We start from the raw sequence: 665,175 nt of genomic DNA on the forward strand, positions 1-665,175 counted from the left end.
CCCAAGCGCCGCGCCGCCAAGAAGTCCGGCCCCGTCGCCTCCGGCGACACCCTCGCCTCCCCCATGCAGGGCACCATCGTCAAGATCGCCGTCGAGGAAGGCCAGGAAGTCAAGGAAGGCGACCTCGTCGTCGTCCTCGAAGCCATGAAGATGGAACAACCCCTCAACGCCCACAAGTCCGGCACCATCACCGGCCTCAACGCCACCGTCGGCGCCTCCCTCACCTCCGGCGCCCCCATCTGCGACATCAAGGACTGACCCCCGCCCCGACGGGACAACCCGAAGCGCCCGGCAGACCGCACCACACGGCCCGCCGGGCGCTTCGGCGTAGTGTCTCGTCCGGCGCTACGGCCGGGTCAGGCGCACCGGCACCTGCTGGTGGCCGTTGCTGATCAGGGAGGGCACCGGGCGCAGTTCCTCGGCCGGGACCGCCAGGGTCAGGTCGGGGAAGCGGGCGAAGAGCTGCTTGAGGGCCTCGGCGACCTCGAGGCGGGCCAGCGGGGCGCCGAGGCAGAAGTGGACGCCGTGCCCGAAGGCCAGGTGGTCCTTGAGGCTGCGGGTGATGTCGAAGTCGTCGGCGCTGTCGCCATGCCAGTCGGGGTGGCGGTTGGCGGCGCCGTAGGAGGCGAGGATGGCCTCGCCGCGCGTGATGACGCCGCCGCCGGGCAGTTCGACGTCGGTGACGGCGTAGCGCAGCGGCAGGTGCTTGACGGCGGGCGAGTGCCGCAGGGTCTCCTCCACGACGTCGTCCCAGCCGGCCTTGCCGTCGCGGACGAGGTCGAGCTGGGCGGGGTGGGTGAGCAGGGCGACGACGGCCTGGTCGATGACGTTGACGGTGGTCTCGTAGCCGGCGCTGATCATCAGCAGCAGGGTGTCGCGCAGTTCCTCGGTGGTCAGGCCGCTGCCGTCCGACTCCTCGTCCCGGGCCGTGATGAGCAGGGAGGTCATGTCGTCGCCGGGGGCGGCGGTCTTGGTGGCGATCAGCTCGTCGAGGACGCCGTAGAGCCGGACGGTGTTGGTCTGGGACTCCTCCTGGGTGAGCGTGGTGTCGAAGACGCCGTCCACGAGCTTGCGGAAGTCGGCCCGCTGGTCCTCGGGCACACCCATCAGATGGCCTATGACGGAGATGGGCAGCGGGTAGGCCAGGTGCTCGCGCAGGTCGACGACCTCCCCGGCGGGCCGGGCGGCGAGGGCGTCGACCAGCTCGGTGACCATGGTCTCGACCGCCGGGCGCAGTTCGGCGATGCGCCGGGCGCTGAAGGCGGGGGCGACCATGCGCCGCAGCCTGCGGTGGTCGGCGCCGTAGGCCGTGAACATGTTCTTCACCGCGACCCACAGCGCGAGCGGCCAGGTCGCGACCCGCTGCTCGAACTCGGGCCAGTGGGCGCGGGCGTCCTTGGAGACGTCGGGGCTGGTCAGCAGCTGCTTGAGCAGTGCGGGGTCGGTGACGGCCCAGGCCTGGACGCCGAGGACGTCCACGCGGGCGGCCGGGCCGTGTGCGCGCAGGGTGCGGTGCTCCTCGTGCGCGGCGGCACCGGTCGGGTCGAGGACGAGCGGGGACTGCTGGGACATGGCCGGTCTCCTTCGGGTGACAACGGTCGACGGGAAGAGCGGGACGCCGGGCGTCAGACGACGGCGGGGAAGCGGACGGGCAGCGCCTCCAGGGCGCGGTGGAAGGGGCCGGGCCGCCAGGTCAGTTCGGACTCGGGGCAGGCCAGGTCGATCTCCGGCAGCGCGTCCAGCAGGCAGCTGATGGCGGTCTCGGCGATGAGGTAGGCGTGGGTCCGGGCCGGGCAGGTGTGCGGGCCGATGCTCCAGGACAGGTGGGCCCGGTTGCCGGCGAGCTGCGCGGCGCTGAGGCCGGCGGTGACGGCCGGGTCGTTGTTGCAGGCCGCCATGGAGATGACGACGGGCTGGTGGGCGGGCAGCAGCACACCCTCGACGTCGATCGGGTACGGCGGGTAGCTGATGCAGTAGTTGGCCATGGGCGGGTCGGTGTACAGGACGGTGTCGAGGGCGTCCCGCACCGGCTGGCCGGCGTGCAGGCCCGCGGAGAACTGCTCGTCGGTGAGGATCCTGAGCACCGTGTTGCTGATCAGGTTGGTCAGCGGTTCGATGCCGGCGCCGTACAGGGTGACCAGCTGGTGGGCCATCTCGACGTCGTCCAGGCGGGCGGAGTGCGCGATCAGCCGGGAGGTGACGTCGTCGCCGGGCTGCCGGCGGCGCAGCGCGACGAGGTCGCCGACGGCCCGGCCGAGGATCTCGTTGCCGCGGGCGGCGGTCTCGGCCTCCGCCTCGAAGATCTTGGCCATGCCGTCGGCGATGCGCCGGCCGATCTCGTCCGGGCAGCCGAGCAGCGCGCTCAGGACGCGGAAGGCGATGGGCCAGGAGTACTGGGTGAGCAGGTCGGCGTGGCCGAGGGCGCGGAACTCGCCGAGGGCCGCGGTGGCGACCTGCTCCACCAGGGCGCGCAGGGCGTGCTGGTCGACCGCCTGCAGGCTCGCGGTGTTGGCCGCCCGGTAGCGGGTGTGCTCGGCGCCGGAGGAGCGCAGCGCGTTGGGGCGCCACTCCATCATGGGCCGCACCGGGCAGGTCTCGGGGATCGCCTCCTGCCAGATCCGCGGGTCGGCGGGGAAGTGCAGCGGGTCGTTGAGGATGCGCCGGGCCTGGTGGAAGCCGATGACCAGGGTCGCCGGGACTCCGGGGGCGAGGTCGACGGGGACCAGCGGCCCGAAGTCGCGGCGCATGCGCTCGTAGGCGGCGTGGGGGTCGTCGGCGAACTCCGCGTCGTACAGCGCGATCCGCGTCGCGGCGTCCGCGGTGCGGGGAGGGAGGGTGGTCATGAACGCGGCTCCACGGAAGGGGCGAGGGCCTGACGGGTACTCATAAACGGGGCTCCACGAGAGAGGTGAGCGCCTGACGGGCGGTCAGGTACTCGACGAGCGTGATGAGCGCGTACACGCAGGACCGGCGGTCCCGCGCGTCGCACTCGGTGAGCGGCGTGTCGTCGTCCAGGGCGAGCGCCTGGCGCAGTTCGTGCAGGGGGTAACGCGGCGCGTCCGGGAAGACGTTGATGACGACGGCGTACGGGGTGCCCTGGTCCTCCAGCAGGCCGAGGACCTCGTGGCAGCCGTCGAGGTCGCGGGTGTCGGCGAGGACCACCGCGCCCAGCGCGCCCTCGGTCAGTCCGTCCCACAGCGGCCGGAAGCGGGTCTGGCCGGGGGTGCCGAAGAGGTAGAGCACCAGGCGGTCGCCGAGCAGGTGGATGCGGCCGAAGTCCATGGCGACGGTCGTGGCCGTCTTGTGCGGCTTGCCGCGCAGATCGTCCACGCCGACGCTGGCCTCGGTGATGGGCTCCTCCATGCGCAGCGGCGCCACCTCCGAGACGCTGCCGACGAAGGTGGTCTTGCCGACGCCGAACGCCCCGGCGACGACGATCTTCGCCGACCGGGTGACGCCGGGCGCCAGATAGCTGGGGGCGGGCTGGTCAGACCAGTTCGCGGAGTCCACGCAGCACCTCCTGTAGCAGGTCGAGTCCGGGCCGGTCCTCCTCGGCGGCCGCCGGGGCGGCGAGATGGCCGCTGTCCATGAGCGCGGAGACCAGGATCCGGACGGTGGACGGGGGCAGGTCCAGCGCGGCGGCGACGTCCGCCACGGCCAGTCCGCCGCGCCCGCCGGCGAACAGCCGCATCACCCGGCGGGCGTCCGGCCCCAGCCCGTCGGTGGAGCCGGACGCGCCGACGAGGACCGTCTCCAGGCGGACGTCCCGGCTGGGGCGGTTGCGTCCGCCGGTGCGGACGTAGGGTCTGATCATGTCCGGGTCGTGCCGCGGACCGGTCACGTCGCGGTGCCGCCTTCCGCGGCCGGGCGCCGGCTGGCGACGTCCATCTCATGGCCGAGCCGGGTGGCGAGGCGGACCATGTGGTGGGTGATCAGGCCGACGTCCGCCTCCGGGCCGGTGGTGACGACGGAGAGCATGGTGTTCTTCGCGGCCGCCGTCGTCAGCCCGATGCGGCCCTGCGACTCGATCAGCAGCTGGCACATGCCCTTGCCGCCCACGTGCTCGTCCCACGCCTTGCCGGCGGCACGCAGCGACGCGGTCACGGCCGCGAGCTTCTCGGCGTCCTCCTGCCCGATGGTCTGCGTACGGGCCTGCAGCAGGCCGTCGCCGCTCATCAGCACGGCGTACTCGACGCCCTCGACGGTGCCGAGTTCCTGGTCGAGCAGCCATCCCAGGCTGTTGCTGTGGGTGTCGCGCATGGTCAGTGTCCTTCGCTGGATCCGTGGTCTTCCGGCATCTGGCGGCCGCGGCGGGTGCCCGCCGCCCAGGCGGCCGCGACACCGGGGCGGCCCGGTACGACCGCCTCCTCGGCCGGCCGCGCCGACGCGGTCCGGGCCCGGGGCGGGCGTTGACGGACCGTCAGGCCGCTGGCGGTGGTGCGGACGGGTGCCGGTTCGGCGGCTTCTCCCGGGGCGGGGCCGTCCGTGTTCCCGGTGACGGCGGCGGTGGCGGGCACGGCAGGCTCGGGCTCTGCGGGTGCGGGCACGGCGGTTGCCTCCGTGGGGGCGAGCGCGGTGGTGGCTTCCCTCGGGGCGGGCGCGGTGGCGGGCTCGGGGCGGGCGGCCGGCTCGGGGGCCGGGGCGCGTTCGGCCGCGGCCGGCCGGGGCGCGGGCGCGGCCGGCGTGGTCAGCAGGCTCTTCGGCAGCACCAGGACGGCCCGGGTGCCCTGGTAGATGTTCGGCGCGGTCAGCTCGACCCGGAAGCCGTAGTTCTCCGCGAGCAGCGAGGCGACCCGCAGGCCGGTCTGCGGATGGGCGCCGAGCCGGGTGATGTCGTCGCGGTGTTTGCCGGACATGATGTCGCTGGCCCACAGCAGCCGTTCGTCGTCCATCCGCAGCCCGGCGTCGTCCACGATCAGGAAGCAGGCGTGGTGGCCCTGTTCCACGGACACGTGCACGCGCGCGGTGGGCGGGGAGTACCGCAGGGCGTTGTCCAGCAGCAGCGCGAGGGTGTGCACGACGGCCTCGACCGCCCGGCTCTCCACGGCGACGGTGTCCAGCTCGTGGTGCTCGATGCGCTGGTAGCCCTCGATCCGGCCCATCGCCGCGCGGATCACGTCGGTCAGGGTGGTGCGCGGCCACCGCCGGGAGAGCTTGTCGCCCGCGAGGACGGCGTACCCCTGGGCGGTGAGGAGCATCTGCTGCGCGATGTGGTCGATGTGCACGAGGGTGGCGTACGCCTCGTCGTCCTGGTGGGAGCGCACGCCCTGGCTGATCTCACGGCTGAGCCGGGCCGCCTTCGCCACCACGTTGGAGGCGAAGCTGCGCACGGCGGCGCGGGTCGCCTCCCGGGCCTCGCGGTGCGCCTTCTCCACTTCCTGGTCGGCCGCGGACCGGATGCGCGCGGCGTGCTCGTCCGCCGACGCCTGGGCGCTGTCCCGCACCCGCGTCACGGTGGCGGTCACCTGGCCGGTGAGGTCGCGCAGCCGGGCGGCGAGCGGCGTGTGCGCCAGCGGGTGCGGTACGGCGAGGTCGTCGGCGGAGCGGGAGCCGGCGGCCAACCCGGGTATCTCGGAGGTCAGTTGTCCCAGGGCGTATTCGACGGCGCGCAGCTGCTCGGTGAGTTGCTCCGCCTGGCCTCGCAGCCGGGCGGCCTGGTCGCGTTCGCGGCGGTACGCGCGGTGGAAGTGCCAGGTGCTCCCTGTGGCCGCCAGGGCGACCGTGGTGCCGGCGGCCAGTAACAGGTCGGTCATCGGGTCCTCTCCAAGGTGTCCGGCCGGGGGTCCGGACGGCACGGTGCGGTGCGACCGGGCGCGGGGGTGCCACCGGTTGCCGGGACGGCCCTCGCCGGGGTCGCCGCGAGGGCAGGGATCCGGGCCGCGGGGACGGCGCGGATCCGCATCGCGGTGACGGCATCGGTCCGGGATGCCGTGACGGCATCGGTGCGGAACGCCGTGACGGCGCCGGTCCGGGATGCCGCCGACGCGCCGGTGCGGGGCGCCGTGTCGGCGCCGTCGCGTGGGACGCGGGCCGGACGGGCCGCGTGCCGAGCGGCTTCCGGCTCAGCGCCCACGCGGGCGTACCGCGCCGGGCGGGACGCGGCGTAGGTCCGACCGGCGGCGACCGCGGTGTGGCCGAGGTCGACGGGCCTGCCGGCTAAGTCGGGAAGCACGGCGGGCACAGTGTCCTTTCGGTACGCGGTCATGTCGTTCTGCGTCACAGCGGTGACGCACGGTGGCCGTCTCCGGTCCGCCCGGAGTTTATCGGCAAACCCGCAGTGTGTTCGACGGTTCGGCCCCGAACCCTGTGAAAGATCGATGACAACCCGGCGCGGTCGTCCTGCTGCGTGGCCGTTCCTGCTCCTATGTCCCGAAGGGCCCTGTTGGGAGCGGTAGTTGGGCAAAGGCCGGGCACGGACGCCGCCCCCTTCCCACGGTCCCGGAGCCGGTTGCGGGGCGCACGCGGCGGTCCGGTCCGCCCCGCTCCGCGCACGGCCCGGTTCTGGTGTAATCGTCGCTTGAAGATCCCCGGGGGGCCGGGGGATGCGACGGGGGGCGGTTGTGGAAGAGCTGGGGGCGGCGGACCCACGCCGGGTGGGGCGCTACCGGATCCTCGCGCGTCTGGGCGCGGGCGGGATGGGCCGGGTGTACCTGGGCCGCTCCACCAGCGGCCGGATGGTCGCGGTGAAGGTGGTGCGCGCCGAACTGGCCGAGGACCCCGAGTTCCGGCGCCGGTTCGCCCGGGAGGTGGAGGCGGCCCGGCGGGTGACGGGGTTCTTCACGGCGGCCGTCGTCGACGCCGACCCCGAGGGCTCCCCCGCCTGGCTCGCCACCGCGTATGTGCCGGGCATTCCGCTGGACGAGGCGGTACGCGCCCACGGGGCGTGGCCCCGGCGCTCCCTGCTCGTCCTGGGAGCCGGGCTGGCCGAGGCCCTGGAGGCCATCCACGGCACGGGGCTGATCCACCGGGACCTCAAGCCGTCGAACGTCCTGCTCGCCGGCGACGGCCCCCGCGTCATCGACTTCGGCATCTCGCTCGCCACGGAGGCCAGCGCCCTGACCCAGACGGGCATGGTGATCGGCACTCCGGGGTTCATGTCGCCGGAGCAGGTCACGGGGCGCACGATCGGCACGGCGAGCGACGTGTTCGCCCTCGGCGCGGTGCTGGCGTACGCGGGCACCGGGGCGGCCCCGTTCGGCACCGGCTCACCGCACTCGGTGAACTTCCGCGCCGTGTACGAGCAGCCCGACCTGCGCGGGCTGCCGGCGGGCACGGAGTTCGTCGGCCGTCTGCTGGAGAAGGACCCCGAGCGGCGGCCGACGGTGCAGCAACTCCTGGCCGACTTCGCGCACTTGCTCGCGGAGGCCGACGGGCACGGCCCCGGGGACCGGCTGCCGCTGGAGACCGACTGGCTGCCCGCGGCGGTGGCGCGGGCCCTCACCGAGCGGAACACGACGGCTCCGCCGCTCCGGCCGCCGGTGACCGCCCCGCCCACCCCCGACCCCCGGGTCTCCCTGGCCAAACGGCCCGAGCCGCCGGTAGCCTCCCCCGCCGCGACGGGTGAGGGGGAACCCGCGCCGGGCACGCCTACACCCCAGGAGGCATCGACACCGGGCACGCCCCCGCCCGGGGAGCAGCCCACGCCGGGCACTCCCCCACCCACGCCGGGCGAAGAGCCCACGCCGGGCACGCCCACACCTCGCCAGGAGCCGACGCCGGCCACCCCCGCACCACGCGAGGAGCCGACGCCGGCCACCCCCGCGCCCGGCGAGGCGCCCGCGCCGGCTCCCCCATCCCACGAGCCGTTCCTGCTGTCCACCTCGGCGTCCGCCCCCGTCACCGCCCCACGGCCCGGCCGGTCCCGGCGCCGCCGTGTCCTGGCCCTCGCGCTGGCGGCGGCGCTCGTCACCGGCGGCAGCGTCACCGCCCTGCTCGCCCAGCGGGGCGGCGACCGGCCCGTGACGCCGGGGGGCACCCCCCGCGCCTCCGCCGCCGCGTCGGGCTTCGACGCCGCGGTCGCGCATGTCGTCGACGCCTCCGACCGCAAGGGCGGCACCCTGCGCCTCGTCAGCAGCGCGGACGCCGACTCCTGGGACCCGGCCCGCTCGTACTTCGGCTGGGTGTGGAACATGGAGCGCCTCTACACCCGGACGCTGCTCACCTACGACGTGAAGCCGGGCAAGCCCGGTCTCACCCTCGTCCCGGGCCTGGCGGCGGCGGCGCCGCGGGTGTCCGCGGACGGACGGACGTACACGGTCACCCTGCGGTCCGGGGTGACGTTCGAGGACGGCACACCGATCACCGCCCAGGACGTCAAGTACGCCATCGAGCGCGTCTTCGCCCGTGAGGTGATCGACGGCGGCCCGAGCTATCTGATCGAGACGCTGGACCAGGGGCAGGGCTACCCCGGGCCGTACCGGAGCGGGGCGTCGGACCGGACCGGGCTGCGGTCGGTCGAGACGCCGGACGACCGGACGCTCGTCTTCCGGCTGGCCGAGCCGGACGCGCGCTTCCCCCATCTGCTGGCCATGGGCGCCACCGCCCCCGTGCCGCGCAAGCGGGACAACGGAGCCGGGTACGCGGGGCGGCCCGTCTCCTCCGGCCCGTACCGGTTCCAGTCGTACACGCCCGGGAAGTCGCTGGTCCTCGTGCGCAACGAGCACTGGGACCGGGCCACCGACCCGCTGCGCAAGGCGCTGCCGGACCGCATCGAACTCACCGTCACCAGCGCCGACGACGTGGCGGCGCGCCTGCTCGACGGCCGCGCCGACCTCGACGTGCAGCAGGCCGGGCTGACGCAGGCCGCCGAGGCCCGGGTACTGCGGGACCCGGCGCTGAAAGCCCACGCCGACGCCCCGTTCACCGGGTACCTGCGCACCGTCGCGCTGGTGTCGAGGACGGCGCCGCTGGACAACGCGCACTGCCGCAGGGCCGTGTTCTACGCGGCGGACACCACCGCGCTGCGGGCAGCGCGCGGCGGTCCGACGACCGGCTCCCTGCACGGCAACCTGCTGCCGCCGACGCTCCCCGGCTCCGACGGCTACGACCCGTTCGCGCTGACCCGCGGACGGTCCCAGCCCGACAAGGCGCGCGAGGAACTGCGCGCCTGCGGCAGACCGCGGGGGTTCGGCACCAAGCTGGTCGTTCGGGACGCCAGGCCCCAGGACGTGCGGACGGCCGTGGCGCTGCAGCAGTCCCTCAAGGCGGTCGGGATCACCGTGGCCGTCGACCGGCTGGAGCTCGACGAGTACTTCTCCGTCATCGGCTCGCCGGCCGAGATCGCGAAGAAGGGCTACGGGATGATGCTGCTCGCCTGGGGCGCCGACTTCCCCGACGGCTCCGGCTTCCTGCCGCCGCTGACCGACGGACGCCTGATCACGCCCGCCGGCAACGTCAACTACGCCGGGGTGAACGACCCCGCGGTCAACGCGCTCCTCGACCAGGCCGCGGCTCAGACCGACCCGGTGCGGGCGGCCGAGCTGTACCGCCGTGTCGACCACCGGGTCACCGACGGCGCGTACTACCTGCCGGTCGTCGCCGACAAGGCCCTGAACTACCGCGGCCCGCGGCTGACGAACGTGTACGTCCACCAGGCGTACGGCATGGTCGACTTCCAGGCCCTGGGTGTCGCCGACGGCAAGTGATCCGGGGGCGAGAGGGCTCGCGCGGGCGCCCCCTCAGGCCGGCGCGGCGCGCGCAGGCGCCCCCTCAGGCCGACGCGGCGCCAACCCGGGCGCCCCCTCACGCCGGCCGGACGCCCGCGCGGAACTTGGGGATGCGGACGGTGACCTTCATGCCCGCCCCGACGCCGGTCTCGATGACGAGGCCGTAGGCGTCGCCGTACACCTGGCGCAGCCTGGTGTCCACGTTGCCCAGCCCGATGCCGGTGGAGGGGCCGCCGGATCCCTTGAGGATGCGGCGCAGCCGTTCCGGTTCCATCCCGACGCCGTTGTCCTCGACGATCACGCGGGCCTCGGGGCCGTCGTCCTCGGCGAGGATGGTGATCGTGCTGCGTTCCACGCTGTCCTCCAGCCCGTGTTTGAGGGCGTTCTCCACCAGGGGTTGCAGACACAGGAACGGCAGGGTCACGGACAGCACCTCGGGCGCGATGCGCAGGTTGACCCGGAGGCGGTCGCCGAAGCGGGCCCGGGCCAGTTCCAGATACTGCTCGATGCAGCGCAGCTCGTCCGCGAGGGTGGTGAACTCGCCGTGCTTGCGGAAGCTGTAGCGGGTGAAGTCCGCGAACTCCAGAAGCAGTTCGCGGGCCCGGTCGGGGTCGGTGCGGACGAACGAGGCGATGCTGGCGAGGGAGTTGTAGATGAAGTGGGGCGATATCTGCGCCCGCAGCGCGCGGATCTCCGCCTCGATGACGTCGGAGCGGCTGCGTTCCAGGTCGACCAGTTCCAGCTGTACGGAGACCCAGCGGGCGACCTCGTCGGCGGCCCGGGCGAGGACGGCGGACTCCTGCGGCCCGAACGCCCCCAGGGCCCCCGTCGGGCGGCCGTCCACGGTGAGCGGGGTGACGACACCCCAGCGCACCGGGCAGCCGGGCTGGTCGCAGGGGACCCGGACGGACTGGGTGCCGCCCTTGCCGAGCACGTCGGGGAGCAGCCTCTCCACCATGTCCCGGTGGTGGGCGCCGGGCCCCTCCCAGGCGAGCACCGCCTCCTCGTCGGTCAGCGTCATGGACGCCTCGCCCAGCAGGGGCCGCAGCCGTCGCGCCGCCTTGCGGGCGGTGTCCGGGGTGAGTCCTGCGCGCAGCGGGGGCGCGGCGAGGGACGCGGTGTGCAGGGTCTGGAACGTGGCGCGCTCCACGGGGGTGCCGGGTCCGGGCGGCTGCCCCTGCCCCCGTCGTGCGGCCAGATATCCGGCGCCCGCGCCCAGCGCGAACAGAACCGCGCCGCCGGCGGTGGTGAGCGCGGTGACGACAGTGCTCATGAGCGGACTCCTTGCCGGGGGCGACGGGACGGGCGGTAGGGGGAGGCGCGGCCGGGCGGGTTCACGGCGACGAGGGGCGTGGGCCGCCGGTCTCGGGGAGGTGCAGCCGGGCCATGACGGCGGCGGTGCTGCGCGGGACGCGGTGCCGGGTGGCGAGCGAGACGACGATCATGGTGGCGAAGCCCAGCGGTACCGACCACGCCGCCGGCCAGGCGCACAACACCTGCGGCCATCCGGACAGCGGGGGGCCCGCCATCGCCGCGACGACCGCGGCCAGCGCGGAGCCGCCGCCGACCAGCAGTCCGGCGGCCGCCCCGGGCGGGGTCAGGCCGTGCCACCAGATGCCCAGCACCAGCAGCGGGCAGAACGACGAGGCGGAGACCGCGAAGGCCAGGCCGACGGCCCCGGCGGCCGGCAGGTCCGGGAGGGCGAACAGGGCGGCGACCGGGACGGCGATCCCGAGGAGGGTCGCGAGGCGGAAGTGCCGGACGCCGAGCGTGGGCAGGACGTCCTGGGCGAGCACCCCGGCGACGGACAGGGTGAGCCCGGAGGTGGTGGACAGGAACGCGGCGAACGCCCCGCCGGCGACCAGTGCGCCGAGCAGGTCGCCGGCCGTGCCGCCGATCAGGCGCTGCGGCAGCAGCAGCACCGCCGCGTCGGTGTCCCCGGACAGCGTCAGGTCGGGGGCGTACAGCCGCCCCAGCGCGCCGTAGACGGGCATCAGCAGGTAGAAGGCGCCGAGCGCCGCCAGGACGACGACGGTGGTGCGGCGGGCGGCGCGCCCGTCGGGGTTGGTGTAGAAGCGGACGACGACGTGCGGCAGGCCCATGGTGCCGAGGAACGTGGCGACGATCAGGCCGTACGTCGCGTACAGGCTGTGCTCCTCGCGGCTCTGCGACACCGGTCGCGCCCAGCTGGAGGGCACGGGGCCGCTCTGGTCGCCGGTCGCGACGCGAGGGACGTCCGTGCCGGCCGGGAAGCTCAGCGAGGTGCCGGCGGCGAGATGGTGGGTGCCCTCGGTGAGCAGCAGGTCGGCCCGGTCGTGGGAGGTGCCGTCGACCGTGCCGCGCGCGGTGACGCGGACGGGGCGGTCGATCGCGATGTCCCGTGCCGTGTCGACGCTGACGAGGGTGGGCCGGTGGAAGGTGGCCGGGCCCTCCCAGGAGGGCTGCGGCGCCTGGTCGCCGCGCCAGGCCGCGAGCAGGAAGACCACCGGGACGAGCAGCGCGGTCAGTTTCAGCCAGTACTGGAAGGCCTGCACGAAGGTGATGCTGCGCATGCCCCCGGCCGCCACCGCGGTCGTCACCACCGCGGCGACCAGGAGCCCGCCGGACCACTGGGGGGCGCCGGTGAGCAGCCGCAGGGTGAGTCCGGCGCCCCGCAGTTGGGGCAGCAGGTAGAGCCAGCCGATGCCGACGACGAACACGGAGGCGATGCGCCGCACGGTCCGGGACTCCGTGCGCGCCTCGGCGAAGTCGGGCAGCGTGTAGGCGCCCGACCGGCGCAGCGGGGCCGCCACGAAGATGAGCAGGACCAGGAACCCGGCCGTGTAGCCGATGGGGAACCACAGCATGTCGACGCCCTGCGCGAGCACGAGCCCGGCGACGCCGAGGAAGGAGGCGGCCGACAGGTACTCCCCGCTGATGGCGTAGGCGTTCAGCCGGGGCGGAACGCTGCGGGAGGCGACGTAGAAGTCGGAGGTGGTGCGGGAGATGCGCAGCCCGAGCGCGCCGACCAGCAGGGTCGTCGCCACGACCGCCGACACCGCGGCTATTGAGTAGGTCCGGTCCACCCGGTCGCCCCCTGCGCGTCGTGCGGGCGGGCCCGTGCCGTCCGGCGGGGAGTCCGGCACCGGGGCTCCGCTTGTCGGGACCGCCGCGTCCGCGGTGATCACGTGTGGCGGTGAGTGTACGCAGCGGGGGTGCGGGCGGCCAGGTGCCGTACGCGGGTGAGCGGCGCGGCGGCACGGGGTGGGCCGGGGTGGTACGCGCCGTGCCCTGACGGTCGGGGTGGTGCGCGCCGTGCCCGGACGGTCCCGGTGGCGGAGGGCGGGGCCGTCAGCGTCCGCGCCGCAGGCCCCGATTGGCCTGCTGGACGAGCAGGTCGCGCAGTTCGCGGGCGTTGCGCCGGCTGACGGCGAGGATCTGGTCGCCGACGCGCACGGTGAGGCTGCCGCCGTCGACGCGCAGTTCCTCGATGCTCGACAGCCGCACCAGGTGGCGCCGGTGGATGCGGACGAAGCCGCGTGAGCGCCAGCTCTCCTCCAGCGTGGCCAGGGAGTTGCGGATCAGATGGCCCTCGCCCTGACGGGTGTGCACCCGGGCGTAGTCGCCGTGGGCCTCGACATGGGTGATGTCGTCGATGTCGACGAAGCGGGTCACGCCGCCCAGTTCCACGGGGAGGTGGGAGACCCCCGGGTCGGGGAGCCCGCCGGTGTGCGCCGGGACGCCGGAGTGCGCCGCGCCCGGTGCGGTGTGCGGGCCGTGGCCGGTGGCGAGGGCTTCGCTCACCCGCCGGACCGCCTCGGAGAACCGCTCCTTGCGGATCGGTTTGAGCAGGTAGTCCACGGCCTTCAGGTCGAACGCCTGGACGGCGTGGTCCTCGTGGGCGGTGACGAACACGACCAGCGGCGGGGACGCGAACCCGGCCAGCAGTTGCGCCATGTCCAGGCCGGTGAGGCCGGGCATGTGGATGTCGAGGAAGACGACGTCGATGCCGTCCCGGCCGGTCTGCCCCTCCCCCACGGCCCGGCCGAGGATGCGCAGCGCCTCCGTGGCGCCCCGCGCTCCCTCGGCGCGGCCGACGCGGGCGTCGCCGCGCAGCAGGTACAGCAGTTCCTCCAGGGCCGGTGCCTCGTCGTCGACCGCGAGGGCCCGCAGCCCCGCCCCGTGCGGCACGGCGGCCGCGGCTGCGTCACCCATCCAGCCCGGCCCCGTCGCGCGACTGCGTGGCGCCCGCGTACGCGTCCTCGTGGCGTTCCGCGCGGCGCACGTACCAGCGGCCGATGCCCAGCAGCACCGGGTACGGCGCCACCCCCAGCGCCAGCCACACGACGAGCGGGACGTGGCCGCGCGCGTCGGGCGACGCGATCTGGCGCAGGAGAACGGGGAGCAGTCCGAGCAGGACCGTGAGCAGCCCCGAGGCGGCCAGGGCGAGCCGGGCCTGCCGGCGCACGAGGGCCCGGACCGGTGCGGTGCCGTCGGGTGCGGCGGTGTCGCTGCCGGCGGCGGCTCCGGGGCCGGGCCTGAGGCTCGGGCCGCGCAGGGACGCGCGGGCGGCCGGCTGCCCGGTGACCACCTCCCGGCGAGGGACGGAGTCCGCACCCATCTCCCACCCCCGGGATCGTGTCGCTCGCGCCGCCGCGCCGAGTCTACGCAGCTCCAGGGCGCCCGGACCAGACACCGGTGGGGCAGTCGCCACGGTGCTCAGGGACGGCCGGTGCCGTCTTCCGCCGGCCGCGCGAGGTCCCGGTGGGCGATCTCCAGCTCGACGAAGGACTCCTCGGCCTTGCGGAAGGCGATCTCCAGCGCGGCCGCGGCGCGCGGGCCCGCGTAGGCCGCCGCCCACAGCCGCAGGTCGTACAGCACGTCCGCCCAGCGGCCGGCGGCGCTGCGGGCGCGTCCCACGGTGGCGGCGAGTTCACGCGCGGTCCTCGGGGAGGTGCACGGCAGCGCGCGCAGTTCGGCCAGCAACTCCTGGACGTCGGCCATGCGGTCCCCCTCCGGGCCACCCGGGGAAGGAGCCCTGGCACCGCACGATAGGACGGCGCCGGCGCCTGCCGCCGTACCCGGGCCCGGCGAATCTGCGAACGGTGCACGTCGTCGCCGGACGGTCGCCCCGGCCGGACGAGCGGCGGACCGGCCGCTCTCCCCCACAGTCCGCCGCTGCCTCCCCCGGGGAGCCGGTGCCTCGGCGGCCGAGGCGCCGGCCCCTCACGCGGTCAGGCGCGGCAGCGGAGCATCTCCAGCGGCGGGTTGGCGAGCAGGTCCTGCCAGAAGTCCTCGCCGAACTCCTCGACGCCGGCGTCGGAGATGTGCAACGGCACCCACTCCAGGTCGTGGAACCCGGCGGCCCGCAGGCACTTCTCGTAGACCTCGCGACGCGGGGCGTTGGTGACGATGGTGATCGGCTCCGGGTCGAGGAGTGCGGTGATCCGCTCGCGCGGGCCCGTCTCGACCTCCTCGCCGGTCGGCTCGCAGCGGAAGCCGTACCGCTCCAGATGCGGGTTGTCGAAGCCGTAGTCCGGCTTCTGGGCGAGCACGAAGAACTGCCCGCCCTCCACGAGGCTGCGGTGGATGTTCCGGCACATCCGCTCCATCGTCGGGATGTCCTCGGCGTAGTTGAGGCACTGCACGCCCAGCGCGATGTCGTAACGCCGCTCCGGCGTTCGCAGTTCGGCCACGTCCCCGATCTCGTAGCGCACGCCGAGCGGTTCACGCTCCTCGCTCCGGCGCGCGGCGGCGATCATCTCGGCGGAGATGTCGACGCCGAGCACGTCGCCGGCGCCGCGCCGCTTGAACTCCCGGCTGTAGAAGCCGGTCCCGCACGCCAGGTCGAGGATCGACCTGCCGCGTACGTCCCCCACCAGGCCCAGGAAGCTCGGCACCTCCCCGTAGCGCATCAGCGGCAGGGACTTGAACCCCTCGAAGGCCTCGCCGATCTCGTCGTACTGCTGCACGCTCATGTGCCGCCCCCTTCGGTGCGTCAGGACTGTCCGCGCCCGCACCGGTCCTCGCGACACGCGAGGGTGCCGGGTCGCGGGCACGGCAGGAAGTCTGCGCCGGCGCCGAGCGGCAGCCGTACTGGCGGATGGCACGAAGAAGGGGACCGGCGGACCTCGTATCAGCCAACACACCGGCGTGGCAAGGGCAGTTCGCGGGGACGCTTCACCCGGCGTGCGCTCGGGCGGGTCAGCGCGCCGTGGGGCAGGGCGCGGCCGGGCCGCCGGGACGGCCGTCCGAGGGCAGGTCCTGGCCGCACCGCGCGCCGCCGGCGCACACGGCGGCCCGGGGGCCGAGCGGGACGCCGTTCGCGCGCAGGACGGCACGCAGGTCCAGGATCAGCGGGAAGATCTCGTGGTTGCGGTCCTCGCCCTGTTCGTCCCAGGCCCGCTGCTCCGCCTCGACGGCCATGCGGTCCTCGGCGAACACGCGCTCGGTGAAGCGCCTGATGAACGGCCAGGCGAGCCCCAGCGCCCCGGGGATCCGGGGCCGGGCGATCATCAGCAGCCCGTAGGCGTGGCAGGTGCGCTGCTCGGCGTCCTCGGGCACGTAGGCGGCCCACAGGCGGAACGCGGGCTGCCGGGCGTCCTGCGGCACCAGGTCGAGCGTCTGGTACGGGTAGGCGGTGCGGATCGTCATGACGTCGCTGGAGTCGCTGCCGCCGATCCCCTCGCCGGCCAGCAGGTTCGCGCCGCGGTTGCGCTTGCCGCCGGCGTGGGTGAACAGATACCGGGCCTCCACCGAGTCCGCCGTGGTGCGGCGGTCCAGCAGCTCGGGGCGGAGCCGGCCGACGACGCCCCGGTGCAGGAACTGGTGGTTCATGTCGAGCAGGTTCTCGTGCAGGAAGGAGTAGTGGCAGCGCACGGTCCTGGAGAACGTCATGGTCCGGTACGCCGGCGAGTGGAAGGCCGGCAGATGGGGCAGCGGGGTGGCCGCCGCCTTCGCGGGGTCCCCGGGGAAGACGAAGACCAGGCCGTACGCCTCGCGCACGGGGTAGCCGCGCACGCCGCGGGGCGGCCGTCCGTCGCCCTTGGCCAGGTAGGGGATCTGCGAGATGCGGCCGTCGCCGCGGTAGGCCCACGCGTGGTAGCAGCAGCGCAGGGTGTCGCCCTCCACCACGCCCATGCTCAGCGGCACCTGCCGGTGGGCGCAGCGGTCCTCCACGGCGTGCACGGCGCCGCTCGCACCGCGGTAGACCGCGATCCGTTGACCTGCGAACGTCGTGGCGCGCACCCGGCCCGTGCGGACACGGCGGGACAGCGCGACCGGGTACCAGAAGTCCGGGTGCAGGCCCACGCGCCGCAGGTCGACGTCGCCGGAGGGTTCACGGTGTGCTGCGGGCGCCGTGCTCGTGGCCTCACCGGGGTCGATCTCGGTCATGCCTCTCCCTCGTCCGAAGAACGCGGACACGCGGTCACCGCCCATCCTGGGCTCCGCGCGCCCCGCGTGCCGTGCTCGCATGGCCGAAGGGGTGAGCCCCGCCGCGCGCCGGGCCTCTCCTCACCCGTCCCTCTCAGGCGGTGCGGGTTCCGTACACGCGGTGTCGTTCGGCGTCCGCCCACTTGACCTCCAGGCCGAGGCCGGGCCGGGAGGTGTCGGGAGGCAGGGCGCCTCCGTCGGGCCTGAGCGTGCCGTCGAACAGCAAGTGCTCCACGCGTACGTGGTCGTGGAAGTACTCCAGGTGCCGCAGCCGCCGCACCGCGCAGAACGCGTGTGCCGAGACGGCCGGCGCGCAGTGCGCCGACAGGTCCAGGTGGTGGGCCGCCGCCAGACCGGCCGCCTCCAGTACGCCGGTGATGCCGCCGCAGCGGGTGACGTCGGCCTGCAGGCAGTCCACGGCCGGGCCCTCGACGAGGTTGACGAAGTCCTGCGTGGTGTAGGCGTATTCGCCCGCGGCGATCTCCAACCGGGCGGGGCCGTGGGCGACGAGCGCGCGCAGGCCCTCCAGGTCGGCGGAGCTGACGGGTTCCTCGAACCACCGCACGTCCCACTCCTCGTGGAAGCGGTGGGCCCAGTACCGGGCCTGTTTGCGGCCGAGGGCCCCGTTGGCGTCGGTGAAGATCTCCGTCTCGTCGCCGACGGCCTTGCGGACGGCCGTCAGGCGCTGCGGATCGCGGTCGGGGTCGCGGGAGGTCTTCAGCTTGACCCGCGGGATGCCCTGCTCCACCCAGCCGGACAGCTGGTCGGTGAGGCGGTCCAGGGAGTAGTTGGTGAACCCGCCGCTGCCGTACACGGGCACCCGGTCGTGGTGGGCCGGGAGGAGGTGCACGAGCGGGAGGTCCAGCAGCCGCGCCTTGAGGTCCCACAGGGCCACGTCCACCGCGGAGACGGCCATGGCGCCGACACCGGGGCGGCCCGCGTTGCGGATCTGGTGCTGCATGCGCTGCCACAGTGCCGGCGGTGAGGTGACCTTCTGCCCGGCGAGCAGCGGCGCGAGCTGGGACTCGGTGAAGGCGGCGACCGACACGTCCCCGTAGGTGTAGCCGAGCCCGCTGCGGCCCCCGGCGTGCACCCGGACCAGGACCATGGTGGTGGAGTGCCAGTCGAGGGTGCCGTCCTGCTCGGTGCCGTCGGGCCCGTCGGTGGGGACCTCGAAGGCGTGCACGTCGACCGCGTCGATGCGGCAGTCCTCCAGGGCGGTGCCAGTGACGCCGGTCATCAAGGCCGTCCCGGCAGGTGCTCGACCGCCTCGGCCGGTTTCCGGCGGGCGCCCGGCGCCACCGGGCGGCCGCCGGCCGGCGTCCCGTCCCGGGCGGCGCCGATCTTCTTCGGGTCGTCGCAGTACAGAGCCATGGAGATCTCCCGGAACTGGCGGTGCGGAACCGGTGGACGCGACATGGGTAGCCAGGCCGGGCAGCAGGTAAACGGTGCCGCCCGCGGGGCCGGCTCACCCGGTCCGGGGCTCCTCCCGGTCCGGGGCGGTTCCTGCCGGTCCGGGGCTCCTCCCGGTCCGGGGCTCCTTCCGGTCCGGGGCTCCTTCCGGTCCGGGGCTCCTCCCGGCGGGGCGGTTCCTGCCGGTCCGGGGCGGTTCCTGCCGGTCGGGGCGTCCTCCCCCGGCAGCGCGGTTCCCATCGGCAGGGGCCTCCCCTCTGCAGGGCCGTTCCCGCCGGTCCGGGCTCGCCCCGGCAGGGCCGTTCCCGCTGGTCCGAGGCTCGCCCCGGCAGGGTGGATCCTCCCGGCCGACGCTCATCCCGCCCGCTCGGGCCGGCGCGCGACCGGGCGAAGCGAGGACGGCGACGGCCGGCGGAGGCCACGATGGTCTCCATGAGGCCGGTGGCGCAGACCTGCCGGGGCCCGGGCGGCGGGCCCCGGCGTCCCGTCGTCACGCCTGGCCCGGACGGAGGCCGCCCGGCGGCCCCGCGTTTGGCCGGGCGACCGCGCGGTTACCTGCTCCCGCGCACGGCCCGCCCGGGCGCGGCCCCGTCGTCCACGCCGGATATCAGGGGCCGCCGGGTGGTACCCGGACAGGTATCCGGCGATGCGGCCGGGCCCGGCAACGCGGGAGACGCCATGGAGACGCTGAGCCGTCTCGACGGGTTCCAGCGGCGGCACCACTGGGTGGGCATGCCGCTGGCGGTGGTGTACAAGTTCGCCGACGACCAGGGGCTGTACCTGGCCGCCCTGATCGCCTACTACGGGTTCCTGTCCCTCTTCCCCCTGCTGCTGCTCCTGGTGTCCGCGCTCGGGGCACTGCTGCAGAACGACCCGGAACTGCAGCAGCAGGTCCTGAACTCGGCCGTGCGCAAGTTCCCCGTGCTGGGCGACCAGCTGAAGGAGAACATCCACTCGCTGCACGGCAACTCGGTGGCCGTGGCCGCCGGCGTGGCGGGCAGTCTCTACGGCGGCCTGGGCGTGGCCCAGGCGGTCCAGCACGCGCTCAACAAGATCTGGGCCGTGCCCCGCCACGCCCGCCCCAACCCCCTGCTCGCGCGGGTGCGCGGTCTGATGTTCATCGGCCTGCTGGCCGCCGGGCTGATTCTGACCAGCGCGCTGCTGACGACGGCCTCCTCGGAGGAGGTGTTCGGGCTGCGGCTCGGCAGCGGCCTGCGGCTGGCCGCCGCGCTCGCCGTCATCGCGCTGAACGCCGCCCTGCTGGTGCTCACCGTGCGGATCCTCACCCGCGCCCAGGTCCGCACCCGGCCGTTGTGGGGGCCCGCGCTCGGCGGTGCGCTCGCGTGGCAGGGACTGCAGTGGGGCGGCACCTACTATGTGCGGCACTACCTGAGCGGCGCCGGGGCGACGTACGGCATGTTCGCGATCGTGCTGGGACTGCTGGCCTGGCTGTACCTCGCGGCGCTGGTGTTCGTGCTGACGGTGGAGATCGCCTCGGTGCACGGCAGACGGCTGTGGCCGCGCAGCCTGCTCACCCCGTTCACCGACAACGTCCGCCTCAGCCACGCCGACCGCCGGGCCTACCGGTCGTACGCGATGGCCGAGAGCTTCAAGGGCTTCCAGAAGGTCACCGTCGCGTTCCACGGCCGGCCCTTCCCGGCCCGGAACGCCGACGAGGAGGACGCCCCCGCCCACGGCGCGGGCCCGCCGGACGACGGCCCGCGCGACGCCGCCGGATGACGGACCCGGCCGGCCCGACCGCCACCCGGCCCCTACCGCCCTTGGAGCGCACCCATGTGGATGATGTGGAAACGCCGCAAGCACCTCCGCGGGGCGGCGACGCCCGTGCCGCTGGAGCTGTGCGACCGGTGCGGCACGGCCTTCCCGGAGGCGGACGCGGTGACCGGCTACGTCGCGGACTCCTCCTGCGCGCAGCCGCTGCGCCCCTGGTTCGACGGGATGCGGCGGATCACCGCGTGCTGTGCGGCGCACTACGAGTCGGTGCGGGACGAGTACCGGCTGCGCCCCTTCGTCGAGGAGGAGCTGTGGGCGGCGAAGATCGAGCGCGTGCTCCGGGACGGCGCGCCGGTGTGCACACTGGAGGAACTCGGCCGCCGCACCGGCCTGGACGAGCCGGACATCCACCGCGCCGTGGCCTGGCACAACGACCGCCTGCGGCGCATGCGCGAGGAAGACGCCGGCGAGGGGACGAGCGACGGCACCGGGTGATCACGACGAGGGCGGGCGACCCCCAGCAGCGCAGACATCTCGTCGAGCGTGAACCCCAGCTGCCTCCCCCGGTCCGATCGCCACCGTCCGCCCTCCCTCACGGCAGATCCGCGCCGTACCGCTCGCCGTGCGGTACGCCCCCCGCGCGGTACGCCCCGTACCGCCCGCCGCGCCCGTGCCGTCACCGCGTCGGCGCAGCGACCGGGCGCGGCCGTCGCGCGGATCGCCTACCTGCCGCGCGGCAGCCCCGGCCCGGCCGACCTGGGCCTGCACCCGCTGCGGGGTGACGGGTCATGCCGTCGTGCGGAGCCACACCGCCGTGTCCTGGGGCAGCCTGCCGTCCCCGGTGAGCGGGCCGCTGGTCAGCAGGACACGGGCGTGGGGCGGAAGCCCGACCGGGGCCGCGGACAGGTTGACCATGCAGAGCAGTCCGGCCGGGCGGGCGAAGGCCAGGACGCCGTCCGGTGCGGGGAGCCAGGTCAGCGGGCCGTCGCCGAAGCCGTCCTCGGCGCGGCGCAGCGCCAGGGCCTCCCGGTAGAGGGTGAGCATCGACGCCGGGTCCCCGCTCTGCCGGTCGACGGCGTACGCGGCCCAGCCCTCCGGCTGCGGCAGCCAGGGCTCGCCGTGCGAGCCGAAGCCGGCGTGGGGCGCGTCGGCCTCCCAGGGCAGCGGGACGCGGCAGCCGTCGCGGCCGGGATCGGTGCCCCCGGAGCGGAAGTGCATGGGGTCCTGGATGCGGTCGAGGGGCACGTCGGCCTCGGGCAGGCCCAGCTCCTCGCCCTGGTAGAGGTAGACGGAGCCGGGCAGGGCCAGGGTCAGCAGGGCGGCGGCGCGGGCGCGGCGGGTGCCGAGGACGAGGTCGGTGGGGGTGCCGAAGGCCTTGGTGGCGAAGTCGAAGGCGGTGTCCGCGCGGCCGTAGCGGGTGACGGTGCGGGTCACGTCGTGGTTGCACAGCACCCAGGTGGCGGGCGCGCCGACCGGGGCGTGCTCGGCGAGGGTGTCGTCGATCGCGCGGCGCAGCCGGTCCGCGTCCCAGGGGCAGGTGAGGAAGGTGAAGTTGAAGGCGGTGTGCAGTTCGTCGGGGCGCAGGTAGCGGGCGAAGCGTTCGGCGTCCGGGAGCCAGACCTCGCCGACGAACACGGCGCCGTACTCGTCGGCGACGGCCCGCCAGGAGCGGTAGATGTCGTGCAGCCCGTCCTGGTCGATGTAGGGGTGCGGGTCGACGCCCTCGGTGAAGTCGGCGAGCGCCGGGTCCTTCACGAGCAGGGCGGCGGAGTCGATGCGCACGCCCGCGACCCCGCGCTCGAACCAGAAGCGCAGGATGTCCTCGTGCTCGCGGCGGACGGCCGGGTGGGCCCAGTTGAGGTCGGGCTGCTCGGGGGTGAACAGGTGCAGGTACCACTCGCCGTCGGCCACCCGGGTCCAGGTGGGGCCGGCGAACTGGGAGGGCCAGTCGTTGGGCGGGAGTTCGCCGTCCTCGCCGCGGCCGGGCCGGAAGTGGAACAGTTCCCGCTCGGGGCTGCCGGGCCCGGCCTCCAGGGCGGCCCGGAACCAGGGGTGCTGGTCGGAGACGTGGTTGGGGACGATGTCGACGATCACCCGGATGCCCATTTCGGCGGCCTGGGCGATGAGTTTCTCGGCCTCCTCCAGGGTGCCGAAGGCGGGGTCGATGGCGCGGTAGTCGGCGACGTCGTATCCGCCGTCCACCATCGGGGAGGCGTACCAGGGCGTGAACCAGACGGCGTCGACGCCGAGGTCGGCGAGGTGGGACAGTCGGGCCCGGGCGCCGGCGAGGTCCCCGGTGCCGTCACCGTCGCCGTCGGCGAAACTGCGCGGGTAGATCTGGTAGATGACGGCGTCTCGCCACCAGTCGTCGGTGCGGGGCGAGTGAGGGGCTGCCACGTGAAACGGTCCTTTCGGGCAGGGGGTGGTGCTTCGCCGCCGGCCCGGAGGCTGCGGGGCGTCGGACGGGCCGGCGGCGAAGGTCGGGGAGGCGTGCGCGGTGGGCCGGTGGCGGGTGTCAGCCCTTGAGGCCGCCGGCGGTCAGTCCGCTCATGATGTTGCGCTGGAAGACCAGGAAGAGCAGCAGCGTGGGGACCGAGGCGATGGTGAGCGCCGCGATGAGGACGTTCACGGGGACGCCGTTGGACAGCGAGTAGATCCCGACGTTGAGGGTCTGCTTGGCGGGGTCGGGCAGCGTGAGCATCGGCCAGAGGAAGTCCTTCCAGATGCCGACGATCGCGAAGATCGACACCACGCCGAGGACGGGCCGGGAGATCGGCAGCACGATCGACCACAGCACGCGCGTCGGCGAGGCGCCGTCCATGGCCGCGGCGTCGAGGAGTTCCTTGGGGATGGAGTCGAAGAACCGCTTGAGCAGGAAGATGTTGAACGCGTTGGTGACGGAGGGCAGCCAGATCGCCCACGGGGTGTTCAGCAGGTTGCGCTGCACCACCGGAACGTCGAGGACGGTCAGGTACTGGGGGACGACGAGCACGGTCGCCGGGATCATCAGCGTGGCGAGCATCATGCCGAGGATCGCCTTGCCGAACACCGGCCGGAGCTTGGACAGCGAGTAGGCGGCCGCGACGTCCAGGACGAGCTGGAAGGCCAGGGCGCCGAAGGCGTAGTAGAGCGTGTTGAGCAGCAGGGTGGAGAGGTCCATGACCTCCCAGGCGTGGGAGTAGTTGTCCGGGGTGAAGGACTTCGGCACCCAGGTCGGGGGCGTCTGGATCACCTCCTGGCTGTCCTTGAAGCCGCTGGAGATCATCCAGTACAGCGGGCCCAGGAAGACGAGGGTGAACCCGGTGACGACGACGGCGAAGACCGTCCAGTAGACGATTTTCCCGCGGCGACGGGCGAGTTGTGCCGGTGAGATGAGTGTGCGTGTGGACATGCCGGTCTCCCCCGGGTCACTCGTCGTCGGCGCGGCTGAGCCTGGCGTACGCTCCCGAGAACCCGGCGAGCAGGACGAGCAGGAGCAGGCCGAGCGCCGCCGCGGCGCCGTAGTTGTTGAAGTTGAAGGCGTACTGGTAGATGAGGTAGACGACCGTGGTGGTCGAGCCCTCGGGGCCGGCGCCGCCGGTGAGCAGGAACGGCTCGACGAAGACCTGCATGGTGGCGATGATCTGCATGAGCAGCATCAGCGACAGGATCAGCCGGGTCTGCGGGATGGTGACGTGCCAGATCTTGCGCAGCAGGCCGGCGCCGTCGAGTTCGGCCGCCTCGTACAGCTCGCCGGGGATGCCCTGGAGGGCGGCGAGGTAGATGAGCGCGGCGCCGCCCATGTTCATCCAGGTCGCGGCGATCACGACGGACAGCATGGACAGGTCGGCGTCCTGCAGCCACTGCTGCTCGGGCAGGTGCAGGAACCGCAGCATCTCGTTGAGCAGGCCGTATCCGGGGTCGTAGAGGTACTTGAAGAGGAGCACCGAGGCGACCGGGGGCAGCATCACCGGGAGGTACACCAGGAGCCGGAGGTAGGCCTGGCCGTGGTGGAACTCGTTGATGACGATCGCGACGACGAAGGGGACCGCGAAGCCGAGCAGCAGCGCCAGCACCGTGAACAGGGCGGTGTTGCGCCATGCCTGCCAGAACGCCGGATCGTGGAAGACGGTGGTGAGGTTGTCCAGGCCCACCCAGCTGGTGTGGCCCGACTCGGTCTTCTGGAAGGCGAGGACGAACTCCCGGACCATCGGGTACCAGGAGAAGACCGCGAAGCACAGCACGGCGCCGACGAGGAAGCCGTGCGCGGTCAGGTTGCGGCGCAGGCTCTTGGTGAACCGGTCGCGGCGGGACGGGGGGCCCGCCGGGCGGGGCGGGGCGTGGCGGCGGGCGGGACGCGCCTTGCTCGGGGTCAGGCTGGGGGCCGACATCGTCGCTCCTCGGTGCGTGCTGGTCTGGCGTGACGGTCCCGGAGGGGACCGGGGGAAGGCCGCCGGTGGCGTGGCCCGGTGGGGGGGGCGGCGCGCCGGGCGGGGGCGGGTGCGGGGCCCTCCCCCGCCGGGGCGGTCACTGGGTGGCCAGGACCTGGTTGACCTGGGCCTCGGCCGTGGACAGCAGCTTGTCGACGTCGGCGTCCTTGTTCGTGAGGATGCCGGACATCACGTTGTCGAGGACCTTGTAGATCTCCTGGGCCTTCGGCGGCTCGGCCTTGCCGGGCACCGGGTTGTCCATGAAGGCCTTGAAGTTGGCGACCGGCATGGTGGCGTTGGCGGCCCGGGCGGCGTCGTCCTTCTTCTTCGACTCGCCCAGCCAGAAGTTGGGCTGCGGTACGCCGACGGGGAGCTGGTCGGCCTTGGTGCGGGCCCAGTCGAACTGGCCCTTGCCGACGGTGAGGTTCTTGAAGTTCAGCCAGGCGATCGCGGCCTTGATCTTGTCGGCGGAGATGCCCTTCTTGATCATGTAGTTGTTGCCTCCGGCGAGCGTGTTCTTGCCGCCGGGGATCGGGCCCATGCCGAAGTTCTCGTACGTGGCGCCGAGTTGCTGGACCATGTAGGCGATGTCGTCGGGTGCGGCGAGGAACATGCCGAGCTTGTCGGTGGCGATCTGCTTCTGCAGGTCGCCCCACTTCAGCAGCTGCGTCTTGCCCATGGAGTCGTCCTCCCAGCGCATGGCGTGGAGGGTGCGGGCGACCTGCTTGCCGATGTCGTTGTTGAACGCGGCCTTCTTGCCGCTGGTGTCCACGATGTCGCCGCCGAGGCTGTAGATCTCGGCCGTGAAGTGCCAGCCGCCGGTGTTGGCCGCGCTGTAGTCGCCGTAGCCGGCGATGCCGTTGCCGAGCGCGGCGATCTTCTTGGCGGCGGCACGGACCTCGTCCCAGGTGCGCGGCGGGCTGTCGGGGTCGAGGCCGGCCTGCCGGAACAGCTTGCGGTTGATGAGCAGGCCCATGGTGTAGTTGCTGGTGGGCAGGCCGTAGAGCTTGCCGTCGTGCTTGAGGGAGCCGAGGACGTTCGGGTCGATGTCCTTCAGCGCGGGGACGGTCTTGTCGTTGACGTAGGCGGTGATGTCCTCGGCGCCGTCGTTGTCGAGCACCTGCGGCAGGTCGGTGAAGTAGGTGTAGAACACGTCCGGCTGCGACTTGGCCTTGAGCATCGCGGTGAACCGCGGCGGCTCCAGGCACTGTCCGGGGGTGGAGCGGCCCTCGATCGTGACGTTCGGGTAGATCTTGTGGAACGCGGCGACGTCCTCCTTCCACTCCTTCAGCTCGGCCGCCTTGGCCGCCGGGGGCATGCAGTCGATGGTGATCGTCACCTTGGTCTTCGGGTCCAGCGGCGCGGCCGGGTCGGAGGACCCGCTGCCGGGGTTGCCGCTGCCGTTGTCGCTGCTGCTCGTGCCGCAGGCGGCGAGAGCGGTGAGCGTGAGGGCGGAGACGAGGACGACCGCGCCGGTGCGGCGGGTACGGCGGAGCGGGGCTGTTCTCATGAGTGGTCCCCTTCGGGCAGGAACGGTGAGGTGGCCCCGTCGCCGATGCGTGGTGGGGCGTGGTGGGGCGTCGCACACTCAATCACCGTCGACAAGTGCGCGCAATATCTCGCGCAGATTTCGTAAATCCTCGACAGAAGTGGGAAGACAGGCTTCCGCCGGGAGTCCTCTCACGGCAGCACGCGGACAGGCCGGTGCAAGCCCGCAGCGAGCTCGCACCGGCCCTCTCCGTTCTGCCGCGGCGCCTCGCGGGCGCCGGCCGTCACGGGTTGACGTTGATCTTGAAGGTGGAGGTGGTGTTGCGTATGTCGACGGCGTTGCCGCTCATCCGCAGGCCGTTGAAGGTCACTTCGCCGACCGCCGGGCCCTGGTTCGGCTCGGGCATCTCGTTGGCCCACAGGCCGAAGCCCGACTTGGCGTCGAAGGCGTCACCGCTCTTGCGCGCGCCCGTGATCGAGATGTCGGTGAAGACGGTGTCCTTGATGGGATTGACCGGTTGGCCGTTCAGGTACTGCGTCTGGAACATGATCCCGCTGTAGGTGGGATCGACGATGTCGACGTGGTTCACCCTGATCCCCTGGAAGACCTTCGAGGCGGAGAACAACCAGATGCCCGGGAAGGTCTGCTGGCCCCAGAAGTGGCCGCCGGCCCGCACGACGGAGATGTTCTCGAAGGTCGTCGGATCGGTCCCGAAGCCGTTCATCGGATACCCGAAGTCCAGCGAGGAGATGGTGATCCCGGAGTAGGTCAGCGTGTCCGCGATATGGATGTTGCGGAAGGTGTTGTTGTAGCCGCCGTACACGGCCACGCCCGCGGCACGCCAGGTCAGGGTGGTGGTGAGGTTCTCGTAGACGTTGTTCTTCTCGTCCGCGCCGCCCGCGTCGATCGCCGAGAACAGCGCGAAGCTGTCGTCCCCGGTGGCGCGCGCGTCGTTGTTGGTGACCAGGTTGTCGGTGGAGCCGTTCGTCATGTTGACGCCGTCGGCGAACAGGTCCCGGATGCGGGAGTTCCTGATGGTCATCCGGTCGGTGTTGGCGCCCCAGTACAGGCACACCATGTGCTCGTTCCAGATGTCGTCGATGACGATGTCGGAGACATTGGAGAAGTCGAACACCTTGCCCGGTCCGTCGATGCGCGAGGTGTAGTTGCCGAAGTAGGCGAACCCCTTGAACACCGACCCCTTCGCCGAGGCTTCCGCGCGGAAGCCGATGTCCGTGTTCTCCTGCGAGGCCGGCGCGTGGAACCGGGTGAACCATGGGCCGGCTCCGACCACTTGCACGGCCTTGCCGTACACCTGGAACTTGCTCGACGTCTCGTAGTCGCCGGGCGGCAGGTAGACGCCGACGAGCTTGCCCGTGGTGTCCATGCGGACCTTGTCGAGCGCGTCCTGCACCGCCTGGTGCGTGAAGCCGGTGGGCACCACGTACGCGGCCGGGTCCGGGTTGGCGACCGGGGTGGCCTGCTCCAGGTTCACGAAGTCGATCGCGTACGTCGACGTGTTCGCGGCGTCCTTCTGCAGCCGGATCTTGCTCCCCTTGGGCACGGTCTCCCCGAGGAGCAGGTGCGCCTCGTCGTAGATGTGCCGCGGGGCGCCGGCGCTCGGCGAGTTGCCGGGCGAGGCCTCCGCGCCGTACAGCCAGGCGTACTTGGAGGTCAGCGGGAGGGCCTTCTTGAAGACGCCGTCGACGTAGACGTCGATCGTCGAGTCGATGCCGCCGCCGCCCGGCGCGTCCGGGATGGAGAAGCGGGTCACCAGCGTGTTGGTCGCCGCGCGGGTGGTGAACTCGACGTACTCGCCGGTCGCGTCGAGGCTGACGGCCTTGCGCCCGGAGGCCTCGCCGGCGATGTCCCCGATGGTCCGGTTGGGGCCCACGACGGTGGCTCCGCCGCCGACCGTGCCGTCCTCCGCCTCGTACATGTCGTACGGCATGTGGGCGCCGCGTCCGACGAACAGCGGCCGGCTGGAGGTGTTGTTCCGCCGCTTGACCGGCAGTTCCTCGGCGTCGTCGGCGATCACCGTCTTGACGGTGTACGAGCCGTTGGCCGCGGTCCACGGACCGAGCTGCACGTCGGCCGAGGCCCCGGCGGCCAGCGTGCCGGTGTAGGCGCCGCTGAGCGTCTTGACCGCGGTGCCCTGCGCGTCGGTCAGCGTCAGGGTGACGCCGTGGCTGCCCGCGGCGCTCGCCTTGTTGCCCTGGTTCTTCAGGGCCACCTTGAAGGTGACGGTGTCGCCGGCCGCCGGGCTGGACGGCGAGGTGGTGACGGAGGACGCGACGAGGTCGGCGCTCTCGACCGGCTTGACCACCAGCGGGCTGGGGCTCGTGTAGGTGTTGTTGGACTCGTTCTGCTCGATCACCGCGCCCGGCTCGTCGGCCACGGCGCTGAGCTGGTAGGTGCCGGCCTCGCGCTGCCCGAGGGAGGCGGTGACAGTGGTCTGCGCGCCGGCCGCCAGCGGGCCGGCCTGCGCGGTGGCGACCTTGGTGCCGCCCAGCCGTAGGGCCACGGTGCTCGCGGGGGCGTCGACCGGTCCGCTGTTGCGCACGGTGGCGGAGACGGTGATCGGGTCGGACTCCACCGGCGCGGCCGGTGAGACGGTCAGCCCGGTGATCTCCAGGTCCGGGTTGGGGGCCGGGACACCGATCACCTGGAACTCGGCGAGCTGTCCGGCGGCGGCGCCGGAGTTGGCGGTGAACTTCAGCTGGACGTCGGCCACGCGCGCCGAGACGGGCACGGTGACGGTGTTGCCGCCGGCCGGGTCGAAGGTGTAGCTCCTGGCCGCGACCAGCGAGGTGAAGCCCGTGGCGCTCTGCTCACGCCCGAGGACCTCGATGGTCTGCGTGCGCTTGGACCAGGCGGGGTCCGGGTTGAGCTTGAGCACGAGGTGGTCGAGGTCGGCGTTGGCGCCGAGCTTGACGGTGAGGGTGTTCGGGTAGCTGCCGCCCGCACCCTCCCAGTACGTGCCGACGTTGTTGTCGTTGGCGTTCTCCGCGACGTAGGTGTACACCACGGACGAGGCGCTGATCGGCTTGCCGACGGCCAGGTCGGAGCCGCTCCCGCCGCTGCCGTTGCGGGTGACGCCGTTGCTCGGCGGCGACTGGTTGCCGGCCGCGTCCCTGGCCCGAACCATGTAGGTCACCGTGCTGGTGGCGGGCTGCGTGTCGGTGTACGTGGTGACGTCACCGGCGACGGTGGCCCGCAGGGTGTTGTTGGCGTAGATCTCGTACGTCGCGACGCCCACGTTGTCCGAGGAGGCGGTCCAGGTCAGCTTGATCTTGCCGTCGCCGGGCTCGGTGTAGGCGAGGCTGCCGGGCGCGGTCGGGGCCTGGGTGTCGCCGGTGTCCCCCTTGCGGGTGACGGTGTTGCTGTCGGCGGACTGGTTGCCGGCCGCGTCCCGCGCGCGCACGAAGTAGGTCACGGTCTCGCTCGCCGGCCGGGTGTCGGTGAAGGTGGTGACATCACCGGCGACGCTGCTCAGGAGCGAGCCGCCCGCGTAGATGTCGTATCCCGTCACCCCCACGTTGTCGGTGGCGGCGTTCCAGGTCAGCCGGATCTGCCCGGTGGCGGGCTCGGTCAGGGCGAGGTTCGCCGGGGCGCTGGGGGCCTGGGTGTCGCCGCCGGTGGGGCCGTAGATCTCCAGCTCGGAGACCTGGGCGGCGCTCTGGACGGTGTTGGCCGTGACCAGGACGCGCACGTAGCGGGTGGTGGTGGCGTCGAAGGAGATCGTGGCCGTGTTGCCGCTCGCGGGGTCGAAGGCGTAGGCGCGCGAGGCGGTGAGGTCGGTGAAGTCGCTGCCGTCGGTGCTGCCCTGGATCTTCAGCGTCTGGCTGCGGGCCTCCCAGCCGGCGGGCAGCCGCAGCACGACGCGGTCGACGCGGACGGAGGAGCCGAGGTCGGCCTGGAGCCACTGCGGGAAGGCGTTGCCGGCGCTCTCCCAGTAGGTGGCCCGGTTGCCGTCGCCTGCGTTGCCCGCGACGTACGCCTGAGTGGTGCTGCTGGCCGTCAGGGGGCGGCCCGCGGCGAGGTTGGCCGACGACCCGGTGGCGGCGTGCACCTCCAGCTCCGACAACTGTGCCGCCTGCCAGCCGGTGTTGGCGGTGACGGCTATCCGGACGAACCGGGTCTGGGTGGCCGGGAAGGAGACCGTCACGGTGTTCGCGGAGGCCGGGCTGAAGGTGTAGGTGGCGCTGGTCTTCAGGGTGCTGAAGCTGGTGCCGTCGGCGCTGCCCTGCACGGCGAGGGTCTGGTTGCGGCTCTCCCAGGTCGCGGGCAGCTTCAGGACGACCTCGTCGACGCGCTCGGTGGAGCCGAGATCGGTCTGCACCCACTGCGGGAAGTCCGCACCGGCGCTCTCCCAGTACGTGCCCTGGTCGCCGTCGGTGATGTTCGGCGCCCCGTACCCGCTGTGGGTGCTGCTCGCCGACGCGGTGTCCCCCAGGGCGATGTTCGGCCCTCCGGCGGCCCGGGCGGCCAGTACCGGCCCGCCCAGTGCCAGGAGGCTGGTCACGATCACGGTGCTCAGGCCCCGTGATCTCCATCTGCGGATAGTCATCGGTCCTCGATCTCTCCCCGTTGCCGTTGTTCGGTTTTTGCGCTTGCGGCTCAGAGAGTTGCAGAGGATCGTCCGAACGTCTACGGCTGCGACGGCACTTGTTGCTCCGCTTCCGTGAGGGGCCGTCAGGCGGCACCAGGGCATGCCGGTACGGCGACCCGCCGGAGGCGGACCGCGACACCGGCGCCGCGGACCTCGGCGGGGAGTCGGCGAGAGGCGCGGAAGACGCCGACGGCGGAAACGACGCCGGCGCCGGCATCCGGGGGGGGTCCCTGGATGCCGGCGCCGGCGGAGAAGGGGCGGAGAGTCAGCTCGCGGGGGCCTGGGCGGTGGAGCCGCGCACCACCAGTTCCGGCTCGAACAGCAGCTCACCGGGGTGGGCCTGGGTGCCCTGGATCTGGGCGCACAGCAGCTCGACCACGGCCCGGCCCATCGCCTCGATGGGCTGCCGGACGGTCGACAGCGGCGGCTCGGTGCAGCTCATGAAGGCGGAGTCGTCGAACCCGACGACGGAGACGTCCCGCGGAACGGACAAGCCGCGGCGGCGCACCGCCCTGATCGCACCGAGCGCCAGCGGGTCGCTCGCGCAGACGATCCCGGTGACGCCACGCTCCAGCAGGCGCGCGGCCGCGGCCTGCCCGCCCTCCAGCGAGAAGATCGACCGCACCACGAACTCGTCCGGCAGCGCGCCCCCGGCCGCCTGCGCCACGGCCCGGGCGGCCTGCAGCTTGCGGCCCGAGGGCACATGGTCACCGGGGCCGAGGACAAGGCCGATCCGCTCGTGGCCCAGCGAGACCAGATGGCGCCAGGCCTGCTCCACGGCGACGGCGTCGTCGCAGGAGACGCAGGGGAAGTCCAGGCCCTCGATGGAGGCGTTGATCAGCACCACCGGGATGTTGCGCTCGGCCAGCTGGCGGTAGTGCTCGTGCGGCGCGTCGGCCTGCGCGAACAGCCCCCCGGCGAACACCACCCCGGACACCTGCTGCTGGAGCAGGAGCTCCACGTAGTCGGCCTCGGAGACGCCGCCCTGCGTCTGGGTGCACAGCACCGGCGTGAGCCCCTGCTGCGCCAGGGCGCCGCCGATCACCTCGGCGAACGCCGGGAAGATGGGGTTCTGCAGTTCGGGGAGCACCAGTCCGACCAGCCGCGCGCGCTCGCCCCGCAGCTGGGTCGGCCGCTCGTAGCCGAGGACGTCCAGCGCCGTCAGCACGGCCTGCCGGGTCGCCTCGGAGACCCCGGGCTTGCCATTGAGGACACGGCTGACCGTGGCCTCGCTGACCCCCACCTTCTTAGCCACCTGAGCAAGTCGTCGCGTCATACACGCAAGACTAGCGCAAGAAACGCAAGCCGATTACGCGATCACCCCGGTCGACCGCGGCAGCACTGCGCAAGCCTGTTGCATGCCGGGAGACGCAGCCGGCCGGTATACCGGACGTGCGCGATGTGTTGACAGCCCGGGGGCGCTTCCTAATCATCAGACCCTGTCCGCAAACACGACCAACGTTCGCAATTTCGAACACACGCAAGATCCGCCCCACCTCCGGACGAGCGAGCCAATCCGCCCGGCCTCACCCAGAGTTCACGTATGGCATGTTCATGACCAGATCGGCTCGCCCCCACCCCTCACCTCCAGGAGACCCCTCATGTCCGTGACATCTGCCCGGTTAGCGCGGGTCAGGCCGCTTCTCGTGCTGGCCGCCGTGCTGGCCATGGCCACCGCCCTGCTCGGTGGCCGGGCCTCGGCCGGCGGCAGCGCGGCGGCCGCCGGCTCGCTGCCCTGTGACCTGTACGCCGCCGGCGGCACCCCCTGCGTGGCCGCGCACAGCACCACCCGCGCCCTCTACTCCGCCTACAACGGCCGCCTCTACCAGGTGAAACGCGCCTCGGACGGGTCCACCCGGGACATCGGCTCACTCGGCGCGGGCGGGTACGCCGACGCCGCCGCGCAGGACTCCTTCTGCGCGGGGACGAGCTGCCTCATCACCGTGATCTACGACCAGTCCGGCCGCGGCAACCACCTCACCCAGGCCCCGCCCGGAGGCTTCTCGGGCCCGGCCGCCGGGGGGTACGACAACCTCGCCGAGGCATCCGCCGCACCCGTCACCGTGGGCGGCCACAAGGCGTACGGCGTCTTCATCGCCCCGGGCACCGGCTACCGCAACAACCACACCAGCGGCATCGCGACCGGGGACCAGCCGGAGGGCATGTACGCCCTGCTGGACGGCACCCACTACAACGGCGGGTGCTGCTTCGACTACGGCAACGCCGAGACCAACAGCCGCGACAACGGCAACGGCACGATGGAGGCCATCTACTTCGGCAACATCAAGGTCTGGGGCTACGGCACCGGCAACGGCCCCTGGGTCATGGCCGACCTCGAGAACGGCCTGTTCTCCGGGGTCAACCCGGGTTACAACGCGAACGACCCGAGCGTCGGCCACCGGTTCCTCACCGCGGTCGTCAAGGGCGGGCCGAACCACTGGGCGATCCGGGCCGGCAACGGCCAGTCCGGCGGGCTGTCCACCTACTACGACGGGCCGCGCCCCAACGCCCCGGGCTACAACCCGATGAAGAAGGAAGGGGCCATCATCCTCGGCATCGGCGGCGACAACAGCAACGGCTCGGCCGGCACGTTCTACGAGGGCGTCATGACGTCGGGCTACCCGACGGCGGCCACCGAGAACGCCGTCCAGGCGAACATCACCGCGGCCGGGTACGCCCCGTCGACCCTGGCGGGCGGCCCCACCGTGGGGTCCCGGATCTCGCTGCGGGCCACGACCCCCTGCTGCGGCAACGACTACCTGCGGCACAACAGCGCCGACAGCAACGCCGTCATCGCGGCGGTCTCCTCGTCCAGTTCCGCCGCCGACAAGGCCGCCGCCACCTGGATCGTGCGCCCGGGCCTGGGCGACGCCTCGTGCGTCTCCTTCGAGTCGGCCGACAAGCCGGGCCAGTACCTGCGGCACTACGACTTCCGCCTGCGCGTCGAGAGCATCGACAGCAGCGCCCTGTCCCGCCTCGACGCCACGTTCTGCCCGCAGGCGAGCCACAACGGCCAGGGCGTCTCGCTGCGCTCGGCCAACTACCCCGCCGACTTCGTGCGTCACTACAGCTACGGCGCCTACATCGCGAGCCAGGGCGGCTCCCACGACTGGGACAACGCCACCGCCTGGGCCGACGACACGAGTTGGGTCGTGGCCTCCCCCTGGGCCTGAGGCCCGTCCGCACCACCGCTCCGGTGCCCGTCCACGCCACCCGCACCGCGACGGTCCCGCACCACCCGCACTGCGACCGTCCCGCACCACGGGACCACGGCCGTGCCGCCCGATCCCCGGCGGCACGGCCGCTTTTCGGGCAAATGGCGTCTAACACCCCCGCCGCACCCCGCAGTTGTCCAAGAAATCCCCCGGAATTGTCCGTGATCGGTAACGGAGGGATCCGAGGGCCGCCGGCCGCCGTCCTGTCAGATGGCGGCACAGCGGCCAGGAACCGGTGAGGAACTGCAGGAAAGTGGGGGCGGACATGGCACGTCACGGCGGCGGACGCGGCTGGTACGGCAAGGTGGTCGGCGCGGCGCTCGGGGTGACCGTACTGGCCGCCGGCGCCGCGGTGTGGACCGCGCAGGCCGGCACCGTGAGCGCCACCCCGCCCCGCCCGTCCGCGTCCGCCGCTGCGGGCGGCGACCCGGCACCGGTGGCCGTGACCATCGCGCACGCCTCGGACAAGGGCCCGCGCGGCGTCAACATCACCATCGACGACGGTCCCGACCCCCGGTGGACCCCCGAGGTGCTCGCCGTGCTGGAGGAGTACGGGGTGAAGGCCACGTTCTGCATGGTGGGGACCCAGGCGCAGGCCTACCCGGATCTCGTGAAGAAGGTGGTCGCGGCCGGGCACCGGCTGTGCGACCACACGGTGTCGCACGACACCACCATGGACACCAAGTCCCAGACCTACCAGTCGCAGCAGATCCTCGACGCTGCCCGCATGATCACCGAGGCCTCGGGTGGCGTGAAGCCGATGTACTACCGCGCGCCCGGCGGCGCCTTCACCCCCTACAGCCGCACCCTGGCCGCCTCCCGGGGCATGCGCCCGCTGGGCTGGAACGTGGACTCCAAGGACTTCGAGCGGCCCGGCACGAACGCGATCGTCGCCACCGTGGAGCGGGAGCTGCCCAACGGCCCGACGCTGCTGTTCCACGACGCGGGCGGCGACCGCTCCCAGACGGTCGCGGCGCTGCGCCGCATCCTCCCCCACCTCAAGGAGCAGGGCTACTCCTTCGGCTTCCCCGTGCGCTGAGCCCGTGCGCGTGACTCCCTACGACCGGTCGTCGGAGGCGCTCACGATCCCGTAGGTGGCCAGCCCGTACATCAGGTGCGGCACCACGTCCGAGGCCCAGTCCGCGGCCGACCAGGTCCTCGGATCGCTCACGTCCAGCCGCGCCATCGAGAGGTCGGTCGCCGCCATGGCCAAAGCGCCGGTGACCGCGCCCCCGAGCCACCACGGCAGCCTCATGCCGGCGCTGTGCATCAGGGACACGACGACCCCGATGCCGCAGCCGACGGCGATGCCGGACAGCGCGCCGAGCCCGGAGACCCGGTTGTCGCGGGTCTCCCCCGAGCCGGGGACCGGGTGTCCCGTGTCCTGGGCGATCTTGTCCACGGCCTGGGCGGGAACCGGGCTCGACGGCCGGCCCCGCAGCGCCATGTCGGCGTAGGTCACCGCGTTCAGTACGGTTGTCCCGGCGGCGCCTGCCGCGCCGCCCCGCACCATGCTCCTCATCATGCCGTGCCGGGTTCCCCCCGGACCGGCGCCGAATCGGAACCGCACCGTCCGGACGTCACGGGTCCGGTGCTTCCCGGCGCAGCAGGAGCAGGGCGATGTCGTCGGTGCGCTGCCCGCCGGGGCCGGCCGCCGCGAGCAGGTCGTCCACGAGCACGTCCGGGTCGCTGCCGTCGAGGCGGGCGAGTTGCCCCGCGAGGTGGGCGATGGCGTCGTCGAGGTCCCGGCCCGGTTCCTCGATCAGGCCGTCGGTGTAGAACGCGAGCATCGCGCCCGGGGGCAGCGGGACCGCGGTGACGGGGAACTCGGCGTCCGGATCGATCCCGAGGAGGGGCCCGGGGGTGATGTCGACGGGCCGCGCGACACCGTCGGGACCGCGCAGCACAGGGGGAGGGTGGCCGGCGCTGGCCAGGGTCACCTGTCCGCGGCCGGTGTCGACGTGGGCGTAGAGGCAGCTGGTGAACAGGTCCGGACCGAGGTCGGTCAGGAGCCGGTTGGTGCGGGAGAGCACCTGGTCCGGGGCCGCGCCGAGGGCCACATGGGCGTGCACCGCGGTGCGGACCTGCCCCATGAGGGCGGCCGCCGAGACGTTGTGCCCCTGTACGTCGCCGATGACGGCGGCGGCGCCGGAGGTGCCGAGCGGGATCAGGTCGTAGAAGTCGCCGCCGATGTCCATGCCCCGGGTCGCGGGCAGATAGCGGGCCGCGACGCGCAGGCCGGTGAGGGCGGGCAGGGTGCGCGGCAGGAGCGCCTGCTGGAGGCCGTGGGCGAGGTCGTGCTTGGTGTCGTAGAGGCGGGCGCGGTCGAGGGCCTGGGCGATCAGCCCGGCGAGCGACGTGAGTACGGCCCGTTCCGCCGCCGGGAAGTCCCGCGGGGTGTCGTAGGACAGGACGCAGATCCCGACCGGCCGGCCGGAGACGATCAGCGGCAGGAAGGCCCACGCCTGTTTGCCGCTCACCACGGGGGCGTCGGGATACAGGCGCCGCATCTCGTCCGGGTCGGAGAAGAACGCCGGGATGCCGCTGCCGAGGGCGCGCCCGGCCGGGGTGAAGGCCGTGTCGAGGGGCAGGTGGTCGAGGTGCGCGACGGTCTCGGCCGGGTAGCCGCGGTGGCCGGTGATGCGCAGCCGGCCCCCCTCGGCCATGGACAGCACCAGGCCCTGCGCGCCGAAGGCCGGCATGATCTGGTCGGCGACCAGGTCGATGACGTCCTGGACCCCGACCACCTCGGTCAGGGCGGCCGCCAGGTGGACGAGCTGGTAGAGGTGACCGGCGCGGGCCGGTGCGGCGGTGCGCGCGGACGGGTGGCGCGCCGGCACGGACGGGGCCTCGACGCCGGTGCGCACGATGCGCACGCTCATGCCGCTGGCATCGGGGTAGAGGTGGAAGTCCAGCCACTGGTCGGGCGGGCGGCAGGCCGAGAAGACGACGGGCTCACGGCTGATCACGGCGGCGCGGTAGCGGTCCTCGTAGGTGGGTTCGTCGAGCCAGCGCAGGGACTGCCAGGGCAGGGTGCCGAGGAGGTGACCGGCGTCGCGGCCCAGCAGGTCGCAGGCGCCCGAACTGACGTAGGTGAACCGGCCCTCCAGGTCGAGGGCGCAGCTTCCGCCGGGCAGGCGTTCCGCGAAGTCCGCCGCGGCCATCTCCGGTCCCAGGGACGGCCGACCGGCGCCGATCGCGACCACGCGAGGCGCCTCGTCGCCGTCCTGGCTCCCGCCGTGCTCCGGGGCCTCCTCCAGCAGCCGGGCCAGGCGCCGGCAGCTGGACTCGATGTTGCCGCGCTCCCGGGCGGTCATGTACGGCGGACGGGAGGCGGGCCAGATCAGCAGCAGCGCGCCGCGCGGCCGCACCCCGGTCACGGGCGCGGCGACCAGGGCGAGCGGATAGGGCAGGGCCATGGCGGTGCGCGGGTAGGCGTGGGCCATCTGCTCCTGGCTGCTCAGCCACACCAGGCGTTCCTCGCGCACGGCGTCGGCCACCGGTGCCGGAGCGGTCAGCGGCACCCGCGACCACGGGGTGGCGAAGTCGGCCGGCGCCCCGCACAGCAGCCGCAGCCGCAGCAGCCGCCCGCTGCGGTGCAGCACGAACAGAGCGCCGATGGACGCGCCGGTCCGGCGCACCGTCTCGGCGAACGCGAGGTCCACGGGGTCGTCGGCGGCGGAGGGATCACGCGCGCGGGTCACGATTCACCTCCCGGGCGACGGAACGGCCCGCCCGCCCGGACGGTGACCCGCTCTCCCGCGCGGGCCGCACACACCGGGAGACATCCTTACCGCCCATACCAGGACGGTACGCCACCGCCCATACCAGGACGTTACGCCGCCGGGCACCGCTCGGCGCGCGATCCATGCCGCGGCCGTCTCCCGCGGCGGCGATGCCGTCGTTTCTCTCGCTGCCGGGCGGCGCGGTCGACGGTGGCCGGCCGTGGACTGACGTACACCCCCCTGGGTACTCGGCTCGCGCACAGCCCGCCAGCGGAGGAGTCGGAAGCCGTGTCGCTCTCTCATTCACTCGACCACGGAGTGCTCGTCATCACGGTGCACCACGATCCCGGCAGCGCCGGACGTGCCGAGCTCCTGTCCCTGTTCGAGGGCCTTGTCCACGCCCACAAGCCGGCGCCCGTGGTGGTCGTCCTCGAGGAGCCCGCCGTGGACGGCGTCGCGGTCGGCGTCCTGCTCCGCGTCCACCGCATATGCCGGGACCTGGGCGTGCTGATGTCCGTGGCGAGCTGCAGCGCCCCCACCCGGCGGGTGCTCCAGGCCCAGGCCGACACGACGGGCGCGCACCTGGTCATTCACGCCCGCACCGACACCGCTGTCGCCGCCGCGTTCGCCGCGGCCGCGTGACCTTGTCGGGCCTGCGCGGCGCCCGACCGTTCACGTGCCGGCAGACCTCCCCCACCGACCCGTTCGCGCTCGTCCTTCGGACATGCGGAAGGCCTGGCCCGGTGCTGCAATGGGCTGGGCGCGGCCCCGGCGACCGGGAGGACGCCCCTCGCGCCGAGCAGTCCAGCGGAGGAGGAGCCTGATGACGGACCGCCGTGACGCCCCGCCCAAGGCCCCGGCGCCCGCGACGCCGCCCCGCATGTCCACGGCCTCCTTCCACACCCTCTACCGCGATCTGCGCGACGGGGCGCGCCACGGCACGGGCCGCCGCCCCGGAGCCCTGTCCTGGCTGACCCCCGAGCGGGTGGTGGCCGCCGCCGGGGAGGTGCGCACCGGCCGTACCGTCTCGCTCGCGGCCCCGATCGAGACGGAGCGGGTGCCCGACGACCCGGAGCCCGCCGTCCACCGGATGATCGCGCCGACGGCCGAGGAGGACACGTCCCACGGCCTGCACTTCGCCCGCGACCGGTTCGCGATGAACGTGCACGGCGACGCCGACAGCCACCTCGACGCGCTCTGTCACGTCATGTACGACGGGGAGCTGTACGGCGGTGTCCCGGCGAGCACCGTGACACCCGAGGGGGCCGGCGCGCTCACGCTGGACCTGGTGGCGGACGGGATCGTCGGACGCGGTGTGCTGCTGGACGTCCCGCGGCTGCGCGGGGTGCCGTGGCTGGAGCCCGGCACGCAGGTGACCGCCGAGGACCTGGAGGCCGCCGAGGAGGCGCAGGGCGTCACCGTGGGACCGGGCGACCTGCTGTTCGTGCGGGTGGGGCACCGTCTGCGGCGGCGGAGCGTCGGTGCCTGGGACGCGGCCCGGCTGCGGGCGGGCCTGCATCCGGAGGCCATGCGCTTCCCGGCACGGCGGCGCGTGGCCGTGCTCGGTTCGGACGGCAACAGCGACGCGGCGCCCGGCGCGGTGCCCGACGTCGGGTTTCCCGTGCACGTCCTGGCCGTACAGGCGCTGGGCATGCACCTGCTGGACTATCTGGACTTCGAGGAACTGGCCTCCCTGTGCGCGGACCTGGGCCGCTGGCACTTCCTGTGCGTGATCGCACCGCTGCGGCTCGCGGCGGCCACCGGCTCACCGGTCAACCCGATCGCCGTCCTGTGAGCGACCCGGCGACCAGTGCTGCGGATGCCGCCGCACCCGTCGGCGGCTAGGTTCGAAACGGGGCCACAGGTCTGCCGGACTTCCCGGGCACCGGAGGGCCGCACGGTCTGCCGGACTTCCCGGGCGCCGGAGGGCCGCACCGACCAGGACGGGGGTCGTCATGGGCGACGCTCCTCACTACGACGTGATCATCATCGGCACCGGGGCCGGAGGCGGAACGCTCGCGCACCGGCTCGCCCCTTCCGGCAAACGGGTCCTGATCCTGGAACGCGGTGACTACCTGCCCCGCGAGCGCGACAACTGGGACTCCACGGCCGTCTTCGTCAGGGCCAAGTACCGGGCCCCGGAGTACTGGCTGGACCGGCACGGCAACGCGTTCCCGCCCGAGGTCAACTACTACGTCGGCGGCAACACCAAGTTCTACGGGGCGGCGCTGTTCCGGCTGCGGACCCAGGACTTCGGGGAGCTGCGTCACCACGGCGGCGTCTCCCCCGCCTGGCCGCTGCGCTACGAGGACATGGAGCCCTACTACACCCAGGCGGAGCACCTCTACCGGGTGCACGGCCGGCACGGCGAGGATCCCTTCGAAGGGCCGTGGAGCGAGCAGTACGCCCATCCGCCGGTCGAACACGAGCCGCGCATCCAGCAGTTGAGCGGCGACCTGGAGAAGCAGGGCCTGCACCCGTTCCACCTGCCCATCGGTGTCGACCTGCTGCAGGACGCGAACGGCCGGGCCACCCATTTCAGCGCCTGCATCCGCTGCAACCGGGTCGACGGCTTCCCCTGCCTGGTCCGCGCGAAGTCCGACGCCCAAGTGGTCTGCGTGGAACCGGCCCTGGAGCACCCGAACGTCGAGATGATCACCAAGGCGCGGGTGACGCGGCTAGACACCGACCCGGCCGGGCGCAGCGTCACCGGGGTCGTCGCCGTCCTGGCGGACGAGCAACAGGCCCGCTTCTCGGCGGACATCGTGGTCGTGGCCTGCGGCGCGGTCAACTCGGCGGCGCTGCTGCTGGCGTCGGCGAACGACCGGCACCCGGGCGGGCTGGCGAACAGCTCGGGCGTGGTGGGCCGCCACTACATGCGTCACAACAACCTCGCGCTGATGGCGATCTCGAAGGAGCCCAACGACACCGAGTTCCAGAAGACGCTCGCCCTGCACGACTGGTACCTGGGCGCGGACGACTGGGACTACCCCCTCGGCGGGATCCAGATGCTCGGCAAGTCGGACGCCGAGCAGATCCACGGGGAGGCGCCGCGCTGGGCCGGTGCCGTGACGCCCGACATGCCCTTCGAGGTGCTGGCCCACCATGCCGTCGACTTCTGGCTGTGCGGGGAGGACCTGCCGCACCCCGGCAACCGGGTCACACTCGACGGTGACGGCCGGATCCACCTCACGCTCGACGAGGACAACAACACCGCCGGGCTCAAGCGCCTGCGGCACAAGCTCCAGCACATGCTCGGCCACCTCGGCATGCACGAGCACCACCTGCTGCCGCACAGCATCTACCTGCACAAGGGCATGCCGATCGGGGCCACCGCGCACCAGGCGGGCACCGTGCGGTTCGGCACCGATCCGGCGTCCTCCGCCCTCGACGTCCACTGCAAGGCGCACGACCTGGACAATCTGTACGTCGTCGACACGAGCTTCTTCCCGAGCATCGGGGCGGTCAACCCGTCCCTGACGGCCATGGCGAACGCCCTGCGGGTGGGCGACCACCTCGTGGAACGGCTGGCGTGACGGCGGGCGGGGCGGTGCCCATTCCGGGGGGCTAACCTCCTCCCCCGGTCGGCGCAACGAACGCCCCGCACGGCACGCGGCGGCACGGGCGCGGTGATTGTCTGAAGCCCGGCTCCCGGGCGGGACTCCCCGGGCGGCCCGGCCGCGCAGCAGAGGAGACAGTCATCGTGGCTTCGATCGAGGGCACCCTCCGGCAGGGGATCCCCGCCCACCTTCTCAAGGGCCAGAAGGCACTGGTCACCGGAGCGAACTCCGGGATCGGCCTGGCGACGGCGGTGGCCATGGGCCGGGCCGGGGCCGACGTGGTCGTCAACTACGTGGTGGGCAAGGAGGAGGCCGAGAAGGTCGTCGAGCAGATCCGGGCCTTCGGGGTGCGGGCGGAGGCGTACCAGGCGGACGTCTCCGACGAGGACCAGGTCGTCGCGATGACGAACCGGATGGTGGAGGAATTCGGCACGATCGACATCCTGGTCGCCAACGCCGGCATGCAGCGCGACGCCTCGTTCACCGAGATGACGCTGGCCCAGTGGCAGAAGGTCCTCGACGTGAACCTCACCGGGCAGTTCCTGTGCGCGCGGGAGGCGACCAAGGAGTTCCTGCGGCGCGGTGTCGTTCCCGAGGTGTCGCGCGCGGCCGGGAAGATCATCTGCATGAGCTCCGTGCACCAGCTCATCCCCTGGGCCGGGCACGTCAACTACGCCGCCTCCAAGGGCGGGGTGCAGATGATGATGGAGACCCTCGCGCAGGAACTCGCGCCGAAGAAGATCCGGGTCAACGCCATCGCGCCGGGCGCCATCAAGACGCCCATCAACCGCAGCGCCTGGGAGACGCCCGAGGCGCAGAACGACCTGCTGCGGCTGATCCCCTACGGCCGGGTCGGCGAGCCCGACGACATCGCGGCCGCGGCCGTGGGCCTCGCCTCCGACCTCATGGACTACGTGGTGGGCGCGACGCTGTACGTGGACGGCGGGATGACCCTCTTCCCCGGCTTCGCCACCGGCGGCTGAACCGACGCGCGACGGCTCCCGAACGGAAACACATGCACACCACCCTGCACGTGCTGGCCGAAGGGCCCGCGCAAGTGCTTCCGGCCAGGTCGCTGATGGCGTTCACCCTGGCCTCCCACATCATCCTCGTCCCGCTCGGTGTGGCCCTTCCGCTGATCACGCTGATCGTGCACGGCTACGGACTGCGCCGCGGGGACGGGACGGCCCTGCTGCTCGCGCGCCGGTGGTCGGCGGTCATGGCGGTGCAGTTCGCGATCGGGGTGGTCACCGGCACCGTGCTGTCTTTCGAGTTCGGCCTGCTGTGGCCGGGCATGATGGGCCGCTGGGGCGACGTGTTCGGCATCGGGTTCGGCGTCGAGGCCTGGGCGTTCTTCCTGGAGGCCGTCCTCATCGCCGTCTATCTGTACGGCTGGCGCAGGCTCCCGGCCCGGACGCACTTCCTGCTCGGCCTGCCCCTGCCCGCCGCCGCCCTGCTCGGCGCCTTCGGCATCCTCGCGGCCAACTCCTGGATGAACACCCCGCGCGGCTTCACCCTCGACGCCGCCGGCAACCCCGTCGACGTGAACATCCGGAAGGCCGTCTTCACGCCCATGTTCGGCCCGCAGTACTGGCACTTCGTCGTCGCGATGCTCGTGACGGCCGGGTACGTGGTGGCCGGGGTCTACGCCGTCGGCCGGCTGCGCGGCCGCCGCGACCACTACCACCGGCTCGGCTTCACCGTCCCGTTCACCGTGGCCGCGGTGATGACTCCGGTGCAGTTCGTCCTGGGCGACTCCATCGCGCGGCAGGTCTTCCACAAGCAGCCGGTGAAGTTCGCCGCGATGGAGATCGTCTGGGACACCGACACCCATGTACCGGAGTACCTGTTCGGCCGGCTCCACCCGGGCGGCGGCATCTCCGGCGGCATCAGGATCCCGCAGCTGGACTCGATCCTCGCCGGTTTCCGGCCGGACACCAAGGTGACGGGGCTGACCTCCGTCCCCGCCGACGCCCGGCCCACTCCGGCCCAGGCGACCCTCACCCACTGGGCCTTCGACATCATGGTCGGCATCGGCTCCCTGCTCGTGCTGCTCGCCCTGTGGTACGGGCTGGTCTGGCTGCGCCGGCGCCGGCTGCCCGCCTCGCGGTGGTTCTACCGGTGCGCCGCCGTGGCGGGCGTCGCGTCCGTCGTCGCCGTCGAGTGCGGCTGGATCACCACCGAGGTGGGCCGCCAGCCGTGGATCGTCTACCAGAACATGCGGGTCGCCGACGCGGTCACCGCGGCGCGCTCCACCACCTTGTGGACCATGTTCGGCCTGGTCGTCGCGGTCTACGTGGTGGTCTTCGCGTCCTTCCTCGTGATCCTGCTGAAGATGCGCGCCCGCTGGCGGCTCGCCGACCGGCAGGACGCCCGGGCCGCCGCGGGCGGGGCGGGGGCGGAGACGCCCGAGTCGGGCACCCCGTACGGGCCGCGCCCCGCGGTGCCGTCCGGTGCGGCGCCGCGGTCCGAGGCCGCAGGGCCGTCCTCGTCCCCGAAGGACCGTCCGTGATCGCCGACGTCATCGCCGTCGTGCTGCTGCTCGCCGTCACCGCGTACGTCTGCGCCGGCGGCACCGACTACGGAGCCGGGTTCTGGGACCTGCTCGCGGGCGGAGCACGCCGCGGCCGGCGGCCCCGGTGGCTGATCGACCATGCGATGGCTCCCGTGTGGGAGGTCAACAACGTGTGGCTGATCTTCGTGCTGGTCATCCTGTGGACGGGCTTCCCCGTGCTCTTCGAGCGGCTGTTCCTCGCGATGTGGCTGCCCCTGGCGCTGGCCGCCGTGGGCATCGTGCTGCGCGGCGCCGGGTTCGCGCTGCGCAAGCCCGCCCAGCGGCTGGCGGGACGGCGGCTGTACGGGGCGATGTTCGCCGTGTCCTCCCTGCTGACGCCGTTCTTCCTCGGTGTCGCGGCGGGCGGGGTGGCGTCGGGCCGGGTGACGGCGAACGCGAGCCCGTCGGTGGACGCCTGGGCGCATCCCTTCCCGGTGCTGTTCGGTCTGCTCGCCGTGGCGGCCACCGCCCTGCTCGGCGCGGTGTTCCTCGCCGCGGACGCCCGCCGCTTCGACGCGCGCGACCTGGACGCCTACTTCCGTCGGCGGGCGCTGGCAGCCCTGGGCGCCGTCGCCGTGCTCGCCGTGGTCACGCTGGTCGTGGCCCACGACGACGCGGCCCACGTCTGGCACGGGCTGACGCACGGGGTGGGGCTGTTCTTCGCGGTCGTGGCGGCCGTGAGCGCGCTCGTCACCGCCTGGCTGGTGCTGCGTCCCTCCGGGGCGTGGTCGCGGGTCTCCGTGGTCGCCGTGGTGGCGTCGGCGGTCATCGCCTGGGGCATGGCGCAGCGCCCGTACCTCGTGCCGACCTCCCTGACCGTGGCCGACGGGGCGGGCGCGGACACCACGCTGCGCTGGCTCGGCCTGGTCACCCTCGTCGCCCTCGTCGTGGTGCTGCCCGCGGTCGCCCTGCTCTACTGGCTCGACACGCACGGCGAGCTGGAGAGCCTCACCGACGCCGATCTGCGGGCAGGCACCGGTGACGAGGGCTGAGCCCCGCACCCCGCGGCCCTGCCCCGCACGGCGAGGAGGGAGGGCGCGGTGAGCGAGGACCAGATCCTGCTGGGTCTCGCCCTGACCGTGGCGCTCGCCGTGGGCTCGCAGATCCTCGCCGGCCGGCTGCGGATCCCCGCGCTGATCGTGCTCCTGCCGGCCGGGTTCACCGCGGGAGCGCTCACCGACGTCGTCCACCCCGACCGGCTGATCGGCGAGGACTTCTCCGCCCTGGTCTCGCTGTCGGTGGCGCTCATCCTCTACGACGCCGGGCTGGGCCTGGACCTGCGCCACCTGAAGGGCGCCACCCGCAAGGCCGTCATCCGGCTCCTGCTGTTCCAGGTGGCGCTGACCTGGGGCGCCGTCCTGGCGATGACCCCGTCGCTGTTCGGCGTGCCGGCGGCCGTGGCCACCATGCTCGGCGTGATCCTCGTGGTGTCGGGGCCCACGGTGGTCGGTCCGCTGCTGGAACACGTCCGGCCGTCGGACGGGGTGCGGCGCGTCCTCGTGTGGGAGGGCTCCCTGATCGACGCCGTCGGCGGCATCCTCGGCGCCGTCGTCTTCCACTCCCTCCTCTCCGGCGGCCTGCAGCCGGGGCACTTCCGGCTCGGCTCGTTCCTGGGCGGCATCGCCGTCGGGCTGCTCGGCGGAGTGGTGGGCGCCGCCCTGCTGTGGCTCACCCTGAGGCAGCTCCGCCTCGGCGAGACCCTGGGCACGCTCGCCCAGCTGGCCGTGGTGGTGCTGGTGGCGGCCTGCTGCGACGCGGTGTACGACGACACCGGGCTCATCGCCGCCATCGTCACCGGGCTGATCGCCGCGAACGTCCCGGCCTTCGACATGCCCGCGCGGCGGCCGTTCTTCGAAACGCTCGTCCGGCTGATCATCGGCCTGCTCTTCGTCTCCATCTCGGCCACGGTGACGCCGAAGAGCCTCGTTCCGGTGCTGCTGCCCTCCCTGGCGCTGATCGCGGCGCTGGTCCTGGTGGTGCGGCCCCTCGTCGCCCTGCTGTCCACGCTCCGGACGGATCTCCGGCGGGGCGAGCGGGCCTTCGTCGGCTGGATGGCGCCGCGCGGCATCGTGGCCGCCTCCACCGCCACCACCTTCGCCGGGACGCTCACCGCGAAGGGCCTGGACGACGCCGACATCATCCTGCCGGTCACCTTCCTGGTGATCGTCGGAACGGTCCTGGTCTACGGACTGACCGCGCGGCCCATGGCCGGCCGGCTGGGCGTCGTACGCTCCGCACGGGCCCGGCCGCTGCTGCTAGGCGGGCAGCCCTGGGTCGTCGACCTCGCCCGGGCCCTGCGCACCGCCGGTGTCGACGTGCTGATGTGGGCGGGATCCGCGCCCGAGCGGGCCCGGATCGAGGCGGCGGGGATCGAGCCGGAGGCCGGGGAGCTGATGGCGGTGGCGGCCGATCCGCAGGCCCGGCTGGAAGGCATCACCTCGGTCTACCTGCTCACGGACGACGACGACTTCAACGCCCTCGTCTCGATCGTGCTGCGCGACAGCGTCGACGGCCCGGTGTACCGGGTCGGCCCACCGCCCGGCACCGGGGGGACGGTCGCCCCGTACACCTCGGGAGAGACCCTGTTCGGGCCCGGCCTCGTCCGGCACACCGTGGCCGCCCGCCATCGCGACGGCGCACGCTTCCAGGTCCAGCCCGCGTCCGCCCCGCCCCCGCCGGACCACGACACCGTCTTCGTCGTACGGCGGGACGGGCGGCTGCAGCCGGCCACCGAGGGCGGCCCGGTCACGGCGGCCGAGGGCGACACCCTGGTGCTGCTGGGCCCCGCGCCGGCCCCGTCTGCCGAGCCGGCCCGGTCCCGGCGCGAGCGGGACCCGCGCTAGGAGGCGTTGAGGGCGGCGTCCAGGGTGATGGCCGCGTCGATGAGGGCGAGGTGGGTGAACGCCTGGGGGAAGTTGCCCAGTTGACGGCCCGTCGGGTCGATCTCCTCGGAGTACAGGCCGAGGTGGTTGGCGTACCCCATCATCTTCTCGAACACCAGCCGTGCCTTGTCGGTGCGTCCCGCGCGTGCCAGGGCGTCGACGTACATGAAGGTGCACAGCGAGAACGTGCCCTCCGAGCCGCGCAGTCCGTCGGGGGACGCCTCCGGGTTGTAGCGGTAGACCAGGCTGTCACTGACCAGGTCCTCCTCCATGGCGTCGAGGGTCGACGTCCACAGGGGGTCCTCGGGGGTGATGAACCCGACCGTCGCCATGCGCAGCAGGGAGGAGTCGAGGACGTCGCTGCCGTAGTGCTGGACGAAGGCCTGGCGTCCCTCGTTCCAGCCCTTGGTCATGACCTGCTCGTAGATGTCGTCCCGCGCCTGGCGCCAGCGTTCCACGCCGGCCGGACGCCCGTTGGATTCGGCCAGGCGCAGGGCGCGGTCGAAGGCCACCCAGGACATCACCCGGCCGTAGGTGAAGTCCTTGCGGCCGCCGCGCGTCTCCCACAGGCCCTCCCCCGCCTGGTCCCAGTGGTCGACCAGCCAGTCCAGGTTGGTCAGCAGCGCGTTCCATCCGTGGTGCCCGACCTGCAGACCGTGCCGGTGCGCGAAGTGGACGCTGTCCAGCGCCTCGCCGTAGATGTCCATCTGCAGCTGGGTGGCGGCGCCGTTGCCGATGCGCACCGGGGCGGAGCCGGCGTAGCCCTCCCAGTGGTCGAGCGCCAGTTCCTGAAGGTCGCTGGAGCCGTCCACCGCGTACATGATGTTCAGCGGTCCGGTGACGCCGTCGCGTCCGGCGCGCTCCTTGACCCGGGCGACCAGCCACTGGATGAACGCCGCGGCCTCTTCGGTGAAGCCCAGCCCGAGCAGGGCGTACACCGAGAAGGAGGCGTCCCGGATCCAGGTGAAGCGGTAGTCCCAGTTCCGCTCGCCGCCGAGCTGCTCGGGCAGCGCGGTCGTCGGCGCGGCGACCACGGCACCGGTCGGCGCGAACGTCATCAGCTTCAGGGTGATCGCGGAGCGTTCCACGGTCTCGCGCCAGCGTCCGGTGTAACGCGACTGGCGGAGCCAGGAACGCCAGAACATCACCGTCTCGTGGAAGAGTTCGCGGTACTCCGCCACCCGCATCACCCGGGGCCGTCCCTCGGTGCCCCACTCCAGCACCAGCCCGCGCTCCTGACCCGCCTCCAGGGTCAGGGTGAGGTGCAGGGTGTCGTACCGGTCGACGAGAAGGTCGACCAGCCGCTCGTCCTCCGGTTCGCGGACGGGGTGGACGGTGAGCGCGGGGCCGCCGTCCTGCGCGAACACCGCACCGTGTTCGCTCAGGTGCAGCCGGTGGTCCTTGCGCCCGTAGTCGAACCGGGGCTCCACCTCGATGTCGAAGGTCATCCTGCCGCGCACGCAGTGCACCATGCGGACCAGCCGGTGCTTCGACGTGGCGGACGTGCCCGTCACCGGCATGAAGTCGATCACCTCGCCGGCGCCCGCCTCGGTCATGAACCGGGTGACCAGGATCGCCGTGTCGGGAAGGTACAGCTGCTTCGTCGCGTACGTGCCGTGCGCGGGCCGGATGGTGCAGTGCCCGCCCTTGTCCTTGTCCAGCAGCGCGCCGAACACGCTGGGCGAGTCGAACCTCGGGGCGCAGAACCAGTCGACGCTGCCGTCCGTGGTGACCAGCGCGGCGGTCTGGAGGTCACCGATGAGGCCGTGGTTCTCGATCAAAGGGTAGTCGTCCATCGGGCCGCCCTCTCGGTGTCCGCTTCACCCGAACAGCCCCCCTGTCCACAGGTTAGGCCGCGGGCCGGAGATCGGCGCGCGGGCTCCGGTCCGGCTCACCGGTCTCTTCCGTGCGGGCCGGGGCCGCCTGTGCGGGCCGACAGGACCGTCACGCGTCCGGCTCCCCCAGTGCCCGCAGCACCGCCGAGACGACCTGCTCCGGGCTGCCGGACGCGTCGACGGTGACGCCCGGCTCGTCGGGCTGCAACGGTTCGAGGGTGTCGTACTGCGACCCGAGCAGGCGCGGGGGCATGAAGTGTCCCGTCCGGGCGGCGATCCGCCGGGCCGCCGCCCGAGGGTCGAGAGCGAGGTGGACGAACCGTACGTCGGCGCCCGTCGCCCGCAACTCGTCCCGGTACGCGCGCCGCAGCGCGGAGCAGGTGACCACACCGCCGCGGCCCCGCGCCGCGGCCTGCCGGACCCATGCGGCGAGCGCCGCCAGCCAGGGCTCGCGATCGGCGTCGTCCAGCGGCCGGCCGGACGCCGTCTTCGCCCGGCTCGCGGCGGAGTGCAGGTCGTCGCCCTCCAGGAACGGCACGCCGAGCCGCTCCGCCAGCGAGGCGCCGACGGTGGACTTCCGGGACGCCGACACGCCCATGACGACCACGACCGGTGCTCCGTGGTTCTTTCCCGGCAAGGGCCCTCCCGGACGGCGCGGCGACAGCGGTCGCAGTCCACTGTCACCCGATGCGGGGTCAGCTGCCGCGCGGGATGCTCCCCCCGGAGCGGCGAGGAAGCCGCCGTCGCCCCAACAGCCCACCCGGGGGGCGCAGGCCGGGGCGGACGGCGGGGCCGATCGGCCCTACCCGCGTCCGCCACCGACCGGGACGATGGAACGCATGGTCCCGGACGACGGCTTCTGCGCACTCGACCGGCAGGAGTGTCTGCGCCTGCTGGCGAAGGCACCCGTCGGCCGCGTGGTGTACACCAGGCAGGCGCTGCCGGCGGTCCTTCCCGTCAACTTCACCCTCGACACGGACACTTCCGTCGTCCTGTGCACCTCGGCGGCCTCGGACCTCGTACGCGCCATCGACGGCGTGGTGGTGGCGTTCGAGGCCGACGAGTTCGACGCGGCGGCCCGCTCGGGCTGGAGCGTCGTCGTGACGGGACGAGCGGAAGTGGTCTGCGACCCACGGGAGGCGGACCGCCTCGGCGAAACCGGCCCCCGCCCCTGGAAGCCGCCGCTCGATCCGGTCTTCGTCCGGATCGAACCGGAAATGATCACGGGCCGGGAACTGCGGCCCACGCTCCGGGCGGCTTCCGTCAGCGGCGCTCGCCTCGGGACCGGTCCTGGGCCTGGGTGGCGATGACGGCGGCCTGGACGCGGCGTTCCACGCCGAGCTTGGCCAGCAGCCGGGAGATGTGGTTCTTCACCGTCTTCTCCGCGAGATGGAGCCGCTGCCCGATCTGCCGGTTGGTCAGTCCCTCGCCGATCAGCGCCAGGATCTCCCGCTCCCGGTCGGTGAGCCCCGGCAGGGCGTCCGGCCGCTGATCCTGCCCGGCGCCGCCCCGCAGCCTGGTCATCAGCCGGTTCGTCGCGCTCGGGTCCAGGAGCGACTGGCCGCGCGCCACGGTCCGTACCGCGGACACCAGGTCCGAGCCCTGGATCTGCTTGAGCACATATCCGGACGCGCCCGCCATGATCGAGTCGAGCAGGGCCTCCTCGTCGTCGAACGAGGTCAGCATCAGACAGGAGAGGCCGGGCATGCCCGAGCGCAGTTCCCTGCACACGGTGACCCCGTCCCCGTCGGGCAGCCGTACGTCGAGCACGGCCACGTCGGGGCGCACCGCCGGCACCCTGACCAGGGCCTGCTCGGCGGTGGCGGCCTCACCGACCACGGTGATGTCCGGCTCGTCGTCCAGCAGGTCGCGCACACCTCGCCGTACGACCTCGTGGTCGTCGAGGAGGAAGACCCGGACGGGGCCGGGAGTACCCGCCTGCTCGCGGTCCGTCATCAGTGCTCCTTGGTCTGCGTCGCGTGACTCCCTGGGATCGTCCCCGACGACGGGGACCGGGGCCAGGGCCGGTGGTCCCTGTTCCGCCGCTCACCGCCCGTTCCGGCCAGGAGGAGAGATGCCTCTGACGACGGTATGTCCGGCCTCATCGGCCTCCCCCCGGCCTGCGGCGGGGGTCACAGGTCCCGGGTGGGGGCCGGGTGGCCCCTGGTCCGGCCGGTGGCGGGGGCCCAGCGTGGGAACCGACCGGACGATCCGAGGCCCGCGGGCGCGAGGATCACCGGCACCACTCCTGCCGAAGGGACTGGTTCTCATGGCGACCGCAGCAGTGCACCCGCCCTACCCGGCCCGGCTGACCGCCCGCCTGGACACGCCGCTGTCCCGCTGGCTGTGGCTGGTGAAATGGCTTCTGGCCGTGCCCCACTACGTGGTCCTCGCCTTCCTCTGGATCGGGTTCCTGGTCACGAGCGTCGCGGCCTTCTTCGCGATCCTCTTCACGGGCCGCTATCCCCGGCCGCTGTTCACCTACAACACCGGTGTCCTGCGGTGGAGTTGGCGTGTCGCCTACTACACGTACGGCGCTCTGGGCACGGACCGGTACCCGCCCTTCACGCTCGCGGAGGTCCCCGACTACCCGACGCACTGGGAACTGGCCTACCCCGAGCGGCTGTCACGCGGCCTCGTCCTCGTCAAGTGGTGGCTGCTGATCCTGCCGCACTACCTCGTGGTGGCCCTGCTCCTCGGTGGACTGCGGGCACCGTGGGCCGACTTCGGGCTCATCGGGCTGCTGACGCTGATCGGCGCGGTGGTCCTGGCGTTCACCGGCGGCTATCCCCGCAGTCTGTTCGACCTCGTGATCGGCCTCAACCGGTGGGTGCTGCGGGTCGCCGCGTACGCCGCCCTGCTCACCGACGTCTATCCGCCGTTCCGGCTGGACCAGGGGGGTGAGGAACCGGAGGCGACGGCGTAGTGGGCGCGGGGCTGCTCAGCGCGATCCGGACGGTGGCCCGTGCGCCGGAGAGGGCCCTGCGGCCGGAGGTGAGCCTTCCGCCGGAGGTGAGCCTTACGCCGGTGGTGCCCCGGCTGAGCCTTCGGCTGGAGGTGCCCCGGCGGCCGCGAGCCATGCGGCCCGCCGCCGGGGCGAGGCGCGCGACAGCCAGGCGTCCTCGACGAGCTCTTTGAGCTCCTGGTAGGTGAGTTCGCCGATCCGGCTCGCCCGGAGCAGTACCGACGGGTGCCCGTCGAAGTGCGACGTCGTGAAGAACGGCGAGCCCGGATCCTGGACCAGCGCCGCCTTGTCGGCCTCGGACGGCACCCAGAACATGATGACGTCCGGGTAGCGCTCACCGGTCACGGGATCGACCGCGTCCGGCCGCGGAGTGCGAAAGAACACGAAGGACTTGCGGCCGACCTGATAGACCGGGTTCCCGCCGACTCCGTGCTCGACCGTGACATGCGGCATCGCCGACGCCAGCTCATGCACGTCCTCGACCCGAGCCCGCCTCGCCCTCATACAAGGGGAGGCTAAACGGCCGCCCGGCCCCTCGCCACCGGCAACCGGCGACGCGTCACCGGCGGGGGCGTGGGCGCCGGAGAGGCCCCCTCGGCCGCCAAGGCATCCTGTGGACGAGGACGCCGCACCCCGACCGGGGCTGACAGCCGCGGTCCTCAGAGACCGTCCGGACAAGTCCTCACCGAGGTGCTGGTGATCCTGGACAGGGCCAGCCGGCGTCGCTCTCGGTCGATCGTGGTGACGACAACCGTGATCTCGTCTCCGACCCGGACAGGATCCGAGGGCGTTTGCAGGGGCGTCCCGCGGAGCTCTGCGAGGTGGATCAGACCCTCGATTCCATCGGCTACCTGAACGAAAGCACCGATCGGGAGCACACGGGTGACTCGTCCGGGCAGTTCTTGTCCAACGGCGACGCCGTCGGCGAATGTCTCGAAGGGGTCCGGCTGCGTCGCCCGCAAGGACAGTCTGGCCTCGAGGTTCCACGTGTCGAACTGGAGGAACACGCACGAGACCCGCTGTCCGACGTGCACCACGTCGGAGGCTGCTTCGATGCGCCGCCAGGACAGTTCGGGCACCGAGATGAACCCGACACCGGGGAAGACCGGGTGATCGGGGCCGTCGTCCAGCGCTACGAACACACCGAACCGTTCGATCGCTGTGACGGTGCCGGAGAGGAGCTCTCCGCACGGCAGTGATTCCAGAAACGTCCAGAGCTCCGGGTTCTCGGACCGTCCGCCCATCATGCTGCCAGCGTTTCACAAGGTGCTGCGTCGGCCGAGGGGTGTGGTCACCCGGCGAGTACGCTCGCGCCAGCCCCTCGGCGGGCGCGGTAGCGTCCTTGGTGTGCGTGATGGTCCTGACGTGTCGGTGATGCTGCGAGACGGGGTGCAGACTCGGTCCCAGGCCTGGGACTTCGTGCGCTGGTTCGCCGATGCGTGGGCGGGGTGTCCTTTGCGGGCGGAGGACGGCTGTGGCGAGGACGAGTTGTCGGCCGCCGAGGCCGATCTGGGCTTCGAGCTTCCGGCTGCGTTGCGTGAGGGTTTCGCGCTCCTCGGCCGGCGGGACGACCTGACCCGGCAGCAGGATCCCCTCGTCCCGCCCGCGGGACTTCATGTCGACGACGCGCTGGACGGCATCCTGGTGTTCCGGCGCGAGAACCAGGACTGTGCGGCCTGGGGGATTCCCCTGGACGCGATCGAGCAGGAGGATCCGCCGGTGGTCGTGGAGTCGCGGGAGGGATGGATCCCCTTCCTCGATCGGACGTCCCAGGCCTGGGTGGAGCTCGTGCTGAGCGAATCACTCTTCGCTGCCGACAGTCTCTACGACGCCTGCGAGCTCCCCGACGCGTCGCTGCCGGGCCTCCACGCTCGCTACACGCGGGTCGGCCTGCCCGACCATCCCCTCTGGGCCGGCGCCGACGACTCTCCGTTGCGCTGGTACGCCGCTCCCGGACGGCTGGTGCGGCGGGACGGCGTCGCGGACCAGTCGTGGATCCACGCGCGGGGCCGTACGCCTGCCGATCTCGACGCCATCCGCGCGGAGCTTCCCGGGCCGTGGGTCTGCTGAGTGCGGCGGAGTAGCGTGGGGAGGAGAAGGTCACGCCGCGTCGGCCGTCGGCGGTCGGCGGCAGGTGGGCGTCGCGCGCGGTGTTCCGTCGGACGTGGGAGTCCGGCGCCCCGGTGACACGACGCCTTGCCGACCAGTAGCACCGCGATTCCGCGAAGGACACCCGGTGGACGACAACAGTGCGGGCCGGCAACCGCACCAGGACTCCGACCTCACCCAGTGGCTGCTGCAGACGGACACCGTGGAGGACTTCCTGCAGCAACTCGCGGACGCCGCCGTACGTCTCTCCCCCGCCGGTGGCGCCGGGGTCACCCTGCAGCGGGAGGGCCGGCCCCTGACCGTCGTCAGCTCCGGGGAAGGCGCCACCGAACTGGACGAGAAGCAGTACGGCCAGGACGACGGGCCCTGTCTGCAGTCCTTGCGCTCCGGGCAGGAGATCCTCGTCCGGGACATGCTCCAGGAGACCAGGTGGGGCCCCTACCCGGCGTACGCCGCCGCCTGCGGGACCCGCTCCTCCCTCTCGCTGCCGATCGCCTACCGCACCCTCAGTGCGGGTGCCCTCAACCTCTACGCCGCCCCGCCGCACGCCTTCGACGACGTGGACCACACCGCACTGCGCTCGCTCGCGGCGCAGGCCACCGGTGCGATCGCGCTGGCGCAGCGGATCAGCGACGCCCAGGAGTTCGCCGAGCAGCTGCGGACCGCGATGAGATCCCGCGCGGTCATCGACCAGGCCATCGGGGTGATCATGGGCCGGCGGCGCTGCACCGCCGAGGAAGCCTTCGCCGTTCTGCGCAGCGCCTCCCAGCAGCGCAACATCAAGCTGCGCGACCTGTGCACCGAGCTGATCACCGATCTCACCGGCCGGCCCCCCGCCTGCTCCGACCTGCCTCCGCGCCCATGAGCCGGCCGCTCACCCGGCCCGCACGTCCCCGGCCGGGCACCTGGTCCGATCCGTGTGCATGCCTGTCACTATGGTGGGCATCCGCAGCGACGGGAGGGATCGGTGAGAGCGCCACACACTCTGGCGACACTCGACGAGATCGGGATGGGTGACCACGTCTGCCAGCTGCTGGGACCGTCCGACGATGTCGTGGACCGGAGCCGGGCCTTCGTCGCGGACGGGGAGCTCTTCGGTGACAAGGTGGTGATCGTCGGATCGGCTCTCGCCTCGCGCGGCGAGTTCGCCCCGGTGACGCTCGATCCTGCGCGCACGGAGGGCTCGCTGCTCGCCGCGGTCCGTCGCGAGGCGGCGAGCGCCGGACGCGAGGGTTTCCGCTCGCTCAGGGTGCTCCACCACGTGACGCCCGGCGCCGGTGCGGGACGGCCGGAGCAGCTGCTGCGCAGCGAACTCGACCTGGAGGAGTTCGCGTCCGACAGCGGGGCTCTGGTCGTATGTGCCTACAGCAGTGCCGATTGGGACGCTCCCACGCTGGAACAGATCAGGTGCGTGCATCCCCACCACCTGGGCAGCCGTCCGGCATCACCGGCGTTCCAGGTGTACCGGACGGGAAAGGACGGCTGGTCCGTGGACGGGGTCATCGACAGCGAAGGCGCCCCGGCGTTCGGGGCCGTCCTGCGCACCCTGCTGGCGCAGTCGGCGACCGTGCGCCTGCTCTGCCAGGGCCTGGAGTTCCTGGACGCGGCGGGCATGAGCGCGCTGGCCGACGCGGCCCGGGGGATGCCGGACCGCAAGGTCGTCCTGGAGGGGACCAACGAGACCGTACGGCTGGCCTGGGACCTGTCCGGCTTCGCCACGCCCGCGGTGCCGGTGGTGATGACGCCATGACCACTCCCTCGCGCCCGGCAACCGCGTCGCCGGACTCCCCGCCCGGGTACCGGCACGAGCTGTATCCGTACTCGGGCCCGGACGAGTTCGTCGAGGGCACCCTGGGGTTCATCCAGGACGCGCTCGCCGGTGACGAATCCGTCGTCGTGGCCGTCCCGGAGCGCAAGGCGTCCCTGCTGCGTGCCGAGCTCCCTGAGCAGGAGGCCGTCCGCTTCGTCGACACCACACCGGTGGCGCGCCATCCGGGCCGGCTCATCGGAGCCTGGCGGGGGTGGATCAAGGAGCAGACCTCTCGGGGACGTCCGGTGCGGGGCATCGGCGAGTCGCCCTGGGACGAGGAGCTGAGCCGTCCCGAGCTGGAGGAGCTGCGCTACCACGAGTGGCTGCTGAACAAGGCGTTCGCCGACGGTCCCGCCTGGTGGCTGCTGTGCCCCTACGACGTGGACGGCCAGGCGGCCGCGGTGAAGGAGATGGCCCGCTGTCACCCGCAGATCCGCACCGCCGGGCGCACCGGACCGTCCGAGGACTACGACCCGCAGGCCCCGTTCGCCTTCGCTCCACTGACCCACCCCTGCGATCCGTACGACGAATTCGTCTACACCCGGGGTGATCTGTCCGCGGTGCGGGAGAAGATCGCGGCCTGCGCCGAGCGGCACGGCCTGAGCGCCCGCCGGCTGCGCGAGCTGCACCTGGCCGCGACCGAGGTGGCCGCCAACAGCATCCGGCACGGCGGTGGGCAAGGCGTGCTGCGCACGTGGAGCGAGGACGAGCGGCTGGTGTGCGAGTTCCGGGACGCGGGCTACATCGCCGACCCCCTGCTGGGACGTTCCCGGCCCGACGACGTCCAGATCGGCGGCCGGGGCCTGTGGCTCGTGCACCAGCTGTGCGACCTCGTCGAGATCCGCTCCACTCCCGAGACGGGGACGACGATCCGCATCCACACCCGCCTGCGCGGCTGATCCGGATCGCTTCACCTCCGCCCGCGGGCTGACCCGGATCGCTTCACCCCCCACCCGCGGGCTGACCCGGATCCGCTCTCACACCACCTACCGAGTTGGCCCGGTCCCCCTCGGCACTCACCCGCCGACGGCACTCACCCGCCGACGGCGCCGGCCCCGGCGCCCGGGCTGTCAGGCGTTGGACCCGCCGTTGGTGTGGCGCTGCCCCGTCCGGTTGCCGCGCCAGTCCAGCACCATCGTGGTCGCATCGTCGAGCAGCGACCCTCCGAAAGCCTCGTGGACCGCTGCCGTCAGGGCCCGGACCACTTCGCGCGGGTGCTCGCCCGCGGTGTCCCGGACGAGGGCGGGCAGGTCGACCGCGGCGGCGGCCCGGTCGCGCATGCCGTCGGTGAGCAGGACCAGCCGGTCGCCCGGCTCCAGACGCAGCCGCTGCACCTGGTACCTGACCGGGGCCGGCACACCGAACGGCATGTTCACCCTGAGGGTGAGCTCCTCCACGCGCCCGGCGCGCAGCAGCAGGGGCCAGGGGTGGCCGGCTTTGACCAGCTCGCAGGCGCCGGTGTCCAGCTGGACGCGCAGCAGCTGGCCCGTGGTCATGCCGCGGCCGTGACGTTTGATCGCCTCGTGCGCGGCGTTGGCCTGGTTGAGGATGCCGCGCCCTGCCCGGCGGGCGCGGCGCAGGGCGTTCACGGTCAGCGTGGCCAGCAGCGCGGAGGCCGTGTCGTGGCCCATCGCATCGGTGATCGACAGGTGGAGGACGTCCTGGTCGAGGGCGTAGTCGTACGTGTCGCCGCCTATGTCGTCGGCCGGGAGGAGACCACCCGCCAAGGTGAACTGGGCGGCCTCGCAGCAGGGTGCCGAGGGGAGCAGCTGGTGCTGGATCTCCGCGGCGAGACCCATCGTGGTGGTACGCCGTCCCCAGTGGTACAGATCGGTGAAGCGGCGGTCGGTGACCACGATGTACGCCAGCGCGTGCGCGGCCTGCGCCACCCCGTCCCGTACGGCGTCGTCCGCCCGGGGGACCAGCACGTCCAGGACGCCGATGCAGTCACCGCGATTGGTCACCGGGGCCACGATCCTGCAGCCGCCCTCGGCGTCCGGTTCCTCGTCGAGGCGCTGGGAGCGCAGGACACGGTCGTAGACGCTGCCCGCGAGGACCCGCCGTTCCGTCCGTCCGCGGGCCTGGTCGGCCATGCCGGCCCGGGGCAGCCGTACGGCTTCCCGCCCGAGCATGTCGACGAGCCAGAGCGACACCTCGATTGCCGAGAACCGCTTCTCCAGGTTCCTGGCGACGACGTCCACCGACTCCACGGGCGCCGCATCCTCTGCGGCACCCAGCACCTCGTCCAGCCCCAAGCCCTCGTCTCGCAGCACGGGCACCTCCCAGTCCACCAGACCGGCTTCCCCGTGCGGCCGTCCTGAATGCGCACGCTCGGGCTCGTCTCCCCGGTGATACGGGTTCGTCCGCCCGGGTACCCAGTCGCCCCGCGGGCGGTGCCGCCCGCGCGGGAACCGAGCAGCCAGGGAGTGGATCATGGGGCCGACCGAGCCGACGCCGGGGCAGGAGCCGGCCGGACGCCTGCGGGAGGTCGCCGCCGACGTGTTCGGCTGGGACACCCTGCTGCCGGAGCAGCTCACCGCCATGGAGTGGGTGGTGGCGGGCGAGGACACCCTCGTGGTCATGCCGACCGGGTCCGGCAAGTCCGCCGTGTACCAGGTGCCCGCCCTGCTGCTGGCCGGGCCGGTCGTCGTGGTGTCTCCGCTGCTGGCGCTCCAGCGCGACCAGATGGCGGGCCTGCCGGACGGCGACCGCGCTCCCCGCGCCGTGGCGATCAACTCCGACCTCGGCCCGGGCGAGACCCGTCAGGCGTGGGAGGCGGTGCGCCGGGGCGAGGCACGCTTCGTGTTCGTGTCACCGGAGCAGCTGGCCAAGGACGAGGTGCTGGACGAGCTGGCCGAGGCGGGTCCCGCCCTGTTCGTGGTGGACGAGGCCCAGTGCGTGTCCTCCTGGGGCCACGACTTCCGGCCCGACTACCTCCGCCTGGAGCAGGCCGTACGCCGCGTCGGCGGGCCCCCGGTGCTCGCGCTCACCGCGACCGCCGCGCCCCCGGTGCGCAAGGAGATCACGGAGCGGCTGGGCATGCGCCGGCCACGGCTGATGGTGACGGGCTTCGACCGGCCCGAGATCCGCCTGGAGGCCCGGCGCTTCCTCGACGAGGACGAGCGCCGCCGGGCCGTCGTCGAACGGGCGGCCGCCGAGCCCAAGCCGGGCATCGTCTACGCCGGTACCCGCAAGGACGCCGAGCACTACGCCGGGGAACTGGCCGCCCTGGGACTGGCCGCCGAGACGTACCACGCGGGCCTGCGCGCCGCCGAGCGCGCCCGGATCCACGACGCGTTCCTCTCCGGTGCGGCGGACGTCGTCGTGGCGACCTCGGCGTTCGGCATGGGCATCGACAAGGAGGACGTACGGTTCGTGCTGCACGCCTCGCTGCCGGGGTCGCTGGACGCCTACTACCAGGAGATCGGCCGGGCCGGCCGGGACGGACGCCCGGCCCTCGCCGTGCTGCACTACCGGTCGCAGGACACGGGGATGCAGACCTGGTTCGCGGGCCGCACCCCGGGCCGCGAGGCCCTGTCCGAGGTGGCCGACGCCGTCCACGAGCACCGCGGCGACCCGGCCGGCCTGCAGGAGCTGCGCCGGGCGACGGGCCTGTCCGGGAAGCGGGTCACCGCGGCCGTGAACCTCCTGGAGGAGGCGGAGGCCGTCGCCACGGGGGCGGACGGCGAGGTGCGTCCCACCCCGGGCGTTGCGCCGGGCCCGGCGGCCGAGCGGGCCGAGGAGGCCGCGCAGGCGCACCGCCGCACCGACCGGTCGCGGGTGGAGATGGCGCGGGCCTACGCCGAGACGACGGGCTGCCGGCGGCACTTCCTGCTCGCCTACTTCGGGCAGGACTACGAGGGGCCGTGCGGGAACTGCGACACCTGCGACGCGAAGGACACCGACAGCGATCCGGACGAGTCGCGTGCTCATCCCGCGGCGACGTCCTTCCCGACGGGGACCGAGGTGCGGCACCGGCAGTGGGGCGACGGCACGGTCCTCAGCACGGACCAGGACCGCATCACCGTGCTGTTCGACCAGGCCGGATACCGCACGTTGTCCCTGAAGGCGGTGGCCGGCCACGACGACCTGCTGACGGTGGTGCGCAGACCGGGCGAGGACACCGCCAGCGACTGATCGTCGCCGAAACCCGGCGGTCGTCGTCCTGTCCGTACGGGAGATCCGCGCCCGGCGCGGCGCAGTCCGGGCGAGGCTGCGCACCGACTGAACGCCCGAGCGGGTCGGCCGACTTGGACCGCCTGCCCGGGCGTTCGGTCGTCCGGAGCCAGCGAGTGACGTGGCGTCAGCCAGCGATCTCGATCTTGCCGTTGGACTGCGCCGTCTTCTCCCCCGGCGTGGCGGAGGAGCGGTCGGTGAAGTTCTTCAGCAGCTGGGCCAGGTCCACCCCCGTGGTGGAGCCGAGGAGTTCCATGCCCTGGGCCACGTTGTCGGCGACCGTGCGCGACAGCCGTCCGGCGCCGTCGGTGGAGATCACCGTCATCTTGTCCACCGCGCTCAGCGGCTCGGCCGCCTTGGCGACGACCTGGGGAAGAACCTCGACGAGCATCTGGAGCACGGCCGCGTCGCCGTACTGCCCGAAGGCGTCGGCCTTCTTCCGCATCGCCTCGGCCTCGGCCGCGCCCTTGGCGCCGATCGCGGCCGCCTCCGCCTCACCCTCCAGCCGGACCGCCTCCGCGATCGCCGCGCGCCGCGACCGCTCCGCCTCACCCTGCTTCATGCCCTCGATGGCCTGCGCCTCGGCGAGCGCGCTGCGCCGCTGCTTCTCGCCCTCACCGGTGAGCCGGGCCCGCTCGGCCTCGGCCTGCGCGGCGGCGATGGCGGCCAGGCGCTCGGCCTCGGCCTGCTTGACGCGCGCCACCCGCTTGGCCTCGGCCTCCTGCTCGGCCGCGTAGCGCTGGGCGTCGGCCGGCTTGCGGACCTGCGTGTCGAGCTGACGGTCGGTCAGCGCGGCTTGGCGTTCGGCGACCTTCTCCTGCTCGGCGAGGATCTCCTGCTGCCGGGCGGCTTCGGCGAGCGGGCCGGAGGCGTTGGCGCGGGCCGCGGCCTGGTCGGTCTCCGCCTTGATCTCCGCCTGCCGCAGGTACAGCGTGCGCTGCGCGACGGCGATCTCCTCCTCGGCCTTCAGCCGGGCCTGTTCGGCCGCCCGCCGGGCCTCGGCCTCGGCGATGTCGGCCTCCTGCTTGGCCCGGGCCGCCTCCGGCCGGCCGAGGTCCTCCAGGTAGGAGCCCTCGGTGGTGATGTCCTGGATCTGGAAGGCGTCCAGCACCAGGCCCTGCCCCGACAGGCTCGCCTCGGCCTCCTCCGCCACCTGCCCCGCGAACGCGGCCCGGTCGCGGATGACGTCCTCCACCGACATCCGGCCGACGATGGCCCGCAGCGCGCCGGACAGCACCTCCTGGGTGAAGCCGACGATGCCGTCCTGCTGCATCAGGAACCGCTGCGCGGCCGCGCGGATGGCGTCCTCGGTGCCCCCGACCTTCACGATGGCCACGCCGTCCAGGTTGGCCTTCACTCCCCGCAGGGTCACCGCGCCGCGTACCGCGACGGGGATGTGCCGGGACGACAGGTCCAGGGTGAACTTCTGCTGCACGAACGGCACAACGAAGACCCCGCCGCCCACCACGACCTTCTGGCCGCTGTTGTCGGTGAAGACGCGGCCGGTCTCCGGATCGGTGGCCTTCTTGCCGCGCCGCCCGGTGACGATGAACGCCTCACTGGGCCCGGCCACTTTGTACCGGGTGACCACCACCAGGGCGATCAGGACGAGGAGTACGACGACTCCCACGACGGCGATGACCACAGGACTCATGAGTCCCCCCTTCAGCCCTCCCACGGGACGGCGATGTCGGTGCTCGAACAGGACGGTGACGAGCGGGGCCCGTCAGGCGTCGACCGGACGGACCGTCACGGCCGTGTGCGACAGGGTCCGGTCGATCCAGACCTCGGTGCCGCGGGCGACCGGGACGGGGCTCTTCGCGGCGAACTTCACCGGCTGACCGGCCAAGTGGACGATCACCTCGCCGAAACCACCGGCCGGGATCGCGGTCACCACCGCACCGGAGGAGCCGATCAGTTCGTCTCCGCGCGGGGCCGCTCCGGAGCGGTCGCTCATCAGCGCACGGCTGAAGCGGTACGCCAGCCAGCCGGTGACCGCGCCGGCCGGCACACCGACGGCTACCGCGCCGAGCGCGCCCGTACCGGTGGTGCCCATCACGATCGCGCCGGAGAAGCCGAGCATCGACACGAAGCCGGCGATCACGGGAAGCGACAGCCATCCGTCGAGCAGACCGTCCAGCACGCCCGTGCCCTCGAAGAGCCCTTCCAGGACACCGTCCAGGACGAGGGAGAGGGCGAGGAGGGCGGCCCCCGTCATGCCGAGACCCAGAAACCAGGCCATCCGCACACACCGCCTCTCCTCTTCTTCCCCCGTGGATTCCCCCGTGGCACCCCCGTGGATTCCCCCGTGCCGGCTCCCCGCCGGTGCCCGCATCGTCACACGGACGATCCGCCGCGCACATTGCCTGCTCCCGGCAATCTTTACGCGTCTTTGATGCCGCCCTCCGGGCAGCGGGAACGCAAGAGGCCGATCGCGTGCGTCCGTTCCGTGGGCGTCGAGTCAGCCGTGACCGTGACCTGGAGCGATGACCCGCCATGGGACCGGCAAGGCGCGGCAGCGGCGCCCGGGCCATGGACCGGACGCCGCTGCCGCTCGCCTTCGGGCCGCTCTGCTCCCTCATCCTTCGTCGAAGAGCAGGTCCTCGACCGGGTGGGTGAGGCGGACGGTGTGGCCGTTGGTGACCGTGACGACGTGGTGCAGGCCGACGAGTCGCTCACCGGTGGACAGGACCGTCAGCATGTCCCCCTTGCCGGCGAGGTAGGCGGGGAAGCAGGGGATCGCCATGCCCAGCTTGAAGTAGTCCGTCAGCCGCCGGAACAGCTTGGGCAGGATCACGGCGTTGTCGGTGATGGTGGACAGGTCGGTGAGCTTGAAGCCCGAGGTGGTGACGTCCTTGGGCCACAGTCCCTGACCGGCGTTCCGGGCGCTCTGCGCGACGGCGGTGAGTTCCTGGCGCAGGTCCGCGAAGAGGCTTGTGTAGAACGTCGGATAGACGAGGCCCAGCGAGGCCAGGTGATGGTTGGCCGTCTGCCGCAGCAGGGCCACGTCGACGGTCACGGCCGTGCCGCTGGCGGCGGGCGGGGTGCCGCGGCCGGCGAGCGCCACGGCGCGGTTGTTGATGTCGCCGCCCCCGGTGAGGATGTAGCCGGGCACCGTCTCGGGGGTGCAGGAGGTGACCTTCTCGTTCGGTTCGCGCGCCACGCTGTTGAAGCCGATCCAGGTGAGGAGTTCCGTGGCGGCCGCGTGGGCGAACTGCAGGGGCTGGTGCTGCCCGGCGTAGTGCGTCTCCAGCGCGTCGATTCCCTCGAGGCGCAGGCTGGCGTCACCGGTGCCGGACGCGATGACCGGATGCTTGCCGCCGACGAGGCTCCAGTCGTGGGGGTTGTCGGCGATGAAGTGGACGGTGTCTCCGTCGGGCTGAGTGCCTATCAGGCGGTACTTGCCCTGGATGAGCAGCATGGGCATGACGGCTCCTGTGGGGACGGGTGGGGAGCAGACAGGGAGCAGCGTCGTCCGTACGGAGGGACGTGCATCGCACGCACGGGCAAGGTGCTCATACACCCCAAACTAGCGACCGTCCCGGCCACTTGCCCGTCGGACGCCCGGCGGCCGCAGGTCCAGATCTCCCGTGGGGAGGCGCGGGCCCGAACCGGTGCCCGGCGGTGCGACGGGGCGGCCGCGCAGGCCCCGCCCTCTCGCGTCGACACCGACCCCGACCTGTGGTTTTATCGAAGAAGACGGTGTATGCCGGACTCCGCAGCGCAGTCCGCCGCCGTACACACACCCGGTGTCCTGTGGAGGGGAACGGACCGGGCCCAGCGATGCGCTCGCCCCGTGACGGGCCGAGGGCGGGCCGGACGGTCCGAACGGACAGCGGTCCTGATCGGCGCGAGTCGTGGGACCGATGACCACTGCCGGTTCCGTCGTGAGGAGCTGTCGTGCCGCACGCGGATGTGACCCCATGAGTGAGACGGTCGGCGATCCAGCCACAGAGTTGCGACAAGGTTGCACGGTGAACGGCGCGGCAACGAGTGCCGCGGCCGGCGGGATCGTCGGTTCCCCGCTCGCAGCCGTCAGCCGGTCGCGAGGGCGGCCGATGCCTCGATGAGGGCCCGTTGGCCCGGGGCGGACCTCTGGGTCCGGGCCTGTTCCACGAAACGACCCAGCTCCGCGGAGGCGGTGGCCGAGTCGATGCGCCTGATCACGGGCAGCGTTGCCGCCACGAGCTGACAGGCGTCGTCGAGGCGGCCGACACCGGCCAGGGCTGTCGCGTGCCGAACCGCGAAGCGGGCCTGCGAGTTGCTGTCCCCGGGGACGGCCGGCCGGCGCCGGCGCTCGGCTTCGAAGAGATCGGCGGCCTGTTCGAAGTCACGGAGGCTGAGCAGGCAGGACGCCTCGATGAGCCCAGGGTTGCCGTTCTCGGTACGCGGGCCCCAGTGCGGAGTCCGGTCGTCGACGGCCTCGGCGGCGTGACATCTGAACCGCTCCAGTGCCTCCCAGCAGGCGATCGCGTCGCCACGGTGCGCATACCCCTGGGCCGCGCGTCGCGCGGCGTGCGCGCGGATCACCGGGTTGGCCGCCGGGTGTCCGGCCGCCTGGTCGGCACATCCGATCGCCGCATCGGTGTCACCGCGGTGCTGGGCGATGAACGCCTTGCGGACCAGCGCATAGGCGGCCACCGTCTCGTCTCCTCCCTGTGCACCCCAGCGGACAGCGAGATGCGTCCAGCGCAACGCCTCGGCGGGGTTTCCCGCCTCCTGCGCCATCCACCCGGCGTACTCGGCGAACTTCGAGGCCAGCAGCCAGATCTCGGCACGCTGCTCCCCCACGGCGAGCTGAGCGGCGTCCGTCAGGGTCCGCGTGGCCGACTTCATCGAGGCGGTGACGAACCTGGGTCCGGTGGATCTGCCGATGTCCTTCAGCTCCCGCAGGACCCGCTCGTATCCGGCGACGACAGGGCCGGCATCGACCAGGCTCTCGGCCCGGGTGCCGCGGCGGCCGGCCTCGGCCCGTTCGACGAGTGCTCCGCCGGTGCCGAAGGCCGCGTCGCATGCCGCCGCCACAGCGGGCGTCGGGTTGCGCACCCCGCTCTCCAGATTGCAGATCTGCCCTTCGGAGACATTCGCTCGCCGGGAGAGCTCGCGCACGGTCCACCCCCGACGTGCGCGGAGTGTGGCCAGGACGACGCCGAAGTCCCCCGGCGGCAGACGTGTGCCGGTCCGTCCCCCTGCGGCGGCCGTCACTGCCGCGCTGTCCACCGGGTCCATACCAGCCAGCGTACGGAGCCTTGCGGCAGTTATTCAATCCGCTGTGAAAACCCGCCGTGCGTGTACTCCGCCCCTAGGGTGAGCACGATGCCTGACGTCAACGCCTGCCGGAGAGGGGGCACTTGTGCCGCGCGTCTTCCTCAGCTTTCGCAAACCGGACTCCCGGTGGATGCGGGACCGCGTCTACCGCGCGCTGTCCGACCGCCTGGGTGCCGCAGAGATCTTCAAGTCGGGCCAGTCGATACCGCCCGGGGCGGATTTCGCCGGGATCCTGCGCCGGCAGGCCGCCGAGTGCGAGCTCATGTGCGTACTGATCGGGCCGGGGTGGCTCGACGCGAGAGGCGAAGACGGGGTGCGGCTCCTGGACCGGCCTCACGACTGGGTCCGCGTGGAGATCGCGACGGCTCTGCGGGCGGGGAACCGCGTCGTCCCGGTCCTTCTGGGTGACACGACGATGCTGCCCGACGCCGCCGCACTGCCGGCCGAGATCGCGGAACTGGCGCGCCTGCAGTTCCTGCGCGTGCCGGAGACCCATCTGCCGGACGGGCTGCGGCACCTGGGGGACGCGGTGACCGCTCTGCTGTCCGACACCGGTACCGGCCCCGCCGAAGTGCCCGGGCAGGGCACGGAGCCGGCCACCGCCCCGGAGCCGTCGATCACCATGACGGCCCATGTGTCCGGCGGGGGAAGCGCCTACCAGGCGGCCCGTGACCAGACGATCAGACTGGCGTGAGGAGCGGGCGATGGATCACTCCGAAGCGGACGGTGTTCGGCGGATCGGGCCTTATGCGCTGCTCGGACGACAGAGCACGGTCGGCGGAGGCGACGTCTTCGCCGCCCGCACGGACGAGGGGCGCCTCGTCACGGTGACGATCGTGAGACCGGAGCTCGCCTCGACCCCCGGGTTCCGGGATCGGTTACGAGCCGCCGTCGAGGCGGCACGGCCGCTGTCCGATGCCTTCCTCCTCCCGGTGGTCGATGCCGACGCCGACGCACCGGTTCCCTGGCTGGCGACCGCGTTCGCCGCGGGACTGCCGCTGCGGCAGGCGGTCGACCGCCACGGTCCGCTGTCCGAGCCGGCTCTGCGGGTGCTCGCCGACGGCCTCGGCCGGGCGCTGGCCGCACTCCACGCGGCCGGGACGGTCCACGGCGAGGTGAACCCCGACTCGGTGCTGCTGACCATGGACGGGCCCCGCATCTCCGCTCTGGGAATCGTGGGAGCCACCCGCAGCCCCGCACCCGCACCGACGGACGACGTGTTCGGCCTCGGGGCGACCGTGCTGTTCGCGGCTTCCGGAGACGAGCCGGACACCGACGCCCTCCCGGTGTCGCTGCGCGAGGTGATCGGCGGCTGCCTGTACCCGGAACCGCCGGACCGCCCCACCGCGGAGCAACTCGTCGACTACCTCAGGCGCCAGAACCTGCCGTCCCTTCAGGGTAGTTGGCTGCCTCCGGCGGTCAGCGCCGACCTGGCCGCCGCGACCGCGGCCCTCGGCTCGGTCTCCGCCGGGGGCGGCGGCCGTGGCCCGTTCCCTGCGCCGCCGACGAGCGCTGCCGGCTCGGGTATGAGCCGCCGCAAGCTGCTCATCGGTCTCGCCGGGGGCGCGGCCGTGCTCGGCGGGGGCGCGGCAGCCCTCGCCTTCTCCGGCGACTCGTCGCCGACGCCCGAGGGCCGGGCCGGCGGGCCCCGACCCACCACGCGGCCCGGCTCTCCGTCGGCCGGGCGTCCCACGCCGTCCTCTTCCGTGTCGCCGTCCTCGACGGACGGCCCGGAACCGATCGTGCTGGCGGGACCCGACGCCACCAAGGCGTGGTCGGGCGCCGGCAAGCACGCCCCCACCTGCCTGGAAGCCTCCGACAAGGTGGTCATGGTGGTCACGGGCAGCGCCACGTCCTTCCTGGACGCCGCGACCGGGAAAACCGTCTTCCCCCAGCTGAACACGACGAACGACTTCGGCACGAGCATGGACAAGTACCCGACGGCGTACGCGGACGGAGTGTTCTACCTGCTCTGCGACACACCACGTCAGTCAGGTCTGCTGGCGGCGTTCGACGCCGCGAGCGGGAAGGTGAAGTGGGCGACCAGGATGGCCGAGGTGGATCCCGGCGGCGACGCTCGCTCGGGCTATTACCTGAGCCACTACGTGGCAGTCGCGGGGAACACCGTGTACGTGTGCGGGACGTTGCTTCAGCTCTCCAAGCCGTTCTCGGCCAAGTCTCCGACCACCGGCTACATCCGTGCGTTCGATGCGGCGACCGGCAAGGGACTGTGGGGGGTCAAGGGCACGGACATCAACAACGTGCTGGTGCCGCCCATCGGTTCCCACCTGCTGGCCACCTCGGCCGTCCCGGGCAGCGAACCCGGACGCGTCCAGATGATCGACGCCGGCCGGAAGGGCGCCCGCGGCTGGAAGGTGTCCATCCCGGACGCCGGGTTCTACTTCAACCCCGGCTGGCCGCTGACGTGCTACGCCGCCGGGCTGTTCCTGTTCGCGGGGGGCAAGGGCGACACGCTGTTCGCCGTCGACGCGGCCACGGGCACCGAGAAGTGGCATCAGCTGTTCGAATCGAAGAGCGGGGACCAGGTCAAGATCGGTACCCCCTTCGCGGCCCTGGACGGGACGACCGTCTACGTGCCGGTCGGCGCCGACCTGGTCGCCCTGGCCGCGGCCGACGGCACACCCCGATGGGTCGCGACGCTCGACGGGGCCGACGACATGGGCGGTTCCAACATGTTCAACGCCGCCTCGAGGATTTCCGGCAGGAGCGCCCGGTGTTCGGCCGACACCGTCTTCGCCACCGACACCGCCAAGACCCTGTGGGCCATCGACGCGGCCACCGGCCGGGCCCGATGGAGATACAGCGATCCCGGGCAGCCGGACGGGGGGTTCCGCTGGACGGTGGGCGGCGACCGCGTGTTCGTCGCCTCCCATCTGACGCTGACCGCGATCGCGGCCCACACGCGGTAAGGGACAAGGAGCGGACATGGAGACGAGTGTGGAACTCGCCGGCCTGGCATCGGCGGCCGCGGCGCGCCTGATCGACCTGCTGGCGACGGACGGCTGGGCCGCGGTCAAGTCCTCGGTCCTGTCGCTGTGGCGGTCCGCGCACCCGGAGCGCGTCGAGGAGGAACTCACGGACGCACGCGGCGAGTTGCTTCAGGCCCGGCAGGCCGGCGACCGCCAGGAGCTCCAGGGGCTGCTGGTCACGGAATGGCAGGCCCGCCTTCTCCGGCTGATGGCGACACGGCCGGACGCAGTCGACGAGCTGCGCGCCCTGTTCGGCACCGAACCACGCGGCGCCGCAGCCACGGAGCAGCAGATCTCGGGCTCGATGACGCTGGAGGCACACGTCCGCGGCGGCGACGCGTTCCAGGCCGGCCGGGACATGACCGTCACCAGAGGCGGACAGGCGTGACCGAACGCAGCACCGACGTCCCGCCCCCTGACGGGCCGCCCCCGTGGCAGCCGAAACGGCTGGAGGCGAGCGCGAGTGGCGGGGGCAGCGTCTTCCAGGCCGGCCGTGACCTCCATGTCCGCGTCGGGGACGAAGGGCGCAGAACCGTGCCCGGGCCGGGCGCCGACCAGGTGCTGTGCCCGTACCCGGGCTTGGCTCCGTTCGGCGCTCAGTACAAGCAGTGGTTCCACGGCCGTGAGCGCATGGTTCACCTCGTGTGCGAGCGGATCGACGACCGGATGCGTGAGGGCGGCCCGCTGGTGCTGATCGGCCCGTCGGGTGCCGGGAAGTCGTCGCTGCTGGCGGCCGGGGTGCTGCCGGCCCTGGACGAGGGCCGGCTTCCGGTGGCCGGGTCGAGCACCTGGCCGCGGCTGCTGCTGACCCCGACGGCAACCCCGGCTCTGGCGCTGGCGGCCGCCGGACTCGACACCGAGACCGCCCGGCGCAGGGCACCGGCCTGGCGGGCCGATCCCGCACGGTGCCTCGCCGAACTGCGCGAAGCCACCGGAGCCGGCGCCCCGGCGCCCGTCGGGGGGTCACCCGCCGCGGGACTGGTCGTCGTGGTCGACCAGTTCGAAGAGGTCTTCACGGCCTGCGGCGACGAGGCCGAACGGCAGTGGTTCATCGACGTGCTCGACCGCCTGGCCCGCCCCACGGGCGGTGCGGTCGTCGTGCTGGGAGTCCGCGCGGACTTCTATGCCGCGTGCACGGCCCATCCACCGCTGCGGGCGGCGCTGCAGGCCGGACCGGTCCTGCTGGAGCCGATGACGGAGGACGAGCTCAAGGACGCGATCCGCCGCCCGGCCGGCAGCGTGGGCCTCGACGTCGAAGACGGCCTGGTCGAGGTGCTGCTGGCGGACCTGGGCGCGGTCGCGGGACCGGCCGGTGCGCGCACCACGGGCCGGCTGCCGCTGCTCGCCCACGCGCTGCGGGCCACCTGGCAGCAGCGCCACGGCCACACGCTCACCGTGGACGGATACCGCGTCACCGGCGGCATCCAGGGCGCCATCGCCACCACGGCGAACAGGCTCTACGACACCCTGCCGCCGCCCTGCCAGGAGGCCGCACGGTGGGTGTTCCTGCGGCTGGTCATCGTGGGCCGGGACGCCGACGACAGCCGCCGGCGCGTCCGGTACGAGGAACTGCTGCGTCACGCGCCGGACAGAGAGGCGGCGGTCAGGGTCCTCGACGACTTCACCCGTGGCCGGCTGCTGACCCGGGACCAGGACGCGGTGGTGATGACGCACGAGGTGCTCATCCGCGCCTGGCCCCGGCTGCGGGACTGGATCGAGCACGACCGCAGCGGGAATCTCGTACGACAGGATCTGGAGGAGGCGGCCGCACTCTGGGAACAGGCCGGCCGGGAGCCGGCCGCGCTGTACCGCGGCAACCGGCTGGAGACCGCGCTCGCCTGGGCCGAAACACACGGGCCGGAACTCAGCGGGGCGGCCGGGGCATTTCTCGCGGCCGCCCGCCAACACCAGCGGCGCGGGCAACGGCTCCGGCGCGCCGCGGTGGCCACCATCACCGTCCTGGCGGTGGTCGCCTCGCTGGCCGCGGTCTTCGCCTTCCGGCAGGAGTCCCACGCCCGGGACGCCGCCGCCCAGGCCCTGCGCGCCCGCGACGACGCCGTCACCGCCGCTGTCACCTCCGAGGCCGTGCAGCTGGCGCCGACCGATCCCTCGCTGTCCGCTCAACTCACGCTGACCGCCTATCGCATGGCCCCGACCCGGGATGCGGCGTCCCGGCTCGTCTCGACGGAGAACACACCGCTGGACACCCGGCTTCCCGGTCCGCGGGGCTCGGTGTACACCGTGGCCTACAGTCCCGACGGGCACATGCTGGCGGCCGGGAACGTCTACCAGAACCTCGTCCGGCTGTGGGACGTCTCCGATCCCGGCCGGCCGCTGGCGCTCGGCCGACCCGTGCCCGTGGACCGTTCCGTCAACTCGATCCTGTCGCTGGCGTTCAGCCCGGACGGCCGGGTGCTGGCCGTCGGCGGCCACACCAGTCACAACGGCGACGCCGGTTCCGGCGGATTCGTCGACCTGTGGAGCCTGACCAGCCCCAGTCACCCCGTCCTGCTCGGGCGGCTGAAGAGTCCCGCCATTCAGGGCTGGGACGCCTTGGCCTCCGTCGAGTCCCTGGCGTTCAGCCCCGACGGCCGTACCCTGGCCGCAGCCTGGCACGCCGGCCTCGTCAGCCTGTGGGACGTCACCCGCCCCGACGACGTCGCCCCCTCGGGAGCGCCCCTGAACCTCGACTGCCCGGACGTCTTCTCCGGTCGCATCGCGTTCAGTCCCACCGGGCGCACCCTGGCCGCAGCATGCGAGGACGACGCCGGCACCCTCAGCTTGTGGAACACCACCGACGCGGCCCACCCCCACCGCATCCGTTCCCTCAAGGCCGGACAGAGGGTCGTCTCTCTCGCGTTCGCTCCCGACGGCCGCACCCTGGCCGTCGGAGCCAAACGGGGCACGGTCCACCTGTGGAAGGTCGCGGACCCCGGCCACCCCGCGCCCCTGGGCAAACCGCTGACGGGTCCCGCCCAGGCCGTCATGTCGGTGGCGTTCAGCCCGGACGGACACACGCTTGCGGCCGGCAGCGCCGACCACACCGTCTATCTGTGGAACGTCACCCACCCCGGGGTCATCGTCCCGCTGGGCCGGCCGCTGACCGGTCCCGGCGACTCGGTGACCGCCGTGGTGTTCAGCCCGGACAGCCGCACCCTTGCCGCCGGGAACGCCGACGGCAACGTCGATCTGTGGAGTCTGCCGCCGACCCGCATCATCGGCGCCGGCGGCAACGTGGCATCCGTGGCGTTCAGCCCCGACGGCCGCACCCTGGCCGCCGGAAACCAGAACAACACCGTCTCCCTGTGGAACACCGCCGACCCGAACCACCCTGCTCCCAGCGGTGACCCGCTCACCGGCCCCGCGCACCCGGTGAACTCCGTGGCGTTCAGCCCGGACGGGCGGACCCTGGCCGCGGGCGACGGCGGCGGCACCGTCACGTTGTGGAACACCGCCGACCCCGGCCGTCCCGTCCGTTTCCGGGAGACCCTCACCGGGGCGAACGGGAGCATCTTCGCGCTGGCGTTCAGCCCCGACGGTCGCACCCTGGCCGCGGCCGGCGACGAGCCGTTCCGTGGCAGCATCGCCCTGTGGGACGTCAGCGACCCCGCCCACCCCGTCGCGCAACCCGGCATCTCCAACGACCGCACGCATTCCGTCCTGTCCCTGGCGTTCAGCCCCGACGGCACGATGCTGGCCGCCGGCGGCGACGACAGCGAACCCGAGGTCGGCCTGTGGAGCACGACGGACCCAGGGGTCCGCATCGGGCAGCCGATCCCCCAGCCGAACGCCACCCAGGTGGCCTTCAGCCCGGACGGCCACACGCTCGCCACAGGAAACAGCAGCGGCACCGTCACCCTGTGGAATGCCACCGACCCCCACCACCTCACCCGCAGGGGCAGCCCCCTCACCGTCCCAGGCGGCAGTCTGGGGTCGGTGGCGTTCAGCCCGGACGGACACACCCTCGCAGCGGCCGGACACACCGACAACGGCACCATCAGCCTGTGGAACGTCACCGATCCCGATCACCCCACCGCCATCGGCCTGCCGCTGACGGTGGAGACCGGATTCGTCGACGTTCTGGCGTTCAGCCCGGACGGCCATACTCTGGCCGCCACCACCGACGACGGCGTGGCCACGCTGTGGGACCTGAACGTGCAGTCCGCCATCAGCCGTGTCTGCGCCGCGAGTTCCGGCGCCCTGAGCCCGCAGCAATGGAGTCGTTACGTTTTCCGACTTCCGTACGACCCGCCCTGCGCCACCTAGAAGAGGCCGGCGTCCGGCCAGGCCCTGCCTCGCGCACTCCTGTCGGAGTCTCGCGGCCGGACACCACGTCCCGCTCCAGCCGCGGTGCCGAAGTGTCGCGCCTGTCCGCGGCCGCCGATAGATCCCGCATCGCATGTGAGGCAGCAGTCACCTGCGACGGAACCAAGTCAGTCGATGCCTTCGACGATGCGGAAGTCGCGCTCGACGCCGTCGGAGAGGGTGGCCGGCGCCTCCTGGTAGGCGGCACTCGCGCGCGCCGAGACGGCCTGCTCGAAGCTGTCGAACTCGATCAGGACGGTGCGCTCGGCGATCCCGGCGTCATGCGCCACGACCCGACCGCCGCGAACGAGGACCCGACCGCCCGCCCGGCAGTCGTTGAGGCAGTGGCCAGGCAGCGGAATTCCGATCGCCGCGTCGCCCTCACGAACGCGATCGGATCGCGGAAGGCAACGCGCAACGGTGAGTTGCCTCCCCGCGACCCAGCGATCAGCCTTTCCCTGGTCAGCGCACCCTTCCCCGGGGTTTCAGTGGCGTCGCCGGCAGCTCCGGGGCTGGCAGCGGGTCCCCGTCGTAGCCCTTGACCTCGCCGAACCGGGTGCCGTCCGTCCAGTCGCGACGGGCCTGCTCGATCTCCTCCTGGGTGCGGCCGATCCAGTTCCAGAACATGATCAGTTCTTCTTCGAACGGCTCGCCGCCCAGCAGCATCACGGACGCGTCGGACTCGGCGCGCAGGGGCAGTTCGGTGCGGCCGCAGCCCAGGTAGAGCATCGAGCCGGGCAGGAGCGGCACGCCGTCCACGTGGGTCTCGCCCGACATGGAGAGCACCGCGTACTCGAAGTCCGGTTCCAGCGGCAGGCGGACGTCCGCGCCGCGGGCGAGGGCGAGGTCGGCGCCGACGATCGGGGTGTACGCCGTGCCCGGCGACCTCGCGCCGTCCAGGTCGCCGAGGATCAGCGTGGCCGCCACGCCCGGTGCCGTCACGACCGGCAGGTCGGCGTGGTACTCGAACCGCGGCTCGGTGTGGCGGTGCGCGTCGGGCAGCGCCACCCACAGCTGCGCGCCGTGCAGGAAGCGGGCGTGGGACCGCGGGCTCTCCTCCGAGTGGCTGATCGCCCGGCCCGAGGTCATCAGGCCCAGCTGCTTGGGGCGGATCAGCTGGAGGCTGCCCGTCGAGTCGCGGTGCAGGACCTCCCCCTCGTGCAGCCAGCTCACCGTCTGCAGGCCCATGTGCGGGTGCGGCGGCACCTGCATGCCGGGCTCGTCGGCGATGTCGTCGGGGCCGTAGTGGTCGACGAAGCACCAGGCACCGACCATGCGTCGGCCGAGGTTCGGCAGCAGCCGGCGGACCTCTGTGGACTCGCCCAGCGGGACGCGGCGCGGGCTGAGGAGTTCACGGACCGGCTCCGCCACGACGAAGCCGCGGCCGCCGCACACGGCGGGTACCGCCTGGCGATCGAGATTGCTCATACGGAACAAACTAGTCCTGCCGACCGAGTCCCGTCAGTCCGTCGACCGGGCTGTCCGGAACCCGTTCGGGGCGGTTCCGCCCGCCCTCCCGATCCGTCTCCTGGTCCGTCTCCCGATCCGTCTCCCGGTCCGTCTCCCGGTCCTTCCCCCGGTCCGTCGTCGACCCGGCTCGCCGCACCCTCCGGCGCCCGTCCGGCGTCGGTTCGGCGTCGTTTGGGGCGGGCGATCCGAAAATAGTAGCCATGGATATAGTAGCCATGTACTGTATCTGCCATGCGCAGCAGCAACGGATCACCCGAGCCCACGCCCGGCTACCTGGTGTGGCGGCTGTCCACGAAGTGGCGCGTCGCCGTCGATCGCGCGGTCGCCCCGCTCGGACTCACCCACGCCCAGTACTCCCTCGTCGCGTCACTGCACGGCATGCAGCGCACCGGCGAGCGCCCCAGTCAGCGGCGGCTCGCCGACCACACGGGGCTGGAGCCGCTGTACGTGTCCAAGCTGGCCCGCTCCCTCGAAGCCGCGGGACTGCTGGAGCGCACCCGGGATCCGCGCGACCCGCGCGCGGTGCAGCTGGCGCTCACCGACCAGGGGCGGGTGACGACCCGGCGGGCCATCGACGTCGTCCAGCGACTGCTCGACCAGCTGCTGGAGCCGCTCGGCGGCCTCGAAAGCCCGCGCACCTGGCAGTTCACCGGCGAGCTGACGGCCCTGCTCGACGCCCCGCTCGACCCGTCCGGCCTGTACGACGACACCACCGAGGAGCAGTCATGACCACCACCGCACCGCTCGCCGACAGTCGTGCCATCGGTCTCGCCCACTACGCGGCCCGCGCGGTCCTGGAGCAGGTGATGGCCCGCCACGGGCTGGACTTCCTCCAGACCACCGTCCTGCGCCCGCTCGCCACGGCCGACGAGCCGCCCTCCCGTGCACAGCTTGTCCAGGTCGTCGTCGACGCCGTCAAGGTCTCCGCCACACAGGTGGAGCGGACCGTCGAGGAGCTGGCCGGCCGCGGGCTCCTCGCCGTCGACGACTCCGGAGCGGTCCGTCTCACCGAGGCGGGGCGGCAGGTGTACGCCGCCGGGGCCGCCGAGACCGCGCAGGCCTCCGCACGGATCTGGGCCGGCATCCCCGAGGCCGACCTGGCCGCGGCCGGCCGGGTCCTCGCCCTGGTCGCCGAACGCGCGAACGCCGAGCTGGCCGCCGCCGGACACCGCCCCCGGCAGGCGGACCCCGACCAGGCGGATCCCGACCAGGCACACCCCGACCAGAAGAGGTAGTGGAATATTCAACCAACCTGCCCGGTTGTCGCGCCCGAAGGAGGTCGCCGTGCAGACGACGTTCGACGCGACGCACGAGTCGCAGACGCAGAAGCCGCAGACGCAGGAGGCGCTGATCCAGCAGGCGCAGACGCAGGAGGCGGAGTACTACACCCACGGGACGCCCGCGGAGCGCTGGGAGCGCGCCCGGATGTTCTTCGGTGCCAAGGACTACGCCGCCGCGGCGCGGGTGCTGGCCCCGCTCGTCGAGGAGGTGCCGGAGCAGACCGGACCGCGGCTGCTGCTGGCTCGCGCCTACTACCACTCCGCTCAACTGCGCCGCGCCGAGAGCGAGTTGCGCGTCATCGTGGAGCGGGACCCGGTGGAGCACTACGCCCGGCTGATGCTGGGCCGCACGCTCGAACGGCAGGGTCGCGGCGAGGAGGCCGAGACGCATCTGCGGATCGCCTCCGCCCTCGCCGGCGAGTTCCCGCAGGACGCGGAGGACCCGCAGGACTGAGCACACCGCCATGGCACGGAGGGAGCCCCCGGCCCCTCCGTGCCATGGCATGCTGGCGTGATGGCCCTTCCCGCTGACCAGGCGCCGCAGGCGCCCCTCACCGAACGCGTCGAGGCACTGCTCGCCCCCGGCGGCCCCTTGCCCATCGTCGCCGCCGGCGACCCCGTACTGCGCCGCGGAACCGAGCGCTATGAGGGGCAACTCGGCTCCGGACTGCTGGCCCGCTTCGTCGAGGCGCTGCGCGTCACCATGCGCGCGGCACCCGGCGTCGGGCTGGCCGCGCCGCAGGTCGGGGTTCCGCTGCGGATCGCGGTCATCGAGGATCCGGCGCCGGTGACGGAGGAGGTCCGGCTGGCCCGGGGGCGCGTGCCGCAGCCGTTCCGGGTGCTGGTCAACCCGTCGTACGAGCCCGTCGGCGCCGAACGCGCCGCGTTCTACGAGGGGTGCCTCAGCGTGCCCGGCTGGCAGGCCGTGGTGGCGCGGCACGCCCGCGTCCGGCTCACCGGCGAGGACGAGCACGGCCGGGCCGTCGACGAGGTGTTCGCCGGCTGGCCGGCGCGGATCGTCCAGCACGAGACGGACCACCTGGACGGCACGCTGTACCTGGACCGCGCCGAGCCGCGCTCCCTCGCGTCGTACGAGGCCATGGCCCGGCGCTGGACCCAGCCGACGCCCGAGGCCGCCGCGCGGGAACTCGGCTTCGAGCTGCCCCGCTGAGCCCCACCGCCGGTCGCCCGGTGGCCATCGCCGGTACCCGACGCCGGCCTCCGAGGCGGAAATCCGGAGGCGGCCCGCCCGCCGCCTCCGTTAGCCTGACCTCATGTCGACGCCCCGCACTTCCTAGCTGAGGACCCGCTTCCACGCCACCCGTGTGTCCTCTTGCTTGTTCGGAGCGTCTTCTCGTGATCACCCTTCGTGATGTCGACGTGCGCGTCGGCGCGCGTCTGCTGCTGTCCGGCATCTCCTTCCACGTCTCCCCCGGCGACCGCATCGGCCTGGTCGGCCGCAACGGCGCCGGAAAGACCACCCTGCTCGGCACCCTGGCCGGGGTGCGGCGCCCGGCCGCCGGGACCGTGACCCGTACCGGAGCGGTCGGGTACCTCCCGCAGGACTCCCGCGCCGCCGACCCGGCCACCACCGTGACCGACCGGATCCTGTCCGCCCGTGGCCTCGACGAGGCCGTACGCCGGCTGCGGCGCGCGGAGGCCGCCATGGCCGGCGGCGAGGAGCGGGCGATGCACGCCTACGTCCGCGCCGAGGCCGACTTCCAGGCCCGCGGCGGATACGCGGCCGAGGCGGAGGCGGCGAAGATCGCCGCCGGTCTCGGGCTGCCCGGACGACTCCTCGACCGGCCGCTCGGCGCGCTGTCGGGCGGGCAGCGGCGCCGGGTGGAGCTGGCGCGGATCCTGTTCGCCGAGCACGGCACCCTGCTGCTGGACGAGCCGACCAACCACCTCGACGCGGACTCGATCGGCTGGCTGCGCGGCTTCCTCGCCTCCCACCAGGGCGGACTGGTGCTGATCAGCCACGACGAGTCCCTGCTCGCCGCCACCGTCAACCGGGTCTTCCACCTCGACCCGCGGCGCGCCACGATCGACGTCCACAACACCGGCTGGCACACCTACCTCGCCCAGCGGGACGCCGACGAGCGGCGCCGCACGCGCGAGCGGGCGAACGCCGAGCGCAAGGCGGCCGCGTTGCACGCGCAGGCGGACAAGATGCGGGCGCGGGTGGCGACGGCGACCTCCGCGCGGAACATGGCGCGCCGCGCCGACCGTATGCTCGCCGGTCTGGAACCGGAGCGCCGGACCGAGCGGACCGCGCGGATCCGGCTGCCCGAGCCGGCCCCGTGCGGCCGGATCCCGCTCGGCGCGATCAGCCTCACCAAGGCATACGGCGACCAGCGGGTGCTGTCGGGCGTGGACCTGGCCGTCGACCGGGGCAGCCGGCTCGTCGTGCTCGGGCCCAACGGGGCCGGAAAGACGACCCTGTTGCGGATCCTCGCCGGGCAGGACGCGCCCGACAGCGGGCGGATCGTACCCGGGCACGGGCTCCGGCTCGGCTACTTCGCTCAGGAACACGACCTGCTGGACGGATCGTTGACCGTGCGGCAGCAACTCGCCTCGGCGGCACTGGAGCTGACGGACGGTGAGGTGCGGCACGTGCTGGGCGCGTTCCTGTTCGCCGGGGACGACGCCGACAAGCCGGTCGGCGTCCTCTCCGGCGGGGAGAAGACCCGGCTGGCGCTGGCCGGGCTCGTCCACTCCGGCGCCAACGTGCTGCTGCTCGACGAGCCCACCAACAACCTCGACCCCGCCTCCCGGGCCGAGGTGCTGTCCGCGGTCGGCACCTACCCGGGGGCGATCGTCATGGTCACCCACGACCCGGGCGCGATCGAGGCGCTGCGCCCGGACCGGGTGCTGCTGCTGCCGGACGCGGACGAGGACCTGTGGAGCGAGGAGTACCTGGAGCTGGTGTCCCTGGAGTAGCCGGCCCGGCCACCTCCGCCGCGGACCCGCCGTACACCAGCCCGCCGCGGACCGGCCGTACGCCAGCCCGCTGCGGACCGGCCGTACACCAGCCCGCCGCGGGCCGGCGGTACAGCAGTCCGCGGCGGGCCGGCAGTGCACGGCTGCGGTCCCCTCCCGCCCCCGGTCAGCCGCGGTACGCCTCCAGCAGGCGCAGCCACACCTCGCTGAGCGTCGGGTAGGACGGCACCGCGTGCCACAGCCGGCCGATGGGCACCTGCCCGGCGACGGCGACCGTCGCCGAGTGGATGAGCTCGCCGACGCCGGGGCCGACGAAGGTCACCCCGCGCAGGATCTCGTGCTCCAGGTCGACGACCATGCGGGCGCGGCCCTTGTAGCCGTCGGCGTACAGGCCGGCGCCGGCGACCGAGGACATCTCCACGTCGACGGCGCGCACCCGGTGGCCGGCCTGCTCGGCCTCGGCGAGGGACAGGCCGACGGCGGCGGCCTCCGGGTCGGTGAACACGACCTGCGGTACGGCGTGGTGGTCGGCGGTGGCCGCGTGCGCGCCCCAGGGCTCGTCCCCGGCGGAGTCGTCGCCGGCGGCGCGGGCGGCGATCGCGGCGCCCGCGATCCTGGCCTGGTACTTGCCCTGGTGGGTGAGCAGGGCGCGGTGGTTGACGTCGCCGACCGCGTACAGCCAGTCGGTGCCGGTGACCCGGAGGCTGTCGTCGACCTCCAGCCAGCCGCCGGGTTCCAGGCCGACGGTCTCCAGACCGATGTCGTCGGTGCGCGGGGCACGGCCGGTGGCGAAGAGGATCTCGTCGGCCTCGATGCGCTCGCCGGAGCCGGTGACGGCCACGACGGTGCCGTTCCGCCGGCTGACGGACTCGACCGAGGTGCCGGTGCGCACGTCCGCTCCGGCCTCGGTGAGGGCCTCGGCGACGAGTTCGCCGGCGAACGGCTCCATGCGGTTGAGCAGGCCCTTGCCCCGGACCAGGAGGGTGACACGGGAGCCGAGGCCCTGCCAGGCGGTGGCCATCTCGGTGGCGACCACTCCCCCGCCGACGACGATCAGCCGGCCCGGCACCTCCTTGGCGCTGGTGGCCTCGCGGCTGGTCCAGGGCCGCACCTCGGCGAGTCCGGGCAGGTCGGGCAGCTGGGCGCGGGTACCGGTGGACACGGCGACCGCGTGCCGGGCGGTCAGCGTGCGCCGGGTGCCGTCGGGCGCGGTCACCTCGACCGTGCGGGGGCCGGCGAGCCGGCCGTGGCCGCGGTACAGGTCGGCGCCGATGCCCTCCAGCCAGCGGACCTGGCCGTCGTCGTGCCAGTCGGAGGTCTCGTAGGTGCGGTGGGCGAGCACCTCGGCCGCGTCCAGCGGGGCCTGCGCCGCGCGCCGCAGGCCGGGCGTGCGGCGGGCGTCGGCGCGGGCGATGACCGGGCGCAGCAGGGCCTTGCTGGGCATGCACGCCCAGTAGGAGCATTCGCCGCCGACGAGTTCGCTCTCCACGACCGCGGTGGTGAGGCCGGCCGCGCGGGTGCGGTCGGCGACGTTCTCCCCCACGGGTCCGGCACCGAGCACCACGACGTCGTACGCGATCGTTTCCGTTTCCGTCATGGGGTCAGTCTGGTGGGTGGCGGGCGCGCGGGCCACAGGTGTGGGCCGGTGTCGTGCCGGCGTGCACCCAGGTGACACAGGTGTGCGCGCGGGCCACAGGGGTACGTGCGCGGAATACGTACCCGGTCGGCCGTGTTGTGCCGACGCACGCCCCCCGACCCAGGAATGAGGGAAGCACGCCATGAGCAGCACCGTGGAGCTCACCAAGGAGAACTTCGACCAGATGGTCACGGACAACGACTTCGTCCTGATCGACTTCTGGGCGTCCTGGTGCGGGCCGTGCCGTCAGTTCGCGCCGGTGTACGAGAAGGCCGCGGAGGAGAACCCGGACCTGGTCTTCGGGAAGGTCGACACGGAGGCGCAGCCGGAGCTGGCCGCCGCCTTCCAGATCCAGTCGATCCCGACGCTGATGATCGTGCGCGACCAGGTCGCGATCTTCGCCCAGCCGGGCGCGCTGCCCGAGGCCGCGCTCGCGGATGTCATCGGGCAGGCCCGCAAGCTGGACATGGACGAGGTGCGCAAGTCGATCGCCGCGCAGCAGGGGAACGGCCAGGCCGAGTAGGACCCAGCCACCGCGATCGGGTACGTCGGCACGCCGTCACCGCGCGTCGTCACCGGGACCGTCAGGTCATCGGTGGGGCGGGGTGGCGGCGTGCGGCTTTTCACGGCGCAGCCGGTGTTCAGGGATGAGCCGAATCCGCGGCGCGTCCGGCGTTCACGACTCGGCCGAATCCGCGGCGCGTCCGGCGGTCACGGCTCAGCTGGATTCGCGGTGGACCACCGAGGCGCCGAGGACCTGGTGGATCTGGGGGGCGGCGCCCGGCTCGCGGACCGCGCGGTCGACGAGTTCGGCGAGGTCGCGGCCGGAGGGCAGCTCGATGTGGACCGTGCTCAGGCGCGGCCGCAGCAGCCGGCCCAGCATCAGGTCGTCGGCGCCGACGACGGCCGTGTCCTCGGGCACGCGCACGCCCTCGTCCTGCAGGGCGCGCATCAGCAGCATCGCGTACTCGTCGTTGTAGGCGAACACGGCGTCCAGGCCGAGGGCGCCCCAGCGCGCGGCGAGCCGGGCGGCGGGCTCCTCCTCGTAGGCGAGGGGCAGCGGGGTGACCGTGGCGTCGGTGCCCCGCAGGGCGCGCTGCACGCCCTCCAGGCGGGGGCGGGAGAAGGGCTCCAGGCCCGTCTCCTCGGGGACGACGACGCCGATGCGGCGCCGGCCGCGCGCGTACAGGTGGGTCGCGGCGGCGTGGCCGACGCCCTCGTGGTCGAGCAGCAGGGCGTGGGCGCCCTCGACGGTCTCGGAGCCGAGGGTGAGGACGGCGCGGGCGCCGGCCCGCTTGAGCACGGCGACGTCGTCGGGGCCGAGTCCGGTGCCGGGGACCAGGACGGCGACGGGGCGCAGTTCGGCCCAGGCGCGGGCGGCCTCGTCGCCCTGGACGCCGAGGGTGCCGTACTGGACGACCGTGTAGTCCAGCCGGCCGAGCGCCCACTGCAGCTCGTTGAGGAAGCGGCTGTAGAGCGGGCCGACGGGGACGGCCGGGGCGGGCATCAGGACCATGCGGCTGTGCCCGGCGCGCAGGCTGCGGGCGCCCGCGTGGGGGACGTAGCCGAGTTCCCTCGCGGCCTCGTGCACGCGGCGGCGGGTGGCGTCGCTGATCCGCACCGAGCTGGTGTTGTTCAGGACGTAGGAGACGGTCGCGCGCGAGACGCCGGCCAGCCGGGCCACATCGGCGCTCGTGGGGGCGGAGCGCGGTGCGGGCGACGCGGGCGGGGGCGTGTTCGGTATCTGCACCATGACGGTACGCATCTTGGCAGAAGCGGGCGGGGACCTCCCGGCCGGGGGAACCTGGTTCACGCTTGCACGAAACCGGCCGGAAGGCACCTCGCGCCGACCTGGGCTTCCTCCGCGCGGGCCCGGCTCGGCGCCGGGCGGTGGTCCGCAACCAGGCGGTCGCCCGGCGCCTGGCGGTGGGCGGCAGTCAGGCGATCGCTCGGCGCCGGGCGGTGGGCGGCGGCCCGGCGCTCGCTCGGCGTCGCGGCGGCCGGGAGGCGGCGCTCAGGGAGTGGGCGTCCCGCCGCCGGTCACGCGGTCGACCAGGTCCACCCAGCTCGCCTCCAGGCGTTCGACGGGCATCCGGCACTGGCGGGTCAGGTGGTGCACCAGGGCGGGGCTGAGCTGGCCCATCAGGGCGTGGGCGAGCAGCTCGGCGTCGGCTCCGGGGACCGCCTGGCGCAGCAGCAGGGCGACGTGGCTGTGCAGCACGCGACGCGGCGGGGCGAGATAGCGGCGGTCGGGGCCGGGTTCGGCGGCCAGTTCCAGCTCCAGCTCGTCGACGGTCCGGCGCAGCAGGGCGCAGCCGAAGGCGCGCAGCCGCTCCGCGGGCGGGGCGCCGGGGCCCAGCGGGGGCGGACCGCTGAGGAAGGCGGCCTGGAACTTGCGCTCGGAGTGGTCCAGGAGCGCGGTGAGCAGTCCGGTGCGGTCGCCGAAGCGGCGGAAGACGGTGCCCTTGCCCACGCAGGCCGCGGCCGCCACGGCCTCCATGGTCACGCCGGCCACGCCGTGCTCGGCGATCAGCCGGGCGGCGGCGTCGAGCAGTTTGGCGCGGTTGCGGGCGGCGTCGGCGCGCAGGCACGGCTCGTCGTCGACGGCTCCGACGGTGAGCAGCTCGGGTTCGCCGGCGATCTCCTGGTGCGGCGGGACGGGCGGGAGGGGCGCGGACATGAAGTCAGCGTAAAGCATCGGGAATGAAACTGGACCGAGGTCCGCTTAGGGTGATAGAAAATTAAACGGACCTCGGTCCGGATTCGTAACAGCCGTGTTTCAGCACCCCCTGGAGTTCCCATGTCCGTTCGCATCCTCGCTCTGGTCGGCAGCCTGCGCGCCGGTTCCCACAACCGTCAGCTCGCCGAGGCCGCCGTCAAGCTGGCACCGGAGGGCGCCGAGGTCGTGGTCTTCGAGGGCCTGGCCGACATCCCCTTCTACAACGAGGACATCGACGTCGAGGGCAGCGTCCCGGCCGCGGCCGCCGAGCTGCGTGCGGCCGCCCAGGCCGCCGACGCCTTCCTGCTGTTCTCGCCGGAGTACAACGGCACCATTCCGGCCGTCCTGAAGAACGCCATCGACTGGCTGTCGCGCCCGTTCGGCGCCGGCGCCTTCGGCGGCAAGCCGGTCGCCGTCATCGGCACCGCCTTCGGCCAGTACGGCGGCGTGTGGGCGCAGGACGACACCCGCAAGGCCGTCGGCATCGCCGGCGGCAAGGTGATCGAGGACATCAAGCTGTCCATCCCCGGCTCGGTGACCCGCTTCGCCGAGACCCACCCGGTGGACGACGCCGAGGTCGCCGCGCAGCTGACCGAGGTCGTCGCCCGTCTGCACGGCCACGCGGACGAGGCGGTCGCCGCCTGATCCGGCCCTCCCCGCACCACGGCGAAGGGGTGGCAGCCCATGGGCTGCCACCCCTTCGCCGTGCCGTGCGTCAGGCGGGCGGCGCGGGCCAGGCCGCCATCGCCAGCTCCGCGATGTGTTCCAGCGTGCGGCGGTCCGCGCCGTCGCAGGCCTGCTGGTTCATCCCCTGGATGACGGCGGCGCAGTAGGACGCGAGCCCGTCGGCGTCCACCTCCGGCGCAAGCAGCCCCGCGTCGATGTCCGCCCGGACGCGGGCGGCGATGGCCGCTTTGGTCTCCTCGCGCATCGCCCGCAGCCCCTCTTTCACCTCGGCCGACCCGGGCGCGCAGTTGGCGGCCCCCGTGATGATCAGACAGCCCGGCGGATGGCTCGGGTCGGTGTAGTCGGCGGCCAGACGGCGCAGCATGGCGGCCACGGCGGTGCGGGCGTCCGGCCCCTGGAGCGGGCCGAACCCGTACTCCCGCCGGTAGAGCGCCACGGCCTCGTCGAACAGCCGGCGCTTGTCGCCGAAGGCGGCGTACAGGCTGGGCGGGTTGATCCCCATGGCCTCGGTGAGCGTGGCGATCGAGGTCGTCTCGTAGCCGTGGGTCCAGAACTCCCTGAGGGCGGCGGCCAGGGCCCGGTCGCGGTCGAAGGCGCGCCGGCTGCGCCGGGCGGCGGTCGGGCGGGGGCTGTCTGCGCGGCTCATGGCGGTCAGTCTAACCAGAGCTGTAGCGAACACTAAAGATCACTGCTACGGTCCTGCCCGACGCCTGCTTTAGCGATCGCTACAGCTGTGCGCCGCCCACGATCGCTACAGCTGTGCGCCGCCCACGACCGATCAGCCCACGGGAGGACCCGCCATGCCCACATCCGTCACACCCGCCTACGCCCGCACCGTGCACGGCCGGGGCCCGGGCCGCCCGGGACTGCTGCTGGCGCACGGCGCGAGCGGCAGCGTCCAGGCCAACTACGGGCCGATCATGGAGGGGCTGGCGGCGGACCGTACCGTCGTCGGCGTGGACTACCCGGGTACCGGCGCCACCCCCCGGGCCCAGGAGCCGCTCAGCCTGGACGAGCTCGCCGACCAGCTGGTCGCGGCGGCCGACGCGGAGGGGCTCGGCACCTTCGCCGTCAGCGGGTACTCCCTCGGCGGCCCGGTCGCGATACGGCTCGCGGTCCGCCACCCCGAGCGGGTCGAGGCTCTCGCCCTCACCGCCTCCTTCGCGCACGCCGACCGCCGCACGGAACTCGCCGCGTCCCTCTGGCAGCGGCTCCACGACAGCGGGCAGCACGACCTGCTGGCCGCCTACATGACGCTGATGACGCTGAGCGAGCCCGCCCTGAACGCCCTCACGCCCGGCCAACTGCGGGAGAGCATCGAGGGGTTGGCCGCCGGGCTGCCGGTCGGCACCGGTGACCACGTCGCCCTGGTGCGCACCATCGACGTACGCGCCGACCTGGCCCGCATCACCGTGCCCACGCTGGTGGTGGTCACCACCGGCGATCCGCTCGTCCACCCGGCCCTGCAGCGCCGGCTCGCCGACGCGCTGCCGCACGCACGGGTGGCCGAACTGCCCACCGGTCACCTGCCGTTCGTGGAGCGACCCGCCGAGTGGCTGCGGCTGCTCACCGGCTTCCTGGCGGAGACCCGCACGCGCGACCGCGCCTGATCACCACGGGACCGCCGCCGGCGGGACGTGAGCCGTCCTTCCGGCGGCCGGAAAACACCCCCTTCACACCGGTCGGCGGATGTACACCCCTCGACCATGTGATCCCTCCCATTGATCCACTTCTTCCTTCATTTCTTGGGAAAGTCTTGGCCCGCCGCGGGGAACTCACACCCCCTCCCCGACCATCGCCAAGGGCGGACCGAAGGGGGCAATGCACGCAAGGGGAACAGGACTTGGGGGCAATCAGCACGTCGGCCGGGCGCGCACTTTCCCTCCCCTTGAACGTTTGTTGAGCGTTCCTGGAATGTTCATGGCAACCAGACAGTCACCCCGTGATCACCTCTGTGAAAATCAGCCCGTTTCTGTTGGCTCCGTACAACGGAGTGCCAGAGAGGAAGCTGATGAAGCGTCACAGATCCAGGAGCTCGGGCAGCCCTGGAGGGAACAGGCTCCGCACGGCCCGGCTGCGCCGCACCGCCCTCGGCGTGGTCACCCTGCTCGCGCTGGAGACGGCCCTGGTGTCGCAGGACACCGGCCTCGCCTTCGCCGGCGGCACCCCGGCCCGCACCGCGTCGTCGGGCACGCCCCGCGCGCAGGGCCCGGCCGAGGCGCAGGACGCGGCCTCGGCGGTGCTCATGGCCCGCCTGCAGCACCGCAGGATCGAGGTGCTGTCCGCGCGCACGGCGGACTCCTCGACGTACGCGCTGCCGAACGGGCAGATGCAGACCGAGGCGTACGCCGGGCCGGTCCGCGTGAAGCAGGGAACGGTGTGGAAGAACATCGACACCGCCCTGTCCGACACCGGCGCCGACCTCACGCCCGCCGCCGCGGCCGCCGCGATCGCGGTCTCCGACGGCGGGGACCAGCACCTCGCCTCGGTGCGCAAGGGCAAGGCGTCCTTCGGGCTCGGCTGGCACAGCAAGCTGCCGGCGCCGGCCGTCCACCACAACACCGCCACCTACGACCTCGGCGGCGGGCAGACGCTGTCCGTGACGGCCCTCGCCCAGGGCTTCTCGGAGAACATACGGCTCACGCAGCGGCCGGCGGGCGACGCGGTGTCGTACCGCATCCCGCTGGACCTGGCCGGGCTGAAGCTGTCGCAGGCCGCCTCCGGGCACCTGCTGCTCAAGGACGCGGCGGGCGCGCTGGTCGCCGAGGCACCGGCGCCGATGATGTGGGACGCCTCCCTGGACCGGGCGTCGGGCGAGTCCGCGCACCGCCGGCAGGTCGCCACGCGCGTGGAGACCGCCGCCGACGGCAGGCAGACCCTCGTGCTGACCCCGGACCGGGACTTCCTCGCGAAGGCCACGTACCCGGTCACGGTGGACCCGACCACGACCCTGGCCGTCACCACCGACACCTGGGTGCAGAACCCGGACTACCCCGACTCCCAGGTCTCCTCCGAGGAGCTGAAGTCGGGCACCTACGACGGGGGCAGCGACACCGCCCGCGCGTACCTGAAGTTCGACGTCTCCAAGCTCGCCGGCAAGCACATCACGGCGGCGACGATGTCGCTGTACAACTACTACTCGGCGACCTGCTCCACCTCCGGCGCCGCCACCCAGGCCAAGCGGATCACCTCCACCTGGTCCTCCTCGTCGATCACCTGGGGCGCCCAGCCCTCCACCACGACGACGGACATGGCGACCAACACCGGCCACTGGGGCTACTCCTCGTCCTGCCCGGCCGCCTGGTCGAACTGGAACCTGCAGTCGATGGTCCAGTCGTGGGCCAACGGCAGCACCAACTACGGCATCCAGCTGCGCAGCGCGGACGAGACGGACTCCACCAGCTGGCGCCGCTTCCGCTCGGCGAACTACTCCACCGCCGGGTACGCGCCGAAGCTGTCGGTGACCTACAACTCCTACGCCACCACCTCCTCGGCGGCGATCTCCCCGAACTTTCCCAACCCCTACAACGGCAAGACGTACGTCACCTCGCTGACGCCGACCCTGTCCGCGAAGGTGACGGACGCCGACGGCGGCAACGCCCAGGCGCAGTTCGAGATCACCGCGGACCCGGCGTACGCGGACACCACGTACTCCTACACCGCGCTGGGCAAGACGGTCGCCTCGGGCTCCGCCTCCACGCTGACCGTCCCCTCGGCGAACGCCTTCCCGGCCGGCAAGCACCTGCGCTTCCGGGTGCGCGGCTACGACGGCACGGACTACGGCGCGTGGTCGGGCTACACCACCTTCGTGCTGAACACCGCGCTGCCGGCCGCGCCGGCCATCTCCTGCACGCCGTACAGCGAGAACACCTGGACCGCGACCAGCGACAGCGGTGCCACCTGCACGCTGGACACCTCCTCCACGGACGGCATGGGCTACTACTGGGGTCTGGACGACTCCTCGGTGCCGGGCCGCGTCTACGACACCACCGACGGCACCGGCGGCGACCCGCTCACCGTCACCATCAAGCCGGGTGAGGACTGGCACAAGCTGTACGCCAAGACCGTCGACTCCGGCGGCAACGTCTCCACCTCCGCCACCGCCTACGCCTTCGGCGTCGGCAACGGGGCCGGTCTGCTCACCCCGGGCGACGGCGACAGCGCCGCCCGCCGGGTCTCCCTGACCGCCACCGGCAAGACCACCTACACCGGCGTCACCTACCAGTACCGCCGCGGTGAGACCGACTCCTGGCACGACGTGCCGGTCGCCGACGTGACCCGCTCGGCGGACGGCTCATCCGTCCCCGCCTGGCCGCTCGCCGTGTCGGGCGGCTCCCCCGCGGCGCTCACCTGGAACGTCACCACGTCCCTGACGCAGGACGGCCCGGTCGACGTGCGCGCCGCCTTCACCGACGGCACGACCACGGCGTACTCCCAGCCGCACACGGTCACCGTCGACCGCAACGCGGGCACCGCGCCGAGCCAGGAGGTCGGCCCGGGGTCGGTGAACGCGCTGACCGGTGACTACACGCTCTCGGCCACGGACGCCTCCGGTTTCGACCTGACGGTGACCCGCACCGCCTCCTCGCGCCGCCCGGCCGCGGGTGCCGACGCGGAGGGCCAGGTGGCCATCTTCGGCCCGCAGTGGACCTCCGGCACCACCGCCGAGATCACCGACTCCGACTGGGCGTACGTCCGCAAGACCTCGGCGACCTCCCTCGCGCTGGTCGACGTGGACGGCGACGAGACCGGCTTCACCGCGACCTCCTCCGGCGGCTGGAAGCCCGAGCCGGGCTCGGAGGACCTGACCCTGACCGGATCGCTGACCGGCTCGTTCACGCTGAAGGACGACGAGGGCAGCACGACCACCTTCGCCAAGGTGGACCCGGCGGCCACGACCTGGCAGGTGTCCAGCACCTACCTGCCCACCGACAACTCCACCACCAAGGTGGTCTCGGAGAAGGTCACCGCCGGCACCTCCACCCTGGCCCGCCCGAAGTACGTGATCGCCCCGACCTCGGCCGTCTCCGCCGCCACGTGCGAGACGACGCCGTCGGCGAAGGGCTGCCGGATGCTGGAGTTCGTCTACGCGGCCTCCACCACCGCCACCTCGACGGCGCTCGGCGACTTCACCGGCCAGGTGAAGCAGATCAGGCAATGGGCCACCGACCCGGGTGCCGCCACGGCGACCGCCACGGTCGTCGCCCAGTACGCCTACGACAGCTCCGGCCGTCTGCGCGAGGAGTGGGACCCGCGGATCAGCCCCGCGCTGAAGACCGCCTACACCTACGACTCCGCCGGACGCGTCGCCACCCTGACCCCGCCCGGCGAGCTGGCCTGGACGTTCACCTACGGCAAGGCCGGCAACGCCGCCACGGCCGGTGACGGCATGCTGCTCGCCGCCTCCCGCCCGAACCTCACCGCGGGCACCAAGAACACCCCCGACGGCACCAACGCCACCACCAGCGTGGTCTACGACGTCCCGCTGACCGGCGCCGGCGCGCCGTACGCGATGGGGACGTCGGACGTCGCCGCCTGGGGCCAGACCGATGTGCCGACGGACGCCACGGCCGTCTTCCCGGCCGACGCGGTGCCGCTGTCGCACAGCGGCGCGGCGCTGACCGCCGCGGACTACAAGCGGGCCACCGTCACCTACACCGACAACTCCGGCCGCGAGGTCGACACCGCCACGCCCGGTGGGCACATCACCACCACCGAGTACGACCGGTTCGGCAACACCGTGCGGGAACTGACCGCCGCCAACCGCGAACTGGCGCTGGCCACCGGCGGCAGCGGCCAGGCGGAGCAGGTCGCGCTCAGCATCGACCAGCTCACCCCCGCCGACCGCGCCGAACTGCTGTCGACGCGCTCGGTGTACTCCGCCGACGGCCTGCGCCAGACCGACGAGTACGGGCCGCTGCACCAGGTGACCCTGACCTCCACGCTGAAGGCGCCCGCCGGCGGCACCGACCTGCCGGCCGGCACCCAGGTCGCCGCGCGGCAGCACACCGTCAACACCTACGACGAGGGCCGTCCCACCGACGGCACCGCCACCGTCGCCAACCAGGTCACCACCACCAGCGTGGGTGCCTACGTCGACGGGTACGCCGCCGACGCGGACGTGCGCACCACCCGCACCGAGTACGACTGGGTCAAGGGCCTGCCCACCGCGACGATCACCGACCCGGCGGGGCTCGCGCTGAAGAGGACGACCTCCTACGACGCGCAGGGCCGGGTCACCCGGACCACCCTGCCGAAGTCGAACGGCTCGGACGCGGGCACCACCGTCACCACCTACTGGTCCGCCACCGGCACCGGCGCCTGCGCCGGCCGCCCGGAATGGGCCGACCTGGTGTGCTCCACCGGCCCGGCCGGCACCGTCACCGGCGGCGGCTCCAACCCGGCCGACCTGCCCACCAGGACGGTCGAGTACGACCGCTGGGGCAACACCGCCAAGACCACGGAGACCGCGGGCGCGGTCAGCCGCACCACCACCGTCTCCTTCGACGCGGCCGGCCGGCCGATCAAGACGTCCGTGACGGGCGGCGTGGGCACGGCGGTGCCGGACACCACGACCACGTACACCCCGGACAGCGGTGACGTCGCCACGGTCACCTCCAACGGGCAGACCATCACCCACACCTACGACACCCTCGGACGGGAGATCTCCTACGACGACGGCGCCGGCAACACCGCCACCACCAGCTACGACGCGCTGGGCCGGCCGGTGAGGACGACCGACTCCGCCCCGTCGACCACCACCTACGCCTACGACACCGCCAAGGACCCGCGCGGTCTGGAGACCTCCCGCACCGACTCGGTCGCGGGCACGTTCTCCGCGACCTACGACGCGGACGGCGACCTGGCCACCCAGTCCCTGCCCGGCGGTTACACCCTGACCGTCGGCCAGGACGAGACCGGCGCGACCGTCTCGCGGACGTACACCAGGGACAGCGACGGCACCACCGTCGCCGCCGACACGACCGACGAGAGCGTCCACGGGCAGGTCGTGGCCGACGCGGACACCGCCGGACTCAGCCGCAGCCGTGCCTACGGCTACGACGCGGCCGGCCGGCTCACCCGGGCCGACGACACCGACCCGGACGGCGTCTGCACCCGCCGCGACTACACCTTCGACGGCAACACCAACCGCACCGCGCTCGCCGTCGCCCGCGCGGACGTCGGCGCCGCCTGCACCTCCACCGGCGCCACCACGACGTCGTACTCCTACGACAGCGCGGACCGTCTGGTGACCGCGGGCACCGTCTACGACGCCTTCGGCCGCACCACCACGCAGGCCTCCGGCGCCACGATCGGTTATTGGGCCAACGACCTCGTGCGGCAGCAGACCTCCGGCACCAGCCGGCAGACCTGGAACCTGGACGCGGCCGGCCGCCTCGGCTCCTGGACCACCGAGACCCAGGGCAGCGACGGCACCTGGACCCAGACCGGGTCCAAGACCAACCACTACGGCGCCGACGGCGACAGCCCGGACTGGATCCAGGAGACCCCCTCGGTGCTCTCCCGCAACGTCCAGGGCATCGGCGGCGACCTCGGCGCCGTCACCAGCGCCACCGGTGACACCGTGCTGGAACTGACGGACGTGCACGGCGATGTGACGGTCCAGCTGCCGCTGGACACCACGCAGGCCCCCACCACGTTCGCCTACGACGAGTACGGCAACGCCGAGGGCGACGCCACCGCGGCCCGCTACGGCTGGCTCGGCGGCAAGCAGCGCTCCAGCGAGACGGTCACCGGCGCCACGCTCATGGGCGTGCGCCTCTACGACCCGGCCACCGGACGCTTCCTGAGCACCGACCCGGTCCCCGGCGGCAACGCCAACGCCTACGAGTACTGCAACGGTGACCCGCTCAACCGCTACGACCTCGACGGCCGGTGGGGCTGGTTCAAGCGGCTGAAGCGCAAGTTCAACCGCTGGTCCGCCAACGCGCTCGGGTACGGCATGTCCCGGCTCGGCAGCCGGTTCTTCGGCTACCACTGCTCGTACCGGTACGGCCTGCGGGTCTGCCGGGGCGGCGCCGGGTTCCACGCGCGCGGCGGCACCACGATCGGCAACACCTACTTCACCTCGAACAACCGGGCCTACATCTCGCGCAACCGGATCCGGCACGAGAAGATCCATGTCCGGCAGTGGCGCCGCTACGGTCTGGGCTTCATCATCCGGTACTACCGGGCGGGCCGGAATCCCTGCCACAACCGGTACGAGCGTCAGGCCAACCTGAGGTGGGGTGGTTACCGTTGCTGATCCGCCGTGCGGCCCTCCGTCCGGTCCTGGCCGGGGCGATCGCCCTGCTCGGGGCCGGGTGCGGGCTGGTGCCCTCGGATCCGGCGGACCCGCCGGCGTTCGGTGCCCGGGCCGAAGGGGGGACGATCGTCGTCCGGATTCCCCTGTGCGCCTCGGACCACGTGCGCCGGGTCGACGTGACGGACTTCGAGGACAAGCGGGAGAGGCCACGCACCGTGTGGTGGGCCTCCGGACCGGTGACGCCGGCGGCCCGGCAAGGGGTCGTCCGGCTGTGGTCCGGCGAGGGCTTCGCGCAGCACGCCGGTCCGCCGGCGAGCGTCCCCGAGATCCTGGACATCGGCTACACGGACCCCTCGGGGGACGGGCTCGGTGACGTCCTCGATCTGCCCGCGATCAGGAAGGCGTCGTTGAGGGCCGGAGAGTTCTGGACCCGCGACGGCGTCAAGACCGCGGAGCAGATCGACGCCCAGCTCGGCTGCCACGGCGGCAGGTGACACAGGCGGCGACAGCCCTGCCGCACACGGACAGCCCCCTCGGCGAACGCGCCGAGGGGGCTGTCCCCTTGCCGGGCCGCACTCGGGTTGCCTGTGGGGCCGGAAGCGGCCGGTGGGGCTCGCGAGGTCGCCCGAGGATCCGTGCAGGAGCCTCACGAGGGCTTCACACAGCCTTTCGAAAGGCTCGTTAGCGTGACTGGCCGTCCGTATCACCGTCAGGAAGACGCAGATGGATTACTGCTCCTCGTGCCGTCGCCACCTCAACGGCGCCCTGGTGTGCCCCGGGTGCGGTGCCTACGCGCCGGACATCGACCCGGCCCTCGGCGCCGACTCCCTCGGCCCCGCGCCGTCCGCAGGGCGGGTGTCCCTGCCCGGACCGCCGGCCTCAGGCCCGGTGGGCACCGCCGCGGCCTGGGAGACGGCGGCCGCGGCCTTCCCCGACGACGACGCCTCCCCGGGTGCGCCGGGCACCGTCGAGCAGGACGCGGACGTCGCCTTCGACGGCGGTACCGCGCCGACGGGCCGGGCCGCGCGGCGCCGGCAGCGGGCGCGCTGGCAGAAGAACCGGCGCCGGGCGGCGGTGGCGACCGCGGTCGCGCTGGTCGGCGGCGGCCTGACGGTGACCGCCCTGGACCGCGGCTCCGGCAGCCGGGCGCAGGCCGCCACCACCCCCGACGAGCGGAGCATGGGCGTCGCCGAGGAACCGGCGCAGGGGTACGCGCCGCCCGCCGGCCCCGGGCCGCGCGGTTCTGCCGCCCCCTCCGCGCCGGGCCGTACGGCGGGATCCGCGCCCTCGGCGGGGCACACGGACGCCGCCTCGGCACCGAGCGCGGCACCGGCGACCCGCGTCCGGCCGCAGAGCGCGGTCCCGGCGCAGCCGGTGGCCCACGCCGCTCCCCAGCCGCACGCCGTCGTGCCGCGGCAGCCGTCCGGCGTCCAGGACACCGTCCCCGCCGGCGGCACGTCGACGCCGCCTGCCACGCAGCCCACGGCGCCGTCCGGCTCCGGCGGCGGCACCGCCCCGACCGCGCCCGCCCCCGCGCCCACGGCGACCTCGCCGTCGAGCACGACGCCGTCGCAGGACCAGCTGTGCCTGCTCGTGGTGTGCCTCGGCTGACGGGCGGCCGTCCATGACGCGCCCTCACGAGGTGCGCCTGCACCGCATGGGCCGCTGGTGGGCGCTCGACGTCCCCGGCCATGGCCTGCACAGCCAGTGCCGCACGCTGGACGAGGCGGAGGACCTGGCCCGCGCCCTGCTCGCCGAGGCCCTCGGCACCCGGCCGGACCAGGTCGCGGTGCGTCTGGTGGTCCCGGAGCTGGCGCCCGAGCTGGACGCGGTCGCGGGAGCGCGCCGGCGCCGGGAGGCCGCGGTGGCCGCGGAGCGCGAGGCGGTCGCGACGGCCGTGCGGATCCTGGTCGACACGCTGGGGGTCGGTCCGGGCGACGTGGGGCGGCTGCTGGGGCTGAGCCCCGACGAGGTCGCCCGCCTCACCCCCCGCCGCACGTCCCGTGCGGCCGCGGCCCACCTCACGCGCGTCCCGCCGCCCGGCATACCACGCCCGCGCGCCACCGCGCCGCACCACCCGTAAGGCGTTCCGCACGGAATCCCGGTCGCCGCGGCAGCAGGCCGGCTGCCCCTCAGCCGCAGACGGACCCGCGCGGTGGCGGGCCCGGTCTCCTCGCCGGATCCGTGCGGCGAGGCCGGTGACCCGTTCCGTTCCGTGCCGTGCCCTGCAGTTCCCTGCCGTGCCGTTCCGTGCCGCGGGTGGGCGTGCGGCTACTTCCCGTAGGCCTGTCGCCAACGCGCCCGGTGGCGGGTGTCGCCCTGGCCGCGGCCGTTCAGCGCGCCGAGCGCCGGCAGGGGGGTGCCCTGGTGCCACAGGCCGAGGAGGTCGCGGTGGACGGCGAGGATCCCGTTGTGGCGGGCGAAGTCCTCGGCGGGACGGCTGAACCGGGTGGTCGTGACGAACACGGCGACGTCGGCGCCGAAATGCACCTTCGCGCCGAGCAGATCGCGCAGTTCACGGCTGGCCACGGTGCGGCTCGGGGCGTAGCGCTTGCACTGGACGACCATCGTCCGCCCGTCGGGGAGCCGCCCGACCACGTCGGCGCCGCCGTCGTAGGCGCCGCCGACGCGCCGCACCCGCGTGCATCCGTCGCGCCGGCACAGAGCGGCGACCAGCTCCTCGAACTCGCCCCCGGTCAGCGCGTCGACGGCGGCGAGGCCGCGCCGGCCCGCCTCGACCGCCTCCTCCCACCGCCACCGCCGGTCGAGCCGGCGCACGCCGCGGTCGGTGCGCCACAGCCACCAGCCGGCCGCCGCGAGTGCCGCGACCAGGGCGGCACCGAGGGCGTACGGCCACCCGGCGGACGCGCCCACCAGCACCAGGGCGGCCAGGCCGCCGCCGTACGCCGCCGTCCCGCGCCCGCGGGCGGACCCGCCGCGTCCACGCCCTGCCGCCACGCCGCCTCCCCTGCCGTCGTACCGGCAGTGTGGGTGGGGCGGCGCGGCGGCGGTGAGGCGCGCGTCGGCCAACTGTGGGCGCTCAGACGGCCGTTCGGTGCACGATGTGGCCGCCGGTCACGGTCAGCGGCACGGGCGCGTCGGCGACCTCGTCGGCCGGGGCGTCGACCGGGTCGACGCCGAGCGCGGTGAGGTCGGCGCGCAGGCCGACGGCGATCCGCCCGGCGACGGCCTGCTCACCGGCGGCGAGGGCCGCGTGGGTGGTGCAGCCCTCCAGGGCCTGCAGGCCCGTCAGCCCGGCGCGGTCGGAGGCGGCACCGCGCGGTGCGCGGGCGGTGGCGAGGACCGCGCGGGCGTCGTAGTGGGCGATGGGCCAGTCGGAGCCGAGGGCGAGGACCGCGCCGGCGTCCCGCAGATCGCGCAGCCGCCAGGCGCGCCCGGCGCGGTCCCGGCCCAGCCGGGTGGACCACTCGTCGGTGCGATCGGGGCGGGTGTAGGCGGTGTGCGGGGGCTGCATGGAGGCGATCACGCCGAGCGCGGTGAAGCGGCCGACGATGTCGTCGGGCACGGACTCGATGTGCTCGATCCGGTGCGCGAACCGGGCGTCCTCCCCCAGGGTCTCGACGGTGTCCAGGACGTGCCGGACGGCCGCGTCGCCGATGGCGTGGGTGGCGGTGCGCACCCCGGCGCGGTGCAGGAAGCGGACGGCGTCGCTGTAGGCCTCGGGGTCGGGCCAGAACGCCTCGGTGCCCTGGCCGTGGCAGTCGGGGTGCTCCAGCCAGGCGGTACCGCCCTCGACGGTGCCGTCCATGAAGAACTTCACGCCCCCGACCCGCCAGTGCCGTCCGCCGCGCTGCTGGAGTGCGACCAGTTCCTCCAGGGCGGCGCGGTCGGCGCCCGGCATGCACCAGGGCGCGAAGCGCAGCCGTACCGGCAGGACGGTCTCCGCCGCGACGGCGTCCAGCAGATCGGTGTCCCCGCCGTCCATGACGTGGGCGCCGGTGAGGCCGGTGGCGGCCATGCCGGTCAGCAACTCGACCAGCCGCGCCCGCCGTTCGGCGTACGGCAGCCGGGGCGCGACCTCGTGGACGAGGTCCATGGCGGCGTGCTCGACGAGGTGCCCGGTGAGCCGGCCGTCGGCGTCGGTGGCGATGGTGGAGCGCTGGGCGAAGGCGCGCGGGCCGGTGATGCCGGCGGCCTTCAGGGCCGTGCCGGAGGCGAGGGCGGAGTGGCCGTCGTACAGGCGCAGGAAGGCCGGGGCACCGTCCAGGACGTCCTCGATGAGGGCGCGGTCGACGGGGCGGCCGCCGAAGACGTTGTGGTCCAGGCCCCAGCCGAGGACCCAGCCGTCGGTGCGGGGCGCCGTGGCGAGCGCGGCGCGCAGGCCTTCGAGGTCGCGGACGTGGGAGAGGTCGGTGCCGCTGGTCATCTCCAGGCCCCACACCGGGTGGCTGTGGCCGTCCACCAGGCCCGGCACCAGCGAGGCGCCGTGCAGGTCCACGACCTCCGTGCCGGTCCCGCACCAGTCGCGTACGTCGCTGTCGTCGCCGACGGCGGCGATGACTCCGTCGCGTACGGCGACCGCACGGGCCTCGGGGCGGTCCGGGTCGAGGGTGCGGACGCGGGCGCCGGTGAGGACGAGGTCGGCGGTGGGCATGGATCTCCTTGCGCTCGAACGGGCCGGGACGGGACGGGTGGTCCCGGCGGGAGGGTGGTCGGGGTCAGTCGCGGACGAGGGCGGCCGGTGCGGGGCCGGCGTCCACGGGATCGCCGCCGGGTTCGGCCGCGAAGCCGGCGTACACCTCGGGGCGGTGTCGGCGCAGCCAGCCGGCGAGCGCGAGGCCGAGCAGGAACACGGCCGGGACGACGGCGGCGAGGACGGTGTTCACGGTCGCGGAGGCGCCGGTGAACAGGTCGAGGTGGGTGATCACCAGGGCGATGGCGGTGGCCAGGAGCACCACGGCGGCCACGGGCGCGACCACGGTGCGCAGGACGCCCTCGCTGTGGCGGACGCGCCGGAAGTAGCAGGGGATGGCGAGCGCCGCCAGCAGTTGCAGCGCCAGCAGGCCGAGCATGCCGGGGGTGTTGACCCACAGCAGCAGCTGTCCGTACGGGTCGGCGCCGGCCGCGGCGAAGGCGACGACGACGAGCGCGCCGAGCACGGTCTGGGCGATCCCGGCGACGTAGGGCGAGCCGTGGCGGGAGTGGACGCGGGCCAGCGCCTTGGGCAGGACGCCCTCCTCGGCGAGGGCGAGGCCGTAGCGGTTGATGGCGTTGTGGAAGGAGAGCAGGGACGCGAGGACGCTGGTGACGATCAGGACATGCATGACGTCGGACGCCCAGCCGCCGACGTAGGTGGTGATGGCGGAGAAGAACAGCCCGGCGGGGTCCTTGCCGGCCGCCTCGACGACGTGGCTGTCGCCGAAGGCCTGGATCGCGATCCACACGACGAAGGCGTAGAAGAGGCCGAGGAAGCCGACGGCGATGTACGTGGCGCGGGGCACCGTGCGGTCGGGGTCGCGGGCCTCGCGGCGGTAGATGACGGTCGACTCGAAGCCGGTGAACGCGGCGAAGGCGAACGCGAGGACGGCGGCGGTGCCGGGCACGAACACGTTGCCGGGGGCGAAGGAGGCCGCGGACAGGCCGTGCGCGCCGCCCTTGAGCAGCACTCCGGCGGCGAGGAGGACGAGGATGCCGGTCTCGGCGACCAGCAGCACGCCGAGCACCTTGGCGCCGAAGTCGATGGAGCGGTAGCCGCCGTAGCCGATGAGCAGCAGGCCGGCGAGGGACACGGGCAGCCAGGGCACGTGGGTGCCGGACAGCGCCTGCACGGTGTCGCGGGTGGCGGTGCCGAGGAGGCCGTAGACGCCGATCTCCATGCCGTTGTAGCCGATCAGGGCGAGCAGGGCGGCTCCCACGCCGACGCGGCGGCCGAGGCCGCGGGTGATGTAGGCGTAGAAGGCGCCGCCGCCGTGCACATGGCGGCTCAGGGTGGTGAAGCCGATCGCGAAGACGGCGAGGGTGACCCCGGCGATCAGATAGCCGACCGGGGCGCCGATGCCGCCGAGCAGGATCGCGAGCGGGGCGACACCGGCCATGACGGTCAGCGGGGCGGCGGCGGAGACGACGAAGAACGCGATGTCGGCGGTGCCGAGCGAGCCGCTTCTCAGCGACGCGGCGGGCGGGGGCGAGGCGGGGGTGTCGGGCACGGCGGAGCCATTCTGAGCTGCGGGCAGGGGGCAGGGCACGGGCGTACGGGGTCTCCGGCGCCGTAAACCGAAAGGCTTTCGGTTTGCGCAATGTAACCTCCTCTTCAGACAGCTGGGAAGACCCCGAGGAGAACGAGAAGACATGGGACGGCCGCGCACACCCCTGCTGGACCGGGAGCGCATCACCAGCACCGCGCTGGAACTCGTGGACGAGCAGGGGGAGTTCAGCGTTCCGCAGATCGCGCGACGGCTCGGGGTGCAGACCGGCTCCGTCTACCACCACGTGGACGGCCGCGACGGCATCGTGGAGCTGCTGCGTGAGCGGGTGGCGCGGTCCATCGACATCACCACGCTCGACGCGCGCCCCTGGGACGCGGCGCTGGCGGGGTGGGCCCGCGCCTACCGGGCCGCGTTCGCGGCGCACCCGAAGGCCATCCCGCTGCTGATGACGAACCCCGTGCGGGCCCCGCGGGTGCTCCAGCAGTACGAACGGGCCGTCACCCTGCTGCAGTCCGCGGGCTTTCCCACCGCCGAGGTCATGCCGGTGCTCGTCGCGCTGGAGAACGTGGTGCTGGGCTCCGCGCTCGACCTGGCCGCCCCCGAGGCCATGTGGGAGATCGCCGACGCCTCGGCCACCCCACGGCTGGCCGAGGCGCTGGACGCGGCCGGCCCGCACCGGGCCGACCGCGCCTTCGATCTCGCGTTGGAGGCGTTCCTGGCCCACGCCCGGCGCAGGCTGGAGGAATGCCGGGAGGAGTGACAGGGGGACGTGTCAGCGGCAGACGTTGCGGTGCTGGACGTCCAGGACGAAGCGCTGCGGGAAGTGGTGAACGGCGGTGCGGTAGTGCGGCTTGCTGTGGAAGGCGGCGCCGAAGGAGACCACGCCTTCGAAGTCACCGGTCAGGGCGAGCCCCCGCAACTGCGGCAGACGGAGGGTGACCAGGCGCGGCCCCTGGTACACCGAGCGGCCGGCCGGGGTGTGCGCCGCGGCCGGGGAGAGCCTGATGGACAGGAAGTGGTGTCCCGGAAGCGGAACCTTCTTTCCCGAGGCGTCGTAGCGGAGTTGGCCGACCGGGGTCACGGTGATGCGGGGCGTCTTGCCCCGGATGTCGATGACGATCCGGTCGTAGGTGCAGTGACCGGCCCAGCGGGCGTTGGTGACCAGCGCGGTGGCCGGCACCGTGGACTGCGGGGCGGCGGAGGCGGATGCGGAGGCCGTGGCGCCGGCCACGGACAGAGTGAGAAGCGTGGCCGCCACGGCGGCCGTACGGCGTGGATGGTTCATGACGCCCCCCGGTGTCTTCCTGAGAGGGGACCGATGTGTCACTAGGAGGGACATTCCGGCCAAGCCGACGGTTGCACGCTTTGGTGCCCGTTCAGGCTGCGGTTCGGTTACGTCTTGCTCACACCTTGGTGGCCGGGCCGTAAGCACTCCATGATGAGCGCATGACGTTGGCCCTGCGAGCCATGGACCGGCTGGCGAACTGGGCGGATCTCTCCGAGGCCGCCCCCAGTTGCGGCACCGGCCGCGCACTGCGTTCCCCCCAGGCCGAGATCGCCCACTTCCACACCGACCGCGACGTCGACCTGCACCTGACCACCTGGGCCATACGGCGCTTCGAGCAGGACCTCGGCAGCGCGACCGCGGTCCGGCTGGTGCCGGGGGCGCAGTGGGTGACGGTGCGCCTGGAGGTCGACACGGACATCGACCTGCTGATGACCCTGGTCAGCCTGGCCCTGCGGGCGCACCAGCGCGGTCCCGTGCCCCGTGACGCGGCGCCCGCCCGCTGCACGGCGGGTCCCGGCGCCCCGGTGCGGCACGGCGGCGGCATTCCGGTCCAGCCGGGCGCCGCCGACCGGGGCGGGCTGCGGGGCCGCACGCGGTCCCATCACCCCTGATCCCGGCCCCCGCCCCGCACGGCACGCCGCCCAGCACGGCGCGCCGCCCAGCACGGCACGCCGCCCCGATCGCGGCCGGACGCCCCTCCCCGGCGCCGACCTGCGGCGACTCTGCGTGACGTCACCCGACTGGCCGCGAGAAGGGGCCGGGGCAGCGCCCCCGTGCTCGGATGGAATGGTCCCTCCCCATTCCGAACCGAGGTAGCTGAGATGCACGAGATGTGGTGCGGCGCAGACACCCGGGGTGAACCGGTGTGGCACGTCCTGACGACCGACAAGACCTCCACGCTGTGCGGAATGGCGAGACGGGAGGAGAAACCCCGCGGCTCCGAGGAGACCGACAAGCACTGTTTCCCCTGCATGAAGACCTTCCAGGAGGCCGTGCAGGCGACCATGTGAGCGCACGGCACCGGGGCGAGTGCCGGGCCCGGCGGCCCGGCCTGCCGTTGCGGGCGGGCCTGCCGTTGCGGGCGGGCCTGCCGTTGCCGGCTGGCCCGGTGGCACGGTCCTGAGCCGGCGGCACCGTCCTGAGTCGTGCCGGCGGGCGTCGCACGGGACCACCTGACAGAGCAAACGGGCGATGCGGTTAGCATATGAGCGCCACCTAGCTCGAAAGTTGGACCCGTGACTGTCAACGACGACTCGTTCACCAACTGGAACCACCGCGAGGAGATCGCGGAGTCGATGATCCCGATCATCGGGAAGCTGCACCGGGAGCGGGACGTGACGGTCCTGCTGCACAGCCGTTCCCTGGTGAACAAGTCGGTGGTCAGCATCCTCAAGACCCACCGATTCGCCCGTCAGATCGCCGGTGAGGAACTCTCGGTCACCGAGACGATGCCCTTCCTGCAGGCGCTCACCACCCTGGACCTCGGCCCGTCCCAGATCGACATCGGCATGCTCGCCGCGACGTACAAGAGCGACGACCGCGGCCTGAGCATCGAGCAGTTCACCGCCGAGGCCGTCGCCGGCGCCACCGGCGCGAACAAGATCGAGCGCCGCGAGGGACGCGACGTCGTCCTCTACGGCTTCGGCCGCATCGGCCGCCTCGTCGCCCGCCTGCTGATCGAGAAGGCCGGTTCCGGCAACGGCCTGCGGCTGCGCGCGATCGTGGTGCGCGGCGGAGGCGCCCAGGACATCGTCAAGCGCGCCTCGCTGCTGCGCCGCGACTCCATCCACGGCCAGTTCCAGGGCACCATCACCGTGGACGAGGAGAACAGCACGATCCTCGCCAACGGCAACGAGATCAAGGTGATCTACGCCAACGACCCGAGCGAGGTCGACTACACGGCGTACGGCATCAAGAACGCGATCCTCATCGACAACACCGGCAAGTGGCGGGACCGCGAGGGCCTCTCGCAGCACCTGCGTCCGGGCATCGACAAGGTCGTGCTGACCGCCCCGGGCAAGGGCGACGTCCCGAACATCGTGCACGGCGTCAACCACGACACGATCAAGCCCGACGAGCAGATCCTGTCCTGCGCCTCGTGCACGACCAACGCGATCGTGCCGCCGCTGAAGGCGATGGACGACGAGTACGGCGTGCTGCGCGGCCACGTGGAGACCGTCCACTCGTTCACCAACGACCAGAACCTGCTGGACAACTACCACAAGTCCGAGCGCCGCGGCCGCTCCGCGCCGCTGAACATGGTCATCACCGAGACCGGTGCCGCCTCCGCCGTCGCCAAGGCCCTGCCGGACCTCAAGGCGCGGATCACGGGCAGCTCGATCCGCGTGCCCGTGCCGGACGTCTCCATCGCGATCCTCAACCTGCAGCTGGCCCGCGAGACCAGCCGCGAGGAGGTCCTGGAGTACCTGCGGGACGTGTCGCTGACCTCTCCGCTGCGCCGCCAGATCGACTTCATCAGCGCGCCCGACGCGGTCTCCAGCGACTTCATCGGCTCGCGCCACGCGTCGATCGTGGACGCCGGTGCCACCAAGGTCGAGGGCGACAACGCGATCCTGTACCTGTGGTACGACAACGAGTTCGGCTACTCGTGCCAGGTCATCCGGGTCGTCCAGCACGTCTCGGGCGTCGAGTACCCGACGTACCCCGCGCCGGCGGTCTGATCCTCACGACGGCGACCAGGCCGGTGTCCCCTCGCGGGGCGCCGGCCTGCGGCGTACCCGGGGTCAGTCGCCGCCTGGCTCCCGGCGGGCCTGGGGGCGCAGGCTGCCGACGGTCCTCAGCAGGCGGTCGGCGGGCTCGCGCAGGGCGGGGTGGGCGAGCACGGTGTTGCGCAGGCCCCGCACCGGGCGGCGCACCAGCCGGTGAGCGGCGCCCACCGGGTGCGCCCGGGTGGCGAAGCCCTCGGCGACCAGCAGGTCACGGGTCTTGAGCCAGTCCTTGTACTCCTTCTCGCCGCGCCCCCAGTCCACCAGCCGCACCCCCTCGTGCCGGGCCGCCTCGGTCAGCCGCAGATGCATCAGCAGGCCCGGCGAGTAGCGGTGGCAGTCGGGGTCGTAGGCGGTGAACCAGGCGGCGAGCACCGTGCGCGAGCGCGGTCCGAAGTGCACGGCCACCGGCCGCTCCCCGGCGTACAGGACGGACATCACACCGGTGAAGTAGGCCTCGCGGACCTGGAACAGGTACTCCACCAGGTCGACGATCCACGGGCGGGCGAACCGGTCCATCCGGCCGGTGCGGCGGTACTGGGCGGACTTCCAGCGCATGAGCGTGCGCAGCACCCGCGGATCGCGGTCGTCGAAGACGAACCGGACCTCCCCCACGTCACGCCCCAGCCGCCGCTCCTTCTTCAGGGTCGTCTTGGCGTGTCCGGGGTAGGTGGCGCGCAGCCACTCGGACCAGCTGTCGTCGCCGGGCTCCAGGTCGATCACCGGGGAGGCGAAGGTGCCGGTGATCGCGTGCTCGAACGGCTTCTGCTCCGCGACCAGATGGTCGAACTCGAAGCTGGCGAGCCCGCAGGCCCGCAGCAGCTCCTGGCTGTCCCAGCCGACCCCGGGCCGGTGCACCAGGGCCTGGCAGTCGGACAGGCCGAGCCCGATCGCCCGGCCGACGCCGAGGGCGCCGCGCTCGTGGGGGAAGAAGCCGACGGGCTCGCCGTCCTCGTGCAGGACGGCCACCCGGGCCCCGCCCCGGTACTTGCCGACGCCGATCGCGAACTCCGGTGACAGGAACGGGTTGGCGTACTCGGGCGACTCGTCCATCGCCCGGTGCCAGGCCCGTCCGAGGGACTGGGTCAGCTCGCCCGTTCTCAGGACCGTGATCTCCGCCGCGCCCCGGCCGGCCTTGGGCGCGGTCCGCCCGGACCGCACCGCAGGCGCGTCCGTGGTCCCGGTCCTGCTCTCCGCGGCGTTGCTGACGGATCGCATGCGATCGCTCCCCCATCCCCCCATGACGCGGACGGCCGAGAAGCAGACTTCTCGACCTTGACCAAACGTCGCGGGAGTATGCGCCCGTTGTCAACCCTTTGCGCCGTATGGGAACAGAAACGTGGTTCCCGCCAGGGGAGATGACGGGCCGTCAGCGCCAGTGGACGCGGACGAGCCACGGGAGAGCGACGGAGGTCGGCTCAGCCCTGCGACTGGACGATGTCGATCATCCAGGGCACGCCGAACCGGTCGGTGCACATGCCGAAGACGTCGCCCCACGCCTGCTTGTCCAGCGGGACCGTCACCGACGCGTCCGCGGACAGCTTCTCCCAGTAGCCGCGCAGCTCGGCCTCGTCGTCGCCGCTGACGCTCACGGAGATGGTGTCGCCCGCGGCGCGCTGCATCTCGGGCGGATTGTCGGCGGCCATGAGCGTGAAGCCGGCGGACGTCTCCAGCATGCCGTGCATGATCTTGTCGGCCTGCGCGGCGTCCGGGTGCCCGAAGTCACCGTAGGTGTTCAGCGTGAGCGTGCCGCCGAAGACCTGCTGGTAGAACTCCAGCGCCTGCCGGGCGTCGCCGGAGAAGCCGAGATAGGGGTTGAGACGCGAGGCCATGGAAACCTCCCCGAACGGGGCGAGTGGTCGGATACCGGCAGACTAGCGCCGGGCACCGACAACGGCCCGCCGGAGCGAGCCGGTCAGGGCCGGGCGAGCAGCGTCAGCCCGTCCGGCGCCGTGATCCGGAACTCCTCGTCCAGCACCCGGCGGACCTCGGCCTCGTCGGCGAGCTCGCGCTCGGTGACGGTGCCGTCCGCGTGGGTCGTGGTCAGCAGGCGGTCGTCGAGGGCGAGATGGCCGTCACCGGTCAGGCGCTGCACATAGGCCCGCCGGCTGAACGGTGAGCGCGGGTGGGTCGCGATGTACCAGTTGATGACCTCGAAGTCGGGGTGCTCGAAGGGCTCGGTGGTGAACGCGTACTGCGCCTCCCAGCCGCCGCCCGCGCCGCCGGGAGCCTCGCCCTTGTCCGGCCGGTGCACCTCGAGCACCCACAGGGGCAGCGGCCCGCGGTGCGGGACCTTGACCAGGCGGTGGCGCCGCCCGCCGTCGTGGAACTCCACGCCGGCCGTGAGCGGCACCGCCTCCAGCAGGGCGCCGATCGCCCCGAACCCGACGTCGGCGAGGTAGGGCTGCGGATCGTCCGGGACCTCGACGAGCAGGGCCATGTGCGTGCGGGGGCGGCTCTCCGGCCGGTCGGCGCCCACCACGACACGGGCGGCCAGGCGGGTCACCCGGAAGCCGAGGGCCTCCAGCGCGTGGGCGAAGAGCGTGTTGTGCTCGTAGCAGTAGCCGCCGCGCCGGCTGTGCAGCATCTTCGCCGTCAGGTCGGGGAGGGCGAGGGAGGGGGCGGTGCCGCCGAGGGCGTCCAGGTTCTCGAACGGGATGCCCCGCATATGGGCCAGGTGCACGCCGCGCAGCGTCGCGGCGTCCGGCCGGCGCTCTCCCCGCCAGGCGATGCGGTCGAGGTAGGTGTCGAGATCGAACTCGTTGTCGGACATGCCCCCACCCTAAAGATCGCTCCCCGCGCCCGTCGGCGGTCTGTGGTCCGGGCCCCGGCCGGGACTTTGGTCCTAGTCCGGGTGTTCCGGGCGTCCGGGCCCTGCCGGACGGTGCTCCCGGCGCCCCCGGCCCGCCTGCGGCCCAGGTCCCCGCTCACCGACCCCGCCGCACGCACCGCCCGGCCCGTCCGGCACACTCGGAGACCGAGATGCGTGTACGCACCACGGGGCACCGTCGGGCGCGACGCGGCTCGACGACCGACGTACGACCCCTCGGAGACCTCGCATGAACGCAGTACCGGCCGCGATCGCGGGCGCCGCGGTCTTCACCTGGCTGGGCATGGTGCTGGCCATCTCGTTCCTGGAGGCGCCGCTGAAGTTCCGCGCGCCGGGCGTGACGGTGGCGCTGGGTCTGGGCATCGGCCGTCTGGTCTTCCGCGCGCTGAACACCGTCGAGGCCGTCCTGGCCGTGGCCGTCGCGGTGGCCGTCGCCGCGGGGTCGCCCGGCGCGTCGGTCACCACGCTGACCGCGGTCGCCGTGCTGCTGCTGGTGGTGCAGCTCGCGGCGGTCCGTCCGGTGCTCAACCGGCGCAGCGACGGCGTCCTCGCCGGTGAGGAGGCGCCTCGCTCCCGCGCCCACTTCGTCTACATCGCCCTCGAACTGCTGAAGGTGATCGCCCTCATCGCCCTGGGCGTGACGGCCCTGGCCACGGCCGTCTGAGACCGGCCGGCCCGCACGGCGTCCAGGGGGCCGACGGGGACGAGGGTCACGCGCCGCGCGCGGCGTCCAGGCGGCCGACCCGGGACAGGTTCTCCCGGTCCTCGGGGTCGTCGCCGGGCTGGGCGGCGAACCAGGCGTCGAGGATCTCCTTGAGCAGCGGCTCGGAGGTCAGGCGCAGGCTGAGGGCGAGCACATTGGCGTCGTTCCAGCGGCGGGCGCCGTCGGCCGTGTAGGCGTCGGTGCACAGGGCGGCCCGCACGCCGGGCACCTTGTTCGCGGCGATCGAGGCGCCGGTGCCGGTCCAGCAGCACACGACCGCCTGCTCGGCGCGCCCCTCGGCGACCTCGCGCGCGGCGGCCTCCGAGCAGGCCGCCCACTGCGGGTCGTCACCGGGCCGCAGCGCCCCGTACGCCACCACCTCGTGGCCGCGCCGCCCCAGCTCGGCGACCAGGGCGCGGGCCACGGGTTCGTCCATGTCCGAGGAGACCGAGATCCGCATACCGCGGAGCCTACAGCGGCGGGGACGCGGCCCGCAGCGGCGCGGTCCGGCCGTCCGCCGGAGCCGGCGCGGGCGCCCGCGTCCCGGCCGGACCGGGGGGCGCTGCAACCTTCTGCAACCCTTGTTGGCCTCCTCGGCGGAGATCACATTGGCCACACCGCAGTCACCTGCGCGTAGCACGGCCCTCACACAGCGGCAATGAACCCTTCCCCCCGCCGTACCCGCGACTCCGTTCGAGGAGACCCGTATGACCGACACACTGCCCGCCCGCCCGGCGCCCGATCTGGACGAGAAGGCGCTGCTGCGGGCCTACCGCACGATGCGGACGATCCGCGTGTTCGAAGAGCGCCTGCACGAGGAGTTCGCCACCGGCGACATCCCCGGGTTCGTCCACCTGTACGCGGGCGAGGAGGCCTCCGCGACCGGGGTGTGCATGAACCTCGACGACGACCGCGACTCCATCTCCAGCACGCACCGCGGCCACGGCCACTGCATCGCCAAGAACGTCGACGTCAAGGAGATGATGGCCGAGATCTACGGCCGCACCACCGGCTCCTGTCACGGCAAGGGCGGCTCGATGCACATCGCCGACCTGAGCAAGGGCATGCTCGGCGCGAACGGCATCGTCGGCGGCGGCCCGCCGCTGATCTGCGGCACCGCCCTCGCGGCCAAGCTGCGCGGCGACGGCGGCGTGGGCGTGGCCTTCTTCGGCGACGGCGGCAGCAACCAGGGCACCACGCTGGAATCGCTGAACCTGGCGACGGTGTGGAACCTGCCGGCCGTGTTCGTCGCCGAGAACAACGGCTACGCCGAGGCCACGTCCAGTGCGTGGTCGGTCGGCGGCGGGTCCATCGCCGCCCGTGCGGCCGCGTTCGGCATGCCGGGCACGGTCGTCGACGGCTTCGACTTCTTCGCCGTGTACGACGCGGCCCGCGAGGCCGTCGAGCGCGCCCGGACCGGTGGCGGCCCGACCCTGATCGAGGTCCGGCTCACCCGCTACTACGGCCACTTCGAGGGCGACCAGCAGACGTACCGGTCGACCGAGGTCGCCGAGGCGCGGGAGAGGCTCGACTGCCTCAAGCGGTTCCGCTCCCGGGTGACGGCCGAGGGACTGCTCGCGGACGACCAGCTCGACCAGGTCGACGCCGAGGTGGCCCGCCTGATCGACGAGTCCGTCGCGGAGGCCAAGGCGGCCCCCCTGCCGACCGAGGCCGACCTGCGGACCGACGTCTACATCTCCTACTGACCGACCTGACGGACTTAAGGACACACCGTGGCACGCACGATCAGTTACCGCGAGGCCCTCAACGAGGCGCTGGCCCAGGAGATGGAGCGCGACGAGTCGGTCATCGTCCTCGGCGAGGACAACGCCGGCGGCGCGGGCGCCCCCGGCGAGCCCGACGCCTGGGGCGGCGTCCTCGGCGTCACCAAGGGGCTGTACGGCAAGTTCCCCGGCCGGGTGCTGGACACCCCGATCTCGGAGTCGGCGTTCATCGGCGCGGCGGTGGGCGCCGCCACCCGTGGGCTGCGGCCGGTGGCCGAGCTGATGTTCATCGACTTCATGGGCGTCTGCTTCGACCAGATCTTCAACCAGGCGGCGAAGTTCCGGTACATGTTCGGCGGCAAGGCCGTCACCCCGGTCGTCATCCGCGCGATGTACGGCGCCGGACTGCGGGCGGCGGCCCAGCACTCGCAGGCGCTGTACCCGCTGTTCACCAACATCCCCGGCCTCAAGGTCGTCGTCCCCTCCTCGCCGTACGAGGCGAAGGGGCTGCTGATCCAGTCGATCCGGGACGACGACCCGGTGATCTTCTGCGAGCACAAGGCGATGTACGACACCGTCGGCGAGGTGCCCGAGGAGAGCTACACCATCCCCTTCGGCGAGGCCAACGTGGTGCGCGACGGCGACGACGTGACGATCGTGGCGCTCGGCCGGATGGTCTCCGTCGCCGTCGAGGCCGCCGAGGAGCTGGCCCGGGCCGGCATCCAGTGCGAGGTGATCGACCCGCGCACGACCAGCCCGCTGGACGCCGACACGATCATCGAGAGCGTGGAGAACACCGGGCGGCTGATCGTCGTGGACGAGTCGACCCCGCGGTGCAGCATGGCCACGGACATCTCCGCGCTGATCGCCAAGGAGGCGTTCGGTTCCCTGCGCGCCCCGATCGAGACGGTCACCGCTCCGCACACGCCGGTGCCCTTCAGCCCCGTACTGGAGGACCTGTACGTGCCGGACGCGCAACGGGTCGTCAACGCGGTCAAGTCGGTGACGGACTGGGAGCGTTGATCATGGCGGACGAGCGCATCGGCATCGTCACGATGCCCAAGTGGGGCCTGTCGATGAAGACCGGCAAGATCATGGAGTGGGTCGTCGCCGTGGGCGACGAGGTCGAGGAGGGCGACGACCTCGCCGAGATCGACACCGACAAGATCGCCGGCACCCTGGAGTCCACGCACGCGGGCGTGGTGCGCCATCTGGTCGTCGAGGCCGGCGCGGACGCCCCCGTGGGCTGTCCCATCGCGGTCGTGGCACCGGCGGAGGTGCCGCAGGACGAGATCGACGAGGTCGTGCGGGCCGCCGAGGAGCAGCTGGCGCGCGGTCCCGTGGACGAGGACGACGGGCCGCGGCAGCGGACGGTCGAGGTGGACGGCCGGTCGATCGCGTACACCACGCTCGGCGACGGCGAGGACGTGGTCGTCCTGGTGCACGGCTACGGCGGCGACAAGAACTCCTGGCTGTTCGTGCAGGAACCGCTGTCCCAGGGCCGTACCGTGCACGCCCTGGACCTGCCCGGCCACGGCGACTCGGCCAAGGACGTCGGCGACGGCGCCCTGACCACGCTCGCCGGTACCGTGCTCGGCTTCCTCGACGCGCTCGGCGTCGAACAGGCGCATCTGGTCGGGCACTCGATGGGCGGGGCCGTGGTCACCGCCGCGGCGGCCGCCGCACCGGACCGGGTGCGGTCGCTGACGCTGGTCTCGCCGGCCGGGTTCGGGCCGGAGATCGACGCCGGCTATCTGCGCGGCTTCGCGAGCGCCGGGTCGCGCCGCGAGCTGAAACCGCATCTGCTGAAGCTGTTCGCCGACGAGGGCCAGGTCACCCGCCAACTCGTCGACGACCTGCTGAAGTACAAGCGCCTGGACGGTGTGGACCGCGCCCTGCACACCCTGCTCGGCACACTGCTGGACGGCGACGGGCCGGCGATCGACGCCCATCCCCTGCTGGCCAAGGCGAACGTGCCCACGGTGGTGGTGTGGGGCCGCGCCGACCAGGTGCTCCCCGTGTCCAACGCCGCCTCGTTCGAGGAGAGCGTGCGCGTCCATGTCGCCGACGGGGCCGGTCACATGGCCCACATGGAGGCGCCCGCGGCCGTCATCGCCGCCGTGGAGGAGGCCACGCGCGGCGCGTGACGCCGCCCCGGGCCGCCCGCCGCGCCGACGCGGTACCCGCGCCGGGCGCGGCGGGCGGCCCACCCCCACCATCCGACATCCACCGGCAAGGACGACATCATGCGCGCAGCTGTGTACCGGGGACGCGAGCACGTCACCCTCGACGACGTACCCGAACCGGAGTGCCCACCCGGACACGTCAAGATCCGGGTCGCGCACAACGGCATCTGCGGGACGGACCTGCACGAGTACTACGCCGGGCCGATCTTCTTCCCCACCGAGCCCCACCCGCTGACCGGGATGCGCCTGCCGCTGGTCATGGGCCACGAGTTCTCCGGGACGGTGGCCGAGACCGGTGACGGCGTCCGCTCGGTGGCCGTGGGCGACCGGGTCGCCGTGGAGCCCATCTACCGGTGCGGCAGCTGCCCGCCGTGTCAGGAGGGCCGGTACAACGTGTGCCGGGACATCGGCTTCCACGGGCTGATGGCGCACGGCGGCATGGCCGAGTACACCGTCGTCCCCGAGCGGATGCTGCACCGGCTGCCCGAGGAGGTGAGCCCGGAACTCGGCGCCCTGGTCGAGCCGATGGCCGTCGCCTCGCACGCCGCACGGCTGGGCGGAGCCGAACCCGGTGAGCACGCCGTGGTGTTCGGGGCGGGACCGATCGGCATCGGGCTGTGGTTCGCGCTGCGCGGCGAGGGCATCGAGGACATCACGGTGGTGGAGCCGTCCGCCGAGCGGCGTGCCGCGCTCCTCGCCCTCGGCGCGAGTGACGTGATCGATCCGCGGGAGACGGACCCGGTCCGGCACGTGCGGGAGCGGACGAAGAACCGCGGCGCGGCGGCCGCCTTCGACGCGGCGGGCGTGGAGGCCAGTGTGGACGCGGCGCTGGGCTGCGTGGGAGCGCACCGGCCGGTGGTCTCGGTGGCCGTGTACGAACGCCCGCTGAGCACCGACCTGCTCAAGCTGGTGCTGTCCGAGAGCCGCATCCAGGGCTCGCTGTGCTACACCTCCGACGACTACCGCCGCGTGATCGGCCTGATGGCCGAGGGCCACTACGTCACCGACGGATGGGTGGAGCACATCCCGCTGGAACAGCTGCACGAGGAGGGCTTCGCCGCGCTGCGCGCCGGCGCGAAGATGAAGGTCCTCGTGGACCTGTGACCCGGCGGCCCGCGGTGCGGTCGGGTGGACGGCGACGAAGGGTTTACGGCACTGTGCGGCTGACGCACCATTGAGGTGCCCGGCGGCCGGATTCGCCGCAGATGTCGGTCAAGGACGACTGGAGAGGAGCGTGCGCCCTGTGCACCTGGACCCAGCGGTCCCGCCCGGGGGCACCGACCCCCGCCAGTACGCCCGGCTGCTCGCCCGGGCGCACGAGGCGGTGCTGAGCGGCGAGGCACCGCCGGCGTCGCCCCGCCCGGTGATCCAGGAGTCCTGGCAGCGCATGCTGGCCACCGGCGTCGACCCCGACCGCGGCGCGGACACCGGCCCGCTGAGTGTCGAGGAGGTCGAGCACCAGCGCCGCACCTGCGGACTGAGCGAGGTGCTGGACACCCTGCGCGGCAGCCTGCTGTCGATCGCCGACGCCTCCTGGCACATCCTGGTGATCGCCGACCCCGAGGGGCGCGTGCTCTGGCGGGGCGGCAGCCGCGCGGTGCTCACCCGGGCGCAGTCCCTGGGCTTCGTCGAAGGGGCGTCGTGGTCGGAGAGCGCGGTCGGCACCAACGCGATCGGCACCGCGCTGGTGGCCCGGCGCCCGGTGCAGGTCCACTCGGCGGAGCACTTCGTGCGCACCCACCACGCCTGGACCTGCGCGGCCGCCCCGATCCGCAGCCCCCGTGACGGCCGGCTGCTCGGCGTCATCGACGTCAGCGGCCCCGCCTCCACCTTCCATCCGAGCACCCTGGCCCTGGTCGACGCGGTCGGCCGGCTGGCCGAGGCCGAGCTGCGCACCGCGCACCTCGGCGATCTGGAACGCCTGCGGGCCGTCGCCGCTCCGGTGCTGGCCCGCATCCCGGACCGGGCGGTGGTCGCCGACCGGCACGGCTGGGTGGCCGCCGTGTCCGGGCTGGCCCCCGTCGACCGGGTCACCCTCCCGGTCACCGTGCAGGACGGCCAGGTCTGGCTGCCCACACTGGGGCGGTGCGCCGTCGAACCGCTGCCCGGCGGCTGGCTGCTGCGCGTGATGGAGGAGGAGAGCGCGGCGCCGACCCGGATCGTCCTCGACGTACGGCAGCCGCGGCAGGCGTCCCTCACCGTGGAGGGCCCGAGCGGCACCTGGACGCACGAGCTCAGCCCGCGCCACGCCGAAGTGCTGCTCGTCCTCGCCGAGCATCCCGCGGGCCGTACGGCGGCGCAGCTGGCGGACGACCTCTTCGGCGACCCCGGCCGCACGGTCACGGTGCGGGCCGAGGTGTCCCGGCTGCGGCGGCAGCTCGCCGGGCTGCTCCAGCACCGGCCCTACCGGTTCGCCGACGGGGCGCGGATCGAGGTCGTCCGCCCGGACGACCCCAGCCGGCTCCTCCCGCACTCCACCGCCCCGGCGGTGTGCCGCCTGCGCCGCACGGCGGAGGCCGGGCGGGCGGCGGCGCGGGACGGGAAGGCGGGCGAGCGGGCGGAACCGCGGCCCCCGAAGCCGGGTGAGCGGGAGCCTGCGGGCGCGCCCGCCGAGCCTGGTGGGGCGCCTGCCGAGGCGACGGCTGCGCCCACCGCACTCGCCGACGCCGACGCCGACGCTCTGGCGGGCGCCGGCCGGTAACACCCTGCCGGCCTCCTGGCCCGGCCTTCCGCGGACTCGCCTCCCTCCCTGGATTCGCCCTGCCCATCCGCGGACTCGCTCCCTCCGTGGACTCGCCCTGCCCATCCGCGGACTCGCCTCCCTCCGTGGGTTCACCCTGCCCTTCTCCGGACTCGTCCGACCTTCTGCGGACTGGCCCGGCCCCCCTGCGGGCTCGCCCGACCCCTCCCCGGACTCCTCGGCGGCCCCCTCCCCCGGGCCGGCGGGCGCAACCTCCTGCAACGGTTGGCCCGCCACGCGGCGGCCGGGACAGTGACGGTGTCCGCGGCCGTTCGGGGCCGCTGCCGGGGCCGGACCGCCGGCCCGAGGGGAGCGTGGAGAGATGACCGTCGCGCCGGACGGGCGCAGGCTGTTGCGCGTCGAGGCCCGCAACAGCCGCTCGCCGATCGAGGCCAAACCCCCGTGGATCCGCACCCGGGTGCGGACGGGCCCGGAGTACCACCGCCTGCTGAACCTGGTCGAGCGCGAGGGCCTGCACACGGTGTGCCAGGAGGCGGCCTGCCCCAACATCTTCGAGTGCTGGGAGGACCGCGAGGCCACCTTCCTGATCGGCGGCGACCGGTGCACCCGGCGCTGCGACTTCTGCCAGATCGACACGGGCCGGCCGGCCCCGCTCGACCGGGACGAACCCCGCCGGGTCGCCGCGTCGGTGGTCGCCATGGGCCTGCGGTACGCCACCGTCACCGGCGTGGCCCGCGACGACCTGCCCGACGGCGGGTCCTGGCTCTACGCCGAGACGGTCCGCGCGATCCACACGGAGAGCCCGGGGACGGCGGTGGAGCTGCTGATCCCGGACTTCGGCGGCCACCCGGACCGGCTCGCCGAGGTCTTCGCGGCGCGCCCGGAGGTGCTCGCGCACAACGTGGAGACGGTGCCCCGGGTCTTCCGGCGGGTGCGGCCCGGCTTCCGCTACGAGTGCTCGCTGGACGTGCTCGCCCGGGCGCGGGCGGCCGGGCTGGTGACGAAGTCGAACCTCATCCTGGGCATGGGCGAGGAGCCGGAGGAGGTCGCCCCGGCCCTGCGGGACCTGTACGACGCCGGGTGCGAGCTGGTCACCGTCACGCAGTATCTGCGGCCCTCGCCCCGGCACCTGCCGGTGCGGCGGTGGGTCCGCCCGGAGGAGTTCGCACGGCACCGGGAGGCGGCCGAGGCGATCGGCTTCGCCGGTGTCCTGTCCGGACCGCTGGTCCGCTCCTCCTACCGCGCCGGACGCCTCTACGCCCAGGCGATCGCGTCCCGCACCCCGTACATCGAGACGACCGAGAACCCCGACAGGAGTACCCGTGAACCACGCTGACCTCGTGATCCTCGGCGGCGGATCGGGCGGCTACGCCTGTGCCTTCCGCGCCGCCCAGCTCGGGCTGTCCGTGACCCTCGTGGAGAAGGACAAGCTCGGCGGGACCTGCCTGCACCGGGGCTGCATCCCGACCAAGGCGCTGCTGCACGCCGCGGAGGTCGCCGACACCGCGCGCGACGGCGACCGGTTCGGGGTGAAGTCGTCGGTGGAGGGCATCGACCTCACCGCCGTGCACGCCTACAAGGACGGTGTGGTGGACCGGCTGTACCGGGGCCTGCGGGGCCTCGCCGAGGAGCGCGGCGTCACCGTGGTGGAGGCGGCCGGCACCCTCGTCGCGCCCGGCACGGTGGAGGCCGGCGGGCAACGCCACCGGGGCCGGCACGTGGTGCTCGCCACCGGGTCGTACGCGAGGAGCCTGCCCGGGCTGGAGGTGGGCGGGCCGGTCGTCACCAGCGACCAGGCGCTGGAGCTGGACACGGTGCCGGAGCGGGCCGTGGTGCTGGGCGGCGGGGTGATCGGCGTGGAGTTCGCCAGCGTGTGGCGCTCCTTCGGCGCGGAGGTCACCGTCGTGGAGGCGCTGCCGCGGCTGGTGCCGGGCGAGGACGCGTTCGCCTCGAAGGCGCTGGCCCGGGCCTTCCGCCGGCGCGGCATCAAGGTCCGGACGGGCGCCCGGTTCGAGCGGGTGGTGCGCGACGGCGACGCGGTGGCGGTCGTCCTGGACTCCGGGGAGCGCCTGGAGGCCGACGTCCTGCTGGTCGCGGTGGGGCGCGGCCCCCACTCGGCCGGGCACGGCTACGAGCAGGCGGGAGTGGCCCTCGACGACGGGTACGTGGTCACCGACGAGCGGCTGCGGACGAGCCTGCCGGGGGTGTACGCGGTGGGCGACCTGGTGCGCGGTCCGCAGCTGGCGCACCGGGGGTTCCAGCACGGCATCTTCGTGGCCGAGGACATCGCCGGGCTGAATCCGGCCCCGGTGCGCGACGCCGATCTGCCTCGGGTGACGTACTGCACCCCGGAGATCGCGTCGGTCGGCCTCACCGAGGAGGCGGCGGCGCAGGCGTACGGCGGTGCGGAGACCGTGACGTACGACCTGGCCGGCAACGGCAGGTCGCAGATCCTGGGGACCGCCGGCGGCATCAAACTGGTCAGGGCTCCGGGCGGGCCGGTCGTCGGCGTGACGATGGTCGGTGAGCGTGTCGGTGAGCTCGTCGGCGAGGCCCAGGTCATCTGCGGCACGCGGGCGGACGTCGACGATCTGGCGCGGCTGGTGCACGCGCACCCGACGCAGAACGAGGCGCTCGGCGAGGCCCTGCTGGCGATGGCCGGCAAGCCGCTGCACGCGCACGGCTAGGACCGCTGCGAGCATCCCGCCGGCCCCGCAGCGATCGGCGGACGACCCTGCCGGTCGGCGGTCGGCTCCTCGCGGTCGCCGACGGTCCTGGCGCTCGGCGGGCCGACCCTCACGCTCGGCGGGCGGCTCATCGCGCTCGGCGCACCTGCCGGCAATCGGCGGACGGCCCTCGCGATCGGCGGACCTGCCCAGCGCTCGCCGGGCGTGCCCTCGCGCTCGCCGGGCGCGCTCGGAGACACGCCGGCGGGGAAACACACGCGAGAGGCATCACGCACCGCCGGGCCCGCCCGGGGACACCGCGAGGGCGACGGCTCAGGAGCCGCCCGGGAGGTCGCCCTGGGCGACCTCGATGTCCTGGTGGACGCCGAGCACGCCGGTCGCCGCGGTGGTGCAGGACAGCAGCGCGCAGGCGGCGACCAGGGCGGCGAGCCAGGAGACGGCGCGCCGGGGCCGTGCGGCCGGGGACAGGAGGGCGGCCACGCGCTGGGGCACCGGCCCGGTGGTGGCGGCGGGGGTCATCGCGGGCCGGGCCGTGTCCGCCTCGTGCGCGGCGAGGGCGGCGCGGGCGATGGCGCGCGCGGTGAGCCGGCGGTCGCCCACGGCGGTGGCGGCGGCCTCGTCGGCGGCGCGCTCGGCGGCCAGCCGGACGGCGTCGCGGACCGGCCGCAGGGCCGGGTGGCAGTGGGCGGCGAGCTCGGCGGCGGCCAGGAAGTAGTGGTGGCCGCCGGCGTTGTGGGCCCGCTCGTGCGCGAAGAGCGCCTCGCGTTCGCGCGCGTCGAGGCTGCGCAGCATGGCGGTCGTGACGACGATGCGCGGCGGCCGGCCGGGCAGCGCGTAGGCGTCGGGGCGCGGGGAGTCGACGACGCACAGATCGCCCGCCGGGGGCCGGCGCCCGGCCCGGGAGCGGGCGGTGCGCAGACCGGCGGCCTGCCGCAGGACCGAGCGGCCGAGGGCGAGGACGGCGAGCGTGAGCAGGCCGGCGGCCAGGGCGGCGAGCGGCAGGACCAGCCGCGCCGAGGGCGTGCGCAGCGGGTGCACGAGCTCGCCCAGCGCGGCGAAGGCGGGGATCTTGAGCAGCCCGGTCAGCGTGAGCGTGCCGAGCGCCGCGACGGTGCCGGCGGCGAGCAGCAGCGCCGAGACGGTGAGGGTCCACAGCGCGGCGACGGGCGCGCAGCGGTCTAGGATCCGGCGGGCCGGCGGGAGCGCCGCCCAGGGCAGGAGCAGGGGGATCAGCAGCAGGGCGATCCTCATGGGCTGTCCTCCAGCAGCCGGCGCAGGACCTGCTCGTCGTCCGGGCTGAGCTGGGCGACGAAGCGGGCCAGGACGGTCTCCCGGTCGCTGCCGCGGTCGAGCTCGCTGTGCATGCGCAGGGCGGTCAGGCCGTGCGTGTCCTGCACGGGGCGGTAGGCGTAGGCGCGGCCGTGCCGTTCCCGTTCCAGGGTGCCCTTCTCGTACAGGCGGGTCAGGATCGTCGTCACGGTGGTCCGGGCCAGGCCGGAGGCCAGTTCGGCCTGGACCTGGGCGGGCGTCAGCGGCGTGCCGGCGGCCCACAGGGCGGCCATCACGGCGGCCTCCAGCTCGCCGGCCGGCCGGCGTTCGTCCTTCTCGGCGCTCATGGGAACGATCCTCACCCCGCGATCGTCTACAGTGATGTAGACCGTCTACTTCATTGTAGACGGTCGGGTGCCCACGCATCCGGCCCCCCACGGAGAGGACCTTGCCGATGACCACACCCCTGGCTCTATCGTCGCAGCTCGCGGTGAATCCGCTGAATGCGCAGTCGCTGCTGGCGGCGTTCGGTGTGCTGGGCGTCGGCGTGGTGATGTTCGCCGAGACCGGCCTGCTGATCGGTTTCTTCCTGCCGGGCGACTCGCTGCTGTTCACGGCGGGCCTGCTGTGCACGGGGACAGGGGAGCACGGCGTGCGCCTGTCCCTGGGGCCGCTGCTGGCCGCCGCGGCGCTGGGCGCGCTGGCCGGTGCGCAGTGCGGCTATCTGATCGGCCGCCGGGCGGGCGGCGCCCTGCTGGCCCGCACCCGCTCGGCCCGCCTGCGGGAGGGTGCCGTGCGAGCCGAGGAGCTGCTCGCGCGCTACGGGCACGCGAAGGCCATCGTGCTGGCGAGATTCGTGCCGGTGGTGCGGACCGTGCTCAATCCGCTCGCGGGGGCGCTCGGCGTGCCGGCCCGGGTGTTCACCGTGTGGCAGGTGGCGGGTGGCCTGGTGTGGAGCATGGGCCTGACCCTGGCGGGATACGCGCTGGGCTCCTCCGTGCCGAACGTGGACCGCTATCTGCTGCCGCTGGTCGCCCTGATCGTGGCGGTGTCGCTGATCCCGCTGGCCTCGGAGCTGTACCGCGGCCACCGGCGGGCCAAGGCCAAGGAGGTCCGCGGATGACGGCCGCGTTCTCCGGAGCGTCGATCGACGGCTCCGCGTACCGGGACGTGGTGGACCTGGCGCACCGTTCGCCGGGCTGGCTGGACACCACGGTGGCGGTGTGGTCGGCGTACGGGCTGGCGCTGTTCGCCCTGCTGATGCTGGTGGGCTGGTGGCGGGCGCGCCGGGTGGGGGCCGCGGCGGCGGTGACGGCGCTCGCGGTGCCGGTGGTCGTGGTCGTGGCGTACGGCGTGAACGACGTGCTGAAGGCGCTCGTCCACGAGGACCGGCCCTGCCGCGGACTGCCGGTGCCGACCCTGGAGGCGTGTCCGGCGCACGGCGACTGGTCGTTCCCGAGCAACCACGCGGCGATCGCGGCGGCGGCCGCGGTGGCGCTGCTGTTCGTCTCCCGCCGGCTGGGCGCGCTGGCCTGCGCGGCGGCGGTCGCGATGGCGGCCTCCCGGGTCTGGGTCGGCGTGCACTACCCGCACGACGTGGTGACCGGCGTCGTCGTGGGCGCCCTCGTCGCGCTCGTCTGCATGGTGGTGCTGCGCGGCCGGTCGGTGGCGCTGGCGGGACGGCTGACGGCGGCCGCCGCCCTGCGCCCGCTGCTCTCCGCGTCATGAACCGCAGGGACGTCGCCGATCTCGCGGGCAGCGTCGGCGTCGGCGCGTGGGCGGCGTTCACGGTCCTGGCGCTGGTGGTCACCGGCCGGGCCGGCGCCCCGCTGTGGCTGGACCACGACTTTCTCCTACGGTCCCTCGGGCACCGCCCGGCCGTCGCCGTGGCGCTGGCCCGGGGTGTGACCGCCACGGGGACCGGAGTCGTCCCGTACCTGCTCGCCGCGCTGGCCGGCGCGATCGCGGGGCGCGGGGCGCGGCACCGGCTGATCGCCGCCGCCGGCTGCCTGGCCTGCCTCGGCCTGGGGCAGCTCCTGCGGTACGGCGTGATGGAGGCGATCCACCGGGCCCGCCCGCCGCAGGACGTCTGGACGGCGCACGCGAGCGGCTGGGCGTTCCCGTCCGGGCACACCACCACGTCCGCGGTGACCGCCGGTCTGCTGGTCCTCGCGCTGACCGTGCGCGCGCCGCGCGGCGGGACGGCGCTGCGGGTCGCGGTGTGCTGCTGGGCGCTGCTCGTCGGGGTGACGCGGGTCTACCTCGGCGTGCACTGGTTCACGGACGTCGTCGGGGGCTGGCTGTTCGCCGCCGGCTGGCTGGGCCTGTGCCTGTGCGTGGCCGCCCGCCTGCTGCCGGGGGCCTGCCTGACCACGGGGTCCGCACCCGCCCGGCGCCCGGCGCCCGAGGGCGCCCCCGGCGGCGCGCGCGATCGCTGACGGCCGCACGCCGGATGCGAAGGCCCGCGCCTCAGGCACCCCCCGCGGCCGTGGTCGCGGCACCTTTCGGTGCCGGCACCGGCCCCCGGGCGAGACCGGCCGGCCACGATCGGAGGAGGGCCCCCTGAGTGCCACCCCCCGCGTCTTGAGCGCCTCCGCAGCCGTTCTCTTCTTCGACGTGCTCTACGTCCACGACGGCGGGGTCCTCGGCGAGCGGATGCACGACGAGCAGGCCGCCCTCCTCGGGAGCGACGCCTCCGGACCACGATCGTGCACAGCTCTGACCCGTCCCGGCGACCCGCGAGCCCGGCGCGAAGGCGTCGCCCCGGACCGTTCCACGTGACCTTTCCCGGCCGCAAGGTCGATACTGCCGGTATCAGGGTGTGCCCCGAGCCGCGAACGACAACGACAGGCGCCTGACACCACGTCAGCGCCCTCAGCACCCGTCAGCACCACGTCCGTGCCCGTACCGCCGAGGAGCCCGACCGGAACCGCCGGCGACCGACGAGATCGACAACTGGCCGTACCCGCCCTGACCTGGAAAAATATCGGTCAGGGACCCACCTGCTAGCCTCACCGGGAGGTACCCATGAGGATGCTGATCAACGTACCCGACACCGTCGTCACGGACGCGCTGCGCGGGATCGCGGCCGCCCATCCCGAGCTGACCGTCGACGTCGAGAACCGGGTCGTCGTACGGCGGGACGCCCCGGTGGCCGGAAAGGTCGGGCTGGTGTCCGGCGGCGGCTCCGGGCACGAGCCGCTGCACGGCGGGTTCGTCGGCCCCGGCATGCTGTCGGCGGCCTGTCCCGGAGAGGTGTTCACCTCCCCCGTGCCCGACCAGATGCTGCGCGCGGCCGCGGCCGTGGACAGCGGCGCGGGCGTGCTGTTCATCGTGAAGAACTACACCGGCGACGTCCTCAACTTCGACATGGCGGCCGAGATGGCCGAGGACGAGGGCATCCAGGTCGCCAAGGTGCTGGTCAACGACGACGTCGCGGTCACCGACAGTCTCTACACGGCGGGGCGCCGCGGCACCGGGGCGACCCTGTTCGTGGAGAAGATCGCCGGTGCCGCCGCCGACGAGGGCCAGCCGCTGGAGCGGGTCGAGGCGATCGCTCGGCAGGTCAACGAGAACGCGCGCAGCTTCGGCGTGGCGCTCAGCGCGTGCACCACCCCGGCCAAGGGCAGCCCCACCTTCGATCTGCCCTCCGGTGAGCTGGAGTTGGGCATCGGCATCCACGGCGAGCCGGGCCGGGAGCGGCGTCCGATGATGACCTCCGGGGAGATCGCGGACTTCGCGGTCCACGCCATCCTGGAGGACATGAGCCCGAGCAACCCCGTCCTGGTCCTGGTCAACGGCATGGGCGCGACACCGCTGCTGGAGCTGTACGGCTTCAACGCGGAGGTGCAGCGCGTGCTCGCCGAGCGGGGCGTCGCCGTCGCGCGCACCCTGGTCGGCAACTACGTGACCTCGCTGGACATGGCGGGCGCCTCGGTGACCCTGTGCCAGGTCGACGAGGAGCTGCTGCGCCTGTGGGACGCGCCGGTGAGCACGCCGGGGCTGCGCTGGGGCATGTGACCCGGTGTCCCTCAGGTGAGCGACATCCCTACCACGCAAGGAGATCACGTGCTCGACGCCGACTTCTTCCGCCGGTGGCTCACGACGGCCGCCGCGTCCGTGGACCGTGAGGCCGAACACCTCACGGCGCTCGACTCGGCCATCGGGGACGCCGACCACGGCACCAACATGCAGCGCGGCATGACCGCCGTGACCGCCGCGCTGGCGGAGGAGGCACCCGACACGCCCGGCGGGGTGCTGATGCTCGCGGCGAAGCAGCTGATCTCGAAGGTCGGCGGCGCGTCGGGGCCGCTGTACGGCACGCTGCTGCGCCGTACGGGCAAGACGCTCGGCGACGCCGCCGAGGTGAGCGAGGCGGAGCTCGCGCAGGCGCTGCGCGCGGGGGTGGACGCGGTCATGGCGCTGGGCGGTGCCGCGCCCGGCGACAAGACCATGATCGACGCGCTGGTCCCGGCGGTCGACGCGCTCGGCGACGGCTTCGCCGCGGCGCGTACGGCCGCCGCGCAGGGCGCGGAGGCCACCACGCCGCTGCAGGCCCGCAAGGGCCGGGCCAGTTACCTCGGCGAACGCAGCATCGGACACCAGGACCCGGGGGCGACCTCGTCGGCCCTGCTGATCGCGGCCCTCGCGGAGGCACACGGTGAGTGACGACAAGCTGGTCGGGATCGTGCTGGTGTCGCACAGCGCCGAGGTGGCCGAGTCGGTGGCCAAGCTGGCGAAGGCGCTCTCCGGCGGCGGCGCCGCGGTGCCCGTCGCTCCGGCGGGCGGCACCGAGGGCGGCGGGCTGGGCACCAGCGCCGAACTGATCTCCGCGGCGGCCGCCTCGGTGGACCGCGGCGCGGGGGTCGCCCTCCTCACCGATCTGGGCAGCGCCGTGCTGACGGTGAAGGCGCTGCTGGCGGAGGGTGACGAGCTGCCCGACGGGGCCCGCCTGGTGGACGCCCCGTTCGTCGAGGGCGCCGTGGCCGCGGTCGTCACGGCGGCGACCGGCGCCGACCTGGACGCGGTGGAGGCGGCGGCCAAGGAGGCGTACGACTACCGGAAGGTGTGAGCCCGCCGCGGCCCGGGACCGCCCTCGGCGAGGGCCGGTCCCGGGCCGCTGTCATGAGCCCGTGGGGCGCCTCCCTGCCACTGAGGGCGCCGTCCCGCGCGCTCAGCGGTCCGGCCGGCCGTCCCGGACGAACTGCCGTGCCAGCCGCTCGCCGACGGCCTCCACCGCCGCACGGTCCGCGAGCGGCTTGACCTCGGAGTCCCTGAAGACGATGTAGGTCACCCCGGAGGGCGTGCCGCCGCCGTGCGGGTCGGCCTCGATGCCCAGCGCCCGCGCGGTGGCGTAGGACGCCTCGCCGATGAGGTCGCTCGGCCCGATGTCGCCGACGACGGCGTACCGCACCCGGCCGGCGTGGACCACGGCGGCGACCGAACCGCCGCGCACCCCGGCCGCGCGGTGGTCCCAGCGGTCGCTCGGCGCGGGCACCACGATGTACGGCAGGTCCTCGGCGCTCGGGGAGCGGCCGTCGGCCTCGGTGAAGGCGGTGGTCTCGGTGAACAGCGGGTCGGTGGCGTCGTTGCACCGCGCGGTGGGCCGCCCGTCGCAGTCGACGTCCAGGTCGGCCGTCCACAGGACGGCGTCGCGGGTGCCGCACACGGGGACGGTGGGGGGCGCGTCCTCGTCGGTGCGGTAGCGGCCGCGCGAGACGGGAGTGCAGGAGCGGGCCCGGGCGAGCAGGTCGGCCGCGCGCACGGCGCCCGGCGACCGGACGGCGGCGACGGGCGGGGGGCCCGCGGCGGGCCGGGGCGCGGTGGCGGACGGCATCGTCGGGGCGAGCAGGACGAGCCCGGCCGCGGCCAGCGTCATGGGCGGGACACGCACGATCGGCAGACCCTTGCGTCGGGGACGGTGACGGTCACTCAGCCAATCTGGAGCGGGGTGCCGCGCTCCGGCCACCGGAGAGAGCCGTACGGTGCACTGTGCCTGACGGGCCGCCAGGGGCCGGGAGGCCGAGCGCGTTTCGGCCCCGGCCTCCCGGCCGCCCGCGTCCGGCGCGGGAACAGCGACGACAGCGGTCCGCGCCCTCGGCGCGAACTCCCCAGCCCTCCGGGAGAGTTCGGCCGCTTGGAGCCTCAGCATACGTAACGCCGCCGCATGCGCACCAACGCCCGCCCCCTTGCCGCCGCCGCCCCCAGGGCCCCATATTGGTCCGGACCTTTGCCGTCGTTTCCACGTCCCGGGGAGGCATGTCGTGCGACGCGTCGTGCTGTGCGCGCTGGTCCTGCCGCTGGTCGCCTCCTGCGTGTGGGCGGGCGCGGACGACGCCGAGAGCGGGGCGCTGCCCGGCGCGCCGACCGCGGTCACGGCGGTCGCGGGCAGCGCGACCAGCGTCCATGTGATGTGGAACGCCGTGCGGGCCGCCGAGGGAGTCCGCCGCTACGAGGTGTACCGCGACCGCGGCAAGGTGGCGGAGGTGCCGGCCGGCGACCACATGGTCGACGTCGTGCGGCTGCGGCCGGGCACGCGGTACGTGTTCTCGGTGCGCGCCCGGGACCGGGCCGGCCGGCTCGGGCCGCCCAGCCGCGAGGTCGCGGCGACGACCCCGGCCGCCACGGCGGCGGACCGCTCGGCCCCCGGCCGGCCGGGCGGGCTGACCGGCCGCGCCGCGGGGAGCACCGCCGTCCAGCTGTCCTGGACCGCCTCCCGCGACGACCGGAAGGTGGTGTCGTACGACGTCTACCAGGGCGGGGTGAAGATCCACAGCGTGGGCGGGGCGCAGACGGCGACGGTGGTCACCGGGCTGCGGCCGGGCACCCGGTACTCCTTCACCGTCCGGGCCCGGGACGCGGCCGACAACCTCTCCCCCGCCGCCGGACCCCTCGCCCTCACCACGGCCGCCGGCACCGGCGCCGGGCGCGACACGGCGCCCGGCGACTTCCGCGCCACCAGCCACGCGTCGGGCGGGGCGTACTACCTGGACCTGTCCTGGGTCGCGCCGCGCACGGACGGCACGGTCACCGAGTACGGGATCGAGCTGGACGGCCGGCCGGCCACCTCCCTGGTGTGGGGCGCGAACGCGCCGCGCGACCGGGCGAGCTACAGCTTCTACGCGGGCACCGAGCGCGGCGTACGGCACCGGGTGCGCCTGCGGGCGCGGCTGCCCGACGGCACCTGGGGCGGCTGGTCGGCGGAGCGCACGGTGGTGACCGGCGCCGGGCGGTGACCGGTGGCGGGTGGTGACCGGTGGCGGGTGGTGACCGGTGGCGGGGCGGCGGCGTCCGCACTCCGCTCCGTGCCGGACGGCCGGCGAGCCGGCCGCGCCCCGGCGCCGGTGTGCGAGCGGGCGTGCGCCATCGGGGGGAATCCGTCACCTGCCCGGGGGAGGTCCGCATGCGCGCGCGGACGGGTGCGCGTTGGCTGCCCCTCAAGGGGGCACGGGCGTTCCCGATCCTCGGCGGCGCAAGGGATGTACCGCCAACCGTGCCGCCGGAGGACTCCCCATGCACACCTCTCACCTCATCAGACGCCATGGCCTGACCGTGGCGGCGGCCGCCGCCGTGCCGCTCGCCCTCACCGCCGCGGACCCCGCGGCCGCCCGTGGCTCGGGCATCTCCGTGAGCACCACCGGATCCACCGTGTCGGTGGTGACCAGCGCCTGCACCCAGATCAACGGCAGCTGGGGCACGGCGGCGCTGCTCAGCGGGAGCCAGGCGAACTTCGCCCAGGGCCGTCAGGTGGCGCTGTCGGGGACCGGCGTCAGCCAGTCCGCCGCCTGGTCGAACGTCTCCCCCGGCACCTACACGGTCGTCGTGATGTGCGCGAACAACACCACCGCCGGCACCCAGTCGGTGATCGTCGCGCGGCCGGCCCCGCCGACCATCTCCAGCACCTCCTCGCCCTCCCCCTCCCGCGGGGTGATGGGCGGCCTGGGCGGCGCCGCCCGCGACTACGGCCCGGTGACGATGGGCGTGGGCGCGGCCCTGGTGGGCGGTGGGGTCATCGGCGCGGCGTGGTTCCTGCGCCGCCGGGCGAAGCCCCACCGTCTGTGACACCGGGCGAAGCCTGACCGTCTGTGACACCCGGCGGAGCCTGACCGTCTGTGACACCCGGAGAAGCCTGACCGCCTGTGTCACCGGGCGAAGCCTCACTGTCCGTACCGTCAGGCGGAGTTGCAGCGTCCGCACCGTCCGGGTCGCCGGGCGGTGCCGTGCCGTCCGCGCCCGTTTCGCCGGCCTCGCCGATCGCTGCGAACTCGGCCAGGGCGTGGGTGAGCCACTGCGTCCAGAACGTCTCGAGATCGATCCCGGCGCGCAGCACGAGGTGCCGCAGCCGGTCCTGGACCCCGTCCCGGCCGGGCGGGAAGTCGCGCTGCTCGATCTGCAGATACTCGGCCAACTGCCGCTGGTGCAGCTCCAGATGGCGCCGCAGGTCCTCCTCCAGGCCGGCCGTGCCGACCACGGCGGCGGCGCGCAGCCGCAGCAGCATGGTGTCGCGCATCGGCCGCGGGTCCTGCGCCGCGGCCGTCCAGCGCCCCAGCTCGGCCCGGCCCGCGGGCAGGACCTCGTAGGCCTTCTTCTGCCCGCGGGCCGGCACCTCGCTCGGCAGCGCGCGGATGTACCCCTCCGCCTCCAGGCGTCCCAGCTCCCGGTAGATCTGCTGGTGCGTCGCGGACCAGAAGTAACCGATCGACCTGTCGAAGCGGCGGGTCAGCTCCAGCCCGGAGGACGGCTTCTCCAGCAGGGCGGTCAGGATCGCGTGCGGCAGGGACATGGGGTCATCCTAGGGAGGCGTCGCGCGCCTACAGGGCGGCGGCGAGTTCCGTGCCCTGCTTGATGGCGCGCTTGGCGTCCAGTTCGGCGGCCACGTCGGCGCCGCCGATCAGGTGCGCCGATCGGCCCGCCGCCACCAGCGCGTCGTACAGCTCCCGGCGGGGCTCCTGGCCGGTGCACAGCACGACGGTGTCGACCTCCAGGACCGTGCTCTCGCCGTCGACGGTCAGATGCAGCCCGGCGTCGTCGATCCGGTCGTAGGAGACGCCCGGGACCATGGTGACGCCGCGGTGCTTGAGCTCGGTGCGGTGGATCCAGCCGGTGGTCTTGCCGAGGCCGGCGCCGACCTTGCTGGTCTTGCGCTGGAGCAGGTGGACCTGGCGGGGCGGGGCCGGCCGCTCGGGCGCGGCGAGGCCGCCGGGTGCCCGGTAGTCGAGGTCGACGCCCCAGTGGCGGAAGTAGGTGGCGGGGTCCTCGCTCGCCTTGTCGCCGCTGTCGGTGAGGTACTCGGCGACGTCGAAGCCGATGCCGCCCGCGCCGAGGATCGCGACCCGGTCGCCGACGGCCGCGCCGCCCTGGAGCACGTCGAGGTAGCCGACGACGCGCGGGTGGTCCACGCCCGGGATGTCCGGGGTGCGCGGGGTGACGCCGGTGGCGACGACGACCTCGTCGAAGTCCGCGAGGTCGTCGGCGGTCACCCAGGTGCCGAGGCGTACGTCCACGCCGTGGGCGTCGAGCTGGTGGCGGAAGTAGCGCAGGGTCTCGTCGAACTCCTGCTTGCCGGGCACCTTGCGGGCCACGTTGAGCTGGCCGCCGACCTCGTCCGCTGCGTCGAAGAGGGTGACGGTGTGGCCGCGTTCGGCGGCGGAGACCGCGCAGGCGAGACCGGCGGGGCCGGCGCCGACGACGGCGACGCGCTTGGCCAGCCGGGTCGGGGAGAGCACCAGCTCGGTCTCGTGGCAGGCGCGCGGGTTGACCAGGCAGGAGGTGATCTGCCCGCTGAAGGTGTGGTCGAGGCAGGCCTGGTTGCAGCCGATGCAGGTGTTGATGGCCTCGGCGCGGTCCTCGGCGGCCTTCTTCACGAACTCCGGGTCGGCGAGCATCGGCCGGGCCATGGAGACCATGTCGGCGACGCCGTCGGCGAGCAACTGCTCGGCGAGTTCGGGGGTGTTGATGCGGTTGGTGGTGATGAGCGGGATCGACACCTCGCCCATGAGCTTCTTGGTGACGAAGGTGTAGGCGCCGCGCGGCACGGAGGTGGCGATGGTGGGGATGCGGGCCTCGTGCCAGCCGATGCCGGTGTTGATGATCGTGGCGCCGGCCGCCTCGACGGCCTGGGCGAGGGTGATCACCTCGTCGAGGGTGGAGCCGCCGGGGACGAGGTCGAGCATGGAGAGCCGGTAGATGACGATGAAGTCCTCGCCGACGGCCTCGCGCACCCGGCGCACGATCTCGACGGGGAAGCGCATCCGGTTCTCGTAGGAGCCGCCCCAGCGGTCGGTGCGGTGGTTGGTCTGGGCGGCGATGAACTCGTTGATGAGGTAGCCCTCGGAGCCCATGATCTCCACGCCGTCGTAGCCGGCCTGCTGTGCCAGGCGCGCGGTGCGGGCGTAGTCGTCGATGGTGCGCTCGATGTCGGCGTCGGTCAGCTCGCGCGGCGGGAACGGGCTGATCGGGGCCTGGACGGGGCTCGGGGCCACCAGGTCGCGGTGGTAGGCGTACCGGCCGAAGTGCAGGATCTGCAGGGCGATCTTCCCGCCCTCGCCGTGCACGGCCTCGGTGACCTGGCGGTGCTGCTCGGCCTCGGCGTCGGTGGTGAGCTTGGCGCCGCCCTCGTAGGGCCGTCCCTCGTCGTTCGGGGCGATGCCGCCGGTGACGATGAGGCCCACCCCGCCGCGGGCGCGCTCGGCGTAGAAGGCCGCCATGCGCTCGAAGCCCCGCTCGGCCTCCTCCAGGCCGACGTGCATCGAGCCCATCAGGACGCGGTTGGGCAGGGTGGTGAAGCCCAGGTCGAGCGGGCTCAGCAGGTGGGGAAAACGGCTCATCGGGCCCTCCGTGCGGTGTCGATGAGCACCGTTGTAGAGGACCCACGAGCCTTTATGCAACTAGTTGCACAACAGGGTGGCCGGTATCACCCGCCGGTCGTCGCCGGCCGGCCGCATCCCGGCTCGGTCACCTGCTCTCCAGCCGCACGTGCAGCTCCCGCTCCTGGTCACCCGAGGCATGGCTGAGGTCGTGGACGGTGAACATGTCGTCGAGCGTCTTGCGGAAGCGGTCGATGGCCCAGTAGCCGCCCTGGACGTCCGCCGTGACCGGACCGTGCAGCCGGGCCGGACGCGTGGCCTCACGGCAGTCCGCGACGTCGAAGGTGCCGAGCCACACCATGGGCCGGACCTCCGAGAACTGCTCGGGGACGTCCTCGGAGCAGCGGTCGGAGTCGAAGCACTGGCACAGCGTGTCGAAGACGATCCGTGCGTCCTCCTTGCTGCAGTCGCTGATCTCCAGGGATACCGAGTGCGGGTGCGGTTGCTCGTTGTCCATGTGCTGGTGCATGTGATCGCTCCTTGTCGTCACCACGCTGCGGCCATGCGGGTTCCCCGCGATCCCGCACCCCCACACCCAAGAAAAGCACCGGCCGCCGGTGCGGGCCACCGACGGCCGGGCGGGGAGAGGGGCGGGCTCAGCCGCGGGTGAGGCGGTACGTCTTGCTGTCGGTCAGCACGCAGAAGCCCGGCGAGACGACGATGACGCGCAGGGTGCCGGTACGGCGGTCGTAGTCGACGCCCTCGGCCTCGAACGAGCCGGAGCAGGCGCTGCGCAGCGGCACCTGCCGCAGGGCGCTCACCCGGCCGGAGACGTCCGCGCCGCCGTCCGGCGCGGCGGACAGGTCGATCTGCAGCAGCGGCTTGGTGATGCCGAAGAGCGTGCCGTCGGGGTCGTCGGAGGCGCACAGCAGCCGGGTGGCGGTGGCGAAGTCGCAGCCCTGGACGTCGCGGACGGCGTGGTCGAGGTGCACGGTGGCGGCCTGCGGCAGGTTCGCCGAGGGCGAGGTGGCCGGATTGACGCCCGGGGTCGGGAAGACGAGCAGGCGGGTCATCGTGCCCCACTCCCCCGACAGCATCCACTGGCCGTCCGGGCTGATCGCCACCCAGGAGTTGTTCAGGGCCTCGCCCGGGCTCAGCGCGTGGACGTACTCCGACCAGCCGCCGCCGGGCGCCTGCACCCGGAACATCTTCGCGCCGCCCGAGTCCCGCTGGTACGGCTCGACGTAGTGGCCGTCGTAGGAGGCGTCCGGGTCGCCGACGTGGTTCCAGCCGCGCATCGACACACCGACGGGGATGGTGCCGATGCCGGTGTAGCGGTTGGGACTGCCGGCCGGGACCTCCACGGAGGCCAGGCCCTGGCTCTCGGTGAGCGGGTCGGCGCGGTCGGAGTCGACCTCGTTCCAGGTGTCGGCGGCCGTGGCGTGCGGGGCGCCGCACAGGACGAGGGCCAGGGCGGCCAGGCCGGTCAGAGCGGTGCGGCAACGGTGCCGGACGGTGCGTTCGGGCATGGGCCGACTCCTCGGTCACGGGGGTGGTCGCGCACAGTCTGGCGGCGCAGGATGGTCATGTACAGACCAACCGCGTGAACGGAGGCCGTCCGGTCCGCGACGCTCCGCTCGCGCGCGGACACCCACGGGCACGCGGGGCACCGTTTTCCCCGCCCGACGGATCCGGCCGTGCTGAGGGATGGTGGAGGTGGGTGCGAAAGGCGTAGGAGAAAGGGTTGTGCGCGGTACAACAAGGGGAGTCGGCACGGGGGAACGCGTGCCGCACGTTCGGGCGGAGGCGGTACCTGGGATGACGTCAGCCAGATCTCCCGTGACCGACGGCGATCAGCCGCCGGGCGGGCCGGTGCGTCCGAGCGGGCTGCTCGACGTCCTCAACGTCGCCTCCGTGGTCCTGGACGCACAGGGGCGCGTGGTGCTGTGGAGCCCGCAGGCCGAGGAGCTGTTCGGGTACTCCGCGCAGGAGGCGCTCGGCCGGTACGCGGCCCACATCATGGTCCACGAGCAGCACCTGGACCTCGTGGTGAAACTGTTCGCGGACGTCATGGAGACCGGGCGCGGCTGGGCCGGCGCCTTCCCCATCCGGCGCAAGGACGGCACCACCCGTCTGGTGGAGTTCCGCAACATGCGTCTGCTGGACGACCAGGGCGAGGTGTACGCGCTGGGGCTGTGCACCGACCGGTCGACCGTGCGCCGCCTGGAACGGGACGTGGCGCTGTCCACCCGCATGATCACCCAGTCGCCGATCGGCCTCGCCGTGCTGGACGCCGACCTGCGCTTCGTCTCCGTCAACCCGGCCCTGGAGCGGATCAACGGCGTGCCCGCCGAGGAGCACCTGGGGCGCCGGGTGCGCGAGGTGCTGCCGGACCTGGACGCGGACGCGCTGGAGGCGGCGGCCCGGCAGGTGCTGGCGACGGGTCTGCCGCTGGTCGACCAGGCCACCGTGGGCCGCACCCCGGCCGACCCGGCGGAGGAGCACGCCTGGACCGTCTCCCTGTACCGGCTGGAGGACACCGTCGGCAACGTGCTCGGCGTCGCCGCCTCCATCGTCGACATCACCGACCAGTACCAGGCGAGCGTGGAGGCGGAGGCCGCACGCCGGCGGCTGGCCCTGATCGCCGACGCCTCCGCCCGGATCGGCACCACGCTCGAACTGGACCGCACCGCGCACGAACTGGCCGACGTGGCCGTGCCCGAACTCGCCGACGTCGCCGCGGTCGACCTGCTGGACGCCGTCGTGGAGGGCCGGCGCAGCAGCCTGGGCCCCGCCGAGGCGGCCGTCATCCGCGCCCTGGCCGTCCAGGCGCAGGACTCGCCGCAGGCCCTCGCGGCCGCCGACCCGCCCGGGCAGATCGCCCGGTACGCCCCCGACCGGCTGGTCACCGAGTGCGTGCGCACCGCGCAGCCGGTCATGGTGCCGCACGTGCGGCCCGAGGACCTGCCGCGCATCGCCCGCTCCGCGGAGGCCGCCGAGCTGCTGGCCGCGGACGGCGTGCACTCCTATCTCGCCGTGCCGCTGATCGCGCGCGGCGAGGTGCTGGGCGCGCTCGACCTCAAGCGCACCCGCAATCCCCTCCCCTTCGGCCGCGACGACCTGCTGCTGGCCCGGGAGCTGGCGGCCCGCGCCGCCGTGCAGATCGACAACGCCCGCTGGTACCAGAACGCCCGCAACACCGCGCTCACCCTCCAGCGCAGCCTGCTGCCCAGCCATCCGCGGCTCACCGGCGGCCTGGAGGTCGCCTCCCGCTACCAGCCGGCGGGCGCCACGACCGAGGTGGGCGGCGACTGGTTCGACGTCATCCCGCTGGAGGACGGCAAGACGGCGCTGGTGGTGGGCGACGTCATGGGCAGCGGCATCAACGCGGCCGCCACCATGGGCCGGCTGCGCACCGCGACGAACACCCTGGCCTCCCTCGACCTCGACCCGGCGCGGCTGCTGGAGCACCTCGACAAGATCACCTCCGGCCTGGACCAGTCCATCGCGACCTGTGTGTACGCCGTGCACGATCCGCGGCTCGGCCAGTGCCGGATCGCCAACGCCGGGCATCTGCCGCCGGCCCGGGTGCGCACCGGGCACCCGCCGGAGCTTCTGGACCTGCCGACCGGCGCGCCGCTCGGCGTGGGCGGGGTCGCCTTCTCCACGACGACGGTCGAGCTGCGCCCGGGCGACCAGCTGGTGTTCTACACCGACGGCCTGGTGGAGACGCGCCGGCACTCCCTCGACGAGCGCCTCGACATGCTGCTGACCCTGCTGGACGGCCCCGAACGGCCCCTGGAGGAGGTCTGCGACCTGCTGCTGCGCACCCTGCACCACCCCGACAACCACGACGACGTGGCCCTGCTGATCGCGCGGGCCCGCCGGGAGGAGTGAGCCGCCGCCGGGAACACACAGGAAACCGTTGTACGGTCTTTGACCGGCCCTTCGGACCATCACCAGCGAGGGGCGCCGCAACCGTGACGGCACCGAGGAGAGTGAGCCTGATGCACGATCCGGACCAGGACCACACGAGGGAGCCCGGGAGCGCGCGGGAGCCGGGGCACCGGTGGTCGGCGCGCGGACGCACGGTGATCGCGGCCACCGCCGTCGCGGTCCTCGCCCTGGGCGGGACGGTCGCCTATGCGGCCACCTCCGGCGACTCGCCGTCCCCCGGCACCTCGCCCTCGTCGTCGCCGTCACCGGGCGGACCCGACGGGCACCACGACCGGGGCGGCCCCGGCTTCGGCCACGGGTTCGGCTTCGGGGCGGCGGTGCACGGCGAGGCCACGGTGAAGGACCCCGACACCGGCCGGTGGGTGGTACGGGTCTGGCAGCGCGGCACCGTGCAGCAGGTGTCCGGCGACCAGGTCACCGTCAAGAGCGAGGACGGCACGTCGTGGACGTGGACCGTCGGCTCGGACGCCACCGTGCGGGGCGGCACGCCGAAGAAGGGCGACACGGTCCTGCTCGTCGGGACCCGCGCCGCCGACGGCACGCGCACGGCCGTCCGCGCCCTCACCGGCGACTTCGGCGACCGCGGCCACTGGCGCGACGGCTTCCCCGGCCACCGGTGGAGCGACGAGCGGTCCCCGCACCCGTCCGGCACGCAGAGCCCCTCCGGCGCGACCTGACACCGACGGGACCCGGACGGCGACCGGAAGGACGCCCGTGAGCCCGTCGGGCGGCCCGCGGGTCCGCGCCGGTCACCCGTGAGCCCGTCGCGCGGCCCGCGGGTCCACGCCGGTCACCCGTGAGCCCGTCGCGCGGCCTGCGGGTCCGCGCCGGTCGCCCCTCAGCCCGTCAGGCGGCTCGCGGGTCCGCGCGGTCACCCGTGAGCCCGTCGTCGCCCGCCGCGCGTCCCGCGCTCAGTCCGCCGGCCGGGTGCCGGTCACCACGTGCGCGTAGCCCTCGTCCCCCACCGCCACGTCGGCCACGAGGCCCGCGCGGGTGAACGCCTCGACGGCCGCGGGGGCCTGACGCCGGCTCGTCTCCACCAGCAGGCAGCCGCCGGGCGCCAGCCACCGGGGCGCGCCGGCCGCCACGCGGCGCAGGACGTCCAGGCCGTCGCTGCCGCCGTCCAGCGCGGTCAGCGGCTCGTGGTCACGGGCCTCCGCGGGCAGCAGAGGGACCTCGCCGGTGGGGACGTACGGCACGTTGGCGGCGAGGATGTCCACGCGGCCGCGCACGGAGTCCGGCAGCGCCGCGAACAGGTCGCCTGCGTGGACGTGCCCGCCGTACGCGGCGACATTGCGGCGGGCGCAGCGCACCGCCGCCGGGTCGATGTCGGCGGCGTGCAGTTCGGGGCCGTCCAGCGCGGCGGCCAGGGCGGCGCCGACCGCGCCGGAGCCGCAGCACAGGTCCACCACGACCGAGGCGTGCGGAACCCGGGCGAGGGCCTGGTCGACGAGGAACTCGGTGCGCCGGCGCGGGACGAAGACACCCGGTTCGACGGTGATCCGCAGTCCGTGGAACTCGGCCCAGCCGAGGACGAGTTCGAGCGGGAGCCCGGCAACCCGGCGCTCCACCATGGCGGCGGCCTCGCCGTCGTCGCGGGCGGTGTCCAGGATCAGCCGCGCCTCGTCCTCGGCGAAGACGCAGCCGGCCGCGCGCAGCCGGGCGGCCAGGGAAGGAAGGGAGACGGAGGAGGGTGTGGGCATGGAAGCCGAGGGCCTTTCGGTCGCCGAAGGGCGCTCCCTGAGGTCACCCGGCCCCGGCGGTCCGCGCGCGGCGAGGGGAGAGCACCCGGTCTGTCCTTGCGGTGATGGGTCCCACCTCCCTCGGTTCGGCGCGGCTGGGGGCGGTCCGCAGCCGGACCGCCACCCTACCCCAGCGCGCGCCGGCGGTGATCAGACCCCGACGGTCTCCTCGGCCTCCTCCTCGGCGGCCAGTTCCCGCGGGTCCGGGGCGGGAACCGGTGCGGGCGCCGGCGCCTTGGCCCGCTCGTACAGCGCCGCGACACCGGTGAGCACGAGGCCGGCCACCAGCCAGGCCGCGAGCGTCCACAGGGTCCGGCCGAGGCCGTCGTCGCCGAAGTACAGCAGGCTGCGGGTGCCCTCGACGAAGCCGGCGCCGTTCCAGAAGGCGTGCAGGGCGCCGAAGAAGCCGTTCTGCAGCTCGGGCCGGAACAGCCCGCCGGAGCTGGTGAAGTTGAGCATCACGAACAGCACCATCATCGCCAGCGTGGTCCACCGCTTGAGGAAGGTGTGCAGCCCGACACCGATGAGCAGGATGCCCGCGGAGTACAGCCACGCCAGGCCGAACACGCCGGCGAGGTCGTGGTGGGCGAGGTGGAAGACCGGCCCGGCGAGCAGGGTGCCGATGCCGCCGACGACGGCGGAGACGCCGAGCGCGAGCAGGGCGCGCACCCGCATCGGCAGCGCGCCGCCCGCGGCTCCGATGGCGGCGACGGACGCGTAGGAGCCGATGGACACGGCGATCAGCAGGAAGAACAGGCCCTGGCCGGTGGGGTCGTCGGAGACGGGCCGGGCCACGTCGGTGACCTTCAGCGGAACGCCGTGACGCTCGGCGACGGGGGTGAAGACCTTCTCGACGGCGGTGGCGCCCATGTCGGAGGCGGCGGTGGCGACGACCAGTTCGGGGCTCTTCGCGCCGGGCACGTAGGCGCCGGTGATGTCGCGGTGCTTCAGCAGGTCGACGGCGGCGTCGCGGGTGGCGACCGTGCGGACGTCGAGCTTGTCGCCGGCGGCGTCCTTGACCGACTGGGCGAGCACCTTGGCCTCGGGTCCGGAGCCGACGACGGCGACGGGCAGGTGGTTCGGCTCCGGGGTGACGAACGCGCCCATGTACGCGAGCCCCATGCCCAGGCACATCAGCAGCGGGGTGATCAGGTGCGTGAGCACATGGCGCACGGCCGGCGACCTCATCGCTCACTCCTCCAATGGTTGGCTTATACAACTCTCATTACAAGTTGTACTATACAACCAGAACCCCGGAGGAGGGCAAGTGAACGCCGCAGACGCCGTCGAGACCATCCAGCGCGAGATGACGATCTTCGCCCGCCGTGCCCGCGCGTCGGCCGGGCGCATGCACCCGGAGCTGTCGCTGGTCTCCTACACGCTGCTCGGGCACCTGGAGGAGAGCGGCGGCTGCCGCGCCACCGACCTGGCGGCCCACTACGCCCTGGACAAGTCCACGGTCAGCCGCCAGGTCGCGGCGCTGGAGCGCGCCGGCCTCATCGAGCGGCGGCTGGACCCGGAGGACCACCGGGTCCAGGTGCTGCACCTCACCGAGGCCGGCCGGCGCATCCTCGCCCAGGTCACCGAGAGCCGCCGCGCCGCCTTCCGCGAGCGCCTCGCGGACTGGCCCGAGGCGGACCTGGCCCGCTTCGCCGACTACCTCGTGCGCTACAACGCCTGGGCCCCGCCCGAGGACGAGGAGGGCTGACCGGCGCCGACGGCCCTCCCCGACGCCCCGGGCCACCGGCCCCCGCGCCTCCCGCGCCTCCCGCGCCTCCCGGGCCGCCGGAGCCCGAGCGCGGGTGCCGCCCGCGCCCAGGCGTCGCGAGCCCGGCGTGCTCGCCGAGACGCCCTAGCCCACCGGCACGGCCAGGTCGTCCGGCACCCGCGCCTCCAGGAACGCCGTGCGGCGGCGCAGCCGGAAGCCCAGCGCCTCGTAGAGCCGGATGGCGTTCGTGTTCTGCGCCCCGGTGTGCAGGAACGGGGTCTCCCCGCGCTCCCGGATGCCGTGCGCGACCGCCCGGATCAGCCGGCCGGCCAGGCCCTGGCCGCGGAAGGCCGGGTCGGTGCAGACGGCGCTGATCTCCGTCCAGCCCGGCGGGTGCAGCCGCTCCCCCGCCATGGCGACGAGCGCGCCGCCGCGGCGGATGCCCAGATAGGTGCCGAGCTCGATGGTGCGGGGCAGGAAGGGGCCGGGCCGGGTGCGGGCGACCAGGTCCAGCATCTCGGGCACGTCGGCCGGGGTGAGCCGTACCGCCTCCGGGTCCGGGGCCGCGTCCAGCCCGTCGTCCACGAGCTGCACGCCCTCCACGTGGAAGCTGATCTCCCAGTCGTCCGGCACCGGGCCGGTGTAGCCGGCCAGCGGCACCCCGGCGCCGGGACCGGCGAGGGCGGCGACGTCCGCCCAGTCCCGCGCGTCCGGCTCGTCGGGCAGGGCGAGCCAGGGCGACACGTCGAGGGGGTAGCGCAGCACCCGGCCGCGCCGCTCGGCGAAGTGGGCGTGCGGGCCGGTCAGCGAGGCGAGGGCGGGGTTGTCGAGGACGTGCGCAGCGCTCATGCGGCGACCTCGATCACGATCTTGCCGCGGGCGTGGCCCTCCTCGACGGCGCGCAGCGCGTCCCCGGCCTTCTCCAGTGGGAAGGTCCGGGTGACCAGCGGGTCCAGGTCGCCGCGCGCCACCAGGCCCGCGACCTGCTCCAGTACGGCGTTGTCGTAGGCCCGGGCCACCCGGGCGCCGCCCAGCCGCTCGGCCTCCCCGGGCGGTGCGGCGGCCGTGACCAGCGCCGCACCGCCGGTGCGCAGGCTCGCCGCCTCCGTCAGCACCTCGCCGCCGACGAGGTCGTAGATCCCGTCGATGCCGTCCGGGGTCAGGGCCCGTGCCCGGTCGGTCCAGCCCGGGCCGGAGGGGACGTGGACGGCGCCGAGCGACTCGACGAGGTCCTTCTTGCCCTCGCTCGCCACCCCGGCCACCCGGAGCCCGAAGGCGCGGGCGATCTGCACCGCCGCCACTCCTACCCCGCCGCCCGCGCCGGTGACCAGCACGGTCGCGCCGGGCGGCAGGGCGAGCTGCCGCAGCCCGTCGTAGGCGGTCGCCGCGGCGACGGGCAGGGTGGCCGCCTGGGCGAACGACACGGCGGCGGGCTTGCGCGCGATCAGGTCCACGGACAGCAGCGCGTACTGCGACCAGCCGCCGAGGACGGGCCGGCCGAAGACCTCGTCGCCGGCCGCGAAGCCCTCGACGCCCTCCCCGGTCTCCTCGACGACCCCGGCGACCTCGTTGCCGAAGTATGCGGGGAAGTCGCGTTCGGCCTCGCCGGGCCGGCGGTAGCCGCCGCGCAGCTTCCAGTCCACGGGGTTGACCCCGGCCGCCCGCACCGCCACGAGCACCTGGCCGGGCCCGGGGCGGGGCCGGTCCACGTCGATCAGCGCCTCGGTCTCCGGGCCGCCGTACCGGGTGAAGACGTACGCCTTGGGCATGGGCTCCTCACTCTCCTTCGCCGTTCACCGGCGGCAAGCGCGTCAGGCGGGGCGCTATTCCCCGGGCCGCGGGATGTTCATACGGCCGCAACGATCGGCCGGCGGGGAGGGGACGAGGCATCCACCACAACCCCTTACGGTTGAATCATGAACGTCACCCGAGGCTTCACCGGACGCCCCCGCGTCCAGGACCCGGGCCTGCCGCCGGGTCAGTACGACGCGGGCGACGACTGGCCCGTGCTGTCCGCCGAGGTCACCCCGGACATCGCGCCGGAGCAGTGGACCTTCCGGATCGACGGGCTCGTCGAGCGGCCCCGCACCTGGGACTGGGCTCAGGCGCGGGAGCTGCCCGCGTCCGCGTACGAGGGCGCCATCCACTGCGTCACCGGCTGGTCCCGGTTCGGGACGCGGTTCTCGGGCGTGTCCCTGGACGAATTCCTGGACGCGGTGGGCCCGCACGCCTCCGCCACGCACGCCGTCGCCTGGTCCCACACCGGGTACACCACGAACCTGCCGCTCGCGGACCTCACCGGTGGCCGGGCCTGGATCGCCTTCGCCCACGACGACCGCCCGCTGCCCGCCGAGCACGGCGGCCCGGCGCGGCTGCTGGTGCCCCACCTGTACTTCTGGAAGAGCGCCAAGTGGATCGCGGGGCTGACCCTGCTCGACCACGACGAGCCGGGCTTCTGGGAGAAGAACGGCTACCACGCGCGCGGCAACCCCTGGCAGGAGCAGCGGTACTCCGGTGACTGAGACGTTCACTCCCCCGACCCGCTTCGCGGTGCCCGGCCGGATCGCCGTGAACGAGCAGGCGGCCACCGTGTGGCAGACCGCGACCCTCACCGAGATCCGCCGCGAGACCGCCCGCGCCTCGACGTTCCGGCTGGCGGTGCCCGGCTGGCCGGGGCATCTGCCCGGCCAGCACCTGCAGCTGCGGCTGACCGCGCCCGACGGCTACGTCGCCCAGCGGCACTACTCGATCGCGTCCGCGCCGGACGACGGCGGCCACATCGAGCTGACCCTGGACCACGTCGAGGGCGGCGAGGTGTCGGGCTGGTTCCACACCGTGGCCCGGCCCGGCGACACCGTCGAGGTGCGCGGCCCGGTCAGCGGCTTCTTCGCCTGGCCCGGCGACCGGCCCGCGCTGCTGCTCGGGGCCGGCTCCGGCGTCGTCCCGCTGATGTCGATGGTGCGGCACCACCGGGCGCGCGGGCTGACGCACCCGATGCGGCTGCTGGTGTCCGCGCGCGGCCCCGAGGACCTGATCTACGCCGGTGAGTACGGCCCCGAGACCACGCCGGTGTTCACCCGGCGGGCGCCCGCGGGCGTCCCGGTGGGGCGGTTGCACGCCGGGCACGTGGCACCGCTGGTCGCGAAGGCGCCGCCGGGCGGCTGGGAGGCGTACGTGTGCGGCTCGAACGGCTTCGCCGAGCACGCCTCGCGGCTGCTGGTGGCGGCGGGCCAGCCGGTGGACCGCATCCGCATCGAGCGCTTCGGCTGATCCGGGGCGCGGGCGGGACGCTCGCCGCCGTCCCAGCGCTCGCCGGGCGCGGCGGTCGCCGCTGCTCAGAGGCGTCCGGGACTTCCCGTTTGCGCGGATCCGGTGAAGGATGTCTGCTGGACGGGGTACGAACACCATGTGGGCACTCGCACGCGTGACGGCGAGGAGGTCGACATGCGAACCCGGGTGCGTGGCTGGCGCTGGCGGCGCAATCCGCTGCGGCGCCGCTCGGACGTGGTGGAGGCCTGGACGACGTTGCTCGTCGCGGTGCTCCTCCTCCTCGGCGCGCCCCTCGCCGGTGTACTGACCGGCTGGTGGGCGCACGCCGAGTCGCGCGCGATCGCGGCCGAGCAGCGCGCGGACCGGCACGAGGTCCGGGCCCGGGTCGTCGGCCGCACCCCCGACACCCCGGCGAGCGTGGAGGGTGGCACCCGGCGCACCTCGCCCGTGACGGTGCGCTGGACGGATCAGCACGGGACGCACACGGCGGTGGCCCGGGTCCCGGCGGGTACGCACACCGGCGACACGGTCGACGTGTGGTTCGACGCCCACGGGCACAGCGTCACCGCACCGCCGACGGAGTCCGCGATCTGGCAGCACACCCTGTCCATGGGGGTCGCCGCGACCGGCGGCACGGTCGCCGTGGTGCTGCTCGTGCACGGCGTGGTGCGCCGGGTGGCGCTGCGCCACCGCCTCGACGAGTGGGACCGGGACTGGGCGCTGACCGAGCCGCAGTGGACGCGGCGGCGGCCGGCGTGAGGGGCCGCCGGCGCGGCGGCGGACCCCGGGGACAGGGCGACGACCCTCTTACGGATCACCCCTAGAAAGCGCTGTCATCGCCCCGTACGGTGTGCTCGTCCCGTAAGCCCACCCACCGAGGCGGTCCCGTATGGCCCTGCTCGACCTGTCCCTCGACGAACTGCGCGCGTACCGCAGCACGTCCGCGGAGCCCGAGGACTTCGACGCGTTCTGGTCCAAGACCCTCCAGGAGGCCCGCGAGCACGACCTCGACGCCCGCTTCGAGGCCGTCGACACGGGCCTGGCCACCGTCGAGGTCCACGACGTGACCTTCGCCGGGTACGGCGGCCACCCCGTCAAGGGCTGGCTGGTGCTGCCCGCGGGAGCGGACGGGCCGCTGCCGCTGGTCGTGGAGTTCATCGGCTACGGCGGCGGGCGCGGACTGCCGCACGAGCACCTGCTGTGGGCGTCCACCGGCCGGGCGCACTTCGTGATGGACACCCGCGGCCAGGGCAGCGCCTGGGGCGGCGGTGGCGGCACCGCGGACCCGGTGGGCGGCGCCCCGGCCTACCCCGGGTTCATGACCCGCGGCCTCGACGCGCCGGAGAACTACTACTACCGCCGGGTGTTCACCGACGCCGTACGGGCGGTGGAGGCGGCCCGCTCGCACCCGCTGACGGACGCCGCGCGCACCGTGGCGCTGGGCGCCAGCCAGGGCGGCGGCATCGCGATCGCGGTGGGCGGTCTGGTGCCCGACCTGGCGGCGGTCGCGCCGGACGTGCCCTTCCTGTGCGACTTCCCGCGCGCCACGACGCTGACGGACCGCCACCCCTACCGGGAGATCGGCCTGTACCTCAAGACGCACCGGGGCCGCACCGAGGAGGCGCTGCGCACCCTTGCGTACTTCGACGGCGTCCACTTCGCCGCCCGCGGCCGGGCGCCCGCCCTGTTCTCGGCGGCACTCGAGGACCAGACCTGCCCGCCGTCGACGGTGTTCGCCGCCTTCCACGCCTGGGCGCACGACGACAAGGCCATCGAGGTCTACGAGTTCAACGACCACGAGGGCGGCGGCCCGTACCAGGAGGCGGCCCGGATGCGCTGGCTGCGCTCCCGCGTCTGACCCCTTCCGTCCGGTCCGACCAGTCGGTACGTTCGGTGGGCCCCGGACCGCGGCAGCGCCCGGGGCTTTCCGGCGGATCCGACCACGGAGGGCCCATGTCCCACGACGAGCCACAGGTGCACGGCCACTGCGACCCGCGCTTCACGGCGGTGCGCGAGGCGTTCGAGGAGAACTTCCGGCAGCGCGGCGAACTCGGCGCCGCGGTGGCCGTCACGGTCGGCGGTGTGACGGTGGTGGACCTGTGGGGCGGCTGGGCAGACGCGGCGCGCACCCGGCCCTGGGAGCGCGACACCGTGGTGAACGTGTGGTCCACGACGAAGGGCCCGGTCGCGCTGGCCGCCCACCTCCTCGCCGACCGGGGCCTGCTGGACCTGGACGCGCCCGTGGCCCGCTACTGGCCCGAGTTCGCCGCGGCCGGCAAGGAGGGGGTGCTGGTGCGGCATCTGCTGTCGCACCGGGCGGGGCTCGCGGGGCTGCGCGAGCCGCACTCCTTCGAGGAGCTGTGCGACTGGGAGCTGACGACCCGCCGGCTCGCCGCGACCGAGCCGTGGTGGGAGCCCGGAACGCGCTCCGGGTACCACGCGCTGACGTACGGCTTCCTGGTCGGCGAGGTCGTGCGCCGGGTGACGGGGATGCTGCCGGGGGCCTTCCTGCGCAAGGAGGTCACCGGTCCGCTGGGGATCGACTTCACGATCGGCCTGCCCGAGGGGGAGGCGCACCGGGCCGCCGAGCTGGTCCACGCGCCGGCCCGGCCGGACAGCGAACAGGGCGCCGTCTTCGCACAGTTGGCGCCCGCCGCGCTGGCCGCGCTGACCAACCCGCCGGTGGGGGCGGCACAGGCGAACACGGCCCGCTGGCGGGCCGCCGAGATACCGGCGGCCAACGGTCACGGCACGGCGCGCGCGGTCGCCGCGCTGTACGGGATCCTCGCCGGGAGGGGCGCGTACGGCGACGCGCGCGTGCTGTCCGCCGAGGCGGCCGAGCGGGTGCGCGAGGGCCAGGGCGCCTGCCGCGACCTGGTGCTGGGCGCGGGCTTCGCGCACGAGACGGAAGTGGGGCTCGGGCTCTGGCTCAGCGGACCCAACGGCTCCTACGGGCCGAATCCGAAGGCTTTCGGACACGACGGCTTCGGCGGCTCCTGCGGTCTGGCCGACCCGGAGGCAGGGGTCTCCCTGGGCTATGTCATGAACCGCATGGGCCCGCACATCGCCGACGATCCGCGCAAGACGGCCCTGGCCGACGCCCTGTACGGCGCGCTGTGAGACGGGGTGCGGGTGGTCTCGTTTCGGCCGAACCGCCGGCCGAGACTTCCCTGGTGGTGTAGACCAATGCTAGTTGTGGTGGCGCACCGAACCCGAACGGACACGGCACGTCACCAACAGGAGGGCGCGGCATGGCCCGCACCACCCCGCTCGACCACCCGCACCCCGCCCACTGCGAGGAACCGCTCTACTGGCGCGTCGCGACACGCCTGCTCGCCGAACTGACCGACGGGAGCGTGCCGCCCGGTGAACGGCTGCCCAGCGAGCGGCATCTGGCCGCGCACTACGGCGTCAGCCGGGAGACCGTGCGGCAGGCCCTGGAGGTGCTGCGCCACCGCGGGCTGGTCGCCACCGACCGGCGCGGCAGCCATGCGACCCTGCCCGGCCCGGCACCGCACCCGACCGGTTCGCCGTTCTTCCCGGTCGGCGCCCGCGGTGCGGACCGGGGCGGTCTGCACCGGGCCACGGTGGCCTGGCAGCCGCCCCCGCCGCACCACGCCGAGGCGCTCGGGCTGGCCCCGCACCGGCCGACGCTGGTGCACCGCTACGTCTCCACGGCCGCGGACGGACGGGGCCGGCGGACGGCCCTGACGTCGTTCTCGGCGGTGGCGCTGAGCGAGGTCGAGGAACTCGCCCGCTACCGCGACCGCGCCGACGGCACCGCCTCGGCGGAGCTGCGCCGGGTCTACGACTGGATGCGCCGGGCCGGGCTGACGCTGCACCACCGCGACACCATCGCCCGCGTCGACGACGGCCCGTCGGTGCGGGTGACGCGCCGCGTCCAGGACCAGTACGCGCGGCTTCTGGAGATCACGGACCTGGTGGTGGACGCCCAGCAGGAGGCGCTGGTCTACGAATTCACGCTGCCGGCGGCGGGCTGACCGCGGACGACGAGGGCGGCCGGGGCCCGGGGTGCGGGTCCCGGCCGCCTCGTGTTCGCCGCCCCCGGACCGGGGCGCGGGGCCCCGGCCGCTCGCGGCGCCGCGTCAGCGGACCGGGGTGAGGGTCAGCGTCTGCTCGGCGGCGGTGCGGGCCGCGCCGACCGGGCTGCCGGTGGTGTCCGTCCAGGCCCGCACCGGGGTGGTCTCCGCGTGCCGGCCGCGATCGGCGGAGAGGCCGATCACCAGGCCGCTGTAGCGGTTGACGAGCCGGACGGTTCCGGTGGGGCTGCCGTCGGCGGTGCGGCCCGGGACGACGAACCACTGCTGACCGACGGCAGGGCCCTTCGCCCCGGCCCGGGTCACGACCGGCTCGGCGCCCCAGGCGCGGCCGGACGGGGACGCGGAGTCGACGCCGAGGAGCCGGCCGGTGGCGGCGTTGGCGATCCGGTAGGAGCCGTCGCCGTCGGCCGTGAACGTCCAGGCCTCCCGGGGGGAGCCCGTCGGCGCGGCCGACGACGTGGTCGTGGCCCCGTGCGCGGACTGGGCGAGGACGCGCCCGTCCCCGCTCGCGATGCGGTACGTGGCGCCGCTGCGCACCGGCGCGGCCGGGGCGGCGGCGTTGATGGTGACGTCGACGTACTCGCCGGACGAGCCGCCGGAGCAGCCGAAGGAGCAGTAGGAGCGGAAGGTCTTGCCGACGATCTGGCTGCTGGTGCGGTTGGCGGGGTCGAGGAACCAGCGGTACCAGGAGGCGTTGGAGTGGCTGCCGGTGTCGCCGATCAGGCGCCACTTCTGGGAGGCGAGGTCGTCGGTGGCGTAGAACTGCTGGGGTGCCTTGCCGCTCTGGTCGACCGCCTGCGGCTCGCCGATGTAGAGGCCGAGGTAGGCGTTGTAGGTGATGTCCATGACGAACAGCGGGGACGTGGGCGGCATCTTCCCGGCCGCGACCTGCTGGTTCGCCGTGCCCGGGGTGGCCGGGTCGTACTCCTCGCCGGGCGGGGTGTAGCCGGTGGGGTGGGTCGCGTCGACGGGGACCATGTTGCTCTCGCGGCCGCCGACGCCGGGCTGCGACCAGGTGCCGTCGTACCACTTGCGCCAGCTGCCGGGCGCCATCTTCCCGCCGATCGGGGCGCGGGCCACGTGCGCGTGGAAGGTGCGCCAGCTGCCGCCCTTGTCGACGATGCGGGAGCCGTAGAAGACGTAGAAGTAGCCGGAGGCGGCGTCGACGTACAGCCGCGGGTCGCCGTCGCCGTAGTGATAGGTCTGCTGCGGGAAGGCGGTCGTGTCCCCGCGCTTGGTGCTGTACGGCGAGGTGATGACGTGGTCCTTGATGGTCCACGTGCGGCCCTGGTCGGTGGAGACCGCGTAGTCGATGGCGTCGTAGTGCAGTCCGTCACCGAAGGGCTGCGGGGTGAACTCGTTGTGCACCAGGCCGTACCAGTCGCCGGTGTCCGGGTCGACCCACACGCCGGCCAGGTCGCAGTAGTTCTTCTGCGCGTAGTGCGACCCGGCGGGGGCGTAGGTGGCCTCCTTGCCGGTCGGGCTGTTGTTGCAGCGCGCGGTGGTGTCGTTGTTGCGGTCGGTCGGGTCGGCGGGGTTCACCGCGTCGCTGAGCGCGGCCGAGCGGGTGGCGCTGTCGAAGTCCTTGCCGGTGTAGAAGTCCCAGGCGCGGGGGTCGTCGGCGCCGTAGAGGGCGTGCGCCTGCTGGTAGTGGAACGTGCCGTCCTTGTCGAGGTAGGGCGCGGCCGGGGTGTCGTCGGGGTTCGACCACGGCCCGGGCGCGCCGACGGTCACGGTGTAGTCGGCGGCGGCCGCCGGGGGGCTCGCCGCCAGGCCGCCGCCGCACAGGGCGAGGACGGCGGCGACGACGGCTGCGGCTCGTCTGCCGGGGGGAGTGGGCACTGACTCCTCCTTGGTATCGCTAACAAGCTGGGAATGGCTGTAGCGGGCCGAAGCATGGCACAGCTTGTTAGCGATGCCAACAGTGCGCGCACGGCAGGAGGGACGGCGGAGCGAGCGGGTCAGGCGGGGCGGCGGGCCATTACCATCCGCGCCCGGGGGCTGCCGTCGCCGCGGTGCCCGAAGGCGGGCAGCGGGTGCAACTCGACGGCGAACCCGGCCCGTTCCAGCTCGCGCCGCACGTCGGCGAGGCGGAAGGCGCGGTAGTACATCACGAACGGCGGGCGCCACAGCGCGTTGCGCACCCGCATGACGGCGTCGAAGCCGAGCAGCATCCAGTACGCCGGCTCGGCGGGCCGGGGCGGGGCCGCGACGGGGAAGGCGAAGTGGCCGCCGGGGCGCAGTGCGGAGTGCACCTGGGCGAAGAGGCCGGGCAGTTCGCGGGGCAGGAAGTGGCCGAACGCCCCGAAACTCACCACCAGGTCGAAGGCGCTCGTGAACGGCAGGGCCCGGGCGTCGGCGCGCACCCAGGACACCCGCGGCCCGCCGGGCGGGGTGCGCCGGCGGGCGATGTCGAGCATCCCGGCGCTGAAGTCGACGCCGGTGACGCGCCGCCGGCACAGCCGGGCGAGCACGCCGGTCCCGGCGCCGGTGCCGCAGCACAGGTCGAGGCCGTCGTCGTAGGGCCCGAGCGGGGCGAGCGCCTCGGCGACGGCGTCGAGCACGGCGTCGGACGTACGGAAGGGCGTGTGGTCGAACTTCGGCGCGAGCAGGTCGTAGCCGCGTTCGACGGAGGACAGCGCCTGGACGGCGAGTTCGCGCAGGGTGGGGCCTTCGGGACTGAACACCGATTCAGCCTAGGGCCTGCCTCGGGGGTCAGACAGGCTTCAGGGGAACGCGGCGTTCCAGGACGGCGAGTGCGCGGTCGCACCAGCGCAGGTTCTCCTCCTCGAAGGAGATTCCGGCCATGAGGGTCAGATACGGGCCGACCCGGTCGGCTTCGCGCAGGTACTGCTCCTCGTCGCGGCCGGCCAGCAGCCGCTCGCGCACCCGGCGGTAGCGGTCGAGCTTGCCGCGCGCCCAGGACCGGCGCTCCTCGATCAGGGCGCGGGTCGCTGCCGGGTCGGTGCCGTCCATGGCCTGGATCTTGATCAGCAGCTCGTCGCGGATGGCGGTGGGCCGGCGCGGCGGCTCCACGGCGAAGGCGCGCAGCTGCGCACGGCCTTCCTCGGTGAGGGCGTACATCCGCTTGTTGGGGCGGCGCTCCTGCTGCACCAGCCGGGCCTCGATCAGCCCGTCGCCGGCGAGGCGCTCCAGCTCCCGGTACAGCTGCTGCGGGGTGGCGGGCCAGAAGTTGGCCAGGGAGACGTCGAACACCTTGGACAGCTCGTATCCCGAGGCCTCGCCCTCCAGCAGGGCGGCCAGCACCGCGTACTTCAACGACATGTGGACACGCTAACAGCAGGTGACTATTCTCATCCGCACCTATTCAAATAATTGACTATGAGGTGATCCGGATGCGCGCGTTCCGTGAGGCGGTCGAGGCGGGCGATCTCGACGCCGTCGAGGCACTGCTGGCCGACGACGTCGTCTTCACGTCCCCCGTGGTCTTCAAGCCGTATCCCGGCAAGGCCATCACGGCGGCGATCCTGCGCGGCGTCGCGGAGGTCTTCGAGGACTTCCGGTACGTGCGCGCGCTCGACGGCGCGGACGGGCGCGACCACGCGCTGGTGTTCGCCGCCCGGGTGGGCGACCGCGAGCTGACCGGCTGCGACTTCATCCACGTCGATGACGACGGGCTCATCGACGAGCTGACGGTCATGGTCCGCCCGCTCTCCGGCGCGCAGGCACTGGCCGAGGCGATGGGCGCGCGGTTCGACAAGATCGCCGCCGAGGCGCAGGCACGGTCCGTCTGACCTCGCAGAACACCCTTCCGGGAACACTCCGGGGCGTCACCGCGTTGGACGTGGTGGCGCCCTTTGCCGTTCCCCCGCGGACGCTCGGTGCTACAGTGCGGACAGCACGTGTGTGCGCCCCGTCGAGGGCGCCGGTGCGCGTCTTCTGTTCTCTCGCTCTTGTGTTCCACGCCTCCCGTCGGCGGCTTCTTCCCGCCGAGGCGTGACCTTCCCGCCGCCCTCGGTGCGCGCTCTCGTCGCACCCCTCTTCTCGCGGCCTCTCCCCTTCCTCGCACGTTCCCGCAGGCGTCCACGAAAGGACCGACCTCCCATGACCACCACACTCGAACGCCCGGTGGCGCAACAGCCGCCCTCCGACCAGCTCCTGACCGGTGTCCTGGACATCGACGGCAGTGGGAAAGGGCACCTGCGCGCCGCCCACGGGCTGCTGCCCTCCCCCGCCGACCCGCCGGTCCCGGCCGCGCTGATCCGCCGTCACCAGCTGCGCAAGGGCGACCTCGTCGAGGGCGTGCGCGGCGACCGCGCGGGCCTCACCGGGATCCGGCACGTCAACGGCCGTACGCCCGAGGAGGCGCGTGGCCGGCGCCGGTTCGGCGACCTGACCCCGCTGCATCCGCGCGAACGGCTGTCCCTCGAACACCCCGCGTCCGCGGCGGCCGGGCGGATCCTCGACCTGTTCGCGCCCGTCGGCAAGGGCCAGCGCGGGCTGATCGTCGCCCCGCCCAAGACCGGCAAGACCGTGCTGCTGCAGCAGATCGCGGCCGCGATCGCCGGCAACCACCCCGAGTGCCGCCTGATGGTGCTGCTGCTCGACGAGCGGCCCGAGGAAGTCACCGACATGCGCCGTTCGGTGCGCGGCGAGGTGTACGCCTCGACCTTCGACCGGTCGCCCGCCCAGCACATCGCGCTCGCCGAGCTGGTGATCGAGCGGGCCAAACGGCGGGTGGAGGACGGCGAGGACGTCGTCCTCCTGCTCGACTCGCTGACCCGGCTGTGCCGGGCGCACAACCACGCCGCCTCCGCGGGCGGCCGCACCCTCAGCGGCGGTGTGGACGCGGCCGCGCTGCAGGGCCCCAAGCGGTTCTTCGGCGCCGCACGGTCGGCCGAGGAGGGCGGCTCGCTCACGATCCTGGCCACCGCCCTCGTCGAGACCGGCTCCCGCGCCGACGACCTGTTCTTCGAGGAGCTCAAGAGCACCGGCAACATGGAGCTGCGGCTGGACCGGGAACCGGCCTCCCGCCGCCTCTTCCCGGCCGTCGATCTGGCCGCCTCGGGCACCCGGCGCGAGGAACTCCTGCTGCCGGCGGCCGAGCTGACGGCCGTTCGGGGACTGCGCCGGGCCCTGGCGGCACAGAACGGGCCGGCCGCCCTGGACACGCTGCTCCAGCGGCTGCGCGAGACACCCGGCAACGCGGCGTTCCTGCGCCGCGTCCAGCCGACCCTGCCGCGGGGCTGAGCGGCGAGCGCCCTGGGCGGCGACGGGGGGGCGCCGCACCCGTGGGCATGCGGCATCCGAGTGCACGCGTGACCCGTTCGGCCCGGACAGCGGGGGGAATGCCCCGAGCATTCCTAGGTTGATCGTATGACCATCGGATTTCCTTCCCGGGTCGCGCTGTCGACCTGTGCGCTCACGGTGGCGGGCGTCCTCGCCCTCTCCCCCACCGCGGCGGTCGCCGCGGGCGGGGCGGAGCCCACGCCCGGCGGACAGCGGGCGCTCCAGCCGCAGCCGTCCCTGCTCTACGGATCCGGCACCCAGGTACGGCTGCGCGGCGGCGCCCCGCGACTGCCGGAGGTCTCCGCGCTGTCGTGGGTCGTGGCCGACGCCGGCACGGGCGAGGTGCTCGCCGCACACGAGGCGCACCGCAAACTGCCGCCGGCCAGCACCCTGAAGGCGCTGTTCGCGCTGACGGTGCTGCCCGCCCTGCCCGCAGGCCTGGAACACCGGGTCAGCGAGGAGGAGCTCGCCGGCATCGGCCCGGGCAGCAGCAGGGTCGGCGTCGCCGAGGACCACACGTACACCGTCGCGGACCTGTGGCGCGGCGTCTTCCTCAACTCCGGGAACGACGCCGTGCACGTGCTGGCCTCGCTCAACGGGGGCTGGGCCGCCACCGCCGCCCAGATGCAGGCCAAGGCGCGTACCCTCGGCGCCCTCGACACGCACGTGCTCTCCCCCGACGGCTACGACACGCCCGGCCAGGTCTCCTCCGCGTACGACCTCGCCGTGTTCGGGCGGGAAGGGCTGCGCAACCCCGACTTCGCCGCCTACTGCGGCACCGCCGAGGCGAGCTTCCCGGGCGGCGGCGGGTGGTCGTACGGCATCCGCAACACCAACCGGCTGCTCACCGGCGCCGACGGGGTGGCGGCCTACCCGGGGCTGATCGGCATCAAGAACGGCTACACCAGCGAGGCCGGCAACACCCTGGTCGCCGCCGCACGGCGGGGCACCCGCACGCTCGTCGTGACGGTGATGAACCCGCAGACGGGCGGCGGACTCGCCGTCTATGAGGAGGCGCGTGCGCTGCTCGACTGGGGGTTCGACGCCGCCGGGCGGGTCGACCCCGTCGGCTCGCTGGACGCGCTGCGCGCCACCCCGCCGCCGCACGGGCCGCACGCCTCCCCCGTCGCCGCCGCCGTGGCGCCGCCCGCGCAGGACTCCGACGCCGCATGGGGGCGTACGGCGACCATCGCCTCGGCGTCCGTGGCCGGCGCCGGCGCGGTCGCCCTGGCGTTGCGGCTCAAGAAGCGCTCCCCGGTACGGGGGTGACGCACCGGCAGCCGCAGCAGCAGCCCCAGAGTGATCCACGTATAGGCGTTGGATCCGGCGAACGCCGCCACCCCGGAGGCGTCGTGGGCCCACAGCCACACCACGCTGGTGCACAGCACGGCGTACAGGCCGCCCGCCACGCGCGCGTGCCCGGCACGCAGCAGGAGGGCGAAGGAGGGCAGCAGCCACACCAGGTGATGCACCCAGGTGACCGGGCTGACCAGACAGGCGGCGAGCCCGGTCAGCGCGAACGCGGCCTGCCAGTCGCCCACGGCGGCCGCCCGGCGCGCCCGCCACGCCCACACCGCCAGCACGACGAGGACCGCGGCGGCCCACAGCGCGTGGTCCGGCGCGCCGAGCCGGGCGAGCACGCCCTGGAGGGACTGATTGGAGACATAGTCGAGACGGCCCACACGGGTCGTGTCCCACATCGCCTCGGTCCAGTAGAACCGCGACGGGCCCGGGGCCACGACCGCCGCCAGGGCCGTCGCGCCGAGGGCGACCGCCGTCGCCACCGCCGCTGCCCTCCAGCGCCGGGCGAGCAGCAGCAGAACGATGAACAGCGCCGGCGTGAGCTTGATCGCCGCGGCCAGTCCGATGCCGGCCCCGGCGATCCGGGCCCGGCCCCGGCCCGACGCGAGCAGGCAGGCGTCGGTGAGAACGAGGGCCAGCAGGACCAGGTTCACCTGGCCGAAGCTCACGGTGTCGCGCAGCGGTTCGAACAGGGCGAGCCCGCACAGGATCAGTCCCCAGCCGTACCAGCCGGGCCGCCGCCACGCCCGGCCCGCCAGCACCCGCAGCACCACCGCCAGCGCCACCGCGTCCAGCAGCAGCGTCCCGGCGACGGCGGCGGTGCGGCCCAGCAGGGCCAGGGGCAGCAGGGCGACGGCCGCGAACGGCGGATAGGTGAAGCCGTACGCCGTGCCCGGCACCCGGTAGTCGTAGACCTGCCCGTCGTGGTGGACCCAGGTGTGCACGGTGCCGTAGTAGACCCGCAGGTCGAACCAGTCGCGCAGCAGCGGCACCGTGGCCGTGAACACGGTCACGGCGGCGGCCAGCACGAGGAGGAGCAGCAGCCGGCCGCGGTCGGTGGCCGGGGCGCGGGGCAGCAGACGGCGGGCGAGGGCGGCGTGCGGGGCGGCCGGGAGCCGGGCGCCGGTGCGGTCGCTGTCCGGGGCGGCCGGGAGCGGGTCGCGGGTGCGGTCGGTGGGCGAGGCCGCCGGCAGCGGGGCGCGGGCGGGGTCGGTGGGCGGCGTGCTCATGCGGTGCGCTCCAGTGCCGGGGCACGCACCACCTGGTGGGCCTGGAACAGGACGACCAGGGCCAGCGCCCCGCCGGAGACCGCCAGGACCAGCTGACCGGTGTCGGCCGGTCCCCCGCCGGGCAGGACGGCGAGCGCGAGCACCGCCGCGACGGCCGCCATCCGGTGCCGGACCGGGGCGCTGGGCGCGGCGGCCGCGATGAGGAAGAGGCCCCACAGGGCGTACCAGGGGCGGATCGCCGGCCCGAACGCGGCCACCACCGCCAGGCTCAGGCCCAGGGCGTACACCGGCCGGGGCCGCAGCCGCCACCATATGGCGGCGACGGCGGCGGCGGTGACGGCGAGTCCGAGCGCGTGCCAGGCGGGGACCGCGAGTGGGGCGAGGTCGCTGCCGAGCCGGTCCAGCAGCGCGCCGGTGGCCCGGCCCAGCAGGCTCGTCGGGGCCCAGTTGTGCGCGGAGACCGGGGTGTCCAGGGCGCCGATCCATCCGTAACCGGTACCCGCGACGGCGGTCGCCGCGGCCGTGGTGGCGGCGGCCGCGGCCAGTGTCGACAGGGCCGACGGGAGCGGGCGGCGGCCCGCGCGCACCTGGAGCACCACCACCGCGGCGAGGCCGAGCAGCGCGGGCGCCTTCACCAGCGCGGCGAGCGTGACCAGGGCGGCGCCGAGGACGGGGCGGCGGTTCACGGCCGCCACCAGGCCGAGGCCGAGCAGGCCGAGCATCAGCGCGTCGTTGTGGGCGCCGGCCACCAGGTGCAGCAGGACGAGCGGGTTGAGCGCGCCCAGCCAGAGCGCGGCCGCCGGGTCGGCACCGCTCGCGCGGGCCAGACGGGGCAGCACGGCCGCCATCAGGGCGACACCGAGCAGCGCGAGCAGCCGCATGCCGAGCAGTCCGGCGGGCAGTTCACCCCGGGTCAGGCCGGACAGCGCCGACGCCGCCGCCAGGAAGACCGGGCCGTAGGGCGCGCCGGTGTGCCGCCACAGCGGGGCCACCTCGTCGGCGAGCGGGCCGCCGAGCAGCGCCGGGCCGTGGGCGTACACGTCGAGGTGGGCGTCGACCATGGCGCCCTGCGCGAGGTAGCTGTAGACGTCGCGGCTGAACAGGGGCGGCGCGAGCAGCAGCGGGGCCGCCCAGACGGCGAGCACCAGCAGCAGTGCCCGCGGCGACGGCGGGCGCGGGCCGCGCACCAGACGCCCGAGCAGCACCCAGGCGGCGATCAGCAGGACGACACCGAAGTACACGCCGACCAGCCCGAGCGCGGCCCGTGCCGAGGCCGGGGCCGGCAGGTCCGGCATCGGCAGGGCACCCGCCGACTCCCCGCCCAGGGCGAGGACGCAGGTACCGGCCAGGCCGAGCACCTGGCAGCGACGCAGATCGACGGAGAAAGCCATGGCCAGCACCGGGCCAGCCTGCCGAGGCCGGGTGGCCGGAAGACGACGGTCAGGCCTCGGGGCGGGGGCTTGGGAGTGGACGACGTGTGAGCGCCCTCGCGGGAGCACCTGGTCGGCGTGGGCGCGTCTCGGACGCCTGGACGGCGTGGGCGCGGCTTAGGCGTCTGGTCGGCCTGGGCGCGTCTCGGACGCCGGGTCGGCGTGTGTGCGTCTTGGGCGCCCGGTCGGCGCGTGCGGGTCTTGGGCGCCCGGTCGGCGCGGGCGCGTCTTGGACGCCCGGTCGGCGCGGGCGCGCCTCAGAACACCGACAGGCCTGTCAGCGTGGTGAAGCGGTCCAGTGCCGCCACGCCCGCGACCGAGTTGCCGCGTTCGTCCAGGCCCGGGCTCCACACGCACAGCGTGCAACGGCCCGGTACGACGGCGATGATGCCGCCGCCGACGCCGCTCTTGCCGGGCAGGCCCACGCGGTAGGCGAAGTCGCCGGCCGCGTCGTACGTGCCGCAGGTCAGCATGATGGCGTTGACCTGCTTGGCCTGGCTGCGGGTGAGCAGACGCGAGCCGTCCGCGCGGATGCCGTGCCGGGCCAGGAACCCCGTCGCCAGCGCCAGGTCGGCGCAGGACGCGCTGATCGAGCACTGGCGGAAGTACTGGTCGAGGAGCTCGGGCACCGGGTTGTCAATGTTCCCGTAGGACGCCATGAAGTGCGCGAGGGCCGCGTTGCGGTCGCCGTGCGCCGACTCCGAGGCCGCGACCTCCTCGTCGAAGGCCATTTCCGGGTTGCCGCTCTCGGTCCGCAGGAAGTCCAGCAGCTCGCCCGCCGCGTCGCCGGTGCGAGTGTGGAGGCGGTCGGTCACGACGAGGGCGCCCGCGTTGATGAACGGGTTGCGCGGGATGCCGTCCTCGTACTCCAGCTGCACCAGGGAGTTGAACGGGTTGCCGGACGGCTCGCGGCCCACGTGCTCCCACAGTTCGTCGCCCTCGCGGGCGAGGTCCAGCGCGAGGGTGAAGACCTTGGTGATGGACTGCGTGGAGAACGGCTCACGCCAGTCCCCCACGCCGTACACCGTGCCGTCCGGCTCCGCCACGGCCATGCCGAAGCGGCGCGGGTCGCGGGCCGCGAGCGCCGGGATGTAGTCGGCGGGACGGCCGCGGCCGGGCGTGCGCTCGATCTCCTCGGCGATCTGCTCCAGGACCTGGGCGAAGGTCTTCGACGATGACATGATCACCATTCTGCCTGCGGGTGGGGTGGGGGGCTGGGGGGCTCAGGGGGCTGGCGGGTCTCGGGGTGGCGGGTCTGGGGGGGGGCTGGTCTGGGCGGTGGCGGGCCGGTCTGGGGGGTGGCGCAGGGCGCTGCGGTGCGGTGCGTTGCCTTGCCTCCGGGGTCGCTTCTCAGGCCACCGGGGCCGCGCTGCCCGCCACCACCTCCGGGCGGAGCAGGGCGGCCAGGCGGTCCGCCGGCAGCAGGCCCTTCTCCAGGACCAGTTCGGCCACGCCGCGTCCGGTGACCAGCGCCTCCTTGGCGATGTCCGTCGCCGCCGTGTACCCGATGTGCGGGTTGAGGGCCGTGACCAGGCCGATGGAGTTCTCCACCGTCGCGCGCAGGCGCTCGGTGTTGGCCGTGATGCCGGCGACACAGCGGTCGGCGAGCGTGACGCAGGCGCGCTCGAGGTGCGTGATCGACTCCGAGAGCGAGTGCAGGATGATCGGCTCGAACGCGTTCAGCTGGAGCTGGCCGGCCTCCGCGGCCATCGTGATGGCGACGTCGTTGCCGATCACCTCGAAGGCGACCTGGTTCACGACCTCGGGGATCACCGGGTTGACCTTGCCGGGCATGATCGACGAACCGGCCTGCACCGGGGGGAGGTTGATCTCGCCGAGGCCGGCGCGCGGGCCGGAGGAGAGCAGGCGGAGGTCGTTGCAGCTCTTGGAGAGCTTGACGGCGATGCGCTTCAGTACGCCGGACATCTGGACGAAGGCGCCGCAGTCCTGCGTGGCCTCGACCAGGTTGGCGGCGGTGACGAGGGGCAGACCGGTGATGTCGGCGAGGTGGCGGCGGACGGCCTCGGCGTAGCCGGCGGGGGCGTTGAGACCGGTGCCGATGGCCGTGGCGCCGAGGTTGATCTCATGGATCAGCTCGACGGCCTCGGCGAGACGGCTGCGGTCCTCCTCGATCATCACCGCGTACGCCGAGAACTCCTGACCGAGCGTCATCGGGACCGCGTCCTGCAGCTGCGTACGGCCCATCTTGAGGACGTCGCGGAACTCGACGGCCTTGCGGGCGAAGGCGTCCTGCAGGACGGACATCGCCTTGAGCAGGCCGCGCACGGCGAAGACCGTCGCGATCTTGACGGCGGTCGGGTAGACGTCGTTGGTGGACTGGCCGAGGTTGACGTCCTCGTTGGGGTGCAGGTGGGTGTACTCGCCCTTGGCGTGGCCGAGCAGCTCCAGGGCGCGGTTGGCGACGACCTCGTTGGCGTTCATGTTGGTGGAGGTGCCGGCGCCGCCCTGGATGACGTCCACGACGAACTGGTCGTGCAGCCGGCCGGCGCGGATCTCCTGGCAGGCGGCGACGATCGCGGCGGCCTTGGCGGGGGCGAGGAGACCGAGCTCCTCGTTGGCCTTCGCGGCGGCCTCCTTGACGGCGGCGAGAGCGTCGACGAGGTGGGGGTAGGCGGAGATGGGGGTGCCGGTGATGGGGAAGTTCTCGGTGGCGCGGAGGGTGTGGACGCCCCAGTAGGCGTCGGCGGGGATGTCGCGATCACCGAGAAGGTCGTGCTCGCGGCGGGTGGGGGTGGTCATGGGGGCCTTCCTGTTGTCCGGATGTGGTGAGTGCGGGGTGTCGTTCGTGTACGGGTCGTACGAAGGGGTGCGGTTTCGTCGCCGGGTGCGGGTCCGTCGTGGCTGGTCGCGCAGTTCCCCGCGCCCCTGAATGCCTGCGGCGGCCCGCGCGGGTCCGGTGGGGGCTGGTGTAGCGCGTCCGGTGGGTGGGTGAGTCGGGGCCGTGGTGGGGGGTGTCCGTCCTCGGTACGGCCCTACGTCTCTCAAGAAGCTGACGAAAGGCAATGCCGTCCGCTGCGGGCGGACACCCCCCACCACGTCCCCTTCTCGCCGTCGGCGGCTGTCCGCCGCCGTAGCTGCGGGCAGTCGTGCCGCTAGGGGCGGCACGGGTGGGCGCAGCGGCACCCCGCACCGCCGGGCAGCGCACCCCACGGCGGTCACCGATGGCGCCGGGCACAGCGCCGCAGGGCACCGTGCCCCACGGCGTTGGCCGCACCGCCGGGCGCAGCGCGCCGCCGGGCACAGCGCACGCGTTACGCCGGGGCGACGGGGTCCAGTGCTCGGACCGGGGTGATCTGGCCGACCGGTTCGCCGCCGCCCAGCAGGGCCTCGCCCGCGAAGGCCGTGAGGAGCGACGGGTCCACCCCCGCCCGCGCCAGCGCCGCCGCCGCGACCGGGACGCGCGCCCGGTTCGCCCCGTCGGCGATCTTGACCGCGATCGCCCGGCCGTCAGGCAGCGCCGCGACCTGGACGCCCTCGAAGCCGTCCTTGGCGAGCAGCCCCGGCACGGCCCGCATCAGCGCGGCCACGTCACGCCCCGCGCCGGAGGCCATCTCCGCGTGATCGCGCATCGCGTCGGCCACGCGGGCCTCGGGCGTCCCGGGCGCCGCCGTCGTGATGCGGGCGGCGGCGCGGGCGAGGCCGTGCAGCGAGAGGGAGAACAGCGGGGCGCCGCAGCCGTCGACGGACACCCGGGCGATCTTCTGCCCCGTGAGGTCCTCGACGATCTCGGCGATCGCCTTCTGCAGCGGGTGCCCGGGGTCGAGGTAGTCCTCCAGCGACCAGCCGTTGAGCTTGCAGGTGTAGAGCATCGCCGCGTGCTTGCCGGAGCAGTTCTGGGCGAGACGGCTCGGGCCGCGGTCCGCGCGGATCCAGGCGTCGCGCAGCGCCGGGTCGTACGGGAGGTCGGGGACGTTGCGCAGGTCGTCCTCGGTGAGGCCGGCCAGGTCCAGGATGCGGCGGGTGCCCTCCAGGTGGACCTCGTCGCCGGAGTGGCTGGCCGCCGCGAGGGAGAGCAGGTCGCCCTCCAGCGGCAGGCCGGCGCGGACCATGGCCACCGCCTGCAGCGGCTTGACCGCCGAGCGGGGGTAGAAGGCGGCCTCGATGTCGCCGAGCTGGAAGTCGACGGTGCCGTCGGCGCCGAGGACGACGACGGAGCCGTAGTGGATGCCCTCGATCACTCCACCGCGGATGAGGTGGGCGACCGGGGCGTGGAGGGGTTCGCGGATCTGGGGTGCGTCCGCGAGGGAACTGCTGTACATCTCTTCCTGGTTCGGTGGTGAGGAGCGGTGGCCGGCCGCGAGGGTCACGCGCCGGCCCGGTTCGTGCGGCCGCGGACGGCGTACCAGCCCGCGACGAGGGCGCCGGCGATCAGCGGCAGGCACAGCACGGTGGTGCGTCCGGCGCCGCCGTCGGCGTACATCAGGACCAGGACGGAGGCGAGGAACGCCAGCGTCACGAGTTCGGTCCAGGGGGAGCCCGGGAGGCGGTAGCCGGGCCGGGTCAGGTCGCCGCGCTGCGTCTTCTGCCAGAAGCGCAGGTGACAGATCATGATCATGCCCCAGGTGGCGAGGATGCCGATGGCCGCGAAGTTCAGCACGATCTCGAAGGCGTCCTTGGGGACGACGAAGTTCAGGCCCACGCCGAGGACGCAGATGCCGCTGGTGAGCAGGATGCCGCCGTAGGGGACCTGGGTGCGGCTCATCCGCGCGGTGAACTTCGGGGCGGAGCCGCTGACCGCCATGGAGCGCAGGATGCGGCCCGTGGAGTACAGGCCCGAGTTGAGGGACGACATCGCGGCGGTGAGCACGACGAGGTTCATCACGCCGCCGGCCGCGGGGACGCCGATGTTCGACAGGACGGTGACGAAGGGGCTCTCGCCGGCGGTGTACTTGTTCCAGGGCAGGAGCATGGAGAGCAGGACGACCGAGCCCACGTAGAACAGGCCGACGCGCCACATGATCGAGTTGATCGCCTTCGGCATGATCTTCTCGGGGTTCTCGGTCTCGCCCGCGGCGACGCCGACCAGCTCGACGGAGGCGTAGGCGAAGACGACGCCCTGGATGATCAGCAGCATCGGCAGCAGACCGTTGGGGAAGACGCCGCCGTGGTCGGTGATCAGGGACGGTCCGGGGGTCGCCCCGTCGACCGGATGGCGGGTCACCAGGAGGAAGATGGCGATGCACATGAACGTGACCAGCGCGGCCACCTTGATGATCGCGAACCAGAACTCCAGCTCACCGAAGAACTTGACGGAGATCAGGTTGACGGTCAGCACGATCGCCAGGGCTGTCAAGGCGATCACCCATTGGGGGATGTCGGAGAACATGCCCCAGTAGTGGGTGTACGTGGCCACCGCCGTGATGTCGGCGATGCCCGTGGTCGCCCAGTTGAGGAAGTACATCCAGCCCGCGGTGTACGCGCCCTTCTCGCCCAGGAACTCGCGGGCGTAGGAGACGAACGCGCCGGAGGACGGGCGGTGCAGGACGAGTTCGCCGAGGGCGCGCACGACGAGGAAGGCGAAGATCCCGCAGACCGCGTAGGCGATGAACAGGGAGGGGCCGGCGTCGGCCAGGCGGCCGCCCGCGCCGAGGAACAGGCCGGTGCCTATGGCTCCGCCGATGGCGATCATGTTGACGTGCCGGGACTTCAGTGACTTGCTGTAGCCGGCGTCTCCGGCGTCGATGTGACGGGTCGAGGGGCGCGTCTCGTCTTTGAGGTGCTGTTCGCTCACGCCTCGGGTCCGCCTTCCGTGGGTTGGGCCGTGCGCGTGGCGCGCACGATGTCGGTGAGGGTGGTCTCGACGCGGTCGAGGTGGTGGGCCATCGCTTCCACCGCGTCGTGCTCGGAACCGTCGATCAGCGCCTCGACGATCGCCCGGTGCTCGCGGTTGGACTGCTCGCGCCGGCCGCCCAGCTCGTTGAGGAACGCCGACTGACGCGCCAGCGCGTCGCGGATCTCCTCGATGACCCGGCGGAAGACCGGGTTCTGGGCGGCCTCCGCCACGGCGAGGTGGAAGAGGGTGTCCATCGCGACCCACGCGGTGGTGTCCGTCTCCCGCTCCATGCGGTCCAGCAGATGGGCCAGGTGGTCCAGGTTCTCCGGGGTGCGGCGCGCGGCCGCGTACCCGGCGACCGGGATCTCGATGTGCCGGCGCACCTCCAGCAGGTCGCTGGCCGCGTAGTCGCCGAAGGTGGGGTCCTCGACGGCGCTGGCGACGACGAAGGTGCCCTTGCCGGTCCGGGAGACGGTCAGGCCCATGGTCTGCAGGGCGCGCAGCGCCTCGCGCAGGACGGGCCGGGAGACCTCCAGGGTGCGGCACAGCTCCGCTTCGCTGGGGAGCTTGTCGCCGATGGCGTACTCGCCGCGCTCGATGGCGGCGCGCAGGTGGCCGAGTACGGCCTCCATGGCGCTGATGCGCCGGGGAGGCTGTCCGGCTGTCCGGCTGTCTGACAGGTTCACGGGAGTGATACTCCGGGTGACGGAAGGGCGCTGTCAAGGGCGGCGAAAGAAAAGATTCAGGGGGCGGGACGCCTGAAAATCGGCATCCCGCCCCCTGAGACGTGGCGCTCAGCTGTCGAGGACGCCCGTGGTGAGCAGACCCAGCAGCAGGACGCCGACGACGATCCGGTAGATCACGAAGGCGTTGAAGGAGTGCTTGGCGACGAACTTCAGCAGCCAGGCGATGGAGGCGTAGGCCACCACGAAGGACACGATCGTGCCGACCGCCAGCGGGGCCGCGCCGACGCCCGTGCCCAGGGCGTCCTTCAGCTCGTACAGGCCGGCGCCCGTCAGGGCGGGGATGCCCAGGAAGAACGACAGCCGGGTGGCCGCCACCCGGTCCAGGTCGAGCATGAGGGCGGTGGACATGGTGGCGCCGGAGCGGGAGAAGCCGGGGAAGAGCAGCGCGAGAATCTGGGAGCTGCCGACCAGCATCGCGTCCTTGAAGGACGTGTCGTCCTCGCCGCGCTTGTGGCGGCCCATCTGGTCGGCCGCCCACATCACACCGCTGCCGACGATCAGCGACCCGGCGACCACCCACAGGGAGGCGAGCGGGCCCTCGATGAGCGGCTTGGCGGCCAGGCCCACGACGACGATGGGGACGGTCGCGGCGATCACCCACCAGGCGAACTTGTAGTCGTGGTGGTACCGCTCCTCCTTGTTGACCAGACCGCGGCCCCAGGCGGAGACGATCCGCACGATGTCCTTGAAGAAGTACACCAGCACGGCGGCGATGGCGCCGACCTGGATGACAGCGGAGAACCCGACGACGGCGTCGTCGTCGACGGGGATTCCCATCAGCCCCTCGGTGATCTTGAGATGTCCGGTGGAGGAGACGGGGAGGAACTCGGTCACTCCCTCGACGGCTCCGAGGACGACGGCCTGGCCGACGCTGATGACGCTCATGGGTTCCCGTTCTTGGAGGGGGAAGGGGGTACAGGGGGGCGGGACAGTCTTACTACACGCGCGCTAAGCCTCGCGCCTACGACCACACGCCCCGGCCGAGCGCGACCCCCGCGAAGGCCGCGCCCAGACCCGCGGCCACACTTCCCACCACGTTGCACACCGCGTACATGCGGGCACCGGTCTCGGTCAGCCGCAGCGTCTCGTACGAGAAGGTCGAGTACGTCGTCAGCGCCCCGCACAGGCCCGTGCCCAGCAGCAGCCTCAGCCGGGAGTCCCCGGCGCCCGCGACCGCCGCCCCGGTCAGCAGGCCGAGGATCACACAGCCCACGACGTTGACGACGAAAGTGCCCCACGGGAAGACCGAGTCGTGCCGGGACTGCACCGCACGGTCGGTGAGATAGCGCAGGGGTGCGCCCACCATGCCCCCGCACACGACGAGCAGCCAGTTCACAACGACTTCTTACCCTTCCTGTCCGATTCGCCGGATTCGGCGTCGCGTCCGACGTACCGGATGACCTCGCAGTCGTCGAGGATCACCAGCCCCTCGCCGACCAGCTCGTCCAGCTGCGGCAGGAAGGCGCGGACCCGCTCCTCCGTGTCGACGATCACGATCGCCACCGGCAGGTCCTCGCTCAGCGACAGCAGGCGCGAGGTGTGGATGAGGGAGGAGGCGCCGAAGCCCTCGATACCGCGGAAGACGCTGGCGCCGGCGAGGCCGGCCGCGTGGGCGCGGTGCACGATCTCGGCGTACAGCGGCTTGTGGTGCCAGGTGTCCATCTCGCCGATGAACACGGTCAGCCGCAGGGCTCGCCCGGTCAGCCTGGTCATCGCTGCCTCCGGCTCAGGACGCGGCGGGTGGCCGTGGCGGCGAGCCACACCGCGAGGAGCGCCGCGAGCGGGGTCACGCCGAGGTGGATCAGCGCGGTGCGCGCGTGGTGGCCGTCGAACAGCTGCTGCGTGTCGACGGCGTAGGTGGAGAAGGTGGTGAAGCCGCCGAGCACACCGGTGCCGAAGAACGGCCGCACCAGCTTGTGCGCGGCCAGGGCCTCGGTGATGAGCACCATGAACACGCCCATCACCAGGCATCCGGTGATGTTGATCCACAGTGTCGTCCACGGGAATCCGGCGTCCCGCGTCGGCCACTCCAGGCCGGCGGCGTAGCGGGCCGCGGCGCCGCAGCCGCCGCCGAGCGCGACCACCGCGACGACGGGCAGCTGACCGCGCCACGTGGACCGGCGGCGCGGCGCGGCCGGGACACGGAGGCTCTGGGTTTCCGGGGCTGTCATGTCGTACGTCTCCTGCTCACCGTGAAGGCGATCACGGCCGGGACCAGCCTAGCGCCGGGCCCGGCCGGGTCACCGCGCGGCGGGCGGGGCGCAGACCGCGACACCCGGCTCCCAGAGGCTGCCGAGGACCAGGTGCCCGGGCGTCGCGCAGACGCTGGTGACCATGCGGAAGCGGGAGCGGCGGCGGGCGAGGTGGTGGACGATCCTTCCGTCGTCGTCGACGGCCACGACCGCGGCGCTGCCGGTGGGACGGAAGGGCACGTGCCGCGCCGCACGGCCCGCGGCCCGGCGTACGGCGGGGGCGGCCCGTTCCAGCACGTCCAGCGCGGGAACGCGCGGGCCGGCCAGGGCGACCCAGACGGGGCCGGCGGGGCCGGAGCGCCACAGGTTGTCGGGCATGCCGGGCAACACCTCGGTGAAGGGCTCGCGGCGTCCGGCCTTCGGCCCGGTGAGCCAGTAGCGGGTGAGGCGGCACGCGCGCGTCTCGGCCAGCACCAGGAAGCCGGCGTCGGCGCTCAGGGCGAGCCCGTTGGCGAAGCGCAGGCCCTCCAGCAGGACCTCGAAAGCCCTGCCGCCGGGGGCGAGGCGCAGCAGCCGGCCGGTGCGGGTGTCCTCGACGAGGTCGGCGAGCCAGTGGTCCAGCGGGTGGCGACGGCTGGAGACGGTGACGTACACGCTGCCGTCGGGTGCGGCGACGGCGTTGCTCGCGAAGCGCAGCCGCTCCCCCGCCACCTCGTCGGCGAGCACGCGGACGGTGCCGGTGCCCAGGTCGGCCCGCAGCAGACCGCGCTCGGCGTCGCAGACCAGCAGGTCGCCGTCGGGGAGGAGCTCCAGGCCCAGCGGGCGTCCGCCGGTCTCGGCGAGCGTCTCGACGCGCGGTGCGCCGGGGCCGGTCAGCGTGTCGAGGCGCAGGATGCGGCCGTCGGCCACGCCGGTGAGGATCCTGCCCTGCGGGTCGGCGATCACGTCCTCCGGACCGTGGCCGGGCAGGCGGACGTAACGGAGCGGAACGAGCGGGGTGGGTGTCGCCATGGGGGCCGGGTCACCAGCCTTTCTCGAACATGCGGGCCACCTCGGCGATACGGATCTCGTCGCGCCGGTAGTAGGTGTGCGCGCCGGCCCGGCGGACCCTCAGCACGCCGACGCGGGCCAGCAGGGCGAGGTCGGCCCGCACCAGGCGCGGGGGCAGACCGAGTCCGGCGGCGACGGCGTCGGCGGTGACGCCGTGCGGGGCGGTGAGGGGGTCCGGGGCGGGGGTGGGGGCGGGCGGGTGCTTCAGCCACCGCAGGATGTCCAGACGCCTCTCGCTGACGGGAGCCCTCAGCATCGTGTCCCCCTCGGGTGCCTGACCGGGCGGCGGCCTTCGGGCCGTGTCCTCCCACTGTGCCCGGCGGGGCCCGTCGCGTACCGCACTTCGCGCGCGTTGGCCGGGATACGTAGGCCAACGGACCGGCGGAGAACGGGCGTTGAGTTCGGCGGGGCGGCGCGGGGTGCGGGTGAGGCCCGGCCGCCGCACTCGCGGGCCGGGCCTCACCGGACGCTCAGCGCCGGTTCATCGGTGGCTGAACCAGGACATCGACGCCAGTGCCCTGTCGTCGTAGCCGAACAGGGCCTGGTTCTCCCAGCCGTTGCCGGAAGAGGCGTCCGCGGGGTCCCAGCCGTTGCCGGTCACCGCGGTCCAGGTCGCCTCCCAGTAGAAGACGCCGAGACCGCGGCCGTTCGGGACGGCCTCCACGATGTTCGCGACCGTGTTCATCCACGCCGTCTGCCCGGCCACGCTCGCCGGGTAGCCGCTCACCAGCTCGCCGGTGGTGTCGATCTGGTTGGTGAGCGCGTCGTCGCTGTCCAGCCGGAAGGGATAGGCCGTCTCGGCGACGAAGACGGGCTTGCCGTAGCGGGAGGCGGCGTCGTCCAGGGTGGTCTGGAAGTCGGAGAGCGGGCCGTGCCAGTAGCCGTAGTACGACAGGCCGATCGCGTCGAACCTCACGCCGTTGGCCACGGCGTTGTCGAACCACCAGCGGGTGCCGGACAGGTCGCCGCCCTTGGCGAGGTGCAGGGCGACGAGGGTGGACGGGTTGACCGCCTTGACGGCGTTGTATCCGCTGTTGAGCAGTCCGGCCAGCTGGGTCCAGTTGTCCGTGGACCCCTCGCTCCACAGCATGCCGCCATTGATCTCATTGCCCACCTGGACCATGTCGGCGGTGGTGCCCTGGGCCTTCAAGGCGTTCAGGACGTCGTACGTGTGCTGGTACACGTCCGTCTTGAGTTGACTGTAGGAGTGGCCCGCCCAGGCGGCCGGCTTCGTCTGGGCGCCCGGGTCGGCCCAGGTGTCGGAGTAGTGGAAGTCGACCAGCAGTTTCATGCCGGCGGCCTTGACCCGCTTGGCCATGGCGAGCACGCGGGTCTTGTTGTTGTAGCCGTCGGCGGGGTTCACCCAGACCTTCAGCCGGGCGTAGTTCATCCCGGCGTTCCTCAGGATGGTGACCGCGTCGCCGGTGGTGCCGGAGGCCGTCCTGTAGACGCCGCCGGACGCCTCGCTCTTGGCCAGGGAGGAGATGTCGGCGCCCTTGACGGACAGTCCGCTCGTCCCCGGGGTGAAGCTGAGGTCGTCCACGTTGATCCAGTTGCCGGCGTTCGCGTCACTGTTGACGCTGATCGTGCACTGGTTGCCGGTGACCTTGACCGGCGTGACGATCCTGATCCAGCCGCTCGCGGAGACCGGCAGGTCGGTGCGCTGTTCGGCGCCGCCGCAGTTCTTCAGCGCGAGGTAGGCGGCCTTCTGCCCGCCGCTGGAGCGGACCCAGGCGGTGAGCGTGTAGGAGCCGTCGGCCAGGCCCGACAGGTACTGGTAGGTCTCCACCTTGTAGGCGCCGGCGGACCAGTGGCTGAGCCGGTAGCCGCCGCTGTGCCCGCCGGCCTCGGTGTAGCTCGCGCCGGTGTCGCCGTACTCGGACCACCCGCTGGGGGTCGCCGTGCCGGCGCCGTCGGTCTCGAAGCCGCCGTTGGTGAGGGTGGCGGCCGCCTGCGCGCTCTGGGCGGGCAGGGCGGTGAGGGCGAGGGCCGCCACGAGCGGCGGCAGCACGGCCCTGATGGTGCGTCCGGGATGGAACATCGTCGTCCGTCGTCCCTTCGACGTGAGGGGTGGGAGCCTCCGCGCCCGGCGATGCACCCGGCGAGGGGCGCCCGGGGTGGAGGAAACCCCTCCGCCCGCGGCTCACGGCTCGCACGGGCGGAGGGGAGCCGGCTCAGCCGTCGAGTCGTACGACCCGGACGGCTCCCGCGGGCACGGCCAGCCGGCCCGCGGCGCGCTCACCGGTGAGCAGCTCGGTGCCGGCGGTCTCCAGCGGCACCTTGGCCTCGGCGGCGGTGTGGTTGATCGCGAACAGGTAGCTGCCCCGGTCGCCGGTGCGGCGCACGACCTCGACATCGCGCGGCAGGTCGGCGCGCGGGGCGATGCGGGCGTCGTCGGTGGCCCAGCCGAGCAGTGCGTCCAGCCCCTCGTGCCCGAGGCGGGTGGAGACGTACCAGGCGGTGCCCTCGCCGAGGCGGTGGCGGGTGATGGCGGGGTGGCCGGCGGTCAGTCCTTCGGCGTAGCTCCACACGGTCTCGGCGCCGCGCGGCACGACGAACTCCGTCCACACGTCACCGCTCAGCTCGGAGCCGTCGGGGCCGGTGATCCGCACCCGCTCGTCGCGCAGCAGCGGGGAGAACTCCTCGACCGTCAGGCCGAGGGTGTCGCGCAGCGCGCCGGGGTGGGGGCCCGCGTGGACGGCGTCGTGCTCGTCGACGATGCCGGAGAAGTACGACACGACGAGGGTGCCGCCGCGCTCGACGTACTGTCCGAGGTTGCGCCCGGCCGTCTCGGTCATCAGGTAGAGGGCGGGGACGACGACCAGGGGGTAGCGCGACAGGTCGGCTTCTGGGTGGGCGAAGTCGACGGTGAGGTGGCGGTCGTAGAGCACCTCGTAGAAGGCGTCGGCGCGTTCGCGGGCGTCGTGGTCCTCGCTGGGGCGCCAGTCGAGGGTCTGCGCCCACCAGGACTGCCAGTCCCACAGCATGGCCACGTCGGCCTGTGTGCGGGTGCCGAAAATCTCGCTCAACGCCTCGAGGGAGCCGCCGAGTTCGACGACCTCGCGCCACACGCGTGTGTCGGTGCCGCCGTGCGGGACCATCGCGGAGTGGAACTTCTCGGCGCCGCGCCGGGACTGCCGCCACTGGAAGAACATCGCGCCCTCGGAGCCGCGCGCGACGTGGCCGAGGGAGTTGCGGGCCATCTGCCCGGGTGCCTTGGCGGGGTTGCGGGGCTGCCAGTTGACGCCGGAGGTGGAGTGCTCCAGCAGCAGCCAGGGGGCGCCGCCGGCGACGGAGCGGGTGAGGTCGGCGGCCATGGCGAGGTTGACGTGGGTGCGGCGGCCGTCGGTGATGAGGTAGTGGTCGTTGGTGACGAGGTCGACCTCGCGGCCCCAGGCCCAGTAGTCGACGGAGTCGCACTGGCTGAGCGCGGTCATGAAGTTGGTGGTGACCGGGACGCCGGGTGAGAGCCGGTGCAGGATGTCCCGCTCGGCGCGGAAGTTCTCGCGCATGGTGGCATCGGCGAAGCGGCGGTAGTCCAGGGCCTGGGCGGGGTTGCCGACGGTCGCGGCCAGGCGCGGGGGGTTGATCTCGTCGAGGCTGCCGTAGCGCTGGCCCCAGAAGGCGGTGCCCCAGGCGTCGTTGACGGCGTCGACGGTGCCGTAGGTGTCGCGCAGCCAGCGGCGGAAGTGGGCGGCGCAGGAGTCGCAGTAGCAGGCGGAGACGGGGACGCCGTACTCGTTGTGCACGTGCCACATCGCGAGCGCCGGGTGGTCGCCGTAGCGCTCGGCGAGCCGGGTGGTGATGTGCGCGGCGGCCGCCCGGTAGTCGGGGTTGCTGTGGCAGATCGCGCCGCGGGAGCCGAACTCCAGGCGCACGCCCTCGGCGGTGACCGGGAGGGCCTCGGGGTGGGCCCGGTAGAACCAGGCGGGCGGCACCACGGTGGGGGTGCCGAGATCGACGCGGACGCCGTTGTCGTGCAGCAGGTCGACGATCCGGTCGAGCCAGCCGAAGTCGTACTCCCCCGGCGCCGGCTCCAGCAGGGCCCAGGAGAAGATCCCGACGCTGACCATCGTCACGCCGGCCTCGCGCATCAGCCGGACGTCCTCCTGCCAGACGGCTTCCGGCCACTGCTCGGGGTTGTAGTCCCCGCCGAAGGCGAGCCTGGTGAGGCCCCTGGGGGTCGTGTCCGGCATGGATCTCTCCCGTTGGTGTCGATCATTTGGGAACGTGCACACACAGCGACGGCGGTGCGAGCCCAACATAACCGCACAGCAACAACCATTGACAAGTGTCCGGGATGTTTCTCTACTGTGAACGCTCACAGAAGCATGGCAGGTCTCCGCAGCGAGCGTGAGACCCAGGTCAGGGGAGAGATCCATGCCGTACACGAAGCGCCGCCGCCTCGTGACTTCCGCCGTCGCCGTCGCGCTCGGCGCCACCGCACTCGCCGCCTGCGGCTCGTCCGACGACCAGGGCGACGCACAGTCCGGCCCCGTCTCGCTGACGTACTGGACCTGGGCGCCCGGTATGGACAAGGTGGTGGACCTGTGGAACAAGGGCCCGGGCAAGAAGGACCGGATCACCGTCACGGTGAAGAAGCAGGCGTCCGGCGACACGCTGGTCACCAAGATCCTCACCGCGCACAAGGCGGGCAAGGGCCCGGACCTGGTGCAGGCGGAGTACCAGGCGCTGCCGACGCTGGTCAGCAATGACGCGCTGGCCGACATCGCGAAGAACGTGGGCGACGTCAAGCGGAAGTTCGCCGACGGCGTCTGGCAGCAGACCACCCTGGGCACCGACGTCGTCTACGCGATACCGCAGGACATCGGGCCGATGATGTTCTACTACCGCGCGGACCTCTTCCAGCAGTACGGCCTGTCCGTGCCGGCCACCTGGGACGAGTTCGCCCAGACCGCCCGCGCGCTGAAGAAGAAGGCCCCGGACAAGGCCCTGACCACCTTCTCCGCCAACGACTCCGGTCTGTTCGCGGGCCTGGCCCAGCAGGCCGGCGCGCGGTGGTGGACGACCTCCGGCGACCAGTGGAAGGTCGGCATCGACGACGCGGCGACGCAGAAGGTCGCGAAGTTCTGGGGCGACCTGGTCAAGGAGGGCTCCATCGACAACCAGCCGATGTACACCCCCGCCTGGAACAAGGCGCTCGACACCGGCAAGCAGATCGCGTGGGTCAGCGCCGTGTGGGCGCCGGGTACCCTGACCACGGCCGCGCCGGACACCAAGGGCAAGTGGGCCATGGCCCCGCTCCCCCAGTGGTCCAAGAGCGAGAACCGCACCGGCAGCTGGGGCGGCTCCTCGACGGCGGTCACCACCGACTCCCGGCACAAGGACGCCGCCGCCAAGTTCGCCGCCTGGCTGAACACCGACGCCGAGGCGCTCAACGCGCTCGCCAAGGAGAGCGGCATCTACCCGGCGTCCACGTCCGCGCAGCTCAGCGGCGCCTTCCAGAACCCGCCGGAGTTCTTCGCGAACCAGGCCGACTTCTACACCAAGGCCGCCGACATCGCCGAGACCACCGCGCCCTCCGCGTGGGGCCCGAACGTGAACGTCGCCTACACGTCCTTCAAGGACGCCTTCGGGGCCGCCGCCAAGAACAAGTCGGACTTCGGCGCGGCGCTGCGGAAGATGCAGGCCGACACCGTGGCCGACATGAAGAAGCAGGGCTTCGAGGTCGCTCCGTGACCACCGCCGCACGCCGCAGGCCGTACGGGGCCAGGTCGGCCCCGTACGCCTTCCTCCTCCCCGCGACGATCCTGTTCGTCCTGTTCTTCGCGCTGCCCATCGGCTACGCGGTCTGGCTCAGCTTCCGCAAGGTGCATGTCTCCGGCCTCGGCCTCGGGGCCCACGCCCGCAGCGAGGTCTGGGCCGGCCTGGAGAACTACACCGACGCGCTCACCGACAGCGAACTGCTGCACGGCGCGCTGCGCGTGGCCGGCTACGGCTGCATCGTCGTCCCGGTCATGCTGGGGCTCGCCCTGCTGCTCGCGTTGATGCTCGACACCGACAAGGTCCGCCTGGCCCCGTTCACCCGGCTCGCGATCTTCCTGCCGTACGCCATCCCCGGCGTCGTGGCGGCGCTGCTGTGGGGCTTTCTGTACCTGCCGGACGTCAGCCCCTTCTACTACGTGCTCGAGAGGCTGGGTCTGCCGCAGCCGGATCTGCTGGACGGCGGCCCGCTCTACCTCGCCCTGTCCAACATCGCGGTCTGGGGCGGCACCGGTTTCAACATGATCGTCATCTACACCTCGCTGCAGGCCATCCCGGCGGAGGTGTACGAGGCGGCGAAGCTGGACGGCGCGACCCCGCTGCAGATCGCGCTGCGGATCAAGATCCCGATGGTGGCGCCCTCGCTGGTGCTGACCTTCTTCTTCTCGATCATCGCGACGCTGCAGGTGTTCAGCGAGCCGACCACGCTGAAACCGCTCACCAACTCCGTTTCCACGACGTGGAGTCCGCTGATGAAGGTCTACCGGGACGCCTTCGGCTCCGGTGACATCTACGCGGCCGCCGCCGAAGCCGTCCTCATCGCCGTCGTCACACTGGTGCTGTCGTTCGGCTTCCTGCGCACCGCGAACCGCCGCAACAGGCAGGAGGCAACCCGATGAGTTCCGTGGCCCTCCGCAAGGCCGCCCCGGCCGCCGGTACGACACCGGGCACCGCCCAGGGGCCTCCCCCTGGCTCCGGCGAGGGGACCCCCATGCGCCGCCGGATCGCCCTGGTCCCGACGGTGACACTGCTGCTGGGCGCGCTGTACTGCCTGCTGCCGGTGGCGTGGGTGGTGATCGCGGCGACCAAGTCCGGCAAGGAGCTGTTCTCCACGTTCACCTTCCTGCCGGGCAGCGGTTTCGCCGGCAACCTGCACGACCTGAACGCCTACCGCGACGGCGTCTACTGGGAGTGGATGGGCAACTCCGCGCTCTACGCGGGGCTCGGGGCCCTGCTGTCGACGGCGGTGTCCGCGGTCAGCGGCTACGCGCTGGCGACGTACCGCTTCCGCGGACGCGAGGCGGTGTTCAACATCCTGCTCGCGGGGGTGCTGATGCCCCCGGTGATCCTCGCCGTGCCGCAGTACCTGCTGCTGGCGAAGGCGGACCTGACGGACTCCTATCTGTCGGTGCTGCTGCCGCAGATCCTCTCGCCCTACGGCGTGTACCTGTCGCGGATCTACGCGGCCGCCGCGGTGCCGGCGGACGTGGTGGAGGCGGGGCGGATGGACGGGGCGAGCGAGTGGCGGATCTTCACCCGGATCGCGCTGCCCATGATGGTCCCCGGCCTGGTGACGGTGTTCCTGTTCCAGTTCGTCGCCGTGTGGAACAACTTCCTGCTGCCGTTCATCATGCTCAGCGACGACGAGAAGTTCCCGATCACGCTCGGCCTCTACACGCTGCTGGAGCAGGGCTCCAACCAGCCCGCGCTGTACACGCTCGTGATCACGGGCGCGTTCCTCGCCGTGCTGCCGCTGGTCGTCCTGTTCCTGGTCGTCCAGCGGTTCTGGAGCCTGGACCTGCTCTCCGGGGCCGTAAAGTCATGACCATGAGTACATCGGGGGGCCGGCGCAGGCCGCCGACGATCCACGACGTGGCGCGCGAGGCGGGGGTATCGCGCGGCACCGTCTCGCGCGTGCTCAACGGCGGGCACTACGTCAGCCCCGCCGCCCAGGAGGCCGTCAACGCGGCCATCCGCAAGACCGGTTACGTCGTCAACCGGCACGCGCGCTCGCTGATCACCGGGCGCTCGGACTCGGTGGGCTTCCTGCTCACCGAGCCGCAGGAGCGGTTCTTCGAGGACCCCAACTTCAACGTCCTGCTGCGCGGCTGCACCCAGGCACTGGCCGCGCACGACGTCCCGCTGCTGTTGATGCTCGCGGGGAACGAGGACGAACGGCGGCGGATCACCCGCTACATCACCGCCGGGCACGTCGACGGAGTGCTGCTGGTCTCCAGCCACTCCGGCGACCCCGTCGCCCAGGAACTGCGCGAGGCGGGCGTGCCGCTGGTGGCGTGCGGCAAGCCGATCGGCCTGGGTTCGAAGGTGAGTTACGTGGCCGCCGACGACCGGGACGGCGCCCGGGACATGGTGCGCCATCTGCTCTCCCTCGGGCGGCGCCGGATCGGCACGGTCACCGGCCCGCTGGACACCCCCGGCGGTGTCGAACGCCTCGCCGGCTACAAGGAGGTGCTCGCCGAGGCGGGCCTCCCGGTCGACGAGCGGCTGATCGTCTCCGGCGACTACAGCCGGGCCAGCGGCGAGGTGGCCGCCGAGCGGCTGCTGGAGCGGGCGCCCGACGTGGACGCCGTGTTCGTCGCGTCGGACCTGATGGCGCAGGGGGTGCTGACCACGCTGCACCGGTCCGGGCGCCGGGTGCCGGAGGACGTGGCGGTGGGCGGTTTCGACGACTCCCCCGCCGCGCTCTCCGCCAGCCCCGAGCTGACGACCATACGGCAGCCGTGGGACCGCATCAGCGCCGAGATGGTCCGCGTCCTGCTCGCCCAGATCGGCGGCGAGGACCCGGCGGCGGTCATCCTGCCGACGGAGCTGGTCAAGCGGGCCTCCACCTGAGCGGCTGAGCCGGTGGAGTGACACGGGTCAGGATCGAAGAAGCCACGACCGGCGCGCGCGTCCTAGCGTGGGGACACCGACGAAAACCCGTCGGACCCGCACCTTCGAGGAGTGAGTGCCATGACCGCCGGCGTGCAGACGATCATCTACCCCGTCAAGGACCGGGAGCGGGCCACGGCCCTGTTCACGGCTCTGCTCGGCGTCGAGCCGTTCGTGAACGAGCCCTACTACGTCGGTTTCAAGGCCGAGGGCCAGGACGTCGGGCTCGACCCGAACGGGCACGCCCAGGGCCTGACCGGCCCGGTGCCGTTCTGGCACGTCACCGACCTGAGGGAGCGCCTCGCCGCGCTGGTGGAGGCGGGTGCCGAGGTGGTCCAGGACGTGCGGGACGTCGGCAACGGCCGTCTCGTCGCCTCCGTGAAGGACGCCGACGGCAACATGGTCGGCCTGCTGCAGGATCCGGTGGCCTGACCACGGACCGGCCTCGGGGGGCGGGTCGCCGAGAGGGCCGAGGGGGATCCTGGGGGCGCCTCGCCGGCGGGTGTCGGCCGCCGGCGAGGCGCTTGCACCCGCACTAGTTGCATGCTCAACGATTGGCCGGATCGGTGCTACCGTGCGGGTATGTCAGCGAAGACGGCCGGCGTCCGGCTCGAGGAGCGGTGGCGGGACATCCTGTCCGTGCACGCCCGCACGATGTGCGAGATCGACCGGGCCCTGCACCCCTACGGCCTGGGCGCCAGCGACTTCGAGGTGCTCGACATCCTGGCGACCGCCTCGCCCCGGCCCGGCGATCAGTGCCGCGTGCAGAACCTGGTCGGGCAGGTGCATCTCAGCCAGAGCGCGCTGTCCCGCCTCATCGGCCGCCTGGAGAAGGACGGCCTGGTGGAGCGCTCGGTGTGCGCCGAGGACCGGCGCGGTGTGTGGGTCGCCCTGACCGAGGAAGGCCGCCGCCTGCACGCGGAGGTCCGCCCGCTCCAGCGCGAGGTGCTGGAGCGGATGCTCGGCTCCCGGCCGGTGTGACCCGGCCCGGTTCCCGGGTGGGACGGCGGCTGCGGTTCTCCTCCTACGGTCGGGCCAGGAGGGTGCGGACGCCCTCCGAGGTGAGGGTCAGCGGATGCGAGGATGCCGCATCGATGGTGAGCGACAGGTCGTCCGCCGGCCACTGCGCGGCCAGCGCGCCCAGCGGGACCAGGCGGTAGCGCGAGATGTAGGGCAGCAGGTCCGCCATCGCCGGCTCGGACGTGAAGACGGGAACCACCGGGGTGCCGCCCGGCTGTTCCAGCACCGGCAGAGCCACCGCGGAGGGGTCTGCGGCGTCGTCGTCGCCCACGTCGTCCGGCACCGGCACCAGCACATCGCTGTGCGCCAGCGTGTCCAGCGCCGCCGTGTCCTCGGTGTTGCGAGCGAGCGCGTCCAGCGCGCGCTGGGCGGGCGTGGCGGTGTTGTCGTTCGCGGGTGTGTCCATGGTGTCTTCCCTGGTCGCGGCGGTCGGATGGCCGGACCGGGCGAGGGGGGCCCGGCGCGGTCTGGCCTCGCGTACCCGACGCGGACCGGATCATTCCCCTTGCCGCCGACTTGCCGGCGGGCCCGCGCACGTCACCCGGAAGGCGCGCCGAGCAGGTCCGCGACGGTGGTGACCCGGATCAGGGGCCGGTACAGATCCAGCACGTGCAGCGCCTTGGCGTGCGCGTCGTCGTCCACGCCCGCGCACGCGTCCGCGACGACCACCACCTCGACCCCCGCGTCGGCGGCGGCGAGCGCCGTGGACAGCACGCAGCAGTCGGTGCTCACGCCGGCCAGCACCAGCCGCCCGTCCTGGCCGACGAGCGCGGCGAGCTGCGGGGTCCACTTGCCGAAGGTGGGCGCGTCGACGACGTGCCGGGCCACGGCGGCGAACTCGTCCGTCAGCCGCCACAGCGGAGCGTCCGGCGGCTGCCGCGCGAACGGCCACCGCGCGTAGTACGCCCGCCAGGCGCCCTCCGGTTCGGGCGGCGCCAGGAAGCGGGTGAAGGCGACCCGGTCGCCGAAGGCCGGCAGCAGCCGCCGTACCCCCGCCGCGGCCTCGTCGAAGCGCGGCGTCGCCCACGGGCTGCCGGGATCGGCGAACACCCGCTGCATGTCGACGACGGCGAGCAGACCGGCGGCCCCGGACGTCCGGCGGCCACCGCGAGCCTCGCCGCCTGCGCCTCCTCGGTCGGCACCGTGGTCCTCGCCGCCTCCGCCCCCACGGTGAGCAGCCCGGTCCTCGCCGCCTCCGCCCCCACGGTGAGCACCCCGGTCCTCGCCGCCTCCGCCCTCACGGTGAGCACCCCGGTCCTCGCTCATACCGCGCTCACCTCGGCCCGCGACGGTTCCGCCTCCTGGGCGCGCACCCTGCCCCGGGCGGTGGCCAGCGTGCCGAGGAAGCCCAGCGCGAGGGCCGCGAGGACGCCGAGGTTGGCGTACGCCCACGGGCCGGAGCGGCCGCCGAGACCGAGCGGGCCGAGCAGATAGCCCTGCCAGTCGAGCAGGCGGGCGCTGGTGTTGGTGACCAGGCCCCAGCCGAGCGCGGTCGCGGCGAGGGTCAGCAGCAGCGGCCCGGGCGGTACGTCGCCGTAGCGGCCGTCGGGCCGGTACAGGTCCTGCTCGTCGTAGTCGCGGCGGCGCAGCAGCAGGTCACCGAGGACGATGCCGCACCAGGCGGCGATGGGGACACCGAGGGTGGTGAGGAAGCCCGTGAACGGCCCGAGGAAGTCGTCGGCGAAGAACACGATGTACACCGAGCCCGCGATCATCAGGACCCCGTCGACGAGCGCGGCGAGCGGGCGCGGGACGCGCAGGCCGGCCGCCAGCAGGGCGAGGCCGGAGGAGTAGATGTCGAGCACGGCCCCGCCGACCAGGCCGAGGACCGCCACGACGGCGAACGGCACCAGGAACCAGGTGGGCAGCAGCGTGGTCAGCGCGCCGATCGGGTCGGCGGCGACGGCCTCGCCCAGACCGGCCGAGGAGCCGGCCAGCAGCAGCCCGAAGACCAGCAGGAGCAGCGGGGCGAGCGAGGCGCCGAAGGTGGTCCAGCCGATCACGGCGCGGCCCGAGGAGCGGCGGGGCAGGTAGCGGGAGTAGTCGGCGGCGGCGTTGACCCAGCCGAGGCCGAAGCCGGTCATCATGAACACCAGCGCGCCGATGAACTCCTGCGCGGACCCGGCCGGCAGGGCGCTGACCGTGCCCCAGTGGACGTGGTCGGCGACCAGGCCGACGTAGACGACCGTGAGTACCCCGGTGACCACGGTGATCACGGTGTGCAGCCGCATGATCAGGTCGAAGCCGAGGACGCCCCCGGCCACGGTCAGCGCCCCGACCAGCACCAGCGCGGCGACCTTGGTACCGGTGCCGCCGCCCCAGCCGAGGCGGCCGAAGACGGTGGCGGTGGCCATGCTCGCCAGGGCGACCAGGACGGTCTCCCAGCCGACGGTGAGCAGCCAGGAGACGACGGACGGCAGCCGGTTGCCGCGCACCCCGTAGGCGGCCCGGCCGAGCACCATCGTCGGCGCGGATCCGCGCTTGCCGGCCACCGCGACGAACCCGCACAGCAGGAACGAGAAGACGATCCCGGCGGCTCCGGCGGCGAGCGCCTGCCAGAACGAGATCCGGAACCCGAGTGCGAAGGCGCCGTAGCTGAGGCCGAGCACCGACACGTTGGCGCCGAACCAGGGCCAGAACAGTCCGCGCGGGACGCCCTTGCGCTCGCCGTCGGCGATCACGTCCAGGCCGTGCGTCTCCACCCGCAGGGGCCGGTCCCCCGCGGGCCGGGGTATGTCGTGGGGCTCCGTCATCGTGACCTGCCTGTCCGAAGGTGTGAGTACCGCCGCACGGGTGGTTACCCGGCACACGAACCCCCTCAACCTCGAAAAGAGGCAGTCATGAAGCCCGCGAGCGAAGGCGACGAGAAGCAGCGTGCGGCCGCCGCCCGGCAGGAGCCGCGCGATCCCGTGCGGAAGGGATCGGCGCAGGCGTCCCCGGGGCGCGGCCTCCCGGAGTACGGCGAGCGGCACGAGCGGGTCTTCCAGGCCCTCACCGCGGCCCAGGAGCACCACGGCGGTGACGCCGTCCACCTGGAGGAGATCTCCCGCGCGGCCGGGATCCCGGAGGAGGAGACCCGGGAGCTCCTGCACGAGCTGACGCAGGTCCACCGGCTCACCACGGAGCTGGCCGGATCGGACCGGCCGGACCTGGGGCCGAGATACGAGACCGCGCCGCGGCTTTGACCTTCCGCCTTGCCTCACCCCCTCTCGGGACAACGCGCGACCGCCGGTCGCCCGTCAGCTCGTCGTCCGTCAGTCCGTCAGTCCGTCAGTCCGTCAATCCGTCAATCCGTCACCAGCGCCAGCATGAAGCCGTCGTAGCCCTTCTCCCCCACGGTCTGCAGGGTCGTGGCGGTCAGCCGGGGGTGGGCGGCGATGAGCTCGGTGAAGCGGCGTACGCCCTGGACGCGCGGGTCGGAGCTGTCCGCTTCGGTGACGGCGCCCTCCCGTACGACGTTGTCGGCGACGATGACGCTGCCGGGGCGGGTCAGCTTCAGGGCCCACTCCAGATAGGCGGGGTTGGAGGGCTTGTCGGCGTCGAGGAAGACGAGGTCGAAGGGGCCGGCGCCCTCCTGAACGAGCCGGGGCAGGGTGTCGAGGGCCTTGCCGAGGCGGATGTCGACGAGGTGGCCGAGGCCGGCGCGCGCCACGTTCGCGGCGGCGACGGCGGCGCACTGCTCGTCCACCTCCAGGGTCACCACGCGCCCGTCGCCGGGGAGGGCGCGGGCCAGCCAGATCGTGCTGTAACCGGCGAGGGTGCCGATCTCCAGCACGGTGCGGGCGCCGCGGATGCGGGCGAGAAGGTTCAGCAACTTGCCCTGGTTCGGGGCGACATGGATGGCGGGCAGCCGTTCGGCGTCCGCGTCGGCCACGGCCGCGCGCAGGGCGTCGTCCTCCTCGACGAGCAACTCGTTGAAGTAGGCGTCGACGACGGTCCACGTCTCCTGCGGCACGGCGGGCTCCTTGCGAGTCGAACCAGTGAGTTTCCAAAGGGAACTTACTACACCGCGGTCCGGGGACGACCGTGATCGCCGCACGCGCAAAAAGGCCGGGCCGGCCCCGAGGGCCGGCCCGGCGGGAGCGGGAGCGGTCAGACCAGGTCGAACCGGTCGAGGTTCATGACCTTGTCCCAGGCCGCGACGAAGTCCTTGACGAACTTCTCCTTCGCGTCGTCGCTCGCGTAGACCTCGGCCAGCGCGCGCAGTTCGGAGTTCGAGCCGAAGACGAGGTCGGCGCGGCTGCCGGCCCACTTCAGCTCGCCCGTGGCGGCGTCCCGGCCCTCGAACGTGGTCTGGTCCTCGCTGGTGGACTTCCACGTCGTGCCCAGGTCGAGCAGGTTGACGAAGAAGTCGTTCGTCAGGGCACCCGGGGTCTTGGTGAAGACGCCGAGCTGCGACTGCTGGTGGTTGGCGCCCAGCACGCGCAGGCCGCCGACGAGGACCGTCATCTCGGGGGCGCTCAGGGTGAGCAGGTTGGCGCGGTCGAGCAGCAGGTACTCGGCCGGCAGGCGGTTGCCCTTGCCGAGGTAGTTGCGGAAGCCGTCCGCGACCGGCTCCAGCGCCTCGAAGGACTCGGCGTCGGTCTGCTCCTGCGTCGCGTCGACGCGGCCCGGCGTGAAGGGCACCTCGATGTCGAAGCCGGCGTCCTTGGCGGCCTTCTCCACGGCGGCGCAGCCACCGAGGACGATCAGGTCGGCCAGGGAGACCTTGCGGGCGGACCCGGCGTTGAAGTCCTGCTGGACGCCCTCGAGGGTGCGCAGCACGAGCGCGAGCTGGTCGGGCTCGTTGACCTCCCAGCCGCGCTGCGGCTCCAGGCGGATGCGGGCGCCGTTGGCTCCGCCGCGCTTGTCGCTGCCGCGGAACGTCGAGGCCGACGCCCACGCGGTGGTGACCAGCTGCGCCACGGTCAGACCCGAGTCGAGCAGCTTGCCCTTGAGGACCGCGATGTCGGCGGCGCCGATCGGCTCACCGTCGGCCTCCGGCAGCGGGTCCTGCCACAGCAGGGTCTCCGCCGGGACCTCCGGGCCGAGGTACAGGGACTTCGGGCCCATGTCACGGTGCGTCAGCTTGTACCAGGCGCGGGCGAAGGCGTCGGCGAACTCGTCCGGGTTCTCGTAGAACCGGCGGGAGATCGGCCCGTAGATCGGGTCGAGCTTCAGCGCCAGGTCGGTGGTGAGCATCGTCGGGCGGTGCTTCTTCGACGGGTCGTGCGCGTCCGGGACGATCTCCGGGGCGTCCTTGGCCACCCACTGCTTCGCGCCGGCCGGGGACTCGGTCAGCTCGTACTCGAACTCGAAGAGGTTCTTGAAGAAGCCGTTGCTCCACTGGGTCGGGGTGGTGGTCCAGGTGACCTCCAGGCCCGAGGTGATGGTGTCCGCGCCCTTGCCGGTGCGGTAGGTGGACTTCCAGCCCAGGCCCTGCTCCTCCAGGGAGGCGGCCTCGGGGTCGTTGCCGATGTGGTCGGCCGGGCCGGCGCCGTGCGTCTTGCCGAAGGTGTGGCCGCCGGCGATCAGCGCGACGGTCTCCTCGTCGTTCATCGCCATGCGGCGGAACGTCTCACGGATGTCGCGGGCCGCGGCGAGCGGGTCCGGGTTGCCGTTGGGGCCCTCGGGGTTGACGTAGATCAGGCCCATCTGGACCGCGCCCAGCGGGTTCTCCAGCTCGCGGTCGCCGCTGTAGCGCTCGTCGCCGAGCCAGGTGGTCTCGGGACCCCAGTAGACGTCCTCCTCCGGCTCCCAGACGTCCTCGCGGCCGCCGCCGAAGCCGAAGGTCTTAAAGCCCATGGACTCCAGCGCCACGTTGCCGGCGAGGATCATCAGGTCGGCCCAGGACAGGTTCTTGCCGTACTTCTTCTTGACCGGCCACAGCAGACGGCGGGCCTTGTCCAGGTTGGCGTTGTCCGGCCAGCTGTTGAGCGGGGCGAACCGCTGCTGGCCGGCACCGGCGCCGCCGCGGCCGTCGCTGATGCGGTAGGTGCCGGCGCTGTGCCAGGCCATGCGGATGATCAGCGGGCCGTAGTGGCCGAAGTCGGCGGGCCACCAGTCCTGCGAGGTGGTGAGCACCTCGGCGATGTCGCGCTTCACCGCGGGCAGGTCGAGGCTCTGGAACGCCTCGGCGTAGTCGAAGTCCTCGCCCATCGGGTTCGCCACGGGCGGGTTCTTGGCGAGGATCTTCAGGTTGAGCCGCTCAGGCCACCACTGGCGGTTGCCGCCGCCCTGCGTGGGGTGCGGCGCGCGTCCGTGCGCGACCGGGCAGCCACCCGCGCCCTCCGTCTTGGGGTCGGTGACGATTGCGTCAGGGTTCTCGGACATGGGGATCCTTCCGAACTAAGCGGATCATCGTGCGAACTGCTTGCGGATCAGGGTGCTGACGTACCTGCGGTGGAGCAGTCGGGGCACAGGCCCCAGTAGATGACCTCGGCCTCGTCGATGACGAAACCGTGGTCGTCGGATGCGGTCAGGCAGGGGGCCTCGCCCACTTCGCAGTCCACGTCGGCGACGGTCCCGCAGGACCGGCACACGACGTGGTGGTGGTTGTCCCCCACCCGCCCCTCGAACCGGGCCGGGCTGCCGGCCGGTTCGATACGCCGTATGAGCCCGGCCGCGGTGAGCGCGTGCAAGGCCTCGTAGACGGCCTGGACGGAGATGTGGCCGACACGGGCCCGCACGCCGCCGGCGATGGCCTCGACATCGAGGTGGTCGCCCTCGCGGACGGTCTCCAGCAGGGCCACGCGGGCGGCCGTGACCCGCAGGCCGGCGCCGCGCAACTCCTCGGCAGCGGATGCGCTCATGGCGAGCAACCTACTCCGTCAGACACGAGAGGTACAGAAAAACGAACGATTCAATTTAGTGACCTGGGGAAGAACGGCCGGCGAAGTCGCGTCACGCACCGTACCGGAGTCATGGCAGACCGTACCGGGTGGCGACCCTCCCTCCACACCTTCGATCCGGCCGCGTCCCGGGGTCGCGAGCGGGACCCACGCGGGCGGGCTGCCGGGGATGCGCGAAAATAGTTGCCTGAAGTAACCAGCATTCGCGCGAAGGGGATCGCAGTGCCGCACATCACCATCGACTACTCCTCGCAGCTGGACGGTGCCTTCGACCGGGAGACCCTCGTGAAGGAGCTGCACACGACCGTGGTCACGGACTCCGGCTCGACGGGCGTCTGCAAGACCTTCCTGCGCCCGGCCGAGGCCTACGTCGGGGACGGGCGGGCGCCCTTCGTCCATGTCGACGTGGGCCTGCTGCCCGGCCGCTCCGAGGCGCTCAAGGCCCGCCTGGCCGAGACGGTCCTGACGATCCTGCGCGGCCATCTGCCGCCGGAGAGCGGGCAGGACGTGGTGTGTTCCGTCGAGGTGCGGGACCTGGCCGCGTCCTACCGCCTGACGCCCGGTGCCCGCGCGACCGGGGACCCGCACACCGGGGTCGCGCGTCCGGCCCCTACGCTCGGGGCATGGTGAGTGAGTTCAGCGACGCGTTCCTCCTGGAGGCCGAACGGCACGCCGCGTGGGGCGCGGCCCAGCTCGAGGCCCTGACCGCCTTCCTCCCCGAGGCCCCGTGGACCGCCGACCTGCCGGCGTGCCGCTACCGGCAGGGGGACGTCGAGCTGCGGGTGGCCGTCCTCGGCACCTACGACACGGACGAGCAGTCCTGGATGTGGGGCTGGGCCAACCCGGGTCTGCGCGGCACCGAGGTGGTCGCGCTCGCCGACGCGGTCGCGCGGTACGGACACGCCCACGGCATCCCCGAACTCACCGAGCCGGTCCTGGAGTTGTCGGGCTTCTCCGACCCGCGCCGCGCTGCGGAGACGCTGGCCTTCGCCGGCATGGGCGTGGCCGAGGCCCCCGGGTACATCGGGGTCGCGGCGGGGCCGGCGACGCGGGTGTACTTCCTGCCCGACGACCCGCGGGTCCCGCGCGCCGGCTTGGACCCGGTGACGCTGCCGCGCACCCTGCTCACCGGGGCCGGCCTGATCGGCCGTTCGGCCCGGCACGTGGTCGGGGGCTACTTCGACCACCACGGTGTGCCGCAGCGCGCGGAGGACGACCGGATCGTCGCGGGCCTGCCCGGCGGCAGCGCGGTCGAGGTCCGCTTCGACGCCGTGGGCCGGATCGGCGGCGTGGAGGTGAAGGTCCTGCCGTAGGCGGTGCCGGACGGTTCGAGGCCGTGCGCCGCCGGGCCGGCGGGCGGGCGCCCCGGGGTGCGCGGCGTCAGGGGCGGGCGCGGCCGCCCGGGTCTGGGGCCGTGATGCGGGCGATGGCCTCGACGGTCAGCGCGCGTGCGTGCGGTTCCACGGCCAGCGCCCGGTGCAGTGTGAGCCCCTCGATGAGGGCGTCCAACTGGCGGGCCGTGTCCGGGTCGAAGTGCTTCTCCAGGTGCCCGCGGCTGCGCTCCATCCACGCGTGGGTGAGGACGCGGTAGGCCGGGTCGCGGGCGGCCAGCGTGTACAGCTCCTGGGCGAGCACGAGATCGCGCCGGCTGCCCTCGGACAGGGCGTGCACCAGGTCGGCCACGGCCCGGCGGGCCTGCTCCCGGTCCGCCGCGGCCCCCAGGTGCGCGTCGAACAGCCCGGCCATGCGGTCGGTGAACCGGCCGAAGGCCTCGTGCAGCAACTGCTCGATGCCGTCGAAGTGGTAGGTCATCGACCCGAGCGGCACGCCCGCGCGGGTGGCGATCCTGCGGTGCGAGACCCGGGCGATGCCCTCGTCGGCGATGACGTCCAGCGTGGCGTCGAGAATGCGGGCGCGGCGCTGCGGGTCGGTGTGTCCGGTGGCCATCGGGGCGTGCTCACAGATTCCGGACCGGCCGGGCCGGGTTCCCGACCGCGACGACGTTCGCGGGGACGTCCTTGGTGACGACGGCACCGGCTCCGATGACGGAGTTGTCCCCGATGGTGACGCCGGGCAGGACGATGACGCCGCCGCCGAGCCACACGTTGTCGCCGATGGTGATGGGCCGGGCCGCCTCCAGCTTGTCGCGGCGGGGCTGCGGCTCCAACGGGTGGGTGGGCGTGAGCAGTTGCACGTGGGGGCCGATCTGGCAGTCCTCGCCGATGGTGACGGCGGCGACGTCCAGGGCGGTGAGGTGGTAGTTGACGAAGGTGCGCGCGCCGATCGTGATGTTGCTGCCGTAGTCGACGTACAGGGGCGGGCGCACGTGGGCCTCGTCGCCGAGGGAGCCGAGGAGTTCGGCGAGCAGCGGGCGGGCCGCGTCGGCGTCCTCGGCGTAGGCGGCCTGGTAGCGGGCGGCCAGGCGCACGGCCCGCTGCTGCCGACGGGCGATCTCGGGGTCGTCGGCGATGTAGAGGTCGCCCGCGAGCATGCGCTCCAGGTGCGTGCGCGGATCGTCCGCGAAGTAGTCCGGCGTCATGCGTACGAGCGTACTCTCCAGAGCGTACGATCGTACGCTCCCTTCCCCGCACGCCCGATGAACCGCCTGGCATTTCCGAACGTATGGGACATAGAGGGCGATACCCAAGGGGATGAGCACGATGGCGATCTCGACACACACCACCCGTACGGCGGCCGGCACCGCGGCGGCGGCCTTCGCGGCCGCACTGGTCCTCGCGGCCTGCTCCAGCGGGGGCGGCGGCGGTCACGCGAAGAGCTCGGGCAGCGCCGCCGCGGCGCCGGCGACCGGTACGGGGACACGGGTGACCGTCACCGAGACCGAGTACGGGCTGAAGCTGTCCCGGTCGTCCTTCGCGCCCGGCACCTACACCTTCGTCGCGGACAACGCCGGCCACATCACGCACGCCGTGTCCATCGACGGCCCCGGCGTCGCGGACGCCCGGACCAAGAACGTCCAGAGCGGGCAGACGGCGCCGCTGACGGTGACCCTGAAGAAGGGCACCTACGACGTGTACTGCCCGATCCCCGGACACAAGCAGCTCGGCATGGACCAGCACATCACGGTCGGCTGAGCCGGGCACGGCCGGCCGCCACCAGCCGGGGCGTCCGCCCCGAGAAGGGGGGCGCCGGAGGCCGCCGCTGCCGGGCGGCCTCCGGCAGCGCGGCGCCCCCTCCGCCGGGCACGGAGGGGGCGCCGTCGCGACTCACACGTCGGCGCGCACCGGCGCCGGCGTCTCGGGGACGACGTCGGCGAGGTCCCGGCTGCGGGTCTCCTTCGCGCAGAGCACCGCGACGACCGTGAGCAGGGCGGCGGCGATCACGTACAGCGCGATCGGCGTGGAGCTGTCGTAGTCGGACAGCAGCGCGGTGGCGATCAGGGGCGCCGGGGCGCCGGCGGCGACCGAGGAGAACTGGGCGCCGATCGAGGCGCCGGAGTAGCGCACCCGGGTCGCGAACATCTCGGCGAAGAACGCGGCCTGCGGGGCGTACATGGCGCCGTGCAGGATCAGGCCGACGGTGACGGCCAGCAGCAGGCTGCCGAAGCTCTTGGAGTCGATCAGCGAGAAGAACGGGAACATCCACAGCCCGACGCCCACCGCGCCGATGAGGTAGACCGGTCGCCGGCCGATCCGGTCGGAGAGGGCGCCCCAGGCCGGGATGACCGCGAAGTGCACCGCCGAGCCGATCAGCACCGCGTTGAGCGCGGTCTGCTTGCTCAGTCCCGCCGAGGTGGTGGCATAGACGAGGATGAAGGCGGTGATGACGTAGTAGCTGATGTTCTCCGCCATCCGGGCGCCCATGGCGACCAGGATGTCCCGCCAGTGGTTGCGCAGCACCGCCAGCAGCGGCATCTTCTCGACGGCTCCCGTAGCCGCCTTGCGCTGCTCGGCGGCGGCCAGCGCGGCCTTGAAGACCGGGGACTCGTCGACCGACAGCCGGACCCACAGGCCGACCAGCACCAGCAGACCCGACAGCAGGAACGGGATGCGCCATCCCCAGGTGCCGAAGGCGTCGTCCGACAGGGTGGCGGTCAGCAGCGACAGCACACCGGTCGCCAGCAACTGCCCGGCGGGCGCCCCGGTCTGCGGCCAGGAGGCCCAGAACCCGCGCCGCCGCGCGTCCCCGTGCTCCGACACGAGCAGGACGGCGCCGCCCCACTCACCGCCGAGCGCGAATCCCTGGACCAGCCGCAGGACGGTCAGCAGCACGGGCGCCGCGGTCCCGATGGTGGCGTGGGTGGGCAGCAGCCCGATCGCGAAGGTGGCTCCGCCCATCAGCAGCAGGCTGAGCACGAGCAGCTTCTTGCGGCCCAGCCGGTCGCCGTAGTGGCCGAAGACCAGCGCGCCCAGCGGCCGGGCCGCGAACCCCACGGCGTAGGTCAGGAAGGACAGCAGCGTGCCGACGAGCGGGTCGGAGTCGGGGAAGAACAGCTTGTTGAACACCAGGGCCGCGGCCGACGCGTAGAGGAAGAAGTCGTACCACTCGATGGTGGTGCCGATGAGGCTGGCGGCGACGATGCGCGGGAGGGTCGCGGGGGGCGGGGATGCGGTCGTTCCGGAGGCCATGTGCGCCACTTCCTCGTGTGCGGTGGGGACGGGTACGTGCTGGCACACCGTAGAAACGCCCAGGTCAGGCGGACATGTGGCGGGGCACCATAGTTCGGCGCCGCCCTATGTGCGAAACGCGCCGTCCCACCCGTCCGCACAGCCCGGCCCCACCAGTCGCGCGGGGGCACGGAGTTGCCCGCGTGGGGCGCGGGCCCGAGGAGCGGCTCAGTCGTGAGTGGGGGCCGTCGTGGTCTGCTCGCCGGCGGACAGGCGATGCAGGCGCAGGGCCAGTTGGATCTCCAGGGCGCGGGCCGGGCTCTGCCAGTCGTCGCCGAGGAGGCGGGCCACCCGGTCCAGGCGCTGCGCGACCGTGTTGACGTGGACGTGGAGGGCGTCCTTGGTGCGCGCGGGGCTCATGCCGGAGGCGAAGTACGCCTCCAGGGTGTGCAGCAGGTCCGTGCCGCGGCGGGTGTCGTAGTCGACGACCCGGCCTATGGTGCGCTCGACGAAGCCGGCGATGTCCCGGTCGCCGGCCAGCAGCAGCCCGAGGAAGCCGAAGTCCTCGGCGGCGGCGCCGTCCCCCGACCGCCCCAGCAGGCGCAGCGCGTCGAGGCAGCGGCGGCCCTCGGCGTAGGCGGCGGCCACGGCCTCGGGGTGGGCGGCCAGGTCGGCCACGGGTCCGGAGGCGCCCACGGTGACCGCCTCGTGGACGGCGGTGCCCAGATGGCGGGCGGCGGAGCGGGCCAGCGCGGTCGCCGTCCCGCCGCGGGGCAGCGGCAGCAGCAGGACCGTGCCGCCGTCGCGTGCGGCGGCCAGGCCGTGCCGGGTCGCGGCCAGGTGGGAGGCGGCGGCCCACAGCCTGCGGCGGGCCTCGGCCTCCCGGTCGGCGTCGGCCGCGGGCGTGTCGAGGCGGGCGGCCAGCACCACATGGGTGGCGTCCAGGTCGGCGCGCAGGCGGGCGGCACGCTCGCGCAGCAGGCGCGGGTCGCGGTCGCGGACGTCGAGCAGGTCGTCCAGCAGCTCGCCCCGCACCCGCTGTTCGGCCTCGGCGGCGGAGCGTCTGGCGAGCAGCAGGAGGGAGGTCACCATCGCGGCGCGTTCCAGGGTGCGCTGGTCGACCGGGTCGAGAGCGGGGTGGCCGCGCAGCACGAGCGCGCCGAGCAGTTCGCCGCCCGCGGCCACCGCGGCGATCCAGTCGTCGCCGTGTCGTACGGCGTGTCCCTCGGCGCGCGAGGCCTCCAGCGCGGACGCGGGCGCCGCGTCGGCCTCGGCGAACTCCACGGTCCCGGAGAGCACTTGGGAGACGGCCGCGGCCACGTCGTGGACGCCGCCGCCGCGCAGGACCAGTTCGGCGAGCCGGTCGTGCACGTCCGAGGCGCGTTCGATGACCGCGCTGCGGTCCTGGATGATCTCGTTGGCCCGCTCCAGGTCGGCGAGGGCCGAACGGGTCTCGGTGAGCAGGTTGGCGGTGTCGATCGCGGCCGCGGCGAGCGCGGCGAACGAGCCGAGCAGGGCGATCTGCTCGCGTTCGAAGACGCGCGCGCGGCGGTCGGCCGCGAACAGCACGCCGATGACGTGCGGGCCGAGCATGAGCGGCACGCCGAGGATGGCGACCAGCCCCTCGTCGCGCACGCCGGTGTCGATGGTCGTGGTGTGCTGGAAGCGGCCGTCCTTGAAATAGTCGTCGGTGACGTAGGGGCGGGCGGTCTGCGCGACCAGGCCGCCCAGGCCCTCGCCCATGCCCAGGCGCAGCTGCTGGAAGCGGGCCGCGACCGAGCCCTCGGTGACCCGCATGTAGGTGTCGCCGCGCTCGGGGTCGTTGAGACTGAGGTAGGCGACATCGGTGCCCAGCAGGGAGCGGGCGCGCTGCACGATCGCCTGCAGGACCGCGTCGAGGTCCCTGAGGCCCGCGAGGTCGTGGGCGGTCTCGAAGAGCGCGGACAGCTCCGCCTCGCGGCGGCGCCGGCCGTCCAGCTCGGCGCGGACCCGCAGGGCGAGCAGCTTGGCGTGCTCCAGCGCGGCGATCCGCTCGGCCGGCCATCCCTCGGCGCGGGCCCGCAGCACCGGCTGCTCGAACGCGTCGGCGGCGGCGCCCCGGGCCAGCAGGTCGAGGAAGGGCGCCTCGACGTCGGGCACCTCGACGTCGGCGGGCTGCGCGTGGGGGCGTTGGGGCGCGGGGCTGTGACCTGCGGTGCTGTGGCCGTCGGGGCCGTGACCTGCGGGGGCATCGTCGGCGGGGCCGTGACCTGCGGGGCCATCACCGTCGGAGCCGTGGCCGTCGGGGCCGTGACCGTCGGGGCGTCCCACGGCGTCGGCGCGTGCTTCGGCAGCAGAGGTCTCCTCGCCCGCGTGTCCCCCGGCGGGCCGCAGGCGCTCGCCCGCGCGGCGGGGGCCCTCGCCCGCCTGCCCGCCTGCGGGGCGGGACGCGGGGGCGGAGAGCTCCCCGGTGGGGCCGGGTGCGGCGGCCTCCCGTGCCGGGCTCCGGTTCGACTGCACGTGATCGCGGGACATGGTCACAGGATTACCCATCACCGGGGCGTCGCGTCAGGCCTGTGGACAACCCGGCACCGGGCCGCTCAGTGCGCGGTCCACCCGCCGTCGAGGACGAGGGAGGTGCCGGTGACGAAGGAGGCGTGCGGCCCGCACAGGTAGGCCACGGCCTCGGCGACCTCCTCCGGCTCGATCAGCCGCTTGAGAGCGCTGTCCTGCAGCATCACCTCGCTCAGCACGCGCTCCTCGGGAATCCCGTGCGCGGCGGCCTGGTCGGCGAGCTGCCGCTCGACCAGCGGGGTGCGCACATAGCCGGGGTTGACGCAGTTGGAGGTGACACCGTGGGCGGCGCCTTCCAGCGCGGCGGTCTTGGACAGCCCCTCCAGGCCGTGCTTGGCGGCCACGTACGCGGACTTGTAGGCGGAGGCCCGCAGTCCGTGCACGGAGGAGATGTTGACGATGCGGCCCCACCCCTGGCCGTACATGTGCGGCAGGGCGCCCCGGATCAGCCGGAAGGGCGCCTCCAGCATCACGGTGAGGACCGTGTGGAAGACCTCGGGCGGGAACTCCTCGATCGGGCGGACGAGCTGGATCCCGGCGTTGTTGACCAGGATGTCGGTGCTGGCGGCCACGTGTTCGGCGGCGTCCAGGTCGGTGAGGTCGAGGACGTGGGACTCCACGGTGCCGGGCAGGGACGCGGCCGGCTCGGCGAGTGCCGTGAGGCCGGCCGCGTCCCGGTCGACCGCCCGTACCTTGGCCCCGGCGGCGGCCAGCCGCAGCACACAGGCGCGGCCGATGCCACCGGCGGCACCGGTGACGAGGGCGGTGCGACCGCCGAGGTCGAGCGAGGGGGCGTGGGGACCCGGGAGCGGGCGGGGCGCGGTCATGGCACGACCCTAGGCGGCGACCTCACCCGACCCCATGTGGTCGGCGCACATACTTCACAGCGGGTTGCTGGTGTCGAACCATGTGGGTGACGGGGACAGGGCCTGCTTGATCCGGAAGAGCGCGAAGTCCTGCAGATCCGGCAGCGCGTCCACGTCGAACCAGCCGACCTCCAGCGACTCGTCGTCGTTGACGCGGGCCTCGCCGCCGACGGCCCGGCAGCGGAAGGTGATGTCCATGAACTGGCAGGTGTCGCCGTTGGGGTAGGTGAACGGGTCGAGTGCCTGGACGAGCACGACCCGTTCGGCGACGCAGCGCACGGCGGTCTCCTCGTACACCTCCCGCACCGCGCAGGCCGCCGGCTGCTCCCCCGGGTCCGGGATGCCCCCGATCACCGACCACGTGCGCGTGTCGGCGCGCCGCCCGAGCAGCACTCTGCCGACGTCGTCGAACGGGATGGCGGTCACCCCGGGCAGCCACAGCAACTGGTGTCCGGCGGAGGCCCTCAGGGTGCGGATGAAGTCGGGAGTAGCCATGGACCGACCCTAGCGGGCCGGTCCCTCAGACCCCGGCGGCCTCGGTCGACGCACCGCGGGCGGACGGCGGCACGTCACCGGCGCGCCGGCCGCGCACACCCGCGCCGATCGCCCAGCCGAGGCCGCCTGCGGCGATCAGCACCAGCGCGATCTCCGGGAGGACGCCCAGGTCAGTCGCGGGGGTCGTCGAGGACCGCAGCGGCACCTTCTGCACCAGCGAGTCGGCCACGAACATGCCCGTCCGCTGGGTGATCCGGCCGTCCGGCATGATGATCGCGCTGACCCCGCTGGTCACCGGGACGGTGACGGTGCGGCTGTGCTCGACGGCCCGCACCCGGGACATCGCGAGCTGCTGGTAGGTCATCTCGCTGCGGTCGAAGGTGGCGTTGTTGCTGGGCACGGAGATCATCTGCGCGCCGTGCGTGACGGTGTCGCGCACCGCCCAGTCGAAGGCGGCCTCGTAGCAGGTGGCCAGGCCGACCTTGGTGCCGGCCATGGTGAAGACGCCCGGCTTGGTGCCGGGGCTGAAGTCCTGCCGGGCCATCTCGGTCCAGTCGCTGTTGATCGCGCCGACGAGCGAGCGCAGCGGCAGGAACTCGCCGAACGGCTGGGTGCGGCGCTTGTCGTACGTCTGGGTGGGGCCCTTGGCCGGGTCCCAGAGGATCTGCTCGTTGTACAGCTTGCCGTCCCGCTCGACGACGCTGCCGACGGAGATGGGCACGCCGATGGACTTGGCGGCCTGGTCGATGACGTACGCGGCGTCCGCGTAGGCGAAGGGGTCGAGGTCGGAGGAGTTCTCCGGCCACAGCACGAAGTCGGGCCTGGGCTTCCTGCCCGCCTTGACCTCGGCGGCCAGCCGCTCGGTCTCGCGCGCGTGGTAGTCGAGGACGGCCCGGCGCTGGGCGTTGAAGTCCAGGCCCAGGCGCGGCACGTTGCCCTGGACGACCGCCACGGTCGCGGTGCCGTCCTCCGCGCCGTCGTGGACCAGGGTGCGCGCGGCGAGCGCGCCGGCCACGGGGACGGCCATGCTCAGCAGGGCCGCCGAGGCGGCGCCGCGCCGCAGCACGCGCGTGCGGCGCCCTTCCAGGGCGAGCCGCACCGTCTCGTAGAGGCCGAAGCCGCACAGCACGACCGCGAAGCCGAGGACCGGCGTGCCGCCCACCGCCGCCAGCGGCAGGAACACGCCGTCCGCCTGGCCGAAGGCGATCTTGCCCCAGGGGAAGCCGCCGAAGGGGACACGCGCGCGTGCCGCCTCACCGGCGATCCACACCGCCGCCGCCCACACGGGCCACACGGGCAGCCGGGAGACCGCGGCGATGCCCGCGCCGACCAGCGCGATGAACAGGGCCTCCACCGCGCTCAGCGCGAGCCAGGGCAGGGAGCCGACCTCGACACCCGTCCACACGAGCAGCGGCAGCAGGAAGCCGAGGCCGAAGAGGTAGCCGAGGCCGAGCCCCGCCTTCCAGCCGCGCCCGCGCAGCACCCAGCCGAGACCCGCGAAGGCCGGAAGGGCCAGCCACCACAGGGTGCGGGGCGGGAAGCTGACGTAGAGGAGCACTCCGCTGAGCACGGCCACGACGGCGGGGACGAGGCGTTTCAGGCGTGCGCCGCGTGCGGGGGACGCGCTGGAGGGTTCCAGCTGGTCCGCCGGGCCCACGGATGTTGCGGTGACGGTCACTCCGGGAGTGTACGGCGGGTGACCTCGGCGTCGACAGCGCCGACGGCCCGGACCGCAACCGGCGACGGCACCGGCCAGAACCGGCGACGGTCCGGTCCGGGCGGTCGCGGGCCCCAAAACCGGTCGGCCCGGGTCCCGCGACCGCCCGGACCGCACTCCGCGACCGCCGCCCGGACCGGAGCCTGAGTTGCGCCCCTTTCGCGCCCCCAGCGGCGCGCTCTTCGCGCCCCGGCGGCGCTCTTCGCGAGGGTCCGCGCGTGGTCCGCGCCCGGTCCGTGCCCGGCCGGCGCCCAGCGGGGCCGCAGCGGACGTCTCTCACCGCCGGACGGGCGGCTCGCCCGAGGTGCCCTCCCCTGTCACGTCGTGCCCGCGTATCTCCGCACAAGTCATCCACAAACCGCCCATCAGCGGTTACCGTGTGCCCGAGTCCCGGCGACGCGGCCGGGCGCGGGTCGGGGGCGACCGGGTGCAGGGGGACGGGTGGGGTCCACGGCGAGAACGTCCTCCGGGGACGGTCCGGAACCGGACGACGACAGACGAAACGTTTCCGACGCGGCCGGCATGCTGCTGCTCGGCGCGTGTTCCGCGTGGTCGCTGATCACGGCGGGCGTACACGACGGGCGGCCCGAGGGCGTCCTGCTCGCGGTGCTGGCCGTGGCGGCGGGCTGTGCCGCCGGGCGCATCTGCGGCGCGCTGCTGCCGGTCGCGGCGCCCGGTGCCGCGGCGGTGGCCGGGCTGGGTCTGGTGGCGACCACGCCGGGGCTGGCCGCGAGCCCTCAGATCAGCGCCCCTCTCGGGCACGCGGGCGCCACCTCGGCGGTGCTGACGCTGTCCGCGGGCGCCGCGTGCTGCGCCGCATGGGCGGCCGGAACACCGCGTGTGCGGCTCGCGCTGCGGCTGCTGGCGGCCGCGGCGGCGCTGACCGCGGCGGCGGTCGGATCCGTCACCGGGGTGATCGCCTGCACGGCGGTGCTGCTGTCCTCGCTGGCCGCGGGCCGGATGCGGCACCGCGGCCTCGGCGTCGCCGGACTCGCGGTCGCCGCCGCCGGGGTGACCGGGGCGGTGTGGGCGGTGGCCTCCCACGCCCTGCCGGAAGGGCTCACGACCGCCCTGGAGGGCCCGCTCACCCCGCACCGGGTGCTGCTGTGGCGCGACGCCCTGGGGCTGGCCCGGCACGACGCGGCGCTCGGGGTCGGCCCCGGCCGCTTCGGTGACCTGAGCGCGGTGGCCGTCGGTGCGCTCCCCCCGGACGGCAAACCGCATTCGGCGCCGTTGCAGCTGGTGGCCGAGCAGGGGGTGGTCGGGGTCGCCCTGCTGGCGGCGGTGTTCGGCTGGGTGCTCTTCGCGCTGTGGCGCTCACCGCGCTCCACGCCGGTCGCCCTCACGGCGGGCGCGACCCTGACGGCGCTGGCGGCGATCGCCTCGGTCGGCAACGCGCTCAGCTTCACGGCGGTGTCCGTGGGTGCGGGCCTGCTGGCCGGCGTGGCGACGGCCCGCCCGCTCACCGACGGGGGTGCGGCCGCCGCGCCGGCAGTACGGACGCGGGGAGACCGTGACCGTCTCGTCGGGTGAGCCGGCCGTTTCTCGATGAACCCGGCGAAGCGTCAGCGCACGGCGCCCGGTGCGTTCGGGCGCAGCCGGTCGCGGATCTGGCGGACGGCCGTCTCGGCGTTGTCGACCGTGATCGTGAAGGTGTGCCCGTCCCACAGCCGCAGCACCACGCCCTCGCCCCGGCGCACGACCACGGCCGTGCCCTTCTCGGGGCGCCAGCGGTAGCCCCAGCCGCCCCAGTGACGCGGGGTGACGTGCGGGGCGAGGTCGGCGCCCGCGATGTGCTCCAGGGGGATGCGGCGACGCGGCAGGCCGATGTGGCCGCAGCGCACCTCCAGGCAGTCCCGGTCGAGCTTGAGGTCGACGTGCACGAACGCGAGCGTGCCGAAGACGACGAGCAGGCCCGCGGCGATGCAGCCGACGACGGCCATGACCAGCGCGGTGACGCCGCTGGTCCATGCGGAGTTCACGGCCAGCTCGATACCGAGGGCCACACAGGCGACGCCGACCAGGGCCAGCAGCCACTGGACGCGGTTGGTGGCGCGTCCGTGCCAGACCACGGACTGCGGGGCGTCGTCGGCGCGGAGGCGGTCGTCCCTCATGTCTTTGAGGGTACTCATGTTTCGCAGAGCGGGTAGCGGGTCGCACACAGTGACTGCTCCGGCGGAGTACACACGCCGGGCGGCGGCCGTCCGCGGCCGAGTGGGGCGCCCACCGGCGGCCGTCTCCGCACGCGTGTGGCGGCCACGGGCGGCCGTCTCCGCACGTCGAGCGCGGCGGCCATCGGCAGCCTTCTCTGATCAGCTTCTCGATCGAGGGTGGCGGCCATCGGCGGCCGTACCAAGGAGTGTGGTGGCCGTCGCCTCCCGTCGCGGTGCTACGTCGCCGGGCTGACCTCCGGCAGCAGCCTGCCCTCCTGGTAGGCGAGCGCGGCCTGCGGCAGCATGCCCTCGCGGCCGCTGAGCAGCACCGTGAGGGTCCCGACGGCGGGCGCGTCGGGCGCCGGCTGCTCGCCCATGCGGCGCAGCGCCTGTGCGGCCACCGCCTCGGCCGACCCGCGCAGCGTCGGTTCGGGCGCACCGGGCTTGCTGACGGCGGCCCGGATGCGGTCCTCGACGAGCTCGTAGTGGGTGCAGCCCATGACCACGGTGGTGACCTCGTCCGGGGTCAGGGCGGCGGCCGCGGCGATCGCGGCGTCGATGGCGTTCTCGTCGGCGTGCTCGACGGCCTCGGCGAGTCCCCAGCACGGCACCTCGGTGACCGGGACGCCGTCGGCGAACTCGCGGATGAGCCCGCGCTGGTAGGCGCTGCCCGTGGTGGCGGGGGTCGCCCAGATGGCGACGCGGCCGCCGGCGGCCGCCGCGGGCTTGATCGCGGGGACGGTGCCGATGACCGGGATCGCCGGCTCCAGGCGGGCGCGCAGCGCGGGCAGGGCGTGCACGGTCGCCGTGTTGCAGCCGACGATGAGCGCGTCGGGCCGGTGGGCGGCGGCCGCCTCGGCGACGGCCAGGGCCCGCTCGGTGAGGTCCTGCGGGGTGCGCGGCCCCCAGGGCATGCCGTCCGGGTCGAGGGAGAGGACGAGATCGGCGTCGGGGCGCAGGCGCCGCACCGCGGCGGTGGCCGCCAGCAGCCCGATTCCGGAGTCCATGAGCGCGATCTTCACCCGGCCACGATAGACGATGGCCTCCGCCGGGCCGCCGTCGTGGGGCACACTGCGCAGGTGAGCGCCTTCGTGTGGATCGCCGCCGTGTCCCTCGCCGCCTGGCTGTGGCTGCTGCTCGTGCAGGGCATGTTCTGGCGCACGGACGTGCGGCTGCCGCCGCGCCGGGAACCGCGCGCGTGGCCGTCCGTCGGTGTCGTCGTACCGGCCCGTGACGAGGCGGCCGTGCTGCCGGACAGCCTGCCGTCGCTGCTCGCCCAGGACTATCCCGGGCGGGCGGAGATCTTCCTGGTGGACGACGGCAGCTCGGACGGAACCGGGGCGCTGGCGCGGGAACTGGCCGCGCGACACGGCGGTCTGCCGCTGACCGTGGACTCGCCGGGCGAGCCGCCCGCAGGCTGGACCGGCAAGCTGTGGGCGGTCCGGCACGGCATCGCGCTGGCACGCGCGCGTGAGCCCGAGTACCTGCTGCTGACCGACGCCGACATCGCGCACGCGCCGGACAGCCTGCGCCGGCTCGTCGCCGCGGCGGCGACCGGGGGCTTCGACATGGTGTCGCAGATGGCGCGGCTGCGGGTGGAGAGCCTGTGGGAGCGGCTGGTGGTGCCGGCGTTCGTCTACTTCTTCGCGCAGCTGTATCCGTTCCGGTGGATCGGCCGCCGGGGCGGGCGGACGGCGGCCGCGGCGGGCGGCTGTGTGCTGCTGCGCGCCGACACCGCGGTGCGGGCCCGGATCCCGGACGCGATCCGGCACGCCGTCATCGACGACGTGGCGCTCGCGCGGACGGTGAAGCGGGGCGGCGGGCACATCTGGCTGGGGCTCGCCGAGTCCGTGGACAGCGTGCGGCCCTATCCGCGGCTGTACGACCTGTGGCGGATGGTCTCGCGCAGCGCCTACGCGCAGCTGCGGCACAACCCCGCGTTGCTGCTGGGGACGGTCGCGGGTCTGGCGCTGGTGTACCTGGTGCCGCCCGTGGCGCTGGTCGCCGGGGCGGCCGCCGGCAGCGCTCCGCTCGCCCTGCTGGGTGGGGGCGCGTGGCTGGTGATGACGGGCACGTACGTGCCGATGCTCCGCTACTACCGGCAGCCGCTGTGGCTCGCGCCCCTGCTGCCCTTCACCGCCCTGCTCTACCTGCTGATGACCGTCGACTCGGCGGTGCAGCACTACCGGGGGCGGGGCGCGGCCTGGAAGGGCCGCACCTACGCACGCCCGGACGCCGTGACCGAGGAGGGCTGACGCCTGGGGGCCGCGGCCCTACTTGCGGCCCGGGGTCCAGTTCATGCCCCAGCCGTACGCGCGGTCGACGGTGCGCTGCGGGCTGACGCCCCGTTCGGGCACCAGGTAGCGGGCCTCGCGCTGGACGACGAGGTCGCCGCCGGTGTTGGTGATCAGGGCGAGGGCGCACACCGGTGAGGGGACGGTGCACTCGTCGAGAGAGAACTCGATCGGCGCGCCGTGCTGCGGCTGCAGGGTCACCGTGGCGTGCAGGTCGGCGAAGGACCGGGCGCCCTCGTAGATGGTGACGAAGACGAGGATGCGCCTGAGGTCGCGGATGTGGTCGAGGTTGACGGTGAGGTTCTCACCGGTCTCCACGGCGCCGGTGCGGTCGTCGCCGTCGAGGTGGATGTACGGCGGCTGGTTCAGGGCGCCGAAGGCGTTGCCGAGTGCCTGGACGACGCCCTTGCGGCCGTCGGCGAGTTCGTACAGCGCGCACAGGTCGAGGTCGAGGTCGTTGTGCAGGGCGACGGCCCGGCCGCGCTTGCTGCCCCAGCCCGAGAACTGTTTGCGCACCTGCCAGTTGAGGTTGACGCGCAGACCGCCGGAGGTGCCGCCCTGCTTGGCGAGGGAGACGGTCGGGGCGGCCTTCGTCAGCGTCACCTTGGTCAGCCGCACGGGCTGCGCCGGCGTGGCGGCCGGCGGAGCGGGCGGGGGCGGCGGGGTGCCGTGGCCCTGCGTCGGGGTGCCGTACGGCGACGCGGGCGGCGGGGTGCCGTACGGCGGCGCGGGCGTGCCGTAGGACGGCGCCGGGTTTCCCTGGGGCGGCGGGGTGCCGTACGGCGGCGCGGGCGGGGCGGCGGGCGCCGGCATCGTGACCGGGGGCGGCGTCGGCCGGCCGTCCCAGGGTGCCGCCGGCGGGGCGGGCTGCCCGGCGGGCGCGGCGTGCTGCGGTTCGTCGACGGTGATGCCGAAGTCCGTGGCCAGGCCCTCCAGTCCGCTGCTGTAGCCCTGCCCGACGGCACGGAACTTCCAGGCGCCCTGCCGGCGGTACAACTCGCCGAGCACGAAGGCCGTCTCGACGCTCGCTCCGGTGCTCTCGAAGCGGGCGACCACACCGCCCTGCGCGGCGTCGCGCACCTCGATGTACAGGCCGGGCACCTGCCCGAAGGTGCCGCCGTCGGCGGAGGCCGCGAGGACGATCCGCTCGATCGCGCCCTCCACGCGCGGGAGGTCCACCCACAGGGTGTCGGTCACCCGGTCGCCGGTCTGCCGCTTGCCCTCGTGCCGGACGGCGCCGGAGGCGTGGGCGGGCTGGTTGTAGAAGACGAAGTCGCCGTCGGAGCGCACCTTGGCGCCCGCCAGGAGCAGCGCGGAGGCGTCCGCGTCGGGCACGCCGGGGCCGGGCCGCCAGCCCAGCTCGACGCGCAGCGCCGTGCTCGGCACCGGCGTGTTCGATCCCTTGGTCATGGACATGTCCGCCCCCATCGCAAGTCGTCGCTCCGAGCCGCTCACCGTCGGCCACGGTCCGTCACATGATCGCCGGTACCGGTCTCCGCCGACGCTCTTTCAGGGTCCCATCCGGGGCCGCCCGGCACAGCCCGTCAACCGCCGGTAACCCGCTGGGAACTCGCGCTTTACAGGATCATCGCCGTCCGCGCCGCCCCTTTTTCCCAGGTTCGCTCGGATTGGGGATCCACGGTCACTCAGGGCACGCAAAACAACCCTCTTATCGGTCTCCCCAACCAGCACATCGTGGGCTTAACTTATGTGCCATGACCTCCCCCCGCTCCACTTATGGTGGCGGCTACTACTCCGCCTCTTTCCCGGACACCCCGATCTACGACTCGCTCGTCGCCGAGCGGGGCACTCCGCAGATCGCCCCGATCCGGGTCCCCGCCGCCTACGACGTGCCGAGCAGCAGCCAGCTGCCGGCACTGCCGTCGGCCCTGCCCGCCCTTCCGGCGGCACCGTCCCAGCCCGCCTACGGCTACCCGCACACGCCGCAGCCGGCCCCGCTGCAGCAGGCCCCCACGGCCTACATCCCGCAGCAGGCCACCGCACCGCGCGGCTACCCCGGCCCGCAGCCTCAGCAGCCCCGCCCGGCCGCGCCCGGCATGGGTTACGAGGCGATGCGTCCCGCCGCCGCCCCGCGGCCGGCCCCCGCGCCGTACCAGGACCCGTACAACAACCAGCAGTACCGCGGTTACTGATCCGCCAGGGGGATGTCCGGGCCGGCTGGCAGGATGTCCCCATGGGGAATGCGGAACTGCAGTCGATACACGTCCATCCGGTCAAGGCGTTCCGGAGCCTGTCGCTCCGGGAGGCCGTCGTGGAGCCCTGGGGGCTGGCCGGAGACCGGCGCTGGGTGCTGATCGACGACGGGGGAAAGGTCGTCACCCAGCGCGAGCAGCCGCGCCTCGCCCTGGCCGCCGCCGAGCCGTTGCCCGGCGGCGGCCTCCGGCTGTCCGCGCCCGGGCGGGAGCCGCTGACGGTCGCGGTCCCGAAGCCGGCCACCTCGACGGCCGGGGTCGCGACGGCGACGGCGGACATCTTCGGCGACAAGGTGGAGGCGGTCCTCGCCGACGCCGCCGCCCACGCCTGGTGCAGCGCCTACCTCGGCACCGGGGTGCGCCTGGTGCACATGGACGACCCGGCCTCCCGCCGCCCGGTCGATCCGGACTTCGCAGAGCCCGGCGAGACCGTCTCCTTCGCCGACGGATTCCCGCTGCTGCTCACCACCACCGCGTCCCTCGACGCTCTCAACTCCCTTCTGGCGGAGGGGGATCACGCTCACGAGGGCCCGCTGCCGATGAACCGCTTCCGGCCGAACGTGGTCGTGGCGGGCACCGAGCCGTGGGCCGAGGACGGCTGGTCCCGCATCGCCATCGGCGACGTGTCCTTCCGGGTGGCCAAGCCGTGCGGGCGGTGCGTGGTGACCACCACCGACCAGGACAGCGCCGTGCGCGGCAAGGAGCCCCTGCGCACGCTCGCCCGGCACCGCCGCATCGACGGTCAGCTCGTCTTCGGCCAGAACCTGATCCCCCTCTCCCCCGGCACGATCCGGGTGGGCGATCCGGTCCGCGTGCTCGCCCCCTGAGCCGGGGCGGTCCGTCGGCCCCTGAGCCCGGTACCGTGCGCGCGCACGCCCGGTACCGTGCGCGCACACCCTCCGTGCGTCGGGCCCGGGCCGCCCCTGAACCGAGCCGCGCTCGTGTCCGCACCGCGCGCCGCTCGCCTCCGCCTCGAACGGTCGTGTGACCGGGAACCCTCGCGCGACTCCCGCTCGTTGAGCGTCTGAGAGATTCATGAGAACCGCCGGTCGGAGGTGATTTCCCTCTCTCTTCCACCGGCTCGTGGGGTGGACGGCTCCGGCGGGAGTTATCACGGAGCGGAAGGGGGTGCGGGAGGATGGTGCGAGCGATCCTCGGGCTGTGGCGCTGGCGGCGCAATCCGCTGCGCCGCGGCACCGATCTGGCGGAGTCCTGGGTGGCGCTGGCGGCCCTGCTGCTCATCCTGTGCGTCGCGCCGCTGGCCGGCACCCTCGTCGGCCGGGCCGCCGACGGCGCCCTGCAGCGCTCGGCGCGCGAGCAGCAGCGCACGCGCTACGAGGTGGCGGCCACCGTGGTCCGCGAGGTCGAGCGCTCCCCGCTGGACCCGGGCCCCGAGGTCCCCACCGGGCGCGACACGCGCAGCCGGGTCCTCGCCGACTGGCGGGGCCCGGACGGCAGCGCGCACCACGCCCCGGTCCTGACGACGCTGAAGTCCCCGCACCACGGCGACCACTTCACGATATGGACGGACCCGCACGGCGAACTGGCGGCCCGTCCGCTGGACTCCACCACCGCCACCACGCACGCCGTCCTCGCCGGCACCGGCGCGGCCCTCGCCGTGGGCGGTCTGATCGAGGCGGGCAGACGGCTGATCGTCTGGCGCATGGTCCGGCGCCGCTACGCCCGCCTGGACCAGGCATGGTTGCGGGCGGGCCCGGACTGGGGCCGCACCGGCACCGGCAGCTGACCGCGTTGCGCCTCCGGTCAACTCCGCGGCCCCGCGCACGCTACGGTGGACCGGCCGAGCTCTTCGGCAACATCCCGCGCGTGAGGGAGCCGCAGGGGCGCGCCCCGACGGCGAACGAGCCACAGTACGACGAGGTGGGGGCACAGCAACGCCATGGCACAGGGCACGGTCCAGGTGACGCACACCGGCACGTCGCGGTGGCGGCGCCGCACGGGTGAGTACGCATCGCTCGCCGCCGCCCTGGAGGCCGCGACCGAGGGTGACGTCCTCACCATCGCCCCCGGCACCTACCGGGAGAACCTCGTCGTGCAGCGGGCGGTGACGCTGCGCGGCCCCGAGGGCTCGCCGGGCAGCGTGCGCATCGCGCCCGTGGACGGCGTGCCGCTGACGGTGCGTGCCTCCGCCGTGGTGCAGGACCTGCACGTGGAGGGACAGGACGCGGCGGCACCCGCCCTGCTGGTGGAGGAGGGCACGCCGGAGCTCAAGGACATCCGGATCGTGACCCGTTCGGCGGCCGGTGTCGAGATCCGCGGCGCCGCGCGGCCCACCGTGCGGCGGGTGACCGTGGACAATCCGGCCGGGATCGGCATCGCGGTGGTCGACGGCGGCGGCGGTGTGTTCGAGGACTGCGAGGTCGTCGCGGCCGGGCAGGCCGGCGTCGCGGTGCGCGGCGGAGCCCATCCGCGCCTGGAGCGCTGCCGGGTGCACCACGCCTCGGGCACCGGGCTGTCCGCCACCGGCGAGGGCTCCGCGCTGGAGGCGGTGGGCTGCGAGGTGTACGAGGTGCGCGGCAGCGGCGTGCAGATCACCGGCCGCGCCACCGCACATCTGACCGACTGCGATGTGCACCGCACCACCGCGGACGGGGTCACGCTCGACACCGACGCGGTGGTCACGCTGGCGGACTGCCGGCTGCACGACCTCCCGGAGAACGCGGTCGACCTGCGCTCGCGTTCGGTGCTCACGCTCACGCGCACCTCGGTGCGGCAGTTCGGCCGCAACGGCCTGTCGGTGTGGGACCCGGGCACGCGCGTGGACGCCCATCAGTGCGAGATCTTCGACAGCACCGGCGACTACCCGGCGGTGTGGGTCAGCGACGGCGCGACCGCCGTGCTGGACTCCTGCCGGGTGCACGACGTGCCGGACGCGCTGTTCGTCCTGGACCGCGGCTCGCGCGTGGACGTGGTCGACAGCGACCTGTCGCAGGTGCGCAACACGGCGGTGTCGGTGAGCGACGGCGCCACCGCGCAGCTCGACGACTGCCGCATCCGGGACGCGGCGACGGGTGCCTGGTTCCGCGACCACGGCAGCGGCGGCACGCTCAACTCCTGCACCCTGGCCGGCACCCAGACCGGGGTGATCGTCACCAAGGGCGCGGACCCCACCATCGAGCGGTGCACCGTCGACTCCCCCTCCGAGGCCGGGTTCTACGTCTCGGCGGGCGGCCGCGGCAGCTTCCTGGGCTGCCGGGTGTCGGGCAGCGCCGGCTACGGCTTCCATGTGATCGACGGCTGCCGCACGACGCTGCGCAAGTGCCGCACGGAGCGCTGTGCGCGCGGTGGGTACGAGTTCGCCGACGGCGGCCCGGACGCCGGTTCGGGGAGCGGGCCGCTGGTCGAGGACTGCACCAGCGACGAGAGCGCGAGCCTGCGGGTACCGGCCGTGCCGGAGCCCGCGGTGCAGACGGCCGGTGGCACCACGGGACTGCTCGGCGCGCTCCCCGAGCAGCGCGTCACCGTGCCCGCGCCGGCCGCCGAGGAGCCCGCGCAGGCGGTGCGCACCAGCAAGGACGTGCTGGGCGAACTGGACGCGCTGGTCGGCCTGGAGAGCGTCAAGCGGGAGGTGCGGGCGCTCACCGACATGATCGAGGTGGGGCGGCGCCGGCAGCGGGCCGGGCTGAAGGCCGCGTCCGTCAAGCGCCACCTGGTCTTCACCGGCTCCCCCGGCACCGGCAAGACGACGGTCGCCCGCCTGTACGGCGAGATCCTCGCCTCGCTCGGGGTGCTGGACAAGGGGCATCTGGTCGAGGTGTCCCGTGTGGACCTGGTCGGCGAGCACATCGGCTCGACGGCGATCCGCACCCAGGAGGCGTTCGAACGGGCGCGTGGCGGTGTGCTGTTCATCGACGAGGCCTACGCCCTGTCCCCCGAGGACGCCGGGCGGGACTTCGGCAAGGAGGCCATCGACACGCTGGTGAAGCTGATGGAGGACCACCGGGACGCGGTGGTGGTGATCGTCGCCGGCTACACGGCGGAGATGGAGCGGTTCCTGTCCGTCAACCCGGGCGTGGCGTCCCGGTTCTCACGGACGATCACCTTCGGCGACTACGGCCCGCAGGAGCTGCTGCGGATCGTGGAGCAGCAGGCGGAGGAGCACGAGTACCGGCTCGCGCCGGGCACGGCCGAGGCGCTGCTGAAGTACTTCACGGCGATCCCCAAGGGTCCCGCCTTCGGCAACGGGCGCACGGCGCGGCAGACGTTCGAGGCGATGGTGGAGCGGCACGCCGGCCGGGTGGCCCAGCTGGCGGAGCCGGACACCGACGACCTGTCCCTGCTCTACCCGGAGGACCTGCCGGACCTGCCGTGACGCGGAACCGGCGTCAGGGGCTGCCGGGCGCCCGTTCGCCGTCCTGGGGCCGCTGTGGCGGGACGCCGGGCGCGTCGGCCGCCTCGGGATGCCCCGCGCCGTCCGGCACGGCCGGCTCCGACGGCCGCAGCCGGGCCAGCAGCTCGCGGCGGGCCTCGGCGAAGGCGGGATCGGCCTGGTAGTCGGAGTGGCCGAGGATGGGTGCGGGCAGTGGGTGCAGGGCCGTACGGCCGTAGGACAGCGGGTCCTTCAGCGGGGCCCGGTCGACCTCGGGGCCGCTGTCGCCGGTCAGCCGCATCGGGCCGCCGATGGGATCGGTGAGCCGGTACAGGTTGCGCCAGCGGTCGACGTCCTCGTGCAGCGAGGCGAGCGCGGCCGGCCCGAAGTGGGCGGGGAACCAGCGGCCGTAGAGGCGCTCCAGCGGGGAGCCGTAGGTCAGCAGCGCCACCCGCCGGCGGGCGGACGGCGGCAGCTGCCAGGCGGCGGCCGCCGCGAGGACGCTGCCCTGGGAGTGCCCGGAGATGACCAGCCGGCCGCCGGTGGCGCGGGTCCACGTGGCCATCCGCCAGGTCAGGTCCGGTACCGCGCGCTCGGCGTAGCAGGGCGGCGCGAAGGGGTGGGCGGCGCGCGGCCAGAAGGTGCCGACGTCCCACAGGATGCCGATGGTGCGCCGTGCGGAGGGGTCCTTGTAGGCGCGCCGGCCCCAGGTGACGAAGAGCAGGAAGCCGAGCCCTATCAGCCAGGAGCCGAGCGCCTGCGCGGTCTCGGCGGCGCCCTGCACGAAGGGGTGCGCGTGCCGTGCGGCGCCCACCGGTGTCCGGCCGCTGCCGAGCGCGCCCACGAGGGCGGCGGCGCCGAGCAGCAGGGTGGTGACGGAGGTGATCGCGACGATGCGGGGCCCCCGGTCGGTGAGCGAGGCCAGGGCGCGCACGGTGGCGATACGGCGGGTGAGGACCGTGTCGCCGGCCGCGCCGGGGTAGTCGCGCGCGACGGCGGGCATCTCCGCGCGGCGCAGCCGCCAGGCACGGTGGGCGAGCCAGGCGCAGACCGCGAGCACCACGACGAGCATCGGCGGGATGACGGACGCCTGCCAGGTGAGCAGCACGGGCGGCCCGGGCAGGGAGGCGCGGGTGCCGTCCAGCCAGTCGGCGACGCGCTGCGACACGCCGCCGGACATCACGCCGCCCAGCGCGCAGGCGAGCATCGCGACGGCGGGTCCGCCGAGGCCGCGCATCGCGGCGCGCCGGTCGGGCCGGGTGCGGTGCAGCAGGCGGGCGACCACGGCGAGGACGACGACGAGCAGTCCCTGGACGAGGGTGATGCCGCCGAACGTCACGTTCCCGGGCAGCCGGCCGGACGACTGCCAGCCGGGCCGTTCCCAGCCCGCGTACACCGCGGCGGCGAGCAGCACCAGCAGCGCGGCGAGCGGCAGCCACCGCACGAGACGGGCGTCGAGGGTCCGGTCCGGGCGGCGCTCGCTGCGGCCGCGGCGGCACACCACCCACACCACGGTGGCCGCGCCGGCCGCGACGGCGCCTTCCAGCAGCCGGCCGAGCAGGTCGAGGACGGCGGGTCCGCCGGGCCGGTGGTCGAAGCGGGCCCCGGCGCCGGCCAGGGCGGCGGCCACGGTGAGCAGTCCGGCGGCGGTGTGCGCGGCGCGCAGCCGGGCGACCAGGCGGCGCCCGTACCAGAAGCCGGGGCGGCTCAGCGCGGTGCGGCCGGTGGCCTCGTCGGGTTCGACGGGCCGGTCCAGCGGCTCGGTGGACTCGTAGGCGGTCCAGGTGCGCAGGGAGAGGTACCAGAGCAGTCCGGTCAGCGCGGCGGGGACGAGCGCGGCGAGCGCGAGACGGCGTCCGGGGCGGCTCCACCAGCCGCCGGCCGACGCGGTGGGCGACAGGAACCCGAGCCACGAGTGGCGCTGCGCGCAGGCGGGGGTGCCGGCGCACTGCCAGGCCGTGAGGTCCAGCGCCACCTCGCAGGCGGCGGCGACCAGAAGCACCGTCAGGGTCAGTCCGGTCAGGCGCACCAGCAGGCCGTACAGGCGCACGGTGCGGCGCCGGCCGTGCGCGGTGGGCCGCATCCAGTGGGCGAGGTTGACGACCATGAACGGCAGGAGCAGCAGCCACAGGGCGCGGGTGCCGTTGCCGGAGGTGAGGTTGCACCACACGTACGCCTCGGGCACCGGCTTGCCCTGGTGGTCGCCGGGGCGCCGTTCGGCGTCCACGTCGTCGGCGCGCCGGAAGATGGCGGCCGTGTCGTCGCCGGTGATCCGCTCGGTGCGCGGATCGCCCAGCATGTGTTCCGGTGTGGCGCCCCCGACTCCGTGGACGAGGAGTTCCAGGGCGGTTGTCTGCGCGCGTTCCACTGTCCGCATGTCCCCCGCGGTGCCGCCGTGCGTGCCGGTGCCGGATCCAGCATCTCCGGTCCGGGGCGGGCCGTACACCCACCGTCACGGAATCTCCCCGACCGGCCTCCTCGGACGGGCCGCCCCGGCCCCGGTGGTGGACCGGTCCGCCGCCCGCGCATGGCATGTGCGCGACGTGCGGGTGGGTGGCGCGCCGCGCGGGGCGACGTGCGAGGATGGGACGTCCGCACACCCGGGCGGGGAGAAGCTCCTCGTCGCGGCGGGTGCGCCGGGCGTGTCGGAGTGAGCGCGGCTTGAGGCGAAAGGACCGGAGCGTCACGTGAGTGAGAATCAGAACCTCCTCGCGGAGCAGCGGCGCGCCCTGATCGTGGACGAGGTCCGCCGCCGCGGCGGGGTCCGGGTCAACGAGCTGACGCGCAAGCTCGGCGTGTCGGACATGACGGTCCGCCGCGACCTGGACGCGCTGGCCCGGCAGGGCGTGCTGGAGAAGGTGCACGGCGGCGCGGTCCCGGTGGTCGAGGCGAGCACCCACGAGCCGGGCTTCGAGGCCAAGTCGGGTCTGGAGCTGACGGCGAAGGAGGACATCGCGCGGGCGGCGGCCGAGCTGGTCGCGCCGGGCAGCGCGATCGCCCTGTCGGGGGGTACGACGACCTACGCGCTGGCGCACCGGCTGCTGGACGTGCCGGACCTGACCGTGGTGACCAACTCGGTGCGGGTGGCGGACGTCTTCCACGCGGCGCAGCGCACCTCGGGCCCGCGTCAGGGCGCGGCCACCGTGGTGCTGACCGGCGGGGTGCGCACCCCGTCCGACTCGCTCGTGGGACCGGTGGCCGACCAGGCCATCGCGGCGCTCCACTTCGACGTGCTGTTCCTCGGGGTGCACGGGATATCGATGGAGGCCGGGCTGTCCACGCCGAACCTGGCGGAGGCGGAGACCAACCGGCGGCTGGTGCAGTCGGCGCGGCGGGTCGTCGTGGTCGCCGACCACACCAAGTGGGGCACGGTGGGCCTGAGTTCGTTCGCGAAGCTGGAGCAGGTCGACACCTGGGTGACCGACGCGGGGCTGCCGCGGGAGGCGCGCGCGGAGATCGCGGAGCAGCTGCGCCTCGTGGTCGCGGGCGAGCCCGAGCAGGGTACGGACACCTGACGGTGCGCCGGCTGGCGTGACGGCCCCGGCTCCGGTCGCCACCAAGGCGGCATGGTGACGGTGCCGCCGCGCCGGCGACCGGCGTGGCAGGGACGCCGGCCGCTGAGCACGTGGCTCAGCCCGGCCACACCCCCGTGGCCAGCAGGGACTCGATCGCGGTGCTGTACGGGGCGATGTCCAGGCCCTGTTCGGCGAGCCAGGCGTCGGAGTAGTACTTGTCGAGGTAGCGGTCACCGGGGTCGCACAGCAGGGTGACGACGCTGCCGTGGCGGCCCTCGGCGACCATCTCGGCGACGATCTTCAGGGCGCTCCACAGGCCGGTGCCGGTCGAGCCGCCCGCCTTGCGGCCGATGGCGTCCTCCAGGGCGCGCACGGCGGCGACGGAGGCCGCGTCGGGGACCTTCATCATGCGGTCGACGGCGCCCGGCACGAAGCTCGGCTCCATGCGAGGACGGCCGATGCCCTCGATCCGGGAGCCGCAGTCGCAGGTGACGTCCGGATCGCCGGTCGTCCAGCCCTCGAAGAAACAGGAGTTCTCCGGGTCGGCGACGCAGATCCGGGTGTCGTACTGCATGTAGTGCACATAGCGCGCGAGGGTCGCCGACGTGCCGCCCGTGCCGGCGGTCGCCACGATCCACGCCGGTTCCGGGAACCGCTCCAGCCGCAGCTGGCGGAAGATGGACTCGGCGATGTTGTTGTTGCCGCGCCAGTCCGTGGCCCGCTCGGCGTAGGTGAACTGGTCCATGTAGTGGCCGCCGGTCTCGGCCGCGAGGCGGGCGGACTCCTCGTACATGGTGCGCGGGTCGTCCACGAAGTGGCAGCGGCCGCCGTGGAATTCGATCAGGCGGATCTTCTCGGCGCTGGTCGTGCGCGGCATGACGGCGACGAACGGCACACCGATCAGCTTGGCGAAGTACGCCTCCGACACGGCGGTCGAGCCACTGGAGGCCTCGATCACGGGGCGGTCCGGGCGGATCCAGCCGTTGCACAGGCCGTAGAGGAACAGGGACCGGGCGAGGCGGTGCTTGAGGCTTCCGGTGGGGTGGGTCGACTCGTCCTTGAGGTAGAGATCGATGCCCCAGTGCTCGGGCAGCGGGAAGCGCAGCAAGTGGGTGTCGGCCGAGCGGTTGTTGTCGGCCTGCACCTTGCGGACGGCTTCTTTCAGCCAGTCGCGGTAGGCGGAATCGCTGCGGTCGACGTCCAGGGTCGCGCCGGCCGGGGTGTGCTGAAGGGTGCTCACGACAGTGCTCCTCACACTTCGCGCCGACGGCGCGTCGCGCGGCCGACACTCCGATGATAAGCACCCCTCGCACCACTTCCCACCTGCATAAACGCCTCTTTGGGCGACTCAAAGGCGCCCTGGGGCACGCGCGTGCGAAGGGGCTTCGGGAGCGGCCCCGCGAACGCCCCGTGACGTGGGGGGCGCATTCGGCCAGTGCGCCGGGACGTGCCGCCGCACCCTGGTGCTCGGCGCACCGCGCGGGCAGACTGCCGGACGGGACGAGGCCCACGGTCTCGGGCAGCACGGGACGGGAGTCCCGTGTGCCCGGCGGGGTGTACCCGGAACACCACACGCAAGGGGGCAGGTCGGCATGGCGGAGCCGGAGTTCACGGCCACGGACGTGCGGATCGACGGGGGAAACGGGGGACGGCACTCGGGGGACGGGACGCGTCACCGCGCGGCACCGGGCGGCATCCGCCGCCGGGCGACACCGGTCGGCACCCTCGACCCGGCGGTCGGCACCCTCGGCCCCGTGACGCCGGAGGACACCCTCGTCCCCGTGACGCCGGATGGCACTCTCGTCCCGCTGACACCGGAGAGCACTCTTGTCCCGGTGACGCCGGACGGCACCCGGTGGCGCGTGACACGCCCGGGCGCCCCCAACCGTGCGACGCCCGAGGGCATCCGCCGCGCCCCGACGTCGGCCGGCCGCCGCCCGGCGCGCCACCCCGGGCCACGCGTGGCTCCGCGGCGTGCCGACCCGGGCGGGTGACCACGCAGCGCGAGCGGGCGGTCGCCGCGAGTTGCGGGACCGCATCCCCTGAGTCACGCTGGTGTCACGTCACTTAGGGTTTACCGGCGACAACGCTGCGAACCAGCCCGCCGGCCACGACAGCAGGCGGCAGTGTCACGCAGGCGTCCTGCTGAAGATCCGTACTCCGTGTTCTTCCGGACCTCTACGTCGGGGAGTCGCAGCCGTGATCAGTTACCCGAGCAGGCACTGCACGGTGGAGCTCCAAGCCCTGCCGTCGCGGATCGGCCAAGTCCGCAGAATCGTATCTGCGCAGTTGCGCTACTGGCATCTGGATCCCCTCATAGACCGGGCGACGCTCGGTGTGACGGAGTTGCTGACCAACGTCCACCAGCACGCCGAGCCCGACAAGACATGCACCGTGGAGATGGAGCTGCTGCTCGACCGGCTCGTCGTCTCCGTCCGCGACCGCGACCCGCGCCTCCCGGTGCTGGACACCTGCTGTCCCCCGGACGCGGACGCCACCTGCGGGCGCGGCCTGGCCATGGTGGCCGCCGTCAGCGACAGCTGGGGAGCGCGCCCCGAGGGCGAGGACGGCAAGGTCGTGTGGTTCACCCTGCCCACCCCCACCCCCACCCCCGCCGCGGACCGCACGCGGCCGGCCCGCGCGCCGCACCGTACGACGGCGGACCGGCGCCGGTTCGTCGAGGTCGCCGTCGAGCCGGTGAGCCCGGTGAGCCCTGCCCCGGTGTCCGAGCCGGTGGGTCCCCTCGCCGAGCCGGTCGGCCCGGTGCCCGAACCGGTGAGCCCCCTCGCCGAGCCGGTCGGCCCGGTGCCCGAACCGGTGAGCCCCCTCGCCGAGCCCGTCGGCCCGGTGGCCGAACCGGTCGGCCCGGTGACCGAACCTGTCGGCCGCGTCGGCGAGCCCGTGACCGCGCTCGCGGAGCCCGTGAGCCCGGTGGCGGATCCCCTGGTCCCGGTGGCGGATCCCGTGGCTCCGATGGCCGAGGAGCCCGCTCCGGCGCACGCGCACGCTCCCGCCCGGTCCGCCGTTGTCGGCTGACCGGGCGGTGAGGGGCGCGGCGCCGGGCGGGCCGAGGCCGGCGCGGCGCCGCCGTGTCACTCGGTGGCGATGGCCCGCAGCACGTCCAGGCGGGCCGCGCGCCGGGCCGGCCTGAGTCCCGCGAGGGCCCCGGCCGCGAGGCCGACCAGGGCGACCACCGCGAGCCGGGCGGGCGGCAGCGCGAAGGCGAACGCGCTGTCCGACGCGCCGTCGGACGCCTGCACCAGCACCCAGCCGAGGAAGGCGCCGAGGCCGAGCCCGCCGGCCGTGCCGAACGCGGCGACCAGGACCGACTCCCAGCGGACCATGGCCCGCAGCTGGGCGCGGGTCTGTCCGACGGCCCGCAGCAGCCCCAGTTCACGGGTGCGCTCGTGGATCGCCAGAGTCAGCGTGTTGGCGATGCCCAGCAGGGCGATCAGCACGGCGAGCGCGAGCAGGGCGTAGACCAGCGTGAGCATCATGTCGATCCCTCCCGCGGAGGACTGCGCGTAGGCGTCGCGGGTCTGCACCTGCGGGTCGCCGTAGTGCGCGGCGACCTGCTGCACGGCGGCCTTGCCCGCGTCGGTGCTCACGCCGTCCTTGAAGGTGACGGCGACGAGGCTGTCGGAGTCCTGGGTGCGGTGCGGTGCCCAGGCCGCGCGGGTGATGACGTAGTCGCCGGCGAGTTCGGACCGGCCGTAGACCGCGCGCACGGTGAAGGGCTGTGTCCGGCCGTCGGTGAAGGTGAGTTCGGCGGTGTCCCCGGGCTTCAGGTGCTGCCGGTCGGCCTCCGCGCGGGTGACGGCGATGCCGTCGCTCCCGAGGTGGCCGAGGTCGCCGCGCACGGTGCCGAGGTCGAAGGTGCGGGCGAGGGCGACCGGGTCGGTGACGGTGAGCGCCCGTCCCTCGCCGTCGACGCGGGCCACTCCCCTGCCGAGCCCGACGGCCGTGTCCACCTCGGGCAGCCGGGCGATCGCCGGTGCCAGCCTCGGGCTGAGCCCGCTGCCGCCCGCCCCGAACGAGGGCGTGCTGACGGCGACGTCGCCGGCGAAGGAGCGGGAGACGGTCTGGTCCATGGTCGCCTTCAGCGAGGCGCCGAAGACGGTGAACAGGGACACCACCGCCACACCGATCATCAGCGCCCCGGCGGTGGCCGCGGTCCGCTTCGGGCTGCGCAGCGCGTTGCGCCGTGCGAGCGCGCCGGTCACCCCGCGCAGCCGGTCCAGGGGGCTGCCGAGCAGCCGTACGGCGGTGCCGGCGGCGACCGGTCCGAGGACGACGAACGCGGCCAGGGCCAGCACGGCACCGGCGCCCGCGAGCCAGACCGACGGGGAGAGCAGGACGCCGGTGAGCGTCGCGGCGGCGGCGAGGGCGAGCAGGACCGCGCCGGCGACCGCACGCGACCGGGAGCCGCCCGAGGTGTCGACGGCCGTCTCGCGCAGCGCGGCCAGCGGCGCGGTGCGCCCGGCGCGTACGGCGGGCAGCAGCGCGGAGCCCAGGCAGACCAGTACGCCGACGGCGAGCGGCAGCGCCATCGACAGGGCACCGATCACCAGGCCGCCGTCCGGGAAGGGGAACCCGATGGCCGGGAAGAGCGCCTGCAGCCCGGCGGCGATGCCGATGCCGCCCGCGAGGCCGGCGAGGGAGGCGGTCACCGCGACGGCGCTCGCCTCGGCGAGCGTGCCCGCGGTCACCTGGCGGCGGGAGGCGCCGAGCGCCCGCAGCAGGGCGTTCTCGCGGGTGCGCTGGGCAACGACGATGGCGAAGGTGTTGTGGATGGAGAAGGTCGCCACCAGCAGGGCGACACCGGAGAACACCAGCAGGAAGGTGGTGAACAGGGTCAGGAACTGACTGGAGATCATGTCCGTGTTCTCCTGCGCCGACTCCTGCCCGGTGATGGCCTCGACGCCGTGCGGCAGCACGGGGGCGAGCCGCTCGACCAGGTCCCGCCGGCTCACCCCGTCCGCGGCGCGCACCTGGATGCTCGCGGCCTGTCCGGGCCGGGCGGTGAGGTACTTCTCGGCGTCCGCCTGCGTCATTCCGGTGAAGGTCACCTGGGCCATGCCGTCCGCGCCGCCGAAGGTCGCCAGGCCCACGATCCGCACCGGCACCGGGTCGGGGGTGCGCAGCACGGTGGTGTCGCCGAGGTTCAGGCCGCCCTTCTTCGCGGCGCCCCGGTTGACGACGACCTCGCCGGACTTCCGCGGGGCGTGGCCCTCGGCGAGCCGGTAGGGGTTGAGCCGCGGGTCGGTGATCCAGTTGCCGGCCAAGGTGGGCGGGCCCTGGCCGCCGACGGGCTTGCCGTCGCTGCCGACGAGCTGGCCGGCGCCCTGGATGTCCGGTACGGCCGCGGCGACGCCGGGCACGCCCTCGATGGTGTGCGCCAGAGCGGCGGGGACGGGCTGCCGTACGCCCTGGCTCTCGCCGGGTGTGGTGATGGCGTCGGCGCTGCGGACGACGGCGTCGGTGCCCGCGGTCGCGCTGCCGAACATGGAGTCGAAGCTCGCGCGCAGGGTGTCGCCCATGACGAGGGTGCCGGCGAGGAACGCGACGCCGAGGAAGACGGCGAGGAACGTGCCGGCGAAGCGGCGCGTGTGGGCGCGCAGGGAGGACACACCGATCCGGACGGTGGCGTTCATGAGGGCACCTCGAACGCTTTCATGCGGTCCAGGACGCGGTCGGCGGTCGGCTCCTGCATCCGGTCGACGAGGCGGCCGTCGGCGAGGAAGACGACCTCGTCGGCGTGGGCGGCGGCCACCGGGTCGTGGGTGACCATGACGACCGTGCGGTTCATGGTGCGCACGGCCCGGCCGAGCAGGCCGAGCACCTCGCCGCCGGAGCGGGAGTCGAGGTTGCCGGTGGGCTCGTCGGCGAAGACCACGTCGGGCCGGCCGGCGAACGCCCGCGCCACGGCGACGCGTTGCTGCTGCCCGCCGGACAACTCGGCGGGCCGGTGGTGGAGCCGGTCGCGCAGCCCCACGACGTCGATCAGCGCGTCGATCCACTCCGGGTCGCCGCGGGTGCCGGCGAGGTCGAGCGGCAGGGTGATGTTCTCGGCGACGGTGAGCGTCGGCACCAGGTTGAACGCCTGGAAGACGAACCCGACCCGGTCGCGGCGCAGCAGGGTCAGCCGCCGGTCGTCGAGGCCGGCGAGGTCGGTGTCGCCGATGTGGGCGGAGCCGGACGTGAGGGTGTCGAGTCCGGCCGCGCAGTGCATGAGGGTGGACTTGCCGGAGCCGGAGGGTCCCATGATCGCGGTGAAGCGGCCGGCCGGGAAGGCCACGCTCACCCCGTCCAGGGCCCTGACGGCGGTGTCGCCGCTGCCGTACACCTTGACGGCGTCGACGACGCGGGCGGCCGTCCGTACGGCGGTGGTGGTGGTCGTCATGCCACACCGCCCTTGCGGCCGAACTGCTCGTCGAGGACGGACAGCCGGCGCCAGTATTCGTCCTCGTCGATCTCGCCGGCGGCGAAGCGGCGGCCGAGCAGGGTCAGCGGCGAGTTGTCGTCCGCGGGGGCGGGCGGGCGCCAGGGGCCGCGCCGGCCGCCGCGCCAGGCGGTGCGGCGCAGCAGCGCGATGCCGCCGCCGATGACCAGGGCCCAGATCAGGGGGAAGAGCAGGATCCACGGGCCGGGCCCGCCGTCGCCGAAGTGCGCCAGGGTCGTCATGGTCGGTCATCTCCTCGCGGATGCGTTCTTGCGGTGTGCTTCCGAGCGTCTCCCCGACCCCCCTGCCGGGTCGTCGTACGGCCAGCGGCAGTGCGCGTACCTCCGCGGGAGTACGCGGCGGGCGCCCGCGGGGGGCGGTGTCACCGTGGGGACGACGTGCGGGTCCTCCCCTCTTGGTTTCTGTAACTACTGGTATGTACAGTGAGCGCCATGAGCACGTCGGAGCGACTGATCGAGTCCACCCGCGAACTGCTGTGGGAACGCGGTTACGTGGGCACCAGCCCGAAGGCGATCCTGGAGCGCGCGGGTGCCGGCCAGGGCAGCATGTACCACCACTTCAAGGGCAAGCCGGACCTGGCGCTGGCCGCCATCCGGCGCACGGCCGAGGAGATGCGGGCTGCCGCCGGGGAGGTGTTCGACGGCCCCGGCACGCCCTACGAGCGCATCGCCGCGTATCTGACGCGGGAACGCGACGTGCTGCGCGGCTGCCCCGTCGGGCGGCTGACCATGGACCCGGACGTCGTCGCCAGTGCCGAGCTGCGGGCGCCCGTCGACGAGACGATCGCCTGGGTGAAGGACCGGCTCGCCGCGCTGGTCGAGGAGGGCAAGGCGCAGGGGCAGTTCGCGGCCGGCCTCGACAGCGCGGAGATCGCCGCGACGATCGTCGCCACCGTGCAGGGCGGTTACGTCCTGGCCCGCGCCTCGGGCTCCCCCGCCGCGTTCGACGCCGCCGTCCGGGGGCTGCTCGCCCTGGTCGCACCGCACAGCTGAGGAAGGACCCCGCATGCACGCCATGCAGTACTCCGTGACGCTCCCCGCCGACTACGACATGGACGTGATCCGCGCGCGGGTGGCGCGCGTCAGCCCGGTGCTGGAGGACTGGGAGGGGCTCGGGCTCAAGGCCTATCTGATCCGGGAACGCGGCGTGCACGGCTCGCCGGTCAACGCGTACGCGCCGTTCTACCTGTGGCACGCCCTGGGTGGCATGAACCGCTTCCTGTGGGGCGGCCCGTTCCAGGGGCTCAGCGACGACTTCGGCCGGCCGGCCGTCCACCAGTGGACGGGACTGGCCTACGAGGAGGGCGCCGCCGCCGGCTCCCCCGCCGCCGTCGCCGTCATCCGGAGGCGGTCCGTCCCGGACGGTGTGGTGATCGCGGACTTCATGGCGGACGCGGCGGCCGAGGCGGCCCGGCTCGCGGGCGAGGACGGCGCGGTGCTCGCGGCGGCCGTCGTGGACTCGCGCCGCTGGGAGGTCGTCCACTTCTCGCTGTGGGAGCAGGAGGAACCCAAGGCCGAGGGCGAGGTGTTCCAGGTGCTCCACCTGTCCGCACCGGGGCTGGACCGGCTGCCGCGGGGCCGGCAGTGGTGAGCCGCGTCCGCACGGTGCTCGGCGACGTCGAGCCGGAGCGGCTGGGCGTGTGCGACGCGCACGACCACCTGTTCTTCGCCAGCCCCCGGCTGCCCGGCGAGGAGTTGTCGAGCGTGGCGGCGGCGCGGGCGGAACTCGCCGCGTTCCGGGAGCAGGGCGGCGGGTGCGTGGTGCAGTGGACGCCGTACGGGCTGGGCCGGCGGGCCGCCGATCTGCCGGCGCTGTCCCGGCAGAGCGGCGTGCACGTCGTCGCGGCGACGGGACTGCACCAGGACGTGCACTACGACGAGACCGTACTGAAGGGGCTGCGCGGCCGGCTCGCCGAGGTGTTCGCCGCCGAACTCACCGACGGCATCGGCACGTCGGGGGTGCGCGCGGGGCTGATCAAGGTGGCGGGCGGCTTCCACGCGCTCAACGGGCACGCCCGCTGGACGATGACCGCGGCTGCCGAGGCGCACCGGGCGACGGGCGCGCCGATCGCCGTGCACCTGGAGCTGGGCACGGGCGCACCGGACGTCCTCGACCTGCTCTGCGGGGACTTGGGGGTGCCGCCGGAGCGGGTGATCCTCGGTCACCTGAACCGCTTCCCGGACCCGGTGGCGCACCGGCAGGCCGCCGAGGCCGGCTGCTGGCTCGCCTTCGACGGCCCCTCGCGGGCGCACCACGCCACGGACTGGCGCATGCCGGAGGCCGTGCGCGCCCTCGCCGAGGCCGGGTTCGGCGACCGGCTGCTGCTCGGCGGGGACACCACGACCGCCGCCGCCCGGTCGGTGAACGGCGGCCCCGGGATGCCGTATCTGCTGCGCCGGGTGCGGCCGCGGCTCGCCGCCGCGCTCGGCGAGGACCTGGTGACGGCGATCCTCACCCGCAATCCCGCGCGCGCCTTCGCCGTCGACTGGCGGTGAGCGGCCGACCCGCCGGGCCCGCCGTGGCCCGATCCTGTCGGGTTCCGGCCCGGCCGGGCGGCGCGCGGCGGACGGCCGGCACCGCACCATGGCCGGAACACCCCGGCCGAGGGGCCGTGCGACGGCTCCGGGGCCCCGTACCCGAGGAGCGAGACGGCGATGGCCCTTGAGATGCGTGAGCGGTGCGAGCGCTGCACGACGGCGGAGGTGCCGCCCGAGGCACCCGCCCGGATCTGCTCGTACGAGTGCACGTTCTGCGTCGCGTGCGCCGAGGAGATGGGCGGGGTGTGCCCGAACTGCGGCGGCGAGCTGGTGCCCCGGCCGCGCCGCCGCTGAGGGCGGTTCAGCCCGGCTGGTCGCTGTCCTTCAGCGCGCCCCAGCCGTGCCAGCGCTCCACCTCGATCAGCGCGCTGACCCGGCCCCGCTCCCGGCGCGGGTAAGGCCCACCCGTGTAGTGGGTGGCGAGGCGGTCGATGTCGGCCAGGTCCTTGTCCTCGCGCAGGTCGGCGACCCGGCCGATCAGCGTGACGTGGGTGTACCAGTCGTCCGAGGACAGGACGGTCAGGGTGACGCGCGGGTCGCGGCGCAGGTGCTTGAGGCGGACGCGGCCCTCGTCGAGGTTGACCAGGACCCGGCCGTCGTCCTCCCACAGGTACCAGGTGGGGGTGGACACGGGCGCGCCGTCGGCGCGCAGGGTGGCCATCACACAGGGGTTGGGGCGGCGCAGCAGCTCCACGGCCTCGGGCGGCAGGGGCGGCTTGGACATGCGGATCCTCCTGGAAGTGGTGTGCGGGCTGGGAGTGCCTGGGTCCGGCCGGTGCTCAGGACGCCGGCTCCTCGGGGAAGCTGGCGAAGTACGCGGCCACCATGTCCTCGTCGGCGTGGCCCTGGGCGGCGGCGCGGGCCATGCGCTCCGCGCTCGCGGCGGCCACGTCGAGGCGTACGCCGTGCCGCTCGCCGGCCGCCACGATCAGCCGGGCGTCCTTCTCCGCCGTCGCCACCGCGAACTGCGGCGGCGTCAGCTTGCCGTCGAGCACCAGCGACGCCTTGGCGTGCAGGTAGCCCATGTCGAGCGGGCCGCCGGCGATGAGGTCGAAGAAGCCGGCGGGGTCGACGTCCAGGGCCTTGGCCAGGGCCAGTGACTCCCCGGTCGCCGCAGTCGCCGCGATCACCCAACTGTTGGCGACCAGCTTCAGCCGGGTGGCGCTCGCGGCGCCGCCGTCCTCACCGGTCCACACCGTGCGCGCCCCGACGGCGTCGAACACGGGCGTGACCCGCTCACGGCCCTCGGCGGGGCCGGCGGCCAGGACGGTCAGCTGCCCGGCCTCGGCGGGCTGCCGGGTGCCGAGCACGGGGGCGTCGTAGAAGAGCAGGCCGTGTTCCCGGGCGAAGGCCGCCATCTCGGGGACGGAGTCCAGGCCGGCCGTGGTGGACTGCATCCAGACGGCGCCCGAGCGCAGCGCGGGCGCGGCCTGCCGCATCACGTCCAGGGCGGCGGCGCCGTCGTACAGCATGGTCAGCACGACGTCGGCGTCGCGCACCGCCTCGGCCGGCCCGTCGGCGACGTGGACGCCGTCGGCGGCCAGGGGCTCGGCCTTGGCGCGGGTGCGGTTCCAGGCGCGGACGGTGTGGCCGGCGCGGGCGAGGTTGCGGGCCATCGCGGCGCCCATGATGCCGGTGCCGAGGACGCTGACGGTGAGCTTGTCGGTCATGAGACGGATGTTCCTGTCGTGGAGTGCGGTGCGGACCTCAGGCTCCAGCCTTCCCTACGACACGCCGGGCAAGCACGCCGCCCACGCCCCCGCCACCCCGCGTACGAGTGACGGCCGACCGGTCCCCGCCGAAGGGGGCGACGTGGCCGGCCGTGTCGTCGGCGAAACACTCGTGTTGACCGTTCGTTCCAGAATCCGATAGCGTCCCCGTCATGGCCAGGACCAAGGAATTCGATCCGGACGCCGCCCTGCTGTCGGCCCTCGACCTCTTCTGGCGCAAGGGCTACGAGGCGACGTCGATGGCGGACCTGGTCGACCACCTCGGGATCGGGCGCGCCAGCCTCTACGCCACCTTCGGGAACAAGCACGAGCTGTACCTCAAAGCCCTGGACCGCTACGGCGAGATGCACGACCCGTCCCTCGCCCTGGAGTTGTCCCAGCCGGGGCCGGCCCTGCCGGCCGTCCGGGCGGTGGTGCGCCGCTTCGCCGCCGAGTCGGCCGACGCCTCCCGGCGCGAGCGGGGATGTTTCGTCACCAACACGGCGGCCGAGCTGGCCCCGCACGACGAGGCCGCCGCCCGCCGCGTGGAGCGCAGCTGGGGGCACGTGGAGACGCTGCTGCACTCTGCCCTGCTGCGGGCCCGGGCCCAGGGCGAGCTGCCCGACGGCCGCGATCCGCGCGCGCTCGCCCGCATGCTGCTCGTCCTGATGCAGGGCTTCCGCGCGGTCGGCAAGGCCTCGACGGAGCCCGGCCGGGTGCTGGACGCGGCGGAAGCGGCGCTGGCCCTGCTGGACTAGCCCCGGAGGCGGACCGCACCCACCACCGCGTCGAGCGGAGTCACCGCACGCACCCCTTCCACGGCGACACCTTTCATCGCCTTCATATTCGACCGAATGGTCCGGAAAGAAAGGGGCGCCGCTGACCGCGCCCGCGGTCCCGTTCCCCGCCTGTCCCGGCCCGGTCCCGCACGCCCGTTTCTTTCGCCGCCCTGCTGTCGCCCGTCCTGCTTTCGCCCGTCCTGACACTTCCTCGAAGGGAATCCCATGTCCGGCAACCGTTTCACCGGCCGCTCCGCTCTCGTCACCGGCGCCGGCACCGGCATCGGCCGGGCCGCCGCGCTCGCCCTCGCCGCCGAGGGCGCCCGGGTCGTCGTGGCCGGCCGCTCCCGGGCGCCGCTCGAGGAGACGGTGGCGCTGGTCGAGCGCGCCGGCGGCACGGCCGTCGCCGAGGTCGCCGACGTCAGCCGGGCCGCCGACGTGCGGGAGCTGGTGCACGCCGTCGTCGAGCGGTTCGGCGCTCTCGACGTGGCCGTGAACAACGCGGGCGTCTTCCGCGGCGGACCGCTCGCCGACCTGGCCGTGGACGACTGGCAGACGCTGCTCGACATCAACGTCACGGGTGTCTTCCTCGCCCTGCAGGCCGAGATCCGGCAGATGCGGACGCAGCCCGGCGGCGGCGCGATCGTCAACGTGGCCTCCAATCTGGGCCGCCACACGCAGGTGCCGAACGCCGTCGCGTACGCCGCGAGCAAGGCGGCCGTCGCCTCCCTCACCCGGGGCGCCGCCCTGGAGTACATCGCGGACGGTGTACGGATCAACGCCGTCAGCCCCGGCGCCTCGGACACCTCGATGTCGCTGCGGCCCGGCGAGACGGAGGCCGATCGTGCCGTACGGATGAAGGACCAGTCGCCGCTCGGCCGGGTCTCGTCCACGCAGGAGGTCGCCGCGGCGGTCCTGTACCTGGCGTCCGACGAGGCCGCGTCCCTGGTCGGCACGGACCTGGTGATCGACGGGGGCGCCGCGCTGTAGCGGCTCGCGCCGGCCGCCGTGACGGCCTGCGGTACGCCCTGGCCGCGTCAGCCGGATGTCAGCGCGGTCAGGGGGTCGTCCAGGACCGGCTGCCAGGCCAGTTCGGCCGCGCCGACCAGGCTGTTGTGGTCCAGGGAGCAGGCGAGGATGGGGACGCCGCCGCTGCGGCCCCACAGGCTGCGGTCGGCGACGACGGCGCGCAGTCGCTCGGGGTCGGCGTCGAGCAGCGTGCGGTGCAGGCCGCCGAGGATGATCCGGTCGGGGTTCAGGATGTTCACCAGGCCCGCCAGGCCCAGGCCCAGCCGGTCGATGAGCGCCTCGACGGCACGGCGGACGGCCGGGTCGTCGTACTCGCGCCGGATCAGGTCGTTGGCCTGCTGGAGCAGCGACACCTCGGGGCCGGGGTCGCGGCCGGCGGCGGTGAGCAGGGCGAGCGGGTCGGCTTCGACGTCGAGACAGCCGCGGCTGCCGCAGTGGCAGGGGCGGCCGCCCTCGGGGTTGACGGTGAGGTGGCCGACCTCCAGGGCGAGGCCCGAACTGCCCGTGTGCAGGCGCCCGTCGAGCACCAGCGCGCCGCCCACGCCGCGGTGCCCGGTGGCCACGCACAGCAGGTCGCGCGAGCCGCGGCCGGCGCCGTGCCGGTGCTCGGCGAGCGCGGCGAGGTTCACGTCGTTGGCGGCGAACGCCGGCCCGGCGATGCCCGCCTCGCGCACGCACTCGGCGAAGATCTCCCGCACCGCCGCGCCCACCGGCCAGGCCAGGTGCAGCGGGTTGAGGGCGAGGCCCTCCGGCTCGGCGACGGCGGACGGCACGGCGAGTCCGGCGCCCACGCAGCGCCGCCCGGTCTCCGCCAGCAGCCGTGCCCCGGCCTCGACGACGGAACCGAGCACCTTCGCCGGGTCGGCGTCGACGGTCTCGCAGCCGGGCGCGGTCGCCACGATCCGCCCGCCGAGACCGACCAGGGCGGCGCGGAAGCCGTCGGCGTGGACCTGCGCGGCGAGCGCCACCGGCCCGTCCTCGGCGAGGTGCAGCCGGTGCGAGGGCCTGCCCTGGGAGCCGGCGGGGGCGCTCGGCCGGGCGTCCACCCGGATCAGCCCCAGCGCCTCCAGCTCCGCGGCCACGGCGCCGGCGGTGGCGCGGGTGACGCCGAGTTCGGCGGTGAGCACGGCTCGGGTCGGGGCCCGCCCCGTGTGCACGAGCTCCAACGCGGGTCCGAGCGCACCGCGCCCCCGGTCCAGCCGCGTCCTCGAGGTGGTCCCTTCCCCCGCCGGCCGGGGGTCCGCCTTGCCGCTCATGAGGGCGAGTCTGTCATGATCCGCTGCTCACGTGGTGTCCGCCCGCAGGCCGCTGACCCGCAGGGTGACGTTCAGCCGCCCGGTCAGCCCGAGCCCCGGCGGCGCGGTGCCCGGCAGCACGCGCGGCACCCCGTGGTAGGCGAACCGGGACGGCCCGCCGAAGACGAACAGGTCGCCGCTGCGCAACTCGACGTCGGTGTACGGCCGGGTGCGCGTCGCGGTGTTGCCGAAGCGGAACACGCAGGTGTCCCCGAGACTGAGCGAGACCACCGGGGCGTCGGTCTTCTCGTCGCCGTCGCGGTGCATGCCCATGCGCGCGTCGGCGTCGTAGAAGTTGATCAGCGCGATGTCGTACGGCGCCGGGGCGACCGCCTGCGGGCCGAGCGCGTCGGTGACCGCCTGCCGCGCCAGTTCGCCGAGCCAGTCCGGGAACGGTTTGACGGGGGCGCCGTCGCCGTCGACGACGGTGCGGGCGTAGGCGTACGGGTACCAGTGCCAGCCCAGGCACACCTGGCGGGCGGTCATCGTGCCGCCGCCGGGAGTGCGCACCGTGCGCAGTCCGGCCGGGGGGCGCGCCCAGGTGCGGCAGGCGTCGAGCAGGGTGCGCTGCCGGGCGGCGTCCAGCCAGTCCGGCACGTGGACCGCGCCGGGCGCGACGGCGGCGCGCTCGCGCGTGAACAGCTCGGCGTCCATGGTCCCATCCTGCCCCACCGGGCCTGAGCTGCGGTTCCGCTAGCCTGGACGCACCATGGACGACCGTATGACGACGCCGTTCGGCGCGTTCGCGCTGACCCGATTCCCCGAGGACCCGCGCGACCGGCTGCGCGCCTGGGACGCCTCCGACGCGTATCTGCTGCGGCATCTGGCCGAGGAGCGGATCGACCTGTCCGGCACGGTCGTGGTCGTCGGCGACCGCTGGGGGGCGCTGGTCACGGCGCTCGCCGCGCACGCGCCGGTCCAGATCACCGACTCCCATCTGGGGCAGGAGGCGACCCGGGCCAACCTCGCCCGCAACGGGGTCGCGCCGGGCACGGTGTCCCTGCTGACCACGCAGGACGCGCCGCCCGAGCGGATCGACGTGCTGCTGGTGCGGGTGCCGAAGAGCCTGGCGCTGCTGGAGGACCAGCTGCTGCGGCTGGCGCCCGCGCTGCACGAGGGCAGCGTGGTGGTCGGCGCGGGCATGGTGAAGGAGATCCACACCTCGACGCTGACCCTGTTCGAGCGGATCCTCGGGCCGACCCGCACCTCGCTGGCGCAGCAGAAGGCGCGGCTGATCTTCTGTACGCCGGAGCCCGGGCGCGAGCGGCCGGCCAACCCGTGGCCGTACACCTACACGCTGCCGGACGGCATCGGGCCGGCGTCCGGACGGCCGGTGGTGAACCACGCGGGGGTGTTCTGCGCGGACCGGCTGGACATCGGTACGCGGTTCTTCCTGCGGCATCTGCCGGCGACGCGCGGGGCGCAGCGCGTCGTCGACCTGGGGTGCGGCAACGGTGTCGTCGGCACGTCGGTGGCGCTGGCCAATCCGGAGGCCGAGGTGCTGTTCGTGGACGAGTCGTTCCAGGCGGTGGCCTCGGCGGAGGCGACGTACAAGGCGAACGGGGTGCCCGGGCACGGGGAGTTCCGGGTCGGGGACGGGCTGGCGGGGGTGGCCTCCGGCAGCGTGGACGTCGTGCTGAACAATCCGCCGTTCCATGCGCACCAGGCGACCACGGACGCCGTGGCCTGGCGGATGTTCACGGGGGCCCGGCGGGTGCTGCGGCCGGGTGGGGAGCTGTGGGTGATCGGCAATCGGCACCTGGGGTATCACGTGAAGCTGCGGCGGCTGTTCGGGAGCTGTGAGGTGGTGGGCAGCGATCCGAAGTTCGTGGTGCTGCGGGCGGTGAAGCGGTAGCGGGTCCGGGTCCTGGCGGGAGCAGGGCACCGCAGGCGGGCGAGGGCGCGGGGGACGGCGCGGCGTCCGCAGGCGGGCGAGGGACGCGGGCAACGGCGCGGCGTCCGCAGGCGGGCGAGGGACGCGGGCAACGGCGTGAGCGCCACGCCGCACCCGCACCGGCCGCAGCAGGCGTGAGCACCCCTCGCCGCGCCCCTCGCCCGTCCCCTTCCCGCCGTCGGCGGGGGCGGGTCGTTCAGCTCAGGACGCCGATGAGCCGCTCCACCTCCCGGATCATCGCCTCGCGCCCCACGCTGAGGTACTTGCGGGAGTCGACCGCCTCGGGGTGTTCGGCCAGGAAGGCGCGGATCGCGCCGGTCATGGCCACGTTGAGGGCGGTGCCGACGTTGACCTTGGTGATGCCGCCCGCGACGGCCGTGCGCAGTTCGTCGTCGGGCACTCCGGACGAGCCGTGCAGCACGAGGGGGATGTCGAGGGCCTGCGCGAGGCGTTTGAGCAGGTCGTGGTCGAGAGCGGCGGTGCGGGTGGTCATGGCGTGCACGCTGCCGATGGCGACGGCGAGCGCGTCGACGCCGGAGTCGGCGACGAAGCCGTGCGCCTCCGTCGGGTCGGTGCGGGCGCCGGGGGCGTGCGCGTCCAGGGGGCGGCGGCCGTTCTTGCCGCCGACCTGTCCCAACTCCGCCTCGATCCACAGCCCTTGGGCGTGGGCCCAGTCGGCGGCCGCGCGGGTCGCCGCGAGGTTCTCGGCGTAGGGGAGCGCGGAGGCGTCGTACATCACCGAGCTGAAGCCCGCCGCCGGTGCCTGCCGCAGCAGGGCGTCGCTCTGGACGTGGTCCAGGTGCAGGGCGACGGGGACGGCGGCGTCCTCGGCGGCGGCGACGGCGGCCCGGGCGAGGGGCAGGAGACGGCCGTAGCGGAACCTCACGGCGTTCTCGCTGACCTGGAGGATCACGGGGGCGCCGGCCTGTTCGGCGCCGGCGATGACCGCCTCGACGTGCTCCAGCGTGATGATGTTGAAGGCGGCGACGGCTGAGCGGTCGGCGGCGGCGCGGGTGACGAGCTCGCCGGTGGTCGTGAGGGGCACGGACTGTCCTTTCCGGAGGGTCGCGCGGGCTCAGGGGGCGAGGATCACCGAGCGGGTCAGGTGGCGGGGCTGGTCGGGGTTCAGGCCGCGGGCCGCGGCGACGGCGACGGCGAGGCGCTGGGCGCGGACCAGTTCGGCGAGGGGGTCCAGGCCGCCGTCCACCCACAGTCCGCCGGTGGCGCGCACCTGGTCGGCGAGTCCTTCGGGTGCCTCGCCGAACATCCAGGTGGCGGTGCCCTCGGTGGTGATGCTGATCGGGCCGTGCCGGTACTCCATCGCCGGGTAGGCCTCGGTCCAGGACAGGGACGCCTCGCGCATCTTCAGCCCGGCCTCGTTGGCCAGGCCGACCGTCCAGCCGCGGCCGAGGAAGGTGAACTGGCGGCAGCCGACGAGCTCGTGGGGCAGTTCGGCGGCGAGCGCGGTGCGGGCGTCGGCGACGACGGCGTCGGTGTGCAGGCCGAGGTGGGCGCGCAGCAGGGTGAGCGCGGTGGTGGCGAAGCGGGTCTGCACGACGGAGCGCTCGTCGGCGTAGGGCAGGACGACGACGTCGTCGGCGGCCTTCATGACGGGGGTGTCGGGGTCGGCGGTCACGGCGGTGGTGCGGGTGGTGCCGCGCAGGCCGGCGAGGAGGTCGAGCACCTCGGTGGTGGTGCCGGAGCGGGTGAGGGCGACCACGCGGTCGTAGCGGCGGCCGTGGGGGAACTCCGACGCGGCGAAGGCGTCGGTCTCGCCCTGGCCCGCGCTCTCGCGCAGCCCGGCGACGGCCTGGGCCATGAAGTAGGAGGTGCCGCAGCCGACGACCGCGACCCGCTCCCCCGGTGCGGGCAGGGCCGCCGTGTGCGCGGCGGCCTCCTCGGCGGCGCGGGTCCAGCACTCCGGCTGGCTGTTCAGTTCGTCCTCGACATGGGTCATGGTGACCACCCCTCCCGGCGTCTGTTTGTTTATGCAAGATATAGCGAGCTTTCGAGCAACTTCAAGCATTTGACGTCAGAGGGGGTGCGCTAGGGTCACCGGTGAGCCGACACGGAGGAAGACGGAGGTGCGGATGTCGCGCGACGCCCGCTGGAAGGCCCTGCTGGAACTGCTCGTCGAGCGCGGCCGGCTGGACGTCGAGGAGGCCGCCGCCGAGCTGCAGGTGTCGGCCGCGACGATCCGCCGCGACTTCGACCAGCTGGCCGAGCAGCAGATGCTGGTGCGCACCCGGGGCGGCGCGGTGGTGCACGGCGTGTCGTACGAACTGCCGCTGCGCTACAAGACGGCCCGCCGCGCCTCGGAGAAACAGCGCATCGCCACCGCGGTGGCCGAGCTGATCGCGCCCGGCGAGGCCGTCGGGCTGACCGGCGGCACCACCACCACCGAGGTGGCCCGCGCGCTCGCCGTGCGCCCCGACCTGGCCTCCGGCTCCCCCGCGCTCACCGTCGTCACCAACGCGCTCAACATCGCCAACGAGCTGGCGGTGCGGCCCCAGTTCAAGATCGTGGTGACGGGCGGGGTGGCGCGGGCCCAGTCGTACGAGCTCATCGGGCCGCTCGCGGACGGGGTGCTCGGCCAGATCACCCTGGACGTCGCCGTGCTCGGCGTGGTCTCCTTCGACGCCGCGCACGGGGCCGCCGCCCACGACGAGGCGGAGGCCGCGATCAACCGGCTGCTGTGCGAGCGCGCCGAACGCGTGGTCGTCGCCGCCGACTCCAGCAAGCTGGGCCGCCGCGCCTTCGCCCGTATCTGCGCCGCCGAGGCGGTGAACACGCTGGTGACGGACTCGGCGGCGGACCCGGAGCAGGTGCGGCGGCTGGAGGAGGCCGGCATCGAGGTCGTCACGGTGTGACACCGCGGCGGCCCGGCGCCCGTCGGCCCGGGCCGCCCCCCCGCCGCTCCTCGGGGCGCCGCCCCGGCCCGTCGCCCCTAAGCTGGAAGCCGCCCCGCGGGCGGGGCCAGGGAGGCTGTGATGGCCGAGGCAGCGGACGACGGCGTGCGACCGGGCCGCGGATACCTGCCGGTCGCCGACCACGGGCTGATCGGCGATCTGCGCAGCGTCGCCCTCGTCGGGACGGACGGCACCATCGACTGGTACTGCTGCCCCTCCTTCGACGCGCCGAGCGTCTTCGCCGCGATCCTGGACGCCGAACGCGGCGGCTGCTTCGAGCTGGCGGCGACCGGCGCGGCGCGCACCAAGCAGTTCTACTTCCCCGACACCAACGTCCTGATCACCCGCTTCTTCACCGAGGACGGCGTCGGCGAGGTGCAGGACTTCATGCCGGTGGGCACCGGGCGGGTGGAGACCGCGCGGCACCGGCTGATCCGGCGGGTGCTGTGCGTGCGCGGCACCGTGCCGTTCCGCGCCCGGGTGGCCCCGCGCTTCGACTACGGCGCCCGCCCGCACACCCTGCGGCTGACCGGCGACACCGCCCTGTTCGCCTCCGACGGGCTCTCCCTCGCCCTGACCTCGACCGCCCCGCTGGCGGCGGACGGCGAGGACGTGCGCAGCGAGTTCAAGCTGGCCGAGGGCGAGTCGGCGGTGTTCGCGCTGGACGAGGTCGGCGGTGAGGTGGCGCCGCGCCGGTGCGCGAGCCGGGAGGCCGAGGAGCAGTTCGCGGCGACGGTGGCGTACTGGCGCCGCTGGCTGTCCTCCTCCCGCTACCGCGGGCGCTGGCGCGAGATGGTGCACCGCTCGGCGCTCACCCTGAAGCTGCTCACCTACGCGCCGACCGGGGCGATCGTGGCCGCGCCGACCACCAGCCTGCCCGAGCGGCTCGGCGGCGAGCGCAACTGGGACTACCGCTATGTGTGGGTGCGCGACGCCGCGTTCTGCGTGTACGCGCTGCTGCGGCTCGGCTTCAGCGAGGAGGCCGAGGCGTTCATGGACTTCGTCACCCGGCACATCAGCCCCGGCGACCGCAAGAGCGCCGGACCGTTGCAGATCATGTACGGCATCGACGGCCGCACCGACCTCCCCGAGCGCGAACTCACCCATCTGGAGGGTCACTTCGGCTCGGCCCCGGTCCGGGTCGGCAACGCCGCGGCCGACCAGCTCCAGCTCGACATCTACGGGGCGCTGATCGACTCGATCTACCTCTACGACAAGTGGGCCAAGCCGATCTCCAGCGACCAGTGGGACGACGTGTGCGCGCTGGTCGACTGGGTGTGCGCGCACTGGGACCAGCCCGACGAGGGGATCTGGGAGACGCGCGGCGGCCGCCGCAGCTTCCTGTACTCGCGGCTGATGTGCTGGGTGGCGATCGAGCGGGCCATCCGCATGGCGCACCGGCGCGGGCTGCCCGCCGACCTCAACCACTGGCGCGCGTCCCGGGACACCATCTACCGCCGGATCATGGACCGCGGCTGGTCCGCGGCGCGCGGGGCGTTCGTGCAGCACGAGGACGGTGACGTGCTGGACGCGGCGGTGCTGATGATGCCGCTGAGCAAGTTCATCGCGCCGACCGACCCCAAGTGGCTGTCCACGCTGGACGCCCTCACCCGGGACCTGGTCTCCGACTCCCTGGTCTACCGCTACGACCCGCAGGCCAGCCCGGACGGGCTGCGCGGCGAGGAGGGCACCTTCTCGATCTGCTCCTTCTGGTACGTCGAGGCGCTGGTGCACGCCGGCCGGCTGGACGAGGCCCGCCTCGCCTTCGAGAAGATGCTGACCTACGCCAACCACCTGGGCCTGTACGCCGAGGAGATCGGCCAGACCGGTGAGCAGCAGGGCAACTTCCCGCAGGCGTTCACGCACCTCGCGCTGATCAGCGCGGCGTTCAACCTGGACCGGGCCCTCGGCTGACGGCCTGGACCGGGAACCCGGCCAACGGAAGGGAGCTGCGCACATGACGGACGGGACCGCGTCGATGCCGGCGGACCACTGGGAGCCGGTGTGGCAGTCGGGCCGCCGCTACCGCACGATCGACGACCACGAGGTGCGGACGCTGCGCCGGCAGGCCGGCCTCGGGGCGGGACGGCCGGCCCTGGACATCGGCTGCGGCCCGGGCGAGCTGGCGGCCCGGGTGCACCGGCTCGGCTACCGGGTCACGGCCGTCGACTGCGCACCCACCGCGGTCGCGGCGGCCCGCCGGCGCCACCCCGAACTGGACGTGCGCGAGCTGGACTTCACCACCCACGACCTGACCGGTCTGCCGGATCCGGCGTACGCGCTGATCACCTGCCGTCTGGTCTTCCGCTGGATCCCCGACAAGCCGGCCTTCCTCGCCCGGGTCCGCGCCCTCCTCGCGCCGGGCGGCGTCTTCTGGGTCGGCACCTCGATCAACGACCCGTCCCGGGGCGCGCCGCATCCGTGGGAGCTCACCCCCGCCGACGCCGAACTCCTCACCGCCGACTGGTCCCGCGTCGACACCGAGGACCTGAACGGCTATCAGTGCCTGGCCCTGCGGCCCTGACCCACCTGTCTCGCCGCCACCATCCCCGCAGTGTCCCGGGTGGAGTCCCCCGGCCTCACCGGGCGGCGCGGCATGTCCGCCCCGCGCGCCGGGTAGGGTGCGACGCACACGGGGGCATCGCCCTCCGCCCGTCCGGCACGCGACAGGAAGGAACGCCATGAGCGCCCACCCGAGCACCGACGGCGGACTGCCGCCCTCCTTCATCGCCGCCGAGACCTCGTCCTTCGTGGACTTCCTCGCCGCGCAGGCACCCGACCTGCTGCCCGGCAGACGCGAACTGCCGGTGGCGCGGGACGGCTTCGAGGCCCCGCACGGCACGACGATCGTCGCCGCCACCTACGCCGACGGCGTGCTCGTCGCGGGCGACCGCCGGGTGACGATGGGCAACGTCATCGCGCACCGCGAGTACGAGAAGGTCTTCCCGGCGGACGAGCACTCGGCGGTCGCCTTCGCCGGCACGGCGGGCCTGGCGGTGGAGCTGGTCCGGCTGTTCCAGCTGGAGCTGGAGCACTACGAGAAGATCGAGGGCACGCCGCTCTCCCTGGTCGGCAAGGCGAACCGGCTGACCACGATGGTGCGCGGCAACCTCGGGATGGCCATGCAGGGCCTGGCCGTGGTTCCGATCTTCGCGGGCTACGACCTGGACCGCGGCGTGGGCCGCATCTTCGGCTACGACGTCACCGGCGGGCGTACCGAGGAGCGGGGCTTCACCGCGACCGGCTCCGGCTCGGTGTACGCGCGGGGCGCGCTGAAGAAGCTGTACCGGGAGGGCATGGCGGAGACGGACATCGTCACGGCGGCCGTGCAGGCGCTGTACGACGCCGCCGACGACGACTCCGCGACCGGCGGCCCGGACCTGACCCGGCGGCTGTTCCCGCTGGTCGCGCTGGTCACCGAGGACGGCTACCGGCGGCTGCCGGAGGCGGAGGTCGCCGCGATCGCCCGGGAGGTCGTCGAGCGCCGCGGGCAGAGCCCGAACGGGCCGCAGGCACCGCTTCTGTGATCGCCTTCGGACCGGAACCGGCCCGGGGCGGGCGCACGTTCGCCCCGGTCGGTCCGTGTGCCGGGCCGACGAGCGGGGCACCCGGGGTGCATGGCCGGGGAGACGGGTGACGACGGGCTGACGCGCGGGCAGGGGGCGTGCGGTCACCGCAGGGTGGCGCACCTCGCCGACGTGCGGATCGAGGCGTGGGGTGCGAGCCGGGAGGACTGCCTGGCGCAGGCGGTCCTCGGGATGGTGGAGTGCTTCGCGGACGTGTCGCGGGTGCGGCCCACGGCGGTGGAGCGGCTGCGGGTGGCCGGCACGGGTGACGACGACCTGCTGGCGGCGCTGCTGGAGGAGGTCGCGTACCGGATGGAGGTGTACGGCCGGGTGCCGGTGGACGTGGAGGCGGACGCGGAGGACGACGAGCTGGACGTACGCCTCGCCCTGGCCGAACTCGCGGACGTGGCGACCCCCGGGGCACTCCCGCCGGAGGTGTCCTGGCACCGGCTGCACCTCGCGCCGGGGCCGTACGGGTGGTCGTGCTCGGTGACCCTCGACACCTGAGCGCCCCGCCGGGTTCCGGGGGTTTCAGGGGGCGGCGCGCCAGCCGGTCCAGGCGGCCACGGTGACCACGACGACCGGCCCGTGCGGCGGACGGGCCGCGTACTGGGCGTACTTGTCCCGCAGGAGGGCGATGCCGGCCGCGTGTTCCTCGCGCACCGCCGGGTCGCCCGCGCCGGGCGGCAGGACGCGGGCGGTGCCGTCGGCGCGCACCCACCACAGGCGGTCCCAGTCCTCGTCGTAGACGTCGGCGAGCAGGCTGACCGCCGGGTGGGCGGCGATGTTGCGCAGCCGTTTGAGCCGCAGCGTGTCCTTGGGCTTGTGGTCGACGGCCGTGACGACCCGGTCGCCGTCGGCGGCGAACACGACGGGCACCAGGTGCGGCCGGCCGCCGGTGTCCACGGTGGCGAGCCGGGCGACGCGGGCGCCGGCGAACCGCCGCCGGGCCTCCTCCTCGTCGAGCGCCGGCACCTCACGTCTCCTCGGGCGGCGCCGCCGTGGGCAGCACGGCGACCGGGCACTCGGCGTGGTGCAGCACCGCGTGCACCACGCTGCCCAGGCGCAGCGCGAACCGTCCGGCGGGCGCCTGCCGGGCGACGACGACCAGGCCGGCCCGCGCGGAGGCGTCCACGAGGGCGGCCGCCGGGGCGCCGATGACCAGCTCGGTGTCGATCTGGACCTGCGGATACTCGGCGATCGGCCGGGCCGCGTGCTCCAGCAGGCGGGCGTGGACGCGTTCCTCGTCGTCCACCTGGCCGGTGTCGGGCACCGTCCGGCCGACCCGGCCGTGCGGCACCCAGGCGTGCAGGATCCGCACGCCCACCCCGCGCAGCCGGGCCTCGGCGAGCGCGAACCGTACGGCGTCCGCGTCCCGTTCGTCGCGGACGCCGACGACGACGCCGTGCGCGGCCTTCTCGGTGTGGCCGCGCGCCACGACGACGGGCCGGTCCGCGTGCGCGGCGGTGCGCAGGCTCACCGAGCCCAGCAGCAGCCCGGAGAAGCCGCCGCGGCCGCGGGTGCCGACGACGACCAGGCCGGCGTCCCGGGCGGCGTCGATGAGCGCCTCGGCGGGCTGTTCGTGGGCGAGTGCGGTCTCCAGGGGCACGCCGGGATGCGCGGCGGCGATCCGGGCCACGGCGTCGTCGAGGACGGAGGCGGCCGCGTCCAGGACGCGCGCGTCGGCGCCGTCGCCCGCCGGGCTGCCCGGGCCGACGGCGTGCAGCAGGCGCAGCCCGGTGCCGCGCAGACGTGCCTCGGTGGCGGCCCAGTCGGCGGCGAGCCAGGCCTCGGAGGTGTCGTCCACCCCGACGAGCACCGTGCGGGGCGGCGGGGCGGCGGTCATGCCCGTCCCTCCCGCAGCGCGTCGAGCACGTCGTCGTCGCTGAGCTGCTCGAAGTCCTCGTACCACAGGCCGACGGCACGGAAGTCGGCCGGCCGGTGCAGGCACACCACCTCGTCGGCCTCGCGGGAGAGCAGGTCGGCGGACTCGGGGGCGGCCACGGGCACGGCCAGGACGACCCGCTCGGGGCGCTGCCGGCGGGCCCAGCGCACGGCGGCCCGCGCGGTGGCGCCGGTGGCGAGCCCGTCGTCGACGAGGATCACGGTGTGCCCGGCCAGGTCGAGGGCGGGGCGGCCGCGCCGGTAGAGGCGTTCGCGGCGGCGCAGTTCGGCGCGTTCGCGTTCCACGGTGGCGGCCAGGTCGTCGTGGCTGAGGCCCATCCGCCGCAGCGCCCACTCGTCGAACAGCGGAGGGTCGTCGCCGGCGAGCGCCCCCACGCCGAGTTCCTCCTGGAAGGGCGCGCCGATCTTGCGGGCGACGAGCACGTCGAGCGGGGCGTCCAGCGCGCGGGCCACCTCGCGGGCCACGGGGACGCCGCCGCGGGGCAGGGCGAGGACGAGGGGGTGGGGCAGGGCGCCTTTGTCCTGCCGGACACGCAGCTGCTCGGCCAGTTCCCGGCCGGCCTGGGTGCGGTCACGAAACTCCATGCGCTCTGCGTCTCCCTTCCCGCCTTCGCCGGGCTGCGGCGTGCGGCCGGGACGGCGGCCGGGTACCCGGCGCCCGGTGTGCGCACACGCCGGGTCAGCGTCGTGGCCGGCCCTGCCGCAGGAACCGCCGCAGCCGGGCCGGTGGCCAGGTGTTGATGACGTCCTCCTCGGTGAGCCAGCCGCGCTGGGCCGTGCCGATGCCGTAGCGCATGTTGGCCAGGTGCAGGGTGGAGTGGGCGTCGCTGTTCACGGCGAACTTCACGCCGTGCCGCTTGGCCCGGGCGATGTCCTCGTCGCGCAGGTCGAGCCGGTCGGGGTGGGCGTTGATCTCCAGCGCGGTGCCGGTGCGGGCGCAGGCGGCGAAGACCGCGTCGAGGTCGGCGTCGACGCCGGGACGCTTGCCGATGAGACGGGTGGTGGGGTGGCCGATGATGTCGACGTACGGGTTCTCGCAGGCCCGCACGAGCCGCCGCGTCATGGTGGCGCGGTCCTGGGTGAAGTGCGAGTGCACGGAGGCCACGCACAGGTCGAATCCGGCCAGGAAGTCCGCGGGCCAGTCCACCTCGCCGTCGGGTCCGATGTTCAGCTCGGCGCCGTGCAGCAGCCGCATGCCGCGGCCCGCGCCGAACGCCCCGTCGAGTTCCCGGACCCGTTCGCGCTGGGCGAGCATCCGCTCGTCCGTCATGCGCTGCATCGCCATGTCGGGGCCGTGGTCGGTGATCGCGTAGTAGGCGTAGCCGCGGGCGGCGGCCGCGGCCACCATCTCCTCCAGCGGGGCGAGCCCGTCGGTGAGGTCGGTGTGGGTGTGCAGGTCGCCCCGCAGGTCGGCCTCGGTGACCAGGTCGGGCAGTTCGCCGCGCAGCCCGGCCTCGATCTCGCCGCGGTCCTCGCGCAGGGTCGGCGGGATCCAGGGCAGGCCGAGCCGGGCGTAGACGTCCTCCTCGGTCTCCGAGACGATCTTCTCTCCGCTCTCGGCGTCGAACAGCCCGTACTCGGACAGCTTGAGCTTGTGGTGCACGGCCCGTTCGCGGGTGCGGATGTTGTGCGCCTTGGAGCCGGTGAAGTACTGCAGGGCCGCGCCCCAGGAGTCGGGCGGCACCACCCGCAGGTCGACGGCGAGCCCCCGGGTGGTGCGGACGGAGGTCTTGGTGGTGCCCCGGGCGACGACCTCGGCGACGTAGGGCAGCTCGGTGAACGCCTTCATCAGCGGGCCGGAGTCCTCGGCGGCGGCGAGCACGTCGAGGTCGCCGACGGTCTCCTTGACCCGGCGCAGCGAGCCGGCGTAGCCGCAGCGGCGGCAGCCGGTCGTCCCGGAGAGGGCGGCCACGACGTCGTCGGCGAGGTCGAGGGCGACGTCGAGCAGGACGCGGTCGCCGGCGGACCGCAGCAGTTCGATGCCGTGCAGGATGTTCTGCTCGGTCTTCGGGCCGAAGCCCTTCAGATCGCGCAGGCGTTCACCGTGGATCGCGTCGGTGAGCTCCTCGACGGAGGAGATGCCCAGTTCCTCGTAGAGCACCAGGGCCTTCTTCGGGCCGAGGGTGGGGATCGCGGTCAGCCGCCGCACGCCGGCCGGGATGCGGGCGCGCAGTTCCTCCACGGCGGAGACGGAACCGGTGCGGAAGTACTCGGTGATCTTCTCGGCGATGGACCGGCCGACGTTGGGGATCTCCTGGAGCCCCTTGCCGTCCAGGCCCGCCACGTCGGCGTGGTGGCCGCCGATCGCGCGGGCAGCCTTCTCGTAGACACGTGCCCGGAACGCGTCTCCCCCGGTGATCGAGATCAGGTCCGCGTACTCCTGGAACAGCGCGGCGACCTCGTCGTTGGAACGAGCCACCCCTCCAGGGTAGGTGCGGTACGCGTCGTCGGCAGGGGGTACCCGCGAGGGTGCACCCCCTCCTTCCGGGAGATGACTCGCATGCTGCTGCTCGGACTTCTCCTGCTCGCGGCCACGGTCGCGTTCACCGTGCTGGCGATCGCCGGGAACATGGACGGCGGACCGCAGTACTCCGTGTCCGTGCTCGGGCACCACATCGCCACGATGAACGGGCTGGCGCTGTTCAGCTCGGGCCTGGCGCTGGCGCTGATCGCCTGTCTGGCGCTGGCGATGATGCGCGGCGGCGCGCTCCACCACCGGCACCGGGCGGCCCGCGTACGCGACCGGGACGAGACGACGTCGCTGGACGAGATGATGCGCCGGCCGCACCGGCCCGCGTGAGCGCCCCGCGGCTCCCCGTCATCCCTGCGTCCGCTCGCCTGATCGTCCCGCGGCTCCCCTCATCCCTGCACCGGCCCGCCTGAGCGCCCCGCGCCGCGCTGCTCTCCCTGATACCGGCGCGGGGCTCAGCGGGACGGCAGGCGCTGTTCCGTCCAGATGATCTTTCCCTCCGCCGTGTGGCGGGTGCCCCAGCGGTCGGTGAGCCGGGCGACGAGGAACAGGCCCCGGCCGCCCTCGTCCTCGTTGCGGGCGCGGCGCAGCCGCGGTGAGGTGGCGGCGCCGTCGGAGACCTCGCAGATCAGCGCGCGGTCGCGGAGCAGCCGCAGCCGGACGGGACCGGCGGCGTGCCGGATCGCGTTGGTGACGAGTTCGCTGACCACGAGTTCGGTGGTGAACGCGAGGTCGTCCAGGCCCCAGGCGGCGAGCCGGCCGGTGGCCGCGGTGCGGGCCCGGGAGACGACGGCGGGATCGGCGGGCAGGTCCCATTCGGCGACCTGGTCGGGGCCGAGGACCCGGGTGCGGGCGACGAGGAGGGCCACGTCGTCGCTGGGCCTGCTGGGCAGCATCGCGTCCAGCACCGCCTCGCAGATCTCCTCCGGCGCCCTGCCGGGACGTGCCAGGACGCGGCGCAGTCGCTCCAGGCCGGCGTCGATGTCGCGGTTGCGGTCCTCGATCAGTCCGTCGGTGTACAGCACGAGGCTGCTGCCCTCGGCCAGCTCCAGCTCGGTGGTCTCGAACGGCATGCCCCCGAGCCCGAGGGGCGGCCCGGAGGGCAGGTCGACGAACTCGACCGTGCCGTCGGGACCGGCCACCGCGGGCAGGGGGTGCCCGGCGCGGGTGAGGGTGCAGCGCCGGGACACCGGATCGTAGACGGCGAACAGGCAGGTGGCGCCGACGATCCCGGAGTCGGGGGCGTTCTCGGCGGCCCAGCCCTCGCCGTGGTCGAGCCGGACGACGAGGTCGTCGAGGTGGGTGAGCAGGTCCTCGGGCGACAGGTCGAGGGCGCAGAAGTTGTGCACGGCGGTGCGCAGCCGGCCCATGGTGGCGGCGGCGTGCAGACCGTGCCCGACGACGTCGCCGACGACGAGGGCGACGCGTGCGCCGGAGAGCGGGATGACGTCGAACCAGTCGCCGCCGACGCCGGCCTGCGCGGGCAGATAGCGGTAGGCGGCCTCGACGGCGCTCTGGTCGGGGCGGCCGCGCGGCAGCAGGCTGCGCTGCAGGGTGAGCGCGGTGGTGTGCTCGCGGGTGAAGCGGCGGGCGTTGTCGACGCAGATCGCGGCCCGGGCGGCCAGCTCCTGGGCGAGGGAGAGGTCGTCGTCCTCGAACGGCTCCGGCCGCTCGCACCGGTGGAAGGCGACCACGCCGAGGGTCGCGCCACGGGCCCGCAGCGGCACCGTGATCAGCGAGTGCCCGCCCGGCTCCGGCCCCCGGCCGGCGAGGACGGGTTCCAGCACGCCCTGCCGGTCCTCCAGGCAGCGCGCCTGCGGAGAGCCCTGCGCGTACCGGACGGTGGCGCCGACCCCGTGCGGCAGCGGTTTGTCGCCGACGGCGTGCACGGCCACCCGGCGCAGCTCGGTGTCCGCGTCGAACGGCTCCGGCTCGTCGCCGCGCAGCACGGCGTCGGGCAGGTCGACGACGGTGACGTCGGCGAAGCCGGGGACGGTGACCTCGGCCAGTTCGCGGGCGGTGCGGGTGACGTCGAGGGTGCTGCCGATCCGGTTGCCGGCCTCGTGCAGCAGCTCCAGCCGGCGGCGGGCGAGCACGGCCAGCCGCCCGACGCCGGGCTCGCCGACGAGCAGTGGCCAGATGTGGGCGTGCGCGTCGGCGGCGCCCCGGGCCTCGGCCACGACGGCGGCGGCCCGCTCGGCACCCTGCGCGGCGTTGACGGCGCGGAGTTCGGAGGGGGTGGCGGAGGTGCGGGGGGCCGCCGCCGCGGGCGCGGCCGCCTCGGAGACGTCGGCCGCCCGAGATTCCTTCGTGGTCCCGGCCGCCCGTGCCTCGTTCCCCGTCCCGGCCGCCCGTGCCTCGTCCCCCGTTCCCGCCGGCTGTCCCTCGGTCACCGTCGCCCCTGCCGGGCGCTCCCCGTCAGGCGGCCGGGGGCCTGCGCCCGCACCCGGCAGGGGTGGCCGTACCGCCCCGTCGGGCGCGGTGGTCGGCGGTACGGCGGTGGTCGGTGGGGCCGCAGGCGCCGGTGCGGCGGTCGCAGGCGGGGCGGTCGTCGGCGGTACGGCGCTAGGCGGGCGTACGGCGTCCGGCTCGGGGGCGGCGGCGAGGGGCCGCAGCCGGGGTCCGCCGTGGACCCGGGCCTCGACGACCGCGCCGGTCTCCCCCGCCGCCCCGGTGACCTCGCGGCGCAGCAGCGTGGCGATCCGGCCGCCGGACAGCAGCACCTGGTCGAGGGTGCGGTGCGGGTCGGCGATCAGTTCCTCGGCCTTCTCCCGCAGCAGGGCCATGTCGCCCGCGCCGAGGCCGGCACCGTCGGCGGACCCCGGCGGTCCAGACGGTCCCGGCGGTCCTGGCGCGTGCGGGCCGTCGCCGTCGAGGCCGGGGCGCCCGGCGCTCCGGTAGGCGGCGAGCAGGGCCCGCTCCCGCGCGGTGGCCAGCTCCAGCAGCCGTGCCTCGATGGCCCGCACGGCCTCCCTGACCAGCCGCAGCATCGCGGGGTCGCCGTCGCCGCGCAGGCAGGTGAGGTCGAGGACGGCCTCGACGCGCCCGCTGAGGGGGTCGCGCACGGGCGCCCCCGCGCAGGCGAACGGCTGGAGGCAGTCGGCGAAGTGCTCGCGCCCTGCGACGTAGAACGGGCCGCGCCCGGCGAGCGCCGTCCCGACGCCGTTGGTGCCCGCGGCCGGCTCGGAGGCGTCGAAGCCCGGCGCGAACCGCACCTCGTCGAGCCGGTCGCGCAGCCGCCGGTCGCCGCCGAGCCGCTGGACGATGCGGCCGTGCGCGTCGCACAGCACGACGGTGGTGTCCGCCTCGGCGAGCGAGGCGACGAGGTGGCGCAGCACCGGATCGGCCGCGAGCAGGAACCGTTCGTCCAGGCTCAGGTCCGGGGTGTAGGAGATGAGCAGCTGGTGCGGTTCGAGCCCGGCCGACCGGCAGCGCTTCCACGACTCCAGCACCGGGCCGCGCACGTGCGCGTCCACCCGCGCCCCGGCCAGGAACCGTTCGTGCGCGTGGAAGAGTCCGCCGATGTCGTCCCAGGCGACGGCCAAGGGAGATCACTTCCCTCGCCCGGATGCGACCCCGCCGCGCACCGCCGTTCGGCCGCGACTGGGGGCGACTCCTCCGGGCAGGACAACCCTAGGCTCTGTGTGACCGGCACCACAATGCCGGTGCCGGGTGCCCTGCGGCGGGCCGGCCGCCCCGCGTCCGGGGCCGGCCGGCGCTCGGCTACCAGGCAACGGGCAGCCGCTCCGGAATGCGCTTCATGAACCCCGTCCGCCACACCAGTTGCGCCGCCGGCACGGCGAGCGCCAGCCGCGGCAGCCGCGCGGTGAGCACCTCCAGGGCGATCTGGGCGTGCCGGCGGCCGAGCGCGGTGGCGGGGCAGTAGTGGGAGCCGCCGCCGAAGGAGAGATGGTCGGCGGCGTTGGCACGCCCGACGTCGAAGACGTGCGGGTCGGGGAAGCGTTCGGGATCGAAGTTGGCGCCTTCGACGAGCACCAGCACCAGTTCGCCCGCGCGGACCCGCACGTCGCCGACGACGACGTCCTCCAGGGCGATGCGCGGCAGCGCGTCCCCGATGGAGAGGTTGACCCGCAGCAGCTCCTCGACGGCCGCGCCGGTCAGTTCGGGCCGCTCGCGCAGCAGGGTCCACAGCTCGGGGTGGGTGAGCAGATGGACCAGTGCCATGGCGAGGAAGCCGGAGGTGGAGACGACTCCGGCGCCGAACAGGGTGACGCCGACGGTGGCGAGCAGTTCGTCGGTCAGGTGCGCGTGGTCCGGGTCGTCCCGCAGGGCCGCCAGCTCCGCCATCAGCCCGCCGGTCGCCGGGTCGTCGAGCAGGCGGGTCATCCGGGCGATGTCCCGGTCCCAGTTGATCTTCGCGCCGGTGACCGGGCACGGGGAGTTCATGAACGCGATGTCGAGGCTGCGCAGGAACGCGGGGGCCTCGGTCTGCGGGACGCCGAGGATGCGGCAGTGCATCCCGGCGGAGTACGGCTCGCAGAACGCGCCGCGCAGGTCGGCGGTCGGCCCCTCGGCCTCCAGGGCGTCGACCAGGCGATGGGCCTCGCGGCGCATCCACTCCTCCAGCCCGGGCGCCTTGGGGTTGAGCGCCTTCATCACCGCGCGGCGCAGTCCGGCGCCGGTGATGTTGCCCATGTTGTTCACGACCTCGGGCGGGATCGTCAGGGCGTACTGCCGGGGCGCGCCGGGGGCGGAGGTGTCCTTCAGGGAGAACCGGCCGTCGGTGAGGACCTGCCGGCACAGCCGGTAGGACGACACCAGCCAGGCCTCGTCGCCGGCGATGGTGCGCACCCGGGTCACCGGGGTCGTCTCGCGCAGCGCGGCGACCTCCTCGGGGATGCGGGTGCCGTCCCAGGAGAAGGGGAAGTCGAGCAGATGCGGGGTCTGGACGCTGGTGGTCACGCGGCGGCTCCTTCGGCGGTGCGGGTTCCGGCCGGGTCGGCGGCGGCCGGGGTGACGACGGCGTGGCCCTGGTTGCGGGAGGCGCGCAGTCCGGCGCCGCGCGCGTAGAGCAGTTCGGCCATGGGCAGCAGCTGGTGGTAGCAGTTCAGCGAGGACGGCACGCCGAGGATCGCCGGGGTGTCGAGGAAGAGCGGGGCCTCCGCGCAGACGTACCGCAGGCACACGGCGCGCTGCCGTTCGTCCGCCGTCTCGCCGCGGGCGGTGAGGAAGCGGCTGACGAGCGCGTCGCACACGGCGAGGAAGTCGTCGTCGGTGCCGAGGCGGTGGACGAGCTGCCGGTGCAGGTCGCGGTAGGCGTCGTTGGCCCGGAACGCCGACATGGGCTGCCAGCGCAGCCGTATGCCGTCCGGGTCGGCCGCCGTCACCGCGTCCCGCACCTTGGCGCGCACGCCCCGCAGGTTCTTCACCGCCTTGCGGCGGGCGTCCTCGGGGGTGTAGCCGCAGGCTTCGTACATCTCGGCGACGTGGAGGTCGGTGTAGACGAAGTCGACGCGTTCGAACCGGGCCAGTCCCCAGCGGGCGAGGTCGTGCAGCCGCCCGGCGGAGAAGTAGCTGTTGCCGGGGGACACACCGATGACGGCGTGGGCGCCCTCGTCGTGGATGACCCGGCAGTGCGGGGTGTAGGGCTGGACCTGGAAGACGTCGGCCATCAGCACGGGTGCTGTGGTCAAGGAGTGATCCTCCGCCGCGTGCGAGTCCCAGCAGGGCCCTGTGCCCCGGGTGTGGCGACGCGGCGCCCACACACTATGCGCGGTGGGACGGACACGGTATGTCACCGGCGAGTTTGGCCGAAAGTTTTCGTAGCAACACCTCAACCCCTGAAGCAGAGCGGCGTATTCGAGCCATCCGGGGCGGAGGTCGGCATCGGCGGCAGGCGCGGAAGGCTCCCGGATCCCCTGGCAGTTCACCCACTGTTCACCTGCGAAGGCGCCCGCAAGATGCACGCGCCCCCGGGTGGGCCTCCGGCGGGTCACAGCGCCGTGCCGACGGCGGGAAACACGCGCCGGGACCGTCCGGTCCGGGCCGCTACGACCCCGCGGACGTGTCCGGCAGCGTCGTCCCGGGCAGCGGATGCGGGACGGGGCTCGTCACCACGGCAGGCGCTCCAGGTGGGCGGCGACCCGCTCGCGGTCCCAGGCGCCGTCGGCGACGACCACCCGGTAGCGGTAGCCGAAGGACTCCCCCGCAGGGAGCGTGAACTCCTCGAAGAACGCCCAGGAGAACGCGACGGTCGGGATGGGCCGTGCGCGCACGAACCAGTGGGAGGCGTGGATCGCGGAAGCGAGGTCGAGGTTCTCCGGGGCGTGGGCGAAGACCAGCGTGGAGTGCGCGTCGACCTCGTCGTGCTCGGCGGTGAACGCCAGCCAGGCTCCCTGACCGCCCATCACCCGCTCCGCGCCCTCCGCGTCGGCGGTGAAGACGCGGCCGTCGGTGAAGTCGCGCGGGCCGCGCCACTGCAGGCCGGTGTAGCCGGCCATCTCGCGGCCCGCGGTGGTCGGCGATCCGAAGACCAGCGGCTCGCCGCGCACGTTGGTGAGCCGGATCGACCAGTCCAGCGCCCAGGCGCCGGCCGTCTCGTCGACGGCGTGCACCGTGAGGCCGCGCTCCTCGCGCGCCCAGGGCCGCCCGCCGTGCGCGAGCCAGGTCAGTTCCTCGGTGAACGCCAGGCGTTCCCCGTCGGCCGTGAGGGAGGTGAAGCCGTCGTGCCGCATGGAGCCGACCCGGTCGGGCAGGGCGAGATAGCCCTCGCCCGGGACGTAGGAGTTGCCGCCCCAGAAGTTCTGCCCGGACAGATGACTGGCCGTCATCTGCAGCCCCTTGTGCCAGCGGTGGTCATGGGGCCGGTAGCCCGTCACGGTGTGCCCGGCCAGGGTGCGCAGCGGGTGGGTGTACGGCTTGGGCGACTCGAAGGCCTCGGGGTCGGGCCGGTAGACGTACCGCAGGATCTCGACGCCGCTCGCGGCCTCGACCGCGATGTGCTCGCCGTGGACGTGGTGGACGCGGATGCTCACGCGCCCTCCCCGGGGGCCCAGTCGGGGTGGTCGCCGTGCATGGCCGTGTAGTACGGGTCGCCGGGGCCGATCTCGCCGGCCCGTACCGGCGTCCCGGTGAAGGCCGCCTTGTACAGGGCGGCCGCGAACTCCAGGGTGGCCCGCGCCTCGGGTCCGCTGCCGGGTGGCCGCACGCCCCGGTCCCAGGCGTCGAGGAGGGCCGAGAGCTGGGCGGTGTGCGAGCTGGGCACGTCGGCGGCGGGGGCGCGCCAGGCGGCGGCGCGCTCGGGGCCGGCATGCGGGGCCGGGGTGTAGGTCCAGTCGTCGTTGCCGTGCCCGTACAGGTGGGTCAGCTCCACCGTGGCGTCCGCGCAGTCGATGCGGATGCGGCTCACCTCGTCGGGCGAGAGGACGCTGTTGACGACGGTGGCGAGCGCGCCGGAGCGGAAGCGGACCAGGGCGGTGGAGACGTCCTCGCTCTCGGTGTCGTGCACCAGCCGGGCGGCCATCGCGCGCACCTCCTGCCACGGCCCGAGCAGGTGCAGCAGCAGGTCGTACTGGTGGATGCCGTGGCCCATGGTGGGGCCGCCACCCTCGCTCGCCCAGCGGCCGCGCCAGGGCACCGCGTAGTAGGCGGCGTCCCGGTACCAGGTCGTCTGGCAGTGCGCGACCAGGGGCGCGCCCAGCTCGCCGCGCGCGATCAGCTCGCGGGCGTGCTGCGCGCCGGAGCCGTAGCGGTGCTGGAAGACGACCGAGGCGTACGCGCCGGACGCCTGCTCGGCGGCGGCGATGTCGTCGTACTCCGCGAGGGACAGGCACAGCGGCTTCTCGCACAGCACCCAGGCGCCCGCCTTGAGCGCGGCGACCGTCTGCTCCCGGTGCAGCGCCGGCGGTGTCCCGATGAGCACCAGGTCGGGGCGTACGGCGTCCAGCATGGCGCCGGCCGAGGTGAATCCGGCGACCTGCTCGCCGGCGAGCTCCCGGAAGGCGTCCAGCCGGCCCTGGTCCACGTCGACGGCGGCGACCAGTTCCACGCGGTCGGCGTGGGCCCGCAGCGCGGGCAGGTGGCCGCCGCCGACGATGGCGCCGGTGCCGATGACGGCGACGCGGCGGCGGGCGGGGGGCAGGGGCATGCGACGCTCCTCGGGGTCGACGGCGGGCCGGGGCGAGGGCAGGCACGCTCGGGCAGCCGGGAGGATCCTCGAAGGCCCCCTCGACCTCTCCCTAGAAAGCGCTTACCGTCACCCGGAGGACGACCCTAGGCGCCCAGGTTTTCCGGGACAAGCCCCGGACCGGAGATTCCCTTCCTCGACGGCTCCCCGCCGTACCGTGGAGGCATGGGCGGCGGCACCGTGACGCTGTTCCTGTGCGGCGATGTGATGCTCGGGCGCGGCGTCGACCAGATCCTTCCGCACCCCGGCGACCCGGCGCTGCGCGAGGAGTACGTCGACGACGCGCGCGTCTACGTCCGGCTGGCGGAGGCGGCCCGCGGCCCGGTGCCCGCGCCGGTCCTGCCGTCCTGGCCGTGGGGCGAGGCCCTGGCGTGGCTGGAGGCCGAGGCGCCGGACGTGCGGATCGTCAACCTGGAGACCTCCGTGACCCGTTGTGGCGCCTTCGCGCCCGACAAGGCGGTGCACTACCGGATGCACCCGGCGAACCTGCCCGCGCTGCTGATGATCCGCGCCGACGTGTGCGTGCTGGCCAACAACCACGTCCTGGACTTCGGCCGCACCGGCCTCGCGGAGACCCTCGCCGCGCTCGCCGCGGCGGGCCTGCGCACGGCGGGCGCCGGGCCGGACGCCCGGGTGGCGCGGGCTCCCGCGGTGGTGCCGGCCGGCGGCGGCCGGGTGCTGGTGTTCGCGATCGGGACGCGGTGCAGCGGCATCCCGGCGGACTGGGCGGCGGGCGCGGACCGCTCCGGGGTGGCGTATCTGCCCGCCCTGACGCCGGACGCGGCGGACGCCCTGCTGGCACGGGTGTCGCGCGTCAGACGCCCCGGCGATCTCACGGTGGTGTCGGTGCACTGGGGATCCAACTGGGGCTACCGGGTGCCCGCCGCGCAGGTCCGCTTCGCGCACGCCCTGATCGACGGCGGCGTCGACGTGGTGCACGGCCACTCCTCGCACCACCCCCGCCCCATCGAGGTCTACCGGGGACGGCTGATCCTGCACGGCTGCGGCGACTTCGTCGACGACTACGAGGGCATCGCCGGCCACGAGCGGTACCGCGACGACCTGCGCCTGGCCTACCTGGCCACCGTCGAGCGGGCCACGGGCCGGCTGACCGGGCTGCGCGCGCTGCCGCTGCGCTCCCGCCGCATGCGTCTGGAACGGGCACCGCGACCGGACCGGGAGTGGCTGCGGGAGGTGCTGGACGGCATCAGCGAGGGGGTGCGGATCGGAGTGGCGGACGACGGGGTGCTGGTGGGGTCCGTGGAGGGTCGAGGGTGAGGGGATCGCGAGCGTCCCGGCACCGCCGCCCCGTGGACCGGCTCAGTCCTCCGCGACCAGCTCCACCGGGGTCGCGATCACGTCCACGAGGGCGTCGCCGCGCAGGGCGGTCAGGGCGAGCGGGCGGCCGATGGCGTCCTCCAGCATCCGGCGCTGGAGGGCCTGGGCGCTGCCCACCGGTTCGCCGTCGGCGGTGAGCAGCAGGTCGCCGGTGCGCAGCCCGGCGCGGGCGGCCGGGGAGGCCGGGACGACCTCGGCGACCCGCAGTCCGGTGCGCCGCCCGGTGCGGTCCCGCAGCCGCGGCGGCAGCGGGGCGGGCGTACCGGCGATGCCCAGGTAGGCGCGGCGCACGCGGCCGGCGGACAGCAGGGCGGTGATGATCTGCCGGCTGGTGGCGTTGACCGGGATGGCGAGGCCCAGGCCGACGTCCGCGATGGCGGTGTTGATGCCGACGACCGCCCCGTCGGCGGTGGCGAGTGCCCCGCCCGAGCTGCCGGGATGGAGGGTGGCGTCGGTCTGGACGACGTCGTCCACGACCCGGGTCGCGGCGCCCTCGCTGGTCGGCAGGGACCGGCCGAGCCCACTGACCACCCCGGCGGTGACGCTGCCGGCCAGCCCGAGCGGGTTGCCGACGGCCACCACCAGCTGCCCGACCCGCAGGGAGTCGGCCTCGCCGAGCCGGACCGGCGGCGGGGTCGGCCCGTCGGCGCGGACGACCGCGAGGTCCGAGAGGGGGTCGGCGCCGATGACGTGGAACGGCACGGTGGTGCCGTCGGCGAAGGAGGCCGTGCCGGCGTCGGAACGGCCCACGACATGCGCGTTGGTCAGCAGGAACCCGTCGTCGGTGAACACCACGGCGGACCCCGTGCCCCGTACGAACCGCCCCCGGCTCCACCGGTGCGCGACGGTCACCGCCGCCACTTTGGGCGTCAGCTCGGCGGCCACCGAGGTGACGATCCGCGAATACGCGTCGAGCGCGAACCGCTCCTCGCCGGAGCGGTCGGGCTCGGAGAGAGTCTCGGCCACGGCGCGCCCCCTTCCGCCGGTCCAGAAGGCGCCGATTACATCCTTACACCTTTGCGCGGGCGCGCGGGAGAGGTGTGCACGGCCCCGCGCTGTCCCCCGTCGCGCGGCGCACGGTCGCGCGGCGCACGGAGCTGGTGCGCCCTGCGGGGCTCGTGCGCCGCGCGGGGCGGGGCCGGCGGGTGGCTACAGGCCCCGTTCCAGCCGTTCCGCCACCAGCTTCACGAAGCGGGCGGGGTCCTTGGGCTGGCCGCCCTCGGCGAGGACCGCCAGGGTGTGCAGCAGTTCGGTGGTCTCGGTGAGGGCGGTGCGGTCCCCGGAGTCCTGCTGGAAGGCCCGGTTCAGGCCCTGCACCAGGGGGTGGCCGGGGTTGAGTTCCAGGATGCGCTTGGTGCGCGGGACCTCCTGGCCCATCGCGCGGTACATGTTCTCCAGCGCGGGGGTCAGGTCGTCGGCGTCGGAGACCACACAGGCCGGGGAGACGGTGAGCCGGGAGGACAGGCGGACGTCCTTGATGTCCTCGGCGAGCTGCTCCTTCATCCAGCCGAGCAGAGCGGCGTAGCTCTCGGCCTGCTTCTCCTTCTCGCCGTCGGCCTGCTGCTCGTCCTTCCCGTCGAGGTCGATCTCGCCCTTGGCGACCGAGCGCAGCCGCTTGCCCTCGAAGGCGCCCACCGTGTCGGCCCAGACCTCGTCGACGGGGTCGGTGAGCAGCAGCACCTCGATGCCCTTGGCGCGGAAGGCCTCCATGTGCGGGGAGTTCTCCACGGCCTGCCGGGACTCGCCGGTGACGTACCAGATGTCCTCCTGGCCGTCCTTCATCCGCTCCACGTACGCCTTGAGGGTCGTCGGTTCCTCGGCGCTGTGGGTGGAGGCGAAGGAGGCGACGGCGAGGAGGGTGTCGCGGTTCTCGGCGTCGGTGACCAGGCCCTCCTTGAGGACCGCGCCGAACTCCCGCCAGAAGGTGGTGTAGCGCTCGGGGTTCTTCTCGCGCATCTCCTTGACGGTGGCGAGGACCTTCTTCGTCAGGCGGTTGCGCATCGCGCGGATGTGGCGGTCCTGCTGCAGGATCTCCCGGGAGACGTTGAGGGAGAGGTCCTGCGCGTCGACGACGCCCTTGACGAACCGCAGGTAGGGCGGCAGCAGCTCCTCGCAGTCGTCCATGATGAACACGCGCTTGACGTACAGTTGCAGGCCGCGCCGGAAGTTCTGGGTGAACAGGTCGTGCGGGGCGTGGGAGGGCAGGAACAGCAGGGCCTGGTACTCGAAGGTGCCCTCGGCCTGGAGGCGGATCGTCTCCAGCGGGTCGCGCCAGTCGTGGCTGATGTGCTTGTACAGCTCGTGGTACTCGTCGTCGGACACCTCGTCGCGCGAGCGCGCCCACAGCGCCTTCATCGAGTTCAGCGTCTCGGGCTCGGGCGCCTCGCCGCTCTCGCCCTGGGGCTGCACCAGCTTCACCGGCCAGGTGATGAAGTCCGAGTACCGCTTGACGATCTCCCGGATCTTCCACTCGGACGTGTAGTCGTGCAGTTGGTTCTCGGGGTCCGCGGGCTTGAGGTGGAGGGTGACGGCGGTGCCCTGCGGGGCGTCGTCGACCCGCTCCAGGGTGTACGTCCCCTCGCCGCGGGAGGACCAGCGGGTGCCCTGGCTCTCGCCGGCCCGCCGGGTCACCAGGGTCATCTCGTCGGCCACCATGAAGCCGGAGTAGAAGCCGACGCCGAACTGGCCGATGAGGCCCTCCGCGCCGCCCTCGGCCTCGGCCTCCTTCAGCTCCTTGAGGAACTGGGCCGTGCCCGAGTTCGCGATCGTGCCGATGAGCCGCCCGACCTCGTCGTAGGACATGCCGATGCCGTTGTCCCGCACGGTGAGGGTACGGGCGTCCTTGTCGGCCTCGATCTCGATGTGCGGGTCGGACACGTCCGCGTCGAGCGTGTCGTCCCGCAGCTTGGCCAGGCGCAGCTTGTCCAGCGCGTCGGAGGCGTTGGAGACGAGCTCCCGCAGGAAGACGTCCTTGTTCGAGTAGACCGAGTGGATCATCAGCTGGAGCAGCTGACGGGCCTCGACTTGGAACTCAAACGTTTCGGTCGCCATGGTTCGCGCATACCTCACAGATGGCTTTGCCTTACGGTCACCTTCGGTGGCCCTGACTGGTGCCTGTCACTTTAAAACACCTGGTCAGGCCGGAACGGGTGACTTTCGGACGCACGCGGGCGAACCCCGCGGTCGCGCCTCGGCCCGGCGCCGCTGGTCCTCGCCGCCATCAGCAGGAACGGGCCGGCCGCCATCGGCCGGCCCGTCGGAGGGGGTCAGGAACGGGCGGGCTCGGCCACGTCGAGGCCGCGGGCGGCGACGATGCGGGCGCTGCCGTCGACCAGCCGGTAGCACAGGCCGACCACGGCGGCCTTGCCCGACTCGACGCGCTCGGCGAGGTCGCGGGACCGCTCCAGCAGCAGGTCGACGGTGCGCTTTATGTGCTCGTCGAGCGCCGCCTCCACGCTGGTGTCGCCGGCCGCGCGGGCGGCGAACACGCTGGGCGTGACCCGCTCGACGACGTCGCGCACGAAGCCGCCCGGCGTCTGACCGTTCTCCAGGGCGTTGCAGGCGGCGGTGACGGCACCGCAGGAGTCGTGGCCGAGGACGACGACCAGCGGGGCGTCGAGGACGCTCACGCCGAACTCGATGGAGCCGAGCACCTCGGAGCCCACCACATGGCCCGCCGTGCGCACCACGAACAGGTCACCGAGACCACGGTCGAAGATGATCTCGGCGGCCAGCCGGGAGTCCGAGCAGCCGAAGAGGACGGCGAACGGCTTCTGGGAGGGGGCGGTCTCGGCGCGGCGGGCGGCGTCCTGGTTCGGGTGCTGGGGGGTACCGGAGACGAATCGCTGGTTGCCGTCGAGGAGCAGATCGAAGGCCTCGCGGGCGGTGAGGGTCGGCGCATCAGTCATGGCCACAGATTACTGGGTGCGGTCGGGCGGTGCCGGAGTCAGGCCAGGTGGCCGAAGACGACGAGGTTCTGGGTGTAGTCGCGGGCCGATCGGTCGTAGCTGCCGGCGCAGGTGATCAGGCGCACCTGGGACTGCGGGGTGTCGGCGTAGACGCGGTCGCTCGGGAAGTCGTCCTTGTCGTACGTCTCCGCGCTGTCCACGACGAAGGCGGCGCGGCGCCCGTCGGCGCGGTCCACGTAGATCAGGTCGCCCTTGCGCAGTTCGTACAGACGGGCGAAGACGGCCGCGGAGGTCTTGGTGTCGACGTGCCCGGCGATCACCGAGGTGCCCGCCTCACCGGGCGAGGGGCCCTTGGCGTACCACCCGACGAGGTTGGTGTCGTCCGGCGGGGGCGGCTGGAGCCGTCCGCTCGCGTCGATGGCGAGGTCGGTGAAGGGGGCGTCGACCGCGATCGCGGGGATGAGCAGGCGGGTCGGCCGGGAGCGGGGCAGATGACGCCCCGAGTCGGCGGGGGCTGCCGTGGGCGGGGCGGCGACGGCGGGCGCGGCGTGCGGCCGGGGCCCGGCGCCGGGTGCGGAGGTGCCCTGGTTGCCGGCGAGGGCGACCACGGCGACGAGCGCCACGGCGGCCCAGAAGAGGGTCGCGAGGGTACGCGGTCCGCGTCGGGGCTGCTGCTCGTCCGTGTCGGGGGAGGTCGGGGGGTTTGCTGCCATCGGAACACCACCTCATTCGGGCACGGCAGCGGCGAGAACCGGGGGATGGAGCGGCGGGGCCGCCGCCGGCTGGATGCGCGTGCGGCGGCCCGTGGGGCTATGTCGGCTATGTCGTCGGGCATGGTCAGGCCACGCTTCCGGAGACCTTCTTGCGCCGCAGCGCGTACAGGCCGGCACCGGCCACGGCGACGGCGGCCAGCCCGCCGGCGGTGACGCCCGGGTTGGCGAGCGCGCCGCCACCGGTGTGCATGCCGCCGCGCGGCTTGTCGTGCTCACCGCTCCAGCCGCCGCTGTCCTGGCCGCCGCCCCAGCTGTCGTTGCCGGGGGTCTTGCCGCCCCAGTCGGAGCCGCCGTTGTCCTTCTTGTACGTCTCCGGGTCCTGCTTGGGGTCCTTGGGGGTGCCCCAGTCGTCGTTGGAGAGCAGGGTCAGCGCTCCGCCACCCGTGTGCATTCCGCCGTGCGGCTTGCCGTGGCTGCTGTCCTTGTCGTGCTCCTTGCCGTAGGAATTGTCGTGCTCCTTGCTGTAGGAGGAGGAGTCCTCGTGGTCCCAGCCACCGGAGCCCTCGGCGTAGGCCGGTGCGGCGATGGCGAGGGCCGCGGTGGCCGTCGCGGTGGCGAGCAGGATGCGGGCAGAACGCATTCGACAGTCCTTCCGTCGCGGCCGGGCAGCCGACGCCTTGTCAGCTGGAGAGACCCGGCCCTGGCGTGATCCACCGTCAGTCACAACCGGCCCGGGCACCATTCAGGGCGCTCACACGGGTTACGACCCCACCCCGGACGGCGGCATCCGGCCCTCCGCGCGCCGGCCGGCGGCCTGGTCCCGGGCGTCTGGACAGGGCGGGGGCGCGAGCGGGTCGGGTGTCAAGGCGGCTGCCGGGCAGGCGGCGGCGCGGCCGGTGCAGTGCGTCCGGCCGGGACCCCGGGTGTGCGCCCTGGTACGGGCCCCTTCGCCGCGCCTACAGTGTGACGCCCCTGGTCACCGGCTCCCGCCCCGGTCGCCGCCCGCATCCGCCCGCCGGGCGGGAGCGGCGTGACGCGCCAGGTGCCGGCGATCGCCCTTGTGAACGGCACACCACCCCGTAGCTCGCCCCGGGCCGCGCCGCCGTGCGCGCACGGCCCGCGCGCGTCGTATGCCGCAGGAGGCCGCTGTGTCCCGACCCCGTGTCGCTCTGATCGCCGACCCCACCTCGCCCGAGGGCTGCCGGGAGTACCTGGCCGGCGCCGTCGAGCTGCTCACCGGTGCTCCCCCGCTGCGCCTGGACTCCCGGCACTTCGCCACCGGCGGCGCCGGGCGGGCCGTGCCGGAGGGCGGGCGGTTACGGCTGCTGGTGCCGGACGAGGGCGTGGACGTGGTGCCGGACGTGGTCGTGCTGTACGAGATCCCGCCCGAGCGCAGGCGTGAACTCGCGCCGTTCCAGCGGCTGTTGGCACGCCACGGGGTGGCGCCTCTGGTGGGCACTCCGGAGGCCTGGCGGACGGCGACGGAGAAGGACCGCACGATCGCGCGGTTCGCGCGGGACGGGGTGGCCCACATGGAGACCGTGGTGCTGTCCCGGCCGGGCCGGCAGGAGGCCGCGGCGGCCTTCGACAAGCTGGGGCGGGACGTGTGGGCGCGGCCGGTGATCGGCACGGGCGGCAACGACACGTTCCACATCACCGGGCCGCGGCAGCTGGAGCGGGCGGCCGCGTTCTACGCCGAGCGGGGCACGGACTGGCTGCTGTCGCGGGACGCGGGGAACTTCACGGCGGACGGGCGGCGCCACCAGTTCCGGGTGTTCGTGCTGCACGGCCGGATCGTGCACGCGCGCGAGCATCTGCAGCCGGCACTGGACACCCCGTGCAACACCTGCCAGGGCGCCACTCCGGTGCCGATCGCGCCGGCGGACCTGCCGCCCCGGCTGGCTCAGCTGGCCGTGGCGGCGACCGCCTCGGTGGGGCTGCCGTTCGCGGGCGTGGACCTGGCGGTGGAGCACGGCGGGGTCGTCTTCGAGGTGAACGTGCAGCCCGCGTTCGTCGACGGGGAGCTGCCGACGGTGGCGGTGCCCTACGTCCGGGCGCATCTGGAGGCCGTGCCGGGGGCGGACGCCGGTGGCCGGGCCGCGGCCCGCGCGGTGTCGGAGGCCTGAGCCCCTGAGGCACCAGGCACCAGGCACCAGGCACCAGGCACCAGGCACCAGGCACCAGGCACCAGAGGGATCATCCGATCGGCCTTCCGCGGGCGACTGGCCGCGGACAGCGGGGCCAGTAGGCTGCTGATGAGCGCTGTCCGTGCGGGAGCCGACGGAAGAGCACCCTGTGAACAGAAGTCTGCGCGTGCTGTGGCAGGGAGTGGGATGGGTCAAGGACCACCACCTCCTGCGGCGCGGCAGGGAGCTGGAGCTGATGCACCGGGCCATGGGGTTCGCCACCCTGGCCCTGGTCACCCTGGCTCCCCTGCTCATCGTGGTGGCCGCCGCGGATCCGCTGCAGCGCGGCGGATTCTCGGCGTGGCTGGCCGACGGCATGGGACTGCACGGCCGGTCCGCGAAGATCATCACCGACATCACCACGCCGCCCAACAACGTGGTGAACTCCACGAGCGTCCTGGGCGGTCTGGCGCTGGCCGTGTTCGGGGTGTCCTTCGCGGGCAGCGTGCAGAACGGCTACGAGCGGATCTGGAACCTGCCGCCGGGGCCCTGGCACAAGATCTGGCGGCAGGCGGCCTGGCTGTTCGCGCTGACCGTGTACCTGTACCAGGAGGTGCAGACCCGTGAGGCGCTGAGCGGGCCGGAGCGGATCGCCCTGTCGACGGCGACGGGGATCCTGTTCTTCTGGTGGGGCCAGTACTTCCTGCTCGGCGGGCAGGTGCGCTGGCTGCACCTGCTGCCGGGCTCGCTGGCCACGATGATGGGCCTGGTGGGCCTGAGAGGCTTCTCCTACCTCGTCTTCACACCGCTCATCGTCGACAACGCGGTCAGCTACGGCACGGTCGGCATCGTCCTCGTCGTCGAGTCCTGGCTGATCGGGGTGGGGTTCGTGGTCTACGGCGGCTCGATGTTCGGCCATTGGCTCTACGAACACCATCTGTGGGGCCGCGATGCCGGGAAGCCCCCCGAGGAGCCACGCACCCGCCCCCCACGCGAACAACCCCCCGGCGCCGACCCGGGCCCACCCCGCCGCCGCTGACGGGGGGCGGGGTGGGCCGAAGACTTGCCCCCACCAGGGTCAGGCGGGGAGGAGGGCGTCGATCTGGGCGACGGCCTGCTGGAGGCCCTCCTCCATGCCCATCGTCATCAGCTGGTCCATCTGCTCGCGCGAGTCGAACGCGGAGCGCATCTCCATGCGCGTGCCGCCCTCGTGCGCGGTCAGCCGCACCCGCACCGACATGGTGGGCATGCTGTCGGCCGGCTTGCCGTCCTCGTCGGCGAAGCCGTCGGTGAACTCCAGCAGCTCCGGCGGGGTGACGGTGGTGACGCGCCACCAGCCGCGGTACTTCTCGCCCTCGGGTCCGGTCATGAAGTACCGGACCTCACCGCCCGGGGTCAGGTCGTGCTCCTCGACGGTCGCCGGGTAGCTCGGCGGACCCCACCAGCGCTCCAGCCGGCGCGGGTCGGCCCACAGCTGCCAGACCTGCTCGACCGGCGCGCCGAAGTCGGCGACCAGGGTGAGGGTGAGGTGGTCGAGGTCCTTGTCGACGCTGGTGACGCTCATTGCCGCTGTCCTTCCGTGTCCTGTGCCGCGGTGGCGGAGTCCTGGGCGAGCAGCCGGGACATGCGGTCCACGCGCCCGCGCCAGGCCGACTCCAGTTCGTCGAGCACCTGCCGTGCCCGGCCGACCGCGTCGGGATCCGTGTGCACGAGCTGCTCCCGTCCGCTGCGCTGCTTGGTGACCAGGCCGGCCCGCTGCAGCACCGCGACGTGTTTCTGTACGGCGGCGAAGCTCATGGGATAGGCGTCGGCCAGCCGCGACACGGACACCCCGCCGGTGAGGCAGCGCCGGAGTATGTCGCGCCGGGTGGCGTCGGCCAGCGCGTGGAACAGGCGGTCCACCGCTTCGTCGCCCACTTCATCTACAACCATTTGGTTGTACGTTAGCGCGGTGCGGCCCCGGCGGCAAGCCGGCGGGCGCGTGCCGTGGCGTTCCGGCAGCCCGCACCGCCCCCTCCTCGATAGAGTCGGTGCATGTCACACCCTGACAAGCTGCTCGTCGCGATCGCCTCGCACGTGGAGTCCGGGCACAGCAACCAGATGTCGCTGACCGTCGTCGTGGACGGAGCCGTGATCACCGGGCGGCTCGCCCCCGAGGCGGCCTGGCGCGAGCGCGTCGCCGAAGTGCTGCGGGACTCCGCGCGGCTCGGCAGGTTCGCCGGGATCTTCACCGCGCAGCCGCAGGAGGAGGACGACCCCGGCGACCGGCACCGGCCGCCCACCCATCTCCACTTCCACCTGGCGCGGATCATCCAGGGCACCACCGGCATCCCGGAGAGCGGCGGCATGTACCGCGTCGCCATCGAGGACGTCACCGCCTGGACCATCGGGGACGTCCGCTACTCGGACGCCTGACGCGGGCCTTACGAAGCCGTGACGTGCCGGGACGGCGAGCGCCGGACCGCCCGCGGCGGGCCTAGCCTGCGGCCATGCGTGTACTGGTCACCGGCGGTGCCGGGTTCATCGGGTCCCATGTCGTCGAGGCGCTGAGCGCGCGCGGGCACGACCCCGTGGTCTTCGACGTGCGCACGGACCCCGGGGCGGACGTGCGCGACCCGGCGGCGGTCGGGCGGGCGCTGGCCGGCGTCGACGCCGTGTGCCACCAGGCCGCCATGGTCGGCCTCGGCACCGGCTTCGCGGACGCCCCGGAGTACGTCTCGCGCAACGATCACGGCACCGCCGTACTGCTCGCGGCCATGGCCGGGGCCGGAGTGCGGCACCTGGTGCTCGCCGGGTCGATGGTGGTGTACGGGGAGGGGCGGTACGGCTGTGCCGCGCACGGCGTGGTGCGTCCGGGGCCGCGGGCCGTCGCCGACCTGGCGGAGGGGCGGTTCGAGCCGCGCTGCCCGCGCTGCGGCGGGGATCTGGAGCCCGGGCTCGTCGCGGAGGACGCCCCGGCCGACCCCCGCAACGTGTACGCGGCGACGAAGCTCGCCCAGGAGCATCTCGCGGCCGCCTGGGCGCGCTCCACCGGCGGTACGGCCGTGTCGCTGCGCTACCACAACGTGTACGGCCCGCGGATGCCGCGCGACACCCCCTACGCCGGGGTGGCGTCGTTCTTCCGTTCCGCCCTGGGGCGGGGCGAGGCGCCCCGGGTGTTCGAGGACGGGCGGCAGCGGCGCGACTTCGTGCATGTGCGGGACGTGGCCGCGGCCAACGTGGCGGCGCTGGAGGCCCCTTCCGCCCCGGGGGCGCTGACGGCCTACAACACCGGCAGCGGCGAGCCGCGCACCGTGGGCGACCTGGCCCGCGCGCTCGCGGCGGCCTCCGGCGGGCCCGCCCCCGTCGTGACCGGCGAGTACCGGCTCGGCGACGTCCGGCACATCACGGCGGACTCCGCCCGGCTGCGCGCGGACCTCGGCTGGCGGCCGCGGGTGACCTTCGAGGACGGGATGCGGGAGTTCGCGGCCGGGGCCTGAACGGCCGGGCGCCCGGCGCGCCGTCAGGCACCGGCCGTCGCGGGCGGGGGGCGGCGGCCGGTCAGCGGATGTGCCCGGGACGTCACGCCTCGGCCGTCGGCAGGGTCACCTCGAAGCGGCAGCCGCCCCCGACGTTGCGCACGGCGGCCCGGCCCTGGTGGGCCTCCACGATGCCGCGGACGATGGCCAGTCCGAGGCCCGCGCCGGCCGGCGGGGTCCGCGCGTCGGAGCCGCGCCACCCGGTGTCGAACACGCGGGGCAGGTCCTCCTCGGGGATGCCGCCGCAGCCGTCGGTCACCGACAGCACCACGCCGTCCGGGGCGCGTTCGGCGGCGACCGCGACCGTGCCGTCCGCCGGGGTCCGCCGGATCGCGTTGATCAGCAGGTTGCCCAGCACCCGGCTCATCTCCTTGCCGTCGACCTCCACGGGCAGCGGCTCGACCCGGTCGCCGACCAGCCGCACGCCGTGCTCGCGCGCCAGCGGGCCGGCCCCCGCGAGGGCGTCGCCGACCAGGTCGTACACCGACATCCGGGAACGGCTCAGGGCGAGGGTGCCGGCGTGGATGCGGGACAGTTCGAACAGGTCGCCCACCATGTCGTTGAGGCGTTCCACCTCCGTGCGCATCTGCCGCAGGTAACGGCCGGGGTCGGCGGCCACCCCGTCCTCCAGCGCCTCGGCCATGGCGCGCAGACCGGCCAGCGGGGTACGCAGGTCGTGCGAGATCCACGCGACGAGCTCGCGGCGGGAGGACTCCAGGGCGCGTTCGCGCTCCCGGGACTCGGCGAGCCGGGCGCTGGTGGCCGCGAGTTCCCGGCTGAGCTGGTCCAGTTCGGCGGTCGTCGGGCCGGCGGGCGCCGCGAAGGAACCGCCGTCGCCGAAGGAGCGGGCGGCCAGGGCGAGTTCCCGGCTGCGGGCCACCACCCAGCGGCCCAGCAGCAGCGCGGTGGCCAGGGAGACGACCGCGGCCATCGCCACGACGGTGGTGACGACGCTCAGGTCGTGCGCGGACAGGAACATCGCCTCCGCCACCGCGAGGGTGCCGGCGAGCATCGCGCCCACCGCCACCGCCGCGACCACGGCGAGCGAGGCGGTCAGCGAGCGGCGGCGGATGAGCCGCAGGACGCCCGCTCCGGCCAGGCCGGTGGCGGCGGCGCCGCAGAAGGCGTATAGGGCGATGAGCAGCGTGTCGGACACCTCAGCGCTCCTCGCCCCCGGCGGGGTCGAACCGGTAGCCGACCCCCCACACGGTCTGGATCAGGCGCGGCCGGGCCGGGTCGTCCTCGACCTTGGCGCGCAGCCGGCGCACATGGACGGTGACCGTGGACAGGTCGCCGAAGTCCCAGCCCCACACCTCGCGCATGAGGTCCTCGCGGCTGAAGGCGTGCCCGGGGTGGCGCAGGAAGAAGGCGAGCAGGTCGAACTCCCGCAGGGTCAGGGCGAGTTCGGCGCCGTCGCGGGTGGCGCGGCGGGCGGCCGGGTCGAGCGCGAGTCCGGCCGCGGTGACCGGGCCGGGCGGCGGTCCGGGCCGGGTGCGGCGCAGCACCGACCGCACGCGCAGGACCAGTTCGCGGGGGCTGAACGGCTTGGTGACGTAGTCGTCGGCGCCGACCTCCAGGCCGAGGACGCGGTCGTCCTCGTCGCCGCGGGCGGTGAGCATGATCACCGGCACGGGTCCGCGCTCGCGCAGCCGGCGGCACACCTCCAGGCCGTCCATGCCGGGCAGCATCAGGTCGAGGACCACCAGGTCGGGGCGGTTGCGCTCGGCCTGGTCGAGCGCGCCGGGCCCGTCCGCGGCGCGGTCCACGGCACAGCCGGCGCGGACCAGGTAGCCGGCGACGACCTCGGCGACGGTGGGGTCGTCGTCGACGACCAGGACCCGCGCCGAGGATGCCGTCCGGTCGTCGCCGGCGAGCTGCGGGGAGGGGTGCGGCTGCTGCATGGGACCAGCCTCGCACCGGGTGGGTGCCGGTGCCGCACCGGTGGCGGACCAGCGCTGCGATGTCCGTGTTTCGTAAGGAGGCGCGGCCCGGAATGCCGGTTTTGCGTCCGTAGGGTGAGTGCCGTGACGACCTCTTCCGCCCCTTGCGGCGTCGATGTGATCCTGCCCTGCCTGGACGAGGCGGAGGCGCTTCCCTGGGTCCTGGCCCGCGTACCCCGCGGCTGGCGGGCCCTCGTCGTGGACAACGGCTCCCGCGACGGCTCCGCGGAGCTGGCCCGCGAGCTCGGCGCGACCGTCGTGCACGAGCCCCGGCGCGGGTTCGGGGCCGCCTGCCACGCGGGACTGCTCGCGGCACGCGCGGACATCGTCTGCTTCTGCGACTGCGACGGCTCCCTCGACCCGGCGCTGCTGGAGCCGTTCGTACGGGAGATCCGCTCGGGCGCGGCCGATCTGGTCCTCGGCCGGCGCCGGCCCCAGGGCCGCGGCAGCTGGCCGGTGCACGCCCGCGCCGGGAACCTCGCCCTGTCCCGTCTCGTGCGCCGCCGCACCGGGGTGCGCCTGCGCGACCTCGGCCCGCTGCGCGCCGCCCGCCGTGAGCCGCTGCTCGCCCTGGGGCTGACCGACCGGCGCAGCGGCTACCCGCTGCAGATGGTCGTGCGGGCCGCCGACGCCGGCTGGCGCATCACCGAGCACGACGTGCCGTATCTGCCGCGCACCGGCGCCTCCAAGGTGACCGGCACCTGGCGCGGCACCTGGCAGGCGGTACGGGACATGAGCCGCACCCTGGCCGAGCCGGCGACGGACGGGGGGCGGCAGCGGTGACCTCCTACGACGCGAGCGGCGACCGGGACCGCTCGGAGGCCGGGGCCGGCGGGGACGACCCCTCGGGGGCCGGGGCCGGCGGGGACGACCGCCTGCGGACGACGGGCCGGGACGGGGACCGCTCGGACAGGGCGGGCGGCAGGGGTGGTCCGGCGCGGGCGGAGGCGGTGCCGGTGGGCACGCTGGTCGTCATCGCCAAGGAGCCCCTGCCGGGCCGCGTGAAGACGCGGCTGACCCCGCCGTTCACGCCCCGGCAGGCCGCCGCGCTCGCCGAGGCCGCCCTCGCCGACACCCTGGCCGCCGTGGCGGCGACGCCCGCCGCCCGGCGCCTCCTCGTCCTCGACGGCACTCCCGGGCCGTGGCTGCCGGCCGGGTTCGACGTCGTACCGCAGTGCGCCGGCGGGCTGGACCGGCGGCTCGCCGACGCCTTCGCCGGGTGCGACGGCCCGGCCCTGCTGATCGGCATGGACACCCCGCAGGTGACACCGGAGCTGCTCGCCGTGGACTTCGCCGGCTGCGACGCGTGGTTCGGGCCCGCCGAGGACGGCGGCTTCTGGGCCCTGGGCCTGGCGGCGCCCGACCCCCGGCTGGTGCGCGGCGTGCCGATGTCGACGCACGTGACCGGTGCCGTGCAGCGGGAGCGGCTGCGCGCCGCGGGGTTGCGGGTGCGTGAACTGCCCCGGCTGCGCGACGTGGACACCGCCGACGACGCGGCGGCCGTCGCCCGCGAGGCGCCGCACGGCCGTTTCGCCGCCCGGCTGGTCCGCCTCACGGCGGGTTCCGGCCGGTGAGCGGGCACGCGGCGCCGCCCCCTCGCGCCGGGCGGCGGGCTCCGGAGGCGGCAGGCATCCGGCACGGCGGCGCCTGGGCCGGGGACGAGCCCTACGCCGGTGCGCTGCGCGCCGGGCGCGGACCGCTGTTCCTGCGGCGGGCCGACGGCCGGCTGCTGCCGCTGGAGGTGGAGCGGTGGTGCGCGAACGCCGACGCGGTGGACCTGGACGTGCTGGACCGGTGCGAGGGTGCCGTCCTCGACGTCGGCTGCGGGCCGGGACGGCTGGTCGCCGCGCTCGCCGCGCGCGGACGGCCGGTGCTCGGCCTCGACGTCAGCGAGGCGGCCGTCGCCCACACCCTGCGCCGGCTCCCCTCCGCGCCCCGGCCCGCGAACGCCGGCGCACCCGGCCCGGATCCGGACGGCACTCCCCCGCCCGGCGGGGCGGCCCGGGCCGGCCGAGCCGACGGCCGGCCCTCCCCGCCGGGAACGGCGATCCCGGCCCTCGCCCGGACGCCGTCCGCGTCACCCCGCCCGCCGGCAGCCGTTCCGCACCCGGCGCGACGCGCCACGGGGACGGACCCCGGCGCCGCGCACCGGCCGGGTGACGGCCGAGCGGCGCGTGCGGCGCACGCGGTGTGCCGTTCCGTCTTCTCGCCGCTGCCCGACGAGGGCCGCTGGGGCACGGCGCTGCTGCTGGACGGCAACATCGGCATCGGCGGTGATCCCGGTGCCCTGCTCGCCCGGCTGGCCCGCGTGCTCGTGCCGGGCGGACTGGTGCTCGCCGAGACCGCGCCGGTGGACGTCGACGAGCGGCTCACCGTCCGGCTCACCGACGCCGGGGGCGGGACCGGGCGCCCCTTCCCCTGGGCGCGGCTGGGCACTCCGGCCCTGGTGCGACGCGCGGTGTTCGCGGGCTGGCGGGCGGACGCTCAGTGGTCGGCGGGCGGCCGGTGCTTCGTCGCCCTGCGCGCCCGCCACACCAGCACCACCGCGGAACCGCCGAAGAGGGCGGCGCTGATCAGCAGCCAGCGGGTCGCGAAGCCGTCCGCCGGCAGCCCGGCCGCCAGCCGGTAACGGCCCGCCACCTGGCCGCTGATCAGCGGGAACCACACGAGCAGCAGCAGTCCGGACAGCGCGGCCGGAACCCGCAGGTACCCCGCCCACGCCCGGTTGCCGGCCGCCCCGCACGCCCGCACCAGGGCACGGTCCGCGGCGGCGTACAGCGGCAGCAGCACCAGGTCGTGCAGAAGTGCCGCGCCGGCGAACCAGAGGACGACGCCGAGCCGGTCGCCCGCCAGCAGCCGCACCCCGGCGTAGGCGGCGAGGGCGAAGGAGCAGGCGAGGAGCAGCAGTTGGAGGGGGCTGCCGAGGGCGGCACGGCGGCGCCGCGCAAAACCGGGGCGGTGCGGCATCACAGGTCTCCGAACGTCATACGGGCCACCCACTTGGTGTTCAGCACGCCCGGCGCGGCCGGGACGACGACCCGGGCCGGATGGCCGTGGTCCGGGGTGAGCGGCTCGCCGTTGACGGACAGGGCGAGCAGCGAGCGGCCGTCGGCGACCTGGGCGGCGCTCAGCGCGGCCCGGCGGAAGGCGCCGTGCCGCTGGAGCGACTCCACCAGCACGTCGGCCGCCTCGTCGTACCCGACGAGCGCGGCGAGGTCGCACAGCCGTACGCCGCGCCACCACTGGTCCGAGGTCGACCAGCCCTCGACGCACGCGATCGGCAGCGCGGCGCTGTGCTGCGGCAGCCGCAGCAGGTCGCCGCGGGTGAGGCGGACGGTGCCGGTGCGGCCGGTGACGGTCAGCCGCCACACCTCCTCGTCCGTCTCGGCGGCGTCGATCCCGGCGTAGGCGGCCGTCTTGTTGATCTGGAAGCCGCCCGGGCCGCCGCCCGGTTCCTCGAAGCCGTGCGGGGCGAGCAGCGCGGTGCGCCGCAGCGGCCCGTCGAAGCTGCGCCCGGCGCTCGTCGCGAACAGCAGCAGCGAACCGCCGCCGACCAGCCACAGCGCCCCGCGCCGAGACACGCTCGGCGGATCGGGGCGGGGTGCGACCAGATCCGCGCCGACGGCCGGGGGCGAGGCACCGACCGCCGGGGGCGCGGCGGGGTCGCGCCGCCGCCGCACGGTCCGCACGGCCGCCGGCACCCGCAGCGCGGCGTGCACGGCGAACGCGGCGAAGAACACCCAGGCGCCGTAGAAGTGCAGCGGGTAGAAGGAGCCGGGGAAGACGTAGTCGAGCTGGACGTTGAGGACGCCGGTGGTGAACTCGAACAGCGCTCCCCCGACCAGCAGCAGCAGCGAGATCCGCTCCAGGGCGTGCGTGAGCGACCGGGCCGGCGGCAGCGCGAACAGCTTGGGCACCACCGACCACAGCTTGGCCAGCAGCACCGGGATCAGGGTGATCCCGAGCGTGACGTGCACCCCCTGGGTGAGCCGGTACAGCCAGACCGGGCTGGTCGGCCAGGAGAACAGGTAGAAGCCCAGGATTCCCTTGCCGGGCGTCTCGTCGTTCACCGGGGACAGCCCCGGGTTGTAGGCGGCGTAGGACACCAGACCGGTCACGAACAGCACGGTGACGCCGATGAGCAGCACCAGGCCGAGGACGGAGGTGAACCACGGTCCGCGCAGCGGGCTGCGCCAGAAGCCGGGCGAGGTGGGGAGCCGTTGGTCGCGCATGAGCCGACGGTAGGGCGCGAAGGGCACGGTGGCGGGGTCGCGACCCATGACGAAACGCTGACGTCGCGCCGTCGAGGCAGCGGCCGGGCCCCGGGGCGCCCTAGCGTGCCGGTGTGAACCGTGCCCCCCTGCGTGACCTCCGCCCTCCCCGCGGCCGCGGCCCCCGTGGCCCCCGCCGTCGCGCCCTGCCGGGAGACCTGTACGCCGTCGCGGCCGCCGCCCTGCTCGTGGCGGCGGCGGTGCTCGTCGGCCGCCGTATCCAGGACAGCCGGCACGTCCTGTTCGTCGACTGGCCGCCGCTGGTCGGGACCTGGGGCCCGCACACCGGCCCCGGCACGCCCGCCGCGCTCGCGGTGGCCGCCCTCCTCGTGGGGTACGGCCCGGTCGTGGCCGCCCGCCTGCCGTGGCGGGTCCTGCTCGCGGCCGTGTGGGGTGCGGCGCTGGCCTGGATCTGGTCGCTGGCCCTCGTCGACGGCTGGGACCGGGGCGTCGTCGGCCGGCTCACCACCCGGCACGAGTACCTGCGGGTCGTCGGCCGCTTCCACGACATCCCGGCCGCCCTGCGGGACTTCACCCACCACATCCTGCTGCACGCGCCGGACAACTGGCCCGCCCATGTGGCCGGGCATCCGCCGGGCGCGACCCTGACCTTCGTGCTGCTGGACCGGGCCGGGCTGCACGGTGGTGGCTGGGCGGGGGCCTGGTGCATCACGACCGGCGCCACGGCGGGTGTGGCCGTGCTGGTCGCCGTACGGCTGCTGGCCGGGGAACGGCTCGCGCGGCGGGCGGCGCCGTTCGTGGTCCTCGCCCCGGCGGCGGTGTGGTTCGGCACGTCCCCGGACGCCTACTTCGCCGCGGTCGCCGCCTGGTCGGTGGCGCTGCTGGCGCTGACGGTGACCGGGCGGCCGGGCCCGCGGTCGGGGGCGGCGGCGCTCGGGGCGGGACTGCTGTTCGGACTGACCTGCTACCTGTCGTACGGCCTCACGCTGATCGCCCTGATCGGGGCGGCCGTGGTCCTGCTCGCCCGGCCGCCGGCCCGCGAGCTGCTGCGCGCACTGCCCTGGGCGCTCGCCGGTCTCGCCGTGATGCCGCTGCTGTTCGGCCTCGCCGGGTTCGACTGGTGGGAGGCGTACCGGCTGCTGGTCCGGCGCTATTACCAGGGTGCCGGGGGCGTCCGCCCGTACGGCTACTGGGTGTGGGCGAACCTGGCCTGCACCGTGCTGGTGGTGGGAGCGGCGACCGTGGCGGGGCTGCGGCGGGTGGGCGCCGTACTGCTCCATGCCCGCGGGGGCCGCGGGACGGGCGCGGCGGGCGGGCGGCCGGCGGGGCCCGCATCCGCGCTCGGCGGCCGGTCGGCGAAGTGGCGGCTGGGGGTGCTCGTGGGCGCGGCGTTCCTTGCGCTGCTCGTCGCCGATCTGTCCGGCATGAGCAAGGCGGAGACGGAGCGGATCTGGCTGCCGTTCGCGGTGTGGCTGCTGCCGGCGGGTGCGCTGCTGAACCGGCCCCGGGCCTGGCTCGCCGCCCAGGCGGTGCTGGCCCTGCTGCTCAACCACCTGCTGTGGACGGGGTGGTGAGGACCGGGTCGGGGTGCTGGCGGGCAGCGGCTGCCACGCCCGGCCGGGCGGCAACGCAGGTTGACGGATGTGTCACCTGGACGGGTGATCATCCGGCGTGAGCGGTGTGCTGCGGGGACGTGCGCGCCATCGCGCGATGATCATCGTGCCGTGACGCATCACTCCTCCCGACTCCCCCGCCGCGGCCTTCTGTTCACCGCCGCGCTCGGTGTGCTGAGCCTGCTGCCCCTACCGCCCGCGCACGCCGCCGCGTCCGCGCCGCGGCCCACCACGCCGTCCGAACGGAGCACCGACGCCTATCTGAACGTCGTCCGCGACGACCCGCGGCTGCTGCGCCGCTTCGCCGAGGCCATGCCCAAGGGCGGTGACCTGCACAACCACCTCTCCGGTGCGGTGAGCACCGAGTACCTCATCGAGCTCGCCGCCGAGGACGGGCTGTGCGTCGACACGGCGACGATGACGGCCGTGACCCCGCCGTGCGGGCCCGGCACCCGGCCCGCCGCCGACGCGCGCACCGACCGCGCGTTCCACGACGCGCTGGTGCGGGAGTGGTCCATGCAGGACTTCCCGCCGGACGGCAACGGGCACGACCACTTCTTCGACACCTTCGGCAAGTTCGGCGAGGTGACCTGGCGGCATCGCGGCAAGCTGCTCTCCGCGGTCGCCGACGACGTCGTGCGCAACAACCAGTTCTATCTGGAGACCATGGTCTCGCCGGCCTCCGAGAGCGCGAAGAAGCTCGCCGGCCAGGTGGGCTGGGACGGCGATCTGGCGCGACTGCACGGCAAGTTGACCGCGGACGGCAAACTGGACGCGCTGGTCGCCGAGGCCCGCAAGGAGGCCGACGACGGCGACGCCGAGTTCCGGGCCGCGTCGCGGTGCGGGACGCGGCAGGCGCGGCCGGGGTGCGGGCTGCAGGTGCGGTGGATCTCCCAGGTGTCGCGGGGCAGTTCGCCGGAGCGGGTGTTCACGCAGATGGCGCTCGGGATGCGGCTGGCCGAGCGGGACCCGCGGTTCGTCGCGGTCAACCTCGTGCAGCCGGAGGACTGGGACAGCTCGCTGCGCGACTACAGCCTGCAGATGCGGATGGTGCGGTACCTGCGGACGGTCTACCCGAAGGCCCATGTCACGCTGCACGCGGGCGAGTTGTGGCCGGGGCTGGTGAAGCCCGCCGACCTGAAGTTCCACATCGCCGAAGCGGTCGACATCGCCGGGGCGGAGCGCGTCGGGCACGGCGTGGACCTCGTGCACGAGGACGGCTGGCAGCGGACCGCGCGCACGATGGCCGACCGGGAGGTCGCCGTCGAGGTGCCGTTCAGCAGCAACGCGCAGATCCTCGGGGTGCGGGGCGCCGACCATCCGTTCACGACGTACCGCGCGTACGGCGTGCCGGTGGTGCTGGCGACCGACGATCCCGGGGTGAGCCGGATCGACATCAGCCACGAGTACGCGTACGCGGCACGGACGTACGGGCTGTCGTACCCCGAGCTGAAGGATCTCGCGCGGGCGTCGCTGGAGTACGCGTTCCTGCCGGGGCAGAGCCTGTGGCGGGGCAACCCGACGCGGGAGGGGTACGCGGTCGTCGCGGCCTGCCGCGGCGAGGAGCCGGGGCGTGCGCCTCGGGGTGCGGCGTGTCTCCGGCTGCTGGCGGGGAGCCCCAAGGCTGCGGTGGAGTGGCGGCAGGAGGGGGCGTTTCTTCACTTCGAGCGGACGGTGGGGATGGTGCGGTAAGGGGGAGGGGGTGGGGCCGTCGTTTGGTGGGTGCGGCGAGATGCCTGCGGCGGCCCCTGCCTGTCCGGTGGGGGCCGGTGCAGCGCCTGCGGTGCGTCGGGGCCGGGGCGGGGGGGTGTCCCCCCGGTCAGGCGCGGGTCGTGCTGGCTCGGACGATCAGTTGGGGTTCCACCAGCGCCGGTTCGGGCACCGCGTGGGGGTCTTCGATGTGGCGCAGGAGGTGGGCCACGGCCAGGGCGCCCATCTGGGTGAAGGGCTGGGCGACCGTGGTGAGCGAGGGGGAGCAGTACTCGGCGAGCTCGATGTCGTCCACGCCGACGACCGAGATGTCCTCGGGGACGCGGCGGCCCAGTTCGTGCAGGGCCCGGATCACGCCGAACGCCATCTCGTCGCTGGCGACGAAGACCGCCGTGGCGTCGGGGATGCGGCCGAGGATGAGGCCGTTGCGGTAGCCGGAGGCCGGTGACCAGTCGCCCTCCAGCGGGGGCGGGACCGGGCGGCCGGCCTCCTCCAGGGTGGTGCGCCAGCCGTCGCGGCGGGCCGCGGCCTCCAGCCACTCCTCGGGGCCCGCGATGTGCCAGACCGTCTCGTGGCCGAGGTCCAGCAGGTGGCGGGTGGCCAGACGGGCGGCGAGGGTCTGGTCGACGGCGACCACCTCCGTGGCGGCGGTGCGCGAGCCGTCGATGGTGATGGTGGGGACGCTGCCGGTGAGCTGTTCGATGCGCGGGCTGGTGTGGGCCAGCGGGACGGACAGGATCACGCCCTCGACGTCCTGTTCGGCGAGGCGGGACAGGGCGCTCTCGATGGCGGAGGTGTCGAGGGAGGCCGTCGTCGCCGTGCTGACGGTGTATCCGGCCTCGCGGGCCGCGTTCTCGATGCCGGAGGTGACGGCGGCGCGGGAGTAGAAGGTCGTCTGCAGGGTCACCACGCCGATCGTGCGGCTGCGGCCGGAGGACAGCGCGCGGGCCGCGCTGTTGCGGCGGTAGCCGAGCTGTTCCACGGCGGCCAGCACCTTGGCGCGGGTCTTCTCCTGCACGTTCGGATGGTCCGACAGCACCCGCGACACGGTCTGCGCCGAGACCCCCGCGAGCCGGGCCACGTCCGTCATCGCGGGCGGCCGCTCCCCGTCGGCACTGCGCATCGCTCACGCCCCTTCCCCAGGTCAGAACCCCTTGATGGTATCGCCCACACGCTGGGCGCTTTCGCTGCTCCTGCAGAGCGTTGGCATCGATAACATTTTCTGCCATAGTTGCCGCCGTCGGCGCGCTGCCCGGAGGTGGGCGTCGCCCCTTCGCACGGCTTCGCGGAGCCCTTTCTCCGCCCGATCGACGCCTACAGGAGACGCCATGAAGTGGTCGGTTGCCCGTCTTGCCGGGGCGGGGCTCGCCCTTGCCCTGGCCGCCACCGGATGCTCCGGGGCCGGTTCGGGCGCGGAGTCCTCCACGGGAAGATATCGATAACATATTGGCCGAGGCACTGGAGGCGGCCCGGAGGGACGGGCCGTCGGCTGCCCGCGATGGTGCTGGGCGACGACCGCCTCCAGCCGGTCACCGTCGGCCTGGTCGGCTGGAACGCCAGCCATGTCGCGGTGCCGCCGCCGCTGGTCGTCGTCGGATCGCTGGTGTCCGTCGTCCCGCTGCTGATCGCCTTCCTCGCCCTGCAGCGCTTCTGGCGCGCGGGCATGACCGCCGGAGCCCTCAAGTGACCCTCTCCCCCACCGCCGTCCAGGCGGCGCCCCTGCTGACGTACGCCGACGGCACCCTGCTGAGGGACGGACGCCCGCACCGCGTCCTGTCCGGCTCGCTGCACTACTTCCGGGTCCACCCCGGGCAGTGGGCCGACCGGCTCGACCGGCTCGCCGCGCTCGGGCTGAACACCGTGGACACCTATGTGCCGTGGAACTTCCACGAGCGCACCCCCGGTGAGGTCCGCTTCGACGGCTGGCGGGACGTGGCCCGTTTCCTGCGGCTGGCGCAGGAGCGGGGGCTCGACGCGATCGTGCGGCCGGGGCCGTACATCTGTGCCGAGTGGGACAACGGCGGGCTGCCGGCCTGGCTGACCGGCCTGCCCGGCATGCGGCCGCGCACCTCGCACCCGGCGTTCCTGGAGGCGGTGGCCCGCTGGTTCGACGCGGTCGTGCCCCGCATCGCGCAGTTGCAGGCCGGGTGTGGCGGGCCGGTCGTCGCGGTGCAGATCGAGAACGAGTACGGCAGTTACGGCGACGACCGGGACTATGTGCGCTGGGTGCGCGACGCGCTCGTCGAACGGGGTGTCACCGAGCTGCTCTACACGGCCGACGGGCCGACGCCGCTGATGCAGGACGGCGGCAGTGTGCCGGGGCACCTCGCGGCCGCCACGTTCGGTTCGCGTCCCGAGCAGGCGGCGGCGCTGCTGCGGTCGCGCCGCCCGGGCGAGCCGTTCCTGTGCGCCGAGTTCTGGAACGGCTGGTTCGACCACTGGGGCGAGAAGCACCACGTCCGCTCGGCCCGCAGCGCCGCCGAGGACGTCGGCGGCATCCTCGACGAGGGCGGCTCGCTCAGTCTGTACATGGCGCACGGCGGCACCAACTTCGGCCTGTGGGCGGGCGCCAACCACGACGGGGAGCGGCTGCAGCCGACCGTCACCAGCTACGACTCGGACGCGCCGATCGCCGAACACGGCTCACTCACCGAGAAGTTCTTCGCGCTGCGCGAGCGCCTGGCCGCCGTGCGCGGCACCGAACTGCCCCCGGTGCCCGCCGACCCGCCCGTGCTGGCGCCGCGGACCCTGCCCGTCACCCGGGGCGCCGCACTGCTGGACGCGCTGCGCGCGGCGGGCACGGCGGTGCGCGCCCCCGCGCCGCTCGCTTTCGAGGAGCTCGGGCAGTCGTCCGGCCTGGTGCTGTACGAGGCGGAGCCGCTGCTGCCGGAGGGCGGCCACGTGGTGACGGTGACCGGACTGCACGACCGGGCCCAGGTGTTCGTCGACGGCGTCCCCGTGGCCGTACTGGAGACGGAGACCGCGTCGTTCACCGTGCGCGGGACCGGGGCCCCGGTCCGGCTCGCGCTGCTGGTGGAGAACCAGGGGCGGATCAACTACGGGCCGCTGCTCGGCCAGGGCAAGGGCATCCTCGGCGGGGTGCGGGTGGAGCGCCGGCTGGTGCACGGCTGGACCATGTACCGCCTGCCCCTGGACGAGTGGTCGCCCCGGGACCTGGCGGCCGCCGCGGCGGCGGCACCGGCCGGCGGGCGGGCCGGCTTCGCCACCGCGCGGCTCACCGTCGACGAGCCCGCCGACGCCTTCCTCGCCCTCCCCGGCTTCGGCAAGGGCTTCGCATGGGTCAACGGCACCCTGCTCGGGCGGTACTGGCACATCGGCCCGCAGACCACGCTGTACGTCCCGCGGCCGCTGCTGCGCGCGGGCGAGAACTCCGTGACGGTCCTGGAGCTCGAACACCTCGGGGAGCACCTGGCCCTGGAAGCCGGTCCGCGCCTGGGGCCGCCCGAGGAGTACGTCGAGACCTTCGACTGACCGGCCCTCCCGTCCCCGCCCCCGGAGGATCCCATGCCCCTGGCAGCCGCCGGTGCCCTGCTCACCGACGCCACCGCCCGGCGGCGCGCCGTCGCCGCGTTCCCCGTGCTCACCCTGGACCAGGCGCAGGCCGTGGTGGAGGGCGCGGAGACCGTCCGCTCCCCGGTCATCGTGCAGCTCGGCCCGGAGGCGGTGCGCCACCACGCCGGCCGGCTGCTGCCGCTGGCCCGTGCGGTCGCCGAACTCGCCGAACTCGCCACCGTGCCGGTCGCGCTGCACCTGGACCGGGTGCGCAGCACCGCGCTCCTCGCCCAGGCCGCGCACGCCCGCTTCAGCTCGGTGCTCTACGACGCGGGGCGGCTGCCGTGGGCGCGGAACGTGGCCACCACGCGCGAGGTCGTCCGGTGGGCGCACGAGCAGGGGCTGTGGGCGGAGGGCGAGTGGACGGGCCCGGCCGACCCGGACACCGTCCGCGGCTACGCCCGCGCCACCGGCGTGGACTCCCTCGTCCTCACCGACCCCACCGCCCCGGCCCGGCTCGGGGCCGTCCTCGATGTCCCCCTGGTGGTGCGGGCCGCTCTGCCCCGGGCGGCGGCCGGCGCCGCCAAGGTCGTCCTCGGTCCGGCCCTCGACGCGGCCCTGACCCGGGCGCTGTCCGACCGGCTCGCCCGGGACCCCCACCCGGAACCCGGCGGCTACCTGGCCGCCGCGCACCGCGCCATGGCGGCCACCGCCGCCCGGCTCATCGGCACGCTCGACGCTTCCCCTCCCCCTCCCCACCCGAGCAAGGAGCACCCGTGTCCCCTTCCCGACGAAGAGCGGTCGGCACGGCCGTCGCCGCGGCCCTCGCCCTGACCTGTGCCCTGACGACGGACGCCGCTGAAGCGGCGGACACCCCGTACACGGTGACGGTCGGCGCGAAGGGCGCCTGGACGCACCCCGACGACACCCCGGCCGCGGCCTACCTCGACAAGGACGGCACGTTCTACTTCCAGCAGGCGCACGCCCTCTACGGCGCGAGCGACAGCCGGCAGTGGACCTTCTTCACCGGCACGAACCTCGACACCGCGACCCGGTCGAGCACGCTCAGCGACGCGGTGAACCCGGCCGACGCCAATGACCGCAACAACGACACCACCGCGCGCTGCAACAACAGCCCGACCGGCAAGGAGGCCACTTACGCGCCCACCGGCTCCTCCTACGCGCAGAAGAACTACTGCGACCTGGCCGGCGTGTGGGTCGACCCGGACACCGGCGACTGGTACGGGCTCGTGCACAACGAGTTCACCCCCGAGCCGTTCGGGGACACCGTCCACTACGACGCGATCGACTACGCGGTCTCCACCGACCAGGGCCGCACGTGGACCATCAAGGACCACGTCATCACCTCGCCGTACAGCACCAAGCGCGGGGACACGACCGCCTTCCCGCAGCAGACGTACGACTACGGCGACGGCGACCCGCGGCTGTACGTCGACGCGGCCTCCGGCTACTTCTACGTCTTCTACGGCTCGCGGATCGTGCAGAAGGGCGGCGGCTGGCAGGCGTTCCACGGGCACGTGGCCCGCGCGCCGATCGGCGGGAAGATGGCGCCCGGCAGCTGGCGCAAGTGGTACGACGGCACCTGGTCGCAGCCCGGCGTCGGCGGCCGCGAGAGCAACATGGTCCCCGTCGACGCGACCCACCCCACCGGCTACACGCCCGTCGCCGGGGAGTACGACCCGGCGAACAGCGGCACGGTGAGCGAGCAGGTGGCGGCCGGGAAGATACCGCCGACCTCCCCGCTGTTCGTCATGGACATCACCTACGACGCCTACCTCGGCCTGTACATCGGCGAGCCGCAGGCGGTCGACCAGAGCGGCAAGGCACCCCAGCAGTTCTACGCCACCGATGATCTCGCCTCCCAGAAGTGGCGGCTGATCGGCGACACCGGCAGCCACACCAACGCCTCCTGGTACCGCTGGTTCCTCGACCCCGCCAACCGCACGAGCAGCCAGATCGTCGGCAGGACCTTCCGCTCCTACTGCTCCTTCGGCTGCTCCGGCGGCTCGTCCGGCGAGTACGTCGACGTCACCATCGGCACGCCGTCGCCGGCCGCGCCGGTCGACCCGGCCACGGTGTACCGCATCGCGAGCGGTGGCGGCCGGGTGCTCGCCCAGGTGTCCGGCGGCTCCGCCACCACCTCCGTCGCCGCCGCGACGGGCTCCGACCGGGAGGCGTGGACCTTCACGCCGAACGGGGACGGCTCCTACCGGATCGCCAACGCGGCCACGGGCGGGCTGCTGGGCGTGGACTCCTCCACTCCGGCCCGGCGTGCCTGGGGGACGGCGCCGACCGTCATCGCGGCCGGTGCGGGCGGCCCCACGGTCGGGCAGCAGTGGTTCGTCGTGCCGGGCCGCGGCGCCGACGGCTCGGCCACCGGGGCCTACCGGCTGGTGAACCGCTACAGCGGCCTGGTGATCGGCCTCTCCGCCGTCTCCGGCCGGCTCGCCGAGACCACTCCGGTGCGCTCCTGGACGGACGCCGGGGCCAGCGCGGTCGGCGGCGGGCGCGGTGCGACGGAGCAGACGCTGACGCTGACCCCGGTGGGAGCGGTGCCCTCGCTCGACGGCACCCACACGCTCGTCACGGGCGGCAAGGCGCTCGACGACCCCGGTCACAGCACCACCGCCGGCACGCAGCTCATCACGTACGTCGCGAACGGCGGCGCCAACCAGAACTGGACGTTCACCCGGCAGGCCGACGGCACCTATCAGCTGGTCAACGGCGAGTCCGGGCTGTGCGCCGACGTGGAGGGCGGCTCGACCGCCGCGGGCGCCAGGGTGATCCAGTGGCCGTGCACGGGCGGCGCCAACCAGCACTGGACGGTGCGGCGCCTGGCGTCCGGCGCGTACACCGTGGCGTCGCTGCACAGCGGGCTGCTGCTGACCACGGCGTCGACCGCCGACGGCGCGGCGGTCACCCAGCAGCCGGACAGCGGCTCGGCGCTGCAGCAGTGGACGATCGGCTGACGGACCGCTCGCCGGTCACCGGCCCGGGACCGGTCGGCCGACCGGTCCCGGGCCGACCGGGCGCCCAGCCCCTCAGTCCTCGGCCCACAGGCCCCAGCGCCCGCGCCTCACGCTCAGCGCTCAGGGCGCGATCGGCAGCCGGCGCTTGTGCTCGGTGAGCCGGTACCGGTGAACGATGGCGGCGAAGGCGGTCTCGTCCACCGGCTTGCCCTCCAGGAAGTCGTCGATGTCGTCGTAGGTGACACCGAGGGCGTCCTCGTCGGGCTTGCCCGGGTCCAGGGTCTCCAGGTCGGCGGTCGGGGTCTTCCACACCAGCTCGGCGGGCGCCCCGAGGGCCTCGGCGACCGCCCGGACGCGGCGCTTGGTCAGGCCGGTCAGGGGAACCACGTCGGCGGCGCCGTCGCCGTACTTGGTGAAGAAGCCGGAGACCGCCTCGGCGGCGTGGTCGGTGCCGACGACCAGGCCGTCGTGCGCGCCCGCCACCGCGTACTGGACGATCATGCGCTGCCGGGCCTTGATGTTGCCGTGCACGAAGTCCTGGTGGTGGGCGTCGCGGAAGACGGTTCCGGCGGCGACCACGGCCTCCAGCGCGGCATCGCTAGCGGGCCGCACGTCCACGGTGAGCACCCGGTCGGGGCGGATGAACTCCAGTGCCCGCTGCGCGTCCTGCTCGTCGGCCTGGACGCCGTAGGGCAGCCGCATCGCGAAGAACGTCGCCTCGTGTCCGGCCGCGCGCACCCGCTCGACCGCGAGCTGGCAGAGCCGGCCCGCGGTGGAGGAGTCGACGCCGCCGCTGATGCCCAGCACCAGGGCGCGCAGACCCGTGGAGGTCAGCCGGTCGGCGAGGAACGCCACCCGGCGCTCGATCTCCCGCTCCGCGTCGAAGGTGTCGCTCACCTCCAGTTCGCGGGCGATCTCCTGCTGGACGGCCGTGGACGCCGGGTCGGTCACGTTCTGCTCCTTCGTCGCGTTTCGTTCAGGTGTACCAGACGGGCGCGGCGGCGAGCGGCGGGGTACCGGTGCGGCCCGGGCGAGCCGGTCAGACGGTGGGGGCGGGCGGCGTCCAGCGGCGGCCGCGGGGCACGGTGCCGGAGACGCCGTAGTCCTTCCGGAGCTGTTCGGGGATGGCGTAGTGCATGACGCGCCCACGGGTCAGGGACGACAGCTCGAAGACGGTCGTGAGGTGCCCGAGGCGGTCCAGGGCCCACGCGCCCAGCGGCGAGCGGTCCTCGATGCTCTCCAGGACGCCGAGCAGCCGGGGCACGGCGTGCACGGCCGTGCCCCATCCCGTGCGGGGCACGTCCAGCCAGTCGGCGCAGGTGTCGCCGATCAGGTAGCGGATGAGGGCGGAGACGATCGGGTCGAAGAAGGTGCCCGGCACCACCTCCTCGTACAGGTCGATGAGCTGCCGCGTCAGGTGCGCGCCCTCCGGGGACGGGCCCATGTGCCGGACCATGTACAGGTCGAGGAAGCGCCGCGCCTCCTGAAGCGTCTTCGGTACGGCGTCCTGGTCGACGCCGAGCATGGCGCCGACGACCCGCCAGGCGTAGTAGTAGGCCTCGGCGCCCTCCGTCGACATGTGGATGCCGAGGCGGTGCAGGGAGTCCAGCACCAGCAGGGAGAAGAACATCTGCCCGCCGATCATGTCCTCCTGGCAGATGGGCGTCCCCAGCGCCCCGGTGTCCCAGCGGTCCTCGCGTCGCAGGTGGTGGCGGATGGAGGCGTGCAGGAGCCGCACCTTCTGCGCAGCGGGGATGAACCGGCTGCCGGCCTCGAAGGCGTCGGGCTGCATCAGGTACACGGTGAACTGGCCGGTCTCCGCCATGCGCTTGGACGGGTAGTTCAGCCCGTGGGTGGCCGACAGCAGCCTCGCCACGTGCGGGACGACGTAGCAGGCGGGCATGGAGGCGAAGGACAGCGCCGTGGAGATGTGCACGTTGTTGTCGAGGAAGAACAGCCGGGCCCGTTCCATCTCCGCCCAGTCCACCCAGGCGGGCGGGGCGCTCGTGGCCTCGAGGTACTCGCGCGCGACGTCGGGCAGCCCGTCCGGCAGCGGGGCGCCCGCCTGGGAGACGTACCGCATGAGGGCGTTGAAGGTGCCGACCTCACCGCGTTCGAAGAGGGTGGCGACGGTGGCGTCGGCGAGCTCGTCGCCGGCCTGACGCAGCGCGGCCATCGAGGTGTCGGTGGGGGTCATGGCGGAAGGGCTCCTTCGTCGTCGGCGGGGCGGGGCTCGGGTGGGTGGGAGTGGGGCCGGCCCTCGGGGAGGCGACACGGGGTGGGGGCGGAGGCCGGCCATGGGGAGGCGGCACGGGTGGGGCGGGCGTCCCGCCGCCGCCGGGCCGTGGTCAGGACGCGCGTGCCGCCGCCGCGTGGGCCAGCGCGGTGAGCGCGGTCGCGGCGTGCGGCGGCGGGTCCAGTGCGCGCAGGGCGTCGAGGGCCTCCTCCACGCGGGCGGTGATCATGGCCTCGACGCGGTCGGGCGCCTTGAGCCGCCGCATCAGCGCGCGCACCGCGCGCAGCCCCTCGCCGTCGGGGTCGCGCCGGCCGAGCAGGGCGCGCAGCTCGGCGCGTTCGTCCGCGTCCGCGGCCCGCCAGGTCTCCGCGAGCAGGGCGGTGGGCCGGTGCCCGCGCAGGTCGTCGGCGTTGGCCTTGCCGGTGCGCTCCGGGTCGCCGAACAGCCCGAGCAGGTCGTCGCGCAGCTGGAACGCCTCGCCGAGCGGGAGCCCGTACGCGCAATAGCCCTCGCGCAGCCGCTCCCCGGCCCCGGCCAGGGCGCCGCCGATGAGCAGGGGCTGCTCGACGGTGTACTTGGCCGTCTTGTACCGGACGACCTTCAGCGATCCGGCGGTGTCCGGCTCGGTTCCGGTGCGCAGGATCTCCAGGCACTCGCCCGCGATCAGCTCCCGGGCCAGGACGGACCACAGCGGCCGGGCGCGGGCGAGGTAGGCGGCGGGCAGGCCGCTGGTGGCGAAGAGCTGCCCGGCCAGGGACATCAGCAGATCGCCCACGAGCATGGCCAGCGAGCGGGCGGCGGCCGGCGCGCCCGGGCGGCGGCCGACGGCGCCGCGCAGGGCGAGGTGGGCGGTGGGCCGACCGTGCCGCAGCGGACTGTCGTCGATCAGGTCGTCGTGCACGACGGCGGCGGCGTGCACCAGCTCCAGCGCGGCGGCGGCCCGCAGCAGGGCGTCGCTGTCGGGCTGGCCGGCCGCGCGCCAGCCCCAGTAGCAGAAGGCGGCCCGCAGCCGCTTGCCGTCCGCGACGGCGGCCTCCAGCTGATCGGCCACGGGCGCCAGCAGCGGGTCGACGGCCGCGAACCGCTCGGCCTCGCCGGCGACGAACCGGTGCAGCACCTCGTCCACGCGGGCCTTGAACGCGGCCGGGTCCCACCGGTCAGCGGACATCGGCGTCCTGCCGGGTGAGGGCGCGCCGGGCGAGGACCTCCAGATACGGCTCGGGGGCGGTGGCGTACCGGTCCCAGGCCAGCCGGCCGCGTGCGATCAGGTCGTGCTCGGCCTCGGCCACCAGCTCGCCGGCGTCGGAGCGGCGCAGCAGGCCGCGGAGCGTGCCCAGCGCCGAGCCGACCGTGCTCACCGCCAGGTCGGCCAGCCCGGCCGCGAGGAACACCGCCTGCTGGTCCAGTCCCGAGCGCTTGTCTTCGTCCGTCACGTGGCTCCCCGACTGCGTGCGTGCCTTGAGGGCGTGACGCCGGTCGCGCCCGCCCGCTGCCAGGATCGGGAAACGGGCGGGGCGGCGAGCGGGGAACTCACCTTCGGGTGATCGTTTCGCACGCGGGTGCGGATCGGGGCCTTCACCCGCTCTTGCCCCGACCGCGGCGGGCTCCTAGCCTGACTTTGTGCCGCAAATAAACAAAACCCGTTCGCACAGCGCCGTGCCGGGTCTCCCCGTCCCGCTCCTCCGACTCCGTCTCGCCCTCACCGCCTTCTTCGCCCTCGACGGTTTCGTCTTCGCCGGCTGGGTCGTCCGCATCCCGGCCATCAAGCACCAGACCGGCGCGTCCGCGAGCAGCCTCGGGCTCGCCCTCCTCGGCGTCTCCGCCGGCGCGGTCGTCACCATGACCCTCACCGGGCGGCTGTGCCGCCGCCACGGCAGCCACCGGGTGACGGTGGTGTGCGCGGTCCTGCTCTCCCTCAGTGTGGCGCTGCCCCCGCTCACGCACTCCGCGCTCGCGCTGGGCCTGGTCCTCCTCGTCTTCGGCGCGGCGTACGGCGGGATCAACGTCGCCTTCAACAGCGCGGCCGTCGATCTCATCGCGGTCCTGCGGCGCCCGGTCATGCCCAGCTTCCACGCGGCCTTCAGCCTGGGCGGCATGCTCGGCGCCGGGCTCGGCGGACTGGTGGCGGGACGGTTCACGCCGACCCAGCACCTGCTCGGCCTCACGGTCACCGGGCTGCTGGTGACGGCCCTGGCAGGCCGTCCCCTGCTGCGGTACGGCGGCCTGGTGCCGCCGGCGGTGGGGCCCGAGCCGGTCGTGGCCCAGGACGCGCCGGCCGCGGGGCGTGAGCCGGTGACGGCCGAGGGCGCGGCGGCCGGGCGGCGGACCCGCGGGCTGGTCGTCGTGTTCGGCCTCATCGCCCTGTGCACCGCGTACGGCGAGGGCGCCATGGCCGACTGGGGCGCGCTGCACCTGGAACAGGACCTCGGCACCTCGGCGGGGGTGGCCGCCGCGGGCTATGCGTGCTTCGCGCTGGCCATGACGATCGGCCGGCTGACGGGGACGGTCCTGCTGGAACGGCTGGGCCGCACCCGCACGGTGGTCGCGGGCGGGACCGTCGCGGCCGCAGGGATGTTCCTCGGCTCCCTGGCCCCGGCGCCCTGGGCCGCCCTGCTCGGGTTCGCCGTGACCGGGCTCGGGCTCGCCAATCTCTTCCCGGTCGCCGTCGAACGCGCGGGCACGCTGGCCGGCCCGAGCGGGGTGGCCGTCGCCTCCACCCTGGGCTACGGCGGCATGCTGCTGGGGCCGCCCGCGATCGGGTTCATGGCCGACTGGTTCTCGCTGCCGACGGCCCTGACGAGCGTGGCGGTCCTGGCGGCCGTCGCGGCGACGATCGGCCTGGCGACCCGACGGGTCCCGGACGGCCCGGCGGGGCCTGCGCGCACGTCCCCGCCCCAGGGGGACTCCGTCTAGGGCCCACCGATGGCGCCCGGGCGCAAGCGGGGAGACGCCGCCCGAGCGCCCCGGGACCCCGGCTCGGCCCGACCACGCACCAAGGAGGCCCTCTACGCCCCCACCAGCGCGGCGACCAGCCGTTCCATGGGTGCCCGCGGGTCGGGGGCGCCCGGCCAGCTGGTCATGAGCAGGTGGTGGGCGGTGCCGACGACGGCGAGGGCCGTGGTGTCCGCTTCGAGGGTGTCCGGGAGGCGGCCGAGCTCCCGTTCCGCCTCCAGATAGCCGGTGACGGCCTCCTGGATCGCGGTGAAGCCCGGCGCTCCGCCCTCCAGGGCCTGCCGGATGCGCAGCGCGGCGGCCGGGCGGGTCACGGCCAGGCCGGAGATGGCGGGGCCGCCGGAGTCGAACAGGGCGAGGGCGACGGCGGTGAGGTTGCCCGCCACGGTGCCCTCGCCGGCCCGCCCGGCCAGGGCCCGCGCCCGCTCGGCCGTGCGCGCGAACCGGTCGAGGCACAGCTCGGCCACGAACTCGTCCAGCCCAGCGAAGTGCGCGTGCAGCAGCCCCTTGGCGCAGCCCGCCTCGGTGGTGACCGCCCGGCTGGTGAGCGCGCCGGGCCCGTCCCTCTCCACGACGCGCTCCGCCGCGGCGAACAGTCGCTCGCGCACGTCCGGCGTCGCCACTCCCCGCGGTGACATGGGCTCCTCTTCCGTTCCGCAGCGACCGCCCCAGGGGGCACAACTCCTCGGATCGTAGTACGGGATTGCGAGTCTGGGCGTATGCCCATACTGTTTGGGCATACGCCCATTCTCCGTCCTCGACCGCGGGAGGAACCATGCCGGACGTCGTCAACACCGAGCAGGAACAGGCCTGGAACGGCCCGGAGGGCGACCACTGGGCCCGGCACCAGGACCGCTGGAACGCCGTGAACGAGGGCTTCGACGAGCCGCTCCTCGACGCCGCCGGGATCACCGCCGCCCACCGGGTCCTCGACCTCGGCTGCGGCTCGGGGCAGACCACGCGGCGCGCCGCGCTGCGGGCACCGCACGGCCACGCGGAGGGCCTCGACCTGTCCGGGCCGATGCTCGCCGCCGCCCGCGAGCGCGCCGCGCGCGAGGGCATCGGGAACGTCTCCTTCACCCAGGGAGACGCGCAGGTCCACCCCTTCCCGGCGGGTTCCTTCGACGCGGCGATCAGCCGTTACGGCGTGATGTTCTACGCCGACCCGGTGGCCGCCTTCGGCAACGTGGGCCGGGCGCTGCGCCCCGGCGGGTGGCTCGCGTTCGTCTGCCCGGCCGACCCCGCCCTCAACGACTGGGTGGCGGCGATGCAGGCGCTCAGCGGCATCCTGCCGGTCGGCGACCTGGGGAAACCCGGGCTGCCCGGCATGTTCTCGCTGGCCGCCCCGGACCGCGTGCGCGAGATCCTCACCGCGGCCGGCTTCACGGCGATCGCCGTCCGGCAGGTCGAGGCATACGGCATGTGGGGCGAGAGCGCGCAGGACGCGGCGGACTTCCTGCTGGGCAGCGGCCCCGGCCGCCACCTGCTCGCGCAGGCCGACCCGACCGCCCCGGCACGCGCCCGCGCCACCCTCACCGACCGGCTGCGCGACCACGAGACGGCGGACGGCACGGTCCGGTTGCGCAGCACGTCCTGGCTGGTCACAGCGGAACGCCCGGCTGGCTGACGGCCTGCGCCGCGTCCCGCCCGGGCGGAAGGAGCCGCTTGCCGCGGCCGTCCGCTCGGTACGATCGCGGCAGCGGAGGGGAGGGGGCGGCGTGGCGGCCAGACCGAGGATCAAGGACGTGGCGGAGTACGCGGGCGTCTCCCCCAAGACGGTCTCCAATGTGATCAACAACTTCGAGCACGTGTCGGACCACACCCGCACCGCCGTCCAGGAGGCGATCGAGGCGCTGGGCTACCGCGTCAACCTCGCCGGGCGGCAGCTGCGCCGGGGCCGCACCGGCATGATCACCCTCGCCGTGCCCGAGCTGGACGTGGCGTACTTCGCCGAGCTGGCCAAGCATGTGACGGCCGAGGCCGACCGGCGCGGGCAGACGGTGCTGCTGCACCAGACCGGGGGCGTGCGGGAGCGGGAGCTGGCGGCGCTGCGCGGCTTCGACGCGCACTTCTCGGACGGCGTGATCCTCAGCCCGCTGTCCCTGCTCCCCCGTGATCTCGCCGGCCGGGACCGGCGGCTGCCGGTGGTACTGCTCGGGGAGCGCCCCGCCGAGGGCGGCACCGACCACGTCGGCATCGACAACGTCCGGGCGGCCCGCGAGGCCACCGCCCATCTGCTGGCACGCGGCCGGCGCCGGATCGCCGTCGTCGGCGGTTCGACGGACGGTCCGCAGGGCACCGGGCGGCTGCGCACCGACGGCTACCGGGCGGCGCTCGCGGCGGCCGGGGTGCCCTTCGACGCGGGCCTGGTGGTGCCGGTGGAGGCCTTCCTCTGGCAGGACGGCGCCCGTGCGGCGGCCGCCCTCCTGGAGCGCGACCCCCCGCCCGATGCCCTGCTCTGCCTCAACGACCACCTCGCCCTGGGCGCGTTGCGGGCGCTGCACGAACGCGGCCGCCGCGTGCCCGGCGAGCTGGACGTGGTCGGCTTCGACGACATCGACGCCTCCCGCTTCAGCGTGCCGAGCCTGACGACCGTGGCGCCGGACAAGGAGGCGATCGCCCGCTCGGCGGTGTCGCTGCTCCTGCACCGGGTGGACGCCCCGGAGACGGCACCGCCGCGGCACGACGTCGTGGGGCACCGGCTCGTCGTGCGCGAGAGCACCGGGGGCGGCGGGCGGGAGGGCACCGGGGGCGGCTTGCGGGAGAGCGGTGGTGGCGGGCGGGAGCGAGCCGCTTCGGGGTGAGCGCGGCGCCGTACGGACCCCGGCGGGGCGGGGATGTCCACCGAAGGCCGGAAGTGGCCGAAATCGTGTGCAACCGGGCGGGGGTCCCACGTGTCTTCAGGAGTGGATACTCCTTACGCGGCAGTCGACACACAGGCATGGAGGTGTCGTGCCATGTCGCTCTCCCTTTCTCTCCCTCGCAAGCTGGCCGCCGTCGGTCTCGCGGCCGTCGTCGTCGCCGGCGGTGCGGCCGCCGGGGCCGTCCTGGCCGCCCCGGCCAGTGCCGCGGTGCCCACGTGCGCGGCAGGCAACCTGTACCTGTCCATGGGGCGCCAGGACCACGGCGCCGGGCAGCTGTACTGGCCCGTCCGCTTCACCAACACCGGCACCGGGTCCTGCGCGCTGCGCGGCTACCCCGGTGTGAGCGTGCTGGACGTCGCCCACCACCGGATCGGCCCGGCCGCGACGCGCACCGGGCAGTCGTTCTCCACGGTGACACTGCGCCCGGCGCAGACCGCCACCGCGGTCCTGCACACCACCAACGGCCCGATCGGCGGCCCGTGCCGCAGGGCCGGCACATATCTGCAGATCTACCCGCCCGGCTCCCGCCAGAGCCTGCTGGTCCCCGCCTCGCTCAGCGTCTGCTCGAACGTCTTCACCGTCACGCCGGTCTCCCGCTGACCGACCGGCCCGCGGGGGGCGCCCGGGCGACAATGGGCCCATGGTGCCCGACACCCCGGACCCCGTCGACGAGGCCCTGCACGCGGCCCCCGCACCACCCCTGCACTCCCTGGTGGGCTGGTACTCCGGCTACCGGCAGCGCGGCGTCGCGCACGGCCGGCACCTCGGGTTGCCGTCCCCGTGGCTGACGCTGATCCTCACCCTCGACGAGCCGCTCAGCATCGCCGCGCACCCGGATCCGCACGCGGCCGGCGGAGACTACGCGACGCTGCTGGGCGGACTGCACCTGGCGCCCGCGCACATCGACGTGCCCGGACGCCAGTCCGGCATCCAGGTCGCGCTCAGTCCCCTCGGGGCCCGGCTGCTGCTCGGCCTGCCGGCGGGCGAACTGGCCGGCGTCGACGTCCACGCCGACGACGTGCTCGGGGCGGAGGTCACCGCCGTGCACGAGCGGCTGCGCACGGCCCCCGACTGGCCGTCCCGCTTCGGCGTCGTGGACGCCTGGCTGCTGCACCGCCTGGCCCGGCACGCGGACCGCGTCGCGCTCGCGCCCGAGATCGTACGGGCGTGGCGGCGGCTGCTCGCGGACGGCGGCCGGGTGCGGATCGACGCGCTCGCCGCCGAGGTCGGCTGGAGCGACCGGCATCTGCGCAACCGCTTCCGGCAGGAGATCGGTCTGACGCCGAAGGCGGCGGCGCGGGTGGTCCGCTTCGACCGGGCCCGGCGCCGGATCGCGGCCCGCCCGCACCGGCCGGACCTCGCGGGCCTGGCCGCCGACCTGGGGTACGCGGACCAGTCCCATCTGGACCGCGAGTTCACCGCCCTGGCCTCCTGTGCGCCGAGCGTGTGGCTGGCCCGCGAGTTCCGAAACATCCAAGCCGGCCACCTGCCGCCCGGCTGATCCTGGGCGGTGTCACCACCCGATCAGGACGGAAGGGAACCACCGCCATGAGCACCGACCCGCAGACCACGACCGCCCCGGCCGGCGCGCCGCGCCCGCCCGCGCCGCAGGTCTGGCCGACGCTGCGCGCCCGGGACGCCCGCGCCCTCATCCGCTTCCTGGTGGACGCCTTCGGCTTCGAGGAGACCGCCGTGTACACCGACGGCGACCTGGTCCGGCACGCGGAGCTGGCCTGGCCGGAGGGCGGCGGCGTGATGCTGGGCTCGCTGCGCCCCGACGCCAAACAGGACGCGTGGCGTTTCGAGCCGGGCGGTTTCGGCGCGTACGTCGTCACGGCCGACCCGGACGCCGTGTACGCGCGGGCCAAGGCGGCCGGCGCCGAGATCACCTCGGAGCTGCACGTCACGGACTACGGCTCCCGCGACTTCGCCGCCCGCGACCCGGAGGGCAACCTGTGGAGCTTCGGCACGTATCCGGGCGAGCCGCACTGAACCGCGCGCGGGACACGGCCATGGGTGGCCGCGCACCCCGGCTCCCCCGCCGACCGGGCCGCTCCGGTTGTCCGAGGACCGGGCGGCCCCTCCTCCCTGGGCGTTCCGTCCGGCACACTCCTGCCATGGAAACAGCCGAGTTCGTGGACATCCTGCGCCGGGAGGGCGCCCTGCTGGCCGACGCCGCACAGACGGCGGGCACGGAGGCGAAGGTGCCGACCTGCCCGGACTGGCAGATACGGGACCTGCTGCGGCACACGGGGGCCGTGCACCGCTGGGCGGCGCGGTTCGTCGCCGAGGGCATCACCGGGCCGCGGCCCATCGACGACGAGCCGGAGCTGGACGGGGCGGAACTGCTGGGCTGGTACCGGGAGAGCCACCGGCGGCTGACCGACACGCTGGCCGGGGCCCCGGCCGACGCGCCGGCCTGGACGTTCCTGCCCGCGCCGGTCGCCTCCCCGCTGACCTTCTGGGCCCGGCGGCAGGCGCACGAGACGACGATCCACCGGTACGACGCCGAGAGCGCCCGCGGCGGCGCGCCCACGCCAATCGGCGCCGGCTTCGCGGTGGACGGCGTCGACGAGCTGCTGCGCGGGTTTCACGCCCGGGAGAAGAGCCGGGTGCGCACCGAGGAGCCGCGGGTGCTGCGGGTGCGGGCGACGGACGTGGACGACGCGGTGTGGACCGTACGGCTGTCGGCACGGCCGCCGGTCGCCGTACCGGGCGAGTCGGGGGCGGCGGACGCCGAACTGGCCGGTCCGGCCGAGCAGTTGTACCTCGGGCTGTGGAACCGGGTTCCGGTGCCGGCCGTGACGGGCGACGCCTCGCTGGCCGCCCTGTGGCGGGAGACCTCGGGGATCGTCTGACCGGCGGCGGTCAGCCGTCCGCGAGCATCCGTGTCAGCACCGCGCGCTGCACCGGCCGTACCTCGCCGTGCAGCGCGCGGCCCTTGTCGGTGAGGGCGACGCGCACGCCCCGCCGGTCCTCCGCGCACAGCGCGCGGTCCACCAGGCCGTCCTTCTCCAGCCGCGCGATCAGCCGGGACAGCGCGCTCTGGCTGAGGTGGACACGGTCGGCGATCTCCTGGACGCGGTAGGCGCAGGAGCCGTCCGCGGCCGCGCCCGCGGCGAGGACGTCGAGCACTTCGAAGTCGCTGGCGCACAGGCCGTGCGCGCCGAGCGCGCGGTCCAGTTCGCACTGGGTGCGCGCATGCAGCGCGAGGATGTCGCGCCACTGGTCCACGAGCGCCTGCTCGGCCTTCTTCCCCGCCATGACCGCACCGTAGCAGAGAACCGACTTTCATTGCATCAGAATTAAATGCGCTTGCATTGAATGCATGCGCATGGAAGAGTTCCGGCCATGACCTCTCCGCTCACTCCCTCCGCGTCCCCGTCCGCGGCGGTGCGCTGGACCCCCCGGCTGTGGGGCACCCTGCTGGTGCTCTGCGCCGCGATGTTCCTCGACGCGCTGGACGTGTCGATGGTCGGCGTGGCCCTGCCGTCCATCAGCGCCGACCTGCACCTGTCCACCTCGACCCTGCAGTGGGTCGTCAGCGGCTACATCCTCGGCTACGGCGGTCTGCTCCTGCTCGGCGGACGCACCGCCGACCTGCTGGGCCGGCGCCAGGTGTTCCTGGTCGCGCTCGGCGTGTTCGCGCTCGCCTCGCTGCTGGGCGGCCTCGTCGACTCCGGTCCCCTGCTGATCGCCAGCCGCTTCGTCAAGGGCCTGAGCGCGGCCTTCACCGCACCGGCCGGCCTGTCGATCATCACCACGACGTTCCCCGAGGGCCCGCTGCGCAACCGCGCCCTGTCCATCTACACCACCTGCGCCGCCACCGGCTTCTCCATGGGCCTGGTGCTGTCCGGGCTGCTGACCGAGGCCAGCTGGCGCCTCACCATGCTGCTGCCCGCGCCGATCGCCCTGATCGCCCTGGTCGCCGGCCTGAAGCTGCTGCCGCGCAGCGCCCGGGAGAAGGACCACGACGGCTACGACGTCCCCGGCGCCGTCCTCGGCACCGCCTCGATGCTGCTGCTGGTCTTCACCGTCGTCCAGGCACCCGAGGCCGGCTGGGCCTCCGCGCGCACCCTGCTGTCGTTCCTCGCCGTGGCCGTCCTGCTGACCGCGTTCGTGCTGGTCGAGCGGCGCTCGGCCGGACCGCTGGTGCGGCTCGGGGTGCTGCGCTCCGGCAACCAGGTGCGCGCCCAGCTCGGGGCGGTCGCGTTCTTCGGCTCCTACGTCGGCTTCCAGTTCCTGACCACGCTGTACATGCAGTCCCTGCTGGGCTGGTCCGCGCTGCACACCGCGCTGGCCTTCCTGCCCGCCGGCGCGCTGGTGGCGGTGTCCTCCACCAAGGTGGGCTCGATCGTCGACCGGTTCGGCACCCACCGGCTCATCCCGGCGGGCTTCGCGTTCATGGTGGCCGGCTACGCCCTGTTCCTGAACGTCGACCTGGACCCGGTCTACGCGGTGGCGGTCCTGCCGTCGATGCTGCTGATCGGCGCCGCGTGCGCGCTGGTCTTCCCCTCGCTCAACATCCAGGCCACCAACGGGGTCGAGGACCACGAGCAGGGCATGGTGTCGGGCCTGCTGAACACCTCGGTGCAGGTGGGCGGCGCCATCTTCCTCGCCGTGGTGACGGCCGTGGTCACCGCGAACGCCCCGGCGCACGCCACCCCGCAGGCGGTCCTGGACAGCTACCGTCCCGGCTTCCTGGTGGCCACGGGCATCGCCCTGGCCGGGCTCCTGATCAGCCTGACCGGACTGCGCGCCCGCCGGCCGCGGCACTCGCTGGTGGTCGCCCGGTCCACGGTGCCGGAGGTGGAGACGGAACGCGTCCCCGTCCGCGACTAGACCTCCCCGGACGGCACAGCCGCCGGGAGAACGACCCCGCGGCCGGGTGTCCGGTGGGCTGCTTGCCCACCGGACACCCGGCTGTTTCACTCACCGCATGGAGTACTACGGGGGACGGCGCACCAAGGCCGAGCAGGACGCGGCCACGGTGGAGATCGGGTACGCGCTGTGCAGCGCGGCGTTCGCGGCGGCCGTCGTGTTCGGCGCGATAGCCGGTCCGGCGCTGCTGTTCGACCTGCGACGGACGGCCGAACTGCTGCTGGTCAAGGGCGGGGAGGTCGTCGCGCCGGTGCTGTTCCTCGCGCGCGTCGTCAGCGTGCTGGTGCACTTCCGGCAGGGGCCTCAGCCCAGCCAGCCCGGCCGCACCAGCCCCGACTCGTAGGCGAGGACGACGAGTTGCGCCCGATCGCGGGCGCCGAGCTTGACCATGGTGCGGCTGACGTGGGTCTTCGCGGTGAGCGGGCTGACCACCAGCCGCCGGGCGATCTCCTCGTTGGACAGGCCGAGCCCGACCAGGGCGAGCACCTCGCGCTCCCGCTCGGTGAGCCGGGCCAGGGTCTCGGCGGCCGCGGGCTCCTTGGAACGGGCCGCGAACTCCGCGATCAGCCGGCGTGTCACCCCCGGCGAGAGCAGGGCGTCCCCGGCGACCACCGCGCGGACGGCGCGCAGCAGTTCCTCCGGCTCGGTGTCCTTGACCAGGAAGCCCGAGGCGCCCGCGCGCAGCGCCTCGAAGACGTACTCGTCGAGTTCGAAGGTGGTCAGCATGACCACCTTCACCTCCGCCAGCCGCTCGTCGCCGGTGATGCGGCGGGTGGCGGCGAGGCCGTCCAGCAGCGGCATGCGGATGTCCATCAGCACCACGTCCGGCCGCACCGCGCCGACCACGCGCAGCGCCTCCTCGCCGTCGGCCGCCTCGCCGGCCACCTCGATGTCGGGCTGGGCGTCGAGCAGCGCCCGGAACCCCGCGCGGACCAGCGACTGGTCGTCGGCGAGCGTTACGCGGATCACCGGTCCTCCTTGACCTTCAACGGCAGTTCGGCCAGCACCCGCCAGCCTCCGTCGGGGCGCGGACCCGCCTCGATCGTGCCACCCAGCGCGGCCGCCCGCTCCCGCATCCCGGCCAGCCCGTTGCCGCTGCCGCCCGCGTCCGCGCCGGAGGCCGGCCCGTCGTCGTCGATCCGCAGCCGCAGCGCCCGCCCGTCGTGGCCGAGCCGCACGCGCGCGTGCCGCGACTGCGAGTGCCGTACGACGTTGGTGAGTGCCTCCTGCACGATGCGGAACGCGGCGAGGTCGGTGCCCGGGGCGAGCGGCGGGGCCGTGCCGTCGACGTCGACGGTGAGGCCGGTGCGTGCGGCCTGCTCCACCAGTTCCGGCAGCCGGTCCAGGCCGGGCGCGGGGGCGCGGGGCGCGTCGCCGGGGGCGCGCAGGGTGTCGAGGACCTGGCGCACCTCGCCGAGCGCCTCCTTGCTCTGGGCCTTGATGGTGGTGAGGGCCTGCCGGGCCTGCTCGGGATCGGTGTCGAGCAGCGCGAGGCCGACGCCGGCCTGCACGTTGATGACGGAGATGCTGTGGGCGAGGACGTCGTGCAGTTCGCGGGCGATGCGCAGCCGCTCCTCGTCGGCGCGCCGCCGGGCGGCCCGCGCCCGTTCGGCGCGCTCCCTCGCCCACTGCTCGCGGCGGGCCCGGGCCAGTTCGGCGACGGCGGCGACCGCCACGACCCAGGCGGCGACGGCGAGTTCCTGCCCCCAGGGGGCGGCCGTGTCGCCGGACGGCGGCAGCCCCCGGTAGAGCCAGTGCGCGATCAGCACGTGCCCGGCCCACAGCAGGCCGACGGACGCCCAGGCGGCCCACCGGTGGCCGGACAGGATCGCGCTGAAGCAGGCCACGGCCACGGTGAGGAACACCGGACCGTAGGGGTAGCCGGCGCCCAGGTAGACCAGGGTGGCGGCGGCGGTGCCGAAGGCCACCGCCGCGGGATGGCGCTTGCGCCACAGCAGGAGCCCGCCCGCGACGACGAGCAGCACGCGCGCGAACGTGTCGAGCGGGACGCGGTCGCCGTGCTGCTGGTGGGCGGCGAAGTGCGAGCCGAGCAGCACGAAGGCGGTGACGAGCAGCGTGGAGGGCCAGGGCCAGTGGGCGCGGCGCTCCTCGTCGTCCCGGTCGCCCGCCCACGGCGGTCCCTGCCGCCACCACCGCGGCGGGCCGCCGCGCCCACGCTCTCGCTCCATGCCCGCCACGCTAGACGTCCCGCGCGCCGGGCGGCGTCAGCCGGGCGAGGTGATCACACGTACTCCCCGGGAAGTACGCCGACGGGCGGCGGACGGCACGCCGGGCGGCCATCCTGGAAACGGGGCGGGCGGCAGGGTGAGGCGAGGCGGTGCCGGGATGACGATCGACGTGACGGTGCGGCGCACGCTCCCGGTGCCGCCGGAGCGGGCGGCCGCGTACGCCATGGACTGGCGCAACGACAGCCGCTGGACGCAGGGGATCCGCCGCGCCGAGCTGACGCGGGCGGCCGCGACGGGCGGGTTCGGCCGGGGCGCCGAGGTGACCCGCACGGCGTACTTCCTCGGGCGGCGCATCGACTATGTGCTGCGCGTGGCCGGGTACGACCCACCGCGGCTGCTGGACATGGTCTCCGTGGCCGGGCCCATGCCGATGCACGTGACGTACACCTTTGCCCGCGATCCGGGTGGCACGCCGGCCTCGATCCGCGTGCGCGGCGGTCCGGGCGGACTGCTGCGCCTCGCCGGGCCCCTGCTGGCCCGGCAGGTCCGCGCCTTGCTCGCCAAGGACCTGCGCGACCTCGAACAGCGGCTGACGGAACGGGACGGAGGCGTGTGATGGCCTACGACGAGGGGCTGGCCGAGCGGGTGCGGGCGCTGCTGGGCGACGATCCGGACATCGCCGAGAAGCGCATGTTCGGCGGACTGGCCTTCCTGCTGCACGGCAACATGGCGGTCGGGGTGACCGGTGAGGACCTGATGGTGCGGGTCGGCCCGGACGCCACGGACGCCGCGCTGGCCCGTCCGGGGGCCCGCCTCTTCGACATGACGGGCCGGCCGATGCGCGGCTGGGTGGTGGTCGCCGGTCCCGCGGTGACCGAGGACGACACGCTCGCGGAGTGGGTGGCGCGGGGTCGTGCCTTCGCGGCGGGTCTGCCGGCGAAGTGACGGCCCCCACGCACCGGGCACCTGCCCTGATCGCCGCCGCCCGTCCGCGGCGGCGTGCCTTGACCGCGTCGCGCGCGGCGCCGGCTGCCCGGACCCGGCCTACCGCTCCGCCATCGCCTCCCGCATCGCGCGCCCCGTGGCCGTCGGGTCGTAGTCCTCAGGGAGGCCCGGGACGAGGATGATGTCGCCCTCGATGTGGCGGGAGCGCAGAGGGGCGATCTCCTGGTAGGCGGGCGAGTCCCACCAGGCACGGGCCTCGGCGAGGCCGGGGAACCCGATCATCACCACGTGCCCCGGCCAGCTGCCCTCCTTCACCTCGTGCTGCGCCATGTGGACGAGGAAACGCCCGCCGTACGGCGCGAAGGTGGCGCCGATGCGCTCGATGTACTCGGCGATCTCCGGGTGCGGAGCGGCCTCCTGCAGACGGGCGATCACATACGCGGGCATCTCGTCCTCCGCTTCCCTCGGGCTGCTGACTCCCCGATCGTCGCAGCGGGCCGCCCGGGGGTCGATGACCTCCGAGGTAAGGGACCGTCAGCCGCGGGGCAGTCCCACCCCCTCCGCGAGCCGGGCCACCGCGTGCCGGAAGAACTCCTCACGCTCCTCCACCACCCGGTTGAACTGCCCGAACAGCTCGAAGCTCACCAGGCCGAACAGCTGCGCCCAGGCCGCCACCAGCGCACTCACCGTCTCCGGCGGCAGCTCGGGGGCGAGGTCGGCGGCCATCCGCTCGGCCTCCGGGCGCAGCACCGGCGGCAGCTCGGGCGCGCTCAGCTCTCCGGCGCGGTGTGCGTCGCCGACGATCGCGAAGAAGAGCAGGCCCACCCGGGCGGCCGGCGGCACGGTCGTCTGCGGCGCGCTGTACCCGGGCACCGGCGAGCCGTAGATCAGGGCGTACTCGTGCGGGTGCGCCAGCGCCCACCGGCGCACGGCCTCGCAGACGGCGCTCCAGCGGCGGGCGGGCGGGGCGCCGGTGAGCGCCGCGTCCGCGGACTCGGCGGCCTCGCCGAGGGAGTCGTAGGCGTCGATGATGAGCGCGGTCAGCAGGTCGTCGCGGCTCGGGAAGTAGCGGTAGAGCGCGGAGGAGACCATGCCGAGGGCGCGGGCGACGGCCCGCAGCGAGAGCTTGGCGGCCCCATCGGCGGCGAGCTGTCTGCGCGCCTCGTCCTTGATGGCCGCGGTGATCTCGGTCCTGGCCCGGGCCCGGGCGCCACGGGTGATGTCGCTGCTCATGCCTGTCAGTGTGCCACGAGAAAGAGCAGTGCACACTTTTGTGAGCACTGCTCTTGCGTCGGCGACGCGAACGCGCCAGACTGATGTCGAGCGAGAGCAGTGCTCACACAGCGAGGGCACCGTTCACTTCACCTGGAGGCCGCCATGTCCGCACACGTCCGCAAGCCCGGTTGGTTCACCGTCCACGTCTTCAACCGTGCGGTGGCGTGGTTCACCCGCCGGGGCCTGAGCGTCTGGGGCTCCCGGGTGCTCGCCGTGCGCGGCCGCAAGAGCGGTCAGTGGCGCACCACCCCGGTGAACCTGCTCACGGTGGACGGCGCGCAGTACCTCGTCGCCCCGCGCGGTCACGTCCAGTGGACGCACAACATGCGCGCCGCCGGCGGCGGCGAGCTGCGGCTGGGCAAGCGGGTGGACGTGTTCACCGCGACCGAGGTGGCCGACGACGACAAGGCACCGATCCTGCGCGCCTACCTCAAGCGCTGGAAGGCCGAGGTCGGCGTTTTCTTCAACGGCGTGGGCCCCGACTCCACCGAGGACGAGCTGCGCAGGATCGCCCCCGACCACCCGGTCTTCCGCATCACCGTCACGAGCTGACGGGCCGGCCGGGCGGGCGCCGCTGTCAGGACGTGGTCTCGCCCCGCGCCTCGGCCCCGTCCCGCGCCGCGTCCCGCGCCTCGCCCCGTGCCTCGGCCGCGCCCCGCGCCTCGGCCTGGCGCCGGTCCAGCGCGGTCAGCGCACGGTGGGCGATCGGACGGGTGCGGACGATCTCGGCGAGCGTCGTCGCGCCGCGGGTGATGTCCGTGAACGCCCGCCACGCCGGGCGCAGACCGGTCAGGGCGGCGTGGAAGAGCCCGGGGCGCCGCTCGAAGGCGGACAGCAGCCGCTTGCCGACGGCCATCTCCACGCCCAGCCCGGCCTTGACCGCGAACGCGTAGTTCAGCGCCTGGCGCCGGGTGTCCACCGCGTCGTGCGCCTCGGCGATGCGCACCGCCCACTCCCCCGCGAGCCGGCCCGAGCGCAGCGCGAAGGAGATGCCCTCGCGGGTCCACGGCTCCAGCAGCCCGGCCGCGTCCCCGCACACCAGCACCCGCCCGCGCGAGAGCGGCGAGTCGTCGGCGCGGCAGCGCGTGAGGTGCCCGGAGGAGATGCGCGGCTCGAACCCGGCGAGGCCCAGCCGGCCGATGAACTCCTCCAGGTAGCGCTTGGTGGCGGCGCCCTCGCCGCGCGCCGAGATCACGCCGACGGTGAGCGTGTCGCCCTTGGGGAAGACCCAGCCGTAACTGCCGGGCAGCGGGCCCCAGTCGATGAGCACCCGGCCCTTCCAGTCCTCGGCGACGGTCTCGGGCACCGGGATCTCCGCCTCCAGGCCGAGGTCGACCTGGTCCGCCTTGACGCCCACGTGCGCCCCTATCCGGCTGGCGCTGCCGTCGGCGCCGACCACCGCGCGCGCCAGGATCGTCTCGCCGCCCTGCAGCACCACGGCCACCGTGCGCCGGTCGGGGACGGCCGCGCCGTGCTGCTCGACGCGCTGCACGGTGACGCCGGTGCGCAGCTCGGCGCCCGCCTTCTGGGCGTGCTCGACGAGCTGCTGGTCGAACTCGGGCCGGTTGATCAGCCCGAACAGCATCTGCCGGGAGCGCCTGGTGCGGGTGAAGCGGCCGTTCAGGGAGAAGGTGACGGCGTGCACGCGGTCCTTCAGCGGCAGTTCGAAGCCGGGCGGGAGCGCGTCACGGGAGGGACCGATGATGCCGCCGCCGCACGTCTTGTAGCGCGGCAACTCCGCCTTCTCCAGCAGCAGCACGCGCCGTCCCGCGACCGCTGCCGCGTACGCGGCGGAGGCGCCCGCGGGGCCCGCGCCCACCACGACGACGTCCCACACCTGCCGCACGTCGTCCGCCGAAGAGTTCTCGCTGCTCACGATGGTCTACCGCTCCCGATCACGCCGCTGTCGCTGCTGCCACCGGCATCCTACGGCGGAGATCGTCGCGGCCCGCTGTGGGAGGATCGGCAGCACTCACCCAAGGACAACGTCGCACCCACGAGGAGCGTGCCCATGTCGTCGCATCCGGTCGCCGAGACCGTCGCCGCACTGATGCCCCGGGCCCGGGCGGAACTCGCCGAGCTGGTGGCCTTCAAGTCGGTGGCGGACTTCGCGCAGTTCCCGAAGAGCGAGAGCGAGGGCGCCGCCCGCTGGGTCGCCGACGCGCTCACCGCCGAGGGCTTCACGGACGTGGCGCTGCTCGACACCCCGGACGGCACGCAGTCGGTGTACGGCCACCTGCGCGGCCCCGAGGGCGCCAGGACCGTGCTGCTGTACGCCCACTACGACGTGCAGCCCCCGCTCGACGAGGCCGGCTGGGTCACCCCGCCGTTCGAGCTGACCGAGCGCGACGGCCGCTGGTACGGCCGCGGCGCCGCCGACTGCAAGGGCGGCGTGATCATGCACCTGCTGGCGCTGCGGGCGCTGAAGGCCAACGGCGGCGTCCCGGTCAACGTCAAGATCATCGCCGAGGGTTCGGAGGAGCAGGGCACCGGCGGCCTGGAGCGCTACGCCGAGCAGCACCCGGAGCTGCTCGCCGCCGACGCGATCGTCATCGGCGACGCGGGCAACTTCCGCGTCGGGCTGCCGACCGTGACGACCACCCTGCGCGGCATGACCCTGGTCCGCGTCCAGGTGGACACCCTGGAGGGCAACCTGCACTCGGGCCAGTTCGGCGGCGCCGCGCCCGACGCGCTGGGCGCGCTGATCCGCGTCCTGGACTCGCTGCGCGCCGAGGACGGCTCGACCACGGTCGACGGGCTGACCGGCGACGCCTCCTGGGAGGGCCTGCAGTACGACGAGGAGCAGTTCCGCAAGGACGCCAAGGTGCTCGACGGCGTGGAACTGATCGGCTCCGGCACGGTCGCCGACCGCATCTGGGCCCGCCCGGCGGTCACCGTCCTCGGCATCGACTGCCCGCCGGTGGTGGGCGCCACGCCGTCCGTGCAGGCGAGCGCCCGCGCCCTGGTCTCGCTGCGGGTGCCGCCGGGCGTGGACGCGGCGGAGGCGACCAAGCTGCTGCAGGCGCACCTGGAGACGCGCACCCCGTGGGGCGCGCGGGTCGCTGTCGAGCAGATCGGGCAGGGCCAGGCCTTCCGCGCCGACGCCACGAGCCCCGCCTACCAGGCGATGGCCGACGCGATGGCGGTGGCCTACCCGGGCCAGGACATGCAGTACGCCGGGCAGGGCGGCTCCATCCCGCTGTGCAACACCCTCGCCGCGCTCTACCCGCAGGCGGAGATCCTGCTCATCGGGCTGAGCGAGCCGGAGGCGCAGATCCACGCCGTCAACGAGAGCGTCTCGCCCGAGGAGCTGGAGCGGCTGTCGGTCGCGGAGGCGCTGTTCCTGCTCAACTACGCCGCCGGCTGACCGGTTCTGCCCACAGCCGAGGGCCCCTCACCACGCGGTGAGGGGCCCCAGGGGGTGTCTCGTCGATCACGCCGGATCAGGGAGCGGCATCTGGTGCCGTGCATCGCAAGGCGGAGGAGGGAGTCGATGCGGAGCATCGGGGACCGACGACAACGCGGCGAGGTGCGGTGCCAGGCGCCGCGAGCCCGGCGTGATCGACGAGACACCCCCTAGGGTCGCGCCATGGACGTCATCGGGCTGCTGCCCCGTCTGCATCTGCTGCGCTTCGCCGTCGGCCAGGCCTACCTCTGGCGGGACGGTGAGGACGACCTGACGCTGATCGACGCGGGGCCGGTGGGCTCCGGCGGTGCGATCGCCGAGGGCATCGCCTCGCTCGGGCTCTCCGCCCACTCCGTACGGCGGATCGTGCTGACGCATTTCCACGAGGACCACGCGGGAGGCGCGGGCGAGTGGGAGGGCGTGCCGGTGCTGGTGCACCGGGCGGACGCGCCGTACGTGCGGCAGGAGCGGCCGGGGCCGCCGCCGGTGCTGGAGGACTGGGAGCGGCCGCTGCACGCCCGGGTCACACAGGGGTTGCCGCCGCTGAGCGCGGCCGCCGTGCCGGCGGCGGTCACCGAGGTCCGCGACGGCGCGGTGCTGCCCTTCGGCGGCGGCGCCCGCGTGGTGCACGTGCCCGGGCACACCGAGGGCAGCATCGCGCTGCATCTGCCCGGGCACGGCGTGCTGTTCACCGGCGACACGGTGGCCGCTTCGCCGGTGGACGGCGCGGTGATGCCGGGGGTGTTCCACCAGGACCGGCCGAGGGCGCTCGCCTCGCTGCGGCGGCTGGCGGAGCTGGAGACGGAGGTCGCCTGCTTCGGCCACGGCGACGCGGTGACGGCCGGGGCGGGCGCCGTGCTGAGGGCGGTCGCCGGGCGGGCCGGCTGACTCAGCCCACGGGCGTGCCGGCCTCCAGGTAGAGCGCGGCGCCGCGTTCGCGGGCGCGCAGGGCCCAGCGCAGCCGCTCGTAGCGCACCGGGGGCAGCAGCCCGGCCGCTTCCTCCTCGGTGACGAACCGCCACGCGCGCAACTCGGGCCCCGGCAGCAGCACCTGACGGGCGGTGGCCGCGTCCAGCCGGCCGCCGTCGAAGAGCAGGCGCAGCCCGCCGTATCCGGGGGGTACCGGCCGCTCCCAGTCGACGACGAGGAGCCGGGGGACCTCGTCGAGCCGGATGCCGGTCTCCTCCGCGACCTCGCGCATGCCCGCGCGGGCCGGCGCCTCGCCGGGCTCGACGACGCCGCCGGGGAACTCCCAGCCGGCCTTGTAGGTGGGGTCGACGAGCAGCACCCGGTCCTGGTCGTCGAAGAGGAGCACGCCGGCGGCCAGGGTCTCCGCGGTGGGCTCGGGCGTCTGCACGATGTCGCAGACGGGCGCGGTGCCGCTGCCGACCGCCTCGGCGACCCGCGCGGCGGCCTCCTGCGGCGTGAGGGCGCCGGTGTCGATCGGGTGGGCGTCGGCGGTCAGCCAGCCGGCGAGGGCCGCGCGGTAGGGCTCGATGTGGTCGTAGGACCACTGCCGGACGCGCAGCTCGCCGTCCGGGAGGTCCGGTGGTACCGGACGGTGGGCTATGCGCTCGCGCAGGATCGTTTCAGCCGGGGCCAGGAGGATGTGCCGGACCGGGATGCGGCGGGCGGCGAGGCCGCCGAAGATCTCGTCCCGGTACTCCTGGCGCAGCAGGGTCATGGGGACCACCAGGATGCCGCCCAGCTCCGCGAGCAGCGCGGCGGCGGTGTCGATCACGAGGCGGCGCCAGATCGGCAGGTCCTGGTAGTCGTCCACCTCGGCGAGGCGTTTGGGTGGCAGCAGGTGCCGCAGCCCGGCGCCCACGAGTTCGGGGTCGAAGAGCGTGCTGTTCGGGATCAGGTCGATCAGTTCGCGCGCGGTGGTGGACTTCCCCGCTCCGAACGCACCGTTGATCCAGACGACGGTCACGGTTCCCCCTCTTCTGTTGGCCCCCTGTGGCTTGCCCGCTCCACCCTGCCACGGAAACCCGTCCCCGTTGAGGGCGCACAAGACGGCGGTGCCGCCCTCCCGCGCCCTCACGCGCGGCAGGGCGGCACCGCCGCCGGCCGTCCCCCGAGTCAGTTGAGTCCGCCGAGCGCGCCCTCGTCGACGTCGAAGCTGTCCTGGGCGACGGTGTGGTCCAGGGTGCTGAGGGTGTCGTCCACGTTGAGCTTCGTCAGGTCGTCGGCGTCCAGGCCGTGCGACGGGGTGATCGCGGCGACGACGAACCCGGTGGCGAGGGAGGCGATGGCGAGCATGCTGCGCTTCTTCATGCCCGGATCAACTCCGCCAACGCCCCGAGGTCACGCATCTCCTGATTTCACCTCACCTTCACGAGTGGCTTACCGTGTTCCGGTTCCACGCTTACCGTCTTCTCACGGTGTCTCACCGGCACCTCGCGCTTCCTTGGGGGGAATCGTGCGTACCCGCATCCTCAGTGCCGTCCTGCTGTGTTGCGCCACCGGCGCGCTGCTCGGCTGCCAGCCGAACGACACGGCGAAACCGGCGGCGCCGAGCGTCACCCTCCCCTCCTTCTCCACCGCCCCCGCGGCGACGCCCACGGCGACGCACACGCCGGACGACAAGCCCTCGGCCGCCGAGCGCGAGAAGGTGCCGTCGTTCGTCGGCATGGGGCTGCAGTCCGCCCAGGACACCGCCCAGGCGCACGGCTTCTACGCGCTGTCCTCGCACGACGCGCTGGGCCGCGACCGGATGCAGGTGCTCGACCGCAACTGGAAGGTGTGCAGCCAGAACGTCGCCGCCGGTACCACGGTGGCCACGAACACCACCCTGGACTTCGGCGCGGTGAAGCTGGAGGAGACCTGCCCGGCCAAGGAGCAGGCGGCCCCCTCGGCGGCGGCCGGCAGGATGCCGGACTTCCGGGGCAAGTCGGTGAAGGCGGCGCGGGCCGCCCTGGACTCCGGCACCTCGATCACCGTCAAGGACGCCTCCGCCGAGGATCGCTGGGTGCTCGTGGAGAGCAACTGGCAGGTGTGCACCCAGTCGCCCGCCGCCGGGAGCACTCTCAGCGGCCGGCCGGTCGCCTTCACCGCGGTCAAGTTCGGGGAGAACTGCCCCTGACACCCGGGGTCGGCGCGGGACAGGGGGAAGCAATCACGACCGGCCATCTTCCAACACACTCCGACACGTTCTAACGTGAACGCGCACCGATGACGAGTACATGACCTCGTCTCCCCTCTCGCTGGTCGGAGGCACGTCACCATGCGTCACACCCGCACACCACGTCACAGAATGGTCGGAGCGCTCGCCGCAGGGCTGCTGTGTACGGCCGGGCTCACCGCCCCGGCCGTCGCCGCGTCCGGCGCCCCCGCCGCGCCGGACGCCCCCGCCCTGGCCGACGGGCTCGCCCTCACCCCGCCGATGGGCTTCAACAACTGGAACTCCACCCACTGCCGGGCCGAGTTCGACGAGGCGATGGTCAAGGGCATCGCCGACCTCTTCGTCGCCAAGGGCCTCAAGGCCGCCGGCTACCAGTACGTCAACCTCGACGACTGCTGGGCGCTCCCGCAGCGCGACGCCGACGGCAAGCTCGTACCCGACCCGGCCCGTTTCCCCGGCGGCATCAAGGCGGTCGCCGACTACGTCCACGCCAAGGGCCTCAAGCTCGGCATCTACACCAGCGCCGGCACCAAGACGTGCAGCAACATCGGCTTCCCCGGCGCGCTCGGCCACGAGTACAGCGACGCCCGGCAGTTCGCCGACTGGGGCGTGGACTACCTCAAGTACGACAACTGCAACAACCAGGGCGTCGACGCCAAGAAGCGCTACACCACCATGCGCGACGCGCTGAAGGCCACCGGGCGGCCCATCGTCTTCAGCATCTGCGAATGGGGCGAGAACAAACCCTGGGAGTGGGCCGCCGACGTGGGCCACCTGTGGCGCACCACCGGCGACATCTCCGACAGCTGGGGCTCGATGCTGGCGATCGCCAAGAAGAACCTGCCGCTCGCCCCGTACGCCGGTCCCGGCCACTGGAACGACCCCGACATGCTGGAGGTCGGCAACGGCGGCATGACGGACACCGAGTACCGCTCGCACTTCTCGCTGTGGTCGGTGATGGCCGCGCCGCTGCTCATCGGCACCGACCTGCGCAAGGCCACCGACACGACGTACGAGATCCTCGGCAACAAGGAGGTCATCGCCGTCGACCAGGACCCGCTCGGCAAGCAGGGCACCGTTGTCTCCTCGGCCGGCGGGCGCTGGGTGATCGCCAAGGAGATGAAGGACGGCAGCCGCGCGGTCGCCCTGTTCAACGAGTCGGCCACGGCCCAGCGCATCGCCACCACCGCGCGCGCCGTCGGACTGCCCGACGCGGACGGCTACACCCTGCGCGACCTGTGGCGGCACACGACGTACAACACGGCCGGCACGATCGCGGCCACCGTCCCGGCACACGGCACGGTCCTGGTGCGCGTCGCCGCCGGTGACGGCTGGGCCGCCCAGCCGCCGGCCGTGGAGAACGGCCTGGACGGCGGCGCCTACGTCGAGGCGGGCAAGCCCGTCACGGTGACCTCCACCGTCACCGACCTCGGCCGCACCCCGGCCCGCGACGTCTCCGTCACCCTGACCGGCCCGGCGGGCTGGACCGTGCGCCCCGCCTCGCCCACCACGACGGCGTCGCTGCCGACCGGCCGCTCCCTGCGCACCGACTGGACGCTCACCGCTCCGGCGGGCACCCCCACCGGGTCCTACGGCCTGACGCTGACCACGAGCTACCGCTCGCCGACCGGCGTGCGGGCCGCGAACTCCCTGACCGTGACGGCCTCCGTGGTGGTGCCGCCGCCCACTGGCGTCTCCTTCCTCGGCGACCTGCCGTGGCTGTCCGCCGACAGCGGCTGGGGACCGGTGGAGCGCAACACCAGCAACGGGGAGAGCGCGGCCGGCGACGGCCGGCCGATCACCCTCGGCGGCGTGGTCTACGGCAAGGGGCTCGGCGTGCACGCGCCCAGCACCGTCGCCTACTACACGGGCCGCTCCTGCGAGACCGTCAGCGCGGACGTCGGCGTCGACGACGAGAAGGGCGCCAACGGAACCGTCGCCTTCGAGGTGCGCGCCGACGGCCGGACGGTCGCCTCGACCGGGGTGCTGACCAACGCGATGCCCGCGCAGCACCTCACCGCGGACGTCTCCGGCGCCCAGGTGGTGGAACTGGTGGTCACCGACGGCGGCGACGGCGTCGACTCCGACCACGCGGACTGGGCGGACGCCCGGCTGACCTGCTGAACCCGGCGCCCCGGCCGGGCGGCCCCGTCTGCCCGGCCGGGCGCCACACGCCCGGGCCTCGCACCGACCCGCCGACCCGGTGTCGCCCCGGCCCGGCCGGACTCACCGTCGGCCGGGCCGGGCGGCTCACACCCCGGCCGCGGCCGTCCCCGTCACCCCGGTGAGCGCCGCGGCGGCCGCGCCGACCAGGCCCGCGTCGGTGCCCATCTGGGCGGGGGCCACCGTCAGGCGGCGCACGAAGGACAGGGTCGCGTAGTCGGCCAGCGCCTTGCGGAGCGGGGCGAACAGGACCTCGCCGGCCTTGCCGACGCCCCCGCCGATCACCGCGATGTCGATCTCGACCAGGGTGGCGGTGGCCGCGATGCCCGCCGCGAGCGCCTGCGCGGCCCGTTCGAAGGAGGCGACGGCGACCGGGTCGCCGATGCGGGCGGCGGCGGCCACCGCGGCGGCGGAGGCGTCGCCGTCCGGGCCCGGCCGCCAGCCCTGCTCCAAGGCGCGCCGGGCGATGTTCGGGCCGCTCGCGATCCGCTCCGCGCAGCCGCGCGAGCCGCACGGACAGGGGTCGCCGTCCAGGTCGACGCTGATGTGCCCGATGTGGCCGGCGTTGCCCGTCGGCCCCGGGTGCAGCCGGCCGCCCAGGACCAGGCCGCCGCCGACGCCGGTGGACACCACCATGCACAGGGCGTTGTCGTGTCCGCGCGCCGCGCCCTGCCAGTGCTCGGCGGCGGTGATGGCCACGCCGTCCCCGATCAGCTCCACCGGGAGGCCGCCGGCCACCTTCCGGACCCGCCCCACCAGCGGGAAATCACGCCAGCCGGGGATGTTCACCGGGCTCACCGTGCCCGTGGAGGCGTCCACCGGGCCCGCGCTGCCGATGCCGAGCGCCCGCGCGCGCCCCCACAGCGGCGACGCCGTCAGCTCGCCGAGCACCTCCTCGACGGCCCCCATCACGGTGTCGCCGTCCTCCCGCGCGGGGGTCGGGCGCTGGGCCCGCACCAGGATCGTGCCGCGGTCGTCGACGAGCGCGCCGGCGATCTTGGTGCCGCCGATGTCGAGCGCGGCCACGAGGTCGGTGGTCATGGGTGTCGGATCTCCCCGTTCGTGAATCAGGCGAAAGCCGGCCAAGGCGCCGGCCGGCCGGCGGTGGGGCGCGGACCGGAGTGTGCGGTGGACAGTCTCCCCCGCCCGTGACAACGTTGTCCAGGCTCTATGCTCGACGCCACATCCTCATACAAGCCCATGGACCACCGCATCCCCGGCACGGTTCCATGGGCGCACACCTCCACCGCCCCCCGTGGACGACAGGACAGGACAGCGCACCGTGCCCGAGACCGCCCGCAGCACCGCCCGCCTCGCCGACCGCCTCCCGGGCAGCCGGTACGGCAACCGTCCCACCATGAAGGACGTCGCGGCACGCGCCGGAGTGGGCCTGAAGACCGTCTCCCGGGTGGTCAACGGGGAGCCCGGGGTCACCCCGGACACCGAGCGGCGCGTGCAGGAGGCCATCGAGGCGCTGGGCTTCCGGCGCAACGACAGCGCGCGCGTGCTGCGCAAGGGCCGCACCGCGAGCATCGGGCTGGTCCTGGAGGACCTCGCCGACCCGTTCTACGGCCCGCTGAGTCGCGCGGTGGAGGAAGTGGCCCGGGCGCACGGCGCACTGCTGATCAACGGCTCCAGCGCCGAGGACCCGGACCGCGAACAGGAACTGGCCCTCGCCCTGTGCGCCCGCCGGGTGGACGGCCTGGTGGTGATCCCGGCCGGGGACGACCACCGCTACCTGGAGCCGGAGATCCGCGCGGGCGTGGCGACCGTGTTCGTGGACCGCCCGGCGGGCCGGATCGACGCGGACTGCGTGCTCTCGGACAACCACGGCGGCGCCCGCGACGGCGTGGCGCACCTGATCGCGCACGGGCACCGCCGGATCGGCTTCATCGGTGACATGCCCCGCATCCACACGGCCGCCGAGCGGCTGCGCGGCTACCGGGCCGCGATGGAGGACGCGGGGATACCCGTCGCGGACTCCTGGATGTCGCTGGGCGCCACCGACCCCGAGCGGGTGCGCCGCGCCGCGGAGGAGATGCTGTCCGGTCCCGAACCGGTCACCGCGATCTTCACCGGCAACAACCGGGTCAGCGTCACCGTGATCCGGGTCCTGGCCACGCACGACCGCCCGGTCGCCCTGGTCGGCTTCGACGACGTCGAGCTCGCCGACCTGCTCCGGCCGGGCCTGACCGTGGTCGCCCAGGACGCGGCCGCCCTCGGCCGCACCGCCGCCGAGCGCCTCTTCCGCCAACTGGACGGCGACCTGATCGCCCCCGAACGCGTGGAACTCCCGACCCGCCTGATCGCCCGCGGCTCCGGCGAGCTGCCCCCGGCGGACTGAGCCGGCCACGCCATCCGCATTGCCGGGTGGCTAGGGTGGGCAGCGATGGTGGACCGCACCCTGGCGGCGCTCGGCCTGGCCCAGGTGCCGCACGATGACCCGCTGCTGTACCCCGGGACATGGCCGCGGGGTTCGGGCCTGCTCGACGGCGACCGACTGCTCCCCCTCGACCGCCTGGTGCACGACGACTGCACCCCCGTGCTGACCGTCGGCTGCAACGCCTGCCCCGGCCAGCTGCGCCACAAGCTGGACACCTTCGGCATCACCACACCGGTGCCGATGGTGCGCACGCAGGTCAGCGGCGTCGACATAGGCGTCTCGGCGCACGTCAGCCGAGCCGGCTACGTCTCGGCGGCGCCCTTCCGCTCCCTCACCGGCACCCGGGCCCTCTTCATCCTCTGGCTGGACGCCGAGCAACTCACCGCGATCGACACGACCGAGGGCGCGACGCTCCCCCAGGGCAACTTCGCACGCGTCTGGCTGCCCGCCCCGGCCGTCCGCGTCACCCTCCCCGACGGCCACGTACTACCCGGCGCGTACTGCTACACCAACCGCCACGGCGTCCTGCGCGACGGCACCCGGACCCCCCGCCGCCACCCCGGCCAACGCCCCCTGCTCACCGCCCTGCTGCGCCAGTCCCCTCCCTTGCGCGACCTGCTGGGCAGCACCCCGGAGGAGTTCTGCGCACGGGCACGCTCCGACGCGACCCTGCGCGCCCGGGCGGCCCGCCTGTTCACCGAAGAGGATTTGATCACCACGTCAGGCTTGGAGCAGTACGCCTAGGCAGGGCCCGCCGCAGGCACCTCAGGGGCGCGGGGAACTGCGCGACCAGCCACGACGAGCCCGCACGGGCCGCCGCAGGCACCTCAGGGGCGCGGGGAACTGCGCGAGCAACCACGACGAAACCCGCACAGGCCGCCGCAGGCACCCGCACAGCCCGCCGCAGGCACCCGGCAGGCTACTGCGCAGACGCCGTGAGATCGCCCCGCCGAGGCGCGGCAAACCCCTCCAGGTCGGCCCGCGTGAGCCCCGTCGCCCGGGCCACTTCCGCCACGTCGAGCGCACCGCAGTCCAGCCCCCGCAGCAGGTACCCGCTGAGCGCCTTCGCCGTGGCCGGCTCGTCCATGACGTCCCCGCCCACATGGCCGGCGTACCGCGCGAGCCGGGCGGCGGCCTGCTCGAAGCCCTCCCGGTAGAAGGCGAAGACCGCCGCGTACCGCGTCGGGATGTGTCCCGGGTGCATGTCCCAGCCCTGGTAGTACGCACGGGCGAGCGCCCGCCGGGTGAGCCCGTAGTGCAGTCGCCAGGCGTCGTGGACCTTCTCGGTCGAGCCGACGGGCAGCACGTTGGTGGAGCCGTCGGACACCCGCACCCCGGTGCCCGCGGCGGCGACCTGCATGATCGCCTTGGCGTGGTCGGCGGCCGGGTGGTCGCTGGCCTGGTAGGCGGCGGAGACGCCGAGGCAGGCGCTGTAGTCGAAGGTGCCGTAGTGCAGCCCGGTGGCGCGGCCCTCGGCGGCCTGGATCATGCGGGCGACGGTGGCGGTGCCGTCGGCGGCGAGGATGGCCTGGCTGGTCTCGATCTGGATCTCGAAGCCGATGCGCCCGGGCTCGAGCCCACGCGCCTTCTCGAACGCCTCCAGGAGGCGGACCATGGCGGTGACCTGCTCCGGGTAGGTGACCTTGGGCAGGGTGAGGGTGAGGCCGTCCGGCAGCCCGCCGTGCTCGAGGAGCCCGCTGAGGAAGACGTCCAGGGTCCGGATGCCCCGGTCCCGTACGGCGGCCTCCATGCACTTCATGCGGATGCCCATGTACGGCGCGGCCGTGCCGTCGGCGTACGCCGAGGCGATGAGGCGGGCGGCGCGGGCGGCGTCCGCGTCCTCGTCCGTGCCGTGGTAGCCGTCCTCGAAGTCGACGCGCAGGTCCTCGATGGGCTCGCGCTCCAGCTTGGCGCGTACGCGCGTGTAGACCGGCTCGGCGAGTTCGTCGGAGAGGCCGAGCACGGCGGCGAAGGAGGCGGCGTCGGGGGCGTGCTCGTCGAGCGCGGCGAGGGCCTGATCGCCCCAGGAGCGGAGGGTGTCGGCGGCGAAGACCTCACCGGGGACGTAGACGGTGTGCACGGGCTGGCGGGTGCCGGGGTCGCCCGGGTAGGTCCGCTCCAGTGCGGCGTCGACCGGCGCGAGGGAGGCGCTGATCTCCTCGCTGACGGTGCCCGCGAGGCTCGTCGCCACCTTCTCCTGCTGGCCCTGACCCATCCCACAGCCTCCTGTTTTCCGCTCTATGAAATCAATAATCCGTAGAGCGAAGTTATCCGTGGATCTTCCTCCTGGTCAACACCCTGTCCACAGCATGAGCCTCCGGCGGGAACACGGCGAGGCCCCCGCGACCGCACAGGTCACGGGGGCCTCGCCGAACCGCGGGGAGGATCAGCCCTTGCGGGCCTTGATCTCCTCGGTCAGCTGCGGGACGACGTCGAACAGGTCGCCCACGACGCCGTAGTCGGCCAGCTCGAAGATCGGGGCCTCGGGGTCCTTGTTGACGGCCACGATGGTCTTCGAGGTCTGCATGCCGGCGCGGTGCTGGATGGCGCCGGAGATGCCGTTGGCGATGTACAGCTGCGGCGAGACCGACTTGCCGGTCTGGCCGACCTGGTTGGTGTGCGGGTACCAGCCGGCGTCCACGGCGGCACGCGAGGCACCGACGGCCGCGCCGAGCGAGTCGGCGAGCGCCTCGATGATCGCGAAGTTCTCCGCGCCGTTCACGCCACGGCCGCCGGAGACCACGATCGCGGCCTCGGTCAGCTCCGGGCGGCCGGTCGACTCACGCGGCGTACGGCCGGTGATCTTCGTGCCGGTGGCCTTCTCGGAGAACGTCACGGACAGGGCCTCGACGCTGCCGGCGGCCGGGGCGGCCTCCACGGCGGCCGAGTTCGGCTTGACCGTGATGACCGGGGTGCCCTTGACGACCCGGGACTTGGTGGTGAAGGAGGCGGCGAACACCGACTGGGTGGCCACCGGGCCCTCGTCGCCGGCCTCCAGGTCGACGGCGTCGGTGATGATGCCGGAGCCGATGCGCAGCGCCAGACGGGCGGCGATCTCCTTGCCCTCGGCGGAGGAGGGGACCAGCACGGCGGCCGGGGAGACCACCTCGACGGCGGCCTGCAGGGCGTCCACCTTCGGTACGACCAGGTACTCGGCGTACTCGGAGGCGTCGTGGGTGAGGACCTTCACCGCGCCGTGCTCGGCGAGCGCGGCGGCGGTGTCGCCGGCGCCGTTGCCCAGCGCGACGGCGACCGGCTCGCCGATGCGGCGGGCCAGGGTCAGCAGCTCCAGGGTGGGCTTGCGGACGGCGCCGTCCACGTGGTCGACGTAGACGAGAACTTCAGCCATGGGAATGCATCTCCTGCGGGGATTGCGAAGTCTGAGGGGCGGTCAGGGAGGCGGTCCCTGCCAGGGACGGGCCGGTCCCTTAGATGAACTTCTGGCTCGCGAGGAACTCAGCGAGCTGCTTGCCGCCCTCGCCCTCGTCCTTGACGATCGTGCCCGCGGTGCGCGCCGGGCGCTCGTTGGCGGCCTCGACCTTGGTGAACGCGCCCTCCAGGCCGACCTCCTCGGCCTCGATGTCGAGGTCGGACAGGTCCCAGGACTCCACCGGCTTCTTCTTGGCCGCCATGATGCCCTTGAAGGACGGGTAACGGGCCTCGCCGGACTGGTCGGTGACCGACACGAGCGCCGGCAGGGAGGCCTCGAGCGTCTCGGAGGCGGCGTCGCCGTCACGGCGGCCCTTGACGGTGCCGTCCTCGACGGAGACCTCGGAGAGCAGGGTGACCTGCGGGACGCCCAGGCGCTCGGCGACCAGCGCGGGGACGACGCCCATGGTGCCGTCGGTGGAGGCCATGCCGGAGACGACCAGGTCGAAGCCGGCCTTCTCGATCGCCTTGGCCAGCACCAGCGAGGTGCCGATGGCGTCGGTGCCGTGCAGGTCGTCGTCCTCGACGTGGATGGCCTTGTCGGCACCCATGGACAGCGCCTTGCGCAGCGCGTCCTTGGCGTCCTCGGGGCCGATGGTCAGGACGGTGACCTCGACGTCGTCGTCGGAGTTCTCGGCGATCTGCAGCGCCTGCTCGACGGCGTACTCGTCCAGCTCGGAGAGCAGACCGTCCACGTCGTCCCGGTCGACGGTCAGGTCATCGGCGAAGTGCCGGTCGCCAGTGGCGTCGGGCACGTACTTCACAGTGACAACGATCCTCAAGCTCACGCCGGCTCTCCTACTGCCTCGTCATTTCTCGGCTGCCTACTTGAGAGGCAGCATAGGCGCCTCAAGCGGCCGATTCCGGTACGGGGCGGTCCCCGCTCCGACCGAAATATTACTCGTCAGTACACCCAGTTCCTGCCCGCTAAGCAAGCGCTTTGAACTGTGACCTTCGCAACGCAGCGTAACCGGAACTCGACCGGTTCGCAGGCGGGCCGGAGGGTGACTAATCGCGCAGAGCGGTGAAGCCGCCCTGGTGGTAAAGGAGCGGACGGCCGGGCCCGGAGGGGTCTCCGACGACGACCTCGGCGAGCACGATCCGGTGGTCGCCGGCGGGCACCCGGGCGACGACCCGGCACACCAGCCAGGCCAGGACGCCGTCCAGCACGGGGACGCCCTCGGGGCCCTCATGCCAGACGGTGGGGGCGCCGAAGCGGTCCGCGCCGCTGCGGGCGAAGGTGGCGGCCAGCTCCTGCTGGTGCTCGCCGAGGATGTGCACGCCGACGTGGCCGGCCTCGGCTATCGCGGGCCAGCTGGAGGCGCCGGTGCCGATGCCGAAGGACACCATCGGGGGTTCGGCGGAGACCGAGGTGAGGGAGGTGGCGGTGAAACCGACCGGCCCCGAGGCGCCGCGCGCGGTGATCACGGCGACCCCCGCCGCGTGGCGCCGGAAGACGGAGCGGAGAAGGTCGGGAGAGGCGAGCCGGGGGATGCGCAGATCGGGCGTGGCCGTCACGGAGTCGTCCTTCACATCGGCGGGGCGAGGGGGCACGGGGCTAGCAGTGGCCCGGACAGCGCGCGCTCGCCGTGCGGACGAGGTCGACGTGCACCCGTCCATGGAGAAGGAGTTCCGAAGGCATGGGCTCAGGCTGACGACAGGTGGCGAGTACAGTCAAGTACGTCCCGTGATGTGGGAGACAGCTCACCGTGACCGGACGCGCCGTCACACCGCCTCGCCGAGCGCAGCGATGACGTCCGCCTTGCGGGGCTGCCCGGTGGCCCGGCGCACGACGCGGCCCTCGGCGTCCAGGACCAGCACGGTCGGGGTCTTGAGGATGTCCAGGGCGCGCACCAGCTCCAGGTGGGCCTCGGCGTCGATCTCCAGGTGCCGCACGCCGGGGACCAGGCCGGCGACCTCGCCGAGGACGCGCCGGGTGGCCCGGCAGGGGGCGCAGAAGGCGCTGGAGAACTGCACGAGGGTGGCGCGCTCCCCCAGTTCCCCGCCGAGTTCCTCCGCCGTGAGCCGTTTGCCCTCGTCGCGCACCCGCACCCGTACTCTCCCGCCCCGCCGTCGCTGCACCAGGCCGTAGGCGCTCGCCACCGCGAGCACCACGACGCACACCACCAGTCCGGTCATCATCTGCACAAGCATTCACGAGACCGCAAAGATTCCCGGCTCCCGCGAACCCGCCCCGGTGCGGAATGCTGGGCTCCATGGACATCGACGTACGAGGACCGCGGTTCGGTGCGGCCGTGACGAGTGTGGTGCTGGCGGTCGTGCTGATCACCGGCAACGTCTGGCTGCTGGCCTGGCAGACCCTGGCGTTCGCGCTCGGGGCCGCCGGCGGGGTGGCGCGCTCGCCCTACGGCTGGGTGTTCCGCACGGCGGTGCGGCCGCGGCTCGGCCCGCCGACGGCGTTCGAGGCGCCCGAGCCGCCGCGGTTCGCGCAGGCGGTGGGGCTGGTCTTCGCGGCCCTCGGACTGGTGGGGTATGCGCTGGGCCCGCAGTGGCTCGGGATGGCGGCCACCGCGGCGGCGCTGGCGGCGGCCTTCCTGAACGCGGTCTTCGGGTACTGCCTGGGGTGCGAGATGTACCTGCTGGTGCGCCGTGCGGTGGTTCGCGCGGAGTAAAGGCCATGTAAAGGTGCAGGTCGATCATGGGGTCGACGTGACGAGGATCTCGCGGCGGACGGGCACCAGGACTGGCTCCCCGCCCGTTGTTTGGGGCACGATCTGCGACAAGCAGTGAACCTACGGCTGCGTAACTTGATTCCCGCCGGGAACCTCCTTCTCTGGCATTCCCTGGCAGCGGCTGAAGAAGGAAGGGTCCGTCCCGCCCATGGCAGAACTCGTCTATCGCCCCGTCATCGGTTTCGCGAAAACCCTGTTCAAGGTCTGGGACCTGAAGATCGACTGCCGAGGCTCGGAGAACATCCCGCGGACGGGCGGGGCGGTGCTGGTGAGCAATCACATCAGCTACCTCGACTTCATCTTCAACGGTCTCGCCGCGCTCCCGCAGAAGCGGCTGGTGCGGTTCATGGCCAAGGAGGCCGTGTTCCGCCACCGCGTCTCCGGGCCGCTGATGCGCGGGATGAAGCACATCCCGGTCGACCGCGCCCAGGGCGACGCGGCCTACGCGCACGCCCTGGACTCGCTGCGCTCCGGCGAGGTCATCGGCGTGTTCCCGGAGGCGACGATCTCGCAGTCGTTCACGCTGAAGAGCTTCAAGTCGGGCGCCGCCCGGCTGGCCCAGGAGGCCGGCGTGCCGCTGATCCCGATGGCGGTCTGGGGCACCCAGCGGCTGTGGACGAAGGGGCACCCGCGCAACTTCAAGCGCAGCCACACCCCCATCACCATCCGCGTGGGCGAGCCGGTCGAGGCCCCGCGCGACCAGTACGCCGGGGCGATCACCCGCCGCCTGCGCGAGCGCGTGCAGGAGCTGCTGGAGGCCGCCCAGCGCGCCTACCCGGTCCGCCCCCGGGACGCCTCCGACACCTGGTGGATGCCGGCCCATCTGGGCGGCACGGCCCCGACTCCGGAGGAGCTCCGGGCGGCCGAGGCCCACTGACCCGCGGCGCGAGCCGCCGGCCGCCCGCCGGGCGGACCGTGCGCCCGCCTCAGAGGGCGGCCGGGTAGGTCCGCCACAGGGACGGCACGTCGGCGGCCGCCCGCAGGGCCTCCACGACGGCCGGATGCGGAGCGTCGTACAGCTCCGGGTAGTCCCGTTCCCCGGCCTCCGGGTCGGGTACGAAGGCCAGTTGCTCGCCGTCCAGGCGGAACCGGGCGTCGACGCCCGGTTTGTTGCCGCGCGGGTCCTGGCGGTGCCAGGCGCCGTGGAAGCGGACCGCGACCAGGCCGTGCACCACGTCGAGCTTCTGGTAGCACAGCGCGGTCGGGATGTCCTCCGCGCGCAGCAGCGCGGCCAGCGCGTGCGCCTTGGCGCAGCAGATGCCGGTGCGCAGCGCGATGACGTCCGAGGCGCGCCACGTGATGCGCGGGTCGCCGCTGTCGAGGGCGTGCGGGATCTCGTCCCGGACGAACTCGAAGGCTGCCCGCGCATAGTCATACGAGTCCGCCGCGCCCTCGGCGAGCCGGGCGGCCGTCTGCCGCACCACCGGGTGGTGATGGTCGATGACCTCGTCCGCTGCCAAGTACGCGGACAGGTCGGGGTTCTTCTGGATCGGCTGCATGTCCGCAGAGCATAGGAATGCGATCACCCGACAGTCAATGACTTTTCAGGTGACCGCATACCTATTCATTTCTGGAGAGAGGGCTACCGCGCCATCTCCTCCTTGAGCGCGGCCAGGAACGCGTCCACGTCCTCCTCCGTCGTGTCGAAGGAGCACATCCAGCGCACCACGCCGTCGGCCTCGTCCCAGAAGTAGAACCGGAAGCGCTTCTGCAGCCGCTCGCTCACGTCGTGCGGCAGCCGGGCGAACACGCCGTTGGCCTGCACCGGGTAGAGGATCTCCACCCCGTGCACCGACCGCACGCCCTCGGCCAGGCGCTGGGCCATCTCGTTGGCGTGCCGGGCGTTGCGCAGCCACAGGTCCTTGGCGAACAGCGCCTCCAGCTGCACCGAGACGAACCGCATCTTGGAGGCCAGCTGCATCGACATCTTGCGCAGGTGCTTCATCTGGCGCACCGCGTCCGGGTTGAGGACGACGACCGCCTCGCCGAACAGCGCGCCGTTCTTCGTGCCGCCGAGCGAGAGGATGTCGACGCCCACGGCGTTCGTGAACGTCCGCAGGGGCACGTCCAGCGAGGCCGCCGCGTTGGCTATGCGCGAGCCGTCCAGGTGCACCCGCATGCCGTGGGCGTGGGCGTGCTCGCAGATCGCGCGGATCTCGTCGGGCGTGTAGAGGGTGCCCAGCTCGGTGGACTGGGTGATCGAGACGACCTGCGGCATCGCCCGGTGCTCGTCCTCGAAGCCCCAGGCCTGCCGGTCGATCAGCTCGGGGGTGAGCTTGCCGTCCGGGGTGGAGACGGTGAGCAGCTTCAGGCCGCCCATCCGCTCCGGCGCCCCGCCCTCGTCGACGTTGATGTGCGCGCTCTCCGCGCAGATCACCGCGCCCCAGCGGTCGGTGACCGCCTGGAGCGCCACGACGTTGGCGCCGGTGCCGTTGAACACCGGGAACGCCTCGGCCGTGGCGCCGAAGTGGCTGCGCACGATCCGCTGGAGGTTCTCCGTGTAGTCGTCCTCGCCGTACGCCACCTGGTGCCCGCCGTTGGCCAGGGCCAGGGCGGCGAGCACCTCGGGGTGGGCGCCGGCGTAGTTGTCACTGGCGAAACCGCGGACCTCGGGGTCGTGATGGCGACGCGCGTCGGTCTTGGGTGGGTTCACGGCTGCTCGGTCAGCCACAGACGTTGTCCGTTCACTTCCGCGGCGGGCTTGTCCCAGACGCCGACGATGGCCTCGGCGAGGTCCTTGACGTCCGTGAAGCCCGCGAACTTCGCATTGGGGCGGTCGGCGCGCATCTGGTCGTGCAGCAACGCCTTCACCACCAGGATGACAGCCGCCGAGGTGGGCCCGTCGGCGCCCTCACCGATGCCGGCCTTGCGGAAGTAGTCCGCCATGGCCAGCGTCCACGCCTCGGAGGCGGCCTTGGCGGCGGCGTAGGCGGCGTTGCCCGCGGTGGGCTTGGTGGCACCGGAGGCGCTGATCAGCACGTACCGGCCGCGGTCGCTGCGCTGCAGCGCCTCGGAGAAGGCCAGCGAGGTGTGCTGCACCGTGCGGATGAGCAGCAGCTCCAGGAAGTCCCAGTCGTCCAGGCTGGTCTTGATGAAGGTCTCGCTGCCGCGCCAGCCGCCGACCAGGTGCACCAGGCCGTCGACGCGGCCGAACTCCTTCTCGGTGCGGCTCGCCCAGTCCCGGGTGGCCTCCAGGTTCAGCAGGTCGACGGTCTCGCCGGTGACGGTCGCGCCGCCCTGGGCGTAGCGGGCCGCGTCCACGGCCTCCGACAGCCGCTCCGGGTCGTTGTCGGCGCCGACCACGGTCGCGCCGGCCTCGGCGAGCCGCAGCAGCGCCGCCCGCCCGGCGGGTCCGCCGGCGCCGGCGACCGCGATCACCGCACCGCTGAGAGCCCCGTTCCCCATCTTCTTCGCCTCCTGAGCAGTGTTCTCGGTACGCCGGTCGCTCACGCGGCGACCCGCTCGGCGCTGTCCGCCGTGATGCCCTTGGTCGAGGCAATCACGTTCTTGAGCTTCTTGGACAGCGCCTCATAGAACATGCTCAGCGGAAACTCGTCCGGAAGCACGTCATCGACGAGCTTGCGCGGCGGCTGGGTCAGGTCCAGGGCGTCGGGACCCTTGGCCCACGTGGAGCCGGGGTGCGGGGCCAGGTAGGTGGAGACCAGCTCGTAGCCGGCGAACCAGTGCACCAGCTTCGGGCGGTCGATGCCGTCGCGGTACAGCTTCTCGATCTCGGCGCACAGCTGGTTGGTGACCTGCGGGGCGCGCTCCCAGTCGATGGAGAGCTTGTTGTCGGTCCAGCGGACCACGTCGTGCTTGTGCAGGTAGGCGAAGAGCAGCTGGCCGCCGAGGCCGTCGTAGTTGCGGACGCGGTCGCCGGTGACCGGGAAGCGGAACATCCGGTCGAACAGCACGGCGTACTGCACGTCACGGGCCTGCGGGACGCCGTCCGCCTGCAGCTTGACGGCCTCCTTGAAGGCGGTCAGGTCGCAGCGCAGCTCCTCCAGGCCGTACATCCAGAACGGCTGGCGCTGCTTGATCATGAAGGGGTCGAACGGCAGGTCGCCGTGGCTGTGGGTGCGGTCGTGGACCATGTCCCACAGGACGAAGGCCTCCTCGCAGCGCTTCTGGTCGTGGACCATCGCGGCGATGTCCTCGGGCAGCTCCATGCCGAGCAGCTCGACGGCGGCCTCGGTCACCCGGCGGAAGCGGGCGGCCTCGCGGTCGCAGAAGATGCCACCCCAGGAGAACCGTTCCGGCGCCTCGCGCACGGCGATGGTCTCCGGGAAGAGCACCGCGGAGTTGGTGTCGTAGCCGGAGGTGAAGTCCTCGAAGGTGATGCCGCAGAACAGCGGGTTGTCGTAGCGGGTGCGCTCCAGCTCGGCCAGCCAGTCGGGCCACACCATGCGCAGCACGACCGCCTCGAGATTGCGGTCCGGGTTGCCGTTCTGCGTGTACATCGGGAAGACGACCAGGTGCTGCAGGCCGTCCTGGCGCTGCGCGGCGGGCTGGAAGGCCAGCAGCGCGTCCAGGAAGTCCGGCACCTCGAAGCCGCCGTCGGCCCACCGCTGCAGGTCCTTGACCAGGGCCTCGTGGTAGGCGGCGTCGTGCGGCAGCAGCGGGGAGAGCTCGCGCACGGCCTCGATCACCTCGTGGACCGCGCCCTCGGCCGCGGCGCGCTCGGGTGCGCCCTCGGCCGTGAAGTCGATCGAGCCGTCCTTGGACTGCCAGGGGCGGATGCGCTCCACGGCATCCTTGAGCCGCGGCCAGGCCGGGTGCTCGACCACCCTGCTCGCCGGAGGAACCCTCTCCTCCGAACCCGCCTGCACAAGAATTTCCGTCATGTCCCATCCTCCACGGGAGAACCTCGCGTAAGGAGACCGTATACATACGGGGTTTCTTCCAGCAAGGGGAGGCTCCGGAAATTATCCTGCGCGACCCCCATGTTCACCGAAGCTTTTCCCGTACGGTCGGGAAGGAGGGGTTTCTTCCCCGTCGACGGGGTACGGATGGCTCCGTCGCCGACGGAAGCGAGCGGACCTTGAACTTCATCACCATTGGACACCGCGGCGTCATGGGCGTCGAGCCGGAGAACACGCTGCGCTCCTTCGCCGCGGCCGAGCGGGCCGGTCTCGACACGATCGAACTCGACCTGCACCTGAGCAAGGACGGCGCGCTCGTCGTCATGCACGACGAGCGGGTGGACAGGACGACCGACGGCAGCGGGGCGATCGCCGAGCGGACGCTGGAGGAGCTGCGCACCCTGGACGCCGGGCTCGGCGAGCGGGTGCCCGTCTTCGAGGAGGTCCTGGACGCGGTGAAGACGCCGCTGCAGGCCGAGATCAAGGACGTCCGGGCCGCGCGGGTGCTGGCGGAGGTGCTGCTTGAGCGGGACCTGACGGACCGGGTCGAGGTGATCTCGTTCCACGCCGAGGCGATCACGGAGGTGGCCCGGCTGGTCCCGGGCGTACGGACGGCGCTCGTCGCCGAGCACTACGGCCCGGAGGTGGCCGAGCGCGCGGTCGCCGCCGGAGCGGCGACCGTCTGTCTGGACATCCAGCGGCTCACCCTGGAGGTCGTGGAACGGGCTCGTTCGGCCGGACTCAGGGTCTTCAGCTGGGTGGTCAACACACCGCAGCAGCTGCGGCTGGCCCGCGCGCTGGAACTGGACGGCGTGACCACCGACCAGCCGGAGATCAAACAGGCCTGCCGCTTCACGGCCTAGACACCCCTGGCCGCTCGGGGAGGCGCCGGGGCTCAGTCGAGCGGCTTGACCAGGAGTTCGAACTGCAGGTCGTCGCGCTGCGGGATGCCGAAGCGCTCGTCGCCGTACGGGAAGGGAGTCATCTGGCCCGTGCGGCGGTAGCCGCGGCGCTCGTACCAGGCGATCAGGTCGTCGCGTACGGAGATCACGGTCATGTGCATCTCCTGGGCGCCCCAGATGTCGCGGGCCTGCCGCTCCGCCTCGGCGATGACGGCCTTGCCCAGGCCCCCGCCCTGCGCGGTCGGCCGGACGGCGAACATGCCGAAGTAGGCGTAGGTGCCGCGGTGCTCGAGCTGGCAGCAGGCGACGATTTCGCCGTCCCGCTCGACCGTCAGCAGCCGGCTGTCGGGCGACTTGATGACCTCCAGCACGCCCTCGGGGTCGGTGCGCTGCCCCTCCAGGATGTCCGCCTCGGTGGTCCACCCCGCCCGGCTGGCGTCCCCGCGGTAGGCCGACTCGACCAGCGCGACCAGCGCGTCGACATCGGCGTCGGTGGCTTCACGGAACGTCAGGGCGCTGGCGGCGGACTCCATGGCGCGTTTCTCCCTGTCCTCGGGGCGGTTGACCGGATCGAGGGTAACCCTGCCACTAGGCTGCGGTTGTATGGTGCACGTTCTCAGCAGCCGGACACTCCTGCGCCCCACCGACCCCGAACGCTCCCGCGCCTTCTACGGCGAGCAGCTGGGCCTCGCCGTCTACCGCGAGTTCGGCACGGGCCCGGAGCGCGGCACCGTCTACTTCCTCGGCGGCGGCTTCCTGGAGCTGTCGGGCCGCTCCGACGCCCCGCCCTCCCCCGCGATCCGCCTGTGGCTCCAGGTCGCCGACGCCGACGCGGCGCACGAGGAGCTGCGGGACAAGGGCGTGCCGATCGTCCGGCCGCCGGTGCGGGAGCCGTGGGGTCTCGTCGAGATGTGGGTCGAGGACCCCGACGGCGTCCCGATCGTCCTGGTCGAGGTGCCGGCCGACCATCCCCTGCGCTACCGGCCCGGGATCTGAGGAGCCGCCCGGACGCGGCGGCGGGCGCCGCAGCTCAGTCGGGCAGGTCGCCATCGCCGCCAAGGTTGGCGACGATGCGGCGCAGGACGTCGATGGTGGTGACGAAGTCCGCCTCGGCGACGCCCTCGCGCGTCCGCCGGTGCACGGCGAGGTTGCGCTCGCGCGCCCGCAGCCGTCCCGCCTCCCCCGCCTCGGTCAGCCGCATGCCGCCGTCCTCGGTGAGCCAGCCTCGGGCCACGAGGTCGTCGTAGACCGCCTCGAAGTCGATGCCGAGGTCGTCGTAGCGGGACAGCCGCGCGGTCAGCTCCGGACGGGTCCACCTCCCGGGCTCGCCGGCGACGTGGTTGAGCGTCCACCAGTGCGGCTGGGTGAGGTCCTCGACGGCCAGCCGGTCGCGCAGGGCGCCGACGACCCTGCGGTACGCCTCCCCGGTCCACGCCCCGATCGGCTGGCGGGCGAGCTGCTCGGCCGGGTACTCCTTCAGCGCCATGGCGCCTCCCTCCCCGTGTGTCCACCAGGTCACCGGCCACCGTAGAACCTCGAGCGCGGTTGAGATCAAGCGAGCGGTGGCCGCCCTTGCGGGGCCCGGTTAGCGTGCTGGAGGGGGCCGCGGCGAGGAAGGAACGCCATGAAGCTCGACCGACCGGTGACCGGCGGGCCCTGCTGGACGGAGCTCGGCACCACCGACATCGAGGCGGCCAAGCGCTTCTACGCGACCGTGTTCGGCTGGCGGCCCGAGACGGACCCGCGCCAGGAGGCCGGCGGTTACACCGTCGCGCACCTCGGCGACGCCGCCGTGGCCGCGCTGTCCCCGCTGTACCAGGAGGCGCAGCCGGTGGCGTGGAACGTGTCGTTCGCGGTGGAGGACGCCGACGCGGCGGCGCAGCAGGTGAGGGCGGCGGGCGGGACCGTGCTGCTCGGGCCGATGGACGTGTTCGACGTCGGCGTCCTGACCGTCGCCGCCGATCCGACGGGCGCGGTCTTCCAGTTGTGGCAGGCGCGCGCGTTCCCCGGCGCCGGGCTCTTCAACGCTCCCGGCTCGCTGGGCTGGGTGGAGCTGATGACCCGGGAGCCGCGGCAGGCGGAGGCGTTCTACACCGCCGTGTTCGGCTGGACGGTCCACTCCTCGGAGCGGTACACGCAATGGGGCATCGCCGGTGACGACTTCGGCGGCATGACGACGATGGACGAGAAGTTCCCGCCCGAGGTGCCGCCGCACTGGCTGCCGTACTTCGCGGTCGCCGACGTCGACACCACGGCCGCCGACGCGGCCGGCGCCGGCGGCGACGTGCTGATGCCGCCCACGTCCGTGCCCGACGGCCCCCGGCTCGCGGTGCTGCGCGACCCGCAGGGGGCGATGTTCGGCGTGTACCTCACGCGCGACGCGCACTGACTCCGGCTCCCGGTCCCTTCCCCACCGCACGCCCCCTGTTCAAGGGGGCGTGCGGTGCGCTATACCTGCTGCGCTTGATTGATTCTGCTCGATGCGGCCCGCTATCAAGCAGGTTCCATCATTTCCGATGCCGGGTCGCGCAGGATGCGAAGGGACCGACATGACCGATCCATCCAGCAGATCCGCCCCGTCCAGCAGAGCCGTTCCGTCCAGCAGAGCCGTTCCCTCCGGGACGTCGGGAGCGCGCCGGCCGTGGCGCGGGGGCGCCGGACTCGCCGTCGCGGCCCTGTGCGCGGCGCTCGCCGTCACCGGCGCGCCCGCCCTGCCCGCGACGGCCGCACCGGCCGCCGGGGCCACCGCGTCCACGGTCCTCGGGGACGTCACCGGCTTCTCGGCCTCGGGGGCCGTCTACACGTTCACCGCCGGGGCGGCGAAGGCGCGGGTCAGCTTCGTCACCGGCGACACCTTCCGGATCGAGGTCGCCCCCGACGGCACGTTCACCGACCCGGTCGGGTCCGACATCGTGCTGCCGCAGGGGGCCGCCCCGGCCACCCGCTGGGCCGACCGCGGGGACCGCTACGAACTGTCCACGGACCAGGTGACGTTGCGCGTCACCAAGGCCCCGCTGCGGTTCGCCCTCTACCGTGCCGACGGCACCCGGGTGTGGGAGGAGACCCGTGGCATCAGCTGGGACGGCACCTCCACCACGCAGACGCTCGCGCGCGGCGCCGACGAGCAGTTCTACGGCGCGGGCGAGCAGAACGGCAGCGGCAACACCTCGCACCGCGGCAAGACGCTCAAGGTCGGCGTCGACTACAACTGGAACGAGGGCGGGCACCCCAACTCCGTGCCGTTCTACCTGTCCTCGGCGGGCTACGGCGTCTACCGCAACACGTACGCGCCCGGCACCTACGCCTTCACCGACCCGGTGACCACCACCGAGCAGGAGAAGCGGTTCGACGCCTACTACGTGGCCGGGACGAGCGCCAAGGACGTCATCGGCAAGTACACGAAGCTCACCGGCCGTCCGATGCTCCCACCGATCTACGGCCTGGAGATCGGCGACTCCGACTGCTACCTGCACAACGCCAACCGCGGGGAACGGCACACCCTGGACGCGCTGAAGGTCGCCGACGACTACGTGAAGAACGACATGCCGCTCGGCTGGATGCTCGTCAACGACGGCTACGGCTGCGGCTACGAGAACCTCGCGCAGACCGCCCAGGGACTGAACGACCGCAAGGCGCAGATGGGCCTGTGGACCGAGGACGGCCTGGACAAGCTCGCCGAGCAGGTGAAGGCCGGGCAGCGGGTCGCCAAACTGGACGTGGCCTGGGTCGGCGACGGCTACAAGTTCGCGCTGGACGGCTGCAAGGCGGCCTACCGCGGGATCGAGGACAACAGCGACGCCCGCGGCTTCACCTGGGCCCCGGAGAGCTGGGCCGGCGCGCAGCGCTGCGGGGTGCAGTGGAGCGGGGACCAGTCCGGCAGCTGGGACTACATCCGCTGGCAGATCCCGACGTACGCGGGCGCGACGATGTCGGGGCTCGCGTACACCACGGGTGACGTGGACGGCATCTTCGGCGGCAGCGCCAAGACGTACACGCGTGACCTGCAGTGGAAGACGTTCCTGCCGGCCGTGATGACCATGGACGGCTGGGCGTCGTCGGACAAGCAGCCCTTCCGCTACGGGGAGCCGTACACCGGCATCAACCGCACATACCTGAAGCTGAAGGAGTCGCTGCTGCCGTACATGTACACCTACGCGGCGCAGGCGAACCGGACCGGTGTCGGGGCGGTGCGCCCGCTGGCGCTGGAGTACCCCGACGATCCGGTGGCCGCCTCGGACGCGGCGAAGTACGAGTTCCTGAGCGGGGAGGACTTCCTGGTCGCACCCGTGTACCGGGACGAGAGCGTGCGGGACGGGATCTACCTGCCGAAGGGCACGTGGATCGACTACTGGTCGGGCCGGGTGTACCAGGGCCCGACGACGGTGAACGGGTATCAGGCGCCGCTGGACACCCTGCCGTTGTTCGTGAAGGCCGGCGCCGCGGTGCCGATGTGGCCCGGGATCCGGTCGTACCGGGACCGCACGGCCGGCTCGCCGCTGGCCTGGGACGTGTATCCGCAGGGGCGGTCCTCGTTCACGCTGTACGAGGACGACGGCGTGACCCGGCAGCACCGCCAGGGCCGCTACGCCGAGCAGCGGGTGTCCGTGAGCGCGCCGGCCGGCGGCGCGGGCGCCGTGCGCATCGACGTCGGCGCGAGCACGGGGTCGTTCACGGGCAAGCAGAGCGCGCGGCCGTACGCCTTCACCGTGCACACCGGGTCCGCGCCGGCGCAGGTGCGGCTGGACGGGCGGGCGCTGCCCCGGCAGACGTCGAAGGCCGCGTTCGACGCCGCCGCCGAGGGATGGTGGTACGACGCCGGTGACCGGGGCGGGGTGGTGCAGGTGAAGACCCGCGCGATCAGCACGTCGCGGGCGTTCCGGATCGACCTGGACGCGGCCAGTGCCGTGGGCGGCCGGGTGCCGGGGACCGTCGGCACGGTCGCCCTGGCGACCGGCGGCGGTGAGCTGAGCGCCGGTTCACCGGCGACGGTGGCCGTGGACTTCACCGCGGGGCGGGCGGGGGCCGAGGGCACCGTCGTGTCCCTGGCGGCCCCCGACGGCTGGACCGTCTCACCGGCCCGCGAGGTCGGCGCCCTCGACACGGGCGAGCGGGCCCGCGCGGAGTTCACGGTGACGCCGCCGAAGGACGCGGCGGTCGGTGAGGCCGTGCTCACCGCGACCGCGCGGTACCGGGCGGCGGGCGAGGCACGGGTGACGGCGCAGCGCGCGGCCGTGCGGACCATGCCCCAGGCGCCGTCCGGGGACGCCTGGGCGAGCGATCTGCCGTGGCTGAACGCGACCAACGGCTGGGGACCGGCCGAACGGGACCGCAGCAACGGGGAGTCGGGGGCCTCGGACGGGCACGTGCTCACGCTGAACGGCACGACGTACGCCAAGGGGATCGGCGCGCACGCCGACTCGGACATCGAGTTCTGGGCGGGCGGGGCGTGCACCTCGCTGACGGCCACGGTCGGGATCGACGACGAGATCAACGGATACGGCGGAGTGTCGTTCTCGGTGACGGCGGACGGGCGGACGCTGTGGTCCTCCCCGACGGTGTCCGGGAAGTCCGACCCGCTGGCGGTGGACGTGCCGCTGAACGGCGCCCGTCATGTGCACCTGGTGGTCAAGGACACGGACGGCACCAAGTCCGGTGACCACGGGGACTGGGCCGAAGCACGGTTCCACTGCGCGAGCTGAGCGGCACCGCCGACCACCCGAGGGCCCGGAGCCGTCCCGCTCCGGGCCCTCCTCGTGCGGTCGTTCACACACCGAAGGGGGCCGCGTAGCGGACCGTCCCCGGGGGTGGGGTGTCGGCCGGGGTCAGGGACAGGGCCATCACCGCCTCGTCGGGGGCGTCGAACGGGAGGCGGATGCCGTGAGCCGACGCGCGGGTGAAGCCGAAGCGGGGGTAGTACGCCGGGTGGCCGAGGACCACCACGAAGCGCTCGCCCTGGGCCCGGGCGGCGTCCAGGGCGGCCCGTACGGCCGCCGTCCCCGCCCCGGTGCGCTGCCGCTCCGGGACGACCGCGCAGGGCCCCAGGGCGAGCGCGGGCGTGTCGTCGATGTGGCAGCGGGTGAGCAGCGCGTGGGCGACGGCGGTCCCCGAGTCGTCCGTGGCGAGGAGGGAGAGGCCCGGCAGCCACGCCTCGGGGTCGGCGCGCAGGGCGTCGACGAGGCCGGCCTCGGCCGGGGTCGGGAACGCGGCCCGGTTGATCGCGCGGATCGCGGGGATGTCGGCGGCGGCTTCCGGCCGCGTCGTCCAGTTCATGACGGGACTCTACGGCTCACCGCTCCCGCCGGCGTGCGATCAGCGCGGCGCCGGCGGCGACCAGGGCCAGCCAGACGGCCGCGACGGTCGGCGGGCCGCCCCGCAGGTCGCCGCAGACGACGGCGGGGATCGCGCAGACCATCGCGTACCAGGTCAGCAGGCCGCCCTGGGAGAGGGAGCGGGGCAGCTCGCCGCGTGCGGTGCGGATCAGGACGACGGCGGCGCACAGGCCGTGGACGCCGACGGCGAGCACGGCCAGCGACAGGCCCGTCGGCACGCCGGGTGCGAGGCGGGTGCGGTACAGGGCGGTCAGCGCGGTGGCGGTGAGGGCGGCACCGGCCACCCCCGCGCACGTGCCCCACACCCGGCGCCACAGGGCACCGCGTGACAAGCCCGGCGCCCCGGATGCTGTGCGGAGGCAGTGGCGGTCGGCCTGTTCGCGGGCGCTCCGGTCGGTACGCACCCGGGTGGTGCGCAGCCGGATGCCGCGGCGGCGCAGGGCGGTCGGTGTGGTCATGGCTCCCCCGGTGTCGACGCGTCGGCCGTCACTGGCAAGAGGCGGCACCGGGGTGCCTGATACAGGGCTCAGGCCCGCAGCGAGCCCAGACGGCCTTCCAGGCGGCCCAGCAACTCGCCCAGGAGCGAGGCCAGTTCACCCTGCTGCGGGCCGTCGAGGGCGGACAGGACGGCCGTCTCGTAGGCCAGTTGCTCCGGCAGGATGCCGTCGACCAGGTCGCGGCCGGCGTCGGTGAGGCCGACGTGGGAGACGCGGCGGTCGCGGGTGTCGCTGCGGCGCTCGACCAGGCCGCGCTCGGTGAGCTGCTTGAGCCGCTTGGTGACGGCGGCGCCGGAGGAGAAGGTCTCCCGGGCCAGCTCGCCCGGGGTCAGCTCGTGGCCGGTGCGGCGCAGCGCGCCGAGCAGGTCGAACTCGGCGCGGCTCAGCCCGGCCCGGCGCAGCGGCGCGTCCTCGGCCTGCTGCAGCAGGGCGGCGCAGCGGTTGACGCGGCCGATGATCTCCATCGGGGCGGTGTCGAGGTCGGGGTGGACCGCCCGCCACTGCCGGACGACGGCGGCGACGGTGTCACCGGCCGCGCCCCTTCCCGTGCTCGCCGTCATGGCCGTACGTCCTCCGCTCTCGTGCTGTCGTCCCGGTCCAGGAGGAGTCCCTGGCGCCGTACCGTCGCCGCGAGCGTACGGTGTCCCGCCTGCTCGGCGAGCACCACCCGGTCCTGGGGCAGGGCGCGCTGCCACCACTCGCCGGCCGCGGCCTCGGCGGTGGCGCGCAGGTCGACCAGAGCGGCGGTCAGGGCGCGGCGGGCCGCTTCCAGGGCGGCGGGGCCGGCGTGCGGCTCGGCGAGGAGCCGGGCGGTGCGTTCGCGGGCCTGCTCGGCGGTGGTGAGGGCCTGTTCCAGGCGGTCGCCGGAGCGGCGGTTGGTGACGGCCACGGCGGCGACGAATCCGACCAGGGCCCCGACCAGGGTGTCGGCCGTCCGCTCGGTGATCAGTTCGGCGGAGTCCTGGAAGCGGGCGAACTCGGTGATCAGCAGGGCCATCGGGGTCACGCAGATGGTGCCGAGCCAGTAGTTGCGGCCGATCAGCGCCTCCGCGCCGAAGTTGAAGGCCAGGCAGAGCAGGACGAGGGCTGCCTGGTGGAGGTGGGCGAGCGGGACGACCGCCACGAAGACCAGGACGCCGACGAGGTTGCCGACCACGCGCTGCACGGCCCGGCTCCAGGTGAGCGTGAGGTTGGCCTGGTAGAGGGAGGCGGCGGTGACCAGCGCCCAGTACGGGCGGCCCACGCCGAGGGCGAGGGAGGCGTATCCGGCCAGGGCGCAGCCGAGGAAGGTGCGCAGGGCGATCGGGGCGAGCGCGGCCAGGTGGTGTCCGGGGCGCGTGTTCCCCTCGGCCTGCACGCCGAGGAGCTCGTCCGCCTCGCCGGGCAGGTCGTCGACGCGGGGCACCGGTCCGTTGCCGCGCAGGGCGCGGGCCCAGGTGCGCAGCCGTTCGGGGTCGGTGTCGGCGGGGGCCGCCAGGGCGACCTCGGCGCGCACGAGGAGGCGCTCCAGGCCGCGCCGGGTGCGGTCGGAGCGCACGCCGGCGGTGAGCAGGGTCTGCCAGGCGGCCTGCACGGCGGCGGCCGCGGCGCCACGGGTGCGCGCGTCGCCGGTGGCGGCGTGGGCGGCGGCCGCGGTCAGCGCCTGGGCGGTGGCCCGGCGCTCCGGGCCGTGCGGCCGGACCAGGCCCGGTGCCATGCCGATCAGCCAGGCCCAGGCGCCCGCGGCCAGCGCCAGCGCCAGGTGACCGGGGACCTGGCCGAGCGTCTGCGGCACGAACAGGGACGCGGAGCTGATGAAGGTGAGGACGACGTTGCCGGGCGGTCCGACCCGGGTGGCGTCGCAGACCGCCTTCTGGGTGGCGGCCAGCAGGGCGCCGACGGTGACCAGGACGGCCGCGTTCGCGGTCAGCGAGGCCGCGACCAGGGAGAGGGCGAGACCGCCGGTCATGCCGAGGACCACCCAGGCCAGCGTCCGGGCGCGGGCGGCGTAGGGGCGGTTGTGGGCGTACAGGGCGCACAGGGATCCGGCCATCGTGTACATCGCCAGGTCGAGGCGGCCGAGCGCCAGCAGGATCAGGTTCGGCGGTGCCACCGAGAAGACGACGCTCAGGGCGGGCTTGAACCAGATCGGGGACGGCCGGCCGAGCCGCAGGGCTCCGGCGAGCGGGAGGGGACGGATGCGCATACCCATAGCTTAACAGGTGTTTTACTCGTGAAGGATTCCTGTGCGCGCCCCTTGTACACCCTTGCGCTCGCGTGCGCATCGCGGCGTGGGGGCATCGCTCCCCCTGGACCGTCCGTCGAGCGGGGAGGTGCGCGTGCACGGACCGGCTTCGTCCGGCTGGCTCCTGGTCGCGCTGTGCGCGGCGACCGGCGCCTGGTGCCTGGTGCGGATGCGCGGCGGGGCCCGGGAGCAGCGCCGGATCGCGGGCAGTGAGGCGCTGATGGGCTTCGGCATGGCCGCGATGGCTGTGCCGGCGGCGGTGTTCACACCGCCCGCGTGGGCGTGGGCGGCCTACGCGGCGGTGTTCGGGCCGGCGGCCCTGCGCGCCCTGTGGGCGGCACGGCGTGGCTCCGCCCATCACCTGCACCATCTGGTGGGGGCCACGGCCATGGTCTACATGGCCGTGGTGATGGCGGACGCCCCGGCGCACCACCACGCGCACCCGGGCGGCGGGGTGCCGCTGGTGACGGGGGCGCTCCTGCTGTACTTCGTCGGCTACGTGCTGCTGTCTGGCGCCCGGCTGGTGCCGGTCCCGGCGGTGCCGGGCGCCCCGCCGGCGGTCGCCTGGGGCGAGCGGCCGGAGCTCACGCGGGCCTGCCGGCTGTCGATGGGCATCGCGATGGTGGCGATGCTGCTTACGCTCTGACGCGCAGCCGGCGCCGATGGAGCACGATGATCCGGTCCGTGGTGTGCGTCACTTTGCCGAATCAATACGTACCGCCGAGTAGCCGCGCCTCATAGGCTGCCGCTCATGGTGGTCCCCGCGATCCTGCTGCTGCTCGGCGTCCTGACCGCCGTCGTGGCGCCGCGGCTGCTCGCCCGGGCCGACTGGCCGGACCGTGAACCGGTGGTCGCCCTGTGGGTGTGGCAGTGCGTGGTGGCGGCCGTACTGCTGTGCTGCGCCCTGTCGATGACGCTCAGCGCGGCCGCGGCCTGGCAGGCGGTGCGCGGCCATGTGTTCGGCTCCGCGCCGCGCTCCGTCGTGGAGGCCTACGCGCTCGGCGTGGGCGCGCCCTGGGCGGCGACCACCGCCGTGGCGCTCGCGCTGGGCGGGGTGTGGACCGCCGCGATGCTGGTCCGGGAAGTGGCCAGGGCGCGGGCCCGGCGGCGGCTGCGCCGGGCCGAACTGCGCGTGCGCGCCCCGCACCTGCCCGGTGAGGACCCCGGCCACGGGCGCCTGGCCATCCTGGAGGGCGAGCGGCCCGACGCCTGGTGGCTGCCCGGGACCGCGCCCCGGCTGGTGGTCACCACGGCCGCCCTGCGCCGGCTCAAGGGCCGTCAGCTGGACGCCGTCCTCGCGCACGAGCAGGGGCACGCGCGGGCGCGGCACGACTGGCTGCTGCACTGCGCGTCCGCGCTGGCCGAGGGCTTCCCGCAGGTGCCGGTGTTCGCCGCGTTCCGCGCCGAGATGCACCGCCTGGTCGAACTGGCCGCCGACGACATGGCCTCGCGCCGCTTCGGCCGGCTCACCACCGCGCTCGCGCTCGTCGAACTCAACGAGGACCGCGGCGTGTTCGGCCCCTGCCCCACCGGGCACGGGCACGTGCCGCAGCGGGTGCACCGGCTGCTCACCGCCCCCGCCCGGCTCACCGCGGCCCGCCGGCTGCGGCTGACGGCCCTGGCCGCGCTGGTACCGGTGATCCCCCTGCTGGTGGCGTTCGGCCCGGGCCTGCGAGCGCTCGGCTGATCGCCGGACGAGCAACGGGGCTGGCCCGGGCTGCGAGCGGCTGCTGATCGCCGGGCGAGCAACGGGGTTGGCCCGGGACTGCAGGCGGCTCGGCTGATAGCCGGGGGCGTGGCGGGGTTGGCCCGGGGCCTCGGGCGCTCGGCTGATCGCCGGGGGCGCGGCGGGCTTGGCCCAGGGTTCTGGGACGCTCCGCTGATCGCCGGGCGAACAGCGGAGTCCGCCCGGGGCTGCGGGCGGCTCGGCTGATGGCCGGACGAGCAACGGGGTTGGCCCAGGACCTCGGGCGCTCGGCTGATCGCCGGGTAAACAGCGGAGTCGGCCCGGGGCTGCGAGCGGCTCGGCTGATCGCCGGGGGCGCGGCGGGGTCGGCTCAGGGCCTCGGACGCTCCGCTGATCGCCGGGCGAGCAGCCGAGTTGGCCTCGTGCGCCCCGCGTCGGCGAGGATCGCACTCATGCACTCTCTGTCCGCCGACGCCCCGCCCCGCTCCCCCGCACATCACGGCCCCGCGCGCTGGGCCCTGGCGCTCGCGTTGTGCGCGGCGCTGCTCACCGCGCTGGTCGCGGTGCGCTGGCATCCGCTGACCGGCGCCGACGGCGACATCGCCCGCACCACCCACCGCTGGGCGGTCGGCGACCCCGGCGCGACCCACGTCTTCCGCATCCTCACCGACTGGGTCTGGGACCCCTCGACCATGCGTCTGCTGTGCGCCGCCGTCGCCGTGTGGCTGTTGTGGCGGCGGGCGGCCTGGTGGACGGCCGCGTGGCTGGTGACGGCGACGGCGCTGGCGACGGTGGTGCAGCAGGCGCTGAAGGCCGCGGTCGGCCGGCCGCGCCCGGTCTGGCCCGACCCGGTCGACTCCGCGCACTACGCGGCCTTCCCCTCCGGCCACGCCATGACCGCCACGGTGGTGTGCGGGCTCCTGCTGTGGCTCGTCCACGCGTACGGCGCCGGGCCGGCCCTGCGGCGTACGGCGCTCGGTGTCGCAGCGGTCTCCGTCGTCGGTGTCGGCGTGACCCGGGTGTGGCTCGGGGTCCACTGGGCCTCCGACGTGGTCGGCGGCTGGCTGCTGGGCGGGGCGCTGGTGGCGTGCGCCATCGCCGTACACCTGCGCTGGCGGCCGTGACCGGCAGCGCGTCCGTATGCCTGCGCGAGCGGCCGTGACCGACGGCGCGTCCGTGCGACTTCCCCGCGGGTCGCGCCGCGCGTTCCTCGGCCGAGGGCTTGACCTTGACACTATGACAACGTTTTGGCTTGGGCGCAGGAGGTGGTCCCGATCAACACGACCCATGTGCCCCCGCACCACGCCCCGCTGCTCAGGGCCCTGAGCGCCGAGGACTCGTCGGTCCGGCTGCAGGCGGCCCTGACGGCCGGCTCGCAGGCCGGCCCCGCGTTCCTGGAGACCCTCGTCGAGCGGTGCGCCGTCGAGCCGGACTTCTTCGTGCGGGACATGCTGTCCTGGGCGCTGACCCGCCTTCCGCCCGAGATCGCCCTGCCCCGGATCCGCCGGGAGCTCGGCTCGGCACGCGACCAGGCCCGCAGCCAGGCACTGCACACGCTCTCCAAGATCGGTGATGCGAGCGCCTGGCCCTGGATCGGCCGCGAGATGCTGCGCGACGCCGACGACGAGGTCGCGCGGACCGCGTGGCGCGTCGCGGTCGCCCTCGCGCCCGAGGACGAGAAGGCGGACCTGGCCGGCGAACTGGTACGGCACCTCGGCCGCGGCGACCGCGACATGCGGCTGAGCCTGAGCCGCGCCCTCGTCGACCTCGGCGAGGTGAGCGGGCCCGCGCTGGAGAAGGCGGCGGCGCATCCCGACCCGGCGGTGGCCGCACACGCCCGCGCCACCGAACTGCTCCGGCGCGACCCGGAGACCGGTTTCGACGCGGCCGTCGAAGAGGCCAAGCGCCTGGTCAGCCTCGGCCCGGAGCGGGCTGCCGCGGTGGCTGCCTGCGCCGGGCCCTCGGAAACCGCCGCGCCCGCACAGGCTGCCGAGAGCACCGTCCCCACGGGGCCGGCCGAGTCGACGGAGGCGGCGGATTGCTGATCGGCGATGTGGCCCGCCACTCCGGGGTGAGTGCCCGGATGCTCCGGCACTACGACGCCCTGGGGCTGGTGCGCCCGACGGGCCGCACCGCCGGCGGCTACCGCGAGTACTCCCCGGAGGACGTCCGCCGGATCTTCCACGTGGAGAGCCTGCGCTCCCTCGGGCTGTCGCTGCAGCAGATCAAACGCGCGCTGGAGGACCCGTCGTTCACGCCGGCCACGCTGGTCGGCGACCTCATCCGGTGGACGCAGGAGCGGGTGGCGCGGGAACAGGAGCTGCTGGAGCGGCTCCGGGCGATCGACGCGTCGGCGCCCGCCGACTGGCAGGACGTGCTGCGCGTCGTCGCCCTCCTGCGGGACCTCGGCTCGGCCAGCGCCGCGCGCAGGCAGCAGGCCGCCCTGGCCGGGGCGGAGGGCGTGCCGGTTCCCGCCGAGCTGCTCGCCGAAGCGGTCCTGGCCGAAGCCGAACCCCATGTCGCGGGCGCCCTGCGCTGGGCGCTCGCCCGGGCGGGCGGCGAAGGCGTCGCGACGCTGCGCGCCGGTGCGCGGGCGGAGGACGTCGAGGTCCGGCGGCGCGCGGTGCAGGCGCTCGCGGAGCTGCCCGAGGCTCCCGGTGCGGGCGCGGTGCTCGCCGACGCGCTCGGGGACCCGGACGCGACGGTGCGCAGGCACGCCGCTCTGGCACTGGGCCGGCACGGCGTGGTGGCGGCCGTGCCCGCGCTCGTCGACATGGTGCGCGACGGCTCGCACGACGTGGAGGCGGCGGAGGTGCTGGGAACGCTGTCCCGGAAGCCGGGGAGCGGGGACCGGATCCTGGCGGCACTGGCCGCCGAACTCGCCGCGCCGGCCGCGGACTCCGCGACGCGGATCCGCCTCGTCCAGGCGCTGGTCGAGCTGCCGGGAACCACCGCGCTCGCGGTCCTGCGCCGACTGGCCCACGACGACGACCCCGCCGTCGCCCGCGTCGCCGCGGCCCTCGCGGGAGTGGTCGCCGAGCGGACCCCCGACGGCCCGGCGGGCGAGGGTTCCTGACGGCGCGCCGCCACCGACACCACGGCGCCTCGCCCGGCGGGACGCCGTGCCACCCTCACCCGGCGGGACGCCGTGGCACCCTCACCCGGCGGGGCACCGGTGACCGGACCGTAGGATGATCACCATGGCCGCCGTCCTCTTCGACTTCTCCGGCACGCTCTTCCGGATCGAGTCCACCGAATCCTGGCTGCGGGGCGTCCTCGCGGAGGCCGGAATCACGCTGCCCGAATCCGAACTCACCGCCACCGCGCAGGCGTTGGCGGCGGCCGGGGCACAGCCCGGCGGGCCCGTGCCGCGGCAGGTGCCGGAGCACCTCGCCGAGCTGTGGGAGACCCGCGACCAGAGCGCCGACCACCACCGCGCCGCGTACACGGGGCTGTCCCGTCAGGTGCCGCTGCCCGATCCGGCGCTGTACGACGCCCTCTATGAGCGGCATCGCACGCCGGACGCCTGGACGCCGTACCCGGACGCCTTCGACGTGCTGAGCGCGCTGTGGGACCGGGGCCTGAAGATCGGCGTGGTGAGCAACATCGGCTGGGATCCGCGTCCCGTCTTCCTCGTCCACGGGCTGGACTCGTTCATCGACACCTACGTGCTGTCGTACCGGCACGGCATCCGCAAGCCGGACCCCCGGCTGTTCGCGCTCGCATGCGACGCGCTCGGCGTCGAGCCCGGCGAGGCGCTCATGGTCGGCGACGAGCCCCGCGCGGACGGCGGTGCGGCGGCCCTGGGCTGCCGGGTGCACTTCGTGGACCCGCTCCCCGTCCATGAGCGGCCCGACGGACTGCGGCCGGTCCTGGAGCTGGCCGGCTGAGACGGGGCGCTCACCACGGACAGCCGGCCGAGGCAGGCGGTTCATCGCGAGCAGCCGACCGAGGACGGGCCGCTCACCAGGAGCCGCCGTGGAGCCTGTGGGCCTACTCCAGGTAGCCCTCGACCTGTGAGGAGGGGCGGGCCTGGGCGTCGTCCGGGTTCTCGCCGAACTCCGCCTTGGCGCGCCGCTGGCGCAGCAGGTCCCAGCAGCGGTCCAGTTCGCGCTCCAGTTCGCCGAGCCGCTGGTGTTCCGTGTCGCCTTCGATCCGCCCGGCCGCCAAGTCCTCGCGCAGCCGGCGCTCCGCCTCGACCATCTCCGTGATCCTGTCCAGGATCCGCTGGTCCTGTTCCATCCGCGCACGCCTCCTCGGCTGGTGTCCCCGGCTCACTCTAGGGAGGAGGAGACGGGTGTGCGACCGATACGCCCTGGCAGGCCCGGTACGCCCGGCACGGGCCACGGGGGCCGCACGATCAATTGCCTCAGGCGACCATCTGCGGGAGAAGAAGTCCGCTCTGGACGATCCCCCGCGTCGCCCAGAGCGGACGGCAACGCCGACCGTGCCCGCACAGGGGCAGGTCGACACGCGTTGAGTATAGTTGGCTGGCAGCCAGTCAACGCAGGAGTTACAGCATGTCCCCGCGCAGCGCCTCGGTCAATGAGGAATTGCGGCGGCGCTCCCGGGAGCGACTGCTGCAGGCGGCAGTCGAGCTGGTCAGGGAGCGCGGCTACGAGGCGACGACGCTCGCCGACATCGCCGACCGCGCGGGCTCGGCACGCGGGCTGGTGTCGTACTACTTCCCGGGCAAGCGCCAGTTGGTGCAGTCCGCCGTGCACCGGCTGATGCACCGCACGCTGGAGGAGGCCCTGGAGCGCGAACCGCGCACCGGCGACGGCCGGGAGCGGATGGCGCGGGCGATCGACGCGATCCTGGGGCTGGCCCGGGACGAACCGGTGCTGATGCGCCAGCACATGGCCGGGCTGCTGCAGGCGGAGGGCTTCGTGCAGTGCCCGGAGCAGCAGCGGCTCGCGGAGCTGCTGCGCGCCACGGTCGCCGGGCACGGCTCGTGCGACGCGGACCGGGACTATCCGATGCTGCGCTCGGTCCTCATGGGCGCCGTCTACGCCATGGTGCTGCCGAATGTCCCCATGTCGATCCAGGCGATGCGCGCCGAGCTGTTCCACCGCTACGGGCTGGACTGGGAGGCGGGGTCCCCGCCGGACACCGGAGCGCCCGGCGGGGGGTGCGAGCAGGATCTGTCCCGCTTCTTCGCGACCGGCTCGCGGCCGGCGGATCAGTCGAAGTAGTCCGGCTGCGTCTGGACGTTGAGTTCGCGCAGGTGGACCCGGCGGGCCTGGTCGGTGCGCCGGTCGGTGAGCTTCAGGACGTCGAAGCCCTTGGCGATGTCGTTGGAGTAGATGTAGCCGTTGTAGTAGTACGCCGACCACGCGCCGCCGACGGTGAGGTTGTCGGTGGTCAGCGGGCCGCGCTCGAAGTAGGCGATCTCCTTCGGGTGAGCGGAGTCGGTGAACTCCCAGACGGAGACGCCGCCCTGGTACCAGGCCTGGACCATGATGTCGCGTCCCTTGACCGGGATGAGCGAGCCGTTGTGGGCCACGCAGTTCTCGGTGTCGGCCTGGTGGCGCGGGATCTTGTAGTAGCCGCGGAAGACGAGCTTGCGCTTGTCGCCCTTGCCGACGATGTCGTAGATGCCGTCGGCGCCGCGGTGGGGGCCGGTGGCCGCGTTGCAGGTGGCCGCGCCGCCGCCGCCGAGTTCGTCGGTGAAGACGACCTTGTTCGCCTTCTGGTTGAAGGTCGCCGAGTGCCAGAAGGCGAAGTTGACGTTGTCCTGGACCTGGTCGATGACCTTGGGGTGCTCGGGGTCCTTGATGGAGAACAGGATGCCGTCGCCCATGCAGGCGCCGGCCGCCAGGTCCTCGGAGGGCAGGACGGTGAGGTCGTGGCAGCCGGTCGTCTTGGAGACTCCGGGGTTGGTGGGCGCGCCGGGGTTGCCGCCGCCGTCCGGGCCCTCGCCGGGGAAGAGCACCGGGAAGTTGACCACGGCCGCCTTCTCGGGGGCGTTGCGCGGGACCTTGATGACCGAGATGCCGTCGTGCGGGGGCTGGCAGTCGGGGTAGCTCGCGCTCGGCGAGTAGGAGGAGACGTAGATGTAGACGTTGTCCCGCTTGGGCACCAGCGTGTGGGTGTGCGAGCCGCAGGCGGTCTCGACGGCGGCGACGTACTTCGGGTTGCGCTTGTCGGTGATGTCGAAGACCTTCATGCCCTCCCAGGAGGACTTCTCGGTCGCCGGCTGGGTGGTGCTGTGGCAACTGCTGTCGCTGCGCGAGGAGTCGGTGGACAGGAAGAGCAGGTTGCCGGAGACGGAGATGTCGTTCTGCGAGCCGGGGCAGAGCACCTGGGCGACCGTCTTCGGTGACGCCGGGTCGCCGATGTCGAAGATGCGGAAGCCGTCGTAGTTGCCGGCGAAGGCGTACCGGCCCTGGAAGGCCAGGTCCGAATTGGTGCCGGGCAGGGCGTCCTTGGGGATGTTGGCGAGGTGCTGGACGTTGGCGGAGTGGACGATCTGGTCCTGGCCGGGTATCTCGCCGGCCGCGATCTCCTCGGCCGCCCGGGCCTGGGCGCTGCGGGAGACCTCCTTCGGCGCGGCCGGGCTGTCGCCCGGGTCGGGGGTGGCGCCCGCCGGTGCGGCGGTGAGCAGCGCGGCCAGCAGTCCGGCGGCCGCCGCGACAACTCCGAGACGTCTGCGTCGTGTTCGGGGATCGTGCGACAGGGTCACTGTGTGTCCTCCCTCGTTGCCGTTCCGGTCGGAACGGTTCACGCTCCCCCGCAGTATCGTCTTCATCATGCTCAATTCAACAGATGGCAATGGGATCGTCACGAAGACCTCTGGAGGTCGCCTTGCTCCTGCGCCGTGGATTGCGTCCGGTCCTCGCGGCGATCTCGCTGTCCGCCTTCGCGCTGCTCACGCTCGGGGGGTGTGACTCCGGCACGGAGTCCGGGCCGGCGTCCGGCGGCGGTCCTTCGGTTCTGGTGCCGGGCGCGCCGGGCGAGGCCAACCACACGCTGTCCGCGGAGGAGGCGGCACGGCAGCGGGCGGACGACGACACACCGAACGCGGCGGACGTGTCGTACGCGCGCATGATGATCGCGCATCACGAACAGGCGCTGGAGATGACCGAACTGGCCGCCCGGAACGCACAGTCGGGTGACGTGAAGCGTCTCGCGGCGCGGATCGCGGCCGCCCAGGGGCCGGAGATCGCCACGATGCGGGCCTGGCTGAAGGAGTACGGCAAGCCGGAGGCGGCCGGCGGGCACGCGCACGGCGGCATGCCGGGCATGGCGACCGAGGCGCAGCTGAAGCAGCTGGCGGCGGCGCGCGGGAAGGCGTTCGACGCGCTCTTCCTCACGCTGATGATCACCCATCACGAGGGGGCGATCACCATGGCGACGGACGTGAAGGCGCAGGGCAACAACGTCCGGATCGAGGAGATGGCCGACGACGTGGTGGCGCAGCAGACGAGCGAGATCACCCGGATGCGCCAGATGCGGTGACGGACTACTCGTCCCGGCGCCGGATGTGACGCGGGGTCAGGAAACCGGCGTCGCGGGCCTGGGCGATCAGGCGCAGGGACTTGCGGCGGCTGTGGCCGGTCGCGCACATCACCGCGAGGACCGGGTCGACGCCCTCCTCCTGGGCCGCGCGGTACTCCTGGGCGACCAGCCGGCGCCCCTCGAGGCCGCGCGGCCAGGCGGGGCGGGCACGGCGTCCACCGGACCGCCCGTCCTCGGCGCCGGCCTCCTCGCCGGCCTCGGCGAGTTCGCCGTCGTCCACCCCGCACGCCTCGAACAGGGGCCCTTCGATCCAGTCCGCGAGCAGCGACAGGTCGTCCAGGGAGAGCGCCGGCTCGGCCCGGACGTCCTCGATGGACACGCACCCCTCGGACACCACGGCGAGCGCCTCGACTCCGGCGCCGTCGGGGAACGCGAGACGGACGGAGAACCACCTCGTCGCGCCGGCCTCCTCCTGCACTTCCCACGCGGGCGTCACGGTGACCGCGCCGTCCGCCTCCGATCGGTCGGAAAGATTAAGAAAGGATGCTTCAAGCACACACGCAACGTAACCGCATGATCACATTCCATACGAACGGACACGCATCCGTTCGCCCGGACAGCACCCTGTCAGCGCAGCCCCGGCGGCGAGACCAAGTGCAAGCCCGACCGGTGGGCCGAGGCGGACCGGGCGGGGACGCGCCGGGTCAGCCGAGGCGGGCCGACTGGCGGGCGGCGGCGTCCAGCAGGGCGTCGAGCAGGCCCGGGAAGAGGTCGTCCAGGTCGTCGCGGCGCAGGCCGTTCATCTTGGCCGTGCCGCGATAGATCTGCCGGATCACGCCCGCCTCGCGCAGCACCCGGAAGTGGTGCGTGGTGGTCGACTTGGTGACCGGCAGATCGAAGTGCGAGCAGGTCAGCTCCTCGCTCCCGACGGCGAGCTCACGGACGATGCGCAGCCGCATCGGGTCGGACAGGGCATGGAGCACGGTCTCCAGCCGGATCTCCTCCCGCGCCGGATGCGGAAGCTCACGGCTGCTGACGGCGGGGGCGGCAGGGGACACGGCGGGACTCCACTTCGTCGGATGCCTTCATTGTACGAAGGCTCTCGTAGTTTGACACTCGCCGTACTACGATGCGTATCGTACGAGTCGACACCGGTCCCGTGACGAATGGAGTCCGCCGTGAGTGCGCTCTTCGAGCCCTACACCCTGCGCGAAGTGACCATCCCCAACCGCGTGTGGATGCCGCCGATGTGCCAGTACTCGGCCGCGCCGGAGGGTCCGGAGGCGGGCGTGCCGCACGACTGGCACTTCGCCCACTACGCCGCCCGCGCGGCCGGCGGCACCGGCCTGATCATCGTCGAGGCGACCGCCGTCTCGCCCGAGGGCCGCATCTCGCCGTACGACCTCGGACTGTGGAACGACACGCAGGTCGAGGCCTTCCGGCGGATCACCCGCTTCCTCGCCGGACAGGGCACCGTGCCGGCGATCCAGCTCGGGCACGGCGGCCGCAAGGCCTCCACCGACCAGCCCTGGAAGGGCGGGGCACCGGTCGGCGCCGACGCCCACGGGTGGCAGCCGCTCGCCCCGAGCGCCGTCGCCTTCGACGAGCGGCACCCGGTGCCGACCGAGCTGACGGTCGACCAGATCCAGGCGATCGTCGGGCAGTTCGCGGACGCCGCGCGGCGCGCGCTGGACGCCGGGTTCGAGATCGTCGAGATCCACGGGGCCCACGGCTACCTGATCAACGAGTTCCTCTCCCCGCACTCCAACCACCGCACCGACGCCTACGGCGGCTCCTACGAGAACCGGACCCGCTTCGCCCTGGAGGTCGTGGACGCCGTACGCGCGGTGTGGCCGCAGGACAAGCCGCTGTTCTTCCGCATCTCCGCGACCGACTGGCTGGAGCAGGGAGGCTGGAGCGAGGACGACACCGTCCGCTTCGCCCGCGAGCTGCACGCCCACGGCGTCGACCTGCTCGACGTGTCCACCGGCGGCAACGCCTCCGGGGCGCGCATCCCGGTCGGCCCGAACTACCAGGTGCCGTTCGCCGCGCGGGTCAAGGCCGAGACGCCGATGCCGGTGGCCGCCGTCGGCCTGATCACCGAGCCCGAGCAGGCCGCGAAGATCCTCGCCAACGGTGAGGCGGACGCCGTCCTCCTCGGCCGCGAACTGCTGCGCAACCCGTCGTGGGCCCGGCTGGCCGCGCGCGAGCTCGGCGGCGAGGTCCACGTGCCGGACCAGTACCACCGGTCGGTGTGACGGCCCGCTGCCGTCGACGACCACACGGCCGTCACCCCGGCCCGCACGCCCGGTCGGTGTGAGGGCCGCAGGCCCTCGACGTCCACCGGGCCGTCACCCCGCGGCCCGCACGCCGGGTCGGGGTGACGGCCCGCTGGTGTCGGCCGCGCTCGGGGCGGATCCGATACCGCGCGATCCGCCCCGTGGACCACGCGCCGACCGGCGACCGGATCCACCCCGTCGACCATGCGCCGACCGGCGACCGGATCCGGCCCGCGCCCACCGGCCGCCGGCCGCCGGCCACAGGCCACCGGGTTCGGCCCGGCGCCGGCCGTCACCGGGTCAGGCTGAGCACCGTCCGCTCCAGGCGGGGCAGTGCGCGCTGCCCCAGCAGGGCGACGGCGATGGCCGCGGCCACCCCGGCCCAGGCGAGCGGGCCGAGCGGGGTGCAGCCGAACATCTGGCTGGCGCCCGGCGTCTGGACCAGCAGGACCAGCGCGGCCGCCGATCCCAGCACGGTCCCCCGCACCAGCGGGCTGCCCTTGCGGTCGGCCAAGGTCTGCGCGAGCTGCGTGCCGACCAGCGCGCACAGCGCCATCGTCGTCGAGCGGCGGGTCGTCCCCGGCGTGAACCGGCCGAACAACCAGGCGGTGACGGCACCCAGACAGGTCGTCAGGGCGCGGTGCCGGATCTGTTCGATCAGCGGGTCCCCGAGCAGGGAGGAGCCCAGTGGTCCGGTCGCCTCCTCGATCACGTCCTGGTGCGGGGTGACCGCGACGGCCATCGCCGGGAACAGGTCCGTGAAGAGGTTCACCAGCAGCATCTGCCGGGTGGACAGCGGCGCCCGGCGCCCCAGCAGGGTGCCGACGATGCCGAAGCCGACCTCGCCCGCGTTGCCGCCGATCAGGATCGCGATGGCGTCCGCGACGCTGTGCCACAGGGCCCGGCCCTCGCCGACCGCCTCGACGAGCACCCTCAGGTCCTCGTCGGTCAGGACCAGGTCGGCGGCGTTGCGAGCGGCCGCCGAACCGCGGGCGTTGATGCCGACCCCGATGTCCGCGGCCCGGATCGCGGCGGCGTCGTTGGCGCCGTCGCCGACCATGCCGACCACCCGGCCCGCGTCCCGCAGCGCCTCGACCACCTGCAGTTTCTGCTCCGGCGCGACCCGCGCCACGACCCCGCAGTCCCGCAGCATCCGGGCCCGCTCGGTGCGGTCCGCGGCGGCCAGCTCGTCACCGGTGACCACGTCGGTGTCCTCGGGCCAGCCCAGCTCCAGCGCGATCGCCCGGGCCGTCTCCGGATGGTCACCGGTCAGCATCACCGGCCGTACACCCGCCTCGCGCAGCCCGTGCACGAGCGCGTTGGACGTCTCGCGCGGGACGTCGGCGAGGGCGACCAGGCCGGTGAACTCCAGCGCCTGCAGCGGCTCGTCCAGCACCTCGGCGACCGACTCCTGCTCGTCCAGGCGGCGTTCGGCCACCGCCAGCACGCGCAGTCCGTGCGCGGCCAGGTCGTGCGCGAGCTCGGAGGCCGCCTGCGCGTGGCCGTTGCAGGCGGGCAGCACGTTCTCCGGTGCGCCCTTGACGACCAGCAGGCGGTCGCCGTCCGCGGTGCGCCCGACGGCGGCCGCGTAGCCGCGGGCCGCCTCGAAGGCGAGGCCTTCCTCCTGCGTCCACTCCGGATCGTCCGCGGCGGCCTCCAGCACCGCCTCGTCGGTGGCGTGCACCGGCCGGTCGGACCCGCCGTTCAGCCGCGGGCAGGCGCGCGCCGCCTGCACCAGGGTGCGGCGCGTGGGCGCCTCCTCGCGGCGGTGGACCGTGCCGTCGGCGTCCGTGACCCGGACCAGGCGCAGCCGGTTCTCGGTGAGCGTGCCGGTCTTGTCGAAGCAGATCGTGTCCATCCGGCCGAGCGCCTCCAGCGTGCGCGGCGCCCGCACCAGCACACCGCGCCGGCTGAGCCGGCGGGCCGCCGCGAGCTGCGCCACCGTCGCCACCAGCGGCAGGCCCTCCGGTACGGCGGCGACGGCCACCGCCACTCCCCCGCTGACGGCCTCCCGGATCGGTGTGCCGCGCAGCAGCGACAGCCCGGTCACCGCGGCACCGCCGGCCAGGGTGAGCGGCAGCGCCTTGCTGGTGAGTTCCTTCAGGCGGGCCTGGACGCCCGCGGAGGGCGGTGTCCGGGCGGCCAGGTGGACCGCGCGGGACGCCTCGGTGCGTTCACCGGTCTCGACGACGACCGCGCGGGCGTTGCCGGCCACCACGGTCGTGCCCTCGAACACCATGCAATGGCGCTCGGCGACCACGGCGGTCGGGCAGGCGTCGGTCGTCTTGTCCACCGGCAGCGACTCACCGGTCAGCGCGGACTCGTCGACCTCCAGGCCGTCCGCCCACAGCAGCCGCGCGTCGGCGGGGACGACGTCGTCCGCCTTGAGGTGGATGACGTCGCCGGGGTGGAGCTTGGCGGCGTCGACCGTCCGCGGTTCGCGCCACTCCTCGGAGGTGACGCGGGCCTTGCGTTTGTGCTCGGCGAGCAGCCCGGACAGCGCCCGTTGGGCGCGCAGCAGCTGGATGCCGCCGACCAGGGCGTTCAGGTCGAGCGCGCCGACGACCAGCAGGGCGTCGGCGGCGGAGCCGAGGATCGCCTCGGCGGCCGAGCCCACGGTGAGGACGGGGGTGAGCGGATCGTGCAGTTCCTCGCGTACGGCCTGCGCCAGCTGGAGCGTCCAGCGCACCGGCGCGAGCGCCGGGACCTTGCCGGCGCGCCGGGCGGCCCGGCGCAGCCGGCCGGTGGTCTGCTCCCGCAGCGGCGGCCGGTCCTCGCCGAGCCGCGCCAGCCGCTCCCGTACCGCGTCGGGCTCCAGGGCGTGCCAGGCGACGCGTGCGCGGGGGTGCGGGGCGCGCGCCGCGGCCACCCCGAGCGCCGCGCGGGCGCCGCTGACCAGGGCGGCGGCCGCGCTCACGTCCACCGGGGCGTGCCGGGTGCCGGGGATCGGGGCGCGCCGGCCGCGCCGGGCCTCGCCGATCGCGACGAGCAGCCCGGACAGGGCGGCCCCCGACCGGGCCAGGGTCTGGGAGGTACGGCCGACCCGCCGTGCGGCGGGCACCGCCCGCAGCAGCCGCCAGACGTCCGGCAGGCCACCGGGGGCGATCAGGTCGGCGCCCCACACCACGGGGGTGTCGCCGTCGGCGAGGGCGACGGCCACGTCACCGGCGAGCAGCCCGGTCACGACGTCGTGGTCCTCGATCGCCGCCGGGCGGGCGACGGTGAGCACCGGGCCGCGGGCGCGCAGCCGCTCGACGGCCTCGCCGAGCGGCCGGCCGGCGGGCAGCAGATGGTCGGCGAGCCCGGTGAAGTCCGCGAGCGCGGGGTCGTCCACCATCACCACGCGCAGCCCGGCGGCGCGGGCGGCGTCCAGCACCGGCTCCGCCCACGGGTCGGCACCCGCGCCCTCGGAGCGCAGCGCGCTCGGGTGCAGCAGCACCGACTCGACCGTCTCCAGTTGTCGCAGCCGCTCGCCGTCCCGGACCAGGACGCCGGTGCGGGCGAGGGCCATGCCGAGGACGGCGTGGAAGGCGGCGGGGCCGTACCGGGCGGCCTTGGGCGAGCCGGCGAGGACGGCCTCGGCGGCCTCGTTCACGTCGTGCTTGACCAGCAGGGCCGCCGCGGCGCCCAGCAGGCTGCCGGTGCCCGCGTGGGCGGCGTACTCCTCGGCGGGGGTGCCGCGCAGCGGCGGGCGCGGGTGGGCGGCGGCGTGCACCCCGTCCCGGCCGGGGGTGCACAGCCGGTCGTGGACCGCGTCGAAGGCCGCCGAGCGCGCCACCGTCTCCGCCAGCTGGCAGCCGCGCAGGGCGCCGTCGAGCACCAGCGCCGTCGGGGTCTGCCCGGCGCCGTGCGCGGCCGCGTTGGCGGCGGCCAGCAGCAGGTCCATCCGGGACCGGCCGAAGCGCCGGCGCAGCCAGCCGCGGACGCGGGGGTTCTCCCGCAGCAGGGTCACGCCCGCCGTCACCAGCCGCGGAGAGGGCGGCAGACGCAGCGCGTACGCGGTCAGCGCGGCCGCCGTGCCGGCCACGTCGGTCAGCAGGGCGGCCGTCGCGGTGCGCACCCCGGCCGGGTCGCCGGGGTGCGGGAACTCCTCGATGTCCAGGTCGGAGGCGTCCGCCGTGCCGAGACCGTGGCGTTCGGCCAGGGCGGTGGCGTGCTCCACGACCCGGTCGGTCAGGGCGTCCTCGGTCGCCGACACCACCAGCCGGGCCAGTCCGCCGTCCCAGTACGCGAAGGCGACGTCGGGCCGTTCGGCCAGGATGCGCGCGACCCGCCGTGCCGTCTCCTCCAGCCCACCCGCCCGCCGTACGTGGTCCTCATCGGCCGTCCGCAGCGCGAGGTGCGCGCGCCGGCCGGACCGCCAGGGGCCGCCCGAGCCCGGCAGCGCGCCGCGGGCGACGCGGCCCACCCTGACCGCGGCGTCCGCGCTCCGTACCCCCGCTCTCGCCGCCCCGGCGACCGCGCCCGCGGCCAGGCCGACGGCACCGGCGGCCAGGTCCGCGGGCGCGGAGCCGCGCGTCACCAGCCGGGGTCCGGCCGGGAGGACGGCGGCGACCGCCGCGGGAAGCTTCAGCAAGCCCAGGGCCATGGAATCCTCACTCTTCGCCGTGCTGCGTCCGGGTGTCGGGGGTGGACGGCGCGAGTCTCGTCCGCGTGGGTGACGCGGTGGTCCGCCTCGCCCGGGTGCCGTGGTGGTGGACGCCCGTCCCGTGCGAGGCGCTGAGCGTCGCGGTCTTCGCCACGTTCTTGGCGGCGCTCCTCGCCGTCGCGCTCTCGTGCCGGCCGGCGCCCGGCCCGTCGGGCGCGGCCTCGCGCCGGGCAGCGCCGGCCGCCTCGCGGCGTCCGCCGCCCGCGCGGTGTGCGGCACCGGTCGTCTCCCGCCCCGCGGCACCGGCGGCCGCCGGCCGCGCGTGCTGTGCGGCGCCGGCCTGCTCGCCGGGCCGCGGCTGGGTCAGCCAGGCCACGGCGGCCCCGGTGAGGGCCACCGGCCACTCGACCACCCCGGCGACGCCGAGCACCCCGGCGCCGGTGTAGACGGCCATCCGCCGGCCCCGCGGCGACATGGCACCGATTCTGTCCAGCGTCCCGCCGGCCGCCCGGCCCACCAGGCCGGCGCCGGGCACCCTCCGCAGCGCCGAGGCCGCGGCGCGGAGCGGCTGCGGGAGGGGGGTGGCGGCCGTGGACGACTGCTGCGTAGCCATGACTGTCCTCACCTCGCGTGACATCGCCTACCCGACCATCGTGTAAGACCTGCCGGGTTCCCGCGAAGCGGCCGGTCATCCCGCGGCTCCCCGGGGGCCTGCCCGGGGCCCGCGTGCGGTCCTGTCCGACCGCCGGGGGGCGCCGGGGCGGTGGCCGGGGAGTGGCCGAATACCGACTGCGCGAAGCGTTGACCAGAAAGCGCTTGCCCCTTACGGTCCGTTCAGCGATGTGACCGATGGAGGCGCCGAGTCGCCCGCATCGGGCCGTCAGCCCCACTCACTGTTCAGCGACACACACATCGTTCACATACACAACCTGACCGCACCGCACGACCCCCCACCGAAAGGAAGGCACGCGGGACATGACATCAGCGATCCGTCCACGCATCCGCCGCAGTCGCGCACTCGGCGGAACCCTGGCGGCCACCGGGCTAGCGGTTGGCATGCTCATGACATCCGGGGCGCTGTCCCCGGCGAGCGCCGCCACCTGGCCCACCGCCAACGGCAGCCAGGCGGTCTCCTCGACGATCAAGCTGTCGGGCACCAAGGACTACGGGATGAAGCGCCTGTACGGCACCGGGGACCTCGGCTCCGGCAGCCAGGACGAGGACCAGGGCCCCCTCCTGGAGCTCGCCCCCGGCACCGTCCTGAAGAACGTCATCATCGGCTCCCCGGCCGCCGACGGCATCCACTGTCTGGGCAGCTGCACGCTGCAGAACGTCTGGTGGGAGGACGTCGGCGAGGACGCGGCCACCTTCCTCGGCTCGTCGTCGTCCAACGTCTACACGGTCTCCGGCGGCGGCGCGAAGGAGGCCGACGACAAGGTCTTCCAGTTCAACGGCGCCGGCACGCTCAACGTGTCCGGCTTCGCCGTGAAGAACTTCGGCAAGCTGGTGCGCAGCTGCGGCAACTGCAAGACGCAGTACAAGCGGACGATCAACCTCGACACCATCGAGGCGACGTACAAGGGCACCGCGCTCGTCGGGATCAACACCAACTACGGCGACAGCGCGACGCTGCGGAACATCACGATCGTCGGCGACAGCAGCAGGAAGATCGTCCCCTGCCAGAAGTACATCGGCAACAACACGGGCAAGGAGCCGACGACCAACGGCTCGGGCCCCGACGGCACCTACTGCAAGTACTCCGCGTCCGACATCACGTACAAGTGAGCGCGCCGCGGTGAACGACGGCCGCACGGGGAGGCGTTGGGCCTCCTCGTGCGGCCGTCGGGCGTGATGCCCTCGCGCGTGGCAGGGGCCGGATCGGCCGGGGCGTGCGCCCCGCCCTCTCGGAGGACCGGCTCAGGAAGGCCGGCCGGCGGGAGGCCCGCCCGCCTCGCGTGCCGAGGCGCGGTGTTCGCCCACGGAGGCGGCCAGTTCCTCCTGGTAGGCGGCGTAGGCCGAACGCAGGACCGGGCCCGGCCAGGGGTCGGGCAGCAGGTCCGGCGGCAGGACCGGGTCGGCGAGCAAGTGCCGGACGACCGCGGCGAAGGCCGCGAGCCGGTCGGCCGGGCGTTCCACGGTGTCGGCGTGGTCGAGCAGGGCCCGGGCGGTCGTGGACCAGGAGTCCAGCGGCCACAGCCGCGCCGCCAGTGCGGGCGCGGGCTCGGCGGGGCGGGCGGTGTAGGACTGAGCGACCTCGGTGAGTCCGGCGGGCAGCGGGCGGTCGAGGTTCGCCGGGCGCAGCCAGACGCCCTCGCGCAGTTCGGCCAGGCGCAGCGCGGTCAACCGGGCGCGCAGGTCGGCGCGTTCGGCGGGGCCGCGGCCCGATGCCGTGATCACCACCATCTCCCAGTCGCCGTGCCACGCGCGCGTGCGGGGCCGTACCGCGTCGTCCTGGCGGCGCTGGCGCTCCAGGAGGCGGTCGCCGATGCGGTAACCGGTCTCGGTGCGCCGCAGGTCGCCGGCGGCGGTCATCCGGCTCAGCGCGGCACGCAGCGTGGAGCCGCCGACGCCGAACGGCTCCACCGCCCGGGTCAGCGCCCTGACCGGCAGCTCCGGCGGGTGCGCGCCGAGCAGCAGGCTCAGCACGACCGACCGGGCGGACAGCGGGCGCAGGGCGAGATCGCCGCCGGGCGGGCCTTGCGGGACGTGCGGGGAGCGCATGGGGACGTACTGTAGGCGCAGCACGGAATGTTGCACTATTGCTGCGGTCGCAGCAGGAGTGCAACATGGCGGGTATGACTTCGATCCTCGAGCCCGCGCGGCCGCAGCCGTCCACCACGCACGACGTCACCAACCAGCCCCCGCCGCTCGCGCCGTACGACGCCTCCGACGACGTGGCCCTGCTGGAGGGGCTGCGCCGGGAGGGCGCCGGCTGGGCCGAGGCGGACCTCCGGCGGCTCGGCGAGCGCGCGGGCGGCGCGCAGGCCCAGGAGTGGGGTGACCTGGCCAACCGGCACGAGCCGGAGCTGCGCACCCACGACCGCTACGGCAACCGGATCGACGAGGTGGAGTTCCATCCGGCCTGGCACGAGCTGATGCGGGTGGCGGTCGAGGAGGGCCTGGCCGGGGCGCCGTGGGCGGACGAACGGCCCGGCGCGCACGTGGCGCGGACCGCGGGCGGACTGGTGTGGGGCCACAGCGAGGCCGGACACGGCTGCCCCACGTCGATGACGTACGCCGCCGTGCCCGCGCTGCGCCGGGAGCCGGAACTGGCCAAGGTGTACGAGCCGCTGCTCACCAGCCGGGAGTACGACCCCGGGCTGCGCGTGCCGGCGCAGAAGCGGGGGTTGCTCGCCGGCATGGGGATGACGGAGAAGCAGGGCGGCTCCGACGTGCGGACGAACACGACGACGGCCACGCCGACCGCCGAGCCGGGCCTGTACACGCTGCGCGGGCACAAGTGGTTCACGTCGGCGCCGATGTGCGACGTGTTCCTGGTGCTGGCGCAGGCCCCCGGCGGGCTGTCGTGCTTCCTCGTGCCCCGGATCCTGCCCGACGGCAGCCGCAACCCGTTCCGGGTGCAGCGCCTGAAGGACAAGCTGGGCAACCGGTCCAACGCGTCCTCCGAGCCGGAGTTCGACGGGACGGTGGCCTGGCTGGTCGGGCCGGAGGGCCAGGGAGTGAAGACGATCATCGAGATGGTCAACTGCACCCGGCTCGACTGTGTGATGGCCTCGGCGACGCTGATGCGCAAGACGCTGGTAGAGGCCGGGCACCACGTACGGCACCGCAGCGCCTTCGGGGCGCGGCTGCTGGACCAGCCGCTGATGCGCAACGTCCTCGCCGACCTGGCGCTGGAGTCCGAGGCCGCCACGACGCTGACGCTGCGGCTGGCCGGGGCGGCCGACCGGGCGGTGCGGGGCGACGCGGGCGAGCGGGCGTTCCGGCGGATCGCCACGGCCGTCGGCAAGTACTGGGTGACGAAGCGGGGGCCGGCGTTCACCGCGGAGGCGCTGGAGTGCCTGGGCGGCAACGGGTACGTCGAGGACTCGGGTATGCCCCGGCACTACCGTGAGGCGCCGCTGCTGTCGATCTGGGAGGGCTCCGGGAACGTCAACGCGCTGGACGTGCTGCGGGCGCTGACGCGCGATCCGGAGACGGCGGAGGCGCTGTTCGCCGAGTTCGCGCGGGCGCGGGGCGCGGACGCCCGCCTGGACGCGGCGGTCGCGCGGCTGCGGGACGACCTGCGCGAGGCCTCCCCCGTCGGCGCGCGCCGCCTGGTCGAGCGTATGGCGCTCGCCCTCCAGGCCTCCCTCCTGGTCCGCCACGCACCCCCGGCGGTCGCCGACGCGTTCTGCGCGACCCGCCTGGCCGGCGACTGGGGCCACGCCTTCGGCACACTGCCTCCGGCGGCGGACCTGAACGCGATCCTGGACCGGGGGCTGCCGGGGGGCGGGGTGTGACCGGGGGGCTGGAGTGCCCGGTGATGGTGTGACTAGGGGGCTGGGATCCCGGGCGGTGTGTGACCCGGGGGGCTGGAGTGTCGGGTGAGGTGTGACCAGGGGGCTGCTGTCCCGGGCGGTGTGTGCCCCGGGGGCTGGAGTGCCCGGGGGGCGTGACCAGAGGGTTGGGGTCCCGAGCGGGGTGTGACCAGAGGGCTGGAGTGCCCGGCGGCGGCGTGCCGGGGCCGGACTGCCCAGCGGGGTCGCTGCGGGGGCGCGCGCCACGGGCGCCGGGATGCCACGCCCGGGCGGCCGGCGCCGGACCCGCACGGCCTGAGGCGGACTGGGCGGCCTGAGGCGGACCGCCGAATCCGCGCAACTGGCGACGCACCAGCGGAGGACCCGCGCGCCCGTGCGCCGTACCGCCTAAACCGCGCGACTGGCGACGCACCGCCGGATGACCCGCGCGGCCGGAGGCGGACCGGGCAGCCGCCGGCCGGGTCCGGGTGACCCGGCGGCTCGGTGACCCGGTGGCCGCGGCGCCGAGGTCGGGGCGTCGGGCCGGCCGGTGTCAGCCCGTGCGGCCCCGGCCCCGGTGTCAGCCCGTGCGGCCCCGTCCCCACAGGGGGTCGAAGCGGGCCCACTCGGTCTCCCACTGGTCCAGCCTGCGCCGCTCCAGGCGGCGGCACACGGCGCGGCCGGCGACGAAGGGGACCACGGCGGCGCTCAGCCCGGCCAGGGCGCCGAGCAGGGCGCCCCGCAGGTGGGCCTGCGCGACGGTGACGGGCTTGGACACCAGGCGGCCCCGCGGGTCGGTCCACACCGTCACGGGCGCGCCGGCGGCGCTGCCCCGCACCACCCGCACCTGTCCGTCGTGCGCGGAGCCGTCCGCCGCCCGCCACGACACCTCGGCCCACACCCGCTCGGCCCCGCCGGGGGACGCGGGCGCCCGCTCGGTCAGGTGGGCGACGACGGGACGCCACTCGGCGCGCTCACGGGCCAGTCCCTGCTCGACCGACCGGGCGGCGCCCAGCCCGGCGAGGACCCCGGCGAGGACGGTGCACGTCCACAGCGCGAGCACCACCCAGGCCTCCACCTTGTCGGCGCGGCGTCTGAGGGGATTGCGCCGCCAGCGCCACAGCCACACCTCGGGACCACGGACCCCCATCGACGGCACCCTCCTCATCAGCGCGAGCATCCCCGGCGCCCTCCTGTACGGCGAAGAGCCGCCCGGTGCTCAGGACGAGTCCTGCCCTTCGACGGTCCCACGGCCGCGCACGGCCCGCACGCGTTGTCCCGAAAGCGCCCCGCGCTCCGCTCGCGTCTGCCACAATCGCCGCCCTGACCTGCGGCGACACCGTGCGGAGAGGCCACTGTCAGTGGTGGGGTGCACACTGGCCGATGTCTGGGACAAAGACGTCGCGGAGGTGTGAGGCATGACCGGGGTACTGCTGGCCGTGGGCACGCGCAAAGGCCTGTTCATCGGGCGTCGCGAGCAGGGCGGCGACTGGGAATTCGACGAGAGTCCGTACTTCAACGCACAGGCCGTGTACTCGGTCGCCATCGACACGCGCGGCAGCACCCCGCGGCTGCTGGCCGGAGGGGACAGCGCGCACTGGGGACCGTCCGTGTTCCACTCCGACGACCTGGGCCGCACCTGGACCGAGCCGGCTCAGCCGGCGGTCAAGTTCCCCAAGGACACGGGCGCTTCGCTGGAGCGGGTGTGGCAGCTGCACCCGGCGGCCGCCGAGGACGACGTGGTGTACGCGGGCACGGAGCCGGCCGCGCTGTACCGGTCGGAGGACCGCGGGGAGACCTTCGAGCTGGTCCGCCCGCTGTGGGAACACCCGACACGGTCCAAGTGGGTGCCGGGCGGCGGCGGTGAGGGGCTGCACACGGTGCTCACCGACCGGCGTGACCCGCGCGCGGTGACGGTGGCCGTGTCGACGGCCGGCGTGTTCCGCACGGTGGACGGCGGGGCGAGCTGGGAGCCGTCCAACTCCGGTGTCTCGGCGGTGTTCCTGCCGGACCCCAACCCGGAGTTCGGCCAGTGCGTGCACAAGGTCGCGCGGGACGCCGGCAATCCGGACCGGCTGTATCTGCAGAACCACTGGGGGGTGTACCGCAGCGACGACGCGGGCGCCCACTGGACGGACATCGGCGAAGGGCTGCCGTCGACGTTCGGCTTCGCCACGGCCGCGCATCCGCACCGGGGCGACACCGCGTACGTGTTCCCGATCAACGCCGACGCCGACCGGGTCCCGGCGGGCCGGCGCTGCCGGGTCTACCGGACGGCGGACGCGGGCAAGAGCTGGGAGCCGCTGACGGCGGGCCTGCCGCAGGACGACCACTACGGCACGGTGCTGCGCGACGCGCTGTGCACGGACGACGGCGACCCGGCGGGCGTCTACTTCGGCAACCGCAACGGCGAGGTGTACGCCTCGGCCGACGACGGCGACAGCTGGCGGCAGTTGGCGTCCCATCTGCCGGACGTGCTGTGTGTGCGGGCGGCCGTGATCGGATGAACGACGAGGGGGGAACGGGGAATCGGCGGAACAGCGAAACAGGGGGGATCGCAGTGGACGTGGTGTCAGCAGGTGCGGGCCACCGGTTGATCGTCGCCTTGCGCACGGCAGTAGGGTGACGCCCGTGGCACCACGACCGTTGCATGAAATCGTCGAAGCAGGCTGGGCGCAGGCCCTGGAACCCGTGGCGGGGCGGATCGCCGCGATGGGTGACTTCCTCCGCGCGGAGATCGCCGCGGGGCGCACCTACCTGCCGGCCGGCGCGAACGTCCTGCGCGCCTTCCAGCAGCCCTTCGACGAGGTCCGCGTCCTCATCGTCGGGCAGGACCCCTACCCCACCCCGGGGCACGCGGTGGGTCTGTCCTTCTCGGTCGCGCCGGACGTGCGGCCGCTGCCGGGCAGCCTCATCAACATCTACCGCGAGTTGCAGGCCGACCTGGGGCTGCCGGCCCCGTCCAACGGCGACCTGACGCCGTGGACACGGCAGGGGGTGCTGCTGCTCAACAGGGCGCTGACCACGGCACCGCGCAAGCCCGGCGCGCACCGCGGCAAGGGCTGGGAGGAGGTCACCGAGCAGGCGATACGGGCTCTGGCGGCCCGGGGCAAGCCGCTGGTGTCCATCCTGTGGGGCCGCGACGCCCGCAATCTGCGTCCGCTGCTCGGGGATCTGCCCTCGGTGGAGTCCGCGCACCCCTCCCCCATGTCCGCGGACCGCGGCTTCTTCGGCTCCCGTCCGTTCAGCCGGGCCAACGACCTGCTGATCCGCCAGGGCGGCCAGCCGGTGGACTGGCGCCTGCCGTGACCGGCCCCGCCACGCCGGCGAACGGGCCGTCGACGAACGGCCCGTCGGCCGCGGGGGTCGCCGACCCGGTCGTGCTCGCCGTCGACTCCGGTGGCTCCGGGCTGCGCGTGGCCGTGGGGACCGCGGCGCGCGGGATGGTGGGGCAGCGGGCGTCGCGGGAGCCGGTGCGGACGGGGAGCCGGGGCATCGACGCGGGCCATCTACTGGACCAACTGCTGCCGCTGACCCGGGCCTTGCTGGCCGAGGCCGGGCTGCCGGCGCCGGCCGCGGCGGCCGTCGGGGCCGCGGGGCTCGCCACCCTCGGTGACGCGCTGCGCGCCGAACTGCCGGGTGCGCTGCGGCGGGAGCTGGGCGTACGGCGGGTGGCGCTCGCCGCGGACGCCGTCACGGCGTACACCGGAGCCCTGGGCGCGCGACCGGGCGCGGTGATCGCCGCGGGCACGGGCCTGATCGCCGTCGGCACGGATCTGACCGCCTGGCGGCGGGCGGACGGCTGGGGCCATCTGCTCGGCGACTGCGGTTCCGGCGCCTGGATCGGGCGGGCCGGTCTGGAGGCCGCGCTGCGCGCCCACGACGGCCGGCCGGGCGGCTCTGCGGCGCTGCTGGCGTGCGCCGAGAAGGTGTTCGGGCCGGCCACCGGGCTGCCCGGCGCCCTGTATCCGCGTCCCGACCGCCCGGCCGTGCTCGCGTCCTTCGCGCCGCAGGTGGCGGCGTGCGCGGCTGACGGCGACCCGGTGGCCGCCGGGGTCCTGCGCGAGGCGGCCCGGCACATCGCCGACTCGGCGGCCGCCGTGTGCCCGCCCGGCGGGGAGCCGTACGTCGCGCTCACCGGCGGCCTGTTCAGGACGGGCGAGCCGTTGCTCGTCCCCCTGGAGGAGGAACTGGCCGCACGGCTGCCGTACGCGCGCCGTGTGCCCGCCGAGGGCGACCCCCTGCACGGTGCGGTCCGGATCGCCCGCACCCTCGCCGCCGGCACCCTGACCCTGCCCGCGGACGGGATGATGCTGCAGGTGGTGGACGCGCCGGGGACATGAGCGACGAGATGACCTCTGCCGGACAAGTCACCTGAAACAGACGCCGATCACTTCCGATCCGTACGTAACTCATCAGACAAAACCGGACGGATACCGCTCACCTGCACCCTCCCCGAACAGGGGAGCCCAGGAAGCCAGTAACATGCGGCGCCATGAGCTCCCCCACTGGGCCCGCGTCCGGCCTGCCTGTACGAATGCCGCGCCCCCGCCAGCCCGGGCGGCACCGCCGTCCCGAACCCCTGGCGGCTCCCGAGGGCGCGCCCGCGCTCGTCCTCGCGGTGCCGGGCACGACCGGCGCCGCCACGCGCAACCTCGCCGAGGAGGTCGTGAGCATCGCGCGCTCCGAGCTGCCCGGCCTGGACGCGCGGATCGGGTACCTCGACGGGGACGACGCGGAGTTCCCGACGCTGCAGTCGGTGCTCGCGCACACGGCGGAGGAGCGCACGGCCCGCTACGAGCAGGCGCTCGCCGCCGGCCTCGAGGTCAAGGAGCCCGAGGGCCCCGTCGCGGTGGTCGTGCCGCTGCTGGCCGGTCCGGACAACGCGCTGCTGCGCCAGGTCCGGCAGGCGATGATGGACAGCCGGGTCGCCGCCGAGCTGACCGACGTGCTCGGGCCGCACCCGCTGCTCGCGGAGGCGCTGCACGTGCGGCTGTCGGAGGCGGGTCTGGCCCGCGCCGACCGCGCCCGCCTGTTCACCGTGGCGACGGCCGCGGACGGCATCATCCTCGCTGCGGTGGGCGGCGAGGAGGCCGTGCAGGCGGCCGGGATCACCGGCATGCTGCTCGCCGCGCGCCTGGCCGTGCCGGTGATGGCGGCCGCCCTGGACCAGGAGGGCTCCATCGCGAACGTCGCCGAGCAGCTGCGGTCCTCCGGATCCCAGCAGCTGGCGCTCGCGCCGTACCTGATCGGCCCGGAGATCGACGCTTCGCTGGTCGAGGAGGCCGCGAAGGAGGCCGGTTGCCCGGCCGCCGAGGCGCTCGGCCCGTACCCGGCGATCGGCAAGCTCGCGCTCGCCAAGTACACGACGGCGCTGGGCATCGCCCCGCAGCCGGCGCAGGGTACGCCGGTGCGCTGACCCGCGCCCGCACCACCACGGACCACTGCGCACACCGGATCGACCGCAGGGCCCGCTCCCCACAAGGGGGCGGGCCCTGCGCCATGAGGCGCCGGCCCGGTCAGCCGACGAGCACGCAGGTCGCCGCCGGCAGCGCCAGTGAGCCGGCCCGCCGGGGCAGTCCGGTGGCCGGCTCCAGGGCGAACCAGGTGATGTCGCCGGAGCGCTCGTTGGCGACGTAGAGGACTCCGTCGGCCTCGGTGAGCGCCCGCGGCCAGTGGCCGCCGCACGGCACCGTGCCGACGAGCCGCAGCTCGGCGCCGCCGGCCTCGACGGCGAGCACGGACAGCACGTCCTCGCCGCGGGTCGCGGTCCACACGTGGCGGCCGTCGGGCGAGGCGACGATCCCCGAGGGGTAGGCGTCGCCCGCCGGGGCGCCCTGCAGCACCGGCGTCTCGCCCAGCGGCGTCAGAACGCCCTCGGCGGCGTCCCAGCGGCAGACGGTGACCGTGGGCGTCAGTTCGTTGACGACGTAGGCGTACGCGCCGGACGGGTGGAACGTGAGGTGGCGCGGCCCGGAGCCGGGCCGCAGCGCGTACTCGCCGTGCAGGACGGGAACGCCGTCGGCGAGCGTGCACACCCGTACCGAGTCGGTGCCCAGGTCGACGCTGACCGCCCACCGGCCGCTCGGGTCCGATTGCACCTGGTGGGCGTGCGGGGCCTGCTGGCGCCGGCTGTGCGGGCCCGAGCCGGTGTGCCGCAGCACGCCGGAGGCGGCGGGCGCGAGGGTGCCGTCGGCGCGCACGGGCACGGCGGTGACGCTGCCGGAGCCGTAGTCGGCGGTGAGCAGATGACCGTCGTACAGGCCGAGGTGGGTGGGCCCGTCGCCGACGGCGACACGGGGGCCGGCCGGTTCGGGCTTGTCGCCGTCGAGACGGTACGCCGCGACGGCGCCGTCGGTGGTCTCGCTGACCGCGTACAGCGTCCGGCCGTCGGGCGACAGGGCCAGGTAGGAGGGATCGGGCAGGCCGTCGGCGCCGCCCAGGACCGTCAGCCCGCCCCCGTCGTCCGCGACGGCCGCGACGACGATCCCGGGGCCGCCGGCCGCCGTGTACGACCCGATGAACGCCCGCCGCCCGCTCTCCGCCACCACAGTCCCCTCTCACCGGCCACTCGTGGCGCCGACGCTAGCAGCCGATCATGTGCGGTCTAGACCAACGGGCCCCGTGTGGCGCGCCGCACCTCGGCGAGAGGCCCGCGCGGGCACAGCCCTGGGCATGGGCGGAGACACGGCGAGGCAGGCGTGCAGGCGTGGGCGGTGCCGGGGGATCGCCGCCGGACACTCCGCCTGCTGAAGCCGGACGCAGTGCCTCGACGGCAGAGACGCCCTCTTCAGCACAGAGGTCCTCCTCAGGCCCCCACCAGCCGGGACCCCGACGGGGTCCGCAGAGGGGTCGCCAGTTCGGCCAGGGCGCGCTCCAGGCCGTGGAGATGGGCCAGGGCGGCCGGTTCCGTGGCCGGCGGGTGGGCGGAGACCGCGAGTTCGCGGGCCTCGCCCTCGGTCAGCGCCTCCACCGCGGCCTGCACCCGCCAGCAGGCGGCGGCGAGCCGCGCGTCGTGGGAGGCCTCGGGGTCGGCGGCGACGGCGACCAGGCCGCGCAGCTCGCGGGCGCAGTCGTCGAGCAGGGCGAGCACGGTTCGGGCCCGCTGCTTGCGGCCGAGCATCGGGTTCAGCGGGTGTACCAGCGGCGCGACGGAGAGCCGGACCCGGCCGAGCAGCTGTTCCAGTTCGGCCACCCGGGGCGAGGGGTCGGCGCCGGGCGTGCCCGAGAGGCGCGCGGCGGCCTCGGCGGTGCAGGCGTGGACGCACCGCAGGGCGCGCTGGATCCACGCGTCGGTGACGGCGTGCGTGGTCACCGGCAGCACGAACAGCACCGCGAGGGCGGCGCCGAGCGCACCGACGCCGGTCTCCGTCAGCCGCAGCGCCAGCAGGCCGGGCGTGAGGACGCCGAGCAGGCCGTACAGGAGCTCGGCGAGGAGCGTCACGCAGAGCATCATCCAGGTGTAGGAGACGGCGGCCGTGTAGAAGATGCCGAAGACGCAGGCGGCGACGAGGACGGCGGTGGGCAGCGGCGCCCCGTGCACGGGCACGGCGATCAGCAGGCCGAGCCCGATGCCGATGACGGTGCCCAGCACCCGGCGGAAGCCGCGCACCAGGGTCTCGCCGCGCGAGGTGGTGTTGACGAAGACCCACCAGGTGGCGCCGACGGCCCAGTACCAGCGTTCCCCGCTGACCAGCTGGCCGGCGACCAGGGCGAATCCTGCGCCGGCGACGGCCTGGACCGCCTGCCGGGTGGTCACCCGGGCCAGTCCCCTGCCGCCCGGCGGCGCGGGCGCGGCGGCGGGCGGCAGGCGGCGCTCGTAGCACCACAGGCCGAAGCGGACCGCGGCCGCGGACGCCACGGACAGCAGCAGCGCGGCGTACAGCTCGGGCAGCTGCCCCGGACCGGCGTGCAGGAACTGCGCGATGAAGAACATCATGAACGCGAACACGCCGAGGCTGTGGCCGCGCGGCCCCCACCGCCGGGCGTACACGCCCGCGCCGACGACGGCGAGGAACATGACGTCGCGCAGGACGGGAACGTCGTGCAGCTCGGCCGCGGCCGCGAGCACCGGGAGGCCGACGACGGGGAGCAGGGCGGTGGTGGCGGCCTGGGCGCGCACGGTGGTGTCGGCGACCGTGAACAGGGCGAGCAGCGCGGCGAGTCCGCCGGTGACGGCACCGGGCAGGGAGTGTCCGGCCAGGCCGCACACGACGACGGCCAGCCCGATGCCGAGCACGGCCCGCGCCGCGAACCGCAGCCGTATCCGCCCCGGATCCGGAGCCACGAACGCCCTCTTCAGCACTGCTTACCGCCCCCTTGGCACACTCGCACGAAAAAGGCGCCGCGGAGGTCCGCAGCGCCATCGACCCGACTATGAGAGCATCACCGGCGACATCGGCTCAAGTCATGACTGTCAAGCTGTACCAATGGCTCAGCCACAGAGCCCTCTCGTCGGCCGGTAGCGAGCCATCGGACCAGCGACCCCGGCCGGGACGAGGACCGTCGTGGTGAGCCATTGGTACAGTCGGCGGCGATCACTGCACGACCCGAGAGACCGGTGGGGCCATGACCGTGGACGAGCTCGACACCCGCATCCTGCGGCTGCTGCTCGAACAGCCGCGCACGAGCGTGCGTGAGTACGCCCGGATCCTCGGAGTCGCCCGCGGCACGCTCCAGGCGCGCCTGGACCGCCTGGAGCGCGACGGCGTGATCACCGGCACCGGGCCGACCCTCTCCCCCGCCGCGCTCGGCCACCCGGTGCTGGCGTTCGTGCACATCGAGGTCACGCAGGGCCACCTCGACGACGTGGGCGACGCGCTGGCCGCCGTACCGGAGATCGTGGAGGCGTTCTCGATCACCGGCGGCGGGGACATGCTGACCCGGGTCGTGGCCCGGGACAACGCGCACCTGGAGGACGTGATCCAGAAGGTGATCAGCCTGCCCGGCGTGGTGCGCACCCGCACGGAAGTCGCCCTGCGCGAGCGGGTCCCGCACCGCCTGCTGCCTCTGGTGGAGTCGATCGGACGGCAGAGCGCCTCCTGAGCGTCACGGTCACGCCCCGTCCCTGACGCCACCACCGCGCCGCGCCCTGAACGTCAGGACCGGCCGCGCGCCGCCCGGGCCGCCAGGTCCGTCTTCCTGATCTTCCCGGTGGGCGTCATGGGCAGCTCGGGGACGATCTCGACGACCGGCACCTTGTACGCGGCCATCGCACCGCCCGCCCACTCCCGCAGCCCGTCGGCGGTGAGCGCCGAGCCGGGCGCGGTGGTGACGTAGGCGTACGGCAGCTGCCCGCTGTGCTCGTCGTCGACGGCGACGACGGCCGCGGCGCGCACGTCGGGGTGGCGGGCGAGGAGCGTCTCGACCTCGGTCGGGAACACGCTCATGCCCTTCACCTTGATCATGTCCTTGTTCCGGCCCAGGTAGCGCAGACAGCCGTCCTCGTCGAGGCTGCCGATGTCGCCGGTGTGCAGCCAGCCGCCGCGCAGCGCCGCCGCGGTGGCCTGAGGAGCGCGCCAGTAGCGGGTGAGGACGGACGGACCGCGCACCACGATCTCCCCGGGCGTGCCGGGCGGTACCGGCTCGCCCGTGCCGAAGTCCAGGACCATGATGTCGGTGCCCGGCACGGGCAGTCCGCAGAACACCGGGTCGCCGAGCAGGTCCCGGTCGCCGTCCTGGAAGCCGAGGGTGCTGGTGTCGCTGGTGTGCGTCTCGGTCATGCCGTACGACGCCTCGCGCAGGACGCCGCCGGTGGCCGCCCGCCAGCGGGCGCGGACGTCGGGGGTGAGCCGGCGGACGAAGGAGACGGCGAGCGGGTGGGTGAGGCTGCTCACGTCGTGGTCCGCCAGGTCGGGACGGTCGAGGAGTTCGAGGTAGTTCTCGACGGTGCCGGCCATCGTGGTGACCCGGTGCTCCTCGATCAGCCGGAGCACCTCGGCCGGGTTCCAGCGGGGCATCAGCACGCTGGTGCCGCCGGAGACGAGCGGGGCGAGGATGCCGAGGTTCTCGCCGGCGATCCAGAAGACGGGCAGGTAGCACAGGGAGACGATGCCGTCCTCGGCGCCGGGCAGGCCGTTCTGGATGGCGGTGGCCGTGTAGACCATGTGGCGCTGGGTGTGTTCGACGCCCTTGGGCAGGCCGGTGGTGCCGCCGGTGTAGTTGAGGGCGGCGAGCGCGTCGAGGTCCTCGGGGCCGTCGGTCAGCGGCGCGTGGGCGAGGACATCCGCCCAGACGTCCTCCAGGAGCACGCCCCGGGTCTCGCTGCCGCTCAGCGCCTCCTCCAGTACGTCCTTCAGGGGCTCGAAGGAGAGCACCAGCCGGGCGCCGGAGTCGTCGAGTTCGTGGCGTATCTCGGCGGCGCGGAACATCGGGTTGACCGGCACGTGCACGGCGCCCAGGCGCAGGATGGCGAGGAAGGCGACGGCGAAGACGACGCTGGTGGGCAGGCAGACGGCGACCCGGTCGCCGGGCCTGACACCGCGGTCGGCGAGCCAGCCGGCCAGGCGGCCGGTGACGTCGTCCAGCTCGCGGTAGCCGAGCGACTGGCCGCCGGTGACGATCGCGGCCCGGTCGGGCCGCTCCCGCGCCCAGTGGCGCACGTACCCCGGCACGGTGCGTTCGCCCGCACGGTGCCGGACCGTGGCGGGCTGACGGCCGCGCCGGGCCCGTGCCCAGCGCTCACGCAGGTCGGCCAGGCACTCCTCGATGCCCGCCGCGGGCGGCGTGGTGGGTGTCTGCGCGGTGCGGGGTGTGTGCGTCATCGCGGCTCGTCCTCCCTCGGGGCGACATGGAGCAGCTGCAGGTACATGGCCGTCACGTCCCGTACGGCGGCCGCGTGGCCGATCCGGCGGGCGGCGACCTGACGGGCGAACTCGACGCTCATGGCGCCCACCGCGCGGGCCACCGCGAGCGGTTCGGTCACCGGTCGCGCCCGGCCCTCGGCGACCAGGCGGCGGATGTAGCGGGCGTGGCGGTGCACGGGCCGCTCCCGGATCTCCTGCCACAGCGCGCGGACGTCCTCGTCGGTGCGCGCCTGCTGCTCCAGCAGCGGCATGAGCGCGGCGTGCCGGGCGTAGGCCGCGACGAACGCGGCGACGGACGCGCGGGCGACGGCGTGCGCGTCGTCGGTGTCGACGCCGGGAACCTCCTGCGCGGCGAGGAAGGCGTCCCGTACCCGGACGGCGAGAACGCGGAAGACCTCCTCCTTGGAGGCGAAATAGACGTAGAAGCCGGCCCGGGAGACCTCGGCCTCGGTGGTGATGTCGGCGACGGTGGCGGGGCCGTAGCCGAGCCGGGCGAACACCGTCTCGGCGGCGTCGAGCAGCCGCGCCCGGGCCGGGGCCTCGGTGCGGTCGCGGGCGGTGCGGACCGCCCAGGTCTTCGGGGTGCGTGCCACGCCGCCAGCGTATTGACGTTGACGTCAATGTCAATGAGCATGGCACGGCCGGTCGTCCGCGCCCTCAGGGAGCTGTCATGGGTTCTGCCGCCGTCCTCGTCGCCAACCGCGGGGAGATCGCCGTCCGGGTGCTGCGGGCCGCGCGCGAGGCGGGGCTGCGCGCGGTCGCGGTGTACGCGCCGGGCGACGACGCCCATGTGGGGCTCGCCGACGAGGCGGTGCCGCTGGCCGGCGGCTATCTGGACGCCGAGGCGCTGGTCGAGGCCGCGCGGCGCACGGCGTGCGGCTTCGTCCACCCCGGGTACGGCTTCCTCAGCGAGGACGCGGACTTCGCGGAACGCTGCGCCGAGGCCGGGATCCGGTTCGTGGGTCCTACGGCGCGCACCCTGCGCCTGCTCGGCGACAAGGTACGGGCCCGGGAGCTGGCCGCGCGGGAGGGCGTGCCGGTGCTCGCCGGGGCGAACGGCCTCGACGGCGCCCGCGCCCTGCTGGCCGACGGGCCGCTGATGGTGAAGGCGGCCGGCGGGGGCGGCGGCCGCGGGATGCGGGTGGTGCGGTCGGCCGGGGAGCTGGAGGAGGCCTGGGAGCGATGCCGTTCGGAGGCGCGGCAGGCCTTCGGGCGGGACGAGGTGTACGCGGAGCGGCTGCTGGAGGGCGCCCGGCACATCGAGGTACAGATCGTCGGGGACACGGCCGGCGCGGTGACGCATCTGTGGGACCGGGACTGCAGCGCCCAGCGTCGCCACCAGAAGCTGATCGAGATCGCGCCGGCACCCGAACTCCCCGACGCGGTACGGGAGGAGATCCTCGCCGGAGCCGTGCGGCTGGCCCGGGCGGCCGGCTGCTCCAGCCTGACGACGGTCGAATTCCTGGTGCGCGGCGAGGAGTTCCGTTTCATCGAGGCCAATCCCCGGCTGCAGGTGGAGCACACGGTCACCGAGGAGGTGACCGGGGTCGACCTGGTCGCGGTCCAGTTGCGGCTCGCGGCCGGGGACACCCTCGCCGACGTCCGGCTCGCGGGGCCGCCGCCGGCTCCGCGCGGGGTGGCGGTGCAGACGCGAGTCAACGCCGAGGTGACGGCGGCCGACGGCGCTGTGCTGCCGCAGTCGGGCCGGATCACGCGGTTCGACGTGCCGACGGGTCCGGGCGTGCGGGTCGACACGGCGGTGCGGGCCGGGGTGGAGATCGGCACGCGCTACGACGCGCTGCTGGCGAAGGTGATCGCGTACGCGCCGCAGGGAGGGGTCGAGGCGGCCTGCGCGCGGGCCCGGCGGGCGCTGGCGGAGTTCGCCGTGGACGGGGTGCGCACGGGCATCCCGCTGCTGCGGGAGGTGCTGGACCGCCCCCGGTTCTGGGCGCACACGGGCGTGGTCGCCGAGCATGTGCGGGCCTCGGCGGACGCGGAGCCCGCGGCCGAGGACGGCACGGTCACCGCGCCGATGAGCGGCACGGTCGTCTCGGTGGACGTGGCGGCGGGCGAGGCGGTCCGCTCCGGTGGGCCGGTGCTGGTGATCGAGGCGATGAAGATGGAGCACGTGGTCCGCGCGCCCGCCTCCGGGGTCGTACGGCGGCTGTACGCGCGCGTGGGCGAGACGGTCGCCGCCGGGGCGCTGCTCGCGGAGCTGGACCAGGTCGCCGGGCCGGACGGGGACGGGGAGCCGGAGGAGCGGGCCGATCTGGACGCCGTCCGCGCCGATCTGGCCGAGGCGGAGCGCCGGCACGGCTTCACCCTGGACGCGAACCGTCCCGAGGCCGTCGCCAAGCGGCACGCCCTCGGCCGCCGCACGGCCCGCGAGAACATCGCCGACCTGTGCGACGAGGGGTCGTTCACGGAGTTCGGCGCGCTGGCGATCGCCGCCCAGCGCCGGCGCCGGCCGCTGGAGGACCTGATCCGCTCCACGCCCGCCGACGGCATGGTGACGGGCACCGGGCGGATCGACGACCGGACGTGCGTGGTCATGTCGTACGACTACACGGTGCTGGCGGGGACACAGGGGCTGAACAACCACCGCAAGACCGACCGCATGCTGGAGCTGGCGGAGCAGCGGCGGCTGCCGGTGGTGCTGTTCGCGGAAGGGGGCGGCGGCCGCCCCGGGGACACGGACACCACGTCCGTCGCGGGTCTGGACATCACCACGTTCCAGCGCATGGGCCGGCTCAGCGGCCGGGTGCCGCTGGTCGGGATCGCCTCGGGCCGCTGCTTCGCCGGGAACGCGGCGCTGCTCGGCTGCTGCGACGTCGTCGTCGCGACACCGGAGGCGAGCATCGGGATGGGCGGCCCGGCGATGATCGAGGGCGGCGGGCTCGGCGTGTACCGGCCGGAGGAGGTCGGGCCGCTGTCGGTGCAGGTCCCGAACGGAGTGGTGGACCTGGCGGTGGCCGACGAGGCGGAGGCGGTGGCGGTCGCCCGGCGCTATCTGTCGTACTTCACGGGCCCGCGGGCCGACTGGGAGGAGCCGGACCCGCGGCTGCTGCGGCACGTCGTGCCGGAGAACCGGCGGCGGGCCTACGACATGCGGGCGGCCGTCCGCGCGCTGGCCGACGTCGACTCGGTGCTGGAGCTGCGCGCCGGCTTCGGCGTCGGCGTCCTGACCTGCCTGGTGCGGATCGAGGGCCGGCCGCTCGGGCTGATCGCCAGCAACCCGGCGCACCTGGGCGGGGCCATCGACCGGGACGCCGCGGACAAGGCTGCGCGTTTCCTGCAGTTGTGCGACGCGTTCGGCCTGCCGGTGGTCTCGCTGTGCGACACGCCCGGATTCATGGTCGGCCCGGACGCCGAACGGACCGCGACGGTACGGCACTTCGCCCGGCTCTTCGTCACCGGCGCGAACCTGCGCGTACCGCTGGTGAGTCTGGTGCTGCGCAAGGCGTACGGGCTGGGCGCGATGGCGATGATGGGCGGCTCGACCCGCGCCCCGCTGGCCACGGCGGCCTGGCCCAGCGGCGAGTTCGGCGGCATGGGCCTGGAGGGCGCGGTCCGCCTCGGCTACCGCAAGGAACTGGAGGCGCTCGCCGACCCGGCCGAGCGGCAGGCGGCCTTCGAGGCCCGGGTCGCCGAACTGTACGAGCACGGCAAGGCGGTGAACGCGGCGGCGGCCCTGGAGATCGACGCGGTCATCGACCCGGCCCGGTCACGGGCGTGGGTCTCGGCGGCCCTGGAGACGTGGTCCGAACCGACCGAACCGGGCCGGGGGTTCGTCGACACCTGGTGATCCGGCGTCATCCTCGGCGGCGACACCGGCACGCCGTACGTCACTCAGGTGACGGGTTTCCGTCAGCGAGCGGGGCAGCACGCTGACGGACCTCACCGCATGGCTAGCCGCGGCGGCGGGGTTTGCCCGCGCCTCCGCTGCCGCGGCGGCCGCCGCCCTTGGCGCCGCCGCCGCTCCGTGTGCCGCCGCTCTTCGCCGCGCCCCCGCCCTGCGCGCGGCCGCCCCGGGAGGCTCCTCCACGGGAGCCGCCGCTCTTCGCACCGCCGGCGGTGGCCTTGCGCTCGCCGCCGCGGGCGGGCGTGCGCCGCTCCCCCTTGCTTCCCTTGTCCCCGCTCTGCTGGGCCTGGGCCTGCTGGGTGCGGCCCCGGCCCCGTGTGCTGTTGACCGTGCGGCCGCGCACGATCCCGATGAACTCCTCCACCAGGTCGGTCGTGGCGTCCTCCGGCCAGGACAGCACCACACTGGACTGCGGCGCGTCGGTGACCGGCCGGTAGGTGAGGTCCCGGCGGTGGTGGAGCCGGGCCAGCGACTGCGGCACCATCAGCACCCCGATCCCGGCCGCGACCAGTTCGATCGCGTCCTCGGTGGTCTCCGGGCGCTGGAAGGCGGGCTCGCCCGGCGGCGCGTCCTGCCAGCCGAGCACGTCGTCGAGGGGATGCAGGACGACCTCGTCGGCGAGATCACTCAGGGTGACCTCGTCGGCGGCGGTGACCACGTGGTCCTTGGGGACCACGACGACCGTGGTCTCCGTGTAGAGCGGGATCGCGCTGAAGAAGGTCCGGTCCACCGGCAGCCGCAGCAGACCGATGTCGGCGTCGCGCTCGCGCAGCACGCCGGCCGCCTCGCCGGCCGGGACCTGCAGCAGGGTGAGGGGGACGTCGGGCAGGCGCTCGGTCCAGACCCGGGCCCACTTGGCGGGCGTCACGCCGGGGACGTACGCGAGCCGGAACGAGGGGGAGTCTTCGGAGCCTGTCACGCGGGCAAGGCTACCGGCTGTGGTCGGGGGTCTCCGCCCGGCCGGATAGGCTGGACCGCATGAAGTCGCAGCAGAACGCCCAGACGATGAAGCCGGCCACGGCGGCGAAGAAGCTGGGTGTGTACCTCCCCGCCACCCCCAAGGAGTTCCAGGAGGGTGTCGTCTCGCGTGCGGAGCTCGACGAGCTCCAGGCCAACCCGCCCGAGTGGCTGCGCGAGCTGCGACGCAACGGTCCTCACCCGCGGCCCGTGGTCGCGGCGAAGCTGGGCGTCTCCCACGCGGGCCTCGCCCGTGCCGGGATCACCGACGCGCTCACCACCGAGCAGATCGAGGCGCTCAAGCAGGAGATGCCCGAGTGGCTGGTGAAGGAGCGCGCCACCCAGGCCGAGGTGCGCAAGGAGGCGGCCCGGCTGAAGCAGCGGGACGCCGAGCGCGACCAGGGGTAGCCGCAAAACCCGGTGCGGCGGGCCGCGGCGCGCTGCGATCATGCCGCAATGCGTGACACCCTCGAACAGCTGGTCGTACGGCACACCCACCGCATCCCCCTCCCCGCCGGACCGGCGGGGCCGGGCGAGGCCGCGGCGCGGCAGTTCGACGCCGCGCTGGTCTCGGTGGGGTTCAAGCTCTCCGGGCAGGCGCTGAAGCACCTGTCGTCGCTGTCCCGGGCCACCGTCGTCGCCACCGCCCGCCGGGTGCTGGCCACCGTCCGCGAGACGGCCGGCGACCACGTCCGGCACAACGTCTACTTCGTCGACTTCCCGGCGAACGTCCCCGACACCGTCGACTTCTGGATGCGCTGCCTCACGGAGGCGCTGGCCGACGACGCCGCCCGCCCCGGCGTCCTCAGCCGGCTCGACGCGGGCGTCGTGGACCTGCTGACCCTGCCGTCCTACGGCCGCTACCCGCACGCCTACGACGAGATGCTCGCCGCGCACGACGAACTGATCCCGGCGGTCGGCGACCGCCTCACCGTGCTGCACCTCGGCGGCCCCCTGGAGGACGAGGTCACCGAGCTGTACCTGGCGCTGGCCGGCAGCAGCACCCCGCTCGGCGAGGACGGGCTGCGGGACCTGGAGCTGCTCGCCGGGCACTGCGTGGACGGGCCGCAGCCGGAGGCGATCCCGGTACGGGAGAACCGGGCGGTGGTGAACCGGGCCCGGCTGACCGCGGGCGCGCCGCTGCTGCTGGACACGGTCACCGACGTCCTGCGGCTGGCCTGCGCCCTGTCCGGCGGCGATGTGACCCTGACGGAGCCGACCCGGTTCTCGACGCTGCCGCGGCCGGTGCGCCGCGCGCTGCTCGCGGGCCTCGACGCGGTCGTCGCCGCCTCCCCCGCCAAGCTCGCCGACGTCACCGCGCACCGCGAGCCGTTCAAGCGGCTCGGTGAGCGGCTGCACCCGCACGAGTACCCGCGGTGGCCGCACGCCGCCGAGGTGTTCGCGGTCGCCCGTGGGGAGAAGGAGGCGCGCTCGTTCGGCAGCCGGGTCGAGGAGCTGCTCGCGACGCACGACGTGACGGGCGCGGTGACGCTGCTGTCGGCCGCCCCGGGCCGGCTGTACCGCGCGCTGGACCGGCTGCTGCGCACGGCGCTCACCCAGGAGGAGCGGGACGCGGTGGTGACGGCGGCCGAGCAGGTCGCCGGCGAGGTGTCGGGGCGCGTGCTGCTGTCGGTGGCCGAGCACCTGCGCAACCGTGCCCGGGCGAGCGGTGAGCGCCGGGTGTTCGTCGGCCGCAGCGGCCGCGCCTGGGTCACCGAGGACACGCGCCCGCCGGTGCTGCCGCCGGAGCGGGAGCGGCTGATCGGCGTGATCGACGAGGAGATGCGCCGTCGCCTGCCGGCCGTGGACCACCTCCTGGTCGACCCGGACGTGCTGGACGTGGCGCTCCCGCTCAGCGGCAAGGCGACCGCCTCCGGCCTGGGCGTGCTGCCCCGCGGCTCCCTCTCCCCTGTCGACGGCGAGCTGCTGCGTTTCTTCGTGTACTGGAAGGAGCGCGTCCACCGCACCGACTACGACCTGTCGGCGCTGCTGCTCGACGCGGGGTACCGGACGGTCACCTGGCTGTCGTACATGGCCCTGTCCGCCATGGAGGGCGAGCACTCCGGCGACATCACGGAAGCGCCCGAGGGGGCCTCGGAGTTCATCAACCTGCGGCTCGGCGCCGTGCGCGGCACCTACATCGTGCCGCAGGTCAACATCTTCTCCGGGGAGGGCTTCGAGGAGGTCGAGGAGTCCTTCTTCGGGTTCATGCTGCGCGAGGCGGAGCAGGCGGGACGGCCCTTCGAGCCGCGGACCGTGCGGATGAAGTCGGACCTGCGCGGGCCGGGCCGGGTGGCGCTGCCGCTGGCGTTCCTGCGAGGTGAGGACGGCCGGTGGCGCGCCAAGTGGCTGCACCTGTACCTCAAGGGCCACCCGGCGGCCAACCGGGTCGAGGGCAACCGGGTGTCGGTGGCGACGCTGCTGCGCGGCATCGTCGAGCGGGAGTACCTCACCGTGGGCCATCTGGCCGATCTGCTGGCCGGGCGGGGGACGACCGTGACCCGCTGGGACGGTGCGTCCGTGCCGGACGGCCCGGTCACCTACATCGGTCTGGAGCGGCCCGACGGGCTGCACCCGGACTCGCGGATCGTCACGCCGGAAAATCTGCGCGACCTGATCCCGGAGTGACTGCTACCTTGGGCGTCGGCGAGGCCATGCAGGGGCTTCCTTCTCAGACTCCTTTTCTGCGTTAGCCCTTGCGCTCTCCTCGCCCTCGACGTCGGCCCCCCGGCACCTTCCGGTGCCGGGGGGCCGTTTGTCGTCTCTTGGCTCAGCCGATCACGACGAGCAGGTCGCCGCCCTCGACCTGCTGGACCCGGTTGATCGCGAGGCGGGACACGGTGCCCGCCTTCGCCGCGGTGATCGAGGCCTCCATCTTCATCGCCTCGATGGTGGCCACGGTCGCACCCGCCTCCACCTGGTCGCCCTCGGCGACGGCGAGGGTGACCACGCCCGCGAAGGGCGCCGCGACATGGCCCGGGTCGGCGCGGTCGGCCTTCTCGGTGGCCGGGATGTCGGCCGACGCTGCGACGTCGCGGACCTGGATCGGCCGCAGCTGGCCGTTCAGCGTGGACATCACCGTGCGCATGCCGCGCTCGTCGGCCTCGCCGATCGCCTCCAGACCGATGAGCAGCCGCACACCGGGCTCCAGGTCGACGGCGTACTCCTTGCCCGGGCGCAGGCCGTAGAAGAAGGCCTTGCTGTCCAGGATGCTGGTGTCGCCGAAGGAGTGGCGGTGGGCGAGGAACTCACGGGTCGGCGCGGGGAAGAGCAGCCGGTTGAGGGTCGCGCGGCGGTCCTTCTCCAGGCCCTCGCGGTCCTCGGCGGACAGCTCCGGCACCGGCTTCGCCTCGGCGCGGCCCTTCAGGGCCTTGGTGCGGAACGGCTCCGGCCAGCCGCCGGGCGGGGTGCCCAGCTCGCCGCGCAGGAAGCCGATCACCGAGTCGGGGATGTCGAAGCGGTCCGGGGTCTCCTCGAACTCCTTCGGGTTCACCCCGGCGCCGACCAGGTGCAGGGCGAGGTCGCCGACCACCTTGGAGGACGGGGTGACCTTGACCAGGCGGCCCAGGATGCGGTCGGCGGCCGCGTACATCGCCTCGATGTCCTCGAAGCGGTCGCCGAGGCCCAGCGCGACCGCCTGGGTGCGCAGGTTGGACAGCTGGCCGCCGGGGATCTCGTGGTCGTAGACACGGCCGGTCGGGGAGGCGAGGCCCGCCTCGAAGGGGGCGTAGATCTTGCGGACGCTCTCCCAGTACGGCTCCAGGTCGCCGACGGCCTTGAGGTCGAGGCCGGTGGGCCGCTCGGAGTGGTCGGTGGCGGCGACGATCGCCGACAGCGACGGCTGCGAGGTGGTGCCGGCCATGGAGGCCACCGCCCCGTCGACCGCGTCCGCGCCGGCCTGGATCGCGGCGAGGTAGGTGGCGAGCTGACCGCCCGCGGTGTCGTGGGTGTGCAGGTGGACCGGCAGGTCGAACTCGCGGCGCAGCGCGGAGACGAGCTTCGCGGCGGCCGGGGCGCGCAGCAGGCCGGCCATGTCCTTGACCGCGAGGACGTGGGCGCCGGCGTCGACGATCTGCTCGGCGAGACGCAGGTAGTAGTCGAGGGTGTAGAGCCGCTCGCCGGGGTCGCTGAGGTCGCCGGTGTAGCACAGGGCGACCTCGGCGACGGCCGTTCCGGTCTCGCGGACGGCCTCGATGGCGGGGCGCATCTGGCCGACGTCGTTCAGGGCGTCGAAGATGCGGAAGATGTCGATGCCGGTGGCCGCGGCCTCCTGCACGAACGCGTCGGTGACCTCGGTCGGGTACGGGGTGTAGCCGACGGTGTTGCGGCCGCGCAGCAGCATCTGCAGACAGAGGTTGGGGACGGCCTCGCGCAGGGCGGCCAGCCGCTCCCACGGGTCCTCGGCGAGGAAGCGCAGCGCCACGTCGTAGGTGGCGCCGCCCCAGCACTCCAGGGACAGCAGTTCGGGCAGGGTGCGGGCGACGACCGGGGCGACCGCGAGGAGGTCCTTGGTGCGCACCCGGGTGGCGAGCAGGGACTGGTGGGCATCGCGGAAGGTGGTGTCGGTGACGCCGATGGTCGGCGACTCGCGCAGCCAGCGGGCGAAGCCCTCGGGGCCCAGCTCGGTGAGCTTCTGCTTGGAGCCGGCGGGCGGCTCGGCGGCGGGCAGCGCGGGCAGCTTGCTCACCGGGTCGATCAGCTCGGGGCGCTCGCCGTGCGGCTTGTTCACGGTGACGTCGGCGAGGTAGGTGAGCAGCTTGGTGCCGCGGTCGGCGGAGTGCCGGGAGGTGAGCAGGTGCGGGCGCTGCTCGATGAACGAGGTGGTGACGTTGCCGGCCTGGAAGTCCGGGTCGTCGAGCACGGCCTGCAGGAAGGGGATGTTCGTGGCGACGCCGCGGATGCGGAACTCGGCGACCGCGCGGCGGGCCCGGTTGACGGCGGTGGTGAAGTTGCGGCCCCGGCAGGTCAGCTTGACCAGCATGGAGTCGAAGTGCGCGCTGATCTCCGTACCGGCGTGGGTGGTGCCACCGTCGAGGCGGATGCCGGAGCCGCCGGGCGAGCGGTAGGCGCTGATCCGGCCGGTGTCGGGGCGGAAGCCGTTGGCGGGGTCCTCGGTGGTGATACGGCACTGCAGCGCGGCCCCGCGCAGGGTGACCGTGTCCTGGGACAGGCCGAGGTCGGTCAGGGTCTCGCCGGCGGCGATGCGCAGCTGGGACTGGACGAGGTCGACGTCGGTGACCTCCTCGGTGACCGTGTGCTCGACCTGGATGCGCGGGTTCATCTCGATGAAGACGTGCCGGCCCTGGCGGTCGAGCAGGAACTCGACGGTGCCCGCGTTGCGGTAGCCGATGTGCCGGGCGAACTTGACCGCGTCGTCGCAGATCCGCTCGCGCAGCGCCGGGTCGAGGTTGGGTGCGGGCGCCAGCTCGATGACCTTCTGGTGGCGGCGCTGCACCGAGCAGTCGCGTTCGAAGAGGTGCATGACGTTGCCCTCGCCGTCGGCGAGGATCTGCACCTCGATGTGGCGGGGTTCGACGACCGCCTGCTCCAGGAAGACCGTCGGGTCGCCGAAGGCGGACGCGGCCTCGCGGGAGGCGGCCTCGATGGCCTCGCGCAGCTGGGCGGGGTCCTCGACGCGGCGCATGCCGCGCCCGCCGCCGCCCGCGACGGCCTTGACGAAGACGGGGAAGCCGATGTCCTCGGCGGCCCGCAGCAGTTCGTCGACGTCGGTGGAAGGCTGCGAGGAGCCCAGCACGGGCACGCCGGCCTCGCGGGCGGCGGCCACCGCGCGGGCCTTGTTGCCGGTCAGCTCGAGGATCTGCGCGCTCGGGCCGACGAAGGTGATGCCGGCCTCCTCGCAGGCGCGCGCCAGCTCGGGGTTCTCGGACAGGAAGCCGTAGCCGGGGTAGACGGCGTCGGCACCGGCCAGCCGGGCGGCGCGGATGATCTCGTCGACGGAGAGATACGCGCGCACCGGATGCCCGGGTTCACCGATCTCGTAGGCCTCGTCGGCCTTGAGCCGGTGCAGCGAGTTGCGGTCCTCGTGCGGGAAGACGGCCACGGTGCGCGCGCCGAGCTCGTATCCGGCCCGGAAGGCGCGAATCGCGATCTCGCCACGGTTGGCGACCAGTACCTTGCGGAGCATCCCCGATCCCTTCGGCGTGCGGGTGAGTGCCACCATGGTCGCGGCAACGACCCCACCTGGCCATGAGACGCGGATCACCCTTCAGGCAACAGTCTCAGGATGCGGGACGCCGGGGGACTTCGCCCGTCTACCCGGGCGGCATCCCGGTCTGCCCCTGGAGCCGTTCCAGGTCGGAGGCGCGGACCTGGATGGCGAAGACGGCGATCAGCGCGGCGAGGGCGGTGAAGATCGCGGCGACGACGAACGCGGCGGACGCGCCCGAGGTGAGGACCTGGTCGGACCACGGCTTGGGCAGCACTCCGGTGCGCTGGAAGCGCAGCCGCTCCAGAGGGGTGGCCTGGGCGAGGAAGCGCGGGATCTGTTTCTGCGCCTCGTTGGTGCTGGCCGTGCCGAAGGTGGTGACGAGGATGGACAGCCCCAGGGAGCCGCCGACCTGCTGGGTGGCGTTGAGCAGTCCCGAGGCCGCGCCGGCCTCCCGCGGGGCCACGTTGGACAGGGCCATCAGGGTCAGCGACACGAACTCCATGCCCATGCCGAGGCTGAAGACGAGCATCGGGCCGAGGATGCTGCCCGCGTAGGTGGAGTTCACGTCGGTCAGGGTCAGCCAGGACAGGCCCGCCGCGGCGAGGATCGCGCCGGTCACCATGAACGGTTTGGGCCCGTAGCGGGGCAGGAACCGGGAGGCGAGCCCGGCGCCGACCGCGATGACGGCGCTGACCGGCAGGAAGGCGAGTCCGGCCTGCAGCGGGCTGAAGCCCAGCACGTCCTGCACGAACAGGGTGAGGAAGAAGAACATGCCGAAGATCGCCGCCGCGAGGCACAGCATGATGCCGTAGGTCCCGGCCCGGTTGCGGTCGGCGAACATGTGCAGCGGCGTGATCGGCTGCTTGGAGCGCCGCTCGATCAGCACGAACCCCGCCAGCACGACGACCGCGGCGGCGAACGAGGCCAGCGTCAGCGCGTCCCGCCAGCCCTCCTGCGCGGCCCGGATGAACCCGTACACCAGCAGCACCATGCCGACCGTGGAGGTCAGCGCGCCGGCGATGTCGAAGTGGCCGGGATGGCGCTCGGACTCGCGGATGAAGCGGGGCGTGGCGAGGACGATGAGGGCGCCGATGGGCACGTTGACGAACAGCACCCACCGCCAGTTCAGCCACTCCACGAGGATCCCGCCCATGAGCAGCCCGATCGCGCCGCCGCCCGCGGAGACCGCGGCGAACACGCCGAAGGCCCGGTTGCGCTCGGGCCCCTCCTTGAAGGTGGTGCTGACCAGGGACAGCGCGGTCGGGGAGGCGATGGCGCCGCCGACACCCTGCAAGGCGCGCGCGGCGAGCAGTTCGCCCGGGTTCTGGGCGAGCCCGCCGAGCAGGGAGGCGACGGCGAACAGCGCGACGCCGAACATGAACACGCGGCGCCGGCCGAGGATGTCGCCGGTGCGGCCGCCGAGCAGCAGCAGACCGCCGAAGGTGAGGGTGTAGGCGTTGACCACCCAGGCCAGGCTGGTGGTGGAGAAGTGCAGCGCGCTCTGGATGTGCGGCAGGGCGATGTTCACGATGGTGATGTCGAGCACCACCATCAGCTGACAGGAAGCGATGACCAGCAGGGCCATCGCGTTGCCTCCGCCGCCCCGCCGCTCGGTGCCGGGCTGCGTCGTCGAGATCGGTTGCGGGCTGTGGCTCATGGCTGCCCCAGGGTGCCGGGTCCGTCGTCGACGCTACGCCCGCGTCGGCGGGGGCACCACTCGAACAGGCCCGCTGCGTCAGGCGGTGACGGCGGCCGTACGCAGGGTGTCGCGCCCGGCGCCGGGCACCGGCACGGCGAGCACATGGGCCTGCCGGGCGGGCAGTTCGACGTGGAGTCCGGCGTCGGCCAGTTCGTCGCCGTCGCGGTCGTAGGAGTGCCCGGTGAGCAGGTCCGTCAGCCGGTGACCGGTGCCGCGCAGATCCTCCCAGGGGAGGCGGACGCGGCCCCGCGCGGTGCCGTCGGAGTGGTTGACGACGACCAGGTGCCGGGCGTCCCCGGCACTCCAGCTCCAGGCGAGCAGGGCGCGATGGGTGTCGTCGCCGGGCAGTCCGGCGGTCTCCAGCAGGCGCCAGTCGCCCCGGCGCACCGCGGCGGCGGCGGGCAGCAGGCGCGCGTGGAAGGCGCGCAGGTCCTCGTCGGGCTCCTCGGCGGGGCGGCGGGCGAGGAAGACGGGCAGGCGGGTGCGGCGGCCCTCGAACTGGCCCTCGTGCCACAGGGTCGCCCCGGGCAGCGTGGCGACGGTGACGGCCGCCGCGCGTTCCCGGTCGCCGGGGAGGGCGGCGGCGGCGCGGGGTTCGTCGTGGTTCTCCAGGAAGCGGACGAGGCCGCGCTGGTAGCCGAGGCCGGCGCGCAGATGGGCGCGGACCTGCTCGGCGTCCTCGTGCACGAGCCGGTCGTAGAGCCGCTTGTCGTAGGCGTGGTCGAAGCCCTGCTGCTGGAGGGCGTACTCCATGTCCCAGTAGGCCTCGGCGACGAACAGCATCTCCGGGTGGCGGGCGCGCACGCGCGGCAGCACGTACGGCCAGAAGTCCTCGGCCGGGACGGCTCCCGCCCGCTCGCCCCAGGTGCGGGCGAACACCTCGTTGGTCATGAGCATCGCCATGTCGCAGCGCACGCCGTCCGCCTGGTCGCCGATCGCGACGAGCGTCTCGACGGTCGCGTCCCGCAGTTCGGCGCTGAACGCGTTCAGCTGGACGACGTCCGGCCAGGGCGGGAAGTACGGGTCGCGGCCGCGGGCGCAGACCCGTCCGGCGATGTCGAGGAAGGCGTCGGGGGCCCGCTCCAGGTCGGCGCGGGTGCCCTGGATCAGGCAGCCGGGCCGGCCGGTGGTCCAGGGGTGGTCGGGGGCGACGTGGTTGGGGACGTGGTCGAGGATCAGCCGCAGTCCGCGGGCGGCGAGCTGGGCGCGGGCCGCGGCCAGTCCGTCCGGTCCGCCGAGGCGGGCGTCGACGACGTAGTCGCGTACGCAGTAGGGGGAGCCGGCGAGGTCGGCCTCGGTGAGGTCGGGCAGGGCCGCGCGGAAGGAGGCGAGCAGGCCCGGGTCGCGCAGGGCGAGGGCGAGGCCGGCCGGGCTGCGTTCCCACACCCCCATCAGCCACACGGTGTCCAGGCCGGGCCGGGCGATCTCGTCCCAGGCCTCGCCGGGCACGTCGCCCAGGCGCACGGTGCGGCCGTACCGTGCGCTCAGCTCGCGCAGCCAGACCAGGGTGTTGATCTCGTACACGACCGTCATGGGCGCGGCTCCTCGGGTTTCAGGGAGTCCCGGCCGCCGCGGTGCCAGTCGTCGGCGCCGATGGTGCGGAACAGGGTCGCGGTGGCCGCGACGAGTCCGGTCCAGCCGGTCTGGTGGGAGGCGCCGAGGCCGGCGCCGGTGTCGCCGTGGATGTACTCGTAGAAGAGGACGAGGTCCCGGAAGTGCGGGTCCTTGGCGTAGACGGCCTGGGTGCCGTGGATCGGGCGGTGGCCGTCGGCGCCGGGCAGGAAGGTGGCGGTGAGCCGGTCGGAGATCTCGCGGGCGACCTCGTACAGGTTCAGCTCTCTGCCGGAGCCGGTCGGGCACTCCACGGTGAACTCGGGGCCGTGGTAGGCGTGCAGGTTCAGCAGAGCGCGGATGATCAGCACGTTGACCGGCAGCCACACCGGTCCGCGCCAGTTGGAGTTGCCGCCGAACATGCCGGAATCGGACTCGGCGGGCAGGTAGCCGACGCCGTAGCGCTCGCCGTGGACTTCGAAGGTGTAGGGGTGCTCGGCGTGGTACCGGGACAGCGAGCGGATGCCGTACGGGCCGAGGAACTCGTCCTCGTCGAGCATGCGGGCCAGGATGCGGCGCAGCCGGTCCTCGCCGAAGAGCGCGAAGAGATAGCGGCCGTCGTCGTTGGGGTCGGCGGTGACGTGCTGCTCGACGAAGGCCTCGACGGCGGGGTGGCGTTCGATGAACTCCCTCGCGCCCCGTACGAGTTCGGGGAAGCTGCGGTCGGCGCGGCCGCCGATGACGCTGGTCGCGGCGAGCGGGATCAGGCCGACCAGGGAGCGCACCTTCAGCGGGGTGGCGCGGCCGTCGGGCATGCGCAGCACGTCGTAGAAGAAGCCGTCCTCCTCGTCCCACAGGCTGGCGTTGTCGCGGCCCATGCGGTTCATGGCGACGGCGATCCATGCGAAGTGCTCGAAGAGCATCTGGGCCTGTTCGACGTAGACCGGGTTGTCGACGGCGAGTTCGATCGCGATCTCCAGCAGGTTCTGGCAGTACAGGGCCATCCAGGCGGTGCCGTCCGCCTGGTCCAGCCGGCCGCCGGTGGGCAGCGGGGCGCTGCGGTCGAAGACGCCGATGTTGTCCAGGCCGAGGAAGCCGCCCTGGAAGACGTTGTTGCCGTCGACGTCCTTGCGGTTGAGCCACCAGGAGAAGTTCTTCATCAGTTTCTGGAAGGCGTGTTCCAGGAAGACGCGGTCGCCGCGGCCGGTGCGGTGCTTGTCGAGTTCGTAGACGAAGAGCACCGCCCAGGCGTGCACGGGCGGGTTGACGTCGCCGAAGTTCCACTCGTAGGCCGGGATCTGGCCGTTGGGGTGCAGATAGAGGCGGCGCAGCAGCAACTCCAGCTGGTCCTTGGCGAAATGGGTGTCCACCATGGCCAGGGCGAGCGTGTGAAAGGCGAGGTCCCAGGCCGCGAACCAGGGGTACTCCCAGGTGTCCGGCATCGACATGATCGCGTCGTTGACCATGTGGTACCAGCCGCTGTTGCGGACGCGCGGGTCGACGGCGAGCGGGTCGACGCCGTGCTCGGCGAGCCAGCGTTCGACGTCCAGGTAGTAGTACTGCTTGCTCCACAGCATTCCGGCGAGGGCCTGGCGGACCATGCGCCGCTCCTCCTCCCCCATGCCGTCGGGGGTGAGCGCGGCGTAGAAGGCGTCGGCCTCGGCGCGGCGGGCGTCGAGAACCTGGGTGAAGTCGCCCCACGGGTCGGCGAGTTCGGCGTCGGTCAGCCGCAGGCGGATCGTGGCGCTGTCGCCGGCGGGGACGGTGAGGACGTGGTGGACGGCGGCCTTGGTGCCGGTGCGGGCGGGGTCGACGGCGTCCCGCTCGCCGTGGACGACGTACCGGTCGATGCCGTCCTTGACGTACGGGGTGGTGTCGGGGCTGCCGAAGATCCGCTCGTTGTTGGTCTCGTTGCCGGTGAAGCAGGTGGCGGCGGCCGGGTCGTGGTACAGCCGGCGGGTGCCGAGTTCCTCGTGGTCGGCGAGGATCGCGCCGGGGGTCTGGCGCAGGACCGGCACGGCGGTGCCGCCGGCCCAGGACCAGGTGTGGCGGAACCACAGCGTCGGCAGCAGGTGCAGGGTGGCCGTGTCGGGGCCGCGGTTGTGCGCGGTGATGCGGACCAGCAGGTCCTCCGGGCCGGCCTTGGCGTACTCGACGACGACGTCGAAGTAGCGGTTCTCGTCGAAGATCCCGGTGTCGAGCAGTTCGTACTCGGGTTCGCCGCGGCCGCGGGCCCGGTTGGTGTCGACGAGGTCGCTGTAGGGGAAGGCGCCCTGCGGGTACTTGTAGAGGTACTTCATGTAGGAGTGCGTGGGCGTGTTGTCGAGGTGGTAGTAGCACTCCTTGACGTCCTCGCCGTGGTTGCCCTCGGCGTTGGTCAGGCCGAACAGGCGCTCCTTGAGGATGGGGTCGCGGCCGTTCCACAGGGCGAGCGCGAGGCACAGGCGCTGCTTGTCGTCGCTGACCCCGGCGATGCCGTCCTCGCCCCAGCGGTAGGCGCGGGAGCGGGCTTGGTCGTGGGTGAAGTACGACCAGGCGTCGCCGTCGGCGCTGTAGTCCTCGCGGACGGTGCCCCACTGCCGCTCGCTCAGATACGGCCCCCAGCGCCGCCAGGCCACGTCACCAGCGTCGGCCTCGGCGAGCCGCCGGCGCTCGGCGTCCTGCGGCTCGGCGTCCCGCGGCACATCGGTCGTCATCGCATCGTCCTTCCGCGAACCCGGCGCACTCCCCCAGGCTCGGGCATCCCGGACGGGGCCGCAATCACGGCGCGGCCGGCCGGTTACGCTCCGGGACCATGGGGACGACCGAGGACGGCCGCGCCGCCGTCACCTTCCGCGCCGCACGGCCGCAGGACCGGGCCGCCGTCGAGAGCATCGACGGGTCCTTCACGACGGACACCGTCTTCGCGGTACGCCGCACGGAGACCGGGTTCACGATCGTGGAGAGGGCGGTGGACCCGCCGGTCCGCAAGACCTTCCCGGACGACGGGGAGGGGGAGGCGGACGACGCGGACACCCGGACCGTGGTGGCCGAGGCGGAAGGGCGGGTGTGCGGCTACGTGACGACCGTGTTCCAGCGGTGGAACCGGCGGCTGGTCGTCGCCGACCTGTGCGTGGCCCCGCCCCACCGGGGCCGCGGCATCGGCGCGGCGCTGCTGGAACGGGCGGTGGAACGGGGGCGGCGCGTGGGCGCCGGCCATGTGTGGCTGGAGGTCACCCACCTCAACGCCCCCGCCGTCCGCCTCTACCGGCGAGCCGGCTTCGAACTGTGCGGCCTGGACACGTCCCTGTACACGGGCACGGAATCGGAGGGAGAAACGGCCCTGTTCATGAGCCGACCCTGCTGACCCGGCGACAGCGCCGGGCGCGCCGGCGCGCCGGGTCCGGGTCCGGGCCGGCGGCCGGCGGAGGTGCCTGCGCGGCGCCGCACGGAGGGCGCGGCGGTCCGGTGCCCGGCCCCCCGGCAGGCGGGTGTCAGGCGGTGTCGTGGGTGCGGTGGTCCTGGACCGCCGCGCGGCTCGTGGCGAGGTGGTTCAGGACGAGGGACTCCACCCGCGCGACGTCGCGGTCGGCGATGGCCTGGTACAGGGCCTCGTGTTCCTCGGCGATGCCGAGCAGGTCGTCGTGCTGGCCGAGCAGCCAGCGCACCCGGCTGCGCATGACCCGCTCCAGCTCGCTCAGCAACTCGTTCGCGGCCAGCGAGATCACCGTCTGGTGGAAGTCGGCCGCCGCGCGGCGGGCCCCCACGGCGTCGCCGGCCCGCGCCGCGTCCAGCTCGCGGTCGAGGTCGGCGCGCAGCCGGCGCAGCCCCTCGCGGGTGTGGCGCTGCGCGGCGAGCCGGAACGCCAGGGTCTCCAGCACGCCGCGCACCTCGTCGAGGTCGGCCACGTCGGACGGGGTGAACTCGCGGACCACGGCCCAGGTGCGCGGCCGCGGGGTGACCAGCCCCTCGGCGACGAGCGTCTTCAGGGCGTCCCGGACGGGCAGCCGGCTGACTCCGAGGGACTCGGCGAGTTCGCGCTCGACCAGCCGGCTGCCCGGCTGCCGTACGCCGTCGAGGATCTCGTCGCGCAGCTGCCTGGTCACGCGCTCGGACTCGGGCGTGAACCTCTCTGACCCCGTCATGGCCGTCCTTCTCTCGTCACGTCCCCGGTCGGCGCGCCGGCGCTGTGCGGGTGCCGGGGTGCCGTGGGGACCAAGCCACTGTGACCTTAGCCGGTGGCGGGACCTCGGCCGGTGGCGGGAGAGGGACGGGAACGGGTCACAGGGCCATGGGCGGCCAGTTGGCGATGAGCTTGGGCCGCGGGCGGGCGTAGGTGCGCACCTTGGAGGTGCGCAGCCCCAGCCGGACCAGCGACTCGGCGACGGTGACGGCCGCGGCCACGCCGTCCACGACGGGCACCCCGGTGCGCTCCACGACGCGTTCGGCGAGGCCGGCCATACCGCCGCAGCCCAGGCAGATCACCTCCGCCCGGTCGCGTTCGACGGCGTACGCGGCCTGTTCGACGATGGCGTCGACGGCCGCCTTCTCGTCCTCCTCCAGGTCGAGTACGGCGAGCCCGCTGGCCCGTACCGAGGCGCAGCGCGCGCCGAGTCCGGCCACGTGGAGGCGTTCCTCGATGAGCGGGACGGTGCGGTCGAGGGTGGTGACGACGGAGTAGCTGCGGCCGAGGAACTGCGCGGTGCTCGCGGCCGCCTCCGTGATGTCGACGACGGGAACGTCGAGGAGTTCCTGCAGTCCCTCGCGGCCGTGCTCGCCGTAGCCCGCCTGGATGACGGCGTCGTAGGGCCCGTCGTAGGCGCGCACGGTCTCCATGACGGCGACGGCGGCGAGGTAGCTCTCGTAGTTGCCCTCGACCGACTCCGCGCCGAACGCCGGGGTCAGCGGGACGATCTCGGTGCCGGGCGAGGCCGCGGTGGCCGCCGTCCTGCCGATGGCGTCGGTGATGGACTGCGTGGTGTTGACGTTCACGACGAGGATGCGCATCGTTCGGCTTTCTTGCTGGCGTGGCGGACGGGACCGGGCCGGCTCACTCGGCGGCGACGGCGATGGCCTCGCCGTCCACGTCCCGCGCGGCGCTGGAGCGGTCCGCGACGAGCGCGTACAGGGCGGCGGCGAGGAAGGCGCCGATGAACCAGGAGAACCCGGCCACGGAGTGGAAGAGGGGCACCAGGGCGACGGTGACCGCGACCGCGGCGCTGGGGACGAAGGCGGCGACGGCCTTGGGGTTGTAGCCGCGCCGGTAGTGGTAGTCGCCGGCCTCGTCCTCGGTGTACAGGTGGGGCACGTTGACGCGGGAGCGGCGCAGCAGCCAGTAGTCGGCCATGACGACGCCGAAGAGCGGGCCGAGCAGGGCGCCGAGGCCGCCGAGGAAGTAGTTGACGACGACGGGGTTGTCGTAGAGGTTCCAGGGCGTGATGACCAGGCCGAGGGCCGCGCTGACCAGGCCGGCCTTGCGGAAGTCGAGTGTGCGCGGGAAGAGGTTGACCAGGGCGTAGATCGGGGCGACGAAGTTGGCCAGCAGGTTGACGGCCACGGTGAGGGCGATCAGCGCGAGCGAGGCGACGGCGAGGAGCGCCATGTTCGGGATGGTCCGCACGATGTCGGTCGGGCTGGTGATGACGTGCCCGTCGAGCTTGAACTGGGCGCCGCTGAGGACGCACACGATGACGGCGAAGAAGAGCATGTTCACCGGGATGCCGACGACGTTGCCGCGGACGATGGCCGCGCGGCTGCGGGCGGAGCGGGTGAAGTCGCAGAAGTTCAGCACGAACGTGCCGTAGATGACCACCCACAGCGCGGCGGCCTGGAGGATCTGCAGCCACATGGCGCCGCCGGTGAGCGGGTCGCCGTCGGACAGGGAGATCGATCCGCCGGCGCGGAAGAACATCCAGGCGGCGAGGGCGCACATGGTGATCAGGGTGGTGGGCGCGGCGAACGCCATGTAGCGGCGGATCATCTGCATGCCGTAGCTGACGATGAGGACCTGCAGGCCCCACAGCGCCAGGAAGGTGATCCAGCCGAGGGTGGACTGGCCGAGCAGGGAGTCGTCGTCGAGCCGGCCGAGGCCCGGGAACATCGCGACGAGCAGGGTGCTCAGCACGGACGAGGCGAGGTAGGTCTGGATGCCGAACCAGGCGATGGCGACCAGGCCGCGCACGCCGGCCGGGATCTTCGCGCCGTGGATGCCGAAGGCGATCCGGCTCATGACGGGGAACGGCACGCCGGTCTTGTGTCCCATGAAGCCGGACAGGGTGAGCAGCAGGAAGAGCAGGACGGAGGCGAGCGCGAAGGCGGCCAGGATGCCCCACACGTTCAGCCCGAGCGCGAACAGTCCGATGGCGAACGCGTAGTTGCCGAGGCTGTGCACGTCGTTGGCCCACAGGGTGAAGACGTTGTAGGCGCCCCAGCGGCGCCCTTCCTTCTTCGTGGGGGCGAGATCGTACGTGTAGAGACCAGGGCTCGGGGTGCTGCTGGTCTCCACGGACGACCGGTTGTCCAGCGCAGTCATACGGGACTCCGGGGGGAGAGCGGGAACGTTCAGAGGTTTCCACGAAATGGAAGTTAACTTCCGCGCGAATGAACGTAGTTTTCGCCGAAGACCACCGTCAAGAGATCGGACGGAAGTTGAGGAATGGCGTTTTTCCGGGCGGAAAAGGGCAGCGCGAACCGTCCCGTGCGGCAGGGGCCCGCTCGGGACGACTCGCGCCGGATGGAAGGTTTTTGACGGACCGTCAGAGCACCTGACCCGCGCGGACGACGTGCGCCGGCCGGGTCAGGACCGTCAGATCGGACAGCGGATCGCCGGCCAGCAGCACGGCGTCGCCGGCGTACCCGGGGGCCAGCCGGCCCACGGTGCCCTCCACACCGAGCAGCCGGGCGGCACCGGTGGTCGCCGTGCGGATCGCGTCCAGCGGTGACAGGCCGGCACTGTGCATGAGGACCACCTCGCCGCCGATGGGACTGACGTCGCCGCCGGAGGAGTCGGTGCCGGCGGCCAGCGGTACGCCGAGCGCGTGCGCGGTCCGCACCGCCTCCTTCAGCACGGGCAGGAACGTGCGGCCGCGCTCGTCGAGGACCGGGTCCGGGTCGCCGGCCATGCCGGCGATGGCGGTGAGGGTGGGCGTGAAGTACGTGCCACGCCGCGCCATCTCGTGCAGGGTGCGCTCGGCGACGAACACGCCGTGTTCCAGCGAGCGGATCCCGGCGCGCACGGCGTCGTCACAGCCCTGGGCGCTGTAGCTGTGGCACAGCACGCCCTTGCCGCGCCGGCGGGCCGCCGCGACCACCTCGGAGAGCTGCTCGTAGGAGTAGACCTGGGTGAGCGGGTCCTGTTCGGGCAGGCCCGCGCGCTCGTTGACCCGGGTCTTGACGACGTCCGCGCCCCGGGCGAGGTTGACCTCGACGACGCGCCGCAGCGCCTGCGCGGACCGGACGCCGTCCTTGAGTGCGGCCAGGGGCGCGAGGTCGGGGTCGGCGAGCACCGACTCGCCGAGGTCGGGAGTGACGAAGACACCGGCGGCGGTCAGGCGCGGCGCCCGGGTGGGGAGCCGGCGGGCCAGTTCCCGTACGGCGATGTCCTGGAAGAAGGTGGTGGAGCCGCTGCGGGCGCTGGTGGCGCCCTGGGTCACCGCGGCGCGTGCCTCGGCGACGGTGCTGAGGTGGATGTGGGCGTCGACCAGGCCGGGCAGCACCCAGTGGCCGTGCGCGTCGAGCCGCCGCGCGTCCGCGGGGACGGGACCCCTGCCGCGCCGGCCCGCCCAGCGCACGGTGCCGCCGCGGACCACGACGACCGCGTCCTCGGTGACCTCGCCGGTGGCCGGATCGAGCAGGGTGCCGCCCTCGATGACGAGGTCGCCGGCGGGACCGCCGGACTCCGTCCCCGGGGCCGGAAGGGCCGCCGCGGGGGCGGCGACGGCCGGCACGGTGGCCGTCCCCGCGAGTGCGGCGGCGCCCGCGAGGACACCGCGCCGGGTGAGCCGGGCGGGAGGCGGGGGAACCGGATCCAGACACATGGGGACTCCTGAGACCTGGGCGACGTTCAGCAGGTCCCCGTTTTGTATACCAAAATTCGGCTACCTCACAAGGGTTCTGAACCTCACCGTAGCCGTTCGGGCAATTTTGGTATCCAATTTCTCCGGACGTGCGGGTCCGCCTGCCCCCAAGGCTCAGGGATGTCGCGCGCCACCGTCGGCGCCGGGCTCACCCGATCGGTCGCGTCAGCGTGGCCATGAACTTGTAGCGCGAGCCGCGGTACACCGAGCGGACCCACTCCACCGGCCGGCCCTCCGCGTCCCGGGAGTGACGGGACAGCAGCAGCATCGGCAGGCCGACGTCCGTACCGAGGAGCCCCGCCTCCCGGGGCGTCGCCAGCGAGGTCTCGATGGTCTCGTCGGCCTCGGCGAGCCGTACGCCGTACTGCTCGGCGAGTGCCGTGTAGAGGGAGGTGTACTTGGCGAGGTTCGCGCGCAGCCCGGGGAAGCGGCGGTCCGGAAGGTGGGTCGCCTCGATCGCCATCGGTTCGCCGTTGGCCAGCCGCAGCCGCTCCACGCGCAGCACCCGGTCGCCGGCGACCAGCCCGAGGAGTCCGGCGAGCTGCGCGTCCGCGGTGACGTACCCGATCTCCAGCGTCTGCGAGGCCGGCCGCAGCCCCTGCGCCTCCATGTCCTCGGTGTAGGAGGTCAGATCGAGGGTGCGGTACACCTTGGGGCGCGCGACGAACGTGCCCTTGCCCTGGACCCGGTCGAGCCTGCCCTCGCCCACGAGTTCCTGCAGGGCCTTGCGGATGGTGGTGCGCGAGGTGCGGAACTCCACGGCCAGCAGCCGTTCCGGCGGCATGGACGCGCCGGGCGGCCGGGCGTCGGTCATCTCCAGCAGCCGCTTCTTGATCCGGTAGTACTTCGGCACCCGCTCGGCCCGGTCCGGGACCCCTCGCTCGTCGTGGGCGCTGCTGACGTCGGTGCTCATGACCCGCCTTCCCGGCTCCGCTGTCCGATCGGCCGACGGACGGCGGACGCGGCCCGCTCAGCGGTTCTCCGTTATAGCGGGGAGACCGACCTTGGTCTAGTCCAACCAGGGGCGCCGCTCCCCAGGCGGAGGCCGGTGACGTTCCGGTCACGACGGACATCGGGTCCCCGAACACCCCTTGACAGCCCCATAGGTCTAGGCCAAGCTCGCGGTGCTGGTCTACACCATTTGAGGCCAGGTCCCCAGCCCAGCGTGCAGAAGCGCCGTTTTCGCAGGTCACCGCCGAGGGCGTGGGTGAGAGGTATTCCTTAGGAGGGGTGGCGTGAAGCGCAAGCTGGTTGCCGCGATCGGTATCGCAGGCATCATGATGTCCGTTGCGGCGTGCGGGGGCGACAGCGACGACAACGGCAAGGACGCCGGGCAGAACAGCTCCAAGGGCCAGACGCTGGTCGTGTGGACGATGGACGGCTCGGCCCCGGCCCAGTGGACCAAGGACGTGCAGGCGGCCTTCGAGCAGAAGACCGGCGCCAAGGTCAAGTTCGAGATCCAGAAGTGGGACGGGATCCAGCAGAAGATCACCACCGCCCTCTCCGAGTCCAACCCGCCGGACGTCATCGAGGTGGGCAACACCCAGACCCCGGCCTACGCGGCCACCGGCGGCCTCGCCGAACTCGGCGACCTCAAGCAGGAGATCGGCGCGGACTGGACGCCGTCCGTCTCCGCCTCCTCCGTCTACGAGGGCAAGCAGTACGCCGCCCCCTGGTACTTCGCCAACCGCGTCGTCATCTACAACAAGAAGATCTGGGCCCAGGCCGGCATCAAGGACACCCCCAAGACGCGGGACGAGTTCTTCAAGGACCTGGAGACCATCGGCAAGAAGACCGACGCCGAGCCGATCTACCTGCCCGGCCAGAACTGGTACTTCCTCGACGGCCTGATCATCGGTCAGGGCGCCGACCTGGTGAAGAAGGACGGCGACAAGTACGTCTCCAACCTCGGCGACCCGAAGGTCGGCGCGGCCATGGAGATCTACAAGAAGTACGCCTCCTACTCCAAGGCCCCCAAGGACAAGGACGAGGCGACCCCGCAGCAGGCCGAGGTGTTCGCCAAGGGCAAGACCGGCGCGTTCATCGGCATGGGCTGGGAGGCGGCCACCGCCGTCACCGCCAACAAGGCCATCGAGAAGGACCTCGGCTACTTCACCATCCCCGGCGCCACCGCCGGCAAGCCCGAGAGCGTCTTCCTCGGCGGCTCCAACCTGGCCGTCGCCGCGGGCAGCAAGAAACAGGACCTGGCGAAGCAGTTCCTCAAGATCGCCCTGTCCGACCAGTTCGAGGGCGAGCTGGCCAAGCTCAACGGCATCGTGCCGAACAAGGCCTCCCTGGAGAGCAACCTCAAGGGCAACGCCGTCGCCGAGGCCGCCGCGCCGGCCGCCGCCGTCGGTGGCACCACCCCGCTGATCCCCGAGTGGGCCGCGGTGGAGAACACCCCGAACCCGATCAAGAGCTACATGACCGCGGTCCTGAACGGCAAGGCGCCGGCGGACGCGGCCAAGGACGTCGAGGCCGAGATCAACAAGCGTCTCGCCCAGAAGAACTGACGACCTCGCGCCGGGGGCGGCCACCGCGCCGCCCCCGGCCCCTCATGTGTTGCCCGTACGGCCACGGAAGAGACGGCAAGCCATGCCAGTGCAGACCCAAGGCACGGACACGGCCGGGGGGCCCGGTGTCCACAAGGCCGAGGCTCCTTCGCCCCCGCGGGACGGGACCGGCCGGGCCGCGCCCGCACGCGGCCGGCGCACCGCCGCCGCCCCCTACCTGCTCCTGCTGCCCGCGCTGCTCGCCACCCTGATCCTGCTCGGCGTGCCCCTGGTGAAGAACGGCATGCTGTCGTTCCAGAACCTCAACCCGCGCCAGCTCATCCTGCACCTGACCGAGTGGAACGGCGTCGACAACTACCGCGAGGTGCTGACCAGTTCCGACTTCTGGCGGGTCGTCAAGCGCTCGGTGCTCTTCACACTCGCCAACGTCGCGCTGATCATGCTGCTGGGCACGCTGACCGGCCTGCTGCTGGCACGGCTCGGCAGGAGGATGCGGCTGCTGCTCCTGCTCGGGCTGGTGCTCGCCTGGGCGATGCCCGTCATCGCCGCCACCACCGTCTACCAGTGGCTGTTCGCCCAGCGTTTCGGCGTCGTCAACTGGGTGCTGGACAAGCTCGGCTGGCACGCGATGGCCGACTACAACTGGCTCGGCACGCAGTTCTCGACGTTCTCCGTCATCACCCTGCTGATCGTGTGGCAGTCCATCCCGTTCGTGGCGATCAACCTGTACGCCGCGACGACCACCATCCCGCGCGAACTGTACGAGGCGGCCTCGCTGGACGGCGCCGGCACCTGGAAGAGCTTCACCTCGGTGACGTTCCCGTTCCTGCGGCCCTTCCTGTACTCCACGACGTTCCTCGAGGTCATCTGGGTCTTCAAGGCCTTCCCGCAGGTCTTCGCCATGAACGAGGGCGGCCCTGACCGGCTCACCGAGACGCTGCCGGTGTACGCCTTCGTCGAGGGCGTCGGCAACCAGCACTTCGGCATGGGCGCCGCCATCTCGTTCCTGACCGTCCTGGTCCTGCTCGCCCTGACCTCGTACTACCTGCGCATGGTGCTCAAGCAAGAGGAGGACGAGCTGTGAAGCGCTCGATCTTCGGCCGCATCTGGCCCAACGCGACCGCCGTCATCCTCTTCGTGGTCTTCGCGTTCCCGGTCTACTGGATGTTCGCCACGGCCCTGAAGCCGACGGGCGCCATCATCGCCGAGGACCCGGTGTGGTTCCCGACGAACCTCACCTTCGCGCACTTCGACAAGGCGGTGCACGCCGACCACTTCTGGACCCTGGTGCGCAACTCCGTCACCGTGACCGTGCTGGCGGTGCTGCTGTCGCTGGTGATCTCCCTGCTCGCGTCCTTCGCGATCGCCCGGATGCGGTTCAAGGGGCGCGGGGTGTTCGTCGTGACCTTCATGCTGGCGCAGATGGCGCCCTGGGAGGTCATGATCATCGCGAACTACATGCTGGTGCGCGACAGCGACATGCTCGACAGCCTGGTGCCGCTGACCGTCTTCTACATGATGATGGTGCTGCCGTTCACGATCCTGACGCTGCGCGGCTACGTCGCCGCGGTGCCCAAGGAGCTGGAGGAGTCCGCGATGGTCGACGGCTGCACCCGCGTCCAGGCCTTCGTGAAGGTGATCTTCCCGCTCCTCGCGCCGGGCCTGATGGCCACCTCGCTGTTCGGCTTCATCACCGCCTGGAACGAGTTCCCGCTGGTGCTGATCCTCAACAAGAGCATCGAGAAGCAGACGCTCCCGCTGTGGATCTCCCAGTTCCGCACCGCCTTCGGTGACGACTGGGGCGCCACGATGGCCGCCTCCTCGCTGTTCGCCGCCCCGATCCTGGTCCTCTTCATCTTCCTGCAGCGCAAGGCCGTCAGCGGCCTCACCGACGGCGCCGTGAAGGGATAACGCCCCGATGACCACATTCACCAGTACCGCGTCCGGCAGCGGATCCACCGCGGGCGACACCGTCGCCCGGGACGCGCTGGCCGTGCTGCAGCCCGGCTTCGCCGGCACCACCGCGCCGGACTGGGTGCGCCGCCGGCTCGGCGAGGGCCTGGTCTCCGTCGGCCTGTTCGGCCGCAACGTCGTCACCGCCGAGCAGGTCGCCGCGCTCACCGCGCAGCTGCGGACCGAACGCGAGGACGTCCTCGTCGCCATCGACGAGGAGAGCGGCGACGTCACCCGGCTGGAGGTGCACACCGGCTCCTCCTTCCCCGGCAACAACGCCCTCGGCGCGGTCGACGACACCGAGCTGACCCGGGGCGTCGCCCGCGAGCTGGGCCGCCGGCTCGCCGCGTGCGGCGTCACCCTCAACTGGGCGCCGTCCGCCGACGTCAACGCCAACCCCGACAACCCGGTGATCGGCGTGCGTTCCTTCGGCGCCGACCCGGCCCTGGTGTCCCGGCACACCGCCGCCTACGTCGAGGGCCTGCAGTCCGTGGGCATCGCCGCCTGCACCAAGCACTTCCCCGGCCACGGCGACACCGGCGTCGACTCCCACCTCGCCCTGCCCCGCATCGACGTGGACACGGCCACGCTGCACGCCCGCGAACTCGCCCCCTTCCGGGCGGCGATCGCGGCCGGCACGCGCGCCGTGATGAGCGCGCACATCCTGGTGCCCGCCCTCGACCCGGACCGCCCGGCCACGCTCTCCCGCCCCGTCCTGACCGACCTGCTGCGCGGGGAACTCGGCTACCAGGGCCTGATCGTCACGGACGGCATGGAGATGCGCGCCATCTCCGGCACGTACGGCATCGAGCGGGGCACCGTCCTGGCCGTCGCGGCCGGCGCGGACGCGATCTGCGTCGGCGGCGGTCTGTGCGACGAGGACATCGTGCTGCGGCTGCGGGACGCGCTGGTGGCCGCCGTCCGCTCCGGTGAACTGCCCGAGGAACGGCTGGCCGACGCGGCCGCCCGGGTGCGGGAGCTGGCCGGCTGGACCGCGAAGGCGGTACGGGCCGCGGGCACCGGGGCGCCGGCCGAGCCGGAGATCGGCCTGACCGCCGCCCGCCGGGCCGTGACCGTGACGCCCGGCGCGGCCGAGACGGGAGCGGTCACCGAGCCGGTGTACGTCGCCACCTTCAGCCCCACGCCGAACATCGCCGTCGGCGACGAGACGCCGTGGGGCGTGGGCGTCGAGCTGACCCGTCTGCTGCCGGGCACCGCCACGGGCGTGTTCACCGGAGAGGACGCGGGGACGGCGGCGCTCGCCGCGGCGGAGGGCCGCCGCGTGGTCGCCGTCGTGCGCGACGAGCACCGCCACGCGTGGATGGGCTCCGCCCTCGACACCCTTCTCGCCGCCCGCCCCGACACGATCGTGATCGAGATGGGCGTCGCCCAGTCCCCGCCCCGCGGGGCGCTCCACCTGGCCACCCACGGCGCAGCCCGCGTCTGCGCGATCGCAGCGGCGGAACGCATCGCGGGGGCGTGACGGCACGAGGCGCGGGCGTGACAGGGCTGGGCGCCCGCCGGTGTGTATGGGCTCGGCACGCGGGGGCCCGACCGCTAAGCGCGTGGGCGTGACAGCGCTCGGCGCAGCCCGCTGCGTGACGGCTCGGCACGCGGGGGCGTGACCACTGGGCGCGCGAGCGTGACAGCGCTGCGCGCACGCCCGTGCGTGTCGGCTCGGCACGCACGGGCCCGACCGCTGGGCGCGCGGGCGCGTGACCGCTCGGTGGGGCGGGCAGACGCTCCTCTCGGGCCGGACCGCGCACCGGCGCCGCCCAGCTCGGGGCGGCGCCGGTGTGTGACGTGCGGGGCGACCCAGCTCCGGCCCTCGCCCGCGGCCGGCGGTGGCCGGGGTCAGGCCGCTGCCGTGTGGTCGTTTCGCTCCGGGTCGCGGTGGATCGGCTGGTCCGAGCCGGTGAGCGGCAGCCCCGTGCCGCCGCGTCGGGTCGCCACGATCTCGGCGGCGATGGACAGGGCGGTCTCCTCCGGCGTACGGGCTCCGAGGTCGAGGCCGATCGGGGAGCGCAGCCGGGCGAGCTCCCGTCCGGTCAGGCCGGCCTCGCGCAGGCGGCGCTCGCGGTCGGCGTGGGTGCGGCGCGAGCCCATCGCGCCGACGAACGCGACCGGCAGGCGCAGCGCCACGGTCAGCAGCGGCACGTCGAAGCGGGCGTCGTGGGTGAGCACGCACAGCACCGTACGGGCGTCGGTGCGGGTCGCCTGCAGATAGCGGTGCGGCCAGTCGACGACGACCTCGTCGGCGTCGGGGAAGCGTGCCGGGGTGGCGAACACCGGGCGGGCGTCGCACACCGTGACGTGGTAGCCGAGGAACTTCCCGGCGCGGACGAGGGCGGCCGCGAAGTCCACCGCACCGAAGACGATCATCCGGGGCGGCGGCACGTTCGACTCCACCAACAGGGTGAGCCCGCCGGGGCAGTGCGTGCCGTCCTCGGCGAGTTCGACGGTGCCGGTGCGGCCGGCTTCCAGCAGGGCGCGGGCCTGCGCCGCCGCCGTACGGTCGAGGTCCGGGTGGCCGCCGAGGGTGCCGTCGATGCGGCCGTCGCCGTGGACGAGCAGGGCGTGGCCGAGCAGCCCGGCGGGGCCGCGGGCGACGCGGGCCAGGGCCACGGGCTCGCCGCGGCCGGCGACGGCCAGCGCCGCCGCCGGCACCGCGCGGGCGGGGTCCCCCGCGCGGACCGGGGTGACCAGGATGTCGATCACCCCGCCGCAGGTGAGGCCGACGGCGAAGGCGTCCTCGTCGCTGTAGCCGAAGCGTTCGAGCACGCTCTCGCCGTCGGCGAGCGCCTGCACGCACAGTTCGTACACCGCGCCCTCGACACAGCCGCCGGAGACCGAGCCGATCACCGTGCCGTCGGCGTCGACCGCCAGCGCGGCGCCGGGTCCGCGCGGGGCGCTGCCGCCGACGGACACGACGGTGGCGACGGCGAAGTCCCGGCCCTCCTCGGCCCAGCGGTGCAGCTCCGCGGCGATGTCAAGCACGCGGCTCCCCCGCCTGGATGACCCGGTCCGGCCGGATGGGGAGCGCGCGGTGGCGTACGCCGGTCGCGTGCCAGACGGCGTTGGCGACGGCCGCGGCGGCCCCGACGATGCCGATCTCGCCGACGCCCCGGATGCCGATCGGGTCGTCCGGGTCGACGTCCTCGATCCAGTCGGCCTCGACCTGGGGGATGTCGGCGTGGGTGGCGACGTGGTAGCCGGCGAGGTCCGCGCCGACCACGCCGCCGGTGGCCCGGTCGCGGGCCGCCTCCTCGTGCAGGGCCATGGACAGGCCCCAGATCATGCCGCCGACGAGCTGGTTGCGGGCGGTGAGCGGGTTGATGATCCGGCCGGCGGAGAAGATCCCGAGCATGCGCCGCACCCGCACCTCGCCGGTGGTCACGTCGACCGCGACCTCGGCGAACTGGGCGCCGAAGGAGTGCCGTTCCTTCTGGCTGAGCGCGCCGACGGCCTCGGTGGTGTCGGAGCGCACGGTCAGGCCCTCCGGCGGGATCGCGGTGCCGAGGGCGAGCCGTTCGCGCAGTTCGCCGGCCGCGGCGGTGACCGCCCAGGACCAGGAGCGGGTGCCCATGGACCCGCCGGCGATCCAGGCCTGCCCGAAGTCGCTGTCGCCGATGAGCACCCGGACCCGCTCCGGGGTGACCTGCAGCGCGTCGGCGGCGACGAGGGTGAGCGCCGTACGGGCGCCGGTGCCGATGTCGGCGGCGTTGACCCGGACGGTGAAGGTGCCGTCCGCCTCGGCGGTGACGGCCGCCGTGGAGGGGGCGGAACCGGCCGGGAAGGAGGCGGCCGCGGTGCCGGTGCCGAGCAGCCAGCGTCCCTCGCGTCGCAGGCCGGGCCGCGGGTCGCGGTCGGCCCAGCCGAAGCGGCGGGCGCCCTCCTCGAAGCAGGCGATCAGGTGCCGGCTGGCGAACGGCAGCCCGGACACGGGCCCGGCCTCGGGTTCGTTGCGCACGCGCAGTTCGATGGGGTCCAGGCCCAGCCGCTCGGCGAGTTCGTCGAGCGCCGACTCCAGCGCGAAGGAGCCCGGTGCCTCGCCGGGCGCGCGCATCCAGGTCGGGGTCGGCACGTCCAGCCGTACGACCCGGTTGGCGGTGTGGTGGGCGTCGGCGTCGTACATCACCCGGGCGGGTGCGGCGCCCGGTTCGACGAACTCGTGCACCGTCGAGGTCAGGCTGAGGCAGCTGTGCTCCAGGGCGCGCAGCCGCCCGGCGGCGTCGGCGCCGAGCCTCACCCGCTGCCGGGTGGGGCTGCGGTAGCCGGCCAGCGAGAACATCTGACGGCGGGTCAACACGACGCGAACGGGCCGCTGGAGGGTGGTCGCGGCGAGCGCGGCGGCCACCTGGTGGGCGCGCACGCCCTTGCTGCCGAAGCCGCCGCCGACGTGTTCGGAGCGCACGTGCACGGAGGCCGGGTCGAGCGAGAAGAGCAGGGCGAGCTCGTGCGCGACCCACATGGTGCCCTGGTTGGAGTCGACGATCTCGAGCCGGCCGCCGTCCCAGTGGGCGGTGGCCGCGTGCGGCTCCATCATCGAGTGGTGCTCTTCAGGAGTGGTGTACTCCTCGTCCACGACCGCGGCGGAGGCGGCGAGTTCCGCCGTCAGGTCGCCCTTCTCGGCGACCCCGGGCATGTGCCCGTCGAGGGCGTAGGCGTCCTCGCCCGCGCGGCCGAAGTCGACGTCGTGCGGCTGCTGTTCGTAGTGGACGACGAGCGCTTCGGCGGCTTCCCTGGCCTGTTCGGAGGTCTCGGCGACGACGAGCGCCACCGGCCAGCCGAGGTGCGGCACACGGTCGTGCTGGAAGAGCGCGGAGGTGCGGTCGGGGGTGCCGAGCAGTCCCGTGTACTCGGTGTCCAGGCGGGGGGCGTTGCCGTGGTGCAGGACGGCCAGCACGCCGGGCATGGCGAGGACGGGCTCGGTGTCGACGGCGGTGATCCGGCCGCGGGCGACGGTGGAGGTCACCAGCCAGCCGTGGGCGAGGTCGGCGAACGGTATCTCGCCGGCGTAGCGGGCGGCTCCGGTGACCTTGTCGCGGCCCTCGACGCGGGTGTGGGCGGTGCCGACGGAGCGCAGGGTGGTGGCGGTGGTGGTCGTGGTCATCGGGCGGTCTCCTCGGCGAGTTCGGTGAGCACGGCCACGACGAGGTTGCGCATGAGGGTCACCTTGTATCCGTTGTCGGGCAGCGGGGTGGCCGCGGCCAGTTCGGCGTCGGCGGCCGCGGCGAAGGCGTCCGGTGTGGCGGGCCGGCCGGTCAGCGTCTCCTCGGCGGTGCGGGCCCGCCAGGGCCGGGAGGCGACCGCGCCGAAGGCGAGCCGCACGTCGTGCACCAGGCCGTCGCGGACGTCGAGCGCGGCCGCGACGGAGCCGATGGCGAAGGCGTAGGAGGCCCGTTCGCGCACCTTGCGGTAGCGGGAGTGGGCGGCGGTGGGCGCCGCCGGCAGGGTGACGCCGGTGATCAGCGCGCCGGGCGGCAGGGCGGTCTCCCGGTGCGGGGTGTCGCCGACCGGCAGGTAGAAGTCGGCGAGCGGCACCTCGCCGGGGCCTTCGGCGGTTTCGTAGGTGACGACGGCGTCGAAGGCGGCGAGCGCCACCGCCATGTCGGAGGGGTGCACGGCGACGCAGTGCTCGGAGGCGCCCAGGATGGCGTGGCCGCGGTGCTCGCCGGTGCGGGCGGGGCAACCGCTGCCCGGGACGCGCTTGTTGCAGGGCTGGGTGACGTCGGTGAAGTAGGCGCAGCGGGTGCGCTGGAGCAGGTTGCCGCCGACGGTGGCCATGTTGCGCAGCTGGCCGGAGGCGCCGGCGAGGACCGCCTGGGCGAGGGCCGGGTAGCGGCGGCGGACGTCGGGGTGGGCGGCGAGGTCGCTGTTGGTGACGGTCGCGCCTATGCGCAGGCCGCCCTCGGGAGTCGACTCGACGCGGTCCAGGGGCAGTTCGCGGACGTCGACGAGGCGGGCGGGCCGCTCGACGCCGGACTTCATCAGGTCGACGAGGTTGGTGCCGCCGCCGAGGTAGCGGGCGTCCGGGTCGGCGCCGAGCAGGGCGACGGCGCCGGCGACGTCCGCGGCGCGCTGATAGCCGAACTCCTTCATGCCGCCGCCTCCTCGTCCTTGCCGGACTGCTCCTGGGCGGCGCGGGTGATGGCCTCGACGATCGAGACGTAGGCGCCGCAGCGGCACAGGTTGCCGCTCATCCGCTCGCGGATCTCCTCGGGTGTCAGCGGCGGCGGTCCCGCCTCGGGCCTCACGTCGCCGGTGGCGGCGCTGGGCCAGCCGCGGGCGTGCTCCTCGATCATGGCGACGGCGGAGCAGATCTGGCCGGGCGTGCAGTAGCCGCACTGGTAGCCGTCGAGGTCGAGGAAGGCCTGCTGGACCGGGTGGAGCTCGTCGCCCTCGGCCAGCCCCTCGACGGTGGTGATGTCCCGGCCCTCGGCCGCCACCGCGAGCTGCAGGCAGGCGACGGTGCGCCGCCCGTCGACGAGGACGGTACAGGCGCCGCACTGCCCGTGGTCGCAGCCCTTCTTCGTACCGGTGAGATCGAGGCGCTCGCGCAGGGCGTCGAGCAGGGTGGTGCGGTGGTCGACGGTCAGCGTGTGCTTCTCGCCGTTGATGTGCAGGGTGACGGCGCTGTGCGTCGACGACGGCGCTGTGGCCATGATCAGCCTTCTTTCGCGAAGAGCAGGCGGAGACGTTCCCGTGGGGCTGGGTGGAGCGGGCGGAGAAGACGTCGGGGCAGGCAGGCGCTATGGTGAGGAAGGCGCTAACCGGACAGCTGTCCGCTAGACCGTACGAACCTAACGGACAGCTGTCCGCTTAGCAAGGCCGGGTTCGGCCACGAACCCGTGAGGAGGACCCAGTGCAGCCGAAGAAGGACGCGCCCGAGGCGCCACGCCGCTCGGACGCCCAGCGCAACCGCGAGCGCATCCTGGAGGTCGCCCTGGCCGAACTCACCCGCGACGCCGACGCCCCGCTCAGCCAGATCGCCAAGAAGGCCGGCGTCGGGCAGGGCACCTTCTACCGCAACTTCCCGAGCCGGGAGGCGCTGGTCCTGGAGGTCTACCGGCACGAGATGCAGCAGGTCGCCGACAGCGCGGACGCGCTGCTGCGCGAGCAGGACCCGCAGCGGGCGCTGCGCACCTGGATGGACCGTCTCGCCCGGTTCGCGATGACCAAGGCAGGGCTGGCCGACGCGCTGCGCCAGGCCACGAGCGCCCCGGGAGGCCCGGCGAAACCGGCGCCCACCGCCGTGTCCGAGGCGGCCGAGCGGCTGCTGCGCGCCAACGAGAAGGCCGGCACGATCCGGCCCGGGGTGGGCGCGGAGGACTTCATGCTCGCCATCGCCGGCCTGTGGCACGTCGGCGCCGCCGAGGACGCCCCCGCCCGCGCCGGCCGCCTGCTGGACCTCGTCATGGACGGCCTGCGCGCCGGGGCACCCGGCCGCGGTGTGCTACAGTGAATGCGTTGCAGTTTTGGTACCCATGACTTTGTGCGCGCCTGACGGTTTGTGACCTTCAGGCGCGTTTGTTTTATGCCGGGGATTCTCCCGGTGGGGGTCATTGCGGCGACCGGGCCTCGCGAGGTGCGAAGCGCCCGTCACTACCCCATGCGGAGGAGAAAATCATGGCCAGCGGCATCGTGAAGTGGTTCAACTCGGAAAAGGGCTTCGGCTTCATCCAGCAGGACGGCGGCGGCCCGGACGTGTTCGCGCACTACTCGAACATCGCCACCCAGGGCTTCCGTGAGCTGCAGGAGGGCCAGCGGGTGACGTTCGACGTCACGCAGGGCCAGAAGGGCCCGCAGGCGGAGAACATCCTCCCGGCCTGACACCGGCGCCTTCGAAGGGCCCGCACCCGCTTCGGGTGCGGGCCCTTCCGCATGCCCGCACGGAAACGGGCCCTTCCGCATGCCCGCACGGAAACGGGCCCTTCCGCGTGCCCCCACGGGAGCTCTTCGCGACGCCCGTGCCGAAAGATCGGTGCACGCGTCTTGACCGCAGGCGGTTACCGGCCAGTACGCTCACGCCGCCACCCCCTCACACCGGTGTCTGCACACTCCCCGTACCGCTCCTGTGAGGACCCCCCGTGAACAGAACCCTCGTGGCCACCGCCGTGGCTGCCGCCGCAACCCTTCTCGCCCTCCAGACCTCCGTCCCCGCCCAGGCGTCGAGCAGTTCCAGCTTCACCCCCACCAGCAACCCCGTCCTGTTCGTGCACGGCTACACCGGAGACGGCAGCAACTGGAACACCATGGCCGGCCGCTTCCAGAACGACGGCTGGCCCTCCTCCCACCTCGACCAGTGGACCTACGACTGGCACCAGTCGAACGCCACGACCGCCCAGCAGCTCTCCGCCGAGGTCGACCGGCTGCTCTCGGCCACCGGCGCCACCAAGGTGGACATCGTCAGCCACTCCATGGGCGGCCTGTCCTCCCGCTACTTCCTGAAGAACCTCGGCGGCGGCGACAAGGTCGACGCCTGGGTGTCCCTGGGCGGCCCCAACCACGGCACCGACAGCGCCAACAGCTGTTTCGACACCTCGTGCACCGAGATGCGCATCGGCTCGTCGTTCCTCGCCTCCCTCAACTCCGGGGACGAGACGCCGGGCGCCCCTCGCTACGCGACCTGGTGGTCGCCCTGTGACACCGTGATCAACCCCGACAGCTCCGTCGCGCTCTCGGGGGCGGCCAACACGAAGACGGCCTGTCTGAGCCACACCGGGCTGCTCTCCGACGCGACCGTCTATGCCCAGGTGCGGGACATGATCAACTCCTGACGGCAGGCGGGGCGGAAGGGGTCCGCGGGCCCCTTCCGCCCTTCCCTCAGGCCACCGGCCCTCAGGCTCTCAGGCCCTCACGGCCGCACCGGGGGAAGCTCAGCCCAGGAAGCTCAGCCGGACCTGCCGGTGCGGGTTGTCCTTGTTGGTGTCGACCAGGCACACCGACTGCCACGTGCCCAGCTCCAGACGGCCCGCGATGACGGGGAGCGTGGCGTGGGGCGGGACGAGGGCCGGCAGGACGTGGTCGCGGCCGTGGCCGGGACTGCCGTGGCGGTGCTGCCAGCGGTCGTCGGCCGGCAGCAGGGTGTGCAGCGCGGCGAGCAGGTCGTCGTCGCTCCCGGCACCGGTCTCGATCACGGCGATCCCCGCCGTCGCGTGCGGTACGAAGACGTTGAGCAGGCCGTCGCGGCCGCCGGCCGCCTCCCGCAGGAAGGCCTCGCAGTCGCCGGTGAGGTCGACGACGGCCTCCCGGGATCCGGAGGACACGTGGAGCACTCGGGTGGTGAAGGCATCGGACATGGGCCCATCCTCACCCATCGGTCCACCCTTCCGACGAACGGCGCAGCAGCGACACCCGCTTCGACGGCCCCGGGCCCCCGTCGAGGGGGAAGATCCACGACCGCACCGGCGTTAGTAGAAACGTGAACGAACTGCGCGAGGTCGAGGTCGTCGTCGTGGGCGCCGGGCAGGCGGGCCTGTCCAGCGCCTACCACCTGCGCCGCACCGGTTTCGCACCGGAGCGGGACTTCGTGGTGCTGGACCACTCCCCCGCGCCCGGCGGTGCCTGGCAGTTCCGGTGGCCGTCACTGACGTACGGCAAGGTGCACGGGATGCACGCGCTGCCCGGCATGGAACTGACCGGCGCCGACCCGGCGCGGCCGTCCTCGCAGGTCGTCGCCGAGTACTTCGCGGCGTACGAGCGCGCCTTCGACCTGCGGGTGCGGCGCCCGGTGGACGTGACGGCGGTGCGCGACGGCGCGGACGGGCGGCTGCTCGTCGAGACCTCCCACGGCGCGTGGTCGACCCGCGCGCTGATCAACGCCACCGGCACCTGGGACCGGCCGTTCTGGCCCCGCTACCCCGGTCAGGAGACCTTCCGGGGCCGGCAGCTGCACACCGCGCAGTATCCGGGCCCGCAGTGGTTCGCGGGGCGGCGGGTCGTCGTGGTGGGCGGGGGCGCCTCCGGCACCCAGCACCTGCTGGAGCTGGCCCCCTACGCGGCCGCCACGACCTGGGTCACCCGGCGTCCGCCGGTCTTCCGCGAGGGCCCCTTCGACGAGGACGCGGGCCGCGCGGCGGTCGCGCTGGTGGAGGAGCGGGTTCGGCAGGGGCTGCCGCCGCGGAGCGTCGTGTCGGTGACGGGCCTGCCGCTGAACGACGCGATACGGCAGGGCCTCGCGGACGGCGTCCTGGACCGGCAGCCGATGTTCGACCGGATCACCCCGGAGGGGGTGGCCTGGAACGACGGACGGCACGTGGACGCCGACGTCGTCCTGTGGGCCACCGGCTTCCGCCCGGCGATCGACCACCTGACGCCGCTGCGGCTGCGCGAGCCGGGCGGCGGCATCCGCGTCGAGGGCACCCGCGCGGTCGCCGATCCGCGCATCCACCTCGTCGGCTACGGCCCGTCGGCCAGCACGATCGGCGCCAACCGGGCCGGGCGCGCGGCCGTACGGGACATCAGGCGGCTGCTGGCGGAGCAGGACGCTCGGGCCCTGGCGGCCTGACGGCCCGGGTGCTCACCCGCCGGAGTGCTGCGACCGGTTGAACTCGGCGACATTGCGCTGGTGTTCGGCGTAGTCGGCGGTGAAGCGGGTGTCGCCGGGCCGGACCGTGACGAAGTACAGCCAGTCGCCCGCCGGCGGGTTGATCGCCGCGCGCAGCGCGTCCTCGCCGGGGTTGTCGATCGGCGTGGGCGGCAGCCCCATGCGCTGGTAGGAGTTGTACGGGCTCTCAGCGCGGGTGTCGGCGGTGGTCGTCCGCAGGGTGGAGCGGCCCAGGCCGTAGTTGAGGGTGGAGTCCATCTGCAGCGGCATGCCCCGCTCCAGCCGGTTGAAGACGACCCGGGCGACCTTCCCCATGTCCTCCTTGGTGGCCGCCTCGGCCTGCACGATGCTGGCGATGGTGACCGCCTGGTAGGCGTTCATGGCGTTGCGCTGGGCGCCGGCGGCGACGGGGGCGAACTTGCGGTTGGCGGTGTCGACCATCGTCGCGAGCAGCTGCTCCGGCTTCGCGTGGTCCTTGTCGGGCAGCGGGTACGTCGCCGGAAAGAGGTAGCCCTCCGGGTTGCCGCCGGCGTCGCTCGGCAGCTTCAGGTCCGCCTTGGCCAGGGACTTGCGGGTGCTGCCCGGAGGAAGGCCGAGCGCCTTGTCGACGGCGGTGTACACCTGGGCCGCCCGCCAGCCCTCGGGGACGACCAGGGTCGCGGACCGGCCCGCCCCCTCGCCGCCCAGGATCAGCAGCGGCACCGCCACGGCGGCACCGGCGACGACGGCTCCGGCCGCGATCAGGACGGCACGGCCGCGGCGGGTGAGCCGGACCGGGCTGCCGCCCCGGCCCGCGCCCCCTCGCCCCGCACCTCTCGGGGCCGCGCCGCCCCGGCCGCCGGTGCTCCTCGCGCCACCCAGCCGGCTCGGCCCGCCCCACGCGCTCCTGGCGCTCCCCCCGCTCGCCCTGCTCCCCGTTCTGCTGCTCGTCGTCCTCGGGCTTCTCGTGCTCCTCGTCCGGCGTCGCGGGAAGTTCGTCTGCATGCGGGAACGGTAACCGCAAAAGTGCGACAAACCCGGCATAACCGCCCTTGCGTCAGCTCGTCGGCTCCAGGCGGGCGTCCCGGCGCACCAGGGCCGCGTACCGCCCGTCCAGTGCCAGCAGTTCGTCGTGCGTGCCGCGCTCGGCGACCCGGCCGGAGTCGAGGACCACGATCTGGTCGGCGCCGCGGACGGTGGACAGCCGGTGGGCGATGGTGACGGTGGTGCGGTCGGCGGACAGGGCGTCGATGGCCTGCTGCACGGCGGCCTCGGTACGGGTGTCCAGGGCGCTGGTGGCCTCGTCGAGGATCAGCACCGGCGGGTCGCGCAGGATGGTGCGGGCGATGGCGAGGCGCTGCTTCTCGCCGCCGGAGAAGCGGTGGCCGCGCTCGCCGACGACCGTGTCGTAACCGTCCGGCAGCGACATGATGTGGTCGTGGATCTGGGCCGCGCGGGCGGCCGCGTGCAGCTCCTCGTCGGTGGCGTCGGGCTTGGCGAACCGGAGGTTGTCGGCGACCGAGGCGTGGAAGAGGTACGTCTCCTGCGAGACGACGCCGACCGCCCGGGCGAGGGTGTCGAAGTCCAGGTCGCGCACGTCCACGCCGTCGAGGGTGACGCGGCCGCCGGTCACGTCGTACAGGCGCGGCACGAGGTAGCCGAGGGTGGACTTCCCTGCACCGGTCGGGCCGACGACGGCGAGGCTGCCGCCGGCCGGCACGGTGAGGTCGACGCCGTCGAGCACCGGACGGGCCTCGTCGTCAGCGCCGTACCGGAAGGTGACGTCCTCGAAGCGGACCTCGCCCTTGATCTGGTCGAGGCGGACCGGGTTCTCGCGCTCGGTGATGTCGATGGGCAGGTCCAGGTACTCGAAGATGCGCTGGAAGAGCGCGAGGGAGGTCTGGATCTGCACGCCCGTGGACAGCAGGCTGACCGTGGGCCGGAACAGCCCCTGCTGGAGCGAGACGAAGGCGACGATGGTCCCGATGGAGACGCCCGGGCCGCCGAGCTGCAGGGCGAGACCGGCGGTCCAGTAGATGACCGCGGGCATCGCGGCCATCACGATCGTGATGACGGCCATGCGCCAGCGCCCGGCCATGTTGGACCGTACCTCCAGGCCGACCAGCGACTCGGACTCCTCCGCGAAGGACGCGGTCAGCGAGTCGGAGCGGCCCATGGTGCGGCCGAGCAGGATGCCGCTGACCGACAGCGACTCGGTGACCGTGGCGGCCATGGCGGCCATCTGCTTCTGCCGCTGCGTGGTGATCTTCCGGCGCTCCTTGCCGACGCGGCGGCTGATCCAGACGAACACCGGCAGCAGGAGCAGGGAGACGACGGTGAGCCGCCAGTCGAGGGCGACCATCGCGACGACGGTGGCGACGACGCTGGTGAAGTTGGAGACCAGGGAGGTCGCGGTGGAGGTGACGGTGGCCTGCATCCCGCCGATGTCGTTGGCGATGCGGGACTGCACCTCGCCGGTGCGGGTGCGGGTGAAGAAGGCGAGCGACATGCGCTGCAGGCGGCCGTAGACCGCGGTGCGCAGGTCGTGCATGACGCGCTGGCCGACGGTGGTCGAGATCAGTGTCTGCAGCACGCCGAAGACGCTGGTGAGGACGGCGCTGAGGATCATGCCGAGGGCGAGCAGGCTGAGCAGCCCGGTGCGGCCCTGCGGGATGGCGACGTCCAGGGTCTCCTTCAGCAGGAACGGCGTGGCGACGGAGACCAGCGAGGAGGCGCCGACGAGCACGCCGACGACGGCGAGCCGGCCGCGGTAGGGACGGAAGAGGCGCAGGATCCGGCGGACCTGCCGGGGCTGTTCGGCGGCGTCCGCGGGCGGGGTCCAGGAGGGCGCGTGATCGGGGTGCATGGGCTCCTACGGGGGTGGGGTGGCGGGCGTCGGCGCTGCATGTGAAACCGGGCACGGGGCGCCGACCGAACGGACCATAGCTCATTGTTACCTAAACTCACAATGAACCAGGTCCTGATATTGTTCCCGCATGACCTCGCCCGATCCCGACGGCCTGCTCGCCGAGCAGTTGCTGCGGCTCACCCGCCGGGTGCACCGCATCCAGAAGCGCCATCTGCAGACGCGTGACCTGGGCATCACCCCGGCGCAGTCCCGCCTGCTGCGCACCCTCGCGCACTACGGCACGCCGCCGCGCATGGCCGACCTCGCCGAACGGCTGGAGGTCGTGCCACGCGCGGTGACGACCCTGGTGGACGCCCTGGAGGCGCACGGCAAGGTCCGCCGGGTCCCGGATCCGGTCAATCGCCGGGTGACCCGCATCGAGCTGACCCCGTCGGGCCGCGAGACGCTCCGCGAACTGCACGCGGCGCGCCGCGCGGCGGCGGAGGAGATCCTGGCGCCCCTGGAGAAGGAACAGCGCGCGGTGCTCGGCGACCTGCTGGACACCCTGATCGACGGGGCGCCGGCGGGCGGCTGCTGAACCCGCCGGTCAGGACCCGCTTCGGGCTCAGCAGGCCTGGCGGTCCTCCACCAGCGCTCCCTGGCGGGTCGTCAGGGTGCGGTCCCAGCAGCCCTCCGAGCCGTACAGCCGGTAGCGTTCCCGGCTCGTGCCGACGGCGTGCCGCTGCTCGCGCGGCACGTTCAGCGTGAACGCGGCGTCGCCGGAGTAGGTGTCGTCCAGCCGGGACCAGGCCGTCCGCCGGCCGCCGCGGGTCTCGTCGACCGCGGCCCGGTCCCCGAGCGTGAGCACGGTGCGCAGCCGGTCGTCCGCGCCGATGGTGATGGTGCCGTCCATCGTGTACGTCCGGTGCGTGTGGGCACTCCGGGCCGGCCCGCGTCCGTCCACGGTCACCGTCTCGTCGTCGTTCCAGGTGGCGTCCAGCCCGTCGACCGTCTCGCCGTCGTTCCAGCGGTGGACGGAGGTGTTCGCGAGGACGCGGTCGACGGTGGTCGTCACCCGGCCGTGCGAGGTGTCGAGGTAGCCGGCGACGGTGAGGCGGTGGCCGCCGCGCGTGTCCAGCCGGTGCTCGGAACCGGGCGTGTGGACGGACGAGTTGGTGAGATCGCCGACCCGGTGCTCGGTGAGCTTGCCGGTGACCTGCGCCTTTCCGGCGTCCTGCCAGACGAGCACGTTCACCGGCGTGCTCCACCCGGCCTGCCCCTCGGGCACCCCGGCCACCGACACCTCGACACGGTGCGGACGCCCGTCGTTGAGCAGTCCGGCGAACGGCGTCAGGTCGTAGGTGATCGGTTTGACGTCGAAGGCGCGCGGTGCGGGAAGGACGTACCACAGGAACGGGTTGGACCAGCCGCCCGTCCACACCGTCGGGAACGGCGCGGCGATACCGGCCAGTTGCCCGTCGACGGAAACCTGCACCTCGCGGTACGGCCCACCGCTCGCCTTGCAGGAGTACGGCGCCGCGTCCGGCACCGTCAGATACCAGAACTCCTCGCAGCCGCCGCCCGACCCGGTGGCGTACACCTCGGCGAGGACGCGCTCACTGTTGCGCGGGGTGGTGAGCGTCCTGCCGTCGGTGAGGGTGAGGACGCGGTCGGGGGTGCGCTCGGCAGGAGCGCCGGTGAAGAAGGTGAGGGTCGCCTTGACGTCGATGACGCCGGTGTAGGTGGCGTCGACGACGTTCCCGATGAGCATCTCGACGTCCTGCGCGCGGCGGAAGGTGTCGCTGTAGCGGGTGACGTCCTTCTCGACCGACCAGGAGATGCCGTCGGGCGACGGCTCCGGCGTCGAGGTGCGCAGCACCTCCACCCCGCCGACGTGCAGGTACCCGAGCCGGTCGAACTGCCGGCCCTTCACCTTTCCGTCGAGCCGCAGCACGACCTTGCTCCACCGCTCACCGCAGCCGGCGGGCGGGGTGTACCGGCCCCGGTACGGCGTGAAGTCGCGGAACTGCGCCTCGGCGAGGGTGACCTGGCAGGACCGGGAGTGAGGGCGGGCGACGGGCGGGGCGGCGGTCAGCGGGTCGTGCCAGTCGGTACCGAATTCGGCGGGCACGTCGGCGCTCCGCGCCGCGCCGGCGGGGGCGGCCGCTCCGGCGGGGGCTGCGGCACCGGCTGGTGCGGCGGCACCGGCTGGTGCGGCGGCCGCTCCGAGGAGGGTGCTCGCCAGGAGGGTCGCTCCGGCGAGCATGGACATGATGATCCGGCTTCTCATGGCCGGGTTTCTACGGGGTCCCGGCCGGGCCCGCAATGGGGCCTCGGGATCTTCGGCGGCCTCGGCGGGCGACTTCGGACGATCAGGCCCGCAGGTCCGCCTTGTCCCCCATCACCACCACCGGGTGACGCGCCGGGTCGATCGCGCGCAGCAGGTACTCCATGGCCGGCCGGGACAGCGTGACGCACGCCGACGTCCCGCTGCCGTGGTCCATGTGCAGCCAGACGCTCCCGCCCTTCTTCTGCCCCTGGGGGCGAGTGGGGTCGTTCGGCGAGGTGCCCTTGACGCGGTTGTAGTCGATGGCGATGACGTAGTCGAAGTCGTGCCAGGCGCTCCTGCCCCAGGTGTGCGGCGCGGCAAAGGAGGCCGACTCGGTGTACGGCAGTTTCGCGCCCGGGTCGGGGAGCACCCCGCCGGCGTCGCTCAGCGTGAACACGCCCACCGGCGTGCGGTTGTCCCCCTCATGGTGGTCGAGCGTCCACCCCTTCTTGCCGTTGTGCGCCGGCCAGCTGCGCACCCGTTCCCAGACGGATCCGCGCCGGTCGTAGAGCACGACCGTGGCGCCGGGGGCGTCCTTGCCGTCACCGTAGACCGCCACCACCTGGCGGGAATCGGCCGGGATCCGGCGCCGCAGGCGGTCCCCGACGCCGGGGATGCGGGTCGGGTCCGTGCTGGGGCGGGTGGCCGTGGCGCCGGATTCCGCCTCGGGTCCGCCGTGGCCTCCCCCACCGCCGCACGCGGTCAGCGCTCCCAGTGTCAGGGCGCACGCCGCCGCGGTGAGCCCGGTCGCGCGCCACGTCCCGCCCTTGCCGCTGTGTCGCATCGATCCATGATGGCACCGCCGTTTCACGCGGCCGGTGGCCGGGGGTGTGCGGCCCCGGGGAAAACCGTTTGATTCCGACCACGCTGCGGCGCCAACCTGTCACGGTTTGCTGCGCCGCCCCCGGACGGCCGGCCCCTTCGCCGTGCCTTCCTCACTCGTTCCCCTCGCTCCTCCCTCCCTTCACCTCCCGTCCCCCTTCCTCAGCTCCTCTCCTCCGCTCTTCTCCCCCGCCCCTTCCGACCATCCGCTTCCTGACACGAGCCACTGGGACGTCATGCAGATTCACGACCTTCCGTATTCCGACCCGGGCGTGCCCGACGCGCGCTCGGGACCCCGCTTCCTGTGGTGGCTCGGCCGGAATCAGCTGGGCGGTCAGCTCAAGGCACTGGCCTGGGGCCTGGTGCACTTCATGGCCGTCTCCGCGCTGCCCTTCTGCGTCGGGTTCGCCGTCCAGGCCGTCGTCGACCGCTCCGGAACGCGGCTCGCGCTCGCCGGCGGCCTCCTCGCCCTGTGCGGCGCGGCCACCGCGCTCGGCGACACCTTCCTGCACCGGGCCGCCGTCACCAACTGGATCACGGCCGCCGCCCGCGTCCAGCAACTGCTGGCCCGCAAGGCCGCCGAACTCGGCGCCGCCCTCACCCGGCGGGTGGCCGCCGGCGAGGTCGTCGCCGTGTCCACGGGTGACGTGGAGAAGATCGGCTGGTTCGTGGAGGCCGTGTCCCGGTTCACCGCGGCGGCGCTCACCGTCGTGCTGGTCTGCGCCGGCCTGGTCGTCTACCAGCCCGCCCTCGGCGTGGTCGTCGCCGTCGGACTGCCGCTGCTCGCCGTGGCCGTGCTCCCGCTGCTGCCCGCCGCCACCCGCCGCGCGGACGAACAGCGCGAGAAGGCGGGCCGCGCCACCGAACTGGCCTCGGACACCGTGGCCGGGCTGCGCGTGCTGCGCGGCATCGGCGGCGAGGAACTGTTCCTGCGCCGCTACCGCCGCGCCTCCCAGGAGGTCCGCCGCGCCGCCGTGCGCAGCGCCCGCATGTGGTCGCTGATCGCGGCCCTGCAGGTGCTGCTGCCCGGCCTGCTGCTCATCGGCGTCGTCGTCTACGGCGTCCACCTCGCCCGCGAGGGCCGGATCGCCGTCGGCGAACTCGTCACCGTCTACAGCTCGGTCATGGTGCTCGCCTACCCGTTGCGCCACTTCGAGGAGATCGCCATGGCCTATTCCTTCTCCCGGCCGTCGGCGAAACGCGCCGCCCGTGTGCTCTCCCTCGAACGGGCCGTCGGCCCCGGCGGATCGCGCACCGCGCTGCTCCCCTCCGGCGACCTGCACGACCCGGAGACCGGGCTGCTCGCCCCCGCGGGCCGGCTCACCGCCGTGGTGTGCGGCGACCCCGACGCGGCCGGCCGGCTCGCCGAACGGCTCGGCGGGCACGCCACCGAGGAGGGCCCGTCGGTCCGGCTGGGCGGGGTCCCGCTGGACGAACTGCCCCTCACCGCCGCCCGTACCGCCGTCCTCGTCCAGGACAAGGACCCGGTGCTGCTGTCCGGCACCCTGCGCGAGCTGCTGGACGTGCCCGCCTCCGGAGCCGTCGAGGCGGAGACGGCACTGGCGGCCGCCCAGTGCGACGACGTGCTGCAGGCGCTGGTGCAGGGCTCGCTCGACGCCGCCGACCCGATGGACGCCCGCATCACCGAACGCGGCCGGTCCCTCTCCGGCGGCCAGCGCCAGCGCCTCGCCCTGGCCCGCTCGCTGGTCACCGATCCCGAGGTGCTGGTCCTGGACGAGCCGACCTCGGCCGTCGACTCGCACACCGAGGCGCGCATCGCCGAGGGCCTGCGCCGGGTGCGCGCCGGCCGCACCACGGTGGTGTTCACCTCCTCACCGCTGCTGCTGGACCGCGCCGACCAGGTCGTCCTGGTGCACGAGGGCCGGGCGGCGGCGGTCGGGACACACACGGAGCTGGTGCGCTCCGACCCCCGGTACCGGGCCGTCGTGACCCGGGAGACCGACGACGAGGCCGCCGCGCCGGGCGCAGGGGTGCGCGACGACGCTGCGCTCGACGGCGAGCTGGACGTGCTGGAAGAACTGCGAGAGATCGAGGAGACCGCATGATCGGCGTGGCGCCACCGGCCTACGACCCGGCGGCCCCGACGACGGCGACCACCCTGCCCGTCGGCGCCCCCGCCACCGTCCGCGCCTACGTGGCCGAACTGTTCCGCCGCCACCGCCGCGCCTTCCTGCTGCTCATCGGGGTGAACACAGCCGCGGTCCTCGCCTCCATGGCGGGCCCCTGGCTGCTCGGCGACCTCGTCGAGCGCGTCTCGCGGAAGGCGGCGGACCTCCCTCTCACCCGCACCGCCGCCCTGTTCGTGCTGGCCCTGCTCGTGCAGGCCGTCTTCGTACGGCAGGTGCGGCTGCGCGGCGCGATGCTGGGCGAGCGGATGCTGGCCGACCTGCGCGAGGACTTCCTCGTCCGCTCGGTCGCCCTGCCGCCCGGCGTGCTGGAACGCGCCGGCACCGGCGACCTGCTCTCCCGGATCACCACCGACATCGACCGGCTGGCCAACGCCATGCGCGAGGCCGTGCCGCAGCTGGCGATCGGCGTGATGTGGACGGTGCTGCTGCTCGGCGGCCTCGTCGTCACCGCGCCGCCGCTCGCGCCGGCCGTCCTGCTGGCTTTGCCGCTGCTGATCGTCGGCTGCCGCTGGTACTTCCGCCGGGCCCCGTCCGCCTACCGCTCCGAGGCCGCCGGATACGCCGCCGTCGCCGCCGCCCTCGCGGAGACCGTGGACGCCGGGCACACCGTCGAGGCACACCGGCTGGGCGAGCGCCGCACCGCGCTGTCCGAGCAGCGGATCGCCCAGTGGACCGCGTGGGAGCGCTACACGCTCTGGCTGCGCTCGGTTCTCTTCCCGGTGATCAGCGCCGTGCACGTCACCGTGCTCGGCTCGGTGCTCATGATCGGCGGCGTCTTCGTGCTGCGGGGCTGGATCGGGGTGGGGCAGCTGACCACCGCCGCGCTGCTCGCCCAGATGCTCGTCGACCCGGTGAACCTGATCCTGCGCTGGTACGACGAGCTGCAGGTCGCCCAGGTGTCGCTGGCCCGGCTGGTCGGCGTGCGCGACATCGAACCGGACGCGGGCGACCCGTCGGTGGTCCCGGGCGGCCGCGACGTGCACGCCGAGCGGGTGCACTTCGGCTACCGGGAGGGCGTGGACGTCCTGCGCGAGGTCTCCCTGCGGGTGCCGCCCGGCACCCGGATGGCCCTGGTCGGCCCCTCGGGCGCGGGCAAGTCCACGCTGGGCCGGCTGCTGGCCGGCATCTACGGGCCCCGCTCCGGGCGGATCACCCTCGGCGGCGCCGAACTCTCCCGGATGCCCGCCGAGCAGGTCCGCTCCCATGTGGCCCTGGTCAACCAGGAGCACCATGTGTTCGTCGGCTCGCTGCGCGACAACCTGCTGCTCGCGCGCACCGGCGCCGAGGACGCCGAGCTGTGGGCCGCGCTCGGCGCGGTCGACGCCGGGGACTGGGCCCGCGCCCTGGACGAGGGCCTGGACACCGAGGTCGGCTCGGGCGGGCTGGCGCTCACGCCGGCGCAGGCCCAGCAGATCGCGCTGGCCCGGCTGGTGCTGGCCGACCCGCACACGCTGGTCCTGGACGAGGCGACGTCCCTGCTCGACCCGCGGGCCGCCCGCCATCTGGAGCGCTCGCTGGCCCGGGTCCTGGACGGCCGCACCGTCGTCGCGATCGCACACCGGCTGCACACGGCTCACGACGCGGATGTCATCGCCGTCGTGGAGAGCGGCCGCATCAGCGAGCTGGGCAGCCACGACACCCTGGTCGCGGCCGACGGCGCCTACGCGGCTCTGTGGCGGTCCTGGCACGGCTGACGTGCAGCAGGGCGGGCGCCGGGGCCGGGGCCGATCGGGCAGGGCTGACGGGCACCGCGGCCCGCGCCGTCGCGGCCGGGGGCCGGACGCGGGAGCGACCCGGACGGTGGACACCGTGGGAGGCCGGGGCAGGGTCCGGTCCGCGCGGGGCCGGGGCGAGGACTGGTCCCCGGCCGGGGTGCCGGACGCGGGAGCGACCCGGCCGGTGGACGCCCCCGCAGGCCGGGGCGCGTTCCGGGCCGCGCCGGGCCGGGGCGGGGGACGGTCCGCGAAGGGCCGGGGTCGCCCGCGCGGCCCGGCGTGGGGGCCTCTGCCGTTGCGCAGGGGTGAGCGGGGGTGGAACGCTGGAGAACGGCACCGGCTCGGGAAAGGCCCGGGGACCGTCCGGCTCCGTGCCGTGCGCGGCCTGTGCCCCGCGCCATGGTGTGCCGTCGCAGGCCGTCGTGACAACGGGCTTGTCCCCACTCCCTGGAGGTACCCGTGAACAGCGCCGATGGATGGGGAGACGACGTCTACCAGCCCGATCCGTCCGACCAGCGGGAGGACACGGGCGTGCTCGACTCCGAGGACACGCTGGAGTACGACGGCGTCGACGATCCGCTGGACCGCGGCTGGTCCCCTCCGGAGCGGCCCTGGGCGGTGGAGCACACCGGCGTGACGGCCGCGGAGCGCCGCGCGGGTGAAACCCTCGACCAGCGTCTGGCGGAGGAGCTGCCCGATCCGCCCGTGCCCGACGGCGACGGGATCGGGGACACCGACGGCACGGACGGCGAACCGCTGGACAGCGAGGTCGGTGCCGTCCGCTCCGGCCGGCTCGTCGCCCCCGACGAGGGCGCGCACGAGGACGAGGAGGCCGCCCTGGTCGCCTCGGACGTCGGGATCGACGGCGCCGCCGCCTCCGCCGAGGAGGCCGCGATGCACATCGTCGACGAGGACGCCCTCTCCGGCTGACCCCCACACCCGTCCGCACCGCCGTACCCGAACGCCACCCGCCCCCTGCGAGGAGCCGCCATGCAGCAGGACAAGCACCCCGACTACCACCCGGTCGTCTTCCGCGACCGCGCCGCCGGCTACGCCTTCCTGACCCGGTCCACCGCCACCAGTGACGAGACCATCGAGTGGGACGACGGGCAGAGCTACCCGGTGGTGGACGTGGAGATCTCCTCCGAGAGCCACCCCTTCTACACGGGCAAGGCCCGCACCGTGGACACCGAGGGCCGCATCGCCCGCTTCGAGCGGCGCTACGGCGGCGAGGCGTCGTAGGGACCGGCCGCGCACCGCGCGACAAGGGGGCGCGCCCAGGCGCGGGACCCCACGGCGGGCGCGCGAGCTGCTCAGATGAAGTTGAGGGCCGCCGCCCCGCCCACTCCCCCGAGCAGCATGAACGCCGGCATGAGCACCTTCAGCTCGACCCAGCTGCCGGCCCGGAACCGCATCGCCTTGGGCGGCCCGATCGGGTACCAGCGCTTGCGGCCCACCGGAATCGGCCACAGGATCGGGCAGCCGGAGACGGTCAGCGCGTCCCCGATGTCGTGCACCAGCGCGCCCAGCACGATCGGCAGCCCCAGCCAGAGATACTGCTGGCCGGGGTCCGTGAACAGCCAGTCGGAGCCGTTGCCCGGCTTGTCCAGCCAGCCGGCGAGGATCCACGCGCTAGCCGCGGCCAGCAGCCACACCAGCACGTCGCTGCTGGAACCGCGCGCCGCCCGCCACAGCAGCCCCTCGATCGCCAGCACCATGTGCACGAAGAGGATCGCCAGCACCGCCCAGCGGCCGCCCGTGATCGCCAGTGCCGAGGTGCCCGCGCCGATCAGGACCGCCCACAGCCAGGTGTGGGTGAGCGTGCGGTGACCGCCGGAGCGGCGCGCGTCGCCCTGCTTGCGGGTCGCCTTGTAGACGGCGTAGGACAGCTTGTCGACGATCTCGCACAGCCCGCGGGAGAGGGGGCCGAAGGCGCGGGAGATCGTGGCCGCCTTGTGGTCCAGGTCCGGGGCGAGTGCGGCGCCCGCGCAGATCAGCGCACCCGCGAGCACCACCGGCCAGGGCATCGGATGCCCGGCCGCGGCGGCCGCCGCACCGACGCCGAGCCAGGCCGCGGCGCCCGACAGTGAGTGTGCTGGTCCCATCATGGCCTGTGCCCGCCCCATTCCTCATGCCGCGCCGTAGAGTTGACCGGGCGCGATGACGCTCCGTCGGCGACACAGCGTAGCGGTCGTGATCTTCGCCGGGACATCCGATTCCCGCATCGGGGGCGAGGCCAGGCAAGATGGGGGCGTGACCCTCATCGATCAGCTGCCGAAGACCGCCGACCCCGACGCCCTGTACGACGCTTTCGAGTCCTGGGCCCAGGAGCGCGGTCTCACGCTCTACCCCCACCAGGAGGAAGCGCTGATCGAGGCGGTCTCCGGTGCGAACGTGATCGTGTCGACGCCCACCGGCTCCGGCAAGAGCATGATCGCCGCCGGTGCGCACTTCGCGGCGCTGGCCCGGGACGAGGTCACCTTCTACACCGCACCGATCAAGGCGCTGGTGTCGGAGAAGTTCTTCGAGCTGTGCAAGCTGTTCGGCACCGAGAACGTGGGCATGCTGACCGGCGACGCGTCCGTGAACGCCGACGCCCCGGTGATCTGCTGCACGGCCGAGGTGCTCGCCTCGATCGCGCTGCGGGACGGCAGGCACGCGGACATCGGCCAGGTCGTGATGGACGAGTTCCACTTCTACGCGGAACCGGACCGCGGCTGGGCCTGGCAGATCCCGCTGCTGGAGCTGCCGCAGGCGCAGTTCATCCTGATGTCGGCCACGCTGGGCGATGTGTCCTTCTTCGAGAAGGACCTCACGCGCCGTACCGGACGCCCGACCGCGGTGGTCCGCTCGGCGACCCGTCCCGTGCCGCTCTCGTACGAGTACCGCTTCACCCCGCTGACGGAGACGCTCACCGACCTGCTGGAGACCAAGCAGGCTCCCGTCTACATCGTGCACTTCACCCAGGCGCAGGCGGTGGAGCGGGCGCAGGCGCTGATGAGCATCAACATGTGCACGCGCGAGGAGAAGGACCAGATCGCCGAGCTGATCGGCAACTTCCGCTTCACCACCAAGTTCGGCCGCAACCTCTCCCGCTACGTGCGCCACGGCATCGGCGTGCACCACGCCGGCATGTTGCCCAAGTACCGGCGGCTGGTGGAGAAGCTCGCACAGGCCGGTCTGCTGAAGGTCATCTGCGGCACCGACACCCTCGGCGTGGGCGTCAACGTGCCCATCCGCACGGTGCTGTTCACCGCCCTGACCAAGTACGACGGCAACCGGGTGCGCACGCTGCGGGCCCGTGAGTTCCACCAGATCGCGGGCCGGGCCGGCCGCGCCGGGTTCGACACCGCCGGTTTCGTCGTGGCGCAGGCGCCCGAGCACGTCATCGAGAACGAGAAGGCGCTCGCCAAGGCGGGCGACGACCCGAAGAAGCGCCGCAAGGTGGTGCGCAAGAAGGCACCGGAGGGCTTCGTCGGCTGGACGGAGAACACCTTCGAGAAGCTCATCGCGTCCGAGCCCGAGCCGCTGACCTCCCGCTTCCGGGTCACCCACACCATGCTGCTGTCGGTGATCGCCCGGCCCGGCAACGCCTTCGAGGCGATGCGCCGGCTGCTGGAGGACAACCACGAACCGCGCAAGCAGCAGCTGCGGCACATCCGCCGCGCGATCGCGATCTACCGCTCGCTGCTGGACGGCGGCATCGTCGAGAAGCTGGACACGCCGGACGCCGAGGGCCGTATCGTCCGCCTCACCGTCGATCTGCAGCAGGACTTCGCGCTCAACCAGCCGCTGTCCACGTTCGCGCTGGCCGCGTTCGAACTCCTCGACCCCGAGTCGCCGTCGTACGCGCTGGACATGGTGTCGGTGGTGGAGTCCACGCTGGACGACCCGCGCCAGATCCTCGCCGCCCAGCAGAACAAGGCTCGCGGCGAGGCGGTGGCCGCCATGAAGGCGGACGGCGTGGAGTACGAGGAGCGCATGGAGCGCCTCCAGGACATCACCTACCCCAAGCCGCTGGAGGAGCTGCTCTTCCACGCGTACAACACCTACCGCAAGAGCCACCCCTGGGTCGGCGACCACCCGCTGTCCCCGAAGTCGGTCGTGCGGGACATGTACGAGCGGGCCCTGTCCTTCACCGAGCTGGTCTCCTTCTACGAGCTGGCCCGCACCGAGGGCATCGTGCTGCGCTACCTGGCCGGCGCCTACAAGGCCCTCGACCACAACATCCCCGACGATCTGAAGTCCGAGGACCTCGAGGACCTGATCGAGTGGCTCGGCGAGATGGTCCGCCAGGTCGACTCCAGCCTGCTGGACGAGTGGGAGCAGCTCGCCAATCCCGAGGAGATGACCGCCGAGGAGGCCCAGGAGAAGGCCGACGAGGTCAAGCCGGTCACCACCAACGCGCGCGCCTTCCGCGTGCTCGTGCGCAACGCCATGTTCCGCCGGGTCGAGCTGGCCGCCCTGGACCAGGTGGACGAACTCGGCGAGATGGACGCGGAGTCCGGCTGGGACGCCGACGCCTGGGGCGAGGCGATGGACAAGTACTGGGACGAGTACGAGGAGCTGGGGACCGGCCCCGACGCCCGTGGCCCCAAGTTGCTCGTCATCAACGAGGAGCCGGAGAACGGGCTGTGGCGCGTCCGGCAGATCTTCGACGACCCGAACGGCGACCACGACTGGGGCATCAGCGCGGAGGTCGACCTGGCCGCCTCCGACGCCGAGGGCCGCGCCGTGGTCCGCGTGACCGACGTCGGCCAGCTGTGACCACAGGAGCAACTCACCGATGACGAACCCGGCCGAGCGACTGGTCGACCTGCTCGACCTGGAGCAGATCGAGGTCAACATCTTCCGCGGGCGCAGCCCCGACGAGTCCCTGCAGCGGGTCTTCGGCGGCCAGGTCGCCGGCCAGGCGCTGGTCGCCGCGGGCCGCACCACGGAGGGCGACCGCCCGGTGCACTCGCTGCACGCGTACTTCCTGCGCCCGGGCCGGCCGGGCGTGCCGATCGTGTACCAGGTGGAACGGGTGCGGGACGGACGGTCGTTCACGACCCGCCGGGTCACCGCCGTGCAGCAGGGCCGCACGATCTTCAATCTCACCGCCTCCTTTCACCAGCCTGAGGAAGGTCCCTTCGAGCACCAGCTGCCGCCGGCCCGGGAGGTGCCGGCTCCGGAGACCCTGCCGACGGTGGCCGAGGAGATCCGGGAACACCTGGGCGCGCTGCCCGAGCAGTGGGAGCGCTTCGCGCGCCGGCAGCCCTTCGACATCCGGTACGTCGACCGCCTGCGCTGGACGGACGACGAGGTCAAGAGCGCCGAGCCGCGCAGCGCGGTGTGGATGCGCGCGGTCGGCCCGCTCGGCGACGACCCGCTCGTGCACACCTGCGCGCTGACGTACGCCAGCGACATGACGCTCCTGGACGCCGTGCGCCTGCCGGTCGAACCGCTGTGGGGTCCGCGGAACTTCGACATGGCCTCGCTCGACCACGCCATGTGGTTCCACCGGCCGTTCCGGGCGGACGAGTGGTTCCTGTACGACCAGGAGTCGCCGATCGCGACCGGCGGCCGGGGACTGGCCCGCGGGCGGATCTACGACGTGCGGGGCGATCTGCTGGTCTCGGTCGTGCAGGAGGGTCTGTTCCGCGCGCTGTAGCTCACTGCCCTCTGCGCAGCAGCCGGCCCAGCAGGCCCCGCGGCGGCCTGGGCGTCTCCGGCTGACGGGCCGGTTCCGGCTGCTGTGGCGGTGTCTGCCGTGTCGTCGCTTCTCCTGGCTGCGTTTCGCCGACCGGTGCCGGGCGGGGCGCCGGCCGGTCCTCGCGGGCCTCGGCCAGCGCGGTGGTGAGATCGAACCGGAGCCACCCGATCTCGTGGGGGTCGTCCGCGGTCATGAGACGCTCCGCCAGCAGCACGGCGGGCGAACCCGGTGCGCCGTGGACGGGCGGTCCGGGCCGGAAGCGGTACAGGTGGGCGCGCTCGTAGGGGTCCGGAACGATCTCGGCGATCCGCACCGGATCGAGCAGCGCGGCCACCGCCCCGGCCCGCGCCCAGGGGTCGTCGCCGGCCTGGCGCCGCAGGAACCCCAGATGGCGGCCCCGCCAGTTGCGCGGGCGCAGGTCCTCCCCGTCCTTGAGCCGGGCGATCAGGTCGGCGGGAAGTGTGCGGCCCGTCAGCAGCCGCGCGTGTTCCTCCGCGGCGGCGAACTGCTGGAGTTCGGCGGCGAGATACTGCCAGACGACGGCCCGGTAGCGGTTGAGGTAGAGGCGTACGGGCACCAGCAGCCCGAGCCGTGCCAGGCGGGTGAACCGGGTGGGCGCGATCTCCATCAGGGCCGCGCCCTCGGTGGTGCCCACCGTGCGGATCGCCGCGGTGAGCGTGCCGGGAAAGCCCTCCTGGCAGCGCAGCCGCTCGAGCTCGGCGGAGGGCACCCGGCGGCCCCCGCCCCCGTCGTCGGGCACGGTGCGGATGCGGCCGAGGTGCACCGCCAGGCCGAACTCGCTGCGTTTGAGCCCCAGTTCCCGCGCGGCCCGGCCGATGGTCAGGGTCGGCCGGTCCGCTGTGGTGAGAGTGTGCGCGGTCATGGTCGTCTCCCCCGTGGAGTGGGTGGCTCACGCCCGGTGCGCTCGCCGTGGAAAAAACCGTAGCCGCTGGAGCCGACCGCCCGCCGAGCCTGTGGATAACTCCGCCAGGTCCGGCGAACGCGCAGGTCAGAAGTCTGTGACCGGCTTGCGTTCGGGCTGCCTGGCGTCGACGTCGAGGTGCTCGCCGACCCGGTTGACGAGCAGGGTCATCTCGTAGGCGATCTGCCCGAAGTCGGCCTCGGCGCCGCTGAGGACGCACAGGCAGCTGCCGCTGCCCGCGGCGGTGACGAACAGCACCGCGTCATCGAACTCGATCATCGTCTGGCGCACCCCGCCCGCGCCGAAGTGACGGCCGGAGCCCTTGGCCAGGCTGTGCAGTCCGGACGACACGGCGGCCAGGTGCTCGGCGTCCTCCCGCCGCAACCCGGTGCTCGCCCCCGTGACCAGTCCGTCGTTGGACAGCACCAACGCGTGGCGCACATGGTCCACGCGTTCGGTCAGGTCGTCCAGCAGCCAGCCAAGTCCCTGGTTCTGCCCCATGTTCCCGCTCCCCGTGTGAAGTCTCCCCCCTGGCCGGGGGATCTGTCCGCCAGCCTTCCCCACGACCGGCCGCCCGGCAAGCAGGATGGGGGCCATGGCACAGAAGATGACCGACGAGGAATGGCGGGCGTTCGTCTCCGAGGGGACCCGCACCGGGAAACTGGCCACCACCCGGGCCGACGGCAGCCCGCACGTGGCGCCGATCTGGTTCCTGCTGGACGGGGACGACGTGGTGTTCACCACGCACCGGGAGACGGTGAAGGGACGCAACCTGGCCCGGGACGGCCGGGTCGCCCTGTGCGTGGACGACGACCGGCCGCCGTTCCACTTCGTGGTGCTGCAGGGCCGGGCCCGGCTGTCGGAGGACCTGGACGAGCTGCGCGGCTGGGCGGCCCGCATCGGCGGCCGGTACATGGGCGAGGACCGCGCCGAGGAGTTCGGGGCCCGCAATGGCGTGCCGGGCGAACTCCTCGTACGGGTCACCGTCGACAAGGTGCTGGCGCAGAAGGCGATCGCGGACTGAGAAGGCGAGCGGCCGCGCGCCCGGGAGTTGCCTGCTCCCCCGCCGGCCTTTGCCCGCGCCCGACTCGCCCGCTGCCCGCCAGCAGTTCCGTTTGCCGTCCCCCCACTCCCGGGCTCGGCCCCGGCCGCTCAGCCCACCGAGTCCAGCAGCCGGGCGGTGTGCATCCGCCCCGCGTACTCGACGAGCCGGATCAGCACCTCCTTGCCGGATTCGCGCTCCCGGGCGTCGCACAGCACCACGGGGGTTCCGCGGTCCAGGTCGAGGGCGCGCGAGACGTCGTCGACGGCGTGCATCCGGGCGCCGGCGAAGCAGTTGACGGCCACCACGAACGGGATGCCGCGGTGCTCGAAGTAGTCCACGGCCGGGAAGCAGTCCTCGAGCCGCCGGGTGTCCGCGAGCACCACGGCGCCGAGGGCGCCCTGGGACAGCTCGTCCCACAGGAACCAGAACCGGTCCTGGCCCGGTGTGCCGAACAGGTACAGCGACAGGCCCGAACGGATCGTGATCCGGCCGAAGTCCATGGCGACCGTGGTCGTCACCTTCTGGTCCACGCCGTCGGTGTCGTCGACCGACTGACCGGCCTCGCTGAGGAGTTCCTCGGTGCGCAGGGGCCGGATCTCGCTGACCGCCCCGACCAGGGTGGTCTTGCCCACGCCGAATCCGCCGGCGACGAGGATCTTCAGGGCCAGGGCGGACTCGCCGGTGGCGTCGGGCTGTTCGGAGACCATCGATCACTTCTCTCGGGAGGACCGGCAACGGTCGGCGTGCGGGGTGGGTGGTGGGATGCCGGCGGCTGCCGGGGCGGCTACAGCGCGCGCAGCCCTTCGATGACCTCGCGCAGGATCCGTTCGTCGGGCAGGTGCGCGGGCGGCACGGGGCGGTGGACGGTGACACGGCCGAGCTCCAGCAGGTCACCGAGGAGCACGCGGACCACGCCGAGGGGCAGGTCGGCCCCGGCGGCGAGTTCCGCGACGGACTGGGTCTCGACACGGCACAGGTCGATCAGGGCGCGATGCTCGGGGCCGAGCGCGGCGTCGTCCCGGTCGGGGGCGGCGGGATCCAGCGTGACCAGGGCGATCAGGTCGAAGCGCACCCCGGTGGGGCCGGGCCGGGTGCGGCCGCCGGTCATGGCGTAGGGCCGCACGAGGGGTCCGGCCTCGTTGTCGTACCACTGGCTGCCCGCGTCGTCCGGGGCGCCGTGCCTGTCCTCGTTCATGGGCGGCGACCGCCTTCCGCTCTCAGCCGGCGGCCGGTGGCCGTGCGGTGACGCGAGGCGCCGTGTACAGGTGCTCGCCGACGCGCTTGACCAGGCGTGCCATCTCGTAGGCGACCAGGCCGATGTCGGCGGTCGCGCTGGTGAGGACGGCGAGGCAGGAGCCGTCGCCCGCGGCGGCCACGAACAGGAAGCCGTCGTCCATCTCGACCATCGTCTGGCGCACGCCGCCGGCGCCGAAGTGCCGGCCGGCGCCCTTGGCGAGGCTGTGGAAGCCGGAGGACACGGCGGCCAGGTGCTCGGCGTCCTCCCGGGCGAGGCCGCTGGAGGCGCCGACGGCGAGACCGTCGTTGGACAGCACCACTGCGTGCCGTACGTCGCCGGCGCGCATCACGAGATCGTCCAGCAGCCAGTCGAGTTCGCCGGAGTGCCGGCTGCTCGCCGTGGTCGGGTCCTGGATCATGCGAGGTCTCCTTCGCTGCTGTCGCCGCCCGGTTCGGGGCCGGCCGGGCGGCCGGGTCGTCTGCCGCCGCCGCGTGCCCATCCGGCGCGGTAGGCGGCCATGCGGTCGCGGACGAGTTCGGGGGTGCGGCGGTCGTCGTCGGGGGGTCCGTCCTCGCCCGGGGGGTCCTGGCGGGGGCGTTCGCGCAGTTGCGGGGCGAGGCTGGCCTGGCGTACCCGGCGCGGGAGGTCGTCGGAGGCGCCGTTGTGCTCGGCGGTGTCCCGTGGACGGTGCAGGCGCAAGGTGGTCACTCCCGGAGGCGGGTCCTCGCCACCGGTCCCGGCGGCGAGCTGCGGTGGCGCGGTCAGGGCGGGCCGGACGGGCGGGGCCGGTTCCTGAGGGTCGTGGCCGGTCGCCTGCTGGTGCGGGATGGCGGGGTGCGGGTGCGGGGTGACGGCCTGCTGCCGGGGGTCGGTCCCGGGCACGCGCGCGTACGCGCGCTCGGCGGGCTGTTCTGCCTCGGCGGTCTGCCGGGGGGAGCGGTCCGCCGCGCCGCCGTGCAGCAGGGCGGTGGGCAGCAGGACGACCGCGGTGGTGCCCCCGTAGGGGGAGGTCTGCAGGTGCACCTTGATGTCGTGCCGGGCGGCGAGACGGCTGACGACGAACAGGCCCAGCCGGTCGCTGTCGAACAGGTCGAGGGCCTCGGACTGGGCGATCCGCCGGTTGGCCTCGGCGAGCGTCTCCCGGCCCATGCCCAGTCCGCGGTCCTCCACCTCGACGGCGTATCCGTTGCCGACGGGTTCGCCGCTGACCCGCACGCGCGTGTGCGGCGGGGAGAACTGGGTGGCGTTCTCGATGATCTCGGCGAGCAGGTGGGTGAGGTCGGCGACGGCGGCCCCGGAGACGGAGGCCTCGGGGAGCTGGCGCACCTCCACGCGCGCGTAGTCCTCGACCTCGGAGACGGCCGCGCGGACCACGTTGGTCAGTGAGACGGGTCTGCGCCACGCCCGGCCCGGTGCGGCGCCGGAGAGGATGATCAGGCTCTCGGCGTGGCGCCGCATCCGGGTGGTGAGGTGGTCGAGGCGGAAGAGGTCGCCGAGTTCGTTCGGGTCCTCGGCCCGTCGTTCCATGCTGTCGAGGAGACTGAGCTGACGGTGGACCAGGACCTGGCTGCGGCGGGCGAGGTTGACGAAGACGCCGGAGATGCCGCTGGCGAGTTCGGCGCGCTCGACGGCGGCCCGCAGGGCGGCGCCGTGCACGGTGGCCAGTGCCTCGGCGACCTGCCCGACCTCGTCCTCGGCGGGCGCGCCCGGCGGGGCCTCGGCGTGGACGTCGATCTCCTCGCCGGCCCGGAGCCGGCGCATGGCCTCGGGGAGTTTGCGCCGGGCGATCTCCAGTGCGCCGTTGCGCAGGCTGACCAGTTCGACGACGAGGCCGCGGCCGATGCGGACGGAGATGACCAGGGAGGCCGCCACGGCGAGCAGTCCGAGCAGCACGGCGGCGCCGGCCGGGGTGAGCAGGCCCCGGGTGAAGGGGTCGGCCCGGTCGGCGACCCCGCGGCCGGCCTCGTTCTCCAGGGAGCGCATGCCGTCCTGCACGCGCGTGTGCGCGCTGTCCCACCCGGCGGGCACGACACCGGCGGTCCGGGCTCCCGCCTTCGCGGCCAGTACGCGTTCCTCTGAGGCGTCGAGTGCGGCGTAGGCGTCCCCTTCGGCGAGGCCGCGCCAGGCGGTGGCCTCGGGGCCGCTCAGGTCGGCCGTCGCGGACTCGGTGAGGGTACGGCGGGTGGCGGCGGCGCCGGTGAACAGCCGCAGCCGTTCGCCGTCGAGCCGTCCGGTGACGCGTGCGCCGGCGAGGACGGCGTCCTCCTGGGCCAGCGCCTCGCCCGCGCGGGCGAACTCCAGTAGCACGCGCGCGTCGGAGCCGAGGTCGGCGTCCTGGATGCCGGTGAGCGACCCGCTCACGCCGAAGGCCGCGGAGACGGTGTCGGTGTAGCGGTGGAAGGCGTCCTTCCAGCCGAGGCGTCCGCCGAGGACCTCGGTGCGCACCCCGCGCAGCCCTCCCGCGTCGCGGACGAAGGCGGCGAGCCGTCGGGAGACGCCCGCGGGGAGTTCCTGGCTGTCGGCGACGGTGTGCCGGTCGCCCAGCCTGAGCCGTGCCACGGCCTGGTCGGTGCGGGCGGCGAGGTCCTTGAGGGCGGCGGCGTCCCCGGCACCGGGGTCGGTGGCGTACCGCACGGCCGCGGTGCGCTCGGCCTGGAGCGCGGCGACGGCCTCGGTCACGGGGGCGCGGACCTGGGCGTCGACGCGTTGCAACTGCCGGAGCCGGGAGACGTCCTGGGCGGTGCTGACGGTGGCGTACGCCCACAGGGCGAGCAGCGAGACCACCGGCACCATCAGCAGGCACACGATCTTGGCGCGCACGGTGCGCGGCCGTATCCGCCGGCGCCCGGCACGCGCGGGTGCGGCGGCCGCCGTGCCCGCGGGTGTCTGGGGGCCCTCGGCGGCGGGTCGTCCGGCGTGCGCGCGGCGACCGCGCACCGGGGGCGGCGCGTCGGCGCCGGCCGTGAGGGTCCTACGGGGTGTACGCATGGCCTCCTCGTTCGAAGAGTGGGTCGGGCCGGCGGGAGCCGTGCCTAGGGGGCGACGCTCTCGACCGGGCGCTGGGCGGACGCGGAGGCCGCGCGCTCCCCCGCCGTCGGGGACAGCGCGACGAAGGCGGCGGTGATGAAGAGGTAGGACCCGAGGCCGACGGCGAGGGGGAAGATGAACTGCATCGCCGTGGCCCCGGGAAGCGCTTCACCGGAGGGGGTGACGTGCACGCGGACCGCGAACATCGCGGTGTAGTGCATGCTGCTGACGGCCGCGCCCATGACGAGGGAGGCGACGGTGACCGCCAGCGGCGACTTGATGTTGAGCCCCGCCCACAGGGCCGCGGTCGCCGCGACGACGGCGATCAGCACGGAGAGGGCGACGCGCAGCGGGTCGTAGTGCACCTGGCCGTGCAGCCGTACGGCGGCCATGCCCAGGTAGTGCATGCTCGCGACGCCGCATCCGGTGGTGAGCCCGCCGAGCAGCAGGGCCCGGGTGCGGTCGCGGCTGTAGCCGACGGCGAAGACGCCGCCGCAGACCACGAGCATGGCGACGAGCAGGCTGAGCACGGTCAGCGGCACGTCGTAGCGGATGTCGGTGCCGCTGACGGCGAAACCCAGCATGGCCACGAAGTGCATGGTCCAGATGCCGGTGCCGATGGCGGAGGCGGCGGTGAGGAGCCAGTTGCGGCGGGCGCGCCCGGTGGCGGCGAGCGCGCGCATGGTGCAGCGCAGCCCGAGGGCGGCGCCGATGCAGGCCATCACGTACGACAGCACGGGGGTCAGCCAGCCGAAGGCGGCGTGGTCCAGGTGTCCCATGGCCCCGGGACGCTAGGGGACACGGGCGCACAAAGGGGGCGCATTTCGAAAGTGCTGGAATATGACGCAGCGGTGTGCCGGAACGATCGTGTCTGGCTCGAACATGCGCACAGCTGCGTCATCCGTGGCGGTGACGGGCGATGGGGAATCATGCGGTACATGAGCGACGACCACACGCATGTTCAGGAGTTCTTCACCGCCCGCGCGGCCGACTGGGACAGCCGCTTCCCCGACGACGGCCCCGCCTACGCCGCCGCGGTCGCCGATCTGGGCCTGCGCCCGGGCGACCGGGTGCTGGACGCCGGCTGCGGCACCGGGCGCGCGCTGACGCCGCTGCGGGCGGCCGTGGGGCCCGCGGGCGTGGTCGTGGGCGCCGACCTCACACCGGCCATGCTGCAGGCCGCGGTGCGGGCCGGGCGGGACCGGGACGGGCGGCTGCTGCTCGCCGACGTGGCCGCGTTGCCGCTGCGCGACGCGTCCCTGGACGCGGTGTTCGCCGCGGGGCTGATCGCGCATCTGCCGCAACCGGCGCGCAACCTGCGCGAGTTGGCGCGGGTGGTGCGCACCGGCGGCACGCTGGCGCTGTTCCATCCGATCGGCCGGGCCGCGCTGGCCGCCCGCCACGGCCGGCAGATCACCCCGGACGACCTGCGCGCCGAGCCCAACCTGCGGCCGCTGCTGGCGGGTGCGGGCTGGCGCATGACGTCGTACGTCGACCGGGACGACCGCTTCCTGGCCCTCGCCGTCCGGGAGGGGTGAGGGCTCACAGGCGCCCGGCGACCGCGGCGGCGAAGGCGCCGGGGTTGTCGAACATGACGTTGTGCCCGGCGTCCGGCACGGTCACCACCCGGACGCCCGCGGCCCGCAGCCCGGCGGCGCCGGGCAGGTCCCCGCTGAGCTCGCCCTGCAGCCAGAGGCGCTCGATCTTCAGTGTCTCCAGGATCGTGCGCATGACCGGTTCGGAACCGCGGCGCAGCCCGACCGCGCTGCGGTGCAGGGCGCGGGGATCGGCCAGCCGCATGGTGGCGGCCCAGAGGGGGCCCACCTTCTCCAGCACGCGCGCGTGCCCTTCGTCGGCGAACTCGTCCTCCGCGTAGGAGGCGATGCCGCTGCTGCCCGCGCTCGGGGGCGGATCGCGGTCGAGATTGGCCTCGGTGAGGACCAGCCTGGAGACCAGGTCCGGGCGGCGGTGGGCGAGTACCAGGGCGACCGAGCCGCCCATGCTGTGCCCGATCAGCTCGGCGCCGGTTACGTCCGCCGCGTCCAGGGCCGCCGCGAGGGCGTCCGCGTGCTCCTCCAGGCTGTAGCCGAAGTGCGCGGGCCGGTCGCTGATGCCGTGCCCGGGCAGGTCGACGAAGAGGCTGCGCCGCCCCGCGAGTTCGGGACGGGCCGCGATGTGCGCGTGGTACACGGTCGAGGCCGCGCCCAGCCCGTGCACGTACACGCGCGCGGGCTCCTCGCCCGGTGTCTCCGTCCACCGGATGAGACTTCCCTTGCCGTCGAACTCGGCCTGCCGCATCAAGTCCTCCCTCGTACACCGGTGCCATTCACCACGACGCGACAATACATCGTCACCGATGTATTAAGAAGCCGAGGTACTTGTCCGACGATGTACCGCGCGGATGCGAGAGAATACGGGCATGCTGGAGCTCGCCATCCTCGGTTTCCTCTACGACGCCCCGCTGCACGGCTATGAGCTGCGCAAACGGATCACGGCCCTGACCGGGCACATCCGCCCCGTGGCGGAGAGCACGCTGTATCCGGCGATCAAGCGACTGGAGAAGGCGGGTCTGCTGGAGCGGGCCACCCAGCCGGGCGCGGTGGCCGCACCCCGGCATGTGCTGACCCTGACCGACGAGGGCAGGCGCGAGCTGCGCCGGCGCCTGGCGGAGCCCGGGCCGCAGGACATCACCGACGAGAACCGCTGGTTCACGGTGCTCGCCTTCCTGCGCCACCTCGACGACCCCACCGCCCAGGCGGCCGTCCTGCGGCGCCGGCTCGCGTTCCTTCAGGAGCCGGCGAGCTTCTTCTACGACGGTGACCGGCCGGTGAGCGCGGAGGAACTGCCGGACCCCTTCCGGCAGGGCATCCTGACGATCGCCCGCGCCACCTCGCGGGCGGAACTCAGCTGGCTGCGGCAGACGCTGGCGTCACTGGGAGACTGAGCCGTCCGCGGGCCGCACCGGACAGCCACGCAGCCCGGGAACCGGGTGGGTGCCGAGATCGTTCAACCGGTAGCCGCCGGGGTAGCTCTTGATCTCCCAGTTCTGACGCGCGAAGTGCGGGGCGCTGCGCGGCGGCAGCAGCCGGACCAGGCGACCGCGGGTGCGTACCGCGCGGCGCACGAGCGCCTGGGCGGCGGGGCCGGGCGGTGTGTAGCGGAAGGCGCGCAGCAGCGGCTCGTCGAGCAGGGCGAGCGTGGTCGTGCGCAGAAGGGGGGCGAGCGGGCGTGGATACCAGGAGGCCATCAGGTCGAGCGTGGCGTCGGAGACCCGTCGCGCCTCCTCGTCCCAGCCGAAGTGGGCCTCTTCGTAGGAGTCGAGGCACGCCTCGAACTCCTCGTAGTCGGCGGGGAGATCCTTGATGCCCATGTGGCGCCCCAGCGTGCGGAAGTGCTCGCTGAAGGCGACGATCTCGTGGCTCGACAGCCTGCGCCAGCCGTAGGCGTCGATCCAGCGCCGGGGCATCACGACGAAGGTGCACAGCACGTAGCGCATGTCGTCGTTGCTGATGTCGTAGCTGCGGTGCATCTGGTTGATGCGGCGGATCGCGGTGCGGCCCGGGGTGCTCGCGAAGCCATGCTCGACGATCGCGTCGAGCAGGAGGGCGGTGTCGTCGTAGCGCTTCTGGGTGCGGTCGGTCAGTTCGGCCGTCCGCGCCAGGAGCCGGCCGATGCTCGGGACGGCGTAGGTGCGGTAGAGGGCCAACTCCAAGGAACGGGTGTAGTCCCAGGGGAACTCGTAGGCGGAGACCAGCCGGAGGATCTCCGTCGCCTCCCGGTAGGGGTCCATCCGCCGGATCTGCCGAAGTCGTTCGTACCGCTTCACCGCACCGTCCCTCTTCTGCCGCCGGGAGTCCAACTCTACGGTGAGCAGCAGGAGATGAACGGCAGAAGCGCTGTGGTCCGCCCGCCTCCGCGCCCCGGCGCGGAGGGCCGGCCGGGAATCCGTGCGAGGGAAAGGACGGTCACCATGTTCGCCAGGGTGCGCAAGGCCGGCGTCAGACTCCTCGGGTCGACGCGGACACGGCCGGACGGCGGGCGCGAGGCCCGCCCGCACAATCTCTTCGAGGCCGCGGCGGCGTATGTCTCGGCCCGTGTGGAGGACGACCAGGAGCGGGAGGAGGAGGCGGCCGGCTGGGTGTCGCCGGAGGCGCTGTCGTTCGGGGTGAGCGAGCTGGCGTGCCGGGCGGTCGTCGCGCTGGCCCGGGAGCGGGACCAGTCGCCGCGGGAGGTGGCCCGGTCACTGCTCGGCCTGCCGGCGGCCTGAGGGACGGCCCGCGCTCGCCCGCGGCGGTCGATTCGCCCCCGTCCAGGCGGAAAACTGCAGGTCCGGATGGCCTTGGGAGTCGTGACAAGCGGCTTCGGGGCGCACTAGGGTGCGCGCCGTAAAACGTTACTCCTGAGGAGGCTGGGATGGCCGGGACGGACGAGGACGCCGTCGCCGCCGAGGACGATGCGCTCTATGTGCTCACGGCGGTGCTGCTGACGCCGGCGCAGTTCCCGAGTGTGCTCGGCGACGACTATCCGGAGGCCTGCGCCGCGCTCGGCCTCGCACCGCTCGCCGACGGCTACGGCCTGGTGCTCGGTCAGGACGGCACGGGCGCGCGCTGGACGGTGGTCACGGACGACGTGTCGCTGGTCGCCGTCGCCATCGCCTCGTGGGACTGCGGCATGGAGTACGAGCTGTCGCCGGACGAGCGGTCGGTGGTGGCCGCGCTCCCCGGCTGGCCGCTGCACGTCGCCGTCGCCGCGCCCGGCCTGCCCCAGCCGCACGATCCGCCCCCGGAGGAGGCCGAGGGGCCCGTGCTGACTCCACCGGACACCTCGTTCTGGGGTCCCGCGCAGCGCCGGCTCGGCGCCGACGAGGTCGCGCTGCAGTGGGCGGCCTGGCGGGAGCAGGTCGACGACAGCAGGTTCGCGCAGCCCGGCGGGGGCGGGGCGGACCGCGCCGGCGCCGCGACGGACGGGACCGACGCGACCGGCGGGGCATCCGCGCGGGAGGGCTCCGCCGACGAGACCGCCGCCGAGCCCGTCACGGCGGTGGGGACGGAGTCCGCGCGGGAGGCGGCCGTCGCAGAGGCGTCCGCCGAGGAGGCGTCCGGGCAGGCCGGAACCGGTCAGGACGTACCCAACCAGCCCGTGCCCGGAGGCGGCGAGGCCGAGGAGAGCCCTTCGCCGAGCGGTGTGCGCCGGGTGCTGGCCGAGGTGCGGGCCTATGTGGACACGCCGCCCCCGCTCGGCCGGGTGCGGTCGTCGTTCGCGCCGGGAGACGCACGGACCCTGCGCGCGGACGGGCCGGGCTGGTCGCTGGTGGCCAGGACCGACGACATCGCGTTCGTGCTCCTCGACGAACGCCCGGGCGAGGTCCTGCCGGTGGGGCGCGGACCGGAGCTGCCGGGCCTGCTGGAGGCGCTCGACAAGGTGGCCGTGCGCCCCAGCTGACCGCCCGCGCACACAACACCGGCCCGTCTCCTGTGCCTTGAGACCCGAGGCATGGTGTGCCGCCCCACAGCAAGGGACTTTTCCCTGGGGCGACACACCATGGTCGGTGGGGCACGGGACCACCAGCATGGGGCAGCCGCGGGACGGCCCGACAGCCGCGCCCGCCCGCCCTGTCCCCGCTGGCCCGGAGGCCGTGATGCGTCTGTCCCGAGGAATTCCGCTCGCCGTCGCCCTGGTGGCGGCCACCGTCACCGGTCCGCTGCCCGCCGCCCGGGCGGAGAGCCCCGGGCACTGCGCGCGGCAGGACGCACTCCACGTACCCGGCGCCGCCCTCCAGCGCACCGCCTGCCTGCCCGACCTGACCACGACCGGGCTCGCGGGCACCCCGTACACCGACACGGCCGACCAGGCCGGTCTGACGGCGGCGGGCACCCGGACGCCGTCCGGGGTTCCCGGCACGCAGATCGACGGCTACTTCCCGGACTCCTCCCACTTCAACACCACGCACGGCTGGCAGCACGACGCGCAGTTCGTGATCCGGCTGCCGGACCACTGGAACGGCGGCCTGGTCGTCACCGGCGCGCCCGGCACCCGCAAGCAGTACGCCACCGACAAGGCCATCTCCGACCAGGTCCTCGCCCTCGGATACGCCTACGCCGCCACCGACAAGGGCAACAACGGCACCGACTTCTACCGCGACGGCACCCGGCCCGGGGACGCGGTCGCCGAGTGGAACACGCGGACCACCCAGCTCACCCGCGCCGCCCGTCAGGTGGTCGCCCAGCGCTACGGCCGGGCACCCCGGCGCACCTACATGACCGGCATCTCCAACGGCGGCTACCTCACCCGCTGGCAGCTGGAGAACCACCCCGAGCTGTACGACGGCGGCGTCGACTGGGAGGGGGCGCTGTGGACCACCCACGGCCCCAACCTGCTCACCTCCCTGCCGGCGGCGGTGGCGCGGACGCTCGGCGCGGCCCGGGACGAGGACCTGTACGCGGTGGGCTTCGCGCCGGGCTCGGAGTTCCTGTGGCCGTACCACGAGAAGGCGTACTGGGGCGTCACACAGAAGATCTACCGCGCCGAGTTCGACCCCTCCTACGACCCCGGCTGCCCGGGCGCGTCCGCGGGCACGACCGTCGAGCAGATCCTGGCGCCCTGCGCCTCCGACGCGACGTACGACTACGCCTCGCGTCCGGCGTCCGTGCACCGCGCCGTGGCCCGGGTCGCGCTGACCGGCAGGATCGGCAAGCCGCTGATCACCCTGCACGGCGACCTGGACGCGCTGCTGCCCAAGGCCGCCGACTCGGACGTGTACGCGCGCATGGTGGACGCGCGCGGGCGCGGCCGCCTGCACCGGTACTACACGATCGCGGGCGGCACGCACGTCGACGGGCTGTACGACAGCTACCCGGACCGTCTGCGGCCCATCCTGCCCTGCTACCGCTCGGCCTTCACCGCGCTGGTCTCCTGGGTGGAGCGCGGCGCCGTGCCGCCCGCGGACCACACCGTGGCGAGGCCCGCGAGCGGCGACGTGGTCGACTCGTGCGCGCTGGGCACGGCGGGCACGCCGGCCGGGTGAGGGGTCAGCGGCCCAGCTCCTTGCGCGTGACCCGGCGCAGCCGGCGCCGCTGTGCGGGGTCGAGGGTCAGATAGGCGGCGGTCGGGACGCCGAGGACGATCAGCAGCGCTGCCCACCAGGGCAGCCAGATCAGCAGAAGCAACCCGACCGCCACACCCCCTACGGCGATCTTCGCGTTGTTCGACATGGACGTCGCCTCCTTCGCGGCCACTGCCGCTGTCTGTGGTGGAAACGGCCCTGCGTCTCCCGCGGTTCCGGAGGCCGACCCTGACCGATCCCTGAGAAGCGTCCCCTACGGGCCCGGACCGCCGCTCCCATGGTGACCTGGTTCACACGATGAAGACAGCGGTCCGGCGTCGTCCGTGCTGTATCCTCGGCGACTCCTCCGGTAGTCAAATTTGAGGAGTGCGCTTCCCCGTGCCGCGTCCTGCCACGGTTCCACCTCTCCCGTCCTCGCCCGATCCCGCGGAACTGGCCGAGTCCTGCACCGTTTTCGTCCCCGCCGACCCGGCGCGCAACGGCGCCGTCGCCTTCTGGCGGCCCGACGGCACCGCGCCGTCTCCCGGGCCGGTGCCCGGGTTTGTCACGGACCTGACCGTCGCCCTGCCCGGCGAGCACGGCGTCACGTCCACGACCGTGCCCGCGCTGATGCTGCCGGTGGGCGCCGCGCTGCCGGTCCTCACCCACGCGCGTGCCGGGGCGCACGGACACCGCGCCGCGGTCTTCTGGGGCGCGGCCGCCTTCCTGGCCCTGGAGTTCACGGCCCGGGGGCTGCTCCTGCCGGGCCTGTCCGGGGCCGACCACGACGCCTGGCGCTCGGGCCCGCACAGCGCGCGGGACATCGAGGACATCCGCCGGCTCGCGGCCTCCATGCCCCCGGAGGCCCACGCCGTCCCCCTCGCCTCCGCCGGGCCGCTGCGGCTGCCCGAGCCGGAACGGCTGCTGCGCGCCTTCCTGGACGCGGTCGCCGACACACTGCCGCGCTCACCGGCCGCTCCCCTGGTGACGGGCGGCCCGGCGTTCGCCGCGTGGGAGCCTCGGCGCGCGCCCGAGCTGCGCGCCTGGGCAGCCGATGTCGCCGCCGGTCACGACGCGGGACTGCGGTTGTCGTTGCGCGTCGAGGTGCCCGGCCTGGACGACGCCGCGCCGGATGCGGCGGCGCCGCGTTTCCGTGCCGTACCGCAGCTGCACAGCGTGACGCGGCCCGACCTGGTCGTCGACGCGGCGGACCTGTGGACGGCACCGGAGGGCGCCCAGGACGCGTTCGGGCCACGCGCGCGGATGGACGCGCTGGTCGCCCTGCGCCGCGCCACACGCGCGTGGCCGCCGCTGGCCCCGCTGCTGGCGACGGCCGTACCCGAGGCCGTGGACCTGGCCGACGAGGAGGTCACCGATCTGCTCGGCCGGGGCGCGCGTACCCTCGCCCAGGCCGGCGTGGAGGTGCACTGGCCCCGTTCCCTGGCCCGTACGCTGACCACCCGCGCCGTCGTCGGACCGGCGGACGCCACGGCGGAATCCGGCGCCGGCGCATCGGCGGACTCCGGAGTCGGCGGATTCGGGGAATCCGGCGCAGAGGGTCCGGCCGAAGCAGGCACCGGTGGTTCGCGTGTGCCGTCGCTCCTGTCCGCCGACGCGCTGCTGTCGTTCTCCTGGTGGGTCGGCCTGGGCGACCAACGGCTGACCCGGGCGGAGCTGGACCGGCTCGCGGAGGCCGGCCGCCCCTTGGTGCGACTGCGCGACCAGTGGGTGCTGATCGACCCTCAGGAAGTACGACGGCTCCGGGACCGGCAGGAGCGCAAGGTCACGCCGATCGACGCGCTCGGTGCCGCGCTGACCGGCTCGACGGAGGTCGACGGCCGTGCCGTCGAGGTCAGGGCGACGGGATGGCTCGCCGCCCTGAAGGACCGGCTCACCGACCGGGCGAGCGCCGGGCACCCAACCGAGGAGGCCGTGTCCGGGGACGCCGAGCCGTCCGGTGAGGACGTCCTCCAGCCCGCCGCGCTCGCCGCCACCCTGCGCGGCTACCAGCGGCGCGGGCTGACCTGGCTGGCCCGGACGACGGCGCTGGGCCTGGGCTGCTGCCTGGCCGACGACATGGGCCTGGGCAAGACGATCACCCTGATCGCGCTGCACCTGCACCGGCAGACCGACCCGGCGACCGCCGGTCCCACCCTGGTGGTGTGCCCGACGTCCCTCATGGGCAACTGGCAGCGCGAGATCGAACGGTTCGCGCCGGGCACGCCCGTGCGCCGCTTCCACGCCAACCGGCGCGACCTGGACGCCGTCGCGGACGGCGCCTTCGTCCTCACCACCTACGGCACCCTGCGGCAGGACGCCGCCCGGCTGGCCGGGGTGCCGTGGGGCCTGGTCGTCGCCGACGAGGCGCAGCACGTGAAGAACCCGCACTCCGCCACCGCACGCGCCCTGCGCACCCTCGGCGGCCACGCACGCGTGGCGCTCACCGGCACGCCGGTGGAGAACAACCTGTCGGAGTTGTGGGCGATCCTCGACTGGACCACGCCGGGGCTGCTCGGCCGGCTCGGCACCTTCCGCACCCGCTACGCGCAGGCCGTCGAGGGCGGCCGCGACCCCGCCGCCGCGCGGCGCCTGGCCCGGCTCGTGGGCCCGTTCCTGCTGCGCCGGCGCAAGTCCGACCCGGGCATCGCGCCCGAGCTGCCGCCCAAGACGGAGACCGATCGCGCGGTCGCCCTCACCGACGAGCAGACGGGCCTGTACGAGGCCGTGGTGCGCGAGACCCTGGCGCGTATCTCCGCGGCGGACGACATGGCCCGCCGGGGGCTCATCGTGCGGCTGATGACGTCGCTGAAGCAGATCTGCAACCACCCCGCGCAGTACCTGAAGGAGGAACACCCCAGGATCGCCGGGCGCTCGGGGAAGCTGGAGCTGCTGGACGAACTGCTCGGCACCGTCCTCGCGGAGGGGGCGAGCGTACTGCTGTTCACGCAGTACGTGAGCATGGCCCGGCTCCTCGAACGCCATCTGGCCGACCGTGGGGTGCCGACGCTGTTCCTGCACGGCGGCACCCCCGTCGCCGAGCGGGAGGCGATGGTGCGCCGCTTCCAGGACGGCGAGGTGCCCGTCCTCCTGCTGTCGCTGAAGGCGGCCGGCACGGGCCTGAACCTGACCCGGGCCGAGCATGTCGTCCACTTCGACCGCTGGTGGAACCCGGCCGTCGAGGCGCAGGCCACCGACCGGGCGTACCGCATCGGACAGACCCGGCCGGTGCAGGTGCACCGGCTGATCACCGAGGGGACCATCGAGGACCGCATCGCGCGGATGCTCGACCGCAAGCGGGAGCTGGCCGAGGCGGTCCTCGGCGCCGGCGGGACGACCGCCCTGACCGAGCTGACGGACGCGGAGCTGGCCGAACTGGTCGAGCTGCGGGGAGGAGAGCGATGAGCGGGCCGGACGACGCGACGGAGCGGGTCTTCGCGGCCCTGCCGCCGGTGCGGGGACGGGGTTTCGCCCGGACCTGGTGGGGGCTCGCGTGGCTGAAGGCGCTGGAGGACACGGCGCTGGACGGGCAGCAGGTGAAGACCGGCCGCGGACTCGCGCGGGCGGGTGCCGTGGGCGCGGTGTCGGTGCGGCCGGGCCGGCTCACGGCTGTCGTACGGGACCGGGACGGCACCGGATACCGGGCCGATGTCCTGCTGACGCAGCTCTCGGCACAGGCGTGGGACCGCTTCCTGGGGATGGCCGCCGAGCGGGCCGGGCATGTGGCGGCGCTGCTGGAGCGGGAGATGCCGCCGCACCTGGTCGAGGACGCGGCACACGCGGGTGTCGATCTGCTGCCGGGGATCGGGGACCTGGAGCCGGAGTGCGAGTGCGGCGCCTGGGACCACTGCGGGCACACGGCGGCGCTGTGCCACCAGGTGGCGCGGCTGCTCGACGAGGATCCGTTCGTGCTGCTGCTGATGCGCGGCAGGGCGGAAGGCGCGGTGCTGGAGGCACTCCAATCCCGTGGCCGGTCGCGGGAGGAGCAGGAATCCCAGCCGGAGGGCGTGGACGCGGAGGAGGCGTTTGCGGCGGGGGCCGTGCTGCCGCCGCTGCCCCCGTTGCCCGCACTGCCCGCGGAGCCGGGGCTTCCGCCCTCCCTGGACACCGGGGCACAGCCCGGGCCGGGCGTCGATCCGACCGCGCTGGAGTTCCTGGCGGGCCGCGCCGCCGACACCGCTCACCGGCTGCTGGCGGCGGCGTACGCCCCCTCGGGGACGTACGCCCTCCCGCCGGGAGCGCCGGCTGCGCAGGTGCCGCCGGTCGCTGAGCTGACAGCGGATCAGGACGCCGTCCGGCTGGCCGCCGGGCAGCCCGAGGCCGCCGTCGCGCTGCGCCTCGCGGCCGGTTCGGGACGCTCCCCGCGGGCGCTGGAGCGGGGCGCGCTGGCGTGGCGGTTCGGCGGGGCGGCCGGATTGTCCGCCCTGGAGGAGGAGTGGACGGTCGAGGGCGAGGCACACGCACGCGCGCGTGCCGCGCTGGAGGCCGCCTGGGAGGAGGACGAGCGGCCGCCGTTGCGGGCCCGGGGCAACCGCTGGACGGTCGGCGACGCACAGATCCGCCTGGGCCGGGACGGCGCCTGGTGGCCCTTCCGCCGGGTGCGCGGGGAGTGGATCCCGGCGGGCACGGCCTCACCCGATCCGGCGACGGCGCTGGCGACGGCCCGCTCCGCGGAGCCGCCGACGACCCGGACGTAAGACCGGCAGCCCGGACCCGAGCGCGACGGAGGTCCGGCCCGACGAGCGGCCGACGCCCGCCGTTCACCCGGCCGTCGTGCGACGTTCGAGACGGGGCCCAACTCTGGCGACAGTCACCGACCTTGTCCCGGACCTGGTCAACGGACCTGGTCCCGGCCCGTGCCCCGGACCTCGTCCTCGACCGGCCGTCGCTGACGTCTCGACCAGTCCTGGCCGCGGTCTCGGCCGATCCTAGCCGCGGTCTCGGCCGGTCGTCGCTGCAGTCCTCGGCCGGTCGTCGCTGCAGTCCTCGGCCTGGTCGTGGACGACGTCCGTGCCCTTGTCCTCGAATCCGTCCTCCAGGAGGCCAGATGTCCCCGAACGCCGCCGGCCGGCGCCCTGTCCACCGCTGTCTCGCGGGGGCCGTCCCGCTCGCTCTGGTGGCCGGCCTGGCCGCGGCCGGGCCGGCCGTGTCGGCGCCGTCCGGTGACGCGCACGTCGTCCGGACGGCGACGCTCGGCGACCTCCCGCTCGGTGCGTTCAGCAACGCGCTGCTGCCGGGCACGGTGGACGACGACCGGGGCGTGGACCTCGGCGGCATCGGCAGCGACATCTACCCGGCGGGCCGCGGGGGCGAGTTCTGGACGGTGACGGACCGCGGCCCCAACGGCCAGATCAAGGTCGACGGCACCAAGCGCCGCACCTTCCCGGTGCCCGGCTTCGACCCGGCGATCGTGAGGATCCGGGTGCAGGGCGGCACCGTACGCGTCCTGGAGGCGATCCCGGTGACCACGGCGTCGGGCAAGGCCGTCACCGGGCTGCCGAATCAGCGGGGGCGCGACGAGGCGCCGTACTCCTACGACGCGAAGACCCCGTTGCCGTACGACCCGAACGGGCTGGACACCGAGGGGATCGTACGGGCCGCGGACGGGACCTTCTGGCTCGTGGACGAGGACGGCCCCTCGCTGGTCCACGTCTCCGCGCGCGGGAGGGTGCTCACCCGGTACGTGCCCGAGGGGCTGCACCTGACCGGCACCGACTACCCGGTGGTCGAGGCGCTGCCGTCCGTGCTGCTGCACCGGAAGGTCAACCGCGGCTTCGAGGGGCTCGCCCAACTGCCGGGCGGCGACCTGGTGATGGCGGTCCAGAGCCCGCTGTCGCTGCCGGACACCGCCGCGGGCGAGGCTTCGCGCACCACGCGGCTGCTGCGCTTCTCACCGAAGCGCAAGGCGGTGACGGCCGAGTACGCCTACCGCTTCGACCCGGTGGGCGTGGTGGACCCGGGTGAGGACGACACCACGGAGCTGAAGATCTCCTCGGTGGTCGCCGTCGGCAAGGATCGTCTGCTGGTCGAGGAGCGCACCGACCGGGTGGCCCGGCTGCAGCTGGTGCGTCTGGAGCGGTCGGCGGACATCCTCGGCGGCCGCTGGGACGACGACACCGCGTCGCCCTCGCTGGAGCAGCTGGACGACCCGGCGTCCGCGGGCGTCCCGGTGCTGCGCAAGCGTCTCGTGGTCGACCTGGGCACGGTGGCGGGTGTGCCCGGCAAGATCGAGGGCGTCGCGCGCGTGGACCACGACACGCTCGCCCTGATCAACGACAACGACTTCGGGATGACCGACGGCGCCGCCGCCTTCGACGCGCAGGGACGGCTGGTCGACAGCGGCGTCGAGACGACGGTGGTGTACGTGCGTCTGCCGCACACGCTGTAGCAGCCGCCGGGGTGAGGGCGCACGCGCGTGCCCTCACCCCGTGCGAGGCCAGCCACCCCCGTCCGAGGTCAGCCACCCCGTGCGAGGCCAGCCATCCCCCGGCGAGGTCAGCCCCGCCTGCGAGGTCAGCCCCGCGCCCCCAGCAGGTGGTCCATGGCCAGCTGGTCGAGGCGCTCGAAGGCCATGCCGCGGGCGGCGGCCGCGTCGACGTCGAAGTCCTCGAAGGCGGTGCGGTCGGCGAGCAGGGCCTGCAGGCCGTCCGCGGCGGTCGGCTGCGCGAGCTGGTCCAGGCGGGCGTCGCGCAGCGCCTGCTGCACCTCGGGGTCGGCGCGGAAGGCGGCGGCGCGCTCCTTGAGGATCAGGTAGTTGCGCATGCAGCCGGCGGCCGAGGCCCACACGCCGTCCAGGTCCTCGGTGCGCGGCGGCTTGAAGTCGAAGTGGCGCGGCCCGGTGTATCCGGCGCTCTCCAGCAGGTCGACCAGCCAGAACGCGGCGCGCAGGTCGCCGGCGCCGAAGCGCAGGTCCTGGTCGTACTTGATGCCGGACTGGCCGTTGAGGTCGATGTGGAACAGCTTGCCCGCCCACAAGGCCTGCGCGATGCCGTGCGGGAAGTTCAGCCCGGCCATCTGCTCGTGGCCGACCTCGGGGTTCACGCCGTACAGCTCCGGGCGCTCCAGGCGCTCGATGAACGCCAGCGCGTGGCCGACGGTGGGCAGCAGGATGTCGCCGCGCGGCTCGTTGGGCTTGGGCTCGATGGCGAAGCGCAGGTCGTAGCCCTGCTCGGTGACGTACTCGCCGAGGAGGTCGAAGGCCTCCTTCATCCGCTCCAGCGCCACGCGCACGTCCTTGGCGGCGCCCGACTCGGCGCCCTCGCGGCCGCCCCAGGCGACGTAGACCTGGGCGCCGAGCTCGACGGCGAGGTCGATGTTGCGGATGGTCTTGCGCAGCGCGTAGCGGCGCACGTCACGGTCGTTCGCGGTGAACGCGCCGTCCTTGAACACCGGGTGGGTGAACAGGTTCGTGGTGGCCATCGGCACCTTCATGCCGGTGGCGTCCAGGGCCTGCCGGAAGCGCTTGACGACCGCCTCGCGCTCGGTGTCGGTGGAGCCGAAGGGGATCAGGTCGTCGTCGTGGAAGGTCACCCCGTAGGCGCCGAGCTCGGACAGACGCTGCACCGTCTCGACCGGGTCCAGGGCGGCGCGGGTGGCGTCCCCGAAGGGGTCCCTGCCCTGCCAGCCGACGGTCCACAGACCGAACGTGAACCTGTCCTCGGGGGTGGGCTGGTAGCTCATGCCACGGCTCCTTGTTCTGGCTCTTGATCGCTTGCCGCGACTATTTCGTCATGGCGCTTTACAAATTAGTATGCCCACGCACCGGTGGGAAGAGACAAGGGGCACGCCGTCCCGAGTCGCAGCAAGAGGGAGAGCACGATGTCAGCAGCCGAGGGTCCGCTCGTCGTCGGCGTGGACACGTCCACGCAGTCCACCAAGGCGCTGGTCGTCGACGCGTCCACCGGCCGGGTCGTCGCGAGCGGCCAGGCCCCGCACACGGTCTCCTCCGGCGCGGGCCGGGAGAGCGATCCGCGCCAGTGGTGGGACGCGCTGTGCGAGGCGCTGCGCCAGTGCGGCGAGCCGGCGCACGAGGCCGCCGCGGTGTCGATCGGCGGACAGCAGCACGGCCTGGTCACCCTGGACGAGCACGGGGAACCGGTCCGCCCGGCCCTGCTGTGGAACGACGTGCGCTCGGCGCCGCAGGCCCGCCGGCTGACCGAGGAGCTGGGTGGCGCGAAGTTCTGGGCCGAGCACACCGGCAGCGTGCCCACCGCCTCCTTCACCGTCACGAAGTGGGCCTGGCTCGCCGAGCACGAACCGGAGGCGGTGCGCGCCACGCGCGCGGTGCGCCTGCCGCACGACTACCTGACCGAGCGGCTCACCGGCCAGGGCACCACCGACCGCGGCGACGTCTCCGGCACCGGCTGGTGGGCCTCGACGACCGAGGCGTACGACGAGGAGATCCTGGCGCACGTCGGCCTGGACCCGGCGCTGCTGCCCCGTGTGGTGCGGCCCGGCGAGGTCGCCGGCACCGTCCGCGAGCACCACGACCTGCCGTTCTCCAAGGGCACCCTGGTCGCGGCGGGCACCGGCGACAACGCGGCCGCCGCGCTGGGCCTCGGTCTGCGCCCCGGCACGCCGGTGATGAGCCTCGGCACCTCCGGCACGGTGTACGCGGTGTCCCGGCGCCGCCCCGCCGACCCGACCGGGACCGTGGCGGGCTTCGCCGACGCGCACGGCGACTGGCTGCCGCTGGCCTGCACCCTGAACTGCACGCTCGCCGTCGACCGGGTCGCCGCGCTGCTGGGCCTGGACCGCGAGGCCGTCGAGCCGGCCGCGGGCGTCACCCTGCTGCCCTACCTCGACGGCGAGCGCACGCCGAACCTTCCGGACGCCTCGGGACTGCTGCTGGGCCTGCGCCACGACACCACGGCGGGCCAGCTGCTGCAGGCCGCCTACGACGGCGCCGTGCACGCCCTGCTCGGCGCGCTGGACCTGGTGCTGGACGAGGACGCGGACCCCACGGCGCCGCTGCTGCTGATCGGCGGCGGCGCCCGGGGCACGGCCTGGCAGCAGACCGTGCGGCGGCTGTCCGGCCGCCCCGTGCAGGTGCCCGAGGCGCGGGAACTGGTGGCGTTGGGCGCGGCGGCCCAGGCGGCCGGCCTGCTCACCGGCGAGGACCCGGCCGCCGTGGCCCGCCGCTGGGACACCGCCCGCGGCCCGGTGCTGGAGGCGGTGGAGCGGGACCGGGACACGCTGGACAGGATCTCCGGGGTACTCTCCGACGCGGCCCCGCTGCTTCGGCGGGAGGCCCGCTGAGGACATCGACCGAGGACCGACTTCCGGCATGACCGCACCGCTGCACGAGGCCCACCCGGCGTCCCCGGGGCGCGCGCTGCCCGACACCCAGCAGGGCATGCGCCGCCGCAACCTGTCCCGGGTGATGCACACGGTGAGCGCGGAGGGCCCGCTGTCCCGGGCCGCGGTCGCCTCCCGCATCGGCCTGACCCGGGCGGCCGTGTCCACCCTGGTCGACGAGCTGATACGCACCGGTCTGCTGCAGGAGCTGGGCCCCGAGCGGCCCGGACGGGTGGGCCGGCCGGGCTCCGCGCTCGCCGTCAGCGACCGCGGGCCGGCCGGCATCGGCGCCGAGATCGGCGTCGATCACCTGGCGGTCTGCGCGGTGGACCTGCGCGGGCGGGTGCGCGCGCGGGCCGAGCGGCACGGCAGCAACCGGGGCCGCTCCCCCGAACCGGTCCTGGCCGAACTCGCCGGCCTCGTCGAACGGGTCGTCGCCGAGGCCGAGGCCGAGGGGCTGTGGCCCGCCGGGCTCTCGGTGGCGGTGCCCGGCCTGGTGGCGCCCGACGCGCGCACCGTCGTCCGCGCCCCCAATCTGGACTGGCGCGACACCGACCTCGGCACGCTGCTGCCGGCCGGCTTCCCGCTCGTCGTGGACAACGAGGCCAACTTCGGCGGCCTCGCCGAGCTGTGGCTCGGGGAGGGCACACCGCGCGACTTCCTGCACGTGTCGGCCGAGATCGGCATCGGTGCCGCGGTGGTCGTGGACGGGCGGCTGCTGCGCGGCACCCGCGGCTTCGCTGGCGAGCTGGGCCATGTGCCGGTCCACCCCGACGGGCCGGCCTGCGGCTGCGGCGGCCACGGCTGCCTGGAGCAGTACGCCGGTGAGGAGGCCGTCCTGCGCGCGGCCGGCCTGGAGCCGGGCGAGGACCGGGTGGGTCTGCTCGCCGCACGGGCCGCCGACGGCGACGAGGCGGTACGGCGGGCGCTGCGGGAGGCGGGCGTCGCGCTGGGCATCGCGCTCACGGGCGCGGTGAACCTGCTCGACCCCGAAGCCGTCGTGCTGGGCGGCGCGCTGGCCGGTCTGGCGCCCTGGCTGCTGCCGGCGCTGCACGGGGAACTGGACCGCCGGACCGCCGGCCGCGCCTGCCCCGTCTCGGTGTCCCGGCTGGGCCCCGAGGGACCGCTGCTCGGAGCGGCGCACTCGGTGGTGCGGGCGGTATTGGACGACCCGGCACGGGTGGCCGCGCGGGCGTGAACGCCTTGCGGGCAGGGGCGGCTGCGCGAGCCTGAGCCCCGCCACCCGCACGGGTGGCCGCGCGGGCGTGAGCCCGTTCCCTTCCGGCGTTCAACCACCCATCACCCACCGGCAGTTCACTCGACCGTGTGGCCGCGCTCTCCCCTGTCCCGCAGTTGTCCACAGACTCGCGCCGCCCTCTTCTGCCCGTCCCGTGGCCGCCGTACCGTGAATCACGCGAGGCGCTGCCGCCGGGCCGGCGCGGCAGGCGTAACGGGGGACGAGGGGGCTCACATGACGGGGGACACGACCGCTGCGGCGCACTGCCAGACCACCCGTGTCGCGTGGCCGTTGGTCACCACGGGCGACACCCGCCACACGCGCGGGGCCGAGTTCCGAGAGAAACGGCCGTCCGCGCGGGAGCATCACGGCGGGCCGCCGATACGACCGCGCGAGGCCGCGGACGCCCCGCGGCACTGAACCCGGTCTGCCGTACGGCGGCCGGGCACGTCACCCACGTCGAAAGGCATCCGCCCATGGAACGGTCACGACCGCTTCCCAGCAGGCGACGGCTCCTCACGGGCGCCGCCCTCGCCGCCGCCTCCTCCGCCCTGCTGCCGCCGGGACGGGCCGCCGCCCGGGCGCAGGCCGTCGGCTATCCGCCGACCGAGTGGCAGCCGGCGAGCACCTCCAACTACACGGTGTCCAGCCGGCCGACCGCCTATCCGCTGAACTTCGTGATCATCCACGTCACCCAGGAGACGTACGCCGACACCCTGTCCATCTTCCAGGACCCGCAGAAGAAGGTGTCCGCGCACTACGTCGTGCGCTCCTCCGACGGCCATGTGGCGCAGTGCGTCCGCGAGAAGGACATCGCCTGGCACGCCGGGAACTGGGACTACAACACGCGCAGCATCGGCATCGAGCACGAGGGCTGGGTGGACCAGCCGTCCTGGTTCACCAACGCCCTGTACGAGCAGTCGGCGAGACTCACGGCGGCGATCTGCGACCGCTACGGCATCCCCAAGGACCGCGAGCACATCCTCGGTCACTACCAGGTGCCGGGTTCCGACCACACGGACCCCGGTCCGAACTGGGACTGGGTGCGCTACCTGCGGCTCGTCAACTTCGCCTGACACGGCATCACCGCGCGGGCCGAACTGCCGCCTGGTGACGGCGTCACCGAGCGCCACTCCCCTGCCGTCCCCCGACGCGGCCCTGCCTCACCGGTCCCACTCCACGAGCCGTCCGAGCGCCAGTGCCGTCGCCGTGAAGCCGTCCTCGCCGAGCAGTTCGCGCAGGTCGGCGTTGAAGCGGTCGATCTCCGGGCGGGCGGCGCGCAGGGCCTGACGGCCGCCGTCCGTCAGTTCCAGCACCACGGCGCGGTGTTCGTGCGGGTGGGCCCGGCGGTCGACGAGGCCGGCCGTGGTGAGCCGTCCCACCAGGCCGGTCACCGCGGACTCGCGCAACCCCAGAGTCCGGGCCAGTTCCCGCTGGGTCAGGCCCGGCCGGTCGTGCACCGCGAACAGCGCGCCCACCTGGGCGGTGGTGATGCCGGCGGCGGCCAGCAGACGGCGGTCGGCGGTGGTGCGCAGCTGGTGGGCCGCCCGTTGGAGCAGGAAGAACAGGCGCAGGTCGGGCTCGGGCATGGGCCGATCTTGACAGAGGGGCGGGGTCCGCGCCAGGCTCACTTCACTACTGAAGTGAGGAGGGCGTGGTGCACGACCTACCCGGTCTTGAAGAGGCGCGGAAGGTGCTGGCGGCCCAGCCGTTCAGCGTGCTGCTCGGTGCCCGGCTGGTGGCCTTCGGCGACGGCGAGGCGACGCTGGAGCTGGACATCCGCGAGGAGCTGCGCCAGCAGTACGGCTTCCTCCACGGCGGCGTGCTCAGCTATGCCGCCGACAACGCGCTGACGTTCGCCGCCGGCAGCGCGGTGGGCAGTGGACTGATCACCGCCGGCTTCACCATCGACTATCTGCGCCCGGCCGAGGGCGCGGTGCTGCGGGCGCACGCCCGGGTGGTGCGCGCCGGGCGCACCCGGGTGGCGTGCCGGTGCGACCTGACCACGGTCGCCGAGGACGGCACCGAGACGCTGTGCGCGGTGGCCCAGGGCACGGTCGCGGTGACCCCGAGGCCGTAGCCCGCCCCCCTTCCCTCCCCTGACCGGCCGCATCCGTCAGGACGTGTTTTCTCACCCGTTCTCGTGCAGTCGTCCGGCGGCCACCGCGTGGAGCGGCGCGCTCTGGTGCACTTTCCCCGAGTCCTGGGACAGTTGACGCGACATCAGGGGGGACTTATGGCGACACGTCAAAAGCCGTGCGCACGGGGCAGATCGGTCCTGACACTTCTCATGGCGCTCGCCGCGCTGGTCGGTGGGGCCCTGACGGGCGCGGCGCCGGCCGGGGCCGCGCAGCGGGGCACGGCGATCGCGCCCGGCGTGGTGTACGAGGAGTTCGACCTCCAGGGAGCCAAGGGGCCGGCGCACGCGCACGTACTGAGCGTCGACCTGCGCAACGCCAAGGTGCGCCTGGGGCTGCTGTACCCGGGCGCGGTGGCGGCGCGGGCGCCCGTCTCGCAACTGGCGGACGCCGCCGGTGCGGTGGCCGGTGTGAACGGCGACTTCTTCAACATCACCGAGACGCAGCATCCCGGCGTGGACGCGACCGGTGCGAGCGTGGGCCCGGCGATCGCGGCCGGGCACGCGCTCAAGGCCGCCGTCCCGGACGGGCAGCGGTTCGGGCCCGCGCTGCCGCCCGGCACCGGCACCGAGGACGTCGTGGGCGTCGGCACCGACCGGCGGGCCCGGATGGGCCGGCTCGTCCTGCGGGGGTCGGTCCGCACACCGGAGGGGACGCTGCCGCTCGGCGGCCTGAACCAGTACGCCCTGCCGGTCGGCTCCGTCGGCGCGTTCACCGCGGACTGGGGCAGCGCCTCGCGCAAGCGGGCCACGTGCGGCACCGACACCGAGCGGGCCGCGCCGTGCAGCACCGACACCTATGAGGTGACTCTCCGCGGCGGCCGTGTGGTCGCGGCGTCCGACACGCCGGGCGGCGGTCCCATCGCGCGCGGGACGACGGTGCTGGTGGGCCGGGAGGCGGGCGCGCAGCGGCTGCGGAAGCTGGCCGAGGGCGCGCGGGTGAGCGTGACGCACCGGCTGGTGGCGGCCGGGAGCGCGGTGCCGTACCGCTTCGCCCTGGGCGGCTATCCGCTGCTCTCCGGCGGCCGTCCGCTGCCCGGACTCGACGACACCACGGCCGCCGTGCGCACCGCGGTGGGCCTGGCCGACAACGGACGGCGGGTGCTGCTGTTCGCCCTGGACGGCGACCCGCGGTACCGCACCGGACTGACCGTCGCCGAGGTGGCCGGGGCGCTGCGCGAACTGGGGGCGCGCGACGGTTTCAGCCTGGACGGCGGCGGGTCGAGCACCTTGGTCGCGCGGGCGCCGGGCGAGACCGCCGTGTCCGTGCGCAACCACCCCACGGGCGGTGCGGAGCGGCCCGTCCCGAACGGTATCGGTGTGTTCGTCACCCGGTGAGCGGATGCGGGCTCACGGCCTCAGGCTGCCGACGATGTCGGCGGTGGCCGTGAGCCCGCTCTGGATCGTCGGGGCCATGCTGGTGCTGGCGAGATAGAAGCCCAGCAGCAGGCAGACCAGCGCGTGGCTGATCTTCAGCCCGCCGTTGCGGATGAAGATCACCGCAAGGACCAGGAGCAGCAGCACCACTGAGATGGAAATCGCCATCGTCGGCCTCCTCCGCCACGACGCCACGGAACGTGACGTCACGTCACCTCACGCCGCGTCGGGGACGCCCGATTCACGACGTTCGGCCGCAAGTGTGGCGTAGGCGGGGGTTGGCCCGGGTGGCTGACCTGTCGTCCGAACGGGTGGTGTCACCGCGTCCCGTGGGCGTGCGGGCTCGGTGGTGTCACCCCGCCCCGTGGGCGTGCGGGCTCACCGCGTCCCGTGGGCGTCGAGGAAGGCCTCGGCGCCGGCGAGGTCGTCGGTGTTGAGGTAGTCGACGCCGGCCGCGAGCAGTTCCGTCCACAGCGCGTCACGGGCCGGGCCGGGGGTGTCGGGGGTCGCCCAGAACCGCACCTGCTGCCCGTGCGCGTGCGCCTGCGCGACGATCCCGCGCAGCTTGCGCCGCTCCGCGTCCGGGAAGACACCGGTTCCCTGCCAGGTGAAGTGCAGCGTCCAGTTGTCGCTCAGGAGCGGGACGAAGGAGGCGGGCGCGGCGGTGCCGAGGTCGGTGAGCCGGCCGTCGTAGAAGGCCCGGCGGACGGTCTGCGCCTCCATCGGGGCGCGTGCGGCGCGGTCGCCGGAGACGACGGCCGTGACCGGGCCGGGGTGCACTCGGCCGTGGGCACAGGTCGTGAACAGGTGCCGGTAGCGGGCGAGATGGCGGTCGAGAGCGCGGTAGGTCGAGGAGCCCTCGGTCTTGATGTCGATGAGCAGTTGCAGCGGCCTGCGGTAGCCCTGGTAGACCGAGCCGTGGTGGGCGCGGACGCGGGCGGCGAGCGGCTCCAGGTAGAGGGATTCCAGGGTGCGGGAGGGGTCGAGGTCGACGGGGTCGTGGGCGACGAGGAGCTGGTCGCCCACGAGGTAGATGTCGGCCTCGACGCTGCCGAAGCGGTGGTCGAGGGCGTCGAACAGGGGGCGCGGATGCGCGTAGTCGTTGTGCGCGTGCGCGTTCCACAGCGGGCGCGGACCGCGCCGCTCGCCGCCCGCCCAGGCCTGGGACGCGGGCAGGGCGAGGGCGGCGCCGAGGGTGGTGAGGGCTCTGCGACGGGTGGTGAGGGTCATGCCACTGCCTCCCCTTGATTCCGGATGGACCGGGGAGAGTATGCGGGCCCTCAGCCGTCAAAGGGGCTGGTGCTGCGGGGAGTTGGCGCGATGTTCACCTGTCGTGAGGGGCGCGGAGGGGCCCGGTGGCGGGTTCGCGGCGTGGGGAAGAGGCCCGCTCGCGGTCGCAGACACGTGAGGCCCGCTAGCGGTCGCAGGCACGTGAAGCCCGCCCCGTCAGGAGGGGCGGGCTTCACACCGTGCCGGGCGTCAGGGCGCCTGGAGGTCCACGCGCGCGGCCAGCGCCTCTCGGTGCGCGCCGGCCGTGCCGTAGGCGATCGAGTCGGCCTTGGCCCGCTTCAGGTAGAGGTGGATGGGGTGTTCCCAGGTCATGCCGATGCCGCCGTGCAGTTGCAGGGCCTCCTCCGCCGCGTGGACGGCGACGGGTGCGGCGTAGGCCTGGGCGACGGACACGATGACGTCGGTGTCCTCGCCGGAGGCCAGCGCGTCGGCGGCGCCCCGGGCGGCGGCGCGGAGGTTGACGACCTCCAGCCACAGCTGGGCCAGCCGGTGCTTGAGCGCCTGGAAGCCGCCGACGGGCCGGTTGAACTGCTTGCGCTCCTTCAGGTACCGCACGGTTTCGGTCAGCGCCCAGTCGACGACGCCGAGTTGTTCGGAGGCGAGCAGTCCGGCGGCGGCGCGCAGGGCCCGTCGTACGGCGGGTTCGGCGTCGCCGAGGCGGCGGCCGGGGGCGCCGTCCAGCCGTACCGTCGCCACCGGGCGGGTCAGATCCAGGGACGCCTGGGCGGTGATCGTGGCGGCGTTCGCTTCCACGGCGTACAACCCGCCGTCCTCGGCCGGCACCAGCAGGACGTCCGCGACCGAGGCGTCCGCGATGCCCCTCAGCTCGCCGTGCAGCAGACCGTCCTGCACGCGGACGGCGGTGAAGGCGGCGCCCGGCGCCAGGTGCAGGCCGACCGCGAGGGCGCCGATGGTGCGGCCGGAGGCGAGGGCGGCGAGCAGGTCGGCGTCACCGCAGGCCAGCAGCGCCTCGGTGGCGACGACGGCACTGGTCAGATACGGCACCGGCGCGACCGCGCGGCCCAGCTCCTCCAGGACGACCGCGACTTCGCGGTGGGAGGCGCCCTGGCCGCCTTGGTCCTCGGGCACCAGCAGGCCGGCGAGGCCCATGCCCTCGGCGAGGGACTTCCACAGCGCGCGGTCGTGCGGGGCGTCGGTCTCCACGCGGGCGATCACGTCGGCCGGGGCGCAGTGGTCGGTGAGCAGGTCCCGGACGGCGGCCCGCAGCGCCTCTTCCTCCTCCGAGTACAGCAGGTCGGGCTGGGTGCTCATCGGGACAGGTCCTTCCATGCGACGTCCTTGTCGGTGCGCGGTTCGGCGGGCAGTCCGAGGACGCGCTCGGCGACGATGTTCAGCAGGACCTCGCTGGTCCCGCCCTCGATGCTGTTGCCCTTGGCGCGCAGATAGCGGTAGCCGGCGTCCCGGCCGGTGAAGTCGACCAGCTCGGGCCGGCGCAGGGTCCAGTCGTCGTACAGCAGGCCCTCCTCGCCGCGCAGTTCCACCTCCAGGCCGCTGATCTCCTGGTTGAGGCGGGCGAAGGCGAGCTTCATGCCGGCGCCCTCGGGGCCGGGCTGACCGGCGACGAGCTGCTGGCGCAGGCGTTCGGCCGTGAGCCGGGAGACCTCGGCCTCGACCCACAGCTTCAGCAGCCGCTGGTGCAGGTCGTGGGTGCGCAGGTCGGGGCGCTCGCGCCAGGTCTGCGCGACCTTGCCGATCATGCCGCCCTCGCGGGGCAGCCGCATGCCGCCGATGGCCACGCGCTCGTTGTTGAGCGTGGTCTGCGCGACCCGCCAGCCGTCGCCGACCGCGCCGAGGCGGTGGGCGTCGGGGATGCGGACGTCGGTGAGGAAGACCTCGTTGAACTCGGCCTCGCCGGTGATCTGGCGCAGCGGCCTGACGTCGACGCCGGGGTCGGTCATGTCGCACAGGAAGTAGGTGATGCCCGCGTGCTTGGGCACGGTCGGGTCGGTGCGGGCGATGAGGATGGCCCAGCGGGCGTTGTGCGCGCCGGACGTCCACACCTTCTGCCCGTTGACGATCCACGAGTCGCCCTCGCGGACGGCCCGGGTGGCGAGCCCGGCGAGGTCGGAGCCGGCGCCGGGCTCGCTGAAGAGCTGGCACCACACCTCCTCGCCGGTCCACAGGGGCTTGAGGAAGCGCTGCTTCTGCTCCTCGGTGCCGTACTTGAGGATCGTCGGCGCGGCCATGCCGAGGCCGATGCCGTTGCGGCGCGGGTCGTTGTCCGGGGCTCCGGCGGCGGCGAGTTCGGCGTCCACCACGCCCTGCAGGGAGCGGGGGGCGCCCAGGCCGCCGAGGCCCTCCGGGTAGTGCACCCAGGCCAGGCCGGCGTCGAACTGCGCCCGCAGGAAGTCGAGGCGGTCGGTCGTCGCGGGCGGGTGCGCGGCCAGGAACTCCCGGGTCCTCTCGCGCAGTTCCTCGGCGTCGGTCATGCTGCTCCCTCCATCACCACGGCGATCCGGCCGGTGCTCAGGCCGTCCGCCACCTTCTGCACGCCGGCCGCGGCCTCGCGCAGCGGCACCCGCTCGCTCACCAGCGGCTTGATCGCGCCGCGGGCGGCCAGTTCGGTGAGCTGCTCATGGCACTGCTGGACGAGCTTGGGGTTCTTCGTGTTGTACAGGCCCCAGTGCAGGCCGAGGATCGAGTAGTTCTTCACCAGGGCGTGATTCAGGGCGGGGCTGGGGATGGTGCCGCTCGCGAAGCCGACGACGACGATCCGGCCCTCGAAGGCGACGACCTTGGTGGACTGGGTGTACGCCTCGCCGCCGACCGGGTCGTAGATCACGTCGGCGCCGCGGCCGCCGGTGGCCTCCTTCACGGCCGCGACGACGTCCTGCTCGCGCCGGTCGATCACCACGTCGCAGCCCAGCTCGCGGGCGACGGCGGCCTTCCCGGCGCCGCCCACGACCCCGATGACGGTGGCACCGGCGGCCTTGCCGAGCTGCACGGCGGCGCTGCCGACGCCTCCGGCGGCGGCGTGGACGAGCAGGGTCTCGCCGGCCTGGAGCGCGGCCCGGCGGTGCAGGCCGAACCAGCCGGTCTGGTAGCCGATGTGCAGGGCGGCCGCCTCGGCGTCGTCCAGCGCCTCGGGCGCGGGCAGGAGGGCGGCGGCGTCCGCGACGGCGCACTCCGCGAAACCGCCGTACGGCAGGGCCGGGTTGGCGATGACGCGGCGGCCGTCCTCGGTCTCGCCGCAGATCTCCACGCCGGGGGTGAAGGGCAGCGGCGGGCGGACCTGGTACTGGCCCCGGCACAGCAGGGCGTCCGGGAAGTTGATGTTCGCGGCGCGCACCCTGAGCAGGACCTGGCCGTCGCCGGGCGTGGGACGCTCGACGTCGCCGAGGCGCATCACCTCGCTCGGCTCTCCGTTCTCGTGCACCTGCCATGCCTGCATGCGGGGCCTCCACAAGACTGCGTCGTCGTCCGACCGGTTCCTCGGCATACTAAGCGGTCGCTTGCCGATCAGGGAACAGTCTCGTGCGTCACCCTCACGGTGACCGGAGTCCGCGGGCAGGGGTCAGCGCCGCTTCGGCCGCGCGCGTACGTGCATGCGCTCTCCCTGAGGACCGAAGAGGCTCAGGAACTCCACCGGGCCCTCCCCCGTCGTACCGAACCAGTGCGGCACGCGCGTGTCGAACTCGGCGGCCTCCCCCGGCGTGAGTACCAGGTCGTGTTCCCCCAGCACCAGGCGCAGCTTCCCGGAGAGCACGAACAGCCACTCGTACCCCTCGTGCGTGCGCGGATCGGGCTGCTCCACGCGCTGCGGCATGACCATCTTGTAGGCCTGCAGTCCGCCCGGCTGCCGGCTCAGCGGGTACAGCGTCCGCCCGCCCCGGGTGATCGGCTTCGCGCGCACCCGGGGGTCGCCGACCGGGGGCGCGCCGACCAGCTCGTCCAGCGGGACCTGGTGGGCCTGCGCGATCGGCAGCAGCAGTTCCAGGCTCGGCCTGCGCAGGCCGGACTCCAGCCGGGACAGCGTGGAGACGGAGATGCCGGTCGCCTCCGACAGCGCCGACAGCGTCACCTCCCGCTCCTTGCGGATCCTGCGCAGCCTCGGGCCGACGCCCGCGAGTACCTCGTCCGTCGTCATACCGCCATTGTCCCCGACCGGCTTGCCGAATCGGCAAAGGTGTTTGTCGATTCCGTAGCGCCCGGTGCACGGTCGGAGGCGGAGGTGGTCACCATGACCGAGATGTACGAAGTGATCGTCGTCGGCGGCGGCGCGGCCGGGCTGTCCGCCGCACTGGTACTGGGCCGCGCCCGGCGCCGCACCCTGGTCGTCGACGCCGGCGAGCCGCGCAACGCGCCCGCCGCGCACATGCAGGGCTTCCTGAGCCGGGACGGGATGCCGCCCGCCGAGTTCCTGGCCGTGGGGCGTGAGGAGATCGCCCGGTACGGCGTGGAACTGGTCCGGGACCGGGCGGTGGACGCGGTGCGCGAGGACGGCGGGTTCGCCGTACGGCTGGCCGGCGGCCGGGAGGTGCGCGCCCGGCACCTGGTGGTGGCCACCGGCCTCGAGGACGAGCTGCCGGAGGTTCCCGGGCTCGCCGAGCGCTGGGGGCGGGACGTGCTGCACTGCCCGTACTGCCACGGGTGGGAGGTGCGCGACCAGGCGTTCGGGGTGCTCGCCACGACACCGCTGAGCGTGCACCAGGCGCTGATGGTCACCCAGTGGTCGAAGGACGTCACCTTCTTCCTGCACCGGGTGGCCGAGCGGGAACTGTCCGACGACGACCTGCGGCGGCTGGCGGCGGCCGGGGTGAACGTGGTGCCGGGCGCGGTCGCGGGGCTGGTGGTCGAGGACGACCGGCTGACCGGGGTCCGGCTTGCCGACGGCACGGTGCACGCCCGTGAGGTGCTCTTCATGGCGCCGCGCGCGGTGCCGCGCACCGACCTGCTGCGGCGGCTGGGGGCCGAACTGCGGGACACTCCCTTCGGGTCCTACCCGGTGATCGACGAACGTGGGCTGACGAGCGTGCCGGGTCTGTGGGCGGCCGGCAACGCGAGCGGCTTCGCCGAGCAGGTCGTCAACGCGGCGAGCCGGGGGTACCGGGCGGGGGCGGCGATCAATGGGGAGCTGCTGTTCGCGGACCTGGACGCGGCGCTGCTCTGACGGTGCCTGCGGCGGCTTGACGGATTTCCGGTGCGGGGGCGTGGGGGCTCCCCGGGTGCCTGCGGCGGCCCCTTGCGGTGCGTCGTGGCTGGGCGCGCAGTTCCCCGCGCCCCTTGCGGTGTCTGCGGTGGCCCCATGATGTCCAAAGGGCGGTGGAGGGCTGGCCGGGGCTGCGGATGCAGGTGTGGACGTGCCCCGTGCGGTGCACCATGACTGCATGTTGCTGCATCGGCTCGCCGAGGTTTCGCAGGAGGTCGCCGCCACCTCCGCGCGCTCGCGGAAGCGGGCTCTGCTGGCCGGGCTGTTCCGGGACGCCGAGGCGGAGGACGTGCCGGTGGTCATCCCGTACCTCGCCGGGCGGCTTCCGCAGGGGAGGCTCGGGATCGGGTGGAAGGTGCTGGGCCGCGGCGCCGCGGCGGCCGCCGAGCCGAGCCTGACCGTGCGTGAGGTGGACGCGCGGCTCACCGAGATCGGGAAGGTGGCCGGGCCGGGGTCGCAGGCCGAGCGGGCGCGGCTGGTCGGGGAGCTGATGAGCGCGGCCACCGAGGCCGAGCAGCGTTTCCTGGTCGGGCTGATCACCGGGGAGGTCCGTCAGGGCGCCCTGGACGCGCTCGCCGTCGAGGGGCTGGCGGAGGCGACCGGCGCGCCGGCGCAGGACGTGCGGCGCGCGGTGATGCTGGCGGGGTCGCTGCAGACGGTGGCCGAGGCGCTGCTCGCCGAGGGGCCGGGCGCGCTGGAGCGGTTCCGGCTCACCGTGGGCCGGCCGGTGCTGCCGATGCTCGCGCACACCGCGTCCTCGGTCGCCGAGGCGGTCGGCAAGCTGGGGGTGTGCGCGGTCGAGGAGAAGCTGGACGGCATCCGGGTCCAAGTGCACCGCGACGGTGACGCGGTACGGGTCTACACGCGCACCCTCGACGACATCACGGACCGGCTGCCGGAGCTGACGCGGGCGGCACGGGAGCTGGGCGGTGAGCGGTTCGTGCTCGACGGGGAGGTGATCGCGTTCGACGCGGCGGGCCGGCCGCGGTCCTTCCAGGAGATCGCCGGCCGGGTCGGCTCCCGGGTGGACGTGGCGACGGCCGCCAGGGAGGTTCCGGTCTCCCCCGTCTTCTTCGACGCGCTCGCGGTCGACGACCGCGATCTGCTCGACCTGCCGCTGACCGAGCGGCACGCGGAGCTGGCGCGGCTGGTGCCGGAGCCGATGCGGGTGCGGCGGGCCGTGGCGGAGGGGCCGGACGACGTCCCGCAGGCCGAGGCCTTCCTCGCCGAAACTCTGGCGCGCGGGCACGAGGGTGTCGTCGTGAAGGACCTCCAGGCCCCCTACAGCGCGGGCCGGCGGGGCGCGGCCTGGCTGAAGGTGAAGCCCGTGCACACCCTGGACCTGGTGGTGCTGGCCGCCGAGTGGGGTCATGGCCGGCGTACCGGCAAGCTGTCCAACCTGCATCTCGGCGCCCGCACCGCGGACGGTGGCTTCGCCATGCTCGGCAAGACCTTCAAGGGCATGACCGACGCCATGCTCGCCTGGCAGACCGAGCGGCTGCAGGAGCTGGCGGTGGAGCACAAGGGCTGGGGCGTGAAGGTCCGCCCCGAACTCGTCGTCGAGATCGCCTACGACGGCCTGCAGCGCTCCACCCGCTACCCGGCCGGCGTCACGCTCCGCTTCGCCCGTGTTCTCCGTTACCGGGAGGACAAGCGCCCGCAGGACGCCGACACGGTGGAGACGCTGCTCGCCGCCCACCCGCAGGTGCACCCGTGACGGGCAGGCACAGCGCGGGCCTGCTGCTGTTCCGCCGGGCACCCGGCGGGCTGGAGGTGCTGCTGGGGCACATGGGCGGGCCCTTCTTCGCGAAGAAGGACGCCGGGGCGTGGACCGTCGTCAAGGGCGAGTACGACCCGGACGAGCCCGCCTGGGAAGCCGCGCGCCGGGAGTTCCGTGAGGAGCTGGGGCTCGCTCCGCCGGACGGGGAGGCCGTACCGCTCGGCGAGGTGCGGCAGAGCGGCGGGAAGACGGTCACGGCCTGGGCGGTCGAGGCGGACCTCGATCCGGACGCCGTCACTCCCGGCACGTTCGTCATGGAGTGGCCGCCGCGCTCCGGGCGGATGCGGGAGTTCCCGGAGCTGGACCGGGTGGCCTGGTTCGCGCTGGACGAGGCACGCGCGGTCATCGTCCGCGCCCAGGCGGCGTTTCTCGACCGCTTGGCGGAGCACTCGACCTGAGCAGATGCGCACGCGTTGCGGTCGGCCCGGCCGCGCGCGAAGGTCTAAGCACACCCGCTCCGAGGGAGGTCGGTCATGCCCATCGCAACGGTGAATCCGGCGAACGGCGAGACGCTCAAGACGTACGAGGCCATGGACGAGGAGGAGATCGAGCGCCGGCTCCAGCTCGCCGAGGCCACCTTCCGCACCTACCGCACCACCGGCTTCGCCGACCGCGCCCGTCTGCTCCACAAGGCCGCCGACCTGCTGGACGCCGACCAGAAGGACGCCGGCCGGATGCTGACCACGGAGATGGGCAAGCCGATCAAGCAGGCCCGCGCCGAGGTCGCCAAGTGCGCCAAGGCGATGCGCTGGTACGCGGACAACGCGGAGGCCCTGCTCGCCGACGAGGAGCCCGCCGAGACGGATGTGAAGGACTCCGGCGCGACCCGCGTGCGGGTGCGCTACCGGCCGCTGGGTCCGGTGCTGGCGGTGATGCCGTGGAACTTCCCGCTGTGGCAGGTGGTGCGGTTCGCCGCGCCCGCGCTGATGGCGGGCAACGTCGGCCTGCTCAAGCACGCCTCGAACGTGCCGCAGACGGCCCTGTACCTGGAGGACCTGTTCCACCGGGCGGGCTTCCCCGAGGGCTGCTTCCAGACGCTGCTGATCGGCTCGGCGCAGGTCGACGACGTGCTGCGGGACGAGCGGGTGAAGGCGGCCACGCTCACCGGCAGCGAGCCGGCGGGCCGCGCGGTCGCCTCCACCGCCGGGGAGATGATCAAGAAGACGGTGCTGGAGCTGGGCGGCAGCGACCCGTACATCGTGATGCCGTCCGCCGACCTGGACCGGGCGGCCGAGGTCGCGGTCACCGCGCGCGTGCAGAACAACGGGCAGTCCTGCATCGCCGCGAAGCGGTTCATCGTGCACACGGACGTCTACGACGCCTTCGCGGAGAAGTTCGTCGCCGGGATGCAGGCGCTGAAGGTCGGCGACCCGATGGACGAGGACACCGACGTCGGGCCGCTCGCCAGCGAACGGGGCCGCGACGACCTGGAGGAGCTGGTCGACGACGCCCGGCGCAGCGGCGCGGACGTGCTGTGCGGCGGCCACCGGTTGCGCCGGCCCGAACTGCCCGGCTGGTACTACCCGCCGACGGTGCTCGCCGGCGTGACGCGGGAGATGCGCATCCACCGCGAGGAGGCGTTCGGTCCGGTGGCCACCCTGTACCGGGCCGGCGACCTGGACGAGGCGGTGCTGATCGCCAACGACTCGCTGTTCGGCCTGAGTTCGAACGTGTGGACCCGGGACGAGGCCGAGGTCGACCGGTTCGTCCGGGACCTGGAGGCGGGCAGCGTGTTCGTCAACGGCATGACGGCCTCGCATCCGGCGTTCCCGTTCGGCGGGGTCAAACGTTCGGGGTACGGGCGTGAGCTGTCCGGGCACGGTATCCGCGAGTTCTGCAACATCACCACGGTCTGGCAGGGTGCGTGAGGCTACGATCGCGGGTGTGAACCGCGAAGTGACTCTGCCTCTGATCGTCGACGACCGCGGGGTCCTGCAGGTCTCCGCGGCCGACGTGAGCAAACTGCTCCGGACCGTGGGCACGCGGTGGGTGCGGCTCGTGGAGGCCGGGGAGAGCGGGCTCGACGAGGACACGGTGGCCGCGCTGACCATCGAGCTGGCCAAGCTCGCCGACCGGATCGACGTCGCGTGCATCGCGCACAGCAGCGGAGCACCGTGAGTCGCCGGTGAGCCGCCGGGCCGCGAGCCGGGTCAGGCCGGCTGGCGCAGCGTCGTCCAGAACATCGCCTCGTACGCCTGGAGCAGCCGGCCGTGGTGGTGGGCGCGGTCCGGGTCCAGGCGCCCCGTGTCCAGCCCCGCCCGCACGGCGTCCAGCGCCTGCCGCTCCAGGGCGGGCGCGGGCGTGGCGAAGAAGTCGAAGAAGGCGCAGGCCGCGTCCGGGAAGCCGTAGTGCCGGCGCAGGGCGTCGGCGATGGTCGCGCAGTAGCCGCCCCAGGCCGAGAAGTTGGCGGTGAGGGCCAGCACCGCGTCGGCGGGTGCGGCGTTGAGGGCGAGCCAGGCGACATGGGCGGGGTAGGCCTGGCAGCCGGCCGACGGCCGGTGGGCGGCGGCGCGCGCCGCGTCGACGCCGCAGGCCTCGGCGAACGCGCCCAGCCGCTCCTCGGCCAGGGTCTCGCCGTCGGCGAGCGTGCGGAAGAAGGCGGCGGCCTCCGGTTCGTCCGCCGCGCGTTCGGCCAGGTACCCGAAGGCGCGGCGGTCCGCGGGGATCACCCGGCTCTGCTCCAGGGCGAGCAGAGCCAGGGTCTCCAGACCGGCCTCGCCGCGGGCGATCAGCGGCACCAGAGGGTTGGCCCCGGGATCGGGGGCCAGGGCGCGGGTGGTCGATTCCAGCAGGTCGCTCGCGGTGGGGGGCATGGCGTCCTTCCCCGAGGGCTCGTGCGGGAGCCGCTCAGCTGCAGGAGTAGCTGACGGGCGGGATCCAGCGCTTGCCGTCGCCGGGGGTGCCCTGGGTGGGGGTGTAGGACAGGGGGGCCATCAGGGTGCCGGCCTGGGTCTCGTTGCGGGTGCCGCGCCACAGGTCGATGATCTGCCAGGGCTGTCCGTCGAGGACGGTGACGGTGCGCGGCTGGCCGCCGCAGGAGGTGCCGTTGACGATGCGGCGCCCGTTGGCGGGGGCGCCCCAGCCGACGTTGCCGGGCGCGCTCCAGCCGGAGTAGAGCGACGGCGCGGTGGCGTATCCGGTGCCGGTGCCGGCGCAGTAGCCGCAGGCCTGGTCGGCGTAGGTGAGGACGTACTGCCGGTGGCGTGCGCTCCACCAGCCGCCGGGCCCCTCGATCTTGCTGAGGCCGGCGACGCCCTGGACGCCGGTGCCCGTGCCGCCGGTGCCGTCGGCGTCGAGTTCCTCGATGCTGAGGGCGGTCTCGCCGGGCATGGTGCACACGATCGCCGGGCGGGTGCGGGGGCGTTCGATGATGCCGAAGTCGCCGTTGCCCGCGCAGACGTCGAGCGTGGGTTTGGTGTAGCTGCCGCCGGTGGCGCCGGGGCCGCAGGGGCCGGCCGGGCCGGCGCAGGTCATGACGTTGTAGGCGTTGACCTTGCTGTCCGTGTAGTGCCGCGGGGCGTTGAACCAGAGCAGGAAGGCGCCGTCGTCGACGCCCCAGCCGGTGCGCTGGATCATGCGGGGGTTGAAGCAGCCCTGGCCGGTGCCGCCGCAGGTGGTCTGCCAGCTGCGTTTGGCCCACGGGTCCTGGGAGTCGGGCGCGAACAGCGGCTTGGGGGCGCTCCACGGGCCCTGCGGGCGGCTGGCGGTGGACACGCCGAAGCCGCACCAGGGGGTGCCGGCGACGTACCACTCGAAGCCGCAGGCGTACATGGAGCCGTACATGTAGTACGTGGAGCCGAACCGTTTGACGGTGGCGTCGTGCAGATCGAGGCCCTCGATCACGAAGGGGCGGGGGGCGGCCGGGTCGGCGAGTGCCGGGGATCCGGCCCCGAGCAGCGCGGCGGCGGCGAGGATGACCGTGGCCAGGATGGCGCGGACACGAGCGGGCACGCCTGACCTCCTTTCGGGAGGCCCGACCCTACCGGCGTGATCCACTGACGAGCCGTCATGAAGCGGCAACTGCACCCGTTCCAGCGACCCGGAACGGGAAAAGCCCCCCGCACGGAGCGAGGGGCTGGGGGCCGGCGGCCCGCTGACGGGCGGTCAGCGGATCGGCATCCCGGCGAGGGTGCGGGCGATGACCAGGCGCTGGATCTCGCTGGTGCCCTCGAAGATCGTGTAGATCGCGCTGTCGCGGTGCATGCGCTCCACCGGGTACTCCCGGGTGTAGCCGTTGCCGCCCAGGATCTGGATGGCCTGGGCGGTGACCTTCTTGGCGGTCTCGCTGGCGAACAGCTTGGACATGGAGCCCTCGGCCGCGGTGAACGGCTTGCCGTTGATCGCCATCCAGGAGGCGCGCCACACCAGCAGGCGGGCGGCGTCGATCTGGGTGCGCATGTCGGCGAGCTGGAAGGCGACGCCCTGGTTGTCGATGATCGGGCGGCCGAACTGCTCACGGGTCCTGGCGTAGTCGAGGGCCACCTCGTACGCGGCGCGTGCGGTGCCGACGGCCATGGCGCCGACGGCCGGGCGGGACGCCTCGAAGGTGGCCATCGCGGCGTTCTTCACGCGCTCGCCGCCCTGCTTGGCCTTCTCGCGGGCCCGGGCCAGGCGCTCGTCGAGCTTCTCCTTGCCGCCGAGCAGGCAGGAGCCGGGGACGCGCACGTTGTCGAGGATGACCTCGGCGGTGTGCGAGGCGCGGATGCCGTGCTTCTTGAACTTCTGGCCCTGGGCGAGGCCGGGCGTGTTCGGCGGGACGATGAAGGAGGCGTGGCCCTTGGAGCCGAGCTCGGGGTCGACGGAGGCGACGACGACGTGGACGTTGGCGATGCCGCCGTTGGTGGCCCAGGTCTTGGTGCCGTTGATCACCCACTCGTCCTTCGCCTCGTCGTAGACGGCCCGGGTGCGCATCGAGGCGACGTCGGAGCCGGCGTCGGGCTCGGAGGAGCAGAACGCCGCGACCTTGACGTCGTTGGCGTCGCCGTACATCTGGGGGATCCAGGTGCCGATCTGCTCCTCGGTGCCGTTGGCGAGGACGCCCACGGCGGCGAGGCCGGTGCCGACGATGGACAGGGCGATGCCGGCGTCGCCCCAGAACAGCTCCTCCATGGCCATGGGGATGCCGAGGCCGGTGGGGTCGAAGTACTGCTGGGCGTAGAAGTCGAGGGAGTAGATGCCGACCTTGGCGGCCTCCTGGATGACCGGCCAGGGGGTCTCCTCGCGCTCGTCCCATTCGGCGGCCGCGGGGCGGATCACGTCGGCGGCGAAGCCATGGAGCCAGTCGCGGACCTCCTTCTGTTCGTCGTTGAGCTCCATGGTGAACTCGGCCATGTCCCCTCCAGCGGCGGCGCACGTGCGTGTTACTTGCGGTAACGGGAGTCTGTTACCGGCGGGTAGGAAAAGTCAACTCCCGACGACCCTCGGCAGCCCGTTCGAGGACCCGGGCGCGGACAGTGTTAGTTTGCGCAGGCGTCACCGATTCAGCATGGGTGGGGAGAGGACATGGACACCACGCAGCGGACCGAGCAGGAGCGGTCCGCCGACCGCCGTCGGCGCGAGCTGCTCGAGGCAGCCGACCGGGTGGTGCTGCGCGACGGCCCCCAGGCCTCGATGAACGCCATCGCCGCCGAGGCCGGGATCACCAAGCCGATCCTCTACCGGCACTTCGGCGACAAGGGCGGCCTGTACGCCGCCCTTGCCAAGCGGCACACGGACGCCCTCCTCGACTCGCTGCGGGCGGCCCTGGACGCCCCGGCCGAGCGCAGGGAGCGCGTGGAGTCCACCCTCGACACCTATCTGGCGGCGATCGAGGCCCGTCCGCAGGTGTACCGGTTCCTGATGCATCCGGCCGAAGGCGGCGGCGCCCAGGGCGACCAGGGCTTCGACGTCGGCAAGCACTCGGCGCCCCTGCTGCGCCGGATGGGCGAGGAGCTGGCCCAGGTCATCGAGGAGCGCGTCGACCTCGGCCCGGACAGCCGGCAGCTGGCCCGGGTCTGGGGCCACGGCATCGTCGGCATGATGCACGCGGCCGGCGACTGGTGGCTCGGCGAACGCCCCTGCACCCGCCGGGAGTTGGTCCGCTCCCTCGCCGACCTGCTGTGGGGCCGCCTGGCCGCGGCGGGCGACAAGGCGGGCGGCCCGGGGTTCTAGGGGGTGTCTCAGGCCTGTCGGTGCCAGGGGGCGCGGGCCGCCTGGCGCATCAGCTTGCGGTGCCGCCATCCCGTGACCCGGTCGGCGTAGAGCATGCCCTCCAGATGGTCCGTCTCGTGCTGCAGGCACCGGGCGAAGAACCCCGTCCCGTGCACGGTGACCGGCTCCCCGGTCACCATGACCCCCTCGACCACCGCGTGGTCGTAGCGCTCCGTCCCCGCCTCCAGTCCCGGCAGGGACAAGCACCCCTCCGGCCCGCGCAGCGACACCCCGTCGGCCTCGACCAGCCGCGGGTTCACGACATGACCGAGATGCCGGACATCGTCGTCGTCCGGGCAGTCGTAGACGAAGACCCGGAGCGGGACGCCGACCTGGTTCGCGGCGAGGCCCACGCCCCGCGCCGCGTACATCGTGGCGAACAAGTCCTCCACCAGGGCGGCCAGTTCCGGGCCGAAGTCGGTGACCTCCCGGCACGGCCGGCGCAGAACCGGGTCGCCGAGCAGGGTGAGGGGCCGGACGCGCCCGCGGGCACCCGGGATCGAGCCGTGTCGCATGGCGGAAAGGGTACGGTCACCAAGGCACCCGCACGCCGCGCAGGTGCGGGCCGTGGTTCGGGAGTGCGAATGGATCTCGATAGGCTGATGCCCACACCACGTGGCCGTCAGGCTTCAAAGGCTTCGAGGCGCGGCGCGTACGCAAGGAGGATCGAGAACTGATGGCAGGCAACTCGGACCCGCTCACGCCGCGGGCCAAGCTGGCCGTGACCGCGGGCAAGGCGGTCGCGGCGGCATCGCGCGCCGCGGGGCGCGGCAGCGGTTCGGTGATCGGCGGCCGGGTGGCCCTCAAGCTCGACCCCGACCTGCTCGGCAAGCTCGCCCAGAACCTGGACGTGATCCTCGTCTCGGCGACGAACGGCAAGACCACCACCACCCGGCTCATCGCCGAGGCGCTGCGCGCGGCCGGCCCGGTCGTCTCCAACGCCCTCGGCGCGAACATGCCCGCCGGCATCACCTCCGCCCTCGCGGGCGGCTCGGACGCCCGGTACGGCGTGATCGAGGTCGACGAGAAGTACCTCGCCGGCGTCGCCCGGGACACCGAGCCCAAGTGCATCGCGCTGCTCAACCTCTCCCGCGACCAGCTGGACCGCGCCGCCGAGACCCGGATGCTCGCCGAGAACTGGCGTGAGGGTCTGGCCGGCACCAAGGCCGTCGTCGTCGCGAACTGCGACGACCCGCTGGTGGTGTGGGCCGCGTCCTCCTCCCCCAACGTGATCTGGGTCGCCGCCGGCCAGATGTGGAAGGACGACGCCTGGTCCTGCCCGTCCTGCGGCGGTGTGATGCAGCGCCCCGGCGACGACTGGTTCTGCGGCGAGTGCGGCTTCCGCCGCCCCGCGCCGAGCTGGGCCCTGCACGGCGAGCACGTGCTCGACCCGCACGGCTCCGCCTGGCCGATCCACCTCCAGCTGCCGGGCCGCGCCAACAAGGCCAACGCCGCCACCTCCGCGGCCGTCGCCGCCGTCTTCGGCGTGCCGCCGCAGGTCGCGCTGGAGCGCATGTACCAGGTGCAGGCGGTCGCCGGGCGCTACGACGTGGTCCAGTTCGAGGGCCGTGACCTGCGGCTGCTGCTGGCGAAGAACCCGGCCGGCTGGCTGGAGACGTTCTCGCTGATCGACCCGCCGCCCACCCCGGTGATCCTGTCGGTGAACGCGCGCGGCGCGGACGGCACCGACACCTCCTGGCTGTGGGACGTCGACTACACCCGGCTGACCGGCCACCCGATCGTCGTGATCGGCGACCGGCGTCTGGACCTCGCGGTGCGGCTGGAGGTCGCGAACCAGCAGTTCCAGGTCTGCGACACCCTCGACGCGGCCGTGCAGCTGTGCCCGCCGGGCCGCATCGAGGTCATCGCCAACTACACCGCCTTCCAGGACCTGCGCCGCCGCGTCGGCAACTGAGGACGTCAGGGGACTTTTGTGAGCGACAACAGCCTGCGGGTCGTATGGGTCTACCCCGACCTGCTCTCCACCTACGGCGACCAGGGCAACGTCCTCGTCGTGGAGCGCCGGGCGCGCCAGCGGGGCCTCGACGTGGCCCGGCTCGACGTGCGCAGCGACCAGCCGATCCCGACCTCCGGTGACATCTACCTGGTCGGCGGCGGCGAGGACCGACCGCAGCGGCTCGCGGCCGAGCGGCTGCGCCGCGACGGCGGACTGACCCGGGCGGTGGACAACGGCGCGATCGTGTTCTCCGTCTGCGCCGGCTACCAGATCCTCGGCCACGAGTTCATCAACGACCTCGGCCAGCGCGAGCCCGGTCTCGGCCTGCTGGACGTGGTCTCGGTGCGCGGCGAGGGCGCGCGGTGCGTCGGGGACGTGCTCGCGGACATCGACCCGCAGCTCGGCCTGCCTCAGCTGACCGGCTTCGAGAACCACCAGGGCGTCACCCACCTCGGCCCGACCGCCCGCGCCTTCGCCAACGTGCGCATCGGCAACGGCAACGGCACCGGCGACGGCACCGAGGGCGCGTACAACGGCACCGTCTTCGGCACGTACATGCACGGCCCGGTGCTGGCCCGCAACCCGCTGATCGCCGACCTGCTGCTGAAGCTGGCGCTCGACGTCAACGCGCTGCCGCCGGTCGACGACCGCTGGTACGAGGCGCTGCGCGGCGAGCGCATCGCGGCCGCCCAGCAGCCGGCGTGACCCCGTCGTGAACCCCGGCTTCGCCCGGGGTTCACGAGCCCGTCTGACGCCCCGTCCGCACAGGTGAGCGGGGCGTTCCGACAGGCGGACGGCAGGTGCGGGAGGGGGCCCCGAAACCGCTAGGGTGGCCGGGATCGAGCCGGACAGCGCGGTCCGGTCCCGGCCCACGTGAAGAAGGTTGTTTCGGGCTATGCGCATTGGTGTCCTCACGTCCGGCGGCGACTGCCCCGGTCTGAACGCCGTCATCCGGTCCGTCGTGCACCGTGCCGTCGCCGACCACGGCGACGAGGTCATCGGCTTCCGGGACGGCTGGAAGGGCCTCCTGGAGTGCGACTACCTCAAGCTCGACCTGGACGCGGTGGGCGGCATCCTCGCCCGCGGCGGCACCATCCTCGGCTCCTCCCGGGTGCAGCCCTCGCACCTGCGGGACGGCGTGGAGCGCGCCAAGGGGCATGTCGCCGAGCTCGGGCTCGACGCGATCATCCCGATCGGCGGTGAGGGCACGCTCAAGGCGGCCCGGCTGATGTCCGACAGCGGGCTGCCGATCGTCGGCGTGCCGAAGACCATCGACAACGACATCGCCGTCACCGACGTCACGTTCGGCTTCGACACGGCCGTGGGCGTGGCGACGGAGGCGCTGGACCGGCTGAAGACGACCGCCGAGTCCCACCAGCGGGTGCTGGTCGTGGAGGTCATGGGCCGCCACACCGGCTGGATCGCGCTGCACTCCGGCATGGCGGCCGGCGCGCACGCCATCGTCGTGCCGGAGCGGCCCTTCGACATCGAGGAGCTGACGGCGCGGGTCGGCGAGCGGTTCGACGCGGGCAAGCGGTTCGCGATCGTCGTCGCCGCCGAGGGCGCGAAGCCGAAGGCCGGCTCGATGGACTTCGACGAGGGCGGCAAGGACATCTACGGGCACGAGCGGTTCGCCGGGATCGCCCGGCAGCTGTCGGTGGAGCTGGAGCGGCGGCTCGGCAAGGAGGCCCGCCCGGTGATCCTCGGGCACGTGCAGCGGGGCGGCACGCCGACGGCGTACGACCGAGTGCTGGCGACGCGGTTCGGGTGGCACGCGGTGGAGGCCGTGCACGCGGGCCGATTCGGGCAGATGACGGCCCTGCGCGGCACCGACATCGTGATGGTGCCGCTGGCGGAGGCCGTCGAGACGCTGAAGACCGTGCCGGCGGACCGGTACGCGGAAGCGGAGTGCGTCCTGTAGTCCGTCCGGCGGGTGCGGGTCCGTCGTGGTCGCTCGCGCCCACGCGGCGGAGCCGCATATGGACACAGCCCCGCGCCCCTTGGCGGCTTACCCGACCCCGGTCACTGACGTGGCCGGGGTCCGCCGTACCCTGAGAGCCGACTCAAAGCGCACAACCCCCCACGAATCAGGAGCCGGCGGATGGAGCACAGCGGGCACGGCATGGTCATGGATCTGCCGCCGTTCACGCTGGGACGTGGTCTTCAGTGGTCGGCGGACCCCTTCTTCCTCGTCGCCTGCCTCCTCGGGCTGGCCCTGTACGGCTGGGGCGTGCTGCGGCTGACGCGGCGCGGCGACGCCTGGCCGGTGAGCCGGACCGTGTCGTACGCGGTCGGTGTGCTCACGGTCGCGCTGATGATGTGCACCAAGCTGAACGACTACGGCATGGTCATGTTCTCCGTGCACATGGTCCAGCACATGGTGATCAGCATGCTGTCGCCGATCCTCATCCTGCTCGGTGCCCCGATCACCCTCGCCCTGCGCGCGCTGCCGACCGCCGGCCGGGGCCGCACGGGGCCGCGCGAGCTGCTGCTGATGCTGCTGCACAGCCGGTACATGCGGATCATCACGCACCCGGCGTTCACCATCCCGCTGTTCATCGCGAGCCTGTACGCGCTGTACTTCTCGCCCCTGTTCGACTTCCTGATGGGCTCCAAGACCGGGCACGTGGCGATGATGGTGCACTTCCTCGCCGTCGGCGTGGTGTTCTTCTGGCCGATCATCGGCGTGGACCCCGGTCCGCACCGGCCGGGTCATCTGATGCGGATGCTGGAGCTGTTCGCGGGCATGCCGTTCCACGCGTTCTTCGGCATCGCGCTGATGATGGCGTCGGCGCCGATGGTCGAGACGTTCAAGAACCCGCCGGCCTCCCTCGGCATCGAGGCGCTGTCGGACCAGAACGCGGCGGGCGGCATCGCCTGGGCGTTCAGCGAGATCCCGTCGGTGCTGGTGCTGATCGCGCTGCTGTTCCAGTGGTACGGCTCCGAGCAGCGGCAGGCCCGCCGCACGGACCGCGCCGCCGACCGGGACGGCGACAAGGAGCTGGAGGCGTACAACGCCTATCTGGCCTCGCTGAACGCCCGCACCGACTGATCGCGTCCCGACAGGGCTCGGGTGCGTGGATCCGGGGCACCATGGAGGGGAGCCGACCATGAGGAGGGTGTCGCGATGCCCGGTTCCGTTCCCGGTTCCACGCCAGGGTCCACCAAGGCCATGGCGGCCGTCACCCTCGGCGGGCTCGTCGTCGTGACCGCGTACACCGTGGCGCTCGGCAGCAACGGCTGGCTGTGGTTCGGCTGGGTCGTCCTGGGTCTGATCACGGTCGGGATGGCCGCGACCCGCACCAGCTGACCGGCTCCGGCCACCGGCCGGCTTCGCCCGCCTCACGGCCGTGCGCACGCTGGATACAGTGCGGACATGAACAGCAGGCCGGCGCCTTTCGACGAGCTCGACCGCAAGATCATGACCGCTCTGATGGCCAACGCCCGGACGAGCTTCGCCGAGATCGGCGCTGCCATCGGGCTCTCGGCGACGGCGGTGAAACGGCGGGTGGACCGGCTGCGCGAGGCCGGGGTGATCACCGGGTTCACGGCGACGGTGAAGCCCTCGGCGCTGGGCTGGCGCACCGAGGCGTATGTAGAGGTGTACTGCGAGGGCGCGGCACCGCCCCGGCGGCTGGCCGAGGTGGTCCGCAACCATCCGGAGATCACCGCGGCGATGACGGTGACCGGCGGCGCGGACGCCCTGCTGCACGTGCGGGCGCGGGACGTGGAGCACTTCGAGGAGGTGCTGGAGCGGATCCGTACGGAGCCGTTCATCCGCAAGACGATCAGCGTGATGGTCCTGTCCCACCTCATCCCGGAGTCTCCCGAGGCGGGCGCCAACCAGGTCGCCCCGGACGGCGCAGCAGACGTGCGTTGAGCCGCGTACGAACGCAGTGATCCTGCGTGAACACGCAGCTGTCGTTCCTTGTCCGCCGTCCCCGTCAGTTCCTACCGTGGTGTCAACCCTCAGTCGACACCCCAGGAAGCGGAGGGACCCCTCTGTGACCGACAGCCGTGTGCCGCGCCGGCGGCGCTTCCTCGTCTGCGAACCCAGACACTTCGCCGTGCAGTACGCGATCAACCCCTGGATGCATCCCGACACACCCGTCGACGTCGACCTCGCCCGGGAGCAGTGGCAGGCCCTGATCGGTGCCTACCGCGCCCACGGGCACGCCGTCGAGGCGGTCCAGCCCGTGCCCGGGCTGCCGGACATGGTCTTCGCCGCGAACTCCGCGGTCGTCGTCGGCGGCCGCGTCTTCGGCTCGCTGTTCCACGCGCCCGAGCGGCGCCCGGAGTCCACCCACTACGACACCTGGTTCAAGGCGGCCGGCTACGACGTGTACCGGCCCGAGAACGTCTGCGAAGGCGAGGGCGACCTCGTGTGGACCGGCCGCTATATGCTGGCGGGGACCGGGTTCCGCACCACTCGTGAGGCGCACCGCGAGGTGCAGGAGTTCTTCGGGCACCCGGTGATCAGCCTGACCCTGGTGGACCCGCGTTTCTACCACCTCGACACCGCCCTGTTCGTGCTCGACGACGGGCCCGACGGCAACATCGCCTACTACCCGGAGGCGTTCTCGCCGGGCAGCCGTGAGGTGCTGCAGCGCCTGTACCCGGACGCGGTCCTCGCGACCGAGCAGGACGCCCTCGCCTTCGGCCTGAACTCGGTGTCCGACGGCCGCCACGTGTTCATCGCCCCGCAGGCCGAGACGCTCGCCGCCCGGCTGGACGAGCACGGCTATGACCCCGTTCCCGTCGACCTGTCGGAGTTCCGCAAGGCAGGCGGCGGCATCAAGTGCTGCACCCAGGAGATCCGCTGATGAGCGCACCCGCACACGTCCGCACCTCCGCCGAGCTGATCGGCGCGGAGCAACCCGTCCTCGCGCACAACTACCACCCGCTGCCCGTGGTCGTCGCCCGCGCCGAGGGCGCCTGGGTGGAGGACGTCGAGGGGCGCCGTTACCTGGACCTGCTGGCCGGCTACTCGGCGCTCAACTTCGGCCACCGCCACCCGGCGCTGATCGAGGCGGCGCACCGGCAGCTGGACCGGCTGACGCTGACCTCGCGGGCGTTCCACAACGACCAGCTGGCGGAGTTCGCCGAGCGGCTCACCGCGCTGACCGGGCTGGACATGGTGCTGCCCATGAACACCGGCGCCGAGGCCGTGGAGAGCGGCATCAAGGTGGCCCGCAAGTGGGCGTACGACGTGAAGGGCGTCCCCGCGGACCGGGCCACCATCGTGGTCGCGGCGGAGAACTTCCACGGCCGGACCACGACGATCGTCGGCTTCTCCACGGACGAGACGGCCCGCACCGGCTTCGGCCCGTTCGCGCCGGGCTTCCGGATCGTGCCGTACAACGACCTCGCCGCGATCGAGGCGGCGATCGACGAGACGACGGCGGCGGTGCTGATCGAGCCGATCCAGGGGGAGGCCGGCGTGATCATCCCGGACGACGGCTATCTGGCCGGTGTGCGGGAGCTGACCCGGCGGACGAACACGCTGTTCGTCGCGGACGAGATCCAGTCGGGGCTGGGCCGCACCGGCCGCACCCTGGCCGTGGAGCACGAGAACGTCCTGCCCGACGTGCTGCTGCTCGGCAAGGCGCTCGGCGGCGGGATCGTCCCCGTGTCGGCGGTGGTCGCGACCCGTGAGGTGCTCGGGGTGCTGCACCCGGGCGAGCACGGCTCGACCTTCGGCGGCAACCCGCTGGCGGCCGCCGTCGGCACGGCGGTGATCGAGCTGCTGGAGACGGGCGACTTCCAGCGCCGGGCCGCCGAGCTCGGCGAGGTGCTGCGCGCGGGCCTGTCCGCGCTGGTCGGCCGCGGCGTGGTGGGCTTCCGCGCGCGGGGGCTGTGGGCCGGCGTCGACGTGGACCCGGCGATCGGCACCGGGCGGGAGATCAGCGAGCGGCTGATGCGGAAGGGTTTCCTGGTCAAGGACACCCATGGCTCCACGATCCGCCTGGCCCCGCCGCTGACGATCACCCAGGAGGAGCTGGAGTCGGCCCTCACCGCCCTGGAGAAGGTCCTGACCGACTGACCTCCTGCCGGGCGGCTTCCCCCAGGGCCTTGAGGGAGGCCGCCCGGGCATCCAGGGGACGGGCCGGCCTCGGCGCGTGCGGGTGGATCACCACTCTGGCCGATCACGGGCCGGGACGGGCCGCTCCCCCGGCGCGGCGCCCACCGAGCGGTCTGGCCCCAGGGGCGCGCAGGAAGAAGACCCCGCCGAGCGGGCCGCTGCCTCGCGTAGCGGCCCGCTCGCCCGTGTCGCCGGAGGTCGGCGACCAGCCCGCCTGGTCGGCCTCGCCGGCCCGAGCCCTTCCGCCTTCCTCCTGGGCACGCCGGCTCCCCATGGCCGAACCCGGCCCCTGCCTCGGGGCGCCACTCCCCCACGCCGCGAGGCGCGTCCTCCCCGGGAAACACCCCCACTCCGTTCCCCCGTCGAGCGCTCGTCGACCGTGCGGCCCGTGTCGGGGCGGGTGAAGATGGGGGGCAAGAGTGGTGGACCACTGTCAGCGACAGAGAGGTCGGCCGTGGGCAGTGACGACGGGCCGGACATGGCCGGCCGGCGGTTCGACGTGGCGGACGCCGCGCCGGTGCTGCTCGACGGCCAGGGACTGGTGACGGGCTGGACGCGCGAGGCCGAGCGGCTGCTCGGTTACACGGCCCCGGAGGTCGTCGGCAAGCAGCTCGCCGACCTGCTGACCGGCCCGGACGCCGAGCGCGCGCCCGAGGTGCTGGAGCGGTGCCGGGTGGACGGCGGCTGGGCCGGACTGCTCACCGCCCGCTGCAAGGGCGGACCGGCCACCCGCTTCATGGTGCGCATCACCGCCGCCGAGGAGTCCCGCGGCCCGTCGCGCTGGCTGGCCCTGCTGTCGGCGATGCCCGGCGGCCCCGGCTGGGACATGAGCCGGACGATGCTGGAGCAGATGGTCGCGTGCTCCCCCATCGGCATCGCGATCGTGGACACGGACCTGCGGTTCGTGTGGGCGAACGAGGCGCTGGCGCGATACGGCGGCGCTCCGGCGGAGCAGCGGCTCGGACTGCGCCTGGCCGACGTCCAGCCGGGGCTGGACGCGGAGGCGATCGAGGCGCAGATGCGCCGGGTGCTGGCCACCGGCGAGCCGGTCATCGGCTACGAGCACGTGGGGCGGGTGCGCGCCGCCCCGTACCGCGAGACCGCGCACATGATGTCGTTCACCCGGCTCGACGACGACCAGGGCCACCCCATGGGCGTGTACTACACGGTCGTCGACATCAGTGAGCGGCGCCGCGCGCAGCAGCGGCTGGCCCTGCTGGACCGGGCCGGCGAGCGCATCGGCCGCAGCCTGGACCTCATGCGCACCGCGCAGGAGCTGGCCGACGTGGCGGTGCCGGCGCTCGCCGACTTCGTCGCCGTGGACCTGCTGGAGGAGGTGCTGCACGGGGCTGAACCCCGGGGTACGTCGGTGCCCGGCGCGCAGCCCGTGCCGCTGCGCCGGGCCGCCCACCGGTCGGTGTCCCCCGACATACCGGAGGCCGTCGTCGAGATCGGCAGCGCCACCTCCTACCGGCCCGGTTCGGCGCCCATCCGGTGCCTGTCGTCCGGCCGCCCCTGGCGGGAGGAGCGGCTCGACCCGTCGGCCCGCCCGTGGGCGGCGGAGGCGCCGGGCGGCCGGGAGGCCACGTTCGGGGAGCTGGGCCTGCACAGCGCGATGGTGGTGCCGCTGCGCGCCCGGGGCGTCACCCTGGGCATCACGACCTTCTACCGCCACCACCGGCTGGAGCCGTTCGACGCCTCCGACCTCAGCCTCGCGGAGGACTTCGTCTCGCGGGCCGCGGTCTGTCTCGACAACGCGCGCCGCTACACCCGGGAACGCGGCGCGGCCCTCGTCCTGCAGCGCAGCCTGCTCCCGCTCCGGCTGCCGGAGCAGGACGCGGTGGACGTCTCCGCCTGTTACCGCCCGGCCGACGAGCTGACCGGGCTCGGCGGGGACTGGTACGACCTGATCCCGCTGTCCGGCGCCCGGGTGGCCCTGGTGGTGGGCGAGGTGCCCGGCCACGGCATCGACGCGGCCGCCGCGATGGGCCGGCTGCGCACCGCCGTACGCACCCTGGCGGCGCTGGACCTGCCGCCCGAGGAGGTGCTGGCCCACCTGGACGATCTGGTGGCGCCGCGCGCGGCCCGTGGGGAGTACGGCCGGGCGGACGCCGGGGAGGAGGACGGCGCCCACTCCGTCGGATCCGGCTGCGTGTACGTCGTCTACGACCCGGTGGACGGCCGGTGCGCGATGGCCGCGGCGGGACATCCGGCGCCGGCCGTGGTGCTGCCCGACGGCACGGTGCGTTTCGTGGAACTGCCGCAGGGACCGCCGCTCGGCGCGGGCGGGCCGCCGTTCGAGTCGGTGGAGCTGGTGCTGCCGGAGGGCAGCACGCTGGCGCTGCACACGGACGGGCTGCTGACCGACGGCCGGCACGGCGCGGGGGACGCCGACCGGGAGCGGCTGCGCCGGGCGCTGCGGGAGGCGGCGCCCTCCCTGGACGTGCGGTGCCAGGCCCTCGTCGACGCGCTGGTGCCGACCCGCCCGCACGACGACGTGGCGCTGCTGATGGCCCGCACCAAGCGGCTGAACGGGCACCAGGTCGCCGACTGGGAACTGCCCCACGACCCGGCGGCGGTCGCGGACGCGCGCAAGACGGTGTGCCGGCAGTTGTCCGAATGGGGGCTGGGCGAGCTGGCGTTCACCACGGAACTGGTGGTGAGCGAGCTGGTCACCAACGCCATCCGGTACGCCGGCGGCCCCCTCCGGCTGCGGCTGATCCGGGAACGGGCCCTGGTCTGCGAGGTGTTCGACGGCGGGGCCACCGCCCCGCATCTGCGCCACCCCCGCACCACGGACGAGGGCGGCCGCGGGCTGCTGCTGGTCTCGCAGCTCACCCAGCGCTGGGGCACCCGGTTCGTGCCCGACGGGAAGATCATCTGGGCCGAACAGCCCTTGGCGGGTGCGGAGGCGTGACATGGGCGAGGTCATCGACTACGCGGCCGTGTTCCAGAGCCTGCCCGGCATGGTGGCCCTGATCACGCCCGGACTGGTGTACGCGGACGCCAACCAGGAGTACCTGAAGGTGGCCGGACGCACCCGCGAACAGGTCGTCGGCCGGCACATGTTCGAGGTCTTCCCGGACAACCCCCACGACCCCTCGGCGAGCGGCATGCGCAATCTCGCGGCCTCGCTCGAGCGGGTGCTCGCCACCGGGCAGCGCGACGCGATGGCCCTGCAGCGCTACGACGTGGAGAGCCTCGAGCGGCCCGGCGAGTGGGAGGAGCGCTACTGGAGCCCGGTGAACGCACCGGTGTTCGGTCCCGACGGCGACGTGGTGCTGCTCGTGCACCGGGTGGAGGAGGTCACCGAGCTGATCCGGGCGCGGGGCGGCCACACCGGCAGCCGGACCCGCGTGCTGGAGGCCGAACTGTACACCCGCGCACGGGAGTTGCAGGAGCTGAACGAGCGGCTGCGGGACGCGCACGCCCGCGAGCGGGAGGTGGCGCTCGCCCTCCAGGAGGCGATGCTGCCCGCACTGCGGCAGGTGCGCCACCAGGGCACCGCCGTGCGCTACCGCCCCGCGGTGGGCGCACTCAACGTGTGCGGCGACTGGTACGACCTCGTGGACCTGGTCGGCGGCCACCGCCTCGGCGTCTCGGTGGGCGACGTGGTGGGCCACGGGCTGGAGGCCGCGGGGGTGATGGGCCAGCTGCGCAGCGCGCTGAGCGCCGCCTCCCGGGTCGCGGCCGGCCCCGCCCAGGCCCTGGACGTGCTCGGCCGGTACGCCGGCGTCGTGGACGGCGCCGAGTCGGCCACCGCGGTCACCACGTTCGTCGACTTCGACGCCCGCACCATCGCCTACAGCAGCGCCGGGCATCCCCCGCCGATGCTGGTGCACGCCGACGGGCGGATCGAGTGCCTCGACGGGGCCACCGACCCGCCGCTGGACGCCCGGCCCGACCCGCTGCCGCGGGTGCAGGCGCAGACGGCGTACACGGACGGCGCCACCCTGGTGCTGTACACCGACGGGCTGATCGAGCGGCGCCGCGAGGACATCGACACGGGGCTGAACCGCCTCGCCGACTCGCTGCGCCGGCACCGCGCGGACGACCCCGAACGGCTCGCCGACGCCGTCCTGCTGGAACTGCTCCCTCCGGGCGGCGCCACCGACGACACGGCCCTGGTCGTGGTGCGGTTGTGAGCACCATGACCCGAGTATCGGCGCGCAGCCGCGGCCCTGGCCGACCTGACCGCCGACGCGGGACGGCTGTGGCCGTCGGTGGTCCCGGGGCGTGTGCCATGCTGGCGCACGCCCCGGTGCCACGTACGGACACGGGCCCATGCAGCAGTACGAGAGGAACCTTCATGCCGGAGGACAACACCGAGGCCCGGGCGGAGCAGGAGTGGTCGGCCGGCCATCACGCCGCCGCACTGTCGCTCTACCTGGAGGCATGGACCGGCCCGGACGACGAGGTCGCGGACACGATCCTGGACCTGATCGAGGACTGGGACGACACCGAGGCCGCGCTGGAGACGATCTCCGCGGCCGCGGCCGCGGGCAACGCCGCGGCGTACGAGGCGCTGGCCGATCTGCTGGTCCAGCTGGACCGGCCCGAGGAGGCCGTGTCGGCGCTGCAGGAGGCGGAACGCCGGGGCCGTGACGTGACGCTGTGGATCGCGGGCATCCTGGCGGACGAGATCGAGGACCGCCCCCGCGCCGAGGAGTACTACCGACGGGCGCTCGCCGAGAACCACCCGAACGCGCTCAACGACTACGGCGCCTTCCTGCGCGACGGCGGTGAGCGGCTGGACGAGGCCGCCGAGCTGCTGCGCCGGGCGGTGGCCCAGGGCGACACCCTGGCGGCCGGCAACCTGGGCCGGCTCCTGCTCGACCAGGACAAGCCCACGGAGGCCGTCGGCTGGCTGCGGCAGGCCCTGGAGGCCGGGCACCGCTCCGTCCTGGTCCCGCTCGGCGAGGCCGAGAACGAGTCGGGGGACACCGAGGCGGCCGGGCGGCACCTGCGGGAGGCGCTGGAGGAGGAGCTGCCCGGCGCGCACTTCGCCTACGCCCTCCACCTGACCGACACCGGTGCCCTCCAGGAGGCCGTGCCCCACTACGAGGCCGCCCTGGAGATGGACGAGGAGACCAACGCCCTGCTGAACCTGGCCCTGCTGCACGAGGAGCTGGAACAGCCGGCGCAGGCCGAGCGGCGCTACCGGGAGGCGATCGACGCCGAGGACGAGGAGGCCTTCGTGCCCTACGCGCGCTTCCTCGCCGCGCAGGGCAGGGCCGGGGAGATCGATGCCCTGCTCAGCCGGGCGCCGTCGGCGGACCTCGACCCGGAGGACCTCGCCGAACTGCGGGTCCTCGCCGACAAGGGCCGCACCGCCGACGCGTGACGCGCCGCGGCGCCCCACCCGTCACTCCCCTGCCCCGTCCGGCCACCGTCCGGGCGGGGCAGGGGCTTGTGCGGGCCGTGGAGATGCCGCGGCGGGCGGCCGTCCTCCGTCGGCGCCCCGGGTGGCCTGTTCGTGTGGAGGAAGCGGCGGTGACGCGGACAACAGGGGAACAGGGGGCGTCACTCACCCGGGAGGGGGTACGCGCGAGGCGTGACGGGAGTGATGAAGGCGGCTGCGATGGACTCGACACCCCTGGGCGAGGACGGCGCGGTGCCCGACGAGAAGGCCCTGCGGACCACGGTGGCGCTGGAGGGGGACGGCACGGTCATCGCCCGGGCGCGCCACCTGGCCGCCGGTTTCCTCGGCCGCGTCCAGGACGAACACGACGTGCCGGTGTCGCGGCGCGCCGTGGATCTCACGCAGCTGGTGGTCAGCGAACTGGTCACCAACGCCCGCAAGTACGCGCCCGGCCCCGTGCTGCTGAACCTGCGCATCCTCGGCGACCTCGTGGAGATCGAGGTATGGGACTCCGATCCGGTGCTGCCGGTCGCCCGCGCCGCGGACGTCGGCCGGGTCGGCCAGCACGGCCTGGAGATCGTGCTGGCCGTCGCCGAGGGCTTCGAGGTGCGGCGTGAGGTCGTCGGCAAACGGATCACCGTGCGTCTCGCCCTGCACGACGAACCCGCCGCCGCCCGCTCCGGCCGCCCGCCGGCGTAGCGCGGGGGAACGGGTCCGGTCGGGGCCATCCGTCAGCGGGTGAAGCGGTCCTTGGCGCCTTCCTTGACGGCCCGCGCCTTGCCCCGGGCCTCCAGGGCCGCGCCCTTCGCCTCCGTCACCCGGTCGCCCAGCGCGTGGGCCACCTTCCGCACGGCCTTCCCGACCACCTGCTCGGCCCGCGCCTTGGCCTTCTCTCCAGCACTCATGTCGGCCCCTTCCCGCACCCCCACACATCCTCCTGCCGTACCGGCACGCGCGGAAGCGCCGGGACACGATCGAAAAGGCTGACCTTCGTATCGCTTGCCTCCTGCCGCTTCGGGTACAGCGATGCACAGAGGGACACGTGTCCAGTGCCTGGAGCTTACGGAAAGTGATGTGTTCGTGACCCGTCTCGGCAGTCCCGGCGGCGACCGCGCGAGGGAACCACGCGACGGCCCGGAGGCCGTCGCGTCCCAGATCGCCGATGCCGTGGACAGCCTGACGCACCTGTGGTCGGCGGCTGCCCAGGAGGCGGTCCTGCGGCTGTCGCCGCACCAGCTGAGGGCCTTGCGGACGCTTCAGGCGGCTCCGGACCTGAATCTCACGGGCCTGGCCGAGCACCTGGGCATCGGGCTGCCGACGGCGAGCCGGCTGTGCGACCGGCTGGAGGCCGCCGGTCTGCTGGAGCGCTCCTCCCACCCGCACAACCGGCGGGAGGTGCAGCTGAGACTCACCGGGCAGGGCAACCGGGTGCTGGCGGACGTGGCGGAGCGGCGAGCCCAGGCCCTCCGGGCCGCCCTGGCCTCCATGTCGGCCGAAGAGCGCGCCGCCCTCAGCCGTGGCCTGCGGGCGTTCCTGGCAGCACGGGAAGCGAGCGGCCCTCCCCCGGCGCCGTCCTGACGGGCCTTCTCAGCCGCGCCGTCCTGACGGGCCCTCTCAGCCGGCGGTGCCGCCGCCGGGCGGCGCGGACGGGGCGGTCCGGCCGGTCCAGTCGAGGCAGACCACCGCGGCGTCGGTCAGCAGGTCCTTGTTCCCGTGATGCTCCAGAACCGCCGAGACGACGGCACGTGCCGTCTCGTGCGGGGGCGTGTTCCGTGTCGCGCTGAGCACCTGACGCAGGGCGTGCTCGCCGAAGAGGTCGCCGAGCTCCGAGCGCGTGTCGTGCACACCGGCGCTGACCGCGACGAGCCGGTCGCCGTGCTCCAGACGGAAGGTCTGCTCGTCGTAGGGAGTCTCCTCGAACATCCCGAGGGGCAGCTGGGGTTCCAGGCCGACCTGTTCGATCGTGCCGCCGCGCAGCAGGTACAGCTTCGGGGACCCGGCGTCCACCGCCCGGACCTCACCGGTGGCCAGGTCGAAATGGAGCAGGAGCGTGGAGGCGTACACCTTGCCCCCGTACTGGGCGTAGACGGCCTGGTCGGCGAGGCGTGCCTGGTCGGCCAGGCCGACGCCGGCCCGGCGGGCGTTGCGCAGCGCTCCGACGGCGAGGCTGGTCAGCAGGGAGGCGTCGACGCCCTGGCCCATGCCGTCGGTGACGGTCAGCGTCAGGTCGTCGGCACCGGTCGACCAGTCGAAGTTGTCGCCGCCGATCGCGTAGGCGGGCTCCAGGTGGGCCCCGATGACGTACTCCTCGCGGGCGCACCCGCGGCCGGGCAGGAGCTGCCACTGCATCTCGGCGGCGAGGGTGAGGCGGCGGGTGCGCCGGGCCAGGAGGTAGAGGTCGGTGTCCCGGCCCGCGGTCACCACCTCGTGGCCGAGGGCGGTGGCGAAGTCGTGCAGGCGGAGCACCGTCTTCGGGTCGGCGGCCGGTGCGGGCAGCCGGACGGAGAGGACGCCCAGCCGGTCTCCGCGCACGGTGATGGGCAGATGGACCACGTGCGTGGCCGGGTCGCGGGTCACCTCGACGACCGGGTTCTGGGTGATGAAGGCACTGCCGGCGGGACCGTCGTGAGCGGGGACGGGCTCCCCGGTGTGGGGCAGATGGGTGACCGGCTGCAGGACCCGCAGACCGTAGTCGGCGAGGAGGAGGGTGGTCTTCCGGGCGCCGAACCGCTCCGCCAGAACCTGCTCCGCGGTGGCGACGAGGGCGTGCGGCGGAACCGCCCTGAGCCGGCTCTCCACGGACGGAACGGGCTCCGAGGCATACATGGTGTCCACCTTCTCCCCTCGCGGTCTTCACACTCACGCGACGCATACCCCGTGAACGGCGTCTTCGTCAGGCGGGCGGGGTCGTGTCTCGGGTGGCGTGCGGGAGCGGCTGCCCGGCACCCGGCGCCGGGATCGGGATCGGGATCGGGATCGGGATCGGGATCGGGATCGGGATCGGGATCGGCGACATGGCGTTCCGCACGCGACTCAACCGGCCGTGCGCGGAGAGGGCATGCCGGACTGCCGGACGGTGAGGGTGACGGTGGTGCCCTGTCCGGGCCGGCTGTCGATGTGGAAGTCCGGCACCAGCCGCCTGGCCCCGCTCAGGCCGAGCCCGAGGCCGCCGCCGGTGGAGTAGCCGTCGGTCATCGCCAGGTCGAGGTCCCGGATGCCGGGCCCCTGATCGACGAAGGAGAGCCGCAGTCCGCGCGACCCGCCGTCGTCCAGCCCCTGCATCTCCAGGTGCCCGCCTCCGCCGTGGACGAGGGTGTTGCGGGCGAGTTCGCTGGCGGCCGTGATCAGCTTGGTCTGCTGGACCAGGCCGAGGCCGAGATCGGCCGCGGCCTGCCGGACCTGCTGCCGCACCCGGGCCAGATCGGTGTCCGAGCCGATCGGCACCGTGGTCGTCGCGGCGAGTCGGGCATCCGTCACGGGCCCTCCTCCCGGGTTGCGGACGGCGCCGCCGACGGGTTCACCGCGGACCGGGGGGGACGGTGATCCGCGGGGTGATCTCGACGCCCAGCCCGCTCAGCGCGTACGCCAGCGCGTCCGCCAGACCGCTGCGGGTGACGACGGAGCCGAGATCGATCCCGAGGTGGACGATGGTCTGCGCGATCGCCGGGCGGATCCCGGAGACGACGCACTCCGCCCCCATGAGTCCGGCGGCGGCCACCGTCTTCATCAGGTGCTGGGCGACGAGGGAGTCGACCGTGGGCACGCCGGTGATGTCCAGGATGGCGTACCGCGCCCCCTGGTCGACGATCGCCTCCAGCAGGCTCTCCATGACGACCTGGCTGCGCGCGCTGTCGAGCGTCCCGATCAGGGGCACGGCGACGATGCCGTCCCACAGCTTGATGACGGGCGTGGCGACCTCGAGCAGCTGCTGACGCTGCCGCTCGATCAGGTCCTCGCCGGCGCTCAGAGTGGTCTCCATGACCACCAGGCGCAGGGTGCCCGTCAGGAGCGTGAGGGCCAGGACGCCCTCCTGCGCCTCGGGGCCGGACGGATCCGGGAACTCACCTCGCAGCAGTTCCACGGCGGAAACCCGCAGGGCCGCGACCTCGTTCGCGATCTGCGCCGGGGTGGCCCCGCCGCGGGCCCGCGAGGCCGCCATCCGCCCGAGCTGGTCACGGATCGCCTGGAAGCCGGGCGCCGTGACGTCCTCCAGTCCGTCCGAGAGGGCGACGGCGGCCAGGGCGTCCACGACGGCCTTGCAGGCCTCCACGGCCTCGTCGCGCGAGACGGTGAACACCGTGCGGAAGAGCGCCGCGTCGGCCCAGCGCTGGGCGATCTGTTCCCGCCGCTCGCCCAGGAAGGTACCGATCCTGCGCGCCGCGGCTGCCGCGTCCTGATCTGACGCCTGCATCTGCTCCTCCTGTACAGGCCCGGCGCACCATGATCAGCACGCTTCGCCAATTATTGCCGGATGACAAACATCTGCGGCGGGCGAGTGAGGCGTACGACACACGATCGCCACCTTTGCGCCACACTCCGCGCACCGTGCCGCCGGTCAGCGGCCTCGCCAGTCGAGGCAGACCACCAGGGCGTCGTCGTCCGGGACGGGCCGGCCGCGGTGGCCGCTCAGCTCGCGCAGAATGGCGCGCGGCACCTCGGCGGCGGGCAGCAGCCGGGTAGCCTGGATCGCCCGGGCCAGGGCTGCGTCGCCGTAGGGCTCCCCCTTGGGCGAGGCCACGGCGTAGACCCCGTCGCTGACGAAGATCAGGCGGTCCCCGGGCTCGGCCTGGAACTCCTGCGCGACGTAGTCCGTCTCCTCGAACATGCCGAGCGGCAGCTGCGCCTCGAAGGGCACCCGCTCGACCGCGCCGCCGCGCAGCCGGAGCATCTGCGGGGAGCCGGCGTCCACCACGCGGGCGCGCCCGGTGGCGAGTTCGAAGTCGAACATGAGCACGGAGAGGAAGCACCGGCCCCGGTAGTGGGCGTAGACCGCCTGGTCGGCCAGTGCCGCCTGGTCGGCGATCGGGATGCCGGCGCGACGCGCGTTGCGCAGCGCGTTGATCGCCAGATTGGTCAGCAGGGAGGCCTCTATGCCCTCCCCCATGCCGTTGGTGACGTAGAGCATGAGGTGGTCCGCCGTCGCGGACCAGTCGAAGTTGTCGCCGAAGATGGCGTAGGCGGGCTCCAGTTGGGCCCCGAGGTCGTACTCGGGACGCGAGCAGGAGCGTCCGGGGAGCAGCTGCCACTGCATCTCGGCGGCCAGGGTGAGGCGATCCTTGCGGCGGGCCTGCAGGTACAGGTCGGTGTCCCGTTCCGCGACGACCACCTCGTGGGCCAGGACCTCGGCGATCTCCGCCAGCTCGGCGAGGCACTCCTCGACGTGGTCCGCGGGCACGGTGACGGACAGCACGCCGAGCCGGTCACCGCGCACGGTGACCGGGAGGTGCGCCCGGGCCAGGCCGCCCTGGAGGTCTTGCACGAAGGGCTGCTGGGAGCCGAACGCGCGGCCGGCGGGGCTGTTGTGCACCGACACCGGTTCCATGGTGTGCGGCAGGACCGACACCGGCTGCAGCACGGTCAGGCCGTAGTCGGCCATGAACAGCTCCACGGACCGGGCCGCGTACCGCTCGGTCAGCACCCGCCGGACCGCGTCCAGCAGCTCGTGCGGAGCCGCCGTACGTACGGCGCGTTCAGCGGCCACAAATCTGTTCACGATGGAGAAAACACCATTCCTTCTGCCGGAGAGACACCGGACGTGGTCGGGGACAATGTCGTTCCCCGTCTACCCGGTCGTCGAAGTCATCAGCAGCCGGGGCGGCCCGCCTAGTAGGCTGGCAGCCGTCCCAGCGCCTGCGAGAGTGTGACCGTGACTGCCTTCCCCGCCCGCCCACAGCCCGTGGACGTCGCGCGTGTGACCTCCACGGCCGCGGAGCTGCTGGAAGTCCTCTGGGGCCGGGCCTCGACCGCACCCGCTTCCGCGTCCCAGCTGCGCGTACTGCTCATCCTCGAACACCACGAGGGCATCAACCTGCGCACCCTCGCCGACTCGCTCGCCTCCACGCCGCCGTCGACCAGCAGGCTCTGCGACCGGCTGCAGGCCGCCGGCTTCGTGGACCGCGAGATCAGCCCGACCGACCGGCGTGAGGTGCGCCTGCACCTCAGCAGCCGCGGCCGCGCCTTCCTCGCCGGCCTGCGGGAACGGAGGCAGCAGGAACTGCGGGCCGTGCTGGAGCTGATGCCCGCGGCCAAACGCGCGGCCCTGCTGGAGGGCCTGGAGGCCTTCTGCGAGGCGGCCTCCACGCAGATACACCACGAAGCCGACGCCGGCAGCGAGTCCGCCTGAGACAAGCAGCGCGACACCGGGTTGCCCAGCACCCTCCGGTGCCGGGCGTCGGCGTACGGAGCGGTGCCCGTCCACCGGAACATCCCCAGATCCTTCCCGCACACATGCGACACGGCTACTTTGTTGCCTCACGGCTATAATTGTCAAACGGCAACAGTCGCCGCCGCGTGACCGTGGTGTCTGCATCCCTCTGCGCGTACCCGGCCCGCGCCTCCGCCATCACCGCTGTGGTGCATGTCTCGGTAAATGAGGACATGGCACGTTCGGTCCCCTGCGCCGGCAGTCCCTGCTCCGACCATCCCGCCGTTCCCGTCCGGCGGGCGCGTTCCCCGGATGATGCCGTGAGCCGCGGGCATACGGTGACCGGAGGTCGCCGTATGCCGGCGCCCCGCAGCGATCCGTTCCTCATCTGCCCCAGCGGAGACACCTCGTGACCCTTGACGCCATACCGCCGGCGCCCGTTCGTAGCGGTCCTTCGGACGTGGACGCGCGCAAGCAGCGTCTGCGCCGCCGCCTGGAGCGGCTGATCGGGGTGGCCGCGACCGAGGGGAACGATCTCCTCCCGCTGCGGAACGGCGACGAGATCTTCCCCGCCATGCTCGGTGCCATCCGCTCGGCCCGGTACACGATCGACATGATGACCTTCGTCTACTGGCGCGGCCGGATAGCCCGCGACTTCGCCGAGGCCCTCGCCGACCGGGCCCGGGCCGGGGTACGGGTGCGGCTGCTGCTCGACGGATTCGGCGCCAAGGAGATCGAGCGGGACCTGCTGGACCTCATGGACGAGGCCGGCGTGCAGGTGGCCTGGTTCCGCAGACCCGTCTGGCTGTCACCGTTCAAACAGAACCACCGCTGCCACCGCAAGGCCCTCGTCGTCGACGAGCACACCGCGTTCACCGGGGGCGTCGGCATCGCCGAGGAATGGTGCGGCGACGCCCGCCACCCCGGAGAGTGGCGCGACACCCATGTGCGGCTGCGCGGACCGGCCGTGGACGGTGTCGCGGCCGCGTTCGCCCAGAACTGGGCCGAATGCCACGACGAACTCTTCGACGACCGGGACCGTTTCACCGAGCACGACCAGGTCGGCTCCTCCATCGTCCAGGTCGTCCGCGGATCGGCGAGCATCGGCTGGCAGGACATGCAGACGCTCATCCGCGTCATGCTGACCTCCGCCGAGGAACGCTTCCGCCTGGCGACCGCCTACTTCGCCCCCGACACCTACTTCGTCGACCTCCTGGCGCAGACGGCGAGGCGCGGCGTGCAGGTGCAGATCCTGCTTCCCGGCCCCCACACCGACCAGCGGGCCTGCCAGCTGGCCGGCCAGCACCACTACACCCGCCTGCTCGAAGCCGGCGTGGAGATCCGGCAGTTCCAGCCGACGATGATGCACGCGAAGATCATCACGGTCGACTCGGTGGCTTCGCTGATCGGCTCCACCAACTTCAACCGCCGGTCCATGGACCATGACGAGGAGGTCATGCTCGCCGTCCTGGACGAGCGGTTCACCGCGGAACTCGACCGTGACTACGACGCGGACCTGCGGCGCAGTGTCGCCGTCGACCTCGCCCGCTGGAGGCGGCGCGCGGTGTTCCAGCGGCTTGAGGAGGCCGCCGTCACGCCGATCCGGCGCTTCCTGTGAGCGGCCGTCGGCTGCCGCTGCTACCTTCCCGGGCCATGACCGACAGCGTGTACGTGGGCCATGCGGGCAAGGACGCGGCACTGGACCGTGGGTGGCTGCTGGGGCATTTCAAGGATGCCTCCGACCCCCGGCACAGCGAGGCCGTGGAGATCAAATGGGGGGTCCACCCCCGGGGCGACCGGCGGGCGCAGTGGGTGACCGGCGAGGAGCGCACCGCGCTGCTGGTGCTCATCAGCGGGCGCTTCCGGGTGGAACTGCCCGGCCGCAGCGTCGTCCTGGCGCAGCAGGGGGACTACGTCGTGTGGGGCCGCGGTGTCGACCACTCGTGGGTGGCGGAGGAGGAGTCGGTGGTGCTGACGGTCCGCTGGCCCTCCGTCCCCGGCTACGCGGTCGACGTCGACGACGCCTCGGCGGACGAGCCGTCGTCCTGACGCCGTCCGGGCAGACCGGTGTGCGCACTGCCGGTCGTTTTCGCCAGTTCGGCGTTGAACTGCGCGCCCGTCAGCAGGGCCAGGTTGGCCAGCCACAGCCAGATGAGGAACACCACCACGCCCGCCAGCGAGCCGTAAAGCCGGTGATAGGTGCTCACATGGTCGGCGTAGAAGGTGAAGCCCAGTGAGACGGCCAGCAGGAGCACGATCGCCAGGCCGCCGCCCGGCGCCATCCGGCGCACGGGGCGCGAGTCGGCGGGGCCCGAGCGGTACAGCACGAGCACCAGTGCCACTCCCGCCGCGGTCAGCACGGGCCACCGCAGCGCGTCCCACGCGGTTTCCGGCACGGTCCCCACGTCCAGGGCCCGTCCCAGACGTCGCGCCAGGCTGCCGGTGAGGAGCAGGGCGACGGCGGTGGCGAGCAGGAGGCTGATCAGAACGACGGTGGTGATGACGACCCGGGGGGCGGTGCGCCACACCGGGCGGTGCGCGCTGACCCGGTGCATCGCGTGCAGCGCCCGGCGGAAGACGCTCAGATAGCTGGAGCCCGACCACAGGGCCCCGGTCACACCGAAGCCGAGGAGCACCCAGGTCGCGGACGACTGCCCGGCCATCTGCTCCAGGGCGGTGCGCAGCAGGTCGCGGGAGGCCAGAGGCACGAGCTGGAGCACGTGCTCGATCACGTCCGGCCTGCTCGTGGGCATGGTGAGGCCCAGCACGGACAGGACCACCAGCATCACGGGGAACAGCGCCAGGACCGCGTAGTAGGTCAGCGCGGCCGCCCAGTCCGTGATGTCGTCGTTCCACACCACCACGGGGGTCCGGCGCAGGGCCGTCCACCACCGCTCTTCCCGGCCGTCGGCTTTGTGCATGCTGAGATGTTCCCCCTCCATCGGCTCGTACACCGTTTTCAGGCGAGGGCCGCGCCGTCGTACCTGACGACCGATCAGCCGCTCCGGCGTAGGGTCAGCATGAGCACTGCCGAACCTGGTTACAGATGACTACCGGTGCACTTGAGCCGTATACCCCCGCAGTGACCCTGCAAGGACCTGGTCAGTGGCGGACGTGTTGGAGTGAGGGGCGAGCCGTGTTCTACTTCCTGCTCAAGTACGTGTTGCTCGGTCCGCTGCTGAGAGTGCTCTTCCGTCCGCGTATCGAGGGGCTGGAGCACGTCCCGGAGTCGGGGGCGGCGATCGTCGCGGGCAATCATCTGTCGTTCTCGGACCACTTCCTGATGCCCGCGGTGCTCAAGCGGCGCATCACGTTCCTGGCCAAGGCCGAGTACTTCACCGGACCGGGGCTCAAGGGACGGCTGACCGCGTTCTTCTTCCGCAGCGCCGGGCAGATCCCGGTCGACCGCTCCGGCAAGGAGGCCGGGCAGGCGGCCATCCGGGAGGGGCTGAAGGTGCTGCGCAAGGGCGAGTTGCTCGGCATCTATCCCGAGGGCACCCGCTCGCACGACGGGCGGCTGTACAAGGGCAAGGTCGGGGTGGCGGTGATGGCGCTGAGGGCCGGGGTGCCGGTCGTGCCGTGCGCGATGATCGGCACGTTCGAGGCGCAGCCGCCCGGCCGGGTGGTCCCGCGGATCCACCCGGTGGTGATCCGCTTCGGCGCGCCGCTGGACTTCTCGCGCTACGCCGGCATGGAGAACGAGAAGGCGATCCTGCGCGCCGTCACCGACGAGATCATGTACGCGATCCTGTCGCTGTCGGAGCAGGAGTACGTCGACGAGTACGCGGCCGTGGTGAAGGAACGGCAGGCCGAGGGCGACGGGCGCCGCTTCCCGTGGAGGCCGCTGAGCTGACCTCTGCCCTCGGCAGAACACCGGTGCCCGGGCGCGGGCCGGCGCCTACGGTCGGATCATGAGACGTGCTGTGGTGATCGGGGCGACGGGACAGATCGGGCGGCCGGTGGTGCGGGCGCTGGCCGAGGACGGCTGGGAGGTGGTGGCCGCGTCGCGCGGCGGCGGCCGGGACGCCGGCCGGCCCGAGGGGGTGCGGCCGGTCCGGCTGGACCGGGAGGACGACGCGGCGCTGGCCGCGGTGGTCGGTGACGGGTGCGACGTGGTGGTGGACGTGGTCGCCTACGGGGCGCGGCACGCACGGCAGTTGACCGCGCTGGCCGGCCGGATCGGTTCCGCGGTGGTCGTCTCCTCGGTGTCCGTGTACGAGGATGCCCGCGGCCGCTCCTTCGACACGCAGGAGCAGCCGGACGGCTTCCCGCGCTTTCCGGTGCCGCTGACCGAGGAGCAGCCCACGGTGGCGCCGGGCGAGGCCACGTACAGCACCGGGAAGGTGGCCCTGGAGCAGGAGTTGCTGGGCGCCGGGGAGAAGCTGCCGGTGACGCTGCTGCGTCCCGGGGCGGTGCACGGGCCGTACAGTCCGCTGCCCCGCGAGCTGTACTTCGTGAAGCGGAATCTGGACGGCCGCAAGCGCCGGGTGCTGGCCCACCGGGGCGAGAGCCGGTTCCACCCGTCGAGTGCCCGGACCGTCGCCGAGCTGGTGCGGCTCGCGGCGGCCCGGCCGGGTTCGCGGGTGCTCAACGCCGTCGACCCCGAGGCGCCGACGGTCGCCGAGATCGGGGCGGCGGTGGACGCGGCGATGGGGGTGGAGACGGAGACGGTGCTGCTGGACGGCCCGCCGCCGTCGCCGTCCGTGGGGCGCACCCCGTGGTCGGTGCCGTGGCCGGTGGTGTGCGACATGTCGGCCGCGGCCCGGGAGCTGGGGTACGTCCCGGGTGTCCCCTACGCGCAGAGTGTGCGGGAGTCGGTCGACTGGCTGGTGGAACGGCTGGCCGGCGGCCGGGACTGGCGGGAGGAGTTCCCGCTGCTGGCGGGGGCCTACCCCGAGCTGTGCGACTACGCGGCGGAGGACGCCTGGTTCGACGCGTGACGAAGGGGCGGCCCCGTGCTGCGGGGCCGCCCCTGGTGCCGGGTCAGGCGGGTGTCACGGCTTCGGCGTGGCGTGCGGGCCGCACGTCACGTCGGCCGCGTCCAGCTTGCCGGTGAGCAGGTAGGAGTCCACGCGGGTGTTGATGCAGGAGTTGACCAGACCGGTCACTCCGTGCGAACCCGCGCCCTGCTCGGTGATCAGGCGGGAGCCCTGGAACCGCTTGTGCAGCTCGACGGCGCCGGCGTACGGGGTCGCGGCGTCGTTGGTGGACTGCACGATCATCACCGGCGGCAGGCCCTTGCCGGTACGGACGTTCACCGGGGTCTGCTGCTTGGTGGGCCAGGTGGCGCACGGCAGGTTCATCCAGGCGTTGGCCCAGGTCATGAACGGGTAGTCCTTGTTGAGCCGCGTGTTGTCGCGGTCCCACTTCTGCCAGCTGGTGGGCCACTTGGCGTCGGCGCACTCGACGGCCGTGTAGACGGCGTTGCCGTTCTCCGCGGAGATGTTGCCCGCGGTGTCCGACATGTCGGGGGCGGCGGCGTCGATCAGGGCCTGGGTGTCACCGGCGACGTACTTGCTGAACACCGTGGCGACCGGCACCCACGAGGAGTCGTAGTACGGGGCGCTCTGGAAGAAGGAGATCAGCTCGGCCGGGCCGACGACCCCGCCGATCGGGCTCTTCTTGGCGGTGGCGCGCAGCTGCAGCCACTTGGCCTGGACGGCGTCGCGGGTGGTGCCGAGGTGGAAGGCGGCGTCGTTCTTGGCGACCCAGTCCTCCCAGTCCTTCCAGCGGCCCTCGAAGGCGATGTCCTGCTCCAGGTTGGCCTGGTACCAGATGTTCTGGCGCGCGGGGTTGACGACGCTGTCGACGACCATGCGGCGCAGGTGGCCCGGGAACAGGGTGCCGTAGACGGCGCCGATGTAGGTGCCGTAGGAGACGCCCAGGTAGTTGAGCTTCTCCTCGCCGAGCGCGGCGCGGATGACGTCCAGGTCGCGCACGGTGTTCGGCGTCGTCATGTACGGCAGCATCTCGCCGCTGCGCTCGTAGCAGCCCTCGGCGTACTCGCGGGCCAGCTTGCGCTGGGCGAGCTTGTCGGCCTCGGTGTCGGGCACCGGGTCCATCTTGGGCGCCTTGACGAACTCCTGCGGGTCGACGCAGGAGATGGGGGCGGAGTGGCCGACGCCGCGCGGGTCGAAGCCCACGAAGTCGTACGCCTTGGCCACGTTCGCCCAGACCGCGTTCTTGTTGGTGACGCGGGTCGGGAAGCGCATGCCCGAGCCGCCGGGGCCGCCCGGGTTGTAGACGAGGGCGCCCTGGCGCTCCTGCTTCGTCCCGGTGTTGCCGATGCGGTCGACGGCGAGCTGGATCTGCTTGCCGTAGGGGTGCGCGTAGTCGAGCGGCACGCTCACCCAGCCGCACTGGATCGGCTTGGCCAGACCCCAGTCGGCGGGGCAGTCCTTCCAGTCGATGCCGGCCTTCGCGGCACGTGCCGCCGCGATGGCGGCGCCGCGGGCCTCGCGGTCCTGTCCGTGCCCGGCGCTCGCGTACGCCGTGGGCGCGGTGGCCGCGCCGGCTATCAGGGTGGCGGCGGCGAGTACGCTCGCCGAGCCGATCGCGGCCGTCCGCCTCTTCGTTCCTCTGTCCCTCAAGTGGGCCCTCCCCCTACCTTTGTGAGTGCCACGAATGACAAGTAGGGGGATCCTTACGGTTGTGGGGGCCCTGACAACAGGGGTGGTTGACCTTCTTTGCCAATCCGATAACCGGAAATCCGAGTACCGCTCAGCGAACCGCGGTAGCGGGGCGTTCGAGGAGGGACAGCGCCCGGTCCAGGACACGGCGCAGCAGCAGCCCGTCCGGCGCCACCGCCGTCACCAGCGCGGCCGGTCCGGGCAGCGGGACGACGGCACACCCCTCCCCCACCGTCGTGGCCGGCACCGGCTCGCCGGCGAACTCCGGGCGGACGACGAGGAGCTGTCCGACGGCGCGGTGTCCGGCCAGCACGGCCGGGCCGTCCCAGCCGCCCGGCGCGCCGGGACCGCAGCACAGCTCCTGGTCGAGGACGGTCCGCTCGCCGATCCGCAGGGTCAGACGACTGGCGAGCCGTCCCGGTTGCTCCGCGGCGCGGCCCAGGATCTGTTCCTCGCGGAAGACGAGCCGGGCGGTGGGGGCGACATCGAGCCGGGTGGTGACGGCCAGGTCGCTGCCGGCGGCCGAGATCAGCGGTTCGGGCAGCCAGGTCAGCTCGCCGTCGCCGGCGACGCGCAGCCGCACGTCGTAGCGGGCCTCGCCGCCCGCCGCGCCGGGCAGCGCGAGGGTGGCGGCGGCCGAACCGACGCGCAGCCGGGCCCCGGTGGCCACGTCGGCAGTGACGGTGAGGTGGTCGCCGCCGAGCGGGGCGCTCATCGCGCCGACGAGCGTGACCCGCGCCTCGTCACCGGTGCTCCGGGTGCGGCGCAGCGCGAGGGGTCCCTCGCCTTCCAGCACGGGCAGGGCGGTGCCGCCGCGGCCGTCGGGGCGGGCCTGGATCCGGGCGGTGGCCCGGACCCGGTAGGCGCTGCCTTCGCTCGGGGGCGTGCCGCCGGACGCGCCGGGCTCGGTGACGCGCCCGCCGCGGGGGGCGAGCCGCGTCGCGGCCGTCGTCACGCCGTCCACGCGGTGAGCCGGCCGCGCACCCACGCGGCGACGTCGGCGACGCCCGTCTCGCCGCGCAGGGACTGCAGGACGACGGGCAGGTCGCCGCGCTGGGCCTTGGCGTCGGCCTCCATCCGGGCGAGGTCGGAGCCGACGTGGGGCGCGAGGTCGGTCTTGTTGACGACGAGCAGGTCGGCGGTGGTGACGCCGGGGCCGCCCTTGCGCGGGATGTCGTCGCCGCCGGCCACGTCGATGACGAAGATCTGCGCGTCCACCAGCCCCTTGGAGAAGGTGGCGGTGAGGTTGTCGCCGCCGGACTCGACGAGGATCAGGTCGAGCGGGCCGACCTCGTCCTCCAGGTCCTCGACGGCTTCGAGGTTGGCGGAGATGTCGTCGCGGATCGCGGTGTGCGGGCAGGCGCCGGTCTCCACGGCGGCGATCCGCTCGGGCGGCAGGACCGCCTCGCGCAGCAGGAACTCGGCGTCCTCGCGCGTGTAGATGTCGTTGGTGACGACGGCCAGGGACAGTTCGTCGCGCAGGGCCCGGCACAGGGCGGCGACGGTGGCGGTCTTGCCGGACCCGACGGGACCGCCGAGCCCGATGCGCAGCGCGCGCCGGCTGCCGTCGGGGCGGCGGGCGTCGGCGCTGACGGCGGCGGGACCGTCGTGGGAGTGGTCGAGGTGCATGTACGGCTCCTACGGTCGGGGGGCGCGGGCGTGGGACACGCCGGGGCGCCGGTGGGTCAGGACGCGAAGAGGCGCACCGGCCGGGCGGCGTGGAACTCCGCGCCGATCTCCAGCAGCGGGGCGGAGGCCGCCGGGAGGACGTCCACGCCCTCGTCGGCGACCCGGCGGGCGGCGCGGACGGCCCGGGCGGCGACCTGGTCCAGTTCCGGCGCCAGCCGCGCGAGCACGGCCGTCGCGTCGAAGGGGTCGAGGCTGAGCAGCCGCACGGTCGCCGTCGCGGGACCGCCGACGCTCTCGTACGCCGCGCAGTGGGCGGCGTCGTCCGGTCCGAGCCCGGCGGCACGGGCCGCGAGGCCGAGCACGACCGGCTGGTGGGCGCCCTTGGGGAAGCGCGCCGCCAGCGCGTCGAGGTCGTCGCTGGGCCAGGTCGCCCGCGCGGCCCGCAGAAGCTGCCGGCCGAGCTTGCGTGCGGCGGTGCGCAGTGCCGGTGACGGGGTGCGGGCGTCGGCCGCCGCGTCCAGTGCGGCGGGGTCGGCGCCGAGCGCGGCCGCCCCGGCGAGCGCGGCGGCCACCAGGCCCGTCGTGTGCAGCCGGCCGCGGCAGAACCGCTCCAGGTCCGCCGCGTCGGTGATACGTCCCGCGCGGACGGCTTCCTCGGCCCCGCCGGAGTGAGCGTGCCCTCCGGCGGGGAACCGGCCGTCGGCCAGGACGAGCAGTGCTGCCCGTGTCATGTCAGAAGAGGAAGTAGCGCTGGGCCATGGGCAGTTCGACGGCCGGTGTGGACTCCACCAGCTCGCCGTCGACGCGCACGGCGAAGCTGTCGGGGTCGATCTCCACGCGCGGCCGGGCGTCGTTCTGACGCATGTCCGCCTTGGTCACGGCCCGGGTGGACTCGATGGCGGTGAACCGCTTGCCGAGCCCGAGCCGCTCCGGCAGCCCGTCCTCCAGGGCGAGGGGGGCGACGAAGTTGACCGAGTTGGACGCGGGCGCCCGGCCGATCGCGCCGTACATGGGGCGGGGCAGGATCGGCTGCGGGGTGGGGATGGAGGCGTTGGCGTCGCCCATCTGCGCGTAGGCGATCTGCCCGCCCTTGAGAACGAGCAGCGGCTTGACGCCGAAGAACGCCGGCTCCCACAGCACCAGGTCGGCGAGCTTGCCGGTCTCCACGGACCCGATCTCGTGGGCCATGCCCTGGGCGAGCGCCGGGTTGATCGTGTACTTGGCGACGTAGCGGCGCACCCGGTGGTTGTCGGCCCGGCCGTCGCCGGGCAGGGCGCCGCGGCGGCGCTTCATCACGTGCGCGGTCTGCCAGGTGCGCATGATCACCTCGCCGACCCGGCCCATGGCCTGCGAGTCGGAGGAGATGATCGAGATCGCGCCCAGGTCGTGCAGGACGTCCTCGGCACCGATGGTGGAGGGCCGGATGCGGGACTCGGCGAACGCCAGGTCCTCCGGGACGGCCGGGTTGAGGTGGTGACAGACCATCAGCATGTCGAGGTGTTCCTCGACGGTGTTGACGGTGAACGGCCGGGTCGGGTTGGTGGAGCTGGGCAGGATGTGCGGCTCGGAGACGACCGTCATGATGTCGGGCGCGTGCCCGCCGCCCGCACCCTCGGTGTGGTACGAGTGGATGCCGCGCCCGGCGATCGCGGCGAGCGTGTCGCCGACGAACCCGGCCTCGTTGAGGGTGTCGGTGTGGATGGCGACCTGGATGCCGGTCAGGTCGGCGACCGTCAGGGCGGCGTCGATGGCGGCGGGGGTCGCGCCCCAGTCCTCGTGGATCTTCAGCCCGGCGGCGCCGCCGCGGATCTGGGAGAGCATCGCCTCGTGCGAGACGGTGTTGCCCTTGCCGAGGAAGCCGACGTTGACCGGGTAGGCCTCCATCGCCTCGAACATGCGGGCGAGGTGCCAGGGGCCGGGGGTGACGGTGGTCGCCTTGGAGCCCTCGGCGGGGCCGGTGCCGCCGCCGACGAGGGTGGTGATGCCGGAGGCCAGCGCCTCGTCGGCCACCTGCGGGCAGATGAAGTGCACGTGCGCGTCGATCGCGCCGGCGGTCAGGATGCGCCCGTTGCCGGCGATGACCTCGGTCTCGGGGCCGAGCACCAGGTCGGGGTGGACGCCGTCCATGGTGTCGGGGTTGCCGGCCTTGCCGATGCCGGTGATCCGGCCGTCGCGGATGCCGACGTCGGCCTTGATCACGCCCCAGTGGTCGACGATGACGACGCCGGTGATCACGGTGTCGGGGGTGCCGTCCGCGCGGGTCGCACGGGACTGGCCCATGGACTCGCGGATGACCTTGCCGCCGCCGAAGACGGCCTCGTCGCCGGAGCGTCCGGGGCCGCCGGAGCGGTCCTCCTCGATCTCGATCAGCAGGTCGGTGTCGGCGAGCCGGATGCGGTCGCCGGCGGTCGGGCCGAACAGGTCGGCGTAGGCGGCGCGGGAGATCTCAGGCATCGAGGGCCCCTCCCGTCTCGCCGCGCAGGCCGGGCACCACGCGGGCACCGGCGAGGGGGACGAGTTCCACGTCGACCGGGAGGCCCGGCTCGAAGCGCACGGCGGTGCCGGCGGCGATGTTCAGGCGCCGGCCGCGGGCGGCGGCGCGGTCGAACTCCAGACCGGGGTTGGCCTCGGCGAAGTGGTAGTGGGAGCCGACCTGGACGGGCCGGTCGGCGGCGTTGAGGACGGTCAGCCGGGTGACCTCGAGTCCCTCGTTGCAGACGACGGGGTCCTCGGCGAAGAGGATCTCTCCGGGAATCATGGCGCGCCCCCCGTCAGATGATCGGCTCGTGGACGGTGACGAGCTTGGTGCCGTCCGGGAAGGTGGCCTCGACCTGCACGTCGTGGATCATCTCGGCGACGCCTTCCATGACGTCGTCCCGGGTGAGCAGCTTGCGGCCGGTGGCCATCAGCTCGGCGACGGTGCGGCCGTCCCGCGCGCCCTCGAGGATGTGGGAGGTGATGAGGGCGACCGCTTCGGGGTGGTTGAGCTTCAGTCCGCGCGCGCGACGCTTCTCGGCCACATCGGCCGCGACATGGATGAGCAGTCTCTCTTGCTCGTGCGGGGTCAGTTGCACGTGCCACCTCACAGTCCTTGCTCCGGACCGTGCGGGGTCCGGCTGCCGCAGCCACCGCGACGGGACAGGTGTAACACACAGACATTTTTCCCGACCGCGCTCAATTGCGGGCAGAAAAGCCCCTGGTGGCGTGGGTCGGGAGGCTAGCCCGTCGGAGTTTCAGGGACGTTAACCAGTCCTTGATCATCACATGACCGACGGCAGACCATCCCGATACCCGTCGGCGCGGCCGCCGGCTCAGTGCGCGCGGGGCCCCCGGTGCTCCGCGGCGATGCCGAAGCGCTGCTGTTCGCGAGGAGCGGACGCGACGTCGCGGACGGCCGAGACGGACCGGATCACCTGCTCCTGCCCCGGCTCCTCCGCCTCGCGCAGCGCCTCCAGTCGCTCCAGGTCGGCGGCGGAGACCAGGGCGACCAGGGGTTTGCCGTGGCGGGTCACGACGACGCGCTCGTCGCCGTAGACCACCCGGTTGATCAGGTCGGCGAGCTCAGCCCTGGCTTGCGTCACCGGAATCTCGTAGGCCATGACCCCATTCTAACGTGACGTACGTCCTGTACATTTTGTACAGACCGCAGTCCGTCGCGCCGCGAGGAGGCTCGCCATGATCCGCCCGTCCGCCCGCCATGTCCTGCCCGAGTTCACGGAACGCACGAGCTTCGGGCACCGGACGCTGGATCCGTACTCCAAGCTGCTGGAGGGACGCATCGTCTTCCTCGGCACACCGATCGACGACACGGCGGCCAACGACGTGATCGCACAGTTCATGCAGCTGGAGCACCAGGCCCCGGAACGGCCCGTGCAGCTGTACATCAACTCGCCGGGCGGCTCGATCAGCGCCATGACGGCGATCTACGACACGATGCGGTACGTCAGTTGCGAGGTGGAGACGTACTGCATGGGCCAGGCGGGCACGTCCGCCGCGGTCCTGCTCGCCGCCGGCGCGCCGGGGCGCCGGTACGCGCTGCCGGGCGCCCGGGTGGTGATCCGCCAGCCCGCGCTGACCGAGACCGTGGAGGGCCAGGCCGACGATCTCGCCCTCCAGGCCGAGGAACTGACGCGGACGCGGACGATGCTGGAGGAGATGCTGGCCCGGCACACCGGGCGCGAGGTGCGGCAGGTCGCCGCGGACATCGAGCGCGACCACATCCTCGACGCGACCGGCGCGCGGGAGTACGGCCTGGTGGACCACGTCCTCACCACCCGCTCCGGCCCCGGCGGGAGGTGAGCCGCGGGATGCTGCCGGAGCTTCCGCCGCTGCCCGCGCTGACCCGGGCGGAGGGCGAACTGATCGACCGTTACCTGGAGGTCGTGGACCTGCTCGGCCGGATCAACCCGGCGTGTTCCGGCGACACCTACCGCGGGCTGCGTGCCGCGCAGGCCCTGGTCGCCAAGGCGGTGGCGCTGCGCGACGCGCTGGCGCTGATGCACCAGCGCGGCGAGAGCGAGCTGCACGCCGGCACGCTGGCCCGCGCGCTGCGGGTGCTGGACGGGGAGCGCCGTACGGCCCGGGTCACCGTGCCGCCGTCCGGCCGGAGTTGACGGCACGCCTCGCCCGGTCGGCGGGGTCGTGCTGCGGCGGGTTGAAACGGACCAAACGGCGTACCCCCTGTCGGCGTAGCCATACGTCCTTTTTTCGGGGGGTTCGAGTTGCGCGATCTGGGCGACGTCCGGGCGGAATGAGACCTTCCGCCGCTGGTCCGGGCGTCGCCGTCCGGGTGGACACCCCATCGAACACAGGGATGTCCACCCGAACGGGCGAGTGGTGAGCAACAACACAAATACCCGGTTCCGTTGGGATTTTCGGACACATGTGAGTCAAGATCCCTGTCTGACGACAAGCCCCCGCCGCAGCGGCGGGGCGATCCGGGCGGACGCCGAGTCCTGCCGCCGTCCCGGATGACCGGTCGACGGAGTGGATCGGCAGGAGTGGAGGACCCAAGCACGACGGGTCGCCGGAACGGTCGCGCCACGACCGGGCCGAGCAGCCCTTGGGGTGAAGCCGCGTCAGCGGCCGGGCTACTTCGCCAGCCCGAATCCGACAGGTCATCCTTCACAGGCGGCTGACGAAGGGTTGCGCATGACTGCGCTCAATCGTGTCCCGTCGCTCATGGCCCGCGCCGGTACGGCATCGGCCCTGACCATCGCCGCGGTGGGCGGCTCGATCGTGGTCCCGGGCGTCGCCTCGGAGGCCGCCGCCGCGACGCCGGCGACGAAGGCGCTGCAGATCGCGGCGTCGAAGAAGGGCGCGCCCTACCAGTGGGGCGCCACCGGGCCGCGCCGGTTCGACTGCTCGGGCCTGACGCTGTACTCGTTCAAGAAGGCGGGCAAGAAGCTGCCGCGTACGGCGGCCCAGCAGTACAACAAGACCCGCCACATCCCGGCCGGCAGCCGCAAGGCCGGCGACCTGGTCTTCTTCCACTCGGGGTCGAACGTGTACCACGTCGGCATCTACGCCGGGAAGAACAAGATCTGGCACGCCCCGAAGACGGGGGACGTGGTGCGCCTGCAGAAGATCTGGACCAAGAGTGTCTGGTACGGCCGGGTGAGCTGACCCACCGGGGCGGTGACGGGCCCTGACGCCCCCTCACCGCCCCGGCAACCGACACGCCGGGCTCTTCGCGCCCGGCGAGGGACCCTGCCTGGCCTGCCGCCTCACGGCCGGGGGCCGGCCGAACCGGGTCTCCGGAGCATTGCCGCCCCGGCGTCGAGCCCCGACCGGGTCCGGACCTCGCTCCCCCGGCACCGGCCGTGCGCAGGGCTGCCAGGTCCCTCGCTCGCCTGGGGCCGCCCGTCCTCGGGCTGCCACGTCGGCCGGGGACCGTCGGCTGCGGCCATGGCGCGGCGCGTGCGGGACCGTCAGGGCGGCGCTGTCGGGTGCGGGCCGCCGGGGTGACCGCCCGGGGCCGCCGTCGCAGCGCCGGTGGCCGGGTGCAGGCCGGCCGGGACGGTGGCCCGCGTGACCGACGGGCCGGCAGCGCGGAGCCCGGTCACCGGGCCTACGGTCCTCGGGCATGCGGTCGGCCGGGCCGGACCGTCGCGTGACGGTGTCGGCGTCAGGTGCGTGCCGTCCCGGTGTGTCCTGCCTCGGGGCATCCCTCCGCCCCCCGCGACGCAGCGCACGTCCCGGCCGACGTCCGTCCGGACGCGCGGCCGTCGATCACGCCCAAGCCCCAAGCCCCCAAGCCCCTGCATTCGCGCGCACTGCGGCGGCTCCCGGCGCCGCAGGGCGGTGCTGCCGGCCCTCCCCGAACGCCGAAGACGTCCAGGCCCGCGCGTCCGCCGTCCCCGTCAGCGGCGCCGCGTCTCAGGTGTCTGCTGAGCCGCCGTCGTGACCGGTTGCGCGGGGTCCGGCCAGGGCAGTTCGATTGCGACCGTCTTGCCGCCCTCGTGGGTGGGACGCACTCGGAGGCGGCCGCCGCACTCGGCTGCCAGCCAGCGGATGATCACCATGCCTCTGCCGTTGTCCTGCTGGACGGCAGCCGGCAGCCGTTTAGGGAGGCGGGGGTGACTGTCGGTGACGCCGATGCGCAGCAGTTCGTCACGGTCCAGGACGACGTCCACCGTGAAGGTGGGTGACTGCCCGAAGGTGTGCTGTACGGAGTTCGTGGCCAGTTCGGAGACGATCAGCCGGATGCTGTCGGCGAGCTCCGTGTCCGGCGGCAGGCCCCATTCACCGAGGGTGCCGGCCACGAAACCGCGGGCCGCGGACACCGAGGCGGGATCGCTCGGCAGAGTGACGGATGCTTCCAGGTGGTCTGCCATGGCGACGTCGTCCCTTTCCCGCGGGACCCGGAGCCCGGCACGGAGCCGGTGGTTCGAGTACGGTCCCGGACTGGTGCTTCGCCCGCCAGACTGCCATCACCGGACCGGTCACGGAGGCGATCCACCAAGATATGCATATATCTGTCGCTCGAAGCGGTGAACTCTGCCACGGCAGAACGTATTCGGGCGACTCGGACGGAGTAAGGAGGGGCCATGCAGCACGGTCCCGCGGTCCGCCGCCGCAAGCTCGGTGCGGAACTGCGCGCGCTGCGCACCCGGGCGGGGCTCACGAGCGGCGAGGCGGCCCGGCTGGTGGGCTGGCATCAGTCGAAAGTCAGCCGGATCGAGACCGGGGCGAGTGGCGCGAAACCCGCAGACGTGCGGTTACTGCTGGACGCGTACGGCGTCGAGGACGACGAACTGCGCGACCTGCTCCTGGTGCTGGCGGGCTCTCAGGTGGCCGGCCGGGAGCACTGGTGGCACGCCTACCGCGGGGTGCTGCCGCCCACGTACCGGGACTTCATCAGTCTGGAGTCGCAGGCCAGCGCGATGCGCACGCTGGAGACCTCGGTGGTGCCGGGGCTGCTGCAGACGCCGGAGTACGCCCGCGCGGTGACCCGGGCCGCCGTCGGCGCGGTGGACGAGGAGCGGCTGGACACGCTGGTGGAGGTGCGGCTGGCCCGCCAGGACGTGCTGCGCGGCGATCCGCCGCTGAGGCTGAACGCCGTACTGGACGAGGCGGTGCTGCGCCGGGAGGTGGGCGGGCCCGAGGTGATGGCCCGGCAGTTGCGGCGGCTGCTGGATGCGGCGCGGCTGCCCCAGGTGCGGTTGCAGGTGCTGCCCTTCTCCGCGGGGGCGCATGTCGGCGTCACCGGGCCTTTCGTTATTTTCTCATTTCCGAGCACTTCTGATCTGGACGTGGTTGTTCTCGACCACTTGACGAGTAGCCTCTACCTCGAACGGAAAGAAGACCTCCGGGCCTACGCGGAGGCCTTCAACACCCTTCGGATCCACGCCCTTTCCCCCGAGGACTCGTTGGATTTCATCGCCGCGCTGGCCGACGGCGATTAAGGAGGCACCATGACTGCACTGCCTCGCACCATCCCCTCCAGTACCGCATTGCACGGAGTGCGCTGGCTGCGCAGCAGCCACAGCACCGGGGCCAACAACTGCGTCGAGACGGCCCGGCCGGACTCGGGGCCGTGGGCCGGGCTGCTCGCCGTACGCGACTCCAAGGACCCGGCCGGGCCCGCACTGCTCTTCTCGCGGGACAGCTGGGCGGCGTTCACGGCCGCCGCGCACCGCTTCTGATCAGCTCCGCTTCCGATCACATCCGCCGCATGCGGTGGGGCACGGTCCTGGTACGCCGACTCATGGCCGCGTCTCGCCGATCACCCGTACAGCGCGTTCGATCTGATCCTGGGTCAGGTCGCCCCGGGCGGTCAGCCTGAGCCGTGAGATGCCGTCGGGCACGGAAGGAGGACGGAAACAGCCCACGGCCAGTCCGGCCGCCCGGCAGTCCGCCGCCCAGCGCACGGCCTGCTCCGGGGACGGCGCCCGCACCGAGACCACGGCGGCGTCCGGCCGTACCGCCTGATGACCGGCGGCCGTCAGCCGGGCGTGCAGCTCGGCGGCCACCGTGCGGGCCCGCGCCGCCCGCTCGGGCTCGCGGCACACCAGCCGCAGGGCCGCGAGGGCGGCGCCGGCGGCGGCCGGGGCGAGCCCGGTGTCGAAGATGAACGTGCGGGCGGCGTTGACCAGATGGTCGATCACCCGCGCCGGCCCCAGCACCGCGCCGCCCTGGCTGCCGAGCGACTTCGACAGCGTCACCGTCGCCACGACGTCCGGCGCGCCCGCGAGGCCCGTCGCGTACGGCGCGCCGCGGCCGCCGTCGCCGAGGACGCCCAAGCCGTGGGCGTCGTCCACCACCAGTCCCGCGCCGTGCTCGCGGCAGGCCGCGGCCAGGTCCGCGAGGGGTGCGGCGTCGCCGTCCACCGAGAACACGGTGTCGGAGACGGCGATCGCGCTGCCCTCGTGCGTGCCCAGGGCCTTGCGCACCGCCTCCGGCTCGGCGTGCGCGACGACCTGGGTGGTGCCGCGGGCCAGCCGGCAGCCGTCGATCAGGGAGGCGTGGTTGCCGGCGTCGGAGACGATCAGCGAGCCGTGCGGGGCGAGCGCGGTGACCGCGGCGAGGTTGGCCGCGTAGCCGGAGGAGAAGACGAGCGCCGCCTCGAAGCCGCAGAAGTCGGCGAGCTCGCGCTCCAGCTCCGCGTGCAGTTCGGTGGTGCCGGTGACCAGCCGGGAACCGGTCGCGCCGCCGCCCCAGGTCCGCGCCGCCCGCTCGGCGCCCTCGACGACCTCGGGATGGCGGGCCAGACCCAGGTAGTCGTTGCTCGCCAGGTCCAGCAGGGGCGTGTCGGCGGGGCGGGGACGCAGGGTCCGCACGAGTCCCGCGCGGCGGCGCGCCGCGGCCTGCTCGTCGATCCAGCCGAACGCCATGGGTCCTCCGGGGCTTTTGTAGGCAGTGGACAGACACTAGCGGGACCGTTCGCACCGAAGAATGTGGCAATACCCACACCCGGGAGTACGTCTCCTTGTTGGACGTCACATTGGCCAGAGCCATGCCCGTAGGACAGGATCAGCTCTCATGGACCTGCTGAACACGCTGGTGGACAAGGGACTGCGGCGCGAGCTGCCGACGCGCGAGGAAGCCCTCGCCGTCCTCGCCACGTCCGACGACGAACTGCTCGATGTGGTGGCCGCGGCCGGCAAGGTACGCCGGCACTGGTTCGGCCGACGGGTGAAACTCAACTATCTGGTCAACCTCAAGTCCGGCCTGTGCCCCGAGGACTGCTCCTACTGCTCGCAGCGCCTGGGCTCCAAGGCCGACATCCTCAAGTACACCTGGCTCAAGCCCGACGAGGCCTCCCAGGCCGCCGCCGCAGGACTCGCCGGCGGCGCCAAGCGGGTCTGCCTGGTCGCCAGCGGCCGCGGCCCCACCGACCGCGACGTCGACCGCGTCTCCGAGACCATCAAGGCGATCAAGGAACAGAACGAGGGCGTCGAGGTGTGCGCCTGCCTCGGTCTGCTCTCCGACGGCCAGGCCGAGCGGCTGCGCGAAGCCGGCGCCGACGCCTACAACCACAACCTCAACACCTCCGAAGGCACCTACGCCGACATCACCACCACCCACACCTACGCCGACCGCGTCGACACCGTCACCAAGGCCCACGCCGCCGGACTGTCCGCCTGCTCCGGCCTCATCGCCGGCATGGGCGAAAGCGACGAGGACCTCGTCGACGTGGTCTTCTCCCTGCGCGAACTCGACCCGGACTCCGTCCCGGTCAACTTCCTCATCCCCTTCGAGGGCACCCCGCTGGCCAAGGAGTGGAACCTCACCCCGCAGCGCTGCCTGCGCATCCTGGCCATGGTCCGCTTCGTCTGCCCCGACGTCGAGGTCCGCATCGCCGGCGGCCGCGAGGTCCACCTGCGCACCATGCAGCCCCTCGCCCTGCACCTGGCCAACTCCATCTTCCTCGGCGACTACCTCACCAGCGAGGGCCAGGCCGGCAAGGCCGACCTGGAGATGATCGCCGACGCCGGCTTCGAGGTCGAAGGCGCCGGCGAGGTCACCCTGCCCGAACACCGCGCGAACACGGCCGGCGGCTGCGGATCGCACGCCTCCACCGGCGGCTGCGGCTCGCACGAGGGCGCCGAGGACTGCGGCTCGCACGCCACGGCCGGTGGCTGCGGTTCGCACGAGGGCGGCGTCTGCGGTACGGCCGCCCCGGTGCCGGCGGCCGGTGAGCCCCGTACGGACCTGGTCGCCGTGCGCCGGCGCGGCGCGGGAACGGACCTCGCGCCCAATGCCTGACCTGAACGTGCCCGAGCTGCTGGACCTGGACCGGCGGCATGTGTGGCACCCGTACGGCCCGATGCCGGGGCAGGCCGAACCGCTCGTCGTGGAGGCGGCGAGCGGGGTCCGGCTGAAGCTCGCGGACGGCTCGGGTGAACTGGTCGACGGCATGTCGTCGTGGTGGTCGGCCATCCACGGCTACAACCACCCGGCGCTCAACGAGGCCGCGACCGAGCAGCTGGGCCGGATGAGCCATGTGATGTTCGGCGGGCTCACCCACGAACCCGCCGTCCGGCTGGCGAAACTGCTGGTCGACATCACGCCCGAGGGTCTCGAGCACGTCTTCCTCGCCGACTCCGGTTCGGTGTCGGTCGAGGTCGCGGCCAAGATGTGCCTGCAGTACTGGCGCTCGCTGGGCCGGCCGGGCAAGCAGCGGCTGATGACCTGGCGGGGCGGCTACCACGGCGACACCTGGACACCGATGTCGGTGTGCGACCCCGAGGGCGGCATGCACGAGCTGTGGTCCGGCGTGCTCCCGCGCCAGGTCTTCGCCGACGCGCCGCCCGCGCACTACGACGAGGCGTACGCCGAGCATCTGCGCGCGACGGTGGAGCGGCACGCCGATGAGCTCGCCGCCGTCATCGTCGAGCCGGTGGTGCAGGGCGCGGGCGGGATGCGGTTCCACTCCCCCGCGTATCTGCGGGTGCTGCGCGAGGCGTGCAACGCGCACGACGTGCTGCTGGTGTTCGACGAGATCGCGACCGGGTTCGGCCGCACGGGCGCGCTCTTCGCCGCGGAGCACGCGGCCGTGACGCCGGACGTGATGTGCCTGGGCAAGGCGCTGACCGGTGGTTATCTGACGATGGCGGCGACGCTGTGCACCGCGCGCGTGGCGGACGGGATCTCGCGGGGCGAGGTGCCGGTGCTGGCGCACGGGCCGACGTTCATGGGCAACCCGCTCGCCGCGTCCGTCGCGCTCGCCTCGATCGGGCTGCTGCTCGGGCAGGACTGGCTCGCCGAGGTCAAGCGGATCGAGTCGGGACTGCGCGAGGGGCTGGCCCCGGCGGCCGGGCTGCCGGGCGTCAGGGACGTCCGCGTCCTCGGCGCGATCGGGGTCGTCCAGCTGGACCACCCCGTCGACATGGCCGCCGCGACCCGCGCCGCGGTGCGCGAGGGTGTCTGGCTGCGGCCGTTCCGCGACCTGGTGTACACGATGCCGCCGTACGTCACCTCGGACGTGGACGTGGCACGGATCGCCCGCGCGGTGTGCGCGGCGGCTCGGGAGGGATGACATGCCGGTACTGGTGATCACGGGCACCAACACGGACGTCGGCAAGACGGTCGTGACCGCGGCGGTGGCGACGGCCGCGCTCGCGGCGGGCCGTTCGGTGGCCGTGCTGAAGCCCGCGCAGACCGGCGAGGAGCCGGGCGCGCCCGGCGACGCCGGCACGGTGGCCCGCCTCGCGGGCCCGGTCACGACGGCCGAACTCGCGCGCTATCCGGAGCCGTTGGCGCCGGCCACCGCGGCGCGGCGGGCCGGCCGGGCGCCGGTGCATCCGCACGAGATCGCCGAGGCGGCGGCCAAGCTGGCCACCGAGCACGATCTGGTGCTGGTGGAGGGTGCGGGCGGGCTGCTGGTGCGATTCGACGCGGCGGGCGGCACGCTCGCCGACGCGGCGGGCCTGCTGCGCGCTCCGGTGCTGCTCGTCGCCTCCCCGGCGCTCGGCACGCTGAACATCGTGGAGCTGAGCGCGCGCGAACTGCGCTCCCGCGGCGTGGAGTTGCTCGGCCTGGTGCTGGGCAGCTGGCCGCGCGAGGCCGACCTCGCGATGCGCTGCAACCTGGAGGACCTGCCGGCGGTCTCCGGAGCGCCCCTCCTCGGCGCCGTACCGGAGGGCGCGGGCGCCCTCGCCCCGCCGGACTTCCGCACGGCGGCCCCCGGCTGGCTGGCCCCCCGCCTGGACGGCACCTGGGACGCGGAGGCCTTCCGGGTACGCGAGGCGCCGTGAGCCGACCGGCTCTTGCGGGCCCGCGGTCGTCCTGAGCCGGCCAACGGGCTCTTGCGGGCCCGCGGTCGTCCTGAGCCTGGGGCGGTCGCGGGGCGCCGGGCCCCGGCACCCACGGCCGACCGCGGGGCCGACACCCGCAGCGGTCCTGAGCCTGGGGACTTCGCCGGGCGCCCGGCCGTCCGCCGGGGCCCGGCACCACACTGACCACCACGGCTGAGCGCAGGGCCGGGACAGCGGAACCGGTCACGGGACGCGGTCCTGCCGCGAGCCGGCGCTGCCGCCGGCCGAGGCCGCCGCGACCAGGACCCGTCCCGCATCCGGGCCCGCACCGGGCCGGGGTGCCCTGAGCCACCGGCCCTTCGGGGCCCGCGGCTGCTTCGAGCCGGCGCCCCGCATGTCGCGCCACCGTGGGTTCAGGGCCGCCCTGGGGCCACGGCGGCCCACCGCCCACGGCAGCCGCGCACGCGTTCTCCCGGCGTCTTGAGGGGTGTCGCCGTGCTCGGCGGGGGAGAATCGGCGTAAGGCCGGTCCGTCGAGGGAGGTCTCCCATGCCGCTGCGGTCCACGAGTTCCGGCAAAGTGGCACCGGACGCCGTGCACCATCCGCTGTTCGCCCGTTACTACGCCCGGGTGAGCGTCACCCTGGAGTCCCGGGCCGGCATGGCCGCGATCCGGCGGCGGATGCTGGCCGGGCTGTCGGGACGGGTGATCGAGATCGGCGCGGGCAACGGGCTGAACTTCGCCCAGTACCCGGGCGAGGTCGCCGAGGTCGTCGCCATCGAACCGGAGCGCTCCCTGCGGGAGTTGGCCCGCCAGGCCGCGTTGCGCGCGGACGTGCCGGTCGACGTGGCGCCGGGCGCTGCGGAGGCGCTGCCGGTCAAGAGCGAGGCGTTCGACGCGGCGGTCGTCTCCCTGGTGCTGTGCAGCGTGCGGGACGTGCCGCGCGCCCTCGCCGAGGTGCGGCGGGTGCTGCGCCCGGGCGGGGTCGTGCGCTTCTTCGAGCACGGCGCCGGCGGGGGTACGGCGATGCGGTTCGCCCAGCGGGCCCTGGACCGCACGGTGTGGCCCGCGCTGAACGGCGGCTGCCACGTCGCGCGCGATCCGGTGGCCGCCCTGCGCGCGGCCGGGTTCGAACTCGGCCCCTACCGGCAGGTGCTGATGCCGGAGAACGGCCCGCGCACGCCCGCCTCCTACTGTGTGCTGGGCACCGCCTGGCGCCCGGCCGACTGACTCAGGCGCTCCACTGCCGCAGCTCGGCCGCGATGTCGTCCAGCGACGCCTCGCCGCTCTTGACCAGCCGGGCCAGTTCACGGACCTGCTCGGGCGAGGTGACGACCTTCAGCCCGCTCGCGACCAGGTAGGCGTAGGCCACGGCGCAGGCGAACAGCGCGTTGGAGCGCTCCAGCGCCGGCACGTGGATCAGCAACTGCAGCAGGGCGGCGGCGCGGTCGTGCGGGGTGGCGTAGACGGGGACGTCGAATATCTCGGCCTGGTGGCGGGCGACGGCGGCGATCAGGGCACCCCAGTCGGTGACCTGGGGGTCTCCCGGCGTCTGCTGCTCGGCGAGCATGAGCAGCCAGGCGAGGTCGATGCGGAGGCTGCTCAAGGGCTCAGCGACGCCCTTCCCGCGCGCGCTCCGGCGCGCCGTCCCCGGCCTGGTCCCCGACGCGGCCCCGCCCGCCCTCGCGGTCGGTGCCGAACTCCTCGGCGAAGACCGACTCGTAGCTCTTCATGAAGTCGGCGGCGGCCTCGACGAACGTGCGCCCCGCCTCGCCCGCGTCCTGTCTGACCAGCTCCTCGATGTAGCGGTTGACGCTCATGCCGCGGGCCAGCGCGCGCTCCCGGGCCGCGCGGGCGGTGTCCTCGTCCACGCGCACGTTCAGCTGGGTCTTCGCCATACCTCGACGCTAGCGCTCAGGTGCTAGCACCGGCAAGGGCGCGCGGGAGGCGCGCCGTGTGTCGCGTGTGCGCCGGGTCACATTACGCTCGGCCGGGGACGACCGTCCGGGCCGTACGCACGCCCGGGGCCCCCGAGGAGGCAGCCGTGTCCGAAACCGCCGCCGCGCGCACGCCGGCCAGCGCCCCGCCCGACGGGGCCGCGGCCCGCGCCCGCGGGCTGACCAAGGCCTACGGCCAGGGCGAGACGGCCGTGCTCGCGCTGGACGCGGTCGACGTGGACATCGCCCGCGGCCGCTTCACCGCCGTGATGGGCCCCTCCGGCTCCGGCAAATCCACGCTGATGCACTGCCTGGCGGGTCTGGACTCCGTCTCGGCCGGTCAGGTGTGGCTGGGCGACACCGAGATCACCGGCCTGCGCGACCGGGAGCTGACCCGGCTGCGGCGGGACCGGATCGGGTTCATGTTCCAGTCGTTCAACCTGATCCCGACGCTGAACGCGCTGGAGAACATCACCCTGCCGATGGACATCGCGGGCCGCAGGCCGGACCGGGAGTGGCTGGACCGGGTCGTCGGCACGCTCGGCCTGCGCGACCGGCTCACCCACCGGCCCGCGCAGCTGTCCGGCGGCCAGCAGCAGCGCGTCGCGTGCGCCCGGGCGCTGGTCTCCCGGCCCGAGCTGATCTTCGCGGACGAGCCGACCGGGAACCTCGACTCGCGGGCCGGGCTGGAGGTGCTGGGCTTCCTGCGCGAGGCCGTCGACTCCCTCGGGCAGACGGTCGTCATGGTGACCCACGACCCGGGCGCGGCCGCCCACTCCGACGTGGTGCTGTTCCTGGCCGACGGGCGGATCGTCGACCGGATGGAGCATCCGTCGGCGGAGGCGGTGCTGGAGCGGATGCGCCTGTTCACCGGCGCCTCCCCCGGCAGCGGCTCCCCCGCAAACGTCACTGGCGGCTCCCCCGAGGGCGCCGGGTCCGACGCGCCCGGCGGTGCGGCCCCGCGGCCCGAGGAGGGCTGAGGTGCTCCGAGCGACCCTGCGCAGCTTCCTCGCCCACAAGGGCCGCCTGCTGCTGTCCGCTCTGGCGGTCGTGCTGTCGGTGGCGTTCGTCGCGGGCAGCCTGATCTTCTCCGACACGGTCACCCGCACCTTCGACCGGCTCTTCGCCTCCACCGCCGCCGACGTCACCGTCTCGCCGAAGCAGGACCTGCGTTCGTCGGTGCAGAGCGGCGCCGTGCAGACCCTGCCGGCCTCGCTCGCCGCCCGTGCGGCACGGGCCGCCGGCGCCGCCTCCGCCCACGCCGACGTCAGCGTGCAGAACATCACCGTCGTCGACAGCAGACGTCAGTCGGTCAGCCCGACCACCGGCGCGCCCACCCTCGCGCGGGACTGGCGCGTCACCGACCGCAGCCCCGTGGAGCTGACCAGCGGGCACGCCCCGCACGGCCCGCACGAAGCGCTGCTGGACGCCGACACCGCCCGCAAGAAGCACGTACGGATCGGCGACACCCTGACGGTCCTCGCCCAGCCGGGCACCTTCACGGTCCGCGTGAGCGGCATCGCCACGTTCACGACCACCAACCCGGGCTCGGCCCTGGTCTACCTCGACCCGGCGCAGGCGGCCCGCCTGCTGCTCGGCTCGGCCGACCGCGCCACGGCGATCTCGGTCACGGCGGCACCGGGCGTCGCCGACGAGGCGCTCAAGCGCCAGGTCGCCGCGGCGCTCGGCGGCGGGCCGTACGAGCTGAGGACGGCCGGTGAGCAGGCGAAGTCGGCGGCGCAGCAGCTCGGCACCTTCCTCAAGGTCATCAAGTACGTCATGGTCGGCTTCGCCGGGATCGCCGTCCTCGTGGGCGTGTTCCTGATCGTCAACACCTTCTCGATGCTGATCGCGCAGCGCACCCGCGAGCTGGGGCTGCTGCGCGCCCTGGGCGCGGACCGGCGGCAGGTGCGCCGCTCGGTGCTCACCGAGGCCGTGCTGCTGGGCCTGGTGGGCTCCACGCTGGGCCTGGCGGCCGGGATCGGGCTCGCGGCCGGGCTGATCCACCTCATGGGCGCGTTCGGGATGAACCTGAACGCGGCGGAGATGGCCATCGGCTGGGTCCCGCCGGTGACGGCCTACGCCGTCGGGATCGGCGTCACGTTCGTCGCCGCCTACCTCCCGGCCCGGCGCGCCGCCGCGGTCTCCCCGATGGCGGCGCTGCAGGACGCCGAGATCGCCGGGGTGGGCCGGCCGCTGCGGGCACGGGCGATCGCGGGCGCCGTCGTGGGAGCGCTGGGCGCGGCGGCGCTCGCGGGCTGCGCGGCGGCGTCCCGGACGGCGACGGCGGCCTCGCTGCTCGGCGCGGGCGTGGTCCTCACGCTGATCGCGACGGTGGTCGCGGGGCCGCTGCTGGTGCGCCCGGTGATCCGGGTGCTCGGCGCCGCCTTCCCGGCCGTCTTCGGCCCGGTCGGCCGGATGAGCCAGCGCAACGCCCTGCGCAACCCACGCCGTACCGGGGCCACCGCGGCCGCCCTGATGGTCGGGCTCGCCCTGGTCGGCGGCATGTCGGTGGCGAGCGCGTCGATGTCCCGGTCGTTCGACGAGCGGATCGACAAGACGCTCGGCGCGGACTTCGTGGTGCAGAGCGGCCGGTACGCGGCGTTCTCCCAGGACGTCACGGCCCAGGTGCGGGGCACACGGGGGGTGGGTCTGGTGGTACGGCAGCGGTTCACGCCGCTCGCCGTGCGGCTGCCGGACGGCCGGCGGGTGGAGACGACAGCCTCGGGCTACGGTCCGCGCCTCGACGACGTCGCCCATGTGACCTACGCGGCGGGCGGCACGGCGGCCGCGCTGGCGCCCGGCGGGATCGGCATGGACGCCGGCTTCGCCCGCGACCACCGCGTGCGGCTGGGCAGCGTGGTGCCGGTGGAGTTCCCGGGTGGGCGCAGCGCCGCGCTGCGAGTCGGGGCGCTCACCGAGCAGGACCAGTCCGACGGCTTCGGCATGCGCGGCGGACTGTTCCTCGGGCTCGGCACGGTCGAGAAGTACGTGCCCGGCGGGCAGGACGCGGCGCTGTACGTCAACGCCGCCCCCGGCACGCGTCCCGACGTGCTGCGCTCCCGGCTGGAGCGGGCCCTCGCGCCGTACCCGCAGGTGCAGGTGCGCAACCAGGCGGACTACAAGAAGCTCGTCCACGACCAGATCGCCGTACTGCTGTACCTCGTGTACGCGCTGCTCGGGCTGGCGATCGTCATCGCGGTGCTCGGTGTGGTGAACACGCTCGCCCTGTCGGTGGTGGAGCGGACCCGAGAGATCGGGCTGCTGCGGGCGATCGGGCTGAGCCGGCGTCAGCTGCGGCGGATGATCCGGCTGGAGTCGGTGGTGATCGCCGTGTTCGGCGCGGTCCTGGGCCTCGGGCTGGGGCTGGTGTGGGGGGTGTGCATGCAGCGGGTGCTGGCGTTGCAGGGCATGAAGGCGCTCGCGGTGCCGTGGTCGACGATCGTCGCGGTGGTGATCGGCTCGGCGGTCGTGGGGGTGGTGGCGGCGCTGCTGCCCGCGTTGCGTGCCTCGCGGATGAACGTCCTGGCGGCGATCGCGCACGAGTGAGGGCGATCGCTTGCGTGTGAAGGAACCGGGCGCCGAGCGCGCCCGCCCGGGGCCGGTCGGTCGCGGTGGAGGGGCCCTCGCCGCGGTGGGGCCCTCGCCGCGGTGGGGACCCTCGCGGCGGTGGGGGCCTTCGACGCGGTGGGGGCCCGGCCGCGCGGGCGATGACCGTCCGGATGGTGGAATTCCCGGCCCCGGCGCGCCGCGCGTGATGTGATCACCGCATGTCTGATCTGCGGATACGGGCCGCGGGGCCCGAGGACCTGGACACCGTGCTGGCCTTCTGGAAGACCGCCGCCGAGGGCACCAGCATCAGCGACGACCGGGACGGCGTGGAGCGACTGGTCGCCCGCGACCCGGAAGCGCTGATCCTGGCCGAGCAGGACGGCGAGCTGGTCGGCACGGTGATCGCGGGCTTCGACGGCTGGCGGTGCCATCTGTACCGGCTCGCGGTGCACCCCGGGCGGCGCCGCCGGGGCATCGGCTCCGCGCTGCTGGCGGCGGCCGAGGAGCGGTTCGCGGCGCTGGGCGGACGGCGGGCGGACGCGATGGTCCTCGTGCGCAACGAGACCGCCCATCGGGCCTGGGGAGCGGCCGGGTACGCACCCGAGGAGCACTGGCGGCGCTGGGTCAAGCCCCTGCCCTCCTGACCTTCTTTGCCCATCCTTTACTATTGGAGGGCCACCCGTACCTCCATGAAAGGTTGTGAGCGTCCGCCCATGGGCGAGCCTCCCAGTAGCCGACATCGCGCGATCCTCCCGGCCCTGTCCGACCATGGGACGGAGGTGACCCGATGATCGAAGTGCTTCTGCTGCTCGTGGCCGTGGTGCTCTCGCTCGCCTGCGGCGCCTTCGTCGCGGCCGAGTTCTCCCTGACCACCGTCGAGCGCAGCGAGCTGGAACGGGCGGTGGAGCGCGGCGAGCGGGGTGCCGCCGGCGCCCTGAAGGCCGTACGGAATCTCACCTTCCAGCTTTCCGGCGCCCAGCTCGGCATCACCGTCACCAACCTGGTCGTCGGTATGCTCGCCGAGCCCTCCATCGCCAAGCTGCTCGCCGGTCCGATGCAGGCGCTCGGCCTGTCCCGGCAGGCGGCGAGCTCGGTCGCGCTCGTGGTGGGCACCGCCCTGTCCACCGTGTTCCTGATGGTCGTCGGCGAGCTGGTGCCCAAGAACTGGGCGATCTCCGCGCCGCTGGCCATGGCCAAGCGGGTGGGCACCCCGCAGCGCTTGTTCAGCGCCGCGTTCCGCCCGTTCATCACCCATCTGAACAACACGGCCAACCGCGTGGTGCGCCGCTTCGGCATCGAGCCGGCCGAGGAGCTGGCCTCCGCGCGCGGACCGCAGGAGCTGGCCGCGCTGGCCCGGCACTCCGCCAAGGAGGGCGCCCTGGAGCCGGACACGGCCGAGCTGTTCGTGCGCACGCTCAACCTCGCCGATCTCACCGCGGAGAACGTGATGACGCCGCGCGTGCAGGTCATCGCCCTGGAAGCGCAGGCCACCTGCGAGGACGTGGCGAACGCGACGCGCGCGACCGGCCTGTCCCGCTTCCCGGTCTACCGCGGCAGCCTCGACTCCGTCGTCGGCACCGCGCACGTCAAGGACGTCCTGGCGGTCCCGGCCGAGCGGCGCGCGCGGGTGCCGGTGTCGGAGCTGATGCGCGAGCCGCTGCTCGTGCCCGAGTCGCTGACCGTGGACCGGCTGCTGGACCGGCTGTCCGGCAAGCGGACGATGGCCGTCGTCATCGACGAGTACGGCGGCACGGCGGGCGTGGCGACGCTGGAGGACATCGTCGAGGAGGTCGTCGGCGAGGTCCGCGACGAGCACGACCCGCACGAGACGCCCGACCTCGCCCCGGCCGGCACCGACGAGGACGGCCGCGCGGTGTACTCCGCGGACGGCGCCGCCCGCATCGACCAGCTGGCCCGGGTGGGCCTGAAGGCGCCGGACGGGCCCTACGAGACGCTGGCCGGCCTGGTCGCCACCGAGCTGGGCCGCATACCGGCCGTCGGCGACATCGTGCACGTCGCCGGATGGCGCATGGACGTGGTGGACGCCTCCGGGCGCCGGGCGGCGCGGGTGCTGCTGCACGCGCCGCTGGACGACGAGAAGGAGGTGCCGCTGTGACCGCGGTGCAGTTGCTGATCGGCCTGGCCACACTGGTCGTCAACGCCTTCTTCGTCGGCGCCGAGTTCGCGCTGATCTCCGTACGGCGGTCGCAGATCGAACCGCACGCGGAGGCCGGTGACCGGCGCGCCAAGAGCGTGCTGTGGGGTCTGCAGCACGTCTCCGCGCTGCTGGCCGCCGCGCAGCTCGGCATCACGCTGTGCACGCTGGTGCTGGGTGTGGTCGCCGAGCCGGCGATCGCGCACCTGCTGGAGCCGGTGTTCCATGCGCTGGGCGTGCCGCAGGGCGCGGGCCACGTGGTGTCCTTCGTGATCGCGCTGTCCCTCGCGACGTATCTGCACATGCTGCTCGGCGAGATGGTGCCGAAGAACATCTCGCTGGCCGAACCGGTGCGCAGCGCGCTGCTGCTCGGCCCGCCGCTGGTCGCGCTGGCCAGGGCGCTGAAGCCGGTGATCTTCGCGATCAATGCCTTCGCGAACGCGCTGCTGAAGCTGATGCGCGTCGAGACCAAGGACGAGGTGACGGCCACCTTCTCGGACTCCGAGCTGGCGCAGATCGTCAAGGACGCCGGTGAGGCCGGGCTGATCGACGACCGTGCCCGGGAGCGGCTGCACGACGCGCTGGAGCTGGGCAGCCGGCCGGTGCGGGACGTGGTCTTGCCGCTGGAACGGATCGTCTACGCGCGCGTGGGCGTCACACCGGAGCAGCTGGAGCGGCTGTCGGCGCAGTCCGGGTTCTCCCGTTTCCCGGTCGTGGACGAGGGGCGGCGGATCGTCGGCTATCTGCACGTCAAGGACGCGCTGGACGCCTCGCCGCGGGACATGCCGTTCCGGCTGCGGGACATGCGCTCCATCGCGCGCGTACGGGAGACGACGCCGCTGGACGACGTGCTCACCGCCATGCGGGGCAGCCGGACGCACCTGGCGGCGGTGCTCGGCTCGGACGGCCGGCTGGCGGGCCTGGTGACGATGGAGGACGTGCTGCGGGAGCTGTTCGGGCAGCGCGCCTGACCCGGCCGGCGGGGCCCGGGCAGCGGGCCCGGGCCCGTGGGCGGTTGCCAAGTCCCGCGCCCCGTGCGACGGAGCCCGGCCGGCGGAGCCACCCGGGGGAGGGCGACCGACCGTTGGGTATGCGGCGCGGGTTACCATCGCTGACGCCATGGACACGAACCCCGCGTACACCAGCCTGGTCGCCGTCGGCGACTCCTTCACCGAAGGCATGTCGGACCTGATGCCCGACGGCTCCTACCGCGGCTGGGCCGACCTCCTCGCGGCCCGGATGGCCGCGCGCACGCCCGGCTTCCGGTACGCCAACCTGGCCGTGCGCGGCAAGCTCATCGGGCAGATCGTCGAGGAGCAGGTGGGCGTGGCCGCCGCGATGGGCGCCGATGTGATCACCCTGGTCGGCGGCCTGAACGACACCCTGCGGCCCAAGTGCGACATGGGGCGGGTCAAGGGCCTGCTGACCGAGGCGGTGGAGCGGCTGGCGCCGTCCTGCAAGCAGCTGGTGCTGATGCGCAGCCCCGGCCGCCAGGGCCCGGTGCTGGAGCGCTTCCGGCCGCGCATGGAGGAGCTGTTCGCCTGCGTCGACGAGCTGGCCGCCCGGCACGGCGCGGTCGTCGTCGACCTGTACGGGGCACCCGGGCTCTCCGATCCGCGCATGTGGGACGTCGACCGGCTGCACCTGACCCCCGAGGGGCACCGGCGGGTCGCGGAGGCCGTGTGGCAGGCCCTCGGCCACGAGGCGGAGGACCCCGACTGGCACGCCCCGCTGCCCGCGGCGCTCCCGCCGGGCTGGGTCGCCCGCCGCATCGCCGACGCCCGCTTCACCAAGCAGCACCTGCTGCCCTGGATAGGCCGCCGCCTCACCGGCCGCTCCTCAGGCGACGGCCGCCCACCCAAACGCCCGGACCTCCTCCCGTACGAGACGCCGGGGGCGTAGCCGGGGGGACGCGGGCCGCAGGCGGTCGTGCCCCCTGGGCGACTGAGCGCTCGGCGGCGGGGCGGCGGGCCACCCGGCATCGGCGCACCCGCAGACCCGAGCGGCCGGGGGCCCGACGGACCGGGAAGGCAGGCGGGCGGTCGGCCCGGACCGGCAGCCAGGCGGTCTCACGGGCGACGACAGGCGGTCTCGCGGGTCGGCGGCCGGCAGGCGCCGCAGGGCCGACGGCAGGCGGGCCGCAGGGCCGGCCTCCGGTCCGAAGGTGCCGGCACACCCGCCCGCGCGGCGGTCCGCGAGCGTCGTGAGCAGCGCGGGGGCAGGTCGGGGCCGGGTGTCGGGTGGCGCGTGGCGTGCGTGACCGGCGTCTCGTAGGTTCCGCCGAAGGCAGCCGCGGCGCTGGCCTGCAGGAATCGCCAGTAGAATCTGGACACGTGACTTCTGCGCCCGCCAAGCCCCGCATCCCCAACGTCCTCGCCGGACGCTACGCCTCCGCCGAGCTCGCCACGCTCTGGTCGCCCGAGCAGAAGGTGAAGCTGGAGCGTCAGCTCTGGCTCGCCGTGCTGCGCGCCCAGAAGGACCTCGGGATCGAGGTCCCGGACGAGGCGATCGCCGACTACGAGCGTGTCCTCGACACCGTCGACCTGGTCTCCATCGCCGAGCGCGAGAAGGTCACCCGACACGACGTGAAGGCCCGTATCGAGGAGTTCAACGACCTCGCCGGGCACGAGCACGTGCACAAGGGCATGACGTCCCGCGACCTCACCGAGAACGTCGAGCAGCTGCAGATCCGGCTCTCGCTGGAGCTGATGCGCGACCGCACGGTGGCGGTGCTGGCGCGCCTGGGCAAGCTGGCCGGCGAGTACGGCGAGCTGGTCATGGCCGGCCGCTCCCACAACGTCGCCGCCCAGGCCACCACCCTCGGCAAGCGTTTCGCGACCGCCGCCGACGAGCTGCTCGTCGCCCACGGCCGCGTCGAGGAGCTGCTGGGCCGCTACCCGCTGCGCGGCATCAAGGGTCCGGTGGGCACCGCCCAGGACATGCTGGACCTGCTGGGCGGCGACGCCGCGAAGCTGGCCGAGCTGGAGAACCGGATCGCCGGTCACCTCGGCTTCTCCCAGGCCTTCACCTCCGTCGGCCAGGTCTACCCGCGCTCGCTGGACTACGAGGTCGTCACCGCGCTGGTGCAGCTGGCGGCCGCCCCGTCGTCGCTGGCCAAGACGATCCGCCTGATGGCCGGGCACGAGCTGGTCACCGAGGGCTTCAAGCCGGGCCAGGTCGGCTCCTCCGCGATGCCGCACAAGATGAACACCCGCTCCTGCGAGCGCGTCAACGGCCTGATGGTCATCCTGCGCGGCTACGCCTCGATGACCGGCGAGCTGGCCGGCGACCAGTGGAACGAGGGCGACGTGTCCTGCTCCGTGGTGCGCCGCGTCGCGCTGCCGGACGCCTTCTTCGCCCTGGACGGCCTGCTGGAGACCTTCCTGACCGTCCTGGACGAGTTCGGCGCCTTCCCGGCGGTCGTGGCCCGCGAACTGGACCGCTACCTGCCGTTCCTCGCGACGACCAAGGTGCTGATGGGCGCGGTGCGTGCGGGTGTCGGCCGGGAGGTCGCGCACGAGGCGATCAAGGAGAACGCCGTCGCCACCGCCCTCGCGATGCGCGAGCAGGGCGCCGAGCGCAACGACCTGCTGGACAAGCTCGCCGCCGACGAGCGCCTGCCGCTGGACCGCGAGCAGCTGGCGGCCCTGATGGCCGACAAGCTGTCCTTCACGGGCGCCGCCGCCGACCAGGTCACCACGGTCGTCGGCCGCATCGAGGAGATCGTCAAGCAGCACCCCGAGGCCGCGGGCTACACGCCCGGCGCGATCCTCTGACGCCGCATCACGCGATGCCCCGTTTCACTCAGGCGGAGCTGGAGGCCGCCCGCGACCGCGTCGTACCGGACGTGGTCGCGGACGGTCTCCGCGTGCTGTTCTGCGGGATCAACCCGGGGCTGATGACGGCCGCGACGGGCCATCATTTCGCCCGTCCGGGCAACCGCTTCTGGCCGGTGCTGCACCTGTCCGGCTTCACTCCCCGGCTGCTGGCCCCCGCCGAGCAGCAGGAACTCCTCGGCTACGGCCTCGGCATCACCAACGTGGTGGCGCGGCCCACGGCCCGGGCCGACGAACTGAGCGCCGAGGAGTACCGCGAGGGCGGCCGGCTGCTGACCGCCAAGGTCGAGCGGCTGCGGCCGCGCTGGCTGGCCGTCGTCGGCGTGACCGCCTACCGGGTGGCCTTCGACGACCGCACGGCGCGGGTGGGGCCGCAGGAGCGCACGATCGGTGACACGCGGGTGTGGGTGCTGCCGAACCCGAGCGGGCTGAACGCGCACTGGACCGCGGCGACCATGGCCGAGGAGTACGCCCGGCTGCGCCGGGCCGCCGAGGAGTGACCGGACCGGGCCGCCGGGAAGCAGCCGGTCAGGGCGGGTCGATGTCGGTGACGACGGCGAGCAGCTGGATCTCGTCGTGCGCGTCCCGGTCGGCCACCCCGAGGGCGATCCAGCGGCCCGTGTCGTCCGGGTCCCACAGCTCCAGCTCCTCCACCCTCACGCTGACCGTGCCCCAGGGCTCCGGTATCTCCTCCCCCCGTCCGGCCCGCAGGCGCAGGCCCTGGGTGCCCCAGGGCCGCTGATGCGCTCCCCTGCGCCGGTCCAGTGCGCGGGCGACGGCGTCCTTCAGGGCGTGGAAGTCCGCCGCCGCCGGCTCCCGCTCCCCCGGGTCCCCCTCCCGCAGCCCGTGGCTGGTCGCCAGCTCCGCTATGAACCAGCCCGGCCCGGCCGTGCCCACGTCCGTCGGGCCGCGCTGCCCCGGAAACGCCCGGGAGCACAGCTGGTCGATCACGGCGAGATGCTGCGCGCTGTCCATGTGATCCAGTAAAGCGGCCCCCACTGACAATTGGCGGGGCGTCAGGCCGGGACTGGAAGCGCCCCACCTCAGGTGACCGGGACCGCACGCTCCGAGCCCCGGTCACGCGGGCCGGACCTTCCCCGCTCAAGCGTCCCTGCACGACACGCTCCACGCTCCCCTCTCAGGCGTCCCTGCGCAGCACGCTCCACGCTCCCGCCCCCAGCGCGGCCGCCGTCCACGCGGCGGTCACCGCGAGCCCAGGCCAGGGGCCGAGCAGGCCGTCGGGGTTCTCGTGCAGGACGGCCTGCCCGGCGCGGTCGGGCAGGAGGTCGGCGACACCGCCGGACATGTCGCCGACGACGAACGAGACGAGCAGAAGGAACGGCACGAGGATGCTCAGGGTCGCGACCCCGCTGCGCAGCACCGCCGTGAGCCCGGCGGCGAACAGCGCCATGAGCATCAGATAGACGCCGCAGCCCACCACCGCGCGCAGTTGACCGCCCCTCGACAGGCCGGCCGCCTCGTCGCCGAGGACCGCACGGCCCACCGCCAGCGTGACCAGGCCCGTGACCAGGCCGACGGCCAGCGCGGGGACGGCCACCGCCGTGGCCTTCGCGGCGAACCAGTGGCCCCGTCGCGGCACGGCCGTCAGAGAGACCCGCAGCGCGCCGCCGTGGAACTCCGCCGCCACGGCCGTCGTACCGAAGGCGATGGCGGCGATCTGACCGAAGCTGACGCCGAAGAAGGCCGAGAAGAGGGGGTCGAAGTCCGCGCCGTCACCGGTGTCGAGCGAGGCGAGCGCGGAGAAGGCGGCGGTGGCGGCGAGCATCGCGCACAGGCTCACCAGCTGCGAGCGCAGCGTACGGATCTTGATCCACTCGGAGTGGAGGACGGCGGTGAACGCCATGGTCAGACCTCCTGACGGGTCGCGGTGAACTCGGCTTCGGCCGCCGTGAGGTCGAGGTAGGCCTGTTCCAGCGTGCCCTCCTCGGCGGCCAGTTCGAGGAGGGGGACGCCCGCGGCGGACAGGATCCGTCCGATCTCCTCCACGCGCGCGTGCGGCACGCTCCACACCCCGTCGTCCGTCTCGGTGGCCTCGTGGCCGTGCCGGGCGAGCGCCTCCTTCAGGGCGGCGGTGTCGGTGGTGCGCACCCGCACGCGGGGCTGCACGCGCGCGTCGATGAACGCGCGCATCGGCAGGTCGGCGAGCAGTCGCCCGCGGCCGAGCACCAGCAGATGGTCGGCGAAGGAGGCCGTCTCGTTCATCAGATGGCTGGAGACCAGGACGGTGCGTCCCTCGTCGGCGAGCCGGCGCAGCAGGTGGCGGATCCAGACGATGCCCTCCGGGTCGAGGCCGTTGGCGGGCTCGTCGAGCATCACCACGGGCGGGTCTCCGAGCAGTGCCGCGGCGATGCCGAGGCGCTGACGCATGCCCAGGGAGTACGTCTTCACCCTGCGGTGGGCGACCGGGGCGAGGCCGGTCTGCTCCAGCACCTCCTCCACCCGGCGCGGCGCGATGCGGTTGCTCACCGCGAGGGCGAGCAGGTGGGCGCGGGCGGTGCGGGCGCCGTGCGCGGCCTGCGCGTCCAGCAGCGCACCGACCTCGCGCAGCGGTTCGCCGAGGGAGCCGTAGGGGCGGCCGCCGACGGTCGCGGTGCCGGCGGTGGGCCGGTCCAGGCCGAGCACGAGGCGCATGGTGGTGGACTTGCCGGCGCCGTTGGGGCCCAGGAAGCCGGTCACACGGCCGGGTTCGACGCGGAAGGTGAGCTGGTCGACGGCGCGCCGGGAGCCGTACTCCTTGGTGAGGTCGTGGACGTCGATGCGGGTCATGCCGCTCAATCTGGCCGGTGGCGGGGGTCGTTCTCCTCCCCCGCCGGTGGAGAGCCCCTCCCCCGTGCGGGGGAGCCGGTTGTCGGTGGCGGCTGGCACGATGACCGAATGATCCGCTTGCTGCGCCCGTTCGCGCGGGCCGTCACGTACACGCGATGGCTGCATCTGTTCATGGCCGTCGTGTGGCCGGCGATGTGGCTGTTCATCGATCAGGCGTGGTGGACCCCGGCGACGGCGGCGGTGGTGCTCGGCCTGTCGGGTCTGCTGCCCGCGATGCGGACCGTGGAGGGGCTGCAGGCACGGCTGTTGCTGCTCGGCCGCCGCCGGGACGGCGAGGCCCCGCTGATCGTCACCGAGCCGTCGGCGACATGGGCCGACCGCGGGCGGATCGTGCTGTGGCTGGAGGTCCGGCTGGTGCTGGGCGCCCTGGTCTCCCATCTGACCTTCCAACTGCCCCTGGTCACCCTGGATCTGGTGCAGGCCGCGCTGGGGAGCCGGCCGGCGGGCGGCGCGTGGCTGTCCGTAACCGGCCATCACTGGTGGTACGCCGTCCTCGCCCCGTTGCCGTTGCTCCTGATGGCGGCCGTCGGGTGGGCCGGCGGGGAGCTGATCACCCGGATCGCGCTGCGGCTGCTGGGGCCCTCCCCGACCGAGCGGCTCGCGGCGCTGGAGGAGCGCACCGAGCAGCTGCTGGAGCGCAACCGCATCGCCCGCGAACTGCACGACTCCATCGGGCACGCGCTGACGGTGGCGGTCGTGCAGGCGGGCGCGGCCCGGGCCGCGGGCGATCCGCAGTTCACGGACCGCGCGCTGGCGGCGATCGAGGAGACCGGCCGGGCCGCGCTGGAGGACCTGGAGCGGGTGCTGGGCGTGTTGCGGGAGGCCGAGCGGCCGGTGAGCGGCCGGCCCACGCTCGCCGACGCCGGCCGGCTGCTGGAGTCCGCGCGGGCCTCGGGCGCCGAGGTCGACGCCGAGCTGAGCGGCCCGCTGGAGAGCGTGCCCGGGCCGGTCTCCCGCGAGGGCTACCGCATGCTGCAGGAGTCGCTGACCAACGTGCTGCGGCACGCGGGCGCGGTGCCGGTGCGGGTGCGCGTCGCGGCGGACGACGGCCGGCTGGTGCTGGAGGTGCGCAATCCCCTGCCCGGCGCGATCCCCGGGCCCGGCCGCGGCAGCGGGCTGCGCGGCATCCGCGAACGCGCGTCCCTGCTCGGCGGCCGGGCGCACACGGGACCGGACGCCGGCGACTGGCACGTGCACGTCGAGCTGCCGGTGAGATGATCTACGCTGGCCGGATGCCGGTCAGCGTTCTCCTCGTCGACGACGAACCCCTGGTCCGCGCGGGCCTGCGGGCGGTGCTGCAGGCGCAGCCGGACATCGAGGTCGTCGGGGAGGCGGCCGACGGCGCCGCGGTCATCCCGCTGGTGCGGCGGCTGCGGCCCGACGTGGTCGCCATGGACGTACGGATGCCGCTGATGGACGGCATCGAGGCGACGCGCGCGCTGCTGCGCACGGTGGCCGACCCGCCGAAGATCCTCGTGGTGACGACGTTCGAGAACGACGAGTACGTGTACGGCGCACTGCGCGCGGGCGCCGACGGGTTCCTGCTGAAGCGGGCCCGCCCCGCGGAGATCGTGCACGCCGTGCGGCTCGTGGCCGAGGGCGAGTCGCTGCTCTTCCCGGCATCGGTGCGGCAGCTGGCCGCGACCTACGGCGACAGCGGCGGCAACCGGGCCGCCCGCGCGGCGCTGGAGCGGGCCCGCCTGACCGACCGGGAGGGCGAGGTGCTGCGGCTGATGGCCCGTGGGATGTCGAACGCGGAGATCGCCGCGCGGCTCGTCGTGGGCACCGAGACGGTCAAGTCGCATGTGAGCGCCGTCCTGGCCAAGCTCGGGGCGCGCGACCGCACGCAGGCGGTGATCGCGGCCTACGAGTCGGGGTTCGTCACGCCGGGCTGAGCGCGACGCCGGCCGCCGGGAGTGCGGCTGCTCCGCTCGCCTCGCGTCGCCGGGCGGGGCGCGGGGCCGCCCGGCACTCGCCGGTGCCGGGCGCGCCGAGTACGATCCGGCCAACACGCGCACGAGCTGGGAGGACGGACGGTGGGGCGGCTGACCGGCGGGGATCCCTCGCTGCTGCGAAGGATCAATTCCGCGGTGGTGCTGCACGCGCTGCGGGCCACGGACTGCGCGACGCTGACGGAGGTCACCCGGGTGACCGGGCTGTCCCGGCCGACCGTCGAGGGCGTCGTGGACGATCTCATCCAGGCCGGACTGGTCGTCGAGCAGGCGGCCGAGGAGGGCACGGCCCGGCGGCAGGGCCGCCCCGCCCGGAGGTTCCGCTTCCGCGCGGAGGCCGGGCATCTGCTGGGCCTGGAGATCGGCGCGCACCGGGTGGCCGCGCTGCTCGCGGACCTGGACGGGCGGGTGCTGGGCGCGCAGGCCAAGGACATCGAGGAGACGGCCGGGGCCGACGAGCGGCTGGAGCGGCTGCGCACCGCGGTGGCCGAGCTGCTGCGCCGCGCCGGGGTGCCGCGCAGTTCGCTGCGCGCGGTCGGGGTGGCCACGCCCGGGATCGTGGAGGCGGACGGGACGGTACGGCTGGGCACCGCGCTGCCCGGGTGGACGGGGCTGCGGCTGGGTGAGCGGCTGAGCCGTTCCTTCAAGTGCCCGGTGCTGGTGGAGAACGACGCGAACGCGGCGGCGGTGGCCGAGCACTGGAAGGGCGCCGCCACCGAGTCGGACGACATCGTGTTCGTGCTGGCGGGGCTGAGCCCGGGCGCCGGTTCGCTGATCGGCGGGCGGCTGCACCGTGGTTTCGGGGGCGCGGCCGGCGAGATCGGCGCGCTGCACCTGCTGGGGCGCGAGGCCACCCCGGAGACGCTGCTGTCGACGACGGACGAGCCCCTGCATCCGCTGGACGAGCAGGCCGTGGCCCGGGTGTTCACCAAGGCCCGCGAGGGCGATCAGCGGGCCCGGGCCGCCGTGGACCGCTTCATCCAGCGGCTGGTGCACGACGTGGCCGCGCTGGTGCTGGCGCTCGACCCGGAGCTGGTCGTCATCGGGGGCTGGGCGGCCGGCCTGGACGGCGTCCTCGCCCCGCTGAGCCGGGAGCTGGCCCGCTACTGCCTGCGGCCGCCGAAGGTGACGCTGTCCCTGCTCGGCGAGGCCGCGGTGGCGACGGGCGCGCTGCGGCTGGCGCTGGACCACGTCGAGGAGCAGCTCTTCGCGGTGGAGGGCACGGTGACGGCCCGCCGGTGACCCGGCCTCGCGGCTCGGCGGAGGCGGGTGCCGGAGTGGGACGGCGGCCTCGCGCCGCCCGCGCCATCCATAGGTGAGGCGGCCGTTCGGGGGGCGTGCCGCAGCCGGCCTCGCGACTCGACCGGGCCCGACAGGCAGCCGGCCGCACGGCAAGCGCACGCCCGGCACCGGCCGCGCGATCCCGGACCGCGCCGAGCCGCAGACGCCCGCACGGGTTCCGTCCCGACGCCAGCGCTCGCGGCCCCCGCCGAACCCCCGGACAGGGAACCGTCAGGTCAGGACGCCCGGCGCTCCGGGTCGTGGTGGATCTCCACGCCGCCCGAGTCGCCGAAGGTGAGCCGGCAGGTGTCGGCGCGGTAGGTGGCGACGGACAGCGCGGCGGTGCGGCCCTCCGTGAAGTACCGCGTGGTGACGAGGAGGACGGGCGCCCCCGGCAGCCGGTCCAGCGCCTTGGCGTCCTCGGCGCTGGCGGAGCCTAGTTCGACGGCGCGGTCCTGCCCGGCCGCCGCCAGCCGCTGCAGCTCGCGCAGCACGGCACGCGCGCGGGCCGGCCCGGACGGGGCGTCGATGCCGGAGAGCTCGGGCACGGAGGCCTGCGGGACGTAGAGCAGTTCGGCGGCGACCGCCTGACCGTGGTTCACCCGGGTGCGGCGCACGATGTGCACCGCCTCCTCGCGGGCGGTCTCCAGGGCGTCGGCGACCGCGGCGGGCGGCGTGGCCGTCGCGCAGTCCAGGGGCTGCCAGTCGTCATCTCCGGCGCTGGGCCAGGCGTGCGACTCGGTGCCGACGGCCACGCCCATGCGGGGCGGCGCGACGGTGGTGCCCACTCCGCGGCGGCGCTGGAGCCGGCCTTCCAGTTCGAGCTGTTCCAGGGCCTGGCGGAGGGTGGCCCGGGCGACGCCGAAACGGGCGGCGAGCTCACGCTCGTTCGGCAGGATCTCCCCGACCGCGAACTCGGAGTCCAGCGCTTCGGTGAGCACGGTCTTGAGGTGCCAGTACTTGGGTTCCGGCACCGTCTCCAGCTGCGTGGTCCCCACCCTGTCCTCCGCGTTGCCCGGTCCGGCGGCGTTTTGGCGCCCTTGTTTATTAAAGGTTGTTGCACTTGTCTGCGACCATAGGGCGACGCACACCCTTGGTCAAGACCAATCCTCGATCGCTGGGCGGCTTCACAGGCGCTGTGCGGTGCGGCGTTCACGCAGCGTTCGCATGTGACCACCCGTCCGGGGGGCTACCCGTCGGTAGTAATTACTGACAAGCTGTCTACCTGCGTCTGTCGGTGAGTCCCGAGGAGCCCGCATGTCCGCCACGCTCTCGTTCAAGGTCCCCTCCGCGCACGGCCCGCAGCCCGTGACGGTCTCCTACGCGCGCGTGGGCCGAGGCGCGCCGCTGCTCCTGCTGCACGGCATCGGCCATCACCGGCAGGCCTGGGACCCGGTGGTGGACATCCTCGCCGCCGACCGCGACGTGATCGCCGTGGACCTGCCCGGCTTCGGCGCCTCGCCGGCGCTGCCGGAGGCACTGGCGTACGACCTGCCGACGACGACCGCCGTGTTCGGCGCGCTGTGCGAGGCGCTGGACCTGGACCGGCCCCATGTGGCGGGCAACTCCCTGGGCGGGCTCATCGCCCTGGAGCTCGGCCGGGAGCGGCTCGTGCGGTCGGTGACCGCGCTGTCACCGGCCGGCTTCTGGTCGGAGGCCGAGCGGCGGTACGCCTTCGGCGTCCTGCTCGCCATGCGGGGCATCTCGCGCCGGCTCCCGCTGCCGCTCGTCGAGCAGCTGTCGCGTTCGGCGGCCGGCCGCACGGTCCTCACCAGCACGATCTACGCCCGGCCGGGGCGCCGCGCCCCCGAGACCGTGGTCGCCGAGACCCGGGCGCTGGCCGAGGCGACCGGGTTCGCGCCGACGCTCACGGCCGGTTCCACCGTCCGGTTCACCGAGGACATCCCGGGCATCCCGGTCACCGTGGCCTGGGGCAGCCGGGACCGGCTGCTGGTGCCGCGTCAGGGGGTGCGCGCGAAGCAGATCCTGCCGCGGGCGCGGCTGGTGCGGCTGCCCGGCTGCGGACACTGCCCGATGAACGACGACCCGGCCCTGGTCGCGCGGGTCATTCTCGACGGCAGCCGAGACTGACGTCACACCGGCGGACCCGACGGGGCTGATGTGACGTCAGCCCCGTTGCCGTGACCAGGCGTCGGGAGGGATACGGCGTTCGGCCGTACGCCGGTGTCGCCTGCTTCCCCCTCTTCCAGGGGCAGTTGTTCACTTGTGGTTTGCGTGTGCGCCGCGGTGCGCCAGTAGGTGTGGGGGCGCATCGGCTGAATACCGCCCCTGGAGGCTCCATGTCGCACCGTCCGCATCCCGGCCGCCGCAGTGTGCTGCGCGGCTCGCTGGCCGCGTCGGCGGCCCTGTCCCTGCCCGCCGGGCTCGGCGCGGCTCCGGCGTTCGCGCTGTCGGGGCGGCCGGAGGCCGGCTGGGGCGTGCAGGCGGGCGACGTGACCGCCGACTCGGGCCTGATCTGGGTGCGCTCGGACCGGCCCGCCCGGATGATCGTCGAGACGTCCGCAACCGACTCGTTCCGCAACGCCCACCGCTGGCAGGGGCCGCTGCTCGGCCCGGACACCGACTTCACCGGCACCACCCGGCTGCACGGACTGCCGCCCGGTGAGCAGATCCACTACCGGGTGCGGCTCGCCGACCCCGACGACCCGCGCCGCACCGGCGAGCCGGTGGCCGGAACCTTCCGTACGGCTCCCGCGCGGCGCCGGCAGGGCGTGCGGTTCGTGTGGTCCGGCGACCTGGCCGGGCAGGGCTGGGGCATCAACGAGTCGATCGACGGCTACCGCATCTTCGACGCGATGGCCAAGCTGGACCCGGACTTCTTCCTGTGCAGCGGCGACACCATCTACGCCGACGGCCCGATCGCGGCCACCGCCGCCCTGCCGGACGGCTCGGTGTACCGGAACGTGACGACCGAGGAGAAGGCGCACGTCGCGGTCACCCTGGACGACTACCGCGGCAACTTCCGCTACAACCTGCTGGACCGGGCGCTGCGCCGGTTCAACGCGCAGGTGCCGAGCATCATCCAGTGGGACGACCACGAGGTCCGCAACAACTGGTATCCGGGCGAGGTCATCGGCACCGGCACCCCCTACCCGGCGGGCACCCGGCTGGACGACCTGGCGGCGCGCTCCCGTCGGGCCTTCGCCGAGTACTTCCCGATCTCCACCCTGGGCGCCCGCCGCGACGGCCGGATCTACCGGGTCGTCCACCACGGTCCGCTCCTGGACGTGTTCGTGCTGGACATGCGCACCTACCGCAACGCCAACTCCCCCGACGACCAGACCACCGACCCGCAGGGCATCCTGGGCCGCGAGCAGCTGGAGTGGCTCAAGCGGGAACTCGCCCGCTCCCGGGCGGTGTGGAAGGTCATCGCCGCGGACATGCCGCTCGGCCTGGTCGTGCCCGACGGCGTGGAGGGCAAGCCGAACTTCGAGGCCGTCGCACAGGGTGACCCGGGCGTCCCGCTGGGCCGCGAGCTGCAGATCGCCGAGCTGCTGCGGTTCGTCAAGCACCGGCGGATCACCGGCACGGTGTGGCTGACGGCGGACGTGCACCACACCTCGGCGCAGCACTACGACCCGTCGCGGGCCGCGTTCAAGGACTTCGCGCCGTTCTGGGAGTTCGTCTCCGGCCCGCTGAACGCCGGCGCGTTCCCGGCCAGCGCGCTCGACGGCACCTTCGGTCCCGACCGGGTGTTCGTGAAGGCGCCGGCCCGGGGGAACGTCTCGCCGGCCGAGGGCTACCAGTTCTTCGGCGAGGTCGACATCGACGGCGACAGCGGCGAGCTGACCGTCCGGCTGCGCGAGCAGGACGGGACCGTGCTGTTCACGCAGGTGCTCCAGCCGGGCCGCGTCGGACAGTGACGGAACGGGCCCGGCCGGGCAGCCGGGAGGCGGCCACCCCGAACGGCTCCCGGTGGCCGGCCAGGTCACGTACCCTCTGTATCCCCGTCGCGCCCCGGCGTCATCCCCCGGAGCGCGGCGCGGGTCAACTCGGCGGGCGGGTAAGGCCGTAGACCCCTGCGGACGCCCACCGTCGGAATCAGGACATCGGTCGCATCAGGCCCAGAAGCACGCTTTACCCATCGGTCACAAGACGTTCGTGATCACGCAACACCGTTCCTTCACAGTGGCTGCATGACGAGAGACATGGTGAAGCGCGCGAAGCACGGGCGTGCCGCGCACCACTGGCGGCGGGACGTGGTGGAACTGGCCGCCATGTTCACGGCGGTGGCCGTGGCGGACGGCGTGGCCAACCTCATCGGGCACGGCCCGGACGGACCGGCGCTGCTGGTGGTGTCCTCGGTGGTGCTGGCGGCGACGGCCGGCTTCCACACGTGGTGGTCACGCAGGCACGGACACGCACCGCCGGCCGGTGATACCGGCGCCCGGCCGGGCTCCGTCGAGCCGCAGGCCGGGCCGGACGACGTCGCGCCGCGGTCCGCGGACGCCGTGGGCGGCGAGAGCACCCTGTGGCGGATGCGCACGACCGTCCGCGACGAGCCGGGTGCGCTGGCCGCGCTCTGCACGGCGCTGGCCGGGCACCGCATCGACATCCTCAGCCTGCAGGCGCACCCGCTGGGCGAGACGGCGGTGGACGAGTTCCTGCTGCGCGCTCCCGGCACGCTCAGCTCGGCGGAGCTGACCCGGGCGGTGGCGCTGGCCGGCGGCACCGGCACCTGGATCGAGCGGGCCGACGCCCACGACCTGGTCGACGCCCCGACCCGGGTCCTGGGCCTGGCCACCCGGACCGCGCTGGACGCGGCCGAACTGCCGCTGGCGCTGCGCCAGCTGCTGGGCCGGTGCACCATCCGGACGCTGCCCGCGACGGCGCCCGGCGGCGGGCGCGGCGCCGACACCGTGCCGGTGGAGGGCGTGCTGGAGGACACGGTCATGCGGCTGCGGGCGCCCGAGGGCGGCGTCCTCACCGTGGAGCGGCCGTATCTGCCGTTCACCCCGACCGAGTTCGCGCGGGCCCGCGCCCTGGTGGAACTGGACGCACGGCTGGGCCCGCGGGTCCCGGTCGGCACGGACGTCCTGACCCTGCCCGAGGGCAACCCGATCACCGTACGCCGGGCCGACCCCGGGGACCTCAAGGCCGCGAAGGCGATGCACGAGCGCTGCTCGGCGCGCACGCTGTCCCTGCGGTACCACGGGCCGGTCGGGGACGCCGACCGGTATCTGAACCACCTGCTCAGCCCGCGCTTCGGACGCACCCTCGCGGTGCAGACCGCCTCGGGCCGGATCGTCGGCCTCGGCCATCTGCTGTGGGACGGCGACGAGACCGAGGTCGCGCTGCTCGTCGAGGACGAGTGGCAGCGGCGCGGCATCGGCGCCGAACTGCTCGGCCGGCTGGTGGCCATGGCGAGGGACGCGGGCTGCGAGAGCGTGTACGCGGTCACGCAGGCGTCCAACACCGGCATGGTCGCCGCGATGCGCGGCCTCGGGCTTCCCCTCGACTACCAGATCGAGGAGGGCACCCTCGTGATCACCGCACGGCTGGAGAAGATCTCGGCGGGTTCCCGGCTGCCGTACGACGCGCAGCGGCGGGCCGTCGAGCAGTACGACGGAAGCGCGGCGCGGGACTGACAGCGCCACACGGACGGCCCGGCGGACCACCGCCGGGCCGTTTTCCTGTCACAGCGCGCAACACCGCGTCATCGCACGGGCGGTACCGGCGACGATCGGGCCCGCACTTCCGCGTCTCAGCACGGGCCACCCCGCGTCTTCGCACGGGCCACCCCGCGTCACCGGCCACCCCGCGTCCCCGCCGCCGCTCGCGGGAACGGTCAGTGCGCGGCCCCGCTCGCCTGCGCGTGCGCCGGCTCCGTCGTCCTTCCCCGGGTGCCGTCCAGCGCGCCGTCCAGGTCCGCCCACAGGTCGTCCACGTCCTCCAGGCCCACGGACATGCGCAGCAGCCGGTCGCTCACGCCGGCGCCGCGCCGGTCGTCGGCGTCCACGATGCGGTGGCTGATGGACGCCGGGTGCTGGATGAGGGTGTCGACGCTGCCCAGGCTGACCGCCGGGGTGATCAGCCGGACGCCGGCGATGACCTCGTGCGGGTCCCCGTGCACCTCGAAGGCGACCATCGCGCCGCCGATGCGCGGGTAGTGCACCCGGCTCACGCGCGGGTCGGCGGCGAGCCGGCGGGCGAGTTCGGCGGCGGTGGCGGAGGCGGCCCGCACCCGCACCGGCAGCGTGGACAGCCCGCGCAGCAGCAGATAGCCGGCCAGCGGGTGCAGGACCCCGCCGGTGGCGAACCGCACCTGCCGCAGCCGCCCGGCGAACTCCTCGTCGCAGGCCACCACGCCCGCCATCACGTCCCCGTGCCCGCCGAGGTACTTGGTGGCGCTGTGCAGGACCAGCCGCGCGCCCTGCTCGGCGGGCCGCTGCAGCACGGGCGTGGCGAAGGTGTTGTCGGCGAGCAGCGGCACCGAACCGCAGGCATGGGCGACGGCGCGCAGATCGACCTCCGCGAGCGTCGGGTTCGCCGGGGTCTCCACCATCACCAGGCCGGTGTCGGGGCGCAGGGCGTCGGCGATGCCGGCCGGGTCGGTCCAGGTGACCTCGGTGCCGAGCAGCCCGGCGGTGAGCAGGTGGTCGCTGCAGCCGTACAGCGGCCGTACCGCCACGACGTGCCGCAGGCCCATCGAGGCCCGCACCAGCAGGACGGCGCTGAGCGCGGCCATGCCGCTGGCGAACGCGACGGCGGACTCGGTGCCCTCCAGGCGGGCCAGGGCGGTCTCGAAACGGCCGACCGTCGGGTTGCCGAGGCGGGCGTAGACGGGCGGGCCGTCCAGGTCGGCCCCGGTGGTGGCGAAGGCGTCGATCCGGGCGGCCTCGCCCCGGCTGTCGTACGACGGGTAGGTGGTCGACAGGTCGATCGGCGGGGCGTGCAGGCCCTGACGGGCGAGGTCGTCGCGGCCGGCGTGCACGGCCTCGGTGGCCAGTGCTCTGCGGGTGGTACGGGCGGTGTCCACGGGCGCCTCCACAGGGATCTCCTCGGCGGGGTCCACGCGGGCACCCCTGGGCGGTTCCAGGGGCCCCCGGGCCGACGCCGGAGCGGCTCGGCTCTGGGCGCCAAGGGTGAACACCGGCCGGGCTCGGGGGGCGGTTTCCCGTGCTACGTTCGGCGCATGGCCGAATCCGTCGTACTGGATCCGGTCGATCTGCATCTGCTGCGGCTTCTGCAGAACGACGCCCGGACCACGTATCGCGACCTCGCCGCGCAGGTCGGGGTCGCCCCGTCGACGTGTCTGGACCGGGTGACGCGGCTGCGCCGCTCCGGGGTGATCCTCGGCCATCAGCTGCGGCTGAACCCGGCCAAGCTGGGCCGCGGGCTGGAGGCGTTGCTGTCGGTGCAGGTCAGGCCGCACCGGCGGGAGCTGGTGGGACCGTTCGTGGACCGCATCCGGGCGCTGCCGGAATCGCGGACCGTCTTCCACCTCACCGGCCCCGACGACTACCTCGTGCACGTCGCGGTGGCGGACATGGCCGACCTCCAGCGCCTGGTCCTGGACGAGTTCACGGCCCGCCGCGAGGTCGCCCGGGTGGAGACCCGGCTGATCTTCCAGCAGTGGGACTGCGGCCCCCTGATGCCCCCGGACCGGCCCGGCGCGCCGTAGACCGTCGCCGCGCGCCCCCGGCGCCGGAGCGCCGGCGTCCGCTGCCGGCGGCGTCCCGGCCGCCCCGGGCGAAATCCGGTCGGCGGGCGCAGCCATAGGGCAAACCCTGCTGACGCGGCACCGGAATCCGTATGAGGATGTCCGCATGTCAGAGATCAAGAGCCCGCTGCCCCGTGAGGTCGCCGACGCGTACGTCGACGAGCTCATCGCCCTCGACCCGATCACCGGTACCTACCTCGGCGTACCGGAGAGTTCGAGCCGGATGCCCGACACCTCGCCGGCGGGTGCCGACGCGCTGGCGGCGCTGGCGCGGGCCACCCTGGCGAAGCTGGACGAGGCGGAGCGCCGGCCGGGCGCCGACCGCGACATCGAGCGCCGTTGCGCGCGGCTGCTGCGTGAGCGGCTCACCGCCGAACTCGCCGTGCACGAGGCCGACGAGCACCTGCGCGCGGTCGGCAACCTGCACACGATGCCGCACCAGGTGCGCGAGGTGTTCACGGTGACCCCGCAGCAGACCGAGGAGGACTGGGCGGCCATCGCCGAGCGGCTGCGCGCGGTGCCGCGGGCGCTGGCCGGATACCGGGAGTCGCTCGCGCTCGGCCTGGAGCGCAAGCTGTACGCGGCGCCCCGCCCGACCGCCACCTTCGTCGGGCAGCTCACCGAGTGGGCGGACACCGGGCAGGGCCGCGGCTGGTTCGAGGACTTCGCCTCCGCCGGGCCCGAGGCGCTGCGCGCGGAGCTGGACGAGGCGGCGCGCGCGGCGACCGCGGCGGTCGCCGAGCTGCGGGACTGGATGCGCGACGTGTACGCGCCCGCCGTCGAGGGCGCCCCGAACACCGTGGGCCGTGAGCGCTACGCCCGCTGGTCGCGCTACTTCAACGGCACGGACCTGGACCTGGACGAGGCGTACGCGTACGGCTGGGCCGAATACCACCGTCTGCTCGGCGAGATGAAGCAGGAGGCGGAGAAGATCCTGCCCGGCGCCGCGACCCCGTGGGTGGCGCTCGCCCACCTCGACGAGCACGGCCGGCACATCGAGGGCGTCGACGAGGTCCGCGCCTGGTTGCAGGGCCTGATGGACGAGGCGATCGACGCGCTCGACGGCACCCACTTCGAACTCGCCGAGCGGGTGCGGCGGGTGGAGTCCCGTATCGCGCCGCCCGGCGGCGCGGCCGCCCCGTACTACACGCCGCCGTCGGAGGACTTCTCCCGCCCCGGCCGCACCTGGCTGCCCACCATGGGGCAGACCCGCTTCCCCGTCTACGACCTGGTGTCGACCTGGTACCACGAGGGCGTCCCGGGCCACCATCTGCAGCTCGCGCAGTGGGCGCACGTCGCCGGGGACCTCTCGCGCTACCAGTCCTCGGTGGGCATGGTCAGCGCCAACGCCGAGGGCTGGGCGCTGTACGCGGAACGCCTCATGGACGAGCTGGGCTTCCTGAAGGACGCCGAGGAGCGGATCGGGTACCTGGACGCCCAGATGATGCGGGCGCTGCGGGTGATCGTGGACATCGGCATGCACCTGGAGCTGCCGATCCCGGCGGACTCGCCGTTCCACCCCGGTGAGCGCTGGACGCCGGAGCTGGCGCAGGAGTTCTTCGGCACGCACAGCAGCCGGCCGGCGGACTTCGTGGAGAGCGAGCTGACCCGGTACCTGACCATGCCCGGCCAGGCCATCGGCTACAAGCTGGGCGAGCGGGCCTGGCTCACCGGCCGGGAGAACGCCCGCGCGCGGCACGGCGACGGCTTCGACCTGAAGGCCTGGCACATGGCCGCGCTCTCGCAGGGCTCCCTGGGCCTGGACGAGCTGGTCGAGGAGCTGTCCCGGCTCTGACCGGCCGGGGCCGGGGCCCGGTCTCCGGCTCCGTCCCCGCCCTGGCCCGGCCCCGGCCCGGCCCGGGCCCGGCGGGGGCCCGGCCGATCAGCGCCGGAAGCCGCCTTCCGAGTCGACCCTTTTCGCGCCGTCAGCAGCCGCAGTCCGCGTCGTCCACGGGCGCGGTGAGCGGGTCGGCGGCGCGCTGTTCGCGGCCCTCCCAGGTCTCGTACGCGAACCCCTCGCGGACCCAGTACTCGAAGCCGCCGAGCATCTCCTTGACCCGGTAGCCGAGTTCGGCGAGGGCGAGCGCGGCGCGGGTCGCGCCGTTGCAGCCGGGCCCCCAGCAGTACGTCACCACGGGCACGTCCGGGTCGAGAAGCTGCCTGGCCTGCTCGGGGATGAGGGCCGTGGGCAGGTGGACCGCTCCGGGGACGTGCCCCTGGTCCCAGGCGGCGGTGGAGCGGGAGTCGAGGAGGACGAAACCGGGGTCGCCGCCCGCCGCGAGCGCGGCGGCGACGTCCGAGACGTCGGCGTGGAAGGCGAGCGAGGCGCGGAAGTAGGCGGCCGCCTCGGCGGGGGCGGCGGGCGGGACCCTCAGGACGGGGTGGGTGGCGGTCTCGGCGGTCATGGTCGGGCCTTTCAGCAGGTGAGGAGCGTCGACGACCGGAAATCTACGGCCGGTTGATCACCTTCTTGAAGGGGCGTTCCCCGGTCCGTGCCTTGTGCGGCCGTGGATTTCCCTGCTATCCCTCGGGGATGACCGCGTTTTCCCCGGACGCCACCGACTGGCGCATCCTCGACGTACTGCAGCGCGACGGACGGGCCAGCTTCGCCGAGCTGGCGCGCGCCGTGTCCATGTCCCCGAGCGCGGTCACCGAGCGGGTGCGCCGGCTGGAGGAGGCCGGGGTGATCAAGGGGTACGCGGCGGTGGTGGACCCGGAGCGGCTGGGACTGCCGATCCTGGCGTTCGTACGGCTGCGCTACCCGAACGGCAACTACAAGCCGTTCCACGACCTGGTCGCCGCCACGCCGGAGATCCTGGAGGCGCACCACGTCACGGGCGACGACTGCTTCGTCATCAAGGTCACCGCCCGTTCCATGCGCCACCTGGAGGAGGTGTCGGGACGGATCGGCGCCCTGGGGTCGGTGACGACGAGCGTGGTGTACTCGTCTCCGCTGCCGGGCCGCGCGCTGAGCCGGTGAGCCCCGCGCGGCGGTGACCGCTGCTGCCGACGCCCCGGTCAGTGGCCGCGTCTGCGCAAGTCCGAGCCCGTTCTGCCCTTGACGACCTCCAGCTGGGCGTGGACGCGGCGGCGCAGGTCGGCCACATGGCTGACGATGCCGACGCTGCGGTCCCGCTCGCGCAGGGAGTCCAGCACGTCGAGGACCTCGTCGAGGGTCTGGTCGTCGAGGCTGCCGAACCCCTCGTCGATGAAGAGCGTGTCCAGCCGCACCCCGCCCGCCTCGTCGGTGACGACGTCGGCGAGGCCGAGGGCGAGCGCGAGGGACGCGAAGAAGGTCTCGCCGCCGGACAGGGTCGCGGTGTCGCGTTCGCGGCCGGTCCAGGCGTCGACCACGTGCAACCCGAGCCCGCTGCGGCCGCGTCCCGTGCGGTCGTCGGAGTGGACGAGGGTGTACCTGCCGGACGACATGCGCTGCAGCCGCGCCGTCGCCGCCGCGGCGACCTGTTCCAGCCGGGCCGCGAGGACGTACGACTCCAGCCGCATCCGGCGTTCGTTGTCGGCGGAGGTGCCGGCGGTGAGGGCGGCCAGCCGCGCCACCCGGTCGTACTCCTCGCGCAGCGGGGCGAGCCGGCGGACGCCCTGCGCGGCGTGCGCGGAGAGCCGGTCGAGTTCGGCGCAGCGGCGGGCGGCGGCGTCGCGGGCGGACGCGGCAGCGCGCAGCCGTTCGGCGGCGTCGGTGGCGGCCCGCTCGGCGGCGGCGACATCGGCGGGCGGCTGCTGGGCCGCGGCCGCGGCATCCGCCTCGGCGAGCAGCGCGCGCACGGCGGCCTCCTCTGCCTGCCAGGCGTCCAGCCGCCGTTGCAGCGCGCGGTGGTCGGCGTCGGAGAGCAGTGCCTCGGCGGCGTCCCGCGGGGTGTCGAACCCCGCGCGGAACGCGGCGTCGGCCAGCCGCGCGTCGGCGTCCTTGAGCCGCTGGGCTGCGTCCTCCGCGGCGCGTACGGCGTCGGCGGCGTCGGTGAGCAGGGCGGCCCGCCGCTCCAGCTGGGCGGCGCGCGCGGCGACGCTGGCGGCGGTGCCGCGGGCGTGCGCGAGCTCCTCCTCCAGCAGGGCCCGCTCCCGCTCCAGCCGCTCGCGGTGGCCCACCCGCTCCGCCACGCGTACGGCGGCCTGCTGGCGGTCGGCGCTGCGGCGCTCCCGCTCCTGCTGGGCGCGGCGCAGTTCCTCCTGGGCGGCGTGCAGCGCGGAGGCGTCCCGCCGGGCCTGGCCGAAGAGGCGCTCGATCTCGTCGGCCTCCCGGGTGAGCCGGTCGAGCGGGTCGTCGCCGGCCTCGGCGCCGGCGGCGGCCAGCGCCTCGCGGACGGCGCCGTGCCGCCGTTCGGCTTCGTCACGTCGCTGCTGCGCCTGCTGGTAGGCGGCGAGCGCGGCGTCCTCGGCCTCCCGGTCCACGTGCCCGGCGTCCTTGCGGGCGGGCGCGGGGTGCTCGGTGGCGCCGCACACCGCGCAGGGCTCGCCGTCCGCCAGCCGGGCGGCCAGCTCGGCGGCGATGCCGTCGAGCCGCCGCTCCTTGACCTCCAGCCAGTGCTCCTTGGCCGCCAGCGTCTCCTGTTCGGCGCGGCGGACCTCGGCGGCGGCGGCCTCCGTCTCGGCAGCCAGCCGGTCCCTCTCGCGGGCGGCGCGCACCCGACGCTGGGCGGGTTCCCGCCGCTCGGCGAGCTGTTCGGCCCGGGTCGCGGCCTCTTGCGCGGCGTCGATACGGGCCTGCAGGCCGGCCCGGGTCTCCTCCCACCCGGCGAGCCATTGCTCGGCGTCGGCGAGTACACCGTCGTCGGCGCGTTCCTGCCGGTCCAGACCGGCGCGTTCGTCGAGGAGGACGGCGAGACGCTGTTCGGCGCGGCGGGCCGACTCCAGTCCGCCGAGCTCCTCGGCGGCCCGGCGCGCGGCAGCCGCGAGTCCGGTCGCACCGGCCTCCGCGTACGTCTCCGGCAGCAGGGCACGCGCGCGGGACTCCTCCCGCGCGGCCCGCTCGTGGTCGGCCTCGGCGGCATCGCGCAGCTCCAGCGCCGGGGCGACCGCCTCCGCCTTGCGGGAGCGCTCCATGCGCGCCTGCGCGGCACGGTGGTCCCCGGCCCGCTCCTCCAGCAGCCGGGCGCGCTCACGGGCCTGCGCGAACCGCTCCTGGAGCCGGGCCAGTTCCCGCGTGTCCTCCAGGGCGCGGCCGGCGGCGGCGTGCGCGGACTCGGCGGCGGCGAGCCGGCAGTGGGCCACCGTGAGCTGCTCGCGGGCGGTGGCGCGGGCCACCGCGGCGGCGGCCAGCACGGCGTCGGCGAGGCCCGGTTCGCCGGGGGCCAGCTCGGGCAGCTCCATGGCGTCGCCCGCGGCCTGCTGCATGCGGTGGGCGTCGGCGAGCAGGGCCGCGTCGCCCTCGCGCACCTGCGCCTCGGTGGCACGGCGGCGGTCGGCGAGCCGCTTCTCGACATCGGCGAAGCGCTGGGTGTCGAAGAGCCGGCCGAGCAGGCGGCCGCGGGCCTCGGCGTCGGCGCGCAGGAAGCGGGCGAAGTCGCCCTGCGGCAACAGGACGACCTGGCAGAACTGTTCGCGGCTCATGCCGAGGAGCCGGCTGATCTCCTCGCCGATCTCCTGGTGGGAGCGGCTGAGGTCGCGCCAGGCGCCGGCGGCGGCGTCGTACTCGCGCAGCCAGGTCTGGGCCTTGTCGGTCGTGGTCCCCTTGCCGCGCAGCTTGGGGCGCTCCCAGGGCGGCTGGCGGGTGATCTCCAGCCGCCGGCCGGCGACCGTGAGGTCGAGGGTGACCTGGGTGCGGATGCGCGGGTCGGCGTGGTCGCTGCGCAGGGTCATGCCCTGGCGGGCGCCCGGTACGGCGCCGTACAGGGCGTAGCAGACGGCGTCGAGCACGGACGTCTTGCCGGCGCCGGTCGGGCCGTGCAGCAGGAACAGCCCGGCCGCGGACAGCGCGTCGAAGTCGACGCTCTGCTCGCCGCCGAACGGCCCGAACGCCGTGATGTCCAGCCGGTGCAGCCTCACCGCGCCACCTCCCCCGTCGTCACCGCACGCGCCACGGCGGAACCCGCCGGGGCACGTCGGCCCACCACCGTCACACCTGCCGCGCCGGCCGGGCGGCGCCCGCGGGACCGCGGGTCGCGGGTCCAGGCGGCGTCGGCCGGCCAGCACTGCGCGTCCCGCACCTCGGCCACTCCACGACCACCGGACCGCCGGTCACGCGCCTCCGCGACGCCACGGCGGCAGGACGAGCGGCCGCACATCCCCGCCGAGCCACTGCCGCCGGACCGCCGGTCCCGCGTTCCTGCCGATCCCGCGCCAAGCCGCCGTTCGCGCGTCCCTGCCGAGCCGCCCCCGCCGGACCGCCGGCCGCGCGTCCCTGCCGAGACCCTGCCAAGCCGCCCATCGCGCGTCCCCGCCGCGTCACGCCCGCCCGCGTGGGGATCGCACTGTCTCAGCGCGCTGTCCGCACCGCCCACACCGCCGGCAGCGACCACCTCGTCCACACCGCCGGCACCGACCGCCTCGCCCGCGCCGGTGCGCGGCTCGCCGGGCGTCACCACGCCACCTCCCGGGCCGTCGCGTCGGCGCGGGCGGCGTCGAACGCCTCGCGCAGGACGGCCTGTTCGTCCGGGTCCGGGCCCGCGCCGCGCACATGCGCGACGAAGTCCTCGGCGATCTGCTGGTCGCTGCGTCCGGCGAGCCGCCGCGCGTAGGTGACCTGGGGGTCGTCGGGCGCCCGCTCCGGGTCGAAGACCAGACTGAGGGTGTGCGGGAAGCGCTCGCTGAGCCGGGCCATGGGGTCGGCGGGACGGACCGCGTCGGTCAGCGTGGCCTCCACCCAGGACTCCTCGTACCGCGCGAGGGCGGGGTCGGCGAGCAGCTCCTCCAGGGTGCCGCGCAGCCGGGCCAGCGGACGCGGCACCGGGCAGTCGACGCGCTCGGCGGCGAGCGTACCGTCCTCGCCGAGGTCGACCAGCCACATGCTCTTGCGGTGGTCGGCCTCCGAGAAGGAGTACGCCAGCGGGGAGCCGGAGTAGCGGACGCGCTCGGTGATGGTCTGGCAGCCGTGCAGATGGCCGAGGGCCGCGTAGTCCACCCCGTCGAAGACGGCGGCGGGCACGGCGGCGACCCCGCCGACGGTGATGTCGCGTTCGCTGTCGCTGCCCTGCCCGCCCGTGACGAAGGCGTGCGCGAGGACCACGGAGCGGGTGCCGGGCGCGCGCGTGGCGAGGTCGGCGCGCACGCGGTCCATGGCCGCGGCGAGGACGGCCTCGTGGCCGGCCTTGTCGACCCCGAACGTGTCCTTGACCAGCGCCGGTTCGAGGTACGGCAGCCCGTAGAAGGCGACGTCCCCGTACGCGTCGCGCAGCACGACGGGGGTGGCGCAGCCCGCGGGGTCGGTACGCAGGTGTATGCCGGCGCGGTCGATGAGGCCGGCGCCGACGCCGAGGCGGCGGGCGGAGTCGTGGTTGCCGGAGATCATCACCGTGGGCACGCCGAGGTCGGCGAGGCGGTGCAGCGCGTCGTCGAACAGCTCGACCGCGGCGAGCGGCGGGACCGCGCGGTCGTACACGTCTCCCGACACCACCACGGCGTCGACGCCGTGCTCCCGCACGGTCGTCACGAGGTGGCCGACGAACTCGGCCTGGGCGCCGAGCATGTTCACCCGGTGGAACGCCCGGCCGAGGTGCCAGTCGGAAGTGTGCAGCAGTCTCATGATCCCCGAGACTAACGGCCGGGTCTGACATCACGGCCGGTTACTCCCGTAACGGCCCGCCATGACCGTTCCCGCGTAGGTCAGTTACGTACGCATTGCCCGATATGTCAGGCGTCGCCGTAGGCCTCGCCGCCCAGCTCGAAGCCGGCCGTGCCCGCCGTCACATCGGCCAGCCAGGCGCGGAAGGCGTCCACGTCGGCGTCGGGCAGTCCGATCTCGAGGGTGACCGCCTCGCCGTAGCGCACGTCCCGCACCTCGCGGCCGGTGGAGCGCAGGTCGTTCTGCACCTTGCCGGCCCGCTGGTGGTCGACGGTGACGGTGGCCAGCCGGAACCGCCGCCGCGTGATCGTGCCCAGCGCGTCCAGGGCCTCGCCGACGGCGCCGCCGTAGGCGCGGATCAGACCGCCCGCGCCGAGCTTGATCCCGCCGTAGTAGCGGGTGACGACGGCGACGACGTACCGCATGTCGCGGCGCAGGAGCATCTGCAGCATCGGCACGCCCGCGGTGCCGCCGGGCTCCCCGTCGTCGCTCGCCTTCTGTACCGAGGCGTCGGCGCCGATGACGTAGGCCCAGCAGTTGTGCGTGGCGTCGGCGTGCTCCTTGCGGACCGCGGCGATGAACTCCGGCGCCTCCCGCTCGGTGGCGGCCGGTGCCAGCGCGCACAGGAAGCGGGAGCGGTTGACCTCGGTCTCGTGCACACCGGGGCGGGCGATCGTGCGGTACTCGTCCTGCATCCGGCCAGCCTATGCGCACCGGCGGGACGACCTCGCCTCAGTCCTTCCGGACGCCCCTCGGCACGATCAGCGACGTCAGCAGGGCGGTGCCGGGGGCGAGCGCGGCCCAGTCGGGGCCGTACCAGGCGAGGACCGCGATCGCCGACGTGGGGAACTTCACCCGGACCCGCTCCAGGGCGTCGCCGACGCCGTCCCGGGCCAGCATGAGCACCAGGTCCTCCAGGCCGGGGTTGTGCCCGACGAGCAGCAGGGTCTCCACCTCGGGCGGGGTCTCCCGGGCGACGGCGAGCAGGTCGTCCGGTGCGGCCGCGTACAGCCGCCGCTCGTGGCGGACCGGCGGCGGGGTGCCCCACTCGGCGGCCGCCAGCTCCCAGGTCTGCCGGGCGCGCAGCGCAGTGGAGCACACGGCGAGGTCCGGCAGCAGGTCCGCCTCGGCGAGCGCCCGTCCGGCGGCGGGGGCGTCGCGGCGGCCGCGCGGCCCGAGCGGGCGCGCGTGGTCGGGGACGCCCTCCGGCCACGCCGACTTGGCGTGCCGCAGGACGACGAGACGGCGCAGCGGGCCGGCCCCGGAGCGCGCGGCGCTCACGACGGCGCCCCGTGGACACGGGATGCCGCGCTCACGACGGCGCCCCGAGTGCGCGCATCGCCAGGCTCACGACGGCGCCCCCACGTCGCGGGTGAGCTCCAGGCCCAGCAGCCGGTCCGCGTAGGCGTACGTCTCGAAGCGGGCGCCTTCCGGCAGCTCCGGCCCGGCCTGCTCCACCCGGCGCAGGACGTCCAGCACGGCCGGCATGTCCAGATCGCTCTCCCACGCGGCGCGCAGCCCGCCGCGCACCTCTTCGGGGATGGGCCGTGAGGGGTGCTGGGACCAGGCGGCGACGGCGCGGCGCCAGCGGGCGAGCGTGGCCTCGGCGGCGCCCAGCACGTCCGCGTCGAGCCGGGCCGGCGCGGTCCGGGGCCGGGACAGCAGCGCGAGGCGTACGGCGGCGGGGTCGGTGTCGGCCGGAAGGCCGTCCTGCGGTGTCACGGGACCGACGGTGAGCCGCACGCCTTCGGGGGCCGCGCCGCCCTCCGTCACGACATGGATGACCTGGGCCTCCCCCAGGCCGGCCCCCACGTCATGGCTGTCCTCCAGCGGCCGCATGCCGAGCGCGGCGGCGCTCGCGCGCAGCTCCGCCTGGTCGTGCCGCCCGGCCAGCAGCGCCCACACGGGCGTGCCGCCGAGTTCCAGGGCGCGTACGAGCAGGTCGGTGACGAGCAGGACGCGCAGCGAGGCCGTGTCGTGGCCGGGCGCGTGCGCCTCGATGCGGGTCAGGCCGCGGCGCACGGGGGCGGCCTCGACGAACTCTCCGGTACGGGCGTCGGTGATGCGCAGCACGCAGTGAGCGTAGGCCCGTCGGCGTCCCGGCGCAGGTGGAATCCCGGCCGCCCCTCGTGGGTTGTCGTCCGGGAGAGGTTTTCGCATCCGTTTCTTCGGCCCAGGGAGGCCATCGGTGTACGGCGACGAGGCAACCATCCGCAAGATCCTCACCGAGCTCGGGGACACCTGGGCCGTGGTCGGCCTGTCCGCGAACCGCGACCGCGCCGCGTACGGCGTGGCGCAGGTCCTCCAGCGCTTCGGCAAGCGGATCGTGCCGGTCCACCCGAAGGCGGAGACGGTGCACGGCGAGCAGGGGTACGCCACGCTCGCGGACATCCCGTTCGAGGTCGACGTCGTGGACGTCTTCGTCAACAGCGACCTGGCCGGCGGTATCGCCGACGAGGCCGTCGCCAAGGGCGCCGAGGTGGTCTGGTTCCAGCTGGGCGTGATCGACGAGGCCGCGTACGCGCGCGTGCGGGAGGCGGGCCTGGAGATGGTGATGGACCGCTGCCCCGCCATCGAGATCCCCAGGCTCGGCTGACCTGCGGAGGCCCGACGGCGACCGGTATCGGTACCTGCGGAGGCCCGACGGCGACCGGTATCGGTACCTGCGGTGGCCGGACGGCGGCCGGTATCGGTTCGCCTGTACGGAGCTGACCGGCCGTCACCACCGCGCGCACCTCGGGCCGTGGTTCCGCGCTCCCCTTCTCGGGCTCAGTCGTGCGGCGGCCGGTCCGTCAGCCGGTGGTCGGCGACGTTGAGCGCCTCGTCCACCAGGCGGCGCAGATGGCCGTCGCGCAGGGTGTAGATCACCCGGCGCCCCTCCTTGCGCGTGGTGACCAGCCCGGCGAGCCGCAGCCGGGCGAGGTGCTGGCTGACCGCCGGACGCGCCGCCCCGCACGCCTCCGTGAGCGTGGTGACGTCGGCCTCCTCGGCGGCCAGGGCGTGCAGCAGGGCCAGCCGGGTGCGGTCGCCGAGCAGGGCGAGCAACTCCGCCGCGAGCGCGAACTGTTCCTCGCCGGGTGTGCGCGGGTGCGCATCATGTGCAGATGACAGGTGCATGCGTGCGCTCATACGCACATAATGGCGCCGCGGACGGGGTACGTCCACCACCACCGCGGAAGGAGACACGCGTGAACCACCGGCACGACCACGAGCACCGGCCGCCCGCGCACGGTCACGGCGAGCAGCAGCACGGGGCGCACCGGCACGGGCATCCACACGGGGACCATCCGCACGGGGAGCACGGGGAGCACGGGGAGCATCCGCACAGGGCGCACGGCCACGAGGACCATGCGCACGAGCCGCACGGCGGGCGCCGGCACGCCGGCCTGCGGCACCGCCTGGCGCATCTCCTCACCCCGCATTCCCACGAGAGCGCCGACAAGGTGGACGCCGCCCTGGAGTCCTCCGCGCGCGGCATGCGCGCCCTGTGGGTGTCGCTGGCGGTGCTCGGCGTGACCGCGCTGGCGCAGGCACTGGTGGTGGCGGTGTCCGGCTCGGTGGCGCTGCTCGGCGACACGGTGCACAACGCCGCGGACGCGCTGACGGCCGTACCGCTCGGGATCGCCTTCGTACTGGGGCGGCGGGCGGCCACCCGGCGCTTCACTTATGGCTTCGGGCGCGCCGAGGATCTGGCCGGACTGGTGATCGTGCTGACGATCGCGGCGTCGGCGGCGTTCGCCGGCTGGACGGCCGTCGAGCGGCTGCTCGATCCGCGGCCGGTGGAGCACGTCGGCGCGGTCGCGGTGGCCGCGCTCGCCGGGTTCGCGGGCAACGAGTGGGTGGCCCGGTACCGGATCCGGGTCGGCCGGGAGATCGGCTCGGCGGCCCTGGTGGCCGACGGGCTGCACGCCCGCACCGACGGGTTCACCTCCCTGGCCGTGCTGCTGGGCGCGGGCGGCTCGGCGCTGGGCTGGGACCTCGCCGACCCGGTGGTGGGACTGGCGATCACCGCGGCGATCGCGCTGGTGCTGCGGGACGCGGCCCGTGAGGTGCTGCGCCGGGTGATGGACGCCGTCGACCCGGCCCTGGTGGACCGGGCGGAGGCGGCACTGCGCACAGTGCCCGGGGTGCGTGGGGTGGGTGAGCTGCGGCTGCGCTGGATCGGGCACCGGCTGCGGGCCGAGGTCGCGGTCGTCGTGGACGGCGAGGTGTCGGTGCGCCGGGCGCACGCGATCGCCGTGGACGCCGAACACGCCCTGCTGCACGCGGTGCCGCGGCTGACGGCGGCCCTGGTGCACGCGGATCCGACCCCGGCGCCGGGCGAGACGGACCCGCACCTGGCACTGGCCCACCACGCACGCACCGCCTGACGCCACCCCTGGGGGGCCGACCGTCGCTCAGGCGACGCCCAGGCCCTCCAGGACGACCGCGCCGGGCAGTTCGGCGAACGCCTTGCCCGGCACCAGCAGCTTGCCGCGCCGCCGTCCGCTGCCGACCAGGACGTACGGCAGGTCGACGACGGCCGCGTCCACCAGCACCGGCCACGCCTCGGGCAGCCCGACGGGCGTGATGCCGCCGTACTCCATGCCCGTCTCCCCCGTCGCGGTGTCCATGGACGCGAAGGAGGCCTTGCGCACGCCGAGGTGGCGGCGCACCACGCCGTTGACGTCGACCCGGGTGGTGGACAGCACCACGCACGCCGCGAGGGTGGTCTCACCGCCGCGCTTGCCGGCCACGACCACGCAGTTCGCGCTCTGCTCCAGCAGCTCACGGCCGTAGTGCTCGACGAAGACGGCGGTGTCCGCCCACTGCGGGTCGGTGTCGACATACACGATCTGCTCGGCGGGGACGCTGCCGCGCCAGTGCCGTACGGCGTCGGCGACGGGGCGGGTCAGCTCGTCGAGGCAGTCGGGGGCGGGGGTGGCCTGGTCGAAGTGTCCGATGGGTGCCTGCATGACCGCACGCTAGCAAGCGCGGCGCTCGCGGCGCGGGGGCGTCTCGGCGGGTGACCGGCACCGGCGCTCAGCGCACGGGCGGCACCGAGACGGCCATGATCATCTCCATCGGCTCGTCGCCCTCGTTGCCGTAGGTGTGCGGGGTGTTGGCCTCGAAGGAGGCGCTGGCGCCGGCCGGGACGCGGTGGGCGACGCCGTCCACGGTGAGGGTCAGCTCGCCGGCGGTGACGTGCACCAGCTCGACCGTGCCGGCCGGGTGCGGGTCGGACGGGCTGGACTCCCCCGGCATCAGCCGCCAGTCCCACATCTCCAGCGGGCCGGGGGCCTCGGCGCCGGCGAGGAGACGGTTGTAGCTGCCCGCGTCGGTGTGCCAGAGGCGTACGGCCTGCTCCTCGGGGACGATGCGCACCTTCGGGCCCTGCTCGTAGTCGAGCAGGGTGGTGATGCTGATGCCCAGCGCGTCACCGATCTTGACGACCGTGCCGATGCTCGGGTTGGTGCGGGCCTGCTCGATCTGGATGAGCATGCCGCGGCTGACGCCCGCCCGGGCGGCGAGCGCGTCGAGGGTGAATCCGCGCTCGGTGCGCCAGCGCTTGACGTTGCGCGCCAGGGACTGGGTCAGCAGGTCGAGGTCTGACACATTCCGTCCAATATCCGGGAAGTCAAATATTCTGGATGACAGCGTTCACTGCGCTGAACTACGGTGGGCTGCACCCGATCGTTCACCGAACTGTACTGCGAGGCGAGCCGTGACAGCATTCTTCGCCCTGGCCACCAGCCTGTTGTGGGGTCTGGCCGACTTCGGCGGCGGGGTGCTGACCCGACGCGCCCCGGCCCTGACCGTGGTGGTCGTCTCGCAGACCATCGCGGCGGCCGTCCTCGGGGCGATCGTGGTCGCCACGGGCGGCTGGAGCGAGGCGGGACCGCGCCTGTGGTTCGCCTTCGCGGCCGGGCTGGTGGGGCCGGTGGCGATGATCTGCTTCTACCAGGCGCTCGCCCGCGGTCCGATGGGCGTCGTCTCCCCGCTCGCCTCGTTGAGTGTGGTCGTGCCGATCGGCGTCGGGCTGGTCCTCGGCGAGCGGCCGGGTCTGATGCAGGTCGCGGGTGCCGCCGTCGCGGTGAGCGGCGTCGTCCTGGCGGGCGGACCGCAGCGCAACGGGGCACCCGTGCAGCGGCAGACCATCGTGCTGACCCTGGTCGCGGCGCTCGGCTTCGGCGCGGTGTTCGCGCTGATCGCGGAGGCCTCGACCACCGTCACCGGTCTCTTCCTCGCCCTGTTCGTCCAGCGGCTGACCAATGTCGCCGCGGGCGGCGCCGCCCTGTACGTCTCGGTCAAGCGGGGCGCGCCCGCGCTGCCCGGGGGCCGCTTCCCGTGGAGCGCGCTGCCCGCGCTGGGCTTCGTCGGGCTGGCGGACGTCGCCGCCAACGGCACCTACTCGATCGCCGCCCAGCACGGCCCGGTCACCGTGGCCGCGGTCCTCGCCTCGCTCTACCCGGTGGTCACGGCGCTGGCCGCGCGGGGCTTCCTGCGCGAACGCCTGCGGGGTGCAGGCGGCGGGAGCGGGACTCGCGCTGCTGGGCACGCTGCTGCTGGCCACGGGCTGAGCCGGGCCTCCGGGCTCCGGCTTCCGGGCTCCGGGCTCCGGCTTCTGGCCTCCCGCTCCGGTTTCCGGCTGTCGGCACCGGCTTCCGACCTCACGGCTCGGCTTCCGGCGTCCCGGTTCCGGGCTCCCGCTTTCGGTCTGCCGGTTCCGGCCTTCCGCCCGCGCCCCGGCCCCAGCACCAGCCCCCGGCCCCAGCCCCCGGCGCTCGGCCTCAGGCCTCCGTTTCCAGGCGGGCCAGACCCGCGGCCTGCTCCTCGTCCAGCTCGGCCAGGCGTGCCGCCGTCTCCTCGTCCAGTTCCGACAGCGCCAGCAGCTGCTCGGGGGTGACGCCCTCCGGTATCGGCACCGGCGCCGGGGTGCGCAGCGGCGGCTGCCAGCCGTCCTCGGGCGTCCATCGCCGTACGACCCGGGCGGGCGCGCCCGCCACCACGGCGTGGTCGGGCACGGTGCCGCGGACCACGGCGCCCGCCGCGACCACCACGTTCCGGCCGATGCGGGCGCCCGGCAGGATCACCGCGCCGGTGCCGATCCAGCAGCCGGGGCCGATCTCCACCGGCTCCATCCGCGGCCACTGCCGGCCGATGGGCTGGTGCGGGTCGTCGTAGGAGTGGTTGGTCGAGGTGACGTACACATACGGCCCGAAGTAGCAGTCGCTGCCGATGGTGACGCTGGTGTCGGCGATGACATGGCTGCCGCGGCCCAGCACCACCCCGTCCCCGATGCGCAGGATCGGCTCGGGGCCCAGGTCGAGGTCGGGCATCAGGCCGGCGGTGAGGGTGACCTGCTCGGCGATGATGCAGTGCGCGCCCAGGTGGATCCACGGCTCGCCGAAGACCGTGCCGAGCGGGAAGGCCAGCCTGGTACCTGTTCCCATCGCGCCGAAGCGGAAGCGCCCGGGGTGCTCCGCCGACACCGAGCCCGTGCGCTGCACCCAGGCCCAGCCGGCGTGGACGGCGCGCTGCGCGAGGCGGCGCCGCCAGGACGAGAACGTGTTCTTGCGCATAAGCACTCGCTCACCGTAAACCGCGCGCCGGGCACCCATCACGGTCCAGCCCTGTGATCTTCACCCCACCGGGTGGCGTACGGTGCTGCCGAACGACGATCGAGGAGGCACCCCATGACGCACCAGGCGCTGATCACCGGCATCGGCGGCAAGGAACCGGACATCCACAGCGAGGCGTTCGTGGCGCCGACGGCCTCGGTGATCGGGGACGTGACGCTGCGCGCGGGCGCGAGCGTCTGGTACGGCGCGGTGCTGCGCGGCGACGTGGAGCGGATCAGCGTCGGCGCGCAGAGCAACATCCAGGACAACTGCACGCTCCACGCCGACCCCGGCTTCCCGGTCACCATCGGCGAGCGGGTGTCCGTCGGCCACAACGCCGTCGTGCACGGCGCGACCGTGGAGGACGACTGCCTGATCGGCATGGGCGCGACGGTCCTGAACGGCGCGGTGATCGGCGCGGGCTCCCTGGTCGCGGCGCAGGCCCTGGTCCCGCAGGGGATGGTGGTGCCGCCGGGGTCGCTGGTGGCGGGTGTCCCGGCGAAGGTGCGGCGGGAGCTGAGCGAGGAGGAGCGCCAGGGCGTGACGCTCAACGGCACGCTGTACGCGGAGCTGGCGAAGACACACGACGACGTGCACCGCGGCTGACGGGCTCCCCGCGGCGAGAGCCGGCAGCCTCCGCGCGCGCAGCCCCGACGCGCGGCCGGACGTCTACTCGGCGGCCGGGACCGGCTCCGGCTCGGCCGCCTGCCGCTCGGCCGCCTGTGCCTTCTTCGCCTTGCGCTTGAGCACCAGCATCGAGCCCAGGCCGATCAGCACCGCCAGGACCAGGCCCAGCCAGGAGAACTTCTTCAGCCAGGACTCGGCGACGACACCGACGTAGTAGATGACGGCGGTCGTGCCGCCCGCCCAGACCACGCCGCCGAGGAAGTTCGCCGTGAGGAACTTCCAGTACGGCATGTGCAGCACGCCCGCGAGCGGTCCGGCGAAGATGCGCAGCAGGGCCACGAAACGGCCGAAGAAAACGGCCCACATGCCCCACTTCTCGAAGGACCGCTCGGCGGTGGCGATATGGCCCTCGCCGAAGTGCTTGGGGAACTTCTTGCCGAGCCAGGCCAGCAGCGGCCGTCCGCCCTTGCGGCCGATCGCGTAGCCGATGGAGTCGCCGATCACGGCTCCCGCGCTGGCGCACGCGCCGAGGACGACCGGATTGATGCCGCCGTGCTGCGAGGACAGCAGCGCGGCGGAGACCAGGACGATCTCGCCGGGCAGCGGGATGCCCAGGCTCTCCAGCCCGATGACGAGAGCCACCACCGCGTAGACGGCGCCGGCCGGTACCGTGTCGAGCCATTCCTGGACGTGCACTGCCGGTCCCTCCCGTGTTCACTGCCCTGTCTGTCCCGGCGCACGCCGTGGCGCACCCCAGGAAGCCTACCGGGTCGGCGCGTCACCCCACGGTGCACAAGATCGCCCCCCCGTGGACAGGAACGACTCAGGCGCGCCCCGCGTTCCCGTCGCCCACCGCCGCGTCGAGACGCAGCCTCAGATCGCGGGAGGACGCCCCGATCCACACCGTGCGCCGGCCGGTGCCGAGCACCCAGCCGTGGCGGGCGGTGTCCCAGCAGGACAGGGTGCGCGGGGCGACCCGGACGGTGACCCGGCGCCGCTCCCCCGGGCGCAGGGTGAGCCGCCGGTAGCCGCCCAGCACCCGTACGGGCTGGTCCAGACGCAGGTCGGGGGACGGCCCGACGTACACCTGCGGGACGTCCACGCCCGCGCGCCGGCCGGTGTTGCGGACGGTGAAGCCCACCTCCAGTCCGTCCCGCGTCCAGCGCGCGGTCGGGTCGTCGTAGGCGAAGGAGGTGTACGACAGCCCGTGCCCGAACGGGAAGAGCGGGCGCACGCCCTGCGCGTCGTACCAGCGGTGGCCCACGTGGACGCCCTCGGAGTACTCCTCGACGCCGTCGGTGCCCGGGTAGCGGCGCGGGTCGCCGGCGACGGGGTGGTGGTCGTCGTCGACGGGGAAGGTCTGGGTGAGCCGCCCGCCGGGGTCGCAGTCGCCGAACAGCACGGCGGCGGTGGCGGCCGCGCCCTCCTGGCCGGGGTAGTACATCTGCAGGACCGCGCCGGGGCGCTCCAGCCACGGCATCGCGGTGGCGGAGGAGGTGTTGAGGACGACGGTGGTGCGCGGGTTGGCCGCGGTGACGGCCTCGATCAGCCGGTTCTGGTCGCCGGGCAGGACGATCGTGGTGCGGTCCTGGCCCTCGGTGGCGTCCTCGTAGGCGAACAGCACGACCTGGTGGGCCTCGCGCGCGGTTCGTACCGCCTCGGCGACGTCCGCGGCCCGCGTGGCACCGGTGGCGTGCCGCAGCCGGAACAGCAGTCCGGCAGTGCCGCCCTGGGCGGTGATGCTCAGCCGGTGCGCGCCGGGCGTGAGCCGGAGCGTGGCGCGGCGCACGGCGAGGCCGTCGGGGGTGGTGCCGATGAGACCGCCGCGGAAGGACTCGCCCCAGCCGGGGGCGATCGGGAACAGTTCGGTGCCGTCGAGCCGCACCTTCGGACGGCCGGTGGGGGCGCCCGAGAAGTGCAGCACGAAGGTCCACTCGTCGGCCTCGCCGACGGTGAGCGTGCCGTCGTACGTCCATGTCGACCCGGCCGCGACGCGCGTGCCCTCCTCGGCGAGGCCCGGGGTGAGCGCGCCCGCCGGGATCGGCCGGCCGAACAGGTCCTCGCCGAGGGCGTAGGTGACCTCGCCCCGGGCGCGGGCACGCAGGGCCTCCAGCGGGCTGTCGGCGTGGTCGGGGACGACGTGGGCGCTGCCGCCGCCGCTGACGAAGGGCAGCGCGCCGGTCGGGCCGATCACGGCGAGGCTGCCGCTGCCGAGCGGGAGGGTGCCGTGCGCGTTGCGCAGCAGGGTGGCGCCGGCCTTGGCGACCTCCAGCGCGACGGCGGCGCCGGCGGGCGCGTCCCGGTCGGGCCGGGGCGGCGCGCTGCCGTCGAGCAGCCCGAAGCGGTCCATGACGGCCAGGACACGGCCCACGGCCCGGTCGACGTACCGCTCGGCGACGCGTCCCTCGTCCACGGCCTTCCGCAGCGCCGCACCGAACCAGGTGCCGTTCGGCATCTCCATGTCGAGGCCGGCGAGGAGGGCCCTGTCCGTGCTGTGCGCGGCGTACCAGTCCGTCATGACCCAGCCGTCGAAGCCCCACCGGTCGCGCAGGACCCCGGTCAGCAGAGCCTCGTTCTCGCACGCCCAGACGCCGTTGACCTTGTTGTAGGCGCCCATCACGGCTCCGGTGCCGGCCCGGACGGCTGCCTCGAAGGCACGCAGCTCGACCTCGTGCAGGGTGCGTTCGTCGACGCGCACGTCCACGGACATGCGGTCCTTCTCCTGGTTGTTCATCGCGAAGTGCTTGACGGTCGCGATCAGTCCCTCGGCCTGGATGCCCGCGATCTCGGCGGCGACGAGATCGGCGGAGAGCAGCGGGTCCTCGGCGAAGGTCTCGAAGTTGCGCCCGGCGTACGGGGTGCGGATGAGGTTGACCATCGGGGAGAGCAGCACGTCCTGCCCGAGGGCGCGGCCCTCGCGGCCGATGACCTGCCCGTAGCGGCGGGCGAGGTCCGGGTCGAAGGCGGAGGCGAGGAGGACGGGCGCGGGCAGCGCGGTCGCGGGCCGGGTGACCCGCACGCCGGCCGGGCCGTCGGCCAGCCGCAGCGGCGGGACACCCAGGCGGGGGACGCCGGGGACGTACCCGGCCTCGCCGAGCGCCGCCGGGTCGGGGGCGCCGTGCAGCAGGGAGATCTTCTCGTCGAGGGTGAGGGCGCGCAGGAGGCGCTCGACGCGGGGCGTGCGGGCGGGGGCTGCGCCGGGTCGTCGGCCGCGCGCCGCGGCGCGGGGGGCGAGGGCGAGGGAACCGGTGGCCGCCGCGACGACGGCGAGCGTGCCGCCGAGCAGCGACAGGGCGGCTCGCCGGGGGACGGTGTCGGACATGTGCCGTCACTCCTTCGGTGCGCGGGCACGACGATGTGAACCGCAGGGCGCCCCGAAGTCCCCGCTCCGGCTCCGGGCCCTGAACGCGTCGCCGGGCACGGCGATTGATGACCCGTCAGAAACGCCGTGGCGCGTCGGCACCGTACGACCGGGGATGACTCGAGTCAACGAAGCGCGGGGGAAAACGCCGGGCGCGGGGGCGGACGGGGCATGCGGGGGCCGCCGGACGGGTGGCGGCCCCCGCGGGGATCAGCCGCGCCGTGCGGGGGACGGCCCGAAGGTGAAGGCCGGCGCCGGCGCGATGCGCACCGCCGGTGGTGCCCCCTTCCGGGCGGGCAGGCCGAGAGGTGTTCTCGGTACGCCGACGCGGGCGCCCGCCAGGACGGATGTCACGGTGTGGATGCCGGCCATCCTCGGCCCGCGCGGTGGCGGGGGTTGGCGCCGGGCGCAGCAGTCGGCGGGGGCGTAGCGCGGGGTGTAGGTCGGGGCCGGCCGGTCACGCGGGCCCCGCTGCGTACGCGGGTCCTGTCGGGTGCCGCCGGGGTCGTGGAAGGGCCGGGGCCGTTCGCCCGGGCCGGCGGGCGGGGTGACGGCGTCGGGCCGCGCCGCCGGCTGACGCTGCGGGGTGACGCCCTCCCCGGCTCCGGAGTCGAACGCCCACCGCTGCACCGCCGACCCGTCCCGCTCCCGTACGACGACCGCGCCGCCGGTGTCCTGCGCGGGCGCGAGAAGAAGCCAGCCCCCTCGCCGCAGCAGCAACTCGCCCCGCACGGTGAGGTCGTAGGCGACCGCGACGGTGCGGTCGGCACAGTCGGTGAGCGTGACGCGGCGGCCGGCCGGGTCCGCGCCGGCGCAGAGGACGGGGTCGGCAGCGCTGCGCAGCAACCCGTCGGTGCCGTAGATCCAGCGCTGGGAGCCGGCCGGCGAGCAGTCGGCGAGCTTGAGGGCGGCTCCGGGGCGTACCTGGCCGGCGTCCGCGTCGAGGCAGCGTCCGGTGACGGCACTGCGGAGGCGCCCCTGCAGGAGTGGGGCGGGGCGCTCGACGGAGGCGGCGGACGGCACGCCGGGGGGCGGTGGGGTGGGGGAAGGCGTGGGGACGATGCTCGTGGTTCCTCCGGCGGGAGCGCCCCAGGTGTGGCCGGGTCCCCGTCCAGGGCGGCCCCCGGTGCCGAGGGCGGTACCCGTGCCGCCACCGGGGACAGCGTTGTCAGCGGAGCGGCTCTGAGCGGCGAGGACGGTGGCGAGCAGAGCGAGGGTGGTCAGCCCGACGCCGACGAGCACGGCCTTGGTGTGCCGCCCCGAAGCGCCGGGGCGGCCCGGCGGCGCCCCGCGGTGGCGGCCGCCGGGAGACGCGGGGGCAAGCGACGGCAGGGGCGGCACCGGTCCCTGAGGGCGCCTCGGCCGGGAGTCGAGATAGCGCCGGGCGCCCCAGCCGAGCACCGTCTCGGCGAGGAGGAGGCCGAGCGCGCCGTCGAAGTGGCTGAATTGTTCGGCGGCTTGACGGCAGTAACGGCACTCGGCGAGATGCCGGCGGACGTCGGGGAGCAGGTTTCCGCCGCGGCGCAGCGGGATGTCCAGGAGACGGTTGTGGAAGCGGCACTCGTCGGTGGGGGCGAGTTCCCGGTGGGCGCGGACACAACCGGCGCGGAATTGTTCCCGGGCCTGTTCCAGCGCGGCCGCGGCGGTGCCGGCATCGAGGCCCAGCAGACCGGCCGGTACGGATATCGGTTCGGCTTCGACCTCGGTGTGCCACAACAGGCATTGGCCGGCGCTGGGAAGGGCCCGGAATGCGCGCGCGGCGAGCTGCCGCTTTTCCAGGGTGCCGCCTCCGGCGGCACGCAGTCCGCGACCTCCGGTGGTTTTGCGCAATTCCGGCAACAGCGCGGACATTGCGCCGTCTCCGGCCCAGCCGTGGACCGTGTCGCGGACGGTGACGAGGATCTGCGGGCGCAGGGCGCCGCCGCCGCGGCCGGCGGCGAGCCGGTCGAGGACGTGGTGGGCCGCGGCGGTGGCCACGAGCTGGGCGGTTTCCGGCGAGCCGGCGAGACAGACGGCGGCGTAGTCGCGGGCGGCCGGCCAATGGCGGGCGAGCAGCAGGGCGACGGCGCGGCCGTGTCCGTCGGGGGTCGCCAGCCGGGCGACGAGCTCACGGTCCGACTCCGTGGGCATGCCGGTGGGGCGGGGCGGATACGGCGGGCGTGGGGGATGTGGGGGGTGTGGGGACTGCACGGAACCAATTCCTTCCGAGCTGAAGGGTGGCACTGCGTTCCCGCGGGGGGCTCACTTTCGCACACGCGCCTCACAGGAAACAAGGAGTTCGAGTGACGCTGCTTCAGCAGACGGAAATGCGCGGCGGGTTACCGCAGGTATCCGCATCCCTATTCGAATAAAGGCAGCCACGACAGGCACCAAAAGGCGCGTACGGATGGGGTACCCGGCGGAGGAAATCGCACCGGCACCCTTCTCATGACACACCGAGCAGGCCCCTGACCGGGTCGCCGACGAGGCCGCTGCGGCGGGTCCGTCCGACGTCCCGCTGACGACCGGACGGCACAGGCGAGCCATCGAGGCCCCCCTCCGACGAACCGAGGGCTCCACACCCCGGAGCCCTCGGTTCGTCGCACCGGATCTCAGCCGTTGGGCCGCAGCGTCCAGACGACGGTCATCTCGCCGGTGACGGCGCCGTCCGCGCGCCGGATCTCGATGGCGACCGGGAACTCCGGCCGCTCCCCCGCGTCCAGCTCCGCGACGACCTCGGCGGCCGGCCGACCGAGCGTGGCGGTCGCGGTGACAGTCCCCATGGCCAGCTTCTTGTAGGCGATCTCGGCCCGCACGGCGAGCGGCACGGCCCGCGCGAGCTGCTCCCCGAACGCGGCCAGCACGATCGCCCCGCTCGCCGACTCCCCGAGCGTGAACATCGCCCCGGCGTGCGGCCCGCCCACGTGGTTGTGGAACTCCCCCTGGTCCGGCAGCACCACGACCGCCTTCTCCGGCGTGGCCTCGACGAACTCGAGCTTCAAGGTCCGGGCCATCGGCACGGTGGCGGCGAGCATCTCGCCGATCGACATCTGATCTGCGCTCATGGCGGCATGTTACCCATGAGTAGCCTTCGGAGCCAGAGACTCCCGTCCGGCTGCCCTGTGCGGCGGCCCGCTTTTCGGTACGTCCCTGACAAGGCCCGGTGACCGATTCGTGTCCCTGGCGGCACTAGGGTGGAGCGCCATGTGGCCAGGACAGCAGCAGCCGCCCGGGGGCGAGCCGAACCCGAACGCGCAGAACAACCCGTATCAGCAGCCGACTCAGCCGGGGTACCAGCAGCCGAATCCCTATCAGCAGCCCGGTTACCAGCAGCCGGGATACCAGCAGCAGCCCAACCCCTATGCGCAGCAGCCGCAGTGGGGCACGCCGACGCCCGCCGGTGTTCCGCAGCCGGCGACGCAGCCGCTCGGGACCACCGGCGGCGGCAGCGGTGGCGGCGGGGACAACAGGACCAAGCTCGTGGCGATCATCGCGGCCGGCGCGGTGGTGCTGACGGCCGCCGTCACCGGGTTCCTGGTGCTCGGCGGCGACGAGGACGACACCGCGAAGGGCGGCTCGGACAAGCCGACGACCGCGCAGTCGGGGTCGGCCTCACCGACCCCGACGACGCAGCCGACGGCGTCTGGAGGGGGCGACAACCCGCGCGGCGGCGAGGCCGAGAAGGCGACCGTCCCGGGCTGGAAGGTCGTCATCAACCCCAAGTACGGCACCGCCTTCGACGTCCCCGCCGACTGGGTCGTCAAGGACCCGGGCCTGTTCATCGGGTTCGAGGACGAGCAGAAGGGCGACGGCTCGGCGTACATCGGCATGAGCGCGCCCGCGTTCCTCAACGAGAAGTGGTGCTCGTCCGCCAAGGACGGCAGGACGACCAACAAGGAGCTGGCGGCGGCCGGCACCAAGGGCGAGAACGGTGCCAAGGACACCGCGAGCGTCGCCCGCGGCGACTCCGCCACGTGGGCCTTCGGCGGTTACACCGACCAGAACGAGAAGACCTCCCGCAAGTACCTGACGATCGGGAACCCCGCGCCGTACACCACGAAGTCGGGCGTCAAGGGCGACGTGGCCACGAGCTTCACCACCGGTGTGCCGAAGAAGGGCAAGTGCGACACCGACGGCAAGGCGACCACGTTCGCCTTCAAGAACTCCGCCGGCAACTTCGTCGCCTGGACCTTCTACGGGGTCAAGGGCGTCCCGGGTGAGGTGCCCGACGCGACCATCCAGCAGATCCTGAGCACGGTCCGGCTGCACGGCGACCCGGTCGTGAACTGACCCCACGCGCCGCCTCGGCCCGCACCCGGGTTTCCGTCCCGCACCCCGCCCCCGCCCCGTGCCTCCCGCACGGGGCGGGGGCGGCGGTTTGTCACATCCCCGGGCCGTAGTCACCCCGTGACCACCACCTCCGCCCCGACCCCGACGGCCAGCCTTGAATGTCCGTGAAGCCCTCCTGAAAGCTTCAGGAGGGCTTCACTTGCGTCATCGTGTCTGACTGTGGGCGAGCCAGCGTTCGGCCCACTGCCGTTGCGCGGGTTCGACGTGCTCGTAGGATGCGATGCGCTTCGCGTGCTCCCGCAGCGTCGCGATGCGTTCAGGGTGCTTGGCGAGGGTGAACCCGATACCGACCTGCCAGTATCCGGCGACCATCACCACGTCACCGCTCAACGACGTCGCGGCGAAGGTCGGGTTGTTCTCACCCGATCCGAAGACTCCGTTCGCACAGCCGACGCCGGCGATGTCCCATTCGTCGCGGAGCAGGACACGCACCCATCGATAGGCGGGAGGATTCTCCTCGTCTTCCACATCCGACACATCGGCCGATATGTCCAAGCCGAGCAGAAATTCCTGTCGACCGTCACTCGCCGTCGAGAAAAGGCCGCACTCCTGGGCCGCACGCTCCCATTCCGCGTTGAACCTGGCACCCAGGTTCGGTTCGTCGTGTTCGATGACTACGTCCGAGCGGCCGTCTTCCAACTGCAGGTACGTCACATACCGCGCGACGAGATAGGGAACGAGATGGTCCCGAGTGTCGACCACTTCCAGGAAGGTGAATCCGGCGCGGGAAAGCTCTTCCTCAAGTGCCTGTGGAAAGTCGGCCGTCACTCTTCTTTCCTTCTTTCTTTCCTCGGTCGAACCGGCGGGCGGGCCGTGACCAGCCGACAGACGCCAAAATCCAGGCCGTCCACCAAGCCTGGGCCCAAGCAGGTCAATTTCCGCGTCCGCGACCTGGACGCGATGCTCACGCAGCTACGCGCCGCGGGCGCGGACGGGCCGAGGAGACGCAGCAAATGGACGGCGTCGGCCGCTTCGGCTGGGTCACCGACCCGGAGGGCAACCGCATCGAACTCTGGCAGCCAGCCTGAATGAATACAGAACCGACGAAGCCCCTCGCCTTGGTGTGTGAGATCACCACACCAACGGCGAGGGGCTTCGCCACGTCACCTACTTCAGCCTGCGAGATCAGACGGCAGGGAGAGCTTGCCCGAAGACTTCAGGGCGTGGAGCCGCTCGCCAGGATCAATGATCTGCAGAATCTGAAAAGCGTAAGCAGTCGGAGCGGGCGCGCGATTCGCGATGAGTTCCGAATAAAGCACCCACATGCCTTCCCGGGCGATGTCCTGACATGCCTCAGAAACTGCGTCATCGTCATTGAAGACAAGACCAAGAAGCAGGTCGAGAGATTCGACTCGCGCGGCCGGCGTAATATCGCTGGCCAATCCCGCCATCAGTACGGAAGCGACAGGGGCCGCCGGTTCGTGTGGGAACGACTGAGTGAATACATGCTCAGCGACTCCCGAGTTCAAAGCTTCATCACGAGTCTGAGCTTTGAAAAACCGGCGTAGATCGTCCGGCAGGTGCGCGGCGCTCGCACCGCATCCACACCGCAGATCTTCCCATCGAACTAGGCCGATCTCGTTGTCGACAAGGTCCATCAGATGCTCCATGCTCACTTGTCGCCCCAACTGCCGCCCGGCTCACCCTTGGCGTCCCGAGCGAAAATGCCTCGGTCAGGGTAATCGTCCTGGCATCGGGTGCACACCCTCTTCACGCGCACGGCGAACTCGCCGTTGTCTCCGCGGAACACTTCATATGCCTTGGTGAAGCGTACCGTGTCGGCACTGCCGCCCAGGGCCCCTACGCCGTTGCCTTCGGCGCACCACCCGCAGTTCGGACCTTCCGCGCCTGGCGGCTCCAGCGGCCGTGCTCCCGACGAAGTGAGTGCGATCGTACCGTCCTTCGTGCTGACGGTACCAACGTATGTGCGCTTCAGCCCGGCCCCGCTGCGTGCATTCTTCAATGCGAAATCTTGAGCCATTTGGTCGGCCTCTGCCATACGATCTTCGATCGTCCAATCGCCCGAAGCCGGGTGGGTCTCCACGCGAGCCGGATTCTTCACGGAGCCGGCGCCCCTCGGCGTGGGCCCCACGAACCGCCGTGAGTTGTTCACGGGGGAATTGCCAGTCGCCTTCGGCGAGGCGGAGCTGACCGACTTGGCCGCGGACGAACCTGCCGCCCCTTCCTCACCCGCAGCCGCCTCGACCGCGAGTGCGCCTCCGCCCGCTGTGGCTGCGACGCCGGCGCCGATGAGGGCTGAACCGCCTTCCGCGATAGCTGCTGTGATGCCGCCGGCGAGTGCGCCTCCGGCGCCTCCCATCGCGACGCCCTCGAGCATGGCGCCGCCGATGGCTCCGATGCAGGCGCCGGCGGTGGCGACGACACAGACGGCCGCACCGACGACTGCCAGGGCGACGAGAGTTCCTACGATGGCGGTCTTGTGCTTCTTGATGAACGCGGACGCGGCCTTCTTGGCCTTCTTCAGCGCACCGCCGATCCGCTTGCCGGCTTGTTTGAGCTGTGCGACGGCGTGATGGTAGTGCCGTTTCGCGCTCTTGATCGCATGGTGCACGATCTGCCGGGCACGGTGGTAGTAGTGCTTGGCGTAGTGGTAGAGGGTGGGATGGTGGTCACGGACGTACTTGACCACCTTCCTGGCGTAGTGCTTGGCGACCTTCTTGATCGCGGCCTTCAGCCCGTGCTTCTTCACCTGCTTCACGAAGTTCTTGACGTGCTTGACGGCCGACTTCAGGTGACGGCGCAGGCTGGAGTGGTGCCAGGCGTGGGAGGCCTTCTTCTTGATGGACTTCACCGCGCCCCACAGCGACCAGTGGCCGGTCGGGTCGGTGTTGGTCAGCGGGTTGTCGTCGCCGTAGGCGAAGCGGTCCGCGGCGACCGAGTCCGGGACGGGGTTGTTGGCGACGGTGTCCCGGGAGGAGAACTGGCCGATGTTGGGGTTGTACCAACGGGCGGCCATGTCGACCTGGGAGGTGTCCGGGTCGGTCCACTCCGACTGGTAGCCCAGGGCCCCGACCATGCTCTGCGTGGCGAGGACCTTGCCGAACGGGTCGTAGGTGGTCGATCCGGTCAGCGCCGATCCGGCGTCGGTGAACTGGCCGACCACGTCGTCGTGCACGTCGGTCATGGCCAGCACCTTGGTGCCGCCGGCGTTGATGCCGATCAGTGCGCCACCGGGGTCGCGACTGTAGGTGGTGGTGCCGTCGGAGGCCAGATCGTTGGCGATACCGGTGTAGGCGAAGGTCTGGTTGGTGCCCCCGTTGCCGGCGGTGACCATCCGGTCCAGTCCGTCGTACGCGTACGTCTTCCCACCGGAGGTGATCACCCGGTTGAAGGCGTCCGCCGTGGTGCTCGTGGTCTGGCTCTGTGCGTCGGTGACGGAGCGCAGGGTGCCACGGGCGGTGTAGCTGTAGGTGCTGTGGCCGTCCGACGTCAGTTCGTTGCGGGCGTTGTACGTGTAGGTGTCCGCGCCGACTCTGGTGCGGTTGCCCGCGTTGTCGTAGCCGTAGGTGGTCGTGGTGGTGCCGTTGTTCCAGGAGGAGAGCCGGTCGGCCCAGTCGTAGGTGTAGGTGTTGGTCGCGGCCCCCGAGAATCCGGTGGTGGTCTTGGAGGTCTCGTTGTCGTTCAGGTCGTAGCCGTAGGTGACCGATGCCTCGGTCCCGCCCGCCGGCTTGGTGAGGGTGTCGCTGGTGAGGCGGTGCGCCCAGTCGTACTGCAGGGTGCGGTTCGCCTTGCCGGTCCCGTAGGAGATGGACGACGGCAGCGACATCGTGTTGTAGCTGACGGTGGCGGTGGACCCGGTGGCGGCGTCGGCGATGGTCTTCAGCCGGCCCGCGGTGTCGTAACCGTAGGTGGAGGTGCCCGCCGCGTCGGTGCGCCTGGTCATCTCGCCGTCGCCGCCGTAGGCGAAGGACGAGGTTCCCGACGGTCCGGCGGTGGTGAGCAGGTTGCCACGGTCGTCGTAGGTGAAGGTGTCGTCCGTGTTCGGAGCGGCGGCGGAGGTGATGCGGCCGTCGGCGTCGTAGCCGAAGGTGTGGTCCGCGGTCGCCGCCTCGGCGCCGGTGCCGGTCTGCCTGGTCAGGTCCCCTGTGGTCGAGTCGTAGGAGTCGACGACGGACACGCCGCCGGGGGACGTCTGCTGCGTCACCCGCGCGTCGGCGTCGTAGACGGTGGTGTAGGTCCGGTCCGCGACCGCCGGGTAGGCAGGCGTGGACGGCTCGATCTGCGACTCCGGCAGGCCCCACTTGTTGTACGTGGTCAGCCAGTCGTGTCCGGCGACGGGGTTGCCCGAGGAGTCGTAGCCGTTGCCGTCGGTGAACCGGGTGAGGTTGCCGGCCGGGTCGTAGCCGAAGGAGGTGGTGATGAACTGTCCGGCCGCTACCGGCTGGACCTCCTTGGTCACCATTCCCGTCGCGTCGTAGGCGAAGGTGGTGGTGTGGCCGTTGCCGTCCGTGGAGGACGTCAGGTTGCCCTCCGGGTCGTACTGCGCGGAGGTGGTGCGGCGCAGCATCGAGGTGGCGTCGTACTCCCCGGTGCCGACCGCGTTGCCGAAGGCGTCGTACGTCGTCGTCGAGAAGGTGCCGTCGGGGTTGGTGACCTTGGTCTGCCTGCCGTCCAGGTCGTAGCTGAACTGGGTGGTGTTGTTCGCCCCGTCCACGACCGTGGTCTGCTCACCGGCCGCGTTGTAGGTGAACGACGTGGTCACACCGTCCGGCGAGACCGACGACGACAGCAGGCCGCCGGGGGCGTCGTAGTGGTTGGTGGTCGTGTACGCGGCCTGCGACGGCCGGCGCTCGACCTGCGTGGCGGTGAGCTGGTGGCCCAGGTAGTCGTAGGTGGCCTGGGTCACCGCGCCGGTGGGGTCGGTCACCGACAGCAGGTCACCGTTGGTGTCGTAGGCGGAGTGGGTCGTGCGTCCGCCCGGCAGCGTCTCGTCGACCTGGTCGCCGAGCTGGTCGTAGGTGTAGGACGTGACCTTGCCCAGCGGGTCGGTCTCGGAGGTGATCTGACCGGCGGCGTTGTACTGCGTCGAGGTCACCGGCGTGATCGGCGTCGAGGAACCCGGCGGCGTGTACGTGGGCATGGTCTGCGAGACCTGCTGACCCAGCGGGTCGTACCCCGTCGTGACGACGTTGCCGTTCGGGTCCTTGGTCTCCGCCACCTCGCCGAAGGTGTTGTAACCGGTGTACGCGATCGGGTGCGAGGCCCCGACGGTCGAGGTGCCCGTCGCCGCGTCGACCGTCTCCGAGTTCGCCGTCGGCGCCGTCGTGACCGCGAGGTTCCCGGCCTCGTCGTAGGCGTAGGACGTGACGTTGCCGTTCGCGTCGGCCGCCCAGAGGGGAAGTCCCCGCTGGTCCAGGTCCGCCCGCGTGGTGTGCACGGTCGAGTTCGCCGCAGGGAGCGTCCCGCCGTACAGGCTCGAGACCTGCGTGGCGGACAGTGCGCTGGAGTAGGCCTGGACATCGGATATCGAGCCGTTGGCGTACTCGCCCCAGGTGCCCGCGGACTTCTTCCGGGCGATGTCGAAGGTGCTGGTGGCGTTCCACGGGGTCGTGAAGGCCTTCGTGCCGGCCAGAGCACCGTTGACGTAGAGCTCGAACTGGCTCGCCGCGGCGTTGTAGACACCGGTCAGGTGAGTCCACTGACCCACGACAGGAGTGCCGCCGTACGCAGCGGTCCAGGCGGCGCCGGTGGTGTCACTGGCGTGAGCACCGAACGCCCAGGTGTTGGACCCGGAGGAGTAGTACAGCTGGAAGCCGCTGGTGATGGTGCCGTTCTGGGAGACGAACGTGGAGTTGCTCGCCGAGGAGCCGAGCTTGACCCACGCCGAGACGGTGTAGCCCGTCGCGGTGTCCACGACCGGACTCGCGGTCTCCGCGTACGACGTGGACGTGCCGTTGAACACGGCGCTGCCGCCGTGGTCGGTCGACCTCGTCACGCCGCTCGCGGCGGTCGCGGGGTTGTTCGCCCCGGAGGAGTCGGCCGCGTTGGTTCCGGACGTCTCGTTCAGCTTCCAGCGGCCGACCGGCGCGGTGTTGGCGTCGTGCACCGTCGCCGAGAGGGTGTTGCCGAGCGCGTCGTAGGAGTACGACGTCGTCTCGGGCGTACCGGAGGCGCCGGTGTGCGTGGACGTGACCACGTGGTCGTCCGGGTCGTACGACACCGTGTCGCTGCGGTTCAACCCCGTGGGGTCCAGCGTCGTGGTGGTCGTGCGGGACGCCGCGTCCACCGCGAAGGTGGTCGTGGCCGCGCCGTCGTCGGAGACCTGCTTGATCAGGTTGTCGGCGGCGTCGTAGGTGTTGACCTGGTCCACGAACGACTTCGGGTGGGCCGGGTCCGTCACCGCGTCCGTGCGCGTGATCGTCGCCGGGAGCCCGTTGTCCGTGTAGGTGTAGGACGTCGTGAAGCCCATCGAGTTCGTGACCGAGGCGAGACGTCCCGCCGGGTCGTACGCCCGCGAGTCCAGCGTCAGGGTGCGCGCGGGGGACGGGTTGTCCGGGTCACCTGTGTAGCCGGGTTGCGTGGTGGTGATCCCACGGTTGTCGGCGTCGAAGGTGTAGTCCGTCTCGTTCCCCGACGGGTCGACCTCGGTGACCACGTTGCCGTACACGTCGTGCGTGTAGGTCGTGGTCAGGAGCGTCTTGTCCGAGCCGTCCGCGTTGAAGGCCGAGACCTCCGACTTGGTGGCCATGCGGTTGCCCGAGTCGTAGGTCCACTCGGTGCGGCGCTGTCCGTCCCCGCCGGTCAGGTCCTTGATCGTCTCGGAGAGAGGGTTGCCGTCGGTGTCGTAGACCGTCGTCGTCTGCGCGGTGTGGGTCGCGCTGGTCACGCGGTCGAGGACGGGCGGGTCGGTCTCGGAGACGACCTGATCGTCCTTGTCGTACGTGTACGACGTCGTCAGACCCGCCGGGTAGCTGTCCGATGTCTCGGTGCTGCTCAGCTTCCGGCCGATGTTGTCGTAACCGAATTTCACCGACGCGCCGTTGGCGTCCGTCTGCCGCGCCAGGTCACCGTTGTGGTTGTAGGTGTACGTCGTGGTCGCGCCACCCGGCGTGACGACGGACGCCTCCAGGTACGCCGGGGCGTACCCGCTGTCCGCGGCGGCCGTGGTCGCCGTGGTGTAGGTCGTCGTCGTGGTCCGGCCGGCCGGGAAGCCCGGCACCGGCGGGGTGGTCACCGTCGTCTGGTTGCCGTACTGGTCGTAGCCGTAGCTCGTCAGGTACGTGTTGTCCGTCGGACCGGAGGAGCGCCCGTCCCGCTCGGTGAGCATCAGGTCGTTGCGCGGGTCCGGCGTCGGGTTCGCCGTCGTGTCGTCCGGATAGTAGGTGTAGTACTCCGTCGCGCACAGGTTCTGCGACTGGTCCTGGCACGTCGTCTTCGACACCACGTTGCCACGCACGTCGTGACCGGTGGTGGTCGTGTTCCCGTCCGGGTCCGTGGTGGTGTAGAGGAAGCCGGAGGTGTCGTAGCCGTAGGTGGTGCGGTTGCCCAGGGCGTCCGTCTGGAAGAGGACCCGGTCCCCGTTGTCGACGTCGTAGCCGTAGGTGATGTACTTCGTCGACCCGTCGGTGGCCGGCACCTGGATCTTCACCGTCCGCACCGGCGCGACACCGGAGGAGGCCTTGTACGCCGACCACTGCTGCGTCACCTGGGCGGCGCTCAGGGCCGAACGGAAGACCGCGACCTCGGCGAGCGATCCGTCCCAGTAGTCGCCCTCGTTCCCCGCGTACAGGGCGCGTCCGATCTGCAGGGCGCCGGTCGCGGACCACACGTTCGGCCGTGCGATCGTGCCCTGGAGCGTGCCGTTGACGTAGAGCGCGAGCTGGCCGCTCGTGGCGTCGTAGCTGGCCGCGAGGTGGGTCCACTGGCCGGTCGCCGCGATGGCGGTCGAGTACACGGCCTGCGTGGTCAGGTTGCCGCTCGAGGAGTCGGCCGTCGGAACCCGCAGCGCCCACTTGTTCTGGGTGTGCTCGTAACCGAGGTAGAACCCGGCGTGGTACGTGCCGTCCTGGCTGACGGCCGTGGCGTTACGGGCGGTGGAGTTGAGGTTCACCCAGGCCGAGACGCTGAAACTCTTGGAGGTGTCGACCTCCGACGTGCCGGGGCTCGCCCAGGAGCTGGAGGCGTTCGCGAACGACGCCGCCTTCACGTCACTGGCGCCGAACGGGCCGGCGGCGTTGAGGGTGACGTTGTTGTAGGTGGCGTGGCCGGTGTTGACCTCGTTGGCCCCGGCGGAACCCGAGGTGTCGCTCAGCCGCCAGTAGCCGGAGGGTCCGGCACCCATCACCGCGGAGCGGTAGACCTGCGAGGATCCGGTGACCGTGGGCGGGGTCAGCTTCCAGACGCCGCCGTTGTTGTCCGTTTCCTGGGAGATGGTGTCGTCGACCGCGTTGTACTGCACGTTGTTCTGGGTCTTGCCCGAGGGCAGCGTGATGGTCTGCAGCACCTTCGCGGACGTCGTGGCCGCCGCGTACTGGCTGGTGATCGTCGCCGCGTCCAGCGGCTTGTTGAAGATCGCCGCCTCGCCCATCAGACCGCTGTAGTGGCCGAGGGTGTCGGAGGGCATGTCGGGCCAGCCGTGGGTGTCCACACCCGCGCCGAAGGTGACGTACGGCTGGTTCCAGGACCACAGGCTGCCGGCCAGGGTTCCGGCCAGGGCGCCGTCGAGGTACATCGACTGGGTGTTGCCCGCGGAGGTGAGGACCACCTGATGCCAGGCGTTGTTGTTGACCGTGGTCGCGGACTGGATCGGGGCGCTGCAGCCGGCGGTCGTCGCGAAGCAGCCGTGCAGCTTGCCGTTGGTGCCGATGTAGATCGCCGGAGTGTTGTACTTGGTGTTCGCGACCGGGTCGGAGTCGGTCAGCGGCTTGTCACCGTAGTAGAACAGCACACCGCCGGCCTGGGACGTCTTGAACCAGAGCGACACCGACGCGTACGTGCGCGTCGCGCCCGGCGTGCCCGGGATCGACAGGTACGAGCTGGTGCCGTTGAACGACGCGGCGTGGCTGCTCGCCAGCGGCCCGGCCGAGCCCAGGGTGACGTTGTGGTAAGTGCCGTTGACGTTGCCCTCGTTGGTGTCCACACCGTCGGCGGCCGTCGTGCCGGACGTCTCACCCATGCGCCAGTACGCGAACGGGTCCGCGTCCAGCACGGTGGTCCGGTAATGGTTGCCGGCGGCGTAGCCGTAGGTGGTGCAGTGCGTGGGGTCGGCAGGCGGGCAGACCGAGGTCAGGTTGTCGCCGCTGTAGCCGTAGCTCCAGGTCTCGACGGTGCTGGAGTTCCCCGCCGTCGCGGGATCGGTCGCCACCGTCGCCACGTGGGAGACGGTCGCGCCCGCGGGCTTCGACCAGGTGAAGTTCAGCGTGCGGCCCGAGACCTGCGAAGTGATCTTGGTGAGCGGGCCGGCGCTGTAGTCGAAGGTCTCCGCGCGGCCGGCGTAGTCCGTGATCGAGGTGATCGCGTACGCGCCCGTCCTGCCCGTGATCCCCTTCTGGAAGAGGTAGGCGGTGTCGTCCTTGTCCACCAGCTTGTAGCCGGCCGGCGTGGTGGTCGCGGTCAGGGACGCCCAGCGCCCCGGCGGCGGGGTGAAGGAGCCGTCGGCGTTCTTGCCGAAGCCGACCTGCGAACCGTCGGGGTAGGTGATGTTGACACTCGCCACCGCGCCCGAGGAGTCCTTCACCTCCGCGGCCTCCATGTCCGCGACCGTCGACCAGCCCGCGCCGAACGCGCCGTCCACCCGCGGGTCCAGGGAGTTGTAGTCACGCTCGACCGACAGCGACGGGCCGACCGTCTGCACGTCGGCGTCGGTGTCGGAGGTGGTGTAGTTGCCGACGCTCGGATCGAAGTCGTGTCCGTCGGTGTTCTGCGACAGACCCGAGGTCACCACGGGCTGCGGCACCACGGCCGTGAGCTCGCTCTGCGTCCACGGCGAGTACAGCAGGCTGTCGTAGGTGCGCACCTGCCACAGGTAGGTGCCGCCCCAGGTCATCTTCCCCGAGGGGACGGTCCAGTCACCACCGGTGATCAGCCCCGAGTCGGAGATCACCGCACCGGTGGAGGCGTCCAGGAGCTGGAACTGGTACTTCAGCCCCGAACCCGGGTAGTTGTCCGAGTCGTAGCCGTACGCCACCAGTTCCGGCTTCAGCGTCTGGGTGTTGTAGTTGTCCGGCGGGTAGGAGGCGTCGATCTGCGGGGCGACGTTCCCGTTCAGCGTCAGGTCCAGGTAGGGCCGGTAGCTGGTGGGGGCGTTGACCGAGTCGAACTGCTTCCAGTGCAGGGCGTCGGTGTTCGTCGAGTACAGCGCGAGACCGTGGTTGCTGACCGTTCCGCCGGCGATGCCGTTGAACCAGGTGGTGTTCAGCGGCACGTTCATCCACGTACCCGTGGTCCGCGAACCGCCGGAGTTGGTGCACGCGGCACCCGGGTTGGCCGTCAGCTGTCCCAGCGCGGGGCTGTCGTACGCCGGGCCCGGGAAGGACGTCACCGACGAACCCGACCACGAGGCACTGATCGGGGCGACGGAGAACGGCTCGGCGGTACAGGTCGCGGCCCAGATGTCGAAGAGGTGCAGGCTCGCCGCCGACACGGTCTGACCGCTGATCATGCCGGTCAGACCCGTCAGGTGCAGGAACGAGTTGGCGCTGTGCGTGCCGGAGTCGTAGGAGCCGACCTTGAGCACGTCCTCCGTGGAGTGGTCGCCCGAGAGGTTGCTCTCGGCGTACGTGCTGTCGCTCACGGCCAGCGTCGGGTCCACCGTGACCGGCCACACCCGGTTCTTGGCGCCCAGCCACGAACGGTCCGCCGTCATGGTCAGGATCCAGTCGTCGCCGGACCGCGAGAGACCGTACTCCACCGCCTGCGAGGTCGTCGGCTCGCCGGACCTGCGGTCCACGCTCGAGTCCTGCATGAACGCGTGCGGAATCCGCTCCACCACGGCGCCCGAGGCGTCGGTGAACTCGACCGACCCCTGGTCGGCGAGGCGCGGCGTCAGACCCGAGGCGTCCAGCTTGAACGACCACGACGTCGGCGCGTTCGCCGAGGACAGGACGATCTTCTCCTTGACGCCGTCCGCCAGCGGTACCAGCTTCAGGTCCGTGTCCGGCAGCACGCCGGCGTAGGAGACGGTGCCGTCCGCGTCCGTGACGCCCGGCACGTCCTGCGCGCCCTTCAGCGCGTACGCCACGTGGTGCCCGGAGCCGGACTCCACCGACGCCAGCCGCTCGTCGCCCGCCACACCGGCGAGGTCGACCGCCACGTCGTTGGCCTTCTCCCGCCAACGTCCGCCGGACTTCACCGGCGTGGTGTCGATCGGCTTCCAGGAGCCGTCGGGGGCGCGGAAGTTGTGGCGGGAGAAGTACACGCGCCTGGTCGTCGTGCCGTTCGCGTTGTGGAACACGTCGATCTTCGCCGACGAGGCGGCCGCGTCGCGCTTGCTGGTCGCCGCGACGAAACCGTCACGCCCCTTGACCACCGCGGCGCCCGTGCTGTGTTCCTTCGTGGCGCGGTGGTGCCGGGTGTCGGCGGGCAGTTCGCCCTTGCCGGAGCCCGGCTTGTGACCGTGGCCGCCGTTAGCGCGCGTGCGCGCCGCCGACGCGGTGTGGGGCAGCCCGCTCGCCGAACCGCCGAGCTGCCGGGGCAGCTTGAGCGGCGAGGTGTTGAGCCAGTCCCAGAGGCCGCTCAGGGTCATCTTCGGCATGGTCAGAGCCGGGAGCGTCATTCCCTGCGCCATCGCCTCTTCGGCGGACGGTATGAACGCGAGCAGGAAACAGACCATCAGGGTGACGCCGCGCGCCAACCAGCGGCGGCGCAACCACCGAGGTTGCCGCGCTGAGCGGCGACGTGGAAGGGAGGACATGATCGATCCTTAGAGGAAGCATTGTGAAAGATCGATGCTTCCTTGGTGATCACGTTCTGACTACAGTCAATCGAACTTCTTACATGATCCTTACTGGGTACAAGGCAACCGTTGTCCGACCAGTCCCGTACTCCTGGTCCGTATGCGGAGGGAACTCTTCGAAGGGGATGTGTCAGGACGCTCGGGTCAGAGAGGTGAGAAGGTCACGCACGTGCTCCCTCACCTTCGTCCGGTCGCCCTCCCTCACCACCGAGACGTTCGCGGTCTCCGCCCCGTCGCCCACGACGACGAAACGCACGCCCTTCTGACGGGACGCCACCGAACGCACGGCGTCCACCGGCGTCGAGCCCACGGCCACCACCACCGAACAGTGCTGCTGCAGCAGGGAGTTGACGTACGGCACGACGTTCGCCTGGGTGTCCGGCCCCATCGCCGACAGGAAACTCGACCGCGCCTTGGTCGCGAGGGAGGCGTCCTGCATGCCGGCCCACACCGGCGCCGCCGGCAGACCCGGCGAGATTCCGCGGCTGTCGGTGAGCAGACAGGCGTCCACGTCGCGGTAGGCCCGCGCCGTCGGCATCACAGCGTCCTTCCCCGTGGACGGCCACAGGAAGACCGCCGCCACCGCGGCGGCGACCACGGCCCCGAGTCCCACGCCGAAGACGACCGGACGCCCACGCACCGCCCCCTGCGAAGCCGACCAGATCCGCCCCAACCACTGCCGCGACCACTGCATGTCCGTGTCCTTCCGGAATTCCGGAGTGACCATCACCCCGCCCGGAGGGGAGAATAGAACAGTGTTCCGACGTCGAGGGCTCCGCGTCAGCCGGGGCTTCGACCACCTGTCTGAAGACCGGGCAGGCGCAGCCGCGAGACCGTTCGCGTCCTCACCGATCAGACCAGCCGGGAATCAGAGGAGGACTCAGCCGATGCCGAACGCCCCGTCGGGCGGCACGGGTGAGGGCACCGCGTCCTCGTCCGTGACCGGCCGGGCGTCCCCGGTGAAGTCGCGCAGCGCCCGCCCGTGCTCCACCCGCGCGGGGAAGGCGTCGGCGGCGGTGAGCCGGGCCAGCGCGGCCGTGTCGACGGGGTGGTGCGTGGCGAGGAGGAGCGCGTTGCCGAACCGGCGTCCGCGCAGCACGCCCGGCTCGGCGATCAGGGCCAGTTCCCCGAAGACCGCGCCGAACGTGGCCAGTTGGGAGCGCAGGAAGGCGAACGGCGCCCCGTCGGCCAGGTTGGCGACGTAGACGCCGCCGGCCCGCAGGACGCGCTCGGCCTCGCGGGCGTAGGCGAGGGTGGTCAGGTGCGCGGGGACGCGGGAGCCGCCGAAGACGTCGGCGACGAGGACGTCGGCGCTGTCCGCGGGCGCCGCCTCCAGCCAGGTCCGCGCGTCCGCCGCGTGCAGCGCGATCCCGGCGGCGGGCGGCAGCGGCAGCTGCTCCACGACCAGCTCCAGCAGCCCCCGGTCGGCCTCGACGACGTCCTGCCGGGAGCCGGGCCGGGTCGCGGCCACGTACCGCGGCAGGGTGAGCGCGCCCCCGCCGAGGTGCAGCACGTCCAGCGGCCGCCCCGCCTGAGCGGCGGTGTCCAGCACGTGCCCGAGCCGCCGCGCGTACTCGAACTCCAGGTGCGCCGGGTCGTCGAGGTCGACGTACGACTGGGGTGCCCCGTCGACCGTGAGCAGCCAGGCGCGCTCACGGTCGACGTCGGGCATCAGCTTGGCGGTCCCGTGGTCGGTGGTGCGCGTCACGGGTATGGGCTCGGTCACCCGCTCATTGTCCCAGAGCGACCGCCCCGGCCGGGTTCACAGCACGGCCGTCACCGTCCCCGCGCCCACCGTCCGCCCGCCCTCGCGGACAGCGAACCCGAGCCCCGGCTCCAGCGGCACCGCACGCCCGAGGTCCACGGTCACCTCGACCGTGTCCCCGGGCCGCGCGAGCGCCGCCTCACCGAGGTCGAGGCAGCCGACCACGTCGGCGGTGCGCAGGTAGAACTGCGGCCGGTACCCGGTGGCGACCGGTGTCGTGCGGCCGCCCTCGCGGGCCGGCAGCAGGAACAGCCGCGCCGTGAACCGCCCCCTGGGCACCACGCTGCCGGGCGCGGCGACCACGTGCCCGCGCCGCACCGCGTCCCGGGGCACCCCGCGCAGCAGCAGCGCCACGTTGTCCCCCGCCTGCGCCTCCTGCATCGGCTTGCCGAAGGTCTCCAGGCCGGTGACGACGGTGTCGACGCCGGCGCCGGGCACCTCGACGCGGTCGCCGACCCGGACGGTGCCGCGTTCGATCGCGCCCGTGACGACGGTGCCGCGGCCGGTGATGGTGAGCACGTTCTCCACCGGCAGCAGGAACGGCGCGTCCAGGTACCGCTCGGGCAGGGGCACATAGGTGTCCACCGCGTCGAGCAGCGCCTCGACGGACGCCGTCCAGCGCGGGTCGCCCTGCAGCGCCTTCAGCCCGGAGACCCGGACGACGGGGGCGGCGTCGCCGCCGTAGCCGTGCGCGGTGAGCAGGTCGCGGACCTCCAGCTCGACCAGGTCGGTCAGCTCCTCGTCGCCGGCGTCGGCCTTGTTGAGCGCGACGACGATGTGGTCGACGCCCACCTGGCGGGCCAGCAGCACGTGTTCGGCGGTCTGCGGCATGATCCCGTCGAGCGCGGAGACGACGAGGATCGCCCCGTCGAGCTGCGCGGCGCCGGTGACCATGTTCTTGACGTAGTCGGCGTGGCCCGGCATGTCCACGTGCGCGTAGTGCCGGGTGTCGGTCTCGTACTCGACGTGCGCGATGTTGATGGTGATGCCGCGGGCGGCCTCCTCCGGGGCGCGGTCGATGCGGTCGAACGGCACGAACGTGCCGGTGCCGCGCTCGGCCAGCACCTTGGTGATGGCGGCGGTCAGCGTGGTCTTGCCATGGTCGACGTGGCCCATGGTGCCGATGTTCAGATGCGGTTTGGTGCGTGCGTACGCCGTCTTGGGCATGGCTGTACCTCGAAGCCTCGTAGCGGGAGAAAGGGGACCCCGAGGAACCGCCGACCCTCCCCCTGCGGGGTCCGCGGAACGATCCGGGGAGGGTCAGCTTCGGGCGCCGTCGACGGCGGCGAGGAAGACGGGAACGGCAGCCTTCGGGGCATCCGCGACCGCGGATGCTGCGAGAAGGAAGGCGTACCGGAACATGGCGTCGATCATCGCCGGGCCCCTGCCCGCCGTCCAACGATTTTTCCCGGTACGGCCGTTCAGCCGCCGATGTTCTTCAGCGCCTCGCGCACCGTCAGCGGCGCGAACCGGCCGCGCTCGCGGGCGAGGAAGTCGCGTACGGCGTCGGGGTCGGTCTTGGCGTATTCGCGCAGGGCCCAGCCGATGGCCTTGCGGACGAAGAAGTCGGGGTGCCCGCTACGGCGCAGGCAGTACGCGAACAGCCGCTCGGTGTCGGTGCGTTCGCGGTAGCGCAGCTGGTGCAGCAGGGCGGCGCGGGCGACCCACAGGTCGTCGTCGGCGATCCAGGCGTCCATGGTGGCCGCGAGCGCCGGGTCGGCCGCGACGAGGGGGCCGACGACGTGGACGGCGAGCGCGTCCACGGTGTCCCACCACGGCACGGTGGTGATCAGGCGGTGCACGACGGGCAGGAAGGCCGAGGTGCATACGCGCACGTGGCGGCGGAGGTAGTCGGCCGCGAAGTAGTGGTACTCCCGCTCGGGCAGCGCCCAGCAGCGCAGCGCGACGGCCGCGCAGTCCGCCTCGCGGGGGCGTGCCGTTCCCGCCAGGACGGTGCGGGACAGCGCGCGTCGCTCGGGGGTGGGGATGCCGAGGAAGGGCACGACGTTCTTCATGTACGCGCGCGTGGCGGCGGCGCGTTCGGGGTCGGCCGCGGCCCCGTACACCTCGGTCAGCCGCGGCAGGACGACATCGGCGAGCGCGCTGCGCGGCACGGCGGCCGGACCCGCACCTGTGACGGTCATGAGACGCACCATACGGCGATCAGACATGTCCGTCGGTTAGTGTCACCGGATGGTTGGTGCCAAAGAAAACACCGATCTATAGCCTGCGCGCAAGTTCGCAGGTGAGGGACCGGTTCAGGGGCGCCGGGCTGAGGCCGGCGCCTGCCCGCAGACAGCACGGCCCCGCCGCGCGTGAGGCTTCCGGACCCCCATGTGCGCGGCGGGGCGGGTGGTACGTGCAGCAGCCTGCTACCGGAATCCACGATTCGGAAGTGTGCGGACGGCATATGCCTCGACGGCCGCTTCACACCCCCGTGTGAATTCGCGCGCGCCCGCTGGCCGAAAATGACCCGCCCCGACGGGGCTCTTCCGGAGACCACTGTCGGGGCGGGGGCCAGGCGCAGGCCGACTTACCTGACTGTGCGTCAGAAAAAGCATCAGCCCTGGTGCTGACATGTGACCATGATCCGTCCAGTTTTGTCGAGTGCCTCGCGACATCCCGGACTGGATCATCGAACGCCGCCGGGAGCTGGGCGAGCGCATCGCAGACCTGCGCGTCGCCGCCCAGCACACCCAGGAATCCTTCTGCGAGGCCACCGGCCTGAGCCGCAGCCACCTCCAGCGCATCGAGTCCGGTGAGGCCGACCCTCGCTACGGCGACCTGCTCAGGATCGCCGACGCCCTGGGCACGCGCGTCTCCGTCCTCACCCGCTAACCCAAGAGGCCCCGCCCATCCGCCACGGGGGAAGCGGACGAGCGGGGCCGGTCAGGAACGGCTCACTGAGCCACCTGCTCCAGAACAAGGTCCCGGTAGGGCAGGTCGACGGTGGGCAGGTCGGCCACCCCGAGGCGAGCTTCCGTCTGGTCGACCCGCACCGCCGCGGTGTCCGGGGCGTCGCTGATGACCTCGGTCTCGACGAAGAAGCCGGCGCCGGTGACGGCGTCGATGCTGACGCTGACCCCTGGATGCATCGCGTGCCGGTAGGTGGTGCGGTGCTTCTCCACTTGGACCAGGCGCCGCATGCCGATGTTCTCCAGCAGCTGGTCCGCTTGCTGCGCCTGGTCGAAGGCGAGCAGGACGTTCGTCTCCTTCTTGGAGATCATGTCCTCGGCGCTGTGCGTCGCCGCGCTGGTCGGCGGCTTGTAGGTGATCTCGGAGAAGTCGCCGCGGCGCCGGACGCGCAGGCACTCCACCGTCTCCATGTAGTCGACGTCGGGACGGCTGTAGTAGGTGTCGACCTCGGTCACCGGCGCGTCCGGCGTCCAGCCGAGCCCGGCCAGCATCCGCGCCACGGTCGTCCCGTCGTCGGGGAGCCGGCGTTTGCGCTCCACTTCGATGTGCCCGTCCAACAGGTCATCCTCCTTGATTGATCGCTGAGTAGACGCGGGCGAGGCTGCCCTTGCTGCACCACTGCTGAAGGCAGTGCATCCCTTCCGACAAGGATTCCGTGTCGGCGATGGGGACGTTGGTGAACAGCACCATCTGCTTGGCGTCGCGCAGCGGGTTCGGCAGGGCGCGCCGCAGGTAGCGGTTGTAGTAGGCCCGGTCGCGGCGCCGCACGTCGCCGATCCTCACCGGCATGAGCACCGTGCGCTGCTCCTGGGCGGCCTCCGTCGAGTGCACGGCCACGGCCGCGAGCAGGGCGTCCAGCGTCATGTACGCGTACGTCTCGCGGCCCTCGCGGGTCACCCAGCTCTGCCAGACCTCCGCGCACTCGCCGTCCCCGCGTTCGGCGAGGCTGAGGAACGCGTTCAGGGCGATGTCGGTGCACTCGTCGAAGATGTCGCCGTCGACGGTGTGGTGGTCCAGGTAGTGCTCGCTGAGGGCCAGCAGCATGGACCGCTGCGAACCAGGTAGCCAGTCGGTGCCCGTCAGGTCGTAGTGCACCCGCTTGTGGCCGTGCTTGGCGTCGATCCAGTCTCCGGCGAGCGGGCCCTCGAGGTAGGGCCTGAAGCCGAGGACGCCGGATCGCCACACGTGGTCGCGCAAGGTGATGTAGTGCCGCTGCACTTCGCGGAAGACGCCCACCGGGGCTGCGGCAACCGCGCTGGTCGTCTCATCCAGCCTTTCGGCCGGCACGATCCGGGAGTCCTGCCGGAAGACGACCAGGTCGGCGTCGCTGTGGTAGGGGTGGGTGCCGTGTTCGAGGTACTGCGGGACGAACATCCGCAGGAACCGAAGCCACGACCGGGACGTGTAGGTCTGCAGCGACCGGTCGTGCAGGGACGTGCTCTTGACCGCGTACACGTCCCGGTAGGCGAACAACCCGCCCGGGCGAAGGATCGCCGGCAGTGTGCGGATGACCGCATGCAGGCCCGTGTAGCCGCCGGCGTAGGAGTAGACCTCGTGCAGGAGCGCGGAGGCGCTGATGACGTCCACCGGTTCCGTGAGGACGGTGCCGATGTCCTGGGCGAAGCCGGACACCAGCGTGCACTGTCCCACTCGGTTGAAGGCGTCCATGGCGTCGGCGAGGGACGCCGAGGTCACGCCAGGCACCTCAACGAGGGTGAGGCGCGGCTTGCCGGCGGGCGCCTCGCCCAGGGAAAGCTGGGAGGCCAGGTAGGCGACGGCGGAGCCGCCACCGGGGCCCACCTCAACAAGGTGCGGGCTGTCGGTGTGCAGCCGCTTGAGCGCTTCCAAGGCGAGGCACGCCTTCTCCTCGCCGTGAGCGTTGGCGGCCACGTCGAGGTAGGTGGACGCCGTCTTGAGCATCGTTTGGAATGCCGTACCAGACACATTCCCCTCCAGGGATGTGCGCGGTTGGAACCCCTCCCGCCGGGGCTTCCGGTCCACCGGGCGGGAGGGGCGTTCTTGGGGTGCGACCCTGACCCTGCGGTCGCCATGGGGGTGCGTCAGCTGGGCGTCCGCGCCAGCACCAAGGCGAGGACCGGGGCGGTCACGGCAGCCACGTACACGAGCAGGCCGGTGATCGTCTTCATCGCTGGGCGTGGCCCTTGACCTCGTAGTGGTCGCAGAGCGCGCGCAGCACGCGGGCCAGGCGCCGGGCGTGGCCGGCCTCGCCGCCGTAGCGGGGGGTGGCGTACTGGCTCAGCTTGCGGCGGGCCTCGCCGATGCAGGCGAGCGCGCAGTAGCGGGCGACGCTGTCCTTGGGCATCCGCGCGGCCTTGGCCTCGACCTCCGGGATCAGCAGCTCCAACTGGCCGCGCAGCAGGCCGGTGAGCGCCGCCAGGTCGTCGGGGACCGGCGGCGGCATCTCGCGGCCGTCCTCCGGCCCGAGCAGCTGCGCCGCGGTGGCCCGCATCGTGGCGATGTCGACGGGGGCGGTCGTGCTGCTGCTGTCGAGGGTGGCGTTCACCGAGTGACCGCCTGCCCGGCGCGGCAGCGAGGGCACTTGCACGGCGGGAAGGCGGAGGAGACCGGCAGCGGGTCCTCGCCGTACGGGATGACGCTGATCTCGCCGCGGTCGCGGGTGATCGTGCCCGCGCGGTCGACCTGGTAGACCCGGATCGTCATTTTGTGTCCGGGTGGGCGGCTCTGGGACGGGCCTGTACCGTTCGTCATGTCGACGCTCCCTGGTTGGTTTGAGCGTTGGCCATGCCCCGGGGCCGGTCGCGCGGTCGCCGGGGTCTGCTGGATTTCGCCGGTCACGGCGGCGAGTCCTTTGCGCGGCACCCGCATGTGACGATCTGCCACACGCGGCTGCTGTCGCGCAGCACAACGTGGCCGGCGGCGCGCAGGGTCCTGTTCACTGCTCCGCAGTCGAAGCAGGCTTCACCGTGGAGTCGGGCGATGCTCACCCGCCCGTCGATGACGGTGGGCGCAAGCTGTGTGTCGGGCATCGCGTCCCCCCATCTACTGCTGGTTCCTGCGCGTGCAATAGATAGTGGGGGCTGCCAGGTACCCCAAGTACCCCGCCTAGGGGTAGTAGCGGGTGCTCAGTTTGCGGAGCACCACTCGGCGAAGTTGGAGAGTGTCTCGGAATCCGCGCGCTTCAGGCGGCGCAGGGTGGAGGCATCTTCACGGACCCAGGGGTGTTCGCGGGTGTGCTGCGGCGCGATGCGCCGGGCGACCTTCAGCGACTCGAAGGCGTCGTCGGGCATGCCCGACCACAGCTGAGCGCGGGCCAGTTCGATGTAGAACCCCGATCGCCGCTCAGCTGGGAGATCCGTCGGCGGCTTCCACTGCCTGGCCACGTCCAGCGCACGCCCAACGTGCTCATCGCCGAGGCTCACGGCTACGGATACCTCGTGGATGCGGACCGAGTCGGGCCCGAAGGCAGTGCCGCGGTACACGTCCTCTGGAACCTGGTCGGCGAGCGCCTGGGCCTCTTCCAGGTGGGTGACGGCAGCCGATGCGTCCCGTGCCCGACCGGCGATGACCGCTGCCCTCATGTGCAGCGCGCCGCGAGCGGCGACCTCGTGCCGGCTGGACGGCGCTGGGGCGGTGTCCAAGGCCTGCTCGAGAGCACGAAGGCCCGCGGCGTGGGCGCGCGCGGCGAAGAAGGTCTCGGTGCGCACGTAGGCGACGGACGCAGCCAGCAGCGGATCGCCTGTCTCAGGCGCGGCCCACCTCATGAGCTCGATGAGCCGCGCGGAGAGGTCGCGGGCGCCGAACTTGTACGCCACCGCGTCGGCTGAGCGGTACGCCCGGACCAGAAGGCCGGCCAGCTCGGCTCGTTGCTCTGGCGCGGCCGCGTGGTAGGCGCGGGCCAGCTCTGCGAGCAGGTCAGGCATCCGGCGGGCGATGCGGGTGTACTGGGCGGACAGACGCCATTCGGCAGCCTCGCGGACGGCGGCGTTCAGCTCCGGGAGGGGCCGGATGGGGCCGTCCTCGGGCATGTCGTACGTGGTGATGACCGCGGAGAGGGCGGGGAGAGCGTCGTGCACCGGAGTGTGGGCCGGGCCGCGGTCTTTGCGGAGCTGCGGCGGGTCAAGGGACAGGGCGGCCGCGATGGCTTCGAGGGTGACGTCGCTGACGCCTCGCTCGCCGCGCTCGATCTTGCGGATCGTCCCGAGCGCGACGCAGGCAGCCTGGGCGAGCTGCTTCTGCGTCATGCGCCTCAGCCGCCGGTAGTAGGCGATCCGGCGCCCTACCTCGCCATACCCAAGTGCTGCCATTGCGGCTCCAGTTCAGTACGGTCATTTCACACCGTACCGGCAGCGAGACGCTCTGTGCACGCCTTGGGATGTGGCGAAGGGCGCCGCGTCGGGGCCGCAGCCGTGGTCAGCTGCCGGTCAGCTCCACAAGCTGGGCGAGGCTGTCGATCCGCCAGTCCGCCGCTTCCCTGACGTCCGGGTCGTCCGCCCACAGGTGCCCCCACGGGCCACGGCGCACGTGCGCCACACGGAGCCCAGCCGCCTTCGCGGGGAACACGTCGTTCGCCGGGTGGTCGCCGATGTACAGCGTGGCCTCGGGGGCTGCCTGCGCCACCTCGATGACCCGCTGGAAGAACTCCGGCTGCGGCTTCGCGACCCCCCACTCCCCCGAGGTGACGATGAGATCGGCCGGCAGATCGAGGCCGCGCAGAAGCTCCCCCGCGCGCGGTGTCTGGTTGCCCGCGATGATCACGCGCGCACCGGCCTGCCGGAGGGCTGCCAACACCGGGCGCACGTCGCCATAGAGGTCGCTCTCCGCGAGCTGCTCCCCTCGGCCCGCAGCCTCCCGGGCCTGATACTCGGCAACGACGTCGATGTCCGGCCGGGCCAGGCGCAGCGCCTCGGCGTTGTCGAACCCTTGGGCGACCACTGCACCGACGAGGGCGGACAAGGTGTGACGTGGGATGCCAAGCCAGTCGGCCCACGAAGCCCAGTAGCGGTCGTCCCGGGTGATGGTCTCGCCGACGTCGAACACAAACGTTTCAATCACGCCTGGAGCCTACGGCGCGCGGCTCCGGCCACGTACAAGCGCGGCCCCGCCGGCTGGTCGGCGGGGCCGCGCCAGGCTCAGTCACTCGCGCAGGTAAGCGAGGACCATCATCCCGGCGGTGAAGACCCCAAAGGCCGCGCCAGCGCCAGCAGCACTAGCAAGGTAGAACGTGAGGCCGCCCACAGCACCAGCGAAGATACCGGTGACAAGCCCGGCGATTCCGGCAATCAGGCCGAGGACTGTGACGCGCATCCCCTTGGGAAACAGCCCACCTGGGTCGGGCGGCTGTGTAACGTGCATAGCGTGGTCCTTGTCTCTGCGAAGTGACTCATGACCCGTTAGGAGCCCGCCGGTTGCCGTAGGAAGCCCGGCGGGCTCTCTGCCGTGGTAACTGGATTCTGATGCGACAGAGTCCGAAAATCCCAACTAGCCCGGCTGTTTGTGGCGTTGTTCACCAACGGGCCCTCTAGGCCGGTCAATTGTCAGTCCCGCGTGGTATGCGCACGGAAAAGGCCCCCCGCCGCCCGAAGGCGGCGGGGGGCAGCGAGCGTTCAGACGTACTGGCGGCGGTGCGGGTCCAGGGCGAGGGCCAGCGGCGACGACGGCGGGCTGCTGTCGCCGGGCTGGGGCGCTCCGTCCTTCCGGCAGACCAGGGCATCCGGGTCGTAGCTGGGGGCCTGGAGGCTGTAGCCGGTGGGGCAGGTCTGTCCGTCCTTGCCGTCGCGGCCGTCCTTCCCGTCCTGGCCTGCCGGCCCTGGCGGTCCAGCGGGGCCCTGCTCGCCTTGCGGGCCTTCGGGACCGGCGGGCCCTGGCGGCCCCGTTGCCCCGGCCGCGCCGGGCACGCCGGGCACGCCGTCGGCCCCCGACCGGCCGGGCGGACCCGCGGGGCCGGCGGAGCCGGGCGGTCCGGGCGGTCCGGGCGGCCCTGGGATGGGCACCGGCACCTTCGCGCGCGCCGGGAGGTCCTCGACGGCCTTCGCCGGGTCGGGCGCCACCGGAGTCTTGCCCTCGGCCTTCACCTGCTCTCGCAGCGCCCGCACATCCCCGGCCAGCGTCGACACCGCTGTCCCGCGCAAGTCCGCTTCGTGGGCAAGCTGGTCGGCGAGCTGAGCACGGTCGACGAGCAGCCATGACACCGCGGCCGCGCCACCGAGGAACAGCAGGACGGCCAGCGCCCACAGCAGGTGACGGCCCCGGTACAGGACGCTCTGCGCCCGCTTCACGGTGTACCGCCAAGCTGCTGCACCAGAAGCTTCAGGCGCGCGATCTCCAGGTCTTTCGCGGCCAGCTCGGCGCGCAGTGTGCTGAGCTCCTCGCGAAGCTCCCGGCGCTCCTCCTGGAGCTGATCCGTCAGCGAGTTGAAACCCGTCACGGCGTTGCCCTCCCGGGCTGCCCGATTCGCGCCGCGGGAGCCGTACATGGCGCCGAGCGCGGCCACGGGCCCGCCGATCAGAGCGGCGATCGCCGTCACCATGGCCGCGTCCACGCCCCCACCTTCCCGCTGACGCACACATCGGGCAGAGTCAGGCCCCCGGCTCGGCGGCGTCCTTGGTCGTCTGCCGGTTCGGGACAGCCCACGTCACGCCGAGACCGCCGAGGACCGCCAGGGCGATCGTGACACCCTCGGCGGCCGTCACCTGCCCGTCCTGGACCGCGGTCGCCGCGGCGGCGCTTCCGGCTGCGACGCCGGCCACGACTGCCTTCCACATCTTCGAGATCTTCACGGCTCAGCCCTCCTGCTCGTTGGTGACGTCCAGGTGCACGTGGATGGACTCGATGGCCTGCCGCAGCTCGGCGACGATCGCGCCGGCGTCGAGGTGGCCGACGCCGGAGGCCAGGGTGGCGACCGTCTTCACGAGCTGGTCGATGGTCTGGCCCTGCGCGTCGACCTTCGCGAGCAGCTGCTTCACCAGCGTGTTGGTCTCCCGGTCCTGGCGGTATCCGAACCGCAGGTAGCTCTCCGGGGACCAGTACCGGTTGCCGGTCTTGTCCTTGTCGCCGTCCGGGGAGGCGAGGACCCCGTCGGTCTGCCACAGCGTCTTCACGTCTTCATCGGTCGCCACGAGGGCCTCCTTGGTCTCGGTGCCTGCCGCCCAGGCGCGGAACTCGGCCTCGGTCATGTAGGCGATGGAGCGGTCCATGGGCTGGCTGGTGAACTGCCAGATGAGGGGGGTCCAGCCGTGCGGGCGCGGCTGGGGGGCGGCCTCAGCACGGTTGTAGTCCGCGGGCCCCCACGGGTAGGCCGGGTACCAGAGCGGCAGCCCGGCCGGGACGTGGCCGGCGGCGAGGTCGTCGGCGGACGTGTAGATGCCGACGCGCTGCCCGGGGAATGCGCGCTGCACGGCCCCGGTCCACGCCGACACGTACGCCCGGATCTGGGAGGCGGTGCGGCCGTGGTAGTTGCGGCCGTCGCTCATGCGCTCGAGGTCGAGCCAGTGGACGAAGCCCGGCCTCGCGTACGGCTTCACCGCGGAGATGTAGTTCGCCGCCTCCGCCGTGGCGTCCTGGTTGGGCCAGGCGAAGTGGTAGGCCCCAGCGATCAACCCGGCCTTGATGATTCCGGCGATGTGCGTGTCGAAGCGGGGGTCCCGCGAGTGCTGGCCCTCGCTGGCCTTGGCGAAGGCGAAGCAGACGCCGGCCCGCTTGTGGGCGGCCCAGTCCTGCGGGCCCTGAAAGGCGGATACGTCGATGCCGCGGGCGGTCACGAGATCACCGGCCAGGACCAGGTGCCGGGTTCGTCTCCCATGTGCCGGGAGGTGGCCCAGTAGGTGTCGTCGCCGTCGAGCATGACCTTGAGGTTGGCGACGTCGGCAGGGTTCGCGGGGAAGGTCTTCACGACCGTTGCCGGGTAGCGGTCGCCTTCACGGACGAAGTTGCCGTTGGCGCCGCTGTGGTGACGCTGCTGGGTGATGTGCCGGGCGTCTTCCTCGGACAACCGGTAGATCACCACGCGGCCGATAGCGGGCGGCTGGGGCATGTGGCCCTCCTTCATGGGGTCAGGCGGGGATCCAGGCCCCGTTGCGGACGAATCCGTGGGTGCCGCAGCAGGGCCAGAGCAGGGAGGGCTCCAGGTGCAGGGGCTCACGGGAGACGAGGGTGTGGTCGGGTGCGGCCTGTGCCTGCCACCGGCCTTGCTGGCTGCACCAGTGCCAGAACCACGGGTTCGGATCGGTCGGGTCCGCGGTGAGATGCGGCGGCACCCAGCCGTAGGCGATGTCCTCGCTGAGCTGGTGCACTTCGGTCCACCAGTCGCACCAGTTCGACGGTGGGTCGCTTCGGTCGCTGAATGCCACGGGCGGGCCTCCGGACATGAGAAAAGCCCGCACGCTGGCGGGCGTCGGTGCTGGAAGCGTCGGGCTACGGAAGGCCCCACACGTCGATGTTGCGGTAGTCGCAGGTGGCGGTGGACGGGCTGTTGACCCTGTGCTTGAGGGAGACCGTCAAGGTCTCCCCGGGCACCAGACCGGTCAAGCGCTTGGTCAGGCACAGCGAGATGTTGTTCGTACCGTTCACGATCAGCGCCGCGGTGTCGTTCGGCGAGTAGACCGTGCCCGAGGTCGAGCCGACCGCCTGCCAGCTGGTGATCGCGTTCAGGGTGCTGCTCGAGTTGCGCTGCGTGCACCGGATCGCCACCATCACCTTCCCGCTGGGCGGCACGGTCACCGAGCAGGAGAAGACGCCGCCGGTGGCATCGGCGTAGCTGGTGCTGGTGGTGGTGCGGGAGGCGGTGTCCTCCGCTTCGGCGCTTCCGATCGTGATGAGGCCGTCCACGTCCGTGGCCAGCGTCTGGAAGTGCTCCCAGAGCCGGGTGTGATCCGTCGACTCCGGGTAGTGGATGCCCTTCGCGGTCTGCTGCGTCATCCGCGCCTCCAGTTGATCGTGAGTGTCCAGGCGGCAGACCAGCTGCCGCGGCCGGCGAGCTGGATGTACGGGGAGTCCGAGCTGATGGAGATGGCGAGGCCTCCGCGAGTGCCGTCGACCATGGCCTGCGCCCAGGACGTCGGGATCGCGAACGAGCTGGCGGTCGCATTGACGGGCAAGCTCGGGCCCGCCGCGGTCTCGTTCAACGTGGGAGCGCCAGAGGGCCGCGTGGATTGCGAGACGAGGCGCAGCGTCGGCGTGCGGGCGGCGAAGTCGCCGGCGGACAGCCGCCGTACCTGAATGGTGGCGCTGGTGACAGTCGCCCCGGCCAGCGTCCTCGGCTTGCTGCCGTAGAAGGCACACCCGGTCATCCGCCCGTAGCTGGAGCCCGAGTAGCGGCCCTGGAAGGTGTCGAAGCTGTCGATGCCGCCGCCGTCGGAGCGCCAGTGCCCGTCGCGGTAGGTGGCGGTGGAGACCGGGGCGCACACCAGGCGGCCGGTCGTTGTGACGGGCTTCGGGTCGGGTGCGGTGTCGCCGCCGTCCGGGCCGGTGCCGGCCGTGGGCGGCGTGGGCGGTGTGCTGGGCGGCGCGGACGTCTTGGCGATCACCCAGTACACGGAGCCGAGCCGGATCAGCAGCAGGAGGTCACCCGCGGCGACGGTCAGCCCGGTCACCACGCGGGCGGTGACCTCGATGCCGGCGACCCGCACGATGCAGGCCCCGTTCGCGGAGGCGGTGCGGGCTACGCCCGGCAGTGCCCCCTGCCCTGCGGTTGAGATTTTGGTGTCCGCCCAGTCGGCCATCTACAGCACCCTCACGGTCAGGGTCATCTCCTGCGGCGAGTACGGCAGGCTCATGGACTCTATGACGCACAGCGTGTTCTTCAGCCCGGCCCCGGTCACCGAGACGACGTCGCCGGTCATCAGCCCCGGGTGCGGGACCAGGGTGACCGTGAACTTGCGGCCGGCGGTGCGGCGCAGCCGCTTCAGGGTGGTGGCGGCCGCGTCCCGGCACTGGGTGATCGTCGTCAGCAGCGGTGAGGAGAACTTGTACGGCACGGGCAGGGGGCTGAAGGTGCCGCCGTAGCGCAGAGGGCTGCCCGGCTCCTGGTCGTAGACGACGCCCTGGATCTGGTTGCCGAAGCCGTCTTCGCCCTGGGCGACGACCGTGTTGTAGCCGCCGTCGCGGCTGGCGGAGGCCTGCCAGCGCACCACGGTGCCGCCGACCCCGTCGGTCAGGGAGAGCACCGGGGTGGTGCCGTCGCCGAGCGGCTCGACGGAGAGGTAGCCGTCGGGGGTGACGTGCGCGTCCGCCGGCCACGCGTTGAGGACTTCGGTGAGGGCTCCGAGCCGGTCGGTGTCCCACTGGATGCTCAGCGGGACAGTGCGGTCGGTGAGCTGGCTGTCGATGGACACGGTGAGGGCGGGTTCGACCAGGGCGCGGACGACGCTCACGAGGGTGTCCGTGGAGGACGGCTGGAACGGGGCGACCATCTCCGCTTCCTGGATCAACTGGAGCAGGCCGGAGGCGGTGACGCTGACCGTCTCCCCGTCGGTCTCGGATCCGGTGATGAGGAACCAGCCCCGATTGATCCACTCGGTGTGGCCGGGGAGGTCCACGCCGTAGTCCACGCGGAGCATCTGCCCGTAGGCGGCGAGCGGGTGGCCCGGGTCGATCGGCTCCCAGCTGGTGCCGCCGTCCGTGCGCGGCACGCTGAGGGTGATCTGCTCGGGGATGGCCAGGGACCGGTCGCGGCTCTCGCTGCCGTCGGCGACGGGGATGTCGTCGGCCAGGAGCACGCCGCCGAGCCACGACTCTGCGCGGATGCGCATGTCGAAGCCGCTCGTGACGATCGCCAAGGCGGTGTCCGACATGGTCAGCACGTCAGCCCCCGAAGTCGAACGTGGCGATGGACAGAAGGGTGGTGGGGAACGCGGCGGCGATGTCGGCGAGGCTGGTGAAGTTGTTGGCGATGTCCGCCAGGCTGAAGCCGGCCGCCTCGAGGGTGCTAGCCCAGGCCTGCCCTTCAGCGACGGACAGGTCCCATTCGCGGTACTCGGTCTGCCAGTTCGGCTTCTCGGTGTCCTCGAGGAGCGCCAGGTAGCTGTCGACGCGCGGATCGGTGACCTGCTTGCGGATCAGCAGCACGCCCTCGGTGAGCCCCTGGAGGACGGACTGCAGGGCGTCGCCGTCCGCGTTGGTGTCGGTGGACACCGTCACCGTGGACTGGGCGGTCGACCGCGGCTTGCCGACGACGACGTAGCGGCCGCCGACGTTGAAGACGCTCGCCTCCCGGGTGCGTTTCTTGTCCGGCCAGGCCTCGATGAAGCAGGGCGCGCCCACGCCGCGGATGGCGTCGGAGATGACGTCGCTGGGGACGGTGGACGTGATGCTCGCAGAGGTGACGGTCCACTCGTTGCCGTTGATGTCGGTGAGCACGGCCTGGTAGGTGAGCGGGACACCGAAGGGCTGCTCTCCGTCCACTCGGACCATGGCGTTCTGGCCGGTCACGTTCACGTCGACGGCCGCCCGCACTGGCGTCGCCGTGCCGAGGGCCATCCGGTTGATGGTGACGCTGGTGATGTCGCCGGCGGACATGCCGGTGAGGGACAGCAGGTTGCGGGGCGGGAACACGGACTGGGCGGTGACGGTCAGGGTGGCGGTGGCTTCCCGGACGCGCAGCACCCCGCAGGCGCCGGTCGAGGCGGCGGACAGCGTGGCGGCCACGGTGGGGGCCTGCGTTCCGGTGCCCGACGTGACCGCGCCGGTCGCGGCGGCGAACCGGGAGGCGTTGCCCGTGGTGATCGAGTCGTCGGCGAACTCGGTGATGGTGCCGAAGGTGATGCCGGTGGCGGTGATGGCCTCGGCGGTGAGACCGGCGGTGGACAGGGGGATGGCGTAGCCGAGGACGGCGAAGTCGCCAGGGCTCCAGGTGAGCGTGGTCGCCGAGGTGGCGGTGAAGGCGGTGCCCGAGGCAGTGTCCTCGGCGAACGCGAGCGCCCACCGCCATCCGGTGCCCGCGCTGCGGGACAGGCTGTACACCCGGGCGGCGATCGTCGCCCCGGTGCCGGCGGGCTGCGTAGTGGTGGGGGCGGTCTCCGAGGCGGTGAACTCCCGGACGAAGAAGGTGAGCCTGCGCGGGCCGGTGCCCGCGCCGAAGGTGCCGCCTCCTCCGGAGAAGCTGCCCGCCAGTGTCCAGCCCGAGGGTGTCGAGGGGATCGAGTCGGAAGGGTGGCCGGAGACAACCTGGAGCACGCCGAGCATGCCTGCCGTGATCCCGGCCGGGAGGGCCGGGGTCACGGACGTGGTGCCGGATGCCGAGGCGCCTACCGCGCCGAAGCTGATGGTCATCAGCGCCTCCCCACCTGTGCGCGGCGAGCTTGGCGCTGCTCACTGGCCTTGATCATCGGATTGGTGGTGACCCGGATGAGGTCCTTCAGGGTCGGGTCGTCGAAGTGGACGTGGACCTCGGCGCCGCCGAGCTGGCCGCTGCTGAGGAGCTGCACCAACTGGGCGGTGGCCGCGTTCGCGCGCGCGGAGCTGCCGGCCGCGGCGGCCGCGTAGGCGACGGTGGCCAGGCGGCGGCCGGCGGCGGCGACGTGCGGCTGGTGCTGGTCCATGCCGACGACCATGCCGAGCGCGATCTGGCGCCCGACCTGGTCCCGCATCAGCTGCGACGGAGACTTGATCTTCAACGCCTTCTTGATCGCGCTGACGAGGGCGGCGGCCATCTTCGCCATCTGCCGGGTCAAGTCCGCCTCGGTGGCCTTCAGGCCGGCGAGGAAGCCCTTGCCCGCCTGCGATCCCGAGTCGTACATCAGGTCGGCCATGTCCTTGCCGAAGCTGGTCGCCAGCTTGCTGCCGCCCTGGATCAGCTTGTTCAGGCGGCCGATGTCGAACCGTCCGATACGGCTGTCGCTGAGGATGGCCGCCAGGTGGCTTCCCGGGCCTGCGTCCGACAGCTGCGACAGCAGGTCCTTCGACGCGCCGAGCTGCTTCAGCTTCCGGGTGAGGGCCACGAAGTCGGACGCGACCTTCTGCTTGTTCGTCAGCTGACCGATGAGCCCGTTGATGTCCTGGGCGGAGGTCTCGCCGATGGTGAGGAAGTCGCTGATCTTCGAGGACTGGTCGGTGGCGTACTGGTTCGCCGCGGCGATGGTCCGCTGGACGGCGGCCCTGCGGTCCGAGAGCGCCGCCAGCTGGTTGCCCCTGTACATGGCGAACTTGGCGGTCCCGGAGTAGCCGGCGTTGAGGAGCTTCGTCGCCAGGCTCTTGATCGCCGAGTTGATCGCCGCCGCGGTGCCGGTGGCCAGCGTCTTCTGCAGGCCGGTCACGATCGAGTTGGAGATGCCCGTCTTGGCGCTGCGCCGCGCGTTCGCCAGCGCGATCTCCGCGGCCTTCAGCTCCTTCTGCGCGGCCCTCAGCCTGGCCTCGGCGGCGGCCTCGCCCTTGTGGCGGCGCCGCGCGCGGGAGAGGGCGTCCTTGGCTTCCTCGACCTTCTGCCGGTCGCGGGTCACCCGGTCCGCGGCGTTCTGGATGGTGCCGGAGGCGTAGCCGGGCAGCCGGATCCCGTACGCCTGGGCGATCGCCATCGAGTCCTGGTGGTTGAAGATGCGGGTCCCCTGCGGGGTGACCTGCATCAGCTCGGCGCCCTTCTCACCGACCCAGGCCGTCTCGCCGAACTGCGCGAAGCCGCCCTTGGCGTAGCCGCCGGGCCGGGTCATCACGCTGATCCAGTTCTTGCCGTACGCGTGCATCGCGTAGTTGATGCCGGCGTAGATGTTGGCGAGCGGGTCGAGGATGCCACGGCTGCGGAAGGGCCCGGCGTAGGCGGCGAACGTCGACGGGATCGTCTGCATCAAGCCTTGCGACGGGTGGCCGGCCTTCGCGTTCGAGTCCCACAAGTTGATCGCTTCGGGGTTGCCGCCGGATTCCATCTGGATGCGCTTGAGGACGGCGCCGAGCGCGCTCTGCGGCTGCCCGAGCATCGACAGGACGGTGGACACCGTGCTGGCCCAGCGGTCGACGCTGCCGCCCTTGCTGCCCCCGCCGCCGAAGAGGCCCCCGAAGAAGCCGCCCAGCTTGGAGCCGAGCCCCTTCAGCGCCTTCCAGGCCTTGCCCGGCAGGTCCTGCACCTTGATGAGGCCCTTGCCGACGAGCGTGCCCAGGGCGTCAGGGACGCTGCCGAAGACCTTCTTCACGATGTCCGCAGGGTGGTTCTTCACCAGGCCCTTCAGCAGACCCTTGCTCAGGGAGGCGCCGATGCCCATGAACACGCGGGACGGGCTGTTGATCCCGAAGTGCTTCTTGACCCAGCTGACGATCGGGTCGACGAACGTCGACTTGATCCACGTGCCGATGCCCTTCAGGGCGCCCACGATGCCGCTCTTCAGGCCGCCGACCAGGTTGCGGCCCTTGTCGACCAGCCACGAGCCGACGTTACGGAAGGCGCTGGTCATGGGCAGGGCGACGTGGGTGAGGATCCACATGCCGAGCGTGCGGGAGATGCTGACGATGCCGTTCTTCAGGCCGCCGACGAGAGCAGCACCCTTCGACCACAGCAGCGAACCAGCCGACCTGAAGGCGTTCACGGCGGGCCGGCCCATCGTCTCCCACGCCCAGGTGGCCAGGTTGCGCGCCGCAGCGATGCCGCCCCGCTTGAGCCCGGACACGAGCTCGGCGCCCTTCGACCACAGCAGCGAGCCGCCCCGGGCGAAGGGCTTCAGCACGTAGCCGAGGAGCTGACCTGCCCACTTGCCGAGCTGCCCGGCCGCCTTGAGGATGCCGCCGCCCAGGCCCCCGATCATCCGCTCGCCGGCGCCGACGAACCGCCCGGCATAGCCGATGATCTTCAAGGCGAGGCGTCCGACGAACAGGTCGAACTTCACGGCCGCCTGGGGGAAGACCTTGGTGAAGCCCGCCCCGATGCCGTCGAGGATCGCCTTTCCGACGTGCCCCAAAGGCTTGACGATGTACTTCGAGATCCCGTCCGAGAGCGGCTTCGTGAACCCGCCGAGCTTCTCGACCAGCGGCGCGAAGATCTTCAGGATGGGGATCTTGCTGAGGATCTTCGACAGCGGGCCCGCGATCTTGCCGATGCCGAACACCGACAGCACCGCGATGATCGTGTCCCACCAGTGCTTCTTCCAGAAGTCGGCGGAGAACAGCTCGGACCCGAGGCTGGAGACGAAGCCGATCGCGAAGCCCATCGCGTGCCCGCCGACCTTCTTGCCGACGTCCACCCAGTCCATGCCGGCAAGCGCGTCGATCAGCTTCCCGGCGAGCTGGCCCGTGTTCTTGGCGACCCACTCAAAGGCCTTGGCGAGCGCCCCGCCCAGCATCGACCCGATCTTGTTGCCGTCGATGTTGTTGATGCCGTCCGTGACGGCCTTGCGGATCGTCTCCCCCAGCTGCTGCGCCGCGCTCTTGGGCGGCGCCTTCGGCGCCTTGACCAGTGGCGCGGTCAGCCCGGACCCGCCGTGCGGCATCGGCGCCAGCGCGGGCCCCTGCACAACGGTCGTCGGAGCGACCTGCCCCACCCCGTAGTGCGGCTTCTGCTGCAGCGGCCCACCGCCCTTGGCGCCCGTCTGCCCGGACCCGAGGTGCGGCGCGCCACCCAGCGGGCCCGGCAGCACGGTCGTCGGGAACTTGTCGATCGGAGACTTCGGGGCAGGGGCTGCCTTGAAGAAGCCGCCGATTCCCTTGCCGCCGGTCAGCCCGGTCAGGAACCCCGACACCGCCGACTGGGCCTCGCCGATCGCCGACTTGATCTGGCCGACCGGCACCATGCCGCCCAGCGTCCGGCCGAGCCGGGCGGCCGCCGGGATCGCCTTGTCGTTGATGTACCCGACGAAGTTCGTGATCGGCGGCAGGATCACCAGGCCCAGGCGCACCGACATCGACTCCAGGCCGGCGGTGAGCCGCTTCCACTGTGCCTGCGCGGTGGCCCGCTGCTGCCTGACGGCCTCGTCGAACTTGCCGATGGAGCCGTTGATCTGCTCCTGCTTCTTGATCAGCACGTCGAGGTTGTTCAGCATCAGCAGGATGCCGGAGGACGACCGGCCGCCACCGAACGCCCGGGAGAGCAGCTGGGACTGCTGCGCCGCGCTCATCCCGGACTTGTCGAGGTGGTCCTTCAGCAGCGTGAGCGCCCCGATGAGGCCGTCCTTGCCGCGCATCGCCTGGGCGAGCTGCAGGCCAGTGAGGTGGATCTTCTTCAGCTGCTTCTCTGCCGCGCCGGACGGGGCACCGAGCAGGCTGAAGGACATACGCAGCCGGGTCGCGGCCGACGCCGAGTCGATGCCTTCGTCGGTCATCAGCGCGAGAGCCGCGCCGACCTGCTGCATCGACAGGCCGAACGTCTTCGCGCTCGGGAGGATGCCGGTGCCGATCGCAGCGTTGAACTGCTCCATCGACATGTTGCCCGCGCCGATGATCGCGTTGACCGTGGCGACGGCCTCATGGAAGGACGTGGCGCCCTTGATGCCGGTCCGCCAGGCGCCCGCCAGAGCGTTGGTGGTCTGCTCCAGGTTGGCGTGACCCACCGCGGCGAGGTCCGAGGCCTCCTTCAAGGCGGTCATCGCCTCGGCGTTCTCCATGCCCACCGACTTGAGGTGGTACAGGGAGTCCGCGAGCTCCTTCGGCCCCTGCTGGACCTTCCCGCCAAGCTTCAGCACCTGGTCGGACAGGAACTTGACGTCCTTCGCGGTGCCGCCCGCCTGGGTGGAGATGCGGGTCATCTCCCCCTCGAAGTCCGCGGCGGCCTTCGCGGACGCAGCGCCGAGCGCAGCGAGGGCTACCCCGCCGATCTTCAGGCCGCGGCTGATCGCGGCGCCGACGCCGGCGGACTTCTTCTCCAGCCCTGTCGCAGCCTCACCGATACGGAAGAAGGTCCGGCTCGCGTGGTCGCGGGCGACCAGGTCGTACACGACGCGGGTGGTCGTGGAGGACATGCCGCGCCACCTCCCGTCTCAGGGGTCGCAGCGCGGCAGCGCCGATCGGTAATGCGGTCGAGCGGATCAGGAGGTCAGAGAGTCAGGAGATCTTCTTGGCCACGCGGTCGATGGCCCGGTTGACCTGCACACGCGAGGCGGCGCCCATCGGGCGCACGGTCTTGAAGAAGTACGGCTTCGGCTGCTGCTTCACCCACACCTCGCGGTTGCCGAACACGGGGTGCCGCCAGGGCTTCTTCACGCCCTCCATGTACGACTGGAGCGCCCTCTGCTGGGAGGGCATCTTGCGGCCGTCGACACGGATGCGGACGCCCGCGTCCCGGCCGGCCGTGCGCACCTCCAGCTTCACGGCCCTCGACATGCGGCCGCGCAGCCCGTCGGAGCTGAAGCCCTGCTTGGAGGGGATCTGCCGGATGGCCTGCCGTACGGCCGGCACCATCGGCTTCGCCGCCGCCCGCAGCTCCCTGGTGAACTCCAGCTTCAGCTGCCGGTTGTTCATCTGCCGCAGCTCGGCGGCGATGCGCCGCAGGTCCCTCCCCGTGTGCAGCTGAACGTCCGCGACCACGACGCCTCCTTGATCCAGTTGACCCGATATGGGCGCGATGGGAACATCCCGGCCAACTGGGGCCCAGATGTGGGGGGATGAGAAGTGAGCAGCGAGACGAGAGAAGCGCGGCGCCGCTGCGAGGCCTGCGCGCAGGACGTCGCGCCCGTCGAACACACCGGCTGGCGCACCTTCTGGGGATGGGTCGCTGTGCTGCAGCTCGCCGCTGTGGTCGCGGCGATCGTCAACACGGTCAGCGCGATCAGCGTGGACCCGAGCACGGGCGTCGTCGGCTGGCTGGTCCTGTGGCCCGCCGGCATCCATCCGGCCTGGCTCGGCCTCGCCGCGGCGATCGGCGCCCTCCTGGTCGGCGTGGCGCTGACCGGAGCGGCCGGCGCGCACGCCGAGAAGGCAGCCACCTGCCCGAAGTGCGGCCTGCGCCTGGGAGAGCACTCACCGGCTGCCTAGGCGAGGGCCTCGGCCTCCTTGGCCATCCGGTCGCACAGGTCGGCGAGCACGTCGAACTCGTAGAGGGTCAGAGCGCCGATGTCGCAGGGTCGGTACTTGAAGCGGTAGGCGAAGGCTGCGAGGTAGAAGAAGTATCTGGCGTCGGGGTCGCCGGCCCACTCTCGCCAGATACGGGAGTAGGGTCCGCCGGCTCCGCCGCCTGCTGCTCGCCGTCGTCGGCCGGCTCCTCGTCTGCGGGGTCGTCCACCTCGAGGTCGACGTCGTGGTAGTCGAGGGTGTCGAGGTCGCTGAAGCGCAGGTTCTCCCCGGCGCGCTTCTTCGCCAGGTAGATCAGCCCGGCGAGGGCGTCCGGGTCGCCCTCGTCGATGGCTGCGAGCCATCTGGGCGGGGTGAGGCCGGTGTGGACCTTCAGCTCGCGGGCCTCGGCGACCAGGAGCCGGTCGCTGTCCCACTCGTACTCGGTGCCCTCGACGGTCAGTTTGATGATCACAGTGTTGCGTCTCCCGAGACGATGCGGACCTGGATGGGCGGGTTGGTCTCGTCGGAGTAGGCCTCGAAGCTGGTGGACATCGAGACGATGTCCGGGCCGCCGACGTTCGGGCTGGCCGACTTCAGCTTCACCGCCGGGAGGATGATCTCCAGCAGGTCGTTGCTGCCGGACGTGGCGATCGGGTCACCGGTGAGGGTGAGCACCAGCGGCAGGGTGTCGTTGTTCGTGAAGTGGTCGTACAGCTCGGCCTTGTTGAACTCCGCGTTCAGCGACCCGGTGATCGTCGGGGTGTCGTTCTCGAGCTGCTCGGCCTTCAAGCCGCTGTTGCCGATGCCGTAACGGTCGGTGGCCATGGGCGCCTGGCCCTGCACCTGGACCTCGGTGATGATCGTGGCGACCGCGGTGTTGCCGCTCACGGTGGTCTTGCCGGAGGCGGTGGCCGCGGTCCCGCCGAGCTTGAGCGTGGCGTTGGCGAAGGAGAAGACCTTGGCACCGGCGGGGTAGGAGGCGGCCGCGAGCGAGGTGGTCGTGTCCTGGCTGCGCCCGTCGAAGGTGACCTTGAGCTGCGGGATGCCGTTGTCGGAGACGGTGAATTCCCACTGCGTGACCTTGCACCCGGCGTAGGTGAACGGCTTCACCGTGCCCGACGACGGCTCGGGGCGGCCCACCTGCACGGTGAGGCCCTTGCCGCGGAAGTCACCCGGGACGTGGACCTGCTCGGTGGCCGGCGCGGTGAGCGTGGTCGGCGTGTTCAGCGCCGAGCCCAGGCAGTGCTTCCACAGCAGGCCCATGCCCTTGGTCGAGTGCTCCAGCGTGATGTCGCCGGACACCGTCCTACGGGAGATGGACACGCGGGAAGCCCGCTTGTACTTCAGGCCCGCCCGGAGCCCGGTCGGCTCCAGGAAGCTCGGGTCCATCTTCAGGCCCTCGTCGGAGAACTCGTAGGCGTGGTCGGGCGTGACCGCCGTCCCCCACGTCGACTCCGCGCCGATCATCAGCTGGGCATCGAGCCCGGAACCCGTGGCCATCAGCTGTCACCGCCCTTCTTCTCGCTGCCGCTCTCGACGGCCTTCTTGCCGGGCTGCACAACAGCCCAGCGGGACTTGGGGAAGGCGCGGCAGGCGTCGTCCTCGCCGCACAGGTAGGCGTCGTCGGTCTCCTTCAGGGGCCCGGCGACGGTGATGATCTGCCCGGCGTCCACGGCCAGGCTGTTGGGGCTGCCCGGGGGCGCGTACAGGTGCACGGCGTCCCCGGTGTTGCGCAGGCGTACGGCGCTCATCGCGGTCTCCTAGATGCGGGTGGGGCTGGTGACGAGGGTGAAGGGCAGCCGCCCTTGGACGCCCCGGTCCGTCTGCTCGGTGTAGAAGGTGGTCTCCGAGATGGAGCACACCGTGGGCGGGGGCAGTCCGAGCGAGGGGTCCGCGCGGACGACGGCCTCGACCTGGGCGAAGACTTCGAAGGTGCGCATCCGGCAGGCCCGTACGTCGGTGGTGCCGCGCTGCACGAGGACGGCGCAGGTCAGTGCGATGTCCTCGTTCTTCGCCCTCGCGCCGAGCCCCGCCCACGTCTGGGTCGTGAACGCCGTGTTGAACTCGCCTTCGGGGTTGGCGTCGTAGCCGACGAACACCCACTCGGTGGCGGTACTCGCGCTGACGAGGGGCCCGTCGACGACCTGCACCCCGGCCAGGCCCGGCGCGGCCTGGAGCGCGGCGACGAAGTTGTCGATGAGCTGCGGGACACGGCTGGACGCCATCACGCCACCCCCGGAAGAGTCGTCTCGAGCAGCTCCACCGCGCGGCGCGGGATCGCGAACCCGCGGCCCGGGAAGTACTCGGGTTCGTCGCTGCCGCCCGGGACCGCTCCGGCGCGGCCGCGCTGCGTCTCCCACAGGTGCTGGATGATGATGAGCGTGGCGAGGCGCCAGTTCGCCGGGATCACCGTGGTCCCCGCCTGATAGGTGACCAGCACCGTGCCGGAGAAGGCCGGCCCGGACAGGACGGTCACCAGCCCCGAGGCGCTGTCGACGCGCATCACGGACGGGCCGACCGCCCACGACTGCGACCCGTCCAGGGAGGTGACCGAGGTCAGCGACAGGACCGGCACGGAGCGCAGCAGGAGCGTCCGGGTGCCCGCTGCGCACGACAGCTCATCGGTAACGGTGCGGGGCTCCACGACGAGGCCGAGCTGTGTCTCGACGGCGGCCGTGGCGGCGTCGATGTAGCCCTGCAGCTCGACGTCGTCGCCTGTGTCGGAGGCGGCGATGTTGAGCTGGGCCTTGGCCGCGGCGAGCGTCACGATGCCCATGGCGTCCTCTCAGATCGCATACCAGCCCCAGGCGGTGCCGTCGAAGAGGGCCTGGACCCGGGCCGTCTGCCCGCTGGTCAGGGTGAGCGTGGCGGCCCCGTTGATGGTCTGCGCGCCCGCCGGGTCGAGGACCAGGTTGTTGGCGCCGGTGTTGCGGAAGCAGTACTCGACCGGGCAGTAGTCGGCGGCCGGCAGGGTCGCGGTGATCGCGCCGCCGCTCGTGTCGCAGATCAGCGTGCGGTCGACGGGCGACACGGTGAAGCTGCTCGTCTTCCGCTTGATCGCCCGGGGGATGCTGCCGTTGACCAGCTCGATGCCGGTGGGGGCGGACACGCTGACGCCGGACTCGGTGAACAGGCCCGTGAGCCGCACCCGCCCGAGTGCGGCGTTCATGGCGCTGGTGCTGGTGCCTGCGATGTTCGGGGTGCCGGACTCGGTGCTGAGCTGGTCGATATCGATGATCGGGCCGACGCCCTGCGAGCCGGGCCCGTAGATGTACAGCTCGTGCGTGCACGCCTCAACGCTGGCCGAGATCACTTTCATGGCGTGGACGGAGCCCACCGAACCGCGGTAGGTGCCGATAGCGACGATGCCCGCCCAGCAGTACAGGGCCATGTACCGGCCGACCAGGGCGTGCTCGGTGATGAAGATGCCGTAGGTGTAGCCGCCGTTGCAGCTGACGTTCGGTGCCACGACGTGGTCGTTGTTGCCGGGAGCGGGCAGCAGCAGACCGACGCTCGCACCGTTCCCGAGGAGAGCGGGCGAGGTGTAGTCGGTGGAAGGGGTGGCGACGGTGCCCGCCGTGCCGTACGCGAGGCCGTCCACGTAGGCCTTGGCGCAGCCCCACAGGTTGGCGGCGCTGTAGGTGAGGCCGAAGGTCGAGTGCGTGGTGATGATGGTCAGGCCGGTGATCGCGACCAGGGTGTTGCTGAAGGTGGCGCTGACGCCGTACCCGGAGCCCTCGTTGGGCCCGCTGATCACGGCCGGGTTGCCGTGGGCGTTGATGTCGTTGGTCTGGGCGTTGATCGAGCCGTACACGCCGAGCGAGATCAGGCAGGAGCCCGCCAGGAACGGCTGCGTCTGCAGCCAGGTCCGCACCGGGGCGCCCGGCGCGACACCGGCGAAGTGCAGCGTCTTCTGGTCCCCCGACATGGGCTGGGGCCCGAAGACGATTTGGCCGTTGCCGGACCGGTCGGTCCTCAGCGGTCCGGCGATGACGTACGGCAGGGGCGGTGCGAACACCTGGGCGTAGGTGTGGGTAGCCAGGTACTGCTCGGCGGCATCCACCGCGGCGTTGAAGGCCGCGGTGTCGTCGGTTCCCCAGATGACGAGCGCGCCGGAGACGGTTGTGGCCGCCGCGGTGGCGAGGGTGACCTGTGTCGCGGACTGGCGGGAGGCGATGGTGGTGACCAGCGTGGTGACGCCGTCGATGGCCGCGCCCTTGACGGAGATCGCCTTGCCGACGTCCTGCGGCTGGAAGTTGGCGGTCGCGCTGGTCAGCACTGCGCTACCGGAGGTCATGGCGCCGTCGGTGACCAGCCGCCCGTCGCCCTTGGCGCCGTAGGTCGTCACGTCGAAGACCCATGCCTTGGCGTTGGAGAAGCGGGGGTCGTCGCCGGCGGCCACTGTTCCGGACCCCGTGCCGACATTCCGCGTAGCGGCCGCACCGAGCCCGAGGTTGGTGCGGGCTGCGGGCTTGTCGGGCAGGTCGGCCAGGTTCTGTGCCTTGGCCAGGAAGGCCGCCGTGATCGCGGACGCGTCCACGAGGGTCGCGTAGCTGCCGGCCACCGGGTCCGGCACCACGACGTCGGCCAGCCGCACGCTCGGCGTGGCCTTCGGCAGGCTGATGTACCGCACCCAGGAGGGGGCGTTGCTCAGCACGGCGCGGACCGTGTACGTCCAGCCGCTCGGGTTCATGCCGGTGGCGTCGGTGGCGACCAGGTCGACGGAGAACGTGCCATTGACGAGCTTGACGGGGATCTCGCCGCCGAGCAGCACGTCCTGGCCGGCGATGGTGACCACGTCAGGGCCGCTGAAGTACAGCACACCCTGCATCGGTGTCCCGTCGGGCAGCGTCAGCGGCTGCCCGGACGTGACGGTGACGGTCTCCACGCCGGCGGGAAGAGGCATCGGATCAGGCCCCGGTCTTGCTGTCGGACGCGGCCGCCTTCTTCGCGGCAGGCTTGCGCGCGGGCGCCGTCTTCTGCGCTGCCGGCTTCGGCTCGACAGCGGCCTCCGGCGGGGCCTCGGCGGCCGTTGTCTCCGGCGTTCCCTGCTCCGGCGCCTCCTGCGGCTCCTCCTGCGGGGCCTCCTTCTGCTGCTCCGGCTCGGCGTTGACGTCGTAGCCGTAGCGGTCGCGGAGGATCTCCGCGACGGCCTTGGCGTCCTTGTCGCGTCCGGCTGCCTTGTAGCTGGCGTGCTCGGCGATGTAGGCGTCCTTGTAGTCCGCCTCGACGTCCCGCACGTCCTTACCTGACCTCGAAGACCTGCTCGCAGCCAAGGTCGGCCACCTCCTCGTAGTACTGCTGCTTCTGCTTCTGACGGTGTGTGGGGCGCTGCCGCGTCCTGTGCTCCAGCCGCACGTCCCACAGGGCCTCGGCGGGCTCCTGGACGTGAACGGTGCTGTTGCCGACCAGGACCCGCTTCCCGGCGGGGCCGGGCGCGGTGACGACGTAGTGGGCTTGCTCGATCGCGATCCCGGGCAGGGCGCGGAACAGGCAGCGGAACGGGTGGGCGCTGCCATCGTCGCGGTCCCAGATCGTCACCTCGGCGACGTCCAGGCGGCTCACGGCGAGCAGTTGGCGGCTGTCGGCCGGGACGTCGGTGAGGACCTCGTCGGCGTCGATGCGCAGCAGCCAGTCGTCCGCGGTGACCAGGGGCGCGGCGAGCTTGAACATGAAGTCCCGCTTCTCGACCTCGCCGCCCCACCAGGGCTGGCGGGGGACGTGGATCGTGCAGCCGATCCCGGCGCCGGCCGCGGTGCGGGCGATGGTGTCGGCTTGCTCGCTGCCGGACGCCGGGCGCCGGGTGGAGCCGGGGAAGAGGGCGTACGGGCCGTCAACGGCGATGAGGTGGTCGCACAGCTTGGCCGCGGAGGCGACGCACTCGGCGAGCCAGGCCGCGGGCTCCTCGTACCAGGACAGCAGGCCGATGATCCTCACCGGTGGACCCCCAGCCAGCCGCCGCGCGGGTTGTGCAGGAACATGCCGGGCTGGCCGGTGGCGGCGCAGGCCGCCCCGATGCGGGCGTGCAGGGTGCCCAGCATGTGCCCGTTGCCGGCGTCGTGGACCAGGGCGACGGAGCCGCGCTTGCCGTGCTCCACCCACATGGCCAGCTCGGCGAACCGGTACTCGGGCGCGCTGTCCAGGATGACCAGGTCGGCCTGGGCCATCGCGCCCGGTGTCGGCGTGGCCTGGGCGGGGTCGGCCGGCGGCCGCCGCCACGCGGGATCCGACTCGTAGCCCAGGTAGGTGCAGGCGTCGCGGTCGAGGTGCTCGGTGAGCCGGCCGACGCCCACGCCGGTCTCCAGGACGACGGCAGGCTGAAGCATCCGCTGGAGGCTGCCCGCGAAGGCGCAGAACTCCTGCTCGGGCGACCACTCGTCCCACGCCGCCCAGCCGGGCTCGGCGTGGGGAGTGAACGTCTGCTCGTCGTACACGGTGCTCCCCGGTGGGGCCGGGCTGGAGTGCCCGGCCCCGGTAGAAGGATCAGAACGACGGTGCCGCGAGACCGGCGCCGCCGATCTCCACCACGCTCTTCGGGTAGCGGCCGGCGGTGAAGGCGAGGTAGCCGTACACCTGGAGCCGGACGGTGAGGTTGCCGGAGCCGACGTCCGGGAGGACGCGGGAGCGGATGCCCGATTCGTACAGGAGCAGGTCGCTGGCGCGGACGACGTGGATGACGTCCTCGTTGGTGCCGGCGCCGAGGGTGGTCGGCATCGACGGGTCGGTGACGACGGGCAGGCCGTGCATCTGGCCGACGACCTGCTCGGCGGCGACCGCGCCGAGGGTGGCGATGGCGTTCTGCGGGTTGCCCGCGTCCGGCACCACCAGGGGCCGGTTCTGCGTGTCGACTGCGGCGAGGAACCACGCCCACCGGCGCGGGTGCATGACGATCACGGTGGGCGGCATGAAGCGGCCGGTGTGGACGCGCTGCACCGCGTCGGCGAGCTTGGAGTAGATCGCCTGGACGGTCGCCGTGGACGCCGAGATGGTGACGATGCCCGAAGTGCTGCGGACACCGGTGACCTGCCCGGAGCTGCCGGAGCCGGAGATGACCTGCACGTCCAGCTTGGTGGCGTAGTCGGCCACCAGGTCCCGGAAGATGACCTCGTCGAAGGAGACCGGGGACTGGTCCAGGAGCTGGATCGCGACGTCCTGCTGGCCGGCGATGGTGCGCACCGGCGCGGTCACGAAGTCGTCCGTCAGGTCGGTCTCCTGCACGGCCGCGTTGTCCGCGGTCTGCACCGCGGTGGCGGTGCCGGTGGCCACCTTCGGGATGTTGATCGAGTCGGTGCCCGGAGGCAGCGGCTGCGAGGTGACGACGTTCGCGTAGGCGCGGCCGGCGCGGGCCAGCTCGACGAACGAGCTCATCAGCCACAGCGGCGGCACGAAGTAGCCGCCGGTGCCGTCCGTGCGGTTCAGGTCGCGGAACTCGCGGTCGGACTCGACCTCCAGGGCGTGCCGCTGCAGGCGGTCCCGGGCGGTGCCGTCGCCGTCCATGTTCAGCTGGACGCGCGCGAGGTCCTGGAGGTAGGAGCGGCCGTTGCCCCGCTCGTAGGTGCGGGCCTCCGTCACCGACTGGACGCGGGCCTGGGCGCGCTTCACCGCGAGGGCGCCGGCGGTGAGCTTCTGGGCGCGCTCCTCCTCCTCGGTGAGCTCGGTGATGCGCTCGTCGAGCTGGCGCAGCTCCTCGTCCTTGGCCTTGACCTGGGCGGTGAGCTCGCGGAACTCGGCGTCCTCCTCCGGCAGGAGGTCCTCGCGGGCCTCCTCCTCGGCGAGGTCGGTGATGGCCTTGCGGGATGCGAGCAGCTGCTCGCGGTCCTTGGAGGCCTGGTCGCGGCGGGCGATGAGCCGCTTGAGACGCTCGTCCATGAGCGTGTGCCTTTCTGGCGTGTCGGATCATGACGGCGGCCAGTGCCAGGCCGTGATGAGCCGTCGAGCGCCAGTGCCAGGCGTTGCGACAGCAGCCGCGGGCGCGCGTCAGCGCGCGTACGCGGAAGTTCGTGGGGTGGCGCCGGTCAGTCGGCGTCGGCGAGGTGGCGGCGCAGGTGCGCCTCGACGGCTGCGCGCTCGTCCTCGGGGATGTCCGAGTGGGGCAGCCGGGAGAGGGCGTAGCGGACGGCGCCCAGGTTCGCGGGGGCCCCGATGCGGGCCTCGTGGTGCGCGAACCGGTACGACGACTTCGCCTCGGGGTCGGCGGTCGGGTCGACGTAGGCGTGCATGTAGCGCAGCACCACCGGGTCGGCCGGGGCGGCGTCGACGACCGCCCGCCGGTCCATGGGGCCCTCGGACACGGCGGTCGAGTGCGTCGGGATGGCGGTGGGCAGGCGCAGGTCGCGGTCCTCTTCCTCGAGGGCGCGGGCATCTGCGACCGACAGCAGCTGGCTCGCGCGGCGGCCCGGCTTGTTGCCGGTGGCCGTACGGTGCAGGGCGAGCACGTTGTCCCGTGCACGGGCGAGCCGCTCGAGGTCGACGCCGTCGGCGGACCGCAGCTCTGCCAGGGCCGCTTCCGGGTCGAGGTCGGCCAGGAGCTCCAGGGCGTCGGCGGCGGAGTTGAGCTGCGCGCTGGTGGCCGGGTTGGCGCCGAAGTTGACCACGGAGACGTCGCCCTTGTGCAGGGAGACCTCCAGCAGGCGGCGCTCGGTGTAGTCCTCGTTCCACTCCTGCCGCTTCACGCGGAACCCGAAGCTCATTTCGTCCATGTCGCCGCGGGTCATCTTGGTGCGCAGCCGCTGCACGTCCGGGTCGGACGGGTCCAGGTCGGCTTCGACGTGCAGGCCGGTGGTGTCGGCGGCCAGGCGCAGCGTGCCGCTCTTGGTCCTCGCCAAGGGCATGCCCTCGTGGTTGATGAGGAGGTGCAGGTCCGGCTTCGCGGCGAGGGTGACGTTGAACGCGGAGCGGTCGACGATCTCGGTCCAGCCCATCGGCGGGCCGCCGTACACGTCGTACGGGGAGTCGAAGACGGAGGCGTAGCCGGTGAGCTTCAGGTTGCCGGCGACGTCGCGCAGTTCCAGACCGCCGTTCGTCTGGATCGCGCGCCGCTCGGGCACGTCGATGAGGTCGCGGCGATCAGCCATGGGTCCCCCTCGGGGTGTGGATGAGGTGCAGCCCGGGGTCCTCCCGGCGCGAGCGGAGCTGCGGGACAGTGATGTTGGCGCCGGCCTGGATCGGCAGGGGCGTGTAGTCCTGGCCCTTGCCGTCCGGCAGCGGCGGTTCGTCCTCGAGGGCGCGGATCTCGTCCAGGTTGTTCTTGCCCATGAGGCGCTGCTTCTCGTAGACGGCGTGCCGGGTGAGGATGTCGACCCGGATCAGAGCGTCGGCGTTGAACTTGATGAACTGGCCGCGTGGCAGCAGCGCGGAGAGGTGGTTCTCCAGCGACACCAGGTACGGCAGCAGGGCGTCCTGGATGAACTCGATCTGCCGCTGCTCCGGGGAGCTGTAGGTGTAGGAGCCGCCGGTCTCGCCGCCGATCTTCTCGGGCGGGATGCCGTAGATCGCGGCGATCTGGGTGGCGCCGAGCCGCATCGTCTCGCAGAACTGGGCCTCTTGGACGCTGACGGTGATCGGCTCGTACGTCCAGTCCTTGCCGTACACGATCGGCTCGTGCGAGCGGATCGCCTGCACGATGCGCCGCTTGATGACGTTCGCCTGCTGCTGGTCGATCGTCTGCGTCGTGTTCTGGAAGCGGCCCGGAGGCTGCCCGCCGGCCCGGAAGTAGTCGTCGAGGAACTTCTGCGCCGCCAGGCCCGTGGACACGGTGACCGCGTAGGCGGCGATCGGCGACAGACCCCACACGCGGCCCGGGTAGGTCATCCAGGGGATGTGCACGACGTCCTCGGACGGCAGCTCGACGCCGAGGTACGACCACACCGGGTCCGTGAACGAGCCGCGCGTGCCGATGGGGCCCGTGTCCTGCACGAACACGTTCGCCGGGTTCAGCCACTCGATCCGGGTGGGGTACTCCAGCCAGTCCCGCTCCATCACCAACCCGACGGCATTGCCGCGGTAGACCAGGGACAGCACGGCTCGCTTCAGCCAGTCGTCGATCGTGCCCTGCGACGCCGGCCGCTGGAACAGCGACGCGAGCGGCAGCTTCATCGTCGTGTCGCCAACCCGTCGGTACTGCTTGATCGGCAGGGACGCCACCGAGGTGCTCAGCAGCCGGCCCGCGGCGAAGACCGGGGTGAGCCGCAGCGCGCCCTCCACGCTGACCGCGGCAGGGGAGGCGAGGTCTTCGACGGGCCAGGAGACGTCGCCGACGCCCAGGTCCCGCCGCTCCTGCGCGGCCGGGCTGTCGGCCCCGCGCGTCCAGCCCCAGCGACGGAAGGGGTTACGCATGCGGCTCCCTCCCGGGCGTCGTTGTGCCTCTGGCGGCGTGGTTGTGGGTCTGGACCCGGCCGGTTGTGGATCTGGCGGGTCAGAAGATCGACTGGGTGACGTCGTACTGGCGGCCCTCGAGGAGGTGGGAGCGGGCCACGTACGACCAGCGCGCGAGGGTCATCGCCACGAGCGGGCTGATGTCCGTATCGGTGCCGGACGCAGTCCACGCGACGGTGTCCCCGGACTGCTTCGTCTTCGCGCCGGCCACCGCGGTGTCGAGCGGCTCGCTGGGGATGTAGCGGAACCCCTGCTCACGGACGGCCTCGAGGATCTGGCCCGCGGCGGCCGCCATGTCCACCGCGTTCGTCACGGCCAGGTCCCCGACTTCCGGCGCCTCGACGTCCTCCGGAAGCTTGAAGCCCTCCTTGTCGAGGGCGGTCTTGAGGAAGGCGAACGTGCCGCGGCCCATCGCGAGCGTGATCGGCTCCAGCGTGCTCCGCAGCTCGACCAGGCGCGGCACGAGCCAGCGGGTGCCCGGCCGGTAGTCGGCGAGCTGCACGTGCCCGAGGCCGTCACCGCGTACGCCGTACACGCAGACCGCGGCGTAGTCCCGCAGCGGCGACACGTCCACGCCGAGCGCCACGCCGCCTTCCTGGATACGCTGGGAGGCCTCGTCGGCCATGGCCGCCCACAGCTTCGGGTCGATAACGACGTTGCCCTGGCTGCGGCGAGGCCAGATCCCGAGGATCTCCCGCGCGAACCCCTTCGGCGACATGCCGCGCCGGTCCCTCAGGGTGGCCTGCTCGGTGACCCGGGTCCCCCACGCGGGGTTCGTCGCCGCCCACAGCGCCCGGTCGTCGAGGTCGACCTCGTCGAGGTGGTCGAGGTCGCCGGCGGCACCCCAGTCCCGGTAGCCGAGCGAGTCGTCCCCTCCGGCCTCGGCTCGCTCGCGCAGCATGAAAAGGACGTCGCCGGACTCGCCGTCCAGCGGCGGGGAGCTGGTGTAGATGATCTGCGGGTTGGGGCGGGCCCGCATGGTCGGCATGAGCGCTTCCTGCTGGAGCAGGGTGTACGCGAACGCCTCGTCGATGATGACCAGGTCACCACTGAAGCCGCGGCCGCTGCCCTTGCTGCGGGCCACGAACTTGATGCGGGCCTCGGTGTCGAGGCGCTCGAAGCCCTCTTCCCCGTTGGTGTTCGAGATCTTGATGCGGACGCCGTCGATCTCGATGAGGTTCTCGTTGTTCCCGACCTGCTTGCCGAGCCGCCGCAGCAGCGACCGGAAGCGGCGGAAGGCCTCCATCGCGGTCTTGTACTCGTGGGCGCTCCACAGGATCAGTTGCTCGCCCAGGAGCAAGAACCCGGCCAGCACCCTGATCTCGAGGATGCCGCCCTTGCCGTTCTGGCGGGCCACCAGCTCGGCGTATTCGAAGCAGGCCCACTTGCCGTCCGCGCGGCAGGCGAGCAGCAGGTCGACGGCGTCACGCTGCCACTGGTCCGCGATCAGCCCGCCGCGCGCGGCCAGGTCGCAGGCCTCGCCGCCGAAGGTGTAGGCGTAGGGCGGGTGGACCTCAACCCTCGGCCTAGCGCTTGCGCTCAGCGATCCGCCTCGTGAGGTCGTGGACACCCACACCTCCCGCCGGCGTCTCCTTGTCCGGTGCAGCGCCGGTCTGACCCTGCCGAATCTCCGCCAACAGCAGCTTCAAGGCACTGGATTGCGCCCGAGACTCCGCCAACAACCCCGAAATATCAGCGAATTGCTCGACATTGGGGTTGACATCCACCGAGAGCGAGCGCAGCATGGAGTTCAGAAGGTCAAGCCGGTCAGCGATCCGACAAGCCTCCTCCAGCAGCACCAGATGCGCCGGAGTCAGAGACCAGATCGCCAGCGACTCCCGCCACATCCGCAGGCCCCGCTCCCCCAGCCCGGCCGGCTCCTCGACCGCCTCGCTCACCGCCACCACCCCCGGAAAGACCCCCCTGTCGTTTTCGCGGGGGGATATTTTTTTCAGGCGGGCGCGGGGTCAATCACCCCATGATCAAAAAACGGAATTTGCAGCAAACCATTCGCGCAAACGTCTCTGACCTGCATGTTTGCCGAGCGCGCGAAGCATCGTTGCGAACGTCTGACCGTGAGCTGTGAGGTCAGCAGGCTGGGCGCAGCGCGGGGCGGGTGGGTGGTGTGGGGTGTGCTTGGCCTCGGCCTGCGGCCTTGGGCCAGGGCAGGGTGGGGGTGGGGGTGGGGGTGGGGCGGGTCAGAGGGTGGAGGCGTCCACGGTGTAGGTGGGGCGTGGGCGCTGGGCTGCGCGGAGCTTGTTGTTCCGGATGGTGTTGCATCGTCGATGGGCCAGTCTGCAGTTGGCTCGGTCGAGTGGGTCACCACCGAGCCACAGTGGGTGGACGTGGTCCACTGTGCGGGCCATGGGGTGGGTAGTGCCGGGCAGGGACTGGTCCACGTACTTGCGGCAGATCCAGCAGTGGGTCTCTTCTGCATACACCTGCGCTTGCAGGCGTAGCCATGGCCGGCCACCGCGGGCCTGGCGTGTGCGGCGTGCGATCTCTGCTGGGCTGAGCTGGGGCATGGGCTACTCCCCCGGTGTCAGCACTCCAGCTGGAGGGGCGGCCGCCACACCTGCCCGTCGCCGGGCGTGCCGGTGGTGGGCGTGTAGTGGAGCGGTACCACCTGCGTGTTGGCCTGGGTCTCGTTGCGGGTGCCGAGCCACAGGTCGATGATCTGCCAGGGCTGCCCGTCGAGGACTGCGATGGTGCGGGCCTGGCCTCCGCAGGAGGAGACGTCGAAGTCTCGGCGTGCGTAGGCGGGCTGGCCCCAGCCCACGTTGGTGGGCGCGGTCCAGCCGGAGTAGAGGGAGGGTGCGGTGGCGTACCCGAGGGGTGTGCCCGAGCAGTAGCCGCAGCCCTGGTCGCTGTAGGTGATCACGTACTGGTTGGTGGCTGCGTCCCACCATCCGCCGGGGCCCTCGACGCCGGTGAGGCCGGCGACGCTGGAGACGCCGACCCCGGTGTTGCCGCCGGTCCCCCACCAGTTCAGCTCCTGGATGCTGAGCCCGGAGTTACCGGCGCGGGTGCAGATGATGGCGGGCCTGGCGCCGGGGGTGGCGGACTGGATGAACCCGAAGTCACCGTTGGCACCAGCGCAGATGTCCAGGTTGGGCTTGGTGTAGGAGCCGTACGGCTGCGCCCCGGGACCGCACGGTCCGGCGGGGCCGGCGCATCCCATGGAGTTGTAGGCGTTCGACGCGCCGTCGCTGTACTGGCGGGGCGCGTTGAACCACAGGATGTAGACACCGTCTGAACTGCCCCAACCGGTGCGCTGGATCATGCGCGGGTTGAAGCAGCCCTGGGAGGTCCCGCCGCAGGTGTCCTGCCAGCTCCGCTTGAACGACGGGTCCTGCGAGGCGGGATCGAAGAGTTGCTTCGGCGCGCTCCAGGGGCCCTGCGGGCTGGGCGCGGTGGAGACCCCGAACCCGCACCACGTGGTGGGCGCGGGCCCGTACCACTGGAATCCACACCCGTACATGGACCCGTACATGTAGTAGGTGTCGCCGAAGCGGGCGAGCTGCGCATCGTGCAGGTCCAGGCCCTTGATGGTGAACGCCGTCGTGGCCGGCGCGGGTTCCGCGCAGGTGGCGCCGGTTGTGAGCAGCGCGGTGACGGCGAGCAGCAGGGCGGTCAGGATGCGGCGGATGCGCACGTACGCCCCTCCTCTCGGATCAGGGCGGACATGCGAAAGCCCGGCGCAGAGGCCGGGCCGGGAAGTGTTCAGCGGTGGCGGTTGGGGCGTTGAGACCTTGCCGACAGCGGTGCCACCGTCTCACAGAATGAGCGTCGCAGTGATCTCTGTCAAGCAGGGCCCTGGTCAGGCGGGTTGTTTGGCGGCCTCCCGGACGGCGGCGGTGATGTCGGCGAGGTCCCACAGGGCGAGGGCCTGCCCGCGTATCGGGTTGGGCTGGAAGCCGGCCGGGGTGATGTGCCGGCGGCGCGCCCAGTCGCGGAACTGCTTCGGCGTCATGGTGAGGCTGTAGGCGGCCTGCGGGGTGGTGACGAGGGGGCGGCCGTCACGGCCGGTGCGTGCGGTACTCACTCACCTAGGGTGACCTATTGCTCCAGCTATCGCAGGCGGCGCTTGAAAAGCCGGATGCTCGCAGCCTGAGGTATCTGCACGTCAGGGTGTTTCATCAGATGGGCAGGCACCTTGGTGCTGCTGTCGAAGTCGGTCGTCATCAACTGCTGAGCGGTGATGCGGGTGGGGTCGGTTCCCTCCCCGACAAGGTCGGCGTTGCGCAGATCCGCCCCTGCTAGGTCAGCGTCCGTGAGGTCCGCTCCGGCCAGCTTTGCATAGGCCAGCGTTGCGCCCCTGAGGTCGGCTCGATCGAGACGGGATCCGACCAGGTTGGCGTACATCAAGTGGCCACCGGCCATGTCGGCGCACCTGAGATCCGTGAACGGCAGGTCCAGTTGCCGCTCTTCGCCATCGCGCCGACGCATGAGCACGGTGAGCGCAGCTTGCACGTCCTCCTTGGGACGAGCCATGTACAGATCATCCTCGTCTGACTCGTAGACAGATGGCCCATCGGTCTCGGTCTCCGGCGCCGGTGCGTACTTTCGCACAAAGGCGGCGAGCACCTGGATTGCAGTATCGAGATCCTTGTCCGAGTCGCGCATGATCCGCTCAAGGGAGTAGATACCGCCCAGCCTGGCCATCATGCCGTCCTCGCCCGGCGTCGACAGCAACTTGATCGCCTCGACGTAGCGGTCGGTAACCTGCCCTTCACGGGTGAGATCAGCCTGCTCGCGGTCCTTGGCCCGAGTGTGTTCGAACAGAGCCTCTGTCTGTTTGTGACTCTTGTGCGTGTAGTAGAGGCCGAGCGCTGCCACCGCACCGGCACCCAGGGCGACCAGCATGGTACGGAAGCCAGTGATCACAACTCCGTCTGCGGGCTGGAGATCCCGAGTACGGAGATGGGCGCCGTCGATCCACCACGGCCCGCGCCACAGAAGCAAGGCATACACGACCACCGCCAGCGCGAGAACCGCTGAGCCCACGATCCGCTTCGTCTTCTGCTTCATGCTGGCAGCATGGCCTGTCAGCAACTGAGCCATTCGTGGAACCGCCAGCTTCAGAGCAGAAGTTGAGGTACACCAACGGGACCTGTGGCCTGGCCGGCTGACGAGGGGAAGTCGTCACGGCCGGTGCGTGCGGTGCTCACCTGTCCAGTGTGCCCTGACGTGCGCCTGACCAGCGGATGCTCTGGCTCTGGCATGACGGTGAACCCTCATATCCAAGTGCCGTTGTCAGAGGCGACCCTTACAGTGCGGCCATGACAGACGAGAACCGCCCCGAGCCGAACGACGAGGCGCCGGAACAGCCCAGTGACGACAGCCCCGAGGCCCGTGCCGAGGGTCTGAAGCCGGGTGGCACGCCGATCCCGCACGTGGATCTCAGCAATCTCAAGATGTTCGAAGAGGCGGCCAACCGAATCAGCGAGCAGTTTGCGGTGTTCGCCACTGCGGCCCGCAGGGAACTCGATCGTGCTGCTTCCGTTGGCGCTGCTGCCGCCGCTAGGGCTGCGGCTGGGTCCCAGCCCTGGTTCACGGATTTGCAGCGCACGCTTCGAGAGCGGATGGACGAAGACTTCGCTCCGACTCTTGGGCGCATCCTCGCGCAGACTCAACCGCAGCTGACCAAGCTACAGCGACTGGTTGAGGACCTGAGGCAGCTCATCCCGGAGAACCTGCGCGGGCTTCGGGCCGGGGATCACGAGAAGATCTTCCGGCTGACTGGCGAGGACGGTACCTCTCTGGCTTGGGCCCCTCGCGTCAGTATCGTCCGCGAGCTGCTTGACGCCGATGGTCTGGAGGCGCGCAGCACCGTGCTGGTCGACCACGCCGCCGAGATCGCCGATGACGTCGAGGCGTCCCTTGCCTCGGTCGCCCTGCCTCAGCACCAGGCGCTGCGTGGGCTTCTGCTGGAGGCGGCGGCCGCCGTCCGCGCAGGCCTCTACGGCCCGGCCCAGGCGGCGGCAAGCAACGTGCTCGACACGACCGTGAACGTCCACATCCTCGAGTTCCTCCGCCGTGAGGGCCCGATGACGAAGACCGGAACGCGTAAGCACTTCCGTCCTGCGGACGACTGGGGCGACATCACCTTCGCCGAGCTGGAACTCGTGCTGGTCGGCGGCGGCATCGGCACCGCCTACGAGCAGTGGACGCGCGGCGAAGGGCACATGTCCTTCAACCGGCACGCCACCGCCCACCAGGTAGACGACGGCGCCTACTCGCCCGCTCATGCGATACGGGCTCTGCTCCTGGCGCAGGCGACGCTGCGGTGGCTGGATACCACTGTCGCAGCCGAGGCAGCTACTGACGAAGCTGCCTGATTTCCGGGGACGGGCGCGTCGGAACTGCGGAGCAGAAGACCTGTGCGGCGTAGTCACCACCTCGATGTCCTGTCGCCGCTATGGTCACCTTATGGACTGGGGTGACGCGCCCGCGTGGGGCGCCTTGCTGGTTTCACTCGGTGCTGCCGCGATCAGCATCCGAGCACTACGCCACAGTGAGCGCGCCGCAGCTGCGGCGGAGCGATCGGCGGCGGCCGACGAGGCGGCGCTTGCTCAACAGCGGGCGGAGGCCGCGGAACGCCGAGCAGCCGAGGCCGAGGCGGCCCGACCGCGTCCATCCCTGGTAGTTCATCACCACGACCGCGAGCTGTACCACCTAGTCAATGAGGGCACCGGCCCGGCTGACGGTGTCAGGTTCGTCGGCGAACTACCGACGTCGGTGATCGACGCGCCGAACGGTGTCACTCTCAAGCCGGGCGGGGTCCACCCCTTCTACATCGCACCCGACTTCGGCTCGCCTGACGTCAGCGCGGTTCAGGTGTCATGGGACGGCTTGCAGGAGCCCCTGCTACTTCGGGTACCTCCGAAGCACTGATGGCGGTTCCGCCCGTCGATCACCGCCGGGCTAAGCAGACATTTTGCTGATCCAGCAGACAGGCCGTGAAGACGTCCGACATACTGCGGTCAAGGTCCAAGTCCACCTCTCGTGCACCGAGTTCATCGACGAGAGAAAGGGACTTGCAATGCGCCTTGCGCAGATGCGGCGGCGCCTCTATGGGGCGCTGCGATCCAGAGGGGATAAGGTGCGTCGACACTGCACTGAAGCCTCTGGAGCCGTACGTGCGTGGTTCGACTCGGCGAAGCCGAGCGACCGCGTGCAGACCCGGCTCTACCAGTTCACGGTCGAGGTGGCGGCCACCACCACTGCCGAGCTCCTGGTCTGGATGCTGACACGCGGTCGCTGACTCACGGATGGGCCCCTCGCTCTACCGATCACTGAGGTGTGCGAGGGGCTCTTCCACCAACGGTTACCACGCAACTGTGCGCGGGCCCGCCCAAATGCATCACGTGATGCTTTGGTGGTACTACCCTAGCGCGCCACCCAAATTTCTGCGTGAGATTCGCAGGTCTCGAATCAATTGCGCGCGACGAGATTTGACGTCTGAGCAACTTTTCAAAGTGGTACCACCTACGAACTTTGCGTGCCAGACGTCCGATGCATGCTGCCGGGCCAGCCATCGAGAGGGCGGTGGGTGTACGGCCGCCCGGTACGCCACCCATCGCGCGGCTCCCGGCCGGCGCACGCCCGCCGTGCTCGTTCAGTGTTCCCACACATCGGGCCCGCCGCCGCGCCAGTCGATCCACTCGGCGCGTACCACGTCCATCTCGTCCCAGTCCTGCAGGCCCGCCTCCTGGAGGAACGCCACCACGTCCCGCAGGCGGAAGGCGCGGCCGAGGATCGTGCCGTCCACACGGACACGCCGGCCGCCGTCCTCGTCGGGCGGGTACACGATCACGCGGGCCATACCGTCAGCCTGCGCGCGCATGGAGCGCGGCGCAGCAGGTGGTAGCCCAGACTGGTGGCATGCGCCCTGGCCGCTATCACCTGCTGCTCTCCATCGACGGGCGGCCTGTCCTGCACGGCTGGTGGGACGCCGAGGGGATCGCGCGCGACCAGTTCAAGCGGCTGGTTGGCAGCCAGGGCAGGCCAGGCGCCCGCGTCACCCTCACCGACGAATCGACCGGGAAGACGTTGACGAGCTGGCCCGAGGAGCCGTAGCGCTCTGCCATCCTGGCGGCATGGCCCACCGCCCGTACCCGTCCCGCGAGCGCGCGCTGCGACAGCTCGACCGTCACTACCCCGGGCAGCCGCCGCTTCCCGCGCCCACCTGGGGGCCCGGCAGCAGGGCAGCCGCTCGTAACCTGCAGGCTGGCCTCGCGGCGCTCCCGTCGGCGCAGGACTACGTCCTCTCGGTGCGCCGTCCGGCTTGATAGGTCAGGCGTGGCCCTTGCGGTAAGTGCGGCGGCTCTCGAGGGCCTGGGCAACGGTGGCGCCATACCAGCGATGCGCGCGGCGGATTGCGGCGAAGGGGTTTCGCTAACTCTCGCGACAGTTTCGGCTGTTGTACTCGCGGGGCGTGAACGCGCGGTAGCATCCCCAGTGGCAAGCCGCGTACGCCTCCCGCCGTCACCATGCGCCCACGCCGCCAGGTGAACGACCGGCCAAGGCCCTTCGGGACCCGCGCTCCGTTCGGCATGCCCTTCGTCCGGCGGAAGCGTGGGAGACCGCCAGGAACGAGCAACAGATGCCTAAGAGGCAGTCCACGGCAGCGCAGATGGCACGCCTGCGTCAGGCCGGCACCGGCGAGAAGTACACCGAGGCGCTGCGCGCCGTGCAGGAGAAGCGACCGACTCAGTTCCGGGAGTTCTGCGCCCGCGGAGCAGGGTGGGACCCGATCACCCAGCGCGCGGCCCAGGAACTCAAGCAGGTCTGGCCTACGGGGCCTGCGCCGTACTGGGAAGAGAAGTTCGGCGACCTCTGTTGGAAGACCTTCCCGCGGTGGGAGGCTCCGGCCGCTGCCGTTTCAGTGCTGCAGAAGGCCCTCACCGAGGCAGCGGGCACGTGCCAGACGTGCCCGTCCCCCGGCCGCAAGCGTGTGATCTGGACCTGGGACGACGAATACGGATGGATCCAGCCGTGGGTGAAGACCTGCTGCGATGCCTGCTACTGGGTGCCGCGCAAGCTCCTGGACAACCAGCAGTACCGGGACTTGTTCGAGCGGTATGAGGAGCCCCTCCCCGATCCGGGCAGCTGTTGCATCGCGCTTGAGGAAGTCATCTCGGTCGTACGGACGCGCTTCGACCAGGGCGGTGTGCCGGCGGTGCTTGCCAAGCTGGCAGAGCTATGCCAGTCCATGGGGTCCCGGAGTCCGCACCACGACCCGTTCAGCGGGCACGCGCTCCTGCTGAGCGCGCAGTATGCGTGCACCCAGATGGTGGTCCGGACCTGGCAGGCCGGTCGTGTGGCCGGCCCTCTGGTCTCGGAGCCGGCTGAGCGACGGAGGATCTTGCAGGCCTTGGGGGACCTCGCGAAGGCGCTTCATGCCACGGAAGCCGAACAGCTCCGCGACTGACCTGGCCGGAGGGTCTCCGTGACCACGGAGACCCTGACTGCGTTACACGCGCCGCCAGCCAGAGAGCCGACCGTCTGCACCGACCTCGGCGGTCAGGCGCATGCCGGGCAGGTCGCTGACGGCGGCGCCGATCGCCGCGGCGATGTCGGCGGCCGGGTAGCGCTCCGGCTCGGCGCGTTCCCCCGGCGGCACGTCGTCGGCCACCAGCTCGGCCTGGTCGCCGAACAAGAGCAGGACACGGACGGTCACTCGTTCACTCATCGGTGGCCTCTCTTCGACAGGCAGCAGTGATCTGGAGTCAGGACAGCTCGTCGGTGCTGAGCGTCATGCTCAGGGTGGTGGCGCCGAGCGTGATATTGGCGACGCCCCAGCAATCCGAGTTCGGGTCGTCGGCTGTGGGGTCACCCTCGCAGCCGTTGTTCTTGTAGTCCTGCTGGGCCGCCTTCATCGTCGCGATCTGTTTGGTCGCCTTCGGGTATTCGCTCGCTCCCCCGTTGGCGTCGATGTCCCTCTCGAGGTCACCGACCACCGTCATGATCGCCCCGATGTCGTTGGCGCACGCCGTGCTGCTGGGCGACTGGCACTTCTCGATCGAGCCCTCCGACACAGCGTCGAGCTTGGCGGTGTAGACGTCAGCCAGCTTCTTCGGCTGGGAGGGGGCGGCCGGAGTGCTCGCAGCAGTCGAAGGCTGCGTGGTGGGCTTTGAGTCGGATTTGTCGCTGGACGAGCAGGCCGTTGCAGCGCTGGTGATCAGCAGGACTGTCGCGAATGCGGACGCGGCGCGGTGCATTTATCCCCCCAAGGTGTAAGCGTGGCTGAATGTTACGGAGTTACTGCTGAGTTCACCGCCCCGACTTCCGTGGGCGGGGCTCACAGTCGGCCTCCGTTCTTGTGCTGGGTGATGTGGGCGTGGGCGGCGGCCATGCAGGCGTCCCAGCCCGGGCGGTCCAGGCGGCCGGAGCGGGCGACGAGCAGGGCCAGGCCCTCGCGCCCGCACGGTCCGCACCAGGTAGCCCAGGCGCGGGCGGGCGGCGCCGTGCTGAACCCGACAGGCGGGAAAGCGGCGGGCCGGACCTGTAGGGGCGCGCTCACTCGCCGGTCACCTCCGCCTCGTCGGCCAGCTGAAGGCCGGCGCGCTCGCAGAACTCGGTGAGGGCCATCTCGCCGCCGTACTGCTCGCCGGTGTCGAAGATGGCGACACGACCGCCCGGGAACCGCGTCCACTGCTCGTAGTCCTCGGTGTCATAGGCGTCGACGGTGCCGATGCCGGACCGGTAGCGCAGGTACAGGTACTGGCCGTCCACGGTCCAGGCGTTCCACTGTGACGGGCACGCCCAGCCGGTGCGCTCCACCCTGGCCAGGACCAGGGGCCGGTCCGGGCGCAGCGGCAGGAGCGTGCACTCGTGCTCCGCTCCCCCGGCGCACCGGAGGCCGCGACGGGTGGCGATGTGGACGACTTCACCGGCCTTGACGGCCTGGTCGGTGAGCGCCGTGGTGATGGCGGCCTTACCGCCGCGCCGGGCTTGGTTGCGGGCAAGGACGGCGGCGACGCTCTCGGCGATGGCCTGCATGCGCTTCTGGAACTCCCCCGACTGCAGGTAGAAGGCGAACTCTTCGAAACTGCGGAGCGGCGGCCGCGGCGGCTCGGGTACGCGACCGCGCTCCACTTGGGCGAGGGCGCGATCGACGTTGGGGTACGGGCGGTAGCTCACTGCTCGCGCCTCCTGCTCACGACCGGCTTGATCGCGTTGAGGAAGCGGTTCGTGACGTCGAAGACGTTGCCGGTCAGCTTGTCCCGCTTCGGGTCGGCGAAGGCCAGGTAGGTAACGATCGGCTCGGCGGCGTCCACCTTGGACTCGTCGAGGCGGGAGCTGCTGGCCATGTAGCGGCCGCCGTCGAGGTCGACGGCAGACATGCATCGCTGCTCGACCCGCCCAGGGATGTCCCGGAAGCGCGGGACGGAGCCGCCAACGCTTCGGCGGCGGACGGCTTCCTGAACCGGCGAAGCCTCGGAATCCGAGCTGAGCGCATACGCCTCGTACCGGAACGCAGCGCCGATGAGGCCTCCGGCACCGGGCATGGCGAGCAGGTGCGATCCGTCGGGGTAGCGGGGCAGCTGGAGCGCGACGGCAGCCAGGGAGGCGACTGCGGTGGGCGGGTGCCCGTGGCCAGCCCACACCAGGTCGGGGACGGGAAGCTTCATGAGCCGTACGCCGTGTCCCTCGGTCTCGTGGACGGTGAACAGTGCAGGGAGCTCGTCCCACTCGCTCCGGGCTCGGAGGTGGGCCACCAGCTCATCCTGGAGCGCCTGCACGACCGCTGATGTGATCACGGCCTGCTCCTTTCCTGCGCCTGCTGCCGGAGCTCCATGACGGTGTCGGCCATGGCGCGGATCGCGGCGCGGGCGGCGGCCACGTTCTGCTCCTGGGTGTCTGGCGCACCGCGGGTGGCGCGCAGTACGGCGAGCGCCTGGCGCATCGGTTCGTCGAGCACCAGCAGCAGAGCGTCGGAGGCCGGCGCACCGCCGGTCTGGACGGAGGGCGGCTGTGGCGCACGCTGGCGCTGCTCCTCCTCAATCTCGGCGATGTCGCGGCGGATGGTGTCCTTGCCGACCCCGAGCCGAGCTGCGATGGTGCGGGCGCTGATGCCCGGCTCCTGGCGCATCAGCTGCTCGACCATGGCGCGGCGCGCGGCGATGGTGAGTGGCGCAGGCATGTTCACTGGCTCGCTCCTGCGGGCTTGGTGGCGCGCGCCATGGCGCGCGCCGTCTTGTCGGTGGGGCAGAAGTCGCCGGCGTCGTCGCAGCCCCAGCCGTGGCGGATGCGCGCCAGGCGGCGGGCGTGGGCGGCGCTGCGGGTGCCCTCGATGGTGACCTTCTCCCGGCAGCCGCGCCGGTCGCAGAACAGGGTGTGCGCGTATCCGATCACCGGGGCTCACCTCCGTCCAGCGGCTTGCCGTCCGCGTCGAAGGCCGGCGGGTACTTCGCAGGGCGGAAGACGCCCGAGCCGTCGCGGCCGCACTTCGGGTGCAGGCAGGTGGTGGACGTGGAGCCGTGCGGCCGGTACCAGAGGCCGTTGCAGTGGGGGCAGCCCATCAGGTCCTGCGTGTTGTGGTCGGCGGGGCAGGCGCAGGCGTCGGCGGCGCCGCCACAGGCGGGGTTGGGGCAGTAGTCGCTCGGGTCGAAGCCCATCAGAGGTCGTCTCCTTCCGGCGGCCGTACGCCGGCGGCCTGCTGCCACTCGGCCCAGGCGTACCTGGAGACGCGTGGCGGAACGGAGCGCTCGGGGGTCGACAGGGCGGTAGCAGCGGCGTTGGCCAGGAGCGCGTGAACCAGGGCGTCCCTGCGGCAGCGTTCGGCCGACGTCGGGGCTCCGTCCTGTTCGTATGAGCTCGCGAGGTCGAGCAGCTCTTCGGCCTCGCGGTAGTGCTCAGGTCCGGTGGCCATGGGTCCTCTCTCGGCGGAGGTGGAGGCCCGGCGGCGGGAAGCGAGTCGGTGCGCTGGGCGCGGGTCGCGTGTCCGGCCGCCGGGCGGTCTGGGATCGGGTCAGCGGCCGGCGAGCTCGCGGAGGATCGCGAGTGCGTCGTCCGGGGGCAGCCAGAACAGCTGGGTGGTGTTCACCAGGTCGTGGCCGAGCGCGTCGGCGGCCGCGTCCTCGATCCAGCGCCGCGCACCGGGCTTGACGGCAACCGACTCGTCCAGCGTCCAGCCGCTCAGGTGGGCGGCCCATCCGGCGATGCACATGGTCGTGCCGCAGTCCGGCTCCTCGTCGGGCATGAGCGGGCCTCGGGAGCTGAACCAGGTCGTCATGTCGAAGGCCTCGGGCTTCGCCTCGATGGCGTCGAGGATGGCGGCGGCCAGCTGGGCGGGCGTTTCGGGGTAGGGGGTGACCGTGGCGTCGGTCATCGCAACTCCAGTCGTGGAACGGGATGGAGTACCTCCGGTCGGACTCGAACCGACGCGCTGCGGGGTATAAGACCGCTGCTCTGCCACTGAGCTACGGAGGCTTGGCGGGCCGCGCCCCTCGGGGCTGGGAGGGGAAGGGGCGCGGCCCTGGGATGGCGGCCAGGCTGGGGGGGTTGGCCCGGCCGCCGGTCTGGGGTCAGGAGCCGTCGAGCAGCTCCCGCAGGCGGGTCGCCAGCTCTTCCGAGAGCGGCAGCGTGTCGCCGTTCTCGTCGCAGCCGCCGGTCAGGACCACCGTGCCGTGGTAGGGCTGCCAGGTGCGGCCGTGGAGCTGGGCGAGGGCCGTGGCGTACACGTTGTGCGGCTGCCTGTAGATGCCCTCGTCGTCCAGCCACATGTCGAGGTCGTCGGCGAGGGTCACGACGTCCACGAAGTCGCAGCCGATCGCCGCGCGCAGGGCGTGGAGGTTGCCCGTGGCGTCGCCGGGGAGGACGACGGGGGTGAGGGTGCCGTCGCAGTGCAGGGCGAGCGCGTTGGCGTCGGGGGCGGCGGGCACGTAGCGGACGGCGTCTGGGCCGACCGAGGTGTCGGCGAGGACGGTGTCGATCTGGTCGAGGATCGTGCTGGACACGGTGACCTCCTCTCAGCCGCAGGCGGCGGAGCGGGTGATGGACTTGCGGCGGACGTGGAAGGGGCCGGGCTCCTCGCCCCACGGGTCGGCGAGCGCGAACCGGGTCTCGGCGATCCCGAGCTGGTCGATCCGGCGGCAGATCCCGCAGGGGCACGGGATGGCCAGCCAGAGGCCGTGGAGGTCTTCGATGGAGCCGTGGTAGATGACCAGGTCACCGGGCTCGATCAGGTCCAGCGAGCGGAAGAGCGTGTCCATGGCCAGCACCCCCAAGTGGTGTGGTGTCGGGGCTTTCGCCCGACCTCATGTCAAAAATTGTAAGAGAAAGTACGAGCCACTACAAGGGTTGGCTCGTACTTTCTTTGACAACTCCTGCCACTGGGGGACCTGTTGATCAGCCGCAGGCCAGGCCCTGTTCCGTGCTGTTCATCGTCAGCAGGTACACGCGACTGCCGTCGTACCGGGCCGGGGCGCCCGTGTCGCCGTCCACGCAGCCGTCGTTGACGCACCACGCCCGTGGCCGGTCGTCGTCCGCGCGCCCGTAGACGGTGCGCTGCCCGCACGCCAGGCACAGCGCGTGCCGAAAGTGGACCGACGGCCCGCGCAGCCCGAGCACGGTCAGGACGGTGCCGTGCCAGCGGCCGACGATCCGCACCACCTCCCCCACCCGGCCGGCGTTCTCCGCGCCGGGCGGGATCGCGGGCAGCGCCCGATGCCAGGGCTGGGTGTGTGCAGAGCCGCGCAGCTCTGCGTCCAGGGCCACGGCCTCCGCCTTGATGCGCTGCGACCAGGACACGGCCTCCAGCGATGTCGGCGGCCGCGAACCCGGCGGCGCGTGCCCGCCGTCCGGGGCCGGCCGTGTGCGCAGCCCGAGCGTGTCGAGCCGCAGGAGCAGACCCGGGCCGCCGTCGCCGGGGTGCTGGTCGTCGCCGGTGTAGCGGTCGAGGAGATCGGCGACCAGGCCGTCAAGCGTCTGCATCCGGCGCCTCCTTGACCGCGAACGACTTGCCGCAGCCCTCGTTCGGGCAGTGGATGATGTCGGACCAGGCGTGGCGCGGGCGCGGCACCTCGACCAGCTCGACGCCCTCGGGGATCTCGCACTGCTCACGGCAGTCGAGGTGACGGTTCTCAGGCATCCGCGGTCTCCTTGTTCTGGGTGGCGGCCCGCCAGGCGTCGACTACGCCCTTGGGGACCCGGCCGACGGGCGGGCAGTCGTAGCCGTTCTCGGCCGCCCAAGCCCGTACCTCGGCCGCGGGGTAGTCGACGGGCTTCCGCTTCTTCGGCTTGGCCGGTGCCAGCTGCTGCTGGCGGGCCCGCAGCTCCGCAAGCCGGGCCTCGAGCAGTTCGGTCTCGTTGGTGATGGCGGTCAGCTCCTGGTCCGCGGCGAACCGCTTACGGAGGCTGGTGACGGCTTCGCGCGCCTGCTCGGACTGCGCGCGGACCTCGGGGTCGGTGTGCTCGTCGGCCCACTTCAGCAGGCGGCCAAGAGGGATCTTCTCGGCGTCCTGCCATGCGGGCGGCTCGGCGACGGCGACCGCTGGGATGGCGTCGGCGGCGGGTATCTCGGTGGCTGGTGTGGTGTCGGGCATGGGCTGTTCGGTCTTTCGGATCAAGGGGGCGGTCTGGATGTCGATGCGGTCGATCAGCTCGCGCAGCTCCGCCGTCGACAGCGCCTCGGCGGCGCGGCCGGTGGGGAGGTCCACGCGCTGAGTGGTCGTGAGCCCTCCCCACGTGCCGTACCGGGTGGCCGGCGTCTCGTTGGCCAGGCCGTCGCGCAGGCACTCGGGCCGGACGGGGCAGCGGCGGCAGATCTCGATTGCGGCCGCGGGGTTGGTCGAGAACCAGCGGTCGGTGTCGTCGCCGGCGCAGGCCGCCCTGTCCTGCCAGTCCTCGCGGTGGGCGGTTCTGGTCACGGCTCGTCGGCGGGCAGGTCCCGCAGGCCTCGCTTGGGGTTCCTGGGCCGCTCAGCTTCGAAGGCCACGATCAGCTCGTCATCGGCCGCATGGACGTGGACGTCGCCGGTGCGCACGCCCCTCGATGCCAGCCGCGCACGGTCCTGCTCTGCGACCGCGACGGCCTTCGTGACTTCCGTGTGGTGGGCCGGCGCCTTCAGTGTCCACTCGTGGCGGTCCACGGTGACGACACGCTTGTCGGCTTGCATCAGAGGTGCATCTCCCCTCGGTTCAGTGCTCGGCTGGCTTCCTGCTCGGCGGCCCGTTCGGCGACGTCGTAGCCGAGGGCCTGCGTGAGCTGGGCGATGAGCGAGCGGGCGTGAGGTTCCGGGTACGGCACGCCGGGCCGGTAGACGGGCGGCTTCCCGGAAGCCACGTGGCGGGCGATGTTCACCAGGTCCAGCAGCAGCGCGGTGGGCACCAGCTGGTCGCTGGGCCACTCGACGCGCGCGCCGTGGTAGCCCTTCAGCAGCTCCTCCAGCGAGACCGCCGCCGAGGCGAGTCCGTACTCGGGGTCATCGACCACGAGGACGCGACCGGACGGAAACTCGGCGCCGTCCAGGACCCGGCCGTTGTGGTGCAGGCGGAAGCCGCGGGTGAAGGCGGGATGCATGTCCTGTGCCATGGTCACGCCTCCATCTCATGCGGGAGGGTGCAGGGGGCGAGCTGTTCGTCCAGGTCGCCGCCACGGGCAAGGACGGCTACGACGCGGGCGTGCTGGCTGTCGAGATGGGTGGGCAGCTCACCGCGAGGAAACAGCGGGACGCCCGGGCAGTACGGGCACGGCTCGCGCACCTCGATGCCGGCAAGCGGCCCCTGGTCGTCGGGGTCGGGCCCGTTGCAGCCCAGCAGACGGCGCTGCTCGCCGCGGTGCTTCGTGCACGGCTCCTCCACCGACGCGCCGTTTCGCTTGGCGCTGTTCTCCTGGTCCCAGCGCACGTTCCAGTAGGGCTTCGACTGCTCCACCTCTGCACAGGAGAAGCCGGGGTGGGGTCCGCGGTGGTGACACGCCGTTGCAGGTGCCAGCCGAGAGTCGTCCGTCTCGTCGGCATCGACGACGCGGCCGGCGACGGTGATGTCCCGTCCACGGGTGTCGATGCCGACGTGCTCAAGAAGGCCGCGGATGCCGCCGGGCTCGTCGTCCAGGACCTCGCGCAGCTCGGCGCCGGCCGCTCGCACGAGGAACCGGGCGGCCCCGTGGGCGGCCTCCCACCGGTCCGCCAGCTGGTACGCCCGGCCCGCGGCGCGGCGTGCGCGATCCCGCTGCCTCAGGAGGCCGTTGACGAACGGCATGACGACGTCGGCGAAGCCAGAGCAGTGGCCTTCCGGGCTGTCGACGATCTTCCGTTCGGCTCGGCGCAGGTGCTCTGCGGTCAGCGCGCGAGAGAGCAGCCGCCAGAGGACTTCGCGTTCGGCTTCCGGCCCTCCCACCCAGCCGGGCACGTCGAAGGCCTCCACGATGTCGGCGGCGACCTCGGTGCGCGCCTGCGCTGTCTCGTCTGCCCAGACGACACGGGTGGCGCCGTCGTGGCCGTGCACGGACAGCATCAGCTCGAGGTCGTTCCACACGGCAACGGACGGCCGGGCCCGCCAGCGGAGGACGACGGTGCCGTCCTGGAACTGGACGCCGTCGGCGACGGGGCCCGGGCCGCTGACGCCGGTGACATCGCGGTCCCGTTGGAGGACGAAGAGGCGGGGTATCGGATGGTCGCTCATCAGGGTGCTCTCAGTTCTTGGGGCGGCGGGGCTCGGGGACGGTGCCGAGGGCGGTGATGGCCCGGCAGGCGGCGAGGTCGGCGGCGGCCTGACGGCGTGCGCGGCGCTGACGGCGGTCCTGGCGCCAGTCGTAGAGGCGGCAGAGCAGGCAGTAGAGGCCGAGGGCCACGGTCATGAACAGGCCGAGGCCGAGGACACCGAGGAGGCCGCCGAGGGCGCTGACGATGAAGGTCTGGGTCGGGGTCACTGTGGCCCCCGGGTGCGGTCGAGGAAGGCGGCGCGCAGGGAGGTGAAGCCGAACGCGGCGGCGCCGAGCAGGAAGGCGACGGCGCCGGGCTTGTCCTCCCGGTACGCCTCGCCCATCGCCCCGCACAGGCAGGCCAGAGCGAGCAAACTGAAGAACCACGGGTCGGACACGCCGAGGCAGAGCAGCAGCACGGCCAGCAGCCCGACGGCGATGCCGGCGAGGTTGAACGCGGACACGACGGTGCCTTTCATGCGGTGGTGGGTGCGGTGCGGCGGACTGCCTGGAAGCGGCGGCGCAGCTGGCGGAGACGGCGGCGGGTGTTGTCCCCTCCTCCGCCGTGCCACCAGCGCCAGGCGTAGACGGCGCTGGCTGCGGCGTCGAACAGGGCCCAGATGGCGTCTCCGGTCCGGAGCTGCTGCAGGCCGTACAGGGCGAAGGAGATGGCCATGAGGCCGTCGCCGTGGTGGAAGCAGATCCGGTCTGTGAAGACGCCGGCGATAGTAAAGACGGCCACGCCGAGGCCGAGGGCGGAGAGAACTGGCACGTTCAGCTTCCTTGCGGGTGGTACTCGTCGAGGGGCGGGAGGGTGTGGATGGGGCGGACGCGGCCGCGCAGGAGGAGCGCGCGGCCTTCGGCGAGGTCGTCGAGCAGTGCGGCCGCTTCCTCGTCGGGCGGGTCTTCGGCGCAGGGGCAGTAGCCGAAGGCGTCGCACCCGCCGTACGGGCAGACCATGGAAGTCCCCTGCCGCTCATGACGCCTTGGCCGCGGTCTGCTGGTCGTGGTCGCGCTTGACCTGGCCGCTCCAGCAGACGCCGTCGATGCGCTCGCCCTGCCACAGGTGCCTCAGCAGCGCGAGATGCGTGCCGCAGCGCTCTGCGCCGGTGAGTTGCAGCGGCGGCGCGTCGTCCAGGCGGCGCGGGCCGGTCTCGTCGAGGCGCCAGCGTTCGTTGCCGGTGAGGCCGGCGACCACGCCGTCTCGGTCGTCGCGGTGCAGGCCCTGCTCGGCGGCCTTCACCGCGGCGAGGCACTGGAGGCGGACCGGGCAGCGGGCCACGCAGATGGTGCGGGCCTCGTGCTCGGTGTCCGGGTTGAAGAACAGGTCCGGGTCGCCGGTGCGGCAGGCTGCCTGCTCTTGCCAGTCGCTGCGGCGGGCCGCGGTGTCGGGGACGGAGCCGGTGTAGGCCATGGCTCACTCCGCGGCCGTCAGGCTGCCCTTGGGCGCCTTGCGGATGGTGGCCTTGCGGTCCCGCCGGCGGATCATGTCGACGAACTTCGCGGACTGGCGGATCCTGACCACCTGGTGCGCGGGCACGGTGATGCTCTCGCCGTTCTGCGGGTTGTGGGCCTTGCGCCGCTTGGTGCGGTACGGCAGGAAGCTGACGAAGTTGGTGATGGACACCTTGTAGCCGCTGGCGCTGGCGCGCGCGATGGCGTCGAAGGTGGCGATCACGATCTCGCGGGCCTCCCGGACGGGGATGTCCGTGTCGGCCGCGACGACCTCGATCAGCGAGGTCGTGGTGAGGTCGCGGGTGATGCGGGTGGGCTTCTTCACGAAGGAACTCCGGAGGGCTGGGCGCGGGCCTGGGCAGGCCCGCGCCGGGGTCGGTCAGTTGCAGGTGGGGTCCTGGGGGGCGACCGTGATCGCCGCGTACGAGCTGTCGCCGTGGTAGGCGATGTACAGGCGGTTGCCGTGATCGCACTTCGTGGCGGCGTTCGAGAAGCCATCGGGCATGCGGATCAGATCCGCCGCCGTGCCGTTGTCGCGGTTGGAGCGGGGCGCGTCCTTGAAGGGCTCCGAGTGCTTGCCACTGCACCCCAGCAAGACGGTCGCGAGTAGGGCCGCGGAGATGGCTGCCTGGGCGATGCGGTTGCGGCTCACGGCAGCAGCCCCTTCTCACGGGCAGCGGTCAGCCAGCTGCCGAACTCGGCGGTGATGCCGTCGTAGAGGGCGCTGTCTGCCAGGCCGGTCGGGTTGGCGCCGGCGTGGAAGTAGCTCGCGTTGTCGACAAAGCGACCGTGCATCGTGTCGAGCCGCTTCAGGAAGCCGACCTCCCTGGGCCCGAAGCCGACGAACGACCAGAAGATGGGCAGCTTGGACGCCTGGGCGAGCAGGAGGCGGGCTGCGTCACCGTCCTGCGGTTCGCCGTCGGTCTGGAAGATGACCAGGGCCGGGTCGGTGGCCCCGCTGGCCTGGTAGTGCTCGACGACGGCCTGCATCGCCAGCGCGTACAGGGTGCCGCCCATGGTGCGGTCGCCGCCGTGCAGCTGGTGCTGCTGGGCGACTACGCCCTGGTAGCGGTCCAGGGAGACCTCGACGACCGGGTAGAGCCGCGAGTCGAAGAACACGAGCGGCACGACGCCGTCGTCATCGAGGTTCACGGACAGGCCCAGAGCCTGGTCGGCGAGGCGCTGCACGGCCCCCTTGCGGTAGTACGAGACCATCGAGCCGGACCGGTCGACGACCAGGTACACGGCCGCGCGCTGCCCGGACGCCCCGTTCTTCTCCAGGCTCACGGCCGCCGTCTTGGCCAGCGACACGAGGCCGGCGGGCACCTTCTCCAGGCTGATTGCCGGGCTGTGGGGAACGGCCGCGGCCGGGGCCGGGACGGTCTTCTTGCGGTTGAACATGGTGGGCTCTTCTCGTTGTTGGGCGCCCGCCGCCTGGCCTGTGTCATCCGGGCGGCGGGCGGGTCTGAGGGTCAGCTCGGCGCGAGGGCCGGGCTGAGCGCGAACGGCGCCCGATTCAGCGGGACGGGCGTGGCGGCCGCGGGCGGCGTGGCCTTCACCGGCAGCGGCCGGACGGCGGAGACGTTGGCGAGGCGGGCCTCGAGGGCGGTGATCCGGTCGCGGAGCTGGTGGCGGTCGCGCACCTGCTCTTCGAGGTCGGCGATCCGCTGTCCGGCCTTCTCCAGGGCGGCCTTCAGGTCGTTGCGCTGGGCGGTGACGGCGTCCAGTTCGGCGGCCAGGGCGACGAGCTTGCACGTCAGCTCCTGCGCCGTGCGCTCGGTGCGGGCGACTTCGGCGCGCAGCTGCTTGCGGGGCATGACGTAGCGGTGCAGGCCCCGACCGGCGGGCGCTACGGCGTAGGCGACGGCCGCGGTGCCGGCGGTGCCGATGCCGAGGAACACGTACTCGATCACGCGGCACCCGCCTTCGCGTCCTTGCACATCGAGCAGTCGGTCTTGAAGCAGGCGGCCCCGCGCTCGATGGCCAGGGCGTGGTCGGCGCCCTCGTTGGCGGCCTGGAGGTCGGCGACGCTCTGCTCCAGGCGCCGGTTGCGGTCCTGCTCTTCGGCGAGCCGGACGCGCAGGCGGCGGGTCTGGGCGTCGCTGACGTAGGCGCGGACGCGGCGCACGATGCTCGGGGCGGTCATGCGGCACCGTCCTGGATCTCGCTGACGTGCACGAGGTGGCCGAACCCGCGCGGGCATTTGCCGTAGATGACCTCGTTGTCCGTCGGCAGGCCGCCGTCGACGGAGCGGATCGCGTAGCCGAGGCTGGCCGCGTGGCCCACGTAGGTCATCCACGACTGGCCGAAGACGCGGTCGTGCCAGTCCTCGACGCGGAACTGGAGCGGCTCCGTGTCGGCGTATCCGTAGAGCGGGGCGGTGGGCGTGACGGTGACGCTCTGCCCGGCGCGGGGGTGCGGGGTGTTGTGCATGGTCAGGTGTCCTTGCTGGTTGCGGCCGCGTCGAGGCGGCGGGTGAAGGCGGCGAGGTCCTCGGTGAAATCGGCCTCGACGGACTGGCGGAAGTCGGCGGCCGCGCAGGCGGCCGGGTCGATGTAGCGGACGTACAGGTCGGCGCCCTCGGCGGTGACCTCAGTGCGGGCCTCGAAGGAGCCGGCCGGGCGGTAGGCGGGGATGCGTTCGCCGGTGCGGACCTGGTTCGCCGCGTGCTTGGCGCTGGCGCTGCTGCCGTACGTTCCGGCGAGCACCCACTGGCGGGGCAGTTCGCGGGCCTGCTGCGCGGCGTGCTGGTGGTCGGTGCGCGCCCGGAAGACGTGACGGCTCATGACGCACCGCCCTCGGGGTGCTTGGGGCACAGGTCGCGGTTCCGGCCGGCCCAACGCCATCCGGCGCGACGGGCGCGGCGGCGCAGGATGTGCGCGGGCAGGAGCCCGGTGCCGCTGCCGTACTGTTCGCCGCACTCGTCGCAGACGAGGACCCGGGTCGGGACGCGGGTCACCGCTCGTCACCGCCCAGGCAGGCAGGGACGCGAACGATGTGCTCGCTGAGGACGCCGGTTGTGACGTTGTAGTCCTGGGCGACGGCCCAGTTGGCGTGAGGGAAGGTGTCGCGCAGCAGGCGCGCGATCCGCTTGTGCTGGCTGCCGTCGGCGAGCGGGACCTCCCGGTACCGGTGCTGCGCGCGCGGGTCGACGGTGAGGGCGAGCGCCACCCAGCGCAGCCCGTTGTCCCAGCGGACGCGAGTGATGCGCACCTCAGCGAGCTGGCGGCCGGTGATGCGGCGCAGCTCGTCGCGGACGGCCGTGCGCCGGACGGTGTCGAGGGTGAAGGTCAGGTCGGTGCTCACTGGTCACCGCCGGGCTGGAAGCAGGCCCGGACGTCGCCGAGGAGCTTCTCGTAGGTGGCGATGGTGCGCGGGCCCCAGCGGTGTTCGGGGCCGTGCACGTCGCGGAACCAGGCGTCGCAGACGGCGAGGAGGAGTTCCACGCGGTCGGCGTCGCGGGCGGCCGGGCCTCCGTCGGCCGGGGTGACGGCCTCGGGGTGGTCGGCGGCGAGCTGGGCGAAGGCGGCCTCGAGGGCCACGGGCTCCAGATCGTGCCGGTCGGGGTCGTCGAGGGGCAGGGAGTCGTGCAGCCGGGCGAAGTAGGCGGCCTGGGCGCGGGCGGAGTGCCGCAGCCGGAAGGTGTCCCAGCGCTCGCGCAGGGCGGCGAGCGGGTGGTGCGCGGTGGTGGTGCGACGGTCGATGTGCGCCGTTGCGGTCATCGCCATCACTTCCTTCGGGTCAGTCGGTGTCGGTGTGGTGGAGGGCCGCGCGCGCTGCGGCGGCCCCGCGCTGGTAGGTCTCGGGCCCGGGCGGACGCCGGCGGCGACGCCACGGCTCGGGAAGTTCGGTGAGCAGGTCGAGCGGCTCGGCGTCCGGGTCGGCGATCAGCTGGGCGACGGCGACCAGGGCGCGGCCGAAGGTCATGCCTTCGGTGCGGGCCTGGGCGAGGGCGTCGCCGAGCTGGTCGGCGGACCAGTCCGGGCGGGCGGCGGCCGCGAGGGCGAGCAGCTGGCCGATGGCCGGGCGAGGCAGGTCGCTCACGGCTGCCACCTCCTCAGCAGGGTCAGCGGGTCGGGCGGGCGGCAGGCGCGGCACACGCCGTCCGGGTAGGGGGTGCGGGAGGGTGCCCGGCAGGCCTCGCACTCGTGCCACGCCGAGGCCTTGGGCGGCCGGTGGGCGGCGAGCGGGGTGCCAGTGGCCTTCTGCCATGCGCACGTCTCGCAGGGGGCGCCGGTGTGCCATATCCGCCCCGACTCGCAGGCGGTGAGTCCGCAGCCGCGGCGGACGAGCGCTGCGCCGAGCAGCCAGCGGCCGGGGTCGCGGATCGTCTGCGTGGACGCGTACCGGAACTGCAGGCGGGCGCGGAGCCGTTCGGGCTCCTGGCCCTCGTCGAGCTGGCGGCCGATCTCGCGGGCGAGCTGTCGCACGACGTACGGCGACAGGCCCGGCAGCAGCGGCTTCACCGGTTCTAGGACTCGCCAGATCCGCGGAGCGAGCGTCAGCTCAGGCCCGGCGTACGGGCGGTTGTGCTGCGGCGGAAGCTGAAGATCCTCGCGCGTGCAACTACCTGAGCCTCGCCTACGGCGGATAGCTGAGACGGCAGTGGGCGGATCATCCGGTGAGTCAGTCTGGTGGTGTTCCCCATATAGCGATCCCTCACCAAGATCCCCACCCGATCCCTCTCCAGTGTCCGCAGTCAGCGGGCCCTGAAGAGGCTCCTCGTGGACGGTGTAGAGGTGGCGGCCGCGGTATCCGGCGCGCCGCTCCATACTGATCCAGCCGAGGCGCTCCAGGTCACGCAGGATGCGCCGCACCGAGCGGACGTCGAGCGCCAGGCCGGCCTTCGTCCCGGTGCGGTGGCGCAGGATCCGCGCGAGCTCGGCGAGTGTTATGTGGTGGCCGATCGCGGTGGCGTAGGCGAGGGCGGCGTAGGCGCGCAGCTGGCGCGGGCTGAGGGCTTCGGCGGCCCGGGACGGCACCCAGGCGCCGTGCTCGCGGGCCGGGTTGGTGACGCGGACGCGGCGCACCGCGGTGTGGCCGTCTCCGCCGCTGAGGGTGCGGCGCTGGCTCGTCAGCTCGACGACGTCGTCCACCGGGTCCGGCCGCATCAGCTGCGTCAGCGCCCGCTCGACGGTGGAGCGAGCCAGGCCGAGCAGGCCGGCGAGGTAGGCGACCCCCGCCTCGCAGCCGGTGCCTCGCCGCTCCAGGGCCGCGACCTTGACGTACACGGGCAGCACCGGATCGCCGTACGAGCCGACGATGATGCGGAGCGGGACGCGGACGCGTTGAGGCATGGGGGTCACCTCCCTTCAGGGGCTGGCGGGGTGGATCAGGCGAGCGTCATGGGCCTCATGGGCGTCAGGCGTCGTCACCTCGAGCGCCGTCGAGAACGGCGCTCAGGCCGTCGGCGACGGTCTTCAGCTCGTGCAGCACCTCGGTCGTCGTGAGGTTCGCGGTGTGCAGGACACGCCGGGCGTAGTTGGCCCAGTTGGCCAGGCCAGCGCGCAGCCGGGCGGTTTCCATGTAGGCGAGCTGGCCGCCGGTCAGCCGCAGCGTGGACTCGTCCAGCTCCACCAGGCCGTCGTCGTCGAGGGTTCCGCGGGCGGTGCGCTGGAGGTGCAGGAAGCGCAGCGCCTCGCGGACGTAGCCCTCCTGGCCCTCGTTGGGCAACTCCAGGGAGACGATGCGGACCTTGACCGACGCTTCCTTCTCGGTGCCCGGGGCGGGCTCGGTGCGTTCGATCGCGGCGAACTCGCCGATGAACAGACGCCGGGAAGCGGGCACGTCGTACACGGCCCGGATGTGCGGCTCCAAGGCCTCCTGAGCCGACGCCGACACCTTGGCGTCGAACTTGAGCTGGGTCACGGGGTGGGCTCCTTGCTGGGGTCGGTCAGGCGCCAGACGCGGATGACGGCGCCGGGAGTGCGGAGGGTGTCGTCGCCCGTGAGCACGAAGCGTTTGGCGGTGCGCACGTCGGTGACGCAGCTGTCGTCGGCGAGGACACCGGCGTCCTTCAACGCGTCCTGCGTGGCCCGCACGAGCTTGTCGAGGTCGGGCTTGCTGATCGGGTAGTACGGCGCGGACGGCTTGAGCTGGCCCGCGTTCCTGCCGGAGCCGTAGTGCCCCTTCGGGCGGCGCAGGCTGAACACCAGGTCCAGCAGCACCGGGCCGTCGAGCGGCCGCCAGGCGTCGTCGTGGTGCAGCGCGTCCAGCGCGGCCGACTTCACGGCGTCCCGCCAGGGCTTCACCTTGGACGACGACTCGTACAGGGCGCCGGCCGCGTTGCGGTTCTTCGACCCCTGCGGACCCGGGGTGCCGTACACGGTGAGCTGGAGGGCGGGCGCGGTCATCGCCGGTCACCGCCGTTCGTCTGCATGTCGAGCAGCTCGGCCGCTGCGCCCATGACGTTGGTGACCATCGCCGCGGGCATCTGGTAGACGACCGCGATCCCGGCCAGCCAGGAGGAGGCGAACAGGAGCACGGCTGAGACCTCGGCCGGGGCGACGTCGGTGTGCTGCGCGATGGCCTCGACCAGCTGCTCACCCCAGTGGTCGAGTGCCTGGCCTTCCGGGGTGTGGGCGTAGCGGCGGCGGTTCTCCCGGAGGATGCTCAGGGCCCGCTCAGAGCTCCAGTCCGCGGGCGTCATCGGGATCAGGCCCTGCTCGCGCAGGCGCGCTGCCTCTTCCTCCCACTGCTTGCGGTTCACGCGCCTTCACCGCCCTCGGCGTTGCGGTCGCCGCTGCCGGGCTGCGCGGTGGCCGGCCACGTTGCCGTGGTGGTGGCCTGGTCGTCGTCTTGGTCGTCGCGGGCGATGACGGTTCCGCGGATGACGGGCGGCGCGGCCTGGTCGTCGTCGATGTCGTCGTCGGCCTGGATCAGCTCGGTCAGCTCGGTGGAGGTGGGCACGACCTTGACCAGGCGGCGCACGGCGCTCTTGGCCCACATGGCGTCGAAGTCGGTGTGCCAAGGGCTGTCCTTGGTGCCCTCGCGTTCCGCTTTCTTGTAGGCGTTGGAGTACTTGTCCCGGATCTTGGTGGCCTGGTCGCGGTTGAGGATGATGACCTGGGAGCGGCGGCCGTCGATCCACGCGAACGCGTAGGCGAGGATGACCGGCCCGCGCTCCTCTTCCGTCAGATCGACACGGGGCCGGTGCCGGAAGTCGTGGGGGGACGGAGCGGTGGGCTCGTAGTCCCATTCGTCGTTCTTCCGCACCCAGCCGAAGTGCACCGAGTCAACCCGCGGATGCCGGTACATCAGCTCGATGTAGCCCTGGTACATCGGCTGGAAGGTCGCGATCCCCTTGTAGGGGATGATCGCGGCCTGGCGGCCGTCGGGCTCGAGGCCGAAGCGGGCGCAGGCGAGCAGCGCGGTGTGGATGGACGGAGTCGTGCAGTTCTTCAACTTCGGCAGCAGGGAATGAGCGACGGCCATGAAGTGGGCCTTGTCGACGTGCCGGGGCAGCGCGTCGGCGAAGAACGTCCCGCGGCGCTGAAGCCACTGGCGGGCGCTGTCGCCGACGGCGAGGTCGGTGACCGGGGCCTGCTCGGGCGGCTGGTCGTCGTCCTGGCCGCTGGCGGCCTGCTTCACGCGGTCCTTGAGGTCGGACATCGTCATCCTTCCGAGGGCACGCGCAGCACGCGCGCCCTGTACTTGCGGTAGATCTCGGGGTGGTCGGCGGCCAGGCGCTCGGTGTCGACGGCGGGGACCTGGCGGGTGTACTCGGCGGCGAGCTCGGGCTCTTCCTGCCGGAAGCGGGCGTGGGCGAACTGGCCGTTCTGCCGCCAGCTGTAGACCTCGCGGCCGCCGATCGTGGCGACCTCGGCGTCACCCACGACCGCGCGCATCTGGTTCTCGGTCTCGGTCAGCGCGTGGGCAAGGCCGGCGATCTGCTCCTTCAGCTCCCGGCGGCGCTGGGTGAGCAGCATCGCCTCGACGGGGTCGACCTCGACGGTGGCCTCCGGGCGGGCGTCCCACAGCCGGGCGAGCAGCTCGGTGGCGGCGTCGGTGCCGTCCGGCTTCGGCGGGATCCCGGCGAGGACGTGGTTGTGCCAGAACCGGTCGACTGCGTCGGCGAGCAGGCCGCACAGTTCCTCGTCGCGCTCGATCCGCCACCAGGTCAGGTCGTCGTCGATGAGCCCGGCGACGTGCGCGTACCGGTAGCCGGTGACCGTGAGGTACCAGTGGGCTTGGATGGCGGGCCGGTCCGGGGGCTGGTCGCCGTTCCAGCCCTCGGTGTGGGCGGAGCGCCAGGTGCGGGTCTTGCACTCCAGGACGCCCAGGTCGTCGCGGTCGGCGGCGTCCGGGGCTGCGGTGAGCCGGTCGGGGTTGGCGATCCAGTGCGGGTGGTCGACGTGCTGAAGCGTGCCGGGCGAGTCGAGCACGATCAGGCCGGACTCTTCGGCGAAGAACTCCGCCACAAGGCCTTCCAGGCGCTGCCCGCGTCGGGCGGACCGCTCCAGGCGGGTGTCGCGCCGTTCGGGTGCCTGGCCGGTCTTCTCCAGCCACACCCGCAGCGCGCCGCCGTGTCCGTCCATGCCGAGGATCGCGGCGACGTCGGAACCACCGGCACCGGCCTGCCGTGCTGCGCGCCACACGTCTTCGGGGGCGCCGGCGGGTAGCAGCAGGCGGGCGGTGGGGGTGACCGGGCCGGAGGGTGTGACGAGGCCCTCCGGCCCGGCCGTGTGGGGCCCGTACGGCGCAGGCCGGGTCACTGGAGCCGGAGTCTGTCCAGGCGACTCCTCTTCGGCCTTCGCTCCCGCTGCGCCGCTCCTCTGGACGGCTGCGGGTGACGTGAACGACGTACGGGCGGTCTGGGACCCGCCCGGAGCAGGCAGGGTCATGGGGGCGGCGGAACGGACCTGCCCCTCGTCTGCCTTCGCTTCCTCGGCGGCCCATGTGCCAGAGGCGGCCGGGGATGACGTGAACTCCGGGCGGGTGGTCGGGGACCCGTCGCACGCAGGCGGGGTCTTCGGAGCGTTCGGAGACTCCTCTCCTGCCTTCGCTCCCTGGCCCGCGGGACGCGAATCCGCGGAGGGTGACGTTGACGTGCGACGGGTGGTCTTCACGGCAGCCTCACCGTCCGCAGCGTGAGGCCGGGGGTGGGCGCGGTGCGGACGTGGTCGGCGATCTCCCGCATGGACTCCGCCCACGACGGGGACAGTTCGCGGGGGGTCTGCTTCGCCAGTGCCTTGAGCACGTCGCCGTGCACCGTGTCGAGTGTCTCCACGGGCTGGGGCAGAGAGCAGATCTCCGACAGGCCGAGCGGTGTGTTGGCGGGGTCCCAGCCGGTGAACACGATCGGTCCCGCGTAGGGCTGGACGGGCGCGCCGAACGAGGCCAGCACGCAGGAGCCGACGACGTTGCGGGGGTAGCGGTCGGGGTAGTACAGGCCGACGTCGTTGACGAACGCGGCCACCGCGAGCGACGGGTGCAGGCGCACCCGGTCCTTGCCCTCCGGGCCGATCACGGCGTCCCAGTCGAGGTCACCATCGTGGTGGGTGAGATCGCCGTCGGCGGCGATGATCGCGTACCTCATCGCCGGGCCTCCGTCCGCGCCTTGTTGCCAGGCCGGTTGGCTGCCGGGACGGCGCTGCCGTGCCGCACCAGCGCGACGGGCACCCAGACGCCCCAGAGGAGGCCCTGGTCGTTGTCCCAGTGGGCGAACACCATCGGCTCGCCGTCCTGCAGGCAGACCGAGGCCGGGACGCCGAGGTGACGACCAGGGATGTGCGCGACCTGGTCCAGGGCGACGGTGCCCTCCCGGCCGCGGGCGTGCCGGATGCGGGCACCGGCGGGGAACCGCTCGGCGAGGTCGCGCAGTTCCCGGCGGGTCATCTCGCTGAGCCAGCTGTCCTCGACGGCAAGGCTGTGCTGGTAGGGGGTGCGGGCGCTCATCGTGCGGCCCTCTTTGCATTGGCGGGGTCGCCCACGTAGCGGGCGACGATGACGAAGTAGCCGGCGTCGGTGCGCTGCTGCTTGGCCTCGAAGGACCCGGCGGGCTGGAACTCCTCCCACAGGCCCTTCCGCATGCGGATGGCGGCGTTCTGAGCGCCGCTGACCGACGTGTAGGGACCGATCTCTACCGGCACGCCCGGCTGCTCTCGCATCTGAGCGGCGCTCTTGCGGTAGATGGCGCGCCAGGTGCGCGGGTCGTACGTCACCGGCGTGGTCACCGTTTCGGGGATCCGGATGTCGCTCAGCCAGCCGAAGTGGACGCCGAGCGCCACGGCGTGGGCCGCGTTGCGCACGCCGAGCCGGGTGTAGATCTCCGTGCAGAAGTTCTTGACTCTGTCCGCGGAGAAGTGCAGCCGGAGCCCGGCACTCTCGTACGTCTCACCGGCAGCCACCAGGGTGAGCACCTCGAGCTGCTGCTTCGTCAGCGGGCAGGCCCGGGTTGGGCGGTGCTCGGCGATGACCTTCTCGATGGCGTCGAGCGTCTTCAGGTCGTCGTCGCCGGAGGCGGCGCCCCACAGGTCCTCGATGAACGCGGCGAGCTGGTCGGCGTCGAGCTTGCGGGCCCAGGCGAAGGCGGGGGGCTTAACGGCCATGCCGTGCACCGCCGTTCATCCGCTCCAGCAGGGCGGTGCGCTGGCGGAGCCGGGAGACCTCCCCCATGTAGCGGGGCAGCGCTTCGCGGGCGTGGCTGATGAACTCGATGACGGGCACCTGGTGGTCGCCGTCGTACGTCTCCAGCCAGCAGATCGGGCCCACGGACACCGGGGCGCCGTGCTCACTGGCCTCGGCGCGCCAGGGTCCGGACGGGACGGCGGTGATGATCCGCTGCGTCTCGGCGATGTCCTCGGCCTCCACGGCCGGCGGCTGGTCGTCCTGCTTGGCGTCCTCGGCGTCGAGGGCGGCCAGGACCTCGCGCAGCGTCTCGCACAGGCCGCCGAAGTGGCGGGCGATGGCGAAGGAGTTGGCGGTGTCGAGGTCGAGGGCGTTGGCCTCGGCGAGGGCCTGGCGGGCCTGGGCGCGGGCGATGTGGAGCGGGGGAACGAACGTCGGCCCCGGTAGTACGGGATCGGCGTGTGCGATGCTGGTGTGCATCGGGTCCACCTTCTTCTTCCTCAAGGTGATGGCTGGTGGGCCGAGGGCTCGCCGCGGGCACGGCGGGCCCTCAGTGCGTTCAGGCGCCGAGAGGCCGGTCCGAGCGGCAGCGGCGGCACTGCATCCGCCACACGGGGTTGCGGTGGCCGCAGGCTCCGCAGACCCATCGGCAGACCGCTTCGAGCGGCGAGCGCATCAGGCCGCGTCCTGCACCGGCGCCGAGGCCGACTGGGCCAGGTCGCTGAGGAGGACCACGAACCGGGCGATCTCCTCGTCGGTCAGGCCGCACGTCGGGCACTCCCCCGGGTTGGCGTGGCCGTGGTCGCACGGCTCCTCCCACCCGGCGGTGAAGGCTTCGTCCGCGGTGCGGCAGATGCGCCCGGCCATCAGGAAGCCGGCCCTTGCGTGAGCGCGTGGAAGGCGGCGTCGTCCTCCGGGAGGAGGTCAGCGATCTCGCAGCCCAGGACGTCGGCCGCCTTGGCCAGCGCCTGCGGGGAGAAGTTCGCCTTGCCGCGCGAGACCGCGCTCACGAGCGACTTGCTGACCCCCATTGCCTGGGCCAGGTCCGTCTGGCTCAGGCCCTTTTCCACCCGACGGCGGTTGAGCCGTATCGGATCCACTGGGGTTCTCATGTCAAAGACTGTATGAGACTCAGTCGAAGAGTACAAGCCACTACCGATCGGTAACTGTGACTTTCTTTGACTTGCCCCGTTAGGCGAACCGTATGGCACGAATCCGCGTGTGGAGGTTTGGTGGGGAGCCCTATGCGCTCCCCTGTCGGAGTTCGATACAGTCCAAGAAAGTGCAAGCAGCAGACAGGGGAGAGACGGTCATGGGAGCACCGGCGACACCCCCACCGCCGGAGGCGACGCTCATCCGCCTCGTGCGAGAGGCGGCCGGCCTCAGCCCCGAAACGGCAGCCGCACGCATGGAGATCAAGTTCTCCGGCAGCAGGTGGCGGCAGATCGAGCGCGGCTGGCGCAAGGACTCGAACACTCCCGTCATCGCCCCTGACATCACGCTCGCCCACATGGCCTTCACGCTGGGCATCACCTCCGACCGGCTCGCAGAGACCGGCCGCGGCGAGGCCGTGGAGATCCTCCGCGAGATGGAGCGCTCCAAGGCGCCCACGCCGGAGCCGCCCCCCGAGGCCGGCGCTTTCGCCGAGCTCGAGGAGTGGCAGCAGAAGGTCATCCTGAACGCGCTGGACGAGCGACCGCGATCGGCCCGCGAGAAGGCGCTTCTGCTGCGCACCCTGGCCGCGAAGATCGAGGCTCAGGAGAAGGAGGCCGCCGCGGCGGAGCCGTCGGCACCCCAGGAGCCCCAGGGCCGCAGCGCTTAACACCCTGATCAGAGCGCCCAGTTACCCCATGGCCAGAGCTGTGTAACGGATCAGTCACGATCCACATATATGCAACTGGCGTGGTACCTGTATGGCGCATTCTCATCCCTGAGAAACCGCACAAGCATCCGAATCCGTGTGCTGCTCGCAGGGAGTGGGAATGGACGTCATTCTCGCGGGCGCACTCGGCGCAATCGCTCTTGTCGTGGCGTTGCTCTTCCGGCAGCTGAGAGATCTCAGCTGGCAGCTCACACAGCTACGCGTCGAGCGCGACAGCGAAAGGATCCTGCGCCAGATCGGTTACGCAGGATCGACACCCCTAGACGACCTGGAGGTAAGCCGCCCCGTACGCCGGAAACGGCATCTCGCCCTCTACCTGGGCGGGCTGGCCGGCATCGCCGCCACGCTGCGCGGCCGCGCCCGCCAGCGCCGAGGCCCCGTCCTCGCCGCCGCGCGCCAACACCGAGGCCCCGTCCTCGCCGCCGCGGCGGGAGCTACGGCCGCCGCCGCGACCGCCCTGTGGGTCCTGTTCGACACCCCCGGCGCCCCGCCCCCGGACCAAGGCCGCGACATCCCCACCGTCGCGATCTCGCCGACGTCCAGCCAGACCGCGCGGCCCCCCGGCAGTCCCACACCGGGCTGGCCCCCGACGCCCATGCTGAGCCAGCAGCCCAGCTCGCCGGGCCGCGCCCAGGCGGTGGCGTCGCTGGGCATCCGTAGCCGGCCGCCGAGGACCCGCGGCCCGGCGGCAGGCGCATCGAGGGCGACCGCGCCGACCGGCTCGAAGAGCCCGCCCCAGTCCGGGCCCGGCTCACCGCCGTCCGGTGCGCCGTCACCGACGACGCACCCGCCGGCGACTCCGTCCGCGCTACTGTGCGCCCACGCCCACAGCATCGTCGGGCTTCATCACATCTGCCTCGACGCGTGACGCCTCCGGTTCGGCTCTGAGCGACTTCCGGTGCAGCTCGACGCTCGCCGGGTTGAAGCCGGGGCCGAACCGGCCTTTCCCGAGCACCTCGATCCGCCAGAGGGACGCGATCACCTCGTGGCGTGTGTCGATGGGTTCTGCCTCCCACGCCTCCCGGCTGATGCCGGCCATGCGCACCAGGAGCCGCTGCGCCGACGACTTCGCCAGCTGGCTGCGCAGCTCGTTGATCTTCTTGTCGAAGCTCGCGAGCGCGGTCAGTGCCAGGGCGGGATCGACGTCCGGGTTGTCGGCGAGCGCCTCAAGCTGCTCGCGTGTCTGCGCCTTGCGCTTCTCCAGCGCCGTGATCTGCGCAGCGGTGTCGGAAGTGCCGTCCGCTGCCGCCGCGTGCAGCTCAGCGAGCAGGCGCGGGCTGTTCAGCAGGCGCAGGGTCCGCCCGGTGACGTAGGCGTCCAGGTGCTCGACGTCGCGGGAGATGTGGCAGGACCGGCAGTCGTAGACGCGGCTGGGGTCGGTCTTGCGCTTCGGCTTGGCCTGGAACTCCGTCGACCCGCATCTGTCGCACTGGAGCGCGCCGGTGAGCAGGTACTTCCGTGCGGGTCCCGGGTTGGGCTTCTCTCGGCGCTTCTGGTCGCGCAGGGCGATCAGCGCCTCGCGTTCCTCGTTGGAGATGACCGCGTCCCACCGCGCCTTGTACAGGACGCCGTTGCGCTCGATGAGCCCAGCGATACGCGGTGCGGTGAGCACATTCCACAGGACACCGGAGGACCACAGACCGCCCTGAGTGGTCCGCGACACCGAGTTCATGTACCTGATGCCGCCGTTGATGGACAGGCCGGCCAGTATCCGCCTGGCCACGATCGCCAGGTGCTTGGTTTCCTCCTCGACCGGCTTGTTGAAGTCGAGGACGGGCTCCTCGTACTCTTCGCCGGTCTCCGGGTCGGCCTTGGTGCGGGTCTTGCCCGTGGGCGCGCCCCAGCCGAAGGGACGCAGCCCGCCCTGCTGGCACTTGCCGTGCCTGAGGACCTGCCGGGTGTAGCCGTCGATGCGGCGCCGGGAGAGGTTGTCGACCTCTCGGCACGCTTGGGCGGCCTCGATCCGGAGCACGAAGCGGTCGTCCGGGTTGGACAGGTCCTTCACCCCGGACACGGAGGCGAGCGGGATGTGCCGGGTGTCGGCGATGTTCAGCAGCAGCTCGAGGTCGTACGGCTGCCGGATGAGCCGGTCGCCGTGATAGGTCATGATCCCGTCGTGGTGATGGTTCGCCTTGGGGTCCGTCGGGATGAGCCTGCTGCTGTCCCGGTCGAGGGTGAGCAGCATCCGCTCCCAGTCGGGCCGCTTGCGGTTGCGCTGCCAGGCGCTGCGGCTGTTGTCGACGTAGACGCAGCAGAACTCCGGCCAGCCGAGCCGACTGCCGTACTCACGGCCCAGCTCCTCCTGGCGCTCGCACTTTTCCAGAGAACCATCCGGGGCCCATGACAGTCTGGTGTAGAGGCAGGGCCGACGTGGGGTTTGGAGCACTCAGGGCCTCCCTTCCATGCGCCATGCAAGAATGGCGCGCTAAGTCGGTGATTTCTAGGGGGTCAAGTGCCCGATGCACCCACCCGCTCTGGGGGCACCGCCACGGCCTCTCCCCGGGCCGCCGCCATGGAGCTCGTCGTCCCCGCACCCGTGCCCGGCACGCTCGCCGCGCGCTGCACGCGTGTGCTGCGCTCGCCCTGGTCCCGTTTCTCCCTGCTGGTCGCGCTGCTCGCGGCGGCCGGCTGCTCGGTGCTGCTGTTCGAACCGCAGCGGCTGCTGGCCCACGGCTGGCCACCACACCTCGGCGGTGCGGCGGCGGCCGTCGTGTTCGCCGTGGCGTACGGGCTGTGCACGGTGGCGTTCGTGCCGCGGCCGCTGCTCAACATCGCGGCGGGCGCGCTGTTCGGCACCTGGACGGGGCTCGCCACCTCGCTGGCCGGCACGGTGCTGGGCGCCGGGATCGCCTTCGGCCTGGGTCGGGCGCTCGGTCAGGACGCGTTGCGGCCGCTGCTGCGCGGCCGGGTGCTGAAGGCGGCGGACGGACAGCTCAGCCGGCACGGCTTCCGTTCGATGCTGGCGGCGCGGCTGTTCCCGGGGGTGCCGTTCTGGGCGGCGAACTACTGCGCGGCCGTCTCCCGCATCCGCTGCCTGCCGTTCCTGCTGGCGACGGCCCTGGGATCGGTCCCGAACACCGTCGCGTACGCCGTCGCCGGGGCCCGCGCCTCCACCCCGACCTCGCCCGTCTTCCTGGCGGCGCTCGCGAGTATCGCGCTGCCGGGCCTGGCGGGCGCGGTGGTGGCCTGGCGCAAGCGGCACCACCTCCGCCGGTCCTGACGCGCACCACGTGCGCCGGTCGTGACGCGCACCACCTCCGCCGGTCCCGAAGCGCGCCGCGGCCCCGGTCGTGACGCGCGCCGCCGGCCCGGGTCGTGACGCGCGCCGCCGGCCCCCGGCCGAAGGGCCACCGCCCCCGCTTCCGGGGCCGCCGCCCCCGCGGAAGGCCCGTCATCACGGGACGCTACGCTGCCCTCGACACACGTGATCATCGCGTACGGCGGCCCAGTGCCCCGTCGCCCCTTCCACGACCGGCACTTGGACTGACGTAACTTCATGTCTTGGTTTGAATCGCTCGTCCTCGGACTCGTCCAGGGGCTGACCGAGTTCCTCCCCGTCTCCTCCAGCGCGCATCTGCGGCTCACCGCGGCCTTCTCCGGCTGGCACGACCCGGGCGCGGCCTTCACGGCGATCACCCAGATCGGCACCGAGGCCGCCGTGCTGATCTACTTCCGCAAGGACATCGCGGGGATCCTCTCGGCCTGGTTCCGCTCGCTGTACGACCGGGGCATGCGCCGGGACCACGACGCGCAGATGGGCTGGCTGGTCATCGTCGGCTCGATCCCGATCGGCGTGCTGGGCGTGACGCTCAAGGACCAGATCGAGGGGCCGTTCCGCGATCTGCGGGTCACCGCGACGATGCTCATCGTCGTCGGTGTCGTCATCGGGATAGCCGACCGGCTGGCGGCCCGCGACGAGACGGGCGGCCGGCACCGGGCACCGAAGCAGCGCAAGACGCTGCGGGACCTGGGCGTGAAGGACGGCCTGATCTTCGGCCTGTGCCAGGCGTGCGCCCTGATCCCGGGTGTCTCCCGCTCGGGCGCGACCATCAGCGGCGGCCTGTTCATGGGCTACCGGCGCGAGGCCGCGGCCCGCTACTCCTTCCTCCTCGCCATTCCGGCCGTGCTCGCCTCCGGGCTCTTCGAGCTGAAGGACGCGATGGAGAGCGACCACGTCTCCTGGGGGCCGACGATCTTCGCGACGGTGATCGCCTTCGGGTCCGGGTACGCGGTCATCGCCTGGTTCATGAAGTACATCTCCAGCAAGTCCTTCATGCCGTTCGTCTGGTACCGGATCGTCCTCGGGGCCGTGATCATCGCGCTCGTGTCCGCGGGAGTGCTGAGCCCGCACGCCGCGGAGTCCTCGGGCTGAGTCACGGCCCGGCGGAGGGGGGAGGTATGAAGCCATGGCACTCACCCAGCGCTTCGCCCGTGTGACCCCCGAGTACCTGGAACGCTGCCGGCAGTCGGCGCTCGACTCGCCGGGCGCCGCTCCCGGCTGGGACCCGCCCGCCGCGGATCTGCTGGACACCGGCTGGGCGAACTGGGGGCTCGCCGCCTACTGCCGTTCCACGGGTGCCGCGCCGGCGGTGGCGGAGCTGCTCGACCGCGCGGTTTCGGCCACATACGGCCACACCGCGGGTTTCCTCGACCACGACGAGGTCTACGACGGTTTCACCGACCCGCCGCGGGTGCTCGACCCGGCCGAGGTCGAGAAGATCGCCCGGGAACTGCGGGACGTCGACGTGGCCGCGCTGCTCGCCGGCCTGCCCGCCGATCCGATGCGGGCCGCGGCCGCCTGTGGGCACACGGACGGCTTCGACGGGGACGTCGGCGCGTATCTGACCCAACACTTCGTGGCGCTGCGGGAGTTCTACGCCGGTGCCGCGCGGCGTGGCCTGTGCGTCGTGGTCTGGATCGACTGACCCGGAGCTCCCGCGACCGTCCGGAAACCGTTCGTGACCGACTCCATACGGGATGCGTAGCCAATCGGTAGCGCAGTGTCAGTTCTTGCCCCTAGGCTGATGCGCATGTCCCCCGATTCCCTCCCCTCCGGTTCCGCGCGGTCCGCTGCCGAGGTCAACGAGCGGATCCGCGCGCTGTGGCTGCGCGCCCGCGGCACGTTGTCGGCGCAGGAGCGCGCGGAGTACGAACTGTTGGTCGTGCAGTGGGCGGCGGCGGTACGGGGCGAGGTCGTCGAGGCGGCCTGAGACACGGCCCGGCCTGCGGTCGCCGGCGCGGCCCGCGTCAGCGTCCGCCCGCCACGCGCAGCACCGCACCCGTCGTGTAGGCGGCGTCCGGGGACAGCAGCCAGGCGACGGCAGCGGCGACTTCCTCGGCCCGGCCCGGGCGGCGCAGCGGAATCGTGGCCGCCGCGCGGTGCGCCCGCTCGGGGTCGCCCATCGCTGCGTGGATCTGCGTGTCGATCACCCCGGGAGCCACGGCGTTGACCCGGACGCCGTCCGGGCCGAGTTCCTTGGCCAGCCCCACCGTGAGGGCGTCCACGGCGGCCTTGGTGGCGGCGTAGTGGACGTACTCGCCGGGACTGCCGAGCGTCGCGGCGGCCGAGGACACGTTGACGATCGCCCCGCTCCCCCGCGCGGTCATCGACTGCGCGGCGCGTCGCGCGCACAGCAGGACGCCGAACAGGTTGACGTCGACCACCCGGCGCAGATCGGCCGTGCCGGTGTCGGCGAGCCGGCCCAGCGGTCCGGTGACGGCCGCGTTGTTCACCAGCCCCGTCACCGGCCCCAACTCCCGCTCCACCGTGCCGAAGAGCTCGTCGACGTCCTCCTCGACGGAGGTGTCCACGCGGACCGCGAGGCCGCGCCGGCCGGCCGCGCGGACGGCGTCCACGACCTGCTCGGCGGCGTCGGCGTCCCGCACATAGCCGACGGCCACGTCGTGCCCGTCGGCCGCGAGCCTGAGGCAGGTCGCGGCGCCGATGCCGCGGCTGCCGCCGGTGACGACGGTGAGGGGTCGGACCACGTGAACCTCCGGGAGCCGAAATGATCGATCATCGATCACTCTAGGCGCAGAGGTGCGCGAGCGCCTCCCCTTCCAGCGGATACGGCCGCTCCACCGGTAGCTTGCCGGTCGCCGCGTCGAGTTCGCCCGCCCGTACGAGCGCATGGATCTCCGTGGCCAGCGGGGTCACGTCCTCGATGCCGACGATCCACTCGTCGGCAAAGCGCGCGGTGGCCTCGCCGCCGAGGCCCAGCTGCAGCGAGCGGTACGGCAGCGGGCTGAAGTGCAGGTCCCGCTCCGGGTCCCACTGCACGCGCGCCGACGCCTCGCGCAACTGCCGCTTCCAGGCGTCCCGGTCGCCGTGCAGCTCGGGCACATGGTGGGACAGGCAGGCGTGGCGCAGCGCCCACTCGAAGCCCTCGCGGGTGATCTCGACGGCGAGGACGGTCTCCTGGTCCTCCTTCGTGCCCCAGCCGCAGCGGTACATCATCCACAGGAACGAGGGCTTGATCCAGGTCATCCGGTCGCGCTTCCAGGAGGACGGGAAGCGTCCGGTGCGGGCCGCGGGGAGGCCGATCTGCGGGCGGTACGCCTGGTAGACGGTGACCGTGGTGTCGGTGTACCGGGCGCGGATCCGGAATCGGGGTTCCGGTTGGACATTCTGATCATTCACGTCCGTCAGGGTGCCCGGCGCCGCCCGCACCGGCCACCGAATATCGCGACGCCCCGGGCGCGGAGGCCCGCGCCCCCTTGGCTGCGCCCCCGCCATGCCCAACACTGGGCCGATGACGCAGCGTATGGAGCTCGCCACCGTAAGAGACCGGCTCGCCGTGGACGCCCTGGTCACCGACTACGCGGCCGCGGTGGACGACGGCGACTGGGCGGCGTACCAGGAGCTGTTCGCCCCGGACGGGCGGGCCGACTACCGCTCGGCCGGCGGCATCGAGGCGGACGTGGAGCGGATCGCCGAGTGGCTCGCCGAGAGCATGCGGCCGTTCGCGACGCGCCAGCACCTTCTCGTCAACCGCCGCGTGCGCTTCGGGGCCCTGGACCACGAGACCGGGGACACGGCCGAGGTCCGGGCCGACTACGTCAGCCCGCTGCTGCTGACGGCCGGGGCCGACGGCGCCTCCACCGCACCGGACGTCGTGTGCGGCGGCCGGTACGTCTTCGGCGCCGTGCGCACCGCCGACGGCTGGCGGCTCGACCGGGTGGTGGTCCAGGAGAAGTGGCGCCGCCCGGCCGGCTGAGCTGGGAGACCGCCGCCCGGCCGGCTGAGCTGGGAGACCGCCGCCCGGCTGGGTGAGCCGGGTGGGACGCCGCCCGGCTGAGCGAGCCGGTGGGGCGCCGCCCGGCCTGCTGAGCCGGGCCCCCTGTCGCCGGTTCCCGTCCGGCGCGCACACTGGAGCCCGCACCGGGTAGGAGGGCGGCATATGAAGACGCTCAGCAGTTGGCTCGCCTCCACCTGGCGTCGCGCCGCGCTCGGCGCGCTGGCCGGCGCCCTGCCCGTGCTCGCCTTCCCCGCGCCCGCCGCCTGGTGGTTCGCCTACGTCGCCCTGGTGCCGTGGATCCTGCTCGCACGGGGCGCCCCGACCCAGCGGCGCGCCGCGTACGACGGCTGGTGCGGCGGCTTCGGCTTCATGCTGGGCATGCACCACTGGCTGCTGCCGGACCTGCATGTGTTCACGCTGGTGCTGGCCGCCCTGCTGGGCGCGCTGTGGGCGCCCTGGGCATGGCTGGTGCACCGCTTCCTCGCGGGTGTGCCGTCCCGGGGCCGGGTCGCGGCGGCGCTGCTCGTGCTGCCGTCCGCGTGGCTGATGGTGGAACTCGTGCGCTCCTGGCAGGGGCTCGGCGGCCCGTGGGGGATGCTGGGCGCCAGCCAGTGGCAGGTGACGCCCGCGCTGCGGCTCGCCTCGGTGGGCGGCGTGTGGCTGCTCAGCTTCCTGGTGGTCGCGGTCAACGTGGCCGCGGCGGTGCTGCTCACGGTGCGGGAGGCGCGGGTGCCCGCGGTGGCGGGTCTGGTCGCGACCGCCGCGGCCACCTCGGCCGCCTGGGTGTGGTCGCCGCGCCCGCACGTGGACGGGCAGGCGCGCATCGCCGTGGTCCAGCCGGGGGTCGTGGACGGCGCCGACAGCGGTGACCGGAGGTTCGCCGTCGAGGAGCGGCTGACCCGGCAGCTGGCCGGGCGGCAGGTCGATCTGATCGTGTGGGGCGAGTCCAGCGTGGGCTTCGACCTGACGGCGCGGCCCGACCTGGCCCGGCGGATCGCGGCGCTGTCCCGGGAGACCGGCGCCGACATCCTGGTCAACGTGGACGCGCGCCGCTCCGACCGGCCCGGCATCTACAAGAGTTCGGTGCTGGTGGGGCCCGACGGGCTCACCGGCGACCGCTACGACAAGATGCGGCTGGTGCCGTTCGGCGAGTACGTCCCGGCGCGGTCGCTGCTGGGCTGGGCGACCTCCGTGGGCAAGGCGGCCGGTGAGGACCGCCGGCGCGGTTCCGGGCAGGTCGTGATGCACGCCGGGCACGGGCTGCGGCTCGGCCCGCTGATCTGCTTCGAGACGGCGTTCCCCGACATGAGCCGCCGGCTCGCCCAGGACGGCGCGGACGTGCTGGTCGGCCAGTCCTCGACGTCGTCGTTCCAGCACAGCTGGGCGCCCGGGCAGCACGCCTCGCTCGCCGCGCTGCGCTCCGCCGAGACCGGCCGGCCGATGGTGCACGCCACGCTGACGGGCGTGTCGGCGGTGTACGGCCCGAGCGGTGAGCGCGTCGGCTCCTGGCTCGGCACCGGCGCGAGCCGGGCGCAGGCGTACGAGGTGCCGCTGGCCGACGGCGTCACGCCGTACGTCCGCTACGGCGACTGGCCGGTGGACGTGGCGCTGCTGGTGCTGGCGGCGCTCGCGCTGACGGAGGGCGTACGCGCGGTCAGGCTGCGCCGGAGCGCTCCCGCACCGCACGTACCACCCGCTCGCACAGTTCGTGAGTCTCCAGTGCGTCACGGGCGCTGAGCAGGCGGCCCGCGCGCACCGCGTCCAGGAAGGACAGCACGGCCTGTTCGATGCCGCGCTGGCGGGCCACCGGCACCCAGTCGCCGCGCCGGCGCACGGTGGGCTGGCCCTTGTGGTCGATGGTCTCGGCGAGGTTGACGACCTGGCGCTTGGTGTCCTGCCCGGACACCTCCAGGATCTCCTCGTTGGAGCCGCTGAGCCGGTTCATCACGCCGAGGGCGGTGAAGCCGTCGCCGGCGAGCTGGAGGACGACGTGGTGGAGCAGTCCGTCCTCGACACGGGCCCGCACGGTGACGTCGTCGATCTGGCCGGGCACCAGGAACCGCAGGGTGTCCACGACGTGGATGAAGTCGTCCAGGATCATGCCGCGCGGTTCCTCGGGCAGCCCGATCCGGTTCTTCTGCAGGAGGATCAGCTCGCGCGGGTGCTCCAGGCACTGCGCGTACCCGGGCGCGAAGCGGCGGTTGAAGCCGACGGCGAGCGTGACGCCGCGCTGCTCGGCCAGCTCCACCAGCCGCGTGGAGTCGGCGAGTTCGTAGGCGAGCGGCTTGTCGACGTAGGTGGGGACGCCCGCTTCCAGCAGCCGGGTGACGATCTCGGGGTGGGCGGCGGTCGGCGCGTGCACGAAGGCCGCGTCCAGGCCCTCGGCCAGCAGGGCGTCCAGGTCGCGGTGGCGGCGGCCGGCCGGCAGGTGCAGGCTGTCGGCGACGCGTTCCAGGGTGGCCGGGGTGCGGGTCTGCAGGTGCAGCTCCACCCCGGGCTGGAAGGCGAGCACCGGCAGATAGGCCTTCTGCGCGATGTCGCCGAGTCCGATGCAGCCGACCTTCACCCGGGGCTCCTTCACTGCGTATCCGCTGACTGCACGGCAGCATACGGGGCCTGCGGCGGCCGCCAGTCGGCGATCCCGTCGAAGCTCCGCAGGAACAGGGCCGGTGCCGCCTTGGAAAGGGAGGCGAGCGCCGCGTTGCGTACGGCGATCACGGCCCGGTTGGCGGTGAGGTTGAGACGGGAGACCCGCACCGCCTGGCGGGCGATCGCGGTCGTGCGGGGCAGCCGGGCGGCGGTGTAGGCGGCGAGGTCGTCGCAGTGGTGGGCGAGCACGACGGCGTCCTCGACGGCCTGGTTGCCGCCCTGCCCGAGGGTGGGCGGCATGGCGTGCGCGGCGTCCCCGAGGAGGGCGACACGGCCGCGGTGACAGGCCGGCAGCGGCTGGGCGATGTGGTGGACGTCGTGGCGGAGCACGTCCTCGGGGCGTACGGCGGCGAGGACGGCGGGGATCGGGTCGTGCCAGTCGCCGAAGCGGCGCAGCAGTTCGGCGCGTTCGTCGCCGTCGGGGGCGCGCTCGCCGGCCGGGGCCTGGGCCGCGGCGTAGGCGTAGACGCGGCCGTCCTGGAGGGGGTGCGTGCCCCAGATGCGGCCGCGCCCCCAGGTCTCGTGCGAGGCGAAGGCCACGCCGGGCAGCGGGACGACGACCCGCCAGGTGGTGAACCCGGAGTAGACGGTCCCCGGGTGCTCGGGGAAGAGCGTGCGGCGTACGGCGGAGTGGATGCCGTCGGCGGCCACGACCAGGTCGGCCTCCAGTGCGCCGTCGGCGGTGCGCACGACGGCCGGGCGGCGGGCGTCGCCGGGGTCGGCGACGGTCGCCTCGGCGGCGGTGCGCACGGTGCCGGGCGGGAGCTGCGCGGCGAGGCGGTCGACGAGGGAGGCGCGGTGCACCAGGACCAGGGGGCCGCCGAACCGCGCGGCGGCCGCGGAGGCGTCGGTACGGCAGAGCCAGCGGCCGCCCGGGGTGCGCAGTCCGCCGTCGCCCTGCCAGGCGGCGAGCGCGCGGATCTCCTCGCCGAGGCCGATGACGTCCAGGGCGCGCAGGGAGTTGGGGGCGAGGGAGATGGCCGCGCCGACCGGTTCGAGGGAGCGGGCCCGCTCCAGCACCGTCACGTGCAGGGCGGCGGCCGCGGTCAGTCCGCCGATGCCGCCGCCGATGACGACGGCGTGCCGTGCCTCGCTCATGACGCCTCCTGACGCTTGCCCGTCACTACATCTGTAGTACGCGTCGACTGTACTACAGGTGTAGTTGGCCGGGTAGCGTGACCTCCATGTCCGTTCGCACCGCAGGCGCCGCTCGCGCCGACCTCGTCGCCGACACCGCCCTGGCCCTGCTCGCCGAGCGCGGGATGCGCGGGCTCACCCACCGGGCGGTCGACGAGGCGGCCGGGCTCGCCCAGGGCTCGACGTCGAACGTGGCGCGCACCCGGCAGGCGCTGCTGGAGCTGGCGGTGCGCCGGCTCGCCGACCGCGAGGCCCGGGTGCTGGCGCTGCACGAGATGCCCGGCCCGGACGCGGGCACCGACGCCGTGGTGGGCGCGCTGGCCCTGGCACTGCACCGCGCGCTGACCCGCAACCGCGACCTCACGCTCGCCCGCTACGAACTGGCCCTGGAGGCCACCCGCCGCCCCGAACTGCGCACCGCCTACGACACCACCGGCGCCCGCTTCCGCGACCAGCTGACCGCCCTGGTCACCGCCCTGGGCTCACCCGACCCCGACCGCCACGCGCTCTCCCTGGTCGCCTGGGCGGACGGCCTGATGTTCTCCTGCGTGGCCGGCGCGTACCGGGCCCCGGGCCTGGACGCGGTACGCCAGGGACTGCGGGAGCTGCTGACCGGCATGCTCGGCGAGGGGGACGACCGCGGCCGCCGACCGTGAATCCGCTGGTCGGCCGGGTGCCGCCTGCGGGAGGATGCGGGCATGACGACTGAGCGCCGTATGCCCGCCGTGGACGCCGACGAACGCACCATGCTGGAGGGCTGGCTGGAGTTCCACCGCCGGACCCTCGCCCTCAAGTGCGAGGGCCTGACCGACGCGCAGCTGAGGACCGCGTCCGTCGCACCCTCCGACCTGTCCCTGATGGGACTGGTGCGCCACATGGCGGAGGTCGAGCGGAGCTGGTTCCGCAGGGTGCTCGCCGGGGACGGCGCCGAGCCGATCTGGTACAGCGAGGAGGACCCGGACGGGGACTTCCACGTGGGCGAGGCGGACACCTGGCAGGAGGCGTACGCGACGTGGCAGGCGGAGATCGACGCCGCCCGCCGGCACGCGGCCGCGTTCGCGCTGGACGACATGTCGAAGGGTGCCGGACGGGTCGTCGGCGGCCGAGCGGTCAGTCTGCGCTGGATCTACACGCACATGATCGAGGAGTACGCCCGGCACAACGGCCACGCCGATCTGATCCGGGAGAGCATCGACGGCGCGACCGGCGACTGACGTCAGCCGGGGCACACGCGGGACCTCCGTACGGGGCCGGAGATCACCCGTGCGGGGCATCCTGGCCTCGTCCGCCGCCCGTCCGCGGCGCCGAACCAGCAGAGTGACGCGGGTGCATCGAACGACGACCACCGCAACGCTCCTGGTCACCGTGGCTGTCTCGGCCCTCTCCGGCTGTGTGACGGTCCAGCGTCCGCCCGCGCCCGGGCCGTCGGCCGCACCGGTCCGGCCGGCCTCGCCGTCCGTCCCGCGTCCGGACGGGCAGGCGGAGCAGCGGGTCGTGCAGGCGCCGGCCCGTGAGGCCCTGGAGATGGTCGGACCGTCCCGGCGCCCGGAGTCCGAGCCGCCCCGCCCCCGCAGGCCCGCGGCGGCCGGGCACCCGGCACCCGCGCAGCCCCAGCACCGGCGCCCGGAAGTCCCGCAGCCGCACCCGCACCCCGCCCACCCGGAACACCGCCGTCCGCAGCCCCCGCGCGTGCGGGTCCCGGACGGGCCTGGCCGCCGCACCACCGACGTCTGCGCACTCGGCGAGCAGTACGGCGGCTGGCGCCCGGACAGCCCCCAGGCGCGGATCTGCAAGCAGACGTACGGCCACTGAGGCGAGGACGGCCGATCGCCGTGCCGCGAGCGGATGGGCGGGCGGGGATCACTCCCCCAGCCGCAGCTCCATCCGCCGGATCGCCGCGCGCACCCCGTCGCCGTAGCTGTCGTCGGCCAGGGCGTCGGCCGCGGCGCGGGCCCGGGCGAGATGGGTGCGCGCGGCGTCCGGGTGGCCGAGGCGGACGTAGTCGGCCGCCAGGTTCAGCTGGAGCGAGGGGTACAGCGCCCTGGCCGCGGGCGCGCCCTCGTGCCGGTCCAGCCGGTCGCCGGTGAGTTCCTCCGCGGCGGTGAGCGCCCGCAGGTCCCAGGCCAGTTCGTCGGCCGGGTCGTCCTGGGTGTCGGCCAGGTAGTGGGCGAGGGTGCAGCGGTGCAGCGCGTCGCCGTGCTCCCCGATCTCCGCCCACAGGGCCAAAAAGCGCTGCCGGGCCTCCTCGCGGTCCCCGCCGTGGAGCAGCATCACCACCTGCCCGATCCGGGTCAGCACGGCGTCCGACGCCGTTCGCTCCTGTCGCTCCGCCACCGCGCCCTCCGTCGGCCGTCCCGCTGCTTGCCCCCGACGCTAGCCGCCGGCACCGGCGATCCCGCTCAGGCGGCACCGGGCCGGTTCGCGCGGAACCGGCCCGGCGGCGGCTCAGCCCAGGTTCGGCACGGTCCAGTCGATCGGCTGGTGGCCCTGGCGGGCCACCGCCTCGTTGATCTGGGTGAAGGGGCGGGAGCCGAAGAACTTCTTCGCCGACAGCGGCGAGGGGTGCGCGCCCTTGACCACGGCGTGGCGGCTGACGTCGATCAGCGGGAGCTTCTTCTGCGCGTAGTTGCCCCACAGGACGAAGACCGCGGGGTCGGGCCGGCCGGCCACCGCGCGGATCACCGCGTCGGTGAACTTCTCCCAGCCGCGGCCCTTGTGCGAGTTGGCCTCGCCGCCGCGCACCGTGAGCACCGCGTTGAGCAGCAGCACGCCCTGCCGGGCCCACGGCATCAGGTAGCCGTTGTCGGGAATGGGCGTGCCCAGCTCCTCGTGCATCTCCTTGTAGATGTTGCGCAGCGAGGGCGGGATCTTCACCCCGGGCCGCACCGAGAAGCACAGGCCGTGGCCCTGCCCCTCGCCGTGGTACGGGTCCTGACCGAGGATCAGGACCTTCACCTGGTCGTACGGCGTCGCCTCCAGCGCGGCGAAGACCTGCTCGCGCGGCGGGTAGACGGGACCGTTCGCCCGCTCCTCCTCGACGAACTCCATCAGCTCCTTGAAGTAGGGCTGCTGCAGTTCCTCGCCCAGTACCCCGCGCCAGGACTCGGGCAGCATGGCGATGTCGGTCACGTCAACGTCCTCGGGTTCGTACGGTCGCTTCCAGTACTCAGAACCTACCGGCACCCACTGACAACGCCGTCCGCGCGGTCCTACCAGCTGGTCTTGCGGGACAGCTCCCACATCATCATGATCGTCGAGGGGTCCAGGGCCCGCTCGGGCCCGGCGACGTCCTCACTGGCGGCCAGGTACTGCTTGCCCTGCCACAGCGGCAGCAGCCGGGCGTCCTCGACCATGATCTTCTGGGCTTCCTCGAAGTCCTTCACCACGTTGGCGCGGTCGCTCTCACGGCGCGAGCGCGGCAGCAGGATGCCGGTGATCTCGGGCTGCGGGTAGGGCGTGCCGAGCGCGTTCTGGTCGCCGACGAAGGGCGCGATGAAGTTCTCCGGGTCGGGGAAGTCCGGGAACCAGCCGCGTCCGAACACCGGGTACTCGCCCTTCTGGTAGCCCTCGACGTAGGTCTTCCAGGGCCGGCTCTTCAGCGTGATGTCGAACAGTCCGGAGGCGTCCAGCTGCCGCTTGAGCTCCTGGAACTCCAGGGCGGTCTCGGAGCCGTAGCGGTCGGTGGTGTACCAGAGGGTGAGCGGCACGGGCGTGGGGATGTTCGCCGCGGAAAGGATCTTGCGGGCCTTGGCCGGGTCGGGCTCGCCGAAGTCGTCGAAGAAGCCCGTGGTGTGGCCGGTCAGGCCCTTGGGGACCATGGAGTACAGCGGGTCCACGGTGTCCTTGTAGATCTTGTGCGCGATGGCCCCGCGGTCCACGACCTGGGCGACGGCCCGGCGCACCGCGCCCTTGCCGGCCCACTTGTCCTTGGGGTTGAACACCAGGTAGTTGATGTCCGCGCCGGTGCTCTCGACCAGCTGCAGGTTCTGCGCGTTGTCCTTGCGCTGCAGGGCGACGATGTCGTCGGCGGCCAGACCGCGGTAGGTGACGTCGATCTGCTTGTCGCGCAGCGCCTTGACCATGACGGCGGAGTCCTGGAAGTAGCGGATCGTCACCGCGTCGTTCTTGCGCTTGGCGTACCCCTGGTACTGGTCGTTGCGCTCGAGCCGGGCCTCCTTGCCCTCCTCGTAGGACTTCAGGACGTACGGGCCGGAGCCGAAGACCTTGCCGTCCTTGCGCAGCGCGTCGGCCGGGTAGTCGTCGGGGTCGACGATGGACATCGCCGGGGTGGCGAGCACGAACGGGAAGGTCGCGTCCGGCTTGTTGAGGTGGAAGACCACCTCGTCCTCGCCGGTCGCCTTCACGCTCTCCAGGCTGCCGAGGAGTCCGGCGGGGCCGCCGGGGACGTTGATGCGCCGGATGCGCTCGATGGAGTAGGCCACCGCCTTGGCGTCCAGCGGGTCGCCGTCGGCGAACTTCATGCCGCCGCGCAGCCGGCACCGGTAGGTGCGGTTGGAGCTGTCGGTGAAGGAGCACTCCTGGGCGGCGTCCGGCTGCGGCGCGGTCGCGCCGTTCGGGTACGCCAGGAGCGTCTGGTAGATGTTGCGGAAGAGCTCCCAGGAGCCGTCCCACGAGGCGGCCGGGTCGAGCGTGCTGGGTGCGCTCGTGGTGCCCACGACGATGGGTCCCGCGTCCTTCGAATCGTCGCCCGACACCAGGCCGCAGCCGGTCATCAGGGACGTTATGGAAGCGATCGCCGCCACTTGCCGCAGGCATCGGTTCCGGTTGAACACGCGCACGCTCCTCGATCTGCCATACCAAGGGTCGGCAGACCATACCGCAGGGCCACGGGTGTTGAACCTGGTTCGTCCGCGCTTTGAACACCCTGTTGATGACGACGTTGTCATCGGCCCCTCGCGGGCATCGGGACGCATCCGGGCGCCGTTTCCGTCAAGGGGTCGACGGAAACGGCGCCCGAATCGTCATACGGCCTCGGGGGCGTCCCGGGTCAGGCGACGCCGGCGTTGAGGAAGATGCCGCCGTCGACGACGAGGGTCTGGCCGGTGATCCAGTCGGACTGCTCCGACGTCAGGAACGCGGCCGCACCGCCGATGTCCGAGGGCACGCCGAGCCGCTTGAGCGGGTAGGCCGCCGCGGCCTCCTCCTCGCGGCCCTCGTAGAGGGCCTGGGCGAACTTGGTCTTCACCACGGCCGGGGCGATGGCGTTGACCCGCACCTTGGGCGCGAACTCGTGCGCCAGCTGGATCGTCAGGTTGATCATCGCGGCCTTGCTCACGCCGTAGGCGCCGATGAACGGCGAGGGGGCGAGACCGGCGACCGAGGCGATGTTGACGATCGCGCCGCCGTTGTCCTTCTGCCAGGCGTGCCAGGTCCGCTGGGCGAAGCCGAGCGCCGAGATCACGTTGGTCTCGAACACCTTGCGGGCCACGTTCAGGTCGAGGTCGGCGATCGGGCCGAAGACCGGGTTGGTGCCCGCGTTGTTGACCAGGTGGTCGACGCGGCCGAACGCCTCCATCGTGCGCTCGACGGCCTCGGCCTGGTGGGCCTCGTCGTGGGCCTTGCCGGCGACGCCGATGACGCGGTCGGCGCCGAGCCTCTCGACGGCCTCCTTCAGGGCTTCCTCGTTGCGGCCGGTGATGCAGACCCGGTCGCCGCGGGCGACGAGGGCCTCGGCGACGCCGTAGCCGATGCCGCGGCTCGCGCCGGTGACCAGGGCGACCTTGCCCGAGAGCTCGGGGAGTTCGGAAGTCATGTGCGCTGTCCCTTAGTTGAGCGGTCCGCCGGCGACGTACAGGACCTGGCCGGAGACGAAGCCGGCTGCCTCGCCCGTGAAGAAGGCGACGGCGTTGGCGATGTCCTCGGGCTCGCCGACGCGCTGCACGGGGATCTGGGTGGCGGCCGCGGCCTTGAAGTCCTCGAAGCCCATGCCGACGCGCTCGGCGGTGGCCTTGGTCATCTCCGTGGCGATGAAGCCGGGGGCGACGGCGTTGGCGGTGATGCCGAACTTGCCGAGCTCCTTGGCGAGGGTCTTGGTGAAGCCCTGCAGACCGGCCTTGGCGGCCGAGTAGTTGACCTGGCCGCGGTTGCCGAGGGCGGAGGACGACGACAGGTTCACGATCCGGCCGAAGCCGGCGTCGACCATGTGCTTCTGGCAGGCCCGGGTCATCAGGAAGGAGCCGCGCAGGTGCACGTTCATGACGGTGTCCCAGTCGGAGACGCTCATCTTGAACAGCAGGTTGTCGCGCAGGACGCCCGCGTTGTTGACGAGGATCGTCGGGGCGCCGAGCTCCTCGGCGACGCGCGCGATCGCGGCCTCGACCTGCGCCTCGTCGGAGACGTCCGCGCCGACGGCGATGGCCCTGCCACCGGCCGCGGTGATCTTCTCCACGGTGTCCTTGCAGGCGGCCTCGTCGAGGTCGATCACCGCGACGGCGCGGCCCTCGGCGGCCAGTCGTACGGCGGTGGCCGCGCCGATGCCGCGCGCGGCACCGGTGACTACGGCGACCCGCTGCTCAGTGGTGGACATGTTGTTTCTCCTCGCCCTCGAGAAAGCCTGAACGCCTGCCGGCGTGGTGTGGCTCCCACGGTACGCCCGACAGGTGAGCGACCGCTTAGTACCTCCAGCAGGGGTGACGCTAGAAGCGTCGGCACCCGGTGTCAACGGCACACGGCCCGGTGTGATCCATTACCTCTGGCGGAGGCGGGGAACCGCCCGATGGGCCTTTCCCTCCCCTGCCGGACGGCAACCGGACGACGAAGGGCGGGATCGAGCCGTCACCGGCCCGTTCCCGCCCCGCGCGCACGCGCCCGCGCCCCGCTCAGCGCACGAGCAGCTCCAGCAGCCGGTCCGTCTCGGCCGCCGGGTCCGAGGTGAGCCCGGTGTGGACCGGGCCCGGCTGGACGATCGTGGAGCGGGGGGCGATCAGCCAGCGGAAACGGCGGCCGGAGTCGTCCCCGGCGGCCTGGCCCGCGCCCGCGCCACCGCCGCAGACCTCCTGAACCGCCCGCAGGGCCGCCCGGACGCCGGGCACGTCCGCGTCCGGGTCCAGGGCGAGCAGCCGCGCCTCGTCGAGGTGGGTGCGGGCACCGAGGTAGGCCCGGGCCCGGCAGTAGACCAGCACGCCCGCGTTGATGCACTCGCCGCGCTCCACGCGCGGCACCACGCGCAGCAGGGCGTACTCGTAGACGTCCCGTCCGCCGCCCTGCCCGGCCCGGGTGATGTGCCGCTCGGCGAGCCCGCCGGCCACCTGGATGTGCTGCTCGCTCACTTGTCCCCCTCGATCCCCGTGATGCGCTCGTGGACGACCGCGGCCCGCGCCAGCAGCGGCCGGGCGTAGGCCCGCCGCAGGTCGTCGGGGTGGTCGAAGCCGGGCTCGCCGGCCAGCCAGGCGTCCGGCACCTCGGCGGTGACCTCGGCGAGGAGGTCCTCGGTGACGAGCGGGGCCAGCTCGGCGGCGGCGCCCGCGACATCGGGGCCGAAGCTGCGCAGGGCGTGGTCCCCGGCGTCGTAGGGGCGCGCCGCGGAGGCCTCCGCGCCGGGCCAGTTGTGGTGCCAGATCATGGTCGCGCCGTGGTCGATCAGCCACAGTTCACCGCGCCGCACCAGCAGGTTGGGGTTGCGCCAGGACCGGTCGACGTTGTTGATCAGTGCGTCGAACCAGACGATCCGGCCCGCCTCCTCGGGGGTGACCGCGAAGGCGAGCGGGTCGAAGCCGAGCGCCCCGGAGAGGAAGTCCATGCCGAGGTTGGTGCCGCCGCTGGAGCGCAGCAGCCCCTGCACCTCGGCGTCGGGCTCCCCGAGGCCCAGCACGGGGTCGAGGGCGAGGGCGACCAGGCGCGGCACCCGGAACCCGAGCCGCCGGGCGAGCTCCCCGCACACCACCTCGGCGACCAGCGTCTTGCGGCCCTGCCCGGCTCCGGTGAACTTCATGACGTACGTCCCGAAGTCGTCGGCCTCGACGAGTCCCGGCAGCGAGCCGCCCTCCCGCAGAGGCGTGATGTAGCGGGTCGCGGTGACTTCCTTGAGCATCGCCCCAGGTTACTTGGGGCCGCTCGGTGAACGGCCCGTCCCCCGGCGCCGTACTGCTCTGCGAAGTCCCGGACGAACGGTGTCCGGGCGTGCAGCGTATGCAGCGTATTCGGCGAAGGGACGTCGGCATGACCAGCGAATCGCTCCAGGCGGCTTCGGGACCCACCCGCCGCACCGTCGTCGCGGCGGTGGGCGTGGCGGGAGCCGCGGTGGCGCTGACCGCGTGCGGTTCGGGCGGCGGCGGTGACACGTCCGCGAAGGGGACCGTGGTCGCCAAGACCTCGGACATCCCCGAGGGCGGCGGGAAGATCCTCACCGAGCACCAGGTGGTGGTGACCCAGCCGACGGCGGGCTCCTTCAAGGCGTTCTCCGCCAAGTGCACCCACCAGGGCTGCGCGGTGAGCGGCATCCGGGACGGCGTGATCACCTGCCCTTGCCACCACAGCGAGTTCTCCATCGCCGACGGCAGTGTGAAGAAGGCGCCCGCGACCCGCCCGCTGCCGGAGGTGCCGATCACCGTGTCCGGGTCCGACATCACCCTGTCGTGATCGTCGCCGGCCACCGTTGCGCGGCGGCGGCCGGCGCACCATGATTCCTGACGTCACGTCAGCCGAGCGGAGGGGGCCGGATGACCGCCACGCAGCGTCGGGGCCGGAAGATCATGATGACGCCCGGCGAGCTGGACGCGTTCCTCGCCGAGCAGCGCACCTGCCGGGTCGCCACGGTCTCCGCCGACGGCGCCCCGCATGTGAGCGCCCTGTGGTTCCTGTGGGACGGCACGGCCCTGTGGCTGTACTCGGTGGTGCGCAGCAGGCGGTGGGCCGACCTGCGGCGCGATCCACGGGTGGCGATCGCGGTCGACACCGGCGAGGACTACGGCGAGCTGCGCGGCGTGGAGCTGTCCGGCGCCGTGGAGGTGGTCGGCGAGGTGCCGCGCACCGGGGAACTGTGCGCCGAACTGGACGCCGTGGAGACGCGGTTCGCGCGCAAGTACTTCGGCCTGGACATGCTGCCGCACGACGGCCGGCACGCGTGGCTGAGGCTCACCCCGGACAAGGTCGTCTCCTGGGACTTCCGCAAGCTCGGCCCGCAGTAGCCGCTGCCCGGTCCGGTGACATCGCAGGGCGCCCGTGGTGGCCGTGGCGCCGACTCAGCCGGCGGTGGCCGCCGCCCCCTCGACGCGTTCGGCCGCCGTCCTCAGGGCCTCGACCGCCGCGCGGATCGAGGGGCGGCGGTCGGCGTCCGCGCGCCAGACGACGTACACATGGCGGCGCACCCGCTGCCTCAGCGGCACGGTCACGACCCCCTCGGGCACCGGGTGCCGGCCGAGCAGCGGCGCGATGCACACGCCGAGGCCCGCGGCGACCAGCCCGAGCTGGGTGTGGGTCTCGCCCGCGCGATGGCCGACGATCGGCTCGATGCCGCGCGAGCGCAGCGTGTACATCAGCCACTCGTGGCAGAACTCGCCCTCGCCCCAGGTGATCCACTCGTCCTCGGCGAACTCGCCCAGGTCCACCTCGGCGCGGCCGGCCAGCGGATGCCCGGCGGGCAGGGCGACGTCGGCGGGGTCGTCCAGGACGGAGGCCTTGACCAGCCCGTCGGGCAGCGGCATCGGCTTGTTGTACCAGTCGAGGACGACGGCGAGGTCGAGGTCGCCGCGCACCACGCCCCGGATGCCCGCCTCGGGCTCCAGTTCGCAGGAGCGGATCCGCAGCGCGGGATGCTCGGCGCGCAGCGCGGCGAGGGCGGCGGGGAAGAGCCCGCGCGCGGCCGTGGGGAACGCGGACAGCCGCAGCTCGCCGGCCACCCGGCCGCGCTGCGCCTCGAGATCGGACTGGGCGAGCTGCACTTGGGAGAGGATGCGCCCGGCGTGTTCGGCGAGCAGCCGGCCGGCGTCGGTGAGCCGGACGCCCCGGCCGTGCTTGGCGAGCAGTTGCTGGCCGACCTCGCGCTCCAGCTTGGCCAGCTGCTGCGACACGGCGGAGGTGGTGATGTGCAGGCCCTCGGCCGCCCCGCTCACCGAGCCGTGCCGGGCGACGGCGTCGAGGGTGCGCAGGCGCTCCAGGTTCAGCATGCGGGGGGCTCCTTCGACGACGGATGACGGACGACGGGGGGACGGGCTCGTACCGGGGGGGCGAGGGTGCGCGTGAGGCAGGGCGGGGGTGGGCCGGGGCCCGGGCCGGGACCGGCGCGGCCGATACATTAGCGATGCTACGAGATACCGGGTGCGAATTCTCGATTGTGCTACGAGATCGTCACCCCGCATAGTGCCTGCATGAGCACCGTCTCCGTCACCCGCCCCCGGTCGCGCACCGGCGCCCCGCCGTCCCGCACGCCCCGCCTCGACTGGCGCCTGCGCTTCGCCGCGCTGTCGCTGATCTGGGGCTTCAGCTTCCTGCTCATCAAGGTCGGCACGGAAGGCTACGCGCCCTTCCAGGTCACCCTGGGCCGCCTGGTGTTCGGTACGGCGGTGCTGGCGGCGGCGATGGCGGTGAAGCGGGAGCGACTGCCGCGCGGGGCGCGCACCTGGGCGCATCTGACGGTCGCCGCGTTCCTGCTGAACGCGCTGCCCTTCTCGCTCTTCGCCTACGCGGAGCTGACCATCCCGTCCACCCTGGCCGGTATCTGCAACGCCACCTCCCCGCTGTGGGGCATGGCGCTGTCGCTGGTGGCGCTGTCCGAGGACCGTCCGACGCGGCTGCGGGTCGCCGGGCTCGGCCTCGGCTTCCTCGGCGTCCTGACCGTGCTCGGCGCCTGGCAGGGCTTCAGCGGCCTGGACGCCCGGGGCACCGCGCTGGCCCTGCTGGCGTCGCTCAGCTACCCGGTCGGCTGGATCTACGTCCGCCGCACCCTGGCCGGCGGCGGCCACTCGCACCTGTCCCTGACCGGCGCGCAGCTGCTGCTGGCCACGCTGCAACTGGCCCTGGTCACCCCGCTCTTCACCTCCCTGCCGACCCACGTGCACGCCCTGCCGCTGCTCGCGATCGCCGCCCTGGGCGCCCTGGGCACGGGCCTCGCGGTCCTCATCCAGTACGGCCTGGTCGACGAGGTCGGCCCGACGACGGCGCAGATGGTCACGTACTTCATCCCGGTCATCGCCACGGCCGCCGGCGTCGCCGTGCTGGGCGAGTCCCTGCACTGGTCGACCCCGGTGGGCGCGGCGATCGTCCTGGCGGGTGCGGCGCTGACCCAGGCGCGGCCGAAGCGGTAGAGCGAGCCTCGGGGGGAGCCCGCCCGCCCTACACCGGCCGTCCCACTCCCCCCGCCCCCAGAGCCGTGGCGATCGCGTGCGCCAGCGGACCGGCCTCCTCCTCCGGGAGCGCCGAGACGGTGACGCGGATGCCGGGGGCCGCGCCCATGCGGAAGCGGGCGCCCGGGGCGACCGCCCAGCCTCCCTGGAGCAGCCGGGCGACGGCTCCCGTCTCGTCGGGCACGGGGATCCACACGTTCAGGCCGCTGCGCCCGTAGGCCCGCACTCCCCGCTCGGCGAGCGCACCGATCAGCGCGTCCCGGCGCCGGCCGTAGGCGCCGGCGACGGCCGGCACGTCCACCGCGCCCTCGGACCACAGCCGGGCCACCGCGCGCTGGGTGATGCGGCTGACCCAGCCGGGGCCGAGCCGCTGCCGGCCGCGCACCCGGTCCAGGGTGACGTCGTCGCCGGTGAGGACGGCGAGCCGCAGGTCGGGGCCGTAGGCCTTGGCGGCGGAGCGGACGAGGGCCCAGTGCCGGGTGACACCGGCGAGCGGATGCAGGGGCAGGTCGACGATGGCGTGCCCGTGGTCGTCCTCGACGAGCAGTGTCTGCGGGTGCGCGCGCAGGACGGCCCGCAGGGCACGCGCGCGTGCGGCGCTCACCGCGGCACCGGTGGGGTTCTGCGCGCGGTCGGTGACGATCACCGCGCGGGCGCCGGCCGCGAGCGCGCCGCGGACGTCGTCGGGCAGCGGACCCTCGTCGTCGACGCCGACCGGCGCGGTGCGCAGCCCCAGTGCGGGGACGAGGTCGAGCAGGCTGCCCCAGCCGGGATCCTCCACGGCGACGGTGTCGCCCGGCTTGAGGTGCGCGGCGAGGACGCGTTCGATCGCGTCGAGGGAGCCGGAGCAGACGGCCAGCGGCCCGTCGGGCACCCCGTCGGCGCTCAGCGCGGCGCGCGCCTGCCGCTCCAGCCCGGGCTCGACGGGGGCCTCGCCGTACAGCACGGGTTCGCGGTCGCTCTGGGCGGCGGCCGCGGCGAAGGCGGGGGCCAGCGGCGGGAGCAGCGCCGGATCGGGGTTGCCGTTCGACAGGTCCCGCACCCCCTCGGGGATGTCCACGCCGATGTACTCGCGTCCGGTCGTGGCCGGACGGGGACGCACCCGGCTGCCCCGCCGCCCGGCGGTCTCGATGACCCCGCGCTCGCGCAGGGTGCGGTACGCGGCGGCGACCGTGTTCGGGTTCACCCCGAGCCGTTCGGCCAACTCCCGCATCGGCGGCAGGAGTTCGCCGGGTTTCAGGGCCCCGTCGGCCACCGCGCGCTCGACGTCGGCGGCAATCTCTGCTGCGCGCCGCCCTTTGATCGGATATTCTCCTAGCACAAACCAGATTATGCACTAGTGCAATAAGAAAAGCCACTGGGGCACACCACCACCGCGGCGCGCGCGGCGCACCGCCATCTCAGGGAGAGCACCATGCCGGGGACCACGACGACCCAGCCCGCCGCCTACACCCCGACCGACCGCACCGTCCCCACCCGCTCCGCCGACCGCGCGCGGTACGACAAGGAGCTGGTGCACGCGATACTCGACGAGGGCTACGTCTGCCACCTCGGCTTCGTCCGCGACGGCGCCCCAGTGGTGCTGCCGACGCTGTACGGCCGGGTCGGCGACCGGCTCTACGTGCACGGCTCGACCGGCTCGCGGCCGCTGCGCATGACCGGCCAGGCCGACCCGGGGCTCCCGGTGTGCCTGACGGTCACCCACGTCGACGCGCTGGTGCTCGCCCGGTCCGCCTTCCACCACTCGATCAACTACCGCTCCGTCGTGGTGCACGGCGTCGCCCACGACGTGACGGACCCCGAGGAGAAGCGGCGCGCGCTCGACGCACTGGTCGACCACGTCGTTCCGGGCCGCGCCGCCGACTCCCGCCCGGCCAACAAGAAGGAGCTCGCCGCCACGGCCGTCATCCGGCTCGACCTGAACGAGGTCTCCGCCAAGCTGCGCACCGGCGGCGTCAACGACGAGCCCGAGGACCTCGCCCTGCCCCACTGGGCCGGCCTGGTCCCGCTCCGCAAGGGCTACGACGCCGCCGTGGCCGACCCGCAGCTCGCCGCCGGCACCCCCCTGCCCGACTACCTGGCGGCGCTGTGACGCCGGGCCGCCCCCCGTACGCGGCCACGACGACGTCACAGGGCAGGAGCGGCCCGGCGGGGCGCACCCCCTGAGGCCTCCCGCCCCGGTCAGGCGGGCGCCGGCGTCCGCGCCTCCGTCAGGGCCAGGCCGGTCACCGAGGCCAGCATCAGGACCGTACCGGCGCAGGTGGCGGCCGTGAGGCGTTCACCGAGGAGGGCGACGGCGAGGACCGCGGCGCTCACCGGCTCCAGCAGCATGATCACCGACACGGTCGCCGACCGGACCACGGCCGCGCCCGCGAAGTACAGGGCGTAGGCGAGCGCGGTGGGCACGGCGGCGATGTACGCCAGCAGCCACACCGTCCGCGCCGGGTCCGCGGTGTGCGGGATCAGCCCGTCGGCCAGGGCGAACGGCAGCAGGCACAGGCTGGTGACCGCGAAGGCCCCGACGGAGGTGCTGCCGGCATCCACGCCGCCGTCCCGGCCCCACCGGCGGGTCAGCAGCGTCATCGCGCTGTAGCCGGCGGCGGACAGCAGGGCCAGGGCGACGCCCCACGGCCGTACCGTCGTCGCTCCCCCGCCGAGGACCAGCACGCCCAGCCCCGCGAGGGCGCCCCCGACCGCGGCCAGTCCGCCGCGGCCCAGCCGCTCGCCGAGGGTCAGCCGGGCGCCGAGCGCGATGAGGACGGGACCGGCGCCGAGCGTGACGACGGTCGCCACGGCCAGCCCGGTGGCGGAGACGGCAGCGAAGTACGCCGTCTGGAACACCGCGAGCCCGACACCCGTGGCCCCGGCGCGCAGCAGCCGGCGGCGCACCGGCTCGGGGGTGGCGGCGGCCGCCGGGCGGGGGCCGAAGCGGCGGGCGGCGAGCAGCAGGACGAGCCCGGCCGCGCAGCGCCAGAAGGACAGGGTGACGGCGCTCATGTCGCTGGCCCGGTAGACCAGGGAGGCGGCCGCGCCGGCGGTGCCCCAGGCGGCACCGGCGACGATCAGGTAGAGCAGGCCTCGCCCGACGGGCAGGCCGGAAGCAGGAGTGGACACGCGTTCTCTCCGCAGAAGGCAGAAGTTCGGGATTCGACAGAGGGATCCCGTCCGTGCGGGATCCGCTGAACTCTTCTGCGGGCAGCACCGTTCGGCCCGGCGGCATGCGCCGGGCGGAGGTCACCGGAGGGCCCGCCTCAGGCGGCCGGAGGCGGAAGAACGAGTGCGTCGAACGGCATGATCAGCACTTTATGCGGCCGTTCCGCGGGCCGACAACTCCCTTTCCGCGGACCCGCCCGCCACCGGCTCCGCGGAGCCCTTCGCGGGCGTCGACGACTGGGCGATGAACGCGCCCACCAGGACCACCGCGCCGCCGGCGATCTGCGGGGCGGACAGGTGCTCCCCGAGCAGCACCCACGCCAGGACGGTCGCGATGACCGCCTCCAGGCAGGCGACGACGCCCGCGACCTGCGGGGACAGGCGGCGCACGGAGAGCACCCCGGTGACGTAGGCGACGACCGTGGCGATCAGCACGATCCAGGCCAGCAGCAGCCAGCCGGCGACGGGGGTGCCGTCCATCCGGGCGGTGCCCGCGAGCACCGACCAGTCCATCTCCCAGGGGCGGGCGAGCGCGGTCAGCACGGTGGCACCGATCAGCAGGCCGTAGGCGATGACGCCGAGCGGATCGGGGGCGTCGGCGCCGGAGTCGCTGCCCTGGTCGGCCAGGACGAAGTAGCCGACCTGGCAGCAGGCGGCGCCCAGCGCGAGCAGCAGGCCGAGGGCGTCGAAGCTCAGCCCGGACCACACCTCCACCACACAGGCGAGGCCGCCGGCGGCGAGCACCACACCGAGTGCGGCGGCGCGGGTCACCGGCCGCCGCTGCACGAACCGCACCCAGCCCAGCACCAGGGCCGGGGCGAGGTACTCGACGAGCAGCGCGACCCCGACCGGGATCCGGGAGAGCGCGGCGAAGTAGCATGCCTGGACTCCGGCGACGGCCAGCAGCCCGAACCCGGCGAGCAGCGCCGGGCGGCGGCGCGGCAGCGCGCGATGGCGGACGGCGAGCGGCAGCATCACCAGGGCCGCGCCGGCCACCCGCAGCCACACCACGTGCAGCGGGTCCAGCCCTGCCTCGATCAGCGGCTTGGCGGCGACACCGGAGCCACCGAAGGCGAGGGCCGACACCAGCGCGAGGGACAGCCCGGCGCCCTTGCCGCGACGGTCCTGATTGCTCCCAGACGTGTGCACCAACCCATGATGACAGGCGATGACAGGACCGTCACCCCTTATGGCACCTGTCTCAGCGGCTGGACGCTCCGAGGTCGGTGGACGGTTCCGGGAGGTCGGTGGACGGCTCCGGGAGGTCGGTGGACGGCTCCCGGTCGAGGCGCGCGGCCAGCTCCCGTGCGTCGATCCCGGCGCGCTCCAGCACCTGGACGGCGCGTGCCGAGGGCTCGGCGACGAGCCCGGCGAGCAGGTCGCCGCCGCGCGGGGCCCGCCCGTGCCGCGCCGCGCGGTCCAGGGCGGCGTGCAGGGCGAGCGAGGCCAGGGGCGAGCAGCCCTCGGCCGGGCTCACCACGGGCACCGCGCCGGAGTCCTCGACGGAGCCCTGCCAGCGCAGCCCGTAGCCGATGCTGCGCTGCACGAGGTAGCCGAGCAGCCGGGCGACCTGCGCCGGCGCGAAGGCGGCCCGCACCTCGGGGTCGGACTCCAGCAGCGAGTGCAGCAGATGCGCGGTGTCGATGTGCCGGTCCCCGTCCCGCACCGCGCGGCGCCGGGCTCCGGCGACCACGGCGCCGAGCCCCGCGCCCAGCCGGTCGTCGTCGAGGCGGCGGACGCCCTGGTCAGGGGTGACTTGCGGCGGTATACGGGGGTGCACACCCCCTACCCCATCAGTCCCGGGGCGCGCGGGCATCCACGGCGCGAACCATTCGCGCGTCCCACGAGGAGTGGACGGCGGTCGGCGCGATCTCCTCCTCACGGATGAGATCACGCCGATTCTCCCCGGCAGGCGCGCGCCGCCTTGCCTTGCGCCCCCTGGGGCAACCACGTCGCGCCGCCGTTCGTCCCACACGGACATGGAGAGCGATTGCTGGCTGGTGGCGCTGCCCGCTGTCGACGGCCGGAGTTACGTGTACCGGGTCTACGCTCCGGAGGACGCGCTGCTCGCCGACCTGTTCTGGGAGGCGTGGCACTGCCACGACGAGGGGCCGTTCCCGCGCGCCTGGGACCTGTTCGACGCGGCGGAGATACGGCGCGTGGGGTGATGGGCCCACGCCGGGGCCGGGCGAGCGGCCGAAGGCGCCCCGCGCACGATCGCGTGGGGCGCCTTCGGGTGCCTGCGTATCAGTCCTCGTCGGCGAGGATCAGGTACAGCTTCTTGCGGGCGTCGTTGAGGACGGCCAGGGCCTTCTCGCGCTGTTCCTTGGTGCCGGTCTTCCAGACCTGGCCGAAGGCCTCCATCAGCCCGAAGCCGGCCTGACGGATCTCGCCCAGCGCCTCGAAGTCGATCCCGCGGGAGGCCTCCTCCCACGGCGCCTCGGGCCCCTGGTCGGCCGCGGCGCGGCCCTCCTCGGTGAGCGAGAACAGCTTCTTGCCGCCCTCGGACTCACTGCTGATCAGCCCCTCGTCCTCCAGCAGCTGGAGGGTGGGGTACACCGAGCCGGGGCTCGGCTTCCAGGCGCCGCCGCTGCGTTCGGCGATCTCCTGGATCATCTCGTAGCCGTGCATCGGCCGGTCCTTGAGCAGGGCCAGGATCGATGCCCGCACGTCACCGCGCCGGGCCCGTCCGCGCGGTCCGCCGCGCCCTCGTCCGCCCCAGGGTCCGGGCCCGAAACCCGGGCCGAAACCGGGACCGCCGGGACCGAAGCCGGGGCCGCCCGGGCCGAAGGGACCGAAGGCGGCGCGTCGGCCGTCGCCGCCGAATCCGCCGAAGCCCGGGAAGCCGCGCCCGGGGCCGCCGTGCCGATGTCCGTGCTCGAAACCATGCGTACGCATTGCGATCACTCTCTTTCACTGTATGTCCGGCGCGATCCGATCATCATCCGATCGTCGACCACTCGCGATCCTTCGCGATGTCTCAACGATATATCGGAAGAAGGGCTACGACAAGACCCTGCCGCCCGCCGGTCCGGTACGCCGAGCGGTCCAGCCGCCCCGAATTGGCCTTGGCCTGCGCCTTCGGCGCCGCACTACCGTCGGGCCATGCGCATCCGAATCGTCGACGCCTTCACCGACCGCCCCTTCTCCGGCAACCCGGCCGGCGTCCTCCTGCTGGACTCCTTCCCGGACGACGCCTGGCTGCAGAACGTGGCGCTGGAGGTCAACCACGCCGAGACCGCCTTCGCCCACCGTCTCCCCGAGGGCGGCGAGGCCGACTGGGCGCTGCGCTGGTTCACGCCGGCCGCCGAGGTCGCCATGTGCGGGCACGCCACCCTCGCCACGGCCCACGTCCTGCACACCACCGGCGCGCACGAGGGACCCGTGCGGTTCGCCACCCGCAGCGGCGTGCTGATCGCCACGCCACGCCAGGACGGCTCGATCACGCTGGACTTCCCCACCGCGCCGCTGACCGAGGTGGAGCTTCCGGCGGGGGTCGCCAAGGCCCTGGGCGCCGAGCCGCGCGCCGCCTTCGACACCGGCCCGCAGGTCGGCGACCTGCTGGTGGAGCTCGCCGACGAGCAGACCGTGCGCGCCCTCACCCCGGACCACAAGGCCCTGGCCGCCTTCTCCGCGCGGGGTGTCATCGCCACCGCCCGCGCCGAGGACCCGGCGCACGGCTACGACTTCGTCTCCCGCTGCTTCTTCCCCAACGTCGGCATCGACGAGGACCCGGTCACCGGCAGCGCGCACACCGCGCTGACCCCGTTCTGGGCCGGGCGTCTGGACCGCCCGGACCTCACCGGGCTCCAGGCGTCGCCGCGTTCCGGCCGGGTGCGCGTCGAACTGCGCGGCGAGCGCACGCTGCTGAGCGGCCGGGCGGTGACGGTGATCGAGGGCGACCTGCTCGCCCGGCCGTGAGGGTCACACGGCGCTGAGTGCGCGCTGCCGGCGGTTCACGCCGTCGGCAGCCAGCCCACCTTGCCGGCCAGCAGCGCGTAGCCGACGAACGCGCCGATGTCGAGCAGCGAGTGCGCCACCACCAGCGGCCCGACCCGGCCCCAGCGGCGGTAGAGGTACACGAAGACGACGCCCATCACCATGTTGCCGATGAACCCGCCGATGCCCTGGTAGAGGTGGTAGGAGCCGCGCAGCACCGCGCTGGCCACGAGCGCGGTGCCCGGCGTCCAGCCCAGCTGGCCCAGCCGGCGCAGCAGATAGCCGACGACCACGACCTCTTCGAGGACCGCGTTCTGCACCGCCGACAGGATGAGAACCGGGTACTTCCACCACACATCGGGCAGGGCCTCGGGCACGACGGTCAGGTTGAAGCCGAGACCGCGGGCGGCCAGGTAGAAGGCGATGCCGGTGCTGCCGATCACCGCGGCGATCGCGGCGCCGCGGCCGAGGTCGAACCAGGGCCGCGTGCGGTCGAAGCCGAGGGTGCGCAGGCTGCGGCCCTCCCGCATCAGCAGGTGCGCGACGAGCGCGACCGGCACCAGCGCGCTGGCGATGCCGAACAGCTGCCAGGCGAGGTCCAGCCAGGGGCGGCCCGGCGCGGCGGAGGCGTTGAGCGTGGCGGCCTGATCCTTCAGCCCGCCGGGCTTGGTGACCGAGCCGATGAAGCTGATCAGTGCGGAGACGCCGCTCGCGCCGAGCGAAAGCCCCAGAACGAGCAGGGTCTCGTCGCGGCAGAGCCGCCGCGACAGCCGCTGTTCGGGAAAAGTCTCGGTCACCTGAACCCGCCTCCGCCTGCGCTCCGTCGGAGGTCACAGCATGCCCGATCATCCCGGAAGGCGGACGGCCGCCCCCGCGCCCGGCGCGCGTCTCAGGTCATCGGGACCGGCTCCGGCAGGCCCACCGGCCAGCTGTGCACGGGGTCGCCGTGCTGCATCAGCTCCCGGTAGCGCCGGGTGGTCGCCGCCAGCGCCGCGTCGCGGGACAGCCCCTTCTCCAGCGCCTGGTGGAAGGTGGCCGCCTGCCAGGTCGCCCCGTTGGCGCGGCGGCGGCACCGCTCGTCGATCACTCCGAGGTAGAGATCGCGGTCGGCGGGCTCGATGCCCCACGCGTCCAGCCCGGCCGCCGCCAGCGGCAGCAGCTCGTCGCGGACCAGGGTGACGGCGTCGACGGTGGTCGTGCCGCCCAGCCGGCCGCGCCGCGGCCACTCCAGGCGGGCGTCGATGCCGTAGCGGCACGCGGCGTCGAAGTTGGCGGCGGCCGCCTCGAACGGCATCCGCGTCCACACGGGCCGCGCGTCCTCGGCGAGGGCGCGGACGACGCCGTAGTAGAAGGCGGCGTTGGCCACCACGTCGGTGACGCTCGGCCCGGCCGGCAGGACGCGGTTCTCCACGCGCAGGTGCGGGACGCCGTCGGCGACGCCGTAGACGGGCCGGTTCCAGCGGTAGACCGTGCCGTTGTGCAGGACGAGTTCGGCGAGCTTGGGTGTGCCGCCCGCCTCGATCACCGCGAGCGGGTCCTCCTCGTCGCAGATCGGCAGCAGGGCCGGGAAGTAGCGCAGGTTCTCCTCGAACAGGTCGTAGGCCGAGGTGATCCACCGCTCGCCGAACCAGGTGCGTGGCCGCACGCCCTGGGCCTGGAGCTCGGGCGGGCGGGTGTCCGTGGACTGCTGGAAGAGCGGGGGGCGGGACTCGCGCCACAGTTCGTGGCCGAAGAGGAACGGCGAATTGGCACCGAGTGCCACCTGCGGGGCGGCGATGGCCTGGGCGGCGTTCCACACGTCGGCGAAGCGGCCGGGGGTGACCTGGAGGTGCAGCTGCACCGAGGTGCAGGCCGCCTCCGGGGTGATCGACCCGGAGGTGCAGCGCAGGTGCTCCACGCCCTCGATGTCCAGCGTGAAGTCCTCCCCGCGGGCGGCGACGATCTGGTCGTTGAGCAGGGTGTAGCGGTCTACGTCGGAAAGATTGGACGAGACCAGGTCGTCACGGTCCAGCGTGGGCAGAATGCCGATCATCGCGATTCCCGCGTCGACCTCGCCGGCCTTGCGGTCGGCATAGGCCAGGGCGATGCGGAGTTCCTCGGCGAGCCGGTCGAAAACCCGCCCGCCGAGCCGGTGCGGGGCTATGTTCACTTCCAGGTTGAACATGGCGAGTTCCGTCTGGAAGTCGCGGCTCGCGATGCGTTCCAGCACCTCCGCGTTGAGCATTTTCGGCAGGCCGTCGGAGCCCACCAGATTCAATTCGATCTCCAGCCCCATCAGGTTCTTCGGGCGGTCGAACCGCTGCTGGGCCAGAAGCCGCTCCAGTCCCGTCAGGCACTGGCGCAGCTTGTCGCGGTAGCGCTGGCGATCGGACAGGTCGAACGAGCCTGCCACGACCTTCTCGCCCATCGAAGCGTCCCTTCCTCGGCTGGTGGCGGGCCCGTGACCGGGCCGCCGGTGTCTGGTGCAGGGGGGATGATGCCCAGCCGAAGCGATCCGTAACGCATGCGCGCCGGGCCGCGAACGACTAGGCTTGCCGGGTTGTCCGGCGGGTTGTCCATTGGCACATTCGCGGGGCATGCGGCGGCGGGCGGTTTCCCCGGGAATGGATCTCGTAAAAAACGCCGACGAGAATTGGCCGACCGCTGGACCTGCACTTCCCGAGGTCACCGCCGTTCAGCCCCTCCGGAATCGGGAGGATTCCCGCGAATCGGCGACCGAATAGACTCTTGCCGAGTGCTCCGGAAACCGCTACACGAAACACAGGCTGAACACGTGTCGTATAAACTCGCGGGACAGGGCAGCAGGTTGGCGCCCGCGGTCGAAGGCCTGTCGTCGGGGAGACGGACGACGGGCCACCAGTGCACTCTCCTTTCCTCCGACCCCGGCCCCTGCCTCGCCGAGCCCTGATCCCGAGAGCTGACAGCGTCGTCCGCCCACGCCCCGCCCTCACGCCACCGTGCCTGCCGAATGAGAGGCGACCCACCATGCCGCTGCATGTACCCCCGGCTCCCGCGCCTGCACTTCGCTCCGTGGTGATGGCACTCGGTTCCCCGACCGCGGTCCGCCAGGCGCCCACTCCGTCGCTGCGGAACGCCGAGGGGCCGGTGACCCCCGAGCTGCCCCTGCCCGTGCATGTGCTGGACGCGATCACTCCCGAGGGAGTACAGGCCACCCGGCTGGCCGGCTGGCGGTTCCTGATCCGCTGCGGCGACCGCGCGGTGGCGGCGGCCGAGACCCGGCTGACCCCCGACGGCTGGGCCTTCTCGCACTTCTTCGAGGGCCCGTACGTCACCTCCACCGAGCGCGCGCTGCGTCAGGCCGAGTCGCTGCCTCAGCCGTACCAGGCGCGGCTGCTGTCGGTGCCCGGCCTGTACATGCTCACGCTGTGGCTGCACGAGGACGTCACGGCCGACGGGGCGGAGGGGCATCCGCAGGCCACGGACCTGCTGGTGCCGCTGGCGCCGGCCCCGCCCGGGATCGCCGCCCACCTCCCGCACCGGGTCTCCGACCTGCTGCCGGTGCTCACGCTGCGGGCGACCCCCGCGACCCCGGTGGCCCCCGCGACCCCGGCGCCGCCCACCCCGCTGCTCGGCCAGCCCGCCTGACCTTCGGCCGCACGACCGGGCCCCGTTTCCTGCCGGAAGCGGGGCCCGGGTCCTTTGCGGAAGCGGGCCCGCGTCCTTTCCCGAAGCGGGGCTCGCGTCCTTTGCCGAAGCAGGGCCCGCCCGTGTGCCCGGCGGCCCTCCGGTACCTTCCCGGCCGGGCCCTCCGGCACCTTCCCGGCCGTATTCGCTCGTACGAGCAATTCGACGCTCGGAAGAGTCACTTCCATGCCGTATGACCCATCCGGCCCCGTCACGCTCGGCCATCGTGAATCACCCGAACGTGCAGGTCAGTTGGGATGAACCAGCCGCCCGGGTGATGCGTATACCTCTCTGTGGAAGCGGTGCTGCGAAATGCCTGCGGATTGACGCCCGTGGGGCAACACTGGAACCCGACCGACTTCTGAAACGGGGGCCGACATGACCACATCAGAGCGAAAGATCCCACCCACCATGTGCCAGCACCAGCCGCCGTGCCCGTCAGCCGATTCCGCCGACCGGGAGTCCGCCCGCCTCGTGGCGCACCACCCGGAGCAGGGCTGGAGCCTGCTGTGCAACGGCGTACTCCTCTTCGAGGACACCGGCGAACTCCTGCCGAACGGCAAGATCATCGCCCCGCACCGCCCGCTGGACGCCGGCCGGGTGGTGACGGCCGCCTGAACCACCACCTCTCCGGGGCCGGCCGCAGCCCACGCTGCGCACCGGCCCCTCGCACGTGCGCCGGCCCCTCGCACGTGCGCGGGCCCCTCGCACGTGCGCGGGCCCCTCGCACGTGCGCGGGCTCCTCGCCCGCACGTGGTCAGCTCCGCGCGGCCAGTTCCCGCAGCGCGATGTTGAGCTCCAGGACGTTGACCCGGGGTTCGCCGACGAAGCCGAGGGTGCGCCCCTCGGTGTGGTCCCGGACGAGCCGCTCGACCCGGGCCACGGAGAGGCCGTTGCGCTCGGCGACCCGGTGCACCTGAAGGGCCGCGTACTGCGGGGAGATGTCCGGGTCCAGCCCGGAACCCGAGGAGGTCACCGCGTCGGCCGGGACGTCGGCGGGCCGCACGGTGTAGTCGGCGGTCGAGTTCTCCCGCACCACCCGCGCCTTCGCCTCCCTCACCCAGGCCACCAGTTCCGGGCTGTCGGCGGCGCGGTTCGTCGCCCCGGACACCAGCAGCCGGTACCGGGTGTTGACGGAGTTCTCGCCCAGCCCCCGCGCGGGGCGCGGCTGGAAGAAGTTCTGGCCGTAGTCCTGCTGCCCGATCAGCGAGGAGCCGACGACCCTGCCGTCCGCCCGCACCTCGGAGCCGTTCGCCTGGTGGGGGAACAGCCCCTGTGCGACGCCGGTCACGGCGAGCGGGTAGAGCACGCCGGTCACCAGGGTGAGTACGAGGAGGGCGCGCAGGCCCGCGCCGAGCAGACGGGCGGTGTCGGTCACGGAATTGTTCATGGTGATCAGCCGATCCCGGGGAGCAGAGAGACGATCATGTCGATGAGCTTGATGCCGGCGAAGGGCGCGAGCAGGCCGCCGAGACCGTAGATCCCGAGGTTGCGCCGCAGCATCCGGTCCGCGCCCGTCGGCCGGTAGCGCACGCCCTTCAGCGCGAGCGGCACCAGCGCGACGATGATCAGCGCGTTGAAGACGACCGCCGAGAGGATCGCGGAGCTCGGCGAGGACAGGTGCATGATGTTCAGCTTGTCCAGACCCGGGTAGACGGCCGCGAACAGCGCCGGGATGATCGCGAAGTACTTGGCGACGTCGTTGGCGAGGGAGAACGTCGTCAACGCGCCCCGGGTGATGAGGAGTTGCTTGCCGATCTCGACGATCTCGATGAGCTTGGTCGGATCCGAGTCGAGGTCGACCATGTTGCCGGCCTCCTTGGCGGCCGACGTGCCGGTGTTCATGGCCACGCCGACGTCGGCCTGGGCGAGCGCGGGGGCGTCGTTGGTGCCGTCGCCGGTCATCGCCACGAGCTTGCCGCCGGCCTGCTCCCTCTTGATGAGGGCCATCTTGTCCTCGGGGGTGGCCTCGGCGAGGAAGTCGTCGACACCCGCCTCCTCGGCGATCGCCTTCGCGGTCAGCGGGTTGTCACCCGTGATCATGACGGTCCTGATGCCCATGCGGCGCAGCTCCTCGAACCGCTCCCGCATGCCGTGCTTGACGACGTCCTTGAGATGGATGACGCCCAGCACCCGTGCCCCGTCGGCGTCTTCGACCGCGACGAGCAGCGGGGTGCCGCCTTCCTCGGCTATCCGGTCGGTCAACGCCTGCGCGTCCGCGGCGACTTCGCCGCCCCGCTGCCTCACCCAGGCGAGGACGGAGGCCGTGGCGCCCTTGCGGACCCTGCGGCCGTCGACGTCGACGCCCGACATACGGGTCTGGGCGGTGAAGGGGATCCACTCGGCGTGCGCCAACTCGCCCTGCCGGCGCTCGCGCAGCCCGTACCTCTCCTTCGCCAGGACGACGACGGAGCGGCCCTCGGGCGTCTCGTCGGCGAGCGAGGACAGCTGGGCGGCGTCGGCGACCTCCGCCTCCGTCGTCCCGTTCACCGGCACGAACGCGGCGGCCTGCCGGTTGCCCAGCGTGATGGTGCCGGTCTTGTCGAGCAGCAGCGTGGAGACGTCCCCGGCGGCCTCCACCGCCCGGCCCGACAGTGCCAGGACGTTGCGCTGCACCAGCCGGTCCATGCCGGCGATGCCGATCGCGGAGAGCAGCGCGCCGATGGTCGTGGGGATCAGGCAGACCAGCAGGGCGACCAGCACCACCATGGTCAGACGGGTGCCGGCGTAGTGCGCGAACGGGGGCAGCGTGGCGCACGCCAGCAGGAAGACGATCGTCAGCGAGGCCAGCAGGATGTTCAGGGCGATCTCGTTGGGCGTCTTCTGCCGGGCCGCGCCCTCGACGAGGCCGATCATCCGGTCGATGAAGGTCTCGCCGGGCTTCGTCGTGATCTTCACGACGATGCGGTCGGAGAGCACCTTCGTGCCACCGGTGACGGCCGACCGGTCGCCGCCGGACTCGCGGATCACCGGTGCGGACTCCCCGGTGATCGCCGATTCGTCGACGCTGGCCACGCCCTCGACGACGTCGCCGTCGCCCGGGATGACGTCCCCGGCCTCGCAGACCACCAGGTCGCCGACCCGCAACTGCGTCCCCGGGACCACCGATCCGTCGGCCCTGCGGGCCACCGTGTCGGTCCTCGCCCTGCGCAGGGTGTCGGCCTGGGCCTTGCCGCGGCCCTCGGCGACCGCCTCCGCCAGATTGGCGAAGACGACGGTCAGCCACAGCCAGGCGCTGATGGTCCAGCCGAACCAGTCGGCCGGGTCGGTGAAGGAGAAGGCCGTGGTCAGCACCGAGCCGATCCACACCACGAACATCACGGGGGACTTCACCATCACCCGCGGGTCGAGCTTGCGGAAGGCGACCGGCAGGGAGGCGACCAGTTGCCGGGGGTCGAACAGGCCCGCGCCGACACGGCCCCCGGCGCGCTGGTGTCCCTGCGGGGCGTCGTCGTGCGGCGCCCGGGTGGGAGTGACGGTGGGCATCGAGTCCTCTGAGGTGTGCGTACGGGTGGTCATCACGCCAGCCCCTCGGCGAGCGGGCCCAGCGCGAGCGCCGGGAAGTACGTGAGACCGGTGACGATCAGGACGGCCCCCACCAGGAGGCCCGCGAAGAGCGGTTTCTCGGTGCGCAGGGTGCCGGCCGTGACGGGGACCGGCTGCTGCGCGCCGAGCGAACCGGCCAGGGCCAGCACGGACACCATCGGCAGGAAGCGGCCGAAGAGCATCGCGAGACCGATCGTGGTGTTGAACCACTGCGTGTCGGCGCTCAGCCCGGCGAAGGCGGAGCCGTTGTTGTTGGCACCGGAGGTGTAGGCGTACAGGATCTCGGAGAAGCCGTGCGCTCCCCCGTTGGCCATCGAGTGCGGCGGCGTCGGCAGGGCCAGCGCGAACGCCGTGAAGACGAGCACGAGCGCCGGTGTGACCAGGAGGTAGCAGGCCGCCAGCTTGATCTCCCGGGGGCCGATCTTCTTGCCCAGGTACTCGGGCGTACGGCCCACCATCAGCCCGGCGAGGAAGACGGCGATGACCGCCATGATCAGCATGCCGTAGAGGCCGGAGCCGACACCGCCGGGCGCGATCTCGCCGAGCATCATGCCGAGCAGGGTGATGCCGCCGCCCAGGCCGGTGAAGGAGGAGTGGAAGGAGTCCACCGCGCCCGTCGAGGTGAGCGTGGTCGAGACCGCGAAGAGCGACGAGCCGCCGACGCCGAAGCGGACCTCCTTGCCCTCCATCGCCGCGCCCGCCGCCTGGAGGGCCGGGCCGTGGTGGGCGAACTCGGTCCACATCATCAGGGCGACGAAGCCCAGCCAGATGGTGACCATGGTGGCGAGCAGCGCGTAGCCCTGCCGCACGTTGCCGACCATCAGGCCGAAGGCGCGGGTGAGCGCGAACGGGACGACCAGGATCAGGAAGATCTCGAAGAGGTTCGTGAACGGGGTGGGATTCTCGAACGGGTGGGCGGAGTTGGCGTTGAAGTAGCCGCCGCCGTTGGTGCCGAGCTCCTTGATGGCCTCCTGGGAGGCGACCGCGCCGCCGTTGAACTGCTGTGAGCCGCCCATGAACTGACCGACCGCGTGGATCCCGGAGAAGTTCTGGATCGCGCCGCAGGCGACGAGCACGACCGCGGCGACGGCGGCCAGCGGCACCAGCACGCGGACGACGCCCCGCACCAGATCGGCCCAGAAGTTGCCCAGTTCGCCGTCGCCCGACCGGGAGAATCCGCGCACCAGGGCGACGGCGACGGCCATGCCGACGGCGGCGGAGACGAAGTTCTGCACGGTGAGGCCCGCGGTCTGCACCACGTGCCCCATGGCCTGTTCACCGGCGTACGACTGCCAGTTGGTGTTGGTCACGAAGGACACCGCGGTGTTGAACGCCTGGTCCGGGTCGATCGAGCGGAAGCCGAGCGAGAGGGGCAGCACCCCCTGCAACCGCTGCAGCAGGTACAGCAGGAGCACCCCGGCCGCCGAGAAGGCGAGCACCGCGCGCAGGTACGCGGGCCAGCGCATCCGGGCGTCCGGGTCGGCGCCCACGGCCCGGTAGATCCACCGCTCGACCCGCAGATGCCGGGTGGAGGAGTAGACCCGGGCGAGGTAGCCGCCGAGCGGGATGTAGGCGAGCGCCAGGGCGCCGAGGAGGGCGAGCGACTGGAGCACGCCCGCGAGCACCGGACCCATGGTGCCCGCCGCGAACGCAGCTGAGGGCACCGTCAGAACCTCTCCGGGAAGATCAGGGCGAGCACGAGATAGCCCAGCAGGGCGACGGCCACGACCAGGCCGACGACGTTCTCGGCGGTCACAGCTTCGTCACCCCCTTGGCGACGAGGGCCACCAGCGCGAAGGCCGCGAGCGTGGCGAGGACGAAGGCCAGGTCGGCCATCGTGGACTCCAGGTGAGGTGGGGCGGACAGGAACGGTTCGAGAAAAGCCCCTCCCCGACCGCTTCCGACCTGCGTTGACATCTCCCTGACGCGGCCCGGCTCGCCGTTGACGGCTCTCTTACGGCCCGAGCGGCCGGAATGCTGCGCCGACGGCCCGGCGAATGCGGAACGCTGCCCCGACGGCCCGGCAGTGCGCAAAGCTGCTGCGACGCTCCCGCGGTGCCCGGGGCGCAGTCACCGGCCCGTGCGCAGTCACCGCGTCAAAACGGCGGTCCCTGCCGTCAGCGTCCTGTCAAGGCGGGATGCACCGGGCCCGGGAGCGCTTACCGTCGGCCTTATGGGACCTCGTGACGACACCGGGAACACCCGGGACCGGGCCCGGGAACCGGACCGCGGGCACGGTGGCCCGGTGTGCGACCGCAGCTGGCGGGCCGACGCGCGCAGGGCCGTCCGCTGCGCCACCGCCCTGCTGGCCCTGCTGCTCCTCGTCGACGGGGCGGCCGGCACGCTCACCCCGTGGCGGGGGGTCTTCTGGCTCGCGCTGGCCGTGCTGCTGTTCGTCGTGCTGTACCCGGTCCGCGTCACGGCCGGCGAAGGCTGGCTCACCACCCGCCGGCTGCTCGGCACCCGCAGCGTGCGCACCGACCTGCTGGTGTCCGTGCGGTGGCACGACGGCGTCTCCCACCGGCTGATCCTGAACGACGCGCTGGGCGGCCGCGTCGAACTCGACCCCGCTGTCTTCGTGGACAACCCCGACCTCTGGTACCGCGTCGAGCAGGACGCCCTCGGGGCGCGGGCCGGCGGCTTCCTGCGGTGCGGGGGCGAGGCCCTGCGCCGGCTCACCGAGCGCGTCGACGGCGAGAACGCCCGCACCGTCTTCCACCTCTCCGGCCTCGACTGACCGGCCTGGCGCAGACGCCAGAGGCGTGGCCCAGGGGCGTGCCGTACGGCAGCGACGCGGCCCCGTCCGCGTCAGAAGGCCGTAAGAGAAGGCGCCGCGGGACTTGTCCCCGCCCCCACCGGCGGCTTGCATGAGCGGCGGGCACAGCGCCCGGCACCCCGACCGACCGGCGTCGCGGGCAGGCTCGGCCGCGGCGCTCCCGGACACGCCGGCCTCCCCGTCGACGCGCGTTCCGGGCCCGAGGGGCGCCGCGAGCCCATCCCGGCGTCCCTCGCCCAAGCCCCCGCCCTGCCGGCAGGCGCGGGCGCGCCGCCACCGTCGTTCCGCCGCGGCCTGCCGAGCCCAGGACCTCGGACGCCCTCCGCCGAAGGGCTGCCGTCCCGGCCCGCTCCACGGGCGCCTCCCCCGTCCGGCCCAATGTGTGACCGGCGGCACATCCCCCGCCGACGCGGCCAGTCTTAACGCAAGATTGACGCTCCCCGGCCCCTGATCCGAGGGCCCGCACCTCACGCTGTGCATACGCTGGTGCCGCTGACCGCGTGATGGCCGAACCTCACGCTGAGCCGCACCTCAGGAGCAACCCCGATGGCCACCACCGAGCACCCTCCTCCCAGCCGCCTGCGGGCGTGGATGCTGGAGGGCCTCTCCGACATGGGCAAGGGCGGCAGCCATACCGGCCCGCACGCCACGCCGGAGCCCCCGCACAAGGGGCAGCGCTGGTACCGGGTGATGTGCCTGACCGGTGTCGACTACTTCTCCACCCTCGGCTACCAGCCCGGCATCGCCGCGCTGGCGGCCGGCCTGCTCTCCCCCATCGCGACCATCGTGCTGGTGATCGTCACCCTCGCGGGCGCACTGCCCGTCTACCGCCGGGTGGCGAAGGAGAGCCCGCACGGCGAGGGCTCGATCGCGATGCTGGAGCGGCTGCTGTCGTTCTGGCAGGGCAAACTCTTCGTGCTCACCCTGCTCGGCTTCGCCGCCACCGACTTCTTGATCACGATCACCCTGTCGGCGGCCGACGCCTCCACCCACCTGGTGGAGAACCCGCACCTGACCAGCGCGCTGCACGACAAGCAGATGCTGATCACGCTGCTGCTGGTGGCCCTGCTCGGCGCGGTCTTCCTCAAGGGCTTCCTGGAGGCGATCGGCGTCGCGGTGGCACTGGTCGGCACCTATCTGCTGCTCAACGTGGTCGTCGTCATCGTCGGCTTCTGGCACGTCCTCACCGCCGAACATGTCGTCACCGACTGGGCCCACGCCCTGACCGCCGAGCACGGAAACGTTTTTGCGATGGTCGGCGTGGCCCTGGTCGTCTTCCCCAAGCTGGCCCTCGGCCTGTCCGGCTTCGAGACCGGCGTCGCGGTCATGCCGCACGTCAAGGGCGACGCCGGCGACACCGAGGCCCACCCGGCCGGCCGGATCCGGGACACCAGGAAGCTGCTGACCACGGCCGCCGTGATCATGAGCTGCTTCCTGATCGCGACCAGCTTCATCACGACCCTGCTCATCCCGAAGAACGAGTTCGAACCCGGCGGCCAGGCCAACGGCCGCGCGCTCGCCTACCTCGCGCACGAGTACCTGGGCGGCGCCTTCGGCACGGTCTACGACATCTCGACCATCGCCATCCTGTGGTTCGCCGGCGCCTCCGCGATGGCCGGCCTGCTCAACCTGATGCCGCGCTACCTGCCGCGCTACGGCATGGCCCCGCACTGGGCCCGGGCCGTCCGCCCGATGGTCCTCGTCTTCACGCTGGTCGCCTTCCTGGTCACCTGGATCTTCGACGCCAACGTGGACAAGCAGGGCGGCGCCTACGCGACCGGTGTGCTGGTGCTGATCAGCTCGGCCGCGATCGCAGTGACCATCGCCGCGCGCAAGGCCGGCCAGCACGGCTGGACGATCGCCTTCGGGGTGATCTCCGCGGTGTTCCTCTACACCACCGTCGTCAACGTCATCGAGCGCCCGGACGGCGTGAAGATCGGTGCCTGCTTCATCGCCGGCATCATCCTGATCTCCCTGCTGTCGCGCCTGCTGCGCGCCTTCGAGCTGCGCGTGACCAGCGTGACGCTCGACCCGATGGCCGAGCGGTTCATACGGGACATGGCCAGCCGGAAGATGCGCTTCATCGCCAACGAACCCGACCGGCGCGACAAGGCCGAGTACCGCGACAAGATCGAGCAGATCCGCGCCGACAACGACATGCCGGAGCAGGACGACTTCGTCTTCGCCGAGGTCACGGTCACCGACCCCTCCGAGTTCGAGGGCGGCCTCACCGTGCGCGGCGAGGTTCTGCACGGCCGCTACCGCGTCCTCACCTTGGAGTCGCCCTCCGTGCCCAACGCCCTGGCGGCGCTGCTGCTGCACGTCCGGGACGCCACCGGCTGCACCCCGCACATCTACTTCGAGTGGACCGAGGGCAATCCGTTCCGCAACTTCCTGCGGTTCTTCCTCTTCGGGCAGGGCGAGGTCGCACCGGTCACCCGCGAGGTGCTGCGCGAGGCGGAGCCGAACCGTGTGCGACGTCCCCGCGTCCACACGGGCTGACACCGGCCGCCCCGCGCGGGGTGCGCCCCGCCGGCGCCCTTATCGTGACCGGCATGCAGTCCTACACCATCGGCCAGGCAGCCCGGCTCCTCGGCGTGAGCCCCGACACCGCACGCCGCTGGGCGGACGCCGGGCGCGTGACGACCCACCGCGACGAGAGCGGACGGCGGCTGATCGACGGACGGGACCTCGCGGCGTTCTCCGTGGAGCTCGCCAAGGCGGGCACCGGCGAGGAGGAGACGCCGTACACCTCCGCGCGCAACGCCTTCCCCGGCATCGTCACGGCCATCAAGCTCGGTGACGTCGCCGCGCAGGTGGAGATCCAGGCGGGCCCCCACCGGCTGGTCTCCCTGCTCACCCGCGAGGCCGTCGAGGAGCTGGGCCTGGAGGTCGGCATGGAGGCCACGGCCCGCGTGAAGTCGACAAACGTACACATCGACAGAACCTGACGCCGACGCCGCCCGCCGGGGGCGCCGACGCCGTACGGACGGGGCGCTCGCAGCAGACACGGGAGCCGGGCACCGTACGAACGCACATGCCACCCGCACGGCGACGGGCCTTGGCTCATGCGATGAGACAGCAGACTTCCCCCTGGCAGATGCGTCAGTATGATCGGCGCATGGGAGGGGCCTGCGGGCTGCCTCCCCCCTGAGCACCGAGGGAGTCAACTCGTGATCACCCGTCCCGCCCGCCGGAGCCTGTCGATCGTCGGCGCGTCGGCCGCCGCCCTGCTGGCCCTGAGCGCCTGCTCCTCGTCCTCCGGCACCTCCGACGCCTCGGGCTCCACGGGCTCCGGCGCGACGGCCACGTCCGGCGCCTCGTCCGCGCCGAAGGTGGACGGCACGGTCACCGTCTTCGCGGCCGCCTCCCTCAAGGAGAGCTTCACGGCCCTCGGCCAGGAGTTCGAGAAGGCCCACCCGGGCGCCAAGGTCAGCTTCAACTTCGGCGGCAGCGACTCCCTCGCCGCCAGCATCACCGGCGGCGCCCCCGCCGACGTGTTCGCCGCCGCCAGCCCGAAGACGATGAAGATCGTCTCGGACGCCGGGGACACGGCCGCCGCGCCGGTCACCTTCGTGCGCAACCAGCTGGAGATCGCCACCCTGCCGGGCAACCCCGACAAGATCGCCTCCCTGAAGGACCTCACCCAGTCCGGCCTCAAGGTCGTGCTGTGCGACAAGACGGTGCCGTGCGGCGCCGCCGCGCAGAAGGCCCTGAAGGCGAGCGGTCTCGCCCTCACCCCGGTCTCCTACGAGCAGGACGTCAAGAGCGCCCTGACGAAGGTCGAGCTGAAGGAGGCCGACGCCGCCGTCGTGTACCGGACGGACGTGAAGGCCGCGGGTGAGAAGGTGCAGGGCGTGGAGTTCCCCGAGTCCGCCAAGGCCGTCAACGACTATCCGATCGCCCTGCTGAAGGACGCCCCCAACGCCGCCGCGGCCCAGGCCTTCATCGACCTGGTGAAGTCCCCCGAGGGGCAGAAGGTGCTGACCGGGGCCGGGTTCCTGAAGCCGTGACCTCCCTGGGCAAGACCGGCGCCGCGGACACCCTCGAGGGCGGTCCGCGGCGCCCCCGCGCCCGCACGGGCGTTCCGCTGCCGCTGCTGCTGCCCGCCCTGCTGGGGCTGGCGTTCCTGGTGCTGCCGCTGGTCGCGCTGCTGATCCGCGCCCCCTGGAGCACCCTGCCCGACCAGCTCACCAGCGCCCAGGTGTGGCAGGCGCTCCAGCTGTCCCTGATCTGCGCCACCGCGGCGACGGCGCTGAGTCTGCTCGTCGGCGTGCCCCTGGCCTGGCTGCTGGCCCGCACCGAGTTCCCCGGCCGCGGCCTGGTCCGTGCGCTGGTGACCCTGCCGCTGGTCCTGCCGCCGGTGGTCGGCGGTGTCGCGCTGCTGCTCGCCCTCGGGCGCAACGGCGTCATCGGGCAGTGGCTGGACTCCTGGTTCGGAGTGACGCTGCCGTTCACCACGACGGGCGTCGTCCTCGCGGAGACGTTCGTGGCGATGCCGTTCCTCGTCATCAGCGTCGAGGGCACCCTGCGGGCCGCCGACCGACGCTACGAGGAGGCCGCGCAGACCCTGGGCGCCTCGCGGTTCACCGCCTTCCGCCGGGTCACCCTGCCGATGATCGCGCCGGGCGTCGCGGCGGGCGCGGTGCTGGCCTGGGCGCGGGCGCTCGGCGAGTTCGGCGCCACGATCACCTTCGCCGGCAACTTCCCCGGCCGTACCCAGACCATGCCCCTCGCGGTCTACCTCGCGCTGCAGAACGACCCGGCGGCGGCCATCGCGCTCAGCCTGGTCCTGCTCGCGGTGTCCGTGGCCGTCCTGGCGGGGCTGCGCGACCGATGGATGACCGCCTCATGACCGACACCGCACAGCCGGCGACCGCCGCCGGCGCCCGCAGCACCGAGGGCCTGGACGCCCGTCTGGTCGTCGACCGCGGCTCCTTCCGCCTCGACGTGGCCCTGAGCGCGGCGCCCGGAGACGTCGTCGCCCTGCTCGGTCCCAACGGCGCCGGCAAGACCACCGCCCTGCGCGCCCTCGCCGGCCTCGTCCCGCTCACCGGGGGCCGCCTCCGGCTCGACGGCGCCGACCTGGATCGAACGCCGCCCGAGTCCCGGCCGGTCGGCGTCGTCTTCCAGGACTACCTGCTCTTCCCGCACCTGACGGCCCTGGACAACGTGGCGTTCGGGCCGCGCTGCCGGGGTGCGAGCAAGGCGCAGGCCCGCGCCGAGGCCGCCGTCTGGCTGGACCGGATGGGCCTGGTCGGCCACGCGGGCGCCAAGCCGCGCCGGCTGTCCGGGGGCCAGGCGCAGCGCGTCGCCCTCGCCCGCGCGCTCGCCACCCGTCCCCGGCTGCTCCTGCTGGACGAACCGCTGGCCGCGCTGGACGCCCGTACCCGGCTGGAGGTGCGCGCCCAGCTGCGCCGCCACCTCGCCGGGTTCGAGGCGGTGGCCGTCCTCGTCACGCACGACCCGCTGGACGCGATGGTGCTCGCCGACCGGCTGGTCGTCATCGAGCACGGCCGGGTGGTGCAGGAGGGCACGCCGGCCGACATCGCCCGTCATCCGCGCACCGACTACATCGCCCAGCTGGTCGGCCTGAACCTCTACCGCGGCCGGGCCGCGGGCCACACGGTCACGCTGGAGGCGGGCCCGCGGATCACCACCACCGAGGACCTCACCGGTGACGTCTTCGTCGCCTTCCCGCCCGGCGCGGTCACCCTGCACCGGGACCGCCCGACCGGTGCCAGCGCCCGCAACCTGTGGCGCTGCGAGGTGGCCGGTCTGGAGACGCACGGCGACCAGATCCGCGCCGACCTGGGCGGCGAGCTGGCGCTGGCCGCCGACCTCACCACGGTCGCGGCGGCCGAACTCGACTTGCATCCGGGTGCGCCGGTCTGGGCGACGGTCAAAGCGACGCAGACCCACGCATACCCGGCTTGAGCGGGCCGCGGCGCTACGGTGAGGCGCCATGACCCTGAGCATCCGCAACCAGCTCCCCGGCACCGTCACCGCCGTACACCCCGGCGAGGCCATGGCGATGGTCAAACTGCGCCTCGTCGGCGGGCAGGAACTCACCGCGGCCATCACCACGGAGGCCGCCGAGGACCTCGGTCTCGCCCCCGGTTCCGCGGTCCGCGCCCTGGTGAAGTCGACCGAGGTCTCCGTCGCCACCCACCGGGTGGAGGGCCTGTCGATCCGCAACCAGCTCCCCGGCGCGGTGATCGGCCTCACGACCGGCGCCGCCATGGCGTCGGTGAGGATCTCCGTCCCCGGAGGCGAACTGACGGCGGCGATCACCCGGGACGCGGCGAGGGACCTCGGCCTCTTCGTCGGCTCGGACGTGATCGCCCTGATCAAGGCGACGGAGGTGGCGCTGGCGACGGCGTAGCCCGGCGGGATCACTCGCGATCCCGGCGTGACAGGGGCGAGGGCCCCGCCCGGACAACCGGACGGGGCCCTCGGCCACGGCTCACACGGCCCTGCGGCGCGCTCAGTCCTCGTACGCGTCCAGCGGCGGGCAGGAGCAGACCAGGTTCCGGTCACCGAACGCCTGGTCGATACGGCGCACCGGCGGCCAGTACTTCTCCGCGGGCGAGACATCGCCCGGGAAGACGGCCTCCTCGCGGCTGTAGGCGTGCTTCCACTCACCGACGAGCGCGGCCGCGGTGTGCGGGGCGTTGCTCAGCGGGTTGTCCTCGGCGGGCCACTCGCCGGAGCCGACCTTCTCGATCTCCGCACGGATGGCGATCATCGCCTCGCAGAACCGGTCCAGCTCGGCCAGGTCCTCGGACTCGGTCGGCTCGATCATCAGCGTGCCGGCCACCGGGAAGGACATCGTCGGCGCGTGGAAGCCGTAGTCGATGAGGCGCTTGGCCACGTCGTCCACGCTCACGCCGGTCGCCTTGGTCAGCGGGCGCAGGTCGATGATGCACTCGTGCGCGACCAGGCCGCCGGGGCCGGTGTAGAGCACCGGGTAGTGCGGCTCGAGGCGCTTGGCGATGTAGTTCGCGGACAGCACGGCCACCTGGGTGGCGCGCTTGAGGCCCTCGCCGCCCATCAGGCGGACGTACGCCCACGAGATCGGCAGGATGCCCGCGCTGCCCCAGGGGGCCGCCGAGATCGGGCCGACACCCGTCTCCGGGCCGGCGGTGGGCTGCAGCGGGTGGTTCGGCAGATACGGCGCGAGGTGCTCGCGCACCGCGACCGGGCCGACGCCGGGGCCGCCGCCGCCGTGCGGGATGCAGAACGTCTTGTGCAGGTTCAGGTGGGAGACGTCGCCGCCGAAGTGGCCCGGCTTGGCGAGGCCGACGAGCGCGTTGAGGTTGGCGCCGTCGACGTAGACCTGGCCGCCCGCCTCGTGGACCTGGGCGCAGATGTCGGCGACGTGCTCCTCGAACACACCGTGCGTGGACGGGTAGGTGATCATCAGCACCGCGAGCTCGTCGCGGTACTGCTCGATCTTGGCCCGCAGGTCCTCGACGTCGATCTCGCCGTCCTCGGCGGTCTTGACGACGACGACCTTCATGCCGGCCATCACGGCGCTGGCGGCGTTGGTGCCGTGCGCCGAGGAGGGGATGAGGCAGACGGTGCGCTGGTCGTCGCCGTTGGCGCGGTGGTAGCCGCGCACGGCCAGCAGACCGGCGAGCTCGCCCTGCGAACCGGCGTTGGGCTGCAGGGAGACCTTGTCGTAGCCGGTGACCTCGGCGAGACGGTCCTCCAGCTCGTGGATGAGCGTGAGGTAGCCCTCGGCCTGCTCGGCGGGCGCGAAGGGGTGCAGCTGGCCGAACTCGGGCCAGGTGACCGGCTCCATCTCGGTGGTCGCGTTGAGCTTCATCGTGCAGGAGCCCAGCGGGATCATGCCGCGGTCGAGCGCGTAGTCACGGTCGGACAGCTTGCGCAGGTAGCGCAGCATCGCCGTCTCGGAGCGGTGCTGGTGGAAGACCGGGTGGGTCAGGTAGGCGTCGGTGCGCAGCAGGTCCTGCGGCAGCGCCTCACCGGCGACGGCGTGCAGGGCCTCGACGTCGCCCTCGACACCGAAGGCGTTCCACACGGCGGTGAGCTGTTCGCGGGTGGTGGTCTCGTCACAGGCGATCGAGACGTGGTCGGCGTCCGCGCGGTACAGGTTGACCCCGTTGTCCCGGGCGGCGGCCACGACCTCGTCGGCCCGGCCGGGCACGCGCACGGTCAGGGTGTCGAAGTAGGAGCCGTGCACCACCTCGGCGCCGCCGGCCTTCAGGCCCTCGGCCAGGATCGCGGCGTAGCGGTGCGTGCGCTGCGCGATCCCCTTGAGGCCGTCGGGACCGTGGTAGACGGCATACATGCCGGCCATCACCGCGAGCAGCACCTGGGCGGTGCAGATGTTGCTGGTGGCCTTCTCACGGCGGATGTGCTGCTCGCGCGTCTGCAGCGCCAGGCGGTAGGCCTTGTTGCCGTCCGCGTCCACGGACACGCCCACGAGCCGCCCGGGCAGGCTGCGCGCGAACTTCTCGTGGACGGCCATGTAGCCGGCGTGCGGGCCGCCGAAGCCCATCGGCACGCCGAACCGCTGGGTGGTGCCGACCGCGATGTCCGCGCCCAGTTCGCCCGGCGACTTCAGCAGGGTCAGCGCCAGCAGGTCGGCGGCGACCGTCACGAGCGCGCCGAGCTCGTGCGCCTGGTCGATGACCGGCTTGATGTCGCGTACGGCACCGGAGGCGCCCGGGTACTGGATCAGCACGCCGTTGATCTCACGGGCGGCGATGTCGGCCGGGATGCCCTCGCTCAGGTCGGCGACGACGACCTCGACACCGGTCGGCTCGGCGCGGGTCTCGATCACGGCGATGGTCTGCGGCAGCGCGTCCGCGTCGACCAGGAACAGGCCCTTCTTGTTCTTGCCCATGCGCCGGGACAGCGCCATCGCCTCGGCCGCGGCCGTGCCCTCGTCGAGCAGGGAGGCGCCGGAGGTGGGCAGACCGGTCAGGTCGGCGACCATGGTCTGGAAGTTCAGCAGCGCCTCGAGGCGGCCCTGGGAGATCTCCGGCTGGTAGGGCGTGTACGCCGTGTACCAGGCCGGGTTCTCCATGACGTTGCGCAGGATGACCGGCGGGGTGAACGTGCCGTAGTAGCCGAGGCCGATCATCGACCCGAGGACCTGGTTGCGGTCGGCCAGCGAACGCAGCTCGGCGAGCACCTCGGCCTCGCTGCGGGCGCCCGGCAGGTCCAGGGCGTCGGCGTTCTTGATCACATCCGGCACCGCGGCGGCGGTGAGCTCGTCCAGCGAGCCGTACCCGACCTGGGCGAGCATCTTGGCCCGCGCCTCGTGGTCGGGGCCGATGTGACGCTGCTCGAAGGGGATCCCCTGCTCGAGCTCGGCGAGCGGAATGCGGTGGGCGGTCATTGCGGAGGCCTCCTGGTCTGACGCGACCTTCGTGGGGCACCACGGCGCGGGTACCCGGACGGCCTCCCCCTCTGTCATCTCGACCTGAGAGCTTCACCGGAGCGCCCGAGGGCACCCGGCTTTCACCGTCGGTGAGAGCGGGAGCCGTGACGCCCGCCCTGCTTTCCAGAGTGACCTCGTCCGTGCGGTACGTGGGCCTGAGAGATTCCGGGGAGGATTTGCTCCTTCGGCGCCTCCGATGGTGTCTGGAGGACTCTCCCGCACGGGGTCAGCAGCCGTTGTCAGCCTACCAGCGAGGTCAACGCCGGGCCTTCGAGTGGCCGCCGTCTCGATTGTGCTCTTTTGTAGTGCTTACGGATGTGTTGCGACCAAGTGGAGGGCCCGTGCAGACCGAGATCGATCCGCGCAACCTGATCGGCCGCAAGGCGTTCGACCGCAACGGCGTCAAGATCGGTACCGTCGACGAGGTCTACCTCGACGACGCCACGGGCGTACCGGAATGGGCCGCCATACGAACGGGCCTGTTCAGCAGGGACGCGTTCGTCCCGCTGGAGCCGAGCGAGCTGGTCGAGGGCGCGCTGCACGTCCCCTTCGACCGGGCCCTGATCAAGGACGCCCCGGACTTCGGGGTGGGCCGCCATCTCTCCCCCGAGCAGGAGCTCCAGCTCTACCACCACTACGGTCTCGACATCGCCGCACCGCCCCCGCTCCAGGACCGCGACTTCGGCAAGGTGGCCGGCACGGACGAGCCCTGACCCCACCGGAACCCGACCGTCACCCCCACCGGAACCCAAGCTTCCGCGGAACCCCGGCCTCCCCCTGCCGCGCCCCTGGCTCCGCTACGGCGACCACGCGAGCGCGGCAGCGTCCGGAACCCGAGCCTCCCTCCGCCGGGAAGGCCGGCTCGGGCCAGCGTTTCGGGCGGCGCGGACGGAGGCCGTGCGAAGGAGGACGCCGCCCGGAGGAGGACGCCGTCCGACACGGCCCGGCCGGCGCGCCCCAGTGCGTCGGCCCGGATGCCGTCCCTCACCACGGCGGCGCCCCGAGCACCGCGCCGTCGGCCTGGCCCGTCGGACCACCCGCCGGCGCAGGGGGACCATCGCCCGCCTGTTCCGCCCGTACCGGCGGGTCCAACCGCTCCGCGACTGTCCCCTCGTCCCGCACCAGGGAGTCCGGCCCCCCTGACGCCGCCGAGGCCGGTCCCCCCGACTCCGCCCCGGAAGCCACCCCCTCCGCTTCCCACGCGCCCTCGGCGCTCTGGGCGCTCTCCTCCCCCGGTCTTCGCCGCACCAGCGGCAACGGCTCCGCCGGCTCCAGATCCGGATCGTCCGTGCGGAACGTGCGCACCCGGCCGGGCGGTGAGTCCGGCGTCTCGAAGCGGACCGTGACCCGGCCGAGGCCGCTGCCCTGGACCCAGCCGTGTCCGTACCGCGCGTGCCGCACGTCGTGCCCCGGATACCAGCGCCGCTCGGCCGGCTCCGGCTCCTGAGGGACCGGCGCCGGTCGACCGCCGCCCAGGTGACCGCCGCCGTCCTCCTCCGGCCCCTCCGGCCGTTCCAAGGCCTCGGCCCGCGCCCGCTCCCCGGCCGCCTGTGCGAACAGGTCCTCCTGCGTGTAGTCGGCGAGTCCGCTGACGCCCACGCCGAGCAGCCGCACCCCGCCCGTGGTGTCCACCGCGTCCAGCAGCCGCAGCGCCGCCTCGCGGACCACCGCGGGGTCGTCCGTGGGCCCGCGCAGCGTCTCCGACCGGGTCAGCGTCGAGAAGTCGTAGCGCCGCACCTTCAGCACGATGGTCCGCCCGGACAGCCCGGCGCCGCGCAGCCGCCGCACGCACCGGTCGGCCAGCCGCTGCACCTCCAGGCCGATCCGCAGCCGGTCGTGGATGTCCACGTCGTAGGTGTCCTCGACGGAGACGGACTTGGCCTCCCGCTCGGCGACCACGGGCCGGTCGTCGTGTGCCAGTGCCATCGCGTACAGCCCGTGTCCATGGGCCTTGCCCAGCAGCCGCACCAGCTCGTCCTCACCGGCCTCCACGATCTCGTCGACCGTGGTGATGCCGGCCCGGCGCAGATGGTCACCGGTCGCCGGGCCGACGCCGGGCAGCGTCCGCACCGACATCGGTCCGAGCAGCGCCCGCTCGGTGCCCGGCTCGATCAGCACCAGGCCGTCCGGCTTGGCCTGCTCGGAGGCGATCTTGGCGAGCATCTTGGAGGCGGCGAGCCCCACCGACCCGGTCAGTCCGGTGACCTCCCGGATGTCCGCGCGCAGCTTCAGCCCCGCCCGCTGCGCGGAATCGCTGTCCCAGGCGACCCCACCGGCCTCCAGGTCCACGAACGCCTCGTCCAGGCTCAGCGGCTCCACCAGAGGGGACAGCGCCCGCAGCAGCGTCATCACCTGGTCGCTGATCGCCCGGTAGAAGCCGAAACGGGGGGTGAGGTACGCGGCGTTCGGCGCCAGCCGGCGCGCCTGAGCCGTGGGCATCGCGGAATGGACCCCGAAGACCCGCGCCTCGTAGGAGGCGGTGGCCACCACCCCGCGCGGCCCGAGCCCGCCCACGACGACGGCTTTTCCCCGCAGGCTGGGCTTGGACGCCTGCTCCGCCGACGCGAAGAAGGCATCCATGTCCAGATGCAGAATCGTGGGCGCGGTCCTCACACATCCGATCCTGCACCACACCACTGACAACGCCCCCCGGCGACCGGCCGACGCCGGTGCCCGTCGGGGGCGTGCCCCGGGCTAGACCGCCCGGTTGCGCCGGCGCGCCAGCTCGTCCCCGGGGTTGTGGCCGACGAGGGTCTCGCCGGTGTCCACTCGCTCCCCGTGCAGCTGGGAGAGCGCGTGCTCCACGTCCCGCCACACCACGCCGACGGCGATGCCGAAGATGCCCTGGCCGCCCTGCAGCAGGGCGTGCACCTCGTCCGGCGAGGTGCACTCGTACACGGTCGCGCCGTCGCTGAGCAGCGTCATGCGCTCCAGGTCGCGAAAGCCCCGCTCGCGCAGATGCTGGACGGCGGTGCGGATGTTCTGCAGCGACACCCCGGTGTCGAGGAACCGCTTGACGATCTTGAGGACGACGACGTCCCGGAAGCTGTACAGACGCTGCGTCCCCGACCCGTAGGCGGGCCGCACGCTCGGCTCGACGAGGCCGGTGCGGGCCCAGTAGTCGAGTTGCCGGTAGGTGATGCCGGCGGCCGCGCAGGCCGTCGGACCGCGGTAGCCGATCTGCTCGGACGCCATGGACGTCGCCTCTCCGCCGCTCGGCACGGCCGTCGGTCGCTGCGGAGCGTGATCGGCCGCGCTGCTGTGAAGCGGATACGGAGCGCTTCCCCCGAAACCGCGTCCGGGGGCGCCCCCAGCCCTACCGCCGCCGCTGCTTCCCACGCCGACCTCCGTCCTCGTCCTGCCTTCTCGAAGGTAGGCAGCCACCAGGGGTGCGTCAACGACCGCCACACTCGGCACGCCGAGTGATAATCACCCTAAGAGTGGTTTCCCGTACCCCACCGCGGGGAAAGGCTAGCCGAATGCGCTCGGCGCACAGCGTAGGACGCTCTCACGCGCCATCGGCACATGCCGCCGCAGTCGACCGCCGCACCACGCGGCGCGACCGGCGCGGACCGGTCTCGCCGGCCCCCGCTCGTCGCCCCGCCCGCTGCGGCTACTGGCTGCTGGTGCCGAAGTCCTCCGGCGAGATCTGGTCGAGGAACTCGCGGAACTTCTCCACCTCGTCCTCCTGCTCGTCCGGAATCGCGATGCCCGCGTCGTCCAGCACCGTGTCACTGCCGTAGATCGGCGTGCCGGTGCGCAGGGCCAGCGCTATGGCATCGGACGGGCGGGCGCTCACCTCGACGCCACTGGCGAAGACCAGCTCGGCGTAGAAGACGCCGTCACGCAGGTCCGTGATGCGCACTTCGGTGAGTTCCTGACCGACGGCCTCCAGCACGTCCTTGAACAGGTCGTGGGTCAGCGGCCGCGCGGGGGCCATGCCCTGCTGGGCGAAGGCGATCGCCGTCGCCTCCCCCGGCCCGATCCAGATGGGGAGGTAGCGGTCGCCTCCCACTTCGCGCAGGAGCACGATCGGTTGGTTGGAGGGCATTTCGACCCGGACACCTACGACATCGAGCTCGTTCACACAGCAACCCTAGGCCGTGCCCGCTACGTTTGGGTAGTCGAGCCCGGAACGCATGGATGATCATCACATTCACGGACCGCCCGGATGTCACCTCCGGCGCCCGTGCGGACACCGCATGTCGCGCGCCCGGCCACCTCACGAGCCGCCCGCTCGTACACCCCGCCCGGCATCCGGCCGGATCAGCGCAGCCGCACCCCGAGCGCGGTCTGCACCAGTGCGGCGTGCAGCTTGACGGTCAGGTCCGCGAGCTCCCTGGTGCGGTCCTCGGCATGCGCCCTGGTCTGCGGATTGCGGTGACGCCTGAGCGGGGCCACCACCTGCTCGACCAGCCCGGCCTCCCGCTCCGCGGCGGCCTTCATCACCCGCAGATGGCGCGGCTCGATCCCGAACCGGCCGAGCTGGGCGATCAGCGAGGCCACGGTGACCGCCTCCGCGTCGTACACGCCCTCCTCGATGGGCGCGATCAGGCCGTACGACTCCCACTCCTGAAGTTCCGGCTCGCCGATGCCGGCGGCGGAGAGCAGCTCGGAGCGGCCCACACGGGCGACCGTGGGTTCATCGGACAGCTCGGGCATCTGCTCGCCGTCCCGCTGCCGGCCCAGCGTCGGCACCCGCACCGGCTCGCCCCGCTCCATGGCGTCCAGATGCTCCCGGATCACCTTCAGCGGCAGATAGTGGTCCCGCTGCATCCGCAGCACCCGGGCGAGCCGCTCGACGTCCTGAGCACTGAACTTGCGATACCCCGAGGGGGTCCGCCGCGGCTCGATCAGCCCCTCCGACTCCAGGAAGCGGATCTTGGAGATCGTGACCTCGGGGAACTCCTCGCGCAGCACGTTCAGGACCGTGCCGATGCTCATCAGCCCACTGTCCGCCGCGGCGGTGCCGTGGCCGGCACCGCCGCCCGGTGTTCGAAGCATGGACCTTCCCTGGGGGTGTGTCCCCCGGACGCAGTCCGAGGGAGGGTCAGTAGCCCCGCTGGCTCGCGTAGAAGACCAGCCGGTACTTGCCGATCTGCACCTCGTCACCGTTGTGCAGGGCGACCTGGTCGATGCGCTCGCGGTTGACGTAGGTGCCGTTGAGGCTGCCCACGTCGGCGACCGTGAACGTGCCGTCCGGGCTGCGCCGGAACTCCACGTGGCGGCGCGAGACCGTGACGTCGTCCAGGAAGATGTCGCTCTGCGGGTGGCGGCCGGCCGTCGTCAGCTCACCGTCCAGCAGGAAGCGGCTGCCCTGGTTGGGGCCACGGCGCACGACCAGGAGCGCGGAGCCCAGCGGCAGCGCGTCCACGGCCGCCTGCGCCTCCGGGGAGAGCGCCGGAAGCTGCGTCTGACCGGTGACCTCGGCGTCGTAGGCCTCGATACCGGAGATGGAGATCGTGGACGTCGTCTCGGACGAGCGCTCCGGCACCGCCCCGGCGCGCAGCGGCGCACCGCAGTTGGAGCAGAAGCGGCTGTTCTCCGCGTTGCGGTGACCGCACCTCGTGCAGACCAGGGCCGACATGGACGGATCCTCCTGCCGCGGCTGCCCCGCCGGGGCATGGGACGCGTACGGGTCGGGCGTAAACCCTCCACCCGTACCTGAGGTTGACGGTTGTCCGAAACCTATGCCGCCGGCCTGGGCAGGGTCAACAGACGGCGCGCCCTGACCACCGGAAATGCCACCGCCCGGACCAGCCACCTGGTCCCGGAACAGCGGACGCTGCGCCTCTTCGTCGGGCTGGGCGCGATGGCGAGCGGTCGCGTTGCTGTCGCTGCCCTCTCGCGCGCTCTTGCCGAACAACCTCGCAAACAACTTCACGGGCGATTCCCCTTGACCGAAACAGACCCGCCCGTGGGGCAGGACGAACCCTGACTGAACACACCGGTCGACCCGGACACCTTCACAACGTCCGTATCCACCAGACAGTTTCCACCACGCACCACGCCTTCGGTGCGCCGACCCCCCGCAACCTCATGCCCTCGTCGGACGCCCCCCATGCACCCTCGGTTCACTGGGAGGACGACCGAGCGTAGTCAGGCTGCTTCGCCGGTCGCAAGGCGTCCACGACGATCTTGCTCGATCGCTCCACGGTCACGGTGGCCTGCTCCTTCTCCAGAGTCTGCACCACGCCTCCAGGGATGTTGAGCGCCGGTTCCAGGTCCTGCGGCTTGCCGATGACCTTGAAACGATACGGCGCGGTGATCTTGTTCCCGTCGACGCTCACCGACTTGCCGGAGTCCGTGAGATAGGTGCCGGCGACCACGCGCACATCGTTGACCTGGATCGCCTCCGCGCCCGCGGCGCGCAGCTCCTGGATCGCGTCGAGCAGCATGTCCGCCTCGACCGTCCCCTTCGTGTCGTCGATGGTCATGGTGATGCCGGGACCCTGCGCGGCCACCGTGCCCGCCAGAATGCCGAGTTGCCGTTCCTTCTCGACCGTCTGCTTGCGGGCCTCCTCGGCCTGGTCGGAGCTGTTCTCCAGCTCCTGCCGCTGCTTGTCGAGTCCCTGCTTCTCGTCCTCAAGACGCTGAGTGCGGTCGTCGAGTTCATCGAGGATGCGGACAAGATCTTCTTGGCGGGCACCGCGCAGCGCGCTGTCGCTGTCACTGTTGGACGCGACCTGCACGGCGAGGCCGAAGCCCAGGCCGAACAGCAGCACCGCCACGATGAGTTGGGCCCGGGTGATGCGCGGCGGCCACAGCCCCTTGACCAGCCGCTGCCGGCCGGTCAGCCCCGGCTCCGGCGCCCCGCCGGCACGCTCCTGGGCCTGCTCCTGCGCCTGCCCCTCCGAGGCCTGCGCCGGCACCTCCTCGGGCAGCTCCCGGCGCAGCGGCGTGTTCTCGGGCTTCTCGTCGTCCTTGTCGCTCATCGTCCTCACGCCCGGAACACATGCCGTCGGATCGCCGCGGCGTTGGAGAAGATCCGGATGCCGAGCACGACGACGACGCCGGTGGACAGCTGCGCGCCCACGCCCAGCTTGTCGCCGAGGAAGACGATCAGCGCGGCCACCACCACGTTCGACAGGAACGAGACCACGAAGACCTTGTCGTCGAAGATGCCGTCCAGCATGGCCCGCAGACCACCGAAGACGGCGTCCAGCGCCGCCACGACGGCGATCGGCAGATACGGCTCGACGACCGCCGGAACCTCCGGCCGGACCAACAGGCCGGCCACGACTCCCACGACGAGGCCCAGTACGGCGATCACGATGTGCCCTTCTCAGTCTTTCCCGCGCTCGGCTGTGCGGTACGTACGATCACACTCGGTGCGGCGGGCAGCCGGAGGTCGCTCTGCACGGAGATGCTGGTCCGGATGCCGTAGTTCTCCTGCAGGGCGTTCAGATACAGCCCGTCCGCGCTGTCCTGGAAGCGCGTGCTCAGCTGCTCGCCCTCCCCCACCGCCAGCACCGTGTACGGCGGCACCAGCGGCTTGTTGTCGACCAGTATCGCGTCCCCCGCGGCCCTGATCGCGGACAGTGCCGTCAGCCGCTGCCCGTTGATCGCGACGGCCTCGGCGCCGGACGCCCACAGGCCGTTGACCACCCGCTGCATGTCCCGGTCGCGGACACGGCCCGTGTCGGAGAACCCACTGGTCTCCCGCGGGTTGCCGGCCTGGCCGGAAGAGGCTTCCTGCGCGTCGTCGACGACCAGTTTGACCCCCGGCCCGTGCACCGCGGTCGCCCCCGACAGGATGCCGACCAACTCGGCCTGGCTACCGCCGCCGGTGGACTTCAGCGCCTCGCGCTGCCGCGCGCCCACGTCCGCGCGCAGCTTGTCGACGGTGCCCTCGAGGCCGTCGGCCGTCTCGGTCTCCCGGTCGATCCGGTCGATCAGCTCCTGGCGCTCCTTGGCGACGACCGGTGCCGCCACCCGCGCCTGGGCCGCTCCGACGGTGACCACGAGCGCCGCGAGCACGAGCCCGGCGGCGAGCCCCAGCTTCGCTCTGAGCGTCTTGGGCAGGCCCTGCGCACCGGTCGCCTGCTTGCGTGCGGCGGCCTCCGCATAGCCGTCGTCGAGGCTGTGGTCCATGACGTTGGTGAGCAGCGACATGGACGCGTCCGGACGCGACGGTGGCGTACGTGTGCTCCGAACGGGGGGCTGCTGCGGCATGCCGCACATCGTCGCACGCCGCGACGGGTTCCTCCGAATGGCCCCACCGGCGTGCCGGACAGGCCCCCCTTGGGGACATCTGTCCGGCACGCACGTGTGCAGGGACGCTTACCGTCCGGCGCTGTCCACGACGGCCGACCACTCGTCCAGCAGGGCCTGCGCGGAGGCGTCGTCGGGCCCCTCCGCCCACAGGTGGGTGACGGCCTCCGCCGGGTCGGGCAGCACCATCACCCAGCGCCCGTCGCTCTCCACCACCCGCACGCCGTCGGTGGTGTCCACGTGGCGGTCTCCGGCCGCCTCGACGACCCGCCGCATCACCAGGCCCTTGACGGCCCACGGGGTCGCCAGATCCCGCTTGAGGACATGCGCCCGCGGAATGCGCGCGTCGATCTGGCTGAGCGTGAGCTGCGTACGCGCCACCAGACCGATCAGCCGCACGAACGCGGCCGTACCGTCGTAGACGCTGCTGAACTCGGGGACGATGAAGCCGCCCTTGCCGTCACCGCCGAAGATGGTGCCCTCCTCGCCGCCGACCCGCGTCAGGTCGTCCGGCGAGGTGGTCGTCCACTCCACCTGGGTGCCGTGGTACGCCGCCACCTGCTCGGCGATCCGCGTGGTGGTCACCGGAAGGGCCACCCGGCCGCTGCGCCGCTCCGCCGCGATCAGGTCGAGCATCACCAGCAGGGCCCGGTCGTCCTCGATGATCCGCCCCTTCTCGTCCACGAGCGACAGCCGCTCGCCGACCGGGTCGAAGCGCACACCGAACGCGGCACCCGAGGACGCCACGATCTCACCGAGCCGCACCAGCCCCGCCCGGCGCATCTCGGTGGTCTCCGTCGGCCGGGACTCGTCGAGGCCGGGGTTGATCGTCAGCGAGTCCACGCCGAGCTTGCCCAGCAGGCTGGGCAGGACCAGGCCGGCGCTGCCGTTGGAGGCGTCGACGACGACCTTGAGACCCGACTCGGCGATCCCGGTCGTGTCGACGTTCCGCAGCAGCGACCCGGTGTACGAGTCGAACACGCTGGCCGGGAAGTGCAAGTCACCGATCTCGCCGGGGAACGCACGCCGGTACTCCTGCCGCGCGAACACCCGGTCCAGCTTGCGCTGGCCGCCCTGCGACAAGTCGGCGCCGTTGCCGTCGAAGAACATGATGTCGACCGAGTCCGGCACCCCGGGCGTCGTCCGGATCATGATGCCGCCGGCGCTGCCCCGGGCGGTCTGCTGGCGCGCCACCGGCAGCGGCACGTTCTCCAGGTCGCGTACGTCGATGGCGCTGGCCTGCAGCGCGGAGATCACCGCCCGCTTCAGCGCCCGGGCACCACGGGAGTGGTCACGGGCGGTGGTGACGGTCGAGCCCTTCTTCAGGGTGGTGGCGTACGCGCCGGCCAGGCGCACGGCGAGCTCCGGCGTGATCTCGACGTTGAGGATGCCGGACACACCGCGGGCGCCGAACAGGTGAGCCTGTCCGCGGGACTCCCAGATGACCGACTGGTTGACGAAGGCGCCGGCCTCGATCGTCTTGAACGGGTAGACCCGCACATTGCCCTGCACGATCGACTCTTCGCCGATCAGGCACTCGTCGCCGATGACGGCGCCGTCCTCGATCCGCGCGGCCCGCATGATGTCGGTGTTCTTGCCGACGACGCATCCGCGCAGATTGCTGTGTTGCCCGACGTAGACGTTGTCGTGCACCACGGCCTTGTGCAGGAAGGCCCCGCTCTTGACGACGACGTTGGAGCCCACCACGGTGTGCTCCCGGATCTCGGCGCCGGCCTCGACCTTGGCGTAGTCACCGATGTACAGCGGCCCGCGCAGCACGGCGTCCGGATGCACTTCGGCACCCTCCGCCACCCATACGCCCGGCGAGATCTCGAAGCCGTCGATCTCGACGTCGACCTTGCCCTCCAGGACGTCGGCCTGGGCCTTCACATAGCTCTCGTGGGTGCCCACGTCCTCCCAGTAGCCCTCGGCGACATAGCCGTAGATCGGCTTGCCTTCCTTCATGAGCTGCGGGAACACATCGCCGGACCAGTCGACGGGCACGTCGGCCTCGACGTAGTTGAACACCTCGGGCTCCATGACATAGATGCCCGTGTTGACGGTGTCCGAGAAGACCTGGCCCCAGGTCGGCTTCTCCAGGAAGCGCTCGACCTTGCCTTCCTCGTCGACGATGGTGATGCCGAATTCCAGCGGGTTGGGCACGCGGGTCAGGCAGACCGTGACCAGAGCACCCTTTTCCTTGTGGAAATTGATCAGCTCGGTGAGGTCGAAGTCGGTCAGGGCGTCACCGGAGATGACGAGGAAGGCATCGTCCTTCAATGCTTCTTCGGCGTTCTTGACGCTTCCGGCGGTACCGAGGGGCTTCTCCTCGTTGGCATAGGTGAGCTCCATGCCGAGCTCTTCGCCGTCACCGAAGTAGTTCTTGACCAGTGACGCCAGGAACTGCACTGTGACGACGGTCTCATTGAGCCCATGCCTTTTGAGCAGCCGCAGCACGTGCTCCATGATCGGCCGGTTGGCGACCGGCAGGAGCGGCTTGGGCATGCTAGAGGTCATGGGCCGAAGGCGAGTGCCTTCGCCTCCGGCCATCACGACGGCCTTCATGTCGGAAGCGTCCTCCTCGAAGAGACGACGGTCTAGCCGACTACACCCGTCCAAATTCTCCCGTACTTTTCCCGGGCGGGCCATCGGACCGCGGTTAGCACCAACGGGCGGAGGGGGTCAGTCGGCCATGGCGTCCGCACGAACAAGGCGGCGGACTTGTACTACGTACAAGACTCCTGCCCACCAATAGAGGGTTGTACCCCATCCGGCGAACGCCCATCCGAAAATAGCAGCGAGTGACGAGATCCATCCCGTTCCGTCACTGAGCAGCAGGAGCGGGAAGGCATACATCAGGTTGAAGGTCGCGGCCTTGCCGAGGAAGTTGACCTGGGGCGGCGGATACCCGTGGCGGCGCAGGATGCCCACCATCACGAGCAGAACCAGCTCACGCGCAAGCAGTACAGCGGTCAACCACAGAGGCAGAATCTCGCGCCAGGTGAGGCCCACCAGAGTGGAGAGGATATAGAGCCGGTCGGCCGCCGGATCGAGGAGCCGGCCGAGGCTGCTGATCTGGTTCCAGCGCCGCGCGAGCTTCCCGTCCAGATAGTCACTGACACCGCTCAGGGCCAGCACGAGAAGTGCCCAGCCGTCGCTCTTCGGCCCACCGAACTCGGGCCGCAGGATGAGCCACAGGAACAGGGGCACGCCGACGAGCCGCGCCATGCTGAGGATGTTGGGGATGGTGAGGACCCGGTCTGTCTGGACGCGGGTCTCCTGGACCTCCACCCGGGGGCCTCCAGAGGGGAAAAGTACCGACGATGCCCCCTGACCTTACCTCAACGCAAAAAAGCTCCGGCTCTCGGGCTGTATGCCCAAGAGCCGGAGCTGTAAAAGGAGTTCGGCGGCGTCCTACTCTCCCACAGGGTCCCCCCTGCAGTACCATCGGCGCTGTAAGGCTTAGCTTCCGGGTTCGGAATGTAACCGGGCGTTT

639 protein-coding genes, 1 tRNA gene, 1 rRNA gene, 8 pseudogenes and 2 riboswitches are annotated in these 665,175 nt (G+C 73.2%); of the genes and pseudogenes, 277 read left to right on the forward strand and 372 right to left on the reverse strand.

Translation table 11 applies throughout. The features are described 5' to 3' along the window. A partial coding sequence (locus tag ACF1AL_RS03520) for an acetyl-CoA carboxylase biotin carboxyl carrier protein subunit (RefSeq protein WP_391825439.1) occupies positions 1–258 on the forward strand: 258 nt, incomplete at its 5' end. 87 nt (positions 259–345) lie between these two features. On the opposite strand, the gene ACF1AL_RS03525 is transcribed toward ACF1AL_RS03520, so the two are convergent. From ACF1AL_RS03525 to ACF1AL_RS03550, 6 genes are read right to left on the reverse strand one after another with little or no spacing between them, the layout of a single operon-like run. Next, a complete protein-coding gene (locus tag ACF1AL_RS03525) occupies positions 346–1,572 on the reverse strand; it encodes a cytochrome P450 (protein ID WP_391780040.1) in 1,227 nt (408 codons plus the stop codon). Between the two features lie 53 nt (positions 1,573–1,625). Continuing rightward, entirely contained in the window at positions 1,626–2,843 is a 1,218-nt protein-coding gene (locus ACF1AL_RS03530; RefSeq protein ID WP_366841909.1) for a cytochrome P450, read from the reverse strand. 40 nt (positions 2,844–2,883) lie between these two features. Beyond that, positions 2,884–3,510 (reverse strand): ATP/GTP-binding protein, encoded by a 627-nt coding sequence (locus ACF1AL_RS03535; protein ID WP_366841910.1) that lies wholly within the window; start codon positions 3,508–3,510, stop codon positions 2,884–2,886. Beyond that, complete coding sequence (locus ACF1AL_RS03540; protein ID WP_391825440.1) at positions 3,488–3,814, reverse strand: DUF742 domain-containing protein; 327 nt, start codon at positions 3,812–3,814, stop codon at positions 3,488–3,490. Before ACF1AL_RS03540 ends, ACF1AL_RS03535 begins: the two co-directional genes overlap by 23 nt. A 23-nt stretch (positions 3,815–3,837) precedes the next feature. Beyond that, a complete protein-coding gene (locus tag ACF1AL_RS03545; protein ID WP_366841912.1) occupies positions 3,838–4,260 on the reverse strand; it encodes a roadblock/LC7 domain-containing protein in 423 nt (140 codons plus the stop codon). A gap of 2 nt (positions 4,261–4,262) precedes the next feature. Continuing rightward, positions 4,263–5,753, reverse strand: coding sequence for an ATP-binding protein (locus ACF1AL_RS03550; RefSeq protein ID WP_391825441.1), 1,491 nt, complete (start codon positions 5,751–5,753; stop codon positions 4,263–4,265). A gap of 807 nt (positions 5,754–6,560) precedes the next feature. Here ACF1AL_RS03550 and ACF1AL_RS03555 point away from each other — a divergent pair. After that, positions 6,561–9,644, forward strand: coding sequence for an ABC transporter substrate-binding protein (locus tag ACF1AL_RS03555; protein WP_391825442.1), 3,084 nt, complete (start codon positions 6,561–6,563; stop codon positions 9,642–9,644). 97 nt (positions 9,645–9,741) lie between these two features. On the opposite strand, the gene ACF1AL_RS03560 is transcribed toward ACF1AL_RS03555, so the two are convergent. From ACF1AL_RS03560 to ACF1AL_RS03600, 9 genes are all read right to left on the reverse strand, one after another. Then, positions 9,742–10,938 (reverse strand): sensor histidine kinase, encoded by a 1,197-nt coding sequence (locus ACF1AL_RS03560; RefSeq protein ID WP_391825443.1) that lies wholly within the window; start codon positions 10,936–10,938, stop codon positions 9,742–9,744. Between the two features lie 61 nt (positions 10,939–10,999). Further along, complete coding sequence (locus tag ACF1AL_RS03565) at positions 11,000–12,730, reverse strand: cation acetate symporter (RefSeq protein ID WP_391825444.1); 1,731 nt, start codon at positions 12,728–12,730, stop codon at positions 11,000–11,002. Positions 12,731–12,995: 265 nt separating this feature from the next. Further along, positions 12,996–13,859 (reverse strand): LytR/AlgR family response regulator transcription factor, encoded by an 864-nt coding sequence (locus tag ACF1AL_RS03570; RefSeq protein ID WP_391780033.1) that lies wholly within the window; start codon positions 13,857–13,859, stop codon positions 12,996–12,998. Further along, complete coding sequence (locus ACF1AL_RS03575; RefSeq protein WP_391825445.1) at positions 13,852–14,265, reverse strand: hypothetical protein; 414 nt, start codon at positions 14,263–14,265, stop codon at positions 13,852–13,854. Before ACF1AL_RS03575 ends, ACF1AL_RS03570 begins: the two co-directional genes overlap by 8 nt. A 98-nt stretch (positions 14,266–14,363) precedes the next feature. Further along, a complete protein-coding gene (locus tag ACF1AL_RS03580; RefSeq protein WP_391825446.1) occupies positions 14,364–14,648 on the reverse strand; it encodes a hypothetical protein in 285 nt (94 codons plus the stop codon). Between the two features lie 230 nt (positions 14,649–14,878). Continuing rightward, positions 14,879–15,622, reverse strand: a complete 744-nt coding sequence (locus ACF1AL_RS03585) for a class I SAM-dependent methyltransferase (protein WP_391825447.1) — start codon at positions 15,620–15,622, stop codon at positions 14,879–14,881. A gap of 226 nt (positions 15,623–15,848) precedes the next feature. Then, on the reverse strand, positions 15,849–17,039 hold the full coding sequence (locus tag ACF1AL_RS03590) for a Rieske 2Fe-2S domain-containing protein (protein ID WP_391825448.1): 1,191 nt from the start codon (positions 17,037–17,039) through the stop codon (positions 15,849–15,851). Positions 17,040–17,172: 133 nt separating this feature from the next. Next, positions 17,173–18,318: an enolase C-terminal domain-like protein gene (locus tag ACF1AL_RS03595; protein ID WP_391825449.1), complete on the reverse strand. Its 1,146-nt coding sequence runs from the start codon at positions 18,316–18,318 to the stop codon at positions 17,173–17,175. Beyond that, on the reverse strand, positions 18,318–18,452 hold the full coding sequence (locus ACF1AL_RS03600) for a hypothetical protein (RefSeq protein WP_391825450.1): 135 nt from the start codon (positions 18,450–18,452) through the stop codon (positions 18,318–18,320). The genes ACF1AL_RS03595 and ACF1AL_RS03600 overlap by 1 nt, the downstream gene beginning before the upstream one ends. A gap of 717 nt (positions 18,453–19,169) precedes the next feature. Here ACF1AL_RS03600 and ACF1AL_RS03605 point away from each other — a divergent pair. Both ACF1AL_RS03605 and ACF1AL_RS03610 read left to right on the forward strand, forming a co-directional pair. Beyond that, positions 19,170–20,231, forward strand: a complete 1,062-nt coding sequence (locus ACF1AL_RS03605; protein ID WP_391825451.1) for a YihY/virulence factor BrkB family protein — start codon at positions 19,170–19,172, stop codon at positions 20,229–20,231. Between the two features lie 54 nt (positions 20,232–20,285). Further along, positions 20,286–20,720, forward strand: a complete 435-nt coding sequence (locus tag ACF1AL_RS03610; protein ID WP_366841924.1) for a hypothetical protein — start codon at positions 20,286–20,288, stop codon at positions 20,718–20,720. 291 nt (positions 20,721–21,011) lie between these two features. On the opposite strand, the gene ACF1AL_RS03615 is transcribed toward ACF1AL_RS03610, so the two are convergent. From ACF1AL_RS03615 to ACF1AL_RS03640, 6 genes are all read right to left on the reverse strand, one after another. Next, a complete protein-coding gene (locus ACF1AL_RS03615) occupies positions 21,012–22,622 on the reverse strand; it encodes a glycoside hydrolase family 13 protein (protein ID WP_391825452.1) in 1,611 nt (536 codons plus the stop codon). 118 nt (positions 22,623–22,740) lie between these two features. Then, a complete protein-coding gene (locus ACF1AL_RS03620; protein WP_366841926.1) occupies positions 22,741–23,616 on the reverse strand; it encodes a carbohydrate ABC transporter permease in 876 nt (291 codons plus the stop codon). A gap of 16 nt (positions 23,617–23,632) precedes the next feature. Continuing rightward, entirely contained in the window at positions 23,633–24,595 is a 963-nt protein-coding gene (locus ACF1AL_RS03625) for a carbohydrate ABC transporter permease (RefSeq protein WP_391706641.1), read from the reverse strand. Between the two features lie 136 nt (positions 24,596–24,731). Beyond that, positions 24,732–26,144 (reverse strand): extracellular solute-binding protein, encoded by a 1,413-nt coding sequence (locus ACF1AL_RS03630; RefSeq protein WP_391825453.1) that lies wholly within the window; start codon positions 26,142–26,144, stop codon positions 24,732–24,734. Positions 26,145–26,406: 262 nt separating this feature from the next. Further along, positions 26,407–30,693 carry a discoidin domain-containing protein gene (locus ACF1AL_RS03635; protein WP_391825454.1) on the reverse strand — a complete coding sequence of 1,429 codons (4,287 nt, stop codon included), beginning with the start codon at positions 30,691–30,693 and terminating at the stop codon, positions 26,407–26,409. Between the two features lie 307 nt (positions 30,694–31,000). Beyond that, positions 31,001–32,011, reverse strand: a complete 1,011-nt coding sequence (locus ACF1AL_RS03640) for a LacI family DNA-binding transcriptional regulator (RefSeq protein ID WP_391820466.1) — start codon at positions 32,009–32,011, stop codon at positions 31,001–31,003. 325 nt (positions 32,012–32,336) lie between these two features. On the opposite strand from ACF1AL_RS03640, the gene ACF1AL_RS03645 reads away from it, so the two are divergent. Then, positions 32,337–33,908, forward strand: a complete 1,572-nt coding sequence (locus ACF1AL_RS03645; RefSeq protein WP_391820465.1) for an alpha-L-arabinofuranosidase B — start codon at positions 32,337–32,339, stop codon at positions 33,906–33,908. A 307-nt stretch (positions 33,909–34,215) separates the two neighbouring features. Continuing rightward, entirely contained in the window at positions 34,216–34,989 is a 774-nt protein-coding gene (locus ACF1AL_RS03650) for a polysaccharide deacetylase family protein (protein WP_391706629.1), read from the forward strand. Positions 34,990–35,007: 18 nt separating this feature from the next. Here ACF1AL_RS03650 and ACF1AL_RS03655 read toward each other — a convergent pair whose 3' ends face one another. Together ACF1AL_RS03655 and ACF1AL_RS03660 are read right to left on the reverse strand one after the other, a co-directional pair. Continuing rightward, a complete protein-coding gene (locus ACF1AL_RS03655) occupies positions 35,008–35,475 on the reverse strand; it encodes a hypothetical protein (RefSeq protein ID WP_391706626.1) in 468 nt (155 codons plus the stop codon). A 55-nt stretch (positions 35,476–35,530) separates the two neighbouring features. After that, positions 35,531–37,654, reverse strand: a complete 2,124-nt coding sequence (locus ACF1AL_RS03660) for a SpoIIE family protein phosphatase (RefSeq protein WP_391706623.1) — start codon at positions 37,652–37,654, stop codon at positions 35,531–35,533. Between the two features lie 309 nt (positions 37,655–37,963). On the opposite strand from ACF1AL_RS03660, the gene ACF1AL_RS03665 reads away from it, so the two are divergent. The 7 genes from ACF1AL_RS03665 to ACF1AL_RS03695 all read left to right on the forward strand — a co-directional run bounded on the left by ACF1AL_RS03665 (position 37,964) and on the right by ACF1AL_RS03695 (position 46,632). Continuing rightward, positions 37,964–38,317 carry a hypothetical protein gene (locus tag ACF1AL_RS03665; protein ID WP_391825455.1) on the forward strand — a complete coding sequence of 118 codons (354 nt, stop codon included), beginning with the start codon at positions 37,964–37,966 and terminating at the stop codon, positions 38,315–38,317. Between the two features lie 181 nt (positions 38,318–38,498). Further along, positions 38,499–39,470, forward strand: coding sequence for a cyclase family protein (locus tag ACF1AL_RS03670; RefSeq protein WP_391706617.1), 972 nt, complete (start codon positions 38,499–38,501; stop codon positions 39,468–39,470). Positions 39,471–39,630: 160 nt separating this feature from the next. Then, positions 39,631–41,211, forward strand: a complete 1,581-nt coding sequence (locus ACF1AL_RS03675; RefSeq protein ID WP_391706614.1) for a GMC oxidoreductase — start codon at positions 39,631–39,633, stop codon at positions 41,209–41,211. A 167-nt stretch (positions 41,212–41,378) separates the two neighbouring features. Next, positions 41,379–42,218: an SDR family oxidoreductase gene (locus ACF1AL_RS03680; RefSeq protein WP_391825456.1), complete on the forward strand. Its 840-nt coding sequence runs from the start codon at positions 41,379–41,381 to the stop codon at positions 42,216–42,218. Between the two features lie 32 nt (positions 42,219–42,250). Continuing rightward, positions 42,251–43,747, forward strand: a complete 1,497-nt coding sequence (locus ACF1AL_RS03685) for a cytochrome ubiquinol oxidase subunit I (protein ID WP_391825457.1) — start codon at positions 42,251–42,253, stop codon at positions 43,745–43,747. After that, positions 43,744–44,781: a cytochrome d ubiquinol oxidase subunit II gene (locus ACF1AL_RS03690; RefSeq protein WP_391825458.1), complete on the forward strand. Its 1,038-nt coding sequence runs from the start codon at positions 43,744–43,746 to the stop codon at positions 44,779–44,781. The genes ACF1AL_RS03685 and ACF1AL_RS03690 overlap by 4 nt, the downstream gene beginning before the upstream one ends. Positions 44,782–44,829: 48 nt before the next feature. Further along, positions 44,830–46,632, forward strand: a complete 1,803-nt coding sequence (locus ACF1AL_RS03695) for a cation:proton antiporter (RefSeq protein ID WP_391825459.1) — start codon at positions 44,830–44,832, stop codon at positions 46,630–46,632. Here the strand turns inward: ACF1AL_RS03695 and ACF1AL_RS03700 are convergent. Continuing rightward, positions 46,629–48,467: a glycoside hydrolase family 15 protein gene (locus tag ACF1AL_RS03700; protein ID WP_391706599.1), complete on the reverse strand. Its 1,839-nt coding sequence runs from the start codon at positions 48,465–48,467 to the stop codon at positions 46,629–46,631. The two genes, ACF1AL_RS03695 and ACF1AL_RS03700, sit on opposite strands and share 4 nt — an antisense overlap. Before the next feature lie 148 nt (positions 48,468–48,615). Beyond that, positions 48,616–49,104 (reverse strand): gluconokinase, encoded by a 489-nt coding sequence (locus ACF1AL_RS03705; protein WP_391825469.1) that lies wholly within the window; start codon positions 49,102–49,104, stop codon positions 48,616–48,618. A gap of 241 nt (positions 49,105–49,345) precedes the next feature. Here ACF1AL_RS03705 and ACF1AL_RS03710 point away from each other — a divergent pair, with 241 nt between their 5' ends. Continuing rightward, positions 49,346–49,816: a pyridoxamine 5'-phosphate oxidase family protein gene (locus ACF1AL_RS03710; RefSeq protein ID WP_391706684.1), complete on the forward strand. Its 471-nt coding sequence runs from the start codon at positions 49,346–49,348 to the stop codon at positions 49,814–49,816. Here the strand turns inward: ACF1AL_RS03710 and ACF1AL_RS03715 are convergent. After that, on the reverse strand, positions 49,770–50,462 hold the full coding sequence (locus ACF1AL_RS03715) for a response regulator (protein WP_384202591.1): 693 nt from the start codon (positions 50,460–50,462) through the stop codon (positions 49,770–49,772). The genes ACF1AL_RS03710 and ACF1AL_RS03715 overlap by 47 nt on opposite strands. Before the next feature lie 313 nt (positions 50,463–50,775). On the opposite strand from ACF1AL_RS03715, the gene ACF1AL_RS03720 reads away from it, so the two are divergent. Continuing rightward, positions 50,776–51,432 carry a DUF4389 domain-containing protein gene (locus ACF1AL_RS03720; RefSeq protein ID WP_391706592.1) on the forward strand — a complete coding sequence of 219 codons (657 nt, stop codon included), beginning with the start codon at positions 50,776–50,778 and terminating at the stop codon, positions 51,430–51,432. 93 nt (positions 51,433–51,525) lie between these two features. Here ACF1AL_RS03720 and ACF1AL_RS03725 read toward each other — a convergent pair whose 3' ends face one another. Continuing rightward, positions 51,526–51,945 carry an MmcQ/YjbR family DNA-binding protein gene (locus tag ACF1AL_RS03725; RefSeq protein WP_391706589.1) on the reverse strand — a complete coding sequence of 140 codons (420 nt, stop codon included), beginning with the start codon at positions 51,943–51,945 and terminating at the stop codon, positions 51,526–51,528. A 185-nt stretch (positions 51,946–52,130) separates the two neighbouring features. Further along, positions 52,131–52,718 (reverse strand): S1 RNA-binding domain-containing protein, encoded by a 588-nt coding sequence (locus ACF1AL_RS03730; protein WP_391825460.1) that lies wholly within the window; start codon positions 52,716–52,718, stop codon positions 52,131–52,133. A 127-nt stretch (positions 52,719–52,845) separates the two neighbouring features. Here ACF1AL_RS03730 and ACF1AL_RS03735 point away from each other — a divergent pair, with 127 nt between their 5' ends. The 4 genes from ACF1AL_RS03735 to ACF1AL_RS03750 all read left to right on the forward strand — a co-directional run bounded on the left by ACF1AL_RS03735 (position 52,846) and on the right by ACF1AL_RS03750 (position 56,289). Beyond that, on the forward strand, positions 52,846–53,541 hold the full coding sequence (locus tag ACF1AL_RS03735) for an SMI1/KNR4 family protein (protein ID WP_391825470.1): 696 nt from the start codon (positions 52,846–52,848) through the stop codon (positions 53,539–53,541). A gap of 166 nt (positions 53,542–53,707) precedes the next feature. Then, a complete protein-coding gene (locus ACF1AL_RS03740; protein WP_391825461.1) occupies positions 53,708–54,445 on the forward strand; it encodes a GAF and ANTAR domain-containing protein in 738 nt (245 codons plus the stop codon). Between the two features lie 102 nt (positions 54,446–54,547). Continuing rightward, complete coding sequence (locus ACF1AL_RS03745; RefSeq protein WP_391705798.1) at positions 54,548–55,330, forward strand: MEDS domain-containing protein; 783 nt, start codon at positions 54,548–54,550, stop codon at positions 55,328–55,330. Then, entirely contained in the window at positions 55,327–56,289 is a 963-nt protein-coding gene (locus tag ACF1AL_RS03750) for an anti-sigma factor RsbA family regulatory protein (RefSeq protein WP_391825462.1), read from the forward strand. Before ACF1AL_RS03745 ends, ACF1AL_RS03750 begins: the two co-directional genes overlap by 4 nt. Positions 56,290–56,460: 171 nt before the next feature. On the opposite strand, the gene ACF1AL_RS03755 is transcribed toward ACF1AL_RS03750, so the two are convergent. Beyond that, a complete protein-coding gene (locus tag ACF1AL_RS03755) occupies positions 56,461–57,660 on the reverse strand; it encodes a PP2C family protein-serine/threonine phosphatase (protein ID WP_391780045.1) in 1,200 nt (399 codons plus the stop codon). Positions 57,661–57,823: 163 nt separating this feature from the next. Here ACF1AL_RS03755 and ACF1AL_RS03760 point away from each other — a divergent pair, with 163 nt between their 5' ends. Continuing rightward, entirely contained in the window at positions 57,824–59,527 is a 1,704-nt protein-coding gene (locus tag ACF1AL_RS03760) for a RecQ family ATP-dependent DNA helicase (RefSeq protein ID WP_391705804.1), read from the forward strand. A 166-nt stretch (positions 59,528–59,693) separates the two neighbouring features. On the opposite strand, the gene ACF1AL_RS03765 is transcribed toward ACF1AL_RS03760, so the two are convergent. The 4 genes from ACF1AL_RS03765 to ACF1AL_RS03780 form a co-directional block, all read right to left on the reverse strand. Beyond that, on the reverse strand, positions 59,694–61,220 hold the full coding sequence (locus ACF1AL_RS03765; RefSeq protein WP_391780006.1) for a flotillin family protein: 1,527 nt from the start codon (positions 61,218–61,220) through the stop codon (positions 59,694–59,696). Positions 61,221–61,292: 72 nt separating this feature from the next. Continuing rightward, positions 61,293–61,808 carry a hypothetical protein gene (locus ACF1AL_RS03770; RefSeq protein WP_391825463.1) on the reverse strand — a complete coding sequence of 172 codons (516 nt, stop codon included), beginning with the start codon at positions 61,806–61,808 and terminating at the stop codon, positions 61,293–61,295. A gap of 336 nt (positions 61,809–62,144) precedes the next feature. Continuing rightward, entirely contained in the window at positions 62,145–62,993 is an 849-nt protein-coding gene (locus tag ACF1AL_RS03775; protein ID WP_391661516.1) for a nuclease, read from the reverse strand. Between the two features lie 608 nt (positions 62,994–63,601). Next, complete coding sequence (locus ACF1AL_RS03780; protein WP_391705811.1) at positions 63,602–64,795, reverse strand: helix-turn-helix domain-containing protein; 1,194 nt, start codon at positions 64,793–64,795, stop codon at positions 63,602–63,604. A 124-nt stretch (positions 64,796–64,919) separates the two neighbouring features. Between ACF1AL_RS03780 and ACF1AL_RS03785 the strand changes: the two genes are divergently transcribed. Genes ACF1AL_RS03785 through ACF1AL_RS03800 form a run of 4 tightly spaced genes read left to right on the forward strand, consistent with a single transcriptional unit; the run spans position 64,920 to position 72,090 of the window. Continuing rightward, positions 64,920–65,528: a toll/interleukin-1 receptor domain-containing protein gene (locus ACF1AL_RS03785; RefSeq protein WP_391780004.1), complete on the forward strand. Its 609-nt coding sequence runs from the start codon at positions 64,920–64,922 to the stop codon at positions 65,526–65,528. Between the two features lie 10 nt (positions 65,529–65,538). Further along, the gene (locus ACF1AL_RS03790; protein ID WP_391780003.1) at positions 65,539–67,764 is read left to right on the forward strand and encodes a PQQ-binding-like beta-propeller repeat protein; all 2,226 of its coding nucleotides are present in this window, start codon (positions 65,539–65,541) and stop codon (positions 67,762–67,764) included. A 16-nt stretch (positions 67,765–67,780) separates the two neighbouring features. Continuing rightward, a complete protein-coding gene (locus tag ACF1AL_RS03795; protein ID WP_391661512.1) occupies positions 67,781–68,212 on the forward strand; it encodes a hypothetical protein in 432 nt (143 codons plus the stop codon). Continuing rightward, on the forward strand, positions 68,209–72,090 hold the full coding sequence (locus tag ACF1AL_RS03800; RefSeq protein ID WP_391780002.1) for a hypothetical protein: 3,882 nt from the start codon (positions 68,209–68,211) through the stop codon (positions 72,088–72,090). Before ACF1AL_RS03795 ends, ACF1AL_RS03800 begins: the two co-directional genes overlap by 4 nt. A 167-nt stretch (positions 72,091–72,257) precedes the next feature. Here the strand turns inward: ACF1AL_RS03800 and ACF1AL_RS03805 are convergent. Together ACF1AL_RS03805 and ACF1AL_RS03810 are read right to left on the reverse strand one after the other, a co-directional pair. Continuing rightward, a pseudogene (locus tag ACF1AL_RS03805) lies at positions 72,258–72,452 on the reverse strand (DUF1330 domain-containing protein); the annotation flags it as partial. A 139-nt stretch (positions 72,453–72,591) separates the two neighbouring features. Continuing rightward, the gene (locus tag ACF1AL_RS03810) at positions 72,592–73,557 is read right to left on the reverse strand and encodes a pirin family protein (RefSeq protein ID WP_366839619.1); all 966 of its coding nucleotides are present in this window, start codon (positions 73,555–73,557) and stop codon (positions 72,592–72,594) included. A 273-nt stretch (positions 73,558–73,830) separates the two neighbouring features. Between ACF1AL_RS03810 and ACF1AL_RS03815 the strand changes: the two genes are divergently transcribed. The 5 genes from ACF1AL_RS03815 to ACF1AL_RS03835 all read left to right on the forward strand — a co-directional run bounded on the left by ACF1AL_RS03815 (position 73,831) and on the right by ACF1AL_RS03835 (position 77,822). Then, positions 73,831–74,328: a MarR family winged helix-turn-helix transcriptional regulator gene (locus ACF1AL_RS03815; RefSeq protein WP_391780001.1), complete on the forward strand. Its 498-nt coding sequence runs from the start codon at positions 73,831–73,833 to the stop codon at positions 74,326–74,328. Beyond that, positions 74,325–74,834: a MarR family transcriptional regulator gene (locus ACF1AL_RS03820; protein ID WP_391780000.1), complete on the forward strand. Its 510-nt coding sequence runs from the start codon at positions 74,325–74,327 to the stop codon at positions 74,832–74,834. The genes ACF1AL_RS03815 and ACF1AL_RS03820 overlap by 4 nt, the downstream gene beginning before the upstream one ends. A 190-nt stretch (positions 74,835–75,024) precedes the next feature. Further along, entirely contained in the window at positions 75,025–75,333 is a 309-nt protein-coding gene (locus ACF1AL_RS03825) for a tetratricopeptide repeat protein (RefSeq protein WP_366839692.1), read from the forward strand. A gap of 60 nt (positions 75,334–75,393) precedes the next feature. Next, positions 75,394–76,050 carry a peptide deformylase gene (locus ACF1AL_RS03830; RefSeq protein WP_391779999.1) on the forward strand — a complete coding sequence of 219 codons (657 nt, stop codon included), beginning with the start codon at positions 75,394–75,396 and terminating at the stop codon, positions 76,048–76,050. Between the two features lie 185 nt (positions 76,051–76,235). Continuing rightward, positions 76,236–77,822 (forward strand): ABC-F family ATP-binding cassette domain-containing protein, encoded by a 1,587-nt coding sequence (locus tag ACF1AL_RS03835; RefSeq protein ID WP_391779998.1) that lies wholly within the window; start codon positions 76,236–76,238, stop codon positions 77,820–77,822. A gap of 166 nt (positions 77,823–77,988) precedes the next feature. Here ACF1AL_RS03835 and ACF1AL_RS03840 read toward each other — a convergent pair whose 3' ends face one another. Next, positions 77,989–79,419 (reverse strand): dihydrolipoyl dehydrogenase family protein, encoded by a 1,431-nt coding sequence (locus ACF1AL_RS03840; protein WP_391661502.1) that lies wholly within the window; start codon positions 79,417–79,419, stop codon positions 77,989–77,991. Positions 79,420–79,600: 181 nt separating this feature from the next. Here ACF1AL_RS03840 and trxA point away from each other — a divergent pair, with 181 nt between their 5' ends. Beyond that, entirely contained in the window at positions 79,601–79,981 is a 381-nt protein-coding gene (gene trxA, locus ACF1AL_RS03845) for a thioredoxin (protein ID WP_366839625.1), read from the forward strand. A gap of 195 nt (positions 79,982–80,176) precedes the next feature. Here the strand turns inward: trxA and ACF1AL_RS03850 are convergent, their stop codons facing one another. Both ACF1AL_RS03850 and ACF1AL_RS03855 read right to left on the reverse strand, forming a co-directional pair. Continuing rightward, complete coding sequence (locus tag ACF1AL_RS03850; RefSeq protein WP_391779997.1) at positions 80,177–81,223, reverse strand: LacI family DNA-binding transcriptional regulator; 1,047 nt, start codon at positions 81,221–81,223, stop codon at positions 80,177–80,179. Between the two features lie 249 nt (positions 81,224–81,472). Continuing rightward, a complete protein-coding gene (locus tag ACF1AL_RS03855) occupies positions 81,473–82,138 on the reverse strand; it encodes a TetR/AcrR family transcriptional regulator (protein WP_391705841.1) in 666 nt (221 codons plus the stop codon). A 120-nt stretch (positions 82,139–82,258) separates the two neighbouring features. On the opposite strand from ACF1AL_RS03855, the gene ACF1AL_RS03860 reads away from it, so the two are divergent. Beyond that, positions 82,259–82,822 carry an NAD(P)H-dependent oxidoreductase gene (locus ACF1AL_RS03860; RefSeq protein ID WP_366839629.1) on the forward strand — a complete coding sequence of 188 codons (564 nt, stop codon included), beginning with the start codon at positions 82,259–82,261 and terminating at the stop codon, positions 82,820–82,822. 70 nt (positions 82,823–82,892) lie between these two features. Here ACF1AL_RS03860 and ACF1AL_RS03865 read toward each other — a convergent pair whose 3' ends face one another. Next, complete coding sequence (locus tag ACF1AL_RS03865; RefSeq protein ID WP_384202510.1) at positions 82,893–83,510, reverse strand: TetR/AcrR family transcriptional regulator; 618 nt, start codon at positions 83,508–83,510, stop codon at positions 82,893–82,895. Between the two features lie 154 nt (positions 83,511–83,664). Between ACF1AL_RS03865 and ACF1AL_RS03870 the strand changes: the two genes are divergently transcribed. The 5 genes from ACF1AL_RS03870 (at position 83,665) to ACF1AL_RS03890 (ending at position 93,213) form a co-directional block, all read left to right on the forward strand. Next, the gene (locus tag ACF1AL_RS03870) at positions 83,665–84,474 is read left to right on the forward strand and encodes an alpha/beta fold hydrolase (protein ID WP_391705847.1); all 810 of its coding nucleotides are present in this window, start codon (positions 83,665–83,667) and stop codon (positions 84,472–84,474) included. Positions 84,475–84,875: 401 nt separating this feature from the next. Beyond that, a complete protein-coding gene (locus tag ACF1AL_RS03875; protein WP_391779996.1) occupies positions 84,876–91,130 on the forward strand; it encodes a DNRLRE domain-containing protein in 6,255 nt (2,084 codons plus the stop codon). Next, positions 91,124–91,624 (forward strand): hypothetical protein, encoded by a 501-nt coding sequence (locus ACF1AL_RS03880; RefSeq protein ID WP_391779995.1) that lies wholly within the window; start codon positions 91,124–91,126, stop codon positions 91,622–91,624. Before ACF1AL_RS03875 ends, ACF1AL_RS03880 begins: the two co-directional genes overlap by 7 nt. 229 nt (positions 91,625–91,853) lie before the next feature. Further along, positions 91,854–92,741: a hypothetical protein gene (locus ACF1AL_RS03885; RefSeq protein ID WP_391779994.1), complete on the forward strand. Its 888-nt coding sequence runs from the start codon at positions 91,854–91,856 to the stop codon at positions 92,739–92,741. 13 nt (positions 92,742–92,754) lie between these two features. Further along, positions 92,755–93,213, forward strand: a complete 459-nt coding sequence (locus ACF1AL_RS03890) for a hypothetical protein (RefSeq protein WP_391705859.1) — start codon at positions 92,755–92,757, stop codon at positions 93,211–93,213. A gap of 188 nt (positions 93,214–93,401) precedes the next feature. Here the strand turns inward: ACF1AL_RS03890 and ACF1AL_RS03895 are convergent, their stop codons facing one another. The 3 genes from ACF1AL_RS03895 to ACF1AL_RS03905 form a co-directional block, all read right to left on the reverse strand. Next, on the reverse strand, positions 93,402–94,088 hold the full coding sequence (locus ACF1AL_RS03895; protein ID WP_391779993.1) for a restriction endonuclease: 687 nt from the start codon (positions 94,086–94,088) through the stop codon (positions 93,402–93,404). An 82-nt stretch (positions 94,089–94,170) separates the two neighbouring features. Next, the gene (locus ACF1AL_RS03900; protein ID WP_391779992.1) at positions 94,171–95,745 is read right to left on the reverse strand and encodes an amidohydrolase; all 1,575 of its coding nucleotides are present in this window, start codon (positions 95,743–95,745) and stop codon (positions 94,171–94,173) included. Positions 95,746–95,809: 64 nt separating this feature from the next. Beyond that, entirely contained in the window at positions 95,810–97,297 is a 1,488-nt protein-coding gene (locus ACF1AL_RS03905) for an APC family permease (RefSeq protein WP_386420630.1), read from the reverse strand. A 142-nt stretch (positions 97,298–97,439) separates the two neighbouring features. On the opposite strand from ACF1AL_RS03905, the gene ACF1AL_RS03910 reads away from it, so the two are divergent. Continuing rightward, positions 97,440–98,057: a TetR/AcrR family transcriptional regulator gene (locus ACF1AL_RS03910; RefSeq protein WP_391661492.1), complete on the forward strand. Its 618-nt coding sequence runs from the start codon at positions 97,440–97,442 to the stop codon at positions 98,055–98,057. 12 nt (positions 98,058–98,069) lie between these two features. Here ACF1AL_RS03910 and ACF1AL_RS03915 read toward each other — a convergent pair whose 3' ends face one another. Continuing rightward, positions 98,070–98,582, reverse strand: a complete 513-nt coding sequence (locus ACF1AL_RS03915) for a hypothetical protein (RefSeq protein WP_391705872.1) — start codon at positions 98,580–98,582, stop codon at positions 98,070–98,072. A 161-nt stretch (positions 98,583–98,743) separates the two neighbouring features. On the opposite strand from ACF1AL_RS03915, the gene ACF1AL_RS03920 reads away from it, so the two are divergent. The 3 genes from ACF1AL_RS03920 (at position 98,744) to ACF1AL_RS03930 (ending at position 101,266) form a co-directional block, all read left to right on the forward strand. Continuing rightward, complete coding sequence (locus ACF1AL_RS03920) at positions 98,744–99,196, forward strand: luciferase family protein (protein ID WP_391705875.1); 453 nt, start codon at positions 98,744–98,746, stop codon at positions 99,194–99,196. Positions 99,197–99,406: 210 nt separating this feature from the next. Further along, positions 99,407–99,595: a hypothetical protein gene (locus ACF1AL_RS03925; protein ID WP_366839642.1), complete on the forward strand. Its 189-nt coding sequence runs from the start codon at positions 99,407–99,409 to the stop codon at positions 99,593–99,595. 225 nt (positions 99,596–99,820) lie between these two features. Continuing rightward, positions 99,821–101,266, forward strand: coding sequence for a glyceraldehyde-3-phosphate dehydrogenase (locus tag ACF1AL_RS03930; RefSeq protein WP_366839643.1), 1,446 nt, complete (start codon positions 99,821–99,823; stop codon positions 101,264–101,266). A 63-nt stretch (positions 101,267–101,329) separates the two neighbouring features. Here the strand turns inward: ACF1AL_RS03930 and ACF1AL_RS03935 are convergent, their stop codons facing one another. The 3 genes from ACF1AL_RS03935 to ACF1AL_RS03945 form a co-directional block, all read right to left on the reverse strand. Next, on the reverse strand, positions 101,330–102,529 hold the full coding sequence (locus tag ACF1AL_RS03935; RefSeq protein WP_391779991.1) for a GNAT family N-acetyltransferase: 1,200 nt from the start codon (positions 102,527–102,529) through the stop codon (positions 101,330–101,332). 200 nt (positions 102,530–102,729) lie between these two features. Beyond that, positions 102,730–103,143 (reverse strand): VOC family protein, encoded by a 414-nt coding sequence (locus tag ACF1AL_RS03940; protein ID WP_391779990.1) that lies wholly within the window; start codon positions 103,141–103,143, stop codon positions 102,730–102,732. A gap of 83 nt (positions 103,144–103,226) precedes the next feature. Then, a complete protein-coding gene (locus ACF1AL_RS03945) occupies positions 103,227–104,084 on the reverse strand; it encodes an arylamine N-acetyltransferase (RefSeq protein WP_391779989.1) in 858 nt (285 codons plus the stop codon). A gap of 286 nt (positions 104,085–104,370) precedes the next feature. Between ACF1AL_RS03945 and ACF1AL_RS03950 the strand changes: the two genes are divergently transcribed. Continuing rightward, positions 104,371–104,805, forward strand: coding sequence for a hypothetical protein (locus ACF1AL_RS03950; protein WP_391779988.1), 435 nt, complete (start codon positions 104,371–104,373; stop codon positions 104,803–104,805). Between the two features lie 46 nt (positions 104,806–104,851). Here the strand turns inward: ACF1AL_RS03950 and ACF1AL_RS03955 are convergent, their stop codons facing one another. Next, a complete protein-coding gene (locus ACF1AL_RS03955; RefSeq protein ID WP_366839648.1) occupies positions 104,852–105,304 on the reverse strand; it encodes an RpiB/LacA/LacB family sugar-phosphate isomerase in 453 nt (150 codons plus the stop codon). 247 nt (positions 105,305–105,551) lie between these two features. Here ACF1AL_RS03955 and ACF1AL_RS03960 point away from each other — a divergent pair, with 247 nt between their 5' ends. From ACF1AL_RS03960 to lpdA, 7 genes are all read left to right on the forward strand, one after another. Continuing rightward, positions 105,552–106,550, forward strand: a complete 999-nt coding sequence (locus tag ACF1AL_RS03960) for a thiamine pyrophosphate-dependent dehydrogenase E1 component subunit alpha (RefSeq protein ID WP_366839649.1) — start codon at positions 105,552–105,554, stop codon at positions 106,548–106,550. 27 nt (positions 106,551–106,577) lie between these two features. Continuing rightward, a complete protein-coding gene (locus tag ACF1AL_RS03965) occupies positions 106,578–107,591 on the forward strand; it encodes an alpha-ketoacid dehydrogenase subunit beta (protein WP_391779987.1) in 1,014 nt (337 codons plus the stop codon). Between the two features lie 2 nt (positions 107,592–107,593). Then, on the forward strand, positions 107,594–108,715 hold the full coding sequence (locus tag ACF1AL_RS03970; protein WP_391779986.1) for an acetoin dehydrogenase dihydrolipoyllysine-residue acetyltransferase subunit: 1,122 nt from the start codon (positions 107,594–107,596) through the stop codon (positions 108,713–108,715). Between the two features lie 99 nt (positions 108,716–108,814). Then, positions 108,815–109,858: a 2,3-butanediol dehydrogenase gene (locus ACF1AL_RS03975; protein WP_391779985.1), complete on the forward strand. Its 1,044-nt coding sequence runs from the start codon at positions 108,815–108,817 to the stop codon at positions 109,856–109,858. A gap of 145 nt (positions 109,859–110,003) precedes the next feature. Next, a complete protein-coding gene (locus ACF1AL_RS03980; RefSeq protein ID WP_391780044.1) occupies positions 110,004–111,455 on the forward strand; it encodes a GAF domain-containing protein in 1,452 nt (483 codons plus the stop codon). A gap of 361 nt (positions 111,456–111,816) precedes the next feature. Further along, on the forward strand, positions 111,817–112,791 hold the full coding sequence (gene lipA, locus ACF1AL_RS03985; protein ID WP_391779984.1) for a lipoyl synthase: 975 nt from the start codon (positions 111,817–111,819) through the stop codon (positions 112,789–112,791). Continuing rightward, positions 112,778–114,142 carry a dihydrolipoyl dehydrogenase gene (gene lpdA / locus ACF1AL_RS03990; RefSeq protein ID WP_391705894.1) on the forward strand — a complete coding sequence of 455 codons (1,365 nt, stop codon included), beginning with the start codon at positions 112,778–112,780 and terminating at the stop codon, positions 114,140–114,142. Before lipA ends, lpdA begins: the two co-directional genes overlap by 14 nt. Positions 114,143–114,454: 312 nt before the next feature. On the opposite strand, the gene ACF1AL_RS03995 is transcribed toward lpdA, so the two are convergent. Continuing rightward, positions 114,455–115,393 carry a M48 family metalloprotease gene (locus ACF1AL_RS03995; RefSeq protein ID WP_391659271.1) on the reverse strand — a complete coding sequence of 313 codons (939 nt, stop codon included), beginning with the start codon at positions 115,391–115,393 and terminating at the stop codon, positions 114,455–114,457. After that, a complete protein-coding gene (locus ACF1AL_RS04000) occupies positions 115,390–115,758 on the reverse strand; it encodes a BlaI/MecI/CopY family transcriptional regulator (RefSeq protein ID WP_391779983.1) in 369 nt (122 codons plus the stop codon). Before ACF1AL_RS04000 ends, ACF1AL_RS03995 begins: the two co-directional genes overlap by 4 nt. A gap of 107 nt (positions 115,759–115,865) precedes the next feature. Here ACF1AL_RS04000 and ACF1AL_RS04005 point away from each other — a divergent pair, with 107 nt between their 5' ends. The 7 genes from ACF1AL_RS04005 (at position 115,866) to ACF1AL_RS04035 (ending at position 120,482) form a co-directional block, all read left to right on the forward strand. Further along, entirely contained in the window at positions 115,866–116,534 is a 669-nt protein-coding gene (locus ACF1AL_RS04005) for a DedA family protein (protein ID WP_386420637.1), read from the forward strand. Continuing rightward, positions 116,531–117,139, forward strand: coding sequence for a phosphatase PAP2 family protein (locus ACF1AL_RS04010; protein ID WP_391659269.1), 609 nt, complete (start codon positions 116,531–116,533; stop codon positions 117,137–117,139). Before ACF1AL_RS04005 ends, ACF1AL_RS04010 begins: the two co-directional genes overlap by 4 nt. After that, the gene (locus ACF1AL_RS04015; protein ID WP_391705897.1) at positions 117,136–117,849 is read left to right on the forward strand and encodes a phosphatase PAP2 family protein; all 714 of its coding nucleotides are present in this window, start codon (positions 117,136–117,138) and stop codon (positions 117,847–117,849) included. Before ACF1AL_RS04010 ends, ACF1AL_RS04015 begins: the two co-directional genes overlap by 4 nt. 145 nt (positions 117,850–117,994) lie before the next feature. After that, complete coding sequence (locus ACF1AL_RS04020) at positions 117,995–118,192, forward strand: hypothetical protein (protein ID WP_391705900.1); 198 nt, start codon at positions 117,995–117,997, stop codon at positions 118,190–118,192. 246 nt (positions 118,193–118,438) lie between these two features. Then, positions 118,439–119,431, forward strand: a complete 993-nt coding sequence (gene dhaK, locus ACF1AL_RS04025; RefSeq protein ID WP_366839661.1) for a dihydroxyacetone kinase subunit DhaK — start codon at positions 118,439–118,441, stop codon at positions 119,429–119,431. Positions 119,432–119,479: 48 nt separating this feature from the next. Next, positions 119,480–120,079: a dihydroxyacetone kinase subunit DhaL gene (gene dhaL / locus ACF1AL_RS04030; RefSeq protein WP_366839662.1), complete on the forward strand. Its 600-nt coding sequence runs from the start codon at positions 119,480–119,482 to the stop codon at positions 120,077–120,079. Beyond that, the gene (locus ACF1AL_RS04035) at positions 120,072–120,482 is read left to right on the forward strand and encodes a PTS fructose transporter subunit IIA (protein WP_366839663.1); all 411 of its coding nucleotides are present in this window, start codon (positions 120,072–120,074) and stop codon (positions 120,480–120,482) included. Before dhaL ends, ACF1AL_RS04035 begins: the two co-directional genes overlap by 8 nt. A gap of 102 nt (positions 120,483–120,584) precedes the next feature. Here ACF1AL_RS04035 and ACF1AL_RS04040 read toward each other — a convergent pair whose 3' ends face one another. Continuing rightward, the gene (locus tag ACF1AL_RS04040; RefSeq protein WP_391659265.1) at positions 120,585–121,304 is read right to left on the reverse strand and encodes a glycoside hydrolase family 75 protein; all 720 of its coding nucleotides are present in this window, start codon (positions 121,302–121,304) and stop codon (positions 120,585–120,587) included. Positions 121,305–121,674: 370 nt separating this feature from the next. Between ACF1AL_RS04040 and ACF1AL_RS04045 the strand changes: the two genes are divergently transcribed. Beyond that, positions 121,675–122,646: a fibronectin type III domain-containing protein gene (locus ACF1AL_RS04045; RefSeq protein WP_391705907.1), complete on the forward strand. Its 972-nt coding sequence runs from the start codon at positions 121,675–121,677 to the stop codon at positions 122,644–122,646. Between the two features lie 277 nt (positions 122,647–122,923). Then, entirely contained in the window at positions 122,924–123,472 is a 549-nt protein-coding gene (locus ACF1AL_RS04050; protein WP_366839666.1) for a hypothetical protein, read from the forward strand. A 181-nt stretch (positions 123,473–123,653) separates the two neighbouring features. Here ACF1AL_RS04050 and ACF1AL_RS04055 read toward each other — a convergent pair. The 4 genes and pseudogenes from ACF1AL_RS04055 to ACF1AL_RS04070 all read right to left on the reverse strand — a co-directional run. Beyond that, positions 123,654–124,193, reverse strand: a pseudogene (locus ACF1AL_RS04055) (PadR family transcriptional regulator); the annotation flags it as partial. A 28-nt stretch (positions 124,194–124,221) separates the two neighbouring features. Beyond that, entirely contained in the window at positions 124,222–126,237 is a 2,016-nt protein-coding gene (locus ACF1AL_RS04060; RefSeq protein WP_391705910.1) for an FAD-dependent oxidoreductase, read from the reverse strand. Positions 126,238–126,364: 127 nt separating this feature from the next. Further along, positions 126,365–126,733: a hypothetical protein gene (locus ACF1AL_RS04065; RefSeq protein WP_366839693.1), complete on the reverse strand. Its 369-nt coding sequence runs from the start codon at positions 126,731–126,733 to the stop codon at positions 126,365–126,367. 139 nt (positions 126,734–126,872) lie between these two features. Beyond that, positions 126,873–127,745 carry a hypothetical protein gene (locus ACF1AL_RS04070; RefSeq protein ID WP_391779982.1) on the reverse strand — a complete coding sequence of 291 codons (873 nt, stop codon included), beginning with the start codon at positions 127,743–127,745 and terminating at the stop codon, positions 126,873–126,875. Between the two features lie 289 nt (positions 127,746–128,034). Between ACF1AL_RS04070 and ACF1AL_RS04075 the strand changes: the two genes are divergently transcribed. Further along, positions 128,035–130,113 carry a SpoIIE family protein phosphatase gene (locus tag ACF1AL_RS04075; RefSeq protein ID WP_391779981.1) on the forward strand — a complete coding sequence of 693 codons (2,079 nt, stop codon included), beginning with the start codon at positions 128,035–128,037 and terminating at the stop codon, positions 130,111–130,113. A gap of 110 nt (positions 130,114–130,223) precedes the next feature. Then, a complete protein-coding gene (locus ACF1AL_RS04080; RefSeq protein ID WP_391779980.1) occupies positions 130,224–130,850 on the forward strand; it encodes a hypothetical protein in 627 nt (208 codons plus the stop codon). A gap of 234 nt (positions 130,851–131,084) precedes the next feature. Here the strand turns inward: ACF1AL_RS04080 and ACF1AL_RS04085 are convergent, their stop codons facing one another. Together ACF1AL_RS04085 and ACF1AL_RS04090 are read right to left on the reverse strand one after the other, a co-directional pair. Continuing rightward, on the reverse strand, positions 131,085–131,876 hold the full coding sequence (locus ACF1AL_RS04085) for a putative protein N(5)-glutamine methyltransferase (protein WP_391779979.1): 792 nt from the start codon (positions 131,874–131,876) through the stop codon (positions 131,085–131,087). 189 nt (positions 131,877–132,065) lie between these two features. After that, a complete protein-coding gene (locus ACF1AL_RS04090) occupies positions 132,066–133,103 on the reverse strand; it encodes a hypothetical protein (protein ID WP_366839672.1) in 1,038 nt (345 codons plus the stop codon). A 79-nt stretch (positions 133,104–133,182) separates the two neighbouring features. On the opposite strand from ACF1AL_RS04090, the gene ACF1AL_RS04095 reads away from it, so the two are divergent. Then, positions 133,183–133,623: a MarR family winged helix-turn-helix transcriptional regulator gene (locus ACF1AL_RS04095; protein ID WP_391779978.1), complete on the forward strand. Its 441-nt coding sequence runs from the start codon at positions 133,183–133,185 to the stop codon at positions 133,621–133,623. Between the two features lie 144 nt (positions 133,624–133,767). Here the strand turns inward: ACF1AL_RS04095 and ACF1AL_RS04100 are convergent, their stop codons facing one another. Together ACF1AL_RS04100 and ACF1AL_RS04105 are read right to left on the reverse strand one after the other, a co-directional pair. Next, positions 133,768–134,472 (reverse strand): GNAT family N-acetyltransferase, encoded by a 705-nt coding sequence (locus ACF1AL_RS04100; RefSeq protein WP_366839674.1) that lies wholly within the window; start codon positions 134,470–134,472, stop codon positions 133,768–133,770. Then, the gene (locus ACF1AL_RS04105; RefSeq protein WP_391779977.1) at positions 134,469–135,392 is read right to left on the reverse strand and encodes an NADP-dependent oxidoreductase; all 924 of its coding nucleotides are present in this window, start codon (positions 135,390–135,392) and stop codon (positions 134,469–134,471) included. Before ACF1AL_RS04105 ends, ACF1AL_RS04100 begins: the two co-directional genes overlap by 4 nt. 147 nt (positions 135,393–135,539) lie before the next feature. Here ACF1AL_RS04105 and ACF1AL_RS04110 point away from each other — a divergent pair, with 147 nt between their 5' ends. The 6 genes from ACF1AL_RS04110 (at position 135,540) to ACF1AL_RS04135 (ending at position 140,894) form a co-directional block, all read left to right on the forward strand. After that, positions 135,540–136,145 carry a sulfite oxidase-like oxidoreductase gene (locus ACF1AL_RS04110; protein WP_391659256.1) on the forward strand — a complete coding sequence of 202 codons (606 nt, stop codon included), beginning with the start codon at positions 135,540–135,542 and terminating at the stop codon, positions 136,143–136,145. Continuing rightward, positions 136,138–136,893 (forward strand): ferredoxin reductase, encoded by a 756-nt coding sequence (locus tag ACF1AL_RS04115; protein ID WP_391779976.1) that lies wholly within the window; start codon positions 136,138–136,140, stop codon positions 136,891–136,893. The genes ACF1AL_RS04110 and ACF1AL_RS04115 overlap by 8 nt, the downstream gene beginning before the upstream one ends. A gap of 174 nt (positions 136,894–137,067) precedes the next feature. Next, entirely contained in the window at positions 137,068–137,652 is a 585-nt protein-coding gene (locus tag ACF1AL_RS04120; protein ID WP_391705939.1) for a hypothetical protein, read from the forward strand. A gap of 130 nt (positions 137,653–137,782) precedes the next feature. Continuing rightward, complete coding sequence (locus ACF1AL_RS04125; protein ID WP_391779975.1) at positions 137,783–138,751, forward strand: acetylxylan esterase; 969 nt, start codon at positions 137,783–137,785, stop codon at positions 138,749–138,751. A gap of 95 nt (positions 138,752–138,846) precedes the next feature. Further along, positions 138,847–140,013, forward strand: coding sequence for a serine hydrolase domain-containing protein (locus ACF1AL_RS04130; protein ID WP_391825464.1), 1,167 nt, complete (start codon positions 138,847–138,849; stop codon positions 140,011–140,013). Between the two features lie 131 nt (positions 140,014–140,144). Further along, positions 140,145–140,894 carry a GntR family transcriptional regulator gene (locus tag ACF1AL_RS04135; protein ID WP_391779973.1) on the forward strand — a complete coding sequence of 250 codons (750 nt, stop codon included), beginning with the start codon at positions 140,145–140,147 and terminating at the stop codon, positions 140,892–140,894. Positions 140,895–140,999: 105 nt separating this feature from the next. Here the strand turns inward: ACF1AL_RS04135 and ACF1AL_RS04140 are convergent, their stop codons facing one another. From ACF1AL_RS04140 to ACF1AL_RS04150, 3 genes are all read right to left on the reverse strand, one after another. After that, positions 141,000–142,796: an RICIN domain-containing protein gene (locus tag ACF1AL_RS04140; RefSeq protein ID WP_391779972.1), complete on the reverse strand. Its 1,797-nt coding sequence runs from the start codon at positions 142,794–142,796 to the stop codon at positions 141,000–141,002. Positions 142,797–142,915: 119 nt separating this feature from the next. Next, on the reverse strand, positions 142,916–143,641 hold the full coding sequence (locus ACF1AL_RS04145) for a class I SAM-dependent methyltransferase (RefSeq protein WP_391705949.1): 726 nt from the start codon (positions 143,639–143,641) through the stop codon (positions 142,916–142,918). Between the two features lie 28 nt (positions 143,642–143,669). Then, complete coding sequence (locus tag ACF1AL_RS04150; RefSeq protein ID WP_366839683.1) at positions 143,670–144,239, reverse strand: PadR family transcriptional regulator; 570 nt, start codon at positions 144,237–144,239, stop codon at positions 143,670–143,672. A gap of 71 nt (positions 144,240–144,310) precedes the next feature. On the opposite strand from ACF1AL_RS04150, the gene ACF1AL_RS04155 reads away from it, so the two are divergent. The 3 genes and pseudogenes from ACF1AL_RS04155 to ACF1AL_RS04165 form a co-directional block, all read left to right on the forward strand. After that, positions 144,311–144,709: a nuclear transport factor 2 family protein gene (locus tag ACF1AL_RS04155; RefSeq protein WP_391705952.1), complete on the forward strand. Its 399-nt coding sequence runs from the start codon at positions 144,311–144,313 to the stop codon at positions 144,707–144,709. A 310-nt stretch (positions 144,710–145,019) separates the two neighbouring features. After that, positions 145,020–146,165, forward strand: coding sequence for a transcription termination factor Rho (gene rho, locus ACF1AL_RS04160; RefSeq protein WP_391779971.1), 1,146 nt, complete (start codon positions 145,020–145,022; stop codon positions 146,163–146,165). A gap of 126 nt (positions 146,166–146,291) precedes the next feature. Continuing rightward, positions 146,292–147,128: pseudogene (locus ACF1AL_RS04165) on the forward strand (D-alanyl-D-alanine carboxypeptidase family protein); the annotation flags it as partial. An 80-nt stretch (positions 147,129–147,208) separates the two neighbouring features. Here ACF1AL_RS04165 and ACF1AL_RS04170 read toward each other — a convergent pair. From ACF1AL_RS04170 to ACF1AL_RS04240, 15 genes are all read right to left on the reverse strand, one after another. Continuing rightward, positions 147,209–148,735, reverse strand: coding sequence for a glycosyltransferase 87 family protein (locus ACF1AL_RS04170; protein ID WP_391779970.1), 1,527 nt, complete (start codon positions 148,733–148,735; stop codon positions 147,209–147,211). Next, positions 148,732–150,234, reverse strand: coding sequence for a polyprenol phosphomannose-dependent alpha 1,6 mannosyltransferase MptB (gene mptB / locus ACF1AL_RS04175; protein WP_391779969.1), 1,503 nt, complete (start codon positions 150,232–150,234; stop codon positions 148,732–148,734). Before mptB ends, ACF1AL_RS04170 begins: the two co-directional genes overlap by 4 nt. A gap of 188 nt (positions 150,235–150,422) precedes the next feature. After that, entirely contained in the window at positions 150,423–151,355 is a 933-nt protein-coding gene (locus ACF1AL_RS04180) for a glutaminase (RefSeq protein ID WP_366839688.1), read from the reverse strand. Positions 151,356–151,515: 160 nt separating this feature from the next. Further along, positions 151,516–152,925 (reverse strand): aspartate ammonia-lyase, encoded by a 1,410-nt coding sequence (gene aspA, locus ACF1AL_RS04185; protein ID WP_391705965.1) that lies wholly within the window; start codon positions 152,923–152,925, stop codon positions 151,516–151,518. A 512-nt stretch (positions 152,926–153,437) separates the two neighbouring features. Next, entirely contained in the window at positions 153,438–154,445 is a 1,008-nt protein-coding gene (locus ACF1AL_RS04190; protein ID WP_366839897.1) for an asparaginase, read from the reverse strand. A 44-nt stretch (positions 154,446–154,489) separates the two neighbouring features. Continuing rightward, positions 154,490–155,917, reverse strand: a complete 1,428-nt coding sequence (locus ACF1AL_RS04195; RefSeq protein ID WP_366839898.1) for an amino acid permease — start codon at positions 155,915–155,917, stop codon at positions 154,490–154,492. Continuing rightward, positions 155,914–156,591 (reverse strand): FadR/GntR family transcriptional regulator, encoded by a 678-nt coding sequence (locus ACF1AL_RS04200; RefSeq protein WP_366839988.1) that lies wholly within the window; start codon positions 156,589–156,591, stop codon positions 155,914–155,916. Before ACF1AL_RS04200 ends, ACF1AL_RS04195 begins: the two co-directional genes overlap by 4 nt. 162 nt (positions 156,592–156,753) lie before the next feature. Further along, complete coding sequence (locus tag ACF1AL_RS04205; RefSeq protein WP_366839899.1) at positions 156,754–157,590, reverse strand: undecaprenyl-diphosphate phosphatase; 837 nt, start codon at positions 157,588–157,590, stop codon at positions 156,754–156,756. A gap of 76 nt (positions 157,591–157,666) precedes the next feature. Then, positions 157,667–158,041: a fluoride efflux transporter CrcB gene (gene crcB, locus ACF1AL_RS04210; RefSeq protein ID WP_366839900.1), complete on the reverse strand. Its 375-nt coding sequence runs from the start codon at positions 158,039–158,041 to the stop codon at positions 157,667–157,669. Beyond that, positions 158,038–158,418 (reverse strand): DUF190 domain-containing protein, encoded by a 381-nt coding sequence (locus tag ACF1AL_RS04215; protein ID WP_386419496.1) that lies wholly within the window; start codon positions 158,416–158,418, stop codon positions 158,038–158,040. Before ACF1AL_RS04215 ends, crcB (ACF1AL_RS04210) begins: the two co-directional genes overlap by 4 nt. Beyond that, the gene (gene crcB / locus ACF1AL_RS04220) at positions 158,415–158,876 is read right to left on the reverse strand and encodes a fluoride efflux transporter CrcB (protein WP_391697026.1); all 462 of its coding nucleotides are present in this window, start codon (positions 158,874–158,876) and stop codon (positions 158,415–158,417) included. The genes ACF1AL_RS04215 and crcB (ACF1AL_RS04220) overlap by 4 nt, the downstream gene beginning before the upstream one ends. Before the next feature lie 69 nt (positions 158,877–158,945). Beyond that, entirely contained in the window at positions 158,946–159,908 is a 963-nt protein-coding gene (locus ACF1AL_RS04225; protein ID WP_391697023.1) for an SMP-30/gluconolactonase/LRE family protein, read from the reverse strand. Between the two features lie 10 nt (positions 159,909–159,918). Then, complete coding sequence (locus tag ACF1AL_RS04230; RefSeq protein WP_391778894.1) at positions 159,919–160,203, reverse strand: ArsR family transcriptional regulator; 285 nt, start codon at positions 160,201–160,203, stop codon at positions 159,919–159,921. Between the two features lie 225 nt (positions 160,204–160,428). Next, the gene (locus ACF1AL_RS04235) at positions 160,429–161,988 is read right to left on the reverse strand and encodes an arabinogalactan endo-beta-1,4-galactanase (RefSeq protein ID WP_391778895.1); all 1,560 of its coding nucleotides are present in this window, start codon (positions 161,986–161,988) and stop codon (positions 160,429–160,431) included. A gap of 133 nt (positions 161,989–162,121) precedes the next feature. Continuing rightward, complete coding sequence (locus tag ACF1AL_RS04240) at positions 162,122–164,143, reverse strand: beta-galactosidase (RefSeq protein WP_391778896.1); 2,022 nt, start codon at positions 164,141–164,143, stop codon at positions 162,122–162,124. 184 nt (positions 164,144–164,327) lie between these two features. Between ACF1AL_RS04240 and ACF1AL_RS04245 the strand changes: the two genes are divergently transcribed. From ACF1AL_RS04245 to ACF1AL_RS04270, 6 genes are all read left to right on the forward strand, one after another. After that, a complete protein-coding gene (locus tag ACF1AL_RS04245; protein ID WP_391825465.1) occupies positions 164,328–165,647 on the forward strand; it encodes an ABC transporter substrate-binding protein in 1,320 nt (439 codons plus the stop codon). Next, on the forward strand, positions 165,644–166,570 hold the full coding sequence (locus ACF1AL_RS04250) for a carbohydrate ABC transporter permease (RefSeq protein WP_391697013.1): 927 nt from the start codon (positions 165,644–165,646) through the stop codon (positions 166,568–166,570). Before ACF1AL_RS04245 ends, ACF1AL_RS04250 begins: the two co-directional genes overlap by 4 nt. Continuing rightward, entirely contained in the window at positions 166,567–167,496 is a 930-nt protein-coding gene (locus ACF1AL_RS04255) for a carbohydrate ABC transporter permease (protein ID WP_366839909.1), read from the forward strand. Before ACF1AL_RS04250 ends, ACF1AL_RS04255 begins: the two co-directional genes overlap by 4 nt. Continuing rightward, positions 167,493–168,524 (forward strand): LacI family DNA-binding transcriptional regulator, encoded by a 1,032-nt coding sequence (locus ACF1AL_RS04260; RefSeq protein ID WP_384209210.1) that lies wholly within the window; start codon positions 167,493–167,495, stop codon positions 168,522–168,524. The genes ACF1AL_RS04255 and ACF1AL_RS04260 overlap by 4 nt, the downstream gene beginning before the upstream one ends. Before the next feature lie 120 nt (positions 168,525–168,644). Then, positions 168,645–168,995 (forward strand): VOC family protein, encoded by a 351-nt coding sequence (locus ACF1AL_RS04265; protein WP_391697010.1) that lies wholly within the window; start codon positions 168,645–168,647, stop codon positions 168,993–168,995. A gap of 150 nt (positions 168,996–169,145) precedes the next feature. Beyond that, positions 169,146–169,544: a MarR family winged helix-turn-helix transcriptional regulator gene (locus ACF1AL_RS04270; RefSeq protein WP_391778898.1), complete on the forward strand. Its 399-nt coding sequence runs from the start codon at positions 169,146–169,148 to the stop codon at positions 169,542–169,544. 43 nt (positions 169,545–169,587) lie between these two features. Here the strand turns inward: ACF1AL_RS04270 and ACF1AL_RS04275 are convergent, their stop codons facing one another. The 3 genes from ACF1AL_RS04275 to ACF1AL_RS04285 form a co-directional block, all read right to left on the reverse strand. Next, entirely contained in the window at positions 169,588–169,989 is a 402-nt protein-coding gene (locus ACF1AL_RS04275; RefSeq protein WP_366839913.1) for an SseB family protein, read from the reverse strand. Between the two features lie 131 nt (positions 169,990–170,120). Then, complete coding sequence (locus tag ACF1AL_RS04280; RefSeq protein ID WP_391779176.1) at positions 170,121–170,660, reverse strand: cysteine hydrolase family protein; 540 nt, start codon at positions 170,658–170,660, stop codon at positions 170,121–170,123. Between the two features lie 185 nt (positions 170,661–170,845). Beyond that, entirely contained in the window at positions 170,846–172,336 is a 1,491-nt protein-coding gene (locus ACF1AL_RS04285; protein WP_391778899.1) for a purine-cytosine permease family protein, read from the reverse strand. Positions 172,337–172,423: 87 nt separating this feature from the next. Here ACF1AL_RS04285 and ACF1AL_RS04290 point away from each other — a divergent pair, with 87 nt between their 5' ends. Further along, positions 172,424–172,768, forward strand: coding sequence for a hypothetical protein (locus ACF1AL_RS04290; RefSeq protein ID WP_391697003.1), 345 nt, complete (start codon positions 172,424–172,426; stop codon positions 172,766–172,768). 101 nt (positions 172,769–172,869) lie between these two features. Here the strand turns inward: ACF1AL_RS04290 and ACF1AL_RS04295 are convergent, their stop codons facing one another. The 3 genes from ACF1AL_RS04295 to ACF1AL_RS04305 all read right to left on the reverse strand — a co-directional run bounded on the left by ACF1AL_RS04295 (position 172,870) and on the right by ACF1AL_RS04305 (position 176,374). Then, positions 172,870–173,538, reverse strand: coding sequence for an O-methyltransferase (locus tag ACF1AL_RS04295; protein ID WP_391778900.1), 669 nt, complete (start codon positions 173,536–173,538; stop codon positions 172,870–172,872). Positions 173,539–173,675: 137 nt separating this feature from the next. Then, positions 173,676–175,895 carry a catalase/peroxidase HPI gene (katG, locus tag ACF1AL_RS04300; RefSeq protein ID WP_391778901.1) on the reverse strand — a complete coding sequence of 740 codons (2,220 nt, stop codon included), beginning with the start codon at positions 175,893–175,895 and terminating at the stop codon, positions 173,676–173,678. 47 nt (positions 175,896–175,942) lie between these two features. Further along, positions 175,943–176,374: a Fur family transcriptional regulator gene (locus ACF1AL_RS04305; RefSeq protein ID WP_366839918.1), complete on the reverse strand. Its 432-nt coding sequence runs from the start codon at positions 176,372–176,374 to the stop codon at positions 175,943–175,945. Between the two features lie 261 nt (positions 176,375–176,635). On the opposite strand from ACF1AL_RS04305, the gene ACF1AL_RS04310 reads away from it, so the two are divergent. Next, positions 176,636–177,043, forward strand: a complete 408-nt coding sequence (locus tag ACF1AL_RS04310) for a 5-carboxymethyl-2-hydroxymuconate Delta-isomerase (RefSeq protein WP_391778902.1) — start codon at positions 176,636–176,638, stop codon at positions 177,041–177,043. Continuing rightward, positions 177,037–177,726, forward strand: coding sequence for a DUF6882 domain-containing protein (locus tag ACF1AL_RS04315; RefSeq protein WP_366839920.1), 690 nt, complete (start codon positions 177,037–177,039; stop codon positions 177,724–177,726). The genes ACF1AL_RS04310 and ACF1AL_RS04315 overlap by 7 nt, the downstream gene beginning before the upstream one ends. A 67-nt stretch (positions 177,727–177,793) precedes the next feature. Here ACF1AL_RS04315 and ACF1AL_RS04320 read toward each other — a convergent pair whose 3' ends face one another. Continuing rightward, positions 177,794–178,360 (reverse strand): TetR/AcrR family transcriptional regulator, encoded by a 567-nt coding sequence (locus tag ACF1AL_RS04320; protein ID WP_391696989.1) that lies wholly within the window; start codon positions 178,358–178,360, stop codon positions 177,794–177,796. A gap of 10 nt (positions 178,361–178,370) precedes the next feature. After that, positions 178,371–178,952, reverse strand: a complete 582-nt coding sequence (locus ACF1AL_RS04325) for a sugar O-acetyltransferase (protein ID WP_391696986.1) — start codon at positions 178,950–178,952, stop codon at positions 178,371–178,373. 121 nt (positions 178,953–179,073) lie between these two features. Here ACF1AL_RS04325 and ACF1AL_RS04330 point away from each other — a divergent pair, with 121 nt between their 5' ends. Continuing rightward, complete coding sequence (locus ACF1AL_RS04330) at positions 179,074–179,505, forward strand: plastocyanin/azurin family copper-binding protein (RefSeq protein ID WP_391696983.1); 432 nt, start codon at positions 179,074–179,076, stop codon at positions 179,503–179,505. A gap of 132 nt (positions 179,506–179,637) precedes the next feature. Here ACF1AL_RS04330 and ACF1AL_RS04335 read toward each other — a convergent pair whose 3' ends face one another. The 5 genes from ACF1AL_RS04335 to lnt (ACF1AL_RS04355) form a co-directional block, all read right to left on the reverse strand. Then, positions 179,638–180,999, reverse strand: a complete 1,362-nt coding sequence (locus ACF1AL_RS04335) for an MFS transporter (RefSeq protein ID WP_391696980.1) — start codon at positions 180,997–180,999, stop codon at positions 179,638–179,640. Positions 181,000–181,206: 207 nt separating this feature from the next. Further along, positions 181,207–183,492 (reverse strand): GAF domain-containing protein, encoded by a 2,286-nt coding sequence (locus ACF1AL_RS04340; protein ID WP_391696977.1) that lies wholly within the window; start codon positions 183,490–183,492, stop codon positions 181,207–181,209. Positions 183,493–183,557: 65 nt separating this feature from the next. Next, entirely contained in the window at positions 183,558–184,358 is an 801-nt protein-coding gene (locus tag ACF1AL_RS04345) for a 3-hydroxybutyrate dehydrogenase (RefSeq protein WP_391825466.1), read from the reverse strand. A 54-nt stretch (positions 184,359–184,412) separates the two neighbouring features. Continuing rightward, positions 184,413–184,892, reverse strand: coding sequence for an NUDIX domain-containing protein (locus tag ACF1AL_RS04350; protein WP_391778903.1), 480 nt, complete (start codon positions 184,890–184,892; stop codon positions 184,413–184,415). A gap of 25 nt (positions 184,893–184,917) precedes the next feature. Beyond that, complete coding sequence (gene lnt, locus ACF1AL_RS04355; RefSeq protein WP_366839928.1) at positions 184,918–186,570, reverse strand: apolipoprotein N-acyltransferase; 1,653 nt, start codon at positions 186,568–186,570, stop codon at positions 184,918–184,920. 561 nt (positions 186,571–187,131) lie between these two features. Here lnt (ACF1AL_RS04355) and ACF1AL_RS04360 point away from each other — a divergent pair. Next, complete coding sequence (locus ACF1AL_RS04360; RefSeq protein WP_391778904.1) at positions 187,132–188,142, forward strand: O-antigen ligase family protein; 1,011 nt, start codon at positions 187,132–187,134, stop codon at positions 188,140–188,142. A gap of 32 nt (positions 188,143–188,174) precedes the next feature. Here the strand turns inward: ACF1AL_RS04360 and ACF1AL_RS04365 are convergent, their stop codons facing one another. Beyond that, positions 188,175–188,723 carry a hypothetical protein gene (locus tag ACF1AL_RS04365; RefSeq protein WP_366839930.1) on the reverse strand — a complete coding sequence of 183 codons (549 nt, stop codon included), beginning with the start codon at positions 188,721–188,723 and terminating at the stop codon, positions 188,175–188,177. 275 nt (positions 188,724–188,998) lie between these two features. Further along, complete coding sequence (locus ACF1AL_RS04370) at positions 188,999–189,784, reverse strand: glutamate racemase (RefSeq protein ID WP_391778905.1); 786 nt, start codon at positions 189,782–189,784, stop codon at positions 188,999–189,001. 39 nt (positions 189,785–189,823) lie between these two features. Here ACF1AL_RS04370 and ACF1AL_RS04375 point away from each other — a divergent pair, with 39 nt between their 5' ends. Then, entirely contained in the window at positions 189,824–191,017 is a 1,194-nt protein-coding gene (locus tag ACF1AL_RS04375; RefSeq protein ID WP_391778906.1) for a glycosyltransferase, read from the forward strand. An 18-nt stretch (positions 191,018–191,035) separates the two neighbouring features. Here ACF1AL_RS04375 and ACF1AL_RS04380 read toward each other — a convergent pair whose 3' ends face one another. Next, positions 191,036–192,466, reverse strand: coding sequence for a TerD family protein (locus ACF1AL_RS04380; protein ID WP_391779177.1), 1,431 nt, complete (start codon positions 192,464–192,466; stop codon positions 191,036–191,038). A 305-nt stretch (positions 192,467–192,771) separates the two neighbouring features. Between ACF1AL_RS04380 and ACF1AL_RS04385 the strand changes: the two genes are divergently transcribed. The 4 genes from ACF1AL_RS04385 (at position 192,772) to ACF1AL_RS04400 (ending at position 197,602) form a co-directional block, all read left to right on the forward strand. Then, positions 192,772–193,209 carry a DUF6643 family protein gene (locus ACF1AL_RS04385; protein WP_366839933.1) on the forward strand — a complete coding sequence of 146 codons (438 nt, stop codon included), beginning with the start codon at positions 192,772–192,774 and terminating at the stop codon, positions 193,207–193,209. Positions 193,210–193,250: 41 nt separating this feature from the next. Then, on the forward strand, positions 193,251–194,096 hold the full coding sequence (locus ACF1AL_RS04390) for an MOSC domain-containing protein (RefSeq protein ID WP_391778907.1): 846 nt from the start codon (positions 193,251–193,253) through the stop codon (positions 194,094–194,096). Between the two features lie 314 nt (positions 194,097–194,410). Further along, a complete protein-coding gene (locus ACF1AL_RS04395; RefSeq protein ID WP_391779178.1) occupies positions 194,411–195,016 on the forward strand; it encodes a hypothetical protein in 606 nt (201 codons plus the stop codon). A gap of 153 nt (positions 195,017–195,169) precedes the next feature. Beyond that, positions 195,170–197,602 carry a right-handed parallel beta-helix repeat-containing protein gene (locus tag ACF1AL_RS04400; RefSeq protein ID WP_391778908.1) on the forward strand — a complete coding sequence of 811 codons (2,433 nt, stop codon included), beginning with the start codon at positions 195,170–195,172 and terminating at the stop codon, positions 197,600–197,602. A 13-nt stretch (positions 197,603–197,615) separates the two neighbouring features. On the opposite strand, the gene ACF1AL_RS04405 is transcribed toward ACF1AL_RS04400, so the two are convergent. Continuing rightward, positions 197,616–199,976 carry a hypothetical protein gene (locus ACF1AL_RS04405; RefSeq protein ID WP_391778909.1) on the reverse strand — a complete coding sequence of 787 codons (2,361 nt, stop codon included), beginning with the start codon at positions 199,974–199,976 and terminating at the stop codon, positions 197,616–197,618. Positions 199,977–200,286: 310 nt separating this feature from the next. Between ACF1AL_RS04405 and ACF1AL_RS04410 the strand changes: the two genes are divergently transcribed. Beyond that, on the forward strand, positions 200,287–201,114 hold the full coding sequence (locus tag ACF1AL_RS04410; RefSeq protein WP_391659215.1) for a DeoR/GlpR family DNA-binding transcription regulator: 828 nt from the start codon (positions 200,287–200,289) through the stop codon (positions 201,112–201,114). 115 nt (positions 201,115–201,229) lie between these two features. On the opposite strand, the gene ACF1AL_RS04415 is transcribed toward ACF1AL_RS04410, so the two are convergent. After that, the gene (locus tag ACF1AL_RS04415; protein WP_366839938.1) at positions 201,230–202,354 is read right to left on the reverse strand and encodes a PLP-dependent cysteine synthase family protein; all 1,125 of its coding nucleotides are present in this window, start codon (positions 202,352–202,354) and stop codon (positions 201,230–201,232) included. A gap of 959 nt (positions 202,355–203,313) precedes the next feature. Between ACF1AL_RS04415 and ACF1AL_RS04420 the strand changes: the two are divergent. Further along, a pseudogene (locus tag ACF1AL_RS04420) lies at positions 203,314–203,820 on the forward strand (ATP-binding protein); the annotation flags it as partial. Between the two features lie 386 nt (positions 203,821–204,206). Here the strand turns inward: ACF1AL_RS04420 and ACF1AL_RS04425 are convergent. From ACF1AL_RS04425 to ACF1AL_RS04435, 3 genes are read right to left on the reverse strand one after another with little or no spacing between them, the layout of a single operon-like run. After that, a complete protein-coding gene (locus ACF1AL_RS04425; protein WP_391778911.1) occupies positions 204,207–206,768 on the reverse strand; it encodes an ABC transporter permease in 2,562 nt (853 codons plus the stop codon). Then, entirely contained in the window at positions 206,765–207,517 is a 753-nt protein-coding gene (locus tag ACF1AL_RS04430) for an ABC transporter ATP-binding protein (RefSeq protein ID WP_384209276.1), read from the reverse strand. The genes ACF1AL_RS04425 and ACF1AL_RS04430 overlap by 4 nt, the downstream gene beginning before the upstream one ends. Further along, a complete protein-coding gene (locus ACF1AL_RS04435; RefSeq protein ID WP_391696950.1) occupies positions 207,514–207,798 on the reverse strand; it encodes an SHOCT domain-containing protein in 285 nt (94 codons plus the stop codon). Before ACF1AL_RS04435 ends, ACF1AL_RS04430 begins: the two co-directional genes overlap by 4 nt. 210 nt (positions 207,799–208,008) lie before the next feature. Here ACF1AL_RS04435 and ACF1AL_RS04440 point away from each other — a divergent pair, with 210 nt between their 5' ends. The 4 genes from ACF1AL_RS04440 to ACF1AL_RS04455 all read left to right on the forward strand — a co-directional run bounded on the left by ACF1AL_RS04440 (position 208,009) and on the right by ACF1AL_RS04455 (position 210,408). Beyond that, positions 208,009–208,569 (forward strand): TetR/AcrR family transcriptional regulator, encoded by a 561-nt coding sequence (locus ACF1AL_RS04440; protein ID WP_391778912.1) that lies wholly within the window; start codon positions 208,009–208,011, stop codon positions 208,567–208,569. Positions 208,570–208,582: 13 nt separating this feature from the next. Further along, positions 208,583–209,167, forward strand: a complete 585-nt coding sequence (locus ACF1AL_RS04445; protein WP_391778913.1) for a DUF4865 family protein — start codon at positions 208,583–208,585, stop codon at positions 209,165–209,167. Next, entirely contained in the window at positions 209,164–210,072 is a 909-nt protein-coding gene (locus tag ACF1AL_RS04450; protein WP_391779179.1) for a phosphotriesterase, read from the forward strand. Before ACF1AL_RS04445 ends, ACF1AL_RS04450 begins: the two co-directional genes overlap by 4 nt. Positions 210,073–210,231: 159 nt before the next feature. Further along, complete coding sequence (locus ACF1AL_RS04455) at positions 210,232–210,408, forward strand: DUF1272 domain-containing protein (protein ID WP_386585320.1); 177 nt, start codon at positions 210,232–210,234, stop codon at positions 210,406–210,408. A 7-nt stretch (positions 210,409–210,415) separates the two neighbouring features. On the opposite strand, the gene ACF1AL_RS04460 is transcribed toward ACF1AL_RS04455, so the two are convergent. Further along, the gene (locus tag ACF1AL_RS04460) at positions 210,416–210,838 is read right to left on the reverse strand and encodes a PPOX class F420-dependent oxidoreductase (protein WP_391696941.1); all 423 of its coding nucleotides are present in this window, start codon (positions 210,836–210,838) and stop codon (positions 210,416–210,418) included. 55 nt (positions 210,839–210,893) lie between these two features. Continuing rightward, entirely contained in the window at positions 210,894–211,784 is an 891-nt protein-coding gene (locus ACF1AL_RS04465; protein WP_391778914.1) for an NAD(P)-dependent oxidoreductase, read from the reverse strand. Between the two features lie 212 nt (positions 211,785–211,996). Here ACF1AL_RS04465 and ACF1AL_RS04470 point away from each other — a divergent pair, with 212 nt between their 5' ends. Together ACF1AL_RS04470 and ACF1AL_RS04475 are read left to right on the forward strand one after the other, a co-directional pair. Further along, positions 211,997–212,581, forward strand: a complete 585-nt coding sequence (locus ACF1AL_RS04470; RefSeq protein WP_391778915.1) for a TetR/AcrR family transcriptional regulator — start codon at positions 211,997–211,999, stop codon at positions 212,579–212,581. 246 nt (positions 212,582–212,827) lie between these two features. Next, positions 212,828–213,592, forward strand: a complete 765-nt coding sequence (locus ACF1AL_RS04475; protein WP_391778916.1) for an SDR family NAD(P)-dependent oxidoreductase — start codon at positions 212,828–212,830, stop codon at positions 213,590–213,592. 47 nt (positions 213,593–213,639) lie between these two features. On the opposite strand, the gene ACF1AL_RS04480 is transcribed toward ACF1AL_RS04475, so the two are convergent. Continuing rightward, positions 213,640–214,887 (reverse strand): ROK family protein, encoded by a 1,248-nt coding sequence (locus ACF1AL_RS04480; RefSeq protein ID WP_386419467.1) that lies wholly within the window; start codon positions 214,885–214,887, stop codon positions 213,640–213,642. Between the two features lie 27 nt (positions 214,888–214,914). Then, the gene (locus ACF1AL_RS04485; RefSeq protein WP_391696929.1) at positions 214,915–215,580 is read right to left on the reverse strand and encodes an alpha-ketoglutarate-dependent dioxygenase AlkB family protein; all 666 of its coding nucleotides are present in this window, start codon (positions 215,578–215,580) and stop codon (positions 214,915–214,917) included. 67 nt (positions 215,581–215,647) lie between these two features. Between ACF1AL_RS04485 and ACF1AL_RS04490 the strand changes: the two genes are divergently transcribed. Continuing rightward, positions 215,648–216,781 (forward strand): methyltransferase, encoded by a 1,134-nt coding sequence (locus ACF1AL_RS04490; RefSeq protein WP_366839993.1) that lies wholly within the window; start codon positions 215,648–215,650, stop codon positions 216,779–216,781. Positions 216,782–217,016: 235 nt separating this feature from the next. Here the strand turns inward: ACF1AL_RS04490 and ACF1AL_RS04495 are convergent, their stop codons facing one another. Both ACF1AL_RS04495 and ACF1AL_RS04500 read right to left on the reverse strand, forming a co-directional pair. Then, on the reverse strand, positions 217,017–217,865 hold the full coding sequence (locus tag ACF1AL_RS04495) for a ketose-bisphosphate aldolase (protein WP_391778917.1): 849 nt from the start codon (positions 217,863–217,865) through the stop codon (positions 217,017–217,019). Between the two features lie 30 nt (positions 217,866–217,895). Continuing rightward, positions 217,896–218,777 (reverse strand): SIS domain-containing protein, encoded by an 882-nt coding sequence (locus ACF1AL_RS04500; protein WP_391778918.1) that lies wholly within the window; start codon positions 218,775–218,777, stop codon positions 217,896–217,898. Between the two features lie 133 nt (positions 218,778–218,910). Here ACF1AL_RS04500 and ACF1AL_RS04505 point away from each other — a divergent pair, with 133 nt between their 5' ends. The 5 genes from ACF1AL_RS04505 (at position 218,911) to ACF1AL_RS04525 (ending at position 223,802) form a co-directional block, all read left to right on the forward strand. Further along, positions 218,911–219,690 (forward strand): DeoR/GlpR family DNA-binding transcription regulator, encoded by a 780-nt coding sequence (locus ACF1AL_RS04505; protein ID WP_391778919.1) that lies wholly within the window; start codon positions 218,911–218,913, stop codon positions 219,688–219,690. 120 nt (positions 219,691–219,810) lie between these two features. Further along, on the forward strand, positions 219,811–221,643 hold the full coding sequence (locus ACF1AL_RS04510; RefSeq protein ID WP_391778920.1) for a glycoside hydrolase family 15 protein: 1,833 nt from the start codon (positions 219,811–219,813) through the stop codon (positions 221,641–221,643). Between the two features lie 43 nt (positions 221,644–221,686). After that, positions 221,687–222,253, forward strand: coding sequence for a class I SAM-dependent methyltransferase (locus ACF1AL_RS04515; RefSeq protein ID WP_391778921.1), 567 nt, complete (start codon positions 221,687–221,689; stop codon positions 222,251–222,253). 157 nt (positions 222,254–222,410) lie between these two features. Next, the gene (gene prcB / locus ACF1AL_RS04520; RefSeq protein WP_391778922.1) at positions 222,411–223,256 is read left to right on the forward strand and encodes a proteasome subunit beta; all 846 of its coding nucleotides are present in this window, start codon (positions 222,411–222,413) and stop codon (positions 223,254–223,256) included. 90 nt (positions 223,257–223,346) lie between these two features. Then, entirely contained in the window at positions 223,347–223,802 is a 456-nt protein-coding gene (locus ACF1AL_RS04525; protein WP_391778923.1) for an archease, read from the forward strand. A gap of 24 nt (positions 223,803–223,826) precedes the next feature. Here the strand turns inward: ACF1AL_RS04525 and ACF1AL_RS04530 are convergent, their stop codons facing one another. From ACF1AL_RS04530 to polX, 4 genes are all read right to left on the reverse strand, one after another. Continuing rightward, positions 223,827–224,270 (reverse strand): TIGR03668 family PPOX class F420-dependent oxidoreductase, encoded by a 444-nt coding sequence (locus tag ACF1AL_RS04530; RefSeq protein WP_391696908.1) that lies wholly within the window; start codon positions 224,268–224,270, stop codon positions 223,827–223,829. Between the two features lies 1 nt (position 224,271). Continuing rightward, positions 224,272–225,141: a universal stress protein gene (locus tag ACF1AL_RS04535; protein ID WP_391778924.1), complete on the reverse strand. Its 870-nt coding sequence runs from the start codon at positions 225,139–225,141 to the stop codon at positions 224,272–224,274. Further along, entirely contained in the window at positions 225,138–225,785 is a 648-nt protein-coding gene (locus ACF1AL_RS04540) for a phosphoribosyltransferase family protein (RefSeq protein ID WP_366839960.1), read from the reverse strand. Before ACF1AL_RS04540 ends, ACF1AL_RS04535 begins: the two co-directional genes overlap by 4 nt. A gap of 94 nt (positions 225,786–225,879) precedes the next feature. After that, the gene (polX, locus tag ACF1AL_RS04545) at positions 225,880–227,619 is read right to left on the reverse strand and encodes a DNA polymerase/3'-5' exonuclease PolX (RefSeq protein ID WP_391778925.1); all 1,740 of its coding nucleotides are present in this window, start codon (positions 227,617–227,619) and stop codon (positions 225,880–225,882) included. A gap of 72 nt (positions 227,620–227,691) precedes the next feature. Here polX and ACF1AL_RS04550 point away from each other — a divergent pair, with 72 nt between their 5' ends. Beyond that, complete coding sequence (locus tag ACF1AL_RS04550; protein ID WP_386419460.1) at positions 227,692–228,000, forward strand: hypothetical protein; 309 nt, start codon at positions 227,692–227,694, stop codon at positions 227,998–228,000. A gap of 125 nt (positions 228,001–228,125) precedes the next feature. On the opposite strand, the gene ACF1AL_RS04555 is transcribed toward ACF1AL_RS04550, so the two are convergent. The 5 genes from ACF1AL_RS04555 to ACF1AL_RS04575 form a co-directional block, all read right to left on the reverse strand. Next, positions 228,126–231,215 (reverse strand): SpoIIE family protein phosphatase, encoded by a 3,090-nt coding sequence (locus ACF1AL_RS04555; protein ID WP_391778926.1) that lies wholly within the window; start codon positions 231,213–231,215, stop codon positions 228,126–228,128. 178 nt (positions 231,216–231,393) lie between these two features. Next, positions 231,394–232,593, reverse strand: a complete 1,200-nt coding sequence (locus ACF1AL_RS04560) for a cytochrome P450 (protein WP_391778927.1) — start codon at positions 232,591–232,593, stop codon at positions 231,394–231,396. Next, on the reverse strand, positions 232,590–233,324 hold the full coding sequence (locus ACF1AL_RS04565; RefSeq protein ID WP_391778928.1) for a tRNA-dependent cyclodipeptide synthase: 735 nt from the start codon (positions 233,322–233,324) through the stop codon (positions 232,590–232,592). The genes ACF1AL_RS04560 and ACF1AL_RS04565 overlap by 4 nt, the downstream gene beginning before the upstream one ends. 417 nt (positions 233,325–233,741) lie before the next feature. Further along, positions 233,742–234,665: a PmoA family protein gene (locus ACF1AL_RS04570; RefSeq protein ID WP_391778929.1), complete on the reverse strand. Its 924-nt coding sequence runs from the start codon at positions 234,663–234,665 to the stop codon at positions 233,742–233,744. Then, positions 234,662–235,777, reverse strand: coding sequence for a Gfo/Idh/MocA family protein (locus ACF1AL_RS04575; RefSeq protein WP_391778930.1), 1,116 nt, complete (start codon positions 235,775–235,777; stop codon positions 234,662–234,664). Before ACF1AL_RS04575 ends, ACF1AL_RS04570 begins: the two co-directional genes overlap by 4 nt. 204 nt (positions 235,778–235,981) lie before the next feature. Here ACF1AL_RS04575 and ACF1AL_RS04580 point away from each other — a divergent pair, with 204 nt between their 5' ends. Next, a complete protein-coding gene (locus ACF1AL_RS04580; protein ID WP_391778931.1) occupies positions 235,982–237,094 on the forward strand; it encodes a CapA family protein in 1,113 nt (370 codons plus the stop codon). Positions 237,095–237,136: 42 nt separating this feature from the next. On the opposite strand, the gene ACF1AL_RS04585 is transcribed toward ACF1AL_RS04580, so the two are convergent. From ACF1AL_RS04585 to ACF1AL_RS04605, 5 genes are all read right to left on the reverse strand, one after another. Beyond that, positions 237,137–238,120 carry a S1C family serine protease gene (locus ACF1AL_RS04585; RefSeq protein ID WP_384209329.1) on the reverse strand — a complete coding sequence of 328 codons (984 nt, stop codon included), beginning with the start codon at positions 238,118–238,120 and terminating at the stop codon, positions 237,137–237,139. 183 nt (positions 238,121–238,303) lie between these two features. Next, complete coding sequence (gene htpG, locus ACF1AL_RS04590) at positions 238,304–240,205, reverse strand: molecular chaperone HtpG (RefSeq protein WP_391778932.1); 1,902 nt, start codon at positions 240,203–240,205, stop codon at positions 238,304–238,306. Between the two features lie 215 nt (positions 240,206–240,420). Continuing rightward, positions 240,421–241,062 carry a carbonic anhydrase gene (locus ACF1AL_RS04595; protein ID WP_386585308.1) on the reverse strand — a complete coding sequence of 214 codons (642 nt, stop codon included), beginning with the start codon at positions 241,060–241,062 and terminating at the stop codon, positions 240,421–240,423. A 38-nt stretch (positions 241,063–241,100) separates the two neighbouring features. Continuing rightward, entirely contained in the window at positions 241,101–241,775 is a 675-nt protein-coding gene (locus ACF1AL_RS04600) for a class F sortase (protein ID WP_391778933.1), read from the reverse strand. Positions 241,776–241,899: 124 nt separating this feature from the next. Further along, entirely contained in the window at positions 241,900–242,415 is a 516-nt protein-coding gene (locus ACF1AL_RS04605; RefSeq protein ID WP_391659186.1) for a hypothetical protein, read from the reverse strand. 508 nt (positions 242,416–242,923) lie between these two features. Here ACF1AL_RS04605 and ACF1AL_RS04610 point away from each other — a divergent pair. Then, positions 242,924–243,901 carry a RimK family alpha-L-glutamate ligase gene (locus tag ACF1AL_RS04610; protein ID WP_391778934.1) on the forward strand — a complete coding sequence of 326 codons (978 nt, stop codon included), beginning with the start codon at positions 242,924–242,926 and terminating at the stop codon, positions 243,899–243,901. A 169-nt stretch (positions 243,902–244,070) separates the two neighbouring features. Beyond that, the gene (locus tag ACF1AL_RS04615) at positions 244,071–244,940 is read left to right on the forward strand and encodes a ribonuclease BN (RefSeq protein ID WP_391696869.1); all 870 of its coding nucleotides are present in this window, start codon (positions 244,071–244,073) and stop codon (positions 244,938–244,940) included. 39 nt (positions 244,941–244,979) lie between these two features. On the opposite strand, the gene ACF1AL_RS04620 is transcribed toward ACF1AL_RS04615, so the two are convergent. Both ACF1AL_RS04620 and ACF1AL_RS04625 read right to left on the reverse strand, forming a co-directional pair. After that, positions 244,980–245,465 carry an SRPBCC domain-containing protein gene (locus ACF1AL_RS04620; RefSeq protein ID WP_366839976.1) on the reverse strand — a complete coding sequence of 162 codons (486 nt, stop codon included), beginning with the start codon at positions 245,463–245,465 and terminating at the stop codon, positions 244,980–244,982. Then, positions 245,462–245,833 carry a metalloregulator ArsR/SmtB family transcription factor gene (locus ACF1AL_RS04625; protein ID WP_366839977.1) on the reverse strand — a complete coding sequence of 124 codons (372 nt, stop codon included), beginning with the start codon at positions 245,831–245,833 and terminating at the stop codon, positions 245,462–245,464. The genes ACF1AL_RS04620 and ACF1AL_RS04625 overlap by 4 nt, the downstream gene beginning before the upstream one ends. Before the next feature lie 102 nt (positions 245,834–245,935). Between ACF1AL_RS04625 and ACF1AL_RS04630 the strand changes: the two genes are divergently transcribed. Beyond that, positions 245,936–246,316, forward strand: coding sequence for a hypothetical protein (locus tag ACF1AL_RS04630; protein ID WP_366839979.1), 381 nt, complete (start codon positions 245,936–245,938; stop codon positions 246,314–246,316). Positions 246,317–246,390: 74 nt separating this feature from the next. Beyond that, on the forward strand, positions 246,391–247,380 hold the full coding sequence (locus tag ACF1AL_RS04635) for an NAD-dependent epimerase/dehydratase family protein (protein ID WP_391778935.1): 990 nt from the start codon (positions 246,391–246,393) through the stop codon (positions 247,378–247,380). An 82-nt stretch (positions 247,381–247,462) separates the two neighbouring features. Here the strand turns inward: ACF1AL_RS04635 and ACF1AL_RS04640 are convergent, their stop codons facing one another. Further along, positions 247,463–248,575 carry a HAMP domain-containing sensor histidine kinase gene (locus tag ACF1AL_RS04640; protein ID WP_366839981.1) on the reverse strand — a complete coding sequence of 371 codons (1,113 nt, stop codon included), beginning with the start codon at positions 248,573–248,575 and terminating at the stop codon, positions 247,463–247,465. A 1-nt stretch (position 248,576) separates the two neighbouring features. Then, entirely contained in the window at positions 248,577–249,320 is a 744-nt protein-coding gene (locus ACF1AL_RS04645; protein ID WP_391778936.1) for a response regulator transcription factor, read from the reverse strand. Positions 249,321–249,434: 114 nt separating this feature from the next. Between ACF1AL_RS04645 and ACF1AL_RS04650 the strand changes: the two genes are divergently transcribed. From ACF1AL_RS04650 to ACF1AL_RS04660, 3 genes are all read left to right on the forward strand, one after another. Beyond that, positions 249,435–250,142: a glycosyltransferase family 2 protein gene (locus ACF1AL_RS04650; RefSeq protein WP_366839983.1), complete on the forward strand. Its 708-nt coding sequence runs from the start codon at positions 249,435–249,437 to the stop codon at positions 250,140–250,142. 173 nt (positions 250,143–250,315) lie between these two features. Continuing rightward, positions 250,316–250,933 (forward strand): DUF2064 domain-containing protein, encoded by a 618-nt coding sequence (locus ACF1AL_RS04655; RefSeq protein WP_391825471.1) that lies wholly within the window; start codon positions 250,316–250,318, stop codon positions 250,931–250,933. Then, the gene (locus ACF1AL_RS04660) at positions 250,930–251,988 is read left to right on the forward strand and encodes a methyltransferase domain-containing protein (protein WP_391778937.1); all 1,059 of its coding nucleotides are present in this window, start codon (positions 250,930–250,932) and stop codon (positions 251,986–251,988) included. Before ACF1AL_RS04655 ends, ACF1AL_RS04660 begins: the two co-directional genes overlap by 4 nt. Positions 251,989–252,325: 337 nt before the next feature. Here the strand turns inward: ACF1AL_RS04660 and ACF1AL_RS04665 are convergent, their stop codons facing one another. Next, a complete protein-coding gene (locus ACF1AL_RS04665; protein WP_391778938.1) occupies positions 252,326–253,591 on the reverse strand; it encodes a molybdopterin-dependent oxidoreductase in 1,266 nt (421 codons plus the stop codon). Positions 253,592–253,719: 128 nt separating this feature from the next. Between ACF1AL_RS04665 and ACF1AL_RS04670 the strand changes: the two genes are divergently transcribed. Next, positions 253,720–255,165 carry a hypothetical protein gene (locus ACF1AL_RS04670; RefSeq protein WP_391779180.1) on the forward strand — a complete coding sequence of 482 codons (1,446 nt, stop codon included), beginning with the start codon at positions 253,720–253,722 and terminating at the stop codon, positions 255,163–255,165. Positions 255,166–255,315: 150 nt separating this feature from the next. Beyond that, positions 255,316–256,896: an adenosine deaminase gene (locus ACF1AL_RS04675; protein WP_391778939.1), complete on the forward strand. Its 1,581-nt coding sequence runs from the start codon at positions 255,316–255,318 to the stop codon at positions 256,894–256,896. Positions 256,897–257,023: 127 nt separating this feature from the next. Here ACF1AL_RS04675 and ACF1AL_RS04680 read toward each other — a convergent pair whose 3' ends face one another. Further along, positions 257,024–258,037, reverse strand: a complete 1,014-nt coding sequence (locus ACF1AL_RS04680) for a LacI family DNA-binding transcriptional regulator (RefSeq protein ID WP_391659175.1) — start codon at positions 258,035–258,037, stop codon at positions 257,024–257,026. Between the two features lie 366 nt (positions 258,038–258,403). Between ACF1AL_RS04680 and ACF1AL_RS04685 the strand changes: the two are divergent. The 4 genes and pseudogenes from ACF1AL_RS04685 to ACF1AL_RS04700 all read left to right on the forward strand — a co-directional run. After that, positions 258,404–258,601 (forward strand): annotated as a pseudogene (locus ACF1AL_RS04685) (carbohydrate ABC transporter permease); the annotation flags it as partial. Further along, the gene (locus ACF1AL_RS04690) at positions 258,598–260,406 is read left to right on the forward strand and encodes a glycoside hydrolase family 35 protein (protein WP_391778940.1); all 1,809 of its coding nucleotides are present in this window, start codon (positions 258,598–258,600) and stop codon (positions 260,404–260,406) included. The pseudogene ACF1AL_RS04685 and the gene ACF1AL_RS04690, both read left to right, overlap by 4 nt. A gap of 33 nt (positions 260,407–260,439) precedes the next feature. Continuing rightward, positions 260,440–261,261: a class II fructose-bisphosphate aldolase gene (locus tag ACF1AL_RS04695; protein ID WP_391778941.1), complete on the forward strand. Its 822-nt coding sequence runs from the start codon at positions 260,440–260,442 to the stop codon at positions 261,259–261,261. Next, positions 261,204–263,417 carry an RICIN domain-containing protein gene (locus ACF1AL_RS04700; RefSeq protein ID WP_391778942.1) on the forward strand — a complete coding sequence of 738 codons (2,214 nt, stop codon included), beginning with the start codon at positions 261,204–261,206 and terminating at the stop codon, positions 263,415–263,417. Before ACF1AL_RS04695 ends, ACF1AL_RS04700 begins: the two co-directional genes overlap by 58 nt. A gap of 120 nt (positions 263,418–263,537) precedes the next feature. On the opposite strand, the gene nadE is transcribed toward ACF1AL_RS04700, so the two are convergent. The 4 genes from nadE to ACF1AL_RS04720 form a co-directional block, all read right to left on the reverse strand. After that, positions 263,538–264,368 (reverse strand): ammonia-dependent NAD(+) synthetase, encoded by an 831-nt coding sequence (gene nadE / locus ACF1AL_RS04705; protein WP_366840399.1) that lies wholly within the window; start codon positions 264,366–264,368, stop codon positions 263,538–263,540. 88 nt (positions 264,369–264,456) lie between these two features. After that, positions 264,457–265,614, reverse strand: a complete 1,158-nt coding sequence (locus ACF1AL_RS04710; RefSeq protein WP_391778943.1) for an oxygenase MpaB family protein — start codon at positions 265,612–265,614, stop codon at positions 264,457–264,459. Positions 265,615–265,765: 151 nt separating this feature from the next. After that, positions 265,766–266,821: a polyprenyl synthetase family protein gene (locus ACF1AL_RS04715; protein WP_391778944.1), complete on the reverse strand. Its 1,056-nt coding sequence runs from the start codon at positions 266,819–266,821 to the stop codon at positions 265,766–265,768. Beyond that, positions 266,811–267,086, reverse strand: a complete 276-nt coding sequence (locus ACF1AL_RS04720; RefSeq protein WP_391696821.1) for a polyprenyl synthetase — start codon at positions 267,084–267,086, stop codon at positions 266,811–266,813. The genes ACF1AL_RS04715 and ACF1AL_RS04720 overlap by 11 nt, the downstream gene beginning before the upstream one ends. A 223-nt stretch (positions 267,087–267,309) precedes the next feature. On the opposite strand from ACF1AL_RS04720, the gene ACF1AL_RS04725 reads away from it, so the two are divergent. Next, positions 267,310–268,566, forward strand: a complete 1,257-nt coding sequence (locus ACF1AL_RS04725) for an MFS transporter (protein ID WP_391778945.1) — start codon at positions 267,310–267,312, stop codon at positions 268,564–268,566. Between the two features lie 92 nt (positions 268,567–268,658). On the opposite strand, the gene ACF1AL_RS04730 is transcribed toward ACF1AL_RS04725, so the two are convergent. Continuing rightward, positions 268,659–269,243, reverse strand: coding sequence for a TetR family transcriptional regulator (locus ACF1AL_RS04730; protein WP_391778946.1), 585 nt, complete (start codon positions 269,241–269,243; stop codon positions 268,659–268,661). 137 nt (positions 269,244–269,380) lie between these two features. Here ACF1AL_RS04730 and ACF1AL_RS04735 point away from each other — a divergent pair, with 137 nt between their 5' ends. From ACF1AL_RS04735 to ACF1AL_RS04760, 6 genes are all read left to right on the forward strand, one after another. Continuing rightward, the gene (locus tag ACF1AL_RS04735; protein WP_391778947.1) at positions 269,381–270,232 is read left to right on the forward strand and encodes a class I SAM-dependent methyltransferase; all 852 of its coding nucleotides are present in this window, start codon (positions 269,381–269,383) and stop codon (positions 270,230–270,232) included. A 91-nt stretch (positions 270,233–270,323) separates the two neighbouring features. Beyond that, positions 270,324–271,409: a LacI family DNA-binding transcriptional regulator gene (locus ACF1AL_RS04740; protein ID WP_391778948.1), complete on the forward strand. Its 1,086-nt coding sequence runs from the start codon at positions 270,324–270,326 to the stop codon at positions 271,407–271,409. A gap of 153 nt (positions 271,410–271,562) precedes the next feature. Next, positions 271,563–272,069 (forward strand): DUF4232 domain-containing protein, encoded by a 507-nt coding sequence (locus tag ACF1AL_RS04745; RefSeq protein WP_391778949.1) that lies wholly within the window; start codon positions 271,563–271,565, stop codon positions 272,067–272,069. Between the two features lie 40 nt (positions 272,070–272,109). Beyond that, complete coding sequence (locus tag ACF1AL_RS04750) at positions 272,110–272,970, forward strand: helix-turn-helix domain-containing protein (protein WP_391778950.1); 861 nt, start codon at positions 272,110–272,112, stop codon at positions 272,968–272,970. A 47-nt stretch (positions 272,971–273,017) separates the two neighbouring features. Further along, a complete protein-coding gene (locus ACF1AL_RS04755) occupies positions 273,018–273,461 on the forward strand; it encodes a VOC family protein (protein ID WP_391778951.1) in 444 nt (147 codons plus the stop codon). Positions 273,462–273,586: 125 nt separating this feature from the next. After that, positions 273,587–274,327, forward strand: a complete 741-nt coding sequence (locus ACF1AL_RS04760) for a maleylpyruvate isomerase family mycothiol-dependent enzyme (protein ID WP_386421126.1) — start codon at positions 273,587–273,589, stop codon at positions 274,325–274,327. A gap of 10 nt (positions 274,328–274,337) precedes the next feature. Here the strand turns inward: ACF1AL_RS04760 and ACF1AL_RS04765 are convergent, their stop codons facing one another. Next, complete coding sequence (locus ACF1AL_RS04765) at positions 274,338–274,733, reverse strand: MarR family transcriptional regulator (RefSeq protein WP_366840411.1); 396 nt, start codon at positions 274,731–274,733, stop codon at positions 274,338–274,340. Positions 274,734–274,820: 87 nt separating this feature from the next. On the opposite strand from ACF1AL_RS04765, the gene ACF1AL_RS04770 reads away from it, so the two are divergent. Both ACF1AL_RS04770 and ACF1AL_RS04775 read left to right on the forward strand, forming a co-directional pair. After that, positions 274,821–276,311 (forward strand): MFS transporter, encoded by a 1,491-nt coding sequence (locus tag ACF1AL_RS04770; protein ID WP_391778952.1) that lies wholly within the window; start codon positions 274,821–274,823, stop codon positions 276,309–276,311. A gap of 97 nt (positions 276,312–276,408) precedes the next feature. Beyond that, positions 276,409–276,693 (forward strand): DUF6332 family protein, encoded by a 285-nt coding sequence (locus ACF1AL_RS04775; RefSeq protein WP_391778953.1) that lies wholly within the window; start codon positions 276,409–276,411, stop codon positions 276,691–276,693. On the opposite strand, the gene ACF1AL_RS04780 is transcribed toward ACF1AL_RS04775, so the two are convergent. Further along, complete coding sequence (locus tag ACF1AL_RS04780; RefSeq protein ID WP_366840414.1) at positions 276,654–277,319, reverse strand: response regulator transcription factor; 666 nt, start codon at positions 277,317–277,319, stop codon at positions 276,654–276,656. The two genes, ACF1AL_RS04775 and ACF1AL_RS04780, sit on opposite strands and share 40 nt — an antisense overlap. Continuing rightward, positions 277,316–278,539 (reverse strand): sensor histidine kinase, encoded by a 1,224-nt coding sequence (locus tag ACF1AL_RS04785; RefSeq protein ID WP_366840415.1) that lies wholly within the window; start codon positions 278,537–278,539, stop codon positions 277,316–277,318. Before ACF1AL_RS04785 ends, ACF1AL_RS04780 begins: the two co-directional genes overlap by 4 nt. A gap of 157 nt (positions 278,540–278,696) precedes the next feature. Between ACF1AL_RS04785 and ACF1AL_RS04790 the strand changes: the two genes are divergently transcribed. Together ACF1AL_RS04790 and ACF1AL_RS04795 are read left to right on the forward strand one after the other, a co-directional pair. Next, positions 278,697–279,155 carry an SRPBCC family protein gene (locus ACF1AL_RS04790; RefSeq protein WP_391778954.1) on the forward strand — a complete coding sequence of 153 codons (459 nt, stop codon included), beginning with the start codon at positions 278,697–278,699 and terminating at the stop codon, positions 279,153–279,155. After that, positions 279,155–279,484, forward strand: a complete 330-nt coding sequence (locus ACF1AL_RS04795) for a TfoX/Sxy family protein (RefSeq protein ID WP_391659154.1) — start codon at positions 279,155–279,157, stop codon at positions 279,482–279,484. Before ACF1AL_RS04790 ends, ACF1AL_RS04795 begins: the two co-directional genes overlap by 1 nt. 99 nt (positions 279,485–279,583) lie before the next feature. On the opposite strand, the gene ACF1AL_RS04800 is transcribed toward ACF1AL_RS04795, so the two are convergent. Together ACF1AL_RS04800 and ACF1AL_RS04805 are read right to left on the reverse strand one after the other, a co-directional pair. Then, complete coding sequence (locus ACF1AL_RS04800; RefSeq protein ID WP_366840418.1) at positions 279,584–279,931, reverse strand: DUF1330 domain-containing protein; 348 nt, start codon at positions 279,929–279,931, stop codon at positions 279,584–279,586. An 87-nt stretch (positions 279,932–280,018) separates the two neighbouring features. Beyond that, a complete protein-coding gene (locus ACF1AL_RS04805; protein ID WP_391778955.1) occupies positions 280,019–280,717 on the reverse strand; it encodes a TetR/AcrR family transcriptional regulator in 699 nt (232 codons plus the stop codon). A gap of 144 nt (positions 280,718–280,861) precedes the next feature. On the opposite strand from ACF1AL_RS04805, the gene ACF1AL_RS04810 reads away from it, so the two are divergent. Further along, on the forward strand, positions 280,862–281,311 hold the full coding sequence (locus tag ACF1AL_RS04810; protein WP_366840420.1) for a nitroreductase family deazaflavin-dependent oxidoreductase: 450 nt from the start codon (positions 280,862–280,864) through the stop codon (positions 281,309–281,311). A gap of 25 nt (positions 281,312–281,336) precedes the next feature. Here the strand turns inward: ACF1AL_RS04810 and ACF1AL_RS04815 are convergent, their stop codons facing one another. Next, positions 281,337–282,635, reverse strand: a complete 1,299-nt coding sequence (locus ACF1AL_RS04815; RefSeq protein WP_391778956.1) for a geranylgeranyl reductase family protein — start codon at positions 282,633–282,635, stop codon at positions 281,337–281,339. A 135-nt stretch (positions 282,636–282,770) separates the two neighbouring features. Here ACF1AL_RS04815 and ACF1AL_RS04820 point away from each other — a divergent pair, with 135 nt between their 5' ends. Both ACF1AL_RS04820 and ACF1AL_RS04825 read left to right on the forward strand, forming a co-directional pair. Then, entirely contained in the window at positions 282,771–284,126 is a 1,356-nt protein-coding gene (locus tag ACF1AL_RS04820) for a dipeptidase (RefSeq protein ID WP_391778957.1), read from the forward strand. Positions 284,127–284,348: 222 nt separating this feature from the next. Beyond that, the gene (locus ACF1AL_RS04825; RefSeq protein ID WP_391778958.1) at positions 284,349–285,053 is read left to right on the forward strand and encodes an MBL fold metallo-hydrolase; all 705 of its coding nucleotides are present in this window, start codon (positions 284,349–284,351) and stop codon (positions 285,051–285,053) included. Position 285,054: 1 nt separating this feature from the next. Here the strand turns inward: ACF1AL_RS04825 and ACF1AL_RS04830 are convergent, their stop codons facing one another. Together ACF1AL_RS04830 and ACF1AL_RS04835 are read right to left on the reverse strand one after the other, a co-directional pair. Further along, on the reverse strand, positions 285,055–286,098 hold the full coding sequence (locus ACF1AL_RS04830) for an NUDIX domain-containing protein (RefSeq protein ID WP_391778959.1): 1,044 nt from the start codon (positions 286,096–286,098) through the stop codon (positions 285,055–285,057). A gap of 149 nt (positions 286,099–286,247) precedes the next feature. Then, positions 286,248–286,442, reverse strand: coding sequence for a hypothetical protein (locus ACF1AL_RS04835; RefSeq protein WP_366840425.1), 195 nt, complete (start codon positions 286,440–286,442; stop codon positions 286,248–286,250). A 145-nt stretch (positions 286,443–286,587) separates the two neighbouring features. Between ACF1AL_RS04835 and ACF1AL_RS04840 the strand changes: the two genes are divergently transcribed. Further along, complete coding sequence (locus ACF1AL_RS04840; protein WP_391778960.1) at positions 286,588–287,250, forward strand: hypothetical protein; 663 nt, start codon at positions 286,588–286,590, stop codon at positions 287,248–287,250. A 171-nt stretch (positions 287,251–287,421) separates the two neighbouring features. Beyond that, the gene (locus tag ACF1AL_RS04845; protein WP_391778961.1) at positions 287,422–289,413 is read left to right on the forward strand and encodes an NPCBM/NEW2 domain-containing protein; all 1,992 of its coding nucleotides are present in this window, start codon (positions 287,422–287,424) and stop codon (positions 289,411–289,413) included. Positions 289,414–289,539: 126 nt separating this feature from the next. Here the strand turns inward: ACF1AL_RS04845 and ACF1AL_RS04850 are convergent, their stop codons facing one another. After that, the gene (locus ACF1AL_RS04850) at positions 289,540–290,493 is read right to left on the reverse strand and encodes an ROK family protein (RefSeq protein WP_391778962.1); all 954 of its coding nucleotides are present in this window, start codon (positions 290,491–290,493) and stop codon (positions 289,540–289,542) included. A gap of 214 nt (positions 290,494–290,707) precedes the next feature. Between ACF1AL_RS04850 and ACF1AL_RS04855 the strand changes: the two genes are divergently transcribed. Then, entirely contained in the window at positions 290,708–291,796 is a 1,089-nt protein-coding gene (locus ACF1AL_RS04855) for a LacI family DNA-binding transcriptional regulator (protein WP_384209433.1), read from the forward strand. A 45-nt stretch (positions 291,797–291,841) separates the two neighbouring features. Next, positions 291,842–292,579: a hypothetical protein gene (locus tag ACF1AL_RS04860; RefSeq protein WP_391778963.1), complete on the forward strand. Its 738-nt coding sequence runs from the start codon at positions 291,842–291,844 to the stop codon at positions 292,577–292,579. A 175-nt stretch (positions 292,580–292,754) separates the two neighbouring features. Here ACF1AL_RS04860 and ACF1AL_RS04865 read toward each other — a convergent pair whose 3' ends face one another. The 5 genes from ACF1AL_RS04865 to ACF1AL_RS04885 form a co-directional block, all read right to left on the reverse strand. Beyond that, complete coding sequence (locus ACF1AL_RS04865; protein WP_366840431.1) at positions 292,755–294,050, reverse strand: DUF6986 family protein; 1,296 nt, start codon at positions 294,048–294,050, stop codon at positions 292,755–292,757. Positions 294,051–294,221: 171 nt separating this feature from the next. Continuing rightward, positions 294,222–295,184, reverse strand: coding sequence for an electron transfer flavoprotein subunit alpha/FixB family protein (locus tag ACF1AL_RS04870; RefSeq protein WP_391778964.1), 963 nt, complete (start codon positions 295,182–295,184; stop codon positions 294,222–294,224). A gap of 79 nt (positions 295,185–295,263) precedes the next feature. Continuing rightward, positions 295,264–296,052: an electron transfer flavoprotein subunit beta/FixA family protein gene (locus ACF1AL_RS04875; protein WP_366840433.1), complete on the reverse strand. Its 789-nt coding sequence runs from the start codon at positions 296,050–296,052 to the stop codon at positions 295,264–295,266. 220 nt (positions 296,053–296,272) lie between these two features. Beyond that, positions 296,273–296,782: a flavin reductase family protein gene (locus ACF1AL_RS04880; protein ID WP_366840434.1), complete on the reverse strand. Its 510-nt coding sequence runs from the start codon at positions 296,780–296,782 to the stop codon at positions 296,273–296,275. 207 nt (positions 296,783–296,989) lie between these two features. Continuing rightward, a complete protein-coding gene (locus ACF1AL_RS04885) occupies positions 296,990–297,403 on the reverse strand; it encodes a TlpA family protein disulfide reductase (RefSeq protein WP_391779181.1) in 414 nt (137 codons plus the stop codon). 77 nt (positions 297,404–297,480) lie between these two features. Between ACF1AL_RS04885 and ACF1AL_RS04890 the strand changes: the two genes are divergently transcribed. Next, positions 297,481–297,897: a DUF4395 domain-containing protein gene (locus tag ACF1AL_RS04890; protein WP_384209448.1), complete on the forward strand. Its 417-nt coding sequence runs from the start codon at positions 297,481–297,483 to the stop codon at positions 297,895–297,897. Positions 297,898–298,105: 208 nt separating this feature from the next. After that, a complete protein-coding gene (locus tag ACF1AL_RS04895) occupies positions 298,106–298,834 on the forward strand; it encodes a lysophospholipid acyltransferase family protein (protein ID WP_366840436.1) in 729 nt (242 codons plus the stop codon). Between the two features lie 49 nt (positions 298,835–298,883). On the opposite strand, the gene ACF1AL_RS04900 is transcribed toward ACF1AL_RS04895, so the two are convergent. The 4 genes from ACF1AL_RS04900 to ACF1AL_RS04915 form a co-directional block, all read right to left on the reverse strand. Next, on the reverse strand, positions 298,884–299,456 hold the full coding sequence (locus ACF1AL_RS04900; RefSeq protein WP_391659142.1) for a transglutaminase domain-containing protein: 573 nt from the start codon (positions 299,454–299,456) through the stop codon (positions 298,884–298,886). A gap of 83 nt (positions 299,457–299,539) precedes the next feature. Next, complete coding sequence (locus tag ACF1AL_RS04905; protein WP_366840438.1) at positions 299,540–300,610, reverse strand: low specificity L-threonine aldolase; 1,071 nt, start codon at positions 300,608–300,610, stop codon at positions 299,540–299,542. Beyond that, positions 300,607–301,362 (reverse strand): SDR family NAD(P)-dependent oxidoreductase, encoded by a 756-nt coding sequence (locus ACF1AL_RS04910; protein ID WP_391659141.1) that lies wholly within the window; start codon positions 301,360–301,362, stop codon positions 300,607–300,609. Before ACF1AL_RS04910 ends, ACF1AL_RS04905 begins: the two co-directional genes overlap by 4 nt. Positions 301,363–301,403: 41 nt before the next feature. Next, a complete protein-coding gene (locus ACF1AL_RS04915) occupies positions 301,404–302,801 on the reverse strand; it encodes a DUF6421 family protein (RefSeq protein WP_366840439.1) in 1,398 nt (465 codons plus the stop codon). Between the two features lie 197 nt (positions 302,802–302,998). Here ACF1AL_RS04915 and ACF1AL_RS04920 point away from each other — a divergent pair, with 197 nt between their 5' ends. Beyond that, on the forward strand, positions 302,999–303,682 hold the full coding sequence (locus tag ACF1AL_RS04920; protein ID WP_391778965.1) for a glycerophosphodiester phosphodiesterase: 684 nt from the start codon (positions 302,999–303,001) through the stop codon (positions 303,680–303,682). Between the two features lie 32 nt (positions 303,683–303,714). Here ACF1AL_RS04920 and ACF1AL_RS04925 read toward each other — a convergent pair whose 3' ends face one another. Then, positions 303,715–304,254 carry a GNAT family N-acetyltransferase gene (locus ACF1AL_RS04925; protein ID WP_366840441.1) on the reverse strand — a complete coding sequence of 180 codons (540 nt, stop codon included), beginning with the start codon at positions 304,252–304,254 and terminating at the stop codon, positions 303,715–303,717. 70 nt (positions 304,255–304,324) lie between these two features. On the opposite strand from ACF1AL_RS04925, the gene ACF1AL_RS04930 reads away from it, so the two are divergent. Next, positions 304,325–304,717 (forward strand): VOC family protein, encoded by a 393-nt coding sequence (locus ACF1AL_RS04930; protein ID WP_366840442.1) that lies wholly within the window; start codon positions 304,325–304,327, stop codon positions 304,715–304,717. A gap of 34 nt (positions 304,718–304,751) precedes the next feature. On the opposite strand, the gene ACF1AL_RS04935 is transcribed toward ACF1AL_RS04930, so the two are convergent. Next, the gene (locus ACF1AL_RS04935; RefSeq protein WP_391778966.1) at positions 304,752–305,207 is read right to left on the reverse strand and encodes a MarR family transcriptional regulator; all 456 of its coding nucleotides are present in this window, start codon (positions 305,205–305,207) and stop codon (positions 304,752–304,754) included. Positions 305,208–305,345: 138 nt separating this feature from the next. On the opposite strand from ACF1AL_RS04935, the gene ACF1AL_RS04940 reads away from it, so the two are divergent. Continuing rightward, on the forward strand, positions 305,346–306,110 hold the full coding sequence (locus ACF1AL_RS04940; RefSeq protein ID WP_391778967.1) for a VOC family protein: 765 nt from the start codon (positions 305,346–305,348) through the stop codon (positions 306,108–306,110). A 160-nt stretch (positions 306,111–306,270) separates the two neighbouring features. Continuing rightward, on the forward strand, positions 306,271–309,420 hold the full coding sequence (locus tag ACF1AL_RS04945) for an NPCBM/NEW2 domain-containing protein (protein ID WP_391778968.1): 3,150 nt from the start codon (positions 306,271–306,273) through the stop codon (positions 309,418–309,420). Positions 309,421–309,484: 64 nt separating this feature from the next. Here the strand turns inward: ACF1AL_RS04945 and ACF1AL_RS04950 are convergent, their stop codons facing one another. The 4 genes and pseudogenes from ACF1AL_RS04950 to ACF1AL_RS04965 form a co-directional block, all read right to left on the reverse strand. Further along, complete coding sequence (locus ACF1AL_RS04950) at positions 309,485–309,991, reverse strand: GNAT family N-acetyltransferase (RefSeq protein ID WP_386915749.1); 507 nt, start codon at positions 309,989–309,991, stop codon at positions 309,485–309,487. 16 nt (positions 309,992–310,007) lie between these two features. Next, the gene (locus ACF1AL_RS04955; protein ID WP_391696765.1) at positions 310,008–310,508 is read right to left on the reverse strand and encodes a hypothetical protein; all 501 of its coding nucleotides are present in this window, start codon (positions 310,506–310,508) and stop codon (positions 310,008–310,010) included. A 68-nt stretch (positions 310,509–310,576) separates the two neighbouring features. Continuing rightward, a complete protein-coding gene (locus ACF1AL_RS04960; protein WP_384211014.1) occupies positions 310,577–311,245 on the reverse strand; it encodes a MarR family winged helix-turn-helix transcriptional regulator in 669 nt (222 codons plus the stop codon). 53 nt (positions 311,246–311,298) lie between these two features. Continuing rightward, positions 311,299–312,738 (reverse strand): annotated as a pseudogene (locus tag ACF1AL_RS04965) (FUSC family protein); the annotation flags it as partial. A 127-nt stretch (positions 312,739–312,865) separates the two neighbouring features. On the opposite strand from ACF1AL_RS04965, the gene ACF1AL_RS04970 reads away from it, so the two are divergent. The 6 genes from ACF1AL_RS04970 (at position 312,866) to ACF1AL_RS04995 (ending at position 318,348) form a co-directional block, all read left to right on the forward strand. Beyond that, a complete protein-coding gene (locus ACF1AL_RS04970; protein ID WP_391778969.1) occupies positions 312,866–313,417 on the forward strand; it encodes a DUF5134 domain-containing protein in 552 nt (183 codons plus the stop codon). A gap of 105 nt (positions 313,418–313,522) precedes the next feature. After that, positions 313,523–314,458, forward strand: coding sequence for a M56 family metallopeptidase (locus ACF1AL_RS04975; RefSeq protein ID WP_391778970.1), 936 nt, complete (start codon positions 313,523–313,525; stop codon positions 314,456–314,458). 452 nt (positions 314,459–314,910) lie between these two features. Continuing rightward, complete coding sequence (locus tag ACF1AL_RS04980; protein WP_391778971.1) at positions 314,911–315,582, forward strand: phosphatase PAP2 family protein; 672 nt, start codon at positions 314,911–314,913, stop codon at positions 315,580–315,582. A 123-nt stretch (positions 315,583–315,705) separates the two neighbouring features. Then, positions 315,706–316,503: a HEAT repeat domain-containing protein gene (locus ACF1AL_RS04985; RefSeq protein ID WP_391778972.1), complete on the forward strand. Its 798-nt coding sequence runs from the start codon at positions 315,706–315,708 to the stop codon at positions 316,501–316,503. After that, positions 316,497–317,534 (forward strand): MerR family transcriptional regulator, encoded by a 1,038-nt coding sequence (locus ACF1AL_RS04990; protein WP_391778973.1) that lies wholly within the window; start codon positions 316,497–316,499, stop codon positions 317,532–317,534. The genes ACF1AL_RS04985 and ACF1AL_RS04990 overlap by 7 nt, the downstream gene beginning before the upstream one ends. A 124-nt stretch (positions 317,535–317,658) precedes the next feature. Further along, positions 317,659–318,348: an HAD family hydrolase gene (locus ACF1AL_RS04995; RefSeq protein ID WP_391778974.1), complete on the forward strand. Its 690-nt coding sequence runs from the start codon at positions 317,659–317,661 to the stop codon at positions 318,346–318,348. A gap of 103 nt (positions 318,349–318,451) precedes the next feature. Here ACF1AL_RS04995 and ACF1AL_RS05000 read toward each other — a convergent pair whose 3' ends face one another. Then, positions 318,452–318,700: a DUF2630 family protein gene (locus ACF1AL_RS05000; protein ID WP_384211033.1), complete on the reverse strand. Its 249-nt coding sequence runs from the start codon at positions 318,698–318,700 to the stop codon at positions 318,452–318,454. Between the two features lie 278 nt (positions 318,701–318,978). On the opposite strand from ACF1AL_RS05000, the gene ACF1AL_RS05005 reads away from it, so the two are divergent. Then, complete coding sequence (locus ACF1AL_RS05005) at positions 318,979–319,653, forward strand: TetR/AcrR family transcriptional regulator (protein ID WP_391696740.1); 675 nt, start codon at positions 318,979–318,981, stop codon at positions 319,651–319,653. On the opposite strand, the gene ACF1AL_RS05010 is transcribed toward ACF1AL_RS05005, so the two are convergent. Next, the gene (locus ACF1AL_RS05010) at positions 319,641–321,143 is read right to left on the reverse strand and encodes an LVIVD repeat-containing protein (protein ID WP_391778975.1); all 1,503 of its coding nucleotides are present in this window, start codon (positions 321,141–321,143) and stop codon (positions 319,641–319,643) included. The two genes, ACF1AL_RS05005 and ACF1AL_RS05010, sit on opposite strands and share 13 nt — an antisense overlap. A 122-nt stretch (positions 321,144–321,265) precedes the next feature. Here ACF1AL_RS05010 and ACF1AL_RS05015 point away from each other — a divergent pair, with 122 nt between their 5' ends. Beyond that, positions 321,266–321,919 carry a DUF305 domain-containing protein gene (locus ACF1AL_RS05015; protein ID WP_391778976.1) on the forward strand — a complete coding sequence of 218 codons (654 nt, stop codon included), beginning with the start codon at positions 321,266–321,268 and terminating at the stop codon, positions 321,917–321,919. Between the two features lie 4 nt (positions 321,920–321,923). Here ACF1AL_RS05015 and ACF1AL_RS05020 read toward each other — a convergent pair whose 3' ends face one another. Both ACF1AL_RS05020 and ACF1AL_RS05025 read right to left on the reverse strand, forming a co-directional pair. Beyond that, positions 321,924–322,415, reverse strand: coding sequence for a DUF6214 family protein (locus ACF1AL_RS05020; protein ID WP_391778977.1), 492 nt, complete (start codon positions 322,413–322,415; stop codon positions 321,924–321,926). Positions 322,416–322,623: 208 nt separating this feature from the next. Further along, positions 322,624–322,977, reverse strand: coding sequence for a helix-turn-helix domain-containing protein (locus ACF1AL_RS05025; RefSeq protein ID WP_366840459.1), 354 nt, complete (start codon positions 322,975–322,977; stop codon positions 322,624–322,626). Positions 322,978–323,097: 120 nt separating this feature from the next. Here ACF1AL_RS05025 and ACF1AL_RS05030 point away from each other — a divergent pair, with 120 nt between their 5' ends. Then, on the forward strand, positions 323,098–324,177 hold the full coding sequence (locus ACF1AL_RS05030) for an NADH:flavin oxidoreductase/NADH oxidase (protein ID WP_391696724.1): 1,080 nt from the start codon (positions 323,098–323,100) through the stop codon (positions 324,175–324,177). 313 nt (positions 324,178–324,490) lie between these two features. Here ACF1AL_RS05030 and ACF1AL_RS05035 read toward each other — a convergent pair whose 3' ends face one another. Further along, positions 324,491–328,786 carry an HAD-IC family P-type ATPase gene (locus ACF1AL_RS05035; protein WP_391825467.1) on the reverse strand — a complete coding sequence of 1,432 codons (4,296 nt, stop codon included), beginning with the start codon at positions 328,784–328,786 and terminating at the stop codon, positions 324,491–324,493. Between the two features lie 7 nt (positions 328,787–328,793). Then, positions 328,794–329,399, reverse strand: coding sequence for a hypothetical protein (locus ACF1AL_RS05040; RefSeq protein ID WP_391778979.1), 606 nt, complete (start codon positions 329,397–329,399; stop codon positions 328,794–328,796). A gap of 362 nt (positions 329,400–329,761) precedes the next feature. Here ACF1AL_RS05040 and ACF1AL_RS05045 point away from each other — a divergent pair, with 362 nt between their 5' ends. Beyond that, entirely contained in the window at positions 329,762–330,571 is an 810-nt protein-coding gene (locus ACF1AL_RS05045; protein ID WP_391778980.1) for a pectate lyase, read from the forward strand. Positions 330,572–330,703: 132 nt separating this feature from the next. Here the strand turns inward: ACF1AL_RS05045 and ACF1AL_RS05050 are convergent, their stop codons facing one another. Further along, positions 330,704–331,507: a PaaX family transcriptional regulator C-terminal domain-containing protein gene (locus ACF1AL_RS05050; protein WP_391778981.1), complete on the reverse strand. Its 804-nt coding sequence runs from the start codon at positions 331,505–331,507 to the stop codon at positions 330,704–330,706. A gap of 74 nt (positions 331,508–331,581) precedes the next feature. Here ACF1AL_RS05050 and ACF1AL_RS05055 point away from each other — a divergent pair, with 74 nt between their 5' ends. Continuing rightward, complete coding sequence (locus tag ACF1AL_RS05055) at positions 331,582–333,249, forward strand: acyl-CoA dehydrogenase family protein (RefSeq protein WP_391778982.1); 1,668 nt, start codon at positions 331,582–331,584, stop codon at positions 333,247–333,249. A gap of 577 nt (positions 333,250–333,826) precedes the next feature. On the opposite strand, the gene ACF1AL_RS05060 is transcribed toward ACF1AL_RS05055, so the two are convergent. Continuing rightward, complete coding sequence (locus ACF1AL_RS05060; protein ID WP_366840466.1) at positions 333,827–334,396, reverse strand: hypothetical protein; 570 nt, start codon at positions 334,394–334,396, stop codon at positions 333,827–333,829. A 268-nt stretch (positions 334,397–334,664) separates the two neighbouring features. Between ACF1AL_RS05060 and ACF1AL_RS05065 the strand changes: the two genes are divergently transcribed. The 4 genes from ACF1AL_RS05065 (at position 334,665) to ACF1AL_RS05080 (ending at position 338,665) form a co-directional block, all read left to right on the forward strand. After that, the gene (locus tag ACF1AL_RS05065) at positions 334,665–335,753 is read left to right on the forward strand and encodes a WD40/YVTN/BNR-like repeat-containing protein (protein ID WP_391696709.1); all 1,089 of its coding nucleotides are present in this window, start codon (positions 334,665–334,667) and stop codon (positions 335,751–335,753) included. A gap of 124 nt (positions 335,754–335,877) precedes the next feature. Then, positions 335,878–336,555 (forward strand): uracil-DNA glycosylase, encoded by a 678-nt coding sequence (locus ACF1AL_RS05070; protein WP_366840468.1) that lies wholly within the window; start codon positions 335,878–335,880, stop codon positions 336,553–336,555. A 71-nt stretch (positions 336,556–336,626) separates the two neighbouring features. Then, entirely contained in the window at positions 336,627–337,589 is a 963-nt protein-coding gene (locus tag ACF1AL_RS05075) for an N-acetylglucosamine kinase (RefSeq protein WP_391779182.1), read from the forward strand. 152 nt (positions 337,590–337,741) lie between these two features. Then, positions 337,742–338,665 carry a sirohydrochlorin chelatase gene (locus ACF1AL_RS05080; protein WP_391778983.1) on the forward strand — a complete coding sequence of 308 codons (924 nt, stop codon included), beginning with the start codon at positions 337,742–337,744 and terminating at the stop codon, positions 338,663–338,665. Between the two features lie 100 nt (positions 338,666–338,765). On the opposite strand, the gene ACF1AL_RS05085 is transcribed toward ACF1AL_RS05080, so the two are convergent. Both ACF1AL_RS05085 and ACF1AL_RS05090 read right to left on the reverse strand, forming a co-directional pair. Next, positions 338,766–339,794 (reverse strand): lactonase family protein, encoded by a 1,029-nt coding sequence (locus tag ACF1AL_RS05085; RefSeq protein WP_391778984.1) that lies wholly within the window; start codon positions 339,792–339,794, stop codon positions 338,766–338,768. A 260-nt stretch (positions 339,795–340,054) separates the two neighbouring features. Further along, on the reverse strand, positions 340,055–341,551 hold the full coding sequence (locus ACF1AL_RS05090) for an FUSC family protein (RefSeq protein ID WP_366840471.1): 1,497 nt from the start codon (positions 341,549–341,551) through the stop codon (positions 340,055–340,057). A gap of 263 nt (positions 341,552–341,814) precedes the next feature. On the opposite strand from ACF1AL_RS05090, the gene ACF1AL_RS05095 reads away from it, so the two are divergent. Further along, positions 341,815–342,291, forward strand: coding sequence for an Lrp/AsnC family transcriptional regulator (locus ACF1AL_RS05095; protein WP_366840472.1), 477 nt, complete (start codon positions 341,815–341,817; stop codon positions 342,289–342,291). A gap of 53 nt (positions 342,292–342,344) precedes the next feature. Here ACF1AL_RS05095 and ACF1AL_RS05100 read toward each other — a convergent pair whose 3' ends face one another. Next, complete coding sequence (locus ACF1AL_RS05100; protein ID WP_391778985.1) at positions 342,345–344,009, reverse strand: AMP-binding protein; 1,665 nt, start codon at positions 344,007–344,009, stop codon at positions 342,345–342,347. Continuing rightward, entirely contained in the window at positions 344,006–344,644 is a 639-nt protein-coding gene (locus tag ACF1AL_RS05105) for a TetR/AcrR family transcriptional regulator (RefSeq protein ID WP_391696695.1), read from the reverse strand. Before ACF1AL_RS05105 ends, ACF1AL_RS05100 begins: the two co-directional genes overlap by 4 nt. Positions 344,645–344,721: 77 nt before the next feature. Between ACF1AL_RS05105 and ACF1AL_RS05110 the strand changes: the two genes are divergently transcribed. After that, complete coding sequence (locus tag ACF1AL_RS05110) at positions 344,722–347,856, forward strand: carboxyl transferase domain-containing protein (protein WP_391696692.1); 3,135 nt, start codon at positions 344,722–344,724, stop codon at positions 347,854–347,856. A 103-nt stretch (positions 347,857–347,959) separates the two neighbouring features. Here the strand turns inward: ACF1AL_RS05110 and ACF1AL_RS05115 are convergent, their stop codons facing one another. After that, positions 347,960–348,832, reverse strand: coding sequence for a LysR substrate-binding domain-containing protein (locus ACF1AL_RS05115; protein WP_391778986.1), 873 nt, complete (start codon positions 348,830–348,832; stop codon positions 347,960–347,962). A gap of 59 nt (positions 348,833–348,891) precedes the next feature. Here ACF1AL_RS05115 and ACF1AL_RS05120 point away from each other — a divergent pair, with 59 nt between their 5' ends. Next, complete coding sequence (locus ACF1AL_RS05120) at positions 348,892–349,278, forward strand: DUF5997 family protein (protein ID WP_366840160.1); 387 nt, start codon at positions 348,892–348,894, stop codon at positions 349,276–349,278. Positions 349,279–349,326: 48 nt separating this feature from the next. After that, positions 349,327–351,498 (forward strand): hypothetical protein, encoded by a 2,172-nt coding sequence (locus tag ACF1AL_RS05125; RefSeq protein ID WP_391778987.1) that lies wholly within the window; start codon positions 349,327–349,329, stop codon positions 351,496–351,498. A 142-nt stretch (positions 351,499–351,640) separates the two neighbouring features. On the opposite strand, the gene ACF1AL_RS05130 is transcribed toward ACF1AL_RS05125, so the two are convergent. The 4 genes from ACF1AL_RS05130 to ACF1AL_RS05145 all read right to left on the reverse strand — a co-directional run bounded on the left by ACF1AL_RS05130 (position 351,641) and on the right by ACF1AL_RS05145 (position 360,985). Then, positions 351,641–355,015 carry a pyruvate carboxylase gene (locus ACF1AL_RS05130; protein ID WP_386419962.1) on the reverse strand — a complete coding sequence of 1,125 codons (3,375 nt, stop codon included), beginning with the start codon at positions 355,013–355,015 and terminating at the stop codon, positions 351,641–351,643. Between the two features lie 127 nt (positions 355,016–355,142). Beyond that, positions 355,143–356,624: an MFS transporter gene (locus ACF1AL_RS05135; RefSeq protein ID WP_391659287.1), complete on the reverse strand. Its 1,482-nt coding sequence runs from the start codon at positions 356,622–356,624 to the stop codon at positions 355,143–355,145. A 150-nt stretch (positions 356,625–356,774) separates the two neighbouring features. After that, the gene (locus ACF1AL_RS05140) at positions 356,775–358,271 is read right to left on the reverse strand and encodes an alpha-amylase (protein WP_391778988.1); all 1,497 of its coding nucleotides are present in this window, start codon (positions 358,269–358,271) and stop codon (positions 356,775–356,777) included. Further along, a complete protein-coding gene (locus ACF1AL_RS05145; protein ID WP_391778989.1) occupies positions 358,268–360,985 on the reverse strand; it encodes a glucosidase in 2,718 nt (905 codons plus the stop codon). Before ACF1AL_RS05145 ends, ACF1AL_RS05140 begins: the two co-directional genes overlap by 4 nt. A 98-nt stretch (positions 360,986–361,083) precedes the next feature. Between ACF1AL_RS05145 and ACF1AL_RS05150 the strand changes: the two genes are divergently transcribed. Then, complete coding sequence (locus tag ACF1AL_RS05150) at positions 361,084–361,635, forward strand: GNAT family N-acetyltransferase (RefSeq protein WP_391778990.1); 552 nt, start codon at positions 361,084–361,086, stop codon at positions 361,633–361,635. Positions 361,636–361,762: 127 nt separating this feature from the next. Here ACF1AL_RS05150 and ACF1AL_RS05155 read toward each other — a convergent pair whose 3' ends face one another. From ACF1AL_RS05155 to ACF1AL_RS05175, 5 genes are all read right to left on the reverse strand, one after another. Continuing rightward, positions 361,763–362,413: a GntR family transcriptional regulator gene (locus tag ACF1AL_RS05155; protein WP_391696673.1), complete on the reverse strand. Its 651-nt coding sequence runs from the start codon at positions 362,411–362,413 to the stop codon at positions 361,763–361,765. Between the two features lie 136 nt (positions 362,414–362,549). Continuing rightward, positions 362,550–363,275 carry an aspartate/glutamate racemase family protein gene (locus ACF1AL_RS05160; protein ID WP_391778991.1) on the reverse strand — a complete coding sequence of 242 codons (726 nt, stop codon included), beginning with the start codon at positions 363,273–363,275 and terminating at the stop codon, positions 362,550–362,552. 43 nt (positions 363,276–363,318) lie between these two features. Beyond that, positions 363,319–364,800 (reverse strand): NCS1 family nucleobase:cation symporter-1, encoded by a 1,482-nt coding sequence (locus ACF1AL_RS05165; RefSeq protein ID WP_391696667.1) that lies wholly within the window; start codon positions 364,798–364,800, stop codon positions 363,319–363,321. Between the two features lie 223 nt (positions 364,801–365,023). Beyond that, positions 365,024–366,304: an amidohydrolase family protein gene (locus ACF1AL_RS05170; protein ID WP_391778992.1), complete on the reverse strand. Its 1,281-nt coding sequence runs from the start codon at positions 366,302–366,304 to the stop codon at positions 365,024–365,026. A 187-nt stretch (positions 366,305–366,491) separates the two neighbouring features. Then, entirely contained in the window at positions 366,492–367,256 is a 765-nt protein-coding gene (locus tag ACF1AL_RS05175) for a GntR family transcriptional regulator (protein WP_391778993.1), read from the reverse strand. Between the two features lie 322 nt (positions 367,257–367,578). Between ACF1AL_RS05175 and ACF1AL_RS05180 the strand changes: the two genes are divergently transcribed. The 4 genes from ACF1AL_RS05180 to ACF1AL_RS05195 all read left to right on the forward strand — a co-directional run bounded on the left by ACF1AL_RS05180 (position 367,579) and on the right by ACF1AL_RS05195 (position 372,292). After that, positions 367,579–368,856 (forward strand): extracellular solute-binding protein, encoded by a 1,278-nt coding sequence (locus ACF1AL_RS05180; RefSeq protein ID WP_391778994.1) that lies wholly within the window; start codon positions 367,579–367,581, stop codon positions 368,854–368,856. 82 nt (positions 368,857–368,938) lie between these two features. Further along, positions 368,939–369,940 (forward strand): carbohydrate ABC transporter permease, encoded by a 1,002-nt coding sequence (locus ACF1AL_RS05185; protein WP_391696657.1) that lies wholly within the window; start codon positions 368,939–368,941, stop codon positions 369,938–369,940. Continuing rightward, on the forward strand, positions 369,937–370,767 hold the full coding sequence (locus ACF1AL_RS05190; RefSeq protein ID WP_391778995.1) for a carbohydrate ABC transporter permease: 831 nt from the start codon (positions 369,937–369,939) through the stop codon (positions 370,765–370,767). Before ACF1AL_RS05185 ends, ACF1AL_RS05190 begins: the two co-directional genes overlap by 4 nt. A gap of 7 nt (positions 370,768–370,774) precedes the next feature. Next, positions 370,775–372,292 (forward strand): glycoside hydrolase family 3 protein, encoded by a 1,518-nt coding sequence (locus ACF1AL_RS05195; RefSeq protein ID WP_391778996.1) that lies wholly within the window; start codon positions 370,775–370,777, stop codon positions 372,290–372,292. A 371-nt stretch (positions 372,293–372,663) separates the two neighbouring features. On the opposite strand, the gene ACF1AL_RS05200 is transcribed toward ACF1AL_RS05195, so the two are convergent. From ACF1AL_RS05200 to ACF1AL_RS05215, 4 genes are read right to left on the reverse strand one after another with little or no spacing between them, the layout of a single operon-like run. Next, positions 372,664–373,806 (reverse strand): XdhC family protein, encoded by a 1,143-nt coding sequence (locus ACF1AL_RS05200; RefSeq protein ID WP_391778997.1) that lies wholly within the window; start codon positions 373,804–373,806, stop codon positions 372,664–372,666. Continuing rightward, complete coding sequence (locus tag ACF1AL_RS05205) at positions 373,799–375,922, reverse strand: xanthine dehydrogenase family protein molybdopterin-binding subunit (protein WP_391778998.1); 2,124 nt, start codon at positions 375,920–375,922, stop codon at positions 373,799–373,801. The genes ACF1AL_RS05200 and ACF1AL_RS05205 overlap by 8 nt, the downstream gene beginning before the upstream one ends. Then, positions 375,919–376,911, reverse strand: coding sequence for an FAD binding domain-containing protein (locus ACF1AL_RS05210; protein ID WP_391778999.1), 993 nt, complete (start codon positions 376,909–376,911; stop codon positions 375,919–375,921). Before ACF1AL_RS05210 ends, ACF1AL_RS05205 begins: the two co-directional genes overlap by 4 nt. Then, positions 376,908–377,474 carry a (2Fe-2S)-binding protein gene (locus tag ACF1AL_RS05215; RefSeq protein ID WP_386419951.1) on the reverse strand — a complete coding sequence of 189 codons (567 nt, stop codon included), beginning with the start codon at positions 377,472–377,474 and terminating at the stop codon, positions 376,908–376,910. The genes ACF1AL_RS05210 and ACF1AL_RS05215 overlap by 4 nt, the downstream gene beginning before the upstream one ends. Positions 377,475–377,674: 200 nt before the next feature. On the opposite strand from ACF1AL_RS05215, the gene ACF1AL_RS05220 reads away from it, so the two are divergent. From ACF1AL_RS05220 to ACF1AL_RS05230, 3 genes are all read left to right on the forward strand, one after another. Further along, the gene (locus tag ACF1AL_RS05220; protein ID WP_391779000.1) at positions 377,675–378,274 is read left to right on the forward strand and encodes a TetR/AcrR family transcriptional regulator; all 600 of its coding nucleotides are present in this window, start codon (positions 377,675–377,677) and stop codon (positions 378,272–378,274) included. A gap of 164 nt (positions 378,275–378,438) precedes the next feature. Then, the gene (locus tag ACF1AL_RS05225) at positions 378,439–378,642 is read left to right on the forward strand and encodes a cold-shock protein (protein WP_366840140.1); all 204 of its coding nucleotides are present in this window, start codon (positions 378,439–378,441) and stop codon (positions 378,640–378,642) included. 257 nt (positions 378,643–378,899) lie between these two features. Continuing rightward, the gene (locus ACF1AL_RS05230) at positions 378,900–379,589 is read left to right on the forward strand and encodes an esterase/lipase family protein (RefSeq protein WP_391696639.1); all 690 of its coding nucleotides are present in this window, start codon (positions 378,900–378,902) and stop codon (positions 379,587–379,589) included. A gap of 99 nt (positions 379,590–379,688) precedes the next feature. On the opposite strand, the gene ACF1AL_RS05235 is transcribed toward ACF1AL_RS05230, so the two are convergent. Then, positions 379,689–380,111 (reverse strand): secondary thiamine-phosphate synthase enzyme YjbQ, encoded by a 423-nt coding sequence (locus tag ACF1AL_RS05235; RefSeq protein ID WP_391659095.1) that lies wholly within the window; start codon positions 380,109–380,111, stop codon positions 379,689–379,691. A gap of 122 nt (positions 380,112–380,233) precedes the next feature. Between ACF1AL_RS05235 and ACF1AL_RS05240 the strand changes: the two genes are divergently transcribed. Continuing rightward, positions 380,234–381,319 (forward strand): NAD(P)-binding domain-containing protein, encoded by a 1,086-nt coding sequence (locus ACF1AL_RS05240; RefSeq protein WP_391779001.1) that lies wholly within the window; start codon positions 380,234–380,236, stop codon positions 381,317–381,319. 12 nt (positions 381,320–381,331) lie between these two features. Here the strand turns inward: ACF1AL_RS05240 and mltG are convergent, their stop codons facing one another. Then, positions 381,332–382,102 carry an endolytic transglycosylase MltG gene (gene mltG / locus ACF1AL_RS05245; RefSeq protein WP_391697203.1) on the reverse strand — a complete coding sequence of 257 codons (771 nt, stop codon included), beginning with the start codon at positions 382,100–382,102 and terminating at the stop codon, positions 381,332–381,334. A 292-nt stretch (positions 382,103–382,394) separates the two neighbouring features. Beyond that, entirely contained in the window at positions 382,395–384,203 is a 1,809-nt protein-coding gene (locus ACF1AL_RS05250; protein WP_391779002.1) for an ABC transporter ATP-binding protein, read from the reverse strand. 130 nt (positions 384,204–384,333) lie between these two features. On the opposite strand from ACF1AL_RS05250, the gene ACF1AL_RS05255 reads away from it, so the two are divergent. Next, entirely contained in the window at positions 384,334–384,783 is a 450-nt protein-coding gene (locus ACF1AL_RS05255; RefSeq protein ID WP_366840135.1) for a MarR family transcriptional regulator, read from the forward strand. Between the two features lie 27 nt (positions 384,784–384,810). On the opposite strand, the gene ACF1AL_RS05260 is transcribed toward ACF1AL_RS05255, so the two are convergent. Both ACF1AL_RS05260 and ACF1AL_RS05265 read right to left on the reverse strand, forming a co-directional pair. Further along, positions 384,811–386,475 (reverse strand): peptide-N4-asparagine amidase, encoded by a 1,665-nt coding sequence (locus ACF1AL_RS05260; RefSeq protein WP_391779003.1) that lies wholly within the window; start codon positions 386,473–386,475, stop codon positions 384,811–384,813. Positions 386,476–386,557: 82 nt separating this feature from the next. Then, the gene (locus ACF1AL_RS05265) at positions 386,558–387,298 is read right to left on the reverse strand and encodes a L,D-transpeptidase family protein (RefSeq protein ID WP_391779004.1); all 741 of its coding nucleotides are present in this window, start codon (positions 387,296–387,298) and stop codon (positions 386,558–386,560) included. A 274-nt stretch (positions 387,299–387,572) separates the two neighbouring features. On the opposite strand from ACF1AL_RS05265, the gene ACF1AL_RS05270 reads away from it, so the two are divergent. The 4 genes from ACF1AL_RS05270 to ACF1AL_RS05285 all read left to right on the forward strand — a co-directional run bounded on the left by ACF1AL_RS05270 (position 387,573) and on the right by ACF1AL_RS05285 (position 392,443). Next, positions 387,573–389,402: an ABC transporter transmembrane domain-containing protein gene (locus ACF1AL_RS05270; protein WP_391779005.1), complete on the forward strand. Its 1,830-nt coding sequence runs from the start codon at positions 387,573–387,575 to the stop codon at positions 389,400–389,402. Further along, positions 389,399–391,180 (forward strand): ABC transporter ATP-binding protein, encoded by a 1,782-nt coding sequence (locus tag ACF1AL_RS05275; RefSeq protein ID WP_391779006.1) that lies wholly within the window; start codon positions 389,399–389,401, stop codon positions 391,178–391,180. The genes ACF1AL_RS05270 and ACF1AL_RS05275 overlap by 4 nt, the downstream gene beginning before the upstream one ends. 480 nt (positions 391,181–391,660) lie before the next feature. Beyond that, positions 391,661–392,131, forward strand: a complete 471-nt coding sequence (locus ACF1AL_RS05280; RefSeq protein ID WP_391696616.1) for a DUF5709 domain-containing protein — start codon at positions 391,661–391,663, stop codon at positions 392,129–392,131. Between the two features lie 60 nt (positions 392,132–392,191). After that, on the forward strand, positions 392,192–392,443 hold the full coding sequence (locus ACF1AL_RS05285; protein ID WP_103784076.1) for a type B 50S ribosomal protein L31: 252 nt from the start codon (positions 392,192–392,194) through the stop codon (positions 392,441–392,443). A gap of 71 nt (positions 392,444–392,514) precedes the next feature. Here ACF1AL_RS05285 and ACF1AL_RS05290 read toward each other — a convergent pair whose 3' ends face one another. Continuing rightward, on the reverse strand, positions 392,515–393,309 hold the full coding sequence (locus tag ACF1AL_RS05290) for a metal-dependent hydrolase (protein WP_366840130.1): 795 nt from the start codon (positions 393,307–393,309) through the stop codon (positions 392,515–392,517). Positions 393,310–393,454: 145 nt separating this feature from the next. Between ACF1AL_RS05290 and ACF1AL_RS05295 the strand changes: the two genes are divergently transcribed. Both ACF1AL_RS05295 and ACF1AL_RS05300 read left to right on the forward strand, forming a co-directional pair. Continuing rightward, positions 393,455–395,968, forward strand: a complete 2,514-nt coding sequence (locus ACF1AL_RS05295) for a DEAD/DEAH box helicase (protein WP_391779007.1) — start codon at positions 393,455–393,457, stop codon at positions 395,966–395,968. A 19-nt stretch (positions 395,969–395,987) separates the two neighbouring features. Beyond that, positions 395,988–396,854, forward strand: coding sequence for an acyl-CoA thioesterase (locus ACF1AL_RS05300; protein WP_391779008.1), 867 nt, complete (start codon positions 395,988–395,990; stop codon positions 396,852–396,854). 1 nt (position 396,855) lies between these two features. On the opposite strand, the gene ACF1AL_RS05305 is transcribed toward ACF1AL_RS05300, so the two are convergent. Next, a complete protein-coding gene (locus tag ACF1AL_RS05305; protein ID WP_391779009.1) occupies positions 396,856–397,779 on the reverse strand; it encodes a DUF6397 family protein in 924 nt (307 codons plus the stop codon). 126 nt (positions 397,780–397,905) lie between these two features. Next, a complete protein-coding gene (locus ACF1AL_RS05310) occupies positions 397,906–398,319 on the reverse strand; it encodes a roadblock/LC7 domain-containing protein (RefSeq protein ID WP_366840126.1) in 414 nt (137 codons plus the stop codon). A gap of 94 nt (positions 398,320–398,413) precedes the next feature. Between ACF1AL_RS05310 and ACF1AL_RS05315 the strand changes: the two genes are divergently transcribed. Next, on the forward strand, positions 398,414–398,842 hold the full coding sequence (locus tag ACF1AL_RS05315; RefSeq protein WP_391779010.1) for a PPOX class F420-dependent oxidoreductase: 429 nt from the start codon (positions 398,414–398,416) through the stop codon (positions 398,840–398,842). A gap of 128 nt (positions 398,843–398,970) precedes the next feature. On the opposite strand, the gene ACF1AL_RS05320 is transcribed toward ACF1AL_RS05315, so the two are convergent. From ACF1AL_RS05320 to ACF1AL_RS05340, 5 genes are all read right to left on the reverse strand, one after another. Next, complete coding sequence (locus ACF1AL_RS05320) at positions 398,971–399,570, reverse strand: ATP/GTP-binding protein (protein WP_391779011.1); 600 nt, start codon at positions 399,568–399,570, stop codon at positions 398,971–398,973. A 77-nt stretch (positions 399,571–399,647) separates the two neighbouring features. Continuing rightward, positions 399,648–400,058 carry a DUF742 domain-containing protein gene (locus ACF1AL_RS05325; RefSeq protein WP_366840123.1) on the reverse strand — a complete coding sequence of 137 codons (411 nt, stop codon included), beginning with the start codon at positions 400,056–400,058 and terminating at the stop codon, positions 399,648–399,650. Positions 400,059–400,080: 22 nt separating this feature from the next. Next, a complete protein-coding gene (locus ACF1AL_RS05330) occupies positions 400,081–400,518 on the reverse strand; it encodes a roadblock/LC7 domain-containing protein (RefSeq protein WP_391659085.1) in 438 nt (145 codons plus the stop codon). After that, positions 400,515–403,088, reverse strand: coding sequence for a nitrate- and nitrite sensing domain-containing protein (locus ACF1AL_RS05335; RefSeq protein WP_391779012.1), 2,574 nt, complete (start codon positions 403,086–403,088; stop codon positions 400,515–400,517). The genes ACF1AL_RS05330 and ACF1AL_RS05335 overlap by 4 nt, the downstream gene beginning before the upstream one ends. A 44-nt stretch (positions 403,089–403,132) precedes the next feature. Next, positions 403,133–403,906 (reverse strand): MHYT domain-containing protein, encoded by a 774-nt coding sequence (locus ACF1AL_RS05340; RefSeq protein ID WP_391779013.1) that lies wholly within the window; start codon positions 403,904–403,906, stop codon positions 403,133–403,135. A gap of 159 nt (positions 403,907–404,065) precedes the next feature. On the opposite strand from ACF1AL_RS05340, the gene ACF1AL_RS05345 reads away from it, so the two are divergent. Next, positions 404,066–404,665 (forward strand): class I SAM-dependent methyltransferase, encoded by a 600-nt coding sequence (locus ACF1AL_RS05345; RefSeq protein ID WP_391779014.1) that lies wholly within the window; start codon positions 404,066–404,068, stop codon positions 404,663–404,665. Between the two features lie 4 nt (positions 404,666–404,669). Here ACF1AL_RS05345 and ACF1AL_RS05350 read toward each other — a convergent pair whose 3' ends face one another. Then, on the reverse strand, positions 404,670–405,425 hold the full coding sequence (locus ACF1AL_RS05350) for an alpha/beta fold hydrolase (protein ID WP_391696590.1): 756 nt from the start codon (positions 405,423–405,425) through the stop codon (positions 404,670–404,672). 121 nt (positions 405,426–405,546) lie between these two features. Here ACF1AL_RS05350 and ACF1AL_RS05355 point away from each other — a divergent pair, with 121 nt between their 5' ends. Next, on the forward strand, positions 405,547–406,071 hold the full coding sequence (locus ACF1AL_RS05355) for a PadR family transcriptional regulator (protein WP_366840117.1): 525 nt from the start codon (positions 405,547–405,549) through the stop codon (positions 406,069–406,071). On the opposite strand, the gene ACF1AL_RS05360 is transcribed toward ACF1AL_RS05355, so the two are convergent. After that, complete coding sequence (locus ACF1AL_RS05360; protein ID WP_384211171.1) at positions 406,057–406,953, reverse strand: oxygenase MpaB family protein; 897 nt, start codon at positions 406,951–406,953, stop codon at positions 406,057–406,059. The two genes, ACF1AL_RS05355 and ACF1AL_RS05360, sit on opposite strands and share 15 nt — an antisense overlap. Before the next feature lie 144 nt (positions 406,954–407,097). On the opposite strand from ACF1AL_RS05360, the gene ACF1AL_RS05365 reads away from it, so the two are divergent. The 3 genes from ACF1AL_RS05365 to ACF1AL_RS05375 all read left to right on the forward strand — a co-directional run bounded on the left by ACF1AL_RS05365 (position 407,098) and on the right by ACF1AL_RS05375 (position 410,151). Further along, entirely contained in the window at positions 407,098–407,394 is a 297-nt protein-coding gene (locus tag ACF1AL_RS05365; RefSeq protein WP_366840114.1) for a hypothetical protein, read from the forward strand. 146 nt (positions 407,395–407,540) lie between these two features. Further along, the gene (locus ACF1AL_RS05370; RefSeq protein WP_391779015.1) at positions 407,541–408,569 is read left to right on the forward strand and encodes a hypothetical protein; all 1,029 of its coding nucleotides are present in this window, start codon (positions 407,541–407,543) and stop codon (positions 408,567–408,569) included. 196 nt (positions 408,570–408,765) lie between these two features. Beyond that, positions 408,766–410,151 carry a tannase/feruloyl esterase family alpha/beta hydrolase gene (locus ACF1AL_RS05375; protein ID WP_391779016.1) on the forward strand — a complete coding sequence of 462 codons (1,386 nt, stop codon included), beginning with the start codon at positions 408,766–408,768 and terminating at the stop codon, positions 410,149–410,151. Between the two features lie 4 nt (positions 410,152–410,155). On the opposite strand, the gene ACF1AL_RS05380 is transcribed toward ACF1AL_RS05375, so the two are convergent. Next, a complete protein-coding gene (locus tag ACF1AL_RS05380) occupies positions 410,156–410,338 on the reverse strand; it encodes a hypothetical protein (protein WP_391779017.1) in 183 nt (60 codons plus the stop codon). A 230-nt stretch (positions 410,339–410,568) separates the two neighbouring features. On the opposite strand from ACF1AL_RS05380, the gene ACF1AL_RS05385 reads away from it, so the two are divergent. The 3 genes from ACF1AL_RS05385 (at position 410,569) to ACF1AL_RS05395 (ending at position 416,554) form a co-directional block, all read left to right on the forward strand. Then, entirely contained in the window at positions 410,569–413,571 is a 3,003-nt protein-coding gene (locus ACF1AL_RS05385; RefSeq protein ID WP_391779018.1) for an SNF2-related protein, read from the forward strand. Then, positions 413,568–414,863: an SWF or SNF family helicase gene (locus ACF1AL_RS05390; protein ID WP_391779019.1), complete on the forward strand. Its 1,296-nt coding sequence runs from the start codon at positions 413,568–413,570 to the stop codon at positions 414,861–414,863. Before ACF1AL_RS05385 ends, ACF1AL_RS05390 begins: the two co-directional genes overlap by 4 nt. A gap of 350 nt (positions 414,864–415,213) precedes the next feature. Next, positions 415,214–416,554: an esterase-like activity of phytase family protein gene (locus ACF1AL_RS05395; RefSeq protein WP_391779020.1), complete on the forward strand. Its 1,341-nt coding sequence runs from the start codon at positions 415,214–415,216 to the stop codon at positions 416,552–416,554. A 125-nt stretch (positions 416,555–416,679) separates the two neighbouring features. Here the strand turns inward: ACF1AL_RS05395 and xylA are convergent, their stop codons facing one another. Then, complete coding sequence (xylA, locus tag ACF1AL_RS05400) at positions 416,680–417,846, reverse strand: xylose isomerase (RefSeq protein ID WP_391659074.1); 1,167 nt, start codon at positions 417,844–417,846, stop codon at positions 416,680–416,682. A 138-nt stretch (positions 417,847–417,984) separates the two neighbouring features. Between xylA and xylB the strand changes: the two genes are divergently transcribed. From xylB to ACF1AL_RS05415, 3 genes are all read left to right on the forward strand, one after another. Next, the gene (gene xylB / locus ACF1AL_RS05405) at positions 417,985–419,424 is read left to right on the forward strand and encodes a xylulokinase (RefSeq protein WP_391779021.1); all 1,440 of its coding nucleotides are present in this window, start codon (positions 417,985–417,987) and stop codon (positions 419,422–419,424) included. A gap of 28 nt (positions 419,425–419,452) precedes the next feature. After that, the gene (locus ACF1AL_RS05410; protein WP_391696559.1) at positions 419,453–420,661 is read left to right on the forward strand and encodes an ROK family protein; all 1,209 of its coding nucleotides are present in this window, start codon (positions 419,453–419,455) and stop codon (positions 420,659–420,661) included. Positions 420,662–421,176: 515 nt separating this feature from the next. Then, on the forward strand, positions 421,177–421,776 hold the full coding sequence (locus tag ACF1AL_RS05415) for an N-acetylmuramoyl-L-alanine amidase (RefSeq protein WP_366840104.1): 600 nt from the start codon (positions 421,177–421,179) through the stop codon (positions 421,774–421,776). Between the two features lie 87 nt (positions 421,777–421,863). On the opposite strand, the gene ACF1AL_RS05420 is transcribed toward ACF1AL_RS05415, so the two are convergent. Beyond that, positions 421,864–422,289 (reverse strand): MarR family winged helix-turn-helix transcriptional regulator, encoded by a 426-nt coding sequence (locus ACF1AL_RS05420; protein ID WP_366840103.1) that lies wholly within the window; start codon positions 422,287–422,289, stop codon positions 421,864–421,866. A gap of 68 nt (positions 422,290–422,357) precedes the next feature. Between ACF1AL_RS05420 and ACF1AL_RS05425 the strand changes: the two genes are divergently transcribed. Continuing rightward, entirely contained in the window at positions 422,358–422,780 is a 423-nt protein-coding gene (locus ACF1AL_RS05425) for a PaaI family thioesterase (protein ID WP_391779022.1), read from the forward strand. Between the two features lie 210 nt (positions 422,781–422,990). Continuing rightward, positions 422,991–424,175 carry a phosphodiester glycosidase family protein gene (locus tag ACF1AL_RS05430; RefSeq protein WP_391779023.1) on the forward strand — a complete coding sequence of 395 codons (1,185 nt, stop codon included), beginning with the start codon at positions 422,991–422,993 and terminating at the stop codon, positions 424,173–424,175. 12 nt (positions 424,176–424,187) lie between these two features. On the opposite strand, the gene ACF1AL_RS05435 is transcribed toward ACF1AL_RS05430, so the two are convergent. The 6 genes from ACF1AL_RS05435 to ACF1AL_RS05460 all read right to left on the reverse strand — a co-directional run bounded on the left by ACF1AL_RS05435 (position 424,188) and on the right by ACF1AL_RS05460 (position 429,612). Further along, on the reverse strand, positions 424,188–424,382 hold the full coding sequence (locus ACF1AL_RS05435) for a hypothetical protein (protein WP_366840100.1): 195 nt from the start codon (positions 424,380–424,382) through the stop codon (positions 424,188–424,190). A gap of 210 nt (positions 424,383–424,592) precedes the next feature. Next, positions 424,593–425,444 (reverse strand): phosphatidylinositol-specific phospholipase C/glycerophosphodiester phosphodiesterase family protein, encoded by an 852-nt coding sequence (locus tag ACF1AL_RS05440; protein WP_391779024.1) that lies wholly within the window; start codon positions 425,442–425,444, stop codon positions 424,593–424,595. A 249-nt stretch (positions 425,445–425,693) separates the two neighbouring features. Further along, positions 425,694–426,776, reverse strand: coding sequence for an acyl-CoA dehydrogenase family protein (locus ACF1AL_RS05445; protein WP_391779025.1), 1,083 nt, complete (start codon positions 426,774–426,776; stop codon positions 425,694–425,696). Continuing rightward, entirely contained in the window at positions 426,773–427,954 is a 1,182-nt protein-coding gene (locus tag ACF1AL_RS05450; protein WP_391779026.1) for an acyl-CoA dehydrogenase family protein, read from the reverse strand. The genes ACF1AL_RS05445 and ACF1AL_RS05450 overlap by 4 nt, the downstream gene beginning before the upstream one ends. Beyond that, positions 427,951–428,916 carry an NADPH:quinone oxidoreductase family protein gene (locus ACF1AL_RS05455; RefSeq protein ID WP_391696543.1) on the reverse strand — a complete coding sequence of 322 codons (966 nt, stop codon included), beginning with the start codon at positions 428,914–428,916 and terminating at the stop codon, positions 427,951–427,953. Before ACF1AL_RS05455 ends, ACF1AL_RS05450 begins: the two co-directional genes overlap by 4 nt. Before the next feature lie 123 nt (positions 428,917–429,039). Further along, positions 429,040–429,612 carry an XRE family transcriptional regulator gene (locus ACF1AL_RS05460; protein ID WP_366840095.1) on the reverse strand — a complete coding sequence of 191 codons (573 nt, stop codon included), beginning with the start codon at positions 429,610–429,612 and terminating at the stop codon, positions 429,040–429,042. 93 nt (positions 429,613–429,705) lie between these two features. On the opposite strand from ACF1AL_RS05460, the gene ACF1AL_RS05465 reads away from it, so the two are divergent. From ACF1AL_RS05465 to ACF1AL_RS05485, 5 genes are all read left to right on the forward strand, one after another. Next, entirely contained in the window at positions 429,706–430,635 is a 930-nt protein-coding gene (locus ACF1AL_RS05465) for an NAD(P)/FAD-dependent oxidoreductase (protein ID WP_391696540.1), read from the forward strand. A 217-nt stretch (positions 430,636–430,852) separates the two neighbouring features. Continuing rightward, positions 430,853–432,391 carry an ATP-dependent DNA ligase gene (locus tag ACF1AL_RS05470; RefSeq protein ID WP_391779027.1) on the forward strand — a complete coding sequence of 513 codons (1,539 nt, stop codon included), beginning with the start codon at positions 430,853–430,855 and terminating at the stop codon, positions 432,389–432,391. Then, entirely contained in the window at positions 432,388–432,852 is a 465-nt protein-coding gene (locus tag ACF1AL_RS05475; protein ID WP_391779028.1) for an NUDIX domain-containing protein, read from the forward strand. Before ACF1AL_RS05470 ends, ACF1AL_RS05475 begins: the two co-directional genes overlap by 4 nt. A 75-nt stretch (positions 432,853–432,927) precedes the next feature. Continuing rightward, positions 432,928–434,322, forward strand: a complete 1,395-nt coding sequence (locus ACF1AL_RS05480; RefSeq protein ID WP_366840091.1) for an NADP-dependent succinic semialdehyde dehydrogenase — start codon at positions 432,928–432,930, stop codon at positions 434,320–434,322. Between the two features lie 16 nt (positions 434,323–434,338). After that, positions 434,339–434,572 (forward strand): DUF6213 family protein, encoded by a 234-nt coding sequence (locus ACF1AL_RS05485; RefSeq protein WP_103786326.1) that lies wholly within the window; start codon positions 434,339–434,341, stop codon positions 434,570–434,572. A 32-nt stretch (positions 434,573–434,604) separates the two neighbouring features. On the opposite strand, the gene ACF1AL_RS05490 is transcribed toward ACF1AL_RS05485, so the two are convergent. The 3 genes from ACF1AL_RS05490 to ACF1AL_RS05500 all read right to left on the reverse strand — a co-directional run bounded on the left by ACF1AL_RS05490 (position 434,605) and on the right by ACF1AL_RS05500 (position 437,785). Further along, complete coding sequence (locus ACF1AL_RS05490; RefSeq protein ID WP_391696531.1) at positions 434,605–435,267, reverse strand: transcriptional regulator; 663 nt, start codon at positions 435,265–435,267, stop codon at positions 434,605–434,607. A 34-nt stretch (positions 435,268–435,301) separates the two neighbouring features. Next, entirely contained in the window at positions 435,302–436,405 is a 1,104-nt protein-coding gene (locus ACF1AL_RS05495) for a hypothetical protein (RefSeq protein ID WP_391779029.1), read from the reverse strand. 153 nt (positions 436,406–436,558) lie between these two features. Beyond that, positions 436,559–437,785: an acyl-CoA dehydrogenase family protein gene (locus ACF1AL_RS05500; protein WP_366840088.1), complete on the reverse strand. Its 1,227-nt coding sequence runs from the start codon at positions 437,783–437,785 to the stop codon at positions 436,559–436,561. 171 nt (positions 437,786–437,956) lie between these two features. On the opposite strand from ACF1AL_RS05500, the gene ACF1AL_RS05505 reads away from it, so the two are divergent. Further along, positions 437,957–438,604, forward strand: a complete 648-nt coding sequence (locus tag ACF1AL_RS05505; protein WP_366840087.1) for a TetR family transcriptional regulator — start codon at positions 437,957–437,959, stop codon at positions 438,602–438,604. Positions 438,605–438,612: 8 nt separating this feature from the next. Here ACF1AL_RS05505 and def read toward each other — a convergent pair whose 3' ends face one another. Then, positions 438,613–439,158 carry a peptide deformylase gene (gene def, locus ACF1AL_RS05510; RefSeq protein ID WP_391779030.1) on the reverse strand — a complete coding sequence of 182 codons (546 nt, stop codon included), beginning with the start codon at positions 439,156–439,158 and terminating at the stop codon, positions 438,613–438,615. A 161-nt stretch (positions 439,159–439,319) separates the two neighbouring features. Between def and ACF1AL_RS05515 the strand changes: the two genes are divergently transcribed. The 12 genes from ACF1AL_RS05515 (at position 439,320) to ACF1AL_RS05570 (ending at position 452,743) form a co-directional block, all read left to right on the forward strand. Further along, positions 439,320–440,558 (forward strand): MurT ligase domain-containing protein, encoded by a 1,239-nt coding sequence (locus ACF1AL_RS05515; RefSeq protein WP_366840701.1) that lies wholly within the window; start codon positions 439,320–439,322, stop codon positions 440,556–440,558. A gap of 18 nt (positions 440,559–440,576) precedes the next feature. Further along, a complete protein-coding gene (locus ACF1AL_RS05520; RefSeq protein ID WP_103786320.1) occupies positions 440,577–441,305 on the forward strand; it encodes a type 1 glutamine amidotransferase in 729 nt (242 codons plus the stop codon). 190 nt (positions 441,306–441,495) lie between these two features. Beyond that, positions 441,496–442,521: a 6-phosphofructokinase gene (locus ACF1AL_RS05525; RefSeq protein ID WP_366840702.1), complete on the forward strand. Its 1,026-nt coding sequence runs from the start codon at positions 441,496–441,498 to the stop codon at positions 442,519–442,521. A 180-nt stretch (positions 442,522–442,701) separates the two neighbouring features. Continuing rightward, positions 442,702–443,652 carry a cytochrome c oxidase assembly protein gene (locus ACF1AL_RS05530; protein ID WP_366840703.1) on the forward strand — a complete coding sequence of 317 codons (951 nt, stop codon included), beginning with the start codon at positions 442,702–442,704 and terminating at the stop codon, positions 443,650–443,652. A 75-nt stretch (positions 443,653–443,727) separates the two neighbouring features. Further along, a complete protein-coding gene (locus ACF1AL_RS05535) occupies positions 443,728–443,910 on the forward strand; it encodes a hypothetical protein (RefSeq protein ID WP_391659058.1) in 183 nt (60 codons plus the stop codon). Positions 443,911–443,976: 66 nt separating this feature from the next. After that, the gene (locus tag ACF1AL_RS05540; RefSeq protein WP_366840705.1) at positions 443,977–444,480 is read left to right on the forward strand and encodes an Lrp/AsnC family transcriptional regulator; all 504 of its coding nucleotides are present in this window, start codon (positions 443,977–443,979) and stop codon (positions 444,478–444,480) included. 124 nt (positions 444,481–444,604) lie between these two features. Further along, complete coding sequence (ddaH, locus tag ACF1AL_RS05545; protein WP_366840706.1) at positions 444,605–445,423, forward strand: dimethylargininase; 819 nt, start codon at positions 444,605–444,607, stop codon at positions 445,421–445,423. Then, complete coding sequence (gene rocD / locus ACF1AL_RS05550; protein WP_384209484.1) at positions 445,423–446,643, forward strand: ornithine--oxo-acid transaminase; 1,221 nt, start codon at positions 445,423–445,425, stop codon at positions 446,641–446,643. Before ddaH ends, rocD begins: the two co-directional genes overlap by 1 nt. A gap of 493 nt (positions 446,644–447,136) precedes the next feature. Then, positions 447,137–449,599 (forward strand): SpoIIE family protein phosphatase, encoded by a 2,463-nt coding sequence (locus ACF1AL_RS05555; protein ID WP_391779031.1) that lies wholly within the window; start codon positions 447,137–447,139, stop codon positions 449,597–449,599. Position 449,600: 1 nt separating this feature from the next. Further along, positions 449,601–450,827: a PP2C family protein-serine/threonine phosphatase gene (locus ACF1AL_RS05560; protein ID WP_391696511.1), complete on the forward strand. Its 1,227-nt coding sequence runs from the start codon at positions 449,601–449,603 to the stop codon at positions 450,825–450,827. 164 nt (positions 450,828–450,991) lie between these two features. Continuing rightward, the gene (locus tag ACF1AL_RS05565) at positions 450,992–452,026 is read left to right on the forward strand and encodes a tetratricopeptide repeat protein (protein ID WP_391696508.1); all 1,035 of its coding nucleotides are present in this window, start codon (positions 450,992–450,994) and stop codon (positions 452,024–452,026) included. Between the two features lie 237 nt (positions 452,027–452,263). Beyond that, positions 452,264–452,743: an ATP-binding protein gene (locus ACF1AL_RS05570; protein ID WP_366840710.1), complete on the forward strand. Its 480-nt coding sequence runs from the start codon at positions 452,264–452,266 to the stop codon at positions 452,741–452,743. Between the two features lie 32 nt (positions 452,744–452,775). Here ACF1AL_RS05570 and ACF1AL_RS05575 read toward each other — a convergent pair whose 3' ends face one another. Beyond that, on the reverse strand, positions 452,776–452,949 hold the full coding sequence (locus ACF1AL_RS05575; RefSeq protein ID WP_366840711.1) for a hypothetical protein: 174 nt from the start codon (positions 452,947–452,949) through the stop codon (positions 452,776–452,778). 175 nt (positions 452,950–453,124) lie between these two features. Between ACF1AL_RS05575 and ACF1AL_RS05580 the strand changes: the two genes are divergently transcribed. After that, entirely contained in the window at positions 453,125–453,622 is a 498-nt protein-coding gene (locus ACF1AL_RS05580; protein ID WP_391779183.1) for a MarR family winged helix-turn-helix transcriptional regulator, read from the forward strand. Positions 453,623–453,658: 36 nt separating this feature from the next. On the opposite strand, the gene ACF1AL_RS05585 is transcribed toward ACF1AL_RS05580, so the two are convergent. The 4 genes from ACF1AL_RS05585 to ACF1AL_RS05600 form a co-directional block, all read right to left on the reverse strand. Continuing rightward, complete coding sequence (locus ACF1AL_RS05585; protein ID WP_391779184.1) at positions 453,659–454,870, reverse strand: PP2C family protein-serine/threonine phosphatase; 1,212 nt, start codon at positions 454,868–454,870, stop codon at positions 453,659–453,661. A 207-nt stretch (positions 454,871–455,077) separates the two neighbouring features. Beyond that, the gene (locus tag ACF1AL_RS05590; RefSeq protein ID WP_391659053.1) at positions 455,078–455,521 is read right to left on the reverse strand and encodes an anti-sigma regulatory factor; all 444 of its coding nucleotides are present in this window, start codon (positions 455,519–455,521) and stop codon (positions 455,078–455,080) included. A 40-nt stretch (positions 455,522–455,561) separates the two neighbouring features. Next, positions 455,562–456,455, reverse strand: a complete 894-nt coding sequence (locus tag ACF1AL_RS05595) for an STAS domain-containing protein (RefSeq protein WP_391696503.1) — start codon at positions 456,453–456,455, stop codon at positions 455,562–455,564. 144 nt (positions 456,456–456,599) lie between these two features. Then, on the reverse strand, positions 456,600–457,757 hold the full coding sequence (locus ACF1AL_RS05600; protein ID WP_391696500.1) for a PP2C family protein-serine/threonine phosphatase: 1,158 nt from the start codon (positions 457,755–457,757) through the stop codon (positions 456,600–456,602). A gap of 147 nt (positions 457,758–457,904) precedes the next feature. Between ACF1AL_RS05600 and ACF1AL_RS05605 the strand changes: the two genes are divergently transcribed. The 3 genes from ACF1AL_RS05605 to ACF1AL_RS05615 all read left to right on the forward strand — a co-directional run bounded on the left by ACF1AL_RS05605 (position 457,905) and on the right by ACF1AL_RS05615 (position 460,457). Beyond that, entirely contained in the window at positions 457,905–458,387 is a 483-nt protein-coding gene (locus tag ACF1AL_RS05605) for a MarR family transcriptional regulator (RefSeq protein ID WP_384209504.1), read from the forward strand. Positions 458,388–458,868: 481 nt separating this feature from the next. Further along, positions 458,869–460,026 (forward strand): phosphatidylserine/phosphatidylglycerophosphate/cardiolipin synthase family protein, encoded by a 1,158-nt coding sequence (locus tag ACF1AL_RS05610; protein WP_386913328.1) that lies wholly within the window; start codon positions 458,869–458,871, stop codon positions 460,024–460,026. A gap of 35 nt (positions 460,027–460,061) precedes the next feature. Further along, positions 460,062–460,457 carry a signal peptidase I gene (locus ACF1AL_RS05615; protein ID WP_391779032.1) on the forward strand — a complete coding sequence of 132 codons (396 nt, stop codon included), beginning with the start codon at positions 460,062–460,064 and terminating at the stop codon, positions 460,455–460,457. Here ACF1AL_RS05615 and ACF1AL_RS05620 read toward each other — a convergent pair. Continuing rightward, positions 460,409–461,329, reverse strand: coding sequence for a YihY/virulence factor BrkB family protein (locus ACF1AL_RS05620; protein ID WP_391779033.1), 921 nt, complete (start codon positions 461,327–461,329; stop codon positions 460,409–460,411). The genes ACF1AL_RS05615 and ACF1AL_RS05620 overlap by 49 nt on opposite strands. 215 nt (positions 461,330–461,544) lie before the next feature. Between ACF1AL_RS05620 and ACF1AL_RS05625 the strand changes: the two genes are divergently transcribed. Together ACF1AL_RS05625 and ACF1AL_RS05630 are read left to right on the forward strand one after the other, a co-directional pair. After that, positions 461,545–462,261 carry a lysophospholipid acyltransferase family protein gene (locus tag ACF1AL_RS05625; protein ID WP_366840718.1) on the forward strand — a complete coding sequence of 239 codons (717 nt, stop codon included), beginning with the start codon at positions 461,545–461,547 and terminating at the stop codon, positions 462,259–462,261. Between the two features lie 58 nt (positions 462,262–462,319). Continuing rightward, entirely contained in the window at positions 462,320–463,348 is a 1,029-nt protein-coding gene (locus ACF1AL_RS05630; RefSeq protein WP_391779034.1) for an NAD-dependent epimerase/dehydratase family protein, read from the forward strand. A 54-nt stretch (positions 463,349–463,402) separates the two neighbouring features. Here ACF1AL_RS05630 and ACF1AL_RS05635 read toward each other — a convergent pair whose 3' ends face one another. From ACF1AL_RS05635 to ACF1AL_RS05670, 8 genes are all read right to left on the reverse strand, one after another. Beyond that, positions 463,403–464,998 (reverse strand): alpha/beta hydrolase, encoded by a 1,596-nt coding sequence (locus ACF1AL_RS05635; RefSeq protein WP_366840720.1) that lies wholly within the window; start codon positions 464,996–464,998, stop codon positions 463,403–463,405. Positions 464,999–465,128: 130 nt separating this feature from the next. Continuing rightward, positions 465,129–465,875, reverse strand: coding sequence for an urease accessory protein UreD (locus tag ACF1AL_RS05640; RefSeq protein ID WP_391779185.1), 747 nt, complete (start codon positions 465,873–465,875; stop codon positions 465,129–465,131). Positions 465,876–465,988: 113 nt separating this feature from the next. Next, positions 465,989–466,666, reverse strand: coding sequence for an urease accessory protein UreG (gene ureG, locus ACF1AL_RS05645; RefSeq protein ID WP_366840721.1), 678 nt, complete (start codon positions 466,664–466,666; stop codon positions 465,989–465,991). Positions 466,667–466,722: 56 nt separating this feature from the next. Continuing rightward, positions 466,723–467,397 carry an urease accessory protein UreF gene (locus ACF1AL_RS05650; RefSeq protein ID WP_391779035.1) on the reverse strand — a complete coding sequence of 225 codons (675 nt, stop codon included), beginning with the start codon at positions 467,395–467,397 and terminating at the stop codon, positions 466,723–466,725. A gap of 1 nt (position 467,398) precedes the next feature. Continuing rightward, positions 467,399–469,120 (reverse strand): urease subunit alpha, encoded by a 1,722-nt coding sequence (locus ACF1AL_RS05655; RefSeq protein WP_391779036.1) that lies wholly within the window; start codon positions 469,118–469,120, stop codon positions 467,399–467,401. Next, on the reverse strand, positions 469,113–469,424 hold the full coding sequence (locus tag ACF1AL_RS05660; protein ID WP_366840724.1) for an urease subunit beta: 312 nt from the start codon (positions 469,422–469,424) through the stop codon (positions 469,113–469,115). Before ACF1AL_RS05660 ends, ACF1AL_RS05655 begins: the two co-directional genes overlap by 8 nt. A gap of 13 nt (positions 469,425–469,437) precedes the next feature. Next, the gene (locus ACF1AL_RS05665; protein WP_366840725.1) at positions 469,438–469,740 is read right to left on the reverse strand and encodes an urease subunit gamma; all 303 of its coding nucleotides are present in this window, start codon (positions 469,738–469,740) and stop codon (positions 469,438–469,440) included. A 237-nt stretch (positions 469,741–469,977) separates the two neighbouring features. Next, complete coding sequence (locus ACF1AL_RS05670; RefSeq protein ID WP_391779037.1) at positions 469,978–470,265, reverse strand: type II toxin-antitoxin system Phd/YefM family antitoxin; 288 nt, start codon at positions 470,263–470,265, stop codon at positions 469,978–469,980. 76 nt (positions 470,266–470,341) lie between these two features. Here ACF1AL_RS05670 and ACF1AL_RS05675 point away from each other — a divergent pair, with 76 nt between their 5' ends. The 3 genes from ACF1AL_RS05675 (at position 470,342) to ACF1AL_RS05685 (ending at position 472,291) form a co-directional block, all read left to right on the forward strand. After that, positions 470,342–470,965, forward strand: coding sequence for an ATP-dependent Clp protease proteolytic subunit (locus ACF1AL_RS05675; RefSeq protein ID WP_391779038.1), 624 nt, complete (start codon positions 470,342–470,344; stop codon positions 470,963–470,965). Between the two features lie 8 nt (positions 470,966–470,973). Next, a complete protein-coding gene (locus ACF1AL_RS05680) occupies positions 470,974–471,279 on the forward strand; it encodes a hypothetical protein (protein WP_391659042.1) in 306 nt (101 codons plus the stop codon). A gap of 323 nt (positions 471,280–471,602) precedes the next feature. Next, a riboswitch (cyclic di-AMP (ydaO/yuaA leader) is annotated at positions 471,603–471,814 on the forward strand. A 3-nt stretch (positions 471,815–471,817) separates the two neighbouring features. Continuing rightward, the gene (locus tag ACF1AL_RS05685) at positions 471,818–472,291 is read left to right on the forward strand and encodes a C40 family peptidase (RefSeq protein ID WP_366840729.1); all 474 of its coding nucleotides are present in this window, start codon (positions 471,818–471,820) and stop codon (positions 472,289–472,291) included. Between the two features lie 737 nt (positions 472,292–473,028). Here the strand turns inward: ACF1AL_RS05685 and ACF1AL_RS05690 are convergent. Beyond that, positions 473,029–473,502, reverse strand: coding sequence for an ATP-binding protein (locus ACF1AL_RS05690; protein WP_391779039.1), 474 nt, complete (start codon positions 473,500–473,502; stop codon positions 473,029–473,031). Positions 473,503–473,715: 213 nt separating this feature from the next. Here ACF1AL_RS05690 and ACF1AL_RS05695 point away from each other — a divergent pair, with 213 nt between their 5' ends. After that, positions 473,716–474,573, forward strand: a complete 858-nt coding sequence (locus ACF1AL_RS05695; RefSeq protein ID WP_391779040.1) for a helix-turn-helix domain-containing protein — start codon at positions 473,716–473,718, stop codon at positions 474,571–474,573. A gap of 9 nt (positions 474,574–474,582) precedes the next feature. Then, the gene (locus ACF1AL_RS05700) at positions 474,583–474,813 is read left to right on the forward strand and encodes a DUF397 domain-containing protein (protein WP_384209529.1); all 231 of its coding nucleotides are present in this window, start codon (positions 474,583–474,585) and stop codon (positions 474,811–474,813) included. 60 nt (positions 474,814–474,873) lie between these two features. On the opposite strand, the gene ACF1AL_RS05705 is transcribed toward ACF1AL_RS05700, so the two are convergent. Further along, positions 474,874–476,001 (reverse strand): 8-amino-7-oxononanoate synthase, encoded by a 1,128-nt coding sequence (locus ACF1AL_RS05705; protein ID WP_391779041.1) that lies wholly within the window; start codon positions 475,999–476,001, stop codon positions 474,874–474,876. 148 nt (positions 476,002–476,149) lie between these two features. Between ACF1AL_RS05705 and bioB the strand changes: the two genes are divergently transcribed. From bioB to ACF1AL_RS05725, 4 genes are all read left to right on the forward strand, one after another. After that, entirely contained in the window at positions 476,150–477,376 is a 1,227-nt protein-coding gene (gene bioB / locus ACF1AL_RS05710; protein WP_391779042.1) for a biotin synthase BioB, read from the forward strand. Continuing rightward, on the forward strand, positions 477,369–478,649 hold the full coding sequence (locus ACF1AL_RS05715; RefSeq protein WP_391779043.1) for an adenosylmethionine--8-amino-7-oxononanoate transaminase: 1,281 nt from the start codon (positions 477,369–477,371) through the stop codon (positions 478,647–478,649). Before bioB ends, ACF1AL_RS05715 begins: the two co-directional genes overlap by 8 nt. Before the next feature lies 1 nt (position 478,650). Then, positions 478,651–479,367 (forward strand): dethiobiotin synthase, encoded by a 717-nt coding sequence (bioD, locus tag ACF1AL_RS05720; protein ID WP_391659037.1) that lies wholly within the window; start codon positions 478,651–478,653, stop codon positions 479,365–479,367. A 548-nt stretch (positions 479,368–479,915) separates the two neighbouring features. After that, positions 479,916–480,596, forward strand: a complete 681-nt coding sequence (locus ACF1AL_RS05725) for a class I SAM-dependent methyltransferase (protein WP_391779044.1) — start codon at positions 479,916–479,918, stop codon at positions 480,594–480,596. 1 nt (position 480,597) lies between these two features. Here the strand turns inward: ACF1AL_RS05725 and ACF1AL_RS05730 are convergent, their stop codons facing one another. After that, positions 480,598–480,972, reverse strand: coding sequence for a fic family toxin-antitoxin system, toxin component (locus tag ACF1AL_RS05730; RefSeq protein ID WP_386420307.1), 375 nt, complete (start codon positions 480,970–480,972; stop codon positions 480,598–480,600). Positions 480,973–480,976: 4 nt separating this feature from the next. Further along, positions 480,977–481,264, reverse strand: a complete 288-nt coding sequence (locus ACF1AL_RS05735; RefSeq protein WP_366840739.1) for an antitoxin — start codon at positions 481,262–481,264, stop codon at positions 480,977–480,979. Positions 481,265–481,410: 146 nt separating this feature from the next. Between ACF1AL_RS05735 and ACF1AL_RS05740 the strand changes: the two genes are divergently transcribed. The 8 genes from ACF1AL_RS05740 to mug all read left to right on the forward strand — a co-directional run bounded on the left by ACF1AL_RS05740 (position 481,411) and on the right by mug (position 491,346). Continuing rightward, a complete protein-coding gene (locus ACF1AL_RS05740; protein ID WP_391696472.1) occupies positions 481,411–482,283 on the forward strand; it encodes an ABC transporter ATP-binding protein in 873 nt (290 codons plus the stop codon). Position 482,284: 1 nt separating this feature from the next. Then, complete coding sequence (locus ACF1AL_RS05745; protein ID WP_391696469.1) at positions 482,285–484,852, forward strand: ABC transporter permease; 2,568 nt, start codon at positions 482,285–482,287, stop codon at positions 484,850–484,852. A 221-nt stretch (positions 484,853–485,073) separates the two neighbouring features. Next, entirely contained in the window at positions 485,074–485,499 is a 426-nt protein-coding gene (locus ACF1AL_RS05750; RefSeq protein WP_384209546.1) for a GNAT family N-acetyltransferase, read from the forward strand. Positions 485,500–485,642: 143 nt separating this feature from the next. Continuing rightward, positions 485,643–486,971 carry a hemolysin family protein gene (locus ACF1AL_RS05755; protein WP_391779045.1) on the forward strand — a complete coding sequence of 443 codons (1,329 nt, stop codon included), beginning with the start codon at positions 485,643–485,645 and terminating at the stop codon, positions 486,969–486,971. Further along, complete coding sequence (locus tag ACF1AL_RS05760) at positions 486,968–487,981, forward strand: hemolysin family protein (RefSeq protein WP_391779046.1); 1,014 nt, start codon at positions 486,968–486,970, stop codon at positions 487,979–487,981. The genes ACF1AL_RS05755 and ACF1AL_RS05760 overlap by 4 nt, the downstream gene beginning before the upstream one ends. Before the next feature lie 148 nt (positions 487,982–488,129). Continuing rightward, positions 488,130–488,912 (forward strand): SGNH/GDSL hydrolase family protein, encoded by a 783-nt coding sequence (locus ACF1AL_RS05765; protein ID WP_391779047.1) that lies wholly within the window; start codon positions 488,130–488,132, stop codon positions 488,910–488,912. 431 nt (positions 488,913–489,343) lie between these two features. Continuing rightward, positions 489,344–490,786, forward strand: a complete 1,443-nt coding sequence (gene purB, locus ACF1AL_RS05770; protein WP_366840746.1) for an adenylosuccinate lyase — start codon at positions 489,344–489,346, stop codon at positions 490,784–490,786. Between the two features lie 14 nt (positions 490,787–490,800). After that, positions 490,801–491,346: a G/U mismatch-specific DNA glycosylase gene (mug, locus tag ACF1AL_RS05775; protein ID WP_391696463.1), complete on the forward strand. Its 546-nt coding sequence runs from the start codon at positions 490,801–490,803 to the stop codon at positions 491,344–491,346. 28 nt (positions 491,347–491,374) lie between these two features. Here the strand turns inward: mug and ACF1AL_RS05780 are convergent, their stop codons facing one another. From ACF1AL_RS05780 to ACF1AL_RS05790, 3 genes are all read right to left on the reverse strand, one after another. Further along, positions 491,375–491,821 carry a hypothetical protein gene (locus tag ACF1AL_RS05780; protein WP_391779048.1) on the reverse strand — a complete coding sequence of 149 codons (447 nt, stop codon included), beginning with the start codon at positions 491,819–491,821 and terminating at the stop codon, positions 491,375–491,377. A 163-nt stretch (positions 491,822–491,984) separates the two neighbouring features. Then, on the reverse strand, positions 491,985–492,710 hold the full coding sequence (locus tag ACF1AL_RS05785) for an ABC transporter permease subunit (RefSeq protein WP_391779049.1): 726 nt from the start codon (positions 492,708–492,710) through the stop codon (positions 491,985–491,987). 2 nt (positions 492,711–492,712) lie between these two features. Next, complete coding sequence (locus tag ACF1AL_RS05790) at positions 492,713–493,633, reverse strand: ATP-binding cassette domain-containing protein (RefSeq protein ID WP_391779050.1); 921 nt, start codon at positions 493,631–493,633, stop codon at positions 492,713–492,715. Positions 493,634–493,741: 108 nt separating this feature from the next. Between ACF1AL_RS05790 and ACF1AL_RS05795 the strand changes: the two genes are divergently transcribed. The 3 genes from ACF1AL_RS05795 (at position 493,742) to ACF1AL_RS05805 (ending at position 496,887) form a co-directional block, all read left to right on the forward strand. Beyond that, positions 493,742–494,911: a sensor histidine kinase gene (locus tag ACF1AL_RS05795; RefSeq protein WP_391779051.1), complete on the forward strand. Its 1,170-nt coding sequence runs from the start codon at positions 493,742–493,744 to the stop codon at positions 494,909–494,911. Between the two features lie 14 nt (positions 494,912–494,925). After that, positions 494,926–495,588, forward strand: a complete 663-nt coding sequence (locus ACF1AL_RS05800; protein WP_366840752.1) for a response regulator transcription factor — start codon at positions 494,926–494,928, stop codon at positions 495,586–495,588. A 141-nt stretch (positions 495,589–495,729) separates the two neighbouring features. Beyond that, positions 495,730–496,887: an ROK family transcriptional regulator gene (locus tag ACF1AL_RS05805; RefSeq protein ID WP_391779052.1), complete on the forward strand. Its 1,158-nt coding sequence runs from the start codon at positions 495,730–495,732 to the stop codon at positions 496,885–496,887. Between the two features lie 275 nt (positions 496,888–497,162). On the opposite strand, the gene ACF1AL_RS05810 is transcribed toward ACF1AL_RS05805, so the two are convergent. Beyond that, positions 497,163–497,924, reverse strand: coding sequence for a GntR family transcriptional regulator (locus tag ACF1AL_RS05810; RefSeq protein ID WP_391779053.1), 762 nt, complete (start codon positions 497,922–497,924; stop codon positions 497,163–497,165). 259 nt (positions 497,925–498,183) lie between these two features. Here ACF1AL_RS05810 and ACF1AL_RS05815 point away from each other — a divergent pair, with 259 nt between their 5' ends. From ACF1AL_RS05815 to ACF1AL_RS05825, 3 genes are all read left to right on the forward strand, one after another. Then, positions 498,184–499,017 carry an alpha/beta fold hydrolase gene (locus ACF1AL_RS05815; protein ID WP_391779054.1) on the forward strand — a complete coding sequence of 278 codons (834 nt, stop codon included), beginning with the start codon at positions 498,184–498,186 and terminating at the stop codon, positions 499,015–499,017. A 209-nt stretch (positions 499,018–499,226) separates the two neighbouring features. Beyond that, positions 499,227–500,810 (forward strand): alkaline phosphatase D family protein, encoded by a 1,584-nt coding sequence (locus ACF1AL_RS05820; protein WP_391779055.1) that lies wholly within the window; start codon positions 499,227–499,229, stop codon positions 500,808–500,810. 273 nt (positions 500,811–501,083) lie between these two features. Beyond that, positions 501,084–502,535, forward strand: a complete 1,452-nt coding sequence (locus ACF1AL_RS05825; RefSeq protein ID WP_391779056.1) for a GNAT family N-acetyltransferase — start codon at positions 501,084–501,086, stop codon at positions 502,533–502,535. A gap of 200 nt (positions 502,536–502,735) precedes the next feature. Here the strand turns inward: ACF1AL_RS05825 and ACF1AL_RS05830 are convergent, their stop codons facing one another. Continuing rightward, positions 502,736–503,926: a trans-sulfuration enzyme family protein gene (locus ACF1AL_RS05830; RefSeq protein WP_384209576.1), complete on the reverse strand. Its 1,191-nt coding sequence runs from the start codon at positions 503,924–503,926 to the stop codon at positions 502,736–502,738. Between the two features lie 156 nt (positions 503,927–504,082). Here ACF1AL_RS05830 and ACF1AL_RS05835 point away from each other — a divergent pair, with 156 nt between their 5' ends. Both ACF1AL_RS05835 and ACF1AL_RS05840 read left to right on the forward strand, forming a co-directional pair. Continuing rightward, positions 504,083–504,571, forward strand: a complete 489-nt coding sequence (locus tag ACF1AL_RS05835; RefSeq protein WP_366840759.1) for an Lrp/AsnC family transcriptional regulator — start codon at positions 504,083–504,085, stop codon at positions 504,569–504,571. 145 nt (positions 504,572–504,716) lie between these two features. Beyond that, positions 504,717–506,405 (forward strand): DUF885 domain-containing protein, encoded by a 1,689-nt coding sequence (locus tag ACF1AL_RS05840; protein ID WP_386583772.1) that lies wholly within the window; start codon positions 504,717–504,719, stop codon positions 506,403–506,405. Positions 506,406–506,535: 130 nt separating this feature from the next. On the opposite strand, the gene ACF1AL_RS05845 is transcribed toward ACF1AL_RS05840, so the two are convergent. Continuing rightward, on the reverse strand, positions 506,536–507,015 hold the full coding sequence (locus ACF1AL_RS05845) for a rhodanese-like domain-containing protein (protein ID WP_391779057.1): 480 nt from the start codon (positions 507,013–507,015) through the stop codon (positions 506,536–506,538). 128 nt (positions 507,016–507,143) lie between these two features. Here ACF1AL_RS05845 and ACF1AL_RS05850 point away from each other — a divergent pair, with 128 nt between their 5' ends. After that, positions 507,144–507,590, forward strand: coding sequence for an Lrp/AsnC family transcriptional regulator (locus ACF1AL_RS05850; RefSeq protein WP_366840763.1), 447 nt, complete (start codon positions 507,144–507,146; stop codon positions 507,588–507,590). Positions 507,591–507,628: 38 nt separating this feature from the next. Here ACF1AL_RS05850 and ACF1AL_RS05855 read toward each other — a convergent pair whose 3' ends face one another. The 5 genes from ACF1AL_RS05855 to ACF1AL_RS05875 form a co-directional block, all read right to left on the reverse strand. Beyond that, positions 507,629–510,610, reverse strand: a complete 2,982-nt coding sequence (locus tag ACF1AL_RS05855; protein ID WP_391779058.1) for an AAA family ATPase — start codon at positions 510,608–510,610, stop codon at positions 507,629–507,631. A gap of 532 nt (positions 510,611–511,142) precedes the next feature. Next, positions 511,143–512,306, reverse strand: a complete 1,164-nt coding sequence (locus tag ACF1AL_RS05860) for an exonuclease SbcCD subunit D (RefSeq protein WP_391696429.1) — start codon at positions 512,304–512,306, stop codon at positions 511,143–511,145. 107 nt (positions 512,307–512,413) lie between these two features. Next, the gene (locus tag ACF1AL_RS05865; protein WP_391779059.1) at positions 512,414–513,040 is read right to left on the reverse strand and encodes a YigZ family protein; all 627 of its coding nucleotides are present in this window, start codon (positions 513,038–513,040) and stop codon (positions 512,414–512,416) included. A gap of 37 nt (positions 513,041–513,077) precedes the next feature. After that, positions 513,078–513,626 (reverse strand): SixA phosphatase family protein, encoded by a 549-nt coding sequence (locus ACF1AL_RS05870; protein WP_391696426.1) that lies wholly within the window; start codon positions 513,624–513,626, stop codon positions 513,078–513,080. A gap of 66 nt (positions 513,627–513,692) precedes the next feature. Then, positions 513,693–514,418, reverse strand: a complete 726-nt coding sequence (locus ACF1AL_RS05875; protein WP_391696424.1) for a hypothetical protein — start codon at positions 514,416–514,418, stop codon at positions 513,693–513,695. Positions 514,419–514,533: 115 nt separating this feature from the next. Between ACF1AL_RS05875 and ACF1AL_RS05880 the strand changes: the two genes are divergently transcribed. Further along, the gene (locus ACF1AL_RS05880; protein WP_391779060.1) at positions 514,534–514,941 is read left to right on the forward strand and encodes a CoA-binding protein; all 408 of its coding nucleotides are present in this window, start codon (positions 514,534–514,536) and stop codon (positions 514,939–514,941) included. Between the two features lie 173 nt (positions 514,942–515,114). Here ACF1AL_RS05880 and ACF1AL_RS05885 read toward each other — a convergent pair whose 3' ends face one another. After that, positions 515,115–515,474, reverse strand: coding sequence for an ArsR/SmtB family transcription factor (locus ACF1AL_RS05885; protein ID WP_391696418.1), 360 nt, complete (start codon positions 515,472–515,474; stop codon positions 515,115–515,117). A gap of 59 nt (positions 515,475–515,533) precedes the next feature. On the opposite strand from ACF1AL_RS05885, the gene ACF1AL_RS05890 reads away from it, so the two are divergent. Next, positions 515,534–516,715: a cation diffusion facilitator family transporter gene (locus tag ACF1AL_RS05890; RefSeq protein WP_391779061.1), complete on the forward strand. Its 1,182-nt coding sequence runs from the start codon at positions 515,534–515,536 to the stop codon at positions 516,713–516,715. 27 nt (positions 516,716–516,742) lie between these two features. Here the strand turns inward: ACF1AL_RS05890 and ACF1AL_RS05895 are convergent, their stop codons facing one another. Together ACF1AL_RS05895 and ACF1AL_RS05900 are read right to left on the reverse strand one after the other, a co-directional pair. Continuing rightward, on the reverse strand, positions 516,743–517,300 hold the full coding sequence (locus ACF1AL_RS05895) for a YbaK/EbsC family protein (protein ID WP_366840771.1): 558 nt from the start codon (positions 517,298–517,300) through the stop codon (positions 516,743–516,745). 67 nt (positions 517,301–517,367) lie between these two features. Further along, positions 517,368–517,940: an XRE family transcriptional regulator gene (locus tag ACF1AL_RS05900; protein WP_391659012.1), complete on the reverse strand. Its 573-nt coding sequence runs from the start codon at positions 517,938–517,940 to the stop codon at positions 517,368–517,370. A 109-nt stretch (positions 517,941–518,049) separates the two neighbouring features. On the opposite strand from ACF1AL_RS05900, the pseudogene ACF1AL_RS05905 reads away from it, so the two are divergent. Next, positions 518,050–518,905 (forward strand): annotated as a pseudogene (locus tag ACF1AL_RS05905) (EamA family transporter). A gap of 210 nt (positions 518,906–519,115) precedes the next feature. Here the strand turns inward: ACF1AL_RS05905 and ACF1AL_RS05910 are convergent. Continuing rightward, positions 519,116–519,946 carry an acyltransferase gene (locus ACF1AL_RS05910; RefSeq protein ID WP_386419892.1) on the reverse strand — a complete coding sequence of 277 codons (831 nt, stop codon included), beginning with the start codon at positions 519,944–519,946 and terminating at the stop codon, positions 519,116–519,118. A gap of 75 nt (positions 519,947–520,021) precedes the next feature. Here ACF1AL_RS05910 and ACF1AL_RS05915 point away from each other — a divergent pair, with 75 nt between their 5' ends. Beyond that, positions 520,022–520,552 (forward strand): gamma carbonic anhydrase family protein, encoded by a 531-nt coding sequence (locus ACF1AL_RS05915; RefSeq protein WP_391779062.1) that lies wholly within the window; start codon positions 520,022–520,024, stop codon positions 520,550–520,552. Between the two features lie 63 nt (positions 520,553–520,615). Here the strand turns inward: ACF1AL_RS05915 and ACF1AL_RS05920 are convergent, their stop codons facing one another. From ACF1AL_RS05920 to ACF1AL_RS05935, 4 genes are all read right to left on the reverse strand, one after another. Further along, positions 520,616–521,269: a DedA family protein gene (locus tag ACF1AL_RS05920; RefSeq protein WP_391696405.1), complete on the reverse strand. Its 654-nt coding sequence runs from the start codon at positions 521,267–521,269 to the stop codon at positions 520,616–520,618. 127 nt (positions 521,270–521,396) lie between these two features. Further along, positions 521,397–523,895, reverse strand: a complete 2,499-nt coding sequence (locus ACF1AL_RS05925) for a beta-glucosidase (protein WP_391779063.1) — start codon at positions 523,893–523,895, stop codon at positions 521,397–521,399. A 249-nt stretch (positions 523,896–524,144) separates the two neighbouring features. Then, entirely contained in the window at positions 524,145–526,064 is a 1,920-nt protein-coding gene (locus tag ACF1AL_RS05930; protein WP_391779064.1) for an RICIN domain-containing protein, read from the reverse strand. Between the two features lie 461 nt (positions 526,065–526,525). Continuing rightward, the gene (locus ACF1AL_RS05935) at positions 526,526–526,963 is read right to left on the reverse strand and encodes a DUF4442 domain-containing protein (RefSeq protein ID WP_384209727.1); all 438 of its coding nucleotides are present in this window, start codon (positions 526,961–526,963) and stop codon (positions 526,526–526,528) included. A 154-nt stretch (positions 526,964–527,117) separates the two neighbouring features. Between ACF1AL_RS05935 and ACF1AL_RS05940 the strand changes: the two genes are divergently transcribed. Then, on the forward strand, positions 527,118–528,203 hold the full coding sequence (locus tag ACF1AL_RS05940; protein WP_391779065.1) for a hypothetical protein: 1,086 nt from the start codon (positions 527,118–527,120) through the stop codon (positions 528,201–528,203). Between the two features lie 204 nt (positions 528,204–528,407). Here ACF1AL_RS05940 and ACF1AL_RS05945 read toward each other — a convergent pair whose 3' ends face one another. Further along, positions 528,408–529,031, reverse strand: coding sequence for a hypothetical protein (locus ACF1AL_RS05945; protein ID WP_391779066.1), 624 nt, complete (start codon positions 529,029–529,031; stop codon positions 528,408–528,410). 102 nt (positions 529,032–529,133) lie between these two features. On the opposite strand from ACF1AL_RS05945, the pseudogene ACF1AL_RS05950 reads away from it, so the two are divergent. Continuing rightward, positions 529,134–529,291: pseudogene (locus ACF1AL_RS05950) on the forward strand (VOC family protein); the annotation flags it as partial. Between the two features lie 84 nt (positions 529,292–529,375). Here the strand turns inward: ACF1AL_RS05950 and ACF1AL_RS05955 are convergent. The 6 genes from ACF1AL_RS05955 to ACF1AL_RS05980 all read right to left on the reverse strand — a co-directional run bounded on the left by ACF1AL_RS05955 (position 529,376) and on the right by ACF1AL_RS05980 (position 544,086). Continuing rightward, on the reverse strand, positions 529,376–529,861 hold the full coding sequence (locus ACF1AL_RS05955; RefSeq protein ID WP_366838955.1) for a hypothetical protein: 486 nt from the start codon (positions 529,859–529,861) through the stop codon (positions 529,376–529,378). A gap of 14 nt (positions 529,862–529,875) precedes the next feature. Next, complete coding sequence (locus ACF1AL_RS05960; protein WP_391779067.1) at positions 529,876–540,090, reverse strand: LamG-like jellyroll fold domain-containing protein; 10,215 nt, start codon at positions 540,088–540,090, stop codon at positions 529,876–529,878. 217 nt (positions 540,091–540,307) lie between these two features. Continuing rightward, positions 540,308–540,871, reverse strand: coding sequence for a BMP family ABC transporter substrate-binding protein (locus tag ACF1AL_RS05965; protein ID WP_384209622.1), 564 nt, complete (start codon positions 540,869–540,871; stop codon positions 540,308–540,310). Positions 540,872–541,057: 186 nt separating this feature from the next. Next, positions 541,058–541,903: a spermidine synthase gene (locus ACF1AL_RS05970; RefSeq protein WP_391779068.1), complete on the reverse strand. Its 846-nt coding sequence runs from the start codon at positions 541,901–541,903 to the stop codon at positions 541,058–541,060. Positions 541,904–541,939: 36 nt separating this feature from the next. Then, the gene (gene tuf / locus ACF1AL_RS05975; RefSeq protein WP_366838959.1) at positions 541,940–543,109 is read right to left on the reverse strand and encodes an elongation factor Tu; all 1,170 of its coding nucleotides are present in this window, start codon (positions 543,107–543,109) and stop codon (positions 541,940–541,942) included. A gap of 254 nt (positions 543,110–543,363) precedes the next feature. Then, positions 543,364–544,086: a DNA alkylation repair protein gene (locus ACF1AL_RS05980; protein ID WP_391779069.1), complete on the reverse strand. Its 723-nt coding sequence runs from the start codon at positions 544,084–544,086 to the stop codon at positions 543,364–543,366. A 463-nt stretch (positions 544,087–544,549) separates the two neighbouring features. On the opposite strand from ACF1AL_RS05980, the gene ACF1AL_RS05985 reads away from it, so the two are divergent. Continuing rightward, positions 544,550–544,780: a helix-turn-helix domain-containing protein gene (locus tag ACF1AL_RS05985; protein ID WP_391779070.1), complete on the forward strand. Its 231-nt coding sequence runs from the start codon at positions 544,550–544,552 to the stop codon at positions 544,778–544,780. A 62-nt stretch (positions 544,781–544,842) separates the two neighbouring features. Here ACF1AL_RS05985 and cyaB read toward each other — a convergent pair whose 3' ends face one another. The 19 genes from cyaB to ACF1AL_RS06080 form a co-directional block, all read right to left on the reverse strand. Next, the gene (gene cyaB / locus ACF1AL_RS05990; RefSeq protein ID WP_391779071.1) at positions 544,843–545,415 is read right to left on the reverse strand and encodes a class IV adenylate cyclase; all 573 of its coding nucleotides are present in this window, start codon (positions 545,413–545,415) and stop codon (positions 544,843–544,845) included. Between the two features lie 4 nt (positions 545,416–545,419). Continuing rightward, a complete protein-coding gene (locus tag ACF1AL_RS05995) occupies positions 545,420–546,802 on the reverse strand; it encodes a hypothetical protein (protein WP_391779072.1) in 1,383 nt (460 codons plus the stop codon). Between the two features lie 199 nt (positions 546,803–547,001). Next, positions 547,002–547,382, reverse strand: coding sequence for a DUF6415 family natural product biosynthesis protein (locus tag ACF1AL_RS06000; RefSeq protein ID WP_391779073.1), 381 nt, complete (start codon positions 547,380–547,382; stop codon positions 547,002–547,004). Beyond that, positions 547,379–547,540, reverse strand: coding sequence for a hypothetical protein (locus tag ACF1AL_RS06005; protein WP_391779074.1), 162 nt, complete (start codon positions 547,538–547,540; stop codon positions 547,379–547,381). Before ACF1AL_RS06005 ends, ACF1AL_RS06000 begins: the two co-directional genes overlap by 4 nt. Positions 547,541–547,962: 422 nt before the next feature. Continuing rightward, positions 547,963–549,144 (reverse strand): helix-turn-helix domain-containing protein, encoded by a 1,182-nt coding sequence (locus ACF1AL_RS06010; protein WP_391779075.1) that lies wholly within the window; start codon positions 549,142–549,144, stop codon positions 547,963–547,965. A gap of 106 nt (positions 549,145–549,250) precedes the next feature. Then, entirely contained in the window at positions 549,251–549,892 is a 642-nt protein-coding gene (locus tag ACF1AL_RS06015; RefSeq protein WP_391779076.1) for an HAD family hydrolase, read from the reverse strand. A gap of 81 nt (positions 549,893–549,973) precedes the next feature. Further along, positions 549,974–550,192, reverse strand: a complete 219-nt coding sequence (locus ACF1AL_RS06020) for a hypothetical protein (RefSeq protein ID WP_391779077.1) — start codon at positions 550,190–550,192, stop codon at positions 549,974–549,976. 251 nt (positions 550,193–550,443) lie between these two features. Continuing rightward, positions 550,444–551,115 (reverse strand): collagen-like protein, encoded by a 672-nt coding sequence (locus tag ACF1AL_RS06025; RefSeq protein WP_391779078.1) that lies wholly within the window; start codon positions 551,113–551,115, stop codon positions 550,444–550,446. Continuing rightward, entirely contained in the window at positions 551,112–551,378 is a 267-nt protein-coding gene (locus ACF1AL_RS06030; RefSeq protein ID WP_391779079.1) for a hypothetical protein, read from the reverse strand. Before ACF1AL_RS06030 ends, ACF1AL_RS06025 begins: the two co-directional genes overlap by 4 nt. A 37-nt stretch (positions 551,379–551,415) precedes the next feature. Further along, positions 551,416–551,616 carry a hypothetical protein gene (locus tag ACF1AL_RS06035; protein ID WP_391779080.1) on the reverse strand — a complete coding sequence of 67 codons (201 nt, stop codon included), beginning with the start codon at positions 551,614–551,616 and terminating at the stop codon, positions 551,416–551,418. A gap of 3 nt (positions 551,617–551,619) precedes the next feature. Then, positions 551,620–552,597 (reverse strand): glycoside hydrolase family 25 protein, encoded by a 978-nt coding sequence (locus tag ACF1AL_RS06040; protein WP_391779081.1) that lies wholly within the window; start codon positions 552,595–552,597, stop codon positions 551,620–551,622. Continuing rightward, positions 552,594–552,869: a hypothetical protein gene (locus ACF1AL_RS06045; protein ID WP_391779082.1), complete on the reverse strand. Its 276-nt coding sequence runs from the start codon at positions 552,867–552,869 to the stop codon at positions 552,594–552,596. The genes ACF1AL_RS06040 and ACF1AL_RS06045 overlap by 4 nt, the downstream gene beginning before the upstream one ends. Positions 552,870–552,888: 19 nt before the next feature. Next, complete coding sequence (locus tag ACF1AL_RS06050) at positions 552,889–553,185, reverse strand: hypothetical protein (RefSeq protein ID WP_391704844.1); 297 nt, start codon at positions 553,183–553,185, stop codon at positions 552,889–552,891. A 64-nt stretch (positions 553,186–553,249) separates the two neighbouring features. After that, positions 553,250–553,753: a hypothetical protein gene (locus tag ACF1AL_RS06055; protein ID WP_391779083.1), complete on the reverse strand. Its 504-nt coding sequence runs from the start codon at positions 553,751–553,753 to the stop codon at positions 553,250–553,252. Then, positions 553,750–554,556 (reverse strand): hypothetical protein, encoded by an 807-nt coding sequence (locus tag ACF1AL_RS06060; protein ID WP_391779084.1) that lies wholly within the window; start codon positions 554,554–554,556, stop codon positions 553,750–553,752. The genes ACF1AL_RS06055 and ACF1AL_RS06060 overlap by 4 nt, the downstream gene beginning before the upstream one ends. After that, the gene (locus tag ACF1AL_RS06065; RefSeq protein ID WP_391779085.1) at positions 554,557–555,627 is read right to left on the reverse strand and encodes a DUF5047 domain-containing protein; all 1,071 of its coding nucleotides are present in this window, start codon (positions 555,625–555,627) and stop codon (positions 554,557–554,559) included. Positions 555,628–555,637: 10 nt separating this feature from the next. Next, on the reverse strand, positions 555,638–557,104 hold the full coding sequence (locus ACF1AL_RS06070; RefSeq protein ID WP_391779086.1) for a hypothetical protein: 1,467 nt from the start codon (positions 557,102–557,104) through the stop codon (positions 555,638–555,640). Next, on the reverse strand, positions 557,104–561,705 hold the full coding sequence (locus ACF1AL_RS06075; protein ID WP_391779087.1) for a phage tail tape measure protein: 4,602 nt from the start codon (positions 561,703–561,705) through the stop codon (positions 557,104–557,106). Before ACF1AL_RS06075 ends, ACF1AL_RS06070 begins: the two co-directional genes overlap by 1 nt. A gap of 82 nt (positions 561,706–561,787) precedes the next feature. Continuing rightward, positions 561,788–562,270, reverse strand: a complete 483-nt coding sequence (locus tag ACF1AL_RS06080; protein ID WP_391779088.1) for a hypothetical protein — start codon at positions 562,268–562,270, stop codon at positions 561,788–561,790. An 84-nt stretch (positions 562,271–562,354) separates the two neighbouring features. On the opposite strand from ACF1AL_RS06080, the gene ACF1AL_RS06085 reads away from it, so the two are divergent. Further along, complete coding sequence (locus tag ACF1AL_RS06085; RefSeq protein WP_391779089.1) at positions 562,355–562,717, forward strand: hypothetical protein; 363 nt, start codon at positions 562,355–562,357, stop codon at positions 562,715–562,717. A 67-nt stretch (positions 562,718–562,784) separates the two neighbouring features. Here ACF1AL_RS06085 and ACF1AL_RS06090 read toward each other — a convergent pair whose 3' ends face one another. The 18 genes from ACF1AL_RS06090 to ACF1AL_RS06175 all read right to left on the reverse strand — a co-directional run bounded on the left by ACF1AL_RS06090 (position 562,785) and on the right by ACF1AL_RS06175 (position 578,140). Further along, positions 562,785–563,207: a hypothetical protein gene (locus ACF1AL_RS06090; protein WP_391779090.1), complete on the reverse strand. Its 423-nt coding sequence runs from the start codon at positions 563,205–563,207 to the stop codon at positions 562,785–562,787. After that, entirely contained in the window at positions 563,204–564,235 is a 1,032-nt protein-coding gene (locus ACF1AL_RS06095; RefSeq protein WP_391779091.1) for a phage tail tube protein, read from the reverse strand. The genes ACF1AL_RS06090 and ACF1AL_RS06095 overlap by 4 nt, the downstream gene beginning before the upstream one ends. Beyond that, positions 564,235–564,486, reverse strand: coding sequence for a hypothetical protein (locus tag ACF1AL_RS06100; RefSeq protein ID WP_391779092.1), 252 nt, complete (start codon positions 564,484–564,486; stop codon positions 564,235–564,237). Before ACF1AL_RS06100 ends, ACF1AL_RS06095 begins: the two co-directional genes overlap by 1 nt. Positions 564,487–564,495: 9 nt before the next feature. Then, complete coding sequence (locus tag ACF1AL_RS06105) at positions 564,496–564,960, reverse strand: hypothetical protein (RefSeq protein ID WP_391779093.1); 465 nt, start codon at positions 564,958–564,960, stop codon at positions 564,496–564,498. Then, positions 564,960–565,511: a head-tail connector protein gene (locus ACF1AL_RS06110; protein ID WP_391779094.1), complete on the reverse strand. Its 552-nt coding sequence runs from the start codon at positions 565,509–565,511 to the stop codon at positions 564,960–564,962. The genes ACF1AL_RS06105 and ACF1AL_RS06110 overlap by 1 nt, the downstream gene beginning before the upstream one ends. Before the next feature lie 9 nt (positions 565,512–565,520). After that, positions 565,521–567,641 carry a hypothetical protein gene (locus ACF1AL_RS06115; RefSeq protein ID WP_391779095.1) on the reverse strand — a complete coding sequence of 707 codons (2,121 nt, stop codon included), beginning with the start codon at positions 567,639–567,641 and terminating at the stop codon, positions 565,521–565,523. A 4-nt stretch (positions 567,642–567,645) separates the two neighbouring features. Beyond that, entirely contained in the window at positions 567,646–567,975 is a 330-nt protein-coding gene (locus tag ACF1AL_RS06120; RefSeq protein WP_391779096.1) for a hypothetical protein, read from the reverse strand. A gap of 4 nt (positions 567,976–567,979) precedes the next feature. Continuing rightward, positions 567,980–568,672 carry a hypothetical protein gene (locus tag ACF1AL_RS06125; RefSeq protein ID WP_391779097.1) on the reverse strand — a complete coding sequence of 231 codons (693 nt, stop codon included), beginning with the start codon at positions 568,670–568,672 and terminating at the stop codon, positions 567,980–567,982. Continuing rightward, a complete protein-coding gene (locus ACF1AL_RS06130) occupies positions 568,669–569,169 on the reverse strand; it encodes a hypothetical protein (protein WP_391779098.1) in 501 nt (166 codons plus the stop codon). The genes ACF1AL_RS06125 and ACF1AL_RS06130 overlap by 4 nt, the downstream gene beginning before the upstream one ends. Before the next feature lie 49 nt (positions 569,170–569,218). Continuing rightward, positions 569,219–570,604 (reverse strand): phage major capsid protein, encoded by a 1,386-nt coding sequence (locus tag ACF1AL_RS06135; RefSeq protein ID WP_391779099.1) that lies wholly within the window; start codon positions 570,602–570,604, stop codon positions 569,219–569,221. Positions 570,605–570,750: 146 nt separating this feature from the next. Beyond that, the gene (locus ACF1AL_RS06140; protein WP_391779100.1) at positions 570,751–571,809 is read right to left on the reverse strand and encodes an HK97 family phage prohead protease; all 1,059 of its coding nucleotides are present in this window, start codon (positions 571,807–571,809) and stop codon (positions 570,751–570,753) included. Further along, the gene (locus tag ACF1AL_RS06145; RefSeq protein ID WP_391779101.1) at positions 571,802–573,070 is read right to left on the reverse strand and encodes a phage portal protein; all 1,269 of its coding nucleotides are present in this window, start codon (positions 573,068–573,070) and stop codon (positions 571,802–571,804) included. The genes ACF1AL_RS06140 and ACF1AL_RS06145 overlap by 8 nt, the downstream gene beginning before the upstream one ends. Before the next feature lie 79 nt (positions 573,071–573,149). Beyond that, on the reverse strand, positions 573,150–574,679 hold the full coding sequence (locus ACF1AL_RS06150) for a hypothetical protein (protein ID WP_391779102.1): 1,530 nt from the start codon (positions 574,677–574,679) through the stop codon (positions 573,150–573,152). Beyond that, on the reverse strand, positions 574,636–575,007 hold the full coding sequence (locus ACF1AL_RS06155) for a hypothetical protein (RefSeq protein WP_391779103.1): 372 nt from the start codon (positions 575,005–575,007) through the stop codon (positions 574,636–574,638). The genes ACF1AL_RS06150 and ACF1AL_RS06155 overlap by 44 nt, the downstream gene beginning before the upstream one ends. A gap of 300 nt (positions 575,008–575,307) precedes the next feature. Continuing rightward, the gene (locus ACF1AL_RS06160) at positions 575,308–575,634 is read right to left on the reverse strand and encodes an HNH endonuclease (protein ID WP_391779104.1); all 327 of its coding nucleotides are present in this window, start codon (positions 575,632–575,634) and stop codon (positions 575,308–575,310) included. 17 nt (positions 575,635–575,651) lie between these two features. Continuing rightward, entirely contained in the window at positions 575,652–576,764 is a 1,113-nt protein-coding gene (locus tag ACF1AL_RS06165; protein ID WP_391779105.1) for a hypothetical protein, read from the reverse strand. A gap of 165 nt (positions 576,765–576,929) precedes the next feature. Further along, positions 576,930–577,154 (reverse strand): hypothetical protein, encoded by a 225-nt coding sequence (locus tag ACF1AL_RS06170; protein ID WP_391779106.1) that lies wholly within the window; start codon positions 577,152–577,154, stop codon positions 576,930–576,932. Between the two features lie 26 nt (positions 577,155–577,180). Then, entirely contained in the window at positions 577,181–578,140 is a 960-nt protein-coding gene (locus ACF1AL_RS06175; RefSeq protein WP_391779107.1) for a pentapeptide repeat-containing protein, read from the reverse strand. Positions 578,141–578,391: 251 nt separating this feature from the next. Between ACF1AL_RS06175 and ACF1AL_RS06180 the strand changes: the two genes are divergently transcribed. From ACF1AL_RS06180 to ACF1AL_RS06190, 3 genes are all read left to right on the forward strand, one after another. Then, positions 578,392–579,450, forward strand: a complete 1,059-nt coding sequence (locus ACF1AL_RS06180; RefSeq protein ID WP_391779108.1) for a hypothetical protein — start codon at positions 578,392–578,394, stop codon at positions 579,448–579,450. Between the two features lie 91 nt (positions 579,451–579,541). After that, the gene (locus ACF1AL_RS06185; RefSeq protein ID WP_391779109.1) at positions 579,542–580,006 is read left to right on the forward strand and encodes a hypothetical protein; all 465 of its coding nucleotides are present in this window, start codon (positions 579,542–579,544) and stop codon (positions 580,004–580,006) included. Positions 580,007–580,049: 43 nt separating this feature from the next. Beyond that, positions 580,050–580,376 carry a hypothetical protein gene (locus tag ACF1AL_RS06190; RefSeq protein WP_391779110.1) on the forward strand — a complete coding sequence of 109 codons (327 nt, stop codon included), beginning with the start codon at positions 580,050–580,052 and terminating at the stop codon, positions 580,374–580,376. Positions 580,377–580,730: 354 nt separating this feature from the next. Here the strand turns inward: ACF1AL_RS06190 and ACF1AL_RS06195 are convergent, their stop codons facing one another. Then, positions 580,731–580,937 (reverse strand): hypothetical protein, encoded by a 207-nt coding sequence (locus ACF1AL_RS06195; protein ID WP_391779111.1) that lies wholly within the window; start codon positions 580,935–580,937, stop codon positions 580,731–580,733. Between the two features lie 59 nt (positions 580,938–580,996). Between ACF1AL_RS06195 and ACF1AL_RS06200 the strand changes: the two genes are divergently transcribed. Both ACF1AL_RS06200 and ACF1AL_RS06205 read left to right on the forward strand, forming a co-directional pair. Further along, positions 580,997–581,191 carry a hypothetical protein gene (locus ACF1AL_RS06200; protein ID WP_391779112.1) on the forward strand — a complete coding sequence of 65 codons (195 nt, stop codon included), beginning with the start codon at positions 580,997–580,999 and terminating at the stop codon, positions 581,189–581,191. 556 nt (positions 581,192–581,747) lie between these two features. Then, positions 581,748–582,545: a hypothetical protein gene (locus ACF1AL_RS06205; RefSeq protein ID WP_391779113.1), complete on the forward strand. Its 798-nt coding sequence runs from the start codon at positions 581,748–581,750 to the stop codon at positions 582,543–582,545. Between the two features lie 42 nt (positions 582,546–582,587). On the opposite strand, the gene ACF1AL_RS06210 is transcribed toward ACF1AL_RS06205, so the two are convergent. The 47 genes from ACF1AL_RS06210 to ACF1AL_RS06440 form a co-directional block, all read right to left on the reverse strand. Next, positions 582,588–582,806, reverse strand: a complete 219-nt coding sequence (locus ACF1AL_RS06210; protein WP_391779114.1) for a hypothetical protein — start codon at positions 582,804–582,806, stop codon at positions 582,588–582,590. A gap of 37 nt (positions 582,807–582,843) precedes the next feature. After that, on the reverse strand, positions 582,844–583,335 hold the full coding sequence (locus ACF1AL_RS06215; protein WP_391779115.1) for a hypothetical protein: 492 nt from the start codon (positions 583,333–583,335) through the stop codon (positions 582,844–582,846). Between the two features lie 80 nt (positions 583,336–583,415). Then, positions 583,416–583,637 (reverse strand): hypothetical protein, encoded by a 222-nt coding sequence (locus ACF1AL_RS06220; RefSeq protein WP_391779116.1) that lies wholly within the window; start codon positions 583,635–583,637, stop codon positions 583,416–583,418. Beyond that, on the reverse strand, positions 583,634–584,257 hold the full coding sequence (locus ACF1AL_RS06225; protein ID WP_391779117.1) for a hypothetical protein: 624 nt from the start codon (positions 584,255–584,257) through the stop codon (positions 583,634–583,636). Before ACF1AL_RS06225 ends, ACF1AL_RS06220 begins: the two co-directional genes overlap by 4 nt. Further along, on the reverse strand, positions 584,254–584,877 hold the full coding sequence (locus tag ACF1AL_RS06230) for a hypothetical protein (protein ID WP_391779118.1): 624 nt from the start codon (positions 584,875–584,877) through the stop codon (positions 584,254–584,256). The genes ACF1AL_RS06225 and ACF1AL_RS06230 overlap by 4 nt, the downstream gene beginning before the upstream one ends. Continuing rightward, positions 584,874–585,260: a helix-turn-helix domain-containing protein gene (locus ACF1AL_RS06235; RefSeq protein ID WP_391779119.1), complete on the reverse strand. Its 387-nt coding sequence runs from the start codon at positions 585,258–585,260 to the stop codon at positions 584,874–584,876. Before ACF1AL_RS06235 ends, ACF1AL_RS06230 begins: the two co-directional genes overlap by 4 nt. 2 nt (positions 585,261–585,262) lie before the next feature. Beyond that, a complete protein-coding gene (locus ACF1AL_RS06240) occupies positions 585,263–585,472 on the reverse strand; it encodes a hypothetical protein (RefSeq protein ID WP_391704948.1) in 210 nt (69 codons plus the stop codon). Further along, entirely contained in the window at positions 585,469–585,735 is a 267-nt protein-coding gene (locus ACF1AL_RS06245) for a hypothetical protein (RefSeq protein ID WP_391779120.1), read from the reverse strand. The genes ACF1AL_RS06240 and ACF1AL_RS06245 overlap by 4 nt, the downstream gene beginning before the upstream one ends. Beyond that, complete coding sequence (locus ACF1AL_RS06250) at positions 585,735–585,989, reverse strand: hypothetical protein (RefSeq protein ID WP_391779121.1); 255 nt, start codon at positions 585,987–585,989, stop codon at positions 585,735–585,737. Before ACF1AL_RS06250 ends, ACF1AL_RS06245 begins: the two co-directional genes overlap by 1 nt. Before the next feature lie 99 nt (positions 585,990–586,088). Then, on the reverse strand, positions 586,089–586,448 hold the full coding sequence (locus ACF1AL_RS06255; RefSeq protein WP_391779122.1) for a hypothetical protein: 360 nt from the start codon (positions 586,446–586,448) through the stop codon (positions 586,089–586,091). Between the two features lie 29 nt (positions 586,449–586,477). Then, positions 586,478–586,549 (reverse strand) — tRNA-Ile (locus ACF1AL_RS06260). 95 nt (positions 586,550–586,644) lie between these two features. Next, positions 586,645–587,076: a DUF3846 domain-containing protein gene (locus tag ACF1AL_RS06265; RefSeq protein WP_391779123.1), complete on the reverse strand. Its 432-nt coding sequence runs from the start codon at positions 587,074–587,076 to the stop codon at positions 586,645–586,647. Between the two features lie 12 nt (positions 587,077–587,088). Beyond that, positions 587,089–587,331 carry a hypothetical protein gene (locus tag ACF1AL_RS06270; protein ID WP_391779124.1) on the reverse strand — a complete coding sequence of 81 codons (243 nt, stop codon included), beginning with the start codon at positions 587,329–587,331 and terminating at the stop codon, positions 587,089–587,091. Positions 587,332–587,467: 136 nt separating this feature from the next. Beyond that, on the reverse strand, positions 587,468–588,052 hold the full coding sequence (locus tag ACF1AL_RS06275; RefSeq protein ID WP_391779125.1) for a hypothetical protein: 585 nt from the start codon (positions 588,050–588,052) through the stop codon (positions 587,468–587,470). Beyond that, positions 588,039–588,209, reverse strand: coding sequence for a hypothetical protein (locus tag ACF1AL_RS06280; protein WP_391779126.1), 171 nt, complete (start codon positions 588,207–588,209; stop codon positions 588,039–588,041). Before ACF1AL_RS06280 ends, ACF1AL_RS06275 begins: the two co-directional genes overlap by 14 nt. Beyond that, positions 588,202–588,987, reverse strand: coding sequence for a WhiB family transcriptional regulator (locus tag ACF1AL_RS06285; protein ID WP_391779127.1), 786 nt, complete (start codon positions 588,985–588,987; stop codon positions 588,202–588,204). Before ACF1AL_RS06285 ends, ACF1AL_RS06280 begins: the two co-directional genes overlap by 8 nt. Continuing rightward, the gene (locus tag ACF1AL_RS06290; RefSeq protein ID WP_366839022.1) at positions 588,984–589,235 is read right to left on the reverse strand and encodes a hypothetical protein; all 252 of its coding nucleotides are present in this window, start codon (positions 589,233–589,235) and stop codon (positions 588,984–588,986) included. Before ACF1AL_RS06290 ends, ACF1AL_RS06285 begins: the two co-directional genes overlap by 4 nt. Beyond that, positions 589,235–589,651 (reverse strand): hypothetical protein, encoded by a 417-nt coding sequence (locus ACF1AL_RS06295; RefSeq protein ID WP_391779128.1) that lies wholly within the window; start codon positions 589,649–589,651, stop codon positions 589,235–589,237. The genes ACF1AL_RS06290 and ACF1AL_RS06295 overlap by 1 nt, the downstream gene beginning before the upstream one ends. A 2-nt stretch (positions 589,652–589,653) precedes the next feature. Then, on the reverse strand, positions 589,654–590,742 hold the full coding sequence (locus ACF1AL_RS06300; protein WP_391779129.1) for a hypothetical protein: 1,089 nt from the start codon (positions 590,740–590,742) through the stop codon (positions 589,654–589,656). 10 nt (positions 590,743–590,752) lie between these two features. Further along, positions 590,753–590,989: a hypothetical protein gene (locus tag ACF1AL_RS06305; RefSeq protein ID WP_391779130.1), complete on the reverse strand. Its 237-nt coding sequence runs from the start codon at positions 590,987–590,989 to the stop codon at positions 590,753–590,755. Beyond that, complete coding sequence (locus ACF1AL_RS06310) at positions 590,986–591,240, reverse strand: hypothetical protein (protein WP_391779131.1); 255 nt, start codon at positions 591,238–591,240, stop codon at positions 590,986–590,988. Before ACF1AL_RS06310 ends, ACF1AL_RS06305 begins: the two co-directional genes overlap by 4 nt. Continuing rightward, the gene (locus ACF1AL_RS06315) at positions 591,237–591,503 is read right to left on the reverse strand and encodes a hypothetical protein (RefSeq protein WP_391779132.1); all 267 of its coding nucleotides are present in this window, start codon (positions 591,501–591,503) and stop codon (positions 591,237–591,239) included. The genes ACF1AL_RS06310 and ACF1AL_RS06315 overlap by 4 nt, the downstream gene beginning before the upstream one ends. A gap of 32 nt (positions 591,504–591,535) precedes the next feature. Beyond that, positions 591,536–591,721 carry a hypothetical protein gene (locus tag ACF1AL_RS06320; protein ID WP_391779133.1) on the reverse strand — a complete coding sequence of 62 codons (186 nt, stop codon included), beginning with the start codon at positions 591,719–591,721 and terminating at the stop codon, positions 591,536–591,538. Between the two features lie 16 nt (positions 591,722–591,737). Next, positions 591,738–592,175, reverse strand: a complete 438-nt coding sequence (locus ACF1AL_RS06325) for a WhiB family transcriptional regulator (protein WP_391779134.1) — start codon at positions 592,173–592,175, stop codon at positions 591,738–591,740. A gap of 3 nt (positions 592,176–592,178) precedes the next feature. Further along, on the reverse strand, positions 592,179–592,541 hold the full coding sequence (locus tag ACF1AL_RS06330) for an HU family DNA-binding protein (protein WP_391779135.1): 363 nt from the start codon (positions 592,539–592,541) through the stop codon (positions 592,179–592,181). 54 nt (positions 592,542–592,595) lie between these two features. Next, positions 592,596–592,868 carry a hypothetical protein gene (locus tag ACF1AL_RS06335; RefSeq protein ID WP_391779136.1) on the reverse strand — a complete coding sequence of 91 codons (273 nt, stop codon included), beginning with the start codon at positions 592,866–592,868 and terminating at the stop codon, positions 592,596–592,598. After that, positions 592,865–593,617, reverse strand: coding sequence for a VWA domain-containing protein (locus ACF1AL_RS06340; RefSeq protein ID WP_391779137.1), 753 nt, complete (start codon positions 593,615–593,617; stop codon positions 592,865–592,867). Before ACF1AL_RS06340 ends, ACF1AL_RS06335 begins: the two co-directional genes overlap by 4 nt. Positions 593,618–593,688: 71 nt before the next feature. After that, a complete protein-coding gene (locus ACF1AL_RS06345) occupies positions 593,689–594,129 on the reverse strand; it encodes a hypothetical protein (protein WP_391779138.1) in 441 nt (146 codons plus the stop codon). Then, positions 594,126–594,362: a hypothetical protein gene (locus ACF1AL_RS06350; protein WP_391779139.1), complete on the reverse strand. Its 237-nt coding sequence runs from the start codon at positions 594,360–594,362 to the stop codon at positions 594,126–594,128. Before ACF1AL_RS06350 ends, ACF1AL_RS06345 begins: the two co-directional genes overlap by 4 nt. Next, a complete protein-coding gene (locus tag ACF1AL_RS06355) occupies positions 594,359–594,649 on the reverse strand; it encodes a hypothetical protein (RefSeq protein WP_391779140.1) in 291 nt (96 codons plus the stop codon). Before ACF1AL_RS06355 ends, ACF1AL_RS06350 begins: the two co-directional genes overlap by 4 nt. Positions 594,650–594,651: 2 nt before the next feature. Then, positions 594,652–595,002, reverse strand: coding sequence for a hypothetical protein (locus ACF1AL_RS06360; RefSeq protein ID WP_391779141.1), 351 nt, complete (start codon positions 595,000–595,002; stop codon positions 594,652–594,654). Then, positions 594,999–595,175 carry a hypothetical protein gene (locus tag ACF1AL_RS06365; protein WP_391779142.1) on the reverse strand — a complete coding sequence of 59 codons (177 nt, stop codon included), beginning with the start codon at positions 595,173–595,175 and terminating at the stop codon, positions 594,999–595,001. Before ACF1AL_RS06365 ends, ACF1AL_RS06360 begins: the two co-directional genes overlap by 4 nt. After that, complete coding sequence (locus tag ACF1AL_RS06370; RefSeq protein WP_391779143.1) at positions 595,172–595,522, reverse strand: hypothetical protein; 351 nt, start codon at positions 595,520–595,522, stop codon at positions 595,172–595,174. Before ACF1AL_RS06370 ends, ACF1AL_RS06365 begins: the two co-directional genes overlap by 4 nt. Next, positions 595,519–595,938, reverse strand: a complete 420-nt coding sequence (locus ACF1AL_RS06375; protein WP_391779144.1) for a hypothetical protein — start codon at positions 595,936–595,938, stop codon at positions 595,519–595,521. The genes ACF1AL_RS06370 and ACF1AL_RS06375 overlap by 4 nt, the downstream gene beginning before the upstream one ends. A gap of 19 nt (positions 595,939–595,957) precedes the next feature. Next, entirely contained in the window at positions 595,958–596,260 is a 303-nt protein-coding gene (locus ACF1AL_RS06380) for a hypothetical protein (RefSeq protein ID WP_391779145.1), read from the reverse strand. Next, entirely contained in the window at positions 596,257–597,513 is a 1,257-nt protein-coding gene (locus tag ACF1AL_RS06385; RefSeq protein ID WP_391779146.1) for a hypothetical protein, read from the reverse strand. The genes ACF1AL_RS06380 and ACF1AL_RS06385 overlap by 4 nt, the downstream gene beginning before the upstream one ends. 64 nt (positions 597,514–597,577) lie before the next feature. Next, entirely contained in the window at positions 597,578–598,084 is a 507-nt protein-coding gene (locus ACF1AL_RS06390) for a hypothetical protein (protein ID WP_366839041.1), read from the reverse strand. Further along, entirely contained in the window at positions 598,081–598,569 is a 489-nt protein-coding gene (locus ACF1AL_RS06395) for a RusA family crossover junction endodeoxyribonuclease (RefSeq protein ID WP_391779147.1), read from the reverse strand. The genes ACF1AL_RS06390 and ACF1AL_RS06395 overlap by 4 nt, the downstream gene beginning before the upstream one ends. Next, on the reverse strand, positions 598,566–598,925 hold the full coding sequence (locus tag ACF1AL_RS06400) for a hypothetical protein (protein ID WP_391779148.1): 360 nt from the start codon (positions 598,923–598,925) through the stop codon (positions 598,566–598,568). The genes ACF1AL_RS06395 and ACF1AL_RS06400 overlap by 4 nt, the downstream gene beginning before the upstream one ends. Beyond that, entirely contained in the window at positions 598,922–599,827 is a 906-nt protein-coding gene (locus tag ACF1AL_RS06405; protein ID WP_391825468.1) for a recombinase RecT, read from the reverse strand. The genes ACF1AL_RS06400 and ACF1AL_RS06405 overlap by 4 nt, the downstream gene beginning before the upstream one ends. A 2-nt stretch (positions 599,828–599,829) precedes the next feature. Further along, positions 599,830–600,930, reverse strand: coding sequence for a YqaJ viral recombinase family protein (locus ACF1AL_RS06410; RefSeq protein ID WP_391779150.1), 1,101 nt, complete (start codon positions 600,928–600,930; stop codon positions 599,830–599,832). A gap of 350 nt (positions 600,931–601,280) precedes the next feature. Continuing rightward, positions 601,281–601,754, reverse strand: coding sequence for a hypothetical protein (locus ACF1AL_RS06415; protein ID WP_391779151.1), 474 nt, complete (start codon positions 601,752–601,754; stop codon positions 601,281–601,283). After that, the gene (locus ACF1AL_RS06420) at positions 601,751–602,113 is read right to left on the reverse strand and encodes a hypothetical protein (protein ID WP_391779152.1); all 363 of its coding nucleotides are present in this window, start codon (positions 602,111–602,113) and stop codon (positions 601,751–601,753) included. Before ACF1AL_RS06420 ends, ACF1AL_RS06415 begins: the two co-directional genes overlap by 4 nt. Beyond that, positions 602,110–602,766: a LuxR C-terminal-related transcriptional regulator gene (locus ACF1AL_RS06425; RefSeq protein ID WP_391779153.1), complete on the reverse strand. Its 657-nt coding sequence runs from the start codon at positions 602,764–602,766 to the stop codon at positions 602,110–602,112. Before ACF1AL_RS06425 ends, ACF1AL_RS06420 begins: the two co-directional genes overlap by 4 nt. Beyond that, entirely contained in the window at positions 602,756–603,265 is a 510-nt protein-coding gene (locus ACF1AL_RS06430; protein ID WP_391779154.1) for a hypothetical protein, read from the reverse strand. The genes ACF1AL_RS06425 and ACF1AL_RS06430 overlap by 11 nt, the downstream gene beginning before the upstream one ends. A gap of 195 nt (positions 603,266–603,460) precedes the next feature. Then, entirely contained in the window at positions 603,461–603,652 is a 192-nt protein-coding gene (locus ACF1AL_RS06435; protein ID WP_391779155.1) for a hypothetical protein, read from the reverse strand. Further along, positions 603,652–603,897 (reverse strand): helix-turn-helix domain-containing protein, encoded by a 246-nt coding sequence (locus ACF1AL_RS06440; RefSeq protein WP_391779156.1) that lies wholly within the window; start codon positions 603,895–603,897, stop codon positions 603,652–603,654. Before ACF1AL_RS06440 ends, ACF1AL_RS06435 begins: the two co-directional genes overlap by 1 nt. A gap of 200 nt (positions 603,898–604,097) precedes the next feature. Here ACF1AL_RS06440 and ACF1AL_RS06445 point away from each other — a divergent pair, with 200 nt between their 5' ends. Both ACF1AL_RS06445 and ACF1AL_RS06450 read left to right on the forward strand, forming a co-directional pair. Next, positions 604,098–604,607, forward strand: a complete 510-nt coding sequence (locus ACF1AL_RS06445) for a hypothetical protein (protein ID WP_391779157.1) — start codon at positions 604,098–604,100, stop codon at positions 604,605–604,607. A gap of 160 nt (positions 604,608–604,767) precedes the next feature. After that, entirely contained in the window at positions 604,768–605,535 is a 768-nt protein-coding gene (locus ACF1AL_RS06450) for a hypothetical protein (RefSeq protein ID WP_391779158.1), read from the forward strand. Here ACF1AL_RS06450 and ACF1AL_RS06455 read toward each other — a convergent pair. Continuing rightward, positions 605,476–607,053 (reverse strand): recombinase family protein, encoded by a 1,578-nt coding sequence (locus ACF1AL_RS06455; RefSeq protein WP_391779159.1) that lies wholly within the window; start codon positions 607,051–607,053, stop codon positions 605,476–605,478. The two genes, ACF1AL_RS06450 and ACF1AL_RS06455, sit on opposite strands and share 60 nt — an antisense overlap. Before the next feature lie 126 nt (positions 607,054–607,179). On the opposite strand from ACF1AL_RS06455, the gene ACF1AL_RS06460 reads away from it, so the two are divergent. The 4 genes from ACF1AL_RS06460 to ACF1AL_RS06475 all read left to right on the forward strand — a co-directional run bounded on the left by ACF1AL_RS06460 (position 607,180) and on the right by ACF1AL_RS06475 (position 609,877). Beyond that, entirely contained in the window at positions 607,180–607,887 is a 708-nt protein-coding gene (locus ACF1AL_RS06460; protein ID WP_391779186.1) for a TVP38/TMEM64 family protein, read from the forward strand. Positions 607,888–608,163: 276 nt separating this feature from the next. Then, positions 608,164–609,039, forward strand: a complete 876-nt coding sequence (locus tag ACF1AL_RS06465; protein ID WP_366839056.1) for an undecaprenyl-diphosphate phosphatase — start codon at positions 608,164–608,166, stop codon at positions 609,037–609,039. A 34-nt stretch (positions 609,040–609,073) separates the two neighbouring features. Beyond that, entirely contained in the window at positions 609,074–609,592 is a 519-nt protein-coding gene (locus tag ACF1AL_RS06470; RefSeq protein ID WP_391696381.1) for a DUF1877 family protein, read from the forward strand. A gap of 105 nt (positions 609,593–609,697) precedes the next feature. Next, the gene (locus tag ACF1AL_RS06475; RefSeq protein WP_366839058.1) at positions 609,698–609,877 is read left to right on the forward strand and encodes a hypothetical protein; all 180 of its coding nucleotides are present in this window, start codon (positions 609,698–609,700) and stop codon (positions 609,875–609,877) included. Positions 609,878–609,914: 37 nt separating this feature from the next. Here ACF1AL_RS06475 and ACF1AL_RS06480 read toward each other — a convergent pair whose 3' ends face one another. Further along, positions 609,915–610,655 (reverse strand): SDR family oxidoreductase, encoded by a 741-nt coding sequence (locus ACF1AL_RS06480; protein ID WP_366839059.1) that lies wholly within the window; start codon positions 610,653–610,655, stop codon positions 609,915–609,917. A 40-nt stretch (positions 610,656–610,695) separates the two neighbouring features. After that, positions 610,696–611,307, reverse strand: coding sequence for a DUF4291 domain-containing protein (locus ACF1AL_RS06485; RefSeq protein WP_391779160.1), 612 nt, complete (start codon positions 611,305–611,307; stop codon positions 610,696–610,698). Between the two features lie 112 nt (positions 611,308–611,419). Here ACF1AL_RS06485 and ACF1AL_RS06490 point away from each other — a divergent pair, with 112 nt between their 5' ends. After that, positions 611,420–611,884, forward strand: a complete 465-nt coding sequence (locus ACF1AL_RS06490; RefSeq protein WP_391779161.1) for a nuclear transport factor 2 family protein — start codon at positions 611,420–611,422, stop codon at positions 611,882–611,884. A 183-nt stretch (positions 611,885–612,067) separates the two neighbouring features. After that, positions 612,068–613,642 (forward strand): apolipoprotein N-acyltransferase, encoded by a 1,575-nt coding sequence (gene lnt, locus ACF1AL_RS06495; RefSeq protein ID WP_391779162.1) that lies wholly within the window; start codon positions 612,068–612,070, stop codon positions 613,640–613,642. Here lnt (ACF1AL_RS06495) and ACF1AL_RS06500 read toward each other — a convergent pair. Together ACF1AL_RS06500 and ACF1AL_RS06505 are read right to left on the reverse strand one after the other, a co-directional pair. After that, a complete protein-coding gene (locus tag ACF1AL_RS06500; RefSeq protein WP_384209640.1) occupies positions 613,560–614,471 on the reverse strand; it encodes a Gfo/Idh/MocA family protein in 912 nt (303 codons plus the stop codon). The two genes, lnt (ACF1AL_RS06495) and ACF1AL_RS06500, sit on opposite strands and share 83 nt — an antisense overlap. Before the next feature lie 11 nt (positions 614,472–614,482). Then, entirely contained in the window at positions 614,483–615,652 is a 1,170-nt protein-coding gene (locus ACF1AL_RS06505; RefSeq protein ID WP_391779163.1) for an FAD-dependent monooxygenase, read from the reverse strand. A gap of 86 nt (positions 615,653–615,738) precedes the next feature. Between ACF1AL_RS06505 and ACF1AL_RS06510 the strand changes: the two genes are divergently transcribed. The 3 genes from ACF1AL_RS06510 (at position 615,739) to ACF1AL_RS06520 (ending at position 617,503) form a co-directional block, all read left to right on the forward strand. Continuing rightward, entirely contained in the window at positions 615,739–616,347 is a 609-nt protein-coding gene (locus ACF1AL_RS06510; protein WP_391696364.1) for a TetR/AcrR family transcriptional regulator, read from the forward strand. Between the two features lie 42 nt (positions 616,348–616,389). After that, complete coding sequence (locus ACF1AL_RS06515; RefSeq protein ID WP_366839066.1) at positions 616,390–616,905, forward strand: DinB family protein; 516 nt, start codon at positions 616,390–616,392, stop codon at positions 616,903–616,905. Positions 616,906–617,008: 103 nt separating this feature from the next. Continuing rightward, entirely contained in the window at positions 617,009–617,503 is a 495-nt protein-coding gene (locus ACF1AL_RS06520) for a hypothetical protein (protein ID WP_391697194.1), read from the forward strand. Between the two features lie 48 nt (positions 617,504–617,551). On the opposite strand, the gene ACF1AL_RS06525 is transcribed toward ACF1AL_RS06520, so the two are convergent. The 7 genes from ACF1AL_RS06525 to ACF1AL_RS06555 all read right to left on the reverse strand — a co-directional run bounded on the left by ACF1AL_RS06525 (position 617,552) and on the right by ACF1AL_RS06555 (position 623,741). After that, on the reverse strand, positions 617,552–618,025 hold the full coding sequence (locus ACF1AL_RS06525) for a hypothetical protein (RefSeq protein WP_366839067.1): 474 nt from the start codon (positions 618,023–618,025) through the stop codon (positions 617,552–617,554). Between the two features lie 111 nt (positions 618,026–618,136). Further along, positions 618,137–618,820 (reverse strand): uracil-DNA glycosylase, encoded by a 684-nt coding sequence (gene ung / locus ACF1AL_RS06530; protein WP_366839068.1) that lies wholly within the window; start codon positions 618,818–618,820, stop codon positions 618,137–618,139. 80 nt (positions 618,821–618,900) lie between these two features. Next, entirely contained in the window at positions 618,901–620,484 is a 1,584-nt protein-coding gene (locus ACF1AL_RS06535; protein ID WP_366839069.1) for an ABC transporter substrate-binding protein, read from the reverse strand. A gap of 215 nt (positions 620,485–620,699) precedes the next feature. Further along, the gene (locus ACF1AL_RS06540; protein ID WP_391696360.1) at positions 620,700–621,464 is read right to left on the reverse strand and encodes an SDR family oxidoreductase; all 765 of its coding nucleotides are present in this window, start codon (positions 621,462–621,464) and stop codon (positions 620,700–620,702) included. A gap of 12 nt (positions 621,465–621,476) precedes the next feature. Beyond that, complete coding sequence (gene fabG, locus ACF1AL_RS06545; RefSeq protein WP_366839071.1) at positions 621,477–622,238, reverse strand: 3-oxoacyl-ACP reductase FabG; 762 nt, start codon at positions 622,236–622,238, stop codon at positions 621,477–621,479. A gap of 292 nt (positions 622,239–622,530) precedes the next feature. Continuing rightward, positions 622,531–622,959 (reverse strand): DUF3037 domain-containing protein, encoded by a 429-nt coding sequence (locus tag ACF1AL_RS06550; protein WP_366839114.1) that lies wholly within the window; start codon positions 622,957–622,959, stop codon positions 622,531–622,533. A 17-nt stretch (positions 622,960–622,976) separates the two neighbouring features. Then, the gene (locus tag ACF1AL_RS06555) at positions 622,977–623,741 is read right to left on the reverse strand and encodes a HipA family kinase (protein WP_366839072.1); all 765 of its coding nucleotides are present in this window, start codon (positions 623,739–623,741) and stop codon (positions 622,977–622,979) included. A 128-nt stretch (positions 623,742–623,869) separates the two neighbouring features. On the opposite strand from ACF1AL_RS06555, the gene ACF1AL_RS06560 reads away from it, so the two are divergent. Both ACF1AL_RS06560 and ACF1AL_RS06565 read left to right on the forward strand, forming a co-directional pair. Next, positions 623,870–624,289: a Rieske (2Fe-2S) protein gene (locus ACF1AL_RS06560; RefSeq protein WP_384209658.1), complete on the forward strand. Its 420-nt coding sequence runs from the start codon at positions 623,870–623,872 to the stop codon at positions 624,287–624,289. An 80-nt stretch (positions 624,290–624,369) separates the two neighbouring features. Then, a complete protein-coding gene (locus ACF1AL_RS06565) occupies positions 624,370–624,837 on the forward strand; it encodes a pyridoxamine 5'-phosphate oxidase family protein (protein ID WP_366839075.1) in 468 nt (155 codons plus the stop codon). A 54-nt stretch (positions 624,838–624,891) separates the two neighbouring features. Here ACF1AL_RS06565 and ACF1AL_RS06570 read toward each other — a convergent pair whose 3' ends face one another. After that, positions 624,892–625,815 (reverse strand): LysR family transcriptional regulator, encoded by a 924-nt coding sequence (locus ACF1AL_RS06570; protein WP_366839076.1) that lies wholly within the window; start codon positions 625,813–625,815, stop codon positions 624,892–624,894. 201 nt (positions 625,816–626,016) lie between these two features. Here ACF1AL_RS06570 and ACF1AL_RS06575 point away from each other — a divergent pair, with 201 nt between their 5' ends. Next, a complete protein-coding gene (locus ACF1AL_RS06575) occupies positions 626,017–626,952 on the forward strand; it encodes a DMT family transporter (protein WP_391696356.1) in 936 nt (311 codons plus the stop codon). 28 nt (positions 626,953–626,980) lie between these two features. Here ACF1AL_RS06575 and ACF1AL_RS06580 read toward each other — a convergent pair whose 3' ends face one another. Next, positions 626,981–628,312: an aminotransferase class I/II-fold pyridoxal phosphate-dependent enzyme gene (locus tag ACF1AL_RS06580; RefSeq protein ID WP_391779164.1), complete on the reverse strand. Its 1,332-nt coding sequence runs from the start codon at positions 628,310–628,312 to the stop codon at positions 626,981–626,983. A gap of 93 nt (positions 628,313–628,405) precedes the next feature. Between ACF1AL_RS06580 and ACF1AL_RS06585 the strand changes: the two genes are divergently transcribed. Beyond that, positions 628,406–629,083: a pyridoxamine 5'-phosphate oxidase family protein gene (locus tag ACF1AL_RS06585; RefSeq protein WP_366839079.1), complete on the forward strand. Its 678-nt coding sequence runs from the start codon at positions 628,406–628,408 to the stop codon at positions 629,081–629,083. 89 nt (positions 629,084–629,172) lie between these two features. On the opposite strand, the gene ACF1AL_RS06590 is transcribed toward ACF1AL_RS06585, so the two are convergent. The 3 genes from ACF1AL_RS06590 to ACF1AL_RS06600 form a co-directional block, all read right to left on the reverse strand. After that, positions 629,173–630,105, reverse strand: a complete 933-nt coding sequence (locus ACF1AL_RS06590; RefSeq protein ID WP_391779165.1) for a DMT family transporter — start codon at positions 630,103–630,105, stop codon at positions 629,173–629,175. A gap of 189 nt (positions 630,106–630,294) precedes the next feature. Continuing rightward, positions 630,295–631,293: an EamA family transporter gene (locus ACF1AL_RS06595; RefSeq protein ID WP_366839081.1), complete on the reverse strand. Its 999-nt coding sequence runs from the start codon at positions 631,291–631,293 to the stop codon at positions 630,295–630,297. A gap of 52 nt (positions 631,294–631,345) precedes the next feature. Beyond that, positions 631,346–631,924 (reverse strand): Clp protease N-terminal domain-containing protein, encoded by a 579-nt coding sequence (locus ACF1AL_RS06600; RefSeq protein WP_391779166.1) that lies wholly within the window; start codon positions 631,922–631,924, stop codon positions 631,346–631,348. Between the two features lie 199 nt (positions 631,925–632,123). On the opposite strand from ACF1AL_RS06600, the gene ACF1AL_RS06605 reads away from it, so the two are divergent. Continuing rightward, positions 632,124–632,312 carry a hypothetical protein gene (locus tag ACF1AL_RS06605; protein WP_386583797.1) on the forward strand — a complete coding sequence of 63 codons (189 nt, stop codon included), beginning with the start codon at positions 632,124–632,126 and terminating at the stop codon, positions 632,310–632,312. Between the two features lie 79 nt (positions 632,313–632,391). Here the strand turns inward: ACF1AL_RS06605 and ACF1AL_RS06610 are convergent, their stop codons facing one another. Beyond that, positions 632,392–633,042, reverse strand: coding sequence for a PadR family transcriptional regulator (locus ACF1AL_RS06610; protein ID WP_391779167.1), 651 nt, complete (start codon positions 633,040–633,042; stop codon positions 632,392–632,394). Between the two features lie 207 nt (positions 633,043–633,249). Between ACF1AL_RS06610 and ACF1AL_RS06615 the strand changes: the two genes are divergently transcribed. Beyond that, entirely contained in the window at positions 633,250–634,065 is an 816-nt protein-coding gene (locus ACF1AL_RS06615; RefSeq protein WP_391779168.1) for a PhzF family phenazine biosynthesis protein, read from the forward strand. A gap of 35 nt (positions 634,066–634,100) precedes the next feature. Here ACF1AL_RS06615 and ACF1AL_RS06620 read toward each other — a convergent pair whose 3' ends face one another. Continuing rightward, on the reverse strand, positions 634,101–634,880 hold the full coding sequence (locus ACF1AL_RS06620) for a CPBP family intramembrane glutamic endopeptidase (protein WP_386419908.1): 780 nt from the start codon (positions 634,878–634,880) through the stop codon (positions 634,101–634,103). A 92-nt stretch (positions 634,881–634,972) separates the two neighbouring features. Continuing rightward, on the reverse strand, positions 634,973–636,490 hold the full coding sequence (locus tag ACF1AL_RS06625) for a glutamate--cysteine ligase (RefSeq protein ID WP_384209686.1): 1,518 nt from the start codon (positions 636,488–636,490) through the stop codon (positions 634,973–634,975). Positions 636,491–637,068: 578 nt separating this feature from the next. Here ACF1AL_RS06625 and ACF1AL_RS06630 point away from each other — a divergent pair. Together ACF1AL_RS06630 and ACF1AL_RS06635 are read left to right on the forward strand one after the other, a co-directional pair. After that, positions 637,069–637,689, forward strand: coding sequence for a hypothetical protein (locus ACF1AL_RS06630; RefSeq protein WP_366839089.1), 621 nt, complete (start codon positions 637,069–637,071; stop codon positions 637,687–637,689). A gap of 450 nt (positions 637,690–638,139) precedes the next feature. Further along, entirely contained in the window at positions 638,140–638,346 is a 207-nt protein-coding gene (locus ACF1AL_RS06635) for a DUF5999 family protein (protein WP_361626743.1), read from the forward strand. A gap of 139 nt (positions 638,347–638,485) precedes the next feature. Here ACF1AL_RS06635 and ACF1AL_RS06640 read toward each other — a convergent pair whose 3' ends face one another. The 5 genes from ACF1AL_RS06640 to ACF1AL_RS06660 are packed head-to-tail and all read right to left on the reverse strand — an operon-like array spanning position 638,486 to position 643,191. After that, the gene (locus ACF1AL_RS06640; RefSeq protein ID WP_391779170.1) at positions 638,486–639,118 is read right to left on the reverse strand and encodes a potassium-transporting ATPase subunit C; all 633 of its coding nucleotides are present in this window, start codon (positions 639,116–639,118) and stop codon (positions 638,486–638,488) included. Positions 639,119–639,123: 5 nt separating this feature from the next. Continuing rightward, positions 639,124–641,247, reverse strand: coding sequence for a potassium-transporting ATPase subunit KdpB (gene kdpB / locus ACF1AL_RS06645; RefSeq protein WP_391779171.1), 2,124 nt, complete (start codon positions 641,245–641,247; stop codon positions 639,124–639,126). Continuing rightward, positions 641,247–642,908 carry a potassium-transporting ATPase subunit KdpA gene (gene kdpA, locus ACF1AL_RS06650; RefSeq protein WP_391779187.1) on the reverse strand — a complete coding sequence of 554 codons (1,662 nt, stop codon included), beginning with the start codon at positions 642,906–642,908 and terminating at the stop codon, positions 641,247–641,249. Before kdpA ends, kdpB begins: the two co-directional genes overlap by 1 nt. Before the next feature lie 32 nt (positions 642,909–642,940). After that, a complete protein-coding gene (gene kdpF / locus ACF1AL_RS06655) occupies positions 642,941–643,030 on the reverse strand; it encodes a K(+)-transporting ATPase subunit F (protein WP_009326374.1) in 90 nt (29 codons plus the stop codon). Then, positions 643,027–643,191: a hypothetical protein gene (locus tag ACF1AL_RS06660; RefSeq protein WP_386583803.1), complete on the reverse strand. Its 165-nt coding sequence runs from the start codon at positions 643,189–643,191 to the stop codon at positions 643,027–643,029. Before ACF1AL_RS06660 ends, kdpF begins: the two co-directional genes overlap by 4 nt. Positions 643,192–643,447: 256 nt before the next feature. Between ACF1AL_RS06660 and ACF1AL_RS06665 the strand changes: the two genes are divergently transcribed. The 7 genes from ACF1AL_RS06665 (at position 643,448) to ACF1AL_RS06695 (ending at position 650,435) form a co-directional block, all read left to right on the forward strand. Continuing rightward, positions 643,448–644,011 carry a hypothetical protein gene (locus tag ACF1AL_RS06665; RefSeq protein ID WP_386419912.1) on the forward strand — a complete coding sequence of 188 codons (564 nt, stop codon included), beginning with the start codon at positions 643,448–643,450 and terminating at the stop codon, positions 644,009–644,011. Positions 644,012–644,596: 585 nt separating this feature from the next. Further along, the gene (locus tag ACF1AL_RS06670; protein ID WP_391696323.1) at positions 644,597–646,552 is read left to right on the forward strand and encodes an amino acid transporter; all 1,956 of its coding nucleotides are present in this window, start codon (positions 644,597–644,599) and stop codon (positions 646,550–646,552) included. 53 nt (positions 646,553–646,605) lie between these two features. Next, positions 646,606–647,001 carry a helix-turn-helix transcriptional regulator gene (locus ACF1AL_RS06675; RefSeq protein ID WP_366839095.1) on the forward strand — a complete coding sequence of 132 codons (396 nt, stop codon included), beginning with the start codon at positions 646,606–646,608 and terminating at the stop codon, positions 646,999–647,001. Between the two features lie 225 nt (positions 647,002–647,226). Next, complete coding sequence (modA, locus tag ACF1AL_RS06680) at positions 647,227–648,063, forward strand: molybdate ABC transporter substrate-binding protein (protein WP_391779188.1); 837 nt, start codon at positions 647,227–647,229, stop codon at positions 648,061–648,063. Then, positions 648,060–648,905 (forward strand): molybdate ABC transporter permease subunit, encoded by an 846-nt coding sequence (modB, locus tag ACF1AL_RS06685; protein ID WP_366839096.1) that lies wholly within the window; start codon positions 648,060–648,062, stop codon positions 648,903–648,905. The genes modA and modB overlap by 4 nt, the downstream gene beginning before the upstream one ends. Further along, complete coding sequence (locus ACF1AL_RS06690) at positions 648,902–649,987, forward strand: ABC transporter ATP-binding protein (protein WP_391779172.1); 1,086 nt, start codon at positions 648,902–648,904, stop codon at positions 649,985–649,987. The genes modB and ACF1AL_RS06690 overlap by 4 nt, the downstream gene beginning before the upstream one ends. A 28-nt stretch (positions 649,988–650,015) precedes the next feature. Then, the gene (locus ACF1AL_RS06695) at positions 650,016–650,435 is read left to right on the forward strand and encodes a molybdopterin-binding protein (RefSeq protein ID WP_391779173.1); all 420 of its coding nucleotides are present in this window, start codon (positions 650,016–650,018) and stop codon (positions 650,433–650,435) included. A 102-nt stretch (positions 650,436–650,537) separates the two neighbouring features. Here the strand turns inward: ACF1AL_RS06695 and gcvP are convergent, their stop codons facing one another. After that, entirely contained in the window at positions 650,538–653,423 is a 2,886-nt protein-coding gene (gene gcvP / locus ACF1AL_RS06700; RefSeq protein WP_391696314.1) for an aminomethyl-transferring glycine dehydrogenase, read from the reverse strand. A gap of 175 nt (positions 653,424–653,598) precedes the next feature. Continuing rightward, a riboswitch (glycine riboswitch) is annotated at positions 653,599–653,694 on the reverse strand. A gap of 112 nt (positions 653,695–653,806) precedes the next feature. Between gcvP and ACF1AL_RS06705 the strand changes: the two genes are divergently transcribed. Beyond that, positions 653,807–654,178 carry a PRC-barrel domain-containing protein gene (locus tag ACF1AL_RS06705; protein ID WP_366839100.1) on the forward strand — a complete coding sequence of 124 codons (372 nt, stop codon included), beginning with the start codon at positions 653,807–653,809 and terminating at the stop codon, positions 654,176–654,178. A gap of 271 nt (positions 654,179–654,449) precedes the next feature. On the opposite strand, the gene ACF1AL_RS06710 is transcribed toward ACF1AL_RS06705, so the two are convergent. The 11 genes from ACF1AL_RS06710 to rrf all read right to left on the reverse strand — a co-directional run. Further along, a complete protein-coding gene (locus ACF1AL_RS06710) occupies positions 654,450–656,078 on the reverse strand; it encodes a DNA polymerase IV (RefSeq protein ID WP_391779174.1) in 1,629 nt (542 codons plus the stop codon). An 81-nt stretch (positions 656,079–656,159) separates the two neighbouring features. After that, positions 656,160–656,804, reverse strand: a complete 645-nt coding sequence (locus tag ACF1AL_RS06715; RefSeq protein WP_366839102.1) for a MerR family transcriptional regulator — start codon at positions 656,802–656,804, stop codon at positions 656,160–656,162. A 274-nt stretch (positions 656,805–657,078) separates the two neighbouring features. After that, positions 657,079–657,552 carry a bifunctional nuclease family protein gene (locus ACF1AL_RS06720; protein WP_190897230.1) on the reverse strand — a complete coding sequence of 158 codons (474 nt, stop codon included), beginning with the start codon at positions 657,550–657,552 and terminating at the stop codon, positions 657,079–657,081. 179 nt (positions 657,553–657,731) lie between these two features. Then, the gene (locus tag ACF1AL_RS06725; RefSeq protein WP_391696311.1) at positions 657,732–658,469 is read right to left on the reverse strand and encodes a MerR family transcriptional regulator; all 738 of its coding nucleotides are present in this window, start codon (positions 658,467–658,469) and stop codon (positions 657,732–657,734) included. Positions 658,470–658,515: 46 nt separating this feature from the next. Beyond that, the gene (locus tag ACF1AL_RS06730; RefSeq protein WP_366839104.1) at positions 658,516–659,349 is read right to left on the reverse strand and encodes an FHA domain-containing protein; all 834 of its coding nucleotides are present in this window, start codon (positions 659,347–659,349) and stop codon (positions 658,516–658,518) included. 190 nt (positions 659,350–659,539) lie between these two features. Continuing rightward, complete coding sequence (locus ACF1AL_RS06735; protein WP_391779175.1) at positions 659,540–660,400, reverse strand: DUF881 domain-containing protein; 861 nt, start codon at positions 660,398–660,400, stop codon at positions 659,540–659,542. A 5-nt stretch (positions 660,401–660,405) separates the two neighbouring features. After that, positions 660,406–660,738, reverse strand: coding sequence for a small basic family protein (locus tag ACF1AL_RS06740; protein ID WP_003988855.1), 333 nt, complete (start codon positions 660,736–660,738; stop codon positions 660,406–660,408). Next, positions 660,735–661,649 (reverse strand): DUF881 domain-containing protein, encoded by a 915-nt coding sequence (locus tag ACF1AL_RS06745; protein ID WP_386419916.1) that lies wholly within the window; start codon positions 661,647–661,649, stop codon positions 660,735–660,737. The genes ACF1AL_RS06740 and ACF1AL_RS06745 overlap by 4 nt, the downstream gene beginning before the upstream one ends. Before the next feature lie 99 nt (positions 661,650–661,748). Continuing rightward, positions 661,749–664,244 carry a mannose-1-phosphate guanyltransferase gene (locus ACF1AL_RS06750; protein ID WP_366839108.1) on the reverse strand — a complete coding sequence of 832 codons (2,496 nt, stop codon included), beginning with the start codon at positions 664,242–664,244 and terminating at the stop codon, positions 661,749–661,751. Between the two features lie 117 nt (positions 664,245–664,361). Beyond that, positions 664,362–664,970 carry a CDP-alcohol phosphatidyltransferase family protein gene (locus ACF1AL_RS06755; RefSeq protein WP_366839109.1) on the reverse strand — a complete coding sequence of 203 codons (609 nt, stop codon included), beginning with the start codon at positions 664,968–664,970 and terminating at the stop codon, positions 664,362–664,364. A 110-nt stretch (positions 664,971–665,080) separates the two neighbouring features. After that, a 5S ribosomal RNA gene (rrf, locus tag ACF1AL_RS06760) occupies positions 665,081–665,175 on the reverse strand; the annotation flags it as partial.

This window comes from Streptomyces sp. NPDC014801, from assembly GCF_043082085.1.
In the GTDB taxonomy this organism is placed as follows: domain Bacteria; phylum Actinomycetota; class Actinomycetes; order Streptomycetales; family Streptomycetaceae; genus Streptomyces.

What these genes read in the sequence shown, in the direction of transcription:
- ACF1AL_RS03525 (WP_391780040.1), bottom strand. Translation starts at nt 1,572, where the DNA reads ATGTCCCAGCAGTCCCCGCTCGTCCTCGACCCGACCGGTGCCGCCGCG.
- ACF1AL_RS03530 (WP_366841909.1), bottom strand. Translation starts at nt 2,843, where the DNA reads ATGACCACCCTCCCTCCCCGCACCGCGGACGCCGCGACGCGGATCGCG.
- ACF1AL_RS03540 (WP_391825440.1), bottom strand. Translation starts at nt 3,814, where the DNA reads ATGATCAGACCCTACGTCCGCACCGGCGGACGCAACCGCCCCAGCCGG.
- ACF1AL_RS03545 (WP_366841912.1), bottom strand. Translation starts at nt 4,260, where the DNA reads ATGCGCGACACCCACAGCAACAGCCTGGGATGGCTGCTCGACCAGGAA.
- ACF1AL_RS03550 (WP_391825441.1), bottom strand. Translation starts at nt 5,753, where the DNA reads ATGACCGACCTGTTACTGGCCGCCGGCACCACGGTCGCCCTGGCGGCC.
- ACF1AL_RS03560 (WP_391825443.1), bottom strand. Translation starts at nt 10,938, where the DNA reads ATGAGCACTGTCGTCACCGCGCTCACCACCGCCGGCGGCGCGGTTCTG.
- ACF1AL_RS03570 (WP_391780033.1), bottom strand. Translation starts at nt 13,859, where the DNA reads ATGGGTGACGCAGCCGCGGCCGCCGTGCCGCACGGGGCGGGGCTGCGG.
- ACF1AL_RS03575 (WP_391825445.1), bottom strand. Translation starts at nt 14,265, where the DNA reads ATGGGTGCGGACTCCGTCCCTCGCCGGGAGGTGGTCACCGGGCAGCCG.
- ACF1AL_RS03580 (WP_391825446.1), bottom strand. Translation starts at nt 14,648, where the DNA reads ATGGCCGACGTCCAGGAGTTGCTGGCCGAACTGCGCGCGCTGCCGTGC.
- ACF1AL_RS03585 (WP_391825447.1), bottom strand. Translation starts at nt 15,622, where the DNA reads ATGAGCGTGCAGCAGTACGACGAGATCGGCGAGGCCTTCGAGGGGTTC.
- ACF1AL_RS03590 (WP_391825448.1), bottom strand. Translation starts at nt 17,039, where the DNA reads ATGACCGAGATCGACCCCGGTGAGGCCACGAGCACGGCGCCCGCAGCA.
- ACF1AL_RS03595 (WP_391825449.1), bottom strand. Translation starts at nt 18,318, where the DNA reads ATGACCGGCGTCACTGGCACCGCCCTGGAGGACTGCCGCATCGACGCG.
- ACF1AL_RS03600 (WP_391825450.1), bottom strand. Translation starts at nt 18,452, where the DNA reads ATGGCTCTGTACTGCGACGACCCGAAGAAGATCGGCGCCGCCCGGGAC.
- ACF1AL_RS03605 (WP_391825451.1), top strand. Translation starts at nt 19,170, where the DNA reads ATGGAGACGCTGAGCCGTCTCGACGGGTTCCAGCGGCGGCACCACTGG.
- ACF1AL_RS03610 (WP_366841924.1), top strand. Translation starts at nt 20,286, where the DNA reads ATGTGGATGATGTGGAAACGCCGCAAGCACCTCCGCGGGGCGGCGACG.
- ACF1AL_RS03620 (WP_366841926.1), bottom strand. Translation starts at nt 23,616, where the DNA reads ATGTCCACACGCACACTCATCTCACCGGCACAACTCGCCCGTCGCCGC.
- ACF1AL_RS03625 (WP_391706641.1), bottom strand. Translation starts at nt 24,595, where the DNA reads ATGTCGGCCCCCAGCCTGACCCCGAGCAAGGCGCGTCCCGCCCGCCGC.
- ACF1AL_RS03630 (WP_391825453.1), bottom strand. Translation starts at nt 26,144, where the DNA reads ATGAGAACAGCCCCGCTCCGCCGTACCCGCCGCACCGGCGCGGTCGTC.
- ACF1AL_RS03635 (WP_391825454.1), bottom strand. Translation starts at nt 30,693, where the DNA reads ATGACTATCCGCAGATGGAGATCACGGGGCCTGAGCACCGTGATCGTG.
- ACF1AL_RS03640 (WP_391820466.1), bottom strand. Translation starts at nt 32,011, where the DNA reads ATGACGCGACGACTTGCTCAGGTGGCTAAGAAGGTGGGGGTCAGCGAG.
- ACF1AL_RS03645 (WP_391820465.1), top strand. Translation starts at nt 32,337, where the DNA reads ATGTCCGTGACATCTGCCCGGTTAGCGCGGGTCAGGCCGCTTCTCGTG.
- ACF1AL_RS03650 (WP_391706629.1), top strand. Translation starts at nt 34,216, where the DNA reads ATGGCACGTCACGGCGGCGGACGCGGCTGGTACGGCAAGGTGGTCGGC.
- ACF1AL_RS03655 (WP_391706626.1), bottom strand. Translation starts at nt 35,475, where the DNA reads ATGATGAGGAGCATGGTGCGGGGCGGCGCGGCAGGCGCCGCCGGGACA.
- ACF1AL_RS03670 (WP_391706617.1), top strand. Translation starts at nt 38,499, where the DNA reads ATGACGGACCGCCGTGACGCCCCGCCCAAGGCCCCGGCGCCCGCGACG.
- ACF1AL_RS03675 (WP_391706614.1), top strand. Translation starts at nt 39,631, where the DNA reads ATGGGCGACGCTCCTCACTACGACGTGATCATCATCGGCACCGGGGCC.
- ACF1AL_RS03685 (WP_391825457.1), top strand. Translation starts at nt 42,251, where the DNA reads ATGCACACCACCCTGCACGTGCTGGCCGAAGGGCCCGCGCAAGTGCTT.
- ACF1AL_RS03700 (WP_391706599.1), bottom strand. Translation starts at nt 48,467, where the DNA reads ATGGACGACTACCCTTTGATCGAGAACCACGGCCTCATCGGTGACCTC.
- ACF1AL_RS03705 (WP_391825469.1), bottom strand. Translation starts at nt 49,104, where the DNA reads ATGGGCGTGTCGGCGTCCCGGAAGTCCACCGTCGGCGCCTCGCTGGCG.
- ACF1AL_RS03710 (WP_391706684.1), top strand. Translation starts at nt 49,346, where the DNA reads ATGGTCCCGGACGACGGCTTCTGCGCACTCGACCGGCAGGAGTGTCTG.
- ACF1AL_RS03715 (WP_384202591.1), bottom strand. Translation starts at nt 50,462, where the DNA reads ATGACGGACCGCGAGCAGGCGGGTACTCCCGGCCCCGTCCGGGTCTTC.
- ACF1AL_RS03720 (WP_391706592.1), top strand. Translation starts at nt 50,776, where the DNA reads ATGGCGACCGCAGCAGTGCACCCGCCCTACCCGGCCCGGCTGACCGCC.
- ACF1AL_RS03730 (WP_391825460.1), bottom strand. Translation starts at nt 52,718, where the DNA reads ATGATGGGCGGACGGTCCGAGAACCCGGAGCTCTGGACGTTTCTGGAA.
- ACF1AL_RS03735 (WP_391825470.1), top strand. Translation starts at nt 52,846, where the DNA reads ATGCTGCGAGACGGGGTGCAGACTCGGTCCCAGGCCTGGGACTTCGTG.
- ACF1AL_RS03750 (WP_391825462.1), top strand. Translation starts at nt 55,327, where the DNA reads ATGACCACTCCCTCGCGCCCGGCAACCGCGTCGCCGGACTCCCCGCCC.
- ACF1AL_RS03760 (WP_391705804.1), top strand. Translation starts at nt 57,824, where the DNA reads ATGGGGCCGACCGAGCCGACGCCGGGGCAGGAGCCGGCCGGACGCCTG.
- ACF1AL_RS03765 (WP_391780006.1), bottom strand. Translation starts at nt 61,220, where the DNA reads ATGAGTCCTGTGGTCATCGCCGTCGTGGGAGTCGTCGTACTCCTCGTC.
- ACF1AL_RS03770 (WP_391825463.1), bottom strand. Translation starts at nt 61,808, where the DNA reads ATGGCCTGGTTTCTGGGTCTCGGCATGACGGGGGCCGCCCTCCTCGCC.
- ACF1AL_RS03775 (WP_391661516.1), bottom strand. Translation starts at nt 62,993, where the DNA reads ATGCCCATGCTGCTCATCCAGGGCAAGTACCGCCTGATAGGCACTCAG.
- ACF1AL_RS03780 (WP_391705811.1), bottom strand. Translation starts at nt 64,795, where the DNA reads ATGGACCCGGTGGACAGCGCGGCAGTGACGGCCGCCGCAGGGGGACGG.
- ACF1AL_RS03790 (WP_391780003.1), top strand. Translation starts at nt 65,539, where the DNA reads ATGGATCACTCCGAAGCGGACGGTGTTCGGCGGATCGGGCCTTATGCG.
- ACF1AL_RS03795 (WP_391661512.1), top strand. Translation starts at nt 67,781, where the DNA reads ATGGAGACGAGTGTGGAACTCGCCGGCCTGGCATCGGCGGCCGCGGCG.
- ACF1AL_RS03810 (WP_366839619.1), bottom strand. Translation starts at nt 73,557, where the DNA reads ATGAGCAATCTCGATCGCCAGGCGGTACCCGCCGTGTGCGGCGGCCGC.
- ACF1AL_RS03815 (WP_391780001.1), top strand. Translation starts at nt 73,831, where the DNA reads ATGCGCAGCAGCAACGGATCACCCGAGCCCACGCCCGGCTACCTGGTG.
- ACF1AL_RS03820 (WP_391780000.1), top strand. Translation starts at nt 74,325, where the DNA reads ATGACCACCACCGCACCGCTCGCCGACAGTCGTGCCATCGGTCTCGCC.
- ACF1AL_RS03825 (WP_366839692.1), top strand. Translation starts at nt 75,025, where the DNA reads ATGTTCTTCGGTGCCAAGGACTACGCCGCCGCGGCGCGGGTGCTGGCC.
- ACF1AL_RS03830 (WP_391779999.1), top strand. Translation starts at nt 75,394, where the DNA reads ATGGCCCTTCCCGCTGACCAGGCGCCGCAGGCGCCCCTCACCGAACGC.
- ACF1AL_RS03840 (WP_391661502.1), bottom strand. Translation starts at nt 79,419, where the DNA reads ATGACGGAAACGGAAACGATCGCGTACGACGTCGTGGTGCTCGGTGCC.
- trxA (WP_366839625.1), top strand. Translation starts at nt 79,601, where the DNA reads ATGAGCAGCACCGTGGAGCTCACCAAGGAGAACTTCGACCAGATGGTC.
- ACF1AL_RS03850 (WP_391779997.1), bottom strand. Translation starts at nt 81,223, where the DNA reads ATGCGTACCGTCATGGTGCAGATACCGAACACGCCCCCGCCCGCGTCG.
- ACF1AL_RS03855 (WP_391705841.1), bottom strand. Translation starts at nt 82,138, where the DNA reads ATGTCCGCGCCCCTCCCGCCCGTCCCGCCGCACCAGGAGATCGCCGGC.
- ACF1AL_RS03860 (WP_366839629.1), top strand. Translation starts at nt 82,259, where the DNA reads ATGTCCGTTCGCATCCTCGCTCTGGTCGGCAGCCTGCGCGCCGGTTCC.
- ACF1AL_RS03865 (WP_384202510.1), bottom strand. Translation starts at nt 83,510, where the DNA reads ATGAGCCGCGCAGACAGCCCCCGCCCGACCGCCGCCCGGCGCAGCCGG.
- ACF1AL_RS03870 (WP_391705847.1), top strand. Translation starts at nt 83,665, where the DNA reads ATGCCCACATCCGTCACACCCGCCTACGCCCGCACCGTGCACGGCCGG.
- ACF1AL_RS03875 (WP_391779996.1), top strand. Translation starts at nt 84,876, where the DNA reads ATGAAGCGTCACAGATCCAGGAGCTCGGGCAGCCCTGGAGGGAACAGG.
- ACF1AL_RS03885 (WP_391779994.1), top strand. Translation starts at nt 91,854, where the DNA reads ATGGATTACTGCTCCTCGTGCCGTCGCCACCTCAACGGCGCCCTGGTG.
- ACF1AL_RS03890 (WP_391705859.1), top strand. Translation starts at nt 92,755, where the DNA reads ATGACGCGCCCTCACGAGGTGCGCCTGCACCGCATGGGCCGCTGGTGG.
- ACF1AL_RS03900 (WP_391779992.1), bottom strand. Translation starts at nt 95,745, where the DNA reads ATGCCCACCGCCGACCTCGTCCTCACCGGCGCCCGCGTCCGCACCCTC.
- ACF1AL_RS03910 (WP_391661492.1), top strand. Translation starts at nt 97,440, where the DNA reads ATGGGACGGCCGCGCACACCCCTGCTGGACCGGGAGCGCATCACCAGC.
- ACF1AL_RS03915 (WP_391705872.1), bottom strand. Translation starts at nt 98,582, where the DNA reads ATGAACCATCCACGCCGTACGGCCGCCGTGGCGGCCACGCTTCTCACT.
- ACF1AL_RS03920 (WP_391705875.1), top strand. Translation starts at nt 98,744, where the DNA reads ATGACGTTGGCCCTGCGAGCCATGGACCGGCTGGCGAACTGGGCGGAT.
- ACF1AL_RS03925 (WP_366839642.1), top strand. Translation starts at nt 99,407, where the DNA reads ATGCACGAGATGTGGTGCGGCGCAGACACCCGGGGTGAACCGGTGTGG.
- ACF1AL_RS03935 (WP_391779991.1), bottom strand. Translation starts at nt 102,529, where the DNA reads ATGCGATCCGTCAGCAACGCCGCGGAGAGCAGGACCGGGACCACGGAC.
- ACF1AL_RS03940 (WP_391779990.1), bottom strand. Translation starts at nt 103,143, where the DNA reads ATGGCCTCGCGTCTCAACCCCTATCTCGGCTTCTCCGGCGACGCCCGG.
- ACF1AL_RS03945 (WP_391779989.1), bottom strand. Translation starts at nt 104,084, where the DNA reads ATGTCCGACAACGAGTTCGATCTCGACACCTACCTCGACCGCATCGCC.
- ACF1AL_RS03950 (WP_391779988.1), top strand. Translation starts at nt 104,371, where the DNA reads ATGAACGCAGTACCGGCCGCGATCGCGGGCGCCGCGGTCTTCACCTGG.
- ACF1AL_RS03955 (WP_366839648.1), bottom strand. Translation starts at nt 105,304, where the DNA reads ATGCGGATCTCGGTCTCCTCGGACATGGACGAACCCGTGGCCCGCGCC.
- ACF1AL_RS03960 (WP_366839649.1), top strand. Translation starts at nt 105,552, where the DNA reads ATGACCGACACACTGCCCGCCCGCCCGGCGCCCGATCTGGACGAGAAG.
- ACF1AL_RS03970 (WP_391779986.1), top strand. Translation starts at nt 107,594, where the DNA reads ATGGCGGACGAGCGCATCGGCATCGTCACGATGCCCAAGTGGGGCCTG.
- ACF1AL_RS03975 (WP_391779985.1), top strand. Translation starts at nt 108,815, where the DNA reads ATGCGCGCAGCTGTGTACCGGGGACGCGAGCACGTCACCCTCGACGAC.
- lipA (WP_391779984.1), top strand. Translation starts at nt 111,817, where the DNA reads ATGACCGTCGCGCCGGACGGGCGCAGGCTGTTGCGCGTCGAGGCCCGC.
- ACF1AL_RS03995 (WP_391659271.1), bottom strand. Translation starts at nt 115,393, where the DNA reads ATGAGGATCGCCCTGCTGCTGATCCCCCTGCTCCTGCCCTGGGCGGCG.
- ACF1AL_RS04000 (WP_391779983.1), bottom strand. Translation starts at nt 115,758, where the DNA reads ATGAGCGCCGAGAAGGACGAACGCCGGCCGGCCGGCGAGCTGGAGGCC.
- ACF1AL_RS04005 (WP_386420637.1), top strand. Translation starts at nt 115,866, where the DNA reads ATGACCACACCCCTGGCTCTATCGTCGCAGCTCGCGGTGAATCCGCTG.
- ACF1AL_RS04010 (WP_391659269.1), top strand. Translation starts at nt 116,531, where the DNA reads ATGACGGCCGCGTTCTCCGGAGCGTCGATCGACGGCTCCGCGTACCGG.
- ACF1AL_RS04015 (WP_391705897.1), top strand. Translation starts at nt 117,136, where the DNA reads ATGAACCGCAGGGACGTCGCCGATCTCGCGGGCAGCGTCGGCGTCGGC.
- dhaK (WP_366839661.1), top strand. Translation starts at nt 118,439, where the DNA reads ATGAGGATGCTGATCAACGTACCCGACACCGTCGTCACGGACGCGCTG.
- ACF1AL_RS04050 (WP_366839666.1), top strand. Translation starts at nt 122,924, where the DNA reads ATGCACACCTCTCACCTCATCAGACGCCATGGCCTGACCGTGGCGGCG.
- ACF1AL_RS04060 (WP_391705910.1), bottom strand. Translation starts at nt 126,237, where the DNA reads ATGAGCCGTTTTCCCCACCTGCTGAGCCCGCTCGACCTGGGCTTCACC.
- ACF1AL_RS04065 (WP_366839693.1), bottom strand. Translation starts at nt 126,733, where the DNA reads ATGGACAACGAGCAACCGCACCCGCACTCGGTATCCCTGGAGATCAGC.
- ACF1AL_RS04070 (WP_391779982.1), bottom strand. Translation starts at nt 127,745, where the DNA reads ATGCCCGAACGCACCGTCCGGCACCGTTGCCGCACCGCTCTGACCGGC.
- ACF1AL_RS04075 (WP_391779981.1), top strand. Translation starts at nt 128,035, where the DNA reads ATGACGTCAGCCAGATCTCCCGTGACCGACGGCGATCAGCCGCCGGGC.
- ACF1AL_RS04080 (WP_391779980.1), top strand. Translation starts at nt 130,224, where the DNA reads ATGCACGATCCGGACCAGGACCACACGAGGGAGCCCGGGAGCGCGCGG.
- ACF1AL_RS04085 (WP_391779979.1), bottom strand. Translation starts at nt 131,876, where the DNA reads ATGCCCACACCCTCCTCCGTCTCCCTTCCTTCCCTGGCCGCCCGGCTG.
- ACF1AL_RS04090 (WP_366839672.1), bottom strand. Translation starts at nt 133,103, where the DNA reads ATGAGGTCGCCGGCCGTGCGCCATGTGCTCACGCACCTGATCACCCCG.
- ACF1AL_RS04100 (WP_366839674.1), bottom strand. Translation starts at nt 134,472, where the DNA reads ATGAGCGCTGCGCACGTCCTCGACAACCCCGCCCTCGCCTCGCTGACC.
- ACF1AL_RS04105 (WP_391779977.1), bottom strand. Translation starts at nt 135,392, where the DNA reads ATGCCCAAGGCGTACGTCTTCACCCGGTACGGCGGCCCGGAGACCGAG.
- ACF1AL_RS04110 (WP_391659256.1), top strand. Translation starts at nt 135,540, where the DNA reads ATGAACGTCACCCGAGGCTTCACCGGACGCCCCCGCGTCCAGGACCCG.
- ACF1AL_RS04120 (WP_391705939.1), top strand. Translation starts at nt 137,068, where the DNA reads ATGCGAACCCGGGTGCGTGGCTGGCGCTGGCGGCGCAATCCGCTGCGG.
- ACF1AL_RS04125 (WP_391779975.1), top strand. Translation starts at nt 137,783, where the DNA reads ATGGCCCTGCTCGACCTGTCCCTCGACGAACTGCGCGCGTACCGCAGC.
- ACF1AL_RS04130 (WP_391825464.1), top strand. Translation starts at nt 138,847, where the DNA reads ATGTCCCACGACGAGCCACAGGTGCACGGCCACTGCGACCCGCGCTTC.
- ACF1AL_RS04135 (WP_391779973.1), top strand. Translation starts at nt 140,145, where the DNA reads ATGGCCCGCACCACCCCGCTCGACCACCCGCACCCCGCCCACTGCGAG.
- ACF1AL_RS04150 (WP_366839683.1), bottom strand. Translation starts at nt 144,239, where the DNA reads ATGTCGTTGAAGTACGCGGTGCTGGCCGCCCTGCTGGAGGGCGAGGCC.
- ACF1AL_RS04155 (WP_391705952.1), top strand. Translation starts at nt 144,311, where the DNA reads ATGCGCGCGTTCCGTGAGGCGGTCGAGGCGGGCGATCTCGACGCCGTC.
- rho (WP_391779971.1), top strand. Translation starts at nt 145,020, where the DNA reads ATGACCACCACACTCGAACGCCCGGTGGCGCAACAGCCGCCCTCCGAC.
- ACF1AL_RS04170 (WP_391779970.1), bottom strand. Translation starts at nt 148,735, where the DNA reads ATGAGCACGCCGCCCACCGACCCCGCCCGCGCCCCGCTGCCGGCGGCC.
- ACF1AL_RS04180 (WP_366839688.1), bottom strand. Translation starts at nt 151,355, where the DNA reads ATGGTGATCATGTCATCGTCGAAGACCTTCGCCCAGGTCCTGGAGCAG.
- aspA (WP_391705965.1), bottom strand. Translation starts at nt 152,925, where the DNA reads ATGACCACCCCCACCCGCCGCGAGCACGACCTTCTCGGTGATCGCGAC.
- ACF1AL_RS04190 (WP_366839897.1), bottom strand. Translation starts at nt 154,445, where the DNA reads ATGTACAGCAGTTCCCTCGCGGACGCACCCCAGATCCGCGAACCCCTC.
- ACF1AL_RS04200 (WP_366839988.1), bottom strand. Translation starts at nt 156,591, where the DNA reads ATGGAGGCCGTACTCGGCCACCTGCGCGCCGCCATCGAGCGCGGCGAG.
- ACF1AL_RS04205 (WP_366839899.1), bottom strand. Translation starts at nt 157,590, where the DNA reads ATGAGCGTCATCAGCGTCGGCCAGGCCGTCGTCCTCGGAGCCGTCGAG.
- ACF1AL_RS04215 (WP_386419496.1), bottom strand. Translation starts at nt 158,418, where the DNA reads ATGACCAGGCTGACCGGGCGAGCCCTGCGGCTGACCGTGTTCATCGGC.
- crcB (WP_391697026.1), bottom strand. Translation starts at nt 158,876, where the DNA reads ATGACAGCCCCGGAAACCCAGAGCCTCCGTGTCCCGGCCGCGCCGCGC.
- ACF1AL_RS04225 (WP_391697023.1), bottom strand. Translation starts at nt 159,908, where the DNA reads ATGGCGACACCCACCCCGCTCGTTCCGCTCCGTTACGTCCGCCTGCCC.
- ACF1AL_RS04230 (WP_391778894.1), bottom strand. Translation starts at nt 160,203, where the DNA reads ATGCTGAGGGCTCCCGTCAGCGAGAGGCGTCTGGACATCCTGCGGTGG.
- ACF1AL_RS04235 (WP_391778895.1), bottom strand. Translation starts at nt 161,988, where the DNA reads ATGTTCCATCCCGGACGCACCATCAGGGCCGTGCTGCCGCCGCTCGTG.
- ACF1AL_RS04240 (WP_391778896.1), bottom strand. Translation starts at nt 164,143, where the DNA reads ATGCCGGACACGACCCCCAGGGGCCTCACCAGGCTCGCCTTCGGCGGG.
- ACF1AL_RS04245 (WP_391825465.1), top strand. Translation starts at nt 164,328, where the DNA reads ATGCCGTACACGAAGCGCCGCCGCCTCGTGACTTCCGCCGTCGCCGTC.
- ACF1AL_RS04255 (WP_366839909.1), top strand. Translation starts at nt 166,567, where the DNA reads ATGAGTTCCGTGGCCCTCCGCAAGGCCGCCCCGGCCGCCGGTACGACA.
- ACF1AL_RS04260 (WP_384209210.1), top strand. Translation starts at nt 167,493, where the DNA reads ATGACCATGAGTACATCGGGGGGCCGGCGCAGGCCGCCGACGATCCAC.
- ACF1AL_RS04265 (WP_391697010.1), top strand. Translation starts at nt 168,645, where the DNA reads ATGACCGCCGGCGTGCAGACGATCATCTACCCCGTCAAGGACCGGGAG.
- ACF1AL_RS04270 (WP_391778898.1), top strand. Translation starts at nt 169,146, where the DNA reads ATGTCAGCGAAGACGGCCGGCGTCCGGCTCGAGGAGCGGTGGCGGGAC.
- ACF1AL_RS04275 (WP_366839913.1), bottom strand. Translation starts at nt 169,989, where the DNA reads ATGGACACACCCGCGAACGACAACACCGCCACGCCCGCCCAGCGCGCG.
- ACF1AL_RS04285 (WP_391778899.1), bottom strand. Translation starts at nt 172,336, where the DNA reads ATGACGGAGCCCCACGACATACCCCGGCCCGCGGGGGACCGGCCCCTG.
- ACF1AL_RS04290 (WP_391697003.1), top strand. Translation starts at nt 172,424, where the DNA reads ATGAAGCCCGCGAGCGAAGGCGACGAGAAGCAGCGTGCGGCCGCCGCC.
- katG (WP_391778901.1), bottom strand. Translation starts at nt 175,895, where the DNA reads ATGTCCGAGAACCCTGACGCAATCGTCACCGACCCCAAGACGGAGGGC.
- ACF1AL_RS04305 (WP_366839918.1), bottom strand. Translation starts at nt 176,374, where the DNA reads ATGAGCGCATCCGCTGCCGAGGAGTTGCGCGGCGCCGGCCTGCGGGTC.
- ACF1AL_RS04315 (WP_366839920.1), top strand. Translation starts at nt 177,037, where the DNA reads ATGGTGAGTGAGTTCAGCGACGCGTTCCTCCTGGAGGCCGAACGGCAC.
- ACF1AL_RS04320 (WP_391696989.1), bottom strand. Translation starts at nt 178,360, where the DNA reads ATGGCCACCGGACACACCGACCCGCAGCGCCGCGCCCGCATTCTCGAC.
- ACF1AL_RS04325 (WP_391696986.1), bottom strand. Translation starts at nt 178,952, where the DNA reads ATGACGCCGGACTACTTCGCGGACGATCCGCGCACGCACCTGGAGCGC.
- ACF1AL_RS04330 (WP_391696983.1), top strand. Translation starts at nt 179,074, where the DNA reads ATGGCGATCTCGACACACACCACCCGTACGGCGGCCGGCACCGCGGCG.
- ACF1AL_RS04335 (WP_391696980.1), bottom strand. Translation starts at nt 180,999, where the DNA reads ATGGCCTCCGGAACGACCGCATCCCCGCCCCCCGCGACCCTCCCGCGC.
- ACF1AL_RS04340 (WP_391696977.1), bottom strand. Translation starts at nt 183,492, where the DNA reads ATGTCCCGCGATCACGTGCAGTCGAACCGGAGCCCGGCACGGGAGGCC.
- ACF1AL_RS04345 (WP_391825466.1), bottom strand. Translation starts at nt 184,358, where the DNA reads ATGACCGCGCCCCGCCCGCTCCCGGGTCCCCACGCCCCCTCGCTCGAC.
- ACF1AL_RS04350 (WP_391778903.1), bottom strand. Translation starts at nt 184,892, where the DNA reads ATGGCTACTCCCGACTTCATCCGCACCCTGAGGGCCTCCGCCGGACAC.
- ACF1AL_RS04360 (WP_391778904.1), top strand. Translation starts at nt 187,132, where the DNA reads ATGCTGCTGCTCGGCGCGTGTTCCGCGTGGTCGCTGATCACGGCGGGC.
- ACF1AL_RS04365 (WP_366839930.1), bottom strand. Translation starts at nt 188,723, where the DNA reads ATGAGGGACGACCGCCTCCGCGCCGACGACGCCCCGCAGTCCGTGGTC.
- ACF1AL_RS04380 (WP_391779177.1), bottom strand. Translation starts at nt 192,466, where the DNA reads ATGACCAAGGGATCGAACACGCCGGTGCCGAGCACGGCGCTGCGCGTC.
- ACF1AL_RS04385 (WP_366839933.1), top strand. Translation starts at nt 192,772, where the DNA reads ATGACCTCCCCCCGCTCCACTTATGGTGGCGGCTACTACTCCGCCTCT.
- ACF1AL_RS04390 (WP_391778907.1), top strand. Translation starts at nt 193,251, where the DNA reads ATGGGGAATGCGGAACTGCAGTCGATACACGTCCATCCGGTCAAGGCG.
- ACF1AL_RS04400 (WP_391778908.1), top strand. Translation starts at nt 195,170, where the DNA reads ATGGCACAGGGCACGGTCCAGGTGACGCACACCGGCACGTCGCGGTGG.
- ACF1AL_RS04405 (WP_391778909.1), bottom strand. Translation starts at nt 199,976, where the DNA reads ATGCGGACAGTGGAACGCGCGCAGACAACCGCCCTGGAACTCCTCGTC.
- ACF1AL_RS04425 (WP_391778911.1), bottom strand. Translation starts at nt 206,768, where the DNA reads ATGAACGCCACCGTCCGGATCGGTGTGTCCTCCCTGCGCGCCCACACG.
- ACF1AL_RS04430 (WP_384209276.1), bottom strand. Translation starts at nt 207,517, where the DNA reads ATGACGACCACCACCACCGCCGTACGGACGGCCGCCCGCGTCGTCGAC.
- ACF1AL_RS04435 (WP_391696950.1), bottom strand. Translation starts at nt 207,798, where the DNA reads ATGACGACCCTGGCGCACTTCGGCGACGGCGGGCCCGGCCCGTGGATC.
- ACF1AL_RS04440 (WP_391778912.1), top strand. Translation starts at nt 208,009, where the DNA reads ATGAGCACGTCGGAGCGACTGATCGAGTCCACCCGCGAACTGCTGTGG.
- ACF1AL_RS04445 (WP_391778913.1), top strand. Translation starts at nt 208,583, where the DNA reads ATGCACGCCATGCAGTACTCCGTGACGCTCCCCGCCGACTACGACATG.
- ACF1AL_RS04455 (WP_386585320.1), top strand. Translation starts at nt 210,232, where the DNA reads ATGGCCCTTGAGATGCGTGAGCGGTGCGAGCGCTGCACGACGGCGGAG.
- ACF1AL_RS04460 (WP_391696941.1), bottom strand. Translation starts at nt 210,838, where the DNA reads ATGTCCAAGCCGCCCCTGCCGCCCGAGGCCGTGGAGCTGCTGCGCCGC.
- ACF1AL_RS04465 (WP_391778914.1), bottom strand. Translation starts at nt 211,784, where the DNA reads ATGACCGACAAGCTCACCGTCAGCGTCCTCGGCACCGGCATCATGGGC.
- ACF1AL_RS04470 (WP_391778915.1), top strand. Translation starts at nt 211,997, where the DNA reads ATGGCCAGGACCAAGGAATTCGATCCGGACGCCGCCCTGCTGTCGGCC.
- ACF1AL_RS04475 (WP_391778916.1), top strand. Translation starts at nt 212,828, where the DNA reads ATGTCCGGCAACCGTTTCACCGGCCGCTCCGCTCTCGTCACCGGCGCC.
- ACF1AL_RS04480 (WP_386419467.1), bottom strand. Translation starts at nt 214,887, where the DNA reads ATGAGCGGCAAGGCGGACCCCCGGCCGGCGGGGGAAGGGACCACCTCG.
- ACF1AL_RS04485 (WP_391696929.1), bottom strand. Translation starts at nt 215,580, where the DNA reads ATGGACGCCGAGCTGTTCACGCGCGAGCGCGCCGCCGTCGCGCCCGGC.
- ACF1AL_RS04490 (WP_366839993.1), top strand. Translation starts at nt 215,648, where the DNA reads ATGACGACGCCGTTCGGCGCGTTCGCGCTGACCCGATTCCCCGAGGAC.
- ACF1AL_RS04500 (WP_391778918.1), bottom strand. Translation starts at nt 218,777, where the DNA reads ATGACCCATGTCGAGGACGAACTGAACAGCCAGCCGGAGTGCTGGACC.
- ACF1AL_RS04505 (WP_391778919.1), top strand. Translation starts at nt 218,911, where the DNA reads ATGTCGCGCGACGCCCGCTGGAAGGCCCTGCTGGAACTGCTCGTCGAG.
- ACF1AL_RS04510 (WP_391778920.1), top strand. Translation starts at nt 219,811, where the DNA reads ATGGCCGAGGCAGCGGACGACGGCGTGCGACCGGGCCGCGGATACCTG.
- ACF1AL_RS04515 (WP_391778921.1), top strand. Translation starts at nt 221,687, where the DNA reads ATGACGGACGGGACCGCGTCGATGCCGGCGGACCACTGGGAGCCGGTG.
- prcB (WP_391778922.1), top strand. Translation starts at nt 222,411, where the DNA reads ATGAGCGCCCACCCGAGCACCGACGGCGGACTGCCGCCCTCCTTCATC.
- ACF1AL_RS04525 (WP_391778923.1), top strand. Translation starts at nt 223,347, where the DNA reads ATGGCCGGGGAGACGGGTGACGACGGGCTGACGCGCGGGCAGGGGGCG.
- ACF1AL_RS04535 (WP_391778924.1), bottom strand. Translation starts at nt 225,141, where the DNA reads ATGACCGCCGCCCCGCCGCCCCGCACGGTGCTCGTCGGGGTGGACGAC.
- ACF1AL_RS04540 (WP_366839960.1), bottom strand. Translation starts at nt 225,785, where the DNA reads ATGGAGTTTCGTGACCGCACCCAGGCCGGCCGGGAACTGGCCGAGCAG.
- ACF1AL_RS04550 (WP_386419460.1), top strand. Translation starts at nt 227,692, where the DNA reads ATGACTCGCATGCTGCTGCTCGGACTTCTCCTGCTCGCGGCCACGGTC.
- ACF1AL_RS04575 (WP_391778930.1), bottom strand. Translation starts at nt 235,777, where the DNA reads ATGCCCCTGCCCCCCGCCCGCCGCCGCGTCGCCGTCATCGGCACCGGC.
- ACF1AL_RS04580 (WP_391778931.1), top strand. Translation starts at nt 235,982, where the DNA reads ATGGGCGGCGGCACCGTGACGCTGTTCCTGTGCGGCGATGTGATGCTC.
- htpG (WP_391778932.1), bottom strand. Translation starts at nt 240,205, where the DNA reads ATGGCGACCGAAACGTTTGAGTTCCAAGTCGAGGCCCGTCAGCTGCTC.
- ACF1AL_RS04595 (WP_386585308.1), bottom strand. Translation starts at nt 241,062, where the DNA reads ATGACTGATGCGCCGACCCTCACCGCCCGCGAGGCCTTCGATCTGCTC.
- ACF1AL_RS04600 (WP_391778933.1), bottom strand. Translation starts at nt 241,775, where the DNA reads ATGGCAGCAAACCCCCCGACCTCCCCCGACACGGACGAGCAGCAGCCC.
- ACF1AL_RS04605 (WP_391659186.1), bottom strand. Translation starts at nt 242,415, where the DNA reads ATGCGTTCTGCCCGCATCCTGCTCGCCACCGCGACGGCCACCGCGGCC.
- ACF1AL_RS04620 (WP_366839976.1), bottom strand. Translation starts at nt 245,465, where the DNA reads ATGAGCGTCACCAGCGTCGACAAGGACCTCGACCACCTCACCCTCACC.
- ACF1AL_RS04625 (WP_366839977.1), bottom strand. Translation starts at nt 245,833, where the DNA reads ATGGTTGTAGATGAAGTGGGCGACGAAGCGGTGGACCGCCTGTTCCAC.
- ACF1AL_RS04630 (WP_366839979.1), top strand. Translation starts at nt 245,936, where the DNA reads ATGTCACACCCTGACAAGCTGCTCGTCGCGATCGCCTCGCACGTGGAG.
- ACF1AL_RS04635 (WP_391778935.1), top strand. Translation starts at nt 246,391, where the DNA reads ATGCGTGTACTGGTCACCGGCGGTGCCGGGTTCATCGGGTCCCATGTC.
- ACF1AL_RS04645 (WP_391778936.1), bottom strand. Translation starts at nt 249,320, where the DNA reads ATGCAGCAGCCGCACCCCTCCCCGCAGCTCGCCGGCGACGACCGGACG.
- ACF1AL_RS04665 (WP_391778938.1), bottom strand. Translation starts at nt 253,591, where the DNA reads ATGCGCGACCAACGGCTCCCCACCTCGCCCGGCTTCTGGCGCAGCCCG.
- ACF1AL_RS04680 (WP_391659175.1), bottom strand. Translation starts at nt 258,037, where the DNA reads ATGCGCAGTGCCGACGGGGAGCGGCCGCCCGCGATGACGGACGTGGCC.
- ACF1AL_RS04695 (WP_391778941.1), top strand. Translation starts at nt 260,440, where the DNA reads ATGCCCCTGGCAGCCGCCGGTGCCCTGCTCACCGACGCCACCGCCCGG.
- ACF1AL_RS04710 (WP_391778943.1), bottom strand. Translation starts at nt 265,614, where the DNA reads ATGACCCCCACCGACACCTCGATGGCCGCGCTGCGTCAGGCCGGCGAC.
- ACF1AL_RS04715 (WP_391778944.1), bottom strand. Translation starts at nt 266,821, where the DNA reads ATGTCCGCTGACCGGTGGGACCCGGCCGCGTTCAAGGCCCGCGTGGAC.
- ACF1AL_RS04730 (WP_391778946.1), bottom strand. Translation starts at nt 269,243, where the DNA reads ATGTCACCGCGGGGAGTGGCGACGCCGGACGTGCGCGAGCGACTGTTC.
- ACF1AL_RS04735 (WP_391778947.1), top strand. Translation starts at nt 269,381, where the DNA reads ATGCCGGACGTCGTCAACACCGAGCAGGAACAGGCCTGGAACGGCCCG.
- ACF1AL_RS04745 (WP_391778949.1), top strand. Translation starts at nt 271,563, where the DNA reads ATGTCGCTCTCCCTTTCTCTCCCTCGCAAGCTGGCCGCCGTCGGTCTC.
- ACF1AL_RS04750 (WP_391778950.1), top strand. Translation starts at nt 272,110, where the DNA reads ATGGTGCCCGACACCCCGGACCCCGTCGACGAGGCCCTGCACGCGGCC.
- ACF1AL_RS04755 (WP_391778951.1), top strand. Translation starts at nt 273,018, where the DNA reads ATGAGCACCGACCCGCAGACCACGACCGCCCCGGCCGGCGCGCCGCGC.
- ACF1AL_RS04760 (WP_386421126.1), top strand. Translation starts at nt 273,587, where the DNA reads ATGGAAACAGCCGAGTTCGTGGACATCCTGCGCCGGGAGGGCGCCCTG.
- ACF1AL_RS04765 (WP_366840411.1), bottom strand. Translation starts at nt 274,733, where the DNA reads ATGGCGGGGAAGAAGGCCGAGCAGGCGCTCGTGGACCAGTGGCGCGAC.
- ACF1AL_RS04770 (WP_391778952.1), top strand. Translation starts at nt 274,821, where the DNA reads ATGACCTCTCCGCTCACTCCCTCCGCGTCCCCGTCCGCGGCGGTGCGC.
- ACF1AL_RS04775 (WP_391778953.1), top strand. Translation starts at nt 276,409, where the DNA reads ATGGAGTACTACGGGGGACGGCGCACCAAGGCCGAGCAGGACGCGGCC.
- ACF1AL_RS04785 (WP_366840415.1), bottom strand. Translation starts at nt 278,539, where the DNA reads ATGGAGCGAGAGCGTGGGCGCGGCGGCCCGCCGCGGTGGTGGCGGCAG.
- ACF1AL_RS04790 (WP_391778954.1), top strand. Translation starts at nt 278,697, where the DNA reads ATGACGATCGACGTGACGGTGCGGCGCACGCTCCCGGTGCCGCCGGAG.
- ACF1AL_RS04795 (WP_391659154.1), top strand. Translation starts at nt 279,155, where the DNA reads ATGGCCTACGACGAGGGGCTGGCCGAGCGGGTGCGGGCGCTGCTGGGC.
- ACF1AL_RS04800 (WP_366840418.1), bottom strand. Translation starts at nt 279,931, where the DNA reads ATGCCCGCGTATGTGATCGCCCGTCTGCAGGAGGCCGCTCCGCACCCG.
- ACF1AL_RS04805 (WP_391778955.1), bottom strand. Translation starts at nt 280,717, where the DNA reads ATGAGCAGCGACATCACCCGTGGCGCCCGGGCCCGGGCCAGGACCGAG.
- ACF1AL_RS04810 (WP_366840420.1), top strand. Translation starts at nt 280,862, where the DNA reads ATGTCCGCACACGTCCGCAAGCCCGGTTGGTTCACCGTCCACGTCTTC.
- ACF1AL_RS04820 (WP_391778957.1), top strand. Translation starts at nt 282,771, where the DNA reads ATGTCGTCGCATCCGGTCGCCGAGACCGTCGCCGCACTGATGCCCCGG.
- ACF1AL_RS04825 (WP_391778958.1), top strand. Translation starts at nt 284,349, where the DNA reads ATGGACGTCATCGGGCTGCTGCCCCGTCTGCATCTGCTGCGCTTCGCC.
- ACF1AL_RS04835 (WP_366840425.1), bottom strand. Translation starts at nt 286,442, where the DNA reads ATGAAGAAGCGCAGCATGCTCGCCATCGCCTCCCTCGCCACCGGGTTC.
- ACF1AL_RS04845 (WP_391778961.1), top strand. Translation starts at nt 287,422, where the DNA reads ATGGTCGGAGCGCTCGCCGCAGGGCTGCTGTGTACGGCCGGGCTCACC.
- ACF1AL_RS04850 (WP_391778962.1), bottom strand. Translation starts at nt 290,493, where the DNA reads ATGACCACCGACCTCGTGGCCGCGCTCGACATCGGCGGCACCAAGATC.
- ACF1AL_RS04860 (WP_391778963.1), top strand. Translation starts at nt 291,842, where the DNA reads ATGGTGGACCGCACCCTGGCGGCGCTCGGCCTGGCCCAGGTGCCGCAC.
- ACF1AL_RS04865 (WP_366840431.1), bottom strand. Translation starts at nt 294,050, where the DNA reads ATGGGTCAGGGCCAGCAGGAGAAGGTGGCGACGAGCCTCGCGGGCACC.
- ACF1AL_RS04870 (WP_391778964.1), bottom strand. Translation starts at nt 295,184, where the DNA reads ATGGCTGAAGTTCTCGTCTACGTCGACCACGTGGACGGCGCCGTCCGC.
- ACF1AL_RS04885 (WP_391779181.1), bottom strand. Translation starts at nt 297,403, where the DNA reads ATGACCGGACTGGTGGTGTGCGTCGTGGTGCTCGCGGTGGCGAGCGCC.
- ACF1AL_RS04890 (WP_384209448.1), top strand. Translation starts at nt 297,481, where the DNA reads ATGGACATCGACGTACGAGGACCGCGGTTCGGTGCGGCCGTGACGAGT.
- ACF1AL_RS04895 (WP_366840436.1), top strand. Translation starts at nt 298,106, where the DNA reads ATGGCAGAACTCGTCTATCGCCCCGTCATCGGTTTCGCGAAAACCCTG.
- ACF1AL_RS04900 (WP_391659142.1), bottom strand. Translation starts at nt 299,456, where the DNA reads ATGCAGCCGATCCAGAAGAACCCCGACCTGTCCGCGTACTTGGCAGCG.
- ACF1AL_RS04910 (WP_391659141.1), bottom strand. Translation starts at nt 301,362, where the DNA reads ATGGGGAACGGGGCTCTCAGCGGTGCGGTGATCGCGGTCGCCGGCGCC.
- ACF1AL_RS04915 (WP_366840439.1), bottom strand. Translation starts at nt 302,801, where the DNA reads ATGACGGAAATTCTTGTGCAGGCGGGTTCGGAGGAGAGGGTTCCTCCG.
- ACF1AL_RS04925 (WP_366840441.1), bottom strand. Translation starts at nt 304,254, where the DNA reads ATGGAGTCCGCCGCCAGCGCCCTGACGTTCCGTGAAGCCACCGACGCC.
- ACF1AL_RS04930 (WP_366840442.1), top strand. Translation starts at nt 304,325, where the DNA reads ATGGTGCACGTTCTCAGCAGCCGGACACTCCTGCGCCCCACCGACCCC.
- ACF1AL_RS04935 (WP_391778966.1), bottom strand. Translation starts at nt 305,207, where the DNA reads ATGGCGCTGAAGGAGTACCCGGCCGAGCAGCTCGCCCGCCAGCCGATC.
- ACF1AL_RS04940 (WP_391778967.1), top strand. Translation starts at nt 305,346, where the DNA reads ATGAAGCTCGACCGACCGGTGACCGGCGGGCCCTGCTGGACGGAGCTC.
- ACF1AL_RS04945 (WP_391778968.1), top strand. Translation starts at nt 306,271, where the DNA reads ATGACCGATCCATCCAGCAGATCCGCCCCGTCCAGCAGAGCCGTTCCG.
- ACF1AL_RS04950 (WP_386915749.1), bottom strand. Translation starts at nt 309,991, where the DNA reads ATGAACTGGACGACGCGGCCGGAAGCCGCCGCCGACATCCCCGCGATC.
- ACF1AL_RS04955 (WP_391696765.1), bottom strand. Translation starts at nt 310,508, where the DNA reads ATGACCACACCGACCGCCCTGCGCCGCCGCGGCATCCGGCTGCGCACC.
- ACF1AL_RS04975 (WP_391778970.1), top strand. Translation starts at nt 313,523, where the DNA reads ATGGTGGTCCCCGCGATCCTGCTGCTGCTCGGCGTCCTGACCGCCGTC.
- ACF1AL_RS04980 (WP_391778971.1), top strand. Translation starts at nt 314,911, where the DNA reads ATGCACTCTCTGTCCGCCGACGCCCCGCCCCGCTCCCCCGCACATCAC.
- ACF1AL_RS04995 (WP_391778974.1), top strand. Translation starts at nt 317,659, where the DNA reads ATGGCCGCCGTCCTCTTCGACTTCTCCGGCACGCTCTTCCGGATCGAG.
- ACF1AL_RS05000 (WP_384211033.1), bottom strand. Translation starts at nt 318,700, where the DNA reads ATGGAACAGGACCAGCGGATCCTGGACAGGATCACGGAGATGGTCGAG.
- ACF1AL_RS05005 (WP_391696740.1), top strand. Translation starts at nt 318,979, where the DNA reads ATGTCCCCGCGCAGCGCCTCGGTCAATGAGGAATTGCGGCGGCGCTCC.
- ACF1AL_RS05035 (WP_391825467.1), bottom strand. Translation starts at nt 328,786, where the DNA reads ATGGCCCTGGGCTTGCTGAAGCTTCCCGCGGCGGTCGCCGCCGTCCTC.
- ACF1AL_RS05040 (WP_391778979.1), bottom strand. Translation starts at nt 329,399, where the DNA reads ATGGCTACGCAGCAGTCGTCCACGGCCGCCACCCCCCTCCCGCAGCCG.
- ACF1AL_RS05045 (WP_391778980.1), top strand. Translation starts at nt 329,762, where the DNA reads ATGACATCAGCGATCCGTCCACGCATCCGCCGCAGTCGCGCACTCGGC.
- ACF1AL_RS05050 (WP_391778981.1), bottom strand. Translation starts at nt 331,507, where the DNA reads ATGCGCTCCCCGCACGTCCCGCAAGGCCCGCCCGGCGGCGATCTCGCC.
- ACF1AL_RS05055 (WP_391778982.1), top strand. Translation starts at nt 331,582, where the DNA reads ATGACTTCGATCCTCGAGCCCGCGCGGCCGCAGCCGTCCACCACGCAC.
- ACF1AL_RS05060 (WP_366840466.1), bottom strand. Translation starts at nt 334,396, where the DNA reads ATGGGGGTCCGTGGTCCCGAGGTGTGGCTGTGGCGCTGGCGGCGCAAT.
- ACF1AL_RS05065 (WP_391696709.1), top strand. Translation starts at nt 334,665, where the DNA reads ATGACCGGGGTACTGCTGGCCGTGGGCACGCGCAAAGGCCTGTTCATC.
- ACF1AL_RS05080 (WP_391778983.1), top strand. Translation starts at nt 337,742, where the DNA reads ATGAGCTCCCCCACTGGGCCCGCGTCCGGCCTGCCTGTACGAATGCCG.
- ACF1AL_RS05095 (WP_366840472.1), top strand. Translation starts at nt 341,815, where the DNA reads ATGACCGTGGACGAGCTCGACACCCGCATCCTGCGGCTGCTGCTCGAA.
- ACF1AL_RS05100 (WP_391778985.1), bottom strand. Translation starts at nt 344,009, where the DNA reads ATGACGCACACACCCCGCACCGCGCAGACACCCACCACGCCGCCCGCG.
- ACF1AL_RS05110 (WP_391696692.1), top strand. Translation starts at nt 344,722, where the DNA reads ATGGGTTCTGCCGCCGTCCTCGTCGCCAACCGCGGGGAGATCGCCGTC.
- ACF1AL_RS05120 (WP_366840160.1), top strand. Translation starts at nt 348,892, where the DNA reads ATGAAGTCGCAGCAGAACGCCCAGACGATGAAGCCGGCCACGGCGGCG.
- ACF1AL_RS05125 (WP_391778987.1), top strand. Translation starts at nt 349,327, where the DNA reads ATGCGTGACACCCTCGAACAGCTGGTCGTACGGCACACCCACCGCATC.
- ACF1AL_RS05130 (WP_386419962.1), bottom strand. Translation starts at nt 355,015, where the DNA reads ATGCTCCGCAAGGTACTGGTCGCCAACCGTGGCGAGATCGCGATTCGC.
- ACF1AL_RS05135 (WP_391659287.1), bottom strand. Translation starts at nt 356,624, where the DNA reads ATGGCCCTGCTGGTCATCGCTTCCTGTCAGCTGATGGTGGTGCTCGAC.
- ACF1AL_RS05140 (WP_391778988.1), bottom strand. Translation starts at nt 358,271, where the DNA reads ATGACGGTCGTGTACGAGATCAACACCCTGGTCTGGCTGCGCGAGCTG.
- ACF1AL_RS05145 (WP_391778989.1), bottom strand. Translation starts at nt 360,985, where the DNA reads ATGACGACCGATGTGCCGCGGGACGCCGAGCCGCAGGACGCCGAGCGC.
- ACF1AL_RS05150 (WP_391778990.1), top strand. Translation starts at nt 361,084, where the DNA reads ATGGGGACGACCGAGGACGGCCGCGCCGCCGTCACCTTCCGCGCCGCA.
- ACF1AL_RS05155 (WP_391696673.1), bottom strand. Translation starts at nt 362,413, where the DNA reads ATGACGGGGTCAGAGAGGTTCACGCCCGAGTCCGAGCGCGTGACCAGG.
- ACF1AL_RS05160 (WP_391778991.1), bottom strand. Translation starts at nt 363,275, where the DNA reads ATGCGCATCCTCGTCGTGAACGTCAACACCACGCAGTCCATCACCGAC.
- ACF1AL_RS05165 (WP_391696667.1), bottom strand. Translation starts at nt 364,800, where the DNA reads ATGACTGCGCTGGACAACCGGTCGTCCGTGGAGACCAGCAGCACCCCG.
- ACF1AL_RS05170 (WP_391778992.1), bottom strand. Translation starts at nt 366,304, where the DNA reads ATGTGTCTGGATCCGGTTCCCCCGCCTCCCGCCCGGCTCACCCGGCGC.
- ACF1AL_RS05175 (WP_391778993.1), bottom strand. Translation starts at nt 367,256, where the DNA reads ATGAGCACCGACGTCAGCAGCGCCCACGACGAGCGAGGGGTCCCGGAC.
- ACF1AL_RS05185 (WP_391696657.1), top strand. Translation starts at nt 368,939, where the DNA reads ATGCCAGTGCAGACCCAAGGCACGGACACGGCCGGGGGGCCCGGTGTC.
- ACF1AL_RS05195 (WP_391778996.1), top strand. Translation starts at nt 370,775, where the DNA reads ATGACCACATTCACCAGTACCGCGTCCGGCAGCGGATCCACCGCGGGC.
- ACF1AL_RS05205 (WP_391778998.1), bottom strand. Translation starts at nt 375,922, where the DNA reads ATGACCACGACCACCACCGCCACCACCCTGCGCTCCGTCGGCACCGCC.
- ACF1AL_RS05210 (WP_391778999.1), bottom strand. Translation starts at nt 376,911, where the DNA reads ATGAAGGAGTTCGGCTATCAGCGCGCCGCGGACGTCGCCGGCGCCGTC.
- ACF1AL_RS05215 (WP_386419951.1), bottom strand. Translation starts at nt 377,474, where the DNA reads ATGGCCACAGCGCCGTCGTCGACGCACAGCGCCGTCACCCTGCACATC.
- ACF1AL_RS05225 (WP_366840140.1), top strand. Translation starts at nt 378,439, where the DNA reads ATGGCCAGCGGCATCGTGAAGTGGTTCAACTCGGAAAAGGGCTTCGGC.
- ACF1AL_RS05235 (WP_391659095.1), bottom strand. Translation starts at nt 380,111, where the DNA reads ATGTCCGATGCCTTCACCACCCGAGTGCTCCACGTGTCCTCCGGATCC.
- ACF1AL_RS05250 (WP_391779002.1), bottom strand. Translation starts at nt 384,203, where the DNA reads ATGCACCCCGATCACGCGCCCTCCTGGACCCCGCCCGCGGACGCCGCC.
- ACF1AL_RS05255 (WP_366840135.1), top strand. Translation starts at nt 384,334, where the DNA reads ATGACCTCGCCCGATCCCGACGGCCTGCTCGCCGAGCAGTTGCTGCGG.
- ACF1AL_RS05260 (WP_391779003.1), bottom strand. Translation starts at nt 386,475, where the DNA reads ATGAGAAGCCGGATCATCATGTCCATGCTCGCCGGAGCGACCCTCCTG.
- ACF1AL_RS05265 (WP_391779004.1), bottom strand. Translation starts at nt 387,298, where the DNA reads ATGCGACACAGCGGCAAGGGCGGGACGTGGCGCGCGACCGGGCTCACC.
- ACF1AL_RS05270 (WP_391779005.1), top strand. Translation starts at nt 387,573, where the DNA reads ATGCAGATTCACGACCTTCCGTATTCCGACCCGGGCGTGCCCGACGCG.
- ACF1AL_RS05275 (WP_391779006.1), top strand. Translation starts at nt 389,399, where the DNA reads ATGATCGGCGTGGCGCCACCGGCCTACGACCCGGCGGCCCCGACGACG.
- ACF1AL_RS05285 (WP_103784076.1), top strand. Translation starts at nt 392,192, where the DNA reads ATGCAGCAGGACAAGCACCCCGACTACCACCCGGTCGTCTTCCGCGAC.
- ACF1AL_RS05290 (WP_366840130.1), bottom strand. Translation starts at nt 393,309, where the DNA reads ATGATGGGACCAGCACACTCACTGTCGGGCGCCGCGGCCTGGCTCGGC.
- ACF1AL_RS05300 (WP_391779008.1), top strand. Translation starts at nt 395,988, where the DNA reads ATGACGAACCCGGCCGAGCGACTGGTCGACCTGCTCGACCTGGAGCAG.
- ACF1AL_RS05305 (WP_391779009.1), bottom strand. Translation starts at nt 397,779, where the DNA reads ATGACCGCGCACACTCTCACCACAGCGGACCGGCCGACCCTGACCATC.
- ACF1AL_RS05310 (WP_366840126.1), bottom strand. Translation starts at nt 398,319, where the DNA reads ATGGGGCAGAACCAGGGACTTGGCTGGCTGCTGGACGACCTGACCGAA.
- ACF1AL_RS05315 (WP_391779010.1), top strand. Translation starts at nt 398,414, where the DNA reads ATGGCACAGAAGATGACCGACGAGGAATGGCGGGCGTTCGTCTCCGAG.
- ACF1AL_RS05320 (WP_391779011.1), bottom strand. Translation starts at nt 399,570, where the DNA reads ATGGTCTCCGAACAGCCCGACGCCACCGGCGAGTCCGCCCTGGCCCTG.
- ACF1AL_RS05325 (WP_366840123.1), bottom strand. Translation starts at nt 400,058, where the DNA reads ATGAACGAGGACAGGCACGGCGCCCCGGACGACGCGGGCAGCCAGTGG.
- ACF1AL_RS05330 (WP_391659085.1), bottom strand. Translation starts at nt 400,518, where the DNA reads ATGATCCAGGACCCGACCACGGCGAGCAGCCGGCACTCCGGCGAACTC.
- ACF1AL_RS05335 (WP_391779012.1), bottom strand. Translation starts at nt 403,088, where the DNA reads ATGCGTACACCCCGTAGGACCCTCACGGCCGGCGCCGACGCGCCGCCC.
- ACF1AL_RS05340 (WP_391779013.1), bottom strand. Translation starts at nt 403,906, where the DNA reads ATGGGACACCTGGACCACGCCGCCTTCGGCTGGCTGACCCCCGTGCTG.
- ACF1AL_RS05345 (WP_391779014.1), top strand. Translation starts at nt 404,066, where the DNA reads ATGAGCGACGACCACACGCATGTTCAGGAGTTCTTCACCGCCCGCGCG.
- ACF1AL_RS05350 (WP_391696590.1), bottom strand. Translation starts at nt 405,425, where the DNA reads ATGCGGCAGGCCGAGTTCGACGGCAAGGGAAGTCTCATCCGGTGGACG.
- ACF1AL_RS05355 (WP_366840117.1), top strand. Translation starts at nt 405,547, where the DNA reads ATGCTGGAGCTCGCCATCCTCGGTTTCCTCTACGACGCCCCGCTGCAC.
- ACF1AL_RS05365 (WP_366840114.1), top strand. Translation starts at nt 407,098, where the DNA reads ATGTTCGCCAGGGTGCGCAAGGCCGGCGTCAGACTCCTCGGGTCGACG.
- ACF1AL_RS05370 (WP_391779015.1), top strand. Translation starts at nt 407,541, where the DNA reads ATGGCCGGGACGGACGAGGACGCCGTCGCCGCCGAGGACGATGCGCTC.
- ACF1AL_RS05375 (WP_391779016.1), top strand. Translation starts at nt 408,766, where the DNA reads ATGCGTCTGTCCCGAGGAATTCCGCTCGCCGTCGCCCTGGTGGCGGCC.
- ACF1AL_RS05380 (WP_391779017.1), bottom strand. Translation starts at nt 410,338, where the DNA reads ATGTCGAACAACGCGAAGATCGCCGTAGGGGGTGTGGCGGTCGGGTTG.
- ACF1AL_RS05390 (WP_391779019.1), top strand. Translation starts at nt 413,568, where the DNA reads ATGAGCGGGCCGGACGACGCGACGGAGCGGGTCTTCGCGGCCCTGCCG.
- ACF1AL_RS05395 (WP_391779020.1), top strand. Translation starts at nt 415,214, where the DNA reads ATGTCCCCGAACGCCGCCGGCCGGCGCCCTGTCCACCGCTGTCTCGCG.
- xylA (WP_391659074.1), bottom strand. Translation starts at nt 417,846, where the DNA reads ATGAGCTACCAGCCCACCCCCGAGGACAGGTTCACGTTCGGTCTGTGG.
- xylB (WP_391779021.1), top strand. Translation starts at nt 417,985, where the DNA reads ATGTCAGCAGCCGAGGGTCCGCTCGTCGTCGGCGTGGACACGTCCACG.
- ACF1AL_RS05410 (WP_391696559.1), top strand. Translation starts at nt 419,453, where the DNA reads ATGACCGCACCGCTGCACGAGGCCCACCCGGCGTCCCCGGGGCGCGCG.
- ACF1AL_RS05415 (WP_366840104.1), top strand. Translation starts at nt 421,177, where the DNA reads ATGGAACGGTCACGACCGCTTCCCAGCAGGCGACGGCTCCTCACGGGC.
- ACF1AL_RS05420 (WP_366840103.1), bottom strand. Translation starts at nt 422,289, where the DNA reads ATGCCCGAGCCCGACCTGCGCCTGTTCTTCCTGCTCCAACGGGCGGCC.
- ACF1AL_RS05430 (WP_391779023.1), top strand. Translation starts at nt 422,991, where the DNA reads ATGGCGCTCGCCGCGCTGGTCGGTGGGGCCCTGACGGGCGCGGCGCCG.
- ACF1AL_RS05435 (WP_366840100.1), bottom strand. Translation starts at nt 424,382, where the DNA reads ATGGCGATTTCCATCTCAGTGGTGCTGCTGCTCCTGGTCCTTGCGGTG.
- ACF1AL_RS05440 (WP_391779024.1), bottom strand. Translation starts at nt 425,444, where the DNA reads ATGACCCTCACCACCCGTCGCAGAGCCCTCACCACCCTCGGCGCCGCC.
- ACF1AL_RS05445 (WP_391779025.1), bottom strand. Translation starts at nt 426,776, where the DNA reads ATGAGCACCCAGCCCGACCTGCTGTACTCGGAGGAGGAAGAGGCGCTG.
- ACF1AL_RS05450 (WP_391779026.1), bottom strand. Translation starts at nt 427,954, where the DNA reads ATGACCGACGCCGAGGAACTGCGCGAGAGGACCCGGGAGTTCCTGGCC.
- ACF1AL_RS05455 (WP_391696543.1), bottom strand. Translation starts at nt 428,916, where the DNA reads ATGCAGGCATGGCAGGTGCACGAGAACGGAGAGCCGAGCGAGGTGATG.
- ACF1AL_RS05460 (WP_366840095.1), bottom strand. Translation starts at nt 429,612, where the DNA reads ATGACGACGGACGAGGTACTCGCGGGCGTCGGCCCGAGGCTGCGCAGG.
- ACF1AL_RS05465 (WP_391696540.1), top strand. Translation starts at nt 429,706, where the DNA reads ATGACCGAGATGTACGAAGTGATCGTCGTCGGCGGCGGCGCGGCCGGG.
- ACF1AL_RS05470 (WP_391779027.1), top strand. Translation starts at nt 430,853, where the DNA reads ATGTTGCTGCATCGGCTCGCCGAGGTTTCGCAGGAGGTCGCCGCCACC.
- ACF1AL_RS05480 (WP_366840091.1), top strand. Translation starts at nt 432,928, where the DNA reads ATGCCCATCGCAACGGTGAATCCGGCGAACGGCGAGACGCTCAAGACG.
- ACF1AL_RS05490 (WP_391696531.1), bottom strand. Translation starts at nt 435,267, where the DNA reads ATGCCCCCCACCGCGAGCGACCTGCTGGAATCGACCACCCGCGCCCTG.
- ACF1AL_RS05500 (WP_366840088.1), bottom strand. Translation starts at nt 437,785, where the DNA reads ATGGCCGAGTTCACCATGGAGCTCAACGACGAACAGAAGGAGGTCCGC.
- ACF1AL_RS05505 (WP_366840087.1), top strand. Translation starts at nt 437,957, where the DNA reads ATGGACACCACGCAGCGGACCGAGCAGGAGCGGTCCGCCGACCGCCGT.
- def (WP_391779030.1), bottom strand. Translation starts at nt 439,158, where the DNA reads ATGCGACACGGCTCGATCCCGGGTGCCCGCGGGCGCGTCCGGCCCCTC.
- ACF1AL_RS05515 (WP_366840701.1), top strand. Translation starts at nt 439,320, where the DNA reads ATGGCAGGCAACTCGGACCCGCTCACGCCGCGGGCCAAGCTGGCCGTG.
- ACF1AL_RS05525 (WP_366840702.1), top strand. Translation starts at nt 441,496, where the DNA reads ATGCGCATTGGTGTCCTCACGTCCGGCGGCGACTGCCCCGGTCTGAAC.
- ACF1AL_RS05530 (WP_366840703.1), top strand. Translation starts at nt 442,702, where the DNA reads ATGGAGCACAGCGGGCACGGCATGGTCATGGATCTGCCGCCGTTCACG.
- ACF1AL_RS05535 (WP_391659058.1), top strand. Translation starts at nt 443,728, where the DNA reads ATGCCCGGTTCCGTTCCCGGTTCCACGCCAGGGTCCACCAAGGCCATG.
- ACF1AL_RS05540 (WP_366840705.1), top strand. Translation starts at nt 443,977, where the DNA reads ATGAACAGCAGGCCGGCGCCTTTCGACGAGCTCGACCGCAAGATCATG.
- rocD (WP_384209484.1), top strand. Translation starts at nt 445,423, where the DNA reads ATGAGCGCACCCGCACACGTCCGCACCTCCGCCGAGCTGATCGGCGCG.
- ACF1AL_RS05560 (WP_391696511.1), top strand. Translation starts at nt 449,601, where the DNA reads ATGGGCGAGGTCATCGACTACGCGGCCGTGTTCCAGAGCCTGCCCGGC.
- ACF1AL_RS05565 (WP_391696508.1), top strand. Translation starts at nt 450,992, where the DNA reads ATGCCGGAGGACAACACCGAGGCCCGGGCGGAGCAGGAGTGGTCGGCC.
- ACF1AL_RS05570 (WP_366840710.1), top strand. Translation starts at nt 452,264, where the DNA reads ATGGACTCGACACCCCTGGGCGAGGACGGCGCGGTGCCCGACGAGAAG.
- ACF1AL_RS05575 (WP_366840711.1), bottom strand. Translation starts at nt 452,949, where the DNA reads ATGAGTGCTGGAGAGAAGGCCAAGGCGCGGGCCGAGCAGGTGGTCGGG.
- ACF1AL_RS05585 (WP_391779184.1), bottom strand. Translation starts at nt 454,870, where the DNA reads ATGTATGCCTCGGAGCCCGTTCCGTCCGTGGAGAGCCGGCTCAGGGCG.
- ACF1AL_RS05595 (WP_391696503.1), bottom strand. Translation starts at nt 456,455, where the DNA reads ATGCAGGCGTCAGATCAGGACGCGGCAGCCGCGGCGCGCAGGATCGGT.
- ACF1AL_RS05615 (WP_391779032.1), top strand. Translation starts at nt 460,062, where the DNA reads ATGACCGACAGCGTGTACGTGGGCCATGCGGGCAAGGACGCGGCACTG.
- ACF1AL_RS05620 (WP_391779033.1), bottom strand. Translation starts at nt 461,329, where the DNA reads ATGCACAAAGCCGACGGCCGGGAAGAGCGGTGGTGGACGGCCCTGCGC.
- ACF1AL_RS05630 (WP_391779034.1), top strand. Translation starts at nt 462,320, where the DNA reads ATGAGACGTGCTGTGGTGATCGGGGCGACGGGACAGATCGGGCGGCCG.
- ureG (WP_366840721.1), bottom strand. Translation starts at nt 466,666, where the DNA reads ATGCACCTCGACCACTCCCACGACGGTCCCGCCGCCGTCAGCGCCGAC.
- ACF1AL_RS05650 (WP_391779035.1), bottom strand. Translation starts at nt 467,397, where the DNA reads ATGACACGGGCAGCACTGCTCGTCCTGGCCGACGGCCGGTTCCCCGCC.
- ACF1AL_RS05655 (WP_391779036.1), bottom strand. Translation starts at nt 469,120, where the DNA reads ATGCCTGAGATCTCCCGCGCCGCCTACGCCGACCTGTTCGGCCCGACC.
- ACF1AL_RS05660 (WP_366840724.1), bottom strand. Translation starts at nt 469,424, where the DNA reads ATGATTCCCGGAGAGATCCTCTTCGCCGAGGACCCCGTCGTCTGCAAC.
- ACF1AL_RS05670 (WP_391779037.1), bottom strand. Translation starts at nt 470,265, where the DNA reads ATGGCCTACGAGATTCCGGTGACGCAAGCCAGGGCTGAGCTCGCCGAC.
- ACF1AL_RS05675 (WP_391779038.1), top strand. Translation starts at nt 470,342, where the DNA reads ATGATCCGCCCGTCCGCCCGCCATGTCCTGCCCGAGTTCACGGAACGC.
- ACF1AL_RS05680 (WP_391659042.1), top strand. Translation starts at nt 470,974, where the DNA reads ATGCTGCCGGAGCTTCCGCCGCTGCCCGCGCTGACCCGGGCGGAGGGC.
- ACF1AL_RS05685 (WP_366840729.1), top strand. Translation starts at nt 471,818, where the DNA reads ATGACTGCGCTCAATCGTGTCCCGTCGCTCATGGCCCGCGCCGGTACG.
- ACF1AL_RS05690 (WP_391779039.1), bottom strand. Translation starts at nt 473,502, where the DNA reads ATGGCAGACCACCTGGAAGCATCCGTCACTCTGCCGAGCGATCCCGCC.
- ACF1AL_RS05695 (WP_391779040.1), top strand. Translation starts at nt 473,716, where the DNA reads ATGCAGCACGGTCCCGCGGTCCGCCGCCGCAAGCTCGGTGCGGAACTG.
- ACF1AL_RS05700 (WP_384209529.1), top strand. Translation starts at nt 474,583, where the DNA reads ATGACTGCACTGCCTCGCACCATCCCCTCCAGTACCGCATTGCACGGA.
- ACF1AL_RS05705 (WP_391779041.1), bottom strand. Translation starts at nt 476,001, where the DNA reads ATGGCGTTCGGCTGGATCGACGAGCAGGCCGCGGCGCGCCGCCGCGCG.
- bioB (WP_391779042.1), top strand. Translation starts at nt 476,150, where the DNA reads ATGGACCTGCTGAACACGCTGGTGGACAAGGGACTGCGGCGCGAGCTG.
- ACF1AL_RS05715 (WP_391779043.1), top strand. Translation starts at nt 477,369, where the DNA reads ATGCCTGACCTGAACGTGCCCGAGCTGCTGGACCTGGACCGGCGGCAT.
- bioD (WP_391659037.1), top strand. Translation starts at nt 478,651, where the DNA reads ATGCCGGTACTGGTGATCACGGGCACCAACACGGACGTCGGCAAGACG.
- ACF1AL_RS05725 (WP_391779044.1), top strand. Translation starts at nt 479,916, where the DNA reads ATGCCGCTGCGGTCCACGAGTTCCGGCAAAGTGGCACCGGACGCCGTG.
- ACF1AL_RS05735 (WP_366840739.1), bottom strand. Translation starts at nt 481,264, where the DNA reads ATGGCGAAGACCCAGCTGAACGTGCGCGTGGACGAGGACACCGCCCGC.
- ACF1AL_RS05750 (WP_384209546.1), top strand. Translation starts at nt 485,074, where the DNA reads ATGTCTGATCTGCGGATACGGGCCGCGGGGCCCGAGGACCTGGACACC.
- ACF1AL_RS05755 (WP_391779045.1), top strand. Translation starts at nt 485,643, where the DNA reads ATGATCGAAGTGCTTCTGCTGCTCGTGGCCGTGGTGCTCTCGCTCGCC.
- ACF1AL_RS05765 (WP_391779047.1), top strand. Translation starts at nt 488,130, where the DNA reads ATGGACACGAACCCCGCGTACACCAGCCTGGTCGCCGTCGGCGACTCC.
- mug (WP_391696463.1), top strand. Translation starts at nt 490,801, where the DNA reads ATGCCCCGTTTCACTCAGGCGGAGCTGGAGGCCGCCCGCGACCGCGTC.
- ACF1AL_RS05780 (WP_391779048.1), bottom strand. Translation starts at nt 491,821, where the DNA reads ATGGACAGCGCGCAGCATCTCGCCGTGATCGACCAGCTGTGCTCCCGG.
- ACF1AL_RS05785 (WP_391779049.1), bottom strand. Translation starts at nt 492,710, where the DNA reads ATGGCGTTCACCGCCGTCCTCCACTCCGAGTGGATCAAGATCCGTACG.
- ACF1AL_RS05790 (WP_391779050.1), bottom strand. Translation starts at nt 493,633, where the DNA reads ATGACCCGCATCGACGTCCACGACCTCACCAAGGAGTACGGCTCCCGG.
- ACF1AL_RS05795 (WP_391779051.1), top strand. Translation starts at nt 493,742, where the DNA reads ATGATCCGCTTGCTGCGCCCGTTCGCGCGGGCCGTCACGTACACGCGA.
- ACF1AL_RS05800 (WP_366840752.1), top strand. Translation starts at nt 494,926, where the DNA reads ATGCCGGTCAGCGTTCTCCTCGTCGACGACGAACCCCTGGTCCGCGCG.
- ACF1AL_RS05815 (WP_391779054.1), top strand. Translation starts at nt 498,184, where the DNA reads ATGTCCGCCACGCTCTCGTTCAAGGTCCCCTCCGCGCACGGCCCGCAG.
- ACF1AL_RS05820 (WP_391779055.1), top strand. Translation starts at nt 499,227, where the DNA reads ATGTCGCACCGTCCGCATCCCGGCCGCCGCAGTGTGCTGCGCGGCTCG.
- ACF1AL_RS05825 (WP_391779056.1), top strand. Translation starts at nt 501,084, where the DNA reads ATGACGAGAGACATGGTGAAGCGCGCGAAGCACGGGCGTGCCGCGCAC.
- ACF1AL_RS05835 (WP_366840759.1), top strand. Translation starts at nt 504,083, where the DNA reads ATGGCCGAATCCGTCGTACTGGATCCGGTCGATCTGCATCTGCTGCGG.
- ACF1AL_RS05840 (WP_386583772.1), top strand. Translation starts at nt 504,717, where the DNA reads ATGTCAGAGATCAAGAGCCCGCTGCCCCGTGAGGTCGCCGACGCGTAC.
- ACF1AL_RS05845 (WP_391779057.1), bottom strand. Translation starts at nt 507,015, where the DNA reads ATGACCGCCGAGACCGCCACCCACCCCGTCCTGAGGGTCCCGCCCGCC.
- ACF1AL_RS05850 (WP_366840763.1), top strand. Translation starts at nt 507,144, where the DNA reads ATGACCGCGTTTTCCCCGGACGCCACCGACTGGCGCATCCTCGACGTA.
- ACF1AL_RS05860 (WP_391696429.1), bottom strand. Translation starts at nt 512,306, where the DNA reads ATGAGACTGCTGCACACTTCCGACTGGCACCTCGGCCGGGCGTTCCAC.
- ACF1AL_RS05865 (WP_391779059.1), bottom strand. Translation starts at nt 513,040, where the DNA reads ATGCAGGACGAGTACCGCACGATCGCCCGCCCCGGTGTGCACGAGACC.
- ACF1AL_RS05885 (WP_391696418.1), bottom strand. Translation starts at nt 515,474, where the DNA reads ATGAGCGCACGCATGCACCTGTCATCTGCACATGATGCGCACCCGCGC.
- ACF1AL_RS05895 (WP_366840771.1), bottom strand. Translation starts at nt 517,300, where the DNA reads ATGCAGGCACCCATCGGACACTTCGACCAGGCCACCCCCGCCCCCGAC.
- ACF1AL_RS05910 (WP_386419892.1), bottom strand. Translation starts at nt 519,946, where the DNA reads ATGGGTGCCCGGCGCGCGGTTTACGGTGAGCGAGTGCTTATGCGCAAG.
- ACF1AL_RS05915 (WP_391779062.1), top strand. Translation starts at nt 520,022, where the DNA reads ATGACGCACCAGGCGCTGATCACCGGCATCGGCGGCAAGGAACCGGAC.
- ACF1AL_RS05925 (WP_391779063.1), bottom strand. Translation starts at nt 523,895, where the DNA reads ATGTCCGACACCGTCCCCCGGCGAGCCGCCCTGTCGCTGCTCGGCGGC.
- ACF1AL_RS05930 (WP_391779064.1), bottom strand. Translation starts at nt 526,064, where the DNA reads ATGCCCACGGAGTCGGACCGTGAGCTCGTCGCCCGGCTGGCGACCCCC.
- ACF1AL_RS05935 (WP_384209727.1), bottom strand. Translation starts at nt 526,963, where the DNA reads ATGTCGATCGGCGAGATGCTCGCCGCCACCGTGCCGATGGCCCGGACC.
- ACF1AL_RS05940 (WP_391779065.1), top strand. Translation starts at nt 527,118, where the DNA reads ATGTGGCCAGGACAGCAGCAGCCGCCCGGGGGCGAGCCGAACCCGAAC.
- ACF1AL_RS05955 (WP_366838955.1), bottom strand. Translation starts at nt 529,861, where the DNA reads ATGGACCTTGTCGACAACGAGATCGGCCTAGTTCGATGGGAAGATCTG.
- ACF1AL_RS05965 (WP_384209622.1), bottom strand. Translation starts at nt 540,871, where the DNA reads ATGCAGTGGTCGCGGCAGTGGTTGGGGCGGATCTGGTCGGCTTCGCAG.
- tuf (WP_366838959.1), bottom strand. Translation starts at nt 543,109, where the DNA reads ATGCCCAAGACGGCGTACGCACGCACCAAACCGCATCTGAACATCGGC.
- ACF1AL_RS05980 (WP_391779069.1), bottom strand. Translation starts at nt 544,086, where the DNA reads ATGACCGTCACAGGTGCGGGTCCGGCCGCCGTGCCGCGCAGCGCGCTC.
- ACF1AL_RS06005 (WP_391779074.1), bottom strand. Translation starts at nt 547,540, where the DNA reads ATGACGATCCGGGTCTACCAGGTCGACCGCGCGGGCACGATCACCCGC.
- ACF1AL_RS06010 (WP_391779075.1), bottom strand. Translation starts at nt 549,144, where the DNA reads ATGGCAGCACTTGGGTATGGCGAGGTAGGGCGCCGGATCGCCTACTAC.
- ACF1AL_RS06020 (WP_391779077.1), bottom strand. Translation starts at nt 550,192, where the DNA reads ATGCACGTTACACAGCCGCCCGACCCAGGTGGGCTGTTTCCCAAGGGG.
- ACF1AL_RS06045 (WP_391779082.1), bottom strand. Translation starts at nt 552,869, where the DNA reads ATGCCCCAGCCGCCCGCTATCGGCCGCGTGGTGATCTACCGGTTGTCC.
- ACF1AL_RS06055 (WP_391779083.1), bottom strand. Translation starts at nt 553,753, where the DNA reads ATGACGCAGCAGACCGCGAAGGGCATCCACTACCCGGAGTCGACGGAT.
- ACF1AL_RS06060 (WP_391779084.1), bottom strand. Translation starts at nt 554,556, where the DNA reads ATGGCCGACTGGGCGGACACCAAAATCTCAACCGCAGGGCAGGGGGCA.
- ACF1AL_RS06065 (WP_391779085.1), bottom strand. Translation starts at nt 555,627, where the DNA reads ATGTCGGACACCGCCTTGGCGATCGTCACGAGCGGCTTCGACATGCGC.
- ACF1AL_RS06070 (WP_391779086.1), bottom strand. Translation starts at nt 557,104, where the DNA reads ATGACCATCAGCTTCGGCGCGGTAGGCGCCTCGGCATCCGGCACCACG.
- ACF1AL_RS06075 (WP_391779087.1), bottom strand. Translation starts at nt 561,705, where the DNA reads ATGTCCTCCACGACCACCCGCGTCGTGTACGACCTGGTCGCCCGCGAC.
- ACF1AL_RS06095 (WP_391779091.1), bottom strand. Translation starts at nt 564,235, where the DNA reads ATGGCCACGGGTTCCGGGCTCGATGCCCAGCTGATGATCGGCGCGGAG.
- ACF1AL_RS06100 (WP_391779092.1), bottom strand. Translation starts at nt 564,486, where the DNA reads ATGAGCGCCGTACGCCTGCGCAACACCGGGGACGCCGTGCACCTGTAC.
- ACF1AL_RS06105 (WP_391779093.1), bottom strand. Translation starts at nt 564,960, where the DNA reads ATGGCGTCCAGCCGTGTCCCGCAGCTCATCGACAACTTCGTCGCCGCG.
- ACF1AL_RS06110 (WP_391779094.1), bottom strand. Translation starts at nt 565,511, where the DNA reads ATGGGCATCGTGACGCTCGCCGCGGCCAAGGCCCAGCTCAACATCGCC.
- ACF1AL_RS06115 (WP_391779095.1), bottom strand. Translation starts at nt 567,641, where the DNA reads ATGCCTCTTCCCGCCGGCGTGGAGACCGTCACCGTCACGTCCGGGCAG.
- ACF1AL_RS06135 (WP_391779099.1), bottom strand. Translation starts at nt 570,604, where the DNA reads ATGGACGAGCGTCTCAAGCGGCTCATCGCCCGCCGCGACCAGGCCTCC.
- ACF1AL_RS06140 (WP_391779100.1), bottom strand. Translation starts at nt 571,809, where the DNA reads ATGGCTGATCGCCGCGACCTCATCGACGTGCCCGAGCGGCGCGCGATC.
- ACF1AL_RS06145 (WP_391779101.1), bottom strand. Translation starts at nt 573,070, where the DNA reads ATGCGTAACCCCTTCCGTCGCTGGGGCTGGACGCGCGGGGCCGACAGC.
- ACF1AL_RS06160 (WP_391779104.1), bottom strand. Translation starts at nt 575,634, where the DNA reads ATGCCCCAGCTCAGCCCAGCAGAGATCGCACGCCGCACACGCCAGGCC.
- ACF1AL_RS06175 (WP_391779107.1), bottom strand. Translation starts at nt 578,140, where the DNA reads ATGAAGCAGAAGACGAAGCGGATCGTGGGCTCAGCGGTTCTCGCGCTG.
- ACF1AL_RS06180 (WP_391779108.1), top strand. Translation starts at nt 578,392, where the DNA reads ATGACAGACGAGAACCGCCCCGAGCCGAACGACGAGGCGCCGGAACAG.
- ACF1AL_RS06185 (WP_391779109.1), top strand. Translation starts at nt 579,542, where the DNA reads ATGGACTGGGGTGACGCGCCCGCGTGGGGCGCCTTGCTGGTTTCACTC.
- ACF1AL_RS06195 (WP_391779111.1), bottom strand. Translation starts at nt 580,937, where the DNA reads ATGGCCCGCGTGATCGTGTACCCGCCCGACGAGGACGGCGGCCGGCGT.
- ACF1AL_RS06200 (WP_391779112.1), top strand. Translation starts at nt 580,997, where the DNA reads ATGCGCCCTGGCCGCTATCACCTGCTGCTCTCCATCGACGGGCGGCCT.
- ACF1AL_RS06205 (WP_391779113.1), top strand. Translation starts at nt 581,748, where the DNA reads ATGGCACGCCTGCGTCAGGCCGGCACCGGCGAGAAGTACACCGAGGCG.
- ACF1AL_RS06210 (WP_391779114.1), bottom strand. Translation starts at nt 582,806, where the DNA reads ATGAGTGAACGAGTGACCGTCCGTGTCCTGCTCTTGTTCGGCGACCAG.
- ACF1AL_RS06215 (WP_391779115.1), bottom strand. Translation starts at nt 583,335, where the DNA reads ATGCACCGCGCCGCGTCCGCATTCGCGACAGTCCTGCTGATCACCAGC.
- ACF1AL_RS06235 (WP_391779119.1), bottom strand. Translation starts at nt 585,260, where the DNA reads ATGCCTGCGCCACTCACCATCGCCGCGCGCCGCGCCATGGTCGAGCAG.
- ACF1AL_RS06245 (WP_391779120.1), bottom strand. Translation starts at nt 585,735, where the DNA reads ATGGGCTTCGACCCGAGCGACTACTGCCCCAACCCCGCCTGTGGCGGC.
- ACF1AL_RS06250 (WP_391779121.1), bottom strand. Translation starts at nt 585,989, where the DNA reads ATGGCCACCGGACCTGAGCACTACCGCGAGGCCGAAGAGCTGCTCGAC.
- ACF1AL_RS06255 (WP_391779122.1), bottom strand. Translation starts at nt 586,448, where the DNA reads ATGACCGACGCCACGGTCACCCCCTACCCCGAAACGCCCGCCCAGCTG.
- ACF1AL_RS06270 (WP_391779124.1), bottom strand. Translation starts at nt 587,331, where the DNA reads ATGGACACGCTCTTCCGCTCGCTGGACCTGATCGAGCCCGGTGACCTG.
- ACF1AL_RS06275 (WP_391779125.1), bottom strand. Translation starts at nt 588,052, where the DNA reads ATGCAGACGCTTGACGGCCTGGTCGCCGATCTCCTCGACCGCTACACC.
- ACF1AL_RS06280 (WP_391779126.1), bottom strand. Translation starts at nt 588,209, where the DNA reads ATGCCTGAGAACCGTCACCTCGACTGCCGTGAGCAGTGCGAGATCCCC.
- ACF1AL_RS06290 (WP_366839022.1), bottom strand. Translation starts at nt 589,235, where the DNA reads ATGCAAGCCGACAAGCGTGTCGTCACCGTGGACCGCCACGAGTGGACA.
- ACF1AL_RS06295 (WP_391779128.1), bottom strand. Translation starts at nt 589,651, where the DNA reads ATGGCACAGGACATGCATCCCGCCTTCACCCGCGGCTTCCGCCTGCAC.
- ACF1AL_RS06300 (WP_391779129.1), bottom strand. Translation starts at nt 590,742, where the DNA reads ATGAGCGACCATCCGATACCCCGCCTCTTCGTCCTCCAACGGGACCGC.
- ACF1AL_RS06310 (WP_391779131.1), bottom strand. Translation starts at nt 591,240, where the DNA reads ATGAAAGGCACCGTCGTGTCCGCGTTCAACCTCGCCGGCATCGCCGTC.
- ACF1AL_RS06320 (WP_391779133.1), bottom strand. Translation starts at nt 591,721, where the DNA reads ATGGTCTGCCCGTACGGCGGGTGCGACGCCTTCGGCTACTGCCCCTGC.
- ACF1AL_RS06325 (WP_391779134.1), bottom strand. Translation starts at nt 592,175, where the DNA reads ATGGCCTACACCGGCTCCGTCCCCGACACCGCGGCCCGCCGCAGCGAC.
- ACF1AL_RS06340 (WP_391779137.1), bottom strand. Translation starts at nt 593,617, where the DNA reads ATGTTCAACCGCAAGAAGACCGTCCCGGCCCCGGCCGCGGCCGTTCCC.
- ACF1AL_RS06350 (WP_391779139.1), bottom strand. Translation starts at nt 594,362, where the DNA reads ATGACCGCCCCGAGCATCGTGCGCCGCGTCCGCGCCTACGTCAGCGAC.
- ACF1AL_RS06355 (WP_391779140.1), bottom strand. Translation starts at nt 594,649, where the DNA reads ATGCACAACACCCCGCACCCCCGCGCCGGGCAGAGCGTCACCGTCACG.
- ACF1AL_RS06360 (WP_391779141.1), bottom strand. Translation starts at nt 595,002, where the DNA reads ATGAGCCGTCACGTCTTCCGGGCGCGCACCGACCACCAGCACGCCGCG.
- ACF1AL_RS06375 (WP_391779144.1), bottom strand. Translation starts at nt 595,938, where the DNA reads ATGACCGCAACGGCGCACATCGACCGTCGCACCACCACCGCGCACCAC.
- ACF1AL_RS06385 (WP_391779146.1), bottom strand. Translation starts at nt 597,513, where the DNA reads ATGCCTCAACGCGTCCGCGTCCCGCTCCGCATCATCGTCGGCTCGTAC.
- ACF1AL_RS06395 (WP_391779147.1), bottom strand. Translation starts at nt 598,569, where the DNA reads ATGACCGCGCCCGCCCTCCAGCTCACCGTGTACGGCACCCCGGGTCCG.
- ACF1AL_RS06405 (WP_391825468.1), bottom strand. Translation starts at nt 599,827, where the DNA reads ATGTCCGACCTCAAGGACCGCGTGAAGCAGGCCGCCAGCGGCCAGGAC.
- ACF1AL_RS06415 (WP_391779151.1), bottom strand. Translation starts at nt 601,754, where the DNA reads ATGAGGTACGCGATCATCGCCGCCGACGGCGATCTCACCCACCACGAT.
- ACF1AL_RS06420 (WP_391779152.1), bottom strand. Translation starts at nt 602,113, where the DNA reads ATGAGCGCCCGCACCCCCTACCAGCACAGCCTTGCCGTCGAGGACAGC.
- ACF1AL_RS06425 (WP_391779153.1), bottom strand. Translation starts at nt 602,766, where the DNA reads ATGGCCGTTAAGCCCCCCGCCTTCGCCTGGGCCCGCAAGCTCGACGCC.
- ACF1AL_RS06430 (WP_391779154.1), bottom strand. Translation starts at nt 603,265, where the DNA reads ATGCACACCAGCATCGCACACGCCGATCCCGTACTACCGGGGCCGACG.
- ACF1AL_RS06435 (WP_391779155.1), bottom strand. Translation starts at nt 603,652, where the DNA reads ATGGCCGGGCGCATCTGCCGCACCGCGGACGAAGCCTTCACCGCCGGG.
- ACF1AL_RS06440 (WP_391779156.1), bottom strand. Translation starts at nt 603,897, where the DNA reads ATGAGAACCCCAGTGGATCCGATACGGCTCAACCGCCGTCGGGTGGAA.
- ACF1AL_RS06445 (WP_391779157.1), top strand. Translation starts at nt 604,098, where the DNA reads ATGGGAGCACCGGCGACACCCCCACCGCCGGAGGCGACGCTCATCCGC.
- ACF1AL_RS06450 (WP_391779158.1), top strand. Translation starts at nt 604,768, where the DNA reads ATGGACGTCATTCTCGCGGGCGCACTCGGCGCAATCGCTCTTGTCGTG.
- ACF1AL_RS06460 (WP_391779186.1), top strand. Translation starts at nt 607,180, where the DNA reads ATGGAGCTCGTCGTCCCCGCACCCGTGCCCGGCACGCTCGCCGCGCGC.
- ACF1AL_RS06465 (WP_366839056.1), top strand. Translation starts at nt 608,164, where the DNA reads ATGTCTTGGTTTGAATCGCTCGTCCTCGGACTCGTCCAGGGGCTGACC.
- ACF1AL_RS06470 (WP_391696381.1), top strand. Translation starts at nt 609,074, where the DNA reads ATGGCACTCACCCAGCGCTTCGCCCGTGTGACCCCCGAGTACCTGGAA.
- ACF1AL_RS06475 (WP_366839058.1), top strand. Translation starts at nt 609,698, where the DNA reads ATGTCCCCCGATTCCCTCCCCTCCGGTTCCGCGCGGTCCGCTGCCGAG.
- ACF1AL_RS06490 (WP_391779161.1), top strand. Translation starts at nt 611,420, where the DNA reads ATGACGCAGCGTATGGAGCTCGCCACCGTAAGAGACCGGCTCGCCGTG.
- lnt (WP_391779162.1), top strand. Translation starts at nt 612,068, where the DNA reads ATGAAGACGCTCAGCAGTTGGCTCGCCTCCACCTGGCGTCGCGCCGCG.
- ACF1AL_RS06505 (WP_391779163.1), bottom strand. Translation starts at nt 615,652, where the DNA reads ATGAGCGAGGCACGGCACGCCGTCGTCATCGGCGGCGGCATCGGCGGA.
- ACF1AL_RS06510 (WP_391696364.1), top strand. Translation starts at nt 615,739, where the DNA reads ATGTCCGTTCGCACCGCAGGCGCCGCTCGCGCCGACCTCGTCGCCGAC.
- ACF1AL_RS06515 (WP_366839066.1), top strand. Translation starts at nt 616,390, where the DNA reads ATGACGACTGAGCGCCGTATGCCCGCCGTGGACGCCGACGAACGCACC.
- ACF1AL_RS06540 (WP_391696360.1), bottom strand. Translation starts at nt 621,464, where the DNA reads ATGACTTCCGAACTCCCCGAGCTCTCGGGCAAGGTCGCCCTGGTCACC.
- fabG (WP_366839071.1), bottom strand. Translation starts at nt 622,238, where the DNA reads ATGTCCACCACTGAGCAGCGGGTCGCCGTAGTCACCGGTGCCGCGCGC.
- ACF1AL_RS06555 (WP_366839072.1), bottom strand. Translation starts at nt 623,741, where the DNA reads ATGCTCAAGGAAGTCACCGCGACCCGCTACATCACGCCTCTGCGGGAG.
- ACF1AL_RS06560 (WP_384209658.1), top strand. Translation starts at nt 623,870, where the DNA reads ATGACCAGCGAATCGCTCCAGGCGGCTTCGGGACCCACCCGCCGCACC.
- ACF1AL_RS06565 (WP_366839075.1), top strand. Translation starts at nt 624,370, where the DNA reads ATGACCGCCACGCAGCGTCGGGGCCGGAAGATCATGATGACGCCCGGC.
- ACF1AL_RS06570 (WP_366839076.1), bottom strand. Translation starts at nt 625,815, where the DNA reads ATGCTGAACCTGGAGCGCCTGCGCACCCTCGACGCCGTCGCCCGGCAC.
- ACF1AL_RS06575 (WP_391696356.1), top strand. Translation starts at nt 626,017, where the DNA reads ATGAGCACCGTCTCCGTCACCCGCCCCCGGTCGCGCACCGGCGCCCCG.
- ACF1AL_RS06585 (WP_366839079.1), top strand. Translation starts at nt 628,406, where the DNA reads ATGCCGGGGACCACGACGACCCAGCCCGCCGCCTACACCCCGACCGAC.
- ACF1AL_RS06605 (WP_386583797.1), top strand. Translation starts at nt 632,124, where the DNA reads ATGGAGAGCGATTGCTGGCTGGTGGCGCTGCCCGCTGTCGACGGCCGG.
- ACF1AL_RS06610 (WP_391779167.1), bottom strand. Translation starts at nt 633,042, where the DNA reads ATGCGTACGCATGGTTTCGAGCACGGACATCGGCACGGCGGCCCCGGG.
- ACF1AL_RS06615 (WP_391779168.1), top strand. Translation starts at nt 633,250, where the DNA reads ATGCGCATCCGAATCGTCGACGCCTTCACCGACCGCCCCTTCTCCGGC.
- ACF1AL_RS06625 (WP_384209686.1), bottom strand. Translation starts at nt 636,490, where the DNA reads ATGGGCGAGAAGGTCGTGGCAGGCTCGTTCGACCTGTCCGATCGCCAG.
- ACF1AL_RS06630 (WP_366839089.1), top strand. Translation starts at nt 637,069, where the DNA reads ATGCCGCTGCATGTACCCCCGGCTCCCGCGCCTGCACTTCGCTCCGTG.
- ACF1AL_RS06635 (WP_361626743.1), top strand. Translation starts at nt 638,140, where the DNA reads ATGTGCCAGCACCAGCCGCCGTGCCCGTCAGCCGATTCCGCCGACCGG.
- ACF1AL_RS06640 (WP_391779170.1), bottom strand. Translation starts at nt 639,118, where the DNA reads ATGAACAATTCCGTGACCGACACCGCCCGTCTGCTCGGCGCGGGCCTG.
- kdpB (WP_391779171.1), bottom strand. Translation starts at nt 641,247, where the DNA reads ATGACCACCCGTACGCACACCTCAGAGGACTCGATGCCCACCGTCACT.
- kdpA (WP_391779187.1), bottom strand. Translation starts at nt 642,908, where the DNA reads ATGGGTCCGGTGCTCGCGGGCGTGCTCCAGTCGCTCGCCCTCCTCGGC.
- ACF1AL_RS06660 (WP_386583803.1), bottom strand. Translation starts at nt 643,191, where the DNA reads ATGTCAACGCAGGTCGGAAGCGGTCGGGGAGGGGCTTTTCTCGAACCG.
- ACF1AL_RS06665 (WP_386419912.1), top strand. Translation starts at nt 643,448, where the DNA reads ATGGGACCTCGTGACGACACCGGGAACACCCGGGACCGGGCCCGGGAA.
- ACF1AL_RS06670 (WP_391696323.1), top strand. Translation starts at nt 644,597, where the DNA reads ATGGCCACCACCGAGCACCCTCCTCCCAGCCGCCTGCGGGCGTGGATG.
- ACF1AL_RS06675 (WP_366839095.1), top strand. Translation starts at nt 646,606, where the DNA reads ATGCAGTCCTACACCATCGGCCAGGCAGCCCGGCTCCTCGGCGTGAGC.
- ACF1AL_RS06690 (WP_391779172.1), top strand. Translation starts at nt 648,902, where the DNA reads ATGACCGACACCGCACAGCCGGCGACCGCCGCCGGCGCCCGCAGCACC.
- ACF1AL_RS06695 (WP_391779173.1), top strand. Translation starts at nt 650,016, where the DNA reads ATGACCCTGAGCATCCGCAACCAGCTCCCCGGCACCGTCACCGCCGTA.
- gcvP (WP_391696314.1), bottom strand. Translation starts at nt 653,423, where the DNA reads ATGACCGCCCACCGCATTCCGCTCGCCGAGCTCGAGCAGGGGATCCCC.
- ACF1AL_RS06725 (WP_391696311.1), bottom strand. Translation starts at nt 658,469, where the DNA reads ATGCTTCGAACACCGGGCGGCGGTGCCGGCCACGGCACCGCCGCGGCG.
- ACF1AL_RS06735 (WP_391779175.1), bottom strand. Translation starts at nt 660,400, where the DNA reads ATGAGCGACAAGGACGACGAGAAGCCCGAGAACACGCCGCTGCGCCGG.
- ACF1AL_RS06745 (WP_386419916.1), bottom strand. Translation starts at nt 661,649, where the DNA reads ATGTGCGGCATGCCGCAGCAGCCCCCCGTTCGGAGCACACGTACGCCA.
- ACF1AL_RS06750 (WP_366839108.1), bottom strand. Translation starts at nt 664,244, where the DNA reads ATGAAGGCCGTCGTGATGGCCGGAGGCGAAGGCACTCGCCTTCGGCCC.